Genomic DNA, 887,385 nt, shown 5'->3' with positions numbered 1-887,385 from the left:
TCCCGTTACGGCATTTGTGCCGGCCGACTGGATCACGGATCCCGATGAAAAAATTGCTGCTTATCGCGCTGCGGCTGACTGTCGCTGCGGCGAGGCACTGGTGGAGTTAGCCGCGAGTTGGGCGGACCGTTATGGAGCGCTGCCGGCGGCGGTGCAATCCCTGCTGCAGTTGATGGAGTTGAAACTGCTGGCCAGACGTTGCGGTGTCGCCCGCATCAAACCAGAGAAACCCAACATCGTGCTGGAAACACCGATGGAGGAACCAGCGTTCCGGCTGCTTCGGCAGGGGTTACCTCAACACCTGCATGGTCGGTTGGTGTACCAGAGCGGTAAGGGCCTTCAACACAAGGTGCTGGCTCGAGGGCTTGGGGTGCTGCCGATGGACAAGCAACTCGAGCAGTTGATGGAATGGCTGCGATTGATGGCGGCGCAGATTCCCGATGCCGACGGAACCACCGCAGCGCAGCGGCTGGAGGCGGAAGGGCAACGGAACGAGGCAGTGCTGCGGGTGTGAGGGCGTAGTCGCATTTCTGAGAAAACTTCCACAGCTGCGCAATTCTTCGTTACATTGGTCAAAATGAACTAAAGCAGCATGGGAGAAATCACTGACTTCACTGCAGGTGGCTTCCCGCTGCAACTAATTAGTGGTGTGGTTTGCACAGCAGCTCTTGGCCTCTATGCCTTACTTCAGCCGACCTCTGACGACGACGACTCAAATGGTGGTGGCGGCGGCGGCCTGATGCAACCGGTTGCTTAACCCAGTACCTTCAGCTCCAGGACCGCTGTTCAAAGAGTCGATTGGTCGTTTTGATTTTCGAAGTCTGCTTCCAGAATTTGAACATTATTATCAACCTTTGATTCACTCAAATTAAGTGATTTGAGCAAGGTCTCTTCTGCAATTTTATATTGACTATCTTGACCGGTCCCCAAGTACTCAACCTTAAAATCTTCTAGTTCTTTGTCTGGTATTACTGCTTCAATATCCGGTTTTATACCATTATTATGAATATCTGTACCATTCGGAGTCAGATATTTTGCGATTGTCACTGTCATCCCTGAACCATCAGACAGTCCCCGTACGGCTTGAACAAGCCCCTTACCAAATGTTGTCTTTCCGATCAGCTGGGCACGGTCATTTTCCTGCAGGGCACCCGAAACAATTTCACTGGCGCTAGCTGAGCCCTCATCGATCAACACCACCATCGGTTTGTCCGTGATGGCGCTTCCCGTGGCTCGGCGCACATCCCGAATGCCCTCCCGGGTGCGCGTGCTGACAATGATTCCCTCGTTCAACCACTGCCGTGCAATATCGACACTGGCCTCGAGCAAACCGCCTGGATTGCTGCGCAAATCAAGGACATAGCCATCAGCGCCCTGATCCTCCAGCTCCTGAATAGCGTCGCGCATCTCACGGGACGCGTTGGCATTGAATTGTTTCAGCCGGATGTAGCCGATCTTGCGGCCATCAGGTGAAGTATTCAGCGCCTTTTTCACCGCATTGATCTCGATGCGAGTACGGGTCAACGGAACATTGATCACATCACCCTTGCGCCGAAGTCCGAGAATGACCTCGGTTCCTTCCGGTCCGCGGATCAACTTGACCGCATCCTCCGTGGTCATGCCCTTGGTGGAGGTGCCATCGATGCTGACGATCACATCCTTCGACTGCACACCTGCTCTCGAAGCCGGCGTTCCCTCGATCGGGGCCACCACGATCAACTCCTTGGTGTCTTTATCGAGACTGATCTGTATGCCAACCCCCATCAATTCACCGGAGGTGTCGATCCGCATTTCCTTGAATTCCTTGGGATCAAGAAAACGGGTGTAGGGGTCATCCAGGCTGTCCAGCATCCCTCGGATCGCCTCGTAGGACTCCTCCTCTCCGCCGTAGGACTTCTTCAAGAGATCCTTTCGAAGCTGCCGCCACCTGTCATCGGTGTACGTGCCTGAAGAGTCGAGGTAGTCGCGATAGACGATCTGCCAGACCTGATCGATCACCTCCTTGGGGCTGTCGGTAATTGCACCGCCGCTCGCCCCCGTCAGACCAAGGCTCGGACCCGCCATCGAAACGGCCATGCCCCCCAGTCCCAGCATCAGCAGAATCGGACCTGAACGCAGAACGCCGCGCAAACCTTTGGCGCTTGGCATGGCCTTACAGAGCTGATTCTTCACACTAACCAGATCAGGCCGGCTCCACCCAGCGCCCGTCCTCTTTGATCAACTGGATCAAAGCATTGACGCCCTCCTCTTCGGGCACCTTGCGAATCTCGTCCCGTCCCCGGTACAGCGAAATGACGCCAGGTGTCTTTCCGACATAGCCATAGTCCGCGTCCGCCATCTCGCCCGGGCCGTTGACGATGCACCCCATCACGGCAATGTCGAGCCCTGTGAGATGGGACGTCGCATCCCGCACCTTGTGCAGCACCTCCTCGAGATTGAACAGGGTGCGGCCGCAGCTGGGGCAGGCCACGTACTCAACCATGGTCTTGCGCAGACCGAGGGATTGCAGGATCGAATAGCAAACGGGGATTTCCCGTTCCGGAGCCTCGGTTAACGACACCCGAATGGTGTCGCCAAGGCCATCGGCAAGCAGGGTCGCGATCCCGGCCGTGCTCTTGACGCGGCCGTAATCACCATCACCGGCTTCGGTGACACCGAGGTGAAGGGGGTAGTTGAACCCCTCCTTGTCCATCGTGTCTGCCATCAAGCGATAAGCCGCCAACATCACCGGCGCCCGCGACGCCTTCATCGAAATCACGATGTTGTGGAAGTCGAGTTCATCACAGATGCGCACGAATTCCATCGCCGACTCAACCATCCCCTTGGGGGTATCGCCGTAGGTGAACAGCATCCGCTCCGCCAAGGAACCGTGGTTCACACCGATGCGCAGGGCCTTGTTTTGATCCCTCAGCAGGGTCACCAAGGGCTCGAAGGTCTCGCGGATCCGCGCACCAATGGCCGCGAATTCCTCATCGCTGAATTCCTGACGGTTGGGATCCGGCTTGTCAAAGACGAACAACCCGGGGTTGATGCGCACCTTGTCGACGTGCTGTGCCACTTCCATTGCGATCTTGACGCCGTTGTGGTGAACATCAGCCACCAACGGCACCGTGCATCCAAGGGCGCGAACGGCGGCACGAATCTCCCCCATCGCCCGGGCATGGGCCATCGATGGCGTCGTGACACGTACGATTTCACTGCCGGCTTCCGCCAGTCGGACGATGCCAGCGACGGCCGCATCGATGTCCAGGGTGTCCTCATTGATCATCGACTGCACCACCACGGGGTGGTCACTGCCGATCGCGACATCACCCACCATCACGGTGCGTGTGATGCGGCGATGGATCTGGGTGTCGTAACGCCGATCCAGGGCGGTCATGGCGGGCCAGGCCGAGAGCGCGTCAACGTTCGCACAGTCGCTGCTGGACTGCGCTGAGATCACTCCGGGTCAACGCCGTGGGTGCATCGGAGGCGTTGGAGGGATTGCGCAACAAATACGAGGGATGAAAGATCGGCATCACATCCCGGCCATCCCAGCTGAGCCATTGCCCCCTGAGCTGGGTCATGCCGCCTTTGATGCCCAGCAGGCTCTCCACGGCAGTGGCACCCAGCAGGACGATCACCCTGGGATTCACCTGATCGATCTGACAATCCAGCCAGGGTCTGCAAGCGGTTAATTCCGCCCGTTTCGGCCGACGGTTCTGTGGAGGACGGCACTTCACTGCATTGCAGATATAGAGGTCGCTCTCGGGATTCAGACCGACCTCCAGCAGCAGGCGATCCAGCAGCTGTCCGGATCGTCCGACGAAGGGCTGGCCCAGAGCATCTTCGCGGGCACCCGGTGCCTCACCGATCAACATCAATGGTGCTGTCGCTGCACCGCGGCTGATCACCACCCGTTCACGCGTCAGGGCCAGATCACAGGCGGTGCACTGCTCACAGTCGCGCAGCTCCAACATCGACATCAGGAGATTGCACGGGGAAAGGGTTGCACCACGAGCACGGGATTGCCCTCGGGATCAGCCAGCCAGACTTCGGCACCGAATGCCTCCAGCCGAGCCGGCTCGATCAGTGAGGCTCCCAGGGCAATCCAGGCGGGCAACTGCTGCTGCAGATGCTCCAGGGGGACTTTGCTGGGCGCTAGGCGTAGGCAGGGGGCCAGGACCCGACCCCGCAACGGGAACGGCCGCTGACGGGAGGGCCTGTAGATCTCCAGACGACAACCTCCAGCCAGGTCGATAATCCAGTGGGAGCCAGAGAAGCCTTGTTCTTGTGGGCACGCCAACAAAGCGGCGTAAAAACCGGCTAGTCCTTCCGGATCCTCTGCAGCCAACACCCAGCTCAGGTTGGAGGAACTCATGACAGGAAAACAAACAAGGTTGTCTGGGACACCACGTGAGGCAGGATGTGATCTTTACGCGTGCCGCGGGGAGGTGCGTTGCCGATGCCACGCCCTCCAGAACTCTCCGCACGGGCCGTGGCCCTAAAGCCGTCACTGACGCTAGCCATCGGAGCCCAGGCCAAGGCGTTGCAGCGAGCCGGGCGAGACATCTGCAGTCTCAGTGCCGGTGAGCCGGATTTCGACACGCCTGACTTCATTGTTGAGGCCACACGGCAAGCCCTGCGTGATGGCATCACCCGCTACGGGCCAGCGGCTGGTGACCCCGAGCTCCGGGCAGCCGTTGCGGAGAAGTTGTCGAGCGGCAATGGAATCGCAACCAGCCCCGAACAGGTCCTGATCACCAACGGCGGCAAGCAGGCGATCTACAACCTGTTTCAGGTGCTGCTGAATCCTGGCGATGAGGTGTTGCTACCCGCTCCTTACTGGCTGAGCTACCCGGAGATGGCGGCACTGGCCGGTGCCAAGGTCAAGCTCATTCCCACCCAGGCCGAGGAGGGATTCCGTCTCGATCTCACAGCTGTGGAGGCAGCGATCACCCCTTGCAGTCGCCTTCTGGTGCTGAACTCCCCCGGCAACCCCACAGGGCGGGTGATGAAGCGCCAGGAGCTGGAGGACGTGGCGGAGCTGGTGCGCCGTCATCCCCAGTTGCTGGTGATGAGTGATGAGATCTACGAGTTCCTGCTGGCGGAGGGGGAGCAGCACCACAGCTTCGCGGCGATCGCGCCGGATCTCGCCCATCGCTGTTTCACCGTCAATGGCTTCGCCAAAGGCTGGGCCATGACGGGCTGGCGCCTGGGCTACCTCGCCGGACACCAGGACGTGATCAAGGCTGCCGCTGCGCTGCAGAGCCAGAGCACCAGCAATGTCTGCAGCTTTGCCCAACGAGGGGCCCTTGCGGCCATTCAGGGCCCGCGTGATTGCGTTTCAGCGATGGCGGAGAGCTACAACAGCCGCCGGCAGCTGCTCACGGAGGGGTTGCAGGCGATTGAAGGGATCACCCTCGTTGAACCAAGGGGTGCTTTCTATGCCTTCCCGCAGTTGCCGGAATCGGCTGGTGGTTCGATGGACTTCTGCAGTCGCGCCCTTGAGCAGGCTGGCCTCGCCGTCGTCCCCGGTCTGGCCTTCGGAAACGACCGCTGCATTCGTCTGTCCTGCGCTGTGTCCCGTGAGACGATCAGGGATGGTCTGTCACGGCTGACGCAACTGCTGGACGAGACCTGAGCTGTTCCGATTAAACGTTTGACTTGATGCCAGGACGAGAACAACTGGCCGTGAAGGTCGCCGGTCTCATCACCGGTGTTGCCCTCGCGGCCACCATTGGTAGCTGTAGCAGTGCACCACCCTCCGCAGAACAGGTTCTCAGGATCGGTGCCATCCCGGATCAGAACCCCGAGAAGTTGAACCGTCTCTACGGCTCCCTCTCCGACGAACTGAGTGATTCCCTCAATGTGGCGGTGCGTTATGTACCCGTCAGCAACTACGCGGCCGCCGTCAGCGCGTTCCGCAGCGGGAGTCTTGATCTGGTCTGGTTTGGTGGGCTCACCGGTGTGCAAGCCCGTCTGCAGACCCCAGGGGCCATGGTGCTGGCCCAGCGAGACATCGATGCCGAGTTCACCAGTGTGTTCATCGCCAACGGAGCCAGCGGACTCCGGCCCATCACCAGTGCCGATCAACTGGTGCAACTGAAGGGCCGCCGTCTGGCCTTCGGTTCCGAAAGCTCCACCTCCGGTCGGCTGATGCCCCAGTACTTCCTCGGGGAGAACGGCGTCACCATGGCCGATCTGGCGGGAGGTGGCCCCGGCTTCAGCGGCAGCCACGACGCCACGATTGCTTTGGTCGAAAGCGGCGCCTATGAGGTGGGTGCCCTGAACGAACAGGTGTGGCGCAGCAACGTGGATGAAGGCCGCATGGATCCCGACAAGGTGGCCGTGATCTGGAGGACTCCGCCCTACGTGGATTACCACTGGGTGGCCCGGCCCGATCTGGATGCGCGCTTCGGTGAAGGATTCACCGATCGTGTGCAGCGTTCCCTGCTGTCGCTGACACCCGCCACGGAACGAGGGGCCTTGGTTCTTGAGTTGTTCGGTGCCAAGAGGTTCATCCCGGCTCAAGACGAGGCTTACGCCAAGATCGAAGCGGTGGGCCGTCAGCTGGGCAAAATCCGCTGATGGCTGTGCTGGAGCTGCGCCGGGCTGGACTGACCGGTCGGCTCCAACCCCTTGACCTCACCATTGATCACGGGGAAAAAACTGTCCTGCTGGGGCGGAGCGGGGCCGGCAAGTCGAGCCTGATCGGACTCTGCAACGGCAGCTTGTCTCCTGATAAGGGCCGTGTGCTCTGGCGAGGACACGACCTGCAACGCTGCCGCCCAACTCAGCGCCGGCAGATCGGAACGCTCTGGCAGGACCTCAGGCTCGTGGAGGAACTGACCGTTCTCCAGAACATCAATACCGGTGCCCTCGGTCGCCATTCACTGCTCTGGGGCTTGCGAAACCTGTTGCAGCCACTGGAAACCGAGCTTGGAGACGCCATCCTGCGCCAGGTCGGACTCAGCAACGCGCTTCGCGATCAACGGGTGGCAGGGCTCTCAGGCGGTGAGCGCCAACGGGTGGCCCTGGCACGACTGTTGCGGCAGCAACCGACGCTGGTGCTGGCGGATGAACCGTTGTCCGCCCTCGACCCGCGCCTGGCGAATGATGTGCTCAACCTGCTGCTGAAGCAGTCGTCCTGCATGGTCAGCCTGCACCGGCCCGACCTGATGCAGCGTTTCCAACGGGTGCTGGGACTGCGGCAGGGTGAACTGGTGCTGGACGCCCCCCCCTCAGCCATCACCGAAGCAACCCTGGCATGGCTTTACAGCGAGGACTGACGCCAGCTCCCGCACTGATGGCTCTGGCTCCAGCACTGGTTTTGCTGCCTCTTGGAATGGTGCTGTTGCGCGATCTCCATGGCGGTGGAGCCGAACAGATCGGTCGCTTCTGGCTGGCGGCCCTGCAACCCTCACTGGAACCGTCGCTGCTGAAGCATCAGCTCACGGGGCTGCAGATCACGGCTCTGACGGCTCTCCTGGCCTGGAGCTTGAGCAGTCTTGTGGGACTGGTACTTGGGCTGATCTGTTCCACCACGATCTGGTCCACGCTGATGGGGCGGCGCTGGCCGGCCCTGGTGGTGCGGCGTGGCCTGGCGCCATTGCGATCAATCCATGAACTGATCTGGGGGTTGTTGTTGCTTCAACTGTTCGGCCTGAACGGCTGGGTGGCCGTGCTGGCCATTGTTCTTCCCTATTCAGCACTGCTGGCCAGGGTTCTGGCAGACCAGCTGGATCGCCAAGAACCACCGGCTCTTGTTGCCCTGCAATGCGCCGGTGTGCCTGCCGTGATCAACTTGTGCACCAGCCTGCTGCCTCCCCTGGCCACAGCGTTGCGCGACCACATCGGCCATCGCCTGGATTGTGCCCTGCGATCCGCCCTGCTGCTGGGCATCTTCGGCCTTGGGGGATTGGGAACCGAGCTGATGCTCAGCCTGCAATCCCTACGCTTTCGTGAACTCTGGAGCGGCTTGTGGCTGATGGCGCTGCTGCTGGCGGCGGTGAATCTGATGATCCTCCGCCTGTCCGCCCGCCATGGCCTGGTGCTGCTGGCACTAATGCTGCCGCTGGTCACGCCGTTGTGGAGCAGCGGGTTGAACCACGATCTCTCAGCACCCAGCTGGGTTGAGGGGGCTCCGTGGCCTTCACCCGCACTGTGGAGTGAAGGCCTGAGCCAGGCCTGGATGGAGACGCCATGGCTGGAGCTGATTGGTGGAACCCTCCTGATCACCCTGCTGGCCTCCGGAGTTGCCATCGGCCTGCCACCGTTGCTGCGGTTGATCGCTCCAGGGCCTGTTGCGGGCTGGGTCCTGAAAGCTGGCTGGACGCTGATGCGATTGTTGCCGCCACCCCTGACGGCGTTGTTGCTCATTCTGGCCAGCAAACCGACCCTGGCCGTGGCGGCGTTGGCCTTGGGTCTGCACCACAGTGGTGTGATGGGGCTGGTGCTGGAGGACGGGCTCGAGCGCGTGGATGTCCGCGACCAACAAGCCATGGTTGCCCTGGGCGCTCCGCCCCGCTCCGCCTGGTTGTTCGGTGTGTTGTCGCCAGCGAGTCAGCGCTATCTCGCCTATGCCGCTTACCGCAGTGATGTGATCCTCAGGGATACGGCCGTCGTCGGTCTGGTGGGGGGGGGCGGCCTGGGTTGGCAGCTGATGGAGGCACTGTCCTCCTTTTACTGGCCGCTGGTGGCCTGGTTGGTCATGGTTTATGCCGCGTTGACATTGCTCGGCGAGCTGGTCTGTGAACGGCTCCAGGAGGCGACATGAAACCGAAGCAGCTGCTGGTGGTCGGGGATAGCGGGGTGTACGGCTGGGGAGATCGAGAGGCCGGGGGATGGTGCGAGCGTCTGCGCAGGGACTGGATGCAACTGCCGGCGGCTCCGGTGATTTATCCCCTAGGCATCCGTGGCGATGGATTGGAACGGGTAGCCGCTCGCTGGCTGAGCGAGTGGCAGTGTCGCGGCGAGCTGCGGCGTCAGACTCCGGAGGGGGTACTGCTGGCCGTCGGAATCAACGACACCGCACGGGTGGGCCGGCCGGATGGTCGCCAGCAACTGAACCTTGAGGCCTATGGCTTCGGCATGGGGCAGCTGCTCAACGACATGAAGGCGGAGACGCAGGTGTTGGTGATCGGTCTGACGCCAGTGGATGAGCACGTCATGCCCTTTGCGGACTGTCTCTGGTACAGCAATGAGGATGTGGCGGCCCACGAAGCCGTGTTGGCCGAAACCTGTCGCGACGCCGACATCCCCTTCCTGCCACTGCACCGATCCATGCTGGAGGAGCCGGACTGGCTGACCTGGATGGAACCCGATGGCCTTCATCTAAATGGCGAGGGGCACCACTTCATCCACGGGCGAATCCGCAGCTGGACAGCCCTGCAGACCTGGGCGGAATTGTTGCCGCACACCACAACAACGCCTGTACTCGGGTGACTGACGCCACACGAATCCCTAATATCTCCGAACCCTGACATTCGGATGTGGTGGCCGATCGTTCCTTCGAGCAAACAACAGGACAGCCCTTTGCTCAGCAGCCTCCTGCTCAGCGGAAGACCACCCTCAAGTGGGACGACAACGGCGAACTCACCTCGATCGACATGGCCCGCATCATTGATCGCCTGACCCAGCCGGAGCTGAATCGCTGCGACCTGGACACCCCCTGAGCCTCAGCTGGGCGCCATGCTCGCCTTCGCCTCGGCGTAGAAGCTGAGGTCGATGCTGCTGCGTCCCGCTTCGCTGGCCATCGACTCAACCCGCCGGCGAACGGCAGGTCGAACGAAGAACGGCACTTCCTTCTTCAAGGCTGCCAAGGCCTCCGGTTGCCAATCCATGGGTCAGAGCTGATCAACACCGCGACCATATCCGGCACCTTCGTGCCGGAATCAGGCACCCAGGTGGGCGGTCGCAGAACCCGAAACAACAAACGCTGAAGACAGTTGCTTCAGCACCATGACCACATCCGGATGGCAGCGACGTGAGCTGCGGCGGGCTCTTCCCCTTGCAGTTCGCCAACGCAACACCAAGGTTCTCAATCACCTCGGCATCGCCGGGATGATTGCCTCGCGCCAGACCCGACGGGGACCAGAGGAGCGGGACGATCTCGAGCAAGAGGCCCGTGTTGGGTTGATTCGTGGCTGGGAGCGGTTTGATCCACGGCGCGGTTTCAAACCCTCAACATTTCTGAGCACGGCCGCCAACGGACAGGTGCTTCACTTCCGGCGCGATAGGGCCGGCACGATTCGGGTGCCCTGGCGGCTGCGGGACACCTATGTGAAAGGCCAGGCGATGCAGCAGGAGCAAATGCAACGTGGTGGGCCGGCCCTGTCGGACGCTCAGCTGGCGGACGCTCTGAACATCACGGTTCAGCGCTGGCAGGAAGCCTGCAGCAGTCAGCAAGCGCAACACATGGTGCCCATCAGCGCCATCCACGAGCAGGCCACCAACCCGGGGAACGACGATCTGGAGGACCGCTGGCTGGACCGTGCCCTGGCGTTGCTGAAGCCACAGGAACGCCAGCTGCTGCAGCGGCACTTCATCGAAGGGGACAGTGTGCGACGAATCTCGTCAGCCACCGGCGTGCCGCAACACCAGCTGCGCAAGTCCATCCGTAACGCAATCGAGCTGCTGCAGCACTGGGCGGAGCAGGACGGTCTGCTGCCGTTCAGATCCTGCCGGCCAGCCACAGCATCGCCATAACGGCGGCCAGCAAGGTCTGCAGAGCATTCACCAGTTCATTGCTCAGCCAACGGAACCGATCCTGTGCGAGAGCTCCAATCAGACTCTCCGCCAGGGTGGCCAGGAGACCGATCAACATCACCACCAGGCTGACGCTGATCGATGGCAGCAGTTGCAGCTGCCACATCGCCAGGGTCATCAGCACGCTGCCGGCGGCACTGGCCATGGTTCCCGCCAGGCTGATGGCCCCTTCCGTGCCAGGCGGCACGGAACGCAGGGTTGTGATCAGCACCGGCCGGCGGCCCCAGCGCTTGCCGATTTCGCTGCCGAATGTGTCGGCCAGCTTGGCGGCAAAACTTGCCGAGAATCCAATCAACAGCAGTGACCTCGGTTCAACACCCGCGCCGATCAGCAGCGCCAGACTTGCACCGGTGACTGCCGATCCCCAGACATTTTCCGGTCCACGGCGGCCGCCTCGGGCCTCCGCCAGACCACGCTCCTGCTTCTCGCGCAGCCCGACCCGGGTCACCAGGCTGCCCAGCACCAGATAGGCCACCACAGCAACCCATCCACGCCAGCCGAGACAACCCCAGAGAATCGTGCCCAGAGCACCCGCATGAACCCAGCCGGCAGGGGTGAGCAGAGGGGCGCGTTGGGCCACAGCAATCAGGACGGCGTTGAGCAGCAGGGCTTGAATCCAGATCATTGATGCCGTGTTGCAGTGCCGTAAGCAAAGGCCCTGAACAGGTCCTTGCATCGCAGAATCATCGCTGTTGTGAGTGGAACTCTCGGCATGCTGTTTAACCAGAACAAGGGCTTCTTCCTGACGCTCGACGAAACCGCCGAGCCGGTCAGCCTGGACCTGCCCGAAGCAGCCGCAGTTGAAGAGCCCGCTGCTGACGCGTCAGTGACTGCGCAGCCATCTCTTGTCGTGGCAGCCGTGGAAGCCCCCGCCGCCAGCGAGGCCAAGACCAGCGAGGCCAAGGCTTTTGATGAAGTGGCTGCTGCAGTAGCTGCGGTGCAGACCACCGCTGAGGCCATCTCTGCAGAACTCGCTGCAACCCAGGCCGCCCGTCCGGTCGTCACGATGAGTACCTATGCCCCGGCCAATCTGGTGGCCGGTACCGGGCTTCGGGCTCGCAAGCGTCGCCCGGGTGCCGGCATGAAGGGGTTCATAAACATCGCGGGCGATCTGTTCAAAAGCTGATTGGCGTCAGGTTCATCCATCTCGCCACTGGACCAGTTCAACGCTGCCGCGCACGGCAGCCGTTGAACTGCACAGGATTGAGCTGCCCAGATGCACGGGTTGCCACTCCCTGGTGATGGACAACTGTTCCTCCGCGTCGCTCCACCCCCCCTCAGGACCCACCAGCAACCAGACCATGCTGTTGCAGTTTGTGGTCTGATTGAGCCAATCATGTAGTGCAGGCGTATCAGCCCGGCGGGTGACACCCACAGCCACGGGGTCGCTGCTGTTGGGCCATTGAGCAAGCTTGCAGGATGGTCTCAAGGTGGGCAACCACAGCCTTTCGCACTGCTCCACCGCCTCCTGCAGGATCGTGGCCCACCGCTCGGGGCGATGCTCGGCCTGGGGCGTAGAGCGGTCGGCGCGAAGCGGCTGAATCTCATCCACGCCGAGTTCACAGGCCATGCGCAGCGCGTCTTCAAAGCCGCGACGGATCAAGGACAGGCCAAGACCCAGTCGCGGGACGGGTGCAGATTCAATCTGCTCGGCTGGACGCGCGAGCTGGAGAGAATCAGCGCTGATCAACTGCGCCTGCCAGAGCGATCCGCAGCCATCGACCACGTCAATGGTGTCCCCAACGCGGCAACGCAGCACCCGTCGCAGGTAGTGCTGTTCGGAACGTTCCAACGCGACGCTTGGATCGCCGGTCACAACAGCTGCCAGACGCTGAGGTGCAATCAGCAGCCGTCGCCGCTCAGCCACCTGACGGGAAAAGACTGTCGGGGTGATCCTCCACAGGCCAATCCTCGTTGACACCGCCGATCACCAGCTCTTCGATCTGCACCACATCAGTGTCGAGCTGACGCAGGGCATTGATCAGCACATCGATCCCGACGCCATCGCAGGTGCCCAAATCGACCCAGCAACGGCCCCATTCGGCCTGATATTCCAGCTGGCCCATGTTGTGCATCAACGCCGGCATCACCGAATCGGCTTCGTCGTTGTCGTAGGTCATCCAGCTGAGATCGGCGCCCTCCTCATGCACCTGAAGGTTTTCAGCGTTGAAGCCGCCGAGACGACCGATCACATACCAGCTGTCGAAGATGCCATCGACGTAATTGCGCTCCCCCTGACTCGGCGGTGAAGCGAAACGAAGCCAGATCCAGCAGTTGAACGGATCCACCTCGCGGAAACGAACGTCCATGGAGGGACCAGTGATGTGGATTCATCATCGGTCAAGCTGAGATCCATGCTGGAACTACAGGCCCTCAACTACGCACCGGCCATCGCTTCAGGGCCGTTGCTGCAAGATGTCGGCCTCAAAGCCGACATCGGCCGGCCGGTGCTGGTGGCCGGAGCGAGCGGCAGCGGCAAGACCAGCCTGCTGGAGGTGATCGCCGGCCTCAGTGGCCAGCAACGGGGCAGCATTCGCTGGAATGGGCAGGAACTGAGCCAACGGCAGCGCCGCTGGCTCAGTGGCATGGTTTTCCAGTTCCCGGAACGCCACTTCCTCGGGTTGACCATCGCCCAGGAGCTGCGTCTTGGCCACAGGCGACTCAGCGGAGATCAACAGCAAGCTGCGCTGAACACAGTCGGATTGGCAAACATTCGACTGAGTGACGCACCGGAACGTCTCAGTGGCGGCCAGCAACGTCGCTTGGCCCTGGCGGTTCAACTGCTGCGGGGCGCAGAACTGCTGCTGCTGGACGAACCAACGGCTGGGTTGGACTGGTCCGTGCGCGCTGACGTGCTGAACCTCCTGAGCCAGCTCTCCAAGCAGCGGGTGCTGATCGTGGTGACCCATGAGCCGCAGCTGTTCCACGACTGGAGCTGCGAGCGCTATCAACTGCGGAACGGCCGATTAGAACCGGTGACTACATTGCCCGCAGCTTGAAGAACAACCATGGCCGACCGCCTGGTGAGAGCGACGGCCGCTGGCGGTGGCATCCGACTGGTGGCGGTGTCCACCACCGAAACCGTGCGGGAGGCAAGACGACGCCACAACCTCTCCTTCCTGTCCACGGTGATGCTGGGTCGGGCCATTGCAGCTGGCCTGATGCTGGCCAGCTCGATGAAAGTGCGGCATGGACGCGTGAATCTCCGACTCGGTTCGGATGGCCCACTGCGGGGGCTGATGGTGGATGCCGGCAGGGACGGGACGGTGCGGGGATACGTGGGTGACAACACCCTTGAGCTGGATCCGGTGATCGACGCCGATGGCAACTACAGCTTCGACTTCAAGGCCGCTGCTGGCACCGGGTATCTGCATGTCATGCGGGATGACGGCAAGGGGGAGCCGTTCAACAGCACGGTGGAACTGGTCAGCGGTGGCATCGGCGATGACGTCGCCTCCTACCTGCTGCACTCGGAGCAGACACCATCAGCGGTGTTTGTGGGTGAACGGATCAGCAGCCAGCAATTGCACAGCAGTGGAGGTTTGCTGGTGCAGATTCTGCCCAAGGCGGCGGAAGAGCCCGCTCTGGTGGAACTACTCGATCAGCGCTGCCGCGAGATTGAAGACTTCAGCGGACGAATGGATCGTTGCGGCGACCAGCTGGAGGACCTGCTCGTTGATGTCTTCCCCGATCTGGATCCACGCCCCCTCGAAGACGCGGACGCCAGTCAACCTGTGAATTTTCACTGCCGCTGCACCCGAGAGCGCAGCGTTGCGGCACTGCTGCTCATGGGTCGCACCGAACTGGCCGACATGCTGGAGAAAGACGGGGGAGCAGAACTCAACTGCCACTTCTGCAGCAACCGCTACGAGGTGAGCGGGCCGGAATTGGAGGGGCTCATCGCAGAGCTGGCTGCAGCGAGCTAAGCCAGCAGCAGCGCAGCGAGCCAGAGCAGCAGCGCTGCAGGAACAGCCTGAACCTGTTCAAGACTCAGATTCAATTGACTGAAGGCGGTGGGAGACAACGACGCCGTCAGGACGCTGCCCACCACCAATCCAAGGCCAAGCACCAGCAAGCACCATCCAAGGGAGGGCAGCGGCCGACGGCCCCGTCGGATCTGACTGAGGAAACAGCCGATCAAACTCAGGGCCAGAACCAATTGACCGGCACCGGGAGAGAACAGCAACAACAGCAGCGCTGCTGCACCGGCCACGAGGCGCACCACAAGACCCTGACCTTCGACGAGAGACCAGGAGGGAGACATCCCGGACAACGACTGCGGCGACTGGGGTAGGAGGGGCCGCAGCCGTTGCAGAACACTGACGCCAGGCAGTGATGGATTCCCCGATGCTGCCGATTCCTCCTTCTGGGATGCCGAGGCAGCTGCAGCACTGACCTGTCCCTGCTGACGGTCCCTCAGGCGGGCCATCAAGACAGCGTCATAGGCCGCCTCAACCCGCGCCTTGGCCTGGGGATCATCCTCAGTCTGCGCCAGGCAACGGCTGCGGGCCGCCTGAACCTCGTCAAAGCTGGCCCCGGGGCTCAGGCCAAGACGGACATAGGGATCGTCTGAATCGGACGAAGGACCGGATTCACCGACGGCAGCCATGCCCTTTCAGCAACAACATGACAAGAGCGTATCGAGACCGGCTCAGAACAGAGCGCTGCCGTGACGGAAACCCTCAGAACGCTCGAGGTTCTGGCGGCAACTCAAGGCTTCGGAACGATTCAACCAACGCCGTTTTTTGATCAGGGGCATCTGCGGTGGAAGGTGAAAGCCTTCCAGCATTTCGACAGATTCGCGGGTGGGACGAAAGCAGACGTACTCGGTGCCGCCGTCCGCCGTGCCTCGCACAAGCCAGAGACTCTCCAAGTGATCGTCACGATTCAGTTGGTGCAGTCTGGCGATCAGACGCGACCCCCGCGAGCAGGTGAGGGCTTGCGCACCAGCTGTCAACCAGAAAAGACTTGCATCTAGTTAAGGGATGGTTAATGATAGATCACTTGGCTTGTTGCTTTGAACACCCTGCATGAACTGCTGGCCCTGATGGCCGTGGAGGAAAAGGCCAGAACCTGCCATTCCCGCGCCGAAGCGCAGCGCTGCATCCAAGAAGCCGAACAGCGGCGACGCAATCTTTGGGGCACGAAGCAGGCGGTGCGATTCAGCTCAAGCTGAACGGGTCCTCAGAGACTGATCGGCTCCACACCACTCACCACTGGAGCCACATTGCTCAGCTCAAAATCGGGATGGTCCTCTTTCAGTTGATTGAGGTTCCACTCGTTCTTGAACAACAGCACAGGCCTGTTCCATGCATCGCGCACGGTTTTGCAGTTGAAAATCCTGCCCACCTTCTCCAGTTCCGACCAACCGCCGGCAACCCAGCGCGCCACCTGAAAACCCAAGTGCTCCAGCCGCGTTTCAACGCCGTATTCATTTTCAAGACGGTGCTGAACCACTTCCAGCTGCAGCTGACCGACTGCCGCGAGGATCGGATCGCGTTTGCTCTCATCGGTGTCGTAAAGGATCTGAACCGCCCCCTCTTCCCGTAATTCATTCACCCCCTTGCGGAAGTTCTTGAAGGCGGACGGGTTTGGATTGCGCAACCAACTGAAGATCTCCGGGCTGAAACAGGGAATCCCATCGAATTCCACTTTCGGCCCCACATACAGGGTGTCGCCGATCGAGAACATGCCCGGGTTGTTCAGGCCGATCACGTCGCCGGGGTAGGCGTCCTCGACCACCGCTCGGTCCTGTCCGAACAGCTTTTGCGGTCTGGACAAACGGATCGTCTTGCCGGTGCGCGCGTGCTTCACCGTCATGTCTTTCTCAAAGCGACCGCTGCAGACGCGCACAAACGCGACCCGGTCCCGGTGACGGGGATCCATGTTGGCCTGGAGCTTGAAAACGAAGCCGCTGAACCCTTCCCGCAGCGGATCGATCAATCCCTCGCTGCTGGAACGGGCGATCGGACGCTGGGCCATTTCCAGAAAGGCATCCAGAAACGGCCTCACCCCGAAGTTCGTCATCGCTGAGCCGAAGAACACCGGTGTGAGCTCACCGGCATGCACCATTTCGATGTCCAGCTCAGCTCCGGCGGCATCGAGCAACTCCATCTCCTCGATCGCCAGATCCAGCAACTCCTCCTCCACCAGCTCCCGCAGGGCCGGATCATCCAGGGACAACTTCTGTTCCGCGGCCTGTTTGCCCCGTTCAGCCCGACTGAACAGAACCACCTCACGGCTGCGGCGATCGATCACCCCGCGGAACTGCTCACCGCTGCCGATCGGCCAGTTGACAGCCCAGGGGGTCAGCTCGAGTTCCGATTCAATCTCGTCCAGAAGCGTCAAGGGCTCCCGGCCGGGACGATCCATCTTGTTGATGAAGGTGAAGATCGGGATCTTGCGCATCCGACACACCTCAAACAACTTCCGCGTTTGAGGCTCCAGGCCCTTGGCGGCGTCCTCGAGCATCACGGCGTTATCGGCCGCCGCCAGGGTGCGGTAGGTGTCCTCGGAAAAGTCCTGGTGACCAGGCGTATCGAGCAGGTTGATCGTGGTGGTGTCGTAGTCGAACTGCAGAACCGTCGAGGTGATCGAGATGCCCCGCTGTTTCTCCAGCTCCATCCAGTCGGAGGTCACCTTGCGTTGCTCGCCCCGGGCCTTCACCGCACCGGCCTGCTGAATCGCACCGCCGTACAGCAGCAGCTTCTCCGTCAGGGTTGTCTTGCCAGCATCCGGGTGGGAAATGATCGCGAAATTGCGGCGACGATCTACCGCCTCCGCCATCAATCCGGCCAGGTCCGTTTCAGTCGCCGTCGTGCCGCTCATCGCTCGCTGTCAATCCACCAAGCCTGACACCACCAGATAACGGTCGTCCTCCGTCTCCACGGTGAGTCCGTCCAATCCCGCCAGCGCCAACTGCTGTTGCACCTCCTCAGGAGTGAAGGCAGCCACCAAGGAGGCACAGAAATCCTGAATCAACACCGCCGGGGCATCAAAGCAATGGAGCTGCTGCAGACGGTGCACCTCCGCCAACGCGGCCGGACGGCGCAGGTCACGGTGCAGCACCCGGCAACCCGGAGCCGCCAGCTCTCGGGTAAGTCCCCAGAGCAGCCCTGGCTCATTCAGGTGATGGAGAAGGCTGTTGCTGACGATCAGATCGACGGGCTCCAGAGCCAAATCCTTAAGGGTGCAGCAGCGCAGATCGATCAAAAGACCTTGCTGATCCGCCCGGTCCCTGGCCACCTGAAGCATCGCTGGGGAACCATCCACGCCGATCACCTGCGATTCAGGAAACCGTTTGGCAAGCGGCAGGCTGATGTTCCCCGGCCCGCAGCCCAAATCGAGGATCACGGCAGGATCAGAAGCAGCGCGACCTGAAGCGGAACTCAGCAGAGCTTCGATCCGATCGAGAGTGCGTTGATCACCGCCGCTGAAATCGGCTGCGGCGTAGGCCAACACCTGTGCCGGGTCGACCATCAGCTCGGGTTCCGGCAATCGCTGCATCCAAGGCTTGGCATCGAGCAACAGTTTGCTCAGGACACTGCCAATGGTGGCGAGAACCCCTTGCTGCCCCCATCTGTGGCGTTAGGGTTTCGACAACATCTGTGCTTTACCGCACGTGACCCTGACTCCGAATCGCGTGGAGGTCGCTGCGAGCGACAGCGCCCGTTTCAGCGACTTTCCCGCCACCGCTCCAGCCGCTAATCCTGTCTTCTACCGGACCTACAGCCGCAAAACCGCTGATGGCCGTGAAAGCTGGAGCCAGGTTGGCGAGCGCAATCTCGGAGGCCTGCGGCAGCTGGGTGGACTGAACGATGAGGAAGTTGCGTTGCTGGCGCGGATGCAGAGCGAGAAAAAAGCCCTGCCATCCGGCCGGTGGCTCTGGATCGGCGGCACCGGTTGGATTGAGCAATCGGTCAACTTCTCAGGTGCGTACAACTGCACCTCCACCAACCTGGTGGACTGGCAGGCCTTTGGTCTGATGATGGACCTGGCGATGATGGGCTGCGGCACCGGCGCCATCATCGAGCCGCACCTGATCGAACGGCTGCCGGTGGTGCGCAACACCCTCAAGGTGTTGTCGGTTTCCGACATCGGCATCACGGCAGCTGGACAGCGGCAGGACGACTGCACTCACACCATCGAGGGCAACCGCGTTCAGATCAAGGTGGGCGACACCCGCCGGGGATGGGTGGACAGCTACCAACTGATGCTGGAGCTGAGCAGTGATCCCCGCTTCAACGGCGGAACCGTTGAGATCGACGTCGACCTCAACGACGTTCGTCCCGTCGGCGAGACCTTGAAAGGCTTCGGCGGCATGGCCAACCCCGTGAAGCTGAAGGACCTCTACGCCCGCGTGGCCCGACTGCTGAACAAGGCCATCGGACGTCGTCTGACGTCGGTGGAGTGCTGCCTGCTGATCGATGAAGCCGCCGTTACGATCGTGGCCGGCAACATCCGCCGGAGTGCTGGCATGCGTCAGTTCGCTGCTGATGACAGCGCGGCGTCGTCCGCCAAGGACAACCTCTGGCAACAGGATGAGGATGGCAACTGGCGCATCGACCCGGAACGGGATGCCCTGCGCATGGCAAACCACACCCGCGTCTATCACTCACGTCCGAGTAAGGAGGTGGTGCTGGCCGCGGTGACCAAGCAGTTCCACTCCGGCGAAGGAGCCATCCAGTTCGCCCCGGAAGCGATCGCTCGCTCCAACGCCGATCTGCTCAGCACCCCCGAACTGCGCAGCGAGTTCATCGAGATCTACTGCGATCAAGGGAAGGAGGAAGCCGGTCGCTGGCTCAGCACCAACCACGGACCAATCGTCCCAGCGGAGCTGGAGCACCGCCTCAGCCGCTATGGCCTCAACCCCTGCGGTGAAATTCTGGGGGCTGATTTCCACTGCAACCTGGCGGAAATCCATCTCAACCAGATCGATCCCAGCGACGAGGAGGGACAGGCCGATGCCTTCCGGGCAGCAGCCCTGTCGGTGGCATGTCTGCTCAACCACCGCTTCGAGGTGGAGCGCTACCGCCAGAGCCGCGAATGGGATCCGATCGTGGGCGTCAGCTTCACCGGTCTGTTCGATTTCTTCGTGCATGCCTTCGGCAGCGACTGGCTGCGTTGGTGGGAAGCCGGCCGACCCGACACCAACGAAGGCCGTGCCTTCAAGGCCAAGGAAGCCGACTACCTGAGCCGCTGGAAGCAAGTGGTGAATGAAACGGTTTGGGATTACTGCGACCGCCATGGCCTGCGCCGCCCCAACCGCTGCACCACAGTGCAGCCGGCTGGCACCAAAAGCCTGCTGACCGGAGCAGCCCCCGGCTGGCACCCTCCCAAGGCGCAACGGTTCATCCGCCGCATCACCTTCCGCAAGAACGATCCCGTGGCCATGGCCTGCATGGACTACGGCTACACCGTGGTGCCCTCCCAGTCCGACAAGGACGAGCAGGGGCGTCTGCTCGATGATCCATTCGATCCCCGCTGCACCGAATGGTTGGTGGAGATCCCCACGGAAGTGAGCTGGGCCAATCTGCCTGGCGCCGATGCGGTGGACATCAACGGCTTCTCAGCCATGGCCCAGTTCGATTTCTACATGCAGGTGCAGACGCACTACACCGCCCACAACACCTCCGCCACGATCGAATTCCGCGATCACGAAATCGAGCCCCTGGCGGATGCGCTGCACAAGGCAATGGACAACGGCGAGGGCTACATCTCCGCAGCACTGCTGGCCCGGTTTGACGCCAATGCCACCTTCCCGCGCCTGCCGTTTGAGCCCATCAATGCGGCCACCTACGAACGGCTGCAATCCGAGGTGATCCAACGCCGCATCAGCAGCGATTTCTTCGAGGCACTGCAGCGTTACGACAGCGGAGAACTGAAGGAAGCCGGACCGGCCGGCTGTGATTCCGACAAATGTCTGCTGCCCCTGGCTAAGCCGGAAAGCTGATCGTCGCATCCGGCTGACTTAAAGTTGAGCAGCGTCTGATCGGTCAGGCGCTGACCCCCTGGAGAGGTGGTCGAGTGGTTTATGGCTCTGGTCTTGAAAACCAGCGTGTCTTCACGGGCACCGTGGGTTCGAATCCCACCCTCTCCGTTCCGTAAGTCCAGGACTAAATCAATGCTCTGTCGTTGGTAGGTTTTTACCTTGAAGTGGTGGCTGCTATGCGTCTGGTTCCTTGCGGAATTCTGGCCAACCGCGAATTTTCCATCAAGCATTCGACAACGATCGGGCAACTGGTTGAGGCGCTCCATCAAAATGACGCCTGCAATTAACAAAGTGTTGGCAAGTACTTCATTACTGTAAGGGTGGGCTGTTACTCAGCAGCAAATTCGCCAACGACGATGTTGGTTGAAAGACCGGTGCATCACTCGAAGTTACCTGAGCAGATGGGCTAACAGATAGAAGCGGAAACATCAGTGTCAACAGTGGCCGCGATCGGAGCCTCCGAAGGAATCGATCTAGCGGTAATGAGCCGTGTTGCGCTTGTGGGAAATTTCGATATAAAAGCAATAGACAAGTATTCACGATGCAAGAGCTCTTCCTCACCGCCAATCCTGTTCTCTTGGGCATGGCTGGACTAAACATGTTGACACTTGTATCGTTGCTTGGTACGACAATCTCCCAACGGAGCGCTCTTAACAGACTAGAGAGAACACTTAGGGATTCCAATACGACACTTGCTCAAGAAACTATTATTGGGATTTTAAATCCATCGATTGCTGGTGAAATCACTGAAAGTTCTTCCGATACCAACGCTGTTTTTGAAACAGCTTCAGACCGCGACACGACTGGAGTTGTCGTATTTCGTTAAAAAATATCTAATTATCAATGCATTTACTGTCCAGGATGACCTATCCCTCTCTATCGTCTTCAAAATAGCAATTCAAAGCCCATAAAGGCACCTTAATATATAGGCAGCATTTTTGCTAGATTCCACCCCATAGATAAATCCACATTCACCCAGCATGCAAGTCACGCGATGAACACGCAAAAGCTCTTCCCCATAACCAAAAAATAAATCTGCACAAGGCTTCAATCCTATTGACTTCTAGTATCAATATCAATCAAAAAAGTGTTGAGGCTTCATGAATTCAAGGCTCGAGACCTAATTAGAGCCATGAATATACATTTTGCATTGCTAAAAAGATTTTGCCAACAACTTAGTCTGACAGAACAAACGCTATCTATTCGAAGAGTGCAACGTTAGAGCCACATATAATTGATTCTGCGTGTAAAGCTAACGGTTCATCAAGCAGACATGGGATGTTTTGAGTTGACCAGAAAAAATAGCGATCATAGCCAGGGTCTGCACATGGATTACTAAAATCTAAATTAAATCATGCGACATCAACTCGAAAACAATCAGCCCAGAAAAGTAAAGTTTTACTCTAAAAACAACTTTCCCGGGCGACCTATCTTAAAACTTCATGAATGACAATAAACCATGTCCTTTAGAGCAAGAAAAGAAGCAATACAATCCAGGTGGTACCTATGAAGAATATTTTGTCGGCACCCTTGTCAATATCGAAAAGCTCGTGTGGATCTGGAATCATTGCTCACCAACAATGGTGCAATCCTAGTTGTTCAAACGATTCAGTGCTGGCTCGTGCCAAACCTGCTCCTCACATTGCCTTGAGCTGGCTCAAGACTCCGGATCAAACAGGGCACTGGAAAATACTAAGCAACCTGCCGTCGTCAGAGCTGAGCTCGCCTGTCTTGACGCAGCGCTTCTGAAGGTGGCACCCGCTGTCCAATATGCGTTGTGTAATCCTGGGAGCCAATGGCCCCAGCAATCAGCACAACAGTAAGGGCTGTTATGGACATCACCGCGACTAGCAGAAACCGCATGCGAGTAGAAGATTGTTGCATCAATTCTGGCTGGAAATTCGTCCGACTGAGGGTGCACTGCTGGCAACGCACCCGATCAATATTTTTTTTATCAGGAGCATCAATAGAGGCGTGGAGCCGTCAAATCCAAGTCCAATCGATCTTTCAGAAAACAACTCACAATGATTCCCACAACAGCTCAGTCACTCTGTCATTCATCAGACAGAGAGATCCACAGAGCTCGGGCATGACTCTGATCGGAGGGTCGTCGAGAAAGACTCGCACAACACCCTAAAGGATGCAGACGAGGACAAGAAACACAAGCGTTGCTAGCACTTGATTGCCCCTCGCTCATCTCGACCATGCAAATGTACCTAGCAGACTGCATCTTTCCTGACATTGAAAGCCAATTGGCTGCCTACAAAAGTTTCTGTGAGCTCTGGGATTCAGGCGAAATGGCTCAGGCCGATCACGCTGACGGCTTTGAAATGCTCTTTCGCGTTCACGCTCCCGGTGCAGGTCGTGTGACCCTACTGTTTAAAGCTGAGAGCGACGCGCAGATCTTTGAGCACTTTGCTCCCTGGCGTGCTCAGTTTGGAATTGAGATGGACTTCACGCCGGTGATCGGCTGCCAAGACGTCGTTGATTATCACAAAAAGTTGTTTGCGAAAATGTCCTGATCGCAACGGATGAGCTCAAGTGATCACAGGTGATCCTGTGCTGGGAACACCTGTGATCGTCACACTTAAATTAAATTTTGCTTAATTACAGGCCTAAAAACTTGGCGGGGATGCCATCTAGGCTGTGGTTTCCAAGCATCTGAAACACAACATTGACAAGCATGCCGCCGAGGTGAATCGCGCCAACAAGAATTAGTCCACGCCAAAGCTTTTCGAACGCGGCTGGAGGTTGGTTGTTACTCCACGTTCCGTTCGGTGTGTTCATAGGACCCATGAAATCCTGATCACGATGTCCGAGCAAAAGGGGCCGATCAACGATCTGTAATGCGTCTTCACAGCGAAAAGTATGGGGATCAATCGATCAGAGCATTCGGGGAGACGCCCGCAGCAACCGTGTAGACACCCAGAATGCACTCCAAAGTAACCAGTGAGTTGCCGCTAAGTGCCTTCAGGGCTACTCTTGAGGTGCTCGACAGGCCCTGGACATGATCAAAGCGGCAACGCGGGAAAACCAGGTAAAGCTCACGGTCTCCGTGCCGCCAAGCCTGCACGTGTTGCTGCGCAGTTGGGCACTGTGCGAAGGCCGGGAACTCACCAGCGTCGTGTTGCAGTGCGTGGAGCTCTCGATCCGGCAGCTGAAGAGCAACGGCTCCATCCCTTCGGCAGCGATTCGTGCTTACGAGGGAGCCTGCGACGAACGACTTGCCATTGGAGGTCTTTGACCATGACAAGCTCCATCGACCTGTTTGAAAAGGCCCTGCAGGCCCCGACCATGGAAGCCGTGATCGCTCTGAGCGAGAGGGTTCAGACCCTGGAAGCCAACCCGGAAGGCGTCGTTTACACCGCTTATCGAGCCATCGATCAGACCCTTCTGATTGGCTACACCGAAACCCTCTCAGCCTCCACAACCGAGCATCAGCAACGGGGCTTTGAGCTGATGGACGCCCGGCGCGGCACCCGCCGGGAGGAGCGCCTGCTGCTGCTCACCCTCAAGGAAATCGGCATTCACAGCACTTACTGCGAGGGCTGCTTCGATGCCGAAACCTCCACGCTGGCCCATCTCCACCAGTTGGGTTGGCCGTTAGGACGGCTGCGCAGCCTTCGTGTTTCCAAAAACACCCGCAAACGCTTTCAGCGTGGTTAGCCGCCAATTCAAATCAGCAGATGGATCGTGATCCGCTGATGCGACGAGCCAGTTCCACCAGCTCCTGCACCTGAGCTGCAGGAGCTGCCTCTCGCTGGCCGGCCTGCACCGCCCGGTAATGATCTGCCACCAACCAGGCGCTGGTTGCTGGATCATCGGCAAATCGGGGAATCAGGTGGAGGTGCAGATGGGGAGCACCCTCACCAAAGGCGATGGCATAAACGCGATCACAGCCGGTGATCTGCTGCACCAGCTGACTGGCATCGCGCACGGCCAGCCCCCAGGATTCAGCCTCTTGGGGTTCGAAGGCCAGCGGCCCACCGCAATGGCGGCGACTGTCCAACAACAACCAGCCCGGCAGAGGAGCTGGGACCGGATGGTGGCGGAGCACCCACAGCTCAGTGCGACTGATCTCATACCGCTCGCGACTCGGCGGATCCTGGTGCAAGAGGCAGATGCCGCAGGGTTCCGTCATCAAGGGCAGATCAGGATCAGCGCTTGGCCACACCGCGGCCATTGCCGATCAGACCGAGATCAATGATCACGCCGATGGCCACCACCAGCATTCCGCTGAAAGACGACACGCCACCGAAGGAGGACGTGGCCCAGCAGAAGCCCAGGGTGGTGGTGGGCAGCAACAGCAGACCAGCGATGGGCAGTACGGGATTGGGAACGGCCATGCCCGCGAAGGGTTGCAGCACAAAGCTGCTGTTGAACAGCCACATCAACACCAGGATCAACCGTGGCGCCAGCAATCCGAGTGCAGCGAACAGGCACATGGCCGAAGAATCTTCTGCTCGAGTGGTAGCGCCGGTGACCGTTGCGGTCAGCCATCCAAAGCCCGCGATCAAGTCTCCAGCGCACAGTTCACCGCGATTTCAAAGGGCACGGCCGCATCAGGGAGCTCCAGAAGACGTCCCATCAGACGGGCAAGATCCCTTGGCTGCGTCATGGATTCCGCAGGCACGGAGCTCACCGACAGGGCCATGGCGGTGTTCACCCAGCTGGGACAAATCGCCGTCACCCGGATGCCGTGATCAAAGCCTTCATTCCGCATGGACTGACACAACGCCATCAGGCCGAATTTGCTCACCGGGTAGCCCGCCATCCGACCTTTCACCCGTTTACCGCTCATTGAAACCAGCACCTGGATCCGCCCATGGCCGCAGGAGCGGAGATGCGGCCAGGCCGCTCGGGTCAACCACCAGGGCCCCATCACGTTGACCTGCCACAGCTCCTCCAACTCCGCCTCCTGCCCGTCCTCAAACAGCAGCGGCGTGCGATGCAAAATTCCCGCGCAATGGATCAGCGCGTCCACACCCCCTGCCCAGGAGGTTGCAGCATCCACCAGAGACATGGCCTGCTCAGGTTGGCCGGCGTCATAGGCGACCGGCAGCACATGGGCGCTGTCCAGCAGGGTTCCCTTCACGGCTGCCGGATCCCGCAGACCCAGGCAGAGACGATGCCCCTCAGCCAGACAATTCTCGGCCACCGCCCGGCCGATCCCGCGGCTGGCACCGGTGATCAGAACCGTCCGTGACATCAGGCGGGTTGAAACAGCACATCCAAAAGCCGCTCCGGGTCCTGATCCACCTTCAACAGCCCGCGATGCTCTGCCGCCACAAAGCCATTGGCCACCGCTCCATCCAGGAACTGGAGGAGATGGTCGTAATAGCCGGCCACATTGAGCAAGGCACAGGGTTTGCTGTGAAAGCGCAGCTGCAACCAGGTGAGTGCTTCGAACAACTCCTCCAGGGTTCCAAGGCCCCCTGGCAACGCGACCATGGCATCTGCCAATTCGATCATGCGCGCCTTGCGGACATGCATGTCGGCAACGACCTCTAGGCGTGTGAGCTGATGGTGAGCAACCTCGGCATCCATCAACGCTTCAGGGATCACGCCGATCACCTCCCCCTCAGCGGCCAGCACCGCATCGGCGATCGTGCCCATCAGACCAATCTGGGCGGCGCCGTACACCAACCCCACACCCCGGCGGGCCATGGCGCGGCCCAATGCCGTGGCGGTCTGACCATGCTCCGGCGCGTGGCCAGATCTGGATCCGCAGTAGACCGCGAGGCGTTGCATCGCTTGCCAGTGCCAGAAGCCTTTCATTCTCGGCCCTGGTGCTCCAGCAGACCCCACCAGAGCCCACGGACTGAAATCCTTGGACCAGCGAGGGCACTGCCATGACCGACGCCACACTCAGCCTCAGCCTGATCAGCGAACACCGAATTCTCGACAAGGCGGCTGGACTGAACGAACCCTCCGGCCTGACCCTGAACCACGACGGCAGCGCCATCTACACCGTCAGTGATGACACCAAGGCGGTGTTCCGTCTGGATCTGAAGGGTCGCCTGTCCATCACCGAGTCTTTTTTCATCGGCGTCGACGATCTGGAAGGGATTGCCATCAATGGCGATGGCAGCCGACTCCATGCCGTTCAGGAAGAGACCAACGCGCTGATCACCATCGACATCGCAACGCGGCGCGAACTCAGCCGTCGTCCCTTGGCGGCCATGACCAACTACGAGAGCATTCAGCGCTTCTTCCCCGATCCGCCAGACAACAAAGGGCTGGAAGGGATCACCGTGAACACCCGCACGGGGCATCTGTTTGTGGTGAAGGAAGGGCGCCCAGGGCTGCTGATCGAGCTTGATGCGGAAGGCAACAGCATCCTCCAGGCCCGACCTCTCAACGACACCAATGGCTTTGTGCACCCAACCGTGGGTCCGGACAAACTCGACTTCTCAGGCCTCAGCTACGACGCCGAACGCAACACGATCTGGATCACCAGTGACAAAGGACAGTGCCTGTACCACTACAACTGGGAACATGATCAGGTGCTGCAGCGCCTCGATCTGGTGATCGAAGACGACAACAAGCCCAAACGGATCCGCAAGTCGGAAGGTGTGGCGATCGACCCTGCCCGCAGTCGCTTGTACGTGGTGAGCGAGAGGGACGGGAGGCTGTACGTCTTCAAGATCCACACCAATGGCTGATCCACAGCACTGGCTGATCACCGGAGCCAGCAGTGGTATTGGCCGTCTCGCCGCCGAACGGCTGCAACAGCAGGGGCACCGGCTCACCGTGATCTGCCGCAGTCAGCAGCGGGCTGATCAGACCCTCGGCTGGCTGACGGGAGAAAGCCGCCTGCTGCTGGCGGATCTGGCCGACCTTGATCAGGTTCAAGCCATCGGACAAGCGCTTCGTCAACGGGATGACGACCTGGATGGCCTGCTGCTCAACGCCGGTTTGCAATACGCTGGCTATCGGCAGGTGCGCTGGAGTGCCCAGGGCCTGGAACTCACCATCGCCGTCAACCATCTGGCGCATCAGCGGCTGGTGATGGATCTGCTGCCACTGCTGTTGCGATCCGCTGCGCCAAGGCTGGTCATCACAGCGTCGGAGGTGCACAACCCGGCCAGTGGCGGCGGACGGGTGGGACGCCCCGCCGGCCTCGGCGATCTTTCCGGACTAAAGAAGCATTCAGAGATGGTGAACGGTGAACGGCCCTTTGATGCGGACAAGGCCTACAAGGACAGCAAGCTCTGCAACCTGTTGATGGGCAGGCATCTGGCACTGCTGCATCCGCAGTTGCCCGTGATCTGCTGGAGTCCCGGCCTGGTGATTCCGCGGGGACGGGACGGTTTCTTCCGCAACAGCCGCCAGGCCAACCCCATCGGGCAGGCCTTGTTCGAAGTCGTGGCACGCGATCTGTTGCGACTCACCGAACATCCCCAGCGGGCCGCTGAACTGTTGGAGCGGTTGGTGCTGGATCCCGCCATGCCATTGGGATTCAGCTACTGGAGCAACACGCTTCTCGGTCCAGGGCGTCATCGGTTCCAGCGCGCCGAAACCTCGGCGGAAGCCGCCGATGAGGGCAAGGCAGGGCAGCTCTGGCAGGTGAGTGACCAGATTTTGACTGAATGCCAATGATCGGCGTGATGGCTGCACTCGCTGCAGCCCTGGCCTGGACAACCGCCAGCGGCCTGTGGCGGTCCTTGTCGGATCAGGGCTCCGCCCTGCAGCTCAATGCCCTGAAGAACGGACTGGCGACCCTGTTGTTTCTGCCTGTGCTGGCGCTGCTGCCATGGCAGGACAACGCTGCAGCCATCGCAATGTTGTTACTCAGCGGCGGCGTGGGCATCGCCGCCGGTGACAGCTTCTATCTCGCCGCCCTGCGACGCCTGGGCACCCGCCGAACTCTCACGCTGGAAGCGGTGGGTCCAGTGTTGGCCAGCCTCGGCAGCGTCATGCTGATGGGGGAGCGACTCGGCGCAGGGGCCTGGGTGGGTGCTCTGTTGGTAGCGGGAGCCGTGGTCCTTGTGGCGGACAGCGACGGGCCGCTTCACAGGGACCGTCAGGGACTGGCCATGGGTCTGATGGCGGTGCTCTGCGGCCTGAGTGGCGCCTTTCTGGCGCGACATGTGCTGATCAGCAGCGACCTGACGCCCCTCCAGACCGCTGCGGTCAGGCTGCTGGGGGGCTGGCTGGCTTTGTTGCCACTCGTTCGTTCCAGAGGGTCGCGCCTCAGCGTTCGATCCGGTCCAACGCTGCGGATTGTGCTGGCCACCGCCCTGGGCACCAATCTGGGCATCGCCATGCAGCAACTGGTGTTTCAGGCCATGCCCGTCGGCCCTGGCGTCACGCTGATGAGCACGGCGCCGGTGATGGCACTGGTTGCAGGCCGGTTCGAAGGAGATCCGATTCAGCCCCGTGGGGTCCTGGCTGCGGTGCTGGCGGTGGCCGGGGTGGCCTGCAGCGTCTGAAGCGCCTGCTCGAACGATGCGGTAGCTGACTCCTGCAGAGACAGCACCACCAGATCCACTCCCGCCCCACTGCCGGGTCGCCAAGCTGCCGTCGGTGCAGCCTCGAACCAGCTGTTGAGCCGTGGGCCCACCATCTGCAGCTGCAAAGGCAAGGTTTTGCCCGGCAGCCAGACGCGTCCTTTCAGCCGCAGCACCTGATGCTCACTCACCAATCTGAGCAGCAGTTGTTCGAGAGTCGCCCGATCAAATTCTCCCTCCAGACGAAGACCGCCACTCACCATCGCGACATGGCTGTGATCGTGATGATCGTGGTCATGCTCGTGGTCGTGGTTGTGATGGTGAGTTACATCTTCGGCGTGATGCTCCAGACCGAGCACCACCGTGGTGTCCACGGCGCCATGGGCCACCGGGAGCAGTGCCGTCCCGGGCCTGGTCTGCGCGTTCAGGTCGCTCTGCAGTACATCCAGCTGCGATGGCGACAGCCGATCGGCACGGCTGAGCAGAACGAGATCTGCGGCCTGAAGCTGATCGCGGAACAACTCATCGATCGCAGTGATGTGATCAAGGCTGGGATCATCCCGACGCTGCTGCTCCAGAGCCTCCCGATCCGCGACGGGGCTGCCAGCGGCAAGAGCTTCACCGTCAACGAGCGTCACCACACCGTTCACGTGCACACGGCTGCGGATGGCCGGCCAGTCCAGGGCCTGCAGCAACGGACGCGGCAACGCCAGACCACTTGTTTCCACAACGATTCCATCCAATTGATCCGCCCGCTCAAGCAGCTGTTCCATCGTCGGCAGGAAGTCGTCCTGCACCGTGCAACACAAGCAGCCGTTGTTGAGCTCCACAAGGCGGCCTTCCACCTCATCGTCGGGGCAGAAACCGCAACTGCGAATCAGATCCCCATCCAGTCCGACACTGCCGAATTCATTGACCATCACGGCCAGACGCTGACCACTGCGGGTGAGCAGATGGCGCAGAACAGTGGTTTTACCGGCACCAAGGAAACCGGTTATCACGGTGACCGGCAGACGTCTGCTAATGGAACTCAGGGGCGACAACCCAGGCTCTCACGAGTCGACACACCACTCACGGGGTGCTCACCGGCGGCTGTTGCACAGAGCAGTTTCTGCTGGGGAAGATCGAGGACCGCATCGGTGAAATCAGCACCCTCAATGCGGGCGTCGGCGAAGCGGCTCTGCATCAGCATCGCGTTGGTGAACGTCGCACCTCTCAGGTCAGCACCGTCGAATCGACTGGCAAACCCCACCACGTTGGACAGGTCGGCACCACGCAGATCCGCACCCTGAAGCTGAGAGGTGTTGATCACGGCCCCACGCAGATCGGTATCGCTGAGGTTGACCTCACGTAAATCAGCCTTGAGGAACTCTTTCTCCTTGAGATCAAGGCCGTGCATATCAGCCGTGATCTCCTGAACCGCACGCTGTCCCCGCAGTTCAGGGGCCGTGATCGCCTGGGCAGAGTTGGTCCACAGCAAGGTGCTGACCACCACCAGGATCGCCGCCACCAGGGAGGCAGGACGGAGAAGGGCGCGCATGGGACCGGTAATTTGAGCGCTCACGTTATGGCAACTGCCGGCGGAGCGACGCGAGATGGCCATGAGTCTGCGGGTGGTGGTGCCACCTCATCCCTTGATCGGCCACTGGCTGGCGATGCTCCGCCATCGGGAGACACCATCAGCCCTCTACGCCACAGCGATGCAGGAACTGGGCCGCTGGCTCACCTACGAAGCCCTGAGGGACTGGTTGCCGCATCGCCAGGAAAGCATCCCAACCGAGCATGGTGAGGCTGAGTCCACGGTGGTGGAAGCGGGCATCCCTCTGCTGGCCCTGCCGATCCTGCCCGCAGGCCTGGAACTCTGGCAGGGAGGTCGCCATGTGCTTCCTGATGCCGCTCTCTGTCTTGATGGCGTCCCGAACGACATCGCGGCCAACACCGGCGTGATCCTGTTCGTCGACCAAATCAGTGATGGAGAGGGCGTGCTGAAGGCCATGCAACTGCTGCAGAAGCAGGGGGTGGACGGGCGGCGGATCCGGTTGATCACGGCGCTTTGCGCCAGCCCTGGTCTGAAGCTGCTGGGGGAGACCGTCCCGGATCTGACGCTGCACACCGCCTGCATCGATGAAAGCCTGAACGCCGACGGAGCCATCGTTCCCGGCATCGGTGATCCAGTGCAACGGCTGCGGTTCAGGTCCGCAGGCCGCGACTAGATTTCAACGCAGGAGGTTGAGTGAATGGGACATCAGCACGAGACCGGCTCAGGCACCCTGACCACCTTGGTGGCAGGCGCCGTAATCGGAGCCGCCGGACTGGCTTGGTGGTTATTGAATGAGGCGGACCGCCGCAGCCGGATCACTCGGCAGCGGTCAATGCTGCATGCCCCGCGCATGCAGGACGGCTCCGAGGTGCTCGAGCCTGGTGAAAACGGACTGCTGGAACAGCGAGTAGAGAAGCTCAACGCAGAGATCGCCCGGGTGCGTGCCCAGCTGGAACGCCTGGGATCGGAGGACTGAGCGCTCGGTAGGTTGGCCGGATCGTCCCAGGTCCAGAGCTCCGGCCCATGCTTCGTTCCGACGCCGTCACCAAGGGGATCCAGCGTTCCCCCAATCGCGCCATGCTCCGTGCGGTGGGATTCGGAGATGAGGACTTCGGCAAGCCGATTCTCGGGATCGCCAACGGCTACAGCACGATCACACCCTGCAACGTCGGGTTGAACGACCTGTCCCTGCGCGCTGAAGAAGCTGCCCGTCAGGCCGGCGGCATGCCACAGATGTTCGGAACCATCACGGTGAGTGATGGCATCTCCATGGGCACCGAAGGGATGAAGTACTCCCTAGTAAGCCGTGAGGTGATCGCCGATGCGATTGAAACCGCCTGCAATGGCCAGAGCATGGATGGCGTGCTGGCGGTGGGCGGCTGCGACAAGAACATGCCCGGCGCCATACTGGCCATGGCGCGGATGAACATTCCGGCTGTGTTCGTTTACGGCGGCACGATCAAGCCAGGGAAACTCGGCGGCTGTGATCTCACCGTGGTCAGCGCCTTTGAGGCAGTTGGCCAGCTCACCAGCGGCAACATCGACGAAGACCAGCTCACCGCTGTCGAAAAGAACGCTTGCCCAGGAGCCGGCAGCTGCGGCGGCATGTTCACCGCCAACACCATGAGTGCAGCCATCGAAACGATGGGGTTGAGCCTGCCCTACAGCTCAACGATGGCGGCGGAAGACGAAGAGAAGGCCGACAGTGCCGCCCGTTCGGCAGAGGTGTTGTTGGACGCGGTGAAGGCCAACATCCGACCCTTGGATCTGCTCACCAAGGATGCATTCGAGAACGCCATCAGCGTGATCATGGCGGTGGGTGGATCCACGAACGCCGTGCTGCACCTGCTGGCGATCGCCCGTACGGCAGGGGTCGCTCTCAGCATCGACGACTTCGAGCGGATCCGTCAGCGCGTGCCGGTGATCTGCGACCTCAAGCCGAGCGGCCGCTACGTGACGGTGGATCTCCACAACGCTGGCGGTATCCCCCAGGTGATGAAACTGCTGCTCGACGCGGGGCTGCTGCATGGCGATTGCTGCACCGTTGAGGGCAAAAGCCTGCGTGAGGTGCTGGCGGATGTGCCCTCCGTGCCACTGGCGGATCAAGACGTGATCCGTCCACTGAGCAATCCCCTTTACGTCAAAGGCCACCTGGCGATCCTCAAGGGCAACCTGGCCAGTGAGGGCAGTGTCGCCAAGATCAGCGGCGTCAAGACGCCGGTGCTCACTGGCCCCGCCCGGGTATTTGAGAGCGAGGAAGACTGCCTTGCCGCCATTCTTGATCAACGGATCAAGGCCGGCGATGTGGTGGTGGTGCGCAACGAGGGGCCCGTGGGCGGTCCGGGCATGCGCGAAATGCTGGCCCCCACCTCCGCCATCGTCGGGCAAGGCCTGGGAGACAAGGTGGCTTTGATCACCGACGGCCGCTTCAGCGGCGGCACCTATGGCTTGGTGGTCGGTCACGTTGCCCCCGAAGCCGCTGTCGGCGGAACCATCGGCCTGGTGCAGGAAGGCGACAGCATTACCGTAGATGCTGACCAGTTGCTGCTGCATCTGAATGTGGATGAGGCAGAACTCGCTCGACGCCGGGAAGTCTGGAGCAAGCCTGAACCCCGCTACCGCACTGGGATTCTGGGCAAGTACGCCCGTCTGGTCTCCAGCTCAAGCCGTGGAGCGGTCACCGACCAACCCGACTGAGTTAGTCGTGATGCAAGACGGACCGCAGCCGTCGTCCCAGTGCCTCCAGCGGTGCAGCATCCTCTGGCGCTGCAGTGCGTTGGCCTGAGGTCCCATCCATCCATACAGGATGACGACCATGCCAGAGCATCGGCCGTTCAGGCTGATCTGACCAGCTGAGCATCAGGTTGATCTCCCGCCCGCTGCGATAGATCTCCAGATCCAGGTCGTGCTGAGGGTGACGGATGCCGTCGGCGTCGCGGCACTCGATTCGCACATTGAGATCATCCAGCTGCGCCGGCGCTAAGGGATCGATCGGCACCACAGCATGACTCCAGGGTTTGCGGCAGACATCCGCCGCCTTGGCAATCAGCACCAACAGATCCATGGACTCAAGGCAGGGCTCGGATCGAGCGGATCAGCAGGCGGATCGTGCCAGCTCGAAATCCCGGATTGAGTTCGCCGCCATCACTAAATTTGGAGTGCAGCACCTGAATCCGGGTGACCCCTGCCGAATCAAACCGCAGCGGTAATCCGACGGGCTTGGCGCGGACAGTGGGGCGCAGATCCACAAAGGGAATGCGCACACGGGTGACTCCCTCAGCCTGGGTGGGCACATCGATCACCCAGCGCAGACCTCCGGGAATCAATTCGGTGAGCCCAAGGGCACCATCACGGCAGCCCAGAGCGATCTTGAGCGTTCGACCCTCCCCCTCCACCTCCAGCTGCAGAGCAGAAAACGGCGAGAGATCCAGAGGGGGCTGCAGACGCGGCGATCGGCAGCTGACGAAGCCACCACCGGCCTCGATCAACTCACCTTCCAACAGAAGACCTTCTGGAGTGACCCGGCAGCCGGCACGGCTGCGTCCTCCCATGATCGTGTCGTTGAGACTGCTCCAGTCTGAAAAGTCCGTTGCCTGGAGAAGAATGACAACTTCAGCAGAGTCCAAAAGGAGAAAAACTGGAGTCAATCCACACTCTCACAGGGACAATCCATCCGTCAGCGGATTAGCCAAGTCGTACCAATCATGAAGGGCATAAACCACAGTTGCAATTCAAACTGAAGCTGGCTATAAAAAAAATGTTTGCCTGAAAAACCAATGCAACGTCTATTCCGACTTGTAACGGGAATCTTTCTTTCGCTGACGATACTGCTGATGCCAGCATCCCAGGCAAATGCGGCGTCACGAGAAACAAAATACATCAAAGGTGAAAGCCGCCAGGTGGGCAAAGGAGAAGTGTTCACCTGGATCAGAGTTGACAAGAAAACAGGGATCCCGACGCAACTCGGCATTTCTGTCACACCCAAGGCCATGCAGGGACTTCCTGAAGACGATGGACAGGCCCAAGCGGGTTCGCTGAAACTGAAGCTCATCGACGGCAGCCCATTTCACAACTTTGAATATGAGCTGATGTTCCCCGAAGAAGCAGACAGAACGGCTTTCAGTCATATGGGGTTCAACTGGAATCCTGAAGGCCATGGTCCGCTGCCAGGGGTCTTTTATGAGCCGCATTTTGATGTTCACTTTTACATGGCGACTCCTGAATATCGCCATAGCATCACGAATGACAGCCTCGTCGATGATCTGCATGTGCAGAACATCGAGCCGCCTCGTCCGTTTCTCCCTGAAGCCTACAAGCGCGCTCCCAACACGTCGGAACCAAGGATGGGAACGCATTACGCAGACATGACCTCCGAACAGCTCAAACCTGGAAAGTTTGACAATATCTTCCTATTCGGTGGACATGACGGCAATGTGCTGTTCTGGGAGCCGATGCTCACACGCGATTATCTGCTCAGCAAACCGAATTTCCATGAGAAGATTCAGCAGCCACAGGCATTCCCCGTCAGCGGCTACTATCCGCTTTCTTACAGCGTAAAGCACAACAAGAAGACCGGAAACATTGATATTTCCCTGGACGAGTTGACACTGAGGGCGTCTTCTTATCCGAATAATGTCTATGGCGTTGATCCCTGCATAGACTCTCGGATGGCTGACATCATTTTCAAATACAGAGACGCAAAACCAGAAGGTCTACTCATTCCGGACAAGTGCAAGTCGCTTCTTCCAGTAATCGAAAAGGGTCTGAGCTGAGCATCTCACACTCCAGATGTGAAAAAGCCGGAGACGTTCCTCGAACATCTCCGGCTTTTTTTATGTCGACTTGATTCGTCTCAGGAATCAAGAAGCATTCAGTGCAGGATCATCAGCAAAAACAACAACTGTGCTGGCTGGCTGAACCAGCTTCGCTGGAGTCAAGTCAACTGAACCGGCTGGATCCAGGAGCTGTTCGAGCGCTTGGCGCTTCCCGGCACCACTGACCAGAAACATCACTTGATAAGCGGCACTGAGCACCGGAGCAGTCAGAGTGATTCGATCCAGACCCTTACCACGTCCGACCGTCGCCCATCGATCAACAATGGTGGGTGCCTCGGTCCCAGGAAACAGCGAAGCGGTGTGTCCGTCGTCGCCAAGTCCCAGCAGTATGAGGTCGAAAACAGGAGGGGTCCCGGGACAGATCGTCGTCAGCAACTGAGCGAATGCGTCAGCGCTGGCATCAGCATCCGGCAGTTCCACCGTGGGAACCGCATGGAACATGGCCGATGCGCCAGGTCCTTCAGCAAAAAGAGTGTTGCGCAGCATCCTGGCGTTGCTGGAAGGATCATCAGCAGCAACCCAGCGTTCATCACCGAGGAACACATCGACACGGTCCCAGGGAAGATGTTCCTGTCCAAGGAGGGAATAGGCCTTGGCCGGGGTACTCCCCCCAGAAAGAGCAATCCTGCAGCGATCCCGCTGATCCAGCACAAGGCTGATCTGAGCCGCAATGGTTTCGGACGCCTTGCGGGCAAGCGAATCAGCATCACTTGCCCGCTCGATGCGGTAGTTGGTCATCAGCGTTGCGCTCAGCCGAGCCACTCGGTGTGGAACGTGCCCTCTTTGTCCACCCGCTGATAGGTGTGGGACCCGAAGCAGTCGCGCATGGCCTGCACCAGGTTCTGAGGCAGGCGACCGGTGCGGTAGCTGTTGATGTAATCCAAGGTGCTGCTGAAGCAGGGCACAGGAATGCCGGATTCTGCGGCGCCGGCCACCACCTTGGCCAGGCCGGGCAGACGCCGATTGATCTGATCGGCGAACCAGGGATCCAACATCAGGTTGGTCAGATCAGGATTGGCGCCAAAGGCATCCTGAATCCGCTTCAGCAGGCGGGCACGGATGATGCAGCCGCCTTTCCAGATCTGGGCGATGGAGGGCATGTGGAGGCTGTAGTCCAGATCCCTGGAGGCGATGCGCAGCAGCTCCATGCCCTGGGCATAACTGGCGATGCAGCTGAGAACCGTGGCATCCATCAGGGGAGCCATGGCGTCATCGGGGGTGCCGAGGTCGAAATCCTTAGTGGCTGGACCTTTGAGGATGGATTCGGCTGCCACCCGCTCAGGCTTGAGGGAACTCATCACCCGGCCATTGAGTGATGCGTAGATGGTGGGAACGGAAGCACCCATCTGCAGGGCGGTGACCACGGTCCACAGACCGGTGCCCTTCTGGCCGGCCTGATCCATAATCTTCTCGACGAGATCTGCGCCGTCTTCAGGATCCTTCGTGCGCAGGCAAACCTCCGTGATCTCCACCAGATAGGAGGAGAGCTCCTCAGTGGCATTCCACTGGGCAAGGACATCGGCCATCTGCTCGCCGTTCATACCCTTGACCCGCTTCATCAGGTCGTAGCCCTCGGCCAGGATCTGCTCAATGCCGTACTCAATGCCGTTATGGACGGTCTTGACGAGGTGACCGGAGCCTCCGGGCCCGATGTATGTGACGCAGGGGCCGTCCTCCACCTGAGCCGCCATCTTGTTCACCAGGCTCTCGATGGCGTCGTAAGAGGCTTTGGTGCCGCCAGGCATCATGCTGGGGCCTTCGAGAGCACCCTTGGCACCGCCGGACACACCCATGCCGATGAAGCCGAAGCTCTTGCTCTCGAGCTGCTTCACCCGGCGCTCGGTGTCGTGGTAATCCGAGTTGCCACCATCGATGAGCAGATCACCTTCCTCGAGGTATGGGGAGATCTGATCAACAACAGCATCAACAGCAGGTCCTGCCTTGACCATCATCAAGATCCGGCGAGGGCGTTCCAGCTTGCCGACGAAGTCCTGAAGATCCGTCGCACCTTGGATATTCCGACCCTGTCCGCGGCCGTTGAGGAACTCTTCCGTCTTGGCGTAAGTGCGGTTGTAAACAACGCTCGAGAAACCGTTGCGCTCGGCATTGAGGACGAGGTTCTCGCCCATCACGCCGAGACCGATCAGACCGAAGTGAGACTGGGACATGGCCTTGGGGACCACTGACGACTGCCGTCAGTGTGAGCACCAAAACCAGATCTGGCTGTAAGTCCGACAGCTCTGTCAGGAATGAGGGATGGAATCGTTCGCTGTCGCTATAGCGACAGAAAACGCAATCCGTCAGATCACAGTTCCGTCCTGGATGGTGGCGTTTTTAACAACAACAACAATGCCGTTGCGGATGTAGAAGCCCTGATCGGAACGATCAGCTTCCTCGACGTGATCCTTGTTGACGATGGTGACGTTGGATCCGATGCGAGCATTTTTATCGAGAATGGCACGCTTCACCGTCGTGCCTTGACCCACCCCGACCGGAATTCCACCACGCTCGCGAAGCACGGCACGCTCATCACTGGATTCAAAAAAGTCAGCACCCATCACCAACGTGTCTTGCAGCACCACATCGGTTTCGATGCGACTGCGCACACCAAGGACGCAGTGATGAATGCTGCAGGACTTCAGGATGGAGCCTTCACCAACGATCGAGTTGGTGATCTGAGCATCAACGAGCTTGCTCGGGGGTAGGTAGCGGGGACGGGTGTAGATCGGGAACTTCTCGTCGTAGAAACTAAAGGGGGGTGATGGTTGTTGGGTGAGCGCCAGATTAGCCTCGTAGAACGCACCAATCGTTCCGATATCTTCCCAGTAATCATCAAAGACGTAGCTCTTCAGTTTGTCACCACGCTTGAGGGCCTCAGGAATGACTTCCTTGCCGAAGTCCTTGTAGCCAGGGTTGGAATCAAGCAGGTCAAACAGGGTGTCTCTGCTGAAGACATAAATCCCCATCGACGCCAGGTAGGGACGCTCCTTGGCCGAATCCGCACTGAGCCCAAATCGGCTGGTGTCGACCGCCATCTCAAGCAGAGAATCACCCTTGGGCTTTTCGCGGAACTCCTTGATGTTTCCGTCATCATCCGTGCGCATCAAGCCGAACGCCTCGGCCTGGTTGGGATCCACTGGAAGGGCTGCAACAGTGAGGTCAGCACCAGTGCTGCGGTGATGTTCAACAAACAGGCTGTAATCCATCCGGTACAGCTGGTCACCGGACAAGATCAGGTATTCATCTACGTCCCATTCCTGGAACAGCCACTGGTACTTCCGTACTGCATCGGCAGTGCCTTCAAACCAGGATGGACTGTCAGGCGTCTGCTGGGCAGCCAGCACCTCAACGAATCCCTGACCGAACGATGCGCTCAGGTTGAACGTCTGGCTGAGGTGACGATTGAGAGACGCACTGTTGAACTGCGTCATCACGTACATCTTGTTGATGTTCGAATTGATGCAGTTGCTGATGGGGATATCAATCAGTCGATATTTACCGGCCAAGGGGACAGCCGGCTTGGCGCGCATCTTGGTCAACGGGTAAAGACGAGTCCCGGCACCGCCGCCGAGAATGATGGCCAGAACCCGCTTCATGCCGTAACCCCAGATCGGCGTTGCCGCAAGAACTTACCGGAGTTTCACCTGGTTCGAACGTCCCCCCCTGCAGATCCGACGAGATTGGTGCGAATCAAGACGGGACTGGGGGCTGAAACTCAGTCATCCCCCAGTGAAAACAGGCGCTCAACCGTGCGCAGGGCCTGCTGACGCTCCTGTCTGGCTTGAGGTGTCCGCAGCGAGGTGACCGGTGTATGCAGGATCTTGTTGATGATGCCCTTGCTGAGGGCTTCGACCACCTTGCGCTCGCGCGCTGAGAAGTCTGGTCCCATCCTGCTGAGAGCCTTCTGCAGTTCCTCAACGCGGATGGTCTCCATCGACGAGCGCAGGCGGTTGATGGTGGGAACGGCTTCGAGACTGTCCCACCATTCCAGAAACTGCTGAGCCTCCTGCTGCAGGAGCTGCTCGGCTTCGCGGGCCATGGCCTGACGAGCCTCCTGGTTGCGGACCACGACCTCCTGAAGGTCATCCACATCGTGGGATTCCACGCCGTCCACAGCGGCAGCATCGGCAGCAATGTTGCGGGGCACACCGATGTCGATCAGCCGCAGTTTGCTGCGTCGGTTGAGGGGTTCAAGCCTCGCTGCATCGATGATTGGATCGTCTGCAGCCGTGCTGGTGAACACCAGAGAACAGGTGCTCAGACACTGGTCGAGGTCTGAGAGGGGGCGACACTGCACAGGTAGGTCGGGGAAGTCTGCCGCCAGCAGCTCAGCCCGTTGAACAGTGCGGTTGAGCAACACCACCCCGGAGGCTCCTTTCGCTTGCAGATGCTGCAGCAGCAGGCGACTCATGCGCCCGGCTCCAACGACGGCGATCTGCTCACTCTCCAGCGTGACAAGCTGATCCAGGCCACGGGACTGGCCAAGTTTCAGCTGCGCCAACTCCACAGCAGCCGAACTGATCGAGACCGCACCGGTGCCGAGGTTGGTTTCGCTTCGGACCTTTTTACCGGTGCTGACGGCCTGAGTCAGCAGGCGATTGAGGATCGGACCCAGGGACTTGTGTTCCTGCCCCAAGCGCATCATCTTCTTCACTTGGGAGAGGATCTGGCCTTCGCCCAGGACAAGGCTGTCGAGACCAGCGGCCACCCGCATCAGGTGATCGACCGCGTCCTCGTGGTGATAGTTGAACAGATGCGGAGTCAGTTCCCCGGTGGCAAGCCCAGAATGATCGCTTAAAAATTCGCTGACGGCCGAAACACCCAGATCGGGATGACGAACAAGCGTATAAATCTCAAGGCGATTGCAGGTGCTGAGGATGGAAGCCTCCAGCACCTGCTCATGACCGCGAAGCGATTGAAGAGAGGTCTCCATGGTCTGCTCAGGAATGCTGAGCCGTTCACGGATCTCCACCGGTGCCGTGCGATGACTGAGGCCGACGACGGCAATGTGCATGGAGACTCTCCTTTCAACCGAAACGTGACGATCAGCTCAGAGCGATGCTCTGGGCGCCGTCCTTGATGTGCACGGTGTTGGTGAAGCGGCAGGTGTTGTCCAGGTTGCTGATCACCAGGCTGCTGGTTCGTGTGCAATCGCGTTCGAACTTAACCCCGTGGAACAGCAGGCCATCGGTAATACCGCTGCCAGCGAAACAAACGTGCTCACCACAGGCCAGCTCCTCGGCCTCATAAACCTTATCGGGGTCGGTGATGCCCATTTCTGCGAGGCGGGCCAGGTTGCCCTCCTTGGTCATGTCAGCCCACTCGGAGGTCTGTGCAACGGCAGGGTCGTACACCAGCTGGCCCTGGAAGTGGCCGCCGAGAGCGCGCATGGCAGCAGCGGAGATCACACCTTCGGGAGCAGCGCCGATGCCCATCAGGCAGTGGGTGCCGGTGCCGGCGAAGCCGCAGGCGATCGCAGCCTGAACGTCACCGTCGGAAATCGGCTGGATGCGGGCGCCGGTGGCGCGGATCTCAGCGATCAGGTCCTTGTGACGGGCACGATCCATCACAACGATGGTCAGTTCATCAACAGCAAGGCCGAGGCATTCGCTGAGGATCTTGATGTTCTCGGTGGCGGACTTGCGGATGTCCACCTTGCCCTTGGCGGCCGGGGGTGCGGCCAGCTTCTTCATGTAGAAGTCGGGGGCGTTGAACAGGCCACCGCGGTCGGATGCGGCCAGAACAGCCATGGAGCCGCGCTGATTGAAGGCGCAGAGGTTGGTGCCTTCGCAAGGGTCGACGGCGAAGTCAACGCCCGGTCCGCTGCCACTGCCCACTTCCTCACCGATGTAGAGCATCGGGGCTTCGTCACGCTCGCCTTCACCGATCACGATGCGGCCCTGCATCTGGATCTGACCCATGCGCTTGCGCATGGCTTCCACAGCAGCGGCGTCGGCTTCGTTCTTGAGGCCTTTGCCGGAGAGCTTGGCGGAGGCGATGGCGGCTTGCTCAACGACCTCGAGAATTTCCTGAATCAGGGTCTGGTCCACGGGACTCCGGATGGTGGGGTGAAGGGGCTGGCGACTCCATCAGGGTGAGCAATCTGCCCTTGCCGCAATGGATCTCGACGCCTGAGCGCGGCTAACTGTATCAGTGGTTGCCGAGGTCCCTAAAATCACCGCGCATTCCGCGCTCCTTCTCCATGAGCACCAAGCCCCTGGTGATCTCTCCGTCGATCCTGTCGGCTGATTTCTCCCGTCTCGGCGATGAAGTGAAGGCTGTGGATGAAGCCGGCGCGGACTGGATCCATGTGGACGTCATGGATGGACGCTTTGTCCCCAACATCACGATCGGACCCCTGATCGTTGAAGCCCTGCGTCCCGTGACTCAGAAGCCCCTCGACGTTCACCTGATGATCGTTGAGCCGGAAAAATACGTTCCCGATTTCGCCAAGGCCGGCGCCGACATCATCTCGGTTCAGGTGGAAGCTTGCCCTCATCTGCATCGCAACCTTGCCCAGATCAAAGATCTCGGCAAGATGGCTGGTGCTGTGCTGAACCCCAGCACCCCCCTGGACACGCTGGAGTACTGCCTCGAGCTCTGTGATCTGGTGCTGATCATGAGCGTGAACCCCGGCTTCGGTGGTCAGAGCTTCATCGAGAACCAGGTTCAGAAGATCCGCGACCTGCGCCGCATGTGCGACGAGCGGGGCCTGGATCCCTGGATCGAAGTAGATGGTGGCGTCAAAGCAGGCAATGCCTGGAAGGTGATCGAAGCCGGCGCCAACGCCATCGTGTCCGGTTCCGGTGTGTTCAACCAGCCGGACTACGCCGAAGCCATCAAGGGCATTCGCAACAGCAGCAGCAAGGAAGCTGTTCTGGTCTGAGTCGAACCCAGCACAGATGTTCTCGCAGCCCCGGCCTCAGCCGGGGCTTTTTTGATGCAGACCTCAGAGCAGAGCTAACAGAGCCACCAGCATCACCATCGCCAGGCCGATCAGCACAGCCGTCACCGACAGGCGCACATCCACCGGGCGATAGGCCGGACCGCATCTCCGGCAGCCACGGCGCTTGGCAAAAACCACAGCGCTGCAGCGCAGTGCGACGTCACCCTAAAAACCAGCCGTAGCTGTGCAGCCCGATGCCGAGAAGGTTCACACCGATGTAGCAAACTGCTATCACCACAAGGCCGGCCACAGCCACCAGGGCCGGACGACGCCCTTGCCAGCCGCGGCTGAGACGGGTGTGTAAATAGGACGCGTAGACCAACCAGCAGATCAGAGCCCAGGTCTCCTTTGGGTCCCAGCTCCAGTAGCTCCCCCACGCTTCATTGGCCCAAACCGCGCCACTGACGATGCCAACGGTGAGCATCAGAAAACCAACTGTGATCGTGCGGTAGCTGAGGCTGTCGAGCTGCTCCCCTGTGCTCAGGCGAATCGATTGCAACTGCAGCACGCCATCACTGCCGACGCGCATCGATTGCCGGAACCCACCACTGCCGATCGAGCTGCTGCGCAGCTCGAGGGCCTCACCCCTGTCGGTGAGCAGCACCGCTAACGACAGCAACGAGCCCACCAGCAAGGCTGCGTAGCTCACCATTATCACGCTCACATGCATCACAAGCCAGCTGGAGCGAAGGGCTGGCACCAAGGGTGCGGCGCTTTGCAGCTGATCCGGCAAAGCAAAACTGGCGAAGGCGATGCAGCCCAACCCCATCGGCGTGGCGGCTGCTGCCACGATCGGAGAAGGCCAGGAGCGCTCCACCAACAATTGGGTGAGGGTGCAGGCCCAGGCCAGAAAACAGAGGGATTCGTAGAGGTTGCTGATCGGGAAATGACCGGATTCCCACCAGCGCAGCACCAGCTGGGCTGTCAGCAACAGGTTGGCCAGCGCCACCAGCAGCTGAACGATGCCCGTTCGTGCCTGGGAGGAAACGGCCCAGAACGCCAGCGGCAGGGCCAGCAACAACAGCAGAAAAGCCCCGAACCCGAGGCCGGTCACAAGATCAAACGGAAGGGACTGCACCGAAAAGTGTCCTGATGGGATCAATTCTGCCGGGGGAGCTCAGCGACTGGCCTGACGCAGCAACAACGTGCCTGCCCCAAGGGAAATCAACACCGGCAGCCAGGCCGCCAAAAACGCCGGCAGAACGCCCTTCACCCCGAGGGAACTGAAGCTGAAGCTGAGGGCGTAGTAACCCAGGATCAGCAGGATGCTGATGCCGAACCCCTGGCTGCGACTCGTTCTCGAACCTGGCCGAGAGCCGAGACTGCTTCCGATCAAACCGAACACCACGCAGGCCATCGGGAAGGTGAACTTCTCCTGGATGCGCACCTGCAGCTTGCGGGCCGCCTTGAGATTGCCGGCTTCCGCTTCGATGCGTTCCGCCTCGATCGCCTCGGTGATGGTCATGTTGTTGGCATCGTCGGGTAAGCGAGCCACCTTGAGCGGCCCGGAACTCAAGGGGTAGAGGTACCGATCGAAATCGACGCGAGTGGTGCTGCCGTTGAGGTTGAGCGTGAGGATCTGACCGTCTCGAAATTCCCACTTCGCCTCGCCCTCATTCCAGAGAGCCCGCTCTGCCACCAGCATCTGGCGGAATCCTGCCCTTGAAAAATCCAGCACCGTCACATCCACCATCTCCCCCTTGTCGAAACGTCGGGAATAAAACAACTGCTTCAGCCCCCGGCCGCTGCGCTCGGAACCCGGTTCCGTCACCCGGCCGAAGCGCGAATAAATGATGTCCTTGCCCTTCTCCGTGGCCAGGGCTCGGCCCAGGGCCTTCTGGAGGGTCACCTCGGCCTGGGTGTTGGCTTGGGGAACGATCACATCGTTGAACAGCAACGTCATGCCCGTCAGCAGAGCTGACAACACAAGAGCAGGCACCACCAGACGCACGGTGCTGACCCCGACGCTGCGCAACGCCGTGAGTTCACTGTTTGCCGTCAGCTTGCTGTACGCCAGCAAGGTGGCAAACAAGGTGGCCATCGGAAAGGACAGCACCAGGAACCGCGGCAGGCTCAGAAGCATCACCTGTAATGCGGTCCAGGCCGGTAGACCGTCCTCCACCAGCCGGCGCACCAGCTCAAACATCACACCGATGGAGAGCCCCACCACCGTGAAAGCCGCCACTGCAAACAGCAGCGGCGCCAGGATTTCACCAACCAGCCAACGATCCAACAGAGGAATCCGGCGGCACCAGCGATTCAGAGCGGAGATCACAGCTGGAAGGCCTCCCCGAGGTAGTAGCGGCGCACCAGAGGGTCATCGGCCACGGTCTGGGATTGACCGCTGGCCAGAATCGCGCCGTCGTTGAGGATGTACGCGCGATCCGTGATCGCCAGGGTTTCCCGGACGTTGTGATCGGTGACCAGGATTCCCATTCCCCGAGAGCGCAGCCCCTGGATCAGATCCTGCAGATCAGCCACCGCAAGGGGGTCCACCCCTGCGAAGGGTTCATCCAGGAGCAGGTAGCAGGGGCCTTCGGCTCCCACGGCCAGGGCCCGGGCCACTTCACAGCGGCGTCGCTCGCCACCCGAAAGCTGGTATCCGCAGCGGTCAACAAACGCCACGAGATGAAAGTCCTCGATCAACTGGTCGCGGCGATCACGACGGTGTTGGGGACTGAGATCCGTCTGGTCAAGAGCGATCTCGAGATTCTGGCGAACCGTCAACTGACGGAAGACACTGGGCTCCTGCGGCAGATAACCAAGTCCAAGCCGAGCCCGTTTCGGCATCGACAGGGTCGACACCACCTGACCATCCAGGCTGATCACTCCGGCATCAGGGCGCAGCAACCCGATCACCAGATTGAACGTAGTGGTCTTACCAGCACCGTTGGGCCCCAGCAGACCGACCACCTCACCGGCCGACAGATCGAGGCTCACCTGGTTGACCAACTGCCGGCCACCGAGGCTGATGGACACCGTGTCCAGCGAGAGGCTCATGGTTCGGTGCCAGGCGACGGATCCTTCAAGGTCCACTGGCTGTACACCTGCTCCCCTTCCACGGGGATGGCCACAGCTCGATCCTCCTGCAGCAGGTAAACCACCTGATCCGCCCGCAGGGCATGACCGTCGTTCTGGACCACATCAACATCGCCACGGAGCACGATTCGCTCCTCTTTGGTGAAGTACTGCGCCTGACGGCTTGTGGCCACCACGCCACGGTTGGCATGCACAATACGAACGTTGCCGCTCGCGGTCACGACACCGGTGCTGTTGTCGGCGGACTGTTGGTCTGACTCGATGGTGATCAGACCATCACCACGGCTGTCCTCTGCAGCAATCGGCTCAACAGCAGCTGTGGCCAGCAGGAGTGGAAGCACCAGCAGAGCTGATCGGAGTCGACGCATCGCGGTGTAGACCTCGCGTTGAGACCAGGAATTGATGGACACTACCGGGGCTTCAGGGACTGGGATTCAGCACAGGGACAGTGCAGGACTCGGGATCTCCGTCTTGCTGCAGCTGCACCAGCCGCCTATGAACGCAGTGGCACAAGGCCAGAAGATCAAGGCCCAGATCTGGAGTGCCAGGTCGTTGCAAGCGGCCGAGAGCTTCGCCGAAGAGGATCGTTGCCCCGCGCTGGTTATCCCGCTGCAAGTGGAGCTGAGCGACGGCCACCTGCAGAAGTCCCTGCAGACAGCGTCGTTCCGGATCGGCGGTTTCGTGCCAGATCTCCTCCAACACGTCATGGGCGGCGTACCACTCCTGCGCATTGAACAAGCGGATGGCCTCCTGGAAGCGGGGATCCGCTTCAACCATCAGCGCTTGGCCATCTTCTTGGCCGGCAGCTTGCGCAGTCGAATGGATTCGGGTGTCACCTCGAGCATCTCATCGGGACCGATGTACTCCAGAGCCCGCTCAAGCGTCATCTGCACTGGTGCTTGAAGGGTATCGAGTTCCTCTGCACCGGCGGAACGCATGTTGGTGAGCTGCTTGGCCTTGCAGACGTTGATCTCCAGGTCCTGCGGGCGGTTGTTCTCACCGATGATCATGCCCTTGTACACCTTGGTGCCTGGCGAGATGAAGAACTGACCCCGGTCCTCGGCGTTCTTAAGGGCGTAGAAGGTGGCGGTGCCTTCCTCGAAGGCAATCAAGACTCCGTTCCGACGCGTGTCGAACTCGCCCAGCATCGGGCGGTATTCGAAGAAGGAATGGCTCATGATCCCTTCGCCGCGGGTGGTGCGGATGAACTCACCTCGGAAGCCGATCAGACCACGGGACGGAACGATGAATTCCAGCTGGGTCCGACCGTCCTGGCCGGTCTCCATGTTCTGCATTTCGCCCTTGCGGGTGCCCAGTTTTTCGATGCAGCCACCCACGGCCTCCTCAGGCACGTCCATCACCAGCGTCTCCACCGGTTCGCAGGGAGTGCCATCGATGGTGCGGAAGATCACCTGTGGCTGCGACACCTGGAACTCGTAGCCCTCGCGGCGCATGGTCTCGATCAGGATCCCCAGGTGCAGCTCGCCACGGCCACTGACGGCGAAGCGATCTGGTGAGTCGGTGTCTTCGACACGCAGGGCCACGTTAGTGAGCAGCTCCCGCTGGAGACGATCGCGCACCTGGCGACTGGTCACGAACTTGCCCTCCTTTCCGGCGAAGGGTGAGTCGTTGACCACAAAGGTCATCTGCAGGGTTGGCTCATCCACCTTGATCAACGGCAGAGCGGTGGGCTCATCCGGGCAGGCGATGGTCTCACCGATGTTGACGTCGTCAAAACCAGCCACGGCCACCAGATCACCGGCACTGGCCTCCTCGATCTCAACCCGCTGCAGGCCTTGGAATCCCAGCAGTTTGCTGATGCGGCCACGCTTGATGCTGCCGTCGTCCTTGATCAACGAAGCACTCTGGCCCTGCTTGATCACACCGTTATGAACACGGCCGATGATGATGCGTCCAAGGAAGTCGGAGTAATCAAGGGTGGTGATCTGAAGCTGCAGCGGCTTCTCCACATCACCGACCGGGGGCGGAACGTGACGCAGGATCGCGTCAAACAGCGGCTGCATGTTGTCGCTGTCCGTCTTCATGTCCGGCTTGGCGAATCCGCCGAGACCGCTTCCGAACAGGTAAGGGAAATCGCACTGGTCGTCATCGGCGCCGAGCTCGATGAACAGATCAAGCACCTTGTCCACAGCCGTCTCGGGATCCACCCGAGCACGGTCGATTTTGTTGACGAACACGATCGGGCGCAGACCCTGCTCCAGTGCCTTCTTCAGCACGAATCGCGTCTGGGGCATCGGCCCCTCGTTGGCGTCGACAATCAGCAGACAGCCATCCACCATTCCGAGCACCCGCTCCACTTCCCCGCCGAAGTCAGCGTGTCCTGGGGTGTCAACAATGTTGATGCGGGTGTCGTTGTAATCGACAGCCGTGTTTTTCGACAAAATGGTGATGCCGCGCTCACGCTCCAGATCGTTGGAGTCCATGACGCAAGTGGGCACCGCTTCGTTGTCGCGGAAAATGCCTGATTGCGCCAGCAGGGAATCAACCAGGGTCGTTTTGCCATGGTCAACGTGAGCGATGATCGCGATGTTGCGAATCGCCTTGTGCTGGGCGCTCATGCGGGTTGACCGTTTGAATTTGTGAAGAACGCCCAAAGGCGCAGGGCGAAAGGTTATCTCAACGTGAGATTTGACTGGTGCGTTCAGGACCCTTGACACGCAGGCTCCCCCGGGTCACGCCGAGTTGGTGATGGATCTGTTCCTGACTCCACACGTCCCGTGAGGCACGATGGCCCAGAAGCGCATCGGCGTAAAGCCTGACCCGATGCTGCGTCGACGCAGCATCCTCATCCAACAGCTCGAGGCGGACCTGACGGATGCCGATCTCAAGAAGTGCCGGCAGACCCTCCACACCGGTTTGTGCCGTGCCGTTGAACAGGGTGTTGCGACAGCCGAGATCAGCCCGCAATGGATGCTCAACGCCGCTGCGATCCCTGAGCTTGACGGTGTGCTGCTCACAAGGGCGACCGCAATCGGTGTGGTCATGCCCATCGGAAAGGAAGGCGCAGAACACGCAGTGGTCCATGTGAAACAGGGGCATGTGTTGATGGAGGGTCACCTCGATGCGTGAGGGGTCCACGCCAGCGGCCAGATCCAGCAACTGCTGCAGGTTGAGGTCGTAGCTCGCCGTTACCCGCTCCAGGCCCCAGTGCTCCAGATACCAGCTAGCGCTGAGGGGGTTGGCCGTGTTCAGAGAAAAGTCACCGACGCAGGGAGCCAAGGGGGTGAGGCGTTCCAATTGATCGGCATTACGCACCATGTAGCCGTCCGGACGGGCTCGAATCAACGGTTCCAGGCTCCAGGACTCATTGGGTCGGGTGATGCGGGCACCCGCCAGCCAGATCCCATCGGGCCAATGACCACGACCGATGGCAACCGCTTCCCGCAGATCGCGGGGCTGCTCCAGATCGGCCACCACGGACGCAATCGGCAGGTTGGTGAGTGGAATCAGCGCCTCCAGCTGCGCCAGGCTCCGCACCAGCACGACGAGTCCGGTTTGATCCGTTGAGGACTGGGGCGAGGGCTCTGGCAACAGCTGCCTCAAGACGGAGGGCACATCCACCGCGGAGCTCTGCAGGGGCCCTTGGGATGGCGTGAGGGCTGGTGGCTGCTGAAGCTGCTCCAGCAGCTCCCGGCGCATCCGATTCAGCTCCGCCACTGGCAGAAACAGATCTCCTTCCAAGTCCAGCTCCAGGCGTTCAAGAACCCGGCCGCTGCCACCGAGCCGTCCCAGCTGCTCCTCCAGACGATGGCGATCAAGAGAGCGTTGCTGAGCCGCCTGCAAGGGCATGCGGCTGGAGATTCGCGTTCCTCCCTCAATTGTTTCCAGCACCAGTGGCTGCTCCAGACGGCCCCGCACCCGAAGCTGCAGCCCGATGGATTGGCTGGCAGTCGGACGCTGGGCAGCCCGCTGCCAGTGGCTGTCCCAGGAGGGATCACTGGTGAGCCAGACCGACGCACCGGCCGTGAGATCGCGGAGGTTGAGACGACCCGGGCCAAGTTTCAGGCGAAGGCGCTCGCGGCCGAGCCGTTCCACCACCATCACCCGTCCCCCGACCTCCTCCGGAGGCTGAAGAGGCGATGTGGACCGTCGTTCCAACACCAAGCCCTGACCAGGTCGCAAGGACTCCCTGCTGCGGATCTGCAGCCAGCCACTGCGATCCACCTGCAAGAGCTGCCCCACCAATGGACCGCGCTTCTTGCTCCAACGGCCGTGGACCAGGCGGCGGTGGTTCATCCCTTGCAACCATCCGGTGGATAACCCCCGTGAAAAAGCAAGCTCCAACTGGCGCTGGGGGTCGTCCTGTTCAGCGGGGTTGAGGCTCCGATCGAGGCCACGGCGGTAGGCATCCGTGACGGCCGCCACGTAGGACGGGTCCTTCAGACGCCCTTCGATCTTGAGGCTGGCGATGCCGATCCGCTGCAGCTCGGGCAGCACAGGCCAGGCCGAAAGGTCCTGAGGCGACAGCAGGTAGCGCTGATCACCTAGGGGTCGGGGAACGCCATCGACGATCAATTCATAGGGGAGCCGGCAGGCCTGGGCACATTCACCGCGGTTGGCACTGCGCTGCCCCAGGGACTCACTGGTCAGGCACTGACCGGAATAAGCCACACACAAAGCACCGTGAACGAAGACTTCAAGGGGCATGGCCAGATGCCTGGCCTGCAACTGCCCCTGCAAGCGCTCAAGATCCGTCAGCGCGAGTTCCCGGGCCAAAACGACCCGTTCACAGCCCAATGCGGCCGCCTGCGCCACTCCAGCGGCACTGGTGATCGACATCTGCGTGGAGCCATGCAGCGCAAGATCCGGCACCAGGGTTCGAGCCAGACAACAAAGACCCACGTCCTGAACGATCAGCGCATCCACCCCGGCGGCCTGCGCCGCAAGCAGCAACGCAGCAGCGCGTTCCAGCTCATCGCTGAACACGAGCACGTTGAAGGTGAGGAACCCCCGCACCTGGCGCTCATGCAGCCAGGTCATCACCTCCACCAGTTCTTCGATGCGGAAGTTCTCAGCCCGCTGGCGGGCATTGAAGGCATCGACACCGAAATAAACAGCATCGGCACCGTTGGCGACGGCGGCCTTGAGGCAGTCCCAGTCACCGGCTGGGGAGAGCAGCTCAGGAATGGTCAAAGGCGTCGAGAGGTGAAGCGTCGGGCTGCCTCAAACTGACGCAATGCCGCGGCCGTGCCTTGAAAGCGCCAATGCCAGGGCTCATACATCACCCCCTGTTGATTCCCCCTGGGAAAGGAAAGAATGAAGTGGTAGCGTGCAGCGTTGTCCTGAAGCCAGCGAAAAGCTCTGGTCTGCTCAAAGCTCTGGGAAAGGTTGGTCTCGGGTGCCTCTCCATCACCAAGATCGACCGCATAGCCCGTGCTGTGCTCGGAGTACCCCGGTGGTGCCGACACCTGCGCCCGTTCCTCCGCCGACTGGTTCCGTTCCGACGCGATGTCGAAAAAGATCGACTCCTGCAATGACAGGGAGCGATAACCGCTTAAGAGACGGAGATCGACACCATCAGTCAGGCCGGCCTGCATCATCGCGTCCAGAGCATTCGCTGCATCCACGTGAAGCTCAATGCCGGGCTCGAAGCTGACGCGCTGATCAGGGGGAACTTCTTCGTAGGGGAAATGCCCCAGCAATCGCCCGTCCTCGTCTGGACGCTGCCGGAACCCCTCAATTTCCAACGACTGCGCCGGTTGCACCGGTGCTGTGCGGTTGGTCCCCAACAGCACCGTTGCACCGCCGGCAACCACCGCCACAACAGCGGCCAGACCGACAACGGGACCCGATCCACGACGGCGCTGCCGGGCTGCTCCGGCCCGACGGGCAACGGGAATGTCTCCGCTTGGATGGCGTCGCGCGGAGGAGGCCCGGGCCACTGGGCTGATGCGTGTTGTTTCGATCGTAAGGGCGGGTGCCAAGGGGGCCCACGTTGGCTATCAACTGAGTGGTAGCTTCAAAAAACAATCCAGCGGAGTTGGGCTGAGATGTTGCGTGTTGCGGTTATCGGCGGCGGTCCTAGCGGATCCTGCGCTGCCGAAATTCTTGCCAAAGCTGGAATCAAAACCTGGCTGTTTGAACGCAAGCTGGACAACGCCAAGCCATGTGGTGGTGCGATTCCTCTTTGCATGGTCGAGGAATTCGACCTGCCGGACGACATCATCGACCGCAAGGTCCGCAACATGAAAATGATTTCCCCTTCCAATCGGGAAGTGGATATCAAACTCGATCCCCTTGGTTACGACGACAACGCTTACATCGGCATGTGCCGCCGTGAGGTGTTTGACGCCTACCTGCGCAACCGTGCAGCTGACCTGGGCACCACGCTGGTGAATGGACTGGTGCAGAAAATCGACACCGGCAGCAACCGCCAGGGTCCGTACACGCTTCATTACGCCGATTACAGCGGCGGTGGGCCGACCGGTGACCAGAAAACCCTCGACGTGGATCTGATCATCGGCGCCGATGGGGCCAACTCCCGGGTCGCCAAGGCCATGGATGCCGGTGATTACAACGTGGCTATCGCCTTCCAGGAGCGGATCAAGCTGCCGGCTGAGGAGATGACGTACTACGAAGATCTGGCCGAGATGTATGTCGGCACCGACGTTTCACCTGACTTCTACGCCTGGGTCTTCCCCAAATACGACCACGTGGCCGTGGGCACCGGCACCATGCAGCAGAATCAGAGCCTAATCAAAGGTCTGCAGAAAGGCATCCGGGAGCGGGCCAACAAGCGCCTGTTCAAAGGCGAAGTGATCAAGGTCGAAGCCCATCCGATCCCCGAGCACCCCCGTCCTCGCCGTGTGGTCGGCCGCATGGCTCTTGTGGGTGACGCCGCCGGCTACGTCACCAAGAGTTCTGGTGAGGGCATCTACTTCGCCGCCAAGAGCGGGCGGATGTGCGCGGAGGCCATTGTTGAGATCTCCAAGAACGGCACGGTGATTCCCACCGAGAAGCAGATCAAGTCCACCTATCTCAAGCGGTGGGATCGCAAGTACGGGGCCACGTACGCCGTCCTCGATATCCTTCAGCGCATCTTCTACCGCAACGACGCAGCTCGGGAGGCTTTCGTCGAGATGTGCGATGACAAGGATGTTCAGAAGCTCACCTTCGACAGCTACCTCTACAAACGCGTGGTGCTGATGAATCCCTGGCAGCAGGTGAAGCTGACGCTCCGCACCCTCGGCAGCCTGCTGCGCGGTGAGGCACTGGCACCGTCGAACTACACCCCAGTGCCATCAGCAGTGGGTCGCTCCGATGGAGACTTCCTGGCGGAAGAAGCCGTTCAGGCCGTCAAGGCCCAGGCCAAACGCGAAGACAAAAAAGCCACCGTCAGCTGACGGTGGCCCTCCACGGCTGGATCACTGACGCTCGGCGGCCGCCTTGCTGGCGGCATCCTTGATCCGCTCGATACCTTTTTCCAGATTGCGACCGGGAGCCGTTTCCTTGCGGGTTGTTGACCAGACATTGATCGCGTAGATCGCTGCAGCCGCAATGATCAGAGCTGCGAAGATGGTGCCGATACCATTGCCGCCCTGCTTAATCACCACAGGGGTTTGAGGTGTCTGCTGTTGTTGAGGTGTGTTGATCTCTTCAGGTATGGGGATTGTGCATACCCGCACTGAATAGCTCGACACATTCAGGCTGACTGAAACAATGTCAGATCTGGATCAGATCGAACCGTGCAAGCACGCCAGCTTGATTGTGCAGCACCCCAAGAAGATTGAGCCTGTTTCGGCGTAGTTCGGGCTCATCCGCCATCACCATCACGCTGTCATCCCCATCAAAGAAGGCTTCCAGCACTGGGGTGGCCTGCACCAATGCCTCAGCCAGATCGCGATAGCGGCGTCCTGAGGCCAGAGGCTCGAGCTGCACGAGCACCTCGTACATTGCCGTTTCACTGGGAGACTCAAACCGCTCGGGTGACACCACCGCCGACACGTTGAGATCGGTCTCAACCAGATCACCCTTCTCCGCCAGCCGCGCAGCCCTCTGAACCACGGCTATCAATGCCGGCAACGCCTTCGATTGACGCAGGACATTCAGCAGGTCGAGCCGCTCGCGCACATCCATCGGGTCAGCCAGCAACCGCTCCGTCGTCACCGACTCTGCGGAGACCGCCTGGACAAGATCCGGCGCAAAGCCCTCGTCTTCCAGCTGGGAAACGATCCGCTGCCGCAGCAGCTGGCAAAGGTCCTGTTGGAGTGCTGAGCTGTCGATGGCGAACTCCGGGAACAGAGCAGTCCAGTCGTCCACCGCCGAGCCCAGGAAGCGGCTCAGATCGAGCCTCCAGCCACGGTCCCAGACGATCTGCAACAGGCCGTTGCCAGCGCGCCGCAGGGCATAGGGATCCGATGAACCACTGGGACGTTCACCCTTGGCAAAGATGCTCAACAGCAATTCCAGGCGTTCCGCCAGCGCCACCACGGCACCCGCATCACTGCTGGGAAGCTGATCACCTGCGCCGCGGGGCAGATAGTGCTCCACCACCGCCAGGGCGACCTCCTTGGGCTCCCCCTCCTCAAGCAGGTATTTGCCACCCATGAGTCCCTGGAGCTCAGGAAACTCACCGACCATCTGACTCACGAGATCGTGCTTGCAGAGATGGGCAGCTCGGATGGCCGCCTCGCCTTGACGCGCATCCAGGTTGAGCTGGTCCACCAACTGACGGGCAGTGCGCTCGATCCGCTGGCAGCGATCCAGCAGGCTGCCCAGCCCCTCGGCGAAGGTGACCCGATCCAGAGCCTCTCGACGCACACTGCTGGGCTGACGTCGGTCCACCGAGAGGAAGAACTCCGCATCCTCCAACCGAGCAGCAAGAACCCGTTCATTGCCTCGGGTGATCAGTGCATCCGCGGCCTCAAGACCATTGCCCACAAGCAGAAAGTCCCGTTGGAGAACCCCCGTGGCCTCCAATTGCAGCGGATCCGGTGTGACCTCGGGAACCTTCAGCGGCACATAGCGCTGATGGGCCTGCATCACGGTGATGATCACTTCCGGCGGCAGTGACAGAAACCGCTCAGCGATGGATCCCTGCAGCAGCCGCGGTGATTCAACGAGATCCACAAGCTCTTCAAACAGAGACTCTGGGCAATCCGGGAGACCGTTCAGCTGATTGGCTGAAGCATCGAGCAGAGATCGGATCAGGGCAGCCCGTTGCTGCCGATCAACGATCACGCCAGCCGCTGCGAGGGTGACGTCGTAAGCCTCTGCGGTGTCGATCGGCAGAGGTTGTTCACCATGCAGGCGATGGCCGCGACTGAAGCGATCACTGCGCACCGGCGGATCCGCACCGGGGATCTCCACCGGGATCAGATCGATACCCTTCAGGGCCAGCAGCCAGCGAATCGGTCGGCTGAAGCGTTGGCTTCCCGTTCCCCAGCGCATGAAGCGTCTGCCCTGAAGACCATTGATCCAGGCTGGGATATGTTCCTGCAGCAGATCAACGCTGTTCTGCCCCTCGGTCCGCACGCTTGCGAACACGCATTCGCCCTTGGGGGTATCGCGCACCTCGAGCTGCGACGGTTCCACACCGCAGCGTTTGGCGAAGCCGATCGCAGCCGGCCCCGGAACTCCATCCTTGAAGGCCTGGGCGACCGGAGGCCCTTTACGGTCTTCTTCGAGGTCCGGTTGGCGATCCGCCAAACCATGCACCCGAACCACCAAGCGTCGGGGAGTGCCCAACACCTGAACCGACTCGTGATCGAGACGGCTGTCCCGCAGATCACGACCCACACGCTCCTGCAGTTGATCAAGGGCCTGACGGGCGAAATCGGCCGGTAATTCCTCCGTGCCGATCTCCAGAAGAAAGGTTGAAGTCACGCCGCCAACACTGCCGATGGCGACTGTATTGGAACCCGTTTCGCTACGTTCAATTCATCAACACCGGAAGCGCGTGAGCGACGGGGCTGCAGCTGCACAACAGGAGACCGCAACCAGTCTTCCGAAAGCGGAACAACGCAAGCTGGACAGCGACTACCTGCGGGAGCCGCTGCTGAGCGAACTGGTGAATGATCTGCCCAATTTCAGCGAAGACGCTCTGCAGATCCTCAAGTTCCACGGCAGCTATCAGCAGGACGACCGCGATAAACGCGAGAAGGGGAAAGACAAGACCTGGCAGATGATGCTGCGGCTGCGCAGCCCCGGTGGCCGCATTCCGGCCCAGCTGTTTCTCGCCCTCGACGAGCTCTCCGACCGGCTGGGGGACGGCACCCTGCGGGCGACCACCCGGCAGGCCTTCCAGATGCACGGCATTCCCAAGGCCGACCTGAAAGAGGTGATCGGCACCATTGTTCGCAACCTGGGTTCCACCTTGGCGGCCTGTGGTGACATCAACCGCAACGTGATGGCCCCTGCGGCCCCGTTTGAAAAAGGTGGCTACCCCGCTGCACGGCGATTGGCCGACGAGATTGCCGATCTGCTGAGTCCGGAAGCGGCTGAAGGTTCTTATCTCGACCTCTGGGTGGACGGCGACCTCAGCTATCGCTTCAGCCCACCAGCCGCGGTTCGCCGGGCCCGCAAGCGCCAACTGGAGCCAGGCGTGTTCTCCGGCAGTGAGGCGGAACCGCTCTATGGCGACACCTATCTGCCCCGAAAATTCAAGGTGGCCGTCACCGTCCCCGGTGACAACTCGGTGGATCTGCTGACCCAGGACATCGGTCTGGTGGCCTTCACCGACCCCTCCGGCAATCTGCGGGGCTGCAACGTCTACGTGGGGGGCGGCATGGGCCGCACCCACAACAAAGAGGAAACGTTCGCGCGCATCGCCGATCCCCTCGGTTACGTGGACGCCGCTGACGTCTTTGATCTTCTCCAAGCAATCGTGGCGCTGCAGCGGGATCACGGCGATCGCCGGATCCGTCGTCATGCCCGCATGAAATATCTGCTGGAGGATCGCGGCATCGCCTGGTTCCGCAACGAACTCAAGGCGAACTACTTCTCCAGGCCGCTGAAGGGTCTCCGCAACGAAGCTAAACCCAAGTTGCTCGACTATCTGGGCTGGCACCGACAGAAGGCAGGCCTGTGGTTCGTCGGTCTGCCGCTTCTCTGTGGTCGGCTGAAGGGCACGATGAAGCAGGGCCTGCGCGCCATCGTCGACACCTACCAACTGGAGATCCGCCTCACGGCGAATCAGGACCTGCTGCTCTGCAACATCGGCACGGCCCAGCGGGCCACGATCAAGGCTGAGCTGGCGGCTCTCGGGTTCGATCTACCCGATGCTCCCCCGCCTCTTGCCCGCCATGCCATTGCCTGCCCGGCTCTGCCCACCTGCGGGCTGGCGATCACGGAATCGGAGCGCATCCTGCCCAGCGTTCTGGAGCGCCTCGATGCCCAGCTGCGTCGCCTCGAGATCGACAAATCGGTGTTGATCCGGATGACCGGATGTCCCAACGGCTGTGCACGCCCTTACATGGCGGAATTGGCCCTGGTGGGCAGCGGTGTGAATCAGTACCAGCTGTGGCTCGGCGGCAGTGCCAATTTGCAGCGGCTGGCCCAGCCCTTCCTGCAACGCATGCCTCTGGAGGAGCTCGAGCAGACCATCGAGCCTCTGCTGATCAGCTGGAAGCAAGCCGGCGGTCGCCGCAGCCTCGGCGATCACGTTGAAAAACTTGGCGATCAGGCGGTGAGTGAGCTGCTGGGTGCTACGGCATAGATCGCACAACCGGCAGCACTGCGCCAGGCCCAGAGCTGATCTCCGTGGCTGAAGTGCCACCACTCATTGGGGTGCTGAGCAAAACCTGCTGACTGCATCACAGACGCGAGAAGCTGCCGCCTCTGATGCCAGAGCGCCCCTTCCGAACCTGGCGCTGCAGCGGCGTAATGGTCAGGCTCTGAGATCACATCAACGGCGTCGATCTCGCCCCCCATGGCCAGTGGGGCTCCATCGCTTTGGCTGGCGAGAGTCAGATCCACGGCAGCACCGGTGCTGTGGGGAGGCGGTGTGGCAGGGTCGGGGCTCGGTGGCGCCCAGAAGCGACCGACCGCTTGACGCACAGCAGCGACTTGTTCGCGGTCAGCCAGATCGATGCCGCGTCGATTGATTTCAGCCGTCACCGCCTGCTCCACCATGTAGGCCTGAACGGCAAGCGGCCGCCAGGCATCAAAAATGGCCAGCCTTAGATCGGATTGCCTTGCCTGAAGGTCCCCTTGCGCTGCCAGGAGGCGATCCACCACACCGGAGCGCAACTGAAAGGGATCTGCGCCAGGGCCATAGGGAGCACCAGCCGCGACGTACGGGTGTGGTTCGAGTCGCAACAGGGTTGGCGGCAGCGCCACAAGGGGCTCCCCGTTGTCGTGAATCGGACGATCACTCCAGGGACGCATGGGCTTGCTGAAACCAACCAAGGTTGAACGGGTCAATTCAGAGGTGTTGCTCCGCTGAGCCGACGTTGCTGCTCCTGCAACATGGCCAGGAGAGCTTCATGCGCAGACAGATCCGGGTCCTGCTCCATCAGCTGTTGTGCCGCTGCCCGGGCATCCTCAAGCACCGCCCCATCATCAGCAAGGCTGGCCAATGCCAGATCGGGAAGGCCGGATTGTCGGGTTCCCAGCACCTGACCTGGCCCCCGCAGGCGCAGGTCCATCTCGGCGATCTCGAAGCCATCGTTGGAGCGCACCAGCACATCCAGGCGCTGACGGGCCAGGGGATTGGAACTGCCATTGATCAACAGGCAGTGGGAGGCGGCCGCCCCACGGCCGACCCTGCCGCGCAGCTGATGCAGCTGGGCCAATCCGAAACGTTCGGCGTGGTCGATCACCATCACGCTGGCCTCGGGCACATCCACGCCCACTTCCACCACCGTGGTGGACACGAGCACCTGGCTGCGGCCATCGGCAAAGTCCCGCAGCACCGACTGCTTATCCGCACTGTTCAGGCGGCCGTGCAACAAACCGACCGTCAGCTCCGGGAACACCTCCGAAGCCAGTTCAGCGTGAACCTCAACAGCTGATCGCAGTTCGAGTTTCTCGGATTCGTCCACCAGAGGCAAAACCACATAGGCCCTTTGGCCACGGGCCACCTCCTCACGGATCAGCTCGTAGGCCTGGGACCGCTGCGCTGCCGTGAGCATGGCGGTGCGGATGGGTGTCCGTCCTGGCGGGAGTTCGTCGATCTGACTCACGTCCAGGTCGCCATGGAGGGACAGGGCCAGGGTGCGGGGGATCGGGGTGGCGGTCATGGTGAGCAGGTGGGGTTGCAGACCCTTGTTGAGCAGTCGGTCCCGCTGGTGGACGCCGAAGCGGTGCTGCTCATCCACCACCACCAGTCCCAGGCGGGAAAACACCACCGGATCCTCCAGTAGGGCATGGGTCCCCACCAGAACCTTGAGGGAGCCGTTGGCCAGGTCATCGAGCAGCTGGCGCCGTTTGGTTTTTGGCGTCGCGCCGGTGAGCAACTCAACCGTCACGTGCAATGGAGGAAGCCAGCGGCAGAGGTTGCGGTGGTGTTGTTCGGCCAGAACCTCCGTCGGGGCCATCAAGGCGCCCTGCCAGCCGGAACTGATGGTGCTCAGCAGCGCCGCAATGGCCACGACGGTTTTACCGGAACCGACATCCCCCTGCACCAGCCGGGCCATCGGCTGGGAACGCTGCAGATCGGCCTCGATTTCGCCGAAGACCCGCTCCTGTGCCGCGGTGAAGGCAAAGGGCAGGGCAGCCAGAAAATGCCCCACAAGCCCATCACCGCGACGGATCAACTCGAGATGGGGACAAGGACGCTGGCTCAGGGTGCGTCGACGCCGCAGCAGACCGAGCTGCAACAGAAGGAATTCATCAAAGACCAGCCGCCGCCTGGCCTGATCCAACTGACTGGAATCATCCGGTGCATGAAGTCCTTGAAACGCGTCCGGCAGGCTGACCAACGACCAATGCCGGCGCTCGGTCTGGTTGAGGGGGTCAGGCCAGGCCCGTGCCAGGGGCAACACCTGGTCGATCAGTTGACGGAAGCGGTCTGCCGCAACCCCTTCCGTCAGGCCATAGACCGGCATCAGACGACCGATGTTGCGGGATCGCACCTCGGCGTTGCTGCTTTCCAGCACCTCAATCAACGGCTCCTGGAAGGTCACCCCATAGGGCCCCTCTTTGATCAGACCACTGACGGCCACCGTCGCCCCCTGGGGATACAGCCGCTGTTGCCCCTTGAGATAAGCCGGTGAGCTGAACCGTTTCCCGGCCAGAAACCGCGTCACCTTGATCCGACCGGTGGGGTCCTGGAGCTGCAGTTCCAGGATCGCCAGATTCGGATTGCGCGGACTGACGAAGCCGTTGCAGCGGCGAATGGTGGCCACGATCGTGGCCGTCTCTCCGACCACCAGGGCCTCGATGCGGCGGCGGGTGGCGTAGTCGACGTGGTCTCGCGGATAATGCTTCAGCAGGTCTCGCACCAGCAGCAGACCAATCGCCGCCAGACGCCCCGCCAACTTCGGTCCAACCCCTTGGAGCTGGGTCAACGGACTGTCAAGACCTAGCTCCCGACGAGGTGCTGATGCGGATGCCATCGCCAATCGCAACCGTGGCGGTGCCATGGGCGCTGATGGTTCGAGGCGGAGCCGCAGCTCATGCAGCCACTGAAGGGTATCGGTGACAAGCCTTCGGCGATCGCTTTCAGGTAACTCCCCGTAACCGACAAACCCCTGGTGCAAGCGCTGCAGGCGCGCCTCGACACCAGGGGGGTAGGGAAGTGGCGGGGGAGCTGCAAGCTGATGAACCAGAAAGCCGTCAAACCGTTGCTGACGGCCCTGCAGATTGTTGAACCCCGTCTCCCCCTCAAGCGAGAGAGCCTGCTGTAAAGGCTTCAGCCAACCCAGCAACTCACTGAGCTGCTCGCGGTTTAGTCCGCGGGGGTCTTGGGATCGGGAGGAGTCTGCCAAGGCGTCCGAGCTTTACGATCCAGGCAGCGACGCTCCCAATGGCGTTGCTGCCGAACCATTTTGAGCAGTTCCTGGTGCTGGTCGCGCAAGCGACGTCGACAACGTCGCAGGCGATAGCTGTCGAATTCCAGCTCACTGCTGCGCACAAGCACACAGAGAACATCCATTCCCGGACCGAGATCGCCCATGGTGAGGGGCAGCTGAAGTCTCAACAGATTGGAGGGGGAAGCCTGTGTTTCCGTCTGGCCGTTCAGCACAGCCTCCAGCAGATTCACCGGCAACAGAGCCTGGGCCAGACCGGAACGCAGAAGTTGAACATTCACCGCATGGGAGAGATTCCGAAGCCGACGCGACAAGGCCAGATCCATCGCATCCATCCACTGCAGCAACGCGACCGGCATGGTCGGCAGCAGGTTGTCCTGACCATCGTCTGCATTTGCTGCACTGGACCGTCCGACCAAGGAACCAGCACCGGCGGACTGCTCAAGAGCTTCGCCTGCCAGCTCAAACAATGACCGGAGCACGTCAAGGTCTCCATGAATGGCCCCATCACCGGAATCGCTTGAGGGCTGCGGCTCAGGCTGTGGAGTCGGCTCAGGAGGCGATTGACGCCGAGAGGGAGATTCAGTCGGAACCTTGATTCCAAAGCGCTGGGGTTGATCGAGGGGCGGCGCCATGCTCAGCTCCACTGAGCCTCCGGATGCCCCAGGCGGACGGTCACTTAATTGAGAGCTGGGCTCACTCTGCTGTTGCTGAGCGGCCTGTTGCAGCCCCTGAAGCATCTGACGGCTGGCCCTGGCTTGATGCCGCAGCTGCTCTTGCTGGATCTGATCAGCCAGATGCATCTGCTGTTCGACCGTCAGCAGCACCGAGCAGCGGTTGATCAGATTGTCGATCGCGGCGTGAAAGCGGGTTCTCTGCCCCTCCGATAGTCGATTGAAACGGAGTGGATCCGTCTCCGACATCAAAGAGAACAAGGCCTGACGCACCGCAGGCCCGAGCTCATACCGCAGAACCTGGAGGTAGAGCGCCTGTTCGCGATAGACAGCAATGGACCGAAGCCGGCACAACCGTCCCAGGCGTGCCAGCTGTTCATCGGGGTTGTAGGCGGACGACGGGTCCGAAATGGGCACCTGGATCAGCCAGCAGCCTTCATGGAGGCGACTTCTGCAGCGAAATCGGACTCCTCCACCTCGATGCCCTCGCCAAGGGTGTAGCGGGTGAAGCGACGCACCTGCACGTTTTCACCGATTTTGCCGGCGGTCTGCTTGACCAGCTCAGCCACCGTGATCGAGCTGTCCTTGATGAAGGGTTGCTCCATCAGAGCGAGCTCCTTCAGGCGCTTTCCGATCCGACCTTCAACGATCTTCACCTTCATCTGCTCCGGCTTGCCATCCAGGTCATCGCGACCCATCTCAATGGCCTTCTCCCGCTCCCGAATTTCATCAGGGATGTCATCGGTGGTGACGTATTCCACGTTGGGGCAAGCCGCCACCTGCATCGAGACATCCCGCAGCAGCTCCTGGAACATGTCGCCACGGGCAACAAAGTCGGTCTCGCAGTTGATTTCGATCAGCACACCAACCCGGGAACCGGTGTGGATGTAGCTGCTGATGGCGCCTTCGGCGGCCGTGCGGCCAGACTTCTTCTCGGCGCTGGCGATGCCTTTCTGTCGCAGCCACTCGACCGCCTTGTTGGCGTCACCGTCAGTAGCCGCAAGGGCCTTCTTGCAATCCATCATTCCCGCGCCGGTCTTGTCGCGCAGGTCTTTGACAAGCTTGGCGGATACGGCTGCCATCGGTCGTAGGAGTCGGGGAAGGGAACATGTCACCGCCGGCCCACAAGCGCAGGTCGGCGGCGTGAACTTAGCGTTTCGAAGAGCCTCAGCCTTCGGCGTCGTCGCCGCCGCGCTGCTCATTGTTGCCGTGTCGGCCCTCGTTGATGGCATCGGCGAGACGCCCCAACACCAGTTGCACCGAACGCACAGCGTCGTCGTTGCAGGGGATGGGCACCTCACAGAGGTCCGGATCGCAGTTGGTGTCGAGCATGGACACCAGAGGAATGTCCAGTTTGCGCGCTTCCAGGACGGCGTTGGACTCGCGGCGCTGGTCCACCAGCACCACCACATCGGGGAGACGACGCATCGTCTTCAGACCCCCCAGATATTTCTGAAGCCGTTCCAGTTCCCGGCGCAGCACAGCACCCTCCTTCTTGGGGCGCATCGCGATGGCACCGCTGGACTCCATCCGCTCCAGATCCTTGAGGCGGTCGATCCGGGCCTTCATGGTGGTCCAGTTGGTGAGCATGCCGCCCAGCCAGCGCTGGTTCACGTAGGCGGCTCCGCAGCGAGCTGCCTCGAGAGCAACCACTTCAGAGGCCTGCTTCTTGGTGCCGACAAACAGAAAACGTTTGCCGCTGCGGGCAGCGGAACGGGTCCACTTGTAGGCGTTGTTCATGCAGACGGCGGTCTGCACGAGATCGATGATGTGAACACCATTGCGCGCGCAGTAGATGTAGCGCGACATTTTGGGGTTCCAACGACGGGTTTGGTGCCCGAAGTGGGCACCCGCCTCCATCATTTCGGCGAGGGTGACAACAGCCATGGTTTGAGGGTTTCGGGTTCGCCTCCACCTGCCAGGGATGGACACATCTCAGCCCGAGGGCATTGATCGGTGTCGCATGCACCCGAAACGGGCAAGTGTGCGGTGTGAAAGAGCCTATTGACGGTATCAAAAGGCCGATCAGCGCAAGCCAGCCAGACGAGCCTCTTGAAACAGAGCACGCACCCCGATCCGGTTGAGGGGAAGCCGCAGCAATTCCATGGCCGTGCCGGAGTAGCCATGACGAATCAACCAACGCAGCAGGGGCCGCAGGCTGTGCTCATTGATCAGCCCCCCGAGGGTGAGCAGCTCCCACAGCAGGCGATGCAGCCAAGTGAATTGGATGATGAACCGCACGCGGCGCGTCGGATGTTTGCGGAAGAACACCAGACCCATCCGTGCTCGTTCCCCTTCCACCTCAATCAGTCGCGGGATTTGATCGAGGGTCAGGGCTGGATGCCAGTGGTACCCCACGGCAGCAGGGCACTTGATCAGCTGCACCCCCATGCGGCGCAACCGCTCGCCCAGTTCAAGGTCTTCCCAGCCGTAGAGGCGGAATCCGGTATCGAACAATCCGGCACGCTGCAGCACCTCCTTGGCGATGGCGACATTTCCGGTCGCGAAATAAGCCCATGAGAGATCCCGCAGCTTGTGGCGTTCAGCCGTGGGCTGTTCGAAATTGGCTGTGTTGACAACGGCGCCATAGGTAAAGCAAAGGCGATCACCACGCGCTTCCCAGCTGCGAACAAGGCTGCTGGCATGACAGGACAGAAAGCTGTCCGTGACCACCAGGTCACTGTCGATGAAGACGATGACATCGCCATGTGCGTGATCGACGCCGCGATTCCGCCCCTCAGCAGGGCCGCCATGGGACTGCTCAATCAACCGCACATGAGGGAAACGCTCCGCCGCCCCACGCAACCAATCCGGGGTTCCATCGGTGGATCCGTCATCCACCAACACCACCTCATAACGATCAATCTCTCGACACGCCTGCTGACGCTCAAGTGCCAGCAGACACTTCTCAAGGATCGGCCGGCGGTTGTAGGTCGGGATGACGACGCTGACGAACATCGCGGCAACCGGAAGGGTGGAATGGCTCAGCCTAAAAGCAACAAAAAGGGGGACCTTGAGGTCCCCCGCTGAACGTCAGAACTGCCCAACGATCAATCAGCCGCACCGCCGTTGTTAGCGGTACCCGTGACACCGTTACCGGCACCCTCACCACGGCCATCAGTACGCAGCTTACGCTTCTTGAATTTGCGCGCGTATGCGCGGTTGCGTTCCTGCTTTTCCTTCTTCAGATTTCTGCGCTTAGCCATCCAGCAACAATAAAAGTGCAATCTTCGTCACCTTACTGCGCAGCCGGCAGCAGGCAGCCATCCTCCATCTTCAGCAACCGGTCCGCCACGTCAAGGATGCGTGGATCGTGGGTCACCATCAACACCGCACAGGACTGATCCCGCGCCAGTCGCCGCAATAGTTCCACCACCTCCCGACCCGTGGCTCCATCCAGGGCAGCCGTCGGTTCATCGGCCAGCAGCAGCAGTGGGTGGGCCGCTAGCGCACGGGCGATCGCCACCCGCTGCTTCTGTCCACCGGACAAGTCGTGGGGCAATTTCCCCATCTGATCCTCAAGGCCGACGGAGCGCAGCCACTGCCGGGCCTCATCCCGTCGGGCGCGGTAGCCGAGTCCTGGCAGGAGATCTGCCCCCATCTGAACGTTCTGTTCCGCTGTGAGGCAACGCAACAGGTTGTGGCCCTGAAAAATCATGCCGATGCCGCGGCGCACCTGTTGCCGCTGGCGGCGACCGGCACCGTCAAGACGATGCCCAAGCACAGTGACCTGACCGGATTGCACCGTGCGCAGGGCACCGATCAGGGTCAACAGCGTGGTCTTGCCGCAACCGGATGGCCCGGTCAGCAGCACCACCTCACCGGGATCGATCCTGAGGCTGATGCCCTGCAGCACCTGCCGCCGCATCTCACCGCGACCGAAGGAGTGGCTGAGGTTCTGGAGCTCGACGGAGGCCATCAGAAGATCTCCGCAGGGTCCGCATCGACCAGTCGACGCATCGCCAGCAGCGAGGACAGCATGCACATCACCAGGATCATGCCGCCGACGGTGAGGGCCCTTGATGCGTCCATGCCCACCGGAAGACGCGTTGCATCACGCACAAACCAGTACAGACCCTCACCAGCGAGGTAGGCCGGGATATAGCCCATGACAGCCAGATAAAACCCCTCGCGAACCACAACGCCAAGCAGGTGGCTGAGGCGGTAGCCCATGGCCATCAAGGTGGCGTATTCCGGGAGATGGTCACTGACATCGGTGTAGAGAACCTGGTAAACGATCACGCAGCCCACCACAAAGCCCATAGCGGCTCCGAGGGTGAAAATGAATCCGATGGATGTGCCGCTCTTCCAGTAGTTCTTCTCGAAGTCAATGAATCCCTGTTTGGTGAGGACTTTGACGTCGTCGGGAAGCCTTGACTCCAGCCTTTGCACAACATCCTGTGGATCCGCCCCCGGACGCAGACGGATCAGACCGACTTCAATGGCCCCGCGCGATTTCTGTGGGGAGAGATCCAGAAAAGTCTCTGTACTGGTGAGCAGGTTGCCGTCGGCCCCGAAACTGGTACCGAGACTCACCAGACCTTCGACGCGGATGCGATTGCCGGCGATTTCCGTTTCAACGGTGCGACCGTCCTGATACCACTCAGCGATGGGACCGAATTCCGGCCGTGACAGCTGATCAAACAGGATCCTGCCTTTCTGTTTGAGGACTTCGGTTTTTTCAGACAGGCTGGGATCGACAAAAAAGGAATCATCCGGATTGAACCCCAGCGCCAGAATCGCTCGGTTGAGACGGGTTTCCGGATTACGCCACAGCATCAGGCCCCAGTGGACAGGGCTGACCCCTTCAACGGCGGGATCGGCCAGGGTCTGGACCAATCGGCGCCTGGGGAAGCCCGCCATCCGCACGGAACTGGCGGAGCGGGGACTGATCAGCACCAGATCGGCATCGAACAGACGGTGCACCGTGACGCTGGCGTCAAACAGTCCATCGCGAAACCCCAGCTGCATGAACATCAGGATCCCGGCAAAGCTGATCCCAGCCAGAGCCACCAGAAGGCGAACGGGCTGACGGGACAGCAACAGCCAGGACAGGGGAATTCGACGTCCCTGCCAGAGGGTCTTCATGGCTCGAACCGGGCGATGACCTTCAAACCAGCCAAAAGGATCACTCGGCGGACATCGGCGTCGTCGAGAGCCACCAGCACTTCCACCACCCGGGCATCGGCATCACCGGTGGGATCGGTGGACAGCACATCGCGCTGTTGCACCCGTGGACTGATCTGGATGACACGACCGCTGAGCTGACCACTGAAGCCACCGTTCTCGCTGGTCAACTGCACCTGCTGATCCAGGTTGATCTGCGCGATATCAGATTCGTAAACCTCGATCCGAGCCTGCATCCTCTGGCTGGCGCCGATATCCATCACCCCATCACTGCCCGGCCGTTCGCCCTCTCGCGCATGGATCTCCAGGACAAGGCCGTCCAGGGGAGAGACCAGCTCACTCTCCTCTAAATCCACCAGCAAGCCCTGACGCCGGGCCAGGGCCTGTGCCTGTTCACCCTCGAGACGAACCAGATCTTCCCGGCTGGATTCGCGTTGAACCAGCGAAACAGCACCCCAATTGGCCCCGCGCGCATACCGCGACACCTCAACCTTTTGAAGGGCAATCTCGTCTTCGAGACTCGCCAGGTCGGCCTCAACAGCGGCCAGGTCTGCCTCCAGACCGGCTTTGGTGTCGAAGCGGGCAAGCACCTGTCCCCGGCGAATCACAGCCCCTTCATCAACCAGCAGCTGTTCGATCCTTGGTGTTCCGGCAACGCCGGCGGTTGGAGCGGCCAGGCTACGCACATTTCCAGCGGGCTCAAGCTGCCCCAGGGCCGCGACCGCTTCAGGACGGGCAACGGCTTCGCTTGCAACAGAAGCTAAATTCTCCGATGGGGCCTTCGTCGTCTGATTGCCACCACAGCCGATCAGCACGAACACCAAACAGACCAGCCCGACCGAACCGGAATGACTCCAGAGTCGGGTCAACTTGGAGGCAAGGGATCGTCGAACAGCAGTTCTTCGATGTAGCGATCGGCCCAGGAGGCGTCGAAGGCTTTCTCCAGCACCCTGCGGGTCTTGTCGTTGCGCTTCTGCTGGAGGCAATAGCTCAGTTGTCCCTCATACCGGCGGATCGTAGAAGCCGCTGTCGCTGGTTCGCAGGCTGTCTGGAGCACAGCCGTTCGCAGGATGGTCAGCACCTCCTTCACCCGTGAGCGGAACAGCACCTCCTCCTCAGCAGCATCCGGACGGATGAAACAGACATGGGGGGAAAAAATCGTGCCCCACCCCGGCAGATCGCGCACCTGGCGAAAATTCGGCCTGGGAGTGCCCGCCAGGGCCGTTTCAATGCCCGACGGCAAGGCTCCGGACACCGGAGACAGATCAACAATTGCAGCGGATACCCCTGCGGGACCGGCCACGATGTCGGCACCGAAGATCGGCAGATCGAAGCGGGGGTCCGGGAACCAGACGCAGTGGAGAATCTGCAGACCCCGACCAAGCCGCGCCAGTTCCAGGTGGATCTTGCGCATACCGCGGCAGCACAGCAGCTCGTTGCGAATGAGCAGGTCATCCCCCTCCAGTTGCCCCTCAATACTTGAGAAATCGGAGTCGGCGTCGAGCGGTTTCAGCTCTGGTAAGCCGATCCAGGCACCCCGGATCGTCTCGGCAAGGGAGGGAATCAGGGGAGCAACCGTCGATGAAGACTCAGACGGCGGGGACTGCATCAAGCCGGGGGGAACAGAATGGAACTTTGCCACGCAGTTCTGACCAGCCTGTTGCACGGTCCTGCACTGGACCATTGGACCCTCCCTAACGGTGTGCGCTGCGTGGCAGCCGAGATGCCCGAAGCTCCGCTCACCTGCCTTGACCTCTGGTGTCGAGCCGGAAGCTTCACGGAGGCTGCTGGAGAGGAAGGGATGGCGCACTTCCTGGAACACATGGTGTTCAAGGGCAGTGAGCGGCTTGAGGCTGGTGCCTTTGATCTGGCCATCGAGGCCCTTGGCGGCAGCAGCAATGCCGCCACCGGCTTTGATGACGTGCATTTCCACGTTCTGATCCCGCCCGAGACGAGCCAGCAGGCCCTTGATCTGTTGCTGGATCTGGTTTTGCACCCTGCCCTGGAGCAGGAGTCATTCCGCCTGGAGCGGGAGGTGGTGCTGGAGGAGATGGCCCAGTACGCCGATCAACCGGATGAGCTGGTCCTGCAGCAACTGCTGAAGCAGGGTTGCCTGGACCACCCCTATGGACGCCCCATCCTCGGGGAACGTTCCAGCCTATTGGCCATGGACCCTGAAGCCATGCGCACGTTCCATCAGCGCCGCTACCGAGGCCACCATTGCTGTCTGGCCATCAGTGGACCGAGAGCGAGGGAGCTGAGGGCGACGGTCGAGAGCTCGGCCCTAGCGCAACTGCCGCCGGACCCACAACCGTCAGCCGACGCCATCAATCAAGTGGAGCCCAGGGGGCTGAGGCTGCAGCCAGGACGTCACACCATGGAGCTGGCACGCCTGGAATCAGCGCGCCTGCTGATGCTCTGGAGCGGATCCACCGCCCACGATCAGGCCTGGGTGATGGGTGCCGATCTCGCCACGACACTGCTGGGGGAAGGGCGACGCAGCCGCCTCGTCGCCCAGCTGCGCGAGGAGCTTCGCATTGCGGAAAGCGTGGACATGGATCTCAGTGTTCTGGAACAGGGATGCCTGATGACCCTTGAGATCAGCTGTGAGCCCGAGGATCTGGAGCAGGTGGAAGCAACGGTGCACGAGCAGCTGAACCAGGCGGCACCGTTTACAGCTGAAGAGCTGGCTCGAGGACGCCAACTCGTAGGCAATGGGCTGCGCTATAGCCTGGAATCGGTCGGTCAGGTGGCAGCCCAGGCCGCCAGCCAGATGCTGTGGAACCGTCCGCAGGAGCTGCTGCAACCGCTGCAGCATCTGCAGGCCTGGACTGAAGAGCGGTTGTCTGAGGACCTGATGCCATTGCTGCAGCCCAGTCAGGCCTGCAGCCTGATCGCTACTCCGGCGGGGCAACGCTGATGGCCATCCCGGACCTGATCGTTGATCGGATCGCCACCCCCGGCGTGATGGCGGCGAAATTGCTTCTGCCCTGGGGCAGTGCCACGGACGGCGTCTGCCAGCGTGGTGCCCATCAGCTGCTAGCGGCAACCCTCAGCCGTGGCTGCGGACCATTCGACCATCGTCAGCTAGCTGATTTGGTGGAGGGGCGAGGCGCCGGCTTGCGCAGTGACGCCCATGAAGACGGGTTGCTGATCAGTCTGCGCTGCACCACCGAAGACGCCCAGGAGCTGATGCCCTTGCTCGACTGGATGGTGACAGAACCCCATCTGGCGACGGAACAGCTGGAACTGGAGCGGTCCTTGAGCCTGCAGGCGCTGCAGCGACAGCGGGAGGACCCCTTCCACCTGGCGATCGATCAATGGCGGCAGCTGATTTACGGCAGCACGGGTTACGGCCATGACCCGCTCGGAGTGAGCGACGACCTGCAACGAATGGATGAGACCGCTCTGCAGACCCTGGCCAGACAGCTGACGACGGGACGCTCCGTGCTGGCCATCAGCGGAACCTGGCCGTCATCCCTGGACGACACGCTGCTGAAGCGGACGGGCGAGGGGTGGCAGGACACGACAGATGCACCACCCCCTCCACCGATGCACTGGACGCCCAATGGCGACGGCGACCTGGTGATGCAGTCCATCGACACCGAGCAGGTGGTGCTGATGCTGGGGCAACCCTGCTGTGCGTATGGGCATCCGGATGACCTGGCTCTGCGGCTGCTGCAGTGCCATCTGGGCTCAGGCATGTCGAGCCTGCTGTTCCGTCGTCTGCGGGAAGACCATGGTGTGGCCTACGACGTGGGAGCGCATCACCCAGCGCGGGCAGGAGCTGCACCGTTCGTACTGCACGCCTCCAGCAGCGCCGAACGGGCTGAACTGACCTTGTCGCTGTTGCACCAAAGCTGGCAGGAGTTGAGCAGCCAACTCCTCAGCGAGGCGGACCTCACCCTGGCCCGAGCCAAATTCCGAGGACAGGTGGCCCATGGCCGCCAGACCTGTTCCCAGCGGGCGGAACGGGCGGCACATCGACGTGGCCTCGGCCTGAGCGATGACCATGACCACCGTTCTCTTGAACGCATGGAGTCACTGCAGCCTCAGGAGCTGATGGAAGCAGCCCAGCGCTGGCTTCAGACTCCCCACCTCAGCCTTTGCGGTCCAGCGGACGCCCTCAAGAGGCTGGAAGACCACTGGAGCCAGCTTCAATCCTCAGCAGCGACTGGTTCCAGTTGACTGAGGGGAATCAGAAACGCCCCCCGCCGGAAGCGCACAGCGACGGTCTCAAGGGGATGAAGTGCCACAACTTCCCCGATTTCTCCCACCGACACCAGGTCCGGCGGGCGCAGCATCGGCATCGGGTCAGCGGTTTTGAGATAGGTCTGAGAAGCGGTCAGACGCAGACGATCGCCGATGGAGACGGTCATGGGATCTGGGCAGGACCTGCATTCTCAAGCAGGATGCGCTCAGTTGATCGACCGGCGTGAAAGCTCTCGCCACGTGGAGTGGAGCCCTGGCCGGTGTGCTGATGATCTTGATCGGCGGCCTGCTGCCCTCAGCACTGTTAATTCCATCAGCCCCGTTGGGACTGATGGATTTGCCGGCGACCTGGCAGGTGCCGGCGCTCCTGCTCTGCGCGCTCGTCAGTGGCCCCCGTGCCGGGATGATTGCCGCTGTGGCCTACCTCAGCCTTGGGCTGCTGGACCTTCCGGTGTTCCACAGCGGCGGTGGGCTCACCTACGTTCTGGAGCCTGGCTTCGGGTACCTCGCCGGTTTCATCCCCGCCGCCTGGTTGACGGGTCGGCTGTCCCAGCAGCAGGGCATGGGGGATCTCACAGCCCAGGCCGCGGCTGCCGTGGCGGGGTTGGTGACACTGCAGTTCTGTGGTCTGGTCAATCTGTGCCTTGGTGCACTTCTGGGACGCTGGGAGCGAGCGTTGCCTGATCTGGTGATGGGCTACGGAATTGGGCCCTTGCCCGCACAACTTGCTCTCTGCGCTGCGACGGCCGTGGTGGCCGTCATCGTGCGCTGGTGTCTGGTGATCAGGGAATGACGGGCTCAATCCTGCGACGAGCCCCTCTGTTGGGGGTCAGTGGCCTGGTGGTCCTGGTTGATCAGGCAACGAAACTGCTGGCCGCATCCCAGCTGGCAGATGGACGCATCGTTCCACTGCTGCCCGGATTGATCAATGGCCAGCTGGTGCTTAACACCGGAGCAGCCTTCAGTCTGTTCCGAGGGTCGGTCCAATGGCTGGGATTTCTGAGTCTGGCGGTGACGACGGGTCTGTTGATTTGGGTGGTGAGGCATCGCACGCCTCCGTTCTGGCAGGGGATGGCGGTGGCGTTCCTGCTTGGGGGCACCCTGGGAAACGGCATTGATCGCTGGCGTCTCGGGCATGTGATCGACTTTCTCGCCCTTGTGCCGATCAACTTCCCGATCTTCAATCCAGCTGATATCGCCATCAACCTGGCGGTCCTCTGTTTTCTTGTTGATCTCTGGAGCAGCAGGACGTCATCACGCCATGGCTGATCCGCTTCACCCCATCCCGGCCAGCAGCCGGGGCAGCGATGCAACGTTGTGATCCCAAAACGCCACCGACTGCTGCTGGGATTGGCCGCTGCTCTGGCCGCGCTGATCGTGTTGGGTGGCCTGCTGCAGGCCATCCGAACCCTTCTCTGGGACCTCAGTTATTTTTTGCCCGCCTGGCTGATCACACCGCTGCTGCTGTTGGGATTGGCGCTGATTGCAGCCTTGGTGGTGCAGGTGGGACTGCCGTGGTGGCGTCAGATTCGACACCGATCCACCACGAAAGGCGCTGACGCCCCTGAGGAGCCACCCGCAACCCGACGTGATGCCGCCGGCCGGAGCCTGATCAGCATTGACCGTCTACTCGAGCGGCTGGAGGACAGTGTGGTGCGGGAAAGCCTGCGCCAGGAACGAGAACGGGTGGAGCAGGACCTTGCCCGCGGCGATCTTGTGGTGGTGGTGTTCGGCACCGGATCGAGCGGCAAAACCTCGCTGATCCGCGCACTGCTGCAGGACATGGTGGGCGATGTGGCCGCCGCGATGGGCTCCACCCGCAGCACGCCCAGTTATCGACTGCGACTCAAAGGACTGGAACGGGGTCTGCGCCTGGTGGACACACCGGGGATTCTTGAGGCGGGGGACGGTGGACTGAATCGTGAAGAACGCGCACGCCAGCAGGCGGTTCGAGCCGACCTGCTGCTGGTGGTTGTCGATGGTGACCTGCGCAGCTCGGAGATGACGGTGCTGCGGTCCTTAGCAGGGCTGGGCAAACGTTTGCTGCTGGTGTTGAACAAACGGGATCTGCGGGGTGCCGAGGAGGAGCGGCGTTTATTGCAGTTGCTGCGCAGCCGATGCGAAGGGCTCTTGCCCGCCGCAGACGTGGTGGCCTGCAGCGCTGCACCGCAAACGATTCCGCGACCGGGTGGACGTCCGTTGCAACCGGCTCCAGACGTCAATGAACTGCTGCAGCGGCTTGCGACCGTTCTGCATGCGGACGGGGAGGAACTGATTGCCGACAACATTCTTCTGCAGTGCCGACAGCTGGACCAACGGGGACGGGACCTGCTCAACAGCCAGCGGCGACGGGAAGCGAAGCGCTGCGTTGATCGCTACAGCTGGATCGGTGCCGGCATCGTGGCCGCCACGCCCCTGCCTGGGGTCGATCTGCTGAGCACAGCCGCCGTGAACGGCCAGATGGTGCTGGAGATCGCCGCTGTCTATGGCATCGACATGACCAAGGAGCGCGCCAGAGAGCTGGCGGTGTCCGTGGGACGCACCCTGGCGGGGCTCGGCATCGTCAAAGGTGCCCTGAGCCTGATCAGCCCAGCACTGAGCGTGTCACTCCCAACGCTGGTGATCGGCCGTGGCGTCCAGGGGGTGGTCACGGCCTGGCTTACCCGCATCGCCGGATCCAGTTTCATCCGATTCTTCGAACAGGACCAGGACTGGGGCGATGAGGGCCTTCAGGCGGTGGTGCAGGAAGCCTTCGAGCTGAACAAACGGGAGGCCTCGCTCAAGCGATTTCTCGCAACAGCGATGCGCCAGGTAGTGGAACCATTGCAGCGGAGGGCGGCAGCGAGCCTTCCACCACACCCAGGGCCTCGGGAGGGGGGGGAAGCATTGGACCACGAGCGTCCAGCACGGTGATCAGCAGGAGATACACCACGGCGATGGCGATGGAGATCGCCCCGGTGACAATGGCCACCCAGCGAGGACGCTGCTCACTTCCACCCATGGGCAACACCCACAAAGTAACTGGATTCTGTGGGATCAATGGGTCAGCTGCTGGCTGATCAGCCCAGCCAATTGCTGCAGGTGAGAAAGGGTGGTGTGGGGATTACCCAGAACCACCTTCAGCCAGTGATGGCCGTCGTAGCTGGGGCGGGACAGGAGAAATCCTTCGCGCATCAGAAGCTGGCGGGTCTGCTCGGTCCAACTAGCGGACCCAGAGGGATCCTCTTGCCGGGGGCGCAGGGCCAACAGATGAAGGCCGCCATCCAGCACCAGCAGGCGATCATCGGCCAATAGCCGTTTCAACATTGCTTTTCGCTCGAGGGCGGACTCGAGGACAGCACCAATGCCCTCGATGCCGAGCTGGCGCAGACCCAGCCAGAGCTTGAGCACCTCTGCCGGCCGGGTCCCTTGCAGGCCCACTTCGCCACCATGATCATTACTGCAGGGCGACTCCATGTACGGCAGCCCGGTGGAAAAGGCATCCCGCAGCTTGGAGCGGTCCCGTAACAGGAGCATGGACGAGGTTTTGGTGATCCCCAGCAGCTTCTGCGGATTGAGCGTGATCGAGTCCGCCTGATGCAGCCCCTGCATCAAGGGCGCCAAGGGCTCCCAGAGGGCAAAAACGCCACCTATTGCGGCGTCCACATGCAGCCAGACCCCCTCACGGCGGCAAAGGCGGGCAATCGCATCCAGCGGATCCACCGCACCTCGCACAGTGGTGCCTGCCGTCGCCACAACCGCCAGGCAGCATCGGCCATCGCGCCGCAGTGCTGAAAGGGCTGCATCCAAAGCCGCCAGGTCCAGGCCGCCATTGCTGTCCACCGGAAGTTGCTGGAGAGCCTCATCCGGCAACCCCATCACAGTGGCTGCCTTCTGAAGCGAAACGTGGGCGTCACGGCTGCAGAGCACGACGCCATCACGAACTCCCGCATGGGTACGGGCCACCACCAACCCCATCAGGTTGCTGAGGGTGCCGCCGCTGGCGAGAACACCGCCGCTTTGCTCCGGCAGTCCCAGTTGCTGACAGAACCAACTGCAGAGCTGCTGTTCGAGGTCGGTGAGCCCTGGGGACAGTTCCTCCGCCAGCAGGTTGTTGTTCAGCCCGGCACAGATCAGGTCGGCGGCGATCGATGCCGTGAGCGGCGGTGGATCGAGATGGGCCAGAGCTCCGGGATGGGACGGCTGATAGGCACCTTCCATCACCAGCTGTAGATCCTTGAGCAACCGGTCCATGCCGAGGCCTGCCGCGGTGGGGGCGACGGCCGGCTGCGGGCGCACGGTCGGCAAGGGCACCCCTTTGGACGCCGTACCGATCCAGTCACAGAGCAGATCACTGGCCCGATGAAGGAAGTCCCGCAGCACCGGATCCGCTTGATCAGGGGAAGCGAAGGGGTCCAAGCGGTGCAGGTGGGGCCGGAGATCGGTGGAGGCGTGCACCGGCTGCGGTGGAACTGCGTTGATCCTCGCGTCTCGTGGGAAGGTGCTCAAAGTGAGGGGCAACGGAGGGGGTGGAGGAACAACAGCTCTGGAAAGAGTGGATGGAGGTGCTGCTGGCGCGAGCCTCCGTCAATGGAGACAGAGGCGAAGTGCCAGTTGCGGCCGTCATCCTTGACGAGCAAGGGCGGTGCATCGGCCATGGACGCAACCGACGTGAGCGCTGCCAGGACCCCCTCGGCCATGCGGAATTGGTGGCCCTGAGTCAGGCCGCCACCATCCGTGGTGACTGGCGCTTCAATCCCTGCACCCTTCTGGTCACCCTCGAGCCGTGTCCGATGTGCGCTGGGGCTCTGGTGCAGGCACGGATGGGAACCGTGGTCTTTGGAGCTACCGACAGGAAACGCGGCGGGTTTGGGGGCTGCATCAACCTGGCGGACGACTCCAGTGCTCACCACCACATGCGTGTGGTGGGACCACTGATGCAGGAAAGAGCGGCTGAACAGCTGGAGATCTGGTTCAGGCAGCGGCGGCGACGGAACCGCTGAAACGGGGAAGCTCGGTCTCAAACAGGTTGAGCAGCCGGTCCACGTTCTCAGGGGTGGAGTTGTATCCCATCAGACCAATGCGCCAGATCTTGCCCGCCAGGGAGCCGAGTCCACCACCGACTTCAATGCCATGGGTGTTGAGCAGGTGCTGACTGAAAGCTTTGCCATCAACACCATCTGGAATCCGAACAGTGGTGAGGGTGGGGAGTCGACGTTCCTCAGGAACATGCATGGAAAGCCCCTGACGCTCAAGACCACTCCAGAGACGCTCAGCATTGCGACGGTGGCGCGCCCAGGCCTGGTCCAAACCTTCCTCTGCCAACAGACGCAGGGCCTCACGCATGCCGAAATTCATGTTCACAGGCGCCGTGTGGTGGTAAACACGATCACTGCCCCAGTACTGATTCAGTAGGGATACATCGAGATACCAGTTCGGCACTTTGCCGCTGCGAGAGGCCATTTTTTCCTCGGCCCTTGGGCCCATCGTGAAGGGTCCAAGTCCGGGGGGGCAACTGAGACCTTTCTGACTGCAGCTGTAGGCCAGATCAACCTTCCACTCATCGATATAGAGAGGAACGCCTCCAAGGGAAGTCACCGTATCCAGCAGAAGCAAGCAATCGTGCTTGCGGCAAAGATCACCAACACCGTCCATGGGCTGGCAAACGCCGGTTGACGTTTCGGCGTGCACAAGGGCAAGGATCGCCGGTTTGTGATCAATCAGCGCTGCTTCCAGCTCATCGAGGGAGAACCACTCGCCCCAAGGCTTCTCAATGGTTTTCACCGTGGCTCGATAGCGACCCGCCATATCGGCGAGCCTCAAACCGAAATATCCCTTGACAGCCACCAGCACGGTGTCACCGGGTTCAACGGTGTTAGCCAGGGTGGCTTCCATGGCAGCACTACCGGTGCCACTCATCGGAAGGGTCAGTCGGTTGTCGGTCTGCCAGGCGTAACGCAACAACTCCTGAACTTCACCCATCAAATCCACGTAAAGCGGATCAAGGTGTCCGATCGGTGTTCGGGAGAGGGCCTCAAGAACCGTCGGATGGGCATTGGAGGGACCGGGCCCCAGCAACAGGCGATCGGGCGTGTTAATGGCGTTGAAGGCTTGGCGGTGCGCGTCTTTGACTGGGAGCAAGGAATTCGTCACCGCCAAGGCCTGGATGGTCAATCAATGGTGGGAGCCTACGCAGTCGAGTCTCCGCTATGGAGCCTTTTCAGGCCGATTGCAACGGATAAAGCACGCCGTGCTCAGCGCTGCCGAACATTCGTTTCAGCAAGACCACGGGCCATGTGATCAAACGGTGCAGCAACAACCGCCAGACGAGCTGACTCAACCCCTGCGGCCTGAAGGCGCTCAACGATCACCTCACCCAAAAGGACGATGCTGCGAACCGTTGGCCCTGTGGGCACGCCCAAACTTTTGTAAGTGTCGTCCAGACCGTTGAGCACCCTTTCGTTCAAAATTGTGCTGTCTGCCGCAACCAGTGCGTAACTGGCATAACGAAGGAAATAGTCCATATCCCGCAGGCAGGCCGCAAGGCGTCGGGTGGTGTAAGCATTCCCACCCGGGAGGAGGAGTTCCGGCTCATCACGGAACAACCGCTGACTCGCCTCGCGCACGATTTCAGCCGCTTCCCGGTTGATCAGCTCCACGGCCTGAATCCGCAGGGACGATTCATCGAGGTACGTTTCGATGCTGTCGATCGCCGAGCGGTCCAGATACCGTCCCAGTTGGTCGTAACGGCCGATCAGTCCACCGATGGCGTCGCGCATGCTCTGGAGTCTCCAGACAATCCTGGCTGAAGGTAACACTGCTTCAAGGCTGAGAACCCGCTTCAGGCCTGTGATTCAGGGAAGTTGACAGAAACGGTTACGAGAGTGACAACACGTGCCTGAACGAACGAAAGCACATTAAAAAATGTGCGCATTGATACAAAACAGGGCATAACGGCTCCTTACGGTCGTCTTTATCACTCCTTTTCGGTTCAAGCTCCATGGCCAAAACCCCTCAGGACGTCCTTCGACAGATCAAGGACGAAGGCATTGAGCTGATCGACCTGAAGTTCACCGATCTCCATGGCAAGTGGCAACACCTGACGGTGTGCACCGATCTGCTGGAGGAGGACTCCTTTACCGAAGGACTGGCTTTTGACGGTTCCTCCATCCGCGGCTGGAAATCGATCAACGCCTCCGACATGGCAATGGTTCCCGATGCCAGCACCGCCTGGATCGATCCGTTCTACCGCCACAAAACCCTGAGCATGATCTGCTCCATTAAGGAGCCGCGCAGTGGTGAGGCCTACGACCGCTGTCCCCGTGCCCTGGCCCAACGAGCTCTGAACCACCTGAGCTCCACCGGCCTGGCCGACACGGCCTTCTTCGGGCCAGAGCCCGAGTTCTTTCTCTTCGACGACGTTCGCTACAACTCCAGCGAAGGCGGGGCGTTCTACAGCGTTGACACCATCGAAGCTCCCTGGAACACCGGGCGCCTGGAAGAGGGTGGAAACCTGGCCTACAAAATTCAGCTGAAAGAGGGGTATTTCCCCGTCGCCCCCAACGACACCGCTCAGGACATCCGCTCAGAGATGCTCCTGTTGATGGGCCAGCTGGGGATCCCCACCGAAAAACACCACCACGAGGTGGCCGGTGCCGGACAGCACGAGCTCGGCATGAAATTCGCCGAACTGATCCAGGCCGCGGACAACGTCATGACGTACAAGTACGTCGTGCGCAACGTGGCGAAGAAGTACGGCAAGACAGCCACCTTCATGCCCAAGCCGGTCTTCAACGACAACGGCTCCGGCATGCACGTACACCAGAGCCTGTGGAAGGGTGGCCAGCCGCTGTTCTTCGGTGAAGGCACTTACGCCAATCTGTCGCAGACCGCGCGTTGGTACATCGGTGGAATCCTGAAGCATGCTCCGGCATTCCTGGCCTTCACCAACCCCACCACCAACAGCTACAAGCGCCTGGTGCCTGGTTTTGAAGCACCGGTGAACCTCGTGTACTCCGAAGGCAACCGCTCAGCTGCGGTTCGTATCCCTCTCACCGGCCCCAGCCCCAAGGCCAAGCGCCTCGAATTCCGTTCCGGTGATGCCCTGGCCAATCCTTATCTGGCCTTCAGCGCCATGGTGATGGCGGGCCTAGATGGCATCAAAAACCAGATCGATCCCGGCGATGGTGAAGACCGTGATCTGTTTGAACTGCCTGCTGAAGAGCTGGCCAAGATCGCCACGGTGCCCCCATCCCTGAATGGTGCCCTGGAAGCTCTCAATGCCGATCGTGGCTTCCTCACTGCTGGCGGCGTCTTCAGCGACGATTTCATCGACAACTGGATCGATCTCAAATACGAAGAAGTCCAGCAACTGCGTCAGCGCCCTCATCCCCACGAGTTCGCGATGTACTACGACGCCTGATCCAAAAATTGGGTGTTGATCGGCCCGCCTCCACGGAGGCGGGTTTTTTTGTGGATCAAGGGTGACGCGGTTTCGCGACACATTCGCTGGAATAACTGCTTAGTGCATCGATGGAATGGCGACCACGCCCTTCAGCAAGCTGGCCTACAAGACCCTGCAACAGGGCAAGGGAATCGCAGGTCTGGCCCACAAGGAGCTGAGCACCAAGCTGATGGAGCTGCTGGCCCCCGACGCCGTTCCCAGCACCGAGAGCGTTCCCCCTGATCTGCTGAAGGACCTGCGCAGCTCCATGGCTCAGCTGGAGGATCGCGACTGGGATGAAGCGCAGCAGGGCACCTATCCAGAATCCCAGTTGTTTGATGCTCCCTGGCTGGACTGGGCCAGCCGCTATCCCCTTGTCTGGCTTGACCTGCCGTCCACCTGGAATCGCCGTAAGGAACGCAACATTTGCGATCTCCCCAAGAACACCGATCGCAGCCTGTTTCCCGACTACTACCTGCAGAATTTCCATCATCAAACAGATGGATATCTCAGCGACCACTCCGCAGGTCTTTACGACCTCCAGGTCGAAATTCTGTTCAATGGAACCGCTGATGCGATGCGGCGCCGGGTGCTGGCACCGTTGAAAAGGGGCCTCAAGCATTTTTCCGATCGCAGTCCGTCGTCTCTGCGGGTGCTCGACATAGCCACCGGAACGGGTCGAACCCTCCACCAGATCCGTGGTGCCCTTCCCCATGCCGAACTCATCGGGGCCGACCTTTCTGAGGCCTACCTTCGCCAGGCGAACCGCTGGCTCAACAATGGGCAATCTCCCTTGGTGCAGCTGATTCGTGCCAATGGGGAAACACTTCCCTTCGCTGATGAAGGGCTGCAGGGAGCCACCTGTGTCTACCTCCTGCACGAGCTGCCTGCTGAGGCCCGCCAGAACGTGATCAACGAAGCCTGGCGGGTGCTCGAACCCGGTGGTGTTTTCGTTCTTGCTGATTCCGTTCAGCTGGCTGATTCACCGCAATTCCACGTGGCGATGGACAATTTCCGCCGCGTTTTCCATGAGCCGTACTACCGCGACTACATCGCGGACGACATTGATGCTCGTCTGACCAAGGCCGGTTTCGAGGCCGTGACCGCTGAAACCCACTTCATGACACGGGTCTGGAGTTCCAGAAAACCCGCTCAGCCATCCACCTGAATGCATTCGCTGACACCCTCCCTTGCATGACGGCGCCAGGGCCATAGGGTGTACTAGTTGCCGAAGGGGACACCCATGACCAATCCCTTCCGACTCCGCTGGCTCCAGGGCTGGACCTTCCAAGTTGTTCTGATGGAAGGTCATGTTCAAGTCGAAGCCAATGGTTTTGGGATTCGGCTGCGCACAGCCGTGCTTCCTGGGGAAAGTCCCCAAAGCGCTGCCGATCGCTTGGTTCTCTCCGAAGATCGTCGTCGTCGGGCTCTCCATCACGCTTGGCTGCGTGGTCAGGAACTCCAGCAACCCACGGATCGATCGACGTCCTCACCTCAAACCAGCTCCAGCGAGACCTTGGTTTCTCTCGTGGTCGTTGGCCAGGATTCTTCTAAGGTTGCGGCCTGAATATTCAGCAGCATCACGGCAATCAGCGGTTCAGTAGCCAGGCAAGACCGAACCCTGTTCCTCCCCAGCGCAGTCCCCGCCAGAACCTCAGACCAGATTCAGGGGTCATCGTCCATCCGTCGATCTTCAACGCGAGCAATCGGTGTCCCATCTCCAGACGCTGTTGACCGCGCCTTGCGGCAACACCTCCGGCACTTTTCACCGCCAGAGACTGCACACGTCCCACTTGCAACAACTGGCTGCTGGCATGGAGCCAGCCCAGGGGTCGTGGTTGCTGTGCCATCCAAGGGATGTCGGCTTCCACGAAACTAGACAGACAATGCGGTAGTCCCATGGACCGACACCAATCGGATTGGCCCGATCAGGCCCTGACCAGTAGCCGCAACCTGCACGCCATGCTCAGCATTGACGATCGCAGCTGGCATCGCCTGAAGAGCCGCTGGGATCGACGGGGCGCTGAACTGCTCAGCGCTGCATTGGTGAAACTGCTCAGTGAAGGTGAGCGAGACGACGTCAAGGCACTGACGGAGCAAGCCCTGGGCTGGATCAGTGGAGAGCTGAAAGATCCGGGCTGTCCGCATCATTGAGCGGCCGCCGACAGGCAAGTTGCAGACGATTGCCCCGACGGCTCCAGCGCACGTCATCGAAACACTGGTGGATCAGGAAGAGGCCCCGTCCACTGAGGGCTTCAGGTTGCTCAGGCAGCGTGGCAGCACGGGCATTCGGCGGTAAGCCGCTGCCCTCATCCTGCACTTGCCACACCAACCAGTTCGGCGTTGTGATGCGCCGCACCCGCAGCCGTTTGCCTGGATCCTCCTCATTGCCGTGGCGCACAGCATTCACCAGCGCCTCATGCAGCCCCAGTTCGACCCGCTGGCAGGTCATCAAACAACCCACGGGCTCGATCAGCAGCTCCAACAATGGAGACAACTGCAAGGTAGAAGGCAAAACAAAATCAGCCCAGCGAAACTGTCGCTGGGACTTTGCCGCAGAACCCATGGATGCACTGGAGGAAGCCTGCTGCAGGATCAAGACCAGGCGGCTTCAGCTCTGTTCTGAACTTACCGGTTCTCAGCGATCAGGACAGGCCCGTTGAGCCTCGATGCGTCACGAGATCGGGATGATTGAGCAACGCATCCATGAGGCGAACCCCCCGCAGTTGGTTGATCAGGGGCATGTGCCCTTCAGGTGCCTCAATCGTCCAGGTGAAGGACCCTGGATAGCGGGTCCAGGTACCGTCCAGTTTCCAACCGATCCGAGGCCAGAGCCGGTCATAACGCCCGTCCAATCCCGCCAACAATCTGGCCTGCATGGAAAAACCGAAGCGCCCCTGTGAATACACCGTCCACAACCGATCCAGGCTCACCAGATCGAGCCCGGCCATGGCTGGAACCTCACTGAAATAGACATAACCTCTCGCTTCCGCCGCAGGACCAGCCAGCTGACGCAAGACGGAACTGGTGGTCCGATCGGCTGTTTCGAAGTCCTCACCAAGCAGGGCTTGCTGCAACGGGCTGTAGTCGAAACCAAACGCAGATGCCACGCTCAGCCATCCTTCAGGCGTGGACGACAACAGTTCAGCAAGGTGGTCAGGCTGATGCCGCCTGATCACTTGAAGGATCCAGCCCGGAGCCCAGTCGGCACCCTTCCGATCAAACGGGGCAAGGACATCTGAGCCAAGGCTGACCAGGTCGGCCGACCTTGATTCCAGGGACTTGATCAGGGAACGACGCTGGCGGGGACTCCCATTCGCCAGCCGGTCGATCAGCTGTTCAGGCGTTGACGTCGTGGTGGGTGTTGAACCGGAGAGCATGAGTAGCAACCGGCCCTGACTGGCGCGGCGTTGGCCCACTATGTCAGGCATGAGAGACGCCCGGCACCTCACGATCGATCAGCTGCGGCAACAGCGCGGTCCGCTGGTGGATGTGCGCAGCCCATCGGAGTTCGACAAGGGGCACTGGCCTGGAGCCATCAATCTTCCGCTGTTCAGCGATGCAGAACGGGCCGAGGTCGGCACCAGTTACAAGCAGCAGGGACGGTTGCCTGCCATCCATCTCGGACTATCGATCACAGGTCCAAAACTTTCGGCGCTGGCTGGAGAGCTGGAACGTCTGAGGGACCTTGGGACTCCGAGGCTTTACTGCTGGAGAGGTGGCATGCGCTCCGCCAGCATGGCTTGGTTGGCTAGTCAGATTGATCTGACGCCAACGCTTCTGATCGGCGGTTACAAGGCCTATCGCCGCTGGGCTCAGGTGCAATTCGAGCGGCCATGGCCGCTGCGGTTGATGGGAGGCCGCACCGGAACCGGCAAAACGGATCTCCTCTTGGCCCTGCAGCAACGCGGAATCGCGATCGTGGATCTTGAGGGGCTGGCCCATCACAGAGGTAGCAGTTTCGGAGGACTGGGTCTGCCGCCACAACCCTCCACAGAGCACTACGAGAACCACCTGGCGGAATGCCTTGATCAGCATCGACTGGCCAGGGCTGAAGCCATCTGGCTGGAAGCCGAGAGCATTCAGGTGGGACGCTGCCGAATCCCAAAGGCCCTGTTCGATCAGATGCAGAAAGCTCCTGTTCTCGAGATTCAACGCAGCCTGAGCGAACGGGTGAACCAATTGGTGGGGGTGTACGGCCACCAGGGCATGGATGTACTGGCCGAGGCAACCCAGCGCATCAGCCGGCGTCTGGGTCCTCAGCGGACGACCCAGGCCCTGAAGGCCATCGCTGAAGGGGATTGGGCCACGGCCTGCAGAGCCACCCTGGCCTACTACGACCGGTGCTACGACCACGAACTCGAACGGTCACCACAGCGCCGAAGCGTGGACATCAGTGGACTCAGCATTGAGCAGGCATCAGATCATCTGCTGGCAACTGGAGCACTGACTGAAACCGTTTAGGATCCCGCTTCCCGAAAGGACGGCCATGGCTAAGGCGTCGATTCAGTTTTTCCGCGGCATCGACGAGCCCGTCGTCCCCGATATCCGTCTGACCCGCAGCCGTGATGGGGTCACCGGTCAAGCAACCTTTCGCTTCGAACAGCCCGCGGCGATTGCTCCTGAAACGATGGGCGACATCACCGGAATGTGGATGGTGGATGAAGAAGGGGAGATGGTCACCAGAGAAATCAACGGCAAATTCGTAAACGGCACAGCAAGTGCCCTTGAAGCCGTTTACTCATGGAAATCCGTACAGGACTTCGAGCGGTTTATGCGCTTCGCCCAGCGCTACGCCGAAGCCAACGGTCTGGGCTATTCCCAAAATCAGAATTCCGATCAAACTGACGGAGACGCAAACGCTGAGGCTTGAGCTTTCCCCAGGCACTGTCCCTTGCAGCACTGATTGCTGCAAGTCTCATCCTGTGGAACCTGCGTCAATGGTTGCTGCTGTTGTTTGCCGCCATCGTGCTGGCGCTTGCCCTTTGCAGCCTGGTGGATGCACTGCAACGGCGCTTCCCCATACGTCGGCCCGTGGCGCTGCTGGCCAGCCTGAGCGGACTTGGACTCCTTTTCACTGTGCTGATGGCGGTGTTGGTGCCACCGTTCATTGATGAGTTCGCCCTGCTGCTTCAAAAGCTCCCCCAAGCGGCCCGAGCACTGCTGCAGCTCGGTCTGAGTGGTCTTGATCAAGTCAGCGATGCGCTGTACGGCGTCGATGCCATGCCAGACCTCGAACAGCTGGGGCTGCAGAACCAACCGATCCTGCCCGACACTTCAACGCTGGCCTCGGGGGTGGGCAGCGGCCTGATCGGACTGCTCGGACTGGCCGGAAATTTGGGAAGCGCGGGCTTGAGTCTTCTGTTCGTGGTTGCAGCCGCACTGATGGTGGCCGTTCAACCGCAGCCCTATCGGCAGGTGGGAATTTTGCTCGTGCCCTCGTTCTATCGCCGCCGGGCCAACCAGATCCTCACGCTCTGCGGAGAAGCGCTCAACAGCTGGATGGTGGGTGTGGGCATCAGCTCCCTTGCTGTGTTTTTGCTCTGCGGGATCGCACTCTGGCTTCTCGGGGTCAAGCTTGTCCTGGCCAATGCCTTGCTGGCCGGTGTGCTGAACGTGATTCCCAATGTCGGCCCCACCATGAGCACAGTGTTTCCCATGGCGGTGGCTCTGCTGGACGCCCCCTGGAAAGCGGCCGCGGTCCTTGGGGCTTATGTGGTGATCCAGAACCTGGAGAGCTATGTGATCACCCCGTCGGTGATGCACCATCAGGTGAAGCTTTTGCCGGGCCTCACCCTGGCTGCCCAAGTGTTGTTCACGGTGGTATTTGGCCCCCTCGGCTTGTTGATGGCCCTGCCCCTTGCCGTGGTGCTGCAGGTGTTGATTGGAGAGGTGTTAATCAACGATGTCCTCAACCGCTGGACAACCGTGAGGATGCGCCCATGACCGCGCAATCAGCTCTGCTGAGCCTGACCTTTGTTGTTCTGGCCCTGCTGATCTGGCAGCTGCGCTGGGTGTTGCTGGTGCTGTTCGGAGCCGTGGTTGTGGCCGTTGCCCTGGATGTGCTGATCCATCAGCTCCAGGACCGCAGCCGTCTGGCCCGGCCCCAGGCCTTGCTCGTCGTACTGGCGGGTCTGCTGCTGGCAGGTCTGATCATTGGCCAGCTGCTGCTGCCGGAACTGATCACCCAGACCCAACAACTGGGGAAGGATCTGCCGGAGCTGGTCAACAAGCTGTCTGGATGGCTGGGGGACGATCCCCGATTCGCCGCGCTGAATCAGGCCTTCGGTCCTGGTGTGAGTCCTGAAAATCTGCAATCGGTGGGGCGTCAGTTGCTGGGAGTGGCGGGAGGAGCAGCGAACTCGCTGATCCAGGTGCTGTTGATGGTCCTGCTGGCCATCCTGCTGGCCCTGGATCCCTCCTCCCATCGCGGCATGGTGGTGGCCATCACCCCACGTCCGGCACGGGAGCAGATGGCACTGCTTCTGAATGAAAGCCGCCAGGCACTTGGCGGTTGGCTCACCGGAATGACCCTGTCCGCCACAACGGTGTTTCTGCTCACCTGGGGAGGGTTGCTTTTGCTCAAGGCGCCCTTGGCGCTTCTCAGCGCTCTGGTGTGCGGACTTCTGACCTTTGTTCCCACGATCGGACCGACGGCAGCGACCTTGCTGCCCACGGGCCTGGCCCTTCTGCAATCACCACAGCTTGTGGTGTCTGTGCTGGTGTATCGGTTGATCTTGCAGAACCTTGAGGCCTTTCTGCTCACGCCACTGCTGCTGCGGAAAACGATGAATCTTCTGCCGACGGTGGCCCTGATGGCGCAGCTGAGCCTCGGTGCCCTGCTGGGACTGCCAGGAGTCCTGCTGGCTCTTCCTCTCGTTGTCGTGCTGCAGGTCTTGATGCAGCGGGTGGTGGTGCAGCAGGTGATGGATCGTTGGTCATCCCGCGCCTGACTGCAATGAAGAAAGGCTTTCTGCTGCTCCTTCAACGACTCTTCGGGAAGACGCGAAAGATGCCACTGCATACGCCAGAAGAGTTGGAGTGCTTCAAGCGCGACGCCATCGAGAATCGTCGGAAGCACTACTAATGCAAGGAGCGTTGGAGTTGGGTCTCGTTGCCCTGCTGTTTCTCGGTCTGCAGGTTTGGTGGCTCAGCAAGGTTTTCCTCAACCGCCCTAGACAGCCCAAGCCGATTGGCAAACCGATGCGAGCCAACACGCTTCAAGGCAAGCGGAACGCTCTTCAACGGTTGTTCGATCAATCCTGATCAGCAGCAAGCACCAGCTGCTTCGGAATGCGCGACAGACCTGGGAGCACTCCTAGGCATCAACACTGATTGACGTCTCTGGATGATGAACACATCCGACTCATTGATCAGGTCAATGACCACGCTTCTGGAAAAGCTCGCAGCCCAACTCAACAGCGTTCGAGCCAAGGCTGTGATCTGCCCACAGGAGATCGAAGCTGCGAGAATCAAGAAACCCATCCATCTCCCTAGAAATACTGGAGTGGATAACTCCATTCACATTGGTCCCAAAGGCGGTCGTTACCGCATCAACGGCAGCGGACGAAAGGTTTACATCTGAGGTGGATCAACAAGCGCATGCTTCTTTGGGATGCGCCTCAGAACAGCAGCAACGTATTTCTGCCAGCAATCGCCCACGCCGTCGACGATCAGGATTGAAATGGTTTTTCCAATGGGTTAGTAGCGGGCATGGATCGGATCTGTCACGTCTGCGTCACAAATATGGGTCCTTTCTCTGCAGTGCTGTGTGGGTGATGTCGTATCGCCTTCACGATTCAGCGTCAGACCAGTTTTGACTGAGTAGCTCCTTCAGCCCCTGCAAGATCGACTGATAGCACTGCGAGGAGATGCAGCAGTGATGGGTCGTGCGGCACTGCCCCGTCAGCAATGGAGGGGGCTAGTGGCTTCCTGCGCTAAGCCGTCCCTATAAGGCGCAGCCCAAAAGCCTTAATAGGTAAAAAGACAGCACAAATTTTCTGAGTCTGACTGCTACGCGATGCCAGACGATGGACCGCTGGTCGTGGTCACGGCCGACGACGACGTTGGCTTTGGGATGTCACTCGCCAAGACGTCTGTTGTCCTGAACACAGGTTTAGGAGACGTTATGGAAGAAATCCTTGATCCCAAAAAACCCTGGAATATCGCGTACGCGGCCTGGGGCATCAACCTAAAAAGAGGGCCTGCAACGCACCGTCCTGCAACCGGGTGGTCGTCGCAGCAGCACCGAGAGAGCGACTCGGGAGCTGGCAGAAACCAGTCTTTACTGCTTTTAAAGACTCCGTAGGGACTGTTTTTGCGCCTTCATGTCGTCTTCCACTAACAAGAAAGAATCCGTAGTTTGCAGCTTGCGCCAGAATCGTCCGTCAGGCTTGAGATGCGGAGTCGAATCGCTCGGGAAGCGTCGGCGCGACCGATGTCTCCCTCGGCTCCGCGGTCAGCGGCAGAAGCCTCAACGACATTGAAGCATTTTCCCTGTCTCAGCCTGCATCAGGAGCCCAGTCTTCCTGCTTCACGTCCTGAAAGCGAACCGACCAAAGCTCCTCATCGGTGACATTGCCGTTGTCATCCAACAATTCAGGATGCACCGTGCGTAGGCCTGTTCGGTCTGATTTGAACGACTTCGAAACGTTAGACGACACTCTCATAATGCGAAAAGCCTGGAGCAACAATCCGATGAACAGTGCCGCGTAAATCAACGGGAAAAGGACTCCAAGCACAAACATTAATTAGGTAGTTACAAAACTTTAACGACCTGATGTGCTTGCCGTGATTCCTATGGCCATCCAAGCGGCCCACAACGATCTGCTGCTGACCTTACCTGCGAGTCGCCGATCGAACACTTCGGCCACGAACATGCCGACAATCGACCAAATTATTGCCATGAAAGACGACATCAAGCTGGTCACAGCCTTCCTGGTACTGAATTTTTCGGTCGTGGCACTTGCCATCGCCGGTTACCAGAAGTCGGGGATGCGGCTCGGCGCAGTGCTCAGCCATCTCACGAGTTGAGTTCGGAGAACCGTCCCACAGGTCTGGTTGGGGCTTGCGTAGACCATCAGCAATGACTGATTCATCCATGACTGTTCATCTCTCGAATGGCTGTTCGATTGGCACCATGATTGACGATGGTGTTCATCGGCCGTTTCGTGCGCTGGCTTGTTCCTTGACGGTCACCAAAAAGGATGAATCCCCATTGGATTCAGAACAATGCCGTCGTGCACGTCGATATGAGCTACAGGACTTATTTGCTTGATTGATTGCTTGTACCAAAACCCAACATCATCAAAGCTGTGGAGATCAAACGTGCGCCGCAGCCTCTTCGTGAATGTTGCCCATGGTGTTTTTAAGGTTGCCGATATCCAACAGCCCCTCAGCACTGAACCAAGGTGCATTTGACCAACTGAAACCCTCACCAAAGGTGTTGTCGGGCGCAACAACGTACCAATGACAATCAACGTCGGGCACATCGACGGAACATTGCGACCAATCGCTCTCCCACTGAGGGACCTGAACCCACATGACGGCTGCAAGAACCAGCGACATCAGAGCTTGCAGCATGAGCCAGATAAGACAGTACTGAGACGCTAACCGAATTGGTCGGGATCTGTTGCCGAGTTCTGCCGAGCCGCGGTCCCATACGGTGGAGCTTGTCTGCCTGGACAGCCTGCCTTGGATGTGATCTTCAACTTCAGCCGCTACGAGGAGCTGAGACAGGCTGTGCTGCAACTTGTTCGCGAAAACCTTGACCCAGACCTTCTCTACGAGGAAGCGGAAGAGCTGTTCGAATCCTGGTGGGCATCCAATGCGTCCGACGGCCATTGGAATGATGACGTCAAACGACGCATCTGGTCGTCAATCTGGAGTGAATTCGGCGTGAGGACCGCTCAGGCATAACGACGCCAGAGCGACGGTGATCCCATCAGCACAGCGACTGCCAGGACGTGATGACGAACGGCAAACAGCAGACTGGTGAGGGTGAAGTGGTCCAGCAGCAGCAGGATATCGGTTTTTAGATCTGCCAACGCCAGCAACACAAGCAACAAAGGCCACCAACGCGCTGATCGCCGAACGACCTGCGGTAGGTGACGTTCAGACTTCGGCACGGGGCTCCCACAGCGTGAGCAACGAAGGAGCCAGCGCAATGCTGGACCAGCTGCCCACCACCACCCCCAAGGCCAGAGCGATGGCAAACCAGTACAAAGTGGCGCCACCGAAGAAGATCAGCGCGAGAAGTGGCAGCAATGTTGTCCCGCTGGTGTACAGGGTGCGGGTGAGGGTTGCCGACACCGCCTGATCCACCTGCTCGGACAGCCCAAGGCCTGCACCATCACGGGCCCGCTCCCGAATCCGATCAAACACGACCACCGTGTCGTTCACGGAATAACCGGCAATGGTGAGGAGAGCCACTGCAAAAAGGCTGTCGACCTCCAGCTGCATCAACAGCCCCAGCCAGGCGAAGACGCCAGAAACAATGAGGACATCGTGGGCAAGAGCCACCAGCGCCAGGAAGGCATAGCGGCCGTCGTAGCGGAAAGAGATGTAGAGGGCGATTCCGCTGAACGCCACCACAAGGGAGATCAGCGTGCTGCGCAGCAATTGACGCCCCAAACTCGGACCGATTGTGTCGACGGACTGTCCACCGGCCACGAAGGGGCCGGCAATCGGTTCAACAGCAGCAATCAGGGCCTGACCCTGAGCAGCCGTCAGCGTGGGCACACGCTGCACTAGCGACTGGCCTCCGTCGAGCAATTGCACCCGTGCCGAACGGAGATTGGGGACGGGGTCGTCCTCCTCGACCGGCAGCGACAACGACTGAACGATGCTGGAGACTGCAATGGACTTCAGATCCCTGCAGCTCTCGCCGCAGTCGCGCTCCAACTGGATCTGCGTTCCCCCGGTGAAATCAAGCCCCGGACGCAGCGGTGCAGCAATGTCTGGATTCAGCCAGCAGCTGATCAGCCCGCCCAAGGCCACCAGCATCGTCAGCCCCGAGACCAACCAGACCCGACCTCGGGAGGCGCTCAACGGCAGGCGCAGAACCACAGTGGTGTTAGGCGTGGACATGGCCATCGATCAAGGGATCGTGGAGGGACGTTGGCCCTGGGCAATGAAATACGTGGGTCGACGCAGGCCGGCGTAGCCCATCAGGAAGCGCAGCAGCGTGCGTGTGCAGGTGAGCGCGGTGAACAGACTCAGCAAGACACCGATGCCAAGGGTTGCCGCAAATCCCTTCACCAGGCCGGTGCCGAGAAAGAAGAGTGCCGCGCAGCTGATCAACGTGGTGAGGTGACCATCAAGGATCGAACTGAAGGCTTCGGAGAAACCAGTGTCGATCGAGCGGATCAGGGTGTTGCCGCGACGCAACTCGTCCTTAATTCGCTCAAAGATCAGCACGTTGGCATCTACCGCCATGCCGATGGACAGGATGAATCCAGCAATCCCAGGCAAGGTGAGCGTTACGGGGATCAGGGCGTACACCGACAGGTTGAACAGGGCGTACAGGCTCAAAGCCGCCACGGCCACAGCCCCCGGCAACCGGTAAGCCACCACCATGAACACCGCCACCAGGGCGAGACCGGACAAAGCAGCCATCAAGCTGCGCCGAATGTTTTCAGCACCGAGTGTCGGTCCGATAGTGCGCACTTCCACCACCTCCACGGGAAGGGGAAGGGAGCCTCCACGGAGTTTCACCTCCAGCTCACGGGCCGTCTCAGCGTCGAAATTTCCACTGATGGTTGCAGCGCCGCCGGAGATACCAGCGCTCTTGAACTGGGGCCCCACACTGGCCGCACTGATCAGTTTGTTGTCCAGCGTGATGGCCAGCAGTCGATCGGAACCCGCGATCGATTGGGTCAGGTCGGCGAACGCTTCCGCTCCCTCGGCATCGAAATTCAGCGTCACTTCCCAGCTGTTGGGGTTGTTCTGCAGTGGCTGACGACCGGCGGTCACCAATTGCTTGCCCGTCAGTTGTGCAGGGTTCAACAGCGTCAGCAGTTCGTCGTCCGCTTGATCCAGGAGGGCCTGAAGCAACTCGTCGTCACTGGCACCATCAGCGTTCAACCCCAGCGACTCCTGCACATCCTTGAGATCTTCCAGGTTGAGTTCATCCGGTGTCTCCCCGCGACGGCGTTGGTCCTTTCGCAGCTGGAGGATGGCCCGGGCCTGGGATTGAAGCTGTCGCAAGCTTCGAAACTCAGCTTCTGTTCCCTCGCGCTGGGCACGGAACTCCAGCAGAGCCGTGTCGCCAAGGACGCGTGCTGCCGCTGTGGGGTCCTGTTCACCGGGAAGCTGCAACACCAGCTGGTCGGTGCCGACGGTCTGAAGGGTGGATTCCGCTACCCCCAAACCATTCACGCGCCGATCCAGCACCGCCTTGACGGCCTCCATTTCGCGATCGCCAACAACCTTCACGTCCCCTGCCGGTTGCACCTGCACCGTGAGTTGACTACCCCCGCGCAGATCAAGCCCAAGCTGCAGCGGAGTCCGAATCAGAAACATCCCCGCCGCAATGGCCAGGGCAAGAACAAAGGCGAACCAGCCCTGATAGCGCGCCATCAAATCAAACCCCTTGATGGACCATCTGTTGGGCAGCTTCGACGATCTGATGGGGCTGAATGATGGTCAGATTCTCAAGGGAGCCGTTGTAGGGCGTGGGGATGTCCTGACTGGAGAGCCGCACAGGGCGGGCATCGAGTTCATCGAAGCACTGCTCGGTGATCAGGGCGATCAACTCGGCACCGATGCCACCGGTCTTCATGCACTCCTCCACAACGATCACCCGATGGGTCTTGCGGATGGACCGACCGATGGTCTCCATGTCGAAGGGTTTGAGACTGATCAGATCAATCAGCTCCACGCTGATGCCATCGGCCTCCAGTTGTTCCACCGCCTTTAGGCAGTGGTGACGCATGCGGGAGTACGTGAGGATCGTCACGTCGCTGCCTTCCTGCACGAGATCCGCCTGATCGAGGACACAGGTGAACTCACCCTCAGGGAGTTCCTCGCTGAGGTTGTAGAGCAGCACATGCTCGAAGAACAGAACCGGGTTGTTGTCCCGGATAGCTGCCTTCATCAAACCCTTGGCGTTGGTCGGCGTGCTGCAAGCCACGATCTTGATGCCAGGAACCGCGTGGAAATAGGCCTCCAGGCGCTGGCTGTGCTCTGCTCCAAGCTGACGGCCCACACCACCGGGGCCGCGCACCACCGTGGGGATCGTGAAATTGCCTCCGCTGGTGTACCTCAACATCCCCATGTTGTTGGAGATCTGGTTGAAGGCGAGCAGCAAAAAGCCCATGTTCATGCCTTCCACGATCGGCCGCAGGCCGGTCATGGCCGCACCGACCGCCATACCGGTGAAGCCGTTCTCCGCAATCGGGGTATCCAGCACCCGCAGATCGCCGTACTTCTCGCAGAGATCCTTGGTGACCTTGTAGCTGCCGCCGTAGTGACCGACGTCCTCACCCATCACGCAGACGTAAGGGTCGCGGGCCATCTCCTCGTCGATGGCTTCCCGCAGGGCGTTGAAGAGAAGGGTTCCTGCCACGGCGTCGCTGCGATCCCGGCCATTCCGGGGTGAGCGGCCAAGCTATCTCAGCCTGGGTGGCCTCAACCGCCGGCGGCGAAGGTGAATAGCAGCAACACGGACAGAAGCATCGCTGGAGACAGCAGCAGCGCCAGTTGCCCGAGGTCGTGGGGAGTCATCAACAGAGGTCTGTCGATTCGACGCTAGGCAGGGTCGTTCGAAGGACCTGTGAAGACACTGCGAAGAAACACCAGCGTGAGCCCCAGCGCCACAAACGCCGTGCTGAAGGTGGCCAGAAAGGACAGCCCCACCAGCAGCGTCTTGAGCGACACCGCAATGTTCTGGGCGATCGGTGAGCTGTAGTGGGGCGGATGAACGGCGAAGTACACCACCATCCTTCGGCTGAGCCCCAATGCCAGCCAGGCAAGCAGACCTGCGGTGACGGCACCGGACAAAAAACTCAGGGGTCCCTTACGGGGTTGCTCCGCTGGAGAAGTTGTCTTGGGGTCGGAGGAGCTCATGCGTCGATCCTCACGCCGTCCGGTCGCAAATTGCAGCACCAGCTTTGCAATCCCTCCGCAGCAAGTTGCTGTTCAAGCGTGGCCTGGGCCGCCGCACAGCTGGTTGGATCTGCAAACAGTGCAAAACAACTGGGGCCCGATCCGCTCATGGCGACGGCAAGTGTGCCTTCAAGGGTGGACAGCAAGCGAAGCGCCGCCTGAACCGCTGGGGTCTCAGGCTCCACAACCGCCTGCAGATCGTTTCGCAATGGTGGCGGCTCCGCCGCACGGATCGGTTGGGTCCAGGCCATGTCTCGCAAGACCTGTCGGCGTTGCTCGAAGGCGTCCTCTCCCTGCAGGTAGCGATCACCCTGCAACTCCCGGCAGAGGCGATAGGCCCACGGAGTCGACACACTCACGCGTGGATCCTTCACCAGCAGCACCGCCAGGAACTCCTGCACAGCCGGCAACGGCTCCAGCAGCTCGCCGCGACCGAAACAGAGCTGACTGCCCCCCGCCACGCAGAAGGGCATGTCGGAACCGAGTTCAGCTGCAAACCGCTCCAGGTCTGAACGGCTGTGGCCCAGACCCCAGAGCGTATTCAGTCCCACCAGAGCGGCGGCACCATCACTGGACCCTCCGGCGAGGCCGGCACCGATGGGAATGCGTTTCTCCAGGTGGATGGCAGCACCCAATTCACTGAAACCGGAGCGGCTACGCAGCAACTGAGCGGCCCTGATCACCAGGTTGTCCTCACCAAGGCTGAGGGACGGATCGTCACAGCTGAGCGTCAGTGCGGCATCGGCCGTGGTTTGAAAGCTGAGGCGATCGGCGAGATCGATGCTCTGCATCACCATCGCCAGCTCATGAAAACCGTCAGGTCTGATCCCGAGCACCTCCAGGTGAAGGTTCACCTTGGCCGGAGCCGTCACCGTGATCGTGCCCATCAGCGGAGGCCGCATCAATGCCCTGATTCAAGCCCCTGGCCAGGGCAACCCAGACCTGCGGAGCCAACTCCTGGGGCCGTTGTAGCAGCTGAAACCCTGCAGCGGCGGCCAGCGCCTGCAGCTGTGGCTCCGGAGCAAGTGATGCCAGGGTGTTGCGCAACATCTTGCGACGGGCCAGGAAGGCTTGCCTGAGCAACGATTCCACCTGACGGGCGATGTCAGAAGGCAACCGCTGATCAGCCGGCAGAGGATCGATCTGAATCACCTCCGACTGCACCTTCGGCGGTGGCTGAAAGCAGCGTGGGGGTACAGGGCAGACCGTCGTACAACGGGCCAGCAACTGCATCCGAACACTCAAGGCACTGAAGCTGCTATCGCCCGGGCGAGCCCGGATGCGCTCAGCCACCTCCTTCTGCACCAACAGCACTAGACGCTGATAAGGGGGCTCGACAGGGCGATCGAGTCGACCCACCAGTCGATCCAACAGCGGGCCTGTGATGTTGTACGGAATATTGGCCACCACTTTGCTGGCTGCAACGCCGCCCTCCAGTTGCAGCGGCAGCTCCAGCACATCCCCCTGACGCAGGCTGAACCGCGGATCTGCGGCAAAGCGTTCCCGCAGGCCATCCACCAGATCGCGATCCAATTCCACGGCCTGAACTGCCGCTGCCGGGGAGGACAGCAACCGTTCCGTGAGAGCACCACGCCCCGGTCCCACCTCCAACACGCGATCCGATTGCTGCAGGTCAGCGGCTGCCACGATGCGATCCAGCACCGTCTGATCCTTTAACCAATGCTGGCCAAAGCGCTTGCGGGCCTGGTGACCTTGAAAACCCATGGTTGAACTGTCGAAGTTGCGCCAGCGGACGGTCGATCTCCTACCAGCGTGTCGCAATGCAGACCAGCTCCCTCAATTGAGGGATCGAACAGGGCAACGCTCTCCCCTAACTGGGTGAGTCTTTTGACGGATGGGCTGTCTTGCCGCATCTCCTTATCAAGGGACGAGCTGCTTCTTTGTCATGGACACCATGTTCTTCATCGGCATCAACGCTGGACTTCTGGTGTTGCTTGCCGTTGGACTTCTTTCAGCCAGAGAGCAGATCAAAGCTGGCCGCGAGGAAACCATCTGATCAGAGGTCAACGTCCTCAGCGACCTGTGCGACGAAACACATCACGTGCGGAAGACCTCTGATGAAATGAATCTTCTTTTGTTAGAGCGATGATCGAAACAACAGTTCTGGATTTCAAGCTCAGCAACACGTTTGATGAATACCGCGCATGGATGAATGCTCCTGAGCAGCAAGCAATGTTTGCAGAAATGGGCGTCAAAACCTTCTATATCGGAGTCTGCAAAGACGATCCCGGACGTGCGACCGTCATGTTTCAAGGCCCTGAAAATGTCCTCTACGACATCTTCAGCAATCCAGAAACCAAGCCAACTGTTGAAGCCTCAGGGCACATTTATGACGGCACAGTGGTCACCCGATGGCTCGCTTGAGCCAATCCACGGATCAGCGCTGGATCAGCACAACCGATCCAGCCTGTACCAACGTGGGGCTCCCTGGGCCGGTGGCAACGGCACCACGGCGACGGCCACCTGAAGCAACCAGTCCGCCTGCATCGGATGCTCAGCACGCCAGCAACGGATCGCCCGCCCCAGCCGGCGCCGCTTTGTTGGATCCACAGACCGTGGCCCCCAGGCCAATGAACGGCGCCCCTTGACTTCCACCACAAGCAGTTGCTCGTTCTTGTGCAGGACAAGATCAAGTTCGCCCCAGCGACAGCTCCAGTTGCGATCCAGCAGCTGCCAACCCTGCCGTTGCAGAAGCGAGGACACCAGGGTTTCCGCCTGGGCGCCGGGGGGCTGCATTTTCATCGGAATGCGATTCACACAGTTTCGAAGGATTCCCCTCTGCTCGAGCCCATTAAGGTTTCGGAGTCAGTGGTTTATCGGATGGGTTCCCGCCTGTTGTCCCTGGTTGCGGCAGCTGCTCTTGGTCTGCTGCTCGTCCTGGCTGGTCCGGCACAGGTCAGTGCTGCCATGGACGTGGCCAAACAAGTACTGATCGGCTCGGACTACTCCGGGAAGGATCTCCGCGGCGCCACGTTCAACCTCAGCAACCTGCGGGAAGCCAACCTGTCCGGATCAGACCTGAGGGGCGCATCGCTCTATGGCGCCAAGCTTCAGGACGCAGATCTGAGTGGAACGGACCTGCGGGAAGCCACCCTGGATGCAGCGGTGATGACGGGCACCAATCTCTCCAACGCCGTTCTGGAAGGAGCCTTCGCCTTCAACACCCGCTTCGTGGATGTGACCATCAGCGGCGCCGATTTCACCGACGTCCCGATGCGGGGCGATCAACTCAAGAGCCTGTGTGCCGTTGCGAACGGCACAAATCCGGTCACGGGCCGGTCCACCCGGGACAGCCTCGGCTGCGGTTGATCCGATGAGTTTCGACCCCCGCAGCCTGGACCGCCTGCGCGAGCTCGGCCGGACGCTTCCCCAAGCGTTGCCGGAACCGAAACCGCCCGTGAGCCCGAAGGCACAGCAGGTGCGCCACAAGGTTGAAACCGAGGACAACCCCGAGGAACTGTTCCGCGAACTGATGAAGGTCAGTGAGGACGGGACGGTTCCGGAACACCTCATGGCGCGGCTGAAACAACTGGAGGCCAAGCGCACCCCCCGGCCATCAACCGAAAGCCCCCCGCCAAGCTCGGCCCAGGAGCTTCCGCCACTGCCGAAGACAAACTCCGGCAAAGGAAAGAACACACGCCCCAAACCCTCCAAGGTCACACCCGGGAGTGAAGAGGAAAGTCTCTACGTGGCCTTTGGCCAGTTGCTGCTGGAGGACGACGAAGACACCCCTTGAATCCCTCCCGCTGCCGCATCCTTGCCGTGGGCAAAGTCCGCCGCAGTTGGATCAAGGACGGCATCGAGCTCTACCGCAAACGGCTTCCCGGGCTGGAGATCATCGAGATTCGAGACAGCACACCGGACAAGGAAGCGGAGTCCATCCGCTCATCGCTACGACCGAATGAGCACCTGATCGCACTGATGGAAGAGGGCGATGCTGTTGGGTCCATCCCCTTCGCCCGGCGCCTTGACCAGCTCGGCAACCAACGGCTCGCCTTCGTGATCGGTGGTGCTGACGGATTGACCAACGAACTCAAGGGCCGTGCCCACTGGCAATTGAGCCTGTCGCCGATGACCTTCCCCCATGAGCTGGCTCGTTTGATGCTGATCGAGCAGTTGTTCCGCGCCCAGGCGATCCTGCAAGGGAGCCCTTACCACCGCGCCTGAGACTGATGTTGCACGTGGTCGACAACCTGCTGCCGGCGGATCTGCTGGAGGCGCTGCGCCAGCTCTGCGTGGTTCATGGCGAGCTCAAGCAGACCCATCCCGGTGACGCCCTGTTCAGCTGGCGTGCTGACGACGACAGTTCGCGCTCGATCCATGCCCTCGAGCAGCGACAGCTGATGGAGCGTTACCTCGACGAGCATCTGCTGCCTGTCTCCAGCCCGTTCTGTGGCAAGGGTGCTGGCGTGGAGTAGTGGTGCAACGTCAACAACGATCTCGACTGGCACATCGACAAGGATGAAGTTGAAGGGCGCCGCAGCGGGGCTTATCTGCTGCCGCTGTTGTCGACGGTCTTCTATCCCCACGTCAGCTGCGCCGGTGGCGAGCTGCTGTTGGCCGACAACACCCCCATCACCTCAGGGCACAGCGGTCCGTTGCCTCAGTTCCGCTCGGTGATCTCGATCCCCCCGGTGCGCAACCGCCTGGTGCTGTTCTCCCCTGGACTGCTGCACCGGATCAATCCTCTGGAAGGAGAGCGTTACTCCGTGGCCGTGAACATCTGGGCTCAGGAACCCCTCACCACACCGGCGTCAGCGCCACCGGCTTGAACTTCTCGCTGGACAGTCGCCAGGCCCTCGAGCAGATCCGCTGCAGAGCCTCCAGGCAGGCAGTTGTGTCGCCGCTGCTGAGCCAGTCGGCCTTGATCTGCGGCAAGTCCTCCGGCAGTCGTTCCATCGGCAACTCCACCAGCAGCAGGCTGTCTGCAGCCGCTGCCCTCTGCAGAGGGCCGTCATCACTGCGCTGCCACACCCGCAGCAGCAGATCCAGGGCCAGCTCCTTGCCGAGCTGATCCGGGGCATCGCCCTCGGCCGCCACCAGAGCCTGGGACTTCCCCGCCAGCGGCAATGCCCGACGCCCCCCTTGATCGATCAACGCCAGCGCGACCAGATACGGCGAGTCAGCCATCCAATCCCAATCCAGAGACACCATCCTCACCGGAGCGAGCACACTGCGACCAATACATCAGTACTATTCAAGCAGGCTTGCTTGCCCGTGATGGACGTCCGCCACCAGCCACTTCCGCTGCAGCCCCGGCGAACCCGCCTGAGTCTTCCCCTGGCCGGCGAACGGGTGGCCGCCGGCTTCCCCTCGCCGGCCGATGACTACGTGGAGGTGGGGATCGACCTCAACGACCAGCTGATCCGCCATCCCACCAGCACATTCTTTCTGCGCGTCAGCGGCGAATCCATGCTCGGAGCCGGCATCCACGACGGTGATCTGCTGGTGGTGGATCGCAGCCTGGATCCACGGCCGGGTCGGGTGGTGGTGGCGGTACTGGACGGGGAATTCACCCTCAAACGCCTGGTCCAGCACCATGGCCGCCTGCGCTTGGAGGCCGCCAATCCCGCTTACCCACCCCTGGAGCTGCATCGATGCGGTGACGTGCAGATCTGGGGGGTGGCCATCCACGTGATCCATCCGCTCTGACATGGGCCTTGCCACCGCCCTGATCGACGGCAACAACTTCTACGCCTCCTGCGAACAGAGCCTTGACCCCAGCCTGATCGGCAAACCCGTCGTCGTGCTCTCCAACAACGACGGCTGCATCGTGGCCCGCAGTGCAGAAGCCAGGGCCCTCGGCATTGCAATGGGGACCCCCTATTTCAAGGCGCGTCAGGAGCTGGAACGCCAGAACGTGGTGGTGCGCAGTTCGAACTACGCCCTGTACGCCGACATGAGCCAGCGGATGATGAGCCTGCTGGAGATTCACTGCGAAGAGCTCGAGGTCTATTCCATCGACGAAGCCTTCGGGCGCGTCCGTCGTCCGAAGGATGGTGACCTGCAGACCTGGGGCCGATCCCTGCGAGCCCGGGTCCGCCAGGACCTGGGGCTGCCGATCGCCATCGGCCTGGGGGCCAGCAAAAGCCAGGCGAAACTGGCCAATCGCCTGGCCAAGCAAGTCCCCGCCCATGCCGGCATCTTCGATCTGGGCCACTGCGCGGATCCCGACGCCTGGCTCGAGACCATCGCAATCGAGGACGTCTGGGGCATCGGCCGCAAACTGGCGCGCTGGTGCCGGCTGCGGGGGGTGAACAACGCCCGCCTGCTGCGGGACATGCCCAGCGGTGAACTGCGGGCGAAGTGCGGTGTGGTGGGGTTGCGGCTGCAGCGGGAACTGCGCGGCCATGCCTGCCTGCCGCTGGCGCTGGCACCGTCCCCCAAACAGGAAACCTGCGTGAGCCGCAGCTTCAGCCGGCCGATCACGACCCTGGAGGAACTGCGGCAGGCCGTCGCCACCTATGTGGTGCGCGCCGCGGAAAAACTGCGCAAGCAGCACCAACGGGCTGCCGCCCTCACGGTGTACACCCGCACCAGCCCCTTCATCCCCGCGTTTTACAGCCAGGCCGCCAGCATCCGACTGGATCTGCCCAGCAACGACACCACCGTTCTGCTGGAAGCAGCGCTCCCCCTGGTGGACCGCATCTTCCGACCACACCGACAGCTGGCGAAAGCGGGGGTGCTGATGCAGCACCTGCAGGGAACCGAGCTGCTCCAGTCCCATCTTCTGGTGCCGCTGAGTGAGGCACAGCAACAACGACGGGAAGGGCTGATGCGCACCATTGATCAGCTCAATCGCCGCTATGGCCGAGGCACGGTGCAGTGGGCAGCCTGCGGGTTGCATCCGAGCTGGATGATGCGACGGGAGCGGCTGGGACGGACTGCCACCACCCGACTGAGTGATGTACCGGTGGTGCACGCCGATCGCTGAGATGCGCTCTCAGACAGCGTTCAGCCGATTCAGGGGAATGCCAAGGATGGGACAACGACGCGGACGACAACCTTGATCAAGAGCCAAACCAAGGCATGGGGAAAGAGAAAGCGATCACCTTGATCATCAGTGCACTGGCGGTGCTGGTGGGCCAACAGATCAGCGCAGGAACCATGGAAACGCCGACGGAACAACCGCAGGCCAAGGCGCGATTCCCGCAGACCGCTCTGCAGGCTGAACGGCATCGACTGACCGATGCCCCGGCCGCCGTCCTCTAAGCCTGCTGCAACAACTGGATCACCTGGTCGAGGGTGCTAAGCAGCAGCACCATCCGATCACCATGGGCATTGAGTCCCGTCTGTTCCCGCACCAGATCGGTGCTGGCCAGTGCCAGGCCGCCGGTCTCAACGAACAGCACCGGCAAGGTGCCGTCATGGCCACGCATGCCCTGAAGATCAAGGGCTTGCCGCACGGCCCGCTGGGCCTTGTCGGTGCCAAGACGCTCAACGAAGGCCGGCCAGAGATGGTTGACGGGCGTCAAGGCCGCAAAATCAAGCTGAGCGTCGGACATCAAACCGGCAACAGCGCAATCGCCTCGGCAATCATCTGCGGCGACACAGCGATGGTCTCGAGCGGATCGGCGTTATCCAGATAGGCGTCGAAGGAGGGGAAGCGCTCGACCACCGGATCAGCCCCGTCAGCAGCACAAGCCTCCACCCAGTCGCCGTCCTCCGGTTTCACCACGGCATAGGCCTGGAGAGCTTCCTCCAGATCAGCACCGTCGCCGATGCCCTCACCGTGCCAGATCGCTTCGAAGAATTCAGACATCTCAAGCGGGGAACAGACGTTGGTTGCGGTTGGCGATCGCCACCAGCGACAGCATCACCGGCACTTCCACCAGCACTCCCACCACAGTGGCGAGGGCAGCGCCGGAATTCAAGCCGAACAGGCTGATGGCCACAGCCACCGCTAGCTCAAAGAAATTGGAGGCGCCGATCATCGCGCCAGGGGCCGCGACCGTGCGTGGTTGCCCCCAGAGGCGCATCCACTGCGCCGTGAGCCAGAAAATCAGATAGGTCTGCAGGATGAGCGGGATCGCGATCAGCACGATTGCCAGGGGATTGGACAGGATCGCCTGGGCCTGCACCATGAACAGCAGCAGCACCGTGGCGATCAGAGCCGTGATCGCTAGGGGCTTGAGCTGGGCCTCCAACCGCGCAATCCGACCAGGGGACTTCAAAAACACCTGCATCAACCATCCCGTCGCCAACGGCACCACCACGAACAGCCCCACCGCCGTGATCATCGTGTCCCACGGCACCAGCACGTCACTCACCCCAAGCAATAACGCTGCAATCGGGGCAAAGGCAAACACCATGATCAGGTCGTTCACCGCCACCTGCACCAGGGTGTAGTTGGGATCCCCATCACTGAGGCGACTCCACACGAACACCATCGCGGTGCAAGGGGCCACCCCCAGCAGAATCATCCCGGCCACATACTCCTGACCCATCGCTTCCGGGATCCAGGCCGCGAACACCCCACGGATGAACAACAAGGCCAGGGCCGTCATCGTGAGGGGCTTGATCAACCAGTTCACGGCCACAGTGACCAGCAGACCCCGCGGTTGCTGGCGGATGCCACCGATGGCGGAGAAATCCACGGCCAGCATCATCGGAACGATCATTCCCCAGATCAGAACGGCGATCGGAACGTTGATGCGGGCCACCTCCAATGAGGCGATCCAGCTCGCCAGATCAGGAAAAACGCCCCCCAGAAGCACACCCACCGCAATCGCCAGAGCGATCCACAGGGAGAGATAGCGCTCGAACAGGCCCATCACCAAGACAGCACGGGAATCCATCATCCGCCCGCGGGGTTCAGGCGGACAGGACATCAACGGTCTGGAAGCCGCCGCGGCGTTGCTGATCGAGATGCTGAATGTGCTTCCTCTCGCTGTAATACAGCTCCTGGTAGTGCAACGCATCGCGGTTGAGCTCCTCGAACAGTTGCTCGATGCGGCCTTCCATGTCCACACCCTGCTGATCCGCCTGGTTGTCTTGCACCAACACGGAAATGCAGGCTTCCAAGGTCTGCAGACGCTGCCCACCCCAGGCTTCCAGCAGGTGGCGGCAGCGCTTGAAGCTCTTCTGACGCTCCAGCAATGCCGCGAGCCCACGCAACTGCTCGAGCGGTTCGGCCAGGGCGACACGCTCCAGTTCACCCGGTTCGAGCAATGGCGTCAGCCGTGACAACAGAGGGCTGTTCTCCAGCAGCAGCTGGTCCGTCAGCAGACGGGGCAGGTCCAGCCCATCTAGGCCGTCACCATCATCTTCACCACGGCTGATCGATTCCAGGCGGCCCACGCCGAGGTTGGTCTCCTCAAGTTCCGTCAGAGAGGCCCAGAGCAGACGGTGATGGGGGATCGCAAAGTCCTCCAGTTCCCGCTGGCGCAACTCCTGGCGGATCGTGCCCCTGTGGCGGGGGGCATGCAGATAAAGGCGCAGCAGATCAGCCTCACAGCGCTCCCGCTGACTGGTGTCGCCCGGCTGGTCATGCCGGCTGGATCGACCATGCCAACGCTGGCCCTTCACCTGCTGGCGCAGGTCGTCCTCCAGCTGCAGTGCCAATCGACCTTGACCGCCGCTGAGCCGTTCAGCGACCCGTTGCAGGTAATGGGTGCGCACCGCCGACTGAGGCAACTTTCCGAGCAGAGCCACCAAGGCCGAGACCGCCTGCTGGAACTGATCCGCCTTGGCAAGGTCTCGATCAGCGAGGGCCTGTTCGATCTGCCAGTCCAGCCAGAGGGGCGCCTGATCGAGCAGAGCCCGGTAATCCCCGGCGCCATGGTCCTTGAGGAACTCATCTGGATCTTTGCCGGAAGGCAGATGCAGCACCCGCAGCTCCAGTTGCCCCTGCAAGGCGAGCTGCTCCACTTCACCGATGGCGCGGTTAGCCGCACGAACCCCAGCGCCGTCCGCGTCAAAGTTGAGAACGATCCGCTTGCCGTCGGTGACGCGACAGAGCTGGGTGATCTGCTGGCTGCTGAGGGCGGTGCCCAGGGACGCCACCGCATTGGTGATCCCTGCCGCGTGCAGGGCGATGACATCGAAGTAACCCTCCACCACCACGGCACGGTCCTGCTTGCGGATGGTGTTGGTGGCCTTGTCGAGGCCGAACAGATGCTTGCCTTTCTCGAACACCTCCGTCTCTGGAGAGTTCAGGTATTTGGGCTCGCTGCCATCCAAGCTCCGGCCACCGAAGCCAATCACCCGTCCCTGACGGTCGTGAATCGGAACCATCACCCGACGGCGAAAACGGTCGTAGAAGCCATGGCCACCCTTGCGGGGGACCACCAGTCCAGCTGCCTCCAACAGCTCAGCCGAAAGGCCTTCCACCTGCTGCAGATGCTTTAAAAGGCCGTCCCATTGGTCCGGGGCGTAACCGAGACCGAATGTCTCCTGGGTGGCGAGTGTCAGGCCACGAACTTCCGTGAGGTACGCCAGGGCCTGCTCACCCGTCGGGCTGCGCAACTGGCTGCGAAACCAACCGGCAGCCAAGGCCAGGGCCCGCTGAAGCTTCTCCCGCCGGGAGAGTTGCTGCTTCAACCGCTCCTGCTGAGGACCATCAACGGTCTCGACCGGCACCTGATAACGGCGGGCCAGATCCAGCACTACATCGCTGAAACTCTGCCGCTGAAACTCCATCAGGAACTTGATGGAGTTTCCGCCCGCACCACAGGAGAAGCAGTAGTAGAACTGCTTGGCGGGAGACACCGTCATCGACGGCTTGCTGTCGTCGTGAAACGGACAGATGCCGACAAACTCCCGTCCTTTCTTTTTCAGAACGACGTGGTCGCCCACCACATCGACGATGTCCGCCCGCTCCTTGACGGCGTCGATGGTGCGGGGATGAAGGCGGGCATTGACCATGGACCCATTCTGCGAAGTCGCAGGTCGGCGTCCACCCATCAGGAGCACCAGCGCAACCATGGATGAACAGACGTCGACCTGGTGGCAGCGCCAGGAGATGCAGGGAGCGAGGGCCCTGGTTCTGAGCTCTCTTGCCTTCAGCCTGATGACGGTGTGCGTCAAACAACTGGGAGGACGAATTCCCGTCAGCGAGATCGTGCTGGTTCGATCCGTTGTGAGCATTGCCCTGACGGGAACAGCCATGGCGGTTGGAGGGATCAAACCCCTGGGGAACAACCGACGCCTGCTGCTGCTACGCGGCATCTGTGGAAGCGTTGCCCTGCTGTGCTTCTTCGAGGCGATCACTGCATTACCGCTGGCATCAGCCACGGTCCTGCAGTACACCTACCCAACATTCACTGCAGCGGCGGCCTGGCTATTGCTGGGGGAACGGCTGCGCCGTCGCATTGGCTTGGCCGTGCTGCTGGGCTTGCTCGGGGTGGTGTTTGTGATCCAACCGGAATGGCTGGGCGCAGGCCAGAACGGGCTGGCGTTACGCCCAGGGCTGACAGCCCTGGGCGGAGCTTTATTTACAGCTCTGGCATATGTATGCGTCCGACGCTTATCGGCCAAGGAACACCCCTTGGTGATCATTCTCTATTTCCCTGTGGTCTCGATTCCCCTCACGCTGCCGATGGTTCTGCACATCGGGGTCTGGCCTTCAGCGGTGGATTGGATCTGGTTGCTCGGAGTCGGTGTGCTGACTCAACTCGGCCAGATCTGGGTGACCAAGGGGCTGAGCTGTCTGCCAGCGGCGAGGGCGACGTCGCTGAATTACGTCCAGGTGTTGTTCGCTGCTAGCTGGGGGTGGATCTGGTTCAACGAATCAATTACGGCATTCACATGTGGTGGTGCAGCGCTTGTGCTGGGTGCATCCTTTATCAGCCTCTCCAGCCGTCAGGCCTGATCAGATCAGCTCGTGGGCAAGCCGAGGGGGTAGAGCAGCCAACGCTGGGCTTCGCCACCATTGCTTACTGCAGGCCTGGCAAGACTCCACCCTTCTCCGTGCGACCCGCGCTGGAGGTAGAGATCAAAGGCACTGTCCACACGGACGCTGTCCCGAGGTAACTGCCAGTCAAAACTGCCTTCTAAATGCACGAAACGCTCGCCCTCCACCTTGAGGACCTCTTGATGGTCGACGCGAACCCGGCTGACGGCAGGAGCAGAGGCCACAGGTTGCAAGTCAAGACTTTGTGCAATGGAGACCTGGGTCGTCTGGATCTGTGACTGCAAGGCCTCAATGACAATGGCGCGGGGCGGCTCATTGCGAAGGGTGCAGGACGACAGGGTTACGACGATCAAGAGCCCTGACACAACAGTCAAGAGCTGGCGTATCATCCGAGATAGGGACTGAATCGGTTGCATCAACCACCTTCTAGTGAGGCAACATCACCCTGCTGGCTGAGCAGACCAAGGGAGGAACTGGATGAGACATCAGACAGCTCTGAGTTGCTGGACTTGGCTGAGGAAATCACTGAAATCGCGATCGCCAAAACACCGGTTGTAGCAGCACGCGGCAACGTAAGAATCGGATCAATCGCTAAGAGAAGAACTAAAACAGGCGGGATCGGTACTTGGAAATAAGAGAGCGCGACAGCAATCGTCGGAACAGTGGCAACACCAGTCAACCCAGCAGCCGAAATCCCTGTAAAAGCGCCAAGGAAAATGACCTCCAAAAAACGCACAGGTGTAAGACCCACATCGTAAAGATTGAGAGCAAAGACAATCGCGATGACGTTGTAAGTAACATTACCCAAACGAGCGATTAACAGGCTGAGAGAAGCTGATGCTTCAACTTCGGATTCATCACGCCCCATCCCCTTGAGGGTCTCAAACATCAGTGGATATGCCGTCATACTGCTGCCAGTGGAAAGACTGAGAAGAAAGACAGAGTCCACAGGATTTGCATCAGTCGTCGCTCGCTCACGCGTAGATGTGAAACGACGAAAAACAAGCCTTGAGATACCAAGAGAGGCAATTGCCGTCAGGAAAACACAGATTGTAAAGTTTAAAAGCGCAACAACAATCTCAGCGTTGATAGTAGAAACAGCGCCAGAGATCAGACAGATAAGAACAAGAGGAGCAAGATTTAGCACAATGCTTAAAACCTGCACTGACGTAGTGTTAACACTGCGAAGAAGCGAAAGCAGTGGTTGGGTTAGACCAGGATTCAACCTGGACATAGCCAAACCAGCCAAAACCGATCCACTTATTACTCTCAGTGTCTGACCAGCAGATGCATCAGCCAGAATATTGCTGGGAACAATTTTTGCGATCCAGAAGTCGCTAGAGATTGATGAAGCTGCGACATCTCCCCCTACGCGAATATCAGTCGTATCAAGCATGAAACGACCAATTGATAGTTTTCCATCCGGTGACAAAACTCCAGGCGCCTGATAGATAGAAAGAAGAAGTGCCAGCAAAGATGCGAGGAGAATCGTCAGCGTCAAGGAAATCACAAAACGACTGGAGAAGCGCAACCGGCGCTGAGCCGACCGATTGTCTTCATTAAAAATATTAGCAATTGAAATCATGACGGCAGACAACACAAGCGGAATCGCCGGGAAAGCAATGAGTTGAACCATTGCCAATCCAACGTCATTTAAACCAGAAGCAAGCTGTGTTGGTATAACTCTTCCGAAAACAATTGAAAACGGAAGTATATAAAGGAAGAAATTGCGAGGTTTTCGAAGTGCCGGGAGAATCGAGAACACCCGATCAAGAAATGACATGGAATCCTGAGATGTCTGCATAATGATCAAGATACTGGCTGGTAATAAGCTTGATATTCATTGAGGATGCGTTCGTCAGACTTGACCTCACCCCACTCTCGACGAATAAAGACATCAAGAAAGTCCGAAAATCCTATGTAGCCCTTCTCGGAAAGATAAATAGATTTTCGATCAATAATATCGTCAAAAAGAACAGGGACGTATTTAAGCGATAAATCAGGATCTTTATAAACAATTGGCTTGATCTCAGTGGCATCACGATAAATTGCATCGATAGCTGATTTTTTGGTTTTGGGGTCAACAGCCAACAAAGCCTTCTGAGCATCCTCCCAGTTTTTGTAGCCAACAAATTTACAGTTTGGGAAGTTAACTTTCGCCTCAGTTTCCCAAGTTGAGTTTTCAATAGAACCAATGCGGATATTTGAAGTTTTCAACGCATCGCCAAAACCATCATCTTCCGGATCGACTCCTAGACTAGAAATAAACTTTCGATCTGCGAGGAGAGCATGACGGAAGCTCAAATACTGGACAGGAAATGCGTCAAATAATCGATTATAAGTGAGACCCAGCTTGCCGATCGCTAGATCAAAATCGTCAGCACCAACACGCTCTACAAGTGAATTAAAGCTTTTTGATTCTCTATCAAATTGAAGATCAACGCCAAGCTTGTCAGCAAGTTCGCGGGCCAGCTCTACATCATATCCTTGCAGTTTTTCTGTTTTTTTATCGATATAGTATGCGGGAGGCGTATTGTATGGTGGCAATCCGACTTTTAAATATCCACGTTGTTGAATCGAATTTATGAAACTATTTTCAGCAGCCAAAGCCGGCAATGCCTGCAATAATGCTACGGTCAAGGTGAAAGCAATTAGATGCCTTACGAATGCTTTTGGCCATTTAGGCGACATCAATAGAGCTAGGAAATGGTCATTATAATGATAGGCGAGAATAAGCCTATTGACAATCTGCTAGCTGACGTCAAAAAGAAAAATATTAAAATATTGCTTTGGATTCAAGCAGCGTGTCTGAACGCAACCCAAGACGTAGTGACTGAACTGCTAAGAGATCAACCAGTGAAAGATTACCCAGGTTGACCGATGCACCATAACGTTTAATCAAAAAGGTCTGAACAGACTTGATTGGTGCCTCAAACAGTAGAGAGTTGATGGGAAGTGAATTGCTTATGGAATCAAGCATGACCGCGTTGACATCGCCACCAGTAGAAACATATCCCGAGCGACCCGACTCACGTGATTCAAGTACCACTAAGGAAGCCCCTGCATCTGATGAGAGCTCACAATGGGCAAGCCATTGTGATGGAGCAAGGGCCTGGGAGGGGTCTGAGGATTTCCTCCCCACTTCACTCATAACGTAATAGTCTGAAGAAAGTTGCTTAATATAGGACGCATACAACGAGTCATCAATATCAATTGTGCCTCGACTAAGTTCAACATATTGCAGTCCATATTGTTCAATTTTTTTCACAAAGCCCGCAAAGCCATGATGATGAATCATATACTCAAAAAAAGTGCCACCAAGTAGAGGCTTAATCCCAAATCGTTCACAGATTTCCTTCTTCGACTCAAACTCAGGATCTATCAAAGCACTTCCCCAACCAAATTTTATAAAGTCGATAAATTTATGATAGGAAGACACATAGGCCTCAAAAATTACAAACGGAGTTCCAACATCTAATATATGATTGAGTGAATGCATAGAAACACCATATTGATTATTAAGCGCAATGGAAGGACTAGATTTTTCCACTTGACTCAATCTCGTTAAACTTAGCATTAGCCTCAAGAATGTTAGCTGTTAACAACGCGACGCAAACAATGCCAACAATACCAAACATGATCGCAAGGACTTTCCCAAGAGATGTTGTAGGTGTAACATCACCATACCCAATCGTGGTCATCGTGACAATAGAAAACCAAAAAGCTCGTACAATGGATCCAAAATGCGCAGAGTCATTAGATCTTTCAAGAAGATAAATGCAAAATGCCATCACATATGTCACAATCGACAATAAAACAAGCGGGAAGAAGGTGTATGCAGGGGAATCAAAAATAATGAACCTAACTCTCATCAAAACCAGCCTAAAACTTGAAAAATAAATAGATATTAGCGCTTTGAAGACATAAACACCAATGACAACAAAAGAGTCATTAGAAAACAGATCGGTAAGCAGAATCAAGACTACGCATAAATCGACCAAGGCATATCTCGAAAGTGCGCTATAAACAAGGCCCTTTAGAGAGTAATCCATTTGAGCCCATGAGTTGGCAAGTTTGCCGATATAGTCACTAATGAAGAAAAGTTCAATAATATTGAGAGTAAAGCGTAAAAATATTTGACCTGATGGAGTGTCAAATGTTGGCTCAGTCGTCAATGCAATTTGAGCAAAGAGGGTAATAATGACGCTATTCAAAAGCAGTGAATAAGATCGGCCTGGAAGACGACCGCTATAGTCACCGAAGTACCAATCATCAGTCTCTCGATATGACATCGTTAAAGGACACCTCTCTTCACAATAAATAGGCGAAGAATAGACCATGAGCCGATAGTAACTTTGAGGGCTGCAACGATATTCAATAGTGGAATATAAATTGTAGGTGGAACTGTGGCGAAGACAGACTGTGGAAGTAAGAAAGAGCTAAAAGTTGCGAGTGCAACCAGCATAAAAACAATAACGGCTACTTTTTCAAGAGCAGGAGAATTACTACCAAAGTAAAACGCCTCAACCTTTTGAATTCGTCCAGTAATCATCAAAATAGTAATCGATGTTGCACCAGCAACTCCTGAGGCAAAGCCACCTCCAGGAGTTAAATGACCTTTGACTGCAAGATCAATCGCTAGAAAGCAGCTTAGTAATGCAGCGAAATCGAGCAGTACTCGGATAACTTGATCATTAATACCAACAAATTTTTCCTCTGAATCTTCTGCATGAAGTAGGATTTTTACTCCAAGACCTGCAATTGTAAATACGGTCACTTCTCCAATCGTATCAAAAAGTCTTGTACCCAAAATGACAGAAGTCACTGCGTTTGGAATCTGCGTATATTGTGAAAGATATTCAACAATCTGCTCTGTGTCTCGCGCAACTGAATCGTCTCGCGTGAATAAGATCATCAGCATCACGGCTGTGATTGCTACGAGATAGACAGTTGACTTTGCTACTTCTGAAGAAAGCGTAAATTGTCTTGGTGTTTTGCTCGAAGTCATGGTCGAGAAGGTAATAAACAAAGAGTAATTTTATCTTCCAGAAATTTACTAGAGTCTGTCAGAGTGACATCATCGAGTAAAGATTGGACTTCAAAGAAACAGGTGGAATTGTGAATCAATGCATGAGGTGAACCTGATGACTTGGCTGAAGAAAGAAAAACCAAATTATCTGCGCAAGAATCTGTGAAGACCTCTGACTGGTATTCAATTTTTAAATGCAGTTCGTCAAAAATTAACTTCAAGCAATCTTTTATATTTTTGTGCGGAGGATTATTTGTATCGACGATAATTACAATTGTATAGCAAGAGCGTATTGTAACAATATAAATCAGCGAGGACAGTAGAGTCCCTACCATAACTTCGGTGAGTGCAACGTCAGGTGCACCAATTAATGCATAAATCAAAGCAGCAATGCTACCCAAAAATGATCTATAAATTAAACTGTTTATTGGAGATTGTGATTGAATTAGAAGGATGCCAAGTATGGGAAGTAGAAGCTCGAACGGAAGGAGCAGAGCTGTACTTAGAAAATCAATCATCATTAACGATTAGAGATGTTACCAATAATGTAACTAAAAACAGTATTCCAAAGTGATAAAGAGATTGCCGTTACTAAAAAAATAGGCCAATATTGCGGAGCACGAATCAACAAGGCCAGAAGAATTAGGAGTGAACCAACACTATCTGAAACTGTAAGAGTATGTAGCTTATAAAATATTGAATGTTCTCGATTAACAATAGGCAATGTGCCCCATAGCCAAAAAATTAAGCCGATAAAAAGAATTGCGAATGAAAGTAGATTTAACATTTAGATTTTCAACTCCAAAAGAGAAAGAATCAACATGCCAGCATCACCAACAATAAGAATGAAGGCACCAATACAACCAATCATCCAATCACCTCTGAAGATACCTGCTGCAATAACAATAAAAGCAAGTTTACTGCCAAAACTTGAAGCATAAGCTATTCTTTCAGGAGTATTAGTCGTCCTTGAAATAGCAACAACTGGAATCATACTGATCAACAGCATCATATAAATGATGCTGTATTCAATAATCTCGAGGGGTACGAGATCAATATTTTTCATAACGTATCCCTCACATTCTGATCATAATCCGATTGTGACGAACCAACTAGATGGACTCTCCACTGATCAATGTCAATCCTGCGTAAAACAAGAGACATTGGGGTAAAAGTGATTCGAAATAAATCCAAGAACTCGGCAAATCTAGAACCATTTCGTGTTCTAGAACTAACCTTCTCATGAACAAATAGATCAATGGGATGTTGAATCAGAATCAATTGAATACTTTCTTTCAGCATATCAAATGGAAGACGCAATGTCAGCAAGAGCTCAGGAATTAAAGCCTTGAGTTGAAGTTTACGAAAATCACCAAATGGGATCAATACGCAAACAACGAGGCCAAAAATGATATTACTTGATTCAAAGCTTGAGGTCACTAGACACCAACATAAAAGTCGGAAAAGCAACAGAATAGAAAGTCGAATAAAATTGGTCATCAGATTTTTAGGTATAGAAGGTTGGCAAGTAGCAAGGCTGCAACAAGGAACGGTGCACCAACGAGATCAAGTGTGCGAGTGATAGGCTTTACAAATTCGTCGGCTTGAATTCCGACCACTGATATAAACAGAATCCCACCAAGAATGGCTGAAACAATTGCTGAGCGAATTGATGGGGTTGAATATAAAGTAGTATCAACAAAAGAAAAGTATATAAGAGAAATTATTGATACCAACAAGATCCATAGCCTGGGAGTCGACAGCACATCAATTATGTTAAGGCTAATTCGTCTAAGTGCCAAAACAGTCTGAGGCTGTTGATGGTCAATAAAATTAGAAACTCTATCAAAAATCAAGCGAGCATAAACGGTTGATGTTAATAAAGCAGCCGTTGTGTAAATGATCTTAGCTTCATAGGGTAAATCTGTTTTAACCCAATTCTTGGTAATGAAACCGCTTAAATATGGAAAGCCCATGATCGAAAGACTTGCGACAACAAACACAATCACACGGATGAACTCCTCCACTGGAAGAGATGGGACATTCTCCAATTGATTGTGTAAGTGGCTGACGCTGTCGTCACTCAGTTTAGAGCGATCTTTGGTGTGAAGAGTTGAGAAGAGAAGTGCTTTGCAAATTCCATGTTGCATGGCATATGCACAAGCATATGTGGGTGAAAGTATTGCAATTCCAAGTTGTGAAACAGAGCTCCACCCCAAAGCACGACCACTCTCTCGTTCAAAAACCGCATAAATTGCCGCCACAACAGCACTGACGACACCGATAACAACCATTGAGTCACCGATCGGAATCAGAATCTGACTCATGCGTGCAATCGGAGCAATGCCGGCACAGGTCACACAACCCGACAGAACAGCAGAGGATTGACAGTTAGCGTGTGAATAGATGTTTGGGACCCACAAACCACACAAAAAGACTCCTGATTTTGTGAGAAGCCCCGCAACGATCAAACACAAAGCCGTTTCAGGGGCTCGAACAAGATCAGTCAACAAAAAAGACCCTGTGTATGTAAAAGCCTGCACAACACCAATGAGGTAGATCAGCATTGCAAGGCCTCCGCCTATCAAGTACTGAAAAGCATGGAAAAGTGATTTTTTATCACTACGATCGGCAATCAATAAAAATGCAGCGAACCCAACCAATTCGAGAGCAATAAACATGCTAACGAGATCAACTGTGCTGAAGGCAATCAACAATGCAGTGAAAAGAACCAAGCAGACTTGATAAAAGTAGTGAGAGAATCGCCGATAAAAAAGACCAAAGCAGATTAATAGTGTGATCGAGCTTCCGAAGACGAGCGGAAACGTATACAAATCAATAGAGAATTGAATACCTCCTTCACCAACCAAAGTGAAGACGTAAGAGACTCCGGAACCGATCAGGTTTTGAGACAGGAAGGCATACGCAAGAAGCATCGCCACACTTACTGGGAAAACAATTCTGGGAAGAACACATCCCAAAAAACCCAGCGCTGCAGGCAAAAAAATCAAAGCCGGCAAAAGAATTTGAGAATCCATCACTTCTCTAGGTTCCTATAGCGAAGCATTGGGGATTGACGCCCCAAACGCAAAGCAATCGCACAGAGCAAAGCCTGCGTTGCAAAACCAATCACAATGGCAGTCAGAATAATTGCTTGTGGGTAAGGATCCGAATACTGGCTGTAGCGACTCTCTGCAACAATCGGAGTTTGCGCTCCGCCAGAGGCGGCGATCAAAACAAAAATGCTGATTGTCGCAGTGTCAATGACGTCGAGGGAAAAAAGTGAGCGCAGAATCGATTTTGAATTCAACAATCCGAAACAGCCAATGATGATCAAGGCGACCATCGGAATAAGTCTTATTTTTTCAGGAGTTAATTCCATCATGGTGGAGCCGTTCTCCCATTTTAGGTCTTGGCCTTCAAGCGTCAAGCTTCAGCAAGCACTTGTTAACCTGAAGCTCAATTAAAACCCGATTCGACACGTTTACGATCCATTGATTGAGTTCAAGCAATGATTGGCTGGCTGAAGGGTGAGATCCAGCATCGGGACCAACGCAGGTCACGCAACCTTGTTCTGATTGGTTGTGGCGGCATCGGCTACGAGGTTTATCTCGTTCAACGGGACTGGCAAACTCTGTCAACTGGAAAAGTCCATGAATTCTGGATTCATCAAGTGGTCAGTGCTGACAGCCTTCAACTGTTCGGATTTCTGCAAGTGGCTGAACGGGACCTGTTCAGGGAGCTGATCCAAGTGAGCGGTGTGGGGCCTCAGGCCGGATTGTCCTTACTCGATGCCTGTAAGCCAAACGAACTTGTAAGGGCTCTGGTCCACTCCGACATCAACACCCTCTGCAGAGCAAAAGGAGTGGGCAAACGAACCGCTGAACGTCTTGCTCTGGAGCTACGCACTCGGCTGGTGGACAGCGATGGTTCCATCGATCCAGATCTCAATCAGGTGGATTCTGTTCCTCCTGACCTCATCGCAACACTGGAGACCCTCGGCTACGAAACCCATGAGATCCAAAGCGCGCTGCAACGACTGAGCAGCATCGGAGGTCCCCAGGACGGTGATGACGATGACGCCTGGCTGAGGGCTTGCATCAAGCTTATGTCTTTTTTGGGACCATGACCGGGTAAGGTGGTTGTTTGCACTGACAGGGCTGCACCCCGCGCATGTCGCTTGATACCACCGAGAAGCAACAGCTGATCAACACTCACCAAACCCACGGCACCGACACCGGTTCCGCGGAGGTCCAGGTCGCCATGCTGAGCGAGCGGATCAACCGTCTCAGCAGCCACCTCCAGAACAACATCCACGACTTCTCCTCGCGCCAGGGGTTGCTGAAGATGATTGGTCGGCGTAAGCGCCTGCTGAGCTACATGCGTAACAAGAGCGAGCAGCGGTACACCGAGATCATCGCCAAACTGGGCATCCGCGGCTGATCGAGCGCACCATGCCTGAGGACCGTCAGTCACTGCCCTTTGAGCCCAAGGGTTCCAAAAAGGGTGGTTCCAAAGGCGACGGAAACGACCCAGCCATCCGCCAGGAGGCCATTCCCCGTTATGTCGCTGACAGGATGGCTCGTCGTGTGGCGGTGTTCACAGGTTTGCCGACTGTTGCCGGCATGGGCGTTTTTGTTGGCAGCTATCTGCTCATCACCAAGGGTATCGCTGACATCGCGCCCGGGCTGACTTTGGCGGGTTCCGGCTTCTTTTTTCTACTCGGGCTGGTGGGGCTGAGTTTTGGGGTGCTGAGCTCCAGCTGGGATCAACAGCCCGGTTCGCTGCTTGGTATGGAGAATCTCAAACCCAACGTTCAACGGATGCGCCAGTCGATCAAAGCTCAGAAACAACAGAACAAGTCCGACTGATCAACCCAGCACCATGGGCTCTGAATGACGGGCCGTGAAGGCCTGCGTCTTCAGGGCTTGCAGCGCAGCTTCCGCGTCCTTGACGCAGAACTGAGAACCCAGCCGGACATAGCGAACTGATTGACCCTCGCGAACCGCTGCAATAACGGGCACCTTGACGCCAAGTTCCTCACGCTCAGGTCGATATTGCGTCAAGCACTCCCTCAACTTGTGTTGGATGGCGATGTCGCTGGCCTGCTGAGAGGAGAGTTCGACGAGAAGAACAGCGAGGTCGTCAATGACCCGGCAGTCATCAATGATCAACTGCACGCGATCATCCCGGCGATCGACGCCTGCCCAGACGAGAAGACGCGCCTCTGTCATCAGATGGTCCGCCAGTCGGGCATAACTCTTGGGAAACACCACGGCTTCGCAACTGCCCGAGAGATCCTCCAGCTGAAGGATCGCCATTCGGTCCCCCTTGCGGGTGGTGACCTGACGCAACTCAGTGATCATCGTGACGGCACTGACCTTGGCTTTGTCCGGTTGCTCCTCAAGCGCCCCCAGGCCGATGGGTGCGAGGAGTCGAGCACTGGGAGTGAGTTGCTTGAGCGGATGGTCAGACAGATAAAATCCAAATAACTCTTTTTCCAACTTGAGCTTCTCGGCTGGGCCGTAATCCGCCACCGGAGCGGCCTTGGGAGCGAGGCTGAGATCAGAGGCGCCGTCCTCATCGTTCGGAGCTGCCATCAGGTCAAACAGGTTGCCCTGGCCACTGTCACGGTCCTTGGCCCTCGACGAAGCCCAGTCGAGGAGAAGATCGAGATCAGCCATCAACTGGGCTCGGTTGGCGGCTGGATCCATGGAATCCAAGGCACCGCAGTGAATCAGAGATTCCAGTCCGCGGCGGTTGAGCACCGAGGAAGGGATCCGATCACAAAGATCCGGGAGAGAACGGAACGGGCCATCGATATCCCGTGAACGAATCAACTGACGGATGGCCCCATCACCAAGGTTTCGAACAGCGGACAAACCGAAGAGGATGCGATCGCCGTTCGGAGTGAAATCTGTGCGGGAGGCATTGACGTCCGGTGGCATCACCTCGATGCCCATGGCATTGCAATTGGCGATGTAACGCTGCACCTTGTCGGCTGCGCCGGCATTCACCGTGAGCAGGGCGGCCATGTAAGCGACGGGGTAATGCGCTTTCAGATAGGCCGTTTGATAGGTGACGGCGCCATAGGCCGTGGAATGGCTCTTGTTGAAACAGTATTCAGCGAACAACACCATCTGATCAAACAGTTCATCCGAGACCGCCTCGTCCACACCCCGCTCGGCAGCACCCTTCACGAAGATGCCGCGATGTTTCTGCATCTCCGCCACTTTTTTCTTGCCCATCGCCCGCCGGAGCAGATCTGCCTGGCCGAGGGAATAACCGGCGAGGTCCTGGGCAATGCGCATGATCTGCTCCTGGTAGACCATGATTCCGTAGGTTTCACTCAGAATTGGTTCCAGAATCGTGTGGGCGAAGTCAATGGCTTCGCGGCCATGTTTGCGGTTGATGAATTTGGGAATCAGGCCGGCATCCAAAGGACCAGGTCGATACAGCGCCAGGATTGATGAAATGTCCTCCAGGGAAGACGGCTTCAGATCACGGACGATCTGTCGCATGCCACTGGACTCCAGCTGGAAGATGCCTTCCAGATCCCCACGGGCCAACAATGCGAAGGTGTCGGCATCCTCAGCCGGGAGCTTGTCGGGATCCAGCCGCGTTCCGCTGCTGACTTCCACCAATTCCAGGGTTTTATCAATCATCGTGAGATTCTTGAGGCCCAGAAAGTCCATCTTCAACAGACCCATGGATTCCACGTCTTCCATGAAGTACTGCGTGATCACCTGACCATCGTTGTTGCGCTGCAATGGCACCAATTCATCCAATGGATCAGCAGCAATCACCACACCCGCTGCATGCACACCAAAGGTTTTATTGGTTCCCTCGATGCGCATGGCCATATCCACCCAGCGCTTAACAACAGGGTCGGATTCGTATTTCTCACGAAATTCCGGCGTTGGTGACTCCTCACCAATCATGGCCTTCAATTTGGCGGGCTTTCCACGGACAACAGGAATCAATTTCGCCAGCCGGTCGGCATCGCCGTAGGGAATGTCCAACACCCTGGCCACATCCTTCAGCACCGCCTTGGACGTCATCCTGTTGAAGGTGATGATCTGGGCCACTTTGTCGTCGCCATAGCGTTCCGTGACGTAATCAATCACTTCACCACGGCGTTCAATGCAGAAGTCGGTATCAATATCCGGCATGGATTTGCGTTCCGGATTGAGGAAACGTTCAAACAACAATCCGTTGGTCACCGGATCAATGTTGGTAATGCCAAGGGCATAAGCCACAAGGGATCCCGCCGCCGAACCTCGGCCGGGCCCCACTGGAATCTTTTGTTCACGCGCGAAACGGATGTAATCCCACACCACAAGGAAGTAGGTGGGGAAACCCATCTGTTCCATGATTTTGAGCTCATGGGCCATCCGCTCGGCGTAGTTCTCCGGAATGGATGCATCGGAGGACAGCTCGAGTCTCTCCCGCAAACCTCGCTCTGTGACCTCTCGCAGGTAGGTCACCGCAGTATGTCCCTCAGGAATGGGAAAGCGAGGCATCTGGTAGTGGCCGAGGATGTCGTAGTCCTCAACTTTCTCGGCAACAGCCACGGTGTTGGCGATGGCTTGACGCACAACATCAGGCTCAAGATGATCCACGAAGAGTCGGTTCATCTCCTCTTCGGTCTTGATGTATTCCGTGCCGGTGTAACGAAGTCGTTTCTCGTCGCTGATGAGTTTGCCCGTGAGCACGCAAAGCAAGGCATCGTGCGCCTCCACATCCTGCTTGCTCAGGTAATGAGCATCGTTGGTGGCCACCAATTGGATGCCGAGTTCCTGGGCAATGCGCACCAGTTCAACGTTGACAATCCTGTCTTCAGGAGAGCCATGATCCTGAATTTCGAGATAGAAATCTTCCCCGAAAACCTCCTGATACCAACGGGCCACATTGCGGGCAACATCCGGCCGGCCCCGCAGGATCGCCTGCGGCAATTCTCCACCGAGACAGGCGGTGGAGATGATCAATCCTTCCCTGTACCTCTTGAGAAGATGCTTATCAATGCAGGCGCGCGAGAAAATTCCCCGCCCCCGCATTCCCCGCAGATGGCTGATGCTCGTCAGCTTCACCAGGTTGCGGTAGCCGACTGCATTCTTGGCAAGAACAACCAGGTGGTAGCGCTTCTCTTTCTTCGGCTGAGGATCATCGATGGATCCATTGATCACATACATCTCATTGCCGATGATCGGCTTGAGATCGGAGCCCTTGCATAGTTTCAGCAGCTCGATGGCGCCATACATCACCCCGTGATCCGTCAGGGCAATGGCAGGCATGCCCAGTTCCTTGGCGCGCTCCACCATGGCCGGAAGCTGCGATGCGCCATCCAGCAGGCTGTAATCGCTGTGGTTGTGGAGCGGAACGAATGCCATAGTCCCAGCCTAGGACCTAACGCAAGATCAAGCGTGCGACCAATGACTGGGGCACCAGATGTGGTGGGTCAGGGGACCAAAGAGGCCTCAGGGCGTTGCGCGAACACATCAGCAGCCTGTTCGTACTGGTGAGCCACCTGCAGCAGACGCGCCTCGTCGAGCACATTGCCGATCAGCTGCATCCCGATCGGCAAGCCAGCAGTACTGAATCCACAGGGAACACTGATCGCCGGGAGACCTGCCAGGTTCACCGGAATCGTGAGCAGGTCTGCCAGATACATCGCCAGCGGGTCATCGGCATGGGCACCCGCCTTGAACGCCGGCGACGGCGCCGTAGGGGTCAGGAGAACATCCACCTTCTGGAACGCAGCATCGAAATCGCGTCGAATCAGCGTGCGAACCTGCTGGGCCTTGCGGTAGTAGGCGTCCACATAACCGGCCGAAAGGGCATAAGTCCCGATCAGGATCCGCCGCTGCACTTCCGCGCCAAAACCTTCTGCACGGCTTCGGGCCGTCATTGACGCCAGGCTCTCGGCGTCCTCAGCACGGAAGCCGTACTTCACACCGTCGTAACGCGCCAGGTTGGCCGAGGCCTCCGACGGAGCGATGACGTAGTAAGTGGCGATGCCGTCGTTGAAGCGTGGACAGCTCACATCCACCAGTTCGGCACCGAGGGCCTCCAGTTGGGCTGCAGATGCCTGCACCGAAGCCTTGACCTCAGCGTCCAGTCCTTCCGCTTTAAAGCATTCCCGGATCACACCGACCCTCAGCCCCTTGATCGATGCAGCCAGACCAGCGCTGTAATCGGGAACATCCGCTGTCAAACAGGTGGAATCACGTTGGTCGTGACCGGCAATCACCTGAAGCAGCTCAGCCGCATCCGCCACACAGCCGGCAAAGGGACCGACCTGATCCAGGGAACTGGCAAAAGCGACCAGTCCCCAGCGACTGACCCTGCCGTAGGTGGGTTTCAAGCCCACAACACCACAGAACGATGCCGGCTGGCGGATCGAACCACCGGTGTCTGAGCCCAGGGAGGCAAGACAACTGCCCGATGCCACGGCCGCAGCACTACCACCGGAGCTGCCACCGGGAACGTGCTCGATGTTCCATGGGTTTTTGGTGGCACCAAAGGCCGATGTCTCGGTGGAACCGCCCATGGCAAATTCATCGAGATTGGTTTTGCCCACCAACACCGCTCCAGCGCCCCAGAGCCGATCCGTCACTGTGGACTCGTAAGGTGGCACGAACTGTTCAAGCATGCGGCTCGAGCAGGTGGTGCGGACACCGCGGGTGCAGAGGTTGTCCTTGATCGCCAGCGGCAGACCCGCCAGCGGACCGAGGTCCTCACCGGCAGCACGGGCCTGATCAACACGATCGGCGTCAGCGCGGGCCCGTTCAGCTGTGACCTCCACAAAGGCGTTGAGCGACGGCTCTGACCGCTCCAAACGCTGCAGATGCTCATCCACCAGCTCTCTGGATGAGACTTCACCAGCCTGCAGTCGCTGACGCCACGCGCTGATCGTCATGAAACTGCGATCTGTTGCAGGAGCGACGCTATCAGCCGCGGGATCACCCCTCGGCAGCGATGGTCAATGGTTCGCTGCGACGGGTGCGCAGCAGGGTGTGACGAATGGACTGGGGCTGCTCTGAACCCACATCCTCAAGAAAGGTGGCGAGCTCAGCTTCCAGTCCCTTACGGGTCAGGAAAGGACCGAACCAGTACGTCACATCGGGCCCGGTGGTCTCAACACGGGCCCACCAAGCAATTCCGACACCATTGGCGAGGCTGCGCAGCGGCCGGATCAAAGGGCTCATGGAGCTCATGTGTTGTAGGGGCATTTTGCACCGACCAGGCCAAATAACACGGTCAACTCAGGGAGAAAGCTGGATGCTCTGATCAAACTCGCGTCCTGCATCGAGATCTCGTCGTTCAAGGTCCAGTTCGATGCGCTCCTCAGGCTGCGTCGTTTCAACCTGTGGTGCTGGCGTGCCGTCCTCGCGCTGACCGGCCATCCGCGCCCGCTGAATCGGCGGCGACGGAGCCTGACCATGAATGTCCTTCATCCAGTTGCGACGGGCCACCTCGTACACGCACAGCGCCGTTGCCACAGATGCATTCAGGCTTGGCGTGACGCCCCGCAGCGGAATCCGTACCAACTGGTCGCAGTGGCGGCGTGTCAGCAGGGATAACCCCTGATCCTCCGAACCGGTCACCAGCACCAGCGGCCCACTCAGATCCACATCAGGCAGGGTCACATCGCCCTCACCTGCCAGGCCAATCACCCGATAGCCGGCATCCTTGAGCTTCTCGAGAGAGCGGTTGAGGTTGACCACCCGCGCCACCGGGAGGTGTTCAAGGGCGCCAGCAGCCACCTTCGCCGCCGACCCCGTCAGACCGGCACTGCGTCGTTGGGGCAACACCACGCCATGGGCTCCCATGGCCTCAGCCGAACGGACCACAGCACCGAGGTTGTGGGGATCCGTGACGCCATCGAGGGCCAGCAGCAACGGCGGTTCCCCCAGATCGGAGCAGCCTTCAATCAGGCTCTCCAGATCGATTGTTTCAGCTGCCGCTGTCTGCAGGGCAATGCCCTGGTGCACTGAGCCTCCGGCGATCTGGCCCAGACGGGCCCAGGTGACCTCCTCCACCAGCACACCGGAAGCCTTGGCATCGCGAAGCAGTTGCAGAAACTTGGCGGCACTGCGCATCTCCGGGGTGCACCAGATGCGATGGATCGGTCGACCGGCTTCCAGGGCCGCGAGTGCTGAATGACGACCCCAGACCAGATCATCAGCTGGCGGCGTGGCAGCAGCCGCCTCCCCCTCAGGCTTGCGCGGAGCACGATCCCTGAATGGAAGCCGCGAGCGCTCCCGTTGAAAGGACGGACGCCGGTCACCCCGCCGGTCCCCCTGTGCTTCATCCCGACGATCAAAACGACGATCCATGCGACGCCCATCGGAACGTCCATCGGAACGGTCGTCACGGGGGGGATCACGACGATCGCTGTAAGGGCGTTGATCGTCCCGACGCCCCTCCCGACGCGCGGGGCGCTCAGGACGCCGGTCTGCCATGAAACGTCCACGGCCTCCACGGTCGCCCCGATCAGGACGGGCGCGCTGCTCTTCATCGGAGCGACCCCGGCGACGGTCGTCCATGCGCCCCTGGCGGACCGGCGCCTCTCGGTTCCACTCGCGGCGGCCGGCATCAGCCTCAGCGTCGGTATCAGGACGAAGTCGGTCGCTGCGCCCCGGTCGTCCAGTCCTGGACGAACCGCCGGGACGGCGTTCAAAGCGAGGGCTCATGGGCGAGGTGTTGAGGATGTTGAGAGGGTGCCGGCCTGATCCAGGTGATCGAGAAGCTCCGCCAGGCGCGCTGGGTCGTTCAAATACAGCCAGCCCACCATTGTCTCAAACCCTGTGGCGAGTCCATACAAAGCCGCATCGGAGCGCTTGGGTCCGCGACCGGCCCGATTGCGGCCACGACGCACCAAATCGCGCTCCTGCTCGTTCAAGAAAGGATCAAGCTGGCCAAGGGCCTCGGCCTGTGCCTCGGCACAGACCTTGGCAACAACGGCGCGGTGCAGCACATCGGCACGACCTGGTGAGCGGCAGAAGCGCAAACGTTGGTGCAATTCCCAGACCGCATCACCCAACCACGCCAACTGAAGCGGACCGAGGTCACCAGCACTACCGCCGGCGGTCTGCCCCCGGATCCACTCGCTCAAGCCGCCAGGTTGCAGAGGGCCGAAGGCAAATCCTGGGCCAGATGCAGAAACTCTTCCAGACGCACAAGTTTCACCGTCTGCATCACACGGGAGTTCCCCACAAGGGAAAACGCGCGCTTGGCATCCGTGCACTGCTTGGCGAGCTGAACAAGGGCACCCAATCCGGATGAGTCCAGAAAATCGATCTTGCTGAGGTCAATCACAGCAGGGAGTTTGCTGGCCTTCAGCACGTCGACGACGTACTCCATGAACTGCTTCTCGGAGTAGGCGTCCAACTGACCGGTGAAATGAAACACCAGACAGCCGTTCTGTTGTTCGAAGCCTCCACGCAGAGAGACCGTCAGTCGCTGCAGTTCACTGATGGGTCCAGTCTCCCCACGCAATCACGCCACGAAGTGTAGTGATGCTGACGGTTGTCAACCACCGACGTTCCGACGATCCGCCATCAACGCAACGAAGCGACCGAAATGGTGATCGGCGTCGTGGGGTCCAGGGCTGGCCTCCGGGTGGTACTGGATGCCAAACACCGGTTGATGGCGATGCTGAAACGCTGCAACGGTGCGGTCGTTGAGATTGAGATGGGTGACCTCAACCATCGGCTCTGGCAGTGAGTCAGCGGACAGGGCAAAGCCGTGGTTCTGGCTGGTGATCTCCACCTGACCGCTCGTGCCGCAGGGATGGTTCAGACCACGGTGGCCGTAGCCGAGCTTGAAGGTCTTCCCTCCCAAGGCAAGGCCAAGAATCTGATGGCCGAGGCAGATCCCGAACAACGGCAGATTGGCCCGCTCCAGCAGGGATCGGGCCAGGTCGATGCCGCTGTCCACCGCAGCTGGATCGCCAGGGCCATTGGAGAGGAAGACCCCCTCCGGCTGATGGGACAGCACAGTGTCCAGATCGGCATCCGAGGGCAGAACGGTGACCGCACAGCCATGGGCGACCAGACGGTCGAGGATCGCCCGCTTGATGCCGAAGTCAATGGCAACCACGCGGTAAGGGAGGTCGGGATTCTGTTTCAGCCGCTGATCGAAACCGACACGGCATGGCGACGACCATTCGTAGGGCTCGGTAGTGCTGACCTCGCTGGCCAAATTGAGACCCTCCATGCTCGGGGCTCGACGGACCTCGGCCAGCAGATCAGCGGGCGAACGTCCATCGCTGCTGATAACACCATTGATGGCTCCGCCTTCTCGAAGTCGACGCACCAAGGCACGGGTGTCGACACCGCAGATGCCCACCAGGCCATGGCGTTCCATCCAGTCGTTCAGGGATTCCGAACAGCGCCAGTTGCTGGCACATGGGGCGAGCTGGCGAGCGATCACTCCCCTGGCATGGGGATGGTCGGCCTCCTGATCATCCCCATTCACGCCGGTGTTGCCCAGTTCGGGGTAGGTGAAGGTGACCAGCTGCCCGGCATAGGACGGGTCGGTCAGGACCTCCTGGTATCCGGTCATTCCGGTGTTGAACACGACCTCACCCACCACGGAGCCGCAGTGCCCGAACGCGTCACCCGTGAGAACCGTGCCATCGGCCAGCACGAGAAGAGCCTGACGTGACGAAGGGTGGGGCATCAGGCCGAAAAGCTCACGGTCATCACCCTTCATTGTCCATTTCAGGTGGCCAGGTGCTGGCGCAGGGTCTCCAGACGGGTCCAGGGAAGGCCTTGATCCAGGGCTTCGGCGGCGCGGGCCGCGGCAGAGGACAGATTTGTGTCGATCCCAGCGGCCCACAGCACCAGGGCTGTATTCAGCGCAACCACATCCCGCTGGGCTGGTTCCCCACGGCCCTGGAGCACCTGCTGAAGGATTGTCTGGTTGCAATCCAGGTCACCGCCTTTCAACGCCTCGAGATCCGCCGTTGCCAATCCGAGTTCGTCAGGAGAGAGCTGAAGCGTGCGGATGGCGCCAGCTTCGATGAAGCGCAGCTCATTGGGACCTGCCAGCGACGCCTCATCCAGCCCTCCGGCGCCGTGGACGACCACGGCTCGCTCCAATCCAAGACGTTGCAGGGCTCCAGCCATGGGATCCAGAAGATCCTTATGCGCGACCCCCAGCACCTGTGCCTGTGGTTTCAACGGATTGACCAGCGGGCCAAGCAGATTGAACACCGTGCGCACACCGAGGCTGCGTCGCAAGGGCGCCAGGTTCACCAGAGCGTGATGCCAGGCCGGAGCGTATAAAAATGTGACGCCGGCGGCAGGAATCGCGTCGACGACCGATTGCAACGGTGCTTTGAGGTTCAGGCCCAGCCCCTCCAGCACATCGGCGGAACCGACCTTGCCACTGGCACTGCGGTTGCCGTGTTTCGCCACCTCCACGCCGCAAGCCGCAGCGGTGAAGGCAACGGCGGTGGAGATATTGAAGGTGTCGGCACCATCGCCGCCCGTGCCGCAGGTGTCCACTAAAAACCGATCGGGGCGGGCACAGGGCAATGGACAAGCCTCACGCAGCACCGTCGCCATCGCCGCCAGCTCCTCGGCCTCCATCCCCTTGGCCCGGAGACCGGCCAGAAAGGCACCGGTCTGAACAGGGGTCAGGGACTCGGACAGCCAGGCCTGCATCAGGTCCGTCGCCTGTGCAGCGGACAGGCTTTCACCGCACAACAGCAGCTCCAGCAGACCGGACCATGAGGGAGAGGCAGGTGACATGCAGCGGAATGGGCCCATGGGCACCCACTATCCCCACGAAGTGCTGAGCTGACCAGATTCAGCCGTCGCTGGTCTCACTGGTGTCGAAGCCTGAGCCCACAGCGTCAGTGGCTGCGGCACCGGGGCGGTAGCCCTTGGCCCACAGCGCACGCACCTGATGGTTGAGCTCGTCCCGGCTGAGTGACCACAGGGTCAGCAACCGCTGCAAGTCCTGCTGCAGATCCTCAGCACCGGGGAAGCCGTCGTAGCGAATCAGCAGACGCGCCAGTTCCGTCAGTTCACCGTCACCCGGCGCTTCACAGGCCAGCAGACGATCGATCAAATCGCGGTCGGTCCCATGGAGGGGATGACTCTGGGTTGACTCGGACGGGGAATCAGACATCCGTGGAGAACCACACCCACCTAGGTTGACGTGCCCTGATCGGAAACCGCATGGCGGCCATGCGCCTGGACCTGATCGGCCGTTACCTCCGCCCCCATCGCAAAACCGTCATCTTCGGCGCGATCGCCCTGGTGGTGGTCAACGTCCTCAGCGTCACGATCCCGATGGAGGTGCGCCGGGTCATCGATGAGTTGCAGGTCGGCTTCGCCTATGACCGCGTCCTGAGCCAGGCCGCCTTGATCGTGCTGCTGGCCACCACCATGGGTGCCGTGCGGTTGCTGTCACGGCAGCTTGTGTTCGGTGTCGGCCGCCAGGTGGAGGTCGAACTCCGCCAGAGCCTGTTTGACCACATGCTCCGGCAGGAACCGGCCTGGGTGCAGACCACGGGCAGTGGTGATGTGATCAACAGGGCCACCAGCGATGTGGAGAACATCCGCCGCCTGCTGGGCTTCGCCATTCTCAGCCTGACCAACACCCTGCTGGCCTACAGCCTGACGCTGCCGGCAATGTTGACGATTGATCCATGGCTGACCCTGGCTGCTATTGGTCCCTATCCGGTGATGCTGACGGTGGTGCGCCTGTTCGGCGGCCGGATGATGAAGCAGCAACGCCGTCAACAGGAGGACCTGTCCGGGTTGAGCGATCTAATCCAGGAGGACCTCTCCGGTATCGGAGCGATCAAGATCTACGGCCAGGAAGCATCGGAGCAGCAGGCGTTTTCCCAGCGCAACCGCAGTTACCGAAACAGTGCCATCCGTCTGGCACGGACTCGAAGCACCCTCTTCCCCCTTTTGGAGGGTCTTTCCTCCATCTCCCTGTTGTTGCTGCTGGCCCTGGGCAGCGGCAAGCTCAGTGACGGCAGCCTCACGACCGGAGGGCTTGTCGCCCTGGTCTTCTATGTGCAGCAGCTGGTTTTTCCCACTGCATTGTTGGGCTTCACGCTCAACACGTTCCAGACCGGTCAGGTGAGTCTGGAACGGGTGGAGGAGCTGCTCCAGCGGCAACCTGCCATTCGTGATGGCAACGATCCGATCACGGCAGATCAACCTAGGAGCGGACGACTCGAAGCTCGCGGCTTGCACATCCGTTACGACGGAGCCGAGCGCGAGACCCTGAATGGTCTTGATTTCTGCATTGAACCTGGCGAACTGGTGGCCGTGGTCGGTGCTGTGGGCTGCGGCAAAACAACCCTGGCCCGTGCCTTCGGTCGGATGGTGCCCGTTCCGGACGGCCAATTGTTCCTGGATGGCGTGGACATCAACCGCCTGCCCCTGAAGGATTTGCGAGGCGAGGTGGCCATGGTTCCCCAGGAGGGATTTCTGTTCACCAGCACCCTCGCCGACAACCTTCGTTACGGCGAACCCAGGGCAGGAGATGACCTGGTCAAGCAAGCGGCCGAACGCGCCCGACTGTCGGATGACGTCAAAGGGTTCCCGAATGGATTCAGCACCATCGTCGGCGAACGGGGCATCACGCTCAGCGGCGGGCAACGTCAACGCACTGCCCTGGGGCGCGCCCTGCTGGTCTCCGCTCCGGTGCTGGTTCTGGACGATGCCTTGGCCAGCGTGGACAACAACACCGCCGCCGCCATCCTGAACTCGATTCGATCCCAGGAGGGACGCACCATTGTGATGATCAGCCACCAACTCTCGGCCGCTGCAGCCTGCGACCGGGTCTTGGTGATGGAAAACGGGCGGATCGTGCAACAGGGCCACCACAACGCCTTGATCGCCACGGCCGGGGTTTATCGAAGACTGTGGGAACGCCAACAGGCTGCCGAACAACTCGAGGGAATGGCTTCCTGAAGAAGTTGGAAGCAGAGACGGACAACACCGCTTTGAGCGGCTTAGCTGGTTGAACGCAGGAGCTTTCCATGACCAGCAGCTCACCTCTGGCGATGCGCTGCACGCTCACCTTCGGCGACATCTACGGCCAGGTGCTGGCCTGGATGGCCGTGATCTTCGTGAGCCTTGCGGCAGGACTGGCCCTGATGGGCTCATCACGGCCGATTTTCGCGCTCGTGGGCGTCGGTCTGATTCTGGTGCTGAGCCTTCCCTTTCTTCTGTTCGCATTCGTCACCACCCTGCTGAACCACATTCAGCTGGAACCCGTTCAGAGCACCGATCAGCCTGCCTAGGGTTACATGGACTCTCTGATCATTCATGCTCCCCTCCTGGCTGACCCAACGCGGTGGTGAGTCCTCGACAGAGGAGATGCATGCCGTGCTTGGCACCCCGCTGCGGGCACCATTGATGAGTGATCAGGAGGAAGCACTTTTTGCCTGCGGATGTTTCTGGGGCGCTGAGAAGGGGTTCTGGCGTCTTCCGGGTGTGGTGACCACGGCCGTGGGTTACGCCGGTGGTCAGCGATCCAACCCGACGTATCAAGAGGTCTGCACAGGGACAACCGGCCACACCGAAGTGGTGCGGGTGGTCTGGAGCACCCCAGCCGTGGATTTCAGTGATCTGCTGAAACTGTTCTGGGAATGCCATGACTCCACCCAGGGGAACCGCCAGGGCAACGACACAGGAACCCAGTACCGCTCAGCGATCTACACCACGACAGATCAGCAGATGAGCCTGGCCCAGGCCAGCAGAACCGCGTATCAGGACGCCCTGAATGAACGGGGGTATGGACCGATCACCACGGAGATCCTGGCGGATCAGGCGTTTACCTTCGCTGAGCCTTATCACCAGCAATACCTCGCCAAACCCGGCAGTCGTCCCTACTGCTCCGCCATGCCAACTCAGACCGTTCTGGGTGACTTCGACGGGAACAATTACCGCCTTCCATCAACGGTCTGGGCGGCCTACGACTGGAGCATCAACCACTGTGTGCTGCGCAGCGACAATGCCCCGATCCGCCTCGATTGAGATGACAGAACGGCAGGTTCTGATCGCGATCGGTTTGACGGTGCTGCTGGTGATCGGTTTGGTCTTTTCAACCCGCACCCCAGAGGCCAGCCGCGGTCCTGAACTGATCTGGCGCGAGACTCCACCATCACCAGCATCGAGGTCATTGCAAATCTGACCACCGCGCTTTGGATGCGCCAATGGTCAGTGGCAAGGTGTGGGCATTACCTCCACCGAGGATCGCTGTGAGCGCTCCGCCGGACCCGACGGATCGACGCCGGCTTCATCCACTCCCACGGGGGCTGGTGGAGCTTTACGGACTCATCGCCGTCTTGATGGTGCTGATCCCTGAGTGGCTGGCCGATGGCACGATCAACATCGGCCAGGCCGGTGGACCGAACACCCTGCCGATGCGAGCACGGGCCTGGAGGACGCTTCCAGAGCTGAGGCTCGCGGCCATGAACCTCAAGGAGATGCGTCAGATGGCCTCTGAGATGCGCCTTCTGCAGTACGGGAACCAGTCAAGAGATCAGCTGACCACTCGCATGCTGAAACGACTCAGGCGGCGGAATGCCCTGTGATAATTTGCATCTGACGGGGCGTAGCGCAGCTTGGTAGCGCACCACTTTGGGGTAGTGGGGGTCGTGGGTTCAAATCCCGCCGCTCCGATCCAACCGTCCAAACCCCGACCGCGTCGCACTGCGATAGGTCACAAGCCGGCACTTCTGTGCCGGCTTTTTAATGCCCTGAATCCTCAGGAATCAGCGACGTGGCAGGTGGGCGATCACCAGGTGCCGCTGGGCATCGATCTTCAACCAGCCCTCATCACGCAGCAGACCGATCACCCGGGTCACCGTGACGCGGGTGGTGCTCAGAGCACTGGCCATCTCCTGATGGGTCAGCCGCAGATTGAGTCGCAAGCCGTCGTCACAGGGTTGGCCATAGTCCTGGGCCAACATTTCCAGAAAACCGCGCACCCGCTCCTCCACGCGGCGCAGACCGAGCAGAGCCAACATGTACTCGGCCTGCCGGTAACGAGCACCAATGGCATCCATCATCGCCAGAGCGAGTTGGGGTGCCTGCTCCACCTCACTGGTGCTCAAGCAGAGAAGGTCACAGTCACTCAGTGCCACCGCTTCATAGGCCTCCACCGTGCTCAGTGGTTCACCAAAAGGCTCGTTCGGTCCGGCAAGCCCAAGCAGCAACTCATCGCCATGCACAGATACGGCACCAAGCTTGACCATGCCGCGCATAACAAGCCAGATGCTGTTCTTCAGCAACGGGACAACACTGCCCGCCGTCAGATGAACAAGGTTGCGTTTCTGGTAGTTGGTTTCCAGCAATTCCCTGAAACCGTCACGTCTTGGGGAGAGTTCACGGGAGGGAATCGCAACCATTGAGATGTTCCGCGGATACATCCGAACTGTATGGAGCGCAACATGCGTCCCAGGCAAAGGGCGGGATGTGATTCGGTTAAGACCCGCCTAACTTTTGTCCAAGAGTGAGAAAAGAATAAAAAAAGGGGGCCCTTGGGCCCCCTCGAAACTGTTCAAAACCGTCGGATCAACCGACGGCTCAGCCAGTCATCACTCGCCGATCTTGTTCACAGCAGCCTTGGCCTTGGCCAGGATGTCGCCCTTCAGGGGCACGAAGCCCAGGGAAGGAGCCTTGTCCTGAGCAGCATCGCCCAGCATGTAATTGAAGGCTTCCTGAACAACCTTGGCGTCCTTGCCGTTGCCGGTCTTGTACGCCAGAACCCAGGTCAGGGTTGCGATGGGATAAGCACCCTTGGCGGTGGGGTTGGGGTTCTTGCCAGCCAGGTCCTTGTCCAGCTGAATGCCGTTCAGGGCGCGGGCACCAGCAGTCACGGAGGGCTTCAGGTACTCACCGGACTTGTTCTGCAGAGAAGCAGCAACGACCTTGCCCTTGATGTAGGACTGGTTGACGTAACCGATGGCACCCATACGGTTCTGGATAACACCGGCAACACCGGAGTTGCCCTTGGCGCCAACGCCTGCAGGCCACTTGACGGACTTACCGGTGCCCAGGGTCCACTTGGAGGAGAAGGCCTGCATGGAGTTAGTGAAGGCCTTGGTGGTGCCGGAGCCATCGGAACGGTGCACCCAGGTGATGGTGCCAGGCTGGCAGCCGAGGTCTTGCCAGTTACGGATCTGACCCATGGCGACCATGACGGCCTGCTCCTGGGTGAGCTTCAGATCACAACCGGGCTTGTTGTAGCCGAAGGCGATGGTGCCGCCAACCATGGGGATCTGGACCACGCCGCGCTTGACCTTGGCCATGTCCTTCTTCTTCATCGGATCATCCGATGCACCGAAGTTCACGGTCTGGTCTATGAAAGCCTTACGGCCGGAGCCGGAACCGACAGCCTGGTAGTTGACCTGAGGGCCACCGGACTTGGCCAGATCAGCGAACCAACGCTGGTAGATCTTGGCGGGGAAAGAAGCGCCAGCACCGTTCAGTTTTTCTGCGGCGGAGGCGGACATGCCAGCCCCAAGGGCAAGCACGGAAGAGACGAGAAGAGCCTTCTTAGCGAAGCTCATGGGAGGCCTAATGGGGAAGTTGGCGTCCTAGGAGTAGCCAACTTAAAACGAATCCGTCGTTAGGACCAGGTTAAGGAAAGTTCAATCTCCAAGCCTCGTGCTGGTTCTCGTTCATGTCATTGACGAATCAAGGCGCTTGATTCGGGTCAAGTCGGTTTACTCCCGTCGCAATCGTGTGGACACGCAATAACCATCCAACCAACGATTGATGCGGCGACGTTGAGCCGGAGGCACTTCTTCCAGCAACTGCGAGAGTTCCTCAGCACCCATGCGCCGCAACGCACGAACGTTCACATGCCAGAGCGCTTCGGCCTCCCGGATCAGCCGAGCCCAGGTGCGCACCTGCTGCCACTGCCGCAAGCGGTTCTGGATGGGATGACGACGACGGTGGATGAAAATGGCCATGGCTTCACCCTGCTGTGGAGACAGCCAAACAAACCAAACCACCCCAGTCGCTTCGGAGTGCTGAAGCAAAAGAGCATCTGTACCAGACGTCCCGGCTCAGGCAGCGCGGCGTTCCGGACCAGGTTCAACGACCTCAACAGGAAAATCGAGGCTCTTGACCTCCCGTTGGCTCAGGCGGCGAGTCCAGGCCCCTTTCACAGGATCGTTCCAGCGGAATCCAGCATCCCGTGCGAGATGGCGGTCGTCGTAGGACACCCTGGCCCGCATTAACTGGCGGGGCTCAAGGCCGTGCAGCAGCATCGTCTCCAGATCGTCGCAACGGGCGAACACCTCCGCCAGATAGATGCAATCGGTCAATGCCCGATGGGCTGACCAGACCGGAACGCCATAAGCCAGAGCGAGATCCCGCACGGAAGGCCGTGAACGCAGCTGGCGATCGGCAGGCCAGCGCAAGTCCTCCATCGAACAAAGCCATGGATGGCTGACGGCAGGCAAGGGATCCCGACCAAACCACTGACGATCGAAGGCAGCGTTGTGGGCCACCAGCACGTCCGAGGCGGAGAGGAGTTCATCCAACCAGCGCAGTGCACCAGTCCAGGGCTGAGGCAACCGTGTGACCGACGCGGGGATCCGGTTGATCGGTTCCGCCGCATTGGATTCCACCGGCAACAGAAAGGACTGCTGCGCCAGAACGGATCGTGCCGACACATCAAACAAAATCGCCCCGACTTCGAGGCAACGATCCTTCTCCGGATCCAGCCCTGTGGTCTCGGTGTCAATGATCAGAAGCGTGGCAGGACCTGCCGGAGCCTCCGGCTCAGGACACTGCTCCGGCACCGCCTCCAACAAGGTCAACTGATCAGCCATTTGCACGCTCCCAATCCCCAAGTCGATTGTCTCGCTCGGTGCAAGTGGTTCTCTGCTTAGGGTCTTTGCTGATAAATCAAGCCAATGGCCCTTGGCGTCGGCGACTCCCTGCCCGGCTTCTGTCTGGATGATCAGGATGGCGAGCAGCGGACTCCCGAGATGGTGCGTGGCCGCTGGCTGGTGCTGTTCTTCTACCCCAAGGACGACACGCCAGGGTGCACAATTCAGGCCTGCAGCTTTCGCGACAGCAGTGCCGCCTTTCAGGAACTCGGAGCCGAGGTCTGGGGCATCAGTGGTGATGACGCCATCAGCCACCGCCGCTTCGCGACACGCCATGGACTGAACTTCCCCCTGCTGGTCGATCGGAACAACAGTCTTCGCCGCAGCCTTGGGGTTCCCAAGGCCCTCGGGCTGATGCCCGGTCGGGTGACCTATGTGGTGGATGGTGGAGGGGTCATCCGGCACATCTTCAGCAACCTTCTGGATGGTCCTGCCCACGTGCGAGAAGCGGAACGGGTGATCGCCTCCCTCCAGGGCTGATCACAGATGGATTGGCGTCAACAAGGAAAGATCTGGCAACTGAGACCATCACGGCCCGTCGGCCAGGTGGATTTCATCGGTGGGAGCTACCTGGCTGCCACGCCCCAGGTGAGTTACCGTCGAATGCTCGAAGATCTCAGCAACAACGGCCTGGTGGTCAACGCCTGGGCCTATGTGCCGGGGTTTGATCATCAAAGCCAGGCCCGGGAGGCCTGGTCCGAGTTTCGGACCGCACGCAAACAGCTCGAGGAGCGTTACGGCCCGTTGCCGATGCCGCTGCGGCTCGGTCACAGCCTCGGTTGCAAATTGCAGCTGCTGGCTCCGGACGGGGGGAGGAACAGCCGAGGTTTGGTGGCTCTCAGTTTCAACAATTTTCAGGCGGATCGATCGATCCCCCTGCTCGGGGAGATCGCCCCACGGCTGGGGGTTGAAACAGAGTTCAGTCCGTCACCTGGGGAGACCCTTCGGCTGATCAGCCGGCACTACCAGCAGGAACGCAACTTGCTGGTGCGGTTCGGCCGCGATCAACTGGATCAGAGCGATGCCTTGCTGCAGGCCCTTGAGCAACGACCGCAGAACCGCACCGAGGTGTTGCAGCTACCAGGCGACCACCTCACCCCAGCCAGTGCGGGGTTGAGGCGCAGCATCCTTGGCGACTGGGCGGATGACCCGAAACGAGTCGGTGTCATCCGTCAGTTGACCGAGGTGATTAGCAGCTGGTCCAGCTGACTCATGCCCGCAGCCGATCGAGGACCGAACGATCCTCCAGGGTGCTGGTGTCGCCGCTGACCTCCTGACCGGCAGCCAACGCCCGCAGGATCCGGCGCATGATCTTGCCACTGCGGGTCTTGGGCAGTGCATCACTACAACGAATCTCATCAGGCCGGGCGATCGGTCCGATCTCCGTGCCCACATGGGCCCTGAGCTGCTTGATCAGATCATCCGACGACGCACGCCCCGACTCAAGAGTGACGAACGCCACGATGCCCTCGCCTTTGAGGTCATCGGGACGCCCTACCACGGCAGCTTCCGCCACCGCGGGATGGCTCACCAGAGCGGACTCAATTTCCATCGTGCCGAGGCGGTGACCGGAGACGTTGATCACGTCATCCACCCGGCCCATCACCCAGAAATATCCATCGGCATCACGTCGGGCGCCATCCCCAGCGAAATAGAGGTACGAACCGTCGGCAGGACGGATGTGCTCCCAGTAGCTCTCACGAAAGCGCTGAGGGTTGCCATGCACCGTCCGCATCATCCCGGGCCAGGGGGCCCGCACGGCAAGATACCCACCTTCATCGGGCCCGCAGCTGTTGCCTTCCGCATCAACGATGTCGGCCTGAATGCCCGGCAGCGGCAGCGTGGCGGATCCCGGTTTCGTGGGAGTAGCTCCAGGCAGCGGACTGATCATCACGCCACCGGTTTCGGTCTGCCACCAGGTATCGACAATCGGACAGCGGTTGCCGCCAATCACGTCGCGATACCACATCCAAGCCTCCGGATTGATCGGTTCACCAACGGTGCCAAGCAGACGGAGGCTGCTCATGTCGAATTGATCCGGCACCTGGCGGCCACTCTTCATGAAGGCTCGAATCGCCGTCGGCGCGGTGTAGAAGATCGTGATGCCGTGCTTCTGGATCAACTCCCAGAACGCACCGGGTTTGGAGGGGCGCGGCGCGCCCTCGTACATCACTGTGGTAGCAGCGTTGGACAGCGGGCCGTACACGATGTAGCTGTGGCCGGTGATCCAACCAACATCCGCTGTGCACCAGTAGATGTCGTTATCGCGGATGTCGAAAATCCACTGGAAGGTGAGATGGGCCCAGAGGTTGTAACCGGCAGTGGTGTGCACCACACCCTTGGGTTTGCCGGTTGAGCCTGAGGTGTAGAGCACGAACAGTCGATCTTCACTGGCCATAGGCTCCGCAGGGCAATCGCTGCCCTGGGTATCCACGAGGTCGTGCCACCACTGATCACGGCCGGCAACCATCTCCACGGGCTGCTTGGTGCGCTGCACCACGAGCACGCCAGTCACCGAAGGACAGGCGCCCTCCGCTAGAGCGGCATCAACGGCAGGTTTGAGGGAAACAGGCTTGTCCTTTCTGAATCCCCCATCCGCCGTGATCACGGCCTTCGCCTCACCGTCCTTGAGGCGGTCGCGCAAGGCCTCGGCAGAGAAACCACCAAACACAACGGAATGGGGGGCACCGACGCGAGCGCAGGCGAGCATCGCAATGGCGGCCTCTGGAATCATCGGCATGTACAGGGCGACCAGATCGCCTTTGCCGATGCCCATGGCCTTCAGGGCGTTGGCGGCTTTGCACACCTCGGCATGGAGCTCGCGATAGGTGAAACGGCGCACGTCTCCGGGCTCCCCTTCCCAGATCAGCGCGGTCTTCTCAGCCTTGGCCCCCTCGAGATGTCGGTCGAGGCAGTTGTACGAAAGGTTGGTGGTGCCCCCTTCAAACCAGCGGGCGAAGGGAGGTTGCGACCAATCGAGAACCGTGTGGAACGGCTCGAACCAATGCAGCTCACGACGGGCTGCCTCCCCCCAGAACCCATCGGGATCCGTGGTCGCCGCCTCCGCCATGGCGCGGTAAGTCTCCAGACTGCCGATGCGTGCTGCACCCTCCATCTCCGCCGGCGGCTGAAACACCCGCTGCTCCTGCAGGACACTTTCGATCGACGTATTGGACTCGGTCACAGCAGACGGGCTAAAGACTGTTGTTGCAAGGGTAAGGAGGAGTTGATCGAGCATTCCATGACCCGTATCAATCCGTCGGACAGAGGGTGAAACCACGGCGCGTTTGACTGGAACCTGCCGAGCTCCCGGATGGCGTGCCAGCTCTTCCCGCAGCCTGCCTGTTCGATCTGGATGGATTGCTGCTCGACACGGAGCCCTTGCACAGCCGAGGCTGGTCCGAAGCCGCCAGACACTTCGGAGCGCAGCTCAGCAACGACCAGTTGCTGCAACTCAAGGGGCGTCGTCGTCTCGACTGCGCCGCCCTGGTGAGCAGCTGGCTGCCGCGTCCTGTGGAATCAGACGACTTGCTGGCAGTTCAGCAGCCGATCGTGAGGGCGCTGCTTCCCAACGCCAAGGCCATGCCCTTCGCTCAAGAGCTGGTGGAGCACTGCGATCACCGAGGAATTCAGATGGCCTTGGTCACCAGCAGCAGCCTTGAAGCCGTGAGCTTTAAAGCCGCACCCCATCCCTGGCTGAAGCGGATCCAACTCAGGGTCCACGGAGACGATCCAGAGCTCGAAGCCGGCAAGCCGGACCCTGCACCATTCCTTCTGGCCGCGTCACGGCTTGGCTTTGATCCCAAGACCTGTTGGGCCCTGGAGGATTCTCAGGCAGGCACAGCGGCTGCGCTGTCAGCCGGGTGCCACGTCTGGGTGCTGAATGAACATGGACTAACCCAAGCAATGGATGTGAATCCAAGGCACATCAACAGTCTTGGTGTCGTTCTGGACATGTTGGTCAGTACAGACGGCTGAGCACAAAGTCAGGAAGCTCCAGCAGGGCCCGCTTGCAGGGGGAGTCGGTCATCCAGGCAATGGCGTCACGGGATTCCCGAGCGAAGGTTTCCGCCAATTCCCTGGTACGAGGAATGGCGCGGGAGGAGCGCACCATCTCCAGGGCCTGGTCAAGGTCCCCTGGCTCTGCAAACTCACGGGCAATCAAGGCCTGCAGGCCTGGGTGCTCCTCCATGGCGTAAAAGGTGGGGGCCGTCAGATAGCCGCTGGCCAGGTCGCTGGCAGCGGGCTTGCCGAGCTGCTGATCACTGCCGGTGAAATCGAGGATGTCGTCCACCACTTGGAACGCCAGCCCCAGCTGACGGCCGAAGCAGTACAGCCCATCCAGCTCAGATGCGGAACAACCACTGAGAACCCCTGCGGCCCGTGCACTGTTGGCGATCAACGAGGCGGTTTTGCAATAGCTCTTTTCGAGGTAAGTCTCGAAGCTCTGCGCGGTGTCGAAACGGAAGAGACCCTGCTTCACCTCACCATCCGCCAGATCCATGATCACGCGGCTGAGCAGCTTCACCACCTCAAGGTCATCGAGGTTGGCGAGATGCCAGCTGGCCTGCGCAAAGAGAAAATCACCGGCCAGAACGGCAACACGCGCATCAAAGCGGCTATGGACGGTGTCCACACCACGACGGGTGGACGCCTCATCGACCACATCATCGTGAACGAGCGAGGCCGTATGGATCATCTCGGTGATCTCGGCCAAGCGTCGATGCCTTGGTGTTAGCTGGCCGTCAGCGGAAAGTGCGCGGGACAGCAAAAGAACAATGCCGGGGCGAAGCCTTTTGCCACCGGCGCTGAAGAGATGCTCGGCAGCGGCCTGAAGAATTGGATGTCCGGCGCCAATCAGGCTGCGCAGATCTCCGAGCAGAGTTTCGAGATCGGTTTCGACCGGTTGCAGCAGCTCGGTGACGGTGATCATGAAACCTCTCGGCGCCGCGATCCTAGTGGTGATGGCCTCAGCTCTGCAGCCGTTGCAAATGAACCTCAGGGCGGGCCCCAAGCCAGGGAGTGGCGCGGTTGGCAAAACCGTCAGGATCCGCAGTGACGCAAAAGCGGCATTGCCCAAGCTCAAGGGTGTCGCCGGGTGTTGACCGGGGAACACCGAGAACGGCATCCAACTGACGGGCCACTCCGAGAGCAGGGTCAATCAACTGAATGGCATCCGGCAGCAACTGCTTCAACAAAGGAATCAGCAATGGGTAGTGGGTGCAGCCGAGCACAATCGTTTCCACGGAGGCCGCCAACAGGGGATCGAGATAAGCCTTGGCCACCTGTCTCAGTTCGTCACTGCTGCAGTCACCGGCCTCAATCAAGGGAACGAAAGCCGGACAAGCCTGCTCCACGACAAGAGCTCCGGGATGGAGGGCTTCGATGCTGGCGCTGTAGGCCGCCGAGGCCACCGTGGCTGGTGTCGCCAGCACTCCCACCCGCCGGGTTTCCACCATGGCCGCCGCGGCACCGATTAGCCCGATCACCGGGCCACCCGCCTGCCCCTCAGCCACGTCCCGCGCCAGGGCATTGGTGGTGTTGCAGGCCATCACCACCGTCGACACCTGCTGATCCCGCAACCAGCCGACCACTTCAGCGGCAATGCGACGAATCTCCGCCGGAGGTCGGTTGCCGTAGGGGACCCTTTCTGTATCGCCGAGATACACACACGACACCGAACCATGGCGTTCCAGCACCCGCCGAAGCACGGTCAATCCCCCGACACCGCTGTCGAAAAAGCCAAGCCGCGGACTCATCGCACCTCCTGGCGGAGGTAATTAAGAATCCCCGTGGCCAGGGCCAGGGCCAAGCGACGCCGGTGATCGGCCCTGGCGAGTCGGGGGGCATCGATGGCTCCGGTAACAAAACCCATCTCCACCAATGCGGCCGGCATCACCGTCCGCCGGATCACAAAGAAGCGGCCGCGGCGCACACCGCGGTTGGGCGTTCCAGGCGACACATCCATAATCTGCTGCTGCAAATAGCCGGCTAACCGGCCGGATCGAGGGTCCGAGTAGAAAAAGGTTTCAATCCCATTGACGTCCTGGCGCCGCATGCTGAGGGCGTTGGCATGGATGCTGATGAAGGCGGTGGCGGAGGAGCGATTCGCCAGGGAAACCCGCGGCGGCAGATCAACATCCACATCTCCGGTGCGCGTCAGCAACACGTCGACGCCGCGGGCTCGCAACAGAGCGGCCACCTGCAGAGACACATCCAGCACCACATCGGTCTCCCGCAGTCCGCCGATGCCGACTGCGCCTGGATCCGGTCCGCCGTGGCCAGGGTCGATGACGATTGTGTAGCGGCCGCGGGTCACGGTGGGGAGTCCTGAGGGATCCACCGGCGTACGGCTTGGGGCGAAGCGGCCAGGAGGTCGCCAGGCCGTGGCGCGGCCCGAGAGATCCCCTTCGCCCAAATCATCGAGCCCACGGGTGGGCAGACCGGTGAAGTTCAGCTCCCAGCGATCGGGGGCCGTCCCCCTCAGTTTCAACTGACTGGGATCCAGTTTCACACCGGGACGGAACTCCACCACCAAACGCGTGGCCCCAGGCCGTGGCTTGCCCAGTCGGATCTCCTTGACCGCGCCGCGGCCCGTCAGCCGACGGGGAAAGCGAAGTTCACCGGGAAAATCGACCCAGACGCGGGTGCCGCGGCCGTCGCTGGCGTCCTGAAAAAAGGCCTGAAGCCTTGCATTGCGGCTGGTGCGCAACTGCAGCGTGCCGTTCTCAGTGAGCGCCCAGGCCGCCAGAGCACTGGCCGCCTGAGCCGGCAGCGAGGGCAGCATCAAACAGAGCTGCAATGCCACTGCCGCAAAGCAGCGCCATCGGCGGGGCGTCGCCCTCAACATCGACGTCAGAACAATGCCGGCCGGCGGTGGCGCAGGCTCGGCATCTGATCCCGAACATGTCCCTGATGGGCCGTGTTGACGGGTGCAATCGCAGCCCCAGGCAACACACCCGCATCGGCCAACACCGTGCCCCAAGGATCAATCACCATGGCGTGACCATGGCTGTGGCGACGCCCGTAGTGCAGGCCGGTCTGCGCCGGAGCCAGCACGTAGGCGGTGTTTTCGATGGCTCGGGCCTGAAGCAGCACTTGCCAGTGGTCCTTGCCGGTAAAGGCGGTGAAAGCGGCTGGAATCATCAGCAGATCGGCTCCAGCCCCCACGAGGTGTCGATACAGCTCAGGGAAGCGAACGTCGTAACAGATGGACAGACCCACCTTGCACAGACCCGGAACATCCACCACAGGCGGCAGCTCCTGGCCGGCATTCACGGTTGCCGACTCGCGATAGGTGTTGCCGTCGGGAAGGTCAACGTCGAAGAGGTGGATCTTGTCGTAGCGGGCCAACAGCTGGCCATCCCGGTCCACCAGTTCTGCCCGGTTCAACGTCCTCGAGCCATCACCCACCGGCGCAGGGAATCCTCCGCCCAGCAGCACCACCTGGTAGCGCCGCGCCATCGTCACCAGAAAGCGGCTGCAGCGTTCGGCCAGGTCAGACGCCAGCTCCAGGCGGCGACTGTCCTCGCCCATGAAGGCGAAGTTCTCAGGCAAACCCACCAGATCCGCACCACGTCGAGCCGCCAGATCGATCTGCTCCTCGGCGGCATTGAAATTGATTTCCGGGTCCTGGCTGCTCGTGAGCTGCACGGCAGCCGCCAGGAAGTCGTTCACGGGATCTGGAGAATGAGTCGGACTTTAGAGGCGTTCAGATCGCTCGTAGCACTCCCGGCGACTGTTGCGTTGGAACGACACTCAACTGGTCCAGGCCGGCACAGCAGCGGAAGTCGTCGTCATGGTCACCGAGCCGGATCAGCCGTTGCCCGTGGCTGGCCGTACGCAGACAGGCTTCGGGATCATGACGCCACTGCTGCCACAGGGCCGTAGCTGCTGTGGCTTCATCGTTGGCGAGCGTCACCGCTTGACTCAGCTCCTGCAGGCGCGCCGCCAGAGCACCCGCAGCAAGGGAATCCTCGAGGGAGTACGTCCCTTCCCAACCGCTGCCCAAAATGGCCACGGTTTCAGGTGATTCCTTCAACAGACGCTGGGCCACCGCTTCACGGTTCGGCAGAGCAGCTGTCACCAACAAAGGCACCTGACGCACCCGATCCAGGGCACGGGTGCCGTTGGTGGTGCTCATGAACAGGCGTTTGCCGGACACGGTTGCGGGTACAACAGCCACGGGGGAATTTCCCAGGTCAAAGCCCGCCAGGGTCTGCCCCCCGCGCTCGCCCAGCAGCAGTCGCTGGTCGGCAGGCCAGGCCTCGGCCGCCGCCCGCAGATCCTCCAGATCAGCGAAGGCCTGCACCGCTTCCGCTCCGTGGTGCAGAGCCCAGGCGATGGTGGTGGTGGCGCGCAGCACATCGATCACCACCGCTGCATCAGGGCTGGCATCCGCCGGCATCTCCGCCGGAACGTGGAAATAGAAGATCTGCATGGCCACGCTCATCATCGGCGTGCGACACAGTACCGAGATCGACCGTGATCTCCTCGTCGCCTCCATGGCCCTGTTCCGATCTGGCCCGGCCACCCGCGACCTGCGCGGTTTTCTGCAAGTGCTGGATCAGCGCGGACAACTCAAACGGATCACAGCACCGGTGGACCCCGATCTTGAACTGGCGGCCATTGCAGACCGCGTGCTCTCCCAGGGGGGACCCGCCCTGCTGTTCGAGAAAGTGATCGGGTCGTCGATGCCGGTGGCGGTGAACACCCTCGGCACCGTGGAACGGGTGGTCTGGAGCATGGGTCTCGAACGAGTCGAGCAGCTGGAGGACCTTGGCTCGAGGCTGGCCCTCCTGCAGCAACCACGCCCCCCGAAGGGACTCAGCGAAACCAAGCAGTTCGCCCGAGTGTTCTGGGATCTGGTGAAGGCCAAACCCGACCGTGATCTGACACCCCCCTGCCGGCAGCAGATCTTCAAAGGTGACGCGGTCAACCTCGACAACATCCCCTTGATCCGCCCCTGGCCAGGGGACGCGGGTGGGGTGATCACCCTGGGGCTTGTGATCACCAAAGACCCGGAAACCGGCGTGCCGAATGTGGGGGTCTACCGGCTGCAGAGGCAGTCGGTGAAAACCATGACCGTGCATTGGCTCAGCGTGCGGGGCGGTGCCCGCCATCTGCGCAAGGCTGCAGCGATTGGCAAGAAGCTTGAGGTGGCTGTTGCCATCGGCGTGCACCCGCTGCTGGTGATGGCCGCCGCCACCCCGATTCCCGTGCAGCTGAGTGAATGGTTGTTTGCAGGGATCTACGCCGGAGAAGGGGTGCGTCTCAGCCCCTGCAAGACCCTGGATCTGCAAGTGCCCAGCCACAGTGAAGTGGTCCTGGAGGGAACCATCACCCCAGGCGAGGTGCTGCCCGACGGCCCCTTCGGCGACCACATGGGCTTCTACGGCGGAGTGGAGGACTCACCACTGGTGCGCTTCCACTGCATGACGCAGCGACGGGATCCGGTGTTCCTCACCACCTTCAGTGGGCGTCCACCCAAGGAAGAGGCGATGTTGGCCATCGCCCTGAACCGCATCTACACCCCGATCCTGCGTCAGCAGATTCCGGAAATCACGGACTTCTTCCTGCCGATGGAAGCCCTCAGCTACAAGCTGGCGGTGATCTCGATCGACAAGGCGTATCCGGGCCAGGCCAAACGCGCAGCGATGGCTTTCTGGAGTGCCCTGCCCCAGTTCACGTACACCAAGTTCGTGGTGGTGGTGGACAAGCACATCAATGTGCGGGACCCGCGCCAGGTGGTGTGGGCAATCGCAGCACAGGTTGATCCTCAGCGGGATTTGTTCACCTTGGCGGACACCCCCTTCGACAGCCTCGATTTCGCCAGCGAGCAACTTGGACTGGGCGGCCGTCTGGCCATCGACGCCACCACGAAGGTGGGTCCGGAGAAAAACCATGACTGGGGGGAACCGCTCAGCCGTCCGGCCGACCTGGAGGAACGGGTGTCCGCGCGCTGGTCCGAACTCGGACTGGATGGACTGGGCCAGGACGAACCGGATCCGAGCCTGTTCGGCTATGCCCTCGATCGCTTGATCCAGGGCCTGAAGACCAGCCCATAGGATCGGGCCCAACGACGGATCAGTCTTGAGCGCCAACGGCCCTTATCACCCTGCCCGTGAACTCAAGGCCGGCGGGTCGCTGTCGGGTCATATGAAGGTGCCGGGGGACAAGTCGATCTCCCACCGCTCCCTGCTGTTCGGTGCCATCGCGGAGGGCACCACCACCATCGACGGTCTGCTGCCGGCGGAAGACCCCATCAGCACCGCCGCTTGCCTGCGGGCAATGGGTGTGCGGATCAGCCCGATCGAGGCCGGCGGCCTCGTCACCGTTGAGGGGGTGGGCCTGGACGGGCTTCAGGAACCCGCTGAAATTCTCGATTGCGGCAACTCCGGCACCACCATGCGCCTGATGCTGGGGTTGCTGGCTGGACGGGCCGGCCGTCACTTCGTGCTGGATGGTGATGCCTCCCTGCGTCGCCGGCCGATGCGACGGGTGGGTCAGCCACTGGCCTCGATGGGGGCAGTTGTTCGGGGCCGTGAGAGCGGCAACCTCGCTCCGTTGGCGGTGCAGGGCCAAAGCCTGCGTGGCACGGTGATCGGAACGCCTGTGGCCAGTGCTCAGGTGAAGTCAGCCCTGCTGCTGGCGGCCATTACGGCCGACGGAACCACCACCGTGATCGAACCGGCCCAGTCCCGTGACCACAGCGAGCGGATGCTGCGGGCCTTTGGTGCTGATCTGGAGGTGGGGGGCGAGATGGGGCGTCACATCACCGTTCGCCCCGGCAACACCCTGAAGGGCCAACAGGTGGTCGTCCCGGGAGACATCAGCTCAGCAGCCTTCTGGCTGGTGGCCGGTGCCCTGGTGCCTGGCGCGGACCTCACCATTGAGAACGTCGGCCTCAATCCCACCCGAACAGGCATTCTCGAGGTGCTCGAGCAGATGAATGCTCAGATTGAGGTGCTGAACCGTCGCGATGTGGCCGGTGAACCGGTGGGCGACCTGAAGATCACCCATGGACCGTTAAAACCGTTTTCTATCGGCGAAGAAATCATGCCCCGCCTCGTGGATGAGGTTCCGATCCTCAGCGTCGCCGCTTGCTTCTGCGATGGCGAAAGCAGGATCAGCGGCGCCTCGGAGCTGCGGGTGAAGGAAACCGATCGCCTTGCGGTGATGGCACGCCAGCTCAAGGCCATGGGTGCTGAGATCGAGGAGCACGAGGACGGCATGACCATCCGCGGCGGACGCCCGTTGACGGGCGCTGCTCTGGACAGCGAAACCGACCACCGGGTGGCGATGAGCCTGGCGGTGGCCTCATTGCTGGCGTCTGGCGATTCGACCCTGCAGCGCAGCGATGCTGCAGCCGTGAGTTACCCCAGCTTCTGGGACGACCTTGACCGGCTCCGCTGCTGATGCCGATGGCCTGCGGATATACCCCACGGCCGATGGCAGTTTCAGCCTGAAAAGCGAGCGGTTCGCAGAGGCGTTCCACAATTCAGCTGGCGCGCTGAACGAAGCACGGGCGAAGTTCTCGAGACCGGCTGAGCTGAACCGCTTCTGTGCTGCCGATCGTCTCAGGATCCTCGATGTTTGCGTTGGCCTTGGCTACAACACAGCGGTGATTCTGGAAGACCTGCCCGAGCCAGCCCCTGCCGTGCAGTGGTGGGGCCTGGAATTGGACCGGCGACCGCTGGATCTGGCCCTCGAGCAACCGACATTCCGGGACCTGTGGAGAGCAGATGTTCTGGAGCGACTGGAGGGGATCCAGGCCAATGATGGCTGGAGCGATCCTCCGCATGTCGGATATCAGCTCTGGGGAGATGCAAGAACCGCGCTCGCGCGGATTCCGGACCAGCAGAGGTTCGACCTGATCCTGCAGGACGCGTTTTCACCCCAACGCTGCCCCGAGCTATGGACCGAGGAATTCCTCGCTGGACTCTCCGCACGCTTGGTGCCGGGGGGACGGCTGCTCACCTACTGCCGGTCGGCGGCGGTGCGGGCCAGTCTTCAACGGGCCGGGTTGCAGCTGTACTCACTGCTGCCGGCCCCGGGGGAACGGGTCGGCTGGAGCAGCGGAACGATGGCGGTGCAACCGGGCGGCTCATGCACAGCGGAAGGTCCTGGCTGGCGTCCCCTCAGCCCGATGGAGATGGAGCATCTGTTCACCCGCGCCGCCGTTCCCTTCCGCGATCCCGATGGTGAGGCCAGCTCCAGCGAGATCCTCGAGAAACGGGTTCTTGAACAACAGGCTTGCGACCTAGAACCCACCAATGCCTGGCAGCGACGCTGGCGAGGGGACGCTGCCCTCCAATCCCAGTAGATTCCGGCCGGTTTGTTCATGGCCGAGATGCTTGCCGTCGCCGTTCTGGCCGCTGGAAAAGGCACCCGGATGAAAAGCGCGCTGCCCAAGGTGCTGCAGCCCCTGGCCGGTGCCACCCTCGTGGAACGGGTGCTCGCCAGTGCCGCCAACCTTCAGCCGGAACGTCGCCTGCTGATCGTGGGGCATCAGGCCGAACGGGTAGAGGAGCAGCTAGCAGCCATCGGCGGACTCGAATTCGTGCTGCAGCAACCCCAGAACGGCACCGGCCATGCCGTGCAACAGCTGCTGCCGGTGCTGCAGAGATTTGAGGGTGAATTGCTGGTGCTCAATGGCGACGTGCCCCTGCTCCGGGCGGAAACGATTGAATCCCTTGCGAATGGCCACCGACAGAGCGGAGCCGATGTCACGCTGCTGACGGCACGCCTGGAGGACCCGACGGGCTATGGCCGGGTGTTTGTCGATGCCGATGGGAAGGTGAGCGCCATCGTTGAGCATCGCGACTGCTCCGAGGAGCAGCGCAGCAACAACCTCACCAACGCCGGCATCTATTGCTTCAACTGGCAGGCGCTGGCGGAGGTCCTGCCCAAGCTGAGCACCGACAACGACCAGGGGGAGCTCTACCTGACGGACACCGTGGCGATGCTGCCGCTGGCCATGCACGTGGAAGTCGCCGATCCCGATGAGGTGAACGGCATCAACAACCGCAAGCAACTCGCCCAATGTGAAGCCGTCCTGCAGCAGCGCCTGCGCGACCACTGGATGGCGGAGGGCGTCACCTTCGTCGACCCCGGCAGCTGCACCCTCAGTGAAGACTGCCGCTTCGGTCGCGATGTGGTGATCGAACCGCAAACCCATCTGCGCGGTAGCTGCCGCATCGGCGACAACTGCCGCCTGGGACCCGGCAGCCTGCTGGACAATGCCGAGCTCGGCAACGACGTTTCCGTGCTGCATTCCATTGTCCGGGAGGCCACGGTGGGCAATGGCGTTGCTATCGGACCTTTTGCTCATCTGCGTCCGGCGGCCGACATCGCCGATGGTTGCCGCATCGGCAACTTTGTGGAGGTGAAGAAAAGCCAGGTGGGTGCCGGCAGCAAGATCAACCACCTCAGCTACATCGGCGACGCCAGCCTCGGTGAGAACGTCAACGTGGGAGCCGGCACGATCACCGCCAATTACGACGGTGTGCGTAAGCACCGCACGGTGATCGGCGATGGGAGCAAGACCGGCGCCAATTCGGTGCTGGTGGCCCCTGTGACCCTGGGATCCAAGGTGACGGTTGGTGCAGGATCGACAATCACCAAGGATGTGCCTGATGGCGCCCTGGCCATCGGCCGCGCGAAGCAGTTGAGCAAGGAGGGCTGGGCAGACCGTCCGGCCTAAACCGACGGCAGCAAGGGGATCAACCGTTCCAGGGCGACACCGCGGCTGGCCTTGAGCAGCACCACATCACCGGCCTGTAGCCACTGGCCCAGGGGGGCAGCTGCTGCCTCAGGCATTGCGACCAGAGCCAGACGATCCAGGCCGGAAGCAACGTTGGCCATGGCCTGGCCTTCGTCTCCGCCATCCACCAGCACCACCCCATCCAGCTTCAGTGCAGCGGCCCTTGCGGCCACCTGCTGATGGAGCTCAATGCTGCGATCTCCCAGCTCCAACATGGTGCCCAGCACCGCGAAACGCCGGCCCGGCTGATCAGCGAGAAGGTCGAGAGCCGCCAGCACCGCCTCGGGCGAGGCGTTGTAGGTCTCATCCAGCAGCGTGAGTCCCCCCTGCTGCAAACGTCGATTGCGGCCGCCGGGGATGTTGACCTGCAACTGCGCAGCGCTGGCTGGATCAACCCCCAGATGGGAGCCCACCGCCAGAGCCAGCAGCAGATTGCGGGCGTTGTGACGACCATCCAGCGGCAGAGGGACAGAAGCCTCATCCAGTAGGAGACGATCGTTCCGAACGGCGCCGATCAGGTCAGCAGTGATGTCCGGGTCATCCTCCAATCGCACCCGCAGCACCCGCCCCTGCCAGACAGCAGCGAGAGCCTGCTCCAGCAATGGGTCGCCGGCGGGGATGACCACCACCCCCTGCGGATGAAGGGCAGCCGTGATCTCGCACTTGGCGGTGGCGATGGCCTCGCGACTGCCCAGCCGCCCGATGTGGGCGGTGCCGATGTTGGTGATCACAGCCACATCCGGTTCAGTGCAGCGGGACAAGCGGGCGATCTCTCCCGGTCCGCGCATGCCCATCTCAATCACCAGAGCGGCATGGTCCGAACCCGCTCCCAACACGGTGAGGGGCACGCCGATGTCGTTGTTGTTGTTGCCGTCACTGGCTTGAATCGCCCCCAGCGGCGCCAGCACAGCCCGAATCAACTCCCGTGTTGTGGTCTTGCCGGCGGAACCGGTCACGGCCACCAGGGGCAGGCCGAGCTGACGGCGGTGCAACAACGCCATCTGTTGGTAGGCCGCCAGGGTGTCATCCACTCGCCAGTGCAGCAATCCGAAAGGAAGCGGCGCTGTCCAGTCCAGCGACACCACAGCCCCCTGCCCCCCCAACGCCGGCAACTGCTCGAGAAAGCGATGACCATCGAAGCGTTCCCCCACCAGGGGAACAAAGAAATCGCCGGCCTTCAGATGGCGGCTGTCGGTGCAGACCGTCCCAACGGGTTGATCCGGGTTCACCACAGCCCCCTCCGGTTCCCCCCAGAGATCAATGAGCTGCTGGATCCGCAGGGTCATGCCGGCGCCACATTGTTGAACAGGATCATGCCGCTGCCGACCCGGGCTGACCGCCCGATCAACTGATCGTCGCGCGCCAGCAGCCGCAGCTCGCCGTAGCCCAGATCGGCGCAACGGGCCTGCCACTCCATCGCCAGTTCCTGGCGGCGGGCTTCCGGCAGATCCCACCAGCTCTCGGCAAGGCGCAGCTCAAGGCGGTTGTTCACGCCATCGGGCTGGGCCGCCAGCAGCAGATCTTCGGGCGCTGAACCATCCAGAAACAGCTCCAGCAGCGGATCGATGCGCAGCGGTGGTGGCGGCTCTGGCTCAGGGATGATCACCACCGGCTCCTCTTCCGGGATTGGATCGGGGGCCGGAAGTTCGCGGATGGCAACCGGGGGCGGTGGCGAGGGATTGACCGCTTCCGGCGGCGGCGGCATCAGCAGAACCCCAGCTGACACAAGTGCGGCCAGCACCAGGGCCAGAACCGCAGGCCAGAACCAGGGCAGCAGGTTGTTGGGCCAGAACCCCGGTACCGAAAGATCCCCCTCCCGGTTGCGTCGCCAGAGCTCCTGGCCTCGCAGGCCCAGATCAGCCCAGAGAGCCCGCAGGTTGCGGGCGAGCTCTTTCCAGGGGCTGACGTAGGGCGCCGGGAGATTGGGCAAGATCAGCCGGCCCTGCGGCCGAAGAGACGATTGAGGGGGTTGCGGCTGGGGCCGGACGGCGCGGTGACCGCCTCGGGAGCTGCAGTGATCGCATCATCCTCTGGGCGAGAGGGATCCGCAGCCTGTCCCTGGGAGAACTGTTCCACCATTGCGGCGTCAGGGGTGGGTTCCTTCAGACCGCAGACATCGCGGTACATGACGTCGTAATCGATGGCCGAACGGTCCCAGCTGTAATCCTGCTGCATGCCGCGCTTCTGCAACTCCTGCCAGCTGCCGCGATGGCGGTAGGCCTCCCAGGCACGCACCAATGCGGTGTAGAAGTCGACAGGTTCGAAGCGATCGAAGCAGAAGCCAGTCCCGCTGGCATCGGCTGGACTATGGGGAGGAACGGTGTCCACCAGTCCGCCCACCTTGCGCACCACAGGAACGGAGCCATAACGCATGGCGTACAGCTGGCTGATGCCGCAAGGCTCGAAGCGACTGGGCATCAGGAAGGCGTCACTGCCGGCATAGATCAGTCGGGAGAGGTCGTCGTCGTAGGTGAGGAAGACGGCGCAACGGCCGGCATGGCGGGAGGCCAGCTGCCACAGGCCAGATTCCAGGCCACGGTCACCGGTGCCGAGCACCACGATCTGCGTGTCGGTGTAGGCGAGCAAACGGTCCGCCACCTGCAGAAGCAGGTCAACGCCCTTCTGATCGACGAGTCGGCTGACCATGCCGAGGACAAAGGCGTCGTCACGCACCTCAAGACCCATGCGCTCCTGCAACACCCGCTTGCAGACCGCTTTACCGGAGAGGTCGTCGGCGCTGAAGGTGGCCGGCAGAGCCCGATCGGTCTGGGGGTTCCAGGCCTCGAGGTCAATGCCATTGAGGATGCCGCGCAGCTTGCCGGAGACGAAATTGAGCAAACCATCCAGCTTTTCGCCGTACTCCGCCGTACGGATTTCTTCGGCGTAGGTGGGGGAGACGGCGTTGACCCGGTCGGCGTACAGCAGTGCCGCCGCCATGGTGTGATCTCCCTGCATGTACCAGGGGCACCAGGTGATGCGATCCAGCTTCCAACGCCAGGGGCCCTGGTACTTGAGGTTGTGGATGGTGAAGACCGTGCTGATCTCCGGGTCTTGGTGCATCCAGACCGGAATCATGCCGGTGTGCCAGTCGTGGCAGTGAAGAACATTCGGCTTCCAGACATTCCAGGCGAATTCAGCGGCGGCACTGGCAAAGAAGGTGAAGCGCCAGTCCTCATCTTCACCGCCATAGATCCGCTCGGGATCGAACACCGGATGTCCCACCAGATAAATCGTCATCCCATTGCCGGGATGCTTCGTCTCGTAAACCGCGAATTCCGTACCCATCGTCTGGGCGCGCCAGATGGGTTCGCCCGAGATCGTCAGCTTGGTCCAGAGCTTGGAGTAGCCGGGCATGATCAGCCGCACGTCGTGGCCAAGCTTGGCCAGAGCCGGGGGCAGCGATCCCACCACATCCCCCATGCCACCGACCTTGATCATCGGGGCGCATTCCGCGGCAGCGAAGAGGATGCGCATGGATGAAATCGGCGTTGGCGCGGCGACTTTAAGGGGAATTCGTCGATCTGCCGGCTCAGGGCAGCACGGTCACCTGGGTACCGAGCTTCACCTGCCCATAAAGCCTGCGCACATCCTCGTCGTAGAGGCGCACACAGCCATGGGAGATGGCCCGGCCCACGGTCCAGCGGTGGGGGGTGCCGTGAAAGCCGGTCGTGGTGCAGCCCTTGATCTTGATCCAGCGATCGCCGTCATGGGCATCGCGGCCGAGGCAATCGCGTTGAAAGGCGATCCAATGGCTGCCCAGGGGGTTGTCTGGTCCCTGCTCCTCCAGCCGCTCACCGGTGACGGGGTGCACCCAGACGGGTTGATCGATCTTCTGAAACACCGCGAAGTTGCCGGTGGGGGTCTCCCAACCAGGCATGCCAGTGGCTACGGGGAAGGCGAGGCTCAGGTTGCCGTTCTCGAGCAGCAGCAGACGACGCCGCCCCCGCAAGAGAACGATGTGCCGATCCTTCTGCTCACGCAGTTCTTCCGGCAGCGACGCCAGGGCTTCCATCAGCGAATCCATCGAGGCCGCCTGCAGCAGGGGCAGTGGTTCTGGGAGGGTGACCGGAAGCATGCGCTCAAGGTAACCAGCCGGTTTCAGAGAAGTCAGGGGGCCGTTTCTCCAGGAAGGCATTGCGGCCCTCGAGCGCTTCGTCGGTTCGGTAAAAGAGATGCGTGGCATTGCCGGCCAGCTCCTGGATGCCGGCCAAGCCATCGGTTTCCGCATTGAACGCTGCCTTCAGGCAACGGATCGCGGTCGGGCTGTGCTGCAACACCTCCCGGGCCCAGCGCACCCCTTCCGCCTCCAGTTGATCGAGGGGAACCACAGCATTGACCAACCCCATCCGCAGGGCCTCGTCGGCGCCGTATCGGCGACAGAGGAACCAGATCTCGCGCGCCTTGCGCTGTCCCACCACCCGGGCCAGGTAGCCGGCTCCGAAACCACCATCGAAGCTGCCCACCTTCGGGCCGGTCTGCCCGAAGACAGCGTTGTCCGCGGCCAGGCTGAGGTCGCAGAGCAGGTGCAACACCTGACCGCCCCCCATGGCGTAGCCCGCCACCAGGGCGATCACCACCTTGGGCAGGCTGCGGATGATCCGTTGCAGATCGAGCACATTGAGCCGCGGCAGGCCGTCATCGCCCGCGTATCCGCCGTCAACGCGCACGCTCTGATCACCGCCTGAACAGAAGGCGAAGCCACCATCGGCGGCGGGGCCCACCCCGGTGAACAGCACTACACCGATCGAGCGGTCGTCTCGGATGCGGCTGAAGGCATCGCAGAGCTCCACCACGGTCTGAGGCCGAAAGGCATTGCGCTTGGCGGGGCGGTTGATCGCCACCCGGGCGATGCCCTCGCTGCAGCGGTCCACGAAGATGTCGGTGTAAGTCCCCCAGGCTGTCCACGCCGCTGCGGGGTCACCGGGGAGCACCTGCCGCAACTCGGCCATCAGCTTCAGAGCAGAGGTTCTGCATTCTGCGCAGCGGAGCGCAGCTGGGTTCGCAAGCGGGCATCCGCCTCACGGTCCGTCGCCAGCCGCAACAGAGCAGGCCGTCCCTGAGCCAGCCCCCACTCGAGGGCCTTAGGCAGATCCTCCAGGCAGGCCACCTGTCGCCCGTCGATGCCGTGGGCAGCCGCCAGGGCCAGTGGGTTGACCCGCTGGGGCATGGCGAAGAGGCGATCGAACTGCTTCGACTCAACCGGCAGCTGCTGGAAGATGCCGCCGCCCTGGTTGTCGATCAGCAGCACCAGGAGCGGCGGGCTGCCTTGGGCGCCATGCAACCAGCCATTGCTGTCGTGCAGCAGGGCCAGATCGCCTGTCACCAGCACCAGGGGGCCCTGCTCCATGGCCAGTCCCATGGCCAACGAGAGCGTTCCATCGATGCCGGATGCTCCGCGGAAGCTGAAGCAGCGGCGGTTTTGAGCCTTGATTCCGCCCCAGATCAGCCAATCCCGGACGGGGGAACTGGCCGCCAGCATCACCGGCAACTGCGGCGGCAGCAACAGCGACAACCAATGGGCCAGGGCCGGTTCGTTCACGGCTCCCTGCAGTGGCAACCGCTGCCGCAGCAAAGCCGCCATCCCGGACTGAGGCATCACTGGCTCCGGTGTCGATGCGACTGTGGAGTCCTGGTTCTGCTCCGCCCACCAGGCCGCCAGCCCGCCACTCCATTGATCTGCAAGCCCCAGCGGGTCGAGACCACGGGGTTCCCCCTCACTGATCAGCAGTTGCGGCCCCGTCTGCCGCTGCAGCCATGCCTCCAGCCGCCGACTGGCGGGCAGTGGCCCCAGACGCAGCACGGGGCTGCCTGGCGCCAGCTGCAGGCGATCAAGCTGAAGCTCCCAGCCATCCAGCTGCCCAGGACACTCGGCGGGGATGGCGGCCAGTGGATCCGCTAACAAAGGCCAACCGCTACGGGCCAACCACTGCCGCAGAGCCTGCTGATACGCCGGCAAGGCTGGAGCCAATCCACGCCAGGGGCCGGCCACCACGACGCCCGCTTGGTTGGGATTGAGCTGAGGGGCTGCCCCCAGCGTTGAATCACTTGATGGTGCTGGCGCCGAGCGCTGCAGGCCGGACACCTGCACCGACTGCTGATCCTCCGGGGACCCATGCAACGGTTCCTCAAACGGAAGGTTGAGCTGCACCGGTCCAGGGGGGCGGCCGTGGCAGTGCCGCCAAGCCTCATGGGCAAGATCGAAAAGCGCTTGAGGCGGCTGGCTGGCCAGTCCCTCCGGGGCTCCATGGCCCAGCCAACGGCAGACCGACTGCAGAAACTGCTCCTGATTCACGGTCTGATTGGCACCGCAATTTTTCAACCGGGCGGGGCGATCAGCGGTGAGCAGCAGCAGCGGCTGGGTGGAACGGTCGGCTTCAACGGCTGCCGGCAGCAGGTTGGCGACGGCTGTGCCGGAGGTGGTGACCACCGCCACAGCACGACCACGGGAGGTGGCCATGCCCAGGGCGAGGAAGGCCGCCGACCGTTCATCGATGGCCGTGGTCAACGCCAGATCACCTCGGGCTGCCAACAGCCCGGCAGCAGCCGCCAATGGACCGGAGCGGCTGCCCGGACACAGCACCAGCCGCGTCATGCCCTGCTGACGCAGACCGTCCAGCAGCGTCAGGGCCGCCTGCAGATTGGCGCGGGCAGTGGTCAGTGCAGTGGTTCTGGCTGGTGCGATCTTGGGTCAATGACGCCCCCATCCACCACACCCCCCGCCCAGGAGAGCTCCAAAGGGTTCTGGCGGAACCTGATCGTCTGGGCACTGCTGGCGCTGTTACTGCGCTGGGTGGTGGTGGAACCGCGCTGGATTCCATCGGGGTCGATGCTGCCCACCCTGCAGCTGCAGGACCGGATCCTGGTGGAGAAGATCCGACCTCGGCTGACCCGACGCCTGCACCGGCACCTGCAGCGCGGGGATGTGGTGGTGTTTGCACCGCCGCAGCAGCTGGTGGCTGCTGGATACGACCCCAACGCGGCCTTGATCAAACGGGTGGTGGGCTTGCCCGGTGATCAGTTGATGGTGGAGAACGGCGTTCTGCGCCGCAATGGTGAGGAGATCAAAGAGCCCTGGATCAGCGAATCCATGGACTACGTCATGGCACCAATTCAGGTGCCCGAAGATCAGCTGTGGGTGATGGGTGACAACCGCAACGCCAGCCTGGATTCCCATCTGTGGGGACCGTTGCCGGAGCGCAACGTGATCGGAACAGCGATCTGGCGCTACTGGCCGTTGCAGCAGTTCGGTCCCTTACGGATCCCCGCCCCTGCTGATGGCAGTTGATCACGGGTGCTTGCGTTATGTTCAGGTCCGTGATGTAGATCACAACGGATGTTCAACCCCGAGTTCCTGACCACTGACAGCAACGACGGTCAAGCGGGGAACAGCCTGATCCAGTACCTGCAGGAGCAAACACCGGACACCTTGCAGCGTGTCGCGAAGTCCGCCAGCAACGACATCCAGGACATCATTCGCCACAACGTCCAAGGGTTGCTGGGAATGCTCCCCGGTGAACACTTCGAAGTGAAGGTCACAGCCAACCGCGACAACCTGGCAAACATGCTTGCTTCAGCAATGATGACGGGCTACTTCCTGCGTCAGATGGAGCAGCGCAAGGAGCTGGAAGAGACCTTGTTCGCTGATGAGCAGATGGCCATCGAGCCGGACGACGAACTCAACCTCTGAGACGAGGTTGCTCAGGCACTACGCCGAGATCCAGCAAGCGTTGATCAATCGATCCAAGAAACTCCCAGTTGCTGGTGCTGGGTGCCCAGGGGCGTTCGGTCAGATCCCGAACAAGTGAATCCAACGTTCCTGTCGTGAAACCGATGGGAGCGCTGTAGTGGGCTGACACCAGCCAGCGCAGATCGCTCCATTGACCCAGCTGCTCCAACCAATCGAGCAGAGATTTCTTGGCACGGGGTAACACCAACCGCTCCAACACCGGCGCCACCTGAATTTTGGGCTCCGCTTCCCCCATCAACTCAGCAGCGGCGGCCTCCCAACCCGGCTTCCACCGAAAGGGATAGAGCCCGAAGTGGGCTTTGGCCGATCGCAGACCGGGGCGAAAGGCATGGCGAAACACCTCCTTGAGGGTTGGCACCTCCAACGGTTCCGGCCGCAGGTAGGAGGCAAACAGCACCAGCCGCGCCCAACCACGTCGACGCGCCTCGGGCGTGTCGTGCAAAAGCTGATCACCCCGCTCGCGGGCGTGGAACAACAGCGCCGTGGGGTCGAGATCAAACAGCGAAGGCGGCTCAACACTGATGCCCACCAGGGCATCGGTGACCAGCAGAGCGCCTGACGGACTATGAAAACAGGAGATCTCCTGGAAGCGACCGACGCCAAGGTCGAGGGGTCCCAACGACAACCACTCACAAACATCGCCATGGGGGACGCCATCGTCTAACAACACATGCGTGCGGCGTGCCGGAACGCCCAACCAGGCCAGAGGCAACTGAACCGGGAAGCTCCACTGCCCGGGGCAGACCCAGACATCAGCCTTGGGGAACGCCCGAGCCAGGGGTCCCAGGGGAAGCTTGTGCTCCAGACCAGAGGCGGTGGGCAGCACGATCGTGCGCACGGGCCCATGCTGCTGTTCCAGCCTGGCAATGGCTTGGCGAACCTCACCGGTCGGCGGCAATGGGTTCACCAACATCAAGCCACCGGGCACCTTGGCAACGGTGAGCCGCACCGGAACAGCCACGTAATACACCCCCTGCAGCTGCTCCAGACTCCAGAGCTGGCCAGGGATCAACTCACTGAACAGCGTGTGGCGGCGGCCATAGGGATAGAGCGGCAGCAGCGGCCACCACGGCCAGCCCTGATCATCTCGCGAGATGCCCTCAGTTGCACTCAGATCTCCTGCCATGACTGGATTCAACTCTCTCGTGGTCTCAAGCTGTGCAACTGGGCACAACCTTGTGCGAGTGGCTTTAGGGACAAATCAGGGATAGGTTAGGCGTGCAAGCCACTCTGTCCCTGAATGACAGCAGCCACTGGGCTTCGCCGCAACAGCGCAAGGCTGAAGGGCCTAGCCAAGTATCTCCGCACCAAGCACTCTGATCGCTTCGGGCTGTCACTGCGGCGCAAGACAAGGCCCAGTGGAGAGGAGTTGATCTACCTGACCTTCAACACCAGGCCTGAAGGAAGCGGTGACCAGAAGTGGCTGAAGTTAAACGCGTCATACCAAGACGGTGACGTCGTGATCTCAACGGCTGTTGATACGGCACTCGCCGAATTCGACAACAACCTCCAAAGGAATGCGGGCGGACCCGTTGGCAGCTCGCTGGGGGTTTACCAACGACAAGCCTTAGGACGAATCGAACACTCAGGGAACTCTGAGAAGCACGCTGCGCGACGGGTGAAATGGCTGAAGTCCTGTGTTCAGTGGCTTTCAGAGAACAACTGCAGGGCCACCAGCAGAGATGACCTTCTGCGTTGGATCCAAAGCTGGCCAGCCGAAGCGCGGAGCCGCAGAGACGCGATCTCGTCCGCATGCTTGCTGTATGGGATTGCCACTGACGGGAAGCAACTCAATCCTGGCCTGGACTACGGCTACCAAGCTCCACAGGCTGGACAGGGAAAACCCGTAGACCCGGCAGAGATCCAGCGAGTGATCCTGAACCTCTGGGATAGAGCTCCGGAATCCGACTTAGCTCACGCTGCTGCCTGGCTGACATCTTGGGTCGCTATCACAGGTGCGCGTGGAGCCATGGTGATGGCCTCCAGGCTGTTATGGACGTCTCCAGGAAGTCTGGAAGTAGGCGTTGGGGTCTATGTGGATTGTCGAGACAGCAAACGCGGCAGGAATCGACAATCCAAACTATCCCCGTCATGGAAGCAACTTTTGGAGGCCATCGGCGTCAAGCGACTCAACACACCTCCACAACGCCTAAGAGACGCGGCAAGCCCATGGGATGAAAAACCCAGTCAAGATCAACAGAGAAAAACCGAACAAGAGCTTGCGTCAATCCACGGTTGGATCTGGCGAGAACTATCAGAAGAACGTGGCTTGAAGAAAGATCGAGAGCTGATCGGACTTAGAACTCTTCGGCATAACGCAGCGAGACGGCTTTTAGAAGTGAAACAACTAGACGTTCTCCAGATCGCTAGCCTTCTCTCAACCTCTGAAGACATGCTCCGCAAGACATATTCCGACCATCACCGTTTTCGCTCTAACGAAATCATCCGAGAAGTCTTCGGATAGGAAAAAACAGAAGCAAGCGACTAATTCAGCAAGGGTCCTTCAGGAAACTACCAAGCAGAATTTCTCAAAAGAAATTGACGCACGTGTCAGAGATATTCAAAAAAAGCTTGAACACTTGCTTGCTCAAGCTAAGATAAGCCAATACCATTAATTCCTACAAGACCAATTCAAAAGCAAAAAGATATCAATTGATCGACAGAAGGAAAACGCAAACCTAAAGTAAATAGAAGAAATTCAACAGAAGGAAAACGCAAACCTAAAGTAAATAGAAGAAATTCGGCAGAGGCATGAACGCGATCTCTCCTGCATCTGACAGCTTTGCCTTCGATCAATCAGAAGTTCGGCTCCTGGCATCCGTCAAGTACTGGGCTCTAAAGGCATCATCAAAGGAAAGCATCCTTCCGAACCGCCAATCTCTAAAAAATATTTTCAGAGATTCATCAGACATAGTAGACCAAGATCGCTACAGGAAACTCAAGGCAGATTGGTGCGAACAATGGAAAAGAACCACCTGCGATCTTCTCGAACTAGGCGAACTGATTAATGAGGATAAACTTCACGAAGCTCTAAACGAGGCAAACTTACATAACACCAAAACAGCAGCTTTTTGCGTTGAGGCAGCTACATGGGCACCTTTCCATGAATTCACAGAGGGAGACACCCGATACCAAAAACTAAGAACGGACGATATTGACTTCAATAATTACTGTAAATACATATGCAACCTTCCAGTTTTGCGTACATTTTCGGCAGTCACGCTTAAAAGCATGCGGGATGACTATGAAGCATGCACAAAGAAGATCGTAAAGACAGTCAACGGAGAAAATTACACGTGGATCTGGGTTGGGGCTGGTGCTCTTGCACTTCTTCTGGTAGCTCCTTATGCCGCTGGGATGATCGGCGGAATGATGGGACTTACAGGAGCCGCAGCAACATCAGCAGGACTCGCGTTCCTGGGAGGAGGCTCACTTGCCGCAGGCGGAATGGGAATGACAGGTGGATACGTTGTACTTATGGCCGGAGGAGCATTAATGGGCTATGGAGGGGGATCAAAGCAATATCGTGAAAGATTTACAGAAACAAGTAAAGAAGAAATTTTAGTCAACTGCTCGAAGCTCCACGCCATGCGAGATCATCTAGGCATAACGCCTGAGGAGGTTTGCAAAAACTTACATGCTATGCAGATAGACTTTGACACATTGGCCGACAATTCATATTGCCAAGGCAAGACAAGTGATGGCAAAGATCAATCATCCAAAGCCATTGTTCTTGCAACTTACAGAAGAATTGCTCGGGGAGAACTAAACACCTGAAACAAACAACAGTGAGCATCAACCCCACAAGTGGCTGTGTAAGCCACTTTGGGACCACTGCAGCAACGACTCCCCAAAGAGACCATCCCTAAAACGTACCTACGGAACGAATATTGCTTACTAGAGCCTTTTCAAGGCAATCAAAACAGCATCTCTATCCCAAATATGTTCTCCTCGAGGAGACAAGGGATTAATTTTGCAACGATGGCATCCGTCCCTCAAGACACCATCTCGTATCATCCGACCCAACGTATTCCTATGGATACCGAGATATTCAGCAAGTTCACGGGTACGCATCCATGATTTAGACGTCGATGCCATTGAATTGCTAGAGCTGAATATTATTAGCAACTACTGAAAGCGCAAAGAGGCAAAAAACGAAACCCCACGCAAAGAAATTCTTAAGCCTGTGCCACTCCGTACCGGGAGAAACAGACCAGCGTTGCTGCTGATCATGTCATAACAAAAGCGGTCATCGAGTAATTCCAACATTTATACATACATACTAAACAATGTAGGCTCAACCATCACCCAACCTGGAATTCTGAACATTTGCAATTACGTTAAATGCTATACCTAGACGAGACCAATCAGCATACAAATGCTTTGCCATCTCGTGATCATAAGACTTGTATAAATATTTTTGGTAATTATGAAAAAAAGCTCCAAGCAATTGAACATGCGCTAAGCATTTAGCTTTCAGCAAGAGTCGATCGCCATCGTCATCTAAACACAATGTAGAACAAATATTCTTATACTCTCGACTCACCAGTTCCTCGAGCTCAGACACATTATCAACTGAGCAAGCAGAAGACATTTCGGTAGTCTTAAGTGAATAGATCCCATCATTTAGATCTTCCACACAAAAATCGTCAATCACAGGTGAGGTCATTTGCTTTCTACAGTTAAGGCCGTATCAAATAAGCTTCAAGGGAAGAGGTAATCAACATTAGTTAAACATCAACCTCAACTCGAAGCACAAGCAATGCAAAAAATCGATGCAATCATCATAACAAGATCAATTATTAAACAAACAGAAAGCCACCTGCAGGGATCCAAAGATGTTGAACAGCGCTAAACCCTCGGGTCAACATCTGCAAAACATCGAAGCGCACAAGAGGAGCGGGCTCTATTGCGTGCAGAAGGGCCTCTGAGGCGCGAGGAGGTGGAGTCACTAACCGTAGGCCGAAAGTGGACGCGGCGGTCAGGAAATCGCTCCAGCGGCTTAAGGCGAAGGGTTTGATCGATTCCGAACCGACCGGGACAAGGCTCGGAAATTTGGTTTATTGGGCCGTGACTGCCTCGCGGGGAGACAGAGAATTATTTTTGTCCCAGGTAGGGTTAAATCCAGTCGTTGCAAGGGAAGTAGGCCTGGGACAACCCTGGGACAACCCTGGGACAATCGGCTGAATTGACGGAAAATGTCCCAGGCGCTTCTGAGACAGATAGGTGTACCCATCTACCCTGGGACAACTCCTCTGAAAAAAATGGGTTGTCCCAGGGTAAATCCCAGTCAGGCACTCAAAAACCCCACCCTGGGACAACTGGCGGGGGGTATAGGGAAACTGACCAGGAAGACCCTCGCTTAGGTGCACCTAGATGCCTGGCGAGCCTCAACTGGGCTAAAGGGCTTCAAGACTGCTCAAACTGCGGCGTCACAACATTGAACTTGTTAAGGGGCTTGTCCTCAAAAGGCAGTAGGCAACGGCCCTACGAACCAACAAAATCTGAACAGTGATTGATCGCCGCATGAAGGTGCTGCACCAACTCCAGAACCTTCTGATCACGGCGTAAGTAGGGCTGCTTTTGTTCTGCAGCGCTGGCAGGGTGGACGCCTGCGTCGAAGGGCTGGCATGGGGCATGCCGTTCGAGCAAGTGGCGATCCATCTGGGTCAAGGCCAAGCCCTGAACGAAGAGCAGGACGGTTGCTACATCAAGAGAGATGTGTTTCTGGATCGACTCCCCGTTTCACAGGCCACGTTTGAAGTCGACCCAGAACAAGGGCTGACGAAGCTGGCTTACGAGTTCGCCATTGATGACATGACAGAGGTGCTTGCAGGCCTGCGCGCTCAACATGGGCCACCGCTAAGCACCAGCCTCGACCACGACAGCCATAACGACCAGGTCTGGGTCTGGAACACCGGTGAAGACCTGATCACTGCCGTGAAATCAGAGGCTGCCGGCCAACAGGCCTTCCTGATCTCTTATCGGCCCAGCAGATTGCGTCCTGAAATGCTTTAACGCGGCTTCCTTCTCAGTCCATGCAAGAAACTCTGCTGCTTCCCGAGATTCACGTTTTCAATCCGGAGGAATTTTTCAGGTAAGGAGATGGTTGTCGTTGCACCCCATCCTGCCCAGTTGCACAAAATTCCAGAGACGACTCAAGGACAAGCAGCTTCGACCTATTCTTGCAACATGAAACCGAGTGGCAGCAGCGGCCAGAAACCCCAGCGCTGATGAGCAGGATTCACACCAGCTCCAGCCACCACACTCCCCATCGATGCAGTGATTCTGTCGAAGGAAAGGGGCAAGGCAGAGCAAAATCACTGAAAAGATTCACGCCACTGACGCCTCTGGGGACACCCAAGTGTGACATCGCCGAGCAACATCATCCGATCAGAGATATGTACAGATGCGATGATAATTCCCCAGGCAGTGAAACAGGCAAAACGAATATTGACTGTTATTCAAAATCAAAAAGTGCAACCTCAGCACTCAGCCCAGGGCCAAAGGCCAGTGCAAGACAAGGACCAGTAGTTGACCGCCGACGCAATCGATCAAGAATGAACAGGATCGTTGCGGATGACATGTTGCCGTGATCCTGAAGTATGCCTCTGGATTCGTGCAGTAGGCCTGGGTCCAACGACAAAACCTCTGCACAGGTGGAGAGAATTCTGGGTCCGCCAGGATGCACAGCCCAGCTCGTCACCGCCTCAAGATCAATCGACTGATCCTTGAGCCAATCTCGCAACCAAGGCAACAAGGCAGCACCAACCGTTTCCGGAACAAGGGGAGACAACCCCATCGCAAAACCATGGTCGCCAATCTCCCATTGCATCAGATCTGCACTATCAGGAATCACTGTTGAGCCACTGCGGCGCAAGACCAAGGATTGATCAGAAAGGGAAGGATCCGAGGAGGCGACAACAGCAGCCGCCCCATCAGCAAACAAAGCATTGGCAACGACCTTCTCTGGGTGCCAGCCATAAGCCATATGGAGGCTACAAAGCTCAACAGCACAAACCAAAACAACCGCCTTTGGATCCATTTCCGCGAAGGCATGGGCAACACGCAAGCCATTCAGCGCAGCGTGGCATCCCATGAATCCGATGTGTGTCCTCTGAACACTCGGCGATAGATCAAGCTTTTCAATCAAGAAAAGGTCAATACCAGGTGAATGAAACCCAGTACAACTGACCGTGATGAGGTGGGTGATCGCCCCTGATGAGATATCACCATCAGATAGCGCCTTCGTAGCAGCCTCAAGAGACAACCCACCGGCGTGAGTGTTATAAGCATGCATCCGTCGTGCCGTCCCAGGGCTTTCTGAGCCGTAGAAACTGAGACGATCCTTGGTCGTGCTCGTGCCATTGAGACCATCATTCTCGAGGAGCACACTTCCACGGGTGAGAACCTTGGTTTTCTGATAGATGCGCGACATCAGCCTTGAATGCTCAGGACTTTCTGCATTGATGCGATGCGCCACTTGCACCGCTTCTGCCTGGCTCAATCGCTGAGTTGGTACTGCCGTACCCATTCCGTGAAGGATGAGAGGCATGGATTAAGACCTCGCCATTAGGGGATGCACGCGATTGAGGCTGCTGATAATGCGTTGCGGTACAGCAGGCCATTGAGACCCGAGGCTGAACAATGCGGTTGTGGTGAGCGGTTGTCTCAACACAGTCGACAACACACTGCACACGCGCTGACGACTGATCGTCAGATCCACCAGCCTTCTTCGCCAACGCCGCTCCAGATCCACTGTCCATTCCCCCTGAGCTTCCTCAACAAAGGGAGCAACCGACGCACCCGCAGCAAGAGCCCAGGCCATTCCCTCACCGGTAAAAGGCTCCACGTAACCTGTCGCATCGCCGAGCAACAAAAAGCGATGCCCTGCAAACGCACCGGCACGACGGGTCAGTGCGGGGGTTAATTGCCAGCGAGACGACTCCAAAGATCGAGGCAAGGCGAAGCCGGCTTGAGTCAGAACAAGTTGTGCCGCACGCGCCACACCGCCGGAAGACTTGACCACAGCGCGGTCGAAAGCAGCAGCCAAGTTCAGAGCACCATCTTCACGGCGAACCAAGCCGACGTAGCCATGCTGGCCAATGGCCATATGAATGGTCCCAGACTCGTAAGTTCCGTCGTCATCGGCGATGAGGCAACCCGCACCAAGCCTCGATTCCGGGGTGCTTTTGGAACTGGCCGCATGAGATGGAGAAATCACCTGGTGCTCTAAGCCGGCTGCGACCAGTACGACACGGCCACTGATACGTTCCACTGGAGCACCACTGGGAGGACGTAACCGCACCATTCGACCTTCAGGAGTCATCTCCTCAAGCACGGCACTGGTTCGAAAGCGCAATGTTGCGCCAGCACCCTCAGCGGCGTTGACCAAAGCCTGATCAAAGCGCTCCCTTGACAAAGCCAAACCGCCTGGCAAACCAAGCTTGAGCGACTTACCACCCCAACCAAGACGAAGTTGATCGAGAGGCACAGCACCTTGATCGTGCATGAGGTTCGGGAGGCCTGTGGCACTCAGTGATGCCAGAGAATTGGCGTTAAAGCAGCAACCACACACCTTCCAGCGGGGGAAGGACCGTTTCTCAACCACCAGAACTCGCAGGCCGCGATTTGCACAATCGAAGGCTGCCAAGCCTCCGGCAACTCCTGCCCCAATCACGATGACATCCCAATTGCTTCGCATGTCAGTGGGGTGTCCAGCAGAGCCGGTAGCGCTCTGGCCAGCTCCGTTCCAGAACACAGTCACGCAAACCGGCTCGAGAGGCGAGATCCAAAATCTCCGTGGGGGTGTAAGCCCCCTTGACTGACACAGGTCCATCGTGATGAACCACCCAAGATCGGCTCAGCAGTCGCGTACCCATCCAAGCCAAGGAATACCCAAGACGGCTCCTAATCAGATCGTCAACAATCACAAGTCGACGAGCCCTAGCTGCCATCCCTTTGAGTAGTCGCACCACATCGGGTGGATCGAGATGGTGAACAAAAAGTGTGCAATACACCACATCAAATTGCTTGGATCCAGACGGTTCAAGAGCATCCTCAACAAACACACCAACACCACTTTCTGATCTGGCAACATTGCGGCGCGCGATCCGCACAGCTTCAGGGTTCAGGTCACAAGCTTGAAACGAGATGTTGAGGTGACGTCTTCGAGCGAGCGCATCAAGCTCAATTGCCGTATCACCACCTCCGCAAGCCAGCTCCAACACGCTCAACTGAGTCGTGGGACTTTCGCTAGCGAGCTTCTCTAAATAACGCAAAAGGCCTGGTACACAACGACTGATGGCATTAATCCGTCGAAGACCTTGAAGGGCTCGGACATGCTCAGCAGGATCGAGACCAGGTTGGTCCATGACCTCAGGCTGCCGATCACGTGGCATCGATATCCAGCCTGAAGACATGTGTTGGCCATTTCTCCTTACAAAGCTAGAAGAAACGGTATTGGTAATGCTTGTTTTTGCCGAAGCCACTGGCTGCCCGCAAAGCCGTGCTTGGCATTTGTTATAAGATTCACAGAGAGTGGAAAAGCTGAAAGGCATTATTTGTTTGAATCCAAAATATCAACTTGCGCCCAAGAAAAGCATACTTTGCTGTACAACCCTTAGTTTCCTTTTCAGCTCAAGAGAGTCGCAAACTCATAGAAGGCCATCCTGTCGAGCTTTATCATGATTTGAACAGACACACAGAACAACAGAAACACATCAGGCACAAGAATCTCAAGCTATCTATTAGCGAACACTATTAATCAGAAGCAACGCCGAGAATCATTAGCGTTGATCGGCAGGATTCAAACCTGCTCCAGCTACAACGCTCACTGTCGATGCAGTGATTCTGATGAGGAATGGATCGCGGGCAGGCGCTTCTGCTGATTGGCATCAGAGTGTCTTTGAGCCGCGAGAAGTGCCTTCACGCACTGCCCCCCCCTTGAGCGCATCCCGACTCAAGCCAGCACCATCCTTGCGCTGGGTTGCGACATCGAGGCTGTTGACGCCGTCATTAGACACGCCCAACGAGAGGTCCAACGGCTCAAGCCCAATCGAAACCGGCTGGCCTGCACCACTGCAAACAGTGATCAACGCCACCCGTAGCTGAGCACCATGCGCATTGTTTTGATCGGCAGCTTCGGTAGCAGCAGTGATCAGCATTACCGGGTGCATCAGCCCGCTGCCGCCCTGGCCGCCGACCTGCTCGTGCTCAAAGACTCAGACCAAAACATCAAAACCACGCTCCTCAACATCAATCGCGACGATCTCATCAACTATCAGCCCGATCTCATCTGATCTGACAACACAAAACACAAACCTGCTTCAGCAACCAACCCTCAAACCAATAAACACACCCCTCACTTGCCCACAATCCAGCCCAGTTGCACAAAAAATGAGGGACAACTCAGGGACAAGCACCTCAGACTGGTTCCTACAACTAAAAAGTGAGCGGCAGCAGCGGCCAGAAACCCCAGCGCTGGTCAGCTGGATTCGCAGAACGGGATTGGCTCACCAAGTGGCGTGTGGCCCTGGGCTCGGATCGGCTCCACAAGCTACCGGCCACGCAAGGCTCCATCGACATCACTCCAGAATGACCAAGCAAGGTGCCAGGTCATGACCGACCACAACGACAAGACCCTCTCCGCCCGGGAGATGGTGCGAGCCCACGCCTACCCCGTGCTGGCTGCCGTCAGCAGCTTGAGCCTGTTCACCATGGCCATGCTGCTCATTCCTCAGGCGGTCAGACATCAGCGCTTCAACCGTTGCGTCGATGCGCAGATCCAGATGCGTGATGCCATCAATCCCGGCAGCCAGCAGGGGCCCGGCAGAATGAACGAGCTCAAGGCCTTTCAACATTGCGAAGGCCGTTGATCCAGGGTCCGGTTCGATGCATCGTTTCGCTCTCTTCGCACTCCTTGGCACATCCCTTCTCCACAGCGGTTGGGCTCAGGCCCATCGCAAGGGGATGTACGACAGCCAAGCCGAGGCCATGAGCCGCGCGGTGGAGATCGGTTGCTCCACGGTTCACCAGAACAACGGTCGTTGGATGCCCTGCTCCGATGAAAGGGAATTGCATCAGCAGATGCGCAAGCAATGACGAGGCAGCCCAACCGCAATCAACAGCGCCAGGCTCGACGCCTGCACCGCAGGCTGGTGCCGATCGCTGCAGCACCGCTGCTGCTGACGGCTGGAACCGGTTCCCTTTACAGCCTGCTGCTGGAGCAGGACATCGATGCCTTTTGGCTGCTGAAGATCCACACCGGAGACTTCGGGCCGATCAACCTGCAGCCGATCTATTCGGTGATCCTCGGGGGGCTCACCGTCGTGGTGACCATCTCCGGACTCTTGCTGCTGATCAGGACGCCGGCCCGCTGAAGTCCAACACCAAATCCCCCAGGTCATCCCGGCGGATCACAAACCCAAAGCCGTCCAGCGTTCCGGCCCAGCGGCCTGCATCCGCATCGGCCTCGCTGCCTTGTGCGGACTCCACGGTGTGGCCAAACAAGGTGGCAAAACAGTGGGCAGCGACCTGGGCCGCCTCCTCAGGTCCCATCTCATCCAGCTCATGGGCCTCCACCGAACAACCCTCCAGCAGCTCGGCATCGATCACATTGCCGCTGCCCAGATCTGCCACCAATGCCTCCAGTCCGGCCTGGTCGTTCATCTCACCCATCGATGCAGTGTTGACGTTGCCATCCATCATCCCCAACCCAGCGCCAATGCGGCCGTCAATGCCGTATCCACGCTGAGCACCCGAGTGCCCAGATGCACCGGCTGCGCGATCACCACCTTGGCCAACTCCAATTCGAAGGGAACAAAGCCCCCCTCCGGACCGATCATCACCACCGCCGGTACGGCGGGGGTCGCTGAAAGGGCCAGGGCTGATCCCATCTCCGCCAGCCAGCAGGGGCGACCGGCGCAGATCGTCGACAGTTGATCCTCCACAAACGGGCGAAACAACCGGTGCTGATGGACCACCGGCGCTACGGTGTCTTGGGCTCGTTCCATCCCTGCCATCAGGGCCTCCTCCACCTTGTCAGTCGACAGAAGCGGGGTTTGCCAGAAGCTCTTCTCCACCCGGGCAGTGTTGATCAGGTGGAGGTTGCAGACCCCGTATTCCGCCACGGTGCGCAGGATCCGGCGCAGCATCTTCGGGCGCGGCAGAGCCAGCACGATGTCAAATCGGTGCCGTGGCGGGGGCGGTTCGCCGAGGGCCACCCTCAGGGTCACGCCGGTGGCATCGATCGCTTCGATCCGTGCATCACCCCGCTGACCCCCCACAACGCCGACCCGGATCGACTCCCCCACGGCTGATCGCAACACTTGACGGAGGTGATCAGCCCTGTGATCAGTGATCTGCACCGTGCTCGCATCAAGCCAGTTGTCCCCTGGACGCAGCAGCAGGATGTTCACCGCAGCTCAAAACCCACCGGCAAAGCCATTAACAGTGCTCGAAGATGCCGGGGGATTCGGGCGGTGCAGTCCGGCTCAGATACGCCGCATCGGCCTCAGCCATGGCGTCTGGATCGTCCTGAAACCAGCAGCCGTACATCAGCTATTCGATCCGCTCGACATCCAGCCCCCGATCGGCGACGTCCTGCCACAACCGCTGACTGAGTTCAGCCTCCCCCAGAAGAAACTGGGCCCGCGCCAGATTGCGTGCAGCGCTGAAATGGGCCTGTCGATCCCGTAGCGCAGTGGATTCATAGCGCAGCAGACGGCTCTGAAGGGTCTGGATCAATCCCATCGCTGTGCATTCACTGACAACAACCTGGATCGCGGATCAACGCTCAGCAATGAGTGGACCTACCGATCACAGCGGCTGAACCCCAGAAGAATCCGGTCCTGGAGAGCCGCGTGATCAAGCCCAGGGCGCTGCCGCTGCAGCGCCGGAAGAATGTCGAGCAAGCGGTCGTTGGCGCGGCGGGACAATGCGCACACCCCAGCGGCGTCTCCTGTCGATGCCGCCAGCTGGATCTGATCCAGCAGCAGCTGCACCTGGAAAAAGCGTTGGTCGAGGGTCTGGGCATGAGCAGCCGCCCCAAGGGTCGAGAGCAACACCAGCCCTGACAACACCCTCCCTAACGCCACCGCGTGCTCCCGCACCAGCCTTCAACGTCGCACACTCCGCTATCGCCATGGCTGGTAAAACTGTGAGAATCCCTTTTGGTGCAACTGCCAGAACGTGGAACGAGTGGCCACCGCCTGGGCGATCTTTCAAGGATTGCTCCTGGAGGCGATTCCGTTTCTGCTGCTGGGGGTGGTGATCGCAGGCCTGGCCCGTTGGCTGGTGCCCCAGGGGGCCTGGATCAGCCGCTTGCCCCGTCACCCAGTGCTTGCCCCGATCACCGGCGCACTGATGGGGTTCGCCCTGCCGGCCTGTGAATGCGGCAATGTGCCGGTCGCCCGCCGCCTGCTCGCCAGTGGCGCACCCTTAGGCACCGGCTTTGGATTCCTGTTTGCAGCACCGGTGCTGAATCCAATCGTGCTGGCGAGCACCTGGGCGGCCTTTCCCGATCAACCCTGGCTGCTGATCGCCAGACCCCTGGGGGCTTTCCTTCTGGCCATCCTGCTGAGCTTGCTCCTGGCACAACTGCCTGAAGCACAGCTGCTGGAAACGGCGTTGTTGAGCGAACGGCGCCTCAGTCAACCGCTGCGCAAACTCGACCTGCTGCAACGGGGCAGCGGGTTGATCGGCGCACCGCTGCCAGCCAGCACGGGCCAACGGCCGCAGCGCCCATTACTGCGGGATGTGCTGGATCAAAGCAGTCGCGAATTCCTGGATCTGCTGGCTCTGTTGGTGCTCGGCTGCGTCATCGCCGCCACCGTGCAGACCTGGTTGCCGCGCAGCTGGCTGCTGGCGATCGGCGGGGCACCGACAGGATCAATCCTGGCGTTGATGCTGCTGGCGGTGGTGGTGTCGGTGTGCTCGAGCGTGGATGCCTTCCTTGCCCTCGGTTTCGCGGCGCAGGTAACGCCGGGGGCACTACTGGCCTTCCTGTTGCTTGGACCAGTTGTTGACCTCAAATTGGCGGGATTGTTCACCGTGCTGATGCGGCCCCGCGCCATCGCGATCACCGCCGCCGCAGCCAGCCTGGGGGTGCTGTTGATCGGCCAATGGGTCAACCTGTGGCAGCTGTGATCCGGGGGATGGCATGAGTCGCGGATTGCTGCTGATCCTGTGGGGATGGATGGTGATCTGGAGCGTGCTGAGCGGCCACCTGGATCTGTTGCTGCGTGGGGTGTTTCACAGCCTGGTCGGTGCCTCTGGAGCCGTTTTGCTCGCAGCAGGACTCCTGCTGGTGATCCGACATCGCCGCCGCCGCGAGGCCACGCGCTGGCCATGGCTGATCAGCGCAGTACTCGGTTGTCTGGTGTTGCTGATCCCCCCGAACCCCTCCTTCAGTGATCTGGCGAGCAACCGCCCCCAGGGTCTGCCGGAGCCAGCAGAGCTCGCCTTCGTGTTGCCGCCGGAGCAGCGCAGCCTCACGGAATGGGTGCGACTGCTGCGCAGCCAGCCCGACCCGCAGCTGGTGGACGGAAATCCCGTCAACATCAGCGGCTTCGTGTGGCGGCAACCCGAGGGGCCGCCGTTGATCGCCAGGCTCACCGTGCGCTGTTGCCTGGCCGATGCCACCCCAGCTGGACTGGCGGTGGCCTGGCCAGCAGATGCCGAACCAAAAGCCAACCAGTGGTTGGCGATTCAGGGCCGGATGACGGTCGCCCCGCGCAATGGTGAACCCACCGCTGTGGTGGTGCCGACTGTGATCAAGCCCATCCCCCGCCCCGAGCGACCGCTGGAGCCATGACGCGCAGGCTGACGCTGCTGCTGCTGTTGGCTGCTGCGACCGTGGTCCTCCAGCAACAGCTGCTGCTGCGACGGGCCCCGCGGCTGCTTGGCGTCGAACCACAGCCGCTGCAGTCTGGCCGAGCGGCGGTGGACCTGAGCTTCAGCCGCGCGATGCACCGCAACAACCTGGCGGCGGAAAGCAGCCTTGACCCTGCACTACCCCATCGCTGGCTAGGCCAAGGCAACCGACTGCGGTTGATCCTCGGAGGGATAACGCCCATCGATGCCCCCATCGCACTGACGATGGCGGGCCGTGACCAGCGCATGCAACCGATGACGCCTCAGACGCGATGGTGGGATCCACGCCCGTGGTTGCTGGTGACGCGGCATGTGGAGGGCGGTGAGCAGCTGCAGCTGCAGGACCGGCAAGGCCAGTGGCATCCCCTCAGCCCTGTCTGGGCCTCACTGCAGAGCCTGGTTCCCCTCGGCAACGGCAGCGGTGTCGCCATGGTGAGCAGTAACGGCAATGGAAAGGAGACGATCTGGCGCAAACGGCTCACCCCTCGCAACATTGCCCTATCGAAACAGCAGCTGGGAGTACCCGCCCAAGGCGTTCTGGAACCACTGAGTGAGGGCGATCTGCTGTTTGGACACATCAGCAGCAACCTCAATGGCGATCTGCTGGTGCAGACCGGCGGATTGAAACCGGGCAGTGAAACCCTTGAGCTGCTGCTGGCCAATGGCGAGCGACAGATGCTGGAGCTGCCCTCCTCCGGACCGGTGCAGTTGCTGCCAGCCGGCGGCGGCCTGGTGGTGCCGGGCTACGACGGCATCAGCATCCAGCCGCTCAAGGACAACGGCAAGGCTCCCCAAGTGCTGCCGGGCAGCCGTGAGCTTGGGGCCTTCTGCGCCACGTCAGGCCGAGCGGTGCTGATCCGCCATTGGCCGGACTACCGCCGCTCCATCGAACTGGTGATCCCTGGCCTGGCCCCGCGACAACTCCACCTCGGAGACCAGGCCGTGCTGGCGGTGAGCTGCAATGGCTCCGGCGATCGGATCTGGGCGGTGTTGGGGATCTGGCAGGGCCAACGCAGCCAGCATGAAATGGTGCAGTTCAACAGCGAAGGCACAGTCCTTCAACGGCGAAATCTGGCCCCCTGGACCCTGAGGCCAGGAACAGGGGTGGAGCACAACTCCGTTGGCAACGATCTGTTGATGACGTTGACCCAACCCGATCTGAAGGGCGGGCGAGCCGCCCTGATTGAGGCCGACACTCTCCGATTGAGGGAAGTGATGGACGAACCGATCAAGGAGGCCCGCTGGCTGCCGGCGGGCTGATCAGAAGCTGAAGGTCACCCCCGTGCCGAGGTGGTGCTGCCATCCCTCACCCCAGCCAGGAGCATCATCCGGGCTGTAGGTCGGCTTCCAATGGGCGAACAGAACGGCATCGCCAACGGGGATAGAGACTTCCACTTCACCGGCAAAGTCAGTCCGCTGACTCAAACCTGAATAGCTGCCAGGTGTGTAGAAACGAGGCCCGGCATCGATGATGACATTGATCTGGTCAATGTTGAAGCCAACGCCCAGGCGGGGATCGGTGTAGTTGCCCATCCAGGTGCCATCGGATTCCCAACCCTGACGGTGCATCACGGAGAGGAAAATGCCCTCGAGAATGCTCTCAAGACCATCACCCAAAGCGAAGTCAACGTCACCATCACCAAGCGCCCAAACCACTTTAGCACCTAACTCATTCTTTAAACCCTGGATATCGTCACCTTGATCCTCGGTGACGTAATAGGGCATCCAATCCACCGTGAGGCTGAGGCGATCATTGGGTGCATAGCGCACACTAAGGAAACCACGAACGTCCGTTCGTTTCAGCTCAGGATCACCATGCCCGTGTTCATCGTGGGCATGCTCTGCGTGCTCATGATGATCATCCTCAGCATGCTCGTCGTGGTCATTATCAGCATGCTCGTCGTGGTCGTGATGATCATCCTCAGCATGCTCGTCGTGGTCATTATCAGCATGCTCGTCGTGGTCGTGATGGTCCTCATCCCTATGGCCATGATCATCATCAACATGCACCTTCCCGTAAAAATGTTCAGCCTCACCCCACACCACTGAAGGTCCCACAGCGGCTTCAATCGTGAGACTTCCGCCGTTGCCCAAGCCCCACTGGAACACGCCACCAAACAATCCATCAATGGCGTAATGCTTGGGGTTATCATCCAAGTTGGTTTCAAACCCACCATGCCCTTCGATGGTAATCAGAGGAGTGAAATCAAACTCACCAGCCTCAAGTTCCTCATCTCCTCCCCCATGGGATCCATGGGCCATGACAGGCCGGGCTGCAGTGCAAGGGAGCAGAAGCAGGGCTAAAAGCAGGAATCTGAGACGTGGCTTGGTTGAGAAGACGAACACGGGAGAGAAAATGTTGAGGGAGAGGAGAAAAGATTGAGGATGCTTGGACGTCTGCACGTCAAGCAGGCATTAACGAATGGCCTGCCAACGATCATTCAGGGCCTCAGCAGAGGCCTTATCACAGGTCCCGCCCTGCCCTTGCACCATCGTGCAGATGTTGATCGTCGCCGTGGAGATCGCTGTTTCTCCGGCAGCTGTTCCCTCACCAACTAGTGGTGTGGGCGCAATTGGCAATCCGGTTGATCTGCTGATCCTGCGCAGCGTTTTGCTCGGAGGAATCGACGGCGTGAAAATCACCTTTGCGCCTGAAGCTTTGATCTCCTTGCTGATCCTGCGCAGGCTGGAGGGACGCAGCACACCCCCAGTGGTGTAGCTATCAAGCATGGCAATTTCATCCACCCCGTAGCGATCGGCCAAGTGGCTGTAGGTCTTGTGATCGGTGACGATCACCCGCTGCGGTTGAGGCAGCTTTTCAAACTGAATGGCTCCCCAACGGCTGAGGTCGTTAAACACAGCAATGGCTACCGTCGCGCGTTCTTTAAAACCTTCTGTTTCCGATGCGGGCAGGACAGGAATCAGAGCAGAGCTCAGTGCCGACACCATGGCGGCCGAGTTGGCCGGGTCATGCCAGACATGGGGGTCGCTTCCCGTGTAATTCGGCAATGCCTGTTCGCCAACGGCCACGACAGACCCAGGACTGGTGATCTCATCGGCTGCAGGGGTGAGACCAAAGCCGATGTGAACCACTGCTGCCGACGTTGCGATGGCCTTCCGGTCGCTGGGCTTGAGGCGATAGCCGTGGGGATCACCACCCGGCGGGATCAGGCAGGTGACCTTCGCCGCCGCTCCCACCACCGTTCGGGTGATGTCACACAGGGTTCCATCCACAGCCACAACGCTTGGCTGGGCCGCCTGCGCCGAGACTGAACAACCCGAGACAATGCCCAGGGCGACCGCCAGACCCTTGACCGAAAGCGCAGGACGCGCCATGACACTCGAATGAGAATGATTATCATTTTTACAGTTCAACGGGTTGGCGCAACCCAATCGCGACCGCATGATGAAGTGAACCCACCGCAGCTGTGACAGAACCTCATTCGTCCATCAAGGGGCATCTCGCAGCCAGGGATCTCAGCTATAGCCACGGCCCAAAATCAACACTGGAGCGTGTCGACCTGGAGCTCCAGCCCGGCACGCTGACGGCACTGGTGGGCCCCAATGGCGCTGGCAAATCAACGCTTCTGCATCTGTTGCATGGCCGCCTCCAACCTTCGGGAGGAACCTTTGAATGCGGCGGCAGCATTGGCCTGATGCCCCAGAGGGCAGCCATCGACTGGACCTTTCCCATCACCGTGAAGGATATGGTCAGGCTTGGACAACCCAACAGCCAGGGACGAAACAACAGCCAGGGCACAACAACGGCCGAGACCCTGCTGGAGCGGGTTGGAATGGGGGAGATGCGGGGGCGGCGTCTCAATCAGCTCTCCGGCGGCCAACAGCAACGGGTGCTGCTGGCCAGAGCCTTGATGCAGCAGAGCGACGTCCTGTTGCTTGATGAACCCTGCAGTGCCATCGATCCCCCCAGCCGTGAGCACCTTCTCGGGGTGTTGCGCCAACAGGCCAACTCCGGTCAGACCCTTCTGGTGAGCAGCCACGACTGGGGCAGCGCCCTCGACAGCTACGACCGTGTCGTCGTTCTTGATCGCAAGGTGCTTGCTGCGGGATCCCCCGCTGAGGTGCGCGACCAGCTCAACGACATGGCCTGCCTGATGGGGAGCCATTGCTGTGGCTGAGCTCGACCTCTGGTGGCTGACGCCGCTGATCCTGGCCCTGCTGATCGGGCTGATTTGCCCAGCGACCGGCTCACTGCTGATCACCCAGCGGCGCATCCTGCTGGCCAATCTGATGGCCCATTCGGTCTTGCCCGGCCTGATCCTCGCGCTGGCCTTCGAACTCGATCCAACCATCGGCGGCCTGATCAGCGGACTGCTCGGGGCGCTGTTGGCGGAACAACTCAACCAACGCTTCAAAGGCCGGGAAGAAGGTGCCATGAACACTGTTCTGGCCGGATTCACCGCCCTTGGCGTGCTGATGGTGCCCTTGCTGCAGGCGCGGGTTGATCTGGAAACACTGCTGTTCGGCGACCTTCTGGCCGCCAACGAAGCAGACCTGATTCGCACCGCCGTGGCAACCGTCGCGCTGCTGGTGCTTCTGAGCCTGTCTTACAGAGATCTGGTGTTCCTCGGCGTCGATCCCGATGGAGCCGTCGCGGCCAAAAGGCCGGTGTCCAGAATTCGTTTTACTGCCATCGTGATCACTGCCCTCGTGGTGATCAGCGCCATCACAGCTGTGGGCATCGTGCTGGTGATCGCCCTGCTCTGTGCTCCGGTGCTGGTGCACGTGGATCGCTGCCTGAGCTTGCGGGGGCTGATGTTGCGCTCTGCAGGAACAGGCCTGCTGCTCTGTGGCGGCGGCATGATGCTCGCGGTTGCTGCGGATCTCCCCCCTGGCCCTTTGATTGGCGTGCTCTGTGTGGGGTTGCTGCTGTTCAAACGCCCCTGATCGCCATCAGCACCAACGCATCAGCTAGCTAACAGTGGCGAACCACCCCCCCAACACAGCCGCGATCAGGCCACAGGCCAGGGCTTGCAGCACCTGCTGTTCCGGTTTCTCACGCTCAAGGCCCTCGATGATCCGGCTGGCGGACGCAAAGGTCTCCAGATCCCTCTGAAATCGGCGCAAAGTGCGATCAATCGCCTCCTCGGTGAAAACCAGGCGCCGCAACTTGGCGCGCAGTCGGTTGAGCTCGATCTCCGTCAAGGCTCAGTCCTCACACCCCAGCAGCCGGAAGGAATCGAAGCGTTGCTGGCGGTTGGTCTCCGGCACATGCCGACCCCAGAGGCCCTCCCAGTAAAAGAAGATCACGCCGTAACCGCGTTCACGGGCCAGGCGAACCTTCTGCTCCAGATCGCCCATGGACGTGGTGCGTCGTCCGAACCCCGCCAGGATTCCGATCTGGGTTGGGATCCGCCAGTCGCGGGCCTTGCGCAACGCCGGTTGGTCGAGATCGCGGGCAAACCCGTTCACGGAATAGGCGTAGTTCTGCACAACCAACTCGTCGATCAACTCCCCCAGCGCCCACAGTTCCCAGTCCTGAAGCCAAAGGTTGTAGGCCTGCCGAAACGGTCCCGGCGACAGGCTGATCGTTGTGGAAAGATCCTCCTGCTTCAATCGCTCCCGCAAGTCCCGCAGCAACGCCATGAGCTGACGGCGACGCCAGCTCATCCACATCCGGTTGGAGTGGTCACGCGGGGGTGCTGATCCGGTCTGCTGCCGGTAGAGCTCAACGGTGTAACGGTCGTAGCCGAACTGCACCGGCCAGGCGAAGTGGTCATCCAGCTGCAGACCATCCATCGGACAGCGCTTCAACGTCTCCACGACCAGGCCAATGAACCGTTCTCGCACCTCCGGATGCGCCGGGTTGAGCCAGGCCATGCGGTGGTCCCCATGCATCGCCATCCAGCGCTGACCATCGGCTTTGGCCAACACCCACTCGGGATGCTCTTGGACAACGGCGGCGTCGGCCGGTTCCATCAGGCCGTACTCAAACCAGGGCATCACCTTGATGCCTCGCTTGCGGCCCTCCTCCGCCAACGTGCAGATCGGATCCACCTCCACACCTGCCTTCTCGAGCGATGGCTCAACCGGTGCGAAGCGGCTTTGGTGAAACGTAGTGCCGCGGCTCCATACATTGGGCACCACGCGATTGAACCCGGCCTGCTGCAGTTGATCCAATGCAGCCCTGATCCGCTCACGGCTGTAGTAAAGCTTGCTGGGGCTGTTGGTCAGCCACACCCCCATGGTTGTGCGTCGCGGCAGCAGCCGCTCAAGCCGCGACTCCGCCAGAGCCGGCGACGCCAGCAGCAGCCCCAGAACCAGGCCGGATGCTCTAACGGAACATCGAACTGACGGAACTCTCCTCGTGTATGCGCCAGATGGCCTCGCCCAGCATGTTGGCAACGGAGAGCACTTGAAGCTGAGGGAAGGTTCGCTCCTGCTGGATCGGAATGCTGTTGGTCACGACCACCTGCTCGAACAGTCCATCGGCCGAGAGGCGTTCACTGGCCGGGGGTGAAAAAACCGCATGGGTGGCAGAGGCGATCACCCGTTTTGCCCCCTGCTGCCGCAGCAGCCTGGCCCCGGCGCAGATGGTGCCACCGGTGTCGATCATGTCGTCGATCAGGATCGCCGTACGGCCGGAGACGTCGCCGATCACCGTGAGGCTTTCGGCCAGATTGTGGCCCGTGCGGCGCTTGTCGATGATCGCCAACGGCGCATCGTTCATCTGTTTGGCAAAGGCCCTGGCCCGGGCCACACCGCCCACATCCGGTGACACCACCACAATGTCGCCGAGGTTCTGCGTGGAGAGGTAATCCACCAGCACCGGTGAGCCATAGATGTGATCACAGGGGATGTCGAAGTAACCCTGAATCTGAGCTGAGTGCAGATCCATCGCCAGGACCCGATCCACACCGGATTTCACCAACAGGTTGGCGGTGAGCTTGGCGGTGATTGATTCACGCCCCGCCGTCTTGCGGTCGGCGCGGGCATAGCCGTAATACGGCACCACTGCCGTGATCTGGCGTGCTGATGCCCGACGGCAGGCATCCACCATGATCAGCAGCTCCATCAGGTGATCGTTCACCGGAGCGCAGGTGGGCTGGATCAAAAACACATCGCAGCCCCGGATGGACTCCTGGATCTGCACATAGAGCTCGCCATCGGCGAAGCGTTTGCACACCCGCGGGCCATCGGGAACTCCGAGGTACGCGGCGATCTCCCTGGCCAGCCCAGGATTGGAGGTGCCGCTGAACAAGCGCAACCGGCGTGTGTCCGGTGTGAGCTTTTCCTGTTCAGCGCGGGCTGCGGTCAGAAAACTGGTCACGGCGCCCGCGGGACGAAGTTTGCTGTAATCCGATGGTAGTGGTGAGCAGGACCCCCATGTCCACAGGTGTTCCGCTGTTGGTGGGTGCAGGCCCCCTGCCGGAGCTGTTGATGCGCGAGGCCTGCACAGCCCTGGCAGAACGCTGGGGACTGGAGCTGAGCCACATCAGCGAAGGCGAATCGCCGCAGCAAACGCTGTCGAGACCATCGGCTCAGCAAGGCTTAATCCGTTTCTGCGGAGATGCGGCGCGACAACGACCGGAGGGGGGCTGCTGGCTTGACGCCCTGGCCGACTGGCGCCAACCGATTCTGCTGATGGTGGCGGGCGAGGCCGGAGGTGGCGTTGCTGGCGCAGCCGCGGCCTATGCCGCTCTCTGCCATCAACTCGGTGCGCCTCTCATCGGACTGGTCCAGATCGGATCACAGTGGAACCGACTGCAACGCCGACGGGATGGTCTGCCCTGGATGGGCTGGATTCCTGCAGCCGGCGTTCCTGAACGGGAACTTGCCCTCGATCATCTGGTGCAGGAGCTGAGCCGACGCAGCATCACAGCCGCGGCCACAGGGGCTGGGGCTCACCGGCCTTGATCTGACGCAGCACCTGCTTCCCGGCCCGCTTGGCCAACGGCAGCTGTTGAACTTTCACCGACAACGGACTGGACAGAACAGCCGCCGCAAGGCTGAGCATCTCTGGTTTGGAGAGGTTGGTCTCCACAGCACTGGCGGCTGCATCCACCAACCCAGGGATTTTGCCCATCACCCCTGGTCCTTTGAACTGCTCCACCACGGCTCGGATCAGCGACTGCTGCCGCAGGCGACGGTTGGGATCATCAAGAGGGTCCTTGAGGTAGCGCGCCAGCTGCTCAGCCTGAGCACCGTTGAGGCTCTGGCGGCCGGCCTGAAGATTGACGGTGTAGTTCTGTGCCTTGTCCGTCCGTTGGAACGAGGCATTCAGGATCACATCGAGATCCCCGAGGCCGTCCACGAGGGAGCGCAGCACCCGCCGAGGAACCACCACGTAGCGGTCCGGTTGATCAGCCGGCAGACCGACCAGTTCCCGGATCGCATCGCTCAGCAGGGCAACACCACCTGTTTGCCAGAGGCTACCGAGCCTGATGGGCGTCGTCTGGCCGGGGAGCTGGAGGGCCAGTTCGATCGGAACCTGCAGCACCCGCAGCGGCTGTTGGGCGTCGACCTGCACCACCATCACGGCATCGGCGTTGGCCCGTCCCCGCGGCGCCGCATTGTTCACGGGATCGTTGGTCTGATCCGCGTCTATACCCACCACCAACAGCGTCACTGGTCCCAGAGGCAAGGGCGCCAGATTGGTGGGGTTGTCGGCGGGGAGAGACTCCGTTCGGGCCACCTGGTCTGGCTCTGGCCAAACCGTGCTGAGCAGCCAACCGGTGGCACCAAGGCCCACCACAGCAGCGGCGAGTCGCAGAACGGTCCGCAGTGGATGACGACCCAACCAGGGCATCAACCGCTTCGGTTGGGTGGGCGTCATCGTCCCCAGGCGGGCTACGGCGCCTAGTTTCGCCCAGTTGTCCAGTCCCGAGCACCATGGCTCTGCGTCATGACTTCCGCAGCCGACCGCCTGAACAGGTGCGGGTGGTGGTGTTCGGAGCCACCGGCTACATCGGTCGCTTTGTGGTGCGCGAGCTGGTGGAGCGGGGCTATCAGGTGGTCGCCTTTGCCCGCGAACGCAGTGGCATCGGGGGGCGCCAGAGCCAGGAGCAGGTGATCAACGACCTCAAGGGCGCTGAGGTCCGCTTTGGCGACGTCACCGACCCCGCCTCCCTTGCTGCCGAGGCCTTCAACCAACCCACGGATGTGGTGGTCTCCTGTCTGGCGTCCCGCACCGGAGGCCGAAAAGACTCCTGGGCGATTGACCACCAGGCCACCCTCAACACCTACCGGGAGGGACGACGGGCTGGTGTGGCCCACTACGTGCTGCTCTCGGCGATCTGCGTGCAGAAACCGCTGCTGGAATTCCAGAAGGCGAAACTGGCCTTTGAAGCGGAACTGCAGGCCGATGGGGAGATGACCCATTCGATTGTTCGGCCCACCGCCTTCTTCAAAAGTCTGGGTGGGCAGGTGGAAAGCTGTCGCAAAGGGGGGCCCTATGTGATGTTCGGAGGCGGCGAACTGGCCAGCTGCAAACCGATCAGCGAAGCCGACCTGGCCCGCTTCATGGCCGATTGCCTGCGGGATGAGGACAAACGCAATCAGGTGCTGCCCATCGGCGGGCCAGGGCCAGCCCTCAGCGCCAAACAACAGGGAGAAATGCTGTTCCGCGCCTTGGGGCGCCCTCCGCGCATGCTCTCGGTCCCCATTGCCCTGATGGACGGTCCAATCGCTCTGCTGGAGGGACTGTCCCGACTGTTCCCCGGACTTCAGGACACCGCCGAATTCGGACGCATCGGGCGGTACTACGCCGCTGAGTCCATGTTGGTGTGGGATCCCGAGCATCAGTGCTATGACGCCGATGCCACCCCCTCCTATGGAAACGACACCCTCGAACAGTTCTTTGAACGGGTGGTGCGCGATGGCATGGCGTGTCAGGACCTGGGGGATGCCGCCTTGTTCTGAAGCGGCCATCCTTTTGGTGAGATCGGAGATCCGATGGATCAGCCCACAGCACCGCGTCCTCGCAGCACAGGGGTTCTGCTCCATCCCACCGCGCTCCCCGGCAGCCCGGTCTGCGGCAGCTTCGGCGAACCCTGCCGCCGCTGGGTTCATCAACTGGCGGACAACAACATCGGGGTCTGGCAGATCCTGCCGCTGGCACCTCCGGATCCCACCGGCTCCCCGTACAGCTCACCTTCCTGTTTTGCGCTGAACCCCTGGCTGCTGGATGCAGCGGATCTGACGGCGGAAGGGTTCATCAGCGGCGAGGACCAGGAAACGCTCCCCGGCGCCGACGCCGCCTCTGAAGGCGTTGACAGGGTGGATTTTGCGCTGGCCAACCAACGCAGTCAGGCGCTGGCCACGGCCCTGTTGAGCCGCTGGCCCAGTCAGAACCAGGAGCGCCAGGAAGCCTTCCGCTCCTGGTGCGAAGTACAGGCCTGGCTGGAGGACCACGCCCGTTACAGCGTTCTGCATGATCAACACCAGGACGCCTGGTGGAGCTGGCCCGCACCCCTGGCGACGCATCGGGAGAGAGCGCTTCAACGCTGGTGCGACGGCCACGGCGAGGCGTTGCTGCAGGTGAAGTTGGTCCAGTGGCACCTGGACCGCCAATGGCAGGCCATCCGAACGCTGGCAAAGGAGCGCGGGGTGCTGGTCTTCGGCGATCTGCCCTTTTATGTGAGCGCCGACAGTGCCGATGTCTGGAGCCACCGCGCCCTGTTCACCATCAAGGAGAACGGCGAACTCACCACCCAAAGCGGTGTTCCCCCCGATTACTTTTCCGAGACGGGACAGCTGTGGGGATCCCCGGTGTACCGCTGGGGCCGTCACCGACTCACCCGCTTCGGTTGGTGGAGGCATCGCATCGCCCGGCAGCGGCAATTGGCGGATCTGCTTCGGCTCGACCACTTCCGCGCCCTTGCCGGCTACTGGGCCGTGCCAGGCGGCGACACCACAGCGCAGAACGGCAGCTGGCAGCCTTCTCCCGGTCGGTCCCTGCTGAGCAAGCTGCAGCGGGATGGTGGCGGTGCCCTGCCCTTGATCGCTGAAGACCTTGGGGTGATCACTCCCGATGTGGAAGCCCTCAGGGATGGCTTCCGGCTGCCGGGGATGAAGGTGCTGCAGTTCGCCTTCGATGGCATGCAGGACAACCCCTATCTGCCCGAAAACATCCAAGGCAGCAGCTGGGTGGTTTACACTGGTACCCATGATAACCCCACCACTCTGGGCTGGTGGAACAAACTCGATGATGCGAGTAAGCAGCGCATCGCCAGTCGGGTCAACGGGCCTGTTGAGGCTCCGGCCTGGCATCTGTTCGATATGGCCTTTGCCACCCCAGCGGAACTGGTGATGGCTCCGCTGCAGGATCTGCTGCATCTGGACGACAGCGCCCGCTTCAACACTCCAGGGACCAGCGAAGGCAACTGGAGCTGGCGGTTGCCGCGGTTCGACGAGGATCTGAATGGAGCCCTGAAGGGTTACGGAGAACGGGGAGCTGTCTGGGGCCGCAGTGGAGCGGGAGCTGCCGCCCTGGTGGCTTCGACCCGGTAGGTGCCAGGTCGGCTCTTGTCGCCTGTGAGAACCTGACCATTCCATAGCAACTGATCAGCCTTCTCCGGCGGCGGTTTGATCACCACCTGCACTGGTGCCAGCAACTGCAGGGTTGCCGTGCCGGCCTCGAGTTGCAGCTGCAGTCGGTCACCGCCGCCGCTGGCCAATTGAAGCTGACGCGGCTGCGTCAACTTGAGGCTGAGCACGCCTGGGCGGGGCAGTGGCGGTCCACCGGCAGCGTTCAACCAGTCCAGTGGCTGCCGTTGGCGGGCCAGATCCAGCGGCCGCAGGGCTTTGAGATCAGGGTCGTTGGAGGGCAGAGATGTGGCCTGATCCAGGCCGCTCAGGTCAGCGCGCACCGGCTCAAGACTCTGGCTGTTGCGCAGGGCGAGGTTCTGCTGCTGCCGGTTGATCATCAGCAGGCTGATGCCGATCAACACCGCATAAACAACACCTCCCTGCCAGGTGGTGAATACATCAATGCTGCCCAGCGTGAAGCGGCGCTGCGTCAGATTCACCTGACGCTGGCGGATCACAGCAGGCGGTAGAACCGGCTGCAGCACCCCCGGCGTCAACGCCAGCCGACGCTCCAGCTGCGGCAGCATCGACGCCAGGTATGCACGCTCCGGCAGGCGATCGGACCAGCCGCGCTCGAGAGCCTCAATCACCGGAGTGGTGATCCGGGTCTCCTGGGCCAGCCCCCGCAAAGTCAACCCTTCAGCCTCACGACGTTGCGTCAGCAGCTGACCCAGCTCACGCAGCTGTTCCTCGCGCGTGAGCCCATCAGGAGCCACCTCCTGGGAGGAACGGGAGCGACGCCGCCAGGGGCGTTGGAACGTCAGGCGCATGGTCCGTTGGGCTCGCCCTGGTCAAGCAATTGCTGCCATTCTCCCCTGCTCAGATGGCGCCAGCGACCTTCCGGCAGCGGCCCCAGGCGCAGACCGGCGATGGCCACCCGCTGCAAATCGAGAACCGGATGGCCCAGCAGGTCCGCAACCCGGCGAATCTGACGGTTGCGGCCCTCCAGCAGAACAACCTCGAGCAGTGTGCGTTCGGAGCGACGCTGCAGCACGCGAACCTCGGCCGATCTTGTGCGTGTGCCGTCCAGCGAGACCCCTTGCCGCCAGCGCTGCAGGCTGGTGTTCAGCGGCGTCCCGTCCACCCAGACCCGATAGGTCTTGGCATGGTCAAAGCGGGGATGGGTCAACCGCAACGTCAGCTCACCCTGGTCCGTCAACAGGAGAGCGCCTCGGCTATCGGCATCCAGACGCCCAACCGGGTGGAGTCCCTGGCGCAGCTGCCGCGGCAGCAGATCCAGAACCGTGGACCGCCCGCGGGGGTCGCGGCAGGTGCTGATCACACCAGGTGGCTTGTTGATCAGCAGCACAGTGGGCTCCCGACGGGGACACAACGGCCTGCCATCAACCTGGATGACCTGGCTGTCAGGGTCCGCCTGATCGCCAAGGCTTGCGACCTGGCCGTCCACATTTACCCGGCCTGCCTCGATCCAGGCTTCAGCGGTCCGCCGCGAGCACAGTCCAGCTGCGGCGATCAGTTTCTGCAGCCGCTGCCGGGTCACGCGCTCAGACTCTTGGGCAGCACCAATTCCATGCAGGTTCCGCCATTCGGATGGTTGCGCGCTTCAACGCGGCCTCCGTGATTCACGGCAATCTGTTGCACGATCGCGAGGCCCAGGCCGCTGCCGCTGCGGGCGGATCGGGCCCGAGATGGATCACCGCGGTAGAAACGCTGAAACATGCCGCCAAGGTCGGAGTCGCTCAGTCCGGGGCCGTGATCGCGGATGCTGAGCAACCACCAGCCACCACTGGGAACAATGGAGACATCGACGCTGGAACCTTTAGGGGAATACCGCAGGGCGTTGTCCAGCAGATTGAGCACCGCCCGGTGCAGGCGCCGCTGATCACCCATCATCGGCCCTGTTTCGGTTCGATCCAGATCCAGCGTCACCTCGCGTTCCTCCGCCAAAGGGCGAATGCTGGTCCAGGCACTGTCCACCAGATCTTCCAGGGTGATGGCGGTGTAGCTGCTGCTCTCCTGGGGCAGGCTGTTTTCAAGGCGAGACAGCTCGAGCAGGTCCTCCACCATCAGCTGCAGCCGACGCAGCTCGCGCTGCAGGCGCTGCACCAGCACGGTGTCAGCGCCGTCCACGGCCATCTCAAGCCGATCGCTGACCAACATCAGGGCCGTCAGCGGTGTCTTGAGCTCGTGGGCCACATCGCTGACCCAGCGCTCCTGCTGCTGTTGCTGTGCCTCCAGTGATTGACGGCTCTGAATCAGCACCAGAAGCCATTCATCGGATCCCGGCAGCACGAAGCCTTCCAGGGGCTCCCCCAACTGCTCCCACTCGCTGCGTTGAGGCCGTTGCTGATAGCGGGTGCTGATGATCGCCTCTTCGAGCTGAGGAATCGACAGCACATGATCCATCGGCATGCCACGCACCAGGAGATTCCTGGATATGTGCAGCAACCGCTCGGCCCGGGCGTTGATGTAGGCGATGGACAGATCCGGCGACAGGATCAACCAGCCCTGGGTCGCGGCATCAATCCAGGCCAACAGTTGAGGGGCGTTGAGCACCCCTGGGGGAAAACCGGGACAGTCCTCGTCTTCAGCAATCCGCGCCCGCCGCAGCCGTCGACGCTGGATGACCGACATTGTCGCGGCGCCGACGCCGAACCCGATCAGAAGGGAAACAAGCACCAGCTGCTCAGCCGAAGCGATAGCCGAAGCCGCGCACCGTGCGGATCAATTCAGGTGAGGAGGGTTGCTCCTCGATCTTCTCCCGCAACCAGCGGATATGAACGTCCACGGTTTTGGTGTCACCGACAAAATCCAATCCCCAGATTTTTTCGAGCAGCTGATCGCGACTCCAGACCCGCTTCGGGTGCTGAAGGAACAGCTCCAGGATCTTGTACTCCTTGGGGGAGAGATTGAGGTCGTTTCCATCACGGGTGACCCGGCACTCATTGATGTAAAGGCAGAGATTGGCGTGGCTGTAAACCTCGGGAAGCACCGAGGGGGCATGCTGAGCGCGCCGCAGCAGGGCCCGGCAGCGGGCCACCAACTCTCTGAGGCCGAACGGCTTCACCAGATAGTCATCAGCCCCCACCTCAAGACCGAGCACCCGATCCGTTTCACTGTCCCGCGCACTGATCACCAGGATCGGGGTGTTGTTGTTGAAGCGCCGCAATTCACGGCAGAGATCCAACCCCCCCAGGCCGGGCAGCATCAGGTCGAGAACCAGCAGATCCACCTGCTGCGCAGGTTCATTGGTGAGCAAGCTGAGGGCTTCGGCCCCGTCGCCACAGGTGAGAACGTCGTAACCCTCGGCGCGGAGGGCTTCACCAACGGTTTCACGGATGCTGTCGTCATCCTCAACTACAAGCAATCTGCTGGTGGCCACGGCAGCGGGCATTGTGGTCACGCCGGAAGGTGTCGAGACTCCTGCAGTCTGGCCCTCAGGACGGCCTTGGTCGAGTCATTCACCCAGAACGTCCGGTCAGAAGAACTCGTCGAAGTTGTCGAAATCAACGGCCTTGAAGTTGCCGCTTTCCACCTGCAGCATCAATCGCTCCAGCTGAGCGAAGAGAGCACCACCCGTCAGCAGCGACAGCAACAACGCCACCAGGAGCGCCGCACCGGCGGCGAAGCCGAAGATCTGCAGGCAGCAGCCGATGAACAGGGTGATCCCTATCAGGATGCCGGTGAAGCTGAGGCTGATCTCCGCTGTGGCCAGAGGCAGAAGCGGAAGACGATCCTGCTTCCAGCCATCGAGCTTGTCCTGCACCTGACGGCCAAAGGTCAACCCGCACAACACACCCATCAACAGCCCCACACCAGCCATCAGGTAAGGAGGCTGGGGCAGCACGGCCATCTGCAACAGCATCTCTAGCTGTTCAGCGGTGATTTCCTCGGGCATCGACGCCTCAGATGGCTTGAAAGTCGCGACCCTAGCGGCAACTGATCAGGCAGCCGCCAGAGGATTGAGGCGTTGCAACAGGCCACCGGCAATCCGGGCTGGACCGAAGGTGCGGGCCATCAGTCCCATCAGCGCCTGCACGTCATCGGTGTGCAACCGGTTATCGCGGATCAGGGTGAGCAGCAGTCGTTTGCGTAGATCGGCACCATCGCGACTGAGCAACAAGCGCAGGCCTGCACCAGCAACGGGCAGCAGTTCTTTTCCAGGTGCTGGTGCATCCTGACCGACCACAGCAAGAAGGTTTTCCAGCCGATCAAGGGACAGACGCCCGTCCGCATCGAAGATCACCTCCAGCAGTTTGTCGCGCATCTCACGGGTGTCCCCCGCCAGCAGCCGTCGTGCCACGTAGGGATAGGCGACAGCAATGATGCGGAAGTTCGGATCCAAACGCAGCGCCAGCCCCTCCTGACTGACCACCGCCCGGATGATCAGAGCGAAGCGTGCCGGGACCCGGAAGGGATAGTCGAACATCAGCTCTGAAAAGCGATCGGTGATCGCCTTGAAGTTGAACGAGCCGACGGAGTCCCCAAGGCTGCCGCCGAGCACCTCCTCCAGGGCCGGCACGATCGGGGTGAGATCCGCGCTGGGGCTGAGGAAGCCGAGCGACTGAAAATCCTCAGCCAACCCGGCAAAGTCGCGGTTGATCAGATGCACCACGGCTCCGGTGAGGGTGAGCCGGTCGCTGTCGCTGATCGAATCCATCATTCCAAAGTCGACATAGCCGACATGGCCCAGGTCGCCGCTGCGGCCCTGCAGTGCGAAGAGGTTGCCGGGATGCGGGTCGGCATGGAAGTACCCGAATTCCAGCAGTTGTTGCAGGCCGCAAATCACCCCGGTGCGAATCAGTGCGGCAGGGTCGAGTTGCAGCGCCTGCAGCTCGTCGCTGTCGCGCATCTTGACGCCATCGATCCAGGTGGTGGTGAGCACCCGGGTGGAGCTGAGCATCCGCTCCACCCGCGGAACGTAAACCGCGTCGTTGTCGGCGAAGAGGCTGGCGAAGCGTTCGGCGTTGTCGGCTTCCTGGACGTAGTCAATCTCTTCAAACAGGCTGCGACCGAACTCATCGATGATGTCGCCGAGACCGAAACCGAGATTGAGCGGCAGCAGCGGAGCTGTGATGACACCCAGCAGACGGATCAGCACCAGATCGCGGCGTAGGATGAAGGTGAGGTTGGGGCGCTGTACCTTCACGGCAACCCAGGCATTCCCTTCCAGACGGGCTTTGTAGACCTGTCCAAGGCTGGCGGCCGCGATCGGAGCATCCGGGAACGCGTCGAACAGCTCATGGGCCGATGCACCGAGCTCCTGTTCAATGCGCTCCAGTGCCAGGGCATGGGGGAAGGCGGGAAGGTCGTCCTGAAGTCGTGTCAGCTCTTCAAGCCAGTCCCGGCGGACGAGGTCAGGACGAGTGGACAGGGCCTGCCCCACCTTGATGAAACAGGGCCCCAATCCGGTGAGGGTGTTGAGGATGCGGCGGGCCAGCCGTTGCTGCACAGCTGAGTCCGAGCTGCCCCCCTGCAGCAGCAGCACCAGCACGAGACCCCCCAGGGACCACAACACCTGGATCAGGCGGGGAATGGCGATCCATGGTCGCAGCAGCAGCCAGCGTAGATCGCGGCCGGGGTCGTATCGCATCGCCAGCGCCCAGAACAGCACCAGACTCTAAGGAGATCCCACTGGATCCCATGGCCCTGCTGCCGCTGTTGCATCGAGACGTCGGTCGCCCGCTGTTTCTGCCGGCCCATGGACGGGGCTCAGCCCTCCCTCCGGCGATGCGGCGGTTGCTGCAACGACCCGCCGGCCTCTGGGACCTGCCGGAACTACCGGCGCTGGGGGGGCCACTGGAGAACGACGGAGCCGTGGCCGACAGCCAACGTGCTGCAGCGGATGCGATGGGGGTCAACCGCTGCTGGTACGGCGTCAACGGAGCCACAGGATTGCTGCAGGCGGCCCTGCTGGGCATCAGCCGCCCCGGGGAGGCGGTGTTGATGCCTCGCAATGCGCACCGCTGTCTGATTCAGGCCTGCCTGCTTGGCCAGCTCACGCCACTGCTGTTCGATCTGCCCTACCAGCCAGACCGCGGCCACCCTGCTCCCGCAGATGCACCGTGGCTCGAGAGCGTTCTTGCGGCCCTTCCTGCGGAGCATCCACCGATCAGCGCGGCAGTGCTGGTGCATCCCACTTATCAGGGCTATGGGCTGGACCCTGCACCGTTGATCCGAAGCCTGCAGCAGCGGGGCTGGCCCGTGCTGGTGGATGAGGCCCATGGCAGTCATTTCGCTGCAGACGTGGATCCAGAGCTGCCCCCAAGTGCGCTGCAGGGGGGGGCTGATCTGGTGGTGCATTCCCTGCAGAAGTCAGCGACGGGACTGGCTCAGACCGCCGTGCTCTGGCAGCAGGGGGAGCGCGTGGACATCGCTGCGCTGCAGCGCAGCCTGGGCTGGCTGCAGACCACCAGCCCCAGTGCACTACTTCTGGCCTCCTGTGAAGCCGCGCTGCACCACTGGCGCAGCAGCGCTGGTCGCCGGCAACTGCGCCAACGACTGGTACAGGCCCGAACACTGCGGGACCAGCTGCGCCGCGATGGCCTGCCGCTGCTGACCACCGACGACCCGCTGCGGCTGGTGCTGCACTCGGGCCGTGCCGGCATCAGCGGCCTGGACGCCGACGACTGGCTTCTGCCACGGGGGTTGGTGGCGGAGCTGCCGGAGCCGGCAACACTCACCTTCTGCCTGGGACTTGCCTACCAGCGAGGCCTACGCCGGACCTTGCGCCGTGCCTGGAAGCAACTGCTGAACGCCCATCCCGGCCGCGCTCCTCAGCCGCCCCTGCTTCCACCCCCACTACCGCTGGTGGCGCAACCGGAGGTCCCCCTCGCTGAAGCCTGGCGGGCACCCCGCCGCCTCTGCGCCCTGGAACAGGCGGAGGGAACGATTGCTGCCGATCTGCTCTGTCCTTACCCCCCCGGCATTCCCTTGTTAGTGCCAGGGGAACGGCTGGATGGAGCACGGCTGCAATGGCTGCTGGAGCAACGGCAGCTCTGGGGTGATCAGATCCCATCACGCCTTGCCGTGCTGACCGAGATCGCTTGAATCGGTCCAGCCACGGACTTGGCATGCTTCCCCTGGCTCTGATCCTGTTGCTGACGCCTGCTCAGGCCTGGGGCAGCCCCAGCGCAGAGGAGTTCGCTGTTGAGGACGTTCACGACGAGGAGTGGGCCCCATCCCCCCAACAACCAAGGGCGACGCCTCGGCTGCTGCGGGTGGTGAACGGTGCTGCCAGTTGGTACGGCCCCGGCTTCTATGGCCGCCAGACAGCCAGTGGTGAACGACTGCGCAAAGGCACCTTCACCGCAGCGCACCGGACCCTGCCCTTCGGCACCCGGGTGCGCGTCACCAACCTCGACAACAACCGCAGCGTGGTGGTGCGGATCAATGACCGAGGACCGTTCCGGGATCACCGGGTGATCGACCTGGCCCATGGCGCGGCGAGTGAGCTGCGGATGATGCGGGCCGGCGAAGTCCCCGTGCGCCTCGAGATCCTCCCCTGAGGCCATTGTCTAGCCTGAGCCTGCAGGTCCTCCAGCCAGTGTGATTAGCGAGGTCTTGTCTTCCTCCAACCCGTCATTGCGAGCCGCCAACAGCCTGCGCAAACGATTGCGCAGTGGCATCGCCATCGGCGGCTTCGGCGCAGTGGTGGTTCTGCTGGGGGGCTGGTGGCTCACCCTCGGCGTCGGCGTGATCGTGCATCTGGGTCTGCTGGAGTTCTTCCGCATGGCTCAGTTCAAAGGAATCCGCCCGGCCACCAAAACAACGCTGGTGGCCTGTCAGCTACTGCTGCTCACCACCCAGTGGGCAGCGGTTCAAAGCGGATGGCCCGAGGCGCTGTCGGGGGCGGTGCTGCCCCTGGCCGGTGCCGCCATCTGTGCCTGGTTGCTGCTGCAGCCGGTTACCGGATCGATTGCCGACATCGCCGCATCGATTTTCGGGCTGTTTTATCTGGGGTTTCTGCCCAGCCACTGGCTGGCCCTGCGCAACCTCTCCGATCCGGCCCTGGCTCCAGGAACAGCCTGGCTTTGCAGCAGCGGTCTGGCCATCACCCTCTCGGCCTGCCTTATGATCGTGGCGAGCGATATCGGTTCATGGGCATTCGGCAAGCGCTACGGCAGGACGCCCTTGTCCCCGATCTCGCCGTCCAAAACAGTGGAAGGTGCCCTCGGGGGATTCGGATGCGCCATGGCCGTCGGCCTGCTCTGCGCGCGAGTGATGGGATGGCCGCTTGGGGGATTGCCAGGGGTGGCCGTCGGCGCACTGGTGGCCCTGATTGCCCTGGTGGGAGATCTGACTGAATCGATGATGAAACGCGATGCCGGACTGAAAGACTCCGGTGACGTGCTGCCAGGCCATGGAGGAATCCTTGATCGCATTGATAGCTACCTGTTCACCCCGGCCGTGCTGTACGCGCTGCTGACCCTGGCGAAGCCACTGATCAATGTCAGCTAGCACGATTTAGCTAAGACATTGTCACTCAGGCGTTACGATTGCGTTCCCCTCGAAAGTCAGCAATCCAGCCCCCAGCGTCGCATCGGTGACGGTGATCGCCGGATCCATGGGCAACACGGCTCGGGTCTCCGGGGAATCTGAGGCCGACAGAACAACCGTGCCCGCCTCGGCTCGCAGGCGGAAGCGCTTCCGGATCGGATCCCGTTGTGCGGCGACTGATGCCACCAACTCCAGTTCGTCGTTCTCGATCCGCAGCTGACCCAGGGGCTTCAGGCCCATCAGTTGCTCAGCAATCCAATCGCCGAGTTCACGCCAACGCTCAGACAACAACGCATCGCCAAGCGGCTGACCTGGCATCGACACCGTGCCGCTCACCTGGAAAGGCTCCTTCAGAGCCAACATCCGGCCTGGACGCAACCAGGTGAGATCCAGCTGAATCGGTCCGCTGCTGATCTCGGCATGGTGCAGTGGCAACCCCTCAAAGCACACATCCCGTGCCGACAGAACCGCACCCTGCAGCTGACCGCGCATCAGCCCCAGAGATGACCCCTGCAAGGTGAGGTCAAGATCCCCCACCTGATCACAGCGGCTGCGGATCCAGAGCCCCAGACCGGTGGAGATCAGCTGCAGCAGTGGATCGCTCATCAACCCAGCAGCTCCAGGCAGCGGTCAGCAACCTGTTGCGGCTGATCGATGTGGGGGAGATGACCGCAGGCCTCAAAGGTTTCGGCTGGGTGCTGCAGCAAGCTTTCGGCCGCCAGCTTGAGCGGTGCACGCAGGATCCGATCATCAGCTCCCCAGATCACGTACAGGGGCTGCGGTGGCAACGGCTCGCCACAACCGGCGAAGCCACCGCTGCGGGCAAACGCTGCCAGGGCCTCAGCCCACCCCGGACATTGCAGATGCAGCGATGCGATCTGTTCCTCCGGCGGGCCCACCTGCCCATCCGGATCAGCAAAGGCCTGGCGGCAAAGCCCGCGACGCACCCCAGGGCGACCAAGAAACCAGGCACCAAGCCGATCAAGCAGGGGTGGGACCGGCATGGGCCGGCCCGTCAGTCCAGCAGGCGCCAACAACAGCAACTGATGAATTCTCTCCGGCTGACGTCGGGCCAGCTCCACCGCCACCGCACCACCCATCGAGGCTCCGATCACACCGATGGCCCCATCGGCATCGAGATGCGCAACCAGTGCATCGAGGTGCCGAAGGACAGCATCAGGGCCGTAGGCCGCCTGCGGCGGACGCGGTGAAAAGCCAAAGCCGAACAGATCCGGGATGAACAGCTGAAAGCGATCGGTCAACAGCGGCGCAAGACGACGAAATTCCAGAAAGCTGCTGTCAAAACCATGCAGCATCAGCAGCGGAGGCCCCTGACCAACTACAGCCACCGGGAAGGGAGTCTCAAGGCCCAGACCCTGCAAAGGCCACCACTGCACATGCATCGCCAGGTCCCTGGCCTGCGGGTCCAACAGCCCGGGGATCAAACCATCAAGAAGGGATTTCAAGGCGCGACGGGACTGGGTTCGGCGGCTCCAACCAATGCCTCAAGCAACGCCCCCGGTGTCACCGCAAATGGAAGGTGGTGCAGGTCTGATCCTTCACGGCAGGCAAAGGCACACACTTGTTGCAGATCAGTGAGACTGGCGTTTGACAAGCCAAGATCCTGCAGGCTCACCGGAAGCTGCAACTGCCGCAGCAGGTGAAGCAGCTGGCGATGGGCCTGGCCGGCCAGGCGGTTGCCTCCCAGGCGTTCTTCCAGGCGGAGCTGCACCAGGATTCCGAAGCCCACCTTTTCGCCATGCAACACGGCGTGACAGGCCTGCAGTTGGGTGAGAGCGTTGTGCACGGCGTGTGCTGCAACGGTTCTGCAGCGGGCACCCCCCAAGCCGCCCATCACACCGGCGGTGAGTGCACAGGCCTCGGCCGTGCGGGCCCAGGCCGCACTGTGGGGATCCTGCAGGGCCAGGGGACCATCAATCATCAACTGATCCCGCAGGACACGGGCCATCTGAACGGCCTGCTGCACCAGCCCATCGCTGCTGTTGCCACTGCTGACCGATGCTTCGTACCACTTCGCCAGGGCATCGGCGATGCCGCTGGCCAGGGTGCGCGCAGGAGCCTGGCGAACCAGGCCATGGTCAAACACCAGCAGCTCAGGGCAGCGCGTCAGGGCCACATCACCCTGAAAGGCTCCGTGCATTGAATAAAGATTGGAGAGAGCTGTCCAACCCGCGCAGGTGGCAGCACTTAACGGCACCGTGATGCAGGGCAGCTGAAGGCGATGGGCGAGCAACTTGCCGGCATCAAGAACCTTTCCACCACCGGCGGCAAGAACGGCATCACATTCGGCTGCCTCACAGGCCAGACGCTGTAGATCCTCCTCGCAACAGTCGTGGCTGAGCTCAGCTGGTTGCGGCGCAAGACCGCTCTGAAGGAGATCCGTAGCAAGGGCTGACCGCAGGCTTGACGTGGCCTGACTGCGACCCAACAGGAGAGGGCGGGCACAAAGGGCACTGATCTTGGACAGCGCCTCTGCCCAGGCACCCTCCCCCCGCAGCACCACCGCCGGGGCGATGGCGTGGGAGGAGATGGACACAACCATCAGACAGCTGCACCTGCCAGTTGGGGAGAGCTCTTAGCCAGACCTTTGTGGCGGACGACAACTTTCTTGTCGTCGTCGACATCCACCTCGGCATGGTCACCATCCTTGATCCGGCCGGAGAGCACTTCCTCAGCCAGGGAATCCTCCAGCAACCGCATCACAGCGCGACGCAGGGGGCGGGCTCCATAGGCCGGGTTGTATCCCTCTTCGACCAACCGCTCCTTGAACGCATCGGACACGGTGAGGGTGATGCCTTTCTCGCCCATCCGGCCGAAGACTTCCTTCAGCATGATTTCGGCGATCTCCTTCACCTCGTCGCGACTGAGCTGACGGAACACGATGATCTCGTCGAGTCGGTTGAGGAATTCAGGGCGGAAGTACTGCTTCAGCTCCTCATTCACGAGGGAGCGGATGCGGGTGTATTGAGACTCCTCGGCACTCTCACCGGAGAACTCGAAACCGAGGCCACCGCCACCCTTCTCGATCACCTTCGAACCGATGTTCGAGGTCATGATCACCAGGGTATTTTTGAAGTCGACCGTGCGGCCCTTGGAATCGGTCAGACGGCCATCTTCAAGGAGCTGCAGCAGCAGGTTGAACACATCTGGGTGGGCTTTTTCGATTTCATCGAACAGAACCACGGTGTAAGGACGGCGTCGCACAGCTTCCGTGAGCTGACCACCTTCGTTGAAGCCGACATAGCCCGGAGGCGAACCGATCAGCTTGCTGACAGTGTGGCGCTCCATGAACTCCGACATGTCGAGGCGGATCATCGCCTCCTCACTGCCGAAGAAATAGGTGGCCAGAGCCTTGGTGAGCTCGGTCTTACCGACACCGGTTGGGCCGGAGAAGATGAAGCTGGCGATGGGACGGTTCGGGTTCTTTAGACCGACACGGGCCCGACGGATGGCTTTGGACACCGCCTTGACCGCTTCGTCCTGACCGATCAGACGCTGATGCAGCGTCTCCTCCATGTTCAGCAGCTTCACCGATTCGCTCTCCGTGAGCTTCTGCACCGGCACGCCGGTCCAGGAGGCAACGATCTGGGCAATGTCCTCCTCATTCACCATGGGCGAGGACTCAGCGGACTCTGCCGCAGGCGCATCGTTCGTCTCAGCGGACGCTTCGGTATCGGTAGTGGCATCGGTGCGGTTGGCTTGCAACAGAGAGCGGATCTGATCGCGTAGCTCAACTTCCTTTTCACGCAGTTCACCGGCCTTGGTGAAGTCCTGATCGCGTACGGCGTCTTCTTTCTGTTTCTGGACGCCGCGCAACTCCTTGTCAACTTCCTTGGCCTCGGGTGGAAGCTTGGAATTGAGCAGCCGAACCCGTGAACCGGCCTCATCGATCAGGTCGATCGCCTTATCGGGGAGGAAGCGGTCTGAGATATAGCGATCACCGAGGGTTGCCGCAGCAACCAAAGCATCGTCGGTGATCTTGAGGCGGTGGTGCTGCTCGTAGCGCTCGCGCAGGCCCCGCAGGATTTCGATGGTGTCATCGATGGAGGGCTCACCGACGTTGACGGGCTGGAAGCGCCGTTCCAGCGCAGCATCCCGCTCGATGTGCTTGCGGTACTCATCCAGGGTTGTGGCACCGATGCACTGCAGCTCACCCCTGGCAAGAGCCGGCTTGAGAATGTTGGCCGCATCGATGGCGCCTTCAGCGGCACCGGCACCAATCAAGGTGTGGACCTCGTCGATCACCAGGATCACGTTCCCGGCCGACTTGATCTCTTCCATGATTTTCTTGAGGCGCTCCTCAAACTCACCGCGGTATTTGGTCCCCGCGACGAGCAGACCAATGTCAAGGGTGAGGACGCGCTTGTCTTCCAGGATGTCCGGAATTTCACCCTGCTGGATGCGCTGAGCAAGACCTTCGGCGATGGCCGTCTTGCCCACACCCGGCTCGCCGATCAACACCGGATTGTTCTTGGTGCGGCGACCCAGGATCTGAATGACCCGTTCAATTTCATTGTGGCGACCCACCACGGGGTCGAGCTTGGCCTCGTTGGCCATCTGGGTGAGGTTGCTGCCGAATTCATCCAGGGTTGGCGTTTTGGTGGAACCTTTTGCTCCACCACCACCGCCACCGCCGGACACTTCGGCGGTTTCACCCAACATGCGAATGACCTGGGTTCTGACCTTGGCCAGATCAACACCCAGATTCTCGAGCACACGGGCCGCAACGCCTTCACCTTCCCGGATCAAGCCGAGCAGCAGATGCTCGGTACCGATGTAGTTGTGCCCCAACTGTCTGGCTTCTTCCAGGGAGAGCTCGAGCACCCGCTTCGCCCTTGGCGTGAAGGGGATCTCAACGGCCACAAAGCCAGACCCCCGGCCGATGATCTTCTCCACTTCAACCCGGGCATCCTTGAGGTTGACACCCATTGATTTCAGAACCTTGGCGGCAACACCCGTGCCCTCTCCGATCAGACCCAGAAGGATCTGCTCGGTGCCCACAAAGTTGTGACCAAGTCGCCGAGCCTCTTCCTGGGCCAGCATGATCACCTTGATGGCCTTCTCGGTAAAGCGTTCGAACATCGCGAGGCCGATGCATAAGTGTGTCCAAGCTATCAGGACTCTGAGGCCGATGCGAGTGTTCGGTTGGTTCGGTCACTTTCCAGTCGTCAACTGGCCTGTCGCGCCCACAAATTAACAACAAGATCAAAAAGATTTCGATCTTTTTTGTCTCTCAGGGACGGGAAACCGAACAACACCGAAGGCCGACCGGAGCTACTCCTCGGTGGACAACCGGCGCCACTGGATCAGGGCATCGGAACCGTCTCGGTAGTACCTCTCCCGACGACCGGCGGTTTTGAAACCAACGCGGTGATACAGAGAGAGTGCGGCGATGTTGTCGCTGCGAACCTCGAGGGTGGCGTGAGCGGCACCGTCCTGGCGTGCCCGTTGCAACAGCGCCGTGAGAAGACGACGGCCATGGCCCCGTTGGCGCTCGTCGGGATCCACCGCCAACACCGTGATGTGCAGCTCATCCACGACCAACCAGCCGCAGGCCACTCCGGACAAGCCTTCCTCGTCCCGCGCCAACCCAAGGCAGAGGCGAAGGGGATCCTCCAGTTCGGAACGCCACTGCTGAGCACTCCAGAACCCCTTCAACGCCCGTTCGTCCAGAACGAGACACGCCGCCAACCAGCGGGGATCGAGATCGATCACAGTCACCCTGAACCTGCCGGGGGCACTCCGATTCCTACATTGCCCCTCTTCGCCGGCCCGTCGTGACCCAAGCCATCGCCAGCCAGAAGCCCTACGAAGCAGAGCGGGACACGACCAGTCCCAACCGCAACCTGGCGCCAGTCACCACCTGTCTGGACGAGCGTGATCGGCTGATGGTGGGGGGTTGCCTGCTCAGCGACCTTGCCCAGCGCTACGGCACACCTCTTTACGTGCTGGATGAGGACACGGTGCGCGGCACCTGTCGTGCCTACAGGGACGCTCTGAAACAGCATTACCCCGGGCCCTCCCTGCCCATCTACGCCTCCAAAGCCAACAGCTCACTGCTGATGAGCAGCATCGCCGCCTCCGAAGGTCTCGGCCTCGATGCGGTCTCCGCCGGTGAATTGCTGACGGCTTTCCAGGGGGGGATGCCCGGCGAGCGGATGGTGCTGCACGGCAACAACAAGAACGACGAGGAGCTCCTGCTCGCCTACAACAACAACGTCACGATCGTCGTTGACAATCAGCACGATCTGGAACGCCTGGCGGAACTGGTGCCTGCCGGCGGTGCACCGGCCCGGCTGATGCTGCGCTTCACCCCCGGCATCGAGTGCCACACCCACGAGTACATCCAAACCGGCCACCTGGACAGCAAGTTCGGCTTCGACCCCGACCTGCTGGAGTCGGTGCTGCGGCAGCTGGTGGGCAAGCCCTGGGCGAAGCTCACCGGACTTCATGCCCACATCGGCTCCCAGATCTTTGAACTGGAGCCGCATCGGGACCTGGCAGCGGTGATGGCCGATGCCCTCAAGCTGGCCCGCAGCCTGGGGCATCCCGTGAAGGACCTCAATGTTGGAGGCGGCCTCGGGATCCGTTACGTGGCCTCGGATGATCCGCCAACCATCGAGCAATGGGTGAAGGTGGTGGCCGATGCCGTCACGGCCGCCTGCCGGGATCGTCAACTGGAGTTACCACGGTTGCTATGCGAGCCGGGCCGTTCCCTGGTGGCCACCGCCGGAGTGACGCTGTATGCCGTGGGTTCCCGCAAGACCATTCCTGGTGTGCGCACCTACGTCGCCATCGACGGCGGCATGAGCGACAACCCCAGACCGATCACCTATCAGTCGCTTTACACCTGCTGCCTGGCCGACCGACCGCTGGCCCCTGCGGAAGAGACCGTGAACCTGGTGGGCAAACACTGCGAATCCGGTGATGTTCTGCTGAAGGATTTACCGCTCCCCACCACCCGCAGCGGAGACATCGTCGCCGTGTTCGCAACCGGTGCCTACAACTCATCGATGAGCTCCAACTACAACCGAATTCCACGGCCCGCTGCCGTGGTGGTGCAGAGCGGCTCTTCGGAGCTTGTTCAGAAGCGCGAGCAGCCGGATGATTTGCTGCGCTACGACGTGCTGCCAGAGCGGTTCCGGGCGTTACCTTGAGATCAGTAAGACTTTGGCTGGGTGAACGTGCTGGCGGTGGTGGATCCGCGCCTGGTTCTTGACGTTCTGTTCGCCTCAGCCATTGGGTTTCTGCTGTTTTCCAGGGTCAATGAGGCACGAACCCTTTGGCTCCTGAGGGGATACCTTTTTCTGGTTGCTCTGGCCTGGTTCGTTCAGCGCTACGCCAATCTGCCGCTGACCTCGAAACTGGTCGATGCTTTGGTGCTGGCCTGCTCTCTGTCATTGGCCATTCTCTGGCAGGGGGAGTTACGGCGTCTGATGGAACTGCTCGGCACCGGCAGGCTGGCGGTGTTGCTCGGCAATCCCCAGAAGGAGTTCCGGGGCAGTGCCGGCACCGTGACGCAGATCACCGAGGCAGCCGGCCGCCTCTCACAGCAGCGTCGGGGAGCCCTGATCGTGGTAGATATGGGCAGTGATCTTCGGCCGGAGGACTTCCTCAACCCCGGCGTCGCCATCGGTGCGCAACTCAGTCGTGAACTGTTGTTGAATCTCTTCGCCGCCGACACACCGCTCCACGACGGAGCAGTTCTTGTGCGTGGCAATCGCATCGAAGCAGCCGGCGTGATCCTGCCGCTGTCCCGCCACAGCGTCAGCCGCTACGGAACCCGTCACCTGGCGGCTCTCGGCATCACCGAACGGTTTGACCGCTGTATCTGCATTGTTGTCTCTGAGGAAACCGGCACCTTGTCGCTCTCCAATCAAGGCAAGCTCGAGCGACCGATCACCAGTTCCAGGCTGGAGGAGCTCTTGCTGGAACTGCTCAGCAGCGCCGAATCCAGGCCACCAGCACGACGTACGGTGGTGAACTCATCGGCTGAATCGCTGTCTTGAGCCGACCTCCGGCCACCAGCCACGACACCACTCCATCCAGGCTCTGCCCTGCCGAGCTGGATAGCCAGCAGCTGCCCTCCCACGTGGCCGTGATCATGGATGGCAACGGTCGCTGGGCTGAATCCAGGGGACTACCCCGGGTAATGGGGCATCGCGCTGGGGTGGAAGCGCTCAAGTCAACCCTTCGTCTTTGCAGCGACTGGGGCATCGCTGCCCTCACCGCTTACGCCTTCTCAACCGAGAACTGGTCTCGGCCAGGTGATGAGGTGAATTTCCTCATGACCCTGTTCGAACGGGTGCTGCAGAAGGAGCTGCGCACCCTTGAAGACGAACAGGTCCGCATCCGTTTTCTCGGTGACCTGGACGCCCTACCGCTGAAACTGCAGGAGCTGATTGGTGATGCCACGGAGCGGACCGCTGCCAACGGCGGCATTCATTTCAACGTCTGCACCAATTACGGCGGTCGGCGGGAGCTGGTGCGAGCGGCGCAGCGTCTGGCGCGTCAAGCCGCCAACGGCGATCTTGTGCCCGAAGACATTGATGAGAACAGCCTGGCGGCGGAATTGTTCACCGCCGGAGAGCAGGATCCTGATCTGTTGATTCGCACCAGCGGCGAACACCGCATCAGCAACTTTCTGCTCTGGCAACTGGCCTATGCCGAGATCCACGTCACCGATGTGTTCTGGCCTGACTTCAATGCCGAGGCCCTGAAGCGGGCGTTGCTGGATTTCCAAAGCCGCTCCCGCCGCTTCGGAGGCCTTGATCCACTCACACCATGACGCTCACGATCCGCCACGACTGGACCATCGCCGAAATCCAGGCGCTGCTGGAGCTTCCGCTGATGGAATTGCTCTGGCAAGCGCAAACCGTGCACCGCACCGCCAACCCCGGCTACCGGGTGCAACTGGCCTCCCTGCTCAGCGTGAAGACCGGCGGCTGCGAAGAGGACTGTGCCTACTGCTCCCAATCGATCCACAACAGCAGTGATGTGACGGCCTTCGAGGCCCAGATGCAGGTGGAGCCGGTGCTGCAACGGGCCCGGGCGGCGAAAAAGGCTGGCGCCGATCGCTTCTGCATGGGCTGGGCCTGGCGAGAGATCCGCGATGGCGCTCCCTTCGAAGCGATGTTGTCGATGGTGCGCGGCGTGCGGGACCTGGGCATGGAGGCCTGCGTGACCGCCGGAATGCTCAGCGATCAGCAGGCGGAACGGCTGGCGGAAGCGGGCCTCACCGCCTACAACCACAACCTCGACACCAGCCCCGAGCACTACGACCGGATCATTTCCACCCGAACGTATCAGGAGCGACTCGAGACCCTGCAACGGGTGCGCAAGGCGGGTGTCACCCTCTGCTGCGGCGGCATCATCGGTATGGGGGAGACGTTGCGGGATCGCGCCTCGATGCTGCAGGTGCTGGCCTCGATGGACCCGCACCCGGAGAGTGTTCCTGTGAACGGTCTGGTGGCTGTGGAGGGCACCCCCCTCGAAGATCAGGCTCCGTTTGAGCCGCTAGACCTGGTGCGGATGGTGGCCACCGCAAGAATCCTGATGCCACGGGCCCGGGTGCGACTCAGCGCTGGCCGTGAATCGATGAGCCGGGAAGCGCAGATCCTCTGCCTGCAGGCCGGCGCTGATTCGATCTTTTACGGCGACACCCTGCTGACCACTGGCAATCCAGACGTTGAAGCCGACCGTCAGTTGCTTGCTGATGCCGGTGTGCAGGCCAACTGGCAGGAGTGCTAGACCACGGCATGAGTCGCTTGCTGGTGGCGGCGTTCTACGCCTTCACACCCCTCGATGACGACCAGCGCGAGGCTTTGCTGAGCGCCTTACCGCCCCAGGCCCATCAAGGGGCTGTGCTCGGCTCGGTACTGGTTGCCATGGAGGGCGTCAATGGCACGATCAGTGGTCCGGAGCAGGGGGTCGAGGGCCTGCTTGAGCACCTGCAGCAGCAGCTGAAGCTGGGCGAGCATTACTTTGAACGGTTGGAGGTGAAACGCAGCTGGGCGGAGCGATCGGTATTCCGCCGTTTCAAGGCTCGGCGCAAGAAGGAAATCGTGACCATGGGGGTGACTGGCGTGGATCCCCGAGCCAACGTCGGCACCTATGTGGATCCCGAGCACTGGAACGCCCTGGTCGATGACCCCGACACCCTGGTGATCGACACCCGGAACCACTACGAGACCGCCATCGGCAGCTTTGACGGTGCCATCGATCCAGGTACCGAAAGTTTCCGCGACTTTCCTCACTGGGCCGAAACCAAGCTCCGCCCCCTCATTGACGAGACCGCACCAAAGCGCATCGCCATATTCTGCACCGGCGGCATCCGCTGCGAGAAAGCCAGCAGTTACCTGCAACACCAGGGGTTCGGGGAGGTGCATCACCTGCGGGGCGGCATCCTCAAGTACCTCGAGCAGGTCCCCGAGGAGGAGAGCCGTTGGCGAGGGGAATGCTTCGTGTTCGATCAGCGGGTGGCCCTCAACCACCAACTGGAACCCGGAGAGCACAGCCTCTGCCATGCCTGCGGACTGCCCCTTTCACCCGAGCAGCGGTCTTTGCCGAGTTACATCAAAGGGGTGCAGTGCCTGCATTGCATCGACCGTTTTTCGGAGAGCGACCGCCAACGCTTCGCCATGCGCCAACGGCAGATGGACAACAAACAAAGCGCCAATTCAAGGAATCAGACCTAATGAAACTGAAAACAAGATTAGGGTTAGAAGCTCTTTTTAGCGGAATCGCTAAAAAGAGCGCATCTTATACTGATAATCATGTTCTCAGAAGATCTGTGTCAAGCGCTCATTGTCGAATGTATTGAACCACTCGGCACTGCACAACCGAGATCAAACGACTACGCAACTCTAGACACTGAGTTGGTCGTGAACGACCCTGTGATCACCAAAAAAGATGTCAAGCGGGCACACAAGGCCTGGACTAGAGCCTTGGTTGACATCAGCCAGACCTACAAAACCGAAGGCTTTGAAGCTGCTGAGTCCTTAGCTAGTGATGTAATCGACGGTGCCTATGGCTATCAACTCGGTGCCGTGGCTTTCAAGCCCACCTGGGCTAGCGGAGACACCACTTTTCGCACCAACCGTGACGGTGCCATCTCCTATTTCGTGGGCGGCAATGATGACTACGACGACCTTGGTTTCGCCATCGGCAACAAACCTGATGCCATCACAGGCGAGCGAAGCCCTTGGGCCAATGCACGTTTCGATCGCTCTGTCATGCGACTGGATGGCAACACCGCCACCGTGCAGGGCTTCCTCTACACAGAAGATGAATCCGGCAATGTGAGCTATGTGGATAAAACTTGGGGCTATCAAAAAGACAGCTCAGGAATTGTGCGTATTGTGATGCACCACTCCTCGTCCCCCTACGAGAGCATTGATGCACCTGAAAAGATTAAAAACGAGATTGTGAAGGCCCAGGGCTTTGACCCCGCCAACCAAATCACAAGAGATGAAGTGATTGATGCTCAAGCTACCTGGAGCCAAGCCCTAGTCGATATCAGCCAAACCTACAAAAACGATGGTTTTGATGCCGCCGAAACCCTGGCTGGAGATGTGATTGACGGCGCTTACGACTACCAGGATGGACCCGTCGCTTTCAAGCCTACCTGGGCCTATGGGGACACCACCTTCCGCACAGATCGTGCAGGAGCCATTTCATATTTCGTTGGCGGCAATGATGACTACGACGACCTTGGCTTTGCCATTGGCAACAAGCCCGACTCCACCACAGGAGAGAGACAACCTTGGGCTGACGCCTGGACTGAAAATGCAGTTATTCGCCTAGACGGTGATACAGCGACCTCAATGGGGTGGCTTTACACCGAAGATGAAGCTGGCAACGTCGGTTATGTCGACAAAACCTGGACGTACCAGAAGGGAGAAGACGGGGCAGTTCGGATTGTGGTGCACCACTCCTCCACTCCCTACGCCTGATCAGAAGTCGTCGGACTCTCCTAGGGAGTCCGACGACTTCTCGTTGTAGAGAGACTTCCACTCAGCATCCGTTTTGCAATAACGGGTGTGCTCCAGCATGTGAAGCGTTTGAACGGAACAGCCCAGGCCAACGATCACCATGGGGATCAACCAGACGGGATCGCGAAAGGAGATGCGCTTACGAGCCATCAGTTCACCTCCAGTTCACGGTCGTACACCTCATCGTTCTGAGAGGCCCAGCGCGCTTCGGTGACGCAGCCTCCGGCGTGAATTTGGTAATGGGCGACAAACAGACCCACCATCCAGGCGAGCATTCCAATGGGAACCAGAGCTCGCATCCACGATTCAGGCCGTTCACACCCATCCCTAACGCATCAACACTCCGACGCCAAGCTCATGCTGCCGATCCTCTACAGCTTCCGGCGATGCCCTTACGCCATGCGGGCACGTTGGGCCCTGTTGGAGGCGGGGTTACTGGTGCAGTGGCGCGAGATCGAATTGCGTGCCAAACCCGCCGCCATGCTGGAAGCCTCAGCCAAGGGCACGGTGCCGGTGCTGGTGCTGGCCGACGGCACCGTGATCGAGGAAAGCCTCGAGCTGATGCATTGGGCCCTGGCCCAGGCGGACCCCAGGGACTGTCTCGGTGCAGGTGATCTGGATCCGTGGGTGCAGCAGAACGACGGTGCGTTCAAACACCACCTCGACCGTTTCAAGTACAGCGACCGTTATCCAGAGGCGGATCGATCAACCCATCAACAGGAGGGACGGGCGATCCTCAAGGGATGGAATGACCGCATCCGAGCAGCAGGCTGGCTGGCCGGTGAACGGATGGGCCTGGCCGATGCAGCCCTGTGGCCGTTCGTGCGCCAGTGGTGGATCGCTGATCCTCAGGGATTCGATGCCGACCCTGAGCTGGAGCCATTGCGCGGTTGGCTGAACCGCTTCCTGCAGGCGCCTGCTTTTGAGCGATTGATGCAGCGCGCCGATCCCTGGGATCCAGGCGGTCAACAGCACCTTTTCCCGGCCGACGCCATCGCTGTTCCAACGGATCAATCCTTATTTCATCTGGCCCTCGCCTCGGATTGGCGTCAGGCCCAGAACGATGGGGAGTACCGCGTCTCCACCCGCGGACTGATGCTCGAGCAGGTGGGCTTCATCCACTGCTCCTGGCGCGAACAGCTCGATGCAACCTATGACCGCTTCTATGCCGATGCCGGTGAAGTGCTGTTGCTGGAGATCGACCCGGCTCTGATGTCTGCCCCCCTACGGGCCGACGCGATTCCCACCGGTGAACTCTTCCCCCATCTCTACGGTCCCTTGCCTTTCCATGCCGTGCGCCGCGTGAGCCATCGATGAACACCGAACCATCACCGTCCATCCTTGAGCGGCTCGAGTTGCAAGCCCGCGAGCGGGGCCTGCTGCTGCGGCTGCAGGTAGGCCGTCCGCTGGGGCTCTGGAGCCTGAGGTTGGTGGTGGCCTGCCCAGGGGCGAATGGCACAGCGCATCTGCTGGGGGAGATGAAAGGCTGGGGCTACGGAACGAGCAACGGCCTGCAGCTGGACACGATGCAGGTGGTTCCCCAAAGCCCTGCAGGGGTGGGCGATCTGGTCTGGGCCGCCACCATGGCCTGGGCCCTGGAGGCAACCCCCTGCCGCAGAGCCCGGCTGCTGGCGATCCGCGATGACGAACGCCAGCACCGCAGGCTGGTGCGTTATTTCCGCCAACGGGGCTTTCAGCTGGAGCGGGATGTGGCAGCAGCCCTGTGGGATCTGCCGTTGCGACTGGTGTGGGGTGGCGCCGGTGCGCTGATGAGTGGTTCGGTGGAGCAGGTGCTGGAGCGGAGCCTGCGGAGCTGGCGTCAGTCGGCAGCGTGATAGCTGCTGCGCACCAGCGGACCACTGCGCACCTGGGCAAACCCGAGATCGCGGGCCACGGCACCGAGCTCATCAAACTCCTCCGGCGTCCAGTAGCGATCCACTGGAAGGTGAGCCAAGGACGGACGCAGGTACTGGCCGAGGGTGAGGCGCTGACAATCCACGTCCCGCAGATCCCGCATCGCAGCAATCACCTCTTCACGGCTTTCCCCAAGGCCCAGCATCAACCCTGATTTGGTGGGAATCGCTGGAGCCAGCCCCCGGCACGCCGCCAGCAGCCCGAGGGATCGTTTGTAGGTGGCACCGCGCCGCACCTCACCTTGCAGGCGTTGGACGGTTTCCAGGTTGTGGTTGAAGCACACGGGTTCAGCCGCGAGCACGGTGGCCAACCGCTCACGCTGCGCGGCAACAGCCTGTTGTGGGTCGGGATGGCCGCCCCAGAAATCCGGCGTCAGCACCTCGATGGCAATCAGCGGATTGCGGGCGCGGATCGCCTCCATCGTTGTGGTGAACAGGGCTGCACCGTGATCAGCCAGGTCATCACGGGCGACGGCCGTCAGCACCACATAACGCAGCTGCATCGCCTCCACCGCATCAGCCACCCGTTGCGCTTCAGCAGGATCCACCGCCATGGGTGCCTGGCCCTTCTCCACTTGGCAGAAGGCACAGCTGCGGGTGCAGATGGAACCACCCAGCAAAAACGTGGCAGTACCAGCTGCGTAACACTCACCACGGTTGGGGCAGCGCCCCTCTTCGCAGATGGTGTGTAAGCGGTTCTGCTTGACCACTCCCTGCACCCGCTCGAGAGCTGATGCATCGCCGATCGGTCGCCGCAGCCATTCAGGCAGTCGTTCCGTCGGGGCAATGGTGCTGTATTTGCTCATGCCACACCTCCTTCACATAATTCTGGCGGGACGGACGTCAGCTGGGGGTGGTGGTGCCGGCAACCTGGGAGGGTGCACCCGCCCGGAGCGATGTCGCCGGCGATTCAAACATCACGGAATCCTGACGATGTTGCCTGCAACGCCGCACTTTCTACAGAAAGTGACGGGTGATACAGCTTAAAAGGTCATTCCACCGGGCGCCGGCCTTCCAGTGCCCTGCTCAGGGTGACCTCGTCGGCATACTCCAGCTCACTGCCCATCGGCAGGCCGTAGGCGATACGGCTCACGGAACAAAACGGCTTGAGCAAGCGAGCCAGGTAAAGACTGGTGGTGTCCCCCTCCACGCTGGGGGTCAGCGCCAAGATCACCTCCGTGATGTCTTCCTGGTTAATCCTTGCCACCAGCGGGGTCACATTGAGCAGCTCCGGGCCGATGCCATCCATCGGCGAGATCAAGCCACCAAGAACGTGATATCTGCCTTGGAATTCACGGGTGCGCTCTAGGGCCAGCAGGTCTCGGGAATCGGCCACCACACAGATCAAACCGTTGCGGCGCTCCAGGTTGCGGCAGATCTCGCATTCCGGATCGGCCGACAGATGAAAGCAGGTCTTGCATTGCCCCACCTGGGTGCGGGCCTCCAGCAGGGAATCAGCAAACTGGCGGATCTGCTCCTCAGGCTGGTTCAGCAAATGCAAGGCAAGCCGTTGCGCCGTGCGCGGGCCAATCCCTGGCAACCGCTCGAACTGATCGATCAGCCGGGCCAACGGTCTTGTGAAGCCGCTCAGGGGTCTGCCGCCTATGGCCCGGACTCTAGGCAGAATGCATCGATCTGCTCCGGTTTTGATGCAGCTGCTCCGCTCCCTCTCCCGCCTGCTCGTCTGCGGGGTCCTGGCGATGGCCCTGGGAGCCTGTGCGGCTGGACCAACCGCAGGGCTGCAGTCGTATCAGAGCCCCGATGGCCGCTTCGCCTTCCTCTATCCCACCGGTTGGACCCAGGTGCAGGTGAGCAATGGGCCGCGGGTGGTGTTTCACGACCTGATCCACAGCGATGAGACCGTGAGTCTGATGGTGAACAAGGTGGATGAGAACAACGACCTCAGCGAACTTGGCAGCGCTGTTGCGGTGGGAGAGCGGCTACGTCGTGAGGTGATCGCCACCGCCGGCAGCGGACGCACCGCCGAGCTGGTGGAAGCCCAGGAGCGTGAGGTGAATGGTCACACCTTCTACGACCTTGAATATGCAGTGCACCTGGAAGACCGCGACCGCCACGAACTGGCGACGGTGGTGGTTGACCGGGGGCGCCTCTACACCCTAGCCACCAGCGTCAACGAAGACCGCTGGGAGAAGGTGAATGACCTCTGCGGCCGGGTGGTGCGCTCGCTCAACCTGTTGGTTTGATCAATTCGGCCAGGTGGTTTCAAGGTAACTGATGCCACCGCGGCTGAAGGGTCGCGCTTCCAACCGATGCGCATCGAGATCAGTGCTGATTAATCCCGCGGCAAGACCAGCCATCTGAACCGGGTTGAGATCGGTTTGCACCTGCGTGCGCACGACGCCCAGCAACAGCGGCAGCTTCAAAAGATTCTGCGGCTGCCGCAAACGATTTGCCAAACCCTTCAACCCCAGTTGCTGTCGTTCCAGACGTCCGAAATCGCCATATCCGTCGTTACGCCAACGTAGAAATCCCTCCAACGCCTTGCTGCTCAACACCTGACGCCCAGGCTGCAGGTCAATCACCAGATCCTGGCTGCGATCCACGTAGTACAGCCGTTTGGGCACGTCGACTTCAATGCCGCCCACCAGATTGGCCAGCAACGGCAACGTCTGAAGCGACACCACCACGTGATGACGCACCGGCCGGTTCATCAGCCGCGTCAGCTCCCGCTCCACCGCCTCTGGTCCACCGCGCCTCAGCAATCCATTGATCTTCATCGCCCCGAATCCATCAGGGTTGATGTAGCTATCGCGGGGAATCTGTGTGATGCGCGTGCTGCCGGGCTTCACCTTCAACGTGAAGATCGTGTCGGTGTTGCTGCCACCAGCGTCCTGCCCCAGCACCACCACGTCGCCGATGCCAAGGCCCCACCAACCGGCCAGGGGATGACGCCGAGCCAACGGAACCGACACCAGCAATCCAACGGCCAGGCCCAAGCCGCACACCTGCCAAAGCGGGCGATGGCGCAAATTGGAGAACAGCGCGGCCATACCGTCACGCTAATCCCGTCTTGATGCGTTCTTAACCGCACTACCGTTGGGGGGTTCCCCTCCAACGCGACAGATCAGACCAGCGGATCGCTGATCACCATCGACGCGCAGGGCAACTGACTGATCAACTTGCTGGTGCGATCGCTGCCGGGAATCGGCAGTCCGGCGACACGCCGGCGTTGGGTGCGAAGGATCACCAGATCGTGGTCGCGGCTGAGGCGATGAATGGACCCATCGATACCCGGCCCCCGCACAATCACGATATGGAAGCGATCAGCAGGGATCCCGGCCGGCCGCCAACGAATCAACTGTTCCTCCATCCACAACCGATCCGATCCGCTGAAGCGGGGATCATGCACGTGCAGCAGCGTGATCCGGGTGCGTTGGTTCTCCGGCGCACTGTTGATCACCCGCAAGGCCAATTCCACCTGTTCACGGGCACTGGCGGAGAGATCCTTGATCGGCACCAGGATGCGATGCATCGCCGCATCGGCTTGACGGCCAAGGTTCACCACCACCACAGGGCAGTGGGCCGTTCTACACACGCCATCAACAATGTCGCCCATCAACCAGGCCCGCAGCTGGTCCTGGCGGCCGGCACCGATCAGCAGCAGATCCGCTGCCTGTTCCAGCGCCGTGCGGCTCATGCCACCGGCCACGTCCTCATCCAGCCGCAACAGCGTGCGGGTGGGCACCTGCAGGTCGGCTCCGATCGACTCCGCCACCCTCAACCGTGAGCGGGCCGCCGCCACCGCACGGTTAAGACCGCCGCGCACCTCCTCCAAACTTGGGTTCACCATCGCCAGGGGCAGCAACAGACCGTCGCCACCGGCCGAGCCCCGCAGCAATCTTGAGGCCATGGTGATCAGCCCCTGCTCATTGCTGGGATTCGCCACGGGCACCACGATCCTTAGTGGCCGTTGCACCACTTCGCTGACCCCCTCCAACGCGGAAACCTCCTCCCCGAAGCTGGCGGGAAGCGTGCCCTGACGCGCCTCGTTCAGACGGGTGACCGAACGCTCCGTCAGGATCGGCCCGAGGGTGGCCGTCACCACCATCACCGCCAGCACAGCGTTGAGCACCGTCTGATTGAGCAGCCCCGCCTGGAAGCCGATGAAGGCTGTGGCCAGGGTCGCTGCCACCTTGGGCATGGTCAGTGACCACATCATCAGGATCTGCGGGCGGCGGTAGCCGAACAGTGCGCCGCTGATCCAGGAGGCCAGACCCTTGCCGCCGATGGCCCCCACCAGCATCAGGCCGGTGAACTGGTAATTGCTGAGGCTGGCCCCGAGGCTGCCCACATCAAGCAGCAGACCCAGATCGATGAAGAAGATCGGGATGAACAGCACACCACCCACAAAGATCACCTGCTCCTTCACCCGCCCCTCCGGCAGGACCGAATTCACGGCCAGGCCGGCCAGGAAGGCACCGACAATTTTTTCCACCCCCGCCAACTCGGCCCCGAGGGACGCCAGAAACAGCGCCACCAGCACCGCCAGCACCATGCGGTTCTCGTCATTGATGCCCCGCAGCACCAGCCGTCGCCCCAGCCAGCGGATACCCACCACCACCAGCACAGCGAACAGGCCGATCCTCAGCAGCAGCAGGCCCAGGCCCATACCGCTGAGATCCCCTTGGCCGAGGCCCAGGCCCACCGCCAGCAGCAGCAGCGCCACGATGTCGGTGAAGATCGTGCTGCCGACACTCACCACCACCGATTCATCCTTCTGAGCGCCATAACTGCGCACGATCGGATAGCCCAGCGGCGTGTGGGTGGCCATCAAGGCCCCCAGCAACAGGCAGGAGACGGAGGCGAACCCAGCCAACAGGCCGATGCTGACGCCGGTGCCGACACCGATCAGAAGAATCAGCAGGCCATAGATGAAGGAGCGGCGTTTGACCCGGTTGAACTCCTCCAGATCAATTTCCAGCCCCATGGTGAACAGCAGGTACACCGCCCCCAGATCGGAGAGCAACCGCACCGTTTCACTGCCGCTGTCCACCCAGTTGAGGGCGTGCGGTCCCACCACAACGCCGGCAACCAGCAGCCCCACCAGGTCGGGCAAACCGATCCGGCGGATGAGGGGCGGCACCGCCGCACTGATCGCCACCAGCAGCGAAAACACGCCGAGGGGGTGATGCATCACCTGGCCGATGGAGGCCTGCATGGCCATGACAGTCGGGCCGATTGGCGACCCCAGCATGGTCAGCCGATGCGCCTCCTACAACACCTGCTTCAGGAAGCGATAAGCCGTTCGCCGGCTTGCACCTGCCAGAGATTGGCGTAAACACCCCCGTGGGCCAGCAGCTCGTCATGGCGACCCTGTTCCACAATCCGTCCCTGCTCCATCACCACAATCCGATCGGCGTGGCGCACCGTGCTCAGCCGATGGGCGATCACCACGGTGGTGCGGTTTCGGGTGATCTGGTCCAGTGAGCGTTGAATCGCCGCTTCGGTGTCGTTGTCGACGGCGGCCGTGGCCTCATCCAGCACCAGCACCGGGGCGTCCTTGAGGATCGCCCGGGCCAGAGCGATGCGCTGACGCTGGCCACCGGAGAGGCGTTGGCCACGCTCGCCAACAAGGGTGTCGTAGCGATCCGGCAGCGCTTCGATGAAACCAGCGGCCTCCGCCAGACGGGCAGCCTGCTCGATGGCCAAAGGATCAGGGTTGGCAACGCCATAGGCGATGTTCTCAGCCACCTTGCCGTGAAAGAGGTAGACGTCCTGACTCACCAGCGCGATCGCACCCCGCAGATCCCGAAGCTGCAGCTGTTCGATCGGACGACCGTCCAGAAGGATTCGCCCCCCCTGACGCTCATAGAGGCGCAGCAGGAGTTTCACCACCGTGCTCTTGCCGGAGCCAGTGGACCCAACGATGCCAACCGTTGCCCCGGACGGCACCATCAGATCGAAGCCCTGCAACAGAGAAGCCCGCCCCGGGTAGGCGAAATCCACCTGCTCAAAGCGAATCTCCCCACGCACCAGCCGTCGGTCCAGCGGGGTTTGGCCGCTGCGGATCGTGACCGGGGTGTCGATCAGATCCAACACCCGCTGGGTGGAGGCCATGGACCGCTGGTACTCATCAAGCGTGCGGCCGAGGGCCGTGAGCGGCCAGAGCAGCCGCTGGGTGATGAACACCAGAACGCTGTAGGTGCCCACAGCCAACTGACCATTTAGAGCCTGGAAACCACCCACCAGCAGGATGGCCACGAAGGCGAAGAGGATGGCAAAACGGATCAGTGGGATGAAGGCCGCCGACAGGCGGATCGCCCGACCGTTGCTCTCCAGGTAGGCAAGGCTTTCCGCTTCAAGCCGTTGCAATTCCAGCGGCTCGGCGGTGAAGCTCTTGATCGTGAGCATGCCGCCGAGGTTGTTGGCCAGGCGTGAGGCGAGATCACCGGCGCGGGCTCGCACCTCGCGATAACGGGGGGCCAGTTGCCGTTGAAACCGCAGCGACCCCAGCAGGATGACGGGGATCGGCAGATAGGCGAACAGGGCCACCTCAGGAGCCACCACGGCCATGCCGATGCCCACGACCAGCACCGTGGTGATCAGTTGCAGGATCTGGTTGGCACCGCGATCGAGAAAGCGTTCCATCTGATTGATGTCATCGTTCAGCACCGCCATCAGACGGCCGCTGCTGTCCTGCTCGAAAAAAGCCAACTCCAGCTGTTGGAGGTGGTCGTAGGCCTCCAGCCGCAGGCGATGTTGCGTCGTCTGGGCCAGGTTGCGCCAGAGAACGTCGTACAAGTACTCGAACAGGGACTCCGCCGCCCAGATCACAAAGGTGAGCAGCGCCAGCACCCACAGCTGTTGGGAGACGCTCTGGATACCGAATCTCGCCAGCAGGGACTGCTGACCACGCACCACCACATCCACAGCCAAGCCGATCAAGGCCGGAGGAGCGAGGTCAAAGAGCTTGTTGAGCAGCGAACAGATCACCGCCGTGATCACAAGACGGCGCTGGGGCGCCAGATGACGCAGCAACCGAACCAGGGGGAAAGACCTTGTGAAGATGGTTCGATCCGTCATGGTTCTGAAGCTCCTGAAGGCCTGACAACGGGACCACAACAAACAAAACAACAGGGATCAGCACACATCGCTGACCCCTGCCGGAGATCGATCTTGAGCGTGTCGGAACGCTGCTCTGAAGTTCGCTCAGCCGCGATAACCGCCGCCACCACCACCGCGCGGTCCGCCTGAACGCTCACGAGGCGTGGCCTTGCTGACGCGGATCATGCGGCCCATCCACTCAACCTCCTGAAGGTCGTCGATGGCTTTCTGTTCGTCTTCGTCGTTGACCATCTCGACAAACGCGAAGCCGCGCTTGCGTCCGGTCTCTCGATCCAGGGGCAGGCTGCAGTTCTTGACTTCGCCGTATTCACTGAAGAGATCGAACAGATGCTCCTGCTCCGCCTGGAACGAGAGATTGCCGATGTAGATGGTCATGGAGCGTGGAACCGTTGGATGTGCTCGGGTGCATGAACCGGTTCCGAAGCTCGGAGAAAGCCGGGGGTCAAGCCTGAACGTGATGACGTTACAGGGGAGTCGCACGAAACAACACAGGAAGCGGAAGGAAATCGAAAGAGTTCACGACGGACAGCCGGGGCAGCCCATTGTCATGAGATCACAACAAAAGGAGGGGTATGGATGGACTGCATCTGCAAGCACTGCACTGGACGGACGACGGTGAGCTCTGTTCAACCGATCGCTGCGCTCTGCTCACAACGCTTATGACCAGTAGCCTCCCTGAGGTTCAAATGGAGCTCATTGCCCTGATGGAGCGAACACCAATGGATCTGGAGATGCTGATGCCCGATGTGAGCGTCTGCTGATCAGGAGTCGAGCGGGAACCGCCGGGCTGCCTCTGTTTTACAGGTCTCACGGGCCTCGTTCAGATCCGCACCTTGGGACACCTGTTCGAGAAAACAATCGCAGGTGAACGTGCCCATCCCCTCAGGAGGGGTCAACCCAGCGTTGGCCATGGCTGCTTCAAAGGCAGCCATGCAAAAGCGGCGGATGGTGTTCTCTTCAGCCGCGGCCGGGGCAGTTGCCACCTTGACGATCACGGCAAGGACAACGGCGGCGATCACAACGCCTGAGTGATCTGCAGCTCCCGGTTCATCACCCGAAGCCGCCGCAAGCTGTTAAAGACATCCTCCGGCATGCCTTTAGGCAAATCCACAAAGCTGTGGTTGTCGAAAATCTGAATCCGGCCGATCGCACGGCCCTGCAGACCGGTTTCTCCGGCGATGGCCCCGACGAGGTTGCCGGGCTTGACGCGATCACGGTGCCCAACCTCGACTCGATAGCGCTGCATGTTCTCCTCCGGGGCACGGGCCGGACGATCGGAGCGGCGCTCTCTCCGTTCGCCGCCTCGATCACGATCGCGGCGCTGGTTGTTGTGAATCCACTCGTCGTCGCCCTTCTGGCGCAGCAAAGGGTCTGGGCCGATGGCCATGCTGAGGGCGGCGTAGGCCAGTTGCTCAGGGCTGAGCTCCAGTTCCGTGCCGATGCGTTGCAACAGCTCTTTCAGCAGCGCCGCTTCTTCCTCATAGGGCCGCTCGTTGTGGGCTGCTTCGCTGAGGCGTTTGTGCAAACGATCGAGTCGACCCTGGTTAATCGCGGAGTTGCCTGGGACCTCCATCGCCTCGATCGGCTGGCCGGTTGCCCGCTCAAGGTTGTTGATGAAGCGTCGCTCGCGCGGGGTGACAAACAGCACAGCCTCCCCCGTGCGACCGGCCCGGCCGGTGCGGCCGATGCGATGGACGTAGGCCTCGCTATCGAACGGCATGTCGTAGTTGATCACCAACCCGATGCGATCCACATCCAGGCCTCGAGCGGCCACATCGGTGGCCACAAGGATGTCAACGGAGCCACTGCGCAGCCGTTCCACCGTCCGCTCACGCTGGTTCTGCGGCACATCACCGTTGAGCACGGCCACCTGATGCCCGCCCGCCTCAAGCGTCTCCGCCACGGTGAGGGTGATGGCCTTGGTGCGGGCGAAAATGATCACCCCTTCACCACCGCAGGCATCGAGCACCCGCTGCAGAGCCTCCAGCTTGTGGGGCATCGGCACGGTGATCGAACGCTGGCGAATCCGTTTGCCTTCCTGATCCTTGGTGCGGATCGTGACCTCGGCTGGATCCTTTAAATAGCGCTTCGACAGCCGACGGATCTCCGGTGGCATGGTCGCGGAGAACAGCACCACCTGCCGTTCCTGCGGCAGTTGCTCCAGGATCCATTCGACATCGTCGATGAAGCCCATCCGCAGCATTTCATCGGCTTCATCCAGCACCAGGCTGCGTAGGCCGGAGGTGTCCAAGGTGCCCTGCCGCATGTGATCCATCACCCGGCCCGGTGTTCCCACCACAACATCCACGCCTCGGCGCAGGGTGTTGATCTGAGAACGGAAGTCGGTGCCCCCGTAAATCGCCAGCACCTTCAGGTGCGGATGCCCAGCGGAATAGGCCTTGAACGAATCAGCCACCTGCATGGCCAGTTCGCGGGTGGGTGCCAGCACGAGGGCCTGCGGGGTTTTCTGGCCACTGGCGAGCCGTTCGAGCAACGGCAACGCGAAGGCCGCCGTTTTTCCGGTGCCGGTCTGGGCCTGGCCCACCAGGTCACGCCCCAGCATCAATTCTGGGAAGGCCGCCTTCTGAATCGGTGAAGGCTCGCTGTAGCCCTTATCAGCCAGAGTCTTCAGCAATGCCTCACTGAATCCGAACCCATCGAATCCCGATTCCGGTTGCTGGGCGTCGATCGTTGTGGTGAAGACTTCAGGAGACGCCTGCTCTGCAGTGGCCTGCTCAGTCAGGGCAGATGCGGACAGATCGACGGTGCACGGGGTCTCCCCGAGCTGTTGGTCATTCATGGTTGTAGGCCCTGGCCTGATTGATCTCTGAAATCAGGCTCACAACCTCCCGGCGACTGAAAATCGCTCTCTGGTTGTGTTGCCTACGCTTCAAAGGTTGGTCTTCAACTTATCACCCGTCCGTAATCATCCTGCAGGCGTTCGATGTCGTCTTCCCGCAAATCGTTGCCGTGTTGGACCTCGAGCATGACCAGGTCAGATTGGTCACTGCGGGCGCGATGCAATGCACCACAGGGAATGGTGAGCATCACGCCGGCCTCGGCCTCCAGCCAGCGTTCACCACACAGCAGGGCACCATCTCCGGCGACCACCGTCCAGCTCTCACTGCGGTGGCGGTGACGCTGGAGTGACAATTGCCGACCACGGTGAATCAGCAGTCGCTTCACCTTGTAACCGGGAGCGGCCAGCAGGTCTTCGTACCAGCCCCAGGGCCGTTCAACCCGCATCAGCGATCGACAGCAGTGATCAAATCCAGGCTGCCATGGGCCCTCGTGATGGCTGTGTAGAGAAGACAGCTGTCGTAGGCGATGTTGTCCTCCTGCAGCGGTGGCCACAGCACGGTGACCCGGTCAGCCTCGCTGCCCTGGGCCCGATGAATCGTGAGCGCCAGAGCCGGCTCCAGGGACGTCAACCGAGCTGGATGCAGCCGACGGATCTGCGCCTGCCCATCCGCTGCCATCACGCGGAACAGCACCCGACTCTGCTCGCCGGTTCCCAGCTTGACGCCGAGATCGCCATTGGCGAGCCCCAGCTCCGGCTGATTGCCGCCACAGATCACCGGTACCCCCTCCGGCCAATGCAACGGGGCCATCCAGCCCCCTCCACCCAAGAGCGATCGGTGCACGTCCTCAAGGCTCCAGGGTCCACGCCGGCGAGGGCAGAGCAGCAAATCCTTCTCCAGTTCCAGCAGCAACTGATCCGCGGCGTCGTTCAGCTCAGACTCCGGCATCTCAACCAACCCCGTCGCCAGGGCTGAGAGGCGCTGATGGCGGTCCCGCCAGCCATCCCGCACCGATGGCGGCAGCCGCCGCAGACTGGCCCGCTGGTGCTGAACGTTGGCCGTTGCAGGCAGCTGCTCCAGATTCCGCCTGAACGCCTCGATCCCCTGCTGACGCAGGGTCGTGGCCAACGCCGCCAAGGCACCGCGGTTGCGGTAAGTGTGCACCAGATGAACTGCTGCAGAACCAAAGCGCTCACGCACGGCGGGATCCTGCAACCGTTGCCAGACCGCACCACTCCCCACCGGAGGCAACTGCGCCGGGTCACCGACCAACAACAACCGGCACGCATCCGGCAACGCCTCCAGCAGGGCGCTCATCAACTCCAGATCCACCATCGACATCTCATCAACCACCAGCAGATCAAGCTCCAGCGGTCGCTGACGATGGCGACGGAACCCATCCCCGGCGGCCTCCAGCCAGCGATGCAGCGTGAAACAGGGCAGCTCGTTCAACCCAGGCCGAACGGCATCCCCCAACCGACGCGCTGCTTTACCGGTGGGTGCCGCCAACCCGATGCGCACTGTGGGATGGCGCTGGCTCGCCCGCCGCAGCAGCTCCACCACCGTGCTGGTCTTGCCCGTGCCCGGGCCACCGCTGAGCAGCACCACGGCGGCACCATCCATGGCCAACACCGCAGCCTGTTGCTCGGGATTGAGCGTGCTCGGGGGCTCTGGGGCCTCCTGAGGGGTAGGCAGGGATGGCGGCTGTCGCTCTAGCAGCTGCTCCACCACCCCATACATGGCTTCCAGCCAGCGCCGCCAGCCGATCCGCTCGCCCCGTTGCAGCAGCGGCGAGTCGTCACCCTCCAACCAGCCACTGGCTTGAACCACCGCAACCCGGTCCGGCGTGAGCGGCAGATCCAGCTCACCCCGCTCCAGCGCATCCACTAGGGCCTGGCTGAGCTCAGCCAGAGCAGCTCCCCCTTCAGCCGGCGGACAACGGCGCACCAGGGCAGCGTGGACCGCTGTGGCAAAGGCCGGAGACCAGCTGCTGCTCATACCGCCACCTGCCGCAGCATCCGATCGAGGGCCAGGACCCGTCGCAATGGTGCCGGCTCCACGATGCGTCCTGGCCCTGTTTCTCCGGAGCTGCCAATGCTCAGACCGGGCATTCCCCGCAGAAAGACATAGACATAACCGCCGAGATGACGCTCCGGCACATAGCCGGGCAGTCGCCACTGCAGGTGCCGGTGCAGAGCCACCAGATACAGATGGGCCTGCAGGGGGTAGTGGTGATGCCGCATCTGCTCCTCCATCGCCACCTGGTCGTAGTGGCGTGGGCCGCAGCAGCTGGGGGAGCCGGGCTCGCCGCGTTCACCGATCCAGTTGCTTTTCCAGTCCGCCACCCACCAGCGAGCCTGCAGGGGATCGGCAGCATCGCTGAACACCAGGTCAATCGATCCGGTCAGAAAACCGCGGCTGTTCACCTGCAGGCTGCTGAGCTGATCGATGTAATCGCGGCCAAAGCGAGCCTCTGGATCCAGTCGAAACGCCTCGACGAGGTCATCCGTGCGGGCGTGACGCACCGGCAAATCAAAGCTGAGCTCATGCAAGCGGCGATCCGGCGTTAAGGCGCTGAGTGGCAGGGCCGCCAGTGGTCCCCCCAACGGGGTGTCCAGCACCTGCTGCAGCCCCTGTTCCACCGCCTCGCGCCAGTCCAGGGACAGCCCTGATCGATGCAGTTCCTGCTCGATCACAGGGCCCCAATCACCGGAGCACTGGAAGGGCAGTTGCTCGAGCATGCGGTGCAAGCAATCCCCGGCCGCAGCACCCCGGGGGAAGTCCGCCAAAGGCCCCCGATCCGGCCACTCCTCAAGACCTGCTGCTGTGACCTCCTCGGCCTCTGGATCCTGGTCACGACCCTGCTCCAACACCGCTTCCGCCGCCGGCGCGGCGATCCAGGCGGAGTAGCTGGAACGTCCCCAGCTGCGATCGATCCTCTGTGGCGTGGCTCCGATCGCCAACGCCTCCTGGCGATGGGGCGCTCGCCAGCGTTGCTGACCAACCACCTCTTTCAGCGGCCGATGGCTGAGGGGCAGATCCCGCAGCGTTTCCGCGTCGCCTTCGAACAGCCAGTGCTGCAGCACCGACTGCTGCGGCGCGCAGCGGGCCCAGAGCAGCAGCAGCTGCGAGCGAGCGCGGGTGACGGCGACATAAGCCAACCGCTCGGCTTCCGCCACCTGTTCGGCATGGCTGCGCTGCCAGGCCGTCCAGCCAAGGCCCCAATCGCGGTTCAAGGCGATCCGCCAACCCCCTGCCGCGCCATCGCGCCACAGGGGGCCGGTGACGTAACGCGCCTCCTTGGCACCAGCCCAGAGGTAGGGGCAGATCACCAGAGGAAATTCCAGCCCCTTGCTGCGGTGAACCGTCACCACCGCCACAGCGCTCTCCGCCAAGTCGCTGTGGGGTTCGCGGGCCGGTGGCAGTGGACTGGGGGGATGCAGCCGTTGCCGCCGCAACCAAAGGGCAGCAGCAGCCAGATCCAAGCCCTGACGGTGCATTTCCTCCTGCACCAACCGGGCTGCCTGCTGCAGATCCCCCAGCATCCGCCCCTCGTCGGACAGACCAGCCGTGCGTTCAGCGTCCAGCAGCCCCGACAGGCAACCCAGCAGTCCCAGCCGCGGCAACTGATCCGCCGCCTGGCGTAAACGCTGAGCCAGCGCATCGAGCTGCGGATCCTGGGCCTCACAACGCAGTTGGTCGGCACTCCACCCCACCAAGGGAGAGGCGGCAAGCAGCCGCAGGCGACGGTCATCCGCCGGCGCCGCCAGGGCATCCAGCAAGCGCTGCAGCACCAGGGCAGCGTCGCTGTCCAGCACGTCTCCCTGGGCCACCAGTCGTGTGGGCACACCTCGCTCCGCCAGGGCCCGCCGCAGATCAGCCGCCTGGTCGTGCCGGCTCACGAGGATGCAGAGCTGATCGGGGCTCAGTGCCGGTTGTTCGATCAGCAGTTGCATCACCACCTCAGCAACAGCTGGCGGTATCGCCGCTTCAATGGCGGTCTTCCCCGCCGGAAGGTCCTGCTCGAACTGCAGCAGCTGCAGGGGCTGCTGTCCCTTGGGAAGAACCGCCGCTGACCGTGCAGTGCGGGCGTGAACCGCCGGAACCTCCAGCCTTGACTCCGGCAATCCCGGCGTCATCAAGGCATTCAGCCCCGCCATCAACGGTGGTGTGGTGCGGTAGTTGTCCTCCAGCGTGTCGATCCGGCTCACCAGTCCACGCGCCCGCCGGTAGGTGTCCAGATCACCACCGCGGAAGCGATAGATCGCTTGCTTGGGATCCCCCACCAGCAACAGCAGGTGCGAGCCACCTCCGAAACTTCGTTGCAGCAGCCGCCACTGCACCGGATCGGTGTCCTGAAATTCATCCACCATCACGGCGCGATATCGCTGCTGCAACGGCTCCAACCAGGAGGCTTCAGCATCACCTGGGTCCATAGCCGTCAGCAGGCCAGCAAAGCTGACCGTGCCGCTCCGCTGCCGTCGTCGCTGAAGCTGCTGCCATCCCCGTTGCAGGGCATAGCGCCACACCCGTTCGATCGGACCATCCCAGAGATCGGCGATGGCCTGTTGCAATTCAGGAGCGGCCAGGGATGGCTCCTGCTCGCCGCACTTGCGCGCCGTTCGGCACCAGACGCCTGGGTGGAAGTAGTCGTGCAGCAGTTTCTGTTGCGCACGGATCGTGCTGAGATCTGGGGTGTCGTGTTGGGCCGCGACCCAGCGATCCATCTGACAGCAACGATCACTGGTTGGTTTGGGGCTGTAGGGCGATGGTTTGCACCCCATCGCCTTCCACTGCGTCGCCGTTGTCCGGAAGCACTGCTCCAGATCCTCGCCATCACGCGTCCAAAACTGCACAAAACGCTCCCAGCTCAGCTGAAGCGAAACCTCCAGCTGCGCCCCCAGAGGCTGGTTGGGATCGAAGTCATCCCCATCCGTCTGCAGCCGAGCCTGGGGATCACCATCGAGACGCAGCAGCGCAGCCGCCAGCCCATCGGCGGTCAGGCCGGCCCGAACCAATCCCTGCAACTGCGGCAGGGGGAGGGTAAACAGTTGCTGTTGCCAGAGCTCTTGCACCACTTCCTGCACGAGTGCCGTGGCATCGGTCTCCAGCTGCTGCTGCATCGCCGCACCACTGTTGATCGCCTGACGTCGCAGGCTGCGGCTGCAGAAGCCATGGATGGTGGTGATGTCGGCGGCATCGAGTTGTTCGAGGGCCATCAGCACACGGCTGATCCAGTCACGCCGGGACTGACCTTGCGGGGCCTGCTGCCACCACTGCTGCAGCACCGGATCCGCCTCCGGCAGGGCGTCACCGCGTGCAACGGCCTCAAGCCCTGCCAGCGCATCCTGCAGACGCTGACCGATGCGGGAGCGCAATTCCGCTGCCGCCGCATCCGTGAAGGTCACCACCAGGAGACTGGGCAAGGGCATGGCGGCCTCGCTGATCAGTCGCAAGGTCAGATGCGCCAGGGAAAAGGTCTTGCCGGTGCCGGCGCTCGCCTCCAACAGCCGCAGACCGGGGTCGAGGGGGTAGCGATTGGGGTCAAAGCGCATGGCGCTGCCCTCCGGCCATGGTCATCGACGAGCGATCCAACATCGATCCGGCAACGCAATTGACACTGTTTTTGAGCTGGGTCACAACAAGGGTGCCGAACCACATCGTCATGGCACGCCAGCTCACGTCCATCGGATTGTTGGGAGCCGCAATCGTTGCGTTGTACGGCTTTGCCCTGATCAACAGTTTCAGGGGCTGACCCCCGGTGCGCGTCCTGTTTCTCTGCACCGGCAACTACTTCCGTAGTCGTTTCTCGCAAGCGCTGTTCCAGCAGCTGATCGAGATCAACCAGGCAACGGGACGCCTGCAGGTTGATTCTGCTGGGCTGAAGGTGGATCCCAGCAGTGGCAACGTCGGTCCAATGGCGCCTGAGGCGATCAGTGCCCTGCAGGACCGTGGTGCGACCGTCGATCCAGCCAGCCTCGCCGCACCAAAACAGGTCACGGAAGCTGACCTGGATGCTGCGGATGTGGTGGTGGCTGTTGATGAGGCGGCCCATCGCCCGATGGTTCAGCAGCAGTTCCCCGCCTGGGAGAAAAGAATCCGCTTCTGGATAGTCAAAGACCTCGGTGAGGAGGACGGCGTCGATCCGATCGCTCAGCTTGAGCACCGGGTGCAGCAGCTGTTCGATGAACTGAAACCCGAATGAACAAGTCTGTGCAGAATTCCTGACAGGGTCAGTGAACGCGGTCGCCACCACGGCGCGGTTGAAACCATCTCCATACGGTGGATGCGAAAGGCAGGTCGTTGGCCCGTTTCGGCAGCGAACCTGCCTTGTCTTCAGTGCACCAAGGCCTTCAGAATCGGTTCGTAGAGCAACGCACACGCCTGCTCGAAGCCCTGGCTCTGCAACAGCTGGTCCGCCTCAGCTTCAGCGCCGAAGCACAGCCGCTGCTGGGGGTCCTGCCGCTCCAGGATCCAGCTGTCTTGAAAGACGGCGACGCCGCTGCCGGCCTTGTTGTGCTCCCTGCTCATCAACAGCCAGCCGCTTCTGGGGGGAACCGGCCAGCACTGATGCTGCCCCTGCTGAGCCAACCGCTGCAGCGTCAGCAGCTGTGCCTGGGCCTCTGCAGGTTCGAGACGTCCCCAACGCACATGGGTCTTGGCGTCATCGCCTTTGTCTGCCCGAGCGATGACGGCGCTCCCGCCGAAGACAGCATCGTCTGCGCAGAGCCTTAGGTGCTGCAGCCAGCTCCGCATCAGACCACGGGGGGTGAAGCGACCGGGCTGAACCACCACCTGAATGTCGCCGGCCATCAGCAGCGTTCCCTGGTGGCTGCAACGTCCGAGCCGATCCAGCTGCAGCTGCAACGCCTGGAGTCGATGGCTGAGGATTCCCTCCTCCAGCTCAGCCCCTGCTGCGGGGGGAAACACCCCCTGGCCCGCCAACGTCACGCACCATGCCGGCGTCTCGGCCGCCAGCAGGTGATCCTCCAGATCCTGATTCAACACCTGGGCCTGCAGCAGGCTGCTGAGCGTCAAGGCCTCGAGATCCTCCACGGGATCCACCCGCTCTGCTGGATGGAGGCCCAGCTGGCGCAGCCAGGCTGACTGCGGGTCCACCAGCCACTGCAACAGCTCCTCATCGCTGCGTGGGTCGATCGTGACCTCAGGGTCCGGCGCACTCCACTGCAGCGGCCAAGCCAGGCCGGCCCTCGCAGCATGGCTCTGATGCTGGTCCAGCCAGCGTCGCGCCGCCAGTTGGCGGCGATCACAGCTGAGGGGCTGGCCATGGCCGGCAACCTGAAAGTTGCTGCGATCCAGTGGGTTGGGATCCGGCTCGATGCACAGCCCCGCGCTGGCCTCTTCCCCCAGCTGCCGGGTCAGGTCCTGCAACCACTGTTCCACCGGAGCAGCAGCCGGCCGCGGCTCACCAGTGTGTTCATTGCGGCCGCACCAACTGATCAGCAGATGACGCCGCGCGGACATCAGCGCTTCCAGCAGCACATACCGGTCCTGATCACCCCCGCGCGGGTCGCCCAGCCAGCGGCGCTGCTCCAACAGATGGAACCCAGGCCGTTGGTCCACACGGGGGAACACCCCGTCGTCGAGGCCCATCAACACGATCACCTTGTGAGGAATCGCCCGCATCGGCTCCAGCGCACTCACCGTGAGCGCACCACTGCGATGCCCGAAGCGGCCACTGTCCACCGACAGGGCCTCCGCCAGCACCTCAGCCGCCACCGCCACCTCGAGCTCAAGCGGGCAGGCGGCTGCCCGCTGCTGCCATTCCGCCAGGGCAGCAGACCAACCCTGACGCTCCCAGCTCCAGGCGCCGCCGTCAGCGAAGAGATCCTCCAGCACGGCCTGCAGCAACTCCACCCAGGCCGTCGAGGTCCGTGGTCGTCGCAGCTGCTGCAACCAGCGCACCAGCCGATCCAGAACGCTCCACCAGCGCACCAGCCGCTGCGGATCGAGATCCTGATGAAACGGGGCCGCCCCGCCGGGTGCAAGGCCATCCCGTTGCGGCAGCGCCAGACCCAGCAACCAACGATCCAGACACCAACTGAGACTGTGGGTCTCATCACCGCCCCGCTCACGGGCATCGAGCCCCCAGCGGAAGCCCGTGCGCTGCAGGCAGCGGGTCAAGGCAGACGCCTCAGTGCCACTGAGACCCTGTTGCGTCTGCAGGGCGGGATTGGCCAACAACCGTTCCAGCCCAGTGGCGGTCAGGCGACCTGACGCCAGGTCCAGCAACTCCAGCATCACCATCGTCAGGCCAGGGGTGCTCTGCTGGCTGCGATCGGTGAGACGCCAGGGCAGATCCACTCCAATCGCATCACGGTCGTTGAACACGGAGCTCAGGAGTGGGGCATAGCGGTCGATCTGCGGGGTCATCACCAACACATCCCGAGGCTCAAGCTCTGGATCGGCCGCCAACCACTGCAACACCTGATCGCGCACCAGTTGCACCTCTCGCCATGGCCCTGGTGCGGCCTGGAACAACAACGAGCGGTCGTCAAGATCTCGTTCCAGGGATTCACGGCAGCCCGGTTCCACCAGCTGCTGCTGCAACTGCTCCAGCAACGTGGCGGAGCGACCGTCCCCCTCAGCAATGCGGACGGGATCGGCAAACAGATCCCCCTCGCGCACCTCCCCCAGCTGACTGTCGCCACTGCCCTCCAGCAGCTGCTGGAATTCAGCCCCCATCCGTCCGAGCGTGGCTTCCAATCGCGGTGCCTGCTGGAACCAGCCCCCATCGGGAGGCTCTGTCCAGGTTGCCCCCAGCTGCTCACGGCGGCTACCGCAGCGCTGCCAGAGATCGCGGCAGGGGGTGAGCAGATACACCTGAACGTCGGTGCTGCCGGAGAGGGCCTGGATCAGTTCCACCTGCACCGGCGCCAGGGCACTGATGCCGAACAGACGGATCACCTTTGGCAGCACCTGGGGGTCCACGGCGCCGGACCGCAGCCGCTCCACAGCGGACTGCACCTGCAAGCCGAACGGTTGGCGATGCAGAGACGCCGCTAACTGGCGGGCCAGCCACGGTTGCCAGTCCGTTTCTGCGGATGCAGCACGGCTGCCCTGGCCCTGGATCCAGCTGTACAAGGTTTCGGGCCGGTATAGCGCGTAGTCGTCAAAGGCATCGGCGATGGCGCGAGCCAGCTGCCAACGATCCCGGCTCAGCCCCGAAGCGTCTGCACCATCACGTTGCTGCAACCAGACCCGCAGCGGTCGGGCAACGGGCTGCTCCAACAGGGCCGGCATCTGCTCCAGCACAGCCCACACCAGGGAGGTGGCCCGCCAGGGGTCCTGCTCCTGATCGGGAAGGTCGAGCACCCGTCGCACCAGCTGCCGCAAGCGACTGCCCGGAAAGGGAAAGCGCACCAACGAACTGATGCCATTGGCCGTGGCGAGCTGCTCGCCAAGCCAGCGACTGGTGGGCCAGGTGTTCACCAACACCTCCACCGTCTCGAAGGGGTCCGGTCGCTCCTCCAGCAACTGACGGGCCAGCAAGGTGGCCAGGAATTCAGCCCGATTGCTGCGGTAAAGCGTCAGCAACGGGTCTGGTCTCCACTCATCACGGCGGGGACCCGTTGCAGATCGACGGGTCGTGGGAACGGCTCCTGGCTGCGCGGGCCCTGCACCTGCACCACCGCATCAGTTTCCGGGCAGTAGGCCGAGAGCAGGCCGCCGTACACCGCTCCGGTATCGATCAAAACAATGCGCTGGTGGCGTTCCACCGCAGGGCGCGGCGTGTGGCCAATCACAACGCGGCCATGGCGACCGTCATAGGTATCCCAGAACGGCTCGCGGATGGACAGATCCGGTTCACCAGCACTGTTGAAGCCGGCATGGGTCGCGCACCAACCGTCAGCGCGATACAGCAGCGGCAGTTGGTTAAGTCGATGCCACCACTGTCGGGTCAGGGCTGGTTGTGAACCCTCGCCATCCTTCGAAAGAGCATCGATCAGAGCCTGTTCGTGATTGCCCCGTAACCAGGTCGCCCGTCCACAACAGACCAGATCCCAGACCAGATGCATGCTGGCCTCGATACGACCACAACGGCTGACCACATCTCCACAGAACACCAGATTGTCCTGGCAAGGCAGCACCGCCAACAGTGCAAGCAGGGAGGCATGGCATCCGTGCACGTCTCCAATCACCCAGTGGCGCAGAGGCGGGGCTTGCACGAGATCAGCGTGAGTCGTTGGAAGTCTGATCAACAGTTCTAGAGCTGTCAGAACAGACCGAGGAATTTGCGACGGGGTTTGTCGTCGACGGATTCCTGGCGGTAACGGGGCTTGGCATCCCCCACCGTCACAAGGGGATCGTTGCTCTTGAACCAGATCCAGTCCCGGATCGGCGGAGTTTCCATCAGATCGCGCCGGGTCAGACCAAGGCCGAGCTTGGCGGAGGCACCCAGCAGAATTTGAACCATCGCCTCCCCATCAGCACAGGTGGCAAGGGCTTTGTTGGTTTTTTCAGCACCGTCGAGGGCCTGCACCAGCAGGGCAATCCTCTGACTCACCGGAAGTGATTGCCGATTCATGCGGCGGTGCTGGCCAGGGCATCGGGAATCGCTGCGGAGGGAGCCTCGAAGCTTCCCTCGAGGACGTACTCCAATCGCAACTTCAGGAAGGTGATGAAGGTGGGATCGGTTGACACTACGGCCGCCGCCGGTTTGGGCAGCTGGGTGTTGATGGCGCTCAGCTCGTTGGTTTCCAGAAAGGCGGGCTGACGCACCAACCAGAAATCAATGGCTTTGCTGTTCTCCTCGTAGTTGCGCCGACGTTCCCGCAGGACTTCTTCCAACGGTTCTTCAACGGTCAGAAACCGCTCGCTGGCAGCAGCGAAGTGATAAGCAGTCATCCGAGCGCGTGTCCGAACAGGGGATCCAGGCGGGGATTCTGGATCAAGGCCTTCATCTCGCGCACCGCTTGTTGCAGACCGACGGCAACCGCACGGGCCACGATCGTGTGACCGATGTTCAATTCCTCCATCCCAGGAATCGCAGCAATCGGTTCCACGTTCTGATAAGTGAGTCCATGGCCTGCGTTGACGCGAAGGCCCAGATGGCGTGCTGTGGCAGCCCCCTCCGTGATGCGTGCCAGCTCACCGTGCTGGTCCGCCCAGGACGCATCGGCGTAGGTCCCGGTGTGCAGTTCCACCCAGCGGGCCCCGCTGTTGCGGCAGGCCTCCAGTTGGCTGGTTTCAGCATCAACGAACAGGCTCACGGGGATGCCTTGCTGCTGCAGCCGCTCCACCATTGGTGCCAGCACGCTTAATTGCGCGGCCACATCCAGCCCTCCCTCGGTGGTGACCTCTTCACGCTTTTCCGGCACAAGGGTGACCATGTCCGGTCCAACGGCCAGGGCGATCTCCACCATCTCCTGCGTCGCTGCCATCTCCAGATTCAGACGGGAGCGCACCGTCTGACGCAGCAGCTGCACATCACGGTCCTGGATGTGGCGTCGATCCTCCCGCAGATGAACCGTGATGCCATCGGCACCGCCGAGTTCGGCGAGCATGGCGAAGGGCACAGGATCCGGTTCCACCGTCCGGCGTGCCTGGCGGATGTTGGCGATGTGGTCGATGTTGACCCCGAGGCTGGCCATACCAACGTCTGTCTAAGCCGATCCTATGCAGGGCGGACTTGGCTTTAGGTTCGCTCCGCTCAAATGCGCTTTCAGCCTGTTGTCAGCGGCCCTGGCGAACCGTGAATCCACACTGCAGGTGGGCATCGACCCTCGCTGGGCCCCTCTGGCGATGCTGGTCACTCAGGACATCGCACTGAAGCTGCAATTCCGCGAGCGATTGGTTCTGAATCCGCAACATCTGCCCCACAGCGGCCCTGTGGTGCTGGCCCCCACCCACCGGGCCCGCTGGGATGCCCTGATGCTGCCAATGGCAGCGGGACGACGGGTCACCGGTCGGGATTGCCGCTTCATGGTGACGACCACTGAGATGCGTGGCCTTCAGGGTTGGTTCCTGCAGCGACTCGGATGTTTTCCGGTGAATCAGCGGCGCCCATCGATGACCACCCTGCGGCTGGCCATTGATCTGCTGACGGCTGGCCAGCAGCTGGTGGTCTTCCCTGAGGGGCAGATCCAACGCACGGATCGACCGATCCGGCTGCATCAGGGGCTCGTTCGTCTGGTGCAGCTGGCCGAGCGGCAGGGGCTGAGCGTTCCCGTGGTCCCCGTTGGCATCGGCTACGGCCAGAGACCACCTCGGCCATTCAGCAGGGCAGCGCTTTGCTTCGGAGAGCCGATGAATGTTCCAACAACGGGTGGACGGGAGTCCGGTTTGCGGTTCAATCAGGACCTCGCCCGCGCGATGCATACGGCTGAACAAGCGGCCCGTGCAGCAGTGGGCAGACCTTTGTACTTCTTATAAAGTCCGCATCTTCAAACTTCTTTGCCCCATGGGTTGTCGTTCCTTGCTCTCCGCCATGGCCCTGGTGGCGAGCCTGGGCCTGGCTGGCCTGCCGGTGGTGGCTCAAGAGACAGCATCCAGCGATCGCGTTCTGGCCCAGAAGTCGGATGGATTCAATCCAGCGGCTGTGCAGGCGATGATCAACCGGGGCGATGCCGCCGCTGCAGCCGAAGATCTCACCAAGGCGCGCCAGCAATACGACAATGCCCGCAAGGCGTCCAAGCAGCTGCTGGCCTTCTACCGCGACCTGAGCGGTGCCTTCCGCGGTCTCGATGCCCGCATCCCCCGCGAAATGGACACCAAGGGCCGTGAAGCCCTAAGACTCCTGGCGGAAGCGGATCTGCGCCTTGCCGCGCTGTTCCGTCGTCAGAATCAGCCGGAAATTGCCGTTCCTGTGCTGGTGGAGGTCGTCAAGCTAATGACTCCAGCACAGCCCCAGGGCCGCAAGGCATACCAGAGCCTGCTGGAACTCGGCTTCGTCGACACCGAATTCAAAGGGGCTGCTCCAGCCGGCAGCTGACACCCGCGAACACCTTCTGTCAGCATCGCTTAGTTCAGGTCTTCAATTCCCATGGTTCAGCCGGACGCCGTTGAAGCCGCCATTCAGCGCTCCATCCCCGATGCCAAGGTGACCGTTGAGGACCTCACCGGTAGTGGTGACCATCTTCAGGTGAGTGTGGTGTCTGTGGCCTTCCAGGGTCTGTCCAGGATCCGCCAGCATCAACTGGTCTACGGAGCACTGCAACAGGAACTGGCCAGCGAAGCTATCCATGCCCTGGCCCTGTCCACCGCCACCCCAGCAGATTCCCCCAGCCCCTGACATTCCCATGGACGACTCCACACGCTCCCGCATTGAGGCCCTGATCGGCTCAAGCCCGATCTTTGTGTTCATGAAGGGCAGCAAGTTGATGCCCCAGTGCGGCTTCTCGAACAACGTGGTTCAGATTCTCCACTCCCTGGGCGTCAGCTTCGAAACCTTTGATGTGCTCTCCGATATGGAGATCCGTCAGGGCATCAAAGACTTCTCCAGCTGGCCGACGATTCCTCAGGTTTACGTCAACGGAGAATTCATCGGAGGTTCCGACATCCTGATCGAGATGTACAACGCCGGTGAACTGAAGGAAAAGCTCGAGATTGCCCTCGCCAGCTGATCAGTGCCCCTGGGGCCGTCGCAGATACAAGGTGCTGACGTCCCCATCCGGTCCAATGAAGCTGGAAGGATCCATGATCCAGCGGTCGATCAATTGCTCCAACCGGTGCTGCTGGCGGGAATCCAGGCTGCCGCAGCGACGCAGGGCATGAAGATAACCGTCTGCGTACAACCGCAGCTCAGATGGTGAGTGATAGCGGGTCGTCAGCTCCTGGCAGGCATCACACAGGGACTGGAAGTGGCGGATGGATTCCGGATCGTCGAGAGACGTCATCGGTTGAGAAGACAGCTGCCTCTGCTACCAGCGGTACAGAATTTTCCGCTTAGCGTAGTGGCGCGTTGATCAAATCAGTGACCTCCACACCACGCGATCTTACAGCTGAACCTAGCGCCCCCAGCGCTGATCCGCTGATCCTGCCCCAGTCCGGAACCGGACAGGAGCCATCACGAGTTCTCGTCGTGGAGCCGCACCCCACCCTGCGCACTGTTCTGGTGCAGCGACTCCGTCAGGACGGCCACCTCACCGCAGCGGTCGGCAGAGCATCGGAAGCCCAGGAACTCTGCCAGGAGCAATCCCCTGATCTGTTGGTCAGCGCCGAAATTCTTGAACAGGGTTCTGCCCTGCGCCTGGCCGATCAACTGCGCTGCCCCGTGATTGTGCTGACGGCCCGCAGCGGAGCTGACCCGGTGGTGGGACTGCTAGATGACGGCGCCGATGACGTGCTGCGCAAACCCTTCGGACTGGAGGAGCTAGCGGCCCGCTGCCGCACCCTGCTCAAGCGGGGTCATAACGGCCTGCAGGAGCGTGTCACGGTGGGACCACTGGAGGTTCACCTGCTGCTGCGACAAGTCACCTTACGAGACCAGCCGGTGGAACTAAGCCCCCGGGAATTCGCCCTGCTCTGCGCCCTGCTGATGCCGCCCGGCCTAGTGCGCAGCCGTCAGGAGCTGCTGCGCATGGCCTGGCCTCCCTTCAGCGGAGGACCTCGCTCGGTTGACACCCAGGTGCTGACCCTGCGTCGCAAACTGGAGCAGGCAGGGCTTGGTGAAGGCGGCGGCATCACCACCGTGCGACAGCGGGGCTATCGCTTCAGCCTGGATAACCTTCCGGCAAATTGATCCAGTGCTGACTGACAGCAAACGCGCCTGCCAGTTCAGCCAGCACCATCAACAGCGCCAGTCCAAGCAGGACTTGATAGGTCCAGGGGGGAGTCAACCGGCCGATGCCGGCTGTTGACACAGATGAGCGCTCGCTGAGCACCGCCAGGAAATGATCGAAGCGCTCGATCCGCTGGGGGAGAAGCTGGTGGCGGAGATCCGTTGCCTTGAGGTAATAGACCGTGCCACCTTGACTGGTGCCAACGGGCACCAGTGCGCGGATGTCCTGCCATGGCATGAACCAACCGCGGCGCAACAGCCAGCGGATCCAGGTCGGATAGCCCACCTGAATACCGGCGGCGTCGGTTTCCACCTGCTCACTGAGCAGACCCAGCACCAGGATCAGGCCAAACAACAGTCCGCTTGCCATCCACCACCGCAACTCCTGTGGAGCCAACAGCGGCAGAGGTAGAACCAGCGCCACATACAAACTGAGCAACGTGGTGCGGATCAGCGGCGACAGGCCGAAGCGTTCAACACAGGAACTGGAAACCATCAGCGATCCTCCGCTGAACCAGGATGGGGCTCAAGCTGTTCAGACGGGACATAGGCGCCACCGAACACCTCGGCTTCCCGACCCTTACAAAACGCGCCAAGACGCATCAAATCGGCATGGGCCTCTTGAATGGTGGCGATATATTCCTCATGATCCATCGAGTCCTTGGCCTCCTTCAGCTTTTGCAGACGCAGCATCTGCAGGTTCCAGGGCTTGGTGAGCTCACCACGTTGTTCCAGATAACGGGCGAGCTGCTCAGAGCTGGGTTGGGGATCGGAGGCCATGGATCCTCAGCAGTTGAGCAACCTTAGAAACGGAATCAGGCCGGCAGCGCCCAGGGGTTGAGGCCCAGATCAGCACCCACCCGATGGGCACAGGCAAAGCCACTGAAGGCCACGGCGTTCAGGCCCTGGCCGGGGAAACAGGAATCCCCGACGCAATAGAGATTGCGCACACCGGTGCGGTTGAACGGCATCGGCAATAGTCCAGGCAGTTGCATCGCCGGAATCGGGCCATAGCTGCCCTGAAAGCGACCAAGGAACCGTCGGTGGCTGCGAGGCGTGCCGATCTCCTTGTGGGTTATGGCACCACTGAGGCCGGGAAGGATCCCCTCAAGCCGCTGAATCAAGCGAGCCGCATCGGCCTCCTTCTTGGCGCGGTAATTAGTGGGGGAGAGCCCCTGCCATGCTTCCATCGACGACGGCGTAAAGGTGTGAACGATGTGATGCCCGGCCGGTGCCAGATCCGGATCCAGCAACGACGGCATCGACACAAAGATCACCCCCTGCTCGTCCTCCATCCGCTGCCAATCTTCAAGCAGGAGGTGGTGGCAGTGGGTACCGGCTGGAATCAAATCGGCCCGTACCCCCAGATGCAGGGAAAGAAACGAGGGCGACGGCACATAGCGGCGACGCCAGAAGGCCTCCTTCTTCGGGGTGTTGGCTTCATCCACCAGCGCCTGCCCGGCCCGCCTGGAGCCATCGTCCTGCCCCGAAAAGGTGTCCCAGCGGGTGGCATTGGAGATCACCCGCTTGGCCCGGATGGTCTCGCCATCGGCCAGCTTCACACCAACCGCCTCACCGTTCTCGAGCAGCACCTCGGTGACCCGCGCCTTGTAGCGAATGGCGCCGCCATTGCGCACAAGACCTTGAACCAACTTTTCAGCGATCACCCCAACCCCACCACGGGGGTAATTGATGCCGCCGGCATGGCGATCGGAAAACACCATGCCGGCATTGATCATCGGGGTGCGATCGGCTGGCATCACCGACCAGCAGAAGCATTCGATGTCGATGAACTTCAGCAGCTGCTCATCCTTGATGTGCTGGCGGGCTACCGCACCGACATTGAAGGGCAGCCAACGGGCCAACCCCAGACAGGCCAGTGGTGCCTTGAAGAACACCTTGGTGAGGTACGCCGGATCCTCCAGCGACAGCAACGGCATCGCATCCAGACAGTTGAACACCTGCCAACAGGTGTCGTAGAAGCGTCGGATGCCGTTGGCCTCGTGGGGGAAACGGGCGGACAGATCGGCGATGAACGTCTTGTAATCGCGGTCAACGGCGATGTTGAGCCCCCCCGGCATGTGGTATTCGAGTTGGGCCTGATCCGGAATGGTCTCGCAGTGCTCGCCCACATCAGCGAGAGCCCTGGTGAGCAGGTTGGTGTATCCCTTCTCACCGAAGCCGAAGATCATCGAGGCGCCCACATCGAAGGTGTAGCCCTCGCGCTTGAAGGCACCGCCACTGCCGCCTGGGATCAGATAGCGCTCCAGCACCAAGGTGCGAGCTCCCTTGGCCGCCAGCTGGCTGGCGGTAACCAACCCGCCGATACCGGAGCCGATCACCACGGCATCCCAGTGCTGCTGTTCGCTCATGGTGTCGGATCCATAGGCGGTGACGCTAAGGGGCCGCCTGCTGCTGCGGATCAACCTGATGAATTGGTGGTTTCGCGGTGAGAATCACCTCCGAGCGCACCGGTCGGCCGAGGTCAGCGGAGCAACGGGCATCGATGTGGTGGCGCAGGCCGTCAATCACCGCGCTGTCCTGGGCTTGCAGAGGATTGATGTAGACCACCACAAACGCAGTTCGTCCCAGCTGCTGCACCGTGAAATCCATCATCTGCAGCTGCAGGCCCACCAACTCCTGCATCAGAACCTGTCGGGTGTGCTGAAGAATCTCCGGGTCGGCTGCGCAGCCAGCGGCTTGAGCCATGGCGTTCCGCAACGCCATCAACGGTTAGCGCAACAGGGCAAGGCTGACCAGCAGCACCAACAGGGCATCAGTGATCGGCGCCAGCGCAGCGAACGGTGTCAACAGCAGCCACGGCGAAGCCAGCAGGGCCAGTCCGGTGGCCATCGTGATCAGGGCATCGATGCGGGCATTCCGGGCCTCCGTCAGCAGCAGCAGCGAGATGCGCTGCGTGCGAATCCAGTCCCAGTGATGACGCCAGGCCAGCAGAGCGCAGAGCGCTGTGATGGTTGTGGTGTAAGCCGCCACCGGCTCAAGATGCAGCGGAGGGGGCGGCGTCCCGTTCCACCAGTCGATCAGGGACGACGCCGCACTGCCGACCCCAAAGCCGATCACCCCAAGCAGCACCAGTGATCGGAACAGCACATACAGAGCCTCCTGCCCTTCGTATCCATAGGGCCAGGCCCGGTCCGGAGGTCGCACCACATTGCGACTGATCCGACTGGCGATCAACGAGGAGCCAACCAGCACCGCTGAGTAGAGGCCGTCCAAAAGCAGAGCTGAGGAGCCGGTGGCCACGTGGGCGGCAAAACCCGCCAGGGTCATCACCGCATTGGCCCCGATCCCGAAGCGCAACGAACGCTGTTCGATCCGGCGAAACGCTGCGGTGTCGGCGGTCATGCCACCAGGGCGTTCGGCGTCAGGGCCTCGATCCGTTCAAGATCCCGCAGGGCACGGTCGCGGTAGGCGCCATAGCGGGCGCGCTTGTCGCGAATCCGCTCCGGCAGCTCCGGCAGCAGGCCGAAGTTGGGGGGCATCGGCTGGAATTTGGCCGTGGGAGCTTCACTGATGAAGTGGGTCAGGGCGCCGCTCATGCAGGTGGCGGGCAGATCAATCGGCGCCAATCCTCTGGCGAGGCGGGCGGCATTGGTGCCCGCCAGCCAGCCACCGGCCACAGCGGCGGCATAGCCCTCGGTACCGGTGATCTGGCCTGCCGCCAGCAGTGAGGAACGACTGCGGAATTGCAGGGTGGGCTCGAGCAATTGCGGCGACTCCAGAAAGGTGTTGCGGTGCATCACCCCAAAACGCACGAATTCGGCTTCGGCCAGACCGGGAATCATCTGCAGCACCCGTTTCTGCTCACCCCATTTCAAGTTGGTCTGAAAGCCCACGAGATTCCAGAGCCGACCGTCCTTGTCTTCCTGGCGCAACTGCACCACGGCATAAGCCCGCTTGGCACGACGCACATCCCGGTCGTTCACATCACCCCAGCGGGGGTCCCACAGGCCAATGGGTTTGAGCGGGCCGTAGCGCATGGTGTCCTCGCCCCGACGAGCCAGCTCTTCGATCGGCAGACATCCCTCGAAAAAGGTGGCGTCGTTTTTGTCGAAATCCTTGAGCTCAGCCTGTTCAGCCGTCAGCAGGGCCTCACGGAAGGCGAGGTACTGCACCTTGTCCATCGGGCAGTTGATGTAATCCGCATCGCCCTTGTCGTAACGGCTGGCGCGGAAGGCAACGTTGAGATCAATGCTGTCGCCATGGACGATCGGACTGGCGGCATCAAAGAAGTGACAATCCGACCGTCCGGTGAAGGCTCGGAGGTCTTCGGCCAGCGGTTCACTGGTCAGCGGCCCCGTTGCCAGCACGGTGATCTGTTCTTTTCCCGGCAGAGCCTGCTGTTCACGCCGCTCGATGGTCACCAGAGGATGCTGATCCAGCGCTTCAGTGAGCGCGGCGCTGTATCGGCCGCGGTCCACGGCCAGAGCTCCTCCTGCGGGCACGGCATGGGCGTCCGCTGTTTCAATCACCAGGGAGCCCAGGCGCCGCATTTCTTCCTGCAGCAACCCTGCAGCCCGATCGCTGCTCAGGGCACCAAAACTGTTGCTGCAGACCAACTCAGCGAAATCACTGCTGTGATGTGCAGGAGAACGTCGCACCGGACGCATCTCAACGATGGTTACCGGTATGCCGGCACGGGCCACTTGCCAGGCCGCTTCAGTGCCGGCAAGGCCTGCCCCCAGCACAGTGACGGATCGTTCAACAGACACCAAGGGCTGAAGCCAGCAGCATTCAGCCTACGGATGCTTGCTGTGTTGGCCGTGCGTTGAAATCAGGCGCGGCTGCGCTTGATCAGCAGCTGCAGCTGGCCCACGGCGGCACGGCCGATGTTGAAGGCGGCCCAGCTCACAGCAGCCAGGATTGGGGCCACGACAAGGAAGAGGCGAGCATCAATGCCCAGCACCTGGCCCGTGGTGATCACGCTGTATGCGGAGTAGGCGACGATCGCGAGGATGACGACGAGGCCGATGGCAACGCGGGCGACGCTCATGGGGGTTGGAAGACTTCCGGGCGATCTTACGGACTTCCGCGAGAAACCCACGACCAAGACCTCAAGCTGATCAAAAATGCAGCAATCAGCCGCCTGCTTTGGCGTGCTGCCTGGCCAGTTCGGCGTAGCTGTGGGCATGGCTGCGTTGGTCCTCCACCGCTTCAGCACTGAGCTCCCGCTTCAGCTGCGCGGGTGCGCCCATCACCAGGCTGCGGGCTGGAACGTCTTTGGTTACGACAGCACCGGCGGCCACCAACGCCCCCTCTCCCACGGTGACGCCACTGAGAACGATGGCGCCGATTCCGACGAGACAGCCGTCCGACAGGGTCGCACCGTGAATCACGGCTCGATGGCCGACCGTGACATCAACCCCGATCAGCACCGGCTGACCGGGATCGCCATGCAGCACGGCACCATCCTGAACATTGCTGCGGGCTCCGATGCGGATCTCAGCGCAATCCCCCCGGGCCACGGCTGTGGGCCAGAGGCTGCTCCCCTGCTCCATGGTCACGTCTCCGATCACCACCGCCGACGCAGACACCCAAGCCCCGGGGTGGATCTGAGCCGCCGGCCATGGCGCTGAGGCCGAGATCAACGGAGCCATCACAGGTTCACAACACCCTCTAATCCTCTGCCGGACCGAGTGATAATGTCCATTGGTGCCTGAAATGGCATGCCCAAGCGGGCGGGTCGCTAGCTCAGCGGTAGAGCATCCGGCTTTTAACCGGCTGGTCCTGAGTTCGAATCTCAGGCGACCCATTCCAATGGTTGACATCAATTAATGTCGTCCCGTGACTGGGGAGGCTGTTGAGATCCCTTGCTGTTAGAAACGGCGCAATCGATCGGACGACAGGCGACGGATGGCTTACTTCGTGTTCTTCGGCCTGACATTGCTGTTGGCGCTGCTGGGTGGGCTGTTCTCCCGCGTTGCCGCCGAAAAATATTGGATGTGAACTTGGCTGATGGTTGATGCCGATCTGGTGGTCATCGGCGCTGGGCTGGCTGGATGCAGCCTGATTGCGAGGCTCCGACAGCTCAACTGGAGCGGAACAATCGCCCTTGTTGAAGCCGGCCGGGGTCCAGGTGGTCGGACGGCCTCACGCCGGCGTCGGGATCGTCCCCAATGGCGACTCGATCACGGAGCGCCAGGCTTTCATCTGGATGATCCCTTACCGGAAGGGCTCAAGGCCCTGCTGGCCCCGTTGCGTGAGAACGGCTGCCTGCGTCCAGCCGAAGGAACCGTCGTCACATTGGCGATGGATGGGTCGGCCAGCCGTGCTGAAGGAGCTGCTGATGTGGAGTGGCTGGAGGGTCAGCCGTTCATGGCCAGCATCTGCGAAGCCTTACTGGCTATGGGTGAGGGCGCGTCGACGCAACATTTCGGACGGCGGATCCGCACGTTGCAACAGGATGGCAACCATTGGTGCCTTTCCGAGGACGGCAGCGACTGGCAGCTGCGGGCGAGTCGCCTGGTGCTCAGCGGCAGCCTGCTGGCCCATCCACGTTCTCTGGCCATGCTCGATTGGCGGCAGGTGCCGTTGCGGGAGGCGGTTCCTTCGGGCCAGGACCCGGACCTGGACCAGGCCCTGGACGCTCTGGCGCAGAGCCGCGCGGACGTGCGCTGGAACCTGATGCTGGATCTGCCCCTGAACGGCGACCAACTGCCGCGTCAGATCTGGCTCACCCCTGAAGCCCAGGCGCATTGGCGGGTGGAGCGCCTTGTGCTGCACCCGCAAGCCGACAACCGCACCGGATTGGCGATGCACGGCCTGGATTCCGGCGAACCCATCACACCCCAAACGCAGCCGGTTCTGCTGAAACAGGAGGAGGCGCGGCTGCGGCAGTTGCTGCCGCAGCTGCTGCAACCATGGCCGGAGCTGCAAGGCGCCTGCGAGGCGGCTGAGTCTTTGGGGGTCATGCGCTGGGGAGCCTCCAGCCCCCTCGATCACCCCTTGCCGCAATCGCTGCAGTGGTGTGATGCCAGTGCGCTGGGCTTCTGCGGAGACTATGTGGAGGGTCCTGGGTTCGGCCGTGCTGAGGGTGCGCTCCGCAGCGCGGTGAACCTGGCCCAGATCCTCGTCACCCAGGCCGCATGACCCTCATCGGAATCACCGTTCGCAGCTGGCTCTACGAGGGCAGTTGTGCCCTCGAGAAAATGGTTCTGGGAATGGAGGAGCGGGCCGTGCGGGACGGCGGCAACCATCTCTCCACCGATGAGTTCGATGCCTGCCTGGCCATCGTGGTCTGCCGCACCGGATCCAACACCTTTGCCCACCTTGGACAGATCGTTGGCCTCTACCGCGGCGACGCCCGGCAGATCTGGGACCGCAGCAAGGATTGCGGACAACCTGAGGGTGAGACTTATGAAATGAAGCCGCTCACCCGCATCCACCGCGTGCCCGATGAGGTGTGCGGACCGATCGAAGACGAGGGGGTTGATGAGGACTACCGGGCTGCCGTGGTCCACTACCTGCTGGATATGGGCTAAACGCTAATCTTGAGAAGCGTCCGGGGAGTGGCGCAGTTTGGTAGCGCGCTTGCTTTGGGAGCAAGATGCCGCAGGTTCGAATCCTGTCTCCCCGACTTCGCAAGAAGCCTGTTACCGAAGGCACATTCAGCCGCCTCCCCAGGGCGGTTTTTTTTAATTGCGCAACCAGCGAACACGGCGCAACTACGGACCACCTGTGGTCTGGGATGTCAGGCGTCAATCGCTGTAGGTGACTATGCAGCTATAGCGGGTCGAATCTGCAACGTCTTGACTCCGGCAAGAGGTATCTGTCACCGACGCACCTTTGGGAACAAGCCGCATCGCCTCGGCAGTCGCAAATTCTTCTGTCATCCCCTCAGCGGTTGACTTGGATTCATGGGCGAAAACAGCTGCAGGGGTTAACGACACCAGCAGAAGGAGTAAGGCAAGTCGCATCGAAATCTCCACCAGTCTTTTGATACCTAACGCAACTCTCGGACGATGACTGGCCGCAGCCAACATCTCCTTATTCTCTGCCAAACCAAGCAGCATGGAACTCTTGCACCGCCTGGTGCATTCATCCGAAACGGGCGGTTTTAGACCAACTGCTCCTGGAGCACCTGCTGGAAGACAGCAACCTCTTCACCGGCTGGAGACCGGAAGGGAAACCCCACCATCGTTGGAAGGTCGCCATGGAAACCTTCAATGCTGGGTTCGAGTGCATAAACGTCAGGATTGTGCCGAAACTGCCTCCCTCCAGCAGCTGGCCACGGCCCTGGCCCCGGAAAATTCGTGCACGACCAACCAGAGCATCAGCCTTAGTGAACAGGCCATCACCGTCGGAATCAACAAAAAGTTTGAGACGGTCCCGCTTGGTGTGACTAGCGAGGCGTGGGACGCCATAATCGAGGTCCCAAACGTAGTGATACTTCTTTTGCTTTCTCAAGTTGGACCTGGATTGAGCTGGGTTCCTAGGGCTCCAGGCGCACATTGCAGCTTCTTTCGCTGAGCGGAGGATATCGCCGACAAACCTGGTGCCCACTGGCGAACAACCACCACATCTGGTGTTGACGAGAGCATGCACAATGGAATTATCCCCATCACCCGGCCCAGTACATCGCATAGGGCTTTTTTGTGCCCCAGATCTGGGGTGGACGCCTGGGCGATCGCACCAGGAATCGGCCCAGTCACACCGAGACACATCTGCTGGCGCCCTTGGTCACCCATCGACTGGCCAAAGGCGGGAAGCTGCTGCTGGGGCTTGAGACACCCCTCACACACGGAGGCCTGGCCCGACAACACGTCGGGCCGTTCCCTCAGGCTCAAGACGCCCGAGTCCCGCGAGACGCAGCATGCAAGAGTTAAAAGATCCTTAAGAGGATGCGATGCGTCGGTTCGTCAGTGAGCTCAGCCAGCAGCAGATCAAGCAGGGATATTCGTTGCTGAGACTGATGGACCATCTCGACCATGAGCTGGACCTGCTTCACCAGCAGCGGCTGGCCGCCGGCCTGTCCAGCCAGGAGGGACAGCGGCTGACGCGTGTCCGCCAGAGCCATCTCCGCAAACAACAGGACTGCATCGCGGAAATGGAACGCAGTGGCTTCAATTCCTGGCTGATGGAACGTCAGCTGGCCTGACCTTTGAATAGGGCCATTCATTCAGGCCCGTGCGTTCGCTCGTCACCCTCGCGTTTGCGCTGATCACAGCGTCCCCGCCTCAGGCTCAATCCCTGAACCTCGATTTCGAATCGTTTTTTTACGGGCTCGGATCCGGAGGAGGAGCCGTGCTCTGTCGCTTGCTGCGCGATGGGGACATCTCCAGACCCCGAGTCCAAGACCTGATCAAGCAGGTTCTTCAGCGGATGGCGGCCGATCAGGAGACTCCGCATGACGGCAAAGCCAACATCGCCAGAGGATTCAATGACGTGAACGCGCAGTTTGCGGCCTGCCAACTGCGGCTGGACCCTTGACACTCCACGCTGTTTATCACGAGCTCTACTCGGCGCCGCTGCCATCGACCCATCGCTTTCCGATGGCCAAATTCAGGCTGCTGCGTCATTTGCTGCTTGACGAGCAGGTGTTGCAGGCCAACCAGATCCGCCGCCCCCTCAGCATCCCCCGACGGGATCTGGAGCGCATCCACCGTCGCAGCTACCACCAGGCCTTCAGCCGTGATCAACTCAGCCGCTCGGAGCAGCGCCGCATTGGGCTTCCTGCCACCCGCCCCCTGGTGCAGCGCACCTGGCTATCTGTCGGGGGAACCTTGCTGACGGCTCGCCTGGCACTTCAGCATGGAATCGCCTGTCACCTGGCAGGGGGAACCCATCACGCCCATCCCGGCTTTGGGAGCGGATTCTGCATCTTTAATGACGTGGCCATAACAGCGCGGGTGCTGCTGGACAACGGCGAGGTGCAACGCTTGCTGGTGGTGGACCTGGATGTGCATCAGGGCGATGGCACCGCGGCCTGCTTTGCCCATGAGCCGCGCATCACCACCTTGTCCGTCCACGCCGCCAGCAATTTTCCGCTGCGCAAAGTGGCCAGCGACATCGACATTCCCCTCGGGGATGCAACCGGAGATGACGACTACCTGGCCGCCATCGGGGACCGACTCCCGCAGGTGCTGGATGACCAACAACCGGATCTGGTGCTGTTCAACGCCGGTGTGGACCCCCACCGGGATGACCGGCTTGGACGACTGGAGCTGAGCGACGAGGGACTGTTACGACGCGATCGACTCGTCCTGGATGCGGCCCTGCGCCGGAGCATCCCCATCGCCACAGTGATCGGAGGGGGGTACGACGAACTGATGCCCCTGGTGAGGAGGCACGCCATCGTGATCCGAGCCGCCGTTGAGCAGGCCAGGCTATTTGGACTCTCCTGACCTCAGACCTGGCAGGACAGGTTCAAACAAGCCGTGAGCTGCTGGTTGCGGTGCTCCATCAGGGTCGTCAGCCAATTAGCGGCTTCCACCGGGGCCACACTGCGATCGCGAAGGGCATCGCAGATCACGCGGTGCAAGGGAGCGTCGCGACAATCAATGGCCAATTGTTCATCCAAGGCCACCAAGTCGTCCAAGCTTCGGCAAGCGCGCAGGGCACTGAGCACACGCTCTTTCAGGTCACTCGCCACGGTGATGATCAACTCTTTGATCAACCCTGCCAGCCCATGTTTTCCGTTCTGAGGAGCTATTTCAGTCGATGACAGCAGCGACGGATGGAGACCTGCCCTCCTGGCGCCAACGACTTCGCGGTGCCCTCAAGCGCGAAGGCCGCCAGGTGAGTGCCCGCTGGCTGCAACTCGCCACCGTGGCCTCTGATGGCACCCCCAGGGTGAGAACGCTGGTGTTCCGCGGCTGGAACGGAACGGATCAACTGGAGCTGTACACGGATGGCCGCAGCAGCAAAATCACCGAGCTGAACCATCAACCCCAGGTGGAACTCTGCTGGCTGCTGACGAAAGCCAAGCAGCAGTACCGGCTTCGGGGAACAGCTGCACCGGTGGCGGCCTCCCCAGACCAGGCCCAGTGGCGATCCCTGTCTCCCAGTGGACGAGCCCTGTGGGGATGGCCGCATCCAGGTCAACCCTTTGAACCCGCAGCGCCCTTCCCCCAGGAACTCCCGGAGGGTGTTCCCGTGCCGGACCACTTCGTGGTGGTGCCGATCAGCATCCAGCAGGTGGAACTGCTCGACCTGAGCCACCACCCTCACCAGCGCCTGCTCTGGCGCCGGGAGGACGGCTGGCTGGAACAGCGGCTCAACCCCTGATCACCACCACTGGGTCACCCGACCAACGGAGGCTTCACCTGGCCTCGAGGGGACAGTCACCACCGACAGCGTCTCACCTTCACGGCGGTAATCGAACCGACAGAACCCCTCCCCAGTGCCGGAACAGGAGGACAAGCTGTCCAGCGTCACTGCGGACCAGCGACGTTCATTAGGAGATGGCTGCTGATCCGGCTCGATGCCATCCAGCTGCCAGCAGTGAGCGGTGTGCTTCCACGATCGACTGCTGCGGACTCAGGGGAAGTTGCGGTGCTGCGGCGGCCGTCATGGGGATCAACAGCAGCAGCAGCCAGGTCATTGAGTGCTCCAAGGTCCCGCCTTCTCATCCCACAGCCAGAACCAGGGCCAGTGACCACAGCCCCTCAGCCGACCTGTCGGTCTTGCTCCTGCGGACGCAGCAGATCCTCGGCGTAGCGGATGGTCAGCCCCATCTGACCATCCCAGGCCACGGCGTAGGTCCAGTGGCCAGGGCGCTGGCCACAGTTGGGCAGTGGCACCGGCTCGGCCCACAGACAGGGCTCCTCAGCGATGACCCCATGGCGTCGTCCGCTGTTGTTGCTGATGCGATCTCCGGCCTGGAACAACGGCATCGGCCGCTCAGCAGCAGACGGGAGGGATGGATCAGCTTCAGGCGTGGTTTCTGCCGGCGTTCCGGTGCAAGCTTCTGCGCCGTCAGATGACTCCTCGAGAAAGACCGGTCGCTGCGGAAGCCAGCTGGGATCAGGGAGGGCCCCCTGCAGCAGATGGCCAATGGCACGTCCGCGTCCGACGCCATAAAACAAGCAGTAGGAATCCAGCCGTTCGAGCACATCAGGCTTCAGCCACACCTGAACAGGGCGTGCCTTGGCATCTCCGCTGGACTGAAAACGGCCGGTGGCATCGCGGCGCTGGGATCGTGGGCTGGTCAGGGTATTCGCGAGGTGTTGACGCCATTGGGCCGGACGAAACCGAGCCGGTCAAGACGTCCGTCTTAATCGATCCTTAAGGACATTGAATGATCGGAGTGGCAAACCAAATGAAAAAGCGGCCCCGAAGGACCGCTCACATGACCCGTGAATCGGACGGGTTCAACCGCCGGTGAGTTGCACCAAAGGTTGGATGCTCAGCGCGATCACGAGACTCACCACCACACCGACGAAGGCCTTCCAGAGATCACTACCGATGATCTTCCCCAGATTGCCGCTCTCGCGGTTGGTGAAGACGTACTCAAATTCCTGCTCCTTGATCCGCAGGGCGATTTCCCGACCCCCGATCAGACCCAGGAACACCCAGGTGGTGCTCAGCGGGAAGGTGGAGAGGAACGCCTTGTAGAGCAGACAAAGGCCAAAGAAGAAGTCGATCACCGTGGCCGAGCGCAGGTCGGACGTGTTCGTCTTGGACCGCAGCACCCCCTGAATCGGTCCACCGCCGGTGGCCACCAGCACACAGAGACCCACGCACAGCACCGCCGTGCAGATCGCCATCGGGAAGAAATCCAGCTTGCGGGGGAGGAACACGAAAATGTTCGCCAGGTCCTGCACCAGCCACATGCTCCAGAGGAAGCCGGTGGAGAACCACTGCAGGCCATACCAGACCTTGTTGAAGTCCTTGCCCTCCTGCGTGCGGCGGAACACCCAACGTTCCAGCAGCCACATGCCCAGGCCATAGGCCGCCAGGCCCACGCAGAAAGCCAGGACATAACCCGTCAGCGAGCTGTTGAGCAGCTTGCCGATATTGGCCGGCTTGAACGACGACAGCACCAGAAACGAGGTACTGACAGGAGCGCCCCACTGGGTGAGAGCCAACACCGCAATGGGCGGAAGGATGTAGATCCAGTTGAATGGCTCGGGCAGAGGAAACTCCTTGCCAGGAACACTCAGGCGGCCCCAGGCCGGGTCACCGTCCTTGAGGAACCAACCCACCATCAGAACGACAATGGTGACGGTGCAAATGAACAGCATCTGCACCACTTTCGGGGTGCGCTTCTTATGAGATGAGATGTAGGTGCCCAACGTCTGCAGTGAGTCGTTGGCCACAACGGAATAGGCCGCCAGCAGGAAGCCGACGATCATCCAGATGTTCACATCCATGAAGGCGGTCATGGGGAGGACGACACGTCTCTAAAGATCCCAACGGCTTTGGTCGGTGCTGCAGACGACTTGTCTTTGATAGCGATTGGGTTCAGTTGATCACACGCAGCCTGCTTAGTCGTCCCCGTTTCACCCAAGCTGCCAATGCACCAATCTCCGCGCGGCTCGGCATGCAGATGCAACCCGTCCCTGGATAGCAACGGTGAATGCCCAGGGCGCTGCGGGTGGTATCAAAGCGCGGCTGCAGATCGAACCAGAGATCATCTCCCCAGGGTTCCGGCTGTCCCAGGCTGTAATCACCAGCAGGGAGAGGGGCTGCATTGCCCGGACTCCAGCGTCGGTCTGCGGTCTGCCGTTCGGCAATGCCGCTAGCAGCATCCCAGCTGGCCAACAATTGCTCGCCGCGGTGCAGCTCCACCTTCCAGAGCCCGTTGCCATCGGGGAAGCGGTCGCTGGTGCGACGCGTGCTCAGCCGCAGGCCGCCGCCCTCGAGCAGTTCTGCCGTCGGCCCCTGCTGGCCTGGCAACGGCTGCGCCACGACCGCCGCACTGCAGCCCAGGAGCAACAAACCCGTGAGCAGTACCTTGCGCAGCATCACCACCCCATGAACATCGCCTCCACTCTGGCGCTGGCACGATGACCTGCAGCGTTGCAGTAAGCCGGTGGACGTTCTTGACCTCTTTCCACGCTCCATTCTGCGAGGCACACTTCCAGCTCCCCTGCTGAATCAGCTGATCGATCTGGGTGAATCGGTTCTGGCCAATCCTTCAGCCAGTCCCGACGCCTCCGCCAAGCTGGCTGGACAGCTGCGTCAGCAACGGGAGTTACGGCCTGACCAACCGGCGGTGCAACAACTCAGTGCGGAGGTTCTGCTTCCTGCCTGTGATCGCTGGATCCGCCACGTGATGGAGCGGCAGCCACCCCAGGGGCGTGGTCCCTGGGTGCCAGGTCGCTACCGGCTGCAGATGATCGATCTATGGATCAACTGCCAAACCGCCGGCGACTACAACCCAACCCATACCCACGGCGGCAGCTTCTCTGGGGTGATCTTCCTCAAGGTGCCCCCCCAGATCAACGGCAACAGCTTTGACGGCCAGCTCTGCTTTCACGGTCCAGAGGACTGGCATCTGCAGTCCTTCCGCACCGGGATGGCCCATTACGTCCTGCCGGTGCCTGGTGAGTACTACGTGTTCCCGGCCTGGCAGCCCCATTCGGTGATGCCCTTCCGTGGCGATGGTGAACGCTGGTCGCTCGCCTTCAATGCCGTGGCGGCCCCCGCTGCAGCACTGCAGCCCTCCTCCCCCCCCGGCAACGTGTCTCTCTCGAGTCAACGGCCGGTAGCCCGGGGGTTCTGAGCCCAGCTGGCAGAGTTTCCCTGTTGCCCACGCCGCAGGCCTCCATGGATCACACCGACCCGCTGGATCAGGCCGGCGCCATCGCAACCGCCATCGAGCAACTGGCCGATCAGCTTCGTCCCGAGGTGATCCGAGCAGCCCGGAAGGACAAGAGTGGGCGGCGGGATCTCGATCGGATCGAATACGCCCTCGGCACCATCGGCAAGGCGCTGATCCTGACCGACTACAGCATTGATGAGGAGAAGGACATCGACAAATTGAAGGCCTTCCGTGAATCCCAGAGGGGAATGGGCTGAGCTCAACAGGGGGACCAGCGCAGCACACGCTGGCTGAGGCTGCCGTCGGTGTGAATCTCCAGAAGACGCCCCCCCGGGTCCTCCGCCCGGCCCAACGGGCAGGGCTGCACGCACTGAAAACTGCGCAGAGTGGACGGACAGCCAAGCAGGGGGACATCCGGACGCTGGGGCCAGGTTCCGTGCCAGTGCTGATGGATATGACCGAAAACCACAGCTCGCAGCGCAGCGTGGGGCTGAATAATGGCTGCCAGCTGGTGGTGATCGCTGAGATTCATCGTGTCCATCACGGGATGACCGATGGCCACCGGCGGGTGATGCAGGGCCACCACCAGAGGAAGATCCCGGCGCATTGGATCAGCGAGTCGCTGCTGCAACCACTGCAGCTGGTGTGGCCCGAGCCAACCGGCGGAACAACCGCTGCGGTGGCTGTTGAGCAGAACCAGCCGCGTGCCTTGAACAATCAACTCGGCGGGAGCCGTGCAGAAACGACGACCCAGCACGGCCTTCAGCAGCAGCGGGTGATCGTGGTTGCCGGGCAACAGCCCCACCGGACCATGGACATGGGCCTCCAGCAGTCGTCGCAGGCGGACATAGCCTCCCCAGCTCTCGTCCTGGCAGAGATCACCGCTGATCAGCACAAGATCGGGATTCTCGCGCTGCCCTTCCAGCAAGGCCCGTTCCAGAAGGGCCATGGCCGGGCGTTCACGCACCAGGGGCGCATCGGCTGCCACCAGATGGGGGTCACTCAGCTGCAGGATCCGCATGGCTCTCGGGGATGGACTGCCAACCACTGATCCAGCGGGAGCGGTCCTTCAGATCTCGCCAGAGCACCCGCTCGCGGTACCCCGGAGCCAGCACCGCCGCCAGCTCAACCCAACGCTGATCGCCACGACCACCCTGCAGAACCAGCTGAAAGTGGCGATACCCCCCCACAGGGTCCTGACTGGTCCAGGCCCGGGCGGGATTCCAGCCCATCAGCCGGCGAGGAACACCTGGCTAACGGTGCTCTCCAGAACGTGACCGGAAGAGACGATCAACTCGGTGTTGTCTTCAATGAACTGCTCCATCACACCGGGTTGGGCTTGCATCACCGCGCACACCTTGCTGGGGTCGTCTTTGCTGACGCCGCGATAGAGCGAGGTGATGCCGGCTGCTTTTTGGAAGGGCGCAGATTGGTCATAAATCTTGGCCCATTCGCTGAAGGGCTTGGTGATGCTGAAGGTGAGGACGTGGGTTTCCATCGTTCCGCAGAGATCCGTGTGCGGAACGTATCACCGTTATCGGCACTGCAGCATCACTTCGCAGACGGGATCAGATCTCTTCCATTCCGAATGGCAAAGATGGCCGCCTGGGTGCGGTCACGCACACCAAGCTTTCCGATCACGGCGCTGACATGACTTTTGACCGTCTCCGCAGAGACAAACAGTTCGTCTGAAATCTCGCGATTGGTCTGACCTGCAGTCAGCAATCGCAGCACCTCCAGTTCCAGCTCGGACAGATCCTCGAGCAACAGCTGAGCATCTCGGTCCTGGGGCGACGTTTCGCGGACCATCGCACGGATGGCATCGGGGTAATAGACACCTCCGTCACGGGTGCGTTGCAGCGCCTTGAAGAAGTCACCGCGATGGCTCCCGATCGAAGAGATGAACATCACACCATCGGCGCCAGCCTCAAGCGCTTCGTTCACGACCAACGGATTTTCACGTCGCAGAAAAATCAGTGTGCGAGTGGGGGCGTGGATCTCTTCCACCTCACGCATCAGGCTGATGCCGTAACCCTGTTCAAGATCTTCGGTCACGAACAACAGATCGGGCTTGTGCTGCCGCACGCAGAGCAATGCCTCATCAGCGGTGGTGACGGCTGCCAGAAGCCGCGGCCAGATCGTCATCGCCATGCCAAAGCTGGCCAAGGTCAGCCGATCCCCCATGCAGGCGACGATCGTGGAGCCCTCCAGAAGAGCGTCCACATCCTTGAGCCGTGGGTTGTCCTGGCGAGGATGCAGGTTGAGATCCACGCAGCGCTGCAAGCCGATGCCCCGGAGCGTATCCGCGGAATCGCGATCGCACCGCAGCCGTGCTGAAGCCTCTCATTAGTGATTACTGTTGAGAACAACTGGTCCTGGTCGGTGTCGCTGTCCTCCCCGTCTGCTCCCACCGATGGGTCCCTTCAGCAGGGCCTCCACCAGGACGGTCGTCGTCTGACACCCCAGCGGAAACGGGTTCTCGAGTTGTTCGTACACCGCGGCTCCGGCTGTCACTTAAGTGCAGAGGAGGTGCATCAACAACTGGCATCCCTGCAGCTGAAGGTCTCGCTGGCGACCGTGTACCGAACCCTCCGCCTGCTGGCGGACATGGGGTTTCTGCAGGAGTTGGAGCTCAGTGAAGGGGGCCGTCGCTTTGAGCTTGCCCAGGGTGATCACCGCGATCACCACCATGTGGTGTGCATCCGCTGCGGACGCACCGAAGAATTCGAAAGTGAGCCGGTGCTAATGGCCGGCGCCGATGCCGCTCAGCAGTTCGGCTTCAAATTGATCGAGTCCAGTCTGAATGTGCGGGCCCTTTGCCCAAATTGTCAGGACTGACGCTTTCCCCTACTTGGGATGTTCATTGCAGGGCATCCAGTAGCGATCACCCATGCGATGCACCCCCTCACAACCCAGAACCTTCGCCTGGGCTTCGGCCTCCTCCCGGCTTGGGTAGGCCAGGTAGCGGGGGTTGGTGGTGGAACGGATCTGAATCAACCCCATGCTCATCGGCCCGGCGGTGATCACGCCCATCGTGTTGACCCCCACAGCCACCAGCCCCATCCCAACGATGGCGGCATTGAACACTCCCATGGCCACCACGCCAATGGAAACAACTCCCATCGGCACCACACCGATGCAGATCACCCCCATCGGAACGATGCCGATCGAAATGGTGCCCAGCGGGGCGATCCCGATGGCAATCCGCTTCGGTTTGCTGCCGCAATGTCCCCCTCCCGTTGCCATGGCTCAGTGTCCGTGCTGCTCGGACTGACCATGCTTCTCACAGACCATCCACATCTCACCCATGGGATGGGCCCCTTGGCAGCCAAAGCCAGGAGCAGCTGCCTCCGCTCCAGCGCGCGTCTTGAACATCGCCTGCTTCGGTTGCCCGCCGTGCTCATGAGCTGACACAACCCCTCCCCAGAGCCCCAGGCCCAGCAAAGCGAGCAACATTCCTGCAAGCGACACCACGCGTTCAGCAACAGCCCCACATCATGAACCCATGGTGAACAGTCGCTCCGATGGATGGCACGACGTGGTTGTGCTGATGCCCGAGCAGTTCAATGACGCCCTGGAAGCCGTGCTGGCTGTGCGGGAACAACGCACTGTGGTGCTCAATTTGAGTCGTCTCACTCCAGAGCTGGCCCAGCGCGCCGCTGATCTGGTCTCCGGAGGGGTCCATGCCCTGGATGGCCAGCAGCAACGCATCAGTGAAACGGTGCTGCTGCTGGCCCCTGCCGGTGTCGCCATCAACCGCATCACTGGCACGGACCAGGCTCAACCCTGAAGTGCCCCACCGCAGCTGGATCCCGCCCCGGCCGTGCAGCCGAAGCAATGCTGCGCCGTTCGAATCGGATCACCCTCAATCACCGTCGAGTCATCCAGCAGATCGCGCAGATGACGAACGCCGCCCTGGACTGACAGGGCCAGTTGCTGGTTGAAATCGCAGTCATAAAGATGACCTTGCCAGTCGACACTGAGCAGTTGGCGACACATGACGGCAGCGAGATTGGCGGGGTTGTGGGCCTCCTCCAGCAGGCGCTGATAGGCCGTCAGCCGACCTTGCAGCTCCAACTGGCGGGAAAAGCGCTGAATCGGCATGTTGGCCAGGGTCAGCAGCCGGTCGAAGCGGATGCCCATGGATCCAAGCTCACGCTTGTAATCCGCCTCAAGCAGCTCCTGCGCTGGGGGAAGAGACGGCCCCTGCGGATTGAACACCAGATCGAGGGATCGTTCCGGGTCCCCACTGCCGTACCCGAGGGCATTCAGCATCCGCAGACCCTCAAGGCTGCGTTCAAACACCCCATCACCCCGTTGTTGGTCGACATTGGCGGCGCTGTAACAGGGCAGGGAGGCAATCACACCGACCCGCTGGTCCGCCAGAAACTGGGCCAAGGCGTCCTGTCCAGGCTCCGAAAGAATCGTGAGATTGCAGCGATCGATCACCGCAACTCCCTGATCCCGGGCACGGCGCACCAAGGAACGGAAATCAGGATGAAGTTCCGGAGCCCCGCCGGTGAGGTCCAGACAACGGATCGCTCGACGCTCAAGCAGAGAAGGAATCAGCGCCACCAGCTCCGTGCTCATCATTTCGGTCCTGGTGGGACCGGCATTGACGTGGCAGTGGCTGCAGCTCTGATTACAGCGGTAGCCGAGGTTCACCTGGAGGGTGGTGAGAGCCCCGCGCTGCAGCGGGGGAAAGGGGAGTGAAGGGGTGATCAGCAGCAACGCCTCTGGGAGTTTGATCTTTTCAGACCCAACGACCAAACCGTGGATCTGACAGGTGGATTTGACGACTTGAGCTCAAGCCATCCGTATCAATCACAACAAAAGTCTGATCGATTTCAACGTGAATTGACCGATTGAGACAAACGACGTGCTGATCACAATCAATGTCGCAAGACCTCATTGAAACTGAATGGTTGGCACCAAGACGATGTTGCTCAGGCCCCTCAACCGGTTCACACTGAAGCGATGCAATCCTGTCCTGTGCGTCCCCTGCCGCTGCTGGCCCTCTGCCTGGCCTCAGGCTTGCTCGGCATGGGCATTGCATGGTGGATGCATCCTGAACATCAGGCAAAGCATTCAGCGCTGAAGTCGAACAGCAAGCTGGTTCCTTCCATCGAACCGCCACCACTACCGCCGTCCAGGGATCGCCTGATGCGATTTCTGCCTGATCAGACCCTGGATGTGCTCCGATCCAATGGCACGAGCATCAGCATCGGCTACACCAGCGTTGTTGTGGAGCCCCGCTGGACCACGGTCGAGTTTTTCGGTGGCTGGAACCGGGAATTGGACGCCAATGCCGATGAGCAAGCTCTGCTGTTCACCTCAGGCCCCACCTTTGCCCGGGGAAGCGGCAACGGTGACTTGGCCATGCGCCTCCATGGTGATCTGATGCTGGCCAACGGTCTCTGGCCGTCGGACAATCGTGCCGCTGCAGCCGAACGGGCCTGGGTAGGCATCAGCCGTGCTGGCGAGCTGGAGTACGGCTACGGCTCGCTCACAGCTGAGCTTGCGCAGCGCTTGCGGGTGTTCATCGGCGGCCTGCACGCCTTCACCAACACCACCCAGGAAGCGCCACCGTCCTACGCAGGTGTTTATGGGGAGATGCGACTCGCCGACGTGCGCATCGTCTACGGCATCCGGCCGGATGGACAGCTTGAACTGGTGGAAACCGCCGATGGGGTGCTGTTCAGCGATCTCAAAAACTTCGTCGGCGACAAGGGTTTCCTGGCCTCCTTTCTGCCGGATCATGCCTCCAAGTCGCGTCTGATCGTTCCCGGCAAACGGCCCTGGAGCCATGAGCACGCGGTCTGGGTGAGCGGTGGCAAACCCTCGATCACCCAGATGCCGTTTCTGCTGAAGATCACGCCGTCTCGGGAATGGCATGACCGCAAGCCCGTCGACGCTGCGCCAGGGTCTGAAACCAGCTGATGTAGTCCGCCGGGCCCCCGGGCATCAGCACATCCAACTCCAGCGGATCCTCCGGATCACTGATGCCCAGCAAACGACCATCGGCAAGGCTCGGACGATCCACCTCGCCATGGCTGCTGTCCACCAGGATCACGCGATTGGGTTGATGGCTGCAGGCCCCCAGATCCTTCAGCAGGGTGAGAAAGCCGCGATCGCTTCCGCCACGGAGCCAGCGTTGCCCGTCTGCGGCCTGCGTGGACGTCACCGTGTCGCCCACCCCCACAAGACGCGGCATCCGCTCCATCGGCAACCGTTCCTCGGCCAACTGCAACAGGGCTTGATGGTCTCGAGGAGCTGTGCGCACGTTGAAATCTTCCCCCAGGGGGAAGATCCCATGGCGGCGGGCAATGTGTTGATTGATCAGCACCAGCAGGCCTGCCTCCTTGAGCGACCCCGTCAACATGAACTGGATGTCGGTTGTTCCGACGTCTCCAGCGGCAGCGGGCTTAGCCCGTTCGCGGCCATCGGCATCGCGTCCCAGGTTGGGGGCGACATGCAGAAAGAATGATCCCTCCAGTCCTGCAGCACTGGCCTCCTGCAGCAACTGGTCCATCAGCTCGGCCAGCATCTGCTGAAGACGCCTCTGACGGGACACATCCCCTGGCACCAGAGCGAATACACCGTTGAGGTTGATGGTGGGGGACACCTGGGTATCGAGCACGGCCTGCTGCGCCAGCACCTTCAACTGCTCCGAAGACACCTCCGGCAGTTCCTCCGGCATCCGCTCCAGCAGAAGCTGATCCATCCGCAGGGGCGCCGCGGCCAGAAACGACATTTCCGCATCACTCACCCCTGGGTGACTGAGATGACCGAAACGATCCTGAAGCTGAACGCCACCAGCGGCCAGACCTGGCAAGTATAGACCCGACTGTTCCGGCTTGACCTGATTCCCCAACGCGGCTTCCACCAGCCGGTTCACCCCGCGCCGTCCCTCGTGCTCGCCGTTGGTGAGCACCACAAAGCTCCCCCGCAGGTCCGCCGCGGCATTCACGTAGCCAGGATCCATGCGGCGGGTGAGGGAATCCTTCACCAGCTGCATGCAGACACCGTCGAGGTCCTGGACGATCAACAGGTCATCGACCGGCGTGAGTTCCTCAAGAAGCTGATCCGGTGCAAGGCGCGGCATGACGGACGCGGCGACGAACAAACCTGGCGATCATGACCCCATTGTTCGGCCAGCCGATGCATCCCACCTGGACAGAACAGTGGTGGCCGATCAGCTACCTGCAGGATCTCGATCACCAGCGCCCCAATCGCTTCACGCTGCTGGAGCGCGATCTGGTCATCTGGTGGGACCAGTCAGGTGAATCCTGGCGCGTTTTCCCAGACGTTTGCCCCCATCGGCTCGTCCCCCTGAGTGAGGGGCGCATCAACGACGCAGGCCAGCTCGAATGCCCTTATCACGGCTGGAGTTTCGACGGTGATGGCCAGTGCCGGCAGATCCCCCAGGCCCTGGAGAACACCCAACCGGACAGCCGACGATCCCGTTGCGCCAGCCTGCCGACCGCCAGCGCTCAGGGGCTGCTGTTTGTGTGGATGGGCTCCCCGGACAGCGCAGATTCCCAGCAGCTGCCGCTGGTGCCGGCATTGGAGGAGAACCCCGACAGCTGGACGATTCAGGACACGTTTCGCGACCTGCCCATGGACGCCGTCACCCTCCTGGAGAACGTGCTGGATGTGAGCCACGTGCCGTTCACACACCACAAAACCGTGGGCAAGCGGGAGAACGCAGCCCCGGTGGAAGCCACGATCACTGCAGAAAACGCAAGCGGCTTCAAGGCCTATTGGGAGGAGGGACCACGGCGGGGCAAGCTCGGCGCCCAGTCCACCACTTTCCTGGCACCACAGCTGATGTGGCACGACCTCACCGCCAAGGGTTTCGGTCGCATTCTCACCGTGGTTTATGCGGTGCCGATCCGTCGCGGCGAATGCCGCCTGTTTGCACGCTTCCCGTTCCAGTTCCAGTCAGCCCTGCCGCGGCTACTGATCGGCCTGCGACCACGCTGGCTGCAGCACATCGGCAACCACAAGGTGCTGGAAGACGATCAGGTCTTCCTTCACTGGCAGGAACGCACCCTGGAAGCCGCCGGTGGCAGTGCAGCGGCTGAGCGGGCCTTTTTTCTGCCAACGGCGGCAGACGTCTACGTGGCAGCGTTGCATCGCTGGCTTAACCACAACGGAGGCGAGCCGTTTGCAGGCCAGCCTCTACCGGACCGTCAGCCGACAACGGCGTTGATGGATCGCTACGTCTCCCACACCATCCATTGCCGCAGCTGCTCAACCGCACTGATCTGGATCCGTCGGGCTCAACCGGTCTGCTGGGGTTTGTTGTGGGCTGGAGCCATCCTCATCGGCATCAATGGGGGCTGGGGGCTCATCAGCATCGGTCTGATAGTCAGTGCTGCCGGAGCCCTGGGGTTGAGGCAGACCAAGCGCTGGGAACGTGGCCTGTTCGCCGGTGATGGCCAGGCCCCGCGCAATCAACCGAAGTCATTGAGAAGGATGCCTCTGCCTGACGGTCGGTGAGGTCCTCACTTGAGGGGCCGAATCGCTCGCTTCACTTTGGCGCCCACATTTCCATCCACATGCACCTTGCCATCGATGGTGACCTTGTCCTGAACAGACACCTCGCCCTGAACGGTCACTGGCGTATCGATCGAGGACACCTGAGCTTTTGCCTGCACATCCCCCTTCACGAGCACCGTTCCCTGAAGCGCCTTGACTGTCAGCGGACCTCTGATTGTCAGAGGGTGCTTGTTGGCGACGGACACCGAGTCATTCACCACAACCGGTAGCGGAGTTGAGCTGCTGATGTTCACCGTCGGCGGCAGCACCAGCTTGTCCACCTGCAGACCGCCTTCGATCGCAAGCGGAATCGGTCGGCTCAACAGTCGCACTGCCGTTTGCGCCAGAACGAGAACAGCCCCGCCAAGGATCGGGCTGGACCCCACCAGGGCGATCGGCCAGCGATAAGCGAGCAGCAACTCCTGACGGGACGACGGCATCACAACGGAACCTTTTCCGCATTACACCGCGTTTGCTCAAGCCATGCCCATCACCTTTCGGTAGGCCGGTCGCTGCTGCGTGCTGGTGATCAGGCTTTGAATGGCCGGATAGGGGGAAAGATCCTCCTGGGGGAAGAAGATCGGTAGGTAGGCGAGATACGCCGTGATGGCACAGTCAGCTGCCCCCCACTGATCCCCCACCAGGGGCCGACCAGGCGCGAGCTGGCGGTTCAATTCCTCCATCAACCTCGGGAACTCCCGCTCACGGTTGCTGGGAACAAACAGAGCGATGGCCAGAGTCGCGTTGGCAAACAACAGCCACTGCGCGATCAGCGAGCGTTGCGAGGCTGATGTGATCTCGCCGGCATGGTGCTCCGCCAGATGCAGCAAGATGGCCCCGGACTCAAACAATTTCAGCGGTTGACCGTCCATTCCCTGCTGGGACGTGTCCACCAGAGCCGGCAACTTTCCGAACGGATTGATCGCCAGGTAGTCGGGCTGTCGGTGCTGGTTTCCCCGCAGATCCAGCTCCTTGAGCTCATAGGCAATCCCCTTTTCCTCGAGGTACCAACGCGGCATCGAGGCTCGCGTTTTTGGACCGCCATACAAAGTGAGGCTCATGGCCCAGCAGCTGCTTGGACTCAGTCTCCTCAACAGCGGGTTCATAGGCTGAACCCATGCGCAACTCCTTTTTCGATCACAGCCTGGATGCGGCCTCGATTCGCTTGAGAGTTCGTGAGGTCATGGCCGGCAAGGTGGGCTTCTACAGCGTTGGGCTCTATCCCGCGTCGTTGGCCTACAACTGCGCCATGCAGAACGAGGCCGGGCGGCTGCTGCTGGCCGCGCGTCCGGGACGGGACCTGCTGGGGGCCTTCTCCCCGGAGGTCGTTGACAGCATGGACAGCGACCATGTCGAGCGAGTGCTCGACATGGGCACCCACCGCGTCTCCGGTGAGCGGATCCCCAACACGCTGCAGGACCTGATCATGCGCTGTGAGGTGGTCGTGCTGAGCGCGAACAGCAACCACGTTGAAGAAGATCTGCTGGAGGCCTGTCGCCTTCGGGAGGAACTGGGGCGCGAACAGGTGGTTCTGGCGTGCCTGGCCGGGTCCTTCAACCATGACCCGATCAGCAACACCGCTTACGTGCTCTGCGAGAAGCAGCCGAACCTGGCGTTCTTTTCTGGATTCCACCGCCACGGAGCCCTGCGCAATCCCTTCGACAGCTTCACGGCCAACTTCTGTCACCCCAATGCCCTCATCGCGATGCTGGGGGCTCAGCTGCTGGACCATCTCTCACCCAACATCCAGGTAGCGGCTGGAGTCCACAACGTGGAAGGTCAATACATCAAGGCCGCCAAGAACATGTCATCGGTGTTCGCCGGCTTCGGCTACGCCTATCACCAGGAGAACCCAGGTGTGCTGCCGACACTGCTGACGCTGCTGCTGGATCAATGCCTTGATCAGGCCGCCACCGTGTCGATGGCTCGCTCTGACCGGCAGAAGCTTTATCACCGCCAACCCATCCCTCTCACCGAACTCGGCTACGCGGTGCCACGGATCGAGGCCACGTTGGTGCGGGATGGCGACTTTGAAAAGGTGAGGGATCACACCTTCACCCAGCTCACAGCAATGGTGGCGGATGTAAGAGGCAGCATGATGCAGCCCAGTTCCGGCAAGCCCACCCGCAACTTCCAAGCAGGCCAGGTGATGGCATCCCTGATGCGGCGGGAAGAGCGCTGTCCCCTGTCCATGGAGGAGCTGGAGCAGAGCTGTGCGGACGCCGGTCTGCCCAAAGGCGGACTGGAGGGATTGAAGGCTCTGCGCTACTGGCCTCAGATCGCACGCAAGTACGCCATTCCCCTCCACGACGCCTCGATGGTGAACCTGTTGTACATGGCCCTGTACGGGCGGCCTTCGGTGAAGGAAACGGCCTATCGGGTGATGACTGACAGCCGTGAGCTGTCCAGTTACTGCCAGGAATCAGTGCGTCCGAGTCACAGCCGGCGCTACGCCGATGCCCTGCAGAACCTCGACGTACCCGAGGCTCTGGATCTGGTGGTGAACGCGGTAATTGCCGACAACGCCCGGCGGGCCATGCGAGGCGAGATGAGCCTCGACGACAGCGCGAGCAGTTCAGGGCCCGCCTATCTGCAGTTGATGGAAGCCATCGAGAGCCAACTGGACGGTTAGTCGCCTGGTTTTCTGCACACCGGAGCCTGGCGCCATCGGGGATTAGCGCGACATTTGCAGGCTGAGACCATTGAGATCACCTTGAGCAAGGCCGTTGAAGCCATTGCGGGTCGCTTCCATCCCCGCGAACGGATCACGGCCATTAGCTCCCTTGGCTCCGGCAACGTCAACGACACCTTTCTGGTGACCCACCAGGGCCATCGCCCCAGTAGCCCTGCCGGCTCCTTCGTGCTTCAGAGACTGAACACCCGGGTGTTTGAACGCCCCGAACTGGTGATGCGCAACCTGGTGGCCCTGGGGGACCACGTTCAGCGTCGACTGGCCTCCCCGCCAGAGGAACTCCGCGGCCGCCGCTGGGAAGTGCCCCAGGTGGTGCGCTGCCGCCAAGACGGCCACTGGGTGGAGCAGGACGGAGAGTTCTGGCGCTCGATCACTTACATCAGTGCCGCCACCACCACGGATGTGATTCTCAACCGCGACCATGCCCGTGAAGTGGGCTACGGGCTGGGCATGTTCCACAGCCTGATCAGCGACCTGCCCACGGAAGATCTAGCCGACACACTTGAGAACTTTCACGTCACCCCGGCGTATCTAAAGCGTTACGACAGCGTCAGCAAATCGTGCCCCATGCGGGACGATGCGGTCCATTCCGCATGTGCCTTCATCGAGGCACGACGCCAGGGCATTGACGTTCTGGAAGCCGCCCTGCAGCGCGGTGAACTGAAACAGCGCCCGATCCACGGCGACCCCAAGATCAACAACGTGATGATCGATGACGCCAGCGGCCACGCCGTTGGACTGATCGATCTCGACACCGTGAAGCCTGGATTGGTCCATTACGACATCGGCGATTGCCTGCGCTCCTGCTGCAATAAGGCTGGTGAAGAAACCGACGATCTCAACACGGTGGTCTTCGACCTTGAACTGTGTGAAGCAATCCTCGATGGCTACCTCTCTGTGGCTCGCCAGTTCCTCAGTGACTGGGATCTGCACTACCTTCCGGACTGCATTCGCCTGATCCCCTTGGAACTCGGCCTGCGCTTCCTGACGGATCATCTGGAAGGGGACCTCTACTTCCGCACAGACCATCGCGGCCACAATCTGCAGCGGGCTGGCGTGCAGTTCCGCCTCACCGAATCGGTGGAACAGCAGTTGCCCCAGATCAAGACCATGGTGCGTCGCCTGGCGAGTCGCTGAGATGGCACGCCCCGCCGTGATGCTGCTTCAGGCTTCCCGTCTGGTGCCTTTTGAGCGTTCTGTCCCCCAGGGACTTCAGGTGAGTGGCGAACTGATCTGGAACCGAGACGGTCAGCTGGAGCTCAGCTTCGGAGTGCTGGCTGCCGCGGCCTCCGGCCTCAATGAGCTTGTGGTGCCGAGCGGTCTCATCGATGGTCCTCAGGTGGCTGGGCAGCGCCGAGATGAGCTCTGGACCACCACCTGCTTCGAAGCATTTCTCGCCATTCCGGATCAACCGGGCTACTGGGAGATCAACCTGGCCCCCAACGGGGACTGGGCGCTGTACCGGTTCGAGGGCTACCGCTCGGGTCAGTCTCAACAGCGCCTCAACAGCGCACCCGAGATCACCCTGCGCCGCTGGCACCATCAGCTTCGTCTTGATGCCCGACTGGATCTGTCCAGCTGGTGGCCGGATGAACGCTGCCCGGATCTGGCCCTCACCACCGTGCTGGATCGAGGGGCCAACGGCATCAGTCACTGGGCCCTGCGCCACGGCGACAGCCGGGCAGACTTCCACGACCGCAGCACCTTTCTGCAGGCCTGAACAGAACCGGTAGCTTCGGCCAAGAGGCACAGCTCCGCCATGGGACGTCGTTCCGTCCTGATCACCGCTGCACTGGTCGCTGTGGCATCGCCCATCACCCTCCCCCTGGTCCATCAGGGCAGCGGCACAAGCGACAACCGATCGGGGCTGTCCGCCGTTGCGGCCGTTCAACGGCGCTATCCAAGCGTTCCCGCCGAGCCCAAGGCAGCCGCCGAACTCCTGGCATCAGTGGAAGCAGCTTTGAGGGACCCTTCCACGGCCAAGGCTGATCTGCCGGATCTGGGGCATCAGCAACAGGTGATCTACCGGGTGCTCTCCAAGGACGCCGTTCGCTCGGCGGCGGTGGTGGCCGCACTGCCATTGCGATGGCGGAGCGTGGCCGAACGGCACCTGGCGGCACGCCGGGAATTCCTGCGCATGAGCCGCGGTCGGGGCCCCTCCACCCTGCCGGCCTGGCGCATCATTCCACCGGAGCCTGCCGAGCAGCTGATCAGCTATTACAGGAAAGCCGAGGCCGCAACCGGCATCGAATGGGAAGTGCTGGCGGCGGTGAACCTGGTGGAAACCGGCATGGGGCGCATCGATGGAGTGTCCGTCGCCAATGCCCAGGGCCCGATGCAGTTCCTGCCCACCACCTGGACGGAGCCCGGCATCGGCGCCGGCGACATCCGTAATCCCCACGACGCCATTCAGGCTGCCGCGCGTTATCTGGTTCGCCGAGGAGGTCTTAAAGACATCCGACGTGGTCTCTGGGGGTACAACAACAGTGATTACTACGGACGCGCCGTTCTTCTGTATGCCTCGCTGATGGAGGACGACCCCCGTGCCTACACCGGTCTGTATCACTGGGAAATTCATTTCAATGCCGATGCGGGCGACCTCTGGTTGCCCGTCGGCTACGACCAGCCACGCCCGATCGCGGTGAAGGACTACCTGCGCAGGCACCCTGAAAGTCGCCCACCGGCATCCTGAAGCCTGCCCACTACGCTGCAGGAATCCGTCAAACGAAGCAGGGCGTGGCGCAGGAACTCTCCCACCGCGGTGATGAGCTGAAAGGTCTTGGTTGGAACGGGCCAGATGTGGCCCGGTATGTCGAACTCTGGGAGTACCGCCAGCGCTGGGGGGCGATGAACCTTGAGCGGGAGGATCGGCTGTTTCTGCGCAAGGCGGAAAACGCCTTACCGGCGATCCTGTCTGGACGGGCAGCAGCCAAGAAACCGATCAAGGACAAGACCTATTACCGCTGGCTGCGCTTCCACTTGGATGCCATGCAGCAGGCGGAAGCCGAGATGGGGCTGGCCGAAGGAGAAACCGGTGCCTGGCCGGTGATGCTGGAGGCTGAACTCAGGATCCTGGATCACTACCAACCGGTCCTGGGGTTACCCGACACGCTGAAAGCCAAAGCTCTGGCTCCGATTCGCGAAACCCTGGCCAGCCAGGTGGCGGCATTGGGCAACGTTCAAGCCTTTCATTTCGAGGCACCTCTGAATGCCCTTAAGGAGAAGGAGAACAACCGCTGGAAACACCTGCGCGATGGGGATGGCAGCGACCGCACCTATCCCATCCTCAGCGCCGAGGCCCGAGAAGGATTCCGGGGCGAAGCCCACAACGCGATTCACACCCTGATCCGCAGCACCTTCCCCTCACTGGCGGAAACCGACAAGCCTGAGCTGTCCCACGACGAACAGCACGACTAGAACAGAAGTTCAGCCGCTCACTTCCGGCCCGATGTCTCAGCGTTTCGAAACCCTCCAGCTGCATGCCGGCCAGTCTCCGGACTCGGCCACCAATGCCAGAGCGGTGCCGATCTATCAGACCAGCTCCTACGTCTTCAACGATGCCGAGCACGGCGCCAATCTGTTTGGGCTGAAGGAATTCGGCAACATCTACACCCGTCTGATGAACCCGACGACGGATGTGTTCGAGAAGCGGGTGGCGGCCCTGGAAGGGGGTATGGCGGCGCTGGCCACAGCCTCCGGTCAGTCGGCTCAGTTCCTGGCGATCACGAACTGCATGCAGGCGGGGGATAACTTTGTGTCCACGTCGTTCCTATACGGCGGCACCTACAACCAGTTCAAGGTGCAGTTTCCCCGGCTGGGCATCGACGTGCGCTTCGCCGATGGCGACGACGTGGATAGCTTTGCTGCGCAGATCGACGACAAAACCAAAGGCCTCTACGTCGAAGCGATGGGCAATCCCCGCTTCAACATCCCCGATTTCGAGGGCCTCTCAGCCCTGGCCAAAGAGCGCGGCATTCCATTGATCGTGGACAACACCCTGGGCGCTTGCGGTGCCCTGATGCGTCCGATCGATCACGGCGCGGATGTGGTGGTGGAAAGCGCCACCAAGTGGATCGGTGGCCACGGCACCAGCCTCGGAGGCGTAATTGTTGATGCCGGCACCTTCGACTGGGGCAATGGCAAATTCCCGCTGATGAGCCAACCCAGTGCGGCCTATCACGGCCTCGTGCACTGGGATGCCTTCGGCTTCGGCAGCGACATCTGCAAGATGCTCGGCGTGCCGGACAACCGCAACGTCGCCTTTGCCCTGCGAGCCCGGGTCGAGGGTCTGCGGGACTGGGGGCCAGCGGTCAGCCCCTTCAACAGCTTCCTGCTGCTGCAAGGTCTGGAAACCCTCAGCCTGCGGGTGGAGCGCCACACGGAGAACGCCATGGCGCTGGCCACGTGGCTGGCAGCACACCCCAAGGTGCAGCATGTGAGCTACCCAGGCCTGAGCAGCGATCCTTATCACGCTGCTGCCAAGAAATACCTGACGGGCCGGGGCATGGGATGCATGCTGATGTTCTCGCTCAAGGGTGGTTACGACGATGCAGTCCGTTTCATCAACAGCCTTCAACTGGCCAGTCACCTCGCCAATGTGGGGGACGCCAAGACCCTGGTGATCCATCCGGCATCAACAACCCACCAGCAGCTCAGTGACGAGGAACAGGCATCGGCAGGCGTGACCCCCACAATGGTCCGCGTCTCCGTGGGACTGGAGCACATCGACGACATCAAAGCCGACTTTGAACAGGCCCTCGCCTGAATGACGACGCCGACCAGCCCATGGCACTGATCCTCCCCCGTAACTACCACAAGATCGGTGCCGTTGAGCGCAACCGGATCTCCTGGATCGAACCCGCTCAGGCGGAACTCCAGGACATCCGGCCCCTGCGGATCGGCATTCTCAACATCATGCCCCTGGGCAAGCAGTACGAATTCAACCTGCTGCACCCCCTGGGTCTGTCCGTCCTCCAGATCGAACCGGTGTGGATCCGGCTCGCCTCCCATGCCTACAAAAGCTGGGACCAGGAGCACCTAAAGGATCTGTATGTCAGTTGGGATGAAGCCCTTGACCAGGGACCACTGGACGGATTGATCATCACTGGCGCACCGGTGGAACACCTGCCCTTCGAGCAGGTCAACTACTGGAAGGAACTGGTTGACCTCATAGAGGAGGCCCGCCACAACTGCGCCAGCACCCTGGGGCTGTGCTGGGCTGGCTTTGCACTCGCTTATCTCGCTGGTGTGGACAAGATTCCGTTCGAACGGAAGTTGTTCGGCATCTACCCGTTGCGCAGCCTGATTCCAGGACATCCCCTGATGGGAACCCAGGACGACCGATTTCTCTGTCCGCAGAGCCGCCATGCCGGGTTGCCCGACAGCGCCATGGAGTCAGCCCAGCGCCAGGGCCGACTGAGGCTGCTGGCTTATGGAGAAGACGTCGGCTACACGATCTTCGAAACACCGGATCAGCGGCAGCTAATGCACCTCGGCCATCCGGAATACAACGTGGGACGGATCCTCGGTGAAATGGAACGGGACCGGGCCCGCGGCGATGTGCCGCCGCCGGAGAACTTCGATGCTGACCAACCCCAGACCTCCTGGCGGTCCCATCGCAACCTGCTGTTCCAGCAGTGGCTGTGGTTCTGCTATCAGCGGGTGAGCTTGACCGCTTGAGCTTCAGATTCCAGCGCAAGGGTCCGCTCGGGTGCTGACCGGCGATTGAGCTCTCGTTCCAAGGCGGCAATACGCCGCTCCCGCAAACAGTGCCTGCAGCCTCCCAGGGTCTGCAGATGTTTTTCAGGGGTGATCGTGATCTCCTGAACCGGATGGTGAGTACAGCGGATCTTCACTGGGCTCTTGAAGCTTCTCCAGCGGATCTGGCTGTAATCGAACTGATCCCCGAAGCGCTGCCGAGCACGCTTGAGAAATTCGTCCTGAGTAATGCGGGCTCCCATAACGAGGAATGTATGGGAAGGATCCCGATCATCTGCGGTCCCTTCATGGGACGTCACCATCCATCAAGCTTGCGCCAAGGATCAACACGTTGATGTCATGGGAGCCGACGTCATTCAGATCCAGTCTGAATCGACAACATTGCCTTGGACCCTCCATCGCGGCTGGCTGCCACCGCTTATCGCCAGCGATTGGTCCTCCACTTTGATGGGGAGGGTTGAGTGGCAGCAACCGATCGTTCAGGTCTATGGCCGCCACCATCCGGTGCCGCGGCTGACGATGTTTCTGGCAGAACAGGACGTGTCCTATCGGTACAGCGGGACCCGACACTGCGGAGAAGGCTGGCCCACCTGGTTCATGCCGCTGCTGGAACAGGTCAACACAGCCTGCGGTTGTCGATTCAATGGCTGTCTGCTCAATCTCTACCGCCATGGGGAAGACCGGATGGGGTGGCATGCCGATGACGAAGCGGAGATCGACCAGAGACAACCAATCGCCTCTTTGTCTCTGGGATCGAGCCGGGATTTCCAGTTGCGCCATCGCCATCAACGGCAGCACCGTCACACCCTTGAGCTGACAAACGGTGATCTGCTGATGATGCATCCCGGATGTCAAAGGGATTGGCTGCATGCTGTGCCCCAGCGCAAGCGCATCAAGACACCGAGAATCAACCTCACCTTTCGCTGTTTTCAACCACGCTGAACATCAGCCAAATCCAAGAACGATCCACCAACAAGGATCAGTCAGGCCGCTTCAACCTCAAGAATTTCTCACCAATGAATCAATAAGAATTCCATATTATTTCACCAATTCCAGTCGACCTGACACTTGGCGCAAACTCACAATCAAACAACGTGGTTGATGCGATATCCCAGAACTCTCAAGGCTGTAATCAACAACACAAGTCCCAATGAACCGACAAGATCCACCTGCTGCATCTCAATCCCCCGATCGCTACCTCGTCAATGTAACGACGGTTGCCAGACCGTCACAAGGCCCAAACACGGACGGTTCACTGCAACTTTATAAAACGTATTACCACCAGGACGCGTGTTTCTGAGGAACCCTCTGAATGAACATGAAGCTGTCCATTCAGCCGCCACTTGGCATCAGCAACGACAGTGCCGTCCCCCAAAGCGAAGCCGTGATCAACGACAGAACAGTGCTCCAGAACACAAGTCCAGCTGCGCGCTCCTGATCAACACCAACAGACTCAGCAATTAATAACAGTGAGATTGCCGTTGGGGCAGCACCCTGCAGGGTGATGGCTTGAATCATCAAAGGATTAAGTCGCAACACAAATCCCAACAGGAGCAGCAGTCCTGGATACAAGCAAAGCTTGACCACCATCGCCGGCACCAATCCCAGGCGCATCGGCGACAACGACACGGCATCGCGGGAAAGGCTCCCCAGCCGCATGCCCACCACTACCAGGGCGAGAACGATCACCGTCCGTGAGGGCCACCACAGCGCCTCGGCGACGACGGAGCGCCAAGGGGTCCATTGCACCAGTAACGCTCCCAACAAGCCACGGGTTGCGGGACTGCTGCTGAGATTGAGCAACCAATGACTCCAAAGGGGCGACCGGCCCATGGGCGCCGCACCAAGGAACATCGGACCAAGGCTCCAGGTGAGCAACGTTGCGCCGAGGTCGTAGCCGATGCTGATCGGCAGAGCCTCACTTGGCAAAAACGCCAAGGCCAGTGGAATCCCCACATAGGCGGTGTTGCCGATGCAACTGCCCAGCCGCAATGAGGGTCGACCCAATCCGGTGGAGGCCGCCAGTCGTTGGGTGAGCAGCAGCATAACCGTGATGGCGAGCACGGCCAGGAGGGCGGCCACGACCATCTCGCCGCCCAGCCCACCTCTCAACAGCAGACCCATCACGCTGATGGGTACGCCGAACCGCACCAGCGGCATCGCGAGACGCCCGGACAGGGTTGGATAACGACGTCCGCCCCAGAAACCGAGCAGGAGTGCGGGGAGCAACTCCAGCAGAAAACGCAGCACGGGCTTCAATGGCCAGTCCCGAAGCTAGACAGCGACCACCCATGTGCCAGGCTTGCATCTGTCTACCGGTTGTGCCGTGCTGCGTCAGGAGCTTCGCGAACGCTGTGAGCAGCTGATGCTGCTGCTTGCCGACCAGGTCCAGAACCTCCCCCTCGGCAATGAGAGTTGGATGAAAACCGAACGGGAACTGGTGGCAGCCGAGCGTGCCCTGGCGCGACTTCCCCTTGTGGATGGTTGAGGCTTACCAGAAACGCGAGCGCCCCCCAGTCCATCGCATCATTCGCAGCGACGGGCAACAGGACGGCCTGACCCGGCAGTCCTTCAGCAGTTACGACATGGCCTACGAGCAGTTGGAGCGCTACTACGGCGACCTCTGCTGCTCCGATGACGATCGAATCGAGTACGTCATCGTTGAACCGGATTCAGTTCCTGGCCCTGGACAGGGAGCCTGAAGCAGTACGTCACACCATCTGACTGAGAAAGCGGCGGCTGCGTTCCTCCCGAGCCCCCGAGAAAAACGTCACTGGATCGGACGTCTCCACCACTTGGCCCTGATCCATGAACATCACACGATCGGCCACATCGCGCGCGAAGCCGATCTCATGGGTCACCACCACCATGGTCATCCCACCGCTGGCCAGCTGACGCATGGCATCCAGCACCTCCTTGACCCGTTCCGGATCCAGTGCACTGGTGGGTTCATCAAAGAGCATCACCTCTGGGTCCAGGGCGAGGGCCCGGGCGATCGCCACCCGTTGCTGCTGGCCGCCACTGAGCTGTGCCGGGTACTTCTCTGCCTGCTCCTGAATCCCCATTTGCTCCAGCAACTCCAGCGCCCGCTGCTCCACCTCCGCCTTCGGACGCTTCTGCACCTTGACCGGCGCGAGGGAGATGTTCTCGAGGATCGAGAGATGAGGGAACAGGTTGAACTGCTGAAACACCATTCCCACCCGACGGCGGATCGCCCGCACCTGAGGCTCAGCATTGGTGGAATCCAGACGCACCCCCAGCACATCCAGGGCTCCACCGTCCAGCGTCTCGAGTCCATTGAAGGTGCGGATCAGGGTGCTCTTGCCCGATCCGGAGGGGCCCATCACCACGAGCACCTCACCGCTGCTCACCTCCAGGCTCACCCCATCCAGAGCCCTCACCCCAGGGGTGTAGCTCTTCACCAGGTCGGTGGCGCGGATGGCAACAGTCATCGGTGGGAGCGAACGGGGTCGAGCTGGACTTCCAGGTGGCGGGCCAGCAGAGCCATCGCCGTACACGCAAGCCAGTAAACAGCAGCCAACCAGAGATACACCTCCAGATAGCGGCCGATGAAGGCCGGGTTGGCCAGCAGACTGCGGCTGATTCCCAGCAACTCCACCAGCCCGAGGATCGCCATCAAGCTGGTGTTCTGCAGCAGCCCCACCGCCTGATTGGTGAGCGATGGCAGGGCAACGCGCAGTGCCTGGGGCAGCACCACCAACTGCAGCGTCTGCAACGGAGACAGACCGAGCACCGAAGCAGCCTCCCGCTGGGTGGGAGGAATCGCCTGCAACCCGCCCCTCACGTCCTCGGCGATGTAAGCCGCTGCGAACAGGGCAAAGGCCAGCAAGGCCCTGAGGACACGGTTGATCTCCAACCCTGGCGGCAGAAACAACGGAATCAGCAGTTGCCCGAAAAACAGCACCGCGATCAGCGGAACAGCCCGCATCAGCTCGATGTAGGCCGTGCTGCTCCAGCGCAACACCGGCAGATCACTGCGGCGGCCGAGGGCCAGCAACACCCCCAATGGCAGCGCCAGCAAGCCGCTCCCCGCTGTCAGCAACAGGGTGAGGGTCAGTCCACCCCAGTGGCGTGTTCCAACGGGCAGAAGACCCAGCCCCCCCGCCAGTATCCACAATCCCAGCGGCGCCATGGCAATCCAGAGCGGGGGCAACGCACGGCGCCAGCCCGCCCCCCTTGGGACCGTCAGCGTCAACACCACCAGCACCACGCAGGTCGAGATCCAGAGCAGGGGCCGCCAACGCTGATCCGAGGGGTAACTGCCGACGGCAAAGAGCGGCAGGTTGGCGCTCACCACGGACCAGTCGGCCCCATACAGGAGCCAATGCACCACAACCCATCCGCCCCAGCTGAGCAGCGCCAACAGCAGCAACGTGATCAGACGATCCGGCCAGCGCGTCATCAGCGACTCCTCCGAACACGACTCAGCACCGCACCGTTGAGGGCCGCCATACCGCTGCTGATCAGCAGATTCAGCAGCAGGAAGCTGAACAACAGCAACAGGAATCCTTCGATGGCTCGTCCCGTCTGGGTGATCGTGGTGTCGCTGACGGCGTAAAGATCCGCGTAGCCAACGGCGATGGCAAGGGTGCTGTTCTTGGCCAGGTTGAGGTACTGACTGGTAAGTGCCGGCAGGATGGCTGGCAAGGCCTGGGGCAGCACGATCCGCCGCAGACCAAGGCCCTCATTCAGCCCGAGGCTGCGGAAAGCCTCCCATTGCCCCCGGGGCACGGCGTTGATGCCGCCGCGGACGATTTCAGCAATGGACGCCCCGGTGAACACCGTCAGTCCAGTAAGAACAGCGCAGAACTCCACACTCAGATTCAGCCCCAACAGTTGGATGCCCTGATTGGACAGCTGGATCAAGCCGCCCACAGGCATCGACGGCAGGCCGAGGAAGGCTACGAAATACCAGAACAATAGCTGCAGCAGAAGCGGGACCTGGCGGATCAGAGCGACATAGGTGCCCGCAAGACTGCGCAGCAGGCGGTTTCCGCTGTTGCGGGCCGCACCGGCCGCGACACCGAGCAGCGTGGCCAGCACCAGACCCGCGAGGATCACCTTGAGGCTGTTGAGCCAACCGATGGTTAACGCCCAGAGATACGAGTCGGAGGGTGCGTAGCGGAGCGATGTTTCCGCCAGGGCGAACCCTGCCGGACGACCGAGCCAACCGAAACCAAGGCCCAGTCCCGTGCGGATCAGGTTGACGGTGAGGTTGTTGATCAGCAGAGCGATCAGGGCCAGCAACAGCAGGGCTAGGCCCAGCTGCAGCAGCAGACGATGTCGGCGCATCAGGTGAATGGGGGCGCGATCATCAAACCGCCATCCTCGGCAAGGCGGTTGGCGCCACGGGGTATCGCGACAGGGCTCTGCGGCCCGAGGTGGCGGTCGTAGATCTCGCCGTAGTTGCCGGTGGCCCGAATGGCCTGGACGACGAAATCATCAGGCAGTCCGAGCTTGCGGCCCAGACCGGCATCAACCCCCAGGAATCGCCGCAGGGGCGCCTGGGATGGATCCGCCTCAGCGGCACGCAGCTGACGATCGAGATTGGCTTGGGTGATACCACGCTCCTCCGCCTCGATCAAGGCATACACAACCCAGGTCATGGCATCAACCATGCGCTGATCACCGCCGACCACCGCCGGAGCCAGAGGCTCTTTGCTGAGACGATCTTCAAGGATCACGTGGCCTTCCGGATCATTGAACCCGGAGCGGGCTGCGGCCAATTGCGATCGGTCTGATGTCATGGCCTGACAGCGTCCCTGCAGGTAGCCGCCCACCACCTGATTGAGATCCTGGTACTTGATCGGGGTGTACGGGATCCCCTTGGAGGCAAAGGCGTCGTTGAGGTTCTGCTCGGTTGTGGTGCCCGACCCCACGCAAATGGCTTGACCGCTCAGATCAGCAAGGCTCGTCACACCACTATTGGCGGGCACGATCAAGCCCTGGCCGTCATGGAACACCACAGGAGCGAAACCAAGGCCATTGCCACCCTCCGCATCACGGCTGAGGGTGTGGGTGGTGTTGCGTGAGAGCAAGTCAATCTCGCCAGAGCGCAGCGCAGTGAATCGCTCCGGGGCCGTCAGCGGTCGGTATTGAACCTTGTCGGCATCGCCGAGGAAGGCGGCGGCCATGGCTCGACAGATGTCGACATCAAGCCCGGTGTAGGTGCCCTCCTGTGTAAGGAAACTGAAGCCGGGAATCTTCCCGCTCACACCACAGAGAAGCTCGTTCCTCTGTTTCACCAGATCCAACCGGGAACGACCGGCCTCATCCAGGGAGGCACACCCGCCCAGCAGCCCAGCCACAACAGTGATGGCTCCGATCAGAAGACGACGACTGGATCGGATCATCAGCATTGGTACGGATCGGGTGGGATTGTCCCAGATTCATGGCCCCAGCACGGCAACGCATCTAGCGTCCTGGGACGCTTAGGCCAGGTGATGCGAGCGTTGCCTGGCCTGATGCTGATGCTCTTGGGTTTCGTGCTGAATACCCCAGTGCTGGCCTGGGATGAAAGTAATCGAGCCGCTTACAACAACAAAATGGCGCTGCTGAGGGTCCTGCTGGATGGAGCCCAGCATCGCGCAAGCGAATCAGGTGATGTGCAGACGCTCTGCATGTTGATGAGCATCGGCAATGACGTCACCCTGCGTTATGCCCAGCTGAATCCTCAAGACGTTGAGATCGAAGATCGTTTGGGTGCCATGCAGGACGACCTGTCGATGTGCCTGACCGTTATGCACGACGCTCAGGCGCGGAACTGAGCGTCACCCATGTCTCAGGCATGGGCGGACTCCTGACCTCCGATCCGCTTAAACAGATCCAGGCTTTCGTCATTCAGGCCTTCCACGGAGACCTCGGATCCCCCCAGGCGGAATTTACGGATCACCTGATCGAGCGCCGCCACGCCGCTCTGATCCCAGATATGGGCTGAGGAGAGATCGATCACAATTCTCTCGGGATGATCGTGCAGATCAAATCCCTGCAGGAAGTAAACCTTGCTGACGAAGAACAACTGACCGACAACCCGGTAACGGCGCTCCTGATCGCTCACATCGATCGCTTCCACCTGGATCACCTTGGCCACCTTGCGGCTGAACAGAATTCCCGCGAGGGCCACACCGGCCAACACCCCCAACGCCAGGTTGTGCGGCGTGGTGAGCATGGTGACAGCGAAGGTCATCAGCATCACCGAGGTGTCGCTCTTGGGGATGCGGCGCAGGTTGCGCAGGCCGTTGATGTCTGCCGTGCTCACGGCGATGCTGATCATCACCGCCACCAGGGCTGCCATCGGGATCTGCTTCAGCCAGGGGCCGGCAAGCAGGATCATCGCCAGAAGGCTGACGCCGGAGAACAGGGTTGAGAGACGCGTACGGCCGCCGTTGTCCACGTTCATCACCGATTGACCCACCAGGGCACAGCCCGCCATGCCTCCGAACAACGACGCCACGATGTTGGCGATGCCCTGTCCACGGGCCTCCACGTTTTTGTTGGTGGTGGTGTCGGTCTTGTCGTCAAGGATGTCCTGAGTCAGGAAGGTCTCCATCAGACCCACCAGGGAAATGGCCAAGGCTGTGGGGAGCACCAGGCCCAGGGTGTCGAGGTTGAAGGGAACACCACCCGCGCCGATGGGAACCGCGAAGGTGGGCAATCCATCCGGCAGCGTTCCAAGACTGCTGACGCTGGGAATGTTCAGGTTGAAGCCGATGCTGATGACCGTGAGCACAACAATGGCCACCAGCTGGGACGGCACCAGCCGGGTAAGTCTCGGCAGGCCATAGATGATCACCAGACCCAGCAGCACCAGACCCCAGACGATTGGAATCTGACCACCGTGGGGCAACAGACCACCAGCGTGGCCATCACCGCCGGCATGCAGATCCAGGCCCAGCTGAGGCAATTGCGCCTGGAAGATCAGCAGCGCCAAGGCATTGACGAAGCCGCTGAGCACGCCCTGGGGCACGAACCTCATCTGATACGCCAGCCGGAGGTAGCCCCAGAGGATCTGCAGCAGGCCGGTGACCAGACCCGCCACCATCAGATACTGCACCCCGAGCCCTGCACCCCGGGCTTCACCGGTAGCGACCAGTCCCGTCATCAGCAGGGCCGTTGAACCGGTGGCGGAGGTGATCATCGCCATGCGACCACCCACCACGGCGATGGTGAGTGACAGACAGAAGGCTCCGAACAGGCCGACCTTCGGATCCACCCCGGCGATGCCGGAGAAGGCGATCGCCTCCGGGATCATCGCGAAGGCCACCACCAGGCCTGAAAGCAAATCCTTGCTGGGGTTGGCGAACCATTGATTCACCAGAGCTGGACTGGAACGCTGGGCCATCACCGGACGCCAAAGCCAGAAGGGACCGTAAATCAGAGCTCTGGCATGGTGCCGGCTGGATCCCGACGTGCCTTGAGTTGACGCAGTCCAGGCAACCAGGGCCCGAAAGCCAATTCCAACTCCCGCTGATGAAATGGCAAATGGTCATGCAACTGCGCCAGATGCACACCAGGGCAGAGCGGCTCCAGCACGGCCCACAGCTCGCTTAACCACCGAAGGCTGCGCTGGCGCGCCTCCGCATCTCCGGCAGGCCAGACCGCTGTGATCCATGGCTTCCAGACCGCATCACGATGCACAAATGACGTGGCCTCAGCAGGCACTGCAGTTGTGGCATCCCCAAGCTGCTGGCTGGACAGGCTGCAGCCGCCATGGGGGCAGCGACGCATCAGCGCCCGCAGCTCCGGCAGCAAACGGCGCCACCCCTCGCCATGGGCCGGTCCGAGCAGACCCACCACCTCGCCATGCAGGCGGGATTCACCTGAGGGCGCGGGCGTCAGGGGCGGCAGTTGGTGCAGTCCATCAATCCGCTGCCAACCGGCCTGTTCATGGCCAGACACCTGCAGCCGCCTGATGCTGCCGTCAGCACTCCAGCTCCATTGCAGGGTGGTGCTGGGGTCGGAGCACTCCGCAGCGACAAGCCAATCCGGCAACTGATCGGGCGATCCCGTCGAGGCCTTGATCCAGAGGGGGCGAAGGGGCTGGGTGGCGAGCACCACCTCACGCACCACCGCCAGAAACGGTGCCGCTCCACAGAGGCCACGCCACTCCGCCGAGGCCTGATCGTGATCACGGCGCAGCAGGAAGGGTTCACCACTGCCCCAGACCCCTGCGACCGCCTGCAGCTGGTCCACTGCCAGGCCATGCTCACGACTCAACGGCCCCATCCCCCCCGTCAGCACATAGCCGACACCCGGCCAGCCGGACAGCCCTGCGCTCACGGTGCGCCCAAGGGGATGCAGCTGCTCCAGCACCTGCCCCATCCGACATCCACCCCCGATGCGCACCGTCTGATCTGCAGCATTCCAGGTGATCCCCTTCATGGTGCGACGCAGATCCAACGTCCACTGGCCGGCCGCAGCAGCCCTGGAGCTGGTGCCCCCACTGCAGACCCGCAACGGACGAGGACCACACCAACCGGCAATCAAGCTCGGCAGATCCTCCGGAGTGGGCTGCAGCAAGCCCCGTGCCTCGGCATCCGCTGCCTGGGGGTTGAACAGGGGAGGTGGGAGCTGATCCATTCCGCTGCAACCGATAGGGTCAGTTCACACCGAACAGTGGCACGCCCCCTTGGCCGAATCCTCGAACGACCAACTCGGCGTCCTGATCTGCGGCCATGGCAGTCGCAACCGTCTGGCCGTCGAGGAATTCGCCCAGATGGTGGAAGCCCTGCGGCCAAAGCTGGCGCCGATGCCGGTGGAGCATGGCTATCTGGAATTCGCCCGCCCAATCCTGCGGGATGGCCTGGAGTCTCTGCGTCAGCAGGGGATGACCCGGGTGCTTGCCATCCCTGCGATGTTGTTTGCGGCTGGGCACGCCAAGAACGACATCCCCTCTGTGCTCAACACGTTCACCGCAGAAACGGGCCTGCCGATTGATTACGGCCGCGAACTGGGGGTGGACCGTCTGATGGTTGCAGCGGCAGGAGCGCGGGTTCGCGAATGCCTGGAAAGCAACCCTTCTCCGGCGCCGCTGGCGGAGACGCTGCTGGTGGTGGTGGGACGCGGCTCGTCGGATCCCGATGCCAATTCAAATGTGGCCAAGGTCACCCGGATGCTGGTGGAGGGCTTTGGCTTCGGCTGGGGAGAGACGGTCTACTCAGGCGTGACCTTCCCGCTGGTCGAACCGGGCCTTCGGCAACTGGTGAAGCTGGGATTCCGCCGCATCGTGGTGGTTCCTTACTTCCTGTTCTCAGGTGTTCTGGTGAGCCGCATCCGTCAGCACACCGAGCGGGTGGCGGCGGATCATCCCGAGGTTGACTTCCTCTCCGCCGGCTATCTCGGGCAACACCCGCTGGTGGTGGACACCTTCAAGGAACGGGTGAAGGAGGTGCTGCGCGGCGACACCGCCATGAATTGCTCCCTCTGCAAATACCGGGCCCAGGTGTTGGGCTTCGAGCAGGACGTTGGCCGAGCTCAGGAAAGCCACCATCACCATGTGGAGGGGCTGGCGGAGAGCTGCACGCTCTGCGAGCGGGAATGCACGGGGGCCTGCCAACCGGATGGTGTTCCCATCCCCCATCAGCACCATCACGATCACGCTGGTGAGCATCACCATCACCCCCCCTACCCCCATGCCGACCACCCCATGGGTCCCAGAACCCTCGGATCAAAAGATTTCCCACCGAAGCCTTAAGAGATCTGCGGCGTTTTCCGTGACACCGGCAACCGGTCTCGTCAGCGACATCCTGGACATCGCCGAGATCAGTTTTTCTGATCAGTGAGAATCGAAATCTGGCTTCACCAATTTCTCCACAGCATCAGCACCTTTTTCCACAGCCCCCATCCGCGGAGGGCCGAGCCGTCTGAGGGCTGTGGACTTCGCAGCATCTCCAGGAACCTGTTGACAGAGCGGATACCGCCGGTAAGCGGGCTGATCCCACGACGGAGACGTCCTGCTAAACCCTGATCAGAACAGCTGTCTCATGCCGTCTCAGAGGTTTTTGCAAGATTGTCAAAGGCTTTGACGCAACCCGGTCCGATGTGGCTTTCTTGGAGATGTCAAAGAGCGATTGACAGGCTGAATGGATCGGAATTATTTGGAGCGATGCCACGAAATGGGCGTTGCAGAGAAATCTGCTGAGGCTGCAGCGTCCTACGTGAGTATGGAGGCGGAGATCCCAGAAGTGCTGTACCGCGGCATGAAGGACTTCATCGGGGAACACCCCCATTGGGATCAATATCGGGTGATGAGTTCAGCGCTGGCCCACTTTCTGTTTCAGAACGGCTGTGAAGATCGTGCGGTCACCGAGCGCTACCTCAACGATCTGTTCAGCCGCCGCGACCCCTAAGTGCCTGCAGGCAGGCGCGTCGCGTGATCGCCATCATCGTGAGGGTCGGGCTCTGCCAGGCAGACGTCGGCCAGCAAGCTCCATCCACCACAAGCACGTTTGGTGCTGCCCAGAGCCGGTTGAACGAATCGGCCACGCCCTGAGAGGGATCTGCGCTCATCGCAGCACCACCCACTTCATGGATGTAGTACCCCGGCGGAGAGGCGCCATCGGATAAGGCAACAGCCCCCTGCAACAGCGGTTCGATCAAGGGCAATCGGAACAGGTCTTTCAGGGGGAGAGCCTCACCACCAGCCGCTTTGATGCAGACCCCCATCTGACGTCGCATGTGCGCCACCATCGCGGTTTCGTTGGCGCTCCACTGGCAGTCGATGTGGGGCACGGCCACACCCCAGCGATCCACCGCACCGCTGAGGCTGACCCGATTGCTGGCCTGCGGGATCACCTCCCCGTGACCGATCAAAAAGCCCGTGACGGTGCTGGAGCGGCGCCGCAGCACCGCCGGTGGATCAAAGCGACCGATCCCTCCCCACAAGCCATAACCGCCACGAAACTTGGCTCCCTCAAGCCGGCGACCGAACGGAAGAAAGAAGCTGCCGGCGCCGGTGAGGGGGGGCTGAGGCGAGTCCGACGGCTCTGGCATGCAGAAGAACTGGCTTGTGGAGACGTGATCCATCAGCCGCGTGCCAAGTCGTTCGGAAGGGTCCTTCAGGCCCTGCTCCTGAGAGCGCAGCAGGATGGCCAGGGTCTGGATGGTGGAGGCGCATAGCACCACCAGATCGGCAACGACACGTCGACGGTTGCCGTTGGCCTGATCAACGACAACCGCACCCGTCGCCCGGTCGCTGCCCTTGTCAAGCAATAGATGCTCCAGCAGATGCCCGGAGAGCAGCTGCACACGTCCTGTCGCCATCGCCTTAGGCAGCGTGCTGCCGCGACTGCTGGAGCGCGGCCAGGGGCCATGTTGTTCCGGTTGATGCGGGCCAAAGCCGCGTGAGTGAATCACCGGCAGCGCCAGTTGATCGCGCATCGCGTCAGCGAAACGCTGTTCAGCTGCCGTGAACGGCAACGGCTCCTGGGTCTCCCCATCGGGTAATTGCGGCAGACCGTCACGTCCGCCATGGACCCCCAGCATCCTCTCCAGCGCGGCGTAGTCCCCCTCAAGATCGGCGGCACGAATCGGCCACGTGGTCACCCCATCCGGAGCCTCGACACCAATGAAATCCTCATCCGAGAGTCGCAGGGTGATGCCACCCCAAGTGAGGCTGCGCCCGCCCACCTGAAGGCCTCGGGTCCAGAGGAACGGCCGGTCAGGCGGATGGCTGTAGGGGTGCAGCCGTTCATCGGCATAAAGCCTGGGATTGGCTTTCCAATAGCCGGGATGCTGGGCCTGGAGTCGATGGCTGCCGCTGCTGAGCCCCGCCAGCCGTCGCATCGCATTGGCGGGTTCCGACCCCAGTGCTGCCTTCGGCGTCAGATCCGGCCCCGCATCGATCAACAGGACCCGAGCACCACCGTCAGCCAAGGTCAGGGCTGCCACGCCACCGCAGGCCCCAGAGCCAACGACGATGGCATCCCAGGATTCATTGATTGGCACGTTCTGGCTTGCTGTAGACACGCGCAAGGACAAAAAAAAGATCCCCAATGGGGGGATCTCAAATTCAATCAGAATTGGTGGCGGGGGGGAGATTTGAACTCCCGACCTTCGGGTTATGAGCCCGACGAGCTACCAGACTGCTCTACCCCGCGGAGCACTAGAAAATCATACAGGTCGGTGTCGCCCGACACAGAAAGACTTCAGCTTTGCTGAAACTTCAAGGCCCCCTGCACCTCCAGGCTGACGCCTGGGTTGACGATCAGGACCTGATCCTCGAGCTCTTCGAGCCCAAGCGGTGTCAACCACTCCAGCTGCCGTAGAAGATGAAGGGCGACGGCCTGTTTGGCACGACGGGAGCCGTCTTCCACCTTGATGGCAACCCCAAGCCCCTCCCCGACGCGGCTCAGACACTGGACCCCCTCAGCTCCACCTTTGGACAGCACCTGGCCGTGGCTACGGCGCATCAGCTCCGTATCGAATCGACCGTCCCCTGCAATCAGATCCGGATGGGCCAGCATTGCCCGGCTGATCTGCTCCAGTTCCGCATGGCGTGACGCACCCAGATGGGCATAGAGCAAGGCCATCTGGGCCAACTGCAGCCGCAGCGTTGGGGCGCCACAGTCATCCCTCGCTGCCACCAGCTCCTCGGCAGGCAAACCCAGCAGCTCGGCCACACGTCTGTTGATCTCCACCTGAAGGGGGTGATCGCTCTGCAGATAGCTGTCCAAGGGCCAGGCCATCTTCCGACTGGTGGCCAGAAACGCCGCATGCTTTCCAGAGCAGTTGTGCTGAAGCGGACTCTCCGCCCCCGAGGGCACGGGGCACTGCAGATGGCTCGCCTCCAATTCGGCCTTCCAGAGCAACTTGAAGGCTTCCCGGGCATGGCCGTGACTCCCCGAATGGGACGCACAGCTGATGGCCAGACCACGTTCACCCGCATCCATCGCTGCCGCAGCACCACTGCTGAGGAATGGCAGCGCCTGAAAGGGTTTCAGAGCCGATCGAATGAAGGTCTGCAAGCCGGCCTCGCCGGCCGACATCAGCACACGGCCACGGCCATCACAAACCACCGCATGCACCCGATGAACGGATTCGGCGATGCAGCCTCGCTTCAAGGTGACCTCCAATGGCGCCGTACCGGAGCGGGAGGTGCCGCTGAATCCCGAGGAAAGGGTCATTCCCGTGGCAGGGGGTAATTCAGAGAGCCTGACAGAGGCTCGCGCCACCCAGCATCAGTCCAGCAGCCATGGCCAAGGCCCGACCCAGCCGGCTCAGAATTGGACGGACCTCGTGACGCGCCACCAGAAGATCACGCGTCCGCCACGACAGGGGCTTTTCCCAGGTCTGGCCGTCGTACCAACCGGATTCCTCGTAATCAACGCTTTCAGACAGGAGCCTCTTCATCACGTAGGTCCAGCCCAACCACTGGCGAACCAGCAGCAGCAAGGGGAGGACCAAAGCGGCGACGGCTCCTGCCACGACGAGTCGGGGAGGGTCCGCTTTCAGGGTCAAACTGCCACTGGCCACGAGGGTGCAGAGCGGCAACATCAACATCCAGCTGATCAGCAGACTGCGCTTCAAAGACGACACCTCTCCCGTTGGCCAGGAGAAAAACCAGGATTTGGAGAGCTGCTGAAATTCCTCCAGCGGTCTCTGCTCCGGAGGTACGGGGCAGGAGACGAGCTCGTCCATGCCTATTAGCTCACTTTTGGTGACGGTAGGAAGGCGCGGGTCTCCCCGTGGCTCCAGAAGGCTTCAAGGTCGTAGTAGCCCCGCTCATCGGGCATCAGCACATGGACGATCAGCTCGCCGTAATCCAGCAACGCCCAGCGGCCTTCCTGCACACCTTCCTTGCGCAAAGGCAGGCGCTCCGCCTCGGTTTCCAATCGATCCTCGACGGATCGTGCAATGGCTCGCACCTGCACGTCCGATTGGCCGCCGGCGATCACCATCCAATCCGCCAGGCTCGACACCTCGTCCACCCGAATCAAACGGATATCAGATGCCTTGCGGTCATCACAAGCCTCGGCAGCCAGATCCGCCAGCTGTTGACTATCCATAAACGTTCTCACTGGTGACGGAACTACGGGAGCCTTCCTGCTGGGCCATCTCTGCCCGGGCTTTGCTGGCGCTCTTGCGCAGCGCCTCAAGACGATCTTCGTAGTAGCTCCTCCGCTTCTTCTTGCGGGTCTGCTCCACCAGCTCCTTCAGAGCTCCACCGAGACTTCGGTAAGCATTGGGCACGCTGTAGCCAAAACGGCAGGCCAGATCAATGGCGCGTTCATCCGCGCTGATGGCGTCCTGCAGGCGTTTTTCGGAATTGTTCTTCAGGTAGAGCCGATAACCGGCAAAACCAGACAACCCAAGGGCCATCATCAGTAGCAGTCCATCCTGAACCCAGAGTTCACCGATGGCACCGCCCAGACCGATCGCCAAGGCTGCCATTTCCCAACCATCGCGCGGAATCGTGTCGTTCTGAATGCGACCGACTTCATGCCAGAACAGCAGGTTGCGGTGGTCCAGCGCCATGGAATCCCAGGCATCAAGGTCAACCTGGATTTCGACCTCATCACGGCCGATCTCCTCGAGCGTGATCAGAGGTGGATCGACTGCTGCAGCAGTCTCCACAAACACCCAGCTCTGCATTTCCGGTGGCAGCAACCCCTTCAGGCGCTGGAGCTCACTCATTGCAACCGAACTTCCTAATAGAGCAACCGTAGCGAGGCCAGGGCCCACATCACCCGCGTGAGAGGCTGTCAAGGTTTGGCCTGAAGCGACTGCCCATGCCTCGGAGGACCGATCTGCGGCGCATCCTTCTGCTGGGCTCCGGTCCGATAGTGATCGGACAAGCCTGTGAATTCGACTATTCCGGAACCCAGGCCTGCAAAGCATTGCGCTCTGAGGGGTACGAGGTGATCCTCGTTAACTCCAACCCGGCTTCGATCATGACCGATCCGGAGATGGCGGATCGGACCTACATCGAACCTCTGACGCCTGATGTCGTCACCCTGGTGATCGAACAGGAACGTCCGGATGCACTGCTACCCACCATGGGCGGGCAGACCGCCTTGAACCTAGCCGTCACTCTGGCGGAAAACGGCACCCTGGAGCGTTACGGGGTTGAGCTGATCGGTGCCGATCTCCAGGCCATCCAGAAAGCGGAGGACCGTCTGCTGTTCAAGCAGGCGATGGAACGTATCGGGGTGCAGGTCTGCCCATCCGGCATCGCCTCCACCCTGGAAGAAGCTGAAGCAGTGGGAGCCGCCATCGGCAGCTTCCCGAGAATCATCCGACCAGCCTTCACCTTGGGGGGAAGTGGAGGAGGGATCGCATACAACCCTGAGGAGTACGCCGCCATCTGCAAAAGCGGTCTGGAAGCCAGTCCTGTCTCCCAGATCCTGATCGAACAGTCCTTGCTGGGTTGGAAGGAATTTGAACTCGAGGTGATGCGCGATCAGGCGGACAACGTCGTGATCGTCTGCAGCATCGAAAACTTAGATCCGATGGGCGTTCATACGGGCGACTCCATCACGGTGGCTCCGGCACAGACGCTGACGGATCGGGAGTATCAGCGACTGCGGGACCAATCGATCGCGATCATCCGCGAAATCGGCGTTGCCACCGGAGGCAGCAACATCCAGTTCGCCATCAACCCCGACAACGGCGATGTGGTGGTGATCGAAATGAATCCAAGGGTGAGCCGGTCCTCGGCCTTAGCCAGCAAAGCCACCGGATTCCCGATCGCCAAAATCGCCGCTCGGTTGGCCATCGGCTACACGCTCGACGAGATCCTCAACGACATCACCGGTAAGACACCGGCCTGTTTTGAGCCCACCATTGATTACGTGGTCACCAAGATTCCACGGTTCGCCTTTGAAAAATTCAGGGGCAGCCCGGCGGTGCTCACCACATCGATGAAATCGGTGGGAGAAGCGATGGCCATCGGCCGCAGCTTCGAGGAATCCTTTCAGAAAGCGATGCGTTCCCTGGAAACCGGTTATGCCGGATGGGGTGGGGACAGACCGGAACCGGAGCTAAGTGAAGCCGATATCGATCGCCTTCTGCGCACCCCATCACCGGAGCGGATTCTCTGCGTCCGCAGCGCCATGCTGCGTGGTCGGTCCGATGCTGAGATTCACCGGATTAGTAGCATTGATTCCTGGTTCCTGGCCAAGCTGCGACGCATCCTCGACGCTGAGCAACAGCTGCTGCGCGGTCGGCAGCTGGGCGACCTGTACGCTCCGGAGTTGCTTGAACTCAAGCAACTCGGCTTTTCGGATCGCCAGATCGCCTGGCAAACCGATAACGATGAATTGAGTGTTCGGCGTCATCGCCATGGCCACGGGATCCGAGCCGTGTTCAAAACCGTTGACACCTGTGCGGCTGAATTCGCATCCACCACGCCGTATCACTACTCGACCTACGAGCGCTCGATCCAACAGCTGAACAGCGATGGAAGCCTCACAACGCTCCCCCCCGCCAGCGAAGTGAGCAATAACAGCAGCGGGCGCAAGGTGATGATTCTTGGGGGCGGGCCCAATCGGATTGGCCAGGGGATCGAATTCGACTACTGCTGCTGCCATGCTTCCTTCGCCGCTCAAGACGCCGGCATCACATCGGTGATGGTGAACAGCAACCCGGAGACCGTCTCGACGGACTACGACACCAGCGACAGCCTCTATTTCGAGCCCCTCACCCTCGAGGATGTCCTCAATGTGATAGAGGTCGAGCAACCGGACGGCGTGGTGGTCCAGTTCGGGGGGCAGACCCCGTTGAAACTGGCGATCCCCCTGCTGAACTGGCTCAACTCCGAGGAAGGTCGTACCACGGGGTCCCAGATCTGGGGCACGTCACCGGAGTCGATCGACCGTGCTGAAGATCGCGAGCAGTTCGAAGCGATCCTGAGCCAACTGGAGATTCGCCAACCTCGGCATGGCCTGGCCCGCAGTGAGGCGGAAGCCCGAGATGTGGCGACCCGCGTGGGCTATCCGGTGGTGGTCCGCCCGTCCTATGTGCTGGGTGGTCGCGCCATGGAGGTGGTCTTCGACGAACAGGAGCTCAATCGCTACATGTTGGAGGCGGTTCAGGTGGAACCCGACCATCCGGTGCTGATCGACCAGTACCTGGAAAATGCGGTTGAGGTGGACGTCGATGCGCTCTGCGACCACGAGGGCAACGTGGTCATCGGCGGCCTGATGGAACACATCGAGCCGGCGGGCATCCATTCCGGTGATTCCGCCTGCTGCCTTCCCGCCGTTTCTCTTGGAGAGGGAGCCCTCGGCACGATCCGTGAGTGGAGCCGGGACCTGGCCCTCGCGTTGAAGGTGCAGGGGCTGATCAACCTCCAGTTCGCCGTTCAACGGAACGCCGAGGGTGAGGAAGTCGTTTACATCATCGAAGCCAATCCGCGGGCGTCCCGCACGGTGCCGTTCGTGGCCAAGGCCACCGGTCAGCCCCTGGCTCGCATCGCGACCCGTCTGATGGCTGGCGAAACGCTGCAACAGGTTGGGTTGACGACAGAACCCCAACCACCCCTGCAAACGATCAAGGAAGCCGTGCTGCCGTTCAGACGCTTCCCTGGTACAGACACAGTGCTGGGCCCGGAAATGCGCTCCACCGGTGAGGTGATGGGGTCAGCCGACAGTTTCGGGATGGCCTACGCCAAGGCTGAACTGGGCGCCGGCGAAGCACTCCCCACCACCGGCACGGTGTTTCTGTCGACCCATAACCGTGACAAGCCAGCTCTGGTTCCTGTGGCTGAACGACTTGCCGAATTGGGCTTCGCTCTGATCGCCACCTCAGGCACCGCTGATGTTCTGACCAAGGAGGGGCTGACGGTGAACGCTGTGCTGAAGGTGCATGAGGGTCGCCCCAACATCGAGGACATGATCCGGTCCAATCAGGTGCAGCTGGTGATCAACACCCCCATCGGCCGCCAGGCCGCCCATGACGACAAATACTTGCGCCGGGCAGCCCTGGATTATGCCGTTCCCACGGTCACAACCCTGGCTGGTGCCCGCGCTGCGGTGGAGGCCATCGCCACACTTCAGAGTCAGCCCACCCTCAGCATCAATGCTCTGCAGGACGTCCATGGCACCCGGCGGTGATCGGTAGGGTTGCAGCAGCAGAACCACCGCCGTGACAGCCTCCGCCCCCGTCAAACCCGGCAGCGATCTTCGCGATCAGTTCCGGCGTGCCTACGAAAACCGTTACACCTGGGATCCTGGCTTTTCCGGCTACCGCGGCCGCTGTATCTGGCAGCAAGGGGAACAGCAGGTTGAAGGCCGCTTTGAAGTAGGCGCAGACCTCAAAGCCAAGGTGGAGGGCATCGACGATGCAGATGTTCTGAAAGCGGTTCAGTCCCAACTCTGGGAAGTGGCCATCCACCGCGTCCGCCGCAGCTTCGAGCAGACCCATGGCGAAAACCAGTTCACCGCTGGTGAGACCGATGCCGTTGGAACCGAGGTGCTGGTCAGTGGCAAAGGCGAAGGAGACCGCTACCGCATCAAGGGTGACGTCGTGACGATGGTGCATCGTCATATTCACGGAACGGTCGTGACGATCTTCACGACCGAGGTCACCAACACCGGTGCCGGCTATCTCAGCCACACGTACACCAGCCAATACGCCGACCCGGCCACGGGTGAGGCGAAGGGTGGACGCAGCAGCTTCAAAGACACGTTCGTGGCCCTACCCGGGGATGGGCCATGGGTGCTCCAAGAACGGGTCATCGACTCTGAGGCTCACGGTGACACCCCGGCTGGTTCGCAAACCTTCCGCTTCGACGATCTGGAAGCCCTTTGATTGGATTGTCACAGCTGATCAGCTGTGACACCATCTCGACAACCGAGGGTTAAGGGATGGGTGGTCTCGAAACAGCGATCCGGGCCATCAATGATCCGATCAACGGTCTGGTGTGGGGTTGGCCCACCGTCAGTCTGATCGCCCTGACTGGCATGGTTCTGATGTTCGGCCTGCGGCTGATGCCGTTGCGACGACTGGGCTACGGCATCGCGATGATGCTGCGCCCTGCCGATCAGGAAACGGTTGGGGAGATCACACCGTTTCAGGCGCTGATGACTTCCCTTTCGGCAACGATTGGCACGGGCAACATCGCCGGTGTGGCGGGTGCCATCGCCGTTGGTGGACCCGGTGCGGTGTTCTGGATGTGGGTGATCGCCCTGTTCGGTATCGCCACCAAATACGCCGAAGCGGTGCTGGCGGTTCGCTTCCGCACAACTGATGCCAACGGACACCATGTCGGTGGCCCGATGTACTACATCCTCAACGGCCTTGGCAGCCGCTGGGCCTGGATGGCTGTGCTGTTTGCCCTATTCGGCATGTTTGCTGGCTTCGGCATCGGCAATGGTGTCCAGGCCTTTGAAGTGTCTTCAGCGCTGAGCCTGATCGGCGTGCCCAAGCTGGTGACCGGCATTGCGCTGGGGGCCATGGTGTTTGCCGTGGTCATCGGGGGGATCAAGCGCATCGCTCAGGCCGCTTCCGCCATCGTTCCCTTGATGTCCGTTCTGTATGTAGGTGCCTGTCTGCTCGTACTGCTGCTGAATGCTGGCGCCGTGCCTGAAGCCTTCTCCACGATCTTCGGCAATGCATTCATCGGAGAGGCTGCCATCGGAGGAGCCCTCGGTCAGGTGATCCTGATGGGTTTCAAGCGCGGAATCTTCTCCAATGAAGCCGGCCTGGGAAGCGCACCGATGGCTCACGCCGCCGCAAAAACCACCGATCCGGTACGGCAGGGAACCGTGGCCATGCTCGGCACCTTCATTGACACCCTGATCATCTGCACGATGACCGCCCTGGTGATCATCACCACCAAGGCCCATGAATTACTGGATGGCGCGGGTGAGCGACTCAGCGGCGCTGATCTCTCCATCGCTGCCTTCAACACGGGGCTCCCTGGCAGCGGAACTGTCGTGACGGTGGGCCTGGTGGTGTTTGCCTTCACCACCATCCTGGGTTGGAGTTTCTACGGCGAACGTTGCACCACGTTCCTGTTCGGCGAACAAGCCGTGTTGCCCTTTCGTCTCGTCTGGGTTGCCGTCGTGGTGATCGGAGCCGTTGCGGGTGACCGTGGCGTGGTGTGGTCCATCGCCGACACCCTTAATGGCCTGATGGCCCTGCCCAATCTTGTCGCGCTTCTCCTGCTTTCCGGAACGGTGATCAAACTCACCAGTGACTACCGCTTCGAGCGTTGAAGCGGCAGTCATCGGCTTTGTAGGGATCCCAGGCCTCAGCCCTGACCTTCGGGGAGAGGGGTCACAGTTTTGAGCTTTTCATTCAGCTGCATGGCCAGACTCTGACGGCCAACTGCGAGCACCTTCAGGGTGTCCTCATGCATGCGCAACTGGGCATCGGCAACCTGCATGCCACGCACCAGCTCTTTCAGCTCATCAGGAAGGGTGTTGAGGTCGTAGCGATTTCCCTCAAAGGTCAGGACGGGATTGGGGTTGTTGGCTGAAGAATCGGTCATCGTTCAAAGCCGGGATGGTTGGAACCGGCGGGCCGATCGTAGGGGGATTCAACCGTTCTGCAGATCACGGATGAACTGGCGCTCGCACAAATCGCGGTAGCGACCGCCGCGCTGCATCAGGCTGTCGTGGGTGCCGCGATCAACGATGCGACCACGCTCAAGCACCACGATCTGATCGGCTTCCTGCACCGTGGCCAGACGGTGGGCAATCACCAGAACCGTCCGTCCACGCATGGCCCGTCGCAACCCAAGCTGGACAGCCGCTTCGGCTTCGGCATCCAGAGCACTGGTGGCTTCATCCAGCAGGAGCACAGCTGGATTGCCCAGCACCGCTCGAGCGATCGCGATGCGTTGGAGCTGACCGCCTGAGAGGTTCGTGCCCCGTTCTTCCAGCTGGGTGTTGTAACCATCGGGCAAATCACGGATAAACCCATCCGCGTTAGCCAGAACAGCCGCCTCAATCACCTGGGCATCGGTGGCATGGCGTCCGAAGCGGATCGCCTCAGCAATGGAACCGGAAAAGACCGTGGTTCGCTGAGGAACCAGGGCCAGCTGGCAGCGCAGGTCCCGAGCCCGAAGCGTGCTGAGATCGTGACCATCGAGGACAATTCGGCCCTGTTGGGCGACGTTGAAACGCAACAGCAGGGAGAACAGTGTGCTTTTGCCGGCTCCGGACGGTCCCACAAGAGCCATCACCGTCCCCGCCGGAACATCAAGGTCCAGCTGCTGCAGCACCAGATCGCCGACGGCGTAGCCAAAACTCACCCCCTCCAGCCTGAGGTCACCCCGCAGCTGACCAAGATTCACCGCATCGGGGGGATCCACCGGCTCGCGTGGCTCGCGTTCGATCTCCCGCAGACGCCTCAGCGACGCCTGGCCCTGTTGGAACTCGTTGAAGTTGTTTGTGACGTGGGCAATTGGATCGATCAGAACGATGAGGCCCGTCAAGTAACTGCTGAGCCCAGAGATGTCGAGGTCACCGCTCTGAATCCTCCAGGCCGCCAGGCCCAGCACCGAGAACAGGCCAATCACCTCGATGATCCCCACAACGGGGTGTTGCAGAGCCACAAGGCTGTAAGTGCGCTGCCTGGCCTGTCGGTGCTGGTCAATTTCCTGCTCAAACCGCTCTTGGAGCCATGGTTCAGCCGCAAATGCCCGCACCAGCGGAAGCCCCTCAATCGCCTCACCGAGAAGACCGGCGAGTTCACTGACCTTTTTCTGACTGCGTTCGGTGGCCACCATCACCTTCGCCCCGAACAGGCTGATCAACCAAATGATCAACGGCGCCAGCAGCAGGATCGCCAAGGTCAGCTTCCAGTCCAGCCAGACCATGGTTCCCAGGACCACAAGAAGCTGCAGGACGCTGGGGACTGTGTCGTGGATGCTCTTGTACAGAACTTCGCTGACGCGGTCCGCATCCTCTGTGAGGCGATAGGTGAGATCCCCGGCGGACAGCTTTTCGAGAGCACCCAGCTCAACGGTCTGCAGCGTGCTGAACAACTCCCGCCGCAACCGCTGGCTGACCCGAAGGGCAGGATCGGCCAAAAGAGAGTCCTGGCCGAATTGGGCCAGTTTCTGAACCGCGAAGATCAGCACCCCCTGGCCGATCAGCTGCAGGACACGGCTGAGATTCTGAGAGCCCAGCGCCGGAAACAATTCACCGGCAAGGCGCACCAGCAGCGGGAAGCTGCCCACGTAAATCACCATGCACAGCCCCCCCATCAGCAGCTGACGCAGATGCGGTCGCAGCAGTGGAAGCAGACGCCGGAAGCCGGCCTGAGAGGGGGTGAGCATGGCGGCACAGTATCAATACCGTGTCGTTCATCTGCCGCCGATGAAGCTGGATCAGTACCTCAAGTGGAAGGGCTGGGTGTTCACCGGCGGAGAGGCCAAACAACGAATCCAGATGGGAGACGTTCGCGTCAATGGCACGGTGGAAACCCGTCGTGGCCGGCAACTGATCGCGGGAGATCGTGTTGTTCTTGACGGCGAGGAGTCCGTGGTTGAAGGGGAATCCACGACCACGCCGTAAGTTGGCCCGCAGATCAGTCAAGGATTGAAGGCGTGCGCAGACCGGTGATCGCTGGCAACTGGAAGATGCACATGACCTGTGCCCAGGCCAGGGATTACATGGCGGCCTTCCTGCCGCAACTCGCGGAGACCCCCCAGGACCGGGAGATCGTTCTGGCACCGCCTTTCACTGCCCTGTCCACCATGGCGGCAGCCTCTGAAAATTCAGTGGTGGAACTCGCGAGTCAGAATGTGCACTGGCAGGACCACGGTGCCTTCACGGCTGAGATCTCGGCCGAAATGCTGCTCGAGCATGGCGTCGCATACACAATCGTGGGGCACAGCGAGCCCCGTAAATATTTCAGCGAAAGTGATGAGCAGATCAACCACAGGGCCCGCTGCTCCCAGGCCAAGGGGTTGATCCCCATCGTCTGTGTTGGGGAAAGTGATGAGCAGCGCGAACGGGGTGAAGCGGAGCGGGTGATCCGCCGACAGATCGAGCAGGGACTTGAGGGGTTGGACGCCAACAAACTGGTGGTGGCCTATGAACCGATCTGGGCCATCGGCACGGGTAAGACCTGCGAGTCAGCCGAAGCCAACAGGATCTGTGGACTGATCCGAAGCTGGGTGGGAGCCACCGATCTGATCATTCAGTACGGCGGATCCGTGAAGCCCACCAACATCGATGAACTCATGGCCATGAGTGATATCGACGGTGTCTTGGTCGGTGGTGCTTCGCTCAAGCCCGATAGTTTCGCCCGCATTGCCAACTACCAGGCCAGTTGATGTGAGTCACCACTGGCCTGAAGGCTGGCGGCAACGCACCGCCGTGATGGGGGTGATCAACATCACACCGGACTCCTTTAGTGATGGCGGTCGTTTCACCAAGGTTGAGGCGGCAGTCCAGGAAGCGAAGCGGCAATTGCAACAAGGGGCTGATGTACTGGATCTCGGGGCCCAGAGCACGCGTCCCGGTGCCACAGAGGTGGGTGCTGAGGAGGAATGCCGACGCTTGCTGCCGGTGCTTGCCGCCGTGCGCAAGCAATGGCCTGAGGTGTTGATCTCGGTGGACACCTTCCTGGCACCCGTGGCGACGGCAGCGCTGGAAGCCGGCGCCAGCTGGATCAACGATGTGAGCGGAGGACGGAGGGATCCAGAGCTGCTGCGGGTGGTGGCCGATGCCGGCTGCCCGGTGGTGCTGATGCACAGCCGCGGCAACAGTCAAACGATGGACGACCTCACCAACTACAGCGATCTGATTCAGGAGGTGAAGATTGGACTCCTGGAACGGACGGATTCGGCGGTCACCGCTGGGGTCAGGGAGGATCAGATCATCTGGGATCCTGGCCTCGGCTTCGCCAAAACCCACGAGCAGAATCTGAGATTGCTGAAGGATCTTGAGCAGCTCACCTTTGAACCCAGACCACTTCTCGTTGGACCGTCACGCAAAAGATTCATCGGAGCGGTACTGGATGAACCCAGACCTAAGGCGCGCCTGTGGGGAACAGCGGCAGTGGCCTGTCGTTGTGCCCAGGCCGGTGTTGCACTAGTGAGGGTTCACGACGTGGGTCCGATCGCGCAGACGTTGCGCATGGCGTCAGCCCTCTGGTGACCAGCACAATATTCGTTCAGATCGCTGCTTATCGAGACCCGGATCTCGCCGCATCGCTCAACAATCTGCTTGAGCAGGCCGCTCATCCCGAGCGGCTGAAATTCGGTATTTGCCTGCAATTGGATGCGTCGGATCCCCTGAGCTGGGGCGAGCAATCCTTCCCTGATCACGCCCATCTGCAGGTCAAGGATGTAGACGCAGCAGACAGTCGTGGTGCTTGCTGGGCACGCAGCCAGGCTCAAGTGTTCTACAGCGGTGAGGACTTTCTGCTGCAGATCGACAGCCACATGCGTGCTGTCCGGAACTGGGACGATTTCTTGTTGCAAACGTGGAGGGATTGCAACGACAGAGAAGCGGTCTTGAGCGTGTATCCCAATGGCTTCCAACAACCGTGCCAACTGCAGACCAGCACATTGCCGGTGATGGCGGCCAAGGCCTTTGACGACTACGGCATCCTCAAATTTCAAGGCATCAGCCGATATCGAATGCCGGAGCAACAACCAGAGAAACCACTGCCGAATGCGTTTGTGGCCGGTGGGTTTCTGTTCGGCCCCGGAAAAATCGTTGAAAATGTTCCCTACGATCCAGAGCTCTATTTTTACGGAGAAGAAATCTCCATGTCGGCACGACTATGGACCCACGGATACAATATTTACTGCCCAAATCGATTATTACTGTTTCACTTATACAAAAGCTCTAGTGGAGATGGCGATACATCTGCCACTCACTGGAGCGATCACCAAGACTGGTTTCAACTGAACCGACGATCACTCGTTCGGGTTCATAAGCTGTTAGGTAGCCTGTTGATTGCTCCAGCCAATCTGGCCCCAACCCTGAAGGACTTCGAAGGTTTGGAACAATACGGACTTGGAACAAGACGAGATCTCAGCGACTACGAACGAATGGCAGGAATTGCATTTCGAGACCAAACCATCAATCAAAATGCTTCAGCTGGCCAATTTCCAGCCAGCTGAAGCAGAAGGGTCAGTCAGTCACGACGCCTTCAATGCGATCCTCAACCTCCTGGTAGAGCTCCTGGAGTTGTTCGATGTTCTCATCGGACGTCTCCCAATAGCCACGACCATGAACCTCCAGCAGAGTTCCAACGATCTGACGGAAGCTGTTGGGGTTCAGTTCCAGGAGGCGTTTGCGCATCTCCGGATCATTGATGAAGGTGTCATTGGCTTCCTCGTATACGAAGTTGTCCACGGCACCACTGGTGGCACTCCAGCCAAGGGTGAAGTTGAGGCGCTTGGCCACTTCACGCACACCTTCATAACCAGAGTCGAGCATGCCCTCGTACCACTTGGGATTCAGCAACTTGGTGCGTGAATCCAGGCGAATCGTTTCACTCAGCGAACGAACCTGCGCGTTGGCCGTCGTGGTGTCAGCGATGTAGCTGGTGGGAGCTTTGCCGTCATCCCGCAGGCCAGCGATCATTTTGGTGGGGTCGGAGTCGAAGTAGTGACTGACATCCGTGAGGGAGATCTCCGCGGAGTCGAGGTTCTGGAAGGTGACATCCGCCGTCTTCATCACGTTCTCGAACACCTCACGCTTCTGGTTCATCTCACCAGGGTTATCAGCATTGAAGGCAAAGGTCTTGCGGGAGAGATACATCTCCTGAAGCTCGCCCTCTTCCTCCCAGGTGCTGTTCTCCACCGCCAGGTTCACGTTGGAGCTGTAGCTGCCGCTGGCATTGGAGAACACGCGGCAGGCGGCATCCCTAAGGGAGGTGCCCTCTTTCTCTGCCTGCTCCAGAGCGTGCTTGCGCACGAAGTTCTGCTCGAGGGGCTCATCCGCCTCGGCCGCCATCTTCACGGCCTGATCAATCAGAGCCATTTGGTTGATGAACAGGTCACGGAATACACCGGAGCAATTCACCACCACATCCACCCGGGGGCGACCCAGCTCTTCGAGGGGAATCAGCTCAAGCTTGTTAACCCGACCCACGGAATCAGGCATCGGCTTGACACCGACGAACCAAAGAATCTGAGCCAGGGATTCGCCGTAGGTCTTGATGTTGTCCGTGCCCCAGAGCACGCAGGCAATCGTTTCGGGCCAGGTGCCCTGCTCCTCTCGCTGACGCTCAATGAGCTTGTCGACAACACTCTTCGCTGCGGCGACAGCAGCCCTGGTCGGAATGGCCTGGGGGTCGAGGGCGTGGATGTTCTTGCCGCTGGGCAGCACACCAGGATTCCGGATCGGATCACCACCGGGGCCCGGGAGAATGTATTCACCATCGAGAGCCTTGAGCAGACTCTCCATTTCCATATCGGCGCAAATCTGCTCCAAACAGAAGCGCAGATAGGCAAACAACTTGTCGAGTTCAGTGGCATCAATCTGGACAAATCCAGCACCGCAGCAGGCCCGTAGCCATGGAGAAGGGAGCTTGAGTCCGAACTTCGCCAGCAGGTCGTAGAACCAACCGAAGCTGTTCCGCATGCTGACGCGACCATCGAGGCCGGTCAGGGAGCGAACCATGGCGCCGATAGCGGCCCTGGATGTCTCCGTGATCGTGCGGTTCAGCTCCACATCGGCGAGCACACCGTCGTCATTGCCTTTGTAGATGTCGTCAATGGAACGGCCCATGGCCTCAGCCAACAGGCCGGGAAGTGAGCGCAGGCCATCTTCTTCGCGCTCAAGAGCAGCGATGTTCACAAGGGTGGCAACAGCTTCCTCAGCGGTGGGAGGCTTGCCGATGGTGTGAAGACCGCAAGGAAGCAAACGACTCTCGATCTCCATCAACTGGCGGTAAACAGCACCCACCAGGGCATCCCGTCCGTCCAGTTCAAGGGTCGACGAATCCTCCTCAGGAAGATCGACGTCCTTATCGAGGTTGCACTGACGTGCTGTCTCGATGATCGTGTTGACGATCTGAATGCCGCGGCCCCCTTCGCGCAGCTGCTGGTAGGAGCCCACCAGCTCGCCCAGTTCCTTCAGCCCCTTGTAGAGGCCAGCATTTTCGGCCGGAGGGGTGAGGTAGCTGATGGTGGAGGCATAACCCCGCCGCTTGGCGATGGTGGCCTCTGAGGGGTTATTTGCGGCGTAGTAGTAGAGATTGGGCAGTGCACCGATCAGTGAATCGGGGTAGCAGGTTTCGCTCATGCCCATCTGCTTCCCGGGCATGAACTCGAGGGAACCGTGGGTGCCGAAGTGCAGCACCGCGTCCGCCTTCCAGATCTTCTGCAGATAGGTGTAGTACGCGGCGAAACCGTGGTGGGGGCTTGCACTACGGGAATAGAGCAGGCGCATCGGGTCGCCTTCGTAGCCGAAAGTGGGTTGAACGCCGACGAAAACATTGCCGAAGTGGCGACCAAACACCAAAAGGTTTTGGCCATCGCTGTTGAGGTTGCCGGGGGGCTTGCCCCAGTTCTCTTCCAGTCGTTCGGAGTAAGGCGTCAGGCGCTCGTACTCCTCCACGCTCATGCGGTGTGCGATTGAGAGCTCGGGGGCTCCCTGCATGGCATCGGCGTCGTTGATGACAGCATCGAGCAAAGCTCTTGGTGTGGAGGGCAGACCTTGAACGTCGTAGCCCTTGACCTTCATCTCCTCCATCACCCGATGGATGGAGCCAAAAACATCGAGGTAAGCCGCTGTGCCGACATTGCCTTTGTCAGGCGGAAAGCTGAACACGGTGATCGCCAGCTTCTTGTCGATGCGGGGCTTGATCCGCAGGGACGACCAACGGATGGCCCGCTCTGCGATGGCATCCACCCGGTCCTGCAGGGTGTGTGCTTTACCTGTGGCGTCATCACGGCCTGAGAGCACGATGGGTTCGATCGCACCATCGAGCTCAGGGATGGCGATCTGCAGTGCCACCTGAACCGGGTGCAGGCCTAGGTCGCTGTCTTCCCATTCCTGGGTGGTCTGGAAGACAAGAGGCAAAGCCACCATGTAAGGGCGGTTGAGCTTCTTCAGCGACTCGATCGCCTTGGGGTGGTCCTGTCGGGCCGGGCCACCCACCAGTGCAAAGCCCGTCAGGGAAACGATGCCATCCACCAGAGGCTGCTCAGGATTGAGCGGGTCGTAGAAGAAGGCGTTGACAGGTTTGGAGAAGTCCAGGCCGCCGCAGAAAATCGGAATCACGCGGGCACCGCGGAATTCCAGCTCCTGAACTGTGGCTACGTAATGGGCGTCGTCACCGGTAACGATGTGGCTGCGCTGCAGCACCAAACCGATCACCGGGCCTTTGCGGGCTTCCTCGGAGAGATCGGTGCGGCTGGCGGTCCAGTTGAGGTACTCCTTGAGGTCCTCAAACATCGTCGGAGCCAAGGGGTGCCAGATCCCCAGATCCGGGAACACTTCAGGCTCGGCAACCTCCATCGCTGGACGCTCCTCGCCTTCTGCAGGAGGGAAGACGTACTTATCCGCCAGCATCAACAGGAAGTTCTTCAGGTTGTCTGGCGTTCCCCCGAGCCAGTACTGGAAGCTGAGCATGAAGCTGCGGGCATCCTGCGCTTTCTCAACCGGCAGGTACTTGAGAACAGTCGGAAGCGTGTTCAGAAGCTTGAGCATGGCGTCCTGGAAACCGGCGCCGCCGGCGTCCTTCCTCTTTTTCATGAAGCCGGCAATCGCACTCTTGCTCTGGCCCAACTGAGCCATGGAAAAGCTGCCGAGCTTGTTCAGACGCATCACCTCCGGCATGGAGGGGAACACAACTGCCGCTTTGAGCCGGTCGCGATGGGGTGCAACGGCATCCACCACCTTCTGTGCCAGATCTTCGATGAAGATCAACGAGGCGACGAACACATCCGCCTTAGCCACGTCCGCACAGAAACCGGCGTAGTTCTCCTCGTCACGGAGCTCTTCGATTAGATAGCCGCTCAGCTCGATTCCAAGCTCACTGCCAGACGCATTGAGAGCAGTTGCCGCCTGAGTCAGCGCGTTCTGGTACTGGGGCTCAAGCACCACATAAACCGCCTTCATTACGGACTTGTGGTTCTGTCCCTCTACAGGAGCAACGCGGCGATCGGCGGAGCGGACCTGTGTGAACATCTGCGCGTCTTGAGCAATGTGAAGAACCTTACGGCGAGTCGCCGCTTGGACGCGAGGATTCGGGATCGGGAGTTACACGAGTCGCCCCATAGGCTTTAGGGACACGCAGCACGTCGATGCCCCCATCCATACCCGTCGTGGTGGCCGGTGCCCTTGGTCGCATGGGTGCCGAAGTGATCAAGGCAGTGGTGGGATCTGCGGATTGCACGCTGGTGGGGGCCATCGACAACACCGCCGGCAAAGAAGGGAGTGACATCGGCCTTGAACTGGGACTGGGCGAGCTGGAGGTTGCGGTGACAGCCGATTTCGAAGGCTGCCTCTGCGCCGTGAGCCAGTCGGTGCGGGATGAGGAAGCCGGGGCCGTGCTGGTGGATTTCACCCATCCGTCGGTCGTCTACGAGCACACCCGGGCAGCTTTTGCCTACGGCGTGCACCCAGTGATTGGCACCACAGGCCTCTCCCCGGAACAATTGAGTGATCTTTGTAAGTTCGCTGCCAAGGCCTCCATCGGAGGAGCCGTGATTCCAAATTTCTCCGTCGGCATGGTCCTGTTGCAGCAGGCCGCAGCAGCAGCAGCACGCTTTTACGACCACGCTGAGCTCACCGAACTGCATCACAACCGCAAGGCGGATGCTCCCAGTGGCACCTGCATCAAAACCGCCGAACTGATGGAGGAGCTCGGCAAGAGCTTCAACCCTGCCGAAGTGGATGAGCATGAATCGCTGGCAGGCTCCCGAGGTGGTCGTCGTGAGAGCGGGCTTCGGCTCCATTCCCTGCGCTTACCGGGCCTGGTGGCCCATCAGGAAGTGATGTTCGGTGCACCGGGCGAGACCTACACGCTGCGCCACGACACCATTGATCGTTCCGCCTACATGCCGGGTGTCCTTCTCACCGTGCGCAAGGTGCGTTCACTGCAGACGCTGGTTTACGGCCTTGAACGGCTGATCTGAACGCTGCGATCCATGCTCATCCCCCTCAAACCCGGAGAGCTGCAGCGACTGATTCCGGCAGTGGCCACCGGCAATCAGTTCCGCGCCTCCCTTGGAACACCACAACAGGTGCTGCAGCGATTGATGATCGCCGCCATCGGCGGTGTGATCACATTTCTGATTTACAACCAGGCTCAGCTAGGCAGCCGCTGGGGACCTGTCTGGCTGGTGATCAGCGTGGTGTTCTTCCTTTACATGCTGTGGGGCCCCATCGTTGAGGCTGGCCAGCGCAACGCCACCCTGCGCCGCTATCCAGCGGCAGCGCTATTCGAAGGTGAAGTGGCAGACGTCACCACCCGAGAACGTGTTGAAGGTCGCCACGAACAGGCGGACAGTCGCGGGCAACTGGAGCTGGTGGAGAACAGGCGGACCTGGGTGCTGCTGGAGCTTGAGGATGAGGATGGCTACCTGGGTCGCCTGGCGTTTCCCATGGAGAAACGGCATCAGTCGATTCGACGGGGAATGGTGATTCGCTGTCTGGTACTTAGTGACCGCAAGGACTTTTCCCGCATTGGCAGCTTCAGCGATGCCTGGATGCCCGGCTTGCGGATGTGGGCCGGTGAATACCCCTTCTTGCTGCGACCCGCATTTGAGGAGCTATGCCAGCGACGGTTGAGCAGTAAGAGCTGAATCAGAGCAACCAGGGAACATTTCTTAAAACTGGTTTACACTCTGTAGCAATTCACTTGATGTCGCCATGGCTCAGACCCCTTCCACCGATGCTCCTGTGATCCGCGGCGCCACAGTGACCACCGAAGACGGCGGTCGTTTGAACGCATTCGCTTCCGAGCCCCGCATGCAGGTGGTGGAAGCTGAGCAGGGTTGGGGCTTCCACGAACGGGCTGAAAAACTGAACGGCCGCATGGCCATGCTCGGCTTTATCGCCCTGCTCGCCACGGAAATCGCCCTCGGTGGTGAAGCCTTCACCCACGGGTTGCTGGGTCTGGGCTGAAGCTCACAGCGCACCGGCTGAGTTGGCCACACTCATTGGATGGCCAAGTCCTTGACAACCGTTCACATCCTGGGAGCCGGACCGACTGGCTCCCTGGCAGCAATTGCCCTGGCGTCGACGGGTTGCAGCGTTGTTCTGACTGATCCGCTGACACGCGAGGAGCTGCTGTCTAGGAGCCGCGCCTACGCCATCACCCATTCCAGCCGCCGTCTGTTGACGGATCTGAAGCTCTGGACTGCTCTTCAGGGCAGCCTGACGGCATTCAGCTCCCTCGATCTCAGAGACTCGGCGTGCGGCGGCCGCGTGATCTTCGGCTTTGACGACCTTCCGGATTCGAACGCTCGCCATCAAGCGATCGGGTGGATCCTCGACCATCAGCCCTTGATGAAACTTCTGATGGATCGTCTCCATCAGCACCATCGCGTTGAGCTCTCGCTGGGCTGTGCAGCGCCAGCCCCTGGCATTGATGATCTGATCGTCGCTGCGGATGGGCCCCGATCGACGACTCGATCGAAATGGGGTATCGGATGCTGGCAATTCCGCTATTGCCAGGGATGTCTCACCTCGAAGCTTGTCCTCAGAGGTGTGAAACCTGGAATGGCCTATGAGCTGTTCCGACCAGAGGGCCCTTTCGCCATTTTACCTCTTGGGGACGGCATCTTTCAGGTGGTGTGGAGCGCACCCTGGACGCAATGCCAGCGCCGAGCTGATTTATCGACCCCGGAATTCCTTGACGAACTTGCAGCCGTGCTTCCTGCCGGAATTGAGCCTGATCTGCTGCTTGACACGCCACAAGCCTTTCCCCAGCAATGGTCGCTGGCAAGGCGTCTGAGCCGCGGCCGCGGTGTTCTGCTCGGCGAAGCCGGCCATCGCTGCCATCCGGTCGGCGGGCAGGGGCTGAACCTCTGCTGGCGCGATGTCGCCAGCCTCACAAACCTTGCTGAGCATGGCGGAACCAGTCAGCGGCTGGCGCGTCGCTACGGGCGGTCACGCTGGGCGGATCTGTTGATGGTGGGGCTCGCCACCGATCTCCTGGTGAGGCTGTTTTCCAATCAGCAACGCTGGCTGCTCCCCTTCCGACGCATCGGCCTCGAGGCCATGGCCCGGTTCAGTTGGTTGCGCCGCATCAGCCTGCGTGCCATGACCGATGGGCCAACCCAACTGCTCAAACCCTTGCCAGACTGAAACCACAGGGATTTCAGCCATGGTGGTGTGCAGCCATCCACAACCGGCAGCGTCGAGGGAGCTTCAGGACTTTCTGCTCGCTCGGCTTGGGCTGAGCAGCAACGCCCTCAACCTTGGGCTGCGCCAGGCTGAACTGGAACAAGCACCGCTACCCATCGTGCTCTGGAGCTTCGGTCTGCTCAGCCTTGAGCAGCTTCAACAGGTCCTCGACTGGGAAAACAATCAGGGGTAACGGATTAACGACTCCGCAGAAACCTCATCAGGCAGGGCGGAACGTCCTCCAAGCGGCTCCAGTTCAATCACAAAGGCAAATCCCACCAGCTCACCGCCTGCAGCACGCACCAACGATCCCGTGGCCGCGGCAGTTCCACCCGTGGCGAGCAGGTCATCCACCACCAGCACCCGGGGATTGCCGGTCAGGGCATCGCTCTGGATTTCGAGTCGATCAGTGCCGTACTCCAAGGCGTAATCCACCCCGATCACTGCTCCGGGCAGTTTTCCCGGTTTACGAACGGGGACAAATCCAAGGGAGCGCTGCAGGGCCAGCGGCGTGCCGACGATGAAGCCTCTGGATTCAATGCCAACAATGAGATCCGGCTGCACCGCATCGCAAATCGCGCCAAGACGCCGCATCACTTCCACCATCGCAGCGGGATTTCGCAGCAATGGATTGATGTCCCGAAACAGGATGCCCGGCTTGGGAAAGTCCGGAATTGAGCGTATATAAGTCTGTAAATCCAATGACTGCTGACGCGAGGGTCCAACCCCTGGCATCATCGCAGCCATGACCAAAGCTCCAACCCAGAGTGGCGTGCGCCTCAGCCGACGGGGTGTTGAACGGCTCGATCTTCTGCTCCTCACGGCCGAGGCCCTCGATCTCAACGGAGGCGAGGCCATGCTGTGGACAAGTCATCAACTGGGGCTTCAGGCCCAGTTCCCCAATCGCGTTGTGCTGTGGAAGCGTCGTTGCCACAGTCCCTTGCGGCGCATCACTCGACGGGACCAGCTGGACTCCACGGATGCGGAATCGTTGATTGCCCTGGTCTGTGCCATGGCGGACAGGCTGTATCCGATGCTTCACCAGCTGCTGTCCTCCCGGGAACCTGAGCAGCTGACTCAGCAGCGATGGGAGCTCCTGCGTGAGCGACTGGGGGATCTGATCGAGGAGCGGATGAATCTCCGGCGCGGTGCTGTGCTGCGTCTGCTGGATCCGACCAGCAATGCGCCGACCCACCACCGACTGGTGAGCACCCTGGCCCTGGTGGCCGGACCTGGTGGCATCGACCGGCTGCGGGCTTTTCTGCTGGACCCAACACCCTGAACAGCCATGCTGAAAACAGTTCACTGCTACGAACAAACGGCCGCTCGCCTGGTGGTGGAGGGGTATCCAGATCTGTCGGATGGACAGGAGGGTGACACCATCGGCATCCTTTCTGGCTGGAGGCTTCAACTGGTGGGTGCCCCCGAACTCGAGGGCACCCGCGACCACCTCGAAGCGATGATGGCCGCGGTCATGCCCTATGCCCGTCACCAGCTCTCCGGCATCGGCGGGCGTTTCGGGGGGGATCAGGGCTTCGTCGGCATCGAAGCGGTGGACGGCAAACACCAGCTGCAGCTGCGGAGCAGTCGCGAGGGCGTCAAGCCGTTGCAGCTCCTGCTCGATGATGCGGATCTGGCTGATCTGGTGCGCTGTCTCGATCGCCTCCGCCTTGATGACAAGGTCAAGCTGCAATGGACCTATCCCGAGGATCGTCCCTTAGCTCGCAGGGACCTTTTGGAGCGGATCCCGCTGCAACGTCGACTGGGGCCAGCGGCACTCGGTGGCCTGGTGATCAGCCTGTCCACCGCCCTGGCTCTGCTGTTGCCTCTGCCTCAACGGCCAAGGACCACCACCAGCGTTGACGTGGCCGAACCAGGGTCCAGAATCGTCAACGAGACGAAGTGATCAGAAACGGGATATGGCCGCCAGCTGGTCCGACCTGAGGCGACGCGTCGCCCGCATCGGAGCGTCGCTTGACGTGGTTGTTCGAAGTGATCCTGAGGTCTGTGGGCTCAGCGGATCGGGCTATCACCTCACGCTTCACCACAGTGGCTACGGGGACTGCACCGTCGGCAATCTCACCTTGATTGACTGTCCGAACGAGTTGGTCCTGATCGAGTTCGAGCGTTGGATGCGTGGGTCTGGGTACAGCCTTGTGCCATGAGCAAACTCGCTCGTCCCTCCCAACGCAGTCAGCGTCGCGTCTTCCGGCGGAGACGTCGGCTCCCCGTCGGGATGGTGATTAGACATCTGCTCGTGATCCTGCTGCTGCTGTCGAGCGGCATCGGCATTGTTGTGCTGCTGCAGCGACTTCCCGAACAAGTGGATCTGATGGTGCTGGTCAGCCAGGCCATCTCCGATCTGATCAGCGGCATCCAACAGCTGCTCAGCGCCATGCTCGGCCTGGGAGGCGTCGTTCTGATCGCCGCATTGGTCATTCTTGCCGCGGTGCTGATGCTCGCAGGGCTTTGGCGGTTGCTCAGATTGCTGAGGATGCTCTTCTTTCCACCCAAACATCAAGGGCGCCGTTGACGCGGAGCCAAGGAGCGCTGCAAATCCCAAAGTTCCTCCAGCGTCACATGACCATCCCTGTTCCGGTCAAGACCATCGAAATGTCGTTCAATCCAGGGAAGACGGGCGGCCTCCCTGCGGTTAAGCCGGCGATCTGAATTGCGATCAGCCCCTCGAAACCGGCGTGTCAGCCGTTGACCCCGCACTGTTCCCTTCTGGGTCCGTATGTCCTCCAGCAGCAGGAAATCCCTCCCCGTCTTCCGTTTCAACTGGCGCTGAAAGGCAGGACGGCCATTTAATTCCTGATGCTCGAGTCGGCCGTTGCCATCCGAGTCGAGCCGCAGAAACAACGATTCCATCCGCTGGTTGTACACCCGCATTGAGCCTTGATCCGGCATGGACCAGGCCAGCCCATTGACCAGCATCAGATTCGCCGATGCAGCCGCGATCATGACGGGGACCTTCATGAGCCACAGCCTATGGAGCGTCAAGGGCATTGCCGATGACTCAGGCATGACCGCCAGCCTCAAAGCTGTGACTGGATGCGCCTGCAAAGAGACGTCATGCCTGGAGCTACATACCATCCAAAGAGACGATGACTGTAATGTCGAAGACGTCGATGGTCTGGGTGGTGGATGACGACCCGGAGCTGCGCAAAATGGTGGGGACTTACCTGATCGATCAGGGCTATGACGTGCGCTGCCTCTGCGACGTCAAGCAGTTGGAGGCGCGGCTGGAATGTCAGCGCCCCGACTTGTTGGTCCTCGATGTGATGCTGCCCGGCGACGACGGTTTGACAGCCCTGAGACGACTCCGGGATGCTGGCGATGATCTGCCCGTCGTGATGTTGACGGCGCGGGGGGAGGCGGTGGATCGAATCATCGGGCTGGAGCAGGGCGCCGATGACTACCTGGGCAAGCCCTTCCTCCCACGTGAACTGACCGCTCGAATCGATGCGGTGCTACGCCGTCGCATGGCGATACCAGCAGGGACGCCGCTGGTGGATGGAGAGCAGGTGCATTTTGGAGAAAACGTGCTGGACCTCTCCGCCCGTACCTTGATGAAGGGCAGCACGGCGGAAATCATCACCAGCGGTGAATTCAGCCTGCTGTCGGCCTTTGTTCAGCACCCCCACCGTCCTTTGTCCAGAGAACGATTGATCGAACTGGCCCGGGGCCCCGGCAGTGAAACCGACAGTCGCAGCATGGATGTGCAGGTGTCCAGAGTTCGCAAACTGGTGGAGCCCGATCCAACCCGGCCTCGCTACATCCAGACCGTGTGGGGATACGGCTACGTCTTTGTCCCGGACGGCACGCCGCGCTCGCGCTGAGATGACCCGTGCCCTCGTTCTGAGGTCGCTGATGCTTCAGATCAGTGGCTGGAGTTCCTTGCTGCTGGGCAGCTGGTTGTTGTGTCTGATGTTGATGCAGCTCCTCTTCGGCCGGGAACTGAACCGGCTTCAGACCCTTCAGCTGGGACGGGATCTGGCCCTGAATATCCGCCTTACAGAACTCACCCTGGAGCGCTATCCACCAGCGCTGATCAAGGAGCTCACGGGGTTGGATCTGGTGATTGCGGTCCAGCCCCCAGGACCGGAGAGGGACGACCGCTCCAATGACGATCGGCGGCGTGAATTACAACAGGAGCTCTGCTCACGTCTGTCCCATTGCCCGATGCTGCTGCCGGCAACCTCCGGCGAGACGACAGCAGTTCAAGGGGGGGGCCAGCAGATCTGGATCGAATTGATCTCACCCCTCGAGCCGGTCTGGCTGCGTAGCGCGATTCCAGCCACCCGCCGCTGGCCACCTGATCCGATGCTGATGCTGATCGCCTTGGTGGGGGCTGTGATCATCACCGGTGTGGTGTATCTGCTCAAGGAAGTTGAACAGCCACTGCGTGGTCTGGAGCGGGGCCTGGCTCGCGTTGGTGAGGGCAACGACCCTCCTGCCCTCCAGGCACAAGGTGCCCCTGAGGTGCAACGCATCACCCGACGGTTCAATGCAATGGTGCAGCGCCTGGCTGCCAACCGTCAGGAACGAGCAACGATGCTGGCCTGCATTGCCCACGACCTGAGGGCTCCGATCACCCGCCTGCAGTTTCGTCTGGCGCTGCCAAGCCTGGATGCCACCGAACGCCAGCGCTGTCGCCATGACCTTGAGTCACTCGAGCGCATCACCAGTCAGTTCCTCATGTATGCCGGAGGCGGAGAGCGTGAGGCGCCGGTGGTCTGTCCCTTGGAGCTGTGGCTGGCAGAAGTGGTGGCCAGCTACCCGAGCGAGCAACTGCATCTCGAACCAACACCTGTTCAGGCCCGCATCCGCCCGATTGCACTGGGCAGAGCCGTCAGCAACCTGATCGACAATGCCTTCACCTATGGCAAACCACCGATTGTGATCCGCCTCCTGACGACCAAGGACGGCACCAGCCTTGAGGTTTGGGATCAGGGATCAGGCGTTCCGACCGCGCAGTGGAGCCGTGCCCTGCAACCTTTTCAGAGGCTCGATGAGGCCCGCGGACAGCAGGGCCATTGCGGACTCGGTCTAGCCATTGTGAACCATGTGATGCAGCACCACGACGGGACAGTGACCGTCCGCAGGGGACCCGGCAACCCCGGCCGATTCGCCGTGGTGTTGACCCTTCCTTCAGAGGGGCAGGCCAAGGGATGAATATTCAAAAATCATGATCGGCACACGACGGTTTAACCCGCCACTGCCAAAAAGGGCTTGAAAATTCACAAGCCTGATGAGCAAGAACCACAAGCACGACATGGCTGCGGTGCTCGATGCTCTGGACCACAGCGATGGTGACGTCGATCACCCGCAGGAGATCCTGGTGGAGCTGCAGGAGGGGTTTTCCAGCGACCACAAACGCCTGGAAAAAAAGACCTACGAGAAGGAACTGGCGAAGCTGCAATCTGAGCTCGTCAAGATGCAGTACTGGGTCAAGGCCACCGGATTCCGCATGATCGTCCTGTTTGAAGGACGGGATGCCGCAGGCAAAGGCGGTTCGATAAAGCGTTTAACAGAGCCGATGAATCCACGGGGCTGCCGCGTGGTCGCCTTGGGGACGCCGTCTGATCAACAGAAGACCCAGTGGTATTTCCAGCGCTACGTGGAGCACTTCCCCAGTGCCGGTGAGATCGTGGTCTTTGACCGCAGCTGGTACAACCGGGCAGGTGTTGAGCGGGTGATGGGATTTGCCACCGAGGAACAGGTGGAGCAGTTCTACGTGGCATGCCCTCAGTTCGAACGGATGCTGGTGCAGGACGGAATCCTGCTGCTCAAATACTGGTTCTCCATCAATGACGAAGAGCAGGAGAAACGTTTCCAGTCAAGGATTGACTGTGAGGAACGTCGCTGGAAACTCAGCCCGATGGACATCGAGTCCCGAATTCGCTGGGTGGAATATTCCAAAGCGAAGGACATCATGTTCTCCAAAACGCATATCCCTGAGGCTCCCTGGTTTACCGTTGAAGCCAACGACAAGCGTCGGGCACGCCTCAACTGCCTGCGCCATGTGCTGAGCAAAGTCCCCTATGAAGACATGTCACCTCCTCCAATCGAGATGCCTGCGCGTCCCGAGCAAGGTGACTACAAACGGCCGCCCTTAAACGAGCAGTTCTTTGTGCCCAACAATTACCCCTACAAAGACTGATCCAAAAAATTTGGGTTTCTAAAATCAGAATCTACTTGAAGAATGATTCGAATACAAATCACAGATTGGTATGTATTCGGATTCTTCGACGACGACTTAGCTCAAGCGTCGTCCCACTTGGCCTTGCCATCCAGAAGATCCATCAGCTCCTGCAATTTGGCATTCGTGGCCCTAACGTCAGCCGGGTCGGGCATCGTGCTTTCTTCAGCCACAACGGCGTAGTGATCCCTGCACATGTTGCGGAGCTCCTGCAGGCGTTTCTTGACGATGACCTTTTTCTCAGCAGCGGTTGCCACAGGGCTCAGCAATGAACTGAATCCATTTTGCTGCATGGGGTGCGTCAGAAGAACTGCCACGGACCGGATTCATCCAGCCCTTCTGGCGGAGCTTCCAGATCGTCAGGTTCAACGGTGGTGACACGCCAGGTGGGCACACGGGCATCCCTGTAGCCGGGATGCTGAATCAAAACACCCCGCTCCGCATCGATGGTGGCCTGAAAACCACCCACCCAGCGGCTGGACTCATTCAGACCGCCACGGAACCAAACCCAGCAACGTTCTCTCCGCATACCACCAGTCTGACCTCAGCGAACAAACAAGGGCAGGCGGCAACCCAAATTGACGTCGCCAGTGTCGATGAGCCTTCCGAGGCGAAGGGCCGAGGCCACCTCCTCGCGACTGAAGCAATGCTGGTGACAGGTGACCCAATCCACCTCGTCCTGGGTGATCACGCCACTGCTGAGGGACGAGAGGAGAACTTCGCCGAGAGTCATGAGAAGGATGTAACAAGGTTGTTACATTGTGGCCAGTCAAGCCCTTGAGCCGTGAGCGCAACCCACGTAACCTTCTGATCTTCCATGCCAGGAATCAAGACATTGCTTGGAAACTGGCAGGTTGTGATGCGGTGCGTGGCCAGTGGACTTTTCCTCCTGGCCCATGGGTTGCTGGTGCTCGAACACATTGCCCTCGGTACAGCACTCCACGGCATTGCCGAATTGTTCCTGGCCCCATGGGCCATCCGTCATCGAGCCTGGGACATCATCGTGATCGGACTGATCTTCTGCGTGTTCGACCTCTGGGGAACAGTCAGGCTAGTGAGCTTCGCCTGATCCAGCTCGGATCAACGTTGAAGCTGCTGCACCCAGAAGCCCACCAGTTGCCAGGACGACCAGAGAAATATTGCCAGAAAAACCCAATTCAACCAGCCAGGACGTCGGTCGTTTTCGAACACCAAGACGAGGATCGGAAGGACACACCGGCACCGCCGGCTCTCTTCAAATCATGCATCCCCTCCAACTGGTTGTGAACTGCCAGCAACTGCTGGCGGATGTGATCGGTGTGGGGAAGATCCGCCAACGTCTTCAGAACATCCTCCAGGGATCGCTTGGCATCAATCAACAAACGGCAATCGGTGCTGCCTGGCTCAACAGTCATGGGCACAACTTCATCTCCATCCCATTCAGTGACATGCCCCTCAGAACTGGTGTGTGCACGGCGACCGATTTGAAATCCCTCAGCCGGCACTCAGGGTTCGCCGTCGTTGAAGGCTTCCATCACATCCCAAGGCCGCTTCACTCCAGCTGACGCAGACCAGATGCGGCGTCGAGCCGCTTGAGCCTTGGCCTCAATGCCGTCGTAGTCGAGGTCATCACAGCGGCCCAGGAATCCATCCCAGGAGAACACCGCACCGCGACGGACCAGTTCGGCACCCAGGTCCTGCCCGTTGATCAAGAACCGGCCCACAAGACGGCCGTAAACATCCCTCGCTCTGAGCTCGAAGTCGCCCACATCCCCAGGACGAACCAGTTCCTGAATGACAGCCAATGCGCGGGTTGACCAGGGGCGCTGTTGGCTGCGGGGAGCCTGCAGACAAGCCAGGCGCTGTTGGCTGCGGGGAGCCTGCAGACAAGCCAGGCGCAGGGTTCTGCCTTGACCGTTCACGTCAATCAACAGTTGCTGCCCGTTGTGAATGCTCAGCACCTTCGCGCTCTCATGGGCCAGGGCAGGACTGTGCATCAACAGAGTGCTGATGCCGGCAGCCACCATCAACGTCTTCAAGAGGCTGTCCTCAGCGGAGCAGGCAGTCTGAGGCTGCTGAGCCAGGCCAACAACACCAGCAGCGAAGAACACCACAGGCAGGCCTGCATGCCACCGGATGCTGTACGACCCAGCATGAACACAGCACCGGAGAGCAGGGTTCCGACCAATCGTCCTGCGGCGTTGGCCATGTAATAGAAGCCCACGTTGAGGCTGACACTCTCCGCATCGGTGTATGCCAGCACCATGTAAGAGTGGATGGAGGAGTTCATCGCAAACACCACCCCGAAAGCCGCAAGTCCGGCGGTGATGGAAACCGCCACGTTGGCGTCGCGCCACAGAGCAACGCCGATCAAAGCAGGGATGGCGGTAAGCAGAGCACTCCAGAACTGCACAGCCGACACTCCAGGGGAAGTCGTCTGTCCCCAAAGCCGTCGCAAGCCCGGTGCTGAACCCTGGACAATGCCGTAACCGATCACCCAGGTGCCCATGAAGGCACCCACCTGCTCAAAGTTCCAGCCGAGTGAAGCCTCCAGAAACACCGGCAAGGCGACCACGAACCAGACGTCGCGCGCTCCGAACAGAAAGAAACGCGCCAACGACAGCCCATTGATGCCCTGGGATTTGGAGAACAGGGAGGAAAAGGCCGGCTTCGACTTCATCTTTCCGATCTCACCTGGCAGCACCAAGGTCAACAGGAAGGCCAGGGCCAGGCCAGCTGCCATCCAACCCACAGCAGCGTTGAAACCAAAGGCGGTGAGCAACACGCCGCCCAGAAAGAAGCCGACTCCCTTCAGCGCGTTCTTGGATCCCGTGAGGATGGCGACCCATTTGAACAGTTGCTTTTCGCCCCGCTGAGCATCATCCGGGGTCTCAGGAACCACGGTTTTGATGGCGCTCTTGGCGCTCATCTTGTTGAGGTCCTTGGCAATCCCACTGATCGCCTGAGCAGCCATCACGTAAATCACGCTCAGCAGCTTCGGCCAGCTGGCTGCCACCGGAATCAGCATCACCAGCGAGAGGATCTGCAGCAGCGTTCCAACCCAGAGGGTGAGCCGCAGGCCGTAGCGCGCACCGATCCAACCGCCATACAGGTTCGTGACCACCCCGAAGAACTCGTAAAAGAGAAACAGGAAGGCGATCTCGAGGGTGGTGTAGCCGAGTTGGTGGAAATGGAAAACCACCAGCATCCTCAACGCACCATCGGTGAGCGTGAACGCCCAGTAGTTGGCGGTCACGATTCCGTACTGCTGCAGAGCGGAGAGCTTCACGCGTCCATCCCCACCACGTGACAGGTGAGGTCTGCCATCCGGCAGCTGTAGCCCCATTCGTTGTCGTACCAGGCGAACACCTTCAACTGGTTGTCGTCGACCACCATCGTCGAGAGGGCATCGATGATCGAACTGCGGTTGTCGTTGGTGTAATCGCACGACACCAAGGGGCGCTCCTCGTAACCCAGGATTCCCTTCAAGGCGCCCTCTGAGGCGGCCTTGAACGCAGTATTCACCTGATCAACCGAAACGTTCTGCTTGAGCTCGAACACCGCATCGGTGAGCGATCCATTCAGCAATGGCACCCGCACGGCATGGCCATTGAGTTTGCCCTTGAGCTCAGGGAAGATTATGGCGATCGCCTTGGCTGAGCCCGTGGTGGTGGGGATCAGGGATGTGAGGCCGGAGCGGGCCCGGCGCAGATCGCTCTTGAAGGCATCGATCGGCACCTGGGTGTTGGTGATGTCGTGAATGGTGGTGATCATTCCGTGCTCGATGCCGAAGCTCTCGTGCACCACCTTCACCACGGGAGCGAGGCAGTTGGTGGTGCACGAGGCAGCCGTCACCAACCTGTGCCGCTCTGGCTCATAAAGATCGTGATTGATGCCGTACACGATGTTGAGTGCCTCCTCGCCGGCCACTTCACCCTTCACCGGACAGGCCACCACCACCCGTTTCAGCCCCACCTGATCGAAGTAGGGGTTCAGGGTCTCCGGGGTCTTGATCTTGCCGCTGGCCTCGAGCACCATCTCCACCCCGCGCGCTGTCCAGGGCACTGCTGTGGGGTTTTTCTCGCTCGACCAGGTCAGTGGTGATCCCTCCACGGAGAAACCGTCCGCATCGCTGGTGATGCCGCGATCCCAGCGTCCATGCACTGAGTCGAACTCCAGGAGGTGAGCGGCGGTCGCAGCGTCGCCCGCGGGGTCATTCACATGCACCAGCTCGATGCCGGGCCGACCCCAGAGCGCCCTGAACACGAGGCGACCGATTCGCCCGAAGCCGTTGATACCAATGCGCATGCTGCGACCCACGACTAATCAAATTATGTTGATCCAAACAGGTCATGGAAAGCCGCTCAGGTGATGCAGAACACCCTCACCACAGAGCAATCCCGGCAAACCCTGAAGGCTCTTTCAGACCCCACCCGTCTTGACGTGATCCACGCCCTGGCCGAGGGCGAGCGCTGCGTCTGTGATCTCACCGCGGATCTGGGAATCACCCAATCGCGCTTGTCGTTTCACCTGCGCGTGTTGCGGGATTGCGGACTGCTGGCTGACCGACACAGCGGCCGCTGGACCTATTACCGATTGCAGCCTGATGCCCTCTCCGCGTTGGAGGACTGGTTGGCCGCCCTGCGGCAGCACTGCTCCAGAAGCGCCCCTCTCTGTTCCGAGTGATCCGCATCCATGGACCAACGCCTGTTCTTCCCCGCCACAGAACGCAACCGAGAGCCGATCGGTGATCTGCTCGAAACGCTGCTGCCCGCGGATGGTTCAGTGCTCGAGATCGCGAGCGGCAGTGGTGAACATGCCATCACCTTTCAACGACGCTTCCCTCAACTGCTGTGGCAAGCCAGTGATCCGGATCCCGACCACCGGGCCAGCATCAACGCCTGGATCCGTCACGCCGAACTGGCTGGCGTGATGCCTGATGCCCTGGATCTGGATGTCGAGCAGCGCCCTTGGCCCCTCCCAACCGCTGTCGTGGAGGATCTGAAGGCCATGGTGTGCATCAACCTGCTGCACATCAGCCCAGCCACCTGCACGGAAGCGCTGTTGCAGGAAGCCTGCGACCGCCTTCCAACGAATGGCCTTCTGATTATCTATGGACCCTTCTGCCACAACGGTTGTCACACCAGTGCCAGCAATGCGGCCTTTGACGCCTCCTTACGGCAACGCGACCCGCGCTGGGGATTAAGGGATCTGGACTGGATCGATGCCCTGCTCACCCATCACCCGATGAATCTCGATGGTCGTCACGCCATGCCGGCAAACAACACCACGCTGGTTCTCAGGCGACGCTGAACGCATTGCCAACCATGGGCAACCCTTCAGAATCACTGGACCACTAACGATCAGCTTGAACCTGACTCAACTTCTGACCCATATCGCTGTGGGAACGACCATCACGCTGCTGGTGTCATTCCTGCTTCGCAATGTTTTTCCGAAGCTCACGCGAAAAACACCTGGCGACTTTGACGACTTTGTTCTCCGCACGTTGTCAGAGTCGATTCTCCCATTTGGAATCGTCGTTGTCCTGTTGTTGATTCAGAGCGACCTCGGTCTCAGCAACGACGTCCAACGGGCTTACGACGTCGTGCTGCGGATCTTCGGCACCGTTGTCATCGTCCGATTCGCCAATCGCCTTGGGATTCGCTTTCTGCAGGGTGTTGCTCAACGCAGCGGAGATGACCTTCAACAGCTGTTCATCAGCCTGCAACCCCTCATCAAGGCATTGATCTGGATGATCGGTGCGCTCGTGCTGTTTCAGAGCCTGGGGGTGAAACTTGCTGCCATCTGGGCGCTGCTCAGCGCTGGTGGCATCGGGATTGGCTTGGCCCTGAAAGATCCTGCCCAGGAATTGTTCGCATACCTGATGATCCTGCTGGACAAACCGTTCATGGTGGGGCAGTTCATCAACGTCGGCTCAACCTGGGCCACGGTAGAACGAATTGGCGTTCGCTCCACCCACCTGCGCAGCCTGAGAGGGGAAATCGTAGTGATGAACAATTCCGCTCTCACCAACAGCACGATCCTGAATTTTGCCGACATGAACACGCGGCGAATGATCTATTCACTCGGTGTCACCTACAGCACCACAGTGGATCAGATGAAAGCCATTCCAATCATGGTGGAAAAGGTGATAAATGCGGTCGACAACACCAACTTCAGTCGCTGCCACTTCACCGAGTTCGGTGACTCCAGCCTGAATTTTGAGCTGGTTTATTACATCGACAACAGGGATTTCACCACGGCGCTGAATGCTCAGCAGGCCATCAATCTGGGGATCATGGAAGCCTTTGCCCAGCAAGGGATCGAGTTCGCCTTCCCAAGCCAGACCCTCTACCTCGAAGACGAGACCCGTTCCGGCAAAGAGTCCTGAGGACGGTTCTGTTGCGCCTGGTGCCACCACACGAGGCTGATGGCCAGGGTCAATGCCAGCACCACTGCCGCGGCAGGAACCCAGCGCATCCGCTGGATCTCAGCCTCAATCGCCTGATCAAGTTGTTCCCGCCTCGCCTTCAGAAAGCTGCTTTGCCGGCATCGTTGGCAGAGCAGCCTGCCGGCACCGGAACTTTTCAATTTGAAGCCGAAGCGTCCGGGAATCTCCACAGCCGCGCCGCAGCTGGAGCATCGAAGGGTGAACACCGACATCGTCAACAACTCGCGCCGATTCACCAATTCTGGACTGCCTTCAAACGGTCGTCCTGATCACTGATCAGAACCGGTCTGGCAGGATTTGAGCAGCCCTGCTGGTGACCGTGCCGCGTTATCAAGCCCGCGTCCTTGTGCGCCTGCGCCCCTCCGTGCTCGATCCTGCCGGTGAAGCCACCCGTGGCGCTGCTGAACGCCTTGGAGTGGAGGGCATCAGCAAGCTGCGGATCGGCAAGGCCGTCGAGCTGGAAGTGGACGCCCCTGATGCCGAGGAGGCTCGTCGCCGGCTGGAAGTGCTGAGCGATCGCCTGCTGGCCAATCCAGTGATCGAAGACTGGTCCCTGGAGCTGCAGGACTCATGAGCATCGGCGTCCTTGTCTTTCCCGGCTCCAACTGCGATCGCGATGTGCAGTGGGCGACCGAAGGATGCCTCGGCATGCCCACCCGGCGGATCTGGCATGAGGAAACGGATCTGAGCGGCCTTGATGCCGTTGTGCTGCCAGGGGGCTTCAGCTACGGCGATTACCTCCGCTGTGGTGCGATTGCCCGCTTCGCCCCAGCACTCCAGGCGCTGCTCGACTTCGCGGCTCAAGGGGGGCGCGTGCTGGGGATCTGCAACGGATTTCAGGTGCTGACCGAACTGGGACTCCTGCCCGGAGCCCTGACCCGCAACCGAGACCTTCACTTCATCTGTGAGGACGCACCGCTACAGGTGGCCAGCTCCCGCACACCATGGCTAGAGCACTACGGAACAGACAGGACGCTCACCCTGCCCATCGCCCATGGGGAAGGCCGCTATCAATGCTCCGACGACACCCTGAAGCAACTGCAGGATGCCGATGCCATTGCCCTGCGCTACCAAGCCAATCCAAATGGCTCGGTGGGGGACATTGCTGGCATCACCAACGACTCCGGAAACTTGCTGGGACTGATGCCCCATCCGGAGCGGGCCTGCGACCCTGCCACCGGTGGGACCGACGGTCGCGTCCTGCTGCAGGGCCTACTGAGCTGAGATGCCGAACCGCCGCTCGCTGCTGATCTCAGGAGCGACGGCGGCCGTTGCAGCGCTGGTGTCCAACCGCGCCATGGCATCAGGCCCGGGCCGAGCTGCCTGGCCCAGACCTCTGAGGCCAGGATCCCGTCTGAAGGCCGTGAACCCTGGCACCTGGATGGATCCAGACAGGGATCTCACCCCCCTGCGCGAGCGCTGCAGCGCCGAGGGTTGGCTGCTGGAAATCCCGACAGAGGTCAAAGGTCAGTGGCGTTATTTCTCCGGCACGGATCGCGATCGCCGTGCCGCACTTCTGGAGGCCTGGTATGACCCTGGGGTGGAGGCCGTGATCAGCCTCGGGGGAGGCTGGGGCGGGTCCAGGGTGCTGGAGGCCGGCTTCCGTTTTCCACGCCGCCCGAAGTGGAGCCTTGGCTTTTCCGATTCCTGCTCTCTGCTTCTTGCCCAGTGGGCGGCCGGCCTGCCGGGAGCGATCCATGGATCCAACGGCGGCCCCGAGAAGCAGTGGCAGCGGACGGTTGATCTGTTGTGTGGGCGCCCCGTGAAATCTCTGGAGGGGATCGGCGTCCGCACGGGTGTGGCCGAAGGACCTCTGGTGGTGTCCAACCTCACCGTGGCAACGCACCTGATCGGTACCCCCTGGATGCCTTCACTGAAGGGAGCCATCCTTGTGCTGGAGGACGTGGGAGAGGCTCCCTACCGCATTGATCGGATGCTGACGCAATGGCGCAGCGCCGGACTGCTCGACAGCGTTGCTGGCATCGCGTGCGGTCGCTTCAGCTGGGACGAGGACGACGTTCTTCCGGGGGATTTCACGATGGAGGAGATCCTTGAGGAACGGTTGGGAGATCTTGGCGTCCCCCTCGTGCTCAATCTTCCTGTGGGCCATGGCCTGCCCAACCAGGCACTCCCCCTCGGCGCACTGGGACGACTCGATGGCCGGCGGGGCTCGTTGGAGCTGTTGACTTGACACAAAAAAAGGGGGCCGAAGCCCCCTTTGATCACTGGATCGTATGGATCAGGCGGCCACGGCAGCCTTGGGGTCAAGGGCACCCTTGGCGTACAGACCGGCGTAGTAGTTGATGGTCTGCTGCTGGATCTTGCTGGCGTTGCCGGCGGCCCAGAACTGCTGATAGCGGTCGAGGCAGACCTGCTTCATGTATTTACGAGCAGGCTTGTTGAAGTGGCGTGGGTCGAAGTTGGCCGGATCGGCCATGGCCGCTTCACGCACAGCAGCGGTGAAGGCGAGGCGGTTGTCGGTGTCGATGTTCACCTTGCGCACACCATTGCGGATGCCTTCCTGGATCTCCTCGACGGGAACGCCGTAGGTCTCGGGGATGGCACCACCGTGCTTGTTGATCATCTCCAGCCATTCCTGGGGAACGGAGGAGGAGCCGTGCATCACCAGGTGGGTGTTGGGGATGGCCTTGTGGATCTCGGCGATGCGGCTGATTGCCAGCACTTCACCGGTGGGCTTGCGGGTGAACTTGTAAGCGCCGTGACTGGTGCCGATGGCGATGGCCAGGGCGTCGCACTTGGTCTTGGCAACGAAGTCAGCTGCTTCAGCAGGATCGGTGAGGAGCATGTCCTTGGACAGCTCACCCTCGAAACCGTGGCCGTCTTCGGCTTCACCCTTGCCGGTTTCCAGGGAGCCCAGGCAGCCCAGCTCACCCTCAACGCTCACACCCACGGAGTGGGCGAAATCCACCACCTGCTTTGTGACAGCCACGTTGTACTCGTAGCTGGCAGGAGTTTTGGCGTCGGCTTCCAGGGAGCCGTCCATCATCACGGAGGTGAAGCCGTTGATGGCAGCGGAATAGCAGGTGTCAGGGGCGTTGCCGTGGTCCTGGTGCATCACCACGGGGATGTGGGGATAGGTCTCGGTGGCGGCCAGGATCAGGTGACGCAGGAAGATCTCACCGGCGTAGTTACGGGCGCCGCGGGAGGCCTGCAGGATCACGGGGCTGTCGGTCTCATCAGCCGCTTCCATGATCGCCTGCACCTGCTCCAGGTTGTTCACGTTGAACGCAGGGATGCCGTAGCGGTTCTCGGCGGCGTGGTCGAGCAGAAGCCGAAGCGGAACGAGCGCCATGGTGAAATCCTCGAGGGGGTAGGTCGTCAGGGACGAGTCGCGGCGATATTACCCCGCGTTACGCGAGACCAGCTGCCGTCTGGGCTGCTTGATCGCAGGCCAAACGACTGGCCACTCCCTCCGTCAGGCCTGGAATCATCGGCGTGCCAGAACGAATGCTCTCGGCCCACAAGCTCTGAATCCTCGCCACCGGAGCGATACGGCCATCGCTCCAGGAGGTTGCAAATGCGAGATCGGGATCCGGCTCGATCAGCTGTGGTTGCTCACCAGCCCGTGAACAACACAGTTCAAATCCATGCACGTAGTCCTTCTGATTCGCACTGCCGAGCACAAGACTTCCTTCCGAGCCATAGATCTCCAACCAGCAGCCGCGTCCGTTCCGGGCCACCGACGCAAGGTTGATCTGCGCTGGCACCAATGTCTCCGCGCTCCCCTGCCACTGCAATCGGGTTTGGATCAACGCAACGTCCTCAGCATCCACGGGTGCCATTCCTCCCTGGGGGTCGGGACGCTCGCGGATGGAGACGCCATTGAGGGCCGTCACCGAAGCCACCGGACCCACCAGCCAGGCCAACATGTCGAAGGCATGGGTCCCCAGGGCACCGATCACTCCGCCCCCCTTGGACGCCTGGGAATACCAGTTCCAGCCGCGACTGGGGTCAGCTCGGCTGCTCATCAGCCAGTCCAGCTTCACCAGCCAGGGAGTCCCGATCAGCCCAGCCCGAAGCAGGCGTTCGGCCTGCATGAACAGCGGCACCGCCCGATATTCGTAATCGACTGCGACCGACACCCCCCTAGCGGTCGCCAGTCGCTGCAACTCCCTGGCCTGATCGGCGTGCAGGGCAATCGGCTTCTCCAGCAATAGATGCTTGCCGGCCTTCAGTGCTTGGTGGGCCAGCGCAAAACGCGGTTCCGGCGGGGTGGCAATGATCACGGCCTCGACCGCTGGATCGGCCAGCAGAGCGTCCCAGTCGCTGAATCCCTTCAAGCCATGGGCAGCCGTGGCGGCATCCAGGCGCTCCTGGCGCGGGTGCCACAACGCCACTGGGCACAGATCGGCGTTGGCCTGAAGAGCCGGCAGGTGCACTTTCTCGCCAAAACCCAGGCCTGCTAAAGCAACGCCGATCGGTTGAAGGCTCATATCAGCTGTTGAGAGGTTCGCGGCAGACAGCATCAATGACAGATGCAATCAAGCCATCACCGCCAGCAGCCTGCCAATCCGCCTTGAAGCGTGGAATGCCGTTCACCTGCTTGTCGCGATAGAGCTTCTGAGCGCAGTCCAACTGCATGACGTAGAGCTCGCCATTAGGCTGCTGAACATCTTCCGTTGCTGCCGGGGTGAACCGGCTGAGCACCGTGCGGAGGCCGTAGCGATCCACGCGGATGCTGCCGCGATCCCACCACTGCTGACCAGCCTCGCTTGATGGCACTTCAACCCAGTCCACGGGGCCAGCCCAGGCTGGAGAAGTCCAGAGAAGCAAGCTCAGCAAGACGGCCGTGAGAAACCCTGTCATGCGCTGGTGATCTCCATGGGTCTGCAGCCATGCAACCGCAGCAGGCTGGCAAGGCTGCTGCGCAACTGGGTCCGCGGAACGATCGTGTCCACGAAGCCGTGGTCCTGCAAATACTCCGCGGTCTGGAAATTGTCCGGCAGCTTTTCGCGCAGCGTCTGCTCGATCACCCGCCGTCCAGCGAAGCCGATCAGAGCCTTGGGTTCCGCCAGGATCAGATCCCCGAGCATGGCAAAGCTGGCTGTGACGCCACCTGTGGTGGGGTGCGTGAGCAGCGGCATGTAGAGCAGCTCCGCTTCGCGGTGGCGCTCCAGAGCGCCGGAAATCTTGGCCATCTGCATGAGGCTGAGCATTCCCTCCTGCATGCGGGCACCGCCTGATGCACACACGATCAACAGCGGCAGCCGACGGGCGGTTGCTTCCTCCACCAGACGGGTGATCTTCTCCCCCACAACGGATCCCATTGATCCGCCCATGAAGCGGAAGTCCATCACGGCCAGGGCCAGGGCCAGACCATCCACACGACAGAGGCCTGTCACGACACCATCCCGAAGACCGGTGGCCGCCTGACTCTCCCGCAGTCGATCGGCGTAGGCCCGCCGATCCTTGAAGGTCAAGGGATCGGTTGGTTCCAGTGCCTCGTTCAGAGCTTCAAAGCTGCCCGGATCCGCAATCAACGCGATGCGTTCGTGGCTGTCGATGCGGTGGTGATGTCCACAGCCTGCGCAGACACTGGCATTGGCCTTCAGATCCTTGACGTAAACCACCAGGCCGCACTCCGGGCATTTGCTCCAGAGCCCATCCCCCTCCTCGGGTTCCTGGGTGATCTTTCCGGTGGACTGACCCTTGCGGCGATCAGCGAACCAGTCGAACAGAGACACACGAGCCGCCCGTTTCCACCATTAAAAACCCAGCAGCTGCTGCCATTGCTCCCACCACCAATCAGCACCCCTGAGCCAGACCAGCCAGATCCCCAAGGCGATGAACGGACCAAAGGCAAAGGCCTGACGAGGCTGCAACCGCCCAGAGACCCTACCCACGCTGCCGACGACGGCTCCCGCCAAGGTGGCCAGAGCCAAAGCGAACGCGACGGCGATTCCTGCAGCTCCCAGCCAGGCACCACCCAGGGCCGCCAGCTTGGCGTCTCCCAAACCGAGAGCCGGCTGCCCAAGAATCCGCTCGGCCATCCCGCTCAGCCCCTCGAGCAGCACCAACGCCAGCGCTGCCGCAACAAGGTGATTACCCAGAACAATCCATCCAGCGCCTGCACTGAACAGAAGGCCCAGCACCACCCCCCATCGGCACAGCGGTTCCGGCAGCCAGAGGTGATCGATGTCGATCAAAACCAGAGGCAGCAACAGAGCCACCAGTACCAGGCCGGCCCAAGGGCGCCAGAGTTCCAGCAAACCACCACCGGCTTGAACCGAGAGAGCGCTGAGCCAGAGCAGGGCACTTGCCAACTCGACTGCTGGGTAGCGCCAGCTGATGCCGGCGCCGCAATCACGGCACCGCCCCCCCAGGAGCAACCAGCCGATCACTGGCAGATTGTCGTGCCAGCGGATGGCATGACCGCAGTGAGGGCAATGGCTGCCGGGAACCACCACCGATTCCTGCCGGGGCAGGCGCCACACCACCACGTTGGTGAAGCTGCCAACGCAGGCCCCGAACAGGGCAACTATGAGCAGGATCATCACTTCCACCGTCGTCTCCCCCGGGCGCTGCGGCCCCGGATCAGCTCCAGCTCGATGAATTCCTCCTCGGGAAGCAGTACAGGCAATTCAAAGACAACCCTGCCTCCTGGTTGACCGGGCGCCAGAACCACCCCGAGAGGATCCCTGATGCCGCTCCAATCAGACAGATGAGAGAAGTACACCCCTCGCGCCGCATGAATCAAGGCACGGCTATCAACCCGATCCCAACGGGGAGACGCAGGAACTCCCGCGGCACCGCGAATCTCGAAGGAGGGCATTGAAGAGGAAATGGGCCCACCTGATCGCTCAGATGTACCCACTTTAGGGATCTGATTGTCAACTGATCAAAATCAGCCCAGGTTCTTCTTTTCTTCGATCATGCGGTGAATGATCGGGGTGAGGATCAATTCCATCGCAAAGCCCATCTTGCCGCCGTTCACCACAATGCTGGTGGGGCTAGACATGAAGGAGTCGTGGATCATGTTCAACAGATAGTTGAAGTCGATTCCCCACTTCTCACGGGCTCCCTTACGGAAGTGGATGATCACGAAGCTTTCATCCGGCGTGGGGATGTTGCGGCAGATGAACGGGTTGGAGGTGTCCACCGTGGGAACCCGCTGGAAGTTGATGTCGGTTTCGCCGAACTGCGGGCAAATGTGATTGATGTAATCCGGCATGCGGCGCAGGATCGTGTCCACGATCGCCTCAGCTGAGTAGCCGCGTTCAGCGTTGTCGCGGTGGATCTTCTGGATCCACTCGAGGTTGGTGATGGGCACGACACCAACGAGGAGATCGGCAAGGGAAGCCACGTCGTAGCCGTCACCCTTCACACCACCGTGCAGGCCTTCATAGAAGAGCAGGTCTGTTCCCGCTGGAATGTCCTCCCAGGGCGTGAACTGGCCGGGGCCGAGGTCAACGCCGAGACGAGCATTATGCTCAGCGGCCTCTTCGGCGCTGTGGAGGTAGTAACGCTTCTGCCCAGCACCGGTCTCGCCGTAGCTACGGAACAGATCCTCGAGCTTGTCGAACAGGTTGGCTTCGGGACCGAAGTGGGAGAAGTTCTCGCCACGGGCCAAGGCGTCCGCCATGGCCTGTTTCATCGGCATCCGCTCGTAGCGGTGGTAGCTATCGCCCTCCACCACAGCAGGTGTGATGCCTTCACGCGCAAAGATGTGCTCGAAGGCGCGCTTGACGGTGCTGGTTCCAGCTCCGGAGGAACCGGTGACAGCGACGACCGGGTGACGCTTCGACATCAGCGCAGGGACAACAGGCCCGGCGAGTTTGCCAGATCAAGGCCCCATTTCACCAATACAGCCTCAGAGAGCCTTCAACAGGGCGTCGCCCATGGCGCGGCATCCCAGCGCGGTGCAGCCCTCTGCCATCAGATCTCCGGTGCGGAAGCCAGCCGCCAGCACCTTGTCCACAGCCGCCTCGAGATCAGCGGCAGCTTCGGTCTGCTTGAGACCGGTCCGCAGCACCATCGCGGCCGAGAGCACCATCGCCATTGGATTGGCCTTGTCCTGGCCGGCGATGTCCGGCGCAGAGCCATGCACCGGCTCGAATAGGCCAGGACCGTCGCTGCCAAGGGAGGCCGATGGAAGCATGCCGATCGAGCCGGTGAGCATGGCGGCCTCATCGCTGAGGATGTCTCCGAACAGGTTCCCCGTGAGCAGCACGTCGAATTGGCGCGGACTGCGCACCAGCTGCATCGCGGCGTTATCCACATACATGTGGCTGACCTCCACATCGCTGTAGGCGGGAGCCATCGCATCCACCCTGTCCCGCCACAGCTGGCTCACATCCAGCACGTTGGCCTTGTCCACGGAGCAGAGGTTGCAGCGACGTTCCCGGGCCAGGTCGAAGGCCACCTTGGCAATGCGATCCACCTCGCTGGAGGAGTAGGTCATCGTGTTGAAGCCACGCTCCTCTCCGTCGGCCTGAATCCGTCCCTTGGGCTGCCCGAAGTAGATCCCGCCGGTGAGTTCTCGCACCACCATCAGGTCCACACCCTCGATTACCTCCGGACGCAGGCTGCTGGCACCGATGAGCGCCGGAACGATCTTCACAGGGCGCAGGTTGGCGAACAGGGCCATGCCTGACCTCAGCCCAAGCAAACCGGTTTCCGGTCGTTTGTCGCGGGGAAGGTTGTCGAAGCGGGGGCTGCCGATGGCGGCCAGCAGAACCGCATCTGCAGCCTTGCAGGCTTCCAGTGTGCTGGCGGGCAGGGGCTCACCGCAGGCATCAATGGCACTGCCACCGATCAATTGTTCGTCAAAACACAGTTCAAAACCATGCCGCTGGCTCACCGCCTCGAGCAACTGACGCGCCACGGCCGTGATCTCCGGGCCAATGCCATCTCCAGGAAGCAGGACGACGCGGTGCTGGGCCATGTCGATGCGGGTCGGCAGATCGACCGCTGAGGTTACTGAGGGGTGTTGCGTTTGAGCTCCCGCACCGTCCGGGCCAGCTCGGGAAGCTTGCTGAAGGCGGCGGAACATCGCAGCCAGAGGCGGTTGGGAATGGCTGGGTAGCCACTCACCACCTCACCGGCCGCCACCTCGCCATGGATCCCGGACTTGGAACTGGCAATGGCCCGGTCCCCGACAACGGCACGGTTCGCGACACCCACCTGGCCAGCCAGGATCACGCCGTGACCGATGCGGGCACCGCCGGCGATGCCCACCTGAGCGGCGAAGGCACAGCCACGGCCTGTGATCACTCCATGCCCGATCTGCACCAGGTTGTCGATCTTGGTTCCAGCCCCGATCCGGGTCTCCCCCACGGATGGGCGGTCAATGGTGCTGCCGCAGCCGACCTCCACCCCGTCCTCCAGCACCACCTGCCCCGTCTGAGGCATCTTGCGCCACCCCTTGGCGGTGGGAACAAAGCCGAATCCCTCGGAGCCCACCACGGCGTTGGAATTCACCACGCAACGTCTCCCCAGCCGACTGCCGGGGTGCAGTACGGCGTTGGCATGCAGTTCACAGCCGTCAGCGATCACCACGTCGTCGTAAATCACAACACCGGGATGAACGATGCAGTCGGCACCGACGCGGCTGCCGGCACCGATGCACACACGAGCGGCAACGGCGGTGCCGGGGCCCACCACGGCCCGCTCGTCGATCACGGCCGTGGGATGAATGTCAGCCTGCGGGCGCTGCCGCGGATGCAGGCAGTCGAGCGCTTCAGCGAAGGCCAGGCGTGGATCCGACACCACCGCGAAAGCGATGCCCCGCTGGCTGGCGAGGTCGATCAGATCCTGCTGGTCGGGCAGCAGCAACGCCCCGACAGCACTGTCACTGAGGGCTGCCGACAGCACATTGCCCGCCTCCAGAAAACTCAGCTGATCCCCCACCGCCTGATCCAGAGCGGCGGCACCGGACAGGTCTGGGTCCTGGCCGGGCTGACTCCAGCGCAATCCCGACTCACCCGCTTGTAGGGCCTTGATCAAGCTGCTGAATCGCATGGCGTCGCGGTGCGGCGGCCGGATCGTAGGCGCGCTCAGCGGCTGTGAAGCACCAGGGCGTCCCGATGCACCACCACAGGCGATGGACCGACGGCAGGCGCAGCCTCAAGAGCGCGCTGAACAGCTGCGCTGGACAGCTGGCAAAGGCCGCGCCCCAGGTCGCGACCATCCGGACCTTGCAACCGGACCGGTTGATTGGCGGCGAAGGCTCCCTGCACCGCAGTAATCCCAACCATCAACAGGGAGGCCCCCCGCTGATGCAAGGCATCGCAGGCACCGGCATCCAGCGTCAGCGAGCCCTGGGGTTGCAAGGCATGAGCCAGCCAGCTACGACGGTTGCCCAGCGGTTCCGGGTGGGGATGAAACACCGTGCCACCGCGTTCCCCCTGAAGCAAGGCATCAAGGCGCGTGGGATCCCGACCATCCGCCAGGTGCACGGTGATTCCGCTGGCGGTGGCAATCCTGGCCGCCGCCAGCTTGGTGGTCATGCCGCCGCGGCCCCAACGGCCGCCATCACCGGCGACGGCTTCAAGGGCGTCCAGCTCCCGTGGGTGATGCACATCGGAAATCGGGCGAGCATCGGCGACAAGCCGCGGATCCGCTGAGTAGAGACGGTCCACGTCGGTGAGCAGGATCAGCTGGTCGGCACCAACGGCCGCCGCCACGAGGGCGGACAAGGTGTCGTTGTCTCCGAAGCGGAGCTCCGCCGGGGAGATGGCGTCGTTTTCATTGACCACCGGCAACACCCCCCACTGCAACAGCTGCTGCAGGGTTCCAGAGGCGTTCTGATAGCGGCGACGATCAGCCAGATCCGAGCGGGTGACGAGGATCTGGGCCACAGCGATGCCGTGGTTTGCCAAGGCCCGTTCGTACAAAGCCATCAGCTGACCCTGACCAGTGGCAGCCGCCGCCTGCAGGGCGACCACGGTCTCGGGCCTCTGGGGAAGCTGAAGCCGCTGGCAACCGAGACCGACAGCACCACTGGAAACCAGCACAACGCGATCGCCCCGTGCAAAGGCAGCAGCGATACCTGCGGCGAAACCATCGATCGTTGCGGCGGTATCCCCCCGCAACAGACTCGTGCCCAGCTTCACCACCCACAGCGTCATGCCGTGGGGGCCCCCATCCAAGCGGCGAGACGACGCTCCAACTGTTGGACCCGGTCATGGCGACAGGGCTGCCCGGTCTGAGAGATGGGTCGCACCAGCACCGTGTAGAGACCGAGGCGATTGCCGCACCACACGTCGGTGAACAAGCGATCACCGATCATGGCGATGCGTTCGGGGGGCAGATCAAGCTCATCGATGACGCGACGCAGAGCACCCCGCCTGGGTTTGCGGGCACCGCAGGTGAAGCTCACACCGAGTTGATCAGCGACGGCAGCAATCCGCGCGTGGGACGGGTTGTTGCTGAACAGGTGCAATTTCAGGCGACGTTTGGCATCCGTCAGCCAGACCAGAACCGGATCAGGCAGGGTCACATCGCGACCGGGCAACAGGGTCCGATCCACGTCCAGCACAGCGGCGGACAGCCCTCGAGACAGCAGATGGGGGAGGGAGAGATGGGCAATGGTCAATCCCGGATCCCAGCTGGGCTGCAGTCGATGTTGAGCGCTCACTCCGGCCATTCCCTCTCCTCAAGCTCCGCTTCAAGGCGCGGCTGAATCCGATCGAAATCCTCACCCTCCACCAATTCCGCCTGGCCATCAACCATGCGGGCCACCACGAAGAACGGGTCGAGCGGAATGTAGAGGCCGTACTCCTGCTCCTCGACCATGAAGCTCACCAACAATTCAAACGTCTCGGAATCCTCGTCACCGTCATCGTCGTCCTCGTCCTCCAGCTCATCCGGATCGGGTTCATCCAGTTCACCGCTCACCGTGAGCGTGACTGCAGACCGCACGAGGGTGAGGTCATGCTCCTGCAACACCACATCAGCAACCGAAAGAATCGATTCACTGCTGTTGAGGGTGATGATCGGCTCAGGGTCAGCATCGTCCTGGAGTCGAAACAGAGACACCGGCGTGTCGACCGGCGTCAGCAGGACGTAATCAGTGCCGTCGAGGGGAATCAACTGCTCCAGGAAGCAGAGCAGATCACGACCATCACCGTCACGCACCAGAACGGTGGGAACGTCACCGCTGCCAGAGGCCGAGTCACGCATGGACGCTGAATTCACTGCGCTCAGGATCCATCATCGATCCCCTCTGCGCCCGCGGCGTGCTGGAGGCCCTGGACCGGTTTGAGATCCGGCCCCTCTCGGAGCCATTGGTCCAGCAGCAGCGCCGCAGCCGCACTGTCAAGCCGACCAGAGCGATCTCCCGTCAGCCCATGGCGCTCTCCTGCTGCCCAGGTGCTGCTGTGCTCGTTCACCCAAGCCAGGGGCAACTGCAGGGCCTGGGCGAGACGCCTGCCGTAGCGCCGGCAATGGTCCGCCTGGGCTGTGGGCTGACCGGCGGCATCCAGCGGCAGCCCCACCACCAGCCCCTGCACCCGGCGGTCCTGGCAGAGCTGTTGCAGCACGGGGAGATCTGCATCAAAGCGCCCTCGATGCAGCGCCTTCAGCGGCGTCACAGTGATGCCGAGGGGATCGCAGCCGGCCAGGCCAATCCGCTTGCGACCCACATCCAAGCTCAGCACCGAGCAGGGTCGGGTCACCTCAGCGGCGACCCAGACTCGGGGATGGCATGGGTTGCCCCTGGGGACGCAGGCGACCCAGGACCTGATCGAAGGAACGGCTGAGCTGCAGGTTGCGGGGGGCTGTCTGACGTCGCCACATGCTGCGACCCATCAACAACTGCTCTTCACCACGACGCCAGCCTTCACGGTTGAGCAATTCGGCCATCGGCGCATCATCCAGAGCCGTGCTCAGCCCGGCGACGCAGCCCTGCCGTTGAAGCCGACGCAACAGCTGCGGAAGGGCCTGATCGAGACGGGGATCCCAGGCCACATCGCGGATCAGTTCCAACGTGTGCTGATCCTCGCCTTCCCCCAGGCGCAAACATCCCGCCAGCACGGCATCACCAGCCATCAAGACACCACAGCCCGGACCGCGACGATCGAGCAGATCCAACCAATGGCGATCGGTTATCTGGCGCAGATGGCTGAAACAGCCTCCCTGTTCAATCGGCCAGAGGCGCTGGGCATTGCGGCGGTTGATCGGCTGCCAGGTCAGCCCCTGGGGCAGCGGCTGCAGCGGCGCTGATGAGTTGGCTGGGGGATGCCACACCTGAAACGGTCGAAGCGGTTGGAAACCGAGTTCTCGCAACAGGGCAATGGCATCGGCATCGCCGGCAGGGCAGCGGATCACCCAGCTGCCGACCTGACGATCACCCTGCTGAAGCACGGTCTGCAGAAGGGTGCGCTGCACTGTTCTGAACCCATGGCCGCTCTCGCGCACCAACTGCTGGGGCCGCTGCAAGGTCCAGCAGCTACCGCGGCGGTTGATCGGTTGCACCACAACAGCGGCCAGAGGGCCGTCCGCATCCAGCGCGATGAAGCAGCGGGGTGAGCGACACGGCAGCAGATCCGGAAAGCGTTGCTCAACCCGAGCCAGCCAGTCGCCCAGCAGCACGGTCTGAAGCTGCGGAAACCAGGCTAGATGTATTGGGTTGAGGGGTTCAACCCTCAGGGGCTGCGGGGGTTGTGCTGTCATTTCTCCCCCCCGGACGCAACCACGCTCAATGTAGTGCTCAACCGCGACCTGGACGCACCAAAACCAGTGGTGTGCGCTGGTTGGCATTGCCAGCCGGGTTCGGCTTCAAGGCGCGCTGCAGCAGTGGTTCATCGCAGCCGGAACTGGAGGCCAGCACCTTGACCCGACCGAGATCGTTGACGTCGACGATGGCGACATCAACGCCAAGAGCCGCCGAGGCCTCGGCACAGAACGACGCTGACCGTTCTGGTCCCAGAACGATGGTCTGGTCGTACGGCGGAGTGGTTCCTGTGATGTCATCAATTAGGCGGGCCTGATCCCCCGCCAGGCGATAGAAGCCACCCGGAATCGACACCAGTTTCATCAGCAGACCGCCGATCCAGGCCGCGATCACCCGGGTGGGGCCCACCACATCGATCAGGGTCTGCATTCCGCACGCTGTCGCCAGGCTGCTGGTGGGGTGAAACACCCGGCAGGCCAACCTGGCCACCATGCCTGGTTCCACCTCGCTTGGGTGCTGGTAGCGGCCTTGAATCACGGCCAGCGGTGTCTCGCCGATCGTGAGCACATCGCCGGGTTGAAGGAGAGGGGCTGCATACCGCCGCAACACCTCGATCGGATCATCGAGTGGGCCCAGCAGGTGGGTTTTCAAGGGCAGAACGCTGCAGCCCTCTCCCGACTGCCAGGGAGCCTGATCAGCAGGCAGCGGGTCTGGACAGCGCAGCGGCACAGGAACCCCCTGACGGCGGGAGAGACGTCCGAAGGGGCCGTAATTGATCCATTGCACATCGACCCAGAGCGTGTCGACCAGCTCCAACGCCGCGCCACCACGGATCTCAATCGTCACCCGGGCTCGGGTGGTCTTCCGGCCCTTGACGATATATGCGGCCCAGTAGCCATCAGCACGGGTCTCCTCATCGGGATGATCGGCCTGGATTCTTGTGGTGACGGTGAGACCGGAGAGATCAGCCTTGCCCAGCAGGGTGGGGTCCACCCGCAGCTCCGGCACGAACACCTCCATGCGTGAATGGGGGTTGCTGATCTCCAGCACACCGTCGACACGCAACACACCCGCAAGGGAGGTGATCGTCCAGTCCCTGGCCATCAGCCGCAGGGGAGAAGCAGGCCTCAACCGGTGGCGGGCTTCCAACCAGGCCACCCCCGCTCCGAGGGCCAGGGGGGCGATCAGCAGCGACACAACGGTGAACCAGCTGCGCGGCAGCGTAAGCCGATCAGCGGGTGGTGACCTCGATGTTCACCTCGTTGAAGCTGCCTTCCTGGTTGATCGCCGGCAACTCAGGGGCCGGCAGACCGGTGGCACGGCTGATGGCGTCATTGATCGAACCGAGGGAGACCTGTCCCTCCTGATCAAACACCACCTCGCCTTTGGGATCGATCACAACCACTTGCGGAATCTGCCCCCGCCAGTAACTGGCGGGATCAGCAGCACCGGTCGGCTGACGACCCTGCAGCGGGTCAATGGTGAGGGGCAACAGATCGATGCTCCGACCCCAGAGACGCTGCAGTTCAGAAACCACAGGCGCAAAGCGTTTGCTGACGGCACTGTCATCGAGGTAATAGACGATCACGGCCGTGCGCTGGTCAGCCAGGGTGTCTTCCAGGGTGTTGGCCGGGGGCACTAGGGAGCCGTTACCGGCGTAGAGGGCGTAGATATTGCCGTCGTAGTTGTCGTCGTTGAGAACGGCCTGAGCCGGAGACACCAGCAGCAACAGCGCCACAACACAACAGAGAACGCGAGGCAGCAGACGTCCCATCAGGCCGGTGCAGGGAGGCCCATTGTGGACTCAGCCGCGCCCCAGACTGCGACCCATCCCCTGGGCGATCCCTCGACCGACCAGACCGATCGCTCTCCCCAGTACCTGGGTGAGCAGCACCACGGCCAGATCGCCAAGACGGCGCACCAAGGCCTGCAGCTGAGGCGCCAGAGCATCTCGGGTCTCCAGCAGCAACGCCACCTGACGCTGCCACCACCCCAGGCTGTTGAGCTCCTGATCGCGGGGCTCCGTCAGCTGCAGCGGTTCAATCCGTCCACCGCGGAGTTGAAACAACGTGCGGTGGCTTTCGTACAACTGAATTGGTCGCTCAATCCATTCGGACCAGCGCAGCTGGTTGTTTAGCTGATTGCGCAGTCGATCCAGTTCCCGGGTCGCCAGCAGGCGATCCCCCAACAGATAGCGGCGCAGTTCCGGCCACTCGCCGCAGGCCTCCAGCAGCTCAGCTCCAATCAACTCAGCGGTGCGCACCAGCCAGTTGCTCACCAGTGTTTCCAGTTGCAGCAGTGCCCTTGGATCATCAGCCGGCAGCAGCTGTCCGTTCACCAGCACCGGCTGATCCGCCAGCAGCGGCAGCAGCATCGAGGCAGGATCCGGCATCTCGTCATCGACTCCCTCAAGGTCGGCGGAGGCCAGCAGCGTGGAGGCCACCGGTTGCAGAGCACCGTCCCTCGGAATCTGCACGTAGCTACCGGCCATCGCGGTAAGGGCCTGTCGGCGTAATTCGGGCTGAAGCGACGACCAGCGCGCCGGCGCTGGATCCTCCTGGCGCATCCGTGCCAGCACGCGATCCAGCTGCTGCAGCAGAGCCAGCAGCAGCTCGCGACGACGATCGGGGTGCAGCCCCTCAATCGCCAGGAGGCGACCGGTGGCATTGCTGAGACCGGTCTGAACAGAACCGTCCAACCGCTCACGGATGGAGTTCCACACCGCCAGCGCATTGCGTTGACGCAGGGTGATCGCCGTCGACTCCCCCGCTGAAGGGGAAGGCTGCATCGGCACCCGCAGGGAAACGGCATCCTCCAGACCCACCTGCAGAGGGCCCCACAGCCACAGCAGCAGCGCGCGAGCACTGCGCAGCTCACGGCAGCGGCCTTCCAGCAGCATGCACAACAACCAAGACTGCGGAGGTGGATTGAGCAGGGCTTCGATCACCTGCAGGTCATTGCTGATCTGCTGCAGTCCACTGAGCAGCAGCGACTGAGCCAGCCCTAGGGAAGGCGGCTCGGACGGAGGCGCAACGGTTTGAAGCCGAACGGTCCGACCACCCTGCAGCAGGGTATCGATGGCCTCCTGCAACTGGGCGCAGTCGCCGTTCTGCAGCAGCCCTTCTGCGCTGAGGATAAGCAGCTGATCACGGCTGGCCTCAACATTCACCGGCAACAGCAGAAGCAATGGGGCCGGATGCCAGCGCTCCTGAAGCAGCAGCACCTCCCGTTGCAATGCGCTCAGGGATGGAAGTTTGTCGATGGACCAGATCACGATCTGGGGATGACCGTTCAACGCATCCGGGCGCAGCGACACCTCCCAGTCGGACTGTTGACGGGTGAGCTGCAGGGCCAGCGATTCCCCAAGCAGGTCCTGTGCCAACAACAGAATCCGTACCGGAGCTGAGGGAGCCAAGCGGTTCAGTACGAGTTGTCGTCAAGGTAACGAGCCTGGCCGTATCGCTCCAGTGGGCGTCGCCCGTTCAGCTGCAGGGTGTAGGACTCGATCCGAAAGCCTGTGCGCCGTTGAATCTGGTCGAGCAGATCATCCGGCAATTCCACATCGATGTCCTCGATCACACCGGTATCGAGGCAGGTGAGATGGCTGTGGGGATCACTGCGGTAGCCGTAGAGCCGACCATTGGCACGATCCAGACACTCGATCACCCCAGCGGACTGCAGGGCCTCCAGGTTCTGATAGACGGATGTATGGCCAATGCTCCGCCCTCGGGCATTGAGCTTTTCGAAGATGTCTCTGGCACTGAGGTGACTTTGTTCGCTCCAGAGCAAATCAAGCACCATCCGGCGCTGACGGCTTAACCGCATACCCAGCTCTCGGCAGCGCTCGAACACCCCCTGCAGCCCCTCACCGGGCAGGCCTGCAGCTGATCCAGGAGTCGAGAGCCTGATCACTCAATGGCAATTGATAACACCAGCTTAAGACGACCGATCAAGCCAGGTCCGCTGCAACCGCTGTGATGTCCTGCAGCCTCGGCTCCGCCAGCGCCCGCACCGCTTCCGCCAGATCGACACGACCGTCGTACAGGGCACGACCGACGATCACACCACTCACACCGAGTGGTTCCAGGGGCAGGAGAGACAGCAGATCCGCCATGCAGCCAATGCCACCGGAGGCGATCACCGGAACGCTGCTGCTTGCCGCCATGGCCCTGAGAGCCTCGAGGTTCGGCCCGGCCAGGGTGCCATCGGTGGCGATATCGGTGGTGATGATCGCGGCAATCCCGGCGCTGCTGAAGGTTCTGGCCAGGTCCGTCGCCAGGACATCGCTCTGCTCAATCCAGCCGCGGGTGGCCACCCGCCCGTCCTTGGCATCGATTCCCACCACGATCCGACCGGGATACAGCTCGGCGAGGGATCGAACCAGGTCGGGCTGCTCGATCGCCACGGTGCCGAGGATCACGCGATCAAGACCGCAGGCGAGCAACTGCTCGGCCCGTTCCAGGGAGCGGACGCCGCCACCGAGCTGCACCGGGATGTCCAGGGCTGATGTGATCGCCTGGACGGCGGCATCATTCACCGGTTCTCCCCGCTTGGCACCATCGAGATCCACCAGGTGCAGCTGGGTTGCGCCCTGCTGCTGCCAACTGAGGGCCTGAGCGACCGGGTCATCGCTGAAACGGGTGACCTGCTCGTAATCCCCCTGGTGCAGGCGCACGCAGGCTCCGTCCAGCAGATCAATAGCGGGAAGGATCTCCATGCCGGTGAGACGTCTGGGCCCATCCTGCAGCTCCGCGCTTCAATAGCTGCGCTTTTGCAGTGTGGCCGTGAAGATCCTGGTGATGGGGGGGACCCGTTTCGTCGGCAAGCCCTTGGTGGCCAGGCTTCAAGCCCAGGGGCATGCCCTCACCCTGTTCACACGGGGCCGCAACGCCGTGCCTGAAGGCGTTGAGCACCTCAGCGGCGACCGCAGCAGCAGCGAAGGACTGAGCCCGCTGGAAGGACGACAGTTCGATGTGATCGTCGATAGCTCCGGCCGCAAGCTGGAGGACAGCCGGCGGGTGGTGGAGATCACAGGAGCCCCACGCCATCGGTTCGTTTACGTGAGTTCCGCCGGGGTCTACGCCGGGTCTGAGCTGTGGCCCCTGGACGAAACCGCCGCCACCGACCCGAACAGCCGCCACGCCGGCAAGGCTGACACCGAGACCTGGTTGCGCTCCGAAGGCATTCCCTTCACCAGCTTCCGCCCCACTTACATCTACGGACCCGGCAACTACAACCCCGTTGAACGCTGGTTCTTTGATCGGATCACCCACGACCGTCCGGTGCCACTGCCTGGCGACGGCAGCACGATCACCCAGCTCGGCCACGTGAATGATCTGGCCGAAGCGATGGCGCGCTGCATCGATGTTGAGGCTGCCGCAAACCGCATCTACAACTGCTCCGGCAAACAGGGCATCACCTTCCGCGGCTTGATCCGGGCAGCGGCGGTTGCCTGCAGCAAAGATCCGGATGCGGTGGAGCTGCGCCCCTTCGATCCATCCGGCCTGGACCCCAAAGCCCGCCAGGCCTTCCCCCTGCGGCTCAACCATTTCCTAACCGACATCACGCGGGTTGAGCGGGAACTGGCCTGGCAACCCCGGTTTGATCTGGCCAAGGGTCTGGCGGACAGCTTCCAGAACGACTACGCCAAAACTCCGACAACGGAGCCCGATTTCAGCGCTGATGCGGCCCTGATAGGGGCCTGATGTAAGCGACGGCTGAACTGACCGCCAGCAGCAGCGACGGCCAGAACAACCACCAACCGGCAACCACCAGCTGCTGATGCCCGCTCCAGGAAGGGGGCCAGAGCATCAGCAGCAGCGCCAGGAACTGCAGCACGGTCTTGGCTTTCCCCGCCAGCGATGCCGGCCCCCCATCTCCCGCCTGGGAGCGCCAGCCGGAAATCAGCAGTTCCCGGGCCAGCAACAGCCAGACAGCCCAGAGCGGCAGGGTTCCGGCGGCGGCTAGCCAGAGAAGAGGGGCTGCAATCAGCACTTTGTCCGTGAGTGGATCCAGCCGTGCCCCCCAGCTGCTGCCGCCGCCGGCTCGACGGGCCAGCCAGCCATCGGCGGCATCGCTGAGGCCTGCCATCAGCAGCAACCACCAGGCCAGGGCAGCCGCGTCTGCCTGCAGCGCCATGATTAACGGTAAACCGGCGACCGCGCGGGCGATGGTGAGGCCATTGGCCAGGGAGCGCAGGGGCAACGACAACGCGCAGAATGCAATCAGCTGACTTCAAATCATGGTCCTGCAGCTGACGGTGGCTGATGTGATGACCCAGCCCGTGTTGAGCGTCACCCCCGACACCCCTCTGCAGCAGGCCGTACAACTGATCAGTGATCACCACATCAGCGGACTGCCGGTCGTGGATGACACCGGTGTCCTGATAGGAGAGCTGAGTGAGCAGGATCTGATGGTGCGCGAGAGCGGGGTGGATGCCGGCCCTTACGTGATGCTGCTGGACAGCGTGATCTACCTGCGCAATCCGCTCAACTGGGACAAGCAGGTGCACCAGGTGCTCGGCACCACGGTGAAGGACCTGATGCGGAAGGACACCCACACCTGCAGCATGGAGCTTGGCTTGCCCAAGGCAGCCTCACAGCTGCATGAACGGGGCACACAACGGTTGTTTGTGCTCGATGGTGAGGGGAAGCCGGCAGGTGTGATCACCAGGGGAGACGTGGTGCGGGCCCTCGCCTCCCACCAGGAGAGCTGATCAGTTGGCCTTGCGGATGGCGATGGCGACTGGCTTGATCATCAGGAACTCCACGAAATCGCCAACGCTGAGCTGTTCCACCGGGTCACCGTCGATGCTGTGACGCACATCGAGGTTGTGAACACCGCCGAAGGGACCCCGGAGGCTGATCTCATGGTCTTGTTCGGAGACCTTCACTACTTCTGCGGTACCGGTGGCCATCGGAGCACCGGAATCTCTCACGCCTGCGGGCACCTATGCGGTGACCAAAATGGACCCTCAGCCGGTGTATCACAAGAAGGGGAAAGTTATTGCCCCTGGCCCCAACAACCCCGTTGGCGTGCGCTATGTGGCTTATGTGCAGATTGGAACCGGTGAATACGCCATCCACGGCACGGCATGGCCCAACTGGGTGAAACTGCGTGCTGCCGTCAGGCTCGGCTGCATCCGGATGCTCAACAACGATGTGATCCAGGTGTACAACCGCATCAAGGTGGGTACCCCGGTCGTCGTCACCAAAAACTGATTCCTCCATCACCACACCCGTGTTTCGCTCCCTCCTGATCGCCACCGTGGCGGCCCTGCTGCCTGCTCAAGCCATGGCCAACCCAGGCCAGGAAACCAAAGTGAACGATTTCCTCGACCTGGTGGATGGCAAAAACAACGTCCTGGTGCAAGGGCGCGGTGTTGACGACGTGAATGCCAAAGCCCGGGCACAGGGCCTGGCGTTGCCTGCTCTGGGCTACTGGTCTCCAGAGGGTCACTGCTTTGTAAAACCGGCCCCGGCAACTGCAACGGCGTGTTCCGGCGCTGACACCCTGTCCGCAGAACTGCCCTGTTAATTGAAACTGTCGACCGGCAACGCTGGTGGATCGAGGGGGGGGAGTTCAGGTGGAGGCGGCGCTCCTTCAACACCGTCGCGCTGATCCAGCACCATCTCCTTATCCAGCACGTCATCTCTTCCGATATCTGACTCCAGCTCCGGCAGCAGTGGTGCATCCAGGCTGGGAATGTCCAACAGAACCGGAGGAGGCAGATCCGGCGGCAGCGGCACCTGCGGTGCGAAGGCCTCAACCTCGTCTTCATCAAGATCCTGGCTCGGTGGTTCACGCTCCAACTCCACACGCGAAGGGGGTTCCAACAGCACGAGGGGGTCAGCGGTGATCGGGGGTTCACGCAAGGGGGAGCGATCCAAATCCGATGCCGGATCAGGCACCTGTTCGACATCCGGCTTTATCGGATTGCTGGGTGCCCAGATCATTCGTGCAATGGGTTCCACCCCCTGCTCTATCACGCGATTCAGTCCTGCCAGGGCTCGATCGGCCATGTGGTTACCGAAGGCCTGCAGGCAATCCATCCCTCCAGCACAGGACTCATCCCCGGTCAGCCTTGGGCTGAAGTCCGCGATCAGATCACCCCGCAGCGGAGTCTGACGGTTACTGAGCCGCAGCATGTAAGGGACATGAACAAAACTCGTCGCACCACCGCTGATCCAGTTGGCATCTTCTTCTGTGAACCCCTTGACGCCGGGAATGATGAAGCGGCTCTTGGAGGCATGGTCCGGCATGTAGGCCGCCAGGTAGCCGCGACGTCTGGCCAGGTCCTTGCTCTGCTCGAGGGTGAGGCCATCACGGCTCATCAGCACCTCCAGATGACCGTCCTCGCGCAGACCCATCACCATGCGAATCCGAGGCAGGTAGTAGCGGATCCGCTGCCCCATGCTGATGCTGTAAGCCCCCTTGTAGCTCTCCGGGGGGTCCTCGAGGTCGTTGTAGAGGCTGTGCAAGCCACCGATAAAGGTGTCGTAGGTGCGGATGTGGGCGTCGGTCAGCTCGCCGTAACTGAAATCAACGCCGCCGTTGTGACGGATGCCGATGAAAGCCCGTTGGCGTGAGGCCGTGCGGTTGCGCGCTTTCCAAACGCGGGAACCGAACTTCAGGTCCCCCAGCGGGACAGTGATCTCGCGTCCACCGTTGTCGACATGGCGCTCGTACATCGGCCCGGACACGTAAGCCAGAGCTGCGATGTCCTCAAAAGCATCCTGCTCCCGGTCCCACCCCTCCAACAGTCCGAAGCGAACACGCCTTGGATCGAGATCCAGGGCATACACCTCATCGTCGGGAATGTAATGAAACGGTTCACCATCCCTGCGGGACTCCTGCTCGATCAGCGATGTCTCAGCAACCTGCTCCTGCTGCGGCGCATCGGGGGCCAAGGCAATCAATCCACCCAACACAACGAAAGGAGAGGCCAGAACCAACCAGCGTTTGCGCAGACGAATGCGTTTCCGTTCCTGGCCGGCCTTGGTCTGGTCCTTCATGCGGACCGTCGCCCCTGGTTGTTGCGGAGTGGTTCGAACCAAGGAAGGATGGCTCCGTCGGCCACTAGCCATTGCTGGTAACGCTCGCCGCAGTCATGGCCTCCCGTCAACTGCCCGAAGGCTGGAATCACCAGGCGGGGTCCTTCGGGATCAAAGGCAAAGCAGGGGAGACGCAGGCGATCGGCCCGGCTGCGCAGGCGGGTCATGGGATGCAAATGCCCGCACACGTTGAGCTGATCCGCAGCGGGGGGAGTTTCTGGAGCATGGCTTAACCAAAGTTGGCCGACGCACTGGGAGGGGAGCTGCGGCAAGCCTTCGATCCAGCAGTGGCGGTCGTGGTTGCCGCCGATCAGCAGCACCTCACAACCGCAGAGATCCGGCAGCGAACGCAGGGTCTCTCGGAGCTCGGGCGTCAGCCCCTCACGGGCATGAATCAGATCACCGAGAACGATGAGCTGTTCAGGAGCCCAGGCATGACAGAGCTGAAGCAACGGATTCAACGTTCCGCGGTCGCCGTCCGTCGGCAAGGGGATGCCATGGGCCTGGAACACCTCGGCCTTGCCCAGGTGCAGATCCGCCACCATCAACTGGCGACCGTGCTCCCGCCAGAGAGCACGCTCCTCCAGAAACCGCAGGGACTCACATCTCCAAACCCACTCCTGCCCCTTCATCGGCAGGACACACTGAGGTTTTGTAGCCCTGACTGCATCGCAGGTGCCTGTCCGTGCATCACTGTGATGATCCTTAGACACAGCATTGTGGCGCGCTCGATGCGTCCAAACCAGCTTCCGGTCGAGACCCTGCGCTGGCTTGAGCGCAGGCTTGCGTCACTCGAACAGCAAGGGCGTTACGAGTGCGCCTACGCCTTGAGAATGGAAGTCGCTGAGTGGTTGTTAGGGGCCATCGATGCCAATCTGGCGGTCCCTGCTGCGACCTGAGCCACCAATGACCATTGCCCTCCTGATTGCTCTGGCTGGTTCCCTGGTCGCGATGTCCGTCATCGTGAAGCAACTGGAACAGCGGTGAAGCGGTCTGCCGTTGCAGTCGGCCTGCTGCTGGGCCTGCAGTTTCTGCTTCCACCGCTGATGGCACGGACGCTCAAGGTGGGCGTCAGCGGTAGCGCCCCTTTTGTGATCCAGGAGGAGGGAGGCAGCAGCGGAATCAGCCTCCAGGTGTGGAGAAGGATTGCTGAAGACAACAACCTCTCCTATCGGCTGATTCAACAAGCAACACCTCAAAAGGGGATTCTTGCCTTGAACGACGGAGAGATTGATCTGCTGGTGGGGCCGATCAGCGTCACACCCGATCGTCTCAACCTTCCAGGGGTCGATTTCACCCAGCCCTATTTCATCGGCAAAGAAGGCATTCTTTTGCCCCTGAAGCCCAAGACCCTGCTGAATCGATTGCAGGTGTTTCTGGGATGGGCCGTGCTGTCGTCGGTGCTCGTGCTGATCACTGTGCTGCTTGTAGTAGGCAGCCTGATCTGGTTGGCGGAGCGGCGTGGCAACAGCGAACAGTTTCCTGCGCAGCCTCTACCCGGCATCGCAAGCGGGATGTGGTTCGCCCTCGTGACGCTGACCCTGTGGGCTATGGCGACAAGGCCCCCATCACCCGGATTGGGCGAGGCCTCACTGCTTTCTGGATGGTCACCTCGTTGATCGCGATGTCCTCCTTAACGGCCAGCCTGGCGTCCGCCTTCACCCTGTTTCTTTCAGGCGACACGAACAACAGCATCACGGATCCAGCCCAGCTCCTTGGCCAGCGAGCTGCAGTGCTGGAGGGCACGAGCGGAGCGGAACTGGCGAAGCAGCGGAACATGCGGATCGTGCCAGCGCAGACCCTCGCAGCAGCGATTGACCATGTATTGATGAACAGAGCGGAAGCGGTGATCTTCGATCGACCGGCAATCCGTTTTCACCTCAAGAACAACCCGGAACTGGCGGTGCTACTGGCTCCATTCACCCTGGCGGAACAGACCTACGGCTTTGCCTTCAGAACTGGCGATCCATTGAGGACACCGTTGAACATCTCTATCCTCAGGCTGCAAAGCAGTGGAGAGGTAAAAACCATCTCGAAACGACTGCTTGATTAATGCAGCGGGCGATGGCGGCGCAAAGCATCCTCCACCAAGTAGGCCGCCAGATTGCCGCAACTACGGCCTTCCTCCAGGGCATGGCGTTTGAGTTCATCCATGACACCGCGAGGCAGAGTGACGTTGATGCGCTCGGAGCTGGACGCATCAGCCACGGCAGCACTGCTGGGCGCCGGAGCCTGCCCTTCAAGCCGTTGTTGCAGCTCCTGAACCAGATCCTGAAGAAGTGGCACGATAAATTCACCAAATAGTGAACATATTAAAACTATATTCCACCAAGCATGATCTTTGTGATGTCCGAGCCATCCCACGTAAGGTGACCCCACGTTTCACCGAAACCATGCGCCCTCTGCCGCTGAAGCTTGCTCCAGGCAGCGATCTGCGCAATAGCCTTGAGGAGCTCGGCCGGACGCAGGGCATTCACGGTTTTGTGCTCGGTGTGGTCGGCAATCTCAGCCGTGCTGCTTTCCAGTGCCCCGGGCAGCCAGAGCCCACCGTCCTGGAGGGCGACCTCGAGGTGATCACCCTGAATGGCACGATCGGGCCGGAGGGAGTGCACCTCCATCTGAGCCTCTCCGATGGAGCTTGCCAGGTGTGGGGGGGCCACCTCGAGCCCGGAACGCTGGTGCAGAAAGGCGTTCACCTGTTGGTGGGCGTGCTGGATCAGACCCCTGCCCCAGCCGAATCCAACGCGAACGCGCCTGCCCCACGGCTTGAAATCGCAGTGCTCCCGGGATGCCCCTGGTGCGCCCGCGCACTCCGACTACTGCGCGGCATGGCATTGCCCCACACCGTGATCACCGTCAACAACGACGCCGACTTCGAGGCCTGCCAGACCCGCAGCGGCATGCGCACCTTCCCTCAAGTGTTCATCGACGGAACGGCGATCGGCGGCTACGACGACCTCACAGCCCTGCATGCCTCCGGTGAGCTCGAAACCCTCCGCTGACCAGCCGCCGTTCTGGTCGCTCAAGCCCTGGTGGTGCCAGCCCTGGTCGATCATCAGCACCGGCTGTGCGGTGATCGGCTTGTCCTTTTGGTGGCCAGGACGTCTGTGGATCTGCATCCCCATCGGCGTGGCCGTTTCAGCCTGGTGGCTGCTGTTTCTGGTGATCGTGCCAGCGGCCTACCGCTCCGGAGACCTCCAACCGTGACCAACAACGCTCACACCCACGTGCAGCTGAAGCGGGTGGATCAAGCCCTGTTCGATCAGGTGGCAGGGGTGGCTCGGCAGCACCCACGACTGCGCAAGAACCACAACCTTCACCAAGAAAGCGATCTGGTGCAGCGGTTTCTGAACGTGCTCCAACCGGGCACCTACGTGCGACCCCACCGGCACGTCCGCGATCAACCCGGAACTGGATTCGAATGCTTCCTGTTGCTGCAGGGGGCGATCGGCCTGCTGGTGATGGACCATGACGGAACAATCCTCCAGCAGGAACGGCTGGAGGCCACAGGGACTCTGCGGGGCATCGAATTAGCGGACAACCAGTTCCACACCCTGGTGGCCCTAGAACCCGACACGGTGATGTTCGAGCTCAAGCAAGGGCCCTATCAACCCACGGACGACAAGGATTTCCTCAAGGGCTTTCCCTCGGAAGGGTGTGCGGAGGCCAGCGCCCAGGAACAGCTCTGGCGAGATCTCTTCGGTTAGACCGCCGCGGACCGGGATTCTTCGCGGGAGCGCTGCTTCTCCTCCAGCAGCTCCCGTTCCAGCTGATCGATCAGACGACTCACCAGGGCCTGGAATTCGGGTTGACAGCCACGGAAAGCAGCCTTGTGGCGGATCGGCTCATTGCGCATGCGCAGATCCGTGAGCATCAGTTGCAGGGAGTCGATACGGGCGCTGCTGTTCATGGCCATCCGTGCCTTTGAACGAAGACTATGACGCGAGGGCTCACGAGCAGCTGAACACCAATCATGTCTTCGTTGATACTTCCAGAAGTGTTCCGCGCGACGTCTCTGATGCGATTTCTTTTGCAATTTGAGTTGGTTTTCAACAGCTCTGACGATGTCGTTCAGTCCGGTCCCTGGTAGCCGTAAAGCGGAATCCAACTACCTCGACATCAGCACCGAGAGTTTTCCGTTCAAGCTCAGCTACCCCGGCACCAGCAAGAGCAAGGTTCCCAATCGCTTCAGCGATCCGAACTACCCCGACGATCAGCTGATCGCAGGCGGCCTGTCTGGCCTCTGGTACCAGGCTGATCTGAATCGTTATTTCACCGTTTCGGATGTGGGGCCTCAGGCTCAGGACATCCCTGAAGAGCAGGGCTTCGCCTTTGAAGGCGAAAAGGTGTTCAACGATCCTGATTTCAAGCTTCAGGTCTACGAACTTCAGCAAGGGAAAAAGGGCAAGGTCAAGGTCAGCGGTGAAGTAACCCTCAACGTCCCCGATGAGCAGGGTGGCTTCCGTCCCGCCACCGGCATCGGTCAGATGTACCGGATTGATGAAGCCACCGGTGAGGTCTCAGGCCTGGATTCAGCCGCGTTCACCCCAGACGGCAAGGGTGGTTATGCCCCCGTACCCGCCGACGCTTTCGGCATGGATCCAGAGGCGGTGCTTCGCCTGAGCATCGATGGACTCAACAACGGCAACGCCGTGTTCGCCATCTCTGACGAATACCGCCCCCAGATGTCCATCCATGACGCCAAAACGGGCAACCTGATCCATCGCATCGTGCCCAAGGGCAGTAGCTACAAGGGCTACGGCTACGAGGAAGGGCGTGGCGATGTGAAGGAATTCACCAAAAAGACTCTTCCCAAGGTTTACCTGGAACGCCGCGGCAGCCGCGGCTTCGAAGCCCTGGCTTACAACAGCAACAACGGCCTGCTCTATGCCTTCATCCAGACGCCGATGGATGTGAATGGCGAGCGCAAGGCTTCCACTGTGCGACGCATCATCGCCATGGACCCGATTACCGGTGAGGCCAAGCACGAATACATCTATCGCCAATCCGGCCCCACAAATCAGGACAAGATCGGCGATGCGGTCTACGACGCCGACCGTAACGTCTTCTATGTGATCGATCGCGACAATGTGGCGGATGAAACCGCCAACAAGGCGGTGATCGAGATGGACCTGACCCGGGCCAGCGACGTGCTCGGCTTCAACTGGGAATCGATCCTCGGAGAGGGTGTCTATGCCCCCGAGATGCTTGATACCCCGGAAGAGGTGGGTGAAGCCCTGCGCTCACCACTGATGAACGGCATCATTTCCGAGGTGCACCAGACCACCCTGTTCAACCTGGCGGAGCAGGGCATCAACACCCTGTTTGACAAGCCCGAAGGATTGGCTCTCAAGCAAGACGGCAGCTTGGTGTTCGGCTTCGACAACGACTTCCAACGGGTCGATGGCCGCCCCGACAACATGCTGTCTGTGGTTACCGACCGCTTCGGCGACCTGAAAGCAAGCTCCGCCGAATTTGTCCTCAACTATCCCGGCACCAGCAGGCCGGAACTGCCCACTGCATTGGAAGATCCCAATCAGTCGGATGTTCAGATCATCGCTGGCGGCCTCTCCGGCCTCACCTACGACGCTGGTCTGAAGCGTTACTTCACCATCTCCGATGTGGGCCCCCAGGTCATTGATATTCCAGAGGGCCAGGGCTTCGCTTTCGAGGGAGAGAAGATCTTCAGCGACCCTGATTTCAAGCTTCAGGTCACTGAGCTGTCGTACAAGATCAAGCCCGGCAAGGCGAAAGTCAAAGACACCACCACCTTGCGGGTTCCCGACGGCGACGGCGGCTTCCGTGATGCCACCGGCATCGCTCAGATGTACACCATCAACGAAGAGACCGGTGAGATCAGCGGCCTCGATTCCAGCAACGCCGCCTTCACCACCGATGGCAACGGCGGATACGTCCCCGTGGCACCGGATGCGTTCGGTCTGGATCCCGAATCCATCCAGCGCATCAGCATTGATGGGCTGAACGATGGCAACCCGATCTTCGCCGTCTCCGATGAGTACCGTCCCCAGGTCGCTCTGTTCGACGCCGAGAGTGGTGAACTGATCCATCGAATCGTGCCGGAAGGCAGCGACTACAGCGCAATCAGCTACGAGCCCGGCCGGGGCGATGTAGCCGAGTTCACCAAAGCCACCCTGCCAGAGGTGTACCTGGAGCGTCGCGGCAGCCGCGGCTTTGAAGCCCTGGCCTACAACAGCGACGACGGCTTGCTCTATGCCTTCATCCAGACCCCGATGAGCGTCGGCGGTGATCGCAGCAGCTCCACAGTGCGGAGGATCCTGGCCATGGATCCGGTCACCGGAGAGCCCCAGCACGAATACATGTTCAGCCAGATCGGCCCCAGCAACCAGGACAAGATCGGCGATGCCGTCTACGACCCGGAGCGCGACGCCTTCCTGGTGATCGATCGCGACAACGGCGACACTGTGGCGGCCAACAAGTCGATTCTGCGCATGGATCTGAGCGAGGCGACGGACACCCTGGACTACGACTGGGAATCCCTTCTTGGGGATGGGGTCTACGCCCCTGAACTGCTGGAGAGCCCTGCTGCCGTGGCTGAGGCCTTTGCCGAAGGCGAGGTTGTGGAGGTGGATCAGGTGGAACTGCTCAACCTGCCTTCCCTGCCCGGTGTTGACCCCCGCTTCGACAAGCCCGAAGGTCTGGCCCTCAAGCCCGACGGCACCCTGGTGATCGGTTTCGACAACGACTTCGCAAGGGTGGACGGCCGCCCCGACAACCTGCTGACGGCGATCAGCCTCTGATTGAGATCACAGGCCCAGCTCCTGCAGCAGCTGGCGCTGGGCCTGACGACCGACAATCCCATGGGCCGCCAGGGCACCACTGGCGGCCACCGGCGGAATACCAATCCCCGGGAAGGTGCTGGCACCACAAAGCCAGAGCCCATCAAGCGGTGTGGTCACGCCAGGGAAGAGCCCCTCAGCAGCAGAGAGGGCAGGTCCATAGCTGCCGCGATGCACATTGAGGTAATGACCATGGGTCCGCGGCGTCCCCTCCATCACCACGTGGCAGCGCTCACGAATGTCCGGGATGCGTCGTTCCAGAACACGCCAAAACACAGAGCAGCGCTCCGTTTTCAACGCCTTGTAGGCCTCGCTTCCCCGCGGTAGGTCCGCCCACAGCGACCAGGGTTCACTGGCTGGCGTGTAGCCATGCAGAACATGCTGACCCGTCGGAGCCATCGCGGGGTCCAACACCGATGGAACCGACAACACCACGGCATTGCGTTCCGCTGCAATCCCCCGCTGCCAGTCATCCACCCAGACGGTGTGGATCGGCAGGTCGTCCAAACCACTAGCGTTAAAGCCGAGATGTAGATGCAGGAAGCCATTGCAGGCTGGCGTCTCAGCACGATCCCGTTGCCAACCGACAGCGACGTCCTCAGGCATCAGATTTAGGGTGCTCCAGATGTCAGCGTTGCTGACGACCTGATCGGCGTGGATCAACTCGCCATTGCTGAGCTGAACGCCAACTGCTCTGGAGCCATCCATCAGGATTCGCTCGACCCTGGCTGCCGTTCGCAGCTCGCCGCCGTGGCGCTGCAGTCCCTGCACCAGAGCATCGACCACCGCGATACTGCCACCCACCGGGTAGTCCAGGCAGACCTCCGGTTCGAACCACTCCCCAAACAGCGTCGCCATAGCCGCTGCATTGGTATCCCCCATCGGCATGCCGCTGATCAGGAAACAGAGCAGATCCACCCAGTGCCGCAGAAAATCATCATTCAGATGACGATCCACCAAGGGACCAAAGGCACCGGAAAGATGCCGCATCGACGGTAGATGTTTCAGCAAGCGGGGGCCGCGTTCAAGCAGCTGCGCCATGGCATCAATTCCGGGGCGAAGCGCCAGCAACGGCAACGCGTTGGCGGCAGCAGCGATCGGACGTAACACCTCACCGAAGCGTCGCCATTCCTCAACAGCATCGGTCCCGCGCAGATCCCGAACAACCTCTTCAAAGCCAGCAGCTCCAACGGGAATCCTTAAATCACCCTCTGGCAGCAACACATCCCAGCTGCTGTAAGGGATCACCTCGAGAGGCTGATCCAGGGCCCGCAGGATCTGAGCCAAAGGATTGCCGCTCGGCCAACGGGCCAAGCCACTCCAAAGCGATGGTCCCGATTCGAAGTGATAGCCCTGACGCTGAAAACCATGGGCTGCACCACCAGGCTGGGTATGGGCTTCGAGCACCAGCACTTCTCGTCCGGCTCGCGCACAAAGGGACGCACAGCAGAGACCACCGATACCACTGCCGATCACCACCACATCGACCCTGTCCTTCACCCAACCCAGCCCATGGGAGCCATCATTGTGATCCCTGCTTGCTGGAGATGGGCGGCCGCTGGCTGATTCCGTTGCTGTTGCTCGGCCTGGCCTGGGGTCAGGAACTCATCGATCAACTGCTTTTTGGTGGCCAGTGGAATCTGCCGATGGGACCTGGCCTGCCGTTGTGGAGAGTGTTGAGCGCACCGTTCAGCCACTCGGGCTTCGGTCATCTCATGTCCAACTCTCTGGTGTTTCTGCCCCTGAGCTGGCTGGTGCTCACACGGAGCAACCGCGACTACATCGCCGTATGGATCGGAGTGGTGCTGGTTGAACTCCCCATCGCCCTGTTCTGGCCAGCTGCGGGCCATGGGCTCTCCGGAGTGGTGTATGGATTGCTCGGCTATCTCCTGTTGATCGGTCTACTGGAACGCAGAATCGTGCCGATTCTTCTGGGAGGAATCACGTTCTGGTTGTACGGCTCAGCCTTGTTGGCCTTGATCCCCGGAGTCTCACCCGCCGGGGTGAGCTGGGTTGGTCACGCCGGCGGATTTCTGGGGGGCGTTCTGGCAGCATTCGCCATACGCAGAGATTCCGATGAATTGGATCAGATCAAGGGAAGCTGATCCAGTGAATCCGTGGAGATCCTGTAATACCCACCTGCATAAACCGCAGTTGGATCGTTATTCACCAATTCGCTGGAGATTAGCTCATTAATGACAGGTTCTGCGACCATCTCTTGAACTGGTTCAAGGGCTGGAACAACCTTTTGCCCATTAATCAAGAAGGTCCCGATCATCGAATCATGTGATGTGCAGAAAAAGGACAACTCTCCTTCTTTTTTGAACATTTTTCGATCCGATTTCCGCACCTGAAATTTCAGCACGTCGGATCCAGTAATGTCATCCGAGAACTCACCATCACCCTTGATTTTCACAGCACTGGTTGAAGCCCTGTTGTAGCCCGAATCACCGATATAAAAGGGGTGACTCTCAGCCTGATCAAGACGGTGGAAGCGATACTTCTTTTTAACATTGATTTTGAAGTCTTCAAATTCATCACCACCCTAATCAAAAAAGCGATAAAAGGGATCATCCAGTGACCCAGCATCAACGAACACGTCAATGCTCTTCCGACGTTTTTGCAATGAACGCTCTGTTGCGCGAGCTTTTAGCGAACCACCGATCACAACATCAAAACTGTCAACATCGATGCTGCCATCCACCGTCGAGATTGCCTCATCGGAACGACTCAGGGAAAGATCGTTGAAACCGGAAGCCTTTCATCACAAGCTAGGGATGTGATTTTAGCTGGGATCACCATTGAGATACGGCTCAAGGAAGGCCAGCGGAGCTGCCATGTCATCAGCGAAACCCAGCAGATGTGTCTCCCATCGCTCATACAGCAGAGCACCCTCCTCATCCAGCAGAAAGGTGCCGCCCCGCTGGGCGATGTGGTCGTCGCAGGGCACATAGGTGCGCCAGTTGCTGAGCACCTCGCCCATGTTGCGAAGTCGCTTTGTGGCTAGTTCGAACGGGCGCTGAAATCCACGTCCCCCGGCGCGAGCAAACATGGCTGCAGGAAAATCCGGCAGGGGCCAGGCCTTCACCACCTCCTCATCCGCAAAAATTTGCGGGGCGGAACGATCTCCGGTGTAACCGCGCAGCACCTCCTGCAGCGTTCCAGGCGAGCCAACACCAGCACACATCAGCAAAAATCCGGGCCAAGGTCCTCCGGGAACCTGTAAGCCGGCGTAGAGGCCGAGGGCTTCATGGAGCTCTGAGCTGCTGTCCACCTCAAGGCATTGCCGCGGAAATCCGGTGAAGGCACAGAAGCGCTCAGCACTTCCTTCATCCCCGATCGCAAAAGCCTGCAGATCAATCCGCGCGACCTCAAGGTCAGCCAGGCGGGGGACCAAGGCTTGGGCGTACTCCATCGAATCGAAATCGCCCAGCTGTCCCATCACGACGACGAGACGTCTCCAGGCTGAAGCTGCCGGCGTGAGGCGCTCCAACAAGGGTTGCAACGTTTGTTGCTGGCTCTCAGTGCTTTGCCGCGTCATGCTGAAGACCTGTGCCGTTGGTTGCGTGGTGACCAGTGTCTGTCAGAACTGCGGCAGCCGCCGCTTCAGGGCTGACCGAGCTCTGGCCGGTCGGCTGATCTGTCAATCCTGCGGACTGGCTGCCGGGAGCCGCCCAAGCCGGAATCGCTCCAACCAACGACAACGACGACGCAGTGCACCACCACTCAGCCGCCAGAGATTGCTCTGGTTGACGCTGCTGATCGGCGTTGCCATCGCCGTGGTGGTGCTTACGTCCTGAGCATCGCCACCACCTCAGCCGTGTTGGAGGACAAGCCACCGGCTGCCAGCTGCTCGATGGCCTCTCGCATGGCTGACTGGCGCTCCGGCCCGTAGCTCCTCCAGCGGCTAAACACCTTGGCCAGCCGGGACGCTGTGATGGGGTTGCGGGCATCCACAGCCGCGATCTGCTCGGCCATGAAGCGATAGCCGGAGCCATCGAGAGCATGGAATACCGGCACATTGGCGGTGAGTCCTCCCAGCACCGCCCTCAGCGAGTTGGGCGCCAGGGGATCGAAGCGGGGATGCTGCAGCAATGCATTGACCCGCTGCAGGCCGTCCGCCCGAGGCGTCGAGGCCTCCAGCGCAAACCAGGCATCGAGGATGACCGGTTTCTCTTGCCAGCGCTCATAAAACGCAGCAAGGGCCTGGTCCCGTTCGGGCACGGCCACCGGCTGCAGAGCCCTCAGAGCCGATCGGGCCAAGGTCATCGATGGACTCGACACGGCGGCAAGCGCATCAGCGCACGCCTGAGCATCCTTGGATGCCACGAGCCAACGCCAGGCCACAGCCGTGAGCTGACGTCCACCCTGACCAGCCGGCCAGGTCAACGCCCAGTCCTGGCGGGTCTGCTCCAGCAACCCGATCAACTCAGATCGCAGCCGCAGACCGAGATCACGGCACCAGCCTGAAGCAGCCTCAAACAGAGCTGGAGGATCCACTGGTGTCTGCAACGCCTCCAGTTCCAGCAGCCCCGGCAAGGCCAGCAGTGCTGCCAACTCGGACGCCGCAGCCGAATCAGGGTTACCTCCATAGGCCGCCAGGCGTTGGGACAACGCTTCCACCACCGCCGTTTCCACCTGCTCATCGACACGCCCCTCGGCGCGGGCGATCAGCACCTGGCGGAACAGGCCCTGGGCGGAATCCCAGCGGATGAATGGATCGTCATCATTGGCGAGCAGTTGCAAGCGCTCCTCCAGGGAGGCCTCCATCCGCACGATCAACGGCGCTGAAAAGCGGCGCAGCAGTGACAGGGCTGGAACAACCGGGCCAGGGTCGCCCTGAAGGATCACGGTTTTGGTCTCGTTCTCCATCACCACGAGTTGCTCATCTCCCAGACGCCCCTCTGGACCGATTAGGGCCATCGCCAACGGGAGCACCAGCGGCTGCTTGTCCACCTGTCCGGGGGTTGGTGCCGTGGCCTGCCGAAGCTGCAGGGTCATGCGTCCGGTGTTGGAGTCCCACTGGCGCTCAACCGTCAGCTCCGGTGTCCCGGCCTGGTGATACCAACGACGGAAACGCTCTGGATCAAATCCCAGCGGCTCTCCCCCCTCCGTCGCTCCATCGACGATGGATTGAATGAAGTCTTCCGTCGTGGCCGCCGTGCCATCGAAACGGCTTACATAGAGCGCCATCCCGCGCATGAACCGCTCCGCTCCCAGCAGGGTGTGGAGCATCCGGATCAGTTCCGACCCTTTCTCATAAATCGTTGTTGTATAGAAATTATCAATCGCCTGGTATTCCGCAGGCTTCACAGGGTGAGCAGTCGGTCCAGCATCCTCTCGAAACTGGGTGTTGCGCAGCATCGCCACATCCTCGATCCGTTTCACCGCCGCTGAATGAAGATCGGCGGTGAAGGACTGATCACGGAACACCGTCAGGCCTTCTTTCAATGAGAGCTGAAACCAGTCGCGACAGGTGATCCGATTGCCACTCCAGTTATGAAAATATTCGTGGGCAATGACACTCTCGATGCGCTCTAGCTCAGCATCTGTGGCAGTTTCAGCATCTGCCAGAACAAGCTTTGAATTGAAGATGTTCAGACTCTTGTTCTCCATCGCGCCCATGTTGAAGTGGCGCACCGCGACGATGTTGTATTCATCTAGGTCATATTGAAGGTTGTACACCTGTTCATCCCATTGCATGGATCGCTTCAGCGACTTCATGGCATGGGCGGTGTAGGGCTCATCACCCTCCTCCACGTGCAAGCGCAGCGTCACTGTGCGACCGGATGCCGTGGTGAAGCTGTCGCGAATTTCGCGCAGATCACCTGCCACCAAGGCGAACAGATAGGACGGCTTGGGGAAGGGATCGACCCAGGTCACCGCATGGCGGTTTGAGCCAACAGCTTCTGTTCCAGCGGCATTGCCATTGCTCAAGAGCACAGGACAACTGCTTTTGTCCGCTTCGATTCGCACCGTCCACCGACTCAGCACATCGGGGCGATCCGGGTGAAAGCTGATTCGCCGGAATCCCTCGGCCTCGCACTGTGTGCTCAGCAGGCCACCACTGGCATAAAGACCCTCAAGAGAGCTGTTGCTGTAGGGGTCGATGCGGCAACAGGTCTCCAGAACAAACGGCGTGCTCGGCGGAGAGTGGATCGTCAGCAGCTGATCCGTATAGCTGTAGGCATCACCCGCAAGATCGTCACCATTCAGCCTGATGCTGCAGATCTCTAGGTCCACACCCTGCAGCTGCAGGACGTCAGCCTCCTCCTGGGGCTCTAGCTCCAGTCGGCTGATCACCAGCACTTCGCTGGTTCTGATGTCGACGTTCAAGCGAATCGCTGGCAGAGCAAAAGGCCATGGGCTGTAGTCCGCAAGGCGGACGGGAGACGCAGAGACCATGACACTTCGTACCAACTGACGACAAATTTTGGCTCAAAGAAAGTAAGAATGACACAGGATTAAGAGAGGACATAACATTCGCAGCAAAAATATGGTTACGTGAAATCAGTAAAAAGTTATTCTAAAGTTAATTAACCAATCTGAATGCCTTGCAATTACAAGTTTAAATTATTATTTTTTCGAACGAGACTTTAATTCTGCAGCGGCTTTTTCAAACTTCTTCTGCTGGTCATCAGGAACTTGGTCTTTGCAAACCTTCATGGCTCCACCGATGAGCATAAAGGGAGACGTCTTGAAAAATTGCTCCTCGGAGAGGGGCTCGCTGGAGCCGGGAACAACCCCGCCATGTTTTTGAAACACAGCAGAGGCTTGCCCAGCGAGTGCGACAGGAATTGACTTGTCGAAACTGACTCCCTGACCTCTTGCCTCGCAAAACGTGACAACAGAAATTGTCATGTAGGTATTGATGTCATTTGGAGTCGCGGGTTTTGTACTGCCGCCAGCTGCCTGAGCCATCACAGACGGTGAACCACAGGCCAAAGAAATTGCGAATGTCATTGCCGAAAAGAAATTATTCTTTTTCATGACTTAAAAAAATTTTAGATATTTTATAGGAGCTTTTGCGAAAACACCCGTTCAGTGATCGCTTTTTGAACTGGGACATACTTCCCCAATTCTTTTCCAGAGTCCAATTCTCAATGGCAACCAGGATTGAGCTGAGGCCCGTCGCCTGGTTCAGTCTTCCTGGATCAGGGGCAGAGGGTCAGACATCCTGATTTCGTGGTGATGTTCAACGATCGCCAGCTCCCCGTTCTCCCAGCTGTAGATGGCGCGGTAGCGGTAGCGGTCCTGGTCCACCAGTCGGATGTGCTCAAGGATGTCCCATTGCTGGTAGTGAGACTCCAGGATCGTTTCGTGCTCATCCACCTGACGCAGGCGCGTGCGAACGGGATCGGTGTTGAGGTAGCCGCGACTGCGCTGCAGCTGATGCCCCCAGAGCGTGGCTTCCATCACACCAGTGCGCTCATACCAGGGTTTGCGCGCAAAGAATTCGTCGGAATGCTGGTTGCTTTCATCGGACCACCAGCTGAAGCGATACCGGCTTTCGCCGGCTGCCGGTTCCGCAAAGGCCTCCATTTTCAAATGCATATCCACATGCAGCACTTGCTCATCGCTGAAGGTGTACTGCCGGCGGGAGCGCCAAATTCCGAGATTCCGGCCAAACCAACGACGCAGGTTGCTGTCCACCTGGATGGACGGTGATGCGGAGGTTGAACCAGGAACCGTGAGTGGAACACGGTTTTGCGCGGAAAAGAGCGACATAAACCGTGTCGGCCAGGCGTCGGAGTGCTTCCAGTTGTCTTAGCCCGGATGGCGGACCAGTCAAAAACCCATAAGGTAAGCCTCAGTTTTACGTCATCACTGAGCCGTGGGGGAGGACGATCCCAAGGGTCGCCAGCGGCTGAAACTCCTGCTGGTGGCAGCACGCCATCACCTCTCCGGCCCTGACCTGAGATCCGTCGTTCATTACCTGGAACGAGATGACGTTGGCTTCCAGGTGACGCTGCAGGTGGCGGATCCATCGCAGCAGCCCGAATTGCTGGAACTTCACAGGCTGGTGATCACGCCGGCACTGATCAAGCTATCCCCGGCACCGAAGCAGGTCTTCGCCGGCAGCAACATCCTCCAGCAGCTGAAGGGATGGGTGCCCCGCTGGCAGCAGGACGGCGTGGTGAGCGGCTTAGGTCTCAGCCTGAGGCCGACAGAACTGGACGGGAGCAGAACGCAAAAAGAGCTTCAACTTGAAGACCAACTGCTGGTGCTGCGCCAGGAAAACGAGACCCTGATCGACAGGATTCACGCCCAGGAGCGACTGCTGCGGATGGTGGCCCACGAGCTGAGGACTCCACTGACCGCTGCTGCCTTGGCACTCCAGAGCCAGCGGTTGGGACAGATCGATATGTCCCGCTTCCAGGACGTGATCACGCGGAGATTGGAGGAGATGGAGGCCCTGTCGAAGGATCTGCTGGAAGTGGGAACCACCCGCTGGGAAACACTGTTTAATCCGCAGCGGCTTGACCTGGCCAGCGTTTCAGCGGAAGTGATTCTCGAACTCGAAAAACTCTGGCTGGGCCGAAACGTCGAGATCCGTACCGACATCCCGAGCGACCTGCCCAAGGTCTTTGCCGATCAGCGCCGCATGCGTCAGGTGTTGCTGAATCTCCTGGAGAACGCTTTGAAATACACCGGCAACGGCGGACACATAACCCTCACCATGCTCCACCGCACCAGCCAGAGGGTTGAAGTCAGTGTCTGCGACAGCGGGCCTGGCATCCCGACGGAAGAACAGCAGCGCATCTTTCTCGATCGGGTTCGTCTTCCCCAGACCTCCGATCGCACAACGGGGTTCGGCGTGGGCTTATCGGTGTGCCGCCGCATCGTGGAAGTGCATGGTGGACGGATCTGGGTCGTCTCTGAACCAGGGGAGGGAGCGTGTTTCACCTTCACCGTCCCGATCTGGCAGGGACAGGGCCAGGAATGGGGGCAGGCCGTCTTGACGGAGGGAGAGCTCGAGCCGTAGTTTGTTCTGGTGATGAGGAGCACAGACGGCTCCTTGATCACGGCCTCGCCCCCATCGTCTAGAGGCCTAGGACACCTCCCTTTCACGGAGGCGACAGGGGTTCGAATCCCCTTGGGGGTACTTAATATTTTTCGATCTCCGGTGATCAAATCGCAGTGAACTGAACTTTCACTTTTGTTCTCTCGTGATTAGTTGTTGCAGCGACGTAGTGCTTCCCTCTCCACCGCGACGAGATTGCTGCTGAGGTCGTCGCGAAGGCGCTCTTCGATCAAGCCGATCGGCATTCCCAGGCACCCCTGCACCGTCAGCTCGTAAAGGAGGTACGACCCTTCCGGCAGGGTTCTGACCTGCCAGGATCCTTCAAATCGTCGAAAGTCACCCTTCAGCATTTGAAAACGAAGGACGCCATCGGGCTTGAATTCCCGAAGTTCAAGCAGCACCTGCGCTGAAAAACGCATCCCCAGCAACTGTTGGCTGCCAACCTGCTGAAGGCGAACCGTCTCTCCATCCCGCATCACCAGCTCACTGGAGCTCAGGTTGGGAATGAAATCAGCCAGATGGGCGTAATCCGTTAAGACGTCCCAAAACAGCTCAGCAGGGATCGAACTTTTCAGCTGAACGGCAAGACGCCGTGTTCCTCCAGGCAGACGCTCCATCGTCTGCTCGATGGTTTCGCTCTGGTGACTGGAGGAGCGAAGTCCACCTGGAAACAGCGCCTGAAGTGGAGTCAACGGGTCTGGTGCACAGAGCTGGTCCGAGCAGATCTTACGGAAGTCGTCCAGACGACATCGCCAGTTGTGGCAAACGGCAACTGAATCGAACCTGTTTTTAAAGCACCCCTATAGTCTCGCCACCAAAAACGTCGTCAAATGCGGGTGTCCGTTGCCACAGCGGGTGGAACTTCCTCATCACTGTTCACGGTTGTCGCCAGTGGCATTCAGGCCGGTTCAGGGCCTTCGGTGATTCGGACCTACCGAGTGGCCATGAGTGGACTTAATGACCTGTACAAGCGCCTTTCAGCCTCTGGCGCCAGAATCAGGAGTGTGTCACCAGCCGGCGAGGAATCTCCCGCGGCTCCGGTGGCCGCGTCCAGCGCCCCCGCTCCGCAAGCCGTGACCTCTGCCCCCGCTCCCAAGAAGAAGCCCCACTCCAACGTTCCGGTCAACACCTACAAGCCCAAGACGCCCTTCCTTGGCACGGTGACTGAGAACTATTCCCTGGTTGTTGAGGGTGGCATTGGTCGGGTGCAACACATCACCTTCGATCTCTCCGGCGGTGATCCCCAGCTCGAATACATCGAAGGTCAGAGCATCGGCATCATTCCGGAGGGCGAAGATGCCAACGGCAAACCGCACAAACTTCGCTTGTACTCCATCGCCAGCACGCGCCACGGCGATAACTACAAAGACAACACAGTGTCCCTTTGTGTGCGTCAGCTGGAGTACAAGAACGAGGCTGGCGAGCAGATCTATGGCGTCTGCTCCACTTACCTCTGCGACATCGAGCCCGGTTCGAAAGTGAAGATCACCGGTCCGGTGGGCAAGGAGATGCTCCTGCCCGACGACGAGGACGCCAACATCATCATGCTGGCGACAGGCACCGGTATCGCTCCGATGCGCACCTATATCCGCCGCATGTTCGAACCTCGGGAACGGGAAGCCAATGGTTGGACGTTCCGCGGTAAGGCCTGGTTATTCATGGGTGCACCCAAGACCGGGAACCTCCTGTATGACGAAGATTTTCTCCACTACGAGAAGGAATTCTCGGACAACTTCCGCTACACCAAGGCCATCAGCCGCGAGCAACAGAACGCCAAGGGTGGTCGGATGTACATCCAGGACCGTGTGCTTGAGCACGCCGAGGAGATCTTCGAAATGATTGAAAATCCCAAGACTCACGTCTACATGTGTGGCCTTAGGGGCATGGAACCCGGCATCGACGAAGCCATGACCGCTGCTGCGGCTGCCAAGGGTCTGGACTGGTCTGAACTGCGCCCTCAACTCAAGAAGGCTGATCGTTGGCACGTGGAAACCTACTGATTAGCCGCAGCTCAGCTGATCAAGCTCCGCAAGGACTGCCCTCGGGTGGTCCTTTTTTTTCGCTTGGCAACAAAACGGGCCAAAAACAGGCTCGGTTGATCTGGGGCACTGTTGATTTCCCATTCCGTGCCTAAACCTTCGTCAGATGCCAAGGCCCGATGGTCGCCACCGCCACCAATCCCCTGCGGGTCGGACTCCGACAGGAACGGGTTATCGCACCGCAATGTCTGGTGATTTTCGGCGCCAGTGGTGACCTGACCCACCGCAAACTCGTCCCCGCGCTGTTCGAACTGTTCAAGCAGCGGCGACTTCCCAGTGAATTCGCCCTTCTCGGCTGCGCGCGCCGGCCCTGGAGCGACGACGAGTTTCGCGGAAAAATGGCCGAGGCCCTGGCCAGCAAGATCGTCGAGAACCAGGAAGCCTGGGATCAGTTCGCCACGAAGTTGTTCTACGAACCCGTCGATCTACAGCAACTGGAGGACGTGGTTCGCCTGGGAGGACGGCTGGAGACCATTGATCAACAGTGCGCCACCCGCGGCAACCGAACCTTCTATCTCTCGGTGTCACCGAAGTTCTACGGCAGTGGCTGTCGCGCGCTTGCGGATGCCGGTCTGCTGAAGGACCCCCAACGCAGCCGCTTGGTGATCGAGAAGCCTTTCGGTCGTGACTACGGCAGTGCACAAGCCCTGAACCGTGTTGTGAAGAGCTGCGGGCAAGAGAATCAGATCTTCAGGATCGACCATTACCTGGGCAAGGAAACGGTCCAGAACATCATGGTGCTGCGCTTTGCCAACACCATTTTCGAACCGATCTGGAACCGGAACTACATCTCCAGTGTTCAGATCACCGCCGCCGAGACCGTTGGAGTCGAGGAGCGAGCCGGGTATTACGAGACCTCCGGTGCCCTGCGGGACATGGTGCAGAACCACCTGACCCAGATGCTGGCCATCACGGCCATGGAACCGCCTGGTCGCTTTGACCCGGAGGCGATTCGCAACGAAAAGGCCAAGGTGTTGCAGGCGGCACGACTAGCCGACGAGCAGGAGCCATGGAACTGCTGCATCCGTGGTCAGTACGGCCCCGGCGGCAGCCATGACGCCCCCCTGGCCGGATACCGCCAGGAACCCGGCGTCGATCCCAACAGCACCACGGAGACCTACGTCGCCATGAAGCTGTTCATCGACAACTGGCGCTGGCAGGGGGTCCCCTTCTACGTCCGCACAGGCAAGCGGCTGGCCAAACGCCTCAGCGAGGTGGTGCTGACCTTCCGCGAAGCACCGGTGCATCTCTTCGATGCTGCCACCGGCGGCCCCACGGCCAACCAGTTGATTCTGCGCATCCAGCCCGACGAAGGGGCGGAATTCCGCTTCGAAGTGAAATCCCCCGGTTCCGGCATGCGCAGCCGTCCGATCGACATGGAGTTCTCCTACGACGAGTCCTTTGGGGAGCCCTCCGATGAGGGCTATGTCCGCCTGCTGGCGGACGCCATGCTCAGCGATCCGACCCTGTTCACCCGCAGTGACGAAGTGGAAGCGGCCTGGCGTCTTTACACCCCGCTGCTGGAACTGATCGAAGACAGCCCATGGCAGCTGCCGATCCACCCCTACGAATCCCGCACCTGGGGACCTGCCGCCGCTGATGCCCTGCTGGCCCGTGACGGACTGCTCTGGCGTCGTCCCTGACACCACCTGAATTCGCCGCACTCCATCTCCCGTCCTCCCATGTCCCCCCAGCTCACACTTCAGACCCCGCTCGAACTCGCCCCCTCAGAGGTGCCCACCTACCTGGAGCAACTCTGGTCGACGGAGCAGCAAGGCAACACCGGCTCCGGCGCGAACACCTTCTGTCTACTGATCTGGCAACCCGCCTGGGCAGAACAACAACTGGTGCGTTCCGGCCGCCTCAACGGTCCGATCACCGGCCAGCAATCCGATGAACTGCTGGACGCCGGTCGCCAGGCCGTGATCGACACCGATCTGCCCCTGAGCACCCCACCAACTGCTGGTGAGCTGATCGCCGCTGTCGCCCAGCTCGACGGTGACCACCAGGCCGACGATCTGCGGGGGCAATACATCGACCCGGCCCTGAGTGAACTCCAGCCCCGACGCTTGATCACCCTGGCCCCGACCATTAACGCCAACCAGGGACTGGAGACGCTTGTGGCGGCTTACTGCCCCTTGCCTGAGGAGGGTGGGGGAACCGCCGCCTGTGGTGATGTGGTGGTGTTGCGAGGTGGCCACGACGCCCTGCGCGATGGCATGTCGATCCTTCAGCCACTCCTGCCACCGTCAATGCCGTCCTGGGTCTGGTGGAACGGATTCCTCGATGAAGCACCCGACCTGATGGAACAGCTGGCCTGTTCTCCCAGGCGCCTGATCCTTGACACCGCCGTCGGTAATCCAAGCCACTGCCTCAACCTGCTGCGCTCACGCGTGGAGTCCGGTCAGGCGGTGAATGACCTCAACTGGCTGCGTCTGCGCAGCTGGCGCGAAACCCTGGCGATGGTGTTTGACCCGCCGAACCGTCGCGATGCTCTCTGCCACATCACGCAATTGGACATCGATGTGGAAGGTCACCACCCCGCCCAGGGCCTGCTGATGGCGGCCTGGATCGCAGACCGTCTCGGCTGGCAGTTGCTGGGGAGCAAGGTCTCCGAAGAAGGAGTCACAGCGCAGTTCAGCCGTCATGACGGCGCTGACATCCGCTTTCAGTTGATGACCGTTCCCACCGGCCAGCCCAGTGTCCATGCGGGGCAGATGGTCGGTCTGCGGCTGATCTGCCAACCGGAGCAGGGCCAGGGTGTCTGTGTGATCCTCTGTGCGGAATCCGGTGGCTGCATTCGTCTTGAGGGGGGTGGCATGGCCAGCCTTGAGCTGCATGAGGAGATCGTGTCGGTTCAACACGCCTCACCGGAAATGGATGTGGCAAGGCTGCTCAGCGGCGGACACGACTCCACCAACCCCCTGTTGGCCGACGCGGCTCCGCTGGCTGCCAGGCTGCTGAACTGAAGCAGCACCATCTGCCATGGCCGTTGTCATCGCCGCACCGGCCAGCGGCAGCGGCAAGACGCTGCTCACTCTGTCCCTGTTGGCCTGGGCGCGCTCTCAGGGCCACAGCGTCCAGCCGTTCAAGGTTGGACCGGACTACCTCGATCCGCAGCTGCTGAGTGCGGTAGCAGGGCATCCCTGCCGCAATCTCGACATCAACCTCTGCGGCAAGGCCTGGGTTGAACGGGCTTTTCACGGTTACGGAAGCCAGCAGGATCTGGCCCTTGTTGAGGGGGTCATGGGACTTTTCGACGGCATCGGCTGCAGTGAAGCCGGCAGCACGGCAGCTGTCGCCAAACAACTGCAGTTGCCGGTGGTGCTGGTGATCGATGCCGGTGGTCAGGCCGCATCGCTGGGGGCTCTCGTCCAGGGTTTCCGTGATCACGACCCAGACCTGACCCTGGCCGGTGTCGTACTGAACAGAGTGAGCAGCCAACGACATCGGGATCTGCTACATGAGGTTCTCGCCGCGGTTGGCATGCCCCTGCTGGGCTGCCTGCCCAGGAGTGATGACCTGGCCTTACCCAGTCGACATCTGGGCTTGGCCCCGGCCCACGAGCTGCAAAATCCTTCCCAGCGACTGGAACGCTGGGCGCGTCTCGCGGAGGAGCATCTCGACCTTTCGCGCTGGCTCCCTTTGATGGAGGCTCCACGGTCAGGGACGCCACCGCTGGATGAGATCGCTCCGATCACCGGGCCGGAGTTGCCGGTGGCCGTGGCGGTCGATGAGGCTTTTCACTTTCGCTACGCCGAGACAGGCGAGCTGCTGGAGCGCATGGCCATGCCCCTGCTGCCCTGGAGCCCCCTCGCCGATGCACCTCTTCCCGCCGAGGCTCGCGGGCTGATCCTGCCGGGAGGCTTTCCGGAACAGCACGCTGAGCGGCTGGGGCAGTGCCGCACCAGCCAGTCTGCCCTCAGGGGGTTTGCGCAACGACACCCGATTTATGCCGAATGCGGCGGGATGTTGTTGCTGGGCCAGCAGCTGAACGATCTCAACGGCACCTCGCATCCAATGGCTGGCGTGCTGCCCTTCAGCGCGCGCCGTGGTGCGCTCCAGGTGGGCTACCGCCAGATGACACCACGCCAGGACGGCCTGCTGCTACGGCATGAAGAAACCCTGCAGGGCCACGAGTTTCACCGCTGGACCTTGGAGCACGACCGACCGCCATCGGCCGGGTCCGTGCTGTGGGACATTGAGGGCTGGAAGACCGGACGGACACCGGAGGGATGGGGTACTCAGAGGATTCACGCCAGCTGGATTCACCTGCACTGGGCCAGCTCTTCGATGATCTGCTCCCGATGGCGCGACGCACTCGCAGCAGATCCGATGCCATAGCCAGGCGGTTCGTCAACAGAACGCAGCCCGGACGGCTGCAACCCTTCCTCGAACGCTGGCGGCTGCTGATCCAGGGGCGGGTCCAGGGGGTCGGCTTTCGAGCCAGCTGCAATCGGCGCGCACTAGACCTCGGCCTGCGGGGCTGGGTCCGCAACCTGCGAGACGGCTGTGTTGAAGTGCAGGCCGAAGGGCCTCCCCTGGCGATTTCAGAGCTGCGTGCCTGGTGCGAGCAGGGCCCCCCTGGAGCACAGGTGCTGAGAGTTCAGCTGAGCCAGTTGCCGGTGACCGGAGATGATTGGTTTGAGGTGCGCCACTGAACAAACACCAGAGATGGGCAAGAACTTCCTCGACCCACAGGACAAAGCGTTCTGGCGAGCTCTTCTCGGTGTGATCAGCCTCGGTGTTTGCATCGGTCTCGCAGCTCTGATCCTGAAGCTGTGATCCAGGCTGCTGTCCCTTAAAGCATCACTGCCCATCCTGAGTTGGTCACTCCGCTGATCAGCTGATGTCACGCCAGCTCTGGCTTCTGCGCCATGGGGCAACGGAATGGGCTCTCAAGGGGCGGCACACCGGCAGCACAGACCTGCCGCTGCTGCCAGAGGGTGAAGCGGAAGCCCACGCCCTCGGCCCGGTCCTCAGCCAGCAGGCATTTGCAGCGGTGTTCAGCTCTCCCCTCCAACGGGCACAACGCACCTGCGAGCTGGCCGGGCTCGGCGATCAGATGCAGATCTGCGACGACATCATCGAGTGGAACTACGGCGACTACGAAGGGATCACAACTGCCACGATCCGTGAAACCGTCCCGGACTGGACGGCCTGGAGCCATGGTTGGCCGAATGGAGAGGATGCTCCACAGGTTGAGGCCCGCTGCACAACAGCGATCAGCAGAGCGCTGGCCGTCCCAGGGGACGGGGATGTTGCCCTGTTTGCCCATGGCCACATCCTCCGGGCGCTGGCTGGAACATGGCTGGGACTGGGTGCCGCTGGCGGACAACTGCTATTGCTGGGCACAGCCTCCGTCAGCATCCTGGGCTGGGAACGGGACACCCGGGCTATCCAGCGATGGAATGCTCCATCCACGGGGAACTGTTAATCCATGCCTGGATTAGCAGGAGTTGATCGGCAGGGATCCGCTGAACTGACAAAGCAAAATCCTTACTTCAAACCAGAATCATTTCTCCTGATTCTTTTAACCTGATAACAGCATTTACACCATAGAGTAATGGCCCTTAAGATAAGTTGTACCAATTGAATTTCGTTCCTAGCAAGGATCAGAAAAAGAAGGAAATACCTGAAGCGATGAGAAATATTGCCGAAGTCATCAGGCAATTCAAGAGAGCGACCGGAGCAGACGACAGGTACGTTGTATTGATTCTGGCAGCCATGATGGCCGACTACCAGGAGAAGACGTCACCTTGGAAATAACGTAGAAATAGATGTCTTATTGATTGTTTCGTCAGTTCTACCGACGAAACAATCCCACCATTCAATTGAAAAGATCTTGGGCGCCAACCTCAGCGCAAGACCACGCAAAAGTATTCACGGAACCCCTTACGGAAGCGCGACGGGCGCCGCAGCCAACGCTCACCTTCAGCCTTGCATCCGTCTTCACTGAACATCGGGGTGGTCACCATCGATGTGGAGTCACTGTTGGCGGCATTGCTGCCTGAAAACTTGGACCCAAAGACGCCCGTGGTCAGCACGAGGTGGGCCTTGATTGTTTGCTGAGCCCAAGCTGCAGAACTGGGCCAGACAAGGCAGAACAAGCTGAGAGCGATCAGACAACGGCGCATCCCCATGAAACCTCAACAAACGATCAGACCAGCTCAGTCAAACGAGGCAGGGGTGAAACCTCAAGGGCCCGACAGGGATGATGCGAATTCATGGCGCCAGGCACGCTCGATGGCAGAGCTGGCCGTTCCTCCGATCAGCCACACGCCGGTTCGAGCTCGCGAGACCGCGACGTAACAGAGTTGCTGACGGATGGATGGATCGGCACGGAACACATCCGGGGCCACAAAGACCTCTCCGAAACTGCTGCCCTGACTGCGATGTACCGTCAGCACCGCCGCCGGTCCTAGGGAGGCGAAGGCATCACGCAGAAGGAAATAACGCCGCCAGATAGCCCGACCGTTTTGTTTGCCCGCGTCCCGTGCCTGCTGACGCAGCCGCTGCATCACGCCATCCAGCTCGCGCCGGGCCTCACTACCAACGGGCGGTTGGAGTCTCAAACAGAGCTCCAATTCCCCCGCTGAAACCTGAGCCGAAAGGGTTTCAATCACCGGGACTGCTCCATCGGCCGGGGAGAGACCGAAATCCATCAGGTCACAGGACTCAGGCGTCACATCCCTGACAGTCACCTCACGATTGGAACCCAGCACCATGTCTGGCTCTTCGCCGGTCTCTTCGCCATCCCTTGAGGCTGGCGCCATCACCGCCGCCCGGCTGATCAACACTTCCCCAGGCAGCACCGCCATCTGATCAGCCATATCCCCATGTATGGCCCGCCGTGCCAGGGGAACCAAACGCTCAAGGGTGCGATTGGTGTAGCAGAGGATCCTGGCGGCATCCGGGTTGTCCTGAAGAGAGGCCTGCCGAAGTGCTTGGCGGGCTTGATCCAGCCAGTCTTTCTGGGGCAGACAGCGCACTTGACCACTGTTGTTGCAGATCGGAGGCAACGCGGGCGGGTTCTGACAGGGAAGTCCTCCATCCCGCAGACGGCTGGCGAGCTGCAGCACCGGCCCCTGGTGGCGCACCACCTCCTCCAGAGTTGCAGCACAGGCCCGTTGCATCGAAAAAACAGGACTGGAGTCCTCACCGACCGGAGGCAGCTGAGCTGGATCACCGACAAAAACCAACCGCGTTTTGAACGGATGGGCGCACTGCAGAGCGATGCCCAGCAACGTACTGTCCACCATGGAGGCCTCATCGATCAGCACCAGGCCAAGGTTCTCCAGGGCCATCGCCGTCTGCTCCGTTGGTTCGCAGACCTCAGCATCAGCGGAGCGTTTCAGCTTTAGCCTCAGCAACCGGTGAATGGTGGAGGGGTACCAGGTGGGCTGAAGACCCTCCAGATCCAGGGCCTGGCGCAAAACGCCCACCGCTTTATGCGTCGGCGCCACCACGGTCCAGCACAGCCCCTGCACCTCCACCATCCGCAACAGGCGCATCGACAGAAACGTCTTGCCGCTGCCAGCAAAACCGCTCAGCACGAAGGGTGTTCCATCGGCTGGTGAGGTGAGCCAGTCAGCGAAAGCCTCGGCAGCCTTGCGCTGATCGTCCGTGAGATCTTCTGTGAGCTGGGCCTCGCCGCTCACCCCAGTGCTGCCCGCAGGCTGGCGGCCAAATACCAGGGCGAGCCCAGCAGCACCAGCCCCGGCAAGGCCACCGCAGGACCGATCAAGCTGCCGACCAGTACCTGGAGGCGACTGTGGCCGAGGCTTTCCTTCAGCGGTTTGTCATGGGCTGTCGGCCAGAGTTCCACCGGCAGGGCATTGACCCGTGCGGCGGTGTAGCCCGCCGCACGCCGGATGCCGCTGGCGTCGTACATCACCACGAAGCTGACCATCGCGGCCAGGGCAAACAGCGGGTGGTCAAATCCCAGGGTCCATCCAATGCAAGCAGCTGTACCGGTCACCAGCGATGAGTGGCTGGAGGGCATGCCACCGGTTTCGATCAACACCGCCGGACGCCAGCGGCGATGAAAAATCAATTCGATCACCAACTTGGACAACTGAGCAGTGCCACAGGCCACCAACCCCCAGGCCAGAGAACTGTTGTCCAGGAACTCCTGCAGGACGGCGTGGGATGAAGCGGACTCAATCATCGATCACGGCTGGTGATGTAATCCGCCAGGGCTAGCAGCGGTTGGGCTTTATCTGCCCATGGCTTGAGCACCCCTTTGGCCTCCTGCACCAGATCAGCGGCCCGTTTGCGGGATTCCTCGAGCCCGAGAAGTTTGGGATACGTCGTTTTGTCAGCGATCAGGTCCTTGCCGGCTGTTTTACCAAGCACCTCGCTGCTGGCCGTGATGTCCAGGATGTCGTCAATGATCTGGAACGCCAGGCCGATCCCCCGGGCGTAGACCCGTAACGCAGCAATCAGCTCATCATCAGCGCCACCGATCATCGCGCCGGTGATCACACAGGCGCTCAACAACGCGCCGGTTTTGTGGAGGTGGATGTACTCGAGGGTTTCAAGATCAACCTCCTTGCCCTCGCTTTCCAGATCAACCACCTGACCGCCCACCAGGCCAGGGGCCCCCGCCACCAACGACAGCTCTCCCACCACCTTGAGCAGCCGTTCGGGCGGAACCCCAGGACTACGCAGCGCCACCATCTCAAAGGCACGGGTCAGCAATGCGTCACCGGCAAGGATCGCAACAGCCTCGCCGTAGACCTTGTGGTTTGTGGGGCGTCCACGCCGCAGGTCGTCGTCATCCATAGCCGGAAGGTCGTCATGGATCAACGACATGGTGTGAATCATCTCCAGCGCCACTGCCGTTGGCATGGCCTGGGCAGCATCCCCACCCGCCAGCTCGCAGGCGGCCAGGCAGAGGATCGGCCGTAGACGCTTTCCTCCTGCCAGCAGCGAGTAGCGCATGGCTTCACGGAGCGACTCCGGCCGCTCCGGCACCAATGACTGATCCAGGGCATGCTCCACCGTCGCCTTGGCTTTGGCGAGATAGGCCTTGAAATCAAAGATGTCGGCCAGGCCAGAAGTGTTGTCGGGAGAAGTCGCCGCGACGGTCATGGAGAGCCCGATACTGGCGGGATTCTCTCAGGCCGGCCCTGGCTTGCAGAGGGGGACCCAGTCCATCGGATGGGGCATGCGCATTTCCCGTCCCTGACCAGGGGCTGTTGTGATCGCCAGGTCGTAGGAGACGGAGTAACGCGGTGACGCCCTTCATAGGGTGTGACCTGATAGCGAAGGTCAGAGGGAAACAGCAGCAGCCGGTGCTGTTGTGGCGCAAACACACCCCCTGAAACAGCTGCATCCCGATAGGGAATGGCCATCACGTGGCTGAAGTAATCGTCCGCCGCCTGAAACTCCAACTCACCACTGGGGTTGTCGGGCTCCGTTCGCACGTAGAACACAGCACTGAGCTGCGCATTGCGATGGGTGTGGGGCTCAATCGTCCCGCCCTGCCGGGCGCAGACCACTGGCCATGCTTTCTGGATATGAACCTCCAGGGCGTGATTGGGCCCCAGAAGTTCCCTCAGGAATGCATCCACGTGGACTGCCAGCTGCTGATTCAGCCACTGGAATGCTTCCAAGCGATGCAATTGATCCAGTCCTGCTTTGCCCAGCAGATCGCCGGTGAGGTTGTTGCGATCGCTGAACTCAGGATGAGAAAAGACCTCGCGATCGAATAAAGCCAGCTGCTGGTCCATGGCCAGAGCGACATCGGCCGTGGGGGTGAGATCTGCCTGCAGCACCGGTGTGGGAAACAACCAGTGGATCGCCTGGTCTGCCATCAGCCGATCAGGTCATCCAGTTCGTGGTCGATGCCATCACGTCGGCACCAGGCCACCACGGTGTTCACCAGGAGCATGGTCACCGTCATCGGTCCAACTCCCCCGGGCACAGGGGACAGGGCTGCAGCGATCGGTTCCACCTCCTCCGCCACAACATCGCCGCACAGTCCACCCTCGGGCTTGCGATGAATGCCGACATCCACCACCGCAGCACCTGGCCGCACGTGCTCTGCCCCAACCATTCCTGGACGTCCAGCAGCGACCACCACGATCTCGGCCTCAAGGGTGTGGGCGGCAAGATCAGCGGTTCGGGAATGCGCGACGGTGACGGTGGCGTTGGCAGCCTGCAACATCAGCGCCATCGGCTTCCCGACGAGAATGCTGCGCCCGATGACCACGGCCCGTTTGCCGGCAGGGTCGATGCCATTGCTTCGCAGGAGAGCCATCACCCCAGCCGGTGTGCAGCTGCGCGGACCGGGTTCGCCCTTCAACAAACGACCCAGATTCAAGGTGTGAAGACCATCGGCATCCTTTTCAGGATCAATGGCCTCCAATAGGGGACGTTCATCCAGCCCCTTCGGTAACGGCAGCTGAAGCAGGATGCCGTCGACGCGAGGATCCGCATTGAGCGACTGGATCGTGCTGAGCACCTGATCAGCGGGTGTGTCAGCCGCCAGGTGCGCTCCATAGCTGGCGATACCCACACGGGCGCAGGCTTTTTCTTTGTTGGCGACATACACAGCACTGGCGGGGTCATCACCAACCCGTAGGACGGCCAGTCCAGGTGGTCGACCAACTGTTTTCGAGTGTGCACCAACGACACTGGTCAGACGACGCTCCACCGTTGCTGCCAGCGCTTTGCCATCCAGCCGCAGGGCCATGCCAGGAACCCATCAGTCCCTCCAGCATGCCCTGCAGACACAGCTAGCGTTACTCCGTCAGGTCCCTTGATTTGGTTCGCTTCAACGGCGTGAGCAAGTTGTGGAGACGCTGGCTGCGTCATCAACGTCCAGCTGGGCGACTGCTGCGCTGGTCTGCCCTTCAATCCAGCCTGGTACTGCTGCTCTGCCTGGTTGTTGCGGGCGCGTCAAGCCTTCCCTGGCTGCTGAAACCCGATCTTCAACCGGGTGTGCTGGCTCCCTTCAACGCCATTGCACCAAAGGATGCCCTGGTGCAGGACAGTACAGCCCTTGAGCAACGCCGCTCCACCCTCGTGGCCCGCTCCGTGGTTCAGGTGCTTGATGCAGAGCAGACGCAAGCCCTGAAGCTCAGGCTGGAACGTCAGCTCAGTGAGCTGCAACAGGTGAGCGAAAGCGGCTCGGCCGCCAGGGTCGGTCCCGTCAATCTCAGCACAGACGAACAGATCTGGCTGGAGCAACGCAGCGATCAAGACCGTCTCGCCTGGGACAACGGTGTCCGGCAGGCCGCACAACGCATGCTCAGTCAGGGACTGGTGAGCACCCTTGCGGTGGATCAGCTTCGTGAGGCTGCCGATCTTCAGCTGCAGGGTGATGCCATCGACAACCCTGCCGCCCGCTCCGTAGCCGGAAAGCTGCTTGTGAGCAGCCTTCAGGGCAGCAGCAACCTTCGAACCGATCCCAACCTCAGCAAACAGCTGATCGAAGAGCAGCTGACCAAACAGGGGATCCCCACCATCGACGTACGCAAAGGAGATCTCATCACACGAAAGGGCGAACCGATCAGCCCTCAGGCCTACGACGTTCTTGACTTTTTCGGAAAAGTGAAGCGAGAACCCCAGCCCCTGATCTGGCTGGGTCGTTTTCTGGAAGCCCTCTTTGCCTGCGGCGTGATGCTGTTGGTGATGCGACGGGAACGACCGGGACTTGAAGTTCGCCATGCATTGCTGGCTCTGGGACTGCTGCTGCTGGCTCAGTTGGCCAAGCTTTGGTTCCAATCCACGGTCAGTCCCCTAGCGGTGTTGGTCCCGCCCACCCTGATCCTGACCGAAGGACTGGGAACGGGCTGTGGCTTGGCTTGGATGGCCATCGCAGCTCTGATCTGGCCACTGCCGGTGAATGGATTGGGCCATGGCCGACTGTTGATCGCTGTCGCTGTGTCCACTACGGGGGGTGTCATTGCGGGGCGTCAGCGCAGCCGGGGGCAGTTGCTTCAGCTCGCTGTTCTGTTGCCACTCGGCGCCCTGGTGTCGCAGTGGGTGCTGCTCCAGCTGCAACCCTTCACGGGTTGGCGGCTATGGGGATCACTTAATCCTGGACTGGATGAACTGAGCACGGATGCCTTGCTGCTGGGTCTCCTGCTGATGCTGTCTCTTTTGATGATTCCGATGTTGGAGGGATCCTTCGGCTTGTTGACCCGTGCTCGTTTATTGGAATTGGCGGATCAGGAGCGTCCTCTGCTGCGGCGCTTGTCCAGTGAAGCTCCTGGCACCTTCGAGCACACCTTGATGATCTGCGGCCTCGCAGAAGAAGGGGCTCGTGCCATCAATGCCGATGTCAATCTGATTCGAACGGGCTCCTTATATCACGATGTCGGCAAGCTCCACGCTCCCGATTGGTTCATCGAAAACCAGAAAGATGGTCCCAATCCCCATGACGCCCTCAACGATCCGGAGCAGAGCGCGGCGATTCTCCAAGCCCACGTGGATGAAGGTTTGAAGCTAGCCAAACGCCATCGACTTCCTCGGCCGATTACAGATTTCATTCCGGAGCATCAAGGGACCTTGAAGATGGGCTTTTTTCTGCACAAAGCGCGTCAAATCAATCCAAACATTGAAGAGAAACGCTTCCGCTATCACGGCCCATCGCCACGCTCCAAGGAAACAGGAATCCTGATGCTGGCCGATGGTTGCGAAGCGGCTTTGCGTTCACTACCGCCCGACACATCAGAAGCTGAAGCCAAAGACACGGTGCGCCGCATCGTGGAATCGCGGCAGCAGGATGGACAACTTCGCAAAAGCGGATTGTCTCGCTCTGAAGTTGAGCTCGTGGTCCAGGCATTCGTGAAGGTCTGGCGGCGGATGAGACACCGCCGCATTCCCTATCCCATTCCCGCGAGACCCAGGCATTCAGCCTGATGAACGGGTCAATCGCATTGGGACAAAAACCTCAATGTGATCAGCTTTAGCGAAGTCGAGATTCGCAACATTGTCAGGTTGAAAGATCTCTTATCGTCAAGATGAAGGATGTTTGGCAGCGATCTTGCGCTGAAGAACAACAGCCGCTGGGATCAACGTGATCAGGTTGGCGATCAGCACGGGACCATCCGCGACCATCAGCCCATAGAGGGACCACAACAGCACCCCAGACGTGAACAAGGCGTACATGCCGAGAGAAATCGAGCGTGTATCACCACTGCGAAGGGTCTTCACCGCCTGAGGGAAAAAACTAAGGGTGGTGAGGGACGCTGCTGCGTAACCGATGAATTCAGCTGGCATGGGGAACATCCTCCTGTCGCGTGGACACCCGCAGTCGGCGACCAGTGAATGGGTGTTCAAACGCCAGGGCCCGGGCGTGCAATCGCATCGGAGTCGTCATAGCTTCACCGTAAATCGGGTCTCCCACGATTGGATGGCCAATACCGGCCAAGTGGGCCCTCAGCTGATGCGATCGGCCTGTCAATGGACGCAGCCAGAGTTGCGTTGAGTTCGGTTGCCTTGCACGGACTCTCCACAGTGTGGTCGAGGGTCGCCCCCTGGGATGATCGCCATAGCGAGGTGGATCCCGATCCAGGCGAGCCAAACGCGAATCAATCCGACCTCGACCTTGGAGCTGCCCAACCACCTCGGCTTCGTAGAGCTTGTTGACTCTCCGGGCGGCAAAAAGAGCACTGCAGCGACGCAAACTGTCCAGACCGCGGGCGACCAGCACCAAACCCGACGTGTCTCGATCAAGCCGATGCACCAGATGGTGATCTTCACTCCAACGCTGCAATCTGGTGATCAAAGAATCCTGCAGATGAGAGCCGCGGCCAGGTTGCGACAACAACCCCGACGGTTTCAGCACCACCACAAACCAGGGATCCCAATGCACGATCGTCAGATCGTCAGGGCTTGAGCCGCTCCGCACAATGTTTTTTGAACAGGTGTCGCACTTGATCCGGCGGGAGAGCCTGCACAAGCCGCGCTTCCGCCTCCACATGATGCTGACTGCTGTGGTACTGCTTCAACTCATGAAAAGCTTGCGGATCAGTACGGCGGGTCTGATCCATCCCAGCGCCCAAAACAGCTGAAGGCATCAACGGGCCTCCCTTGCAGAACTGCATCACATGAGCGGATTCATGGGCAAGAACCACCCAGATGTAAGCGGGATCATCCGGCAAGTTGTTGCCGCACATCAACAGTGCCTGCCGCCCCTCATGAAAAGCTCCGAGCAGGCCTTCAGGGCAATCGTTAGCGACCAGCGCTTCGACACCGGTCTTCTGAATCAACCGCAAGTAGGAGCCAATCTCATCCCAACTTGATGCCCGAAGCGGTTGGCCCCAGCTCATCGCCCAAAGCAAGGGAGCCATCACCCACCAGGCAGAGCGACCGACCGTCTGGAGCACCAAATCCCCTCACCCTTGTCTCATTGGTCTCACCAGATCATCGCCAGCGGCTGCAATGCCCCGAAGTTCTAAAGAATTCAGGCGTCGAGTTCTCGACGCACCGTCTCAACCTTCTCATGGAACACCTGATGCCGATCGATGCGGGTGTTCAGCTTCAGCGTGGTGTAGATCCGCGGCACACCCATGCCATGCAAGGCATCGTGACAAGCCCGAACGCACTCCATGACGTCATCCCAGGGACCTTCGATTGCCGTGCCGTTGGGACCCAGCTCATGGACGAGCCCGGTCGACTGGATCACCCGCTGACAAGTGGCGATGTAAGGGGACAAGCTCACCCCAACGCCGAGAGGAACCACGCAAAGGTCGACGCTGAGCCAGGAATCCACAGCCTTCAGTCCTGCGGATCTCATCCTGTCACGCACTGATTTTGGCCTTCAATCAAACTGATGAACTCCAGACGATCCATCGATGATTGAGCGACTGCTGGAGGCTTACGCAACGCTGATGAGCAGGGCCCCAGGGGCCGCCTTTCGAAAGGCCCGTGCCCTGTATCTGAACAAATATCCTCTGCCTCAGGCCGATGAGCAGACCCCTCTCAAGCTGTTCGTCTGCGACGAACAGCTCACGGAAACCGTGGAACCGGAGGAAGGCGGTGACCCTCAGCAGCGGCTGGTGACGCTTCGGTCCACCCCTGGCGCGCTTGCGCTCGTGCACTGGCAGCAGACCGACCCATCTCCTGACGATCTTGTCCGTCACTACCTCCGCCAGTCGTGGGGGCTGGATCCTGGAGCCTTGATCCTCAACGCATGCTCAGAGCCGTGGTTTCGCAACGGAGGCCACCAGATCCGAATCACGCCCCCCACTGGTCTGTTTGTACAACAACGAAGTTTATTAAGCCTCAGCGAGTAAAAACAAAAAAATTTCTAAAACCGGTCTCAAGCCGAACTGTCTCATCGCTATGCCGTGATCAGACACCTCTCAGGACATGCTCACTCAATACGCCGAGCGGTACGTGCTGCGCACGGAGTCTGATGGTTGTTATCTCTGCGTGAATGATGCGAATCAATCGATTAAATCGATCGATTCGCCCGACAACGCCTGGACCTTTCACACCCACGATGGGGCCGTGACCCACGCCTTGTGGATCGGCGAAGTTCACGGGGAAACCCCCGATGTAGTGAAGATCTGAGCCTGAATGGGCTCAAGTCAGCCTCAGCGCTGGCCGATCAGGTCGTCCCAGCTGAGAAAGGATTCTTTAGAGACGTTGATCTGGGCCTCCGCCAGGATCAACAACTGGGGCTCAATGAACAGAGGTTCTTGATCAACAAATTGCTGAACGTTGTTCTCCACGTCCTGCCAGAACGACATTCTTGATGGCTCACTTCCCAAATCCTCATGGAGAGCACGTCAACATTCTGTGAGCATTGACACATCTGCTGGTGACAAAGGATACGCCATGGAAGGCTCATCCATGAATGAAGTTGCGCAACCGTCTGGATTCTTCCGCTTGCGCCCGTTGCAGCGACGATGCACTGCCCTGATCCATCGCCCGTTTCTGGGCATCCAGCACGTCGGATTCCGTCAGCTGAAACCCCCACTCTTGGGCGAGTTGCAAAAAGTCCTCAAGCTCAAGCGGTGAGGCCAGCCGCTGCGCCAGCAGAGGGTTCGACTCACGAAGCGACAGGAACTGGTCGAGCTGCGACAGGGACATCCAGGATTTCAGTGGAGTTGATGTTCTAGATCAGCCCTTCACGGCATCGCCGCTTGCATTCGGCAGGATGAACTGCTGCAACAGGATGAACAGCACGAGAACAGGAAGGATCGAGACCACGGAGCCAGCCGCCACAATCCGCCAGTCCAGGGAGAAGCTGCTGGACAGTTGCTGCAACCCCAGGGGAAGTGTGTAGAGCGTTGGATCGTCGAGAATCACCAACGGCCAGAGGAAATCACTCCAGGTGCCGATGAACACAAACATGGCCAGGGTGATCAGATCAGCACGGGCCGCTGGGATCATCACGTTCCACCATTCCCCTAACCGGCTGCAACCATCGATGCGGGCCGCCTCCTCCAGCTCCTTGGGAACCCCCAGAAAGCTCTGACGAAGAAGGTAAAGACCAAAGGCCGTGGCGGCCTGAGGGATGATCAGCGCCAACAGCGTGTTGCGCAGACCCAGCTGAACCATCAGCAGATACAGCGGGATCATCACCACCTGGAAGGGAATCAGGATGGTGGCCACCACCAGACCCAACACCAGGCCACGGCCTGCGAAACGCATCCTGGCCAGGGGATAAGCCGCCAAGGAACAGAACAGCAGATTGGCCCCGACCGCCAGGACACTCACCACCGTGCTGTTGATCAGATATGTGCTGAGAGGATTGTCCTGAAACAGCCTGCGGTAAGCCTCAAGGCTGGGTTGGGCGGGCAGAAGGGCTGGCGGACTGCTGAAAATATCTTCGGTGGGCCCCTTCAACGACGTGCTCACCAGCCAGAGCAACGGCACCAGCACCAGGAGTGCCAGCGCGATCAACAACATCAGCTGGACAGCGCTCCGTACCGCGTGACGCATAAGCTTCAGAGGGTCGGCCGAGCGTCGAGAACAACAGCATCCCGCTGAGGATGCAAAGGCTGGTGCTCCTGGGCTGCCACAAGACGATTCAAGGCATTGATAAAGGCCATGGCGGCAGCAACCACCACGTCGGTATCAGCCGCATGGCCTGAATAAAGCGATCCGTCACGACGCAAGCGAATCGTCACTTCACCCATGGCATCAATGCCCTCGGTGACTGACTTCACCGAGAACTCGATGAGCTCATTGGGCACTCCCGCCAGTTGATTCAACGCCCGGCACACCGCATCCACCGGTCCTGTGCCAACGGCCGAGACGGTTTGTTCCGGACCGTTCTCCTCCGAAAGGGTGACGGTGGCGGTCGGCTTCAAACGCGTTCCGCAACTCACCTGCACCAGCTGGAGCTGATAGCGAGCCTCGGGCTGTTGCACCTGTTCGCTGACAATCGCCTCAAGATCGCGATCGGTGATCTCCCGTTTGCGATCGGCCAGGTCTTTGAAGCGGGCGAACGCCTCATCCAGATCCTCTCGGGTCAGGTCGTACCCGAGTTCTTCCAGCCTTGCTCTCACTGCACTACGGCCGCTGAGCTTGCCCAGTGAAATTCTGTTGTCGCTCAGACCAACGGTCTTGGCATCAATGATTTCGTAGGTGAGGCGGTTTTTCAGCACGCCGTCCTGGTGAATGCCCGATTCATGGGCAAAGGCATTGGCACCAACGATGGCCTTGTTGGGCTGAACCACCATGCCCGTGAGGTTGGACACCAATCGCGAGGTCTTGGTGAGTTCCTCGGTGCGAACCGCCGTGAGGGGAGTGGGACTGTCCTGATCGCGGTCGAAAAACGGATTGAAGTAACGACGGCGCACGTGCAAAGCCATCACCAATTCCTCAAGAGAGGCATTGCCCGCTCGCTCGCCGATGCCATTAATGGTGCATTCCAGCTGACGGGCGCCGTTCTTGACCGCCTCCAGGAAGTTCGCCACAGCCAGGCCCAGATCGTTGTGGCCATGAACGGAGAGAACCGCTTCTCCAATGTTGGGGACATGGCGATTGATGCCAGCAATCAGATCGCCAAATTCGCTTGGGGTGGTGTAGCCGACGGTGTCTGGAATGTTGATCGTGGTGGCGCCAGCGGCAATCGCCGCCTCGATCACCTCGTAGAGGAACTCCGGGTCGCTGCGGCCGGCGTCTTCACAGGAAAATTCAATGTCGTCCACCAAGGAGCGGGCATAGCTGACCATCTCGGGAACGATCTCAAGAACCTCACTGCGGCTCTTACGCAATTTGTGCTCGAGATGGATATCGCTGGTGGCGATGAAGGTGTGGATCCGGCGACGCGGTGCCGGTGCGACGGCCTCGGCGCAAGCCTTGATGTCCTTCTGCGATGCACGGGCCAGCCCGCAGATGATGGGACCGTTCTCGCCCCCAACCTGCTGGGCAATGCGCTGCACAGCAGCGAAGTCCCCTGCACTGGCAAAGGGAAATCCGGCCTCAATGACATCCACGCCAAGACGGGCCAGCTGCTGAGCGATTGCCAGCTTTTCCTCCAGGTTGAGGCTGGCCCCGGGAGACTGCTCACCATCCCGCAGGGTGGTGTCGAAAATCAAGACACGACCTGGGTCCTTGGCCATGAACAACGCCCTCGTGACGGCTTAGTCGGATTGACTATGAGTTATTGCATCTTAGTTCAGGCATCTCGGCCAAAACCGGATAAATTCGCAGCCACTCTTGGGCGTTTGGTCACTTGAGCAACGGCGCTCTCGCCCTTGTCCTTCACGCCCACCTGCCGTATGTGCGCTCGGTGGTGCCGGGTTCGCTGGAGGAAGACTGGTTTTTCCAGGCCTTGATGGAGTGCTACCTGCCGCTGCTGGAGGTCCTTGAACAGGCGGCAGCGGATACGGCCAGCACTCCGAAGCTCACCGTTGGTCTGTCTCCAACGCTGCTGTCATTGCTCAGTGACCCGGACCTGCAACAGCGGTTCCCCGGCTGGCTGGATCAGCGCCTCGACCTTCTCCCCTTCGCCGATGCAGAGCTTGCCGAGGCGAAGGAGCATCTCAACGCCTCCATCCAGCGCCACAAGTCCGCCTGGATGGCCTGCGATGGAGACCTGATCAGCCGATTCGCTGCGCTGCAACGGGCTGAGGTGGTGGATCTGCTCACCTGTGGGGCCACCCATGGCTATCTGCCGCTGCTACGCCAGCACCCTGAGGCGGTCCGCGGCCAGCTGCGCACCGCCGTGCGCGAACACCACCGCCTGATCGGGGAAAGTCCGCTGGGGATCTGGTTACCGGAATGCGCCTACTACGAAGGGCTGGACCAGTGGATGCGCGATGCGGGACTCCGCTACGCCGTCCTTGATGGCCATGGGCTTTTGCACGGTCGACCGCGTCCCCGCTACGGGGTGTACGCACCGATCTGCAGCCGCAACGGGGTGGCGTTCTTCGGCCGAGACAGTGAAGCGACCCTGCCGGTCTGGTCCGCCAAAGATGGCTATCCCGGCGATCCGAATTACCGCGAATTTCATCGCGACCTGGGATGGGATTTACCCCTTGAACAATTAGCGCCGCTTGGCTTATCGGAGCCCCGACCTCTTGGTCTCAAGCTGCATCGCGTCACCGACCACAGCGCGCCGCTCGATCAGAAACAGCCGTATCACCCCTCCATTGCAGCGGAGAGAATTCGGCACCACGCCAGCCATTACCTCAAAGGACGCCGACGCCAACTGGATCAACTCAGCAGCGGCATGACGATCAGTCCATTGCTCGTCGCCCCCTTTGATGCGGAACTGTTTGGGCATTGGTGGTTTGAAGGCCCATCATTTCTGGCCGAACTGTTTCGCCAGGGGCCAAGCAACGGCGTTCCCTTCACAAGGCTGCGGGATGTCTTGGATGGTTCACAACAACTGCAGCTCTGCGACCCCTGCCCCTCGAGCTGGGGCCAGGGTGGGTACCACAATTACTGGCTTAACGACAGCAACGCCTGGGTCGTCCCGGAATGGGAGCGCGCCGGAGAAGCCATGGTGCAGCGCTGCAGCCGCGGTGTGGCCCGCGAAGCGGATCTCAAACTGCTCAGCCAAGCGGCGCGGGAGCTCCTGCTGGCGCAGTCGTCGGATTGGAGCTTCATTCTGAGGGCTGGCACAACAACCGGACTGGCGCGGGAACGGATTGAACGTCACCTGGAGCGGTTCTGGATGCTGATGGCGGCGATTGATGGCAGCGGCGACCTACCCGAAGGGTGGCTCGAGGAGGTGCAGGCCGACGACCGCCTGTTCCCGTTGATTCAGCCGCTGGATTGGTCAAAGGTCGGCAGCTGATCCGCACCTGCCCCCAGCACCAAACCCCGCCGCAAATCCCAGGGGGATAGAGCAAACAAGCGCAGCATCACCCCCATCAACCTGGGCAGCGGCAGGGTGTTGGTGAGAAAACCAAACCATTCCTCCCGCGGCAATGAGAAGAAGGTGGAGAAGTGGGTGCGCAACAAAGCTTCGTTGAACCCCATCAAACGGCCCAGGCCGAACTGATAGAGCTGATGGCGCAGCACCAGCTCGATCGGCCAGAGCACCTGCCAGCCCCGTTGCGCCAAGGCGGCTGAACCAAGGCTTGGGTTGGCCATGGCTTCCGCCAAGGCCTGGGCCAGATCAGGCCCACGCCGCAGCAGCGCTCCCACCATGTAGCCCGAGGCTGGATGCACCATGCTCGCCGCACCCCCAAAAGCCAGCACCGGCTGGCTGCGATCCGGCAGCGGCAGGTTCATTGGGAAGAGGCAGAACTCCTCATGGATCACCTCGGTGATCTCCACACTGCGCCGATCCAAGCGCTGCTGGAGCCGTTGCTTGAGCACGTCGTAGGGAACACCCGGTGCCAAAGCGAGGGATGTTTCTTCCACGAAGAACACCCCTTCACCCAGATCCATCGCATATAAAAACGTGGGTGGTTCGCTGCGCTGCGCTTCGCTGAGGTGATCGCAGCGGTAGTCCATCAACACAAACCGGCCGGCCTCAATTGGCGGCTTGGAGAAACGCGCCACCACGCCGTAGGCCGCCTGGCCCGCCACTGGCCCCTGATCCGGCCGACGAATATGCGGCGTGCAAGAACCGGAGGCATCAATCACCAGGCGCGCTTGCAACGTCGTTCCCGACGCACAGCTGACGCTCGTGGTGGCACCGGTTGCGTCCACCCGTTCGGCCGTGTCTTGATGCCAGACCACGCCCTCAGCCCGCTCCAGCCAATAGCGCTGCAACGCAGCCCGATCAAACAAGCCGTAGTCGATCCCGTGGGCATGGCTCTGATCCTGAGCCGTTGAGCCGCCATCGCCGAAATAACTGACGGTGTCGCTCCAGCGGTGCTCCAGCAAGTGCTCGAGCCGCACCATCTTCAGTTCATCGGCCCAGATGCCGTAGGTGTTCGGCCAGGGCGCATCGACCGGATCGGGGGCAATGCATCCAACAGCAACGCCCCGTTGGTTCAGTTCCGAGGCGATGCAGAGGGCAGCAGGACCGCCCCCCAGCACCAGCACATCCACCGGCTCGGCCAAGGTCAGCTGTCCTGCGCGTTGCTTTCAGTGTCACTGGCTTCGGTGTCGTTCGACGTGTCGTCGTCAGCCGCGTCGTCCTCGGCTTCGGGCGGCACCAGCACCACTTCCGACAAACGGTCACCTTTGTCGAGACGCTGCAGACGCACACCCGTGGCGGCCCGTGACTGCTGCGGAATCGCATCGGCGCCGGTGCGCACGATGACCCCTTTCTCGCTTACCAGCAGCACCTCCTCACCAGCACCGAGGACCCGTAGACCCACCAGAGCATCGTCCGCCGTGCGGAACTTCATCGCCCGCAGGCCCATGCCCGCCCGCTTCTGCAGTCGGAACTGGGTCACCGGCACGCGCTTGCCCAATCCAGACGCCGAAGCCACCAGCACCCAGGGACCATCACCAGAGGATGCATCCTCCTCATCTTCTTCCGCGCTCTGGGCGATCCGATCCGCCAGCTCAACCGGCAGCACGTCCATGCTCACCAGCCCATCACCGTTGCGCAGATTCATCGAACGCACACCACGGGCCGTGCGGCCTAAGGGGCGCAGCTCCTCATCGCTGAGGCGGAAGTGAATCGTCATCCCCGCATTGGAGCCGATCAGCACGCTGTCGCCGGGCACCGCCAGGCGCACCCAGGTCAACGCATCGCCCTCTTCCAGGTTGATGGCGATCAGACCATTGGAGCGGATGTTGCTGAAGGCTGAAAGACGGGTGCGCTTGATGAATCCGCCTCGGGTCAGCATCAACAGGTCCATGTCGTCGTTGAACTCCGAGACCGCCAGCAACGATGTGATTGCTTCCTCCCGCGGGATCGGTAACAACTGCACCACCGGTGTGCCTTTTGCGGTGCGGCTGCATTGCGGCACCCGGTAAGCCGGCAGGGCATAGGACACACCACGGTCACTGAACAGCAGCAGGGTGTCGTGGTCGTTGCAGCTGATGAACAGCTTCACGGCCTCCTCCCCCTGGCTGCGGGTGCCGGCCTTGCCGCGGGTGCCTCGGCTGGTGGCTTCGAACTCACTCACCGGCATCCGTTTCAGGTAGCCGGTTTCGGTAACGAGCACGACGGAACGCTCGTTGGCGATCAGATCGATGTCCTCAAGACCACCACCCAGATCGAGAATCTCGGTGCGGCGCGGTGTCGTGTAGCGCTCGCTGAGTTGGTTGAGTTCGTCCTGAATGATTCCGAACACCCGCTCACGCCGGCCGAGGATGTCTTTGTAATCCGCGATTTTGGTGACCAGATCCTCGTGCTCAAGCCGGATCTTGTCGGCCTCCAACGCCGTGAGACGCCGCAGCTGCATCTGCAGGATGGCGTCGGCCTGAATGTCGCTGAGGCCATGCCGGTCCTGCAGCTGCTGACGGGCCGTCGCCGTATCGGGGGCAGCCCGGATCAGGGCAATGATCGGATCCAACTGATCCAGTGCCAGCAGCAGGCCAAGCAGGATGTGATCGCGTTCCTCGGCCTTGCGCAGCAGGTAACGGGTGCGGCGCTCGATGGTCTCGACGCGGAAGTCGAGAAACACCTCGAGCATCTTGCGCAGGGTGAGCAAGGTCGGCTCACCGTTCACCAGCGCCAACATGTAGGCACTGAAATTGCTCTGCAATGCAGTGAGTTTGAACAGATTGTTTAGCACCACTTGCGGATAGGCATCACGGCGCAGCTCCACCACGATGCGCATGCCATCGCGATCACTCTCATCGCGAATATCGGAGATGCCCTCAAGCTTCTTGTCGTTGACCAGCTCAGCGGTGCGCTCGATTAGCGCTGCCTTGTTGGTCTGATACGGCAACTCCGTGATGATCACGGCATCACGATCAGGACGGCCGGGGGCTTCGATCGTTTCAATCGCCGCCACACCGCGCATGGTGATCGAGCCACGACCGCCCAGATAGGTCTCACGGATGCCCTCGCGACCAAGGATCTGACCACCTGTAGGAAAGTCGGGTCCAGGGATCAGCCGGATCAACTCCTGTTCAGATATCTCGGGGTTCTCAATCAGCGCCAGCAGGCCGTTGATCAGCTCATTGAGGTTGTGGGGGGGGATGTTGGTCGCCATCCCCACGGCAATGCCCGCTGAACCATTCAGCAACAGCTGGGGAATTCGAGCCGGAAGCACCGTCGGCTCCTGCTGCGAACCATCGAAGTTGTCGGCGAAGTCAACGGTCTCGGCCTCGATGTCCTCCAGCAGGCTGTCGGTGGTCAGCGCCTGCAACCTGGACTCGGTGTACCGCATGGCCGCCGGCGGATCGTTGTCCACCGATCCGAAATTGCCGTGCCCGTCAATCAAGGGCATAGACATCGAGAAGTCCTGAGCCATCCGCACCAGGGCGTCGTACACAGCCGTATCGCCATGGGGGTGATACTTACCCAGCACCTCGCCCACCACACGAGCGCATTTCCTGTAAGGGCGATCGCTGGTCAGCCCCAATTCGTACATTGCGTACAAAATGCGGCGATGCACGGGCTTGAGGCCATCGCGGGCATCGGGCAACGCCCGGCCCACGATCACGCTCATCGCGTACTCCAGATAGGAGCGCGACATCTCGTTGCGAAGATCCGCCTGAATGATTCGATCGTCGGAATCGCCGGGGCCGCCGCCTCCTGGCCCCACAGAATCCGCCATACAAACGATGTACCACCGCCCTTCACTTTATCTCCGAGGAGGAATCCAGACCGAAAACCTCCGATAAGCTCCAGGTCAAATTTTTGGATCTGATGGGACCCATCGACGAACCACAACCCAACGTCGACAGCGTCAGCCCGGTCTCCTCTCCATCACCAGTAGAGCCGCCTGCCTTCACGGAGAGTCCCGCACAAACATCGGCAGCCTCAGAGCCCACACCAACCCCCACCGTCACGCCAGAGCGCACCGCTGATCCAGCCATTGCTGCAACGGTGACGATCCCGGCTGACGCTGACGCCTCAGGGGGGGAGTGGGATCTGTTGAAGGTCAAGCTCCAAGGGTTGGTCAACACCGATCAGCTGCAGAGCCAGTGGAGCCAGTTGAAAGGCCTGCTTCGACTGCTCGCAGGCTTGATCGTTCTGGTGATCGTTCTGCAGATCTATGGCGGCATTCTTCGCGCCATCGATGCTGTTCCCCTGGCCTCGGGCTTGTTTGAGCTGGCCGGTGTGATCTGGCTTGCCAATTTTTCAGTGCGCAACCTGGTGCGCAGTGGCGACCGCCGCAAAGTTGTGGAAGACCTGGCGCGCAGCTGGCAACGGGTTGTCGGTGGCTGAGTACAGCTCGCCGCAACCCGATTGGTAGCTTGATGAGACTTCATCAAGACGTGCGGTGGACATTCAGCTCGGACGCTCCAAGACCGTTCGCCGGGCCTATGGAATTGATGAAATTGCCCTCGTGCCCGGTGGTCGAACCGTTGACCCAGAGGTAACCGATACGCGCTGGACTCTCGGTGGCATCGAACGGGACATCCCGATCATTGCCAGCGCCATGGACGGCGTGGTCGACGTGGACATGGCTGTGCGGCTCTCCAATCTCGGTGCCCTCGGCGTGCTTAACCTTGAGGGAGTCCAGACCCGCTACAACGATCCATACGAGGTTCTGGATCGTATTGCAGCCGTTGGCAAGGACGAGTTCGTCCCCTTGATGCAGGAGATCTACAGCCAGCCGGTTCAGGAAAGCCTGATCCGCAAACGCATCGCCGACATCAAGGCCAAGGGAGGAATCGCTGCGGTCAGTGGAACCCCTGTCGCTGCATTGCGCTTCGGCAAAGCCATCGCTGAGGCAGGCGCCGATCTCTTCTTCGTGCAGGCCACGGTTGTGTCCACCAACCACATCGGTCCCGAGGGCCAGGACACGCTCGATCTGGAGGCGCTGTGCAGGGACATGGGTGTCCCCGTAGTTATCGGCAACTGCGTGACCTACGACGTAGCCCTGCAATTGATGCGCGCTGGAGCAGCCGGTGTGATGGTTGGAATCGGCCCTGGAGCCGCTTGCACCTCTCGCGGTGTGCTTGGCGTTGGCATTCCACAGGCCACTGCAGTTGCCGACTGTGCCGCTGCCCGTGCCGATTACGAAAAAGAAACAGGTCGCTACGTCCCGATCGTGGCCGATGGTGGGATCGTGACCGGTGGCGACATCTGCAAGTGCATCGCCTGCGGCGCTGACGCCGTGATGATCGGCTCACCGATCGCCCGCGCCGAGGAAGCGCCAGGGCGCGGATTCCATTGGGGCATGGCCACTCCAAGCCCTGTCCTCCCACGCGGAACACGCATCAACGTGGGAAGAACGGGAAGCATTGAGCGGATCCTGCGGGGCCCGGCAAAGCTCGACGACGGCACCCACAACCTGCTGGGCTGCCTCAAGACGTCCATGGGCACCCTTGGAGCCCGCACTATCCAAGACATGCAGAACGTGGAAGTCGTCGTGGCTCCTTCGTTGTTGACGGAGGGCAAGGTGTACCAAAAAGCGCAGCACCTTGGGATGGGCAAATAAGTGAGGGCTAGTGTGAGGAGTGTGCGGGCCATGCCCACACACTCCTCACACCCCCCGGCCCGACGCGCTCGGGCTTTCACTCTTCCTGCGAGAACCATCACAGATCCCATCGCTGCAGCGATCTGGACTGTTGAGTTGGTTCAACGTTGCTAAATTTCAATCACATCATTTCGACCATATGTCCAGCGCCGCTGCGGTTACTGACGCCTCTTTCGAGCAGGACGTCCTGCAGAGCGACGTCCCGGTTCTGGTCGACTTCTGGGCTCCTTGGTGTGGCCCCTGCCGCATGGTTGCTCCCATCGTCGAAGAAATCGCCAAGGAATTCGATGGTCAGATCAAGGTCTTCAAGCTGAATACCGACGAAAACCCCAACGTTGCTAGTCAGTACGGCATCCGCAGCATCCCAACGTTGATGGTGTTCAAGGGCGGCCAGAAGGTCGACACCGTTGTGGGTGCTGTTCCCAAGGCAACCCTGTCCGGCACGATCTCGAAGTATCTCTGATCCCCGCATCAGCAGAGGGAGGACAGTGGATTGGGGCTTCATCTCGGTCTGATTGATTACGGCATGGGCAATCTCCACTCGGTGGAGAAGGCCTTCAACCGCCTTGGTCATCAACCCAGTCGCGTCGTCAGCCCCAGCGACCTTGATGGTTGCGATGCCCTGGTTCTGCCTGGCGTCGGATCCTTCGACCCAGCCATCGAAAATCTTCAGTCCACGGGTCTAATTCCCGATCTGAAACGCTGGAATGAGGCCGACCGCCCCCTGCTCGGCATTTGTCTTGGACTCCAGTTGCTGTTCGAGTCCAGTGCCGAGGGCCGTCTTGAGGGTCTCGGACTGATCAAAGGCCACGTGGAACGTTTGCCCATCGAGGCTGGAGCCCGGATTCCGCACATGGGATGGGCACCTCTAGACCTGAGGCGGGCCAACCCAATGCTCGGAGCTGCGGACCCCTTGGCTTGGGTTTACTTCGTTCACAGTTATGCCGCTGTGCCGGAGCGGCCCGAAACACAGGCTGCAGCTGCTTCCTTCGGGAGTTCCTCCGTCACCGCAATGGTGTGGAAGCGCCGATTGGGCGCTTGCCAATTCCACCCGGAAAAATCATCCGACAGCGGTAAAGCGATGCTGAAGCGCTGGCTGGGTTGGCTCCAACGCGGAGCCCCGATCGGTTGATGCACGGAGCAGGGCAATTGCGCCTGATCAGTGGCCGACGACTGCTCAGCCCCCGGGGAAGCGGAACGCGACCGACAACGGCCCGCGTACGGGAAGCAGTGATGAACATTGTTCGTCCACGGTTGATGGACTGCTGCTGGCTGGATCTCTGTAGTGGCAGTGGCGTCATGGCCTGCGAGGCGATCGAACGCGGCGCTCGTTCGGTGACCGCCGTGGAAAAAGACCCGCGCTGCGCCAGCATCTGCGAACGCAATCTGAAGGATGTCGCCCAGTCAGGCTCACGGCGTGCGGAGGTGACCGTCGTGAAACGGGACCTGATGATCTGGCTTCAACAGGATTGGAGACAGGACGGTTTTGATTTGATCTATTTCGATCCTCCCTATGACGCAGGTCTGTACTCAAAAGCACTCACACTGCTATCAAACCAGGAATGGCTCCAACCCGATGGTTTATTGATCTGTGAACTTCGCTCTGATCAACCACTTGATCCGGGGGATGACTGGACCGTGGTGGATCGTCGTTGCTACGGCAGCAGTTCGCTGGTGATGATCAGCCGTCCAGAGCGCTGCCGCCGCGACGGTACTGGTTCCAGGCAGCCACGAACAGACCCAGAAGCGTGACGGGGATCAGACCCAGAACAATGCCGCACAGCAGGGGTTCGATCATGGAGGTCGCACCAGGAAGCAGGATTAAGCACAATTCTTTCATGAGCAACCCACTGTTGTGATCGAGCCGACATCAACTGCAGCGGAACAGCAGGAGTCCGGCAGGGGATTGATCACTGCCCTAGTGGTGCTGGCGGCGTCAGCCTGCGCAGTCCTCTTGATCTGGGTGATCAACGGAGCGCAACAGGATCCCTACGTCCGGGCAAGCCTTGATCTTCAAGGAGATCCCGACCATGGCGGCCAACTGTTCCGCATCAACTGTGCGGGCTGCCATGGTCTGGCAGGGCAGGGACTGCTGGCACCCAAACTTGCCGGCATTAGCGAGCGGATGCGTGATCCAGCCCTGATTCATCAAATCGTGAGCGGTGAAACGCCGCCGATGCCGAGTTTCCAAATGGAGCCGGCTTCGATGGCTGATCTGCTCAGTCACCTGCACAAGCTGAGTTGACCGTCGTCGTTGTCCTCGTCGAGCCTGCCGGGCCTCTGAACATCGGCAGTGTGGCCAGGCTCTGCGCCAATTTCGGCGTTGACGCTCTGCGCATAGTGAATCCCCGTTGTGAGGTCCTCTGTGACGATTCACTCCGGATGGCCATCCATGCCGCCCCCCTGCTGCGGCAGGCCACCATCCACCCTGATCTGGAAACTGCCATCGGCGACTGCAGTCGGGTGATTGCGACCTGTGGCCGACTGGATCACGGGGGCATACCGCTGCAAACCCCAGACACAGCGATCAACTGGCTCTTGGCCGGAAATCCCCCTTATGCCCTGGTGTTTGGCCGAGAAGACCGCGGCCTCACCAACGATGAACTCCGACTGTGCCAGCGGGTTCTGACGCTGCACAGCCAGGCGGCTTACCCCTCGCTGAATCTGTCTCACGCGGTCGCCGTAGTACTGCACGACCTGGCTCGACATCAGCTGCAGGTCCGTGCTCCCCAGACCAAAGATCCGTCACCAGCCCCTGCCGCGCATTTGACAGGGTTGCTGGACGATGCCGCCGAGCTGCTTCTGGAGGCCGGATTTCTCCTGCCCCACACCCGGACAGCGCGCATGGGCAAGGTTCGGGATCTCTTGCAGCGCGCGACCTGCAGAGCGGAGGAGGTCGCGTTGTTCCGAGGCATGGTGCGACAACTGCGCTGGGCCATCCGAGCCGACCGCCCCTAACCTCACCAGATATCCCGACCACGACGCGCTTGAGCAACAGCCGTCCACCTCGTCGTTCTCCGGGATGGGGAACTCCGCTGCGCCTTCTCCTGCGGCTGATGGTGCTGGGGATTGGGTTGGGAGTGCTGACGGGGTCAGCGCTGCGCTGGTTCGCCCCGCAGGTGCAACGTCAGACCCTCAACCTCCCGAGCTGGCTCCAGCTGCCCGAGACCGTTGAAGCGGAGACGCCTGCCCAGAACAACAACAAATCTGAGACGAACCCAAAGCCGGTGGTGGGTCGTTTCCAGCCGACCCGAGAAATCCCTGAACTCTCCGCCCGCTGGCGCTCCATCGCGGCCACGCAGATGGATCTTCAGGCCAGCGCCTACATGCTGATCCTCGACGACGGCCGCTTCGCCCAGATGCATGCCGATCGCCCCATGCCGGCGGCCAGCTCCATCAAAACGCCGGTCCTGCTTGCGGCGCTGCAACAGGTCGACGCCGGTGATCTGCATTGGAACGAGCCGCTTGTGCTGACCAAGGACCTGGTGGGGGGCGGCGCCGGTTGGATGGCATCCCGACCGCTCGGAAGCCGTTTCCCCACGCGCGTCGCAGCGACCGAAATGATTCGCGTCAGCGACAATTCCGCCACCAACCTCCTGATCGAGCGGGTGGGAGGTCAGCAGACCATCAACCGGCGATTCCAGGACCTCGGCCTGACCGCCACCGCCGTCAACAACTGGCTGCCCGATCTGGACGGCACCAACACGACAAGCGCTCATGACCTCAGCCGCAGCATTGCGCTGGTTGACACCGGTGAAGCCCTGAGCCTGCGCAGCCGGGATTTGTTCCGAGAGGTCATGGGCAGCTCCGTGACCAACACGCTCCTGCCCAGTGGATTGATGAAAGGGCTCGGCGGTGCCCAGGGCGCACCCGATTCCACCCTGGCCAGCAAGGGGTACCGGGTTTACAACAAGACCGGCGACATCGGCATCGCTTACGCCGATGCCGGCTTGATCGAACTGCCCGATGGCCGGCGCGCTGTTGCAGGTTTTCTGGTGAAGGGTCCGTTCAACGACCCAAGGTCCACCAATCTGATCCGTGCCATGGCAGCAGCCATGGCCCCACACCTCAAGCCGGAACCGGCTCCACCGCGCCGGACCGCCTCCCCATCGCAGGAGTCCACACCATGAGATCGCTCTTTCTTGTTGGTGCCTTGATCGCCAGCCTTTCAGCGGGCGTGGCTCCTTGTGCCGCCGACGACGTCATCCGCCGGCAACAGAGCATCCGGGCGCTGCCGGGGCAACTGGATGCCGTGCTGATGGTGAACGACAACAACCCGGAACTGATCAAAGAAGACGGCATCCTTCTTTCCACCTTTGGCAACGGTGGGGATGCGTCAATCTCCGTGGACCTGAACGGCCGCTTCGATCTGTTCAGCCATCACGTCTATGCAGGTACGGATGACACACTCGACTCCACCCTGTGGCTGGCCTTGTTGATGGCGCCCATCGGCGATGAAGACGTCACGCTCACAGTGATTGAAGGAAGCACCTCTCTCTCCCAGGCCACCCAGCCTGGGCAGACTGCAGCCCCGTTTCTGCCGCTGCCACCGCTGATGCGGGAAACCAGCGATGTGCTCGCCGCTGGTCCTGGCAGCCGGGTTGCTGGAGACTTGCTGAAGGGCCGACAAGCCCCTGAACTGTCGCAACGACGCTGGACCCTCAAGCCCGGCACCCCAACGGTTGTGCTGAAGCTGCCCATTCCAGTGCAGGGGCTCGACCCCCTGCTCAATGGCCGCAACCTTCAACTGCGTCTGCACAGCTCGGCGCCGGTGGCCCTAGCCACCCTGGCGGCCCACGGTGATGGCCATAAAGCCCCGGACGACCAGGACTGGATCGACCTGCTCAACAGCGGTGAGCTCAGCGGCAAGGAACACAGCCCCACCCCTCGCGGCAGCAAGGGAAAGATCATTTATTCCCGCGTCAGCGGTGTGCAAAGCGGCAGTCGTTGGCAGGCCCGCATCACGGACCCCGGCAGCGAGACCCTCTCGATTCAGAACGCGCCTGTGTCCTGGCCGATCAGCAGCCTTGAGCGCGGCAGTTTGGGCACAGGTCAGGTGCAAACGGCAGAGCTGCAAGCGCTTTATCCCCAAACAGCCTGGGCCGCCCACGGGAACTACGGGGTCGAATACGACCTGACCCTGCCACTCCAAAACAGGGGATCGGCAGCGCAGACCCTGAGCCTTGCCCTCGAATCCCCCTTGAAAACCGATCAGGCCTCCGATGCCCTGCAGTTCCGCAGCAGCCTTTCGGGTCCCGTGATGTTCCGTGGGCCGGTTGAAGTGGCTGGCCTTGACGACACCGATGGCAGCCCCTACGGACGGCAGACCGTGCATCTGGTGCTCCGCCAGGGACAGGAGGGACCATCCTTCGGTCAGGTGACGCTCAAGCCTGGCGAAGCTCGGGAGGTGCAGATCCGACTGATCTACCCGGCCGATGCCACGCCGCCTCAGGTGCTGACCGTTCGGCCTGTGAAACAATCCTGATCACAACAGTGATTCGGCCGTGACAGCACCCCGGAAGCGCAGGGTTTTTCCGTTTACCGCTGTGATCGGTCAGGAGGAGATGAAGCTTGCGCTTCTGCTCAATGTGATCGATCCCCGCATCGGCGGCGTGATGATCATGGGCGACAGGGGCACAGGCAAATCCACCACGATCCGAGCGCTGGCGGACCTCCTGCCCGACATCGAGGTGGTGGCTGGTGACCCCTACAACAGTTCATCCACAGATCCCGATCTGCAGAGCAACGAGGTACGGGAACGGATGGAACGGGGCGACTCCATTTCAACAGAACCACGCCAGGTGCCCATGGTGGATCTGCCGCTGGGAGCCACCGAGGACCGTCTCTGCGGAACGATTGACATCGAGAAGGCCCTGAGCGAGGGCGTGCGTGCCTTTGAACCCGGCCTGCTGGCCAAGGCCAACCGCGGCCTGCTTTATGTGGACGAGGTGAACCTGCTGGATGACCATCTGGTAGATGTTCTGCTCGATTCCGCTGCTTCGGGTTGGAACACAGTGGAACGTGAGGGCGTGTCCGTACGCCACCCAGCCCGCTTCGTGCTGATCGGCTCCGGCAACCCTGAGGAGGGCGAACTGCGGCCGCAGCTGCTCGATCGTTTCGGCATGAGTGTGGAGGTGCGCACGGTGCGTGATCCCGAACTGCGGGTTCAGGTGGTGGATCAACGCACAGCCTTCGACACCGACCCCGATGGGTTCAGCACGGCGGTGGAAGCCAACCAGGACGCCCTGCAGCAGCGGGTCGTGGAGGCCCAGCAACGGTTGAGTGCCGTGACCATCGACGACGACCTCCGGCTGCGGATCTCCGCCGTCTGCGGCGAGCTGGATGTGGATGGACTGCGGGGTGACATCGTCACCAACCGTGCCGCCCGAGCCTTGGCCGCTTTTGAGGGCCGCACGGAGGTCAGCGAAGAGGATGTCGCCCGGGTGGCCTCCTGCTGCCTGCGCCACCGCCTGCGCAAGGATCCTTTGGAGCAAGTGGATTCCGGCGATCGGGTGGTGAAGGTGTTCTGCAAGGTGTTCGAGCGCAGCGAAAGCAGCGATCGCGCCGACTTTGAACTGGCCCTGGCGGCCTGATCAGAGCCGAATCGATGCGGATCCTCGGGATCGATCCGGGCCTGGCTCGGGTGGGCTACGGGGTGATTGACACCAGCGGCGGCCATCAACGCATGCTGGATTGCGGGATCATCCGCACCGACCCCGGCCGCAGCGACGGTGAACGCATGGTGGAGATTGCCGGTGACCTGCGGCAACTGATCCGTGCCTGGCGACCGGAGCTCGCGGCCGTGGAGAAATTTTTCTTCTACCGGTCCAGTAACACCATCAACGTGGTGCAGGCCAGGGGGGTGGTGATGATGACCCTGGCCCGATTCAAGGTGCCGGTGGTGGAGTTCCCACCGATGCAGATCAAGCTGGCGCTGGCCGGTTTCGGCCATGCCGAGAAAGACGAGGTGCTCGAAGCCGTGATGCGCGAACTGAACCTCAGCGATCCACCCCGGCCCGATGACGCCGCTGACGCCCTGGCGGTGGCGCTCACCGGTTGGTTTCAGCGATGACCACCAAAAAGGATTGTCGTCGTCACTTTCGACAACGACGCCAGCAGCAGATCTCACTCGGGTCAGCGATCTACCGGCAGGTGTTGACGCTGGTCGAGTCGCCGCCAATGCGGCCGGGCCTTCTAGGCATTTATTGGCCGCTGAGCAGTGAGGTGGATCTACGGCCCATCCGCGCCATCACCCCAAACCCTGTTGCTCTGCCCGTCGCGGACGGCTCCGGTGGACTCCAGTACCGACGATGGGGAGACACGCCCCTGCAAGCCGACGGCTGCGGCATCCCCGCTCCAACGGACGCACCGGCCCTGAGCCCGGACCAGCTCAGCCTTTTGCTCGTCCCTGCGCTGGCCATCGACCACAACGGCATCCGGCTTGGGTATGGCGGCGGTTACTACGACCGCTTGCGGGCCGATCCGCTCTGGGCAGCCGTGCCGGCCTGGGTGGTGCTTCCCTCCGCCTGCATCAGTTCCGAACTCTTGCCCCGCAACGCCTGGGATGTGCCCTTCACTGGCTGGATCACAGAACACGGACCTGGCCAGCCCAGTTGATGCAGCGCACCATGGGCCCACCCATCGACACCATCCATGCTGCGTCTGCTGGCTTCCGTACTGCTGCTGGGCACCACGTCGGCACTGCCGGCTGGCGCCCATCAGATCGAGAGCGCTCTGACCTACCTCGAAGGCAACCTTGAACTGAGCAGCAGCTTTTCCAACGGTGAGCCCACCCAAGGTGCCGTCGTTCGACTGCTGAATCCTGATGGAACGCCACAGCGGGAACTGGGAAGCACCGATGCCAGTGGCCGCTTGCTGATTGACCTCAGCGATGTGGCTGATGGGGTGTTGGACCTGCAGGTGGATGGAGGTCCTGGCCACAGGGATTACCTGGAGCTGCCGGTGAACAGCGGTCAGGTGGATCTCGATCAAATGGTGTCACTCCCGCTCTCGCTGATGTTGGTGGGCCTGCTCGTTAACGTGCGACGTCGATCCGACTGAACACCTCAATGGCCCCCAGCAGTGGCAGTGACGCCCTCGACCGGATGGTGGACAAGCTGGCTGGCACGCCGGATCCCAAGCGACGGTATGAATACGTCCTCTGGTTGGCCAAGAAGCTGAAACCTCTTCCCATTGAGCAGCAGACCGAGGCGATCAAGGTGAAGGGTTGTGTGTCCCAGGTGTTTGTTCAGGGGGTTCTCGATCAGGGGGTGATGCATTGGCAGGGGGATTCCGATGCCCTCATCACCAAGGGGCTGTTGGCGTTGTTGATCCAAGGCCTGGATGGCCTCACCCCTGAGCAGGTGCAGGCTGTGGATCCGGCGTTCATCTCTGCCACCGGCCTTCAGGCCAGCCTCACCCCCTCCAGGGCCAACGGATTTCTCAACATCCTGCGCACCATGCAGTCCCAGGCACAGCACCTGGCGAACGAATAAGACGCACGCCAATTCATAGAGTCGATGCAGTCTTCCAACACGGTTCACGGGGAATGGGCGCACGGATCGGCGTAGGTCTTTTGGGGCTGGGCACCGTTGGCGGTGGGGTGGCTGAGATTCTGTCGAATCCAAAGGAGCGTCACCCGTTGGTTGCCGATCTGGACCTGATTCGGGTGGCCGTCCGGGACGTCAACCGCCCTCGCACGGTTGAGTTGACCGATGCCGTGCTGACTACCGATCCCAGCGAGGTGGTCAATGACCCGAATGTGGATGTGGTGGTGGAGGTGATCGGTGGCATTGAACCGGCCCGGAGCTTGATCCTTCAGGCCATCGCCAATGGCAAATCAGTAGTGACCGCCAACAAAGCGGTGATCGCGCGCCATGGCCCCGAAATTGCCAGTGCTGCCAGAGCAGCAGGGGTCTACGTCCTGATTGAAGCGGCAGTCGGCGGTGGCATCCCGATCATCGAGCCGCTGAAGCAATCCCTCGGCGGCAACAGGATCAATCGAGTGAGCGGCATCATCAACGGCACCACCAACTACATCCTCACGCGGATGGCGAATGAGGGGGCTGCCTACGCTGATGTGCTGGCTGAAGCCCAGCGACTCGGCTACGCGGAAGCCGACCCTGCCGCTGATGTGGATGGTCTCGATGCCGCAGACAAGATCGCCATCTTGTCTGCCCTCGCCTTTGGAGGAACTGTGGACCGCGATGCTCTCCCCACGACTGGCATCAGTGCACTGCAGGGCCGTGATGTGGAGTACGCGCGACAACTGGGCTACGGCGTGAAATTGCTGGCCGTTGCTGAACGCCTTGCAGGCCAGGGGGATCCCTTACCTTTGTCCATGCGGGTGCAACCGACCCTGGTGCCCAGCGATCACCCACTGGCTGGCGTCAATGGCGTCAACAACGCCATCCTTGTGGAAGGGGAACCCATTGGGCGGGTGATGTTCTACGGCCCCGGAGCAGGGGCCGGACCGACGGCATCGGCTGTTGTGGCTGACATCCTCAACATCGCCGGCATCCGCCAGGCCAGTGGCGATCAGGGGCCAGTGGACCCGCTGTTGGCCGCAGGCAGCTGGCGACCGTGCGTTTTGGCGGACAGCGGAGACATCCGGCAGCGCCACTATGTGCGGTTGAACACAGAAGATGCTCCCGGCGTGATCGGCAAGGTGGGTAGCCGTTTCGGCGACGCAGGCGTTTCCATCCAGTCGATTGTTCAATTCAATGCCAGTGAGGCCGGCGCAGAAATCGTTGTGATCACCCATGAAGTCAGTCAACGGCAGGTGATCGCAGCCCTTGATGCCATCACTGCTCTGGATGAAGTCTCGGGACTGGCGGCTCACCTGGGCTGTCTCTGACACCTAATCCACGCCATCGCGGCCCATTCAGTGTCAAGATCTCCAACAGAAGGAGTCAGCTTCCGCTGATTCATGCATGAACTGTTCATGTCAAACGTCGCCGCTGCCGCTGTTGTTCAAGGCTGCAGGCTCCTCGAGCCTTCAGACGTCATGGAGATTCAGCAGGGAGATCAGGTCAACCTGACCAGCGATGTAGGGACATTCCAGGTGATTGGTGTCGACGGTGAGCATGACCGCTGCTGGATCCGTCGTTGGCCGATGGAACCCAAATTGGGTTCTCCGGTCTTTGAGGTGTCATTGCAGCAGATCTCAGCGGTTGGCCTTTAAATACCCAAGGTCGGCCTCCGGATGTCTTGAAGCTTGCAGACCGACAGCTGACCAGAACCTGGTTGGTCGCATTCGGCGCCGCGCTTCTCAGCCTTGCTCAACTTGGTTGTCAACCCATTGCAACGGGGAACCGTCTGACCGTTGCGTCCGCGGGAAAGATCAGTTCCCTCGATCCAGCCCAGGCCAGCACCGTCAACACCATCCAGCTGCTCAGTGCCCTGGGGGATCCGCTTTACAGCCTTGATGGCAATAAAGAGCTGATCCCACGGCTGGCGGAGGCGTCACCAATCGTCAGCCCCGATGGCCTGACGGTGACCATCCCCCTACGCAGGGATGTGCTGTTCCACGACGGAACCCGGTTTGATGCTGAGGCCATGGCCTTCAGCCTGCGACGGTTTCTGGAGATCGGCACCCTCAGCTATGTGGTGGGTGGACGGATCAGGTCCGTCGAGGTCGCCGCAGACCATCAACTTGTGCTCAGGCTGAGCCGCCCCTCCACCTCTCTGGAGGGTCTGCTGACCTCAGTGAACCTCACACCTGTGTCTCCCACGGCCTACGCCCAGTATCGCGATGGCTTTCTCCACGACCGCTTTGTTGGCACGGGTCCTTACAGACTGACCGACTTCAGTGAGCACCAGCAGCGGCTCGAGCCCTTCGAGCAGTACTGGGGCGAACCTCCCGCCAACCCAGGGCTCGATCTGATCACGCTGAGCAACTCCACAGCGCTCTATGGCGCCTTACGCAGCGGAGAGGTGGACGTGCTCCTCTCACCCTCCATCGATGAAGACCAGCGCCATGCCCTGCATGAGACAGCACAGGAGGGGCAGCTACTGGAAGCCATTGGCCCAGCCACGGAGATCGGCTACATAACGTTGCTGAGCAACGTGGCTCCGCTCAAGGACCCTCGCCTGAGGCAGGCGCTGGCCCTGAGCATCAACCGCCAGGAGATCAGCGAGCGGGTGAGCTATGGATTGCGTCGACCGCTGAGATCGCTTGTGCCCCCCAGCATCTCTGGTGCTCGCAGCAGCAGCTGGCCTGCGCACGACCCGACAGCGGCCCGGGCGTTGTTGAACGACGCCGGATTCTGTGCCGGCCAACCCCTGCGGATTCCGCTCACCTTCCGCTCCAACGTCCCCGCCGACAAATTGCTGGCCCTCACCTGGCAGGCACAGGTGAAGCGGGATCTGTCGGACTGCCTTGTCCTGGAGCTCGACGGCGTGGAGTCGACCACGATTTATCGCCAGCTGGGCGAGGGAGCCTTCAAAGCGGTGATGCTCGACTGGAGGGGCAGTTACCCCGATCCTGAGGCCTACCTCACGCCCCTACTGAGCTGCTCATCCCCCCAGGGCGACGTCTGCCTGGAAGGGGAAGCCAGCATCAGTGGCAGTTTCTGGAGCACCAAGGGGTTGCAGGAGACGCTGACCCGCAGTGATCGCCTGCGAGGGGCCGAACGCAACCAGGAGTTGCAGCGCATCGAGACAATCACCGCCAAAGGAGCGGCCTACATTCCGGTGTGGCTGGAAGCACCACGGGCCTGGAGCCAAACCAACCTTGAGCAGCCACGTTTCGATGGCAGCGGCCAATTGTTGTTGGCACAGTTGAGGGAGTTGCCCTGATGGCACGCGCTCGCGCATTGTTGCGGTACAGCGCCACCCGGCTGGGGCTGGCACCGGTGATGCTCTGGTTGATCGCGACGCTGGTGTTCCTGCTACTGCGAGTCGCCCCCGGAGATCCGGTGGATGCGGTGCTGGGGAGCCGTGCTCCTGCGGCCGCTAAGGCAGCGATGCGTGCTCGCCTCGGCCTCGATCAATCACTGCTGGATCAATACCTCGACTACCTGCATGGCCTGATCCAAGGCGACCTCGGTCAGGGGTTGATCAACCAGGAACCGGTAAGCAGCATCATCGGCCGAACCCTCCCGGCCAGCCTTGAGTTGAGTGTGGTGGCCTTGGTTGTTGCAGCCATCGTTGGCCTGAGCATTGGCTTCAGCGGTATCGCACGCCCGGAAGGCAAGCTCGATCTGGCTGGACGTCTCTACGGTCTCGGCACCTACGCACTCCCCCCATTCTGGGTGGCGATGCTGGTGCAACTGCTGTTCGCCGTCAGTCTGGGTTGGCTTCCTGTAGGTGGCCGCTTTCCCCCCAGCCTGATGCCACCGCAGGGCAGCGGTTTTTATCTGATCGACAGCGTTTTGGACCTGGACTGGACTGCTCTGAGGGGCACCATTCGTCACCTTATGCTCCCCGCTGGGACCCTGGCCCTGCTGCTGAGCGGCACCTTCACAACGGCGCTGCGCCTCAACCTCAGGCGCACCCTCCGGGGTGACTATGTCGAGGCGGCCCGCAGCCGAGGACTGAGTGAAACGCAGGTGGTGCTGCGCCATGGGCTTCCTAATTCCCTGCTGCCTGTGCTCACGATTGCCGGTATCACCGTGGCCTCCCTGATCGGCGGAGCCCTGCTGATCGAGGTGACCTTTTCCTGGCCTGGCATCGCCCTCCGCCTGCAGGAGGCCATCAACCAGCGCGACTATCCCGTCGTTCAAGGCATCGTGGTGGTGATTGCGGCCCTGGTGGTACTGGTGAGTGTGGCCGTGGATCTGCTGGTGGCGGCTCTGGATCCCAGGATCCGCTACTGATGCCGAGCGGATAGATCTGCGGCTATCTCAGGGTTGAGCCGATGCCATCGCACCTCACCGCGACTGAAGTGTTGCGACTCCTTCCCTGACGCACCCGCGGCAACCGCCTCGAGAAAATCAATGATCTCGACACCGATCACAGCCTGAACGCTGATCGGATCCATGCCCACGAGCTCCTCGCCCAGCTGGAACAGATCATCGTTCTGCCGTACGGCCATCGGTTCACCGACGCGAATTGGTGAAAAGTGGCTGGCACCTTCCACGACGACAACACGGCTGGTGGGGTGGTTGGCCAGAGCCGAGAACACCCCCAGCTGCTCATCCAGCGGAGGTGTGATCAGATCTAACGTTCCCCCCAGCAGGAGCAAAGGGACAGGCCACCGGCTGGGTTGACCCGGTGCCCAGACAAGGCTCCCAAGGCTGTTAAGTCCCACCACTGCAGCTGGTTCGGGACTGTCCGCCACCCAACGCAGTGCCTTGCCCTCCGCCAACTCACATTGGAGCAGTCGAGAGAGATTGGTCAGGGGGAGGTCTTTCAGCGCCCGACCGCAACGGGCGCCGATGCCCCCTTGGGGCTCCGCCCCAGCAGCAAGCAGCGCGGTGAGCGCACCGAGGGAATGGCCTGCAATCACCACCCGGTCACCCGTCAACGGAAGACGCTGGTCGTTCTGAGCCCGCAGCACTCCGGCAAGGTCTTGCAATCGCTGCTCGAGAGCCTTTGTTCCATCGAAGGGCTGTCGCCCCTGAAGCAGGGCCTGCACAGCAGCGGCATCACTGCCTGGATGCTCCAGCAGCGCAACAGGCCAACCGGCCCCGGCCACGCGACGAGCTAACCAGTAGAAGTGCTCCGGATTTCCCCCCAGTCCCGGCATGAACAGCAGCCACAGTCCGTCCCGGCGCTGATCAACCGGAACCCAGGTCTCCACTTGAAGAGGCTTGCTTCGATGGGGTAGGCGGATCTGATGCAGGCTCTGCTGAAAGGCCAGGGAGGAGCTGGAGAACCGCGTCTCAGGTGCTGGCGACATGGAGAGCAACGCCTCTCGCCCGAGGTCCTGCAGCAACCCCTGGTGACGCTTCAACTGATGCCGCCAACGCGAAGACGCCAGAACCAAAGCATCGAGATCAAGCCGCAACTGCTCTCCGGGCAAAGCCTGCAGCAGGTCGAGGGTGGTCACCTCAGCACGGTTGACCAACAACTGCTCCAGGGTTTCCAGCACCTGCTGACTGTCCACTGGTTCACCTCCCTCGAGCCGGATCAGCTCTCCGAGGGCCTCCAAAAGGGGACGTGCTGCCCAGCTGCGCAGCAATTGCTGCCCGAAACTGCGCCTGGTCAACACCGGTGCCATCAGCAGACGACTCAGCCCCTCACGGCTTTCGCTGTCCAGCAGCTGCATCCAGGTCGCAAGTTCCGAACGGGAGTCGTCTGACGAACTCACCCAGGCAACAAGGTCGTCGACATCGAGGGGAAGAACGATGCCATCGATGCTGACTTCCAGACGTTCAGCTGATCGTGCAGGCCACGGTGTGAGCTGCAGGGCCAGCAGACTGCTCAACAAGCCCACCACGAGGCATCGTCCTGAGAAGCGTCCGCGCAGCAACTCCTGATCCTCTGCGGTGGTGGAACCAGTTTCCTCCAGGCCTGCGAAATGTCACCCGTCTCCGGCTGCTGGCCTCGATTGGCGCCGGCGGCGTCATCTTCATGACACCGCTGGTCTTCCATGCCATCGCTTTCTCCGCCAGTCAGGTCGGTCGTGGTCTCGCCGTCTCTGCGTTGGTGGGAACGGTGGTTCGATTGCTCAGTGGCGCCTTGCTTGATCGCGGGTTGCGCTGCTCCTGGCCGATCCGCGCCACAACACTGCTTGCCATCAGTGCAGACCTGATGCTGTTTCAGGCCGACACCTTCAGCGCTTACGTGCTGGGTCAGCTCCTGCTGGGGATCGCAGCAGGTCTGTACTGGCCGGCTATTGAGCTGGCTGTTCCCCTCAACTGCGGCGACCTTCCATCTGGACGTGGCTATGCATTGGTCCGCAGCGCAGATGCCCTCGGAATCGGCCTGGGAGCTTTGCTGGGAACGATGGCCGCCAGCATTGGCCAGTTGCGGCTCGTGTATGGCGTGGAAGCCATCTGCATGGCCAGTGTCCTGATCCTGATCAGCGTTCAACCACTGCTGGATGAACGGCCGATGCCGCAGGGGACGCATTCGGAGTCGTCAACAAGGACGCTGGACTTGACCTGGCTACCCCCCCTGCTGCCGGTTCTGGTGGTGAGTGTTGTGGCGACCGGCATCCTGTCGCTCCAGCAAAGCGCCCTGCCCTTGGACCTCGTCAAAGGAGGCCTTGAACGTCCGGGTCTCAGCGAAAGTCACAGCAGTGCTCTGATCGCTTTCCAGCTGACACTTCTGGTGTTGCTGCAGTGGCCGGTGGGGCGCTGGCTGTCGGAACGCAGTGTGGGCTTCGGCCTCAGCCTCAGCCTCGTGTCGTTCGCGACCGGTTGCACCCTGATTGGATTGTCAGCCTTGAGCGCCTCGGGGACTGGACTGGTCATGGTGGCCCTGCTGCCGATGGCCTTTGCCCAGGCGGCGTTCCTTCCAACGGCAACGGAAGCCGTTGTGGAGGAAACCCCGCCAGAGCATCGCGGTTTAGCGATGGCGATGTTCTCGCAATGCTTCGCCCTCAGCTCCATTGCAGCACCAGTTGTGGGAGGCAACCTTCTTGACCAACAGGGCCATGGACTGACGCTCTGGATTGGCGTCGCCGCGATCAGCCTGGCCGTTCTTCCATTGGTGAAGGGTTTAAGACCCCGTTTCCAAGGGGGCGTTCAGGGCCGGACGAACAACCTGTCGATGCTGAAACAGGGAGTCCAGGCTGCATCTGGATCCAAGGAACGCCCTGTCTCATCCAACAACTGGTAGCGACAGAACTCGCCCTTTTCTTGAAGGGGTGGGCTCTCAACCAGAACATTGCCAGCTGGAAGGTCTAAGCGGGTCTTGATGTCGTAACTGGGCTCCGTTGAGAGAAAGGATCCTGAGCGAAGCGTGAACAACAATCCCTGCGCTCGCAAGGGCTGGAACAAGCTGCCTAACGCCAGCAATCGCAACAATCTGAACATGGTGATGCGACGCGACATCAGATCTAAAGAAGCGACTTAAGTTAGGAGTACATAAGCCAAACCATTGCTTCGCGACGAGCGATTGATGCTGTATTGACACTCCCAGCTTGCTCAGTCGCCATCAATGGATGCATCGGTTGAAACGTTCTCAATCAAATCGTGAAGTAATCGACACTCAAGAACAATTCAGTTCAACGACTGAGCTTGACTAACTTAAACATTGAACAGAAACTCCATTACATCACCTTCATCCACCACATACTCCTTTCCTTCACTACGAAGCCAACCCTTATTGCGAGCCTCAGCAAGGGATCCAGCTTCAATTAACTTCTCCCATCCAATCGTCTGAGCTCGGATGAAGCCCCGTTCAAAATCGGTGTGAATCACACCAGCAGCCTGCGGTGCCGTCATGCCGGCCTTGAACGTCCAGGCCCGGGTTTCCTTCTCACCGGTGGTGAAGTATGTGCGCAGCCCCAGCAATCTGTACGTCGCCTGGATCAGGCTCTGCAAACCACCTTCACTGACCCCCAGTCCTTCAAGGTAATCAGTTCGCTCGTCGTCCCCCAACTCAATCAGCTCTGCTTCCACCTGAGCTGAAATCCGAACGGTTTCCGCACCCTCGTTGGCCGCCAGGTTGATCACTTCGGTGCAGTAAGCATTTCCCTCTGCCAGATCTTCTTCGCTCACGTTGGTGGCATAGATGATCGGCTTGGCGGTCAACAATCCGAGGGGCTTGATCATCAGTGCCTCCTCCTCGCTCAATTCAATAGAACGGGCCGCACCACCGTCCTCCAGCACAGCCTGAATCCGCTCCAACGCAGCATCTTCCTGTTGCGCTTCCTTGCTGGTGCGCATTTGCTTTTTCAGTCGCTCTCTTCGCTTCTCGATCTGCGCCAGATCCGCCAGACCGAGCTCCAGATTGATCACCTCTGCATCACGGGCCGGTCCAACGGAACCAGACACATGGATGACGTCGTCATCCTCAAAGCAGCGGATCACATGAACAATCGCATCCACCTCGCGGATGTTGGCCAGGAACTTGTTTCCGAGACCTTCTCCCTGGCTTGCCCCCTTCACCAGTCCGGCGATATCGACGAATTCCATCCGTGTGGGAATGGTGTCGAGGCTGCTGCTGAGCTTGGTGAGCTGATCAAGGCGCTCATCCGGCACCGCCACCGTGCCGACATTCGGCTCGATGGTGCAGAACGGAAAGTTGGCGGCCTGCGCCTTAGCGTTGGCCACCAGAGCGTTGAACAGGGTTGACTTGCCCACGTTGGGCAAGCCGACAATTCCGGCTTTGAGCATGGGGCGGAATCTACCGGCCAGCGGCGAGACTGTTGTGAAGTTTTGTGGGCCCATGCTGCAGACCCTGCGACACCCTGAGTCCACGACGGAGACCAACCGTCTCACCGTCCCATCCCCAATGAAAGGCTCCCGACCCAAGTGGCTGACTGCAGCACTAGTGCTGGCGGTTGCTGGCAGTGGTTTCGTCCTGCTGCGTTTCGGGCCCTGGAGCAGCCGTCAACGGGATCTGACTCCCTACGTGGCCAGTGCTGAACGGGGTGCCTTGTCCGGCGTGATCACCGCCAGCGGAGAGCTGTTGGCCATGCAGAAGGTCAACGTCAGTCCTCGCCAGCAGGGACTACTGGAACAACTGCTGGTGGATGAAGGGGATGAAGTCATCAAGGGGCAGCTTCTGGCGGTGATGGACCCGGGCGACATTGAAGAACGCGTGCAGGAACGTCAGGCCCTGCTGCGCCAGACCGAAGCGAACTACCAGAGCCGCAAGGACGACTTCGACCGCCGTCAACAGCTCTTCCGCATGGGCGTGATCAGCGCTGATGACTTCAGCAAGGTGCAAAACCAGATGCTGGCCAGCCAGGCCGCTGTGGTGGCCTCCCGCGAACGTCTCAACCAACTGAAGGAAGAACAGAACGAGCAGGAGATTCGTGCCCCCTTCGATGGCACCATCACAGCTCGCTACGCAGAACCTGGGGCTTTCGTGACTCCCACCACGGCCGCCTCCGCCACGGCTGGTGCCACCAGTTCCTCAATCGTTGAGTTATCCAAAGGCCTTGAGGTGGCGGCACGCGTGCCGGAAAGTGAAATCGGACGGATTGCCACCGGCCAATCTGCTGAGATCCGTGTGGACGCCTTCCCAGATGAACGCTTCAAGGCCCAGGTGAGTGAGGTAGCGCCTCGAGCAGAAAAACAAGACAACGTCACCTCCTTCGAGGTGAAACTTGCACTGGTAAATCCACCTGAGAAACTGCTGATTGGCATGACCGCCGACATCAACTTTCAGACCGGTCAAAGCACTCCGAAGACGTTGGTGCCCACCGTTGCGATCGTCACCGAAGATGGAAAACCCGGCGTTTTGCTGGTGGACGAACAACAGAAACCACAGTTTCAGGAGGTGGAGCTCGGCAGCAGCAGCGGTGATCAGACTGCGATCCTGAAGGGCCTGGAAGCGGGAACAAACGTGTTCATCGATCTGCCCCCCTGGGCCGATCGCCGCGACTGATCTCCGTCCACTCTGATTTCCGCCATGCCTGAGGCCTCCACGAAGCCCCTTCTTTTGCTTGTGGACGGTCATTCCCTGGCTTTCCGCAGCTTCTATGCCTTCAGCAAAGGCGGCGAAGGGGGCCTGGCCACCAAGGACGGCCGCCCCACCAGCGTTACCTACGGCTTCCTCAAATCCCTTCTGGACACGGGAAAATCATTGAAACCAGAGGGTGTGGCCATCGCCTTCGACACGGCGGAACCGACCTTTCGCCACAAGGCGGATGCCAACTACAAGGCACACCGCGACGTGGCGCCGGAGGTGTTCTTTCAGGATCTGGATCAACTTCAGGAGATCCTGCGGCAACAGTTGGACCTACCGCTGTGCATGGCGCCGGGCTACGAAGCCGATGACGTTCTGGGGACTCTTGCCAACCGTGCAGCCGATGACGGTTGGGGAGTCCGAATCCTGTCTGGTGACCGCGACCTGTTTCAGCTCGTGGACGACAACCGCGACATCGCAGTGCTCTACATGGGGGGTGGTCCCTATGCAAAAAACAGTGGCCCAACCCTGATTCGCGAAGAGGGCGTGCTGGGCAAGCTCGGCGTGATGCCCAACAAGGTGGTGGACCTCAAGGCCCTCACTGGTGACAGCTCCGACAACATCCCAGGCGTTCGCGGCGTTGGGCCCAAAACAGCGATCAACCTGCTGAAGGAGAACAACGACCTCGATGCGGTCTACGCCACCCTCGAAGCGGTGGAGGCAGAAGGGCCGAAGGCCAGCCGCGGCGCCATCAAAGGTGCCCTGAAGGGAAAACTCCGCAACGACAAGGACAACGCTTACCTCTCCCGAAAACTGGCGGAGATCTTGGTGGACATTCCCCTGCCGCAGGAGCCAAGTCTGCCCTTGTCAACGGTGAATGCCGAAGGACTGAGTTCCTGCCTCGAGGACCTGGAGCTCAACAGCTTGCTGCGCCAGGTGGGTGGATTCGTCGCAGCCTTCTCGGCAGGGGGCTACGGCGCCAACGCAGAAGCTGCTGCGCCGGCACAGCCGTCGTCGAGGCCGAAAGCCACCAAGAACGATCAGGGATTAGAGGAGACGGTTGGGAGCGTTCCAGCCCTGCATCCCCAGCGGATCCAGGACACCGCCGCCCTGCAGGGGCTGGTGCAGCGCCTAATGACCTGCACCGATCCCGGATCTCCGGTGGCTCTGGACACGGAGACCACAGACCTAAACCCGTTCAAAGCTGAACTGGTGGGCATCGGCGTCTGCTGGGGTGAGGAGCTCGACGCACTGGCTTACATCCCACTCGGCCACAACGGAAGCGCGGACAGCCAACCGGTTCAGCTGCCCTTAGAGACGGTGATCACCGCTCTGGCCCCTTGGCTTGGCAGCGAAGACCACCCCAAAACGTTGCAGAACGCCAAGTTCGATCGCTTGATCCTGATGCGCCATGGGCTGGCCCTCAGTGGTGTGGTGATCGACACGCTGCTGGCGGATTACCTGCGCGATGCCGCCGCCAAACACGGCCTCGAATTGATGGCGGAACGGGAATTCGGCTTCCAACCAACCGCCTACAGCGACCTGGTGGGCAAAAAACAGACCTTCGCTGATGTGCCTCTGGAGGCAGCCAGCCAGTACTGCGCCATGGACGTGCACGTAACCCGACGCCTGGCGCTGCTGCTGCGCAACCAGTTGGAGGCCATGGGGCCTGCGTTGCTGAAGCTGCTCGAGCAGGTGGAGCAGCCTCTGGAATCAGTCCTGGCGGAGATGGAAGCCACGGGCATCCGGATTGACGTTCCCTATCTCCAGGAACTCTCAACGGAGATGGGAACCACGCTGGAGCGCTTGGAGACCGAAGCCAAGGAAGCCGCCGGAGTGGACTTCAACCTGGCCTCCCCCAAACAGCTGGGGGAATTGCTGTTCGACACCTTGGGACTGGATCGCAAGAAATCCCGCCGCACCAAGACCGGTTACAGCACTGATGCCACGGTGCTGGAAAAGCTGGGGGACGATCACCCTGTGGTGCCCCTGGTGCTGGAGCACCGCGTGCTGAGCAAGCTCAAGAGCACTTATATCGATGCCTTACCGCAATTGGTGGAAGCGGAAACAGGGCGTGTGCACACCGACTTCAACCAGGCCGTCACCGCCACAGGGCGATTGAGCAGCAGCAACCCGAACCTGCAGAACATCCCGGTTCGCACCGAATACAGCCGCCGCATCCGCAAGGCCTTTCTGCCCCAGGACGGCTGGACGCTGCTCAGTGCTGACTACTCCCAGATCGAACTGCGCATCCTCACGCACCTCTCTGGCGAAGAGGTGCTGCAGGAGGCTTACCGCAGCGGTAATGACGTGCACGCACTGACAGCTCGACTGCTGTTGGACAAAGACGAGGTGAGCGCCGATGAACGTCGGCTGGGCAAAACGATCAACTTCGGCGTGATCTATGGCATGGGCGCTCAACGATTTGCAAGGGAAACCGGCGTGAGCCAAGCCGAAGCCAAGGACTTCCTGGCCAAATACAAGCAGCGCTACCCGAAAGTGTTTGCGTTCCTGGAGCTGCAGGAACGCCTCGCCTTGAGCCGCGGTTACGTGGAAACCATCCTCGGCCGGCGGCGTCCGTTCCATTTCGACCGCAACGGTCTTGGGCGACTGCTCGGCAAAGACCCACTAGAGATCGATCTGGATGTGGCCCGCCGCGGCGGTATGGAGGCACAGCAACTGCGAGCTGCTGCCAATGCTCCGATTCAGGGCTCCAGTGCTGACATCATCAAGGTGGCCATGGTGCAGTTACAGGCGGCTCTCACAAGTCAGGGGCTCCCAGCTCGACTGCTGCTGCAGGTCCACGATGAACTGGTGCTGGAAGTGAAGCCCGAAGCTCTTGAGACAACCCGAGACACGGTGGTGCGCACCATGGAGAACGCCGTGAAGCTGACGGTGCCTTTGGTGGCAGAGACCGGTGTCGGTGCCAGCTGGATGGAGGCCAAATAGTCCCAGCAAAGGACGCCGTAGCCTCGCCGCAGCTTCTGTTCAGCAGTGTCTCTGCGGCTTACCAACACCCTCACCCGCCGCATTGAACCGTTCACCCCTCTGACGCCTGGCAAGGTCAGCATTTACTGCTGCGGGGTGACGGTCTACGACCTCTGCCACCTGGGCCATGCCCGCAGCTACATCAACTGGGATGTGCTGCGGCGCTTCCTGATCTGGCGGGGCCTCGAGGTGACCTTCGTTCAGAATTTCACAGACATCGACGACAAGATCCTCAAACGGGCTGCTGAACAAAACAGCTCGATGACCGAGGTGAGCGAACTCAACATCGACGCCTTCCACCAGGACATGGATGCACTGGGGATTCTCAGGCCGGATCGCATGCCGCGCGCCACCCAGTGTCTGGATGGCATCCGCTCACTCATCGGCGAACTGGAAGCGAAGGGTGCGGCCTACAGCGCTGATGGCGATGTGTACTTCGCGGTGATGAAGCATGCCGGCTACGGCAAGCTCAGCGGCCGCGATCTGAGCGAACAGCAGGACAACGCCGCTGGTCGCGTGGCTTATGCTGAGGAGGCCCGCAAGCAGCACCCCTTCGACTTCGCTGTTTGGAAAGGGGCGAAGCCTGGTGAACCGAGCTTCCCCTCCCCCTGGGGTGACGGGCGGCCCGGCTGGCACATCGAATGCTCCGCCATGGTGCGGGCGGAACTGGGGGACACGATCGACATCCATCTCGGTGGCGCCGATCTGGTGTTCCCTCACCACGAAAATGAAATCGCCCAGTCCGAGGCGGCGACGGGCCAAGAGCTCGCCCGCGTGTGGATGCACAACGGCATGGTGAACGTGGGCGGCCAGAAGATGAGTAAATCGCTAGGCAACTTCACCACCATCCGCGCCCTGCTGGAGAGCGGTGTCTCCCCCATGACCCTGCGCCTGTTTGTGCTGCAGGCCCATTACCGCAAACCTCTCGACTTCACGGCGGAGGCCCTTGACGCCGCGGCCACGGGATGGAAAGGGCTGAATGCCGCTTTAGGCCTGGGTGAACGCTACAGCGACCAGCTTGGCTGGCCCAGTCCTGCGGCCCTTGCAGAGGATGCCATCGGTCCTCAGACCAGTCCCGACGACGAGGTGCTTCAGGCCCTCGAGCAACAATTCATCGGTTCCATGGAGGACGACCTCAACAGTTCAGGCGCACTGGCGGTGTTGTTTGACCTGGCCAAACCCCTGCGAGCACTGGCCAATCGACTCGAGCGTGGGGATGAGGCAGGCCTACCCGAAGCCGACATCCAAAACCTTGCCCCCCGTTGGCAACTGCTGCGGGAAGTTGCCGTTGTTCTGGGTTTGCGCGGAGAAGCTGCAGGGCAATCCAAGCTGGACGACGCGTCCATCGATGCGGCTATCGCAGCTCGCAAGGCCGCCAAAGCCGCGAAGAATTACGCAGAGGCCGATCGGATCCGTAACGAGCTGACGGCCCAGGGCATTGAGCTGATCGACAAACCCGGTGGGATCACCGAATGGATCCGCAGCTGAGCCGGGCAGACTGTCGGTTCCATCAACACTCCCCATGCTCTGGCTGAAGCGCCTCAATTTCATGGAGACCGCCAAGTTGGAAATGGAGCTGATGAAGGCGTTCGAAGCCAGCGAGGATCTCGATGCCAAGCTGTCGGCCCAGGCCCAGATTGCCGGGGGTGGCGACGCTGAAGAGGTCTGGAGACTTGAGGTCTGGACCAAGATGCTGACGCGGATCCGCAAGATGCAGGAGCTGATGAAAGACAAGCCCGACCCCAACGCCTGAAACGATCAGCCTTTCAGCAGATCCACCACACTGATCACCAGTCCAGTCGCGACCACGGGGGGGGACACCCAGCGCAGCATTAGCAGCAGCAATCGTTGTTGCAGCTGTGGTGTTGAAGAGTCGCTCAGGTCCTTCTGAAACCGGCCGGGGACAACCCAGCCCAGCAGCAGCGCCAGCAGAAGTCCTCCCAGGATCAGCAACAAGCCGCCGAAGACGGAGTCCATCCAGCCGAGCACAGCCATCGATGTAGCGGCAGGCAACCCGGCCACGAAGATCAGTGCTGTGGACACCCAGACCGCCCGTGATCGGCTCCAAGAGTGCTGCTCCATCAAGCACGCCACAGGCACCTCCAGCAGCGACACCGCCGAAGTAAGCGCAGCAATCAATGCCAAGGAAAAGAACAACACGGCCACCAGCTGACCGGCAGCGCCGAGGGAGGCCAATCCTGTGGGCAGGGCAATGAAGATGGTGCCCAGGGTGGATCCACTGATCACCTCCTGCAGCCCGAAGCTCATCACCACCGGGAAGGTGACCATGCCAGCCACGATGCCCACAGCGGTGTCCATGCCCACCACGGCCACGGCCTCCCGAGGCAAGCGGGCCTCTCGATCGAGATAGGCGGAATAAGCCAGGATGCAGCCGATGCCCGTGCCGATGGAGAAGAAGGCCTGGGTGAAGGCGTTGCGGATGGTTGTGAGATTGGTCAATTCGGCACTGTCCCAGCGCAACAGGAAGGTGCGATAACCCTCCGCAGCACCGTCGAGGCCAGCGGCCCAGATCGCAAGGCCGATCAGCAGCACAAACAACATTGGCAAGCCCCAGCGGGACAACCGCTCAATCCCTCCCCGCACACCGGCAGCGACAACAGCGCCGGTGACCGCCAGGCTGAGCAACTGCCCGATCAGTGCAGACCGGCCACCGCTGAGACCTGCAAAAAAGGCTTTCGCGGCATCGATGTCAAGGGGAAGGCCCTGACTGAGCGTCTGCACAAGGGTGGCGCCAGTCCAACCCATCAGCACGGCATAGAAGGCCAGGATCCCGCTGGCTGCCAGGACGAACAACCAACCCATCGGTTTCCACAGACGACCGCCGGCTTTCACGGGGGCCAGCAAAGGACTGCTTCCAGTACTGCGACCCAGCACCATTTCCGCCACCAGCACCGGCAGACAAACCACCAGCACAATCAACAGATAAAGCAGGAGAAAAGCGCCACCACCGCCCTGGGAGGCGCGATACGCAAATCCCCAGAGGTTGCCGAGCCCGACGGCGCTGCCGGCTGCAGCCAAGACAAATCCAAGCCCAGACCGCCACTGCTCCTTCGCCACAGGCTTTCGTCGTGCTGTCGACCAGCTTGCCAGCGTTCGCCGCCCTTGGTGGGAGACTTGGGCCAACTGCCGCATCAGCGTGAAAGCCATCAGCGTGCTGGGCTCCACGGGCTCGATCGGTACCCAGACCCTTCAGATCGCCGAGGAATTCCCCGAGCAATTCCGCGTTGTGGCCCTGACGGCAGGGCGCAACCTTGACTTACTGGTGCAGCAAATCCAACGTCACCAGCCCGAGCTAGTGGCCCTGGCCAATGCTGATCTTCTGCCGGAGCTGCAGCAGCGGCTCGACGCCCTCGGCACAGATCGAAAGCGTCCGCAACTTGTGGGCGGTCCCGATGGCCTGAACATTGCAGCCTCGTGGGAGAGCGCGGATCTGGTCGTCACAGGGATTGTGGGATGTGCAGGCCTGCTGCCGACCCTCGCCGCTGTTCGCGCTGGCAAAGACCTGGCCTTGGCCAACAAAGAAACGCTGATTGCGGCCGGCCCCGTGGTGCTGCCGGAGCTGAAGAAGAGTGGCAGCCGGCTGCTGCCAGCGGACTCGGAGCACTCCGCCATTTTTCAGTGCCTGCAAGGCACTCCCTGGGCCGAGAACGCCCGACTCTCCACAGGAGTCCCCACCCCTGGTCTGCGTCGCATTCAGCTCACCGCCTCGGGTGGAGCATTTCGGGATTGGAAAGCCGAAGACCTTGAAAATGCCACCGTGGCCGATGCCACCAGTCACCCCAACTGGAGCATGGGACGCAAGATCACGGTGGATTCAGCCTCGCTGATGAACAAGGGGCTGGAAGTGATCGAAGCCCACTATCTGTTCGGCCTGGATTACGACCACATCGAGATCGTGATTCACCCTCAGAGCATCATCCACTCGATGATCGAACTGGCTGATTCCTCCGTTCTGGCCCAACTGGGATGGCCAGACATGAAATTACCAATCCTTTATTGCCTGAGCTGGCCCTCCAGGCTGGAAACACCATGGCGCCGGTTGGATCTCACGGAGGTGGGACAACTGACCTTCCGTGCGCCCGATCCCGCCAAGTACCCCTGCATGCAACTGGCCTACGCGGCAGGGAGGGCCGGCGGCACGATGCCGGCCGTCATGAATGCCGCCAATGAGGAAGCAGTCGCTCAATTCCTCGAGGAAAAAATCCACTTCCTCGACATCCCTGTGGTGATCGAGGCGGCATGCGAGCGCCACAAGGCTGATCTGATTGCCCACCCCCAGCTCGAGGATGTGCTGGCTGCGGATCAATGGGCCCGCATGGCCGTGCGAGAACAGGTAAAGCGTGGCACCACACGGGTCCCGTTGGCAGCGCTGGCGGCATGAGCGTTCAGCGGGTCAGCCACCATCTGCTGCTTTGCGCCACGCCCACGAAAGCCAAGTGCTGCGATCCGAATACGGGCTTGGCGACGTGGAATGAACTCAAACGACTCATCAAGGAACTAGGGCTTGAGAACAGCGACCGTCCTGAAGGCGTTGTTCTCAGAAGCAAGGTTGACTGCTTAAGGATCTGCGAAAAGGGACCGATCCTCGTGGTCTGGCCGGATGGAATCTGGTACACCGATGTCACCACCGACAAGATCGAAGCAATCATTCATCAACACATTATTCACCACAAACCCGTTCATGATTGGATTCACAAAACAGCGCCTTTCCAATTGAATTGAGCTCTTGTCCAATGACAAAGTTCGTCAATTCTTACCAAAAATCTGAACTGACGAAGACGACGGCGGCACCGACATCAGCTTGATCAACATTCCAAAAATCCACAGAGGCAAAAGCCATCGCCTAGAGTCTTAAGGAATTCTAAAAACAGCGTTCGTCGTCCTGCCGCTACCTCTCATTTGACACTTACAACCTCATCACGAACGCGACAACTAACCCCCGTTACAGAAGGTGGTCATTCAACGATTTATCCAAGCAAAGGTGAGCTGCTGAATGCGCTACCGGCCGAGCTAATCAAGTTCAACCCCTATAAAGCCTGGGGAAGTCTGGTTATGTCCGCCAGCCTCTCCATCGCAGCCGTTTGCATCGGCACAACCATTCCGCTCACGCTTGCAGCTCTTCCGCTCTGGATTCTCTACGGAGCCGTCACAGGAACCATCGCCATGGGCTGCTGGGTGCTGGCCCACGAATGTGGCCACAACGCCTTTCATCCCAACAGGCGTGTCGAAGGGGTGGTGGGATTTGTTCTGCACAGCGCACTGCTGGTTCCCTATTACAGCTGGGCTCGAAGCCATGCCGTTCACCACGCCCATTGCAACCATCTCGAAGGGGGGGAAACCCATGTTCCACCTCGTGAGAGCTCTCCCCAAGGGCAAGCAACAGAAAAACTGAAACGAAAGCTCAACACAAAACTGTTTGGTCTGATTTCCCTGTTCAACCATCTGATCATTGGCTGGCAGCTGTACCTGTTCCTTGGTGCCACGGGTGGTGAAGATTATGGCTTCCCCACTTCACACTTCTGGAATGATGCAGCGTTTAGGAATGGCAAACGTGCCCTATTCCCAAGTTCGTTCCGTAAATACATGGTGCGCTCGAACCTCGGTTTGATCGCAATGATTACACTTTTAATTGGGGCATCAATACACTTTTCATTTGCTCGTATTGCCTGCCTGTATGGGTTGCCCTATATGGTGATCAATATCTGGCTCACCACTTACACCTGGCTGCAACATACAGACCGCAATATCCCTCATTTCTCGAATGAAACATGGGATTGGGCCAAAGGTGCACTTCAAACCGTTGATCGCCCCTACGGTCCTGTACTGAACTTTTTACACCATGGCATCGGTTCAACCCACGTCTGCCATCACGTCAATTCTGCTATTCCGCACTACAATGCCTGGCGGGGAACAGCCCTTTTGAGGCAGCGCTTCCCAGATCTTGTGCGCTACGACTCAACACCAATTCACCGTGCCCTTTGGCGTGTCGCTACAGCCTGTGGCGGTGCTGTGTATCAAAACCCCTCGGATCGAGCCTTCTATTACTAAACAACTTCACTGAACATTCGTTTTCAAGAGTGCCTGGTTCTGACATTGTTGAACCAGGCACACGCCAATCGATCAGACCAGCAACCGTTGCGGAGCGTGTCACCCGGGCCATGAAAACCGTTGTGACCGCCACGGGCTGTCAGCACAATCTTCAGATGTTGATCTGAATCAGAGGAATGATGTTCAGCCAACGACGATTGCAGCTGTATAGCTGACGTCGCTTCGACCCAGGGATCATCAAGGGCTTGCAGCAACAACGTCGGCGGTAAGACCTGCCAGGACGACAACAAGCGCGGCAAAGGTGACGCACCCTCGTAGTAATCCTCCACCGATGCGAAGCCCCAGCGTGGTGCTGTGACCGCTGCATCAAAGGCACGAATCGACTCGGGTGGATGGTCCTGAAGCTGTTGTTCCTCAGCCGGGGTCACGCCGAAGGGATCAGCAAGGGTCTGACGCACCAGTCGCTGCAGGAGCCAGCGTTGGTAGATGCGATTGCGCGGCCGTTCGATCGATGCACTGCAGGCGGCCAGGTCCAGGGGACTGCTGGCACAAAACAGCGCATCCAGGGCCCCGCTTTGATCCAGACAGGCATTCAGCAACATCGTTCCCCCCAGCGAGATCCCGGCACCCAGGAGAGGTAACGGCTGAGGCAGACCACCCTCCAGCGCCAACGACGCGGCAATTTGGCGAGCCCGCTTGAGGACGGGCAACAGATCGCTGTTGCAGGCAGCGGCGTAGGTGCCACCGGCCAAGTGCCGGCCCGGGTCAGCGCCGCGCAAGTTCAACCGCAACACAGCAAATCCGGCCCCTTGCAGGCTGAGGGTCAACCGGCGCAGACCCTGACGGCGACTGGAGCCCCCCAGACCGTGCAACACCACCACCAACGCTTTCGGCGCTTGTGCTGCGGCGGCATCAACGCTCCAACGAGGACGATCCAGATAGGCCAGCAGCTCACCCGCTTTGGCGGCACCACTCGCCAGGGCCGGAACTGGAATGCGAACGGGCTCCCCCTGATCAACCGGCAAGTCCACCGGCCTGAGCGTGTCCCGCAAGGTCTGCAGGTCGCCACCGAACCAGGGAAGGCGCTGCTGAAACAACTCAATCCCCAGCTGCTTCAGCAGCTGGGGATCGTCAGCGCCCAGTGGCATCACTTCTTGCCCAGTCCGAGATCCTTGAGTTCCGTCAGCAGATCGCCAAGCACCTTCTTGGCATCACCAAACACCATCGACGTGTTCGCCAGTTCAAACAGGTCGTTCTTGATGCCGGAGTAGCCAGCACTCATACCGCGCTTCACCACAAACACGGTGCGGGCCTCCTGAACGTCGAGCACAGGCATGCCGTAGAGCGGGGAACTGGAATCGTTCTTGGCCTGGGGGTTGACCACATCGTTGGCTCCCAGCACCAGCACCACATCGGTGGCGGGGAACTCAGGATTGATCTGATCCATTTCCTTGAGCTGCTCATAGGGCACATCGGCCTCTGCCAGCAGCACGTTCATGTGTCCAGGCATCCGGCCAGCCACAGGATGAATGGCATAGGCCACATCGATCCCGGCGCTTTCCAACACCCGGGTCACCTCCCGCAGGGTGTGCTGGGCCTGGGCGACTGCCAGGCCATAGCCCGGAACAATGATCACCCGCTCTGCCGCCTCGAGGGTGAGAGCACATTCCTCAGCACTGCAGCTAGTGATGTTGGTGTACTCACCACCGCCACCTCCGCCTCCGGATGTTGCTCCAAGGGCACCGCCGAACAGAACGGACACCAGGGAACGGTTCATGCCGTCACACATCACCTGGGTGAGGATCAGGCCGGCTGCTCCAACCATGGCTCCCGCCACGATCAGCAGTTGGCTGCCCACCACAAAGCCCGCCGCCGCCGCTGCGACCCCGGAATAACTGTTCAGCAGTGAAATCACCACCGGCATGTCGGCCCCACCGATCGGCAGCGTGACGCCGATGCCGAGCAGACCGGAGCCGATCACCAGCAACCACAGACCCTGGGCACCCTCACCGGATGCAATCAACTTGACTGCGGCCACGAGAGACAGCACCGCCAGGGCGATGTTCACGGCATGGCGCAGCCGGCTCTGCATCCAGGCGGGTGTGGACAACCAGCCTTGGAGCTTGGCCATGGCCACGATCGAGCCGGTGAAGGTGATCGCACCGACAAACACCGACACGACAATCGACACCACCGCCACCAGATCTGAACCACCGGCCTCGGGGAACAGCGCCACGCCGAGGGCCACCAGCAGCGAGGACATGCCGCCGCAGCCATTGAACAGAGCGACGGTCTCCGGCATGGAGGTCATCGGGACCCGTTGAGCCGTTATGGCACCCAGGATTCCGCCCACCAGAGTGCCGGCGATGATCCAGATCCAGGCGGTCGCAGCGATGCCACCATCGCCGGCGTAATTGACCAGCAAACCGGTAACTGCCAGGGCCATCGCCACAGCAGCCAGCTGATTGGCACCACGAGCCGAGCGCACCTTGGAGAGGCCCTTGATACCCAGAGCCAGCAGGAGGACAGCGACCAGTTCGATCGCGTATTTGAGGATCAGAGAAGCGGACATCAGCGGTTCTCCTTGCGGGCGGGCTTACGGCTAAACATGGCCAGCATTCGGTCAGTGACCAGGAAGCCACCGATCACATTGAAAAGCGCGAACCCCAGCGAGACGGCACCAAGCGAGAGCAGCACTGGGTTATCCCCCGCTTTGATGATCAGGGTGAGGGCCGCCAGAACTGTGATGCCAGAGATGGCATTGGCCCCGCTCATCAGCGGGGTGTGGAGGGTGGGAGGCACTTTGCCGATGAGTTCAAGGCCTAGAAGGCTGCCCAGCAGCAACACCCAGAGGAATTCAACGAACATCAGCTGGCACCAGGGGTAAGAACGTCGCCGCGACGAATGATGCCGTCCTGGGCAACCAAGCAGCCGGCAATCAACTCATCCTCGAGGTCGAGTTTGAGTTCACCATCTTTGAGAGTGGGCTCCAGCAGTGCCACCAGATTTCGCGCGTAAAGGGCGCTGGCGTGGTTAGGCACAGTGCAGGGGAGGTCGTTGCCACCGATCAGCTTCACACCCTTGCGATCCACGGTTTGCCCAGAAACAGTGTCAGCGCAATTCCCCCCCTGAGCCACCGCTAGATCCACCACCACCGCACCGGGGCGCATGCGGTCGAGCATGTCCTCACTGATCAGACGTGGGGCACGACGACCAGGCACCTGAGCCGTGCAGATCGCCACATCCGCTTCGGCGAGCTGATCGGAGAGCTGCTGTCGCTGTGCCGCCAGGAAGGCATCGGAGGCCTGCTTGGCATAACCACCTGATTCGGCTGGTTTGTCCTCGAGCTCCGGCGGATCGATAAAACGTGCACCAAGGGATTCCACCTGCTCCTTCACGGCTGGGCGGATATCGCTGACGTAAACAACTGCTCCAAGCCGCCGTGCTGTTGCGACGGCCTGTAGGCCAGCAACACCGGCTCCCAAGATCACCACCTTGGCAGGCTGAACAGTGCCAGCCGCCGTCATCAGCATCGGAAAATAACGGTCGAGGGCGGCTGAGGCCAACAGCACCGACTTGTAACCGGCGATATTGGCCTGAGACGACAGAGCATCCGCTGACTGAGCACGGCTGATGCGAGGCAGCAGCTCAAGAGCCATGGCCGAGAGTGCATTGCGCTTAAGGCTCGCGGTCAACTCCTGATTGGCATAGGGAGAGAGCAAGCCCACCACCAGGGCACTCTGCCGAAGGAGAGCCAAGCTGGCCGCAGACGGTGGTTGGACACATAGGACAACGTCGGCCTGAGACCAGCCCGATGCATGACCGGGCTCTATCAACTGAGCACCCTGATTGGCGTAGGCCTGATCGAGGTATCCCGACGTTATTCCGGCCCCGCGCTCTACGGAAACATCACAGCCGAAAGACAGGAATTTTTTCACCGTGTCGGGCGTCGCCGCGACCCGGGTTTCCCCCGGTGTCGACTCCACCGGAATTAAAAGTCTGGGCAAGACGAGGACAACCACCGGCCGGCCTGAGGTTAGAAGGTCGCCTCCTGGTGACCCGGAACTTTTCTGAAGAATGCAGAGGTCGCTGCACAACCCTGGCTATTGGACAATTGAATCTTGTGTTCCCCATGGGTCTCAGCGCAATCGAGTGTCCCGACGGCGTCTGCCACAGCCACCACGGAGGTCATTCCGTTGAACGTCGGGCCATGCAATCCACCCTTGAGGAGCACGGACGCGACTGGTGCGAGCGGCTGGCGGAGCGGATCTATGAAATATCGGTGGACAGCTTCTCCCAAAGCGTGATGCCGAGCCTGCATGCCGCGGGTTGGCAGCGCCGTCATCTCGACTGGGAGTTCAAGCTCAACGAACGCGAGTCAGAACCGGATCGCACCTTGGTGGACGGCATCATCAATGCGACCGAGAGCTTCCTGCGCAGCAGTGAAGTGCACCGCCTTTTCATCCAGGAACTGGTGCAGGGAACTTTTGCCGAAGCCACCGAAGATGATCTGCGCATTCAGGCGGTGCGCACCCTGGTGGAGACGGAGATTGTGGCGATGTTGGCGGAAAAGCGGCAGGAGCTGCTGGATCGTTTGGCCCATCAACTGCTCGAGGCCGCCAAAGGGAACTTCGATGCGGCTCACACTGCAGCGGAGGATGCCTTACTGGAAGTTGAACGTCTGGTGGTCAATCACGCTGAAGCGCTCTGAATTTAAACGAGCGGTAACACTTCCTGTTCTAGAGATCGGGCCTGACGCCAGCGTCCCCAACGACGCAGCTGACGGGCCCGCAGGATTAGGTGGTCGATATCACAATCGTCCTGCCAACACCGATCGAGTTGGCGCCGAAGCTGCTCGAGGGACTCAGGTGATGGGCGGCCTTTGGCCATGGCAGGAGTCGGCTGGTGATCCGGAACAAACGCTGATGGCCGGAACCTAGAGATGCCGAAGTGGTTCGAAATGGTTAAAAAGACTCATCTTTGCCCAGGCACACCATCTCTCCTTACAGCTTTGACGTAGGGCCTTCAGGATCCGGGTCCGCGATCCAACCCAGACAGTGGCAAACCCATCTGATTCAGCTTCTACGTCGTCGCCTGGATGGTGAAGCGATTGAAGAACAAGATGTCCTCGTTTTTGCAGGGCCAGGTGCAGGAAAGACCCTTGGCGCGCTGCTGGCCTTCCGCAGCATGCGTCAGGAACAACGGCTTCAACATTTCCTGGTGTTCTGTCACCGCAACTCGATCCTGGAGCAATGGCAACGAGCCGCAGCGCGGTTGGGGCTCGACCTGGTCAGCTGGCCCTGCGAGCCAGAAAAGCTGAAACAAGCGGATGGTCTGCTGTTGACCTATCAATCCTCCGGTCGACAGCCCCAGCAGCTTGCGACAGCGCTCGGCTCCTGGCCTGGCTCGAGCATGCTCGCCATCGCAGACGAAGCCCACCACCTCGGGCTGGATCCCGAGGACCCTGGGGCTGCGACCTGGAGCCAGACCTTTACAGAGCAGACCTCAAGGTGTCGACTGCGCCTGGGATTGACGGGGACGCCCTTCCGCGCCGACAACCTTGGCTTTTGCGCAGCGCGCCGCATCCGCACCGTCCAGAACGGAGAGCTGGTGGAGCAGATTCAGCCCGATCTCTGCGTGGAACCGAGGGACCTGATCGCCGCGGGAGACGTGCGCCCACTGGAATTTCACTTTCAAGATGGCTGGGTGGAGCACAGCCAGGAGGGCCGACCCGATCGTGATGTCTCGCCTCTCTCTCAGGAGCATCGCGAGAGCTGGCGTGCCCGCAATCTGCGTCGAGCTATCCGGCTGGCCGACAGCAGCTGCATCGGTCAACAGGTGATCCTCCAAGCCCAGCGAAGACTCTCGAGGGTTCGACAGCAGCAGCCCAATGCCGCAGGACTGGTCATCGCCCGCGACATCGACCATGCCTCAGCCATCGCCACCCTTTTGGAGGACGACGGCCACAAGGTGGATCTGGTCCACTCCCAGGACCCGGAGGCGTCGGCTCGGCTCAATGGATTTCAGGCCGGTGGAGCGGACTGGTTGGTGAGCATCGACATGTGTGCCGAAGGATTTGATGCCCCCCGCCTCAGGGTGGTGGCGTATCTGACGACGGTGGTCACCCGCAGCCGTTTCCTGCAAGGCATTACTCGAGCCGTGCGCATGACCCTGTGCTAGCGGAACAGGAGCAAGTTCCCCGCAACCCCTCGTACGTGGTGGCCCCTGCGGACCCTTTGCTGATGAGCTACGCCCGCTCCTGGTCCGTGGCTGAGCCTTACGTGCTGTCCTCGCAGGACAGCGGCCAGGCCCCTATCGGCGATTCCCCTGTTCGTGGAAGAGGTCCCAGCTTGCCGCTGGAGGCGGTGAACGACGGAGCAGGGGCCATGATCCGCCTGAAAACGCCGCAACTGCCCTCTTTTTTGCAGCGTTGACGACATCTTTCTGCAGAGAAAAATGCGAATTTCTGCAAAATCAAGCCCTGACCGGGGACCTTGATCCTTCATTCTGTTCTTCCGTTAGGGGTAACCATGGACGCTGCAATGGAACGTCGAGTCAGCGTTGCCACATGCTGGGCCTCAACCCGGATCGCTGTCCTTGACAAGGATGAGCGTTATGAAGACAGTTATGCGGTAACGGAAGAATTCCGTGAATGGATCACCTGCATGGGCGAAGACGAAGCCATGCTTAAAGCCAATGTTCTGGCCGTCCCCCGCAATCCAAGCAAACGCGGAATGATGCGCGACGAATCGTCAAGCGATTATCAACTTGAAATCTGAAGAATTTATTAAATTGCCTTCATCAATGTTCCAATAGAACATTTTTGAAGTTGCTGTCTAGGTCAGCTCTCGAGCCGCACGCCGTCTTCCGTAGACTCAACTCATAGTCATTCCGCATTAGTGAATGTCCGTTGAAGCTTCCGGGCACGTTGAAAACCTTGTCATTGTTGGGTCTGGACCTGCTGGCTACACAGCCGCCATCTACGCAGCACGGGCGAACCTGCAGCCGCTGCTGATCACGGGGTTCCAGCGGGGAGGCATCCCTGGCGGCCAATTGATGACCACGACCCACGTGGAGAATTTCCCGGGTTTCCCCGATGGGATTCTGGGGCCAGACTTGATGGATCTGATGAAGGCCCAGGCTGTGCGCTGGGGCACACACCTCATCGAGGCCGATGCAGACCGGATTGACCTGAGCCAGAGACCCTTCCGCATCGAAGCGGAAGGACAAACAATCCAGGCCCATGCCGTCGTCATTGCCACCGGAGCCAGCGCTAACCGGCTTGGTTTACCCACAGAGGATCGCTTCTGGAGCAGTGGCATCAGTGCCTGCGCGATCTGCGATGGGGCCACTCCCCAGTTCCGCAATGAGGAACTGGCCGTAGTGGGTGGAGGTGACTCCGCTTGCGAAGAAGCGGTTTATCTCACCAAGTACGGCAGTCATGTTCATCTGATCGTGCGCTCCGACCAATTCCGAGCCAGCGCTGCCATGGCCGATCGCGTGATGGCCAATCCAGCCATCACCGTGCACTGGAACAGTGAAATCGAGGACGTGGCAGGGGGGGCGTGGATGGAGTCCCTCATCCTTCGGGACCGACAGACCAGCGAGACCCGAACCCTCGCGGTGCGAGGGCTTTTCTATGCCATCGGACATACCCCCAACACCGATCTGCTCAAAGGCCAGATCGAACTGGACGGGAAGGGGTATTTGGTTACAGCATCAGGACGCCCAGAAACCTCCGTGGACGGCGTCTTTTCAGCAGGTGACGTCGCCGACGCCGAATGGAGACAAGGCATCACCGCCGCAGGCAGTGGCTGCAAGGCGGCTCTGGTGGCGGAGCGCTGGCTCACCCACCACAACCTGGCAACACGCGTTCCCAGGGCATCCGTGGAGCCAGCCAAAGCGGAACAACCGGTGAATGTGGCCGTGACCACCGAGGAGAGCTACGACCCGAAGGGGCTGTGGCAGAAAGGCAGCTTCGCCCTCCGCAAGCTTTATCACGACAGTGACAAGCCACTGCTCGTGATTTACACCTCACCAACCTGTGGACCGTGCCATGTGCTCAAGCCACAGCTTCAGCGTGTAATCAATGAGCTCGATGGCCATGCCCAGGCTGTCGTGATTGATATCGAAGCGGATCAGGCCATCGCCGAACAGGCCGGTGTGAGTGGGACACCGACTGTGCAGCTGTTCCACAACAAAGCAATGGTGAGGCAATGGCGTGGCGTCAAGCCACGCAGCGAGTTCAAGGCCGCGATTGAATCGCTGACGGCCTAACGGCGACGCGGTCCCCCTGGACGGTTGCCACCTGGCCGTCCACCAGGGGCACCAGCATTCCGCTCCCGATAGGTGATTCGGCCACGGGTCAGGTCGTAGGGACTGATCTCCACCAACACCTTGTCTCCGGCGAGCAACTTGATGCGGAACTTGGTGAGTTTGCCTGCGGCCCGACACAAACATTGGTGACCGGCAGGCTGCTCAAGGGTGACCAGATAGAACCCATTTCCCTGTTCCTTCTCGATCACGCCCGAGGTTTCGATCATGCGCCGGTGTCTTTCCAGTAGTCCAATCACTCTAAAAGGGCGCCTCCAGGCCCGCTTCTGCCGCCAGTGCCTTTAGGCTCCGCGGCTCCCGCTTGTCCTGCCGTGCTGCTGCCTCCGATCACCATGGACCTGGGACTTCTGCTGATCTCCATTGGCGTTGTCAACCTGTGGAGGGCTCGCGAAAACGCCGGTTGACCACCCTGCTGTTCAACAAGCCCTACGGCGTCCTCAGTCAGTTCACCCCTGAGGTGGCAAGCCGCTGGCGATGTCTGGCTGAATTCATCAATGTTCCTGGCGTCTACGCCGCAGGTCGGCTGGATGCCGACAGCGAGGGGTTGCTGCTTCTGACCGATCAAGGTCGTCTGCAGCAACGGCTGACCGATCCCCGTTTCGGGCACTGGCGCAGCTACTGGGTTCAGGTGGAAGGTCACCCGGACGACGATCAACTGCAGCGACTGAGGGAGGGAGTTGAGATCCAACGCCAGCGGACCCTGCCGGCACGGGCGCACTGTCTGCAGGGCAAGGAGATTCCGCTACTCCCAGAACGCGATCCCCCGATCCGAGTTCGCGCCACGATTCCCACCAGTTGGCTTGAGCTGTCCCTGCGGGAGGGGCGCAACCGCCAGGTGCGCCGGATGACCGCCGCGGTGGGGCTTCCAACCCTGAGGCTGATCCGTTGCCGAATCGACCTGATGGACGGCGGGGATGCATTTGATCTGAACGATCTACCGGCAGGCCGTTGGCGGTCCGTGACCAGCGCTGAGCAGGAGCGCCTGAACCGTCTGCTCAGCAGCAGGGCGCCCCGACCACATAGGACTAGCCGGGAAGCTGACCGACGAGGGTGACCGCGCGGAATTCAATGCCCTCCAGCGTTCGCCAGGGCTGCTCACTGCGATCGGCGAACGTCACCTGCTCCAGACCGAGCGCACGGAAATCCTTCAGAAAGTCGTCTTCCTGCCAGGCGCCGCTGATGCAGCCGCTCCACAACTCTGGGTCTTGCTGGAGATGCATCGGCACCGGTTGATCGCAGACGATGTCGCTGATCGCCACACGACCGCCCGGGGCCAGCACACGCCGGATGTTGGCCAGGAGCCGCTGACGGGACGAGGGATTCACCAGATTGAGGACGCAGTTGCTGAGAACCACGTCGATGCTGGCGTCCGGCACCAGCGGTTCAGCAGCGTCGCCCTGCTCGTCCAGCGCCTCAATAGCGCCTTCGACGAAACGGACATTGCCGTAACCAATGGCCTCGGCAACCACCGGTGCCGCCTGACGGGAGAGGGTCAACATGTCGGGATTGCGGTCCACCCCCAGCACAGCCCCATCAGCTCCGACGACCTGGGAGCAGATGAAGGCATTTTTGCCGCTGCCACTACCAAGATCCAGCACCCGATCACCCGGACGGACCCAGCGGGTGGGATCGCCGCAGCCGTAGTCACGCTCCACCACCGCATCCGGAATCACCTGAAGCAGTGCCGGGTCAAAACCCACAGGCGTGCACAGGCAGGCCTCACGCTCTAGGGCAGCGGCGCCGTACCGGGCATCCACGGCGTCGGACTGATCCAGTGGTTCTGGAGATGGGCAGCAGGACTCCGCCATCAGCCGAAGGCCTCCTGAAGCTCCCGCACAACGTTCCACTGGCCATACCAGTAGTTGGCCTCCGCGCGGCGGGCAGGGTCCTCCAGCCCATCGATCGCATCGGGACCAACGCTCTTCCATAACTCATGACCACAGGAGCGAGTTAAGCCTTGCTCTGCTTCATCGGAAAGCAACTGCAGCCGGCGCTGCAAATTCTTCAACTGAGCAACTGCCATCGAACCAGCCCGGACCCCTTAACAGTACAAAAGAACTAGCAGAGAGCAAGGCTCCTCAGAACGGCAGCTTTTTCTTGGCATCTTTGTCCAGATCGGCCTCCATCTCCCGAAGCCGCTTGAGGATCGTGTCGTAGTACTCGCTGATGTAGCTCTCCATCTCGGTGGTCTCCGAGGGTTCCAGACCGAAAGCGGCGTAGCTGTTCTCCATCGGTGCATCCAACGCCTGGCCGCCGCCCGTCACCTCCGCGAAGGCAAGACGCTCGGCCACGTTCACGGCCGGTTCAAAGAACGATGCAAGGCCCTGCATCAGCTTGATCAACACAGGCTGAACCCGGAACACGCGGGCCGTCTTGCCGCTGCAGCGCTCACAAAGCTGGACCAACTCGCCGGTGTTCCATGCTTTCAAACCCACAACCGGATAGGTGCCGCGAATGGTCTCCTGGCGCTCGAGGGCCGCAATGGCGAACCGGGCCATGTCCTGGGAGTTCATATAGGCAATAGCCGTCGGGCTGCCGCTCACCCACACCGTCTGACTCTCCAGCACTGGGATCGCGAACTGACTGATCACCCCCTGCATAAAGGCAGCACCCTGGAGGATCGTGTACTCGAAATCAGACGACTCCAACAGGTTCTCGGTACAAGCCTTGATGTCCATCAACGGCACCGAGCGGTGTCTGTGAGCTCCGAGCAGCGAAACAAAGACAAACCGTTTGACGTCAGCGCGCTCGCAGGCCCGCAGCAGATTGAGCTTTCCGTCCCAGTCCGTCTCGTAAACGCTGTGGGGATCGGTGGGACGACTGGTGGCGGCATCAATCACCGAATCCACGCCATCTAGGGCGTAATCGAGGCTGTCTGGCTCAAGCAGGTCACCTCGGGTAAGTTCACAACCCCATTCCTGCAGAAACGACGCCTTTCTTGGGGTGCGGACCATGCAGCGGACATCGTGTCCGGCATCAAAGGCACGGCGGGCAATCTGTCGTCCAAGGGTGCCCGTGCCACCCAACACCAGAACCTGCATGGGGCCCTCGCTTAGAAGTCGTGGAGCCTAGGTGGCTCGGGTGACAAAGGGGGATTCAGTCACCCTGCAGCTTCAACAACAGTGCGCCACCCGCCAGACCCACGGGGATCAGCACCCAGAAAATGGCGGCCGTGCCGAAAATCTCCGAAGCCATGCTGTTGTGTGGATGTTCAAGAGCCTATTAAAGGCCCTTCCCCACAAAGGTTGGAGCAGATCTGTAACAGCTCGGGAAGATCGGCATCCGTGCGCACCTGACCAGCCATCACCCCACTGGGCCAGGCCTGGTGTCCCTGGGTGCGGAGGGCTTCCACCAGGCGCTGCAGTGGTGGCGGGCCGGATCCACAGCGCTGCGCCAACTCGGCGGTCGACCAAACATGGCCCAACCCCCCTGGGTCGGCCTGGAGCCGCTGCAACAACCGCCGCGTGGCTGAGGCCACCGGCACGGGACTGGCCATCAGCTCCTCGAGCAAGTCGACCTGCTGCAACGGACCCAGCCAGAGCGGTCCGCTGATGGCCCAGCGCCCCTGCTCGGGTGGGCAGTGACAGGCCGACCAATTGCGCAGACGCAACAGCGGCTGGCTTTGCTGGGCACCACAGGTCCCACAGCGGGCCAGCAATCCCAGCGTCGCTTCCTCATCTGGATGGAGAAGGCGTTTCAGACGAACCGCGAGACGGAAGGTGCGGCCATCGCTGAAGCTCATCAACGGCTGGAGTCCGCGGCCGAGCAACCAGGCCTGTCGTGCCAGCAACCCCAGGTGTTGACGCAAGGCCAGCTCCCAGCTGGCGGGATGGGCGCGAGCCGCTGCTCCGAAGCTGCGGATCGCGCCGGGGCGGTCATGGCCGGTGGGAGAACGACCATCGGTGCTGGCCAGCACAAGAATTCCGTCCGGGGCGAGGAGCTGCAGGACTGGCTGGATCAGAGCACCGGGATGGCCGAAGGCGTCCAGATCAATCAGGTCAAACCGTCGCCCCTCGAGCTGGGCCTGGCACAGCAACGTCTCGGCAGGAACACTGCTGCAGGTGGCCCCTGCCAATGGCTTGAGGTTGTGCTCCAGCAGGGGCCGTCGATCGCCATCGGCATCGTTCACAACGATCTCCGGTGGCATCGAATGAGCCCCAGCTGCCTCCAGCCCCCAACGCAGCCCCCGTATGCCGCATCCCGCCATCAGATCCAGCCACTGGAGGGGGTGTTCACAGGTTTTTGTGCTGGCCTGATGCCAGGCCAGCAGCACCGAGCCATCCCTGGCCGGCCGTGAGTCGCGGCGGAAGAAGCCACCCCCCAGCAGCAGCTCAGCCGCCCCCTCGCGATAGTGAGGACCAGGATCTACCAGAGCTTTGACCGCCGCTGCTCACCAGACTGCCGACTGGGGTGACCAGGCCATCTGGCGATGGCGGGGCTGGTCCTGCCACTGGAGAGTCTTGGGCCAAGACGACGATCCGGCCATCGTCCTGCTTCATGGTTTCGGAGCTGCCAGCGGCCATTGGCGCCATACCGCTCCGCGCCTGGCCAGCCAGGGCTGGCGGGTCTTCAGCCTCGACCTGCTGGGGTTCGGGGCCTCGGACCAGCCAGCGATTCCCCTGGACAATCGCGTCTGGGGACAACAGGTGAACGCCTTTGTTGAGCAGGTGGTGCAGCGGCCCGCCGTCCTGATCGGCAATTCCCTGGGGGCCCTCACGGCCCTGACGGCCGCTGTGCTGAAGCCGGAGCAGATCCGCGCAGTGGTTGCCGCACCGCTGCCGGACCCGGCTCTGATCCAACCAATCCCGCCACGTCGACCACCCTGGCAACGCCGGTGGCGGCGGCGTCTGTTGAGCGTGGTTCTGAGGCTCCTGCCCCTGGAGCTGCTGGTGCCCCTAATCGCCCGCACAGGCCTGATCAAATCAGGACTCCAGGGTGCCTATCACCAATCGATCTCTTCAGACCAGCAGCTGCTGCAGCTGATTGCCCGACCGGCGCGACGTCCCACAGCTGCCCGAGCCCTGCGGGCGATGAGCCTGGGAATGGCGCTGCGACCGCGAGGGGCAACCGCCCCCGCTCTTCTGAAACAGCTGCACTGTCCGCTGCTGTTGATCTGGGGACAGCAGGATCGGTTTGTGCCCCTGAGCGTGACCCGACAGATCCACGCCTGCCGCCCTGATACCGAGCTGCAGGTGATCGATGCCTGCGGCCACTGTCCCCATGACGAACGGCCGGATCAGTTCGTTGCCTTGGTGCTGCCCTGGCTGGATCGTAACTTGGGTGTGTGAGACCGGACGGGAACGACCAGCAGCGATGAAACACACCCTTTCGGTGCTGGTGGAGGACGAATCCGGCGCACTCAGTCGGATCGCCGGACTGTTCGCGCGCCGCGGCTTCAACATCGACAGCCTGGCTGTGGGGCCTGCAGAGGCCGACCGCCAGTCGCGTTTAACGATGGTGGTGGAGGGGGATGACCAGACCCTTCAGCAGATGACCAAACAGCTGGACAAGCTGGTGAACGTGCTTCAAGTGCTCGACCTGACCCAGCGACCTGCCGTGGAGCGGGAACTGATGCTATTGAAGGTCTCAGCGCCCGCCGAAACCCGCAGCGCGGTGTTTGACCTGGTGCAGGTGTTCCGAGCCAAGGTGGTGGATGTGGCCGATGAAGCCCTCACCCTGGAAGTGGTGGGGGACCCAGGAAAGCTGGTGGCCCTGGAACGGCTGATGGCGCCCTTCGGCATTCTTGAAATCGCCCGCACCGGCAAGGTGGCGCTGGAACGGGCGTCCGGCGTGAACACCGAACTGCTCAAGGTGTCACCGAGCGAAAACAGAGTTCCGGCCTGAGCTCAGTCGCTCAGTCGGGCGGTTTTGATGCGATCCCCTTGTTCGATCGTGTCCACCATGTCCAGCCCTTTCACCACCCGACCGAAGACAGCATAACGACCATCCAGCTCAGGCAATGGACGCAGGGCGATGTAGAACTGCGCACTAGCGGAATCCGGCGCCTGGGAGCGGGCCATGGCCACGGATCCACGCTCGTGGGATAACACCAGATCCTGGAGTTCGCTGGGGTTGCTGCTGATGCGGCTGTAGCGCGGGGAATCCTCACCCTGGAAGCTCAGCTCCAGCGGAATCATCCGAGCCACGCCGTTGGTGGGATCCACAAAGCTGCCAGTTCCCAGCTGGCTGAGGGGAACGGAACGATCGCTCGACTGCGGGTCACCGCCCTGAACCACGAAGGGAACGGGCTCGCGGACAACACGGTGGAACATGGTGCCGTCGTAGGTACCGCGACGCACCAGATCAACGAAGTTGCCGGCCGTGAGAGGTGCGGCATCACCATCCACTTCGATGGTGATGTCACCACGACTGGTGCTCATCAACACGGTGGCCTTCCCCTGCAGACAAGCGGCTTCCGCATCAGCGCAACCACGAGCTACCGCAGCGCGAGGGGAGGGGCTGCAGCTCACCATCAGGGGAAGGAGCAGCAATAAAGACCAGAGAACGAAGCGACGCATTGGTTCAAAGACCTTCGAGGTTGACGCCGAGGAAGCGCGCCAGTTCAGCACCGTCCTGCTCCAGCTGAGCCAGGGGCAGCGGCTCACCCACACGTGTGAGGGGCATGTCTCGGCGGCCCTGGATGCGTAAGGCCACCCGTCGCCGCGCATTGAAGCCATCGCGCACCTCCACCTTCACGGCCTTCACATCCTTAAGGGGAATCTCCACCAGAACCGGCTTGCGAAAGCCGCGACGGCTGACGGTGACGACCCCAGCGGCCTTGTCGAAGCGGTTGCTGCCGCCGCCGACGTCCACAACGATCACGTACCAGAGGTAGGTGGCAAGCACCGCGGCAGCAATGCTGTAGAGCCCCATCACCAGACCCTGGGGGACAAAGATCAGCGCCGCGGGATGACCGAGGGGCAGCAGGTCTCGCCCGAGGTAGCTGGAGAGGGAAGCCAGGAGAAAACCGAGTCCGCCAATGCTGACGGCAGCGGCAACGAGGTAATTCGACAAACGCCTGGAGCCGAGCACCGGCTGCTCGAGCACTTCTGCGGACATGGGAGACCCGAATGAGGTGCTCATTGTGAATGCAGATGACGCCTCTCCGGGCAACCCGAAGAAATCCCAAAGAAACAATGCGATACAGGGGATTTCAGCTGATGCAAACACCTCCCGCGACACCGGCTGAGATTGTTAAGGTCGCTGGCGTATCCCACAGCGTGCGGTCTTCCGCACCGTTCACCACTCATGACGATCGCTGTAGGACGCGCGCCTCAGCGGGGATGGTTCGACATCCTCGATGACTGGCTCAAGCGCGACCGCTTCGTTTTTGTCGGCTGGTCCGGCATCCTCCTTTTCCCCACGGCCTACTTGGCCATCGGTGGCTGGCTCACAGGCACCACCTTCGTCACCTCCTGGTACACCCACGGCATTGCCTCCTCGTACCTGGAAGGTTGCAACTTCCTCACTGCTGCTGTCTCCACCCCCGCTGATGCGATGGGTCACAGCCTGCTGCTGCTCTGGGGCCCTGAAGCCCAAGGCGACTTCGTTCGCTGGTGTCAGCTCGGCGGCCTATGGGCCTTCGTGGCCCTGCACGGCGCCTTCGCGCTGATCGGCTTCATGCTGCGTCAGTTCGAGATCGCTCGTCTGGTGGGCATCCGCCCGTACAACGCCATCGCCTTCTCCGGCCCGATCGCGGTGTTCGTCAGCGTCTTCCTGATGTACCCCCTCGGTCAGAGCAGCTGGTTCTTCGCGCCATCCTTCGGTGTGGCTGCGATCTTCCGCTTCCTCCTCTTCCTCCAGGGCTTCCACAACTGGACCCTGAATCCCTTTCACATGATGGGCGTCGCCGGCATCCTCGGCGGTGCACTGCTTTGCGCCATTCACGGCGCAACCGTGGAAAACACCCTGTTTGAGGACGGCGAGCAGGCCAACACCTTCAAGGCGTTCGAGCCCACTCAGGAAGAAGAGACCTATTCCATGGTCACCGCCAACCGCTTCTGGAGTCAGATCTTCGGTATCGCCTTCTCCAACAAGCGCTGGCTGCACTTCTTCATGCTGTTCGTGCCTGTGATGGGCCTGTGGACCAGCTCCATCGGCATCATCGGCCTCGCCCTCAACCTGCGTGCCTACGACTTCGTGTCGCAGGAAATTCGCGCTGCAGAAGATCCCGAATTCGAGACCTTCTACACCAAGAACATCCTTCTGAATGAAGGTCTGCGTGCCTGGATGGCACCGGCTGACCAGCCGCACGAAAACTTCGTCTTCCCTGAAGAGGTTCTGCCCCGTGGTAACGCTCTCTAATCCCGGTCTTGGCGCCACTGGCGGCAAAGACCTCGACTCCACCGGCTACGCCTGGTGGTCCGGCAACGCTCGTCTGATCAACCTGTCCGGCCGTCTGCTCGGCGCTCACGTGGCGCACGCTGGCCTGATGGTGTTCTGGGCCGGCGCCATGATGCTGTTCGAAGTGAGTCACTTCACTTTCGACAAGCCCATGTATGAGCAGGGCTTCATCTGCATGCCCCACGTCGCCACCCTTGGCTACGGCGTGGGCCCCGGCGGTGAGGTCACTGATCTATTCCCATTCTTCGTGGTCGGTGTTCTGCACCTGATCAGCTCTGCCGTTCTCGGCCTGGGCGGTCTGTATCACGCTCTGCGCGGTCCGGAGATCCTGGAGAACTACTCCTCCTTCTTCTCCCAGGACTGGCGCGATAAAAACCAGATGACCAACATCATTGGTTATCACCTGATCCTTCTGGGCGTCGGCTGCCTGCTGCTGGTCTTCAAGGCCATGTTCTTCGGTGGCGTCTACGACACTTGGGCTCCCGGCGGCGGTGACGTCCGCATGATCACCAACCCGACTCTCGATCCGGGCGTGATCTTCGGTTATCTAACTCGCGCCCCCTTCGGCGGCGAAGGCTGGATCATCGGTGTGAACTCAATGGAGGACATCATCGGTGGCCACATCTGGCTGGGTCTGACCCTGATCTTCGGAGGCATCTGGCACGCCATCACCAAGCCCTTCGGCTGGGTGCGTCGCGCCTTCATCTGGAATGGTGAGGCCTACCTGAGCTACAGCCTTGGCGCCCTGAGCTTTATGAGCTTCATCGCCTCGGCCTACATCTGGTTCAACAACACCGCCTATCCCTCCGAGTTCTGGGGCCCCACCAACGCTGAGGCATCCCAGGCTCAGAGCTTCACCTTCCTGGTGCGTGACCAGCGTCTCGGCGCCAACATCGGTTCCGCCATGGGCCCCACCGGCCTTGGTAAGTACTTGATGCGCTCACCCACCGGTGAAATCATCTTCGGTGGTGAAACCATGCGTTTCTGGGACTTCCGTGGTCCCTGGCTGGAGCCCCTGCGTGGCCCCAACGGTCTCAGCCTCGACAAGCTGCAGAACGACATTCAGCCCTGGCAAGTGCGCCGTGCGGCTGAGTACATGACCCACGCTCCCAACGCCTCGATCAACTCCGTGGGCGGCATCATCACCGAGCCCAACTCGGTGAACTACGTGAACCTCCGCCAGTGGTTGGGTGCAACGCAGTTCGTGCTCGCCTTCTTCTTCCTGGTTGGTCACCTCTGGCACGCCGGCCGCGCCCGCGCTGCTGCTGCTGGCTTTGAGAAAGGCATCGACCGCAAGGCTGAGCCTGTGCTCGGCATGCCCGACCTCGACTGATCAACTGGTTCAATCCAACGATCGTCATTCACCCTCGCCTACGGGCGGGGGTTTTTATTTGGCACGAAATATTCACGAAATCAATGCGAAATGTCTGCGATATCGTGCCAATAGCGATTTCTTAGTCTGTTCCCATCGATGACGCGGCAGTGAGCGAAGGCCTGAACACCCGGGTGATCCACCACGGCGAGAGCTTTGCCGGGGACACCGGCACCGTGATGCCGCCGATCTTCCCCACCAGCACCTTTGCCCATGGCAATGCGGGCGGATTTGATTACACCCGCTCGGGCAACCCCAACTTCCGCATCCTCGACAGCGTTCTTGCTTCGGTGGAAGGCTGCGCCCACGCCACCGTCTTCGCCTCCGGCGTCAGCGCCATCACCGCCGTGGTGTCGCAGTTGAAGCAGGGCGATCTGGTGCTGTGCGAGGAGAACCTCTACGGCTGCACCGTGCGGCTGTTCGAGCAGGTGTTCGCCAAGTTCGGGTTGAAAACCGCCTTGGCGGACTTCACCCAGCCGGCAGCACTGGAGCAGATCCAAGCTCAGACGCCGGCGATGGTGTGGCTGGAGAGCCCCACCAACCCCCTGCTCAAGGTGATCGACCTGGAGGCGGTCTGTAGCGTCACTCAACCCCTGGGAATCCCCGTGGTGGTCGACAACACCTTCGCCACCGCCCTGGTGCAGCGTCCCCTGGATCTTGGCGCCACCCTCTCGCTCACCAGCACCACCAAATACATCAACGGCCACTCCGATGCCCTCGGTGGAGCGGTCTGCACCAACGATCCCGAGTGGCACCAGAAGATGATGTTCTCCCAAAAGGCCCTGGGCCTGCAGCCCTCCCCTTTTGATTGCTGGTTGATCACGCGGGGCATCAAGACGCTGCCACTTCGGCTGAAGCAGCAGATGGCCAATGCCGCGGCCCTGGCCGATCAACTGGCGGGGCACGCCAAAGTGAATTGGGTGCGTTATCCCCACCGCAGAGATCACCCTCAACATCAGGTGGCAAGCCGTCAGATGAGTGCCGGCGGCGCCATCGTGACGGTGAGCTTCAACGCCAGCCAGGAGCAGACCTATGCCCTCTGCAAACAACTGCGCTGGTTCACCATGGCCGAAAGTCTCGGCGGCATCGAAAGCCTGATCTGCCACCCGGCCACCATGACCCACGCCGCTGTCTCTGCCGAGGTGAAGGCCAAGCTGGGCATTGACGATGGCCTGGTGCGCTTCTCAGTGGGCTGTGAAGACCTCGCCGATCTGCAGGCCGATCTGGAGCAGGCCCTGGAGTTGCTGGCGTGAGTCCCCGCGACCTCTTGAGCGAACCCTGCTGGCAGGGAGCGGATCTGGGCCATCCCCTGCCGGACGCCACCCACGCCGTGTCGATGGCCCTGCCCCGCTGGCAGGACGTGATTGCCTACGAGGAACAAGACCCCAGCTGTCGTCAGGCGCTGCAGACCATTTACCCGCGCTTCGGGTTGCACCCTCTGCTGCAGACGCTGTCGGGCCAGTTGGCCCTCGATGGACTGACGGCCTGGCCTTATGCCACCGAAGCCGCGGCCCGCGCCGCCGAGGCCCACTGCCGCCGCAAGGCGCCGCAGGCCCACACCCAACTGACCAGCTCCGGCCCCTTGGTGGCGTTGCACACCGATGCCAGCGCCAGTCCCCATGCCAAAGCCTTCTGGCAGCACACCGGCCTCGGCGCCTCCTCCCGGCAGGCGGCCGTTGCACTGGGGCTGGAACAGTCGCCATCAGCAGAGGACGCTGAAGCGGCCAGAACCAGCATTCGCCAGCGCCTGGCTGCCATCCATGGCGTCGAAGCCGAACGGATCAGCCTTCATCCGGCGGGCATGGCCGGCCTTCATGCCGCGTTAAACGCCATTCAGCAGCTGCGACCGCAGCGCCCCACCCTGCAGCTCGGCTTTCCCTATGTGGATGTGCTGAAGCAACCGCAGGTGGTGTTCCACGGCGGCGAGCTGCTGCAACCACAGACCCTTACCGAGGTGGAAGCGGCGCTGGATCAGCACCAGCCGGCAGCCGTGATCGTGGAACTGCCGAGCAATCCGCTGCTGCGCTGTGTGGATCTGCCGGCGGTGAGCGAAATGGCTCACTCCCGTGGGATTCCTGTGATCGCCGACGACACCATCGGCACTGGCATCAACCTCAATGCCCTGCCCTATGCCGACCTGATCTTCACCTCCCTGACCAAGAGCTTCGCCGGACGAGGCGATGTGATGGCCGGAAGCCTGCTGGTGAGCCCCCACTCCCGCTGGAGCACCCAACTGCTGCAGGCCATCACGACTCCAGCACCCCTGGGGGATGGTGATGCCATTGCCCTGGAGCAGGCCAGTCGCGACGTGAACGACCGGGTCCCACAACTCGATCGTCACTGCCTTCAGCTGGCGCAACACCTGGAACACCACCCTGCGGTGCGGCAGGTGCTCCATCCCAAGGACTGCGTCAACTTCAGGGGCCTGATGCGCCCCAATGCCTGCCACGGCTGCCTGCTCTCCTTTGTGCTGAACGACGCCACCAGGACGCAACAGGTGTTCGATGCCCTGCAGGTAAGCAAGGGTCCCAGCCTGGGGACCCACTTCACCCTGGCCTGCCCTTACACCCAGCTGGCCCATTACGACGAGCTGGACTGGGCAGCCGATTGCGGTGTACCTGCCTATCTGCTGCGGGTCTCCGTCGGTCTGGAAGATCCGAACGAGCTCTGGCAACGCTTCGCCAGAGCGCTGGAATCCTGAGGAACCAACGGAGACTCTGAAAAAGCCCTTAACAACAGCGCTGGTAAGGGATTCGGATGTCTATTTTGTTTTCTTCGGGCCCCATTACCTGCCAGCAGCCTCATGTCCCGCATTTACGACGACAACAGCCTCGCCATCGGCAACACCCCGCTGGTGAAGCTGAACAGCGTCACCAAGAACTGCAAAGCCACCGTGCTGGCAAAGGTCGAAGGTCGCAATCCCGCTTACAGCGTGAAGTGCCGGATCGGCGCCAACATGATTTGGGATGCCGAGAAGAGCGGCAAGCTCACCAAAGACAAGGTGATTGTCGAGCCCACCTCCGGCAATACCGGAATCGCCCTCGCCTTTACAGCGGCGGCCCGCGGCTACAAACTGATTCTGACGATGCCCGAGTCGATGTCGATCGAGCGTCGCCGGATGATGGCCGTTCTTGGCGCCGAGCTGATCCTCACCGAGGCCGCCAAGGGCATGCCCGGTGCCATCGCCAAGGCCAAGGAGATTGCCGACAGCGATCCCGGCAAGTACTTCATGCCAGGGCAGTTCGACAATCCCGCCAACCCCGATATCCACTTCAAGACCACTGGTCCGGAGATCTGGAACGACTGTGACGGTGCCATCGATGTGCTGGTGGCTGGCGTCGGCACCGGCGGCACCATCACCGGTGTGTCCCGCTACATCAAGAACGAAGCCGGCAAAGCGATCGAATCCGTCGCCGTGGAACCCAGCCATAGCCCGGTGATCACCCAGACAATCAACGGAGAAACGGTCAAGCCCGGTCCCCACAAGATCCAGGGCATCGGCGCCGGCTTCATCCCTAAGAACCTGGACATGTCCATGGTCGACAAGGTGGAGCAGGTGACCAATGACGAATCGATCGCCATGGCCCTGCGCCTGGCCCAGGAAGAGGGTCTGTTGGTAGGCATCTCCTGTGGAGCCGCCGCCGCAGCTGCCATCCGCCTGGCGGAACAGGACGCCTACGCCGGCAAAACCATCGTGGTAGTGCTGCCCGACCTGGCCGAGCGCTATCTCTCGTCGGTCATGTTCGCCGATGTGCCCACCGGCATCATCGAGCAGCCTGTCGCAGTCTGACTCAGGATCACTGGAGCCTCAAATCGACTAGAGCGATCAACGCGTGTGTGGAGTGAAATGGCTTCACGCACGTTTTTTTGAGCCGAAGACAATTGACAACTGGACGTGAACAACGAGTAAAAAGGTCTTGTAGAAGTTCCCAGCATGAGCTCACAACAAGCGGTCAGTCTTGGCAGTCTGGAGTCTGACCTCGGTCTGTCGCGGGTTGACCTACTGCTGGTGATGCGTGAACTCGGTATTGAGCCGATCCGACGAGGCATGCGCACCTGGATTCGACAAGAAGAAACGGGACGCATCTATGACCACCTGGGACGGGCCAATCCGAAAGAGCCCCTGGTCGCGGAAGTGGTCACAGTGGAAACCAACTTCACACACCACGAACTGGCAACAACCGAAACCAGCTCAGAGCCGCCAATCGAAGACGATGTCAGAAAGTATTCCAAGCTACGTTTATTACGAGAAAGGATTGAAGTTCTAGATCTGCTCAAAACCACGCAAATCGAACTCACAGGTCACGAAATCTGCTCACTTCTCGAGATCAAGCGCTTGCCGCAGACGGAGCAATTATCCAGTGGGCAACGGGGTTTTCACAGAATGGGATTAGAGTTTGAACGAATCAGTCGAGCCGGACAGCGCACAGCCTGGCTTGTCAAGGAACCCACGGATCGCTGAAGCCATATCCACATGCACTGACGCGAGCAACAGGGAAAAGACATCTCCGATAGCTTGTCAGAAATTTCCCTAGGTATGTGGCTGGCTTTACTACAGCATTCGCCACGGTCGCCATCGCGGGCGTAGGAGATAAATCATTCTTAACCACTCTTGTTCTCGCGGCAAGGCATAAAGCTCGTTGGGTTTTCACTGGAAGCGTTTCGGCCCTAACAATCGGCGCAGGACTTTGGATTACAGCCGGGGTATGGATGAAATCGGTCATATCCATCGATACCATTCAAATCTTCTCAGGAGTGGCATTTCTCCTATTCGGAGCCAACGCATTTCTCGAAGCAAGAAAAATGAAATCAAGCCTTCATGTTGCCACCAACGAAGAAGGAACCAAAAAAACATTTGAATCAGTAGAACTAGCAATGCCCGCAAACGAGGTGATTCGCAACTCGTTTGCGACAACATTTTTAGCTGAGTTCGGTGACCGCACGCAACTTGCGCTTCTTGCATTAGCCGCTGGGCCAAACATATCTGCAGAAAGCATTTTTTCTGGAGCAGTAGCGGCTAACTTTCTTCTTGCGATTATGGCGGTATCGTCAGGGAAATGCTTAAAAAAACGCCTATGCCAAAAACGACTCTTGTACATAAGTGGTGCTTTGTTTATAGCTCTCGGAATAAATATATTGGCGCATTAGCGTCATTCAGCAAAAATCTATAACCTAAATAAAGCTAATGAGTTAACTTCTTGTCCTAGAAAAATTTAGAGATCGCAATGTATTGATTTCGGCAATAACAGGGGCTGCATTAAACAGGACAATTGTTTGGAGGGGAGAGAAGGTAGCCGCAAAAGAAGCCGCAGCAAGCAGAATTGATGAAACAACAATCAAATTCGTGTTAAAATGATTAGATTGCACATAATTACGGCTAAGAACAAAAAGACGAGAAAGCCAATGAATGTCTCCGCCTAGAATAACGTCGCAGACGGTTTTAGAGATAAAGCCCTTTTCATCCTCTGAAAAACCAATCGCTACATCAGCTGCCGCCATAGCAGCGATATCATTAACAACATCACCTAAGTAAGCAACTTTAGATCCATTTTTTTGAAGTTCATGCAACTTAGATTTGCGATCTTGTGGTTCCCTAGTTCTCCCAGAATGAGAACCAACCGTACTAACTGCAATGCCAAGTTCACAAAGCTGGGACATCACCGATTCAAACTCTGGGGATGGCCGCCAGACAATAGTGAGTCCACCGAGAGAAGCATCTGACGTAGAAAAGAGAGCATGAATGGATTCACCCTTTTCCTCAAAACGGATCAAAACCTTGGGCTGGCCTTCAAGAACAACGTGGTAAAGGCCTTGATCTGATTCACCAAGGTTTACCTCAAGAGATTGAAGTGTCGGGTGTTTCTCTAGGACATCACTCAAAATACCCCAAAAGACAGAGCTTGGGTCTGCACCAAGATGTGAGACAATAGCCCATAGAATTTGAAGCAAGTCACAACCAAAACCAGATGCATCCTTTGACAAATTCTGTTCATATGAATAAGAGCCAAGATGTCGCATAGCATCAACACTGACTAAAACATGACTCACATCGCTCAGTGTGTCCAAAACGCGAGAATCAGAAATGTGCACATTATTGAGTGCCATGTCAACCAAAGCTGACTCAGCAGAAGACAAAGAGGCATGCTCAGAATCTTCAGCCGGATTGAAAGCCAGCAAACCAATAGCACGTTCTGTGAGGCCATTAAGTAATGACCAAACTCCAAATCCAAGCTGCACAGGCGGCAAAAGAATGTCGTACAAGGAGGACAAACGCTGCTGGAAAACACTTAATGGCTCCTCTTCCAGAAGAGTGTCCTCAATCTGAAAAGCAGCAATCTCAGAAAAAGGCTGAACGACTTCACAAATACCGTCGCCAGACAGCACAAATGCGCCAAAGGCAAGAAAATCACCCGGAATTACATGGAACGGGAGGGGAGAGCCATCGCTGAGGCTATTAATTACAACCAACTCTCCTTGGACCACCCTGGAGGGTAAATAAACGTGATACTCATCAATCAATCGATAGCGCTGACCAACTTGAACATCCCCGATTGGACATAAGCTACTACCCTCTGATTTAGTACCTACACATCTCAGCATCACTGAAGTCTTAATACGCTCCAAAAACACAAAAAACTCCGAACTGGAGCCATCAGTATTTTCACTTATCGACTGGAGCGCTGACGTAGAGCTTCCTAATAGTCCTTCAACAAGAGATTCGCGCGCCAAACCTGAACCAATCAACATCGCTGAAAGGGCAACTTCAACCGAAGCTGGAGGTAGCAATTGTCTGGAATCAACCTCGCCTTTAAGACGCTCTTTCACTTGTTCAATAAATTCACGCAACAGCGGCAAGCTCAGCATGGTGGCCACCAAGCCAAGACCCAACGGGGGAATGGCCAGAATGGAATCAATGAGAAGAACAGAACCGCAAATCACTCCACTGCGCAGAGCCTGTTGAAAAGAAGAACTATGGGTGATGTCTGTAATACGTGTTTCTGCAGCCAATGCCTGTTCAAGGCCTGAATCAGCAACGGGTTCAATGAAGCAACGCTCGAGAAGAAGCGTGATTTCATCTCGCTGGCGAGGGTGAAATCGAATCACCACTGTGGAGGACACCGCATTGATACGGTGACTGAGAAGCCAATGGGTACGATGCAACAATGACCCACAATGTTGGCGTAATCCAGGCGAGGAGGATAAACCTGGATGGAATACACGAACCCGATCAACCAGCTCACTGCGGATAATCCATTGGGATGGGCAAACCGCTGTAAGCATGATCAGAAGGGATTAAACGACGAAGGGGCGACGAAAAGTAAGTGCGAGGTCAAAGAGAGCTGTTGCGGCAATCAACAACCAGATCCCGGGTGAAAAGGGTATGAATAGACCTAAAAACCCGATTATAAAAATGGCGAAAGAGAACAGCAACGTGGATATGGATAAGGACACAGAAGCAGCATTAGCAATGAAACGAAACGCTGACTGAATAGTGTTTCTCCAGTTCTGTGAGGTCTGGTCCATGATTTCAGTTGGTATCAAAGGAGTTTCAGAAATGGAAAATCCTTGAAGGTTCAATTGCTGAGCAATACGACCAAACACCAGCGTCAGCGGATCTTGGCGAAGGCGTGGTGCTGAGGCCAATCGGCAAATAACAATCGAACCAACCCTCTGGTTGATGCGAACAAACCAGCTGCTCTGGGGGAAAACATTGAGGAGGTCACTTTGCAAGCGGACCCAATCAAGAGCAGATGATTGGGACACAACGAATCGCCAACGATGATCTGTACGGTGGCGCAAATGAAGCGTCGGAGTCATGAATTCGCAGCAACCATGGAAAAGGTGTTGCGATCCTTGCTGTACTCCCAACCATAACCCTCAGGATCATGGGCCGATATCCAGTCAATGAAATCACTCCGACGACGACGAGCAGAGATCTTCTGGTAACTCAGGCCAACCCGACTGGAGAGGGCAGACAGATCAAGTTGGATGGAAGGAGAGGTAGTTTTAGCGTCCATAGAATCTTTGGTTATCGGTCTGACTTCTGAGGCTTCAGACAAAATCGGCTCAACTAGAACTTCATCAGATGAAGCATCAACCTCTGGAAGTGATTTAGCCTTGAAGCCAAGAGCGCGGATCGCATTACCCGCTGCCACGAGACAAGAACCGTTGTTGAGGAAAACAGCAGCAATTGGATTAACAGGAAGAAACGTACCGATCAAAAGTGCGGATAAATTCGGGACTCCAACAATTCCAATGTTCTGCTTCACCAAAGCAAAGGTGTGTCTCGCTAAGTCTTGAGCAACAATCAAATCCGATACCTGGTCATTGGTGAGAACAATGTCAGCAGTTTCTCGAGCAAGGTCGCTACCTGAGGCAAACGATACAGAGACATCTGCATAAGCAAGAGCTGCGGAATCGTTGATACCATCACCCACAAAGACAACTTTTTTGCCTTCAGCCGTAAACTTTTGAACTAATTCAGCTTTCTGATCAGGTAAGGCATCTGAATGAACTTCGTGCCGCTGCAGTCCAATGTCAGCAGCAACTGCATGGGCAACAGAGGAAATATCACCCGTAAGCATGTGAGCTTCGATACCACGGCGATGCAACTCAGCGATCATGGCTGGAGTATCAGGTCGCACACGATCAAGTGCGTAGTGAATACCAACTAGTAGGCCGTCAACAGCGAGATAAATTGGGGTTGCCACGTCGAGTTCCGGCTTGGAATCGACTGACCAGATCTCAACCCCTTCTTCGTGAAGTAGTTTTGAATTGCCTAGAAGAATGGTCTGATCGTTCACAGTGGCGACGACACCACGACCAACTCTGTAATCCCAGCTTTCACAGTCAATAACCTCGACATCCTGCTCTGCAGCAAAATCACGAATCGCCTTGGCGATTGGATGATTCAGGCCTTGTTCCAGGGAGGTGGAAAGTTGCAAAAGATGCCTGAGGCGATCAGAAGCAACAACTTCGATGGGGGACCCTGTTTGATCAAATATCGTAAATTCGACAACGGATGGATGACCTTCTGTCAAAGTGCCGGTTTTGTCAAACACAACAACATCCACATCAACCAACTGTTCAAGAGCTCGTCCACTGCGAATCAGCAGACCCTGGCTTCCAGCTCTGGTGAGAGCCGCCATAATGGCCGTGGGAACGGATACACGTAAACCAGTTCCAAGATCGAACATCAACAGCGACGCTGCCTGGGCAATGTTGCCGGCACTCAGCAACAAGGAAACACCCGCAAGAACCAATGTTGGGATAACAAAGTGATTGGCAATATTTGCGGCAAAATTACCAACACGTGTATCAAATACAGGTGCGGACTCAATCATTTTGGTGATCTGCCCCACACGTGTATCATCACCGACCGCTGAAGTTGTCACAATAATGTGACCCTCGAGGACGATAAAACCTGCTAAGATTTCCTCTCCAGGGCCAGACATTCTGGGAACTGATTCACCTGTAAGCTTGACAACGTCCAGGGAAGCTTCTCCAGATTCAATGACGCCATCGATTGGTATCTTGTCACCTGGCAAAAAGGAAACCCGATCACCCGGATTAAGATCAAAACTTGAAACAATCTTCTCGCCATCTTCCGTGAGAAGACGAACATCAGATTGAAGACTTGAAACCAGATCAGTATTTGATGAATTGGCAATTCGCTGGGTGGCGTCCCGTACAGCCTCACCACCCTCAATCATGGTGATCATCATGGCCGGACCCAGAAGAAATCCTTCCAAACTGTGAAGCAATACAGCTAAAGCATCAAGGAAATCAACATTAATCTTGCGTTCTTTCTTTAAACCCTCCCAAGCCCGTTTAAAACTCAGATGTGCTGCACCAATAATAAAAACACCAACGGCAAGGGGAGGAAGGGACAGAGGACCAGCTGCTATCGCCAGGCCAAGAGAGCAGACGGGGAGTATAATGCGCGTTGGGACAAATTTTTCATCTTCTTCCTCAGCTAACTGCACATTTGAAGAATCTACAGCATTAATTAGCGCAACTTCTGGCACAAAAGGTATCTCACGCGCTCGTCGCGGCAAAGCACTGAGCCATTGAAGTGCGTCAACTGATTGACCTGTCTTAAAAACGACGACATAGCACGAAGCCAAATTGTTAAAACGAACCTGTCCAACTGATGCAAGAGATTTAATATGACGTGTAAAGTTATCTGGATCTTGAAAACCAGACTCCACACTGAATCGAAGTCTTCTGGGCGAAGCGTGGAGAATGCGATCAATAAATCTTGGTAGAACGTACTCTCGGGAGGCTCGAGTAGAAGCGCCTCCGTCAACGATCCCAAGACCTGAATCAATCTGAAATGATGTGGCCATGGTGTTTTCGAGAGAAGTTTTGGATGGGTGCTGGAGTCGTACTTACTCGACAGTCACATTGGTGACTCTCTGAGATTGAGGGGCCTCGGCAGATGGCTGAGCATCATCAATGTTCGTTGGCTCAACCCGTTCGGATTTAGCCTCTTCAACCAGGTCTACAAATGATTCAGCGACTTCAGCGGCATTCTTAGCGACACCCTTGGCAACTTTCCCTGCAACGCCTGCTGCAACAAGACCAACCTTGACACCACCTTTGGCCATTGTGCGACCAGCCTGCCCCATTGAATCGCCAAGTTCTTGATTACCCATCTTGCGAACTACCGGAGCTAATGCCATCAAGGCAGCACCCGCGCCAAAAGCCGCAAGGGTTTCTAGCTCGAACATAGTGTCATGGAAGTTCAAGAAATAATAACTCAAAATTCTTGAAACCTCCGACGACATCCCCGATACAATGGCGTTCTAAGACGAAGACAATGCCTTGATCCTCTTGGTCAGCGCAGATAGGTATACGGCGATACATCAATGGTTGCAAGATTTTTTCTTGAACCAGACAAGAGATTGTCAAATCAAGCTGTATGACCTTTCAGGTGAGTTCAATTTAGATCACGCGCAGCTCACGGCGAGCAACAATTGTATTATTCAATACTTCGACCATATCAGTGTTCTCAAGCAGCTTTGGAAGCAGCTCAATCCTCACGCTAGTGAGTGGTGGCAACTGCTCGACATTGCCTCTAAACAATCAACCGAGCTCCCTCCAATACCTGGAATCGAAGATTTAACCAAATTAATCTTCTTCTCAGAAGCACTGGAGAGTGCTCAAATGGGGACAATTTTGATCGCAATCCTGCCAACGCCATTGCATGCACTGAAAATCCTGGGCATGGCGCAAAAGGGTCCAGCCTTGATCGACCAATTGCTTGAGCCGTTGCTCAACTGGTGGGACAAAACGCGCCAAACACTCTCGACAGTCGAAAAAATACTACGCCTACGCTTGCCCTCGTCACAACAGTTGCGTCTTAACGACGCCTGGAAAAGCCGCTTACATCTCCTACAAAAAACGATCTCTGATCGTAGCAATCATCATTTCACATTAATTCTTGACGGCAAGAACTACAAGCCTGCGCAGCTAAGGAATCGGCTTAGCATTGCTGGAATGCACCGTGCAATACCTCATATTCTAATAGTCGAGGAGGCAAGTACTGAAGCCAATGTTGAACTCGAGAATGAATGCCGACAGGGACCAATAATGATCAACAAATCAATCGCAGTTCCCGCTTTAGTTGAAGAAGCCAAAACAAATGATGAGAAGAGAGCAAGCAATCGCATCGAGGAGTGGGATACAGAGAAACTTTGCGCAAAAATATTCTTGCCGGGTGTGACAAAGGCTAATTTAAAAATCGAACAAGTCGACGCAAGCATACATTTGATATTCAATGGGTATTGCCGAAGTATTGCATTGCCAACAGAGTTCGTTTCCAAGCAATGTGAGCGTGCTCAAATCGCTCTAGGATGGCTTACTCTATGGTTCAGTCACAACTGACAGCTCAGTTGACGATACTGGTCTCCAACCAAGCCACCAAGCTAGTAAGAAAAAAGGTGTTCCTGGAAGAATTGGAAGAATCCAGCCAAGTATTGCTATTACGATCATGGACTGAGCTGTCCAACCTTTAGCCTTATCGATCAATAAATCCGTCTTGGACGGTGGAAGCAAGGGTCCCTGACAATTGCCAATTGCTAAGAAATCACCTATCCACGTAGTGATCTGAGAAAAGAGTGAATGATCAGCAGCTTCATCAAAATGGATCACACAACCAGAATTGCCCGAAACCGGTCGAAAACGACATGTGGGAAACACAAAAAAAAATGAACATTCCATGAAATGCATGTCATAGAATGTTAATTTTTTTTGCCAACAAAATCTTACGCGCCCAAAAATACGGTGTTTAACTGTAACTCGCAAGCCTTAAGCCTTTGGTGATGCGGTTTTGGTTTTCGGTGCCGCCATGTCGGCTTTGGCTTCAGCAAGGATGTCGCCGAAGCTTTCACCAACTTCATTAATGCCAGACTTTACGCCAGAAAAGAGTCCAGACACCTTGCCACCCACGAAGAGGCCGACCTTAAGGCCTTGTTTTGTAAGGCCGCGGCCAGCACCTGCAACAGATTTCGTGATGGAACTTTCTTTCCCGGCAGCAGCTGCTACAACAGGAGTAAGTGCGACGAGCCCAGCGCCCAAGCCAAAGGCAACGAGATACTCGAGTTCAAACATGACAAAATTTGGTTCATCAGCAGAATTTTAAAGATGATCTGGTTTTTGGGAAGTGCTCATTACAGCAACCCTCCGAAATGATTGCAAATGCACACAAATTGACGTGCGCCGGGCTGGTCCCTCACACGTCAACTCACTTTAGTTGCCAATGAAAATATGATAGAGAGGACTGTTGAGGCAAACAGAAATGATGAAAGACAGTGAATAATGACAACACGCCTGACGGAAGAATCCTTAATACCACAATCAGTCATTGAATAGGTAAGGCCTATTGAATAAGATATGTACAAAAAATCGCTAAATGTAGGCTCTGCCCCTTCAAATACAAATCCTTTTTGATCCTCGGATTCAACAAGAACATCCGGGTTCATGTCAAAGTACTTCTTCGCGTAGTAGAGTGCAAACCCATTGTGCAGCTGAAACCAGGTTAAAAAAAGAGCAATGAAACTTATAAAGATGTGAAGGCTATTTGGCAAAACATCATTCTTGGAATGCAGTTCGGCAATACAAAAACTCAAGATACCTACACTTAGGAAGACAAGGGCTATAGTCCTCACAGCAACAGAGGACTCTTTGGCATTGAATTGCTGAAAGATTTCCCTCGTTTCATTGATTCCAATTAGCCATGACTGCTTGATCAAGATCAAAAAGTCAAGTAAAAGCGAAAATGTGATCGCAACAGTAATCACTTCCTTAGTTGCCAAGACTGGCGAAAAGAGGACACTCACCACGGCTCCAACCAAAAGAGCCCGTAAGAGTCGGTATCGGTCAGTCAACTTTCTTTTCAACATAATTCAGACCTCTTGGTTTATTGAGACAATTTTTTGATTTCCAATAAGTTGGGAATGCATTTTTGGAATCGCCAAGGATTTAATGATCATCGAAAGTAATACGGCGCCGCAAACAATATCCGCTGAGAAGTTAAAAGCATTTTCTGGAAAAATTTCAGCAATCTCGAGACCGAAAGTTCCCTCCAGCAGTTCTGGTGCTGTAACAGCTAAAGCCATTGAAATAGCACCCTTCGGACTCCACAGCGACAACAGCTGACGTTCTTCCGGCTTTGCGGCAGAGCCTTTGAAAAAGAGGTTGACTGTAATTGGCCTGATAATGATGATTCCAAGCCAGACGTAGATCGCCACTGGCAGATGAGCAATAAAGGAAGTGGCCTCAAGTCCAAGACCAATCGCAAAGAAGAGGATCGCTTCAGAAGCGATATTGAGAGTTTCCAATTCTTCTGCGAGAAATTCTATTTCTTCATCGGTTGAGCTTTTTCGGTAAGCCAGAGAAGTAACAATACCCATCACTAGCGCACAAAGATATCCGCCCTGGTGCGTGATTGAAAAAGATACCACGTAACCAATTAGAGTGAACGCAACAGCAACTAAAACAAGCTGAGGTTTGGAAGTAATTACATGACGAATCGTTAGCATCAAAAGGTAACCGAGGACTATTCCTGCAACTGATCCAACCAATATTCCCTGGAAAATCGATATAAACATCTGCGAACTACCCATAAACTGATATTCAGGATGAATAGCGAGCCAAATAAGGACAAGAATTTCAGCAATTGCCACTGAAATTGAGGCTGATATGGCAGTTTCTATTTTAAATATGTTAGACAAAGTTGATCGGAAATCTTTTATTCTTTTGGAAACAAACATAAAAGAATTCCAATCTTGTACCGCAATGCAAAAAATTACAGAAACTACTACCAGACTGATCAATTCTTGATTTACTCCCTCTAAATAGCCAAAAGCACTCTGAAAAAAACCAAATCCTATCAACAAATAAAAAAGCCAAAACAACATGCTCAGCAATGTTCCGAATAAAGCCAAATTTATAGAGCTAGCTAGAACTTTACTTTCCCTCAAAAGCGAACGATCAAAAGAAAGCCCGCTGAAGAACAATAAAATGCATAAAGCTACAACATGAAGTTCTTCTATCGGAAAAGATTCAAAACTAAACCCCGAAACATGGGAAAAAAGACCGGCAAAAAATAAGAAAATGGATCCCGGGATGCCAAGCTTGACGCCAAGTTTTTCAAACAAGATGCTGACCAGTATCAGCAAAGAGAGCGATAGGAGTGCCGCAGGAAAGGAAAAGTGGAGAGCAGGTAAGCTTTGAAGAATTTCACCAGCAGTCTCAACTTCCGCAGCTGGCTTTGTAAAAGCTAAAATCAACAGATTTGCAAGACTGGAGATCATCGATCTTTCATATGTAATTTTATTATGACGAAAAGTTTGGGAATGTCCCGCAAAAATGTCAGGGTTCGCTGACCAAAACCTTCCCTTTTATCGATTTTGGCGATGATGAAATAGATAGCGAAGTTAACCTAATGACCAAATCAGATTACGTAGATTCTAATTCAGATCAAAAATTAAGTGATCCGACTGAGATCATTGAAGAATTAAAACGCGGTTTTGGTCGCTTCTTGAACAATAGTTCTCACCACCCCCATGCAACTCAAGCACGTCGTCACGAACTTGCGGGGGGGCAGCACCCACAAGTCGCTTTACTGGCATGTTCTGATTCAAGAGTTCCGGTTGAAGTGATCTTCGATGCAGGTTTCGGAGATCTCTTTGTGATCCGCAATGCAGGAAATACAAACACTTTTGGAGCGGCTGGATCGATAGAGTACGCCGTTCTTGATCTCAATGTTCGTGTCCTCCTTGTGATGAGTCATCAAGGTTGCGGTGCAGTAAAAGCAGCATTTCTCAAAGAACAGATGTTCTCAGCTTCATTAACAGAGCTCGTTAGCGACATAAAGCTTGGACTAACCAACCACGGCATCGACATCGATAACGACGACTCCTACGCCGATGCCTGTCTCCAACATGCCGTTATCACATCCAAATCTTTGATGGAATCAAGCGAATCGATTCACACTGCAGTTAAAGAAAAAAAATTGATGATTCAGCCGGCCTTCCTCCATATTGACCCTCTTGATATTTCTTGGTTGGACCCGATCTACGGCGACAACTGAGCCGACAGCAGCACTGCTTCTGGCGCAATCCACATCGCATCTCCGTAAGAAAAAAATCGATACTGCTCTCGAACCGCCTCGGCATACAACCGCAACAATTTTTCTCGTCCGATAAGCGCACTGACCAACAACAACAGCGAGCTTTTCGGGAGGTGGAAGTTGGTGATCAGGCCTTGTACCACCGTAAAGCGATAGCCCGGTTGAATCACAAGGTTGACGGGCCCGGTGAAGGGTTGGAGCACTCCACCGTTGTGTTGAGCCGCACCCTCCAGGGCCCTCACACTGGTGGTACCCACGGCAATCACACGGCCGCGACATCGCTGAATGGCCTCCACCACCGCCGCACTCACCTCGATCCACTCACTGTGAAGCTCCAGTTTGGTCAGATCATCCGTCTCCAAAGGACGGAAGGTGCCCAGTCCCACATGCAGGGTGATCCTGGCCAGCTCGACTCCTTTGCGCTGGAGGCCTGCTAGCAGTTCATCGCTGAAATGCAGGCCCGCCGTCGGAGCCGCAACGGCTCCCGGTCGATCGGCGTAGCGAGTCTGATAGCGCTCGACATCGTCGGGTTCATGCCGGTCGATGTAAGGGGGGAGCGGAACCTCGCCCCACTGATTCAGCAGCGTTTCGATCGTCTCCGCATCACGGCAGTCCGTCGGGAACTGAACCAAACGCCCGCCACTGGCTGCGTCGTCCGCCAACACCGTCAGGCCGATGGACGTGCCATCAATCGTCAGCACGTCGCCGGGCCGCATGCGTTTCGCCGGCCGCGCCAGGCAGAGCCAACGCCCCTCACCGCGGGGCTCGAGCACCAACAGCTCCGACAACCCACCACCGGAGCGACGCACCTTCAACCGTGCCTTGAGCACACGGGTGTCGTTCACCACCAGAAGGTCGCCGGGTTGCAACTCCTCCAGCAGATCCCAGACCACCCCATGCCGGGCAGCCTCGAGGGCTTGCGTCGCCGGGGGCACCATCAACAAACGGGCACTGTGGCGTGGCTCGGCTGGTACCTGGGCGATGCGCTCGTGCGGAAGCCGAAAGTCGTAGCTGCTCAGCTGAAGGTCCCTGGGATCGGACACCCCGATCAGAGCGCCAGGCTCTCGGGGCGATGTTCGATCAACTCCGCCAGATCCTTCAAGAAGGCGGCACCATCAGCGCCGTAAATCACCCGATGATCAGCGGTGAGGTTCACCTGCATCTGCCGTTTCACGGCGATGGAACCATCCTTGCCCGCTACCACGGTGGGGCGGGAGGCTGCCACCGCCAGGATCGCTCCGGTACCGGGGGGAAGAATCGCATCGAAGCGGTCCACACCGAACATGCCCAGGTTCGAGAGGGTGAAGGTTCCGGTGCTGTATTCCTCAGGCTGCAGCTGCTTGCTGCGGGACCGCTTCACCAGATCCTTCCACTGGCGCGACATCTCGTAGAGATCCGTGCGGTCGGCGTTGCGCAGCACCGGAGTGATCAAGCCGCCGTCTTCCATGGCCACAGCAATGGCCACGTTCACTTCAGAGGGGTAGGTCATGCCTGCCGCAGTAGTGGCAGCATTCACTTGGGGATGGCGAGCCAGGGTGACGGCGACGGCCTTGGCCAGCAGCGCCGTCATCGTGACGCCTTTGGGTTTCACCAGCTTAGAGAACGCATCCAGCTTGTCGGTGGTGATGGTGTACCCGACACGGAAACACGGCACAGCAAGGCTGGCCTCCATGTTCCGGTTCACTGCACCCTGAAGGGTGTTGAAGGCCACGGTGTCTCCAGGACGCCCGAAGCTGTTGCCCGCCGGAGCACTGGAGGCTGCCGCCGCCGGGGCTGCGCTGGCGGCAACAGCAGCTGCGGTGCCCTCGGCAACCCGGGGCACAGAGATGGGCTGACCGCCGGCTTGTTCCACGTCCTCAGCCTGAATGCGGCCGTGGGGGCCGCTGCCGCGCACGGTGCTGAGGTCCACGCCCATCTGGGAGGCCAACTTCTTGGCGCGAGGGCTGGCCACCACCCGTCCGTTCGCCACTGGCGCTGCAGCGGCAGCCACCGGTGCCGGAGCCGCTGGGGCCGAAGTGGGAGCTGGTGTCGGAGCCGGAGCCTGCACAGCTGCGGGTGCCGGTGTGGAGGCAGGGGCTGAGGCGGCGGGCGCAGCACTGGGGGCCTTGGCCTTGGCATCAGCGATCTCTGCCTCGGTCTCCACGATCAAGCCGATCGTTTCACCCACGGGCGCTGTGCTGCCTGCCGGCATCAGCACTGCAGCGAGATAGCCGTCCTGGAAGGACTCAACGTCCATGTCGGCCTTGTCGGACTCGACGACAAGCACCGACTCGCCCCGACCGACCTTGTCGCCCGGTTGCTTAAGCCATTCCACGATCTTGCCCTCAGTCATGGTGGAGCTGAGGGCAGGCATGAAGATGTCGTGGGTCGCCAAAACCGTCTCCGAGAGGGCAGATCAGGGGAGTTTACGAGTCAGCTGACACGCGAGTTCAGGCCTCTTCGATCGACTGGATCACGCCGTCCTTGACGACGATGGCAACCTGCATTTTCTGGACCAGGTTGTCGCCAACCTTGATCTCGCAGCTGCTCTCCAGCTGTCCCTGCTCCACAATCTGATCCATCTCCAGTTCACGCACCTGGGCCTGCTGCTGCAGCAGGTTGCGCTTCTGCTCCTCCAGCTCCGAACGCTTACCTGCCACCTGCTGCTGGATGTTGGCCACCTGCTCCTGCACGCGAGGATCGAGGGGATTGGCGCTCTGACGACGCACCTGGTCCACCACGGTCTGCCCTTCCTGCTCCAGCTGTGCCAACTGCTGATCAGCGTTGGCAATGCCGTTACTGATCTCACGTTCAGCCTCTTCCTTCCAGGTGGGCGTCACCACAGCACGCACCGTGATCGGACGCTTGATCGTGAGGATGGTGCCGTCAGACATGGGGCTGAAGAAGATGCCGACAGCGTCTCAGTGCTCTGCTCCTGGGTCAATCACCGGGGAACCGAACGTGGTTCAACGGCCATAGATCCGCTCGATCACAGCAGCATCACGCCGGCTGATGCGATCGCGCCGTTGTTTCAGGGTCTGGGTCAGGAGACCGTTCTCGATGCTGAACGGCTCCACCAGACCAACACCGCACAGGCGCTCATCACCGCGGGATCCAGGCCGCAACCCCAGCACACGGTTGCACTCCCGCATCAGCAGGTTCAGCAGTGCTGAATCACCAGGTCGCCCGCCGAGGTCCTCCGCCACGGACAGGCCCTGCTCTCTGGCCCAGGCCCGGATCGGTTCCACCCGAGGAACGAGCAGCGCCCCGAGCTGACGTTCGTCCTGACCCACCAGCATTACCTGCTCGATCAGCGGACTGGCCACCAGGGCTTCCTCCAAGGGACCCGGTTCGATGTTCTCGCCACTGCTCAACACAATGGTGTCCTTGGCCCGACCGGTGAGCGCCACCGAACCATCGGGCAGCAGCATGCCCAAATCACCGGTGTCGAACCAGCCGTCGGCGCTGAGCACCTTGGCACTCGCCTCCGGTTTGCCCAGATAGCCCCCCATCACCTGAGGGCCGCGCACCAGAACCCTGCCCCGTTCCCGGAAACCAAGTGCTGCACCGGATTCTTGATCAACGATGCGAAACTCCGTGTCCGGCATCGGTAGGCCGGAACTGCCGCGGATGTTGCGCCAGGGCCTGCGGCAGCTCACCACCGGACTGGTCTCCGTGAGGCCATACCCCACCAGCAGCTCGATGCCCACCGCCTCGAAGAACGCATCGATGTGGGGTGCAATGGCACCACCACCGCTGATCGGATAAGCCAGCTGGCCACCACTGAGCTGCAGCCGCAGTTTCGGCCAGATCAAGGCTGACGCCAGGGCATGCAGGGGCCAGCGCAGAGCGGCAACAGCTGCAGCTGCCATGCGGCCGCTTATGCTCAACGGTTGGAGCAGCAGATTTCGAGTCGTTCGCACAGCCTTGCGCTGAGCCGCGCTGTTGGCCAGGGCAGCCCGCAGCAGCCGCTGACGGGACGGCGGGAAGGTTTTCAGCACATCCTCGAAACCCGCCTGCACCGACTCCCACAACCGCGGCACGGTGGCCATGGCAATCGGTCGCACCCGTGGCAGGTCCTTCTTCAGCTGTTTGATCGTGGTGTAGGTCTGCGTGCAGGCGCAGGAGAAGAAGTAGTAGCTGGCGCTGCGTTCGTAGGCATGCCAGATCGGCAGCACGCTCAACACCGGTGCACCCGGCTGGGGATGAGCCACACAGGCCAGGGACTGCATCTGATGCAGCAGGTTGGCGTGCGTAAGGGGGACGCCCTTGGGCTGACCGGTGGTGCCGGAGGTGTACAGAACGGTGGCGATGGCCGTGCGACCGCTCGTCGGTGTCACGGTCTGCTGCCCGGCCCCGGAGGCGAGGAATGCCTCCCAACCGAACACTCCATGCTCCGGTTCCCCCTCCAGCTGCAGCACCAATCGAAGACCTTGGCGCTGGGACGCCGTCAGGTCCAGGCGACGCCAGAGATCGGCGTTCTGCACCACCAGGGCCGTCGCATTGCAGTCGTCAAGGATGTAGCGAAGTTCCTCAACCGGGGCCGAGGCGCCGCGCACCGCATCGGCGGCCCCGCAACGCATCAGGCCCTGATCCGCCACCAGCCAGCGGGGGCTGTTTTCCGCAAACAGGGCCACCAAATCTCCCTCCTGCACCCCCTGGCGCTGAAAGGCAGCAGCCGCGGTGTCAATCCGCTGGGCCAGTTCGGCGAAGCTGAAACGCTCCGCATGGGCCGCATGGGGGGCATCAACGGCGGTGATGGTGCCGTGTCGTTCCGCCAGCCAAGGCCAGACCGCATCAACCCGCTCGAGCCCTTGAATGTGGCCATGGCGCTGCAGGGCCACCTGTTCACGGGCCGTGGGCATCCAGCTGGCGGTCATCCAACACCTGCAGTCGATGGCACAGGCCTATCACGCTTCATCGCACCAGGCCAGGTGGAAGCGGGCAGCCAAGGCATCCCGCAGCAGAGGCTGCACCTCCGCGAGGCGCAATCCAGGAATCCAATCCACCAGGCGCCCCACCGCTCGACCGCTGAGGCCACAGGGTGTGACCTGATCAAATCCAGCCAGATCGCAGTCGATATTCAGAGCCAGACCGTGCTGGGTGATCCAGCGGCGACAGCCCACACCAATGGCCGCCACCTTGCGGTTGTTCAGCCAGAGACCCGTCAGCCCCGGCAGGCGCTCTCCCCGCAGGTCGAGCTGCGCCAGGACATCGATCAGCACCTGCTCCAACTCGCGCAGATACCAGTGCAGATCAGGCTGACGCCGCCGCAGATCCAAGACGGGGTAGGCCACCAGCTGACCGGGCAGGTGGTGGGTCACCTCACCACCGCGATCGATCCGATGCAGCGGCGCCGGTGGTTGGTCCAGCGGGAAATGCAGATGCTCGCTGCTGGCCCCGCGGCCAAAGGTGTAACAGGCCTCGTGTTGCAGCAACCAGACCGCCTCCGGCAGGTGCGGCTGCTCCAGCAGACGCTGCTGCCAGTGGCGTTGATCGGCCCAGGCCTGCTCAAACGGCACGGCAGCGGTGGGCTCAACAAGAATTGCGGAGCCGGGGTGTGCCGAATCGACAGGCGTAACTAGTTTGCCGATATCAACCGGCACAGGAGCGAGGCATGAAGTTGCTGATCCATGGTCGCAACCTTGAGATCACGCCGGCCCTGAGGGACTACACCAAGACCAAACTCGAACGGGCCACCCACCATTTCGGCGATGCCGTCCGCGAGGCGGACGTGCACCTCTCCGTCGCCCGCAACCCCAGGGTTCCGCAACAGACCGCTGAAGTCACGGTGTTCGCCAATGGCACTGTGATTCGGGCCCAGGAACGCAGCGAAAACCTCTACGCCAGCATCGACCTGGCGGCCGGCAAGCTGGCGCGTCAGCTGCGGCGCTGGAAGGAGCGTCACAGCGATCACCACCACAGTCACGGCCATAGTGCAAGCAACACCCCCACCACCGATGCGGTCACCGATGACAGCCAGGTGGAAGGCTCGCTGCTGCAAGGCCGTGAACCCGAGCTTCCCGACCCCGGTGTTCGCCGTAAGTATTTCGCCATGCCGCCGATGAGCCTCGAGGAGGCCCGGCGACAACTGGATCTAATCGACCACGACTTCTATCTATTTCGCGACAAGGAGAGCGATCAACTGCAGGTGATTTACCGCCGGAACCATGGTGGTTATGGCGTGATCCAGGCTCGAGGCTGAGGTCGAAGACATCCATGGCTGACCCACGGCAGGATCAATCCGACCTGCCTTCCTGTCTGGACCAGGCGGTGCTGGACCCCCTGCTCACCGTGGAGCAGCTGCACGAACGCTGCGACGCCGGTCGTCAGGAGAGGGTGCGGGCGATCTGCACCAGCCTGCGTCAGTTGCCCTTGCTGCGGGAACGGCTGGGGGGCCAGGGAGGGCCGAAGCTGATCGCCGCCATCGGCTTTCCCTTTGGAGCCCTCCCCGCTGAACTGCGGCTGGCTGAGGCGACATGGGCGGCAGCCCATGGCGCTGACGAACTGGACGTAGTGCCGGATTTCAGTGCCTTGGTGGAGGGAGACAGCAGCGGCTTTGCCGAGGATCTAGCCGCCATAACCGGTTTGGGGCTGCCTGTGCGGGTGGTGCTGGACATGGCTCGGTTGCCGGAGGATCTCCTGGCGATCGCTGTGGAAGCCTCCATCGATGCCGACGCCGCAGGGCTACAGAGCGGCAATGGCTTTGGACCTCCCTGCCAGGCCGAGCAGGTGGCCGCCCTGTCAGGGTTGTGCCGCGGACGCTGCGCCATCAAGGCCGCCGGCGGGATCCACCACCCCGAGCTGGCCATGGATCTGCTTGAGGCCGGGGCAGCCCTGCTCGGCACCAGCAGCGCCCCCGAATTGCTGCAGGCACTCCGGCGACCGATCGCCTGAATGGCCGAACGCACCCTGGTGGGCTTAGCCCTGAAGGTGGGGCCACTCGGCGAGCACGATCGGCTGCTCAGCCTGCTCAGCGATGCGGAGGGGGTGACCCGCCTAGCAGTCCCGGGTGCCCGTCGGCCGGAGAGCAGCCTGGCCGCGGCGGCACCCCTGACCCTGCTGGAACTGCAGGTCGGCGGCCGCAGTGGTCTGGCCCGCGTTCGCCAGCTGCGGGTGCTCCACAGCCATGCCGGACTGGGCCGCCAGCTGGAGACCTTGTCCGCCGCTCAGGCCTTCTGTGATCTCTGTCTGCAGATGGGACGGGAGGATCCGGTGGAGGGATTGCTGGCCACACTCCAACTGCATCTGGAACGGCTGGACCAGCGCAGCGACTGCCTGGATGAGCTGCTGGCCAGCAGCGTGCAGGGGGCCATCCATCTGTTGACCCTGGGGGGATACAGCCTGCCGCTGCAGAGTTGTTGTCTCAGCGGCGCTCCACTGGAGCCTCCGATTGGGACGTGGGAGTGGCGCTGCAGCCTCCTGCCGATGGACGGCTTCGCCATTGATCGACAGCCTGGAGCGGCGATGACCCTCAATCCCTCGGAGCTGGCCTTGCTGCAACGGCTGACCCGTGCAGATCTACCGCGCCGCCGCGACGGGGAGCTGATGGGGCCACGCCCGGTTTGGTTGCGGTTGCTGGCCGTGGTCGAAATCTGGATCCGAACCCATCTGCAGCGGGGGAACCCTGCCCTGGCGATGCTGCGGGAATGCGTCACTGCGACGCAGGTAAGCCAACATGGCGCCGACGCAGGGAACAGTTGAGCGGATCTGCAACTAGCGCTCCAGACACCAGCCGGCGAGGTCTGCAGGCGGTGATCCGTCTGGATGGGTTCCGGCGGCTGTGGCTGGGGCAGATCTTCTCCCAGCTGGCGGACAAGTTCTACATCGTGTTGATGGTGTTCCTGATCGCCCAGTACTGGGTGAGCAGCGACCCCGCCAGCAGCGGTCCGCTGGCGGACGTGGCGTCAGCCATCCGCATGGACATCGAGACGCGGGCGGAACGCATCACGCTTCTGGCCACAGGCATCTACGTGGCCAACACGGTCCCCGCCATCCTGCTGGGGATGCTGGCCGGCGTCTGGGCGGATCGATGGCCGAAGCGCCGGGTGATGGTGGCCTCCAATGCCATGCGCGCCCTGCTGGTGCTGTTGGCACCGTTCTGCCTGGTGCCGGGCCCGTTGTTTCTCGGTTTGAGCTGGGGGTACTGGGCTCTGCTGGTGATGACCTTTTTCGAATCGGTGCTGACCCAGTTCTTCGCGCCGGCTGAGCAGGCTGCGATTCCACTCCTGGTGCCACGGGAGCTGCTGCTCGCGGCCAATTCCCTGTATCAAGCCACCAGCATGGCCGCCACGATCGTGGGGTTCGCCCTGGGGGAGCCGATTCTGCGGTTGCTCAACGGCGCCTTCCTCCAACTCGGTCTCGCCGGCGGTGAGTTCCTGCTGCTGCCATTCTGCTATGGCATGGCCGCGGTGAGTCTGAGCACGATCCAGATGCGGGAAGCCCCAAGGGAAACGGGGGATGTCAGCATCCTTGAAGAAGTCCGCGAGGGCCTGCAGGTGTTGGTGAAGCGACCCACGGTGCGCCGGGCGATGCGCAATCTGGTGTTGCTCTATAGCCTGCTGGCGGCCATGTACGTGCTGGCCATCAGCCTGGCAGGCTCGATCAACAGTCTTGGCCCCACCGGATTCGGCAGCCTGCTGGCCATGAGCGGCCTCGGCATGGCCATCGGAGCCGTGGTCACCGCCCAGGTCGGTCACCGGATCAGCCGTCATCACCTCGGTGCCACCGGTCTGGCCACCATCACCTTTGCCCTGGTGATGCTGGGGCAGTTGCAGGGTCGACTGCTGATCACCCTGTTGCTCTGCACCATCCTTGGCATCGGGGCGGCACTGGTGGCAATCCCAGCCCAGACCACCCTGCAGGAGGACACACCGGAGCGGGAGCGCGGCAGGGTGTTCGGACTGCAAAACAACCTGATCAACATCGCCCTGAGCCTGCCGCTCGTGCTGGCAGGCACCCTGGTGAGCAGCGTCGGGCTGGAACCGGTCCTGCTGCTATTGGCGGCGATGGCCCTGCTGGCAGCGGTGCTCGAACGCCCCTGGAAGCGCTGCTAACTTGCCAGTCCGCCTGAGGAGGGCAGTCGCGCTTGGTGCAGATCGCCTGGCTGGGGAAGAAGTCACCGTTCTGCGGGAACGTCTCCTACGGCCTCAGCACCACCGAGGCGCTGCGTCAGCGGGGGCATCAGACCCACTTCATTCATTTCGACAATCCCCGCAATCCCGAGAGCCGCGGAACGTCGTTGCTGGCCAATGATCCGGACGTCAGCCTGCCGTATCTGGTCAAATCGCAGGTGTACACGATCCCCTCGCCAGGGGCACAGCGGGAGCTGCGGGACTCCCTGGAGCGGCTGAAGCCGGACATCGTTCACGCCAGCCTCACCCTCTCCCCCCTCGATTTCCGCCTGCCGGACCTTTGTCAACAACTTGGGGTGCCCCTGGTGGCCACCTTTCATCCCCCTTTTGATGCGGGACTGCGCAACATCACCGCCGGCACCCAGCAGCTCACCTATCAGCTCTATGCCCCGGCCCTGGCCCGCTACGACCGGGTAATCGTGTTCTCCCAGCTCCAGGCCGACGTGCTGGTCCGCCTTGGTGTGCCGGAGCAGCGCCTGGTGGTGATCCCCAATGGAGTAGACACGGAATGCTGGGCCCCTGCCACCCCAGGCACCAGCAATCTAACCCTCAAACGGGTGAGGGAGCGGCTGGGTTCGCAGAGGATCTTCCTCTACATGGGACGGCTGGCCACCGAGAAAAATGTCGAAGCGCTGTTGCGGGCCTGGCGGCTCACCTCACCAATCGGTTGCCGACTGGTGATCGTCGGCGATGGCCCCCTCTGCAGCGGACTGATGAACCAGTTCGGCAATGGAGAGGTGCTGTGGTGGGGCTATGAGCCCGATCTGGAAACCCGTGTGGCGCTGCTGCAGTGCGCCGAAGTCTTTGTGCTGCCCAGCCTCGTTGAGGGATTGTCCCTGGCATTGCTGGAGGCGATGGCCAGCGGCACCGCCTGCGTGGCCACTGATGCCGGCGCCGACGGCGAAGCACTGGAAGGGGGCGCGGGCATCGTTCTGAGCACCCAGGGGGTCACCACCCAACTACGCACCCTGTTGCCGGTGCTGCGGGATCAGCCGGTGCTCACCGCGGAGCTGGGGAGACGTGCCCGCCAGCGTGCCCTTGAGCGCTACACGATCAGCCGCAACATCGATGCGATCGAAGCGCTCTATGGATCCCTGGTCCGCCCCGACCAGAGGGCGGCCTGACTCAGGCGAGCTCGCGGCTGCGCTCGGCGGCAGCGATGACGGCCTCCATCAAGGCGGAACGGGCTCCCGCCCGTTCCAGGGCGCGCACCCCAGCGATGGTGGTGCCACCGGGGGACGTCACCATGTCTTTCAGCGTGGCGGGGTGCAACTGACGCTGATTAAGCAACGCAGCGGTTCCAGCCAGGGTGCGATGGGCCAGACGATGGGCCAGATCCCGCGGCAGGCCAGCCGCAACCGCACCATCCGCCATCGCTTCAGCCATCAGCGCCACAAACGCCGGGCCGGAAGAGGTGAGAGCAAGAAAGGCATCGAGCTTGTCTTCAGGCAACTCCAGCACCTCACTGACGCCGGCAAACAACTCACGAACCTGCAGGCGCTGCTCAGAGCTGATCGCCTCCCCCCAGGCCAGGGCCGTGAGCCCTTCCCCCACCAGCGCAGGGGTGTTCGGGACCGCGCGCACTACACGATGCCCGGGGAACAGGCGCTGCAAGCGGTCCAGGCTGACGCCGGCCAAAACGGACACCAACAGAGGCTTGTTTTCGGTGACAGGGGCCGCCGCGGCGATCCCATCGATCTGCTGGGGCTTGACGGCCAGCAACTGGATGGGCGCCATCCAGACCCGAGCTGCTTCAGCGCTGCCGGAGGACTGGATCGGGACCCCTGCAAAGGTCCCTTGTCGCAGACGCTCTGCAGTAGCGGCAGTGCCGACAACCGCCAACACCTGATCAGCCGGAAACGCCTTGCTACTCAACAGTGGTTCCACCAACGCCTGGGCCATGCGGCCCAGGCCGATCACACCGAGGGAAGGAACCACAAGACTCGAACTCAAAGAGCGGCGGCGCCCCAAGCTGGGGAAGGAGCAGCCGACGCTTCCTGCTGTTGCTCGGCTTCCGCATCACGGCTCACCACCGTGGGGGTGGTGGCTTCGTCGTGACTGGTGTTGGTCACGGTGACGCAGCTGGGGGCGAACAGGAAGATGCTTTCACCCACCCGCTCCTGGTGTCCGTCGATGGCGAAGGTGCCACCGGCCACGAAATCCACCGCGCGCTGGGCCTGATCCGGTTCCATCATCGTCAGGTTGAGGATGACGGTCTTGCGCTCACGCAGGGCCTGAATCGCCCGGGGCATTTCATCGAAGCTGCGGGGCTCCATCAGATTCACTTCAGCGGCGGCAGTGCTGATGCCAGGCATGCCGATCACATTGGACCCTGAAAAGTTGTCCCCCATGTCGAAAGGATTGCTGTCGCCGATGGTGGCCAAAGCCCCACCATCGGCCTGGCTGGCCCGCTGATCCGTTTCGGGTTGATCGTCCTCGTAGACCAGATCATCAAGATCGCCATCGAGATAGTCGTCACCAGCGACGACGGCACGCAGGCGGGAAATCAGCGACACCTTGAAACTCCTCTCGGGCTGAGACGTAAGGGGTAGTCCGCGCGTCGGGACAACCTTGTCCTTGAATAACGTTTCAGAGAGCTCTCAGCAAGTCATCCAGCCTGAGGTGGTGCTGACGGCCGGGGGCCAAAGAGCACGGACCCCAGACGCAGCCAGGTGCTGCCCGCCTCAGCCGCCTCTTGCCAATCGCCGCTCATGCCCATCGAGCACTCGCTCAGCTCCAACTGATCGGCCAGTTCCCGGCACTCCTGAAACAAGGCCCGACGATCATCTGCGTCGCAGCCCATCGGCGCCATGGTCATCAGTCCGACGACCGTCATCGATGGCAACGCAGCAAGTTCTGTCCAAGCAGACAGCAGCTCATGGCGCAGGAAGCCGCCCTTGTTGGCATCAGGCCGTAGCTTTACCTGCAGCAGCACCTCCGGTCGCTGCTCTTCCTCGCCGGCAATCCGGGATACCCGCTGCGCCAGAGGCAAGGAATCGACGGAATGAATCACCGGAAAGGCACGCACCACCGATCGCACCTTGTTGCTCTGCAGCCGCCCGATGAAATGCCATTGCAGGGCCAGGTCCGCCAACTGCTCTTGCTTGGGCAGCGCCTCTTGCAGCCGGCTCTCGCCAAAGGCTCGCTGACCGCTGGCCGCCAGCTCACGAATCGCCTCGGCGGGGTGCCCCTTGCTGACGGCCAGCAGCTGTGCCGTGGCCGGCAGCGCCGCCTGCAGAGCGGTCCAGCGATCAGAGAGGAGGCCTGGCAAGGCTCAGCCGTCAGATGAAGGTTTGATCAAACAGCTGCCGCCAATTCTCCAGTTCCTCGGAGCCGGCGCGCTGGCAGCGCTGCAGATTGACATCGGCATGATGACGGGCATCGCCGTAGGGAATCACCTCGAACTGGGCTCCACGGGGCTGCAAGGTCACTAGGAAGAACATGCGCTGGGCATACAACGTGGCGTAGATGTCCCGACCCTCACCGGCCGGTGCCACCCGATACAACATTCCGAATGTGGGGTGGTTGAGATAGCGCTCGGCAGCCATGGATGCAGCCTCGATCACAAATCACCGTACCGAGTCCTCAGACCCAGCACGGCCAATAGGCTCAACAGTGCCAGTCCATTGACCAGGGGTGCCGGCCGCTCATCCGGTATCCGGAAGCCTGCTGGCCCCGAGACCGAGCCGCCGCGAGCCACAAGGGCATCGGCCCCTTGTTCCGCCCGCAGAAGGATGTTGGCCAGCAGCCGTTCTCCCACCGCCAGCACTAGTCCGAAGGATGCCTTGAACCCCAGTCGGCGCAGGTTGACGGCACGACTGGCCAGGGATCGCAACAGGTTCTGCAGTTCCTCCTGCACCAGGGGAAGAAAGCGCAGGGCCAACAACAACTGAAACCCCAGCCGTTCCATCGGCAGCCCGAGACGGTTGAGCGGTGCCAGCCACCAGCTCAGGGCCCACACCAGGTCTTCAGGTGGGGTGCTGATCAGTACCAGATTGATGCTGTGAATCACCGTGAAGATCAGCGTGGAGGTGCGCAATCCCAACAGCAGCGAGGCCCGGTCCACCGAGAGCGGTCCCAGCTCAAACACCACCCAGGACGGTCCCTGGGGCAGGGCATCCGGCAGCTCCTGGGGGGAACGCAAGGCCAGCGTTGCGGCCGGATCAGCGGCCGGCAACAGCATCGACAAAGTGCCAACCGTCAGCGCCAAAAGCGTCAGCACCAGCAGGGACCGCCACCAGATCCTGCGGGGAAGGCCACTGATCAACGTGAGAAGCAGCAGGCCAAGCACCAGCGCCACACGCCACAGCGGCCCCGCCAGCACAGGGGTGAGCAGAAACACCAGAGACCAGGCCAACTTCAAGCGGGCATCGAGTCGACGCAACCAGCCCTCACGGCCGTCGACGAACTGCCCCATCGGGATCTGCCGCAGCCAGTCCATCGATCAGCTCTGGCGGTTCTGCTGACGCACCATGTCCCGTTCGGCATCGCGTTGCTGCTTGCCACGCCAGTAGAGCTTCACCGGGGTGCCGTCGAATCCCAGCCCCTCGCGGATCTGGCGTTCGACATAGCGGCGGTAGGTATCACCGAAGAGCTTTGGGTCGTTGACGAACAGGGTGAAACTTGGGGGGCGGCTGGCCACCTGGGTGCCGTAGTACAGACGCCCCTGACGGCCGCCGCGAGTGGTGGGGGGACTGCGCCAACTAAGGGCCTCCTTGAGCACTTCATTCACCACGGAGGTGCTGACGCGCCGGCGGTGCTGCTCCACCGCCAGGGCGGCCAGAGCAAAAATGCTGTCCACCCGCTGACCGGTGAGGGCCGAGGTAAACAGCATCGGCGCCCAGTCGAGGAAATACAGCTTGGCCCGGAGCTCCTTTTCCATGGCCGTCATGGTGTGGCTGTCCTTCTCCACCGCATCCCATTTATTCACCACCACCACACAGGCGCGACCGTCCTCCTCGATCCGCCCCGCCAGCCGCTGATCCTGTTCGGTGACGCCATCGAGGGCATCGATCACCAGCACGCAGACGTCACTGCGATCAATCGCTTTGAAACTGCGGTTGATGCCGAAGTATTCAGGGCCGTAATTGACACTCCGACGGCGGCGGATCCCTGCGGTGTCCACCAGCCGCCAGGGGCGGTTCTCACTAACAATGTTGGTGTCGATGGTGTCCCGTGTGGTGCCGCGGATGGGGCTCACAATTGCCCGCTGCTCGCCACAGATTGCATTGAGCAGACTGGATTTACCCACATTCGGCCGTCCGATGATCGCCATCTGGATCGGCTCCTCCTCATCCCCCTCCTGATCCTTAAGGGGCAGGAAGGTGAGCACCTGATCCAGCAGATCTCCGGTGCCCACTCCATGGATGGCTGAAATCGGATGGGGTTCTCCCAGTCCAAAGCTCCAGAATTCAGCTGCCATCGCCAGACCCTGCTCCGGCGACTCGCACTTGTTGACGGCCAGCAGCGTTGGACAGGGTCGACTGCGCAGAAATTCCGCGATGGATTCATCCGCAGCCGTGATGCCCTGCTGGCCATCCACGATCACCACAGCAACGCTGGCTTCCTCCATGGCCAGAGCCGCCTGTTCACGGATCTCCGGCAGAAATTCACTGTCGTCGTCGAACACCAGGCCACCGGTGTCGACCACCTTGAACTCACGATCGCCCCAGTAACCGTCTTGGTAGGTGCGGTCGCGGGTGACGCCAGGCTCGTCATGCACAATAGCTTCGCGACTGCGGCAGAGACGATTCACCAGAGTCGACTTGCCGACGTTGGGGCGTCCGATGATCGCGACGACGGGACGCGCCAAAGGGCGGAACTCCGATCAATCCTTAACCCTACAGACCCGATGACACCGGCTGGTTCAAGCCACCGGCAAGTCGCCTGGGTGGCCGGCGACCGGATCCATGGGCACCGGAAGCTCGGGAGCCATCGGCCCCTGTTCCGCAAGGGGCATCTCCTGCTGGGCCAGCCAGGCCAGGAGCCAGCTCACGGCGGTGGCGCGGCGGGTCCGTCGCGGGTAGAGCTCACCGATGCGGTAGCCCTGAAACTGCAGTTGCTGCTTCAGCAATTGCTTGTGCTGCTTCGGGATCGAGCGGGTCAGGCGAACCGAAGCCGGCCGTTGCGCAATCAGCTGTGGGCCCTTCGGACAAGCCTCCCTCCAATCGAGAGGTGTCTCGGGACCTGCACTCCAAGTGCCATCCGCCTCGACATAACCCAGGCGCTCCCAGATCCGCTCACAGACGAAACGGTCGCTGCAACGGTCCTCCAGGATCTGCATCAGCAATGCCCGGCTAAGGGGCCAGAGGTCGGTCACGTGAGTCGGCAGCATGGTGACCATGCTCGCCTCCGTTCCGCTACAGCTTTCCGGGTCCGGCACGGCGCGGCGGCTGGAGTGCCGCGTGCTGCAGTCCCCCCTGGCCGGCGTCAGCGACCGTGTATTCCGGCATCTAGTGCGCGGCTGGGCGCCTGATGCGCTGCTGTTCACGGAGATGGTAAATGCCACCAGCCTTGAGCTGGGCTTCGGGCGCGGCAAGGTGGAGGAACTCGGCGACGAGCAAGGCCCGATCGGCGTGCAGCTGTTCGATCACCGCCCGGAGGCCATGGCCGATGCAGCCCGCCGAGCCGAAGACGTAGGGGCATTCCTGATCGACATCAACATGGGTTGCCCGGTGCGCAAGATCGCCCGTAAGGGCGGCGGATCAGGGCTGATCCGCGACCCCGACCTCGCCAGCAGGATTATCGAAGCCGTGGCAAACGCCGTGCGGTTGCCCGTCACGGTGAAAACACGACTCGGTTGGTGCGGCAGCGACGCCGACCCTCAGACCTGGTGCCGGCAGTTGCAGGACGCCGGTGCGCAATTACTCACCCTGCACGGCCGGACTCGCGAGCAGGGGTTCAAAGGCAAGGCGGATTGGGCTGCCATCGCCGCCGTCAAGCAGGCCCTCACCATCCCGGTGATCGCAAACGGAGACATCAACACTCCCGGGGATGCCCAGCGCTGCCTGTCCCAGACCGGCGCCGACGGCGTCATGGTGGGCCGGGGAACCATGGGGGCCCCCTGGCTGGTGGGGCAGATAGATGCGGCACTCAAGGGCCTGCCGATCCCAGCCACCCCTGGCCCCGCAGCCCGCCTGACCCTGGCCCGGGAGCAGCTGCTGGCGCTGGTGGAATCCCGCGGTGAACACGGGCTGTTGATCGCCCGAAAGCACATGGGCTGGACCTGCACCGGCTTTCCCGGAGCTCCGCAGCTGCGTCATGCCTTGATGCGCGCTCCCACCCCAGAGGACGCCCTAGCGTTGCTGGAGATTCAACGTCTGGCCCTGGAGTGAGCCTGCTGCTGCTGCTCTGGCCGTTGGCGCTGATCCAGCGACCGGAATCGGAATCTCCTCTATGGGCCCGCCGCAGCCTGATCCTGCTGATCAGCGGCCTGACCTTTCGTTATCTGCAGTGGCGCTGCACCGCCAGCCTCAACCTCGACAGCAAGGTGTCCACCAGCCTCAGCGGTCTGTTGCTGCTGGCGGAGAGCTGGCTGCTGATCACCGGTCTGCTGCCGCTATGGCTGGCCTGGCGCCGCTTCCCCGACCGTCGCCAGGAAGCCGACAGTCGCCATCAGGCGTGGCAGGCCTCGGACTGGAGACCCCATGTGGACATCCTGGTGCCCACCTACGGCGAACCCCTGGCGGTGCTGCAACGCTCGCTCCTGGGCTGCACGCAGCAGAGCTATCCCCACACCACGGTTTGGGTGCTGGATGACGGCGGTCGTGAGGAGGTGAGACAGCTGGCCAGGAGCCTGGGCTGTCGCTATCAGCGTCGTACCGAACAGCGGCATGCCAAGGCGGGCAATCTCAATGCAGGCCTTCGCCGTTGCCATGGCGAGCTCGTGGCGGTTTTCGATGCGGACTTCATCCCCCAGCACCGCTTCCTGGAGCGCAGCATCGGCTTTCTGCTGGAGCCCGACGTGGCTCTGCTGCAGACCCCGCAGTCGTTCATCAATGCCGATCCGGTGATGCGCAACCTGCGGCTGGAATCCTGGCTGCTGCCGGATGAAGAAAGCTTTTACCGCTGGATCGAGCCAGTGCGGGACGGCTGGGGGGCCGTGGTCTGCGCCGGCACTGCGTTTGTGGTGCGCCGGCATGCCCTGGATCAGGTGGGCGGCTTTGTCGAAGCGGCCTTGTCGGAGGACTACGTCACCGGCATCGCCCTGCGCGAGCAGGGTTGGAAGTTGCTGTATCTGCAGCAGAAGCTCAGCGCAGGACTTGCCGCGGAATCCATGGCCGACTTCGTGCGGCAGCGGCAACGCTGGGCCAACGGCACCCTGCAGAGTCTGCGGTTACCCCAGGGGCCGCTGCAGGCCCGTGGCCTCAGCCTGGGCCAACGGCTGGCCTACCTGGAGGGTGTGGTCCATTGGCTGAACAACCTGCCGAGGTTGGTGCTGATGCTGATGCCGCTGAGCTACGGCCTACTTGGCATCACTCCGATCCTTCTGGACCAGCAGTCGATCATCAAATTAATGCTGCCGCTGTGGGGCACGGTGCTGCTCAGCATCGGCTGGCTGAATCGCCACAGCCGCTCAGCCCTGTTGACCGAACTGACCAGTTGGGTGCTCACCGTTCCGCTGGTGGTGACCCTGATCAGCCACGTGCTCGGATCCTCCATGGGCTTTCGGGTCACCCCCAAGCATCGCCACCGTTCCCAGGGCGGCTGGGCCTGGTTTCTGGCTCTGCCCCTGATTCTTCTAAGCCTCTTCAACCTGGCGAACCTCCTCGGGCTGATCCAACAGCTGATGCGCCAGGGCTGGGGCGAACTCGGGCCGCTTCAGCTGGGGCTGGTGTGGGCGGTGCTGAACCTGCTGGGGACCCTGGTAGCCCTGCGCGCCTGCTGGGATCCTCCCCAGAGCGATCCCTCCCCCTGGCTCAGCCTGGATCACCCCGCCGAGCTGACCGATGCCGGGGGGCATCGCCATCCCTGCCGGATCACTGCCATCAGTGAGAGCGGTGTGGAGCTGGCTTTTGCCTCAGCCCTGCCCCCCCTCGTTGACAGCAGTCAATTGCAATGGACGTCTGACGTGCCGCCTCTACCGGTCGTGTTGCTGAAGGCCCAACCGCATCGGGTTGCCCTGCACTGGGGGGACCTCAACCAGCGAGAGCAGCACTGCCTCATCCGCTGGTTGTTCTGCAGTGATGGGATCTGGCCGGAACGGCGGCCACGGCGGGAAGTGCTGGGGCTTCTGATGCTGCTGAAACGGCTGCTCCTGGGCGGATCGACTCCCGGCGCACTCAACCGCTCGCTTGTGCCACGACGGCCTTGAAACTCAGGGCAGCACGTCGGGCCAATCCTGACGCACCAGCAGCAGGGAGAAGTAGGGGCGTTCACTCGCCTCCATGTCACCAGCTGAGCGAACGATCTGATCTGGCCAACCCACCCGTTCAGCGAACAGCGCTCCACTGAGCAGATTCTGGAGCTCCAGCAGAGGACGAACCCAGGCCCAGCGATGGCCCAGTTTCATCAAGGCCAGCACCCTGGAATGCTGCGCTGCCGTCTCGAGCAGACCGGTCAGAGCATCAGGTGTCTCAGGACAGGGCATCACCAGCAACTGGTCCTGTTGCAGGGCGAGGGGCCAGGCAGCTGCTGCTGCTGCTGCGGAGATCGCCGTGATGCCTGGAATCACCTGCGTGGGGCAATCAGGATGGCGCTGTTGAAGCGCCAGCAGGACGTAGCTGCCGGTGGCAAACAGGGAGGCATCCCCCTCACAGAGCAGCACAACCGCCTGTCCTGCCTGTACTTCCGCGGCGAGGGCATCGGCCGCCTGATGCCAGGCCTCACGCCGGGGCCCAGCTGCCGACACCATTGGAAACATCAGCGGCAGCAGGCGCTGCTTGGGACTGATGCAGTGGGAGGCAATGGCGGCAGCCATGCTGACGCTCCCCTCACGGGCCACAGGTGTGGCCACCACATCGGCCTGTTCGATCGCCCGCACCGCCGCCAGCGTCAACAGCTCAGGATCGCCGGGGCCAACCCCCACCAGCGTGAGGCCGGCGGGCACGGTCGGGTTGATGATGGACAGCGGAACGGTCCTCCGGGAGCCCGGCGATGAGTCGTCTCAGCATCTTTCCAGACCACGGGGATGGCCGTGGTGACGCCCTCCCACTGCCGAAGCTGGTCTGCAACGACCCGGCCTCGATCCAGGCTGAACTGGCCGACCGGGGCATCGGCTTTGAGCAGTGGCCTGCCGCCCATGACCTACCCCCAGACGCCGACCAGAGCACGATCCTGGCGACCTATTCCACCGAGGTGGCCAGGGTCCAAAGGGATAGTGGTTATCAAACTGTGGATGCCATCCGCATGACGCCGGATCACCCGGAGCGGGAGGTTCTGCGCAACAAATTCCTGTCGGAACACACCCACGCCGAAGACGAGGTGCGCTTTTTCGTGGAAGGCCAGGGGCTGTTCTTCTTGCACATCAACCAGGAGGTGCTGGTGACGCTGTGTGAACGCGGCGACCTGATCAGCGTCCCGGCCGGCACCCGCCACTGGTTCGACATGGGACCAACCCCATCATTCTGCGCCCTGCGCTTTTTCAACAACAGCGCAGGCTGGGTGGCGACCTTTACGGGCGACTCCATCGCTGAGCGTTTTCCACGGCTCGACTGAACCATGGCTGGCATCACTTCAATCGGACTGCTGATCGGTGGGCTGGCCCTTTGGGCACCGATGGTGCGAGCGGACACCATGTCACCGGGAACCATGTCACCGGAGACCATCCGCAAGGTGGCGCGGCTGGAACTGGCCCGCAGCATCCGCGCCTTTGCCACGGGGTCGTTGGCCAATGGTGAGTGTCTGGTGCGCAGTGGGCAGCTATCCCAACAGCAGGCCGATCAAGCCACCACCATTGCCCTGCAAGAGATGGGCATCAGCGCTGCTGTGCTGGAGAACCCCCAGGTCCGCAAGGCGGCTGATCTGTTGGCTCAGGAGCTGACGGACAGCTGCGACCTGAGCTCACTGGATGGCGAAACCGCTCAACAACTGGTGCAAGACGAGCTTTAACAACGCCGTAGCGTCAGGGCATCTATCAGGGGCGATGGGATGTTCTCTGGCTGGGGACTGAGCTGGGGAGGCTGGCTCGACAACCGCCGCGGCGAATGGTGGCTGCTCGCCCAGCTGCTGCTGATCACGGCACACCTGCTGCCGCCGTGGCCTGCCCCCGCCGACTGGGGGTTGAACATCTGGCCCCGGCCCGTCTTCGTCGTCGGCGTGGTGCTGCTGTTGAGCGGCTTTATTGTTGCGGCGCAGGCCTTTGCAGCCCTCGGCAGCAGCCTGTCTCCATTGCCTGAAGCCAAGCAGGGAAACCGGCTGATCAGCCAGGGGCCCTACCAACGCTGCCGGCACCCGATGTACGAGGCCGTGCTGCTGTGCTCGCTGGGAGTGGCGCTGGCCATCGGCAGCCTGCTGCATCTACTACTGCTACTTGGGCTGGTGGCTGTGCTGGGGGGCAAAGCCCGCCGGGAGGAACGCTCCTTGCTCCTGCTGCATCCGGACTATGCGGTGTACCGGTCAAGTACCCCGGCCATTGCCGCCGGGCTCCCCTGGCTCGACTGGCGCAATTGAGCCAGGTCTTCTTCAACGCCAGTCCCGTGCTGAAATATCGCCAACTTTTGAGCATCCGTGTCTGAACCTTCGCGCCGCAAGGGAATCATCCTGGCCGGGGGGAGTGGCACGCGGCTGCATCCGATCACCCAGGCGGTAAGCAAGCAATTGCTGCCGGTGTACGACAAGCCGATGATCTATTACCCGCTCAGCACCCTGATGCTGGCGGGGATCCGTGAGGTGTTGATCATCACCACACCCCATGATCAGGAGGCCTTTCAGCGGTTGCTCGGCGATGGCAGTCTCTGGGGCATGACCATCCAATACGCCGTGCAGCCCAGCCCCGATGGGTTGGCGCAGGCTTTCCTGATCGGCGCTGATTTTCTCGATGGTGCACCTGCAGCGCTGGTGTTGGGAGACAACCTGTTCCACGGTCACGACCTGGTGCCGCAGCTGGTGAGCAGCGACGGGCGAGCGGACGGTGCAACGGTGTTTGCTTATCCAGTCAGCGACCCGGAGCGTTACGGCGTCGCGGAATTTGACGCAGATGGACGTGTGCTGAGCATCGAAGAAAAGCCCAAACAGCCCAAGAGTCGCTACGCCGTGACCGGCCTTTACTTCTATGACGCAACGGTGGTGGAACGGGCCCGGCAGGTGAAGCCCTCAGCCCGCGGTGAGCTGGAGATCACCGATCTCAACCAGATGTATCTGGATGACGGCCAGCTCAAGGTGGAATTGATGGGTCGGGGCATGGCCTGGCTGGATACCGGCACCTGCGACTCCCTCAACGATGCCGGCGGCTACATCCGCACGCTGGAGCACCGCCAGGGCCTGAAGGTGGGCTGCCCGGAAGAGGTGGCTTGGCGTCAGGGCTGGATCAGCGGGGAGCAACTTGAGTCCCTGGCGCAGCCACTCAAGAAAAGCGGCTACGGCACTTACTTATTGCAGCTGCTGGAAGAAACCATCAGCGACCACGCGGCGTTGCAGTGCAGCCTGGAGGTGCCGGCCCATGCAGGTTGAGCAACTGAAGAGCCCTCAGGGGGCAACGATCGAAGGACCATTGCTGATCAGCCCCCAGGCTTTCGGAGATGAACGGGGCTGGTTTTTTGAAAGCTGGAATCAGCGCAGATTCAATGAGGCCGTTGGAGAAGCAGTGGTGTTTTCGCAGGACAACCACTCCCGCTCTGTGCAGGGGGTGCTGCGGGGGTTGCACTACCAACTCGCGCCGGAGCCGCAGGCCAAACTGGTGCGCGCCAGCGTCGGTGAGATCTTTGATGTGGCGGTGGACATCCGCCAGGGTTCAACCACCTTTGGGCAGTGGGTGGGTGCCCAGTTGAGTGCAGAGAATAAGCAGCAGCTCTGGGTCCCTGAGGGCTTTGCCCATGGATTTCTGACCCTGAGCGCTGTGGCTGAAGTGCAGTACAAGGCCCGGGGGTTCTGGAACAAGGCCTGTGAACGCGCCATTCGCTGGGCCGACACCACAATCAGCATTCAGTGGCCCTTGGATCAGCTTGGAGGGACTGAGGTGAGCCTGTCGGGCAAAGATGCAGAAGCTCCAACGCTGGATCAGGCCAAGTCAGCTGGAGACGTCTTCTGATGAGAGTGTTGGTCACCGGTGCCGCGGGACAGCTTGGGCAGGCCCTGGTTGGAAGGTTGCCTGAAGGCATTGAACTGGTGGCGAGCAGCCGCAATGGCGGCAATGGCTTGGTGGCACTCGATCTGGCTGATGCAGCGGCATGCCGACAGTTGGTGGAGGAACAGCGCCCCGATTGGGTGCTGAATGCCGGGGCCTACACCGCAGTGGACAAGGCAGAAGCGGAACCGGAGCTGGCCCATGCCGTGAATGGAGGAGCACCACGGGCTTTTGCAGAAGCGATCCAGGCACACGGCGGCCGCATGCTGCAGCTAAGCACCGACTTTGTATTCAACGGTCAGCAGGGCTCCCCTTACCGGGTGGATCAAAGCCGCGATCCCCTGGGGGTCTACGGCGCCAGCAAGGCCAGCGGAGAGGAGGCGGTGGAAGAGCTTTTTGGGGCCAGTGGCCAAGGTGTGGTGCTGCGCACCAGCTGGGTGATGGGTCCGATGGGCAAAAACTTTGCGCTCACGATGCTGCGACTGCATCGAGAGAGAGAGCAATTGGGGGTGGTGGTCGATCAGGTGGGCTGCCCGAGCAGCACGTTGAATTTGGCGACGGCTTGTTGGACGGTGATCACCAGCAGCCGCGACGAGGTGGAACTCCCCCCTGTGCTGCACTGGTGTGATGGCGGTGCCGCCAGCTGGTACGACGTATCCGTCGCGGTGGGTGAGCTGGCGATGGACCTTGGCCTGCTAGAGCGCGCCGCCACGGTGAATCCGATCAGCACCTCCGACTATCCAACCCCAGCCACCCGTCCCGGCTATTCGTTATTGGATTGCCAGGCCAGCCGTCAAGTGCTGCAACTGAAGGCCCAGCCCTGGCGGGCAGCCCTTAAGGATGTGCTGCAGGCCATCCCCACGAACCCTTGATCCCGATGACCGATTCAATGCCGACTGCTGCAGAGCTGCTGGGATCCCGGCGGCGGGTACTGGTGACAGGAGGGGCTGGATTTATCGGTGGGGCCGTGGTGCGGCGACTGCTCAAGGAGAGCGAGGCGATCGTGTTCAACCTCGACAAGATGGGCTACGCCAGCGATCTGACGTCGATTGAGGCGGTGCTGAGCGAGCTCGGGGAACGAGCCGAGCAAAGACATGTGCTGCAACGGGTGGACCTCGCGGATGCAAAGGCCGTTCGTGAGGCGGTGAAGGCGGCGGATCCCGACCTGGTGATGCACCTGGCGGCCGAGAGTCATGTGGACCGCTCAATTGCAGGCCCTGGTGTGTTCATCGAGAGCAACGTGACTGGGACCTACAACCTGCTGCAGGCGGTACGGGAGCATGTCGAGGGCTTGAGCGGAGACCGCCAAGAAAACTTCCGCTTGCATCACATCAGCACCGATGAAGTCTTCGGCTCCCTGGGCGCAGAGGGGCGTTTTTCAGAAACGACGCCGTATGACCCGCGCAGTCCATACTCAAGCAGCAAGGCGGCCAGTGACCATCTCGTCAGCGCGTGGCACCACACCTATGCATTGCCAGTGGTGTTGACGAATTGCTCCAACAATTACGGACCTTGGCAATTTCCCGAAAAGTTGATTCCTGTCGTGACATTGAAAGCTGCTGCCGGAAAGCCCATTCCCTTGTATGGCGATGGATTGAACGTCAGAGACTGGTTGTATGTGGAAGACCACGTCGATGCCCTGCTGCTGGCCGCTTGCAAAGGAGCATCTGGCCGCAGTTACTGCGTCGGCGGCTATGGAGAACGAACCAATCGCGAGGTCGTGGAATGCATCTGCAACCACTTGGATCAGCTAAAACCGGACGGGGCACCCCATGCGAGGTTGATCACACGAGTGACGGATCGTCCCGGCCACGACCGTCGGTATGCCATTGATCCGACTCGTATTGAGACCGAGCTGGGGTGGAAAGCAAGGCATGATTTCGATGTAGCCATCGCAAAGACCGTGCAGTGGTACATCGCACACTACGGTCACAAAAAATACTAGTGGAACAAATACCAGAAAGCCGAGGAAACATGTCCCTTCGTCAGGATTGGGTTAGAAGAAATATACAACCAATTGGCAACGGGGAATACCACGTCGAACATGCAGACTGTTACTTCGAAACACGCAAAGGCATAAGCAAAGGATATTACCTACTTCGATTATCAATTAATGCAGAAGAGAGCCCATTACTTTGCTCCGTTTGCATAGAGCCTGTTGGGCCCAACAAATCGTTGGCAAGAACTTTCACCGTGCCCACCCAAAGCACAAGGTCAGAACCGTGCCTCGTACTTCCAATCGTCGTTCTGCAAAGGAGCAGAGTCAAGATCAGACCAATCAGCGGGCAAGGACCAATCAATGCGACCTTTTCAATATTACCTACAACCATAGATACGTTTGTAGATGTTTTAAGACAATGGACAACAAGAAAACCCAAGGAAAACGACAACGCAGTTGCGCAAGAGACGTACTCCATAACGCAAGAAATTTCTTGGCGAACGGAACAGATCTATCGATTGGCTCAGATCAGGCATCAAACCTGGCCAAAAGCACCTTTCGACACACCAACCAAAAAAGAAACAGACGAAAGGTATGAGAACTATCTAAAAGAGATTGAGCCAGAAATCGACCACAATGAAGAGCAAATCAGGGAATGGCTTGAGCTAAACCAAGACGCCCCGCTTATCAGCATTGTTATTCCTACCTACAATACCAACAGCATTCACCTTCGCGAATGCATTGAAAGTGTCTGCCGTCAAAGCTATCCCAACTGGGAACTCTGCATCTGCGATGACAGCTCCAGTGCGGCGAGCGTCCAGACAATCCTCAAGAGCTATCAATCGTTAGACCCTAGAATAAAACTTATCTTTCGCGAAAAGAATGGCCACATATGTGAAGCCAGCAATGACGCACTTAGTCTGGCGACAGGAGAATACGTAGCATTACTAGATCACGACGACATCCTTGCAGACAATGCTCTTTACTGGGTTGCACGTGAGTTGCAGCAAAAACCGCAAGCAAATTTAGTTTATAGCGACGAAGACAAGATCAGCGACGATGGAATGCGTTCATGCCCACACTTCAAGCCAGCTTTTAACATTGATCTTTTATTGTCATACAATTTTATCTCACACTTGGGTGTTTACAGAAGGGAGATCCTCAAACAAATTGGTGGCTTCCGAGTTGGCTTCGAGGGAAGCCAAGATCACGATCTTGCACTCAGAACTGTCCTGGAATCTTCCCCGGACCAAATTATTCACATCCCTAGAGTCTTGTACCACTGGCGAGCACATTCCGAATCAACCGCCAGCAACCCAGACAGCAAGGATTACACAACTGAAAGCGGTCACAAGGCAGTCCAGAATTTCCTAGACGAGCAGCATCGACGTGGAGGCGTAAGGGCGACAGCCCGAATCAAGGCCAGGAACCGATTCACCTGCCAGTGGCATACATCAGAGAAGCCACCATCTGTTGAGCTCATCATCCCCACTAGAGATCAAGCAGAGGTATTGAATCTCGCAGTGGATTCAATCATTGCCAAGACGACATACACGAACTACACAATCACAATTGTTGACAACCAGAGCCAAGAAGTCGCCACGAAGAATCTATTCAAAAAACTGAAGAGGGCGCATGGCGAAAAAATAAATATAATAAAATACAACAAGAAGTTCAACTACTCGGCCATCAATAATTATGCAGTCCGACAATCAAAAGCAGATGTTGTTACTTTGATCAATAATGATGTCGAGGTCATATCTGGCGAATGGCTCCAAGAAATTGTTTCCCACACTTCAAGGCCAGACGTTGGATGTGTCGGTGCAAAGTTATACTATTCAAATGGGACTATTCAGCATGGAGGCGTAGTTATTGGAATTGGCCAAGTCGCCGGTCATGCCCATAAATACTTTCCGGGAGATAGTCCTGGTTATGTCGACAGGCTTCAATATGTACAACAGATGACAGCAGTAACTGCAGCATGTCTCGCAATTCGCAGAGAAATTTTCAACGAAGTCGGCGGCCTCAATGAACAAGACCTCACAATCGCATTTAACGATGTCGACTTTTGCATAAGGGTTCACGGAAGAGGATATCGAAATATTTTCACCCCGTATGCTGAGCTGTTTCACCACGAATCAATATCCCGCGGAGCTGAGGACTCTCCCGAGAAGAAAGAACGGTTCAAGAGAGAGATAAACTTCATGCTAAATCAATACGACATTCAAAGTAATGGGGAACTACCAAGTGATTTATTTTACAATCCAAATCTAACAAAGATTCATGAAAATTTTAGTTTCAACACTTCACCAGAAAGCGTTATGCAAGGAATTGAACTGAGGTCCAATTTCAGGAGGATGAAAGATTACTATCAGCGACAGTAAGCTGCAAAGTTATTTACAGAAGAGTTTGCTAACGATCTGCCAAGATTTCGACCCACTGGTACCTTAATTTCTCTGATGTACGAGCAATGTCTGGGGTTGGATGTTGAAAACAATCAAAAATCTGTTCAGCCAAAACAAGAAGACTAGTCAACTCAGGATTTGTTGCCACGAACGATTCCCTTACGTTATCAACCTTGGTTCGATACAATGAAGTCTTTAAAAAGGATGTTGCTTGATCAAGCCTGGATTCCATAAAGCTTTGATTCCAGTTCAAGCCGAATGAATCCAAAATAGTTTGTGGCCTACTAAGGAGCTGGTAGTACGTGAGAATATTGCGAGAATACGGACGTGAACTACATTCTGCGCGAAATACTGATCCGATCCACAAATTAAGAGCATCGTATGGAGAAATTTCCTCTGCCTTACACAAGGACATAACAACCTCAACAGGAGAGCGCAATATCAACAAAAAATCTAACTGCAGTAGCGAATCAACTAGGCATGGAATTATGCCCTCGAGCAGAATACAAAGGCGAGGATCTTTCAAGACGAAGTGTTCATTCGTATTGTAAGCATTTTGCAAATCGTGCCAATAAGAATCAATCCAGTCTAGAGCCGCCGCTGATTTCCACCAACCAAAAGACCAGTGGTAAAGTTGGGACCAATGGCTATTTTGAGATAACAAAAATCGATCAGAAGAAGTAACTAAAGAAGTTGATTCCCAGTATCCCAACAGATTATTTTCCGTGGCACCTAATGGATCCTTAGGTCCTGAAATGCCTAAATTACCAAGCAGTCCAGTTAACGCTGATGTTCCACTACGGTGCATCCCTAAAACAACCGTCATCTGTTGAGGAAATGACTCATGCAAACGACGCCTATAAGCCAAATAGAATATACGAATACTTTGACTGAGGGATATGAAAGAGTCGGAAAATGAAAATATATCAGAAACAAGTATAAAATCAGCATCAGACTTGAGCAAGTCGCTTAAGCTAATGCAAAATAATTGAAGCTTGTAGCTATATTGTTGATCATTTCTGCACGCAAGATTATTGCAAGCACCAAGTAAATGAGTTGCGCAGTACCGAAGACGTGCTTCAGTAAAAGAGGCGCGCTGCGACACTAAAGCAGGCTTCCAATCCTCCTTCAAAATTTCTGAAGGAGATAAACTTAAAAGAAGTCGCGCGAGGTCACGAAGAGTGGAACAGTTATCAAATTCCGCTGAATCGTTCAGCGAACAGACTGTATTGATAACATTCTGCCATCTTCCTGATAAATAATCATTCACCAAGACACGACAGGCAAGTATCTGATCAGTCTTGTTCATTGGCAGCTCCCGAATCTCGTGAACTAACAATCAACTTCTGCATTGCACTAATCTGTGCGTTGGCGCACGATAAAAGATGCTCTAGTTCATGGATACGAGTCGTGAGACGGTTGACCTGCAAAGATTGATCTTTATCGAGTACATTTTTGACATTTGATTCCGAGAGATCAATTCCCTCATATTGCCCATTTGTCCAATAGTGATGGATCAACTCTCTGTTGGAGATCTGTGAGAGATCTGATCTTTGAGAGCGATAAAAATCAAAAGGGAAAATATTATGCAACAACTGAAGTACGGGATCTTGGTCCGTCAATTCAGCAAGAGGAGTTGGGTTACGCTGAATAGCATCATTCATTAATTTAGATACATCTCGAAAATCAGGCTGCGATAACCAGTGGTCAATCAGCTCAACATCCGTCATTTCCTTCGTCTGAGGATATAATTTTCGATAGACATCAGCATTAAATAAGGCCAATATTCCATCTCTATCTAATGAATTGTGGGTATTCTTGTCGATCTCCTTGGCGATCTCTCGAAAATCAGGCTGTGATAACCAGTGGTCAATCAGCTCAACATCCGTCATTTCCTTCGTCTGAGGATATAATTTTCGATAGACATCAGCATTAAATAAGGCCAATATTCCATCTCTATCTAATGAATTGTGGGTATTCTTGTCGATCTCCTTGGCGATCTCTCGAAAATCAGGCTGTGATAACCAGTGGTCAATCAGCTCAACATCCGTCATTTCCTTCGTCTGAGGATATAATTTTCGATAGACATCAGCATTAAATAAGGCCAATATTCCATCTCTATCTAATGAATTGTGGGTATTCTTGTCGATCTCCTTGGCGATCTCTCGAAAATCAGGCTGTGATAACCAGTGGTTAATCAGCTCAACATCTGTCATTTCCTTCGTCTGAGGATATAATTTTCGATAGACATCAGCATTAAATAAGGCCAACAAACCACATCTGATTAAGGATAGATGCAGTGACGACACCTCAAGCTCAGGAGTCCATACACATGAATCAACCGATGATTTGCAAAAGCCCGATGCCCCCAAAAATGCCTCAGCAGCCTCACGAGATTTAGAGCTAGTGACTAAACCACGCAAAGAGATACGAGTACATCGGGCCAACCACTCCTTCGCACTTTGAAGAGCAACTAACGGATCACCCTCACGTAAAATGAGCTGAAAGGTTGAAAGTGAATCGGATAGAATTTTTTGATCTACCAATACAGTAGAAAGAGTGATACCTTCAATCTTCCTGCTTTCAATTAATCTTAGATTTGGATATTGTTCGGAAAACTCTGATAATTGAGAAGGTCCATTGAATCGCCTGTCTGAGAAGTTATGCCATTCAACAATCTGATGATCAAATTCTGATATCACCGTCTGATTGAGAAGTACTACATCGTCGGCCGACAATTCACGATAATGTGCATAAAAGGATTCCTGAGCAATCAATTCCTTCTTATCGATTGACTCAGCATCAATGATCAAACAAGGGCCTTCCGGGAGCTGCGTTGGTGAAACTGGACAGCCTACTAAAACACTCAGGCATAGACTGGACGTCATGTGAGCTTCAGGAGCGTTCTGCATTATAGACTGCGTGTAAGGATCAGGAATCAAATGCAGTACTGGTATTCGACAACAAATATTCTTTCATCTCTAAAAGACAAACTAGCCAAAGCAGGACTCAAGCCACTTACATCAGTCAATTCTGACAATGAACCTCAAAATGTGCTATTAATTTATTCGGCGCCCAATCAAGTGCTTGAACAAAAACGACTTGAAGAAAGCACCGCAACAACATGCAATGAAATTCGCGCATATTACGAAGAGTTATCCTTGTTATCTGCAAAATACAAACATATTTCGTCAAGCTGGCGCCTGAATTCGCTTGACAGTACATCGATCATAAGACTTTGTAATGGTGAGAATCCACAGCTAGACAAAAGTATTAACTTCCCTAGCCCAAAGCCCCTTTCCAGCTTACTAAGCCTAGAGATTGCGAGAAAAGAACCAAGAATTATCGATATTTACCTTGATCTAGAACTGAAATCATGCTTGTTTGGTCTGGAAGCTGACAGCAACTATCTACAAAGGTTAAGCCAAGGCTCATTGATTGATCTCGCACTCATGGACTGGTGGGAGGTCAACCTAGACCGCGAAGCAAGTTTTGAAGAATTGAAAAATAATTTAAATCAATTAGCACAGATCCAAAATAACTATGAGTACCTTGCGCGGGAAAACGAACGACTACAAAAGTCTCTAAGAAAACAAAGAGCTAAATATGCGCTGCTTGTAGAAGAGAATAAGGAGTTAAAAGAATCCTTATCGGTTCAACCGATATCTAATAAGCCAGAGATAGAAGATCATAATGTAAGAGGTGATCATGATGAGGTTGTAACTGAAGATTCCGGAACGAACATGAGCGAAGAAAAAAGACAATTAGAAGTCATAACTTCTGACAAAGAGGGGCTATTCCCTGCAGTAGTACGACGACTTCTCAAACTGGCAAGCAAGAAAAAACAATGAATCCCAACGATCACTGGTCAAAATCTTTTCAAGATTGGAGAAAGGGAAGAATCTCTGTTGGCTCTATACAAAAACAACTCAGACTATTCAAACGTATCGGCATAGATCTTAATTTAATCAAATCAGATCTTGCAAGCTTGCACGATTATTTAGACTCTCATCTACTTAACCCAAGATATTTACCCATCTCCCTACTGTTGGAGCCAACAACATGGAACCCACTGGAAGATGGAATTCAAAAAATCCCCTTACTACTTCAACATCGGCACCTCTCATCAATCAATGAGTTACTAGTGAGTGGGACGCTGAATCAGATTTTAAATGGTCATCTGTCTCTTTACGGAGATCTACCGCCAATACCCATTGGAGCCTACGACGCAGGCCTGAACAAAACACAGAGACAAATCAGACGCACTAATAAAATCTCTTTGCTCGAACATCTCGCGACGGAGGGGTGGGATCATTTCCGTCGGCAAGAATCTGTTGCGACAGGCCTTGATCGATATCATCCAACAAAGTTACCCACAATAAAATCCTTGATTTTAACAACAAAGCATCTACTTTTAGTGATTGATGGAACAACACAGCAAGCACAATCTCTAGCTGTTGTAGGTGGTTGGAACGATGTGGTTTCTTGCTCTTTGACAAATATGAATTCTTTATCAAATCTGCTAAGAGAAAACTCTGCAGAGTGGATCACTATTTGTCATGCCAGCGATATCTTGGCCAATGGAGCCCTACATGCTTTAGCGGGACAACTCCAACAAACAAAAGCGGACACTGTGTTGACCTGCGATGACATTATTGTTTACCAACTTTGGAATGATGGGCTCGGATATGAACATCGGCAATACCGAAGCCCAGTGTCAGCCATTCGTCTGTGTACCCGCGGAGGCATTGGAGGACTTCTAACGCTACCTTATTCTCAATTAAGGCGGTGTAAATTTGCTCCAAGTTATACCTGCCTAGAAGCATTACGTCTGGACATACTTCTACAGACAACTCGCGATCCGATCAAGACGACCCACTGTCATATAGCACTCGTCAAGCATCAAAGCTCTCAGAATCCTTCAATACCTGAACAAGGCTGGCCCAGGGAAAGATGTCCATTGAGTGATCAGCAATTAGATGAGATCGGTCGTATCAGAAGTCAGCATGCCAAACAATATTTTGGAATAGAGAGGGGAATCAAGCCCAACCCGTTACAGGTAGGATGCCATGACTTGTCTCGTCCTACAGATAAATCATCCTTGATTTCCATATTGATTCCATTTAGAGATCAAGTAGAATTAACTAGGGCATGTGTTAATTCGATCAAGCTTAATGCCGGTAAAAATCGTAATTATGAAATCGTTCTAATTGACAACGGAAGCGCAAAAAATTCAACAAAAGAATGGATAAGAGATGTTATCGAGGAAGACAATATTCAATGCATTCGTCTCGACGAAGAATTTAATTACTCACGACTAAACAACAAAGCCCGCCAATTATGTAGAGGAGATTTTCTGCTATTCCTCAACAATGATATCGAATTTATCTCCGGAAGTGTCCTTAATGCACTTCTAGATCCCTTTGCACACCCTAAAACTGTTGCCGTCGGCTCAAGGCTTAATTATCCCGATGGAAGCATTCAACATCAAGGAGTTGTCATTATTCCAGGAGAGCGTCGTTGCGTTCTTGAACCAGGTAAGCACCTTAACGAGCAAGAGGTCATAGCCAGCCTTCTACCTCTCAGAACACAAGAAGAGTTCTCCGCAGCCTCTGCAGCCTGTTTGATGGTGAAAGCCGAGTGTTTTGACCTCGTTGGTGGATTTGATGAAAAACTCGCCGTTGTCTTTAATGATGTCGACCTTTGCCTCAGACTCAGGGATGCAGGGGGTGCCATTGTTGTGACGCCACATGCATCAATCACTCACTATGAGTCACTCAGTCGTGGGAAGGATCAAGTTGGATATGCTTGGGCACGGCATCAACGCGAATCAGGACGCCTTCGCCAAAAGCACAAAACAATTTATGCGAAAGGTGATCCATTAATCAGCCCCCTCCTTCATCATCATTCAACGAGATACGAACCACTCCTGAAACAAGTGGTGCCTCTCAGGCCAGCACGAGAAGCAGTGTTATTCACCTGGAGGCGTTCATTAAGAACAAATGACCAACGCATACCACTGATATTTGCGCAATATGACTCCAATCCTGACAAACCAATACGCTCTGACATTCTTGATCTGTTAAGGAAGTACAGACGCCATTTTTATATTCAAGTCGTTGCTGCGACACCATCGTTGTTGCAACACCACCATGATTTGGCAGCTCTTAAGAATGTTAGCGATGCTCTAATCATTCGAGGTAATGAAGGATATGACTTTGGCAGCTGGATGACTGGTCTAAGGTTTTGTCGCGATCTAATCGATCAAAGAAAGTCTGTATTGCTCTGTAACGATAGTTTTTGGGGTCCGATTCGTCCCCTCACCGGCCTGATCAATCGCCTTGCCAATAGCCAAGCGGATGTGATTGGTTTAACGGACAATCTCATGTACGAACCCCATCTACAATCTGCATTTCTAATGTTTAAACGTCGCGCTGTTTCTTGTCCGTCATTCTGGCAATTCTGGGACAACATAATGTGTTGGGATGAAAAACGCAGCATTGTCAAAAACTATGAGGTCGGACTCTCTGTCCTTCTCAAAGAGAATGGGATGAATCTTGAAAGCCTTTATTCAAAAAATGCCAATGGCAATATTCTTCATGCTGAGTGGAAATCACTCATTGAGGATCATGAGTTCCCCTTCATCAAGGTTAGCTTGCTTCGAGACAACCCTCATGAGGTAGACATTAAAGACTGGAAGGAAACCATTCGTCGCGGCAATCGTCGATTAGCGCGACAAATCGAAAATTATCTTGAAGGGCTAACACGAGTACAGCAAGATAATTGAATAATAAACGCTCAACTTACCAAACGAGACAAAAACGTTCCGCAAGAAACTTTAATCTATAAGCTCGTATGGGAATCATTCTTATCCTTAAACCCAATATGGCTATCCATTGAACTCAAAAACAAAATACAACCGATCTGTATAAAGAGTATTGAATACTCTAAAACTTTAATAACGCCGTAATGCCGTCAACATGAATCCTCCAACGCCCCAGACCACAATCAAAACACCCAGGCATGACAGAAAGGCCTTCCAACGCCATGACGTTTCAGGGCCGGTGGGCATCTGCGGCTTGCTCAGCATCACGATGAATTTCAGCTGACGCTGGCTTTCCATCCTGCTGTTGTCAGCCGCACGCATGGCTGAACTCAAGGATTCCCGTGCAAAATCCACATCTCCTTGGAGGCGACTGGCTTGCGTAGCAAGTTTGTTCAGATCACGTCCCCCGGCTCCAACGGCCTTTTGGCGCTCTTCCTGAATCTGTCGCTCGAGCTCACGTACTTGGTCTGCGACAAAAGCAACCTCTGGAGCATTGGGATCACGGAACTGGCGTCGAAGACTGGCTTCCTCAACCTTCAGATCAACCAGCCGAGATTCCAAGCCAGTAATGAAGCCAGTGGTAGCCGTCTGTTCTCCCAAAGGATCCAGTTGTCCGTAAAGATCCTGAAAAGCTTCAAGCGCATTGGTGGCCGTGGTGAGACGGGTCTTCGCGAAGGCCACCTGCTCCTCAGCAAACTTCTGTTGATCCGCACTGATCGACTGATTCACCTCATTAACGAAGCGCTGCGACTGTTTCAGAAGATCGGAATTGAGGCGATAGGCATCGTCTGCGGTGAACGCACTTGTGGATAGAACGATGGTCCCTGAGAGTTCCTGGGGAATCACATCGAGCTGCTGGCGGAAGAAAGCAAGCTGCTCCTGGTCATTGGCATCACGACGTAAGCCACTCCATTGATCTGGAGCCTGAGGTGCATAGGTCCTCTTAAACGCAGATGGATCAGGGAAAACCGCCTGCTTCACAGCATTGGATTTCAGGTAAACCTGCAAATAACGACCGTCCTCCAGAGACGAGAGCACGCTGGAGCTCTGCATCGAGCCAAGAACCATGGTGGAGGCTGAAGCCGGGGGCAGCGGCTGCTTGATGACAAATTCGGACGTCGCTTGATAGCGATCACGGCCCACACCAAAGCAATACATCGCCGAGAGGACGACAAAAGCAGCAGCCAAGGTTCCCGAATTCATCAGACCTTTCAACGATCCCTGTAGCCCAGAGCGGAGCTGTGACGTGTCTGAACTGGAGGGATCATCTGAGGAGTTACCGAACCAGGAAGCTCCTTCTCCGAGTTTCGGAAAAATTCCGGCCGTCCGTTTGACACGCGGCTGTTCAGTCATCGGCGAGCAGGAGAGCCTCGTTGAGGAAATAGAACAGTAGTCCAAACCCGCAGCTCAGTGAACTACACGCAAACAGATACTGCAGACTGATTCCAGGTATTGGATAGGCCACATTAATTCCATGTCGCAGCAACTCAACCGAATGAAGCAGTGGGTTCCACGTCACTAGTGGACGTATCGGCCCAGGAAGTGTGTAGGTAGCATAAAAAATTCCAGAGGTCCAAAGCAACAATCGATTAATCCCGAATTTCGTCAATGTTTTAACAATCGGGATGCGGTGACCGATCACCAAAGCACTGATGCCAACCCCCAAGCCAAGAGCAATCGTGAGAATGAAATCAATAAGAACAAGTGCTGGATCATCCAGCTTGAACTGCCAACTCCAAAACGAAACACTAATGAAGACCAAAACCAGAATAGAACCATGAATTCTGGCTTCAATCAAGGCCGACGCTAACAACGTGTCCAGGGGACGAATTCGACGGTAAAAAAAGAATTTCTGACGCTTCGAAACACCTGTTAATGCCTTGATTCCTATTTTTCTGAACATATATAGAAGTGCGATCCCGCAAGCAAGCCAGATCACTGGACTCAGCAAATCAGTGGACTTCAACCGAATCAAAATCCTGAGTGCTAACAAGGTCATCATCAACGCCAAGGGTTCAAACAAGACACCCCAAACACCGAAGGATCCCTTTTCAGCCCTAAGGACGAACTCCGTCTCAGAAAGCGCGAGAACGATTCTGATTTGCAACCAAAGGCGATCAAGTCTTGACTTGATCTGATCGACAAATCCGGCTCGCATTTTGCTCATGTCACCGGATTGGTCGCAAGACTTTAACTCTCACGCTTGAGATCAGCACGCCCCATTGCATCCTCCGCAATCCAATCCAGCAAGGCCCGTTTCAGCCCGCCCTGGCAGCGTCGCTCCAGCCGCGCAAACACCAGCTGCAACGCCTGCGTAGCCAAACGTTGGCGCAGGCCAGTCGGCAGCGCAGTCAACGGACTGTCCGACGACAAAAGAACCACCGCTCGAGCCTGAGCCTCCACACCCTCCTGCTTGGGGACAAGCAACGCCGTGCACTCGAAGCGGATGGCGTTCTGCATGGCGCCAAGGCCATGAATCCGGCAGTCCTCAAAGGCAATCTCCAGCCCCTTGGCTTGATCCGACCACTGCGCGGCAAACAGCACCTCTGGCCTGATTTCAAATCGCAGGAGCTGAAACGGCCGCGATGCGTAGAGGAAGCGACCATCGCCCTTGCAGTCCATCCGCTGTCGGGTGAGCAGGGCGGCCATTGATCGCTTCGGGCGCCGGAAAAACCTCCGCAGCACAGCCTTCTCGCCACCGGGCAGCACAACCGTGCAGCAATGACTGGCCTCAGCGAGGCAGGTGAAGGGCATGCATACGATTGTCGATTGGGATCGGCATTCTCAAATGGGCCAACCGATGAGGCAGGAGCACGACAGCATGGGAGCTGTCGACGTCCCCGCTGCAGCGCTCTGGGGAGCCCAGACCCAGCGATCCCTCAACAACTTCGCCATCGGTCATCAAAAGATTCCAGCGGAGCTGATTCATGCCCTGGCACGGATCAAACAGTGCTGCGCGGCTGTGAACGGTCGCCATGGTCTGTTGAACGACCAACAGGTGGCCTTGATCGAACGGGCGGGCCAGGCGATCCACACAGGCCAGCACGATGACCACTTTCCTCTGAGTGTCTGGCAGACCGGCAGCGGCACGCAGACGAACATGAACGTGAATGAGGTGATCAGCAACCTCGCTGCTCTGCACTCCGGAGAGAGCCTCGGCTCGCACCGTCCCCTCCATCCCAATGACCACATCAACCGGTCCCAGTCCACAAATGACGTTTTCCCGGCAGCGATCCATGTGGCTGCGGCTCTACAGCTGCAGCAGGATCTGCTGCCAGAGCTGAAGCGGCTGATCGCGAGTCTCGATGCCAAGGCCGATGCCTGGCAGGACATAATCAAGATCGGGCGGACCCATCTGCAGGACGCAGTACCGCTGCGACTTAGCGATGAAGTCAGCGCCTGGCGCGACCGACTCAGCGACGGCGTCCATTGGCTGACCACAGCCCATCAAGACCTTCTGGCTCTGCCACTCGGAGGCACAGCCGTCGGCAGTGGTTTAAACACGCCGGACCGATTTGCCGACGAGGTTTGTGCTGAACTCGCCAGCCGAACGGGATCAGACTTTCAGCCGGCGAACAACCTGTTTGCCGTGATGGCGGGCCATGACGCCCTGTTGCAGACCATGGCTCAGCTGCGGCGTCTGGCCGTGACGCTGCTCACCATCGCCAATGACATCCGCCTGCTGGCCTGCGGACCCAGGGCTGGGCTAGGGGAACTGCTGTTGCCCGCCAATGAACCGGGCAGCTCAATCATGCCGGGCAAGGTGAATCCAACCCAGTGCGAGGCCATGGCCATGGTCTGCACCCAGGTGATCGGCATGGATGCAGCCGTGGCGGCGGCTGGTGCTGGGGGGCATCTGCAGATGAACGTCTACAAGCCCCTGATCGGCTTCAACCTGATCGAGGGGATCCGTCTGCTGCAGGACGCCTGCCGGTGTTTCCGGCTGAATCTGGTGAGCGGGATGGAACCAGACCGTGACCGGATCGCGTTCTACGTGGAGCGATCCCTGATGCTGGTGACGGCTTTGACGCCGGAGATCGGCTACGAAAAAGCCTGTGCGATCGCCCAGCACGCCCACCGAGACGGACTGACGCTTCGGGAGGCCGCGATGCAATCCGGAGCGATCACAGGCGAACGGTTTGACCAGTTGATCGATCCAGCCACGATGGCCTCACCCCACCGCTGACCTCAGGCCGCCCGTTCGGTGGCAGGGTTCTGATCGCCAGCCTGCTTGAGCAGGTCCTCGGCCTCCGCCACCGGGAAGCGGTTAATTGCTCGCAGGGCCTGACGAGCATGGCTGCGCAACTGCTCACTGATCGCTTCGCAATAAGGCACCTGGGCCAGCAGATCCACGGTGCGGCGCATGATCCGCACCACATCCCCTTCATCCAGCGAGGTGTTGGCGATCAGATCGGACCAGTCCGTCCCTTTCGCCCATGCCTCCACCAGCCCCATCAGCTCAGGCTCCCACCAAGCCGGCACCACCACACCGAGACGCTCCTGGGCCCGCAACAACTCCCGGCGCAATCCTGAGAGATCGTGCAGTGCCTCCTCCGCTGCGGGAGGGGGAGGGAAGCCACTCCAGAGATCAGGCCGGTTGACCTCGGTACTGATCGCTTCAAACACCGCCGCCAGATCCGGCGCTGAGAGGTCATCGAGATGTCCACTCATCAAGGCCAGTCCAAGCCAAAGCTCGTTGTCACCACGCAAGGCCGCCACGGTCCGCCCGATCTCCGTGGGCGTCAGCTCATCAAGGCAGCCGAACTGCTGAAGAACCTCGAGCAGAGCCAGGAAGGTTTCCCAGTGGCGGTTGGAGCGATGGTGCAGCAACCGCTGCCGCTCCTCAATCTCCTGCTCCAACTCCTCCATCCGGCGCCGATGCTTCTTCAGCTGCTTGCGATCACCCCAGCAATGGGCGGGATGGGCTTCCTGCTCCTGTTCCAGGGCCTGCACCGTCCTGGCCTGAGTCAGCACTTCCCCCGCCAGGTCGTATTGAGGCGTCGTCATGTCATGGCGCCGGGCCACGTGCGCCACCGCCAGGGCCAGTCCACCACTGGCCTGATCGCCATGGCGCAGTTCGCCAGCCTTGTGCAAATCAGGGGCCGTGACCCCATCCACCTGCAAACAGCTCAATTCGGCATGGATGCTGACGACGGACTGGCATGGCACCAGCAGCCAGAGGTTCTCATCACTCAGACAGAGCAGCAGCGGGAACTGGCCCGGGCCCTCAATCTTGTCGACGATCACAGCAGGAGTCACCCGTCCGCGCAGCTGCGGTGACTTGAGGCTCACCAGCGTTCCGGTGCTGGCGAACTGCAGCGCCAGGGTGAGTTCGTTGGCCAGGGTCTCTTCAGCCTGCTGTTGAAGAATCCGCAGCAGGCGCCGCTCCTCCCGCAGGCGTCCTCTGAGCTTTTCGTACTCCTCGAAGTCTTCCCAAGGGATGTCCCCGGCCACCCCCTCAAGCTGTCCGAGCTGCAGCCTCAGCTGGGACAGCACGTCCTCCTCCTCCACTAGATCGAGGCTGGCGAGATAGCGCCCGAAGCTGCGCTCCACCAACTCCCGTGCCTTGTTGAGGTCATGGCGTTGCAGCAGGTTGAGCACCATGCCGTAACTGGGCGTGAACTGGCTGACCAACGGATCAGCCGGGCTGGTGGCCAGCTGACCGGCTTCCCGAACGCCCTCAAACCGGCTCTGAACGGTGACGACATAGCCCCTGGAATCAAGGCCGCGACGCCCAGCGCGACCGGCCATCTGCAGGAACTCACTGCCCATCAGCGGACGATGTCCCCGTTCCGTGCGCTTCGACAGGGCCGCGATCACGGTGGTGCGAGCCGGCATGTTGATCCCGGCGGCAAGGGTCTCCGTGGCGAAGACCACCTTGACCAGGCCCTGCTGGAACAGCTCTTCGATCAACTCCTTCCAAGCCGGAAGCACACCGGCATGGTGCGCCGCGATGCCCCGGAGCAGAGCATCGGCATGGATGCCATCCCGCACCGCCTCAGGGTTGTCGCTGCTGTAGGCCTTAAGCCGCGCCCGGATCCGGGCCTGTTCCTCCTTGTTGACCAGGCACTGGATGCCGAGATCGCGAACAGCCTTGTCGCAACCGCGGCGACTGAAGATGAAATAGATGGCGGGGAGCATGTCCCGTTCCGCCATCTGCGCCACCACAAAACTGATCGGCGGCGGCTCCGGCTGAGGAGGTTTGGCGGAGCGTCCCTTGCGTTTGTGCCCCTTCGGCGCACGCCAGACCTTGCAGTTGGGATGCAGTCCGGTTCCAGCATCATTCAGCAGCGGATGCAATCCCTTGGCACTGCAGAAGCTGAACTGCAGCGGCACAGGCCGATAGTCACTGAGCACCAGGGTGGTTGGACCATGCACCTTCTCGATCCAATCGGTGAGCTGCCCGGCATTGGCGACCGTGGCCGACAGAGCCACCAGCTGCACCGAGGGCGGGCAGTGAATGATCGACTCCTCCCAAACCGTGCCGCGCTGGGAGTCATTCATATAGTGGCACTCATCCAGCACCACGGCTTCCACATCCGCCAGCGGGTCGTCGTGTTCGCTGGCTTCCGCATAGAGCATGTTGCGGAAGATCTCCGTGGTCATCACCACGATTGATGCCTCACGGTTGACGCTGAGGTCACCGGTCATCAGACCGACGTTGTCGTCGCCGTAGGCCTCCCGGAAATCCCGCAGCTTCTGGTTGGACAGCGCCTTGAGTGGAGTTGTGTAAAACACCTTCTGGCCATGGGCGAGGGCCCGATGGATGGCGTACTCCCCCACCAGGGTCTTGCCGGATCCCGTCGGAGCACTGACCACTACCGAGTGGCCCTGGTTCAACGCATCAATCGCCTCTAGCTGGAAGTCATCCAGTGGGAACGGAAAGATCGTCGATGGGTCGAGGCCGGACGCAGCCATCACGGGCCCTGAACACCTAAACGAATCCTAGGGATGTGAGCTGTTGGGGACCTCTGCATGGTCGGATCGACGCCAAACGGCGGCCAGGGCGCTGCCCAGGAGGCAATGGACTACAGCTGAGATTGCTCCAGGCAGAGCCGTCAGCGGAGTGGAGAAGCCGCCCGTACGAGCCAGAACAACCGCCAGACCAGAGTTTTGCATGCCCACCTCAATGCTGATGGTGCGCTGGGCCTGGCTGGAGGCACCGACCAAACGAGCCATCAGAAAGCCCAGCAGGAAGCCTCCGCCATGGAGCAGCAGACAGGCCAGCAGCAACAGCGCCCCCTGCTCCAGCAGCAGCTGGCGCTGACTTCCCACCACGCTGGCCACGATCATCACGATGGCCACCACAGCAATCGGAGGCATGACCGGCTCAACGCGATTGGCCAGCCTGGGCATCCCCTGTTTCAGCAGCACCCCGCAGGCCACGGGTACCGACACCACCTGCAGCACCCTCAGCAGCAGCAACCAACCATCCACCGGCACGTATTGGCTGGCCAGAAGTTCTGTGAGCCGTGGTGTCAGCACCACAGCTGCCACGGTGCTGATGCTGGTCATCACCACCGACAAGGCCACATCGCCCTTGGCGATCAGCGTCACCACATTGCTGGCGGTCCCCCCCGGACAGCAGCCCACAAGAATCAAACCGACAGCCAAGGGTGCCGGCAGCTGCAACAAAACTGCGATAGCAGCAGCCAAGCTGGGCATGACCAGAAACTGGGCCGTCACCCCCAGGATCACAGCTCGGGGCTGTCGACTGACCCCCAGAAAGTCTCGCGGTGTCAGGCCCAGGCCCATCCCCAACATGATCACCCCCAAGCCGATGGTGATCAGTGGTCCACCAAACCAGACGAACAAGGGAGGGTGCAGCAACGCCAGCAGTGATCCCAGCAGCGTCGAGAGGGGAAACAGCGTGGTGAATCGCTCGAGGGACATCACCGGCCAGCGAAACACCCATCCTTATCGCCGGTGACCGCCCAGACTGGAGCCATGGCATCCCAGGATCCAGCACGGCGCCGCACGCTGCACACGTGGAGCAGCGCTGCTCTCCCCTGGACCCTGCAGCGGGCCGAGACCGAGCAACACCCCCTGCTGGATCTGGCCAGCAATGATTATCTCGGTCTCAGCCGTCATCCGGCGGTGATCGACGCCGCCACCGAAGCCCTCCATCGCGACGGCGTTGGGGCTGGTGCGTCACGGCTGGTCACCGGCAGCCGGCCGTGTCACGCGCGTTTCGAGGCAGACCTGGCCGACTGGCTTGGACGGAGCTGCGTCTTGCTGTTTCCCAGTGGCTTCCAGGCGAACCTCGCTGCCGTCTGCGTCCTGGCTGACCGGCACACCACAGTTCTGGCCGATCGATTGATTCACCACTCGCTGCTGGTGGGCGTGCGGGCCAGCGGTGCCCGTCTGCAGCGCTTCCAGCACAATGATTTGACGGATCTCGAGCGGCGGTTGCAGGCCATGGCAGGGCAGCCGGGATCCGTGGTGGTGCTCAGCGAAAGCCTGTTCAGCATGGAGGGCACCAGCCCGGATGTGGCAGCTCTGGCTGCACTGTGCCAACGCTTTGGGGCCGATCTGCTGATGGATGAGGCCCATGCCCTCGGGGTGCTGGGACCGGAGGGTCGCGGCCTCTGCTTTGGCATCGAACCAGTGCGACTGATCAGTGGCACCTTCGGCAAGGCCTTCGGCAGCGGCGGCGCCTTCCTGGCCAGTGATGCCGATCTCGGTGACGCCTTGCTGCAGACCAGTGGCGCCTTTCGTTACACCACTGCCTTGGCCCCACCCCTGGTGGCCGGTGCACAGACGGCACTGGACCTGATCCGATCCTATCCGCACTGGAGCCAACAGCTGCAGCAGCGGGCGAGCCACTGGCGGGATGCCCTGGAGGGCCAAGGCTGGATACGACCTGCGGGGGTGGGGCCCGTGCTGCCCTTACTGCTGGGCAGCGATGCCGCGGCCCTCGCCGCTCAGGCGGTTCTGGAAGAACACGGATTGCTGAGTGTGGCGATCCGGCCGCCCACCGTTCCGGAGGGGACCGCTCGGCTGCGGCTGGTGCTGCGCCGGGACCTGCCGGATGAGACGGTGGGACAGCTGCTCAAGGCCCTCCCCTGCCCATGAATCAGGTGATCGCCGCCCATGGTTGGGCTGGGGATGCAACGGTCTGGCGGGCCTGGCAGCAGCGGTTTGAGGCCCTGGGCTGGCACTGGGATGCCGTTGAACGGGGCTATGGACAGCGTGAGCCCCACCAGCCCAGCTGGGCAGAGCTGCCGGGACAGCGCCTCGTGATCGCCCACTCCCTGGGACTCCATCTGCTGCCGGAGCCGGTGCTTCAACAAGCAGATGCCGTGGTGAGCCTGGCGGGCTTTGCAGCCTTTGTTCCAGCAGGAGCGGCCGGCCGGGCGCTTGCAGTGGCCCTCAAAGGCATGGCCTCCTGCCTGGGGACGTCGAACGAACTAGGGATGCTGCGGAAATTCCTGAGCCGCTGCGCCTCGCCTCTGCCGCTCTCGGCCCTGCCGAACAATCCGCTGCTACGCGGCATGCATCCTTCTGGCCGCCAGCGGCTGCAGGATGATTTGGTCCTGCTTCAGCAGTGCCAGAGCCTTCCGGAGAGCTGGCCTGAGGGAGCATCGGTGCTGGTGGTGCAGGGGGAGCAGGACGCGATTGTCTGCCCGGACAGCCGCGCGCAACTGCTGCAGGCCCTGCCCCCGTCGCGCACAGACCACCTGCTCCGCCCTGATGAGGGTCATGCCGTGGTGACACCGGCGGTGCTGGATCAAGTGGTGCGCTGGGCAGGCAATCCATGACGAACACTTGGAGCCAACGGGTTGTGGAGCGCTTCGGTCGATCCGCTGATCGTTACGACGGTGCCGCCAACCTCCAACGCGCCATGGCCAGACAACTGGCTGAACGGTGCCGCCGTCAGAGCATTCCCCGGGGGCTCTGGGTGGATCTGGGCAGTGGAACGGGTCTGCTGGCTGATGATCTGGAACATCTGCATCCGGGTCAGACGGTGCTGCGAGTCGACGGCAGCGACGCCATGCTGCGCCGTCATCACCCAACCACCAGAACCTGCTGCCTGGATCTGAATCAGCCGCTGCCCAACTGGAGCTCAGCGCCTGTGCTGCTGAGTTCCAGCTTCGTTCTGCACTGGCTGACCGGCCCAGCAACCTGGCTGCAGCACTGGTATGACCGTCTGGCCGAAGGGGGCTGGCTGGTTGTTGCCGTTCCCGTTGCCGGCAGTTTTCAGCAATGGCATCAGGCCGCCGAACGGGCCCAACTGCCCTGCACAGCCCTGCGCTTCCCTGAAGTCGATGATCTCCTGAACGTTGTTCCTCGCTCTGCCGTGCGACATCAACGACTGCATTGCTTCAGCCGCCGAGCGCAACGGCCTCTTGAGCTGCTGCGTCCGATGCGCACGATCGGGGCCAGCACCAGCGCCCATGCTGGCTTGGGGCCCAGTCAGTGGCGCCGTCTCGCGCGAGCCTGGCCGGATTCGGAGACCCCGACCCTCACCTGGCACGTACTGAGCCTGATGCTGCAGCGATGAATCATCCATCTCCCCAGATCGTGGTCTGCGGCACCGACACCGATGTCGGCAAAACCGTCGTCAGTGCCTGGCTGGTGCAGGGGCTGAATGCTCACTACTGGAAGCCGGTTCAAAGCGGCCTAGAGGACGGCGGCGATCGTGGACGGGTGCAGTCCCTGCTCAACCTTCCCCCCCGTCGCATGCTGCCCGAGGCCTATGCCTTTCAACAACCGGTGTCACCCCATTGGGCCGCTGAGCTGGACGGCATCCCCCTCAACCCGGATGACCTGGTCGTTCCCCATTGCACGGGGCCCCTGGTGGTGGAAACCGCAGGCGGACTGATGGTGCCGTTAACGCGGCGATGGCTGCAGATCGATCAGCTGCAGCGCTGGAATCGACCGATCGTCCTGGTGGCCCGCAGCGGACTCGGCACCCTGAACCACACACTGCTGAGCCTGGAGGCTCTCAACCGTCGTCAGCTGACGGTGCTGGGGTTGATCCTCAATGGCCCGGCCCATGCCGACAACCCCGGCACCCTTGAACAGTTCGGTGGTGTGCCAGTTCTGGCCCATCTGCCGACACTGTCTCCCCTGACGGCTGAGTCCCTCGCCAGGGAATGGAAACGGCAGGGATTGAGTTCTAAGTTCCAGGATCTGCTCGGCATCCAGCAGCCATGAAGCCACCACAGTCCCTGATCAGCTTGGTGCTGGTGATCCTCTGCGGAGGGATTCTGGTGTTGTTCACCGATGTTGAACAACTGCTGGTGCGTTGGGTCAACTGCGGTTCGATCGCCACAGAGGCCCAGAAAAGCAGCCAGATCTGCCGCTGATCAGCCGAGGGATTTCGAACGCAGCGGGCACACTCCCATCCGGATGGACACCTGACGAACGGCCTGGGACAACGGCCAGCCTTGCCGCAACTGCTCGTGTATCTGATCGATCTGCAGGGGAGACCACCCGCGCATCTCCAGAAACACGCGAATGGAGGGCCAGCCCCCCTCTGCAAACACCTCACTCCGTTGGCCATCGAGGCCGACTGCCGCCGGTCCTGCCCCAGCAGCAGGAACAAACCGCTTGGACAGCCGTCGCGTTCGCGTCATGGCCATGGAGTGGCGCTGCGGCTCTGAGATTCAATATGACAAAGACGCCCAGGCCGCCATGAGAACAACGGCTGATCAGTCACGACATCCCAACCTCTGGCCGCCTTTCACTCAGATCGAATCGGCACCGCTGCCGCAACGGGTGATTGCCGGGGATGGAGCCCTGTTGCTGCGGGAGCAGGGCATTCCCCTGATCGATGCCATCAGCAGCTGGTGGGTGACGCTGCATGGCCATGGTCACCCGGTGATGGCCAAGGCCATTGCCGATCAGGCCGCCCGCCTCGAACAGGTGATTTTTGCTGACTTCACCCATGAGCCGGCGGAACGTCTTGGGGAGCGGCTCAGCAAGCTCACGGGACTTGATCGGCTGTTTTTCTCCGACAACGGTTCCACTGCTGTGGAGGTGGCGCTGAAGATCGCCTGTCAATGGTGGGTGAACCGTGGCGAACCGCGGCACCAGATCGTGGCCTTCGACGGCGCTTATCACGGCGACACCTTCGGTGCCATGGCCGTGGGCGAACGCAACCTGTTCAGCGAACCCTTCGACGACAAGCTGTTCCCCGTTGCCCGTTGTCCATGGCCCGCCACATGGTGGGATGACCCTGATGTGGACACCAGGGAACAGGCGGCCCTGGCCGTGCTGGAGACCACGCTGCAGCAACCGACCGCAGCGGTGATCCTGGAGCCGTTGCTCCAGGGTGCCGGCGGGATGGCGATGGTGCGTTGCACCTTCCTCAAGCAGGTGGAGACGTTGGTGCGGCAGGCGGGCGCCCTGCTGATCGCCGATGAGGTGTTGACCGGATTCGGCCGTTGCGGCGACTGGTTTGCCTGTCACCGAGCCGGGATTCAGCCGGATCTGATGGCCCTCTCAAAAGGCCTGACCGGCGGTTGTCTGCCCATGGGAGTGACCATGGCCAGTGAACGGGTCTTCTCAGCCTTTGTTGGGGCGGACCCCAGCCTGACCCTCTGGCACGGCCACAGTTTCACCGCCAATCCGCTGGGATGCGCAGCGGCCAACGCCAGCCTTGATCTGCTGCAGCAGGACCCCGAGCAGTTCCGAGGGTTCGAAGCACGGCATCGCCCCCATCTGGAACAACTGCAGGCCCATCCGAAGGTGACGCGCTGCCGGCTGACCGGCACGGTGGCGGCCTTCGACCTGAATGTCAGCGGCGATGCCGGCTATCTCAATCCAGCCGGGCCAACCATCAAACGGATCACCCTGGAGCATGGGGTGTTCCTGCGCCCCCTGGGACAGGTGGTGTACCTGCTGCCACCGCTGTGCATCAGCGACGATCAGCTGGGACAGTGCTACAAGGCCATCGCCACGGCTCTGAACCAGATCTGACGACCATCGGCCTGCCGGTTGAAGCTGCTTACGGGCCGGCCTGAATGGCCGCCGTCACATCGGCGCGGGAGAGGCCGTAGGGCAACGAGCAGCGACGCTCCTCAGCACCTGGCTGCTGCCAGATCACCACCACATCCTCACGCGCGAGCAGGATCTCGGCGGACCAGTCGGGCCTGGTGAGGGCCCAACGGCAGGGATCCCCATCGATCCGCTCAGCGTTGAGGCTGATGAGCCAGTCCTCCAGCGCCCTGATGGAATGCTGGTTCAGCGGGGTGTTCGATGAGGGCTGAAGAAACATCGTTCATCCAATCGGGAGACACCTGCCAGGCTCGCCCCTGAACCCCTGCAACACAAAGCCCCACAACGAGGCTGAGCAGCAGCGCCAGGCCCAGCAACAACAACGCTGTCCACTCTCCACCAGACAGGGGCCGGCGTTCTCCGATGCCATCCCACTGGTCAACGGTGTCGGTGGGCTGCGGGGCAGGGGGTCGTTGCGGTTGCAAGCGTTGCCGCAATTGCTCGTCGTAATGACGACGACGCTCGGGATCCGCCAGGAACTCGTAGGACTCCTTGAGCTGCTGGAAGTTCTTGGCCGCTTCAGCCACCGGGAGTGTGGTGGTATCCGGATGCAACGCCTTACTACGACGGCGAAAAGCCTGCCGGAGGCTGGCCTGGGACGCCTGAGCAGACACCCCCAACCTCTCGTAGTGACTGAGGTCGCGCTCGGACACAGGGGTCAGCTGGTCATTCATCCTAGGAAGAGTTGCCGCAGCCCCCATGCCCGACTCCTTGCCGGGAGCCGCGTTCTGGGAGGCGCTCGGCTGGACTCCAGAGCCGGCACAGCTCGATCAGCTGAAAGCCCTTCAGGATCTGCTGCGCAGCTGGAACAGCCGGGTCAACCTGACGCGTCTGGTAGAGGGGGACGACTACTGGATCAACCAGGTGTTCGACAGCCTCTGGCCGCTGCAAACCGAACTGCGCAGCCCTCATCAGAGCCGGCTTGCAATTGATGTGGGCACCGGGGGCGGCTTTCCAGGCCTGGCCGTGGCCATCGCCATGCCCGGCGCCCGGATGACGTTGCTGGATTCCGTCGGCCGCAAGACCGCTGCAGTCCAGGCCATGGTCAACGACCTGGGGCTGAGTGACCGGGTCAGCGTGCAAACCGATCGCATCGAAAGCGCAGGCCACGACAGGACCCTGCGAGGAGGCTTCGATCTGGCGATGGCGCGAGCGGTAGCGGCTGCACCGGTGGTGGCGGAATACCTCGTACCGCTACTGAAACCCGATGGGAAGGCCCTGCTGTACCGAGGCCAGTGGGGGGACACGGATCAACGTCAGCTAAAACGGGCCCTGGTACCTCTGAACGCTCAACTGAGCTCCAACCAGAACTGCCAGCTGCCTGCTGAGCGCGGTGTGCGGCACCTGATCAGACTCCAGCCGGTCAGCCCCTGTCCCAGACAGTTTCCGCGCGCTATCGGTGTTCCCAGCCGGCAACCGCTGGGGGAGTAATCAAACGCTGCTGAGACGCATCTGCGCCTCCCCTGCCAGCCTGGCCTTGAGCAAGCGCAGGATGTCGGGAATCTGCTGACGCCATGGACTGGCATGCAGGACCGCATCCAGCTCGGCGATCGAGACCCCCGCATCGAAGGCATCGGCATTGGAGCCCGCGAACCAATGGCCACCACTGCCCAGCAACCGGTAACGGGCCCGGGCATAACTCTCAAGATCCCAGGCTTCGAGCAGGTTGTGCAGCCAGAGCAACACCGGAAGATTGATGTCTCCCGGCGTGTCCTGCCAAGTGGGAAGCCCTGTCCGCCAGCTGTTCAGCCAGGCCTCTCCCAGGGTTTCCCTTGCCGCCTGCTGCAGCCGCGCATGCACCGGCGCAATCAGCGCATCGGCGTGATCGAGGAGACCAACGGCTTCAAGGTGCAGATCGAGATCCGACGGTCGGGCCGCCCCAACACTGATGGTGTGCACGCGGGGGTCACGCAGACAGAAGAGATCGTTGAAGACGATGGGATGCAAAGGGTCACACAACTCGAGCAGACGTTGTGATGGTGTGTGCAGGTGACCGCCTTTGTCGGTGGGGCTGATGATGAACACCCCCATGTCCTGCCGCTGCGCTGCATCCAGGGCAGGCGAGTTGTCCTGGCGGATGTAATACCAGTGGACGTTCACGTAGTCGAAGGCACCACTGCTGCAGCTGGCGACGATCACATCTGTCGGACCGTGGGTGGAGAAGCCCACATGGCCGATGCGTCCATCGGCTTGCCAGCGACGCACCACCTCCATGCATCCGCCGGGACGAAGGGTCTGCTCCAGATGCTCCGGCAGGTTGATGCCGTGAATGGCCAGCAGGTCCAGACGCTGACAGCCAAGCCGCTCAAAGCTGAGGGCCAGCTCGGCCTCGAAGGCATCAGGATCCTCCCGAGGCGGCACCTTGCTTTGCAGGATCCGTGTCGGGTCTGGCGTTGTGGGAAAAGCCCAGCCCAACTGGAGTTCGGAGCTGCCGTAGTGACGAGCGGTCTCAACGTGATGCAGGCCTAACTGCGTGGCGCGCTGAAGCGTGGCCTGCAGGTTGGATTGAGAGTCGGACGTGATCTCCGATGCCGGCAGATCGGTCCAGCTCTGCTGAAAGCGCATTCCGCCCAGGGAGAGCAACGGAATGGGCAACTCCGTGCGGCCAAAACGACGAGTAGGCAGGTCAGGCATCAACCCCGTGGGCGTTGATGCAGATCCTGGCGAATCAGATCGGCATGCAGCGTATCGAGATCCTCAAACGGAACCCAATGGATGCAATCGACAGGACAGGTGTCGATGGCTTCCTGAATGCACTCTGTGCTGTCGCCGTCCTGACGAATGGCCCTGGAACGTCCTAGGTGCGGCTCCACAACGAAGGTATTGCCGGCCACATGAGCGCAGTAACGACAGCCGATGCAGACGGACTCATCGACCCATACCGCCCTTTCGCAAAGAGCGCCCCCGAGTTGGGGCTCACACCCGGATAGTTCAATCGGCTGGTCAACCGAAGCCGAGAACGCCAGGGACGGATCAATCGGATCGGACTGGCTCAGGCGTCCCAGCGGGTCACAACCAGTTCGATCGAACCATCCTGTTTGACCTGCTGTTCAGCAACCTGAAACCCCTCTGTCACGCTGGCTTTGAGGACAGTATTCAGGGCATAGCGCTGGGTCAGCTTCGAGAGGAAGCGCTCAATGGGAATGGTTTGCTTCCACAAGTCGAGGTCGGTGACCAGCTCATAGGCACCTGTCTGATCATTCCAACGGAATCCGAAATCACCCCCGTTGTCCATAGATACAGCGAGATCAGCAGTCACGGTTTGGCCGCGATAGCCACGAATAGGGCGTTCACCCTGATCCGGTGAGTAACCAAGATCGTTGAGCGCCTGTACGAGAGGATCGATTTGACGCAATTCGGTTTTGACAGTGCTGAAGTGCGACATCAGTGCAGGTGATTCGGAAGGGACTGGGACTGAACCTCGGGTTGATGGAAGGCTTCGGCGGTGGATTCCCGACGTTCAACCGTTCCAAGGGCAGCTTCCAGACGCTCGGTGAGCTGCTGACACGCTTCGCCAGACACCCCCTCGACCAGTTCCTCCACGCGACCATCGGGCCGAATTGTGAAACGAACGGTGCGTTGAGGCATCCAACAAGTGTGTTGAAGGGCGAATGCTAATCGGGGTCCGTTGAGACCGTCGCCACCTCCGTTACAGGTTGTCGGGAAGCCTGGCGGCGGATCAGCTCAGGAAGCCTTCATCGATCAAGGTCTGCAATCGTTCAAGAACACTCGGATCTTCCAGTTGTTCAAGGGCTGTGCGGGCCTCATCGCGGACAGATACCTCACCGTCGTGGAGCAGAGCAGACACCAGTGCCTCCACCAGCTCCAGTTGCCTGGGAGCCACCAGTTGCTCGTAAAGACGACCAAGCGCCCAGATGCTGTTGCTACGCACCACGGGCTCGCTATCGATGGAGAGACTGACCAAGAGTTGACCGGCTGCGGGATCGGCCTTGGCCGGTGATCGGCTCCCGGCTTCAGCCAGAGACCCAGGGCACCAGATCCGCACCGCCGCCACATCGGCCTGCAGCGCTCGTATCAACGGATTGAGGATCGGAGCATCCGGATAATTTCCCAGGCTCCAGGCCGAGGCCTTGCGAACGTATGCATTGCCATCGGATTGGAGCAGGCTCAGCAACGGCTCGACAGCAGGAGGAGACGGATTACGACCCAGGGCATAAACGGCACTCATCCGTTCTACCGGGCAAGGCCGCTTCAACAAATCGAGCAGGAGAGGAACAGCACGGGGATCCCGGTGCTCGCAGAAAATCCTCAACCCTTGAAGTCGCTGGTCATGCCCCTGCTGAAGCCAAACCAGCCCTTGATCACATGCCCTGGCCACACCCTGGGAGTCGATCTGTGACTCCTCGGGCTCGATCGCATCAAGGGGGTCGATGTCCTGTTCAGCGGCCAGCTCTTCCGCCAGCAAATCTGGATCCAGTGAAAGGCTGGACAACCCCTGATCGCGTTTCGTGGAGTCGCTTTCGCTCATACTCGGATCGTAAAGCGACAAACCACCGCACGAACAAGTCGATCGGGGAGAATTCAACCACCGTTGAGTCGCTCATGTCCGCGCAGCCAACCGTCGAGCGAACTGTGGTGCTGCATGTGGGCATGCACAAGACCGCCTCGACCTACATCCAGAAGCGCCTGCGCAAAAACCGTGGACTGCTGCGACGCCATGGTTTACTGATGCCTGCTCGAAGACGCCAGGACAAGATCCTGCTCCAAGCGACCAAGAAAGGATCGTGGAAACAATGGCGTCGTTGGCTGGATCGGGCAGACGCCATGGAGTGTCAACTGCTTGTCTCCCATGAAGCTTTGTCCTGGGTCCTTACAAAACCAGGGAAAGACAACCTCCACCCCAGAGGGCTTTGGTTAGCCAAAAAATTGCAGTCTCAGGGATGGCGCTTAAAGATCGTTGGCTTTATCCGTGACCAGGAGAGCTACCTCAACTCCCGTTACACCCAACTGGTCAAACGTTTGAAAGTTTATGTCGACTTCAAGTCGTATGTGACGAAAGTGATGAACGAGAACACCATCAGTGAGTGTGACTTGATGACGTTGTTCAGCTGGCTCAAGGACGAACCCTCAATCGAGACTGTAATGATCCCTTTTGGTTCCGCACAAAACCTCAATGGTCGATCGATCCACGAACGGCCTGACCCCTATGAACAACTGCTTGCGGAGCTTCCACTGCCGGCGAAACTCGCCGAACAATCTCTACCGGCTCGCTCAAAGAACCAGCAACCAGGGCGCCTTGGCGTGGCCTTGGCTCAAGCAATCAATAACTATTGTGCTGAACAGAACCCACTATGTCTTCGACAACACAAGAAAGCATTGAGAAACGCGATCGAGGTCCTCGCTAAAGAGCGACGTTGGCCCGAAGAGCCCTTTAACGGCCTTGACGCTGAGCTTAGAGCGACTATTCGGCATCGCTACGGGCAGACGAATAGGGACTTCTGCCAATGCTTCTGGCCAACGATGCAGTGGGATGACTTCTTCCCTCCACAACCCGAAAACCTGCCACCCGACATCTCATCGGATCAGCAGTCTTGGGAGAGCAGTCAACTCAAAGCTTTACGTGACCAGTTGATCGCCGATACCGTCAAGACCGGCCAGAAGGGTTTCTCCCAAGGATGATGCTCGCTTCTCCAACCCGACCACTCCTCAGCCTGGAGAGCGTGGTGCGAGACGTCAGCGGCAGCAAAGAAACAACCAAACGTTTGCTCAATGACGTCACTTGGCAATTACTGGAAGGTCAGCGGGTGGGGGTGATCTCCTCATCCATGCGAGAAGCCCATGCCTTTCTGGAGTGCGCAGCCGGCGTTGCATCTGTACAGAAAGGCCAGGTAACGATCAACACCAACGTCAGCTGGCCTCTCGGTGTTCGAGGCGGGTTGCTGAGTTCGTTGACGGGCCGACAGAATGCCGCCTTCCTCCAAGGTGTCTATGGCCATGGCGGCCAGCGGAGCAAAGATCTCGAGATCATTCAAACCTTGGCTGATCTTGAGGAAGGTTTTTTTGATAAACCTCTGCATGTTTACAACAAGTTCATGCGGGCAAGGTTTTATCTCGCTGTTGCCCTGGCTTTCGATTTTGATGTTTATATCATTCCCAAGATTTTTGCCTGGAAAGCAGATGCCACATCAGAGCGTTTGCTGAAGCTTCAACAGGCACTGCGAGAGCGTCTTACGGGAAAGTCATTGATCATGGCGCACACTGATTCCAACATTTTGCAGCAGCACTGCCAAGATGGTGTTGTTCTTCACAAGGGCAAGATCGCTCACACCGGAAGCCTTGAGGCGTGTCAAAGCTGGTACATTGCCAACATCAAGGACATCCCAGAAGATGATGCCCTTGACAACGAAGTTGAGGAAGAAAGTATTTCATCATCCGATAACAATGATGAAAACGAGGGGTTGAATGCAGATCTTTGGTGATTGTTGAATCCAGAACAGACGACCCAAAAGACCGTGTCATCCCACAGGAGCTGGAGCCAGCATGTCTCCCGGGAGCCAGATTCTGGCGCTGACGGCGACCAGCGCCAGTGCGAACAGAACGACGATCAGAGCCGGCAAAAGCGTTGTTCGAAAAAAGGACAAGGGCGTCAGACCATTCGAGCGCCATTCTGCTGTGGAAGACGACGCATAAGCAGCCATGAGCCCACCAGCACCACAAGACCGCCCCAACCACTGAACTGCTGATGCAGCAGGAACCCGCCGATGCCGATCAACCCGCCGAACAACACCCCACAGGAGCTAACAAACCGGGCCAGCAGCGTCGATAGGCGCTCCTGAGGCTCCACCTGGAAGCGTTGCCGCAGTCGCGCCCAACCGGGGCCGGGAGGCTGCACCTGCCGGATGAAGGTTTCCAGAACCGCCTCTGATTCCGGTGGACTCAACAACATGGCACTCAGCCACACCACGGCTGAAACACCGGTGATCACCGCCAGCCGCAGGCCGTAATCCTCAATTCTCACGAGGGGCAGCACCGAAGTGAGCAAACCGACGATGAAACCGCAGATCATCGCCGCCAGCTCGGCCGCTGCATTCACCCGCCACCAGAACCAACGCAGAACCAGAACGACGCCAGGCCCAGAGCCGATGGCGATCACAAGACGGAACACAGTGCCAATGCTGTCGCTGATCAATGCCGTAACCACTCCAAGCCCAAGCAGCAACACCGTGGTGAGCTGCCCCACCAGCAGCAGTTCCCGAGATCCTGCATTGGGACGGATGAAGCGTTGGTAGAGGTCGTGGGTGAGGTAACTGGCGCCCCAGTTCACCGATGTGCTCACCGTGCTCATGAAGGCCGCCACCAGCGACACCACCACCAACCCCAATGCCACCGGAGGCAGCAGTTGCACCGCCAGGGCGGGGTAGCTCAGCTCCCAGTCCCCCTGATCGGGAAGCAGCACCAGAGCCGCCAGGGCGACCACCACCCAAAGCCAACTGCGCACCAGATAGTTCACCACCAAGAACACCCAGCCCGCCAACCGCGCCTGCTGCTCATCTCGGGTGGCCAGCATGCGTTGAATGAATTCACCACCGCCGTCGCTGCGGCGGAAACTCCACCATTGAACGGCGATGTAGGCCAGGAACATCGGCACCGAAATGCCGGCCCCCTCCAACCAATGCACGCCCCCGTCCTCGATGGTCCAGGGGACCAGAGACAACAACTCCGGGCGATTCATGCCTCCGAGCTGCCCGAGGAGTCCCCCCATGCCGCCGGCAGCATGCAGCGCCGCGACAGCGACAGCGAGAGCTCCGAGCAAAGCCAGCACCAACTGAACCAGGTCGGTCACCACCACAGCCCACAGCCCCCCGGCCACGGTGTAAGCCAGCACCATCAGAGCCACCACCGCCAGCAGCCACAGCGTGTCGGGCACACCGAAGGCCGACGGGCTTCCGGAGACGATGCCCAGCGCTTCCACAACCTTGCGCAAGGCCAGAAAGGCGTAACCGATGCCGATGCAGTTCACGGGCAGGGCCAGCAGGAATGCCTTGATCCCCCGCAACCAGGCCGCAGCCGGACCGCCGTAACGAAGTTCGGTGAACGCCGCATCAGTGAGCACGCCACTGCGGCGCCACAACGGCGCAAACACCACGGCCATGGCCACGTGAGCCAGGCCAAAGCTCCACCACTCCCAGTTCCCCGCCAATCCGCGGCTGCCGATCAGGCCAGCGACGTAGAGGGGGGTGTCGATGGAAAACGTCGTCGCAGCCATGGACGCACCAGCCAGCCAGCCGCTGAGACGACGGCCCGCGACGAAATAGTCCTCCTCACCACTGTTGCGACGGGCCAGCCACAGCCCCAGCACAAGGGTCAGGACCAGGTAGCCCCCGAGCAGAGCCCAGTCGATCGGCGCCATAGCCAAGAGCAGATGGCCGCAGTGTCCCTCAGGTAGCTCCGCTCAGCTGCCCTGACGTTGACGTCGTAACTGACCGCAGGCAGCGTTCTGATCCAGGCCGCGACTTGCGCGGAGACTGACGGCCACACCACGACGCTCGAGCACACGCTGGAAGCCCTCAATCCGGGCGCGGGTGGGACGTTGAAACTCCTCCTCTTCAATCGGGTTGTAGGCAATCAGATTCACGTGGCTCTGGAACCCTCCCACCCGATCGGCCAGTTCTGCGGCGTGCTCGGGGGCATCGTTCAAACCACCCAGAAGGATGTATTCGAAGCTGACGCGACGGCCGGTCACGGCCAGATAGTGACGACAGTCCTCCAGTAAGGCCCCGTAGGGATAGGCATGAGCCGTTGGGATGAGCTCTTCCCGCAGCGCTTGGTTGGGGGCATGGAGGCTCACCGCAAGGGTGAACTGGGCCCGACCGAGGGTCGCCAGAGCCAGCTCGGCCAGCTGCGGAAGGGTTTTCGGCACGCCAACGGTGCTCACCGTGATCCGACGTTGACCAATCCCGAGGTCGTCATTCAGGCAGCGAATGGCATCGAGAACTGCCCGGCTGTTGAGGAGAGGTTCCCCCATGCCCATGAACACAATGTGGGAGGGCCGGCGATCCATCACCTCTCGCACGCTGAGCACCTGATCAACGATCTCGTGGGTGCGCAGCGAGCGCTGCAGGCCGCCTTTACCGGTGGCGCAGAAACGGCAGGCCATCGGACAGCCCACCTGGCTGGACACACAGACCGTCAGCCGCTGATCAGTGGGGATGCCAACGGTCTCGATCGTCTCGCCGTCATCGGTGGACAACAGCAATTTGGTCGTCGCGTCTGCGGCAACCGAGCGATGCACCTCATTCAGGCGACCGACCTCAACACCGTCTTCCTTGAGAGACTCCCGCCAAGCCTTCGGCAGGACGGTGATCTCCGACAGGGATCGGGCTCCCTTGGCGTAGAGCCAGTCGTGCAGCTGCCGCCCACGAAAGGGCTTCTGCCCCTGAGCAACCGCCCAGCTCTCCAGCTCGGCCGCGCTGCGACCGAGCAACATCTGGCTCACCAGATCAAAAGACCGTGGCCAAGCTTGATCTCCACCGCGAGCAGGGTGATGAAACCAAGCATGGCGGCACGTCCATTGAGCTTCTCGGTGTGACCGTGGAAGCCAAACCGTGGCAAACGACGCTGGGGAATGTCATTGGGCTCAAGCATCGATGGTTCAGCGATGGGATGGCAGGAGGCGGTGATCAGTCGTCTGAAAGCAGGCCCTCTTCCTGAAGACCTTCGACGGCTTCAGCATCAACGACTTGCTCCTCCTTCAGCTCATTGTCGGCATCCGGGCGGGCAAACGCGGCGAAGTTGCTGGTGGAGGGGTCGATGTTGTGGCGGGTGCGGGTCGCCTCAAGATCGGCATCGCTGGGGTCATCCAACACAGCCGTGGAGCTGGCGGCCGGAGGCATCTCTACGGTGTAATCCGGACGAAGGTTCTGCATGCGGCGGTAGCCGGCGGGATCCTCCGACAGGATGTCTGGGTGAGGGCCAGCCTCCTTCTGCAGCTCCTCTTCGAAACCGCTGAAGCCGGTGCCTGCAGGGATCAAGCGACCGATGATCACGTTCTCTTTGAGGCCCCGCAGCCAATCGCTCTTGCCCTCGATGGCAGCTTCCGTGAGCACGCGCGTGGTCTCCTGGAAGGAGGCGGCGGAGATGAAGCTGTCGGTGTTGAGCGAAGCCTTGGTGATCCCCAACAGCACCGGCGTGAATTCCGCGGGGGCACCACCGGTGATCGCCATGGCCTGGTTGGTGTCTTCCACCTGACGCAGTTCGATCAGCTCACCGGGCAGCAGGGTGGTGTCACCGGCATCTTCGACCCGCACCTTGCTGGTCATCTGACGCACGATGACCTCGATGTGCTTGTCGTCAATCGACACGCCCTGGGATTTGTAGACGTTCTGCACCTCGGTCACCAGACGGTGCTGCAGGTTGGCAATCGCTTCCTGCGCCGCATCCATCAACGGCTTACGGCTGCGAAGGTCTTCGAAGAAACACTCCAGCAGCTCATGGGGGTTGATCGGACCATCGGTGAGCAGCTCACCGGCGGTCACCTGCTGGCCATCGCTGACCATCACGTTGCGACCCAGCAGGATCGGGTATTCGCCGATGGCGTCATCGGCTTCGATCACCGTCACCGTGAGTGACTCGTCGTCGTCACCTTGCTTGATCTCTACCGTGCCGGGCTTTTTGCACAGCACTGCAGACTCACGCGGACGACGGGCCTCCAGCAATTCCTCGATTCGGGGCAGACCCTGAACGATGTCACCAGTCTTCTGACGTTCAAACACCAGCAGGGCCAAACCGTCACCGCGCTGAACCAGATCACCGTCACGGACGTGCAGGACGGAGTCAGGAGACACCATGTAAGGACGGCCAAGGCGCAGGGTCACGCTGTTGCTGTCGACAGCTTCCACCTCACCGCAGCAGCTTGAGGGCTCTCCCTCAGCCAGCAGTTCGCCATCGACGATGCGTTGACCAACAGCGACCACCGGTTTGCCGGAGGTGCTGAGGGTGGTGGTGTCTTCCGGACGCTCAACAAGCAAACGGCGGACGGGATCTGCCTCAGAGGCTTCTGGCAGCTGCGCAACACCGGCCTGCTTGCAGAGGATCTGGGTCGTGGCGATCACATCGCCAGCTTTGACGGAGATGCCGTCTTCCACCTGCAGCTCGGTGTGGGTGGAGCCGTGACTGGAGTCGGACATGGTGTCGCGACGCACCAGGATCGATTCGAGGATCACCAGCCTCAGACGGGAGATTGTCTTGGCCCGTTTGTCAGGAGCCTTCTCCACATCCACGGTCATCTGCGGCGTGGTGTCGAAGGTCTCGAGGATCAGCTGGGTCTTGAGCAGTTCAACGCCCTCCACTGATTTGATCAGCTCGTTGTCCTTGAACGCCAGTCGCTGGGTGGCCTTGATGCCCAGGTGGGGGCCATTGGCCTGTTTGACGTGCGACAACTCAGGCAGTTGCGCTTCGTTGGGGATGGTGTATTCCTCCACGGGACGGAGCAGCAGACCTTTGCCCTCAGGGGTCTCCAAGGTCTGGACGTACTTCATCTCCTCGATGCTCAGACCCTTAACGATTTCCTCACCGGGGTTGACCATCTGGCCATCACCCTCAAATCGCTCCAGGGCTTTGCTGTCGGAACTGAGGTGGAAATCACCGCTGCGAACAATGATCTCGCGCAGAATGTCGTTTTTCTGGGTGACCGTGACGATGCCGGCGGTCTGGCTGAAGATGTCCTTCACCACTTCGGTGCCGGCTTCGATCCACTGACCATCGGTGATCATCAATAGGGAGATGTCCTTGTTGATCTCGTGGGTCTCCTGGGGGATCCAGAGCAAGGTGCCGCCCTTGTTGACCTCGTAGCCGTTCTTGGCGGAACGAGCCTTCTTGATCGCCAGACCGGGGGCGAACTTGACAAGGCCACCGGTGCCGGTGCGGAAGCGGTCGTCGGCCAGTTCGGCGATCACTTCACCAGAGCCGATCTTGCTGCCTGGAATGGTGTTCAACCGGTAGCGGGTGCCGTCCTTGGCCTCCAGATTCCAGATCTCTCCGGAGTGGGTGGACTCCTCCAGCAGCTTGAAGTCCTTCAGCGTCATCGCTGTGGTGACGATCTGAACTTCGCGGGAATCGCCGATGGAGTCGCGCAGGCGCACATCACCGCCGTACTCACTGCGCTGACTGGCTTCCGCCAGCACCTGACCTTCGGTGACCTCGGTATCTCCTTGAACCACCGGTTGGGCATTGGGAGGCAGGTTGTACACATCACCCGCCAGCACCCACATCCGGCCCAGACGCTGGGCCTTGAGGGTGATGTTGCCCTGACGGTCTGTCACTTCCCGGGGCTGGATCGCTTCCTCGTAGCGCACCTGACCGGCCAAGTCGCAAATCACGTCCTTGGTGGCTTTCTCCACGCTCTTCTTCACCGCACCAGCGGCGATCTGAGCAACGGTCACATCAGCATCGATGGTCTGACCGTTCTCAACAAACAGCAGCGAACCATTGGTGATCTCAATTTTCTGGGTTTTGCCCTTTCCTGACGGTTTGATGGAGAGGTTGAAGTCAACCTCGGCCTGTTGGGCATTCACGCCGTGGGGCGTGCGGTAAGGGCGAACCCTGGCCTTGGCAGAGAACTCGATGGTGCCCGATACAGCGGAACGCACCACACCGGTTTCGGCCGTGGACACACCACCGGTGTGGAAGGTGCGCATCGTGAGCTGGGTTCCGGGCTCACCGATCGACTGGGCCGCAATGATGCCAACGGCTTCACCGAGGTCCACCAGTTCGTTGTGGGCCAGGGCCCAGCCGTAGCACTTGCGGCAGACGGAGCGGTTGGCCTCGCAGGTGAGGGGAGAGCGCACGCTCACCGCGGTGACCCCTGCCTTTTCGATGCGTTTTGACAGGGGTGGGTCGATTTCGGTGTCCCGCTCTGCCAGCACCTCTCCATCGGCGCTCACCACCTGGGATGCCGTGAGGCGGCCGACCAAACGGTTGCCGAAACGTCCATCTTCAGCCTCCACCATGATGTGGCGGGTGGTGCCGCAATCGTCTTCGCGAACGATGACGTCCTGCGCCACGTCCACCAGGCGACGGGTCAGATAACCGGAGTCGGCTGTTCGCAGGGCGGTGTCCACCAGACCCTTACGGGCGCCGTAGGAGGAGATGACGTATTCGGTGACCGTGAGACCTTCGCGGAAGTTGGTGCGGATTGGCAGGTCGATGATCTCGCCCTGGGGGTTGGCCATCAGGCCCCGCATGCCCACCAGCTGTCGCACCTGGGACATGTTTCCCCGGGCGCCTGAGTTGGCCATCATCCAGACCGAATTCAGCGGTGCGCTCTGGTTGAAGTTCTTCTTGACCGCATCCACCAGGCGCTCATTGGTCTCAGTCCAGGTGTCGATGACCTTGGTGTGACGCTCCACCTCCGTGATCTCACCCAACCGGTAACGCTCCTCCGTGGCTGTGATCTGCTCCTCGGCTTCTCCCAGCAGAGCTTTTTTTGCCTCAGGAACACGCAGATCGTTCACGGAAATCGAAACCGCCGCCTGAGTGGCGTAGCGGAAGCCGAGATCCTTGAGCTTGTCGGCCATTGATGAGGTGACCGCCGTGCCGTGGTTTTTGTAGGCCCAGGCCACCAGCTGCTTGAGGCCCCGTTTGTCGACGATGTGGTTTCGGAACGGTGGGGGCGTCTTGCTGAGGGGACGGGACGCGCTCTCAAGAACAGGGGCGGTGTCCTTGGCGGCCTTGCTGGACTTACGTGACTTGCTGGATTTAGAGGAGGAGGAGGTCATGGCTGCGCGCGGGTGAGAAGAGGAGATCGTGCGGAAGGAGGAAAAACTCAGGCGTCGGCCACCGCGCCGATGATCGTGTGATTCATCACCACCCGGCCGGTCGTGGTGAGGATGTAACGGCTGATCAGGGCACCGTCTTCGTCAAAACGATCGCGGCGGTAGGTCCACTGCTCAATGCGGGTGCCATCGCTGAGGGTTTCGCTCTTAATGGGCTCGTCCAGCTCATCGTTGTCTTCGACTTCGCCGTTGAAACGCACCCAGATCCAGTCATGCAGGCCGATGCGGGTGTCTTCGAAGGCATGGATCACATCCTCGAGGCTTGAGTAGGTGCGGCTGCGATCACCGAATTCAGGCTGTTCAGCCCCTGGCTGCAGAGCCGTGAGGTAGTAGGAACCGAGCACCATGTCCTGGGACGGGGTCACGATCGGCTCACCGGTGGCCGGCGACAGGATGTTGTTGCTGGCCAGCATCAACATGCGGGCCTCGGTCTGGGCTTCGATCGCCAGGGGCACGTGTACAGCCATCTGGTCACCGTCGAAGTCGGCGTTGAAGGCGGGGCAGACCAGCGGGTGGAGCTGAATGGCGCGACCATCAACGAGCTTCGGTTCGAAGGCCTGGATGCCGAGACGGTGCAGCGTCGGGGCTCGGTTCAACATGATCGGGTGACCGTCGATCACCTCCTGCAGCACCTGCATCACCTCGTCGTCGGCCCGCTGAATGAGCTTCTTGGCCGCCTTGATGTTGTTGACGATGTTCTGGCGGATCAGGCGATGAATCACGAAGGGCTGAAACAGCTCGATCGCCATCTCCTTCGGCAGGCCGCACTGATGCATCTTCAGCTTCGGACCCACCACGATCACGGAACGACCGGAGTAGTCGACCCGTTTGCCCAGCAGGTTCTGACGGAAGCGACCCTGTTTGCCCTCAATGATGTCGCTGAGTGATTTCAGCGGACGGTTATTGGCGCCGACGACGGTGCGACCGCGTCGACCGTTGTCGATCAAGGCGTCGACGGCCTCCTGCAGCATCCGCTTCTCGTTGCGGACGATGATTTCGGGAGCCAGGATTTCCTGAAGCCTGGCCAGACGGTTGTTGCGGTTGATAACCCGCCGGTAGAGATCGTTGAGATCACTGGTGGCGAAACGACCACCATCCAGCTGCACCATCGGGCGGAGATCCGGCGGGATCACCGGAATCACATCCAGCACCATCCACTCAGGACGGGCACTGGTGGCCAGGAAGTTATCGATGACCCGCAGACGCTTGATCAGCTTGGCCCGCTTCTGGCCCTTGCTGCCGTTGATCTCCTCACGCAGCTGCTCAGCCACTTCCTCCAGATTGAGATCTTCGAGCAGTTGCTTGAGCGCCTCAGCACCGATGCCCACCACAGGCTCGTTCTCGATCTCCGATTCCTCGGCATAGATCTCGTCTTCGATCTCCAGCCACTCGTCCTCGGTGAGCAGCTGTTTGTACTTCAGCTCTTTGTGGTCGCCGGGATCCAGCACCACGTAGCAGTTGAAGTAAACGATTTGCTCCACATCCCGCAGGGGCATGTCCAGAAGGATCGCCACATAGCTGGGGATGCCCTTCAGGTACCAGACGTGGGAGACCGGTGCTGCCAGCTTGATGAAACCCATCCGGTGACGACGCACCCGGCTTTCGGTGACCTCCACACCACAGCGCTCACAGACGATGCCGCGGTGACGCACCCGCTTGTACTTACCGCAATGGCATTCCCAGTCCTTGGAGGGACCAAAAATCTTTTCGCAGAACAGCCCGTCCATCTCGGGCTTCAGGGTCCGGTAGTTGATGGTCTCCGGTTTGGTGACCTCACCAACCACCTGACCATTGGGCAGGGTGCGTTGGCCCCACTCCATCACCCGTTCGGGTGAGGCGAGGGTGATCTTGACGTAATCGAAGTGGTTCTCGGTGCGGAGGTTGCTGTTGGTCATGGACGGCGGTTGGAGGAAGGGGTGTCAGTCGTTGTGATCCGTTCGGTCCGTCAGTCCTCGTCGTAATCCGCGACGCCGAGGGATTCGTAGGTGGGACGGCTTGGAGTGCTGCGGCGGGGGTTCACGTCCTGCATCAGATCCACCTCCTTGCCTTCATCGGTGTACACAGCGATGTCGAGACCCAGGGACTGGAGTTCGCGCATCAGCACCTTGAAGGATTCCGGCGTGCCGGGGCGGGGGATCGGCTTGCCCTTGACGATGGCGTTGAGCGCCTCGTTGCGTCCCTGCATGTCGTCGGACTTGACTGTGAGCAGTTCCTGAAGGGTGTAGGCAGCGCCATAAGCCTCGAGAGCCCACACTTCCATCTCACCCAGACGCTGACCGCCCTGCTGAGCCTTACCGCCCAGGGGCTGCTGGGTAACCAGGGAGTAGGGACCGGTTGAGCGGGCGTGGATCTTGTCATCCACCAGGTGCACCAGCTTGAGGAAGTGGGAATAGCCCACGGCCACAGGCTGGTCAAAGGGCTGCCCGGTCCGGCCGTCACGCAGCACCAACTTGCCGGGATCGTCGGGGTTGTACACCCAGGCCTTACCGGGTTGCTTGGCCGCTTCTTTGAGGAAGGCTTCGCAGGTTTCCTGCGACATCTCGGCACCGTGCATTTCGTCAAACGGCACGATCCGAACCCGGGAATCCAGGTTGGATGCAGCCCAGCCCATCAGCAGCTCGAACACCTGACCGACATTCATCCGGCTCGGCACACCCAGAGGGTTGAGGCAGATGTCAACGGGGGTGCCGTCCGGCAGGTAGGGCATGTCCTCCCGGGGAAGGATGCGGCTGATAATGCCCTTGTTGCCGTGGCGACCGGCCATCTTGTCGCCCACCTGAATCTTGCGGCGCTGTGCCACGTAGACCCGCACCACCATGTTGGCGCCGGGCGGCAGTTCATCCCCCTGCTCACGGGTGTAGATCCGTACGTCCACCACACGTCCACGCTCGGTGCCCGGCACCCGCAGGGAGTTGTCGCGAACGTCGCGTGCCTTCTCACCGAAGATCGCCCGCAGCAGCTTCTCTTCCGGCGGCTGGTCCGACTCACCTTTCGGCGTGACCTTGCCCACCAGGATGTCGCCGCTCTCAACGAAGGCACCGACGCGGATGATGCCCATCTCGTCAAGGTTGCCGAGACTCTCCTCAGCGACGTTGGGGATCTCGCGGGTGATCTCCTCAGGTCCGAGCTTGGTCTGACGGGCTTCGATCTCGTACTTCTCGATGTGCACCGAGGTGTAGAGGTCGTCCGTTACAAGACGCTCGCTCACCAGCAAGGCGTCCTCGAAGTTGTAACCCTCCCAGGGCATATAGGCGATCAGCACGTTCTGACCCAGGGCAATTTCACCGCCCTCGCAGGCGGAGCCATCCGCCATCACCTGACCAACGATCACCTGATCGCCGCAACGGACGATCGGTCGGTGGTTGAGGCAGGTGTCCTGGTTGGAGCGCTGATATTTCTGCAGGTAGTGGGTGTGTTCCTGGCCCTCTTCGTCCTGGACGACGATGGCGGTGGCATCCACGAAGATCACGGTGCCGTTGACCCGTGAGATCGGCACCATGCCGGAGTCACGGGCCACCTGGGTCTCAAGACCGGTCCCCACCAGGGCACGCTCAGGACGCAGCAGAGGCACAGCCTGGCGCTGCATGTTGGACCCCATCAGGGCGCGGTTGGCGTCGTCGTGCTCCAGGAAGGGAATCAGGGAAGCAGCGACCGAAATCACCTGAACCGGAGACAAGGCGACGTAATCCACCTGCTCGGGCGGCACCTTCTCGAAGTCCTGGCGGTAGCGAACAGGAATCAGATCAGCCTTGATGCGTCCATCGGATTCGGTGGCGACGTCACCAGGGGCCACCCGCACTTCGTCCTCTCGGTCAGCCGACAGGTAGATGGGATCACCGTCTTTGATGACCACTCCGTTCTCTACTTTCCAGAACGGGGTCTCGATGAAGCCGTACTCATTCACCCGTGCGTGGGTGGCCAGGGAGTTGATCAGACCGGCGTTAGGGCCTTCCGGTGTCTCGATCGGGCAGAGACGGCCGTAATGGGAGGGATGGATATCACGGACAGCAAAGCCGGCGCGCTCCCGGGTGAGACCACCAGGTCCAAGGGCAGAAATGCGGCGCTTGTGGGTCAGCTCAGCCAGAGGGTTCGTCTGATCCATGAACTGGCTCAGCTGGCTGGAGCCGAAGAACTCCTTGATCGCCGCCACCAGTGGCTTGGGGTTCACCAGCTGGGCCGGGGTGAGCGAATCGGTCTCGCCGACTGTCATCCGCTCCTTGATGATTCGCTCGAGGCGGTTGAGGCCCACCCGCACCTGGTTCTGCAGCAGCTCGCCCACGGAACGAACGCGGCGGTTGCCCAGGTGATCGATGTCGTCGAGGCTGGCGCCACCGACATCCAGCTCGAGGTTGATCAGATAGTCGAGGGTGGAGAGCACGTCCTCATGGGTGAGGGTGCGCACCGTGTCGGGGATGGTGAGGCGGAGCTTTTTGTTGATCTTGTAGCGACCAACCCGACCGAGGTCGTAGCGCTTGGGGTCGAAGAAGCGGGTCTGCAAGAGCTGCTGACCACCACTCACCGAGGGTGGTTCACCTGGACGCAGTTTCTTGTAAAGTTCCAGCAGGGCCTGGTCTTCCGAGCTGATGCCCTCATCATTTGCGGCATCAATCGACTTTTTGTAGAACTCCGGGTGCCGCAATTTATCGAGCACGTCGTTATCCGACAGCCCCATCGCGCGCATCAGCACGTGTGCGTTGATCTTGCGGGTCTTGTCGACGCGAACGTGGAGAAGGCTGTTCTTGTCGGTTTCGAACTTCAGCCAGGCGCCACGGTTGGGGATGACGCTGGCGTTGTACGTGCGTCGTCCGTTCTTGTCCATTTCATCCTTGAAATAGACCCCGGGGCTGCGCACGATCTGATTCACGATCACGCGTTCAGCACCGTTGATGATGAAGGTGCCTCGCTCGGTCATCAGCGGCAGTTCACCGATGAAGACCTCCTGCTCCTTGATTTCACCGGTCTCTTTGTTGACCAGGCGGCAGGTCACGTACATCTGCGACGCAAAGGTTGCGTCACGGCGTTTTGCCTCTTCCACATCGTGGCGAGGGCGCTTCAGTCGGTACTCGCTACCGATGAAATGCAGCTCCAGCTTGCCGGTGTAGTCGGTAATGGGGGAGAAGCTCTCCAGCTCCTCGATCAGGCCCAGATCCAGAAACCACTTGAAGCTGGCCCGCTGCACCTCCACCAGATCGGGGAGATAGGTGGCGGTCTTGGCGACCTGAATCGCGCTGCTGCTCATGCGGGGACCGGCAGAGAGGACGAAAGGGACACGACCTGGACGAACACCATCAGCACAACCACATCGCTCCGAGACAGCAAAAGCGGCGGCTGCCCGTCCCGATTAAGGGACCGGCAGCGCCGCAATTGAGCTCAGAGATCGAGGGTCAGATCAGCTGACGACGACAAGTGCACCGGAAGGGAATGGACGCTTCGGGCTCCACGGATTCGGCGAACCGGATCCATGGCCAGGCCAATACATCATCTTACACATCAGACTTGAATGCTTTCCACTCAGTTTATGGAAGACCGAACAAACGACGGGCGTTGGCGGTGCTGCTGGCCGCAACCGTGTCGAGGTCGACACCGCGGAGTTCAGCCACCCGGTTGGCCACCGACGCCACAAAAGCAGGTTCGTTGCGTTTGCCCCGCCGGGGCACCGGCGCCAGGAAGGGGCAATCCGTTTCCACCAGAAAGCGATCCTCCGGCACCTGACGCGCACAGTCATGGGTGGGGACAGCCTTCGGGAAGGTGACCGTGCCACTGAAGCTGATGTAGAAACCGAGCTCCAGGAAGCCGTCCATCTCATCGGGGGTCCCGCCCCAGCAGTGCATCACCCCACGGGGACAGCGACCGTCAGGAACGCGTGCACGAAGCTCGTTGAGCATCGGCTCAGCGGCATCACGGCAATGGATGATCACCGGCAGATCCAACTCCACCGCCAGATCCAGCTGCGGACGGAGCACCTGCAGCTGTTCCTCGAGGTTCTTGTCACGGAATAAATCAAGCCCCAGTTCGCCAATGGCAACGACCCGCTCGTCCTCCAGCGATGCACGTCTCAGCACCGCAATGGTGTCGTCACGCCAGTGCTCCGTATCCAGGGGATGAACCCCCACGGAGTAACGCATCTCAGGGAAGCGATCAGCCAGTGCCCGAATCGCAGGAATTTCGGACGGCTCCACGCAGGCATGCAACAGGGCCTTGACCCCTGCTTCGCGCCAGCGGGAGGCCACCTCATCGAGGTCGTCGTCGAAGTTTCTGAAAACGATGTGACAGTGACTGTCAATCAACGTTGGTGTGGACGACACAGAGGCTGAAACGCGCTTTCAGCCCCATTCTGCCGGCTTCGGTCGATCAGCTGGAGGGCTCGAGCACCTTGCGAACCGTAGCGCTGAGACGAGACTTTTGATGGGCGCCGTTGTTGCGATGCAGCACACCCACCTTCACGGCCTTGTCGATCTTGCTGAATGCAGCATTCATCGAGGCTGAGACGGTTGCCTTGGCTGCATCTCCGGGTTCTTTGCTGTACGCCTCGCAGGCGACGAAGCAACGCCTCATCAGGGTGCGCAGGGCGGACTTGTAAGTGCGGTTGCGAAGGCGGTTGCGTTCAGCGATCTCAATCCGCTTCTTCGCTGCTTGGTTATTGGCCACTGAGGCTGAAACGTTGCGAACAATCCAAAACCATACTCCTCAGCTGGTGACTGGTTCGGGCTCTAGCTTGATTGAACCGAATCTCCATCTGTCTTGTCCGAGAGCCGATCTCTGGCCTTCCCTCTGCGCTGCGTCCGGGATCCACAGCAGGCTGAGGCTGAGTTGCAACGGTTGACGCGCCGGACCCAGACCAGCCAGCAAAGGGATGTTCAGGACCGGGTCGACGCCATTCTCAAGGCGGTTCATGAACGGGGCGATGCTGCCGTGTGCGACTTCACGGAGCGCTTCGACGGATTCCGGCCCGATCCAGTTTCAGTCCCCAAACACCAGCTGGAAAAAGCCTGGAAGGCCCTGCCGGAGAACCTGCGCGATGCGCTGGAACTGGCCCATCGCCGCATCAACGAGTTTCACCAGCGGCAGCGTCCGGAGGACATCCGGATGGAAGGGGCCCACGGCGAGCAGTTGGGACGGCGCTGGCGACCGGTGCAGCGGGCAGGTCTCTACGTGCCCGGTGGACGGGCTGCTTACCCCAGCACCGTTCTGATGAATGCGGTCCCGGCACGGGTGGCCGGCGTTGAACAGGTTGTGATCTGCTCCCCCGCCGGGTCCGATGGTCAGGTGAGTCCCGTCGTGCTGGCGGCCGCGCATCTGGCCAGCGTTCACACGGTGATGCGCATCGGTGGCGCTCAGGCCATTGCTGCGATGGCTTTCGGCACCGAAAGCGTTCCCAAGGTGGATGTGATCAGCGGCCCGGGCAACATATATGTAACCCTGGCCAAGCAGGCGGTCTACGGCCAGGTGGGCATCGATTCGCTGGCTGGTCCCAGCGAAGTTCTCGTGATCGCTGACCAGAGCGCCCAACCGGAGCAGGTGGCGGCCGACCTGCTGGCTCAGGCGGAGCATGATCCCCTCGCCTCCTCCGTGCTGATCACCACCTCACACCAGCTTGCCGATGGAATAGGCAGCGCCATCGCACAACAGCTGGAGGATCATCCCCGCCGCGAGATCTGCGAAGCCTCACTTCGAGACTGGGGGTTGGTGGTGGTCTGTGACGACCTCGAGACCTGCGCCCAGCTCAGTGACAGCTTTGCTCCAGAGCACCTGGAGCTGCTGGTGGAGCGTCCCGAGGCCGTGGCCGATCGGATCCAACACGCCGGAGCCATCTTTCTGGGTCCCTGGTCACCGGAGGCCGTTGGCGATTACCTGGCTGGCCCAAACCACACGTTGCCCACATGCGCCGCGGCCCGGTTCAGCGGTGCCCTCAGCGTGGAGACGTTCATGCGCCACACCTCGATGATCCAGTTCAACCGTGCAGCTCTGGATGCCACCGCCTCAGCGGTGTGTGAACTGGCGGAAAGCGAAGGACTGCACAGCCATGCGGAGTCCGTCCGCAAGCGGCTCAGCTGAGCCGCTTCTCCAGGCTGCGAACCCCCGCAGACCCATCGGTGATCTCTCCAACCAGCACCTCATCAACGAGATCAACGAACAACCCGTTCTCCAGAACACCGGGAATGTTGTTCACCGTTGATTCCAGTGCCGCCGGATCGGAAATCCCACCGTTCATTGTCACATCGAGAACGAGATTGCCCTGATCGGTCACCACCGGGCCAGCTTTGCGCTGGGCCATGCGCAGTTCGGCTTTGCCGCCGAGAGCTGCCAGCTGGTGCTGAACCTGACGCCAGGCACCGGGTAAGACTTCCACCGGCAACAGAAATCCCAGGTTCAATCGCTCCACGAGCTTGGTGGAATCCACGACCACAACGAACCGATCGGCGCGAGCTGCCACCAGCTTCTCCTGAACGTGACAGGCACCGCCGCCTTTGATCAGTTGAAAGCCTGGATCCACTTCATCGGCGCCATCGATGGCCAGATCGATGCGATCAACCGCATTGAGGCTGAGCAGAGGGATGTTGAGCTCCGCGGCAAGAACCTCACCTTGGAAGGAGGTGGTGACACCAACAATGTCCTTCAGCTCACCACAGGCCAGCTTCGCCCCGAGGGCTTTGATCATCAGGGCAGCCGTGGAACCAGACCCGAGACCCAGAACCATGCCGTCCTTGATCTGCTCAACGGCGGCATCGGCCACCGCTTGCTTCATCTGGGTCTGGAGATCGGCCATCGAACCGGATTGGTTGGGCGCGACCGTAGCAAGGGTTTCAGGCCAGACCCGGTAAGGGGGCCGGCTTCACCGACAGGTTGATCTCGCGACCATTGCGCAGCAGTTTCAAGGGGAGGGGGGTGCCAACCCGGGCCGCATCAACCACCTCCAGCAAGGCCTGGGGATCCTCGACGGGACTTTCATCAACAGCAATCACCAGATCACCGCGACGCAGGCCTGCCTTGTCGGAGGGGCCATCCGGCAGCACGCTCTGAACCAGGGCGCCGTTGCGTTCGGGCAGTTGCACCAGGGCGTTGGGATCGCGGTTGTGCTCACGGGCGATGCGAGCGGTCAGTCCCACCAGCTGCAGTCCGATGTAGGGATGCACCACCTCACCGTCCTGAAGCAGCTGATCAGCGACCCGACGCGCCAGGTTGATCGGAATCGCAAAGCCAAGACCAGCTCCGGGGCCTGACCGCACCAGAGTGTTGATCCCGATTACCTCGCCGTCACCATTCACCAACGGTCCGCCGGAATTGCCTGGGTTGATGGCGGCATCGGTCTGGATCAGATCAAGCCGTTTGTCGGAGAAGCCGAGACTGTTGATATTGCGGTGCAGGCTGCTGACGATGCCCAAGGTCACCGTGCGTTCCAGGCCGTAGGGAGTGCCGAGGGCAATGGCCCAGTCGCCCACTTGCATCGCTTCGGAGTCTCCGAGGGGCGCCTGCGGTGGCAGAGCGCTTGTGTCCAGGCGAACCAGGGCGAGGTCGGTCACAGGATCCGTGCCCACCACACGCCCATCCAGCTGGTCACCATCCGCCAGCGTGACGCTCACGGTTTCCACCCGATCCACCACGTGGGCATTGGTCAGCACCAGGCCATCGGGATCGATCACCACGCCGGAACCCTGCCCTCGCTCGCGCTCCTGACCAACCGGCGGATCGCCGAGCAGATCGCGCAGCAACGGGTCGATCAGGGTCGGATCAAAAGGTTGCCGCTCCACTGTGCGTTCGGTGTCGATCCGCACGACAGCTGGGGCAACCTTTTCAACGGCATCGGCCACAAAGCTGTGCTCCAGTGCCACAGCCGGTTGAACGCCGATCAACAGCATCAACCCGATGCACAGCACTCGGCACCATCGTTTCAACATCAGCGGCACGTCGTTCGTTATCCCGTTGTAAAGGATTCGAGCGATGGTCCGGATCGGAGCCAACAATGACCCGAAAGCCACTGGTTTTAGTTACCGCATTTCCGTTCAAGGTTGCAACTGATCAACCAGCGCAACAGACGGGGCACTGATTAGTGTCCCGTCGTGCTTTGCCATTGAACCGTGACCGCCACACCGGAGATTCTTTGCTGCCCTCTCTGCCAGGTGTCTATTGAATCCAATGGTGGAACGCTAGATGCCGTGCAGTTCAGCAATGGTCCGAAAGGGACCCGCAGCAAGCTTTGGAGCCGGGTATGCCAATACCTCAAAACGCCTGATCAACAGCGCCAGTGCATCAATCAGGATCCCGACCTCAGGGGTGTTGAGCAGAAGGGCGATGCCTTCCCCGATGCACCATCCATTGATCTGCCGAAGAGCTGACATTCGTCAGGCCGTCGGATACATTGAATTTGTGTCCGACGCGCAGCTCCCGAGGGAGATCGGCCACAACTGAATGCACGTCGGGCTTGCCCGACCTCAGTTTCCATTGCCGCATCCCCTGCTTCCTGAACTCGAGTCCCTGGCCACATCCGTGGCCGCAGATCAGGGCTTTGAACTGTGCGGTATCCAGCTGCTTACGCATCTGGCTCCGATGACGCTGGAGGTCCACATCCGCCGCAGCAACGATGTTGACGTCAACCTGGATGATTGCGCCGGTTTCAGTGGAACCCTTGGAGAGGCTCTGGAGAGCGCTCAGCTGCTGAGCGAGGCCTATGTTCTGGAGATCAGCAGTCCTGGGATCGGGGAGACCCTGTCCAGCGATCGCGACTTTCAGACCTTCCGGGGTTTTCCTGTGGAAGTCGTGCATCGCGACAGAAATGACACGGAACAGCGGCTGGAAGGGCTGCTGCTGGAGCGAGACGAGGACACGCTGCAGATCAACATCCGCGGCCGGATCAAACGCCTGCCCCGCGATCACGTGCTCAGTGTCCGCCTCACAAGTCCCGGCTCGTAACCAGTCGAACCGAACAGCTTTCTCATCACCTCTGACACCTCGACCCAATGGCTCTCGTTCTGCTTCCAGGCCTCAGCAACCTGATCGACGACATCAGCGAAGAGAAGAAGTTGCCGCCTCAGGTGGTGGAAGCGGCCCTGCGCGAAGCCCTGCTGAAGGGCTACGAGCGTTATCGGCGCACCATGTATCTAGGCATCAGCGAAGACCCCTTTGACGAGGAGTACTTCAGCAATTTCGATGTCGGACTCGACCTGGAGGAAGAGGGCTACCGGGTTCTGGCGAGCAAAATCATCGTGGAGGAGGTGGAAAGTGAAGACCACCAGATCGCCCTGGAGGAGGTGATGCAGGTGGCGGACGACGCTCAGGCGGGCGACACCGTGGTGCTTGACGTCACTCCGGAGAAGGATGATTTCGGCCGCATGGCGGCTGCCACCACAAAGCAGGTGCTGGCCCAGAAGCTGCGGGATCAACAGCGCCGCATGATCCAGGAGGAGTTCGCCGATCTGGAAGACCCTGTGCTGACCGCACGGGTGATCCGGTTTGAGCGTCAATCCGTGATCATGGCCGTGAGCTCAGGGTTGGGCAGGCCTGAAGTGGAAGCCGAACTGCCTCGCCGCGATCAGCTCCCCAACGACAACTACCGCGCCAATGCCACCTTCAAGGTGTTCCTCAAAGAGGTGAGCGAGGTGCCGCGGCGCGGCCCGCAGCTGTTTGTCAGCCGCTCCAATGCGGGCTTGGTGGTTTACCTCTTTGAAAACGAGGTGCCCGAAATCCAGGAGGGATCGGTCCGCATCGTGGCGGTGGCACGGGAAGCCAACCCACCATCACGGTCCGTCGGCCCCCGTACCAAGGTGGCAGTGGACAGCATCGAACGGGAAGTGGATCCGGTGGGTGCCTGCATCGGTGCCCGCGGTTCACGCATCCAGCAGGTGGTGAACGAACTGCGCGGCGAGAAGATCGATGTGATCCGCTGGTCCCAGGACCCCGGCCAGTACATCGCCAACTCCCTCAGTCCGGCGCGGGTTGAAATGGTTCGCCTGGTGGATCCACTCGGTCAGCACGCCCATGTGCTGGTTCCCCCCGACCAACTCAGCCTGGCCATCGGTCGCGAGGGGCAGAACGTGCGGCTGGCGGCACGCCTCACGGGCTGGAAGATCGACATCAAGAACTCCACGGAGTACGACCAGGCCGCAGAAGACGCCGTGGTCGCCGAGCTGATCTCTCAACGAGAACAGGAAGAGGCGCTGCAGATGGAGGCGGAGGAACGGCTGGCCGCGGAGCAGGCCGCACGTGCCGAAGAAGATGCCCGCCTGCGGGAGCTCTATCCGCTGCCTGAAGACGATGAGGATTACGTGGAGGGAGACGAGTTGGGCGAAAGCGAGCAGATCGAGGCCACCGCTTCTGAAGAGCTGCCCGGAGAGGAGCCGACCAGCGAGGAACCTGCCCCTGAGGACGACGGCGAGGTTGCCCGGTGAATCAACGCCCCATCCTGCGTCGCTGTGTGGCCTGCCGCCAGCTTCTGGATCGCCGCTCCCTCTGGAGGGTGATCCGAGACCATCAGGATGGGGTCCGTGTTGACAGAGGGATGGGTCGATCGGCCTACCTCTGTCAACGCGAGGCATGCCTCGAGGAGGCCAGGCGCCGCAAACGACTTCAGAAAGCCCTGCGTTGTCAGGTGCCCGATGACGTCCTCGCAGCGTTGGGACAGCGGCTCCGTGATGCCACGGACGTGACCGCTGAGGCAAACTGAACATTGGCCCCACATTGCGTGTGGCCACCGCGGCACACCGTGCCCGGCCCGACCGGAGATCCGACCTGAATGACCAGCAGCGGCAAAGTCAGAATTTACGAGCTGTCCAAGGACCTGGGCCTTGAGAACAAGGACGTGCTGGATGCGGCCGAGAAGCTGTCGATCGCAGCCAAGAGCCACAGCAGCTCCATCAGTGACGCCGAAGCCGGACAGATCCGCAGCCTGCTGAAGTCGAAAGGCAACGCCAGCAAAGCGTCTGCACCTGCACCGGCCAAACCAGCTCCTGGCAAGGCGATCCTGTCAGTCAAGAAAGCGGCTCCCGCCAAACCAGCACCGGCTCAGGCGAAACCCGCAGCACCAGCCAAGCCTGCAGCATCAGCGTCTAAGCCTGCAGCCCCAGCGAAGCCTGCAGCATCAGCGTCTAAGCCTGCAGCCCCAGCGAAGCCTGCAGCATCAGCGTCTAAGCCTGCAGCCCCAGCGAAGCCTGCAGCTCCAGCGGCGCCGGCCCGTCCAGCACCAGCGAAGGCAGCGGCCCCAGCAGTACCGGCCAAACCAGTGCCGAGACCTGCCGCTGCTCCGCCACCGCGTCCTCAGCCGGCCAAGCCTGAGGTCGTCAGCAAGCCGAAGCCGGCCACGCCCGCCGCGGCTTCTGCGCCGTCGAAACCAACGACTCCACCGGCTCGCCCCTCAGTCGTCAAGCCAACGGTTGCTAAGCCAACGGTTGCAAAACCCGCGCCAGCCAAACCAGCTGCCGCTAAGCCCGCACCAGCCAAACCCGCTGCCGCCAAACCAGCCCCGGCACGACCGGCCCCGGCCCGTCCGGCACCCGCGCGTCCCGCGGCCGATCAACCCAAACCACGGCCTGCAGCTGTCCCCAGCCGCCCAACGCCAGGCGCAGGACAGAAGCCACAGATCGTTTCCCGCCCTGGATCAGAACCTCGCCCCGGTGCTCCAACCCGTCCAGGGGCTCCAGCACCAGCGCGTCCAGGTGCACCTGTCAAAGCGGGGCCACCCACGCGCCCCACACCTCGTCCTGAGCTGGTGGGCAAGCCTGTTCCGCGGCGTCCCGGCACCGGAGCACCCACCCGCAGCGGAGCTGGTGCACCGCAACGCCCTGGAACCGGTGTCCCGCAGCGTCCCGGAAGTCCTGGGCGTCCAACACGACCTGGCGCGCCGACCCGCAGCGGCGGCAACACCCTGGAGCTGGTGGGCAAGCCGATCCGCCGGGACGGCAGTTCCACCGGAATCGGCGGTCGTCCGGCCCCACCGACACGCCCCGGTGCCGGCAGCCCGCAACGCCCTGGCATGCCAAGCGGCATGCGCAAACCCGTGGCACCGGGCGAGCTCATGCAACTGCAGAAGCCCGTTGGACGCCCCACGGCGCCGGCCCCCCGCCGGCCCGATGCCCCCACCAAAACTGGCGACGGTGCCGGAACGGCCACGCCACCGGTGGCACGCCCTACAGCCCCAACCGCACCGCGTCGCCCCGGTGGTTTCCGTCCCGGTGCACCCGGCGGCCAACGCCGCCCTGGACGTCCGGACTGGGATGACAGCGCCAAGCTGGAAGCCCTGCGCAGCCGTTCGCCACAGAAGCAGCGCCAGAAGGTCCACATCATCGGCGAGAACGACGATGCTCTGACCGCTGAAACCGGAGGATTCGCCGGCGAACAGCAAGCCATTGTGCTGTCCGCCAGCCTGGCTCGCCCCGCCAAGCCGAAGTCGCAGAAAAAGGCCGCTCCCAAGCCGATGGCGGCGATGCGGAAGCGGAAGAAGGAAACCACGCGTCAACGCCAGCGGCGTCGGGCGATGGAACTGCGCGCTGCCCGCGAGGCCAAGCAGGTGCGGCCGGAGATGCTGATCGTTCCGGAGGACAACCTCACGGTGCAGGAGCTGGCCGACATGCTCAGCGTCGAGAGCTCCGAGATCATCAAATCCTTGTTCTTCAAAGGAATCATTGCCACGGTCACCCAGACCCTGGACATGAACACCATCGAGACGGTGGCCGATGAATTCGGCGTTCCGGTGCTCCAGGACGACGTGGAGGAGGCGGCCAAGAAGACCGTCGAGATGATCGAAGAAGCCGACAAGGAACACCTCATCCGTCGTCCACCCGTGGTCACGGTCATGGGTCACGTCGACCACGGCAAAACGAGCCTTCTCGATGCGATCCGCAAGGCGCGGGTCGCTGCCGGCGAGGCCGGCGGCATCACCCAGCACATCGGTGCTTATCAGGTCGAGATCGACCACAACGACGAAGCCCGCAAGCTCACCTTCCTCGACACCCCGGGCCACGAAGCCTTCACGGCCATGCGGGCCCGCGGCACCAAGGTGACGGACGTGGCCGTTCTGGTGGTTGCCGCTGACGACGGCGTTCGCCCCCAGACGCTGGAAGCCATCAGCCACGCCCGGGCTGCAGAGGTGCCGATTGTGGTGGCAATTAACAAGATTGATAAGGAAGGGGCCTCCCCCGACCGGGTGAAGCAGGAGCTGTCCGAGCAGAACCTGCTGGCGGAAGACTGGGGCGGCGATGTGGTGATGGTGCCAGTGAGTGCCATCAAGGGCGAGAACATCGACAAGTTGCTGGAGATGCTGCTGCTGGTCACCGAAGTGGAAGACCTTCAGGCCAATCCGGATCGCCTGGCCCGCGGCACTGTGATCGAGGCTCACCTCGACAAGGCCAAGGGTCCTGTGGCCACCCTGCTGGTGCAGAACGGCACCCTCAAGACCGGCGATGTCGTGGCGGCCGGGCCGGTGCTCGGCAAGGTTCGGGCCATGGTCGACGACAACCGCCAACGTCTTAAAGAGGCTGGTCCTTCGTTTGCCGTTGAGGCCCTCGGTTTCAGCGAGGTTCCGACCGCTGGCGACGAATTCGAGGTGTATCCCGACGAGAAATCAGCACGGGCTGTTGTGGGAGATCGTGCGTCGGATGCTCGCGCCACACGCTTAGCGCAGCAGATGGCCTCGCGCCGGGTGTCGCTCACAGCGATGTCAGGTCAGGCCAATGAAGGCGAGCTGAAGGAGCTGAACTTGATCCTCAAGGCTGATGTCCAGGGCTCTGTGGAAGCAATCCTTGGCTCCCTTGAGCAATTGCCCAAGGACGAGGTCCAGGTTCGTGTGCTGCTATCGGCACCGGGAGAGGTCACCGAAACAGACGTCGACCTGGCGGCCGCCTCCGGCGCCGTGATCGTGGGCTTCAACACCTCAATGGCCTCTGGTGCCAAGAAGGCAGCAGATGCCACCGGCGTGGATGTGCGCGATTACGACGTGATCTACAAGCTGCTGGAGGACATCCAGTTAGCGATGGAGGGCTTGTTGGAGCCCGAACTGGTGGAGGAAGCCCTCGGCGAAGCCGAAGTGCGGGCGGTGTTCACCATTGGCAAGAGCGCCGTCGCGGGCTGCTACGTCACCACCGGCAAGTTGCAACGCAACTGCAAGGTGCGTGTCCATCGCGGCTCCCAGGTGGTGTACGACGGCGACCTCGACTCGTTGCGCCGCAACAAGGACGACGTCAAGGAGGTGGCCACCGGCTTCGAGTGTGGTGTCGGCACCGATCGCTTTGCCAACTGGGAAGACGGCGACCGGATTGAGGCCTTCAAGATGGTCACCCAGCGCCGCAAACTCACCACCTGAGGCTCCGTTCCGCCGTGCAATCCCGCCGCGAACCCCTGCTTTGGCTTCAGTGCCTAGCCATCGGCGTGATCCCCCTGGAACTGCTGCTGATCCGCCTCCTTTTGGCAGGAGCGGATCCAGGCCCTGTGCCGATCGTGGAGCGTCTGTTGATCTGGGGAGTCGGCGTTGTGGCGCCTGCCATCGCGCTGTGGCAACGTCCTGCGGACTGGGGATCCCTGCTGCTGCTGCGCCTTCCCGTGGCGTCCCGCAGCAGCGATCAGTTGAGGCTCAGCGCCTCCGAGAGCCAATGGGGAAGCCGCTCAGCGCTGGTGGGTTGCACTGTTCTGCTGCTACCGCTGCTGTGGTGGCTGGATGAATCTGCAGGGCTGATCCACGAATTCTCGCCTTTGCAGGGCAGCTCACGACTGGTGAGCTTGCTGCTGACGGCGCCACTGTTGGCCTTACTGATCTGGCAGATCCAGCAACTGGTGCAGGCGGTGCTCCTGTTGGTCCAAGCACCACAGAACGACTCCGCCGCTGAACCGTGGAGCCTTGATCAGCTGCGGCAGGAACGCACGAGCTTTGGCCTACAGCTCCTGCAATTCGCCCCCTTGACCTGGCCGGAGCCAGTGGAACCGACCCCCTCGCCCACTCCGGAACCACCCCCCGTCTCTACTCCGGAGCCTTCAAACGAACCGGAACCCACTCCGGAACCAACCAACGGGCCGGATCAGGAGCCAACCTCCGATGTCCCGGAAGACACAGCGTCCATCGACGCAGCAACCAGCGAGGACGACTCAGCCGTCGCCACCGCCCTGATCGACATCGACATCACGGCTGCGATCGAACCAGAGCAGGCTGCTGAAGAGGAGGAGAGCACCCCCCTGGATCCCGAAGTCGGAGATCTCGACGCTGTCGCCAGCGGAAGCACGGAAGAGCATGGTGAACAGTCCCAGGCCGGCGGAGGCGAACAACGCGAACCAGACCAAACGCCGGAGCCCACGCCAGGGGGTGCGTGATTCACGGATCAAACGGTCCCGCAACGCCGGGGCCAATTCTTTCCGTGATGTTGGGTTCTCGTCCAAAACGGCGGCCAGGCACAGTCTCAAATGTTAAATTGCTATTGTTGCCGATGTAGCTCAGCCGGTAGAGCAACGCTTTCGTAAAGCGTGGGTCGCCTGTTCAAGTCAGGTCATCGGCTTTTAACAATCAAGGGCAACAATCTGCCCTTGCTTCAAATAAACATAGAAAATATTTGCCAGTGAATCCCACCTGCTTTGACGCCTAAAGGCCCGACGATTTGCAGGACCAGAAAAGCAAAAGAGCCTGATCCCCAAATTCAAAAATTTTGAAATAAAATCAATCATGGGAATCAGATTCACATCCATCTCAAGAGCAAAGAGCCTTCAACTTTTGCGCAGCGCACAACTGCTCTCCTGTCTCGATCTCCTCGTTCAACAGCTCAGGCCAGGGCACGATCCAATGGCGACTCTCTACAGCGGGAAGAACATCAGCCGCCACCGGATTGGCCAGAACGATCACTCGGCGATTCTTGAGCACGAGCGTGCGGCGCAACCAGGGGGTGAAAATCAGCTCCTCCACCAATCGCTGATAGGAGCCATCAGCGATCGCCCGTTCAAATCCCGTTCTGATCGCATCCGCCAGCGGTTGATTGTCAGGGCTGACGTAAAAGAAGCCGGCGAAGGGATAGGCAAGCAGCAGATGTGGATCCAAAGCGGTGTCCGATGTGGATGACGCCATCAGCTGCGCCTCCCGCTCCAACTCCGCAATACCCCTGGGGAACAACTGCACCCGTTGGTGATCCACCAGACGAAACAGATCTTCTGAGCGTGCGGTGAAGGTGCGTAGGCCAGCCGCATCAAAAATGTCTACATCACTCCAGCCCAGTCCCTGGAGCAGAACGATGTCGCCGAGATCCTGCCTGGTCCGGATCGTGGCCAGTCGCGCCATCTGACTCTGATGCGTCCAACCGCTGCGCAGTCCGAGGATGCCTCCGGTCACGGGGATGGGTACTGGCAGCAGACGTCGGTTCACATCCACGCCAGCGCCATAGACCCCAATGCTCAAGGCAAAGGGATTGCGGCTGAAGCTGGCGACGCCTTGTTCCAACGCCGCAACGGCTTCATCCTGCGCGACCACCACTTCACTGAGCCCAAGGGCGAAGGGGCGACCACTGCGCTTGAGCACGAGCTCCAGCAGTCGATATTTGAAATCGTTATGGTCCTCGCCGGGCGAACGATCCAACACCACGGAGAGGGTTCCCGCTGGCAGAGACCGCACTTCGGTTGCTGTCAGAATGTATTGATCGTCGATCTTGAGCCGACGTTCACTCAGACGCGGCTGAATCAACAATACGCCCACCAAAGCAATCACAACGGTGAGCCCGGAGGTCAACAACGTCCAGTAGCCGGATGGGTGGGGCGCTGTTGGTTGTGTCATGGAATGATCCACCAGATGCCCAGCAAGGTCATCGCCACATAACTGGGCAGCAACAGCACCCGCAGCCCCTCGGCAACCCTTGTACTGATCAGACTGAGCTGATTGTCGATCAATTCATCAGCACCGACGACGTAAAGAATCCCCAGGAAAATGATCAATTGCAGATTTCCGATGAAGCCCGTCATCGCCGTCACCGGAAGATTGCCGGCAATGAACACGTAGTTACCGCCGGCGGACACCACCGCCGCGAGGATCAGATCATCCCGGCTGCGGGTGATCAGCAGACTCATGCAGCAAAGGCCGACAGCCAACAAATAGCCGAGGAAATCGGGCGCGACGAACAGCAGGCTGCGCCGCTGGATCGGCAGGTCAAACGACACGGTGGGTTGCCGGCGCACGGCGACGCCGGCGGCGGGAGGACGGCCCAGATCATTCATCAGGCTGATGCTGGAGGCGTAACCCGTCGGATCTTTCAGGGTCCAACCCGGCAGCAGCAGGCTGGGGGTCACGCTGCAGGGCTGCGTGGGCACCACGTCCAGGTTCACCGGCTGCAGAGGATCATCCAGACCGATCTGAACGTGCAGCAGCTGATCGTCGAAGGGATAACGCTGCAGGCGCCAGCGCTTTACCACCGGTGAACGCACCTTGTAAAGGCTCCAACTATGACCATCAGTCTGATCCCGGCGGATCCGCTCAAAGCGCTGAATATCTCCGTTGTAGATGCCGTTGAGGACGCGCAATTGATCACTGGGGTTCTGATCCGTTTCTCCATGCCAAATGGTCCAAAGCAGCAGTTCAATGGAGAACTGGTCATCCATCAGGTCGATGTCGCTGATGTTGGTGATGTAGGCACCCATCTGCAGCAGCGGCTCAGCTGGAGCAGTCGGCGCAGCCTTCACCGTGCCCCAGTCAATCGCCGCATGAGCATCCGAACGTTCTGCTAGTGGGGGCGGCGCCTGCGACGGCCGCCCCAACCCCAAGGCCAGCGTGAGGGCAAATGCAGCGGCAACCAGGGCAATCCACCAGCGATGGCGATGTGGCACAACGGGCACGAGCTGCGGCGACTCTGCTCTCAACCCACCATGACAACGCCGTTGAGGAATCACAACGGTTGCCGTGATCAGGGAGCATGGACCCAATCACGGACGTGCCGAGCCTGCTTTGGTCACCATCCCTATAGCCAAGGTCCCTGCATCCCTTGTCCGCACGGGTGCCGCCTTCAGCGGATTGCTGCTGGTGCTATTTGTGCTGGTGCATCTGATTGGCCTGCTTCCAGCGGTGCTGGCCCCTGAGCAGTTCGAGGCCTACGCCACTGCCCTGCACAGCAGCACATGGCTGCCTGTGGTTGAGAGCGGCCTGCTGCTGCTGGCCATCGTTCACATCAGCCTCACCCTGGCCAAGGCCATGGCCAACCGCAGAGCCGGCAACACCGCGACCCTCAGAAGTCGTCGCCAATCCCCTCTGGCAGCCCTGGCCAGCCGCAGCACGGTGGTGGCCGGAATGGTGACCCTGGGATTTCTTGTGATGCACCTGCGCCAGCTGCGCTGGCCCCGCCCCGCAGCTGGCGAGGAAGCCGCCACGTTGATCCAGGTGCTGCAGCAGCCGTGGAACGCTTTCCTCTATGTCGCTGCGGCAGTGGCCCTGGCCCTGCATCTGCTGCACGGAGCCGAAGCTGCCCACCGCAGCCTGGGCTGGCTGACACCTGCCAACAGCAGCGCCCTGCGCGCAGTAGCAGGCGTTCTCGCCGCCCTGGTCGGCGGCGGTTTCCTGACGATCAGTGTGCTGCTGGCCCTGGGAGGTGTCGCATGAGCGGCCTGCCCGACCCGCGCATTCCTGCCGGACCGATCGCCGATGCCTGGCAGCGCACCAAGGAGGGACTGCCCCTGATCAGCCCCCTGCGCAAAGGCCAGATCGATGTGCTGGTGGTGGGCACCGGCCTGGCGGGTGCCTCTGCCGCCGCCACCCTGGCCCAGCAGGGCTACCGGGTGACGGTGCTGAGCTTCCACGACAGCCCGCGGCGGGCCCATTCGGTGGCGGCCCAGGGCGGCATCAATGCGGCGCGATCGGTCGCCGTGGACGGCGACAGCGTCAGCCGCCTGTTCACCGACACGCTCAAGGGAGGTGATTTCCGCGCCCGTGAAAGCGGCTGCCAGCGGCTGGCGGAAATCAGCAGCGGCATCATTGATCAATGCGTGGCCCAGGGCGTGCCCTTCGCCCGAGAATACGGCGGCAGCCTGGCCACCCGTAGTTTCGGCGGCGCCCTGGTGAGCCGTACCTTCTACGCCCGCGGTCAGACCGGTCAGCAGTTGCTCTATGGCGCCTACCAGGCATTGATGCGTCAGGTGGAGCTTGGCCGGGTCCGACTGCTCACCCGCCGTGATGTGCTCGAGCTAATCACCGTTGATGGTGTTGCGCGGGGCGTGGTAGCCCGCCATCTGCTCAGCGGTGCGTTGGAAATTCACACCGCCCGCACGGTGCTGCTCTGCACCGGGGGCTACAGCAACGTCTACTTCCTCTCAACAAATGCGCTGAAATCCAACGCCAGCGCCATCTGGCGGGCCCACCGCAAGGGCGCCCTGTTCGCCAACCCCTGCTTCACCCAGATCCACCCCACCTGCATTCCCAGCGGTGATGCCTTCCAGAGCAAGCTCACGCTGATGAGCGAAAGCCTGCGCAACGACGGCCGCATTTGGCTGCCGCTCGAAACGGGCGACCAGCGATCCGCCGAGGACATCCCGGAACAGGAGCGCGACTATTTCCTGGAGCGGCTGTATCCCAGCTACGGCAACATGGCGCCACGGGATGTGGCCTCCCGCCGGGCGCGGGAGCTGTGCAATGCAGGGCGGGGCGTCGGGCCCGGTGGCCTCTCGGTGTTTCTGGATCTCACCGATGCGATCAAGACGGAAGGCCGCGAGGCTATCGCCGCCCGCTACGGCAACTTGATGAAGATGTACGAGCGGATCAGCGGCGACGATCCCTACCGCAAACCGATGCGGATTTACCCCGCCCCCCACTACACGATGGGCGGCCTGTGGGTGGACTATCAGTTGATGAGCTCGATCCCGGGGTTGTTCGTGCTCGGGGAGGCGAACTACTCCGAACACGGCGCCAACCGCCTGGGGGCTAGTGCGTTGATGCAGGGATTGGCCGACGGGTATTTCATTGCCCCGTCCACGGTGACAGCCTGGCTGGCGGGCAACGCAGCCCCGGACGTCACGCCTGATCATTCGGCCTGCCGAGAAGCCCTGGAGAGCACCCTCCGTCGGATCGAGACGATGCTGGGCAGTGGAGGCACAACTCCTGTGGACAGCTTCCACCGGGAACTCGGGGCCGTGATGATCGATAGCTGCGGCATCAGCCGCGATGCCGAAGGTCTCCGGGACGGACTCAGCCAGGTGGAGGCTTTGGAGAAGCGCTTCCACGGTGAAGTGCGGGTGCCGGGAGAAGCGGCAGGGCCCAACGCGGAACTGGAGAAAGCGCTGCGGGTGAGTGATTTCTTCGGGTTGGCACAGCTGATGCTGCGCGATGCCCTGGCGCGGGAGGAGTCCTGCGGTGCCCACTTCCGTGAGGAGCACCAGAGCCCGGAGGGTGAAGCACGGCGCGATGACGTCAACTTCGCCCACATCGCTGCCTGGGAACACCAGGATGGTGCGGAGCCGATCCGCCACAGCGAAACGTTGCAGTTCACCGCCCTGCAACCGAGCACCCGCAGCTACCGATGAAGATCACCCTGCGCATCTGGCGCCAGCCCGCCGCAGACCAACCCGGCCGGTACGAGCGTCATGGACTTGCCGATGTTTCGCCGGATGTGTCGCTGCTGGAGGCCCTCGATCAACTGAACGAGCAGCTGATCAGCGCCGGGGAACGACCGGTGAGCTTTGAGCACGATTGCCGGGAGGGCATCTGCGGCAGTTGCGGCTTCCTCGTGAACGGCCAGGCCCACGGCCCCCGTATTGCCACGTCGGTGTGTCAGCTCTATCTCCGGGAATTCGAGGACGGCGCGGAACTCACGCTTGAGCCATGGCGGGCCAAGGCCTTCCCTGCGATTCAGGATCTAATGGTGGACCGCTCTGCCTTGGACCGACTGATCGCGGCCGGTGGCTACTGCTCCACCGGCACCGGCCAGGCGCCGGATGGCAATGCCCTGCCGGTGGGACGCGACCAGGCCACCAGCGCCTTCAGCACAGCCACCTGCATCGGCTGCGGAGCCTGTGTGGCCAGCTGCAGGAATGCGTCCGCCAGCCTGTTCGTGGCCGCCAAATTGGCGCACCTGGGGCAACTCCCCCAGGGCCAACCGGAACGGGCATCCAGGGCAAAAGCCATGCAAGACCAAATGGTGACGGAAGGATTCGGAAGCTGCAGCAGCCACCTCGAATGTGAAGCCGCATGCCCTCAGGAGATCTCAGCGGACTGGATCAGCTGGATGCACCGGGAGAGGCGGGGCTAACGCGCGTCATTGCCTTTAACCTCCGGCCAGATCCTTTGACGTGACCCTCATGACGTTCAAGGGTTTGAGACGCCAGTTCAAGGCTGGCTTGCTGGCAGCTCTTGTGCTGCTGAGCGCTTGGATCGGCGTCGGGCTGACGCCCTCCGTTGGGTACACAGCAGTCGACGCTGTTGCAGCGCCAATCAACACGGCTGTCGACAGCCAAGCCGCACCAATCCGGCTCGAAGATCAACCTTTCTATGCCGACCTGGAGACCTGGCGAAGCCGCTGGGACAGCGGCTTTCTGGGTCAGGTCGTTGACACCAATCCCCGACTCAGCCTGATCAAGTTCTATTCGGCCATGGCCCGAGCAGGGCAACTGGTTCGCAGTGTTGCGGATGAAGCCCGAACCGACCCAGGCTTGAGGTGGAGCGCGAAGTCACGTCAAAAAATTGAAGAGGCCGAGCGCCTGTTCCGATCAGCTGTACAGACGATCGATGCCTCGGAGTTACCCGAAAGCATCCGCGAGAACACACAGGAAGAAGCTGCTCTAAAACTGAAGGAGATTCTCGACTATGTCCTCAGTAACTCCGAGACACCGATTGAACTTCCAAGCCGCACCGAAAAGGGTTTCTGGCGCCTAGCTGGGTCGATGATTGCCCTGGCTTCGAAACTTCAAGAAGGAGCTGATATTCCCTATTACCAGTTCACGAAACGAACCCTCGACAATGTCGACAAGGGCTACCAATACGTCGCCAGTATCCGCGAAACGGGAACTGCCAGTGAGAGCAACTCCTACGCCACGCCATGGGTATTCCACCTACACCTACACCCCTGGATACCTGGTTCCACCCAAGGCCTATCTCCTGCTGCCCAAGGACATTCGCTCATTTCTAGAATTACCGATAGGTGAACAGAGCCTCCTCCAAATCACACTAACACTGATTTTTATTGGAATTTACCTGCCCATTGTGGGGCTTCTGATTTACACATTCCTGAACACATTCCGCTACGTCAAAGACTTCACCTCCGATCGGAAAGTTCGGTTCTGGAAAGTCGAAAATACTGCCTGGAGACGCTTTTTTCTGATTGCGCCCATCGCACCTCTCTCGGTTTTCACACTTCGGTTGATCGATAACAAAATCAACATCACCGGATGGTGGCTTCGCAATATCGACTTCTGTTTCGACATGCTGGCCTATGTCGCGTTCGGCGGATCCATCATCCTGCTGTTCGAGGCCCTGGGCCGCACCAGTTCTCACTGGATCCTGAGTTTCAAACGCAGCAAATCAGACCTGGAGCGCAAACGCATCCAAAACGTTCTTCTACCGATATGTCGCTTCCTCGGCGCGCTGACAGCAGTCCTGATCATCTACCAACTTTTGCTGCGACTTGGAATGCCAAGCAATACCGTTCTGGCCTTTTCAGCCGTACCAGGCTTGGCGATTGGCTTGGGAGCATCCAAGTTGCTTGGCAACATCTTTGCCGGCATCTCCATCCAGTCCGATCGCCCCATTCGTGTTGGAGAGTTCTGCCAGGTTGGCGACAAGCTTGGCTTCGTCAAACGGATCGGGCTGCGCTCAATCGAGCTCTCCACCCTTTCAGCAAATGTCACCATTCCCAATAACAAGGTGGATGACACGACGATCGTTAATTTCACACGCCAGACCTTGCAGAAGAGGGGCGGGCTGCAGCATCCTCTCCAAACCATCGAATTTGTTCTATCACTTCCCTTAGGCCTTGGCATTGGCCAGCTGAATGCCATCACCCAACGTAGCTGCGATTACCTGGCGGGGATTCAATCGCTCACAAGTCATTGCGCCCACTACGACGAAAGCCCGAGTGGCGCGCTCAGCCTGACAGTGCTGGCCGAAGTGCGCATTTCCAGTTGGGAGGACTACTTAAGCGTCCGACAATCCATTCTTGGAGATATCAAGCTAATCATTGCCGTTGTGAAAAACCTCAAGCAATCGATCAGAGTTGCTCGAGACACACCTCTGGAGATGGTGGATCGCATCCCCGATCTTCTGGCCGACATCATCAACAACGATCCCAACCTGACCCTGAGTGTTTGCCGCCTTTCCGCCATCTCGGATTACAGCCTGGATTTCATGGTCTTGATGGAGTCGACCTACACCGATGTCGGTGGATTCTTCAGTGCTCTTGCACGCGTGAACAAGGGGATCCTTGATTGCTTCGCCGCCAATGGCATCGAAATCCCCCTACCCACCAGTGTGGAGATTCAAAAAACGCTCCCCTAACCCTCACAACCCGGCACATCCGCGGCCGGCAGCACTGAGATCGGCCAGGGCTCGCTCGCCGCGGCCCTGGCCGAGCTGCTGGAGGATCACATCGGCCTGCAGAGCCAGCAGCAGGGTCTGACAGGGATAGGCCTCGAGGTCCGCCGCTCGGCGCTGAAGCTGCTCAGTGTGATCCAGCGCCCGTTCGCAGGCGGCTGGCTGCCTGCCTTGCAGGCAGAGGCGGGCGTCAGCCTGCACAGCGGCCAGACCGGCAGCCTTAACTTCGCCTGCGCAGCTGAGAACCAGCAGAGATGCAACGACTGTGACGGGTCGTGCCATCACGAAACCAGGAGGCGGTTTGCTGTGATGATGACTCAACTTTGCCCCCGAGCTCAGCCGTGTACACCGACTGGACCGCGATCGCTCTGCTGCTGTTCACCGCCGTGCCGCTGGTCGTTGTTGTCGGCACGGCCACCTTCTTCGTGGTGCGCAACAAACAGAAGGCCCCGCTGGGCTGAACACGGCTCTGATCAGGACCGCTGAGGAACCAGACCACTCAGCGGCGTGACGGTCATATCCGAAGTGGACAGCTGATTCAAAGGAACCGCCTGAATGGCGGCACTGATCTGACCCTGGCCGAGGCAGGCCAGACACGTTTGGAAACGCTGGCCGGACACGCGTTGAATCCCGCTGCCTCCGCAGATGGTGCAGGTGCTCATAACCGGTGCGCTGGATCGTTGAAATCAGTGTGAGGCCAATTGAGCCGCACGATCCCGAAGCCTTCCTTAAGAATGGCCAGCACGGATCCCTTTCTGAGTCAAGTCATCCAGCAATTCGATCGCCGAGAGCTGGGCTCCAGGCCCCACACAACCAAGGCCAGAGGCCAGAAGACCGACCACTGCAGGGGCATCCAGACCCAGCTCACGCAAGGGCATCAGCCCGCTGCTGGCCTCACGTTTCGACAGCTTCCTCCCCTCGGCGTCACAACGCAACGGACCGTGGTGAAAGCGGGGGGGCTGCTGCTGCAGAGCCCGATACACACTCCGCTGGGCGGGCAATGCCTCGCGCAGGTCCTCACCGCGCACCACATCAGTTATGCCCAGGGCCAGTTCGTCGATCACGGTGGCCAACTGGTAGGCGATGAACCCGTCGGCACGGCGCACCACCACGTCACCGCTGCCATCTGGATCACGGCCGGGAACCCGCAACCGCCAGCTGGGCAAACGGCGATCACGCCACCCCCAGCCAGCACCGCCATCACGGCAGGTGCCGGGGTAGCGCGCCAGACCTGCCAGCTCCCGTCGTGAGCAACGGCAGGGGAACAGGGCGCCGCTGCGGCGCAACCAGGAGAGCCAGGAGGCGTACAGCCCACGGCGGCGGCTCTGCAGAATCGGCTCTCCGTCCCAGTCGAGCCCGAGCCAGTGCAGATCGTCCTGGATCGCCTCAACAGCACCGGGCCGGTTGCGGGGGGTGTCGAGATCATCGATGCGCAACAGCCAGACACCACCGGCCTGGCGCGCCTGCAACCAGGACAACAGAGCGGTCTGGAGATTGCCGAGATGCAAGGCGCCCGTGGGCGAGGGGGCGTAGCGACCGCGGTACATGCCTTCAGCACGCCAGCGCAGGCCACGCTCCAGCTCCAGCAGCAGATGATCCGGAACGGGCATGAAAAAGGCGGCCCCCTGGACCGCCCATTCGATCAGAGAATCGTTGTTGGATCAGCCCTGCACGCGGTCCTTGAACATCTTGCCGGCGGTGAAGGCAGGCACGCGCTTGGCGGGGATGGCGATCTTTTCGCCGGTCTTGGGGTTCAGACCCTGACGGGCGGAACGCTCGCGGGGTTCGAAGGAGCCGAAACCAAGGATCGATACCTTTTTGCCTTCAACAACGGAATCGATGATGGTTTCGATTGCGGCGTCGACAACCATGGAGACGTCGGTCTTGGTGAGCTCGGTGCGAGCAGCCACCAGATTCACCAGGTCAGCTTTGTTCATTGGAGAGGAAGAGTCGGGAGGCGGAGACGGCGCTGAAACGGCGTTCGGTCCCGCCGCTGCCTTCCCCAAGCGGCCCAATCGTATGGAGGCTGACGGGGTGCTGCAAGCGACAAGTCCTGTGCCGCAATGCTTTAGCTGGATTACACCGCTTCCGACCAGCCACTGAAGGGCACCAGACGCTCCCCCCGCAGCGCCCCAAGACCCGCGCCAGATGCCAGTTGGGGGCTGGCATCTGAAGGAATCCAACCGCGCAGCTGCCGCAGACTTTCGAGTTGGCGTGGCCAGTGAAATGTGCGGCCATGGCGCAGGGGCCCGAGCCGTCCAGGACCCAGCGGCGTCAGCAAACGCCCGCAGAACAACAGATCCGCATGGGGTGCATGCACCACGCAGCTGCCGGGAGTGGGGCCCGCTGTCCAGAGCAAGCGCAGGCCACTGCTGGTGATGTACTCGTCAGCAAAGGTGTGCAGCGGCGTGACGTTGGGCAGCAGATAGGCCTCCTGCTCCTGCACCAGCACCGGCCAGCCGAAACGCTCCTGGAGCCGCCGCAGACGACCGTGGCCCTCCCGGCTGGTGAGCAGGATGCGCGGTGTGCGCGACCCCGCCAGGTCGCGCAGAGCGGTCAGCGTTGCCTCGGTGAGTGGCGGGCAATCGATCAGCACCGGCTCCGGCATTGCCTCCAGCCACCAGGCGCTGCCGCCCTGGCAGTCGCGGTTGGGGGGGAACAGCCAGAGATCGTGCCGCAGCTGCTGGGGAGGCCGACCGGGCTCCAAAGCCGTGGTCATCGTCATGACGTTCAGCGCCGGACCAAAGCACTAGTTTGAAGGCGCCATGCCCGTTGGCCTTGAGCGGCATCCACCCCGGCACGCCCTGGCCCCTGGGCAGCAGCCTCACACCCCGGGGGGTGAACTTCTCGGTGGCGGCACCGGCAGCGGACCGGATCGAGCTGCTGATCTTCGAACGGGCATCAACGCCGACACCCGAGCGGGTGATCGAACTGGATACCCGCCGCCACCGCTCCGGCGATTACTGGCATGTGGAGCTGGAAGGCGTTGGCGAGGGCTGCTGCTACGCCTACCGGGTGTTCGGACCTCTGGCACCGGGGGGCCACGGCTTTCAACCAGCGAAGGTGCTGGTCGACCCCGCCGCCCGCGCCATCAGCGGCTGGGACGTCTACGACCGGGTGCTGGCCACCGGGCCAACCCCGAACGCTCATGCCTGCCTCAAAGCAGTGGTGACAGAGCGGGAGCCCTTTGATTTTCAGCGCCATCCACGGCCCCGCCACAGCTGGCAGCGCTCGGTGATTTATGAGCTGCATGTGGGCGGCTTCACCGGCCGAGACGATTCCGGCGTCGCCCCGGAGCAGCGGGGCACCTACCTGGGGCTGATCGACAAGCTGCCCTATCTCAAAGAGCTCGGCATCACGGCGATCGAACTGCTGCCGGTGTTCTGCTTCGACCCCGCCGATGCACCGCTAGGTCGCGACAACGTGTGGGGCTACAGCCCACTGAGCTGGTTCACCCCCCACCACGGCTACGGCTGTGGCGATGATCCGCTGCAACTTCGCCATCAGGTGCGTCAGCTGGTGGCCGCCTGCCATGACGCCAACATCGAAGTGTTGCTGGATGTGGTCTACAACCACACCACGGAGGGCACCCGGCTGGGGCCAACCCTGAGCTGGCGCGGTTTTGCCGATCGCACCTACTACCACCAAACCAGCAGTGGCGAATACCTGGATGTGAGCGGCTGCGGCAACTCCATCGCCGCCAACCAACCGATCAGCACGCAATTGATCCTGGAGTCGATGCGCTGCTGGGCGCTGGAACTCGGGGTGGATGGCTTCCGCTTCGATCTGGGCATCGCCCTCAGCCGCGGCAACCAGCTCAAACCGCTGGATCAGCCACCACTGTTTCGGGCGATCGAAGCCGATCCGCAACTCAGCGATCTCAAGCTGGTGAGCGAGCCCTGGGATTGCGGCGGCCTGTACCGACTGGAGGATTTTCCGGCCCAGCGGATCGGCACCTGGAATGGTCACTTCCGCGATGGCTTGCGCCGCTTCTGGAAGGGCGATGAGCACAGCACCTGGACGCTGGCCCAACGGTTCAAGGGCAGTCCGGATCTGTACAACTACAAACCGGTAGCCCTGGGACGCTCGGTGAACCTAATCACCGCCCATGACGGCTTCACCCTGGCGGATCTGGTGGCCTACAACCGCAAACACAACTTGGCCAACGGCGAGGACAACCGCGACGGCGAAAACCACAACAACAGCTGGAACCACGGCGTGGAAGGTCCAACGACCGACCCGCAGGTGCTGGCGCTGCGGCGCCGCCAGCAACGCAACCTGCTGAGCAGCCTGCTGCTGGCCCGCGGCGTGCCGATGCTTCTGATGGGCGATGAGGTGGGCCGCAGCCAGGGGGGCAACAACAACAGCTGGTGCCAGGACAGCCCCCTCAGCTGGATGGTCTGGAACGACGACCACTGCGATTTGGAGCTGAAATTGTTTCTGCAGCGGCTGCTGAAACTGCGGCAGGCCCTGCCGCAACTGTTCAATCCGCTGGTGCCACCACCGGAAACCAGCCGCAAGCAACCCCAGACCCCCACTGACCTGTGGCGGCAATGGCACGGCGTGGAGCTGAGCAAGCCGGACTGGGCAGCCTGGAGCCGCACCACCGCCACCAGCATGCACATGGGCAGCCGCGGAGCCCTGTTGTGGATGGGCTTCAACGCCTACAACGAACCGCTCAACTTCGAGCTGCCGGTGCCGGCATCCCCCTGGATGCAGGTGATCGATACCTCCCTGCCCGCCGGGGAGGACCTGCCGGCGCAAGCGGTGCCGTACGACGGCGTGGATATTCCCCTGGCGAGCCGCAGCCTGGTGCTGCTGCTGGCCCGAGAAGTGGCGTCAGGCCTGGCGCTCTGAGGAAGCGGGTGACGGGAATCGAACCCGTGTCATCAGCTTGGAAGGCTGAGGTCTTACCATTACACAACACCCGCACTGGTACGCCTGAACTACAACCCTTGATGGGGTGGTCAGTGCTTCAGCACACCTGCATTATGGCGGTCCGCCTGCCCCCTGCACTCGCGTGACATCGTCCGACGCAATCAGCGGGGGATCCCGACGCAGGTTGATGCTGGCCTACGGGCTTGGTGACGCCGGCACAGGCCTAGCTGCCACGCAGCTGGGCTTTTATCTCTTCCCCTTCTTCACCTGTGCTGCGGGGTTGCCCGCCTTCATCGCCGGGGCGCTGCTCACGGTGATCAAGGTGTGGGATGCCGTCAACGACCCCTTGATCGGCTGGCTCAGCGATCACACCACCAGCCGCTGGGGACCCAGGCTGCCCTGGATGCTGACGGCGGCCCTGCCCCTGGGCATCAGCCTGGCGGCGATGTGGTGGGTTCCCCCCGGCGGGGTCGGCCAACGCACCTTTTATTACGTGGTGATGGCGGTGCTGTTGATGACCGCTTACACCAGCGTCAACCTTCCCTATGCCGCCCTATCCACGGAGCTAACGCCGGATACGGCGATGCGCACCCGCCTGAATGCGGCGCGATTCACCGGCTCGATCCTCGCGGGTCTCAGCGGACTGATTGTGGCGTCGGTGGTGCTCACCGACGGCGGTGGCGGCTATCTGGCCATGGGCCGGATCACCGGAACAATAGCGGCGGTGGCCACCCTGGCCTGCTGCTGGGGGCTGGCCCCCTTTGCCAAGCGGGCCCAGCGGCCGACGACCAACAGCGAACCGGCCATGCAGCAGCTCAAACGGGTGCTGAGCAACCCGCGCTTCCGTCAGGTGCTGGGGCTGTACCTGCTGCTCTGGTTTGGCCTGCAACTGATGCAGGTGGTGGCGCTGATCTGGCTCGTGCAGGTGGTGCATGTGCCGGCCCAGCTGTCCACCTGGATCCTGCTGCCGTTTCAGATCGCGGCGCTTGGAGGGTTGCAGCTGTGGAGCGTGCTGAGCAACCGCAACGGCCGGGTGGCCACCCTGCGCTGGGGGGCGGGCCTGTGGATCCTGGCCTGCCTGCTCTCGATGCTGTTTCCCGCCCTGCCAGAGGGAGCCGGTGTGCTGCAGCTGTTACCACTGGCGGGGCTGATCGCCGTGGTGGGCATCGGTGCCGCCACGGCCTACTTGATTCCCTGGTCGCTTCTGCCGGATGCGATTGATGCCGATCCGAGCAAACCGGCTGGGCTCTACACCGCCTGGATGGTGTTCGGCCAGAAGCTGATCATCGGCCTGACGATGTCGGTGTTCGGCAGCCTGCTCTCGCTCACGGGCTACATCTCCAGCCAGGGGGCTTGCAACGGTGCCCTGAGCTTTGTGGAGCAACCAGCCACCGCTTTGCTGGCGATCCGGATCTGCATGGGTCTGCTGCCAGCGGTACTGGTGATGCTGGGGCTTGTGGTGATGCGAGGCTGGCCGGACCGTGGCGCCCACCTGCAGGCTTCCGCCGGATGACTTCACCCCGCTGGCTGAAACGACTGGGCGCCAGCCTGTTGATCGGTGGTCAGGCCGTGACGGCCACCCTGCGGGGGCGGATCAACACCGTGGATCTGCAGGATCAGATGATGGAGGCGGGTCCCGGCAGCCTGCTGATCGTGCTGATCATCTCAATCGCCGCCGGTTCGGTGTTCAACATCCAGGTGGCCGCCGAACTCACCCGCCAGGGGGCCGGATCAACGGTGGGCGGCATCCTGGCCATTGGCCTGGCCCGGGAGATTGCACCACTGCTCACCTCCTGCCTGCTGGCGGGAAAGGTGGCCACCGCATACGCAGCGCAGCTGGGCACCATGAAGGTGACCGAGCAAATCGATGCGATCACGATGCTGCGCACCGACCCGGTGGAGTACCTGGTGGTGCCGCGGATGATCGCCATGGTGGTGATGGCACCGGTGCAGTGCTTCTTCTTCTTCCTGATGGCGGTGTGGAGCGGCCAGATCACCAGCACAGCGCTTTACAACATCCCACCGGCGGTGTTCTGGACCTCCGTGCGCACCTGGATGAATCCAACGGACCTGCCCTTCATGCTGGTGAAGGCGCTGGTATTTGGGCTGATCATCGCGGTGATCGCCTGCGGCTGGGGACTGACGACCAAAGGCGGCCCGAAGGAGGTGGGCACCAGCACCACCGGTGCGGTCGTCATGATCCTGATCCTGGTGGCGATCATGGATGTCGTTCTGACCCAGGTGCTGTTCGGCGCATGAGCTCAACCCCCACAAGCGTCACCCTGAAACCGGATGCACGGCTGCCGCTGCTGGTGGTGGTCTTCGGTGCTGCGCTGCTGCCACTGCCGCTGCATCCCTGGCCCACGCTGGTGGTGGTGCTGTTCGGGGTGTTTCTGCTGATTCAAACTGCAAGCCTGAGGCTGGAGTTTGAGGAGCGGGCCCTGATCGTGTGGCAGAACAGCCGGGAGCTGCGCCGCTTCCCCTACGACCAATGGCTCACCTGGCGGCTGTTTGCCCCCTGGCTGCCCGGGCTGCTGTATTTCCGCGAAACCCAGAGCATCCATTTCCTGCCGATCCTGTTCAGCCCAAAGCAGCTGCGGGACCAACTGGAGCTGCGGGTGGGTGCGCTGGAAGTGCCGGCCAGCAACGCTGACTGAGCGCTTGCTGTGCCGTCGATCTGCCCATAGCGTCGAATCATGGGCATGGCGGTTGCTGACATTCGCCGCCGCAAGCAGGCAGAGCGGCTCAATGGGCTGCATCAGCAGGCAAGCCTCGTGCTAGCTGAACATCCCGGCGGGAGCCTCTGACTGTTCGGATCCTGGGCCCGGGGCGACTGGGATGGCTTTTCGGATGTGGACGTGCTGGCCGTTGCCCCGAATCGCAGCCAAGCCAGCAAGCTGGCGGATGCGGTGCTGGATCTGGGAATGGCCGACGACGTGCTGGCGTTAACCGAGCTGGAATGGCAAGAGCGCCGCAACGGCTACGACCCCTACTGGAGTGCCATCGGCCGCGATGCCCTGCGCCTGAACCAGCCATGACCCCTCGCGTTAATGCCTGGATGCGCCAGGCCAACAGCGATTGGGCCGTGGCCGAACTCACCGCCCAACAAGGCTTTCACAGCCAGGCCTGTTTCCACTACTGCCAGGCCGCTGAAAAAGCGCTGAAGGCCCTGTTGATTTTGCTTGGCTCCCTGCCGTCTTACAGCCATGCGCTGGATCGCCAGGTCGGCAGTGTGGAAGCAGGAGGGGTCGACGTGTCGCCCATCCGGACTGTGCGGCTCAAGGCGTTGAGCCGTATGAGTACTGAAACGCGCTATCCAAGCGATAGCGAGGCACCCGCCGATCGCTTCGACGCCGAGGACAGCGCGCAGGCACGGAATGCCGCCTCGCAGGTGATGGCATTCGCCCAGGCAACCATTACGCCTTAGGCACGATATTTAGCAGATATAAATCACATTTTTACACGAAATCGTGAGTCTTAAGCAAGCAGCTGGCCCCCATGTTGCGGCGGTTGCTCCGTCCGCTGGAATGGAGGGATGGAGCGCATGGCCGCTGACGCAATGTCTGACGACAACGACCTGACCCCGCAAGAGCCCGAGGCCCAGCCTTTACCGACAGAAGCCCCAGCAGAGGCCAACCCGGTGATGGAGCTGGCGCTGAAGGACCTGCAGCAACGCCGTGACGCCCTGGAGGCAGAGATCAGCAAACTCTCCAAGCGCAAGCAACAGCTGGAGAGCGAACTGACAACCAGCTTCGCTGGCCAGTCCGATGCGATCGCCAGGCGCGTGAAGGGTTTCCAGGAGTACCTAGGCGGCGCCCTGCAGGACCTGGTGCAGAGCGTGGAAAACCTGGAGCTGGTGGTGCAGCCAATGGTGGTGAAGCCCTCGCCATTGGACCAGCAGGCCGACAACGACAGGGCTTCAGCGGGCCCGGAAGCCGCACCAGCAGCGGCAGCGGCGGTGGCCGACACGTTCCGCCCCGATGAAGATCTGATCCGTGCCGCCCTGGAGCGTTTCCTCAAGCAGCCGGATGTCTATGCCGATCCCTGGAATCTGCGCCGCAGCGTCGATGCCAAAGACATCGCCCTGCTGGAGGACTGGTTCTTCAATCAAGGCGGACGCGGCGCGCAGCCGAGCCGCGGCACCCGCCCCCGTAACATCCTGGCCAGCGCGGCGTTGATCGCCATCATCGGCGAGCTCTACGGCGACCAGTTCCAGTGCCTTGTGCTGGCCGGCGGCCCCGAACGGCTGGGGGAATGGCGGCGTGGCCTGCAGGATGCCCTCGGCCTGGGCCGGGAAGACTTCGGGCCCAGCAGCGGCATCGTGCTGTTCGAACGCCCCGAAGCCCTCGTGGAGCGGGCCGATCGGCTGGAGGAGCGAGGCGAAGTGCCACTGATCCTGATCGATGCGGCCGAACGCAGTGTCGACATCCCTGTGCTTCAGTTCCCCCTATGGCTGGCCTTCGCGGCCGGACCGGGTGAACGCCTCGACGACGACGACCTGCTGTGATCCTCACCGCCCTGCTGCTCCTGGCCATCGGCTACCTGCTGGGGTCCACCCCCAGTGGCTATTTGGCGGGCCGCTGGCTGAAGGGCATCGATCTGCGCACCTGCGGCTCCCGCAGCACCGGCGCCACCAACGTGCTGCGCAATGTGGGCAAGGGCCCAGCGTTGGTGGTGTTTCTGATCGATCTGGGCAAAGGAGCCCTGGCGGTGCTGTTGGCCAAAACCTTCGGGCTCAGTGACTGGCTGCAGGTGCTGGCGGGGCTGGCGGCCCTGGCCGGTCACATCTGGCCGGTGTGGCTGGGCTGGAAGGGCGGCAAGGCGGTGGCCACAGGCTTCGGGATGTTCCTGGGGCTGGCCTGGCCGGTGGGGCTGGCCTGCTTCGGGTTGTTCATGGCGGTGATCTCGGTGTTCCGGATCGTGTCGCTCTCCAGCGTGGTGGCCGCCATCGGCCTGCCGCTGCTGATGCTGCTCTCCGGCGGCAGCAGCGCCTACGTGTTCGTGTCGTTGGTGGCCAGCCTGATGGTGTTGTGGCGCCATCGCAGCAACATCGAACGGCTTATCGCCGGTACGGAACCCAAGATCGGGCAAAAGGCCTGATCACGTGCCGTTTCCTGTACGTCGACGGCTACCCATGGCGTCAATTTCCGTAACCGAGGCGCGCTAACGCTTGTTTGCCTTGGTGGATGATGTGGGTGAATCGCATACACCAATCGAAATCCACGGCAAACGCAGCAATGCCGTGCTGGTGTCGGAAGACGATTGGCGCGCGATTCAAGAAACGCTGTATCTCACGGCGATACCAGGAATGCGGGAGTCGATTGTCGACGGAATGGCAACTCCAACAAGCGACCTGAGCGAGGAACCCGGCTGGTGAGCTGGCGGGATGCTGTTCACCTGCCAAGCCCAGAACGATGCCCGCAAGCTGGCGAGTGCTTCGCCGGCCCTAACAACGAAAACTGAGCGCTTAATCGCATTACTCAAGGCGGATCCTTATCAACAACCTCCCCCCTATGAAGCATTGGTGGGAGATCTGAAAGGCGCTTGTTCGCGCCGGCTCAACATCCAGAACCGTCTCGTGGTCGAGGGGCCAACTGAAGAGCATGTTGCGAAAGTGCTGCGACCCTCGAGTCATTACGACGAATGAATGAGCAGAAAAAAGGTTTGAAGCCTCCTGGAGCGATGCGTGATCAGATCAGCCTCGCGTTGGGAGATGGCAATCAAGGTGAATCTTGGGCAACTCGAACCAACTGAGCTGGAGCAGGGTCAGACCAGAAAACAGTTGAAAGTCTCGATCGAAACTGACCAATCTTCATTGGTTCGTGATCGCGAGTGCCGCCAAGTGGGCATCCGTGCACAACCTTGGGGTCAGGTCCTCTTGGCGCATCAACAGATGAAAAACATCCCAGCCATCACTGGTGGGTTGTGCATGACTGACCCCAGGTTGCTGCAGAAATGTCTTAAGCAGGGCTGAGGCATCTGCTGCCATCAAAGCAGCGCCACCCATCACCTTGGGCTGCATCACCAACCGAACCAGACCCAGAGCAGTTGTCGTGCAGAACAACACCTTTTGAGACGACTACTTCTCCCGGTACTGCACGGCACTGGAGTGATGCTTGTGATTCGGCGATGCCAACGCCAACCACACATTGAGATCCGGCAGATCAGCGGTGGGGCTCAAGGTTCAAGCAGCTCAAATAAACCTGCATTACTGAAGGTGATGCCCTGCTGTTGTAAAGGCGCTTGAAGTTTCGGCAAATCATGCACAAAACGACGGACCGATGAGGCTGCAGCACCGCTGGCATCAAGCCCCTGCTCCACAAAGTCTTGAAGCAATTGCTTCAGGCTCACCTGCTTCAACGCAGCTCTGGCTTTCAAGCGTGCAAGCAGCGGATCAGGCAACTCCAGCGTTGTGCGCACCACAGAACTCATGTCTATGCGCAAATTAATGCGCATCAATCAATCCCTGTAACTGGGCGCAACAGCCCGCAAACGCAGCGCAGGGATCTTCCGCGTTGGTGATTGGACGGCCTATCACTAGCTGGCTCGCGCCGGCCGCGATCGCTTCAGCAGGTCCCATCACCCGGGCCTGATCGCCCACCGCAACACCTTTGGGGCGAATCCCCGGCGTGACCAGAGCAAACGGCACAGGGTGCTGGGCCCGCAACGCTGCGGCCTCCAGCGGCGAACAGACGCAACCGCCGATGCCCGCTGTTGCAGACAGCTGCGCCAACGCCGCCACCCGCTCGCCAATGGATTGCTGAATGGCGAGTTCCCGTTGCAGTCGCTGCTCCTCCCAACTGGTGAGCACCGTCACCGCCAGCAGAGTTGGTGTGGGCACCCCTGCACTCTGGGCCCCCTCCACCGCCGCGGCCTGGGCTGTCTTGAGCGCTTCACTGCCGGCGCAGGCATGCACCGTGATCAGCTCCGCCCCCAACGCCGCCGCCCGCCGGCAGGCCCCCGCCTTCGTCGCGGGGATGTCGTGAAATTTGAGATCCAGGAACACCCGCAACCCCTGCTCCCGCAGCCGGGCCACCACCTCTGGGCCGGCCTGCACAAACAGCTCCAGGCCCACCTTCACCCAGCGCAGTCCGTCCACCTGAGCCGCAAACCTCAGCGCCTGCTCTGGATCCATGCCATCAAGGGCCACGATGATCCGATCGGCGGGGCCAGAAGCGAGCGACGGAGCCAAAGCAAGCGGTTGATCCGGAGTCCATCCTGTCCCGCCGGCATCTGGAGGACTTAGCTAATTGGCCGGCTAAGTTGCCTGCATGCAGGTGAATCTCCACGACGCCAAGACCAACCTCTCCCGTTACGTCGAGCAGGCCCTCGATGGCGATGAGGTCGTGATTGCTCGTGCCGGCAAACCTCTTGTGAAACTGGTGCCTGTGGACACCACACCGCGTCGACGTCAGCTGGGGTTCATGCGCAACCAGGGCATCGCCACCGCTGATGTGAAAGGCGACTTCAGCGACGACATCAACGCCATGTTCAGCTGATGGTCAGCCGCTCAGCAGCGCCACGTCTGCTCGACACGCAGCTGCTGATCTGGATGGCCTTTGCGCCGGAACATCTGCCACCGGCGCTGATTCCTGACCTGGAAGACAGGCAACAACGCTTTGTCGTGAGTGTTGTCAGCCTCTGGGAGGTGGCGATCAAACGCTCGCTCAACCGGCCCGACTTTCGCTTCGATGCTGCTGAATTACGCCATCAGCTCCAACGGCAAGGATTCGATGAATTGCCCATCCAAACGGATCACTGCCTGGCGGTTCAGAACCTGCCCTGGCACCACAAAGATCCCTTTGATCGGTTGCTGATCGCTCAGGCTCAGCACGAGCAGATCGAGCTGCTGAGTTGTGATCAGACCCTGAGCCGCTATGGAGCGATGGTGCAGGTGATCAAGCGATGAGCCGCCGGAAGGTTTTCTTGCCCAGCTGCAGCACCTTGCCCTCCAGCTCCGCCGCCGAGGCGAACTCCTGGTTGGGATCGCCGATCTTCTCCCCCTCCAGCCGTACCGCACCGCCCTTGATCTGACGCCGTGCCTCGCTGCTGCTGGCGCAGATCCCCACAGCACTCAACAGATAAAAGGCCTTGGCCGGGAAGTTCACCTCCGCCAGCGAGGCCTCCGGCACTTCCGTCGCCGCATCTCCGGCACCGCCGACCAACGAAGCCGCATCCAGCTGCGCCTTCTGCGCTGCCTCCATCCCATGGCGGCTGGCGGTCACCGCCAGGGCCATCGCCTTCTGCTTCTCGCGCGGATTCTCCGGCAACGTCGCCAGATCCAGGTCGGTCAGCAACGTCACGTAGTCGTTGATCGCCCCATCGCCGACCTTCTCCAGCTTGGAGTACATCGACAGCGGATCCTCCTCCAGCCCCACCACATTGCCGAGGCTCTTGCTCATCTTCTGCACCCCATCCAGACCCACCAGGATCGGCAGCAGCAGACCGAACTGGGTGCCCTTGTTGAAGTGGCGCTGCAGATCGCGCCCCATCGCCACGTTGAACTTCTGATCGGTGCCGCCCAGCTCCACATCAGCGTTCACCGCCACCGAGTCGTACCCCTGCAGCAAGGGATAAAGAAACTCATGCAGGGCAATCGGCGTGCCGCTGCCATAGCGCTTGGAGAAGTCGTCCTTGGCCAGCATCTGCCCCACCGTGCCGGTGCCGAGCAGCCCGATCACCGCGGGCAGGTCCATCCCCTCCAGCCATTCGGAGTTGTATCGCACCTCCAGCCGGCCGGGGGTTTCGAAATCCAGCAGCGCCGTCTCCTTGGGCTGGTCCTGCCCCAGCTGGCGCAGGTAGGTGGAGGCATTGGCGGCCACATCTTCCTTGCTCAACTGCACCCGCGTGGCGCTTTTACCGGTGGGATCACCGATCCGCGCGGTGAAATCGCCAATGATCAGCACCGCTGTGTGGCCCGCATCCTGAAAGGCCCGCAGCTTGCGGAACAGGATGCTGTGGCCCAGATGAATGTTGCTGCCGGTGGGGTCGATGCCCAATTTCACCCGCAGCGGCCGGCCCTCGTTCTCAGCCTGCTCCAGCCGGGCCGCCAGGGCCTGATCAGCATCAGTTGGATCACCGGCCGGGAACAGATCGGCCATGCCGCGTGCCAGCCAGTTCGGCAGCAACGGTGTGGTCTCCGGCATGGGGCGCTGAGAGCGTGCGCTGGCGATCGTACGGGTGACTCAGGAGCTGGGTTGTTTCAGCTGGAGGGTGGCAGCTCGATCTGGGCCTTCATCCGTTCCAGGGTGGCATTCATCTGCTCGAACATCTGCTCGGGGGTGATGCCGAACTGGCTGAGCTGGGTGCGCAGCTGCTCCACCGTGAGCTTGGCCTGGAAGTCTTCCGAGAGCTCAAAACGCTTCATGAACACCCGGTAGCGGCCCATCAACTCCTCCATCGTTTCGATGAACTTCTTCTTGCCCTCCCGGTCGAACTTGCCGTACTCACTGCCCAGCTGCATCAGTTGCTGGTAATCACCGAACAGACGTTTGGCTTCGTCCTGAACGATGTCGGATTCGAAAAATGCCATCCGCTCGAATTTCGTTCTGTTGCCGAGAATTCTGCAGAATTCCCGTGGTCGATGGCAGTGCGGTTTTACCCCATGGGCACCATGCCGGTAACGCCCTCCAGCGCCTGCGTTGAATCTCACCTCCCAGCTGCCGGCCATGCGTGAGACGCTTCAGCGCAGCCGTTCCGAGTTGAAGCGCCGCCGCATCGTGATCGCCAGCGCTGACCGGGTGCTGATCACCAGCCTGGTGGGCCTGCTCGACGGCATCGGGCCATTGCTGGGCGCCTGCACCAGCGAAGCCGACACCCTCACCTGCCTGGAGCGCAGCGCGGCGGATCTGTTGATCTGCACCGATCTGCTGGAGAGCGGCGATGGTCCCTCCCTTGTGCATCACGCCCGCGCTCTCCGGCCGGAGCTGATCTGCCTGATGCTGATCCAACGGCCGCTGCGCAGCACGATCGAGGCCGCCACCGCCGCCGGCTGCCAGGGGCTTTGCAGCCGTGAACTGGTGGGCAACGGCCATCTGCTGAAGGCCATCCAGGCCATCGACAGCGACGCTATTTACATCGACCCGGTGGTCGCCGGCGTGCTGCGCCACAGCCGTCTCAGCCGCGGCCACACCAGCACATCCCTCAACCCTGGCCTGACCGTGCGGGAGGAAGACGTGCTGCGCGGCATCTGCCGCGGCCTCAGCAACCAGGAGATCGCCGACCAGCTCAACCTGTCGATTGAAACGGTGAAGCACAGCGTCTCCGCCGTGCTCAGCAAGCTCGACGCCCGCGACCGCAGCCAGGCGATGCTGATCGCCTTTCGCAATGATCTGGTGGACCTGCCGGCCCATTTGCCCCGCTGGACCCCATGACCCCCTCTCATCTTCGACAGGGTTTCAAGCGCCTCCTGATCAGCGCCTTGGCCCTGAATGGCCTGCTAGTCAGCCCGGCCAACGCCGAACTCGATGACACCACCATCAGCGTCGCCGTGGCCCAGGGCAATGCCCATTGCCTGATCGAGACAAAAACCATGTCGGTGGATGAGGCCCTCTCCATGGCCAAGGCGTTCATCGCCAGCGACGGCATCAGCGACAGCGCCCGCGACGCAGTGACCTCCAAGCCCGAGTTCAGCGATCTGATGAGCGCCTACATCGCCGATCAGGGCGGCTGTGCCGCATTGGTGAAGCAACTGCAGCAGTGACGCACCCCGCTGTGCTGGGTAGGGTCAGCCCACGCTTTGCGACCTGCCCTGCCTGATGCCGCGCCGTCACTGGTTGGACCCCCTGGCCCGACGGGTGTTGCAGGCCGCAGGTCAGTTGCCGACATCCCCAGCAGCGACGCCTCCCCCACCAGCCCCACCGGCCTGGACGATGGAAGTGAACCGCGCCAGCCGTGAGCAGTGGTTGCAATTGCCGGGCTGCAGCGACGACACCGCAGATCTGCTGCTGCGCCTCCAGCAAGGTGGTGTGCAGTTCAGTTCGGTGGATGAGCTGTTCCGGCTGCTGGAGCTCCCCGAGCAGCAGCGCCGCAGCTGGGAACCCCACCTGATCGTGCACTGGCATGGTGATGCCCCGCCGCAACCGGCGGCAGCTCCATTGGATCTCAACAACGCCAGCGCCGATGAGCTGGAGCAGCTGCGTTGGCCTGAACAACGCCTGCAGGGCCTGCTGCGGGAGCGACGCCGCGGCGGCTTCCGCGATCTCGCCGATCTGCAGGAACGGCTCTGCCTGCCCGCCAGTGCCATCGAAGCCCTGATCGGTCGGGTCTGCTTCGAAGCCAAGCGGGCCGGTCCGTCCCTGCCCCTGAACTGATGCAGGGGGATCTGTTCGCCACCGCCGGACTGGCCGCATCACCGCCAGAGGAGCTGACGCTGGATGACGATCAGCTGCGGGCCTGGCAGCAGCGGTTACATCACCATCAGGCCCCGCTGTTTCGCGGCGCCCCGCAGAGCACAAATCAGACCAACCTGTTCGGGGCCAGCAGCAGCGATGCGGTGTCCGCCATCAACCCCCTGGCCCTCACGCCACTGCCGCTCAGCTTCTGGCGCTGGCCCGACAGTCCCCATGCCGGAGCTGCCATCTATCTGGTGCTGGATCGACCAGCGGATCTCGAGCAGCCGCTGCTGCTGTACGTGGGCGAAACCATGGCAGCCGATCGCCGCTGGAAAGGCGAACACGACTGCAAGGCCTACCTGGCGGCCTACGGCGAAGCCCTGCAGCGCTGCGGTATGGCCCACCAACTCAGCATCCGCTTCTGCAGCGATGTGCCCCGAACCACCAAGGCCCGGCGCGGCCTGGAGCAGGCCCTGATCCACCTCTGGCTGCCGCCGTTCAACAAAGAAACCCGCCAACGCTGGGCCACCCCCTTCACCACCGACCTGTGAGGTATTCCGCCGGCCTGCTTTTGCTTGCGGCCCTGTTGCTAAGACCTCTCAGCGCCGCAGCGTTTGATCTCAGTCCCCTGCAGCACGCCCTGCTGCGTTACGGCTTCAAAATTTAAATGCGTCAGCTTCCTGGCAGAGCTTACGGACGCTTTATCCCAGCCCAGAAGCTCATTCAGATCTCTCCCATCGTCAATGAACTGGGCATCACCTGGCAGGTGCTGCTGCATGAAGCCGTTCATGCCGCCCAGAGTTGTCCGAAGGGCAAGCTCACACTGCTCGGGATTAAAAGGAAAGCGGATCCTGCTGTGGAGAGCCGCATTCGATACCTACTGAGCCATCACTACCTCCAGGAGCACATGGCGCTTGAAAAGGAGGCCTTTCTGATTCAGGGGCAAGATGATGCCTAAGCCCTGGTCATCAAGGCACTGAAAGAGCGATGTCAGCGGCCGTTGAAGTGAAGAATCACCCACACCAGCGGGCTGACGCCGATCAGCGCCGCCACGGCCAGCAGGGCCACGTTGGAGAACATCGCGAGGTCGCCAATAGCCCCCCCTCCTAGCAGCATCGCTACGCTCGGCTTTTGCGACGCGCCGGGTCATGCGCTTCTCTCTCTCCACCACCGGTCTTCAAGACTGGAACGGTGATGTGCTGGTGGTGGGACTGCTGCAGGATCAGCCCGCCACCGATCTCGAAGCGCGCTTCCCCGGCCTGGGGGCCGCCCTCTCGCAGCAGCAGTTCAAGGGCAAGCCATCGGAGCAGCTGCTGATCAACCGTCTCGGCAAAGACGGCCCTCAACGGCTGGTGGTGCTGGGTCTGGGGCTTGCCAATGCCTTCAACCTCGATGGGGTGCGCAGCGCCGCCGCCAGGGCCGCCAAGGCCGCCAGCGGTCACACCGGCAGCCTGGGGCTGCAGCTCAGCTGGGATGGACTGGAACCCGCCGCCGCCGCGGCGGCGGCGGCTGAAGCTGCGCGCCTGGCTCTCTACGCCGACCAGCGCTTCCGCACGGCACCGGAACCACGGCGTCACCCGGAGGCCCTGGAGTTGATCGGGCTGCCCGCCACGGCCGCCGCCGGCCTCGAGGCCGTGGGTGCCACCTGCGCCGGTGTGGAGCTGGCCCGTGAGCTGGTGGCCGCTCCTCCCAATGTGGTGACACCCGCTGCCCTGGCGGAGACCGCCGCCGAGCTCTCCCGCAACCACGGCCTGGAGCTCACCGTTCTGGAACGGGCCGAGTGTGAAGCCCGCGGAATGGGAGCGTTTCTCTGCGTCAGCCAGGGCTCCGATCTAGACCCCAAACTGATTCACCTGATTTACCGCCCCGACGGCGAAGTGAAGCGTCGGGTGGCACTGGTGGGCAAAGGCCTCACCTTCGATTCCGGCGGCTACAACCTCAAGGTGGGGGCCGCCCAGATCGACATGATGAAGTTCGACATGGGCGGCAGCGCAGCGGTGCTAGGGGCCATGCGCTCCATCGCCGAACGCAAGCCGGCAGGGGTGGAGGTGCACATGATCGTGGCCTCCTGCGAAAACATGATCAACGGCTCCGCCGTGCATCCCGGTGACATCGTCACCGCCGCCGACGGCACCACGATTGAAATCAACAACACCGATGCCGAAGGCCGGCTGACCCTGGCGGATGCCCTGCTCTACGCCTGTGAGCAGAAGCCCGACGCCGTCGTTGACCTGGCCACCCTCACCGGCGCCTGCGTCATCGCCCTCGGCGATGAGATGGCAGGCCTGTGGAGCAACAACGATGGCCTGGCCACCGCCCTTCAGCAGGCGGCGGATGCCGGTGGTGAAGGGCTCTGGCGGATGCCATTGCGCGCCTCCTACAAGGAGGGCCTGAAATCCAAGCTGGCCGATTTCAAGAACACCGGCCCCAGGCCGGGTGGCTCGATCACAGCAGCACTGTTCCTCGAGCACTTCGTTGGCGACGGCATCGCCTGGGCCCACATCGACATCGCCGGCACCGTCTGGAGTGACAAGGGCCGTGGTCTGGACCCCGCCGGTGCCACCGGTTACGGCGTTCGCACCCTGGCTAATTGGGTGTGCAACCCGGCATGAGACCCACATCACCCTGGCGCTGGTACCTGAAGGCCCAGGCCGGGGTCCTGCTGCTGCCGGTGGGTCTTTGCCTGTTCGGCGAAGCGGTGAGCCGCCGGGTGGTTCAGCTGATGGGCGGCCAGGCCGGCGAGTGGTTCTGGACCGGCACCTTCAGTCTGATCTGCATCAATGCCGGCATCGGACTCATGATTGACAGCGGTCTGACCAAAGGTTTTCCCGGTCGCGGCCCCCGGGCCTGATCAGGACGCTGCGACGGCGTGGAATCGGGTGGAGCCATGCCGCTCCGGTGTTTCCAGGGCGTGGATCTGCCAGCGGGCCCGCTCAGAGCACGTCTCCAGCACCCGATCAAGATCATCCGAAGCATGCTTCGGGGATGGATAAGGTCCGATATGACGGGTTCCAAGACCATCCCTAATGGTCAGCAAATACATACATCTCCCTCCATCAGCACCATGATCGTAAGCATGTCCTCAATGGTGGTCGATGGGCGGGAAGCCGTCTGTTCACTGAGAACTGGGTGAATTAAGCCATCTTCGCCGCTTAATCTTTTCCATAGGTTGACTATTGATTTCTTAAGGGTTTTGACTGGTTTCTGATGCGTCTGACCATTCATCACCTCTGCGCGCTGATGCACCCCACACCGCATCCAGGCGACGGTCACGGCCACAACTGAAGCGGTAGAAGTTGTATTTGAGCTCATTCAGCTCGGCGTAGTTCTGGTGGTAGTCCTCCGCCCGCCAGAAGCGCGCTGCATCCCGCAGCTCCACCTTCAGTGACGAGCGGGGCAGACCCAGCTCACGGGCAGCGGCCTGGGCACTCGCTTCCACTTCACGGGCCTGGGCCGCATCGGCTGTGAAAATCACCGGCCGGTAGGAGTCACCGCGGTCGCAGAACTGGCCGTCCCCATCGAGGGGGTCCACATTGCGCCAGTAGCTGCGCAGCAACGTGCCGTAGCTGATTTCGGCCGGATCGAACCGCACCTCAACCACCTCCTGATGGCCAGTGGTTTCAGCGCTCACCTGACGGTAGGTGGGGCTGTCCACATGGCCGCCGCTGTAACCGCTGGTGGCCTCCACCACCCCTGGAAGATCCTCGAGATCGTGCTCAAGACACCAGAAGCAACCACCGGCGAACACCGCCGTCTCTGTGTCGGCCATCACGGCTGACGGGAATCCCAGCAACCCTATCAGCAAGGCCAGCAGCAGTCGTCTCATCGCTGCACCTCATCGAGAATGGACTTGGCTGCTCGCTCCGTCACACCCGGCTCCCCCAGCGTTGATCGGAGTTGACCGTAGCCATCCAGCATCCGCTGCCGTTCCAGTTTCGGCTCCAGCAACGGCAGGGCCAGCTCCACCAGAGCCTCGGCGGTCAGTTCGTCCTGCAGCAACTCCGGCACCAGGCGCTGCTTCAGCAGCAGATTCACCGGTGAGATGTGGTCCACCTGAAAACGCAGCAGGTGCTTGGCCACAAACGCTGTTAAACCACTGACGCGATACCCCACCACTTGGGGCACCCCCTGCAGGGCCAGCTCAAGATTCACCGTGCCCGACTTGCCCAGGGCCAGATCCGCCGCGGCACACAGGGATTTCTTCATGCCATCCGCCTCTGCCGCCGGAATCACCCGCGCGTTCACCACACCTGCTGAGGCCAGAGCCTCGGTGAGGGGCTGTTCAAACCGCTCCAGACCAGCTGGCACCAGCACCTGCAGCCCCGGCTTACGACGCTGCAGGATCGCCGCCGCTGCCGCCAATGGAGGCATCAGGTACCGCAGCTCCTGGGGGCGAGAAGCCGGCAGCAGCAAAAGCACCGGAGCAGTTGGGTCCAACCCCAACTGCTGGCGTGATTCCTCGCGGCCGGGAAGGTCCTGAAAGCTGTCCAGCAAGGGATGGCCCACCAAGGTGACGGTGGCTCCGCGTTGGGCATAGAACTCGGCCTCCGCCGGAAAAATGGCCAGGATGCGGTCGGTGAAATCCAGCAGCCGCGTGGTGCTGCCATCACCGAATCGCCAGGCCCATTCCTGGGGCGCGATGTAGTACGTGATCGGCAGGGTTGGATGCTTGCGGCGCAGCTTGCCGCCCAGCCGCACATTGGCGCCGACGTAATCGATCAGCACCACGCCATCGAGCGGCCGCTGCTCCAGCAGCCGGTCCACCTGGACCTGCAGCCGCAACGTCGGCAGGATCAGCGGCACGGCCTCCCACAGTCCGATCGCCCCCATCGGGGCGGTATCCGCCAGGAGCTCAGCGCCAGCTGCCTCCATCCGGTTCCCCCCCAGGGCCAGGAGTTCCAACGGCAACTGGCGACGCTCGGCTTCCGCACGCAGCGCACGAATCAACAGGCTGCCCTGCAGATCGCCGGACACCTCACCGGTGCTGATCAGCAGCCGCACCATTAGCGACTGCTCAACGCCGGCATCGGTCCACGACGCCCATCAGCGATCGAGTCCGCCAGGAAACGGCAAAGGTGAGCTGCCGCCGGCAGAAGCTCCTGCTGCTGGGCCTGTTTGACCCCCTCAGCGATCACCAGATCGGAGCGATACAACAGGGTCCAGATTTCCTGCAGCTGCTTGAGTTCACGGCCCTCATGCCGACTGCCAAGACCACTGCGCCGCAAGCCAACCCGGTTCAGTCCCCGCACCCGTCCCGGATGACCTTCCACCAGGCAGTAAGGGGGCACATCACGATCCACCCGGGTCATCCCACCCACCATGGCCATGCCACCGACGTGAACGAACTGATGGATGCCGAGGCAGCCGCCGATCACTGCCCGGTCTTCGATGATCACGTGGCCGGCCACCTGGATGGCATTGGACATCACGATCCCGCTCCCCAGCTCGCAGTTGTGACCGAGGTGGCAGTACGCCATCAGCAGGTTGCCGTTGCCGATCCGCGTCACCTCCCCTTCATCGGTGGCGCGGTTGATCGTCACGCACTCTCTGATGGTGTTGCCATCGCCTATCACCACCTCCGTCGGCGCACCCCGGTACTTGAGGTCCTGGGGTTCCTGACCCAGGCATGCACCAGCAAACACCTTGTTGTCGCGACCAAGGGTGAGTCGCCCCTCCAGCACCGCATGGGGGCCGATCCAGCTGTTCTCGCCAATCAACACCTCAGGCCCCACAACGGCGCCTGGACCGATCACCACCCCCGCAGCCAGCTGCGCCTTGGGGTCCACCACCGCCTGGGGATGGATCTGAACGGGCGACTGCTCCACCGTCATGGTTCTCAGTCCACCAGGGAGAACATCAGCTCGCCGGAACAGACCAGCTCGCCCTCCACTTTGGCTTCCGCCTTCACCTTGCCGAAGCGTTTGCGCTTGAGGCTGAGCAGTTCGCAGTGGATCACCAGCTGATCTCCAGGAACCACGGGGCGGCGGAAGCGTACCCCGTCAATCCCGGCAAAGACGAACAGACCCTTCGGCAGATCGGGCATCTGGGTCACGATCAACCCACCGACCTGAGCCATCGCCTCAACAATCAGCACCCCCGGCATCAACGGGCGTCCAGGGAAGTGGCCTTGAAACTGCGGCTCATTCACGGTCACGTTCTTGATCGCGGTCGCCGACACCCCAGGCTCATGAGCGATCACCCGGTCCACCAGAGCAAACGGATAGCGGTGGGGCAGCAGTCCAGCGATCTGTTCACTGTTCAGCACCACGGAGGACTGAACGGCGTCCGAGGCGGGGGAATCAGTCACAGGGCAGCGGCGAGATCGGTGTGGAGCCCATGGGAGCCCCGGTACACAAGGACCTGGGCCTGGGGGAAGCCCACAAGCGCCAGATCACCGATGAGGTCCAGCAGCTTATGGCGCACCGGTTCGTCGGCAAAGCGCAGCGGCGGGTTCAGCCAGTGATCACCGTCGCAGACCAGGGCATTGTCCAGGGCTCCCCCCTGGATCAGGCCGGCGGCCCGCAGCTGCTCCACCTGGTCACGGAAACCAAAGGTGCGGGCCGGTGCAATCTCGTCAATGAAGCGTTGGGGGGTCAGTTCCAGCGCCAACTGTTGACGGCCGATGGCCGCCTGGGGGAAATCGATGATGCCCACCAGGCTGAACCGATCCGAGGGTGTGGCGGTGATCACGCTGCTGCCGCGGTGCCGCACCAGGGGCTGCTCCAACTGCGGGGCCGGCGGCCGCTCACTGGCGGCGGGCTTCAGACCGACCTCCGCAATGGCCTCCACCCAGCCGAGAGCAGAACCATCCAGCAGCGGAATTTCACCGCCCTGAACAGCGATCTCGCAATGGGACAAACCACAGCCTGCCAGGGCCGCCAGCAGATGCTCCACGGTGGCCACGCGGTGAGCCCCCAGGTCCAGCGTTGTGCAGAGCTGACTGTCCCGCACCTGATTGGGGCCGAGACGAACGGCTTCAGCTTCAGCGCCGACGCGCAGATGAAACCCCGGCTTGTCGCAGGGACGCAAGCACACGGTCGACTCACCGCCGCTGTGCAGCCCAACGCCACGCCGCTCCACCTTTGCGGCGAGGGTCCAGGCGCCTGAATAGTCCTGCGGCCAGTTGGTCACTAGAACTTCCAGCCCACTCCCAGGTTGAAGCGCCAGTCAGAGGTGAAGTCCTTGCTCGCCACCTCCAGGCGCAGGGGTCCAACGGGGGTACCAACGATCACACCCGTTCCCACAGACACACCGGAACCATCCTTGTCGAGCAAAAGACCCGGCTTGCCAGGCACATTTTTCTGGGTATTGAAATCGGTGCCGGCGTCGACGAACAGCTCACCGGAGAACACGCTGATGATCGGGAAGCGGTACTCAAGAGTGACTTCACCGAAGGTGCGCGCAACGGCCAGATCGCAGTCGTACCAACCGCGGATCGAGTTGGAGCCACCTATGCAGAAGGCTTCGTAGGGGGGCAGATCACCGATGATCGTGCCGGCCTTCACTTGGAGACCGATGGCCTGCGGGCAATCTGCGACCTCTCCTGCATCAGGCCGGCAACCCTTGTGCAGTTTCAGCCAGTTCACGGGGAAGAACTGGGTGTAGCTGCCCCGAAGACGATTGAAGGTGGGGGAATCCTCGTTCACACCGATGAACTGCTCGGTGCTGGCGGTAAAGAAGTTGCCGCTGGTGGGATTACGGGGGTTGTTGAAATTGTTGTAGGTCGTGGCGAAGCGCAGGCCAGTCAGCATGTTGCTGTCAGCGCAGTTGTAGGACACGCAGATGATGTCCTTGTTCTTCACTCGACCGTCCTTGAAGTTGTTGGTGGACACGCCGTAAACACGGCTGTCAGCCGCGAAGTTGATCGGCCTCACTTCGCTGATTGAAAGACCAGCCAGCACCCGCCAGGGGGTGTCCTTGAACGGATCACCACCATTGAGGGGCCGCGTGAACGCAATGCTGCTCCCGGTCTTGCGCAGGGCAAAGGAATCACCCTCGTAATCAAACCAGCTGCGGTTGGGGTACTCCTTTTCAGCTTTGTTGACGGAACCGGGCACCTTCTCGTAATCCGAGAATTTGTACTTGCGGCCCACGTCGTAGGCGTACTTGTTGCCGTTGTCTTCGTAGCCGTCAATGGTGCGGATGTTGCCGCTGTCTTCGCTCTGGAACACCTGCGGCACCTGCTGACTGAGGAACAGGGAGCCGCGGAACGAGGTGCGATGTTTGTCGCCCTTTATCCAGGGATCGGTGAAGTTCAGGTTGGCCAGGCCGCCGTATTGGCCATAGGTAACGTTGACACCGATGTTCCAGGCGCGACCGAAGAAATTGCTGTCCTGCAGCTGCACCTGACCGAACACACCCTGGCTTTGGCTGTAGCCGAGACCGCCGGACAGCTGGCCCGTGGACTGCTCCACAATCCCCAGCACGATCACCACATCACCGGGCTGCTCAGGCACAGGCTTGAGGGTCACCTTCACATCACTGAACAACTGAGTGCCATAGAGGCGCTTGATGTCCTTTTCGAGCTTGTTGCGGTTGAACGTGTCACCGGGCTGAACGGAGATTTCACGGGTGACCACCCATTCCTTGGTTTTGCCGCGAATCGGATCACCGTTCTCGTCAGTTGAGGTTCCCTCGCTATTGAGGAACTCCACTTCAACTCTGGCGACGCTCCCCTGGATCAGCTTCAGGGTCAAAACCCCTTCAGGACTGACCCGCTCGGGACCTGAGATACGTGCAAGCGAGTAACCCTGCCCGGCGTACCAGGCCTGCAGATCCTTCATCCGCTTCTGCAGATCGTTGAGGTTCAGCGTGCGGCCGTAATCGGGGCTGAAGATCTCATCAACCACTGCCTCAGGCAGCTCTTCTGAAACGGGGTCAAGCTCGACCCTGGACAGGGTGGGGAAGGTCTCAACCTGCACAACCACCTGCACCCCGAGAGGACCGTTGACCGGGTTGATCCGGACGTCGGAAAACCAGCCGGTGGCCTGGATGGCATTGAGGTCCCGCTGCAGCTCCTCACGGGTGACTCGACTGCCAGGCCGCACCTGCATCGCCCCGTAGGCCGCCACCTGCAGCCGTCCCTCCTCTGGGTGTCCGCCGATCCCTTCGATCAACACTTCCGAAATCAGCACCCGCGGGACCTCGGCCTCCAGGGAATCAAGCTGTGCGACCTCGACCTGCTCCACCTCAGCGACTGGCGTGTCCTGCGCCAGCACCGATGCTGCAGTGAGTGGCAAGCCCAAGGCCAGACCCAGGAGCCCCTGACCAACGGCAACCGAGGAACGGCGAGTGCTGCGTCGGGTCATCGAGGCGGTTTCAGGGCCGAAGCCACAAAATGTCCGCTGACCTTACAGGCAGTTGCGGGGGTTCGGGCAGGCGGTGTGGACCCGTTTGAGGACCTCCCCGTAGGCCTCCATAACACCACCGAGATCTTTGCGGAAGCGGTCCTTGTCCAGAATCCGATCATTGGCATCACTGCTGCGCTGATCCCAGAAGCGGCAGGTGTCAGGGCTGATCTCATCAGCCAGCAGCAACTCGCCCGCCCTGTTGAGCCCGAGTTCAAGCTTGAAATCCACCAACTGCAGCTCAAGGCCGTCGAAAAATGGCTCCAGCACGCCGTTGATTCGCCGCGCCAGTTGTTCAATCGCTGACAGTTGGGCGTCATCCACCAGCCCCAGCAACCGCACCCGGGCTTCCGTCAACAACGGATCACCGAGGTCATCATCCTTGTAAAAGAGATCAAGCAGGGCTGGATTGATAGGAGTTCCTTCCGCAATCGGCGTCTGACGGCACAGCGATCCGGTCGCGATGTTGCGCAGCACCACCTCCAGCGGAATCACCTCCACCCGCTGCACCAGCATCCAGGTGTCGCCCGCCAACCCCAGGTAGTGGCTTTGAACACCCTGCCCCTCCAGCAGCTCAAACAACCGAGCCGAGATCTGGCAGTTCAACCGTCCTTTATCCGCCAGCTGGGCCTTCTTCTGGGCATTGAACGCCGTCGCGTCGTTTTTGTACTCCACCAGCACCTGATCCGGGTGGTCTGTGGCGTAGATGCGCTTCGCCTTGCCCTCGTACAGCAGCTCGCCGTGGTCGGGACTCATGGGGACGGTGCGTCAGGGGAATCTCCTACCGCAGCATGGCCGCCGGGCTGCCGCGGCGATCGCAGCCCCAGATCCAGCTCATCACCCCCCTCCAGCCGCCAGAGGCTGTAACGGTCATCGAGCTGGGCAGCCAGCCGTTGCAACCGTTGCCTTGGCCGAGCGCCATCACCACCGGCCGCCATCTGCAGGCGCAACTGCAGCTCCAGCAGCTCCACGGCCAGCCCCCAGGCCTGATCCGCCGCCGCCTGATCCAGCGTCTGTTCCAGCAACTGATCAGCCGCTGCAGCATCAGCACTCGCCAGCCAATCAGCAGCCTGGGCGAGCCGCTGGGTATTCAGGGCCAGCAGCAGCACCGCAGCGGCCTCCTGCTGTCGACCCAGGGCCGCCTCATGCTCAGCCAGTTGATCCAACCCCAGTCGACCATCCCCAAGCTCCAGGCTCGCCAGGGCGATCAGATCACCGTTCACCAGCCGCCGCAACGCCAAAGCCGCTTCGCGGTGATCCAGCCCCGCCGCTGCGGCCTGCCAGCGCAGGCGAAGCCAGCGACGGCGCTCCTCGCCCACAGCTGGACTGATCCGATTGAGCACCCGCGCCGCACTGTCCGGTGAACCGCAGGTGAGCAACGCGGTGGCATTCGCCATCACCAGCTCAAATGAGTCAGGAGCGGGATGCAGCACCAACAAGCGATCCCGGATTTGCTGCTGACGCCCGCCGGTGGCGCCGATCAGCGGGTCGGTGCAACCCAGCTCCAGCTGCTGCAGATCCGACTCCAGCAACCATTGTTGAAACCGCTCCTCCGCCATGGGCTGAGGCTCGCTGAGCGGTATCGCCGCCGCCAGCAGCGACAGCAGCATGGGCAGGGGCTGAATCCCCATGGCGAGCTGCGTTTTACAACGGAGAATCTACGAGGCCCCTCCGCTCCGGTTTGCCCCCATGGCCATCTCGTCCACCCGTCCCCACGCCCTGCCCGACCTGCAGCGGGTGCTCGTCGTTGGTGGTGGCGGCCGCGAACACGCCCTGAGCTGGGCCCTGCAGCGCCATGACGCCATTGAGACGGTCTGGATCACCCCGGGCAATGCCGGCAGTAACCAGCAGGCCCTCTCCATCGCGGAGACCGACAGTGCCGCCCTGATCGCCCACTGCCAAACGCATTCTGTTGATTTGGTCGTGGTGGGTCCGGAAGCCCCTCTGGCTGCTGGGGTGGCCGATGCCCTGCGGCAGGCCGGCATCGCCGTGTTCGGTCCAGGGGCCGAGGGGGCGCAACTGGAGGCCAGCAAGGCCTGGGCCAAGCAGCTGATGCAGGAGGCCGGGGTGCCCACCGCCGGCCATTGGGCGGTGACCAGCGAAGCCGATGCCCTGGCGGTGCTGGCCGAGGTGGGCCGGCCGCTGGTGGTGAAGGCCGATGGCCTGGCGGCGGGCAAGGGGGTCACCGTCGCCGACACGATCGAGCAGGCGGAGGCGGCGATCCGGGACGCCTTCGCCGGCCGCTTCGGCAGCGCCGGCTCCCATCTGGTGCTGGAGGAGCGGCTGCAGGGCCCGGAGGTGTCGGTGTTCGCTCTCTGCGATGGGGAGCGGATGGTGCTGTTGCCACCGGCCCAGGACCACAAGCGATTGCTGGAGGGAGACCAGGGCCCTAACACCGGCGGCATGGGGGCCTACGCCCCCGCACCACTGCTGGATGGCGAAGGCCTTGAGCAGGTTCGCCGTCTGGTGCTGGAGCCAACGCTGCAGGCGCTCAAGGCCCGCGGCATTGATTACCGCGGCGTCATCTACGCCGGCCTGATGCTCACCGACGCCGGACCCCAGGTGATCGAATTCAATTGCCGCTTCGGGGATCCGGAATGCCAGACCCTGATGCCCCTGCTGGGACCGGAGCTGGCGCAGGTGCTGCAGGCCTGTGCCTTGGGACGGCTCGACCTGGCCCCAGCGCTCTCGATCGATGCACTCTGCAGCGCCTGTGTGGTGGCGGCAGCCTCCGGCTACCCCGACTCCCCCCGCAAGGGCGATGCCATCCAGCTGGGCTTCAGCAGCGAGACCAACCGCCAGCTGTTCCACGCCGGCACCCGGCGCAGTGCCGACGGTGAGCTGATCACCTCCGGGGGGCGTGTGCTGGCGGTTGTCGCCCAGGGAGACAACTTTGACCAGGCCTTCGCTGGTGCCTACAACGGGCTCCAGCAGGTGCAATTCGATGGAATCACGTACCGTCGCGATATCGGCCATCAGGTGCGCTCCAGCGGATGACAACCCCCGCGACCGCTGACTGGGCCCTACCGCAACCCGGTGGGCCAGAGCCTGGATCCGACGGGATCTGGCGTCGCATCGTCGCGTGGTGGGCTGAATTCAGCCTGCAGACCAAACTGCTGGCCGTCGCCACCCTCGTGGTGAGCCTGGTGATGACCGGCATCACCTTCCTGGCCCTGAACGGCATCCAGCGCGATGCCGTGATGAACGACACCCGCTATGCCCGCGACCTGGGCCTGTTGCTGGCCGGCAACGTCACCGAACTGGTGGCCCAGGAACAGGACCGCGAACTGGCCAACGTGGCCGAAAAGTTCTGGCGGTCCAGCCGCAGTGTTCGCTACATCTTCTTCGCCGATCCCGATGGCGTTGTCTACCTCGGCATCCCGATCAGCGGGGCCTCCGCCGGTGGTGACGGTGATCTACGCCTGAATCGGCGACTGGAGCTGCCGGACGAACTGCGCCGCCGCCCGCAGAATCCCCTGGTGCGGCAGCACCTCACCCCCCAGGGCCGGGTAACCGACGTTTTCGTCCCCCTGATTCGCAACGGGCGTTACTACGGCGTGCTCGGTCTGGGGGTGAACCCCAACGAAACCGCTCTCGCCAGTGCCGCTCTCACCCGGGAGGTGACCGTGGCAGTGTTCATCTCGATCTGGGTGCTGGTGATCCTGGGGGCTGTGTTCAACGCTCTCACCATCACCCGTCCGGTGAAGGAACTGCTGCGAGGCGTTCGTTCGATTTCCCTCGGCAACTTCCAGGCCCGCATCGACCTGCCCGTTGGCGGTGAGCTGGGGGAATTGCTGACCGGCTTCAACGCCATGGCCTCCCAGCTCGAGGCCTACGACGAAGCCAACATTGAGGAGTTGACCGCAGCCCAGGTGAAGCAGCAGTCGCTGATCGCCACCATGGCCGACGGCGCCATTCTTCTCGATGAACAGGGCCGGATCGTGCTGGTCAACCCCACCGCTCGGCGTCTGTTTCGCTGGGAAGGGCGCAAGCTTGAAGGGCAGGAGCTGGTGGCTGAATTGCCGGACCTGCTGGCGATCGAACTCCAGGCCCCACTCGATCTTCTGCTGATCAGCGGCGCTGACAGTGAGGACCTGCGCTGCAGCGTCGGTGAACCGAGCCGAACCCTGCGCATCGTGATGCAGGCCGTGCGCGATGCCAGCGGCGAATCGCTCAAGGGCATAGCCGTCACCGTGCAGGATCTCACCAGGGAAGTGGAACTGAATGCAGCTCAGAGTCGTTTCATCAGCAACGTCTCCCATGAACTGCGCACACCGCTGTTCAACATCAAGAGCTACGTCGAAACGCTGCATGATCTCGGTGATCAGCTCAGCCCCGAAGAGCATAAGGAATTTCTCGGCGTCGCCAACGACGAAACCGATCGCCTTACCCGTCTTGTCAACGACGTGCTCGACCTCTCACGCCTGGAGTCCGGTCGCGCCGTTCAGTTCGAAGCAATGAATCTTCTCCCCGCCATGGAGCAGACCCTGCGCACCTACCGCCTCAACGCCGACGACAAGCAGGTGAAGCTGGAGCTGGATGCACCGGAGGATCTGCCGGAAGTGCTGGGCAACTGGGATCTACTGCTGCAGGTGCTCGACAACCTCGTGGGCAATGCCCTGAAGTTCAGCCGTTCCGGCGGAACCCTTGCTCTGCGGGCTTATCCCTGGCCCGACACCTGCCCAATGGGATCTCCCAAAGATGAGCAGGCGGGGCCCAGCTGTGCGCTCAGTTCACCGCTGCCGCGGCTGCGGGTGGAAGTCGCGGATACCGGATGCGGCATCAGCGCCGCTGACCAGGAGCGGATCTTCGACCGCTTTTTCCGTGTGGAGAATGCCGTCCATACGGAAGTGGGAACCGGCCTGGGCCTGTCAATTGTGCGTGGAATTCTCGAGAAACATGGCACCAGGGTGTCGATGGCCAGTGAACCGGAGGTGGGAACAACCTTCTGGTTTGATCTGCCCTTGGGTCAGGCGGATGTGGATGAACTGAAGCTGCAGGCCGAACGTCGCTCCACCGCTGAACAGTTGGCTTAGTCCTCGCTGGAGACGCCGCGGGCGATACGGGACAACTCGCTGCGTTCGTCGGTGGAAACCCGATGGGGAACGCCGGAGATGATCCGCTCGAAGTTGGAGAAGGAATCCTTGATCTGCGGGCCGTTGCTGGTGATCACAAATTCGCGGATGCCCTTGTCGTGCCAGGAGCCGCGCATCTTGAACACATTCAGCGCCCGGGCCATCTCACCGCGAATCTCCACGTACTGCAGCATCAGGATCGTGTCGGTGATGGTGGAGATGTGGGAGTCCGTGATCGAGTGGCTACCCATGAACTCCTCAGAGGTGTTCGTGAAGAAGCCGGCGATCTCCTCCTGTTTGGCGTAACCGGTCACGCCGATCACGAACTGCCGGAAGGCGTTGTGACTGACACCCCGAGCCAAGGCCGAGAGGGAGTCGATGGCCATCCGGGATGGCTTGAACTGACCGATCTCCGTTTTGATGATCTGCAGATGATCCTCCAGCCCGGTCGATTCGGGGTAAGCGCAGATGATCTTGAGCAAACCGTCCTGCTCCATCTGCTCGAAGTCGATGCCCCAGCTGGTGCCGTTGCGCAGCAGCTGAGCGCGGGACTCTTCGTAGGCAAACAGAATTGCCCGCTCCTTGTTGCGGCAGGCGTCTTCGATGAACTTCGAAACCAGCAGGGTCTTGCCGGTACCGGTGGCACCGGTGGCCAGGATGATCGAATCCTTGAAGAACCCACCACCGCACATCCCGTCCAGCCGCGGCACACCGGAACTGACCCGCACGTTCGAAGAGCGCTGGGTCAAACGCATTGCACCCAGAGGGAAGATGCTGATGCCATGGGTGCCCATGGTGAAGGGGAATTCCCCCTTCATGTGGGTGGTGCCCCGCAATTTAAGGATCTCCACCGTGCGGCGACGGCGCTCACCCTCCAACACGTTGCGCAGGATCACCACGTTGTCGGAAACGAACTCCTCAACGCCGTAGCGGGCAATCGGTCCGTACTCGTCGATGCGTTCCGTCGTCATCACCGTGGTGACGCCGATCTCCTTCAGCCGAGCGATGAGGCGGAAGATCTCCCGGCGCACCACGAACACCGCGTCGTACTGCTGGAACACCGCCGTGATCGAGTCGATCGCAACCCGCTTGGCCTTGTACTTGCGGATTGCGTAGTTGATCCGCTCGATCAGACCGGAAAGATCAAAACTACCGGCCACATCCTGACCATCGGGATCAGGGGACGCATCGAGGATGAACAGCTTGTCCTGCTCCACCATCTCCTGCAGGTTCCAACCGAAGCTGGCGGCATTGCGCAGGATGTCGAGCGGTGATTCCTCAAAGGTGACGAAGATCCCCGGCTCATCGAAATGCTTGATGCCGTTATGGAGGAAATGCAAGGAGAACACAGTCTTACCGGTGCCGGAGGTTCCGCTGATCAGGGTGCTGCGACCGATCGGCAAGCCGCCCTGACAGACATCATCAAAGCCCTCGATGCCGGTGGGGAGCTTCTGCACCTGCATCTGAGTCGAGCCGCTGGCTGGGGGAAACTGCATGGCGCTACACCTATGAATGGACCGTAGGAAGGTCTGTCTGGGAGAGGAGAGTGATCACCATCTGGCTTAAGAATCCGTTGGCGAATCCGGCGTCGACGTGTCGTTCTGCTCATCGACAGCATCCAGGTAGCCGGAACTGAAGGCGTTGTCGGCCAATTCGTCGTACAGCAGATCGAGGCCGATCAGCACCCGCTCACGATCCGACAGATCACCGATGATGCGGCGCACCGGCGGCGGAAGGATCTTGGAAAGGGTGGGAGTAGCAAGGATCTTGTCTTCCTCAGCAAGCTGGGGATTTTTGAGAACGTCAATCACCTTCAGGGCGTAAACGCCGCGGAACTCGGTTTCAAGGATGTTGCGCAGCGTTTTGAGGGCACGCATCGAATTCGGCGTGTTTCCGGCGACGTAGAGCTTGAGGATGTAGGTCTTGCGTGGGCTCATGACGACACCTCTGGGGCATCCGGCAGATCAGCCTCCCGTCGGTGTCGACCAGAGGCCAAACCGGAAAGCGGAATGTCCGGCGGGATGGAGCGCCGGTACATCTCACACAAATGGGCCATCACATCGAGAAGCGCAAGGCGGTAATCCTGAAGAAATTCGCTCTTGTGCCCTTCAAGCCGCAGCTGCTTCCAGAACTCATCGATCTGATCGACGTGGATGTCGACGGTTCTGGTGATCGGCAGATCACTGAAAAAGGCGGTGTTGACAAAACTCTCCAGCGCCTGGTTAGACGCGGCAGGGTCGCTGAAATAACTGATCAGCAGATCGCGGTAGGTGCGCTGCAGCGACTCCAGCAACTCGCGCCGTTCCTCGGTGGGAAGGCTGCCGAGAAAGCGAGATGGATCCCGCTTGTAGAAGACCCCGAGGTACCCGAGCCGTTCCTGCAAACGGCGGGACAACTTGTCGACAGACGCCAATCCATCGTCGTCCGATCGACCATCGGCACGTCCCTGGCGCAGAAAGCGTGAGATGGAGGCATCAACTGTGTAGCCCAGCTGCGCCAGCTGATCGTCGGCGAGATGCAGCTCCTCGGCGTGGTAGTCCACATGGCCCTTCATCTCACCCACCACAACGGCGGGGAACAACAGCCCTCGGCTGAGCAGCTGCTCGCGACTGCTGGCATCCAGCAGATGCTGCTCCACCACCACCGCGTCGATCTCCTCCTGCTGAGCCTCGAGGGTGCTGACCAGATCCAGCTGCTCCTGCCCCTGATGAGGTCCGCTTAGGACGATGGAGTGGTAACGCGTGTCCGGCAACCACTGCTGACAGGCATCCACCAGATTCGGTGTGGTGAGCAGCAAGGCAATCGTGAGGCCCGGCCTGGCCATCCGGCGGTCAGCAATTCAATGTTCCTGAATGTTGACGACAGGGCCCTCGATGATTGAGGATCTTTGTTTGTCTTTCGATTGCGGTTCAGGCTGAATCGGTTTCGACCGAGCCTGACCGTGTCTCTTTTCCATGGCTGACACCAAAACCGCCACTCCCGCCACCGACGCGGAAGAAGCGACCGCCAAAACGCCTGCTGCAGCGCCTTCTTCTGAGGCATACGCCATCGTCGAAGCCTCCGGCACACAGATGTGGGTCCAGGCCAACCGTTATTACGACGTTGATCGGCTTCACGCTGAAGTCGACGAGACCATCAAGCTCGAAAACGTTCTGCTGGTGAAGGATTCCAAGGGAACTACCCTTGGACAGCCCTTTGTCAAAGACGCCACGGTGGCCCTCAAGGTGATGGCCCATCGCCGGGGTACCAAGGTGATCGTGTACAAAATGCGCCCGAAAAAGAAGACGCGGCGCAAGAATGGCCACAGACAGGAACTCACCCGAGTGATGGTTGAATCCATCACCGTGGGCGGCAAGGCCATCAGCTGACCCTCCCGGTTCTCCCGCACCGCCCTCCATCCCTTTTCCACCCCATGGCACATAAGAAAGGCACAGGCTCCACGCGTAACGGTCGCGATTCCAACGCCAAGCGCCTCGGCGTTAAGGCCTATGGCGGCGAAACCGTCACCGCCGGCTCAATTCTGATCCGTCAGCGCGGCACCTCGGTTCTGCCCGGTATCAATGTGGGCATCGGCAAGGACGACACCCTGTTTGCCCTCACCGCTGGCGTGGTGAAGTTCGAAACAATCCGCCGCGGTCTGCGCAACCGCAAACGGATCAACATCACCGCCTGAGCGCCCGCCGCGTCACCAACGTCAATCCGAGCAACGTGAGCCCCAGCACCACCAGGTCGCTGGTGCTTTTGCTGTGAATCAGCTCGATCACCTCCAGCGGCAGAGGCACCACCAACAAAGCCACCAGCAACCAATCCCCCCAGCGCCGATCCGTCCACGCGGCCCAAGCCGCCAGGTAAATCAACACTGAATAAACCGCTGCGACGCCGGCCAACCCCTCAGGGCATCGGGCCCCATCGCCAGCGCCCTACGGGCCAGGCCTTCAAGCAACCGACGATCCGAGTCAGCCCACACATCCGCCAACACCTCCAGGCCGGCCATGTCCTGACTGCCCACAGCCGCCGCCACGCTCAGCACCAACAGCAGCGAGGCGACCACTACTTTCTTGATCACGATCAGGCGGATCAGCAGACCTTGCATCGTCAGATCGGCCGATACAGGCGTGCTGTGATCAACAACGGGTGAAACACCTCAAGGAAGCGTCCCTGGAGGGTGTTGAAGAACTGATCCACAAGCTGCGGATCATCGAAATGGAAGGGATATTCGCCGTCGTGGCCCTTGAAGAAATACCAATTCAGCAACGCCGTGGCATCGGACGCCATGCGCTGATGAAACGCCAGCAGCTGTGCGGAAGGGTCGGGCAGATGTTCCAGCACATCAAGGCAAACCACCGTGTCGAAACGCACCGCACCAGTGGACTCCAGATCCCGATGCACCGAGAGCTTGTCGGACAAGCCCAGAGCGGTCGCCCGTTGCTCGACAAAAGTCTGGTTGTGAGGGTTCAGATCGACGAACCAGACGTGATCCACCTGGGGTAGTGCCGCCGCCGAGAGGGCGTGGGTGCCGATGCCGCCACCAAAGTCCAGCACCTGGCCCCGGGCGGTCATCCCCTGCAGCCGCAGGGTGTCGGCAATGTAATCAGCACTGCTGAGATGCCAGGCCGCCAGCTCCAGCAGATGGCCCGTGCCCACCGTGTCCTCGTAGAAGGTCGTGGCGTCCTCCGGTCGGAAGGCACCCGGGTGCAGATCCGCCAGATCGTCCGTGCTGCTGGGCAAACGCTGCTCCACCTGCTCGAGCGACAGCTCCAGATATCGGCTGAGGTGCTGCTTCACAGCCAGGCCGTCCTCCATGAACGAGGACACATCCACCTCACGGCTGCTGCGGAGCTGGGGCATGGAGTCAATGGACCGTTGGGATGCAACAGTCTGGGGTCACGACGACCACCCTCCCTTGGACGGTCCCTTCGGCTTCGTGGTGATCGACAAACCCGCCGGCCTCACCTCCCACAACTGCGTCAGCCGTCTGCGGCGCTGCTACGGCCTCAAACGGGTGGGCCATGGCGGCACCCTGGACCCTGCGGTGACGGGGGTTCTGCCGATCGCCCTCGGCCCCGCCACGAGGTTGCTGCCATACCTCCCCGGGGACAAGACCTACCGGGGGGTGATCCAGCTCGGCAGCGTCACCAGCAGCGACGACCTGGAGGGGGAGCTGCTGCGCCAGGCCCCCTGGCCCGATCTCCAGCCCGAGGAGCTGGAGGTCGCCCTTGCCCCGTTCCGTGGCCCGATCCAGCAACGCCCTCCCCAGGTATCGGCCGTTCATGTGGACGGCGAACGGGCCCACGCCCGCGCCCGGAGAGGGGAGCAGATGGACCTGCCGCCGCGGCCGGTGACCATCCATCGCCTGCAGTTGTTGCACTGGGACCCCAACCAGGGACAGCTGACCCTGGAAGTGCACTGCTCTGCCGGTACCTACATCCGCTCCCTCGCACGGGATCTCGGCGAGCAACTGGGCTGCGGAGGCTGCCTGGCTCAGCTGCGCCGCACCCAGGCCCTCGGCTTCCTGGAATCCCAGGCCCAGGCCCTGCCGGAGGCGGACGTCACACCACCGCCCCCCCTGTCACCGCTGCTGGCCCTGGAGCACCTGCCCCGCCGGCAGCTCACCGACAGCGAGGAGGCCGACTGGCGCTGCGGGCGGCGACTGAGCCTGGAGCCAGGCCCCGGCGGCGCTGTGGTGGTCTGCAACGCCGACGGCAGCATGGCGGGCATCGGCCTGCGCCAGGAGGACGATCAACTGCAACCCAAGGTGGTGTTTGATGCCAGCGGCTAGGTCCGTACGTCACCATCGGTGCAGGGTGCGCAGGAGCGATGGCCGGCCACAGCAAATGGTCACAGATCAAACGCACCAAGGCCGTCGTTGACGCCAAACGGGGTGCAGTTTTCACCCGCCTCGGCCGCGAGATCATGGTGGCGGCACGGGATGGGGCGGACCCATCTGGAAACTTTCAGCTGCGCACAGCGATCAGCAAGGCCAAAGCCGCCGGGGTTCCTGCGGGCAACATCGAGCGTGCCATCGCCAAAGGCTCCGGCCAGGGGGGCGACGGCAGCCAGCTGGAGGAGGTGCGTTACGAGGGCTATGGCCCTGCCGGCATGGCCGTGCTAGTGGAAGCCCTCACGGACAACCGCAATCGCACAGCGGCCGATCTGCGACTGGCCTTCAGCAAGAACGGCGGCAACCTCGGTGAAAGTGGCTGCGTCGCTTACCTGTTCACGCACCGCAGCGAGGTGAGCATCCAGGCCACGGCTGCCGATGAGGATCGGTTGCTGGAAAGCCTGCTGGGCCTCGACGCCGACGGCTACGAGCTGCTCGAGGACGGCACCGCAACGGTGCATGGACCCTTCACCACCCTGGAGGCCCTGCAGGACGGTCTGCGTCAGCAGGGCTGGACCGTGCGGGAGTGGGGTCACAGCTGGTCAGCCCTGACCAGCGTTGAGATCAGCGAGATCGACACCGCCCGTCAGTGCCTCAAGTTGCTGGATGCCCTCGATGGACTGGACGACGTGCGCAGCGTCAACGCCAACCTGAACTTTGATCAAGATCTGGACTTGCAAGCTTCATAGAGCGCAAGCAACCGCAACACGCTGTGTGGAAATCCGGATCAAATCTGTTGTGTTCGGGAGCACACAACACCAGCAGCTAGGCCGGAAACATCCCTTCCGGAGACTCGATCCATGTCGATGAAGCAGCTGGAAACGTTCATGTCCCGTGTGCAGAGCAACGACAACATCCGTGATGAGGTGCAACGCTGCGGCAAGGACAACTCCTGTGTGGTGAAAGTGGCTGCCCGCCACGGCCATAAGTTCTCCCCCGCCAGCCTCAGCCGCTGGCAGAAGGACAACGGCTGACCGCTTCAGCGGAATTCCTGCCATACAGCCCGCAGGTCCTCCGGCTCCAGGGACAGCAGTTGCAGTTTCATCCGCTTGAGCTCAGCCTTCAGGCGTTGCTCATTGCGGCAGGGCAGCAGCGTTTCGATCCGGTCGAGAACGTCGAGGTACTGGGCGAAGGTGGACAGGTGCATCAGGCGCGTCAGCGGTTGTCTGCACTGTCCGGTTTTCGCCGCAAGATCACATCCCCCGATCGGGGGATGTCGTGTTGTCGTCGTCCTTCTGGCGGATCATCCGGGCCAGCATCTGCAGCTTGGCGTTTTCGGATTCGGAGGCACGGCTGGCCATCCAGGCACTGGCGGCCTTCTGCTGCGCGAGTTGCTGCACCAACCCCAGCGCCGCCTCCCGCAGCTGCTCAATGTCTTGGCAGTCCTGAATGAAGCGCGTCCAGCGCTCCGCTTCAAAGCTCTGCTCGAAGCGGCGTTCCACGGGATCGATGCTCATCGAAGCGACGCTTTCAGGTGTTCAAACTAGGGAGAGGGACAGGGCGTCCGCATCGGCCCAGAGGTTCACCCGGGGGTGCTCCAGCAACCAGCTGGCCGGCAATGCCGGATCGGGCTGATCCATGGCCAGCAGTCGGCCAAGGATCGGCGCTTTTTCACGCCCGGTGACCACCAGGTGGATCTGCTCAGCCGCCAGGATCTCCTTGAGCCCCAGGGTGATGGCCCGGACGGGCACCGCCTCGGGATCACCACCGAACAGGCCAGCGTTCTGGCGTCGCGTCGCATCCGAGAGCTCCACCACCCGGCAGGCCTGCTCCCGACCGCAGGGGGGTTCGTTGAAACCCACATGGCCATTGCTGCCCAGCCCCAGCAGCTGAACCCCGATGCCGCCCAAGTCGTTCAGCGCGGCTTGAAACGCCAGGGCAGCAGCATCGGCATCTGCGGCTTGTCCATCGGGTAGCTCCAGGGCCCCCTCCGGAAGAGACAGGGGGCGTCCGAGCTGGGCGTTCATGAAGCTCCGGTAACTGCGCGGATCACCGGCTGGCAGCCCCAGGTATTCATCCAGATTGAAGCTGCACCAGCTCCGCCGCAGGGCTGTGAGATCGCCTGGGGGCCAGCCCAGCAGGCGCTCCACCAACGCGGCATACAGCGGCTCCATCGTGCGTCCGGTGGCCAACCCCAGAGGCCGACGGGCCGCCGCACCCTCCAGGTTCAGGCGCAGAGCCTGCTCCAGCTGGTCCACCAGCCTTGAGCACAGTTCCACAGCCGAGCGCGGCAGATCCGGATTGATGAAGAAGGAGGGCAACAGCGGCGCTGAATCAACTCCTCCAAGCTGGCGCCGATGGCCAGGCCTGCGCCACCGCTGGATCGTGATGGGGTTGATACGGCATCACATCAGCCCCCCGGTAGTAATGGCCCAGGATCGTGCGGAAATCAGCGCCCTGGCGGGCCAGGCCGTTGGCCCCCCACTGACTCATCCCCACGCCGTGGCCATGGCCCTGGCCCGTCACCAGCAGTTGCATCCCTGGCACCACTGTCCGGCGCTGCCGGCCATGCCCCCCCAGCAGCGATGGGCGAGGACTCGCCACCGCTGCCGTGAGCTGGGCCAGGCGGGAGCGACCGCGGACCGGCGTCGCCTGGAGGGGCGCAGCCGGTTCCGGGGGTGCCGTGGCCTGAACCATCGCAAAGCTCACCAAGGTGCTCTTGAGACCCAGACGGCGCCGGAGATCCGCGCCGCTGAGCAGCAACGAACCCCGCGGCCCCTTCAGCCGCGCCTGCCGCACCCGTCCACTGGCACTGCGGCTCAGCACATCGACCGCATCCACACCACCGGTTTCCGGCAACCGTTGGCGGAGACCCTCCAGATCGAACCGCTCCTGCCAGCGATGCATCGGACTGTGCTGGTCGTGGTCTGGCACACTTACTAGGTAAGGGAGCTGGTTGCGCCAGACCATGCCGCTGGCCTCCGTGACGCCACCGGAACTGCTGTGAAACACAGCATTGATCAACTTGCCCCCATGCACCAGCACCAGGGAGCGGGTGCTGCCGACCGCCTTGCGTGTGCTCGGGGTTTCGGACTCAACCCCGAGGTACACCTGGCTGGCAACAGTGGCTTTTAAATCCCAGCCCCCCCCGCGGCTGCGTTGCTGCAGGGCATAGGTGCGCGCGGCTACAGCCTGGGCCTGGAGGGCAGCCAGCGGCCATTGATGGGGCATCTCACTGCCCACCACACTCATCAGGTACGTCTCGATGCCGAGGGCGTTGACGGCCCTGAGCTGACCGCCGCGGCCGCTGAGGCGCAACTCGCCCCGGTAACGGCGCTGCCCCAGCCAGATGCCCCGGGGATCGTTGGAACTCACCCGAAGCAGGCTGCTGGCCGGGAGTCGTTGCTGCTCGCCATCCAGCTCCGCCACCAGCGCCCCGCCGCGCAAACGCAGCACCAGCCGCCGCAACGATCGGCTCCCCCCCGGCAGACCACGCACCTGAAACAACTGCTCGCCATCAGCTCGCAGGGCCAGGCGCGAACCTTCCTGCACCAGCACGCGCATCTGCGGCTCTCGCCCGAGGGGAACAGCAGCTGGCGGAGCGACAGCGCTGACGACGGCACAGCCCATCAGGGCGACGATCGGAGCGAAACGCACACAACACCAGAACCCGACCCAGTGTGACCTGCCTGTCCAGGGCCAGCCAGATGGCAGCATGGCGCTTGAGGATCAGCGGCCGTGCAGGTCACCTTTCTCGGTACCAGTTCCGGAGTGCCCACGCGAGCGCGCAACGTCTCAGCGGTGGCGCTGCGTCTGCCCCAGCGCTCGGAGATGTGGCTGTTCGACTGTGGCGAGGGCACCCAGCATCAATTTCTGCGCAGCGAGCTGCGCCTGTCGCAGCTGCGGCGGATCTTTGTCACCCACATGCATGGTGATCACGTCTTCGGGCTGCCGGGATTGCTGGCCAGCCTGGGATTATCGGGCTCCTGCCAGGACGGTGTGGATCTCTACGGTCCTGACCCGCTCGAGTCGTTTCTGAAGGGTGCGCTGAACACCAGCTCCACCCGCATCGGCTATCCACTTCAGGTGCACCGCTCACGGCCGGCGGCTGAGCAGGGAACGCTGCTGTTCGAAGACGACGAGCTCACCGTGCGCTGCACCCCCCTGACCCACCGGGTGCCCGCTTATGCCTACCGGGTGGACCAGAAGCCCCTGGCGGGTCGGTTCGACATCGACAAAGCCCGCTCCCTCGGCATTCCGCCAGGGCCGGTGTATGCCCAACTGAAGCGGGGGGAGAGCGTCACGCTGGAGGACGGCCGCGTGATCGACGGCACCACGCTCTGCGGGCCCGAGCGACCGGGGGTGAGCGTGATGATCTGCACGGATACGGTCTTCTGCGATGCCGCCGTTGAGCTGGCCCGAGGCGTGGATCTGCTCATCCATGAATCGACCTTTGCCCACGCTGAAGCGGAGATGGCCTTCCAGAAACAGCACTCCACCAGCACCATGGCAGCCCAGACCGCGGCTGAAGCCGGGGTGGGACAGCTGGCGATCACCCATCTCAGTCCCCGTTATGTGCCGGGCAACCCGGTCAGCCCCGACGACCTGTTGAAGGAAGCGCAGGCGATCTTCCCCAACACGGTCCTGGCCAAGGACTTCCTCAGCCTGGATGTGAAACCCTGCTGCAACAGTTCGTGATTCCGCCACAGACGGCCAACTTGCCGTGATACAAGAGCTGGGTGCGGTTTGTCCGTCAATCCCCGGCGTCCTTCATGGCCTCTCTTTTCTCCACATTGCAGCGATCCCTGAAGGGACTTCTCATCCTGGTTCCCGTGCTGATCGGACTGGTGATGGCGTCCCCTGCAGAGGCGGCCCGCTGGGATGCCGAGACCCTCACCGTTCCAAGCAACCCTGAGGGCACTGAGGTGACCTTCAGCGAGCAGGAGATCAACACCGGCCGCAAGGTGTTCAACACCAGCTGCGGTACCTGCCACGCCGGTGGCATCACCAAGACCAACCACAACGTGGGCCTCGATCCCGAGACCCTGGCCCTGGCCACGCCAGCCCGCGACAACGTCGACGCCCTGGTGGACTACATGAAGGACCCCACCTCCTACGACGGGGAATACAGCATTGCCGACCTGCACCCGAGCATGCGCGATGCCGAGCTCTATCCCGCCATGCGCGATCTCACCGATGAGGAACTGCGCCTGATGGCCGGCTACATCCTGGTGGCGCCCAAGGTTCAGGGCACCGCCTGGGGCGGCGGCAAGATCTACTTCTGATTGCGACCATCAATCGGATTCACTTACCCCAGCGGCCCTGAAGCCACTGGGGTTTTCTGTTGGCTCTGCAGGGGATGGGGGAAGGAGATTGAGCGGCTCCATCGAACGGGGATGGCGGCTGTACCACCACTCCTGCAGCTCACGGCTGAACCGCACCGAAAACAGCGTCAGCACCGTGGCGGTGGGCCGGGAGCCCGGCTGAAGCAATTCAACGGCATAGGAGGGGCAACGCCGCGCCGCCAGGTCCGGAACAAAGCGACGCCCCACTCGACGCCAGCTGGGCTCCTTGCTGCGCCAGGCCAACCGACAACAGGGCCAGGGCAACTCCTCACGATCGAACAGGCGGCAGCAGGGGCCGATCACGCGGAAGCTGTACTGCCCCCCGGGGCTGGTGTGAATGCTGCCGGCCTCCAGCAGTTCCTCGACATCGGGACGGCTCACGGCGACAGCGGGAAGGTCAGGGTCATGCAAGGGTGCTGAGCAACAAAAAACCACCCCCGCAGGGGTGGTTGAAGTGAAAACCCGAGATTGGGTGAAGGGCTCAATAAAGCTCTTCCTCGGCGTGGGTCTTGATGGTGCAGTCGGAGGTGGGGTAAGCCACGCAGGTGAGCACGAAACCGGCTTCGATCTGGTCGTCGTCCAGGAAGCTCTGGTCGGACTGATCGACGGTGCCAGCGGTGATCTTGCCGGCGCAGGTGGAGCAAGCGCCAGCGCGGCAGGAGTAGGGCAGGTCGATGCCCTGCTCTTCAGCAGCGTCGAGGATGTACTGGTCGTCGGGCACTTCGATGGTCTTGTTGAGACCTTCGCTCTCGCTGACCAGGGTGACCTTGTAGGAAGCCATGACTTGGTGAATGCGTACAGGGTCCCGGTTGGCCGGTCCTGCAGGACCGCACTTATCTACTGCAGACAGGGGTGATCCCGCGGGTTCTGGGCCTGCGACCGATCAGGTCCAATCGGAGACCATCCACTGATAAGCCTGGCTTATTACTTTTCCGGTCTCAGCGGCGCTGAATCTCGAGCAGGCCCCAACGCCCCTGGGAGCCCCGTGCCGACACTCGCCAGCCCAGGTCCCCCAGCACCTGCTCCAGCCTGGGGGCCTGGTCCACCAGCAGGCCACTCAGCAGCGCACGACCCTCAGGGGCCACCAGAGCCTCGAACCCTGGAGCCAGCGCCTCGATCACCGGCGCCAGGATGTTGCACAGCAAGAGATCGGCCCGACGTCCCTCCAGCAGGTGCTGCAGGGCCTCCACCGATCCCAGGCTTACCTTCAGCTGATCGGCGGGGCGTCCGTTGAGCTCGCGGTTGTCGCCTGTGGCCCGCACCGCCAGGGAATCGGTGTCAGCCGCCACCACGGAAGTGGCTCCCAATCCCAGGGCCGCCAACCCCAGCACCCCGCTACCGCAACCCAGATCCGCCACCAGGGCGCCGACGGGTGGAGCCTGCTCCAGCGCCTCGAGGCAAAGGCGCGTTGTGGGGTGGCTGCCGGTGCCGAAGGCGCTGCCTGGATCCATGCGGATCACCAGCCGTTCGCCGTGCTCGGGTGGCACCTCCAGCCAGGCCGGCAGGATCAGCAGCCCCTCCCCCACCGGATCCGGCTGCCAGTGCTGCTTCCAGCTCAGGCTCCAGTCCTCATCCGCCACGTCATCCCAGTGGCCCTGCGGCTGCGGCAACCCGAAGGGTTCCGCCAGGGGCTCCAGACTGGCCAGGAGCTGCTGACGTTCCGCTTCAGGCCATTCCGGCTGCGGCAACCACAGCAACAGCTGCTTCTGATCCGGCGTCTCCGGCGCGTGCTGCACCGCATGGCGGTGCAGGCCCAGGTCAGTCAGTTTCCAAACGAGCGACTCCTCCAGCTGAGGAGGACAGGCCATCGTCAGACGCCACCACATCAGAGGCTGACCGGATGGGCTTCCTGGATGCCGTCAATCGCGGTGATCGTCTGCAACAACGCTGCCGGGATCGGGTCATCGATGCTGAGCACCATCACCGCATCACCACGGATGATCTTGCGTCCCACCTGCATCGCCGCGATGTTCACGTTGTGCTCGCCGAGCATCGATCCCAGCTGACCGATGATGCCGGGCATGTCCCGGTGGCGGGTGAACAGCATGTGACTGCTGGGGGTCACGTTCACCGGGAATTCATCAATGCTGGTGATCCGCAGCTCCCCATCAGCGAACACAGCCCCGGTGACGCTGCGGCTGCCCTGATCACCGCGACTGATCAGCTGCAGCGAGCCGCCGGCGTAATCACGGCTGGCCTCATCCTTCACCTCCAGCACGCGGATGCCTCGGGCCTTGGCCTCCAACGAGGCATTCACGAAATTGATGCTGTCCCCCAGCACCGCCCCCAGCAGACCCTTTAAGGAGGCGATCACCAGCGGCTGGGAGGGATGGCTGGCGAAATCCCCCTGCAACCGAAGTTCCAACTCCTGAACCTGACCACCGGACAGCTGACTCACCAGTCCGCCGACGGTCTCCGCCAGTTGCAGGTGCGGCTTCAGCCGCTCCATGATCTCGGCGCTCAGGCCGGGGATGTTGACGGCACTGCGTGCCGGCAGGCCCAGCAACACATCGCGGATCTGTTCCGCCACATCGATCGCCACATTCTCCTGAGCCTCCTCCGTCGAAGCGCCGAGGTGAGGGGTCAGCACCAACCCGCGCTCCACCGCCCGCAGGGGTGAGTCCTCCGCCAGTGGCTCGCTGGCATACACATCCAAACCGGCACCGGCGATAACGCCGTTGTTGATGGCCTCAGTGATGGCCGCTTCATCCACCACGCCACCCCGGGCGCAGTTCACGATCCGCGCCGTGGGTTTCATCGTGCGCAGCAGTTCCGCATTCACCAGGTTCTCGGTGTCCTTGGTGCGGGGGATGTGCAAGGTCACGTAATCCGCAGTGCGGAACAACTCATCCAGCTCGGTGAGCCGCACCTGCATCTGCTGGGCGCGATCAGCAGCAATGAAGGGGTCATAGGCGATCACCTCCATGCCCATAGCCCGGGCGACGCGGGCGACATGGGAGCCGATCTTGCCCAGACCCACCACGCCAAGCGTCTTCTTGTAGAGCTCGTTGCCGACGTATTTCTTTCGATCCCACTTGCCGGCCCGCATACCCGCATGGGCCTGGGGCACGTGCCGCGACAGTGACAGCATCATCGCCAGGGCATGCTCCGCCGCCGCAATGGTGTTGCCCTCAGGGGAATTCACCACCAGCACCCCGCGCTGGGTGGCCGCCGGCACATCGACGTTGTCCACACCGACCCCGGCGCGACCGATGATCTTGAGCTTGGATGCAGCCGCGATCACCTCGGCGGTCACCTGGGTGCCGGAACGGATCATCAATCCGTCGTAATCACCGATCACGCTGACCAGTTCCTCGGGGGAGAGACCAGGACGCTGGTCCACCTGAGCCACTTGGCTGAGAATGTCGACCCCGGCCTGATCAATCGGGTCGGAAACCAGAACTTTGGACATCGCTGGGCGCGGTACTGCCGCGCCGAACTGTAGTGATCGGCATTCACTGCCCCGGAACTTCGAAGGACAGGGTTCAGAATTCAAGCCACAAGCTGTGTGCGAATGCCCGTCTGCGTCGTGGTTCTGTCCGATCAAGCGGCAGCCGAAGGACTGACCCAGCAGCTGCGGGACACAGACGTTCCCCTGCTGATGTGCCAGGCGATTCCGCCGGAGGGGGACGTCATCGACAGCGTGGCCCTGCTCAGTCCCAACCTCACCCGCCAACGGCGCCAGAAGGCCATGGCCCGCTGGCTGATGCCCTTCGGGTTTCTGGCCGGCGTGACCTTCACCAAGATCACCAACCTCACCACTTTTGCCGCCTTCGGGCCGTGGGGGGAAACACTGATCGGTGGATTGATGGGAATGGGTTCCGGCCTGATGGGCAGTTACGCCGCGGCGGCCAGCGTGGATTCCGACAACGAAGCCGGCGTGCGCATCCTGCGCAACCGACGCGATGAAGGCTCCTGGCTGGTGCTGGTGGAGACCCCCAACGGCATCGAAGCGCCCTGGCAGGTGGTGCAACGCAGCCGCCCGCAGCAGGTGGTGCGCCTGAACGATCTGTGAGGCTGCCGCGGGAAGACCTGTTGACCAAGGCCCGTCATCCCGAGGGCCTGGCCGTGTTGTTGGATCTGGCCGAGCAGGTGCTTCGCACTTGGCAACCGAGCTGGAGCCCCTTTCTTGACGCCCCCCTCCAGGAGGAAGCGCTGGAGCGGTTGAGTGACCTCAGCGAACTGGCCTGGCACCGCGACGGTGGTCACCCAGGCGCCGAACGTTGCCGCTTGCTCTGTCATCGCCGCGATCAGCCTGTGGAGAGCACCCCCCCGATCCAGGGACTTCTGATCGAAGGCAACTTTCTGTTTGACCCCCTAACGCCTGAGGATCTGCGATCGGCCCTGCACAACATGGGAGCCCAGCCGGAGGATCTCGGCGACCTCTGGGTGCGCGGCGATCGCGGTGGTCAGGGACTGATCAGCCCGGATGCGGCCGAGCTGCTGCAGGGGCGCCGCGGCCGGCTGCGGGATGTGGAGATTCACTGCGACGTGGTCGAGATCACGCAGCTGCAGTTGCCGGCCCAACGCAATCCCAAACAGCTCACCACCGTGGAGGCCTCCTGCCGAATCGATGCCATTGCCTCAGCCGGATTCGGGCTGTCTCGATCCAAGGTGGTCAGTCAGATCAAGGCCGGACGCCTGCGGTTGAACTGGGAACCGGTCCGCCAGGGGAGTCGCGAACTGAAGGTGGGTGATCGCCTGCAGCTGCAGGATCGCGGCTGTCTGGAGCTGTTGTCCTGCACTCTGACCAAGCGGGAGCGCTGGCGAATTGAACTGATGCGCCGCTGAGGTGCAGGCAGGCCTGCTGCTAATCTCAAATCCCGAAATCAACCGACAGTGCACGTTGGTTGTCTTCGTTTCGGGCGATTAGCTCAGGGGTAGAGCACTACATTGACATTGTAGGAGTCACTGGTTCAAATCCAGTATCGCCCATTTCATATCAGAGCAGCAATTAATTTCTGCTGGAAAGTGTCACTCAGCAGAATTTTTTCAAAACAACTATTAGTATTTCTACTTATCCCCGTAGGCTTCTGCGCATCTGGCTCGCTTGTAATCGATGGTCCAAACCGTCGTCGTAGGACTTGGGCGCTCGGGTGAAGGTGCGGCCCGCCTCCTGCAAGCAACGGGCCATCCCGTTGCCGTGATCGACTCGGGCCAGAGCGAGCAACTCGAGAAGAAAGCAGAGGGGCTGCGCCAACAGGGTGTCGAGGTTCAACTTCAGGCACCGCTTGCGATCGACAGCTTCCGTCCCTGGCTGGACCAACTGCAGCGGGTAGTGATCAGCCCGGGCATTCCCTGGGATCACCCCACACTCGAAGACTTACGCCAACGCGATGTTGCCGTGGATGGAGAGATGGCGGTGGCCTGGGACGCCTTGAAGCACATCCCCTGGGTGGGCATCACCGGCACCAACGGCAAAACCACCGTCACCCACCTGCTCAGCCACGTGCTCTCCCAAGCCGGACTGGCAGCTCCCATGGGCGGAAACATGGGAGTGTCCGCCGCCGAAATGGCCCTGACCCTGCAGCAGGAGCAAACCTGCGCCCCCGACTGGCTGGTGATGGAACTCAGCAGCTATCAGATTGAAGCCGCCGACCGCATCCGCCCCCGAATCGGCATCTGGACCACCCTCACCCCGGACCACCTGGAACGGCACGGCACGGTGGAGGCCTATCGAGCAATCAAGCGCGGCCTGCTCGAACGCTCGGACCACGCCATCTTCAACGCCGACGATCCAGACCTGCGACAGCAGCGCCAAAGCTGGACTGGTGGCACCTGGGTCAGCGCCGAGTCGGCGCGACCCGATGGTCAACCCGCCGACCTGTGGATCAACGGCGAGGGTTGGGTCTGTGATCAATCACAGCCGTTGTTCCCCGCTGAAGCACTGGCCATGCCGGGGTCCCACAACCGCCAGAACCTGCTGCTGGTAACCGCCGCGGCGCTGCAGATTGGCCTCAGCCCTGCCTCAATCGAAGCGGGGCTGCGTTTCTTCCCGGGAGTCCCTCATCGCCTCGAACCGCTCGGGCGCATCAGAAACGCGCAGGTGTTCAACGACAGCAAGGCCACCAATTACGACGCTGCTGCGGTGGGATTGAAGGCGATGCAGGGGCCGGTGGTGGTGCTGGCGGGAGGATCCACCAAACAGGGTGATGCCAGCGGTTGGCTGGAGGAACTGAACCGCAAAGCATGCGCCGTGGTGCTGTTCGGCGCCGGCGCCGAGGAGCTGCATGGGCTCATCACAGGGGCAAACTTCACGGGAGAGCTGACCCGCCGCACAGACCTAACCTCTGCCGTTAAGGAAGCGGTGCGGTCTGCTGAGGCGCTGGGGGCATCCAGCCTGCTGCTCTCACCAGCGTGCGCCAGCTTTGATCAATACCGCGACTTCGAAGCCCGCGGCGATCACTTCAAACAGCTGATTCATCAGGTTCAGAGCGGGTTGAGCTGAGACAAATCGACTCCATTGATCCCCCGATTCCGGCTGAAACGCGGATGATGTCTTTAATCGTGAGGGGAGTGCACGTGGCCTTCTGGCTGATGAAAAGCGAGCCCGAGGCCTATGGAATCGACGACCTCCGTCGTGAAGGCAGCACGCTCTGGGATGGCATCCGCAACTACCAGGCCCGCAACTTCATGCGTTCGATGGCCATCGGCGACCAGGCTTTCTTTTATCACTCGAACTGCAAGCCCCCCGGGATCATCGGTCTGATGGAGGTGGAGGAGATCGGCCTGGTGGATCCCACCCAGTTCGTTCCTGATGCCAAGTACTACGACCCGAAATCCAACCGCGACAAGCCCCGCTGGGACTGCGCCAGGCTGCGGTTTCTGGGGGAATTCCAGCAGCTGCTGAGCCTTGATCAACTTCGGGAGCAGTACAGCGAGGAGCAACTGCCGGTGATCAAACGTGGCAACCGTCTCTCGATCCTGCCGGTACCGGATGCCACGGCCGCCGACCTGCTGGAACGCCTTGGCCCCCTCCACTGAGCTGCCTCTGGTCACCCTGCTGCCCCGGGCCTGGATCGGCTTTGGAAAAGCGCCCTGGCGCTGTGTGGGCCTGGCCAGCGCGCTACTGCTGAGCGCCATCGGTCCGGCGTTACTTGGGGAGGATCTCCGCCAGCTCGGCTTTGGCTGGCTCGGGGATCTGATGGTGGCAGCGAGCCTGGTGCTACCCCTACTGCCCCTGCTTGCTCTGTTGTGCCTGGCGGACCAGCTTTTGCCGGCGGAGTCGACATCCAAGCCTCCACTCCGCTGGGGTTGGATGCTGCGGCAGGCCACAGGATTGGTGCTGCTCGAGCTGCTGCTGCTTCTGGGGGGTCTGGCCCTGATCAAGACCCTGAGCTGGGCGGCAGGCCGGATGAGCACCACCCTCGCTGGACTGGTGGTGGTGAGCGGCGGGCTGCTGATGCTGGCCTGGCTGTTCAGCCAGGTCCTGGCCCTACCGCTGCTGGTGCATCACCGCCACAGAGCACTTCAGGCGATGGATCACAGCCGGCAACTGGTGCGCCCGAAGGCTTGAAGGTGCTGGCGTTGCTGGGATTGCTCATCGGCATCAATCTGCTTGGTCTGATCGGTGCCTCCCTGGGCCTGCTGTTGAGCCTTCCGTTCAGCGCCCTGATCCTGATGGCCTGCTGCCGCACTCAAACGCCGTGCAGCAGCGTTTCCCGCCGAAACATGTTGCCCACGTAGACGCGCGTGATTTCCCGGGACTCGACCCCGTTCTGCACCAGGAAGCCCGCTAGCGCTGCCTGCACCAGCCGGTATTGATCCCAGTTGGGATGTCCCTCGATGAAGCGGGTCATGGCCTGCTGCAGCGGCAGAGGCATCTCTGTTTGAAAACTGACGACGCTGTCATCACCGACGGCCATGGACTCCGGCTGTTGAGACATCTCACCGCTCTCGATTGCTCACCAGTTCTCCACACGGCAAGGGCCGCGTCAAGGGCGGAGCGGATCCTGTTGTTCGCATCGATCTCCGATTGAGATCAAGGCTCTGACTGCAGTCCTGGCCACGGCTGGACCCAGCCAGAGGCCAGTGCGACCTGCAGGCCCACTCGTCAACCAGTGCGACCAACAAAACGACCTTTTCCACAGCCCCACTCCCTCAGACGCATCAGCAACAACCCCCTGTGGAAAAGCTGTGCACAAGCCGGGGGTGCCTGGTGGAAGGGATCAATCAGCGCCCATTGATCAGTCACGCTGATCAATTGTGGTGTCCCACAGCGTTCTCATCGCCGCGACCATCGCCGCACTTGCCGGAGCGGGCCAGTGGCCCTCAACACCCCGTCCCGAGTCCGGCGTCAACACAACGGACAGGCTCCAGCTGCCGCGGTCGCCCTGCAGACACCCCCACCAGAGCCCGCGATCCAGCTCCAGCTCAATCGCCTCCTCGGCCATTAGTTGATCCACCAGCGCGCGATGCTGGCGTTCCAGGGTCAGCACAAGATCGGACAGTGCCTCCCATTCGGGCTGGGTCAGCTCAAACGCCCAACCCTCTCCTCCGATCAGGACGGGATGAACGCCGCGGGATGGATCCCGGGCCAAACGCCAACCGGGACCCTCCTGTTGAATCACGTCCTCGCCGCAATCAGCCGGGCAGCAGGTCGGGCTGATCCTGCTCGTCGCTCAGCTCGACGATGGCGCGCTGCACGGGCTTCACGCTGGATTCCTCCAGCAGCCCATCGAAGTCATCAAAGCGGCGTTGCTTGGCCCGAAAGGCAATGCGCACTGTGGTGAGGTAACGGTTGCTGGATTGCCGAATCAGGCTTTCACCGCGCTTGGCGAGGTCACTGGAATCCACACCTGCAGAAATCACGAGCTGTTCTCGCAGAATACTTCACCTTAGTTGGCCACCTCAAGCCAGCTGATCGCTGTGAAACGGCACATGCATCGGATAGCTGCGCTGCAACGATCCGGGCACCCGCAGCACGATCTGGCGTCCCAGCCCCAGGGCCGCCAGGGGAAGTCTCAGGTGCACCAGCAGGCCACTCATCTGCTCGAAATGGGCTGCATCGACGCATTCGATCCGAATGCTGCCCCAGCTGCGACGCATGCGGCAATCCCGCAGGGGTTCCAGCAGCTCCTCCATCAGGGGATCCTCCCGATAGAAGGAAAAAATCAGCTGCTGCAGGCGATCCATCCAGGCGGGTCCCACTAATCTCAATCTTCATTCACCGTGCCCTCATCACGGTCCGGACCGGCGTGGGAGAAGAAAAGCTTCAGAATTCAGCCATCGCAGGCACCCTGGCCATCGACCTGGGCAGCACCACCACCGTGGTGGCCTTCGCGGCAGCCGGTGAACGCAACCCCCGCCTGCTGGATCTGCCCCCGATCAGCCAGCGCGTCGGGGAAGTGCCCAGCCTGCTCTGGCTCAGCGACGAATCTCCTCTGCTTGGGCAACAGGTGCTTGAAGCGGGGCTTGCCGACCAGGACGACCCCCGCCTGGCCAGGGACTTCAAGCGCCACATCGGCAGCCAAGAGATTGACAGTCAAGACAAAGGCAGCCAGGTCAAGGGCGATCAGGCCGCCAGGGCCGGCGCCCTGCTGCTCACAGGAATCTGGAGTCTCCTGCCCCAGCAGCTACAGGTGGAACGGCTGGTGCTGACGGCGCCGGTGGAGACCTACCGCAGCTACCGCAGCTGGCTGTTGGAGGCCTGTGCTGCGCTGCCGGTGGAGGAGATCGCCCTGGTGGACGAACCCACCGCAGCGGCGATCGGAGCCGGCCTCCCCCCTGGCGCGCGACTGCTCGTGGTGGATCTCGGCGGCAGCACCCTCGACCTGGCGCTGGTGGCGCTGCAGGGGGGTGAAGGCAAAGCGGCTCCGATCGCCCAGCTGCTGCGGCTGGGGGGCCGTCAACTGGGGGAAAGCAGCCGCCAACGCTTGCGCAATGCCGACGTGCTGGGCAAGGCGGGCCTGCGGCTGGGGGGGCGCGACGTAGATCTCTGGATCGCGGCCGAATGCTGCCCGGAGGCGCCGCTAACCCCAGCGTTGCTGAACGCAGCGGAACGGCTCAAATGCCGACTCAGTGATCCGGAGCTGGCGGAGCAGAGCGTTCTCGAGGAGACACCGACAGGCGGGGGCAACCAACCGTTGCGGATGTCGCGTCGTCAGCTGGAGGGCCTGCTGGAAGAACGGGGGCTAGCAGACGCCCTGCGGCAGCTGCTGGAGGCCACCCTCGCGGGGGGGCGACGGCACGGCTGCGACCTCAGCGAACTGGATGCCGTAGTGGCGGTGGGCGGCGGCGCGCAGCTGCCTTGGCTGCGCCGCTGGTTGGAGGAGCACACGGCCCCGGCGCCGCTGTTGACCCCACCCCCGGTGGAGGCGGTGGCACTTGGAGCCCTCAGCCTCACGCCGGGCGTGGCGATCCGGGATGTGCTGCAACACGGCGTGTCGCTGCGCATCTGGGACCAGCGCAGTCAGCAGCATCGCTGGCATCCCCTGTTCGTGGCCGGACAGCCATGGCCAAGTCCGCAACCATTTGAGCTGGTGCTGGCCGCCAGCTGCGATGGCCAGACCGAGCTGGAGCTGCTGTTGGGAGAACCAGCAGCAGAGCGTCGCTTCAGCGTGATTGAGATGAATGGTGTGCCCACCCTTCAACGGGAAGAGGAGGGTGACCTCCGCCATCAACCCTGGCCCGATCCCGCCGCGCCCCTGCCCTTGAATCCACCGGGCCGAGCGGGTGAGGACTGCCTGCGCCTGAGCCTGCGGGTGGACGCTGACGCCAGGCTCCAGGCCGAAGTCGCCGACTGTCGCACCGGTCGCCGCTTGCCGGATCGACAACTTGGCCAAGTCCGCTGACCAGGCCGTCCACCAAAGCCTTCCCCCCGCCAACGAACTCCATACAACGACATCAGCAACAGGTTTGTTCAGTGGCGCCAGGCCGCCCGATGCTGCTGCAGCTGTGGGTCGTGGGGACCCTCACGCTGGTGCTGGGGCTCACTGCCGGTGCTCTCTGGTGGGAACGGCAGCTGCCGCGCCAATTGCGGCAGGCGATCACCAGCGAGGACTGGAGCCTTTGCCTCGAGGTCACCGAGCAACTGGCCGCCCTGCGCTGGCTGGGGGAGGGCGCACCGCAGGAGCAGGCCCACTGCCGGCGGCAGCGGGCTGTACAGCATTGGAACAACGGTGATCAGGCTTCTGCGCTGGTTCTGCAGCGACAGCTGGTGCAATCCCGCCAGGCTGACGCCAAGGATCTGGAGCAGCTGCAGGCTTGGCGACGGGAGCTGCGGAAGCTGGCGATGCAGCACTTTCGAGCCGGCGCACTGGAGGCAGCCATCACGCTGCTGGAACCGCTGGACCGCAAACCCAGCTCCAGCAGCAACCGCTTCAGTGACAGCCTCCGGGAAACCTGGAACCGCAACCGTCTCGAGGCCGAGCGGCTGCACCAACTCGTCCAGCAGGAACGCTGGTGGGAAGCCCTCGACAGCCACAACCGCCTCGACCACCCCTGGTGGCAGACCCAGACGCAGCCCCAGCGCCGCACGGTTGAACAGGCGATCGCCCGGATCGGGGACAGCCAGGAACACCACCAGCACGGGGACGCCCGCTCGGATGTGATCAGCGGCGCGGAACTGGACCGGGCCGTTCAACAGCAGCTCGACCTGGGGCTGGAGCCATGGCAGGCCTTTGAAGCGGGCTGCCGCGCCTTGGGTGGGCAGGTGGAAGAAGACGGCCCGGAGAGTTTCTGCCGCCGGCGGGACCCGACAGGGGCGTGACAAAATGCCTTCACGACGGAGTCAGGGTTCATGCAGGCGGGAGACAAAGTGACGGTGGAGGCCTCCGTTGTGGTCTTCAACCATCCTCAGCATCGGGGCGAAGCCTTCGACATGAAGGGCCAGAGCGGAGAGGTGGTGTCCGTTCTCAACGACTGGAAGGGTCGTGTGATCAGTCCCACCCTGCCGGTGATCGTGGCCTTCGGTCGCTACAAGGCACATTTCCGCGCCGACGAACTCACGACGGCCGGTTGATCCGCCTCAGGAAGACCCCTTCCTCCCCATCGACATCCCGCAAGCGCAGTTCGATCGTTTCGCTGCGGCGGGTTGGCACCACACGGCCACAGAAATCCGGCTGAATCGGCAGCTCCCTATGGCCGCGATCCACCATGGCCAGCAGCATCACCCGCTGGGCGCGTCCCCAGCTCTGCAGCGCTTCAAGGGCGGCCCGCACCGTTCGTCCGGTGAAGATCACATCGTCCACCAGCACCACCTGGCGGCCCTCAACGCTGTTGGGCAGGGTGGTGACCTGGGGTAAACGTGTGCCGATCCGCTCCAGATCATCCCGGTGAAAGGTGGGATCGATGGCGCCCTGGGCTATGGCATGACCGCTGAGCCGCTCCAGCTCTCGGGCCAACACCTTGGACAACTGAACCCCGCGGGTGGGGATGCCCAGAAGCATCAGAGTGCGGCTGTCATCCACGGTTTCCAACACCTGGGTGGCCAGGCGCGCCAGGGTCCGGCCCAGCTCCCGTTCCGAGAGAATCTCAACCCGATCGGTGTCCGGCGGTTCTGTCATGAAGCGGTGACGGTGTGGTGATCTCTGGAAAGACGAGCCTGGCGCCCTATAGAGCGTTAGGTTGAATCTGCAAAAGTCCTTAAGAACCGACGAGCGCGGGGGGTACGTGGACCAGAGCAGTGCCAAGGGTTCAGGACGTGAGGCGGGTGTAGCCCCAGTCGTTCTCACCATTCTGGATGGCTGGGGACACCGCAACGACAGCGAACACAACGCCATCCGCCAGGGCGACACGCCGGTAATGGAAGCGTTGTGGCATGCCTATCCCCGTACCCTGATTCAGGCCAGTGGTTCCCATGTGGGGCTGCCGGATCAGCAGATGGGCAACTCCGAGGTGGGCCACCTCACCATCGGTGCCGGTCGGATCATCCGCCAGGAATTGGTGCGGATCAGCGACACGGTGCGTGACGACCAGTTGAAGAACACCCCCGCGCTGGTGGAACTTGCGGAGCGTTTACGGAACGGCACTGGCACCCTCCACCTTCTGGGACTCTGCTCCGATGGCGGTGTCCACAGCCACGTCAACCACCTCTGCGGACTGATCCACTGGGCAGCGGTGGCCGGCATCAAAAAAGTGGCTGTTCATGCCATCACCGATGGCCGGGACACCCCCACCCAGAGCGCGATGGGTTCCATCGCGCTGGTGCTAAGGGCGATTGAGGAGGCTGGCGTCGGTCATCTTGCCAGCCTCTGCGGCCGTTACTGGGCGATGGATCGCGACAAACGCTGGGATCGCACGGGAAAGGCCTACGACCTCTACACCGACCCCACACGTCCCGTCAGTGACCAGAGCCCGCAGCAACTGTTGGCCGAGAGCTACGCCGCTGGCATCACCGATGAATTCCTGGAGCCCGTGCGCCTCAGCAACGACGTGATGCAGGACGGCGACAGCGTGCTGGTCTTCAACTTCCGTCCGGATCGGGCTCGCCAGATCGTGCAGACCCTCTGCCTGGACGATTTCGACGGCTTTGAGCGCCGCCACACGCCCAAGTTGGATGTGGTCACCTTCACCCAGGTCGAACAGGACCTGCCGGTGTCGGTGGCGTTCCCCCCGGAACCGCTGGATGACCTGCTGGGTCAGGTGGTGGCCGAAGCCGGATTGCGACAGTACCGCACGGCGGAAACCGAGAAGTACCCCCACGTCACCTACTTCATGAACGGTGGTATCGAGCAACCGTTGCCTGGGGAGGAGCGGCACCTGGTGCCCTCACCGCGGGTGGCCACCTACGACCTCTCACCGGCCATGTCGGCGGACCAGCTCACGGACAGCTGCATCGCTGCGATTGACCAGGGCAGGTACAGCCTGATCGTGATCAACTACGCCAACCCCGACATGGTGGGGCACACCGGCGTGATGGACGCGGCCACCGAAGCCATTGCCACCGTCGATCGCTGCATCGGACGGTTGCTGGATGCCGTCGGTCGCCGAGGCGGCACCATGCTGATCACCGCGGACCACGGCAACGCCGAACTGATGCAAGGCCCCGATGGTCAGGCCTGGACGGCCCACACCACCAACCCTGTGCCCTGCATCCTCGTGGAGGGTGAACAACGCAAGCTGCCGGGTCATGGCAACGACATCAGCCTGCGTGAGGACGGTGGTTTGGCCGACATTGCACCGACCCTGCTGCAGATCCTCAACCTGGAGCAACCGGCGGCGATGACGGGTCGTAGCCTGATCGAGCCGGTATCGAATGTCGATCCGTCGCCTTTGTCCGCCCGTTTACCTCTTCCCGTCTGATGCTCACGTCCATCCTGTCCTGGACCTGGATCGGCAGCGGTCTACTACTGATCGTTCTGGTGCTGCTTCATAGCCCCAAGGGGGATGGCATGGGTGGCCTGGCTGCCAGTGGCAGCTCAATGTTCAGCAGTGCCAGCAGCGCCGAAGCGACCCTGAACCGGGTCACCTGGACCTGCCTGGCCATCTTTCTCAGCTTGGCGGTGATACTCAGCGCGGGATGGCTGGGCTGACAATTAAGCCTTCCCAATTAAACATATTCTCACTTCAAGTGATCCGCCCTAATCGAACTGCAGCGCACAAGCTCACAGCAAATTAACATAAAATTGAAACGAAAACTTCACCCAAAAAACCTGTCGAATAAATTAGCAAAGCAATTTAAAGTCTCTAAACGGGTAAAGTTTTCAATCTACAGCATGATACACAATGGCTTCTGTTCTACTGCAAATCTTTTTAACTTGCTGTTTCAAAAATATACGCCACTTGATCGAGTTCGCAAATTAATTTATTTTCGTATTTACGAACATCATCTAAATTTCTACAATTATGAATCTTCCTGGCAAAATCAAATAACTTTTTTCTGGACCCAATGGAGCTTAAATCACATTGGCCCTGTTCTTGCAAGAAATAAAGAGAATTTGCACCATACTTACGGCAATACTTTTCATTAGATTCCGCAAAATTCTGAGCAATAGTAGCTTTGGCGACCTCTAAAAGATCTGCAGACCCAGGAAGCTTGCCTAATAATTTCTGTTCAAGCCGAAATAAATCAGAAGCCTTCTGAATGAGATCATTGCTTTCATGCGGGCCTGGCAAAAAAGAAGAATCAAGGGAGTCATTACATATGTGAAGAGCGACAGACTCACACAACAAAGGATTGAACGATGGATTCGAACGAGAGGGCAATCCCGATAAGCTCACCTCTTCTATATCGCCAACGCCAACTTTTCTAATGAAATCGCTAATCAAGGAATAATTGAAATCTACCGTAGGAATATGAGAGCTTTTAATGATTACGTTACCACTAAATGCCAAAATTGCCTTCTCTAGGGATTGATAATATTCATACCAATCGCCTTGCCGTTGCTCCTCAAAGCTCATGACAGAATTAACAAACATTCTCCTCTCGTGAGGCAGGAATATCTCGTACGAGAGATCATTCTTCTGAAAAAAATTAATATCCGCTCTGAGCCTGCCCTTGGCGCGAAAATACCATTGCTTGTACTCAGACAGATAGTAAGAATATTGAGATCTTGTATACCCAATAATAACAACTGTCAGCTCAGGTATTAGCTTTGAGGCTCGCTCAACCAGTTTTGCCACTACATCAGGATAATTTCCAAGTATTTCATTGCTAAGCACTAAACAAACATCATCTTTGCAAATCTCAGCGAACTGAATATCAAGCTCATGGTCAGGGATTGCTTTAAATTGCTGATGCATCCGAACAGCGAGGCCAGGAGGGAAGATCCTGAATTTTAATTTTTGAGAAGAATCAGTCCGCATTAAATTATCAATAGCATTTTGTATTGTTGTGGAGCCACACTTTTGAGCTCCAACGTGAATAACAAGTATTGACATTCAATTACACTAAATTCAGTATTATAGATGATCCTCCCCTCCCTAGGCACATCTTCTTAGGAATTAGACATCTTGACATATGTACTCCAGAAGGCAAGGCCGCTCAATATTCTTATCTTAGATAGTCTACAATAACCTTAAACTGATACCTCCTTAGAAACCAAGGGCTTCATATATGAAAAACTTACTTACACTTGTCGCAGTTTTTAAAAATGAGGCTCGCGCACTTCCTGAATGGATTGAACATTATTTAACTCAAGGGTGCGACAAGCTAATTCTTGTTGACAATAATAGTGATGATAACTGGAGAAGTGAATGTACTAGATATTTCTCGGAGTCTCGGGTTGACTTTCTGGAAGACCACAGAAAGTGGGCACAAGTGTCAATCTACAATAAAATATTTGAATCTTACAGAAATAGTAGCGAATGTTTTATGATTTGCGATTTAGATGAATTCATTTATCCGCGGAATGATTTTAGAAGCATCCGTGAATTTATTTTAACACTTGACGATCACCCGGAATGGGGCTGTATTAAAATTCCCTGGAAATTATTTGGCTCTTCAAACCATGTAAAGCACCCAAAAGGTGGCATTATTCAAAATTTTACATGGAGAAAGCTATACAATAATAATTCCCGCGTAAATGTTAAATACATTTGTCGGACAGTCGGAACGGAATCACTAGGTTGCCATGTTCCAAAACTAAAAACAGGGTACAAATATTTAGACTCAAAGAAAGCAATCAGTGATGAATCGCCCTTTCTAACAATCAATGAAGCAACACTTCAGACCGAAAATTTACATATTAATCATTACGCAATTCAATCAGAGGAGTTTTTTCGAGAGGTGAAAATGACAAGAGGATGTGCCTTAAATAAGAATGCCGAGAATGTAAGAACGATGAATTATTTTAAAGCTTATGATAAAAATGACATAGAAGACAAAGAACTTGCCTTATTGGTAAAACCATAATACGACGTAAATCAAAGATAAAGCAAATTAAGTCAATTGTAGTAACGGGTCTCAAAGTCATTCATACAATTTAATTTTTTTCATCAATTAGCACCGGAAAATTAGCCCTTTTTTATCAGGCACTTTCCGCCTTTGTGAGTGAAATCTACAACATCATTTGAATTATCAATGTGTTGATGCACAGCCCTATGAACATCCGGCCAACCACTCACATTACCGTTGCTTTCCACACAATAATCATCGCAAATCATTATCCCTTTGGAGGGTAACAATCTCCACCACAAGGAAATATCCGAAAACACTGACTCATAGCGATGGCCTGCATCAATATGGACGATGTCTGGTTTTAGTGAAAAATGCTTAAGCACGTAAAAGGCATTAATACTATCAAGCGGCAATGGAATAATGTAATCAGTAAGAGATTTGGCCTGAACATTCGTCATGAAGGTTTTTTGCAAGTTAGGCAGACCTTCTCGAATTTTTAAAGAATCAAACCATTTGTCACTAGTCCAATGATCCTCAGCACCAAGCCAAGTATCAATAGCAATAATTGCGGAGGAAAGGTTTAAGTTTTTGAGATTCTCTGCCATATATGTTGAGGATCCACCTTTCCAAACACCAATTTCAACAATTAATTCAGGCTTAACCGATTGGATTACCTCTCGAAGATAGGGATGATTACTGCCCCATCCTTGAAAATCGATATCAGACTCATTCCCTGAAAAAAATGAAAAAGGGTCAATGCCTCGGTAGAGCTTCTTAACGATATCTTGCTTCACTCGAGTTGACATTTTGCTTTGAATTGATAATTCATCGAAACCATACCACAAAACAGCTTTGAAAATTGAAACTTATTTTCGAACTTGGTCCATTATCTATTCCCTAGATTCATTTGAATGCTTACTGAAAAACCCCCGCCGAAGCGGGGGTCGATGCTCTCCAGGTTGATCAACCAGGATCAGTAGTCGAAGTCGCCACCGCCCATGCCGCCTCCGGCAGGAGCTGCGTCCTTCTTCTCGGGCAGATCAGCCACGATGCACTCGGTGGTCAGCACCATGCCAGCGATCGAGGCGGCATTCTGCAGACCGGAGCGGGTGACCTTGGCGGGATCGACGATGCCGGCAGCCAGCATGTCGACGTACTCCCCGGTGGCAGCGTTGTAGCCCTCGCTGATGGCGCGGGACTTGACGTTCTCAGCCACAACAGCGCCGTTGGCACCTGCGTTTTCAGCGATGCGCATCAGCGGTGCTGTCAGGGCAGCAGCCACGATGTTGGCGCCGATCAGCTCTTCACCGGAAAGGTTGCCGTTGGCCCACTCCTCAAGGGAAGGAGCCATGTGGGCCAGGGTGGTGCCGCCGCCAGGGACGATGCCCTCTTCCACCGCAGCCTTGGTGGCGTTGATGGCGTCCTCGAGACGAAGCTTCTTGTCCTTCATCTCGGTTTCGGTGGCTGCACCCACCTTCACCACAGCAACGCCACCGGCCAGCTTGGCCAGACGTTCCTGCAGCTTCTCCTTGTCATAGGTGGAGTCGGTCTCGTCCATCTGCTTCTTGATCTGCTCACAGCGGGCGCCGACAGCCGCCTCATTGCCTTCGGCAACGATGGTGGTGGTGTCCTTGTTGATGGTGACGCGACGGGCGGTGCCCAGCATCTCCAGCTTGGCGTTCTCCAGCTTGAGGCCAGCGTCCTCGGTGATCAGCTGACCGTTGGTCAGCACAGCCATGTCTTCGAGCATGGCCTTGCGGCGGTCACCAAAGCCAGGAGCCTTGACGGCGGCCACGTTCAGCACACCGCGCAGGCGGTTCACCACCAGGGTGGCGAGGGCTTCCTTCTCGATGTCCTCAGCGATGATCATCAGAGGCTTGCCGGTGCGGGCGATCTGCTCGAGCACGGGCACCAGGTCCTGCACCAGACCGATCTTCTTGTCGGTCAGCAGGATGTAGGGCTCGTCGAGCACCGCTTCCATCCGCTCGGTGTCGGTAGCGAAGTAGGGGGAGATGTAGCCCTTGTCGAAGCGCATGCCCTCGGTGACCTCCAGTTCGGTCTCCATGGACTTGCCCTCTTCCAGGGAAATCACGCCTTCCTTGCCAACTTTGTCCATGGCATCGGCGATCATCTTGCCGACTTCTTCGTCATTGCCGGCGGAGATAGTGCCCACCTGGGCGATGGCGTTGCTGTCAGCGATGGGCTTGGCCTGCTCCTTGATCTTGCTGACCAGGAAGTCGGAGGCCTTGTCGATGCCTTTCTTCAGGGTGATGGCATTGGCACCGGCGGCCACGTTGCGCAGACCGGCCTTCACCATGGCGTGGGCCAGGACGGTGGCGGTGGTGGTGCCGTCACCAGCGGCGTCGTTGGTCTTGGAGGCGGCCTGACGGATCAGAGCAACGCCGGTGTTCTCGATGTGATCCTCGAGCTCAATCTCCTTGGCGATGGTGACACCGTCATTGATGATCTGAGGAGCACCGAACTTTTTCTCGAGCACCACGTTGCGGCCCTTGGGTCCCAGGGTCACAGCCACGGACTCGGCCAGGATGTCGATGCCTTTTTCGAGAGCGCGGCGGGCGTTCTCGTTGTAAATGATGCGCTTAGCCATGGAAGGCGTGTCCTAAGTAAAAGTGGTGTTTAAAACGCTGAGGTCTGGGTCCCGTCTCAGTTGACGATGGCCAGGATGTCCTTTTCGGTGAGCAGGACGAACTCGTCACCGCCCAGCTTGATGTCGGTGCCGGCGTACTTGCTGTACAGAACCTTGTCGCCAACGCCGACTTCAGGAGCCTGACGGCTGCCGTCGTCATTGCGCTTACCGGGGCCCACCTGGACCACTTCACCCACTTGGGGCTTTTCCTTGGCGGTGTCGGGCAGAAGGATGCCACCGGCGGTTTTCTCCTCGGATTCGGAGACCTTGATGAACACGCGGTCGCCCAGGGGCTTGACGGTGGAGACGCTGAGAGAAACAGCTGCCATGAGAAATGCAGGAGCAGGGACAGGGCGCCGAAGCGCCGGTTCGACTCGAGCTGGCACTCGGGGCCGACGAGTGCCAACATATGCAGGCGACCACCCCTCTCACCAGCTACTGGCTGTGCGGTTGACCGAACCGGGGGAGTGCAGGCTCAGCAGTGGTAAGGTTGCGCCGCTCTGAATGGGCCCGAGCGCGCTGCGCCTGTTCCCGCATCCCTCCTTCTTATGGTCGCTTCTGCTCCTGCATCCGCTGGCACCAAGGGCGTGATCCGCCAGGTGATCGGCCCGGTTCTGGACGTGGAATTTCCCGCCGGGAAACTGCCCAAGATCTACAACGCCCTCCGCGTCGAGACGAAGAACACCGCTGGCCAGGACGTCGCTCTGACGGCCGAGGTGCAGCAGCTGCTGGGCGACCACCGCGTCCGCGCTGTCGCCATGAGCGGCACCGATGGCCTGGTGCGCGGCATGGAAATCGCTGACACCGGTGCTCCGATCTCCGTCCCCGTTGGTGAAGCCACTCTCGGCCGCATCTTCAACGTGCTCGGAGAGCCCGTTGACGAGCAAGGTCCCGTCGATGCGTCCGCCACGGCACCCATCCACCGCGACGCTCCCAACCTCACCGAACTCGAGACCAAACCCAAGGTGTTCGAGACCGGCATCAAGGTGATCGACCTCCTCGCTCCCTACCGTCAGGGCGGCAAAGTCGGCCTGTTCGGCGGCGCCGGCGTCGGCAAGACCGTTCTGATCCAGGAGCTGATCAACAACATCGCTAAGGAGCACGGCGGCGTCTCCGTGTTCGGTGGTGTTGGTGAGCGCACCCGCGAAGGCAACGATCTCTACGAGGAATTCAAGGAGTCCGGCGTGATCAACGCCGACGATCTGTCCAAGTCGAAGGTGGCCCTTTGCTACGGCCAGATGAACGAGCCCCCCGGCGCCCGCATGCGCGTGGGTCTCTCCGCTCTGACCATGGCTGAGCACTTCCGTGATGTGAATAAGCAGGACGTTTTGCTGTTCGTCGACAACATCTTCCGCTTCGTTCAGGCCGGTTCTGAGGTGTCTGCTCTGCTGGGCCGTATGCCTTCGGCTGTGGGCTATCAGCCCACCCTCGGCACCGACGTGGGTGCTCTGCAGGAGCGTGTTGCTTCCACCGTGGAAGGTTCGATCACCTCGATCCAGGCCGTCTACGTGCCTGCGGACGACCTGACCGACCCCGCACCCGCCACCACCTTTGCTCACCTGGACGCCACCACGGTGCTGAACCGTGCCCTGGCCTCCAAGGGCATTTACCCGGCTGTGGATCCCCTGGACTCCACCAGCACCATGTTGCAGCCAGCCGTTGTGGGGGATGAGCACTACCGCACCGCTCGCGCTGTGCAGTCCACCCTGCAGCGCTACAAGGAACTGCAGGACATCATCGCGATTCTGGGTCTAGACGAACTGTCCGAGGACGACCGTCAGACCGTGGACCGTGCCCGCAAGGTGGAGAAGTTCCTCTCCCAACCGTTCTTCGTGGCTGAGATCTTCACCGGCATGCCTGGTAAGTACGTGAAGCTGGAAGAAACCATCGCTGGTTTCAACCAGATCCTCGCCGGTGAGCTGGACCACCTGCCCGAGGCTGCCTTCTATCTGGTGGGCAGCATCGAGGAAGCCAAGGCCAAGGCCGAGAAGATCGCTGCTGAAACCAAGTGATCCTGATGGGGGTGTGAGTTACATCCCCAGTCACTTGTTGTCTGTCGTCCCTTTCTCCCTCCGAACCAAGGTTCATGTCCCTCACCCTCCGCGTGCTGGCACCTGACCAGAACGTCTTTGATGGCAGCGCCGATGAGGTGATCCTGCCCAGCACCACCGGTCAGCTCGGCATCCTGCCTGGCCACATCTCTTTGCTCACCGCCATCGATGTCGGTGTGCTTCGCGTTCGCGCCAATGGCGGTTGGAACTCCATCGCCTTGATGGGCGGATTTGCTGAAGTGGATGCCGATGAAGTCACCGTCCTGGTGAATCAGGCTGAACTGGGCAGCACCATCGACGGCAACTCCGCCGAGGCCGACTTCCAGAAAGCCACCACCGTGGTGGATGGCATGGAAGGCCAGCCCGCTTCCCCTGAAAAGGTCAAAGCTCAGCAACAGCTGAATATGGCCCGTGCACGCATGCAGGCCAGCAAGTCTGCAGATTGAGCGCACCCGCTCAACAACGTTGATCCATCAGCCGGGAACATTCCCGGCTTTTTAATGGCATAAAAAAAGCCCCGCCTTGCGGCGGGGGATCATCGAAAAATAAAAACGTTGGAATCAGGCGGTACCGCAGAAGGTGACATCGGGGAATTTGGCCTTGGCTTCATCGAGACTCTTGCCTTTGCCCTCTTCCTGCCAGTAGTTAATCACCTCAGTGGCCTGGTTGAGCACGTCAACCCGCTCATTATCGGTGATCCAGCTCTTGCCCTCCAGTTCAGTCTTGAGGGTTTCCCAGGCATCTTCCCTGGGCCAGAAGAAGTAGGAGGTGAGCGGACTGGGGCCGCCACCCACGATCTGATCCACCGCCAACGCGACGTTGTCGGGTAGCCAGAGAATCTTCAGCAGGAAGCGACCCTCATCGGCCTTGGGGGTGTAACAGGAGGGAACACCATCTGCGTCGATGGTGGCGGAAGCCAGAGCAGCTGCAGCACCGCGCAACACAGGACGGCCTTCGCTCTCGCCTGCTGGTTTCTCGGTGGATTCAGTGGATTCGGCGGGTTCAGCTGCCGCTGCCTGGGTGGCGCCTTCAACCGCGTCGGCGGCCGGAGTCGCGACCTCCTGGTCGGTGGTGGCAGCGCCTTCGGTGACCGTCATGGTGTCAGCGCTCAAGACAGAATTTCAAACGACTAACCTACCAGCCGCTCTAAAACAATCTTCTGAGCTCACCAGCGATTCTGCTGTTCGACATCGACGGTGTGATCCGTGATGTTGCCGGAAGCTACCGACGCGCCCTCCAGCTCACGGTGGAGCACTACAGCGGCTGGCAGCCGACGGCGGCGGACATTGATGCCCTCAAAGCAGAGGGCTGCTGGAACAACGACTGGGACGCCAGCCTCGAACTGCTGAGTCGCCATGGGACCGACATTCTGAGCAAAAGCGAGCTGATCGAGGTGTTCAGCGGCTTCTATTTCGGCGGTGATCCCGAGGGCGATCCCGCTGAATGGAAGGGCTTCATCGGCGACGAACCGCTGCTGGTGACTCGAGCCTTTTTCGACGATCTCAACCGGCACCAGATCCGCTGGGGCTTCGTGAGCGGGGCCGAACCCCCCTCCGCCCGCTATGTGCTGCAGCAGCGGCTTGGACTGAAGGATCCCCCCCTGATCGCCATGGGAGATGCACCTGATAAACCAGATCCCACCGGCTTGATTCGCCTGGCCGAGGAGCTGGCCGCCGGCGAGGTTCCCCGCTGGATCGCTTACATCGGCGACACGGTGGCTGACGTGCACACGGTGCTCAATGCCCGCAAGCGGCGACCCGAGCTTCCCTGGCGCAGCCTTGCTGTGGCACCTCCACACGTTACCGACGTTGCGACGTATCACCGGCAGCTGCAGGACGCCGGCGCCGACCGCATCGTGGGCACAACCCGGGAGCTGCTCCCCATGCTTCTGGACGAACAGACCCCATGACCGACTCGGCCGCTCAACGCAACGGGGGATGGATTCCACTCCTGTTTCCGATCCTGGTGGGCCTGGCGGCCCTGGCCTCAATTGAATTCAGCGGCGTTATGGGTTGGCTGCTGGTGCAACCCACCGCGATCGTGCTAAGCGGCCTGATTCTGCTCAGCGGCGTGGTGCTGTTGCTCTCTCGCAGCGTGGCCGATCAGGCAGACCGGGTGGCCGAGCTGATCGGACAGCCCTACGGGACCCTGGTGCTGACGGCGGCGGTGATGACAATCGAACTGGCGCTGATCGCCAGCACGATGCTGACCGGCGAGCGCAACCCGACCCTCGCTCGGGATTCAATGTTCTCGGTGGTGATGATCGCCCTTACTGGGGTGACCGGTCTCTGCAATCTGCTGGCCGCCGTGCGCCGCGGGGCCCTCTGCGATGACGGCAAGGTGGATACCAGCCAGATGGTGGGGCCCAACTTGCTGGGTGCCCTCACCTACTTCGATCTGATCAGCACCATGTGCGTGCTGGCCCTGGTGATTCCCAACTTCAGCCGCAGCACCACGGAGGCGAACTTCAGCACCCCGGTGAATGTGGTGTTGTCGGTGGTGGCCCTTGGGGTCTACGCCGTCTTCATCAGCGCCCAAATGGGCCGTTACAGCAACCTTTACACCGAACGGAAGAGCCTGATCATCCGAGACGAAGTCGCCCTCGAGGCCGAGGCTCAAGCTCTGCCGTTGTGGAAGGCCGCAACGCTGTTGGTGGCTGGTCTGTTGGTGGTGTGCCTGATCGCCGAGTCGATGGGGCAGCTCATTGAAACCGGTATCACCGACCTGGGGTTGCCCAGCTCCCTGGCCGGCGTGCTGGTGGCGATGTTGATCCTGGCGCCGGAAGCACTCAACGCCGTGCAGGCCGCCTCACAGGGGGAGGTGCAACGCTCGATCAACACCCTGTATGGCTCGGTGGTGGCCACCGTGAGCCTCACCGTGCCGGCGGTACTGGTGCTTGGGGTGATCACCAACACCGATGTGATCCTGGGGCTGGAGCCCTTCGAGATGGTTTTGCTGGCGCTCACCTTGATCCTCAGCTATCCCCACCCCCGCCTCACCGGCATCGAAGGCCTGATGAAACTGGTGATCTTTCTGTTCTGGATCCTGCTGCAGGTGGCTTAGGAGCGTTCCATCGCCGCCAAGCTTTTCTGCGCCGCAGCAGTGAGCACCTCATGGCCGCTGTCACTCACCGCCACGTCATCCTCGATGCGAATGCCGATCCCCTTCCAGCGGTCATCGATCTGCGGCTGGCCCTCAGGAACGGCCAGGCGGTCACTGATGTAAAGCCCAGGTTCTACGGTGAGAACCATGCCTGGCTCCAGGCTGGCGGGCTGCTCACCCAGGCGATAGGCCCCTACATCGTGCACATCGAGCCCTAACCAATGGCCGGTGCGATGCATGTACAGGTGGCGGTAATCACCCCGTTCGATGATGCCGTCGGGTTCGCCGACCAAGAGACCGAGATCCACAAGGCCCTCCACCAGCACCCGCAGCGCGGTGGCATGAACCGCTTCCGCCGTTCCGCCCGGCGCCACGACCGCAATAGCCGCCTCCTGCGCCGCCAGCACCAGGCTGTAGAGATCGCGTTGCTCGGCGCTGAAGCGACCGTTGATGGGGAAGGTGCGGGTGATGTCGCCGTTGTAGTAATCGGCGATCGAGCAGCCGGCATCAATCAGCAGCAAGTCACCATCCTGCAGCTCAGCGGTGTTGGCGGTGTAGTGCAGCACGCAGGCGTTGTCGCCACCGGCCACGATCGAGCCATAGGCCGGTCCGCGGGCTCCGGCGGCCCGGAAATGGGCCTCGATCGCTGCCTGCACTTCCGATTCATTAATGCCCGGGCGGGTCATGCCCCGCGCCAGCTCATGGGCCTCCGCAGAAATCCGGCAGGCCTCCCGCATCCGCTCCAGTTCATGGGGCTCCTTGCGCAAACGCAGCCGGTGCAGGATCGGCGTCGGCGCCACCAGGCCCAGGGCCGCTGCACCGGAGCGGGCATAAGTGTCAAGCTGCCGCCCCCAGGCCGACAGCACCAGCGGTTCCACCGCAGGATGACGGCCGATGCGGAAGGCGATCGCCTCGGCCCCATCGAGGAACTCCGGCAAGCGGGCATTGAGCTGATCAAGGGGAAGGGCGATGTCTGCGCCGTAGCGCTCCACGGCCCCTTCGGTGCCCCAGCGGAAGCCGGTCCACACCTCCGCCGCCGGGTCCTTGGGCTGCACAAACAATACAAACCGTTCCCCCTCGGGCCGATGGGGCAGCAACAGGGCCACCGCATCCGGTTCATCGAAACCGGTGAGATAAAAGAAGTCGCTGTCCTGGCGAAAGGGCCACTCGCAATCGGCGTGATGGGTTGCCAGCGGAGCTGCAGGGATCACCGCAGCAGCCGCGCCGAGCTGATCGAGGAAACGCTGCCGCCGGCTGGTGTGGATGCTGGAGTCGAAGTCGTGCACGCCAGGGTTGGCCTCAGTTGATCAGGATGGCAGCTCAACCGCGCAGGCTGTTTGTAGACAACGCTTGTTTGAAGTCGGCGTATGCCTGTGCCAGACCCTCTGAGAGGGAGATGGCGGCGGTCCAGCCCATTGAACGCAAACGACTGACGTCGAGTTGCTTCTTCGGGGTTCCATCCGGCTTGCTTGTATCCCACTCCACGGTCCCGTTAAATCCAACGGTCGCTGCAATTCTGTTTGCTAGCTGATGGATGCTGAGATCAACGCCTGTTCCGACATTCAGGAACGCCAATGGCTGTCCTGCATCATCGCAAGGTGCGTTCTCAGCGAGGGCACTCCAGTTCTCCAGGGAGAACACACATGCCTCACCCAGATCATCAGCATGGAGAAATTCCCGCAAGGGTGAGCCGGTACCCCAACAAGTCACCGTCTGATCTCCCCGTTGCTTCGCCTCGTGAAAGCGGCGCAACAATGCCGGCAACACATGACTGGCGCTGGGGTTGTAATTATCCCCAGTTCCATAAAGATTGGTCGGCATCAGACTAATGGCATCAAATCCGTATTGACGACGCAGGGATTCGCACAACTTGATACCACTGATTTTGGCGATGGCATACCACTCATTGGTCGGCTCCAAGGGACCAGTCAGCAAAGCTTCCTCTCGAATTGGCTGTTCCGCGAATTTGGGATAGATGCAGCTACTACCCAGAAAAAGCAACCTGCGGACACCAACGCTCCAAGCTGATTCAATCACATGAGTCTGGATCTTGATGTTATCCAGAAGAAAATCAGCAGGCTGCTGATTATTAGCCAGAATTCCTCCAACTTTAGCAGCAGCCAATATCACCACATTGGGCTTGTAAAGATCAATCCAATGCGCGACTTTATTGTGATCGAGGCAATCGAGTTCAACTCTTGAAGGCATTAACAACTTTTCATAGCCATGATTTTGCAGAGCACGGCAAATCGCACTCCCCGCCATGCCTCCACTGCCGAACACCGCGATACGGTCATCAATAGAAATCAAGGTCATTCGTATGCCCCTACCACATCAAATCCTTTGCGTCTCAGATAAGCTTCTTTTCTGGCTTCATCATAGTCATTGAGAACCATCTCAGCCACCAATTGCTCCAGAGAAGTTGTAGGAATCCAGCCTAGTTTATCTTTGGCTCTCGTAGGATCACCCAAGAGAGTCTCTACTTCTGCGGGACGAAAATAACGCGGATCAATACGCACAACAATTTCGTTGTTATCAGGACGACGTCCGACCTCCTGCAGACCATTCCCTTCCCATTGGATACCACCCCAACCAATTTGATTCGCAGCAAGCTCGATAAAACGACGGACAGTTTCCTGACGCCCTGTGGCGATCACAAAGTCTTCTGGAGCATCCTGCTGAAGCATTCTCCATTGCATCTCGACATAGTCACGGGCATGCCCCCAGTCACGCTTGGAGTCAAGGTTGCCCATGTAGATGCATTGCTCGAGACCTGCATTAATACGACTGAGTCCGCGGGTAATCTTGCGGGTAACAAATGTTTCACCACGGCGCGGGCTTTCGTGGTTAAACAAGATACCGTTACAGGCATACATTCCGTAAGACTCGCGATAATTAATAGTAATCCAGTAGGCATACATCTTTGCAACTCCATATGGACTACGAGGGTAAAAAGGGGTCGATTCCTTCTGCGGAGTCTCCTGAACCAATCCGTAGAGCTCACTGGTGCTTGCCTGATAAATCTTAGTCTTATCAATTAAGCCAAGCATCCTGACAGCTTCCAGAATTCTCAGCGTGCCTAGTGCATCACAATTGGCAGTGTATTCAGGCGATTCAAAACTGACAGCCACATGGCTTTGGGCGCCCAGATTATAGATCTCATCAGGCTGAACCTGCTCAATTATACGAATCAAATTAGTGCTATCTGTAAGATCACCGTAATGAAGAACCAGCCGTGGAGATAATTCATGAGGATCTTGATAAAGATGGTCAATTCTCGTAGTATTAAAACTACTTGCGCGACGCTTTATTCCGTGCACCTCATATCCCTTATCCAGGAGCAGCTCTGCCAAATAACTACCATCTTGTCCGGTCACGCCTGTGATTAAAGCCTTTTTCAAAGTTGACTCGCTCAAAGCCTCGATAAGATAATCGGACCACAGCATGCTCATGTCGACAGAAACAGACTTGTTGCTTCTGTTGCTACTCGTGCTGATGGTGTTGCTGGGGTCGGCCCTGTGCTCCGGAGTGGAAGCAGCCCTACTCACGGTGAACCCGATCCGGGTGCATGAACTAGCGGCCCGCAGCCGCCCGGTCGCCGGCTCCCGCCGGCTGGCGAAGCTGCGCCAGCGGCTGGGCCGCACCCTGTCGGTGCTGGTGATCGCCAACAACGGTTTCAACATCTTCGGCAGCCTGATGTTGGGGGGATACGCCGCCTGGGTGTTCGAGCAGCGGGGCATCGGTGGCGCTGCCCTGCCGCTGTTTTCCATCGGGCTAACCGTGCTAGTGATGCTGCTGGGGGAAATCCTGCCCAAGGCCCTCGGCAGCCGCCTGGCTCTGCCCGTCTCCCTGGCCGCCGCACCGCTGCTGCACTGGCTCGGCCTGCTGCTGAGTCCGCTGGTGCTGCTGCTGGAACGGCTGCTGCCGGCGATCACCGCTGAATCCGAAATCACCACCAACGAAGAGGAGATCCGCCTGCTGGCACGGCTGGGGTCCCAGAAAGGAGAAATCGAAGCCGACGAGGCCGCGATGATCGGCAAGGTGTTCCAACTGAACGACCTCACCGCCCGGGACCTGATGACACCGCGGGTGTCGGCCCCAACCCTGGATGGCAGCCTCAGCCTCGAGGCCCAGCGAGCTCTGCTGCTTGGCAACAACGCTCCCTGGTGGGTGGTCTTGGGAGACCAGGTGGACAAGGTGCTGGGGGTGGCCAACCGCGAACGGTTGCTGACGGCATTGCTGGAAAACCGCGGCCTGCTCACCCCAGTAGATCTCTGTGAGGCAGTGGACTACGTGCCGGAAATGATCCGTGCCGATCGCCTGCTCACGGGCTTCCGGCGCGACAGCAGCGGTGTGCGGGTGGTCGTGGACGAATTCGGCGGCTTCGTGGGGGTGATCGGAGCGGAAGCCGTGCTGGCCGTGCTGGCGGGCTGGTGGCGCAAGCCGGCAGCATGACAGCCATGGTGTCCATGCCTCCTGCCACCACCGAACGCTGCAGGCAGCTGCTGCAGCGCTGGCGGCAAGACCTGCAGCTGACCCGGCGCGAACAGGGCTTGCTGCGGGGGGAGTTAACCCTGCTGGACCGTCAGCTGCAGCGGCTGGAGCACAAGGTGCTGCGCCTGGCCGTTTTCGGCCGGGTGGGGGTTGGCAAGTCGAGCCTGATCAATGCATTGGTGGGTCAGCGGCTGCTGGAGACCGATGTGGCCCACGGCAGCACCCGCCGCCAGCAGGCCGTGACCTGGCCATTAAAGCTGGATGGACTCCAAAGGGTGGAGTTGATCGACACCCCCGGCATCGATGAAATTGACGCCGCCGGTCGCACCCGCCTGGCAACCCGGGTGGCCATGGGGGTTGATCTGGTGCTGCTGGTGATCGACAGCGACCTGACCCGCTGCGACCGCGATGCCCTGGAGACCTTGCAGGCCAGCGGCAAGCCCGTACGGCTGGTGCTCAACCGCAGCGATCGCTGGCCTGAAGAACAGCTGCCGGAGCTGCTCGCCAGCATCCGCTCTCGCCTGCCCAGTGATCTCCCCCTCACCGCCGTGGCGGCCGCCCCCCGTCAGCCGATGCTCGATGCCGATGGTCGGGTGCGCAGCAGCGCTGCCCCCGCCCGGGTCAGCCCCCTCAAAGACCAACTGGTCGACCAGCTTCAGCGGGAAGGGGAGCTGCTGCTGGCGTTGCAGAGCCTGCGTCAGGCCGATCGCTTCCAGCAGCAACGCCAGCACTTGCGGTTGCGGCAACACCGCCGCAGCGCCCAGGGTCTGATCGGGCGCTATGCCGCCACCAAGGCCACCGCGGTGGCGGTGAACCCCCTGATGGCCCTCGATCTGGCCGGAGGTCTGGCCTGCGACACCGGCCTCGTGCTGCAGCTCTGTCAGCTCTATGGCCTGCCGCTCACACCGTCGGCGACACGGCAGTTGCTCCAACAACTCTCTGGCCAGAACGCCCTGCTCGGAGGTGTGCAGCTGGGGTTGGGGCTGCTGAAGCAACTGTTGCTGCTGCTGGTGCCGGTGAGTGGCGGCGCCAGCCTGGCGCCGGCTGCTCCGGTGGCCCTGGCCCAGGCTGCCCTGGCTGTCCACGCCAGCCGCCGCACCGGTGCGCTGGTGGCCCGTCAGCTGCTGCAGGTGCGGGGGGGCCAACCCGGCGCCCTGCTGCAGCGGCTGGAACAGCGGGATCCGGTGGTGCGCCATTGGATGCAGCGCTGTCAGCGGCGTCCTCAAGCCGACTGGCAACCGCTGCTGCCCTGAGCGAGATGCAGCAAATCGCCTTGCTGGGCACCAGTGCCGACCCCCCCACCTGCGGCCATCAGGCCCTGCTGAAAGGCCTGCTCAGCCTCTACCCCCAGGTGGCCACATGGGCCAGCGACAACCCCCAGAAACGGCACGGTGCCCCCCTGGCCCTGCGCGCCCAACTGCTGCAGGCCCTGGTGGAGGAGATCAACGATCCGCGGCTGCAGCAGGACCAGACCCTCAGCCATCCCTTCACGATCCGCACGATCGAGCAGGCAACGACCCGCTGGCCCGAGGAGGAACTGGTGTTTGTGGTGGGCAGTGACCTGGCGGCGTTGATCCCGGGCTGGAAGTCCTCGGCTCACTGGTTGAACCGCTGCCGGCTGGCGATCGCCCCGCGCCAGGGCTGGCCCCTGCGTGACCAGGCCCTGGAAGATCTGAAACGACTAGGAGCCCGCATTGACCTGCTCGAGCTACAGGTCCCCGCCAGCGCCAGCTCGGCACTGCGTCAGTCTCCCGAGCAACGCCAGATCCCCGCAGCGGTGTGGACCCTGTTGTTGGAGCACAATCTGTACGGACTCTCCCCCAGCCTTCGCTGATGCGCCTGGCCCTGGCCCAGCTGAATCCTGTGGTGGGCGACCTGCGGGGCAACGCCAAACGAATCCTGGCGGCCGCCCGGTCCGCCAGCGCAGAAGGGGCAACGCTGCTGCTGACGCCGGAGCTCTCCCTATGGGGCTATCCCCCCCGGGACCTGCTGCTGCAACCGGCGCGGCTGGCCCTGCAGAGCGCGGTGCTCGATGGGTTGGTCAAGCAGCTCGATGGACTGTGCTCCCTGCTAGTGGGGGTGGCCCTCCCCTGCGACGACAATCGCGCCCCGGGCCTATACAACGGCATCGCCCTAGTGGACCAGGGGGGTTGGCGGGGGGTTGCCTGCAAACAGCTGCTGCCCAGTTACGACGTCTTTGATGAGCGGCGCTATTTCCGCCCCGGCGACGGTCCCTGCCTGCTGACCATGGCGGGAGGTGAGCGGCTGGGGCTCACCATCTGCGAAGACCTCTGGGTAGAGGATGCGCTGCAACGTGAGCGGCTGGCGGGACCGGACCCGATCGCCGCCCTGGTGGAGGCAAAACCCGATCTGCTGATCAACCTGGCGGCGTCCCCCTTTGACCCCAGCAAACCGGCCCTGCGGCGCCAACTGACCGGCCAGGCGGCCCGACGTCTGAACTGCCCGGTTGTGTACCTCAACCAGGTGGGTGGCAACGACGAACTGGTGTTCGACGGCAGCAGCCTGGTGGTCGCCCCGGATGGCAGCACGCTGCTGGAGCTGCCGGCCTGCCGGGAGGCCGTTCAGGTGTGGGACAGCGGCTGTCCGCAACAAGCGATGGCTCCTCCATCGCAAACGCCCAGCCGCGAGGAGCTGTTGCTGCGGGCGCTGGTGCTGGGAGTACGCGACTACGCCGGCAAATGCGGCTTTCAGCGGGCACTCCTGGGGCTCAGCGGCGGCATCGACTCGGCGCTGGTGGCGGTGATCGCCGCGGCCGCCCTAGGCCCCGAGAACGTCTCCACCATGCTGATGCCCTCCCCTTGGAGCTCATCAGGATCGATCGACGATGCCACCGCCCTGGCGACTCGCCTGAACCTCCAGACCCACACGGTGCCGATTCAGGAGCTGATGCAGGGGTTCGATGCCTCGCTCACGCCGGCCCTGGGCCAGCCGCCGCAGGGGGTCACCGCTGAGAACCTGCAGTCGCGCATCCGCGGCACGTTGCTGATGGCCGTGGCCAATCAGCAGGGCCAGCTGTTGCTGACCACCGGCAACAAATCCGAGCTGGCGGTGGGTTATTGCACCCTCTACGGCGACATGAACGGCGGTCTGGCGGTGATCGGCGACCTCTACAAAACCAGCGTCTTCGCCCTCTGCAACTGGATCGACAGCCCAGAAGCCAGGGACTGCCGGGAGGATCTGGGGCTGCCGCAGCAGGGGGACTTGGTGGGGGAAGCGATCCGCTGCAAACCCCCCAGCGCTGAACTGCGGCCAGACCAGAAGGACAGTGACTCCCTGCCGGACTACAGCGAGCTGGATCCCCTGCTGAAAGGATTGATCCAGGAGCGGACCACGCCACAGGCGCTGGTGGCCGCCGGCCATGACATCGCCCTGGTGGAGCGGGTGCAGCGGCTGCTGCAGCGGGCGGAATTCAAACGGCGACAGGCCGCACCCCTGCTGAAGGTGAGCCCACAGGCCTTCGGCAGCGGCTGGCGTTTGCCGATCGCCGCTGGCGGACTCTGTTCTGCCGGGCCAGATTGAAGGGACCTCCTTCAGCCCCCATGGCAGCCTCCGTCCTGACGGCCCCGATGGCCAGCATCGGCGTGCCCAGGGAAATCAAGGCCGATGAGCAACGGGTGGCCCTCACCCCCGATGCAGTACGGGAACTGATCAGCCAGGGGCTGGAGGTACGGATCGAGGCCGGTGCCGGATCAGGAGCGGGCATTGGCGATGAGGCCTTCGCTGCAGCCGGAGCTCAGCTGGTGAGCCGTGAGGATGCCTGGGGCGCCCATCTGGTGGTGAAGGTGAAGGAGCCGCAAAGCGAGGAGTTCGGCTTCCTGCGGGACGACATGGTGCTGTTCACCTACCTGCACCTGGCCGCTTATCCCCAGGTGGGAGAGGCCTTGCTGGAGGCCGGCACCGCTGCCATCGCCTACGAAACCGTGCAGCTGGAGAACGGCAGCCTGCCGCTGCTGGCACCGATGAGCGAAATCGCCGGGCGGCTGGCGGCCCAGGTGGGGGCCCATTTGCTGGAGAAACCCCACGGTGGTCGCGGGGTGCTGATGGGGGGCTGCACCGGCGTGCAGCCGGCCCGGGTGGTGGTGCTGGGGGCCGGCACGGTGGGCTGGAACGCCGCTAGAACCGCGGCGGCCATGGATGCGGAAGTGCTGCTGCTGGACCGTTCACCCCAGCGGCTGCGCAGCCTGGAGGCGGATCGTCGCGGTCGGCTGATGAGCGTGGTGAGCAGCCGTGGTCTGCTTGAACGCCTGGTGCCCACGGCGGATCTGGTGATCGGCGCCGTGCTGACCCCGGGCGGCCGAGCCCCGACCCTGGTGGATGAGGCGATGGTGCAGCAGATGCGTCCGGGCTCGGTGATCGTCGATGTGGCGATCGACCAGGGGGGCTGCATCGCCACTAGCCGCGAAACCACCCACACCGACCCCACGGTGACCATCCACGGGGTGCAGCACTACGCCGTGGGCAACATGCCCGGGGCGGTGCCGTTCACCTCCACGGAAGCGCTGGTCAGCGTCACCTTGCCTTACATCCTTGGCATCGCTGGCCGAGGTCTGGAGGAAGCTGTCACCGAACGGCCGGAACTGCTCTCCGGTCTCAACACAGTGCAGGGATCGGTGTGTCACCCGGGGGTTGCCAAGGCCCTTGGGGTGCCGCCTCGGCACCCAATGGCCTGCCTACGCTGAAACGGCACGATATCGATAATAAATTGAGACGATTAATAGACGATTTCGTGCCTACTAGGAATCCAGTTCGAAAGCCCGGACGTAGAACCACTCTCCGGCGAGCGTGCCATTACGGCGCTGGAACAGCGACGTCTCCACCAGCACCCCCTCGCGGTGACGGGCCTCAAAGCGAACGGTTCCCTCAAGATCAGCCGCGCCACCACCATCAACCGCCAAGATCGACAGCCCCAGCCAGCGGGTCTGACGGCAAGCTTGACGCAGGGCCCAGCGCGATTCCGTCGGCTCATGTGTGTGCAACAGGTAGTCCACCTCGCCTTTCGCGAAGGCCGAATAGCGGGAGCGCATCAACTGTTCGGCGGTTTCCGCCCGCCGCTCCCGCCGGTGCAACGGTCCGCAACAACAGCTGTACTCACCGCCGCCACAGGGGCAGGGCCCTGAATCCTGAGCAAAGCCACCGGGCATCAGCTCAACCGCTCCAGGGCAGGCAGAGGCCGCTGCAAGGAGCTGGCTGATAGTCCCTCCCGCAGCGCCAGCAGCAAACCGGCGGCTTCCGCGTAACTACGCGCTCGCTGCACGCCATGGTCAAGCCTGAGGGCCTCGGCCGACACCGCCAGAACGGAGGGGTTGGCCACCGTGATCAACGGCACTCCGCGCTCGAGGCAGGCCAGCACCGCTTCGCCGCCAAGGGCCCCCTCCGGCGCCACCACCGCCCCCAGCTGAGCGGCCTGCAACTCCCCTTCACCCGCCGCCACCAGATCCGGAGCCCGGCTGAGGCCCACCAGCACGCAGGCCAGAAATGTGTAGCCCAACTCCTCGCCGGCCGCCCGCGGATCCAACTGCGGATCCAAGGGAAGCGGGGCTAAGGCCGGGGCATGGGCACAGGGGATCTGAAGGTGCCGCACCAGCAGATGGCTGATCACCGCTTCAGCGCCCGCCAGGGCATCAACGCCGCTGCCGGCGCGGTACGCCGCCAGCTCCTCACTGGCTGGATCCTCCGGGAAACGGGCCACCACGGCAATGGCCGTAGCACCGGCCTGCTTGAGCCGCTCACCAGCCCTGAGCAAGGCATCGGGGCGACCCAGCCGTCCCCAGCTGGAGCCGCTGCTGCCCTGTTCGAGCTGAACCTCCAGGGGCTGGTCCGTGGTCACAACAGGTCCGATCTCCAGGCCGAGGGTGGCGCGACAGCCATCCGCCACCTGCAGGTGCCGCTGGGCCAACTCCGCCTCAATGCCGGCATCCAGCAGCAGCCCGATCCGCTGGCGGCGCACCGGTTGCAGATCCCAGTCACCAACGGCGAAGCGATCGAGGCCGTAGCCCTCCACGTAATGGATGCGCGGGTCACGCCAGTACAACGCCGCACCGTTCATCACATTGGGATGGGTGATCAGGCATCCACTGGCGGCGGCCAACAGGCGAGCACTGGGCAGTGCATCACCGGCAAAGCCCCCGATCTGGCAACCGATTCCAGTCGGCACCAGCATCAGCACAGGCAGCGGGGCGGCATTCATCCTTCAACGACCGCTTCCACCTGCAAGCGCCGGTCACCGCTCGGATCCACAGAGACGGCCGTGATCGCCCAGCGCAACAGGGGCGCCTCCTGGTCCAGCTGCTGGACCAGCCACCGGCGCAACTGCTGGGGGGGAACGGTCTGCGGCCAGGGCAACTGCCGTTCCAGGCGCCGCAGCTTCACTTCTGATATTGGCCGAACTGGGCTTCGTAGAGGGCATCCTCCTGGCCGGCCTTCAGGGTGAGATCAGCCCGGGGGAAGGCCACACACAACAAGGCGTAACCCTGTTGCTGCAATTCTCCCTTCACGCCCATGGCATCGGGTTGCTCCACCTGTCCGTCACTGATCACCGCAGCGCAGGTGGTGCAGACGCCGGAACAACAGGAGCTGGGCAGGGTGACGCCGGCAGCCTCAGCAGCGTTAAGCACCGTCTGATCGGCACGGCAGCTGAAGCTACGGGTGGTGCCCTCGAACTCGGCGCGGACGGTGTATGAAGCCACGTCGGACATTCCGGGACTCAGCTCGGTTGGGCTGGCATTCTCTCAGTTGACCTCCAACGGTTGAGGGGTCCAGAGCGAGGGGTGAGGCGCCAGGTATTCCGGCGGATCGCCATCAACCGGAGCGGTCAGGACAAAGTCAAAGCTGATGGAGCAGCGCAGCAACTCCGGATCTCCATTGGCCAGCACACTGTGGTCGAGGCGGGAGGGGAACAGCACCAGCAGTCCTGGCTGCGGCGCCAGATCCCAATGGGGCTGATTGAGGGGATGGCCAGCCGCGATCGGACCGCCGTGGCCGGCCGCCGATCCAGGCACCAGCTCATTCGGTTGGGATGGGGCATGGATGCGCAGCACCCCGTCCTCTCCGCTGCCGGAGCCACTCAGGTAAAGCACCGCACTGAGATGGGCATTGGGGTGGTGGTGACGGCCCACCACCTGATCCCAGTCGCTGAGCACCGGCCAGCAGCGCTGCACGTGCAAAGCCAGCTTGGCCTGATCGAAGCCAACGGCCGACAAGTAGGCCCAGGCCTGCTCCACCACCCGATCGGTTAGGCCGCTGAAGTCGGGATGCCGATGCAACTGCCAGACACCATTGAGGTCGCCGGTCCAGGCGCAGCCAGGACTGGGGTTTCCCTCATCAGCCCCCCTCAGCATCAACAGGGTCTGCAGTTGCGCCGCCAGTTCCAGCGGATCCAGCATCAGCTGAGCCGTGGCCACGGCGGTGGGGAACAGCGCATGAATCTGGAGAGCCATCACTCCATTAAAAAAGCCGGCCCCTGGGGACCGGCTCGATCAGGTTTGACCTGACGATCAACCCACAGCAGCAGCGCCACCGGCCACTTCCAGGATTTCCTGGGTAATGGCGGCCTGGCGGGCCTTGTTGTAGTCAAGGGTCAAAGTCTTGGCCAGCTCCTTGGCGTTGTCGCTGGCGTTGTTCATGGCGGTCATCCGGCTGGCCAGTTCAGAGGCCGCGGATTCCTGCAACGAACGCAGCATCTGGTTCTGCAGATAGAGGGGCAGGAGGGCGTTGAGCAGCTGCTCAGGGGTTTGCTCGAACACAATGTCCGAAGGAATTTTCGGTTCGGTGTTGGCAGGGCCAGCACCGGGTTCCACCGTCAGACGGCCGTCCTTGGTGGTGAGACGGAAGATCTCATCCTCTGGATCAGCAATGTCCTGGGGATCCAGGGGCAGCAGGGTCTGCACCACCGGCTTGCAGCTCACCAGGTTGATGAACTTGGTGAAGATCAGCTCAACGCGGTCGGTACCCGCACCGATGAATTCAGACAGCACATCGGTGGAGATGGTGTTGGCCTCATCCGCCGTGGGCACCTGCTCCAAACCGGAGAAGGTGGCCTGCACCGGGTAATCACGCTTGGTGAAATAACCGATGGCCTTGTTCCCGATCAGCACCAGCTTCACCTTGAAGCCACTGCCTTTCAGCTCAGCGAAGCGCTGTTCGGTGCGCTTGATGATGTTGGCATTGTAGCCGCCGCAAAGACCACGGTCACCGGTGACGGACACCAGGGTGATGGTCTCCACGTCGCGTAGCTCCATCAGAGGAGACGACGCATCCTCGAAGCGCATGCGGGACTGGAGGTTTTCCAGGATCCGCGCCAGCCGGTCCGCGAAAGGACGGCTGCGGAGCACCTGCTCCTGAGCGCGACGCACCTTGGCCGCAGCCACGAGGCGCATGGCCTCGGTGATCTTGCGGGTGTTTTTGACCGATTTAATCCGGTCGCGGATTTCCTTGAGATTCGCCATGTCGGCTCCTCCCTCAGGCCGCCGAAGCGACGAGGGTGGACACGACTTCGCTGATGGCGTCCTTGAGGATCGCCTCAGCTTCAGGGCTCATCACCTTCTTCTCCTGGATTTCGGTGATGAACTCAGGCTTGTTGGACTTGAGGTACTCACGCAGTTCGCGGGAGAAGTCGACCACCTTGTCAACGGGGACTGCATCGATGAGGCCCTTCACGCCGGCATAAACGATGGCGACCTGCTCAGCCAGGATCAGCGGGCTGAACTGAGGCTGCTTCAGCAGTTCCCGCAAGCGCTTGCCGCGCTCCAGCTGCTGCTGGGTGGAAGCGTCGAGGTCAGAGGCGAACTGGGAGAAGGCGGCCAGCTCAGCGAACTGAGCAAGTTCCAGCTTCAGGGTGCCGGCAATCTTCTTGATCGCCTTGGTCTGGGCGGCACCACCCACCCGGCTCACGGAGATACCCACGTTGATGGCGGGACGCAGGCCGGAGTTGAACAGGTCGGAGCTGAGGAAGATCTGACCGTCCGTGATCGAGATCACGTTGGTGGGGATGTAGGCCGACACGTCACCGGCCTGGGTTTCGATGATCGGCAGGGCCGTCATGGAACCTTTGCCCATGGCATCGGACAGCTTGGCGGCACGCTCCAGCAGACGGCTGTGGCAGTAGAAGACGTCGCCGGGGTAGGCCTCACGACCGGGCGGACGACGGAGCAGCAGCGACATCTGGCGGTAAGCGGCGGCCTGCTTGGACAGGTCGTCGTAGATCACCAGGGTGGCCTTGCCCTTGTACATGAAGTACTCGGCGATGGAGGCGCCGGTGTAAGGAGCCAGATACTGCAGAGCTGCGGGCTCAGAAGCGTTGGCGGCCACGATCACGGAGTAATCGAGGGCACCGCGCTCACGCAGCACCTCCACAACGTTCGCCACAGAAGCAGCCTTCTGACCGACGGCCACGTAGACGCAGATCATGTCCTGATCCTTCTGGTTCAGGATCGTGTCGATCGCGATGGCGGTCTTACCGGTCTGGCGGTCACCGATGATCAGCTCGCGCTGGCCACGGCCGACGGGGATCATCGCGTCGATGGCGGTGATGCCGGTCTGCATCGGCTCGTGCACCGACTTGCGCTGGATGATGCCAGGCGCCATGGATTCGATCAGGCGCGTCTCGCTGGTGGCGATTTCACCCTTGCCGTCGATGGCGCGGCCCAGGGAGTTGACGACGCGACCGAGCATGGCCTCGCCAACGGGCACGGAGGCGATCTTGCCGGTGGCCTTCACCGTGCTGCCTTCCTGAATGCCCAGGCCCTCGCCCATCAGCACCGCACCGACGTTGTCGTCTTCCAGGTTCAAAGCGATGCCTTCGGTGCCGTCCTCGAACTCGAGGAGCTCACCGGCCATGGCCTGCTGCAGGCCGTAGACGCGGGCGATGCCGTCGCCCACTGTCAGGACGGAGCCGACGTTGCTGACGGAAACCGACTTGTCGTAGTCCTCAATCTGTTGTTTGAGGATGGCGCTGATCTCGTCGGGACGGATGGAAACCATGGCGTGTGATCCCAGCGGGGAGTTGGGGAGGAAGGGGCGGTGAAGGAAGGAGTGGGGTCAGCTCGCTTTGGCGAGCGCCAGACCGAGGCGACGAACTTGGCCAGCCAGGCTGGCGTCGATCACCTGGGATCCGAGACTCACGACGAAGCCGCCGATGAGTGAGGGATCAACTCTGAGGTCGATGTCGACCTTGTTGGTGCCGGCCATCGCCTGCACCTTTTTGGAGAGGGCCGCCTGCTGATCCTCGGTGAGGGTCTGCGCTGAGCGGACTTCAGCCAGGGTGATGCCCTGCTGATCGCGGTAGAGCTCGAGATAGCGCAGCATCACGGCGTCGAAGGCCAGCAGCCGCTGGCGATCAGCAAGAACCTTGAGCAGGTTCAGCATGGACGGCGTGACCTGCTCGCCGACGAGCGCCTGCAGTGCCTTTTTCTTGGCATCAGGCTCAAGCACCGGCGACACCATGGTGTCGCGAAAATCAGCGGAGCTGTCCCAGATTTCAAGTAGTTGCTTGCACTGGTCAGCCACCGTCTGCGATTCGCCGCGGGCCTCGGTGACCTGAAGCAGAGCTTCGGCGTAAGGAGTGGCGAGGGAATTCAGGAGAGGCATCAGGCGTTCTCCAAATTGGTGATGGTGGAGTCGATCAACCGGGCCTGGGCCTGATCGTCGAGTCGGGATGGCAGGTCGCTCAGCACCTTGTCGATGGCCGCCAGAGCAGCCTCACGACGCAAGGTGTCCTTAATGCGGGCTGCCTCAGCGTCAGCATCAGCATCAGCGCCGGCCTTGATGGCGGCCATCACAGAGATGGTGCGCTGTTCGCCCTCTGCACGGATGCTCGCAGCGCGAGATTGGCCATCAAGACGAATCTTGTCGGCCTTCTGTTCAGCAGCTGCCAACTCAGCCTGAGCTTTAGTGAGTTCTTCGGTCGCCGTCTTCAACCGAGATTCAGCATCCTTCAGGTCTTGAAGGATGGCTGCACGACGGCGCTCAAGGATTCCTCCAAGAAACCCACGCAGAAACCAAATCAAAACGCCAATGACAATGGCCAGGTTGACCAGGTTGGTCTCAAGAGGATTGAAATTCAGTGTCATCAGGCTGCCAGCAGACGGTCGATGATGGTGTTGCTGAGTTGATCCACCTGGCCTTGAAGCTGAGAGCGGGCCGAGTCCCGTTCCGTTTCAATGGCGCGACGGCTTGCCTCTTTCGTTCGGTTGGCTTCGGCTTCCGCCTGGGCCAAAGCCTCGCGATAAAGACGATCAACTTCTTGTTCGGCCTCGACAATCACGGACTGAGCCGCCTGTCGTGCCCCTTTCAGCTGTTCAGCCAGATCGGCCTCAAGCTGCTCCACCTGGGCAAGCTTCTGCTTGGCATCGGCGCGGCTGGTGGAGATGTAGCCCTCACGGTCTTCCACGACCTTGCCGACCGGACGGAAGAAGAGGACATTGAGCAGGAAGGTGAGGAGAACCACCTGAACCGCCATCAGCGGAAGGGTGGCATCGAGGTCGAAGAGACCTCCCTCCGGAACACCTGCTTCAGCGAGCAGAAGCCAGGTCATGGAAGGGTGCGCTGGAAAGGGATCGAGACAAGGGGTTCAGAGGGGGAGCCAAAGCTCCCCCGCGCTGATCAGCCGGCGAAGGGGTTGGCGAACAGAAGCACCAGAGCCACCACCAGGCCGTAGATGGTCAGCGATTCCATGAACGCCAGGGACAGCAGCAGGGTGCCGCGGATCTTGCCTTCGGCTTCGGGCTGACGGGCGATGCCCTCAACAGCGCCGCCGGACGCGGTGCCCTGACCGATACCAGGACCGATGGCGGCCAGACCGACTGCCAGGCCAGCAGCCACAACGGAAGCGGCGGAGGTGATGGAATCCATGTTGGGTGGGGTAAGGGGAAGCGCGGGGATGCGCTGAACAGAATGGACTTGGGGATCGGTTCCCCCCGCGCAGGGACACTCCTGAAAGGAGCGGGCCCGGGTGCTATCCGGACCTGCGCGGACGTGTTTAGCAGATCGACCTCAAAAGGCGAAAGCCAATGAAGGCACTTAGTGGGCCTCGTGCAGACCTTCACCGATGTAGAAGGCGGTGAGGGTCGCGAAGATCAAGGCCTGAATGGCACTTGTGAACAAGCCAAGCAACATCACCGGCAGAGGCACGAGCAGGGGCACGAGATACACCAGAACGCCCACAGCCAGCTCATCCGCAAGGATGTTTCCGAACAGACGGAAGGAGAGCGACAGGGGCTTGGTGAATTCCTCGATGATCTTGAACGGGAGCATGATCGGGGTCGGCTCCACGTACAGCTCGAAGAAGCGCAGACCCTTGCGGCTAAGACCGGCATAGAAATACGCCAGGGACACCAGCAAGGCCATGGCCACCGTGGTGTTGATGTCTGCGGTGGGAGCGCCCAGCTCACCCTCGGGAAGTTCGACGATCTTCCAGGGGATCAGCGCGCCACCCCAGTTGCTCACGAAGATAAACAGGAACAGGGTGCCGATGAACGGCAACCAGTCGCGGTAATACTTCTCGCCGATGTTGTCGCGGGCGATGTCGCGAATGAAGTTCCAGAGGAACTCCAGCAGGTTCTGCAGACCCAGGGGGTCGCGCTGCATGTTGCGGGTGCCAGCCAGAACAAGAACCAGCAGGATGCCGATCAGGATCCAGGAGCTCAGGAACACCTGGCCATGCAGGTACAGATCGCCGATCTGCCAGTACAGGTGGTGGCCCACTTCCAGTTCAGCGAACGGGAGTGGAAAGGGCAGCAAAGCCATGGGTGCAGAGAGGAGTGCTCAGCTTCAGCGGTCGTCGAAAACGTGCTGAAGAATCAGGGCGGGCTTGTAAAGAAGGAATCCCAGGAAGGCCGGCAGCAGATCGAGCTGGGGCAGCTTGGCCGAACTAACCACAAGCAAGGTCGGAACGATGAGCTGAAAACGCCCCAGTCCACGGGACTGGTCACTGAGCCGGGCCACGCTGCGGGCAAGCAGACGCACGTACAGAAGTCCGGCGCAAGAACCCACGAGCACACTGCCGGCCACCGAAAGGTTCATGGTGAGGGCCACGATCGGAACCGTGACCAAAGACACCAGAACGGTGGCCAGCAGCAGACGACGCTGAAGACGGTAGAAATCCTCCAAGCGCTGCCTGAAATGGCGCGCGGAATCTATCACGCGTCCTCGTGGCTTAAGCCTTCAGCAGCAACAGCTGGCGAGCCGCGAGATCACGGATCACAGCTGGCTCAGCCAGGGCACCCAGCGGTGTGTCCGGCTGCTCGTAGACGCGTCGCAGCAGCTGGCGCTCCGTATCGCTGAGCTGCAGCGGTTGCATGTTGCGGTCCAGGATTGGATCCGGTTCCCCCCAGAGGCAGGGCTGTCGCACTCCTTTGGCAGCCTGCAGAGCAGCGTCACTCCAGCTCGCTGGCTGGACCGGTTGTGCCGACAGGAAGAACTCAAAGTGGCTGATGTCTGGATCCAGCTGTTCCACCAGCAGCCATTGCTGACGCTGCGGCAGCACCTGGGCACGCTCCAGCAGTTCTCCGTTCAGGAGCCGGACTGGATCCCAGACCTCCGGATTGGAGAAGCCAGCAAAATGGAGATCGGCCGCTTCGATGAAGGCAAAAAGGCGCTGCAGGTTGTAGCTGGTCTCCTGCGGATGCAGGTACATGTCAGCGAAGTTGGCATCGGCGGCGCAGTCCACGGCCCAGCGCTCGCGATGGTGTCGCGCCAGTCGGTTGCTCTCCGGAAGCGACGCCAGCAGCTCCCGGCCGAGGCGCAGGCCCTCGCGTCCCGTGCCGACATCAAGCAGGGTCAGGGCCTGCTGGGTGCGGTGGATCTCCCAGCGGCCGGCATCCGCATATAAGAAGAGATGGAGCACACCATCGGGGGCCAGGCGCCCAGCCAACGAGCGCAGACCCGACTCCGGTTGATCCAGATGGTGCAGCACCCCGACGGAGTTGATGTAGTCGAACGGTCCTTCGCTCTCCAGGTCCATCAGGCTGCGCTGCTCCTGGCGCAGCTGACTCACCTGGGCCGCTGCACCGGAACGCTGCAATCGCTCCCGGGCCACCGCCAGTGCCCCCTCGCTAATGTCGATCCCCAGAACCTCGGCACCTGGGTTGAGATGGCAGAGGTAGTCGGTGCTCACACCGGTGCCGCAGCCGGCATCCAGGATCCGTGGCCGCTCCGACCCTGCTGGCAAGGACCCATTCACGGCAGCCAGGACGCTCTGATGGCACCAGCGCCAGTTGTATCCGGGTGGTGGGCCGTCCTGCAGCGGATCACCGGGAAACGGGAAACGGTCGTAGAAGGCGCTGACAACCGGAGTGGCGGCGTCCCTGTTCCCTGGCTCAGCCATGGAGGAGAAATCGGGTGATCCCGAGCTTTTCACAACTTTTGTTCATAGGTCGGCTGGGCTTCATCCCGACAGCCGTAACGTGGCGCGATCCGGCTTGCATCCGTCGATGACAGTGACCGCCAGCAGCGGCAGCCCGCGTGTCTCTCCTCAGCTATTCGACACCCTGCCGCTCTCCAGCGTTCGCCAGGCGGAGCAGCAAGACCGCTTCCCCGAGAGGGTTGAGCTCGAGAACCTGGTCAACTTCTTCCGCAGCGGTCAGGACCGCATCGAGGCCTCGCGGATCATCGCGGCCAATGCCGAATCCATCGTGGCTCGCGCTGCCAACCGCATCTTTGTGGGCGGTACGCCGCTGTCGTTCCTTGAAGCACCACTGACCACTGGCGAGACCGGCCGCCCCAGCGGTCAGGACGGCACCCCCCTGGCGGCGGACCAGGTGGCCTTCGAGCAATCGGTGCGCACCTTCACCGGCAGCAGTGGTGACACCAAACGCGGCAATTTCTTCACCCGGCTGCTGGAGGGCGCCGGCGGTGATGCCGATGTTCGGGTTGTGCTGCCCACTGGCTTCAACGCCATCAGTGTGGCCAAGTACGGCCCCGCCTTCATGCGCAAGTCCGTGCGGGACATGGGCTGGTTCCTTCGCTATGTGGGCTATGCCCTGGTGGCAGGTGACCCCAGCATCCTCGCGGTGAACACCCGAGGCCTGCGCGACATTCTTCTGGAGAACTGCTCCCTTACCGCCACCAACGTGGCGCTGCAGGAGATGCGCGCCGCATCAGCCCAGCTGCTTCGAGATCGGCCGGAAGCCCGCCAGCTGACGATCGATTGCTTCAACGTACTGTTGCAGGAGCTGGCCATTCCCACCCCCAGCACCAAGCAGCGCCAGGGCAGCAGCGTGCAGCAGGGCCTGCAGCTGCCGGCGATCTATGCCCTGGCAGCCGAAGGGCGCCAATTGCTCGAGATGCGCCCTGGCCTCTCCGGAACTGAAAAGGCGGAAATCATCCGCGGCGCCTACCGCCAGGTGTTTGAACGCGACATCGCTAAGGGCTACTCCCAGACCCCTTGCCGCGTGGAAGCCAGCCAGGTGGTGCAGGGCCAGATCTCGATGCGCGAATTCATCCGCGCCCTTGGCCGCAGCAAGGAATACCGCCAGCAGTTCCACGACGGTTACGTCAACAGCCGGGTGGTGGAGCTGGCTTACCGCCATTTCCTCGGCCGCGGAATCAGCTCCCTGGAGGAGTTCCGCAAGTCCTTCGCCATCCTCAGCGACCAGGGTCTGAACGGCCTGGTGGATGTGTTGGTGAACTCTGCCGAATACGCCCAGACCTTCGGGGAAGAAACTGTTCCATTCCTGCGAGACCTGGGCACCGAAGCCCAGGAGAGCGCCGGCTGGGGATCCAACCGCAAGCTGTTCAACTTCAGCGCCCCCTTTGATGGGGCCCCTCAGTACGTCACCCTTTACGCCTCCTACCGCCAGCCCTTCGCTGATCAACATGTCTACGGCGGTGGCAACGACCCAGTCGCCAACCAGTACGGCGCCATCTTCCCCAGTGGCACGGCCTCGGTGGCAACCCGCCCAGCTCCGTATGGCTACGACAGCCGTCGACTGCTGGTGAGTAATGGGCTCAACAGCCCCGGACAGCTGGACAGCGCCAGCTTCCGCAGCAGCCGCCCCCGCAAGGTGGGACCCAGGGTGATGCGTCTGCAGCAGATAGCCACCGGCGGCAACGTCAACCCCCGGCGTGGCGGTCAGCCCAGCGTGCGCAACACCGAATCCAGCACCCAGGCGGTGATCAACGCCGTGTATGTGCAGGTGCTGGGCAATGCCGGCTATGCCGGTGAACGCCGCGGCTCTGACGAGGCCCGGCTGGAAAACGGTGACATCTCTCTGCGGGAGTTTGTGCGCTGTGTGGCCCGTTCCGATGCTTTCCGCCGCCGCTATTGGAGCGGCCTTTACATCACCAAAGCGATCGAGGTAATCCATCGCCGCTTGCTCGGCCGCCCCACCTTTGGACGCTGGGAGATCGATGCCCTGTTCGACACGGCAGCCCGCAAAGGTTTCTACGGCGTGGTGGATGCCCTGATCAACAGCCGCGAATACAACGAAAGCTTCGGCGAGGACACCGTTCCCTTCGAGCGGTTTATCACCCCTGGCGATCTTTCTGTGCGTCGAACGCCCACGTTCAAGCGTGAGGTCACCAGCTTTGGTTACGCCGAATCGAGTTTTGTTCTCAACAACCGACCTGAAGCTGCTGCAACCAAAGGATTCCGCGGCAGTGGTGAGCTGACGCAGCGCAATCTGCTCGGCAATTCCAAGTCAACCTCAGAGGGCTGGAGCGGAATGGCCAGAGGGTTTGCTCAGGGAACAGACCTGAACCCCAGCTTGATACAGATCCGACTTGGGGAATCCCTCCAATCCAAATCGGAACGCCGCAAGGCGCTTCCCCCGCTCAATCCAATGACCGGCGCGCTGGCAAGTGGTGGGGCTAATGGTTACAAGCTCCGTTCCAGTCTTCCTGCGCCTCTCTCGCTGAAGCGACCCTGCAGTGAAACAGAACTGTTGAACGTCATCAACGCGACCTACAGACAGCTGCTCAACCGCGTGCCGCTTGACAGTGAACGACTGCAGTCAGCCGAATCGAAACTGCGCAATGAGGACATCAGCCTGAAGGGTTTCATCGAAGCCGTTGCCTTCAGCGAGGCATTCCAAACACGACTGTTCAACCTGGCGCCATTGCGGGCGGCGACCGCCGCCACGATGGCCTTACTGGGACGCGCTGCGACCCCGGCTGAAGTCAGTCGCTTCCTGATTGTCCGAGCGGAATCCGGCCAACCCAAAGCCGTTCAAGAGCTTGTTGAGCAACTGCCCTCGAGCGACAGCGTCCCTCGCACGGATGGTATGAACACCCGTTCAGGCGTCAGTCAGGCCACGCTTCAACGCACGGCAGGCCTTTACCGCGGCAATGCCGGCATGACACCACCCACCGACGCGGCGATCTGAGGACGCTGAGGCTGTCGTCCTGACATTTAAAACGTCAATTCCTGGCGTTTTCGATCAATTTGCCTGTGTGAAGTGCTGCTTCATCCGGGCTCTTTTGCTGTGTTCAAACCGCGGGGGGACAGTCCCGCAAACCACAGCTGCAGCAACGGGTCTGCCCACGGCATCAGTGCCGTGAAGAACTGTTACCCAGCTAAAAACCACAGGGCAATGCCGGTGCAAGATGCCTCAGCCGAACGCGACAGAACGACGCCACTCCGATCACGTGTTGATCGTTGTGAACAAGCATCGCTTCTGACGCCTCGACCCCCTGTCTCAGCCTTTATTCTGAGATGCGATCCTTCGGGATCACCCTTTATTCACCGGATACCGGTCTCCTACGGGCGGCCGCTTGTTTCGAGGCAGAACTGCATGAGCATCGTCTCCAACTCGATCATCAACGCGGACGCCGAAGCCCGCTATCTCAGCCCTGGCGAACTCGACCAGATCAAAGCCTTCGTGACCGGCGGACAACGCCGTCTTCGCGTGGCTCAGGTTCTGTGTGAGAGCCGCGAGCGGATTGTGAAGCAGGCCGGCGGCCAGCTGTTCCAGAAGCGCCCTGATGTCATCTCCCCAGGCGGCAACGCATACGGCGAAGAGATGACTGCCACCTGCCTGCGCGACATGGATTACTACCTGCGCCTGGTGACCTACGGCATCGTCGCGGGTGACGTGACCCCGATCGAAGAAATCGGTGTGATCGGCGCCAAGGAGCTCTATCGCTCCCTGGGCACTCCCCTCGAGGCCATGGCGGAAGCCGTGCGTGAGATGAAGACCGTCGCCATGGGTCTGCTAACCGGCGATGACGCCGCTGAAGCCGGCACCTACTTCGACTACGTGGTGGGCGCACTCGCCTGAACCCCCCGCTGACCTCCCCTCACGCCTCCTCTCGGATCCATGCAAGACGCCATTACCAACGTCATCAATAAGTCCGACGTTCAGGGTCTCTACCTGGACACGGCCTCGATGACCAACCTCGAGTCCTACTTCGCCAGCGGTGAGCTGCGTGTGCGCGCTGCAGCCACCATCAGCGCCAATGCGTCCGCCATCATTCGCGATGCCGTGGCCAAGGCTCTGCTGTACTCGGACATCACCCGTCCCGGCGGCAACATGTACACCACCCGCCGCTACGCCGCCTGCATCCGCGACCTGGATTACTACCTGCGGTATTCCACCTACGCCATGCTCGCCGGCGACACCTCCATCCTCGATGAGCGTGTTCTGAACGGCCTCAAGGAGACCTACAACTCCCTAGGTGTGCCCATCGGTGCCACCGTTCAGGCCATCCAAGCCATGAAGGAAGTCACCGCCGGTCTGGTCGGCCCTGACGCCGGCAAGGAAATGGGTGTGTACTTCGACTACATCTGCTCCGGTCTGGGCAACTGAGGCCCATGCGGTTGTTCAAAGTCACCGCCTGCATCCCCAGCCCTGAAAAGGTGCGGACGCAGCGCGAATTGCAGAACACCTTCTTCACCAAGTGGGTCCCCTACGACAGCTGGTTCGCTGAGCAACAGCGGATTCAGAAGCAAGGGGGCCGCATCATCAAGGTGGAGCTCTGCACCGGCGACCGTCAGGTCAACGTCGGTAACTGATCTCAAAAACGATCAATTGAAAAGCCCGGCCCCTGCAGTCGGGCTTTTTGTTGTCCATCAGCTGGCCAGAGTGGTCGCGACCAATGATTCGAGATCCGGCAGCAAGGCGCCCTCTGCTTCCGCCAGCCAGAGCACGTACTCGTGGTTGCCAGCCGGGCCGGTGATCGGCGAGGCCACGATGCCTTGCGGATGCCAACCCAATTCAGCGGCCGACGCCATCACCAGCTCAATCGCATCGCGGTGGGCCGCCGGATTGCGCACCACGCCGCCCTTGCCCACCCGATCCTTACCCACTTCAAACTGAGGTTTCACCAACACCAGAGCCTCAGGGCAGGCCCCATCCGCTGGCTTCAGCAGGCGTCGCAAGGCCGGCAGAACCAGGCGCAGGGAAATGAACGACACATCGGTCACCGCCAGACTGGGCCAGGGATCCTCCGCCCCGTACAGCTGCTCGGGCTGCAGGTGGCGCAGATTGGTGCGTTCCCGCAAGACCACCCGTTCATCGGTGCGCAGGCTCCAGGAGGTCTGGCCGTAGCCCACATCCACGCCGTACACCCGGGAGGCGCCGTGCTGAAGCAGGCAATCGGTGAAGCCACCGGTGGAGATGCCGCCATCCAGACAGACGCGGCCTTCAGTGGCGATCGGAAAGGCCTGCAGGCCGGCCAGCAATTTCTCGCCGCCGCGCGAGACGAAGCGGGGGGGCTGCTCCACCCGCAGCTCCAGCGCTGCAGCAACCTCAGTGCCGGGCTTGTCCAGCAAGGTGCCGGCGCCATCGCGCACCTTGCCGGCCCGGATCAGTTGCTGCGCCTGTTGCCGCGAGGCAACCAGCCCACGGCTCAGCAGCTCCAGATCCAGACGCTGTTTCGCGGCCATCGCTTAGAGAACAACGACCAGATTCTTCACCCTACGGGGCATTGAGGGACTTAGCCCCCACGCCGTTCCCCGAGCAGCAACGGCTCAAAGCTGACACTGATACCGAACTCCTCAGCGAACTCCAGCACGCGGCACCAGGCCCGATCCCCGTCGGGCGAAGGACGAAGAATGCCCGTAAGGATCACTGGGGTCTGGCCGCTCTGCAGGGCCATCTCCACCAGCGGCCAACCCACGGTCGCCTGCACGGCATCGTCCCGGTAGGTGGGGGCCACATCGTTTGCCGCAATCAAAACCCGGCGTTGATTGGCATCCCACTGGGGAGAGAGGTCGTAGCGCTGCAACAGGTCCACCATCAACGCCCAGGAGCGGCCATCGGCATCGATAGCTTCTTACCGCGGGCTTCGATGCTGGTGAAGCCGCGGAACGCCAGCCGATCGCTCGCCGGCAGCGCCAGCTCATCTCCGCTCAGCAAGGCCGCAATCCGCTGCCGCAGCTGTTCACCGCCATCACTGGGCCCGTGCTGCTCCAACTGCAGCAGATCCCAGCGCTCCCCGGTGCCGCCCCAGATCACAGGTCCGTAGTTGTCATGCATCCAGCGGCCGTCGCGGTTGGAGGCGGCTTCCGCGCGGGTCATCACCGACTGGATCGTGATGTCGGCGGCCGTCCAGCCCCAGCTACGGGCGATGGCCGCCACCTCCTGGCACAGGCTGTGCAGCTGAGCCGCCGTGGGCGACAGCGTCCAGGGATCGGGTTGACCGCCCATGCAGTCACAGGCCAGGGCGATGCTGTTGCTGTTGCGCCGCCAGGTGTGGGCCGGCAGATCTGCCGTTAGGGCATGCAGGCGATGGACGCGGCCATCACCGCCAATGATCCGGTGGTAATGACCGGGGCGGATCCAGTCATAACCGGTGGCGGTCCAGTGCAGATAGATCGTGGCCGCCATTACTGAGGCTCTGGCTTGAAGCCAAGTGTGCAAACAAGGGGAAAAGACGTCAGCAGCTCCGCACCGGAACCCTGCATTTGTGCCATTCCGTCATAAAAACCGCACCGATCCCGAAGAAAACCGGCGATCCATCCGGCGGCTAGCGATCCGCCGGGAGGATCGCTGCAAGCCACCCTTTGGACGTGTCTGATCACCGCCCCAAACCCGCCAAGGTGGTGCCGCTTCTGCGGCCGGGAACCTTTGTGACGCTCGACAACCAACCCGCCGACCTGCCGCCGTTTCAATTAATTCAATGCCGAGGCGGTCGCTGCTGGGTGCGTCAGCAGGCTTGGGGTCAATTTGTGCAATGGGAAGTGGAGCACGAACGGCTGCGGGCCGCCTGATGCCAAGGCCTCAAGGCCATGATTTGTTGATAACCAATGGCTTGGCAAAGCGTCAATGACGCGGCTCAATGGGGCATCGAATGTTGCAATAGCTCCCGTTGGTCACCGCCACAGCCCCTCGCCGCCGCACTGCCCCTGAACGGGTTCAGCAGCGCCCTGGGTTGATCCAGCGGCTGATGCCCCTGCCCTGGGCCCTCTGGCCAGCGGAAGCACGGCTACTGGTGGGCCTGGCCGCCTTCTGGAGCCTGGCGGGATTGCTGGTGCTGGGCTCCGCCAGTTGGTGGGTGGCCGCCCGGGAGATCGGCGATGGTGCCTTCTACGTGAAGCGCCAGGCGATCTGGCTGATCGCCAGCTGGAGTCTGTTCAGCCTGGCGGTAACCGCCAACCTGAGGCGCTGCCTGCGCTGGGCCGGCCCAGCCTTGTGGATGGGCTGCCTGCTGATCGCCGCCACCCTGGTGATGGGCACCACGGTGAACGGCGCCAGCCGCTGGCTGGTGCTGGGGCCGCTGCAGATCCAGCCATCGGAGCTGGTGAAGCCGTTTGTGGTGCTGCAGGCGGCCAACCTGTTTGCCCCCTGGTGCCGGATGCGTCTGGATCAAAAGCTGCTGTGGCTTGGCAGCTTCGGGGGGTTGCTGCTGTTGATCCTCAAGCAACCCAACCTTTCAACCGCCGCATTGATCGGCCTGACCCTTTGGATGGTGGCGTTGGCCTCTGGCATCCGCTGGTGCAGCCTGTTGGGCACCGCCATTGCTGGTGGCGCCTTGGGCGCCACCAGCATCCTGATCAATGAATACCAACGGCTGCGGGTGGTGTCGTTCCTCGACCCCTGGGCTGATCCGATGGGGGACGGCTATCAGCTGGTGCAAAGCCTGCTGGCCATCGGCTCCGGCGGGCTCACAGGCCAGGGCTATGGCCTCTCCACCCAAAAGCTGCAATATCTGCCGATCCAGAGCACCGATTTCATCTATGCGGTGTTCGCTGAGGAATTCGGCTTTGTGGGCTCAGTAGTGCTGCTGCTGTTTCTGATGCTGGTGGCCTGGGTGGGGCTGCGGGTGGCCCTGCGCTGCCGTTGCAACCAGACCCGGCTGGTGGCGATCGGCTGCTGCACGATCCTGGTGGGCCAGTCGATCCTCAACATCGCCGTCGCCTCCGGGGCCATGCCCACCACCGGACTGCCACTGCCATTAGTGAGTTACGGAGGCAATTCACTGATGTCCAGCCTGGTGATCCTGGGGCTGCTGGTGCGTTGCTCCCTGGAATCCACCGGATTGATCGGCGGGCGGGCGCGGAAGTCTCGATAGGCTGATCTTCCTGACGTAAGGCCACCACTGGACGCCCTGCTGCTGCTCTCGGACCTGGCCCAGACCAGCGAAGCGCTACTGGATCAGGCGTTGGCGCAACCAGGGCCGCTGACGCTGGGTCTGGTGTTTGCCGGCGGAGCCCTCACCAGCCTTGGGCCCTGTTCCCTGTCGCTGCTGCCGGTGACCCTGGCCTATTTGGCGGGTTTTGAGGATGGCCAAACCCCTTGGCAGCGGAGCCTGGCCTTCTGCGGCGGCATCGTTAGCGCCCTGGTGCTGCTCGGCAGCCTCAGTGGTCTGTTGGGACGCATCTACGGCCAGGTGCCGGCCCTGGTGCCAACGCTGGTGGCGGTGCTGGCGGTGTTGATGGGACTCAATCTGCTGGGGCTACTGCGCATCCCCCTCCCCAGCGGACCGGACCCCGAACGTTGGCGGAATAAGGTCCCCGCTCCCCTGGCGCCGGTGGCTGCCGGCCTGGCCTTTGGTCTGGCGGCGTCCCCCTGCACCACGCCGGTGCTGGCGGTGCTGCTGGGCTGGATCGCCCAGAGCGGACGCCCCCTGGTGGGCATGGTGCTGCTGAGCTGCTTCGGGGTTGGCCAGGTGCTGCCGCTGCTGCTGGCGGGCACCTTTGCCGCGAGCGTCCCCAAGCTCCTCGCTCTGCGCTCGGTTGGCCGTTGGGTGCCGCCAATCAGTGGCATGGTGCTGCTCACCAGTGGTGTGCTGACGCTGCTGGCGCGTTGGGCCTGAACCCATGAAGCGCCTGCTGGTGTGGCTGTCTGACCTGCGGGTCGCGATCGTGCTGTTGCTGCTGATTGCCCTGGCCAGTGCCGTGGGCACGGCCATTCCCCAGGGCGACCCCCCTGCCAGCTACGTGGAGGCCTATGCGGACACGCCCTGGCTTGGGCTGCTCCATGGCGAGCAGGTGCTGCAGCTGCAGCTGGACCACGTGTATTCCAGCGGCTGGTTTCTGGGCCTCCTGGCCTGGCTGGGGCTGGCGCTGATCCTTTGCAGCTGGCGGCGGCAATGGCCTGCGCTGCAGGCGGCACGGCGCTGGATCGACTACCAGACCCCTAGGCAGCTGAGCAAATTGGCGATCGCCGAAACCATCGCCTGCACCGATGCGGACGCCGGTCTCACTCAACTCTCGGCGGTACTACAGCGTCAGGGTTGGGAACTGAAACCAGGCCCTAACCGCCTGGCGGCCCGCAAGGGAGTGATGGGCCGGGTCGGCCCGCTGCTGGTGCACACAGGGATGGTGCTGTTGATGCTGGGGGCGGTCTGGGGCGCCCTGGCGGGAAACCGGCTGGAGCGGTTTCTGGCGCCTGATCGCACCCTGGATCTGCTGAGCCCAAGCGGCGACAGCCAGCTCTCGATCACCCTGCAGGACTTCCAGATCGAGCGCGACCCCGCCGGCAGGCCTGAGCAGTTCCGCTCACTGCTGGCCCTCAGCGACAGCGAGACCCCCGAAGAGATCAGCGTCAACCATCCGCTGCGGCACCGCGGCATCACGATCTACCAGGCGGACTGGGCCCTGGCGGCGATTGGCGTGCAGATCGGGCGCAGCCCGGAATTGCAATTGCCGCTGCAGACCTACCCGGAGCTGGGGGATCAGGTCTGGGGGTTGGTGCTGCCCACCCGGCCCGACGGCAGCGAGCCGGTTTTCCTCAGCCTGGAGAGTGAGCAAGGGCCGGTGTCGGTGTACGACAGCGACGGCTCAGCACTCACGCAGCTGCGGCCCGGTGGCCCGGCCGAAGAGATAAAGGGGCTACCCCTGCGGGTGGCATCGGTGCTGCCGGCCAGCGGACTGCTGCTCAAGCGGGACCCTGGCGTGCCGCTGGTGTATCTAGGTTTTGCGGTGCTTCTGCTGGGGGGCGGCCTCAGCCTGGTCGCCACCCGTCAGCTGTGGGCGGTGGCCAGTGATGGCCAGCTGCATGTGGGTGGCCTGTGCAACCGCAACCTGGCGGCTTTTGCGAACGAGCTGCCACTCCTGATAGCTGGTGTTCAGGCCTTAGATCAGCAAGGCTGACGGGAACCATGACTCACCCGCACCACGGTGTGGACATTGCCGCGCGGGTTGAAATCGGCCTCCAGCTGCATCCAGAGCGGATCAGTCGCCGCCACAAGGTCATCCAAAATGCGGTTGGTCACCTCCTCATGGGAGATGGAGCGGTCGCGGTAGCTATTGACGTAGAGCTTGATCGCCTTGAGCTCCACTACGCGTGGCCCGGGCTGGTAGATCAGACGCAGCATGGCGAAATCTGGATAGCCCGAGAACGGGCACTTGCAGGTGAACTCCGGCAACTCAATCGACACCTCATAGGGCCGGCCTGGCCGGGGGTTGTCGAAACAGATCAGCTCAGCGTCGGCAATCGCACGCTCGCCGTAGAGGGGTGTTTGGGTCAACTGATCTGTCATAGAGCCGAGAGAAGGAAGGCGTCAGGCCAGGAGTTGCCAGAACGCTAGAAGGCGAAGGCGCTCATTCGGTTACAGGGGCTACCCACACCGCCACCATTCACGGCATGCTGGATCTCAGGCCGGGTTCTTCACCCATGAAAAAAGTCGAAGCCATCATCCGCCCGTTCAAGCTGGAAGACGTCAAGGTCGCCCTCGTTGAAGCCGGCATCATTGGTATGACCGTCAGCGAAGTGCGGGGCTTTGGACGCCAGAAAGGACAAGTGGAGCGCTACCGCGGCTCAGAATTCACCGTTGAGTTCCTGCAAAAACTTAAAATTGAAGTTGTCGTTGAAGACAGCCGAGTCGATGACGTGGTCACAGCGATTGCCGACTCTGCACGCACTGGCGAAATTGGTGACGGCAAGATCTTTATCAGCCCTGTTGAATCTGTGGTTCGAATCCGAACTGGTGATCGCGACAGCACAGCACTTTGAGTCGAAACGACTCACCTCCAAATAAATCGCGGATCCTGATCTTAGATACATTTATATTTTCGACCAGAGATATGTATAGCGCACTGCAAAACCAATTGTCTCCAGGCCTCAAGTCTAGGCCCTTTATACCCAAAGAAATGGCACCCTGGGTAACATAAATTCTTCGACTTCTTGATATTCGTGCAATACCCATAGCCTCGCAATCCTCTACTTGACAAACAGCTGCGACTTTGCTGTCCGACTTTCATTCCCTAACGAAATAACTTCTGACTTCATTTTAATTCCCCCTAATAACAGCCAGAGTGAAAGTGAAGCCGGTCCAGGCCCTTAATCTCACTAAATATTAATTTACATCTAATTCGGTGCTCACTTTCAATTCTGCTTTCACCCTCCTCTCCTCGATTCAGCTTTGCAGTGTCCGGCAACTTCATAGAGTTGTCAGGTTGTGCGAGCGCGCAAGCAGTTGATCGAGCGTTACACCCTTCCCGAGATGGGGTCCGTCTGGAGTGAGCAGGCGAAGTTCCAGAGCTGGCTGGATGTGGAGATCGCCGCCACAGAAGCCAACTGCCGCCTCGGATGTGTCCCCCAGGATGCGCTGGACACGATCAAGGCCAAGGCTGACTTCTCCGTGGAGCGGATCCTCGAAATCGAAGCGGAAGTTCGCCATGACGTGATCGCCTTCCTCACCAACGTGAACGAACACGTCGGTGATGCCGGCCGTCACATTCACGTGGGCATGACCAGCAGCGATGTACTGGACACCGGCCTGGCACTGCAGCTGAAGCGGTCCGTTGCCCTGCTCCGACAGGAGCTGGATGCCTTGGCCGACGCCCTACGGGCGTTGGCCCGTGAGCACAAAGCCACCGAAATGATTGGCCGTTCCCATGCCATTCATGGGGAGCCGATCACCTTTGGCTTCAAGCTCGCCGGCTGGCTGGCGGAAACCGAACGCAACCGCAGCCGCCTGGCGCGGCTGGAAGAAGAGGTGGCCGTCGGGCAGATCAGTGGGGCCATGGGCACATACGCCAACACCAACCCCCAGGTGGAAGCCATCACCTGTGAAATCCTTGGCCTGACGCCGGATACCGCCAGCACCCAGGTGATTTCCCGCGATCGCCACGCCGACTACGTTCAGACCCTGGCCCTTGTGGGCGCCTCCCTCGATCGCTTCGCGACGGAGATCCGCAACCTGCAGCGCACCGATGTGCTCGAGGTGGAGGAGAACTTCGCTAAGGGCCAGAAGGGCAGTTCCGCCATGCCCCACAAGCGCAACCCGATCCGCAGCGAACGCATCAGCGGCCTGGCCCGCGTGCTGCGCAGCTACGTGGTGGCGGCACTGGAGAACGTTGCTCTTTGGCACGAGCGCGACATCAGTCACAGCTCCACCGAACGAATGATGCTGCCGGACTGTTCCGTCACCCTCCATTTCATGCTGCATGAGATGACCAGCGTGGTGAAGGGTCTCGGCGTGTATCCCGACAACATGCGCCGCAACATGAACGTCTACGGCGGTGTGGTGTTCAGCCAGCGGGTGCTGCTGGCCCTGGTGGGCACCGGCATGAGCCGCGAAGAGGCTTACCGGATCGTGCAGCGCAACGCCCACACCGCCTGGAACCATGAAGGTGGAGACTTCCGCGCCAACCTGGAAGCCGACGCGGATGTCTGCAGTCGCCTGTCAGCCGACCAATTAGCGGAATGCTTCAGCACCGAACTGCATCAGGCCAACCTTGGGGTGATCTGGGAGCGACTGGGAATCTGAATCCACGGTTGATTGAACACGTTCCTCAGTTGCCAATCACTGAGGGCAAGCCAAGGATCCGGAAAATCGAGGCGGCATTGACGATCGGCGTGAGCGGTGAAAAAGCATCGGTCAGGCCATCGGTCACCCTCGCGAGAGCTGAGCGGTTCACCACAATCACATCTCCTTGACGGAGCGGTGGGTTAGTCGGGCTGCTCAGCACGGCGCTGGGGGCAAAGCTCATCACTTTGACCGTCGGCTCACCCTCGCCATCCATACGCACCAATTCCACTGTGCTGATGCTGCCGCGACGGGTGATGCCGCCCGACGCAAAGATCGCCTGGGACAACGGCGCATTGGATGGCACCTGCTGGATGCCTGGCTTAGCCACTTCCCCGATCACGTTCACGCGGATCGTGTCGGGAGCGAAGTTGGAGGCCGCCGTCGTGATCAGGTCAGCGTTATCGACTTCTTCGTTTTTGTACAAGCGAATGCTGTCGCCGTCGTAAATCAGGGGGTTCGGGGCATGCCCACCCTCGCGAAGCACCGTGAGGTAATCGAATTGATAACGACGCATCGAGCCACCGCGGCGCACGGCAGGACGCAGCACTTCAATACGGGACAGATCACCACTGGCGGACACACCACCAGCTTTCTGCACCACATCCACCAGCGTCGGCCAGCCCCCCTCCGCTTGGGTCGGCAGGCTGAACACCCCTGGACGTTCCACTTCACCGGTCACTGTGACCTTCACCGGACGGGCGGTCACCAGATCGAGGTAGACGATCGGCCGACGCAGAAAGACCTCATAGGCCGCGCTGATGCGCTGACGCGCTTCTTCTAAAGTCAGTCCCCAGACCTCAATGGTGCCGATGCGCGGAAGGTTGATGGTGCCATCGCTCAGCACCTTCACATTTGCCTGGTAACCGCTCATCTTGAATACCGACATAGCCAGACTGTCGCCAGGTCCCAGTCGGTAGCGAAACACCTCTTGGCCGCTGCTCGGTGAGCTTCTGGCAGAGGTCACTGGATCTGCAACAGCTGCAAGCGGGCCGACCACCAAGCACGTCGCAGTGGCCGCCAGACCGGCGATCAGCCGGGTGCAGACCACAGCAGCAGAGCGCGAAGAGAAAGGGATCAAGGCAGTGGGAAACGACAAAAGCTCGAACCAGCGGGTCTAATCTGCCCCCAGACTGAGACAGTTAGGTACAACGATGACGCTGTCTGGTCCGTCCATCCCTTCCGACGTGGCCTCGGCGACGGAAACACGCTTACTCACGATTGACGACCTCGATCTGCACCTGATCGCAGGCAGCGCCTTCTACGCTGTGGCCGATGCCGTTGGACAGCTTCGCGAATCAACGTACCGCAAGCAGTTGTCCGGGTCGGGAGACGAGCGGGACCTGGATGGTCGCGATCCCGATTACGACCATCTGCTGCTGGTGGAACGCAGCAGCGGCGATCTCGCCGGCTCCGCCCGCCTGCAGTTCATCCCCGTCGGCGCCACCCCCTTACCCGGCAGCAGCGGCTCTTATCTCGAACACGTCTATCCCGGCATCAAGGCGGACCTGGCCAGCCGCACCAACCACCTCGAAATCGGCAGGGTCGCCCTGGCGGAACGCTTCCAACGCCAGCCCCACTCGCTGATGGCCCTGTTCCGCGGCGGTCTGCTGATCGCTGCCCGCAGCGGTTACGAGTTGCTGCACGGGTTGGTCTCCTACAACCACTTCGCCCACAGCGACGCCGTGAACAGCGCTTTCCTCAGCGCCCTGCTGCGTCCCCCCTATCGGCGCCTTGACACCCCCTTACCGGCCCCACGCCATCCCGTCCCAGGCATTCGCGCTGATGACACCCCCCATCCCAGCGGCCACATCCAGGCCCTGGAACAGGAGATCCGCCAGACCCTCTCCGACAATTTCCGATTACCGGTGCTGCTGCGTCAGTACGTCAACTTGATGCAGGCGGAAGTCTGTGATCTGTCCCTGGCCCTGGACTTCAACCAGATCACTGAAATCCTGATGGCTGCAGATCTGAGGAAACTCCCTCAAGAACGACTGGCACTCTTCATCGACCTCCCCCATCAGCCCGTCTACCAACGCTTCAGCTGGTACCGAGGCGACGTGTAATCCCACCATCACTGGTACTTTGGCTACTCAATAAGAGGTTGTGCGTTGGGAGAGAGCTGCCCTGACAAGCAAGAGCTGCAGGGACGGCTGATCGAGATCCTGCATCGCATCTCCGGCGCCGACCCAGCCGTGATCACCCCTAACGCCCGGCTGATGGAGGACGTGGGAATTGATTCCCTTGGGTTCTACGAAATCCTGATCGAGGCGGACACCAACTTCGGAATCCGGATTAAAGAGGAGGAACTACTCCGGTTCCGCACCGTTGCGGACATTCAGCAGCACCTGGAGTCCTTGAGCCCCAGCCCGGCCGATGGCTTCCCGAGCTGAGCCCACCGCAGTGGTGGGTTGGGGTTCCCTCAACCCCCTTGGTGCCGATGCCGACAGCACCTGGACGTCGGTGATCGCTGGTCACAGCGGCATCCAGACCCTCCAGGCTGCCTGGACCGAGGATCTGCCCGTGCGCCTGGCCGGTTGCGTCCCAACGAGGGCCCTCGACAGCCTGCCGCCCCTGCTCCGCCGCCGCTCCGATCGCTGTGCCCAGCTTGCCCTGGTGGCCGCGCGGCAGGCCTGGGCCATGGCCGGGTCCATCACACAAGGGCTCGATCCAAGTCGGATCGCTGTGGTGATCGGCACCGGCATCGGCGGCCTCGCCACGATGCACGAGCAGCACACGCAACTCAGCGCAGGGGGACCGAGCCGGGTCAACCCCCTCACCGTGCCGATGCTGATCCCCGATGCTGCCGCTGGTCAGGTCGCCATCGAGTTCGGTCTGCTCGGCGGTGCCCACACCCCGGTGTCCGCCTGCGCCTCGGGCGCCGAAGCGTTGATGCTGGGCCAGATGCTGCTCAACGACGACCGCGCCGATCTGGTGCTGGCCGGAGGCAGCGAAGCACCAGTGAACCGACTGGGGCTTGTGGGCTTTGCTGCCATGCGCGCCCTCTCCGGCCGCAACGACGCCCCCGATCAGGCCTCCCGTCCCTATGGGCTCAATAGAGATGGCTTTGTGCTCTCCGAAGGCGCCGGCGTCCTGGCCCTGATGCGGCAGCGGGACACGCCAGCAGGAGCGGATCTGGGTTGGTTGCTGGCCAGCGGCAGCAGCAGCGATGCTCATCACATCGTCTCCCCCGAACCCCAGGGGCTACAGGCCAGCCGTGCCATTGATGATGCCCTGCGCCGGGCGGATGTGAGCGCCTCGGACCTCTGCGGCGTTCAGGCCCATGCCACCGGCACCAGCCTCGGCGACCTGGCGGAGGCCAGAGCATTGCGGCGCAGCCTCGGCAGTGCCGCCGATCATCTGCCGGTCTGCGCCCCCAAAGGCCAACTCGGCCATCTGCTGGGGGGCGCCGGAGCGGTAGAAACCATCCTGGCCCTGCAGGCCCTGCGTCACGGAGTGTTACCCGGCAGCCTAAATGCCGATCCCCTGGATCCTGAGGTGGAGCTGGCGGTGGCCAACCAGGGTCCTGTTGAGCTGTCTTCTGATCAAGGCCAACGCCTGCTGCTCAAAAACGCCTTCGGCTTCGGCGGTCACAACATCAGTCTTGTACTTGCTGGTAGTACGCCTGCACAGCCCGGCTAAACCCCTCCCGGTCCCGAGGATCCTTAGGCAGAACCAGATCCTGGGAGCGCCCGCGGCGACAGTGAATCGTTCCAAGTGGAGCCGTCAACCGGCTGAGCAGCAGCGCCCAAGGCCTGTACCGGGCTCCCACGGCCCCCTCCAGCCCGTCGTAGCGGAACAGCCAGGGCACAACCGAACCGTTGTAATGCTGAGCCAGCATCCAGGCGCTGGGGGAGACCCGCTGTTCGATCGGCGTCACCAGGGAGCCGTTGGGGGCCAGCATGATCTGGCCGTGATCGCGCAACAACGCTGAGGCCCGCATCATTCCCTCCAGCCGCGAACTGGGCTGGCGATGATCGAGAACGGCCGAGCCGGCATTGCGGGCCGCAGCCGCATAGCCAGGCAGCACCCACTTCAGATGCAGCTGCGCCGTGGTCATGCCCGGCAGGCGCAACACCCCCTGAATCACCAGGCCATCACAGGGGCTGCGGTGGTTGAAGATATGCACCAGGGGCACCACAGCTGGCTCACTGGGCTGGCTGTCATCAACCACCACCTGCACCCCAAGCGCCCGCAACGCCACAGCAGACGCCCAGGTCATCAGCTGAGCCGCCCAGTCCGATCGGCGGAGCAGCACCGCTGGCAGCTGCAGGCCGTACAAGACAAACCCCAGGGCTGCCCAACCCAGGCGAGCCAGCACCCGCACCGGCAGCAGCAGGGGGTTTATCCGTGGCCGTGGACGCAGCGGCGGCAACTGCGGCTGCGGTTCGAGCTGGCGAGCCTCAAGGCCGATCGGGAAGGTGATCCGGAAGGGGAAGTCCCCGTCGAAATTGCCGTTCACTTGGGTGGTCATCACCAGGTGGTGGTAAAACCGCCAGAACAGCGCTCGGTCACTGGGCTGGGGGTCCCGCCAAAACCCATCCAGGGGCTTCTGATCCGTCAGCCCCTCCAGGTTGTAAAAGGTATTGCCCATGGTTTTGGTGGGCACCGCATGGAACAGGGCCTGGAGGCCCACCGTGCTGTTCACCGTGATCACACCGCGGCAGGTGCGCAGGTAGCGGCTGAGGGCACCGTCGTGGAAGTAGTGAACCCGCCCGCAGACGCCGTAGCGGCGCGCCAGCACACCAATCAGGCTGCCGTAATGGTTGTAGCCCCGGTCCCGCGGGTGGTGCTTGAAAGCCAAATGGTCGGAGCTGTGGGCATGGTCCGCAAAGGAGCGGATCACGTCTTCGATGAAGTCGTGCATGCCGCGGTAGGGCGACCCCAGCTGGATCTGGGAATCACTGGACACCTGCAGCACCGCCAGGAAGAAGGACAGGTGCTCCAGCAGCCGGCGCTTCAGGTTGCGCTCCTGCCAGCGGTACAGCCAGTAACGCCAGCTGCCGCGCAGCTGGCACCAGAGGAAGCCCGGATTGGGCTGCAGTTTGTGCTCCCCCTCAATGATCGGGTAGCGGGTGAAGGCGTGTTGAATGAACGTGGGAGCCTTCCAGGCCTTGCGCCAGCGCCAGCCCGGATCCAGCACAATCTCCGGCGGCAGCTGATCCACCGGTGGCAGGTTGCGGTAGAAGGCCGCGGGTTGGTTGAGGTTGGAGCGGGCGTTGACCCGATCCCGCTCCAGGGTCACGTAGTTGGGGCGCAGGTATCCGAGTTCGAACACCCAGGCTTCCACCCCCAGGTCGCGAGCCTCCTCGATGGCAATCCGGTGGGGAATGATGAAGTCCCCATACATGAAGATGTGTCGGATGCCGCGCTCCTGCAGCAGCTGACGCAGGAAGGGCCGCCAGGCCTCCATCGGCTTTTGAAACGGCACACACACGTCCGAAGGGAAGCCGAATTCCCGCAAAGGAAAACGCACCTTGGTGACCGGGATGCCACATCCCTGCAGGTATCGGCTGAAGCGGGCAAAGAACAGCCCGATCGGGCCCATCAGCAGCAGAACCGGTCCTTCGATGCGCACCTGCACCAGCGCCGGCGCCCGTCCCCTGCCCAAATCGCCGTCCAGCACTGAGAAGATCCTGGCACGCCTCAGCGGCGGCGCAGTCGCCCCCAGTGGCGGAACAGGGCCTGCACCAGGGTGCGTGGAGCTGCAGGTGCATCCCGCCAGGCCACCAGCTCCTCAATGGCTTGCTCTGGAGTGATGAACCAACCGCTGTGACGGCTGACGTAGCGGGGGTAATCAATCAAGGCGGCATGCACCAAAGCCGCCAATGGCAGCGGCCGCCCCCGCCGGGGAGACGACAACCGGTCATGCGTCAGATCCCAACCCGAATAAAAGGGCAGTCCCCAGCAGTGCACCTCCACCCCCCGCAGCAGCGCCTCAAATCCCGCCAGTGAGGTGAGCACATGCAGGGCATCCACCTGCTCAAACAGGGCATGGATCGAACCATCAACCAACAGGTAATCGCAGACCTGCCCAGCCCGCTCTTCCCCTTCCCCAGAGCGGCAGAGGCCCGCCACCACATCCGGATGGGGCTTGTAAACCACAAAAGCATCCGGTTCAGCGGCCCGAACAGCCTCCAGCAGAGCCAGGTTGGTGGTGATCCCGGGAGCGCCGTAGCGGATTGAAGCGTCGCTTTCCACCTGGCCCACCACCAACACCACCCGCCGGACCCCCTTGGGGCGCTGCCACCCATCTCCCGACAGGTTGTACTTGGTGATCGCCTGCTCCACCAGCTGTTGGCGCAGGGCCTCAGCCCGCTGCAACTGCGGCTTACTCCAGTCAGCGGTGGCCAGAAGATGCTCCAGATCGCTGCTCTCCGTGGCGTCGTAATACATCCCCCGGAGGTCCACCACCCAGGAGATCGGATCGATCAGATCCGCCCCCAGCCCCACCGAACGCAGGAAGCCGTCCTCCACCTGCAGCAGCGGCAGCGACCGTTGGCGCGCCGTGGCCAGCAGGCGTGGTCGCGCCCGCCGCCCCCACACCGCCACGGCCTCCGCCCGCCGCCCCGGCCACGCCCGCGGCAGGCGGAAGCGCAGCTCACTGCCGGCCAGAAAGCGCTTGAGGCTGCGTTGCTTCCAGGGCGTAAACCCGAAGGCTTCCACCCGCTGAGGATCCGCCACCTGCAGGCGGCGTTGCAGCCCGATGGCATCCATCAACGTTTCGATCGGGCAGGGCTGATGGTGATGGGGATCCACGCAACGGGTGCCCGCCACCAGCACTGCATGCACCAGCGCTTCCAAAGGCACCATCTGCCCCCGACGGACCGGAGCCGGCAGACGATCATGGGTCAGCCCCCAACCGGCATAGAAGGGCATGCCAAAGCAGTGGACCGTTCGCCCCCACAGCAGTGCTTCGAAGCCCATCTGGGAGGTCACCACATACACCGCCTGGGCCTGCTCCAACAGGGCGGCAGGGTGCAATCCGTCAGCGCAAACGCGGATGCGCGGGTGCTGCAGATCCTGCCGGCGGAAATGGCCCCGGGCGCGGCCCCGGATCACATCCGGATGCACCTTCACCACCGCCAGACAGTCCGGCTGATCCCGCAGCGCCTCCTGCAACATGCGCCGGAAGCTCTCCGGCCCGGCTTGCCCGAGGCCGATGGAGCAGTCGCCGGCGGACTGGTCCACAACCAGCACAAAAGGCTCGGCTGGAGCCGGTGATTCCCGGGCGGGGTTGAGCTTGCTCAGCCGCTGTGCACACCACCGCTGCTGAAGTTCACGGGCCCGGTTGTGTTGTGCAGGGGTCAGCGGTTGCTGAATCCGCTGCTCCATCCGGCTGGGCTGAGTGGCATCGAAATGAACCCCCAGGTCATCAACCAACAGCGCCAGCGGCGGATGCTGGCGGCCCTTGGCCAAGGAGCGCAGCAGACCATCCTCCAAATGCCACACCGGTAGCTGCCAGCGCCGCCCCAAGCGCTCGACCCGCCGGGCACTGGGGCGTCGCCCCCAGGCCAGCAACACCTCCACATCCCGCCGCCGGCCCGGCAGCAACTGCGCCGGAGCCAGCAGCGCCGGCACCGTGCGATGGGCCAGTAGACCGGTCTCCGGCACCCCGAAGCGCTGAATCATCGGGTAGGAGGGGGAGCGACCTGAATCCTCTCTGATGAGCGCGACCGCTGGAGCCCTGGCTGTGATTCCAGCGCGGGGCGGCTCCAAAGGGATTCCCGGCAAGAATCTGCAGAAGGTGGGCGGGCTCTCCCTGGTGGCTCGCAGTGTGCAGGCTGCATTCGCTAGCCGCGGGGTGGATCGGGTGGTGGTCAGCACCGACGATGACGCCATCGCCATGGAAGCCCAGGTCCATGGTGCTGAGGTGGTGTGTCGTCCGGTCGCCATCGCCGGTGACACGGCCAGCTCCGAGTCAGCCCTGCTGCATGCCCTGGACACCTTGGAACAGCAAGGGCCACTGCCTCCCCTGCTGGTCTTCCTGCAGTGCACGTCTCCTTTCACCAGCGGTGCGCAGATCGACCAGGTGCTGACAGCACTTGAGAACCCAGAGATCAACAGTGCCTTCGCCGTCGCGCCATGGCATGGCTTTCTCTGGCGCAGTGACGGCCGCGGGATCAACCACGACCCCCAACAACCCCGTCAACGGCGGCAGGACCTGGAGCCAGCCTTTCTGGAAACCGGTGCGATTTACGCCATGAGCACCGCCTGTTTCCGCGCCGAAGGCAGCCGCTTCTGTGCCCCCTGGCAACCGGTGGTGATCGAGGACTCGGGGCCGGAGATCGATACACCGGCCGATCTGGCCCTCTGCCGCAGCCTTGCGGCTCTCACTGCCAGTTAGTTTTGCCAGATTCCCGGAGCCCGACGATGGCGCCCGCTGCCGATAAGCGCCTCTCCGGCAGAAAGGTGGCCGCCGTCGCCTGCTTCGACTCCTTCGGCAAGGTGGCCATGACCTTGCTCGCCGCCTGCCGGAGTGAGGGAGCTGAGACAACCTTGCATCTGCTGCAGGTGTCCAACCGGGCCCTCTCTCGCCGCCAACGCCTGGAGATCAGCCGCACGGACCGCCGCACCACAATTAAAAAAGGAGCATGGGGTGACTTCCGCAGCCTCACCGCCGCCATGGCCGGTGATACCGATGTGCTGATTCTGGGCTTGGACGGTCTCCGCGGCCGTGATGCGCTACTGATGCTGTCGAAAGAGTGGCATCGCCGCACGGACCGCCCGGTTCTTGTCAGCGCCTATCCGGGCATTCTCTTCCGTTTTGCCCTGGAGGGCATGCTGGATCGCTCCGGGGCTGATCTGCTCTGCCTCAACAGTGATCAGGATTTCGCCCAGTACCGGCGCGGCCGTGAGGCCCTGGGGCTAACCAGCGATAACGCCGTAGTAACGGGCTTGCCGTTGCTCTGGAACGCCAGATCCGAGCAACCCTTGCCCGACAACCCATCGATTGTGTTCTTCGAGCAGCCCTCGATACCGGTCCATCCGCTGCAACGGCGCTACATCTGCAAGCAACTCAAGGAGCTGGCGGAAGCCTGGCCCAATCATCCGGTGATCTTCAAACCGCGAACCTCCAGCATCGAGAGCACCCTGCACCGTCGCCACGGCGAAATGGCTGGTGTGATCGAGCGAATGAGTGACACGGTCCCCAATTTGCAACTCAGTTTCAAGCCAGCCACGCGGCTGCTGCGGCAATGCGGCTGCGCCATCACCGTCTCGTCAACGGCAGCCCTTGAGGCCATGGCCATGGGCGTGAGCACTCGAATTGTGGGCGATCTCGGTGTCACCGAGACCCTGGGCAATCACTTTTTTGCGGAATCAGGGGCCGTTGCGGACTTCGCGGCAATCTGTCGTGACCCGTTCACACCCGTTCACAAGGTCGACTGGTTGCAACGCCACGGCCACCAACCCCAAGGGCAGGAGATCTTTCTGACAGCCCTGTTGAAACAACTGCATGGCGAGCGGCCCCCGTTGCAAAGCGATGGTCTTGGACCGGCCAGCTGGGGCAGCCGCAGCTGGCAGACCTACGCCATCCGTCACGGCGGCCGCCGCATGCTCAGCAGCGGTGGTGCGCGCTCCAGCCAGCAAAAACGGCACAAAACCCGCACCCTTCTGCGCCGACTCCGCGATGGGCTGGTGGGCTTTGGCTGGTTGTCTCGGTGGCTAAGGGAGCGATGACAATCCTTCTGGTCAGTGATGACGACCGCAGCGCTATGGCCTGCCAGCTGCTGCAACAGCAGCTTGAGCAGCGCGGTCAGTCCTGCCTGACCATTGGACCGGCGCTGTCCACAAGCCGAGACAGCCCTCTGCCTTCCGTCACCCCGCAAATCCCACTGACCCTGATGGATCTGCTGGGCCATGAGCTGTTGGAGTCCGCCAGCGCCGTTGGGTTGTTCATCCGTCGCAGCGACCACCTTGAGCTCTTTACCCATGCTCACCGACACCTCGCCCGGCAGCGTGGTGTGCAGCCAGCTGTGGTGTTCAGCGGTCCTCTCCAGGCCTCCCTTGGTGACAGCCTGGTTCATCAGCTGAGCGACCGCCAATGCTGTGATCTCTTGGTGGTGCCAGGGGATCGTCAGCGACGGGAGCTTGAGGCGATCACACAGTTCTGGCCCGAGAGCGTGGCCAGTCCATCAATCGTGGCGATCGGGCATTGGTTCTCTCCGGAACGTCCTCCCCTCGGAGCTCTCAAAGGCGGAACCGCAAAACCGCCCCATACCCTGCTCGCTCTGGTTCAGGAGGGCATCCCCACCCAGATCGGTGCCAAGGCACAGTTGCTGCAGCAATTGATCCGCTGGGCTGAAACGTCCCCGGAGTGGTCGATTGTGATCCAACGCGACCACGCCTGGGAGAAAGGTCAGCCCTGGATCTCCAAGTTCAAATCCAGCGACTGGACCTTCCCCGACAACCTGGTGTTTGGTGCACCTGGTCAGCTCCTGAGCCAGCTGGCCAGCTGCAGCGCCTGTCTCAGCGTCAGCTCCCCCTGGAGCCTGACTGCTATGGCCTGGGGCCGACCAACCCTGCTCATCGGCGATTACGGCATCCACTCCGATCAAGACACAACGACGTTCTTCGGCAGCGGACTGATGCATCGCCTGCAGTCGATCGACCACATGGATCAACTGCTGGGTTTGCCACCCGTCAATACGTCCTGGCTGCAGTCCATGGGCTGGGGGGTGCATGACGGCGCCGCGCGCCTGATCCGCCGCCTGGTGGAGTTGCTGCCATGAATGGTCCGTTCAAACTGTTGCTGATCGGCGACAGCGACAGCCAATTGTTGGCCTGTGAAGCGCTATGTCGCTTCCCGTCGGACCTCAACATTCAGGTCACCATCAACGCCATTCCGCGTGAGGGAACACCCGATTCGATTCTGCAGCGGGCTGCTGCCCTTGGTGACCTTTGGCGGCTGGACATGGGGCAATTGCTGACTCACCCCGAGCTGCGCCAGTTCAATGCCATTGGTGTGTACCTCACCGGCAGCAAGGTCAGTGATTTTCGACTGGCGTTGGGATTGCTGCCCAGTCGTGAGCGACCGCTGTTGTTCTGCGGCTTCAACGGCGTAGTGCTGGAGAAGTTCATGGAAGGCATGAGCTGGCGGCTGGGTTACGACCTCGTCTGCCTCAGTGGCCCACGGGATCGTGAGGCGCTGGACCGAATGCTGGAGGGAAGTCCGTTTGCCGGTCAGCGCACGGTTCTCACCGGATTGCACCGCCAGGAGATCTCAGATGATCAGCTCCTCGACCAACAACAGAGGCGCAAGCAACTGGTGTTCGCGGAACAGGTGGTGATGCCTTCAAACCCCATTGACCGCGCTGAGATGGTGCGGATTTTGGCGGACCTTGCCCGGCGTTCCCCGGACTGGGAGGTGTTGATCAAACCGCGTATTGCCCCTGGAGAGACAACCTTCCACAGCATCAAAGACCACATCAGCACAACATTGCTGCAGACCCTTGGCCACCCCCCCGACAACCTGAAATTCGACTACCGGGCTTTGCCCGACCTGCTGCGTCAGGCCAGGCTGATGGCCACCATTTCATCCACCGCCTTTTTCGACGCATTGGATATGGGCTGCAGGCCCCTGGTGATAGCCGACTTCGGCATCAATCCTGCCAACGGCAGCCATGTCTTCGCGGGATCGGGCGTTTGGCGCTGCCTTGATGAGGTCGAGGACCTTGATGCTCTTGATCATTCACTGCCCTCGCCAGACGCCGACTGGCTGGCTTGGATGGGCTACGGCACAAATCTCGACCCTGTGGAGCTGATCGAGGCCCTACGCCAGCTGCGTGCCGATCCACCTGAACGCCTCAGCACAACATCGGGATATCTTTCCAACGCCAATCTCAGCTTCACGCAGCTGCGACGCGACGCTGAGCGAGCCATCCGTCAAAAGAATTGGCAGGAAGCACAGAGCCTGTTGCAACTCGGGAGCCTGATGCGACCGACCCATCGCAATGTGGCTCGCCGCTCACGGGCTGTGCAGCAACGGAACCGGATCATCAGGCGCCTGCTGCTGAGCCTGACTTACAGGGACGTGGGGTAGTGTCCACTGGTTCTGCTTAGGCACCTGCGGGGCGAACTGTGAAGGGGATCCAGATCGAGAGGAACTTCACGCAGTTCGTCGTATTCGCTGAAGACACGATCCTCTCCGCCCTCAGCAAAATCACCGCCAATCAGTCGCGGCTGATTTTTGTGGTGTCGGAGTCCGGCATCTTGCAGGGTGTTCTCACCGATGGCGATTTCCGTCGCTGGATTGCAAGTTGCGGTGACATCGATTTGAACCGTCCGGTAACGGCGGCGATGAACCCCGACTGCCGCAACGCTGCTGAGGGCACGCCTCCTGCAGAACTTGCAGGTCTGCTGACGTCGCGGATCATTGCCCTGCCATTGCTGGACAGCCACGGCCGGATCGTGGCGGTCGCGTTACCAGCCACAGACGGTTTGCAGCTTGGCTCCCGCCGAATCGGTGATGGAGAGCCCAGTTTCGTGATTGCCGAAATCGGCAACAATCACAACGGTGATGTTGCAATAGCGCTTCAGCTGATTGATGCCGTCCATGCGGCTGGTGCGGACTGCGCCAAGTTCCAGATGCGGGACATGTCGAAGCTGTACAGCAACGCCGGCAACAGCAATGACATGGCCTCGGATCTGGGGACCCAGTACACCCTGGATCTGCTGGAACGGTTCCAGCTGAGCGACGATGAGTTGTTCCGCTGTTTCGACTACGCCGCCTCAAAAGGGCTCGTGCCGCTGTGCACCCCCTGGGATGAGACCAGCCTGGAGAAGCTGAATGGCTGGGGCATGGAGGGGTTCAAGGTGGCCTCCGCCGATTTCACCAACCACGCGTTGATCAGCCAGTTGGCCGCCACCGGCAAACCGCTGATCTGTTCCACCGGTATGGCCAGCGAACTGGAGATCCGCTCCGGCATCCGTCATCTGCAGCAGGAAGGGGCGAATTACGTGCTGTTGCACTGCAATTCCACCTATCCCACGCCGTTCAAGGACGTGAACCTGCGCTACCTGGAACGTCTGCGGGAACTGGCGGATGCACCAGTGGGCTATTCGGGCCACGAGCGGGGGATTGAGGTGCCGATCGCGGCGGTGGCGATGGGGGCCTCGGTGATCGAAAAACACATCACCATCGATCGGGGCATGGAGGGCAACGACCACAAAGTGAGCCTGTTGCCTGATGAATTCGCACAGATGATGCAAGGCATCCGGCGGGTGGAGGAATCCATGGGCCAGGGCGGCGAACGCAGCATCAGCCAGGGCGAGATGATGAACCGTGAGGTGCTGGCCAAAAGCCTCGTGGCTGCATGTGATGTGCCGGCCGGGACGGAGATCACCGAAGCGATGGTGCGCATCCAGAGCCCGGGCCAGGGTCTGCAACCCAACCGGCTGAAAGATCTGATCGGTCGGCGCTTACCCGTGGCCAAGGCTCAGGGAGAGGTGTTCTTCCCATCCGATCTGGAAACGCCGGCGGCGACTCCACGCCACTACCGCTTCAAACAACCGTTTGGTCTGCCCGTTCGATATCACGACATCAAGGTCTTTTCTGATGTAAGCAACCTCGATCTGGTGGAGATCCACCTCAGCTACAAAGATCTGGAAGTTGACCTCAATCAGGTCCTTCCGGATCGGCAAGGCATCGGCCTGGTGGTTCACGCACCGGAGCTATTCGCCGGCGACCACACCTTGGACCTCTGCACGGAGGACTCGATCTATCGGGACCACTCGATCGCCGAACTGCAGCGTGTAATCGACATCTCCAGGGATCTGAGGACTCGCTTCCAATGCCCAGATCCGGTGTTGCTGGTGACCAATGTGGGCGGCTTCTCTGAACACCATCACCTCAACCGCAACGAGCGTGAGCCCCTGCGCGAGCGATTGATTGCGAGCTTGCAGCAACTCAACACCGCTGGCGAAGTAGAGATCATTCCCCAGACGATGCCCCCCTTTCCCTGGCACTTCGGTGGGCAACGCTTTCACAACCTGTTCGTGGACCAGGATTTCATCCGCCAGTTCTGTGAAGAGCAGGGCATGCGGGTCTGCCTAGACGTCTCCCACTCAAAACTCGCCTGCAATCATCAACACATTCCATTTCGTCAGTTCCTCGATCAGATCCTGCCGTTCACAGCCCACCTGCATCTGGCGGATGCCAAGGATGTGGACGGTGAAGGGTTACAAATTCACGATGGTGACATCGACTGGGTGCAGCTGTTCGAGCAGATTCATCACCATTGCCCCAAGGCCTCGTTTATCCCCGAGATCTGGCAGGGTCATAAAAACGGGGGTGAGGCTGCCTGGCTGGCCCTCGAACTACTCGAAGCAGCTGCGACGGCATGAGCAAGTCGCCTCGGCACTTCATCCTGTTTCGGGACATTCCGCTGTTGTACGGGCGCGTCCCGAAAGTGGCCAACTCCTCGATCAAAACCACGCTGTGCAAACTGTTGTCCAATCGTCCCGATGGAGGGATCAAAACGACTGCTGATCGATTCTGGCGTGAAAACACCCATGGTGAGACCCAGTTGGTCACTCCTCAGCAGGCCAGACGACTGCGTTCTAGCCACTTCAGTTTCAGCTTTGTTCGTAATCCGTTCGACCGGCTAGTAGCCGCCTACAACAACAAGATTCTGGAAATTGAGGATGTGCCGATGCCCATGAAAACAATGGGCCTCCACCACGGCATGGCCTTTGATCATTTCATCGAAATTGTCTGCAAGTCCGATCCTGAGCTGATGGACAACCATGTTCGTCCGCAGGCCGAGATGTTGCTTTGTGCGAACAAACTCGTCCCCAAATTTGTCGGGCGCATGGAACATATGAATGATCATTGGAGACGCTTACGTCGCCGGATGAAATTGGAGGGTCTCCCCACGCTTGGGGCCATCCCACAGAAAAATGTCCGTCGCGAAGGGCGTAGTGATATTCGCGTGCTGTTCCATTCCGCAGCGCTGATTGACAGAGTCATCGAACGCTATGAAGAGGATTTCAAGCACTTCTATGGTGACTACAGCGTCGACGCCCTGCTCGACGGCCATCAACTTAACAAGCTACCCCCTCTCCAACGAGGCGTGGTCAAGGCCAAGAAGCGTCAACGCACAAAACAAAATGCTTGATCAACACATTTGATATGACATCCAACTCGAGTTCCATAAAATTGATCCGCATTGGACTTCGCGGCAAGCATGCCGAAATCGTAGCTCAGCATCATGATTCTCTCCCCAATTTCATCGTTATTGGCGCCGCCAAATCTGCCACAACAACCCTCACAACAATCCTGCCGCAACATCCAGACGTCTTCATCAGCAAACCCAAGGAGCCCAAATTCTTCGGTCGTTATTACAAAAAGGGCTGGGACTGGTATGCCTCGAGATTCAGAAAGGGCAAAGATTTTCCGTTGAGGGGAGAAGGCAGCACGATGTACGCCAGTGGCCTGCACTCCTTTAGTCGAACACCAGAGTTAATGCATCGATACCTGCCAGATCTCAAATTGATTTATATCGTTCGTCACCCGCTAGACCGAATTGTGTCCCAATGGCGTCACTACCGAGGTCGCAATCCAGACTGCGCTGACTTCAGCGAACTGATGCGTGACCGCCACCTGCGCAAGCTGATTGTTGGCTGCTCGATGTACTACCAGCGCCTATCTGCCTTCCGTCGTTTTTACCCAGATGACCAGATTTATTGCATGACCTTCGAAGATCTCCTCAGCTCACCCCGGCGTTCACTACGCAGCATGATGCACTTTCTTGGCGTCAAACCAAGGGTTAAGAGACTTTTAGACGCCAATGGTCAACTGCCCAAAGAAAATCAGGCCGGAGACAAAGGGCGAGGTCACGTTGAGAAACCACAGTGGAACGACGGATTGAAACGCCGAGTTCTGCGACGTATCCGCCCTGACAGCCTACAAATGCTGGCATATATGGGAAAACCCAGCGATTACTGGGACCTGTGAGCGAGCGTCATTTCATTCAGTTTCGCGACCTGCCTCTGCTTTATGGCCGAGTCCCAAAAGTTGCGAACAGCTCGATCAAAGCTTGTCTCTACCGGTTACTGACGACTTCACCCGAGAAGGGATTACGCACCACCTCGGACGCGTTCTGGAGCAAAGGCACCCATGGAGAGACCTCCATGGTGGACAATCACTCCGCACGCATGTGCCGTGGCACGCACTTCAGCTTCAGCTTCGTGCGCAATCCATTTGATCGACTGGTATCCGCCTACAACAACAAGATTTTGGAATTGGATGACGTCCCTGGGCCAATGCAAGCCATGGGACTGAAGCACGGCATGGCTTTTTCAGCTTTTCTGGAATGCATTGCGACGACGAGCGATGCTGACCTTGATGTGCATCTGCTACCTCAAAGCAACATCCTTTGCCTCGATGGTCAACTCATCCCCAGTTTCATTGGACGCCTGGAAACCATGGAGAGCGATTGGCAACAGTTGCAACGACGCTTGAGACAAGAACGATTGCCAACTCTCGGCAATCTTCCCGAAAAGAATCGTCGTCGAGGTGACGATCACAACGACGTCGTTCGGTACTTCGAAGACTCAGGACTCGTCCATCTCGTCGCTGATCGCTATGACAACGATCTGAAGCTGTTTTACAGCGATATCGACCTAGACCATCTCAGTCGCGGTCAGCTCAACTGATCAATCTCCCTCACCCTGATCAAGTGGGGAGAGATGAATCACTTCAGCGAGAACCAGAGCGCTTGCGCACAACCCGCGGCGTCGACCGGCTGTTGTCGCTCTCGTCTTGCTCGACAGTTTTGTCTTCCCCATCCTCCAGCTGCTCGGTCTCATCATCCGGCTCCTGGTCGGCGATCAGCCCAAGGACCATGGCAGCTTCCAGTTGATCACTGACATCACCAATGATCATCAGGGCTTTGAGAACAAGCTGAGCGCGAGGCGCCTTCGGCAGCCCAGGCCGCAGTTTCTTGGTCGTGTTCCACAGCTCCAATGCGACTTCTTTGAGAAGCGCGTGATCAGCGGCCATTCCTTCGCCCTTTCAGTTCGCCAACGATCAGCCTACTGAGCAGTGCGGCCTTATCCCTTAAAGATTGAAAAGGGCCCTTCCAGGCCCCATGAGTCATTTGGGTGATAGCACTGAAATTAGCTCAGTCAGCGCAACGCGTTTCAGGACAAAGCCTTTCCAGCACTGTAGTTCTAGATAGCTGTCAGTTGCGCTGGAGAGTCGCGGAGAGTAGTTTTATCCCGAGTTTTATCCCGAAACGTGCCTCGGCAGTCCAAGAAGCAGCCTTGGGAGAGAGCGCTGCAAGCCACGGCGCATTGGCGTGGTTGGGGCCTGTCTGAGCACTACGGGAGGTCCGCCTCAAGCTTCAATTCCCACCAGGCGCTTGTGTCGCAAACGCTTCAGCAACGCTTCCCTATCCCTGGGACGAAACATCCATTGGGCCGGTTCAAGGGCTTCTGAACCGCATCTATGGGCCAGTCATGGAAGGTGGCGTGACTCTCATGGCAGCCATCGCCGACGTGCTCGCGATCAGCGATCACAAAGCAGAGGAGGTCATGACCCCTTGGCCTGGCATCTTCAACGCCTTTCGCCACCACAAGATCAACCTCGGAAACCGCATCGCACCGAAGACCTTTGAGGCCAGCTATGGGCGCTATCTGAGTGTGGCCCTGGTGCATCTACAAGGCCGGAAAGCTGCCCAGACGGGCAAGGAGCTGATGGAGAAGGTGCTGACCCATCCGAGGTTCAATCAGAAGCCAGGCAAGAAACACGGCGAGGAACTCAAACCTTGGATCGAAATGCCAAAGTCCCGGCTGGAGTGCTGCCTGGCGCTGAAAAAGTACCTGGAATATGCGGTCGCTGAGCACCGGCAACCTCAGGCGTTCATTGTTCCCGAGAAGGACTATTTGAGGATCCGTGGCGCTGATGGCAAGAGCAGGAAAAAGGCCGTCCTCACCGATGCCGAGGTGCTGGAGCTGATCCGAGTGCTCCCGGAGACCTGGGGCAACATCATCAAGATCTGCCGGGTTTTCGGTGTCCGCTCATGGGAGGTGGCGTTCATCACAAGAGCCACCAACGACGACGACGAACCCCAGCTCCGTGTCACAAAGGGCAAGACCTACAACACCCGCGGTGGAGTGAAAGAGGAGACAGACCCACGATGGCTGGAGGCCGTGGCCGTCGATGGCAGCACCTTCAACCTGGTGGAAAGTTGGGATCAGCTCAAGCTGCCGCCCACTGTCAGCGGCAAAACCCTGGGTAATGTCCTACGACGCCTGCCCTACTGGCAAAAGCTGATGGGCGAGTACAAAGCAAGAGGCGAGTGGCTCCGGCCCTACTCATTCAGGGACACCTTCAGCGTCCGAGCGCACGGGATCGTGAAGGACGACACCCTGATCGCTGCAGCCATGGGCCACACCGTTGAAGTGCATCACCGCAGCTACCGAACCTCAGAGTGGCGAAGTGTTCGGAAAGCATTCGCGAAGGCAAGTTAGTCAAGATGCGATGAGTCACCAGAAGCAACCGGCTAAGCGCAAGAGGTAATAAAAAACCCGCCATTGCTGACGGGGCTATGGGTTTGCAGTTGAAGCTTTATCAAGCAAGCAGTGTGATGTCTTCAACAGTTAGCTCAGGCTTTCCCTTCAGGATTGCCACAAGACCGCCTTCATCACTGTTTCCCCAGTTCTTCTCTGCGCCATTTCCATCGAAGTAGAGGCGACCTTTCTTCGCAAAATATACAAAGTCGTAATCCTCCTTGGACATTTGTTTGAATTCCTTCTTACTCCTAGTCGATGCAAAGCTGATATCGGAGACACCTTTCAAGCCAGGGAAAGCAATGTAACTGACGGCAATTGTGTCGCCTTGCGACGCATTAAATCCAATGATATTGTCAGCAGATTGCTTTGTGAATGCTTCAAATGAATCGAAAGTGAAGGCATCTGCAACCTTCGTTCCTTTTAATTTACCTTTGCCACTAACCGATTCAATGATGCCGTCATAAGGTTCCGGCTTAGCTTCTGGGTTGGGCTCAGGTTCAGGTTCTGGAGTAGGTGTTGGAACCGGAGCAGGAGTTGGTTCTGGAGTAACTGTTGATGCATCCCATATTTGTCTCAAAGCGCGCTGATCTACATCCTGGAACCAATCCATCGTTTTACCGCTGGCATCTAAACTTTCATATCCCATTAATGTGTATTCAGTCATATCGTCTGGTCCATCAACTGCCCAGTCTCCATCATCTTTGTCCCAAGGATGTTCGAGGCCAAGCAAATGGCCAAGTTCATGAATAAAAATCTTTTTCCACTCGGATTTTTCCCATTCGTCATGCGTGTAATTATCGGGATTGTCATGGGCATCTGGATATTTACTACCGTCCAGGCCGGATTGATATGTCATTGATAAATAAATATCAGTAATGCCGTCCCAGGGACGAATCCACCAGCCATTAACGGCATCCGCATTAGGAACGGTCGTTAGCTTTATTTGTGTGTCTGAAAGCTGTTCATATTCCACCTCGTTAAGGGTAATATCAAATTCCGTGTTGACTATCTCCATGGCTTCACGCATTACTTTATATTGCCATTCAGCCGGCTTTTTAGTTATAGTTTTCACGTCCTCTTGCGCTCTATCATCCCATGCTGTGTGAGGCTCTCCTCCTGGTGATATATATATGTTCAGGATTAAGTCGCTGCCGACAACAGACTTCATATCGTCAATTTCGCCTTGAGACATAATTAGCTCAATTGGCTCAATCTGTTTCATTGTTAATTTGCAACATACAAAATATTAGAATTGACTTACGCTGAGTCAATCAATGTGACTATTTCTTGACATCACCCCTCCTAAAGGAACAGGGCGATGCGGGTGTCTTGAAGCATTGGTCAGACGTGACTGCCTGAAGTGTTCCCCGCTGCAGACCTAACGACTAACCCACCGCCATAACATTCCCAGCACGCCTTCAGGGCAGTCCCGCACCACACACCGCTGCTGCATTTCCTTGCAGTGCTGTGAGTCGATCTCATCAGGCAGCGTCTCCAGCCCCCCTAAACCCTGCTGTAACCAAGCTTGGTTTGAAAGAACTTGAGCGGAAGGCCGAACGACTCCATCAGTTGCCGACACTCATCACCAACAGTGCCGTAGACCTCAACGCTGAAGCCATCTCCAAGCTCAGCATGTTTCTGCATGTACTCCTGAACAGGTGGGTTAGAGACGTGGGCGCTAAACGCCTCATCGTTGGCGTAAACCTCGGACCACACAAAAGCCAAGGGATCGTCTGGGTCCTGATCAAAGGTGTGGTGAATCATGCCCGGCTCAGTCGCCTGAACAGCTGCGTCGGTGATGCGGGCAAGCTCCAGATATTGGTCAACACAATCTGGCTTGACGTGCATTCGCGCCAGCAACATGAAGGGTGTGGACTTGTCGAAACGGGCCATTGGCTCTCAGGCGGTGCCTGAGTCTTCCATGGATTTAGGCAGGTGTCTGCTTATCTGACAGGCGGTGAACATCGCCGCCATCCGGTTTTGACCATTATCTCCCAAGCCTCAATGGCCTTGTGTCTAGCCATCCGTCGACACGTCTCAGGAATCGGGGAATCAGGCGGGCGCCAGTAATATGTTATGTCAAGAATCTTAATTACTCCTGCCATGAGAATTTTTACTTTAGTTGACAATTGACAAGCAACAAGAGCTAAAAGTCATCCCAACCCTGATCGTCGGCGCTTTCGCTACCTCTGCGCTACTGGAGGTGGCAAATTTAGTGTCTATTGATACGCCTGAACAGATATCTGGATCGACGTCTAAGTACCTGACGGTTGTTGCTCCTAATGGTCGCTACAGCAACTCCAAAGCCAAAACCGATCATCAACGTCAGGAAGTGAGTCACGACCTATACGACACTGAATCTGCGGTTGACTTTCTACACCTTCTGGGCTGTGGATTCTGTGATCCAGTTATCCTTTTTTCAACGTGCGGTCCGCACCTTGATCCTGCTGGGCTTTAGCGCATCCTGAAGGAGATTGTGCATGCTGCTGATCAGATGACAGCAGAAGTGATCAAAGCCTTCACAGGTGCAGGGCTGCTGTGAAAGATCAGGAGCTGACTAACTAACGGGCGTGTTTCAGCAGCAGAAGCTCTCCATAGAAGAGAGCCATGGCGCCAACGATGGCCAAGCACAGTGTTGTGGTGAGAAAAACTTCGTGGAACATCTGTTCCTCTTTGTATATGACCTTGGTCTAGGACAAATGGTCAGTGTCTGTAGCTCTCGTTACAAGTCTGAATGGAGTAAAAACCGGCCACCATGTCCGTTCAACACAAAGGGACAGTCATCCCAATCCTGATCGTTGGCGACGTGGGCGATTGCTGGGAGGCATACGTTGCCGGTGGGCTGAAGCGCATCCCGAAGGAGCTGTTTCATGAATCCAGTCTGGCGCAGCATGACCACAGAACAACAAACAACAAGGGGTGTCTCCCCAAGTAGGAAAAGTCCTACGGGCGGTAGTAGTGGTGCTGTGGTCGCCCCTTGCTGCTGGCCGTGACACGCTGGATCTGCTCTTCTCCAAACATTTCAGCGCGGTAACGGCGAACCACTTCAGGCGAGGAGTAGCCAATAGCGCATGCAGCAGGGGTCGTTTCATTTCGTCATTGTGACGTGTGCTGACGGAGTAGTGGCTGCGGAGTCAAACAGTCGCAAGCGAAATTGCGGCAACTTGCAGTTCACGCCTAATCGTCCAACAGACCGCCAAGCTTTTCCTCTTCAATCGTGAGGAAATTTGATTCAGCGACAATAGTATTATGCCGCGTTGCGTTTTTCTATGGGAGTGAAGTCCCACCCGATTGGCGACTGTCTTTGATCCTGTTTACGGAGCCCCTCAAATATACCTTCAATTTCTTTGCAGGCATTACTATATGCAGTCCAACCCATCATTCTACGCGGATTCGCACGTCCACGCTTATCAATTGCCTGATCAACCGTTACCCCTTCTGTTTCTGCTTGTTCAAAGGCGCTAAGCAGTGGAATTTGTGCAATTAAAACTTTGATATCAAATCCCTGGAGTAAATCTTTCGCTTGCATCGCTGCAGCTTCTTTGCGTGCATCCACTTTGACAAGTAGTGCAGCATAGGGGACTTTGTATTGCCTCAGCATTTGTGACATCTCGACTGTCAATTCGACTGATCTGCTCTGGGTGGTCGTTGGTAGCACAATGCAATCAGCCCCCTCCACTAAGTTTTTCATCTCTTCTTCGTTACTGCTTGCTTGTCCATCTGTAATAACAATCTCTGCCGATCGAGTGGCTTTGGCTGCAGCTTCAATTGGCACTGTTGGAAAAGGTAAGAGACCTCTGGCTCCATAAGCAGTTGCTGAGCGGTTGCGGTCAGCATCAACCAGGATCACTCGTTTTTGCTGATGGCTCCAGCATGCTGCTAGATGCACACTGGTACATGTTTTGGCAACACCACCCTTCTGACCAAAGACAGTGATGAACATGAAGCAGCGGCTAGAGGCATTTTTATAAGGATCGCATTGATTCCCGGCAAGGCAATACGTGTTTATGCCCTTTTTTAACGATGAAAGTGTTGGTTGGTCGCGCTTGCCTCCACTCCTTTCCTGACAGGGCAATCCGCCGCATTCTCATGGCGTATCGCCTGAGCCAAGTCCGCAACACCACTTGCGGACGAGTCTCAGTTCCATTACTAGCCACAGAAGATGAATCGCGACTACGTCCAATGGCTTGAAAGCTTGCCTCGCAACCGTGGCGTCAAGGATCGGCAAATCCAAAGGACAGGAGATCGTGCCTGCTGTAGGGGGGCAAAAGTTTTTACCGCCCCTCCCCCCTTGTAAAAGGGGGGAGGCCCATAAATTCTGGACGTAGGCCATTCGGGTCATGAGATATGGGCCGCACATAATTGCAGTCACTGACGGGTGTTTCTCTTGATATGGGCTGTGTGTAGTGGTGTGTGTGTTGGGAGGAAAGAGAGTGATGCCACTTCTGCTGTCACCTGAACAGCAGCAAGCACCAGCCCCTTCGGGATGCGCTTCAGGCCACCGGTATCGCACGCCTCACATCAAGTGGCCGTGGCAGATCCTGTACGCTGAAAGTTTTCTCAGCGAAAACTTCCACAAAATCAACTTCACGAGAGATACTTACTAGTGGGCAGGCCAAAGCATGAAACGGGCTGTGTTTACCCTCAACGATGAGACTTCCAATCGATTGGGCGTTGGTGATGTGGATCGTCATGGGTAAAACCTTATTTACTTTGGTCTAGGCCTGCTCTTTCGGAGGAAGTCGTATCACATCTCACCAAACAAAAGCTTTAAGCCGCATCAACGCAACGTGTGATTTTCCTCTAACCGCTTAGGTGATTTAAAAAAGCCGTCACGCCAAGCAGCGATGGCCCGCAGAGGCTTGAGGAGCACTGTCAGCGCGACAGCAGATACAGGAATCATTGATCATCGCTCCAGATTCTGGACGCGGCAAACCGCCAAGCGACGATTGAACTAGCAGAGGCACCGAACGCAAGGAATGCGATCAGCATCTGGGAAGTGTTCATGGGTAACTGCCAAGAGAAGTTTTTATAGCTACTCACTTACGACTGGCGCTGTTGTTACAAACTAGGAGCAGCAACCACTGGTTACGAAACTCCCGTGTCATCACCACTAAGTAGCTGACCCAATAAATCTCTCTTAACACCATGACAATCACTACACGCCAACAACGCAAGCAACGTCGTAACGAGGCTCTACAGCTGATCAGCAGTGGTGTTCCACCAACTGATGCTGCGTCTCAGCTGACTATGAAGTGGGGGTGCAGCAGGCGAACGTGTCTGCGTGACATAGAAATGGCGACATACCCATGCAACTCACAGCATCAGGCGCGGGTGCGACGTATTCACCCTTCAAAACACCTTGGGCCACAGTTCTTCAGGTACTACAAGCGGTTATGTCGCAGCTAACCCTTCAGACTCATCGTCACTACGTCTGGGGTGACTTGTAGAAGAAGAATTACGTCAAGTAGAAAGAAAAGAGCTAAGCACCCGAAGCGGGTCAAAGCCAAACTGTAATTAAAGACTCCGATTTCTATGGTAAGGACTTGGCTTTTACTGGCGCTAATAGGTCCACCAGCAATGGCACAAGGCTTTCAAAAGCTTGATAGCACGCATGGCTGGTTGATCGAGAGAAAGCTCTCGGAACAGCAAGAGCCCATTTGCCGCGCATCGGTTACTGGCGGCGGGACCTGGTTCTCAGCAAGGGTGCACTTGAATCCCAATAATGAGCTAGTGATTCCTGAAGGCCTAACTGTTCCAACAAAGACATCAGTTAATGCAGCAATAGAGGCACTCCGCTTATGTCGCTCAAGCCTTCTCTACTTCTAGGAATTAATCGCAATCGCTATTATGTAAATGCAGTTCCGGAAAGAATTTAAAGCCAGTCAGAAATTCACTGATTTTTTCATGAAGTAATCGATTGCAAAGTCAGGCAATACTCTCGACATGATATATCCAGCATGCGCCAGGTATGTTACGAGATATCTTCTTTTTGGGCGATCACTTGTTAACGCATGAACTACCTTTTCTGCTACGTGCTCAGGCCTCAGCGTAAATAATTTATTTTTCTGAGATTTTCCCAATTTGCGTTTGAGGGTCTTTTTGTATTCACTATAAAAATAATCTTCTTTGGAGATTTTTTTGCGCAAGCTTTCATATGCATTCCCCCGAAAGCGGGAGAGAATGGGGCCAGGCTCTACAAGACTCAACGCAATGCCACTGTTGCGAAGCTCCATTCTCTGGGCGTTAGAGAGAGCTTCAAGTGCATGCTTTGAGGCACAATAGCCACCCACCATTGGTGCTGAGAGAATACCATAAATTGAACTAATATTAACTATTCTCCCCCACCCCTGGTTGCGAAATATGGGCACAAATTTATTTGTCAACTCCTGCAATCCAAAAACATTTACCTCAAATTGGGCTCTCAAGTTATCGCGGGTCAAGTCTTCAACAGCGCCAGGTATCGCAATGCCTGCATTGTTAACTATTGCGCCAATTCCCAGCGGAGTTTTTCGCATTAAACCCGACACGCAATTATCAATAGATATCGAGTCGCTTAGATCCAGCCGCAGGGCATCAAAGCCCCTGGAATGTAGCTTTTGGAGATCAGACTCTGATCTAGCAGTTGGAAAAACATCCCAACCGACTTCACGCAGGCAATTGGCTATACCTTCACCAATGCCTGAGGAGCATCCTGTGACTAAAGCAGTTTTAGAATGTATTTTTGATGCTTTCATTCAATGAACTCCGTAGTGGGAAATAGTGCCGAATGCAAGAAGGCGCTTCATCCTAGTAGAGATGCTGGATTGATTCTGACCTAAACAGTCGCAAGCTGTGTTGCGTCTAATACTGATGGGAATCTTGCGAATCTTTCCCAACTCCGATTTGGCCTTGATAGCTGTCAAATACAAAGGCTTTCCCATCAAAGTCTATTGCTAACACGTCATATTCTTCTATAGCCGAAGGCGTGGGTTTCATTCCCGGAGAGCCAAGTGGCATTCCTGGCACAACAAGACCAATGATATCTGGACTATCTTTTAGAAGTTTGTCAATCGACTCAGCGGGAACATGCCCTTCTATTAAATAGCCATCCACAAACGCCGTGTGACAAGAAGCCAGGTCAGGTGTAATTCCCTCGGTTGTCTTAAGTGAATTTATATCTTCAGATATATGGTCTATAACTTGATAGCCGGATTCGACCATTCTGGCTCCCCACTTTTTGCAGCAGCTACAGGACTTATCTCTATAAAGATTGATTTCTACACCATTCTTATTTTCACCTGGAACCATCATTTCTTCGGAAGATCCATGATTATGACCTCCGTGACTAAGTGCAGCAGGGGTGACAAGGATGCATCCAAGCATTAAGTATAGAAAGAATCTCATTGATTTTGTGAGAGGGTGATGGTGGTCCTTGGATATGGCCACGTGGAGTTTTCTAATATCTATTCTAAATGCAACGGTCGCAACGTGCATTGCGGAAAGTCAGCACCGTTAGGTACGGCTCGGGTGATGAGCCCGAAGACAGAGCCAGGACCTTCCCAGGACGCCATCAGGGCAGTCAAGCAGAGGCAGGCCTGCTAAGCGCAGTAAGCAATAAAAAACCCGCCATTATTGACGGGGCGACGGTTCAATTAAAACCTCAGCACCTTTGTCGATGACACGCACAACCAGCAATAGCCGCTATCGATTGTTTCATGGGCCATCGATTATTTATACTTACAATTTGCGGTCGTCAACTTTAGTTTGCCCTTTCTGGTTAGTCGTACAAAATCGACCTTGCACGTGCTCTTTTCTCCTTTAGGTGAGATTCTGTCCACTTCGCCGTTCTTGCAGACATAAGCCTTGACTTTCCCGTTATTCTTATATGTTCGGTAGCATTCGCTGACCGATTCAATGGTTATTCCATATCCATCATTCCAATTTATTTGGCTATTTAAGTAATTCTTAAATGATTGCGGGCTATCCACTGGGAATGCCTGTGCTGTCCCTCCGAAAGAACCAGTAGCAACGCCCATGATCAAGATCATTGCTGTTTTGATTAAATCTGCTTTGGTTCGCAAGGACATGGGTTTGATCATCGCAGACTCGGATTTAGCAACTGTAGGTTCTTTTGTCAGCTAGTTCTAGGCTGCCATATGTTGCGTGATTCGTTCGATCCGACCTTAGAACGATCAGAATGCCTGGAGTGGGTGATTGCCTGGCTGCTCCACCAAAAATAATTGAGGCTCACTCCTAGGTGCTACGCCACCATCCTGTCCCTCTCGACTCGTGTGATGAACAGGTAAATCCAATCCAGCAGCAACTCAGTCACGGCAGCTTCTCCTGGGTTTGAATGCCGCCATACAGCCACCGCTTGAACTTGTCAGGGTCATTGGCTTGCAGTGCTGCCACCAGTTCAGCCAGTAAGAACAGGGCGATGCGGGTGTCTTGAGGCATTGGTCAGACGTGACTGCCTGAAGTGTTCCCCGCTGTTGCGCTGGTGATGCAGTGGCAACGCAAAACAGGCGTTTTGGCCTGTTATGTGCCACGTCTCGTTACCGCCCAAAGCCAGACGAACACTCGGAGAAACCAGGTACATAGCAGCGAACTTCTCGTTTCGCGTGTTCGGTCCCTTGGCGGTTTTCACCGTCACGGCTAGGTCTGTTGGCTGGCGATGGTTGTTTCGTCTTCAATTCAGCCTCAAATGTCTACCGAAGTTCGTAACTGGGCCATCGTCGCCAAGGCAATGGAAGCAGCTGGTGCCACATCAAGTCAGATGTATGTCCGCGCCAAAGCATTGGCACAAGGCAAGCTCGACCCCATGCCCACCAGCGCCCCTGAAGCTCCATACAGCATTTCTGCAGCCTGAGTCATCACCGATTGATTAGCAGCCTTGCCATATCAGCAGGGCTGTACTCCTTTACGTATCTCTAATGACCAATCATGTCTTGTCAGTTGAGCAAAGGTTTCATTTGGAAGCAGCCTTCAAAGAGATCGATGGCTGCGAGGACATTGAAAAGCTCCGTGCTCTTACGAAGCAGATCATTACTGCACAGGAGAATGAAAAGGCATTTGCTCGCGAAGCGATGCAGCAGATCCGCAGGGAGATGGAAGCTTCTGCTCAGCAGCGGTTCGGATTCAACTGGGGCCAGAAGTAAAAGCTTGGATTCGCTTGATCAAGTCAGTGACTTTCGCCAGCTTCCTTGGTGGTCCATGTGAAAACCCCCGCCATTGCAAACAGGGTTGCATATATACGTGAGAGGTTTTGTCGTAAAATTTCGGCAGGTTAATCAATCAGGCATTCAAAAATAAGCAAACATCTCATCCTGTCAATTCTGTAGAAAAAATTTTTGCGAGCCAACAATTACAAAGCCGTCTATCAAGATGCCAGATCAAGATTGGGCAGGTCTTTGGTAGCCGCGAAAGTCACCCACATCACTGCAGTGCCTTTGCCAGTGTTTCCCATTGTGTGAGGAGGAGTTTTGGGGCCAAGAACAAAGGACTCATCCGTTCCCCACGATTGACTCGTTCCATCCTCCTTAGTTAAGGTCAATTCCCCCTGTTCGATGTAGCCAAGCAATGGCGTTGCATGAGTGTGAAGGGGAAAAGTTGCACCTTCCTCAAATTCAGCGCGCACTAGACGCATTTCAGCTTGACCGGAGGGATAGTTAAACGTATCTCCCTCAATAGTTGTGGATGAACTGAACATATCAGTAACTGTAATAGGTTCAGCGCTGGCAACAGCTGGAAGCATAAAAACAATTAGGGAAAAGAGCGTTGTGACAATGAAGATTAGCATTTTAAATAAATTTTTCTCACATTAACCTGATGGACGTCCACTCGTTTGTTGCCATCGATACGATGTAAAAATATTAGGATTTATGTAAATGGCTTGCCATGCGTAAGCCCGAAGACGGTTGGCTATCCGCACAACTTTCTAAAACCAATAGTTCAGAGGTCGCAACAGGTGAAGAAGAGACCATCATTAGGCAGCAGGGGGCGCTTGCCGCTGCCTGTGCAGGTTCATGACGCATGAGGAAGCCGACCATCGACTAGCCGCTGGCTGGCACGTCGACCTGGAGGAGGCCGATGCGCTCTGCTCAGCTCAACGCAAGCGCTACCTGCGGTTGGAACGGGAGCGGTTGCATACATTGGATGGACGAGGTCCAGACCCATGAGCCTTGGTTGGTCCGCCCGACGTGATCGCTGTGTGACAAAGCACACAGTTTGAATTGTTGAATTCAGGACATTGTCTGACTGGTACAGAAAAATTTGCAGCTTTTGTGCATTATTCGTTTGTTCTCCGCCTTACTTGCGGTGGCTGAATATTCGCTTAAAGAGCATAAGCAAGCAATGATTGCCTTTCGTCAGCTTGAAGAATGTGGCATTCCTTGTGAATGCCCACGTTGTAAGTCGGCTTATCACCGTCTGATGAGTATTCAGCGTCAGATGGAGGAACGTGAACTGCGTTTTGCCAGACCTTCTCGGCATTACGTGCAGTACGATTAGGAGTGTGATGTGAGTTCCTATCGCAATTTCCTAATTGAGCAGATCGAGATCTATCGATCGATGCTCTATCGAGAGGTATTTCTACCTCCAGATCCTCACGCCTGCGAGCATTGTGGACCTATTTTGCGAAAAATAGAGATATTGCAGATGGAATTTGCAAGTTCCGAAAATCAAACCGCTGCCTAATTTTTCGTCTCAAGCCAGGGCGTGATCGACAAGAAACACCAGGATCAGATCCGTGCCAACAGTTCAGTCATGGAACAAATCGAGGGTGGAACGCCCATGGTGATTTAGGCTTGTCGGTTGGGCACAGCTGATAACCCAAATCATCAGACCTTATGAGAAGTAAGTCGTGAAGGGTGACTTGCAGGATGAGCGTCCTGTTGTCTGTGTCCTCCCATACCAAATTCATAGGGCTTCATGGGAGATTTTCTGGAATCAAAAAATGACCAAAAGACTGTTGCCGAACACGCGGCTCGGCTCCATATTTGCTTTGCGCGGACATGGGGAGTTCATCCACACGCGACGGCCTCGGAAGAGCGATCCGAGAGCTGACAGAACACGTCTCCTGCGTGAGCGATCGTGGGAGACACCGTTCTGTGCAATGGAATCCTGAAAAGACCTGGTGCGTTCGCTGAGAAGTTCAATAGCGCGGCGAACTTGGTTGTACCGATGGTCGCATCGATCGGGGAGAACAGCGTTCTTCTCGCGGGGCCTCAGTAGCCCCCCTCCCTTATGAGCCGTAAGGCCCTGGAGGGTGCTGCCTGGATCGACATCGGCGACTGAGGCGGCCAAAAAGAAACCCCGGAGAGATCTCCGAGGTCATCAATCCTTTCGGCTGATCCCCATCACCCGGCCGGACTCGACAAAACTAACCGCGTTGGACTCATTTGTGCCACCTGGAACTGATTTCCTCAATTGTGTAGTGAAGTTCTGTACCGACTTTGACGACACCACATGTGGGGCTAGCCATCATGAAGTGACTGAGCCATATTTAGGTTTCCCCCATCACCCAGCCCGTTGTGCGAGTCACACCGGGTTTTTTTGTGCCCTAAAGCACTAGGGATGGTGCCATGAGCGGCTTTTGCGAGCCCCAGGCAAGATTTGGATCCACTGACCTTGTGGATAACTGAGTTCAAAAAGAAACCCCCGCCAAAGGCAGGGGTTCCGAAACGGCACGGGGTTGTGTCCTTGTTTCCAACCCGTGAGATTTTTCCTCACTAACGAACCATAGGCGTTCCAACAGTCACTGTGCCAGTTAGGCGGGGACAGCTTGTGGCTTGTCCGAAGCGATCAAGCCTCTACCCCAGGCTCCTCGCTCTTCTTCTGCTCAACCTGCTCGGGGGTTGCTTCGGCTGACTTGCTGTAAGAGCAACCGCCAGCGTTTGCCAAATTGGCGAAGGCAGTCATAACCATGATCGCGATGATCACGGAGCCGCCAATGAAGGCGAAGTTTGGGGACCGGTTCATGAGAAGTGGATCTAAGAGTCCGGTGACCCTACCCACTCAAATCAGACTCTTGGGACGATGTGAGTCACTAAGTCAGCTTTGACCCAGTTTATGACGACTGTATCGACGTCAGCCACCTGAAACAACGTTGGAACCTTTGGGTTCTTGGCACTGCCATCGACCCAAATCACATCAGCCATCCGCCAGGCCCCATCCGTGTCAGTGACGATCACGGTCATGCCTGCTTTGACATGCAGGGAAACGGGATCCGACTTTGGCGCTGCAACGGCGCTCGCAAGATCAACCGACACATTACTCTTGCCAATACACCAGTACTAGTACGACTGGCGGCCTTTTGCAACTACCGATAACTACGGGCAGGGTTGAGATCAATCTTCCGTGCAAGCACGAAAAATTGCCTCAAAAGCACGGGCATCCCTGACAGAGCGTCTGCCCTCTAAGCAGTCGGTCGATGGTTCGAATCCATCAGGGGCGTTTACGAAAACAACTCCTAGCAAAGGGGAAGGGCTGGCAGCTGCTGATCCCCACTCAAACCACTTAACAGGTGATCAGTGTTAGGCCCGACGTGCTTTAGTTCCTCAGCCGTCCAGCCTGGCCTGTCTCATTAGCTCATAGTCGAATCCCATTACCTTGGTCAAATAGAAGTAGCCGCCCCAAGCGACGACATTGATGCTGATGGCCCAGATGAAAAGTCTTCGTCTGGCCTTATTGGTGCTGTCTTCCATGCCCCCTACTTCTTGTTGAGGGCACGCCAGGCGACGTAGCTACCTCCGCCGAGCAGGGCCAGAGGTATAAGCATCTTGCTGAAGGCAAGCAGGAGGAGGCCTCCACCACCGATGAGGCCGACCTTCTTGACCATTGCCTGACTCTCGTCAGTCATGGTGTCCCACTTGGGAAGAGCCATTGCTACACCGAACCTGTATTGGGTTTTTAGAGGGTTTTGACTTAGGTCGCCACCAGGTCGATCAAGACAGTAGTGGCTACGGCTAGCGGAGAGTCTTATCCCACTCGACCTAGATGACCGCGGGAAGGTTCAGACGCCTCTCGGATACATCCGAAGCGTTCAAGATCCTCCAAAAACAGTGGTGGACCAGCACCAGAGAGAGCAGAGCCAAGCCATCAACCGAGCCCCAAACGCAAAGCAGTCGCCAGTTGTCTTCAAATGTCTTCATCAATACCACGATTCAAATATGCATTCAACATGATCTACTGGTCCGATTGGGTCAGGAAGATCACGTCGCGACAACCACGTAGCAAATCAAACAAATGAGTCGCAGAGGAATCCACCCACTTTTGATGGGTTTGGATAAGACCAAGCCAGTTCTCAAGCCAAAGCCCAAACCAGCCGAGGAAAAGCAGCCAGACCTAAGTGGCTATGAGTCCGCTCAAAGAAAGCGTTTTCTACGCGCTGAGGCAGAAGAGGCAAAGCAAGAGGACGCTCAAGCCAGGCGCAGTCTGCTGAATCTGGAACGTCAATCATGATCGATGTTTAAGACCACAGACATGTCGATAGAAGTTTTGTTCTCGATAACGTCAGATCAGTACTACTAAGGTAGACCGAGGCCTCGAAACGATGACTACCACCATTACCTCTATGCGTCGTCTTCTAGTAATTGTAGGAACTGCACCGGGCTTTTTTCTGAGCAATGGAAGGGTTATGGGCAGTGCATGAGTGATACGAGCGACAACGTCGAATGCGCTCGCGAACACGGTATCGATGAAAAGCTGGTCAATTAGGCCACCCCCAAGACCAGATCGAGGTGGGGCGGCGCCCAACGTGATCAATGTGTGACAAAGAACACAGTTTATGTTGTTGAGTTCCGCACATTGCTCAGGCCTGATACACTAAATGCCGGAGAATTCGACACAGTTGCTATACCTGCTCTAATGTATTTTGAATTGGCATCTACAAGAACAGATCGAGATCTATCGCTCAATGCTTTATCGAGAGGGATTTCTACCTCCAGATCCTCATGCCTGTGAGCATTGTGGACCTATTTTACGCAAAATAAAGATATTGCAGGAGGAACTTGCAAATTCCGAAAACCAAGCCGCTGCCTAATTTTTCGTCTCAAGGCAGGGTGTGATCGACAAAGAAAATCAGGATCAAATTCATACCATCAAAGAAACGCTCGAGCAGTTTGTGTGTGTGCTGTGGTGGTGGGAGGCAATATTTGTTGACTGTGCGGTCCGTCGGTAGTCTGAGATACAAGAAAATAAAAGTTCACGGAAGATTTTGTTGATCCCAAAAAACCTCGGGAGAAGTGTTGCCAGCTGATCCGCTCGACCCCATATTTGTGCAACGCGGTGATGGGGTCCTTCTTCCACTCGCGGCAGCCTCGGTAGAGCGATCCGAGAGCTGACAGAACACGTCTCCTGCGTGAGCGATCGCGGGAGACACCGTTCTGTGCCATAAACCTGAAAAGAGTTAGTGCATTTGATGCACAGCTATATATCAGTACGAGCTTGTGAATGCAGACACCGCATCGCTCGGGGAGAACAGCGTTCTCCTCGCGGTTCCGCCGCCCCACATCATTGCTTCGGTAAGGCTGCAGAGAGTCAGCCCAGCCGATAGAAGGGGCTGTCAGACCCTCGGACAAATGTGAGTCACGAGGTCAGCTGCTCATGCTCTCTTCAAGCTCGACATACTCCTCATCGCTGAGACCAGGAGTAATCGTCGCGGTAACGCCGAGACCCTTGGTCCAGGGGTAAGTGTGTTTCTGGACTGTTACGAGGTTGTCGGCCTCTACCAAAAGACAGCCACCACCGAGGTGAGGGTGGATCTGACGTGCCAACACCTTGAAGCCCGCGTACTCATCCATAGGCTTTCCGCCTTTGATGTAGTCAACGATCGCCTGCGTGTACTTCTCGTTGGTGGGATCTGGGGCGCACCAATTGATCAAGAAGCGGGCCATAAGAGGGCACTTAAATTCCCCGCGACCATGGCCTGACAAGCGCAAAAGCGATGTCGTGCTGGTTACACCAATAGCGGTGTCGATCAGACCCTTGGACAGATGTGGGTCACCAGGTCAGCGTTGATCCAGTTGATGGTGCCGATATCGACGTCAGCCACCTGAAACAACGTTGGAACCTTTGGGTTCCTGGCACCGCCATAACATTCCCAGCACGCCGTCAGGGCAGTCCCGCACCACACACCGCTGCTGCATCTCCTCGCAGTGCTGTAAGTCGATCTCTTCGGGTAGCGGCGCATAGCCCGACATCCAGACGTTGATCTGCCGATTCCTGACACCACGGTTATTTGGCAGTGAAGTAAGCCAGTCGATGTAGTCGCGGTTCATCTGTCGCCTATTTGTGATTAAGGCGGGACCGGCTCCTCAACAACCGGCCAATGTTGGAAGCGCAAACTCCAGAGTGCTCCGCTTCTTGCGGTGCTCCCCATGAGAGTGCTTAGAGGAGAGGTGCAGCAGGTTTGATGCCTTGGTCTCATCCTCCACCTTGGTCAGTAGGTTGACCAGGTTCCAGGTGTCTTGAGAAGACAGTTCGCCGTCGTCGCCCCACTTGAGCGATGAGAGGTCAGTGGGGGACATGGACGTAGGTTCGGGGGCGTTGAACCTAAGTGGTTAAAAACCATAAAAGTCCCCACTACGAAAGGACTTTTACTGAAGAAATAATGAAAATGGTTCCAAGTGATACCTATTGGGAGGGATTGATATTCACAGCGGCATGATCTGCTTGCCGTGCTTGAAAAAGATCGTCATCTATTTTCATTGAAAACTATTGATCTGAGTATCTGTCATGCCTTTAACCTGTTGGTAATATTCCAAAATCTCGCTTTCGTGATTTTCTAGACAAGATATTAAGGGTGCTAATTTCTTATTCATCTGGTTATAAAACCTTAATCGATTGCGCACTGCCTCGACTCCTGGGTAAGTCAATGCCATGCCATTAAATCTTTTGATCTGATCCACAACGCTGTGAAATGATTGTGCGTAAGGAGCACACGGATCGGGGGCTAGAGGTCTCGTCATCGAAGGACTAGCAATCAAGAGTAAGGGAATGGCGACCAAGAGGTTTTTCATTCTTGCTCTTGATCGGGAACTCGACTCACTAGGGCGGCGAGAGATATTAATCCTCCGGTTATCACTATCAGGGCACTTGCCTGGTCTCCCGTTTTGGTGATGCCAATCGCAAGCATCAGACCTGATGATGCGAATAGAGCAGACCTAATCCACTTGTTTTTAATATGCACTGACAAGTAATTAAAGGGTGAAGGTCTAATCAGTGAGGAAGACCTCGCATCATCCAAGACTCATACATAAAGATGAGAAGGAAGAAGAAGACAATTCCGATGACCAGTAGTTTTCCGTTCATTCCCAATCTTCTCTTTCCCAAGGCATAACGACGTTGCACTGATTCAGGTGCACCAGTTGAGTTTTTCGACAAGTACTGGACCGGAAACAGGATCCGTAACACCAAGATCAGCAGAGATCTCTTCAAGAAGGTCTCTTACAGAATCCAGATGAGCAATCATCTGAGGTCTTGCCGCCACAAGAGACTCCTTTTCCTTGAAGACCCCCGTGAAGACAAAGGATCGTTCACCTGTTTGGGCAAAATACCCATTCATATCTGTAGGTGCTTCCCACGCGCGAACTGCCTCGACATACTTTTCGACCTCGCCCTCCTTCACTATTGTCCGAACAGAAGTCAGAAACGACATAATCGATTAAATGATAACGATCATATCATCCATAGCAAAAAGAAAATGTTTCATAGATCACTCTTCCTCCCAGTCCTCCCCAACAGAGGCACATTTATAGAAGAGGATGTCTGACTGGTATTCAAGTTTGATTTTCTCTTACATATGACTTTGCCTCGTGGATGCAGGGGATGGTGTTTTCAGGACCATAACCACGTTGTTCTGGATTGTCTGTATCTCTAAACTCCAGTCATACGCTCCGTTTTGTGGATCTGGTTAGAAGTAGCGAGGTCCAGGTAACGGATTAACAGACCCAAATCGGAATTCAGGGGTGTTTCGGTGCCCCTTTTTTGGTGCTTGATCGCTCTTTGGGCGTCCAATCAGGTCAGCAGACGTTGGATTGCTTCTGGTTATCCACCAAACCCTGCTGATGATGCCCTGAGCAGTGCACAGGCGAGCCAGTCGACGAAAACCTTTGGATTACTGACCCAAGCAGATTCATCCCTTTAGAACCGCCACACCTAATGGTCGTTGGCGTCGATCAACCATCCTTCTCACATCAAGCCACCTCCGGGCACCAGCCATTCTCGCGCTCACGCCTTACAATCCACTAATAAATCGACGACAGCCTTCTGAGCGATAGCTGCAGACGCTCAAAAGTTGAGTTGACCTGACAGCCACAGCTCGTGCCACATTGCAGGAGGAGATGAGCTCAATGCCAAGAAGCAAGTCGTAAAGATGGCTCCGACCGTCAATCCAACGCCCATCACGATCAGTGCAGTAAGTCCTTGCTCGTCAGTCAGCGGACTGTTGTCTAAGAAACGGCGCTTCGCCATTGGCTGAATATTGCTCCCTACGTTCTGCCCCTTAAAATAGCTGATTAGCAACAGGTATCTATACTCATCAAACTACTACACGTATGGGCATTGGAAACTAATTGGAATAATCGTGGCTAGCTTCAGACAGTGCAGTCTTTTTGCGTAGTATCGTTTGCGACAGGAGTGCTCTGTTTAATCTCAGTACGGATAGTACGAAAATGTTTTGTGACAAAAAGCATTTTGCAGCGGTTCTCCGATAGCTAGAGTTAAAAAACCTTAATTTATCTCAATGGGCTCTCGAGTACGGCTCAGAAGCATGTCCGACTATGGGTATGCAGTTCTGTGGGAGAAAGTTCGAATTGAATATTTCACCAGTGTTGGTAATCAACAGCGCGCTGACCAATGCAAAAAATACCTGCAGGAGCTGGAGTGGCGCTTGGCCATGTTGCCTTCGACTGATCATCTTGAGCAGCTAGAGCAAAGCTCAGGTGATCCATTGGCAGATGCCGGCTGGATCCCCTCTGAGGAAAAACGTCAATTCCATGCAAAAAATAGTTAGCGTCATATTTTTCGTGGCAACTCACCGAATGAAACCAGTACATTAGTACTCACCTGGTATACCGAATTCAGCTCTGCAGTGATTGACATCGACTCTGTACTGAGTCCACTTTGTATTCTTTTGAGAAGCGGCCAGCACACATCCTTCATATGTTTTTGGTTCTTGCTTTTGTTGGTCATCTTCTTCAGCAGCTTTAGCTACTGGACATGCAACAGTGATTATCGCGCCAACAATAATCAGAAAGGATTTAATCTTCACTCCCTCATCCCATTGACTTATTATTTTAAACCGATGGTTACCTGCAGTGCGTTTGGTGCGTGAAGCGTCCACGGAAGTGAGCAGCAAACTGCGCATCCAGTTGTGGCTGCACAACCATTGCTCGCAATGCGTTCAACGCACCAACAGCTGAGGCGTACTGACCATCGCGTTCAGCCTTGGCCGCCAGGCGTTGATACTGCGTTGCCAACCAACCCACCATCTGCTGAAGATCAACCGAGTTCAAGGCGTTCGCTAGTTCACTCTGAGCGATTTCTAGGTCACGCAGACTCGTTCGCCTGCTGCACCCCCACTTCACAGTCAGCAGAGACGCAGCATCAGTTGGTGGAACACAACTGCTGATCAGCTGTAGAGCCTCGTTACGACGCTGCTGGCGTTGTTGTCCAGTAGTTATTGCCATGTTAGGGAGCGGCAAATTTTTGAGTTGGGGCACTGACAATAATAATCATTCTTTGTTCCAATAATGATTCTCTTTCTTATGCTTAGGTCACATTACTGGTCTAGTATTGGAATGAAATTACGAGGTCAACTCAAATGTCAACAGCCGTCAACTGTGCATGTCCTAAATGTACCTGCGAAGTCAGCGAGGAGAGCGCAATTGTTCTTCAGGGTAAGTTCTTCTGTTCGACAGCCTGTTCAACAGGGCATCCCAACAATGAGCCCTGTCATGGTGAAGGTTCTTGTGGGTGTAAATGCGGTGAGTGATCAGGGTCACTGATGACGTTGGTGTGGATTGAGGCGTTCATTTGGTGAAGGCCATGTCAATCAGATCAGCTTCGGGGGGGACGGATTTGGCGGTTTTTAGCTGAGAAGCATTGGTGTTACTGGTTTTTTTGGGGGTGCCGTGTAGAGGTTGTGTCCGCGGCCCTTGCCCGGAGATTTATTGGGCCAGCTGCATTGTCGTTACCTAGCTTCATGATCATGTGTACGTAAATGACGCTTCTGAAAGATCCGCAGGCATTGTATTTAGCTTTTCAGCAATTAATTTTCTCTCATGTTTCATGGCCCATTTAAATGCTGGCGAACAAGCGATGTGTAAAGCGCAACTACTCCAATTGGCGCGTGAAATTGAAATAGAAACAAACATACGACGAATGGAAATTGCTAGAGAGCGTTTCTCTTCAAAGACTGATTCAGTTGTCGTAGTGGCAGGTAATGGCGGGGGCTTTAAGGGCATAAATCGCTGAGATTAACTGCGCTGCAATGGATTTACCCCCGCGGCCCTTGCCCGGCGCTTTTGGGGGTGTGAATCGCTGAGATGCACTGCGCTGCAATGAATCTACCCCTGCCGGTCTTGCTGGCCGGTTTTCACTCCATTCAGGCTTGTAACAAGAGCAACAAGTGCTGACTATTTGTCTTAGACCAATGGGAGAGACAATGAGGCAAAGATGCTCAACGAAATGCTTCTCACCACCAACCTGTGCGTTGCTATTGTTGGCGCTATGGCTCTCTTCTATAGAGAGCTTCAGCTGCTGCAACAAGATCACTAGTTAGTCAGCTCCCAATCATTCACAACAGCCCTGCACCTTTAAAAGCTTCGATAACTTCTGCTTCCGCAGCGGGATCGAGGTTCATATCAGCGATGGTGTCCTGAATGATGCGCCTGGTGATGGCGAACCATTCCTTGCGCGTTGCTGAGCGTGGCCAGACGTCTATTTCAAGTACTGGTGTTGGAGAGACGTGATCAAGGATGATCGGCATCGTTATCGGGCGCGTCTCTGAACGACTTGCGGTCTAGGTCCACATTTTTGACGGTACTTAGCCATTATAGTGTTAGTCATTTCATTCTCATGAAACAACCTTCACTCAACAATGACGACAATTTCCAGATCTTTCTTCAAGGTCGCAACAAAAAAGCTAAATATTTAAAATATAATCTGTCACTCTTTTCGAAGGGTACGAATAAAATTGAATTAATCAGTGATAGCTTTGATGGTGATACAACAATTCACTTTGCTAAAAACAGAAAAGATGCAAGAAAGGTTCATTCAACACATGATGTTGATTTAATTTTTGATCAAAAGAAAGGTTTTCTCTATAGGAATCGCAATGGAGCTGGCAAAGGGTTTGGAAAGAAAGGTGGCGTAATTGCTCGTCTTAGCAATTTGTCAAATATTGATTCGAGCGACTTCCTATTTTCTAATTCCAGTAATAGAGATTTAGGAGAATCGTATCAAGGTTCAGATGAATCTATGTCATCTGATTCTTCTAGTACCAGCCATGGCGATTATAACTATGGATATCGCGGGCAAAGTTATTCTAGATTGTCTAATCCCGAGAATAACCTTGATTGCGGGCTTGATGCATTGTTGGATATGCAGACTAGTCCTTTCTGCACATTCTAAATAATAAGATCTTGTGGAAGGCGATTCACGATCAGGTCAGCCTGAATAGGAAGCTGACGTTTGGTCACTAAAACGCGTATTTGGGATACATACAGCTTGGCTTTTAGGAGTATTAATAAATAGTCAGTTTTACAGAAGACTGTCGTCACCGTAGCGATTGTCCTGGCTTTCGTTCAGACCCTTAGGTGAGCCTCGATCAGCTTGTCATTCAAAGTGCTGGATAAGCATTCGCAAAACCCCATAGGGCGAGAGCTGTGATGCAAGCAAAGACGACAGCAGTTGAAGCTGCCAAATCAGCTTTCTTCGACTTCTGGACAAATTGAAGTAAGCGAGCCATGGGTTTAATGCTTAACCCCCCTGTCATGGCTCAGCAGGTCTGTTTGTTCCATCAATGTGAGTGAGCCCGCATCAATAGTCGGCACATGATGTCGGTGAAGCCGCAGCTGCACAGGCAATTTGAAGCTCACTTCCGTGGGAGCCACTCGCATAAGCCGTTCCGGCGCTGACATTCCATTGTCACGCTCTAATCACCTGAACAGTGGCAAAACCTTGGGATGCCTATCAAATGGCTGACTCCTTCTTCGTGCTTCCCATGCAGATGTATCTCGCGGATTGCGTTTTTCCTGAGAATGAAGGTCAACTGGCTGCTTACAAAAGCTTCTGTGAGCTGTGGGATTCAGGAGATATGGCGAAGCTAGACAACTTTGATGGCTTTGAAATGTTGTTCCGCGTCCACGCACCTGGCGCAGGCAGAGTAACAATTTTGTTTAAGGCAGAGAGTGATGCTCAGATCTTTGAGGCCTTCGCGCCATGGCGTGCTCAATTCGGCATTGAGATGGACTTCACTCCTGTAATCGGGTGTCAGGATGTGGTCGATTACCACAAAAAGCTTTTCGCGAAGATGTCCTGAGCAGTGCGTAGGTAAGGCAGTACTGGCAGGCCTCACGGGAGAAGAAATAAGCAGAACATTCCACCGTGCTGTCGTTATCTGTTGACCACAAATTTGATTAGTTTCGCTAATAGATAATTCTAGGCAGTTTAGCCCAACTTATCTGACGCTAAATAATGAGGGCGATCTGAAGAAACCTACGCTGTACTACACAAGAAGGACCCGTATTCGTATTAGTTACGTGATCTGACCGTGCTGCTGTCGATATAAGTTCCATGCATCTTCTTGTCCATGCAGTCATAGAACTTTTGAGAGAACTCAAGGTCAACGCTCGCGCAGAAGCCATGTGCCCTGTCAGCCACCTGCTCAAACTTCTGCATTGACAGGAAGACTTGCTTGTCGCTGGTAGAGTGCGCAGGTGCTGCTGCTATCAAAAGAACCGAGATGGAATATGCAAACAATTTCATGGGGCATTCCTCCCTTTTCTGGTAGCTTGCGCAAAAAAGCGTCATTCAACAGATATCTTCACAGAACTTCTTGAGTCAAATATGAATAGAAAATAAATACTTATTTGCGAAATAATAATCTTTAGCGAGTCTCTTGTTTCCTGCGGCTTATGTTCTTCGTCCAATCAGGAGAGAAGAATGAATGCTTCAAGGAAATCTCCGGCCTGCGTTCTGCGCTGGAGCGTCCAAAAGGTGAATCAGAATCTATACGCCGTTTCTGCCACGATTGATGGGCGTGAATATGACTTTGTAGGAAACTTTAAGTCAATCACCGATGCGAACAAAGCTGGACGCAGGTACGCATCCGACCTTTTGCACAATTCAATTTCTGGAGGACGTCTATCGCTCCGATCCTGATCGTCGGCGACGTGGGCGATTGCTGGGAGGCATACGTTGCTGGTGGGCTGAAGCGCATCCCGAAGGAGCACGTCCTGGACAATCTTCCAACACGTGGTGGGCGGCCGCCGGCAGACATACATCCACGACACGCCTAAGCGAATCACAATCGAGAACTAAATGCCAATAGCAGTGCTTGTAACTACTACAAATACCTTGAAGATTGCGGCGAGAGCAGGAGCAATAAATAAACAAATACCTACAACACAGGTTGTAAATGCTGTTTTGAGCTTTTTAAGGAAATGCCTCATTAGACAAAGACAGCACCGATGAGGATGGATGCGCCAATTACAGCACAGACATTCCAAGCGACATTCACGGCAAAGGTAAAAAGTGCCGTGCCTGCTGAAATACCAGATGAAAGAGACCGTCTTAGCCAATTCGGCATCTCAAGAAACCTGAATCACACGTATTCATTCTGCGGCCTCTATGTTGAGCTGCTCGAGCAGGTCTGCAAAAGATGACAGATCGCTTAACGGTCTCCCGAAGGAGCTGGCTTTCCTTATGACACCAGCCTCATCTCACTGGTGGTGAACATCGCCTCCATCCGTTTTTGACCATTATCTCCCACGCCTCAATGGCCTTGTGTCTAGCCATCCGTCGACGCGTCGCAGGAATCGGGGAATCAGGCGGGCGCCAGTAAAAGGTGCGCAGTGTCACCCACTGACCATCTGCTGTTGGCTCTTCAGGCTTGAACTCAACGACTTTGTGCTGGTCAACATTCACCAGCCATCTGTGGCCACGTGGTCTGTAGGTTTGGCGATTCTTGTTTTTCACACCATTAATCCTGACTTCGAAGAGATAGGAGCCATGGCTGCAAGCACTGCGGAAAACCACACCTGGGTCAGAGAGCCCCGCAAGAGCTGACATTCCATTGTCACGAACTGATCACCTGAACAGCGGCAAAACGTCAGGATGGCTACCACGCAGGTGTCTCTTCTTTTGTAACTCCCATGCAGATGTATCTCGCGGATTGCGTTTTTCCTGAGATTGAAGGTCAACTGGCTGCTTACAAAAGCTTCTATGAGCTGTGGGATTCAGGAGATATGGCGAAGCTAGACAACTTTGATGGCTTTGAAATGTTGTTCCGCGTGCACGCACCTGGCGCAGGCAGAGTAACAATTTTGTTTAAGGCAGAGAGTGATGCTCAGATCTTTGAAGCTTTCGCGCCATGGCGTGCTCAATTCGGCATTGAGATGGACTTCACTCCTGTAATCGGGTGTCAGGATGTTGTCGATTACCACAAAAAGCTTTTCGCGAAGATGTCATGAGCAGTACGTAGGCAAGGCGGTACTTGCAGGCTCTACGGGAGAAACAATTTGCGGATCATCCACCGTGCTATCGTCTGCCACTAACCACTAATTTAATTAGTTTGGCTAATAGATTGTGCTAGGCAATTTAGGCCCAATTTGTCTGGCGCTAAATGATGAAGGTGGTCCGCAATAACCCACAAGCCGACAGGCAGGAAGGACCCAAGAAGTTACTAAGTGGTGCACCTATGCATCTTATGGGTGTGTGGGGGAAGTACAAAAAGTCCTCTCTGCATATACATATTTTGGGCGACCACCAGTGGAAGCAAGGGTCTGTCTGGTGATCTTGTCCTCCACGTACAAGCCCTTCAGAACCCGATACGCATATCTTTCAGCGCAGCGCAGCTCCTGCGTGATGTCCTCAACCGTCCAGTAGCGGTCGCTCCCTGCAATCAATTCCAGAGCCTTTTCCGCGAAATGGCTTCGTTGCTTTGGAGTCATGTCCTCTTCATTCGTGACCCCCTTCAGAAGAAACGAGTAGTCCTCATCGCTTCCCTCCAGATCCAACGCTGTGCCGTCTTTGCAGGTGCGCCCTTTGAAGCACTTCAACCGCATCTGAATTCCCTGGCCTGACTGCTGCTTATCCAACCTCCAGATCCCCCAAACATCGCTGGAAGCCCAGACCTGACTGCCGGCGCCATAAATAGAGTCAATGGTGATGGCGTTGGTTGTTGACTCTTTGCTCTGCTTCCTGAGGTGGGCACTCATCACCACGGCAACGCGATTTTTAGAAGCCCATGTGTTCAGTGGATAGAGTTCGAATCCAAACTCCGCGTCATTCATGCTCGGGCCATCTGGCCTGCCAGCACCCAGTAGCGTCGTCAGGCTGTCCAAGACGATCAGGTCGTAGCCCTGTTGCCTCTGGAGAGCCTTGAGGTTGTCCTCGTTGAAAGAACTCCAGTCAGTGAGTAGATGAAACTCTCCACGGGCCCGCATGACCTTGAGCTTGTCGGCTGCGTTCTCAGGGCTTTCATCGGATTGGATGAAACAGACCTTGCCTCTCTTGGCCGTGAGTTGACCTATGAAGACCGAGCCGTTAGAGACGGCTTCCGCCAACCCATAGAGAAGCGAGCTTTTGCCTGACCCAGAGGCGCCAGCAAGCAAAGTCAGCCGACCACGGGGGATGAACTCATCAACGATCCAATCCGTGGCCTCGCGCGTCTTCAGAACCTGCTTGGCGGACTGAATGGGGACTTTTTGAACATCCCCCTGACACCCCTCACCCAAAGAATCGCCAGACGGAAATTGGAGATCGTGTTGAAGAGTCTTGGAATAGAAGCCATCCTTCATTTTTGAAGGCGAGAGGAACGCATCAGCAGGCAAATTCCCCATATCAATCAACGTTTGGAAAGACGTTCTTTCGTCTGCCTGACCTTTCATGACCCTGCCCTCGCACCGGGGGCACGGCCGTAGGTCTCAACCGCCTCAGCAGGCATCCGACGGAAATCGGTGAACGCCTGGATCGCACTGTGGACATGCCACTGAAGAGTGCTGCTGGTGCTGAGGCCAACCCATCGGTAGTCCCGGCCTTCCTTAAAAGCGGGATCCGATGACGCCGGAGCTTTCGCAGCGTTTGCGGATGAATGCCAAGAGCGTCAGCGCACTCCTGGGTGGAGACCCATTGGGTCCCGGAAGCGTTGGTTACGGACACAGCATCTCTGTTCTGAGCGAGCTTCAGGTAAGGCCGTCCGCTAAGCCATCCCCTCGTCTTTGCCGTCCTGTAGCTGTCTCCGCTTGCGGCTTGCTGCCCTGCACCACCTGTTGCGACCTGTCAGAAACACTTGCCCAACCAAGCCGAGAGAACCGCCGACAGGACTACCTCTCATTTGACTAACACAGGAGTCGTTGGGACCTGGTCTGCGCTGCTTTCAAGATCGGACGGCTCCGACCTAGTACTAAGAATTTGGGACTCTCATCAGCGCCTGTCGACTGCACAGAGCTGCTCCGAGCGGTTTATCCCGAGATTTATCCCGAAGCTGATTTATCCCTAAAACCAGTTTCGCCGAGATCGCTTGCGGTGGACAGGTTGAAGGCCCCTTCCAGGGCCAATGAGTCATTTTGGTGATAAGGCTGACTTCACCCCATCTCCCCTAAGGGTCAGGCAGCAACAGGGGCTGCTTGACGGGAGAAACGAACGATGTTGTTCGCAGTTACGGGTTTGCTCTCACCGAGCAGGCTTCAGTCACCCTCCTCATGCCCCGTCGAAACCATTGCAGCCCCTCGAATAAGGGTGAAATGGAGCTGAGCGGAATCGAACCGCTGTCCGAAACACTGGTGTGGATCACCTAGTCCGGAAACCGGACCCTGTCATTCTGACAGCAGTGGTGACCTGGAGCACAACGGTCTTGGGTCGAGGGAACCGTCTCAATGGCGTTGCGGTGCTGCCCCAAGGGTTGGAAACGCTGGGCTGCGACGAACTGGTTGCGTTGGGTGCCCATGGAGTCCAGCCCCTGCGCCGAGCAGCCGCGTTTCAGGCTGATATACCCTGCCTCTACCGGCTGCATCTGCAAGCTCGACTGCCCTTCCGTCTGCTGCGGGAGATGGCAGACTTTCCCTGTCAGGGCCGGAATGATCTCTACGACGGCATCCGCAACGCCCTGAATTGGGAGCGGTGGCTGCATCCCTCAATGAGCTTCCGTGTTGACGTGACGGGTACAGCTCCAGGGCTCAACCACAGCCACTACTCCGCGCTGCAGGTGAAGAACGCTCTGGTGGATCTGCAACGGGAGATCTGGGGAGAACGCTCGTCGGTCGACCTGGACCATCCAGACCTGGCTCTGCATCTCCACCTGAACCGCGGTGGTGCGGTCCTGAGCCTCGATGGCAGTGGCGGCAGCCTGCACCGGCGGGGCTACCGCTCTGCCATGGGAGCCGCACCGTTGAAGGAGAACCTGGCTGCTGGGCTGATTCAACTCACGGGCTGGGATGGCCGGATGCCGCTGGTGGACCCCTTTTGTGGCAGCGGCGTTCTGTTGATCGAAGCCGTCACGATGGCCCTGCAACAGGCTCCAGGTCTCGGTCGACAGTTCGGATTGGAAGGCTGGGCCGACTTTGATCGTGAGCTCTGGGAGCGCGAACACGCCCGGGCTCGGCAACGCCGTCGCTCCGACCTTGATCTGGCTCCCGTCGTGGGATACGAGCAGGATCCATTGATCGCTGATCATGCCCGCGACAACATCCAAGCCGCCGGGCTTGAAGGACTGATCTCCATTCGTTGCGGCAGCTTTGAGCAGCAGACACTCCCTCCAGGACCAGGGCTGCTGGTGTGCAACCCGCCTTACGGCCACCGCGTCGGTGCCGACGACGATCTCGAACAGCTCTACCGATCGCTTGGATCCTTCGTGCGGGACCAGGCATCAGGCTGGCAGCTGTGGTTGCTCAGCGGCAACGCTTCCTTCACCGGCGCTTTACGGCTCAAGGCCAGCCGGAGGATCCCCGTCAGCAATGGCGGTATCGATTGCCGCTGGCTGAACTACGGGATCCGTTGAGTTAATCGCGACCCAGTAGGGCTCGTATCGTTCGGCTCAGACCTTCAAGAGTCTGTGGCAGGAACGGAGCTTTGAGCACCTGACCGCCGATGCGCAGGCTGATTCCCGCAAGCACCAGATTGGCGCTGGCCAAAGCCAGCAAGGCCTGACTCAGGCTCAGGCTCCAGGTCTGTTGAATCCACAGCACCAAAGCCACCTCGCCGGCCAGCAGCGCCAACAGCATCGAGGTGCCACCGATGGCCATGAACAGACCACCACTGATCAACCGGCGCTTCTCCCGATCCACCTCCTGCAGCGCCATCCGCACGTGCAGATCCATCACAGAGGCCGCTAAGGCCGTCACCCGTGCAGCGGCTCCGAATCCTCGCGATCGTTGTTGAGAATCAGTCATCAGGAACGCCGTCCACCACTGAGCAGCGAGCCGATCAACACACCCACCCCAAGGGCTACGCCCACAGCCAGCAGTGGCCGCTGCCGCACAGGCTGTTCAATCCGAGGCCGCAGAGTTGTGTTCAGCTCATCCAGCAACTGCTCCAACTGCTGTTCCAGCGGATCAAGACTGTCGGCCAGATGACGTCCGCCTTCTCCCGCTGAGTGCATCAGCTCCTCCAGCTGCTCCCGCACCCCCTGGGGGGTCAGTCCAGTGTTCTGCTCGATCAATCGCACCACCTCATCCATGCTTCCTCGAGTTGCTTCGAGGGTATGTTCAGCAAGGTCAGGCCAGCGCTCACGAATCGTTGGAAGCAGGCTCTCAAAGCGCTCTCGAAAGTGGAGCTCAAATCGACCATTGGATTGTGGCGATTCACCGATCATGCGACGATTAATGGAGATGATCTGATAGTAATCACTTTATTTTGATTTTGCTTATAATTATTCAGCGAACGTTTCTCAAAACACCATGAGAATCAAAGCTACTATCAAAGGCTTCAGAAGGTGTCAAGGCTTAACAATAGAATTACAAGATAGCAATGGAACAATCATCGCAAAGGCAGACAACATCATAAAAAATCGCTTCAACCTGAAACTCAATCAATCGCCATTTTAATCAAGGGGAAAGACATCCATCCAGACCAACCTGATTGACAGCAATGGCGAAGAAGCCAACTTCACACGCAGGGGAATTCGGCATGACCTCGCACCAGACAGTCAGGCCTTCAACTTCAAACTCAACAGCCAGAAAAAATCGCAGCATCTGAAACTCAAGCCCAAGACACAAAAGCTGGAGGTTGATGAACTATCCGAGCCCAGTTGGAGCCTCGGACGTCTCCAGTCCCTCGGGGCAGCAGGTGTGAGCCCCCACCTGGAACAAACCTCCACTGGGTATCGCCTGTCCTATGCCGCCGATGGCAGTCTCACCGTTGCCGATCTCAGCGACAATTTCACCCTCATCCCCGGGGAAGCATGGACCGCGCTGCTGACTTCACAGTAATCACCAACGCTGCCGGAGAACGCCGGGCCTTCTACGTAGAACTCAATCCCCAGACGAATTTTAAGGAAATTTTCAGTGCTGACATCAGTGACGATGGCCTCAGTCTGAGCAATCGCGTCGCAACCGGGTTTTCTGATCAAGGCGCCTTGGCCTGGGGAGTGCCGGACGCCGTCCGTCTTCCGGATGGACGCGTCCGTCTTTACTGGGTGGAAGACCCCAACCAGGCTGTGCAGGCCGATGAAATCATCGTCAGCGCCACGTCCACGGACGCCTCTGGAACATCGTTCCTGCGTGATAGCGGCAGCAGAACAACCGGCGGCTACGTGGATTTCGAAGTGCTCAAGGCCGAAGCCGGTGACTGGTTGGCTGTCATGTCATCCTCACCTGAAACGATCCCCAGTCGATCCCAGGGCATATGTCGGCACCTCGAGCGATGGACTTTCCTGGAACGTGCAAACCAATAACCTTGCTCCCGCGGGAAAGAGCTACCTCGACCCCACCGGAGTGGCGATAGGCCCCAACCAGTGGCAACTTGTTCTTTCGGAGAGTGAATCCGTCTTGGGTGATCGGTACTACACCTTGGTGCACACAACCTTGGCCCTGGCCTGACTATGCCGCGCTACTCCCTGTTGCTTCATACAGACGCACCGAATGATCCTCTAGGGACCCACATCGATCTTCTTCTGGAAGATGCTGAGAATTGCCGAACTTGGCGAATACCACAACTGCCCCATGCAGGTGGCGCATCTCAGGAGGCTGTCCCTCTGCCACCCCATCGATTGCTCTGGCTGGAGCCCCGCAGTGCCGCGGTCTCGGGAAACCGCGGATGGGCTGAGCGAATCTGTTCAGGCCAGTACAGCGGAGTTCTCCCAGACGACGTGACCGCAGCCGTGAACGTGATTTTGAGCGGAGATCTTGAAGGACGCCTGCAAATCAACAAAGGCCGCTGCCGTTTGTCAAACCCTTGAGCTTTTCGTCAGCTCCGCTACTTTCAGCTCGCTGACAGCCCCCGTTCCTGTTGGTTCACATCAATCAGGTCGGGCTGACGCAGTTCAAGTCGTTCGGTGGGGCGATGACGATCCCCCTCGAGCAGGGGTTCACCGTGGTGACGGGACCGAATGGCTCGGGCAAGAGCAACATTCTTGATGGCGTCCTGTTCTGCCTCGGCCTGGCCACCAGCCGGGGGATGCGCGCAGATCGTCTGCCGGATCTGATCAACAGCGCCGTGCTCAAGGCGGGCAAGGCCGCCGAGACGACGGTGAGCGTCCGCTTCGACCTCAGCGACTGGCAGCCGGATGCCGCTGAAGACGGTCTCGAGGCGCCGGAGGAGGGTCCCTGGATCAAACAGGGGCAAACCGAATGGACAGTCAGCCGCAAGCTGCGGGTGATGCCTGGGGGCTCGTACAGCTCCAGCTACAGCGCCGATGGGGTGGCCTGCAACTTGCAGCAGCTGCAGACCCAGTTGAGGCGGCTACGCATCGACCCCGAAGGCAGCAATGTGGTGATGCAGGGCGATGTGACCCGCATCGTCTCGATGAGCAACCGCGACCGCCGCGGCCTCATCGACGAACTGGCCGGTGTTGCCCTGTTCGACAGCCGCATCGAGCAGACCCGCCGCAAGCTCGACGACGTGCAGGAGCGGCAGGACCGCTGCCGGATCATCGAACAGGAACTGCTGGCCAGTCGCCAGCGCCTGGAAAAAGACTGCGCCAAGGCCAGGCAGTACCAGCAACTGCGGGAACGGCTTCAGTTGGGCCGCCGTCAGGAGATGGTGCTGGCCTTCGAAGCGGCAGGCCAAGCGCTCAAGGATCTGGCCAGCCGTCAGCAGGCCCTCGAAGAACAGGAGCAACGGGATGCTGCGGCAATCGCCAGCGGCAAGGAAAGTCTCAGCAAGGCCAGCGCCGAACTGCAAACCCTGCAGGAGCAGGTGAAAGCCCTGGGGGAAGATCAGCTGTTGGCTGTTCAGGCCGAGCTGAAAGGTCTGGAGACCAGCGCCCGGGAACTGGAACGGCAGGCTGGCCGCCATCAGGAGGAAGGACAGCGGCTGCAAGGGTTGCGCCATGACCTGGCCAACCGCCGCCAGGACTGGCTGCACCAGTCACGCGAGCTTGAGCAAGATCCCGATCAGGACGCTCTGGCTGCTGCCGAGGCCACCTGTCGGGGGGCGGAAGCAGCGGTGGAGGTGTCCAGGCGGCGCCTCGGTGATGTAGCCGGCCGCTCCGGTGCCTGGCTTGAGGAGCAGAAACGACGAAGCGGCCGTCGCCAGGAGCTGCAGGTCGCCCTGGCACCGCTGCTGGAGGAACAGCAGCAACTGCAGGAGCGGCTGCGGCAGGACGCGGAACGGCTGACGGAACTGCAGCAGGAGCAACAGCTGGACGGCAACGACGAGCAGGCGGTGCAGCAGCGACTGGAGCAGCTGGAGCAGGACTGGCAGACCCTGCTGCAGAGTCTCTCGTCCGGGAAACAGGCGCTGCAGCAGACCGCAGACTCCCTGGCGATCCAACAGCGCACCCGATCGCGACTGGAGCAGGAGCAGACCCGGCTGGAACGGGAGATCGCTCGGTTGGAGAGCCGCCGCGACGCACTTCAAGAGAGCCGCGGCACTGGCGCCCTGCGCCTGCTGCTGGAGGCCGGTCTTGACGGCATTCATGGCCCGGTGGCGCAATTGGGGGAAGTCGATGACCGTCACCGACTCGCCCTGGAAGTGGCCGCCGGTGCTCGTCTCGGCCAGGTGGTGGTCGATGACGACCGCATCGCCGCCCAGGCCATCGCGTTACTCAAAAGCAGCCGTGCCGGCCGGCTCACCTTCCTGCCCCTTAACAAAATCCGCGCCCCAGGCGGTGGCAACAGCGGTGCCGCCTTCGCCCGGGGGCCCCGCGCCGGCGAAGGCGACAACAGCAATGGCCTGGTGGGCCGCGCCGTGGACCTGGTGCGGTTTGAACCCGTCTACGACCAGGTGTTTGCCTACGTCTTCGGCGACACGGTGGTGTTCAGCGATCTCAGCAGTGCCCGTCAGCAACTCGGCCGCAGCCGCGCCGTCACCATCGATGGTGAGCTGCTGGAGAAAAGCGGCGCCATGACCGGCGGCAGCCTGTCCACACGCAGCGGTGGACTGAGTTTTGGCCGCAGCAGCGATCAAGACGAAGCAGAACCGCTGCGGAGGCGCCTGCTGGAACTGGGGGAAACCCTGGCCGCCTGCCGCCGTGAGGAATCAAAGCTGGCCCAGACCCTGGAGCAGCATAAACCGCAACTGCGGGAGCTGGAACAACGCCAGGCCGCCCTGGTGGCCGAACGCAATGCCGCCCGCCGCAACCATGGCCCCCTGCTGGAACGCAGCCGGCAGCGGGCTGAACGCCTGAGCCGGCTGTCGCAGGAGCAGAGCGGTCAGCAGCAACGGCTGGCGGTGATCGGACGGCAGCTGTCGCCACTGCAGGAGGAACTGCACCAGCTGGAAGCCGCAGAACGCAACAGCGACGGCCATGACGATGCCGGCGCCTGGCAGCAACTGCAGCAGGATCTGGAGGCGGCTGATGGCCGCCTGGACAGCGCCCGCAAGGAACGGGACGCGCTGCTGCAATCCCAACGCGAACGGCAGCTGGCGATCGAACGTCTGGGGGATCAGCGCCAGACCCTTGAGGAGGAGGAGCGCCGGCTGCAAGAGGCTGTTCAGGCCCTGGCCGCAACCCACACCAGTTGGCGCGAGCAACAGCAACAGCTGCAACAACAGCGCAGTTCCCTGCAGCAACAACAGTCCGATCTGCAAGAACGGTTCGGCGAGCAGCGCCGTGCCAGGGATGCCGCTGAGGCGGAGGTGGGCAGCCAACGGCAGGCGTTGCAGCAGGCCGAATGGAACCTGGAGCGGCTGCGGGAGGAACTCGAGGGACTGATCGAAGAGCAGCGCAGTGGCGCCGTAAGGCTGCAGGAGATGGAGCAGGCCCTGCCGGATCCCCGCCCTGAAATTCCCGAGGAGCTACGACTTGCAGGGCTGGAAGCCCTGCAGGCCGACCTGCAGGCGATTCAGCAACGCATGGAAGCGCTGGAGCCGGTGAACATGCTGGCGCTGGAGGAACTGGAGGCCCTCGAGCAACGGCTGGCCGAACTCAACGAACGGCTGGAGGTGCTCAACAGCGAACGGGAAGAGCTGCTGCTGCGGATCGAAACCGTCGCCACCCTGCGCCAGGAGGCCTTCATGGAGGCCTTCACCGCCGTGGACGGCCATTTCAGGGAGATTTTTGCCTCCCTTTCCGATGGCGACGGCCACCTGCAACTGGAGAATCCCGACGACCCCCTCGAGGGAGGCCTGACCCTGGTGGCCCATCCCAAGGGGAAAGCGGTGCGTCGGCTGGCGGCGATGTCTGGAGGAGAGAAATCTCTCACCGCCCTCAGCTTTCTATTTGCGCTGCAGCGTTTCCGCCCCTCCCCCTTCTATGCCCTAGATGAGGTGGACAGCTTTCTTGATGGCGTGAATGTGGAGCGCCTGGCCGCTCTGATCGCCACCCAGGCCGAACAGGCCCAGTTCATGGTGGTGAGCCACCGTCGACCGATGATTGCGGCGGCGGAACGGACCATCGGAGTGACCCAGGCCCGCGGCGCACACACCCAGGTGGTCGGACTTCCCGATGCCGCCTGAACTGGCAGAGCAGAAGCCCTACGTCACAATGACGCGATGAGTCTGACCCCTCCCGCGAACGACGCCCAGACCGGGGTGCCCAGCGACCGCCTGTGGTTGCGCTCGGAGCTGATGGGAACGCAGGTGATCACCCGCGACACAGGCCGGCGACTGGGGGTCGTCGGCGAGGTAATCGTCGACATCGACCGCCGCGAAGTAGTGGCCGTCGGACTGCGTGACAACCGCTTGACCCGCTTTCTTCCGGGTCTACCCCGCTGGATGCCGCTGGACCGCATCCGTCAGGTGGGGGATGTGATCCTGGTGGATTCGGCCGATTCCCTGAGCGACGGCTTCAATCCTGAGCGCTACAGCCGAGTGATCAATTGCCAGGTAATCACCGAATCCGGCCGGCAGCTCGGCCGGGTGCTCGGTTTCGCCTTCGATATTGAAACCGGTGAACTCACCACCCTGGTGATGGGTGCCCTGGGGGTGCCCCTGCTGGGGGAAGGCGTTCTCAGCACCTGGGAAATGCCGGTGGAGGAGATCGTCAGCAGCGGCCCGGATCGGATCATTGTTTACGAGGGCGCCGAAGACAAACTCAAGCAGCTCAACAGCGGCGTTCTGGAGAAGCTTGGGGTCGGTGGACCGAGCTGGGAGGAGCAGGAGCGGGAGCGCTATCGCGTCAATTTGGTGCCGGTGGAGAACCAGTTGAGCTCCGGCCAGCCGGTGGAGGAGGAACAACGGCGGCTGACCGCTGCCGAGACCGCCCGCTTCGAGCCGGAGGAGGACATGGAATACGTGGAGCTGGAGGAGCGGCGCCGCGACGAGATGCCTCAGCGCCTTTATCTCGATCAGGAGCCTGAGGATCCGTATCCGCTGCCGCGCCGCTCGATGCCGGTGTCGCGCCGCGTCATGCCACCCGAGCGTGAACCCATGGATGTTGAACCCATGGATGTTGAACCCATGGATGGTGAACCCATGGCAAGGGAACAGATGGATCGCGAACAACCGCAGCGCCGCAGCCGGCCGACAGCTGCTGACGACGACCTCGACGACCCCTGGTGAGGACGGTGTAATTCGCGGGTGATCACCCAACACCTGCGTGACGTCTCCGCCAGTCCGACGACCTGAGCGGCGTCTGCGTGCGGTCCCTGCCCCCACGCCAACAGGGCACAAGCCCTGGACCTGGCTGTACCGCGGCGGAGTTTTGATTCTGCTCAGCCTGATTGCTTACAGCTTTGCCAAGCCCGATGGGTTGGAACGCTGCGTGGAACAGCGCTACCGCCAGGTCCTCAGTGGCCATCGTCTCAGCGATGGCCAGATCCGTCAGGACGTGCGCGTCAGTGAACGCAACAAGGCCACCAACTACTGCAACGGCGGCACCGGGCAGCTGCACTGGCAGCCCTGAGGTTCAACTGGCCTTGAAATCCAGCGAGGCACTGTTGACGCAGTAACGCTGACCGGTGGGAGCGGGCCCATCGGGAAAGACATGCCCGAGGTGGGCATCGCAGCGGGCGCAGTTGATCTCCACGCGCACCATGCCGTGGCTCAGGTCCTGCTTGGTGGTGATGGCCTCCGAGGAAACCCCATCCCAGAAGCTGGGCCAGCCGGTGCCCGACTCAAACTTGGTCTGCGAGCTGAACAGCGGTGCGTCGCAGCAGACGCAGTGGTACGTGCCGCTGTCTTTCTTGTTCCAGTAAGCCCCTGTAAAGGCCCGTTCGGTGCCACCGCAGCGGGCCACCTGAAACTGCTCCGGAGAAAGCGTCTGCTTCCACTCCTCAGGGGAGCGTTCGATCCGCTCGGACATCGGACACCTCAGGCAAAAAGCTGTCAAACCCTAGGCAGAGTCCAACTGGCGAGGCAGCAACTGGCGCACCTCCTCCGCCAGAGCCGAAACAGCACCGGGTCGGCCTCGCAAAGCCTGAAGGTCAGCGCGCTGGCCTTGCAATCGCTCCGGTGCTGCCAGCCATTCCGCTGCTTCCGCTGCGATCTGCTGGGGTGTGATGGCCCCGACCCGTTCGGGCACCACCGCCCGACCGGCACTGATGTTGGGCCAGGCCATCCATCCGTTGTTGCGCAGCCGCCAGAGGGAGAGCAACACACCGATGATCCGCCGCAGACCGGGCAGACGGGCCAGCAGACCCAGGCCTCCATCCCAGGCCTGCATCACCTCCAGGTGTTGGGTCGGCACGATCACGATCATCGGCACCCCCAGTGCTCCCAGTTCCGCCGTGTTGGCGCCAACGGTGGTCAGGGCCAATTGACACTGGCTGAGGGGACCGTGGGCAGGGTGCTGCTCAATGAGGTGGATGCAAGTGCCGGCCTGGGTCCGCAGCACCCCATCGCTGACATCCACCACGGCACCGCTGTAAGCGCGGGCAATGGGATTGGCCTCTCCGGCAAAACGCAGTAACTCCCCCAGGTTGGTGGTCGGCGCCACCGGCAACAGGAAGCGGCAACCGGGACGCCGCTGCGCCAGGCGATCCGCCGTCTCCAGCAGAAACGGCATGCCGATGCTCAACTTCGCCGGCTTGGAGCCCGGCAGCAAACCGATCCATTGCCCCTCCGGCAACGGGGTGGCCTGCCGAGCAAACGTGGATAGATCCGCCATCAGATCACCCACCACCCGGCAGCGGGGCTGGAAGCGGCGGGGCAGCTGCTGCAGCACCGCCTCCGACATCGCGGCCACCCGATCGTTCCAACCGGGCCAGCGCGCCACCCACTCCGCATAGGTGATGTGTTGATACCCCAGACGTGCCGACAGCAGCACCGTCCAGAACTGATCGCCTCCCAGGAACACCACAACCCCTCGCTGAGGCCAGGGGCCGTAGCGCCCAGGTCGCAGCAGCAGGTCCCAGAACCGCGCCGCCGGGGTGATGCGTTCAAACAGGTTCCAGGGCTCGGCCGCCGCCCGTTCCTGACCGGTGGCATTGGGACAGGGCACCAGTACCAACTGCAGGCTCGCGGCAGTTCCCGACGTTCTCGGCCTCAGGGGGAGGGTGGCGTGAAGGCGTTCTGCCAACGGACGCACCCAGGTCGTCAGTTCTCCTGGTCCGTTGGTGACAATGACAACGGCAGGCCCGGGATCGTCGGTCGCAGGTCTGGCCAAGGGAATGGAGTGCGGATGGCGAGACTTGAACTCGCAAGGCCGAAGCCACACGCCCCTCAAACGTGCGTGTCTACCAATTCCACCACATCCGCGTGGTCGACTCAGCCGCTCGGGCTTTGTCGAGGAGTGATCATACCGACCGGGGGTCAGGGCCCAGACCATCCCGGTCGTCGCTGATACGATCCGCCATCAGGCCTGAACTGCTGCGGGATGCCCATCGGCAAAGTGCTGATCGCCAACCGCGGCGAAATCGCCCTCCGGATCCTGCGCAGTTGCCGCGAACTCGGCATCGCCACCGTGACCGTGTACAGCACGGTCGATAAGGACGCGCTTCATGTTCAGCTGGCCGATGAAGCGGTCTGCGTCGGCGACGCCCTGAGCAGCAAGAGCTATCTCAACGTTCCCAACATCCTGGCCGCCGCCACCTCCCGCGGGGTTGACGCGATCCATCCCGGTTACGGCTTCCTGGCTGAAAACGACAAATTCGCCGAGATGTGCGGCGACCACGGCCTGACCTTCATCGGTCCTTCCCCCCACGCGATCCGCTCCATGGGGGACAAATCCACCGCCAAGGCCACCATGCAGGCGGTGGGCGTTCCAACCGTTCCCGGCAGCGAGGGATTGCTGGCAGGACCACAGGATGCCGCCGTGCTGGCGGAGCAGATGGGGTATCCCGTGATGATCAAAGCCACCGCCGGCGGCGGAGGTCGTGGCATGCGTCTGGTGCAGAGCCCGGACCAGCTGAACAATCTGTTCAAGGCCGCCCAGGGCGAGGCGGAAGCCGCCTTCGGCAATCCCGGGCTGTACATGGAGAAATTCATTGATCGCCCCCGGCACGTGGAAGTGCAGGTGCTTGCGGATCGCCACGGCAATGTCGTTCACCTCGGCGAACGGGACTGCTCGATTCAGCGACGCCACCAGAAACTGCTGGAGGAAGCCCCCAGCCCGGCCCTGGATCCTGATCTACGCCGTCGCATGGGCGAAGCGGCCGTGGCCGCAGCCCGAAGCATCAACTACGAAGGCGCTGGCACTGTCGAGTTCCTGCTCGACCGCAGCGGTGGGTTCTATTTCATGGAGATGAACACCCGCATCCAGGTGGAGCATCCGGTCACGGAGATGGTGACAGGGATCGACCTGATCGCCGAGCAACTGCGCATTGCCGGTGGCGAGCCCATCAGCGTTCAGCAGGAAGAGATCAACCTCTCCGGCCATGCGATCGAATGCCGGATCAATGCCGAAGACGCCACCCACAATTTCCGACCGGCACCTGGGCGCATCACCGGCTGGTTGCCTCCGGGTGGTCCGGGTGTCCGTGTCGACAGCCACGTGTACACCGGCTACGACATCCCGCCCTTCTACGACTCGCTGATCGGCAAGGTGATCGTCTGGGGTCGCAACCGCGAGATGGCGTTGTCGCGGATGAAACGTGCCCTTAATGAATGCGCCGTCACCGGGATTCCCACCACGGTGGAATTCCACTTGGCCCTGCTGGATCGCCCGGAGTTCATTAACGGCGACGTCCACACCAAGTTCGTCGAGCAGGACATGCTCAACTGATCGCCTGAGAGCGCATCAGTGCCTGGGAGAGCAGTCCCTGCTGCCCCACGAGCAGCTCCCTCAGCAGGCTCAAAAATCCAACCCAGATCACCGGGGTGACATCAACTCCGCCGATCGGGGCCACAACCCGACGGGTGAGTGACAGCACCGGCTCGGTGGGCCAGGCAATCAAGGGCCAGGCACCTTGCTTCAGGTCCACCTGGGGATACCAGGTGAGCACGATCCGCAGCAGGAACGCCAGGGTCAGCGCCGCCAGCAGCAACCCCAGGACCAGATGAACGACGGGAAGCACCTGAAGCAGCGAGGGCGTCACAAAGCTCAAAGCATTGGGACCGGCATCGTAGAAAGCGGGTCTTGATCCCTAGGATCTTTGTGGCATAGAACTCGACGGCTCCGACGCCATGACCCCCTCCCTCTCCAACTTCCTGAGCAGCCTCGTGTGGGGAGGTTTGATCGTTGTGGTCCCCGCCACCATCGGCCTGATCCTGATCAGCCAGACCGACCGCCTCGATCGCAAGCTCTGACCCAACCCTGGCGCCCCTCGTAAACTGAAAGTCTTGAGGAGGCGCTTCATTGGTTAACGCCAGTCTGAATTGGGCCAGCATCGTCGGCATCGTGCTGGCCGTTGGTGGGGCGATGCTGTACTTCATGCGCTCGTTCAAGCCTGCCTTGGCGCGGGATTACGACGTTTTCTTTGCAGCCATCGGTCTGCTGTGCGGAGGCATCCTGTTCTTCCAGGGTTGGCGCCTTGATCCAATTCTTCAGTTTGGCCAGTTCCTACTCGCGGGAACCACCGTGTTTTTCGCGTACGAAAGCGTTCGCCTGCGCGGTGTGGCAACGGAACAAGCCCGACGGTCCGCCTATTTCGATGACGAACCAGCACCACCACGGGAGGCACCGGGGGGCTTAAGAGGTGGCTGGGACGATGGATACGACCGCTTTGACGAACCCCAACCGCTGCGCAGGCGTTTCAGCGGACGTGAGGAGCGCTTCGAGGAGGAGCCGGTGGACGAGAGCTACCGACCGCGTCGTACCTCCACCTCCCGCGCTGCCATTCCGGAACAGGCTGAAAGCCGCCGTGGTCGTGATGACGAACGCCCCGAAGAACGCTGGGCCCGTCAAGACGATGAACGGTCTCGCCGCATGGCCCGTTTCCGGGCTGGTGATGAGCCACAGGAGAAACCTTCCGACTTTGGTGACCGTCGTACCCAGCGACAGGACCAGCGCCGCGGCAGCAGACCCGCGGGACGTAGTGCCGTCGAGTCAGCACCCGAGACCGAGACCCGAATCAGCACTGCGGCTCAACCCAACCGTCCCGCTGCTGAAGATGCTGCCTTCAGTGCCAAAAGAACAGCAACGTCCGAAAGACCTTCAGGGCGTCCAGAGAGTGCCAGCAATCGCCCGGCCCCCCGAAGTTCCCGCAGCAGCGGATCAACATCTCGCCCCCGGGACAACAGTTCCCGCTTCGACGACTGACATCAGTCCGATCGCCGCTGCTGCTGCTCCTGCTGGCCACGAGCCTGCTGGGTTGCAGCGGCCGGGTTGAGCGAGCGGCAACCGGTTGGATCGACCGCAGCCAGGAGGATCCCGCCCTCAGTGGCGACGGGCGCCTGCTGGCGGTGATCAGCCATATCCAGGGTCGCCCCACGGTGCAACTGCGCGGAGAGGACGGCAGCATCCGGCCGGTGCCGCAATTGCGGCGCCATCAGCCCCATAGCTCACCTTCCCTGAGCTGGAACGGCCGCTACCTGGCCTTGATCACCCAACGCGGCAAACGTCGGCTGGCGGTGGTGCTGGACCGCCTCAATGGCCGGCTGCATCCCTTGCCACTGCCCGGTGGACGGGATCCAGTGCGCCTGAGCCTGGCGCCGGATGCCCGCCGCCTGGCCCTGCAGGTGGCCGATCAGGGCCAGTGGCGGGTGGAACTGCTCGATCTCAGCGAAGTGCTTGAGCCGGATCGTGCGGCCGGCCAGGCCCTCAACACGCCGCCATTGGAGAGCTCCCGATGACGCCGACCGCCTCGCTGCTGCTGCTCTCCCTCCTGTTGCTGGGCTGCAGTGGACCGCGGCCGACACCACTGCCCGATTTCAACGGTCTGCTGCGTCAGAACGCCAGCAGCCGACGCGACCCCGCCCTGGCGCAACGCTGGCTGGCCAGCCTGACCCTGCGGGGTGGACGGGAACGGGTGGACCTAGTGAATCTGGGGTCACGGCAACCGGTGCCCTTGCCGGGGCTCAACCGCGCTGATGCCCAGCCGATCAGCGTCAGCGTCAGCGCTGATGGCATGCGCCTGGCGGTGGTGCAGCAGCGGAATGAACGCACCGAACTGGTGCTGTATCGCCGCAATGTGGGCACGGTGCAACGGCTGCCGCTGGAGCCACCAGGGGTGCCGCGTTCCGTGAGCCTCAATGCTGATGGGCGTCGGCTGGCGGTGCAGGTGAGCCGCGGCGGACGCTGGGAGGTGGATTTGATTCGCCTGCCCTGATCAGGGCAGCAGACCGGCCCAATGCAAAAAAGTGTCTCCGCTGATCGCCTCGATCACAAGAATTGCCGTGAAGCCGACCATGGCAAACCGACCGTTCACCCGCTCGGCATAAACACTCCAGCCAAAGGCGGGGACATCGCTGGTTGTGGCGGACGTCTCCGGAACCGATGCGGTTGCAGGGGTCTCGCTGGGGGAGGTCATCCGGCCGGATCAGGAACGCCCGAAGTCATAGCTGGTCGCCGACATCAGCCGCCAGTCACCGTTGCCGCTGAGCTCGAGCACTGAATCGTGGAACTGCTTGAGGGTGGGACGGTGGCCAATGCTGATCACCGCCAGTTCCCGCTGACGCAGCAAGGCGTAGAGATGATCCTCAGTGGCCACATCCAGGGCGCTGGTGGCTTCATCCAGCACCACGAACCGGGGGGCATTCAGCAGCAATCGGCCAAAGGCCAGGCGTTGCTGCTCACCAAGAGAAAGGATGCGAGGCCAGTCCTGCTTGACGTCCAGGTCGGGGTAGCGGGTCGAGAGCGTGCTGAGATTCACCTCATCCAGCACATGGCGAAGTTGGTCGTCACTGAACCGGCCTTCATCGGTGGGGTAACAGAGCTGTTCCCGCAACGACCCCAACAGCATGTAGGGCTTCTGGGGGATGAACAGGAGCTCGCCTGTGGGTGGACGTTCAACGTCCCCCTTACTGGGGGACCAAAGACCACTGATCATCCGCAGCAATGAGGTCTTGCCGCAGCCGGAGGGACCCACCACCAGCAACTTGTCGGTTTCGCCGACGCTGAGACTGAGATCCCGCACGATTGGCTGATCAGCACCGGGTGGCGTTAGATCGGCATGGCGCACCACGATCGACTCAGCTCCCTGCTGCACAGGGTCAGCACCCCTGGCTTCACGGCTCACCTGCTCCACCTCACTCTGGAATCCCTCAAGGCGAGAAATTCCAGCCGTGAATTGCGCCAATTCCTCGATCTGATTCACTACGTAGAACAGCGATCCCTCCACCATTCCGAAGGCGAAGTTGGCTTGAATGAAGCCCCCGTAATCAATCTCCCCTGCAAAGTAGGGAACAGCCATGACCAGATAAGGAAAGAAGTTTCCGGCATATCCGATCGAGCGACGCATCACATCGATGATGACGCGCCAGATAATCAGAAGGTTGAAATTACGAACAACAGAGCCGAGACGCCGCTCAGTTTCAGCAGCCTCAGGCTCTTCACCGGAATAAAAGGCAATGGACTCGGCGTTGTTGCGGATATGAACCAATCCGTAGCGAAAATCAGCCTCGTAGCGCAGCTGATCAAAGTTGATTTTCACCAGCTTGCGCCCAGAGATCACCAGCACTGCGGTCGCAAAACTTGCGTAGCCGAAGAGTGACAGCGTCAATGTTGTACTGATGCTCCAGAGAATAAGAATGTTGAGGGAAAAGGTTAGCAGAGCATCGAACACTCCAAGGGTGAATTGGAGACTCTGAGACGTGAAAGAGCGGGTGTCATCGGTGATGCGCTGGTCTGGATTATCAACATCCGTCGCCTGTTCATCGTTGGGATTGAGGACGTAATAGGCGCGGTTGCGCATGTAGTCCCCGATCAGGCTGCGGGACAACCAATCGCGCCAGATAATCCCCAGCTTCAATGTGAAAAAGATCTGAGATACACGGATCGGCAACGCCACCACAAAGCAGCAGGCGTAAATGATCAGGATCCGGTAGAAGCCATCTGCCTGTTTGGCGACCAGGGCATTGGTGAGGTCTCGCGCGATGAAGCCGATGCCGGCATTGATGCCATTGACCGTCAGCAACATCAGCACAATCACGCCGAGCATCAGCCAGTGCAGCCAGCGGCGGTTGCGAAGCTGTTGGCGCATCGCCAGGAACGCCGCTCCTCCCATCAGGAACAAACCGCTGAAGACCACCCCCCAGGCGCTGCTCCAGATGCCGGCGATCGTGCTGGACACCCCGCCGAAATACTTCTCGGTGACCTCCGGCAAGAGCTGTTCAAACAGACCAATCAGGCCGGTGAGAGCCACCAGCACTAACCCGCCGACGCAGAACAACAGCGCCACCAGCAACCCAACGAATTGCCAGCCGCTGGCCTGATCGAGGGGCAGGAAGAAAGGCTGGGCCAGGTTGCGCAGCTTGTTGAGCTGGCCGCGCAAACCCTGGCGCGACTCCATGGAAGAAACCGTCATGGGTTCATTGTGGCGAGGCTGACCTCAACCGGGCGGCCAATCCAGAGATCGGCCACCGATCACGTGCACATGCAGGTGGAACACGGTCTGCCCCGCGGCGGCGCCACTGTTGATCACAGTGCGGAAATCCTCCAGACCCTCCTGCCGCGCAACCCGGGCCGCCACCAGCAGCAGGTGCCCCAACAGCGCTTCATCGCCGCTACTAGCGCTGCGCAGGCTTTCAATCGGCTGCCTGGGTATCACCAGCACATGCACGGGGGCCTGGGGGGCGATGTCGCGAAAGGCCAGGCAGCGATCGTCGCTGTAAACCTCATCGCAGGGGATGTCCCCCCTGAGGATCTTTCCAAAGATGGTGTCGTCCGCCATGTCGAAAAGATCAGGAGGGGGCTGCTGATGTGACAGGCGGGGCATCAACCCCATGCATCACACCACTTCCTGAATGCTGGCACGTTGTCTCAGTGCATCGCTGCAGGGCCTGCAGGCCCATCCCGTCACCGTTGAAGTCGACCTGGCGCCCGGACTGCCGGGGATTCAGCTGGTGGTGAGGCCACACCTATTAGCCTGAGAGCAATTCAGTAGCGCTCAAGAGTTGCGGGTCGCGATCTACGCCAGGGTCAGCACCGGCTCCGATGAGCAGGAGAACGCTCTCGAGCAGCAGATCGCCCGTCTAGAAGCCGCCGCAACCGCCCACGGGGGCAACGAACCACTGCGTTACATCGATATCGATAGCGGATCCAAGGACGACAGACCCGAGCTGTCACGCCTGATCCGTGACTGTGGTGCAGGTTTGATGAACACGGTCGTCGTGACTCGCCTCGACCGCTTGAGCCGCAGCAGCAGCCATGGCGCTGAGCTGCTCCGGTATTTCAGCCAGGACAACAGCCCCAGCCTGGTGGCCCTGGACGACAGCCTCGACCTCAGCACCTCAGGTGGGAGGTTCATGGCCCGCATGCTGATCAGCTGGGCAGAGGCTGAGACCGATCGACTGGCTGAACGACTGAAAGCTGGCTTCAAACACCGGCGCGACCAGCGCAAACCGTTCGGTTCAAAACCGCTGTTTTCCTACGTCTTCAGTGAGGACGGCAGCAGGTATGAACCCGACCCCACCAGCTGGCACATCGCAGAGGAGGCAATCCAGCGGTTCCTCAAGGACCCCAACACCGGCGCCCTGGTGGATTGGTTTCATCGTGAGCATGGGATCAGGTGGGGGTCCAACTATTCACTACAGCGTTGGATCCGAAACCCGACGCTCGCAGGTGCTCGGGTCTACGGGCAGCAGAGGAAGGAGGTCGATCTAAAGACCGGCAAGAAGCTCAGGGTGTCACGGCCGCCAGGTGATTTTGAGGAGATCATCTGGACCGACGACGACGGCAAACCGTTTCAACCTGCACTGCTGAAGCGAGAGCAGCTGGCCTTCATCCACTCCGTCTATGAGGCACGGAAGCAGCCAGACCGCCGGGGGTTGGGCCATGACACCAAGATCCTGACTGGATTGGTGCAATGCGGCGACTGCGGCCGGAACCTCCACCACCACCAACCAGGCAAAGGTGCTGATTACTGGTGCCTCAGGTGCATCGCCGTGGGTTGCCCTTCCCGGTACAAAACGATGCGGGCCAGGGAGACGGCAATTGCCATGTTCACCATGCTTCAGGTGCATGCCGCTGAACTGGTGTGCCGCATGCAGGAAGTTCTGGCAGCCCAGCAAAACGAGCTGAGCGCTGGAGAAATCGCCTTGAAGGACAGGATTCAGCAACTCGAGGCGATGGATGACCCCGACCTGCGGCAAGTGTTGGACAAGAAGCGGGATGAGCTGGCCCGCACGATCCAGGCCAAGAGCTCCACCGCTGTCGAGACATTCATCCAACAGGTGCAGAGCTTCAAACAGGAATCGGCAGCCGACCTGATCGATAAGGAACCGGCCCTGCTCCGTAATCTGCTCAAGCAGTTCTGTCGAGCGGAGGCTGCAGGTGGCGAGCTCAAGCTCCTCTACGTGAGCGAAGCCATCCGTCGACCCGGCAAGAGCAGGGCCATCTCAGTGGAGGGCTGGGGCTTCGGCAAAGCGAAGGATCAGACGTTTAAGCAGCTTTTAACGGTTCCACCCTTGCCCAAGACGTCCACACACTGCTAGTACATGCGTACTAGTTTAAGAAAGGTATGTCGGTTGATCATGCGAGCGCCGTTGCAGCGCCCAAGTCAGATCCCCTCTTTCTGCGCGTCAAAGCAGGCATGACCGTGATCGTCACTGACACGGATGGGGCCTGGCGGATGGCTGATGTGATCTATCTGGGTCGATGGCGGTGCCAGAAACCCAAGGGTTCCAACGTTGTTACAAGGGGCTGATGTCGATACAGGCGTCATCAACTGGGTCAACGCTGACTAAGTGACTCACATCGTCCCCAGGGTCTGATTTGAGTGGATAGGGGCACCAGACTCTTAGGTCTACTTCTCATGAACCGGTCCCCAAATTTCGCCTTCATTGGCGGCACCGTGATCATCGCGACATGGTTTTGGCCGCCTTCGCCAACGTGGCTAACGCTGGCGGATGCTCCTCCAGTAAGTCAGCCGAAGCAACCCCCGAGCAGATGATGGAAAAGCAGGGCGACAAGAAAGAAGTCGATGCTTGATCGCTTAGGACAAGCCAAAAGGCGTCACCCAAAACTGGCACAGTGACAGTTGGCATGGCCATTCATCTGGCTAGGTTTTGGACGTGAGGAAAAACCTCACGGGTTGGAAACAAGGACACAACCCCGTGAGTTTTCGGAGCCCCTGCCTTTGGCGGGGGTTTCTTTTTGCCCTCAGTTATCCACAAGGTCAGTGGATCCAAACTGTGTCTTCGGGTCGCAACAGCCGCCCAGAGCACCATCCCTAGCGCTTCAGGGCACAAAAAAACCCGGTGTGACTCGCACAACGGGCTGGGTGATGGGGGAAACCTAAATATGACTCAGCTGCTTCGTGCTGACTAGCCCCACATATGGTGTCAAGAGGCGCGGGTCGGATTTTCACCACACAATTGTGGAACCGTCCAGTTGTGGCACAAATGAGTCCAACGAGGTTAGTTTTGTCGAGACCGGCCGGGTGATGGGGATCAGCCGAATGGATTAAAGACCTCGGAGATCTCTCCGGGGTTTCTTTTTGGCCGCTTTCCACATTTTGCTCCGGAAATCCGGAGCAACCGGAGCGCTTTTTTCAGCCCTTTGCAGGCTGAGACAGCTTGTAGAGGTTCAGGGCGACGAGAGCCACGCCGAAGCTGGCGAAGAAGACGATCAGGTCTTGACTGGAGATGGACATAAAGACCCGAAAGCAAGTTCATTACGGAATGTAACGAAATATGGCTACCGTGGCGCAACTCGAGGCCTGACAATGTCTATTGATGCCCGATGCCAAGAACAGCGATCAGCCGCTGACCGCATGTTCAAGGACTTCAAATACACCCGTCCTGGCTCGAACGAGCAGGTTCGGGCATTAGCGACTCTGAGCTTCCTAATAGGCATGTGGGCCGATTTCCTCACTGCCGAGGAAAAGAGAATGGATCAAGTGATGGCCCTAGAGGCAGGTAACTCGTAGGGGCTAGACGTCGATACCGGCGTCATCAACTGGGTCAACGCTGACCTCGTGACTCACATCGCTCCAAGAGTGTGAACCTGCACTAGCAAGCCAAACAGCCGGCAAAGCGTCCACTCCCAACTGTCACTGTGCCAGTCAATTGACATCGTGATTGAGTGAGGAAAAACGCCTCACGAGGTGGAAACAAGGTCACACTCTCGAGAGACGTTTTGGAACCCCTGCCTTTGGCGGGGGTTTATTTTTGCCCGGATGGACCAGAAGTTCGATCCAGATTCGACAAATCCCCCAAACGAGGGATGACTTCCTGACAGGACTGGCTGAAAATCCTGTTGAGGACGTTCTGACGTGTGGCCGACAGCAATCTCTCAGCCTTCATCTGGTCCGTTGCTGACCTACTACGCGGCGACTACAAGCAGAGCGACTACGGCAAGGTCATCCTCCCGTTCACCGTCCTGAGAAGGCTCGACTGCGTCCTGGAGCCCACCAAGGCAGACGTCTTAGAAGAGAAGGCCCTCAGAGAGGGACAGGGGCTCGACCCAGAGCCGTTCATGCTGCGCAAGGCAGGCCATCTCTTCTGCAACAGCTCAGCGCTGGACATGCAGCGGCTGATGGGTGACGCGGACAACATCGGCGAGAACCTGCGCTCCTACGTCCAAGCCTTCAGCCCTGCGGTACGGGACATCTTTGAGAGCTTCGAGTTCCACCTCCAGGTGGACCGGCTCGAGAAAGCCAACCTGCTGTATCTAATAACCGAGAAGTTTTCTCAGATCGACCTGCACCCAGAAACGGTGAGCAACGCCGAAATGGGTCTGGTCTTTGAGGAGCTGATCCGCAAGTTCGCAGAACTCTCCAACGAGACCGCTGGAGAGCACTTCACCCCGCGTGAGGTGATCCGCCTGATGGTGAACCTGATCTTCATCGAAGACGACGAGGCACTCACCCAGCCCGGCATCGTCCGCAGCCTCTACGACCCAGCCTCTGGAACCGGCGGAATGCTGAGCGTGGCTGAGGAGCACTTGGTGAGCCACAACAGCTCAGCTCGCCTGGTGCTGTCTGGCCAGGAACTCAACCCCGAGTCCTACGCCATCTGCAAGGCAGACATGCTGATCAAGGGGCAGGACATCAACAGCATTTGCTTCGGCAACACCCTCTCGGACGACCAGCTCTCAGAGGAGAAGTACGACTACATGCTCTCCAACCCACCGTTTGGCGTGGAGTGGAAAAAGATCAAAAAGGAAATCGAAGCCGAACACAAGGCCATGGGTTTCGCAGGACGATTTGGTCCAGGGCTGCCAAGGGTCAGTGATGGCTCACTGCTTTTCCTGATGCACCTGATCAGCAAAATGCGCCCGGCTCAAGACGGTGGCTGCAGGTGACGATCCTTCTCTGAACCGAGGGCATGGACCATCGCTTGACCCAGCCAGTGGAACCAATGGAGAACCTTCGCTTTCATCGCATCCTCATGATCACTGGCTTCAGTGTGGAAACGCTGACGCGATGCGGCAACGGGTGAAAACACCTGATGCCGCCAACCATCACTGGGCTGGAGCGCTGTCTCGGAACACGTAGATGTGGCCAAGGGTCTTCTTGCCGTAGGCACGACGCATCAGGGTCCAGCCGGGCTCCAGGTTAAATTTGAGGAAGTCACTGCCGGCACCACCGGTGCTGGCAATAAGGAAGGTGGGTTGGCTGCGATCCCTTGTCGGTGCTGCCAGCAGCTCCATGTCGCTGCCGGTGTTCACCACCATGAGGCGGTAACGGGTGCCGAGGTCATCGCCACCGATGCGCAGGGAATAGCCGTTGCCGTCGATGTAGCGGTTACAGATCCCGGTGAAATCAAAGGTCGACAACAAGGGATCGACGATGGCGGGTGAGCTGCCGCTGACGGCGAAGCAGGGGCGCTTCTCAGACCGCTGCTCGTAGATATTGAGCTGTGAGCGCTCGCCGTTGCCTATCGGGGCCGACACCAGGATGAACTTGCTGGTGTCCACAGGCACAGCCGTGAACAGCGATCCCTGGGCCTGGGCTGCTGATACGGCAGCCATGCCGAAGGCAAGACCGGCGGCAGCGGACAGAAGGCGAGAGATCACGGCCGGAAGCGGAGCTGGGCGGATCGTAAAAGTGCCGAGCCGGTCAGTCGCCCCCGATCAGGCCGGTTTGTTGAGGCGAATCGCAACAATCAGGGTTGCCACGGTGGCGGGAGCCGCCACCGCCAGGATCCAGCTGGTGGTGCTGACCCCAAGATCGGGATCGCCGTAGGCCAGCTCGAACACGCAACCGGTGCTGGCGATGCCGAAAACACAGGCGAGGGCCAGGAACAGTCCGGCCAGGGGCTTCATCGGCATGGATCAGGAAACGCTCTTAACGTGCTGGCTCTGGAAACCATGATCCTTCAATTCCTTCTCAAGACCGGCTTCATCGGTGACGCGATCCACAAACAACACACCCTTGAGATGATCCATCTCGTGCTGGATGCAGCGGGCCATCAGGCCATTGGCCTTCATCTTTCTCGGCCGTCCCATCTCATCACGGAAGCTGAGCTCAATGGCGGTCGGCCTGACCACATCGAGGTAAACACCGGGAATGCTGAGACAACCCTCCTCATAGGTGTCGATGCTTGCGCTGGCGGCACTGATCTCAGGGTTGATCAACACCAGCGGAGGTGTCGCGGCGTTCTCCAGGTCGAGGTCGATCACCAGCAGCTGCTGATGAATCCCCACCTGCGGAGCCGCCAGTCCAATGCCCTTGGCTGTGTACATGCTTCTGAGCATGTCCCGAGCTAGCTCGCGGGTCTGCTCGGTCACCTTGCCTATGCGCCGGGCCGACTGACGCAACACTTCAGCTCCGAGGGTGTGAATCTCCAGCGGAGGGGTGTCGAGCGCCGTCTTCGGAACCAACATCGTGTCCCGCGACTGTTCAGCCGCTCGGGCCAGCTGCGCAAAACTCCCGGCCAAGACCACCCCAGCGTTAATACAGCATGGTAATTGGCTCGATCCAGCAGGTATGGCTCCGACCCCCCTTCCGGCATCGATCGCCGTCGGCAAGCTTCCTGGCCTTAAGGAGCCACAACTGCTGGAGGGGCCGGATCAGCGAATCTGGCTGATCTGGCTGGAACAGCGACCTCAGGAAAAAGGGCGCACCACGGCCCTGATCCGCCCCTTCGGCGCTGCGGAGCTGAGTCCGACGGAACTCACTCCTTCACCGATCAGCCTGCGCAGCCGGGTGCATGACTACGGCGGCGGCGTGTTGTGCAGCGGCATGGATGGCGAAACGTTGCTGCTGGTGTGGATCGCCGACGGAGCACTGTGGCGCCAGGACTGGCGGCTCCCGCTGCTGGGGGACAACAGGCCTGAGCCACTGATGGATCCTTTGAAGCTGACGCGCGATGGCGACTGGCAGCTGGCGGATGGCCTGCTGGATCTGAAGCGCCGCCGCTGGCTTGGTATCCGCGAGATCAATGGCGTGGATCAACTGGTGAGCGCCGACATGGATGCAACGGAACAAGAGCCGGAGCTGCGGCATCAGCCGGCGGACTTCGCCGGCTATGGCTGTCTCAGTGCGGATGGCACGCAACTGGCCTGGGTGGAATGGCAGCAACCGGCCATGCCCTGGCAGAGCAGTGAACTGTGGTGCGCCGATCTCAGCCCATCCGGCGAACTGAGTGAAGCGCGGCCGATTGCTGGCGGTGAAGGGGTGTCAGTGTTCCAGCCCCAATGGCTGCAGGACGGATCGCTGCTGGTGGCGGAAGACAGCGAGGGTTGGTGGAACCTGAAGCGACGGCGACCAGGGAGCACCACCTGGGAGACCCCCTGGCCGATGACGGCAGAAACCGCGATGCCGCAGTGGATCTACGGCATGAGCACCACGGCCTGGGATGGGGAACAACTTCTCGCTGCAACCTGCGCTGATGGCTGCTGGTCGCTCCAACGCCTGAGCCTGGACGGCACGGTTACTTACATCGATCAACCCTTCGACGACCTGGCCGGGCTGCGGGCCCTCAACGGTCGCGCCGTGGCCGTGGCCAGCAACAGCAGCTCCATGGCCGGGCTGCTGGAACTGACCCTGTCTCCAACAGCCCCATGCTCCTGGGTCCACACCCCTGCGATGGAGAGGCCGATCGCCCAGGCCGACATCAGCGTGGCGGAACCGATCTGGTTCGCCGGTCATGCCGGCCAACGCACCCACGCCTGGTACTACCCGCCCCAGGGACAACCACCCACACCAGCGCCGCTGTTGGTGAAAAGCCACAGCGGCCCGACAGCGATGGCCCGCCGCGGCCTCAGCTTGGCGATTCAGTACTGGACCAGCCACGGTTGGGGCGTGGTGGACGTGAACTACGGCGGATCCACCGGTTTTGGCCGGGCCTACCGGGAACGGCTGAACGGCGGCTGGGGGGTGGTGGATGTGGCGGACTGCGCCGCCGCAGCCCAAGCCCTCATCAGCTCCGGTCGCGCCCATCCCGACCAGATCGCCATCGAAGGGGGCAGCGCCGGTGGCTTCACCACCTTGGCGGGCCTCTGCTTCAGCGATGTGTTCCGCGCCGGCGCCTGCCGCTATGCCGTCTGTGATCTCACAGCCATGGCCCAGGACACCCACCGCTTTGAGGCTTGTTACCTGGACAGCCTGGTCGGCGATTGGCCCGCCGAGCGAGAACGCTATGAGCAACGCTCACCCCTGCTTCACGCCGAGCAGATCACCTGCCCTGTGCTGTTCTTCCAGGGCCTGCAGGACAAGGTGGTGCCACCGGAACAAACCCAACGCATGGCCGATGCCCTGCGTAGCAGTGGGATCCCGGCGGAGGTGCGGCTGTTCGACGACGAAGGGCACGGATTCCGAAACCAGGAAACCCAGATCCAGGTTCTGGAACAGACGGAATCCTTTTTTCGGCGCCACCTCGACCTCAAGCCATGAAAGGCGGCCGGCAGGGCTACCACTCATATTCGCTAACGCGAGACTTAAAAAAGCAAGGCCCTTCAGCAGAACTCATGGTTGCCTCGTTCACTCAGTAGCAACGATGACCATGTACTCACCTGAACTCCCGACCTGAGACATGCCTGGGATGCTTTCACTCAAACCAAGAGCTCGATGCGCATTCTTCGCTACCGCGGCAACACCTACAACAGCCCTGAGCCTGTCGCCGAAGCACCCCGTCCAGGCGAGCGCTCCTATCGCTGGGTTCAATACGCCATCCCAAGCAACAACGTCGTGCCCCTCAAACAAAACGAAGACTCGTCGTTCAACAATCAGCTGTCTGCCTGAACGCCTCAGCTGAGATTGCGCAAAATATTGATAGTGGATTCCTAAAAGCAACTTAGATGAAGTTGTTCTGGTGGACACAATCGAACCCATACCCGAATATCAGGAACGCATGATCCTCTCGGCAAATGGCAGTTTTTAGACTAAAAGAGCACTTATTTCGCAACCAAGTCTCACAAGTTGACGTGATTAAAGATACGGAGCATTTTTTCAGCGCTTATCTCGATCTCACCAACGAGCGAAGTCAGGCAAAGATGTCGTAGCCAGACACATCACTGGAAGTCAGACCTTGCAGCACTAAGGAATGCCCCTCACCATCGCGTGTCAACATCAAACCGCCAGCAGTTGGAGTCATTGAAATCAAATCTTCATTTTCAACGATGATTTGGTCACCTTCAGATGGTTCAAAGTCTTCAATCAGATCTTGACCCTTCGACATCTCGAATTGGTCGGCACCTCGTCCACCATTCATCAGATCATCACCAGCACCCCCGCGGAGGACATCGTCGCCTTCACCACCGATCAAAGAATCAGCACCACTGCGCCCAAACAATTCATTTCCAGAATTGTTAGCCACAATCCTGTTAGCGCGATCATTCCCTTTTCCGGACAGCCGCGCAAGTCCTCCAAGCATCAGATGATTAGCGGCATCTACATCAGATGAAAGATCAAAATCAATAATGCAAGTAACTTCATTACCGATCAACTTGAACGTTGAAACGTCCGTGAATGGGCTTGCAATCGTGACGACATCAGAGGCAAGCTGTCTTCGCACTGAAGAGGTGTCACCACCTTTGGCAGCATCACCCCAAGCCACAACAGATCCATCATCCTTGAGCGCAGCGAAGGAATAACCCGTCGAAAAGACTTCAACAACACCACCAGACAGCTCTTCTTCCACGGAAGATGTATCAATGGGGTATTTGCTATTGGCCGCAGATCCCGTCGAACCCCAGCTGACGACAGATCCATCATCAGCCAAAGCTGCAAAGCCGTAGCGGCTCGAGGCAATGGAGACAAACTCACCATTGGCAAGAGCTTTTCTAGTCTTCTTGTCCATCACACGAGCATCCTTATCACCCCAAGAAACAATCGAACCGTCCTTCAACAAAGCCGCAAAGGCATAGCGCGTTGACGCCACTGACTTCACACCAACTTGAAGGAGATCAAGGACACCCGATGAATCACCACCAGCCTTTTGCAGACCCCAGGTCACGAGTGAGCCATCGCCCTTGAGAGCCGCATAGGCATAACGAGTTGAGAAGATTTCAGTGACCCCTGAACGCAGTTCTTTCTTGACACGACCAATGATGAAAGGCTCACTTTCATCTTCCATCAGAGTCCAATGATAGGTATGAAAATCAACAACATCCTTACTCCCACCCCGCCAGGGATCGCCCCAAGTCACCACACGACCATTCTTCTTCAGTGCCGCGAAGGATGTCCCAGTTGAAGCAACGGATTGAACCCCTTTTTTTAAAAGTCTTTGAGCATCTCCAGTATCACCTCCTCTCAGGGGATCCCCCCATGCCACAACACTCCCATCATTTTTCAGTGCTGCAAAGGCATAACGGCTCGAAAAAACATCAACAACATCGGAATCAATCAGGTCCGCCACCTCAGAGCTGTCGCCGCCACGGGGCGAACCAGTATCAATATCACCACCAAGAGATTCAGACCTGGGATCTTCTGTTGAGAGCCCCCAAGTCACCACAGAACCATCCGACTTCAAGGCCGCCATCGACGTTCCAGTGGAGAACAGGTTCACAACATCGGAGGTCAATTGTTCGGCCACAAGGCTGTTATCCCCTCCTTCCAGATCTTGCCCCCAACTCACGACTGATCCATCCGACTTGAGTGCGGAGAATGACCGCCTTGTTGAGAAAACTGTGACGACTCCATCCTGAAGGTCATCTTTTGCGTCGCGCTTCTCGCCACCACGACCGCCATTCCCCCAGGTGATCAGCTTCCCGTCGGAGCGGATGGCTGCCCACGCATGCCTGTTGCTGAACACCTGCTGGAAGGGGCCTTCTTTCGTATAGCGAATAACGTCCTCATTCCCATCGGTTGAAACACTGCCCCAACTCACGACTGATCCATCGGATTTAATCGCCGTAAAAGAGCGTTGATTACGCCACTCATACCGGGAGCGACCAGGCTCAGAGGTCACCGCCTGACCAAGCAAAACTGATGGAATGTAATCAGCGCTGGCCATGCTGCGATCAACCCAAAAACAGAGTGGCTCACGATAACACTGAAAGATATATGTATTAAGAGAACCAGAAAATCAAAATTTAGAGAGAGATTGACACCCCTCATTTATTCGATATTCAACCTTCAAAGGCTGGACTTTCAGCTATCAGAATAAAATTTCAGCAAAGCCTCAATTCAAGGCACGACTGGAGACTGAACACCTTTCAACCGTGCTCTCTCAGAAAGCCGATGGTGGACGTCAACTCCTCGCTGAACCGATCAATTTCTTCAAAGGTGCTGATGAAACTGAGGCTGGCCCGGGCCGACGCCGTCACGCCGTAATGGCGGTGAAGGGGCTGACAGCAGTGGTGGCCACTGCGGATGCAGATCCCTGAGGCATCCATCAAGGCAGCGATGTCGTTGGCATGGACGCCGTCAACCAGGAAGGTGGCAAGCGCACCGCGATCCGGCTGCTGTTCCGGCGTGGGCCCCAGAACCCGTACACCCTCGATGGCCTGGAGCCGTTCGAACAGGTGGCGGGTGAGCTGCGCTTCCCAGACCTGAATCGCCTCCAGCCCGATGGCTTGCAGATAGCGAATCGCGGCCCCCATGCCCACCGCTTCACCGATGGCTGGAGTGCCGGCCTCGAATTTGTGGGGCAGCACCGCCCAGGTGCTGTGATCGAGAAACACGTCCTGAATCATCTCGCCGCCACCCAGGAACGGCGGCATCGCCTCCAGCAACGCTTCCCGCGCCCAGAGGAAGCCCATTCCCGTTGGGCCGCAGAGCTTGTGGGAGGAGCCCACCAGAAAATCAACATCGAGCCCAGCCACATCAATTGGCTTGTGGGCCAGGCTCTGGCAGGCATCCACCAGCACCAGGGCTCCAGCGGCGTGGGCCGCGGGGATCACCTGGTCCAGGGGATTGCAGCAACCCAGGGCATTGCTGATGTGCACCAGGCTCACCAGGCGGGTGCGGTCGCTGAGCTTGCTGCGGAAGTCTTCGAGATCCAGCTCACCGGTCTCCGTGATTCCCACATGGCGCAGAACACAGCCGGTGCGCTGGGCCAGCAACTGCCAGGGCACCAGATTGCTGTGGTGCTCCATCAGCGTGAGCAACACCTCATCCCCCTCACGCAGATTGGCGTCACCCCAGCTGCGGGCCACGAGATTGATCGCCTCGCTGGCGTTACGGGTGAACACGATTTCGCGCGGGCTGGCGGCGCGCACGAACTCCGCCGTCACCGTGCGGGCTGCTTCAAAGGATTCGGTGGCCCGGGCACTGAGCTGATGAGCACCGCGATGAACGTTGGCGTTGTCTGCGGCGTAGTAATGCTCCAGGGCCTGCAACACCTGGCGCGGCTTCTGACTGGTGGCGGCGTGATCGAGGTAAATCAGCGGGCGGCCATCCGGCGCACGCTGGCCAAAGATCGGGAAATCGGCACGATATCGATCAGATAGCACACCCATATCATCGCGATATTTCACAGCAGAACTTGTTGTCATCGGCTCAACCCCGCCATCACCCGCTCCAGGGGGCCCCAGGCCTCCGCCGAGGCCGGCAGGTGCTCGATCACCTCCTGGCAGGCCCCCCGCAGCAACAGAGCGGCAGCATCAGCGGCGGCGATCCCGCGACTCTGCAGATAGAACAACTCGTCTTCCTGCAACTGACTCACCGTGGCGCCATGGGCGCAACGGACATCGTCGGCCACGATCTCCAACTCGGGCTTGGTGTCCACCCGCGCCCGCTCGGACAGCAGCAGATTGCGGCTGAGCTGTGCCGCATTGGTGCGCTGCGCGTCCCGGGGCACCTGAATGGCACCGTTGAAGATGGCATGGGAGCGACCGCCGGCCAGGCATTTCTGCAGCTGATCCAGCTCCCCCTCCGGTCCGTCGAAACGCACAGCCGTGTGGGTGGCCAACTGCTGCTCCGCCTGACTGACCGCCAGACCCTTGAGCTCTGTGGTCGCCTGTCCATCCACCTGCACTACCCGTGGCTCAACCCGCGCCAGATCCCATCCCTGCACCACAGAGGTGAAGACATAACGGCTGCGGGGCTCCTGCTCCACCGCCAAATGGGCGAGCAACGACGCCTGACCGTCAGCCGTGGCCAGCAGTCCGTGGCGCAGCTGGGCTTCCTGGCCCAGGTGCACCTCCAGCACATGGCTATGGGCCGAGGCCCCATCGGAATGCAGCACCTGCAGCAGATCCAGGCTCGCCTTCTCCTCCACCAACAGCACAACCCGGGTGGCCGTCAGACCAGCAGCACCGGTCAGCACCAGCTCCAAGGGAGCTACCGCACCACGCACCCGTAGGGCCAACACCTGCCGCGCCGAGGCATGGTTGAGTTCCACGGGCCAGCTACCGGCACAGCCGCAGCGATCCAGGGTGTGACCCAACGCCTGCTCCAGTTCCACCGCGGAGAGGACACTCAATCCCTCCGGCATAACAACACCGTCGAGGGGGTCACCCTGACCATCGAGCACCAACCGGTGCACACCTGCTGCGACTGGAGGGATTGCTGGGGGCGCCACAACTGCACTCAGGGGGAGCCGCGCCAACGCCTCCAGGCGTTTGAGATCCGTGAGCCGCCACGACTCCTGGCGGCGGGTCGGCAAACCGAGCCTCTCCAATGCGGCCCGTCCGCGCTCCTGAACCGGTGCCAACACCGCGCTTGCCATGGTCAAGCGACTCCCTGGGCTGCCAGTTCCTTGTCCACCCAGTCGTAACCGGTCTTTTCCAGCTCCAGGGCCAGGTCACGACCACCGGTACGCAGGATGCGACCGGCCGCCATCACATGGACGTAATCGGGCGTGATCTCATTGAGCAGACGCTGATAGTGGGTGATCAGCAGCGTGGCGTTGTCCGGTGTGGCCAACTGGTTCACACCCCCAGCCACGATGCGCAGGGCATCGATGTCCAGGCCGGAATCCGTTTCATCGAGGATGGCCACCACGGTGTCCAACAGGGCCATCTGGAGAATCTCATTGCGCTTCTTCTCTCCACCGGAGAACCCTTCATTGACGCTGCGTTCCAGGAAGGCGGGGTCCATCTGGACCACCTGGAGCTTCTGCTGAACATGGTCTTCAAAGTCGAAGGTGTCGAGTTCCTCCAACCCCTGCTTGCTGCGGCGGGCGTTGGCGGCCACGCGCAGGAACTCAAGGTTGCTCACCCCGGGAATCTCCACCGGGTACTGAAAACCGAGGAACACCCCGAGGCGAGCCCTCTCCTCCGGCTCAAGCTCAAACAGATCGGAGCCGCGGTACCGCACGGTGCCAGCTGTAACGCGATAAGAGGGATGACCAGCCAACACCTTGGACAGGGTGCTTTTGCCGCTGCCGTTGCGGCCCATCACCGCATGGATCTCACCGGCCCTCACCTGCAGGTTCACCCCTTTGAGGATGGGCTGATCCTCAACAGAGGCATGCAGGTTGGTGATGTCGAGAAGCAGCTCGGCGTCGGGGCGGATCACTGGAGATGAAGAGAGAAAGAAGAGAACATGGAGCCAGAGGTCAGCCCACGGATCCCTCGAGCTTGAGGGCCAGCAGCTTGTCCGCCTCGGCGGCGAACTCCATCGGCAGCTGGTTGAACACATCGCGGCAGAAGCCGCTGACCATCATCGACACCGCCTCTTCGAAGCCGATGCCGCGGCTCTGCAGATAAAAGAGCTGATCTTCGGAGATGCGGCAGGTGCTGGCCTCGTGTTCGATGGCCGCCTGAGGCTGCTGGGAGCGGATGTAGGGGTAGGTGTTGGCGGCCGCCTGGTCGCCGATCAACATCGAGTCGCACTGGCTGTAGTTGCGGGCCCCTTTCGCTGCAGGTCCCATCTGGACCAAACCGCGGTAGCTGTTGCTGGAATGACCGGCGCTGATTCCCTTGCTCACGATCGTGGAGCGGGTGCGGGGCCCCACATGAACCATCTTTGTTCCGGTATCGGCCTGCTGCCGATTGTTGGTGAGTGCCACGGAATAGAACTCACCAACCGAATCAGCTCCCTGCAGCACACAACTGGGGTATTTCCAGGTGATGGCGGAGCCAGTTTCCACCTGCGTCCAGCTGATGCGGCTGCGGGCACCCCGGCACTGCCCCCGCTTGGTGACGAAGTTGTAGATGCCGCCGACGCCATGTTCATCACCCGCGTACCAGTTCTGAACGGTGGAGTACTTGATCGAGGCGTCATCCAGGGCCACCAGCTCCACCACAGCAGCGTGCAACTGATTGGTGTCGAACATCGGAGCCGTGCAGCCCTCGAGATAGCTCACAGAAGCCCCTTCTTCGGCGACGATCAGCGTGCGCTCGAACTGACCCGTGTCGCCGGAATTGATCCGAAAATAGGTGGAGAGCTCCATCGGGCACTCGACACCCTTCGGGATGAAGACAAAGGAGCCATCACTGAACACTGCTGAGTTCAGTGCCGCGAAATAGTTGTCGTTGCTTGCCACCACGGAACCCAGGTAGCGCTCGATCAACTCGGGATGCTCCTTGACCGCTTCGCTGAAGGAGCAGAACACCACACCGTGCTCCGCCAACTTCTCCTTGTACGTGGTGGCGATCGAAACGCTGTCAAACACAGCGTCCACAGCCACGTTGCTCAATCGCTTCTGCTCGCTCAGAGGGATCCCAAGCTTGTCGAAGGTCTCCAGCAGCTTGGGGTCCACCTCATCAAGGCTGGCCTTTTTGTCCTGCTGCTTCGGAGCTGCGTAGTAAACGATGTCCTGATAATCGATCAGCGGATACCCCAAAGCCGCCCAGTCGGGCTCCTCAAGGGTGAGCCAATGGCGGAACGCCTTGAGCCGGAACTCCAGCAGAAACGCAGGCTCCTCTTTTTTGGCCGAGATCAGACGAACAACGTCTTCACTGAGACCTTTGGCGATCTTGTCGGTCTCAATCTCGGTGACGAAGCCGTACTTGTACGGCTGGCTGACGAGGTCCCGTGTGGAGGTGCTGGTCATTCAGGTCAGCCGGCAGTGGCGTGAATCGTCTCGGTAGAGATCGTCTGGGTTTTGTTCGGGCAGGCGAAGGGGTTGTCTTCGGTGAGGAAGAGCATGCAGTGGCACTCCTTGCGCTCACGCATCGGCACACAGGGGCAGTTCCAGAAGGCCTGGGACACCTCAGCTTCCTTGTCTTCGTAATGACGACAGGGACACAGCGCACCGCCGAGCTCGTCCTTGTGGCGTGCCAGCCCCTTCAGCACCACGGAAGTCACGCTGGCCTCAGCACAGAAGTACGTGCCTGTGCGCTGGGCGTAGGTCTCAGCGAACTTGCGAATGACCTCCAGGCTTTCGGCGGTGGGCTCGGGAGCGGCGTCAGACATAGAGGAACAATGAAGTTACGAAACGACCTGGTTTCCTTATTCGAAGCCTAAGGCAACAGGTCGGCCTATGGAGAAACACCATTGTGAACGCCGGGGCGGCCATTCCGGTGGCATCGTGGAAACAGGTTCTGCGCACCATGAGTTCCCAAGTTCAGGCCAGCACTCGCGACGCTTTGCTGTCCCTGCTGCTGGAGCGCGGGGATGCCGACGCCGCTGACCTGGCCGGAACCTTGAACCTGTCGGTCCAGGCGGTTCGACGACAGTTGAAAACCCTGGCCGAGGCTGGCCTGGCCGAAGCGAGCCCCAGCGTCTCCGGTCCTGGCCGGCCAAGCAACCGCTGGCGCCTGACCGACCTAGGGCGGGATCAGTTCCCCGATGGCAGCCAACGCTTCGCCCTGGGACTTCTGAACTCCATGCGGGCCAGCCTGCCGGAAGAGACCGTGCGAACCCTGCTGAACCAGCAGGCGGAAGACAAGGCCAGCCGCTACCGGGATCGGATCGGCAACGGTCCGCTGCAACAGCGCCTTGAGCAGCTGGCCAGCCTGCGGCGGGACGAGGGCTACGTCACCCTCTGCAGCCCGGAGGACGACGGGGTGAGCTGGCGCCTGCAGGAAGTCCACTGCTCCGTGCAGCGGATTGCCGAGGAATTTCCAGCCGTCTGTGACCAGGAATTGGTGCTGATCCGCAGGACGGTTCCCGACTGTCAGGTGGAGAGGGTGCACTGGCGCCTCGAGGGAGGGCATGCCTGCGGCTTCCGCATCACACCACTGCAGAACTGAAGGCAGTGGATGCCGCCGTGATCGCCAGGATTGATGCCACGCTGCTGCCGCAGATGGATCGCCACCATTTGCGTCTGCTGGCCCACTGCCTTGACAGCTTCCAGGCCATGGGACGGGGCAACGAAGGCCTGCTTCCCGATGCCGCCAGCCGTCGCCGTTGGTGCGAACAGCAGCCTGTCGTCGCAGAAGATCCAGCCTTTCTACGATCATTAATGCACCAACTCAATGGAGCCGCCGAGCAACTTCAGGTCCTTGCCGACAGCCTCGGCAAACCCCCGCTTGAACTCCAGCTCGACGACCTGATCACTGCCGCGGAAGCCCGCTGCCATCATCAACTTCAGAACAGAAGCGCCGATGCCCCTTGAGATCGCTGATTCCCTCAGCTTCTTTCGCTTGAGCTGCGGTCGCTGGACCTCACAGCGCAGCCAGCACCACCTGTTGCACCGTCGGGCCGAAGCCGGTGCGTCATTCATCGTGGTGGAAGAGCTGCACAAAGGGGACGCGCGACTGGCCGAGATCGCCCAGCGCAACAACGAGAGCGTTGAGCGGATCGTCGGAGGCTGCAGGGTGCGCTGGAGCGGCTCCATGGCCTGGGATCGCGCCGGCGAATCCCACGAAGACCAGACCATGTTCGGCCTCATCCCCAGCGACGACTCCGGACGAAGCGGGTTGTTGCTGCGGGATCGCGGCTATGCCGAGAAGGCACCGGTGGCTGGGCAGTTCCACATGGATGCGGAGAACGGCCTGATCCTCACCACCGACTACGAAATGATGAGTTCCCTAGAGCGCTTCTGGTTCGCCGGTCCCAACCTGCGGCTACGCACCAGCACGGTTCAGGGGTTGTCCAACAACGCATCGTTCTGCATGGAGACACGGATGCTGGACACCGCGCCCCCAGCCGTATCCGCCAACAACGAGCCCGCCAAAACCCTCGCCCCCTTCGGCTGGTAAGCAGAAGTACCCAGGGCGACTATTACGGGATGTAATCGCTGCTCAAGCCCACGGAGTGGGGGCTTGCGGGCACTTCTACGATCGCCGGCAGTGGATGCTGAAGCTCGCGTGGCCATTCCCCTTCTGGAGTACGCACCAATCACCCAGAACTCTCGGGTGGCAGCCCTGCGTGTTCAATCCGATGAAACGGCCCGCGCCAATTCCATGGATATCGCCATGGACCGGGACAACCTCGTCACGGTGATCGAAAGCGCCTACCGCCAGATCTACTTCCACGCCTTCAAGTCCGATCGGGACGTGAATCTCGAGTCCCAGCTGAAGGACGGTCAGATCACGGTTCGGGACTTCATCCGCGGACTGGTTCTCTCGGACACCTTCAAGCGCAGCTTCTACGGCATGAACAGCAACTACAAGGTGGTGCGCCACCTTGTGGAGAAGCTGCTGGGACGCAAAACCAACAAGTCTGAAGAGATCGCCTGGTCGATCGTGATCGCCACCAAGGGCGTCGAGGGACTGGTGGACGTCCTGCTCGACAGTCAGGAATACCTGGACGCTTTTGGGTACGACACCGTTCCGTCGCAACGCAATCGCGTGCTCCCCGGCCGTGAGCTCGGTGATACTCCGTTCAACATCACCAGCCCTCGCTACGACGAGTACTACCGGGGGATCCTGGGCTTCCCCCAGATCGTCTTCATGGGCGGTCCGGCAAAACAGATTCCCGCACGAGGCAAGATCAAGCGTGGTGGATCTCCCAGCGACTACATGGCCTGGCTCAAGGATCTCCCAATGCCCAACCCAGGTGGGGGCTCATCCAGCACCGATATCGACTACATGTCTCGCGTTCCTTATCGCAGCATCGGTCGCTGAATCCAGTCCTCAAGCCATCAAAAAAGCGGGGCCTGAGTCCCGCTTTTTTGTGTGAGTGACAGTGATCCCCGCTTTCATCCAAGCCTTTAGGGTCAGGATCCACTGACCCTGGGTTCGTTAACGGTTCGGAAAGGATTTTTTCATCGCAAAATGATCCCAAACGAATCCTGGAGTTTTGGACGTGTCTCAGACCCTGACCTCATTGGCACGTCTGACCCTGCGTCAATTACGCCAGATCGCCAGCGATCTCGGTGTACCTCTTTACAGCCGTAAGAGCAAGGAAGCTCTGGTTGGTGAGGTGGCGCAACGTCAGGAGAAGCGGGGTGGCGACCTCAAGGCCATCGAAGCCGAGTTGACCCCTCAGGCACTCCCCACAACCGAGACCCGCGTGGTCTTTCTCCCCCGTGATCCCCAGTGGGCCTACGTGTTCTGGGAGATCTCCGACAACGATCGCAAGCGCGCTCAGAAAGAGGGAGCCAGCCGCCTCTGCCTTCGCCTTGCTGATGTGACCGGCATGCAGGACGGCAGCGCCCATCCCCACACCCTCCAGGAAGTCCCCGTCGATAGCCACAGCACCGAGTGGTATCTGCCTGTTCCTCTCTGCGATCGCGATTACCGCGTTGAGCTCGGCTATCGCATCGGCACCACCTGGATGTCCCTGGCTTTCTCGTCCGTGGCCCGCGTTCCTGCCCTGCACCCCAGTGAGCAGATTCTCGACCAGTTCGTCCCCTTCAGTCTGGACAACGCTTCCCCTGCTGTTGCTGAACCGGCTCCGGTGGCTCCTCCCGCTGAACCCAGTGACAGTGGCTTGCATGAGCGTCTTTACCAAAGTGCCACGGTTCACTTCCGTCGTCGTCGCGTCGGCTCCGAGGAATTCCAGGAAGCTCTTGATTCCTCCGCCGATTCCGATCGTTACTGCCTGAGCGACTCCGGCATCGGCCTCTGGGCCAGCGGTCGCAATGAGTCCGGCATTGGTGGCGTCGCTCCCCGTCAGCGCTCTTTCTGGCTGGTCGCCGATGCTGAATTGATCGTCTACGGCGCCACCGACCCCTCGGCCCGTCTCACAATCGGCGGTGAAGAGGTGCCTCTGTCCACCGATGGAACCTTTCGCATCCAGGTTCCATTCCGTGATGGAGAGCAGGTCTACGCCATCGAAGCCACAGCTGCAGACGGTGAACAGAAGCGCAACATCACCCTCAACTTCGAGCGTCAGACCCCCGAAGACAACAGCAACCCCGCCAGCGAAGCTCGCGCCGAGTGGTTCTGAACTCCTCCGAATCCGAGTCGCCAACCGCCCTGCGTTGGTTTGTTGCCATCACCCCTCTCGCAGGGGCGATGGCTTTTCCTTTGATCGTTCCGCTGGTGATGGCCCGAGTGGGCATCGGCGCTGGGGTCGCAGCGGCTCTTGTGCTGAGTGGCCTCTGGTTCGTCGCCATGCTCAAAACCTCAGAGATGCCCCACTGACAGGCTGCCGCCGACCAGGGGAACACTGAGAGAGAGCTGCTTCGACACTGATGCGTTCCCCCACTGCGCTCCTGCTGTTGCAGCTGCTTCTGTGCTGTAGCTGCAGCAGACCTGAGGAGATTGTTGGTGCTGTTGAAGCTGATCTCCCCCTGCCGCCCGGATTTGCTCTGGCCTTCAACCACCGCGTCGGGAGCCATTACCAGTCACCCCTGACAGGCCAATGGCGCAACGGTGATGACCTGGAGCAATTGATCGTCGATTCGATTGAGGGTGCTGACACCAGCCTGCTGGTGGCCGTTCAAGAGCTGTCGTTACCAAGCCTGGCCAGGCATCTGATCGCCGCCCACAGGCGGGGGGTGCATGTGAAGCTCGTGCTGGAGAAAAGCTACAGCACCCCCTGGAGTGACCAGCAACCCAGCCATCTCCCCAAGCACCAGCGGCATCGCTGGCACCAACTCCAGGACCTGGCCGATGCCGATGGAGATGGCATCACGACTGCGGAGGAAGCCCGACAGGATGATGTCGTGAGGTTACTGCTCCAGGCCGGGGTGCCGTTGCTGGATGACACCGAGGACGGCAGCAGTGGCAATGGATTGATGCACCACAAATTCGTGGTGGTCGACGACCGCAGCGTGATCACGGCAGCGCCAATTTCACCAGTTCCGGCCTCCATGGTGATGCCGGAAAACCCAGAACACGAGGCAACGTCAACCATCTGCTGCGCATCGACAGCCCTGCACTGGCTGCTGTCTTCCGACGCGAGTTCGAGCGGATGTGGGGCGATGGCCCTGGTGGCGCCAAGGACAGCCGCTTCGGGCTGGGCAAAGGTGGCCGAACGGACGCCGAGCGCGTGCAGGTGGGCAATGTGGAGGTAGAGGTGCTGTTCGCACCCCACCCCAAACGCAATGCCGACCACGGGTTGAACTGGCTGGCAGCACTACTGGCCTCCGCCAAGAACCAGATCGACATGGCCCTGTTCGTGTTCTCGGCTCAGCAGCTGGCGGATGTGCTGGAGGAGCGCGCCAACGACGGTGTGAAAATTCGGCTGGTGGCTGACCCTGGGTTCGCCAGCCGATCGTTCTCAGAGGTGCTGGATCTGCTGGGGGTGGCCCTGCCCGATCGCGATTGCAAACTCGAGGCCCACAACAAACCATTCGCAAAACCCATTCGCGGTGTCGGCACCCCTCGCCTCGCCAGAAGCGACACGCTGCACCACAAGTTCGCCGTGATCGATAACAAAACCGTGGTCACAGGATCCTTCAATTGGTCGCCCTCGGCTGCTCACACCAACGACGAAACCCTGCTGGTCATTCATTCACCTCAGCTCTCTAAACACTTCACCCGAGAAATGGATCGCCTCTGGGACGGAGCAGAACTTGGGATCACACCACACCTCCAACGCAAATTCGACCGTCAGCGGATCCGTTGCGGGGATGGGGTGGAGAGGGCCTGAGAGCTGAAATGGCCATCCCTCCTTCTATGCCAAGGTTGATAGTTGTGCAGCGACTCATAAGCCGCTGAGCAACTACCACGGTTCCTTAAAGCGACCACCTCCACACAATGATGCGCTTCTCCAACTTGTCCTGGCATGTGGAAAAGGCTCTTCAAGCAGAAGCTGAAAGCGATTTAATCAGCATGACTGAAGCCGCCAACAAAATGGAGCGTTGCTGCTACTACAAACAGGCCTGGAAAACCTTTCAAGCAATAGCCATGCTGGAAAGGCCTTCGCCTGGCCGACCATGGCGAGGACCCTGCGATCGCGTTAGGACCCTCGTCGTGGAGGGAAGGAAGAGGGATCTTGGTGATGAGCTACGACTGGTTCACCTTGTAGCCAAGGCAGCTGCAGATGTCAGCGAGCTCATTGTTCAAACCGAAGAGCGCCTAATTCCTCTCTTCCAGCGAAGTTTTCCTTATGTACGTTTCATCAGCACCAATGACGCTCTACCACAGGATACCAATACGGCTTGGACTACCTATGAACAACTTGCATTGTTCTATGCCCATAACGAGGAGCTCATTCTCAACAGCTTTCTGCCGCTGATTCCTCCACCTGCATCTGCGATAAACCCTCGAGGGCTTGGCATCTCTTGGTACTCAAAAGCGATCTATAAATGCCTACCTTCTTTAGAAGACTGGGCAGAGCTCATTCGTGATGTGCGAGGTCGCGTGCAATCTTTGCAGTATCAGGAAGGGCGGGCTGGTCTTAAAGAACTTGTTCAAAAGAGTGGCCGACCCGTTAAAGCAGCTCGTCGGATAGATCAGTTCGAAGACCTCGATGGATATGCCCTTCAGATCGCATCCGTCCAACGCGTCTTAACGATCAGCAACACGACAGCCCACATGGCGGGTGCCCTTGGTACTCCTTGTGTGGTGGTATTGGACAGTGAAAGTGTCACGACTTGGCCTGACCATGTCGACCGATCCCCTTTTTACCCCAACACTTTGCTGGTAAGACGTAGAAACATGGATTGGGCGTCAACCTTGCGGAGAGCACTTGAACTACTGTTGCAGATTGAGCCTTCGAGACGCTTATCAATGACACCATCCTCAGAACAATAAAGCGAATGAACCATATTCTGTCCAGATTTCAGGAACAGCGCGCAAACAGTGCGGACACCGCTGCATTTCTTCGAAAATCCCTAAAACTTCTTCATTTTAACCGAATTAATGGTGACTATGTCGAGTTTGGATGCCGGAGATTCATTACATTTCAGATGGCTTGGAAGGCAGTACGAAGCCAGCCAATCGATAGGAAACTCTGGGCTTACAGCTCTTTTGACCGCATCCCTGAACCTCAAACAGAACGAGATCTGCATCCGCGTTGGCTCCCCAATACTCCTCTAATGTCTGAAGCGACATTCAAGAATCGGTGCTGGCGGTCTGGCATTGGTGCCCAGCAGATGGAAGTAGTCAAGTTCATTCCAACTTCTTCAACGAATCCGCCTCCACTTCCACATCAGTTGGCATGCTTATTTATCACTTTACACTCCTTCACCGAAGTCAGAGCAGTACTGCGCTGCGTTTCAACTCACCTCACCAACGGAGTAGTTCTCGCTTTCGAACATTACCATTGTGGCACACGTTTCGATAATTCAGGAGCTCGTAATGCTTTCTTGGAGTTCAAGACATTACGTTGTGATCTTGCATTTGAGCCCTATCGCTCCTTTGGCCTGGCAGGACTGTCCTTCATAGTCGGAGACGCTTAACAGCTCACGCACATGCGATGCTTTCGCCCGAGTGGGCTAGAGCTGTGCGGAACAAGCTGCTGCGCTGGGCCCCCTGGAACTACCGCTTCTGGCGTGAGGTCGCCCGCTGGTGCTACGAACGCTCGTTACACAATCCGGCCGTGGTGCCGGTCCTCGAACACTTTCCCGCCAGCGCTGAACTGCAAAGCAATTTCGACGCCATTCGCCGGGAAACCCTGGAGGTCGCGCTCTCAGGGCGCCTGCCGGCCAACCACGAGATCATGGAGCAGCAGCGCACGCTCTACGAATTCGACCGCAAGGTGTGGGGAATGCTGCCTCTGCGGGGCTACGGCTACGACTACCCCGCCAATCAGGCCTTGATCCCAAGCCTGAGGAGCTTTCTCAGCCGCTATAGCGATGTGGTGTCCGCCGCGGTGAGCCTGTTCCCACAGGGAAAAGTGCTGCGGCCCCACAAAGGTCCGTTCAAAGGCGTCTGGCGGTTCCACCTGCCCTTGTATGTGGCCGATCTGGGGGATGGACGCAGCTCCTGTGAACTAATGATCGATGGCAAGACGTATCACCTGCAGGAAGGGGAAGGCTTTCTCTGGGACGACACCTTCCTGCATTCCGCCGTGAACCGGTCGGACCAGCCACGGGTTGTGCTGCTGTTCGATGTGTTCCGCCGTGACCAGCCCTTCTGGTTGGTGGCCATGAGCTGGCTGTTTCTTGCCATCGCCCAGCTGTGGCAACGCCTGCAGAACATGCGGGAACGGGCCCTGCTGCGCGCGGCGGCTTCGTAGCCTCCTGGCAGAGCGGAGACTCCATGGGCAGCAGCTTCGGCGATCTGTTTCGGATCAGCACCTTCGGTGAGTCCCACGGCGGTGGCGTGGGCGTGATCGTGGAGGGTTGCCCTCCACGCCTGGACCTTGATGTTGAAGCAATCCAGGCGGAGTTAGATCGGCGACGGCCGGGCCAGAGCCACATCACCACCCCACGCAAGGAAGCCGATCAGGTGGAGGTGCTCAGCGGCCTTCTCGATGGGCAGACCACCATGGGAACACCGATCGCCATGTTGGTACGCAACAAGGACCAGCGCCCCGGCGACTACAAGGACATGGCCGTGGCGTTCCGGCCTTCCCATGCCGATGCCACCTACCAGGTGAAATACGGCGTGCAAGCCCGCAGTGGGGGCGGGCGGGCCTCAGCCCGCGAAACAATCGGGCGCGTGGCCGCCGGTGCGATCGCCAAGCAGCTGCTAGCCAAGGCCGCAGGGACGGAGGTGCTCGCCTGGGTCAAACGCATCCACACCATCGAGGCGAATGTGGATCCCCAGGCTGTGACGCTGGACGCCATCGAGAGCAACATCGTTCGCTGCCCGGACGCCCCCACAGCCGCTCAGATGGTGGAACGGATCGAGGCGATCGGGCGCGACGGCGACTCCTGTGGCGGCGTGATCGAATGCGTGGTGCGCAACCCAGCACCGGGGCTGGGAATGCCCGTGTTCGACAAGCTGGAGGCCGATCTGGCCAAGGCGGTGATGTCCCTCCCCGCCACCAAGGGCTTTGAGATCGGTTCTGGCTTCAGCGGAACCCTGCTCAAGGGCAGCGAGCACAACGATGCCTTTGTGCCCACCGATGACGGAAGACTGCAGACGGCTACCAACAACTCAGGTGGCATCCAGGGCGGCATCAGCAACGGCGAGCCGATTGTGATCCGGGTGGCGTTCAAGCCCACAGCCACTATCCGCAAGGAACAGCAGACCATTGATTCCGACGGCAAGGCCACCACCCTGGCCGGCAAGGGTCGACACGACCCCTGTGTGCTGCCGAGGGCCGTGCCGATGGTGGAGGCGATGGTGGCGCTGGTGCTGGTGGATCACCTGCTGCGGCAGCAGGGTCAGTGCAGCCTCTGGTGAGCGTCAGCCGGCGGTCACCGGCGCTTTGCCATTGCTGCTGACGGGGGTCGACGCCACCGCAGCAGCAGCGGAACTGCGGGTGCGGGTGCGACGGGACGCCGGCTTCTTGGTCGCCACCACTCTTTTCTTCACCATGCGCCGGGGACGGGCCGTGGTGGAGCGACTGCGATGGCTGAGAACAAGGGCCCACTCCTCATCGGTGAGGGTGGAGGGCTTGCTGCCATGGGCATAGGCCAGCTTGGCCGCCTTCTCGATGTCCTTGATCAGATTGGTCCAGGAGGTGGCGAAGCGTTTGTCCGACTGGGACTTGGCACCGCTTTCCACCAGGGTCTCCACCACGCCGGCGGCAGAGACCTTCTTGCGCCGACGGTTGAAGATCTCTTTCTGGAGCTGGGCGATCAGGGCATCCGCCTTGTCGCTGAGCTTGATCGTGAGCTGCGACATCACGCAGAGGAATGACTATCTCATCTGTAGCATCCTGGACGCATGTCAACCAGAAGTGGTCTGCAGCCACCGCAACAAGGCGGGATCAGGACCCTGAATGTCGATGACCTGTCGTCCCAGGGCTACGGCGGCGTGACCTGCCGTTAGCCAGGCATCTACATCACCCACCCCCAGGCCTCCGGCGGCAATCACCTGCGGCAACGGCCCGAGGGGTGCGCGTAGACGCTGGATGTAGTCGACTCCGACGCTGACGGCGGGAAACAGCTTGACCAGTCCGCAACCCATGGCCGCCGCCTGCTGAAGCTCTGTGGGACTGAACACCCCTGGCACCAGCAGAATCCCGCGTTGGCGAGCCCGCTCCAGCAGAGCCGGATCGAAGCAGGGCGACATGGCGAAGGGCAGTCCGCAGGTCTTCAGATCCGCCAGGGCATCGGTCGTGAGCAGCGAGGCAGCTCCCAACTGCAGCGATGGACAACGCTGACGGACCCGAGCAACGAAGGAGCACCATCTGCTGTCGAGCTGCCAGCCGATCTCCACATGACGCAGACCGACGCTGGCCAGACATGACAAATGGTCCAGGAGTGATCCCGGACCATCATCACCATCCAGATCAGTCGGATTGGGGCGGACCACAACCAGGATCGGTTGGGCAGCCAGGGAGGCGATCAACGCCTCCTGACACTGCAACCAGACCGGTCGATCAGATGTATTCGGCAACGCGAACGTCGCGGGTAATCAGGAGTTCTTGCAACTCCTCGGCATCAACAGTCTCCTGTTCTACCAGCATGTCGGCCAGTTCATCCAGCACAGCACGGTTGTCCACCAACACCTTGGTGGCCCGCTTGTAAGCCACATCTACCAGCTCAGACACTTCCTGGTCGATGGTGGCGGCAGTGTCTTCAGAGAAATCGCGCTCTGCTGCGATATCGCGGCCGAGGAACATGCCACCCTGAGCGCGACCAAGGGCTACAGGGCCGAGGGTGTCGCTCATGCCGAAGCGGGTGATCATCTGACGGGCCGTTGAGGCCACCTGCTGCAGGTCGTTGGAGGCACCTGTGGTGACTTCGTCCTCGCCGTAGACAATCTCCTCAGCGACACGGCCACCGAGAGCGACCGCCATCTGGTTCTGCAGATAAGCCCTGGAGTACAAACCGGACTCCATCCGTTCTTCACTGGGCGTGAAGAAGGTGAGACCACCGGCATTGCCGCGGGGAATGATCGAAATCTTCTGGACGGGGTCGTAGTCGGGCATCAGAGCACCGACCAGAGCGTGACCAGCCTCGTGATAAGCCACCAAACGCTTGCGGCGCTCGCTCATGACGCGATCCTTTTTCTCAGGACCGGCCATGACGCGCTCGATTGCATCACTGATCTCGTCGTTGCTGACCTCGGTGAGTTCGCGACGGGCAGCCAGGATGGCAGCCTCATTAAGCAGGTTGGCCAGATCAGCACCGGTGTAGCCGGGGGTGCGACGGGCCACCTTGTCAAGGTCGACGTCCTTGGACAACGTCTTGCCGCGGGCGTGAACATTGAGGATCTGGAGACGACCGGCGTAATCGGGCCGGTCCACGGTGACCTGTCGATCGAAACGACCGGGGCGCATCAACGCAGCATCCAAGACGTCCGGACGGTTGGTCGCCGCGACGATGATGATGCCGGTGTTGCCTTCGAAACCATCCATCTCCGTCAGGAGCTGGTTGAGAGTCTGTTCGCGTTCATCGTTACCGCCACCTAAGCCAGCGCCACGCTGACGGCCGACAGCATCTATCTCGTCAATGAAGACGATGCAGGGAGCGTTTTTCTTGGCCTGTTCGAACAGGTCGCGAACACGACTGGCACCGACGCCCACGAACATCTCGACAAATTCAGAGCCGGAGATCGAGAAGAAGGGGACACCCGCCTCACCTGCAACGGCCTTGGCGAGCAGGGTCTTACCGGTGCCTGGAGGGCCCACCAGCAACACACCCTTGGGGATCTTGGCTCCAACGGCCGTGAAGCGATCCGGATTCTTGAGGAAGTCGACGACTTCGGTGAGTTCGAGCTTGGCGCCTTCAATGCCGGCGACATCGCTGAAGGTGACCTGGGTGGAAGGCTCCATCTGCACCCTGGCCTTGCTCTTGCCGAACTGCATGGCGGGGTTACCACCGCCGCCGCCCTGGGCACGGCGGAAGAGGAAGAACAACCCACCCAGCAACAGCAGCGGGAAGATCAGGCTTCCAGCGGCCTGCTGCCAGGCCGGAGCCTGACGGGTGGGCTGCACAGCGATATCCACATCGTGCTGGGTCAGCAGACCGAGCAGCTCCTTGTCGGGAGCCAGGTTCACCTGGGCGCGGCGGCCGTCGTTTTCCACCACCTGAGCGGTGCCCCGATCCGGGGAGATCAGCACGCGACTGATCTGATTGTCCTCAACCGCTTCAACGAAATCGCTGTAGCGCATGGTCCGAGCTTCCTGCTGGGTGTTGCCACCGCCCAGGAAGGCCGGGGCTATCACCACGATCGCCAGGACTAGCAGGGCCGTCAGGCCGATGTTGCGCCAACGCTTGTTCAAGGCTCTCGTCGCTCAGATAAAGGAATGTTAAACGGGTCCTCAGGGTTCAGGCGGCGCGCAGCACCTCGACCACGCTCTTGAAGGCGAACCACTCGGGGATTTCCTCGCCGCCGCGCAGCATCTTGCGGAATTGCGTGCCGCTGAGCTTCTTCACATGCAGGCCACGGGCCTCGGCATGCTCAGCGGTGACGTATCCCTCTTCCTCGGTGTAGACGAGGTTCAGGGAGGGCACCGTTTCCATGGTCAGCTCAGGAGCGCATTCCTTAGCGAAGTTCTGGGCGTCATAGGGGCCGTAGAAGTCGTCACCACTCAGGGACGACTTACATCCCGCCATGTCGCGGCCGATGATGAAGTGGGTGCAGCCGTAATTGCGGCGGATGATCATGTGCTGCAGGGCCTCGCGGGGACCCGCCATGTGCATGGCATAGGGCAGGTAAGCCCAGCGGATCCGGTCGTTGTTCACTTCAGCCGCCAGACGCTCATAGGTCTGGAAGCGCACAGCGCCGGGAATGTCGTCCTGCTGGGTGGGGCCGCAGGTGGGGTGCACCAGCACCGCGGCGTTCTCGCTCACGTTCTGGGCGTGCAGGGCACGGGTGAACAGCTCGTAGTGGGCGCGGTGGATCGGGTTGCGGCACTGGAAGGCCACCACGTCTTCACCGTCGGGCAGGCCAGCGCGTACCTCTGCCGGTGTCTTGCAGGGGAAGACACGCTGGGGCAGTTCAAGACCCTTGAGGCTGCCACCCAGGTAGAAGCGCTTGCGCTCCATGGTGATCATCCGCACCGCAGGGTGTTCGATCGACGTGGTGCCGTAACAACCCTTGGCCTCGACCACCTTGTTGGGTTCCCATTTGGCTTCCACCTGCAGGACAGCCAGGTTCTGGCCTTTGTAGGTCAACAGAACTGTGTCGCCGACCACCACGTCCTCACGGTCGGTGTCCATCACGATCGGCAGCCCGAACAGCTGACCGGCCGCCAGACGATGGCCGCTCACCACAGCGTCGTAGTCCTCCTGATGCATGAAGCCGCGGAGGGGGGAGAAGCCACCCACCACCAGCAGTTCCACATCGCAGGCATTGCGATCAGAGCATTCCAGCGACTTGGTGGCCGTGGCCTTGACCGACTCCCGCTGGTCCTGGGGCACCATCAGATCCACCAGGGAGCCGCCGTAGGGGGCAATCACACCGGATCGCTGGGCAGAAGCAGGTGCGCTGGCGGTCATGGCAAGGCCTGAAGTCCGGGCGATTCTCCCAGATCATCGCGATTTATCACCAGGCATCAAAAAAGGGGGCCGTAGCCCCCTAGATGACGTTGGAACGACTGATCGCTGGGATCAAGCCTCTTCAAGCCGGCCGTAGAGCTCACCGGTGATCTTGATGTCCACCACTTCACGGCCGCCCATGTCGGAGTCGGAGGGCTGAATGGCACTGAACACACCGGCAAATTCACCGGTTTCAGGATCAACCTTGGTGATGGACAGGCTCATCGTGCCGACGCCATCGATGTAGCGCTTGTTGTTGTCTTTCTCGAGCTGTTCGTCGTCACCACCGAGAGCCACCAGACCCTGGGCGTACTGCACACCAGTGGTCAGAGCCCGTCCCTTGGGATCGATGAAGTTGCTGGTGCGATAGCTGGGGGTGCGATAGGTGCCTTCGAAATCTGTGCTGGTGGTCAGAGCGTCACCATCGGCCGTGGCCTTGAGCGACTTGCTGGAGAAGGTGAAGGGGAACTCCTCACCGCCGGGCACCAGAACGGTGATGGGCTGGAAGTCGATGCCGCCTTTCTCTTGGAATTCGAGTCCGACCTCGGTCACCTTCAGATCGCCGTAGACCTCGTCAAGGCTGGAGGTGTAACGGGTCAGAATCTTGCCCTCAACGAACTCGGCCTGCTGGCGCACGTTCTTGGGCTCCTCCTTGGCGTACACCTGAACGGGATGCATGCAGACATCGCGCAGTTCGTAGCTGCCACCCACGCTCAGAGCGATCGAACCACGGGCGGAATCGCCAATCGTGGGGCAATCGTTGGCTTTACCGGTGTTGTGGATGTCGTCGTAGGTGACGTTGGACGCGCCACGCTGAACAGCTTCACTGTCGCCACTGCAGGCCGTGGTGAAGAAAGCGAGACAGAGCGCCAGCACGACGGCCAGCAGAGGACGGATGCGCATGGGAGAAGCCGGAGGGCTGAACGCTGTACAGACGGAGATCACCGTCAATCGCGGATCCTACAGGGGTCAAACTGGCATCACGGCTAGCCTTTCGCAGCTCTCAACATCTTTCAGGAGTCGTTTGGACAGCCAAGAGCACCACCCACTGCACGAGCGGCTGGCACCACTGCTTCAGGAACTGCGTGCGCTGGCGGATCAGGAACAGAACAATCCCGACAGCCTGCTGCTGTTGCTGCGGGAACTGGAGGCTGTCCATCGCGATGTGCAGGAGGGTCCGTTCCGCCAGAGCCTTCCGGAAAATCGCCAGAAACTGTTTTCTCTGCTGCAAACCATGGAAAAAAGCGGCGGTTGGCCTTACATCCCACGGCTTCAGCTGCGCACCTTCATCGACCTGCTGGGGCAGGACTCGACGGGACTTGCTGCCTGACGGCAAGCAGAGCATCCAGCAGCTGATGGGCCAGCTGCAACTTTCCGGTTACCGGAAGCTCCTTGGACCATCCGTCACCTAACAGCCAGCCGCCGTTGCGGGCTTGGCCAAACCCCTGCCCTGGCCGGTCAATGGGATTGACCAGCAACAGATCACATCCCTTACGAAGGCGCTTCTCCTCACCGAGACGGCGCAGGGCTTTGTGATCACCGGTCAAGGCAGCAAAGCCAAGGATCAACTGCCCGGCTGGACGCTGCTCAGCCAAACCCTGCAACAGATCGGGCACCAACTCCCAACCATCGGTGAGCTGAACCGCCAGGTTTGCTTTGGATACTTTTCCGCCTGCAGAGCCGTTGGCGGTTGCATCGCGGCGGAGATCAGCGACCGCTGCAACCATGGCGATCGCATCCATCCCAGCCTGCTGTTGCTCCAGCACCGCCTGCATCTCTGCAGCGCTGCTGACCGAATGGCAGTGAAGGGATTCCAACCAAGGCTCGGGAACTTGCAGAGGACCGTGGACCAACACCACCTCTGCACCCCGCAAACGCGCAGCTTGGGCCAGCAACACGCCCATCGCCCCACTGCTGCGGTTGGTGATCAAGCGAGCCTGATCAATGGGCTCAACGGTCGGCCCAGCCGACACCAGGAGTCGGAGTCCGCTCCAGTCCCTGTTTGCAACGGGGCCGGTATCGCCGCGGCTGAACAGGCTGCTGGCCGCCAGCTCGATCAGCATCGGATCCGCCATACGCCCGTCACCAAGGCGATCGCAGGCCAGCAGGCCCGGCTGAGGCATAAAGGGAACCACACCTGGGAAGGTCTGCACGACCTGCCAGTTGCGCTGGACAGCGGGGTGACTCCACATCGCCGTATTCATGGCGATGGCTGCCAGCACAGGACACTCGCAAGCAAGTAAGACGCTGGCGAGTAGACCATCGGCAGATCCCTGGCTCCAGCGACTGAGGCTCGTGGCACTCAAGGGAGCCAGCAGCACGAGTTCTGCCCACTCCGCCAACTCGATGTGCAGCGGTCGACTGCAGGACGAGTCCCATCCGTCGTCTTCCGTGTAGCAGCGGTGGCGACTCAGGCTCGCCAGAGCAAGCGGACTCACCAGCTTGGCGGCACTGGGCGTGACGAGACAGCGCACCTCAGCTCCTGCCTTCACCAGGGCACTGACTAATAGCGGCGTCTTCACAGCAGCAATGCTGCCGCTGACGGCAACCAGAAGACGGCGCCCCTTAAGAGGTATGGAGACCTCAGTCCTCATCAAAGGGTTCCTGATCGACCAAATGCACGTAGGGGGCCGTGAGTTCGGGGCGATGAATGGCCAGGGCCCGGAGCAGATGCCAGTCCGACAACCCCGCAAACGGCGTCGGGTAGTCGTCATCGTCCAATCGTCTCGCCAATACGGCGATCGACTCTTCATCGAACTGCGCCAGGCGTTCGGGGGTGATCGGGGTGGCTGATCCTGGAGCGGTGGTCATCACTGCATCGGGCCTGACTGTTCAAGTGTGGCTCAGCGCTAGCGTGGTTTTGCGGGGAATTAGCTCAGTTGGTAGAGCGCTGTGATCGCACCGCAGAGGTCAGGGGTTCGAATCCCCTATTCTCCATTTCATTGCCACGGTTCTGATGGGTCGGTACTGGATCCTCGGAGCTGTCGTGATGCTGGCGGTGCTGGCGCGACCTGACGCGTTGCTCACCTTCACCGTGCTCAGCCTGGCGGCAGGGTTAAGTGCCGGCAATCGCCCGCTTCGTCCCCGGCATGACACACCATGGGGTAAAAGGGAAGAGTGAAATTTCCTGTTGTCGATGTCGCAGTCGAAACGTGAGCAGGTCGTCAGTCACCTGCGCTACATCCGCCAGGAGCTGAGAGAGATGCATCAGGGCGTCATGGAAGATGGTTTGTTGCCGGAATCCGGAGAGGTGCGCGGTGTGATGGCACAAATGGAAGCCCTGCTGGAACTGCTTGAGGGCAAGTCGTCCAGAAAGGCGAAAGCTGAGTCCAGCTGACCCTCTGGCAAGCGGGTTGCCAAAAGTGCATCGACAGGTTTTGCTGCGTCAGTCCCCATCTCCCGGCCCGGGCAACTCCCGGGTTTTTTCTTGAGTTCCGCTATCTGTAGGTCTCGATACATGCCTAACCACTAAATGTGGTGTAGACCATGGTTGGCAGGGTTAGGGTCGGGTGATGGGGATCACCGAACGTTCTTCCCTGCCCCTTTTCCCACCTCAACCGATCGTGCAGCCCCAGTCGACCCGTCTGCAACGAAGCTTCGGGGGCCTCGTTCAGCGGCTGGAAACGTGGGCTGGTAATCCTTGGCGACGGCTTTCGCTGCTCTCCATCGCCGCACTTTTCGGCTTTTTAGTCGGCAGTGCCATCACCTCCGTTGCCGGGGTTTTGGGTCAGATGGATCCCGTCGGGGCCTTGATCGTTGTTCTTGGCACGGAAGTCACCGTGCGGCTCCGCAGCACAGGTTCGGCAAGACTTGTCGAACAGGTGCTGAACGTGAGCCGAATCGGACTCCTTTACGGGCTGTTTCTTGAAGCGTTCAAGTTGCTGTGATCTCTTGCCGTACAGAGCACGGACAAACCGGAATCCTCTCCATAGCCTTCGGACAGGTCCTTCCCCAATGCCATGGCTGGCGGCCATTTTTTTCTTGAACTCGAACCTCCCGAGGAACGTCTCCGCCATGCCCCCCATGTCGTGATTGTCGGCGGGGGATTTGCCGGCGTGCATGCCTGCAAGGCTGTGGCCAAGGCTGATGTGCGCATCACGCTGATTGATAAGCGCAACTTCAACCTGTTCCAGCCCTTGCTGTATCAGGTTTCCACGGGTCTGGTGTCCCGTGGCGACATCGCCACACCCCTGCGCGAGCTGGTTGGCAAGCAACACAACGTTCAGGTGCTGCTGGGGGAAGTCACCAACGTTTACCCCGAAGGTAAGCAGATCGTCTTCAACGGAAAGGTCTACAGCTACGACCACCTGGTGCTGGCCACAGGATCCGGCAGCACCTTCTTCGGCCACGACGAATGGCGCACCTTTGCGCCTCCGATGAAAATCCTCGAGCACGCGGAAGAGATCCGCCGGCGCCTGTTGATGGCGATGGAACAGGCGGAGCAGACCCCGGATCCCGACGCACGCCAGTTCCTCCAGACCGTGGTGATCGTGGGGGCTGGCCCCAGCGGCTGCGAAATGGCCGGTGCCGTCTCCGAGCTGATGCGCTGGGCCCTCAACAACGCCTTCAAACAGCTCGATCCCAACAAGACTCGGATCGTGCTGGTCGATCCAGGTGATCGCGTGCTTCGGGCCATGCCGGGGATGTTGTCGTCAGCAGCTCTGAAGTCGTTGGAAGCTGACGGCATCGAGTTTCTGCCCAAGGGTCGTGTCCAGACCATGCGGCCGGGTGAAGTCATCGTCGGGACACCCGATGGCGACGTCCGCCTTCAGGCAGCCACCGTCATCTGGACCGCCGGCGTGCGTGCGTCGAGCCTCGGCAAGAAGCTGGCTGAAGCCACAGGGTGCGAGGTCGACCGCGGCGGTCGCGTCATCGTTGAGCACGACTTCTCCATCGCTGATCATCCGGAGATCCGAGTTGCCGGTGATCTCAGCAGCTACAGCCACACGTCCAACGGCAAACCCCTCCCCGGAATGGCTGCCCCTGCCAAACAGGCCGGGGCCTTCATCGGCAAAGACATCGCCGCCATCGTTGCTGACAGGCCAAGGCCGACCTTCAGTTACTTCGATTTCGGCAGCATGGCCGTGCTTGATCGCGCCAGCGCTGTCGCCGACCTGCGCGGACTGCGCTTCGCCGATGGCATTGGCTGGATTCTCTGGGCCTTTGTGCACCTGGTATTGATCCCTGACTGGGAGAACCGCATCTCGCTGTCGATTAAGTGGATCTTCGCCTTACTGACCCAGCAACGGGCAGCCATCCTGCTGACCGGAATGCCCAGCCAACACATGGCCCTCGATGCCGTGGACGCGCACTTCCCGATGAAAGCCGGCGAAGGCGTCTCAATCGCCGAGCCTGATGCCGCCCTCAGGGCAGCCATGGATTACTACTCCCACCAGATGACGGGACATCCCCAGCCTCAGGAGCTGATGGACACCAGTTTCGATTCCGCAGCCGATTCAGCGGCAGCCATCAAATAAAGCAAAGCCATGCGGATCGGGACTCCGTTCCGCACCTGCTCCTCCACCAGACAGATCGACGGATCATCCAGCAGCGCTCCGGTCATCTCGACGCCACGGTTGACCGGACCGGGGTGAAGCACCGGCACAGGCTGCCCGCACAGGCTGAGCCGCTCATGGCTCAGCCCGAAATCGCGGTGGTATCGCTCCAACCCCGTCAGCAGCTGCTGCGTCATCCGTTCCTTCTGCAGACGCAGCGTCATCACCGCATCCGCGCCGGGCAAGGCACGCTCCAGACGTCGCTCCACCCGCACCGATCCCCGCTGTGGAACCGGATCCGCAGACTGGCCCGGCGGCGGAGCCTCCACGAACTCACGGAAAGCATCAGGCACCAAACTCGGCGGGCCGCAGAGCACAACATCAGCGCCGCAGGCGGTGAGAGCCCAGAGATTGGAGCGGGCCACCCGGGAGTGCAGGATGTCGCCGACAATCACGATCCGTCGCCCCTGCAACGCTTCCGGCATTGGGTGCTGCGGTGCAAAGTGACGGGCCAGGGTGTGCAGATCCAGCAATCCCTGGCTGGGATGGCTGTGCAATCCATCACCGCCGTTGAGCACCACCGTGCGCTCCCCAGCCGACTCCAGATCCTCGGCCAATTGCTGGGGCACCCCGGTGGACCGATGGCGGACCACCAACACATCCGCGCCCATGGCCACATAGGTGCGGGCGGTATCCAGCACGCTTTCCCCCTTGCTCAGAGAGCTACTGGAGGGCGAAAAGCTCTGCACATCCGCTGAGAGGCGCTTGGCGGCCAGCTCAAAACTGCTGCGGGTGCGGGTGCTGGGCTCAAAGAACAGGGTCGCCACCAAACGGCCCTGCAAGGCAGGAAGTTTGCGGGCACCGGTGACGGGCAGGGATCGAAACCGCTCCGCCAGCTCCAGCACGGCGGCGTAATCCTCCCTGGAGAAAGCCGCCAGATCGAGAATGTGGCGATGGTGCCAACCGCTCATCAGCCCATCACCTTCGATGGGAACCAGGCCTGCGACTGGCTCGGAGTGCGATCACCCTTGGCTCGGCGACTCACGCTGCGGCTCAGACGGAGATACCAGCGCAGTGGGAGATCCTGCCCCTGAGAGATACCGATGCGCGTGGTCGTCACAAGCTCCGGGCTGTCGAATGAGGCCGGGCGTGGCACCAGCCACACGTCATGTTCGCCCGTCACCGGCCGACTGTCATCGCTGCGGGTGAGCCCAATGCGCCGAGCCAGCAAGCCAGGGCCTGCCGCAACCCGCTCCGGCTCACCCGGAAGTGCTGCAGCCCTTAACAGCACCCCATTCGCCCAGTTGGAGCGATCGGTGACCACATTCACGCAGTGGTGGATGCCATAGCTGACGTACACATAAAAGCGACCTGGCGTACCAAACAGGGTTTCGTTCTGGGGCGTCCTGCGCCGGTAGCCGTGGCAGGCGGGTTCGTCCTGGGAATACGCCTCCGTCTCCACGATCACGCCCCAGAGCAGGCTGCCATCGTCTTGGCGTTTCACCAACCGGCAACCAATCAGTTCAGGACCCACGACCTCCGCTGGTCGAGCAAAAAAAGTTGCCGGTATTGGTTCCATCCTGATGACAGGCTGACACGACTCGATCAGCCTTGAGACATCCAGAGCACTCAGGCTGTGACAAGCCCAGTCCAAGCCCGGCGAGATGGCGTGTTCCTCGTTCTGGCCGGCCTGTTCTTGGGAACGCTGGGGATGCTCAACATCCTTGGGCTCACGCGCTTTCTGGAGCTGGGCAGCATCGGTAGTTGGCCGATTGTCGTGGCCGTTGGTGCTCTTCCTTATCCGATCACGTTTCTGTGCACCGATCTGATCAGCGAACTCTGGGGGGAACAAAAAGCCAACCAAGTGGTGTGGGTAGGGCTTCTACTCAACGGCTGGGTGTTGCTGATCCTCTGGCTGGGGGGGCTCTTCCCGGCCCTGGCTGGCAGCGACGAGAGCACCTTCCGCACCATCCAACAGCTCAGTTTTGGGTCAGTGGGGGCCTCGATGGTGGCTTATCTGACGGCGCAGTTTGTGGATGTGCGGCTGTTCCATTTCTGGAAACGCCTCACCAACGGCAATGCCCTGTGGCTGCGCAACAACGGCTCCACCCTGATCAGCCAGTTGGTGGACACCACCGCTGTGGTGCTGATCAGTCACTACGGCGCCCACGTGCTGCCAATCCAGGCGGACAAGGCTGTGATGCCACAACTGGTCGCCTTCATCGGCAGCGGTTATCTGTTCAAGGTGCTGGCGGCCCTTACCGACACCTTGCCGTTCATCTGGCTTACAGGCTGGCTGCGTCGCTGGCTTGACCTGCCGTTGCAAGACAGCGAGGACGCGACAGATCAAGGCTGAACGCTGCAACAGCAAAGAGGTCTCGCCAAGCTGGACGCATTCGTGGATGAGTCATGAACGCCGCCCTCTCAGGTTTCAATCTCGGCACGGTGCTGCTAGGCAGCATCGTTTTGTTCCCTCTGGCCTGCCTGTTCTTCGGGACCCGCGGCGGGTACTACAACACCGACAAGTACGACGGCAACGGCACCGCCCACTGAGCATGACTGCAAGCCTCCCTGGTCCTGTTGACAGCACCGAAGCGATCCGTCTGTCCCTGCGCAGCTGGCCCGAGGTCGACGATTACCTCAAGACCTGCAAGGGGGTGATCGTTCCCCTGGGATCCACGGAACAGCACGGCCCCACCGGTGCCATAGGGACTGATGCTCTCACCGCAGAAGCCGTGGCGCTCGAGGTGGGTCGTCGCACTGGGGTGCTGGTGACTCCAGCTCAGGCCTTCGGCATGGCTGAACACCATCTCGGCTTTGCTGGCACCATGAGCCTGCAACCGGCCACCCTGCTGGCGGTTATGCACGACCTGGTGCTGTCGTTGGCGCGCCACGGCTTTGAACGGGTGTTTGTGATCAATGGCCATGGCGGCAACATCGCCACCACCAAGGCCGCCTTCGCTCAGGCCCATGGCACGGCTGCGAGCCGGGACCTGCCCGCGGCACCGCAGCTCCGTTGCCGACTTGCCAACTGGTTCATGGCCGGGCCGGTGATGCGGCAGGCTCGCGACCTTTACGGCAACAAGGAAGGCCACCACGCCACCCCGAGTGAGATTGCTGTGACCCTGCAGGTGGAGCCGAGTCTTCAAACCAAGCAGCGCCCCCTGCCGGATCCGGCGCCAGCTGGACCGATTCACAGCCCCGAGGACTTCAGACGGCGGCACCCGGACGGTCGGATGGGATCACATCCATCGTTGGCCACCGCTGAGCATGGTGCCGCTCTGCTCGAGACAGCAGCGACCGCGCTGAGCGAAGATCTCCGCAGTTTCCTGAGCGAGACATGAGCCGGATCTCCGCTGACGACGTGCGCAAGGTGGCCCAGCTGGCCCGCCTTGATCTGCCTGAGGAGAAGATCGCCACCTACACCGGTCAGCTGGAGTCGATCCTTGAGTACGTCGGTCAGCTGGAAGGCATCGATACCGAAGGCGTCCCTGAAACCACCCGCGCCGTTGAGGTCACCAACGTGACACGTGAAGATGGCGTTACCCCAACTCCTGTCCGCGATGAAATCCTGAATCAAGCTCCCCAGCGGGAGGGAGATTTCTTCCGAGTCCCGAAAATCCTGGCGGATTGATTAGCGCTTGAGGGGGCGCCGGGGTTCGGTTTTGATCGCAATGCGATCGACAAATACCAACCAGTGACGTTGGAGAGATCGAATCGGCATCAAACGTGCTGCACCCCGCATTTTTCCGCGACGGCGCTTGTGACTGCGCACGCCGACAAGAATGTCGTAAAGGAAGTTGTACCCGTCGCGGCGGGTCTCAAAAATCCCCAATCGCTGCGGAGAACCCTTGGAATCGAGCAGGGGCTTGGTTGCTTCGTAAGCGGGCTTGTATTCGAACCAGGGAATCGATGGCCAGAGGTGATGAACCAAGTGGTAGTTCTGCCCCATGATCAGCCAATTCATCAGACGTCCCGGGTAGATCCGGGCATTGGTCCAGCGATTTCGCGATGTGAAGGGCCGGTGGGGCAAATAATCGAAGAAGAGCCCCAGAGTGACACCCACCATCAGGGCTGGAGCGAACCAGCAATTGAAAATGAACGGCAGAAATTCAAATCGCGCTGCCGCCAACACAATCACAACAAAAACACTGCGTTCCAATCCCCACTGCATCAGTTCCCAGCGCCTCCATAGCCGCCGCTGGAAGAAAAACCACTCGTGATAAAAAAAACGCGGTGCGATCAACCACAGCGGGCCAAAGGTGCTGACGATGTGATCAGGATCGTTCTTGGGATCATTCACATGAGCGTGATGTTCCAAGTGCACACGGGTGAACACTGGAAAGCTGAAGCCCAGCAACAGAGCCGAGCCGTGCCCCATGGCCTGATTCAGCCAACGGTTGGGGTGCGCTGCGTTGTGGCAGGCGTCGTGAATCACGGTTCCTTCCAGGTGCAGGGCCAGGAAGCCTGTGCACAACAGAACCTGCAGCGGCAAACCGCCTAGAAACCAACCCCAGATCGTGAAGGCAGCCAGCCCATAACCACCAAGGAACAGGGCCACGGTCGGGTTCCACGCCGCTGGCGGATCCACGAACTCGCGTGGAACCGATCGATACCCCGTGCTGACCGGACGAGGCTGCTGGTGGAGAGCAGAGCTCTGCGTCATCCGGAGATCAGGGCGAAGCTGAAAAAGTCCGCAACCAAGGTAGAGAAAGGAATGCCCACCGGGGGACTTGAACCCCCACGACCAAGGCCACTGGTACCTAAAACCAGCGCGTCTACCAATTCCGCCAGGTGGGCTGAACCCCGAGCTTACGGAGCGATCCACAATGAAGCAGATGATTCAGCACTACCGATGCTTGCGACCCTGAGCGGCGACGTCTGCCTGCTGTTCGGTCTCGCTCTGCTGTTGCTGCCGCTGCTGGCGGTGGAACTGAGCCGACCGCGAGACGGCGTGTTGGGGGCCATTGTTCTGCTGCTGGGCCTGGTGCTGGTGACCAGCAGCGACCGATTGCGAGGAGCGCCGATGTTGGCGGTGCTCTGTGGCGGCCTTCTGGTCAGTCGACTCAGTGCGGAAGTGGGGCAGGCGCGCTGGCGGGCTCTCGGGGAAGACGAACAGGCCCGGTTGCGTTCCGTCGATCACTGGCTGACTGGTCTACGCCAGCTCGGCACGGCCGCCGGAGGTTTGTCGGAAGGCCTCGGCGGGATCGCCAAACAACTGAAGCCAGCAGGGAAATCAGGCGTGTCCGGCAAGAAGTGGGTGCGCCCTGAATCAGTGGACACAACGCAGGCGGAACCGTCTCCCACACCCGAGCCCAGCCCTGAACCCACCATCAGCGAGGGTGAAGACTGATAATCCCCAGGCCAGAGCAGGGACCCAGTGACCAAGGAGACGCGCGACGCCGCCGCTGAGGGACGTCCCTCCTACAAGGACACGCTCAACCTGCTGCAGACCGGTTTCGGCATGCGCGCCAATGCGGTGAAGCGCGAGCCGGAGCTGCAGGCCTTCTGGAGCGACAACGGCATCGACGGACAGCTGGGGCTCCAGAACGACGGGCCCACGTTCACCCTTCACGACGGGCCGCCTTATGCCAACGGGGCCCTGCACATGGGGCATGCCCTCAACAAGGTGCTCAAGGATGTGATCAATAAGTATCAGGTGCTCAAGGGCCGCAGGGTGCGCTACGTGCCCGGCTGGGACTGCCACGGCCTGCCGATCGAACTCAAGGTGCTGCAGTCGATAGACCCGGAGCAGCGCCAGGCGCTGACACCGATCAAGCTGCGCAAGAAAGCCGCCGCCTACGCCCGCAAGCAGGTGGACGGCCAGATGAAGGGCTTCCAGCGCTGGGGCATCTGGGCGGACTGGGAACAGCCCTATCTCACTCTCCAGAGGGAGTACGAAGCCGCCCAGATCAAGGTGTTCGGCGAGATGGTGCTCAAGGGCCACATTTACAGGGGACTGAAACCCGTGCACTGGAGCCCCAGCTCCCGCACCGCCCTGGCCGAAGCGGAGCTGGAATACCCCGACGGCCACACCAGCCCCAGCGTTTATGTGGCGTTTCCGGCGGTTGAAGTCCCAACCCCCTTGCGGGATGCACTCAAGGCGGAGGGACTGGAACTGCCCACCGAGACGGACGCCCTTGGGCAGGCCCTTCAGGTGGCGATCTGGACCACCACCCCCTGGACCTTGCCGGCCAACCTGGCGGTCTCCGTCCACGAACGGCTCGACTACGCCCTGGTCGACGATGGCAACGGCCGGATGCTGGTGGTGGCTGCCGATCTGATCGAGTCGCTTTCCACGACCCTGGAGCGTCCCCTCAAGCACCGCGCCACGGTGAAAGGTGCCCTGCTTGCTGGACTCGTTTATCAGCACCCTCTGCTGGATCGCACCAGCCCCGTGGTGATCGGCGGCGAGTACATCACCACCGAATCCGGCACGGGCCTTGTGCACACCGCCCCGGGGCACGGCGTCGACGACTTTCATACAGGCCAGAAGCACGGCCTGCCCGTGCTGTGCCCCGTGGATGAAGCCGGCACCCTCACAGCAGAGGCAGGTCCTTTCGCAGGCCTGAACGTGCTCAAAGACGCCAATCCAGGGATCATCGAGGCCCTCGAGCAAGCCGGAGCACTGCTCAAGCAGGAGGCCTACAGCCACCGCTACCCCTACGACTGGCGCACCAAGAAGCCCACGATCTTCCGCGCCACTGAGCAGTGGTTCGCGTCGGTGGAGGGCTTCCGCCAGGACGCCCTCGACGCCATCGACCAGGTGCAGTGGACCCCTGCATCAGGCCGCAACCGGATCGAAGCAATGGTGAAGGAGCGGGGGGACTGGTGCATCTCCCGCCAACGCACCTGGGGAGTGCCGATCCCGGTTTTTTATCACCGCAGCAACGGCGAGGTGCTGCTCAATGCCGACACCCTGAGCCATATCGAAACGCTGATCGCTGCTCACGGCGGCGACGTGTGGTGGGAGAAAGACGAAACCGATCTGCTGCCACCCGCCTACGCCGACCAGGCCGATCAATGGCGCAAAGGCACCGACACCATGGACGTGTGGTTCGACTCCGGATCCAGCTGGGCTGCCGTATCAAGCCAGCGAGAGTCGCTCAGCTACCCCGCTGACCTCTATCTCGAAGGATCCGATCAACACCGCGGCTGGTTCCAGAGTTCCCTGCTCACCTCCGTGGCCGTCAACGGCCATGCCCCCTACAAACGCGTGCTCACCCATGGCTTCGCCCTCGACGAGAAAGGGCGAAAGATGAGCAAATCCCTCGGCAATGTCGTTGATCCGATGGTGATCATCGAGGGGGGCAAGAACCAGAAGCTGGAGCCTCCCTATGGCGCTGATGTGCTAAGGCTCTGGGTGAGCTCGGTGGACTACTCCGCCGATGTGCCCATCGGCGCTGGAATCCTTCGTCAGCTCGCGGACGTTTACCGGAAAGTGCGCAACACCAGCCGATACCTCCTCGGCAATCTGCACGACTTCAACCCCACATCCGATGCCATTGCGGTGGCGGACCTGCCGCTGCTGGACCGCTGGATGCTGCAGCGCACCGCCGAGGTGATGGATGAGATCACAGAAGCCTTCGAGAGCTTCGAGTTTTTCCGTTTCTTCCAGCTGCTGCAGAACTTCTGCGTCACTGACCTCTCCAACTTCTACCTCGACATCGCCAAAGACCGCTTGTATGTGAGTGCCCCATCTGACCAGCGCCGACGCAGCTGCCAGACCGTGATGGCTTTGATCATCGAGCGGCTGGCGGGTTTCATTGCTCCGGTGCTGTGCCACATGGCCGAGGACATCTGGCAGAACCTCCCCTACCCGGTCCAGGAAACCTCCGTGTTTCAGCGCGGTTGGCCCACCATTCCGAGCGACTGGCGGAACGACACGCTCTCTGCACCCGTGCAGCAACTCCGCGATCTACGGGCCGCAGTCAACAAAGTGCTCGAGGACTGCCGCGGTCGGCAGGAGCTTGGTGCCTCCCTGGAGGCAGCTGTACGCATCGACGCTCGCAGTCCCGAGCTGCAATCGGCCCTGTCCTGGCTCAACGACAACGGTGATCCTGACGTGGATGGTCTGCGGGATTGGCTGCTGGTGTCCCAGTTACAGCTGGGTGGAGAGCCCTGGGCTGAAGTGCTCGCCAGCAACGAGGACGACCTCGCGTTGATCGAAGTGAGCCGAGCGCGGGGAACCAAATGCGAGCGCTGCTGGCACTACGAGGGAGACGTGGGCCAGCATCCAGACCATCCCCACATCTGCGGTCGCTGCGTCGGCGTTCTGGAGCGCCGGACTCACCAGTTGGCCTGAACCAGCAGATCAGCCGGGGCCATTGGCCCTGCCAACAAAACTGCGTCGCTTGGATTCAGCGGTCCTTGGAGCAGTTCCGCCTGCTCCAGCCGAGTTTCAGGAGGCAACACTGAGGCATCGGGATCAAAGGCGGTGGGATGGGTCGTGCTGCTGCTGAAGCCTCGAAAAATCAACAGTTCGAACGGCTCTCCATCCACGTTCCCCGTCAATCGAACAACTCGTTCTGCATGCAGTCGGCTGCGCTCCTCCAGCTGCTGAACAAGCTCGATAGCGGTCATCAGAACTCACCGGCGACTCGGCCGTAGCGGGGCAAACGCACCAGCAGCCACTGGAGCAGTCCAGCGAGATAAGCCACCAGCGCTGCATAACCAACGAACGCCGCGACGGCCTCAGTCCACTGACCTCCAAAAACGAAATCAAACAGTGTTTCGACCCCACGATGAATGCCCTGCGGTGCTTCTAGCCAGGCGGAGCAGTCAGGGCTGGATTGGGACTCCATGCATCGCAGCCCCGTGGCAGTCATCACCAGGCTGATCACACCGAAGCCGCTGAGTGCCCACCGCCAGAGACGCACCGTCAGCGGCAAGGGGCGCCAGGGGGGCTGGTCCGCCAGTTCCTCGTTGAGGTCCACCCAGAACCAGACACTCACCACCATCAGCACGGGGGCGACCACAGCGGTCACGTAACCCAACGGGCGCTCATCGGTGAGCAACAGCAGGCTAATCCCCATCAAGCTGGCCACTTTCCAATACAAACCCAGCAGTCGCTGCACCACAGGTTCACGCCGCCAGGCTGACCAGATCAGCAGCACCAGAGGTAATCCCAGGGCTACCGTCGCCGCAAGCCTGTAGGTGAGCCACACCAGGGCCCTGTAGGAAAGCTCGTTCAAAACGGCATCGATGAGTCGATCCATTATCGATCTCCCGCACCGTGCTGCCGGGGATTGATAGGGTCCATTTCATGGGTACGTTCTCTCTTCTCGACTGGATCCGAGCAGCAACCTCAACACCCAGTTGTCGGTCGGCCCTCTCCACTCGCCCTTCCATGGAGGAAGCCGTTCGCGAGGTGGTCAGCCAGTTGGGACGGCGCGGGGAAGCCGATCTTGCTCTGGTATTCGCGTCGACCGCTTACGCCAGCGATCTGCCACGGTTATTACCCCTCTTACGACGGGAGTTGAGCTCCCGACACTGGCTCGGAGCAGCTGGCGGGGGGGTTGTTGGTACCCGCGCTGACGGCACTGCCGCCGAAATCGAGCAGGCACCATCCCTCAGCGTGACTCTGCTGAATCTTCCTGGGGCCGCGATCGACAGCGTGGCTCTTTCCACGACCTCACTGCCGGATCTCGACGGTTCAGCACAGACATGGCAGGAGTGGAGTGGCCTCAACCCCCAGCACTGCCGCAGCCAGATCCTGCTGATCGATCCCACCAGCAGCAACATCAACGATCTGATCAGCGGCATGGACTATGCCTTTCCAGGCGCCGAGAAAATTGGCGGGATCGCCTGCCCGCAGAACGCGCCCCACGGCTCATTGCTGTTCGATGACCGGGTGGTGACCGGTGCGGTGATCTGCTCCATCGGCGGCGATTGGCGACTGGACAGCGTGGTGGCTCAGGGATGCAGACCGATCGGTCCGGTTTTTGCGATCGAGCAGGTTCAACGCAACGTGGTGTTGGAACTCAGTGATGGGGAGCGTCGTGACACTCCGGTGGCCTGCCTGCAGCGAATCCTTGCGGACCTGAGCGAGGAGGAACGGGATCAGGTGCGTCACTCCCTCTTCCTCGGGATCGAACGCCGCAACCTGCAGCTCACGCCCAACCGTCTGGATGCTTCCGGTGGAGCCTTTCTGGTCCGCAATCTGATCGGGGTGGACCCCAACAACGGCGCCGTTGCCGTCGCTGATCGAGTCCGTCCCGGCATGAATGTGCAGTTCCAGCTACGGGAAGCCGATGCCTCCCGCAACGAAGCGCTCAACCTGCTGCGCGCCTCCACCGAAAACGCTGGCTCAGCGCCGGTGTTCGGCCTGCTGATGGCCTGCCTGGGGCGTGGCCAGGGATTGTTCGGTCAACCGGATGGGGATGTGAACCTGGGCCGAACGGTGATGCCGGACCTGCCGATGGCCGGTGCCTTCTGCAACGGGGAAATCGGTCCAGTGGCGGGATCGACGCATCTTCATGGCTACACCGCCTGTTGGGGGTTGCTGAGGCAGGATCCACCCTCCAATGCTGATTGAGCGTTGCGCCAGCACGTCAATCCCCTCAGCCGCTTCTTCCAGCTGCCGCTGCAGCTGCCATCTCCTGGTGAGCTATTCGACCATCCCGAGCAACCGATTCACCTCGACATCGGCTGTGCCCGTGGACGCTGCATTCTGGGGCTGGCTGAACTGAACCCGGGCTGGAACCACCTCGGCGTGGAAATCAGACGCCCCCTGGTGACCGCCGCCGACCGTGATGCCTTAAACACCGCCAGCGGCAATGTGCGGGTGCTGTTCTGCAACGCCAACATCAGCTTGGAAACCTGGCTTGCAGCGCTGCCGGACGACCGATTGCAGCGGGTCTCAGTGCAATTTCCGGACCCGTGGTTCAAGCGGAGGCATCGCAAGCGGCGGGTGCTGCAGCCGGCCCTGCTGCTGGCCATCGCAGCCGCCCTTCAGCCCGGGCGGGAGCTGTTTCTGCAGAGCGACGTGCTGGCAGTCATCGAACCGATGGTCGCCCTCACCGAACTGAGCGGTTGTTTCACTCGGCCGGAATCGGATGCCAGACCCTGGCGAGCAGACAACCCACTCGCCGTTCCCACGGAACGGGAGCAATACGTTCTCGAGAAGAGCCTCCCGGTGTACCGCGTGCTGTACCGACGCAACGCATCTCCACTCCCTGATCCAGAGGCACTGGAAAGCCGTTGGCAGGAGCTCGATAATCCCGCTGAAACGGTCTTTACCGACGTCTGAGCGATGGCCGATGCTACAGATCAGGGATCCATCCCTTTGCTGCTGCGTTGGCGGGGATGCCTGACACCAGCAGCGTCAGTGCAACAACGGCTGGAGCTGCTGTCGGGCGTGGTGCTGATGCTGCTGATGAGCAGCCTGCCGTTCGTCAGCCGCAGTGGCCTGGGGCTGGAACTTGCAGCGGCTGGCGTGCTTTGGCTGTTGTGGTCATTGATCACCCCCACCGAACGCCTCAGTGCCATCAGCCGCTGGGTGCTGCTGTACCTCGCCATCGCCGTGGTCTGCACAGGCTTCTCCCCCGTTCCGATCGCTGCCGCCAAAGGCCTGCTGAAGCTGACCAGCTACCTGGGCGTGTACGCCCTGATGCGCACCCTGCTGGAACGGCAGATCGTCTGGTGGGACCGACTGTTGGCAGCGCTGCTGGGGGGAGGGCTGTTCAGCAGTGTTCTGGCACTGCGGCAGTTGTATGCCTCCATCGACGAACTCGCCGGCTGGGCCGATCCCAACTCCGTCAGTGCCGGCACCATTCGCATCTATGGGCCCCTGGGTAACCCCAACCTTCTGGCGGGCTATCTCCTGCCGCTGGTGCCCCTGGCGTGCATTGCAGTACTGCGCTGGAAGCGGCTGAGTTATCGCCTCCTCGCTGCGGTGACAGCACTGCTGGCGGGCAGCGCCACCGTTTTCACCTACAGCCGTGGTGGCTGGCTGGGCCTGCTGGCGGCCCTGGCCCTGGCGGGCATGCTGATCCTGCTCAGAAGCACAGCCCACTTGCCGCCCCTGTGGCGACGTCTGCTGCCACTGGCCACCCTGCTGATCGCCGGCATCACGCTGGCCCTTGTGGTTACCCAACTGGAACCGATCCGCACCCGGGTGCTCAGCCTGGTGGCTGGTCGCGGTGACAGCTCCAACAACTTCCGCATCAACGTGTGGCTGGCGGCCATCGAGATGGTTCAGGACCGCCCCTGGCTCGGCATCGGACCCGGCAATGCCGCCTTCAACAGCATCTATCCGCTGTATCAGCAGCCGAAGTTCGATGCCCTCAGCGCATACTCCGTGCCGTTGGAGATCCTGGTGGAGACCGGTATCCCTGGCCTGCTGGCCTGCCTGGGACTGCTGTTGAGCAGCATCCAGCGTGGCCTCCGCATTCATGGGCAGCAGGGGTTGATCGCCATCGGCAGCCTCGCCGCCGTTGCCGGGCTGCTTACCCAGGGCATCACAGACACGATCTTTTTCCGGCCGGAGGTGCAACTGATCGGCTGGTTCGCTCTCGCCAGCCTCGGCGCCAGCTGGCTGCGGGATTGATGCTTCTCGCAGGATTCGATGCCGGCCAGACCAGCACCCGCTGCCGGGTCTGCCGCTGGCAAGATGACGGCTGGCAGATCATCGGTGAGGGTTCAGGTCCTGGGGTATCCCACCTCGAGGCCGCGGGAGGAGCCGAGCGGTTCCGTCAGGCTGTGCTCACCAGCCTGAAATCCGCCTCTGAGGGTGAAGGAGAACGCAAGCTGGATGCCGCCGTGATCGGTGCCAGCGGAATCGAGCAGGGCTCAGCCCTGCAACCGAAAGCCACTGCCCTGCTGGCAGATGCCTTGTCTCTCCCCGAGGAAAAAGTCCTGGCCACGGGCGACGAGCGCACCGCGCTGCGGGGAGCCTTCCCTGAAGGGGGTGGGATCATCCTGATCAGCGGCACTGGCATGATCTGCCTCGGCAGAGACCACCAGGGGAAAGAACACCGCTGCGGGGGTTGGGGCTGGATGCTCGATGGCGCCGGTTCCGCCTTTGATTTGGGCCATCAGGGGTTGCAACTCACCCTGCAGATGGCCGATGGGCGACGGCCGGACCACCCCCTGCGCCAGCGGATGTGGGAGCAGCTGGGCTGCCGCGGACATGCCGATGTCAAAGCCTGGGTGGTTCAACCGTCACGAACTGCCGCGGACCTGGCCGCCCTGGCACCACTGCTGGTCGCAGCGGCTGATGCAGGCCTTCCGGCCGCTCAGGACATCCTTCAACGATCAGCTGCGGCTCTGGTGAGCTGTGCCGCCACCGTGGCCCGGGAACTCGCGCTACCGCAGCCAGCGGTGGCGGGGCTCGGCGGCGTACTGCAACACCCCGGCAGCGTCCAACGGGCGGTTGAGGTGGGGATTATCGCTGAGATCCCCGGTGCACGCTGGGCCCCAGCTGCCTCCGATGCCTGCTGGGGCGCACTCACCATGGCCCGCGAGCTGGTGCTCAGGCCGCGTTGAGGTGCTCGTCGGCCATGGCAGCCAGATGCTGGGTCCAGCGGTCCACCAGCGACTGGTCTTCCGCTTCCACCATCACCCGCAGCACCGGTTCGGTGCCGCTAGCCCGCACCAGCACCCGCCCAGCTGCACCCATGCTCGCCTCCGCCTGAAGCACCGCCTCCTGAAGCGGCATGCAACTGGACCATCCCTTGCGGCGGGCTCGGTCCGGAACCGTCACATTCACCAGCGTCTGGGGATAAGCCTTGAAACTGCGATCCAACCATTCGCTCAAGGCGATGTCCTGGGCATGGCACAGCGTCGCCAGCTGCAGCGCCGTCAGCACCCCATCACCGCAGAGCCCATGGGATGCCGCCAGGATGTGGCCCGACTGCTCACCCCCAAGGGCTGCACCGTTGGCCACCATCGCGGCATGAACATGCTGGTCGCCGACGGGCGTGCGCTTAAGCACACCGCCGCGACGCTCCCAGGCCCGCTCAAATCCCAGGTTGGACATCACCGTGGCAACCAGTCGATCGCCGGGAAGCGCCTTCTGGTCCTGGAGCACCGATCCCCAGAGGTACAACACATGATCTCCATCAACCACCCGACCGCGGGCATCGACCGCCAGCATCCGATCGGCGTCACCATCAAAGGCGAAGCCCATCACCGCCCCTTGGGCCACCACGGCCTGGCGCAGGGGATCCAGCTGGGTTGAACCACAAGCCACATTGATCCGTTCCCCATCCGGCTGGCCATGCAGCACCGTCAGGTCTGCGCCGAGGGTTTGAAACACCTCAGCGGCACAGGCCGTCGCTGAACCCCAGCAGAGATCAAGAACGATCGGGACACCATTGAGCCGCCGATCCCCCACCGAACTCAGTAACTTGTCCTGATACGACCTGAGCAGGTCCTGCCGCTGAACCGAGCGACCACAGCGTCTGTGGCCATCGTCCTCGACCTCACCCCGCAGGCCGTCCTCCACCCGGGCCTGACGCTCGGCGCTCAGCTTTGTGCCATCGGCACCAAACACCTTGATGCCGTTGTCGGCGGGGGGGTTGTGACTGGCCGAGACCATCAGTCCACCGGCGGCACCCACTTCACGGATCAGCAGGGGAACCGCCGGCGTGGCACAGAGACCAAGCTCCCAGACATCTCGACCCGCCGCCGTCAGTCCTGCGGTCAAAGCCGCCACCAGCATGCTGCCGCTGCTGCGGGAATCCATCCCGATCAACACCGGACCATCGGCCTTGAGCACGCGACCGATCCAGTAACCCACCTGCAGACAGAGGGCCGGTGAGAGCTCGGTGCCGGCACGTCCCCGGATGCCGTCCGTGCCGAAACCTGGCGCTGAAGACCCGAGCGAGGGCCCGATCGACGGGACGGCGCTTTGAACCATGGGTCTCAATCGTGGATCGAAGACTACAAACCATGGGCCGAGCGCTCCGCATCCCAGGTGACAGGTGACCTGCCGCCCTTGGGGGGACGCAGAATGTGGTGAGTTCCGGCGACAGCGTGCCCGCAGGACCCCGGAACTTCTTCGCACTTCTGCTCACAACGGCCGGACTGAGCCTGACGATCACCGTCATGGGCCAGCGCCTGTTGCGGGAACGACAGCCAGCGCTGACCCCCAAGACGACACCGATCCAGTTGTGGCAGACCTATCGATGGTCGGTGGATCCTCTGCGCCGGCGTGAAGCGGCCTTGTTGATGGCCAAAAGCGGTCCGACCCTGGCTGGGCAAGGTTGGGGAGACGATCCCCTGGCCGCCGTTGCTCTGGCCCTTGCCGCCGAGAGAGAGAAGCGCCGGGGGAATCACACAGCGGCAGACGTCCTCTGGCAACAACTGCTGATCCGCTTTCCGGAGACAACCGTGAGCGCGAGAGCCCGGCAGCACGTCCCTGGCCTGCGTCAGGAGCTGCTAAAGCTGCATCCGTCTCACCCCGCAGCCCTGGCCACCGCCGTGGCCCTGGAGCCAACCCCGGAACGGGGGCATCAGGGAGCACACCATCTGGCGCGTTGGGGTTGGCGCTGGCCGGGCGCGATGGACCGACTGAAAGCAGCCTGCAGCGCCAGGGAGCCGACCCAGGCACAGCGCCAGAGCCTTGCCTGGGCCCTGGCCATGCTCGGAGCCGGATCCCCCGCCTTGGACTGTCTGCAAGGGAAAGCAGCTGGAGCGGAGACAGCGCTCGCCGTGGGGCGTGCCCTGTTGCGGGGTGGTGAGGAGCAGCGCATCCAAGGGAAACTAATGCTGTTGGAGCTCACCCAGCGGCAGCCGAAATCATTGGCCAGTGATGAAGCTGTTCGTCTGCTGATGGAGCCTCTGCTGCCGGACCCGGCACTCGTAGAAGCCATTCCGCCAGCCCTGGCGGAGCGCTCCGCTGCTATGGCCGCGGCACAGGTTCGGCTCAATGCTGGCAATGGCGCCATCAACGTGCTCAAACGGTGGCCTGACGACCGCGATAGCTGGCAGCTGCAGTGGGATGAAGCTCGGTTTGCCCTGCTCGATGAGCAGTGGGAACGGGCCCGGGACCTGTTGATGGCCCTGCCTGCAGGCACCTTGCCGCCCCCTCTGGAAGCACGGCAACTGTTCTGGCTGGGGCTCACTGAAGAACGGACAGGCAACAGCACCGCCGCCAAACGCCATTGGCGGCGATTGATCGGCACCCACCGCCCAGGGTATTACCGCTGGCGGGCAGAAGTGCGTCTGGGTGAAGCCAAGACCCTGCATCTGAATAAACCATCAACAACCCTGCCCGTCCCGGTGTGGGCTCCTCTCAACAGTCGCTATCCAGAGGTGGACACCCTCTGGAGGCTGGGGCTCACCGAACAGGCATGGGACGCCTGGCTATCGCTGCGTGATCCCCGAGACCCCCTGGCAGCAGAGGAACAGTTGGTGGAGGGACGACTGCGGCTCAGCGTGAATGACCCCTGGCGCGGCCTCGATCAGCTCTGGCGACTGAGTGTGCGATGGGTGCCCACGAGCTGTCGGCAGCGACTGCTGCTGCAACGGAGCCAGAACCCTGTCGTCTTCCAACAAGCCATCCAGTCCGCATCGACGCAGCACGGGGTGGATCCAACGTTGTTGTTGGCCATCGCAAAACAGGAGTCGCGCTTTTCTCCAGGCGTGCGTTCAATTGCTGGAGCCGTTGGTGTGATGCAACTCATGCCCGAAACGGCCGCCTCCGTCGCCGGGAAACCGCTTTCGGAGCATGAGCTGATGGAGCCTTCGACAAACATCTCCCTCGGGGCTGCGTACCTGAGATCACTGCTGCAGCTCTGGGAAGAGGATGCTTTCCTCAGCATTGCCAGCTACAACGCCGGCCCTGGCACGGTGCGTTCCTGGCCTCAGCCCCGCAACGACGAGGACATCGAACTCTGGGTGGAGCGGATTCCTTACGCCGAAACCCGCTACTACACCAAAAAAGTTCTCGACAATCTTTTGGGTTACTCAGACCACGCGTGGCCCGGGTGCGACGACCGCGCCGAGGGGATGGGGTAAACAGTGGCCAAGTCCAATTCCGGCAACGAGAACGATTCCCAACAGCAACAGCGAGCGCCGGGGGGCAGTCATCACCCCAAGACGGACTAGATCAAGCCGCGCCAACAACAGCGCTGAAGCCAGGATCAGCAGATCAGACAGCAAGTTCAGCCTCAGCAGGTAAATCCCAAGGACGATCACCATCAAAAGCGTGACGAGCAGGGTCATGACCCGACTGGACGCCATCACCAACGAGAGTCTCCGCATCAGCAAGTCCGGCATGGTGCAGATCACCAACACCGCCAGCAGCTGTACCCCTTCAACAACGAACAGCAGTTCCAGAGAGATGCTGCGGGAGTGCATGAACTGGATCTGGGCCATTGACCACTGGTGGCCCATCACCACAGCGACTACGAAGAGCACGTTGAGCATCGGCGCCCGCAGCGGCAGGTTCAGGAGACCAAAACAACCCATGGCCTCACGCTAATCACGGGGATCAGAGGTGACTGCCAAAGTGGATTCACCCCCAGACAAGGCCATGACAGGCAGTTCTCCACAACCACTGCTGGGTCCTGTTCAACGGATCGTGCTTGTGGTGGCCGCCATCGTCCTGGCTGTTGGTCTCACCATGATGCGGGGTGGATTGCAGAGCGGATCCCCTCTGGAACAGCTGGCCCGGCGTTCCCTAACTCCTGACGTCGCCCTCAGCAACGGGCGTCCGACGATGATTGAGTTCTATGCCGACTGGTGCCAGGTCTGCCGCGAGATGGCTCCGGCGATGCTGAAGCTTGAGCAGAGCACGCAACAACAGCTGGACGTGGTGATGGTGAACGTTGACAACCCGCGCTGGCAGGACCTGGTTGATCGCTACGACGTCAACGGAATCCCCCAGCTCAATCTGTTCAATGCCGAGGGTGATGCCGTCGGCCGCTCCATTGGCCTGCGACGGGGCGAGGAACTCTCCCTTCTCGCCGATGCGTTGATTCAGGACTCCCCACTGCCGTCCTTGCAGGGGCTGGGTCGTGTCAGTGAACGCACGGACGACGCACCACAACAGGCATCCTCAACGTCTGGTCCCCGCAGCCACGGTTGATCACCGTGCAGTGGATTCATGCGGGCAGCTTGCCGTCATCAGCGGCATGATCACCACACTGACCCGTCGTCATCACCATGGATCGCTTCCGGGTTGATCTGATCGCTGCCACACCCAACCCTCAGCTCTGTGTGTATGCGGCCATGCATCAGGACTACAGCGAGGGCTTCGTCGCGGCTGATCGTGAGAACTGGCCCGATGAACAACGGGCGGGGGAGATCTGCGTCAAACGCCTGCTGGCTGGGGAACGCGGTCATTACGGCCCGATGGAGCACGCCCAGATCGTGCTGAATGTGGGTTGGTTCCCCCATTCTGTCATGCAGCAGGCACGCACCCACCGGGTGGGCGTCAGCTTTGATGTGCAGTCGATGCGATACACCGGTGAGCGCATCTGCCGCGCTGCCAACGGCGATCTGGATCTTGAGGAGGTGTTCTACCTGCGACCGGTCGGTGACTACAGCGATCGCCAGGGCAAGAAATACGCCTATACCGAAAGCCAGCGGGCCCTGGACCTCGACCATTGCCGAGCCTCAGCTGAGCGTTATCGCGACCTGCTAACAGCAGGCTTCGCTGAAGAGCATGCCCGGGGCATCCTTCCCTTCGACTATCGCCAGCACTTCGTGGTGAGCTTCAGTCTGCGGGCCTTTCTGCACTTCATGGATCTACGGGCCAAGCTCGACGCGCAGCTGGAAATCCGCCAGCTCTGCGATCTGATGTGGCCGCACATGGTGGCCTGGGCCCCTGAATTTGCGGGCTGGTATAAGAAAAGCAGGCTTCACCGCGCCAGGCTGGCCCCTTAGATCCGAGCCAGGGTGACCCGCTCCGGTTGATGTTGATATTTGCCCTGGCGATCGCTGTAGGTGGTGTCGCAGGGATCTCCCTCGAAGAACAACAGCTGACAGATCCCTTCTTCGGCGTAAATGCGGCAGTCGGCACCGGAGCTGTTGCTGAACTCAAGGGTGAGGTGTCCTTCCCAGCTCGCTTCTGCAGGCGTGGTGTTCACGATGATGCCCAGACGGGCATAGGTGCTCTTGCCAAGGCAGATCACCGTGATGTTGGGCGGGACGCGCATCTTCTCCAGCGCAACGCCAAGGCCATAGGAATGGGCCGGCAGGATGAAATAACGACCGTCCTCGTCCTCATGCAACGGCGTCGGCTCGAGGTTGGCGGGGTTGAAGCGCTTGGGATTCATCACCGTGCCCGGCACATGGCGAAAAATCATGAATTCCTGCGCTGAAAGGCGCAGGTCATAGCCATAGGAGGAACAACCGAAACTCAGCACAGGCCTGGCCTGCTGCTCGGGATCCAGATGGCGGACCAAGCCCTTCTGGAAGGGTTCGAGCATGCCCTGCGCGGCCTGTTCGGCGATCCAGCGATCGTTCTTGAGCATCAGAAACCTCGACGCAATTGGGTGACCTGATCAGCCATGGCCACGATGCTGGGGGGAATGGCGGGCCCTGTGATCACCACATCCATGGCGGGCGGCCGCTGGTCGAGGGCATCCAGCAGCGCGCCCTCCTCGACGTAGCCCAACCCAACGGCGAGGCCGACTTCATCCAGAACCAGCTGATCGATGTCGCCATCACGCAGATGGCGACGGCAGGACTGCCAAACCGCATCAACAGCCGCCGCACCACCAGGGTGATCAGCTTGAGAAAGACAAGCCGGTACATCGGGGCGGAGCCAGGTGAGTCCGCCGCAAAGACGTACGCAACCTTGCGGTCCCTGATGCACCCCACCTTTGAGGAATTGAGCAATCAGCACTCGACTGCCCAGCCCAGCGGTGCGCATCGCCTGGCTGAGAACACTGGAGAAGCTGCCGCGATAGGTCGCGGTGTGAACCTGAAGCTGCCCCTCCGGCTCCACCAGCTGCAGGGGTGGGCGAACCGGCACCAACGGAAGGAGACCAGCCTGCTCCAGAGACCTGTGGTCCTGAGCCACGGAGTCCGAGGAACGATGGCTTGAGGTGAGGCTGGCGGTCATCTCGGCTGCAGGCATCCGGGAGATCCCGGCAGACCTTGAATGTAGCGGTGCAAAGCCACCCCACAAGGGTCAAGACACCATCCATGGTGTGACGTTCCATCAAGCCGGGGCATCGCCTGTCAGGCTTGATGACAGCTGTGATGCGCCGATGCCTGCACCCACGCCCCCGCGGGCCGATGGCCGGGGAGCTAGTGAGTTGCGCCCCTTCTCCGTGGACTGGGATCCGATGTCCTTCGCCCTCAGCTCCCTCATCGTGCGTACGGGCCGTACCGCAGTGCTCTGCAGCGTTTCCTTGGAGGAGGACGTCCCCCGCTGGCGCCGGGGGAACGGTTGCGGCTGGCTCAGCGCTGAATATCGACTGCTTCCCGGTTCGACACCGCAACGGCAGTCGCGAGAGTTGATGAAACTCTCGGGCAGAACGCAGGAGATCCAACGCCTGATCGGTCGCAGTCTCCGGGCTGTTCTCAACATGGACGCCCTCGGCGAGCGCACGCTGCTGATCGACTGCGATGTGATCCAGGCCGACGCCGGCACCCGCACCGCCTCGATCACCGGGGCCTGGATCGCCTTGCGCCGAGCCTGTGATCAACTCCGCTCCCAGGGTGTGTTGACGCAGGATCCGATTCGCCAGCAGCTGGCGGCGGTTTCGGTAGGGTTGATCGACGGGATCCCGCTGCTGGATCTCGACTACAGCGAAGACAGCCGTGCCGACGTGGATCTCAATGTGGTCACCGCCGGTGATGGCCGCCTGCTGGAACTGCAAGGGACGGCAGAGCAGGCACCCTTCAGCCGCTCCGAACTCGATGCCATGCTCAACCTGGCTGAATCAGGACTTCAGGAGCTGATGCAAGGTCAGCGTTTCGCCCTGGCCACAGCCGCCGGTTCAGCGATTTCGTAATAACGACTACATGGCTCGTCAGGGCACATTCGTAACTTCCCAGCAGTTGCGAGGAAACCATGGTGGCTAACAGTGGTTTCAGTCGCTATTCCCCCCAGCAACCGCAGGTTGCGGGTGCAGCCGAACGAAACCGCACCCTTCTGGATGTCATCCGTGATCTGGATGGAGCCAGCACCGAGTTGGTGGAACGCAACAAGACGATTTTCTTCCCGGGGGATCCGGCCGAAAGGGTGTACCTGATCCGTCGCGGAGCCGTGCGCCTGTCCAGGGTGTACGAATCAGGCGAAGAGATCACCGTGGCGCTTCTGCGGGAAAACAGCCTGTTCGGAGTGCTGTCACTGCTCACCGGACACCGATCCGACCGCTTTTATCACGCTGTTGCCTTCACGCGGGTGGAAATGGTGACCGCACCGGCCGCCTCTGTGCGTGCTGCCATCGAGGCGGACACCGGTGTCGGCCTGCGTCTTCTGCAGGGTCTCTCCAGTCGGATCCTGCAGACGGAAACGATGATCGAAACCCTCACCCATCGCGATATGTCATCCCGATTGGTGAGTTTTCTGCTCGTGCTGTGCAGGGATTTCGGCGTGCCCGATGAACTTGGCATCACGATTGATCTGCGCCTGTCTCATCAAGCCATTGCCGAAGCGATCGGCTCCACACGCGTCACCATCACCCGTCTGCTGGGAGACTTGCGCCAATCCGGACTCGTGCAGATTGACCGCAAGAAGATCACGGTGTTGGATCCCATCGCCCTGGCCAAGCGGTTCAGCTGAGTCCACCCCCCGTGCGATGGGGGTCTGATGAGCGGCTGGCTGCTGATCCTGGCTTTGCTGATCCTCGGAGGCGTGCTGTCGACCCTGGGGGATCGGCTGGGCAGTCGCGTGGGAAAGGCTCGGCTCAGCCTGTTCAATCTGAGGCCGCGTCGCACAGCTGTCTTGATCACAGTGCTCACCGGCAGCCTGATCAGTGCTCTGTCCCTGGGTCTTCTGCTCCTGGTGAGCCGCCAGCTTCGGGTTGGACTGTTCGAGCTCGATGCCCTCCAGGCCAGACTCAGGGACAGCCGTGCGGCCCTTGATGCGGCCGAAACGGAGCGGCGCGAGGCTCGGTCAGCGACGGAGCGGATCGAGGCGGAATTAATTTCCACCCGGCAACGGTCCGCAACCCTTCGCCGAGAGCTGGAACCACTGCAACAGCAAAAGCGTCAACTGGAGCAGGAACGGAACCGACTGAACGCCGACATCCAGGCCAGGGACGTCGATATTCAGCGGACGGAAGCCGAATTGCGCGGTGTGCGCGATCGGATCAAGGCTGGGGAAAAGGAGCTCAAGTCTTTAGAGCAGGACCTGCTGGCCTTGCGCCGTGGATCCGTTGTACTGCGCAGTGGCCAGGCCCTGGCGACTGCCACGGTGAGGCTGGAGAAACCAGGTCAGGCCAAGCAGGTGGTGGATCGGTTGCTGCAGGAAGCCAACCAAACCGCCTACGTAAGGGTCAGACCAGGGGAAACCCCGGATCGTCAGATCCTGCTGGTTCCCCGAGGAGATGTGGAACGGCTGCAACAAACCCTGCGTCAATCCGGCACCTGGGTCGTGTCGATGCGTTCGGCTGGCAATGTGCTGCGGGGTGAGTCCGTGGTGTATGCCTACCCGGATGTGAAGCCGAACAGAACCATCACCCGCGTCGACGAGGTGCTGGCCACCACCACCCTCGAGCAGGACGAACGCGGATCAGAGGCGGTCAGAACACGGCTCAACCTGCTGCTGGCTTCAGCCTTTGCAGAAGTTCAACGCCGTGGTTCGCTCAGTGAAGGACTGCAGTTCGATGGCAGCGCACTGAACGAGCTGGGTCTCGCGCTGGTGGATCGAACCGACAACGAACCGCTCGAGCTGCAGGTGATCGCTGTCCGCAGCAGCGACACGGCGGATCCTGTCGCCGTCAGGGTGATCATGGAGCCATGAGCCATCTGGTGGGACTTGACCCCGGTCGTGCCAAGTGCGGCCTGGTGTTGGTGGATCCTGATCAGCGCCTGGTCATCGATGGTGTCGTGCTGCCCCCATCGCGCGTCATCAGTCAGCTGAAGACCTGGTCCAACCAGGGGGAGCTGCGGTTGATCCTGTTGGGGAACGGCACCAGCTCAGATCAATGGAATTCAGCGTTGCAACGACTGGCCTCCATTGAAATCGTTGATGAAAGGGGAACAACCCTGCGCGCCCGGGAGCGCTACTGGCAGCTCTGGCCCGCCTGGGGATGGAGGCAACTGCTGCCGCGGGGCCTGCGGCTTCCCCCTGGTGAGTTGGATGCGGTGGCAGCTCTGGTGATGGTCGAAGATCACCTCGGCTATCGGTGCCAGTGGCCTCAGCCGCGACCGGCCTTCAAAAGCGTGCCCGTACCGTGAAGGTGTAATCCCCGCCGGGCTCCAATCGATAGTCGGCGCGCACCAGAAAGCGCAGCAACGCGTCCTGAATAAGGGCTCGCCCCAGGGACGGCTCAACAGTGAGCTCACCGCGATCGAAGGCCCATTGAAAGGTCCACTCGAAACCGCCTGCCGAGACTTCACCCTCAACACATTGATCACTGAAGCACTGCCGCAAAACCCTGAGGTGGGCTGTCGTGGCGGGAAGCGCTGTCATTCCACTAAGGCCGGACGGAAGCCGTTGATCCAATTGCCGGCGCGGTCCAGACCCTGGCGCTGAATGCGCTGGATGGCCTTTAACACACCGTCCAGCACGGCATCCACCTCAGGCTGCTCAGCACGACTGAAGGGACCGAGCACGTGGGACACGGTGCGCGCCCGCCGTTCCGCGGGATTGTCAGCAGGAGCACCAATGCCGATGCGCAGGCGCGGAAAGGCCTGAGTACCCAGGTGCTGGATTGTGCTCCGCAAACCGTTGTGACCTCCAGCACTGCCCTGGGCCCGCAACCGCAGACGTCCCAGGGGGATGTCCATGTCATCCACCAGAACCAGCAGTTGTTCCGGCGTGAAGCCAAACCAGTCGAGCGCTGCGCGGATGGACCGACCGCTGTCGTTCATGTAGGTCTGAGGCATGAGCAGCCTCAGTCGGCTTTCACCGATGCCGCACTCCGAAGCCAGGCCATGCAACTTGCTCTGCTGACGAAAACTGAAGCCCTCGCGTGATGCCATCCGCTCCAATGCCATGAAGCCGATGTTGTGACGGGTTCCCTCGTACTTCGTGCCTGGATTGCCCAGGCCGACCACCAGCCGGAGCACATCGGCCATCAGGAGTCAGTCGTTGGAGGGTTTCGCGGTGGGTTCTTCAATGTCGGAAGAGGGCTGCTGTTCCGGATCTGCCATGGCTTTGTTGATTTCCCGCTCGAATTCCTTCGAGGCCGATTGAAAGCCCTTCAATGTTTTTCCAAGTGTTCGGCCAAGCTCAGGCAAACGCTTGGGGCCGAAAACAAGCAATGCAACGGCGCCGATCACCGCCATTTCGGGTAGGCCGACTCCGAAAACATTCATCGATCGATCAACCCAGACCGTTCCAGTTGACGTTGATACCTTCCAGGATCAGCGACTTGTTGTACAGCTGAAGAATCACCAACAGGAACACCAGGAACAAGACCATGAAGATGCCCATCACGGGCGTTGTTCCCCAGCCGGGGACGACCTTGCCGTACTCGGAGTTCAGAGGGCGGAGAAGGTCTCCCAGACGGGTGCGTTGAGCCATGGCGACGCTTTGGGTCTCGGGTGAATTGAAGTCTGGATACTGTAGGGGCCGATTCCGTTTCGGGGTCGGTCCTGTCGAGAGATGTGATGGAAACGTCGTCCCCTGCCCTCTCCGTTGCTATCGGAGTGCTCGCCGTTCTGCTCGGCATGACCGGTTTCGGTGTGTACCAGGCCTTCGGTCCGCCGTCCAAGGCGCTGGATGATCCCTTCGACGATCACGAGGACTGAGCCAACCGCAGCTCAACCAGTTCCCCTGGTGCCAGTTCGATCCAGTCGTCAGCGGCGACCGCTCGACCCACCTTCCAGCCTTCTCCAGGCTGCCAGCGGCACCGTGAAGCTCCTGGATTGAGCAGTTGCAGCACCACGCCGTTGGCGTCTGGGCGCAGAGCGATCGGACATAGCCGGCGTGGAATCGCTGGCAACCAGCGGTGTGTCCCCATCGATGCCTGGTGCTGTCTTGCCGCGATCGGTCCGTGCCAGCCAGGTTCGCGAAAGCCGATGGCTGCCTGCGGTACCGCTGCGTGGGCCCAGCTGCCTTGAAACGGCATCAGCGCCAATCGCATCCGCTGCTGGCCCTGATCCGCCGATGGATCCGGCCAGGTGGCACCACGCAGCAGCGAAACACCCAATCGATCCGTGGCCCCATCCACCCCCTGCGGACCATCCAAGAGAACAGCGATGCCGCCGCCGGGAGCCTTGGCCTGACAGGCCAGCCAGGAGATCGCCGGCACTTCCCATCGCTCTTGTTCACGGGGGGTCTGGGGATGCGCTGGACGTTCGATCACCCCGCCACTGGTATCTGCCGCAAGACGCACCGCCGTTGATGCGAGGGGGATGTCCAACCGCAGCAGCTCATGGCGCTGACACCAGTCCACAGACACGATCAGCTCCAACCAGGGGCAATCCGCTTTGAGGCGCAGATCCAGGCGCATCCGGCTGGCACCCACCCGATAGGTCACTACGAGCTGGGCCACCAGTGGACCGGACTCGCGCAGCTGAACCGACCCGACGGGCACCAGCTCCAGCGGATGCCTCCGGTATTCCGCAGTGATGTCCCAGGCATCCCAGAACTCACCCCTGTCCCGGTAACGGCAGGGGCGCAAAGGTGCCGAAAGCTGATCAACCCCCTGAGCATCCCGAAGCTGCAACAGCCCTACAGGGGAGCACTCAAACTCCACTAAGCCATTGCTGACACGCCAGATCTCTGGCGACACCCGCACCACGCTGACCGGATGCCTGGGCGCGATCTCCCCGCTGCCCGCAGGACCATCGCTCAGCGCCACAGAACAGATCCCGCGCTGCTCGGGCAGCTGCACCCACGTGCCGCCCTGCACGCTGGGCTGCTGTGGCAGCGCCGCACCATCGGCATGCCAGGCCCCATGCGGCAATTTCAGAAGTGGAGACCAGCGGGCCAGTGGCTGCCAGCCCATCCACAGCCAAGTGGTGCTGGCACCAGATCCAGAGCCAACATCCAGCAACTGACGCAGGCCCTGATCACGCTCATTTCGGGCCTGACGGCGGGCCCGGCGCCAGATCGGCTCCGCCTGGTCAAACACCTCTGGGATGGAGGTACCGGGAAGGATGTCGTGGAATTGCTGAAACAGCAGGGGACGCCAATCGCGACCAACGGACGGGCGGCCTGCGAAAGCAAGAAGCGCTGCCACAGTGTCGCTCTCCCGCAGCAGGCGCTCCAGGCTGCGGTTGTGACGTTTCTGATCCGGACGGCTGGTGGCACAGCCGCGATGCAGCTCGAGGTACAGCTCATCCCGCCAGACCGGCAACTGCCCTGCCATGGGCTCAAGCCTGTCGAGGTACTGACGCAGTGACCCCGCCTGCCTGGGCAGCGCCAAGGGTTCCGGATCCCAGAGCTGCATCTGCTCCAGCATCTCCTCGGTGGGTCCGCCACCGTGGTCGCCGACCCCAGGGATCCACAACAACTCCGAAACACCGCTGCATTGCTGCCATTGGCGCTGCTCCTTGAGGATGTCCAGTGGATCCCCACGCCGTCCGATCGGGGGGAGCATCAGGCTCATCACATCCCCCCCACCGCGGCTGCGCCACCGGAACAAACGATGGGGGAATGGATTACTGGCATTCCAAGCCAACTTGTGGGTGCAGAACCAGCGAACACCTGTGGCATGCGCGACGGCAGGGAGACCAGCTGCAAACCCGAAGCTGTCCGGCAGCCAGGCCAGGTGATGACGCCATTCTGGAAATGTTTCGCGGCTGTATGCCTGACCGATGGCGAACTGCTGCCAAAGCGACGCTGTGCTCACCAGCACACAATCCGTCTCCACCCAGGGGCCGTTGATGGGTTCCCAGCGGCCGGCCCGACTGGCCTTGCGGATCGCTGAAAACAGCTCGGGTCTGTGGTGCTCCATCCAGGCATAAAGCGCTGGCGTGGAGTGGGCGAAGCGAAGATCAGGCCAGCGTTTCATCAGCGCGAGGGCGGAGCGAAAGGTCCGCTCCGCCGCCTGCCAGGTGTCCGCCACCGGCCAGAGCCAGGCCAGATCCAGATGGGCATGGCCGAACCAATGCACAGCGCCGTGAGGTGTGGGCTGCGCTTTCAGCTGCTGCGCAACCGCCTTGAGCGCCGCCTCACAGTTGGGATCCATCTGCTCCCAACCGAACGGCAAGTCACCTCCTGCCTCGAGGTGCAATTGCAAAGCTTCTGGCAACAACGCCCCAGCTGGGTCCTCGCCGGGACGGTTGGGTTCGAGATCCAGCCAACTGCTGATCAACGCTCCGTCGTCATGGAGGGGACTGCAGAGCTCCAGCTGGATCCTGTGCACCTGTCCGGCAAGAAAAGCCTCCGGCAGCGTCCAGCGACAGGCGGTGTCGAACAGATCGCCTTGATGCACCAGCACCCCATCAACCCAGAGGCGTGCCGATTCCGCCCACCAGCTCAGACACAACCGAGCCCGGTGATGGCTTGCATCTGGCCAGGCCTCCGGCCGAACCACGGTCTGCTCCAGCCGCAACCAGGCACGCCCCCTCGGCCAGATCAGCAATCCACGGGCAGCCCAGTCAGGGCGGTTGTTCTTCCCCCAGGACTCAAAGATGAACGGCTCGCGCTCCAGCGCGTCGGAACGCCTCCAACCAGAGCGCAGATCACGGCGGGAGCGGCTGCGAAACGTTTCAATCCACTCCGTTCGTGTTGCCTTGAGGGGGGTGTCACCCCGGGTACCGCTGACATGCCCCATAGGATGCTGACGCAAACACAGACGACGGTCGGTCTCCATGCTCGCCCTCAAGATCTCCGTTTACTCGGTCGTCTTCTTCTTCATCGGTATTTTCGTGTTCGGCTTCCTGGCGAGCGATCCAAGCCGAACCCCCAGCCGAAAGGACCTCGAAGACTGAATTAACGGACGGATTTCGGTCCGCGCTGCTCACTGGACCGCTGCGCGCGCGTGGAGGCTCTCGAGCTGTCAAGATCGCAGCCCTCTGTTGAAAGTCTTTGGCGGCATTACGCCTGACATTGGTGATCTGCGGAATCCTTTTGATGGGATCCGAGTCGTTGGTCTCGATCAGGGCCGTCGCCGCCGAGGATGCGCTAGACGACCCAACGGCTGAAGCTGTTGTCCCGCAGATTAGTCAACGCCTGCAACTCACGGCAGACCGTCAGCGTTTCGACGTTCGTCGAAACGTCATGATCGCAGAGGGCAATGTGCGGCTGCAGCTCGGCACAGGCCAGCTCATCGCCGATCGGGTTGAGTTTGATGCCAACTTTCAGACGATGTTCGCCCGCGGAGCCGTTCGTCTCTCCCGCAACAACCAGGTTTTTCAGGCCTCTGCTCTTCGCTACAACCTGAGCCAGAACGAAGGGGAACTGGATGACGTCTACGGCGTCATCGACCTGGACGCGATGAAGGGCGTCTTCAACGTTGCAGATCCAACCCCAACACCTACCGAACAGCAGGCCCGTCCAGAACCCGCGCCGATGGCCTGTCCGCCACTGCTCGCTCCGGTTCCGGACTGGCATCCGCGACCATGGGCAGTTACAGCCTGGGGCGGTCAGATGATCGATGCCGCCTTCGGTGACACGTTCCTCTTCAACGGGACCATGCGTCCGGGAGCAGTCTTGGGCATCGGCCTGCAGAAGCGGATTCTCCGCGCTGGTCCTCTGGCCCTGGAGCTCGAGGCTGATCTGTTCAGCCATCTCGCCAAACAACAGCCTGGCGGCGAGTTCAATCAGGACAAGCCCTATGCCGACCTGCCAGCCCAGAGTTTCGGCGAGGGGATCCTGGGGATCGGTGCCCGGCTGTGGGTGCAGCCCTGGCTGAGCTTCAGCGTCGTCGAAGGCATCAGCTACAACACGGATTACAGCCTGTATGAGAAGACCTTCCGCGAGAACTACACCAAGTTGCTGAACTACCTCGGCTTCGAGGTGGAAGCAGCGGTTTCATCCGATGTGTCGCTCGTGGGACGCATCCACCACCGATCCGGAGCCTTTGGCACCTACAACGGCGTGACGGAAGGCAGCAATGCCTACCTGCTCGGCCTGCGCTACCGCTGGGGCCGCGATCTGCCGGAACCGGTTGGCACATCAATGGCGCCCCCCCTGGGCTGCCCGGATCCAGAACGGCATCAACGGGTTCGCCCCACCTCCCTGAGTCAGCGGCTCGAATCGACAGCGCTTGGAGATGGGGGCGAAGCCACTGAATACATCCCGCCAACACAAACACCAACGCCATCGCCACTGTCTCCAGCTGAACAACAGAGGCGACGCAGCCAGGCCATCGCCGGCATCGATCAACGCATTGATGACGTCGAATTCCAAGGCACCCTGTCCATCGAACGGCGCAGTGGCGTGCCTGTGCGGCGCCTCAATTCCAGTGTCCGCGATGAAAACCGTTTCGGCGTGGTGAAAGTGCCCCAGCTCAAGCGACTGGGCAGGACGCAGTTGATCAATGGCACGATCAGCCGTTGGCGCGTTCAGGCTGCGCGAATTCAGATCACGTCCAACGGGTGGCGTGCTGACCGGATGGGTTTCAGCAATGACCCGTTCACCCCGGCACAGACCCGTATCGATGCTGAGGATGTAGTGGCTCGGGAACAGCCAAATGGCGATCTGCTGATTTCAGCGCGGCGCAACCGGCTGATCGTTGAGGAGCGTCTGCCCGTGCCCGTCAGCCGCCGGCAGCTGATTCAGAAGGAAGAGGAAGTTGAAAATCGCTGGGTGTTCGGTGTTGACAACGACGACCGCGATGGCCTGTTCGTCGGTCGCAACCTCAAACCGATCACATTCGGCACGGACACAGAGCTCAGCCTTCAACCGCAGGTGATGGTGCAGCGCGCCGTCGATGGCGGCAGCGACATCGATCCAGGGGACCTGTTTGGTCTTGAGGCGAAGCTGATCGGTCGGTACGACGGCACCAACGTCAGAGCAGACGCCGACATCAGCAGTTTCAGCGGTGACGACTTCCTCGACAACAGCCGCTACTGGGGAAGCATCGAGCGCAGTTTCGATCTCGGAGCTCTGGGAGAGGTGACCGCCAACCTCTTTGGCACCTATCGCTACCGCACCTGGAATGGATCCCTCGGTGAAACCGATATCCAGGCGGCCTATGGCGTCTACGGCGAGAAGAAAGGGGAATTCGAGCTGGGCAACTCGCGGCATCGCTACCTCGTGCGTGGGGCCATGGGCGATTACTACGCCGAACGTTTCGACAGCAACCGCATGCTGCGTTCCGGTCGCGGCAGCCTGTTTGCCTCTGTTACAAGCACGATCCCGATCTGGCGCGGATCCACCGCAGAGCTGACCCCATTGGCCGCTTATCGCTACTCCCCGGTCGCTGTGGTGCCCGGCGTCAGCCTCACCACCAACCTGAACAGCACCGTGGCGCTCTACGGCGCCGGCGACCATCAGGAGAGCATCAGCTTCAGTGGAGGGCCAACGCTGACCCTCGGCACCTTCAGCAAACCATTCCTGGATTTCACCCAGATTTCCGTCATCGGTGGCGGCACCCTTCGCAATGGCGCCAGTCCGTTTGAGTTCGACCGAATTGTCGACTTCGGCACGCTGGGCGTCGGTCTCACCCAACAGATCGTCGGCCCTCTGCTGCTCAGCACCGGCGTCAATGTCAACGTCGATTCAGCGTCGGAGTACTACGGCGATGTGATCAATTCGAGCATCGAATTGCGTTGGCAACGCCGCAGTTATGACGTGGGGGTTTACTTCAATCCCTATGAAGGCATTGGCGGAGTCCGTTTCCGGCTGAATGACTTCAACTTTGATGGCAGCGGAGTGCCCTTCGTTCCGTACACCCCAGCGGACTGGTTCCTCGAGGACGACAGCGAACTGCCGCTCTGAATCAGTCCCCACCGCCGATGATCAGATCGCTGCCGGTGAGCTTGGCGCCAGCAAAACGGATGCCCTCCGTTCGCACGTCCGGCGCGAAGGCATTGATCACAACAGCAGAGCGGAGATCAGCACCACGCAGATCCGAGCCCGTTAAATCGGCATTGGTGAGCGTGGCCCCGCGAAGATCAGCCATCACCAGCCGGGCCCCACTGAGATCGGCACCCTCGAGGTTGGCGCCACGCAAATCCGCCCCCTCAAGATCAGCATCCCGAAGATCCGCGCCGATCAGGTGGGCCTCCTGCAGCTCAACGCGGCGCAGATCACAGCCCCTGCATGATCTTTGATCCAGCAACCGCTCCCGTGGATTCGGCCGATGCTCCACCGCCTGAAGCGGCAGAACGAGCAACAGCGCAAGCCAGCCAAGTTGAATCACGGACTTCTCTCACTAACCCTGTCTCTTTCATAGACACAAGAGTCTGATAATGCCGTCAGACTTTGCTGAAGCCGTTGATGTACGGCAATGCCACCATCAACTGTTGAACCTCTGGGCCATGGGCCAGCAACTGCGACGTGGCATCCCAGCGGCCACTCAGCAACATCTGCCGCGGCCCCTCATCCACAGCAACACCCCATTGTTGATCCGCGGATGACAGCTGTTCAGCTTCCAGATCCAGAGACCAGTTCTGATCCGGACGATCATTTACTTGTCGCTGAATCGCCTCCACCTCCGCTGCCGACGCCGTGGCACAGGGGATGCCGAGGGCGAGACAGTTGCCATAGAAAATCTCGGCGAAGCTGACGCCCACCACCGCGCGGATGCCCCAGCGCATCAGTGCCTGAGGTGCATGTTCGCGACTGGATCCGCAACCGAAGTTGCCATTCACCACAAGAATCGACGCCCCCTGAAATCGCGCCTGGTCGAAGGGGTGCTCACCCTTGCGTTCACGACGGTCATCCGCGAACACCTGGTCCCCCAGGGCCTCGAAACTCACGCACTTGAGGAAGCGGGCAGGAATGATCCGATCGGTGTCAATGTCCTCGCCGCTGACGACAAGGGCGCGACCCACCACCTGGCTCACCGGACCGGAAGGAAAGCTGCTCATCAGACCGCGGATTGAAGGGACAGGGTGCGGACATCGGTCACCTGGCCGTGGACGGCGGCAGCTGCCACCATCGCCGGACTCATCAACAGGGTGCGTCCGCTAGCAGACCCCTGCCGTCCCTTGAAGTTGCGATTGCTGGAACTGGCACTGATCTGCCGGCCTTCGAGGCGATCGGGATTCATCGCCAGACACATCGAACAACCCGGTTCACGCCACTCGAAGCCAGCGTCTTGGAACACACGATCGAGTCCTTCCGCTTCCGCTGCCTTCGCCACCTGTTCAGAACCCGGCACCACGAAGGCCTTGATGCCATCAGCGACATAGCGACCACGGGCCACAGCCGCCGCCGCCCGCAGATCGCTGAGTCGACCGTTGGTGCAACTGCCAATGAAGCAGACATCCACAGGCACCCCCGCAATGGCGGTACCGGGCTGCAGATCCATATAGCGATAGGCCTCCTCGGCGATGGGTCGCTCACCTGGCTCCAGCTGCTCAAGCTGCGGAATGCACTCATCGATGCCCAGCCCCTGACCCGGTGTGATTCCCCAGGTCACGGTGGGAGCGATGCTGGCCGCATCAAACACCACCTCGTCATCCACCACAGCGTCCGGATCGCTGGCCAAGCCGCGCCACCAGCTCACGGCCCGATCCCAGGCAGCGCCCGTAGGGGCTCCTGCTCGACCGCTGAGGTAATCAAAGGTGACTTGATCTGGATTGACATAACCGCAACGGGCACCACCCTCGATCGCCATATTGCAGAGGGTCATCCGCTCTTCCATCGACAGCGCCTCCACCGCTGGGCCCGCGAACTCATAGGCAAATCCGACGCCCCCCTTCACACCGAGCGTCCGGATCACGTGAAGGATCAGGTCCTTGGCCGAGACCCCATCAGACAGCCGACCGTTCATCTGGATGCGCCGGACCTTGAGCTTGGACATGGCCAGGCTCTGACTGGCCAGCACATCGCGCACCTGACTGGTGCCGATGCCGAATGCGATGGCGCCAAAGGCCCCATGGGTCGACGTATGGGAGTCGCCACAGGCCACAGTCATCCCGGGCTGGGTCAGCCCCAGCTCCGGAGCGATCACATGCACGATGCCCTGTCGGCCGCTGCCGATGCCGTTGAGGGTGATCCCATGGTCGGCACAGTTGCGCTCCAAGGTGCTGAGCATCTCCTCAGCCACGGGATCCGCAAACGGACGGCTCTGGGAGGTGGTGGGCACGATGTGATCGACCGTGGCCACAGTCCGCTCGGGGTAGCGCACGCTCAGACCCTTGTCGCGCAGCGCCGCAAACGCCTGAGGACTGGTGACCTCATGGATCAGATGAAGACCCACGAACAGTTGGGTGGATCCGCCGGGAAGCTCTGCCACCCGATGCAGGTCCCACACCTTGTCGTAGAGGGTGCCGGAACTCAAGCCGCTCTGCTGCAGGGACCGTTGACCCTACGACTAGGCCAGCAGTCGTCGACGCAGGCGATCCAAGGCACGGATCACCGTGAGCTGCTGAACGGCACCCCGCCCGCGTCGGTCACCGAACCGTTCCGCAGTCGCCTCACAACCATCGGGACCGCTGACTGCCAGATGCACCAGCCCGACAGGCTTCTCGTCAGTTCCGCCACCGGGCCCGGCGATGCCGCTCACCGCGATCGACCAATCCGTCCCCAGACGCTGCCGCGCCCCCTCGGCCATGGCCGTCACCACTGGATCCGAGACAGCTCCATGGCGCTCAAGCAGCTCGGCAGGGACATCGAGCAGCTGCTGCTTCACCTCATTGCTGTATGCAATCACCCCACCGGCAAACACAGCAGATGAACCTGGAACAGCCGTCAACGCGGCGCCAAGACCACCACCGGTGCAGGACTCCGCCACCGAGAGGGTTTGCCCCGACCGTTGGAGCAACGCCAACACCACCGACGCCAGGCTGTCGTCGTTGGTGCCGTAGCAATGCTGAGCGGTACGGCGGCGCAGCTCAGCTTCCACCGGATCCAACAGAGCCGCTGCAGATTCTGCGGAGCTGCTACGAGCCGTGAGTCTGAGCTTCACGTCTCCAAGGGAGGCGTACGGCGCCACCGTGGGATTCACCCCCTCAAGCAGATCAGCCACCTGCTCAGCCAAGTTGGATTCACCGATGCCGCTGAAGCGCAACAGGCGACTCACGAACACCCCTGTTGCCCCCCCGTGACGCCGCAGCCAGGGTTCCGCCGTGGCCTCAAACATCGCCCGCATCTCCGAGGGCACACCAGGGAAGGTGAGGATCGTGAAATCCGGCAGGGGGGACCAGATGATGCCGGGGGCCGAGCCCAGGGGATTGGGCAGCACAGCCGCACCCCTGGGAAGAAAGGCCTGGCGACGATTACTCTGCGCCACCGCCCGACCACCGGCCGAGAGCTTGGCTTGAATCTCGTCCCAAAGCTCCGGACGTTCCTCAAGAGGAGTCTCAAATGCCGCAGCCAGGGATTCTGTAGTGAGGTCATCCGGTGTGGGACCAAGACCACCGGTGGTGATCAGAACCCGACAGCGCCCACTGGCCTCGCGGGCGGCGGCGGCCAACCGTTGGTGGTTATCGCCAACGACGGTCTGGCGGTAGTGGGGAAGTCCAAGGCCCGCCAGCCGTTCGGCAATCCAACGGGCATTGCCATTGAGGATGTCTCCCAGAAGAAGCTCCGTGCCAACGCAGAGAATTTCGACACCGGCTTCAGCCATGGCGATCGCGGCAGGAGGTGAGGCTGGCTTCTGGGGATGGTGATGTCTGGGTGAGGGCCCGCTCTGTTTGAAGCTGACGCCGGCTGATCACCACGGTGGCCACCAGGATCGCTGTGGCCAGTGCCAACCAGAGAAAGCGCATTTCGGCATTGGCCACCACCAGGGCCAGGGACGCCAGCCACTGGGTGAAGACATAAATCAGCAACACCGTGCGGCGATGGCTGAAACCGGCCCGCAGCAGCCTGTGATGCAGATGTCGACGATCGGGATGGAAGGGGGAACGGCCCTCCCGCAGGCGCCCCATGATCACCGCCGACATGTCGGCCAGCGGCAGGGAAAGGATCAGCAGCGGCAACAGCAGGCTGACGGTGGTCAGCCCCTTCGCCGGGCCGACGATGCTGACCGCGGCAAGGGTGAAACCAAGGAAATAGGAACCGCCATCGCCCATGAAGATGCGGGCTGGATTGAAGTTGTGACGGAGAAAGCCAAGACAGCACCCGGCGAGGGCCGCCGCCAGGAAACCGGCCGCCACCTGATGCAGGGAAAAACTCACCGAGATCAGCCCAACGGCGGCGATGCCGGCGACACCGGCGGCTAGGCCATCCAGCCCATCCAGCCAGTTGATCGCGTTGGTGATGCCGACCAACCAGATCACAGTGGCCAGGAGGCTCAGGCTGTCACTGAGCACGATCGCTGAGCCGGACCCGTTCACCCAGGGAAGATCAATGGCTCCGATGCGGACGCCCTGGCTCCAGATCACGCAGGCAACAGCGAACTGACCCGCCAGCCGGGGCCAGGGTGAAAGGTCGAACAGGTCGTCGGCAAGACCAATCAGAAAAAAGCACAACGAACCCGCCAGCGTGCTCCAGATCAGCTGATCCCGGGCCGGAGCGAGCAGGCCAAATCCACCGAGCAGCCAGATCACGGTGAGCGACAGTCCAAAGCCAGCCACCATCGCGATGCCCCCCAACCGGACCATGGGGGCGGTGTGCTGCTTGCGGGGATCAGGCTGATCTGTGAGCTGGAGCCGAAGTCCCAGGCCACGGACAACAGGGACCAGAACCATCGTGACCCCAGCTGCCAGAAGGAAACTCAGCGTGGCAACCACTAAGGGGCTGGCAGCGAGGGACACGCAGGCTCCTGAATCAGAACAACCCTTTGCAGGGAAGATGTTCTCCGGATCCTAGGGAGAGTGAACCTTTGGATCCACAGGGACTTGGTCCAGTCAGGCAAGCGCCGGCTGACGCGCAGCGGCATAGAGCGGGAAGCGTTGGCAGAGCGCTTCAACCCGCCGCAGGCACTGCTGCTGAACAGCGTCATCCTCAGGGTTCAGCAGGCGGTCGGCGATGACATCCGCCACCTCGCGGAACGCATCGGCATCAAAGCCCCGGGTGGTGAGTGCTGCGGTACCAAGGCGCAGGCCGCTGGTGACGAAGGGGGATTCGGGATCAAACGGCACCGTGTTCTTGTTGGCCGTGATGTGGACATCACTGACGAGAAGATCAGCCACCTTGCCGGTCATGCCGACAGAGCGAAGGTCAAGCAACACCACGTGGTTGTCGGTGCCTCCACTGACGACGTCGATGCCGCGGGCGATCAACCGCTCTGCCAGAGCGGCTGCATTTGCTACCACCTGCTGGCTGTAGGTCTTAAACGCTGGTTGCAGCGCCTCGCCAAAGGCCACCGCCTTGGCCGCGATGACGTGTTCCAGAGGTCCGCCCTGACTGCCAGGGAACACAGCCTTATCGAATTTCTTGGCGAAGTCGGCATCCCGGCAGAGGATCAGACCACCGCGGGGACCGCGCAGGGTCTTGTGGGTGGTGGTGGTGACCACATCGCAGTGGGGAACGGGGCTGGGATGCACGCCTGCCGCCACCAGACCAGCGATATGAGCCATATCGGCGAGCAGGAACGCACCCACCTCATCGGCAATAGCGCGGAAGGCGCCGAAATCAATGGTGCGGGGGTAAGCCGAATAGCCACAGACGATCAGCTTCGGCTTGTGCTCGAGAGCCAGCTGCCGGATGGCCTCCATGTCGAGCCGCTGGGACTCCCGATCGACGCCGTACTGGACCACGTTGAACCACTTGCCGCTCACATTCACAGGCGAGCCATGGGTCAGGTGACCGCCATGGGAGAGGTCTAGCCCCATGATCGTGTCTCCGGGCTGAAGCAGCGCTAGGAAGACAGCGAAATTGGCCTGGGCACCACTGTGGGGCTGCACATTCGCCCAGGCCGCACCGAAGAGTTCCTTGGCCCGTTCGATCGCCAGCTCTTCGATGGCATCAACGTGCTCACAACCGCCGTAGTACCGCTTGCTGGGGAGCCCCTCGGCGTACTTGTTCGTCAGCACCGAACCCTGAGCGTCCATCACGGCCAGGGAGGCGAAATTTTCGCTGGCGATCAGTTCCAGGTGGGTTTCCTGACGCTGCTGCTCCTTCTCAATTAGGGCTGCAATGGCGGGATCGGCGGCCACAAGACCTGTGTTGATCGAAGAAGCAGTGCTGTCGCTCATGACGCCCGGGCGTTGTCCTGCCTTGATCGTAAGAAACCGTTTCGAAAGGAAACTGGAACAACAGCTGCTCAAAAAAAAACTGCCCAATTGGGCAGTTTTCAAGCGCGCCTGGAGAGATTCGAACTCCCGACCCTCTGATCCGTAGTCAGATGCTCTAATCCGCTGAGCTACAAGCGCTGGCGTGAAACCATGAGACCCCATCGAGGGGCCCGTCGTCAACTGGAGCACACGCGCGGCAGGATCGGGGGAGAACTGCGTTCATCGTCGAGATGCCGATCCGCTGGTACGGCCCTGCTGACCCAACCGATCCGACGTACCGCCATTTCGAGCGGATCGTGAATCTCTGTTTGCACGCAGGTGTCTTTGCGGCCGTGAACAGCGGTGCCTGGTTCGTGCAGGAGATGCGTCAGCCGTTTCCCGCCGATCGGCTGCCCTGGATCACCGGGATCTGGTTCGGTGTGCTGCTCGTTCAGTTTATCGCTGTGCTGGTCCAGCGCCCAGGACCTATTGAACCAGCGGAATAACGGCAGCATGGGCGGAGATGCCATCACCGCAGATGTCTCTCCCCGCTGCCGACCTGCAGGAGCTGCAATCCACCCTGGCTGATCGCCTCTACATCCAGGTTTCCGGCTGGCATCTGTATCTCGGTGATGCAGATCTGGCCCAGCCTCTCGCCATTGAGTGCAGTGCCCTGATTGACCAGGGGGCCTCGGTGGCCGCGAGAAAGTCTCTGGAGGCAGTGACAGTTCCCGTGGCTGGTGGAGCCAGCAAGCTGCCGCTCTCGCGCCTGATGCCTCCGGCACAGCTTCGTGAACTCGAGGAGATCCTGGAGCCCTACTGCCGATAAGGTTGCGGCCATCCGAGGGCGATGGTGTGCTGATCATCGAAGTCACCAACGCACGCGAGGTGGTGCGTCAGCGCATCGGCCGGCTGGGGGAACGTTTGATCGGTCGGGTGGTGGACCCGGAAGCACAGGTGGAGAAGGCGCTGATTCAGGAGTTGGATACGGCCTTCAAGGAGTTCGGCATCGAAGCGCGAATTGTGTCGGTGCAGGGCCCTCAGCTGGTGGGACGCCAACAGCTCGAACTGCCGATTCAGGTGCGCGAAGAGCGGGACGTACGACTCATCGACGCCTGAGCCTGCGCCCAACCACCGCTGCGATGTCCTGAACCTCGGCGATGCCGAAGGCTATTGCCACCAGGCCGTACACAAGCAGTCCAAGCAAGCCTGGCAAAGCGATCTGCAGCCCAAGACCGACCGGTCCCTGCGGCCAGCTGAACCAACTCTGCAGGGCCCAGGCCACAGCCGCCGCCATCCAACCCGCAAGGTTCAGACATGACGCATCACGTCCCCACCGGCGCAGCGGCAGTCCCTGGAGGCGTTGGCGCAGGGCCAGGAGCAGACCCAGGCATGTGAGTGCATTGATCGCCACGGTGGCCAGAACCAGTCCAGGCGCCCCGAAATTGATGGGCGACTGATTGCCCCACGGCGTTGGTCCACCCACCAGCAACCAGTCCAAGATCACGTTGAGGCCGATCCCCGCCAACGAAAACCGAAACGGTGTGGTGCCATCACCAAGGGCATAGAACACCCGCACCAGCACGTCCCGGCCGAGATAAACCGGCATCCCGAGGCCGTAGGCCATCAACAGCCCGGTGACCAGCTGCGCCGCGGCAGCATCGAACGCGCCGCGTTCGTACACGAGCGCCACGATCGGCGCCCCCAGGGCGATGAACAGCCCACCCAGAGGAATCATTGACGCCGTTGACAGCATCAGTCCCTGGCGAATGCGCTCTACCAGCTCGGGGCGATCCTCACGGGCCGTGAGACGGGCAAAGGTCGGCAGCAGGGGCACCAGCAGGGCATTGGAAATCAGCCCCAGCGGCGTCTGCACCAGCAGATTGGCGTAACCCAGACCCGCTGCAGCACCTGCGATCCCAGAGGCGAAGAACAGATCCGTGAACACATTGATCTGCAGCATCCCGGAGGACAACGTTGCTGGCCCCATCACCTGCCACACCTCCCGCACGCCGGGATGGCGCCAATCCCACACCAGTTGAAACCGCGCCAGACCCTGACGGATCAAGGCCGGCAGCTGAATCAGCCACTGCAGCAAGGCCCCCACAAGCGTGGCCAGCGCCAGCACCACGCCACCGCTCATGGCAGCAAACGGCAAGGTGATCCCGCTGCCCAACTGCCACCAGAGCAGCCCAACCCCAACCACCAGCGCAGCACTGGACATCAACGGTGAAATCGCCGGGATCCAGAACTCATCGGCGGCATTGAGTGAGCCGAAGCCGAGGCCGATCAGACCGGCCAACAGGGCCATCGGCGCCATCACCTGCAACTGCACAGTGGCGATGGCATGCAGCTCCGGGCTCAACCCTGGACCCACCAGCGTGATCAAGGGATCAGCCGCCAGCACCAGGAGCAGCGTGACAAGCAGGAGCAAGGCACTCACGCTGGTGTTCAAGGCCGCCAGGATGTGAGCTCCTTCAGCTCGCGGACGACGGCTCAGCACGCTGACCATGGCGCTGTGAAAGGGGCCGTTGATTCCCCCCAGCAGGATCAACAGAAATCCAGGCAGCACATAGGCATAGTTGTACGCGTCATAGGCAGCGCCCACGCCGAAGGCTGCAGCAATGACCAGCTGCCGCACTAGGCCTCCCACCTTGCTGAGCAGCGTGCCAAGGGTCACCACCAGGGCGATGCCCTTGAGTGAACGCACCATTCGATCCCCAGATGATGGCCGCATTGTGGTGGGAGCACAGGAGACCATGGGCACACCCTGGCTAGAGCCATGACCGGCTGCACGACCCCCGGCGATGCCCTGCTCAGCTTTGAAGCGCTTGAAGAAGGCGTTCTGATCAAGCGTTACAAGCGTTTTCTGGCGGATGTGGAACTCAGCAGCGGAGAGGTGATCACCGCCCACTGCGCCAACACGGGCCCGATGACTGGGGTGTTGATCCCAGGCCAGCGGGTGCGACTGCGCCATGCCCCCTCACCCAAGCGCAAGCTGGCTTGGACCTGGGAGCAAGCCGAGGTGCCAGGAGCGGACGGTGCCCCCTGCTGGGTGGGCATCAACACGGCGCTGCCCAACCGTTTGATCCGGGCCACTATCGAAGCCGGCTGCCTGGCCGCTCAGCTGGGAGCCATCGCCAGTATCCGCGCCGAAGTGGCCTACGGAGCCAACAAACGCAGCCGGATTGATCTGCTGCTCACACCGGCCGACTCCAATCCGGATCAGCGGCCGATTTATCTCGAGGTGAAAAACACCACCTGGACCGATGGTCCCACAGCATTATTTCCTGACACGGTGACTGAACGTGGCCAGAAGCACCTAGTGGAGCTGATGGGTGTTCTTCCGGATGCCAGAGCGGTGTTGGTTCCCTGTCTGAGTCGTCCGGATGTGACGGAGTTCGCGCCAGGGGACAGCGCGGATCCGCGCTATGGAGAGCTGTTCCGCCAGGCAATCAAAGCCAGCGTGGAGGTGCTGCCCTGCTGCTTCCGCTTCCAGGCGGATGGAATTCGCTGGGAAGGGGTCAGACCCTTGAGACCAGTTTGAGATTTTGTATCAAGAAGAACACTTGAGGTGCAGCCTGCAATGCAACTTGGGTGCGTTCAGCCGGATACGCCCTCCGGCGAGACCAGCAGCTCTGCTCTCTCATTTATGACAACTGCGTTCCAAGCGCCGCCCCAAAGGCGTCGCAAAACACTTCAGGAGGCCAGCCTCCTGGAAGGCCCTTTGATGCTGCTTAAGAGCATCCGTGGCTTCAGCTCCAACCGCGCCATGACCTGGCTCGCCTGCGCCCCTCTGGCGCTGATGGGCTTGGGCATTTTCACTCTTTCAGCCAAAGCCGAAGAGCTGCCGGATCTCAACGCAGCCTTCCTCGCCAACAACCTCTGGCTGCTGGTAGCAACCATCCTGGTGATCTTCATGAACGCCGGCTTCGCCATGGTGGAAGCCGGCATGTGCCGTCAGAAAAACGCTGTCAACATCCTGGCCAAGAACCTATTTGTGTTCGCCCTGGCGGTGACGGCCTACTGGTTCGTGGGCTACTCCTTTATGTACGGCGACGCCGCCATTGAGGGCTGGCTGTACTTCGCCGGATTCTTCTTTGACCCCACCGTCACGGCTGAAACCATCAGCGATGCCGGCCTGGTCCCCACCGTTGATTTCCTGTTCCAGGCCGCCTTCGCCGGAACCGCAGCCACGATCGTTTCCGGTCTTGTGGCTGAGCGGATCAAGTTCGGTGAATTCGTGATCTTCGCCCTGGTGCTGACAGCTGTGATCTACCCGATCGCCGGTGCCTGGGAATGGAACGGAGGCTGGCTCAACAGCGTCGGCAACAAGGAATTCATCGACTTCGCCGGTTCTTCAATCGTGCACTCCGTCGGTGCCTGGGCTGGCCTTGTCGGTGCTGCACTGCTTGGACCCCGCATCGGTAAATACGTCGGCGGAAAAGTGCAGGCCATCCCTGGCCACAACATGTCCATCGCCACGCTCGGCGCGCTGATCCTCTGGATCGGTTGGTACGGCTTCAACCCCGGCTCCCAACTGGCCATGGACCAGTGGGTCCCCTACGTGGCTGTGACCACCACCCTCGGCGCTGCCGGCGGTGCCATCGGCGCCACGGTGATCTCCACGATCTCCTCCAAGAAGCCTGACCTCACCATGATCATCAACGGCATCCTGGCCGGTCTGGTGAGCGTGACCGCCGGCTGCGGCAACCTCACTCTTGCCGGGTCCTGGTTCGCCGGCTTGGTGGGCGGCATCATCGTGGTCTTCTCGGTGGCGGCTTTGGACGCTGCGGGCATTGACGATCCCGTCGGCGCCTTCTCCGTCCATGGCGTCTGCGGCGTGTGGGGCACCCTGGTGATAGGCCTTTGGGGTTTCGACGTTCAGGGTGATGGTTCCCCCCTCGGCCTTCTGGTCGGCGGTGGTGTTGAACAGCTCGGCATCCAAGCTTTGGGTACCGCTGCTTATGCCATCTGGACCGTTGTGACCTGCTTCATCGCATGGCAGATCATCGGTGCTCTCTTCGGTGGCATCCGCGTCTCCGAGCAGGAGGAGACCGAAGGTCTGGACATCGGCGAGCACGGCATGGAGGCCTACGCCGGCTTCTCCACCACCAACAACTGATCCCTTTCAGGGTTCAGTTCACTGCCCGGCCCTCAGGGCCGGGCTTTTTGATGGCCTGCTGATCGCAGCACGCCCCATAGAGTCATCACACTGCAGCGCCCGTTATGGACACCCACGCCTTCAAGCGCTCCCTCCACCATTCAGAGCGCTACAACCGGCGGGGCTTCGGACGGGCCGAGGAAGTGGCCGAGAGCCTGGAACAGGCCTACCAGAGCGGCCTGATCGGCACGATCCGGGATAACGGCTACAAACTCAGCCATGGCCGGCTCACGGTTCGCCTGGCCGAGGCCTTCGGGTTCTGCTGGGGGGTGGAGCGGGCCGTGGCCATGGCCTACGAGACCCGCAAGCACTACCCCGCCGAGCGCCTGTGGATCACCAATGAGATCATCCACAACCCTTCGGTGAACGACCATCTGCGCGAGATGGATGTTCAGTTCATCCCTGTTGAACAAGGCGTCAAGGATTTTTCCGGCGTCACCTCCGGTGATGTGGTGATCCTTCCCGCCTTCGGCGCCACCGTTCAGGAGATGCAGCTGCTCAACGAACGGGGCTGCCACATCGTGGACACCACATGCCCCTGGGTTTCCAAGGTGTGGACCACGGTGGAGAAGCACAAGAAGCACACGATCACCTCGATCATCCACGGCAAGGTGAAGCACGAGGAGACCCTCGCCACCAGCTCCTTTGCTGGGACTTACCTGGTGGTTCTGGACATGGAGGAAGCCCAGATCGTGGCGGATTACATCCTGGGCAAGGGCGACCGTGACGCCTTCATGCAGCGCTTCTCCGCCGCCTGCTCCCCTGGCTTTGACCCGGACCGTGATCTCTCACGCCTGGGCGTGGCCAACCAGACCACGATGCTCAAAAGCGAAACCGAAGAGATCGGACGCCTGTTCGAACGCACGATGCTGAGCAAGTACGGCCCAGCTGAGCTCAACGATCACTTCGTGGCTTTCAACACCATCTGCGATGCCACCCAGGAGCGTCAGGACGCCATGTTCTCCCTCGTGGACGAACCGCTTGATCTGATGGTAGTGATCGGCGGCTTCAACTCCTCCAACACCACGCACCTGCAGGAGATCGCGGTGAGCCGCGGCATCCGCTCCTTTCACATCGACACGCCGGATCGTCTCGATGCCCAGGCCAATGCCATTGAACACAACCCACTCAACGAAAACCTGCGACGCGAAAGCAACTTTCTGCCGGCTGGACCAGTCACCGTTGGCATCACCTCCGGCGCCTCGACACCGGATCGGGCCGTGGAAGAAGTGATCGAGAAACTGATGCTGCTCAGCGAGAGCTGATTGCCCTCAGCTTTACATTGGTTCACAACTCCTGAACCGTCTCAGTCCCGCTCTGTGCTGCTCTTGTCGCGCTCTGATCCCGACAACCTGCTCCATGGTTCGGACCCGCAGGTGCGTTGCTACCGCAGCGGCTTCTCCGATCAGATGGAGATGCTGGCGCCCACCAGGCAGGTCGTGTCTTATCTGAATGGTCACCAGAGTTGGTTCGAGCGCTGTGCCAAACCGATGCAGGTTTCGGCGCTTGACCACCAGTCCTATGCGCTGACGCTCGGACGCTTCGGCAACTTCGGTTTTGAGGTGGAGCCGACCATCGCGCTGCGTCTGCTGCCAGAGGATGAACAGCTGTATCGCATCGAAACCGTTCGGACCGTTCCGCAGTCGCTCGACTTACGCGACCACTACGACGTGGACTTTCAAGCGTCCATGCAGTTGATCGACCAGGAATCGACGACATCCGTGAACTGGGATCTCGATCTCAGCGTCTGGATACGACTCCCGAAGGTGATCACCATGCTTCCGGAACAACTGGTGCAATCCAGTGGCGATCACCTGCTGCGCCAGATCGTCCGTCAGATTTCAAGACGGCTGACCTGGAAGGTTCAGGAGGACTTTCACGCCAGCTATGGGCTCAACTGCCCGCCTCGTCGACGGGCAGCGTTCTGACGCCAAGATCAGCGGTTAGCCCAGATCTTGTTGACGATCTCCATGCCGCTGACCGCCTGCCAGAGAAACAGGGTGAGCGTGCCCATGTTCAAGCCGACATGGGCCTTGCGCGCGATCATGTTGCCCCGTTGCATCAGCGGGGACAGAGAAGCCGCTACGGCGATCATCCCCGTCATGGCCAGACCCACCAGCAGGTGAGGTCCGACGAACAACTTGCCGTTGTTCAGATAGGTCACGGCCATGCCGCCAAGGGTGCCAACGGTCATCACCGCCAGCAGGATGCTTCCCCAGAGGTAGTGGCGCAGAGCGAATTTCCCCTTGACCAGTTCTTTGCGCTGCTCTGGCGTCCCGGTGCGGGTTTTCTTCGCCTTGATTCCCAGGTAAAGCGCCCAGCCACCCATGGCCAACAGGCCCCATTCGGTGAGGGGGTGCACGAAATTCAGGCTGAAAGGCAGGGTGGCCAGCATCGGACGTGACTCGTTGTGGAAACGAGGCTAGGGGTCGACGGGCCCAGTCCGCCTCAGTGCAGAAAATGGCGGCGGCCGGTGAGCAGCATGGCCAGACCCAGTTCATCGCAGGCCTTGACCGACTCCCCGTCCCGAAGGCTGCCTCCGGGATGAATCACGGCTGTGATGCCATGGCTAGCCGCCAGGCGAACGGTGTCATCGAAGGGAAAGAATCCGTCACTGGCCAGCACTGCTCCCTGGGCTTTCTCAGCTGCCGCCTCCAGGGCAATCCGCGCTGAGCCCACGCGATTCATCTGACCGGCGCCGACCCCGAGGCTCTGACCATCTCTTGCCACAACAATGGCGTTGGAGCGCACATGCCGCACAAGGCGCCAGGCGAACTCAAGATCCTGCTTCTCCTGAGCGGTGGGAGGCCTCTTGGTTGCCACCGTCCACTGATCAGGGGTCATCGCTTGATCATCGAGGTCCTGCACCAGCAGTCCCCCGAGGATGCTGCGGACGTGATCTGGACCAGCAGCAGCGATCGCATCCGGCGACAGCTCCAGCAGCCGGAGATTGGCCTTGGCGGCCAGGATTTCCCTGGCTTCCGGGGAGAAGGATGGGGCCACGACGCATTCCAGGAACAACCCGGTGAGCTCACGGGCTGCGGCGGCCTCCACGGTTCCGTTGATCGCCACGATGCCGCCGAACGCACTGACGCGATCCGCATCCAGCGCGCTCGTCAGCGCGGAAGCCACCACCGGTCCCACGGCCACACCACAGGGGTTGGTGTGCTTCACCACCACAGCGGCGGGGCCGACGGCGTTTGGGCCGTAACCAAACTCACGAACCGTCGCCAGAGCTGCCTCCAGATCCAACAGGTTGTTGGTGCTGAGCTCCTTGCCCTGCAGCTGAATCGCTCCTCCCCATCCCTGACGGGGATGGCTGAACCAGCGTGCCTTCTGGTGTGGGTTCTCCCCATAACGCAAGGTCTGGCGAAGCGGTACTGCCTCCAGCCAGGGGCTGCTCTCAAGCTCAACCTCGCCAGCCATCCAACGGCTGATGGCGGTGTCGTAGGCCGCGGTGTGCTGAAACGCTTCGAGGGCCAGCCGGCGGCGTAGGTCCGCAGGCACACGACCGGCCGATTCCGCCATGGCCGCCAGCACAGATGTGTACTGATCCGGGCTGGTGAGCACCGCCACATCAGCATGATTTTTGGCAGCGGCCCGGACCATCGCCGGACCTCCGATATCGATGTTTTCGATCGCCTGATCCCAGGTGAATTCCGCTCGGGCCACCGTTTCCCGGAACGGGTACAGGTTCACCACCACGAGATCAATGGCGGGGATGCCCTGCTGCTCCAGATCAGCCTGATGGGAGTCATCACCGCGTTTGGCGAGGATGCCGCCGTGCACCCTCGGATGCAGGGTCTTCACCCGTCCGCCGAGAATCTCCGGTGCGCCGGTGTGCTCGGACACACGGGTCACCGGAAGTCCGGCATCTTCCAGAACCTTGGCGGTCCCACCACTGGACAGAAGCGCATAACCATGGGTGCGATGCAACGCCTCCGCCAGCGCCGCAACGCCGTTTTTATCGGACACGCTCAGCAGCGCAAAAGGAGCCATGGATTCGTGACGACTGGGTCCTGAGCCAAACTACGCAGCAGGGTTACGGGGGATCGAATGAACAGCCGCCTGGTGTTGCTTCACGGCTGGGGGGCCACGTCGGATGATCTGGAACCCCTTGGACGATCACTCGCGGCCGCCATCAATCTTCCTCTGGAGGTGGTGGCGCTGGCGGCTCCCTACCTCCACCCCCAGCCCCCTGGCCGCCAGTGGTATGGCCTTTTCCCCGCCGACTGGGATGCCGTCCCAGCAGCCGTCGAGGCGCTTCAGGAGCGCCTGAAGGCAATCACCCGTCATGGGCCGTCGATGGAACTCACGGTGCTGCTCGGATTTTCCCAGGGGGGCGCCATGGCGCTTAGCAGCGGTTGCAGCCTGCCCCTGGCGGGTGTGATCTCCTGCAGTGGCTATCCCCACCCAAACTGGCAGCCAGCGGATGAACACCCGCCAGTTCTGGTGATGCACGGCCGGCAGGACACGATCGTCCCTGCAACAGCCATGGACGGCATCACTGAACGGCTCCGATCCGACCGCTGTGAAACCATCTCATTCGACAACGGTCACACCATCCCTGAAGAGATGGTGCAACCGATGCTGACGTTTCTAAAGAGGGTCTTGAAAGGATCCTGATTCAAACGAACGCGTATTCGTACTCTTCCATCTCCTCCCAATCGTCGGCAGCGAGATCGAGACCCTCAAACAAGGTGTCTTCACCGATCGAATCGACGATGGTGCGCAAGGACGGGAAGAGGAAGTGATTCTCTTCGGCGTACTGGGCGCTGAACAGTCCCTTTTCGCCCCAGAAGAAGCGATCGGTGGTGTGCTCATTGCGTCGCACGTTGAGCAACGCAGGAGGCACCAAACCGGCCTCAGCGATGTACCGACGTGCAGCCGTCACAGGCTTGTACTCACCGGTTTCCAGATGATGGGTGGACACATGGGCAAGGACCCGTTGGCCAGCCAGACGACGGCGGCTGATGCGCTTGCGCTTCTTGGACATGGTCGAGCTCCGGTGAACGTGAATAAAGGAAGAGAGAAGGGGACCGGAGAGGCCGAAACCCTCCGTCATTACCTGGGGCTGGTCGACGCAGGGGCGTCTGCAGACCGCGTCATGCAACGGCTGCGGACGACCCACAACCATCAAAAGAACACCAACACCAAAGCAATGCCGGATTCGGCACCCAGCAGAGAACGCTTCAGCCTCTGCTGTAACTTTGGTCGCATCAGAAATGCAACCGATACAAGGGTTGGCGGGCGTCTGCTCTTGACGAACATCGCCTCGGTCAATAAATGGATCTTAAGACTTTTCCCAGAATTTTCAAGTCCCCTTAATCATTGCTCCTTGGTTCTGTGTCCATCCGCCCACCAGGCCCATTGCAGCTGACGGAACCGTTCCTGACTTTTGCGGATCAACAGCTGGAGCAACTGAACCGCAACCGCTGCTTCCAGCATCTCGCCCTTTATTTCAGCCAGGCAGGAGACAAGGACCAACCACCCCTTGTTCTGATTCGACAGCTCTCGGCTGCTGAACGAACACTCCCCCCCGCCGATGCCGATCCCGAGCTGAGGCGTCCAGCTCAGGAACGCCGCTGGTACCCCCTACGCGATGGGGAACTGATCCTTGGGGCCCTGCGCGCCGATCTTGTCCCCGCCGAAGCGTGGGACCCGCAACGGGACCAGCAACTGCGCGATACCGCCGCTGCCCTCAGTCATGGGTTGGCGCGAGATATCGAATGCCTTCAGCTGCGCAACGCCCTGGAACAAAAGCAGTCCCAGCTGCGCACCATGGTTCATCAGCTGCGGAATCCCCTGTCAGCGCTGCGGACCTACGCCCAGTTGCTGCTGCGGCGTCTGGAGAGCAGCAGCGAACATCGACCACTTGTTGAGGGAATGCTGGCGGAGCAGAACCAGCTCAATCGCTACGTCAATGCCCTCGACAGCATCGGCCAACCGGCCCTGAGTGGACGTCAGCCGGAGCCTGCCCCCTTGATGCTTCCCCCGGACAGCAGTGCTGTGGGCACCAGCCTTCAACAGCAGTTGATGCCCTTGATCGAGCGGGCCAAGGCCATGGCCACGCTGCAAGGGCGGCCTTGGCATGGGCCTGACAACTGGCCCGCCTGGGCCACTGAATCGGCACGGGTCGCAGCCACAGCGGAGATCGTGGCCAACCTTCTTGAAAATGCTTTCCGCTACAGCCCCTCGGGGTCGGCCATTGGTCTGATGGCTCTGCCCGATGGTCTGTGCATCTGGGATGAAGGCCCGCCGATCGACGCCGATGAACGAGACGCGATTTTCCAGGAAGGGGTGCGGGGCCAGCGGGGTCGTGACCGTCCGGGCACCGGACTCGGGCTCGCCCTGGCCCGTCAGCTGGCAGAAAACGATGGCGGGACTCTTGAGCTCTGCGTTGAGCCGTCTTGCTTAGCGGCAGAGCTTCCCCAGCAAGGGAATGCCTTCCATCTCACCTGGTCAGAGCCAGAAGCACCAACGTGAACGTTTCCGTCAGCACCAGGACGGCGCCATAACTATCGCCGGTGTGCCCCCCCAGGCGCCGACCGAGGCCCTCTGCGACCACCAGCGCAACGGGAGCCCCGGCTAACAGCATCACCGGATTCAGCACCAGGCAGAGAATCAGCAGCACAACTCCGCTGGGGAGGGCATCCCAGCGGGGGCGTCCATGGCGGCGATGAAAGCCGGCCGTACCGTCGCGGCGTAAATAAGGAAATCGGGCCATCGCCCAGAGCGGTGCCACACGGCTCCAGACACCGACCGTCACCAGGGCCGCTGGCGCGGCCGAACCGAGCTGGACCAAAGCGCCCAGCTGCAGCATCAGCACTATGACCAGGGCCAGCACACCGCTGGCCCCCACACGGCTGTCCTCCATCGCCTCAAGACAACGCTCCGGGCCAGCGGCCAGACCATCTGCCGTGTCCATCACTCCGTCGTGATGCAGCCCGCCGCTGAGCCAGATGCCGAGGGCGATCACCATGGGCGCCGCAGCGCTCATGGTCCAGCCGAGCTGAAGCAGTCCCCAGCAGAGCAGCGCCTGTATCGCACCGATCACCAAACCGATCCAGGAGGCGAATCGGGCAATGCGTTGAAACCGGGGTGACGGCCAAGGCCAGGCAGGCAGGACGCTGTAGAAGATCCAGGCCCCCGCCAGATCGGACAACCAGGGGGAAACGCTCCGGGCGATGGCTCTGTTGCACGGTCCTGGTCTCACCGTAGGGTCGAGACAGGGGGGTCCTTGCCTTGTTCGGCTTCGAGATCAGCGCCCATTGCGCCAACACCGCTGCCCGCTGCGGCTGTTTTCACACACCCCATGGACCGGTGCACACGCCCCGCTTCATGCCCGTTGGCACCCTGGCCACTGTCAAAGGGATCAGCACGGACCAGCTCGCCCGCACCGGGGCACAGATGGTTCTGTCCAACACTTATCACCTGCACCTTCAGCCCGGCGAGGAGATCGTTGCGGCCGCCGGGGGGTTGCACCGTTTTATGGGGTGGGACGGTCCGATGCTCACCGACTCCGGCGGCTTTCAGGTGTTCAGCCTTGGAGACCTGAACAAAATCGATGACCGCGGCGTTGTCTTCCGCAACCCCCGGGACGGCCGGATCATCGACATGACCCCGGAGCACGCCACGCAGATTCAGATGGCCCTCGGGGCTGACGTAGCGATGGCCTTTGATCAGTGCCCTCCTTATACGGCCACCGAAAACGATGTAATCGATGCCTGCCGGCGCACCCATGCCTGGCTGGCCCGCTGCGTCGAAGCCCACAGCCGCGACAACCAGGCCCTTTTCGGCATCGTGCAGGGCGGATGTTTTCCCCATTTGCGCCGGGAGAGTGCGCGGGCCGTCGCCGATTTCGACCTGCCGGGAATTGCTGTTGGTGGGGTCAGCGTGGGCGAACCGGTGGAGGAGATGCACCGGATCGTGCGAGACGTCACACCGCTGCTCCCGACACACAAACCGCGCTACTTGATGGGCATCGGCACATTGCGGGAGATGGCCGTGGCCGTGGCCAGCGGCATCGACCTCTTCGATTGCGTTCTCCCCACCCGGCTCGGCCGTCATGGCACAGCCCTCGTAGGTGGTGAACGCTGGAACCTGCGCAATGCGCGTTTCCGCCATGACCACACACCCCTGGACCCGTCCTGCCCCTGTCCCACATGCAGCGGAGGGCATACCAGGGCATACCTGAACCATCTGATCCGCAGTGAGGAATTGCTCGGACTCACCCTGCTGAGCCTCCACAACATCACCCATCTCCTGCGCTTCACCACTGCGATATCCAAGGCAATCCGGGATGGCTGCTTTTCAGAGGATTTCGCTCCCTGGGAGCCGGACTCACCAGCCCATCACACGTGGTAGCGTCCAGCCCAACGCCTTTTGAATACTAGGGATGGCCGCCTTCACCCACGACCTGCTGGCACAGCTGCCCGAGGCCTATCAGGCCTTCTCACCGTTGATCGACATCCTTCCGCTGATCCCGGTCTTCTTCCTGCTTCTGGCCTTTGTCTGGCAGGCCTCCGTTGGTTTCCGCTGATCAGCCACCCCGCAAGACAGCCCAGGCGAAGGCAGGCAGAGACAGCATTCGCCTCCAGCGACTGGGCTCCTGAATCAGGCGATACAGCCACTCAATGCGATAGCGGCACATCCATGCCGGAGCTCGCCTCTTGACGCCAGCCCAGACATCGAAGCTGCCGCCGACCCCCATCCAGAGTCCTGCTCGGCTTTCACTCAACCGTTCCGACCAGGTTTCCTGACGAGGAACACCCAGGGCAACCAAGACCAGATCGGGATTGAGCTGATGGAGTTCGGCTTCGACGCCATCCCAGGCATCTGCAGCCTGGTAGCCATCCACTGCCATGACTAGGTTCAGGCCTGGAATGCGTTGGGGCAGCGATTTACGAAGGCTGTCCATCACAGCAGGCGCTGCGCCCACGAGAGCCACTCTCCAGCTGTGCGCTGCGGCGTATTCGAGGAGCGTCCAGGCCAGTTCGATGCCGGCGGTCTTCACCACGCTGACCCGTTGCCGGGCCAGCGCCCAAACCACTCCAGCACCATCAGGGATCACCAGGTCTGCCCCCTCGATGGCGTGGCCAAGCTCCGGCAAGCTGCGAGCCGTCATCGTCATCTCAGCGTTGAGGGTGACGATGCGACCACCACCACGGGCGTGCAGCCCGATGGCAGCTGCCTGAACATCACGGCAGGCATCCACGGGGATTCCGAGAACCCGGCACCGGCGGCGATCGTCTGGAGTGGTTGTAACTGAGTCCATCGCCGAAGGGCTGCATTGGAGAATTTAAAAGCGGCGACAAGACGGGTCATGGTGGTGACGGCAACACAGACCCAACAGGATCAAGATCATCGCGATTCAGTCCTGGCTCGGCTCGATCATTCGATTGAGCAGGTGGTGCTGCAACGCCAGGACCCAATTAGTGGTTTGCTGCCCGCCAGCACCGCCCACACGGTTCACGGCAACTACGGCGATGCCTGGGTGCGGGACTGTGTCTACTCCGTGCAGTGCGTCTGGGCTCTGGCCATGGCCCACCGTCGCCGCCATGGAGCCCACGACCGGCGGGCCTGGGAGCTCGAGCAACGGGTGATCGCGCTGATGCGGGGGTTGCTGCGAGCCATGCTCCGCCAGGCCGGGAAGGTGGAGCGCTTCAAAGTGAGCCTCGATCCTCTCGACGCTCTGCACGCGAAGTACGACAGCAGCAGCGGTGATCCGGTGGTGGCGGATGACGCCTGGGGACATCTGCAACTCGATGCCACCTCCCTGTTTCTGCTCCAGCTGGCTCAACTCACCCGCGGTGGCTGCACCGTGATCCAGAGCCGGGATGAGGTGGATTTCATTCAGAACCTCGTGTATTACGTCGCCCGGGCGTATCGAACCCCTGATTACGGCATCTGGGAACGGGGCGACAAAGGCAACAACGGCTTGCCCGAACGCAATTCCAGCTCCATCGGCATGGCGAAAGCCGCTCTGGAGGCCCTGGAAGGCCTCGACCTCTTCGAAGTCCACGGCGATGGGACGTGCCAACTGCTCATCCCCCAGGGAGCTGTGGTTCGTCTGCGGCGGGCGCTCGAAAGCCTGCTGCCGCGGGAATCCGCCAGCAAGGAAGCCGACAGCGCTTGCCTGTCGGTGGTGGGCTTCCCGGCCTGGGCCATCGAAAACCAGGACCTGTTGCAGCGGACCCTGCGCCGGGTGCGACGGGAACTGGGAGGCACCTATGGCTACAAACGCTTTCTCCGGGATGGCCATCAAACCGCCGTGGAAGACATCAATCGTCTTCACTACGAACCGGAGGAGCTCGCCCAGTTCGAAGGGATCGAATCGGAATGGCCGCTGTTTCTGGCCTTTGAACTGGTCACCGCCTGCTGCGAGGAACGCTGGCAGGATGCCCGCTCCTGGCAGGACAAGCTGACAACCCTGGCCGTGCATCGGGATGGGGAAGCGCTTTACCCCGAGCTGTATCAGGTGGCCGCTGATCGGGTCGAAGCGGAACGGAGACAGCCCGGCAGCCAACCTCGCCAGGCCAACAGCAATCTCCCCCTGATCTGGACGCAAAGCCTGGCCTGGCTGGGCGAAATGCTGCTGGAGGGGTTGATCACCCCAGAGGATCTTGATCCGTGCGAGCGGCGACAGGCCATGGCGCTCGGAGCTGATGCCGTGCTGGTGGCCTTCGCTGCAGAGACAACCTTCGTCAGGCAGGCCCTGATCGATGCCGGCCTACCGCTGGACAGTGGTGATGGGATCACAATCCAGCCCTCGGATGCCCTGGCAACCCGGTGGAGCTCTATCGGGGCCAATCCGAGGCTCGGCCTGAGTGGCAAACCGGTGCAGCGCACCGAAACCGAAGACACCGCACGGCTGTACCGCCTGGGGGAACAGACCCTGGCCTTCACGACGGCGGTGCTGGAGGACGGCATCAGCTACCTGGCCGATGACCCGCTTCAGTTGGAGGACAGCGTGGTGGATGAACTCCATCTGTTGAAGCGTCACTGGCGTGGTCCCGGGCTGCCGCTGCTGTTGATCCCCGTCAGCGATGAATCCTTCCAGCATCATCCCGAGGTGTTCCTGCAGCTGGGACAAACGCTGCTCAGCGGCCGCATCGGGGACATCCCTGTGCAGTTCGACCAACTGAAACAGCTGGCCATTCAGGCCAGTTGGGTGACCCTGCGAGAGGGGGGGGCCGACACTGAGCCGACGGCCCTGGAGCCGAGCCGATCCTCTCTGCTACAGGACGCCACCGACCTCCGCGATCTCACGGCCGCTGAAGAACAGGAGCTCGACGAAACCGACGCGGACGTCCTGCGGAGGAGGTTGTGGAACACCCAGTCGCTGCATGAACAGGCCGACGTTCTGGACCTGCTGCAACGCCGCTTCGGAGCCAAGGCCCTTGAAACCAGTCCGCACGGCCGCAGCGTGACGATTCAGCAGTTGCTGGAGGAGGTGTACCACCGCGGACTGCGCTGCCAGGACTGGAGTGTGGTGCGGCGCTGCGCCGGTGCGATGGGCATGGTCCATCCCCAACTGGAGGATGCCCTGACCGATCTGCTGGTGCGTCAGAAACAGGTGGTCGTGGGCCGCAACTACACCGCTGATGCACGGCTCAGCCACCCCCTAGACAGCAGCGCCATCGCCGAACGGATCGCACGCACCAGCGGGGTGGACGGACGCGAGCGGATGCTTGAGCAGGAGCTGCTGCTGGCCCTGGACGGCGTGGCCCGGCGCGATCCCGGGCTGCTGAAAGGGATCCTCACCCTGCAGCTCAGTCAACTGCTGCTGCTGCTCACCTCTGAACTGGCGGCAGAGGATCAGCTCAGCCAGGACGAGGCCTTTGAAGCGTTGTGCAGCAGCTCACCGCATCGGATCCGGGATCGGCTGCGACAACTCCTCAGCGATGTTGAACATGCCAGGGCTGCCCTGCAGCGCGGTGAGCAGCTGCATGTCACCGGCCGGGTGCAGTGGAAGGTGCCGGATCCCATTGACCAGCCCCCCAGCGGCGGCGACTGGCTGCAGCACCGCATCCGTCTTGGTTCACTGCAGAAGGTGCCCAGGGATTTTTATGCCGGCATCTGGTCGTTGTTGCACCACTGCCGCGGCCTGGTGGTCGGCGACAAGCTGGAACGCCGCAATCGACTGAACAGCCGCCTGATCCTCGAGAAAACTGCGGGGGAAAAGAACTTCGCCACGTTGGTGGAGCATCTGCTCAGCCGAATCCAGGCGCCGGAATATCGACAGCTCTGTACGGAGTGCCTCTTGTCTCTGATGGCCTTCGTGGAAGCCAACCCGGAGGTGCACTTCGATGACGACCTGGCGTTGGATGTGGTGATTGGCCACTCCGTGCGTGTGGGCTGGCAACAGACGCATCCCTCGCTGAGCGCCGCCAGCTATAGCCAGCACAAAGCCCGAGCCTGGGGGCAGTTCTATGCCGCATCTCCTGGTGACTGCCGCCGCTGGCAGGTGGCGGCTCTGCGGGAACTGGCTGAACAGGAAGGGCTGGTCTGACGGGCGCCGTCCGCGTCGCTAGATCGGATCGGTGAGGGGGACACCCATGTCGGGATGTTCCACCGCCTGCTCGATCAGATCGGCCAAACGCAGTGCTCTGGAGGCCTGCAGGCCGTCAACAGCGGGCGTTTCACGGCCACGGACACACTGCAGAAAATGCTCGAGCTCGGCGTAGAGAGGTTCGATCGACGTGGTGCTGACCTCCTCGATAAAGCCATCGTTTCTGTAAAGCAACTCACCGTGATCGGCGGAATACCACTCGTGGGCGCGGCGGTGGATATGCAGGGTGTGATTCAGGAAATCGGTCTCGACCAAGCTGGAACGGCAGTGCGCACTGAGGCTGCGGATCTTGCGGTGGCTCATCTTGCTGGCCGTGAGACTGGCCACCACACCGTTCGCAAACCCGAGGGTCGCGTTGACGTAATCGATCGGTCCATCGGCACTGCGACCTCCGGCGGCGGCGAGCCGCACCACCGGCGCCTGAGCCAGTTCCAGCACCAAGTCGATGTCGTGAATCATCAGATCCAGCACCACTGACACATCGTTGGCTCGGTCCGCATGGGGGCTGTGGCGCCGCCCCTCCAGGACCACCACCTCCTCATTGGCCACCACTTTCGTGAGCTCACGGAAGGCGGGGTTGAAGCGCTCGATGTGACCCACCTGCAGCAGACGGCCGGCGTCGTTTGCAGCACTGATCAGTGCCGTTGCTTCGTCCTGACTGGCAGCGATCGGCTTCTCGATCAACACATGCAGACCGGCTTCCAGGCAGGCCAGGCCGACTGGATGGTGCAGCAGGGTCGGCACGGCAATGCAAACGGCCTCCACCTCGCTGAGCATCGTGCGGTAGTCAGCGAACCAACGGCAGCCGAATTGCTCCACCGCCAGGGCACCGCGATCGCCATCGGGATCAGCCACACCCACAAGATCAGCATCTTTCAGGAGGCTCAGCACCCTGGCGTGATGCCAGCCCATGTTTCCAATGCCGATGACCCCGACCTTGACCGGACGCATGGGGTCGGGAGACATCGACAAGCCGGGGTGATTGCGGGCAGGTTATCCGGCTTCAGTCCACTGCTTCGGACGCATCCGGGAGCACCAGTCGCACCCGTTCAATCCGGGGTCCGGCCATGGCGGTGATCTCAAACTGCACGCCGTTGAAACGCAGGGCCTCTCCAGGGGCGGGAATGTGCTGCAAGCGTTCCAGCAGGAACCCAGCCAGGGTGTGGTGATCATCGGCTTCCGGCAGGTCAAGCTCTAGCTGCCGGTTCAGTTCAAAGATTTCAAGATCGCCAGCCGCCAACCAAGCCCCCGGTTGGTCGTCGTCCTGCAGGAGCTCAGGCTCCTTGGGGTCTTCCTGCAGCTCATCTCCCACAATTTCCCCGGTGAGATCCGCCGCCGTCACCAAGCCCTCCGTGCCGCCGTGTTCGTCGACCACCAGCAGCAGTGGCTGGCCGCTGCGGATCATCGGCAGCAGCTCCGCCAGGGTGCTTGTCTCCAGAACGCGCACTGCTGGCTGAAGGTAGGGCTCCAGTGGAGAGTCCGCCTGCAGCTCGCCTCGGGCGATCGGTTCGGCCATCCTCCGCAGATCCAGGACGCCGCGCACGTCATCGAGAGACTGCCCGATCACTGGGAATCGGGCGTGACGTGTGTGATGCACGGCCTCCATCATCTCGGCAAAGCGGACATCCACCGACAACGTCACCATCCCGGACCTGGGCACCATCACTTCGCGGACCTGGGTGTCGCGCAAGGCAAACACCCCCTCGAGGATGTTGCGCTCATCTGGGAACAAGCCGGTGACGCGCCCAGATTCCACCAGGGTTTCCAGCTCGCCGGCGGAGAGGGCCGGCACCAGTTCATCCCACTTCGGCGCCAGGCCCACAAGCCGCAGCAAGACGGCAGCCAGGCCCTCAAGCAGGTTTAGCAGCGGCGACAGGCAGCGCATCGCCATCTCCAGCAGAGGTGCCAGGCGCAGAGCGGCGGGTTCCGGACGACTGAGCACCCAGGCCTTGGGCAGCAATCCAGCCAGCAGGGTCGCCAGCAGCACAAGCCCCAGAAACAGAGCGACATCCCACCAAACCACCCCTGCGGTGCCATCGGGCCAGAGACGCTGGCCAAGACCGCGACCAGCCCACCCCAGGGCCACTAGGGCCAATGTCGCTCCGAACTGAGACAGCATCAGGGCTCGGCGCAACCGCCGCTGCAGCCGATGAATCGAGGCTGCACCAGCCTTGCCCTCCTCCACGAGGACATCAACGCGGCTGGGGCGCAGTCGCAGAAGAGCGACTTCAGCGGCAGCGAAGAAAGCCGGCAGCAGCAGAAGCAGGGCCAGCAGTGGCAACCGCATCAGTCGAAAGAAATGGGGGTCGCGAGGATCGAACTCGCCTTAGGCGAATTATGAGTTCGCTGCATTCACCAGATTGCTAGACCCCCAGGTCAACACGATTGTTACCACAGGGGTTGAAGGGCTGCGTTGTCGATCTCCAAAAATTCCGGTTTGGACTGCAGGGTCTGCTCCGAACCGATGCTCTCCAACGCAAGGCTGCTGTCGAAACCGTTGGCCAGATCCTGAGTTCTCAATGGCAGTGCTGAGCTCTGCTCCTCCAGCAGCGCCCGGGTGGTGGAGCTGGTCGCCACGGCATCCCAGATGATGGTCTGATCCGGGAGCCCCAGGCCCATCAGCTGGGTACCCCCCTCACCTGCGACGGCGATCCCGAACAGATCGGTGTCTGATGCACCAGATCAACACCCCGTTCGTAAGAAGCGGTCCAGGTGTAGAGGCGACGCTCCACCAGCTCACTGGTGGTCTCCACCGGAGCGCAGGTGGTGACCTCCACGGGCTCGGTGGCTGCAGACGACAGCTCAGGAGCCTCCAGCGTTGTTGTTCACATCACAGGGCCTGCCGCAACAACGGGCCCTAAGCCTGTGGCAACGCCGACCACAAGCAGGCCGAGCCGCCAAGGCGCAGACAACTGTGTTGTGGATCCCAAGAGCTCAACACGGCTAAGCGCAAACTAAGAACTGTTCGTGTGCGCGGCCAGTCCATGACCTCAGCGTTCCGCTACGACCACGACGCCAGACGCATCCTGTTGAAGCGTCTGGCGCGGGAGGCCTACCGCCGTGGTCAGTTCACGCTGGCCTCCGGACGGGAGAGCGAGCACTACGTGAATTGCAAACCGGTCAGCTTGAGCGGATCCGGTCTGGCTCTGATCAGCAGCGCCATGCTCGATCATCTCGACGCTCAGGCCGTTGCCGTCGCAGGACTGACCCTGGGCGCTGATCCGCTGGTCAGTGGAGTCGCGATGGCGGCGGCGCTGGTCGAGCGCCCCCTGAACGCCTTGATCGTTCGGAAACAAGCCAAGGGGCATGGCACCGGCGCTTGGCTGGAAGGGCCATTGCCACTGAAGGGCGCATTGATCACCGTTCTGGAGGACGTGGTCACCACCGGTGGCTCATCGTTGAAAGCAGTTCATCAACTGCGAAAGGCCGGCTACGTGGTCAAACGGGTCATCACGATCGTGGACCGTGAGGAGGGAGGAGCCACAGCCGTGGCTGCTGCGAACCTGGAATTGGTGAGCCTGTTCCGCCTGTCGGAGGTGTCCAGCGCCGCCGAGGAGCTCAACCGATGACGACCACCATCCACTGGGATGACGCCTTTCCCCTGCTGCGACTGGAGGGCAAGGGTGCCAGGGATTTTCTGCAAGGGCAGACAACAGCTGATCTCTCCGGCCTCGTTGACGGAGAACTTCAGCAAAGTTGCTGGCTCACGGCCACGGGCCGGCTTCGCGCTCTGCTGGAACTAAGACTTGATGCCACCGGTGCTGATGTTCTCGTGCTGGCTGGCGATGTGGAATCCGTCAGAGGCGGCTTCGATCAGGTGATTTTTCCCGCCGATCGGGTCCGGCTGAATGCATCGCGTCGTCAGCGGCGTGTGCAAGGACTTGACCCTGTGGGTCCGGCGTTGTGGCTCGACAAGGACCAGCCGTTGCCCGCGGAGCTCAACGCGTCCACCCAACTGGAGAGCGATGCGCTGGAACGCCATCGCCTGCAACAGGGATTCCCGCCTGGCCCAGCAGAGATGAACGGTGAAACCAACCCCCTTGAATTGGGCTTATCAGGGCGGATCAGCCTCGACAAAGGTTGTTATCTGGGTCAGGAAACGATGGCGAAACTCACTGGCAAGGGAGGGGTGAAGCAGCAACTGCGTTGCTGGCGCAGCGACCAGCCCCTGCAACCCGGTGATCAGCTCAACGTCGGGTCCGACCGGGCCGGCACCATCACCAGTGCCCTTTCACACCCGGGAGCCGCGCTGGGGCTGGCTCTGGTGCGTCGCCAGTTTCTTGATCACTCCTCCGTGGAGGGGCCGACCGGCCAGACCGTACAGCTCGCAGAGCCGGCAGCCTTTCAGGAGCCGCCAGCCTGATCCTGATGGCGAAGCCAATCGGCGACGGCCCAGGTGGCACGGCAATCATCCCGGTTGTACTGAAAGATCCAAAGCAGGGCATGGGAACTGCCGCGTCGCTCCGGTCCCTCCCCCTGCCAATGGCGCCACCACAGCAGGGCATGGGCCCCATCCACACCGCTCTGGCCCCACTGAAAACCACGCCAGGAGGCCACAGACTTCAGGCCATAGCTATTGAGAGGAAGGCGCCAGTTCTGGCGAATTCGGGCATGAACATCGACCAATCGCCGCCGCAACCGAGCCTGCTCCTGCTCTGATACGCCTTGCCGTTGCGCCATGCGCAGCAGTGCCAGAGATTCGGTTTCGCCGTAGTGGAGCACCGGCCAGTCGTCGTATCGACTGATGTAACGCGCGATGCGCTGCCAGCAGCGGGGCTCACCGTGTTCCTCCAACACCATCAGCGGCTGATAACGCGCAGCAGCCAGATCCCAACGTCCATCACTGCCGCGGGGCAGACTCCAGAACCCATGCAGGAAGTCATGGCGAGCGTCCGGATCTGACTCGATGTCGTACAGCAGCACCCCCGGGGCAGGAATCAGTTCCGGCAGAGCCGGCGTGCTGCTGAGCCGTTCCGGCTTGCCGCTGCGCTGGCATCGGGCCTGGGCCACCAGGGTGCGGGCGACGTCACCGTGCTGTTCCCCGAAGCGTTCCATGGCCGTGGCCAACTGCTCCCGATCGGCAGCAGCCAGATCAGCCAGACCGCGGATGTTGAGCTCCTGGAGCATCTCCCGACGCTTGGCCCCGATACCGCTCACTTCGCTGAGGTGACCCTCGCTAGCTGCGACGCCATTGCAGACCTGGCGCCAACTGCAAAGGGTGCACTTACGGCGATCCGCTGCCAGATCAGGCGGCTCCTCCCGCTGCAGATCCAGCCTCAGCTTGCGCAACGCATCCGCCAGTTGCTTGCGGAGTCCGGCGGACAAACCAACCCGATCCCGCTCAAGTCGGCGGCCACCCCCACCGACCACGAGCATCTCCGTCACCGGCGCCTGCTGCTCCTGCTCCAGCAGCAGCGCCATCAGCGCCAGAGGAAGCTGATGTTCCCGCGTCATGCGTCGACCCTGGCGAGCCAGCACCGGCTGGTAGGCGAAATCTCCCCAGCGGCTGCGACCGCTCACCCGCATCAGCAGCGGGGGATGGGCCTCCAGGGCTTCCCCTCCAGGGCCCTTCCCTTTGAACCGCAGTCCAACAACGCCATCCGCGCCCTCGGCACAGGCCGCCTCACCGCGGCCGGGCTTCTGGGGCAGCAACGCCACAAAACAACGTTGCTGATCGTCCAGCATCAGATTGCGGTGCGCCGTCCACTGCCGTAAGGCTGGATCACCATGACGATCCAGCCAGGCCCTGCGGCGACAACGCAGCCAGCTCCGCAGCAACCGGTCGGTGAGAACGTTGTCGGCAGGCGGGGTGGCACCCATGGGCCGACCTTACGGCTGCCAACTGCTAAATCCTGATCATTGCCCTTTCGGCCATGGCGTCAGCACCTCTCCGCCTCATACCCGCGCCGATCAAGTTCGGCACCGACGGCTGGCGCGGCGTCCTGGGGGTGGACATCACCGTTGAGCGGTTGCTGCCAGTCGCAGCTGCAGCGGCCCAGGAGCTGGCCCATCGCGCACCAGACGGTCTGAACAGCCGCACGGTGATCATCGGCTTCGATCGCCGCTTCCTGGCACCGGAACTGGCGGAAGCCATCGCCAATGCCGTGCGTGGCTGCGAGCTTGAGCCACTCCTCACCGAGACGCCCGTGCCGACACCTGCCTGCAGCTGGGCGGTGGTGGAACGCAAAGCGCTGGGAGCCCTGGTGATCACTGCCAGCCATAACCCCCCTGAATGGCTGGGTCTGAAAATCAAAGGTCCCTTCGGAGGCTCGGTGGAGGGGGACTTCACCGCATCGGTGGAGCGACGCCTGGCGGCTGGCGGCATCACACCACCCATTGCAGCGACCACCAGCCGTTTCGACGGGCGGGGTGAGCACCTTGAGGGATTGCGTCGCAAATTGGACCTCACCGCTTTGGTGACGGGCCTGAAGGCGATGAACCTGAAGGTGTTCGTCGACCCGATGCATGGATCTGCAGCCGGCTGTGTCAGCGATCTGCTCGGCCCTGAAGCCTCTGAGTTGGTGGACGAGATCCGCAGCACGCGTGATCCCCTGTTCGGCGGCCATCCACCGGAACCCCTGGCCCCATACCTCAGCGACCTGATCACAGCGGTTCAGCACTCCACGGCAGCGGGCACACCAGCGGTGGGTCTGGTCTTCGATGGGGATGGTGATCGCATCGCCGCCGTGGATGAGAACGGTCGGTTCTGCAGTACTCAGCTGCTGATGCCCCTGCTGATCGACCATCTCGCCCGGGCCCGCCAGCTGCCTGGAACGGTGGTGAAGACTGTGAGCGGTTCCGATCTGATGCGCCTGGTGGCAGAAGCTCAGGACCGTGAAGTCCTGGAACTAGCCGTCGGGTTCAAGTACATCGCCAGCGAGATGCTGACGGGTGAGGTGCTGATCGGTGGGGAGGAGTCCGGGGGGGTGGGCTTCGGCATGCATCTGCCGGAACGGGATGCCCTGTTCGCCGCGATGCTCGTGCTGGAAGCGCTGGTGGAAGGCGGCCAACCCCTCGGCCGCCGACTTGACGCTCTGCAGCGACGCCATAGTGGTGCCAGCCATTACGACCGGCTGGACCTGCGGCTGCCGGACATGGAGGCGCGACGACGTCTGGAGACCCTGCTGGCGAGCTCCACACCCCAGGAGGTGGCCGGTGCCGCGGTGGTTGAAGTGAACACCACAGACGGCATCAAGCTGCGCATGGGCGCCAGCCATTGGCTGATGCTGCGCTTCTCCGGCACGGAGCCCCTGCTGCGCCTGTACTGCGAAGCCCCGGATCGCGATCGGGTCCGTGCTGTGCTGGCCTGGGCAAAGCGTTACGCCGAAGCCGCATGAGAACCCTGGTGATCGCCAGCGGGAACGCCGGCAAGATCCGTGAATTTCAGGGCCTGCTGCAGCACCTACCTCTCAACGTTCAGGCGCAGCCGCAGGGGTTTGATGTGGAGGAGACCGGCAGCACATTCGCAGCCAATGCCCGGATCAAGGCCACGGCTGTGGCCGCCATGACAGGCAGCTGGGCCCTTGCTGATGATTCCGGGTTGAGCGTGAACGCTCTGGGGGGAGCCCCAGGCGTTCATTCGGCGCGTTACGCCCCCACAGACCCGGAACGGATCGAAAAACTGCTCGGGGCGCTGAGCAACGCCAGCGAACGTGACGCTCAGTTCTGTGCCGCACTTTGTGTTGTCTCCCCTGATGGCAGCGTGTTGATCGAAGTGGAAGGGCATTGTGATGGCTGGATCACCACAACCCCCCGCGGCGACTGCGGCTTTGGCTACGACCCGATTTTTGAAGTGAGCGGCACCGGGCTCACCTTCGCTCAGATGCCGCTGACGGAGAAAAAATCCCATGGCCACCGCGGCAAGGCCTTTGCCCTGCTGGAACCGCAGTTGCGGGACTTGCTCTCCGCCTAGCCTTGATAGGCAGGTGCTCTCTGTCACGAAGCTCTGACAAATGCGTCCTGTACGGTGACGGCTGCCGCTGACGAGGTCGATGGCCATCGCCATGACCACGGGTTACAGCGCGCAGACCGAAGGCGCTCTCCTCTGCATCGAAGCCGCCTCGGACTGGGCCTTGACTTGTGTTGACCAACTGACTGCTCAAACCAGTCATGTGCTGATCGATTACGGAGCTGCCGATGGTGGCACCGCAGTCGGTCTCTGGCATCAGGTGCTGGACCGCCTGCACGCCAACCAGCCCGATGCTCACCTGACGCTGATCGGCAATGACCTGCCGAGCAACGACAACGTGGCCCTGGCCGAGAACCTGGCTCTGCAAATCCCCAGGGGACCCAAACCGACGGTGCTGGTGAGCGCCCGCAGCTTCTACGAGCCAGCTGTGGCTCCGAACACGGTGAGTTTCGGCTTCTCCGCCACGGCCATGCACTGGCTCAGTGCGTCGCCGGGTCCTCTGGACACCCACACCCACGTGCTGGCTTCCGGCGATGCTGAGGCCCTGCAGCGTTTCACCGCTCAGGCCCTCAAGGACTGGACCTACATCCTGGAATTGCGCAGCAAGGAGCTGCAGGTGGGTGGACGACTGCTGACGGTGAACCTGTCCCGGGATGGTGAAGGTCGCTACCTCGGTCATAACGGTGGTGAGACCCGCAATGTCCACGACCAGTTGCACCAGATCTGGCGCGGCATGGCCGATGAAGGTCTGATCAGCGAGGAGCAGTACCGCAAAGGGACCGTACTGAACTTCTACAAGTCGCCAGAGGAATTCATGGCGCCGTTGAAGGACACGGCCTCAGCCCCCTACCGCAATGGCCTGCGACTGGTCGACGAGCGCACGGTGTACGTGAAATGTCCATACCGCCGTCGCTGGAACGAGGACGGTGACACCGCCAGCTTTGCCGCTGGGTTGATGGCCACCATTCGCAGCTGGAGCCGCCACAGCTTTGCCAGTGTTGCTGGTGATGCGTTGGCCGATCAGGTTTACGCACGTCTGGAGCAGCGCATCGCGGATGCTCCGAGTGAGTGGAGTCTCGATTACGTCGAGCACCACCAGATGATGGAGAAGGTGGCCTGATGACCACCACAACCAGACCCACACCGACTGTTTCGGTGCTGGCGGAACACGTCTCCGACCATCTCTCGGTGTTTGTGGTGGCCGAGGACACCGATGCCAAGCGACCCGCCAACGGTGGATTGCGCCTGCTGAACTACCCCAGCGATGAAGCCTGTATCGCCGACGGCGAGCGGCTGGCCGGCCTGATGACCCACAAGCACGATCTTTACGGCACCGGTTTTGCCGGCGGCAAGATCGTGGCGCGGGCCAAGGAACCCGCCGCCGTCAAGGATGAGCTGATCAACGTGACAGCAGAACTGCTAAAGTCCCTTGACGGGGTCATGATCACCGGCTGTGACCTCAACACCAGCCTCGAGGACATGGAGAGGCTCACAGAGCTGACACCACATGTGCTCGCTGCCGTCGGCAGTCCTGTTGATGCCAGCGCCGCCACGGCCCACGGCACCCTGGGCGCCGTGGAAGCGGTACTCGAATCAGAACTCAAGGATGCAAAACCTGGCCGTGCCCTGGTGCACGGCTGCGGCGCGGTGGGGGGAACTGTGGCCCAAACCTTGGTGGAGCATGGCTGGACCGTGTTCACCGTGGATCTCAGCCGTGAGCGGGCTGGATTCCCCGGTGCTACGCCCCTTCCCCAGGGATGCCCTTGGTGGGAACTGAAGCTCGACCTGCTGCTGCCCTGTTCCATCTCCGGTCTGATCAATGCGGAGATGGCCTCCGCCTTGCGTGTCACCTCCGTGGTGCCGGCAGCCAATGCTCCGTTCCAGAGTCCTCAACTAGCCGATGCATTGCGTCAACGGGGCATTCGCGTCCTGCCGGACCCCCTGGTGAACGCCGGTGCTGTGATCGCCGATTCGATCGAGCGCTTCTCGCCGGATGCCTGGAAGGATGCCGGCGCCAAGGACGTTTACGCCTTCGTGCGGGAGGAAGTGCGCCGCAGGGCCACGGATTACCTCAACCAGCGCGATCAGGGCCTGTCGGTTGGAGCCGCTTTGAACGAAGTGGCAGCCGCCCCAGCCACCGATCCCATCGGCCTCAGCTTCGGAGACGCCGCATGAATCAAGCCTCCTCTCTGCCGAACCAAGCGGCCGTCGTCATCGTCGGTGGTGGCATGGCTGGCCTCAGCTGCGCCGCTTCCCTGGCGCGCCGCGGCATCCGTGATGTGGTGCTGTTGGAAGCCAAGACCCTGGCCCACGCCAAAGCCAGCAGCTTTGGCGTGGGCCAGGATGTTCCGGGAGATGTATTCCGACCCGGTGCTCTGTCGCCTGGCCCAGGAGGCCAACCGTCTGTGGCGGGAGGAGGAAACCCACGCCGGAGAGCAGCTCAGGGAAACCCATGGCCTGCTGTTTTACGGCGAGAGCTGGGACGAGGAGACCATCGAAGGCTCAATCCCCGGCGCCCGCCGGGTGATGGACGATCAGGGCATTCCCTACGAAGCCCTTGATGCCGATGCCATCAGAGCGCGTTTCCCGCTGAAGCCCAAGCCGGAGTTCACGGGATTGTTCGAACCGACCGCCGGTGCCGTGCGCAGCGACAAGGTGATCGCCCACTGGACCCGCACAGCCCGGCAAGCTGGTCAGGAGTTGATCGAGCACTGCCCAGTTGCAGGCATCGATGCCGACGGAACCGGCGTGACCCTGGACAACGGCCATCACATCGGTGCTGGCCAGGTGGTGGTGACCAGCGGCATCTGGACTCAGCTGCTGCTGGCGCCCCTTGGCCTTGCGCCGAAACTGGAGGTCTGGCCGATGCTCTGGGCCCACTACACCGTCGACCCGGCCCTCGCCGATCGTTATCCCCAGTGGTTCTGCTTCCAGCGCGAACGGGGTGACGACGGTGGCCTGTACTACGCCTTCCCGGTGCTGAGCCACACCGCCGATGGACGGCCACGGATCAAAGCCGGCATCGACTGGGCACCAAAAGAGCTCAGAGTCGCTGAGCCCAATGCCATGGCCACTGAGCCGCCGGAAAGGCTCGTGGAACTGCTGGACACCTTCCTGTTCAACGAGGTGGCCGGTGTGCAAGAGCGGGTGGAGACGGTTATGAGCCCCTACTCCATGGCCAGCGATGTGAACTTCGTGCTGGATCGCCTCAGCCCCACCCTCAGCCTTTTCGCCGGTGGCTCCGGTCAGGCCTTCAAGTTCGCGCCACTGATCGGAGATTCCTTGGCACGGCTGGCCTGCGGCGAGCAGCCCGCCGTTGACCTCACCTGCTGGAGCCACCAGCGCGATGCCGTCCGAGCCTGAAGCATGACCATCCAATCCTCCAGCCAACGGTCCTGGTGGCGACAGCCACCCCTGTGGGTCGGCGCCACACCGCTGCTGATCTTTTTGGTGGTGTCAGCCATCGATCTCGCCCTGGCCAAGCAGTTCACCGACAACGGCAAAGCCGTGGTGAGCACGGCCCTCGGCGGGCTGTGGCAATGGATGGTGTTGCTGGTGTTTCTGATTGCCGTGGTCATTGCCATCAGTCCCGTCGGCAAACTCCGGCTGGGTGGAGCTGAGGCCAAACCGAGCCTGAAACTGTTCGATTGGTGCGCGGTGCTGATCTGCACCCTGCTGGCCGGTGGGGGCGTGTTCTGGTCTGCCGCTGAACCGCTGTATCACTTCCAGACCCCATCACCCGTTTTTGAAGGCATCCAGGGCGGCACCGCAGAAGCGGTGGATCCGGCCTTGGCGGTGAGCTTTCTGCACTGGGGCTTTCTCGCCTGGGCCCTGGTGGCCACCACCACCACCATCACCTTTTCGATCCTGGAACGGCGGGGCGAGCCTCTCAGGCCACGCACCCTGCTGGTGAATGTCGTGCCACGGGGCTGGGTGGATGGACCGATCGGTCACCTGGCCGATGGGCTGTCGGTGGTCGCCGCGATTGCCGGCACGGTTGGCCCCCTGGGATTTCTCTCGCTGCAACTCAGCAACGCCGCCGGCCAACTGCCCTGGCTCAGCGACAGCGCCGGGCTGCAATCGCTGGTGGTGGTGCTGCTCACCGCTGTCTTCGCCAGCTCCACCGTCAGCGGCATTCAGAAGGGGATCAAGTGGCTGTCTGAACTCAACGTCTGGCTGACGCTCACCATGGCGGCCGGGCTGCTGCTACTCGGGCCTGGCCTGTGGCTGATTCAGCACTTTTTCAGCGGCTTTCTCACATATCTGATCCACCTGCCTCGGATGGCCCTGACGCCCAACGTGGCGCCGGGCAACTGGATCAACGGATGGACGGTCTTCTACTGGGGCTGGTTCCTTGGGTATGCACCACTGATGGGACTTTTCACCGCTGGCGTCAGCCGCGGCCGCAGCATCCGCGAGCTGGTGCTTGCCGTTGCGATTCTCTGCCCGATCGTGACCAACATCTGGTTCACCCTGCTCGGGGGCACCGGCTTGCAACTGGAACTGGCGGGTGCGGGAATCAGTGAGGCCCTGGCCCAGAACGGTGCAGCGGCTGCCCTATTCGCGATCCTCAGCCAACTCCCCCTGGCCGGTTTGCTGATCCCGATCGGACTGGTGTTGGTGGTGCTGTTCATGTGCACCAGTGCCGACTCGATGAGCTACGCGGCCGCCATGGTGATGAGTGGCCGCAACGAACCGCCTGCCCCGCTGCGCTTGTTCTGGGCGCTGATGATCGGCAGCCTCACCCTTGTGCTGCTCCGCATCGGCAGTGGTCTGGGGGACAGCACCTCCATCGATGCGCTGCAGGCCTTCATCGTGATCACCGCCGTACCGGTCACCCCTCTGGTGCTGGCCACCCTTTGGAGTGCTCCTCGGCTGGCCTGGAAGGAGGCGCAGCGAGAAGGACTCAGCTGAGGCAGTATTCCAGTTGCAGGCGGAGGGTGATCGTTGGTTCGGGAGCTTCCTCCGGATCAAACCCCTGGGAGACTGCCTCCATCCGCAACGGTCTTGGCCTGCCCATAGCCCCCGCACGATCGATGCTTAGCAATCTGACTTCCGAAGCACCGATGGCCCGGGCCGTCGTTTCAGCATCAGCCTGACCCTGATTCAACGCGTCCGTCATCAAGCGCTGCCGCAGGGCAGCTTCCTTCTCTGGCGCCGCCACAGATTCCATGCCCTGCAGTCGCACCCCTGGCATACCACCCACCGCTTGAATCAAACGGTTGTACGTGCCCAGCCCGACGTGCCCGGACACGCCTGTGTTGGCCATGTAGCGCTGTTCTGACGCTCGTCCCCGTTTGTGGGTGTGGGGCGCTGGCACAACCAGCTGACCCTGCACCAGCGGCTTCAACTCCCGGCGCACGCTGTCCAGACGACGGTTGAGCTGCTGCAGTGCTTTTGCCTCATCAGCTCCCTCACCCGAAACGGCCAGGGAAAAGCGAAAACGCTCCACTGCACTGCGGCCCCGCTCCTGCACCGAAAGTTTCAGCCTGGTTCCGGAACAGGACCAGGTTTCCGCCCGCAGGGGGCGAGGCGAAGGAATAAGGATGCAGGCTGACAAGACAGGCAATGTCCACGCAGCAATCCTTTCGCCCTTCACAAACATTCCTGTCGCCGCGGTCTCTTCAACTGCTGTAGCGCCGCAGCCGCCGCTGAAGGCAACCAGGCAATGTCAAAGAACGGAGAAGATGTGACCAGATTTGACGGAAAGCTCAGGACTCTGCAGCCCAACTGCCATGGAGCCCATGGGGCACCGCCAACGGCAGCTCCAGCACCGCCACTTCAGACAGATCACGGGCGTTGAGGATCACCAGATCGGAGGCCCGTCGTGCACCGTTCCAGACGAGATCGAGCACCCAGCCGTCGTCTTCGGCTTCAGCACCGGGACGACGCACCATCAATGGTTCACTCACGAATCCGCGGGGTGCAGCACTCCAGGTGTGGGTGGCACCGCTGCTGAGATCCAACTTCTGAATCGCCTGCAGCGGATCGTTGCCAGTCTCCCGCTCGGCCACCGCCATCCAGGCGAACTGGGCACTCAGCCCCTGCCGCTCCGGGTTCACCATGGCGAACTCGCAGGTGCGCTCTGAAATCCGCTCGGTCTTCACTATCTCGCGGCTCAGATCAAGGCGGCAGCGATGCAGGATTCCGTTCGGCACCGTGTCGAAATCCACCTCGGCGAAGTCATCGTCAGGGCCGATGGAGGGGAAGTCGTCGTAGACGATGCTCTCCACCACCACGTGATCGCCGTCCTCAAAAGCGTTGAGGTGATGGAAAACAAAGCCCTCAGGGGCTTCCAGGATGCGGGGCTTCTGCCCCGCGAACTCGCCGGAATCCCGCGGAATCAGCCAGAAGCGCCCCTTGCCGCCCGGTTTGGACTGCAAGCACTGGGCTGCCCCTTTTTCACCGGTGACGAAAGGCAGGGGGTTGAAGGCGATGGCGTTCTGCAGGAACACCGCCCAATTGGGGGTGATGGCGAAGTCGTGCAGGAAGGCGAAACCAGGGAAGTTGTCGGAACGATCGTGCAGCAGGGTTCCAGCGTCAGGGCCCTCCGTGGCGAATTCCATCAGGCGGATGGTGCTGCGGGGACCGGTCTTGACCCCAAAGGTGACCATGCTGGGTCGGCCGTTATGGCCGGGGTCGAAGCGGGGGTGGGCACTGAAGGCCTCACCCTTTTTCAGCACGCCGTCCAGCCGTGACAGCCCACGCGTTTCCAGGCTTTGAGGATCAAGGGCGTGGGGCTCGGCCGCTTCCCAGAGAGCCAGGAGCTGGTCCCCCAGTCGAACCACATTGGTGTTGGCAATGTTCTTCAACCGCAGGTCGAAGGCATTGGCCAAACGTCCGCCGGGCTTCTGACTCCCAAAAACACCGCGGTACAACACCTTGTCGGCCTTCTCCTCCGCCAGCAAGCCCTCGGTGCGAACGAAGCGATTGGTCAGCTGGACGCGTCCGTTGTCAAACCGCATGGCGGCGATCATGCCGTCGCCATCAAAGGGGTGATGGACCCGCTGGCCATCCCGCTCCAAGCGGCCAGGACCGTTGCGGTAAAAGGTGCCTTGGAGCTCCGCCGGCACGACCCCTCGTACAGGGGTGAGAGCTACATCGGTGAGTTCCTCGTCGACGTTGACGAAGGAGCTGGCCCAGTCGCTGCGGTTGTAGGGACGGGCGGGGGCGACGGTCACAGGCCAACGAACGACTTTGGCCCATCCTCTCGCAACGGACTGTGAAGCGCGGGGATGGCGTCAGTTGGCGCCAGCTTGCTCAAGCACCCCTTTGCTGCTTGGAATGGCACCCGCACGACGGGGATCGATTTCCGTGGCCATGCGCAACGCCCTGGAAAAGGCCTTGAAACAGGCCTCCACGATGTGGTGAGAGTTCACGCCATCGAGCTGGCGGATGTGCAACGTGAGGCCGCTGTTGTTGACCACCGCCACGAAGAACTCCTTCACCAGCTCGGTGTCGTAGCTGCCGATCTTCTGACTGGGAATGCTGAGGCTGTAGCTCAGATGGGGGCGTCCGGAACAATCCAGGGCGACCTGCACCAAGGCCTCATCCAGCGGTGCCACAAAGTGACCGAAGCGGTGGATGCCCCGGCGGTCCCCCAGGGCCTGGGCCAGGGCCTGACCCACAGCGATGCCCACATCTTCATTGGTGTGGTGATCGTCAATGTGGGTGTCTCCCACCGCATTGATCTCCAGGTCGATCAGGCCGTGGCTGCTGATCTGATGAAGCATGTGGTCAAGGAACGGCACCCCGGTGCTGGCCTGGCACTGGCCAGAGCCGTCCAGGTCCAGCCGCACCTTCACGTCGGTTTCACCGGTAACCCGATGGATCGTTCCCTGACGTGCCATCACCGTTGCTCCACTGCCCTCATGCTGCCTCACATGCCGGTGACGCAGTAGCCCGCATCGACGTAGATGGTCTGACCGGAGATGCCGCTGGCCAGATCACTGAGCAGGAAGGCAGCGGTGCCACCCACCTCCATCTGAGTCACGGTGCGGCGCAGGGGAGCCTTTTCCTCCACGTTGTGGATCATGTCGAGAATGCCGCCGATGGCAGAGCTGGCCAGGGTGCGGATCGGGCCGGCGCTGATGGCGTTGACGCGTACCTGCTTCTCGGGACCCAGCTCAGCGGCCAGATAGCGAACGGAAGCCTCAAGAGCCGCCTTGGCGACGCCCATCACGTTGTAGTTGGGAATCGCCCGCTCAGCGCCGAGATAGGACAGCGTGATCACGCCGGCCTTCTCGCTGAACAGCGGCTTGGCATGGGCACAGAGGGGCGCCAGGGAATAGGCGCTGATGTCGAGGGAGCGGGCAAAGCCTTCCGCCGTGGTGGCGCTGTAATCGCCGATCAACTCCTCCTTGCCGGCAAAGGCCAGGCAATGCACCAGACCATCAAGAACTCCCCACTTCGCCTTGATCTCGCCGAAAACCTCAGCCATCTGGTCGGCGTCCTGAACATTCAGAGGCAAGAAGAGGCTGGGCTCCAGGGGAGCAGTGAGTTCGCGCACCTTGGCCTCGAAGCGGCCTTTTTCATCAGGCAGATAGGTGATGCCGAGCTCAGCACCGGCCGCCTTGAGCTGCTGAGCAATCCCCCAGGCGATCGAACGGTTGTTAGCGATGCCGGTGACGAGGATCTTCTTGCCGGTGAGATCAAGCAGCATCGGAACGGACCGGAACGGGTTGAGATCGCGCGATTCTCCCCCATCCCCCGCCAGGATCTCGGCTTGCTTGCTTCAAAAGGCCGGTGCCCAGCACCCCGTCACCCCACAACCCTGGCGATCTGCCCCGTCAGTTCGCCTCACGAGACGCCCTCGAGGCGCTGCTGGTTGAGGAATTTCCCAGCGCAGAGGGTCCGCTCAGTCCGATCCCCGGTGGCCGCCAGGCCGCGGAAGCCAAGTTGGCGCGGGTGCAACCGGCTCGCTACGCCAAAAGTCGCAACCATCTGAACGGTGCCGTCACTGGCCTCTCTCCGTACATCCGCCATGGCGTGCTGACGCTGGCGGAGGTGAAGCAGGCGGTGTTTGAGCGGATCCGCAAGCGGGACGATGGCGGGAAATTGATCAACGAATTGGGCTGGCGCGACTTCTGGCAGCGGATGTGGCTCGATCTGGGCGACGGCATCCACGACGACCAGGAGGCATTCAAGACCGGTCACGACGCCAGCTCCTATGCCAGAGAGCTACCTCAGGACGTGCGCGACGGCCGCACCGGACTGGCCTGCATGGATGGCTTCCGCGACGAGCTGGTGACCACGGGATGGCTGCACAACCACGCCCGGATGTGGATGGCCGCCTGGCTGGTGCACTGGCGGCGGGTGCATTGGACAGCCGGGGCCAACTGGTTCCTCGAGCATCTGCTGGATGGCGATCCCGCCAGTAATCACCTGAGTTGGCAGTGGGTGGCCAGCAGCTTCAGCCAAAAGCCCTACTTCTTCAACCGCGGCAACCTGGAGCGCTACAGCGATGGCCGGTATTGCGAGGGATGCCCCAGCGCCGATGCCTGTCCGTTCGAGGGCAGTTACGACCAGCTGGAAAGCCAGCTGTTTACCCCGATGCCGGCCATTCGGGACACCGGAACGGGACGCAACCGCCAGCGCAGGAACGGCGGAGGCGCCAGTGCCGCGCTGGCCCGACCCAAGCGATAGATCTGGACAGACACCATGGCAATGCAACGACCGATCCTCTGGATTCACGACGAGGCCCTTGGCCCCGCCAATCCCGCCCTGCGGACCTGGCCGGATGCCCTCGCTCTGTTCGTCTTTGACACCCAGTGGATCCAGGCCAGCCGAATCAGCCGCAAACGGCTGGGCTTTCTCTACGAGGCGGCCCTGGAGCTACCGGTCACCCTGCGCAAGGGCGATGTGGCCGCTGAAGTGCTGGCCTTCGCGCAGCGCCACGACGCTGACGGCGTGGTGACCAGCTCCGCCGTGGATCCGCGCCTGCAGCAGATCGCCGATGCGATTGGAGCGAAGCTTCCTCTCGACGAACTGGATCCGGATCCCTTTGTGGAGCTTCCCCGGCCGCCACGGCTCGGACGCTTCAGCCGTTATTGGCGGGAGGCGGAACCGGTGGTGTGGGAGGGCTACAGCCCCGGCTGATTGCGCAGCAAGGCTTCGACCCGCTCCAACTCATCGACGGGGTTGGTGAGCAGCTCTCCCTGCTCCAGGGCCGGCAGTTGCACAGGCACCACCTCCGCCTCGGACCGCGGCGGTTCAGTCCAGAGCCAACGGGCATCAGGGGCGCGCTGCTTGCAAAGTGCTTCCAGCTCACGCTGCAGGGCTTTCGTCACGTCCTTGCGTGCCACCGCCGCAAAGAACTCGCCGCGGGTCGCCAGTCCGGAGCTGAACGGTGTCGTGCCGTTGCCGTTGAACAAACGGGCTGGGTCCGGTAGCCAGCGCGGTCGACAAATCGCTGGATCACTGGTGTCGGTCTCCAGAAAGATATGCAGTCCGTAGCCATCCGGCTGGTTCACCACCGCCAAGCCGTCATGGGGGGCATAGCGCTGCAGGGGCATGACCCGCCAGCTGGGGGGTTCCGCCGGCGCCGTACAACCCAGCAACACCATCACCCCTGCCATGGCCAGCCTGCGCTGCATCGCTTTTCACAAGCAGCGGCCATCCTGATGGCAACCCGACGGACCTGCAGGAATCGCCATGGCCCTCAAAACTTCAACGATGTTAGAGCTGGGAACTTCATTGCCGGCGTTCTCCCTGCCGGCAGTTGCTGGCGGCAGCATCAGCTCTGCCGACCTGCATGGGCGGCCACTGCTGCTGATGGTGATCTGTGCCCACTGCCCGTTTGTGAAGCACGTGGAACCGGAACTGAGCCGGCTGGAGTATGAATACGGCACAGCGGTTCAATTGCTGGCGGTCAGCAGTAACAGCCTGATCACCCATCCCCAGGACGGACCAGAGCAGTTGGCCGATCAGGCCAAACGTTGGGGCTGGAGCTTTCCATATCTGCTTGATGAGGAACAGAGCCTGGCCAAGGCCCTGCGGGCCGCCTGCACCCCAGAGTTTTATCTGTTCGACGCTGATGCGAATAGCCTGCAGACCCTGCGGTATCGCGGTCAGCTCGATGGCAGCCGCCCCGGCAACGACGTGCCGCTCAACGGCGTTGATCTGCGCGCAGCCCTGGATGCAGTGCTCGCTGGCCAGACCGTCCATCCAGAGCAACGTCCTTCGGTGGGCTGCAACGTGAAATGGAACCCCGGACAGGAACCGGACTGGTTCGGCTGATCCGCTTAAGCTTTTGTATATGCAGGTGCCCCCCTTCAGCCTCAGCCAACAGATCAGCGATCTGGGCCAGGACCTCGAGGAGGCGGTGCTGAACGTGTTGCGCAGCGGTCAATACATCGGCGGACCGCAGATCAAGGCGTTTGAAGACTCCTTTGCCGCCAGCGTCGGCTGCCGCCATGCCGTGGGATGCAACAGCGGCACCGATGCTCTGATCCTTGCTCTGAGAGCCCTGGGCATTGGTGCTGGGGATGAAGTGATCACCTGCTCCTTCAGTTTTTTTGCCACGGCTGAAGCCATCAGCGCCGTTGGTGCCACGCCGGTTTTCGTGGATGTAGACCCGGCCACGTACCTCATCGATCTCGATCAGATCGAATCGGCGATCACCACAGCGACGAAAGCCTTGATGCCGGTGCATCTGTTCGGCCGGCCGGTGGACATGAGCCGACTGATGGCCATCGCCGAAACCCACAACCTCAAGGTGGTTGAGGACTGTGCCCAGGCCACCGGAGCCCAGTGGAACGGCCAGCCCGTGGGAAGTTTTGGTGATGTGGGCTGCTTCAGCTTTTTCCCCACTAAGAATCTTGGTGCGGCTGGGGACGGCGGTGCAGCAACCAGCAACGACGATTCCCTGACACAAACCATGCGGGAGCTGGCGGTGCACGGTATGCCGAAGCGCTACCTGCACACGGCTCTGGGATACAACAGCCGCCTCGATGCAATCCAGGCAGCTGTACTGAACGTGAAGCTGCCCAAGCTGAAGGGCTGGATTGAGCGCCGCACAGCAATCGCAGAGCGTTACCGCACGCACCTGACCGACTTGCCTGGACTCACCCTGCCCAACCCGCAGGAGGGTCACAGCTGGAATCAGTTTGTGGTGCGCATCGGCAGCTGCCCTACGGGTCAGCCCCTCTGCAACGCCCGCTGCTCACCCTCGGCGACCAGTGCGAGCCATGGACTGCCGGAAAGCTGCTGCCGCGACTGGCTGAAGCAGACCCTGATGGAGCGTGGCGTGAACACGATCATTTATTACCCCATCCCGATCCACCGTCAGCCGGCCTACGCCGACCTGGGGCTCGAACAGGGCTCCCTTCCCGTGACAGAGCAGCTCTGCAGCCAGGTTCTGAGCCTGCCGATCTTCCCGGAATTGGAACAGGAGCAGCAGCAAACCGTGATCGACACCGTGACGCAATTACTGGAGCGATCCAGACCCACACCGTTGCCGGTAGCGGGCGGTCAGGAGCGGATGGTTGCGTAGAGCGCCTTGAATTTGGCCTGCTGAGTCTTGTGATTCACCAGTGGTTCGGGATAGTCGCGCCGTTCAAGAGCACCGATGTCACCACCGAGCAGATCCTTGGTGTTCACATGGCGCAGTTCCGGTACCCACTGGCGGATGTAATCGCCGGTTGCATCGAACTTTGAGGCCTGGGTGGCGGGGTTGAAGATCCGCAGGGGCTTGGGGTCCATGCCACTGCTGGCACTCCACTGCCAGCCGCCGTTGTTGGCGGCCAGATCGCCATCCACCTCCAGTTCCATGAAGGAGCGCTCCCCCCAGCGCCAGTCGCAGATCAGATCCTTCACCAGATAAGAGGCCACGATCATGCGGCAGCGGTTGTGCATCCAACCGGTCTGGTTCAGCTGGCGCATGGCAGCGTCAATGATCGGCATGCCGGTCTGACCCTCCCTCCAGAAATCGAACCAGTCTTCGTTGTTCTCCCAGGGGAAGCGGCGCCACTGCTCGCGGTAGGGACCATCCGCCAATTCGGGGAAATGAAACAGAGCCTGTTGGTAGAACTCGCGCCAGCACAACTCCTGCTCCCAAACGGCAATGGCATGAAGCTGCTCTTCGCTGCGGGCCTGCCCACGGGCCTCCTGGGCCGCAGACCAGGCCTGGCGGGGGCTGAGGGTGCCAACGCTCAGCGCGGCACTGAGGTACGAGGTACCGACGACGCCAGGGAAGTTGCGGTCCGGCTCGTAACCGAACAAGGCGCCATCACAGAAGCTGGTGAGCTGCTGCATGGCCGCTGCCTCGCCGGGACGGCAGGGGCAGAGCTCGGTCCCCTTGAAACCATGGCTGTCCCGCCGTGCCATGAGGGGGTCGCTCGATGGGACGGATGCCGGATCGAGATCAACGAGGCCCGCCGGTGCTGGAACAGTGACGGGCTGTTTGGCCTGCACCTGGCCGCGCCAGTTGCGCAGGAATGGGCCATAAACGCGATAGGGGTCTCCACCGCCGGTCTTGAGCAGCTCCGGGGCAATCAGCAGCTGGTCCCAATCCACCACCACCTTGCGGCCATCGGACTGCAGCCGCTGGGCCACCTGACGATCCCGTTCACGGGAATAGGGCTCCACGTCTCGGTTCCACACCACCGCCTCGGCAGCAATCTGCTCCGCCAACTGCGGCAGTAGCTGCACAGGATCGCCCTCCACAACCAGCAGTCGACTGCCGGCATCCCGCCAGCGCTGTTGCAGCTCAATCAGGCTCTCGATCAGAAACCACAATCGAGCCGGAGCCATCGGCGGCAGATGCTCCGGTGGGGAGATCACCTGCGGATCCAGCACATAGACACCAGTGATGGCGGGGCTGATCGCTGCAGCAGCAGCCAAACCGAGGTTGTCCGTCAGGCGGAGATCACGCCGGTGCCAGAAGAGAACGCGTGGCGTAGTCATCCCAGTCCTAACAATTGTTTGGCGCGATACCAGGCGGTGACGCTTTTGCCATCGAGCCATTCATCGCCGGATCCCAGCCGCGCATCGAGATCCATAGGAGTCATTAACACCACCTCCAGGTCCTCGTCTTCATCGCCAGCCGGCGGGTTCTCCAGGGGCGTCAGCTCCCGGGCCAGGAAGCAATGGATCACCTCATCTGAATAGCCGGGGCAAGGCAGCATCGGGCCCAAGGCATCCCAGCGGGCCGCGCTGTAGCCGGCCTCTTCCCCCAGTTCCCGCTGCATCGATTCCAGCGGGTCCTCCCCCTCCTCCAGGGTGCCGGCCGGAAATTCCAACAAGCGCGCCTGCACGGCGAAGCGGTACTGGCGCAGCAACACCACATGGCCATCCGCTGTGATCGGCACCGCCAGGGACGCCCCAGGGTGGCGAATCATCCCGAACGTGGCCTCCACGCCCATCGGCAATTTGATCCGGTTGCGCTCGAAGCGGATCTTGCGCGCATCCACCGCTTCAACGGTGTCCAGCAGCTCAAAAGGCTCCGGTGCCGGCAGCGGCGCCATGGGGATCAGAGGAACAGGATCACCAGCATGGCGGGTGAGGGCTCTGCATCGCCTGCAACAGCGGCTCCAGCACGAAGGGCCGCAAATGCAGACGCGGATGGGGCAGCACCAGCCGAGGATGCTCCATCCGCAGCTCTCCCCAGAACAACAGATCCAGATCGAGGCTGCGGGGTCCCCAGCGCTGCTCCCGGCTGCGATCCCGGCCGAACTGCCTCTCCAGCTGATGCAGGCGGTCGAGCAGCTGCAAGGCCAACGGTTCGATCGGCTTTGCCGTGATGCCCTCCACGAGCAGCACCGCATTCAGGTAGCGCGGCTGCTCCACCGGGCCCACCGGGGCGGTGTCGAGCAAGGACGACCAACGGCAGCGCAGGGGCTGATCGGCCCAGGCGGCCAGGTTTGCCTCCAACACAGGCCGCACGGCCAGGAAGGTGTCGCGGGGATCTCCGAACGCACTGGGTCGGTTGCTCCCCAGGGCCACCGCCAGCAGGGCTTCATCCGTTGAGGGCATCAGCGAGACTGGCGCGCACATGCGGGCTGAACGCGTCCATGGTGGCAAGCGGTGTTGCGGTGACCGACGACCGGGCGACCCGAGCCTTTCCCCTGGCCGCCATCACCGGCCACGGCACGCTCAAGGTGGCGCTGTTGCTGGCGGCGGTGGATCCAGGCCTCGGCGGCGTGGTGATCGCCGGCGGGCGCGGCACCGGTAAATCCGTTCTGGCCCGCGGCCTCCACGCGCTGTTGCCGCCCATCGACATCCTCGATGTCGACAACGGCGTCGGTCGCAACCTCGATCCGCAGAACCCTGAGGAGTGGGATGCCACCACCCTTGAGCGCATCAGCGGTGACCCCCCCTCCAGGGTGATCCCGGCACCCTTCGTGCAGATCCCCCTGGGGATCACCGAAGACAGGTTGGTGGGCGCAGTGGATGTGGCCGCGTCCCTGGCTAGCGGCAGCGCGATGTTCCAGCCGGGTTTGCTGGCAGATGCCCACCGCGGCGTGCTCTATGTCGATGAACTGAACCTGCTGGACGACGGCATCGTCAATTTGATGCTGGCGGCCGTGGGCAGCGGCGAAAACCGGGTGGAACGGGAGGGCCTCAGCCTCAGCCACCCCTGCAGGCCTCTTCTGATCGCCACGTACAACCCGGAGGAAGGCAACGTTCGCGATCACCTGCTCGATCGCTTCGCCATTGCGCTGTCGGCCAACCAGCTGGTGAGCACCGAGCAGCGGGTGGAGATCACCGGCGCCGTGCTGAGCCACGGCCAATGCAGCCGCAGCTTTGCTCAGAAGTGGGGCGAGGAGACCGATGCTTTGGCCACCCAGCTGCTGCTGGCTCGCCAGTGGCTGCCGGATGTGCAGATCAGTCGCGAGCAGATCGAATACCTCGTCACCGAGGCGATCCGTGGCGGTGTGGAAGGGCATCGTTCCGAGCTCTACGCGGTTCGGGTGGCCCGGGCCCATGCCGCCCTCTCCGGCCGCGACACCGTGGAGGCCGACGATCTGCAGGTGGCCGTGGCGCTGGTGATCGCACCGCGGGCCTCCCAGATGCCGCCACCGGACCAGCAAATGGAACCGCCGCCGCCGCAGGACCAGGAGCCGCCACCACCGCCCCAGGACCAGGGCGATCAACAGCAGGACAATCCGCCCCCACCACCGGAAGGCTCCGATGCGGAGGACAACGATCCTCCTGAGGACAGCAACGACGACAACGACACGGAAGACGACGATGGTGACGGCGAAGAGGATCAGGCCCCTCCAGCCGTTCCTGAAGAGTTCATGCTCGACCCGGAGGCGATCGAGGTGGATCCGGATCTGCTGCTCTTTAATGCCGCCAAGGCCAAGAGCGGCAACAGCGGCAGCCGATCGGTGGTGCTCAGCGACAGCCGCGGCCGCTACGTGAAACCGATGCTGCCGCGCGGTCCGGTGCGCCGCATCGCCGTGGACGCCACCCTGCGGGCGGCTGCGCCCTACCAGAAGATTCGGCGAGAGCGGGAACCAGGCCGTTCAGTGATCGTGGAAGAAGGCGACCTCCGCGCCAAGTTGCTGCAGCGCAAGGCCGGTGCCCTGGTGGTGTTCCTGGTGGATGCCAGCGGCTCGATGGCCCTGAACCGGATGCAGAGCGCCAAGGGTGCCGTGATTCGCCTGCTCACCGAGGCTTACGAAAATCGCGACGAGGTGGCCCTGATCCCCTTCCGCGGCGATCAGGCCGAGGTGTTGCTGCCCCCCACCCGCTCGATCACAGCCGCCCGCCGCCGGCTGGAATCGATGCCCTGCGGCGGTGGTTCACCCCTGGCCCATGGCCTCACCCAGGCGGCCCGCGTCGGCGCCAATGCGCTAGCCACGGGGGATCTCGGCCAGGTGGTGGTGGTGGCCATCACAGACGGTCGCGGCAACGTGCCCCTGAGCACCTCCCTGGGCCAACCCGAGCTGGAGGGTGAGGAGAAACCCGACCTGAAGCAGGAGGTGCTGGACGTGGCCGGCCGCTACCGGATGCTGGGCATCAAGCTGCTGGTGATCGACACCGAGCGCAAGTTCATCGGCAGCGGCATGGGCAAGGACCTCGCCGAAGCGGCTGGAGGCAAATACGTGCAACTGCCCAAGGCCAGCGATCAGGCGATTGCGGCGGTGGCGATGAATGCCATCAACGACATCTGACGCTTCAACTGGCACGATATTGACTCAATAATGTATTGAAATAGGTGCAATATCGTGCCTATTTTCTGGTTTTGGCGGGATACACCTCCGCAAACAATTCACCTAGACCGATGGTCACGTTGCGCAAGCCGGCCATGAACGCCGGATCAGCGGTGAGTTTGGCCACATCCCCTCCCACTGCATCGATTTTGGCCGTGAGCTCAGCAGCGTTGGCTGCGGTCTGACGCAGCTCATTGAGGGCCTTGGGGTTGTCCAGAGCAGCCACGATGTTGTTCACATGGGCTGACGCCTGCACCGCATTGGCGGTCGCGGCATTGAGGTTCTCGATCATGGGTTGTGCCCTGGCGATCTCCACCCGCAGCTGCTTCACCAGTGCGTCGATCTCCTGCGAGGTTGCATCCGCATTGGTGAGAAACGTCGATGCATCGATCGCGGTCTGCTCGAACTGCTTGGTGGATTTGGCCAGGTTGGGTACCAACTGAGCCTCCTTGGCCTGGGACAGCAGCAACTGCAGGCTTTCGGTCACCGTGGTGAGGCTTGGGGCTTCCTGGCCCTGAATCGTGGCGCCATCACAGAGCTGACGGCTGGCTTCGCAGCTGACTGCCTTCGGCAGCGGTGCGTTCTCAGGAAGCGGGGTACCGCGACTCACCAGAGCCACCTGGGCATCACCCCCGAGCAGGGAACCGGAGGCCACCGTGGCCGTCACCGGCAGGGCCAGTAGCAGATCTCCCTTGTCGATCTCCAGTTCCGCCACCACCGCCTCAGGGGTGACCTGCACAGATCGCACCGACCCCACAAGGATGCCGCGATAAGTGACAGGCGAGCGTTCCGCCAGACCACCGGCATCACTGAACGATGCCGTCACCGTCCAATGGCCGGACCCCAGCCGTATGCCCCGCATCCACATCGCCGTGGCGGCAAAGCCAACAATGCCCCCGATCACGGTGAAACCAACAAGCGCGTCTCGAACACTGCGTCGCATGGCAATCAGTGCGAGGGCTGCATCGGTCCGCGCAGGCTACCCGTCCTGAACTGCTCGACATAGGGGTTGTCGGTCGTGCGGAACTCCTCCACCGATCCCGACCACTGGAACTGCCCCCCGTAGACCATCACCACCCGCTCTGCTGAGCGCTCGATTGTGCTGCGCACGTGACTGACCACCACGGAGCAACCCTTCGCCACGGTGGTGGTCTTGACAATCAGATCCTCAATCCGGGTGCAGGCCACAGGATCCAACCCCGCCGTGGGCTCGTCATAGAGCAACAGAGGCATCGCCTCATCTCCCCGCTGCGGGTTGTCAATCAGCGCCCGGGCAAAGCTGACCCGTTTCTGCATGCCACCGCTCAATTCCCCGGGGTACTGTTGGGCGACATCAAACAACCCCACCGCCTCGAGGCAGGCCTCCACCCGCTCACGGATCTCCTCCCGCGTCAGCTGCCCCTGTTCCCGCAGCAGGAAACCGACGTTCTGCTCCACCGTCAACGACGCCAGCAGAGCCGGGTTCTGGAACACCAGGCGCACATCGGGAGGGTCGGTCTGGTCCAACCGCAGGTAGGTCTGCGGTCGGTCAAACAGCCGCAATTCACCGCTCGTGGGCAGCTGCAGCCCCGCCAACAGGCGCAAAACCGTGGATTTGCCTGCACCAGAGGGCCCCACCACCGCCAGGCGCTCGCCTGGCTGCATCACCAAACTGACGCGATCCAGCACCGGCCGCGCGCCCCACTGCATCGTGAGATCCCGCATCTCCACCACCGGCTGCTGGGACTGGCTCACGCGCTGGGACGAAAATCACGTCCATCCTGGCGTGCCCCATAGGGCTCCGTACAGTTCAGAGAACGACCGGACTCTCCGGCCCTTGCCGCCCGTCACACCGCACAGCAAACGTCGTCAAGCCAGGGTGCTGCGGGCCTATCGCCGGCGGGACCTGATGACGCGCTCCCAGCGGGCTGTCCGCTGGCTGCAACCGGGTCTGGTGGTCAAACGCTGGGTGCTGACCTCGGGGCTCGGCCTGATGATGGCCCTGCTGGGGGCCGCGGTCTGGGCGGACCTCAAACCGATCTACTGGATTCTCGAAACCCTCAGCTGGTTTCTCAGCACGATCACCACCGTGCTGCCGCGCGAAATCACCGGCCCATTGGTGTTGATCATCGGCACTGGCCTGGTGCTCTGGGGGCAGAGCCGCAGTTTCGGGGCGATCCAGCAGGCCCTTGCGCCGGACAAGGACACGGTGCTGGTGGATGCTCTCCGCACCCAGAGCCGCCTCAACCGCGGCCCCAACATCGTGGCCATCGGCGGCGGCACCGGTCTCTCGACCCTCTTGAGTGGCCTGAAGCGCTATAGCAGCCACATCACCGCCATCGTCACCGTGGCCGATGACGGCGGCAGCAGCGGCCGACTGCGGCGGGAGCTGGGGGTGCTTCCCCCAGGGGACATCCGCAACTGCCTTGCAGCTCTCTCCACCGAGGAACCCCTGCTCACCCGCCTCTTCCAGTACCGCTTCACCGCCGGCAGCGGGCTGGAAGGCCATAGCTTCGGCAACCTGTTTCTTTCGGCCCTGACGGCGATCACAGGCAATCTGGAAACCGCCATCACGGCCTCCAGTCGCGTCTTGGCAGTGCAGGGGCAAGTGGTGCCCGCCACCAATGTGGATGTGCGGCTCTGGGCGGAGCTCGAGAATGGTGATCGGATTGAGGGGGAAAGCAACATCGGCCATGCCCCCAGCCCGATCGTGCGGCTGGGCTGTCTGCCGGAACGCCCCCCGGCATTGCCCCGAGCCCTGGAGGCGATCGCCAGTGCTGATCTGATCCTGCTAGGTCCCGGCAGTCTCTACACCTCGTTGCTTCCCAACCTGCTGGTGCCGGAACTGGTCAGCGCCATCCGTCGAAGCCGAGCGCCTCGGCTGTACATCTGCAACCTGATGACCCAACCGGGGGAAACGGATGGCCTGGATGTGCGTGGACATCTGCGGGCGATCGAAGCACAGCTGGCCAGCATCGGCATCGACCAACGGCTGTTCACAGCTGTCCTGGCCCAGGATGATCTGGAGGATTCGCCCCTGGTGGAACATTACCGGTCCCGCGGTGCTCAGCCCGTAGTCTGTGATGCGGACGATCTACGCAGTGACGGATACGACGTCACCCAAGCTCCCCTTCAAGGAGCAAGACCGACGGCCACACTTCGGCATGACTCACGAAGTCTCGCCCTGGCGGTGATGCGCTTCTACAGAAACCACCGCCGTGAACGGGATCAATAGGCGTCCTGCATTTCGTAGAAATCCGGCTGCACATAGTCCTTGCGCAGCGGCCAACCCTTCCAGTCTTCCGGCATCAGCAGGCGTTTGGGGTGGGGATGGCCGTCGAATTGAATGCCGTACATGTCGAATGTTTCACGCTCCTGCCAGTCGGCACCGCGGAACAGTCCGTAAATCGAAGGAAGAACGGGTGTTCCTTCACGGCTGAGGAAGACCTTCAACCGCACTTCCCGCAATTGGGCTGAGGGGTCAGACGCCATGGCCTCAAGCTGCTCGGCCATGGCCAGAAGGTGATAGAAGCAGACCAGGTGTTCGCCGGGGCCTTCGTCGTAACCGCCGTGGCACTGGAGGTAATCGAAACCGTTGCTTTTCAACGCTGCAGCGATGATTGGAAGCACCTCAGCGTCCACACCGATCTGCTCGATGCCAACGTGATCGGGTTCGAGCACCTGATGCTCAAAGCCCTGCTGCTGCAGCCAATGGCTCACAGGCCCCGCTGTTGGGGCGACAACCGCAGAGGTGTCCTCGGTGGAGGCAGGAGGATTCTTCGGGGTTTCGCTCATGACTCGATAGCTTCAGGTGCGGGGGTGAGAACGGCCGCATCGGTAGCCAGGGTCTGACCCGCAGGTGCAGCGGCAAGGGCCGTTTTCTGGGTTTCAGCCCGGAGATAGGAGCCCGTCACCTGTGCTTCCACGCGTTTCATCTGATGGGACACGGTGAAATAACGGTGGGTCTGAACGTGTTTGCGCCGCTCGGCGAGGGATTCATCGCCAACTTTCTTACGCAGTTTGATCACCGCATCAAAAATCGCTTCCGGCCGCGGTGGGCAACCGGGCATGTAGAGATCAACGGGAATCAGCTTGTCCACGCCACGCACGGCAGTGGTGGAGTCGGCACTGAACATGCCTCCGGTGATCGTGCAGGCGCCCATGGCAATCACATATTTCGGCTCGGGCATCTGCTCGTACAACCGAACCAGAGCTGGAGCCATTTTCATCGTCACCGTGCCTGCAACGATCAGGAGATCTGCCTGACGTGGCGAACTGCGGGGCACCAGTCCGAAGCTGTCGAAATCAAAGCGCGATCCCAGCAGCGCTGCGAATTCAATGAAGCAGCAAGCCGTGCCGTAAAGCAGAGGCCAGAGGCTGCTGAGACGGGCCCAGTTGTGAAGGTCATCCAGGCTGGTGAGGATGACGTTTTCGCTCAAGTCACTGGTGACCTTAGGGGCACCGATCGGACCGCAGCTGGCTTCCCGCAGGTCGCGCACTGCGGTGATGGAAGGAGAGGTGAGATCTGACATAGCTAGCTCCACTCGAGGGCGCCCTTGCGCCAGGCGTAGGCCAAGGCGACCAGCAGGATTGTGATGAAGATGAGCGCTTCGATGAACGCCAGAACCCCCAAGCGGTGAAAGGCCACAGCCCAGGGGTAGAGAAAGACGGTCTCGACGTCAAAAATGACGAAGACCAGGGCGAACATGTAATAGCGAATGTTGAACTGAATCCAGGCGCCACCGATGGGCTCCATACCGGATTCGTACGTGAGCTGGCGCTCACCGGCGCGGCTCTTGGGCGCCAGGAGTTTGTTGGTGATCAATGCGAGGGCTGGAACAGCCGCAGCGATCATCAAAAACCCGAGGAAGGCGTCGTAGCCGGGCAGGGCAAACATGAACGTCCCCGTATACAGGGTCATTCTGGCATTCACTGCCAAGAGTTGACGCGGATAGAGTCGGCGCGCACAGCAACAGAGCGGTGAGCGACGAGCTTCAGCCGGCCGAACAGCCGCCGACAACGGACCAGCCGCCGGTTGCCGATGAGGCAAAGACCGCTGTTGAGGCTGCCCCAGAAAGCGATCCACGCACCCACCGCTTCGAGTGCCGCAGCTGTGGATATGTCTACGACCCTGAAGAAGGGGTCAAGAAGGTGGGGATTGAGGCCGGTACAGCCTTTGACGATCTCGACCCAGCCGGCTTCCGCTGTCCGGTCTGCCGCAGTCGTAAACCGGCCTTCCGAGACATCGGCCCCCGCACAAAAGCCAGTGGTTTTGAGGAGAACCTCAATTTCGGCATCGGAGTCAATCGCATGACCCCTGGTCAGAAAAACGTTCTGATCTTCGGTGGTCTCGCCCTGGCCTTCGCCTTCTTCCTCTCCCTCTATTCGCTCCGCTGAACGCCATGACGCGCTTCGTCTCTTCTGCGATCAATCTGCTGCTTGTGCTGGTGCTGGGGGTGAGCCTCAGTGGCTGCGTCACGACGCACCTGCCTGTCGCTTCAACCAGCCCTTGGCAGGCCCTCAACCTCGACACCGAAGCCAATCCCCTGGATGTGGCCTTCACGGATTCACTCCACGGCTACATCGTGGGCAGCAACCGAATGATCCGTGAAACCAACGATGGAGGGGCCACCTGGAACGATCGCAGCCTTGATCTGCCCGAGGAAGAAAACTTCCGTTTGATCAGCATCGACTTCAACGGCGATGAAGGCTGGATTGCCGGTCAACCTGGACTGCTAATGCACACCAGCGATGGCGGTCAGAACTGGACGCGTCTGTTCCTCGACACGAAGCTGCCTGGTGAGCCGTACCTGATCACGGCACTGAGAAGCCACTCCGCCGAAATGGCCACCAACGTGGGGGCTGTGTACGAGACCCATGACGACGGAGGCAGCTGGGAGGCTCTGGTCACCGATGCCGCTGGTGCTGTGCGTGATCTGCGTCGCGGTGATGACGGCAGCTACGTGAGCGTGAGCAGCCTGGGTAATTTCTACGCCACCTGGCAGCCTGGGGATGCCGTCTGGCAGGTGCACCAGCGGGTGAGCAGCCAGCGACTGCAGAGCATTGGCTACCAACCCGACGGCAACCTCTGGATGGTGGCCCGTGGGGCTCAGATCCGCCTGAACGACGAACCGGGGAACCTCGAAAGCTGGACCAAGGCGATCATCCCGATCACCAACGGTTACGGCTACATGGATATGGCCTGGGATGACGATGGCACGATCTGGGCCGGCGGCGGCAACGGCACCCTGCTGGTGAGTCGCGACGGTGCTGACAGCTGGGAGATCGATCCCGTGGGCGATCGCCAGCCCAGCAATTTCACCCGCATGGTGTTCGATGGGGATCACGCCTTTGTGCTGGGTGAGCGCGGCAACCTGTTGCGTTGGGTGGGCAACGCTGTGTAACCAAGGGCTCAGGCCTCACTCGGCGACCCGTCATCACCCCCTAGGATCGCCGAGCTGATATGCATGAGCTATGGCTGCAGGCTCTACAGGGGAACGCCCGTTCTTCGAAATCATCACGAGCATCCGCTACTGGGTGATTCACTTCGTGACTCTTCCATCGATCTTCCTTGCCGGGTTCCTGTTCGTGTCCACCGGCCTGGCCTACGACGCTTTCGGCACGCCTCGTCCGGATGCTTACTTCCAGGCCTCCGAGAGCAAGGCTCCTGTGGTGAGCCAGCGCTACGAGGGCAAATCCGAACTCGACGTCCGCCTGAAATAACCCATGTCACAAACCCCCGTCGCCACCACCCCACGCAACTATCCGATCTTCACGGTGCGTTGGCTGGCCCTTCACACACTCGGTGTTCCGACTGTGTTTTTCCTCGGCGCCCTCGCCGCGATGCAATTCATCCGTCGCTGATCAGCACCATGCAACGCAACCCCAATCCGAACAATCTTCCGGTTGAACTCAACCGCACCAGCCTTTACCTGGGCCTGCTGTTTGTGTTTGTCACCGGCGTGTTGATGTCCAGCTACTTCTTCAACTGAGGTTCGACCCATGAGCGGCAAGAAGTCTCCCTTCCCCGATGGTCGAATTCCCGACCGTCTTCCTGATGGTCGTCCTGCAGTGCCCTGGCGCTCCCGCTGGACTGAAGGCGTTCTGCCCCTGTGGCTTGTGGCCACAGCAGGTGGTATGGCTGTTCTGTTCGTGGTCGGCCTGTTTTTCTACGGCTCATACACCGGCGTCGGTTCCGCCTGATTTTCAGGTTGCGTTTGATTGTTCAACCGGCCCTGTGCCGGTTTTTTTTGGCCTCCTCTTCTCCTGTGGCCACGCTTCAGAGTCAGACCCCGTAGAAGTCCCGATACCACTCTGCGAACTTCGCCATACCAACTTCAATCGCTGTTGAGGGCCTGAATCCCACCCAATCCTCCAATGCCTTGGTATCAGCAGCCGTGGCCACGACATCACCGGGCTGCATCAGCTGGAAATCCTTGATCGCATCACAGCCAAGGGCCTGCTCCATCACCTCGATGAAACGCAACAGCTCCGTGGGCTGGCTGTTGCCAATGTTGAACACCCGGTGCGGCGCCGCCGCCGTTGCAGGGTCCGGCTGCTGGGGATCGAAATCGGGGTTTGCTGTAGCTGGTTGATCGCAGCAGCGCAGCACTCCTTCCACGATGTCGTCGATATACGTGAAATCCCGCTGCATCCGGCCATGGTTGAACACCTTGATCGGTTCACCCGCCAGGATCGCCCGGGCGAACAGCATCGGGGCCATGTCCGGCCGTCCCCAAGGCCCATACACCGTGAAGAAGCGCAGACCGGTAGCCGGCAGCCCGTACAGGTGGCTGTAAGTGTGGGCCATCAGCTCATTGGCTTTCTTGCTCGCGGCATACAGGCTCACCGGGTGGTTGACCGGTTGGCGCTCGTGAAAGGGCAGGTTGCTGTTGCCGCCATACACGGAACTGCTGGAGGCATACACCAGGTGACCAACGTCGTGGTGACGACAGCCTTCCAGGATGTGGCCAAACCCCACCAGATTGCTCTGGATGTAGGCCGCAGGGTTCTCCAGCGAGTAACGCACCCCTGCCTGGGCAGCCAGATTCACCACCACATCCGGACGCTCCTCGGCAAACAGAGCTGTCAACGCATCGCCGTCCTCAAGTGAGATCAGCTCAAACCGCCAGGCTCCTTTCAAGGCCATGGCCTCGACCTGGCGCAGACGCGCCTGTTTGAGGGCCGGGTCGTAGTAGTTGTTGAGGTTGTCGAGACCGACCACGCGCTCGCCGCGGGCCAGCAGTCGCTGAGAGAGCGCTGCACCGATGAAGCCCGCGGCACCGGTGACCAGAACCGTGCGTGTCATCAGCCTTCGCCGTCCCCGACCCGCCACAGGGTCAAGCCTGCCGCCCGCACCGCCTCCGGATCCGCCACCGCCCGGGCATCAAACAGCCAGGCCGGTTTGCGCATCCGTCCCGCCAATTCAGACCAGTTCAACTGCCTGTAGTCGTTCCATTCCGTCAGGATCAGCACCGCATCCGCACCACTGACGGCCTCCTCAACGGACTCAGCCAGGGCCCAGCTGCCGGTTCCGCTAAGGGCATCCGCCGCCGCTGCCGCCTCCTGCTTCAGGTCACGGGCCATCTGGGCTGGCTCCACCTTGGGATCGTGGATGGCCAGCTGTGCCCCCTCCTCCAGCAGATCGCCGCAGATGCGAATCGCCGGCGCCTCGCGGGTGTCATTGGTGTCGGCCTTGAAGGCAAACCCAAGAATGGCCAAGCGCTTGCCGGTCACCGTGCCGAACAGCTTCTGCACTACCAGCTGTGCGATCCGGTGCTGCTGCCAGGTGTTCAACGCCACCACCGATTCCCAGTAGTCGGCCACCTCCGGCAAGCCGAAATGACGGCAGAGATAGACGAGGTTGAGGATGTCCTTCTGGAAGCAGCTGCCGCCGAAGCCGGGTCCTGCATTGAGAAACTTCGGGCCGATGCGGCTGTCGGTGCCGATCGCCCGGGCCACCTCCCGCACATCGGCGCCGGTGGCCTCGCAGAGTGCCGCCACGGAGTTGATCGAACTGATCCGCTGCGCCAGAAACGCATTGGCCGTGAGCTTGGAGAGCTCACTGCTCCAGAGGTTGGTGCGCAGGATCTGCTGCTCCGGCACCCAATGGCTGTAGACCGCCGCCAGCGCCTCGATCGATGCCGTGTCGTCGCCTCCGATCAGCACCCGGTCGGGTGCCTCAAGATCCCGGATCGCTGTGCCCTCCGCCAGGAATTCAGGGTTGGAGAGCACCGTGAAGCTGCGCTGCTGATCATCCGCCTGGGCGGCCTCGAGGATCGTCTTGATCGCTGCGGCGGTGCGCACCGGCAGAGTGCTTTTCTCCACCACGATCGTGTGGCCGGTGGCTGCCTGGGCCACCGTGCGAGCACAGGCCTCCACCCAGCGCAGGTCACTGGCCTGTCCCGCCCCCAGTCCCTTCGTTTTCGTCGGCGTGTTCACAGAGATGAACACCAAGTCCGCCGCCGCGACGGTCGCTTCCACCGCTGTTGAAAAGCTGAGGTTTCGGCCCCGGGCACGGGCCACCACAGCATCCAACCCTGGCTCATAAACGGGCAAGCGACTCAGGTCCGCATCGTTCCAGGCAGCAATGCGTTGTTCATTCAGATCAACAACCGTGACCTGCACCTCAGGGCAGCGATCAGCAATCACCGCCATGGTTGGCCCGCCGACATAGCCGGCACCCATGCAACAGATGCGTTGAACGGTCATGCCCGGACACTCTCGGTTTGTGTGGCCTGTAGGTCGAGGACCTTACGGAACCATTCGATCGTTGGGATCAGACCGTTTTCCAATGAAACGGTCGGGCTCCAACCGAGTTCCCGCTGCGCCAGATCAATCACGGGCTGTCGCTGCAGTGGATCATCAGCGGGCAGAGGTTTCTCGATCAGTGGAAGGTCTGGATGGATGCGAGCTCGTACAAGCTCGGCCAGTTGCCGAATGGTGAATTCACCGGGGTTGCCGATGTTCATCGGGCCGGTGTGAGACCCATTCATCAAGCGAATCATTCCCTCCACAAGGTCATCGACGAAGCAGAAGGAGCGGGTCTGCGAACCATCGCCATACAAGGTCAGTGGCTCACCCTTGAGCGCCTGAACAATGAAGTTGCTCACGACACGACCATCATCGGGAAGCATCCGTGGGCCATAGGTGTTGAAAATCCGCATGACACGGATTTCCACATCGTGCATCCTCTGGTAGTCAAAACAGAGGGTTTCAGCGATGCGCTTGCCCTCGTCGTAGCAACTGCGAATTCCAATGGTGTTGACACAACCGCGGTAACTCTCCGGTTGTGGATGCACCTCCGGGTCGCCATACACCTCACTCGTGCTAGCAAGGAGAAGCCGAGCACCCACACGGCGAGCCAAACCCAGCATGTTGTAAGTGCCTAGAAAGCTTGTCTTGGCGGTCTTGATCGGATTGAACTGATAGTGAATCGGTGATGCCGGGCAGGCCAAATGCCAGATGCGATCACATTCGAGCCGAATCGGATCGGTAACGTCATGCCGGATCAGCTCAAACCTGGGATGACCGATCCACTGGGTGATATTGCCTTTGCGTCCCGTGAAGTAGTTATCAAGACAGATCACCTCCTGCCCGGCATGCATCAGGCGATCAACCAGATGGGAGCCGACAAAACCAGCCCCTCCAGTCACCAGATTGATCAACGCTCAATGTCCGTATATGAGTGAAAATTACCACGCACGTGTGGGATCAGTTCCCTTGGAGGGACTTGAGAATCGCCACAATGGTCTCCCGGTCATCGAGCCGGACACAACCCTCTTCCCCCGACTGCTGAAGCGGCTTTAAACGCAGCTCACCACGCTCCACCTCGTCATCGCCAATCACCAAGGCCCAGCGTGCTCCACGGCGATCGGCGCGTTTGAACTGCTTCCCGAAGGCTGAGCCCGAGTCATCGAGGTCAACCGACAAGCCATGGCCTCGCAGATCACGGGCCAGAGCCAAAGCGGCGACAGAGGCCTGCACACCACGGTTGACGATGAAGGCATCCGGTGCAGAGCCGGCCACCAAGCGGGCCGCGGTGCCTTCGGGATCAACCTGAGCCGAAGCTTCCAGCACCAGAAGCAGGCGTTCCATGCCAAGGGCCCAGCCGATTGCCGGTGTCGAGGCTCCACCGAGTTCGGCAATCAAACCGTCGTACCGGCCGCCACCACAGACCGTGGCCTGCGCCCCCAACTGATCACTGGTTATCTCGAAGGTGGTGTGGCCGTAGTAATCCAGACCCCGCACCAGCCTCGGATTGAGCCGGAAGGGAATGCCCAGGGCGGTCAACCCACGCTGAACCGCATCAAAGCGCTGCCTGCTCTCCGGGCTGAGGGCATTGGCCAGGGTTGGTGCATGCTCGAGTAATGCCTGGGTGTCCTTGTTCTTCGAATCAAGAATCCTCAGGGGATTGGTGCTGAGACGGGCCTGGGAATCGGAATCCAGAGCCTCAGACCGCTGCTCCAGCCAATTCACCAGTGCTGCTCGATAAACCTGGCGATCCTCGGGAGAACCGAGGCTGTTGATTTCCAGCTCAAGGCCCCCCACTCCGAGACGGGCAAGCAGATCCCAGGCGAGAGCAATCACCTCAACGTCACAGCGGGCACTTTCCGCGCCAAGCCACTCCACCCCAATCTGGTGGAACTGACGCTGTCGACCGGCCTGGGGCCGCTCGTATCGGAACATCGGGCCGGCATACCAAAGCTTCTGCGCACCTTGGCTCAACAGGCCGTGTTGCAGCGCCGCCCGCACCACCGACGCGGTGCCCTCCGGCCGCAGTGTGCAGGCGCGCTCACCGCGATCTGTGAAGCTGTACATTTCTTTGCCGACAACATCGGTGGCCTCACCGATTCCGCGACAGAACAGGTCGGTTGTTTCCAGGAGAGGCGTGCGGATCTCGCCGAAACCAGAGCGGCGAAAATGCTCCCGTGCAACAGCTTCAACGGCCTGCCAGCGCTGCACAGCCTCCGGGAGGAGATCGACCATGCCCCTAAGACTTTGGAGCTGAGTCACGTGCCGGATGCGAAAACAACGAAACAGTCTGCCCGGTGAACTCAGTCGCTAATGCTGCCGCTGGCCACCAGATCCATTAATGCCAGTTGTCGGGTCACACAAGAGTCCAGCTCATAGGTGGCCTCGACCGTGCGTCGTGCAGCCTGACCGAAAGCCACTGCCAGCTCTCGGTCCTGCAGCAACTCGGTAACAGCAGCAGCAAGATCCGCAGGAGCAAAAAAATCCACCAAGAGGCCGTTCTGGCCATGGCGAATAGCTTCACGCACCGGTGCGGTGTTGGACCCTACGACAGCACAACCACAGGCCATAGCCTCCAGCAGGCTCCAGCTCATCACAAATGGATAGGTGAGATAGACGTGGCAAGCACTGAGCTGCAGGAGTGGCACAAATTGGCCATAAGGCAGCGTGCCCGTGAAGTGCACACGGCTTGGGTCGTACTGACCCTCGATCTCTGCCAGAAACCGATCCTTCCATTCACCGTCGGAACACGCAGCTCCGTAACTCACCCCCTTGGTTTGTCCCACGATCACCAAACGGGCCTCAGGGTTGCTCTGTTGCAGCTCAGGAATAGCTCGAATGAACGTATGACAGCCCCGATAGGGCTCCAGACAGCGATTCACAAAGGTGACGATCAGTTGTCCCTTTTCAAGAAGAGTGCCATCGGGAAGCTTGAGCGGCCCCGGGGCTGAATTAGGAACGGCCTTACTTGTGTCCACACCGTCATGGATCACGCTTATCCGACGCCGCCAGTGCTCGGGAAAGCTGCTGGCCTGAAAGTGCGTGGGAGAGATGTTCCAATCCGCCTGCTCGAGGGTGAGATGCAGATAGGCGTTTTTCATCGTGAGCTTCGCCTGCTCTTGCCAACCGCGGTTGTCCTGGAATTCCGGATCGAAGTTGGAGTCGAAGCCGAACTCGTTGTAGAAAAATTCTTGGTAGCAAAGCAGGGGCGTATCAGGCCAGATCGCCTTCAGAAACAGTGGTTCACCCCACCCGGGATGGGCACAGATCAAATCTGGCGTGAAGCCCTTTGCCTTGAGCTGCTCAGCTGCTCGGGCACAGCCCTCCGCTCGAATGACCTTGGTTTCCGTCTCCATCACAAGGGGATGAACTCCCTCGGTGTTGCCTCGATCGAGGCGGTAACGGAAATGGTTGAGGCTCTCGGGCATGCCACGCCCTCGATCCAGAGGATTGATGCCCAAGGCCACGAGCTGGTGCTGCCCCTGTTGGGCCAGACGCTGCACGATGTGCACGTACTGACCGGGAAAGTTCTGGTGAACGAAAAGGATCCGCATCCGGCTCAGAGGCGCTGCAGCGATTCAGCCTTGTCTTGGAATTCACCCAACAACAGTTGCAGGTAGGACACCTTGCGCAGCTTGATGTTGGCCGTCAGGCTCATGCCCACCTGCAACGGCAGTGAGGTACCGCTTTTCAGCGCCAACGTCTGCTGATCAAGCTTGACCGTGACGGGAAAGCTCAGTTCTTGACGTTGCTCCTGGGGATCCGGCGGCAGAGCATCGGAACCGATGCGGGTCACCTTCCCTTCCAATACCCCGAAATCTGTGGATGGGTAGGAATCAATGCTGATGTCAGCTTTCATGCAGCTCTCAAGATCCTTGGGGCATCCAGGTGGAATCGTGACGAAACCGATCTTGTTACTCGGCACCTCCACCTTCGCTTCCAAAGATCCGTAAGGGACAACCTTCATCACCGTCTGGGTGGACTGTGCAGTGAAGCCCGTGGCCGTTGGCTTCAGATCAAACACCACGCCATCCACCGGAGACTTCAGCTGCTGATAGCGGAGGGTGACCCGTGCTTCGGCCAAACGGCCCGTCAGGTCGGCCAGTTCCGAATTGAGCTGCGCCACCTGTTGCTCAAGCAGCGCCACCTGCCGCAGACGGTCCGCCTTGGTCTGCAGCAGACGACCGCGGGTCTCCTCGACAGCGTTCTGTTGGCTGAGATATTGGAGCTCAGAGGTCGCTCCAGCTTCCTCTAACTCTTCGAATCGCTCAAGGATCTCGGACTGAAGCTCGAGGTTGTTCTCCAGCATCTGCACCTCCTCGTTGTTCACCTGGAGATAGCGCTGCTTCTCCTGGTCCTTCAGACGGAGCTGCTCATGCTTGAGCTTGATGGTTGTTTCAAGACTGAGACGCTGTTCTTCCGTGGCTTCGGTGTCCAACTTCATCAGCACCTGACCAACCTTCACGGAGTCCCCTTCCTGCACCAGGATCTGATCCGCCACACCACCCACGGGCATCTGAATGTCCTGCACGGACCCCACCGGCTCCAGCTGGCCGGGGGCCACAACGATCTCTTCTGTTCGGGCCAGGGCCAGCCAGGCCACACCGAACACCGTGGTGCCGATCAAGGTCCAGGTGACCGTCTTCATCCAGAAACGTCCCTGCTGCAGCACCGATTCGTCGTAGGTGACGAGGGCTGTGGACTCCTGGTTGGGCGCTGGGGTATCGCGCTTGAACGGATTGAGCTTCATGGTCAGGTGCTCTCCTGCTGGCGGTAAAGGGCGTAGTAGCGACCCCGATGCTTCATCAGCTCCTCATGGGTGCCGACCTCGACCACGGCCCCCTGGTGCAGCATCACAATCACGTCGGCCTGACGGATGGTGGACAGGCGGTGGGTAATGAAAAACACCGTCTGGTCATCCAGGTTCTCGAGCAGGTTGTCGCAGACCTTGCGCTCGGTTTCATAGTCAAGGGCGCTGGTGGCTTCGTCCATCACCAGCAACTTGGGATTGCTCAGCAGGGTCCGAGCAATTGCCACCCGCTGCCGTTGGCCACCACTGAGGGACGCCCCCCGTTCACCCACCGGTGTGCTGTAACCACTGGGCAGCTCCATGATGAAGTCGTGGGCATTGGCCAGGCGGGCCGCACGCACGATCTCCTCACTGGACGCTTCCGGATTCGTCAACGCGATGTTCTCGCTGACGGTGCCGCTGAACAACAACGGATCCTGAGGAACAATGCCGATCTGTCGGCGCAGTGAATAGAGCTCCACCTTGGCGATGTCGTAACCGTCGATCAGGATCCGCCCGTCACCCGGCTCATAGAGCCGAGGCAGCAGCTTCATCAGGGTGCTCTTGCCGCTGCCGCTCTGGCCAACGATGCCAACGAAGGTGCCAGCCTTGATCTCCAGATTGATGTCCTTCAACACCTCCGGTTGTCCGGGGCGGAAACGGAAGGAGAGATCCTCGAACCGCACCTCCCCCATTAACGGCGGCAGCATCACCTTGGATTTATCCACCTCATCGGATTCCTCGGGGGTGTCAATCACGTCGGCAAGACGCTCGAAGCTGACCCGCAGTTCCTGGATGCTCTGCCAGATCGTCGACAACCGCAGCAGTGGCTGGGTCACATAGCCGGAGATGATCCGGAAAGCGATCAACTGGCCAAGGGTCAGGTCACCGCTTAACACCATTGAGGCGCCGATCCAGAGCACCATGAGCTGCGAAATCTTCTGCAGCACCTGGCTGGTCTGATTCAGAGCGGTGCCGGTGATCGTCTTCTCAAACGTGCGAGCGATGTACTGGGAATAAAACTCCTGCCAACGCCAACGGCTGACCATCTCCACGTTCTGAGCCTTGACCGTCTGGATCCCGGTGAGCACTTCCACCAGATGGCTCTGGGTCTTGGCGTTTTCTTCCGCAGCAGCACGGAACTGGCGGCGGAACAGCGGAGCCCCCAGCACCGTGAGGCCGATCTGAATCGGCAACACAGACAGGGCGATCAATGTAAGCAACCAGCTGTAGATCACCATCACCAGGATGTAAATCACCGAGAAGGCGGCATCCAGAATCGTGGTGAGAGCCTGACCCGTGAGGAAGTTGCGGATCTTCTCGAGCTCAGCCACCCGGGTGCCGAGTTCACCCACCGGGCGGCGGTCGAAGTAGCCCAGGGGAAGCCGCAGCAGGTGGTCGATCACCTCGGCGCCGAGGCGCTGATCGATCCGGTTGGTGGTTTCGGCAAAGAGGAATGTCTTGAGGCTGCCCAGCACCCCTTCCAAAATGGTCACCACCACCAGGGCAATGCCCAGCACCTGCAAGGTGTCCAGGCTGCGTTGGCTGATCACCTTGTCGATGATCACCTGGATCAGCAGGGGATTGGCCAGGGTGAACAGCTGCACCACAAAACTGGCCGCCAGCACCTGGATCAGCACGCCCCGATAGCGCTTCAGCGCCGGCCAGAACCAGCCCGGACCGAACTTCTGATCCGGTGTGGCATTAGAGCGCTCCATCAGAAGCAGCTCGATGCCCTCAGGGAAACAGTCCGCCAGGTCAGCGGGACCCAGCGTGACCATGCCTTGTTTCGGCGAGGCAAGCTTCAGACCCTGCTCATTGCTGGCCACCACCAGGGCGAACCCGCCCTGCCAGGGAATCATCGATGGCACCTGCAGACGCGTGCCCGTCACAGCCGGCACCTTGGCCGCCATCACGTGCAGTCCGAGACTTGCCGCCAACTGGCCGCACAACTGAAGATTGGGAGTGAGACCACGGCGCAGGTTGTCCTGCAGGACCTTCTCGATCGAGTCGCGCCGGAACGGCAGCTTCATCAACTGGGCCAGCATCTGGAAGCAGGCCAGCGTTTCCTGTATCGGGCCTTCAGCGCGAATCAGCCTCAGGCTGTCCACCACATTGCGCTCAGGGCTGTAGCGACTGACCGGAGGCAGCAGTTCCGCATCCTCCACAGCATTCACGGGCACCAGATCACCGCCGGGCTCCGGCCCATCGCTGACGTCCGATGCGTTGGGGAACAGCACCAGGCGTTGAGAGAACCGATCCGCCACGGGCAACGCTGATGCCGCCTGGAGGGGCTGGCCCACCGTGGCGTTTCCCCAGCAACTGGTGAGGTACAGACGGCCGCCCGTCGCCAATGCTGCATCAATCGCCTCGGGTTCAGGGCGGCAGCGCTTGGCCGTCTTCAACGCTTGCTCCAGCTGTTCAAGGGCGGAACTGTCGGTCTCCGCCGTTCCCTCCTCAAGAACCTCCAGCAATGCGAGCAGTTCCTGAGGCCAGAGCTGCTGATCACACCAGAGGCGGAACGCTTCCTCCTGGCCGTACAGCTGGGTCAACTGCTCATCGGAGATCGCGCAGGCGATCACCTCATCCGAGGTGATCACGTTCTCGCAGGGATTGCCACAGAGCAGGCTGGCGGCACCGATCACGCTGCCTGGGCCGAACTTGCCAACGGTGGTGAGACGACCGTTGTGACGACCCACCAGACGGGCCTGACCCTTCAGCAACACGAGAATCCTGGCCGGGATGTCATCCGGCTCGCACAGCTGCTGACCCAGCTCGAAGCGCAGCAGCTTGGTGGAGTCCTGCAACTGCGTCAGAGCGGCATCGGACACGCCCTTGAAGGCGGGATGGTTGAGAAGAGGAAAGGGAGGGGACTGGGTCATCAGGAGATGCTGAAGTCGCTGAACTCGCCTTCAAGCCGGCTCAAGGTAGTGGCGGTTTCCTCCGCAATCCAGGCATCGAACATTTCCCGGCACATTCGATCCGAGACCTCTGGCGTGAACGTGGCCGGGGAGTAGCGCTCCAGCCGAACCACCAGCCACCAATCGGCGATGCGGAATGGCTCCAGCAGGACACCGGGTTGGGCCACCCGCAGCTTTTCGACGAGCGCTGGATGGGCCTGCGTCAGAGAGACCGGCCCGACGATGCCGTTGGTGTTGCGCTCAGGCCCCTCGGCATAGCGCTTGGCCAGATCAGCGAAGTTGGATTCCCCAGACTCGATCTGTAGGTACAACTCTCGGGCCAGAAAATTGTTGGCCAGCCGCAGCAGGCTGTAGACCACTTGATCCAGCTCGTTCTTGCGCTCCAGAAACCGAGCTTCCGCTTTGGGTGCAAAACGCTCCCTGATGTACTCCTGGCGACGGATCACCCGTTCGAGCCGATCAATCACCTCGTCATCGGATCGATCCAGATCAGCGAGCATCTCTGACCACTGCTCCATGGTCTCGAAGCCCCGTTGATCGAGAAGCTCAAGCTTCGCTTTTTTCAGAGCATCAGCTGGAACAGGCACACCAGCGATGGCTTCGCTGGTGATCATTTGTTCCACAAGAGGCTTCAGCAGGTTGTATTTCCTTAAAAGAGAACGGCCGTCAGGACTTATAGCCCGCCTCAGCTCAGGAAGCGTCGTTCCGCCGTCCACACGTTGATCACTAGTTGTCGAACCCTAGGTGCAAACACCTGGTCTGGCTCTGACCTGATCCACAATCGAGTCACGCGCTGCCCACGCCCATGACGTGCAGAATCCTGATCACCGGAGGGGCTGGATTCATCGGCAGCCACACCTGCCTGGTGCTGCTGGAGCAGGGCCACTCCCTGGTGGTGTTGGACAACTTCGACAACAGCAGTCCGGAAGCCCTGCGCCGGGTCCAGGAGCTGGCGGCGTCCGATGCCCTACAGCTGGTGGAAGGGGATCTGCGCAACCCTGAGGTGCTGGATCGAGCCTTCCGCTCGGGCGGCCCAGTGGATGGCGTGATCCACTTCGCCGGGCTCAAAGCCGTGGGTGAATCGGTGGCCGACCCGCTGCGCTACTGGGATGTGAACCTCAACGGCAGTCGGGTCCTGGCGGCAGCCATGGAACGGAATGGCTGCCGAACCCTTGTGTTCAGCAGCACCTCCACCGTGTACGGCGAACCGGAGCAATTCCCCTTGCATGAGGGCATGGCCACCGCGCCGGTGCATCCCTATGCCCAGACCAAACTCGCCGTGGAGCAGATGCTGGGAGCACTTTGCCGCTCCAGCAGCTGGCGGGTGGCCTGCCTGCGCTACTTCAACCCGGTAGGCGCCCACCCCAGCGGCTGCATCGGGGAGGACCCCCTCGGCATTCCCAACAACCTTTTTCCCTTCATCACCCAGGTGGCTGCAGGACGCAGGGACAAGCTGCGGGTCTTCGGGCAGGACTACCCAACACCCGACGGCACCGGCATCCGCGACTACCTGCACGTGATGGATCTAGCCGAAGCCCACGGCGTCACGCTCACCCACCTGCTCAACCAGGAGTTACCCACCCAGTTGACCGTGAACATCGGCACGGGCACAGGACTCAGTGTGCTCGATGTGATCAAGGGGTTCGAGCAAGCCACCGGCATCACCATTCCCTACGAGGTGGTCGCCCGCCGTCCCGGTGATGTGCCAAGGCTGCAGGCCTGTCCCCGCCAGGCGGAAGCCGTCTTGGGCTGGACCGCCCGCCGCGGCCTGGTGGACATGTGCCGCGATGGCTGGGCCTGGCAGCAGGCCAATCCAATGGGCTATCGGTCAGCACCATGAGTCCTGCCGGGCCACTGCTGCTGGCCGGCGGAGGCCACAGCCACGCGCTGATCCTCAAACGCTGGGCCATGGATCCAACCCGACGGCCGGCCCGTTCTGTGCTGCTGATCAACCGCTGCAGTACAGCGCTGTATTCGGGCATGGTTCCCGCCCTGATCGCCGGGATCGACCCACCGGAGGAAGCCGCCATCGATCTGCGCTCCCTCTGCGATCGCGCCGGTGTGGCCTTCGTGCAGGCGGAGATCACCGGCCTGGACCCCGCCCAGCGCTGTCTGTTGCTCGCAGAACGCCCGCCCCTCCACTTCGGTCTGCTCAGCCTCGATGTCGGTGCCATCAGCAGGCCAAGCGCTGAAGGCATCGCGATCAAGCCACTGGAGCCGGCCCTGGCCTTCATCGCCTCCGAGGATCCCAACAGCACAACCCCCTTCACGGTGGTCGGGGCTGGCGCCGCTGCCATGGAGGTGGTGCTGGCGCTGCGGCGCCGCTGGCCTCACCGCCCGTTGCAGCTTCAAACCCGTTCAAACGGTCCAGGTCCCCTGGAGCGGCGGATCCTTTCGGCGGCATCGATCGACCTGGTCACGACCCCCGAGGCCTTGGCTGGCCCCCGGCTGCTTTGCACCGGCAGTCGCGCCCCCCACTGGCTGGCAGCCAGCGATCTGCCGGTGGATGGCGATGGCCGCCTGCGCACCAATGCCCAGATGCAAGTGGAAGGCAGCGAGCATGTCTTCGCCAGCGGTGACTGCGCCGTTATGGCTGCAGCTCCCAGGCCGGCCTCCGGCGTCTGGGCCGTGAGAGCCGCCATCCCCCTGGCACGGAACCTGGAAGCCAGTTGCCTGGATCGCCCGCTGCGCCCCTGGCGGCCGCAGCGCGAAGCACTGCAGCTGATCGGCGATCAGCAGGGCCGGGCCTGGGCACGCCGGGGACGTTGGCAGCTGGGGCCCTCCAGATGGCTCTGGCAGTGGAAGCGACGGATCGACCGACGCTTCATGGCGGGGTTCCGCAGCAGCGAACCAATGACGTCATCAGCACCGATGGCGTGTCGGGGGTGCGCGGCCAAGCTGCCGGCCCAGCCCCTCGAAGCCGCCCTGGACCAGGCCGGGCTCAGCGGGCCGCCGGAGGATGCGGCACGCATCGAGGGCGATCCGCCGCTGCTGCAGAGCGTGGATGGGTTCCCAGCACTGGTCAGCGACCCCTGGCTGAACGCTCGACTCACCACCCTCCATGCCTGCTCCGATCTCTGGGCCAGCGGTGCAAGGGTCGACAGCGCGCAAGCGATCGTGACCCTGCCCGTGCTGGAGGCGGCGGAGCAGCAGGAACTGCTGGTGCAGACGCTGTGCGGTGTGCGATCGGTGCTGCAGGAACAGCAGGCGCAGCTGATCGGAGGTCACACTCTGGAATCCCGCAGTGAACCCCCGCACAGCCCCAGCCTTGGGGTGCAGCTGAGCCTCTGCGTCAACGGTCGCAGCGCTTCCCCCTGGAACAAGGGGGGAATCGCCCACGGTGATGTGCTGCTGTTGAGTCGCCCCCTGGGCACCGGCGTGTTGTTCGCTGCTGCGATGGCGGGTGCCTGCCAACCCGAAGCTTTGGACACCGTGCTCCAGCACATGTGCCGCAGTCAGCACCGATTGCTGGATCAACTGGAGCCCCATCGCCAGGCGATTCACGCCTGCACCGATGTCACCGGCTTCGGTCTGCTCGGGCATCTGGGGGAAATGCTGGCGAGCAGCTCCCCCCTGCGAGTCACCCTTTGGGCCAAATGCATTCCGGCATACCCCGAGGCCATGGATCGATTGGCTCAGGGCTACGCCAGCAGCCTGGCGCCGGCCAACCGCCGCAGCTGGCAGTGGCTGGATGGGCCCATCCAACTGGATGAGGAACCCTCACAGGCACTGCTTGAGCTGCTGGTTGATCCCCAGACCTGCGGTCCCTTGCTGCTGGCCTGTCCAGAAACCACAGCGCAGACCCTCACAGCCGAGGGCCCCTGGATCCCGATCGGCAACGCAACAGCCGACCATGGCTGAGGCCTTCAGAACGGTCGGCACAGGCATATCCAGCGGCTTCGGCCTGCTGCTGCAGCGGCTTGAGTTTGCGATTCAGCTTCTGCGGAGGCCCGCTGCTGGCCAGCCAAAGCTCATCCGGCAGCGGTGAACGCAACAGCCGTTCCCGCAGTTCATCGCGATCGCCCCAGGGCAGCTGTGGAGCAGTGATGCGTCCCATGGAGAACTCCATCTGATCACTGAGGTTGAACAGGCGGGCCCGGGGGCTGTAGCGCTCCCTCTGTCCGCTGGTGCGCTGGCTGATCGCACGGAACTGGTCCTGTTCACGCACCCCGCCGGCTGCGGGATCCAGCTCCGAAAAACCTAGCCCCCACCAACTGATCAGCAGCAGCACCAACACCCCCAGCACCACACGTTGCCCCCAGCGATGGAGTGGTGAGGCGGTCAGCAGCACACACAGCAGCGGCAGCACCGACGGCAACAGCACCACGAAATAGCGACTGAAGGCCAGCGGCTTAACAAAGGAGACCAACACCACAGCCAGCACCATCACAGCAGAGGGCAACAGCGCACTGCGATCCAGCAAACGGTTCCGTCGCCATGGCAGCGGTTGCATCCCGCCCCAACGCTGCAGCCCCCCGAAGAGCACCAACAGCAACAGCAGCTTGGGAAGGGGCCAGAGCCCCAGAGCCCGAGCCAGGGACTCCTCCAGCAGGGCGAAGTCCGGTGGGCCGATCCAGCTGCCGGAGCGGGAACTGAACAGATAATCCGCGGAATAAATGATCCATCCCAAAGCTGGGATGGCCCCCAGCACGGCAGCTCCCGCCAGACGCCAGCGCCGCCTTGCCCCATCCCAGGCGGCTGCCGAAAGCACCAGAAACAGACCGTAGAAGTGAGTGAGGCCCGCCAGCGCCGCCACCACTCCATAGGCCACAGATCGTTCGGCACGACGCCACCACCAGGCCAGCGCCACCAGCAGCACCAGCAGCGCATAGCTTTTCCCCTCGATGGCGAAGCGCACGGGGTAGGGACTGCAGAACGCCAGCAGAAGCGCCAGGGGCAGCACCCGCTGCCGACCATCACTGAGGGCCAGCGCCTGGGCCACCATCACGGCACCCCCTGCCAGATAGGCCAACCAGGAGAGCAACCGCAGACTGACGGGGCTTTGCCCCACCAGTTGCCCCCAGACCCAGAGCAGGCCGTAATAAAAGGGTGGATGGGTGTCCTGCCGCAGCATTCCCAACAGCTCCAGCGGGCTTGGCTGGAAGCTTTTACCCACGCTGTAGAGCTCATCGCTCCACAGGGCGGTGGCATCGATCAACACCAGGGTCCGCAGAGCGAAGGCCGCCGCCACCAGCGCAGCCATAAGGGTCCAGAGCTGAGCCGTTCGTCTCATCGCCCCTGATCCAGCAGCACGCCGCGACGGCGGCGCAATTCCTCACCCAGACCTGGGCCCGGTTGCCATCCCTCGGCGATCAACTGGCGCGCATTCTGGGGCGACTGAATATGCCGCCAGCGGCCCCACCAACGCAGCAGTGGCCTCCACGCCGCAGGCCGCAGCGTCACCATCAGCGCCACCGTCTGCGGCGGCCAACCACCGCGCTCCAGCGCTGTCGTCCAGGCATCTGGGGATGCCTGGACGGGCAGTGGATGCGACGCCAACCAGCCCTGCAGCGATGGCAGCCGTTCCAACCACTGCTGCTGCTGGCCGGGAATCTGCAGGCGGCGCGCCACAGCCCAAGGATCAGCCGCAGCCGCCAACAGCGCCGTCATCAGTGGCAGCCCGAGGCGTTGCCCCCAACGCAGACGTCGGGTTCGTTCGGGATCACGCTGCAAGCAGGGATCCACCAGAGCCATTGCATGCCAGGACTCCAGCAGGTCCAAAGCGATGGGCCACGGTTCATGGTCCAGCAGCCGCTCCAGCTCCATCCGCAACCTGGTGGCCAGGGCCGGCGGTGCCGTCTCCGGCGCATCCCCCACTTGCCAGCTCCAGGGCCACGCCGCGACGGTCGCACCCACCTGTTCAAGCCCCTCGGCACCCAGGGCCATCCCCAGCCGGGCGCCGTAGCGCGCAGCCCGGATCACCCGGGTGGGGTCATCGCTGATGCTGCCGGGATGCAGAAACTGCAGGCGGCCTGCGGCCAGATCGCTCTGGCCGCCGTGGGGATCGATCAACTCCCCGGAAATCAGGTCCAGAGCCATGGCATTGATCGTCAGATCACGCCGCACCAGATCCGCCGCCAACGACCCCGGCTGCACCACGGGGTTCTGTGCTGGCCCCGGATAGTGCTCATGTCGCGCCGTGGCCAGATCGAGGGGCACACCATCGAGGTTCAGGGCCACCGTGCCGAACTGACCGTGATGCTGAACACCGCTCAACCGTTCAGTCCCGCAACGCTCTTGCAGGACGTCCGCCAGATGGGCGGCGCTGCCCTCCACCACCCAATCCAGATCGGGAACGCCAGTCCAGGGACGGCCATGGCGTTGATGCAGCAACAGATCCCTCACCACACCCCCCACCAGCGCCAGTCGCGGCACACCGGCTTCAGTGGCTGCCGCCTTAAGGGCATCCAGCAGGGCTGACGGCACAGCCGGCAGATCCATTGCGGGGCGTGCATGACAATGGTCAGATCATCACGGATCTCGGCGTTGTCCGCTCTCACTCGCTGTTTGCAGGAGGAAGCCTCCGCCATCGCTGCAGCGGCGGAACGGCTCAGCAGTGATCAAGTGGAAGCAGCCCTAGGGCTGCTGGAGCGCTGTGCCGACCGCAAGGCCAAGCTGGTGATCACCGGTGTTGGCAAAAGCGGCATCGTGGCTCGCAAGATCGCCGCCACGTTTTCCTCCATCGGCCTGATGGCCCTGTTCCTCAACCCCTTGGACGCCCTGCACGGGGATCTGGGGGTGGTGGCCCCAGAAGACGTCTGTCTGCTGCTCTCCAACAGCGGCGAAACCGCAGAACTGCTGGAGGTGCTGCCCCACCTCAAACGGCGCGGCACGGGCCGGATCGCCATCGTCGGCCGGGCCGAGTCCTCCCTTGCCCGCGGCAGCGATGTGGTGCTGGAAGCCGGGGTGGACCGGGAGGTTTGCCCTCTCAATCTCGCTCCCACCGCCAGCACTGCGGTGGCGATGGCCATCGGCGATGCCCTGGCAGCCGTGTGGATGGAACGGCGCGGCATCTCGCCCGCTGATTTCGCCCTCAATCATCCGGCGGGATCATTGGGCAAACAACTCACGCTGACGGCAGCCGACCTGATGGTGCCGGTGAGCAAGCTGCATCCCATGCACCCTCAGACCCCCCTGCCTGAAGTAATCGGCGGTCTGACCCGCGACGGCATCGGCAGTGGCTGGGTGGAGCACCCGGAGCAGCCAGGCTCCCTGGTGGGACTGCTCACCGACGGCGATCTGCGCCGAGCACTGCAGGACCACAGTGCCGACAGCTGGAGCAGCCTGACGGCAGCCGATCTGATGACCAGGGACCCGATCACCGTGAACGGTGATGTGCTGGTGGTGAAGGCCTTGGAACGGATGGAACACAACCGCCGCAAACCGATCTCGGTGCTGCCTGTGGTGGGGGAGCAGAAACGGTTGCTGGGGCTGCTGCGGCTCCACGATCTGGTGCAGGCAGGGCTGGCATGAGGCTGCCGGGCTGGAACCAGCTGGGCTGGTGGAGACTGCGCCGCCAGCTGAACCAGCTGCAGCTGCTGGTGCTGGATGTGGATGGTGTGCTCACCGATGGTGGGCTCTGGTTCGATGCCGACGGGCAACTGATCAAACGCTTCGACGTGCGGGACGGTCTGGGCATCCGTCTGCTGCAGCAGGCAGGGGTGCAGATTGCCTTTCTCAGCGGTGGCCGTGGGGGCGCGACCGAAGTACGGGCCCGCCAACTGGGCATCCAACACTGCCTGGTGGGCATCAAGGACAAACCCGCTGCCCTGCAGACCCTGCAGCAGCAGGTGGGGGTGACCGTTTCGCAGACCGTTTTTGTCGGCGACGATCTCAATGATCTGGCCGTGCGACCAGTGGTGGGTCTGCTTCTGGCGCCCGCCGATGCCTGCGCTCCCGTGCGCCGGGGCGCCGACCTGGTGCTCGCGCGCCGCGGCGGTCATGGGGCCGTACGGGAGCTAGCGGAACGGATCCTTCAAGCTCGCGATGGCTGGCGCAGCTTGAGCCGGAGGGGTTGGCGTGACCGCAACGACTGACGCCCCTGGCGTGTTCCTGCTGGGGCTCGGGGCCCAGAAGGCTGGCACGTCCTGGCTGCACGCTCAGCTGAACCAACGCCGGGACGCTGATTTCGGCTTCTTGAAGGAGTACCACATCCATGACGCGCTCACCCTGCCGGCCGCAGGCTTCAGCGGCCGCAGCCGACGGTCTTTGTTGAAACCCCGTACATGGCGTCGCCAGCGTTTCCTAGAACGCCCCGAGCGGTATTACGCCTACTTCGCCAGGCTGCTGCGGCGTCCGGGAATCCAACTCACCGGGGACATCACACCCTCCTACTGCGGGCTCAGCGCCGCCACCCTGCTCACCATTCGCACTGGCTTCGAAGACCAGGGGGTTCCACTGCGACCGGTGTTCCTGATGCGGGACCCGATCGAGCGCATCGTCTCCAGCCTGCGCATGCAACGGCGCAAGCAGGGGCTGCAGGACAGCGCCGGCGAAATCCAGGCCCTGCGCGATCTCTGCCGCGAGCGCCCCGAACGGATCAATCTGCGCAGTGACTACGGCCACACCCTCACGGTCCTTCAGGACAGCTTCGGCCTGAAGCAGTGCTTCATCGGCACTTACGAGCAGCTGTTCCATCGGGACTGCTGGGCTGAGCTCTGCCGGTTCCTCGGGGTGCGGTACCAGGAACCGCAGTGGGAACAACGGGTGAATGTGAGCCGCACCGACACGGACCTGCCAGAGGAGCTGCTGAAGCAGCTGGGGCAATGGCAAGAGGCGACCCTGGCGGCCGTGCAGCTCCATTGCCCGGAACTTGACCTCAACCAGCTCTGGCCGACCGCTAGTCGATGGTGTTCGGTGCACTGAGTGATCGGGAGGGAGACGAAGGTGTGCCCCTCCTCAATCGAACCCAAGTGCTGGGGCGAACTCAGCTCAGATCAAAGCGGTCGAGGTTCATCACCTTCACCCAGGCCTGAACAAAATCGGCCACAAAACGACTGCCACCATCGTCCTGGGCATACACCTCAACGATGGCTCGCAGCTGGCTATTGGAGCCGAACACGAGATCAGCACGGCTCGCGGTCCATCGTTCAGCGCCTCCGGCATCCCGGCCTGAATAACCCTCCATGGCCTCACTGGTCGGCGACCAGACAGTAGTCATATCGAGCAAATTCACGCAGAAATCGTTGCTCAACACGCCGATACGATCGGTCAATACGCCCTGGCGGTTGCCGCCTGTGTTGGCGCCCAGTACCCGCAGGCCGGCAATCAGCACCGTCATCTCCGGTGTACTCAAACCGAGCTGTTGAGCACGGTCCACGAGGCACTCCTCCGCGCGAAGCGGCAGACCGATGCGCTGCCAATTGCGAAAGCCATCGGCAATCGGCTTGAGCAAATTGAATGAGGCGGTGTCGGTCTGATCTGCGGATGCATCCATACGTCCGGGCATGAACGGAACCGTCACGGTGTGACTACCAGAAGTGGCCGCTTGCTCAACGGCAGCGGATCCAGCCAACACGATCAGATCCGCCATCGACACTTGTTGACCACCGATGGCTTTCGCGTTGAACTCGCGCTGCACCGTCTCCAGCGCTGTCAACACGGTGCGCAGCTGCTCGGGATCATTCACCTCCCAGTTGTTCTGGGGTTGCAGACGGATCCGGCCACCATTGGCACCACCGCGTCGATCGGATCCACGGAACGTTGATGCCGAACCCCAGGCTGTAGCTACAAGGGCACCGACACTGCAGCCGCTCTCCAGGATGCGTTGCTTAAGAACGCTGATCTCGGCCGTTCCAATCAACGGATGATCGAGCGATGGCACCGGGTCTTGCCAAATCTGCACCTCCTCCGGCACATCTGCACCCAAATAGAGACTGCGCGGTCCAAGATCCCGATGGGTGAGCTTGAACCAGGCTCGGGCAAATGCAGCAGCGAAAGCGTCTTGATCCTTATGGAAGCGACGGGCCACTGGCTCCATCACCGGGTCATGACGCAGCGACAGATCCGCTGTGGTCATGATCGGTGCCGACGAGCGACCGGGAACATGGGCATCCGGAACCATGTGTTCCGGTTTCACATTTTTGGCGACCCACTGCCAAGCACCTGCAGGACTTTTGGTCAGTTCCCACTCGTAGCTAAACATCATTTCGAAATAGCCCTGGTCCCAACGGGTTGGGTTGGGTTTCCAGGCCCCTTCAATGCCACTGGTGATGGTGTGTTCCCCCTTGCCGCTCTCAAAACGGTTCTGCCAGCCCAGGCCCTGCTGATGCAGTTCAGCCCCCTCCGGTTCCGCGTCCAAATGTGAAGCAGGAGCCGCACCGTGACACTTTCCAAAGGTATGGCCACCCGCCACGAGAGCGACGGTCTCCTCCACCGTCATCCCCATTCGAGCAAACGTGTCACGCACTTGCGGCCCAGAGGCCACCGGATCGGGATTGCCGTGCGGCCCCTCTGGATTGACGTAAATCAGTCCCATCTCGACAGCCGCCAGCGGCTGGTCCAGTTTTCCCTGGTTGTTGTGGCGTTCATCCCCTAACCACTCGGTTTCCTTGCCCCAGAACACGTCTTCTTCGGGTTGCCAAATATCTGTACGACCGCCGGCAAAGCCAAAGGTGCGGAATCCCATGGATTCCAGTGCCACATTGCCGCTGAGAATGATTAAGTCAGCCCAGGAAATCGCATTGCCGTATTTGCGTTTCAGTGGCCAGAGCAACCTTCGGGCCTTGTCGAGATTGGTGTTGTCAGGCCAACTATTGAGAGGGGCAAAACGCTGGTTGCCGTGACCGGCGCCACCGCGCCCGTCGGCGCTGCGATAAGTGCCAGCGCTGTGCCATGCCAAACGAATGAACAGGCCGCCGTAATGCCCCCAGTCCGCAGGCCACCAGTCCTGGGAGTCAGTCATCAACGTCTTTAGATCCGCCTTCAGCGCCTCAAGATCCAAACCTGCAAAGGCTGCGGGGTAATCAAAGTCCTCTCCCAGAGGATTGGAGGATGGATGGTACTGATGCAGCAGGCCGAGGTTGATCTGATTCGGCCACCACTCCCTGTTGCCCGTATTGGCGGCTGGGGTGACGGCTCCCGTGTGGCCACTGAAGGGGCATATCAGCTCAGACACAAGAGATTCCGTGGGATGGTGCGAAGACTGATCTCAACCTATGAAAAGTTTGAGATTCCGACCGCCACTCACACCAACTCGCGGGCCTCCTCCAGTTGTTCCGCCGTGTCCACCGATAGAGATGTTCCGGCTACAGGGAAGGTGGCGATGGTGTGCCCCGCCTCGATCAGGCGCAACTGCTCCAGCCGTTCCAGATCCTCCAGCGGTGACGCCGGCAGCTGATCCCAGCCCGCCAGCACATCCCCCCGGAAGCCATACATGCCCACATGGCCCCAGTAAGTGGTGTGGCGGTGCCAGTCCACAGGATCAACGTCCCGCACGTGCGGGATAGCGGAGCGGGAGAAGTACAGCGCCCGCCCGTCATGGGCCAGCAGGGTTTTCACCACGTTGGGGTTGTGGATGGTTTCCGGGGTGAGGCCATACACCGGGGTGACAACGGCCGGGACGGGATCCAGGCGCTGAAACTCCGCCACCATCGCGTCAATCACCGCCGGATCGATGAACGGCTGATCCCCCTGCACGTTGATCACGGCGGTCTGCTCCGCCACTGCAGGGCCCTCCCCCCAGGCCAGCGCCATCAGCTGATCGGCCACCGATGCGATCCGCTCACTGCCGGAGCTGCAATCGGGAGAGGTCATCAGCACCGGAAAGCCCCAGCCTTCCGCCAGCTGCTGCAATTGAGAACTGTCAGTGCACAGCACCACCGCCTGCACGGTGGACGCCTCACGGCACCGTTCCAGCACCCGCTGGATCATCGGTTTTTCCCCGATCTCCGCCAGCACCTTGTTCGGCAGCCGGGAGGACTGCAGACGGGCCGGAACCGCCACCACCGCCTGTTGAATCGCCATCAGTTCCAGAGCTTCATCGCATCATCCCGGGCGCCGAACCATTCCGCCGCCAACGGCCCGCCCATGGTCCGCTGCTCGCGGAACCAGGGACCGCCGAGGGTCCAGTGCAACATCGGCGAGGCGTCCAGGGGCTCCGGTGGGGCCTGCACGTCCACCAGGTGATTCCAACCGCCCTGGATGGCGCCGATCTCATGATCCCCCTCGAGCCAATGGAAGCGGTGCAGCTCCAGTCCACTGGCGGAGTTGACGTAATCAACAGTGAGCGTTGAGCAGCGGCTGCAATTGAGCAGCATCAGCGAACTCCAGTTCTTCTTGGGGTAAGCGCTCTGCACCTCACCAAGGAATTTCACCGTCTCACCTGGCACATGTTCGTGCTGTACACACATCGCGCCGTAGCGGTCATCGCGCTGGTCCCACAACTGCTTGATGTCTCCCCGGCAGAGCATGTCGCAATCCATGAACAGGGCCCAGCCCTGGTATCCCATCAAATGCGGTACGAGGAAGCGGGTGAAGGAGAAGGCGGTGCTCTGTTTGGGATCACGTTCGCGCCAGTACAAGCCCTGAGCTTCCAACTGGTGCGCCACCAACGGCGTGATAGCCAGCGGCACACTGCTGTGCTGATACAAGCTGTCGATCAGCACATTGGTGGCGGCCCGTTCCCGAGGGTCGTAGCCGATGAAAATCGGGATCGGCGAGGGAACGGTGGACACGGCCCGGTAGTGGCTGGCAGGGAGGTTAGGCCGAGGGCCAGACACTTCCGAGCAAACCATTGCTGTAAACGAGCCGGCGGTTGAGGCGAGCCACGGCTGGCAGCAACGGCGCGACCCGAAGAGATAGGGCCGCAGAAGAGAGCCAGGCCGCGTCGTAACGAATCGCCTGGCTCTGAGCGGGGTCGAACCGCATGCGGTTGCCACTGACGATGTGACTGCTGGAGTTCAGCCCCGGCTGCAGCATCGCCGGATCGAAGCCAACCTCAAGCCAAGCGCAGAGCTGCTGAAGGGCCTGCTCCGGAGCCAGGGCCAACTCCTCGTAACCGAGCCGAAACACTGCACAACCGGAGCGGTTCAAGCGTTGCTCCCAACAGCGATTGATGCGCCACCAGCGCAGCATTGAGCGCCAACCCACAGTTCCGCCGCGGCCATGGCGTTCCACACCTCGCCGCGATTCTGAATGCACCCAGGAGCGCACATCACGGGTGAGCTGAATCACCCGCACCGGACGACCCAGTGCTTGAGCCTCCAGCAGCTGCTCATCCGCCTGAAACGACTCCACCAACCAGCGGGGCGACGAAGCGGTCAACGGCTCAATCAAGCGGTTGAACTTCTCCGGCAGGGGGCGATCGTCGTGAGCTGGCAACCACGCCAGCAGCGGTCCCCATACCGGACAGTCGCCGGCCAGCTCACCACAGGTGCAGCGACGTTCAAAGCGGAGATCGCCCCGCAGTTGCTGCGGCCCCTTGTGCTCTTCGCCGAGATGGGGTCGCTCCAGCACCCGCACCGCCTCCCCCAGGCCAATCAGCTGCGGATGGGCTCCGAGGGCCAGATCAAGGATGGTGCTGCCGCTGTGGCCCAGACCACGGATAAGCAGCAATCCGGGCTCAGTCATCGGCGGCAATCGGCTCGATCGGCGCCAACCGCGGATCAAGGATCTTCGGCCCCATCCCAGCGAACTTCACCGCGATCGACACCTTCTCGCCACTACCGAAGGTGTGGGTGATCTCCCCAACCCCGAAGCTGGCATGGGTGACGCGATCCCCAACGTTCCAGCTGCGCCCGGGGGCCGGACCCGCCTGGCGGCGGCGCACCGCATTGGCCGGAGCGGTCGTCGGCTTGTCGCGATCCACACGGGTGAGCCGCTCCAGGCGTCTTTCCCGGCGCAGGGCCGCCCCACCGCTCTGGGGGAGATCCCCCTGCACCAGGGCCTCCGGCAGCTCTGAAAGAAACACCGACGGCACGGCGGCCTCGCGCATGCCACCCCAGAGCCGACGCTCACTGGCATGGGAGAGAAACAGGCGCTCCTTGGCGCGGGTGATGCCGACGTAGCAGAGGCGGCGCTCCTCCTCCAGGGAGGCCGGATCATCGAGGGAGCGGTAGCTGGGAAACAGGCCCTGCTCCAGCCCCACCAGGCAGACCACAGGAAATTCGAGGCCCTTGCTGCTGTGCAAGGTCATCAGGGTGACCCGATCCGCTGCGGTGTCCTTGCTGTCGGCATCGCTCGACAACGCCGCCGTGGCCAGGAAGCCTTCGAGATCCCCCTCCTCGTTCTCCTCCTGGTACTGAAGAGCCGCGTTGACCAATTCCTGCAGGTTGCGGCGACGTTCCTCCGCTTCATCGGTGCCTTCCGCGATCAGTTCGCTGACGTAGCCGCTCTTTTCCATCACCTGCTGGATCAGCTCGGACGGAGCCACGACCTGCACCTGACGGCGCAGGTCGTGGAGCAACTCACAGAACTGCAGCAGACCACGGGCTGACCGTCCCCCAAGGGATCGCACGGCTTCGGCATCACTCACCACATCCCAAAGCGGAATTCCCAATTGATTGGCGGCATCAGTGAGCCGCTGAATCGTGGTCTTGCCGATGCCCCGTTTGGGCACATTGATCACCCGCAGCAGGCTGACGGTGTCCGCCGGATTCACCAACAGCCGCAGATAGGCCAGCAGATCCTTGATCTCCCGCCGGTCATAAAAACGAAGTCCCCCAACAACGATGTAAGGGATGCCCCAGCGCACCAGCGATTCCTCGATCGAGCGGGACTGAGCATTGGTGCGATACAGCACGGCCATATCGCCCCAGCTCAATTCGGGGTTGGCCGCCTCCATCGTCCGCAGCCGATGCACCACCGCCTCGGCCTCGGCGATTTCGTCATCGCATCGGGTGAGGCTGATCAACTCCCCTTCGCCGCGGGTGGGTCGCAGCACCTTGTCGATCCGCTCGCTGTTTTTGGCGATCAGGGCATTGGCCGCCGCCAGGATCGTGGCGGTGGAGCGGTAGTTCTCCTCCAGCTTCACCATCGTGCGGGTGGCGTCGTCCGGCGCCTGATCACCGAAGTCCTCCTGGAAACCCATCAGGATCGTGAAGTCGGCGGCGCGGAAGCTGTAGATGCTCTGGTCGGCATCTCCCACCACGAACACCGAGCGTCCGCTCCAGTCGTTGTAGGTCTGCGGGTCCTTGCCATCGGTGACCAACAGCTTGATTAGGTCGTACTGGGTGCGGTTGGTGTCTTGATATTCATCCACCAACACATGGGCGAAGCGGCGGTGCCAGTAGCTACGCACCTGCTCGTTCTGCTGCAGCAGCTGCACAGGCAGCAACAGCAGATCATCGAAATCCAGCGCATTGTTCGCCGCCAGCGCCCTGCGGTAGCGGCGGTACACATCGGCGGTGAGCTTGCCCCGCTGACCTTCAGCATTGGCCTCAAGCTGATCCGGCAACCAGCCCTGGTTCTTGGCGTTGCTGATGGCCCAGCGGGTCTTCTTTGGCTCAAATCGCTTTGGATCGAGCTGCAGTTCCTGGGTCACGATCTCCTTCACCAGGCTCTGGGCATCGGCCTCGTCGTAGATCGAGAACTGCTTGGTCCAGCTCAGCCCCTCGGCGTCCTTGAACTTGTCGATGTCGTAGCGGAGCATCCGCGCGAACAGGGCGTGGAAGGTGCCGATCCACAACTCCTTGCTGACCTCGCGGTAGATGCGTGAGCGCAACTGCCGTTGATCCACCGGCGGCAGGGTGCTCCAGGGCTGGCCGTACTGGCTCTGGGCCAGCTTCTGAGCCAGCAGCACCTCCAGCCGTTCCTTCATCTCACGGGCGGCCTTGTTGGTGAAGGTCACCGCCAGGATCTGAGCCGGATCAGCGCCGTGCTCGCCGATCAGATGGGCAATCCGGTGGGTGAGGGCACGGGTCTTGCCGCTGCCGGCACCGGCCACCACCAGCAGGGGCCCTTCGTGGTGGTCCACCGCCCTGCGCTGGGCGTCGTTGAGGCCGGCCAGAAAGCTCATGGCTGGAGGCTATCGCTCATAACCCCGCAAAACAGAGCCGGTAAGCTCCGAGTTGGCAGCAGTGGTCGGTGATGGCAGCACGTCAGATTCAGCTCGGCAACATCACCTTCGCCAACGACCGCCCCTTCGCCTTGCTCGGCGGTGTGAACGTCCTGGAGGATCTGGACTTCGCGCTGCGCTGCGCTGGCCATTACAAGCAGGTGTGCGAACGCCTGGGAATCCCCCTGGTGTTCAAGGCCTCTTACGACAAGGCCAATCGTTCCTCAATCCATTCCTTCCGTGGGCCAGGACTAGAGGCTGGTCTGCAAATTCTGCAAGCCGTCAAAGACACCCTCGGCATCCCTGTGATCACAGACGTCCACAGTCCGGAGGAGGCCACGGCAGCCGCCAAGGTGGCTGACATCATTCAGCTGCCGGCTTTCCTGGCCAGGCAGACCGATCTGGTGCGGGCGATGGCTGAAACAGGAGCGGTGATCAACATCAAGAAGCCGCAGTTCCTCAGCCCGGAACAGATGCGCAACATCGTTGACAAATTCCGCGAATGCGGCAATGAGCAACTGCTTCTCTGTGAGCGCGGCACCAACTTCGGCTACGACAACCTCGTGGTGGACATGCTCGGCTTTGGGGTGATGAAACGCACCTGCGACGACCTGCCTCTGATCTTCGATGTCACCCATGCCCTCCAGTGCCGCGACCCCGGCGGTGCCGCCTCCGGTGGCCGTCGCTCCCAGGTGGTGGATCTGGCCAAAGCGGGGATGGCTGTGGGCCTGGCGGGTCTGTTCCTCGAAGCCCACCCCGATCCCAACCAGGCCCGCTGCGACGGGCCAAGTGCTCTGCCCCTGGATCAGCTGGAGCCATTTCTCGGCCAGGTGAAAGCGATCGACGATCTGGTGAAGTCCCAGCCAGCCCTGGAGATCCGTTGAGCATCCGCTGGTCGCTGCGCAGCCTGCTGCGGAGCAGCCGGCCCCACTGGCCTGATGCCAACGAGTGGTTAGCCCTGGAGGGCTACCGCGGCCTGGTATCCCAGGCGTTCGTTGCCCGGCCATTTAATCCCGCTGTAGCCACATCGCTCTGGATCCAAGGGCAGTGGCAGGCTCCGGATCAAAGCCTGCGCTCTCCTTCACGGCGGGAACGGGATAACGCCTCCCATCACTACGGGCACGACATCCAGCTCAAGCGCCATGCCGGTCTACCGCTGGTGGGTCGGCCATTGCCGTGGTTGCTGGAGCATGGACTGAAAGTGAGCCGCGAGGCCGAATTCGAACCGCCGACACCCTGGAGCCAGGGATATCTGTGCATGGGTCCCAGGCGAGCAGCCTGGATCGCAGAACGGCATCAACGCCCGGCCATCCCGATCGGCCCTTGGATCGCCTACGCACGCCCGGTGATGGCAGCCGAAACAATCCGCGAACTGCGGCATGAGCTGGGCAGCACGCTGCTGGTGGTGCTGGCCCACAGCTGGGGATCTGTTCAACGGCATAACGACTGCTCTGGCGCGATCACCGCCCTGCAGCGTCTCTGCCAAGAACAGGGATACCAACGGGTGATTTGGCTGCGGCACTGGCAAGACCCTCAATCGCTGCCCCTGCCGCCGGACTGGATTCAGGCCTGCAATGGTCATCGCTCCAATCCCTGGTTCCTGGACAGCATGCGGACCCTGCTGGAGCTCTGCGACGGCCTGGCCAGCAACAGTTTCGGCACCCACCTGGGTTACGCCGTTGCATGTAACCGGCGTCTGCATTGGCTGGAAGTCAACAGCCACCAGGACCTCTCCTCCCTCTCCACGGAACAACAGGAACGGGAACAGATCGAATGGAGCTGCCGTCAGGAACTGGGGGAGACGCTGAAGGCCTGCGGTGACGATCAACAGGCCATTCGGTCACTGCTGGAGCCCTTCTGGGGGTTCTCCCAGGTGCGAACACCCGAGACCATGGCTCGGGTGTTGCGTGGAGCGTTGCCATGACCCTGCTGCTGAGCTTCCCCAGCGAGGCGCCTTACCGGATTGATCAGGTCACCACAAATCCCGAAGCAATGCTGGCCCTGGCCATCGGGCAACTGCTGCTGGCGACCTGCATGGGGTGGTTGGGTCGCCGCTGGTGGTGTCTCGCCGCTGGTGGTGTCTCGCCGCTGGTCTGGTGGCACTCAGCACGCTGTTCTTCACCCTGGCCAACTGGGGCACCAGTGACATCACCCGCTTCAGCCGTTACCTGGCGATTGACCCCCGTGATGTGTTGGATGAACCGCTCTGGATTGCGGCAGCCCCGTTGATCAGTGCTCTGCCCTACCGGTTGGCGAGCCTGCATGGACTCGTGGCGGTTGGGTATGCCGTGGTGCCACTCATGCTTTCGAGGGCAACACAGCGACCGCAGTGGGGTGGCCTCTGGGCCCTGCTGGTGCTGTGGTCCCCCTTGCTCCGCAACTTCCTGCAGAACGGTGTCACCCGCCAGGCCCTGGCCACGGTGCTGATCACTCCCCTGCTGCTGCGCGTCGCCGGCTGGTGCCAGATCGGTTGGGGCTGGGTTGCCGCCGCCGTCGCTGGCTCTGCCCTGGCTCATAACAGTCTTCCGATCACAACGACCCTGGCCCTGGTCCCCGTTCTGACCCGTCCAGGGCTGCTACAGAACACAGGCCGGCGAACCATCACTCTGGCCAGCCTGCTAGTGATGGTGAGCATCGGCATCGCCCTCAGTCAGCCCGCACTGATTGAGAAGCTGAGCAGCTAACTGTTTGAGGCCAGATACTTCAACACCTACGGACTGCGCAAAGCGGTGTTCGGACTTGAGCTGTCCGCTCTGGTGGCTGTGGCGTTGACCATCTGGCGAGCCCGGCTGAGGCCCGCCGCCATGGCCGCCGATCACGATGCGCGGACGCTGTTTGCCTACAGCCTGCTGCTGGGTCTGATCCAGCTATCCATGGCTACAGGAGTCCTGGCACCCATCCTCAGTCGCTGCCTGGACCCGATCGGTTTGTTCTGGATGCTGTCCCTGATGGTCTGGACTGCCCGTCAGGGCTGCGCCTGGGCCCTGCTCCCCGCGCTGGCGGTCGTTGGGGAATCCTTCATCGACGACCGCATCCTGCGACTTGAGGACTGCATCGGCGGGGATCAGTTCATGTGCCTACCGGATCGCTGGCCCTGGCAGGTGAAATGGTGAGCGTCCACCCCTGGACAGCGCCGGCGGTTCTAATCCCGGCACCTCCCAAAACCGCTAGCCAGACCCTGACGGCCCTGGTGGAAGCCCTAATGCCTCCCGGTTTAGACAGGCCTGCCATGGACGGTGATGTTCATCAGAGCCTGAAGATCGATGCTGTGCGTCGTTTGGAGCGGTGGCGGTTTCACAGCGGCCTAAAGCGACCTCCTAAGGCGGCACTGGTCTACGGCCATTACCTGCCCACGCGCCTGAACCTCAAACGGATCGCCCGCCGCTACCAACCAGCGGTTTGCTGCATCCCCATCCGTCCGCTGGGACAGTTGGTCTGCTCCCTGATCGCCCATTGCGACAGGGGTAGCGGTCCGATTGACCCCAAGCTGATCAACCGCATCGAGGGCTTATCCCACTTTCAGGATCTCAATCCTTCCGAGCGGTTTGAGCTGTTGGCTGTGCGCTACTTGCCATTGATTCAGAACCTGATCGATGGCTGGATCGACCGCTGCGCTGCTCTCAACATTCCCTGTCTGGTGATTCCATTCACCAGCATCACCACCCGGCAGACAGAGCTTCAAAACGCCCTGATCTCAGAGCTACCGGACGGTCAAAAGCAACAACCCAAAGCGACAACAGCACCCATCCAACGCAACCCAACCACGACGACCCGCACCAACCTGAACAGCATCGATCCAGCGGTCCGCCAACGCAAGCGACGTCTTGCCGAACTGTTGTTTCAGGACGACAGACCCAGCATCCAGTGCTGCACAACTACCTCAAGCAGGACCTTTCTGATGAAGTCACGCCCATAGACATTCCGCTGTTGTGGACCCCCCATCAAGGGCGTGTCGGATCGTCCTGACGCCAGTACTGCTCAGCAGCAGCGATCAGATCCAACGTGGAAACGGTTAAGGCTGAAGACAACTCCTCGCGAGACAACACCCGCTTGGACGGGTCTGCCATCCACGTGGACATCCGACGCAACCAGTTGCGCACAAACCCCCGGTGATCCTCCTCAGGCCGGGATGCTGCACAGCGATCGGACTCAATGATCGCCAGCAGCCGCTGAAGATCATCAACCAACATTTGGGGTTGTTGCGGCCCTTGCCACAGCAGCGTTCGTGCCCAGTTGCTGCTCACCCGGAGCAACACATCGCCAGGGAGCTGATCGGGGTCGAGTCGATGCAGAAGATCGCTGGAGGAGCCACTCAGCTCCAGCAGAGCGGACCAGTTCTCATCTTGTAGATGCAGGTGTCCCAGCAGGTTCCAGCAGGAGATCAGCCGCTTCAGCCGGTTCTCCCGGTTACGGCGTCCACACTGAAGCGTCTCCGGATCTGCCAGCAGCCGTTGGATATCGTCATCCAGGGGACGAACGCAGCGTTTCGCCTGATCGGGAGAGCGCTCACGCAGGTGGGTCCAACCCAGAGCAATCAGGGCATAGGCCCGCTGATGCTCCGGTAATAACGTCATCTGCTGCAATCCCTCCAGCAGAGCGATCTGGATGCCGACATCCTCCGGACGATGGGCCCGCTGGAACAACAGTCGATCCACCAACTGCTGCCGCTGACGCGGCTGCATTCCCGCCAGCAGGGACAGCATCTCCTGCACATCACCGCTGCGATAGGCCGTGCGGAAGCGCTCCTTGCTGCCGTCGCCTCCTGGTCTTCTGCCCCGCAGCAGCTGGATCTGCTCCAACAACCAGCTGGGCCACGCCCAAAACGGTCGGATGACGTACCAGAGCCACCAATGCAGGGCACCGACGGGCAGCCGTCCCCGTTGATCCGCCGGCAGCAAGCGCTCCGGCAGCTGACGCACCACCGCAGCCGGCAAGGTCATCAACTCACCCCAGAACAGCGTGCGCCGCAGCCGCCGCACCTCGTCATCCACCTCGATCGGAGCCCTCAGCACCGACTCCACATCCACCAGCCAAGAGGCACTGGAGGCATTCCAGCGATACCGACTTCCCCTGCGCTGAGCCGTCCAGGGACAACTCGCCGCCAAAACACGGTTGGCCATGGCACTGGCTCGTTTCTGGGCCTGGGCGGTGGCTTCGCGGAAGGGAAGCCGGCGACTCTCCGGGCCTGCACCGATCCGTTCGAGGGCGGAATGAACAATCACCCCAAGCTGTCGGGCTTGCAACGGAGGCCCCTCTCCCCCACAGCGGGCCATCACACGGGCCCTCAGGTCCTTGTCGTCAAAGCCGTAACCGACCAGAAATTCGTTGAAGCCGCCGACCGCCTCCAGCAAAGACCTGTCCAGAATCCACTGCCCCAGACGACCATCCGGACCGCTGCCGAAGCTGCAGAGGGATCCATCCCGCCTTAACGCAGCTGGATCCAATTGCGGTTGGGGCCAGCAATCGGCATCAAGCTTGAACAGCACATCACCGCAGGCAAGCTGCAGCGCCAGGTTGTAGGACCGGCAGAGGTGCCAGTCGCGCTCACCATCCACCCGCACCAGGCGCAGACGGTCATCGTCCGGCAACTCTTCCCGCCGAAGGGGTACAGCGCTGCTCCAATCAAGAATCAGATGTTCGCTGTGATGGGGCCAGGCCGCCACACGTGCAGCGGTCTCGATCAGATGCTGCCGTCTGTTCATGCAGACGGTGACGATGCTCAGGGACATTGATGTCATCGCGTCCAGGGGGATCGGGCCGCAGCGCTCCGCTCCAACACACCGCTCACCGCGGACCAATGGTGCTGAACGGTGAAGCCATTGGCCACCCGTCGCCGTCCTGCTGCACCAAGGCGCGCTGCGAGATCTGGTTCCAGCAGAAGCCGGCCCATGGCCTGAGCCATGGCCTCCACATCCTTTTCCTCCACCAGCAAACCGGTGTCGCCGTCGAGCACCACTTCAGGGATCCCGGCATGGCGTGTGGCGACCACAGGAAGACCAGAGAGTTGCGCTTCCATCACCGCAACAGGGTTGCCCTCACTGTCGCCATCGGGCGCCACCACGGAATGCTGCACAAAACCACGGGCTGATCGCATCAGATCAGCGATCTGCTGAGGCGAGCGAAGTCCGCGCAGCTGCACCTGTCCAGACAGCTGTTGGTCATCCACGAACTCCTGCAGCTGATCCTGCAGGGGGCCCTCGCCCACGATCAGCAGCTCAGCTCGACTGCGCAACGGCTCGTCGAGTCTGGCCACCAGGCGCGCGAAGGCCTGGAGGGTCTGCAGCGGTCCCTTCTTGGCCACAAGACGGCCCACCGCCAACAGGCGAGGGGGTGCCGCGGCCGGATCCGCTCCATGGAACAAGGCTGGATCCGCCCCCGAGGGACTGATCACCATCGACTTCGACTCAGCGCCTAGGGATTGCAGTGCTTGCTGCATCGGCCGACTCTTCACGATCACGCCATCGGTGAGTTGAAACAGCCGCCGGTACCGATCGCGAAGCCGCTGAAACTTCGATTCAGATGAGGCATCCGAGCCGCGGAAGTGAACCACAAGCGGCACCCCACTCCAGGCAGCGGCCTCCATCACCCGCACGGCGTGGAAACCGAAATCCACCAACATCACATCCGGGCGTTGCCGCTGCAGCAGAAGCCAGGTGGTGCAGGCTGCCGGCAGAGAGGCCAGACGCAGCAGACCCAGCACCGTGAGTGCCTTGCTGAGGAGCACCGCCAGACCATGGGCAAAAGCCAGAGGACGGCCGATTGGTCGTTCATCCCCGAAAACAGCGGTTTTGCGGAAGGGCAACCCGCGGAGATTGGCCCGGATGAAGGTCTCCGATGCAGCCCGCCGACTAGGCGCCATCAGCAGAACATGCAAAGGCATCAGTCGAGCTGCCCCAGCGCCTGCATCAACTGAGCTTCCAGGGCACGGTCGGAAAAGCGCTCACGCACCGTCGCCGCTTCCCCCTCGAGCCGTTGACGCTGACTGGGATCCAGCAACAGCCGATCGATGGCTTCAGACCAGCGTGTCGCCGTGGCCTGCCGCGGCAGCAGCAATCCATCAGTGTTGTGGCGCAGCAGATCAGCAGGACCATGGGGGCAGTCGGCCGCCAGACAACAGCAGCCCTCTGCCATCGCCTCCAGCAGCACATTGGGGAACCCTTCGTACCGTGAGGGCAGCACAAACAACGTGCAGCGTCGGTACCAATCCGCCATGTTCCCCACCCGACCAGGGAAATGCAGTTGTGCCTGTGCCTCGGGATCACGCCTGAGCAGTCGCCGCAGGGCCTTTTGCTGATCTGAGTCGTGATAAGTCTCCTGGGTCAGCCCAAGGATGACGAGCTGAAGATTGGGATGACGGGGAATCAGATCTGCAAACGCCTGCACCAGCAGATCGAAGCCCTTCTGGTGGGCTTTGGTGCCGGCTGCCAGCAACACCGGCGCGTCCGAGGCGACGCAAACCTCAGTCAGCCACTGGTCTGGATCAAGCTCGGGTTCAAACCGGGGCAGCGGCCACTGCACTGGGTTGGGCAACAGCAATTGCGGCTCTGCCGACAACTGTTGCTTAAGCCACTCTCCGGTCGCCCGGGTCTGCACGATATGCAACGAGGCCCAGCGGTAACTGAACCGCCGCAGCACCCCCCAGGGGAGTGCCATCGGTTTCAACGGCGGGAAATTCCGCTCGGACACTGCACATGGAATCCTCAGGGGATGGGCTGCCAACAGCAACTTCACAGCCGGCTTGGTGGTCATGCCGATGGCCAGGCTCACCTGCTGCTGGCGCAGCCAATGACGCAAGCGACGCACCCGCCAGGGCAATCCCCAGCGGCCAAGCAGACGCAGCCACCGGGGATCGGGAGGCTCCACCGCCCGCTCCACCCCGGCGGGAATCGGATAGAAATCGAAGGTGCATGACTGGCGTGTCAAGACGATTGGCGTCCAGCCGTTCTGCCGCAGCCAGCGGGCAAAGGTCAGGGTGGCCCGCTCCGCTCCGCCGATCTTGAGGGAATCGACGTAGAGAACGACACGGCGCATCAACGGTTCAGGCGGTACGGCCATCGTCCCGCAGCAGCGTCAGCAGATCAGCAGCCGTGACACCAAGATCCCGTGGCTCATCACTGATCAGGGCACAGAGACGATCGCAGCCAGCGGCCGATGCCTCCTCAAGATCGGCCAGGGAAGCGCTCGCGATGCCCCGGTGATCCTCCTGCGCCGGATGACCCACAAAGCGTTCCTGCCCGGTGAAGTCAATAAGACGCTGCAGTCGCAGCCGCGCCTGCTGGGTTGGCTGCGCCACCGCCTCCACCAGCAGGCAGCGGCAGAGATTGCGGGTCATCCGGAAGGCAGCATCCGCCTGAATCGCTGCGAGGTTGAGACGATCCAACCAAATGCCGATCCGTTGGCTGAGCTGCAGCAGGGCACTCCGATCTGCCTGCATGGCCAGAACCAGCATGAGAGCCGTCGAAGCAGAGATCAGCAACTTGGCGCGGTTACGTCGATTGGGGCGCTGACACACCAACGTGCCAGGGTCCTGCTCCAGCTGGGCGATCAACGGCTCAAGCTCGAGCCGACAGCACTGCAACAGGTGGACCCGACGATCCTTGAGGACGCGATACGTCAGAGCGATCTGGCTGTAGGAACGCTCCGGCATCGGCAGGGACGCGTCCTTCGCCAGCGCCTCAAACAACGCGACCTGCAGCGAAGCAGAGGGCGGCCGGGCACCACGACGAAACAGCAACTGATGCAAGGCGGACACGTCGGCGTTCTGTTGCCACTGGAGGCGGATCAGTCCGATGGCGGCATCCACATCACCGCGCTGCAGCATCTTTTGAACGCTCCTCGACGCAGATCCGCCAGACCAGGGCTGATCGATCAACCCCAGCTGCTCCAGCACGGCAACCATCCCGCGCGATCGGGACACATAGGTGTGACGCTGCGCCAGGGAAAGGCGTGTTTCAAGGGAAGGACCATGGTCCTCCAGGCACTGGCTGATGGCGGTTTCAAACGCTCCCTCGGAGGGTTCCACCAGCTGGGCAGCTTCCCCGAAGGACTGCAATGAAGGAATCGCTGTGGCCACCACGGGCCGCCCCGCCCCCAAGTACTCGAAAAATTTCATCGGGAACATGTTGCGGGTGTAGCTATTGAGGCGTAGTGGCAGCAGCGCCACGTCGCTGTGGGCCAACCAATCCGGCAGCTCGTCGTAGGGGCGGGGGCCCGGCAGATGAATGTTGGAGCAGGCCTGCAGGGCCCTCACATCGGTACTGGGATCCGCCTCACCCACCGGCCCTACGAGCACAAACGTCCAGTCGGGCCGTCGCTGGGCCAGTCGGGTCAGCGACGGCAGATCGAGCTTGTAGGCATCGATGGCGCCGGTGAACAACAGCCTGGGTGACGGCAATTTCTTCAGCGGGTCAGGGCAAGGACCCGGGTCCCGCCATGCACGGGCGAAGTGGTCGAAATCCGCCACATTGCCAAAAAAATGGGTGTGGGGATTGAGCGGTGCCAAAGACGCCTGCAATTCCGGCGCCGTCGTGAACACGACATTGACGGCCTGACAGAGCTGCTGTTCCGCCCGTTCGATGCGGTCCGCCGGCATTTCAGGCTGAGCCTGGATGCGATCGACGCAGTGATAAATCGAACCCGCAAAGGACGAGAGCGACAGGACCTCAAGGGTCAGCGGGTTGTAGGTCCACAGCATTGGTGAACGGAACCTCAGCCAGCGCCGAGCGAGATCAAGCCCTCTGCGCACCAGCAATCGGTTGAGCCGCTGCGCCAGGGGATGAGAGGCTCCAGGCAGCACCAGAGGAGACCAGACCCAGACACCGTTTTGCACGCGCCGCGGCCAGCGCAACACCCGACGCAGGCGCTTGAGCATCCGCGGCAGATCCGCGGCCCCCTTGCGCGGTGGACGCAGCCCCAGGGATTCCACGTAGAGAACCCGGTGGCCAAGGGCAGCAAGGCTGACGGCGGTGTGCTGCTTGTTGGTCCAGAGGGGATGGTCCCAGTCGGCGGTGGCCAGGACGATGACATCGGCCATAACCGGCTCAGGCGGTTTCGAACCGGGTCATCTCACGGAAGCTGTCCGACAGGCCGCAGAGGGTGTCGAAATCACCAGACGCTTTGATCCGCCCGTCTTCGATCTCATAGATGCGATCGCACTTGCGCACGGTGGACAGGCGATGGGCGATCACAATCGTGGTGCAGCGACGTCCCACCAGATCCAGGGCCTGCATTACGTCGTGCTCGGTCTTGTTATCGAGAGCACTGGTGGCTTCATCCAGCACCAGCACCTTGGCATCGCGGTAGAAGGCACGGGCTAGAGACAACCGCTGACGCTGTCCGCCAGACAGCTTGATCCCGTTTTCACCGATCATGGTGAAAAGCCCATACGGCATAGCGCTGACGACATCTTCGAATTGAGCTGCTTCCAGTGCTGCCCAGACCTGATCGTCCTCAATCTCCTCCGGATCACAGCCGAAGGCGACGTTGTCGCGGATGCTGGCATCCAGCAGTCGGATGTCCTGGGGCACCAGGGCGCAGTTGCCCTGCCAGGCCGGCAACTCTTCCTCATTCAGGGGAAGACCGTCCAGGGTGAGATCACCACTGCTGGGGCGGAACAGACCAAGCAGCAGATGGGCCAGGGTGGTTTTGCCGCTGCCCGTGCGACCGACCAGGGCGATGCGTGATCCAACGGGAATGGTGAGATCAACGTTCGACAGCACAGATTCCTCGCTGCCGGAGTAGCTGAAGCTCACATCACGCAGCTGAATGAACTGCCGTGGCATCACACCACTGGGCGTGGGGACCCCCGGTGCGCTGGTGTTCAGGCGCTTGGGGCGAAGGTCCAGCAACTCCAGTGCATCCTGAATTTCAGGCAAACCGCCGCGAAGTTTGTTGATATTGCGGAAGGTGTTCTGCAGGGGTCCGGAGATGCGCAGCAAGGTACCGAGCACCGCTGCCAGGGTGGGAATGGCCTCCCGCACGCTGACGGCATCCCCACTGAGAACGGAGGGTCCGAGGCCCACGAGAAACAGAATCGTGATTCCAGCTGGCTCGATCACATAGCGAGGCACATCCGGCAGCAATTTGGTCAACCGGTCGTAGCGCTTGGCCACAACGCCATCGCTGGCGAAGCGATTGATGAAGAATCGCTCGGCGGAATAGAGCTGCACATCTCGCATCGATCGCAGTGATTCCATCAGCAGCAAATGGATCCGTCTGGAGTAGCGCACCCGCTGCTTGGTGGCGAAGCGCAGATAGGGAATGATCAGCTTCGATGCCAAGGCATAGGAACCAAGCATCAAACCGAACATCAGCAGAGCCGGGGTGCCCAGAACCAGCACCACACCGCTCAGCAGCACCAGCACCGAAAGGGCATTGCCCGCAATCGTGATCATTGGACTGACCACGGTCGTGGAAACCTTGTTCAGGATCCGGTTGAAGCTCTCGGAAAGATTGGCGGTGCGGTGATGCGTGAAGAACTCATAGTCCTGCAGCATCAGATTCCGGTAGACCTTATTGACCAGGTCATTCCAGATCTCGGCGCTGAGCATGCTCTGCAGAAATGCCACACCAAAGCGCAGGCCGGAGGTGAGCCAGAACGCCACGACCAACAACCCCAGCAACCAGCCGGCCTGATCGAGCATGCCCCCACCAAAGACGTGGATGCCGGGGATCTGATCCGCCAGTTTCACGCCGGCCATCAAGCCCACCAGCCGCGCCAACAGACCCACAAGCAGGATGTCCATCAGGCCCTGCAGGAAAGAGGCCACCAGCACCACCACAAGAAAACGAAGCCGGCTGGGTGGCAACTCCTTCAGCAGGCGCCGCAGATCTCTCCAGGTCTGGCTTCGCAAGGGCATGGCAGCGATCGGGCAGACGCAACGCCAGCCTGCATTTGAGGACGTTAAGGCGTGCGAACCACTGCCCTCAGCGGGTGGAAGGCCAGCCGGGCAACCGATCGACCACTCGCTGCAGCCGTTGGCAGAGCTGCTGCAGCCTCAGTTGCCAGGTGGGTGGGCTGCTGAGCAGCGGACCTTCAGCCAGGTCCAGGGCATCCAGCTGATCCAGCGCCACCGTCCAACGCTGCAGCAGGGACGCCTCTGAGCTCCCCTCCAGCACAGCATTCAGAGCTGCTGCCGGTGGTCTCCACCCAGCTGGATCGCGGACGGCGTGCTGGATCCGGCGCACATCAAAGAGCAAGCGCCCGCAGCCGATCTGATGGACCATCCGACCAGGATCACCGTGGTCGGCCAGAGCGTGATTCAGGCTGCCGAAGACCACACAACCGCAGGCCATGGCCTCCAGCGGTGGTAAGCCAAAGCCCTCCGTAACGCCGCGTCCACGCCAGTACTCGGCTGAGTCGTAGAGATAAACGCAGGAGCGGTTGAACAGATCAACGAGGTCATCGACCCAGCCGCTTTGAACCTCCACCCTGAGCCCTTGCTGCCGCAAGGCAGGGACCAGCTGATCCAACACGTACCGACTGCTCTTGCGGGCCTGCACCAACACATCGATTGGACGGCGCTCCGCACTACCCCGGGCGCCTCGTTCCAGCCAACCGGGCTCGATGGCATTGGGCACCAGCAACAAAGGGTTGCGGGGGCAACGATCACCCCAGTAGCCCAGGGTGTTCCGACTCACCGCCAGCACCGGCACCCCAGGGGGAAGCGTGAAGCCATACCCACTGCTGTGGGCGTGATAAGCCACGCGATGGCTCCGTAACCGACGGACCAATGCCGGAACATCAAATCCCCAGCTGACGATCCAGAGCACCTCCGGCCGAGAAGGCTCAACGGTGAGTAGATCATCCAGACATGGATGATCCTGATGCCGCTCCCGGTAGGTCACCAGCTCCGTTGCACAGAGGCTCGACAACAGTCGAGCCGTCTGCAGCTCCACACTCAGACCACCGCAACGGAACCGTTTGCTGGTGCCGGGGACGAGGATGCGAATGAGCGTGGTGGGCACGGAATCAGGCTGCCGCAGCCTCCGTGCTGCCGGCGCGCTGGCGACGGGTCAGGAAGCCGAACAGCACCTTGCCGATGGCAGCCACCAGGTTGCCCTCCAGTTCCTTGAACATGTTCATGTTCAGGTGGAAGGCGTGATTGGCTTCTTCCACGATCCGATCGGCCATCGCCTGATCGATGGGCAGCTCATCCATCGTGGAGCGATAGGTGGTCTTGAAAGCCTTCTCGTCGGAGATGTCGTTGAAGACATAGAAGTGGAGGCCATCATCTCCATCCATGTTCATCGCCTTCTGGGCAATGTTCTTGAGGATCTGGCCACCGGAGAGGTCGCCGAGGTAGCGGGTGTAGTGGTGACCCACCAGCAACTCCGGTGACTCCTGAGCCACGGCATGGATCCGCTCCACATAAGCCGCTGCTGAGGGAGACGGTTGAATCTGATCCTTCCAGCCAGCACCGAAGTAATAGACGAGATCCTGCTCCAGGGCCTCACGTCGGTTGAGCTCCTGCATGCCCACCGGACCGACCACGGGGTGATCGCCCAGCTTTGAGATCTCCTCTTCCATTGCGGTGTACACGAAGTAGAGATCAGCCACCAGCTTGCGGTAGCTGGCCTTGTCCACCACTCCCTTTAGGAAGCAACTAACGAAGCCGGTGTTTTCGGCCATCGTGTGGGATTTCTTGGTGCCTTCCCGGAGCTGGGCAGCCAGAGCGACAGACATGCTGAGAGATCAGTCAACCAATGAAAAAACCTTATAAGGAGAACTTGAAGAACGGCCTTAACCCGTTGCGAAGGGTTACGCCGCCTCGTCCGCGGCCGTCGAACCGCTGAACAGCTCAAACAGGTCCCTGCAGATCATCTGCAGCTGGATCACCTGATCCGGTTGGGGCAGGTGAGGGCCCTCTGGCAGCCACTCCCCAACGGTGGCAAGCCGCCAGCGTTCACCGTCGTAGGTCATGCCCCGCATCAACACTCCCAACAGTGAAGGCTGAACCTCGGCCGATTCGCCGCAGAACCGCAGCTGAATCAAGAGGCTGCGGCATTGAAGTCGTGGACTCCAACCAGGGAAATGAAAGGAGAGGTCGAGACTGTCCTGTTCTGACCACTGCCGGGTCTGCGGGTCATCCCGCCAGGGCGTGAGGTTGGCCTTGGCCGCTGGAAACCGCTGCCGCACCAGTGTGATCACCGAGGCCAGGGCTTGGGCCTGATCGACACTGCGCACGGATTCGCCTGCGTTCAAAGCACTGCCAGTCCCTCAAGGCATGTTGAAGAGAAACAGTCGATGTCGCCGTTACGGTTGCGCCAGGTTCACAAAGCCATGACACCCCCGCTGCACATCGGCCTGCTTAGCGCCATGCCAGAGGAGATCGGCTCGGATCTGAGTCATCTCAGGCAGCTCAGCAGCACTGACCATGGCGACCTAACGCTGCACCAGGGCGTCTGGGGCGATGGGGTCCGACTCACCCTGGCCTGGAGTGGGTGGGGGAAGGTGTGCGCAGCCAGGGCTGCAACCCGTCTGATGGCGGCGGCTCCAGACCTGGATCTGCTGCTCTTCACCGGGGTGGCCGGTGCAGCCGAAACCGCACTGCAGCAATGGGACGTGGTGCTGGCGGATGCCGTGATTCAGCACGACATGAATGCCAGCCCCCTGTTTCCCCGCTTCACCCTGCCGCCGCTGAACCGCGATCGTCTGCAGCCCGATCCGGACTGGCTGGCCTGGGCCAGCCGCTCCCTGAACGCTGCCCAGGAAACCGGCGAGCTAAAGGGCTTTGGAGCCATACGCCCGGGACTGATTGCCACTGGTGATCAGTTCATTGGTGATGCCGCAGTACTGCAGGAGCTCAAAGCGGCCTTGCCGGATCTGCAGGCGGTGGAAATGGAAGGGGGTGCCGTGGCTCAGGTGGCGGAGCAGGAAGGGGTGCCCTGGCTGGTGCTGCGGGTGATCTCCGACGGTGCCGATGAGGCAGCCGCTCAGAGCTTCAGCGACTTCGTGCAGGTCTATGACCAACGGGCCTGGAGCCTGATCGAAGCGCTGCTCAAGCGGTTGTCGACGCGATGAACCTGCCGGCGGCCTTGAACCGACTGGTGCGCTACGGCGCCATCGGCCTCATCGCCGCCGTCATTCATGCAGCCGTGCTGCTGAGCCTCGGGTCTTGGCTCCCCCTCAGCCTGGCCAACCCGATCGGCTTTCTCACCGCCTCCATTGCGGGATATCTGGGTCATGCCCTGGTGACCTTCCGGGAGGAGACCGGAGGGCGACGCTTCGCTCGGCGTTGGTTGTTGCTGCAGTACGCCGTGAACATCAGCGTCTGCTCGCTGCTCCCACTGCTGAATGCTCCAACCGTGGTGCTGGTGTTCACGCCCACTGCGCTCAACGCGCTGATCTGGAATCGCGCAGCCCGCGGGGCTCTGCATCAACGTCAACGCCTTGGACGCCCTGCCATCCACGCCGATGATCTTGGCCTCGCACCTGGGGTCAACACCGCCATCCTTGATCTGGCGACAGCAGGGCGTCTCACCAGCGCCAGCCTGCTGGTGGATGGAGCAACGGCTGAATCAGCCGCCGAGGCCTGGCGATGCTTACCCAAGGCCCATCCACTTGTTCTGCATCTCTGCCTGACGGAAGGGCCCCAACCACAGCACTGTCCTGATCTACCGGCAGGTTTTGGCGCGCTGCTGCTGAGTTCTCTGCTGCCGCCGAAACGTCGTGCGTTGCGGACTCAGGTCGTCCAATCGATCCAGGCGCAGATCCATCGTTTTCAGCAGCTCACGGGTCAGCACCAGATCCAGCTCGACGGACATCAGCACATTCATCTCGTGCCACTGGTGCTGGATGTTGTGCTGGGACAACCGGAGATCGTCTGGGTGCGCACTACTGCAGAGCCGCTGCCGCAGGGCCTTCCCCTCGAGCTGTGGATCAAAGCGCTCAGGGATGGCGGATTGCTCAAGTGGCTGGTGCTGCAACCGCTCACGTGGCTGGCGCGGAGAAAACTCAAGGCAGCTGGCATCCGCACCAATCAGCGCTTTGCCGGTGTGCTGTTCACCGGAAAGATGGCGGGTGCCGCCCTTGATGCTGCTGAACGTTCCTTGGGTGATGGCGACCTACTGCTGGCCCATCCTGCGGCCGCTGTAAACCCAGATCAGCTTGAGCAACATCAGTTTCATCGCTCAGCCGCATTTTTCAGTTCACCTTGGCGGCAACACGAATGGAAGGCCCTCAGGACTCGTGCACCGCGCGGATGAAGTAGTGGGGCCGGCGCTTGACATCGATATAAATCCGGCCGATGTACTCGCCAAGAACACCGATGCCAATCAGCTGGATTCCACCGAGAAAGAGGATCGCCACGATCAACGAGGCATAGCCCGGCAGATCCACACCGAAGACCACGGTTCGCAGCACAATCAGTGCTGCGTAGAGAAAGCTGAGCAGGGATATCAGCAGGCCGATCCCCCCCCACACCTTGAGGGGCTTCACTGAGAACGAAAAGATTCCGTCAAGGGCGTAACGCCACAGTTTGAGAGAGCTCCAGGAGGTTGCACCTCCAGCCCGCGCGACGCGGCTGTAAGGAATTTCGACACTGCGGTAGCCCGTCCATGGCATCAGCCCTTTGGAGAAACGCGTGGCCTCGCGCATCTGAATGACTGCCTCAATCACCGGAGCACTGAGCAACCGAAAATCGCCGGCTCCTTCCTGCAACTGGATCGAATCCACCAGGCGATTGAACACCCGGTAGAACCAAGAGGCGGTGGCCACTTTCATCAGGCCTTCAGCGTCGCGGTCATCGCGGACAGCCGTGACCACCTCAGCACCGTCTTGCCAGGCCTTCACCATCGCCGGGATGCGTTCGGGCGGATGCTGCAGATCCGAGTCGATCAACACGGCTGCGCTGCATCGGCCATCGGCAAAATCCAGGCCCGCGAGCATGGCGGCCTCCTTGCCGAAGTTGCGGGTGAGTTCCAACAGCGTCAGCCCCTGATCAGGATGGGACTGCTGCCAAGCGCGAGTCACCGCAACCGTTGCGTCGGAGGAGCCGTCGTCGATTAACAACAACCGGCTCACCTGAGGCAAGGCCAGGACGCGTTCGATGAACCGGATGATCACCACCTCCTCGTTGAAACAAGCCGCTACCACCCAGAGCTGCTCGCTGCCCATGCCAACCCGGCTGTGATGGGTGAACCGTAGGGCTCCCGGCTCAGTCATAGGCTCGCCCTGCTGACGCCCAACCGACCGCCATGGCCCAGTTCGAGAAGCTCACCGCCCCATCCCAGGGCACACCAATTCGCTTCGAGAACGGCCAACCCATGGTGGCCGACAACCCGATCATTCCCTTCATCCGCGGTGATGGCACCGGTGTGGACATCTGGCCTGCCACCCAAAAGGTGCTGGATGCCGCCGTGGCCAAGGCCTATGGCGGAGCCAAAACCATCGAGTGGTTCAAGGTGTACGCCGGGGATGAGGCCTGCGACCTCTACGGCACGTATCAGTACCTGCCCGAAGACACCCTCGAAGCGATCCGCACCTACGGCGTGGCCATCAAGGGCCCCCTCACCACCCCCGTGGGCGGCGGCATCCGTTCGCTGAACGTGGCCCTGCGCCAGATCTTTGATCTCTACTCCTGCGTACGTCCTTGCCGGTACTACGAAGGAACCCCCAGCCCCCACAAGCGTCCCCAGGATCTGGACGTGATCGTCTACCGGGAGAACACCGAAGACATTTATATGGGTGTGGAATGGGAGGCCGATGACGAGGTTGGTCAGGAGCTGCGCAAGCACCTCAACGAGGTGGTGATCCCCGCCAACGGCAAGCTGGGCAAACGCCAGATCCCCGAAGGCTCCGGCATCGGCATCAAGCCCGTGAGCAAACACGGCAGCCAACGCCATATCCGCAAAGCGATCCAGCACGCCCTGCGCCTGGAGGGCGATAAGCGCCACGTGACCCTGGTGCACAAGGGCAACATCATGAAATTCACCGAGGGCGCCTTCCGCGACTGGGGCTACGAGCTGGCCACCACTGATTTCCGCGACGTGTGCATCACCGAGCGTGAATGCTGGATCCTAGGCAACCTCGAGAAGGATTCAGGCCTGAGTGTGCAGGCCAACGCCCGCATGATTGAACCGGGCTACGACAGCCTCACTCCCGAGAAAAAGGCCGACATCGATGCCGAGGTGCAGGCCGTGATCGACGCCATCGGCAGCAGCCATGGAGGCGGCAAGTGGAGGTCGATGGTGCTGGTGGATGACCGCATCGCCGACAGCATCTTCCAGCAGATCCAGACCAGGCCCCAGGAGTATTCGATCCTGGCCACCCTCAACCTCAATGGCGACTATATCTCGGATGCCGCTGCGGCGATGGTGGGCGGTCTTGGCATGGCGCCCGGCGCAAACATCGGCGAAACCGCCGCCATCTTTGAAGCCACCCACGGCACCGCCCCGAAACATGCCGGCCTGGATCGCATCAACCCGGGCTCGGTCATCCTCAGCGGCGTGATGATGCTGGAATTCCTGGGTTGGCAGGAGGCCGCTGATCTGGTGACCAAGGGCCTCAGTGCCGCCATCGCAGATCAGCAGGTCACCTACGACCTGGCCCGGCTGATGGAACCGCAGGTGGATCCGGTGAGCTGCAGTGGCTTCGCTGAAGCGATCATCCAACGCTTCTGAGAAAGACGACAAAAAAGCCCCCTCAAATGAGGGGGCTGAGACTTGATTGGACAGAGCCAATCAGTAGAAGTTGCTCATTTCGAACATGAACACCTGGCCACCGGCATCGCCGCCGATCTCCTCAACCTGACCGCCGGACTCAGGACGGGCCTGAACAACACCGATGTAGGTGTGATCCTCGATGTGGACCATATCGGCCACATCCTGCATGCCACTGCCAGACAGCTCTTCCTTGGAATAGAAGCTGCCGTCATCTTTGCGGGTCACCATGCCCGTGACATCCCAGCTGCCGGAGAACTCATTAGTCCCTGCAGCAGAGAACGCTCCAGCCAGAGCAGCAGCGCCAGCTTCATAACGTGGGCTGAGAGTACCACCAGCAGCACCCAGGAAGTAACCGGTGGCTTCATCACGCAATTCCATTCCTTTGAGAGGAAGTGCAATCTTGCGCTCGCCGTAATCGTTGCCGGAATCCTCATCCAGGATCAGAACATTGCCGTCCTTACCCTTGGCCCAGTACAGACCGTCGTTGGAAACGATCTTCTCAACACCCTTTTCAACGTGCGTGGCATGAGTGAGGCTGCCGTCAGGGTTGGCTTCACCTTTGTGGGCTAGACCTTCATCACCCACATCAACACGCAGTGATCCATCCGTGGCGGGGATGGTCACAACAGATTTGTAGTTGATGTAGTCAGGCAGCGAGTTACCATCAGCATCAGGGTTGCTCTTGAGCTGCTTGGCCAGATTCTTCAAGTTGAAGCCAAGCAGAGCACCCTCATCGGTCATGTTCTGGAACCAGCGAGCCTTTCCAGAAGGATCTATGGCCTGGTGCTCGGTCTTTTTGTCGCCCTGGAAGAACGTGTAGTTCTTGGGCTGCTCTTCGGGACGCTCCCAGAGGAACATCTCGGTGTTGCCAACAGCGGTGGGCTCATCCCAGCCGCCCCACTGGAAGCTGGTGGGATAGAAACGACCCTTGTAGGAATCACCAGCCTTCGCCTGGGAAGTCAGGTAGGTGTTCATCACCTGGTCGTCGAAACGGCCGTTGCCATCTTCGTCGGCGACGATACCCAGCTTGTCGAAGTGCTTGTTCTTCAGGGTTTGGCCATAGAGCTGACCCCAGAGCATGCCGTTGCGGCCCAGAAACTGATCGCGCTCGCTGTGATCCTCAGTGATCACGTTGCCTTCTGCGTCGTAGCCCTTGCGGCCGACGTAGATCTTCAGAGGAGCAGGATCTTGGCCGTGATTGTAACCGGCAGTCACCATCACCACGTAATCGCTCTCACCGGTGTTCAGAGGTGCGATCTTCTCGTAACCGGTCTGGCCCAGGGCCGGTACGGAGTAGGCGACTTCATTGGCAACATCGACGGCCATAGCAGCAAGACCCATGGTCTCGTTACCCACGGCCGATCCTGCGGGACCGAAAGCGTCTTCACCGATGTCCCACTCTTCGGCCATCAGCCAGATGTCATCGCTGAAGCCCTGTCCTTCGCCATAACGATTGGCAGGCTCATACCAAGCGCCACAAAAGGAGTGGAAGAAAAAGTCAGCGTCGGCGAGAGGGGCACTGAACTCAATGATGTCACCGGAAGGCAGGGTCTGGTTGCCCCACTTGGCTGCCAGATCCGTGGGATCAGTGTTCTTAGGAGTGACCTCTTCACCAAAGAGGTTGAACACACGATTAAACAGGAAACCGCTGCCTTTAACCATGTCGCTGGCGGCAGAATCATTGTTCATGAAATCCGCGAATGCATCGCGGGCGTAGTCAATGGTGTGGATCCTGGATCCAGTGAAGGTCACACCGGTCTTCATTGCCCGTGCATAGGTCTCACCTTCGGCTACGCCAGTGCGGTAGCCAGTGACGTTGGCATAAGACTCAGACTGATAGGCAACACGAACGGTGTCATCATCCACAAGCCAGGCAGCCTGACCATCGGGATAACCGGTGAGACCTAGCTTAGTCTTGGCATCCACCTCGCCGACGGTGGCGAGAGCCTTGTAGCTGGAGTACGGGAAGTTGGTGTTGCCACTTTCCCCGTCGAGCAGCCACTCAGGTTGAATCGCGGAACCGGCTTCTGGGATCAGAGCAGTTGTTTGCCCGATGGTGACCTTCTTAGCCATGGAATAAGAGACTTAAAGAATCGCGCTGCACGTTGACATCAGTAACGCGCAACATCACTGCCTTGATAACGAGGGTTCTTTCAGAGAGATGTTTGCCGCACTACATCAGATCAATTCATGCTCCAAGTCCAAGAAAACAGACAATCGCTTGTGTGTTCGGGACAAATACACGGGACAAGTGAAAGAACTAGGACAAACCCACGGGACATATTCAAGGCAAACGGGACGCATGAAAAATAAAATGCGTCCCGAATCAAAAGTCAATTCGTCCCAAATCAAACAATCCAGATAAATACCAAAGAAGAAAGCGTCACACAGAGAGGTCGCCAACAAATTTGTCTCCGAAATCACACAAAAAGTCGCCGTAACGCAGGATTTAACCTCATGCTAAAAATTTGATTACTAATTTATAACCCAGCATGCTTTGCTCGCGCCACACCTTCGATGAAATTTTTGTCGCGATTGAGCATTTGAAGGCTTCTGCTCTTAAGTCATATGCCATTCCAAAAGAACTATCCAGCGCTTGGAACAACCACGCGACTTCGAATACCCGAAAAGATCGCTCCTCACTTTGAATCAGTTCTCGAACATTTGAATCGCCAGGTTCAGCTATTAGGGCAGGATTACGTTGAAACATTCTTTTCTCAATGCTCACAAGTAATGAAGGAGCTAGAATTTGCATCGATGTCATTATCAAACACTTCCCTGGAAAAGTTATACCATCAAGAATTGAAGCATTTTATTGGACAATTCATTTTACAATCGAATTCTCATAGCAGCAACGATCGCACGAATCAAGGTAAATCATTTTCTGCGGAACATATAAAGGAATATGGTAGTGCAATTCGCGAATCATTCGAAGAACTGAAAAATCAATCTCAGTCCTCGTCACTCGCTACCTGGAAATTAATTGAGAAGGGATTAATCAAACGACAGGTTAACTTAGATCATATAGATATCTTTCTTGATATCTGTTATGGCTTCCTTGAGCCAAGCCAAGCAGAGTTCGAAAGCACCGCCACCAGATATCGAAATCAATGCCCACTTGTTGAATCATTTTGGGAAGTCAAAGACATGAGAGCTTTTAAGCCCCTCTTAAAAACACGCGAATTGATTGCGCAGGCTTAGCGGGCAATTTGCGAATTTTTTATAGACATCAACAATAAAACGATTTCTAAAGGGTTTAAACCTCACAAATAAACCAACGGAGCCTCTGTTCTTGGTTCACAATTACTGGATGGAACCAAAGTCTCAGCTCCCCGGCCTGCCAGCAGGCGCTGCAGATCCCTGTGTGCACTGCGGCTTCTGCTTACCCACCTGTGCCAGTTACCGCGTGCTGGCCAGCGAAATGGATTCCCCTCGCGGCCGTATCCACGCTCTGCGGGCCATCGAAGCCGGTGAACTGGAACTGGACGCCACCGTCGCCAGCCATTTCGACACCTGCCTGGGCTGCTACGCCTGCGTCTCCGCCTGCCCATCCGGCGTGCGCTACGACCAACTGATTGAGGCGACACGACCCAAGCTGAATCAGCTGCAGCACCGCAGCAGCTGGCAGATCAGCTTCCGTCAATTGTTGCTGCAGGTGCTGCCCTACCCCAGGCGGCTGAGATCTCTGCTGCAACCCCTGCGGGCCTATGTCGGCACATCGCTGCAGGCCTTTGCCCGCCGCTCCGGCCTGACCCGGCTTTTTGGTCCGGAGATTGAAGCGATGGAGCAACTGCTGCCAGCGCTGGCTCCCGAAAGCTTCGACGACTTCCTGCCAACGATCAATCCAGCGACCGGTGACCGCCGCGGCCGCGTTGCATTACTGCTGGGCTGCGTGCAGCGCTGCTTCGATCCGGCCGTCAGCATCGCCACGGTGAAGGTGCTGCAGGCCAATGGGTTCGAGGTGGTGATCCCGCCGGATCAAGGTTGTTGCGGTGCCGTAAGTCATCACCAGGGGGAACTGGAGTTGACCCGCCAGTTGGCCTCTGATCTTGTGAGCAGCATGAACGGCGTGGACGGGGATCTCGATGCCGTGCTGGTGGCAGCGTCCGGTTGCGGCCACACGATGAAGGCTTACGACGAACTGCTGAAAGGGGACCTCCAGTTCCGTGCGCCAGTCCTGGACGTGCAGGAGTTTCTCGCCGATCGCGGCCTCTCCGAGACATTCACATCGCAGCTGCAACCCCTGCCTGAGGCCGTGGCCATGCACGACGCCTGCCACATGATTCATGGCCAGAACATTCAGACCCAACCCCGGGCTCTGCTGCGGGCCATTCCCGGCATCCGACTCAGGGAGGCCATCGAAGCCGGCGTCTGCTGCGGCAGTGCGGGCATCTACAACCTGGTTCAACCCGATGAAGCCGCTGAGCTCGGCCGCATCAAAGCCGCTGACCTCAGCAGCACCGGCGCCGGAATCGTCGCCAGCGCCAACATCGGCTGCACCCTTCAGTTGCGACGTCACCTGGGCGATCGCGCTGAGGTGTTGCACCCGATGCAACTGCTAGCCGCCTCAGCCGGCCTCCATGCGCTGCCAGGCGTCGCGCAGGGTGTCGGCACTGCCGAGGTTTCCCGGAAAGGTGATGATCGGCAGGCCAGAGTGGCGCCCCTCTGACGAACGCACCAAGGACAGCCCCGGCAGCAACTGCCCCTCCAGCTGCACGGCCGTCAGCCCCAGCCCTTTGGAAAGCAGGGTCTGCGTGGTGGTTCCTCCTTTGCTGATCAGATAACCAAGATCCGGCGCCAAAGCAGCCGCCAGTCGCGCCATCAACTCAGCTAGGGCACAGGACAAACGCCGGCCCTCCTGCTCGGAAGCGCAGCGCAACTCACCGCGGCTGGTGAACAACACCGGAGTTAGGCCTGCTCCAAGCAGCTCTTGCAGCTGCTGCAACCAGACCCGCTCCAGATCCGCCAGCAGCAGATCGGGTGTCGGCCCCTCCAGCACGCGGGCGATGCGAGGTACCGGCAGCTCAACCCCTCGGCAGCCCGGTTCCACCAGCAGCCGCTCCAGCTGCTGATCCGCGAGTGCCACATAGGATCCCACCATCACCAGCCCGGGCAGAGCACGATCGTCCGAGGCACGTCGCCGCAGTCCCGCCAACCCTGCGGCATCCAGTGGTTGCGGCCCTGGATCCGCCAGAGCCTTCACCATGCTGGCGGCGGAGCGGAACAGAAAGCGTTTCTCGCTGCGCAACGCCCGTACGGCAGCAGCCAGAGCATTCAGCTGGTCCTGCCGTTCGGCATCGACTACCACCGGCGCATTGCCTTTGAGGGATCGGAGTCGATCGATCAACCCCGGCAGACCAGCCCCTCCAGCCGCATCAAGCTTGCGAACGTCGATCCGCTGCACCTCGGCAGAACGGATCAAACCACCACTTTTCTCATCCAGCCAGTTCGCTAGATCGCTGGTGCTGAATCCAAAGATCCGATCTTTGGCAAAAGCGGTGGTGTGCACCGGTTCACCGTTCAACAGATGAACGCCGTTCCGCGTGGTGCGGCCACCCTCAAGAAATGCAGGGATGTGGAATGTGGCGTCAAAGGGTCCAAAGGCTTCCTGCAAGGTGACTGGCTCCAGCACGCCATGGCCGCGCAAGGTGGAATCACCGCGGCTAACCAGCAGCACATCGCCACGACCCAACCCTTCTGCAGCCAGCGCTTCATCCAGATGGCGGACAATCTCTCGATTGCGCGCTGCGGCATCCTCGGGGGTCAGCGCCCGGGTGTCCGCCAGCAGAAACAGCAGCGGCGAGGGGTGCCTCAGGCCCCGCCTCAGGATTTCCTCATCCCACTCCAGCAGCAGCGGGCAGCTGTGCACCGTCTGCGAGCCGGTGGGGTCGTCGTCGATCACCACAACCTTCATGGCACCATCGTGCCGTGAGCCATTCCCCCGCCGACCGAAGCGCCTTGATCGAGCTGGTGCGCCTGTGGCATCAAGACGCCACCCCGTGGATCCCTAGCGGCCTGGGTCAGCACCTGGGCTGGGGGCCTCGTCTGGATCCCGGCCATGACGTACTGAGCTGCCGCCATCTGGATCGTGTCATCGACCATGCCGTCGACGACCTGACCCTGTCTGTGGAAGCGGGTATGCCCCTCGACAGCCTTCAGGCTCTGCTGGCCAAACAGGGCCAGTGGCTGCCGGTTGATCTGCCCCGTGATGGCAACGCCGGCAGCATTGGCGGCCTGGTGGCGCGGGGCCTGGCCGGTGGATTGCGTCAACGTCACCTCGGGGTGCGCGACCAGATCATCGGCATCGGCCTGCTGCGGGCCGATGGCGTGGAAGCCCGTGCCGGCGGACGGGTGGTCAAAAATGTGGCGGGCTATGACCTGATGCGGCTGCTCTGCGGCAGCTGGGGCAGCTTGGCTCTGATCACAGACGTCACCCTGCGGGTTCAGCCCGTCCGGCCCCATCAAGCGGCGCTTGTGCTCGATGGCGCCTTGTCGGACCTGGAGAGCTACAGAGCCGAGCTAGTGCGCTCCACGCTCACGCCCGAACGCTGCGACTGGCAGGGCTCCGTTGAGCAGGGTTTGCAGCTGAGAATCGTGGTGAGCAGCGTTTCGGACGAAGCGGTTGAGGAGCAGCTGCAACGGCTGGACAACATCGGCCGCAGCCATGGCCTGACATCAGACCATCAACCGTGCTCAGACCCAAGGGACAACGGACTGACCTGTTCTGCACCGACCTGGCTGGTGCGCGTCGTGCTCCCCCCCGCCAAGGTGTCTGAACTGCTGCAAAGCCCAGCTGCGTGGGCACTGACCGGTTGGAGCTGGGACGTTGCCGCCGGTGCCGGTTGCGGTGATGGCTGGTCGAGCGGAGCCAGCCAACCGTTCCAGGTGGAAGCCCTACGCCGCAGCGTGATTGAGCTCGGCGGGGCACTGACCGTGCTCGTGCAACCAGAAACAGCTGCCATCCCCGCCTGGTTGGATACGCCAGCCCGTCCGGTGATCGAAGCTGTGAAGCGACAGTTCGATCCGCGGCAGCAACTCTGCCGCCGACGACTGCCGGGGGTCAATCAGGACACGGCGTAGCGGCAGGCCACGGTCTGCTGGGTGCCGGGCTCCAGCACCAGCTTGCGGTCACCACTCACCAAGGATTGGCGGGGTCCGGTCCAAGGCTCCAGGCACACCATCTTGCGGGGGGGTTCGGTCCAGACCACGGTGAGATCCATTGGCTCCTGATGCTGAAGCTGAAGCTGGGCACCGGTGACGTCATCGATCAAGGTGACATCACCAGCTGGCCGACAGAGGAAATCGATGCCCTCCGGCAGGCAAGACAGCTGCTCATCGGTGGCAGCATCCGCCATCTCCAGATGATTCAGACAACGCTCCGCCAGACCGGTGAGTCGGGTCTTGGCCAGATCGCTCACGTTGAAATAAGGGTGCAGCCCGAAGCTGAAGGGCATCGGCTGATCGCTGCGGTTGTGAATCGTGGTGCTGATCTCTAGGGCCATGGCAACAGAACGCACCTCCATCTCCACCACAAAGGCAAAGGGATAGGCCGTAAGAGTGTCGTCGGTGCTACTAAGGCTGAGACGCACGCCTCTCTGGTCATCCAGCAATTGCAGCTGCCAGGAAAGATTGCGGGCAAAACCATGCTGTTTGAGGGTGTGATCAACACCATTCACCTGCAGCAGATCACCGGGAAGATTGCCGCAGATGGGGAACAGGACGGGGATGCCCCCGCGAATGCTTTTGGCAGGGTCGGCGTAACGCTCCTGGTCGAAATAGAGCACCTCACGCTCACCACAGCGCCATTCGCTGACGATGCCGCCCCGTTCGGGAATGATCCGCAGACGATCACCGGTCTCGGGATGGAGATACTCCCAATGGGCATAGGGAGCGGTCTGCTGGGTGAGGGTCATGGGCATCCGCTGAGGCGCGCCGAGTCTGGCCTACCCAGCTAGCTGGCCAATCCTCATCTGTCGGTGCTGTGGCTCACGTCAGATCAGCCAGCCAATCCAACAACGAGGCATTCACCTGTTCAGGCACCTCGTCATGGGGGCAGTGGCCCGCATCCAGCACCACCTCCGTGGTGGCCGCCGGCGCATGCCGCTGGAACGTGGAGCGCCGTCCGGGGGCGTTGATCCAAGGATCACGGATCCCCCAGAGCAGCAGGAGAGGTGCGGTCAGCTCCGCGAAGAGCTCATCGAGGGGCTGCCCCCTGGGGATGTCGAACACCGTGCGGAACACACCAAAGGCGCCGGGATCGAGCGATGGGCGACGGATCGACTCCACCAACCAGTCGTCCACATTGGTTTTGTCGACATACACCTGATTGAGGGTGCGACGAATCGTTGCCGGACGGCGCAGATTTTCAAACAGCAACCTCTGCAGCACCGGGCTTTTCAGCAGAGCACTGCCGATGCTTTGCCGTGCAATGGCGCCCCACCCCTTGGGAAGCTGCTGTTCATCACTGAAGGGACCGGCCGCATTGAGCAACACCACACCAGCGCAGTCCTGGTGGAGCGCTGCACCAGCCGCCAGGGCAGCAAAGCCTCCGAGGGAATTTCCAGCAATCACCGTGGGACGTCCGATGCGCTCCCTCACATAGGCCACCAGCTGGTCGCGCCAGAGGGGGCCGCCATAGGCCAGCTCGGCTGGCTTGGCACTGCGGCCAAAACCCAGTAGGTCGACCGCGTGCACGGCATGGGTTTTGGCCAGCACGGGAATGTTGTGTCGCCAGTGGTCGGTGGACGCCCCAAAACCATGAACCAGCAACAGCGCAGGACGATCACTGCAGTCCTGCTCGGGCTGTTGATGGACCGTGTGGACAGCATGTCCGAGGTGGCTCCAGCGGTAGGTGTCCACAACGAAAGGCGGGAGGCGCGATGCTAGGCAGCCCGTCCGAAGCCTGAATGCAGAGCTACGAGGTGATCAGCGGACCCCTTGCCGATGCTGCTGTCTGGAGGGGAGCCCTGATCTGGGCCCTGGCGTTGTACGTGCCCCTGAGTGCACCGCTCAGTCGGTTGGAAGCCAGCCTGGAGACCAGCACCATTCCAGAAGATTGGAGACAGGGGGTCCTGATCCTGAGCAGCCTGCTGCTGGCCATGGCCGTTGGGCTAGCAACACAGCTGGGATGCAGTTGGGCTTTGGGTCCCGGCTGGGCCTCCAGCCTGGGCGTGGTGGTCTTGGGCTGGAGCCTTTTGCTGACCTTGACCAATCGCGACAGGACCTAATCAGGAGGCTCCAGCCAGCGGATCAGCAGCGAACTCCTCAGGGACCTCATTCCCATCTTCAGGGGGCTTGTCCTTCAGGACGAGACGCAACAACACTGGAGCCAAGAACGTGGTGCCGATCACCATCAGCAGGATTGCTGCCTCAAGACCAGCACTGAGCAAACCCGAGGCGGTGCCCAGCCCCAGGAAAATCAAGCCGACTTCGCCACGAGGCATCATCCCAAGACCCACCACCAGTTTGTTGGTCTTCTCCTGACTGAAGATGGCCCAGCCGGCCGCCACTTTGCCGATGATCGCCACTGCGAACAGGAAGGCTGCCACTACAAGGGCGGAACGGGCTCCAGGATCGGATGGATTGATAACTGACAGATCCATGCCGGCACCAACCAGCACAAAGAAAATTGTGGCGAACAGGCCAACGATGGGGGTGACCGCCGCCTGAATATCGTGGCGGTGCTTCGAAGTACTTGCGATCAAGCCAGCAGCAAAGGCCCCAAGAGCAGCCTCCAAACCAATCGCCGAGGCCACTAAGCAGCTCACGGCGAGAAGCAAATAGGACCCTATTAGCTTGGCGCCTGGAGCCTTGAGCTGATCAATCAGCCAGTCGAAGGCAGGGGCAGCCTTTTGGCTCAACAACAGGGCTACCACAACAAACATCACCGCAGCCACCACCAGCTGAACTATGGGACCGATCTGCAGGCTTCCGCCTGCTCCCAAGGACACCACGATGGCCAAGATCACGATTCCGAGGATGTCGTCGAGCACAGCGGCACCGATCACGATCTGGCCCTCACGGGTGCGCAGATACCCCAATTCACCAAAAACGCTCGCGGTGATGCCGATGCTGGTTGCCGTCATCGATGCACCCGCAAAGATCGCTGGAATCGCACCTATGTGGAAGATCGCCATCAGGCCGAAGGTGCCTAGAGCGAAGGGCAGCACTACACCCACCACGGCAACACTGAACGCCTGAGCACCTACCGCCATCAGCTCCTCCAGCTCACTCTCCAGCCCAGTCAGGAAAAGCAGGGAGTAAAGCCCCAAGGTGGCCACTGATTGCAGGGCCCCAAAGCTCTCGTCATAAAGCTCTGGAATGTTCTCCACCGGCACATGAGACAGACCGGACACGACCGCAGAGAAAGTTCCGGAAAGCTGAACTTGGGTCTCCGGCGGCACAAGAAGATGCAGACCCGACGCACCGATCAGCACCCCAGCCAATAGCTCACCGAGAATCGTGGGCAGCTCGAACCGCACCAATACCTCCGCGAGGGTTCGGGCTGCCACGAAAATCAGCACGAAGCGAAGGACGCTGATCATCGTTTCCGCCAATTCAAGGTCGTGACTGCTGATTTCGATCAGCAGAGTTGGCAACAGCATCAAGCCGAGCAAGTCTTTTGACGAACATTAATGGTGATTCCGCCGCTGAACTGTTCTCTGGATGATCCCAATTAACCGGGAATGCTGTAGAAGGACCCCTTTTTTCAGGCAGCCCTAGTTGTGATAGCTACGTTCCGATCAATTCATTGAGTTGGGCTGCGAGCACCCCTGGCCTGACGGTGATTCCACACTCCATGGCTCACTGAAACCCCATGACAACGTCCCAACCCCTCGACCTGCGCCTGCCGACCCCCGGCTGTTACAACGATCCCGAACGGGCTGGCCTAGACGCCAAGAGCGTCTTCGACGGCATGACCGAGCACCTGTTCTTCACCCTCGGCAAGCTCGCTCCTACCGCCAGCCGCCATGACCTCTACATGGCGCTGAGCTATGCGGTGCGCGACCGCCTGATGATGCGCTATCTCGCCACCACTGAGGCGATGCGAGCCCATCCCCAGAAGTCTGTCGCTTACCTCTCGGCAGAGTTCCTGATCGGGCCCCAGCTGAACAACAATCTGCTGAACCTCGGGATTCAACAGGAAGCCGAGGCAGCGCTTCGGAACTTCGGGATCGAATCCCTCCAGCAGATCCTGGATGTGGAGGAAGAACCTGGACTTGGCAACGGTGGTTTGGGACGCCTGGCGGCCTGCTATTTGGAGTCCCTCGCCAGCTTGAAGATCCCCGCCACGGGCTATGGCATCCGCTACGAATTCGGCATCTTCGACCAGCTGATCCGCGATGGCTGGCAGGTGGAGATCACCGACAAGTGGCTGAAGGGCGGCTGGCCCTGGGAACTGCCCCAGCCTGATGAAGCCTGCTTCGTTGGCTTCGGTGGCCGTACCGAGAGCTACATCGACGACAAGGGCAGCTACCGCTCCCGCTGGATTCCCGCCGAGCACGCCATCGGAATCCCCCACGATGTCCCCGTGCTGGGTTATCGCGTCAACATCTGCGATCGACTGCGGCTCTGGCGCGCCGATGCCACCGAGAGCTTCGACTTTTATGCCTTCAACATCGGCGATTACTACGGCGCCGTTGAGGAAAAGGTGGGCAGCGAAACCCTCTCCAAGGTGCTGTATCCCAACGATGGCACCGATGAAGGTCGCCGTCTGCGACTGAAGCAGCAGCACTTCTTCGTGAGCTGCTCCCTGCAGGACATGCTGCGCAGTCTCGACAACCGCGGGCTACCCGTTGAGGACTTCCCCAAGTACTGGACCGTTCAGCTCAACGACACCCACCCCGCCATCGCTGTTGCGGAGCTGATGCGTCTGCTGATCGACGACCGCCACATGGATTGGGACAAAGCTTGGGACATCACCTCCCGTTCCGTCGCTTACACCAACCACACCCTGCTTCCGGAGGCACTGGAGAAGTGGGACCTGAACCTGTTCGGCAACCTGCTGCCCCGCCATCTGGAACTGATCTACGAGATCAACCGTCGCTTCCTCCAGCAGCTGCGTCTGCGTTACCCCGGCAACGACGCTATCCAGCGCAAGTTGTCGATCATCGATGAAGACGGCAGCAAGGCTGTGCGCATGGCCCACCTGGCCACCATCGGTGCCCACCATGTGAATGGCGTGGCGGCACTGCACTCCGATTTGGTCAAGACCGATCTGCTGCCGGAATTCGCTGAGCTCTGGCCCGAGAAGTTCACCAACGTGACCAATGGCGTCACCCCACGCCGTTGGGTGGCCCTGGCCAACCCCGAGCTGTCCACCCTGCTCAACGAGCACATCGGCGAGGACTGGATCTCCAACATGGAGAACCTGCGCAAGCTGGAGGAGCGCCAGAACGACCAGGGCTTCCTTGAGCACTGGGGCAACACCAAGCTGTCGGTGAAGCGCAAGCTGGCCAGCTACATCCATCGCAACACCGGTGTGCTGGTGGATCCCTCCACGTTGTTCGACGTGCAGGTGAAGCGCATCCACGAGTACAAGCGCCAGCACCTCAATGCGCTGCAGGTGATCACCCAGTACCTGCGTATCAAGAACGGTCGAGCCGACGGCATGGCCCCCCGCACCGTGATCTTCGGTGGCAAGGCCGCTCCCGGCTACTACATGGCCAAGCTGATCATCCGCTTCATCAACGGCATCGCCGAGACCGTCAACGCCGATCCCGACATGGACGGCCGCCTGCGGGTGGTGTTCCTGCCGGATTACAACGTGAAGCTCGGCGAGCAGGTCTACCCCGCCTCCGACCTCTCCGAGCAGATCTCCACCGCCGGCAAGGAAGCCTCCGGCACCGGCAACATGAAGTTCGCCATGAACGGTGCCCTCACCATCGGCACCCTAGATGGCGCCAATGTGGAGATCCGCGAGCTGGTGGGCGCTGAGAACTTCTTCCTGTTCGGCAAGACCGTGGAGGAGATCAACGAACTCAAGCAGAGCGGTTACAACCCCGGCGCATTCATCAACGCCATGCCTGAGCTGCAGGAAGCACTGCGCTTGATCGAGATGGGCCACTTCAGCAATGGCGACAGCGAGCTGTTCCGTCCGCTGCTGGACAACCTCACCGGCAACGATCCGTTCTTCGTGATGGCGGACTTCGCCGACTACCTGCGGGCCCAGGAGGCCGTCAGCCTCGCCTGGACTGATCGCATGCACTGGAACCGCATGTCGCTGCTGAACACCGCCCGAACCGGGTTCTTCTCCTCTGACCGATCCATCGGCGAGTACTGCAAGAACATCTGGAACGTCGATCCCCTCAACGTCGAAATCACCTGCGACGTGCGCTGATGGGCGACCTTGCCCTGGTTATCAATCTCGGCAGTTCCAGCCTCAAGCCGGCCCTTGTGGATTCCACCGGGGCCTGCCCCTGGCACGGCGGCCGCAGTGTGGCTGCGGATGAATCGCTTTAAGAGGTGCTGGACAGCTGGCTCGCGCTAGCCCTGGGACCCCATCGTCATCAGGTGTCTCTGATTGGTCACCGCGTGGTCCATGGCGGTGAAGGCTTCACGGCCCCAACCCTGATTACGCAAGAAGTGGAAGCCACCCTGACGGAGCTGATCCCCCTGGCGCCGCTGCAGAATCCGCCTGCGTTGAAAGGATTCGCCTGGGCCCGTCACTGGGCCCCAGAGCTGCCGCAAAGGGCCTGTTTCGACACCGCCTTCCACAGCAGCCTTCCCGCTGCGGCTTAAACCTATGCCATCCCAAGCGAGTTCAGGAACAAGGGCTTCCGTCGCTTCGGTTTCCACGGGATCAACCATCAGCACGTCTCCGAAACGGTGGCCGCTCAATGGCGTGGGCAGGGCAAAGATCCATCACAGCTGCGGCTGATCAGCGCTCACCTCGGAGCAGGGGCCTCGCTGGCAGCGGTAAGAGGCGGGCGTTGCATCGATACCACCATGGGATTTACCCCCTTGGGAGGGCTGGTGATGGCCACCCGTTCCGGCAACGTCGACCCCGGGCTTTTGCTGGAACTGATGCGAGAGGGCTACAGCGAAGACCAAATGGCCACGATCCTGCAGAAGGAATCAGGCCTCAAGGGACTGTCCGGCCTCAGCGGTGACATGCGAACCATTCGCGAAGCGGCTGCAACCGGCCACAACGGGGCCATTCGAGCCTTGGATGTGTTCCGCCATAGGCTGCTGCAGCTGCTGGGGTCGATGGCCGCCAGCCTCGGCGGTGTGGATGTGCAGGCGCTGACCGGTGGAATCGGCGAGCACGACGAGCAACTCAAGCAGGAGTTGGCGACAGCCTTGTCCTGGTGGGGAGACTTTTCGACCGTTGTGATCCCAGCGGATGAGGAGGGCATGATTGCCCGCCTTTGTCAGCGACACAGCGAGACGCCTGCTTCAGCTGCGGTCGGGTAGATCCGGCGTCTGGTGCAGAAGGCGGTTCAACCGCAGACGATCAACGTTGAGGGGATCGGGAGCAAGCTCACCGGCAAGTTCACGGAACTTCTGTTCGATCTCTTCAGGAACGCGCACATCAAAAACGCGCTCCATAAGTGCTTCGATTGAAAACAGATGAGCGTTGATGTTCTCAAGGTCCGCCATGGCCTGTTGAAGGCCATCACTGGACTCGTCCGCTGAAGCTGCCGGTCCACGGGCGTTGGCCGCAGCCTGATCCTGCTGCTGACGTGCACCCTGCTGTTTCTGCAGATCTTCCAGAACACGTCCAGACAGGGTCCTGAAAGACTGGAGAGCAGCCCAGTTCAACTCCTGCTGCTGACGCAGGGTGGGGAACTCGCGGATCAGCCGGTCATGCTCCCGGTAAAACCGTTGACAGTCCGGGCATTGACAGGGCTCTTCCGGCACCGCAGTCCCTCGATCTCATCTCACACTATGCCACCCATCAGGCAGCAAGAGGTCCGCGGTCGTCCTCTGAACTTTTGTCATCGTCCTCGATGGTTCCAGGCAGAGGAATCTCAATCGACGACACCACACCAATCACATCCCGGAGTCGCATCGAATCGGCAAACCAGCCCATGGCCTGTTCTGTATCTCCACGACGCTCGGCATCGCTCGCCTGATCCTCATGGGCCTCCGCCAGCAGTGCCAGCCAGCACAGGCATCTGGCCTGCACCACAGAGAGGTCGAGATCCGTGGGTTGGGTGTCAGCAATGCGCTCGCTTTCCTGCTGTACGAGAAGGCGCAGTCGGAGGTCGTGTAGCTGGGTCATGGCACCCACCCGGTTACTCCAACCCTAGCGGTGGAGGACGGTCTGCCCACCCCACTAGATGTAGCGTCCACTACCGATGTTGGCGCTCCTGACGGGGCTGGCGGGACTCGAACCCACGACCTACGGTTTAGGAAACCGTTGCTCTATCCGGCTGAGCTACAGCCCCCGATCTGCCTCGATTATGCCCGCGAGGCATGATGTGGGCTGAAAGCAGGCGAGGTGGTTGCGGCCGATCTCTTTGAGTGTCGGCTGAGGAAAGTCCGGGCTCCCTGATGGCCAGGCTTGCTGGGTAACGCCCAGTGCGGGTGACCGTGAGGAGAGTGCCACAGAAACACACCGCCGATGGCCCCGTGGGGATTCCCCCAGGCACAGGCAAGGGTGCAAAGGTGCGGTAAGAGCGCACCAGCAGCATCGAGAGGTGCTGGCTCGGTAAACCCCGGCTGGGAGCAAGGCCAAGGAACGACGGCTGGCCATTGGCCCCGTTCCGTTTGAACGCGCCGCTCGAGGCCGTCGGTAACGGCGGTCCTAGATAGATAGCCACCCACCCTCTTCGGAGGCGTGAACAGAACCCGGCTTATGTCCTGCTTTCACCCCCATTTCCGTGGACCAAGCGCGTCGTGACTCTCTGCAGAGCCTGATCAGGCGGCTAAGCCTGGAGGACCTGGACAGCCCGACCCTCCTTCTGGAGGTGGAACGCGCCATGACCCATACCTCGAGCGGACGAACCGACCACAACGAGCGGCTTGAGTTCCTCGGCGATGCGGTGCTGCGTCTTGCGGCAACGCTCTATCTCGACCGCCACCATCCTGATTTGACCGTGGGCGACAGCTCAAGCCTTCGCGCCCAGCTCGTGAGTGATCGCTGGCTGGCGGAGCTGGGGGAAAGGATCGACATCGAAACCTGCTTGCTCCTCGGGGCCAAAGCGCTGGGTGATGCAGCTGCTCGAGCGACGATTCGCGCTGATGCCACCGAAGCACTGATCGGAGCCCTCTACAGAGCAAGCGGCAGCCTTGAGCCGATCCTGGGTTGGCTCACCCCCCACTGGCATCGCACCAGTGTTGACGTGCTGGCGGCACCCCATCGTTTCAACGGCAAGACCACGCTGCAGGAGTGGAGCCAGGGTCAGGGATTGGGCCTCCCGGAGTACAGCACTGAAGAACGGAGCCAAAGCCATGGCGATCCACAGCGATTCCGCAGCACGGTGCGTGTGGCCAGCCAAGTGTTGGCCGAAGGCCACGGACGCTCGCGCAAGGAGGCCGAACAAAACGCTGCGATCGCAGCCGCTCAGACCCTTGTCGGCAACGACGTTCCGCACTGATCACAGTGGCGGGCATCATCACTGTGTCCTTGCCGGCCGCAGGCGGAGCAGGTGATTCCCCGCTGTTTTTGCTGGTGCCGAACCCCTGAAACCGTGAGCAACCCGGTGGGGATCGCAATGATGCCGAAGCCCAGCATCATCACCACGGAGGCCAGTAAACGTCCAAGAGCCGTCTGAGGAACAAGATCCCCATAGCCCACGGTGGTCATCGTGACGATGGCCCAGTACACCCCGTTCGACACCGTCTGAAATTGGGAGTCTGGGCTGGCACTTTCAATCACGAAGATGAAGTACCCCAGCACCACCTGCAACAGGAAGACAAAAAACAGGTAAACGCAGATGGTGCGGGCACTGCCTCGCAACGCCTGCCCGAGCACGCGGGCTTCATCAATGAACTTGAGCAGCTTGAACACCCGCAGGATGCGCCCGAACTTGAACACCCACAGCAGCAGTTCACTGCGAATCTGCGGCACGAAGAAAAACAGCACCGCTGAGGCGTCAATCAACCCGTAGAAGCTGAACAGATATCGCCGCGGTTGCTCCACCAAGAGCAGGTGCAGAACGAAGTCGGCCGCAAACACAGCCAGACAGATGTTCTGGGCCACATCGATCCAGACCACATTGGTCTGACGCAGGGCCGAATTTCCCAGAGGGTCCGGCTCCAGCAGCAAGGCCAGAACGCTGAGCAGGATCGCCCCGAAAATCAAGACGTTGTATAGCTTGCCTGCGGGAGTGGTTGCCTCCAGCACCGTGGAGCGCAGGCGTTGTCGCAGGCTGCGATCCGACGCCATCGATTAGGCGGGCTGCAGGTCCTTCAACCGCATCGTCACCAGCTTGTCCCAGTTGCCACCTTCGAACAGCACAGCAGCACGATCACCGCTGATGCGCTGCACGAAACCGGTGTAACCGTTGTAAATCGAGGTCACGTCTTGGACCGTGACCGTAGCGCCCGGAAGAATCGGTGCAGCAGCAGACGCCATGGCTCGGGCGAGGTCAGTTCTGGCGTCATTATCGATGGAGCACCCCCCGAACGCATGGCCGAGAGCGAAGACTGGCTGATCGTAGGCAAGCTGGTGGGCGCTCAGGGACTGCAGGGTGAACTTCGGGTGAACCCCGCCAGCGATTTCCCGGAACGCTTCACCACCCCTGGCAGCCGTTGGCTGCAGGGACGCAAGGGCGGAGAACCCAAGGAAGTTCAACTCAAGAAAGGACGCCAGCTTCCGGGCAAGTCGTTGTTCATCGTGCGCCTGGAGGGCATCGACAGCCGCGATGCAGCAGAGGCGCTGGTGGGTCAGGAGCTGCTGGTGCCCGCCAGTGACCGCCCCGAGCTTGAGGAGGGCGAATTCCATCTGTTGGATCTTGTTGGTCTGGAGGGCCGCTTGCACCCCGACGAGCCCGCCATCGGAGTCGTGACCGACCTGATCAGTGGTGGCAACGATCTGCTGGAGCTGAAGACATCCGCAGGTCGCACGATGCTGATTCCCTTTGTGGAATCGATCGTGCCTGAGGTACACCTCGAGGCGGGCTGGTTGCTGCTCACCCCGCCGCCTGGACTGCTGGATCTCTGAGCCCATCGACAGAAGGTCCCAGCCCAGGCGATTCTTAGGATCAATCAACGATTCACAGCGTGGCCAGCACCCCTCTGATCCCTGTGATCCTCTGCGGTGGCACAGGCACACGGCTCTGGCCCCTGTCCCGCGCCAGTTACCCGAAGCAGTACTGGCCCCTCAGCGGGCATGGCGACACCACCTTGATGCAGCAGACCCAGCAGCGGCTGGAGGGTCTCGATGGCCTCGAGGCACCGTTGCTGATCTGCAATGAAGACCATCGCTTCATTGTGGCCGAGCAGATGCGGCAGATCGGCGTTGAACCCAACGCCATCCTGCTGGAACCAATGGGACGGAACACCGCTCCAGCCGTCACGGTGGCGGCGCTGCAGGCCACGGCTGAAGGGAAGGACCCATTGCTGCTGGTGCTGGCTGCCGACCACTTGATCCGCGATGCGAAGCAATTCCGCCAGGCGGTGGATGCCGGTAGATCCGCTGCAGAGGCCGGTCGCTTGGTGACCTTCGGGATCGTTCCCACCGCTCCGGAAACCGGCTACGGCTACATCGAGGCAGCCGAACCCTTCAGCGGCGAATCCATGGGTGAGGTGCCGATCGCCCGCTTCGTGGAAAAACCGGACCGGGCCACCGCAGAGCAATTCTTGGCCACCGGCCGCTTCACCTGGAACAGCGGCATGTTCCTGTTCAGGGCCAGCGCCATGCTGGGGGAGCTTGAGCGCCTGGCACCGGAGGTGGTGAGCTGTTGCCGTGCCGCCCTTGAACAGGACGTCGCCGATCTGGACTTTCTGCGACTGGAGCGGGAAGCCTTCGCCAAGTGCCCCAACGTGGCCATTGATGTGGCGGTGATGGAGAAGACGGAGCTGGGTTCAGTGCTGCCGTTGGATGCCGGCTGGAGTGACGTGGGCAGCTGGAGTGCGCTCTGGGAAACCGCGGACCGTGACGGTGACGGCAACGTGCTGCAGGGGCGGGTGATCAACAAGGGCAGTCGCAACTGCTATTTGCGCAGCGAACACCGCCTGGTGGTGGGTCTTGGCGTAGAGAACCTGGTGGTGGTGGAAACGGACGATGCCGTGCTGATCGCCGATCGCTCCAAGGCCCAGGAGATCAAATCGGTGGTCAAGCAACTGGAGGCGGATGGCAGCCCGGAAGGCAAGGCCCACCGCAAGATTTACCGCCCCTGGGGTGCCTACACCGGCGTCACCGAGGGCAACCGCTGGCAGGTAAAACGTATTTCGGTGAACCCCGGCGCCAGCCTGTCATTGCAGATGCACCATCACCGGGCTGAGCACTGGGTGGTGGTGAAAGGCACGGCCCTGGTGGAGCGGGATGGTGAACAGCAACTGGTGGGTGAAAACCAGAGCACCTACATCCCGCTGGGCTGCAAACACCGCCTGTCCAACCCCGGTCGCATCCCAGTGGAGCTGATCGAAGTGCAGAGCGGTGAATATCTCGGCGAAGACGACATCGTGCGCTTCGAGGACCGCTACGGCCGCAGCGATCAGCGCATGCCCGTCCAGTCCTGAAACCAGCCCTGACGGCGAAACCAAATCACCTGGGTCAGAGAGATCAGACCCATAACCACCATGCAAAGGACATAGCCATAGGGCCACTCCAGCTCCGGCATGTTCCAGGGGGACACCTCCGGATCGAAATTCATGCCGTACACACCAGCGATGAACGTCAACGGCACAAAAATGCTTGAGATCACCGTGAGCACCTTCATCACCTGATTCATACGGTTGCTGATGCTGGCCATGTAGCTGGCGGTCACGCCATCGCACTGGTGCCGCAGCACTTCAGCGGTTTCGAACACCCCATCCACGTGGGTGCTCACCTCCCGGAAACCGCGAACGGCTTCTCGATCCAGCAGTCGTTTGCCCTGCCGGACCAACACAATCAGCTGGCTGCGCAGGGGCCACACCACGGTTCGAACCCGGCGCAGGTCGGAGCGGATGTCGTAGGCCTGTCGCAGCAGCCGCGGCGTGGGGCGTCGCAGCGATGCCTCTTCGAGCTGATCCAGTTCCTCGGCGAGATCCTCCAACAGCGGCAGCACCTCATCCAGCACCTCATCCAGGAGGAAGAAAAAAATGTCGTCCAGCAGGGAACGATCCGGCGAATCCGGCAGCTTCACCAACCACTCGGTGAATTCAGGAAAGGCCATCCGGCGCGGCACTTCCTCAACGGTGAGCACCAGATTCGGCATCAGAACCACACCCACCTGCTCGCTGATCACCCGACCGCTGGCCCCCATGCTGAGGCGATGGATCACCACCTGAAGCACGTCTCCAACGGCATCCACCAGCGTGCGCTGAGGCGTTTCCACCAACACCGGCTGGAGAGCATCAGGGACCCGCAGCATTGAGATCACATCGGCCAGCAGATCAGGGCTTCCCAGTCCCTTGATCCGGACCCAGAGCGGCTCACCCCGCTGGAGCAGATCCTGCAATTGCTCGAGGGTCAACGCCAAGTGGGTGCTCACACCCTCTGCCTCTAAACACAGCGCAGAAAGGCCCGTCGGTGCGAGGCCGCCATGAACGAACAACGGCCCAGGCAGATCGCCCGGTCGTTCACTCAACCGGCGCGTCTTGACCGCATTGCTGCTGCGACGGACCTGTCGGGCCATGGGATCCGCCGATTTAAATCACTCCACAGTCACACTCTTAGCCAGATTGCGGGGTTGGTCCACATCCAGGCCCCGATGGGCTGCGATGTGGTAACTCAACAGCTGCATGGGCACCACCGTCAGCAACGGGCTGATCCACTCGCTCACCTCCGGCACCGGCAGCAAGTCATCAAACAGCGCCGTGTCAGGTCCCTCTGGGGCCACACCAATCAAGCGAGCATCGCGGGCCTTGGCCTCCTGGGCGTTGCTGAGCACTTTCTCGAACACTGTTCCCGGCACCGCGATGGACACGACCGGAACATGGGCATCCAACAGGGCAATAGGACCGTGCTTCATCTCACCAGCCGGATAGCCCTCGGCATGGATGTAGCTGATCTCTTTGAGCTTGAGAGCACCCTCCAGCGCGATGGGGTAGTTGATGCCCCGACCCAGGAAGATCACGTCCTGGGTTTCGGCAAAGCGATGGGCCAAGGCTTCTGAGCGCTGATCATGGAGCGACACCAACTCCTGTAGCTGCTGGGGAAGCATGCGCAATTCATCCACCAGCGTCTGGATTTCAGCGGCTGAACGACTGCCGCGGCGTGCTGCGAAGGCCATCGCCAGGCCATAGAAGGCCAACAGCTGTCCTATGAACGTTTTGGTGGCCGCCACGCCCACTTCAATGCCGGCACCGATGTCCAAGACATGGGGAACCTGACGGGAGAGCGAACTCTCTGGACGGTTGGTCACCCCCAGCTGGCGCGGTGCATAGGCCGGGTCAGGGTGGGTGGTGCGGCGCTGGGCCTCCATCGCCAAGGCCGCAAGGGTGTCGGCTGTTTCGCCAGATTGGGTGACACCAATCGTGAGGGTATTAGGGGCCAGCGGCGGCGGGGCGTATCGAAATTCACTGGCGTAGTGAACGGCCGTGGGCAATCCTGCGAATTGCTCCAGCAAATGGGCACCCACCAGAGCCGCATGGCGACTGGTGCCGCAGGCCAGGATCTCGATTCGTTCGATGCCGGCATAAAAGGCCTCATCAAACGGCAAGGCCACGGGCATCGATGCCGGCAGCCCCGCTGGCAGATGGCGAGACACCCACAGTGCCGCCGTCTCTGGCTGCTCATGGATTTCCTTGAGCATGAAATGGCGGAACTCCCGCTTGTCCGCCATGTGGTTCATTCCTGTCAGCAGGGTCGGCATCCGCTGCTGACGCACGCCGTCGCCGTCGTAGAGCTCCACCCCCAGCGGCGACAACAGGGCCACTTCGTCGTCCTCCATCGGCAGGATCGTGCGGGTGAATCCGGCCAGAGCCGGGGTGTCGCTGGCACAGAGGAACTCGCCCTCACCCAGGCCGATTAACAAGGGGGCAGCCCGGCGGGCCACCACCAGAGCGCCAGGAGTCTGCTCCCAGATCACCGCCAGGGCGTAGGCCCCCTGCAGTTGGGGCAGCACGGCCTGCACCGCCTGAAGCAAGGTGGAACCGCTGGGCTGTTCGCCGTTCTGGAGGCTTCGGTGAAGTTCAGCGGACACCAGATGAGGGATGACCTCGGTGTCCGTTTCCGACTGGAACACCACGCCGCCAGCTTCAAGGCCATCCCGGAGCTGCCGGTGGTTTTCGATGATGCCGTTCTGCACCACAGCGACCCCTCCATCGGCACTGCAGTGGGGGTGAGCGTTGTGCTCCTCCGGTTTGCCGTGAGTGGCCCAACGGGTGTGGCCGATGCCGCACTGCCCGGGGGCCCCGATGGCCTCCACACGCTGACTGAGGTTGACGAGCTTGCCTTTGGCCCGCAGACAGGTGAGTCGTCCCTCACGGTTGACCGTCGCCACGCCAGAAGAGTCGTATCCGCGGTACTCCAGTTGCCGCAGACCCTCAAGCAACTGTGGCGCTGCAGGCTGGGACCCCACCAGGGCAACGATTCCGCACATAAAAAAAGCCCGGCACAAGCCGGGCCGAGCTTATGGCGTGATCACGCTGACGTCAGTAAGCCAAGCCCATGGAACGGGTGGTTTCATCACCCAGGTAGACCCGGATGCTGAGGAAGTCGGTGGGGCAGGCGGTTTCGCAACGCTTACAGCCGACGCAGTCTTCGGTACGGGGAGAGGAAGCAATCTGTCCGGCCTTACAGCCATCCCAGGGCACCATCTCGAGCACATCGAGGGGGCAGGCGCGCACACACTGGGTGCAGCCGATGCAGGTGTCGTAGATCTTGACGGCGTGGGACATGTACCCGGTGCGAACGAGGTCGTGAAGCAAACGTACCCGTGCCACCGCTGAGCCACGCAGCAGCCGTCACCGTTGTTAATGAGCTGCCCAAGTCCGAGAAGTTAGAAGAGGGCCTCCCCGTAAGATGCAGCGTCCCGTTGCCACGGCCATGTCACAGGAAGCGATCCTCGAGAAAGTCCGTTCCATCGTCGCGGAGCAACTCAGCGTCGATGCCGGTGAGGTGAAACCCGAATCCAACTTCCAGAACGACCTGGGCGCTGATTCCCTAGACACGGTGGAACTGGTGATGGCCCTTGAAGAGGCCTTCGACATCGAAATCCCTGACGAAGCCGCCGAGGGCATCACCACCGTGGGAGACGCCGTCAAATACATCGAAGACAAGCAGGCCTGAGCAACGACATGGTGGACGGTCTCCATCGCGTCGTCGTCACGGGCCTCGGCGCGGTCACACCGATCGGCAACACGGTTCAGGGCTACTGGAACGGCCTGATTTCCGGACGGAACGGGGTCGGTGCAATCACTCTGTTTGATGCGTCTGACCACGCTTGTCGCTTCGCTGCGGAAGTGAAGGACTTCGATCCCGCTGGGTTGATCGAACCGAAGGAAGCCAAGCGCTGGGATCGCTTCTGCAAGTTCGGTGTCGTGGCCGCCAAACAGGCCATCGCTGATGCCGGCCTCACGATTTCCGATGCCAATGCCAATCGCATCGGCACGATCATCGGTTCCGGCGTGGGCGGTCTGCTCACCATGGAGACCCAGGCCCACGTGCTGGAAGGCAAAGGTCCGGGACGGGTGAGCCCCTTCACCGTGCCGATGATGATTCCCAACATGGCGACCGGTCTGGCCGCCATTGCCCTTGGCACCAGGGGGCCGAGTTCCGCTGTGGCCACCGCCTGTGCGGCTGGCTCCAACGCCATCGGTGATGCCTTCCGGCTGCTGCAGCTGGGCAAAGCTGACGCGATGGTGTGTGGTGGTGCTGAATCGGCGATCACCCCTCTGGGTGTTGCCGGGTTCGCCAGCGCCAAGGCCCTGTCCTTCCGCAACGACGAACCCGCCACCGCCAGTCGCCCGTTCGACAAGGAACGCGACGGGTTCGTGATCGGCGAAGGGGCCGGCGTGCTCGTGCTCGAAACGCTGGAGCACGCGCAAGCGCGTGGCGCCACGATCCTCGGAGAAGTGGTGGGCTACGGCATGACCTGCGATGCCCACCACATCACTTCACCCACACCGGGCGGTGTCGGCGGCGCTGAAGCAATGCGACTGGCCCTGGCTGATGGCGGCATCGATCCATCTGAGATCGATTATGTGAACGCCCACGGCACCAGCACCCCTGCCAACGACAAGAACGAGACCTCGGCCATCAAGAGTGCTTTGGGGGATCGTGCGCTGCAGATTCCAGTGAGCTCCACCAAATCGATGACCGGCCACCTGCTGGGTGGATCCGGCGGCATCGAAGCGGTGGCCTGCGTGCTGGCCCTCCAGCATGGGGTCGTTCCCCCGACCATTAACCACACCAACCCGGATCCTGACTGTGATCTGGATGTCGTGCCCAATCAGGCGCGGGATCAGACACTGGGAGCGGTGTTGTCCAACTCCTTCGGCTTCGGCGGCCACAACGTCTGCCTGGCTTTCAAACGCGCCAGTTGAGCCTCAGGCTCTCATCGTGCGTCACAATCGCCCCAACTTTTCTCCTTAACACCATGGTCGCTGCGCCCGCGTCTCTCGACACGCTCTGCATCAACAGCATCCGGATGCTGGCCGTCGATGCCATCAACAAGTCCAAGAGCGGCCACCCCGGCCTGCCGATGGGCTGCGCACCCATGGGTTACGCGCTTTGGGACAAATTCCTCAAGCACAACCCCAAGAACCCCAAGTGGTTCAACCGCGACCGCTTTGTGCTGTCGGCTGGTCACGGCTGCATGCTGCAGTACGCGCTGCTGCACCTCACCGGCTACGACTCGGTGTCGATCGACGACATCAAGCAGTTCCGCCAGTGGGGCTCCAAGACGCCCGGCCACCCCGAAACCTTTGAAACCCCCGGTGTTGAAGTGACCACCGGCCCCCTGGGCGCCGGCATCTCCAACGCCGTCGGCCTGGCGATCGCTGAATCCCACCTGGCCGCCAAGTTCAACAAGCCCGGCGCCACCCTCGTGGATCACTACACCTACGTGGTGATGGGTGATGGCTGCAACCAGGAGGGCATTGCTTCGGAAGCCTGCTCCCTGGCCGGCCACCTGAAGCTGGGCAAGCTGATCGCCCTCTACGACGACAACCACATCACCATCGACGGCCGCACGGACGTGTCCTTCACCGAGGACGTGCTCAAGCGCTACGAGGCCTACGGCTGGCATGTGCAGCACGTGGCTGATGGCAACACCGACGTGGACGCCATCGCCAAGGCGATCGAAGCCGCCAAGGCCGTCACCGACAAGCCGTCGATCATCAAGGTGACCACCACCATCGGCTACGGCTCCCCCAACAAGGGCGACACCGCCGGTGTCCACGGTGCACCCCTGGGTGAAGACGAGACCGTTCTGACCCGTCAGCAGCTGGGATGGGAGTATGGCCCCTTCGAAGTGCCCCAGGAGGCCTATGACCAGTTCCGCCAGGCCATCGATCGCGGCGCCAGCCTCGAAGCCGAGTGGAACCAGACTCTGGCCACGTACCGCACCCAATTCCCTGCTGAAGCCGCTGAGTTCGAACGGATGCTCCGCGGTGAACTGCCCGAGGGATGGGACAAGGATCTGCCCACCGCTGGCCCTGACGAGAAGGGTCTGGCCACCCGCAAGCACTCCCAGATCTGCCTGGGTGCCCTCGGCCCCAACCTGCCCGAACTGATCGGCGGCTCGGCTGACCTCACCCACTCCAATTACACCGACATCAAGGGTGAGACCGGCTCTTACCAGCCTGAAACCCCTGAGAAGCGCTACCTGCACTTCGGTGTGCGTGAACACGCCATGGCGGCCATCCTCAACGGCATCGCGTATCACGACAGCGGCCTGATCCCTTACGGCGGCACCTTCTTGGTGTTCGCCGATTACATGCGCGGCTCCATGCGCCTATCGGCCCTGAGTGAGCTGGGTGTGATCTACGTGCTCACCCACGACTCCATCGGCGTCGGAGAAGACGGCCCCACCCACCAGCCGATCGAGACCATCCCCTCCCTGCGCGCCATGCCCGGGATGCTGGTGTTCCGCCCCGGTGATGCCAACGAAACCAGCGGTGCCTACAAGCTGGCGATTCAAAACCGCAAGCGCCCCAGCGCTCTCTGCCTCAGCCGCCAGGGCATGGCCAACCAGGCCAACTCCTCCATCGACAAGGTCGCCAAAGGTGGTTACGTGCTGGACGATTGCGACGGCACCCCGGAGCTGATCCTGATCGGCACCGGCACTGAGCTCGACCTCTGCGTCCAGGCTGCCAAGCAACTGACGGAAGCCGGCAAGAAGGTGCGCGTGGTCTCCATGCCTTGCGTCGAGCTGTTCGATGAGCAGAGCGATGCCTACAAGGAAGAGGTTCTCCCCAACGCCGTGCGCAAGCGCATGGTGGTGGAAGCCGCTGAATCCTTCGGCTGGCACCGCTTCATCGGCCTAGACGGTGACAGCGTGACCATGAACCGCTTTGGTGCTTCTGCGCCTGGTGGCACCTGCCTGAAGGAGTTCGGTTTCACCGTTGAGAACGTGGTGGCCAAGGCCAGCGCCCTGTTGGCCTGATCAACGACGGCCCAATCGAAAATTCAGACCCCTTGCCGCGGCAGGGGGTCTTTTTTTGTTCAACAAAAAATCGGCTCCTGAATCAGAAGCCGGGCATGCGAGCCAATTTGGAGTGGCCGCGTCAGTCAGCCTTATCGAGCTTCACAGGGGTGAGCTCTGCTACTCCACGAGCTTCCAGCACCTTCTCCAAACCTTCGATGTCCTCTTCGGTGATCTTGGTCTGCATCGGGCAGTGCTTGGGTCCGCACATCGAGCAGAACTCAGCCTGCTTATAAATATCGGCCGGCAGGGTTTCGTCGTGATACTCCTTGGCCCGCTCGGGATCCAAAGACAATTCGAACTGTTTGTTCCAATCGAAGTTGTAACGGGCGCGGCTGAGCTCGTCGTCGCGATCACGGGCACCGGGGCGATGGCGGGCGATATCAGCCGCATGGGCAGCGATCTTGTAAGCGATCAGGCCTTCACGCACGTCTTCGGCGTTGGGCAGACCAAGGTGCTCCTTAGGAGTCACGTAGCAGAGCATCGCTGTGCCATGCCAACCCGCCATGGCCGCACCGATGGCTGAGGTGATGTGGTCGTAGCCAGGAGCGATGTCGGTGACCAAGGGGCCGAGCACGTAGAAGGGCGCTTCGCTGCACTCCTCCATCTGCTTCTTCACGTTGAACTCGATCTGGTCCAGGGGCACATGACCAGGGCCTTCCACCATCACCTGCACGTCGTGCTTCCAGGCACGCCGGGTGAGTTCTCCGAGGGTCTTCAGTTCCGCCAGCTGAGCAGCATCGGACGCATCGTACTGACAGCCAGGACGCAGGGAATCTCCCAAGGAGAAGGTGCAGTCGTAACGCTTGAAGATCTCGCAGATGTCATCAAAACGTGTGTACAGAGGGTTCTGGCGGTGGTGGTAGAGCATCCACTGGGCCAGGATTCCTCCGCCGCGGCTGACGATGCCGGTAAGACGCCCCTTCACCTTGGGCAGGTGCTCGATCAGCAAACCCGCGTGGATGGTCTGGTAGTCCACACCCTGCTGGCAATGCTTCTCGATGATCTGAAGGAAGTCGTCTTCACCTAGCTTCTCGATCGAGCCGTGCACACTCTCCAGGGCCTGATACACCGGCACCGTGCCGATCGGCACAGGTGATGCATCGATGATCGCTGTGCGCACCTCATCAAGGTTCACTCCACCGGTGGAGAGGTCCATCACCGTGTCGGCGCCGTACTTCACCGCCAGCTTCAGCTTGTTCACCTCCTCGGCAGCATCGGAGGCATTGGGAGAGGCGCCGATGTTGGCATTCACCTTGCACTTGCTGGCGATGCCGATCGCCATGGGCTCCAGCCCGGTGTGATTGATGTTGGCGGGAATGATCATGCGGCCCCGGGCCACCTCCTCCATCACCAACGATTCGGGCAGGTTTTCCCGCTTCGCCACGTAAGCCATTTCCTCAGTCACCAACCCCTGACGGGCGTAGTGCATCTGAGACACGTTGGCCTGGCCCTTGCGGGGAGACACCCAGGAAGCGCGCATGATCGGAACTGCGATGGGAAGCCAGAGGTCGGCGACGGCCGGTTCGATCACGCTGGTCACTTCCCTGCGCCGGCATGACCCGGTTCAGGTTCAGAGGGTGTGATCTCAGCCCCGTCGGTTAAAAACCGTTCGAGGCACCCCTAGTGGTCTTTGAAAGCTAGCAAGCATCCCTGGCTTTCCAGGTCAGCTCGATTGCAGACCATTTAGAGCAGCTGCCACCACACGGTGATCACTGTCCTGCTGAAGAGGCTGCAACAGCGCTCTGGCCTGATCACCAATGGCCTGACCTGCTCCATCCCGCACCAGACGCCCAAGAATTTCGGCCCCGCTCACCCGCACCGTCCCGTCGGCATCGGTGATCGCCATCGTGGCCAGTTCCATCAACCAGGAGAGATTGATCTCCGGCTGCTCGGCCAGAGCCGAAAGAATGCTGCAACGCACCAGCCAGGCGTCATCGGCGGCAAAAGCGTGTTGCAGTAGCGGCCAGGCCTGTTCCACACCATAGCTCGCTAGGGCATTGGCCGCTTCCGCCCGCACATTCGGGTCCTCATCGTTCACCAACAAGCGACTCAACACCTCCCAGCCCTGCTCGGTGCGCTTGTAGCCCAGTCCACTGCAGCTCAACGACCGCACCAAGAACGGCTTTTGCTCGGTGCCCAACACCAGCAGCGGCACCGCATCAGCGTCGGAGACAAACCGGAGCTGGGTCAGAGCCGGCATGGCGCGCACCGGATCGCCGCTGGCAATGGCCTCCTGCAACAAGGCGAGATCTGGAACGGGGGTGTCGGAAGACTCGGTCATGCCATCAGTCTCACGGAGAAGAGTGCCGACTGCTGCGCAACGCACTCAGGATCCGGGCGCGGTGTCGGCGACGGCCCACTGCGCTGCCGATTATCAGGCCGGTTCCCACCAGCGCCGCCGGCAAAGCCTGAATCCGATCCCTGCCCTGGCGTTGATGCACAGCGACTAAAGCCAGCATCAGCAGCAACGGCGCACCGAGAGACACAAAGCTGAACGACAAGCGAGTCATAAGGGCGACTGCACCTCCATCCATTCCAAAAGGGTGGCAGTGAGCACCTGAATGCCGACCCCCAAGGCCCGCTCATCCAGCTGAAACCGGCCGTGATGCAGCGGCGCACAGCCATCCGGCCCAGCCACCCCAAGCCGGAGCATGGTGCCGGGCACATCCCGCAACAGCTCGGCGAAGTCTTCTGCTCCCAGCGACGGCAGATCAACCGGCAAAACCTGATCACGCCCCAGCAGCTGCACAGCACGACGTTCCATCAGATCAGTCAGGCCAGGGTCGTTGTGCACCGGCGGAGCAATGCAGCGGTAGCTCACCTCCGCCTCGCCACCACCACTGCGGCAGATCGCCTGCACGGTGTCGTCGATCCAGGCCGGCAGGCGCCCATGCAGCTCCAGATCGAGGCATCGCACTGTGCCCAGCAGTCGCACACGATCGGCGATCACATTGAAAGCACGGCCACCTTCCACCCGTCCGAAGCTGATCACCACAGGCTGCAGGGCATCAAGACGGCGACTGATGGCTTGCTGCAGTTCGGTCACCACCCGAGCGGCGAGCCAGATGGCATCCACCGCCTGATGAGGACGGGCACCATGCCCGCCTTCCCCTTGGATCTGGATCTCCAGTTCTCCCGCTGCTGCGGTGAGGCACCCGCGGCGGATACCCACGCTGCCCCCCGGCAGATTCGGCACCACATGCACGCCAAAAAGGGCGTTCAGCCCGTCGGTGGCGCCGGCATCCCGCATCCACACCGCCCCCTGCGCCAGCTCCTCCGCAGGTTGAAACAACAAACGAACGCGAAAGGGCAACTCCTCCCTGGCCCCCAGCAACCGGGCCACACCGAGTCCGATACAGGTGTGCAGGTCATGGCCGCAGGCGTGCATCACCCCCTGACGCGTGGAGGCAAAGGAGAGCCCGGTGCGCTCCTCCACAGGCAGGGCATCCATATCAACCCGCAGGCCAACCGTGGGTCCATCCAGCGGCCCCGTTTCTGCCACAACCCCCGTACGTCCGACGCCCTCCTGAACGCGCCAGCCGCAGGCCCGCAATTCTCCAGCCACCAGTGCTGCCGTCTGATGCTCCTCGCCGCTGAGCTCAGGGTGGGCATGCAGATGTCTCCGCAGCTCGATCAGCTCGGGCAGGGCCTGATCCAGGCCGTTCAACAGCTCCTGATCCAGCACCGTCATCGCTCCTCCAAAGCCAGAAAGGCCATCAGCTGCTTGGCGGGTTGCGGCGGCCAACGCCGCACATCAAGCAGCCACTCCTTCTGGCGATAACGGGTGTCGAGGCCAGCCGCCGCGGCCCAATGGCTTTCGGCTTCACCGGAAGACCCCCCTTGCCAGAGCAGGCCACTGAGGGCGGCCCGAGCATCAGCAAAGAGGGGATAACGGCGGATCAGCTTGCGCAGTTCAGCCTCGGCCCAAACCAGATCCTGCTGCTGCCATGCCGCCAGGGCGGCACTGGAGCGGGCCATGGCGAAACCGGGCCGGGCATCAGCTGCCTGCTGGTAGAGGCGTCTGGCGCTGTCCCAATCCCCGGTGGAACCCCGCACATTGCCAAGGTTGTAAAGCGCTGAGGCATCTGTGGCGTCCCGCTTCAGGATCCAGAGGTAATCCGCTTCAGCGGCAGCCCAGTCCTGAAGGGCCTCCTCAGCCGTACCCCGATTTAAGTGCGGATCCAGTTCCTCTGGAGCCAGCTCGATCGAACGGGTCTGATCGACGATCGCCCCATCAGGATCTCCAAGGGCCAAACGGACATTGCCACGGTTGCTCAGGGCAGCGGCATCGTTTGGGGATAGCTCTAGCACCTGATCCCAGAGCGGCAAAGCCCCCACAAAGTCTCCGCTCTGACTGGCCTGGAGAGCCCGGCCGTAGAGCGTTTCCAAATCCTCAGCTACAACGCTCTGAGGCAGGAGCCACAGCAGAACAGCCAACAGCGCAGCACACCAGCGCGTCATGCCGCCTCCTGCTCGCGGAGATGCGCGCGGGCGGCTTCGGTGAGCATCCGGCCTCGCGGTGTGCGTACCAGTAGCCCTTGCTGGAGCAGAAAGGGTTCCACCACCGATTCCAGCGTGGTGGGATCTTCCCCGAGGGCCGCAGCGAGGGTTTCAAGGCCTACAGGTCCACCGTCATGGTGCTGATCTAGTTGCGCCAGTAGACGTCGATCACCTGCATCCAGGCCACGATGGTCGACCCGATGCAGGCTCAGGGCCTGGCTCACCAGACCTTCATCAATCTGGTTCTGCCGCCCCTGAACGCAGGCCACATCACGGACCCGGCGCAACAGACGGTTGGCGATCCGCGGCGTGCCGCGGCAACAGCCCGCAATACGACGGCAGGCCCCAGCGGAGAGGGACACTCCGAGCAGATCAGCGGTTCGAGACACGATCGCCTCCAGATCCTCCAGGCCGTAAAACTCAAGCCGCTGGATCAGCCCGAAACGGTCGCGCAGCGGTGAACTGAGCGATCCAGCCTTGGTGGTGGCCCCTACCAGGGTGAAGGGTGGCAAATCCAGAGAGCGGGTTCGCGCTGTGCTGCCCTTGCCAACGGTGAGGTCCAGCCGTCGATCCTCCATCGCGGGGTACAGCAGCTCCTCCGCCACCCTGTTGAGGCGATGGATCTCATCGATGAACAGCAGATCCCGTGGCTGCACGTTGACCAGCAAACCCACGATGTCCCGGGGACGCTCCAGGGCCGGGGCACTGGTGATGCGGCAGGTCACCCCAAGTTCCTCGGCCAGCACCAGGGCCATGGTGGTCTTTCCGAGACCCGGAGGGCCGTAAAGCAACACATGGTCCAGGGCCTCACCACGACCGATGGCCGCCTGGACGGCGATGCCCAACACCTGCTTCAGTTCGTCCTGGCCGATGTAGTCGTCCAGGCGCTTGGGCCGTAATCCATCGTCGGGACGCCCGGTCGCTTCTTCCGGCGACGGCTGCGCATCGAGCACCGGCTCACGACGAGGAGCAGAGGAGCCGGCGTTGGAGGAGACGATCGCCATTTCTGCAGGGTACCCAGCCCTGGATAGGGTCGGGAGACGCAGCCGCAGCCATGGCCAAGGGGGGAGCAAAAAAAGCAGCCGCAGCCGCGGCCCGTGCCGCCGCCAATCGGATGCTGGCGGACAACCGTCAGGCCAGACATCAATACGAAATCCTGGAAACCCTCGAAACCGGCATCGAACTGGTGGGAACCGAGGTGAAGTCGATCCGCAACGGCAAAGCCAACCTGCGGGACGGCTTCTGCCTCATCCGCAACGGTGAACTGCAGCTGCACAACGTGCACATCTCACCCCACAGCCATGCAGGTGCCTACTTCAACCACGACCCCCTGCGCACCCGCAAGCTGTTGGCCCACCGCCGCGAAATCGACAAGCTGCGCGGTCAACTCGATCAGAAAGGCCTCGCCCTGATCCCCCTGAACATCCACCTCAAGGGCTCCTGGATCAAGCTCACCATCGGCCTTGGAAAAGGCCGCAAACTGCATGACAAACGTGCGGCTGAAAAAGAAAAGCAATCCAAGAAAGAGGTGAAGGCAGCGATGGCACGCTTCTGAATCACTCCATCGGGTCAAAGTCCAACGGCTCCGGCTCGATTGGAGCAAGCTCCCCAGCGGCCGGCTGCTGAACCTTTTTGGGCTGCGGCGGTGCATCGGCGCGGCAGGACAGGGTCAGGACTCCGGAAGCAACGCCGTCATTAACCACCAACACCTGCACCGGTGATCCCGCCTCGGCGGGGAGGCTGACCACCCGCAGCGGGCCCCTCGCCGCCAGCACCTGGCCTTGCGAACCAAACACTGTCATCTCCATCAACGGCGTGCCGTTGATCCCCAGCACCAGCGATGATCCTGCTGGAACCGTCACCGCGATCAAACGGGCTCCGCCCGACGACACCCTGAGCGAGCGGGTGGTGGCTTCCCCAGATCGCGCGGCGATCGTATCGATCCGAATGCCCTGCAGCGTCTCCATTGCTGCGGCGATCCACAGCTGCCGGTAAGGCTCTACAGCGGGGCTTCCGCTGACATCGCCAGGGAGAACGTTGCGCGCGGCGGCAGTCACCAGCTCCTGAATCACCCGAGGGTGAACGTCCTGCTGGATCAGGATCTGCTTCTGCTGGTCCCAGTCCTGGGTGTCGAGCTGTCCCAGCCGGGCGCGGATCGATGGCGGCAGTTGCTCAACCCGCGCCAACCACTCCTCAGACAGATCCTCCCAGACCTGCCTCAACGGAGCATCCTCCACCGAAGCGGAAGGCAACCGCCCTCCCCGCTCGGGGAAACGGCTGAGCCAGCTGCTGTCCACCAAACTGAGGAACCAGGTGCGGTTGATCTGCAGCGCCCGCAGGCGGTTGAGCAACTGCTGTCGCGACTCTGAATCTTGAGGTTGAGATGGTGGCTGCGGACTAACCACACGCTCCCGTTCCGCGCGCTTGGAGTCGGCCGCAGGGGAATCCTCCGAACTTGATCCACGGGAGAGGACCAACCAACCAATCAGCGTTCCCAGCAAAGCTGAGATCACTAGAGCGGCGACTACGGGCCACACACGCCCCTCTGCGGCTCGCTCGCGTTGGCTGGCGATAACACGGGCCATCTCCGACCTCCGGACCGGACGAGCTTCAGAGCCCGCAAATTTCCTCACTCAATCGTAAGGACGCTGCGGCGATGGGCAGCTCGCTTTAGGGTCCGCGGCGAACGTTGAACCTGGTCTTGCAGCTGAACACCCTGCTGGAGGTGCGTCATCGCAGTGAGGCGTTGATCGATCCCCTGGAACCGGAGGATCTGGGCCTGCAGGGAATGGCGGATGCCAGTCCACCGAAGTGGCATCTGGCTCACACCAACTGGTTTTTTGAGACCTTCCTGCTGCAACCACATCTCAAGGGGCACGTGCCCTGTGATCCCCGCTGGGCCTATCAATTCAATTCCTATTACGACAGCGTTGGTGATCGACACCCCAGACCCCAGCGGGGACTGCTGAGTCGGCCAACCATCACGGACATCCTGCGCTGGCGCTCCCGGGTGAATGAAGGACTCGAGCAGTTGCTCAAAGCACCCGATGAAACCTGTCTTCAGCTCATGGAGTTGGGTCTTCAGCACGAACAGCAGCATCAGGAGCTGCTGTTAATGGACCTGTTGGATGGCTTCAGCCGTCAACCGCTAGAGCCTTGCTATCAGCGTGAGGCAGACCTGAGCAGCCAGACCACATCCGATGGATGGCTGCGCTGCGACGAAGGTTTGGTAACGATCGGCCATGGGGGAGCGGGCTTCCACTTCGACAACGAAGGGCCTCGTCATCGTGTGTGGCTGGATGGGTTCCAGATCCGCAATGACCTGGTGAGCAATCGCGCCTTCCAGGCCTTCATCGCGGACGGTGGCTACGCACGCCCGGATTTATGGATGAGTGAAGGCTGGAGCCTCTGTCAGCAGAACGGCTGGACCGGCCCGTGCTACTGGCGTGGCGTTCAGGAGGAATTCACCCTGGCCGGCCGCCAGCCGCTGGATCCGGATGCTCCTGTGCGGCACTTGAGCTGGTTTGAAGCGGATGCCTTCGCCCGCTGGAGTGATGCCCGGCTGCCAACAGAAGCGGAATGGGAGCACGCCGCTGCAGTCCACGGCGAAGCCCTGCTGCACAGCCATGGGGTGTTGTGGCAGTGGACAGCAAGCCCTTATCGCCCCTACCCCGGGTTTGTGACACCGCCCGGCGCCATCGGCGAATACAACGGCAAGTTCATGAGTTCTCAGTTTGTGCTGCGGGGCAGTTGCTGGCTGACGCCCCCCGGCCACAGCCGGAATACCTACAGAAATTTCTTCCCACCCGCCAGCCGTTGGATGGCTGCAGGCCTGCGGCTGGCGCGATGACCATCGAGCTGCTGGATCTCCACCCTGCGCCCGCCGATCTGCGTCGGCTGGTGGAAGACGGCCTGCGTAGCCGCCCTCGGCAGCTCCCAGCCTGGCTGCTGTATGACGACGAAGGCTCACGGTTGTTCGCTGCGATCTGCGAACAACCCGAATACAGCCTGACGCGCACGGAACTGGCCATGCTGGATCAGCATGCGAAGGCCTTGGCCGCTGCGGTTGGCCAGGGGGTGATGGTGGAATTCGGCATCGGCCATGCCCCCAAGGTGTCCCCCCTGTTGAACGCCATGCATGCCAGCACCTTTGTGGCATTGGACATCAGCTCTTCGGCGCTGCAGGAGGCGCTGGAGGCGCTGAGGGCGGATCATCCGACGGTTTCAATGCTGGGGATCTGCTGCGACCACAGCCAACTAGAGGCCCTGCCGGCCCATCCACTGCTGGATGGACAACCTCTTGTGGGGTTCTTTCCGGGAAGTTCCCTGGGCAACTTCAGTCCTGATCAGGCCATAGAACTATTGAGACGGTTTCGCCACCTGCTCCGCGGTGGGCCGCTACTGCTGGGGCTGGACCAACCCCGCGATCCAACGCTGCTGGAGGCCGCCTACGACGATGCAGCAGGGGTCTCTGCAGCCTTCGCCCGCAACCTGCTGACACGGCTGAATCGCGATCTGCAAGGAAACATCGACCCAACATCCTTTGCCTATCGAGCCCGTTGGCAACCTCAGGCGAGTCGCATCGAGATGGCACTGGTGAGCCGTTGCGATCAGACCGTCCAGTTGGCAGGGCGACCCTGGTCCTTCACTACCGGTGACCTCTGGATCACGGAGCACAGCGTGAAATACAGCCCCGCCGCCGCTGCCGAGCTGGCCCTGCGAGCCGGCTGGACGATCCAGGAACGCTGGCATGACGCTGAGGATCACCTATCGATGCATCTGCTGCAGCCGGCAGACTGAACCAGAATTCCAGGTGAGTGCGATGAAAACCGAGGAACGGCGTCAGGCGATTAAGCAGCAGCGCGAGCAGCTGATCCAGGAGCTTGAAGCTGTATACCTGGCAGCGTTTGATCGTCTTGGTGGACTGGAGGGAGAGGTCGGCGAAGTGAAAGCGGCGCAGTTGACCCAGATAATCCTCAACTCGAAGACAGCCGCGATCGAACCCCTGCAAGCCGAGATCGAGAAACCGGTGATCACCACACCGGGGAGCAACCCATGAGCAACTGGCTGGAGCAACTGGAACGGGAGCTGGACCAACGGCTGGCTGCGTTTCTGAGCCAGAACCCCGTACAGGAGGAGTTGTTCAGGCAGCAACACCAGCTGGACCGAGCTCAGTCCCTGCAGCGCCAACGGCAGCAATTGCAACAGGATGCCGAGGAACAGCGAAAACAGCTCCTCGCCCTCGCCGCAGACGTCCGCGCCTGGACGGAGCGTACGGAGCGAGCCAAACGTGCCGGTGAGAAGGAGCTCAGCCAACGGGCTGAACAGCATCTCAACGGCCTGATGAATCAGGGACGAACGCTATGGATGGACCTGGCTGACCTGGGCCGGCGGTTCCAGGAAGTGGATCAGCAACTGCACGAACTGAGCCAGCAACAGCGCAGTGGTGTGACTTCCCTTGATCGGGACTGGGCCCTGTTCGAAGCGGAACAGGAACTGGAGCAGTTACGCCGTGACGCCGGCCTGAACTGACTCAGGCCTTGGGGGCGGGGGGATCAAGGCTGACACCCTCGGGCGGAGGCGTGGGATCCGGGTCCGCAATCAGCATGTGCTGCAGCACGATTTCAGGGCGCTCGCTATCGCGCCAGCGAATCCGATAAGCGGGCATCTTGGTGCCACGGCTGGTGGTCTGCTCCACCGGTTCCATCACCCAACCCCGGCGGGAACGGCCCTGGGGGTTGCGCTTGACCACAGCATCAGCGTGCTTGAAGCGGAACCCTACGCGCTCTCCACTCATGGGATTCGGACCATGCCACTGGGTGAATTATCCCATTGCGGGGGCATCCTCCGCCCTGGGCTCCGGCCGCAGGAGTGGGAAGGCGATCACATCGCGGATCGACGGGCTGTCCGTGAGCAGCATCACCAAACGATCGATGCCAATGCCTAACCCACCGGTGGGAGGCATGCCCACCTCGAGGGCCGTGACGAAGTCTTCATCTAACCCCTGCGCTTCGAGATCCCCGGCGGCCTTACGGGCCTGCTGGGCCTCCAGACGCTGCCGCTGATCCACCGGATCGGTGAGCTCACTGAATGCATTGGCATGCTCGCGGCCAACGATGAACAGCTCAAACCGTTCCACCAGGCCGGGTTTGCTGCGGTGAGGTCGGGCCAGCGGTGAAATCTCCACCGGGTAATCGGTCACAAAGGTGGGTTGGATCAGCGTTGTCTCCACCGCCTGCTCGAAGGCTTCATTCAGCAGACGCCCCACGGAGTCCGCCAGTTCAGGCGCATGCAGGCCCTTGGAAGTCATCGCCGCCGCGGCCTCCTCACGGCTCTGGAAACTCTGGAAATCAAGACCGGTGGCTTCCGCAACCAGCTCATGCATGGTGGCCCGGCGCCAGGGAGGGCTGAGATCAATCTCGGTGTCCTGATAGGTGATCTGACAACTGCCACACACCTCCTGACAAACAGCGCTCACCATCTGCTCGGTGAGCTCCATCATTCCGATGTAATCGGAATAGGCCTGATAGATCTCCACCGAGGTGAATTCAGGGTTGTGGCGGGTGCTGACCCCTTCGTTGCGAAAGATCCGGCCCAGCTCATACACCCGCTCGAAGCCACCCACCACCAGGCGTTTGAGATGTAGTTCGGTGGCGATGCGCAGGGTGAGGGGAAGATCCAGGGCGTTGTGGTGGGTCTCGAAGGGTCGAGCATCGGCACCGCCCGGTTCGCTCTGCAGCACCGGCGTCTCAATTTCGAGAAAATCCCGCTGATCCAGCCAGCGGCGGATGCCGCTCACCAGCCGTGCCCGGCGGCGGAAGGTCTCCCGGCTGTCTGGCGACACGATGAGGTCGAGATAGCGCTGGCGATAGCGCTTCTCCACATCGGCCAGGCCATGCCACTTATCCGGCAGCGGTTGCAGCGCCTTGGTGAGCATGCGCCAATCGCTCACCTTCACCGACAACTCACCGCGATCGGTGCGGCGCAGCGTGCCGCTCACCCCAAGCCAGTCGCCACCATCCACCAGCCCGGTGATCTGCTTGAACCAGCCCTCCTGCTGGGCCTCCAGGCTCGCTTTCTCGAGAAACAGCTGAATGGTTCCGGTCTCATCCGCCAGGGTGAAGAAAGCGAGCTTGCCCATCACCCGCCGGGTCATCACCCGTCCGGCGACGGACACCGTCACCGCACGTTCCTCGCCATTGGGGAGGTCGGCATGGGCCTCCTGCAGGGCCGCCATGCGATGGGTTGGCTCAAAGTTGAGGGCGTAGGGACCCTGGCCCAGATCAGCCAGCGCCTGGGATTTCTCCAAACGGGTGTCGCGCAGCTCAGACACAGCAGACGGGTCAATCGGGCGCCATCCTGCCCGCTCGCGGGGGGATCAGGCCGTCGCCGCGGTCTCTCCCAGACGCTGAGAGCAGTAGCCGATGCCACGAACAGTCAGAATCAGCTCGGGATTGCGGGGATCTGGCTCCAACTTGCCCCGCAGTCGCGCCACGTAAACGTCTACCACACGCAGGTCCGCAGCACGGCGCGGCGGATACCCCCAGAGCTGCTCCAGAATTTCTGCCCGCGGCACCACCTCGCCGGGTTCACGGAACAACAATTCCAGCAGGCTGAATTCGGTGTAGGTGAGGTTGATCCGTTCAGCACCGCGGGTGACCTGACGGCGGTTGGTGTCCACCACCAGCTCACCGAGACGCATCACGCCTTGCCCTGTGGGCAGCTCACGGCTCTCAATTTCGGCAGCACCTCGACCGACTCTGCGCAGGATGGTGGAGATGCGTGCCTCAAGTTCCTTAGGGCTGAACGGTTTTGGCAGGTAATCGTCAGCTCCCAGATCCAAGCCAGCAACTTTCTCGGAAATGGCGTCGACGGCGGAAAGAAAGATGATCGGGACGCAGGATTCGGCCCGAAGCCGCCGACAGACAGCGAAGCCATCCAGCTTCGGCAGCATCACATCAAGAACTACCAGGTCGGGCGACTCGCTGTGAAACAGCTCAAGGGCCTGCTCACCGTCTTCAGCGCAAACAACGCGATACCCCGACAGCTGCAGGCGCATCACGAGCACGCGCCTGACAGCTGCCTCGTCATCAACAACGAGAACAGTGGCTTTTGTTTGGCTCAGGGCGTCACCAGACATCAACCTGGCTTAACAGGTTGAAACCATACCGTTCAACCCGAACGGATCGGGACGAAAGCGCTTCTGCCGCATTCCCTTTACCGATTCTCTTAAGGATGTTCGGCCTCGGTTAGGGCCATCGGGCCTGGGAATACAGGTTCCATTCACGGGCCGCCTCTCCGAGCGCTGCGTCGCTGCTCAACTGCCCCAGCATTGCGCGCTGCAGCTGGGTGTACACGATGCTCTGCAGACGCTTGATGCCCGGCAATGCAGGCACCAGAACCCTGGCCTGCGTGAGGGTCTGGGCGGAGAGCAAACGGGCCCTGCGGATCTGCCGCTCCGGCTCGGTGCTGGGTTGTTCCTGCTCCAGAGACGAGCGCACCGCCGCCAGAGCGTCAACGGACGAGGGCAGCACCCGGGCCTGTTCAGCAAAACGGGTTTGGTTGGCGGCATTGGTGAGGAACAAGGCCAGATCCACGGCCTCCTGGGCGCGCGCACTTTGCTGCGGAACAGCCAGGGTCATCACGGCCACATTGGCCGTGCCATCAGGTCCGGTGAGGGGCGGATGCGGTTCCGTTGCGGCGGCGATGCCCGGGGCATTCACCTGAATGCTGCGCAAAAACTCCGCGCCGGTGGCTGCCATGGCGAGATCACCGCTCTGGAACAGTTCGATCGCTCGGCGCTGCCCCTGGCTGACCACCTCCCGGGGAAGCAGTCCCTGCCGGTACAGATCCGTCCAGAAGCGGAAGGCCTGGCGACCGGCTGGACTGTCGAAGGCAGCCCGGCGCTGGCCATCCAGCAGGGTGACCCCCATCTGCACAAAGGACTCCAGCAACTCCGCCGAGTCATCCGGCACGGTCGTGATAAACAGTCCGTAACGACCGGTTCGCTCGCGGATCCTGCGCGCAAAGTCGGGAATCTGCTCCCAACATCTGGGGGGCTGATCAATGCCAGCGCGCTCAATCAACCTTCGGTTGACCAGGCTGAGGCGAACCGTGAGGTACCAGGGAATCGCGATCTGCCCGGCATCGGCATCGCGACAGGCATCCCAGACGGACGGAAGATAAAGATCAGCGGCATGCGGAGGCAGCAGCGTAGTCAGATCCGTCAGTCCCCCCTTGCTGGCGAGATTGGCGGCAAACGGCGGGTTGAGATTCACCACATCGGGCGCCGTACGGGCGTAAACGGCCGCCAGCAGCTTGCGCTCCACTGAACCCCAAGGGAGGTCCGTCCAGCGGACGGCCGCAGCCGGGTGGCGTTGCTGCCAAACCCCGAGCACATCAGCGAAGTAGTCATTGAATTTGGGAGCCAGTTGCAGGGTCCAGAGCTCCAAGGACCGCTGCTGCGACGGAGATCGACTGCAGGCCGCCAGCCCTGCCGCGACGGATCCCATCAGCAGCTCCCGGCGGCTGAGTCTCATGACGGCACCCTCCGTCGCCAGATCAGCAGTTGAACAGACGCGAGCATCGGTGCCAGCAGCCCGGTGATCAGAGCCTGACACCAGAGGGTGTGCCACCCCCAGCCCTGCAGCTGGGGCTCCAGCGGCCAGCCGGAACGAATCACTAGTTGAACCAACACCGTGGTACCCAGGAGCATGGACCCCAGCCAAGCCAGCAAACCGAGATTGAGGCTGCGTTGAATTGGCTGGGCGCGACGCCCGAGCCGCCCCCACCACCAACCCAGCAGCACCAACGCCGGAATCTGACTCCAACCCGACAGATGCAGACCATCCATCACCAATCCCACCGCCAAGCCGGACAACGCTCCGGAAAGCGGACCCTCCACCAACGCCCAGGGCAACAGCCAGATCACAGCCCAAGACGGTGGGACGCCATCGAGACCCAGCCAGGGAGGTGTGGCGAGGGTGGCCAATGGCACGAGCAGGCTTGAGGCCACACAGATCGGCTGTTGATGCAGGCGGGCCATGGTCAGCGCGTCTTCACCTGCACCCAGTCGATGGCCTCCGGCGCAGCGATCAGCTGCACCACAGCGGTGGTGGCCGGCGCCGCCTGCTCGTCCACGGCCTGAACCACCCCCACAGGAATGTTGGGCGGCAGCAACGTGCTGGCTGGCGACGTGCTCACCAGATCACCCGGCCGCACATCAGGATCGCGATCGATAAAGCGCAGCTGAGGTCGACTGGAGCCCAGACCCACCAGCAGGCCATGGCGGCGGGAGCGGGGCAACCAAACGCCGATCTCGTGGCCTGGAGAGGTGAGCAATTTCACCCGTGCCGTAGCGGGTGTCGTGCTCGAGACCCGGCCCAGCAGTCCCCCAGGCCCCAGGACGGCGTCGTTCACGGCGATGCCCTGGAGAGCACCCTTGCCGAGCTCCAGTTGCTGCCACCAGCCACGGGGGCGGCGGGCAATCACCGCCGCAGACACCACACCTTCAGCAGCGCCAGCCTCCTGAAGAGCCAGAAGACCGCGCAGGCGCTGGTTGTCTTGCTCCAGGAGCGACAACCTGGATTTCTGTTCCAGATCGCTGGCGGCCACAATCCATTCCCGCTGGGCTGAACCGGGCCAGAACGGGCGGCTGAGCAAGGCATAGGCGTCAGCGAATCCGGCACCTTTGCTGAAACGCACCAACACCAGGCCTGCCAACAGCAGAAGCCAAGGGGTGAACTGACCCAGTCCGCGCCAGCGACTGTTCCCAGGCCGCAGCGTTGGGGCCATGGGCTCAGGCGCCGGCGGGGGAGCGGATGAATTCCGGCGTGTCCACAACACGCTGCAGGCGCTTCCAGTCCTCCAGCACCTGGCCGCAGCCATTGACCACGCAGAGGAGAGGGTCTTCTGCGATGTGCACAAAGATGCCGGTCTCGTGGCTGATCAGATCACTGATACCGCGCACCAACGCTCCACCTCCGGCCAGCATGATGCCGCGATCGACGATGTCGGCAGCCAGTTCGGGGGGGGTGCGCTCGAGGGTGCGCTTCACAGCTTCAACGATCACGTTGAGGGGCTCGGCGATCGCTTCCCTCAGGTCTCCGGCTTTGAGGTTGATGGTGCGGGGCAGTCCAGAGAGGAGGTGCAGCCCTCGCACGTCCATCGACTCCTGATCGAAGGCATCATCGGGGAACGCAGAGCCAATGCGGATCTTGATGTCTTCCGCAGTGCGCTCGCCCACCACCATGTTGTGGACCTTCTTGAGATAAACGCCGATTGCATCACTGATCTCATCACCGGCGACGCGCACGGATTCACTGAGCACCGTGCCACCGAGGCTCAATACCGCCACCTCCGTGGTGCCACCGCCGATGTCGACGATCATCGTGCCGACGGGTTCGGTGACCGGCAGGCCGGCACCGATGGCAGCGGCCACCGGCTCATCGATCAGATGCACCTCGCGAGCGCCGGCCATGCCGGCCTCACGCACGGCGCGACGCTCAACGCCGGTGACGCCACTGGGGATACCCACCACCAAACGGGGCGCCATGATCCCTCTGCCTTCATTGCCCTTGGTGATGAAGGTCTTAAGCATCTGCTCTGCTGCATCGAAATCAGCGATCACACCGTCGCGCAGCGGCCGCACGGCGCGGATGTTCCCCGGGGTCCGGCCCAGCATCAATTTGGCTTCGTCACCCACCGCGAGGGTGGCGCCACGCTCAAGATCCAGTGCCACCACAGAGGGCTCCTGTAGCACGATGCCTTTACCTGAGACGTAAATCAGCGTGTTGGCAGTGCCCAGGTCGATGCCGATGTCGCGAGACAGCTGGAAACGACGAAACAGCACGGCCACAGGACCTCAGGCCGGCGAATCATAGG

Annotated in this window: 982 protein-coding genes, 15 tRNA genes, 1 other RNA gene, 10 pseudogenes and 1 riboswitch (1 of these 1009 only partly in view); of the genes and pseudogenes, 470 read left to right on the top strand and 538 right to left on the bottom strand. The window is 60.8% G+C overall.

The window, feature by feature from the left end; translation table 11 throughout:
* Positions 1-514: the end of a transcription-repair coupling factor gene (gene mfd, locus SynA1524_RS05790; RefSeq protein WP_186499337.1), read on the top strand. It extends 3,065 nt beyond the left edge of the window; only the last 514 of its 3,579 coding nucleotides appear in the window; the start codon falls outside the window, past its left edge; the stop codon is at positions 512-514.
* Between the two features lie 78 nt (positions 515-592).
* On the top strand, positions 593-757 hold the full coding sequence (locus SynA1524_RS05785) for a hypothetical protein (protein WP_186499336.1): 165 nt from the start codon (positions 593-595) through the stop codon (positions 755-757).
* 29 nt (positions 758-786) lie between these two features.
* Here SynA1524_RS05785 and SynA1524_RS05780 read toward each other — a convergent pair whose 3' ends face one another.
* The 4 genes from SynA1524_RS05780 to SynA1524_RS05765 are packed head-to-tail and all read right to left on the bottom strand — an operon-like array spanning position 787 to position 4,360.
* Positions 787-2,148 carry a S41 family peptidase gene (locus SynA1524_RS05780; protein ID WP_186499335.1) on the bottom strand — a complete coding sequence of 454 codons (1,362 nt, stop codon included), beginning with the start codon at positions 2,146-2,148 and terminating at the stop codon, positions 787-789.
* 34 nt (positions 2,149-2,182) lie between these two features.
* A complete protein-coding gene (gene ispG, locus SynA1524_RS05775; protein WP_186499334.1) occupies positions 2,183-3,379 on the bottom strand; it encodes a (E)-4-hydroxy-3-methylbut-2-enyl-diphosphate synthase in 1,197 nt (398 codons plus the stop codon).
* A 22-nt stretch (positions 3,380-3,401) separates the two neighbouring features.
* Positions 3,402-3,965 carry a uracil-DNA glycosylase gene (locus tag SynA1524_RS05770; protein ID WP_186499333.1) on the bottom strand — a complete coding sequence of 188 codons (564 nt, stop codon included), beginning with the start codon at positions 3,963-3,965 and terminating at the stop codon, positions 3,402-3,404.
* Positions 3,965-4,360: a VOC family protein gene (locus SynA1524_RS05765; RefSeq protein ID WP_186499332.1), complete on the bottom strand. Its 396-nt coding sequence runs from the start codon at positions 4,358-4,360 to the stop codon at positions 3,965-3,967. Before SynA1524_RS05765 ends, SynA1524_RS05770 begins: the two co-directional genes overlap by 1 nt.
* An 84-nt stretch (positions 4,361-4,444) precedes the next feature.
* Here SynA1524_RS05765 and SynA1524_RS05760 point away from each other — a divergent pair, with 84 nt between their 5' ends.
* The 6 genes from SynA1524_RS05760 to SynA1524_RS05735 are packed head-to-tail and all read left to right on the top strand — an operon-like array spanning position 4,445 to position 9,656.
* Positions 4,445-5,623: a pyridoxal phosphate-dependent aminotransferase gene (locus SynA1524_RS05760; RefSeq protein ID WP_186499536.1), complete on the top strand. Its 1,179-nt coding sequence runs from the start codon at positions 4,445-4,447 to the stop codon at positions 5,621-5,623.
* A 26-nt stretch (positions 5,624-5,649) separates the two neighbouring features.
* Complete coding sequence (locus SynA1524_RS05755) at positions 5,650-6,570, top strand: putative selenate ABC transporter substrate-binding protein (RefSeq protein ID WP_186499331.1); 921 nt, start codon at positions 5,650-5,652, stop codon at positions 6,568-6,570.
* A complete protein-coding gene (locus SynA1524_RS05750; RefSeq protein ID WP_186499330.1) occupies positions 6,570-7,271 on the top strand; it encodes a phosphonate ABC transporter ATP-binding protein in 702 nt (233 codons plus the stop codon). The genes SynA1524_RS05755 and SynA1524_RS05750 overlap by 1 nt, the downstream gene beginning before the upstream one ends.
* On the top strand, positions 7,250-8,758 hold the full coding sequence (locus SynA1524_RS05745) for an ABC transporter permease family protein (protein ID WP_186499329.1): 1,509 nt from the start codon (positions 7,250-7,252) through the stop codon (positions 8,756-8,758). Before SynA1524_RS05750 ends, SynA1524_RS05745 begins: the two co-directional genes overlap by 22 nt.
* Positions 8,755-9,426 (top strand): GDSL-type esterase/lipase family protein, encoded by a 672-nt coding sequence (locus tag SynA1524_RS05740; RefSeq protein WP_186499328.1) that lies wholly within the window; start codon positions 8,755-8,757, stop codon positions 9,424-9,426. The genes SynA1524_RS05745 and SynA1524_RS05740 overlap by 4 nt, the downstream gene beginning before the upstream one ends.
* Before the next feature lie 47 nt (positions 9,427-9,473).
* Complete coding sequence (locus SynA1524_RS05735) at positions 9,474-9,656, top strand: DUF8633 family putative protein (protein WP_011128030.1); 183 nt, start codon at positions 9,474-9,476, stop codon at positions 9,654-9,656.
* A 3-nt stretch (positions 9,657-9,659) separates the two neighbouring features.
* Here the strand turns inward: SynA1524_RS05735 and SynA1524_RS05730 are convergent, their stop codons facing one another.
* Positions 9,660-9,824, bottom strand: coding sequence for a PCP reductase family protein (locus SynA1524_RS05730; protein ID WP_186499327.1), 165 nt, complete (start codon positions 9,822-9,824; stop codon positions 9,660-9,662).
* A gap of 118 nt (positions 9,825-9,942) precedes the next feature.
* Between SynA1524_RS05730 and SynA1524_RS05725 the strand changes: the two genes are divergently transcribed.
* On the top strand, positions 9,943-10,689 hold the full coding sequence (locus SynA1524_RS05725) for a sigma-70 family RNA polymerase sigma factor (protein WP_186499326.1): 747 nt from the start codon (positions 9,943-9,945) through the stop codon (positions 10,687-10,689).
* On the opposite strand, the gene SynA1524_RS05720 is transcribed toward SynA1524_RS05725, so the two are convergent.
* Positions 10,655-11,425, bottom strand: a complete 771-nt coding sequence (locus tag SynA1524_RS05720) for a TIGR00297 family protein (RefSeq protein ID WP_286188706.1) — start codon at positions 11,423-11,425, stop codon at positions 10,655-10,657. The two genes, SynA1524_RS05725 and SynA1524_RS05720, sit on opposite strands and share 35 nt — an antisense overlap.
* Before the next feature lie 36 nt (positions 11,426-11,461).
* Here SynA1524_RS05720 and SynA1524_RS05715 point away from each other — a divergent pair, with 36 nt between their 5' ends.
* Entirely contained in the window at positions 11,462-11,875 is a 414-nt protein-coding gene (locus SynA1524_RS05715; RefSeq protein ID WP_186499325.1) for a hypothetical protein, read from the top strand.
* Between the two features lie 12 nt (positions 11,876-11,887).
* On the opposite strand, the gene SynA1524_RS05710 is transcribed toward SynA1524_RS05715, so the two are convergent.
* Both SynA1524_RS05710 and SynA1524_RS05705 read right to left on the bottom strand, forming a co-directional pair.
* Positions 11,888-12,616, bottom strand: a complete 729-nt coding sequence (locus tag SynA1524_RS05710) for a 16S rRNA (uracil(1498)-N(3))-methyltransferase (RefSeq protein WP_186499324.1) — start codon at positions 12,614-12,616, stop codon at positions 11,888-11,890.
* A complete protein-coding gene (locus SynA1524_RS05705) occupies positions 12,609-13,058 on the bottom strand; it encodes a DUF3531 family protein (RefSeq protein ID WP_186499323.1) in 450 nt (149 codons plus the stop codon). Before SynA1524_RS05705 ends, SynA1524_RS05710 begins: the two co-directional genes overlap by 8 nt.
* A 45-nt stretch (positions 13,059-13,103) precedes the next feature.
* On the opposite strand from SynA1524_RS05705, the gene SynA1524_RS05700 reads away from it, so the two are divergent.
* A complete protein-coding gene (locus SynA1524_RS05700) occupies positions 13,104-13,748 on the top strand; it encodes an ABC transporter ATP-binding protein (RefSeq protein WP_186499322.1) in 645 nt (214 codons plus the stop codon).
* Positions 13,749-13,757: 9 nt separating this feature from the next.
* Complete coding sequence (gene hslO / locus SynA1524_RS05695) at positions 13,758-14,675, top strand: Hsp33 family molecular chaperone HslO (protein ID WP_186499321.1); 918 nt, start codon at positions 13,758-13,760, stop codon at positions 14,673-14,675.
* Here the strand turns inward: hslO and SynA1524_RS05690 are convergent.
* Positions 14,672-15,358: a CPP1-like family protein gene (locus SynA1524_RS05690; RefSeq protein WP_186499320.1), complete on the bottom strand. Its 687-nt coding sequence runs from the start codon at positions 15,356-15,358 to the stop codon at positions 14,672-14,674. The two genes, hslO and SynA1524_RS05690, sit on opposite strands and share 4 nt — an antisense overlap.
* Before the next feature lie 42 nt (positions 15,359-15,400).
* The gene (locus tag SynA1524_RS05685; protein ID WP_186499319.1) at positions 15,401-15,622 is read right to left on the bottom strand and encodes a hypothetical protein; all 222 of its coding nucleotides are present in this window, start codon (positions 15,620-15,622) and stop codon (positions 15,401-15,403) included.
* Positions 15,623-15,766: 144 nt separating this feature from the next.
* On the opposite strand from SynA1524_RS05685, the gene SynA1524_RS05680 reads away from it, so the two are divergent.
* Positions 15,767-15,925, top strand: coding sequence for a hypothetical protein (locus SynA1524_RS05680; protein WP_186499677.1), 159 nt, complete (start codon positions 15,767-15,769; stop codon positions 15,923-15,925).
* A gap of 8 nt (positions 15,926-15,933) precedes the next feature.
* Here SynA1524_RS05680 and SynA1524_RS05675 read toward each other — a convergent pair whose 3' ends face one another.
* Both SynA1524_RS05675 and SynA1524_RS05670 read right to left on the bottom strand, forming a co-directional pair.
* Complete coding sequence (locus tag SynA1524_RS05675; RefSeq protein WP_186499318.1) at positions 15,934-17,577, bottom strand: peptide chain release factor 3; 1,644 nt, start codon at positions 17,575-17,577, stop codon at positions 15,934-15,936.
* A gap of 9 nt (positions 17,578-17,586) precedes the next feature.
* Complete coding sequence (locus tag SynA1524_RS05670; protein WP_186499534.1) at positions 17,587-18,255, bottom strand: class I SAM-dependent methyltransferase; 669 nt, start codon at positions 18,253-18,255, stop codon at positions 17,587-17,589.
* Positions 18,256-18,370: 115 nt separating this feature from the next.
* Here SynA1524_RS05670 and nrdJ point away from each other — a divergent pair, with 115 nt between their 5' ends.
* From nrdJ to SynA1524_RS05640, 5 genes are all read left to right on the top strand, one after another.
* The gene (gene nrdJ, locus SynA1524_RS05665; protein WP_186499317.1) at positions 18,371-20,701 is read left to right on the top strand and encodes a ribonucleoside-triphosphate reductase, adenosylcobalamin-dependent; all 2,331 of its coding nucleotides are present in this window, start codon (positions 18,371-18,373) and stop codon (positions 20,699-20,701) included.
* A gap of 60 nt (positions 20,702-20,761) precedes the next feature.
* Positions 20,762-20,848, top strand: a tRNA-Ser gene (locus SynA1524_RS05660).
* A gap of 2,096 nt (positions 20,849-22,944) precedes the next feature.
* Positions 22,945-23,262, top strand: coding sequence for a DUF3303 domain-containing protein (locus SynA1524_RS05650; RefSeq protein WP_186499533.1), 318 nt, complete (start codon positions 22,945-22,947; stop codon positions 23,260-23,262).
* A gap of 485 nt (positions 23,263-23,747) precedes the next feature.
* On the top strand, positions 23,748-23,984 hold the full coding sequence (locus SynA1524_RS05645) for a hypothetical protein (protein WP_011128001.1): 237 nt from the start codon (positions 23,748-23,750) through the stop codon (positions 23,982-23,984).
* 2 nt (positions 23,985-23,986) lie between these two features.
* On the top strand, positions 23,987-24,406 hold the full coding sequence (locus SynA1524_RS05640) for a hypothetical protein (protein ID WP_186499315.1): 420 nt from the start codon (positions 23,987-23,989) through the stop codon (positions 24,404-24,406).
* A 13-nt stretch (positions 24,407-24,419) separates the two neighbouring features.
* Here the strand turns inward: SynA1524_RS05640 and SynA1524_RS05635 are convergent, their stop codons facing one another.
* The 4 genes from SynA1524_RS05635 to SynA1524_RS05620 form a co-directional block, all read right to left on the bottom strand.
* Positions 24,420-24,923, bottom strand: coding sequence for an HIT family protein (locus SynA1524_RS05635; protein WP_186499314.1), 504 nt, complete (start codon positions 24,921-24,923; stop codon positions 24,420-24,422).
* Positions 24,898-25,185 (bottom strand): hypothetical protein, encoded by a 288-nt coding sequence (locus SynA1524_RS05630; RefSeq protein ID WP_186499532.1) that lies wholly within the window; start codon positions 25,183-25,185, stop codon positions 24,898-24,900. The genes SynA1524_RS05635 and SynA1524_RS05630 overlap by 26 nt, the downstream gene beginning before the upstream one ends.
* A 68-nt stretch (positions 25,186-25,253) precedes the next feature.
* A complete protein-coding gene (locus SynA1524_RS05625; protein WP_186499313.1) occupies positions 25,254-25,949 on the bottom strand; it encodes an SDR family NAD(P)-dependent oxidoreductase in 696 nt (231 codons plus the stop codon).
* The gene (locus SynA1524_RS05620; RefSeq protein WP_286188705.1) at positions 25,949-26,548 is read right to left on the bottom strand and encodes an LOG family protein; all 600 of its coding nucleotides are present in this window, start codon (positions 26,546-26,548) and stop codon (positions 25,949-25,951) included. Before SynA1524_RS05620 ends, SynA1524_RS05625 begins: the two co-directional genes overlap by 1 nt.
* Positions 26,549-26,592: 44 nt before the next feature.
* Between SynA1524_RS05620 and SynA1524_RS05615 the strand changes: the two genes are divergently transcribed.
* The 3 genes from SynA1524_RS05615 to SynA1524_RS05605 are packed head-to-tail and all read left to right on the top strand — an operon-like array spanning position 26,593 to position 29,175.
* On the top strand, positions 26,593-27,405 hold the full coding sequence (locus SynA1524_RS05615; protein ID WP_186499311.1) for an SdiA-regulated domain-containing protein: 813 nt from the start codon (positions 26,593-26,595) through the stop codon (positions 27,403-27,405).
* A complete protein-coding gene (locus SynA1524_RS05610) occupies positions 27,398-28,342 on the top strand; it encodes an SDR family NAD(P)-dependent oxidoreductase (protein WP_186499310.1) in 945 nt (314 codons plus the stop codon). The genes SynA1524_RS05615 and SynA1524_RS05610 overlap by 8 nt, the downstream gene beginning before the upstream one ends.
* A gap of 8 nt (positions 28,343-28,350) precedes the next feature.
* Positions 28,351-29,175 carry an EamA family transporter gene (locus SynA1524_RS05605; protein WP_286188704.1) on the top strand — a complete coding sequence of 275 codons (825 nt, stop codon included), beginning with the start codon at positions 28,351-28,353 and terminating at the stop codon, positions 29,173-29,175.
* Here SynA1524_RS05605 and cobW read toward each other — a convergent pair.
* Entirely contained in the window at positions 29,115-30,218 is a 1,104-nt protein-coding gene (cobW, locus tag SynA1524_RS05600; RefSeq protein ID WP_186499531.1) for a cobalamin biosynthesis protein CobW, read from the bottom strand. The two genes, SynA1524_RS05605 and cobW, sit on opposite strands and share 61 nt — an antisense overlap.
* Before the next feature lie 5 nt (positions 30,219-30,223).
* Complete coding sequence (locus SynA1524_RS05595; protein WP_186499308.1) at positions 30,224-30,733, bottom strand: pentapeptide repeat-containing protein; 510 nt, start codon at positions 30,731-30,733, stop codon at positions 30,224-30,226.
* A gap of 55 nt (positions 30,734-30,788) precedes the next feature.
* Between SynA1524_RS05595 and SynA1524_RS05590 the strand changes: the two genes are divergently transcribed.
* From SynA1524_RS05590 to ilvD, 3 genes are read left to right on the top strand one after another with little or no spacing between them, the layout of a single operon-like run.
* Positions 30,789-31,406, top strand: a complete 618-nt coding sequence (locus tag SynA1524_RS05590; RefSeq protein WP_186499307.1) for a uracil phosphoribosyltransferase — start codon at positions 30,789-30,791, stop codon at positions 31,404-31,406.
* Between the two features lie 24 nt (positions 31,407-31,430).
* On the top strand, positions 31,431-31,709 hold the full coding sequence (locus SynA1524_RS05585; protein WP_186499306.1) for a hypothetical protein: 279 nt from the start codon (positions 31,431-31,433) through the stop codon (positions 31,707-31,709).
* A 47-nt stretch (positions 31,710-31,756) separates the two neighbouring features.
* On the top strand, positions 31,757-33,430 hold the full coding sequence (gene ilvD, locus SynA1524_RS05580; protein WP_186499305.1) for a dihydroxy-acid dehydratase: 1,674 nt from the start codon (positions 31,757-31,759) through the stop codon (positions 33,428-33,430).
* Between the two features lies 1 nt (position 33,431).
* On the opposite strand, the gene SynA1524_RS05575 is transcribed toward ilvD, so the two are convergent.
* Positions 33,432-33,797 (bottom strand): DUF8659 family protein, encoded by a 366-nt coding sequence (locus SynA1524_RS05575; protein WP_186499304.1) that lies wholly within the window; start codon positions 33,795-33,797, stop codon positions 33,432-33,434.
* A gap of 4 nt (positions 33,798-33,801) precedes the next feature.
* Positions 33,802-34,359, bottom strand: coding sequence for a CIA30 family protein (locus tag SynA1524_RS05570; protein WP_286188703.1), 558 nt, complete (start codon positions 34,357-34,359; stop codon positions 33,802-33,804).
* Positions 34,360-34,566: 207 nt separating this feature from the next.
* Here SynA1524_RS05570 and SynA1524_RS05565 point away from each other — a divergent pair, with 207 nt between their 5' ends.
* Positions 34,567-35,505, top strand: a complete 939-nt coding sequence (locus SynA1524_RS05565; RefSeq protein WP_186499302.1) for a DUF5602 domain-containing protein — start codon at positions 34,567-34,569, stop codon at positions 35,503-35,505.
* An 87-nt stretch (positions 35,506-35,592) separates the two neighbouring features.
* Here SynA1524_RS05565 and pgl read toward each other — a convergent pair whose 3' ends face one another.
* From pgl to glpX, 5 genes are all read right to left on the bottom strand, one after another.
* Positions 35,593-36,306 carry a 6-phosphogluconolactonase gene (gene pgl, locus SynA1524_RS05560; RefSeq protein ID WP_186499301.1) on the bottom strand — a complete coding sequence of 238 codons (714 nt, stop codon included), beginning with the start codon at positions 36,304-36,306 and terminating at the stop codon, positions 35,593-35,595.
* An 11-nt stretch (positions 36,307-36,317) separates the two neighbouring features.
* A complete protein-coding gene (gene gnd, locus SynA1524_RS05555) occupies positions 36,318-37,736 on the bottom strand; it encodes an NADP-dependent phosphogluconate dehydrogenase (RefSeq protein ID WP_186499300.1) in 1,419 nt (472 codons plus the stop codon).
* Positions 37,737-37,868: 132 nt separating this feature from the next.
* Positions 37,869-39,164: a glucose-1-phosphate adenylyltransferase gene (locus SynA1524_RS05550; protein WP_186499299.1), complete on the bottom strand. Its 1,296-nt coding sequence runs from the start codon at positions 39,162-39,164 to the stop codon at positions 37,869-37,871.
* A 119-nt stretch (positions 39,165-39,283) separates the two neighbouring features.
* A complete protein-coding gene (locus SynA1524_RS05545; protein ID WP_186499298.1) occupies positions 39,284-40,582 on the bottom strand; it encodes a glutamyl-tRNA reductase in 1,299 nt (432 codons plus the stop codon).
* Between the two features lie 31 nt (positions 40,583-40,613).
* Complete coding sequence (gene glpX / locus SynA1524_RS05540) at positions 40,614-41,618, bottom strand: class II fructose-bisphosphatase (protein ID WP_186499297.1); 1,005 nt, start codon at positions 41,616-41,618, stop codon at positions 40,614-40,616.
* 152 nt (positions 41,619-41,770) lie between these two features.
* Here glpX and rpe point away from each other — a divergent pair, with 152 nt between their 5' ends.
* The gene (rpe, locus tag SynA1524_RS05535) at positions 41,771-42,454 is read left to right on the top strand and encodes a ribulose-phosphate 3-epimerase (RefSeq protein ID WP_186499296.1); all 684 of its coding nucleotides are present in this window, start codon (positions 41,771-41,773) and stop codon (positions 42,452-42,454) included.
* Positions 42,455-42,517: 63 nt separating this feature from the next.
* Here the strand turns inward: rpe and SynA1524_RS12995 are convergent, their stop codons facing one another.
* The 9 genes from SynA1524_RS12995 to SynA1524_RS05495 are packed head-to-tail and all read right to left on the bottom strand — an operon-like array spanning position 42,518 to position 51,498.
* Positions 42,518-42,652, bottom strand: a complete 135-nt coding sequence (locus tag SynA1524_RS12995; protein WP_286188702.1) for a hypothetical protein — start codon at positions 42,650-42,652, stop codon at positions 42,518-42,520.
* Between the two features lie 22 nt (positions 42,653-42,674).
* The gene (ccsB, locus tag SynA1524_RS05530) at positions 42,675-43,592 is read right to left on the bottom strand and encodes a c-type cytochrome biogenesis protein CcsB (protein ID WP_186499295.1); all 918 of its coding nucleotides are present in this window, start codon (positions 43,590-43,592) and stop codon (positions 42,675-42,677) included.
* A 39-nt stretch (positions 43,593-43,631) separates the two neighbouring features.
* The gene (locus SynA1524_RS05525; RefSeq protein WP_186499294.1) at positions 43,632-44,789 is read right to left on the bottom strand and encodes an LptF/LptG family permease; all 1,158 of its coding nucleotides are present in this window, start codon (positions 44,787-44,789) and stop codon (positions 43,632-43,634) included.
* Entirely contained in the window at positions 44,786-45,514 is a 729-nt protein-coding gene (gene lptB / locus SynA1524_RS05520) for an LPS export ABC transporter ATP-binding protein (protein ID WP_186499293.1), read from the bottom strand. The genes SynA1524_RS05525 and lptB overlap by 4 nt, the downstream gene beginning before the upstream one ends.
* A complete protein-coding gene (locus SynA1524_RS05515; RefSeq protein WP_186499292.1) occupies positions 45,511-45,963 on the bottom strand; it encodes an LptA/OstA family protein in 453 nt (150 codons plus the stop codon). Before SynA1524_RS05515 ends, lptB begins: the two co-directional genes overlap by 4 nt.
* 10 nt (positions 45,964-45,973) lie before the next feature.
* Entirely contained in the window at positions 45,974-46,330 is a 357-nt protein-coding gene (locus tag SynA1524_RS05510; protein ID WP_186499291.1) for a DUF309 domain-containing protein, read from the bottom strand.
* Complete coding sequence (gene typA / locus SynA1524_RS05505) at positions 46,330-48,132, bottom strand: translational GTPase TypA (RefSeq protein ID WP_186499290.1); 1,803 nt, start codon at positions 48,130-48,132, stop codon at positions 46,330-46,332. The genes SynA1524_RS05510 and typA overlap by 1 nt, the downstream gene beginning before the upstream one ends.
* Positions 48,133-48,190: 58 nt before the next feature.
* On the bottom strand, positions 48,191-50,707 hold the full coding sequence (locus SynA1524_RS05500; RefSeq protein WP_186499289.1) for a peptidase U32 family protein: 2,517 nt from the start codon (positions 50,705-50,707) through the stop codon (positions 48,191-48,193).
* On the bottom strand, positions 50,704-51,498 hold the full coding sequence (locus tag SynA1524_RS05495) for a M15 family metallopeptidase (RefSeq protein ID WP_502707911.1): 795 nt from the start codon (positions 51,496-51,498) through the stop codon (positions 50,704-50,706). Before SynA1524_RS05495 ends, SynA1524_RS05500 begins: the two co-directional genes overlap by 4 nt.
* Positions 51,499-51,564: 66 nt before the next feature.
* Between SynA1524_RS05495 and chlP the strand changes: the two genes are divergently transcribed.
* Positions 51,565-52,917: a geranylgeranyl reductase gene (gene chlP / locus SynA1524_RS05490; protein ID WP_186499288.1), complete on the top strand. Its 1,353-nt coding sequence runs from the start codon at positions 51,565-51,567 to the stop codon at positions 52,915-52,917.
* A 21-nt stretch (positions 52,918-52,938) separates the two neighbouring features.
* Here the strand turns inward: chlP and SynA1524_RS05485 are convergent, their stop codons facing one another.
* Together SynA1524_RS05485 and glyS are read right to left on the bottom strand one after the other, a co-directional pair.
* Positions 52,939-53,214, bottom strand: a complete 276-nt coding sequence (locus SynA1524_RS05485) for a hypothetical protein (RefSeq protein ID WP_286188701.1) — start codon at positions 53,212-53,214, stop codon at positions 52,939-52,941.
* Between the two features lie 22 nt (positions 53,215-53,236).
* On the bottom strand, positions 53,237-55,399 hold the full coding sequence (gene glyS / locus SynA1524_RS05480; RefSeq protein ID WP_186499287.1) for a glycine--tRNA ligase subunit beta: 2,163 nt from the start codon (positions 55,397-55,399) through the stop codon (positions 53,237-53,239).
* A gap of 73 nt (positions 55,400-55,472) precedes the next feature.
* Between glyS and SynA1524_RS05475 the strand changes: the two genes are divergently transcribed.
* Entirely contained in the window at positions 55,473-57,230 is a 1,758-nt protein-coding gene (locus tag SynA1524_RS05475; RefSeq protein ID WP_186499286.1) for an NADPH-dependent assimilatory sulfite reductase hemoprotein subunit, read from the top strand.
* On the opposite strand, the gene SynA1524_RS05470 is transcribed toward SynA1524_RS05475, so the two are convergent.
* The 11 genes from SynA1524_RS05470 to SynA1524_RS05420 form a co-directional block, all read right to left on the bottom strand.
* Positions 57,194-57,901, bottom strand: coding sequence for a M15 family metallopeptidase (locus SynA1524_RS05470; RefSeq protein WP_186499528.1), 708 nt, complete (start codon positions 57,899-57,901; stop codon positions 57,194-57,196). The genes SynA1524_RS05475 and SynA1524_RS05470 overlap by 37 nt on opposite strands.
* A gap of 32 nt (positions 57,902-57,933) precedes the next feature.
* On the bottom strand, positions 57,934-60,444 hold the full coding sequence (gene recG, locus SynA1524_RS05465; RefSeq protein ID WP_186499285.1) for an ATP-dependent DNA helicase RecG: 2,511 nt from the start codon (positions 60,442-60,444) through the stop codon (positions 57,934-57,936).
* Positions 60,405-61,577, bottom strand: coding sequence for a hypothetical protein (locus SynA1524_RS05460; RefSeq protein ID WP_186499284.1), 1,173 nt, complete (start codon positions 61,575-61,577; stop codon positions 60,405-60,407). The genes recG and SynA1524_RS05460 overlap by 40 nt, the downstream gene beginning before the upstream one ends.
* A gap of 5 nt (positions 61,578-61,582) precedes the next feature.
* Positions 61,583-62,242 carry a translation elongation factor Ts gene (tsf, locus tag SynA1524_RS05455; protein WP_186499283.1) on the bottom strand — a complete coding sequence of 220 codons (660 nt, stop codon included), beginning with the start codon at positions 62,240-62,242 and terminating at the stop codon, positions 61,583-61,585.
* A gap of 85 nt (positions 62,243-62,327) precedes the next feature.
* Positions 62,328-63,047: a 30S ribosomal protein S2 gene (gene rpsB, locus SynA1524_RS05450; RefSeq protein ID WP_186499282.1), complete on the bottom strand. Its 720-nt coding sequence runs from the start codon at positions 63,045-63,047 to the stop codon at positions 62,328-62,330.
* A gap of 138 nt (positions 63,048-63,185) precedes the next feature.
* Complete coding sequence (locus SynA1524_RS05445; protein WP_186499281.1) at positions 63,186-64,118, bottom strand: glycosyltransferase family 2 protein; 933 nt, start codon at positions 64,116-64,118, stop codon at positions 63,186-63,188.
* A gap of 92 nt (positions 64,119-64,210) precedes the next feature.
* The gene (locus tag SynA1524_RS05440) at positions 64,211-64,366 is read right to left on the bottom strand and encodes an Asl3888 family RNA-binding protein (protein WP_011127953.1); all 156 of its coding nucleotides are present in this window, start codon (positions 64,364-64,366) and stop codon (positions 64,211-64,213) included.
* Positions 64,367-64,398: 32 nt separating this feature from the next.
* Positions 64,399-65,079 carry an ATP-binding cassette domain-containing protein gene (locus SynA1524_RS05435; RefSeq protein ID WP_186499280.1) on the bottom strand — a complete coding sequence of 227 codons (681 nt, stop codon included), beginning with the start codon at positions 65,077-65,079 and terminating at the stop codon, positions 64,399-64,401.
* Positions 65,079-66,248, bottom strand: coding sequence for an ABC transporter permease DevC (gene devC / locus SynA1524_RS05430; RefSeq protein ID WP_186499279.1), 1,170 nt, complete (start codon positions 66,246-66,248; stop codon positions 65,079-65,081). Before devC ends, SynA1524_RS05435 begins: the two co-directional genes overlap by 1 nt.
* On the bottom strand, positions 66,245-67,156 hold the full coding sequence (locus SynA1524_RS05425) for an HlyD family efflux transporter periplasmic adaptor subunit (RefSeq protein ID WP_186499278.1): 912 nt from the start codon (positions 67,154-67,156) through the stop codon (positions 66,245-66,247). The genes devC and SynA1524_RS05425 overlap by 4 nt, the downstream gene beginning before the upstream one ends.
* Positions 67,153-67,896 (bottom strand): phycocyanobilin:ferredoxin oxidoreductase, encoded by a 744-nt coding sequence (locus SynA1524_RS05420; protein ID WP_186499277.1) that lies wholly within the window; start codon positions 67,894-67,896, stop codon positions 67,153-67,155. Before SynA1524_RS05420 ends, SynA1524_RS05425 begins: the two co-directional genes overlap by 4 nt.
* An 18-nt stretch (positions 67,897-67,914) precedes the next feature.
* Between SynA1524_RS05420 and SynA1524_RS05415 the strand changes: the two genes are divergently transcribed.
* On the top strand, positions 67,915-69,207 hold the full coding sequence (locus SynA1524_RS05415) for a M16 family metallopeptidase (protein ID WP_186499276.1): 1,293 nt from the start codon (positions 67,915-67,917) through the stop codon (positions 69,205-69,207).
* A complete protein-coding gene (locus tag SynA1524_RS05410; protein WP_186499275.1) occupies positions 69,207-70,475 on the top strand; it encodes a M16 family metallopeptidase in 1,269 nt (422 codons plus the stop codon). Before SynA1524_RS05415 ends, SynA1524_RS05410 begins: the two co-directional genes overlap by 1 nt.
* Here the strand turns inward: SynA1524_RS05410 and SynA1524_RS05405 are convergent.
* Complete coding sequence (locus SynA1524_RS05405; protein ID WP_186499274.1) at positions 70,445-70,666, bottom strand: DUF3148 domain-containing protein; 222 nt, start codon at positions 70,664-70,666, stop codon at positions 70,445-70,447. The genes SynA1524_RS05410 and SynA1524_RS05405 overlap by 31 nt on opposite strands.
* A gap of 56 nt (positions 70,667-70,722) precedes the next feature.
* Between SynA1524_RS05405 and SynA1524_RS05400 the strand changes: the two genes are divergently transcribed.
* From SynA1524_RS05400 to SynA1524_RS05390, 3 genes are read left to right on the top strand one after another with little or no spacing between them, the layout of a single operon-like run.
* Positions 70,723-71,292: a biotin transporter BioY gene (locus SynA1524_RS05400; protein ID WP_186499273.1), complete on the top strand. Its 570-nt coding sequence runs from the start codon at positions 70,723-70,725 to the stop codon at positions 71,290-71,292.
* Positions 71,289-71,768 carry a signal peptidase II gene (lspA, locus tag SynA1524_RS05395; RefSeq protein WP_186499272.1) on the top strand — a complete coding sequence of 160 codons (480 nt, stop codon included), beginning with the start codon at positions 71,289-71,291 and terminating at the stop codon, positions 71,766-71,768. The genes SynA1524_RS05400 and lspA overlap by 4 nt, the downstream gene beginning before the upstream one ends.
* A 48-nt stretch (positions 71,769-71,816) precedes the next feature.
* The gene (locus SynA1524_RS05390; RefSeq protein ID WP_502707910.1) at positions 71,817-73,412 is read left to right on the top strand and encodes a YcjF family protein; all 1,596 of its coding nucleotides are present in this window, start codon (positions 71,817-71,819) and stop codon (positions 73,410-73,412) included.
* Positions 73,413-73,535: 123 nt separating this feature from the next.
* Here SynA1524_RS05390 and SynA1524_RS05385 read toward each other — a convergent pair whose 3' ends face one another.
* Positions 73,536-74,936 (bottom strand): pyridoxal phosphate-dependent decarboxylase family protein, encoded by a 1,401-nt coding sequence (locus SynA1524_RS05385; RefSeq protein ID WP_186499271.1) that lies wholly within the window; start codon positions 74,934-74,936, stop codon positions 73,536-73,538.
* A 101-nt stretch (positions 74,937-75,037) separates the two neighbouring features.
* Here SynA1524_RS05385 and SynA1524_RS05380 point away from each other — a divergent pair, with 101 nt between their 5' ends.
* The gene (locus tag SynA1524_RS05380; protein WP_186499525.1) at positions 75,038-75,481 is read left to right on the top strand and encodes a nucleoside deaminase; all 444 of its coding nucleotides are present in this window, start codon (positions 75,038-75,040) and stop codon (positions 75,479-75,481) included.
* On the opposite strand, the gene SynA1524_RS05375 is transcribed toward SynA1524_RS05380, so the two are convergent.
* Together SynA1524_RS05375 and SynA1524_RS05370 are read right to left on the bottom strand one after the other, a co-directional pair.
* Complete coding sequence (locus SynA1524_RS05375) at positions 75,453-76,637, bottom strand: pyridoxal-phosphate-dependent aminotransferase family protein (protein WP_186499526.1); 1,185 nt, start codon at positions 76,635-76,637, stop codon at positions 75,453-75,455. The genes SynA1524_RS05380 and SynA1524_RS05375 overlap by 29 nt on opposite strands.
* 95 nt (positions 76,638-76,732) lie before the next feature.
* Positions 76,733-77,257, bottom strand: a complete 525-nt coding sequence (locus SynA1524_RS05370) for an allophycocyanin subunit beta (protein ID WP_186499270.1) — start codon at positions 77,255-77,257, stop codon at positions 76,733-76,735.
* Between the two features lie 221 nt (positions 77,258-77,478).
* Between SynA1524_RS05370 and glnA the strand changes: the two genes are divergently transcribed.
* From glnA to SynA1524_RS05355, 3 genes are all read left to right on the top strand, one after another.
* Positions 77,479-78,900, top strand: coding sequence for a type I glutamate--ammonia ligase (gene glnA, locus SynA1524_RS05365; protein ID WP_186499269.1), 1,422 nt, complete (start codon positions 77,479-77,481; stop codon positions 78,898-78,900).
* A 115-nt stretch (positions 78,901-79,015) separates the two neighbouring features.
* Positions 79,016-80,089, top strand: coding sequence for a class I SAM-dependent methyltransferase (locus tag SynA1524_RS05360; protein WP_186499268.1), 1,074 nt, complete (start codon positions 79,016-79,018; stop codon positions 80,087-80,089).
* Between the two features lie 75 nt (positions 80,090-80,164).
* Positions 80,165-80,488, top strand: coding sequence for a copper-binding protein (locus SynA1524_RS05355; RefSeq protein WP_186499267.1), 324 nt, complete (start codon positions 80,165-80,167; stop codon positions 80,486-80,488).
* Between the two features lie 22 nt (positions 80,489-80,510).
* On the opposite strand, the gene SynA1524_RS05350 is transcribed toward SynA1524_RS05355, so the two are convergent.
* Complete coding sequence (locus tag SynA1524_RS05350; protein ID WP_186499266.1) at positions 80,511-80,822, bottom strand: hypothetical protein; 312 nt, start codon at positions 80,820-80,822, stop codon at positions 80,511-80,513.
* On the opposite strand from SynA1524_RS05350, the gene SynA1524_RS05345 reads away from it, so the two are divergent.
* On the top strand, positions 80,821-81,075 hold the full coding sequence (locus SynA1524_RS05345; RefSeq protein WP_186499265.1) for a DUF6439 family protein: 255 nt from the start codon (positions 80,821-80,823) through the stop codon (positions 81,073-81,075). The genes SynA1524_RS05350 and SynA1524_RS05345 overlap by 2 nt on opposite strands.
* On the opposite strand, the gene SynA1524_RS05340 is transcribed toward SynA1524_RS05345, so the two are convergent.
* The gene (locus SynA1524_RS05340) at positions 81,035-81,487 is read right to left on the bottom strand and encodes an ATP-binding protein (RefSeq protein ID WP_186499524.1); all 453 of its coding nucleotides are present in this window, start codon (positions 81,485-81,487) and stop codon (positions 81,035-81,037) included. The genes SynA1524_RS05345 and SynA1524_RS05340 overlap by 41 nt on opposite strands.
* 79 nt (positions 81,488-81,566) lie before the next feature.
* Complete coding sequence (locus tag SynA1524_RS05335; protein ID WP_186499523.1) at positions 81,567-82,301, bottom strand: GUN4 domain-containing protein; 735 nt, start codon at positions 82,299-82,301, stop codon at positions 81,567-81,569.
* 40 nt (positions 82,302-82,341) lie between these two features.
* Here SynA1524_RS05335 and mnmH point away from each other — a divergent pair, with 40 nt between their 5' ends.
* From mnmH to SynA1524_RS05305, 6 genes are all read left to right on the top strand, one after another.
* Entirely contained in the window at positions 82,342-83,385 is a 1,044-nt protein-coding gene (gene mnmH, locus SynA1524_RS05330; protein WP_186499264.1) for a tRNA 2-selenouridine(34) synthase MnmH, read from the top strand.
* Between the two features lie 25 nt (positions 83,386-83,410).
* A complete protein-coding gene (gene psb28 / locus SynA1524_RS05325; RefSeq protein ID WP_186499263.1) occupies positions 83,411-83,794 on the top strand; it encodes a photosystem II reaction center protein Psb28 in 384 nt (127 codons plus the stop codon).
* Positions 83,791-84,867 carry an AI-2E family transporter gene (locus SynA1524_RS05320; RefSeq protein WP_186499262.1) on the top strand — a complete coding sequence of 359 codons (1,077 nt, stop codon included), beginning with the start codon at positions 83,791-83,793 and terminating at the stop codon, positions 84,865-84,867. The genes psb28 and SynA1524_RS05320 overlap by 4 nt, the downstream gene beginning before the upstream one ends.
* Positions 84,864-85,874 (top strand): AI-2E family transporter, encoded by a 1,011-nt coding sequence (locus tag SynA1524_RS05315; protein WP_186499261.1) that lies wholly within the window; start codon positions 84,864-84,866, stop codon positions 85,872-85,874. The genes SynA1524_RS05320 and SynA1524_RS05315 overlap by 4 nt, the downstream gene beginning before the upstream one ends.
* Positions 85,875-86,007: 133 nt before the next feature.
* Complete coding sequence (locus SynA1524_RS05310) at positions 86,008-86,187, top strand: DUF8681 family protein (protein ID WP_186499260.1); 180 nt, start codon at positions 86,008-86,010, stop codon at positions 86,185-86,187.
* Positions 86,188-86,302: 115 nt separating this feature from the next.
* Positions 86,303-86,506 carry a hypothetical protein gene (locus SynA1524_RS05305; protein WP_186499259.1) on the top strand — a complete coding sequence of 68 codons (204 nt, stop codon included), beginning with the start codon at positions 86,303-86,305 and terminating at the stop codon, positions 86,504-86,506.
* A gap of 916 nt (positions 86,507-87,422) precedes the next feature.
* Here the strand turns inward: SynA1524_RS05305 and SynA1524_RS05300 are convergent.
* Positions 87,423-87,668, bottom strand: a complete 246-nt coding sequence (locus SynA1524_RS05300) for a DUF2973 domain-containing protein (RefSeq protein ID WP_353616578.1) — start codon at positions 87,666-87,668, stop codon at positions 87,423-87,425.
* Between the two features lie 34 nt (positions 87,669-87,702).
* Between SynA1524_RS05300 and SynA1524_RS05295 the strand changes: the two genes are divergently transcribed.
* Positions 87,703-87,954 carry a hypothetical protein gene (locus SynA1524_RS05295; RefSeq protein ID WP_222930514.1) on the top strand — a complete coding sequence of 84 codons (252 nt, stop codon included), beginning with the start codon at positions 87,703-87,705 and terminating at the stop codon, positions 87,952-87,954.
* Positions 87,955-88,242: 288 nt separating this feature from the next.
* Here SynA1524_RS05295 and SynA1524_RS05290 read toward each other — a convergent pair whose 3' ends face one another.
* Positions 88,243-88,503, bottom strand: a complete 261-nt coding sequence (locus SynA1524_RS05290) for a DUF8643 family protein (protein ID WP_186499258.1) — start codon at positions 88,501-88,503, stop codon at positions 88,243-88,245.
* 117 nt (positions 88,504-88,620) lie between these two features.
* Between SynA1524_RS05290 and SynA1524_RS05285 the strand changes: the two genes are divergently transcribed.
* Entirely contained in the window at positions 88,621-88,839 is a 219-nt protein-coding gene (locus tag SynA1524_RS05285; RefSeq protein ID WP_286188737.1) for a hypothetical protein, read from the top strand.
* Here the strand turns inward: SynA1524_RS05285 and SynA1524_RS05280 are convergent.
* From SynA1524_RS05280 to rsmA, 7 genes are all read right to left on the bottom strand, one after another.
* A complete protein-coding gene (locus tag SynA1524_RS05280; RefSeq protein ID WP_186499256.1) occupies positions 88,830-89,048 on the bottom strand; it encodes a hypothetical protein in 219 nt (72 codons plus the stop codon). The two genes, SynA1524_RS05285 and SynA1524_RS05280, sit on opposite strands and share 10 nt — an antisense overlap.
* Positions 89,035-90,015 (bottom strand): protein translocase subunit SecF, encoded by a 981-nt coding sequence (secF, locus tag SynA1524_RS05275; RefSeq protein WP_186499255.1) that lies wholly within the window; start codon positions 90,013-90,015, stop codon positions 89,035-89,037. Before secF ends, SynA1524_RS05280 begins: the two co-directional genes overlap by 14 nt.
* 3 nt (positions 90,016-90,018) lie before the next feature.
* Positions 90,019-91,500, bottom strand: a complete 1,482-nt coding sequence (gene secD / locus SynA1524_RS05270; RefSeq protein ID WP_186499254.1) for a protein translocase subunit SecD — start codon at positions 91,498-91,500, stop codon at positions 90,019-90,021.
* Positions 91,501-91,504: 4 nt separating this feature from the next.
* The gene (locus SynA1524_RS05265; protein ID WP_186499253.1) at positions 91,505-92,488 is read right to left on the bottom strand and encodes a pyruvate dehydrogenase complex E1 component subunit beta; all 984 of its coding nucleotides are present in this window, start codon (positions 92,486-92,488) and stop codon (positions 91,505-91,507) included.
* A gap of 182 nt (positions 92,489-92,670) precedes the next feature.
* On the bottom strand, positions 92,671-92,988 hold the full coding sequence (locus SynA1524_RS05260; RefSeq protein WP_186499252.1) for a DUF3082 domain-containing protein: 318 nt from the start codon (positions 92,986-92,988) through the stop codon (positions 92,671-92,673).
* Positions 92,985-93,929, bottom strand: a complete 945-nt coding sequence (gene ispE / locus SynA1524_RS05255; RefSeq protein ID WP_186499251.1) for a 4-(cytidine 5'-diphospho)-2-C-methyl-D-erythritol kinase — start codon at positions 93,927-93,929, stop codon at positions 92,985-92,987. Before ispE ends, SynA1524_RS05260 begins: the two co-directional genes overlap by 4 nt.
* On the bottom strand, positions 93,844-94,752 hold the full coding sequence (gene rsmA / locus SynA1524_RS05250; RefSeq protein WP_186499250.1) for a 16S rRNA (adenine(1518)-N(6)/adenine(1519)-N(6))-dimethyltransferase RsmA: 909 nt from the start codon (positions 94,750-94,752) through the stop codon (positions 93,844-93,846). Before rsmA ends, ispE begins: the two co-directional genes overlap by 86 nt.
* A gap of 381 nt (positions 94,753-95,133) precedes the next feature.
* Between rsmA and SynA1524_RS05245 the strand changes: the two genes are divergently transcribed.
* On the top strand, positions 95,134-95,412 hold the full coding sequence (locus SynA1524_RS05245) for a DUF3764 family protein (RefSeq protein WP_186499249.1): 279 nt from the start codon (positions 95,134-95,136) through the stop codon (positions 95,410-95,412).
* Between the two features lie 24 nt (positions 95,413-95,436).
* Here the strand turns inward: SynA1524_RS05245 and SynA1524_RS05240 are convergent, their stop codons facing one another.
* Positions 95,437-95,790 carry a YraN family protein gene (locus SynA1524_RS05240; RefSeq protein WP_186499248.1) on the bottom strand — a complete coding sequence of 118 codons (354 nt, stop codon included), beginning with the start codon at positions 95,788-95,790 and terminating at the stop codon, positions 95,437-95,439.
* Positions 95,791-95,868: 78 nt separating this feature from the next.
* Between SynA1524_RS05240 and SynA1524_RS05235 the strand changes: the two genes are divergently transcribed.
* The 5 genes and pseudogenes from SynA1524_RS05235 to SynA1524_RS05215 form a co-directional block, all read left to right on the top strand.
* A complete protein-coding gene (locus SynA1524_RS05235; RefSeq protein ID WP_186499247.1) occupies positions 95,869-96,357 on the top strand; it encodes a pentapeptide repeat-containing protein in 489 nt (162 codons plus the stop codon).
* A 4-nt stretch (positions 96,358-96,361) separates the two neighbouring features.
* Entirely contained in the window at positions 96,362-96,784 is a 423-nt protein-coding gene (locus tag SynA1524_RS05230) for a hypothetical protein (RefSeq protein ID WP_186499246.1), read from the top strand.
* Positions 96,781-97,215, top strand: coding sequence for a 23S rRNA (pseudouridine(1915)-N(3))-methyltransferase RlmH (locus SynA1524_RS05225; protein WP_186499245.1), 435 nt, complete (start codon positions 96,781-96,783; stop codon positions 97,213-97,215). The genes SynA1524_RS05230 and SynA1524_RS05225 overlap by 4 nt, the downstream gene beginning before the upstream one ends.
* A gap of 5 nt (positions 97,216-97,220) precedes the next feature.
* The gene (locus SynA1524_RS05220) at positions 97,221-97,466 is read left to right on the top strand and encodes a hypothetical protein (RefSeq protein WP_186499244.1); all 246 of its coding nucleotides are present in this window, start codon (positions 97,221-97,223) and stop codon (positions 97,464-97,466) included.
* 27 nt (positions 97,467-97,493) lie between these two features.
* Positions 97,494-97,820, top strand: a pseudogene (locus SynA1524_RS05215) (2OG-Fe(II) oxygenase); the annotation flags it as partial.
* Here SynA1524_RS05215 and SynA1524_RS05210 read toward each other — a convergent pair.
* Positions 97,789-98,178 (bottom strand): DUF8680 family protein, encoded by a 390-nt coding sequence (locus SynA1524_RS05210; RefSeq protein WP_186499243.1) that lies wholly within the window; start codon positions 98,176-98,178, stop codon positions 97,789-97,791. The pseudogene SynA1524_RS05215 and the gene SynA1524_RS05210 overlap by 32 nt on opposite strands.
* A gap of 90 nt (positions 98,179-98,268) precedes the next feature.
* Here SynA1524_RS05210 and SynA1524_RS05205 point away from each other — a divergent pair, with 90 nt between their 5' ends.
* From SynA1524_RS05205 to SynA1524_RS05195, 3 genes are all read left to right on the top strand, one after another.
* Entirely contained in the window at positions 98,269-98,700 is a 432-nt protein-coding gene (locus SynA1524_RS05205) for a LexA family protein (RefSeq protein ID WP_011127909.1), read from the top strand.
* A 1-nt stretch (position 98,701) separates the two neighbouring features.
* The gene (locus tag SynA1524_RS05200; RefSeq protein WP_186499242.1) at positions 98,702-99,982 is read left to right on the top strand and encodes a Y-family DNA polymerase; all 1,281 of its coding nucleotides are present in this window, start codon (positions 98,702-98,704) and stop codon (positions 99,980-99,982) included.
* A gap of 95 nt (positions 99,983-100,077) precedes the next feature.
* Positions 100,078-100,260 (top strand): hypothetical protein, encoded by a 183-nt coding sequence (locus SynA1524_RS05195; RefSeq protein WP_186499241.1) that lies wholly within the window; start codon positions 100,078-100,080, stop codon positions 100,258-100,260.
* Here SynA1524_RS05195 and SynA1524_RS05190 read toward each other — a convergent pair.
* The 4 genes from SynA1524_RS05190 to dnaG are packed head-to-tail and all read right to left on the bottom strand — an operon-like array spanning position 100,257 to position 103,914.
* Positions 100,257-100,553, bottom strand: a complete 297-nt coding sequence (locus tag SynA1524_RS05190) for a hypothetical protein (RefSeq protein ID WP_186499240.1) — start codon at positions 100,551-100,553, stop codon at positions 100,257-100,259. The two genes, SynA1524_RS05195 and SynA1524_RS05190, sit on opposite strands and share 4 nt — an antisense overlap.
* Complete coding sequence (locus SynA1524_RS05185; protein WP_186499239.1) at positions 100,553-100,810, bottom strand: hypothetical protein; 258 nt, start codon at positions 100,808-100,810, stop codon at positions 100,553-100,555. The genes SynA1524_RS05190 and SynA1524_RS05185 overlap by 1 nt, the downstream gene beginning before the upstream one ends.
* Position 100,811: 1 nt before the next feature.
* Positions 100,812-101,822, bottom strand: a complete 1,011-nt coding sequence (arsB, locus tag SynA1524_RS05180) for an ACR3 family arsenite efflux transporter (RefSeq protein ID WP_186499520.1) — start codon at positions 101,820-101,822, stop codon at positions 100,812-100,814.
* A 40-nt stretch (positions 101,823-101,862) separates the two neighbouring features.
* Positions 101,863-103,914 (bottom strand): DNA primase, encoded by a 2,052-nt coding sequence (gene dnaG / locus SynA1524_RS05175; RefSeq protein WP_186499238.1) that lies wholly within the window; start codon positions 103,912-103,914, stop codon positions 101,863-101,865.
* 58 nt (positions 103,915-103,972) lie between these two features.
* On the opposite strand from dnaG, the gene SynA1524_RS05170 reads away from it, so the two are divergent.
* Positions 103,973-104,860, top strand: coding sequence for a DMT family transporter (locus SynA1524_RS05170; RefSeq protein WP_286188698.1), 888 nt, complete (start codon positions 103,973-103,975; stop codon positions 104,858-104,860).
* Between the two features lie 5 nt (positions 104,861-104,865).
* Here the strand turns inward: SynA1524_RS05170 and SynA1524_RS05165 are convergent, their stop codons facing one another.
* The 12 genes from SynA1524_RS05165 to SynA1524_RS05115 all read right to left on the bottom strand — a co-directional run bounded on the left by SynA1524_RS05165 (position 104,866) and on the right by SynA1524_RS05115 (position 113,361).
* Positions 104,866-105,267, bottom strand: coding sequence for a hypothetical protein (locus tag SynA1524_RS05165; RefSeq protein ID WP_286188697.1), 402 nt, complete (start codon positions 105,265-105,267; stop codon positions 104,866-104,868).
* A 50-nt stretch (positions 105,268-105,317) separates the two neighbouring features.
* A complete protein-coding gene (locus tag SynA1524_RS05160; RefSeq protein WP_186499236.1) occupies positions 105,318-106,685 on the bottom strand; it encodes a dicarboxylate/amino acid:cation symporter in 1,368 nt (455 codons plus the stop codon).
* Positions 106,686-106,711: 26 nt separating this feature from the next.
* Complete coding sequence (locus SynA1524_RS05155; protein WP_186499235.1) at positions 106,712-107,593, bottom strand: substrate-binding periplasmic protein; 882 nt, start codon at positions 107,591-107,593, stop codon at positions 106,712-106,714.
* Between the two features lie 85 nt (positions 107,594-107,678).
* Positions 107,679-108,452, bottom strand: coding sequence for a phosphosulfolactate synthase (locus SynA1524_RS05150; RefSeq protein WP_186499234.1), 774 nt, complete (start codon positions 108,450-108,452; stop codon positions 107,679-107,681).
* A complete protein-coding gene (locus tag SynA1524_RS05145; protein ID WP_186499233.1) occupies positions 108,439-109,194 on the bottom strand; it encodes a potassium channel family protein in 756 nt (251 codons plus the stop codon). The genes SynA1524_RS05150 and SynA1524_RS05145 overlap by 14 nt, the downstream gene beginning before the upstream one ends.
* 2 nt (positions 109,195-109,196) lie before the next feature.
* On the bottom strand, positions 109,197-109,910 hold the full coding sequence (locus SynA1524_RS05140) for a Na(+)/H(+) antiporter subunit B (protein ID WP_186499232.1): 714 nt from the start codon (positions 109,908-109,910) through the stop codon (positions 109,197-109,199).
* Positions 109,907-110,449, bottom strand: a complete 543-nt coding sequence (locus tag SynA1524_RS05135) for a hydrogenase subunit MbhD domain-containing protein (protein WP_186499231.1) — start codon at positions 110,447-110,449, stop codon at positions 109,907-109,909. The genes SynA1524_RS05140 and SynA1524_RS05135 overlap by 4 nt, the downstream gene beginning before the upstream one ends.
* A 2-nt stretch (positions 110,450-110,451) precedes the next feature.
* Positions 110,452-110,718: a monovalent cation/H(+) antiporter subunit G gene (locus SynA1524_RS05130; protein WP_186499230.1), complete on the bottom strand. Its 267-nt coding sequence runs from the start codon at positions 110,716-110,718 to the stop codon at positions 110,452-110,454.
* The gene (locus tag SynA1524_RS05125) at positions 110,719-110,940 is read right to left on the bottom strand and encodes a hypothetical protein (protein ID WP_186499229.1); all 222 of its coding nucleotides are present in this window, start codon (positions 110,938-110,940) and stop codon (positions 110,719-110,721) included. It lies immediately after the preceding gene.
* Between the two features lie 53 nt (positions 110,941-110,993).
* Positions 110,994-111,431 carry a hypothetical protein gene (locus tag SynA1524_RS12880; RefSeq protein WP_222930512.1) on the bottom strand — a complete coding sequence of 146 codons (438 nt, stop codon included), beginning with the start codon at positions 111,429-111,431 and terminating at the stop codon, positions 110,994-110,996.
* Positions 111,431-112,969, bottom strand: coding sequence for a proton-conducting transporter transmembrane domain-containing protein (locus SynA1524_RS05120; protein ID WP_186499228.1), 1,539 nt, complete (start codon positions 112,967-112,969; stop codon positions 111,431-111,433). The genes SynA1524_RS12880 and SynA1524_RS05120 overlap by 1 nt, the downstream gene beginning before the upstream one ends.
* Positions 112,969-113,361, bottom strand: coding sequence for a cation:proton antiporter subunit C (locus SynA1524_RS05115; protein WP_186499227.1), 393 nt, complete (start codon positions 113,359-113,361; stop codon positions 112,969-112,971). The genes SynA1524_RS05120 and SynA1524_RS05115 overlap by 1 nt, the downstream gene beginning before the upstream one ends.
* An 81-nt stretch (positions 113,362-113,442) precedes the next feature.
* On the opposite strand from SynA1524_RS05115, the gene ruvA reads away from it, so the two are divergent.
* Genes ruvA through SynA1524_RS05100 form a run of 3 tightly spaced genes read left to right on the top strand, consistent with a single transcriptional unit; the run spans position 113,443 to position 114,802 of the window.
* Positions 113,443-114,060, top strand: a complete 618-nt coding sequence (gene ruvA, locus SynA1524_RS05110; RefSeq protein ID WP_186499226.1) for a Holliday junction branch migration protein RuvA — start codon at positions 113,443-113,445, stop codon at positions 114,058-114,060.
* Positions 114,061-114,104: 44 nt separating this feature from the next.
* Positions 114,105-114,374: a 30S ribosomal protein S15 gene (gene rpsO / locus SynA1524_RS05105; protein WP_186499225.1), complete on the top strand. Its 270-nt coding sequence runs from the start codon at positions 114,105-114,107 to the stop codon at positions 114,372-114,374.
* Between the two features lie 11 nt (positions 114,375-114,385).
* On the top strand, positions 114,386-114,802 hold the full coding sequence (locus SynA1524_RS05100) for a PAM68 family protein (RefSeq protein WP_186499224.1): 417 nt from the start codon (positions 114,386-114,388) through the stop codon (positions 114,800-114,802).
* Here SynA1524_RS05100 and SynA1524_RS05095 read toward each other — a convergent pair whose 3' ends face one another.
* The 9 genes from SynA1524_RS05095 to SynA1524_RS05055 form a co-directional block, all read right to left on the bottom strand.
* Positions 114,803-118,321: a DNA polymerase III subunit alpha gene (locus SynA1524_RS05095; RefSeq protein WP_186499223.1), complete on the bottom strand. Its 3,519-nt coding sequence runs from the start codon at positions 118,319-118,321 to the stop codon at positions 114,803-114,805.
* Between the two features lie 68 nt (positions 118,322-118,389).
* Positions 118,390-119,850, bottom strand: coding sequence for an Asp-tRNA(Asn)/Glu-tRNA(Gln) amidotransferase subunit GatA (gene gatA / locus SynA1524_RS05090; protein ID WP_186499222.1), 1,461 nt, complete (start codon positions 119,848-119,850; stop codon positions 118,390-118,392).
* A 43-nt stretch (positions 119,851-119,893) separates the two neighbouring features.
* Positions 119,894-120,139, bottom strand: coding sequence for a DUF1816 domain-containing protein (locus SynA1524_RS05085; RefSeq protein WP_186499221.1), 246 nt, complete (start codon positions 120,137-120,139; stop codon positions 119,894-119,896).
* 57 nt (positions 120,140-120,196) lie between these two features.
* The gene (gene rlmB, locus SynA1524_RS05080) at positions 120,197-121,627 is read right to left on the bottom strand and encodes a 23S rRNA (guanosine(2251)-2'-O)-methyltransferase RlmB (RefSeq protein WP_186499220.1); all 1,431 of its coding nucleotides are present in this window, start codon (positions 121,625-121,627) and stop codon (positions 120,197-120,199) included.
* Entirely contained in the window at positions 121,624-122,049 is a 426-nt protein-coding gene (locus SynA1524_RS05075) for a ribonuclease III domain-containing protein (RefSeq protein ID WP_186499219.1), read from the bottom strand. The genes rlmB and SynA1524_RS05075 overlap by 4 nt, the downstream gene beginning before the upstream one ends.
* The gene (locus SynA1524_RS05070) at positions 122,046-122,432 is read right to left on the bottom strand and encodes an STAS domain-containing protein (RefSeq protein WP_286188696.1); all 387 of its coding nucleotides are present in this window, start codon (positions 122,430-122,432) and stop codon (positions 122,046-122,048) included. Before SynA1524_RS05070 ends, SynA1524_RS05075 begins: the two co-directional genes overlap by 4 nt.
* Positions 122,433-122,465: 33 nt before the next feature.
* Positions 122,466-123,617 carry a glutamine-hydrolyzing carbamoyl-phosphate synthase small subunit gene (gene carA / locus SynA1524_RS05065; protein ID WP_186499218.1) on the bottom strand — a complete coding sequence of 384 codons (1,152 nt, stop codon included), beginning with the start codon at positions 123,615-123,617 and terminating at the stop codon, positions 122,466-122,468.
* A 41-nt stretch (positions 123,618-123,658) separates the two neighbouring features.
* On the bottom strand, positions 123,659-124,693 hold the full coding sequence (trpD, locus tag SynA1524_RS05060; protein WP_186499217.1) for an anthranilate phosphoribosyltransferase: 1,035 nt from the start codon (positions 124,691-124,693) through the stop codon (positions 123,659-123,661).
* A 58-nt stretch (positions 124,694-124,751) separates the two neighbouring features.
* Entirely contained in the window at positions 124,752-125,075 is a 324-nt protein-coding gene (locus tag SynA1524_RS05055) for a DUF3288 family protein (RefSeq protein ID WP_186499216.1), read from the bottom strand.
* Positions 125,076-125,125: 50 nt separating this feature from the next.
* On the opposite strand from SynA1524_RS05055, the gene SynA1524_RS05050 reads away from it, so the two are divergent.
* The 6 genes from SynA1524_RS05050 to SynA1524_RS05025 all read left to right on the top strand — a co-directional run bounded on the left by SynA1524_RS05050 (position 125,126) and on the right by SynA1524_RS05025 (position 128,596).
* A complete protein-coding gene (locus SynA1524_RS05050; protein WP_186499215.1) occupies positions 125,126-126,880 on the top strand; it encodes an ABC transporter ATP-binding protein in 1,755 nt (584 codons plus the stop codon).
* Between the two features lie 68 nt (positions 126,881-126,948).
* On the top strand, positions 126,949-127,212 hold the full coding sequence (locus SynA1524_RS05045; protein WP_186499214.1) for a hypothetical protein: 264 nt from the start codon (positions 126,949-126,951) through the stop codon (positions 127,210-127,212).
* A gap of 25 nt (positions 127,213-127,237) precedes the next feature.
* Positions 127,238-127,948 (top strand): peptide-methionine (S)-S-oxide reductase MsrA, encoded by a 711-nt coding sequence (gene msrA, locus SynA1524_RS05040; RefSeq protein WP_186499213.1) that lies wholly within the window; start codon positions 127,238-127,240, stop codon positions 127,946-127,948.
* A 1-nt stretch (position 127,949) separates the two neighbouring features.
* A complete protein-coding gene (locus SynA1524_RS05035; RefSeq protein ID WP_186499212.1) occupies positions 127,950-128,105 on the top strand; it encodes a hypothetical protein in 156 nt (51 codons plus the stop codon).
* A 67-nt stretch (positions 128,106-128,172) separates the two neighbouring features.
* Positions 128,173-128,508, top strand: a complete 336-nt coding sequence (locus SynA1524_RS05030) for a hypothetical protein (RefSeq protein WP_186499211.1) — start codon at positions 128,173-128,175, stop codon at positions 128,506-128,508.
* Positions 128,509-128,522: 14 nt separating this feature from the next.
* Positions 128,523-128,596: transfer RNA gene (locus SynA1524_RS05025), tRNA-Pro, on the top strand.
* A 92-nt stretch (positions 128,597-128,688) separates the two neighbouring features.
* Here the strand turns inward: SynA1524_RS05025 and ptrA are convergent.
* The 4 genes from ptrA to SynA1524_RS05005 all read right to left on the bottom strand — a co-directional run bounded on the left by ptrA (position 128,689) and on the right by SynA1524_RS05005 (position 131,760).
* On the bottom strand, positions 128,689-129,324 hold the full coding sequence (ptrA, locus tag SynA1524_RS05020) for a Crp/Fnr family transcriptional regulator PtrA (protein WP_186499210.1): 636 nt from the start codon (positions 129,322-129,324) through the stop codon (positions 128,689-128,691).
* A gap of 189 nt (positions 129,325-129,513) precedes the next feature.
* Entirely contained in the window at positions 129,514-130,488 is a 975-nt protein-coding gene (gene pstS, locus SynA1524_RS05015) for a phosphate ABC transporter substrate-binding protein PstS (protein WP_186499209.1), read from the bottom strand.
* Positions 130,489-130,644: 156 nt separating this feature from the next.
* Positions 130,645-130,893, bottom strand: a complete 249-nt coding sequence (locus tag SynA1524_RS05010; protein WP_186499208.1) for a hypothetical protein — start codon at positions 130,891-130,893, stop codon at positions 130,645-130,647.
* A 96-nt stretch (positions 130,894-130,989) separates the two neighbouring features.
* A complete protein-coding gene (locus tag SynA1524_RS05005; RefSeq protein ID WP_186499207.1) occupies positions 130,990-131,760 on the bottom strand; it encodes a 3'-5' exonuclease in 771 nt (256 codons plus the stop codon).
* A gap of 84 nt (positions 131,761-131,844) precedes the next feature.
* Between SynA1524_RS05005 and SynA1524_RS05000 the strand changes: the two genes are divergently transcribed.
* Positions 131,845-132,300: a peroxiredoxin gene (locus tag SynA1524_RS05000; RefSeq protein ID WP_186499206.1), complete on the top strand. Its 456-nt coding sequence runs from the start codon at positions 131,845-131,847 to the stop codon at positions 132,298-132,300.
* A 6-nt stretch (positions 132,301-132,306) separates the two neighbouring features.
* Positions 132,307-133,029: a DUF1350 family protein gene (locus SynA1524_RS04995; RefSeq protein ID WP_186499205.1), complete on the top strand. Its 723-nt coding sequence runs from the start codon at positions 132,307-132,309 to the stop codon at positions 133,027-133,029.
* 1 nt (position 133,030) lies between these two features.
* On the opposite strand, the gene acs is transcribed toward SynA1524_RS04995, so the two are convergent.
* The gene (gene acs / locus SynA1524_RS04990; protein ID WP_502707909.1) at positions 133,031-135,058 is read right to left on the bottom strand and encodes an acetate--CoA ligase; all 2,028 of its coding nucleotides are present in this window, start codon (positions 135,056-135,058) and stop codon (positions 133,031-133,033) included.
* Between the two features lie 80 nt (positions 135,059-135,138).
* Between acs and SynA1524_RS04985 the strand changes: the two genes are divergently transcribed.
* Positions 135,139-135,798, top strand: coding sequence for an HAD family hydrolase (locus SynA1524_RS04985; protein WP_186499203.1), 660 nt, complete (start codon positions 135,139-135,141; stop codon positions 135,796-135,798).
* Here the strand turns inward: SynA1524_RS04985 and sds are convergent.
* The 5 genes from sds to SynA1524_RS04960 are packed head-to-tail and all read right to left on the bottom strand — an operon-like array spanning position 135,782 to position 140,260.
* Positions 135,782-136,753: a solanesyl diphosphate synthase gene (gene sds, locus SynA1524_RS04980; protein ID WP_186499202.1), complete on the bottom strand. Its 972-nt coding sequence runs from the start codon at positions 136,751-136,753 to the stop codon at positions 135,782-135,784. The two genes, SynA1524_RS04985 and sds, sit on opposite strands and share 17 nt — an antisense overlap.
* A 37-nt stretch (positions 136,754-136,790) precedes the next feature.
* Positions 136,791-137,579 carry a glutamate racemase gene (gene murI / locus SynA1524_RS04975; protein WP_186499201.1) on the bottom strand — a complete coding sequence of 263 codons (789 nt, stop codon included), beginning with the start codon at positions 137,577-137,579 and terminating at the stop codon, positions 136,791-136,793.
* Positions 137,576-138,670: an N-acetylmuramoyl-L-alanine amidase gene (locus SynA1524_RS04970; protein WP_186499200.1), complete on the bottom strand. Its 1,095-nt coding sequence runs from the start codon at positions 138,668-138,670 to the stop codon at positions 137,576-137,578. The genes murI and SynA1524_RS04970 overlap by 4 nt, the downstream gene beginning before the upstream one ends.
* A gap of 5 nt (positions 138,671-138,675) precedes the next feature.
* Positions 138,676-139,497, bottom strand: a complete 822-nt coding sequence (locus tag SynA1524_RS04965; protein WP_186499199.1) for a carbon-nitrogen hydrolase family protein — start codon at positions 139,495-139,497, stop codon at positions 138,676-138,678.
* A 34-nt stretch (positions 139,498-139,531) separates the two neighbouring features.
* Positions 139,532-140,260, bottom strand: a complete 729-nt coding sequence (locus tag SynA1524_RS04960) for a 2-phosphosulfolactate phosphatase family protein (protein ID WP_186499517.1) — start codon at positions 140,258-140,260, stop codon at positions 139,532-139,534.
* A gap of 64 nt (positions 140,261-140,324) precedes the next feature.
* Between SynA1524_RS04960 and SynA1524_RS04955 the strand changes: the two genes are divergently transcribed.
* The 4 genes from SynA1524_RS04955 (at position 140,325) to glmU (ending at position 145,525) form a co-directional block, all read left to right on the top strand.
* Positions 140,325-141,887 carry a UbiD family decarboxylase gene (locus SynA1524_RS04955; protein ID WP_186499516.1) on the top strand — a complete coding sequence of 521 codons (1,563 nt, stop codon included), beginning with the start codon at positions 140,325-140,327 and terminating at the stop codon, positions 141,885-141,887.
* A gap of 91 nt (positions 141,888-141,978) precedes the next feature.
* Positions 141,979-143,238, top strand: coding sequence for a 3-phosphoshikimate 1-carboxyvinyltransferase (gene aroA / locus SynA1524_RS04950; RefSeq protein ID WP_286188736.1), 1,260 nt, complete (start codon positions 141,979-141,981; stop codon positions 143,236-143,238).
* Positions 143,219-144,145 carry an MnmC family methyltransferase gene (locus SynA1524_RS04945; RefSeq protein ID WP_186499197.1) on the top strand — a complete coding sequence of 309 codons (927 nt, stop codon included), beginning with the start codon at positions 143,219-143,221 and terminating at the stop codon, positions 144,143-144,145. The genes aroA and SynA1524_RS04945 overlap by 20 nt, the downstream gene beginning before the upstream one ends.
* Positions 144,146-144,172: 27 nt before the next feature.
* On the top strand, positions 144,173-145,525 hold the full coding sequence (gene glmU, locus SynA1524_RS04940; RefSeq protein ID WP_186499515.1) for a bifunctional UDP-N-acetylglucosamine diphosphorylase/glucosamine-1-phosphate N-acetyltransferase GlmU: 1,353 nt from the start codon (positions 144,173-144,175) through the stop codon (positions 145,523-145,525).
* Here the strand turns inward: glmU and SynA1524_RS04935 are convergent.
* From SynA1524_RS04935 to menD, 6 genes are read right to left on the bottom strand one after another with little or no spacing between them, the layout of a single operon-like run.
* A complete protein-coding gene (locus SynA1524_RS04935; protein ID WP_186499196.1) occupies positions 145,522-146,871 on the bottom strand; it encodes a UDP-N-acetylmuramoyl-tripeptide--D-alanyl-D-alanine ligase in 1,350 nt (449 codons plus the stop codon). The two genes, glmU and SynA1524_RS04935, sit on opposite strands and share 4 nt — an antisense overlap.
* Positions 146,868-147,515 carry a hypothetical protein gene (locus SynA1524_RS04930; RefSeq protein WP_286188694.1) on the bottom strand — a complete coding sequence of 216 codons (648 nt, stop codon included), beginning with the start codon at positions 147,513-147,515 and terminating at the stop codon, positions 146,868-146,870. The genes SynA1524_RS04935 and SynA1524_RS04930 overlap by 4 nt, the downstream gene beginning before the upstream one ends.
* Before the next feature lie 2 nt (positions 147,516-147,517).
* A complete protein-coding gene (gene glgA, locus SynA1524_RS04925; RefSeq protein ID WP_186499195.1) occupies positions 147,518-149,059 on the bottom strand; it encodes a glycogen synthase GlgA in 1,542 nt (513 codons plus the stop codon).
* A gap of 55 nt (positions 149,060-149,114) precedes the next feature.
* Positions 149,115-149,660: a L,D-transpeptidase gene (locus tag SynA1524_RS04920; RefSeq protein WP_186499194.1), complete on the bottom strand. Its 546-nt coding sequence runs from the start codon at positions 149,658-149,660 to the stop codon at positions 149,115-149,117.
* A gap of 4 nt (positions 149,661-149,664) precedes the next feature.
* Positions 149,665-150,534, bottom strand: a complete 870-nt coding sequence (gene menB, locus SynA1524_RS04915) for a 1,4-dihydroxy-2-naphthoyl-CoA synthase (protein ID WP_186499193.1) — start codon at positions 150,532-150,534, stop codon at positions 149,665-149,667.
* Positions 150,535-150,539: 5 nt separating this feature from the next.
* On the bottom strand, positions 150,540-152,222 hold the full coding sequence (gene menD, locus SynA1524_RS04910; RefSeq protein ID WP_186499513.1) for a 2-succinyl-5-enolpyruvyl-6-hydroxy-3-cyclohexene-1-carboxylic-acid synthase: 1,683 nt from the start codon (positions 152,220-152,222) through the stop codon (positions 150,540-150,542).
* Positions 152,223-152,276: 54 nt separating this feature from the next.
* On the opposite strand from menD, the gene lepB reads away from it, so the two are divergent.
* Both lepB and SynA1524_RS04900 read left to right on the top strand, forming a co-directional pair.
* On the top strand, positions 152,277-152,870 hold the full coding sequence (lepB, locus tag SynA1524_RS04905) for a signal peptidase I (RefSeq protein ID WP_186499192.1): 594 nt from the start codon (positions 152,277-152,279) through the stop codon (positions 152,868-152,870).
* A 48-nt stretch (positions 152,871-152,918) separates the two neighbouring features.
* Positions 152,919-153,272: a DUF760 domain-containing protein gene (locus SynA1524_RS04900; protein WP_011127860.1), complete on the top strand. Its 354-nt coding sequence runs from the start codon at positions 152,919-152,921 to the stop codon at positions 153,270-153,272.
* On the opposite strand, the gene SynA1524_RS04895 is transcribed toward SynA1524_RS04900, so the two are convergent.
* Positions 153,262-154,458: a DUF4336 domain-containing protein gene (locus tag SynA1524_RS04895; protein ID WP_186499191.1), complete on the bottom strand. Its 1,197-nt coding sequence runs from the start codon at positions 154,456-154,458 to the stop codon at positions 153,262-153,264. The two genes, SynA1524_RS04900 and SynA1524_RS04895, sit on opposite strands and share 11 nt — an antisense overlap.
* A 114-nt stretch (positions 154,459-154,572) precedes the next feature.
* Between SynA1524_RS04895 and SynA1524_RS04890 the strand changes: the two genes are divergently transcribed.
* Positions 154,573-155,796 carry a site-specific integrase gene (locus tag SynA1524_RS04890; protein WP_186499190.1) on the top strand — a complete coding sequence of 408 codons (1,224 nt, stop codon included), beginning with the start codon at positions 154,573-154,575 and terminating at the stop codon, positions 155,794-155,796.
* A gap of 287 nt (positions 155,797-156,083) precedes the next feature.
* Complete coding sequence (locus SynA1524_RS04885; protein ID WP_186499189.1) at positions 156,084-157,109, top strand: hypothetical protein; 1,026 nt, start codon at positions 156,084-156,086, stop codon at positions 157,107-157,109.
* Between the two features lie 120 nt (positions 157,110-157,229).
* Here the strand turns inward: SynA1524_RS04885 and SynA1524_RS04880 are convergent, their stop codons facing one another.
* Together SynA1524_RS04880 and SynA1524_RS04875 are read right to left on the bottom strand one after the other, a co-directional pair.
* The gene (locus SynA1524_RS04880) at positions 157,230-157,406 is read right to left on the bottom strand and encodes an excisionase family DNA-binding protein (protein ID WP_286188693.1); all 177 of its coding nucleotides are present in this window, start codon (positions 157,404-157,406) and stop codon (positions 157,230-157,232) included.
* Positions 157,407-157,629: 223 nt separating this feature from the next.
* Positions 157,630-158,001: a hypothetical protein gene (locus SynA1524_RS04875; protein WP_186499187.1), complete on the bottom strand. Its 372-nt coding sequence runs from the start codon at positions 157,999-158,001 to the stop codon at positions 157,630-157,632.
* 935 nt (positions 158,002-158,936) lie between these two features.
* Between SynA1524_RS04875 and SynA1524_RS04870 the strand changes: the two genes are divergently transcribed.
* A complete protein-coding gene (locus tag SynA1524_RS04870) occupies positions 158,937-159,350 on the top strand; it encodes a hypothetical protein (protein ID WP_286188692.1) in 414 nt (137 codons plus the stop codon).
* Between the two features lie 442 nt (positions 159,351-159,792).
* On the opposite strand, the gene SynA1524_RS04865 is transcribed toward SynA1524_RS04870, so the two are convergent.
* From SynA1524_RS04865 to SynA1524_RS04850, 4 genes are all read right to left on the bottom strand, one after another.
* On the bottom strand, positions 159,793-160,887 hold the full coding sequence (locus tag SynA1524_RS04865; protein ID WP_186499186.1) for a type III polyketide synthase: 1,095 nt from the start codon (positions 160,885-160,887) through the stop codon (positions 159,793-159,795).
* 3 nt (positions 160,888-160,890) lie between these two features.
* Positions 160,891-162,036 carry an NAD(P)/FAD-dependent oxidoreductase gene (locus SynA1524_RS04860; protein ID WP_186499185.1) on the bottom strand — a complete coding sequence of 382 codons (1,146 nt, stop codon included), beginning with the start codon at positions 162,034-162,036 and terminating at the stop codon, positions 160,891-160,893.
* A 1-nt stretch (position 162,037) separates the two neighbouring features.
* Positions 162,038-162,754 (bottom strand): class I SAM-dependent methyltransferase, encoded by a 717-nt coding sequence (locus tag SynA1524_RS04855; protein WP_186499512.1) that lies wholly within the window; start codon positions 162,752-162,754, stop codon positions 162,038-162,040.
* Positions 162,755-163,228: 474 nt separating this feature from the next.
* Positions 163,229-163,435 carry a hypothetical protein gene (locus SynA1524_RS04850; protein WP_186499184.1) on the bottom strand — a complete coding sequence of 69 codons (207 nt, stop codon included), beginning with the start codon at positions 163,433-163,435 and terminating at the stop codon, positions 163,229-163,231.
* Between the two features lie 27 nt (positions 163,436-163,462).
* Here SynA1524_RS04850 and SynA1524_RS04845 point away from each other — a divergent pair, with 27 nt between their 5' ends.
* The 5 genes from SynA1524_RS04845 (at position 163,463) to SynA1524_RS04825 (ending at position 164,713) form a co-directional block, all read left to right on the top strand.
* Positions 163,463-163,633, top strand: coding sequence for a hypothetical protein (locus SynA1524_RS04845; protein WP_222930511.1), 171 nt, complete (start codon positions 163,463-163,465; stop codon positions 163,631-163,633).
* 149 nt (positions 163,634-163,782) lie between these two features.
* Complete coding sequence (locus tag SynA1524_RS04840; protein WP_186499182.1) at positions 163,783-163,932, top strand: hypothetical protein; 150 nt, start codon at positions 163,783-163,785, stop codon at positions 163,930-163,932.
* Between the two features lie 19 nt (positions 163,933-163,951).
* Positions 163,952-164,209, top strand: coding sequence for a hypothetical protein (locus SynA1524_RS04835; RefSeq protein ID WP_186499181.1), 258 nt, complete (start codon positions 163,952-163,954; stop codon positions 164,207-164,209).
* 16 nt (positions 164,210-164,225) lie between these two features.
* Positions 164,226-164,435, top strand: coding sequence for a DUF3721 domain-containing protein (locus SynA1524_RS04830; RefSeq protein WP_186499180.1), 210 nt, complete (start codon positions 164,226-164,228; stop codon positions 164,433-164,435).
* On the top strand, positions 164,432-164,713 hold the full coding sequence (locus SynA1524_RS04825) for a hypothetical protein (protein WP_186499179.1): 282 nt from the start codon (positions 164,432-164,434) through the stop codon (positions 164,711-164,713). Before SynA1524_RS04830 ends, SynA1524_RS04825 begins: the two co-directional genes overlap by 4 nt.
* On the opposite strand, the gene SynA1524_RS04820 is transcribed toward SynA1524_RS04825, so the two are convergent.
* From SynA1524_RS04820 to SynA1524_RS04805, 4 genes are all read right to left on the bottom strand, one after another.
* Positions 164,694-165,041 carry a hypothetical protein gene (locus tag SynA1524_RS04820; protein ID WP_286188735.1) on the bottom strand — a complete coding sequence of 116 codons (348 nt, stop codon included), beginning with the start codon at positions 165,039-165,041 and terminating at the stop codon, positions 164,694-164,696. The genes SynA1524_RS04825 and SynA1524_RS04820 overlap by 20 nt on opposite strands.
* A complete protein-coding gene (locus SynA1524_RS04815; protein WP_186499178.1) occupies positions 165,038-165,751 on the bottom strand; it encodes a 16S rRNA (uracil(1498)-N(3))-methyltransferase in 714 nt (237 codons plus the stop codon). The genes SynA1524_RS04820 and SynA1524_RS04815 overlap by 4 nt, the downstream gene beginning before the upstream one ends.
* A 142-nt stretch (positions 165,752-165,893) precedes the next feature.
* The gene (locus SynA1524_RS13185) at positions 165,894-166,085 is read right to left on the bottom strand and encodes a hypothetical protein (protein ID WP_353616577.1); all 192 of its coding nucleotides are present in this window, start codon (positions 166,083-166,085) and stop codon (positions 165,894-165,896) included.
* A gap of 59 nt (positions 166,086-166,144) precedes the next feature.
* A complete protein-coding gene (locus tag SynA1524_RS04805) occupies positions 166,145-166,444 on the bottom strand; it encodes a hypothetical protein (protein ID WP_186499177.1) in 300 nt (99 codons plus the stop codon).
* 79 nt (positions 166,445-166,523) lie between these two features.
* On the opposite strand from SynA1524_RS04805, the gene SynA1524_RS04800 reads away from it, so the two are divergent.
* The 3 genes from SynA1524_RS04800 to SynA1524_RS04790 are packed head-to-tail and all read left to right on the top strand — an operon-like array spanning position 166,524 to position 169,466.
* Complete coding sequence (locus tag SynA1524_RS04800) at positions 166,524-167,480, top strand: permease (protein WP_186499176.1); 957 nt, start codon at positions 166,524-166,526, stop codon at positions 167,478-167,480.
* 13 nt (positions 167,481-167,493) lie between these two features.
* Positions 167,494-168,147, top strand: a complete 654-nt coding sequence (locus SynA1524_RS04795; protein ID WP_186499175.1) for a TIGR03943 family putative permease subunit — start codon at positions 167,494-167,496, stop codon at positions 168,145-168,147.
* On the top strand, positions 168,144-169,466 hold the full coding sequence (locus tag SynA1524_RS04790) for a hypothetical protein (protein WP_186499174.1): 1,323 nt from the start codon (positions 168,144-168,146) through the stop codon (positions 169,464-169,466). Before SynA1524_RS04795 ends, SynA1524_RS04790 begins: the two co-directional genes overlap by 4 nt.
* On the opposite strand, the gene SynA1524_RS04785 is transcribed toward SynA1524_RS04790, so the two are convergent.
* Together SynA1524_RS04785 and SynA1524_RS04780 are read right to left on the bottom strand one after the other, a co-directional pair.
* Positions 169,467-170,468 (bottom strand): hypothetical protein, encoded by a 1,002-nt coding sequence (locus SynA1524_RS04785; RefSeq protein ID WP_286188691.1) that lies wholly within the window; start codon positions 170,466-170,468, stop codon positions 169,467-169,469.
* Positions 170,469-170,621: 153 nt separating this feature from the next.
* Entirely contained in the window at positions 170,622-171,542 is a 921-nt protein-coding gene (locus tag SynA1524_RS04780; protein ID WP_286188690.1) for a metal ABC transporter solute-binding protein, Zn/Mn family, read from the bottom strand.
* Positions 171,543-171,634: 92 nt separating this feature from the next.
* Between SynA1524_RS04780 and SynA1524_RS04775 the strand changes: the two genes are divergently transcribed.
* The gene (locus SynA1524_RS04775; protein ID WP_186499172.1) at positions 171,635-172,345 is read left to right on the top strand and encodes a metal ABC transporter ATP-binding protein; all 711 of its coding nucleotides are present in this window, start codon (positions 171,635-171,637) and stop codon (positions 172,343-172,345) included.
* Entirely contained in the window at positions 172,338-173,114 is a 777-nt protein-coding gene (locus tag SynA1524_RS04770) for a metal ABC transporter permease (protein ID WP_186499171.1), read from the top strand. The genes SynA1524_RS04775 and SynA1524_RS04770 overlap by 8 nt, the downstream gene beginning before the upstream one ends.
* Positions 173,115-173,138: 24 nt before the next feature.
* Here SynA1524_RS04770 and SynA1524_RS04765 read toward each other — a convergent pair whose 3' ends face one another.
* From SynA1524_RS04765 to SynA1524_RS04755, 3 genes are all read right to left on the bottom strand, one after another.
* On the bottom strand, positions 173,139-173,372 hold the full coding sequence (locus SynA1524_RS04765) for a hypothetical protein (protein ID WP_186499170.1): 234 nt from the start codon (positions 173,370-173,372) through the stop codon (positions 173,139-173,141).
* Positions 173,373-173,375: 3 nt separating this feature from the next.
* Positions 173,376-174,413 (bottom strand): glycoside hydrolase family 10-like protein, encoded by a 1,038-nt coding sequence (locus tag SynA1524_RS04760; protein ID WP_502707908.1) that lies wholly within the window; start codon positions 174,411-174,413, stop codon positions 173,376-173,378.
* An 88-nt stretch (positions 174,414-174,501) separates the two neighbouring features.
* Positions 174,502-175,497, bottom strand: coding sequence for a ribose-phosphate pyrophosphokinase (locus SynA1524_RS04755; RefSeq protein ID WP_186499169.1), 996 nt, complete (start codon positions 175,495-175,497; stop codon positions 174,502-174,504).
* Between the two features lie 32 nt (positions 175,498-175,529).
* Between SynA1524_RS04755 and SynA1524_RS04750 the strand changes: the two genes are divergently transcribed.
* On the top strand, positions 175,530-176,084 hold the full coding sequence (locus SynA1524_RS04750) for a hypothetical protein (protein ID WP_502707907.1): 555 nt from the start codon (positions 175,530-175,532) through the stop codon (positions 176,082-176,084).
* Here SynA1524_RS04750 and SynA1524_RS04745 read toward each other — a convergent pair.
* Positions 176,044-177,003, bottom strand: a complete 960-nt coding sequence (locus tag SynA1524_RS04745; protein ID WP_186499167.1) for an LCP family protein — start codon at positions 177,001-177,003, stop codon at positions 176,044-176,046. The genes SynA1524_RS04750 and SynA1524_RS04745 overlap by 41 nt on opposite strands.
* Positions 177,004-177,059: 56 nt before the next feature.
* On the opposite strand from SynA1524_RS04745, the gene SynA1524_RS04740 reads away from it, so the two are divergent.
* Both SynA1524_RS04740 and malQ read left to right on the top strand, forming a co-directional pair.
* On the top strand, positions 177,060-178,088 hold the full coding sequence (locus tag SynA1524_RS04740; RefSeq protein ID WP_186499166.1) for an NAD(P)-dependent oxidoreductase: 1,029 nt from the start codon (positions 177,060-177,062) through the stop codon (positions 178,086-178,088).
* Between the two features lie 33 nt (positions 178,089-178,121).
* Entirely contained in the window at positions 178,122-179,678 is a 1,557-nt protein-coding gene (gene malQ, locus SynA1524_RS04735) for a 4-alpha-glucanotransferase (protein WP_186499165.1), read from the top strand.
* On the opposite strand, the gene SynA1524_RS04730 is transcribed toward malQ, so the two are convergent.
* From SynA1524_RS04730 to SynA1524_RS04705, 6 genes are all read right to left on the bottom strand, one after another.
* Positions 179,606-180,526 (bottom strand): helix-turn-helix domain-containing protein, encoded by a 921-nt coding sequence (locus SynA1524_RS04730; RefSeq protein WP_186499164.1) that lies wholly within the window; start codon positions 180,524-180,526, stop codon positions 179,606-179,608. The two genes, malQ and SynA1524_RS04730, sit on opposite strands and share 73 nt — an antisense overlap.
* Positions 180,517-181,257 carry a pseudouridine synthase gene (locus tag SynA1524_RS04725; RefSeq protein WP_186499163.1) on the bottom strand — a complete coding sequence of 247 codons (741 nt, stop codon included), beginning with the start codon at positions 181,255-181,257 and terminating at the stop codon, positions 180,517-180,519. The genes SynA1524_RS04730 and SynA1524_RS04725 overlap by 10 nt, the downstream gene beginning before the upstream one ends.
* Positions 181,254-182,351 carry a sensor histidine kinase gene (locus SynA1524_RS04720; protein WP_186499508.1) on the bottom strand — a complete coding sequence of 366 codons (1,098 nt, stop codon included), beginning with the start codon at positions 182,349-182,351 and terminating at the stop codon, positions 181,254-181,256. Before SynA1524_RS04720 ends, SynA1524_RS04725 begins: the two co-directional genes overlap by 4 nt.
* A 52-nt stretch (positions 182,352-182,403) precedes the next feature.
* Positions 182,404-183,111 carry a response regulator transcription factor gene (locus tag SynA1524_RS04715; protein WP_186499507.1) on the bottom strand — a complete coding sequence of 236 codons (708 nt, stop codon included), beginning with the start codon at positions 183,109-183,111 and terminating at the stop codon, positions 182,404-182,406.
* Between the two features lie 84 nt (positions 183,112-183,195).
* On the bottom strand, positions 183,196-183,615 hold the full coding sequence (locus SynA1524_RS04710) for a hypothetical protein (protein ID WP_186482967.1): 420 nt from the start codon (positions 183,613-183,615) through the stop codon (positions 183,196-183,198).
* A 45-nt stretch (positions 183,616-183,660) separates the two neighbouring features.
* A complete protein-coding gene (locus SynA1524_RS04705; protein WP_186499506.1) occupies positions 183,661-185,310 on the bottom strand; it encodes an ABC1 kinase family protein in 1,650 nt (549 codons plus the stop codon).
* 50 nt (positions 185,311-185,360) lie between these two features.
* On the opposite strand from SynA1524_RS04705, the gene SynA1524_RS04700 reads away from it, so the two are divergent.
* Genes SynA1524_RS04700 through SynA1524_RS04690 form a run of 3 tightly spaced genes read left to right on the top strand, consistent with a single transcriptional unit; the run spans position 185,361 to position 188,177 of the window.
* On the top strand, positions 185,361-186,767 hold the full coding sequence (locus tag SynA1524_RS04700) for an Orn/Lys/Arg family decarboxylase (RefSeq protein ID WP_186499162.1): 1,407 nt from the start codon (positions 185,361-185,363) through the stop codon (positions 186,765-186,767).
* The gene (locus SynA1524_RS04695) at positions 186,764-187,225 is read left to right on the top strand and encodes a septal ring lytic transglycosylase RlpA family protein (protein WP_186499161.1); all 462 of its coding nucleotides are present in this window, start codon (positions 186,764-186,766) and stop codon (positions 187,223-187,225) included. The genes SynA1524_RS04700 and SynA1524_RS04695 overlap by 4 nt, the downstream gene beginning before the upstream one ends.
* A 40-nt stretch (positions 187,226-187,265) precedes the next feature.
* A complete protein-coding gene (locus tag SynA1524_RS04690) occupies positions 187,266-188,177 on the top strand; it encodes a phosphatidate cytidylyltransferase (RefSeq protein ID WP_186499160.1) in 912 nt (303 codons plus the stop codon).
* A 21-nt stretch (positions 188,178-188,198) separates the two neighbouring features.
* Here the strand turns inward: SynA1524_RS04690 and SynA1524_RS04685 are convergent, their stop codons facing one another.
* The 5 genes from SynA1524_RS04685 to rimI all read right to left on the bottom strand — a co-directional run bounded on the left by SynA1524_RS04685 (position 188,199) and on the right by rimI (position 193,958).
* Entirely contained in the window at positions 188,199-188,822 is a 624-nt protein-coding gene (locus SynA1524_RS04685; protein ID WP_186499159.1) for an LmeA family phospholipid-binding protein, read from the bottom strand.
* A complete protein-coding gene (locus SynA1524_RS04680) occupies positions 188,822-189,682 on the bottom strand; it encodes an alpha/beta fold hydrolase (protein ID WP_186499158.1) in 861 nt (286 codons plus the stop codon). The genes SynA1524_RS04685 and SynA1524_RS04680 overlap by 1 nt, the downstream gene beginning before the upstream one ends.
* On the bottom strand, positions 189,679-190,779 hold the full coding sequence (locus tag SynA1524_RS04675; RefSeq protein WP_186499157.1) for an iron-containing alcohol dehydrogenase family protein: 1,101 nt from the start codon (positions 190,777-190,779) through the stop codon (positions 189,679-189,681). The genes SynA1524_RS04680 and SynA1524_RS04675 overlap by 4 nt, the downstream gene beginning before the upstream one ends.
* The gene (locus tag SynA1524_RS04670; RefSeq protein ID WP_186499156.1) at positions 190,779-193,319 is read right to left on the bottom strand and encodes an ATP-dependent Clp protease ATP-binding subunit; all 2,541 of its coding nucleotides are present in this window, start codon (positions 193,317-193,319) and stop codon (positions 190,779-190,781) included. Before SynA1524_RS04670 ends, SynA1524_RS04675 begins: the two co-directional genes overlap by 1 nt.
* Positions 193,320-193,511: 192 nt before the next feature.
* Positions 193,512-193,958: a ribosomal protein S18-alanine N-acetyltransferase gene (gene rimI / locus SynA1524_RS04665; RefSeq protein WP_186499155.1), complete on the bottom strand. Its 447-nt coding sequence runs from the start codon at positions 193,956-193,958 to the stop codon at positions 193,512-193,514.
* A 56-nt stretch (positions 193,959-194,014) separates the two neighbouring features.
* Here rimI and lysA point away from each other — a divergent pair, with 56 nt between their 5' ends.
* The 6 genes from lysA to SynA1524_RS12875 all read left to right on the top strand — a co-directional run bounded on the left by lysA (position 194,015) and on the right by SynA1524_RS12875 (position 200,191).
* Entirely contained in the window at positions 194,015-195,394 is a 1,380-nt protein-coding gene (gene lysA / locus SynA1524_RS04660) for a diaminopimelate decarboxylase (protein WP_186499154.1), read from the top strand.
* A gap of 21 nt (positions 195,395-195,415) precedes the next feature.
* Complete coding sequence (cdaA, locus tag SynA1524_RS04655; protein ID WP_186499153.1) at positions 195,416-196,246, top strand: diadenylate cyclase CdaA; 831 nt, start codon at positions 195,416-195,418, stop codon at positions 196,244-196,246.
* A complete protein-coding gene (gene uppS / locus SynA1524_RS04650; protein ID WP_186499152.1) occupies positions 196,243-197,025 on the top strand; it encodes an undecaprenyl pyrophosphate synthase in 783 nt (260 codons plus the stop codon). The genes cdaA and uppS overlap by 4 nt, the downstream gene beginning before the upstream one ends.
* Positions 197,022-197,987, top strand: a complete 966-nt coding sequence (gene bioB / locus SynA1524_RS04645; protein ID WP_186499151.1) for a biotin synthase BioB — start codon at positions 197,022-197,024, stop codon at positions 197,985-197,987. Before uppS ends, bioB begins: the two co-directional genes overlap by 4 nt.
* Before the next feature lie 8 nt (positions 197,988-197,995).
* Positions 197,996-198,934, top strand: a complete 939-nt coding sequence (gene trhO, locus SynA1524_RS04640; protein WP_186499150.1) for an oxygen-dependent tRNA uridine(34) hydroxylase TrhO — start codon at positions 197,996-197,998, stop codon at positions 198,932-198,934.
* A gap of 186 nt (positions 198,935-199,120) precedes the next feature.
* Positions 199,121-200,191 (top strand): metal-independent carbonic anhydrase family protein, encoded by a 1,071-nt coding sequence (locus SynA1524_RS12875; protein ID WP_502707917.1) that lies wholly within the window; start codon positions 199,121-199,123, stop codon positions 200,189-200,191.
* Here the strand turns inward: SynA1524_RS12875 and SynA1524_RS04630 are convergent, their stop codons facing one another.
* Both SynA1524_RS04630 and SynA1524_RS04625 read right to left on the bottom strand, forming a co-directional pair.
* Positions 200,192-200,380, bottom strand: a complete 189-nt coding sequence (locus tag SynA1524_RS04630) for a hypothetical protein (protein ID WP_186499149.1) — start codon at positions 200,378-200,380, stop codon at positions 200,192-200,194.
* Positions 200,380-200,529 (bottom strand): hypothetical protein, encoded by a 150-nt coding sequence (locus SynA1524_RS04625; protein ID WP_186499148.1) that lies wholly within the window; start codon positions 200,527-200,529, stop codon positions 200,380-200,382. Before SynA1524_RS04625 ends, SynA1524_RS04630 begins: the two co-directional genes overlap by 1 nt.
* 58 nt (positions 200,530-200,587) lie before the next feature.
* Here SynA1524_RS04625 and SynA1524_RS04620 point away from each other — a divergent pair, with 58 nt between their 5' ends.
* On the top strand, positions 200,588-201,547 hold the full coding sequence (locus SynA1524_RS04620) for a DUF952 domain-containing protein (RefSeq protein WP_186499147.1): 960 nt from the start codon (positions 200,588-200,590) through the stop codon (positions 201,545-201,547).
* Positions 201,544-202,065 (top strand): hypothetical protein, encoded by a 522-nt coding sequence (locus SynA1524_RS04615; RefSeq protein WP_186499146.1) that lies wholly within the window; start codon positions 201,544-201,546, stop codon positions 202,063-202,065. The genes SynA1524_RS04620 and SynA1524_RS04615 overlap by 4 nt, the downstream gene beginning before the upstream one ends.
* Here the strand turns inward: SynA1524_RS04615 and lipA are convergent.
* Positions 202,050-202,949: a lipoyl synthase gene (gene lipA / locus SynA1524_RS04610; protein ID WP_186499145.1), complete on the bottom strand. Its 900-nt coding sequence runs from the start codon at positions 202,947-202,949 to the stop codon at positions 202,050-202,052. The genes SynA1524_RS04615 and lipA overlap by 16 nt on opposite strands.
* Before the next feature lie 185 nt (positions 202,950-203,134).
* Complete coding sequence (gene recR, locus SynA1524_RS04605; RefSeq protein ID WP_186499144.1) at positions 203,135-203,713, bottom strand: recombination mediator RecR; 579 nt, start codon at positions 203,711-203,713, stop codon at positions 203,135-203,137.
* A 79-nt stretch (positions 203,714-203,792) separates the two neighbouring features.
* On the opposite strand from recR, the gene psbP reads away from it, so the two are divergent.
* Positions 203,793-204,347 carry a photosystem II reaction center PsbP gene (psbP, locus tag SynA1524_RS04600; protein WP_186499143.1) on the top strand — a complete coding sequence of 185 codons (555 nt, stop codon included), beginning with the start codon at positions 203,793-203,795 and terminating at the stop codon, positions 204,345-204,347.
* On the opposite strand, the gene SynA1524_RS04595 is transcribed toward psbP, so the two are convergent.
* The 4 genes from SynA1524_RS04595 to rbp form a co-directional block, all read right to left on the bottom strand.
* Positions 204,348-205,154 (bottom strand): LCP family protein, encoded by an 807-nt coding sequence (locus SynA1524_RS04595; protein WP_186499142.1) that lies wholly within the window; start codon positions 205,152-205,154, stop codon positions 204,348-204,350.
* Positions 205,155-205,228: 74 nt separating this feature from the next.
* A complete protein-coding gene (locus tag SynA1524_RS04590; protein ID WP_186499504.1) occupies positions 205,229-207,328 on the bottom strand; it encodes a cation:proton antiporter domain-containing protein in 2,100 nt (699 codons plus the stop codon).
* A gap of 62 nt (positions 207,329-207,390) precedes the next feature.
* Complete coding sequence (locus SynA1524_RS04585; protein ID WP_186499141.1) at positions 207,391-209,187, bottom strand: ABC transporter ATP-binding protein; 1,797 nt, start codon at positions 209,185-209,187, stop codon at positions 207,391-207,393.
* A 126-nt stretch (positions 209,188-209,313) separates the two neighbouring features.
* Positions 209,314-209,604: an RNA-binding regulator gene (rbp, locus tag SynA1524_RS04580; RefSeq protein WP_011127788.1), complete on the bottom strand. Its 291-nt coding sequence runs from the start codon at positions 209,602-209,604 to the stop codon at positions 209,314-209,316.
* Between the two features lie 197 nt (positions 209,605-209,801).
* On the opposite strand from rbp, the gene SynA1524_RS04575 reads away from it, so the two are divergent.
* Complete coding sequence (locus SynA1524_RS04575; RefSeq protein ID WP_186499140.1) at positions 209,802-209,990, top strand: DUF8633 family putative protein; 189 nt, start codon at positions 209,802-209,804, stop codon at positions 209,988-209,990.
* On the opposite strand, the gene SynA1524_RS04570 is transcribed toward SynA1524_RS04575, so the two are convergent.
* The 5 genes from SynA1524_RS04570 to SynA1524_RS04550 form a co-directional block, all read right to left on the bottom strand.
* Complete coding sequence (locus tag SynA1524_RS04570; protein WP_186499139.1) at positions 209,991-210,248, bottom strand: hypothetical protein; 258 nt, start codon at positions 210,246-210,248, stop codon at positions 209,991-209,993. It abuts the gene before it with no gap.
* A complete protein-coding gene (locus SynA1524_RS04565; RefSeq protein ID WP_186499138.1) occupies positions 210,245-212,029 on the bottom strand; it encodes a DEAD/DEAH box helicase in 1,785 nt (594 codons plus the stop codon). Before SynA1524_RS04565 ends, SynA1524_RS04570 begins: the two co-directional genes overlap by 4 nt.
* Before the next feature lie 104 nt (positions 212,030-212,133).
* A complete protein-coding gene (locus SynA1524_RS04560) occupies positions 212,134-212,475 on the bottom strand; it encodes a phosphomannose isomerase type II C-terminal cupin domain (protein WP_186499137.1) in 342 nt (113 codons plus the stop codon).
* On the bottom strand, positions 212,475-214,028 hold the full coding sequence (locus SynA1524_RS04555; protein WP_186499136.1) for an ATP-dependent DNA helicase: 1,554 nt from the start codon (positions 214,026-214,028) through the stop codon (positions 212,475-212,477). Before SynA1524_RS04555 ends, SynA1524_RS04560 begins: the two co-directional genes overlap by 1 nt.
* Positions 214,025-217,585: a UvrD-helicase domain-containing protein gene (locus SynA1524_RS04550; protein ID WP_186499135.1), complete on the bottom strand. Its 3,561-nt coding sequence runs from the start codon at positions 217,583-217,585 to the stop codon at positions 214,025-214,027. Before SynA1524_RS04550 ends, SynA1524_RS04555 begins: the two co-directional genes overlap by 4 nt.
* Positions 217,586-217,602: 17 nt before the next feature.
* Between SynA1524_RS04550 and SynA1524_RS04545 the strand changes: the two genes are divergently transcribed.
* Positions 217,603-217,785 carry a hypothetical protein gene (locus tag SynA1524_RS04545; RefSeq protein ID WP_186499134.1) on the top strand — a complete coding sequence of 61 codons (183 nt, stop codon included), beginning with the start codon at positions 217,603-217,605 and terminating at the stop codon, positions 217,783-217,785.
* 6 nt (positions 217,786-217,791) lie between these two features.
* Positions 217,792-218,235 carry an arsenate-mycothiol transferase ArsC gene (locus SynA1524_RS04540; protein WP_186499133.1) on the top strand — a complete coding sequence of 148 codons (444 nt, stop codon included), beginning with the start codon at positions 217,792-217,794 and terminating at the stop codon, positions 218,233-218,235.
* Between the two features lie 131 nt (positions 218,236-218,366).
* Here SynA1524_RS04540 and SynA1524_RS04535 read toward each other — a convergent pair whose 3' ends face one another.
* From SynA1524_RS04535 to SynA1524_RS04515, 5 genes are read right to left on the bottom strand one after another with little or no spacing between them, the layout of a single operon-like run.
* On the bottom strand, positions 218,367-221,588 hold the full coding sequence (locus SynA1524_RS04535; protein WP_186499132.1) for an exodeoxyribonuclease V subunit gamma: 3,222 nt from the start codon (positions 221,586-221,588) through the stop codon (positions 218,367-218,369).
* Positions 221,582-222,220, bottom strand: a complete 639-nt coding sequence (locus SynA1524_RS04530; RefSeq protein ID WP_186499131.1) for a metallophosphoesterase — start codon at positions 222,218-222,220, stop codon at positions 221,582-221,584. Before SynA1524_RS04530 ends, SynA1524_RS04535 begins: the two co-directional genes overlap by 7 nt.
* A gap of 47 nt (positions 222,221-222,267) precedes the next feature.
* The gene (locus SynA1524_RS04525; protein ID WP_186499130.1) at positions 222,268-222,579 is read right to left on the bottom strand and encodes a hypothetical protein; all 312 of its coding nucleotides are present in this window, start codon (positions 222,577-222,579) and stop codon (positions 222,268-222,270) included.
* Positions 222,576-222,899, bottom strand: coding sequence for an MgPME-cyclase complex family protein (locus SynA1524_RS04520; protein ID WP_186499129.1), 324 nt, complete (start codon positions 222,897-222,899; stop codon positions 222,576-222,578). Before SynA1524_RS04520 ends, SynA1524_RS04525 begins: the two co-directional genes overlap by 4 nt.
* Positions 222,896-223,645, bottom strand: coding sequence for a pyridoxine 5'-phosphate synthase (locus SynA1524_RS04515; RefSeq protein ID WP_186499128.1), 750 nt, complete (start codon positions 223,643-223,645; stop codon positions 222,896-222,898). The genes SynA1524_RS04520 and SynA1524_RS04515 overlap by 4 nt, the downstream gene beginning before the upstream one ends.
* Before the next feature lie 79 nt (positions 223,646-223,724).
* On the opposite strand from SynA1524_RS04515, the gene SynA1524_RS04510 reads away from it, so the two are divergent.
* Genes SynA1524_RS04510 through grxD form a run of 4 tightly spaced genes read left to right on the top strand, consistent with a single transcriptional unit; the run spans position 223,725 to position 225,616 of the window.
* On the top strand, positions 223,725-224,426 hold the full coding sequence (locus SynA1524_RS04510; protein WP_286188687.1) for a lysophospholipid acyltransferase family protein: 702 nt from the start codon (positions 223,725-223,727) through the stop codon (positions 224,424-224,426).
* A gap of 28 nt (positions 224,427-224,454) precedes the next feature.
* Positions 224,455-224,985, top strand: a complete 531-nt coding sequence (locus tag SynA1524_RS04505; RefSeq protein WP_186499126.1) for a hypothetical protein — start codon at positions 224,455-224,457, stop codon at positions 224,983-224,985.
* Between the two features lie 51 nt (positions 224,986-225,036).
* The gene (locus SynA1524_RS04500; RefSeq protein WP_186499125.1) at positions 225,037-225,285 is read left to right on the top strand and encodes a BolA family protein; all 249 of its coding nucleotides are present in this window, start codon (positions 225,037-225,039) and stop codon (positions 225,283-225,285) included.
* Between the two features lie 7 nt (positions 225,286-225,292).
* Positions 225,293-225,616 (top strand): Grx4 family monothiol glutaredoxin, encoded by a 324-nt coding sequence (gene grxD, locus SynA1524_RS04495; RefSeq protein WP_186499124.1) that lies wholly within the window; start codon positions 225,293-225,295, stop codon positions 225,614-225,616.
* Here the strand turns inward: grxD and SynA1524_RS04490 are convergent, their stop codons facing one another.
* Positions 225,617-225,889, bottom strand: coding sequence for a DUF6761 family protein (locus SynA1524_RS04490; RefSeq protein ID WP_186499123.1), 273 nt, complete (start codon positions 225,887-225,889; stop codon positions 225,617-225,619).
* A 77-nt stretch (positions 225,890-225,966) separates the two neighbouring features.
* Between SynA1524_RS04490 and SynA1524_RS04485 the strand changes: the two genes are divergently transcribed.
* A complete protein-coding gene (locus SynA1524_RS04485) occupies positions 225,967-226,734 on the top strand; it encodes a response regulator transcription factor (protein WP_186499122.1) in 768 nt (255 codons plus the stop codon).
* Here the strand turns inward: SynA1524_RS04485 and SynA1524_RS04480 are convergent.
* The 8 genes from SynA1524_RS04480 to SynA1524_RS04450 form a co-directional block, all read right to left on the bottom strand.
* On the bottom strand, positions 226,706-227,269 hold the full coding sequence (locus tag SynA1524_RS04480) for a hypothetical protein (RefSeq protein ID WP_186499121.1): 564 nt from the start codon (positions 227,267-227,269) through the stop codon (positions 226,706-226,708). The two genes, SynA1524_RS04485 and SynA1524_RS04480, sit on opposite strands and share 29 nt — an antisense overlap.
* Positions 227,269-227,553 carry a hypothetical protein gene (locus tag SynA1524_RS04475; protein WP_186499120.1) on the bottom strand — a complete coding sequence of 95 codons (285 nt, stop codon included), beginning with the start codon at positions 227,551-227,553 and terminating at the stop codon, positions 227,269-227,271. Before SynA1524_RS04475 ends, SynA1524_RS04480 begins: the two co-directional genes overlap by 1 nt.
* 35 nt (positions 227,554-227,588) lie before the next feature.
* Positions 227,589-229,145, bottom strand: coding sequence for a carotenoid isomerase (crtH, locus tag SynA1524_RS04470; RefSeq protein ID WP_186499119.1), 1,557 nt, complete (start codon positions 229,143-229,145; stop codon positions 227,589-227,591).
* A gap of 25 nt (positions 229,146-229,170) precedes the next feature.
* Positions 229,171-229,500 (bottom strand): hypothetical protein, encoded by a 330-nt coding sequence (locus SynA1524_RS13180; protein WP_353616576.1) that lies wholly within the window; start codon positions 229,498-229,500, stop codon positions 229,171-229,173.
* A 6-nt stretch (positions 229,501-229,506) separates the two neighbouring features.
* Complete coding sequence (locus SynA1524_RS04465) at positions 229,507-230,139, bottom strand: cation transporter (RefSeq protein ID WP_353616575.1); 633 nt, start codon at positions 230,137-230,139, stop codon at positions 229,507-229,509.
* On the bottom strand, positions 230,136-231,506 hold the full coding sequence (trmFO, locus tag SynA1524_RS04460) for an FADH(2)-oxidizing methylenetetrahydrofolate--tRNA-(uracil(54)-C(5))-methyltransferase TrmFO (RefSeq protein ID WP_186499118.1): 1,371 nt from the start codon (positions 231,504-231,506) through the stop codon (positions 230,136-230,138). The genes SynA1524_RS04465 and trmFO overlap by 4 nt, the downstream gene beginning before the upstream one ends.
* A gap of 62 nt (positions 231,507-231,568) precedes the next feature.
* Complete coding sequence (locus tag SynA1524_RS04455; protein WP_042504240.1) at positions 231,569-231,691, bottom strand: photosystem II protein Y; 123 nt, start codon at positions 231,689-231,691, stop codon at positions 231,569-231,571.
* A 181-nt stretch (positions 231,692-231,872) separates the two neighbouring features.
* Entirely contained in the window at positions 231,873-232,391 is a 519-nt protein-coding gene (locus tag SynA1524_RS04450) for a gamma carbonic anhydrase family protein (protein ID WP_186499117.1), read from the bottom strand.
* Positions 232,392-232,474: 83 nt separating this feature from the next.
* On the opposite strand from SynA1524_RS04450, the gene SynA1524_RS04445 reads away from it, so the two are divergent.
* The 4 genes from SynA1524_RS04445 (at position 232,475) to SynA1524_RS04430 (ending at position 234,370) form a co-directional block, all read left to right on the top strand.
* A tRNA-Lys gene (locus tag SynA1524_RS04445) sits at positions 232,475-232,546 on the top strand.
* A gap of 203 nt (positions 232,547-232,749) precedes the next feature.
* On the top strand, positions 232,750-233,883 hold the full coding sequence (locus SynA1524_RS04440) for an NAD(P)-binding protein (RefSeq protein ID WP_186499116.1): 1,134 nt from the start codon (positions 232,750-232,752) through the stop codon (positions 233,881-233,883).
* Complete coding sequence (locus SynA1524_RS04435) at positions 233,880-234,275, top strand: hypothetical protein (RefSeq protein ID WP_186499115.1); 396 nt, start codon at positions 233,880-233,882, stop codon at positions 234,273-234,275. Before SynA1524_RS04440 ends, SynA1524_RS04435 begins: the two co-directional genes overlap by 4 nt.
* Before the next feature lie 21 nt (positions 234,276-234,296).
* A tRNA-Pro gene (locus tag SynA1524_RS04430) sits at positions 234,297-234,370 on the top strand.
* A gap of 121 nt (positions 234,371-234,491) precedes the next feature.
* Here SynA1524_RS04430 and SynA1524_RS04425 read toward each other — a convergent pair.
* Positions 234,492-234,806 (bottom strand): hypothetical protein, encoded by a 315-nt coding sequence (locus SynA1524_RS04425; RefSeq protein ID WP_186499114.1) that lies wholly within the window; start codon positions 234,804-234,806, stop codon positions 234,492-234,494.
* An 833-nt stretch (positions 234,807-235,639) separates the two neighbouring features.
* Here SynA1524_RS04425 and SynA1524_RS04420 point away from each other — a divergent pair.
* From SynA1524_RS04420 to SynA1524_RS04410, 3 genes are read left to right on the top strand one after another with little or no spacing between them, the layout of a single operon-like run.
* Positions 235,640-235,891, top strand: a complete 252-nt coding sequence (locus tag SynA1524_RS04420; RefSeq protein WP_186499113.1) for a hypothetical protein — start codon at positions 235,640-235,642, stop codon at positions 235,889-235,891.
* 29 nt (positions 235,892-235,920) lie between these two features.
* Complete coding sequence (locus tag SynA1524_RS04415) at positions 235,921-236,223, top strand: hypothetical protein (RefSeq protein WP_186499112.1); 303 nt, start codon at positions 235,921-235,923, stop codon at positions 236,221-236,223.
* Positions 236,220-237,137 (top strand): histone deacetylase family protein, encoded by a 918-nt coding sequence (locus SynA1524_RS04410; RefSeq protein WP_186499111.1) that lies wholly within the window; start codon positions 236,220-236,222, stop codon positions 237,135-237,137. Before SynA1524_RS04415 ends, SynA1524_RS04410 begins: the two co-directional genes overlap by 4 nt.
* A gap of 2 nt (positions 237,138-237,139) precedes the next feature.
* On the opposite strand, the gene SynA1524_RS04405 is transcribed toward SynA1524_RS04410, so the two are convergent.
* Complete coding sequence (locus tag SynA1524_RS04405; RefSeq protein WP_286188686.1) at positions 237,140-237,409, bottom strand: hypothetical protein; 270 nt, start codon at positions 237,407-237,409, stop codon at positions 237,140-237,142.
* 44 nt (positions 237,410-237,453) lie between these two features.
* On the opposite strand from SynA1524_RS04405, the gene SynA1524_RS04400 reads away from it, so the two are divergent.
* A complete protein-coding gene (locus SynA1524_RS04400) occupies positions 237,454-238,020 on the top strand; it encodes a pyridoxamine 5'-phosphate oxidase family protein (RefSeq protein WP_186499110.1) in 567 nt (188 codons plus the stop codon).
* Here the strand turns inward: SynA1524_RS04400 and SynA1524_RS12990 are convergent, their stop codons facing one another.
* The 5 genes from SynA1524_RS12990 to SynA1524_RS04380 all read right to left on the bottom strand — a co-directional run bounded on the left by SynA1524_RS12990 (position 238,021) and on the right by SynA1524_RS04380 (position 240,702).
* Positions 238,021-238,155: a hypothetical protein gene (locus SynA1524_RS12990; RefSeq protein WP_286188685.1), complete on the bottom strand. Its 135-nt coding sequence runs from the start codon at positions 238,153-238,155 to the stop codon at positions 238,021-238,023.
* Positions 238,156-238,189: 34 nt separating this feature from the next.
* Positions 238,190-238,336, bottom strand: a complete 147-nt coding sequence (locus tag SynA1524_RS12985; RefSeq protein ID WP_286188683.1) for a hypothetical protein — start codon at positions 238,334-238,336, stop codon at positions 238,190-238,192.
* A 64-nt stretch (positions 238,337-238,400) separates the two neighbouring features.
* Positions 238,401-238,865 (bottom strand): hypothetical protein, encoded by a 465-nt coding sequence (locus SynA1524_RS04390; RefSeq protein ID WP_186499109.1) that lies wholly within the window; start codon positions 238,863-238,865, stop codon positions 238,401-238,403.
* A 240-nt stretch (positions 238,866-239,105) separates the two neighbouring features.
* The gene (locus tag SynA1524_RS04385; RefSeq protein WP_186499108.1) at positions 239,106-240,119 is read right to left on the bottom strand and encodes a hypothetical protein; all 1,014 of its coding nucleotides are present in this window, start codon (positions 240,117-240,119) and stop codon (positions 239,106-239,108) included.
* Positions 240,120-240,198: 79 nt separating this feature from the next.
* A complete protein-coding gene (locus SynA1524_RS04380; protein WP_186499107.1) occupies positions 240,199-240,702 on the bottom strand; it encodes a L,D-transpeptidase in 504 nt (167 codons plus the stop codon).
* Between the two features lie 67 nt (positions 240,703-240,769).
* Between SynA1524_RS04380 and SynA1524_RS04375 the strand changes: the two genes are divergently transcribed.
* A complete protein-coding gene (locus SynA1524_RS04375; RefSeq protein WP_186499106.1) occupies positions 240,770-241,462 on the top strand; it encodes a putative 2OG-Fe(II) oxygenase in 693 nt (230 codons plus the stop codon).
* 44 nt (positions 241,463-241,506) lie between these two features.
* Positions 241,507-241,758, top strand: a complete 252-nt coding sequence (locus tag SynA1524_RS04370; protein ID WP_186499502.1) for a hypothetical protein — start codon at positions 241,507-241,509, stop codon at positions 241,756-241,758.
* Between the two features lie 2 nt (positions 241,759-241,760).
* Here the strand turns inward: SynA1524_RS04370 and SynA1524_RS04365 are convergent, their stop codons facing one another.
* The 4 genes from SynA1524_RS04365 to SynA1524_RS04350 are packed head-to-tail and all read right to left on the bottom strand — an operon-like array spanning position 241,761 to position 243,784.
* On the bottom strand, positions 241,761-242,522 hold the full coding sequence (locus SynA1524_RS04365; protein WP_186499105.1) for a metallophosphoesterase: 762 nt from the start codon (positions 242,520-242,522) through the stop codon (positions 241,761-241,763).
* A complete protein-coding gene (locus SynA1524_RS04360) occupies positions 242,500-242,733 on the bottom strand; it encodes a TIGR02450 family Trp-rich protein (protein ID WP_186499104.1) in 234 nt (77 codons plus the stop codon). Before SynA1524_RS04360 ends, SynA1524_RS04365 begins: the two co-directional genes overlap by 23 nt.
* Complete coding sequence (locus SynA1524_RS04355; RefSeq protein ID WP_186499103.1) at positions 242,733-242,999, bottom strand: DUF3764 family protein; 267 nt, start codon at positions 242,997-242,999, stop codon at positions 242,733-242,735. The genes SynA1524_RS04360 and SynA1524_RS04355 overlap by 1 nt, the downstream gene beginning before the upstream one ends.
* A gap of 53 nt (positions 243,000-243,052) precedes the next feature.
* Positions 243,053-243,784: a response regulator transcription factor gene (locus tag SynA1524_RS04350; protein WP_286188681.1), complete on the bottom strand. Its 732-nt coding sequence runs from the start codon at positions 243,782-243,784 to the stop codon at positions 243,053-243,055.
* Between the two features lie 99 nt (positions 243,785-243,883).
* Here SynA1524_RS04350 and SynA1524_RS04345 point away from each other — a divergent pair, with 99 nt between their 5' ends.
* The gene (locus SynA1524_RS04345) at positions 243,884-244,339 is read left to right on the top strand and encodes a Fur family transcriptional regulator (protein ID WP_186499102.1); all 456 of its coding nucleotides are present in this window, start codon (positions 243,884-243,886) and stop codon (positions 244,337-244,339) included.
* Positions 244,340-244,348: 9 nt separating this feature from the next.
* On the opposite strand, the gene SynA1524_RS04340 is transcribed toward SynA1524_RS04345, so the two are convergent.
* Positions 244,349-244,747 carry a DUF3721 domain-containing protein gene (locus SynA1524_RS04340; protein WP_186499101.1) on the bottom strand — a complete coding sequence of 133 codons (399 nt, stop codon included), beginning with the start codon at positions 244,745-244,747 and terminating at the stop codon, positions 244,349-244,351.
* Positions 244,748-244,750: 3 nt separating this feature from the next.
* Positions 244,751-244,972: a DUF3721 domain-containing protein gene (locus SynA1524_RS04335; RefSeq protein WP_286188680.1), complete on the bottom strand. Its 222-nt coding sequence runs from the start codon at positions 244,970-244,972 to the stop codon at positions 244,751-244,753.
* 34 nt (positions 244,973-245,006) lie between these two features.
* On the opposite strand from SynA1524_RS04335, the gene SynA1524_RS04330 reads away from it, so the two are divergent.
* The gene (locus SynA1524_RS04330) at positions 245,007-245,291 is read left to right on the top strand and encodes a cell division protein SepF (RefSeq protein ID WP_186499100.1); all 285 of its coding nucleotides are present in this window, start codon (positions 245,007-245,009) and stop codon (positions 245,289-245,291) included.
* Here SynA1524_RS04330 and arsS read toward each other — a convergent pair.
* Positions 245,282-246,229, bottom strand: coding sequence for an arsenosugar biosynthesis radical SAM (seleno)protein ArsS (gene arsS / locus SynA1524_RS04325; RefSeq protein WP_186499499.1), 948 nt, complete (start codon positions 246,227-246,229; stop codon positions 245,282-245,284). The genes SynA1524_RS04330 and arsS overlap by 10 nt on opposite strands.
* Positions 246,230-246,478: 249 nt before the next feature.
* Between arsS and SynA1524_RS04320 the strand changes: the two genes are divergently transcribed.
* The gene (locus SynA1524_RS04320; RefSeq protein ID WP_186499099.1) at positions 246,479-247,441 is read left to right on the top strand and encodes a hypothetical protein; all 963 of its coding nucleotides are present in this window, start codon (positions 246,479-246,481) and stop codon (positions 247,439-247,441) included.
* On the opposite strand, the gene stpA is transcribed toward SynA1524_RS04320, so the two are convergent.
* Positions 247,374-248,606: a glucosylglycerol 3-phosphatase gene (stpA, locus tag SynA1524_RS04315; RefSeq protein ID WP_186499098.1), complete on the bottom strand. Its 1,233-nt coding sequence runs from the start codon at positions 248,604-248,606 to the stop codon at positions 247,374-247,376. The two genes, SynA1524_RS04320 and stpA, sit on opposite strands and share 68 nt — an antisense overlap.
* 56 nt (positions 248,607-248,662) lie before the next feature.
* Between stpA and SynA1524_RS04310 the strand changes: the two genes are divergently transcribed.
* Entirely contained in the window at positions 248,663-250,006 is a 1,344-nt protein-coding gene (locus SynA1524_RS04310) for an aromatic ring-hydroxylating dioxygenase subunit alpha (RefSeq protein ID WP_186499498.1), read from the top strand.
* 5 nt (positions 250,007-250,011) lie between these two features.
* Here the strand turns inward: SynA1524_RS04310 and SynA1524_RS04305 are convergent, their stop codons facing one another.
* Complete coding sequence (locus tag SynA1524_RS04305; protein ID WP_186499097.1) at positions 250,012-250,485, bottom strand: hypothetical protein; 474 nt, start codon at positions 250,483-250,485, stop codon at positions 250,012-250,014.
* Between the two features lie 36 nt (positions 250,486-250,521).
* Positions 250,522-251,106 carry a glutathione S-transferase family protein gene (locus SynA1524_RS04300; RefSeq protein WP_186499096.1) on the bottom strand — a complete coding sequence of 195 codons (585 nt, stop codon included), beginning with the start codon at positions 251,104-251,106 and terminating at the stop codon, positions 250,522-250,524.
* A 56-nt stretch (positions 251,107-251,162) separates the two neighbouring features.
* Here SynA1524_RS04300 and SynA1524_RS04295 point away from each other — a divergent pair, with 56 nt between their 5' ends.
* Genes SynA1524_RS04295 through SynA1524_RS04265 form a run of 7 tightly spaced genes read left to right on the top strand, consistent with a single transcriptional unit; the run spans position 251,163 to position 258,416 of the window.
* Positions 251,163-252,677: a DUF8648 domain-containing protein gene (locus SynA1524_RS04295; protein WP_186499095.1), complete on the top strand. Its 1,515-nt coding sequence runs from the start codon at positions 251,163-251,165 to the stop codon at positions 252,675-252,677.
* A 54-nt stretch (positions 252,678-252,731) separates the two neighbouring features.
* On the top strand, positions 252,732-253,874 hold the full coding sequence (locus tag SynA1524_RS04290) for a phosphotransferase enzyme family protein (RefSeq protein WP_286188679.1): 1,143 nt from the start codon (positions 252,732-252,734) through the stop codon (positions 253,872-253,874).
* Position 253,875: 1 nt separating this feature from the next.
* Positions 253,876-254,457 carry a DOMON-like domain-containing protein gene (locus SynA1524_RS04285; protein WP_186499094.1) on the top strand — a complete coding sequence of 194 codons (582 nt, stop codon included), beginning with the start codon at positions 253,876-253,878 and terminating at the stop codon, positions 254,455-254,457.
* Positions 254,458-254,496: 39 nt separating this feature from the next.
* The gene (locus SynA1524_RS04280) at positions 254,497-255,429 is read left to right on the top strand and encodes a lytic transglycosylase domain-containing protein (RefSeq protein ID WP_186499093.1); all 933 of its coding nucleotides are present in this window, start codon (positions 254,497-254,499) and stop codon (positions 255,427-255,429) included.
* A gap of 44 nt (positions 255,430-255,473) precedes the next feature.
* A complete protein-coding gene (locus SynA1524_RS04275) occupies positions 255,474-256,154 on the top strand; it encodes a hypothetical protein (RefSeq protein WP_186499092.1) in 681 nt (226 codons plus the stop codon).
* 31 nt (positions 256,155-256,185) lie between these two features.
* Positions 256,186-257,502, top strand: a complete 1,317-nt coding sequence (locus SynA1524_RS04270) for an O-acetylhomoserine aminocarboxypropyltransferase/cysteine synthase family protein (protein ID WP_186499091.1) — start codon at positions 256,186-256,188, stop codon at positions 257,500-257,502.
* A 20-nt stretch (positions 257,503-257,522) separates the two neighbouring features.
* The gene (locus tag SynA1524_RS04265) at positions 257,523-258,416 is read left to right on the top strand and encodes a homoserine O-succinyltransferase (protein ID WP_186499090.1); all 894 of its coding nucleotides are present in this window, start codon (positions 257,523-257,525) and stop codon (positions 258,414-258,416) included.
* Here SynA1524_RS04265 and SynA1524_RS04260 read toward each other — a convergent pair.
* Positions 258,392-258,697: a DUF723 domain-containing protein gene (locus tag SynA1524_RS04260; protein ID WP_186499089.1), complete on the bottom strand. Its 306-nt coding sequence runs from the start codon at positions 258,695-258,697 to the stop codon at positions 258,392-258,394. The genes SynA1524_RS04265 and SynA1524_RS04260 overlap by 25 nt on opposite strands.
* A 97-nt stretch (positions 258,698-258,794) precedes the next feature.
* Between SynA1524_RS04260 and SynA1524_RS04255 the strand changes: the two genes are divergently transcribed.
* Positions 258,795-259,397: an alpha-ketoglutarate-dependent dioxygenase AlkB family protein gene (locus SynA1524_RS04255; RefSeq protein ID WP_186499088.1), complete on the top strand. Its 603-nt coding sequence runs from the start codon at positions 258,795-258,797 to the stop codon at positions 259,395-259,397.
* Positions 259,398-259,787: 390 nt separating this feature from the next.
* Here the strand turns inward: SynA1524_RS04255 and SynA1524_RS04250 are convergent, their stop codons facing one another.
* Complete coding sequence (locus SynA1524_RS04250; protein ID WP_186499087.1) at positions 259,788-260,705, bottom strand: AEC family transporter; 918 nt, start codon at positions 260,703-260,705, stop codon at positions 259,788-259,790.
* Between the two features lie 52 nt (positions 260,706-260,757).
* Between SynA1524_RS04250 and SynA1524_RS04245 the strand changes: the two genes are divergently transcribed.
* On the top strand, positions 260,758-260,943 hold the full coding sequence (locus SynA1524_RS04245) for a hypothetical protein (protein WP_186499675.1): 186 nt from the start codon (positions 260,758-260,760) through the stop codon (positions 260,941-260,943).
* Positions 260,936-261,157, top strand: coding sequence for a hypothetical protein (locus SynA1524_RS04240; protein WP_186499086.1), 222 nt, complete (start codon positions 260,936-260,938; stop codon positions 261,155-261,157). The genes SynA1524_RS04245 and SynA1524_RS04240 overlap by 8 nt, the downstream gene beginning before the upstream one ends.
* 9 nt (positions 261,158-261,166) lie before the next feature.
* On the opposite strand, the gene SynA1524_RS04235 is transcribed toward SynA1524_RS04240, so the two are convergent.
* Genes SynA1524_RS04235 through SynA1524_RS04220 form a run of 4 tightly spaced genes read right to left on the bottom strand, consistent with a single transcriptional unit; the run spans position 261,167 to position 264,829 of the window.
* Positions 261,167-261,907 carry an amino acid ABC transporter ATP-binding protein gene (locus SynA1524_RS04235; RefSeq protein ID WP_286188678.1) on the bottom strand — a complete coding sequence of 247 codons (741 nt, stop codon included), beginning with the start codon at positions 261,905-261,907 and terminating at the stop codon, positions 261,167-261,169.
* Positions 261,904-262,878, bottom strand: coding sequence for an amino acid ABC transporter permease (locus SynA1524_RS04230; protein WP_186499085.1), 975 nt, complete (start codon positions 262,876-262,878; stop codon positions 261,904-261,906). The genes SynA1524_RS04235 and SynA1524_RS04230 overlap by 4 nt, the downstream gene beginning before the upstream one ends.
* Positions 262,878-263,768 carry an ABC transporter permease subunit gene (locus SynA1524_RS04225; protein ID WP_186499084.1) on the bottom strand — a complete coding sequence of 297 codons (891 nt, stop codon included), beginning with the start codon at positions 263,766-263,768 and terminating at the stop codon, positions 262,878-262,880. Before SynA1524_RS04225 ends, SynA1524_RS04230 begins: the two co-directional genes overlap by 1 nt.
* On the bottom strand, positions 263,768-264,829 hold the full coding sequence (locus tag SynA1524_RS04220) for an amino acid ABC transporter substrate-binding protein (protein WP_186499083.1): 1,062 nt from the start codon (positions 264,827-264,829) through the stop codon (positions 263,768-263,770). The genes SynA1524_RS04225 and SynA1524_RS04220 overlap by 1 nt, the downstream gene beginning before the upstream one ends.
* 111 nt (positions 264,830-264,940) lie before the next feature.
* Between SynA1524_RS04220 and SynA1524_RS04215 the strand changes: the two genes are divergently transcribed.
* Entirely contained in the window at positions 264,941-265,243 is a 303-nt protein-coding gene (locus SynA1524_RS04215) for a hypothetical protein (protein WP_286188677.1), read from the top strand.
* Positions 265,244-265,257: 14 nt separating this feature from the next.
* Here the strand turns inward: SynA1524_RS04215 and SynA1524_RS04210 are convergent, their stop codons facing one another.
* Together SynA1524_RS04210 and SynA1524_RS04205 are read right to left on the bottom strand one after the other, a co-directional pair.
* Complete coding sequence (locus tag SynA1524_RS04210; protein WP_186499081.1) at positions 265,258-266,817, bottom strand: SulP family inorganic anion transporter; 1,560 nt, start codon at positions 266,815-266,817, stop codon at positions 265,258-265,260.
* 32 nt (positions 266,818-266,849) lie between these two features.
* Entirely contained in the window at positions 266,850-268,055 is a 1,206-nt protein-coding gene (locus SynA1524_RS04205) for an FAD-binding oxidoreductase (protein ID WP_186499080.1), read from the bottom strand.
* Between the two features lie 49 nt (positions 268,056-268,104).
* Between SynA1524_RS04205 and SynA1524_RS04200 the strand changes: the two genes are divergently transcribed.
* Together SynA1524_RS04200 and SynA1524_RS04195 are read left to right on the top strand one after the other, a co-directional pair.
* Complete coding sequence (locus tag SynA1524_RS04200) at positions 268,105-269,169, top strand: sirohydrochlorin chelatase (RefSeq protein ID WP_186499079.1); 1,065 nt, start codon at positions 268,105-268,107, stop codon at positions 269,167-269,169.
* A 388-nt stretch (positions 269,170-269,557) separates the two neighbouring features.
* Positions 269,558-269,824 carry a DUF2811 domain-containing protein gene (locus SynA1524_RS04195; RefSeq protein ID WP_011127701.1) on the top strand — a complete coding sequence of 89 codons (267 nt, stop codon included), beginning with the start codon at positions 269,558-269,560 and terminating at the stop codon, positions 269,822-269,824.
* On the opposite strand, the gene SynA1524_RS04190 is transcribed toward SynA1524_RS04195, so the two are convergent.
* From SynA1524_RS04190 to SynA1524_RS04165, 6 genes are all read right to left on the bottom strand, one after another.
* Positions 269,805-271,448 carry a GMC family oxidoreductase gene (locus SynA1524_RS04190; protein WP_186499078.1) on the bottom strand — a complete coding sequence of 548 codons (1,644 nt, stop codon included), beginning with the start codon at positions 271,446-271,448 and terminating at the stop codon, positions 269,805-269,807. The genes SynA1524_RS04195 and SynA1524_RS04190 overlap by 20 nt on opposite strands.
* Positions 271,449-271,496: 48 nt before the next feature.
* Positions 271,497-271,573: transfer RNA gene (locus tag SynA1524_RS04185), tRNA-Met, on the bottom strand.
* Positions 271,574-271,621: 48 nt separating this feature from the next.
* On the bottom strand, positions 271,622-272,599 hold the full coding sequence (locus SynA1524_RS04180; RefSeq protein WP_186499077.1) for an asparaginase: 978 nt from the start codon (positions 272,597-272,599) through the stop codon (positions 271,622-271,624).
* 19 nt (positions 272,600-272,618) lie between these two features.
* Positions 272,619-273,113, bottom strand: coding sequence for a CGLD27 family protein (locus tag SynA1524_RS04175; RefSeq protein WP_186499076.1), 495 nt, complete (start codon positions 273,111-273,113; stop codon positions 272,619-272,621).
* Between the two features lie 5 nt (positions 273,114-273,118).
* Positions 273,119-273,481, bottom strand: coding sequence for a ribosome silencing factor (gene rsfS, locus SynA1524_RS04170; protein WP_186499075.1), 363 nt, complete (start codon positions 273,479-273,481; stop codon positions 273,119-273,121).
* The gene (locus tag SynA1524_RS04165) at positions 273,474-274,109 is read right to left on the bottom strand and encodes a DUF3318 domain-containing protein (RefSeq protein ID WP_011127696.1); all 636 of its coding nucleotides are present in this window, start codon (positions 274,107-274,109) and stop codon (positions 273,474-273,476) included. Before SynA1524_RS04165 ends, rsfS begins: the two co-directional genes overlap by 8 nt.
* 95 nt (positions 274,110-274,204) lie before the next feature.
* On the opposite strand from SynA1524_RS04165, the gene carB reads away from it, so the two are divergent.
* Genes carB through SynA1524_RS04150 form a run of 3 tightly spaced genes read left to right on the top strand, consistent with a single transcriptional unit; the run spans position 274,205 to position 279,634 of the window.
* Positions 274,205-277,528: a carbamoyl-phosphate synthase large subunit gene (gene carB / locus SynA1524_RS04160; RefSeq protein WP_186499074.1), complete on the top strand. Its 3,324-nt coding sequence runs from the start codon at positions 274,205-274,207 to the stop codon at positions 277,526-277,528.
* A 31-nt stretch (positions 277,529-277,559) separates the two neighbouring features.
* Positions 277,560-278,225: a DUF3386 domain-containing protein gene (locus tag SynA1524_RS04155; protein ID WP_186499073.1), complete on the top strand. Its 666-nt coding sequence runs from the start codon at positions 277,560-277,562 to the stop codon at positions 278,223-278,225.
* Between the two features lie 56 nt (positions 278,226-278,281).
* Positions 278,282-279,634: an alanine/glycine:cation symporter family protein gene (locus SynA1524_RS04150; RefSeq protein ID WP_186499072.1), complete on the top strand. Its 1,353-nt coding sequence runs from the start codon at positions 278,282-278,284 to the stop codon at positions 279,632-279,634.
* Positions 279,635-279,669: 35 nt separating this feature from the next.
* On the opposite strand, the gene SynA1524_RS04145 is transcribed toward SynA1524_RS04150, so the two are convergent.
* Positions 279,670-279,909 carry a DUF6447 family protein gene (locus SynA1524_RS04145; protein ID WP_186499071.1) on the bottom strand — a complete coding sequence of 80 codons (240 nt, stop codon included), beginning with the start codon at positions 279,907-279,909 and terminating at the stop codon, positions 279,670-279,672.
* A 48-nt stretch (positions 279,910-279,957) separates the two neighbouring features.
* A complete protein-coding gene (locus SynA1524_RS04140; RefSeq protein WP_186499070.1) occupies positions 279,958-281,703 on the bottom strand; it encodes an ABC transporter ATP-binding protein in 1,746 nt (581 codons plus the stop codon).
* Between SynA1524_RS04140 and SynA1524_RS04135 the strand changes: the two genes are divergently transcribed.
* The 4 genes from SynA1524_RS04135 to SynA1524_RS04120 are packed head-to-tail and all read left to right on the top strand — an operon-like array spanning position 281,702 to position 284,505.
* On the top strand, positions 281,702-281,941 hold the full coding sequence (locus SynA1524_RS04135) for an RNA-binding S4 domain-containing protein (protein WP_286188674.1): 240 nt from the start codon (positions 281,702-281,704) through the stop codon (positions 281,939-281,941). The two genes, SynA1524_RS04140 and SynA1524_RS04135, sit on opposite strands and share 2 nt — an antisense overlap.
* Positions 281,942-281,973: 32 nt before the next feature.
* Complete coding sequence (tpiA, locus tag SynA1524_RS04130) at positions 281,974-282,705, top strand: triose-phosphate isomerase (RefSeq protein WP_186499069.1); 732 nt, start codon at positions 281,974-281,976, stop codon at positions 282,703-282,705.
* Positions 282,623-283,531 carry a dihydropteroate synthase gene (folP, locus tag SynA1524_RS04125; RefSeq protein WP_502707906.1) on the top strand — a complete coding sequence of 303 codons (909 nt, stop codon included), beginning with the start codon at positions 282,623-282,625 and terminating at the stop codon, positions 283,529-283,531. The genes tpiA and folP overlap by 83 nt, the downstream gene beginning before the upstream one ends.
* A complete protein-coding gene (locus tag SynA1524_RS04120; protein ID WP_186499067.1) occupies positions 283,528-284,505 on the top strand; it encodes a GlcNAc-transferase family protein in 978 nt (325 codons plus the stop codon). The genes folP and SynA1524_RS04120 overlap by 4 nt, the downstream gene beginning before the upstream one ends.
* A 10-nt stretch (positions 284,506-284,515) precedes the next feature.
* On the opposite strand, the gene SynA1524_RS04115 is transcribed toward SynA1524_RS04120, so the two are convergent.
* Entirely contained in the window at positions 284,516-288,526 is a 4,011-nt protein-coding gene (locus SynA1524_RS04115; protein WP_186499066.1) for a magnesium chelatase subunit H, read from the bottom strand.
* A gap of 116 nt (positions 288,527-288,642) precedes the next feature.
* Here SynA1524_RS04115 and dapB point away from each other — a divergent pair, with 116 nt between their 5' ends.
* From dapB to SynA1524_RS04090, 5 genes are all read left to right on the top strand, one after another.
* Complete coding sequence (gene dapB, locus SynA1524_RS04110) at positions 288,643-289,476, top strand: 4-hydroxy-tetrahydrodipicolinate reductase (RefSeq protein ID WP_186499065.1); 834 nt, start codon at positions 288,643-288,645, stop codon at positions 289,474-289,476.
* A gap of 12 nt (positions 289,477-289,488) precedes the next feature.
* Positions 289,489-290,145, top strand: a complete 657-nt coding sequence (locus SynA1524_RS04105; RefSeq protein WP_186499064.1) for a DUF8619 family protein — start codon at positions 289,489-289,491, stop codon at positions 290,143-290,145.
* Between the two features lie 67 nt (positions 290,146-290,212).
* Entirely contained in the window at positions 290,213-290,467 is a 255-nt protein-coding gene (locus SynA1524_RS04100; RefSeq protein WP_011127682.1) for a CAB/ELIP/HLIP family chlorophyll-binding protein, read from the top strand.
* Between the two features lie 39 nt (positions 290,468-290,506).
* Positions 290,507-291,652 (top strand): FAD-dependent monooxygenase, encoded by a 1,146-nt coding sequence (locus SynA1524_RS04095; protein WP_186499063.1) that lies wholly within the window; start codon positions 290,507-290,509, stop codon positions 291,650-291,652.
* Between the two features lie 19 nt (positions 291,653-291,671).
* Positions 291,672-291,884: a DUF2949 domain-containing protein gene (locus tag SynA1524_RS04090; protein WP_186499062.1), complete on the top strand. Its 213-nt coding sequence runs from the start codon at positions 291,672-291,674 to the stop codon at positions 291,882-291,884.
* On the opposite strand, the gene SynA1524_RS04085 is transcribed toward SynA1524_RS04090, so the two are convergent.
* Positions 291,875-292,393: an adenine phosphoribosyltransferase gene (locus SynA1524_RS04085; protein WP_502707916.1), complete on the bottom strand. Its 519-nt coding sequence runs from the start codon at positions 292,391-292,393 to the stop codon at positions 291,875-291,877. The two genes, SynA1524_RS04090 and SynA1524_RS04085, sit on opposite strands and share 10 nt — an antisense overlap.
* A 43-nt stretch (positions 292,394-292,436) precedes the next feature.
* Here SynA1524_RS04085 and SynA1524_RS04080 point away from each other — a divergent pair, with 43 nt between their 5' ends.
* Genes SynA1524_RS04080 through SynA1524_RS04065 form a run of 4 tightly spaced genes read left to right on the top strand, consistent with a single transcriptional unit; the run spans position 292,437 to position 294,224 of the window.
* Entirely contained in the window at positions 292,437-292,973 is a 537-nt protein-coding gene (locus SynA1524_RS04080) for a DUF3038 domain-containing protein (protein WP_186499060.1), read from the top strand.
* A gap of 6 nt (positions 292,974-292,979) precedes the next feature.
* Positions 292,980-293,597 (top strand): DUF4335 domain-containing protein, encoded by a 618-nt coding sequence (locus SynA1524_RS04075; RefSeq protein ID WP_186499059.1) that lies wholly within the window; start codon positions 292,980-292,982, stop codon positions 293,595-293,597.
* Between the two features lie 13 nt (positions 293,598-293,610).
* Entirely contained in the window at positions 293,611-293,856 is a 246-nt protein-coding gene (locus SynA1524_RS04070) for a hypothetical protein (RefSeq protein ID WP_186499058.1), read from the top strand.
* Positions 293,853-294,224, top strand: a complete 372-nt coding sequence (locus SynA1524_RS04065; protein WP_186499057.1) for a hypothetical protein — start codon at positions 293,853-293,855, stop codon at positions 294,222-294,224. The genes SynA1524_RS04070 and SynA1524_RS04065 overlap by 4 nt, the downstream gene beginning before the upstream one ends.
* Here the strand turns inward: SynA1524_RS04065 and SynA1524_RS04060 are convergent.
* Positions 294,209-294,670: an EF-hand domain-containing protein gene (locus SynA1524_RS04060; RefSeq protein WP_186499056.1), complete on the bottom strand. Its 462-nt coding sequence runs from the start codon at positions 294,668-294,670 to the stop codon at positions 294,209-294,211. The genes SynA1524_RS04065 and SynA1524_RS04060 overlap by 16 nt on opposite strands.
* 137 nt (positions 294,671-294,807) lie before the next feature.
* Between SynA1524_RS04060 and SynA1524_RS04055 the strand changes: the two genes are divergently transcribed.
* From SynA1524_RS04055 to ppk2, 3 genes are all read left to right on the top strand, one after another.
* Positions 294,808-295,533, top strand: coding sequence for a response regulator (locus tag SynA1524_RS04055; RefSeq protein ID WP_186499055.1), 726 nt, complete (start codon positions 294,808-294,810; stop codon positions 295,531-295,533).
* A 1-nt stretch (position 295,534) separates the two neighbouring features.
* A complete protein-coding gene (locus tag SynA1524_RS04050) occupies positions 295,535-296,869 on the top strand; it encodes an ATP-binding protein (RefSeq protein ID WP_186499054.1) in 1,335 nt (444 codons plus the stop codon).
* A gap of 76 nt (positions 296,870-296,945) precedes the next feature.
* Positions 296,946-297,857, top strand: a complete 912-nt coding sequence (ppk2, locus tag SynA1524_RS04045; RefSeq protein ID WP_186499053.1) for a polyphosphate kinase 2 — start codon at positions 296,946-296,948, stop codon at positions 297,855-297,857.
* A gap of 101 nt (positions 297,858-297,958) precedes the next feature.
* Here ppk2 and SynA1524_RS04040 read toward each other — a convergent pair whose 3' ends face one another.
* From SynA1524_RS04040 to SynA1524_RS04030, 3 genes are read right to left on the bottom strand one after another with little or no spacing between them, the layout of a single operon-like run.
* On the bottom strand, positions 297,959-298,153 hold the full coding sequence (locus tag SynA1524_RS04040) for a DUF8635 family protein (protein WP_186499052.1): 195 nt from the start codon (positions 298,151-298,153) through the stop codon (positions 297,959-297,961).
* Positions 298,154-298,197: 44 nt separating this feature from the next.
* Positions 298,198-298,425 carry a hypothetical protein gene (locus SynA1524_RS04035; protein ID WP_186499051.1) on the bottom strand — a complete coding sequence of 76 codons (228 nt, stop codon included), beginning with the start codon at positions 298,423-298,425 and terminating at the stop codon, positions 298,198-298,200.
* 15 nt (positions 298,426-298,440) lie between these two features.
* The gene (locus tag SynA1524_RS04030; protein WP_186499050.1) at positions 298,441-298,629 is read right to left on the bottom strand and encodes a PM-15 family protein; all 189 of its coding nucleotides are present in this window, start codon (positions 298,627-298,629) and stop codon (positions 298,441-298,443) included.
* A 126-nt stretch (positions 298,630-298,755) separates the two neighbouring features.
* Here SynA1524_RS04030 and SynA1524_RS04025 point away from each other — a divergent pair, with 126 nt between their 5' ends.
* Positions 298,756-298,965, top strand: a complete 210-nt coding sequence (locus SynA1524_RS04025; RefSeq protein ID WP_186499494.1) for a DUF8641 family protein — start codon at positions 298,756-298,758, stop codon at positions 298,963-298,965.
* A gap of 88 nt (positions 298,966-299,053) precedes the next feature.
* On the opposite strand, the gene SynA1524_RS04020 is transcribed toward SynA1524_RS04025, so the two are convergent.
* The 4 genes from SynA1524_RS04020 to SynA1524_RS04005 all read right to left on the bottom strand — a co-directional run bounded on the left by SynA1524_RS04020 (position 299,054) and on the right by SynA1524_RS04005 (position 302,183).
* Complete coding sequence (locus SynA1524_RS04020; RefSeq protein WP_186499049.1) at positions 299,054-299,290, bottom strand: hypothetical protein; 237 nt, start codon at positions 299,288-299,290, stop codon at positions 299,054-299,056.
* Between the two features lie 90 nt (positions 299,291-299,380).
* Positions 299,381-299,914 (bottom strand): thermonuclease family protein, encoded by a 534-nt coding sequence (locus tag SynA1524_RS04015; RefSeq protein ID WP_286188672.1) that lies wholly within the window; start codon positions 299,912-299,914, stop codon positions 299,381-299,383.
* Positions 299,911-301,164: an organoarsenical effux MFS transporter ArsJ gene (gene arsJ / locus SynA1524_RS04010; RefSeq protein WP_186499048.1), complete on the bottom strand. Its 1,254-nt coding sequence runs from the start codon at positions 301,162-301,164 to the stop codon at positions 299,911-299,913. The genes SynA1524_RS04015 and arsJ overlap by 4 nt, the downstream gene beginning before the upstream one ends.
* Entirely contained in the window at positions 301,161-302,183 is a 1,023-nt protein-coding gene (locus SynA1524_RS04005) for an ArsJ-associated glyceraldehyde-3-phosphate dehydrogenase (RefSeq protein ID WP_186499492.1), read from the bottom strand. The genes arsJ and SynA1524_RS04005 overlap by 4 nt, the downstream gene beginning before the upstream one ends.
* A gap of 63 nt (positions 302,184-302,246) precedes the next feature.
* Between SynA1524_RS04005 and SynA1524_RS04000 the strand changes: the two genes are divergently transcribed.
* The 3 genes from SynA1524_RS04000 to SynA1524_RS03990 all read left to right on the top strand — a co-directional run bounded on the left by SynA1524_RS04000 (position 302,247) and on the right by SynA1524_RS03990 (position 304,266).
* Positions 302,247-302,561 (top strand): ArsR/SmtB family transcription factor, encoded by a 315-nt coding sequence (locus SynA1524_RS04000; RefSeq protein ID WP_186499047.1) that lies wholly within the window; start codon positions 302,247-302,249, stop codon positions 302,559-302,561.
* Between the two features lie 9 nt (positions 302,562-302,570).
* Positions 302,571-303,188 carry a DUF938 domain-containing protein gene (locus tag SynA1524_RS03995; protein ID WP_186499046.1) on the top strand — a complete coding sequence of 206 codons (618 nt, stop codon included), beginning with the start codon at positions 302,571-302,573 and terminating at the stop codon, positions 303,186-303,188.
* A 112-nt stretch (positions 303,189-303,300) separates the two neighbouring features.
* On the top strand, positions 303,301-304,266 hold the full coding sequence (locus tag SynA1524_RS03990) for a mechanosensitive ion channel family protein (RefSeq protein ID WP_286188671.1): 966 nt from the start codon (positions 303,301-303,303) through the stop codon (positions 304,264-304,266).
* Here SynA1524_RS03990 and SynA1524_RS03985 read toward each other — a convergent pair.
* Positions 304,227-304,562, bottom strand: coding sequence for a Tat pathway signal protein (locus SynA1524_RS03985; RefSeq protein ID WP_286188670.1), 336 nt, complete (start codon positions 304,560-304,562; stop codon positions 304,227-304,229). The genes SynA1524_RS03990 and SynA1524_RS03985 overlap by 40 nt on opposite strands.
* A gap of 83 nt (positions 304,563-304,645) precedes the next feature.
* On the opposite strand from SynA1524_RS03985, the gene purS reads away from it, so the two are divergent.
* The 3 genes from purS to SynA1524_RS03970 are packed head-to-tail and all read left to right on the top strand — an operon-like array spanning position 304,646 to position 306,517.
* Entirely contained in the window at positions 304,646-304,900 is a 255-nt protein-coding gene (gene purS, locus SynA1524_RS03980) for a phosphoribosylformylglycinamidine synthase subunit PurS (RefSeq protein ID WP_186499490.1), read from the top strand.
* Positions 304,897-305,550, top strand: a complete 654-nt coding sequence (gene purQ / locus SynA1524_RS03975) for a phosphoribosylformylglycinamidine synthase subunit PurQ (protein ID WP_186499044.1) — start codon at positions 304,897-304,899, stop codon at positions 305,548-305,550. Before purS ends, purQ begins: the two co-directional genes overlap by 4 nt.
* 1 nt (position 305,551) lies before the next feature.
* A complete protein-coding gene (locus tag SynA1524_RS03970) occupies positions 305,552-306,517 on the top strand; it encodes a S66 peptidase family protein (protein ID WP_186499043.1) in 966 nt (321 codons plus the stop codon).
* A 48-nt stretch (positions 306,518-306,565) separates the two neighbouring features.
* On the opposite strand, the gene fba is transcribed toward SynA1524_RS03970, so the two are convergent.
* From fba to hisA, 19 genes are all read right to left on the bottom strand, one after another.
* Positions 306,566-307,639: a class II fructose-bisphosphate aldolase gene (gene fba, locus SynA1524_RS03965; RefSeq protein ID WP_186499042.1), complete on the bottom strand. Its 1,074-nt coding sequence runs from the start codon at positions 307,637-307,639 to the stop codon at positions 306,566-306,568.
* A 58-nt stretch (positions 307,640-307,697) separates the two neighbouring features.
* The gene (locus tag SynA1524_RS03960) at positions 307,698-308,780 is read right to left on the bottom strand and encodes a Gfo/Idh/MocA family protein (protein WP_186499041.1); all 1,083 of its coding nucleotides are present in this window, start codon (positions 308,778-308,780) and stop codon (positions 307,698-307,700) included.
* Position 308,781: 1 nt separating this feature from the next.
* Positions 308,782-309,153, bottom strand: a complete 372-nt coding sequence (locus SynA1524_RS03955; protein WP_186499040.1) for a hypothetical protein — start codon at positions 309,151-309,153, stop codon at positions 308,782-308,784.
* Positions 309,150-310,031: an acetyl-CoA carboxylase, carboxyltransferase subunit beta gene (gene accD, locus SynA1524_RS03950; RefSeq protein WP_186499039.1), complete on the bottom strand. Its 882-nt coding sequence runs from the start codon at positions 310,029-310,031 to the stop codon at positions 309,150-309,152. Before accD ends, SynA1524_RS03955 begins: the two co-directional genes overlap by 4 nt.
* A gap of 21 nt (positions 310,032-310,052) precedes the next feature.
* Positions 310,053-310,841 carry a prepilin peptidase gene (locus tag SynA1524_RS03945; RefSeq protein ID WP_186499038.1) on the bottom strand — a complete coding sequence of 263 codons (789 nt, stop codon included), beginning with the start codon at positions 310,839-310,841 and terminating at the stop codon, positions 310,053-310,055.
* Complete coding sequence (locus tag SynA1524_RS03940) at positions 310,841-311,119, bottom strand: hypothetical protein (RefSeq protein ID WP_186499037.1); 279 nt, start codon at positions 311,117-311,119, stop codon at positions 310,841-310,843. Before SynA1524_RS03940 ends, SynA1524_RS03945 begins: the two co-directional genes overlap by 1 nt.
* A gap of 72 nt (positions 311,120-311,191) precedes the next feature.
* A complete protein-coding gene (locus SynA1524_RS03935) occupies positions 311,192-312,094 on the bottom strand; it encodes a phosphoribulokinase (protein WP_186499036.1) in 903 nt (300 codons plus the stop codon).
* Positions 312,095-312,157: 63 nt separating this feature from the next.
* Positions 312,158-313,231, bottom strand: coding sequence for a 3-isopropylmalate dehydrogenase (gene leuB / locus SynA1524_RS03930; RefSeq protein WP_186499035.1), 1,074 nt, complete (start codon positions 313,229-313,231; stop codon positions 312,158-312,160).
* A gap of 32 nt (positions 313,232-313,263) precedes the next feature.
* Positions 313,264-314,307: a UDP-3-O-(3-hydroxymyristoyl)glucosamine N-acyltransferase gene (gene lpxD, locus SynA1524_RS03925; RefSeq protein ID WP_186499034.1), complete on the bottom strand. Its 1,044-nt coding sequence runs from the start codon at positions 314,305-314,307 to the stop codon at positions 313,264-313,266.
* A gap of 35 nt (positions 314,308-314,342) precedes the next feature.
* A complete protein-coding gene (gene proB / locus SynA1524_RS03920; RefSeq protein WP_186499033.1) occupies positions 314,343-315,416 on the bottom strand; it encodes a glutamate 5-kinase in 1,074 nt (357 codons plus the stop codon).
* Positions 315,413-315,934: a YqeG family HAD IIIA-type phosphatase gene (locus tag SynA1524_RS03915; protein ID WP_186499032.1), complete on the bottom strand. Its 522-nt coding sequence runs from the start codon at positions 315,932-315,934 to the stop codon at positions 315,413-315,415. The genes proB and SynA1524_RS03915 overlap by 4 nt, the downstream gene beginning before the upstream one ends.
* Positions 315,922-316,470 carry a DUF3727 domain-containing protein gene (locus SynA1524_RS03910; protein WP_186499031.1) on the bottom strand — a complete coding sequence of 183 codons (549 nt, stop codon included), beginning with the start codon at positions 316,468-316,470 and terminating at the stop codon, positions 315,922-315,924. Before SynA1524_RS03910 ends, SynA1524_RS03915 begins: the two co-directional genes overlap by 13 nt.
* A 20-nt stretch (positions 316,471-316,490) precedes the next feature.
* Positions 316,491-316,964 (bottom strand): Holliday junction resolvase RuvX, encoded by a 474-nt coding sequence (ruvX, locus tag SynA1524_RS03905; protein WP_186499030.1) that lies wholly within the window; start codon positions 316,962-316,964, stop codon positions 316,491-316,493.
* Between the two features lies 1 nt (position 316,965).
* Positions 316,966-317,961 carry a hypothetical protein gene (locus SynA1524_RS03900; protein ID WP_186499029.1) on the bottom strand — a complete coding sequence of 332 codons (996 nt, stop codon included), beginning with the start codon at positions 317,959-317,961 and terminating at the stop codon, positions 316,966-316,968.
* Between the two features lie 37 nt (positions 317,962-317,998).
* Positions 317,999-319,159: a F420-0:Gamma-glutamyl ligase gene (locus SynA1524_RS03895; RefSeq protein ID WP_186499028.1), complete on the bottom strand. Its 1,161-nt coding sequence runs from the start codon at positions 319,157-319,159 to the stop codon at positions 317,999-318,001.
* 34 nt (positions 319,160-319,193) lie between these two features.
* Positions 319,194-319,736, bottom strand: a complete 543-nt coding sequence (locus SynA1524_RS03890) for a thylakoid membrane photosystem I accumulation factor (protein ID WP_186499027.1) — start codon at positions 319,734-319,736, stop codon at positions 319,194-319,196.
* A 30-nt stretch (positions 319,737-319,766) separates the two neighbouring features.
* Positions 319,767-321,377 carry a DUF3685 domain-containing protein gene (locus SynA1524_RS03885; RefSeq protein ID WP_186499026.1) on the bottom strand — a complete coding sequence of 537 codons (1,611 nt, stop codon included), beginning with the start codon at positions 321,375-321,377 and terminating at the stop codon, positions 319,767-319,769.
* A gap of 5 nt (positions 321,378-321,382) precedes the next feature.
* Entirely contained in the window at positions 321,383-321,787 is a 405-nt protein-coding gene (locus SynA1524_RS03880; RefSeq protein ID WP_286188731.1) for a Fur family transcriptional regulator, read from the bottom strand.
* A gap of 124 nt (positions 321,788-321,911) precedes the next feature.
* On the bottom strand, positions 321,912-322,679 hold the full coding sequence (gene hisA, locus SynA1524_RS03875; protein WP_186499025.1) for a 1-(5-phosphoribosyl)-5-[(5-phosphoribosylamino)methylideneamino]imidazole-4-carboxamide isomerase: 768 nt from the start codon (positions 322,677-322,679) through the stop codon (positions 321,912-321,914).
* 67 nt (positions 322,680-322,746) lie between these two features.
* Between hisA and SynA1524_RS03870 the strand changes: the two genes are divergently transcribed.
* The gene (locus tag SynA1524_RS03870) at positions 322,747-323,667 is read left to right on the top strand and encodes an NAD-dependent epimerase/dehydratase family protein (RefSeq protein WP_286188730.1); all 921 of its coding nucleotides are present in this window, start codon (positions 322,747-322,749) and stop codon (positions 323,665-323,667) included.
* Here SynA1524_RS03870 and SynA1524_RS03865 read toward each other — a convergent pair.
* Positions 323,636-324,172, bottom strand: coding sequence for a CDP-alcohol phosphatidyltransferase family protein (locus SynA1524_RS03865; protein WP_186499024.1), 537 nt, complete (start codon positions 324,170-324,172; stop codon positions 323,636-323,638). The genes SynA1524_RS03870 and SynA1524_RS03865 overlap by 32 nt on opposite strands.
* Positions 324,173-324,203: 31 nt before the next feature.
* Between SynA1524_RS03865 and SynA1524_RS03860 the strand changes: the two genes are divergently transcribed.
* Positions 324,204-324,677 (top strand): CBS domain-containing protein, encoded by a 474-nt coding sequence (locus tag SynA1524_RS03860; RefSeq protein WP_186499023.1) that lies wholly within the window; start codon positions 324,204-324,206, stop codon positions 324,675-324,677.
* Here the strand turns inward: SynA1524_RS03860 and SynA1524_RS03855 are convergent, their stop codons facing one another.
* A complete protein-coding gene (locus SynA1524_RS03855) occupies positions 324,678-324,899 on the bottom strand; it encodes a hypothetical protein (RefSeq protein WP_186499022.1) in 222 nt (73 codons plus the stop codon).
* 19 nt (positions 324,900-324,918) lie between these two features.
* Between SynA1524_RS03855 and SynA1524_RS03850 the strand changes: the two genes are divergently transcribed.
* Entirely contained in the window at positions 324,919-325,182 is a 264-nt protein-coding gene (locus SynA1524_RS03850; RefSeq protein ID WP_286188668.1) for a L,D-transpeptidase, read from the top strand.
* Between the two features lie 19 nt (positions 325,183-325,201).
* On the top strand, positions 325,202-325,498 hold the full coding sequence (locus tag SynA1524_RS03845; RefSeq protein ID WP_286188667.1) for a hypothetical protein: 297 nt from the start codon (positions 325,202-325,204) through the stop codon (positions 325,496-325,498).
* On the opposite strand, the gene SynA1524_RS03840 is transcribed toward SynA1524_RS03845, so the two are convergent.
* Together SynA1524_RS03840 and pdeM are read right to left on the bottom strand one after the other, a co-directional pair.
* Positions 325,495-326,976: a hypothetical protein gene (locus SynA1524_RS03840; RefSeq protein WP_186499486.1), complete on the bottom strand. Its 1,482-nt coding sequence runs from the start codon at positions 326,974-326,976 to the stop codon at positions 325,495-325,497. The genes SynA1524_RS03845 and SynA1524_RS03840 overlap by 4 nt on opposite strands.
* Entirely contained in the window at positions 326,973-327,647 is a 675-nt protein-coding gene (gene pdeM, locus SynA1524_RS03835; protein WP_186499021.1) for a ligase-associated DNA damage response endonuclease PdeM, read from the bottom strand. Before pdeM ends, SynA1524_RS03840 begins: the two co-directional genes overlap by 4 nt.
* 99 nt (positions 327,648-327,746) lie before the next feature.
* Here pdeM and SynA1524_RS03830 point away from each other — a divergent pair, with 99 nt between their 5' ends.
* The 3 genes from SynA1524_RS03830 (at position 327,747) to SynA1524_RS12975 (ending at position 329,068) form a co-directional block, all read left to right on the top strand.
* Entirely contained in the window at positions 327,747-327,914 is a 168-nt protein-coding gene (locus SynA1524_RS03830; protein WP_286188666.1) for a hypothetical protein, read from the top strand.
* Between the two features lie 84 nt (positions 327,915-327,998).
* Positions 327,999-328,634 (top strand): transporter substrate-binding domain-containing protein, encoded by a 636-nt coding sequence (locus SynA1524_RS12980; protein WP_286188665.1) that lies wholly within the window; start codon positions 327,999-328,001, stop codon positions 328,632-328,634.
* Positions 328,532-329,068 carry an ion channel gene (locus SynA1524_RS12975; RefSeq protein ID WP_353616574.1) on the top strand — a complete coding sequence of 179 codons (537 nt, stop codon included), beginning with the start codon at positions 328,532-328,534 and terminating at the stop codon, positions 329,066-329,068. Before SynA1524_RS12980 ends, SynA1524_RS12975 begins: the two co-directional genes overlap by 103 nt.
* Here SynA1524_RS12975 and SynA1524_RS03820 read toward each other — a convergent pair.
* Positions 329,065-329,301, bottom strand: coding sequence for a ribbon-helix-helix domain-containing protein (locus tag SynA1524_RS03820; protein WP_186499019.1), 237 nt, complete (start codon positions 329,299-329,301; stop codon positions 329,065-329,067). The genes SynA1524_RS12975 and SynA1524_RS03820 overlap by 4 nt on opposite strands.
* A 107-nt stretch (positions 329,302-329,408) precedes the next feature.
* Here SynA1524_RS03820 and SynA1524_RS03815 point away from each other — a divergent pair, with 107 nt between their 5' ends.
* The 3 genes from SynA1524_RS03815 to SynA1524_RS03805 are packed head-to-tail and all read left to right on the top strand — an operon-like array spanning position 329,409 to position 330,722.
* Positions 329,409-330,017 (top strand): PCC domain-containing protein, encoded by a 609-nt coding sequence (locus SynA1524_RS03815; protein ID WP_186499018.1) that lies wholly within the window; start codon positions 329,409-329,411, stop codon positions 330,015-330,017.
* Positions 329,986-330,222, top strand: coding sequence for a DUF6737 family protein (locus tag SynA1524_RS03810; RefSeq protein ID WP_502707905.1), 237 nt, complete (start codon positions 329,986-329,988; stop codon positions 330,220-330,222). The genes SynA1524_RS03815 and SynA1524_RS03810 overlap by 32 nt, the downstream gene beginning before the upstream one ends.
* Positions 330,219-330,722, top strand: a complete 504-nt coding sequence (locus SynA1524_RS03805) for a WbuC family cupin fold metalloprotein (protein ID WP_186499674.1) — start codon at positions 330,219-330,221, stop codon at positions 330,720-330,722. The genes SynA1524_RS03810 and SynA1524_RS03805 overlap by 4 nt, the downstream gene beginning before the upstream one ends.
* Here SynA1524_RS03805 and SynA1524_RS03800 read toward each other — a convergent pair.
* Positions 330,719-330,925 (bottom strand): hypothetical protein, encoded by a 207-nt coding sequence (locus SynA1524_RS03800; protein WP_186499485.1) that lies wholly within the window; start codon positions 330,923-330,925, stop codon positions 330,719-330,721. The genes SynA1524_RS03805 and SynA1524_RS03800 overlap by 4 nt on opposite strands.
* A 154-nt stretch (positions 330,926-331,079) precedes the next feature.
* On the opposite strand from SynA1524_RS03800, the gene SynA1524_RS03795 reads away from it, so the two are divergent.
* Positions 331,080-333,794 carry an esterase-like activity of phytase family protein gene (locus tag SynA1524_RS03795; RefSeq protein WP_186499016.1) on the top strand — a complete coding sequence of 905 codons (2,715 nt, stop codon included), beginning with the start codon at positions 331,080-331,082 and terminating at the stop codon, positions 333,792-333,794.
* Positions 333,795-333,800: 6 nt separating this feature from the next.
* Here SynA1524_RS03795 and SynA1524_RS03790 read toward each other — a convergent pair whose 3' ends face one another.
* Positions 333,801-335,333 (bottom strand): phytoene desaturase family protein, encoded by a 1,533-nt coding sequence (locus tag SynA1524_RS03790; RefSeq protein WP_186499015.1) that lies wholly within the window; start codon positions 335,331-335,333, stop codon positions 333,801-333,803.
* Positions 335,334-335,380: 47 nt separating this feature from the next.
* Here SynA1524_RS03790 and SynA1524_RS03785 point away from each other — a divergent pair, with 47 nt between their 5' ends.
* The gene (locus SynA1524_RS03785; protein WP_186499014.1) at positions 335,381-335,938 is read left to right on the top strand and encodes a rhomboid family intramembrane serine protease; all 558 of its coding nucleotides are present in this window, start codon (positions 335,381-335,383) and stop codon (positions 335,936-335,938) included.
* Here SynA1524_RS03785 and SynA1524_RS03780 read toward each other — a convergent pair.
* From SynA1524_RS03780 to SynA1524_RS03770, 3 genes are all read right to left on the bottom strand, one after another.
* Entirely contained in the window at positions 335,920-336,249 is a 330-nt protein-coding gene (locus SynA1524_RS03780) for a hypothetical protein (RefSeq protein ID WP_186499013.1), read from the bottom strand. The two genes, SynA1524_RS03785 and SynA1524_RS03780, sit on opposite strands and share 19 nt — an antisense overlap.
* 129 nt (positions 336,250-336,378) lie before the next feature.
* A complete protein-coding gene (locus tag SynA1524_RS03775) occupies positions 336,379-336,537 on the bottom strand; it encodes a hypothetical protein (protein ID WP_186499012.1) in 159 nt (52 codons plus the stop codon).
* An 81-nt stretch (positions 336,538-336,618) separates the two neighbouring features.
* A complete protein-coding gene (locus tag SynA1524_RS03770) occupies positions 336,619-337,374 on the bottom strand; it encodes an AhpC/TSA family protein (protein ID WP_186499011.1) in 756 nt (251 codons plus the stop codon).
* Between SynA1524_RS03770 and SynA1524_RS03765 the strand changes: the two genes are divergently transcribed.
* A complete protein-coding gene (locus tag SynA1524_RS03765; RefSeq protein WP_186499010.1) occupies positions 337,373-337,633 on the top strand; it encodes a TFIIB-type zinc finger domain-containing protein in 261 nt (86 codons plus the stop codon). The two genes, SynA1524_RS03770 and SynA1524_RS03765, sit on opposite strands and share 2 nt — an antisense overlap.
* On the opposite strand, the gene pepN is transcribed toward SynA1524_RS03765, so the two are convergent.
* The 3 genes from pepN to SynA1524_RS03750 all read right to left on the bottom strand — a co-directional run bounded on the left by pepN (position 337,623) and on the right by SynA1524_RS03750 (position 341,561).
* Positions 337,623-340,238, bottom strand: a complete 2,616-nt coding sequence (pepN, locus tag SynA1524_RS03760) for an aminopeptidase N (protein WP_186499009.1) — start codon at positions 340,236-340,238, stop codon at positions 337,623-337,625. The two genes, SynA1524_RS03765 and pepN, sit on opposite strands and share 11 nt — an antisense overlap.
* A 171-nt stretch (positions 340,239-340,409) precedes the next feature.
* Positions 340,410-340,754: a DUF8650 domain-containing protein gene (locus SynA1524_RS03755; protein WP_222930508.1), complete on the bottom strand. Its 345-nt coding sequence runs from the start codon at positions 340,752-340,754 to the stop codon at positions 340,410-340,412.
* Positions 340,755-340,973: 219 nt separating this feature from the next.
* Positions 340,974-341,561, bottom strand: a complete 588-nt coding sequence (locus tag SynA1524_RS03750) for a hypothetical protein (protein WP_186499007.1) — start codon at positions 341,559-341,561, stop codon at positions 340,974-340,976.
* Between the two features lie 106 nt (positions 341,562-341,667).
* On the opposite strand from SynA1524_RS03750, the gene SynA1524_RS03745 reads away from it, so the two are divergent.
* Together SynA1524_RS03745 and SynA1524_RS03740 are read left to right on the top strand one after the other, a co-directional pair.
* Positions 341,668-342,819, top strand: a complete 1,152-nt coding sequence (locus tag SynA1524_RS03745) for a histidine kinase (protein ID WP_186499006.1) — start codon at positions 341,668-341,670, stop codon at positions 342,817-342,819.
* A 47-nt stretch (positions 342,820-342,866) separates the two neighbouring features.
* A tRNA-Glu gene (locus SynA1524_RS03740) sits at positions 342,867-342,939 on the top strand.
* Between the two features lie 68 nt (positions 342,940-343,007).
* Here the strand turns inward: SynA1524_RS03740 and SynA1524_RS03735 are convergent.
* The gene (locus SynA1524_RS03735; protein WP_186499005.1) at positions 343,008-343,550 is read right to left on the bottom strand and encodes an SRPBCC family protein; all 543 of its coding nucleotides are present in this window, start codon (positions 343,548-343,550) and stop codon (positions 343,008-343,010) included.
* Between the two features lie 138 nt (positions 343,551-343,688).
* Between SynA1524_RS03735 and SynA1524_RS03730 the strand changes: the two genes are divergently transcribed.
* From SynA1524_RS03730 to SynA1524_RS03705, 6 genes are all read left to right on the top strand, one after another.
* Positions 343,689-344,858: an FAD-binding oxidoreductase gene (locus SynA1524_RS03730; RefSeq protein ID WP_186499004.1), complete on the top strand. Its 1,170-nt coding sequence runs from the start codon at positions 343,689-343,691 to the stop codon at positions 344,856-344,858.
* 158 nt (positions 344,859-345,016) lie between these two features.
* Complete coding sequence (gene zwf / locus SynA1524_RS03725) at positions 345,017-346,540, top strand: glucose-6-phosphate dehydrogenase (protein WP_186499003.1); 1,524 nt, start codon at positions 345,017-345,019, stop codon at positions 346,538-346,540.
* 39 nt (positions 346,541-346,579) lie between these two features.
* Positions 346,580-347,866 (top strand): glucose-6-phosphate dehydrogenase assembly protein OpcA, encoded by a 1,287-nt coding sequence (locus SynA1524_RS03720; protein WP_186499002.1) that lies wholly within the window; start codon positions 346,580-346,582, stop codon positions 347,864-347,866.
* Positions 347,867-347,882: 16 nt separating this feature from the next.
* Positions 347,883-349,241: a cobyrinic acid a,c-diamide synthase CobB gene (locus tag SynA1524_RS03715; RefSeq protein WP_186499001.1), complete on the top strand. Its 1,359-nt coding sequence runs from the start codon at positions 347,883-347,885 to the stop codon at positions 349,239-349,241.
* Positions 349,205-349,558, top strand: coding sequence for an acylphosphatase (locus tag SynA1524_RS03710; RefSeq protein ID WP_186499000.1), 354 nt, complete (start codon positions 349,205-349,207; stop codon positions 349,556-349,558). The genes SynA1524_RS03715 and SynA1524_RS03710 overlap by 37 nt, the downstream gene beginning before the upstream one ends.
* Positions 349,559-349,746: 188 nt before the next feature.
* Positions 349,747-350,334, top strand: coding sequence for a histidine phosphatase family protein (locus SynA1524_RS03705; protein ID WP_186498999.1), 588 nt, complete (start codon positions 349,747-349,749; stop codon positions 350,332-350,334).
* A gap of 421 nt (positions 350,335-350,755) precedes the next feature.
* Here SynA1524_RS03705 and SynA1524_RS03700 read toward each other — a convergent pair whose 3' ends face one another.
* Genes SynA1524_RS03700 through folD form a run of 6 tightly spaced genes read right to left on the bottom strand, consistent with a single transcriptional unit; the run spans position 350,756 to position 355,599 of the window.
* Positions 350,756-351,040: a hypothetical protein gene (locus SynA1524_RS03700; RefSeq protein ID WP_222930507.1), complete on the bottom strand. Its 285-nt coding sequence runs from the start codon at positions 351,038-351,040 to the stop codon at positions 350,756-350,758.
* A 54-nt stretch (positions 351,041-351,094) separates the two neighbouring features.
* On the bottom strand, positions 351,095-352,558 hold the full coding sequence (locus SynA1524_RS03695; protein ID WP_186498997.1) for an ATP-dependent DNA helicase: 1,464 nt from the start codon (positions 352,556-352,558) through the stop codon (positions 351,095-351,097).
* The gene (locus SynA1524_RS03690) at positions 352,555-353,067 is read right to left on the bottom strand and encodes a divergent PAP2 family protein (protein ID WP_186498996.1); all 513 of its coding nucleotides are present in this window, start codon (positions 353,065-353,067) and stop codon (positions 352,555-352,557) included. The genes SynA1524_RS03695 and SynA1524_RS03690 overlap by 4 nt, the downstream gene beginning before the upstream one ends.
* A complete protein-coding gene (gene crtE, locus SynA1524_RS03685; RefSeq protein WP_186498995.1) occupies positions 353,064-353,993 on the bottom strand; it encodes a geranylgeranyl diphosphate synthase CrtE in 930 nt (309 codons plus the stop codon). Before crtE ends, SynA1524_RS03690 begins: the two co-directional genes overlap by 4 nt.
* The gene (locus tag SynA1524_RS03680) at positions 353,990-354,718 is read right to left on the bottom strand and encodes a TIGR02466 family protein (RefSeq protein WP_286188662.1); all 729 of its coding nucleotides are present in this window, start codon (positions 354,716-354,718) and stop codon (positions 353,990-353,992) included. Before SynA1524_RS03680 ends, crtE begins: the two co-directional genes overlap by 4 nt.
* Positions 354,718-355,599, bottom strand: coding sequence for a bifunctional methylenetetrahydrofolate dehydrogenase/methenyltetrahydrofolate cyclohydrolase FolD (gene folD / locus SynA1524_RS03675; protein ID WP_186498994.1), 882 nt, complete (start codon positions 355,597-355,599; stop codon positions 354,718-354,720). Before folD ends, SynA1524_RS03680 begins: the two co-directional genes overlap by 1 nt.
* Positions 355,600-355,670: 71 nt before the next feature.
* On the opposite strand from folD, the gene SynA1524_RS03670 reads away from it, so the two are divergent.
* Positions 355,671-357,773, top strand: coding sequence for an HDIG domain-containing metalloprotein (locus SynA1524_RS03670; RefSeq protein WP_186498993.1), 2,103 nt, complete (start codon positions 355,671-355,673; stop codon positions 357,771-357,773).
* Between the two features lie 96 nt (positions 357,774-357,869).
* Here the strand turns inward: SynA1524_RS03670 and SynA1524_RS03665 are convergent, their stop codons facing one another.
* From SynA1524_RS03665 to SynA1524_RS03650, 4 genes are all read right to left on the bottom strand, one after another.
* Positions 357,870-358,142: a SemiSWEET family sugar transporter gene (locus SynA1524_RS03665; protein ID WP_186498992.1), complete on the bottom strand. Its 273-nt coding sequence runs from the start codon at positions 358,140-358,142 to the stop codon at positions 357,870-357,872.
* Entirely contained in the window at positions 358,123-358,737 is a 615-nt protein-coding gene (locus SynA1524_RS03660; protein ID WP_286188729.1) for an RluA family pseudouridine synthase, read from the bottom strand. Before SynA1524_RS03660 ends, SynA1524_RS03665 begins: the two co-directional genes overlap by 20 nt.
* Positions 358,738-358,741: 4 nt before the next feature.
* Positions 358,742-359,206 (bottom strand): hypothetical protein, encoded by a 465-nt coding sequence (locus tag SynA1524_RS03655; RefSeq protein WP_502707915.1) that lies wholly within the window; start codon positions 359,204-359,206, stop codon positions 358,742-358,744.
* A gap of 113 nt (positions 359,207-359,319) precedes the next feature.
* Positions 359,320-359,652 carry an MTH1187 family thiamine-binding protein gene (locus SynA1524_RS03650; RefSeq protein WP_186498989.1) on the bottom strand — a complete coding sequence of 111 codons (333 nt, stop codon included), beginning with the start codon at positions 359,650-359,652 and terminating at the stop codon, positions 359,320-359,322.
* Between the two features lie 58 nt (positions 359,653-359,710).
* Between SynA1524_RS03650 and SynA1524_RS03645 the strand changes: the two genes are divergently transcribed.
* Both SynA1524_RS03645 and SynA1524_RS03640 read left to right on the top strand, forming a co-directional pair.
* Positions 359,711-360,151, top strand: a complete 441-nt coding sequence (locus tag SynA1524_RS03645; protein ID WP_186498988.1) for a hypothetical protein — start codon at positions 359,711-359,713, stop codon at positions 360,149-360,151.
* 76 nt (positions 360,152-360,227) lie between these two features.
* The gene (locus SynA1524_RS03640; RefSeq protein WP_186498987.1) at positions 360,228-360,431 is read left to right on the top strand and encodes a hypothetical protein; all 204 of its coding nucleotides are present in this window, start codon (positions 360,228-360,230) and stop codon (positions 360,429-360,431) included.
* Between the two features lie 23 nt (positions 360,432-360,454).
* Here the strand turns inward: SynA1524_RS03640 and SynA1524_RS03635 are convergent, their stop codons facing one another.
* The 4 genes from SynA1524_RS03635 to SynA1524_RS03620 form a co-directional block, all read right to left on the bottom strand.
* Positions 360,455-360,610 (bottom strand): hypothetical protein, encoded by a 156-nt coding sequence (locus SynA1524_RS03635; protein WP_186498986.1) that lies wholly within the window; start codon positions 360,608-360,610, stop codon positions 360,455-360,457.
* A 97-nt stretch (positions 360,611-360,707) separates the two neighbouring features.
* Positions 360,708-360,953 (bottom strand): Nif11-like leader peptide family natural product precursor, encoded by a 246-nt coding sequence (locus SynA1524_RS03630; RefSeq protein ID WP_186498985.1) that lies wholly within the window; start codon positions 360,951-360,953, stop codon positions 360,708-360,710.
* Positions 360,954-360,983: 30 nt separating this feature from the next.
* Positions 360,984-361,808 carry a carbohydrate ABC transporter permease gene (locus SynA1524_RS03625; protein ID WP_186498984.1) on the bottom strand — a complete coding sequence of 275 codons (825 nt, stop codon included), beginning with the start codon at positions 361,806-361,808 and terminating at the stop codon, positions 360,984-360,986.
* A 5-nt stretch (positions 361,809-361,813) separates the two neighbouring features.
* Positions 361,814-363,436, bottom strand: coding sequence for a 2-isopropylmalate synthase (locus SynA1524_RS03620; protein WP_186498983.1), 1,623 nt, complete (start codon positions 363,434-363,436; stop codon positions 361,814-361,816).
* 113 nt (positions 363,437-363,549) lie between these two features.
* Here SynA1524_RS03620 and SynA1524_RS03615 point away from each other — a divergent pair, with 113 nt between their 5' ends.
* Positions 363,550-365,118, top strand: a complete 1,569-nt coding sequence (locus SynA1524_RS03615) for a glycoside hydrolase family 57 protein (RefSeq protein ID WP_186498982.1) — start codon at positions 363,550-363,552, stop codon at positions 365,116-365,118.
* On the opposite strand, the gene crtL is transcribed toward SynA1524_RS03615, so the two are convergent.
* Positions 365,085-366,338 (bottom strand): lycopene beta cyclase, encoded by a 1,254-nt coding sequence (crtL, locus tag SynA1524_RS03610; RefSeq protein ID WP_186498981.1) that lies wholly within the window; start codon positions 366,336-366,338, stop codon positions 365,085-365,087. The two genes, SynA1524_RS03615 and crtL, sit on opposite strands and share 34 nt — an antisense overlap.
* Before the next feature lie 2 nt (positions 366,339-366,340).
* Positions 366,341-368,959 carry a DNA gyrase subunit A gene (gene gyrA / locus SynA1524_RS03605; protein WP_186498980.1) on the bottom strand — a complete coding sequence of 873 codons (2,619 nt, stop codon included), beginning with the start codon at positions 368,957-368,959 and terminating at the stop codon, positions 366,341-366,343.
* Between the two features lie 92 nt (positions 368,960-369,051).
* Between gyrA and SynA1524_RS03600 the strand changes: the two genes are divergently transcribed.
* The 5 genes and pseudogenes from SynA1524_RS03600 to rsmD form a co-directional block, all read left to right on the top strand.
* Positions 369,052-369,573, top strand: coding sequence for a CAAD domain-containing protein (locus SynA1524_RS03600; RefSeq protein ID WP_186498979.1), 522 nt, complete (start codon positions 369,052-369,054; stop codon positions 369,571-369,573).
* Positions 369,574-369,628: 55 nt separating this feature from the next.
* Positions 369,629-370,792 (top strand): GuaB3 family IMP dehydrogenase-related protein, encoded by a 1,164-nt coding sequence (locus SynA1524_RS03595; RefSeq protein ID WP_186498978.1) that lies wholly within the window; start codon positions 369,629-369,631, stop codon positions 370,790-370,792.
* Positions 370,793-370,970: 178 nt separating this feature from the next.
* Positions 370,971-371,294, top strand: a complete 324-nt coding sequence (trxA, locus tag SynA1524_RS03590) for a thioredoxin (RefSeq protein ID WP_006851354.1) — start codon at positions 370,971-370,973, stop codon at positions 371,292-371,294.
* Positions 371,295-371,324: 30 nt separating this feature from the next.
* Positions 371,325-371,963, top strand: a complete 639-nt coding sequence (gene hisH / locus SynA1524_RS03585) for an imidazole glycerol phosphate synthase subunit HisH (RefSeq protein ID WP_186498977.1) — start codon at positions 371,325-371,327, stop codon at positions 371,961-371,963.
* Positions 371,963-372,499, top strand: a pseudogene (gene rsmD / locus SynA1524_RS03580) (16S rRNA (guanine(966)-N(2))-methyltransferase RsmD); the annotation flags it as partial. The gene hisH and the pseudogene rsmD, both read left to right, overlap by 1 nt.
* 13 nt (positions 372,500-372,512) lie before the next feature.
* Here rsmD and petG read toward each other — a convergent pair.
* Positions 372,513-372,629 (bottom strand): cytochrome b6-f complex subunit V, encoded by a 117-nt coding sequence (petG, locus tag SynA1524_RS12970; RefSeq protein WP_286188661.1) that lies wholly within the window; start codon positions 372,627-372,629, stop codon positions 372,513-372,515.
* Between the two features lie 57 nt (positions 372,630-372,686).
* Here petG and SynA1524_RS03575 point away from each other — a divergent pair, with 57 nt between their 5' ends.
* The 13 genes from SynA1524_RS03575 to SynA1524_RS03515 all read left to right on the top strand — a co-directional run bounded on the left by SynA1524_RS03575 (position 372,687) and on the right by SynA1524_RS03515 (position 383,649).
* Positions 372,687-373,076: a c-type cytochrome gene (locus SynA1524_RS03575; RefSeq protein WP_186498976.1), complete on the top strand. Its 390-nt coding sequence runs from the start codon at positions 372,687-372,689 to the stop codon at positions 373,074-373,076.
* A complete protein-coding gene (locus SynA1524_RS03570; RefSeq protein WP_186498975.1) occupies positions 373,073-373,789 on the top strand; it encodes an RNA methyltransferase in 717 nt (238 codons plus the stop codon). Before SynA1524_RS03575 ends, SynA1524_RS03570 begins: the two co-directional genes overlap by 4 nt.
* A gap of 29 nt (positions 373,790-373,818) precedes the next feature.
* Entirely contained in the window at positions 373,819-374,961 is a 1,143-nt protein-coding gene (locus SynA1524_RS03565) for a serine hydrolase (RefSeq protein WP_186498974.1), read from the top strand.
* A complete protein-coding gene (locus SynA1524_RS03560) occupies positions 374,958-376,316 on the top strand; it encodes a DUF3370 domain-containing protein (RefSeq protein WP_186498973.1) in 1,359 nt (452 codons plus the stop codon). The genes SynA1524_RS03565 and SynA1524_RS03560 overlap by 4 nt, the downstream gene beginning before the upstream one ends.
* Before the next feature lie 19 nt (positions 376,317-376,335).
* Positions 376,336-377,424, top strand: coding sequence for a magnesium chelatase ATPase subunit I (gene bchI / locus SynA1524_RS03555; protein ID WP_186498972.1), 1,089 nt, complete (start codon positions 376,336-376,338; stop codon positions 377,422-377,424).
* 14 nt (positions 377,425-377,438) lie between these two features.
* Entirely contained in the window at positions 377,439-377,903 is a 465-nt protein-coding gene (ruvC, locus tag SynA1524_RS03550) for a crossover junction endodeoxyribonuclease RuvC (RefSeq protein ID WP_186498971.1), read from the top strand.
* On the top strand, positions 377,900-378,448 hold the full coding sequence (locus SynA1524_RS03545; RefSeq protein ID WP_186498970.1) for a 5-formyltetrahydrofolate cyclo-ligase: 549 nt from the start codon (positions 377,900-377,902) through the stop codon (positions 378,446-378,448). The genes ruvC and SynA1524_RS03545 overlap by 4 nt, the downstream gene beginning before the upstream one ends.
* 36 nt (positions 378,449-378,484) lie before the next feature.
* Positions 378,485-378,892, top strand: a complete 408-nt coding sequence (locus SynA1524_RS03540; protein ID WP_186498969.1) for a hypothetical protein — start codon at positions 378,485-378,487, stop codon at positions 378,890-378,892.
* 8 nt (positions 378,893-378,900) lie between these two features.
* A complete protein-coding gene (locus SynA1524_RS03535) occupies positions 378,901-379,326 on the top strand; it encodes a SufE family protein (protein ID WP_186498968.1) in 426 nt (141 codons plus the stop codon).
* A 53-nt stretch (positions 379,327-379,379) separates the two neighbouring features.
* Positions 379,380-380,687, top strand: a complete 1,308-nt coding sequence (locus tag SynA1524_RS03530; protein ID WP_186498967.1) for a homoserine dehydrogenase — start codon at positions 379,380-379,382, stop codon at positions 380,685-380,687.
* Positions 380,688-380,774: 87 nt separating this feature from the next.
* Positions 380,775-381,014: a DUF8657 domain-containing function gene (locus tag SynA1524_RS03525; RefSeq protein ID WP_186499483.1), complete on the top strand. Its 240-nt coding sequence runs from the start codon at positions 380,775-380,777 to the stop codon at positions 381,012-381,014.
* A gap of 26 nt (positions 381,015-381,040) precedes the next feature.
* The gene (locus tag SynA1524_RS03520; protein WP_186498966.1) at positions 381,041-382,630 is read left to right on the top strand and encodes an ABC transporter substrate-binding protein; all 1,590 of its coding nucleotides are present in this window, start codon (positions 381,041-381,043) and stop codon (positions 382,628-382,630) included.
* Entirely contained in the window at positions 382,630-383,649 is a 1,020-nt protein-coding gene (locus SynA1524_RS03515) for an ABC transporter permease (RefSeq protein ID WP_186498965.1), read from the top strand. Before SynA1524_RS03520 ends, SynA1524_RS03515 begins: the two co-directional genes overlap by 1 nt.
* Here SynA1524_RS03515 and SynA1524_RS03510 read toward each other — a convergent pair.
* Complete coding sequence (locus tag SynA1524_RS03510) at positions 383,643-385,211, bottom strand: alpha/beta hydrolase (protein ID WP_286188728.1); 1,569 nt, start codon at positions 385,209-385,211, stop codon at positions 383,643-383,645. The genes SynA1524_RS03515 and SynA1524_RS03510 overlap by 7 nt on opposite strands.
* 47 nt (positions 385,212-385,258) lie before the next feature.
* On the opposite strand from SynA1524_RS03510, the gene SynA1524_RS03505 reads away from it, so the two are divergent.
* The gene (locus SynA1524_RS03505; protein ID WP_186499481.1) at positions 385,259-386,560 is read left to right on the top strand and encodes an MFS transporter; all 1,302 of its coding nucleotides are present in this window, start codon (positions 385,259-385,261) and stop codon (positions 386,558-386,560) included.
* 410 nt (positions 386,561-386,970) lie between these two features.
* Here the strand turns inward: SynA1524_RS03505 and ychF are convergent, their stop codons facing one another.
* Positions 386,971-388,062 (bottom strand): redox-regulated ATPase YchF, encoded by a 1,092-nt coding sequence (ychF, locus tag SynA1524_RS03500; protein ID WP_186498964.1) that lies wholly within the window; start codon positions 388,060-388,062, stop codon positions 386,971-386,973.
* 118 nt (positions 388,063-388,180) lie between these two features.
* On the opposite strand from ychF, the gene SynA1524_RS03495 reads away from it, so the two are divergent.
* The 4 genes from SynA1524_RS03495 to SynA1524_RS03480 are packed head-to-tail and all read left to right on the top strand — an operon-like array spanning position 388,181 to position 394,043.
* Positions 388,181-389,281 (top strand): efflux RND transporter periplasmic adaptor subunit, encoded by a 1,101-nt coding sequence (locus tag SynA1524_RS03495; protein ID WP_186499480.1) that lies wholly within the window; start codon positions 388,181-388,183, stop codon positions 389,279-389,281.
* Positions 389,282-389,305: 24 nt separating this feature from the next.
* Positions 389,306-392,251 (top strand): DNA polymerase I, encoded by a 2,946-nt coding sequence (gene polA / locus SynA1524_RS03490; RefSeq protein WP_186498963.1) that lies wholly within the window; start codon positions 389,306-389,308, stop codon positions 392,249-392,251.
* Positions 392,252-392,296: 45 nt separating this feature from the next.
* A complete protein-coding gene (gene cysS, locus SynA1524_RS03485) occupies positions 392,297-393,778 on the top strand; it encodes a cysteine--tRNA ligase (RefSeq protein WP_186498962.1) in 1,482 nt (493 codons plus the stop codon).
* 34 nt (positions 393,779-393,812) lie between these two features.
* On the top strand, positions 393,813-394,043 hold the full coding sequence (locus tag SynA1524_RS03480) for a hypothetical protein (protein WP_186498961.1): 231 nt from the start codon (positions 393,813-393,815) through the stop codon (positions 394,041-394,043).
* Between the two features lie 5 nt (positions 394,044-394,048).
* Here SynA1524_RS03480 and SynA1524_RS03475 read toward each other — a convergent pair whose 3' ends face one another.
* Positions 394,049-395,368, bottom strand: coding sequence for a sodium-dependent transporter (locus SynA1524_RS03475; protein WP_186499479.1), 1,320 nt, complete (start codon positions 395,366-395,368; stop codon positions 394,049-394,051).
* A gap of 79 nt (positions 395,369-395,447) precedes the next feature.
* On the opposite strand from SynA1524_RS03475, the gene SynA1524_RS03470 reads away from it, so the two are divergent.
* The 3 genes from SynA1524_RS03470 (at position 395,448) to SynA1524_RS03460 (ending at position 398,359) form a co-directional block, all read left to right on the top strand.
* Positions 395,448-396,692 (top strand): 1-deoxy-D-xylulose-5-phosphate reductoisomerase, encoded by a 1,245-nt coding sequence (locus SynA1524_RS03470; protein ID WP_186498960.1) that lies wholly within the window; start codon positions 395,448-395,450, stop codon positions 396,690-396,692.
* On the top strand, positions 396,689-397,033 hold the full coding sequence (locus tag SynA1524_RS03465) for a (2Fe-2S) ferredoxin domain-containing protein (protein ID WP_186498959.1): 345 nt from the start codon (positions 396,689-396,691) through the stop codon (positions 397,031-397,033). Before SynA1524_RS03470 ends, SynA1524_RS03465 begins: the two co-directional genes overlap by 4 nt.
* 177 nt (positions 397,034-397,210) lie before the next feature.
* Positions 397,211-398,359: a fatty acid desaturase gene (locus tag SynA1524_RS03460; RefSeq protein WP_186498958.1), complete on the top strand. Its 1,149-nt coding sequence runs from the start codon at positions 397,211-397,213 to the stop codon at positions 398,357-398,359.
* Between the two features lie 23 nt (positions 398,360-398,382).
* Here the strand turns inward: SynA1524_RS03460 and SynA1524_RS03455 are convergent, their stop codons facing one another.
* The 4 genes from SynA1524_RS03455 to SynA1524_RS03440 are packed head-to-tail and all read right to left on the bottom strand — an operon-like array spanning position 398,383 to position 402,366.
* Complete coding sequence (locus SynA1524_RS03455) at positions 398,383-399,507, bottom strand: YheT family hydrolase (RefSeq protein WP_186498957.1); 1,125 nt, start codon at positions 399,505-399,507, stop codon at positions 398,383-398,385.
* The gene (locus SynA1524_RS03450; RefSeq protein ID WP_186498956.1) at positions 399,507-400,931 is read right to left on the bottom strand and encodes an NAD(P)(+) transhydrogenase (Re/Si-specific) subunit beta; all 1,425 of its coding nucleotides are present in this window, start codon (positions 400,929-400,931) and stop codon (positions 399,507-399,509) included. Before SynA1524_RS03450 ends, SynA1524_RS03455 begins: the two co-directional genes overlap by 1 nt.
* Positions 400,931-401,227, bottom strand: coding sequence for an NAD(P) transhydrogenase subunit alpha part 2 (locus tag SynA1524_RS03445; protein ID WP_186498955.1), 297 nt, complete (start codon positions 401,225-401,227; stop codon positions 400,931-400,933). The genes SynA1524_RS03450 and SynA1524_RS03445 overlap by 1 nt, the downstream gene beginning before the upstream one ends.
* A complete protein-coding gene (locus SynA1524_RS03440; RefSeq protein ID WP_186498954.1) occupies positions 401,227-402,366 on the bottom strand; it encodes a Re/Si-specific NAD(P)(+) transhydrogenase subunit alpha in 1,140 nt (379 codons plus the stop codon). Before SynA1524_RS03440 ends, SynA1524_RS03445 begins: the two co-directional genes overlap by 1 nt.
* 125 nt (positions 402,367-402,491) lie before the next feature.
* Here SynA1524_RS03440 and SynA1524_RS03435 point away from each other — a divergent pair, with 125 nt between their 5' ends.
* Positions 402,492-403,070: an EF-1 guanine nucleotide exchange domain-containing protein gene (locus SynA1524_RS03435; protein WP_186498953.1), complete on the top strand. Its 579-nt coding sequence runs from the start codon at positions 402,492-402,494 to the stop codon at positions 403,068-403,070.
* A gap of 2 nt (positions 403,071-403,072) precedes the next feature.
* On the opposite strand, the gene SynA1524_RS03430 is transcribed toward SynA1524_RS03435, so the two are convergent.
* Positions 403,073-403,249, bottom strand: coding sequence for a hypothetical protein (locus tag SynA1524_RS03430; protein ID WP_186498952.1), 177 nt, complete (start codon positions 403,247-403,249; stop codon positions 403,073-403,075).
* 90 nt (positions 403,250-403,339) lie between these two features.
* On the opposite strand from SynA1524_RS03430, the gene SynA1524_RS03425 reads away from it, so the two are divergent.
* The 4 genes from SynA1524_RS03425 (at position 403,340) to trxB (ending at position 406,636) form a co-directional block, all read left to right on the top strand.
* Positions 403,340-404,539, top strand: coding sequence for a DEAD/DEAH box helicase (locus tag SynA1524_RS03425; protein ID WP_502707904.1), 1,200 nt, complete (start codon positions 403,340-403,342; stop codon positions 404,537-404,539).
* A gap of 38 nt (positions 404,540-404,577) precedes the next feature.
* A complete protein-coding gene (locus SynA1524_RS13245) occupies positions 404,578-404,793 on the top strand; it encodes a hypothetical protein (RefSeq protein WP_502707903.1) in 216 nt (71 codons plus the stop codon).
* Between the two features lie 96 nt (positions 404,794-404,889).
* Entirely contained in the window at positions 404,890-405,138 is a 249-nt protein-coding gene (locus SynA1524_RS03420) for a DUF8673 family protein (protein ID WP_186498951.1), read from the top strand.
* A gap of 124 nt (positions 405,139-405,262) precedes the next feature.
* Positions 405,263-406,636: a thioredoxin-disulfide reductase gene (trxB, locus tag SynA1524_RS03415; RefSeq protein ID WP_186498950.1), complete on the top strand. Its 1,374-nt coding sequence runs from the start codon at positions 405,263-405,265 to the stop codon at positions 406,634-406,636.
* Here trxB and infA read toward each other — a convergent pair.
* Positions 406,633-406,902, bottom strand: coding sequence for a translation initiation factor IF-1 (infA, locus tag SynA1524_RS03410; protein WP_006041809.1), 270 nt, complete (start codon positions 406,900-406,902; stop codon positions 406,633-406,635). The two genes, trxB and infA, sit on opposite strands and share 4 nt — an antisense overlap.
* A 191-nt stretch (positions 406,903-407,093) precedes the next feature.
* Here infA and SynA1524_RS03405 point away from each other — a divergent pair, with 191 nt between their 5' ends.
* The gene (locus tag SynA1524_RS03405; protein ID WP_286188657.1) at positions 407,094-407,747 is read left to right on the top strand and encodes a pseudouridine synthase; all 654 of its coding nucleotides are present in this window, start codon (positions 407,094-407,096) and stop codon (positions 407,745-407,747) included.
* Here the strand turns inward: SynA1524_RS03405 and SynA1524_RS03400 are convergent.
* Genes SynA1524_RS03400 through SynA1524_RS03380 form a run of 5 tightly spaced genes read right to left on the bottom strand, consistent with a single transcriptional unit; the run spans position 407,719 to position 410,966 of the window.
* A complete protein-coding gene (locus SynA1524_RS03400; protein WP_186498948.1) occupies positions 407,719-408,501 on the bottom strand; it encodes a methyltransferase domain-containing protein in 783 nt (260 codons plus the stop codon). The genes SynA1524_RS03405 and SynA1524_RS03400 overlap by 29 nt on opposite strands.
* On the bottom strand, positions 408,501-408,716 hold the full coding sequence (locus tag SynA1524_RS03395; RefSeq protein WP_186482823.1) for a DUF8669 family protein: 216 nt from the start codon (positions 408,714-408,716) through the stop codon (positions 408,501-408,503). Before SynA1524_RS03395 ends, SynA1524_RS03400 begins: the two co-directional genes overlap by 1 nt.
* A 55-nt stretch (positions 408,717-408,771) precedes the next feature.
* Positions 408,772-409,734, bottom strand: coding sequence for an NmrA family NAD(P)-binding protein (locus tag SynA1524_RS03390; RefSeq protein ID WP_186498947.1), 963 nt, complete (start codon positions 409,732-409,734; stop codon positions 408,772-408,774).
* Between the two features lie 55 nt (positions 409,735-409,789).
* Positions 409,790-409,888, bottom strand: coding sequence for a cytochrome b6-f complex subunit PetM (gene petM / locus SynA1524_RS03385; RefSeq protein WP_011127550.1), 99 nt, complete (start codon positions 409,886-409,888; stop codon positions 409,790-409,792).
* A gap of 16 nt (positions 409,889-409,904) precedes the next feature.
* Positions 409,905-410,966 (bottom strand): N2,N2-dimethylguanosine tRNA methyltransferase, encoded by a 1,062-nt coding sequence (locus SynA1524_RS03380; protein WP_286188656.1) that lies wholly within the window; start codon positions 410,964-410,966, stop codon positions 409,905-409,907.
* Positions 410,967-411,069: 103 nt separating this feature from the next.
* Between SynA1524_RS03380 and SynA1524_RS03375 the strand changes: the two genes are divergently transcribed.
* The gene (locus SynA1524_RS03375; RefSeq protein WP_186498946.1) at positions 411,070-411,981 is read left to right on the top strand and encodes an alpha/beta fold hydrolase; all 912 of its coding nucleotides are present in this window, start codon (positions 411,070-411,072) and stop codon (positions 411,979-411,981) included.
* 25 nt (positions 411,982-412,006) lie between these two features.
* A complete protein-coding gene (gene ilvN / locus SynA1524_RS03370; protein ID WP_011127547.1) occupies positions 412,007-412,537 on the top strand; it encodes an acetolactate synthase small subunit in 531 nt (176 codons plus the stop codon).
* 2 nt (positions 412,538-412,539) lie between these two features.
* Here the strand turns inward: ilvN and SynA1524_RS03365 are convergent, their stop codons facing one another.
* A complete protein-coding gene (locus SynA1524_RS03365) occupies positions 412,540-413,211 on the bottom strand; it encodes a peptidylprolyl isomerase (protein ID WP_186498945.1) in 672 nt (223 codons plus the stop codon).
* A 4-nt stretch (positions 413,212-413,215) separates the two neighbouring features.
* Positions 413,216-413,752 carry a photosystem I assembly protein Ycf4 gene (locus SynA1524_RS03360; RefSeq protein WP_186498944.1) on the bottom strand — a complete coding sequence of 179 codons (537 nt, stop codon included), beginning with the start codon at positions 413,750-413,752 and terminating at the stop codon, positions 413,216-413,218.
* Between SynA1524_RS03360 and SynA1524_RS12965 the strand changes: the two genes are divergently transcribed.
* The 8 genes from SynA1524_RS12965 to SynA1524_RS03325 all read left to right on the top strand — a co-directional run bounded on the left by SynA1524_RS12965 (position 413,751) and on the right by SynA1524_RS03325 (position 421,556).
* A complete protein-coding gene (locus tag SynA1524_RS12965; RefSeq protein ID WP_286188655.1) occupies positions 413,751-413,882 on the top strand; it encodes a hypothetical protein in 132 nt (43 codons plus the stop codon). The two genes, SynA1524_RS03360 and SynA1524_RS12965, sit on opposite strands and share 2 nt — an antisense overlap.
* 59 nt (positions 413,883-413,941) lie before the next feature.
* Positions 413,942-414,997 (top strand): photosystem II D2 protein (photosystem q(a) protein), encoded by a 1,056-nt coding sequence (psbD, locus tag SynA1524_RS03355; RefSeq protein WP_011127544.1) that lies wholly within the window; start codon positions 413,942-413,944, stop codon positions 414,995-414,997.
* Positions 414,981-416,369, top strand: coding sequence for a photosystem II reaction center protein CP43 (psbC, locus tag SynA1524_RS03350; RefSeq protein WP_011127543.1), 1,389 nt, complete (start codon positions 414,981-414,983; stop codon positions 416,367-416,369). The genes psbD and psbC overlap by 17 nt, the downstream gene beginning before the upstream one ends.
* Positions 416,370-416,518: 149 nt before the next feature.
* Entirely contained in the window at positions 416,519-417,661 is a 1,143-nt protein-coding gene (locus tag SynA1524_RS03345) for a trans-sulfuration enzyme family protein (RefSeq protein WP_186498943.1), read from the top strand.
* Positions 417,658-419,109, top strand: coding sequence for a PLP-dependent transferase (locus SynA1524_RS03340; protein ID WP_186498942.1), 1,452 nt, complete (start codon positions 417,658-417,660; stop codon positions 419,107-419,109). The genes SynA1524_RS03345 and SynA1524_RS03340 overlap by 4 nt, the downstream gene beginning before the upstream one ends.
* Positions 419,110-419,211: 102 nt before the next feature.
* A complete protein-coding gene (gene cysK, locus SynA1524_RS03335) occupies positions 419,212-420,198 on the top strand; it encodes a cysteine synthase A (protein WP_186498941.1) in 987 nt (328 codons plus the stop codon).
* A gap of 144 nt (positions 420,199-420,342) precedes the next feature.
* Positions 420,343-420,870, top strand: a complete 528-nt coding sequence (locus tag SynA1524_RS03330; protein WP_186498940.1) for a hypothetical protein — start codon at positions 420,343-420,345, stop codon at positions 420,868-420,870.
* Between the two features lie 77 nt (positions 420,871-420,947).
* The gene (locus tag SynA1524_RS03325; RefSeq protein WP_186498939.1) at positions 420,948-421,556 is read left to right on the top strand and encodes a TMEM165/GDT1 family protein; all 609 of its coding nucleotides are present in this window, start codon (positions 420,948-420,950) and stop codon (positions 421,554-421,556) included.
* A 42-nt stretch (positions 421,557-421,598) separates the two neighbouring features.
* Here SynA1524_RS03325 and SynA1524_RS03320 read toward each other — a convergent pair whose 3' ends face one another.
* The 4 genes from SynA1524_RS03320 to SynA1524_RS03305 form a co-directional block, all read right to left on the bottom strand.
* Positions 421,599-423,569: a hypothetical protein gene (locus tag SynA1524_RS03320; RefSeq protein WP_186498938.1), complete on the bottom strand. Its 1,971-nt coding sequence runs from the start codon at positions 423,567-423,569 to the stop codon at positions 421,599-421,601.
* A 132-nt stretch (positions 423,570-423,701) separates the two neighbouring features.
* Entirely contained in the window at positions 423,702-424,226 is a 525-nt protein-coding gene (locus SynA1524_RS03315; RefSeq protein ID WP_186498937.1) for a hypothetical protein, read from the bottom strand.
* The gene (locus SynA1524_RS03310; RefSeq protein ID WP_286188654.1) at positions 424,223-426,619 is read right to left on the bottom strand and encodes a heavy metal translocating P-type ATPase; all 2,397 of its coding nucleotides are present in this window, start codon (positions 426,617-426,619) and stop codon (positions 424,223-424,225) included. Before SynA1524_RS03310 ends, SynA1524_RS03315 begins: the two co-directional genes overlap by 4 nt.
* A 180-nt stretch (positions 426,620-426,799) precedes the next feature.
* Positions 426,800-427,198, bottom strand: coding sequence for a hypothetical protein (locus tag SynA1524_RS03305; protein WP_286188653.1), 399 nt, complete (start codon positions 427,196-427,198; stop codon positions 426,800-426,802).
* Between the two features lie 37 nt (positions 427,199-427,235).
* Between SynA1524_RS03305 and SynA1524_RS03300 the strand changes: the two genes are divergently transcribed.
* Positions 427,236-428,297: a hypothetical protein gene (locus tag SynA1524_RS03300; protein WP_186498935.1), complete on the top strand. Its 1,062-nt coding sequence runs from the start codon at positions 427,236-427,238 to the stop codon at positions 428,295-428,297.
* A gap of 423 nt (positions 428,298-428,720) precedes the next feature.
* Here SynA1524_RS03300 and SynA1524_RS03295 read toward each other — a convergent pair whose 3' ends face one another.
* The 3 genes from SynA1524_RS03295 to SynA1524_RS03285 form a co-directional block, all read right to left on the bottom strand.
* Positions 428,721-429,023 (bottom strand): DUF5132 domain-containing protein, encoded by a 303-nt coding sequence (locus tag SynA1524_RS03295; protein ID WP_186498934.1) that lies wholly within the window; start codon positions 429,021-429,023, stop codon positions 428,721-428,723.
* A gap of 128 nt (positions 429,024-429,151) precedes the next feature.
* Entirely contained in the window at positions 429,152-429,727 is a 576-nt protein-coding gene (locus SynA1524_RS03290) for a DUF1345 domain-containing protein (protein ID WP_222930506.1), read from the bottom strand.
* 90 nt (positions 429,728-429,817) lie between these two features.
* Positions 429,818-431,227 (bottom strand): cation:proton antiporter domain-containing protein, encoded by a 1,410-nt coding sequence (locus SynA1524_RS03285; protein ID WP_186498932.1) that lies wholly within the window; start codon positions 431,225-431,227, stop codon positions 429,818-429,820.
* A gap of 131 nt (positions 431,228-431,358) precedes the next feature.
* Here SynA1524_RS03285 and SynA1524_RS03280 point away from each other — a divergent pair, with 131 nt between their 5' ends.
* Complete coding sequence (locus SynA1524_RS03280) at positions 431,359-432,006, top strand: carbonic anhydrase (RefSeq protein WP_186498931.1); 648 nt, start codon at positions 431,359-431,361, stop codon at positions 432,004-432,006.
* Here the strand turns inward: SynA1524_RS03280 and queA are convergent.
* From queA to lipB, 5 genes are all read right to left on the bottom strand, one after another.
* Positions 431,991-433,088, bottom strand: coding sequence for a tRNA preQ1(34) S-adenosylmethionine ribosyltransferase-isomerase QueA (gene queA / locus SynA1524_RS03275; RefSeq protein ID WP_186498930.1), 1,098 nt, complete (start codon positions 433,086-433,088; stop codon positions 431,991-431,993). The two genes, SynA1524_RS03280 and queA, sit on opposite strands and share 16 nt — an antisense overlap.
* 5 nt (positions 433,089-433,093) lie before the next feature.
* A complete protein-coding gene (locus SynA1524_RS03270) occupies positions 433,094-434,419 on the bottom strand; it encodes a dihydrolipoamide acetyltransferase family protein (RefSeq protein ID WP_186498929.1) in 1,326 nt (441 codons plus the stop codon).
* Positions 434,420-434,474: 55 nt separating this feature from the next.
* The gene (locus SynA1524_RS03265) at positions 434,475-434,918 is read right to left on the bottom strand and encodes a YlqD family protein (protein WP_186498928.1); all 444 of its coding nucleotides are present in this window, start codon (positions 434,916-434,918) and stop codon (positions 434,475-434,477) included.
* 72 nt (positions 434,919-434,990) lie between these two features.
* Positions 434,991-436,904 (bottom strand): AMP-binding protein, encoded by a 1,914-nt coding sequence (locus SynA1524_RS03260; RefSeq protein WP_186498927.1) that lies wholly within the window; start codon positions 436,902-436,904, stop codon positions 434,991-434,993.
* Between the two features lie 30 nt (positions 436,905-436,934).
* Complete coding sequence (gene lipB, locus SynA1524_RS03255) at positions 436,935-437,630, bottom strand: lipoyl(octanoyl) transferase LipB (protein ID WP_186498926.1); 696 nt, start codon at positions 437,628-437,630, stop codon at positions 436,935-436,937.
* 11 nt (positions 437,631-437,641) lie between these two features.
* Between lipB and hpf the strand changes: the two genes are divergently transcribed.
* The 5 genes from hpf to SynA1524_RS03230 are packed head-to-tail and all read left to right on the top strand — an operon-like array spanning position 437,642 to position 442,282.
* Complete coding sequence (gene hpf / locus SynA1524_RS03250; protein ID WP_186498925.1) at positions 437,642-438,229, top strand: ribosome hibernation-promoting factor, HPF/YfiA family; 588 nt, start codon at positions 437,642-437,644, stop codon at positions 438,227-438,229.
* A gap of 14 nt (positions 438,230-438,243) precedes the next feature.
* Positions 438,244-438,921, top strand: a complete 678-nt coding sequence (locus SynA1524_RS03245) for a deoxyribose-phosphate aldolase (RefSeq protein ID WP_186498924.1) — start codon at positions 438,244-438,246, stop codon at positions 438,919-438,921.
* Complete coding sequence (gene recO, locus SynA1524_RS03240) at positions 438,922-439,728, top strand: DNA repair protein RecO (RefSeq protein WP_186498923.1); 807 nt, start codon at positions 438,922-438,924, stop codon at positions 439,726-439,728.
* Positions 439,725-441,080, top strand: a complete 1,356-nt coding sequence (locus tag SynA1524_RS03235; RefSeq protein ID WP_502707902.1) for an MFS transporter — start codon at positions 439,725-439,727, stop codon at positions 441,078-441,080. The genes recO and SynA1524_RS03235 overlap by 4 nt, the downstream gene beginning before the upstream one ends.
* 32 nt (positions 441,081-441,112) lie before the next feature.
* Positions 441,113-442,282 carry a glycosyltransferase family 4 protein gene (locus SynA1524_RS03230; RefSeq protein WP_186498921.1) on the top strand — a complete coding sequence of 390 codons (1,170 nt, stop codon included), beginning with the start codon at positions 441,113-441,115 and terminating at the stop codon, positions 442,280-442,282.
* A gap of 1 nt (position 442,283) precedes the next feature.
* Here the strand turns inward: SynA1524_RS03230 and proC are convergent, their stop codons facing one another.
* From proC to SynA1524_RS03195, 7 genes are all read right to left on the bottom strand, one after another.
* Positions 442,284-443,111 carry a pyrroline-5-carboxylate reductase gene (gene proC, locus SynA1524_RS03225; protein WP_186499476.1) on the bottom strand — a complete coding sequence of 276 codons (828 nt, stop codon included), beginning with the start codon at positions 443,109-443,111 and terminating at the stop codon, positions 442,284-442,286.
* Positions 443,108-443,674 carry a cell division protein SepF gene (locus tag SynA1524_RS03220; protein ID WP_186498920.1) on the bottom strand — a complete coding sequence of 189 codons (567 nt, stop codon included), beginning with the start codon at positions 443,672-443,674 and terminating at the stop codon, positions 443,108-443,110. The genes proC and SynA1524_RS03220 overlap by 4 nt, the downstream gene beginning before the upstream one ends.
* 92 nt (positions 443,675-443,766) lie before the next feature.
* Positions 443,767-444,429, bottom strand: a complete 663-nt coding sequence (locus SynA1524_RS03215) for a YggS family pyridoxal phosphate-dependent enzyme (RefSeq protein ID WP_186498919.1) — start codon at positions 444,427-444,429, stop codon at positions 443,767-443,769.
* A gap of 10 nt (positions 444,430-444,439) precedes the next feature.
* Positions 444,440-444,706, bottom strand: a complete 267-nt coding sequence (locus tag SynA1524_RS03210) for a PipX family protein (RefSeq protein WP_186483207.1) — start codon at positions 444,704-444,706, stop codon at positions 444,440-444,442.
* 14 nt (positions 444,707-444,720) lie between these two features.
* Positions 444,721-445,599 (bottom strand): CbiQ family ECF transporter T component, encoded by an 879-nt coding sequence (locus tag SynA1524_RS03205; RefSeq protein ID WP_186498918.1) that lies wholly within the window; start codon positions 445,597-445,599, stop codon positions 444,721-444,723.
* A 3-nt stretch (positions 445,600-445,602) separates the two neighbouring features.
* Complete coding sequence (der, locus tag SynA1524_RS03200; protein WP_186498917.1) at positions 445,603-446,970, bottom strand: ribosome biogenesis GTPase Der; 1,368 nt, start codon at positions 446,968-446,970, stop codon at positions 445,603-445,605.
* 54 nt (positions 446,971-447,024) lie between these two features.
* Positions 447,025-447,501 carry a DUF1823 family protein gene (locus tag SynA1524_RS03195; protein WP_186498916.1) on the bottom strand — a complete coding sequence of 159 codons (477 nt, stop codon included), beginning with the start codon at positions 447,499-447,501 and terminating at the stop codon, positions 447,025-447,027.
* On the opposite strand from SynA1524_RS03195, the gene dusB reads away from it, so the two are divergent.
* Positions 447,500-448,492 (top strand): tRNA dihydrouridine synthase DusB, encoded by a 993-nt coding sequence (dusB, locus tag SynA1524_RS03190; protein ID WP_186498915.1) that lies wholly within the window; start codon positions 447,500-447,502, stop codon positions 448,490-448,492. The two genes, SynA1524_RS03195 and dusB, sit on opposite strands and share 2 nt — an antisense overlap.
* Complete coding sequence (locus SynA1524_RS03185; protein ID WP_186498914.1) at positions 448,489-450,471, top strand: glycosyltransferase family 2 protein; 1,983 nt, start codon at positions 448,489-448,491, stop codon at positions 450,469-450,471. The genes dusB and SynA1524_RS03185 overlap by 4 nt, the downstream gene beginning before the upstream one ends.
* Positions 450,472-450,474: 3 nt before the next feature.
* Here SynA1524_RS03185 and cobI read toward each other — a convergent pair whose 3' ends face one another.
* The gene (gene cobI, locus SynA1524_RS03180) at positions 450,475-451,206 is read right to left on the bottom strand and encodes a precorrin-2 C(20)-methyltransferase (RefSeq protein ID WP_186498913.1); all 732 of its coding nucleotides are present in this window, start codon (positions 451,204-451,206) and stop codon (positions 450,475-450,477) included.
* 47 nt (positions 451,207-451,253) lie between these two features.
* Here cobI and SynA1524_RS03175 point away from each other — a divergent pair, with 47 nt between their 5' ends.
* Genes SynA1524_RS03175 through SynA1524_RS03140 form a run of 8 tightly spaced genes read left to right on the top strand, consistent with a single transcriptional unit; the run spans position 451,254 to position 458,703 of the window.
* Positions 451,254-451,814, top strand: coding sequence for a 1,2-dihydroxy-3-keto-5-methylthiopentene dioxygenase (locus tag SynA1524_RS03175; protein ID WP_186498912.1), 561 nt, complete (start codon positions 451,254-451,256; stop codon positions 451,812-451,814).
* Positions 451,815-451,817: 3 nt separating this feature from the next.
* Positions 451,818-452,207, top strand: a complete 390-nt coding sequence (locus SynA1524_RS03170; RefSeq protein ID WP_186498911.1) for a glutamyl-tRNA amidotransferase — start codon at positions 451,818-451,820, stop codon at positions 452,205-452,207.
* 39 nt (positions 452,208-452,246) lie between these two features.
* Positions 452,247-452,768: a methyltransferase family protein gene (locus SynA1524_RS03165; RefSeq protein WP_186498910.1), complete on the top strand. Its 522-nt coding sequence runs from the start codon at positions 452,247-452,249 to the stop codon at positions 452,766-452,768.
* A gap of 57 nt (positions 452,769-452,825) precedes the next feature.
* Positions 452,826-453,767, top strand: coding sequence for a glucose-1-phosphate thymidylyltransferase RfbA (gene rfbA, locus SynA1524_RS03160; RefSeq protein WP_186498909.1), 942 nt, complete (start codon positions 452,826-452,828; stop codon positions 453,765-453,767).
* Entirely contained in the window at positions 453,757-454,344 is a 588-nt protein-coding gene (gene rfbC, locus SynA1524_RS03155) for a dTDP-4-dehydrorhamnose 3,5-epimerase (protein WP_186498908.1), read from the top strand. Before rfbA ends, rfbC begins: the two co-directional genes overlap by 11 nt.
* A complete protein-coding gene (gene rfbD / locus SynA1524_RS03150; RefSeq protein WP_186498907.1) occupies positions 454,344-455,252 on the top strand; it encodes a dTDP-4-dehydrorhamnose reductase in 909 nt (302 codons plus the stop codon). The genes rfbC and rfbD overlap by 1 nt, the downstream gene beginning before the upstream one ends.
* Positions 455,253-455,257: 5 nt before the next feature.
* Positions 455,258-456,325 (top strand): dTDP-glucose 4,6-dehydratase, encoded by a 1,068-nt coding sequence (gene rfbB, locus SynA1524_RS03145; protein WP_186498906.1) that lies wholly within the window; start codon positions 455,258-455,260, stop codon positions 456,323-456,325.
* Positions 456,326-456,354: 29 nt separating this feature from the next.
* Entirely contained in the window at positions 456,355-458,703 is a 2,349-nt protein-coding gene (locus SynA1524_RS03140) for a glycosyltransferase family 2 protein (RefSeq protein WP_186498905.1), read from the top strand.
* A 28-nt stretch (positions 458,704-458,731) separates the two neighbouring features.
* On the opposite strand, the gene SynA1524_RS03135 is transcribed toward SynA1524_RS03140, so the two are convergent.
* Together SynA1524_RS03135 and SynA1524_RS03130 are read right to left on the bottom strand one after the other, a co-directional pair.
* Positions 458,732-460,033 carry a sulfotransferase family protein gene (locus SynA1524_RS03135; protein WP_186498904.1) on the bottom strand — a complete coding sequence of 434 codons (1,302 nt, stop codon included), beginning with the start codon at positions 460,031-460,033 and terminating at the stop codon, positions 458,732-458,734.
* Positions 460,020-461,612 (bottom strand): hypothetical protein, encoded by a 1,593-nt coding sequence (locus SynA1524_RS03130; protein WP_186498903.1) that lies wholly within the window; start codon positions 461,610-461,612, stop codon positions 460,020-460,022. Before SynA1524_RS03130 ends, SynA1524_RS03135 begins: the two co-directional genes overlap by 14 nt.
* Before the next feature lie 54 nt (positions 461,613-461,666).
* Between SynA1524_RS03130 and SynA1524_RS03125 the strand changes: the two genes are divergently transcribed.
* Both SynA1524_RS03125 and SynA1524_RS03120 read left to right on the top strand, forming a co-directional pair.
* Positions 461,667-462,575 carry a hypothetical protein gene (locus tag SynA1524_RS03125; RefSeq protein ID WP_186498902.1) on the top strand — a complete coding sequence of 303 codons (909 nt, stop codon included), beginning with the start codon at positions 461,667-461,669 and terminating at the stop codon, positions 462,573-462,575.
* A 197-nt stretch (positions 462,576-462,772) separates the two neighbouring features.
* Positions 462,773-465,511 (top strand): rhamnan synthesis F family protein, encoded by a 2,739-nt coding sequence (locus SynA1524_RS03120; protein ID WP_222930505.1) that lies wholly within the window; start codon positions 462,773-462,775, stop codon positions 465,509-465,511.
* Positions 465,512-465,679: 168 nt separating this feature from the next.
* Here SynA1524_RS03120 and SynA1524_RS03115 read toward each other — a convergent pair whose 3' ends face one another.
* The 3 genes from SynA1524_RS03115 to SynA1524_RS03105 all read right to left on the bottom strand — a co-directional run bounded on the left by SynA1524_RS03115 (position 465,680) and on the right by SynA1524_RS03105 (position 468,304).
* Positions 465,680-466,753 (bottom strand): KpsE/RkpR family capsule polysaccharide export protein, encoded by a 1,074-nt coding sequence (locus tag SynA1524_RS03115; protein WP_286188652.1) that lies wholly within the window; start codon positions 466,751-466,753, stop codon positions 465,680-465,682.
* A gap of 142 nt (positions 466,754-466,895) precedes the next feature.
* A complete protein-coding gene (locus SynA1524_RS03110) occupies positions 466,896-467,717 on the bottom strand; it encodes an ABC transporter permease (RefSeq protein ID WP_186498899.1) in 822 nt (273 codons plus the stop codon).
* A 23-nt stretch (positions 467,718-467,740) separates the two neighbouring features.
* Positions 467,741-468,304, bottom strand: a complete 564-nt coding sequence (locus SynA1524_RS03105) for a DUF1997 domain-containing protein (protein WP_186498898.1) — start codon at positions 468,302-468,304, stop codon at positions 467,741-467,743.
* A 34-nt stretch (positions 468,305-468,338) separates the two neighbouring features.
* On the opposite strand from SynA1524_RS03105, the gene SynA1524_RS03100 reads away from it, so the two are divergent.
* A complete protein-coding gene (locus SynA1524_RS03100; protein WP_186498897.1) occupies positions 468,339-469,736 on the top strand; it encodes a class II fumarate hydratase in 1,398 nt (465 codons plus the stop codon).
* Positions 469,737-469,738: 2 nt separating this feature from the next.
* On the opposite strand, the gene SynA1524_RS03095 is transcribed toward SynA1524_RS03100, so the two are convergent.
* Positions 469,739-472,468, bottom strand: coding sequence for a DEAD/DEAH box helicase (locus SynA1524_RS03095; RefSeq protein ID WP_186498896.1), 2,730 nt, complete (start codon positions 472,466-472,468; stop codon positions 469,739-469,741).
* Positions 472,469-472,495: 27 nt separating this feature from the next.
* Entirely contained in the window at positions 472,496-473,443 is a 948-nt protein-coding gene (locus SynA1524_RS03090) for a bile acid:sodium symporter family protein (RefSeq protein ID WP_186498895.1), read from the bottom strand.
* Positions 473,444-473,497: 54 nt separating this feature from the next.
* On the opposite strand from SynA1524_RS03090, the gene SynA1524_RS03085 reads away from it, so the two are divergent.
* Genes SynA1524_RS03085 through SynA1524_RS03065 form a run of 5 tightly spaced genes read left to right on the top strand, consistent with a single transcriptional unit; the run spans position 473,498 to position 476,862 of the window.
* Complete coding sequence (locus SynA1524_RS03085; protein ID WP_186498894.1) at positions 473,498-474,625, top strand: aminotransferase class I/II-fold pyridoxal phosphate-dependent enzyme; 1,128 nt, start codon at positions 473,498-473,500, stop codon at positions 474,623-474,625.
* Positions 474,622-475,311 (top strand): alpha/beta fold hydrolase, encoded by a 690-nt coding sequence (locus tag SynA1524_RS03080; RefSeq protein WP_186498893.1) that lies wholly within the window; start codon positions 474,622-474,624, stop codon positions 475,309-475,311. Before SynA1524_RS03085 ends, SynA1524_RS03080 begins: the two co-directional genes overlap by 4 nt.
* Positions 475,308-476,054, top strand: coding sequence for a methyltransferase (locus tag SynA1524_RS03075; RefSeq protein WP_186498892.1), 747 nt, complete (start codon positions 475,308-475,310; stop codon positions 476,052-476,054). Before SynA1524_RS03080 ends, SynA1524_RS03075 begins: the two co-directional genes overlap by 4 nt.
* The gene (gene bioD / locus SynA1524_RS03070; protein ID WP_186498891.1) at positions 476,051-476,710 is read left to right on the top strand and encodes a dethiobiotin synthase; all 660 of its coding nucleotides are present in this window, start codon (positions 476,051-476,053) and stop codon (positions 476,708-476,710) included. Before SynA1524_RS03075 ends, bioD begins: the two co-directional genes overlap by 4 nt.
* A complete protein-coding gene (locus tag SynA1524_RS03065; protein ID WP_186498890.1) occupies positions 476,707-476,862 on the top strand; it encodes a hypothetical protein in 156 nt (51 codons plus the stop codon). The genes bioD and SynA1524_RS03065 overlap by 4 nt, the downstream gene beginning before the upstream one ends.
* Here the strand turns inward: SynA1524_RS03065 and SynA1524_RS03060 are convergent, their stop codons facing one another.
* On the bottom strand, positions 476,863-477,138 hold the full coding sequence (locus tag SynA1524_RS03060; protein ID WP_186498889.1) for a hypothetical protein: 276 nt from the start codon (positions 477,136-477,138) through the stop codon (positions 476,863-476,865).
* Between the two features lie 52 nt (positions 477,139-477,190).
* Between SynA1524_RS03060 and bioA the strand changes: the two genes are divergently transcribed.
* Positions 477,191-478,477 (top strand): adenosylmethionine--8-amino-7-oxononanoate transaminase, encoded by a 1,287-nt coding sequence (gene bioA, locus SynA1524_RS03055; RefSeq protein ID WP_186499475.1) that lies wholly within the window; start codon positions 477,191-477,193, stop codon positions 478,475-478,477.
* A gap of 28 nt (positions 478,478-478,505) precedes the next feature.
* On the opposite strand, the gene SynA1524_RS03050 is transcribed toward bioA, so the two are convergent.
* A complete protein-coding gene (locus SynA1524_RS03050; RefSeq protein ID WP_186498888.1) occupies positions 478,506-478,775 on the bottom strand; it encodes a DUF3143 domain-containing protein in 270 nt (89 codons plus the stop codon).
* A complete protein-coding gene (locus SynA1524_RS03045; RefSeq protein ID WP_186498887.1) occupies positions 478,690-479,229 on the bottom strand; it encodes a J domain-containing protein in 540 nt (179 codons plus the stop codon). Before SynA1524_RS03045 ends, SynA1524_RS03050 begins: the two co-directional genes overlap by 86 nt.
* A 25-nt stretch (positions 479,230-479,254) precedes the next feature.
* On the opposite strand from SynA1524_RS03045, the gene rsmG reads away from it, so the two are divergent.
* A complete protein-coding gene (gene rsmG, locus SynA1524_RS03040) occupies positions 479,255-479,986 on the top strand; it encodes a 16S rRNA (guanine(527)-N(7))-methyltransferase RsmG (RefSeq protein ID WP_186498886.1) in 732 nt (243 codons plus the stop codon).
* On the opposite strand, the gene SynA1524_RS03035 is transcribed toward rsmG, so the two are convergent.
* The 5 genes from SynA1524_RS03035 to SynA1524_RS03015 form a co-directional block, all read right to left on the bottom strand.
* Positions 479,987-481,189 (bottom strand): aldo/keto reductase, encoded by a 1,203-nt coding sequence (locus SynA1524_RS03035; protein WP_186498885.1) that lies wholly within the window; start codon positions 481,187-481,189, stop codon positions 479,987-479,989. It abuts the gene before it with no gap.
* Entirely contained in the window at positions 481,189-481,560 is a 372-nt protein-coding gene (locus tag SynA1524_RS03030; protein WP_502707914.1) for a ferredoxin, read from the bottom strand. Before SynA1524_RS03030 ends, SynA1524_RS03035 begins: the two co-directional genes overlap by 1 nt.
* Positions 481,548-481,940 (bottom strand): DUF1257 domain-containing protein, encoded by a 393-nt coding sequence (locus tag SynA1524_RS03025; protein ID WP_186498884.1) that lies wholly within the window; start codon positions 481,938-481,940, stop codon positions 481,548-481,550. The genes SynA1524_RS03030 and SynA1524_RS03025 overlap by 13 nt, the downstream gene beginning before the upstream one ends.
* Positions 481,940-482,143 carry a DUF2997 domain-containing protein gene (locus tag SynA1524_RS03020; protein WP_186498883.1) on the bottom strand — a complete coding sequence of 68 codons (204 nt, stop codon included), beginning with the start codon at positions 482,141-482,143 and terminating at the stop codon, positions 481,940-481,942. Before SynA1524_RS03020 ends, SynA1524_RS03025 begins: the two co-directional genes overlap by 1 nt.
* Positions 482,144-482,234: 91 nt before the next feature.
* Complete coding sequence (locus tag SynA1524_RS03015; protein WP_186498882.1) at positions 482,235-483,044, bottom strand: HEAT repeat domain-containing protein; 810 nt, start codon at positions 483,042-483,044, stop codon at positions 482,235-482,237.
* Between the two features lie 74 nt (positions 483,045-483,118).
* On the opposite strand from SynA1524_RS03015, the gene SynA1524_RS03010 reads away from it, so the two are divergent.
* Positions 483,119-484,195, top strand: coding sequence for a hypothetical protein (locus SynA1524_RS03010; RefSeq protein ID WP_186498881.1), 1,077 nt, complete (start codon positions 483,119-483,121; stop codon positions 484,193-484,195).
* A 41-nt stretch (positions 484,196-484,236) separates the two neighbouring features.
* Complete coding sequence (locus tag SynA1524_RS03005; protein WP_186498880.1) at positions 484,237-484,995, top strand: P-loop NTPase family protein; 759 nt, start codon at positions 484,237-484,239, stop codon at positions 484,993-484,995.
* 36 nt (positions 484,996-485,031) lie between these two features.
* Here the strand turns inward: SynA1524_RS03005 and SynA1524_RS13240 are convergent, their stop codons facing one another.
* The 9 genes from SynA1524_RS13240 to rpsT form a co-directional block, all read right to left on the bottom strand.
* The gene (locus SynA1524_RS13240; protein WP_502707901.1) at positions 485,032-485,157 is read right to left on the bottom strand and encodes a DUF8624 family small hydrophobic protein; all 126 of its coding nucleotides are present in this window, start codon (positions 485,155-485,157) and stop codon (positions 485,032-485,034) included.
* Positions 485,158-485,162: 5 nt separating this feature from the next.
* Positions 485,163-486,926 (bottom strand): sodium:solute symporter family protein, encoded by a 1,764-nt coding sequence (locus SynA1524_RS03000; RefSeq protein WP_186498879.1) that lies wholly within the window; start codon positions 486,924-486,926, stop codon positions 485,163-485,165.
* Positions 486,927-486,968: 42 nt separating this feature from the next.
* Positions 486,969-488,012 (bottom strand): dual-specificity RNA methyltransferase RlmN, encoded by a 1,044-nt coding sequence (gene rlmN / locus SynA1524_RS02995; protein WP_186498878.1) that lies wholly within the window; start codon positions 488,010-488,012, stop codon positions 486,969-486,971.
* The gene (locus SynA1524_RS02990; RefSeq protein ID WP_186498877.1) at positions 488,009-488,161 is read right to left on the bottom strand and encodes a CAB/ELIP/HLIP family chlorophyll-binding protein; all 153 of its coding nucleotides are present in this window, start codon (positions 488,159-488,161) and stop codon (positions 488,009-488,011) included. Before SynA1524_RS02990 ends, rlmN begins: the two co-directional genes overlap by 4 nt.
* A 35-nt stretch (positions 488,162-488,196) precedes the next feature.
* Positions 488,197-492,291: a DNA-directed RNA polymerase subunit beta' gene (locus SynA1524_RS02985; RefSeq protein ID WP_186498876.1), complete on the bottom strand. Its 4,095-nt coding sequence runs from the start codon at positions 492,289-492,291 to the stop codon at positions 488,197-488,199.
* Between the two features lie 47 nt (positions 492,292-492,338).
* Positions 492,339-494,243 carry a DNA-directed RNA polymerase subunit gamma gene (gene rpoC1, locus SynA1524_RS02980; RefSeq protein WP_186498875.1) on the bottom strand — a complete coding sequence of 635 codons (1,905 nt, stop codon included), beginning with the start codon at positions 494,241-494,243 and terminating at the stop codon, positions 492,339-492,341.
* Between the two features lie 50 nt (positions 494,244-494,293).
* A complete protein-coding gene (rpoB, locus tag SynA1524_RS02975; RefSeq protein WP_186498874.1) occupies positions 494,294-497,587 on the bottom strand; it encodes a DNA-directed RNA polymerase subunit beta in 3,294 nt (1,097 codons plus the stop codon).
* A 277-nt stretch (positions 497,588-497,864) separates the two neighbouring features.
* Positions 497,865-498,653 carry a TatD family hydrolase gene (locus SynA1524_RS02970; RefSeq protein ID WP_186498873.1) on the bottom strand — a complete coding sequence of 263 codons (789 nt, stop codon included), beginning with the start codon at positions 498,651-498,653 and terminating at the stop codon, positions 497,865-497,867.
* Positions 498,654-498,699: 46 nt separating this feature from the next.
* Positions 498,700-498,996 carry a 30S ribosomal protein S20 gene (gene rpsT, locus SynA1524_RS02965; protein WP_186498872.1) on the bottom strand — a complete coding sequence of 99 codons (297 nt, stop codon included), beginning with the start codon at positions 498,994-498,996 and terminating at the stop codon, positions 498,700-498,702.
* Between the two features lie 93 nt (positions 498,997-499,089).
* Here rpsT and hisD point away from each other — a divergent pair, with 93 nt between their 5' ends.
* Positions 499,090-500,403: a histidinol dehydrogenase gene (hisD, locus tag SynA1524_RS02960; protein WP_186498871.1), complete on the top strand. Its 1,314-nt coding sequence runs from the start codon at positions 499,090-499,092 to the stop codon at positions 500,401-500,403.
* Here the strand turns inward: hisD and rpiA are convergent.
* Positions 500,396-501,115 carry a ribose-5-phosphate isomerase RpiA gene (gene rpiA / locus SynA1524_RS02955; protein ID WP_186498870.1) on the bottom strand — a complete coding sequence of 240 codons (720 nt, stop codon included), beginning with the start codon at positions 501,113-501,115 and terminating at the stop codon, positions 500,396-500,398. The two genes, hisD and rpiA, sit on opposite strands and share 8 nt — an antisense overlap.
* Positions 501,116-501,152: 37 nt before the next feature.
* On the bottom strand, positions 501,153-502,205 hold the full coding sequence (locus SynA1524_RS02950; RefSeq protein ID WP_186499473.1) for a trypsin-like peptidase domain-containing protein: 1,053 nt from the start codon (positions 502,203-502,205) through the stop codon (positions 501,153-501,155).
* A gap of 219 nt (positions 502,206-502,424) precedes the next feature.
* On the opposite strand from SynA1524_RS02950, the gene nblD reads away from it, so the two are divergent.
* The 6 genes and pseudogenes from nblD to SynA1524_RS12960 all read left to right on the top strand — a co-directional run.
* Positions 502,425-502,682 (top strand): NblD family protein, encoded by a 258-nt coding sequence (gene nblD, locus SynA1524_RS02945; protein ID WP_286188651.1) that lies wholly within the window; start codon positions 502,425-502,427, stop codon positions 502,680-502,682.
* Positions 502,683-502,755: 73 nt separating this feature from the next.
* Complete coding sequence (gene rimP / locus SynA1524_RS02940; RefSeq protein ID WP_186498869.1) at positions 502,756-503,256, top strand: ribosome maturation factor RimP; 501 nt, start codon at positions 502,756-502,758, stop codon at positions 503,254-503,256.
* 47 nt (positions 503,257-503,303) lie between these two features.
* On the top strand, positions 503,304-504,731 hold the full coding sequence (gene nusA, locus SynA1524_RS02935) for a transcription termination factor NusA (protein ID WP_186498868.1): 1,428 nt from the start codon (positions 503,304-503,306) through the stop codon (positions 504,729-504,731).
* Positions 504,728-505,006: a YlxR family protein gene (locus tag SynA1524_RS02930; protein ID WP_186498867.1), complete on the top strand. Its 279-nt coding sequence runs from the start codon at positions 504,728-504,730 to the stop codon at positions 505,004-505,006. Before nusA ends, SynA1524_RS02930 begins: the two co-directional genes overlap by 4 nt.
* A gap of 69 nt (positions 505,007-505,075) precedes the next feature.
* Positions 505,076-508,636 (top strand): translation initiation factor IF-2, encoded by a 3,561-nt coding sequence (infB, locus tag SynA1524_RS02925; RefSeq protein ID WP_186498866.1) that lies wholly within the window; start codon positions 505,076-505,078, stop codon positions 508,634-508,636.
* A gap of 14 nt (positions 508,637-508,650) precedes the next feature.
* A pseudogene (locus tag SynA1524_RS12960) lies at positions 508,651-509,214 on the top strand (low-complexity tail membrane protein); the annotation flags it as partial.
* Positions 509,215-509,412: 198 nt separating this feature from the next.
* Here SynA1524_RS12960 and SynA1524_RS02920 read toward each other — a convergent pair.
* On the bottom strand, positions 509,413-509,604 hold the full coding sequence (locus SynA1524_RS02920; protein ID WP_353616583.1) for a photosystem II assembly family protein: 192 nt from the start codon (positions 509,602-509,604) through the stop codon (positions 509,413-509,415).
* A 139-nt stretch (positions 509,605-509,743) separates the two neighbouring features.
* Between SynA1524_RS02920 and SynA1524_RS02915 the strand changes: the two genes are divergently transcribed.
* A tRNA-Thr gene (locus SynA1524_RS02915) sits at positions 509,744-509,816 on the top strand.
* 188 nt (positions 509,817-510,004) lie between these two features.
* Here SynA1524_RS02915 and SynA1524_RS02910 read toward each other — a convergent pair.
* Positions 510,005-511,075 (bottom strand): hypothetical protein, encoded by a 1,071-nt coding sequence (locus SynA1524_RS02910; RefSeq protein WP_286188650.1) that lies wholly within the window; start codon positions 511,073-511,075, stop codon positions 510,005-510,007.
* Positions 511,072-512,127, bottom strand: coding sequence for a hypothetical protein (locus SynA1524_RS02905; protein ID WP_286188649.1), 1,056 nt, complete (start codon positions 512,125-512,127; stop codon positions 511,072-511,074). Before SynA1524_RS02905 ends, SynA1524_RS02910 begins: the two co-directional genes overlap by 4 nt.
* A 109-nt stretch (positions 512,128-512,236) precedes the next feature.
* Here SynA1524_RS02905 and SynA1524_RS02900 point away from each other — a divergent pair, with 109 nt between their 5' ends.
* The 5 genes from SynA1524_RS02900 (at position 512,237) to SynA1524_RS02885 (ending at position 517,762) form a co-directional block, all read left to right on the top strand.
* The gene (locus SynA1524_RS02900; RefSeq protein ID WP_286188648.1) at positions 512,237-512,884 is read left to right on the top strand and encodes a succinate dehydrogenase cytochrome b subunit; all 648 of its coding nucleotides are present in this window, start codon (positions 512,237-512,239) and stop codon (positions 512,882-512,884) included.
* A complete protein-coding gene (locus SynA1524_RS02895; RefSeq protein ID WP_186498865.1) occupies positions 512,881-514,797 on the top strand; it encodes a fumarate reductase/succinate dehydrogenase flavoprotein subunit in 1,917 nt (638 codons plus the stop codon). Before SynA1524_RS02900 ends, SynA1524_RS02895 begins: the two co-directional genes overlap by 4 nt.
* Entirely contained in the window at positions 514,794-515,522 is a 729-nt protein-coding gene (locus tag SynA1524_RS02890; protein WP_186498864.1) for a succinate dehydrogenase/fumarate reductase iron-sulfur subunit, read from the top strand. The genes SynA1524_RS02895 and SynA1524_RS02890 overlap by 4 nt, the downstream gene beginning before the upstream one ends.
* A gap of 88 nt (positions 515,523-515,610) precedes the next feature.
* Complete coding sequence (locus tag SynA1524_RS12955; protein WP_286188647.1) at positions 515,611-516,414, top strand: hypothetical protein; 804 nt, start codon at positions 515,611-515,613, stop codon at positions 516,412-516,414.
* 277 nt (positions 516,415-516,691) lie between these two features.
* Positions 516,692-517,762, top strand: a complete 1,071-nt coding sequence (locus SynA1524_RS02885) for a mechanosensitive ion channel family protein (RefSeq protein WP_286188725.1) — start codon at positions 516,692-516,694, stop codon at positions 517,760-517,762.
* Positions 517,763-517,765: 3 nt separating this feature from the next.
* On the opposite strand, the gene SynA1524_RS02880 is transcribed toward SynA1524_RS02885, so the two are convergent.
* The 5 genes from SynA1524_RS02880 to SynA1524_RS02855 form a co-directional block, all read right to left on the bottom strand.
* Complete coding sequence (locus SynA1524_RS02880; protein ID WP_286188646.1) at positions 517,766-518,080, bottom strand: hypothetical protein; 315 nt, start codon at positions 518,078-518,080, stop codon at positions 517,766-517,768.
* A gap of 191 nt (positions 518,081-518,271) precedes the next feature.
* Positions 518,272-518,460: a hypothetical protein gene (locus tag SynA1524_RS02870; protein ID WP_186498861.1), complete on the bottom strand. Its 189-nt coding sequence runs from the start codon at positions 518,458-518,460 to the stop codon at positions 518,272-518,274.
* Positions 518,461-518,526: 66 nt separating this feature from the next.
* Complete coding sequence (gene gluQRS, locus SynA1524_RS02865; protein WP_186498860.1) at positions 518,527-519,408, bottom strand: tRNA glutamyl-Q(34) synthetase GluQRS; 882 nt, start codon at positions 519,406-519,408, stop codon at positions 518,527-518,529.
* 51 nt (positions 519,409-519,459) lie between these two features.
* The gene (locus tag SynA1524_RS02860) at positions 519,460-519,735 is read right to left on the bottom strand and encodes an HU family DNA-binding protein (protein WP_011127454.1); all 276 of its coding nucleotides are present in this window, start codon (positions 519,733-519,735) and stop codon (positions 519,460-519,462) included.
* A 140-nt stretch (positions 519,736-519,875) separates the two neighbouring features.
* Entirely contained in the window at positions 519,876-520,523 is a 648-nt protein-coding gene (locus tag SynA1524_RS02855; RefSeq protein WP_186498859.1) for an MBL fold metallo-hydrolase, read from the bottom strand.
* A 53-nt stretch (positions 520,524-520,576) separates the two neighbouring features.
* Between SynA1524_RS02855 and SynA1524_RS02850 the strand changes: the two genes are divergently transcribed.
* The gene (locus tag SynA1524_RS02850; RefSeq protein ID WP_186499467.1) at positions 520,577-522,655 is read left to right on the top strand and encodes a glycogen debranching protein; all 2,079 of its coding nucleotides are present in this window, start codon (positions 520,577-520,579) and stop codon (positions 522,653-522,655) included.
* Positions 522,656-522,658: 3 nt separating this feature from the next.
* On the opposite strand, the gene SynA1524_RS02845 is transcribed toward SynA1524_RS02850, so the two are convergent.
* Positions 522,659-522,729: transfer RNA gene (locus SynA1524_RS02845), tRNA-Gly, on the bottom strand.
* Between the two features lie 134 nt (positions 522,730-522,863).
* Between SynA1524_RS02845 and SynA1524_RS02840 the strand changes: the two genes are divergently transcribed.
* The 9 genes from SynA1524_RS02840 (at position 522,864) to SynA1524_RS02800 (ending at position 528,323) form a co-directional block, all read left to right on the top strand.
* Complete coding sequence (locus SynA1524_RS02840; RefSeq protein WP_186499466.1) at positions 522,864-524,189, top strand: MFS transporter; 1,326 nt, start codon at positions 522,864-522,866, stop codon at positions 524,187-524,189.
* Positions 524,186-524,935 carry an MlaE family ABC transporter permease gene (locus SynA1524_RS02835; RefSeq protein WP_186498858.1) on the top strand — a complete coding sequence of 250 codons (750 nt, stop codon included), beginning with the start codon at positions 524,186-524,188 and terminating at the stop codon, positions 524,933-524,935. Before SynA1524_RS02840 ends, SynA1524_RS02835 begins: the two co-directional genes overlap by 4 nt.
* Entirely contained in the window at positions 524,932-525,333 is a 402-nt protein-coding gene (locus SynA1524_RS02830; RefSeq protein WP_186498857.1) for a DUF3119 family protein, read from the top strand. Before SynA1524_RS02835 ends, SynA1524_RS02830 begins: the two co-directional genes overlap by 4 nt.
* A 150-nt stretch (positions 525,334-525,483) precedes the next feature.
* Positions 525,484-525,714 (top strand): nucleotidyltransferase domain-containing protein, encoded by a 231-nt coding sequence (locus SynA1524_RS02825; protein ID WP_286188724.1) that lies wholly within the window; start codon positions 525,484-525,486, stop codon positions 525,712-525,714.
* Positions 525,711-526,103, top strand: a complete 393-nt coding sequence (locus SynA1524_RS02820; RefSeq protein ID WP_186498856.1) for a HEPN domain-containing protein — start codon at positions 525,711-525,713, stop codon at positions 526,101-526,103. The genes SynA1524_RS02825 and SynA1524_RS02820 overlap by 4 nt, the downstream gene beginning before the upstream one ends.
* 108 nt (positions 526,104-526,211) lie before the next feature.
* Positions 526,212-527,183 (top strand): DUF3086 domain-containing protein, encoded by a 972-nt coding sequence (locus tag SynA1524_RS02815; protein WP_186498855.1) that lies wholly within the window; start codon positions 526,212-526,214, stop codon positions 527,181-527,183.
* Positions 527,180-527,776, top strand: coding sequence for a glycerol-3-phosphate 1-O-acyltransferase PlsY (plsY, locus tag SynA1524_RS02810; RefSeq protein ID WP_186498854.1), 597 nt, complete (start codon positions 527,180-527,182; stop codon positions 527,774-527,776). The genes SynA1524_RS02815 and plsY overlap by 4 nt, the downstream gene beginning before the upstream one ends.
* An 82-nt stretch (positions 527,777-527,858) precedes the next feature.
* Positions 527,859-528,053, top strand: a complete 195-nt coding sequence (locus tag SynA1524_RS02805) for a type II toxin-antitoxin system Phd/YefM family antitoxin (RefSeq protein WP_502707900.1) — start codon at positions 527,859-527,861, stop codon at positions 528,051-528,053.
* A 9-nt stretch (positions 528,054-528,062) separates the two neighbouring features.
* On the top strand, positions 528,063-528,323 hold the full coding sequence (locus SynA1524_RS02800; RefSeq protein ID WP_186498853.1) for a Txe/YoeB family addiction module toxin: 261 nt from the start codon (positions 528,063-528,065) through the stop codon (positions 528,321-528,323).
* A gap of 165 nt (positions 528,324-528,488) precedes the next feature.
* Here SynA1524_RS02800 and SynA1524_RS13175 read toward each other — a convergent pair whose 3' ends face one another.
* From SynA1524_RS13175 to pyrF, 3 genes are all read right to left on the bottom strand, one after another.
* Complete coding sequence (locus SynA1524_RS13175; RefSeq protein ID WP_353616573.1) at positions 528,489-528,704, bottom strand: PIN domain-containing protein; 216 nt, start codon at positions 528,702-528,704, stop codon at positions 528,489-528,491.
* A 149-nt stretch (positions 528,705-528,853) separates the two neighbouring features.
* On the bottom strand, positions 528,854-529,132 hold the full coding sequence (locus SynA1524_RS02790; RefSeq protein WP_186498852.1) for a hypothetical protein: 279 nt from the start codon (positions 529,130-529,132) through the stop codon (positions 528,854-528,856).
* Complete coding sequence (pyrF, locus tag SynA1524_RS02785) at positions 529,122-529,868, bottom strand: orotidine-5'-phosphate decarboxylase (protein WP_186498851.1); 747 nt, start codon at positions 529,866-529,868, stop codon at positions 529,122-529,124. Before pyrF ends, SynA1524_RS02790 begins: the two co-directional genes overlap by 11 nt.
* A 79-nt stretch (positions 529,869-529,947) precedes the next feature.
* Here pyrF and SynA1524_RS02780 point away from each other — a divergent pair, with 79 nt between their 5' ends.
* Both SynA1524_RS02780 and SynA1524_RS02775 read left to right on the top strand, forming a co-directional pair.
* Positions 529,948-530,175 (top strand): type II toxin-antitoxin system Phd/YefM family antitoxin, encoded by a 228-nt coding sequence (locus SynA1524_RS02780; protein WP_186498850.1) that lies wholly within the window; start codon positions 529,948-529,950, stop codon positions 530,173-530,175.
* Positions 530,175-530,585, top strand: a complete 411-nt coding sequence (locus SynA1524_RS02775) for a type II toxin-antitoxin system VapC family toxin (RefSeq protein ID WP_186498849.1) — start codon at positions 530,175-530,177, stop codon at positions 530,583-530,585. Before SynA1524_RS02780 ends, SynA1524_RS02775 begins: the two co-directional genes overlap by 1 nt.
* Here SynA1524_RS02775 and tyrS read toward each other — a convergent pair.
* Together tyrS and SynA1524_RS02765 are read right to left on the bottom strand one after the other, a co-directional pair.
* Positions 530,575-531,822, bottom strand: a complete 1,248-nt coding sequence (gene tyrS, locus SynA1524_RS02770; protein WP_186498848.1) for a tyrosine--tRNA ligase — start codon at positions 531,820-531,822, stop codon at positions 530,575-530,577. The genes SynA1524_RS02775 and tyrS overlap by 11 nt on opposite strands.
* Positions 531,823-531,878: 56 nt before the next feature.
* Positions 531,879-532,208 carry a DUF1825 family protein gene (locus SynA1524_RS02765; RefSeq protein ID WP_011127436.1) on the bottom strand — a complete coding sequence of 110 codons (330 nt, stop codon included), beginning with the start codon at positions 532,206-532,208 and terminating at the stop codon, positions 531,879-531,881.
* A gap of 136 nt (positions 532,209-532,344) precedes the next feature.
* Here SynA1524_RS02765 and SynA1524_RS02760 point away from each other — a divergent pair, with 136 nt between their 5' ends.
* From SynA1524_RS02760 to SynA1524_RS02740, 5 genes are all read left to right on the top strand, one after another.
* The gene (locus tag SynA1524_RS02760; protein WP_186499465.1) at positions 532,345-533,049 is read left to right on the top strand and encodes a response regulator transcription factor; all 705 of its coding nucleotides are present in this window, start codon (positions 532,345-532,347) and stop codon (positions 533,047-533,049) included.
* A complete protein-coding gene (locus SynA1524_RS02755; RefSeq protein WP_186498847.1) occupies positions 533,046-533,378 on the top strand; it encodes a hypothetical protein in 333 nt (110 codons plus the stop codon). Before SynA1524_RS02760 ends, SynA1524_RS02755 begins: the two co-directional genes overlap by 4 nt.
* 55 nt (positions 533,379-533,433) lie before the next feature.
* Complete coding sequence (locus SynA1524_RS02750) at positions 533,434-533,988, top strand: ComEA family DNA-binding protein (protein WP_186498846.1); 555 nt, start codon at positions 533,434-533,436, stop codon at positions 533,986-533,988.
* A complete protein-coding gene (locus SynA1524_RS02745) occupies positions 533,988-534,560 on the top strand; it encodes a GIY-YIG nuclease family protein (protein ID WP_186498845.1) in 573 nt (190 codons plus the stop codon). Before SynA1524_RS02750 ends, SynA1524_RS02745 begins: the two co-directional genes overlap by 1 nt.
* 116 nt (positions 534,561-534,676) lie before the next feature.
* Positions 534,677-534,967 carry a hypothetical protein gene (locus tag SynA1524_RS02740; RefSeq protein ID WP_186498844.1) on the top strand — a complete coding sequence of 97 codons (291 nt, stop codon included), beginning with the start codon at positions 534,677-534,679 and terminating at the stop codon, positions 534,965-534,967.
* A gap of 32 nt (positions 534,968-534,999) precedes the next feature.
* On the opposite strand, the gene SynA1524_RS12950 is transcribed toward SynA1524_RS02740, so the two are convergent.
* Entirely contained in the window at positions 535,000-535,125 is a 126-nt protein-coding gene (locus tag SynA1524_RS12950) for a hypothetical protein (protein WP_286188644.1), read from the bottom strand.
* Between the two features lie 32 nt (positions 535,126-535,157).
* Between SynA1524_RS12950 and SynA1524_RS02735 the strand changes: the two genes are divergently transcribed.
* Both SynA1524_RS02735 and SynA1524_RS02730 read left to right on the top strand, forming a co-directional pair.
* Positions 535,158-536,621 carry a leucyl aminopeptidase gene (locus SynA1524_RS02735; RefSeq protein ID WP_186498843.1) on the top strand — a complete coding sequence of 488 codons (1,464 nt, stop codon included), beginning with the start codon at positions 535,158-535,160 and terminating at the stop codon, positions 536,619-536,621.
* Positions 536,618-536,860 (top strand): hypothetical protein, encoded by a 243-nt coding sequence (locus SynA1524_RS02730; protein ID WP_186498842.1) that lies wholly within the window; start codon positions 536,618-536,620, stop codon positions 536,858-536,860. The genes SynA1524_RS02735 and SynA1524_RS02730 overlap by 4 nt, the downstream gene beginning before the upstream one ends.
* On the opposite strand, the gene SynA1524_RS02725 is transcribed toward SynA1524_RS02730, so the two are convergent.
* The 9 genes from SynA1524_RS02725 to SynA1524_RS02685 all read right to left on the bottom strand — a co-directional run bounded on the left by SynA1524_RS02725 (position 536,861) and on the right by SynA1524_RS02685 (position 544,987).
* Positions 536,861-537,052 (bottom strand): hypothetical protein, encoded by a 192-nt coding sequence (locus SynA1524_RS02725; RefSeq protein WP_186498841.1) that lies wholly within the window; start codon positions 537,050-537,052, stop codon positions 536,861-536,863. It abuts the gene before it with no gap.
* Between the two features lie 141 nt (positions 537,053-537,193).
* Complete coding sequence (gene msrA, locus SynA1524_RS02720) at positions 537,194-537,835, bottom strand: peptide-methionine (S)-S-oxide reductase MsrA (RefSeq protein ID WP_186498840.1); 642 nt, start codon at positions 537,833-537,835, stop codon at positions 537,194-537,196.
* Entirely contained in the window at positions 537,832-539,013 is a 1,182-nt protein-coding gene (gene lpxB / locus SynA1524_RS02715) for a lipid-A-disaccharide synthase (protein ID WP_186498839.1), read from the bottom strand. The genes msrA (SynA1524_RS02720) and lpxB overlap by 4 nt, the downstream gene beginning before the upstream one ends.
* Positions 539,013-539,840 carry an acyl-ACP--UDP-N-acetylglucosamine O-acyltransferase gene (gene lpxA, locus SynA1524_RS02710; protein ID WP_186498838.1) on the bottom strand — a complete coding sequence of 276 codons (828 nt, stop codon included), beginning with the start codon at positions 539,838-539,840 and terminating at the stop codon, positions 539,013-539,015. Before lpxA ends, lpxB begins: the two co-directional genes overlap by 1 nt.
* 5 nt (positions 539,841-539,845) lie before the next feature.
* Positions 539,846-540,316: a 3-hydroxyacyl-ACP dehydratase FabZ gene (gene fabZ / locus SynA1524_RS02705; protein ID WP_286188643.1), complete on the bottom strand. Its 471-nt coding sequence runs from the start codon at positions 540,314-540,316 to the stop codon at positions 539,846-539,848.
* Positions 540,313-541,140, bottom strand: a complete 828-nt coding sequence (lpxC, locus tag SynA1524_RS02700; RefSeq protein WP_186498837.1) for a UDP-3-O-acyl-N-acetylglucosamine deacetylase — start codon at positions 541,138-541,140, stop codon at positions 540,313-540,315. The genes fabZ and lpxC overlap by 4 nt, the downstream gene beginning before the upstream one ends.
* Entirely contained in the window at positions 541,140-543,317 is a 2,178-nt protein-coding gene (locus SynA1524_RS02695; protein ID WP_186498836.1) for a BamA/TamA family outer membrane protein, read from the bottom strand. The genes lpxC and SynA1524_RS02695 overlap by 1 nt, the downstream gene beginning before the upstream one ends.
* A 42-nt stretch (positions 543,318-543,359) precedes the next feature.
* On the bottom strand, positions 543,360-544,112 hold the full coding sequence (gene purC / locus SynA1524_RS02690; protein WP_186498835.1) for a phosphoribosylaminoimidazolesuccinocarboxamide synthase: 753 nt from the start codon (positions 544,110-544,112) through the stop codon (positions 543,360-543,362).
* Positions 544,109-544,987: a hypothetical protein gene (locus SynA1524_RS02685; RefSeq protein WP_186498834.1), complete on the bottom strand. Its 879-nt coding sequence runs from the start codon at positions 544,985-544,987 to the stop codon at positions 544,109-544,111. The genes purC and SynA1524_RS02685 overlap by 4 nt, the downstream gene beginning before the upstream one ends.
* A 58-nt stretch (positions 544,988-545,045) precedes the next feature.
* On the opposite strand from SynA1524_RS02685, the gene purD reads away from it, so the two are divergent.
* A complete protein-coding gene (purD, locus tag SynA1524_RS02680) occupies positions 545,046-546,353 on the top strand; it encodes a phosphoribosylamine--glycine ligase (RefSeq protein ID WP_186498833.1) in 1,308 nt (435 codons plus the stop codon).
* Positions 546,350-548,392, top strand: coding sequence for an ATP-binding protein (locus SynA1524_RS02675; protein ID WP_186498832.1), 2,043 nt, complete (start codon positions 546,350-546,352; stop codon positions 548,390-548,392). Before purD ends, SynA1524_RS02675 begins: the two co-directional genes overlap by 4 nt.
* Here SynA1524_RS02675 and kaiC read toward each other — a convergent pair.
* The 3 genes from kaiC to SynA1524_RS02660 all read right to left on the bottom strand — a co-directional run bounded on the left by kaiC (position 548,389) and on the right by SynA1524_RS02660 (position 551,255).
* A complete protein-coding gene (gene kaiC, locus SynA1524_RS02670) occupies positions 548,389-549,927 on the bottom strand; it encodes a circadian clock protein KaiC (RefSeq protein ID WP_186498831.1) in 1,539 nt (512 codons plus the stop codon). The two genes, SynA1524_RS02675 and kaiC, sit on opposite strands and share 4 nt — an antisense overlap.
* A 66-nt stretch (positions 549,928-549,993) precedes the next feature.
* Positions 549,994-550,368, bottom strand: a complete 375-nt coding sequence (kaiB, locus tag SynA1524_RS02665) for a circadian clock protein KaiB (protein WP_186498830.1) — start codon at positions 550,366-550,368, stop codon at positions 549,994-549,996.
* Positions 550,365-551,255, bottom strand: coding sequence for a circadian clock protein KaiA (locus tag SynA1524_RS02660; RefSeq protein ID WP_186498829.1), 891 nt, complete (start codon positions 551,253-551,255; stop codon positions 550,365-550,367). Before SynA1524_RS02660 ends, kaiB begins: the two co-directional genes overlap by 4 nt.
* Before the next feature lie 130 nt (positions 551,256-551,385).
* Here SynA1524_RS02660 and rplU point away from each other — a divergent pair, with 130 nt between their 5' ends.
* Both rplU and rpmA read left to right on the top strand, forming a co-directional pair.
* Positions 551,386-551,799 (top strand): 50S ribosomal protein L21, encoded by a 414-nt coding sequence (gene rplU / locus SynA1524_RS02655; protein WP_186498828.1) that lies wholly within the window; start codon positions 551,386-551,388, stop codon positions 551,797-551,799.
* A gap of 44 nt (positions 551,800-551,843) precedes the next feature.
* Positions 551,844-552,104 carry a 50S ribosomal protein L27 gene (gene rpmA, locus SynA1524_RS02650; RefSeq protein WP_186498827.1) on the top strand — a complete coding sequence of 87 codons (261 nt, stop codon included), beginning with the start codon at positions 551,844-551,846 and terminating at the stop codon, positions 552,102-552,104.
* Here rpmA and SynA1524_RS12945 read toward each other — a convergent pair.
* The 3 genes from SynA1524_RS12945 to SynA1524_RS02640 are packed head-to-tail and all read right to left on the bottom strand — an operon-like array spanning position 552,094 to position 553,279.
* A complete protein-coding gene (locus tag SynA1524_RS12945; RefSeq protein WP_286188642.1) occupies positions 552,094-552,318 on the bottom strand; it encodes a DUF2127 domain-containing protein in 225 nt (74 codons plus the stop codon). The genes rpmA and SynA1524_RS12945 overlap by 11 nt on opposite strands.
* On the bottom strand, positions 552,285-552,524 hold the full coding sequence (locus SynA1524_RS12940; RefSeq protein ID WP_286188641.1) for a hypothetical protein: 240 nt from the start codon (positions 552,522-552,524) through the stop codon (positions 552,285-552,287). The genes SynA1524_RS12945 and SynA1524_RS12940 overlap by 34 nt, the downstream gene beginning before the upstream one ends.
* A gap of 2 nt (positions 552,525-552,526) precedes the next feature.
* Positions 552,527-553,279: a class I SAM-dependent methyltransferase gene (locus SynA1524_RS02640; protein WP_186498826.1), complete on the bottom strand. Its 753-nt coding sequence runs from the start codon at positions 553,277-553,279 to the stop codon at positions 552,527-552,529.
* A gap of 55 nt (positions 553,280-553,334) precedes the next feature.
* Here SynA1524_RS02640 and truB point away from each other — a divergent pair, with 55 nt between their 5' ends.
* The 3 genes from truB to SynA1524_RS02625 all read left to right on the top strand — a co-directional run bounded on the left by truB (position 553,335) and on the right by SynA1524_RS02625 (position 555,286).
* On the top strand, positions 553,335-554,210 hold the full coding sequence (gene truB / locus SynA1524_RS02635; protein ID WP_186499463.1) for a tRNA pseudouridine(55) synthase TruB: 876 nt from the start codon (positions 553,335-553,337) through the stop codon (positions 554,208-554,210).
* 38 nt (positions 554,211-554,248) lie between these two features.
* The gene (locus SynA1524_RS02630; RefSeq protein WP_186498825.1) at positions 554,249-555,001 is read left to right on the top strand and encodes a YebC/PmpR family DNA-binding transcriptional regulator; all 753 of its coding nucleotides are present in this window, start codon (positions 554,249-554,251) and stop codon (positions 554,999-555,001) included.
* A 111-nt stretch (positions 555,002-555,112) separates the two neighbouring features.
* Complete coding sequence (locus SynA1524_RS02625) at positions 555,113-555,286, top strand: Nif11 family protein (protein ID WP_186498824.1); 174 nt, start codon at positions 555,113-555,115, stop codon at positions 555,284-555,286.
* Between the two features lie 5 nt (positions 555,287-555,291).
* Here the strand turns inward: SynA1524_RS02625 and SynA1524_RS02620 are convergent, their stop codons facing one another.
* Genes SynA1524_RS02620 through SynA1524_RS02605 form a run of 4 tightly spaced genes read right to left on the bottom strand, consistent with a single transcriptional unit; the run spans position 555,292 to position 557,909 of the window.
* Positions 555,292-555,459 (bottom strand): hypothetical protein, encoded by a 168-nt coding sequence (locus SynA1524_RS02620; protein ID WP_186498823.1) that lies wholly within the window; start codon positions 555,457-555,459, stop codon positions 555,292-555,294.
* A gap of 46 nt (positions 555,460-555,505) precedes the next feature.
* Positions 555,506-555,769 carry a hypothetical protein gene (locus SynA1524_RS02615; RefSeq protein ID WP_186498822.1) on the bottom strand — a complete coding sequence of 88 codons (264 nt, stop codon included), beginning with the start codon at positions 555,767-555,769 and terminating at the stop codon, positions 555,506-555,508.
* 21 nt (positions 555,770-555,790) lie between these two features.
* Entirely contained in the window at positions 555,791-556,573 is a 783-nt protein-coding gene (locus tag SynA1524_RS02610) for a glucosamine-6-phosphate deaminase (protein ID WP_286188640.1), read from the bottom strand.
* Positions 556,574-556,586: 13 nt separating this feature from the next.
* Positions 556,587-557,909: a SpoIID/LytB domain-containing protein gene (locus SynA1524_RS02605; RefSeq protein WP_186498821.1), complete on the bottom strand. Its 1,323-nt coding sequence runs from the start codon at positions 557,907-557,909 to the stop codon at positions 556,587-556,589.
* An 81-nt stretch (positions 557,910-557,990) separates the two neighbouring features.
* Here SynA1524_RS02605 and rnz point away from each other — a divergent pair, with 81 nt between their 5' ends.
* Positions 557,991-558,950, top strand: a complete 960-nt coding sequence (gene rnz, locus SynA1524_RS02600; RefSeq protein ID WP_186498820.1) for a ribonuclease Z — start codon at positions 557,991-557,993, stop codon at positions 558,948-558,950.
* Positions 558,951-559,024: 74 nt separating this feature from the next.
* A complete protein-coding gene (gene psbV / locus SynA1524_RS02595) occupies positions 559,025-559,537 on the top strand; it encodes a photosystem II cytochrome c-550 (protein WP_222930504.1) in 513 nt (170 codons plus the stop codon).
* 9 nt (positions 559,538-559,546) lie between these two features.
* On the opposite strand, the gene SynA1524_RS02590 is transcribed toward psbV, so the two are convergent.
* From SynA1524_RS02590 to serA, 4 genes are all read right to left on the bottom strand, one after another.
* A complete protein-coding gene (locus SynA1524_RS02590; protein WP_286188639.1) occupies positions 559,547-559,978 on the bottom strand; it encodes a DUF8632 family protein in 432 nt (143 codons plus the stop codon).
* A gap of 100 nt (positions 559,979-560,078) precedes the next feature.
* The gene (locus SynA1524_RS02585; RefSeq protein ID WP_006043345.1) at positions 560,079-560,378 is read right to left on the bottom strand and encodes a ferredoxin; all 300 of its coding nucleotides are present in this window, start codon (positions 560,376-560,378) and stop codon (positions 560,079-560,081) included.
* Between the two features lie 157 nt (positions 560,379-560,535).
* The gene (gene prmA, locus SynA1524_RS02580) at positions 560,536-561,423 is read right to left on the bottom strand and encodes a 50S ribosomal protein L11 methyltransferase (RefSeq protein WP_186498817.1); all 888 of its coding nucleotides are present in this window, start codon (positions 561,421-561,423) and stop codon (positions 560,536-560,538) included.
* A complete protein-coding gene (serA, locus tag SynA1524_RS02575) occupies positions 561,423-563,009 on the bottom strand; it encodes a phosphoglycerate dehydrogenase (RefSeq protein ID WP_186498816.1) in 1,587 nt (528 codons plus the stop codon). The genes prmA and serA overlap by 1 nt, the downstream gene beginning before the upstream one ends.
* 102 nt (positions 563,010-563,111) lie before the next feature.
* On the opposite strand from serA, the gene SynA1524_RS02570 reads away from it, so the two are divergent.
* The 6 genes from SynA1524_RS02570 to SynA1524_RS02545 all read left to right on the top strand — a co-directional run bounded on the left by SynA1524_RS02570 (position 563,112) and on the right by SynA1524_RS02545 (position 567,113).
* Positions 563,112-563,612, top strand: coding sequence for a hypothetical protein (locus SynA1524_RS02570; RefSeq protein WP_186498815.1), 501 nt, complete (start codon positions 563,112-563,114; stop codon positions 563,610-563,612).
* On the top strand, positions 563,609-564,388 hold the full coding sequence (locus SynA1524_RS02565; RefSeq protein WP_186498814.1) for a photosystem II electron transport protein, Sll1252 family: 780 nt from the start codon (positions 563,609-563,611) through the stop codon (positions 564,386-564,388). The genes SynA1524_RS02570 and SynA1524_RS02565 overlap by 4 nt, the downstream gene beginning before the upstream one ends.
* A gap of 72 nt (positions 564,389-564,460) precedes the next feature.
* Positions 564,461-564,532, top strand: a tRNA-Val gene (locus SynA1524_RS02560).
* Positions 564,533-564,656: 124 nt separating this feature from the next.
* A complete protein-coding gene (gene murD / locus SynA1524_RS02555) occupies positions 564,657-566,045 on the top strand; it encodes a UDP-N-acetylmuramoyl-L-alanine--D-glutamate ligase (protein WP_186498813.1) in 1,389 nt (462 codons plus the stop codon).
* An 89-nt stretch (positions 566,046-566,134) separates the two neighbouring features.
* The gene (locus SynA1524_RS02550) at positions 566,135-566,581 is read left to right on the top strand and encodes an EVE domain-containing protein (protein ID WP_186499461.1); all 447 of its coding nucleotides are present in this window, start codon (positions 566,135-566,137) and stop codon (positions 566,579-566,581) included.
* Complete coding sequence (locus SynA1524_RS02545) at positions 566,565-567,113, top strand: hypothetical protein (protein WP_353616572.1); 549 nt, start codon at positions 566,565-566,567, stop codon at positions 567,111-567,113. Before SynA1524_RS02550 ends, SynA1524_RS02545 begins: the two co-directional genes overlap by 17 nt.
* Here the strand turns inward: SynA1524_RS02545 and SynA1524_RS13170 are convergent.
* From SynA1524_RS13170 to SynA1524_RS02525, 5 genes are all read right to left on the bottom strand, one after another.
* On the bottom strand, positions 567,080-567,238 hold the full coding sequence (locus tag SynA1524_RS13170) for a hypothetical protein (protein ID WP_353616571.1): 159 nt from the start codon (positions 567,236-567,238) through the stop codon (positions 567,080-567,082). The genes SynA1524_RS02545 and SynA1524_RS13170 overlap by 34 nt on opposite strands.
* Positions 567,235-567,483, bottom strand: coding sequence for a DUF2811 domain-containing protein (locus SynA1524_RS02540; protein WP_186498812.1), 249 nt, complete (start codon positions 567,481-567,483; stop codon positions 567,235-567,237). Before SynA1524_RS02540 ends, SynA1524_RS13170 begins: the two co-directional genes overlap by 4 nt.
* Positions 567,484-567,783: 300 nt before the next feature.
* Positions 567,784-568,167, bottom strand: a complete 384-nt coding sequence (locus SynA1524_RS02535) for a DUF1818 family protein (protein ID WP_186498811.1) — start codon at positions 568,165-568,167, stop codon at positions 567,784-567,786.
* Positions 568,168-568,180: 13 nt separating this feature from the next.
* Complete coding sequence (locus SynA1524_RS02530; RefSeq protein WP_009790464.1) at positions 568,181-568,408, bottom strand: DNA-directed RNA polymerase subunit omega; 228 nt, start codon at positions 568,406-568,408, stop codon at positions 568,181-568,183.
* A gap of 39 nt (positions 568,409-568,447) precedes the next feature.
* Positions 568,448-568,732 carry a hypothetical protein gene (locus tag SynA1524_RS02525; RefSeq protein ID WP_186498810.1) on the bottom strand — a complete coding sequence of 95 codons (285 nt, stop codon included), beginning with the start codon at positions 568,730-568,732 and terminating at the stop codon, positions 568,448-568,450.
* A 62-nt stretch (positions 568,733-568,794) separates the two neighbouring features.
* On the opposite strand from SynA1524_RS02525, the gene SynA1524_RS02520 reads away from it, so the two are divergent.
* The 3 genes from SynA1524_RS02520 (at position 568,795) to SynA1524_RS02510 (ending at position 571,559) form a co-directional block, all read left to right on the top strand.
* Positions 568,795-570,390: an Hsp70 family protein gene (locus SynA1524_RS02520; protein ID WP_186498809.1), complete on the top strand. Its 1,596-nt coding sequence runs from the start codon at positions 568,795-568,797 to the stop codon at positions 570,388-570,390.
* 89 nt (positions 570,391-570,479) lie between these two features.
* Complete coding sequence (locus SynA1524_RS02515) at positions 570,480-571,307, top strand: hypothetical protein (RefSeq protein ID WP_286188638.1); 828 nt, start codon at positions 570,480-570,482, stop codon at positions 571,305-571,307.
* Positions 571,308-571,337: 30 nt separating this feature from the next.
* A complete protein-coding gene (locus SynA1524_RS02510; protein ID WP_011127392.1) occupies positions 571,338-571,559 on the top strand; it encodes a ferredoxin-thioredoxin reductase variable chain in 222 nt (73 codons plus the stop codon).
* Here SynA1524_RS02510 and pyrR read toward each other — a convergent pair.
* Complete coding sequence (pyrR, locus tag SynA1524_RS02505) at positions 571,543-572,103, bottom strand: bifunctional pyr operon transcriptional regulator/uracil phosphoribosyltransferase PyrR (RefSeq protein ID WP_186498807.1); 561 nt, start codon at positions 572,101-572,103, stop codon at positions 571,543-571,545. The two genes, SynA1524_RS02510 and pyrR, sit on opposite strands and share 17 nt — an antisense overlap.
* A gap of 106 nt (positions 572,104-572,209) precedes the next feature.
* On the opposite strand from pyrR, the gene gpmI reads away from it, so the two are divergent.
* Both gpmI and secG read left to right on the top strand, forming a co-directional pair.
* Positions 572,210-573,841: a 2,3-bisphosphoglycerate-independent phosphoglycerate mutase gene (gene gpmI, locus SynA1524_RS02500; RefSeq protein ID WP_186499460.1), complete on the top strand. Its 1,632-nt coding sequence runs from the start codon at positions 572,210-572,212 to the stop codon at positions 573,839-573,841.
* Positions 573,841-574,071 (top strand): preprotein translocase subunit SecG, encoded by a 231-nt coding sequence (gene secG, locus SynA1524_RS02495; protein WP_011127389.1) that lies wholly within the window; start codon positions 573,841-573,843, stop codon positions 574,069-574,071. Before gpmI ends, secG begins: the two co-directional genes overlap by 1 nt.
* Before the next feature lie 220 nt (positions 574,072-574,291).
* On the opposite strand, the gene SynA1524_RS02490 is transcribed toward secG, so the two are convergent.
* Positions 574,292-575,281 (bottom strand): hypothetical protein, encoded by a 990-nt coding sequence (locus SynA1524_RS02490; protein ID WP_222930503.1) that lies wholly within the window; start codon positions 575,279-575,281, stop codon positions 574,292-574,294.
* A gap of 313 nt (positions 575,282-575,594) precedes the next feature.
* Between SynA1524_RS02490 and SynA1524_RS02485 the strand changes: the two genes are divergently transcribed.
* Entirely contained in the window at positions 575,595-576,392 is a 798-nt protein-coding gene (locus SynA1524_RS02485; RefSeq protein WP_186498805.1) for a glycosyltransferase family 2 protein, read from the top strand.
* Positions 576,393-576,493: 101 nt separating this feature from the next.
* On the opposite strand, the gene SynA1524_RS02480 is transcribed toward SynA1524_RS02485, so the two are convergent.
* The 3 genes from SynA1524_RS02480 to groES form a co-directional block, all read right to left on the bottom strand.
* A complete protein-coding gene (locus tag SynA1524_RS02480; RefSeq protein WP_222930502.1) occupies positions 576,494-577,222 on the bottom strand; it encodes a class I SAM-dependent methyltransferase in 729 nt (242 codons plus the stop codon).
* Positions 577,223-577,350: 128 nt separating this feature from the next.
* Positions 577,351-578,985, bottom strand: coding sequence for a chaperonin GroEL (groL, locus tag SynA1524_RS02475; protein ID WP_186498803.1), 1,635 nt, complete (start codon positions 578,983-578,985; stop codon positions 577,351-577,353).
* A gap of 56 nt (positions 578,986-579,041) precedes the next feature.
* Complete coding sequence (gene groES, locus SynA1524_RS02470) at positions 579,042-579,353, bottom strand: co-chaperone GroES (protein ID WP_011127384.1); 312 nt, start codon at positions 579,351-579,353, stop codon at positions 579,042-579,044.
* Between the two features lie 219 nt (positions 579,354-579,572).
* On the opposite strand from groES, the gene atpD reads away from it, so the two are divergent.
* Both atpD and atpC read left to right on the top strand, forming a co-directional pair.
* A complete protein-coding gene (gene atpD, locus SynA1524_RS02465; RefSeq protein WP_186498802.1) occupies positions 579,573-581,036 on the top strand; it encodes a F0F1 ATP synthase subunit beta in 1,464 nt (487 codons plus the stop codon).
* A gap of 74 nt (positions 581,037-581,110) precedes the next feature.
* Positions 581,111-581,521: an ATP synthase F1 subunit epsilon gene (gene atpC, locus SynA1524_RS02460; protein ID WP_186498801.1), complete on the top strand. Its 411-nt coding sequence runs from the start codon at positions 581,111-581,113 to the stop codon at positions 581,519-581,521.
* 114 nt (positions 581,522-581,635) lie between these two features.
* Here atpC and SynA1524_RS02455 read toward each other — a convergent pair whose 3' ends face one another.
* Positions 581,636-582,172 carry a 30S ribosomal protein PSRP-3 gene (locus SynA1524_RS02455; RefSeq protein WP_186498800.1) on the bottom strand — a complete coding sequence of 179 codons (537 nt, stop codon included), beginning with the start codon at positions 582,170-582,172 and terminating at the stop codon, positions 581,636-581,638.
* 101 nt (positions 582,173-582,273) lie between these two features.
* Here SynA1524_RS02455 and SynA1524_RS02450 point away from each other — a divergent pair, with 101 nt between their 5' ends.
* Positions 582,274-582,984, top strand: a complete 711-nt coding sequence (locus SynA1524_RS02450) for a TIGR01548 family HAD-type hydrolase (RefSeq protein ID WP_286188637.1) — start codon at positions 582,274-582,276, stop codon at positions 582,982-582,984.
* Positions 582,981-584,138, top strand: a complete 1,158-nt coding sequence (locus SynA1524_RS02445; protein ID WP_186498799.1) for a calcium:cation antiporter — start codon at positions 582,981-582,983, stop codon at positions 584,136-584,138. Before SynA1524_RS02450 ends, SynA1524_RS02445 begins: the two co-directional genes overlap by 4 nt.
* Here SynA1524_RS02445 and SynA1524_RS02440 read toward each other — a convergent pair.
* From SynA1524_RS02440 to gmd, 3 genes are read right to left on the bottom strand one after another with little or no spacing between them, the layout of a single operon-like run.
* On the bottom strand, positions 584,135-585,463 hold the full coding sequence (locus tag SynA1524_RS02440; RefSeq protein WP_186498798.1) for an aminopeptidase P N-terminal domain-containing protein: 1,329 nt from the start codon (positions 585,461-585,463) through the stop codon (positions 584,135-584,137). The two genes, SynA1524_RS02445 and SynA1524_RS02440, sit on opposite strands and share 4 nt — an antisense overlap.
* A gap of 34 nt (positions 585,464-585,497) precedes the next feature.
* A complete protein-coding gene (locus tag SynA1524_RS02435; RefSeq protein ID WP_186498797.1) occupies positions 585,498-586,493 on the bottom strand; it encodes a GDP-L-fucose synthase family protein in 996 nt (331 codons plus the stop codon).
* Positions 586,490-587,629 (bottom strand): GDP-mannose 4,6-dehydratase, encoded by a 1,140-nt coding sequence (gene gmd / locus SynA1524_RS02430; protein ID WP_286188636.1) that lies wholly within the window; start codon positions 587,627-587,629, stop codon positions 586,490-586,492. The genes SynA1524_RS02435 and gmd overlap by 4 nt, the downstream gene beginning before the upstream one ends.
* Here gmd and SynA1524_RS02425 point away from each other — a divergent pair.
* From SynA1524_RS02425 to ald, 5 genes are read left to right on the top strand one after another with little or no spacing between them, the layout of a single operon-like run.
* Entirely contained in the window at positions 587,628-588,632 is a 1,005-nt protein-coding gene (locus tag SynA1524_RS02425) for a CNNM domain-containing protein (RefSeq protein WP_186498796.1), read from the top strand. The two genes, gmd and SynA1524_RS02425, sit on opposite strands and share 2 nt — an antisense overlap.
* Positions 588,629-589,924, top strand: coding sequence for a GTP-binding protein (locus SynA1524_RS02420; protein ID WP_186499457.1), 1,296 nt, complete (start codon positions 588,629-588,631; stop codon positions 589,922-589,924). Before SynA1524_RS02425 ends, SynA1524_RS02420 begins: the two co-directional genes overlap by 4 nt.
* Positions 589,925-589,929: 5 nt before the next feature.
* Entirely contained in the window at positions 589,930-590,505 is a 576-nt protein-coding gene (locus SynA1524_RS02415; RefSeq protein WP_186498795.1) for a nicotinate-nucleotide adenylyltransferase, read from the top strand.
* Positions 590,505-592,211, top strand: coding sequence for an NAD+ synthase (locus SynA1524_RS02410; RefSeq protein WP_186498794.1), 1,707 nt, complete (start codon positions 590,505-590,507; stop codon positions 592,209-592,211). The genes SynA1524_RS02415 and SynA1524_RS02410 overlap by 1 nt, the downstream gene beginning before the upstream one ends.
* Before the next feature lie 20 nt (positions 592,212-592,231).
* Complete coding sequence (gene ald, locus SynA1524_RS02405) at positions 592,232-593,371, top strand: alanine dehydrogenase (protein WP_186498793.1); 1,140 nt, start codon at positions 592,232-592,234, stop codon at positions 593,369-593,371.
* 54 nt (positions 593,372-593,425) lie between these two features.
* Here ald and SynA1524_RS02400 read toward each other — a convergent pair whose 3' ends face one another.
* The 14 genes from SynA1524_RS02400 to SynA1524_RS02335 form a co-directional block, all read right to left on the bottom strand.
* Positions 593,426-593,833, bottom strand: coding sequence for a YchJ family protein (locus SynA1524_RS02400; protein ID WP_186498792.1), 408 nt, complete (start codon positions 593,831-593,833; stop codon positions 593,426-593,428).
* Positions 593,833-594,879, bottom strand: a complete 1,047-nt coding sequence (locus SynA1524_RS02395) for a DUF3326 domain-containing protein (RefSeq protein ID WP_186498791.1) — start codon at positions 594,877-594,879, stop codon at positions 593,833-593,835. The genes SynA1524_RS02400 and SynA1524_RS02395 overlap by 1 nt, the downstream gene beginning before the upstream one ends.
* Positions 594,876-595,061 carry a DUF8621 family protein gene (locus tag SynA1524_RS02390; protein ID WP_186498790.1) on the bottom strand — a complete coding sequence of 62 codons (186 nt, stop codon included), beginning with the start codon at positions 595,059-595,061 and terminating at the stop codon, positions 594,876-594,878. The genes SynA1524_RS02395 and SynA1524_RS02390 overlap by 4 nt, the downstream gene beginning before the upstream one ends.
* A complete protein-coding gene (locus SynA1524_RS02385; RefSeq protein ID WP_286188635.1) occupies positions 595,058-595,387 on the bottom strand; it encodes a 2Fe-2S iron-sulfur cluster-binding protein in 330 nt (109 codons plus the stop codon). The genes SynA1524_RS02390 and SynA1524_RS02385 overlap by 4 nt, the downstream gene beginning before the upstream one ends.
* Before the next feature lie 33 nt (positions 595,388-595,420).
* Complete coding sequence (locus SynA1524_RS02380) at positions 595,421-596,128, bottom strand: putative 2OG-Fe(II) oxygenase (protein WP_186498789.1); 708 nt, start codon at positions 596,126-596,128, stop codon at positions 595,421-595,423.
* Positions 596,129-596,185: 57 nt separating this feature from the next.
* A complete protein-coding gene (locus SynA1524_RS02375) occupies positions 596,186-597,136 on the bottom strand; it encodes a F0F1 ATP synthase subunit gamma (protein WP_186498788.1) in 951 nt (316 codons plus the stop codon).
* Between the two features lie 13 nt (positions 597,137-597,149).
* A complete protein-coding gene (gene atpA / locus SynA1524_RS02370; protein WP_186482725.1) occupies positions 597,150-598,670 on the bottom strand; it encodes a F0F1 ATP synthase subunit alpha in 1,521 nt (506 codons plus the stop codon).
* A 57-nt stretch (positions 598,671-598,727) separates the two neighbouring features.
* Positions 598,728-599,276, bottom strand: a complete 549-nt coding sequence (atpH, locus tag SynA1524_RS02365) for an ATP synthase F1 subunit delta (RefSeq protein WP_186498787.1) — start codon at positions 599,274-599,276, stop codon at positions 598,728-598,730.
* Positions 599,276-599,758 carry a F0F1 ATP synthase subunit B gene (locus SynA1524_RS02360; protein WP_186498786.1) on the bottom strand — a complete coding sequence of 161 codons (483 nt, stop codon included), beginning with the start codon at positions 599,756-599,758 and terminating at the stop codon, positions 599,276-599,278. Before SynA1524_RS02360 ends, atpH begins: the two co-directional genes overlap by 1 nt.
* Positions 599,758-600,222: a F0F1 ATP synthase subunit B' gene (locus tag SynA1524_RS02355; RefSeq protein ID WP_186498785.1), complete on the bottom strand. Its 465-nt coding sequence runs from the start codon at positions 600,220-600,222 to the stop codon at positions 599,758-599,760. Before SynA1524_RS02355 ends, SynA1524_RS02360 begins: the two co-directional genes overlap by 1 nt.
* 68 nt (positions 600,223-600,290) lie before the next feature.
* Positions 600,291-600,539 carry an ATP synthase F0 subunit C gene (gene atpE, locus SynA1524_RS02350; protein WP_006851467.1) on the bottom strand — a complete coding sequence of 83 codons (249 nt, stop codon included), beginning with the start codon at positions 600,537-600,539 and terminating at the stop codon, positions 600,291-600,293.
* A gap of 168 nt (positions 600,540-600,707) precedes the next feature.
* Positions 600,708-601,433 carry a F0F1 ATP synthase subunit A gene (gene atpB / locus SynA1524_RS02345; RefSeq protein ID WP_186498784.1) on the bottom strand — a complete coding sequence of 242 codons (726 nt, stop codon included), beginning with the start codon at positions 601,431-601,433 and terminating at the stop codon, positions 600,708-600,710.
* A gap of 24 nt (positions 601,434-601,457) precedes the next feature.
* Positions 601,458-601,796: a hypothetical protein gene (locus tag SynA1524_RS02340; RefSeq protein WP_186498783.1), complete on the bottom strand. Its 339-nt coding sequence runs from the start codon at positions 601,794-601,796 to the stop codon at positions 601,458-601,460.
* 46 nt (positions 601,797-601,842) lie between these two features.
* Positions 601,843-603,012 carry a class I SAM-dependent methyltransferase gene (locus tag SynA1524_RS02335; RefSeq protein ID WP_186498782.1) on the bottom strand — a complete coding sequence of 390 codons (1,170 nt, stop codon included), beginning with the start codon at positions 603,010-603,012 and terminating at the stop codon, positions 601,843-601,845.
* A gap of 106 nt (positions 603,013-603,118) precedes the next feature.
* On the opposite strand from SynA1524_RS02335, the gene SynA1524_RS02330 reads away from it, so the two are divergent.
* From SynA1524_RS02330 to SynA1524_RS02315, 4 genes are all read left to right on the top strand, one after another.
* Positions 603,119-606,010 (top strand): phycobilisome rod-core linker polypeptide, encoded by a 2,892-nt coding sequence (locus SynA1524_RS02330; RefSeq protein WP_186498781.1) that lies wholly within the window; start codon positions 603,119-603,121, stop codon positions 606,008-606,010.
* A gap of 408 nt (positions 606,011-606,418) precedes the next feature.
* Complete coding sequence (gene apcA, locus SynA1524_RS02325; RefSeq protein ID WP_011127357.1) at positions 606,419-606,904, top strand: allophycocyanin subunit alpha; 486 nt, start codon at positions 606,419-606,421, stop codon at positions 606,902-606,904.
* A 39-nt stretch (positions 606,905-606,943) separates the two neighbouring features.
* Positions 606,944-607,432: an allophycocyanin subunit beta gene (gene apcB / locus SynA1524_RS02320; protein ID WP_009790505.1), complete on the top strand. Its 489-nt coding sequence runs from the start codon at positions 606,944-606,946 to the stop codon at positions 607,430-607,432.
* Positions 607,433-607,437: 5 nt separating this feature from the next.
* Complete coding sequence (locus SynA1524_RS02315; protein ID WP_186498780.1) at positions 607,438-607,638, top strand: phycobilisome linker polypeptide; 201 nt, start codon at positions 607,438-607,440, stop codon at positions 607,636-607,638.
* A 57-nt stretch (positions 607,639-607,695) separates the two neighbouring features.
* On the opposite strand, the gene SynA1524_RS02310 is transcribed toward SynA1524_RS02315, so the two are convergent.
* Both SynA1524_RS02310 and SynA1524_RS02305 read right to left on the bottom strand, forming a co-directional pair.
* Positions 607,696-608,511, bottom strand: coding sequence for a TlyA family RNA methyltransferase (locus SynA1524_RS02310; RefSeq protein ID WP_186498779.1), 816 nt, complete (start codon positions 608,509-608,511; stop codon positions 607,696-607,698).
* 50 nt (positions 608,512-608,561) lie between these two features.
* Positions 608,562-609,454, bottom strand: a pseudogene (locus SynA1524_RS02305) (N-acetylmuramoyl-L-alanine amidase).
* Between the two features lie 182 nt (positions 609,455-609,636).
* On the opposite strand from SynA1524_RS02305, the gene SynA1524_RS02300 reads away from it, so the two are divergent.
* The 4 genes from SynA1524_RS02300 (at position 609,637) to SynA1524_RS02285 (ending at position 613,161) form a co-directional block, all read left to right on the top strand.
* Positions 609,637-609,837: a hypothetical protein gene (locus SynA1524_RS02300; protein ID WP_011127350.1), complete on the top strand. Its 201-nt coding sequence runs from the start codon at positions 609,637-609,639 to the stop codon at positions 609,835-609,837.
* Between the two features lie 98 nt (positions 609,838-609,935).
* Positions 609,936-611,138, top strand: a complete 1,203-nt coding sequence (locus tag SynA1524_RS02295) for an FtsW/RodA/SpoVE family cell cycle protein (protein ID WP_286188634.1) — start codon at positions 609,936-609,938, stop codon at positions 611,136-611,138.
* Positions 611,139-611,228: 90 nt separating this feature from the next.
* On the top strand, positions 611,229-611,882 hold the full coding sequence (locus SynA1524_RS02290; protein ID WP_502707899.1) for a cytochrome c biogenesis CcdA family protein: 654 nt from the start codon (positions 611,229-611,231) through the stop codon (positions 611,880-611,882).
* Positions 611,883-611,886: 4 nt separating this feature from the next.
* On the top strand, positions 611,887-613,161 hold the full coding sequence (locus tag SynA1524_RS02285) for a cytochrome c biogenesis ResB family protein (protein ID WP_186498778.1): 1,275 nt from the start codon (positions 611,887-611,889) through the stop codon (positions 613,159-613,161).
* Here SynA1524_RS02285 and queF read toward each other — a convergent pair.
* Complete coding sequence (gene queF / locus SynA1524_RS02280; protein WP_186498777.1) at positions 613,149-613,538, bottom strand: preQ(1) synthase; 390 nt, start codon at positions 613,536-613,538, stop codon at positions 613,149-613,151. The genes SynA1524_RS02285 and queF overlap by 13 nt on opposite strands.
* 146 nt (positions 613,539-613,684) lie before the next feature.
* Between queF and SynA1524_RS02275 the strand changes: the two genes are divergently transcribed.
* A complete protein-coding gene (locus tag SynA1524_RS02275; RefSeq protein ID WP_186499453.1) occupies positions 613,685-614,023 on the top strand; it encodes a P-II family nitrogen regulator in 339 nt (112 codons plus the stop codon).
* A gap of 463 nt (positions 614,024-614,486) precedes the next feature.
* The gene (gene purB, locus SynA1524_RS02270) at positions 614,487-615,782 is read left to right on the top strand and encodes an adenylosuccinate lyase (RefSeq protein WP_186499452.1); all 1,296 of its coding nucleotides are present in this window, start codon (positions 614,487-614,489) and stop codon (positions 615,780-615,782) included.
* Between the two features lie 25 nt (positions 615,783-615,807).
* Here the strand turns inward: purB and SynA1524_RS02265 are convergent, their stop codons facing one another.
* Positions 615,808-616,749 (bottom strand): SLBB domain-containing protein, encoded by a 942-nt coding sequence (locus SynA1524_RS02265; protein ID WP_286188722.1) that lies wholly within the window; start codon positions 616,747-616,749, stop codon positions 615,808-615,810.
* Between the two features lie 226 nt (positions 616,750-616,975).
* Between SynA1524_RS02265 and SynA1524_RS02260 the strand changes: the two genes are divergently transcribed.
* From SynA1524_RS02260 to SynA1524_RS02250, 3 genes are read left to right on the top strand one after another with little or no spacing between them, the layout of a single operon-like run.
* Positions 616,976-617,887 carry a GNAT family N-acetyltransferase gene (locus SynA1524_RS02260; protein WP_186498776.1) on the top strand — a complete coding sequence of 304 codons (912 nt, stop codon included), beginning with the start codon at positions 616,976-616,978 and terminating at the stop codon, positions 617,885-617,887.
* Between the two features lie 45 nt (positions 617,888-617,932).
* Positions 617,933-618,214, top strand: a complete 282-nt coding sequence (locus SynA1524_RS02255) for an acyl carrier protein (RefSeq protein WP_186498775.1) — start codon at positions 617,933-617,935, stop codon at positions 618,212-618,214.
* Positions 618,198-619,463 (top strand): beta-ketoacyl-[acyl-carrier-protein] synthase family protein, encoded by a 1,266-nt coding sequence (locus SynA1524_RS02250; RefSeq protein WP_186498774.1) that lies wholly within the window; start codon positions 618,198-618,200, stop codon positions 619,461-619,463. Before SynA1524_RS02255 ends, SynA1524_RS02250 begins: the two co-directional genes overlap by 17 nt.
* Here the strand turns inward: SynA1524_RS02250 and SynA1524_RS02245 are convergent.
* Positions 619,420-621,447: a capsular biosynthesis protein gene (locus SynA1524_RS02245; RefSeq protein WP_286188633.1), complete on the bottom strand. Its 2,028-nt coding sequence runs from the start codon at positions 621,445-621,447 to the stop codon at positions 619,420-619,422. The two genes, SynA1524_RS02250 and SynA1524_RS02245, sit on opposite strands and share 44 nt — an antisense overlap.
* A gap of 20 nt (positions 621,448-621,467) precedes the next feature.
* The gene (locus SynA1524_RS02240) at positions 621,468-623,453 is read right to left on the bottom strand and encodes a capsule polysaccharide biogenesis protein (RefSeq protein ID WP_186498773.1); all 1,986 of its coding nucleotides are present in this window, start codon (positions 623,451-623,453) and stop codon (positions 621,468-621,470) included.
* 34 nt (positions 623,454-623,487) lie between these two features.
* On the opposite strand from SynA1524_RS02240, the gene SynA1524_RS02235 reads away from it, so the two are divergent.
* Genes SynA1524_RS02235 through SynA1524_RS02200 form a run of 8 tightly spaced genes read left to right on the top strand, consistent with a single transcriptional unit; the run spans position 623,488 to position 632,480 of the window.
* On the top strand, positions 623,488-624,168 hold the full coding sequence (locus SynA1524_RS02235) for an acylneuraminate cytidylyltransferase family protein (protein WP_186498772.1): 681 nt from the start codon (positions 623,488-623,490) through the stop codon (positions 624,166-624,168).
* A 26-nt stretch (positions 624,169-624,194) separates the two neighbouring features.
* Entirely contained in the window at positions 624,195-625,502 is a 1,308-nt protein-coding gene (locus SynA1524_RS02230; protein ID WP_186499449.1) for a DUF6716 putative glycosyltransferase, read from the top strand.
* The gene (locus SynA1524_RS02225) at positions 625,499-626,554 is read left to right on the top strand and encodes a DUF6716 putative glycosyltransferase (protein WP_186498771.1); all 1,056 of its coding nucleotides are present in this window, start codon (positions 625,499-625,501) and stop codon (positions 626,552-626,554) included. Before SynA1524_RS02230 ends, SynA1524_RS02225 begins: the two co-directional genes overlap by 4 nt.
* Complete coding sequence (locus SynA1524_RS02220) at positions 626,551-627,864, top strand: DUF6716 putative glycosyltransferase (RefSeq protein ID WP_186498770.1); 1,314 nt, start codon at positions 626,551-626,553, stop codon at positions 627,862-627,864. The genes SynA1524_RS02225 and SynA1524_RS02220 overlap by 4 nt, the downstream gene beginning before the upstream one ends.
* A gap of 38 nt (positions 627,865-627,902) precedes the next feature.
* Positions 627,903-630,167, top strand: coding sequence for an N-acetylneuraminate synthase family protein (locus SynA1524_RS02215; RefSeq protein ID WP_186498769.1), 2,265 nt, complete (start codon positions 627,903-627,905; stop codon positions 630,165-630,167).
* Entirely contained in the window at positions 630,164-630,940 is a 777-nt protein-coding gene (locus SynA1524_RS02210; RefSeq protein WP_186498768.1) for a sulfotransferase family protein, read from the top strand. Before SynA1524_RS02215 ends, SynA1524_RS02210 begins: the two co-directional genes overlap by 4 nt.
* Positions 630,937-631,779 carry a sulfotransferase gene (locus SynA1524_RS02205; RefSeq protein WP_186498767.1) on the top strand — a complete coding sequence of 281 codons (843 nt, stop codon included), beginning with the start codon at positions 630,937-630,939 and terminating at the stop codon, positions 631,777-631,779. The genes SynA1524_RS02210 and SynA1524_RS02205 overlap by 4 nt, the downstream gene beginning before the upstream one ends.
* Entirely contained in the window at positions 631,776-632,480 is a 705-nt protein-coding gene (locus tag SynA1524_RS02200) for a sulfotransferase family protein (RefSeq protein WP_186498766.1), read from the top strand. The genes SynA1524_RS02205 and SynA1524_RS02200 overlap by 4 nt, the downstream gene beginning before the upstream one ends.
* A gap of 43 nt (positions 632,481-632,523) precedes the next feature.
* Here SynA1524_RS02200 and SynA1524_RS02195 read toward each other — a convergent pair whose 3' ends face one another.
* A complete protein-coding gene (locus SynA1524_RS02195) occupies positions 632,524-632,826 on the bottom strand; it encodes a TIGR03894 family protein (RefSeq protein WP_186498765.1) in 303 nt (100 codons plus the stop codon).
* Positions 632,827-633,296: 470 nt separating this feature from the next.
* Between SynA1524_RS02195 and SynA1524_RS02190 the strand changes: the two genes are divergently transcribed.
* Complete coding sequence (locus SynA1524_RS02190; protein ID WP_222930501.1) at positions 633,297-634,298, top strand: site-specific integrase; 1,002 nt, start codon at positions 633,297-633,299, stop codon at positions 634,296-634,298.
* A 100-nt stretch (positions 634,299-634,398) separates the two neighbouring features.
* Here the strand turns inward: SynA1524_RS02190 and SynA1524_RS02185 are convergent, their stop codons facing one another.
* The 4 genes from SynA1524_RS02185 to SynA1524_RS02170 form a co-directional block, all read right to left on the bottom strand.
* Entirely contained in the window at positions 634,399-635,532 is a 1,134-nt protein-coding gene (locus tag SynA1524_RS02185; protein WP_222930500.1) for a zinc metalloprotease, read from the bottom strand.
* Positions 635,533-635,843: 311 nt separating this feature from the next.
* Positions 635,844-636,233, bottom strand: a complete 390-nt coding sequence (locus SynA1524_RS02180; protein WP_186498762.1) for a putative quinol monooxygenase — start codon at positions 636,231-636,233, stop codon at positions 635,844-635,846.
* Positions 636,234-636,283: 50 nt separating this feature from the next.
* Complete coding sequence (locus SynA1524_RS02175; RefSeq protein ID WP_186498761.1) at positions 636,284-636,445, bottom strand: DUF1651 domain-containing protein; 162 nt, start codon at positions 636,443-636,445, stop codon at positions 636,284-636,286.
* A 1,142-nt stretch (positions 636,446-637,587) separates the two neighbouring features.
* On the bottom strand, positions 637,588-638,283 hold the full coding sequence (locus tag SynA1524_RS02170; RefSeq protein ID WP_186498760.1) for a nucleotide-binding protein: 696 nt from the start codon (positions 638,281-638,283) through the stop codon (positions 637,588-637,590).
* 1,380 nt (positions 638,284-639,663) lie between these two features.
* On the opposite strand from SynA1524_RS02170, the gene SynA1524_RS02160 reads away from it, so the two are divergent.
* The gene (locus SynA1524_RS02160; protein ID WP_286188721.1) at positions 639,664-639,783 is read left to right on the top strand and encodes a hypothetical protein; all 120 of its coding nucleotides are present in this window, start codon (positions 639,664-639,666) and stop codon (positions 639,781-639,783) included.
* 442 nt (positions 639,784-640,225) lie between these two features.
* On the opposite strand, the gene SynA1524_RS02155 is transcribed toward SynA1524_RS02160, so the two are convergent.
* The 3 genes from SynA1524_RS02155 to SynA1524_RS12935 form a co-directional block, all read right to left on the bottom strand.
* Positions 640,226-641,077: an SDR family NAD(P)-dependent oxidoreductase gene (locus SynA1524_RS02155; RefSeq protein ID WP_186498759.1), complete on the bottom strand. Its 852-nt coding sequence runs from the start codon at positions 641,075-641,077 to the stop codon at positions 640,226-640,228.
* Positions 641,078-641,183: 106 nt separating this feature from the next.
* On the bottom strand, positions 641,184-641,816 hold the full coding sequence (locus SynA1524_RS02150) for a DUF411 domain-containing protein (protein ID WP_286188632.1): 633 nt from the start codon (positions 641,814-641,816) through the stop codon (positions 641,184-641,186).
* Between the two features lie 834 nt (positions 641,817-642,650).
* A complete protein-coding gene (locus SynA1524_RS12935) occupies positions 642,651-642,779 on the bottom strand; it encodes a hypothetical protein (RefSeq protein ID WP_286188631.1) in 129 nt (42 codons plus the stop codon).
* Between the two features lie 217 nt (positions 642,780-642,996).
* Here SynA1524_RS12935 and SynA1524_RS02145 point away from each other — a divergent pair, with 217 nt between their 5' ends.
* Together SynA1524_RS02145 and SynA1524_RS02140 are read left to right on the top strand one after the other, a co-directional pair.
* Positions 642,997-643,191, top strand: a complete 195-nt coding sequence (locus tag SynA1524_RS02145) for a hypothetical protein (protein WP_186499671.1) — start codon at positions 642,997-642,999, stop codon at positions 643,189-643,191.
* A 64-nt stretch (positions 643,192-643,255) separates the two neighbouring features.
* Positions 643,256-643,480 (top strand): hypothetical protein, encoded by a 225-nt coding sequence (locus SynA1524_RS02140; protein WP_186498758.1) that lies wholly within the window; start codon positions 643,256-643,258, stop codon positions 643,478-643,480.
* A gap of 221 nt (positions 643,481-643,701) precedes the next feature.
* Here SynA1524_RS02140 and SynA1524_RS02135 read toward each other — a convergent pair whose 3' ends face one another.
* A complete protein-coding gene (locus tag SynA1524_RS02135) occupies positions 643,702-644,121 on the bottom strand; it encodes a cupin domain-containing protein (protein ID WP_186498757.1) in 420 nt (139 codons plus the stop codon).
* Between the two features lie 226 nt (positions 644,122-644,347).
* Here SynA1524_RS02135 and SynA1524_RS02130 point away from each other — a divergent pair, with 226 nt between their 5' ends.
* The gene (locus tag SynA1524_RS02130) at positions 644,348-644,500 is read left to right on the top strand and encodes a hypothetical protein (RefSeq protein WP_186498756.1); all 153 of its coding nucleotides are present in this window, start codon (positions 644,348-644,350) and stop codon (positions 644,498-644,500) included.
* Between the two features lie 1,624 nt (positions 644,501-646,124).
* Here the strand turns inward: SynA1524_RS02130 and SynA1524_RS02125 are convergent.
* From SynA1524_RS02125 to SynA1524_RS12870, 10 genes and pseudogenes are all read right to left on the bottom strand, one after another.
* Entirely contained in the window at positions 646,125-646,301 is a 177-nt protein-coding gene (locus SynA1524_RS02125) for a hypothetical protein (protein ID WP_186498755.1), read from the bottom strand.
* Positions 646,302-646,342: 41 nt separating this feature from the next.
* The gene (locus SynA1524_RS02120) at positions 646,343-646,591 is read right to left on the bottom strand and encodes a DUF3104 domain-containing protein (protein ID WP_186498754.1); all 249 of its coding nucleotides are present in this window, start codon (positions 646,589-646,591) and stop codon (positions 646,343-646,345) included.
* Positions 646,592-646,879: 288 nt separating this feature from the next.
* Positions 646,880-647,026, bottom strand: a complete 147-nt coding sequence (locus tag SynA1524_RS02115) for a hypothetical protein (protein ID WP_186498753.1) — start codon at positions 647,024-647,026, stop codon at positions 646,880-646,882.
* 5 nt (positions 647,027-647,031) lie between these two features.
* Positions 647,032-647,181, bottom strand: a complete 150-nt coding sequence (locus SynA1524_RS02110) for a hypothetical protein (protein ID WP_186499670.1) — start codon at positions 647,179-647,181, stop codon at positions 647,032-647,034.
* Positions 647,182-648,916: 1,735 nt separating this feature from the next.
* Positions 648,917-649,216 (bottom strand): DUF3303 domain-containing protein, encoded by a 300-nt coding sequence (locus SynA1524_RS02105; protein WP_186498752.1) that lies wholly within the window; start codon positions 649,214-649,216, stop codon positions 648,917-648,919.
* An 83-nt stretch (positions 649,217-649,299) separates the two neighbouring features.
* Positions 649,300-649,413, bottom strand: a pseudogene (locus SynA1524_RS02100) (DUF3104 domain-containing protein); the annotation flags it as partial.
* Entirely contained in the window at positions 649,367-649,600 is a 234-nt protein-coding gene (locus tag SynA1524_RS12930; RefSeq protein ID WP_286188755.1) for a hypothetical protein, read from the bottom strand. The gene SynA1524_RS12930 and the pseudogene SynA1524_RS02100, both read right to left, overlap by 47 nt.
* A gap of 36 nt (positions 649,601-649,636) precedes the next feature.
* On the bottom strand, positions 649,637-649,849 hold the full coding sequence (locus tag SynA1524_RS02095) for a DUF8633 family putative protein (protein ID WP_186498751.1): 213 nt from the start codon (positions 649,847-649,849) through the stop codon (positions 649,637-649,639).
* Between the two features lie 827 nt (positions 649,850-650,676).
* The gene (locus SynA1524_RS02090) at positions 650,677-650,949 is read right to left on the bottom strand and encodes a hypothetical protein (protein WP_286187779.1); all 273 of its coding nucleotides are present in this window, start codon (positions 650,947-650,949) and stop codon (positions 650,677-650,679) included.
* Between the two features lie 662 nt (positions 650,950-651,611).
* The gene (locus SynA1524_RS12870) at positions 651,612-651,845 is read right to left on the bottom strand and encodes a hypothetical protein (protein ID WP_286188630.1); all 234 of its coding nucleotides are present in this window, start codon (positions 651,843-651,845) and stop codon (positions 651,612-651,614) included.
* 247 nt (positions 651,846-652,092) lie between these two features.
* Between SynA1524_RS12870 and SynA1524_RS02085 the strand changes: the two genes are divergently transcribed.
* Entirely contained in the window at positions 652,093-652,335 is a 243-nt protein-coding gene (locus SynA1524_RS02085) for a hypothetical protein (RefSeq protein WP_186498749.1), read from the top strand.
* A 42-nt stretch (positions 652,336-652,377) separates the two neighbouring features.
* On the opposite strand, the gene SynA1524_RS02080 is transcribed toward SynA1524_RS02085, so the two are convergent.
* Positions 652,378-652,665, bottom strand: a complete 288-nt coding sequence (locus SynA1524_RS02080) for a hypothetical protein (RefSeq protein ID WP_186498748.1) — start codon at positions 652,663-652,665, stop codon at positions 652,378-652,380.
* Positions 652,666-653,145: 480 nt separating this feature from the next.
* On the opposite strand from SynA1524_RS02080, the gene SynA1524_RS02075 reads away from it, so the two are divergent.
* A complete protein-coding gene (locus SynA1524_RS02075) occupies positions 653,146-653,316 on the top strand; it encodes a metallothionein (protein WP_186498747.1) in 171 nt (56 codons plus the stop codon).
* Positions 653,317-653,744: 428 nt separating this feature from the next.
* On the opposite strand, the gene SynA1524_RS02070 is transcribed toward SynA1524_RS02075, so the two are convergent.
* Together SynA1524_RS02070 and SynA1524_RS02065 are read right to left on the bottom strand one after the other, a co-directional pair.
* Positions 653,745-654,092 (bottom strand): hypothetical protein, encoded by a 348-nt coding sequence (locus SynA1524_RS02070; RefSeq protein ID WP_186498746.1) that lies wholly within the window; start codon positions 654,090-654,092, stop codon positions 653,745-653,747.
* Positions 654,093-654,120: 28 nt separating this feature from the next.
* Positions 654,121-654,312, bottom strand: a complete 192-nt coding sequence (locus SynA1524_RS02065) for a hypothetical protein (RefSeq protein ID WP_186498745.1) — start codon at positions 654,310-654,312, stop codon at positions 654,121-654,123.
* Between the two features lie 89 nt (positions 654,313-654,401).
* Here SynA1524_RS02065 and SynA1524_RS02060 point away from each other — a divergent pair, with 89 nt between their 5' ends.
* Both SynA1524_RS02060 and SynA1524_RS02055 read left to right on the top strand, forming a co-directional pair.
* A complete protein-coding gene (locus SynA1524_RS02060) occupies positions 654,402-654,956 on the top strand; it encodes a hypothetical protein (RefSeq protein WP_186498744.1) in 555 nt (184 codons plus the stop codon).
* Between the two features lie 592 nt (positions 654,957-655,548).
* Positions 655,549-655,866 carry a DUF3303 domain-containing protein gene (locus SynA1524_RS02055; protein ID WP_186499446.1) on the top strand — a complete coding sequence of 106 codons (318 nt, stop codon included), beginning with the start codon at positions 655,549-655,551 and terminating at the stop codon, positions 655,864-655,866.
* A gap of 345 nt (positions 655,867-656,211) precedes the next feature.
* Here SynA1524_RS02055 and SynA1524_RS12865 read toward each other — a convergent pair whose 3' ends face one another.
* Both SynA1524_RS12865 and SynA1524_RS02050 read right to left on the bottom strand, forming a co-directional pair.
* A complete protein-coding gene (locus SynA1524_RS12865) occupies positions 656,212-656,361 on the bottom strand; it encodes a hypothetical protein (protein ID WP_222930499.1) in 150 nt (49 codons plus the stop codon).
* A gap of 902 nt (positions 656,362-657,263) precedes the next feature.
* Positions 657,264-657,617 (bottom strand): DUF1651 domain-containing protein, encoded by a 354-nt coding sequence (locus tag SynA1524_RS02050; protein WP_186498743.1) that lies wholly within the window; start codon positions 657,615-657,617, stop codon positions 657,264-657,266.
* Between the two features lie 83 nt (positions 657,618-657,700).
* Here SynA1524_RS02050 and SynA1524_RS02045 point away from each other — a divergent pair, with 83 nt between their 5' ends.
* Complete coding sequence (locus tag SynA1524_RS02045; protein ID WP_186498742.1) at positions 657,701-658,018, top strand: DUF3303 domain-containing protein; 318 nt, start codon at positions 657,701-657,703, stop codon at positions 658,016-658,018.
* A gap of 234 nt (positions 658,019-658,252) precedes the next feature.
* Here SynA1524_RS02045 and SynA1524_RS02040 read toward each other — a convergent pair whose 3' ends face one another.
* Positions 658,253-659,437: an AAA family ATPase gene (locus SynA1524_RS02040; RefSeq protein ID WP_186498741.1), complete on the bottom strand. Its 1,185-nt coding sequence runs from the start codon at positions 659,435-659,437 to the stop codon at positions 658,253-658,255.
* Between the two features lie 941 nt (positions 659,438-660,378).
* Here SynA1524_RS02040 and SynA1524_RS02030 point away from each other — a divergent pair.
* Complete coding sequence (locus SynA1524_RS02030; RefSeq protein WP_286188629.1) at positions 660,379-661,545, top strand: THUMP domain-containing class I SAM-dependent RNA methyltransferase; 1,167 nt, start codon at positions 660,379-660,381, stop codon at positions 661,543-661,545.
* A 1-nt stretch (position 661,546) separates the two neighbouring features.
* Here SynA1524_RS02030 and SynA1524_RS02025 read toward each other — a convergent pair whose 3' ends face one another.
* Together SynA1524_RS02025 and SynA1524_RS02020 are read right to left on the bottom strand one after the other, a co-directional pair.
* A complete protein-coding gene (locus SynA1524_RS02025; protein WP_186498740.1) occupies positions 661,547-661,936 on the bottom strand; it encodes a phage holin family protein in 390 nt (129 codons plus the stop codon).
* Positions 661,936-662,358, bottom strand: a complete 423-nt coding sequence (locus SynA1524_RS02020; protein ID WP_186498739.1) for an ElaB/YgaM/YqjD family protein — start codon at positions 662,356-662,358, stop codon at positions 661,936-661,938. The genes SynA1524_RS02025 and SynA1524_RS02020 overlap by 1 nt, the downstream gene beginning before the upstream one ends.
* Positions 662,359-662,833: 475 nt before the next feature.
* Between SynA1524_RS02020 and SynA1524_RS02015 the strand changes: the two genes are divergently transcribed.
* From SynA1524_RS02015 to SynA1524_RS01990, 6 genes are all read left to right on the top strand, one after another.
* Positions 662,834-662,974: a hypothetical protein gene (locus tag SynA1524_RS02015; protein WP_186498738.1), complete on the top strand. Its 141-nt coding sequence runs from the start codon at positions 662,834-662,836 to the stop codon at positions 662,972-662,974.
* Complete coding sequence (locus SynA1524_RS02010) at positions 662,947-663,438, top strand: hypothetical protein (protein WP_186498737.1); 492 nt, start codon at positions 662,947-662,949, stop codon at positions 663,436-663,438. Before SynA1524_RS02015 ends, SynA1524_RS02010 begins: the two co-directional genes overlap by 28 nt.
* On the top strand, positions 663,425-663,583 hold the full coding sequence (locus SynA1524_RS02005) for a hypothetical protein (protein ID WP_186498736.1): 159 nt from the start codon (positions 663,425-663,427) through the stop codon (positions 663,581-663,583). The genes SynA1524_RS02010 and SynA1524_RS02005 overlap by 14 nt, the downstream gene beginning before the upstream one ends.
* A 409-nt stretch (positions 663,584-663,992) precedes the next feature.
* Positions 663,993-667,604 (top strand): chromosome segregation protein SMC, encoded by a 3,612-nt coding sequence (smc, locus tag SynA1524_RS02000; protein WP_186498735.1) that lies wholly within the window; start codon positions 663,993-663,995, stop codon positions 667,602-667,604.
* 36 nt (positions 667,605-667,640) lie between these two features.
* Positions 667,641-668,648 (top strand): PRC-barrel domain-containing protein, encoded by a 1,008-nt coding sequence (locus tag SynA1524_RS01995; RefSeq protein WP_186498734.1) that lies wholly within the window; start codon positions 667,641-667,643, stop codon positions 668,646-668,648.
* Positions 668,649-668,685: 37 nt separating this feature from the next.
* The gene (locus tag SynA1524_RS01990; protein WP_186498733.1) at positions 668,686-668,991 is read left to right on the top strand and encodes a hypothetical protein; all 306 of its coding nucleotides are present in this window, start codon (positions 668,686-668,688) and stop codon (positions 668,989-668,991) included.
* Positions 668,992-668,994: 3 nt separating this feature from the next.
* On the opposite strand, the gene msrB is transcribed toward SynA1524_RS01990, so the two are convergent.
* From msrB to SynA1524_RS01975, 3 genes are all read right to left on the bottom strand, one after another.
* Entirely contained in the window at positions 668,995-669,390 is a 396-nt protein-coding gene (msrB, locus tag SynA1524_RS01985) for a peptide-methionine (R)-S-oxide reductase MsrB (protein WP_186498732.1), read from the bottom strand.
* Between the two features lie 30 nt (positions 669,391-669,420).
* Positions 669,421-670,692 carry a glycosyltransferase family protein gene (locus SynA1524_RS01980; RefSeq protein WP_186498731.1) on the bottom strand — a complete coding sequence of 424 codons (1,272 nt, stop codon included), beginning with the start codon at positions 670,690-670,692 and terminating at the stop codon, positions 669,421-669,423.
* Positions 670,693-670,702: 10 nt separating this feature from the next.
* Positions 670,703-670,784: transfer RNA gene (locus SynA1524_RS01975), tRNA-Leu, on the bottom strand.
* Positions 670,785-670,902: 118 nt separating this feature from the next.
* On the opposite strand from SynA1524_RS01975, the gene accC reads away from it, so the two are divergent.
* Entirely contained in the window at positions 670,903-672,249 is a 1,347-nt protein-coding gene (accC, locus tag SynA1524_RS01970; RefSeq protein WP_186498730.1) for an acetyl-CoA carboxylase biotin carboxylase subunit, read from the top strand.
* Here the strand turns inward: accC and SynA1524_RS01965 are convergent.
* Positions 672,242-672,562, bottom strand: a complete 321-nt coding sequence (locus SynA1524_RS01965; protein WP_186498729.1) for a YggT family protein — start codon at positions 672,560-672,562, stop codon at positions 672,242-672,244. The two genes, accC and SynA1524_RS01965, sit on opposite strands and share 8 nt — an antisense overlap.
* Before the next feature lie 88 nt (positions 672,563-672,650).
* Between SynA1524_RS01965 and psbX the strand changes: the two genes are divergently transcribed.
* Both psbX and SynA1524_RS01955 read left to right on the top strand, forming a co-directional pair.
* Complete coding sequence (gene psbX / locus SynA1524_RS01960) at positions 672,651-672,773, top strand: photosystem II reaction center X protein (protein WP_011127208.1); 123 nt, start codon at positions 672,651-672,653, stop codon at positions 672,771-672,773.
* Between the two features lie 49 nt (positions 672,774-672,822).
* The gene (locus SynA1524_RS01955) at positions 672,823-673,725 is read left to right on the top strand and encodes a Ycf66 family protein (RefSeq protein ID WP_186498728.1); all 903 of its coding nucleotides are present in this window, start codon (positions 672,823-672,825) and stop codon (positions 673,723-673,725) included.
* 2 nt (positions 673,726-673,727) lie between these two features.
* On the opposite strand, the gene SynA1524_RS12925 is transcribed toward SynA1524_RS01955, so the two are convergent.
* On the bottom strand, positions 673,728-673,880 hold the full coding sequence (locus tag SynA1524_RS12925) for a hypothetical protein (RefSeq protein WP_286188628.1): 153 nt from the start codon (positions 673,878-673,880) through the stop codon (positions 673,728-673,730).
* On the opposite strand from SynA1524_RS12925, the gene SynA1524_RS01950 reads away from it, so the two are divergent.
* Positions 673,815-674,258: a TolB-like translocation protein gene (locus SynA1524_RS01950; RefSeq protein WP_286188719.1), complete on the top strand. Its 444-nt coding sequence runs from the start codon at positions 673,815-673,817 to the stop codon at positions 674,256-674,258. The two genes, SynA1524_RS12925 and SynA1524_RS01950, sit on opposite strands and share 66 nt — an antisense overlap.
* On the top strand, positions 674,255-674,734 hold the full coding sequence (locus SynA1524_RS01945; protein WP_186498727.1) for a TolB family protein: 480 nt from the start codon (positions 674,255-674,257) through the stop codon (positions 674,732-674,734). The genes SynA1524_RS01950 and SynA1524_RS01945 overlap by 4 nt, the downstream gene beginning before the upstream one ends.
* On the opposite strand, the gene SynA1524_RS01940 is transcribed toward SynA1524_RS01945, so the two are convergent.
* Genes SynA1524_RS01940 through SynA1524_RS01930 form a run of 3 tightly spaced genes read right to left on the bottom strand, consistent with a single transcriptional unit; the run spans position 674,735 to position 677,296 of the window.
* On the bottom strand, positions 674,735-674,935 hold the full coding sequence (locus SynA1524_RS01940) for a CAB/ELIP/HLIP family chlorophyll-binding protein (protein WP_186498726.1): 201 nt from the start codon (positions 674,933-674,935) through the stop codon (positions 674,735-674,737).
* Between the two features lie 9 nt (positions 674,936-674,944).
* Positions 674,945-676,930 (bottom strand): ABC transporter ATP-binding protein/permease, encoded by a 1,986-nt coding sequence (locus tag SynA1524_RS01935; RefSeq protein ID WP_186498725.1) that lies wholly within the window; start codon positions 676,928-676,930, stop codon positions 674,945-674,947.
* A 24-nt stretch (positions 676,931-676,954) separates the two neighbouring features.
* A complete protein-coding gene (locus SynA1524_RS01930; protein ID WP_186498724.1) occupies positions 676,955-677,296 on the bottom strand; it encodes a histidine triad nucleotide-binding protein in 342 nt (113 codons plus the stop codon).
* A gap of 73 nt (positions 677,297-677,369) precedes the next feature.
* On the opposite strand from SynA1524_RS01930, the gene SynA1524_RS12920 reads away from it, so the two are divergent.
* The 5 genes and pseudogenes from SynA1524_RS12920 to SynA1524_RS01910 all read left to right on the top strand — a co-directional run bounded on the left by SynA1524_RS12920 (position 677,370) and on the right by SynA1524_RS01910 (position 681,870).
* On the top strand, positions 677,370-677,495 hold the full coding sequence (locus SynA1524_RS12920) for a hypothetical protein (RefSeq protein WP_286188754.1): 126 nt from the start codon (positions 677,370-677,372) through the stop codon (positions 677,493-677,495).
* A 24-nt stretch (positions 677,496-677,519) separates the two neighbouring features.
* A complete protein-coding gene (locus SynA1524_RS01925) occupies positions 677,520-679,058 on the top strand; it encodes a recombinase family protein (protein ID WP_186498723.1) in 1,539 nt (512 codons plus the stop codon).
* Positions 679,059-679,084: 26 nt separating this feature from the next.
* Positions 679,085-679,310 (top strand): annotated as a pseudogene (locus SynA1524_RS01920) (DUF3104 domain-containing protein).
* A gap of 1,193 nt (positions 679,311-680,503) precedes the next feature.
* A pseudogene (locus SynA1524_RS01915) lies at positions 680,504-680,569 on the top strand (DUF3104 domain-containing protein); the annotation flags it as partial.
* A 272-nt stretch (positions 680,570-680,841) separates the two neighbouring features.
* Positions 680,842-681,870, top strand: a complete 1,029-nt coding sequence (locus tag SynA1524_RS01910; protein WP_286188627.1) for a type I restriction-modification system subunit M — start codon at positions 680,842-680,844, stop codon at positions 681,868-681,870.
* A 159-nt stretch (positions 681,871-682,029) separates the two neighbouring features.
* On the opposite strand, the gene SynA1524_RS01905 is transcribed toward SynA1524_RS01910, so the two are convergent.
* The 3 genes from SynA1524_RS01905 to def all read right to left on the bottom strand — a co-directional run bounded on the left by SynA1524_RS01905 (position 682,030) and on the right by def (position 683,448).
* Positions 682,030-682,539, bottom strand: a complete 510-nt coding sequence (locus SynA1524_RS01905) for a DUF3747 domain-containing protein (protein WP_186499443.1) — start codon at positions 682,537-682,539, stop codon at positions 682,030-682,032.
* Between the two features lie 102 nt (positions 682,540-682,641).
* Positions 682,642-682,839: a hypothetical protein gene (locus SynA1524_RS01900; protein ID WP_186498722.1), complete on the bottom strand. Its 198-nt coding sequence runs from the start codon at positions 682,837-682,839 to the stop codon at positions 682,642-682,644.
* Between the two features lie 3 nt (positions 682,840-682,842).
* Entirely contained in the window at positions 682,843-683,448 is a 606-nt protein-coding gene (gene def, locus SynA1524_RS01895; RefSeq protein ID WP_186498721.1) for a peptide deformylase, read from the bottom strand.
* Between the two features lie 49 nt (positions 683,449-683,497).
* Between def and SynA1524_RS01890 the strand changes: the two genes are divergently transcribed.
* Positions 683,498-685,405, top strand: coding sequence for a S9 family peptidase (locus SynA1524_RS01890; RefSeq protein ID WP_186498720.1), 1,908 nt, complete (start codon positions 683,498-683,500; stop codon positions 685,403-685,405).
* A gap of 174 nt (positions 685,406-685,579) precedes the next feature.
* A complete protein-coding gene (locus SynA1524_RS01885) occupies positions 685,580-685,753 on the top strand; it encodes a hypothetical protein (protein ID WP_186498719.1) in 174 nt (57 codons plus the stop codon).
* A 241-nt stretch (positions 685,754-685,994) separates the two neighbouring features.
* Here SynA1524_RS01885 and SynA1524_RS01880 read toward each other — a convergent pair whose 3' ends face one another.
* The 6 genes from SynA1524_RS01880 to SynA1524_RS01855 all read right to left on the bottom strand — a co-directional run bounded on the left by SynA1524_RS01880 (position 685,995) and on the right by SynA1524_RS01855 (position 693,256).
* Positions 685,995-687,965 (bottom strand): hypothetical protein, encoded by a 1,971-nt coding sequence (locus tag SynA1524_RS01880; RefSeq protein WP_186498718.1) that lies wholly within the window; start codon positions 687,963-687,965, stop codon positions 685,995-685,997.
* A gap of 202 nt (positions 687,966-688,167) precedes the next feature.
* A complete protein-coding gene (locus SynA1524_RS01875; protein ID WP_186498717.1) occupies positions 688,168-689,448 on the bottom strand; it encodes a SufS family cysteine desulfurase in 1,281 nt (426 codons plus the stop codon).
* Entirely contained in the window at positions 689,445-690,623 is a 1,179-nt protein-coding gene (sufD, locus tag SynA1524_RS01870; RefSeq protein WP_186498716.1) for a Fe-S cluster assembly protein SufD, read from the bottom strand. Before sufD ends, SynA1524_RS01875 begins: the two co-directional genes overlap by 4 nt.
* Positions 690,624-690,625: 2 nt before the next feature.
* The gene (gene sufC / locus SynA1524_RS01865; RefSeq protein WP_186498715.1) at positions 690,626-691,414 is read right to left on the bottom strand and encodes a Fe-S cluster assembly ATPase SufC; all 789 of its coding nucleotides are present in this window, start codon (positions 691,412-691,414) and stop codon (positions 690,626-690,628) included.
* A 40-nt stretch (positions 691,415-691,454) separates the two neighbouring features.
* A complete protein-coding gene (gene sufB, locus SynA1524_RS01860) occupies positions 691,455-692,894 on the bottom strand; it encodes a Fe-S cluster assembly protein SufB (RefSeq protein WP_049691623.1) in 1,440 nt (479 codons plus the stop codon).
* Positions 692,895-692,899: 5 nt separating this feature from the next.
* Positions 692,900-693,256, bottom strand: a complete 357-nt coding sequence (locus SynA1524_RS01855; RefSeq protein WP_186498714.1) for a ferredoxin-thioredoxin reductase catalytic domain-containing protein — start codon at positions 693,254-693,256, stop codon at positions 692,900-692,902.
* Between the two features lie 137 nt (positions 693,257-693,393).
* Here SynA1524_RS01855 and sufR point away from each other — a divergent pair, with 137 nt between their 5' ends.
* From sufR to aroC, 10 genes and pseudogenes are all read left to right on the top strand, one after another.
* Positions 693,394-694,035 carry an iron-sulfur cluster biosynthesis transcriptional regulator SufR gene (gene sufR, locus SynA1524_RS01850; RefSeq protein WP_186498713.1) on the top strand — a complete coding sequence of 214 codons (642 nt, stop codon included), beginning with the start codon at positions 693,394-693,396 and terminating at the stop codon, positions 694,033-694,035.
* Between the two features lie 5 nt (positions 694,036-694,040).
* A complete protein-coding gene (locus SynA1524_RS01845; protein WP_286188626.1) occupies positions 694,041-694,400 on the top strand; it encodes an NDH complex assembly factor CRR9 in 360 nt (119 codons plus the stop codon).
* A complete protein-coding gene (locus tag SynA1524_RS01840) occupies positions 694,390-694,986 on the top strand; it encodes a phycobiliprotein lyase (protein ID WP_186498712.1) in 597 nt (198 codons plus the stop codon). Before SynA1524_RS01845 ends, SynA1524_RS01840 begins: the two co-directional genes overlap by 11 nt.
* 108 nt (positions 694,987-695,094) lie before the next feature.
* The gene (locus tag SynA1524_RS01835) at positions 695,095-695,853 is read left to right on the top strand and encodes a phycobilisome rod-core linker polypeptide (protein WP_286188625.1); all 759 of its coding nucleotides are present in this window, start codon (positions 695,095-695,097) and stop codon (positions 695,851-695,853) included.
* A gap of 181 nt (positions 695,854-696,034) precedes the next feature.
* Positions 696,035-697,120: a DUF4912 domain-containing protein gene (locus SynA1524_RS01830; RefSeq protein ID WP_186498711.1), complete on the top strand. Its 1,086-nt coding sequence runs from the start codon at positions 696,035-696,037 to the stop codon at positions 697,118-697,120.
* On the top strand, positions 697,111-697,317 hold the full coding sequence (locus SynA1524_RS01825; RefSeq protein ID WP_186498710.1) for a DUF8677 family protein: 207 nt from the start codon (positions 697,111-697,113) through the stop codon (positions 697,315-697,317). The genes SynA1524_RS01830 and SynA1524_RS01825 overlap by 10 nt, the downstream gene beginning before the upstream one ends.
* A gap of 50 nt (positions 697,318-697,367) precedes the next feature.
* Positions 697,368-698,770 (top strand): annotated as a pseudogene (locus tag SynA1524_RS13235) (phospholipase D-like domain-containing protein).
* A 110-nt stretch (positions 698,771-698,880) separates the two neighbouring features.
* A complete protein-coding gene (locus tag SynA1524_RS01815; protein ID WP_186498709.1) occupies positions 698,881-699,876 on the top strand; it encodes a hypothetical protein in 996 nt (331 codons plus the stop codon).
* 691 nt (positions 699,877-700,567) lie between these two features.
* Positions 700,568-701,302, top strand: coding sequence for an aspartyl/asparaginyl beta-hydroxylase domain-containing protein (locus tag SynA1524_RS01810; RefSeq protein WP_286188624.1), 735 nt, complete (start codon positions 700,568-700,570; stop codon positions 701,300-701,302).
* Between the two features lie 23 nt (positions 701,303-701,325).
* The gene (aroC, locus tag SynA1524_RS01805) at positions 701,326-702,417 is read left to right on the top strand and encodes a chorismate synthase (RefSeq protein ID WP_186498707.1); all 1,092 of its coding nucleotides are present in this window, start codon (positions 701,326-701,328) and stop codon (positions 702,415-702,417) included.
* A 3-nt stretch (positions 702,418-702,420) separates the two neighbouring features.
* Here aroC and SynA1524_RS01800 read toward each other — a convergent pair whose 3' ends face one another.
* From SynA1524_RS01800 to SynA1524_RS01780, 5 genes are all read right to left on the bottom strand, one after another.
* Entirely contained in the window at positions 702,421-702,861 is a 441-nt protein-coding gene (locus SynA1524_RS01800) for a hypothetical protein (protein ID WP_186498706.1), read from the bottom strand.
* 45 nt (positions 702,862-702,906) lie between these two features.
* Positions 702,907-703,548 (bottom strand): bifunctional 4-hydroxy-2-oxoglutarate aldolase/2-dehydro-3-deoxy-phosphogluconate aldolase, encoded by a 642-nt coding sequence (locus SynA1524_RS01795; protein ID WP_286188623.1) that lies wholly within the window; start codon positions 703,546-703,548, stop codon positions 702,907-702,909.
* Positions 703,549-703,561: 13 nt separating this feature from the next.
* The gene (ftsH3, locus tag SynA1524_RS01790) at positions 703,562-705,409 is read right to left on the bottom strand and encodes an ATP-dependent zinc metalloprotease FtsH3 (RefSeq protein ID WP_186498705.1); all 1,848 of its coding nucleotides are present in this window, start codon (positions 705,407-705,409) and stop codon (positions 703,562-703,564) included.
* A 46-nt stretch (positions 705,410-705,455) separates the two neighbouring features.
* Positions 705,456-706,628, bottom strand: a complete 1,173-nt coding sequence (sat, locus tag SynA1524_RS01785; protein ID WP_186498704.1) for a sulfate adenylyltransferase — start codon at positions 706,626-706,628, stop codon at positions 705,456-705,458.
* Between the two features lie 111 nt (positions 706,629-706,739).
* Positions 706,740-707,570 carry a photosystem II manganese-stabilizing polypeptide gene (locus SynA1524_RS01780; protein ID WP_186498703.1) on the bottom strand — a complete coding sequence of 277 codons (831 nt, stop codon included), beginning with the start codon at positions 707,568-707,570 and terminating at the stop codon, positions 706,740-706,742.
* A gap of 121 nt (positions 707,571-707,691) precedes the next feature.
* Between SynA1524_RS01780 and SynA1524_RS01775 the strand changes: the two genes are divergently transcribed.
* On the top strand, positions 707,692-707,997 hold the full coding sequence (locus SynA1524_RS01775) for a hypothetical protein (RefSeq protein ID WP_186498702.1): 306 nt from the start codon (positions 707,692-707,694) through the stop codon (positions 707,995-707,997).
* Here the strand turns inward: SynA1524_RS01775 and coaBC are convergent.
* Together coaBC and isiD are read right to left on the bottom strand one after the other, a co-directional pair.
* Positions 707,954-709,261 carry a bifunctional phosphopantothenoylcysteine decarboxylase/phosphopantothenate--cysteine ligase CoaBC gene (gene coaBC / locus SynA1524_RS01770; protein WP_186498701.1) on the bottom strand — a complete coding sequence of 436 codons (1,308 nt, stop codon included), beginning with the start codon at positions 709,259-709,261 and terminating at the stop codon, positions 707,954-707,956. The genes SynA1524_RS01775 and coaBC overlap by 44 nt on opposite strands.
* Complete coding sequence (gene isiD, locus SynA1524_RS01765) at positions 709,251-709,478, bottom strand: protein IsiD (protein WP_144416550.1); 228 nt, start codon at positions 709,476-709,478, stop codon at positions 709,251-709,253. Before isiD ends, coaBC begins: the two co-directional genes overlap by 11 nt.
* Positions 709,479-709,531: 53 nt before the next feature.
* Here isiD and SynA1524_RS01760 point away from each other — a divergent pair.
* The 5 genes from SynA1524_RS01760 (at position 709,532) to SynA1524_RS01740 (ending at position 712,144) form a co-directional block, all read left to right on the top strand.
* Positions 709,532-709,604, top strand: a tRNA-Ala gene (locus SynA1524_RS01760).
* Positions 709,605-709,623: 19 nt separating this feature from the next.
* Positions 709,624-709,788, top strand: coding sequence for a hypothetical protein (locus SynA1524_RS01755; RefSeq protein ID WP_186498700.1), 165 nt, complete (start codon positions 709,624-709,626; stop codon positions 709,786-709,788).
* A 15-nt stretch (positions 709,789-709,803) separates the two neighbouring features.
* A complete protein-coding gene (locus SynA1524_RS01750; protein WP_011127173.1) occupies positions 709,804-710,004 on the top strand; it encodes a DUF8635 family protein in 201 nt (66 codons plus the stop codon).
* A 175-nt stretch (positions 710,005-710,179) separates the two neighbouring features.
* Positions 710,180-710,554 (top strand): DUF565 domain-containing protein, encoded by a 375-nt coding sequence (locus SynA1524_RS01745; protein ID WP_186498699.1) that lies wholly within the window; start codon positions 710,180-710,182, stop codon positions 710,552-710,554.
* A 72-nt stretch (positions 710,555-710,626) separates the two neighbouring features.
* A complete protein-coding gene (locus tag SynA1524_RS01740) occupies positions 710,627-712,144 on the top strand; it encodes an NAD(P)/FAD-dependent oxidoreductase (protein WP_186498698.1) in 1,518 nt (505 codons plus the stop codon).
* On the opposite strand, the gene SynA1524_RS01735 is transcribed toward SynA1524_RS01740, so the two are convergent.
* Both SynA1524_RS01735 and SynA1524_RS01730 read right to left on the bottom strand, forming a co-directional pair.
* A complete protein-coding gene (locus SynA1524_RS01735; protein ID WP_186498697.1) occupies positions 712,084-713,133 on the bottom strand; it encodes an aspartate carbamoyltransferase catalytic subunit in 1,050 nt (349 codons plus the stop codon). The two genes, SynA1524_RS01740 and SynA1524_RS01735, sit on opposite strands and share 61 nt — an antisense overlap.
* Entirely contained in the window at positions 713,133-713,741 is a 609-nt protein-coding gene (locus tag SynA1524_RS01730) for a DNA-3-methyladenine glycosylase (protein WP_186498696.1), read from the bottom strand. The genes SynA1524_RS01735 and SynA1524_RS01730 overlap by 1 nt, the downstream gene beginning before the upstream one ends.
* A gap of 57 nt (positions 713,742-713,798) precedes the next feature.
* Here SynA1524_RS01730 and SynA1524_RS01725 point away from each other — a divergent pair, with 57 nt between their 5' ends.
* Genes SynA1524_RS01725 through gatC form a run of 4 tightly spaced genes read left to right on the top strand, consistent with a single transcriptional unit; the run spans position 713,799 to position 715,796 of the window.
* Positions 713,799-714,518 carry a queuosine precursor transporter gene (locus SynA1524_RS01725; RefSeq protein WP_186498695.1) on the top strand — a complete coding sequence of 240 codons (720 nt, stop codon included), beginning with the start codon at positions 713,799-713,801 and terminating at the stop codon, positions 714,516-714,518.
* 53 nt (positions 714,519-714,571) lie between these two features.
* Entirely contained in the window at positions 714,572-714,715 is a 144-nt protein-coding gene (locus SynA1524_RS01720) for a DUF8629 family protein (protein WP_173358481.1), read from the top strand.
* Between the two features lie 2 nt (positions 714,716-714,717).
* Positions 714,718-715,506, top strand: a complete 789-nt coding sequence (locus SynA1524_RS01715; RefSeq protein ID WP_186498694.1) for a creatininase family protein — start codon at positions 714,718-714,720, stop codon at positions 715,504-715,506.
* Positions 715,503-715,796: an Asp-tRNA(Asn)/Glu-tRNA(Gln) amidotransferase subunit GatC gene (gatC, locus tag SynA1524_RS01710; protein ID WP_186498693.1), complete on the top strand. Its 294-nt coding sequence runs from the start codon at positions 715,503-715,505 to the stop codon at positions 715,794-715,796. The genes SynA1524_RS01715 and gatC overlap by 4 nt, the downstream gene beginning before the upstream one ends.
* Here the strand turns inward: gatC and crtR are convergent, their stop codons facing one another.
* Positions 715,797-716,828 carry a beta-carotene hydroxylase gene (gene crtR, locus SynA1524_RS01705; RefSeq protein WP_186498692.1) on the bottom strand — a complete coding sequence of 344 codons (1,032 nt, stop codon included), beginning with the start codon at positions 716,826-716,828 and terminating at the stop codon, positions 715,797-715,799.
* A 52-nt stretch (positions 716,829-716,880) separates the two neighbouring features.
* Positions 716,881-716,962, bottom strand: a tRNA-Leu gene (locus SynA1524_RS01700).
* A gap of 55 nt (positions 716,963-717,017) precedes the next feature.
* Here SynA1524_RS01700 and SynA1524_RS01695 point away from each other — a divergent pair.
* On the top strand, positions 717,018-717,515 hold the full coding sequence (locus tag SynA1524_RS01695; RefSeq protein ID WP_186498691.1) for a hypothetical protein: 498 nt from the start codon (positions 717,018-717,020) through the stop codon (positions 717,513-717,515).
* A 27-nt stretch (positions 717,516-717,542) separates the two neighbouring features.
* Positions 717,543-720,467: an isoleucine--tRNA ligase gene (ileS, locus tag SynA1524_RS01690; protein WP_186498690.1), complete on the top strand. Its 2,925-nt coding sequence runs from the start codon at positions 717,543-717,545 to the stop codon at positions 720,465-720,467.
* On the opposite strand, the gene SynA1524_RS01685 is transcribed toward ileS, so the two are convergent.
* The gene (locus tag SynA1524_RS01685; protein ID WP_186498689.1) at positions 720,452-720,745 is read right to left on the bottom strand and encodes a DUF7734 family protein; all 294 of its coding nucleotides are present in this window, start codon (positions 720,743-720,745) and stop codon (positions 720,452-720,454) included. The genes ileS and SynA1524_RS01685 overlap by 16 nt on opposite strands.
* Entirely contained in the window at positions 720,745-721,356 is a 612-nt protein-coding gene (locus SynA1524_RS01680) for a DUF3177 family protein (RefSeq protein WP_186498688.1), read from the bottom strand. Before SynA1524_RS01680 ends, SynA1524_RS01685 begins: the two co-directional genes overlap by 1 nt.
* Positions 721,357-721,427: 71 nt before the next feature.
* Between SynA1524_RS01680 and SynA1524_RS01675 the strand changes: the two genes are divergently transcribed.
* From SynA1524_RS01675 to SynA1524_RS01660, 4 genes are read left to right on the top strand one after another with little or no spacing between them, the layout of a single operon-like run.
* On the top strand, positions 721,428-722,699 hold the full coding sequence (locus tag SynA1524_RS01675; RefSeq protein ID WP_186498687.1) for an FIST signal transduction protein: 1,272 nt from the start codon (positions 721,428-721,430) through the stop codon (positions 722,697-722,699).
* A 3-nt stretch (positions 722,700-722,702) separates the two neighbouring features.
* Positions 722,703-723,413 (top strand): tRNA (guanosine(46)-N7)-methyltransferase TrmB, encoded by a 711-nt coding sequence (gene trmB / locus SynA1524_RS01670; protein ID WP_186498686.1) that lies wholly within the window; start codon positions 722,703-722,705, stop codon positions 723,411-723,413.
* Positions 723,414-723,416: 3 nt separating this feature from the next.
* Positions 723,417-724,712 carry an IctB family putative bicarbonate transporter gene (locus SynA1524_RS01665; protein ID WP_186498685.1) on the top strand — a complete coding sequence of 432 codons (1,296 nt, stop codon included), beginning with the start codon at positions 723,417-723,419 and terminating at the stop codon, positions 724,710-724,712.
* A complete protein-coding gene (locus SynA1524_RS01660; RefSeq protein WP_186498684.1) occupies positions 724,712-725,650 on the top strand; it encodes a BadF/BadG/BcrA/BcrD ATPase family protein in 939 nt (312 codons plus the stop codon). Before SynA1524_RS01665 ends, SynA1524_RS01660 begins: the two co-directional genes overlap by 1 nt.
* Here SynA1524_RS01660 and glmM read toward each other — a convergent pair.
* Positions 725,637-727,025 (bottom strand): phosphoglucosamine mutase, encoded by a 1,389-nt coding sequence (gene glmM, locus SynA1524_RS01655; protein WP_186498683.1) that lies wholly within the window; start codon positions 727,023-727,025, stop codon positions 725,637-725,639. The genes SynA1524_RS01660 and glmM overlap by 14 nt on opposite strands.
* Positions 727,026-727,141: 116 nt before the next feature.
* On the opposite strand from glmM, the gene SynA1524_RS01650 reads away from it, so the two are divergent.
* Positions 727,142-729,127 (top strand): lytic transglycosylase domain-containing protein, encoded by a 1,986-nt coding sequence (locus SynA1524_RS01650; RefSeq protein ID WP_286188622.1) that lies wholly within the window; start codon positions 727,142-727,144, stop codon positions 729,125-729,127.
* Here SynA1524_RS01650 and SynA1524_RS01645 read toward each other — a convergent pair.
* Positions 729,077-729,580, bottom strand: a complete 504-nt coding sequence (locus SynA1524_RS01645; protein ID WP_186498682.1) for a hypothetical protein — start codon at positions 729,578-729,580, stop codon at positions 729,077-729,079. The two genes, SynA1524_RS01650 and SynA1524_RS01645, sit on opposite strands and share 51 nt — an antisense overlap.
* Before the next feature lie 64 nt (positions 729,581-729,644).
* Between SynA1524_RS01645 and SynA1524_RS01640 the strand changes: the two genes are divergently transcribed.
* Positions 729,645-730,199: a thioredoxin family protein gene (locus SynA1524_RS01640; protein ID WP_186498681.1), complete on the top strand. Its 555-nt coding sequence runs from the start codon at positions 729,645-729,647 to the stop codon at positions 730,197-730,199.
* Positions 730,200-730,276: 77 nt separating this feature from the next.
* On the top strand, positions 730,277-730,999 hold the full coding sequence (gene thyX / locus SynA1524_RS01635) for an FAD-dependent thymidylate synthase (RefSeq protein WP_186498680.1): 723 nt from the start codon (positions 730,277-730,279) through the stop codon (positions 730,997-730,999).
* Here thyX and dcd read toward each other — a convergent pair.
* Together dcd and SynA1524_RS01625 are read right to left on the bottom strand one after the other, a co-directional pair.
* Positions 730,996-731,589 carry a dCTP deaminase gene (dcd, locus tag SynA1524_RS01630; protein WP_049691601.1) on the bottom strand — a complete coding sequence of 198 codons (594 nt, stop codon included), beginning with the start codon at positions 731,587-731,589 and terminating at the stop codon, positions 730,996-730,998. The genes thyX and dcd overlap by 4 nt on opposite strands.
* Positions 731,589-732,182 (bottom strand): cob(I)yrinic acid a,c-diamide adenosyltransferase, encoded by a 594-nt coding sequence (locus tag SynA1524_RS01625; RefSeq protein ID WP_186499438.1) that lies wholly within the window; start codon positions 732,180-732,182, stop codon positions 731,589-731,591. Before SynA1524_RS01625 ends, dcd begins: the two co-directional genes overlap by 1 nt.
* Before the next feature lie 148 nt (positions 732,183-732,330).
* On the opposite strand from SynA1524_RS01625, the gene rph reads away from it, so the two are divergent.
* From rph to SynA1524_RS01605, 4 genes are read left to right on the top strand one after another with little or no spacing between them, the layout of a single operon-like run.
* Positions 732,331-733,080 (top strand): ribonuclease PH, encoded by a 750-nt coding sequence (gene rph / locus SynA1524_RS01620; RefSeq protein ID WP_186498679.1) that lies wholly within the window; start codon positions 732,331-732,333, stop codon positions 733,078-733,080.
* 59 nt (positions 733,081-733,139) lie between these two features.
* The gene (gene ntcA / locus SynA1524_RS01615) at positions 733,140-733,853 is read left to right on the top strand and encodes a global nitrogen regulator NtcA (protein ID WP_186498678.1); all 714 of its coding nucleotides are present in this window, start codon (positions 733,140-733,142) and stop codon (positions 733,851-733,853) included.
* Positions 733,854-733,880: 27 nt separating this feature from the next.
* Positions 733,881-735,035: a DUF3084 family protein gene (locus SynA1524_RS01610; protein WP_186498677.1), complete on the top strand. Its 1,155-nt coding sequence runs from the start codon at positions 733,881-733,883 to the stop codon at positions 735,033-735,035.
* Positions 735,032-735,472, top strand: a complete 441-nt coding sequence (locus SynA1524_RS01605; RefSeq protein WP_186498676.1) for a RuvC family protein — start codon at positions 735,032-735,034, stop codon at positions 735,470-735,472. The genes SynA1524_RS01610 and SynA1524_RS01605 overlap by 4 nt, the downstream gene beginning before the upstream one ends.
* Here SynA1524_RS01605 and SynA1524_RS01600 read toward each other — a convergent pair.
* From SynA1524_RS01600 to psbH, 4 genes are read right to left on the bottom strand one after another with little or no spacing between them, the layout of a single operon-like run.
* Entirely contained in the window at positions 735,450-735,707 is a 258-nt protein-coding gene (locus SynA1524_RS01600; protein ID WP_186498675.1) for a DUF3146 family protein, read from the bottom strand. The two genes, SynA1524_RS01605 and SynA1524_RS01600, sit on opposite strands and share 23 nt — an antisense overlap.
* Positions 735,704-736,315: an aminoacyl-tRNA hydrolase gene (gene pth, locus SynA1524_RS01595; protein WP_186498674.1), complete on the bottom strand. Its 612-nt coding sequence runs from the start codon at positions 736,313-736,315 to the stop codon at positions 735,704-735,706. Before pth ends, SynA1524_RS01600 begins: the two co-directional genes overlap by 4 nt.
* 6 nt (positions 736,316-736,321) lie before the next feature.
* Positions 736,322-736,555: a TatA/E family twin arginine-targeting protein translocase gene (locus tag SynA1524_RS01590; protein ID WP_186498673.1), complete on the bottom strand. Its 234-nt coding sequence runs from the start codon at positions 736,553-736,555 to the stop codon at positions 736,322-736,324.
* Positions 736,556-736,562: 7 nt separating this feature from the next.
* Positions 736,563-736,763, bottom strand: a complete 201-nt coding sequence (psbH, locus tag SynA1524_RS01585; RefSeq protein WP_006849996.1) for a photosystem II reaction center phosphoprotein PsbH — start codon at positions 736,761-736,763, stop codon at positions 736,563-736,565.
* 86 nt (positions 736,764-736,849) lie between these two features.
* Between psbH and psbN the strand changes: the two genes are divergently transcribed.
* The gene (psbN, locus tag SynA1524_RS01580; RefSeq protein WP_011127143.1) at positions 736,850-736,990 is read left to right on the top strand and encodes a photosystem II reaction center protein PsbN; all 141 of its coding nucleotides are present in this window, start codon (positions 736,850-736,852) and stop codon (positions 736,988-736,990) included.
* Here the strand turns inward: psbN and SynA1524_RS01575 are convergent.
* Positions 736,978-739,965: an alpha-mannosidase gene (locus SynA1524_RS01575; RefSeq protein WP_186499437.1), complete on the bottom strand. Its 2,988-nt coding sequence runs from the start codon at positions 739,963-739,965 to the stop codon at positions 736,978-736,980. The genes psbN and SynA1524_RS01575 overlap by 13 nt on opposite strands.
* Before the next feature lie 37 nt (positions 739,966-740,002).
* Here SynA1524_RS01575 and SynA1524_RS01570 point away from each other — a divergent pair, with 37 nt between their 5' ends.
* Together SynA1524_RS01570 and SynA1524_RS01565 are read left to right on the top strand one after the other, a co-directional pair.
* A complete protein-coding gene (locus tag SynA1524_RS01570; RefSeq protein ID WP_006172424.1) occupies positions 740,003-740,122 on the top strand; it encodes a photosystem II reaction center protein I in 120 nt (39 codons plus the stop codon).
* Positions 740,123-740,264: 142 nt separating this feature from the next.
* A complete protein-coding gene (locus SynA1524_RS01565) occupies positions 740,265-743,075 on the top strand; it encodes a DUF3769 domain-containing protein (protein ID WP_286188621.1) in 2,811 nt (936 codons plus the stop codon).
* Position 743,076: 1 nt separating this feature from the next.
* On the opposite strand, the gene SynA1524_RS01560 is transcribed toward SynA1524_RS01565, so the two are convergent.
* From SynA1524_RS01560 to SynA1524_RS01530, 7 genes are all read right to left on the bottom strand, one after another.
* A complete protein-coding gene (locus tag SynA1524_RS01560) occupies positions 743,077-743,463 on the bottom strand; it encodes a pentapeptide repeat-containing protein (RefSeq protein ID WP_286188718.1) in 387 nt (128 codons plus the stop codon).
* A gap of 91 nt (positions 743,464-743,554) precedes the next feature.
* On the bottom strand, positions 743,555-744,169 hold the full coding sequence (locus tag SynA1524_RS01555) for a 3-isopropylmalate dehydratase small subunit (RefSeq protein ID WP_186498671.1): 615 nt from the start codon (positions 744,167-744,169) through the stop codon (positions 743,555-743,557).
* The gene (gene leuC, locus SynA1524_RS01550) at positions 744,169-745,587 is read right to left on the bottom strand and encodes a 3-isopropylmalate dehydratase large subunit (protein ID WP_186498670.1); all 1,419 of its coding nucleotides are present in this window, start codon (positions 745,585-745,587) and stop codon (positions 744,169-744,171) included. Before leuC ends, SynA1524_RS01555 begins: the two co-directional genes overlap by 1 nt.
* A 33-nt stretch (positions 745,588-745,620) precedes the next feature.
* Positions 745,621-746,874: a competence/damage-inducible protein A gene (locus SynA1524_RS01545; RefSeq protein ID WP_186498669.1), complete on the bottom strand. Its 1,254-nt coding sequence runs from the start codon at positions 746,872-746,874 to the stop codon at positions 745,621-745,623.
* On the bottom strand, positions 746,867-748,006 hold the full coding sequence (locus SynA1524_RS01540) for a glycosyltransferase family 4 protein (RefSeq protein ID WP_186498668.1): 1,140 nt from the start codon (positions 748,004-748,006) through the stop codon (positions 746,867-746,869). The genes SynA1524_RS01545 and SynA1524_RS01540 overlap by 8 nt, the downstream gene beginning before the upstream one ends.
* A gap of 93 nt (positions 748,007-748,099) precedes the next feature.
* On the bottom strand, positions 748,100-749,389 hold the full coding sequence (glyA, locus tag SynA1524_RS01535) for a serine hydroxymethyltransferase (RefSeq protein ID WP_186498667.1): 1,290 nt from the start codon (positions 749,387-749,389) through the stop codon (positions 748,100-748,102).
* A gap of 103 nt (positions 749,390-749,492) precedes the next feature.
* Positions 749,493-749,566: transfer RNA gene (locus SynA1524_RS01530), tRNA-Arg, on the bottom strand.
* A gap of 92 nt (positions 749,567-749,658) precedes the next feature.
* Here SynA1524_RS01530 and SynA1524_RS01525 point away from each other — a divergent pair.
* From SynA1524_RS01525 to SynA1524_RS01515, 3 genes are read left to right on the top strand one after another with little or no spacing between them, the layout of a single operon-like run.
* A complete protein-coding gene (locus SynA1524_RS01525) occupies positions 749,659-749,913 on the top strand; it encodes a hypothetical protein (protein ID WP_042504096.1) in 255 nt (84 codons plus the stop codon).
* A 32-nt stretch (positions 749,914-749,945) separates the two neighbouring features.
* Complete coding sequence (locus SynA1524_RS01520; RefSeq protein ID WP_186498666.1) at positions 749,946-750,236, top strand: DUF3181 family protein; 291 nt, start codon at positions 749,946-749,948, stop codon at positions 750,234-750,236.
* Between the two features lie 26 nt (positions 750,237-750,262).
* A complete protein-coding gene (locus SynA1524_RS01515; RefSeq protein ID WP_186499435.1) occupies positions 750,263-750,526 on the top strand; it encodes a cytochrome-c oxidase in 264 nt (87 codons plus the stop codon).
* Here SynA1524_RS01515 and murJ read toward each other — a convergent pair.
* A complete protein-coding gene (gene murJ / locus SynA1524_RS01510) occupies positions 750,513-752,120 on the bottom strand; it encodes a murein biosynthesis integral membrane protein MurJ (protein WP_186498665.1) in 1,608 nt (535 codons plus the stop codon). The genes SynA1524_RS01515 and murJ overlap by 14 nt on opposite strands.
* A gap of 69 nt (positions 752,121-752,189) precedes the next feature.
* On the opposite strand from murJ, the gene sfsA reads away from it, so the two are divergent.
* From sfsA to SynA1524_RS01490, 4 genes are all read left to right on the top strand, one after another.
* On the top strand, positions 752,190-752,954 hold the full coding sequence (sfsA, locus tag SynA1524_RS01505) for a DNA/RNA nuclease SfsA (protein ID WP_186498664.1): 765 nt from the start codon (positions 752,190-752,192) through the stop codon (positions 752,952-752,954).
* A gap of 105 nt (positions 752,955-753,059) precedes the next feature.
* A complete protein-coding gene (locus SynA1524_RS01500; RefSeq protein WP_186498663.1) occupies positions 753,060-754,532 on the top strand; it encodes an ammonium transporter in 1,473 nt (490 codons plus the stop codon).
* 104 nt (positions 754,533-754,636) lie between these two features.
* The gene (locus SynA1524_RS01495; RefSeq protein WP_186498662.1) at positions 754,637-755,836 is read left to right on the top strand and encodes a 4-hydroxy-3-methylbut-2-enyl diphosphate reductase; all 1,200 of its coding nucleotides are present in this window, start codon (positions 754,637-754,639) and stop codon (positions 755,834-755,836) included.
* 54 nt (positions 755,837-755,890) lie between these two features.
* Complete coding sequence (locus tag SynA1524_RS01490; protein WP_186498661.1) at positions 755,891-756,499, top strand: DUF1997 domain-containing protein; 609 nt, start codon at positions 755,891-755,893, stop codon at positions 756,497-756,499.
* 8 nt (positions 756,500-756,507) lie between these two features.
* Here the strand turns inward: SynA1524_RS01490 and SynA1524_RS01485 are convergent, their stop codons facing one another.
* Together SynA1524_RS01485 and purH are read right to left on the bottom strand one after the other, a co-directional pair.
* The gene (locus SynA1524_RS01485; RefSeq protein WP_186498660.1) at positions 756,508-756,966 is read right to left on the bottom strand and encodes a DUF4079 domain-containing protein; all 459 of its coding nucleotides are present in this window, start codon (positions 756,964-756,966) and stop codon (positions 756,508-756,510) included.
* A 53-nt stretch (positions 756,967-757,019) separates the two neighbouring features.
* On the bottom strand, positions 757,020-758,570 hold the full coding sequence (gene purH / locus SynA1524_RS01480; RefSeq protein ID WP_186498659.1) for a bifunctional phosphoribosylaminoimidazolecarboxamide formyltransferase/IMP cyclohydrolase: 1,551 nt from the start codon (positions 758,568-758,570) through the stop codon (positions 757,020-757,022).
* 57 nt (positions 758,571-758,627) lie between these two features.
* Between purH and SynA1524_RS01475 the strand changes: the two genes are divergently transcribed.
* A complete protein-coding gene (locus tag SynA1524_RS01475) occupies positions 758,628-759,197 on the top strand; it encodes an alpha/beta hydrolase (protein WP_186498658.1) in 570 nt (189 codons plus the stop codon).
* Position 759,198: 1 nt separating this feature from the next.
* Here the strand turns inward: SynA1524_RS01475 and SynA1524_RS01470 are convergent, their stop codons facing one another.
* Positions 759,199-759,567, bottom strand: a complete 369-nt coding sequence (locus SynA1524_RS01470; RefSeq protein WP_186482571.1) for a DUF3155 domain-containing protein — start codon at positions 759,565-759,567, stop codon at positions 759,199-759,201.
* Positions 759,568-759,917: 350 nt separating this feature from the next.
* Between SynA1524_RS01470 and SynA1524_RS01465 the strand changes: the two genes are divergently transcribed.
* Positions 759,918-761,057: a sensor histidine kinase gene (locus tag SynA1524_RS01465; RefSeq protein WP_286188620.1), complete on the top strand. Its 1,140-nt coding sequence runs from the start codon at positions 759,918-759,920 to the stop codon at positions 761,055-761,057.
* Here the strand turns inward: SynA1524_RS01465 and SynA1524_RS01460 are convergent.
* Entirely contained in the window at positions 761,026-761,787 is a 762-nt protein-coding gene (locus tag SynA1524_RS01460; RefSeq protein ID WP_186498657.1) for an adenosylcobinamide-GDP ribazoletransferase, read from the bottom strand. The genes SynA1524_RS01465 and SynA1524_RS01460 overlap by 32 nt on opposite strands.
* A gap of 29 nt (positions 761,788-761,816) precedes the next feature.
* Between SynA1524_RS01460 and tgt the strand changes: the two genes are divergently transcribed.
* Complete coding sequence (tgt, locus tag SynA1524_RS01455; protein ID WP_186498656.1) at positions 761,817-762,938, top strand: tRNA guanosine(34) transglycosylase Tgt; 1,122 nt, start codon at positions 761,817-761,819, stop codon at positions 762,936-762,938.
* A gap of 31 nt (positions 762,939-762,969) precedes the next feature.
* The gene (locus tag SynA1524_RS01450) at positions 762,970-763,113 is read left to right on the top strand and encodes a photosystem II reaction center protein K (protein ID WP_186498655.1); all 144 of its coding nucleotides are present in this window, start codon (positions 762,970-762,972) and stop codon (positions 763,111-763,113) included.
* Here SynA1524_RS01450 and SynA1524_RS01445 read toward each other — a convergent pair whose 3' ends face one another.
* Positions 763,114-763,848 (bottom strand): WecB/TagA/CpsF family glycosyltransferase, encoded by a 735-nt coding sequence (locus SynA1524_RS01445; protein ID WP_186498654.1) that lies wholly within the window; start codon positions 763,846-763,848, stop codon positions 763,114-763,116.
* Positions 763,849-763,896: 48 nt separating this feature from the next.
* Here SynA1524_RS01445 and SynA1524_RS01440 point away from each other — a divergent pair, with 48 nt between their 5' ends.
* Positions 763,897-767,085: a glycoside hydrolase family 15 protein gene (locus SynA1524_RS01440; protein WP_186498653.1), complete on the top strand. Its 3,189-nt coding sequence runs from the start codon at positions 763,897-763,899 to the stop codon at positions 767,083-767,085.
* 18 nt (positions 767,086-767,103) lie between these two features.
* Here the strand turns inward: SynA1524_RS01440 and SynA1524_RS01435 are convergent, their stop codons facing one another.
* From SynA1524_RS01435 to SynA1524_RS13145, 5 genes are all read right to left on the bottom strand, one after another.
* Positions 767,104-768,111, bottom strand: a complete 1,008-nt coding sequence (locus SynA1524_RS01435) for a Gfo/Idh/MocA family protein (protein WP_186498652.1) — start codon at positions 768,109-768,111, stop codon at positions 767,104-767,106.
* Positions 768,112-768,148: 37 nt separating this feature from the next.
* On the bottom strand, positions 768,149-769,432 hold the full coding sequence (locus SynA1524_RS01430; RefSeq protein ID WP_186498651.1) for a hemolysin family protein: 1,284 nt from the start codon (positions 769,430-769,432) through the stop codon (positions 768,149-768,151).
* Between the two features lie 13 nt (positions 769,433-769,445).
* Positions 769,446-769,518, bottom strand: a tRNA-Ile gene (locus SynA1524_RS01425).
* A gap of 15 nt (positions 769,519-769,533) precedes the next feature.
* Positions 769,534-769,764 (bottom strand): hypothetical protein, encoded by a 231-nt coding sequence (locus SynA1524_RS13150; protein WP_353616565.1) that lies wholly within the window; start codon positions 769,762-769,764, stop codon positions 769,534-769,536.
* The gene (locus SynA1524_RS13145) at positions 769,764-769,922 is read right to left on the bottom strand and encodes a hypothetical protein (RefSeq protein ID WP_353616564.1); all 159 of its coding nucleotides are present in this window, start codon (positions 769,920-769,922) and stop codon (positions 769,764-769,766) included. Before SynA1524_RS13145 ends, SynA1524_RS13150 begins: the two co-directional genes overlap by 1 nt.
* 207 nt (positions 769,923-770,129) lie before the next feature.
* On the opposite strand from SynA1524_RS13145, the gene pyrE reads away from it, so the two are divergent.
* Both pyrE and ygfZ read left to right on the top strand, forming a co-directional pair.
* Positions 770,130-770,714, top strand: coding sequence for an orotate phosphoribosyltransferase (pyrE, locus tag SynA1524_RS01415; protein ID WP_186498650.1), 585 nt, complete (start codon positions 770,130-770,132; stop codon positions 770,712-770,714).
* Complete coding sequence (ygfZ, locus tag SynA1524_RS01410) at positions 770,711-771,508, top strand: CAF17-like 4Fe-4S cluster assembly/insertion protein YgfZ (RefSeq protein WP_186498649.1); 798 nt, start codon at positions 770,711-770,713, stop codon at positions 771,506-771,508. Before pyrE ends, ygfZ begins: the two co-directional genes overlap by 4 nt.
* Here the strand turns inward: ygfZ and SynA1524_RS01405 are convergent.
* On the bottom strand, positions 771,490-772,965 hold the full coding sequence (locus SynA1524_RS01405; RefSeq protein ID WP_186498648.1) for a TM0106 family RecB-like putative nuclease: 1,476 nt from the start codon (positions 772,963-772,965) through the stop codon (positions 771,490-771,492). The two genes, ygfZ and SynA1524_RS01405, sit on opposite strands and share 19 nt — an antisense overlap.
* A gap of 53 nt (positions 772,966-773,018) precedes the next feature.
* On the opposite strand from SynA1524_RS01405, the gene SynA1524_RS01400 reads away from it, so the two are divergent.
* The 6 genes and pseudogenes from SynA1524_RS01400 to SynA1524_RS01375 all read left to right on the top strand — a co-directional run bounded on the left by SynA1524_RS01400 (position 773,019) and on the right by SynA1524_RS01375 (position 779,968).
* Positions 773,019-774,482 (top strand): phosphoglucomutase/phosphomannomutase family protein, encoded by a 1,464-nt coding sequence (locus tag SynA1524_RS01400; RefSeq protein WP_186498647.1) that lies wholly within the window; start codon positions 773,019-773,021, stop codon positions 774,480-774,482.
* Positions 774,479-775,057 carry an RdgB/HAM1 family non-canonical purine NTP pyrophosphatase gene (rdgB, locus tag SynA1524_RS01395; protein WP_186498646.1) on the top strand — a complete coding sequence of 193 codons (579 nt, stop codon included), beginning with the start codon at positions 774,479-774,481 and terminating at the stop codon, positions 775,055-775,057. Before SynA1524_RS01400 ends, rdgB begins: the two co-directional genes overlap by 4 nt.
* 79 nt (positions 775,058-775,136) lie before the next feature.
* A complete protein-coding gene (locus tag SynA1524_RS01390) occupies positions 775,137-776,174 on the top strand; it encodes a class I SAM-dependent methyltransferase (RefSeq protein WP_186498645.1) in 1,038 nt (345 codons plus the stop codon).
* Positions 776,174-777,229 (top strand): Glu/Leu/Phe/Val dehydrogenase dimerization domain-containing protein, encoded by a 1,056-nt coding sequence (locus SynA1524_RS01385; protein ID WP_186498644.1) that lies wholly within the window; start codon positions 776,174-776,176, stop codon positions 777,227-777,229. The genes SynA1524_RS01390 and SynA1524_RS01385 overlap by 1 nt, the downstream gene beginning before the upstream one ends.
* Positions 777,226-778,417: pseudogene (locus tag SynA1524_RS01380) on the top strand (FAD-dependent oxidoreductase). The gene SynA1524_RS01385 and the pseudogene SynA1524_RS01380 overlap by 4 nt, the downstream one beginning before the upstream one ends.
* Before the next feature lie 3 nt (positions 778,418-778,420).
* Positions 778,421-779,968, top strand: a complete 1,548-nt coding sequence (locus tag SynA1524_RS01375) for a BCCT family transporter (protein WP_186498643.1) — start codon at positions 778,421-778,423, stop codon at positions 779,966-779,968.
* Here SynA1524_RS01375 and SynA1524_RS01370 read toward each other — a convergent pair.
* The 4 genes from SynA1524_RS01370 to fabI form a co-directional block, all read right to left on the bottom strand.
* Positions 779,961-780,614, bottom strand: a complete 654-nt coding sequence (locus SynA1524_RS01370; RefSeq protein ID WP_186498642.1) for an SIMPL domain-containing protein — start codon at positions 780,612-780,614, stop codon at positions 779,961-779,963. The genes SynA1524_RS01375 and SynA1524_RS01370 overlap by 8 nt on opposite strands.
* Before the next feature lie 151 nt (positions 780,615-780,765).
* Positions 780,766-782,235, bottom strand: coding sequence for a carotenoid oxygenase family protein (locus tag SynA1524_RS01365; protein WP_186498641.1), 1,470 nt, complete (start codon positions 782,233-782,235; stop codon positions 780,766-780,768).
* Between the two features lie 60 nt (positions 782,236-782,295).
* Entirely contained in the window at positions 782,296-782,904 is a 609-nt protein-coding gene (hisB, locus tag SynA1524_RS01360; protein WP_186498640.1) for an imidazoleglycerol-phosphate dehydratase HisB, read from the bottom strand.
* 29 nt (positions 782,905-782,933) lie between these two features.
* Positions 782,934-783,716 (bottom strand): enoyl-ACP reductase FabI, encoded by a 783-nt coding sequence (gene fabI / locus SynA1524_RS01355; RefSeq protein WP_186498639.1) that lies wholly within the window; start codon positions 783,714-783,716, stop codon positions 782,934-782,936.
* A gap of 83 nt (positions 783,717-783,799) precedes the next feature.
* Between fabI and SynA1524_RS01350 the strand changes: the two genes are divergently transcribed.
* Both SynA1524_RS01350 and SynA1524_RS01345 read left to right on the top strand, forming a co-directional pair.
* The gene (locus tag SynA1524_RS01350; RefSeq protein ID WP_186498638.1) at positions 783,800-784,699 is read left to right on the top strand and encodes an FAD-binding domain-containing protein; all 900 of its coding nucleotides are present in this window, start codon (positions 783,800-783,802) and stop codon (positions 784,697-784,699) included.
* A 15-nt stretch (positions 784,700-784,714) separates the two neighbouring features.
* The gene (locus SynA1524_RS01345; protein WP_186498637.1) at positions 784,715-785,152 is read left to right on the top strand and encodes a hypothetical protein; all 438 of its coding nucleotides are present in this window, start codon (positions 784,715-784,717) and stop codon (positions 785,150-785,152) included.
* Here SynA1524_RS01345 and SynA1524_RS01340 read toward each other — a convergent pair.
* The gene (locus SynA1524_RS01340; RefSeq protein ID WP_186498636.1) at positions 785,137-785,649 is read right to left on the bottom strand and encodes a hypothetical protein; all 513 of its coding nucleotides are present in this window, start codon (positions 785,647-785,649) and stop codon (positions 785,137-785,139) included. The genes SynA1524_RS01345 and SynA1524_RS01340 overlap by 16 nt on opposite strands.
* Before the next feature lie 58 nt (positions 785,650-785,707).
* On the opposite strand from SynA1524_RS01340, the gene SynA1524_RS01335 reads away from it, so the two are divergent.
* Together SynA1524_RS01335 and SynA1524_RS01330 are read left to right on the top strand one after the other, a co-directional pair.
* Positions 785,708-786,292 (top strand): thioredoxin family protein, encoded by a 585-nt coding sequence (locus SynA1524_RS01335; RefSeq protein WP_186498635.1) that lies wholly within the window; start codon positions 785,708-785,710, stop codon positions 786,290-786,292.
* A gap of 19 nt (positions 786,293-786,311) precedes the next feature.
* On the top strand, positions 786,312-787,547 hold the full coding sequence (locus SynA1524_RS01330; protein ID WP_186498634.1) for a DegT/DnrJ/EryC1/StrS family aminotransferase: 1,236 nt from the start codon (positions 786,312-786,314) through the stop codon (positions 787,545-787,547).
* Here SynA1524_RS01330 and SynA1524_RS01325 read toward each other — a convergent pair.
* The 3 genes from SynA1524_RS01325 to folK are packed head-to-tail and all read right to left on the bottom strand — an operon-like array spanning position 787,526 to position 790,027.
* The gene (locus SynA1524_RS01325) at positions 787,526-788,959 is read right to left on the bottom strand and encodes an FAD-binding domain-containing protein (RefSeq protein ID WP_186498633.1); all 1,434 of its coding nucleotides are present in this window, start codon (positions 788,957-788,959) and stop codon (positions 787,526-787,528) included. The genes SynA1524_RS01330 and SynA1524_RS01325 overlap by 22 nt on opposite strands.
* Positions 788,956-789,519 (bottom strand): NUDIX hydrolase, encoded by a 564-nt coding sequence (locus SynA1524_RS01320; protein WP_186498632.1) that lies wholly within the window; start codon positions 789,517-789,519, stop codon positions 788,956-788,958. The genes SynA1524_RS01325 and SynA1524_RS01320 overlap by 4 nt, the downstream gene beginning before the upstream one ends.
* 19 nt (positions 789,520-789,538) lie before the next feature.
* Positions 789,539-790,027, bottom strand: coding sequence for a 2-amino-4-hydroxy-6-hydroxymethyldihydropteridine diphosphokinase (gene folK, locus SynA1524_RS01315; RefSeq protein WP_186498631.1), 489 nt, complete (start codon positions 790,025-790,027; stop codon positions 789,539-789,541).
* A 38-nt stretch (positions 790,028-790,065) separates the two neighbouring features.
* On the opposite strand from folK, the gene bchD reads away from it, so the two are divergent.
* Entirely contained in the window at positions 790,066-792,174 is a 2,109-nt protein-coding gene (bchD, locus tag SynA1524_RS01310; protein ID WP_186498630.1) for a magnesium chelatase ATPase subunit D, read from the top strand.
* Between the two features lie 58 nt (positions 792,175-792,232).
* Here the strand turns inward: bchD and SynA1524_RS01305 are convergent, their stop codons facing one another.
* Both SynA1524_RS01305 and SynA1524_RS01300 read right to left on the bottom strand, forming a co-directional pair.
* Positions 792,233-793,156, bottom strand: a complete 924-nt coding sequence (locus SynA1524_RS01305; protein ID WP_186498629.1) for an MlaD family protein — start codon at positions 793,154-793,156, stop codon at positions 792,233-792,235.
* A gap of 5 nt (positions 793,157-793,161) precedes the next feature.
* Positions 793,162-793,902, bottom strand: a complete 741-nt coding sequence (locus tag SynA1524_RS01300) for an ABC transporter ATP-binding protein (RefSeq protein ID WP_186499433.1) — start codon at positions 793,900-793,902, stop codon at positions 793,162-793,164.
* Between the two features lie 199 nt (positions 793,903-794,101).
* Between SynA1524_RS01300 and SynA1524_RS01295 the strand changes: the two genes are divergently transcribed.
* On the top strand, positions 794,102-795,427 hold the full coding sequence (locus tag SynA1524_RS01295) for a gluconeogenesis factor YvcK family protein (RefSeq protein ID WP_186498628.1): 1,326 nt from the start codon (positions 794,102-794,104) through the stop codon (positions 795,425-795,427).
* Here SynA1524_RS01295 and SynA1524_RS01290 read toward each other — a convergent pair.
* From SynA1524_RS01290 to SynA1524_RS01280, 3 genes are read right to left on the bottom strand one after another with little or no spacing between them, the layout of a single operon-like run.
* The gene (locus SynA1524_RS01290) at positions 795,421-795,987 is read right to left on the bottom strand and encodes an NAD(P)H-quinone oxidoreductase subunit J (protein ID WP_186498627.1); all 567 of its coding nucleotides are present in this window, start codon (positions 795,985-795,987) and stop codon (positions 795,421-795,423) included. The genes SynA1524_RS01295 and SynA1524_RS01290 overlap by 7 nt on opposite strands.
* Positions 795,984-796,724 carry an NADH-quinone oxidoreductase subunit NuoB gene (nuoB, locus tag SynA1524_RS01285; protein ID WP_186498626.1) on the bottom strand — a complete coding sequence of 247 codons (741 nt, stop codon included), beginning with the start codon at positions 796,722-796,724 and terminating at the stop codon, positions 795,984-795,986. Before nuoB ends, SynA1524_RS01290 begins: the two co-directional genes overlap by 4 nt.
* 2 nt (positions 796,725-796,726) lie before the next feature.
* Positions 796,727-797,089, bottom strand: coding sequence for an NAD(P)H-quinone oxidoreductase subunit 3 (locus SynA1524_RS01280; RefSeq protein ID WP_186498625.1), 363 nt, complete (start codon positions 797,087-797,089; stop codon positions 796,727-796,729).
* 83 nt (positions 797,090-797,172) lie between these two features.
* On the opposite strand from SynA1524_RS01280, the gene SynA1524_RS01275 reads away from it, so the two are divergent.
* From SynA1524_RS01275 to SynA1524_RS01250, 6 genes are all read left to right on the top strand, one after another.
* Positions 797,173-797,589 (top strand): rubredoxin, encoded by a 417-nt coding sequence (locus SynA1524_RS01275; RefSeq protein WP_186498624.1) that lies wholly within the window; start codon positions 797,173-797,175, stop codon positions 797,587-797,589.
* A gap of 5 nt (positions 797,590-797,594) precedes the next feature.
* Complete coding sequence (locus SynA1524_RS01270) at positions 797,595-798,596, top strand: photosynthesis system II assembly factor Ycf48 (protein ID WP_186498623.1); 1,002 nt, start codon at positions 797,595-797,597, stop codon at positions 798,594-798,596.
* A 70-nt stretch (positions 798,597-798,666) separates the two neighbouring features.
* Entirely contained in the window at positions 798,667-798,915 is a 249-nt protein-coding gene (psbE, locus tag SynA1524_RS01265; RefSeq protein ID WP_011127080.1) for a cytochrome b559 subunit alpha, read from the top strand.
* Positions 798,916-798,918: 3 nt separating this feature from the next.
* Positions 798,919-799,056 (top strand): cytochrome b559 subunit beta, encoded by a 138-nt coding sequence (gene psbF / locus SynA1524_RS01260; protein ID WP_011127079.1) that lies wholly within the window; start codon positions 798,919-798,921, stop codon positions 799,054-799,056.
* Positions 799,057-799,064: 8 nt separating this feature from the next.
* Positions 799,065-799,184 (top strand): photosystem II reaction center protein PsbL, encoded by a 120-nt coding sequence (gene psbL / locus SynA1524_RS01255; protein ID WP_011127078.1) that lies wholly within the window; start codon positions 799,065-799,067, stop codon positions 799,182-799,184.
* Between the two features lie 10 nt (positions 799,185-799,194).
* Positions 799,195-799,395: a photosystem II reaction center protein J gene (locus SynA1524_RS01250; RefSeq protein ID WP_028953441.1), complete on the top strand. Its 201-nt coding sequence runs from the start codon at positions 799,195-799,197 to the stop codon at positions 799,393-799,395.
* Positions 799,396-799,477: 82 nt separating this feature from the next.
* On the opposite strand, the gene SynA1524_RS01245 is transcribed toward SynA1524_RS01250, so the two are convergent.
* The 8 genes from SynA1524_RS01245 to SynA1524_RS01210 are packed head-to-tail and all read right to left on the bottom strand — an operon-like array spanning position 799,478 to position 810,371.
* A complete protein-coding gene (locus SynA1524_RS01245) occupies positions 799,478-800,500 on the bottom strand; it encodes an NAD-dependent epimerase (RefSeq protein WP_186498622.1) in 1,023 nt (340 codons plus the stop codon).
* Complete coding sequence (locus SynA1524_RS01240; RefSeq protein WP_186498621.1) at positions 800,500-801,903, bottom strand: nucleotide sugar dehydrogenase; 1,404 nt, start codon at positions 801,901-801,903, stop codon at positions 800,500-800,502. The genes SynA1524_RS01245 and SynA1524_RS01240 overlap by 1 nt, the downstream gene beginning before the upstream one ends.
* Complete coding sequence (locus tag SynA1524_RS01235) at positions 801,900-802,856, bottom strand: UDP-glucuronic acid decarboxylase family protein (protein WP_286188717.1); 957 nt, start codon at positions 802,854-802,856, stop codon at positions 801,900-801,902. Before SynA1524_RS01235 ends, SynA1524_RS01240 begins: the two co-directional genes overlap by 4 nt.
* Before the next feature lie 49 nt (positions 802,857-802,905).
* Positions 802,906-804,207, bottom strand: a complete 1,302-nt coding sequence (hisS, locus tag SynA1524_RS01230; protein WP_186498619.1) for a histidine--tRNA ligase — start codon at positions 804,205-804,207, stop codon at positions 802,906-802,908.
* A gap of 41 nt (positions 804,208-804,248) precedes the next feature.
* Entirely contained in the window at positions 804,249-805,499 is a 1,251-nt protein-coding gene (locus tag SynA1524_RS01225; protein ID WP_186498618.1) for a glycosyltransferase family 4 protein, read from the bottom strand.
* Positions 805,500-805,504: 5 nt separating this feature from the next.
* Positions 805,505-806,695: an HlyD family secretion protein gene (locus SynA1524_RS01220; protein WP_186498617.1), complete on the bottom strand. Its 1,191-nt coding sequence runs from the start codon at positions 806,693-806,695 to the stop codon at positions 805,505-805,507.
* 2 nt (positions 806,696-806,697) lie between these two features.
* Positions 806,698-809,616, bottom strand: coding sequence for a peptidase domain-containing ABC transporter (locus SynA1524_RS01215; RefSeq protein ID WP_186498616.1), 2,919 nt, complete (start codon positions 809,614-809,616; stop codon positions 806,698-806,700).
* A complete protein-coding gene (locus SynA1524_RS01210; RefSeq protein ID WP_186498615.1) occupies positions 809,616-810,371 on the bottom strand; it encodes a peptidylprolyl isomerase in 756 nt (251 codons plus the stop codon). The genes SynA1524_RS01215 and SynA1524_RS01210 overlap by 1 nt, the downstream gene beginning before the upstream one ends.
* 89 nt (positions 810,372-810,460) lie before the next feature.
* Between SynA1524_RS01210 and galE the strand changes: the two genes are divergently transcribed.
* Positions 810,461-811,495, top strand: coding sequence for a UDP-glucose 4-epimerase GalE (gene galE / locus SynA1524_RS01205; protein WP_186498614.1), 1,035 nt, complete (start codon positions 810,461-810,463; stop codon positions 811,493-811,495).
* Positions 811,492-813,516, top strand: a complete 2,025-nt coding sequence (gene selD, locus SynA1524_RS01200; protein ID WP_186498613.1) for a selenide, water dikinase SelD — start codon at positions 811,492-811,494, stop codon at positions 813,514-813,516. Before galE ends, selD begins: the two co-directional genes overlap by 4 nt.
* Here selD and SynA1524_RS01195 read toward each other — a convergent pair.
* Together SynA1524_RS01195 and SynA1524_RS01190 are read right to left on the bottom strand one after the other, a co-directional pair.
* Positions 813,461-814,888 carry a glycosyltransferase family protein gene (locus SynA1524_RS01195; protein ID WP_186498612.1) on the bottom strand — a complete coding sequence of 476 codons (1,428 nt, stop codon included), beginning with the start codon at positions 814,886-814,888 and terminating at the stop codon, positions 813,461-813,463. The two genes, selD and SynA1524_RS01195, sit on opposite strands and share 56 nt — an antisense overlap.
* The gene (locus SynA1524_RS01190) at positions 814,885-816,096 is read right to left on the bottom strand and encodes a tRNA nucleotidyltransferase/poly(A) polymerase family protein (RefSeq protein WP_186498611.1); all 1,212 of its coding nucleotides are present in this window, start codon (positions 816,094-816,096) and stop codon (positions 814,885-814,887) included. The genes SynA1524_RS01195 and SynA1524_RS01190 overlap by 4 nt, the downstream gene beginning before the upstream one ends.
* Before the next feature lie 12 nt (positions 816,097-816,108).
* On the opposite strand from SynA1524_RS01190, the gene SynA1524_RS01185 reads away from it, so the two are divergent.
* From SynA1524_RS01185 to SynA1524_RS01175, 3 genes are read left to right on the top strand one after another with little or no spacing between them, the layout of a single operon-like run.
* On the top strand, positions 816,109-817,128 hold the full coding sequence (locus tag SynA1524_RS01185) for a KpsF/GutQ family sugar-phosphate isomerase (protein WP_186498610.1): 1,020 nt from the start codon (positions 816,109-816,111) through the stop codon (positions 817,126-817,128).
* Positions 817,125-817,691 carry a KdsC family phosphatase gene (locus SynA1524_RS01180; RefSeq protein ID WP_186498609.1) on the top strand — a complete coding sequence of 189 codons (567 nt, stop codon included), beginning with the start codon at positions 817,125-817,127 and terminating at the stop codon, positions 817,689-817,691. Before SynA1524_RS01185 ends, SynA1524_RS01180 begins: the two co-directional genes overlap by 4 nt.
* Positions 817,675-818,520 carry a sulfotransferase family protein gene (locus tag SynA1524_RS01175; RefSeq protein WP_186498608.1) on the top strand — a complete coding sequence of 282 codons (846 nt, stop codon included), beginning with the start codon at positions 817,675-817,677 and terminating at the stop codon, positions 818,518-818,520. The genes SynA1524_RS01180 and SynA1524_RS01175 overlap by 17 nt, the downstream gene beginning before the upstream one ends.
* A gap of 61 nt (positions 818,521-818,581) precedes the next feature.
* Here SynA1524_RS01175 and katG read toward each other — a convergent pair whose 3' ends face one another.
* The 5 genes from katG to SynA1524_RS01150 form a co-directional block, all read right to left on the bottom strand.
* On the bottom strand, positions 818,582-820,771 hold the full coding sequence (katG, locus tag SynA1524_RS01170; RefSeq protein WP_186498607.1) for a catalase/peroxidase HPI: 2,190 nt from the start codon (positions 820,769-820,771) through the stop codon (positions 818,582-818,584).
* Positions 820,772-820,839: 68 nt separating this feature from the next.
* Complete coding sequence (gene kdsB / locus SynA1524_RS01165; RefSeq protein ID WP_186498606.1) at positions 820,840-821,619, bottom strand: 3-deoxy-manno-octulosonate cytidylyltransferase; 780 nt, start codon at positions 821,617-821,619, stop codon at positions 820,840-820,842.
* Positions 821,619-822,329, bottom strand: a complete 711-nt coding sequence (locus tag SynA1524_RS01160) for a glycosyltransferase family protein (RefSeq protein ID WP_186498605.1) — start codon at positions 822,327-822,329, stop codon at positions 821,619-821,621. Before SynA1524_RS01160 ends, kdsB begins: the two co-directional genes overlap by 1 nt.
* A gap of 25 nt (positions 822,330-822,354) precedes the next feature.
* The gene (locus SynA1524_RS01155; RefSeq protein ID WP_186498604.1) at positions 822,355-823,224 is read right to left on the bottom strand and encodes a sulfotransferase; all 870 of its coding nucleotides are present in this window, start codon (positions 823,222-823,224) and stop codon (positions 822,355-822,357) included.
* Positions 823,217-825,610, bottom strand: a complete 2,394-nt coding sequence (locus SynA1524_RS01150; protein WP_186498603.1) for a UvrD-helicase domain-containing protein — start codon at positions 825,608-825,610, stop codon at positions 823,217-823,219. Before SynA1524_RS01150 ends, SynA1524_RS01155 begins: the two co-directional genes overlap by 8 nt.
* 71 nt (positions 825,611-825,681) lie before the next feature.
* Here SynA1524_RS01150 and kdsA point away from each other — a divergent pair, with 71 nt between their 5' ends.
* The 5 genes from kdsA (at position 825,682) to SynA1524_RS01125 (ending at position 829,565) form a co-directional block, all read left to right on the top strand.
* Positions 825,682-826,533, top strand: coding sequence for a 3-deoxy-8-phosphooctulonate synthase (gene kdsA, locus SynA1524_RS01145; protein WP_186498602.1), 852 nt, complete (start codon positions 825,682-825,684; stop codon positions 826,531-826,533).
* On the top strand, positions 826,530-827,573 hold the full coding sequence (locus tag SynA1524_RS01140) for a hypothetical protein (protein WP_186498601.1): 1,044 nt from the start codon (positions 826,530-826,532) through the stop codon (positions 827,571-827,573). The genes kdsA and SynA1524_RS01140 overlap by 4 nt, the downstream gene beginning before the upstream one ends.
* A 115-nt stretch (positions 827,574-827,688) precedes the next feature.
* Positions 827,689-828,333, top strand: a complete 645-nt coding sequence (locus SynA1524_RS01135) for a hypothetical protein (protein ID WP_186498600.1) — start codon at positions 827,689-827,691, stop codon at positions 828,331-828,333.
* Between the two features lie 45 nt (positions 828,334-828,378).
* Positions 828,379-828,762, top strand: coding sequence for a hypothetical protein (locus SynA1524_RS01130; RefSeq protein WP_186498599.1), 384 nt, complete (start codon positions 828,379-828,381; stop codon positions 828,760-828,762).
* Positions 828,723-829,565, top strand: a complete 843-nt coding sequence (locus tag SynA1524_RS01125) for a hypothetical protein (RefSeq protein WP_186498598.1) — start codon at positions 828,723-828,725, stop codon at positions 829,563-829,565. The genes SynA1524_RS01130 and SynA1524_RS01125 overlap by 40 nt, the downstream gene beginning before the upstream one ends.
* A gap of 25 nt (positions 829,566-829,590) precedes the next feature.
* Here SynA1524_RS01125 and SynA1524_RS01120 read toward each other — a convergent pair whose 3' ends face one another.
* From SynA1524_RS01120 to SynA1524_RS01085, 8 genes are all read right to left on the bottom strand, one after another.
* Positions 829,591-831,387, bottom strand: coding sequence for a glycosyltransferase family 2 protein (locus SynA1524_RS01120; protein ID WP_186498597.1), 1,797 nt, complete (start codon positions 831,385-831,387; stop codon positions 829,591-829,593).
* Positions 831,384-832,508, bottom strand: a complete 1,125-nt coding sequence (locus tag SynA1524_RS01115; protein ID WP_286188619.1) for a glycosyltransferase — start codon at positions 832,506-832,508, stop codon at positions 831,384-831,386. The genes SynA1524_RS01120 and SynA1524_RS01115 overlap by 4 nt, the downstream gene beginning before the upstream one ends.
* A 20-nt stretch (positions 832,509-832,528) precedes the next feature.
* On the bottom strand, positions 832,529-833,704 hold the full coding sequence (locus SynA1524_RS01110) for a glycosyltransferase (protein ID WP_186498595.1): 1,176 nt from the start codon (positions 833,702-833,704) through the stop codon (positions 832,529-832,531).
* Positions 833,688-835,682, bottom strand: coding sequence for a glycosyltransferase (locus tag SynA1524_RS01105; protein ID WP_186498594.1), 1,995 nt, complete (start codon positions 835,680-835,682; stop codon positions 833,688-833,690). Before SynA1524_RS01105 ends, SynA1524_RS01110 begins: the two co-directional genes overlap by 17 nt.
* A 7-nt stretch (positions 835,683-835,689) precedes the next feature.
* Positions 835,690-837,507, bottom strand: coding sequence for an ABC transporter ATP-binding protein (locus SynA1524_RS01100; RefSeq protein WP_186498593.1), 1,818 nt, complete (start codon positions 837,505-837,507; stop codon positions 835,690-835,692).
* A 67-nt stretch (positions 837,508-837,574) separates the two neighbouring features.
* Positions 837,575-838,615, bottom strand: a complete 1,041-nt coding sequence (locus SynA1524_RS01095) for a glycosyltransferase family 4 protein (protein ID WP_186498592.1) — start codon at positions 838,613-838,615, stop codon at positions 837,575-837,577.
* A 4-nt stretch (positions 838,616-838,619) separates the two neighbouring features.
* Positions 838,620-839,333, bottom strand: a complete 714-nt coding sequence (locus SynA1524_RS01090; protein WP_186498591.1) for a biliverdin-producing heme oxygenase — start codon at positions 839,331-839,333, stop codon at positions 838,620-838,622.
* 75 nt (positions 839,334-839,408) lie between these two features.
* Positions 839,409-839,852, bottom strand: a complete 444-nt coding sequence (locus SynA1524_RS01085) for a Tery_1686 family protein (protein ID WP_186498590.1) — start codon at positions 839,850-839,852, stop codon at positions 839,409-839,411.
* A gap of 78 nt (positions 839,853-839,930) precedes the next feature.
* Here SynA1524_RS01085 and SynA1524_RS01080 point away from each other — a divergent pair, with 78 nt between their 5' ends.
* Both SynA1524_RS01080 and SynA1524_RS01075 read left to right on the top strand, forming a co-directional pair.
* Positions 839,931-840,671 (top strand): 5'-methylthioadenosine/adenosylhomocysteine nucleosidase, encoded by a 741-nt coding sequence (locus SynA1524_RS01080; protein ID WP_186498589.1) that lies wholly within the window; start codon positions 839,931-839,933, stop codon positions 840,669-840,671.
* Entirely contained in the window at positions 840,668-841,855 is a 1,188-nt protein-coding gene (locus SynA1524_RS01075; RefSeq protein WP_186498588.1) for a ChbG/HpnK family deacetylase, read from the top strand. The genes SynA1524_RS01080 and SynA1524_RS01075 overlap by 4 nt, the downstream gene beginning before the upstream one ends.
* On the opposite strand, the gene SynA1524_RS01070 is transcribed toward SynA1524_RS01075, so the two are convergent.
* The gene (locus tag SynA1524_RS01070; RefSeq protein ID WP_186499432.1) at positions 841,830-842,765 is read right to left on the bottom strand and encodes a glycosyltransferase family 2 protein; all 936 of its coding nucleotides are present in this window, start codon (positions 842,763-842,765) and stop codon (positions 841,830-841,832) included. The two genes, SynA1524_RS01075 and SynA1524_RS01070, sit on opposite strands and share 26 nt — an antisense overlap.
* Positions 842,766-842,845: 80 nt before the next feature.
* On the opposite strand from SynA1524_RS01070, the gene SynA1524_RS01065 reads away from it, so the two are divergent.
* Positions 842,846-844,270, top strand: coding sequence for an NADP-dependent isocitrate dehydrogenase (locus tag SynA1524_RS01065; protein ID WP_186498587.1), 1,425 nt, complete (start codon positions 842,846-842,848; stop codon positions 844,268-844,270).
* A 60-nt stretch (positions 844,271-844,330) separates the two neighbouring features.
* Here the strand turns inward: SynA1524_RS01065 and SynA1524_RS01060 are convergent, their stop codons facing one another.
* Complete coding sequence (locus SynA1524_RS01060; protein WP_186498586.1) at positions 844,331-846,385, bottom strand: calcium-binding protein; 2,055 nt, start codon at positions 846,383-846,385, stop codon at positions 844,331-844,333.
* Positions 846,386-846,880: 495 nt separating this feature from the next.
* On the opposite strand from SynA1524_RS01060, the gene SynA1524_RS01055 reads away from it, so the two are divergent.
* Entirely contained in the window at positions 846,881-847,513 is a 633-nt protein-coding gene (locus SynA1524_RS01055; RefSeq protein ID WP_186498585.1) for a hypothetical protein, read from the top strand.
* 109 nt (positions 847,514-847,622) lie between these two features.
* Positions 847,623-848,981 (top strand): (Fe-S)-binding protein, encoded by a 1,359-nt coding sequence (locus tag SynA1524_RS01050; RefSeq protein WP_186498584.1) that lies wholly within the window; start codon positions 847,623-847,625, stop codon positions 848,979-848,981.
* On the opposite strand, the gene SynA1524_RS01045 is transcribed toward SynA1524_RS01050, so the two are convergent.
* Positions 848,880-850,226, bottom strand: coding sequence for a four-carbon acid sugar kinase family protein (locus tag SynA1524_RS01045; RefSeq protein ID WP_186498583.1), 1,347 nt, complete (start codon positions 850,224-850,226; stop codon positions 848,880-848,882). The genes SynA1524_RS01050 and SynA1524_RS01045 overlap by 102 nt on opposite strands.
* Before the next feature lie 14 nt (positions 850,227-850,240).
* Here SynA1524_RS01045 and SynA1524_RS01040 point away from each other — a divergent pair, with 14 nt between their 5' ends.
* Entirely contained in the window at positions 850,241-851,392 is a 1,152-nt protein-coding gene (locus SynA1524_RS01040; protein ID WP_186498582.1) for an FAD-binding oxidoreductase, read from the top strand.
* On the opposite strand, the gene SynA1524_RS01035 is transcribed toward SynA1524_RS01040, so the two are convergent.
* Both SynA1524_RS01035 and SynA1524_RS01030 read right to left on the bottom strand, forming a co-directional pair.
* The gene (locus SynA1524_RS01035; protein ID WP_186498581.1) at positions 851,377-852,231 is read right to left on the bottom strand and encodes an aldose epimerase family protein; all 855 of its coding nucleotides are present in this window, start codon (positions 852,229-852,231) and stop codon (positions 851,377-851,379) included. The genes SynA1524_RS01040 and SynA1524_RS01035 overlap by 16 nt on opposite strands.
* Positions 852,232-852,298: 67 nt before the next feature.
* Positions 852,299-853,171: an alpha/beta fold hydrolase gene (locus SynA1524_RS01030; protein ID WP_186498580.1), complete on the bottom strand. Its 873-nt coding sequence runs from the start codon at positions 853,169-853,171 to the stop codon at positions 852,299-852,301.
* Positions 853,172-853,218: 47 nt separating this feature from the next.
* On the opposite strand from SynA1524_RS01030, the gene SynA1524_RS01025 reads away from it, so the two are divergent.
* Positions 853,219-853,539: a hypothetical protein gene (locus SynA1524_RS01025; RefSeq protein ID WP_186498579.1), complete on the top strand. Its 321-nt coding sequence runs from the start codon at positions 853,219-853,221 to the stop codon at positions 853,537-853,539.
* On the opposite strand, the gene SynA1524_RS01020 is transcribed toward SynA1524_RS01025, so the two are convergent.
* Positions 853,540-854,916, bottom strand: a complete 1,377-nt coding sequence (locus SynA1524_RS01020; RefSeq protein ID WP_186498578.1) for a cation:proton antiporter — start codon at positions 854,914-854,916, stop codon at positions 853,540-853,542.
* 212 nt (positions 854,917-855,128) lie between these two features.
* Here SynA1524_RS01020 and SynA1524_RS01015 point away from each other — a divergent pair, with 212 nt between their 5' ends.
* Together SynA1524_RS01015 and SynA1524_RS01010 are read left to right on the top strand one after the other, a co-directional pair.
* Entirely contained in the window at positions 855,129-857,651 is a 2,523-nt protein-coding gene (locus SynA1524_RS01015; protein ID WP_186498577.1) for a glycogen/starch/alpha-glucan phosphorylase, read from the top strand.
* Positions 857,651-858,727 (top strand): annotated as a pseudogene (locus SynA1524_RS01010) (acetate/propionate family kinase). Before SynA1524_RS01015 ends, SynA1524_RS01010 begins: the two are co-directional and overlap by 1 nt.
* Here SynA1524_RS01010 and SynA1524_RS01005 read toward each other — a convergent pair.
* The 3 genes from SynA1524_RS01005 to SynA1524_RS00995 form a co-directional block, all read right to left on the bottom strand.
* Positions 858,710-859,174 (bottom strand): DUF8661 family protein, encoded by a 465-nt coding sequence (locus SynA1524_RS01005; RefSeq protein WP_186498576.1) that lies wholly within the window; start codon positions 859,172-859,174, stop codon positions 858,710-858,712. The pseudogene SynA1524_RS01010 and the gene SynA1524_RS01005 sit on opposite strands and share 18 nt — an antisense overlap.
* 37 nt (positions 859,175-859,211) lie before the next feature.
* Complete coding sequence (locus SynA1524_RS01000; RefSeq protein ID WP_186498575.1) at positions 859,212-859,538, bottom strand: DUF8670 family protein; 327 nt, start codon at positions 859,536-859,538, stop codon at positions 859,212-859,214.
* Between the two features lie 92 nt (positions 859,539-859,630).
* A tRNA-Arg gene (locus SynA1524_RS00995) sits at positions 859,631-859,704 on the bottom strand.
* 40 nt (positions 859,705-859,744) lie between these two features.
* Between SynA1524_RS00995 and rnpB the strand changes: the two genes are divergently transcribed.
* Both rnpB and rnc read left to right on the top strand, forming a co-directional pair.
* Positions 859,745-860,131, top strand: an RNA gene (gene rnpB, locus SynA1524_RS00990) — RNase P RNA component class A.
* Positions 860,132-860,139: 8 nt separating this feature from the next.
* Positions 860,140-860,856 (top strand): ribonuclease III, encoded by a 717-nt coding sequence (rnc, locus tag SynA1524_RS00985; protein WP_186498574.1) that lies wholly within the window; start codon positions 860,140-860,142, stop codon positions 860,854-860,856.
* Here rnc and SynA1524_RS00980 read toward each other — a convergent pair.
* Entirely contained in the window at positions 860,823-861,647 is an 825-nt protein-coding gene (locus tag SynA1524_RS00980; RefSeq protein WP_186498573.1) for an ion transporter, read from the bottom strand. The genes rnc and SynA1524_RS00980 overlap by 34 nt on opposite strands.
* 3 nt (positions 861,648-861,650) lie before the next feature.
* Positions 861,651-861,836 (bottom strand): NAD(P)H dehydrogenase subunit NdhS, encoded by a 186-nt coding sequence (locus SynA1524_RS00975; protein ID WP_011127026.1) that lies wholly within the window; start codon positions 861,834-861,836, stop codon positions 861,651-861,653.
* A gap of 54 nt (positions 861,837-861,890) precedes the next feature.
* On the opposite strand from SynA1524_RS00975, the gene rimM reads away from it, so the two are divergent.
* The gene (gene rimM / locus SynA1524_RS00970; RefSeq protein WP_186498572.1) at positions 861,891-862,424 is read left to right on the top strand and encodes a ribosome maturation factor RimM; all 534 of its coding nucleotides are present in this window, start codon (positions 861,891-861,893) and stop codon (positions 862,422-862,424) included.
* A 59-nt stretch (positions 862,425-862,483) separates the two neighbouring features.
* Positions 862,484-863,944 (top strand): mannose-1-phosphate guanylyltransferase/mannose-6-phosphate isomerase, encoded by a 1,461-nt coding sequence (locus SynA1524_RS00965; protein WP_186498571.1) that lies wholly within the window; start codon positions 862,484-862,486, stop codon positions 863,942-863,944.
* On the opposite strand, the gene corA is transcribed toward SynA1524_RS00965, so the two are convergent.
* Genes corA through psaC form a run of 3 tightly spaced genes read right to left on the bottom strand, consistent with a single transcriptional unit; the run spans position 863,920 to position 867,250 of the window.
* Entirely contained in the window at positions 863,920-865,044 is a 1,125-nt protein-coding gene (gene corA / locus SynA1524_RS00960; RefSeq protein ID WP_186498570.1) for a magnesium/cobalt transporter CorA, read from the bottom strand. The genes SynA1524_RS00965 and corA overlap by 25 nt on opposite strands.
* Positions 865,045-865,062: 18 nt before the next feature.
* Positions 865,063-866,952 carry a glutamine--fructose-6-phosphate transaminase (isomerizing) gene (gene glmS, locus SynA1524_RS00955; RefSeq protein ID WP_186498569.1) on the bottom strand — a complete coding sequence of 630 codons (1,890 nt, stop codon included), beginning with the start codon at positions 866,950-866,952 and terminating at the stop codon, positions 865,063-865,065.
* A 52-nt stretch (positions 866,953-867,004) separates the two neighbouring features.
* Positions 867,005-867,250 (bottom strand): photosystem I iron-sulfur center protein PsaC, encoded by a 246-nt coding sequence (gene psaC / locus SynA1524_RS00950; RefSeq protein ID WP_006850103.1) that lies wholly within the window; start codon positions 867,248-867,250, stop codon positions 867,005-867,007.
* 148 nt (positions 867,251-867,398) lie between these two features.
* Here psaC and acpP point away from each other — a divergent pair, with 148 nt between their 5' ends.
* Genes acpP through tkt form a run of 3 tightly spaced genes read left to right on the top strand, consistent with a single transcriptional unit; the run spans position 867,399 to position 870,960 of the window.
* Positions 867,399-867,641 (top strand): acyl carrier protein, encoded by a 243-nt coding sequence (acpP, locus tag SynA1524_RS00945; RefSeq protein ID WP_007099572.1) that lies wholly within the window; start codon positions 867,399-867,401, stop codon positions 867,639-867,641.
* Positions 867,642-867,649: 8 nt separating this feature from the next.
* On the top strand, positions 867,650-868,897 hold the full coding sequence (gene fabF / locus SynA1524_RS00940) for a beta-ketoacyl-ACP synthase II (RefSeq protein WP_186498568.1): 1,248 nt from the start codon (positions 867,650-867,652) through the stop codon (positions 868,895-868,897).
* Positions 868,898-868,950: 53 nt separating this feature from the next.
* Positions 868,951-870,960 carry a transketolase gene (gene tkt, locus SynA1524_RS00935; protein WP_186498567.1) on the top strand — a complete coding sequence of 670 codons (2,010 nt, stop codon included), beginning with the start codon at positions 868,951-868,953 and terminating at the stop codon, positions 870,958-870,960.
* 121 nt (positions 870,961-871,081) lie between these two features.
* On the opposite strand, the gene thiC is transcribed toward tkt, so the two are convergent.
* From thiC to ruvB, 6 genes are all read right to left on the bottom strand, one after another.
* Complete coding sequence (gene thiC / locus SynA1524_RS00930; RefSeq protein ID WP_186499431.1) at positions 871,082-872,482, bottom strand: phosphomethylpyrimidine synthase ThiC; 1,401 nt, start codon at positions 872,480-872,482, stop codon at positions 871,082-871,084.
* 44 nt (positions 872,483-872,526) lie between these two features.
* Positions 872,527-872,634: riboswitch (TPP riboswitch) on the bottom strand.
* 31 nt (positions 872,635-872,665) lie between these two features.
* Complete coding sequence (locus SynA1524_RS00925; protein ID WP_186498566.1) at positions 872,666-873,283, bottom strand: HEAT repeat domain-containing protein; 618 nt, start codon at positions 873,281-873,283, stop codon at positions 872,666-872,668.
* A gap of 10 nt (positions 873,284-873,293) precedes the next feature.
* The gene (locus SynA1524_RS00920; RefSeq protein ID WP_186498565.1) at positions 873,294-873,512 is read right to left on the bottom strand and encodes a DUF3188 domain-containing protein; all 219 of its coding nucleotides are present in this window, start codon (positions 873,510-873,512) and stop codon (positions 873,294-873,296) included.
* The gene (locus tag SynA1524_RS00915; RefSeq protein ID WP_186499430.1) at positions 873,509-874,693 is read right to left on the bottom strand and encodes a M20 family metallopeptidase; all 1,185 of its coding nucleotides are present in this window, start codon (positions 874,691-874,693) and stop codon (positions 873,509-873,511) included. Before SynA1524_RS00915 ends, SynA1524_RS00920 begins: the two co-directional genes overlap by 4 nt.
* Positions 874,690-875,463 (bottom strand): tetratricopeptide repeat protein, encoded by a 774-nt coding sequence (locus SynA1524_RS00910; protein ID WP_186498564.1) that lies wholly within the window; start codon positions 875,461-875,463, stop codon positions 874,690-874,692. Before SynA1524_RS00910 ends, SynA1524_RS00915 begins: the two co-directional genes overlap by 4 nt.
* Positions 875,460-876,506: a Holliday junction branch migration DNA helicase RuvB gene (gene ruvB / locus SynA1524_RS00905; RefSeq protein ID WP_186498563.1), complete on the bottom strand. Its 1,047-nt coding sequence runs from the start codon at positions 876,504-876,506 to the stop codon at positions 875,460-875,462. Before ruvB ends, SynA1524_RS00910 begins: the two co-directional genes overlap by 4 nt.
* Before the next feature lie 50 nt (positions 876,507-876,556).
* Here ruvB and smpB point away from each other — a divergent pair, with 50 nt between their 5' ends.
* Complete coding sequence (gene smpB, locus SynA1524_RS00900) at positions 876,557-877,057, top strand: SsrA-binding protein SmpB (RefSeq protein ID WP_186498562.1); 501 nt, start codon at positions 876,557-876,559, stop codon at positions 877,055-877,057.
* A 1-nt stretch (position 877,058) separates the two neighbouring features.
* Here the strand turns inward: smpB and SynA1524_RS00895 are convergent, their stop codons facing one another.
* Positions 877,059-878,087, bottom strand: coding sequence for a hypothetical protein (locus tag SynA1524_RS00895; protein WP_186498561.1), 1,029 nt, complete (start codon positions 878,085-878,087; stop codon positions 877,059-877,061).
* Between the two features lie 116 nt (positions 878,088-878,203).
* Between SynA1524_RS00895 and egtB the strand changes: the two genes are divergently transcribed.
* From egtB to SynA1524_RS00875, 4 genes are read left to right on the top strand one after another with little or no spacing between them, the layout of a single operon-like run.
* Positions 878,204-879,352, top strand: coding sequence for an ergothioneine biosynthesis protein EgtB (gene egtB, locus SynA1524_RS00890; protein WP_186498560.1), 1,149 nt, complete (start codon positions 878,204-878,206; stop codon positions 879,350-879,352).
* Positions 879,349-880,302, top strand: coding sequence for an L-histidine N(alpha)-methyltransferase (gene egtD, locus SynA1524_RS00885; RefSeq protein ID WP_186498559.1), 954 nt, complete (start codon positions 879,349-879,351; stop codon positions 880,300-880,302). The genes egtB and egtD overlap by 4 nt, the downstream gene beginning before the upstream one ends.
* 22 nt (positions 880,303-880,324) lie before the next feature.
* Positions 880,325-880,561: a hercynine metabolism small protein gene (locus SynA1524_RS00880; RefSeq protein ID WP_186498558.1), complete on the top strand. Its 237-nt coding sequence runs from the start codon at positions 880,325-880,327 to the stop codon at positions 880,559-880,561.
* The gene (locus tag SynA1524_RS00875; RefSeq protein WP_186498557.1) at positions 880,558-881,034 is read left to right on the top strand and encodes a hercynine metabolism protein; all 477 of its coding nucleotides are present in this window, start codon (positions 880,558-880,560) and stop codon (positions 881,032-881,034) included. Before SynA1524_RS00880 ends, SynA1524_RS00875 begins: the two co-directional genes overlap by 4 nt.
* A 1-nt stretch (position 881,035) precedes the next feature.
* Here the strand turns inward: SynA1524_RS00875 and SynA1524_RS00870 are convergent, their stop codons facing one another.
* The 7 genes from SynA1524_RS00870 to SynA1524_RS00840 all read right to left on the bottom strand — a co-directional run bounded on the left by SynA1524_RS00870 (position 881,036) and on the right by SynA1524_RS00840 (position 887,353).
* Positions 881,036-881,299, bottom strand: a complete 264-nt coding sequence (locus SynA1524_RS00870) for a DUF8660 family protein (protein ID WP_186498556.1) — start codon at positions 881,297-881,299, stop codon at positions 881,036-881,038.
* Positions 881,300-881,326: 27 nt separating this feature from the next.
* Positions 881,327-882,835: a lysine--tRNA ligase gene (gene lysS / locus SynA1524_RS00865; protein ID WP_186498555.1), complete on the bottom strand. Its 1,509-nt coding sequence runs from the start codon at positions 882,833-882,835 to the stop codon at positions 881,327-881,329.
* Between the two features lie 45 nt (positions 882,836-882,880).
* Positions 882,881-883,642 carry a response regulator transcription factor RpaB gene (gene rpaB / locus SynA1524_RS00860; protein ID WP_186498554.1) on the bottom strand — a complete coding sequence of 254 codons (762 nt, stop codon included), beginning with the start codon at positions 883,640-883,642 and terminating at the stop codon, positions 882,881-882,883.
* A gap of 109 nt (positions 883,643-883,751) precedes the next feature.
* Positions 883,752-885,041: an ABC transporter substrate-binding protein gene (locus SynA1524_RS00855; RefSeq protein WP_186498553.1), complete on the bottom strand. Its 1,290-nt coding sequence runs from the start codon at positions 885,039-885,041 to the stop codon at positions 883,752-883,754.
* Entirely contained in the window at positions 885,038-885,547 is a 510-nt protein-coding gene (locus SynA1524_RS00850; protein WP_186498552.1) for a rod shape-determining protein MreD, read from the bottom strand. The genes SynA1524_RS00855 and SynA1524_RS00850 overlap by 4 nt, the downstream gene beginning before the upstream one ends.
* 2 nt (positions 885,548-885,549) lie before the next feature.
* On the bottom strand, positions 885,550-886,296 hold the full coding sequence (gene mreC / locus SynA1524_RS00845; RefSeq protein ID WP_186498551.1) for a rod shape-determining protein MreC: 747 nt from the start codon (positions 886,294-886,296) through the stop codon (positions 885,550-885,552).
* Between the two features lie 4 nt (positions 886,297-886,300).
* Positions 886,301-887,353 (bottom strand): rod shape-determining protein, encoded by a 1,053-nt coding sequence (locus SynA1524_RS00840; RefSeq protein ID WP_286188753.1) that lies wholly within the window; start codon positions 887,351-887,353, stop codon positions 886,301-886,303.
* Positions 887,354-887,385 lie beyond the last annotated feature (32 nt).

The organism is Synechococcus sp. A15-24, assembly GCF_014280195.1.
Lineage (GTDB): Bacteria > Cyanobacteriota > Cyanobacteriia > PCC-6307 > Cyanobiaceae > Parasynechococcus.
The sequence above is the reverse complement of the archived record's forward strand: the minus strand, read 5'-3'. Positions and strand labels throughout refer to the sequence as shown.

Bases quoted from the DNA above. Each gene is read 5' to 3' on its own strand.
- SynA1524_RS01555 (WP_186498671.1), bottom strand. From the start codon at position 744,169: ATGAGCAGCTTTCCTTCCGGTCCGGTGAGCCAGGTGGTGGGTCGCGCC.
- ruvB (WP_186498563.1), bottom strand. From the start codon at position 876,506: ATGGCGATCGTCTCCTCCAACGCCGGCTCCTCTGCTCCTCGTCGTGAG.
- SynA1524_RS03430 (WP_186498952.1), bottom strand. From the start codon at position 403,249: ATGGCCAAAGGCCGCCCATCACCTGAGTCCCTCGAGCAGCTTCGGCGC.
- rfbD (WP_186498907.1), top strand. From the start codon at position 454,344: ATGAGAGTGTTGGTCACCGGTGCCGCGGGACAGCTTGGGCAGGCCCTG.
- SynA1524_RS01345 (WP_186498637.1), top strand. From the start codon at position 784,715: ATGGCAATGCAACGACCGATCCTCTGGATTCACGACGAGGCCCTTGGC.
- ntcA (WP_186498678.1), top strand. From the start codon at position 733,140: ATGGTGGCTAACAGTGGTTTCAGTCGCTATTCCCCCCAGCAACCGCAG.
- SynA1524_RS02885 (WP_286188725.1), top strand. From the start codon at position 516,692: ATGCTGGCCTATGTCGCGTTCGGCGGATCCATCATCCTGCTGTTCGAG.
- rimM (WP_186498572.1), top strand. From the start codon at position 861,891: ATGGCCGAGAGCGAAGACTGGCTGATCGTAGGCAAGCTGGTGGGCGCT.
- SynA1524_RS05380 (WP_186499525.1), top strand. From the start codon at position 75,038: ATGGAGGTGCTGCTGGCGCGAGCCTCCGTCAATGGAGACAGAGGCGAA.
- SynA1524_RS05690 (WP_186499320.1), bottom strand. From the start codon at position 15,358: ATGGCTGCCGTCGGTGAATCCGGTCCTTCGTCCGATTCAGACGATCCC.
- SynA1524_RS03770 (WP_186499011.1), bottom strand. From the start codon at position 337,374: ATGACGCGGCAAAGCACTGAGAGCCAGCAACAAACGTTGCAACCCTTG.
- mnmH (WP_186499264.1), top strand. From the start codon at position 82,342: ATGTCAGGCATGAGAGACGCCCGGCACCTCACGATCGATCAGCTGCGG.
- SynA1524_RS01340 (WP_186498636.1), bottom strand. From the start codon at position 785,649: ATGCAGCGCAGGCTGGCCATGGCAGGGGTGATGGTGTTGCTGGGTTGT.
- SynA1524_RS04575 (WP_186499140.1), top strand. From the start codon at position 209,802: ATGGATGGACTGCATCTGCAAGCACTGCACTGGACGGACGACGGTGAG.
- rsmA (WP_186499250.1), bottom strand. From the start codon at position 94,752: ATGGGTTTTCAAGGTCACCAGGCCCGCAAGCGCTTTGGCCAGCATTGG.
- SynA1524_RS02765 (WP_011127436.1), bottom strand. From the start codon at position 532,208: ATGGCATTTTTCGAATCCGACATCGTTCAGGACGAAGCCAAACGTCTG.
- bioB (WP_186499151.1), top strand. From the start codon at position 197,022: ATGACGCTCACGATCCGCCACGACTGGACCATCGCCGAAATCCAGGCG.
- SynA1524_RS02420 (WP_186499457.1), top strand. From the start codon at position 588,629: ATGACAGCCATGGTGTCCATGCCTCCTGCCACCACCGAACGCTGCAGG.
- rfbB (WP_186498906.1), top strand. From the start codon at position 455,258: ATGACCGATTCAATGCCGACTGCTGCAGAGCTGCTGGGATCCCGGCGG.
- SynA1524_RS05730 (WP_186499327.1), bottom strand. From the start codon at position 9,824: ATGGATTGGCAACCGGAGGCCTTGGCAGCCTTGAAGAAGGAAGTGCCG.
- pgl (WP_186499301.1), bottom strand. From the start codon at position 36,306: ATGACCAACTACCGCATCGAGCGGGCAAGTGATGCTGATTCGCTTGCC.
- SynA1524_RS00920 (WP_186498565.1), bottom strand. From the start codon at position 873,512: ATGACTCGCTTGTCGTTCAGCTTTGTGTCTCTCGGTGCGCCGTTGCTG.
- SynA1524_RS05195 (WP_186499241.1), top strand. From the start codon at position 100,078: ATGGGGAAAGAGAAAGCGATCACCTTGATCATCAGTGCACTGGCGGTG.
- SynA1524_RS04080 (WP_186499060.1), top strand. From the start codon at position 292,437: ATGACCAAAGCTCCAACCCAGAGTGGCGTGCGCCTCAGCCGACGGGGT.
- SynA1524_RS01090 (WP_186498591.1), bottom strand. From the start codon at position 839,333: ATGTCTGTCGCTCTGGCTGCCCAGCTCCGGGAAGGCACCAAGAAATCC.
- SynA1524_RS01945 (WP_186498727.1), top strand. From the start codon at position 674,255: ATGACGCCGACCGCCTCGCTGCTGCTGCTCTCCCTCCTGTTGCTGGGC.
- SynA1524_RS01065 (WP_186498587.1), top strand. From the start codon at position 842,846: ATGGCCCAGTTCGAGAAGCTCACCGCCCCATCCCAGGGCACACCAATT.
- rpe (WP_186499296.1), top strand. From the start codon at position 41,771: ATGAGCACCAAGCCCCTGGTGATCTCTCCGTCGATCCTGTCGGCTGAT.
- SynA1524_RS01520 (WP_186498666.1), top strand. From the start codon at position 749,946: ATGTCTCTCCCCGCTGCCGACCTGCAGGAGCTGCAATCCACCCTGGCT.
- SynA1524_RS05035 (WP_186499212.1), top strand. From the start codon at position 127,950: ATGACAGAACGGCAGGTTCTGATCGCGATCGGTTTGACGGTGCTGCTG.
- SynA1524_RS05210 (WP_186499243.1), bottom strand. From the start codon at position 98,178: ATGGCTGACTCGCCGTATCTGGTCGCGCTGGCGTTGATCGATCAAGGG.
- msrB (WP_186498732.1), bottom strand. From the start codon at position 669,390: ATGTCCGAGCGGATCGAACGCTCCCCTGAGGAGTGGAAGCAGACGCTT.
- SynA1524_RS04365 (WP_186499105.1), bottom strand. From the start codon at position 242,522: ATGCGGATCCTGCAGCTGAGTGACCCCCATCTGGTGGCAGCCGATGCG.
- SynA1524_RS02060 (WP_186498744.1), top strand. From the start codon at position 654,402: ATGAAACAACCTTCACTCAACAATGACGACAATTTCCAGATCTTTCTT.
- SynA1524_RS13150 (WP_353616565.1), bottom strand. From the start codon at position 769,764: ATGGGCCTGGGGCTCCCGGATCAGACCATCATCTGGGATGCCGTGGCG.
- SynA1524_RS03635 (WP_186498986.1), bottom strand. From the start codon at position 360,610: ATGTCGTTCTGGCAGGACGTGGAGAACAACGTTCAGCAATTTGTTGAT.
- SynA1524_RS04545 (WP_186499134.1), top strand. From the start codon at position 217,603: ATGGTCATCGACGAGCGATCCAACATCGATCCGGCAACGCAATTGACA.
- rsfS (WP_186499075.1), bottom strand. From the start codon at position 273,481: ATGGATAGTCAACAGCTGGCGGATCTGGCTGCCGAGGCTTGTGATGAC.
- SynA1524_RS03690 (WP_186498996.1), bottom strand. From the start codon at position 353,067: ATGATTGAGTCCGCTTCATCCCACGCCGTCCTGCAGGAGTTCCTGGAC.
- SynA1524_RS01625 (WP_186499438.1), bottom strand. From the start codon at position 732,182: ATGACCGCCAGCCTCACCTCAAGCCATCGTTCCTCGGACTCCGTGGCT.
- SynA1524_RS03455 (WP_186498957.1), bottom strand. From the start codon at position 399,507: ATGCCACTGGGCGCTGACGATCCCCAGCTGCTGAAGCAGCTGGGGATT.
- SynA1524_RS04220 (WP_186499083.1), bottom strand. From the start codon at position 264,829: ATGATCCGATCCAGTCGTCGTCTTCTGATCGGAGCCATCACTGTTGTG.
- SynA1524_RS01755 (WP_186498700.1), top strand. From the start codon at position 709,624: ATGGGTCGGTACTGGATCCTCGGAGCTGTCGTGATGCTGGCGGTGCTG.
- SynA1524_RS04400 (WP_186499110.1), top strand. From the start codon at position 237,454: ATGACAGCAGCGACGGATGGAGACCTGCCCTCCTGGCGCCAACGACTT.
- rpmA (WP_186498827.1), top strand. From the start codon at position 551,844: ATGGCACATAAGAAAGGCACAGGCTCCACGCGTAACGGTCGCGATTCC.
- SynA1524_RS02210 (WP_186498768.1), top strand. From the start codon at position 630,164: ATGAGCAAGTCGCCTCGGCACTTCATCCTGTTTCGGGACATTCCGCTG.
- SynA1524_RS02485 (WP_186498805.1), top strand. From the start codon at position 575,595: ATGAAAAACTTACTTACACTTGTCGCAGTTTTTAAAAATGAGGCTCGC.
- trhO (WP_186499150.1), top strand. From the start codon at position 197,996: ATGAGTCGCTTGCTGGTGGCGGCGTTCTACGCCTTCACACCCCTCGAT.
- kdsB (WP_186498606.1), bottom strand. From the start codon at position 821,619: ATGGCGATTCAACAGGCGGTGGTGGCGGTTCCGGCCCGTCTGCAGTCC.
- SynA1524_RS05590 (WP_186499307.1), top strand. From the start codon at position 30,789: ATGGCCATGAGTCTGCGGGTGGTGGTGCCACCTCATCCCTTGATCGGC.
- SynA1524_RS05645 (WP_011128001.1), top strand. From the start codon at position 23,748: ATGATCAAAGCGGCAACGCGGGAAAACCAGGTAAAGCTCACGGTCTCC.
- SynA1524_RS02040 (WP_186498741.1), bottom strand. From the start codon at position 659,437: ATGAAAGGTCAGGCAGACGAAAGAACGTCTTTCCAAACGTTGATTGAT.
- tkt (WP_186498567.1), top strand. From the start codon at position 868,951: ATGGTCGCTGCGCCCGCGTCTCTCGACACGCTCTGCATCAACAGCATC.
- SynA1524_RS04105 (WP_186499064.1), top strand. From the start codon at position 289,489: ATGCTCATCCCCCTCAAACCCGGAGAGCTGCAGCGACTGATTCCGGCA.
- SynA1524_RS03525 (WP_186499483.1), top strand. From the start codon at position 380,775: ATGTCAAACGTCGCCGCTGCCGCTGTTGTTCAAGGCTGCAGGCTCCTC.
- recO (WP_186498923.1), top strand. From the start codon at position 438,922: ATGGCCGAACGCACCCTGGTGGGCTTAGCCCTGAAGGTGGGGCCACTC.
- SynA1524_RS05720 (WP_286188706.1), bottom strand. From the start codon at position 11,425: ATGCAAGGACCTGTTCAGGGCCTTTGCTTACGGCACTGCAACACGGCA.
- SynA1524_RS03560 (WP_186498973.1), top strand. From the start codon at position 374,958: ATGAGATCGCTCTTTCTTGTTGGTGCCTTGATCGCCAGCCTTTCAGCG.
- SynA1524_RS03010 (WP_186498881.1), top strand. From the start codon at position 483,119: ATGTCCGCGCAGCCAACCGTCGAGCGAACTGTGGTGCTGCATGTGGGC.
- SynA1524_RS04830 (WP_186499180.1), top strand. From the start codon at position 164,226: ATGCATCGTTTCGCTCTCTTCGCACTCCTTGGCACATCCCTTCTCCAC.
- aroA (WP_286188736.1), top strand. From the start codon at position 141,979: ATGAAGGTGCCGGGGGACAAGTCGATCTCCCACCGCTCCCTGCTGTTC.
- SynA1524_RS01450 (WP_186498655.1), top strand. From the start codon at position 762,970: ATGGCCGCCTTCACCCACGACCTGCTGGCACAGCTGCCCGAGGCCTAT.
- SynA1524_RS02570 (WP_186498815.1), top strand. From the start codon at position 563,112: ATGCCCGTCTGCGTCGTGGTTCTGTCCGATCAAGCGGCAGCCGAAGGA.
- SynA1524_RS03650 (WP_186498989.1), bottom strand. From the start codon at position 359,652: ATGAGATCCGCAGGACTGAAGGCTGTGGATTCCTGGCTCAGCGTCGAC.
- SynA1524_RS03110 (WP_186498899.1), bottom strand. From the start codon at position 467,717: ATGAGCAAAATGCGAGCCGGATTTGTCGATCAGATCAAGTCAAGACTT.
- SynA1524_RS03955 (WP_186499040.1), bottom strand. From the start codon at position 309,153: ATGACAGGGTTTCTCACGGCCGTCTTGCTGAGCTTGCTTCTCTGGACT.
- SynA1524_RS01880 (WP_186498718.1), bottom strand. From the start codon at position 687,965: ATGGCCAGCGCTGATTACATTCCATCAGTTTTGCTTGGTCAGGCGGTG.
- SynA1524_RS04305 (WP_186499097.1), bottom strand. From the start codon at position 250,485: ATGCCGTCGTCCCGTCAGGAGTTGCTGCTCGCTTATCGCTGGCCGATC.
- infB (WP_186498866.1), top strand. From the start codon at position 505,076: ATGACCAGCAGCGGCAAAGTCAGAATTTACGAGCTGTCCAAGGACCTG.
- SynA1524_RS03295 (WP_186498934.1), bottom strand. From the start codon at position 429,023: ATGTTTGAACTCGAGTATCTCGTTGCCTTTGGCTTGGGCGCTGGGCTC.
- SynA1524_RS03710 (WP_186499000.1), top strand. From the start codon at position 349,205: ATGGCGCGACGCACTCGCAGCAGATCCGATGCCATAGCCAGGCGGTTC.
- SynA1524_RS04215 (WP_286188677.1), top strand. From the start codon at position 264,941: ATGCTGATGCTCTTGGGTTTCGTGCTGAATACCCCAGTGCTGGCCTGG.
- SynA1524_RS12920 (WP_286188754.1), top strand. From the start codon at position 677,370: ATGCTGGCACGTTGTCTCAGTGCATCGCTGCAGGGCCTGCAGGCCCAT.
- SynA1524_RS02135 (WP_186498757.1), bottom strand. From the start codon at position 644,121: ATGCTAATCTTCATTGTCACAACGCTCTTTTCCCTAATTGTTTTTATG.
- purD (WP_186498833.1), top strand. From the start codon at position 545,046: ATGGCCATCTCGTCCACCCGTCCCCACGCCCTGCCCGACCTGCAGCGG.
- SynA1524_RS01025 (WP_186498579.1), top strand. From the start codon at position 853,219: ATGCAGAGCTACGAGGTGATCAGCGGACCCCTTGCCGATGCTGCTGTC.
- SynA1524_RS04000 (WP_186499047.1), top strand. From the start codon at position 302,247: ATGCAGAACACCCTCACCACAGAGCAATCCCGGCAAACCCTGAAGGCT.
- lpxD (WP_186499034.1), bottom strand. From the start codon at position 314,307: ATGCGATTCAGCAGCTTGATCAAGGCCCTACAAGCGGGTGAGTCGGGA.
- SynA1524_RS02240 (WP_186498773.1), bottom strand. From the start codon at position 623,453: ATGATTCAGCGCTTCGGGGTGCCGGAGACCGGTCTACTGGCCCATCGC.
- SynA1524_RS01335 (WP_186498635.1), top strand. From the start codon at position 785,708: ATGGCCCTCAAAACTTCAACGATGTTAGAGCTGGGAACTTCATTGCCG.
- rpsO (WP_186499225.1), top strand. From the start codon at position 114,105: ATGTCGCTTGATACCACCGAGAAGCAACAGCTGATCAACACTCACCAA.
- SynA1524_RS02025 (WP_186498740.1), bottom strand. From the start codon at position 661,936: ATGACTGATTCTCAACAACGATCGCGAGGATTCGGAGCCGCTGCACGG.
- SynA1524_RS03830 (WP_286188666.1), top strand. From the start codon at position 327,747: ATGCGTCCAAACCAGCTTCCGGTCGAGACCCTGCGCTGGCTTGAGCGC.
- arsB (WP_186499520.1), bottom strand. From the start codon at position 101,822: ATGGGCCTGTTCGAGCGCTATCTCTCCCTGTGGATCGCTCTGGCGATT.
- SynA1524_RS03445 (WP_186498955.1), bottom strand. From the start codon at position 401,227: ATGTTCGTTGAATTCCTCTGGGTGTTGCTGCTGGGCAGCCTTCTAGGC.
- SynA1524_RS03785 (WP_186499014.1), top strand. From the start codon at position 335,381: ATGGGCGGCCGCTGGCTGATTCCGTTGCTGTTGCTCGGCCTGGCCTGG.
- SynA1524_RS04065 (WP_186499057.1), top strand. From the start codon at position 293,853: ATGAGCAAACTCGCTCGTCCCTCCCAACGCAGTCAGCGTCGCGTCTTC.
- SynA1524_RS04075 (WP_186499059.1), top strand. From the start codon at position 292,980: ATGCTGAAAACAGTTCACTGCTACGAACAAACGGCCGCTCGCCTGGTG.
- SynA1524_RS02490 (WP_222930503.1), bottom strand. From the start codon at position 575,281: ATGCATCAGCAATTTAAAGCAATCCCTGACCATGAGCTTGATATTCAG.
- SynA1524_RS03020 (WP_186498883.1), bottom strand. From the start codon at position 482,143: ATGCCTCAACGCACCGTTCGTTTCACAATTCGGCCCGATGGTCGCGTG.
- SynA1524_RS05650 (WP_186499533.1), top strand. From the start codon at position 22,945: ATGCAAATGTACCTAGCAGACTGCATCTTTCCTGACATTGAAAGCCAA.
- SynA1524_RS02685 (WP_186498834.1), bottom strand. From the start codon at position 544,987: ATGGGGATTCAGCCCCTGCCCATGCTGCTGTCGCTGCTGGCGGCGGCG.
- SynA1524_RS02360 (WP_186498786.1), bottom strand. From the start codon at position 599,758: ATGACACTGAATTTCAATCCTCTTGAGACCAACCTGGTCAACCTGGCC.
- ppk2 (WP_186499053.1), top strand. From the start codon at position 296,946: ATGAGCAAGAACCACAAGCACGACATGGCTGCGGTGCTCGATGCTCTG.
- SynA1524_RS04955 (WP_186499516.1), top strand. From the start codon at position 140,325: ATGGCCCTGTTCCGATCTGGCCCGGCCACCCGCGACCTGCGCGGTTTT.
- SynA1524_RS01290 (WP_186498627.1), bottom strand. From the start codon at position 795,987: ATGAGCGAAACCCCGAAGAATCCTCCTGCCTCCACCGAGGACACCTCT.
- SynA1524_RS04675 (WP_186499157.1), bottom strand. From the start codon at position 190,779: ATGGTTGTGTCCATCTCCTCCCACGCCATCGCCCCGGCGGTGGTGCTG.
- SynA1524_RS05120 (WP_186499228.1), bottom strand. From the start codon at position 112,969: ATGGATTCTCAAATTCTTTTGCCGGCTTTGATTTTTTTGCCTGCAGCG.
- SynA1524_RS02625 (WP_186498824.1), top strand. From the start codon at position 555,113: ATGTCGATGAAGCAGCTGGAAACGTTCATGTCCCGTGTGCAGAGCAAC.
- SynA1524_RS01270 (WP_186498623.1), top strand. From the start codon at position 797,595: ATGACGCGCTTCGTCTCTTCTGCGATCAATCTGCTGCTTGTGCTGGTG.
- SynA1524_RS01440 (WP_186498653.1), top strand. From the start codon at position 763,897: ATGGTGGTGACGGCAACACAGACCCAACAGGATCAAGATCATCGCGAT.
- SynA1524_RS03205 (WP_186498918.1), bottom strand. From the start codon at position 445,599: ATGGACTGGCTGCGGCAGATCCCGATGGGGCAGTTCGTCGACGGCCGT.
- SynA1524_RS05190 (WP_186499240.1), bottom strand. From the start codon at position 100,553: ATGTCCGACGCTCAGCTTGATTTTGCGGCCTTGACGCCCGTCAACCAT.
- SynA1524_RS04475 (WP_186499120.1), bottom strand. From the start codon at position 227,553: ATGGCCTCCGATCCCCAACCCAGCTCTGAGCAGCTCGCCCGTTATCTG.
- SynA1524_RS04995 (WP_186499205.1), top strand. From the start codon at position 132,307: ATGGATTGGCGTCAACAAGGAAAGATCTGGCAACTGAGACCATCACGG.
- acs (WP_502707909.1), bottom strand. From the start codon at position 135,058: ATGCTCGATCAACTCCTCCTTACCCTTGCAACAACAGTCTTTAGCCCG.
- SynA1524_RS04745 (WP_186499167.1), bottom strand. From the start codon at position 177,003: ATGACGCCCACCCAACCGAAGCGGTTGATGCCCTGGTTGGGTCGTCAT.
- SynA1524_RS03680 (WP_286188662.1), bottom strand. From the start codon at position 354,718: ATGGCAGACCAGGCGATCCACTGGTTGTTTCCCACACCGGTGCTGCAG.
- SynA1524_RS05785 (WP_186499336.1), top strand. From the start codon at position 593: ATGGGAGAAATCACTGACTTCACTGCAGGTGGCTTCCCGCTGCAACTA.
- SynA1524_RS04005 (WP_186499492.1), bottom strand. From the start codon at position 302,183: ATGCGCATTGGTATCAACGGCTTCGGGCGAATCGGTCGCCTCGTGTTC.
- murD (WP_186498813.1), top strand. From the start codon at position 564,657: ATGGTCCAAACCGTCGTCGTAGGACTTGGGCGCTCGGGTGAAGGTGCG.
- SynA1524_RS05140 (WP_186499232.1), bottom strand. From the start codon at position 109,910: ATGACTTCGAGCAAAACACCAAGACAATTTACGCTTTCTTCAGAAGTA.
- SynA1524_RS02540 (WP_186498812.1), bottom strand. From the start codon at position 567,483: ATGTCTCAACAGCCGGAGTCCATGGCCGTCGGTGATGACAGCGTCGTC.
- SynA1524_RS04750 (WP_502707907.1), top strand. From the start codon at position 175,530: ATGGTAGTGGTGAGCAGGACCCCCATGTCCACAGGTGTTCCGCTGTTG.
- SynA1524_RS01325 (WP_186498633.1), bottom strand. From the start codon at position 788,959: ATGACTACGCCACGCGTTCTCTTCTGGCACCGGCGTGATCTCCGCCTG.
- trxB (WP_186498950.1), top strand. From the start codon at position 405,263: ATGTCCGTTGAAGCTTCCGGGCACGTTGAAAACCTTGTCATTGTTGGG.
- SynA1524_RS00980 (WP_186498573.1), bottom strand. From the start codon at position 861,647: ATGGCGTCGGATCGCAGCCTGCGACAACGCCTGCGCTCCACGGTGCTG.
- SynA1524_RS03765 (WP_186499010.1), top strand. From the start codon at position 337,373: ATGCTGAAGACCTGTGCCGTTGGTTGCGTGGTGACCAGTGTCTGTCAG.
- SynA1524_RS01495 (WP_186498662.1), top strand. From the start codon at position 754,637: ATGGACACCCACGCCTTCAAGCGCTCCCTCCACCATTCAGAGCGCTAC.
- SynA1524_RS04880 (WP_286188693.1), bottom strand. From the start codon at position 157,406: ATGCGTACCCGTGAACTTGCTGAATATCTCGGTATCCATAGGAATACG.
- SynA1524_RS03900 (WP_186499029.1), bottom strand. From the start codon at position 317,961: ATGACAGCACAACCCCCGCAGCCCCTGAGGGTTGAACCCCTCAACCCA.
- SynA1524_RS02640 (WP_186498826.1), bottom strand. From the start codon at position 553,279: ATGCCCCAGCTCCGCAGCAGCCGTGAGGTGGATGTGTCCTCGTTCATG.
- SynA1524_RS03025 (WP_186498884.1), bottom strand. From the start codon at position 481,940: ATGTCGCACTTCAGCACTGTCAAAACCGAATTGCGTCAAATCGATCCT.
- carB (WP_186499074.1), top strand. From the start codon at position 274,205: ATGCCTCGGAGGACCGATCTGCGGCGCATCCTTCTGCTGGGCTCCGGT.
- SynA1524_RS03960 (WP_186499041.1), bottom strand. From the start codon at position 308,780: ATGAGCCTTCAACCGATCGGCGTTGCTTTAGCAGGCCTGGGTTTTGGC.
- SynA1524_RS05145 (WP_186499233.1), bottom strand. From the start codon at position 109,194: ATGTCATATCGAGAGACTGATGATTGGTACTTCGGTGACTATAGCGGT.
- atpB (WP_186498784.1), bottom strand. From the start codon at position 601,433: ATGGCTTTGCTGCCCTTTCCACTCCCGTTCGCTGAACTGGAAGTGGGC.
- SynA1524_RS05410 (WP_186499275.1), top strand. From the start codon at position 69,207: ATGGCCATCCCGGACCTGATCGTTGATCGGATCGCCACCCCCGGCGTG.
- SynA1524_RS04150 (WP_186499072.1), top strand. From the start codon at position 278,282: ATGGGTGGTCTCGAAACAGCGATCCGGGCCATCAATGATCCGATCAAC.
- SynA1524_RS01375 (WP_186498643.1), top strand. From the start codon at position 778,421: ATGACCATCCAATCCTCCAGCCAACGGTCCTGGTGGCGACAGCCACCC.
- SynA1524_RS04280 (WP_186499093.1), top strand. From the start codon at position 254,497: ATGGGACGTCGTTCCGTCCTGATCACCGCTGCACTGGTCGCTGTGGCA.
- SynA1524_RS02155 (WP_186498759.1), bottom strand. From the start codon at position 641,077: ATGAAAGCATCAAAAATACATTCTAAAACTGCTTTAGTCACAGGATGC.
- SynA1524_RS02830 (WP_186498857.1), top strand. From the start codon at position 524,932: ATGAGCTCAACCCCCACAAGCGTCACCCTGAAACCGGATGCACGGCTG.
- SynA1524_RS03945 (WP_186499038.1), bottom strand. From the start codon at position 310,841: ATGATCCTGCTCATAGTTGCCCTGTTCGGGGCCTGCGTTGGCAGCTTC.
- SynA1524_RS04500 (WP_186499125.1), top strand. From the start codon at position 225,037: ATGGTTCAGCCGGACGCCGTTGAAGCCGCCATTCAGCGCTCCATCCCC.
- SynA1524_RS03750 (WP_186499007.1), bottom strand. From the start codon at position 341,561: ATGTCGCTCTTTTCCGCGCAAAACCGTGTTCCACTCACGGTTCCTGGT.
- SynA1524_RS01300 (WP_186499433.1), bottom strand. From the start codon at position 793,902: ATGCAGTGGGGCGCGCGGCCGGTGCTGGATCGCGTCAGTTTGGTGATG.
- SynA1524_RS05595 (WP_186499308.1), bottom strand. From the start codon at position 30,733: ATGCGCGCCCTTCTCCGTCCTGCCTCCCTGGTGGCGGCGATCCTGGTG.
- SynA1524_RS03075 (WP_186498892.1), top strand. From the start codon at position 475,308: ATGACGAACACTTGGAGCCAACGGGTTGTGGAGCGCTTCGGTCGATCC.
- SynA1524_RS04285 (WP_186499094.1), top strand. From the start codon at position 253,876: ATGGCACGCCCCGCCGTGATGCTGCTTCAGGCTTCCCGTCTGGTGCCT.
- sufR (WP_186498713.1), top strand. From the start codon at position 693,394: ATGAGTTCCCAAGTTCAGGCCAGCACTCGCGACGCTTTGCTGTCCCTG.
- tsf (WP_186499283.1), bottom strand. From the start codon at position 62,242: ATGGCAGCCGTATCCGCCAAGCTTGTCAAAGACCTGCGCGACAAGACC.
- SynA1524_RS12965 (WP_286188655.1), top strand. From the start codon at position 413,751: ATGGGAGACCCGAATGAGGTGCTCATTGTGAATGCAGATGACGCCTCT.
- SynA1524_RS04860 (WP_186499185.1), bottom strand. From the start codon at position 162,036: ATGCGAAGCAATTGGGATGTCATCGTGATTGGGGCAGGAGTTGCCGGA.
- SynA1524_RS00910 (WP_186498564.1), bottom strand. From the start codon at position 875,463: ATGACGCGCTGGTGTGCTGCGCTGTTGGCTGTTCTGCTGTGGCTCCTG.
- SynA1524_RS04935 (WP_186499196.1), bottom strand. From the start codon at position 146,871: ATGACCCTGCGGATCCAGCAGCTCATTGATCTCTGGGGGGAACCGGAG.
- nuoB (WP_186498626.1), bottom strand. From the start codon at position 796,724: ATGTCAGATCTCACCTCTCCTTCCATCACCGCAGTGCGCGACCTGCGG.
- SynA1524_RS02115 (WP_186498753.1), bottom strand. From the start codon at position 647,026: ATGGAAGACAGCACCAATAAGGCCAGACGAAGACTTTTCATCTGGGCC.
- SynA1524_RS03915 (WP_186499032.1), bottom strand. From the start codon at position 315,934: ATGGCCGGAGTGAGCGCTCAACATCGACTGCAGCCCAGCTGGGATCCG.
- SynA1524_RS01995 (WP_186498734.1), top strand. From the start codon at position 667,641: ATGAGTCTGACCCCTCCCGCGAACGACGCCCAGACCGGGGTGCCCAGC.
- SynA1524_RS01885 (WP_186498719.1), top strand. From the start codon at position 685,580: ATGCGCATTCTTCGCTACCGCGGCAACACCTACAACAGCCCTGAGCCT.
- SynA1524_RS02820 (WP_186498856.1), top strand. From the start codon at position 525,711: ATGACCCCTCGCGTTAATGCCTGGATGCGCCAGGCCAACAGCGATTGG.
- SynA1524_RS04550 (WP_186499135.1), bottom strand. From the start codon at position 217,585: ATGCGCTTTGACCCCAATCGCTACCCCCTCGACCCCGGTCTGCGGCTG.
- SynA1524_RS04165 (WP_011127696.1), bottom strand. From the start codon at position 274,109: ATGAGTGAGCTCCAGCGCCTGAAGGGGTTGCTGCCACCGGAAATGCAG.
- SynA1524_RS04730 (WP_186499164.1), bottom strand. From the start codon at position 180,526: ATGCGCCTGACGTTCCAACGCCCCTGGCGGCGTCGCTCCCGTTCCTCC.
- SynA1524_RS05635 (WP_186499314.1), bottom strand. From the start codon at position 24,923: ATGGCCGCGGTGTGGCCAAGCGCTGATCCTGATCTGCCCTTGATGACG.
- SynA1524_RS04820 (WP_286188735.1), bottom strand. From the start codon at position 165,041: ATGATGGATGGCAACGTCAACACTGCATCGATGGGTGAGATGAACGAC.
- SynA1524_RS04465 (WP_353616575.1), bottom strand. From the start codon at position 230,139: ATGACCGCCGACACCGCAGCGTTTCGCCGGATCGAACAGCGTTCGTTG.
- SynA1524_RS04140 (WP_186499070.1), bottom strand. From the start codon at position 281,703: ATGCTCACCCCCTCTCAGGCCGGCTTCCGGCGTCTGCTTCCACTGCTG.
- psbF (WP_011127079.1), top strand. From the start codon at position 798,919: ATGTCACAAACCCCCGTCGCCACCACCCCACGCAACTATCCGATCTTC.
- SynA1524_RS01280 (WP_186498625.1), bottom strand. From the start codon at position 797,089: ATGTTTGCCCTGCCCGGCTACGACGCCTTCCTCGGGTTTTTGATGATC.
- SynA1524_RS01750 (WP_011127173.1), top strand. From the start codon at position 709,804: ATGTCGCAGTCGAAACGTGAGCAGGTCGTCAGTCACCTGCGCTACATC.
- SynA1524_RS04520 (WP_186499129.1), bottom strand. From the start codon at position 222,899: ATGACTGCTTATCACTTCGCTGCTGCCAGCGAGCGGTTTCTGACCGTT.
- bioD (WP_186498891.1), top strand. From the start codon at position 476,051: ATGAATCATCCATCTCCCCAGATCGTGGTCTGCGGCACCGACACCGAT.
- SynA1524_RS05160 (WP_186499236.1), bottom strand. From the start codon at position 106,685: ATGTCATTTCTTGATCGGGTGTTCTCGATTCTCCCGGCACTTCGAAAA.
- hpf (WP_186498925.1), top strand. From the start codon at position 437,642: ATGAAGTTGCTGATCCATGGTCGCAACCTTGAGATCACGCCGGCCCTG.
- lepB (WP_186499192.1), top strand. From the start codon at position 152,277: ATGACGCCCCCATCCACCACACCCCCCGCCCAGGAGAGCTCCAAAGGG.
- SynA1524_RS02735 (WP_186498843.1), top strand. From the start codon at position 535,158: ATGCGCTTCTCTCTCTCCACCACCGGTCTTCAAGACTGGAACGGTGAT.
- rfbC (WP_186498908.1), top strand. From the start codon at position 453,757: ATGCAGGTTGAGCAACTGAAGAGCCCTCAGGGGGCAACGATCGAAGGA.
- rph (WP_186498679.1), top strand. From the start codon at position 732,331: ATGCCTGCACCCACGCCCCCGCGGGCCGATGGCCGGGGAGCTAGTGAG.
- pyrR (WP_186498807.1), bottom strand. From the start codon at position 572,103: ATGACAGAACCGCCGGACACCGATCGGGTTGAGATTCTCTCGGAACGG.
- SynA1524_RS04425 (WP_186499114.1), bottom strand. From the start codon at position 234,806: ATGCTGCTTGGTTTGGCAGAGAATAAGGAGATGTTGGCTGCGGCCAGT.
- SynA1524_RS03890 (WP_186499027.1), bottom strand. From the start codon at position 319,736: ATGGGACGTCTGCTGCCTCGCGTTCTCTGTTGTGTTGTGGCGCTGTTG.
- SynA1524_RS05565 (WP_186499302.1), top strand. From the start codon at position 34,567: ATGCCAGCATCCCAGGCAAATGCGGCGTCACGAGAAACAAAATACATC.
- SynA1524_RS01190 (WP_186498611.1), bottom strand. From the start codon at position 816,096: ATGGATCTGCCGGCTGTGCCGTCAGCCCTGCTGGATGCCCTTAAGGCG.
- SynA1524_RS02660 (WP_186498829.1), bottom strand. From the start codon at position 551,255: ATGGCCAGGCCGGGCCTCACGATTGCCTTGCTGCTCACCACACCGAAT.
- SynA1524_RS02800 (WP_186498853.1), top strand. From the start codon at position 528,063: ATGCTGTTCACCTGCCAAGCCCAGAACGATGCCCGCAAGCTGGCGAGT.
- SynA1524_RS04700 (WP_186499162.1), top strand. From the start codon at position 185,361: ATGGCCCTGCTGCCGCTGTTGCATCGAGACGTCGGTCGCCCGCTGTTT.
- SynA1524_RS04240 (WP_186499086.1), top strand. From the start codon at position 260,936: ATGGTTGAGGCTTACCAGAAACGCGAGCGCCCCCCAGTCCATCGCATC.
- SynA1524_RS05005 (WP_186499207.1), bottom strand. From the start codon at position 131,760: ATGGCTGATCAGTTGACCTTGTTGGAGGCGGTGCCGGAGCAGTGTCCT.
- SynA1524_RS05170 (WP_286188698.1), top strand. From the start codon at position 103,973: ATGGATGAACAGACGTCGACCTGGTGGCAGCGCCAGGAGATGCAGGGA.
- SynA1524_RS12935 (WP_286188631.1), bottom strand. From the start codon at position 642,779: ATGCCTCAAGACACCCGCATCGCCCTGTTCTTACTGGCTGAACTGGTG.
- SynA1524_RS03395 (WP_186482823.1), bottom strand. From the start codon at position 408,716: ATGGCAGTTGCTCAGTTGAAGAATTTGCAGCGCCGGCTGCAGTTGCTT.
- lpxA (WP_186498838.1), bottom strand. From the start codon at position 539,840: ATGACGGTGGAGCAGTCGCCCGTTCAGATCCATCCCCAGGCGGTGGTG.
- petM (WP_011127550.1), bottom strand. From the start codon at position 409,888: ATGGCTTCGGAGATTTTCGGCACGGCCGCCATTTTCTGGGTGCTGATC.
- SynA1524_RS05290 (WP_186499258.1), bottom strand. From the start codon at position 88,503: ATGCTGCAAGCTCTGATGTCGCTGGTTCTTGCAGCCGTCATGTGGGTT.
- SynA1524_RS03360 (WP_186498944.1), bottom strand. From the start codon at position 413,752: ATGTCCGCAGAAGTGCTCGAGCAGCCGGTGCTCGGCTCCAGGCGTTTG.
- SynA1524_RS04035 (WP_186499051.1), bottom strand. From the start codon at position 298,425: ATGCGGAGAGAACGTTGCTGGGTTTGGTTCCGTGGCGGTCTGAATGAG.
- SynA1524_RS02095 (WP_186498751.1), bottom strand. From the start codon at position 649,849: ATGTCCCCCACTGACCTCTCATCGCTCAAGTGGGGCGACGACGGCGAA.
- SynA1524_RS03535 (WP_186498968.1), top strand. From the start codon at position 378,901: ATGGCCCCCAGCAGTGGCAGTGACGCCCTCGACCGGATGGTGGACAAG.
- SynA1524_RS05625 (WP_186499313.1), bottom strand. From the start codon at position 25,949: ATGTCACGGACGGTTCTGATCACCGGTGCCAGCCGCGGGATCGGCCGG.
- SynA1524_RS12950 (WP_286188644.1), bottom strand. From the start codon at position 535,125: ATGCTGCTAGGAGGGGGGGCTATTGGCGACCTCGCGATGTTCTCCAAC.
- SynA1524_RS01605 (WP_186498676.1), top strand. From the start codon at position 735,032: ATGAGCCATCTGGTGGGACTTGACCCCGGTCGTGCCAAGTGCGGCCTG.
- SynA1524_RS05725 (WP_186499326.1), top strand. From the start codon at position 9,943: ATGACCACATCCGGATGGCAGCGACGTGAGCTGCGGCGGGCTCTTCCC.
- SynA1524_RS01155 (WP_186498604.1), bottom strand. From the start codon at position 823,224: ATGACTGAGCCCGGATTGCTGCTTATCCGTGGTCTGGGCCACAGCGGC.
- SynA1524_RS01565 (WP_286188621.1), top strand. From the start codon at position 740,265: ATGGGATCCGAGTCGTTGGTCTCGATCAGGGCCGTCGCCGCCGAGGAT.
- SynA1524_RS02380 (WP_186498789.1), bottom strand. From the start codon at position 596,128: ATGGCTCTCCAGATTCATGCGCTGTTCCCCACCGCCGTGGCCACGGCT.
- SynA1524_RS03080 (WP_186498893.1), top strand. From the start codon at position 474,622: ATGAATCAGGTGATCGCCGCCCATGGTTGGGCTGGGGATGCAACGGTC.
- SynA1524_RS04360 (WP_186499104.1), bottom strand. From the start codon at position 242,733: ATGGGCTGGAATCCCGCCCGGGCCTGGACCAGTCAGGACCCTGTGGGG.
- groL (WP_186498803.1), bottom strand. From the start codon at position 578,985: ATGGCTAAGCGCATCATTTACAACGAGAACGCCCGCCGCGCTCTCGAA.
- SynA1524_RS01665 (WP_186498685.1), top strand. From the start codon at position 723,417: ATGGCCGATGCTACAGATCAGGGATCCATCCCTTTGCTGCTGCGTTGG.
- SynA1524_RS01225 (WP_186498618.1), bottom strand. From the start codon at position 805,499: ATGCGGATCCTTTTCGTTCACCAGAACTTTCCCGGTCAGTACGTGCAC.
- SynA1524_RS03035 (WP_186498885.1), bottom strand. From the start codon at position 481,189: ATGCCTGACCTGCCTACTCGTCGTTTTGGCCGCACGGAGTTGCCCATT.
- SynA1524_RS03065 (WP_186498890.1), top strand. From the start codon at position 476,707: ATGAAGCCACCACAGTCCCTGATCAGCTTGGTGCTGGTGATCCTCTGC.
- SynA1524_RS01500 (WP_186498663.1), top strand. From the start codon at position 753,060: ATGACAACTGCGTTCCAAGCGCCGCCCCAAAGGCGTCGCAAAACACTT.
- rplU (WP_186498828.1), top strand. From the start codon at position 551,386: ATGGCTGACACCAAAACCGCCACTCCCGCCACCGACGCGGAAGAAGCG.
- SynA1524_RS04795 (WP_186499175.1), top strand. From the start codon at position 167,494: ATGAGTCGCGGATTGCTGCTGATCCTGTGGGGATGGATGGTGATCTGG.
- SynA1524_RS05200 (WP_186499242.1), top strand. From the start codon at position 98,702: ATGGGCCTTGCCACCGCCCTGATCGACGGCAACAACTTCTACGCCTCC.
- rpoC1 (WP_186498875.1), bottom strand. From the start codon at position 494,243: ATGACCAACAGCAACCTCCGCACCGAGAACCACTTCGATTACGTCAAG.
- psbP (WP_186499143.1), top strand. From the start codon at position 203,793: ATGCAGCTGCTCCGCTCCCTCTCCCGCCTGCTCGTCTGCGGGGTCCTG.
- petG (WP_286188661.1), bottom strand. From the start codon at position 372,629: ATGATCGAACCCCTGCTGTGCGGCATTGTTCTGGGTCTGATCCCCGTC.
- SynA1524_RS01115 (WP_286188619.1), bottom strand. From the start codon at position 832,508: ATGGCGCCTAGTCGGCGGGCTGCATCGGAGACCTTCATCCGGGCCAAT.
- SynA1524_RS03720 (WP_186499002.1), top strand. From the start codon at position 346,580: ATGTCCCCCCAGCTCACACTTCAGACCCCGCTCGAACTCGCCCCCTCA.
- accC (WP_186498730.1), top strand. From the start codon at position 670,903: ATGCCCATCGGCAAAGTGCTGATCGCCAACCGCGGCGAAATCGCCCTC.
- SynA1524_RS04355 (WP_186499103.1), bottom strand. From the start codon at position 242,999: ATGGAAACCCACGTCCTCACCTTCAGCATCACCAAGCCCTTCAGCGAA.
- SynA1524_RS03365 (WP_186498945.1), bottom strand. From the start codon at position 413,211: ATGCGTCGCTTCGTTCTCTGGTCTTTATTGCTGCTCCTTCCCCTGATG.
- SynA1524_RS04555 (WP_186499136.1), bottom strand. From the start codon at position 214,028: ATGAGCAGCAGCTGGTCTCCGGCCTTTGCCACAGCGGTCCACGCTGCC.
- SynA1524_RS02125 (WP_186498755.1), bottom strand. From the start codon at position 646,301: ATGAACCGGTCCCCAAACTTCGCCTTCATTGGCGGCTCCGTGATCATC.
- SynA1524_RS01215 (WP_186498616.1), bottom strand. From the start codon at position 809,616: ATGACCCAGTCCCCTCCCTTTCCTCTTCTCAACCATCCCGCCTTCAAG.
- SynA1524_RS04615 (WP_186499146.1), top strand. From the start codon at position 201,544: ATGAACACCGAACCATCACCGTCCATCCTTGAGCGGCTCGAGTTGCAA.
- SynA1524_RS01545 (WP_186498669.1), bottom strand. From the start codon at position 746,874: ATGGCTGAAGCCGGTGTCGAAATTCTCTGCGTTGGCACGGAGCTTCTT.
- SynA1524_RS04205 (WP_186499080.1), bottom strand. From the start codon at position 268,055: ATGGATCAGCTCCCACCTCCCCTGTTCAACCCCCAGGCAGCGGATGCC.
- ygfZ (WP_186498649.1), top strand. From the start codon at position 770,711: ATGACGACCACCATCCACTGGGATGACGCCTTTCCCCTGCTGCGACTG.
- SynA1524_RS04525 (WP_186499130.1), bottom strand. From the start codon at position 222,579: ATGAATCGGCAATCACTTCCGGTGAGTCAGAGGATTGCCCTGCTGGTG.
- SynA1524_RS04070 (WP_186499058.1), top strand. From the start codon at position 293,611: ATGGCCGCCAGCTGGTCCGACCTGAGGCGACGCGTCGCCCGCATCGGA.
- SynA1524_RS03880 (WP_286188731.1), bottom strand. From the start codon at position 321,787: ATGCGGTTAAGCCGTCAGCGCCGGATGGTGCTTGATTTGCTCTGGAGC.
- dapB (WP_186499065.1), top strand. From the start codon at position 288,643: ATGCCCCCATCCATACCCGTCGTGGTGGCCGGTGCCCTTGGTCGCATG.
- SynA1524_RS02760 (WP_186499465.1), top strand. From the start codon at position 532,345: ATGCGTGAGACGCTTCAGCGCAGCCGTTCCGAGTTGAAGCGCCGCCGC.
- SynA1524_RS01070 (WP_186499432.1), bottom strand. From the start codon at position 842,765: ATGGGCAGCGAGCAGCTCTGGGTGGTAGCGGCTTGTTTCAACGAGGAG.
- SynA1524_RS04435 (WP_186499115.1), top strand. From the start codon at position 233,880: ATGACCCTCATCGGAATCACCGTTCGCAGCTGGCTCTACGAGGGCAGT.
- groES (WP_011127384.1), bottom strand. From the start codon at position 579,353: ATGGCAGCTGTTTCTCTCAGCGTCTCCACCGTCAAGCCCCTGGGCGAC.
- proB (WP_186499033.1), bottom strand. From the start codon at position 315,416: ATGACGCTGTGGGTGGTGAAGCTGGGCACGAGTCTGTTGCGGGGGGAT.
- SynA1524_RS04255 (WP_186499088.1), top strand. From the start codon at position 258,795: ATGGGAGCCGACGTCATTCAGATCCAGTCTGAATCGACAACATTGCCT.
- SynA1524_RS03015 (WP_186498882.1), bottom strand. From the start codon at position 483,044: ATGAGCGAAAGCGACTCCACGAAACGCGATCAGGGGTTGTCCAGCCTT.
- SynA1524_RS05315 (WP_186499261.1), top strand. From the start codon at position 84,864: ATGACCGCGCAATCAGCTCTGCTGAGCCTGACCTTTGTTGTTCTGGCC.
- SynA1524_RS01105 (WP_186498594.1), bottom strand. From the start codon at position 835,682: ATGGCCGATGTCATCGTCCTGGCCACCGCCGACTGGGACCATCCCCTC.
- SynA1524_RS03755 (WP_222930508.1), bottom strand. From the start codon at position 340,754: ATGGCTCAGGCAGCTGGCGGCAGTACAAAACCCGCGACTCCAAATGAC.
- SynA1524_RS02225 (WP_186498771.1), top strand. From the start codon at position 625,499: ATGACAATCCTTCTGGTCAGTGATGACGACCGCAGCGCTATGGCCTGC.
- crtR (WP_186498692.1), bottom strand. From the start codon at position 716,828: ATGACGCAGAGCTCTGCTCTCCACCAGCAGCCTCGTCCGGTCAGCACG.
- SynA1524_RS01875 (WP_186498717.1), bottom strand. From the start codon at position 689,448: ATGACAACAAGTTCTGCTGTGAAATATCGCGATGATATGGGTGTGCTA.
- SynA1524_RS05360 (WP_186499268.1), top strand. From the start codon at position 79,016: ATGGCGACCACGCCCTTCAGCAAGCTGGCCTACAAGACCCTGCAACAG.
- dnaG (WP_186499238.1), bottom strand. From the start codon at position 103,914: ATGGTCAATGCCCGCCTTCATCCCCGCACCATCGACGCCGTCAAGGAG.
- SynA1524_RS03435 (WP_186498953.1), top strand. From the start codon at position 402,492: ATGGGTCTCAGCGCAATCGAGTGTCCCGACGGCGTCTGCCACAGCCAC.
- SynA1524_RS01035 (WP_186498581.1), bottom strand. From the start codon at position 852,231: ATGCCCATGACCCTCACCCAGCAGACCGCTCCCTATGCCCATTGGGAG.
- SynA1524_RS02400 (WP_186498792.1), bottom strand. From the start codon at position 593,833: ATGCCCGGTGGCTTTGCTCAGGATTCAGGGCCCTGCCCCTGTGGCGGC.
- murJ (WP_186498665.1), bottom strand. From the start codon at position 752,120: ATGGTGCGTTCACTCAAGGGCATCGCCCTGGTGGTGACCCTTGGCACG.
- SynA1524_RS03640 (WP_186498987.1), top strand. From the start codon at position 360,228: ATGCTCACTCAATACGCCGAGCGGTACGTGCTGCGCACGGAGTCTGAT.
- murI (WP_186499201.1), bottom strand. From the start codon at position 137,579: ATGAGTCCGCGGCTTGGCTTTTTCGACAGCGGTGTCGGGGGATTGACC.
- selD (WP_186498613.1), top strand. From the start codon at position 811,492: ATGAGTCCTGCCGGGCCACTGCTGCTGGCCGGCGGAGGCCACAGCCAC.
- fabI (WP_186498639.1), bottom strand. From the start codon at position 783,716: ATGCTGCTTGATCTCACCGGCAAGAAGATCCTCGTCACCGGCATCGCT.
- SynA1524_RS02615 (WP_186498822.1), bottom strand. From the start codon at position 555,769: ATGAGCATCGATCCCGTGGAACGCCGCTTCGAGCAGAGCTTTGAAGCG.
- SynA1524_RS01675 (WP_186498687.1), top strand. From the start codon at position 721,428: ATGGGTACGTTCTCTCTTCTCGACTGGATCCGAGCAGCAACCTCAACA.
- SynA1524_RS00975 (WP_011127026.1), bottom strand. From the start codon at position 861,836: ATGGCGTCTGCTGCTGCACCGATTCTTCCGGGCGCTACGGTCACGGTC.
- secD (WP_186499254.1), bottom strand. From the start codon at position 91,500: ATGGCGCGCTATCAGGGCTGGTTCGCCTTTGTTCTTGCCCTGGCCATT.
- SynA1524_RS02050 (WP_186498743.1), bottom strand. From the start codon at position 657,617: ATGTCAGCTCTTGCGGGGCTCTCTGACCCAGGTGTGGTTTTCCGCAGT.
- psb28 (WP_186499263.1), top strand. From the start codon at position 83,411: ATGGCTAAGGCGTCGATTCAGTTTTTCCGCGGCATCGACGAGCCCGTC.
- kaiB (WP_186498830.1), bottom strand. From the start codon at position 550,368: ATGAGCCCACGCAAGACCTACATCCTCAAGCTCTACGTCGCCGGAAAC.
- SynA1524_RS02185 (WP_222930500.1), bottom strand. From the start codon at position 635,532: ATGTCTCAAGGCGAAATTGACGATATGAAGTCTGTTGTCGGCAGCGAC.
- SynA1524_RS01720 (WP_173358481.1), top strand. From the start codon at position 714,572: ATGAACGCCGCCCTCTCAGGTTTCAATCTCGGCACGGTGCTGCTAGGC.
- SynA1524_RS04960 (WP_186499517.1), bottom strand. From the start codon at position 140,260: ATGCAGATCTTCTATTTCCACGTTCCGGCGGAGATGCCGGCGGATGCC.
- purQ (WP_186499044.1), top strand. From the start codon at position 304,897: ATGAGCATCGGCGTCCTTGTCTTTCCCGGCTCCAACTGCGATCGCGAT.
- lspA (WP_186499272.1), top strand. From the start codon at position 71,289: ATGACGGGCTCAATCCTGCGACGAGCCCCTCTGTTGGGGGTCAGTGGC.
- psbX (WP_011127208.1), top strand. From the start codon at position 672,651: ATGACCCCCTCCCTCTCCAACTTCCTGAGCAGCCTCGTGTGGGGAGGT.
- SynA1524_RS03050 (WP_186498888.1), bottom strand. From the start codon at position 478,775: ATGTTTCTTCAGCCCTCATCGAACACCCCGCTGAACCAGCATTCCATC.
- typA (WP_186499290.1), bottom strand. From the start codon at position 48,132: ATGAGCGCCCAGCACAAGGCGATTCGCAACATCGCGATCATCGCTCAC.
- SynA1524_RS01320 (WP_186498632.1), bottom strand. From the start codon at position 789,519: ATGGCGCCGCTGCCGGCACCGGAGCCTTTTGAGCTGCTGGACACCGTT.
- SynA1524_RS02950 (WP_186499473.1), bottom strand. From the start codon at position 502,205: ATGCTGTTGATCGGCGTTCAACCGGCTGTGGCACTGGAGCACAGCTTT.
- leuB (WP_186499035.1), bottom strand. From the start codon at position 313,231: ATGGCCCAGCACCGCGTCGTCCTGCTTCCTGGAGATGGCATTGGCCCG.
- msrA (WP_186499213.1), top strand. From the start codon at position 127,238: ATGCTCCCCTCCTGGCTGACCCAACGCGGTGGTGAGTCCTCGACAGAG.
- SynA1524_RS02355 (WP_186498785.1), bottom strand. From the start codon at position 600,222: ATGACCTGGCTTCTGCTCGCTGAAGCAGGTGTTCCGGAGGGAGGTCTC.
- glgA (WP_186499195.1), bottom strand. From the start codon at position 149,059: ATGCGCATCCTCTTCGCTGCCGCGGAATGCGCCCCGATGATCAAGGTC.
- SynA1524_RS03265 (WP_186498928.1), bottom strand. From the start codon at position 434,918: ATGTCTGACGGCACCATCCTCACGATCAAGCGTCCGATCACGGTGCGT.
- SynA1524_RS01195 (WP_186498612.1), bottom strand. From the start codon at position 814,888: ATGAGACGAACGGCTCAGCTCTGGACCCTTATGGCTGCGCTGGTGGCG.
- SynA1524_RS04295 (WP_186499095.1), top strand. From the start codon at position 251,163: ATGCGCAACTCCTTTTTCGATCACAGCCTGGATGCGGCCTCGATTCGC.
- SynA1524_RS03400 (WP_186498948.1), bottom strand. From the start codon at position 408,501: ATGGCGGAGTCCTGCTGCCCATCTCCAGAACCACTGGATCAGTCCGAC.
- SynA1524_RS03390 (WP_186498947.1), bottom strand. From the start codon at position 409,734: ATGCAGGTTCTGGTGTTGGGTGGCACGGGCACCCTTGGACGACAGATT.
- SynA1524_RS03705 (WP_186498999.1), top strand. From the start codon at position 349,747: ATGTCACGCCAGCTCTGGCTTCTGCGCCATGGGGCAACGGAATGGGCT.
- thiC (WP_186499431.1), bottom strand. From the start codon at position 872,482: ATGCGCGCTTCCTGGGTGTCTCCCCGCAAGGGCCAGGCCAACGTGTCT.
- SynA1524_RS01400 (WP_186498647.1), top strand. From the start codon at position 773,019: ATGGCGTCAGCACCTCTCCGCCTCATACCCGCGCCGATCAAGTTCGGC.
- SynA1524_RS05740 (WP_186499328.1), top strand. From the start codon at position 8,755: ATGAAACCGAAGCAGCTGCTGGTGGTCGGGGATAGCGGGGTGTACGGC.
- nusA (WP_186498868.1), top strand. From the start codon at position 503,304: ATGGCTCTCGTTCTGCTTCCAGGCCTCAGCAACCTGATCGACGACATC.
- gyrA (WP_186498980.1), bottom strand. From the start codon at position 368,959: ATGGCGGATTCTGTGGGGCCAGGAGGCGGCGGCCCCGGCGATTCCGAC.
- SynA1524_RS01855 (WP_186498714.1), bottom strand. From the start codon at position 693,256: ATGTCTGACGCCGCTCCCGAGCCCACCGCCGAAAGCCTGGAGGTCATT.
- SynA1524_RS05235 (WP_186499247.1), top strand. From the start codon at position 95,869: ATGGGTTCCCGCCTGTTGTCCCTGGTTGCGGCAGCTGCTCTTGGTCTG.
- SynA1524_RS05545 (WP_186499298.1), bottom strand. From the start codon at position 40,582: ATGCACATTGCCGTCGTCGGCCTCAGTCATCGCACGGCACCGGTGGAG.
- SynA1524_RS04225 (WP_186499084.1), bottom strand. From the start codon at position 263,768: ATGCGCCGACATCGTCTGCTGCTGCAGCTGGGCCTAGCCCTGCTGTTG.
- SynA1524_RS04560 (WP_186499137.1), bottom strand. From the start codon at position 212,475: ATGCGGGTTGAACGGCCCTGGGGCTGGTACGAAGACCTGCTGGCCGCT.
- rlmB (WP_186499220.1), bottom strand. From the start codon at position 121,627: ATGAGCCCTCGCTTTGAACGCCGTCCCGGCGGTTCGTCCAGGACTGGA.
- SynA1524_RS02410 (WP_186498794.1), top strand. From the start codon at position 590,505: ATGCGCCTGGCCCTGGCCCAGCTGAATCCTGTGGTGGGCGACCTGCGG.
- egtD (WP_186498559.1), top strand. From the start codon at position 879,349: ATGACCATCGAGCTGCTGGATCTCCACCCTGCGCCCGCCGATCTGCGT.
- SynA1524_RS05615 (WP_186499311.1), top strand. From the start codon at position 26,593: ATGACCGACGCCACACTCAGCCTCAGCCTGATCAGCGAACACCGAATT.
- SynA1524_RS03195 (WP_186498916.1), bottom strand. From the start codon at position 447,501: ATGGTCACCATGCTGCCGACTCACGTGACCGACCTCTGGCCCCTTAGC.
- SynA1524_RS02835 (WP_186498858.1), top strand. From the start codon at position 524,186: ATGACTTCACCCCGCTGGCTGAAACGACTGGGCGCCAGCCTGTTGATC.
- SynA1524_RS01800 (WP_186498706.1), bottom strand. From the start codon at position 702,861: ATGTCGCAGCTCACGATCAAGCTCAGCGACAAGGCGGATGCCCTGATC.
- SynA1524_RS01390 (WP_186498645.1), top strand. From the start codon at position 775,137: ATGGCCATCGCCATGACCACGGGTTACAGCGCGCAGACCGAAGGCGCT.
- SynA1524_RS04210 (WP_186499081.1), bottom strand. From the start codon at position 266,817: ATGGCCCAGCGTTCCAGTCCAGCTCTGGTGAATCAATGGTTCGCCAAC.
- SynA1524_RS05705 (WP_186499323.1), bottom strand. From the start codon at position 13,058: ATGGACGTTCGTTTCCGCGAGGTGGATCCGTTCAACTGCTGGATCTGG.
- fabF (WP_186498568.1), top strand. From the start codon at position 867,650: ATGGTGGACGGTCTCCATCGCGTCGTCGTCACGGGCCTCGGCGCGGTC.
- SynA1524_RS00855 (WP_186498553.1), bottom strand. From the start codon at position 885,041: ATGAGACTCAGCCGCCGGGAGCTGCTGATGGGATCCGTCGCGGCAGGG.
- SynA1524_RS03105 (WP_186498898.1), bottom strand. From the start codon at position 468,304: ATGCCCTTCACCTGCCTCGCTGAGGCCAGTCATTGCTGCACGGTTGTG.
- SynA1524_RS02675 (WP_186498832.1), top strand. From the start codon at position 546,350: ATGACAACCCCCGCGACCGCTGACTGGGCCCTACCGCAACCCGGTGGG.
- SynA1524_RS01815 (WP_186498709.1), top strand. From the start codon at position 698,881: ATGCGCTTCTCCAACTTGTCCTGGCATGTGGAAAAGGCTCTTCAAGCA.
- SynA1524_RS02890 (WP_186498864.1), top strand. From the start codon at position 514,794: ATGAAGATCACCCTGCGCATCTGGCGCCAGCCCGCCGCAGACCAACCC.
- SynA1524_RS03730 (WP_186499004.1), top strand. From the start codon at position 343,689: ATGCGGGTGTCCGTTGCCACAGCGGGTGGAACTTCCTCATCACTGTTC.
- SynA1524_RS05370 (WP_186499270.1), bottom strand. From the start codon at position 77,257: ATGCGCGACGCCATCGGTGGACTGATCGGCCGTTACGACCAACTGGGA.
- glmM (WP_186498683.1), bottom strand. From the start codon at position 727,025: ATGGTTCAAAGCGCCGTCCCGTCGATCGGGCCCTCGCTCGGGTCTTCA.
- SynA1524_RS00880 (WP_186498558.1), top strand. From the start codon at position 880,325: ATGAAAACCGAGGAACGGCGTCAGGCGATTAAGCAGCAGCGCGAGCAG.
- SynA1524_RS01045 (WP_186498583.1), bottom strand. From the start codon at position 850,226: ATGAAGGTTGTGGTGATCGACGACGACCCCACCGGCTCGCAGACGGTG.
- hisA (WP_186499025.1), bottom strand. From the start codon at position 322,679: ATGGAGATCCTTCCCGCTATTGATCTGCTGGACGGAGCCTGCGTGCGC.
- SynA1524_RS03515 (WP_186498965.1), top strand. From the start codon at position 382,630: ATGGCACGCGCTCGCGCATTGTTGCGGTACAGCGCCACCCGGCTGGGG.
- SynA1524_RS02435 (WP_186498797.1), bottom strand. From the start codon at position 586,493: ATGACCTTGATTTCTATTGATGACCGTATCGCGGTGTTCGGCAGTGGA.
- SynA1524_RS01640 (WP_186498681.1), top strand. From the start codon at position 729,645: ATGACAGGCAGTTCTCCACAACCACTGCTGGGTCCTGTTCAACGGATC.
- SynA1524_RS04300 (WP_186499096.1), bottom strand. From the start codon at position 251,106: ATGAGCCTCACTTTGTATGGCGGTCCAAAAACGCGAGCCTCGATGCCG.
- SynA1524_RS02895 (WP_186498865.1), top strand. From the start codon at position 512,881: ATGAGCGGCCTGCCCGACCCGCGCATTCCTGCCGGACCGATCGCCGAT.
- psbN (WP_011127143.1), top strand. From the start codon at position 736,850: ATGGAAACGTCGTCCCCTGCCCTCTCCGTTGCTATCGGAGTGCTCGCC.
- SynA1524_RS05045 (WP_186499214.1), top strand. From the start codon at position 126,949: ATGACCAGCAGCTCACCTCTGGCGATGCGCTGCACGCTCACCTTCGGC.
- SynA1524_RS05245 (WP_186499249.1), top strand. From the start codon at position 95,134: ATGATCGAAACAACAGTTCTGGATTTCAAGCTCAGCAACACGTTTGAT.
- SynA1524_RS03600 (WP_186498979.1), top strand. From the start codon at position 369,052: ATGGGACCCATCGACGAACCACAACCCAACGTCGACAGCGTCAGCCCG.
- polA (WP_186498963.1), top strand. From the start codon at position 389,306: ATGCCTGAGGCCTCCACGAAGCCCCTTCTTTTGCTTGTGGACGGTCAT.
- SynA1524_RS04785 (WP_286188691.1), bottom strand. From the start codon at position 170,468: ATGGCCCATGGATCCCATGGGGGAGGAGATGAGGAACTTGAGGCTGGT.
- SynA1524_RS02235 (WP_186498772.1), top strand. From the start codon at position 623,488: ATGAGCGCGACCGCTGGAGCCCTGGCTGTGATTCCAGCGCGGGGCGGC.
- atpD (WP_186498802.1), top strand. From the start codon at position 579,573: ATGGTCGCTTCTGCTCCTGCATCCGCTGGCACCAAGGGCGTGATCCGC.
- rpsB (WP_186499282.1), bottom strand. From the start codon at position 63,047: ATGGCTGTTGTCACCCTCGCCGAAATGATGGAGGCGGGTGCCCACTTC.
- SynA1524_RS01330 (WP_186498634.1), top strand. From the start codon at position 786,312: ATGCAGGTGCCCCCCTTCAGCCTCAGCCAACAGATCAGCGATCTGGGC.
- folK (WP_186498631.1), bottom strand. From the start codon at position 790,027: ATGCCCTCAACGGATGAAGCCCTGCTGGCGGTGGCCCTGGGGAGCAAC.
- glyA (WP_186498667.1), bottom strand. From the start codon at position 749,389: ATGAGCGACAGCACTGCTTCTTCGATCAACACAGGTCTTGTGGCCGCC.
- SynA1524_RS02335 (WP_186498782.1), bottom strand. From the start codon at position 603,012: ATGGCTGAGCCAGGGAACAGGGACGCCGCCACTCCGGTTGTCAGCGCC.
- SynA1524_RS04195 (WP_011127701.1), top strand. From the start codon at position 269,558: ATGGATCGGAATTATTTGGAGCGATGCCACGAAATGGGCGTTGCAGAG.
- SynA1524_RS01015 (WP_186498577.1), top strand. From the start codon at position 855,129: ATGACAACGTCCCAACCCCTCGACCTGCGCCTGCCGACCCCCGGCTGT.
- SynA1524_RS03210 (WP_186483207.1), bottom strand. From the start codon at position 444,706: ATGGCTGCCGAGCGCTATCTCAACCACCCCACATTCGGAATGTTGTAT.
- SynA1524_RS05760 (WP_186499536.1), top strand. From the start codon at position 4,445: ATGCCACGCCCTCCAGAACTCTCCGCACGGGCCGTGGCCCTAAAGCCG.
- SynA1524_RS03645 (WP_186498988.1), top strand. From the start codon at position 359,711: ATGATTGAGCGACTGCTGGAGGCTTACGCAACGCTGATGAGCAGGGCC.
- SynA1524_RS03970 (WP_186499043.1), top strand. From the start codon at position 305,552: ATGCCGAACCGCCGCTCGCTGCTGATCTCAGGAGCGACGGCGGCCGTT.
- SynA1524_RS01840 (WP_186498712.1), top strand. From the start codon at position 694,390: ATGCCCCTTGAGATCGCTGATTCCCTCAGCTTCTTTCGCTTGAGCTGC.
- SynA1524_RS02910 (WP_286188650.1), bottom strand. From the start codon at position 511,075: ATGACACAACCAACAGCGCCCCACCCATCCGGCTACTGGACGTTGTTG.
- SynA1524_RS02385 (WP_286188635.1), bottom strand. From the start codon at position 595,387: ATGTCCGACGTGGCTTCATACACCGTCCGCGCCGAGTTCGAGGGCACC.
- SynA1524_RS05610 (WP_186499310.1), top strand. From the start codon at position 27,398: ATGGCTGATCCACAGCACTGGCTGATCACCGGAGCCAGCAGTGGTATT.
- SynA1524_RS03700 (WP_222930507.1), bottom strand. From the start codon at position 351,040: ATGGGGATGCGCCGTTGTCTGATCGCTCTCAGCTTGTTCTGCCTTGTC.
- SynA1524_RS03545 (WP_186498970.1), top strand. From the start codon at position 377,900: ATGACCACCAAAAAGGATTGTCGTCGTCACTTTCGACAACGACGCCAG.
- SynA1524_RS01110 (WP_186498595.1), bottom strand. From the start codon at position 833,704: ATGGCCGTACCGCCTGAACCGTTGATGCGCCGTGTCGTTCTCTACGTC.
- crtE (WP_186498995.1), bottom strand. From the start codon at position 353,993: ATGACCGTCGCGGCGACTTCTCCCGACAACACTTCTGGCCTGGCCGAC.
- SynA1524_RS02145 (WP_186499671.1), top strand. From the start codon at position 642,997: ATGGTTGTTTCGTCTTCAATTCAGCCTCAAATGTCTACCGAAGTTCGT.
- SynA1524_RS04060 (WP_186499056.1), bottom strand. From the start codon at position 294,670: ATGAAGGTCCCCGTCATGATCGCGGCTGCATCGGCGAATCTGATGCTG.
- SynA1524_RS05750 (WP_186499330.1), top strand. From the start codon at position 6,570: ATGGCTGTGCTGGAGCTGCGCCGGGCTGGACTGACCGGTCGGCTCCAA.
- apcB (WP_009790505.1), top strand. From the start codon at position 606,944: ATGCAAGACGCCATTACCAACGTCATCAATAAGTCCGACGTTCAGGGT.
- SynA1524_RS05300 (WP_353616578.1), bottom strand. From the start codon at position 87,668: ATGTTTGTGCTTGGAGTCCTTTTCCCGTTGATTTACGCGGCACTGTTC.
- SynA1524_RS04515 (WP_186499128.1), bottom strand. From the start codon at position 223,645: ATGGCCAGCCTCGGGGTCAACATCGACCACATCGCCAACATCCGCCAG.
- bchD (WP_186498630.1), top strand. From the start codon at position 790,066: ATGGTGGCAAGCGGTGTTGCGGTGACCGACGACCGGGCGACCCGAGCC.
- SynA1524_RS03165 (WP_186498910.1), top strand. From the start codon at position 452,247: ATGTTCTCTGGCTGGGGACTGAGCTGGGGAGGCTGGCTCGACAACCGC.
- SynA1524_RS02285 (WP_186498778.1), top strand. From the start codon at position 611,887: ATGAAGCGCCTGCTGGTGTGGCTGTCTGACCTGCGGGTCGCGATCGTG.
- SynA1524_RS03140 (WP_186498905.1), top strand. From the start codon at position 456,355: ATGTCCCTTCGTCAGGATTGGGTTAGAAGAAATATACAACCAATTGGC.
- gluQRS (WP_186498860.1), bottom strand. From the start codon at position 519,408: ATGCCCGTTCCGGATCATCTGCTGCTGGAGCTGGAGCGTGGCCTGCGC.
- prmA (WP_186498817.1), bottom strand. From the start codon at position 561,423: ATGTGGTGGCGTCTGACGATGGCCTGTCCTCCTCAGCTGGAGGAGTCG.
- isiD (WP_144416550.1), bottom strand. From the start codon at position 709,478: ATGACCACCGCTCCAGGATCAGCCACCCCGATCACCCCCGAACGCCTG.
- SynA1524_RS04740 (WP_186499166.1), top strand. From the start codon at position 177,060: ATGGCTCTGCGTCATGACTTCCGCAGCCGACCGCCTGAACAGGTGCGG.
- SynA1524_RS05765 (WP_186499332.1), bottom strand. From the start codon at position 4,360: ATGAGTTCCTCCAACCTGAGCTGGGTGTTGGCTGCAGAGGATCCGGAA.
- fba (WP_186499042.1), bottom strand. From the start codon at position 307,639: ATGGCGCTCGTTCCGCTTCGGCTTCTGCTCGACCACGCCGCCGAGAAC.
- pyrE (WP_186498650.1), top strand. From the start codon at position 770,130: ATGACCTCAGCGTTCCGCTACGACCACGACGCCAGACGCATCCTGTTG.
- SynA1524_RS04020 (WP_186499049.1), bottom strand. From the start codon at position 299,290: ATGACTGTTGAGCCAGGCAGCACCGATTGCCGTTTGTTGATTGATGCC.
- SynA1524_RS01900 (WP_186498722.1), bottom strand. From the start codon at position 682,839: ATGCCGATGAAGCCCCTGGCCGGACTGTTCCTGGCCCTCGCCTGTGTT.
- SynA1524_RS02985 (WP_186498876.1), bottom strand. From the start codon at position 492,291: ATGACCTCCTCCTCCTCTAAATCCAGCAAGTCACGTAAGTCCAGCAAG.
- SynA1524_RS02415 (WP_186498795.1), top strand. From the start codon at position 589,930: ATGCAGCAAATCGCCTTGCTGGGCACCAGTGCCGACCCCCCCACCTGC.
- lipA (WP_186499145.1), bottom strand. From the start codon at position 202,949: ATGAGCAAATACAGCACCATTGCCCCGACGGAACGACTGCCTGAATGG.
- ilvD (WP_186499305.1), top strand. From the start codon at position 31,757: ATGCTTCGTTCCGACGCCGTCACCAAGGGGATCCAGCGTTCCCCCAAT.
- SynA1524_RS03620 (WP_186498983.1), bottom strand. From the start codon at position 363,436: ATGGCCAAGGACCCAGGTCGTGTCTTGATTTTCGACACCACCCTGCGG.
- SynA1524_RS02110 (WP_186499670.1), bottom strand. From the start codon at position 647,181: ATGACTGACGAGAGTCAGGCAATGGTCAAGAAGGTCGGCCTCATCGGT.
- SynA1524_RS02260 (WP_186498776.1), top strand. From the start codon at position 616,976: ATGACGCTGTCTGGTCCGTCCATCCCTTCCGACGTGGCCTCGGCGACG.
- SynA1524_RS04050 (WP_186499054.1), top strand. From the start codon at position 295,535: ATGACCCGTGCCCTCGTTCTGAGGTCGCTGATGCTTCAGATCAGTGGC.
- trxA (WP_006851354.1), top strand. From the start codon at position 370,971: ATGTCCAGCGCCGCTGCGGTTACTGACGCCTCTTTCGAGCAGGACGTC.
- SynA1524_RS05155 (WP_186499235.1), bottom strand. From the start codon at position 107,593: ATGTCGCCTAAATGGCCAAAAGCATTCGTAAGGCATCTAATTGCTTTC.
- SynA1524_RS02375 (WP_186498788.1), bottom strand. From the start codon at position 597,136: ATGGCGAATCTCAAGGAAATCCGCGACCGGATTAAATCGGTCAAAAAC.
- SynA1524_RS03630 (WP_186498985.1), bottom strand. From the start codon at position 360,953: ATGTCCCTGTCGCAGCTCGACCAGTTCCTGTCGCTTCGTGAGTCGAAC.
- chlP (WP_186499288.1), top strand. From the start codon at position 51,565: ATGTTGCGTGTTGCGGTTATCGGCGGCGGTCCTAGCGGATCCTGCGCT.
- ispG (WP_186499334.1), bottom strand. From the start codon at position 3,379: ATGACCGCCCTGGATCGGCGTTACGACACCCAGATCCATCGCCGCATC.
- SynA1524_RS03130 (WP_186498903.1), bottom strand. From the start codon at position 461,612: ATGACGTCCAGTCTATGCCTGAGTGTTTTAGTAGGCTGTCCAGTTTCA.
- SynA1524_RS01120 (WP_186498597.1), bottom strand. From the start codon at position 831,387: ATGACATCAATGTCCCTGAGCATCGTCACCGTCTGCATGAACAGACGG.
- SynA1524_RS04920 (WP_186499194.1), bottom strand. From the start codon at position 149,660: ATGCTTCCGGTCACCCTCCCAGAACCACTGCCCCTGCTGCAGGCGGCC.
- SynA1524_RS02250 (WP_186498774.1), top strand. From the start codon at position 618,198: ATGGCTTCCCGAGCTGAGCCCACCGCAGTGGTGGGTTGGGGTTCCCTC.
- SynA1524_RS04440 (WP_186499116.1), top strand. From the start codon at position 232,750: ATGGTTGATGCCGATCTGGTGGTCATCGGCGCTGGGCTGGCTGGATGC.
- SynA1524_RS02840 (WP_186499466.1), top strand. From the start codon at position 522,864: ATGCTGGCCTACGGGCTTGGTGACGCCGGCACAGGCCTAGCTGCCACG.
- SynA1524_RS04895 (WP_186499191.1), bottom strand. From the start codon at position 154,458: ATGGCAGGAGATCTGAGTGCAACTGAGGGCATCTCGCGAGATGATCAG.
- SynA1524_RS01060 (WP_186498586.1), bottom strand. From the start codon at position 846,385: ATGGCTAAGAAGGTCACCATCGGGCAAACAACTGCTCTGATCCCAGAA.
- SynA1524_RS01000 (WP_186498575.1), bottom strand. From the start codon at position 859,538: ATGACCCAGCTACACGACCTCCGACTGCGCCTTCTCGTACAGCAGGAA.
- SynA1524_RS01250 (WP_028953441.1), top strand. From the start codon at position 799,195: ATGAGCGGCAAGAAGTCTCCCTTCCCCGATGGTCGAATTCCCGACCGT.
- SynA1524_RS02815 (WP_186498855.1), top strand. From the start codon at position 526,212: ATGGAGCGCATGGCCGCTGACGCAATGTCTGACGACAACGACCTGACC.
- SynA1524_RS02150 (WP_286188632.1), bottom strand. From the start codon at position 641,816: ATGCACGTTGCGACCGTTGCATTTAGAATAGATATTAGAAAACTCCAC.
- secG (WP_011127389.1), top strand. From the start codon at position 573,841: ATGCTCACGTCCATCCTGTCCTGGACCTGGATCGGCAGCGGTCTACTA.
- glmS (WP_186498569.1), bottom strand. From the start codon at position 866,952: ATGTGCGGAATCGTTGCCCTGGTGGGGTCCCAGCCTGCAGCGCCACAG.
- SynA1524_RS03625 (WP_186498984.1), bottom strand. From the start codon at position 361,808: ATGCGTCACGCGGTACGGAGCGCTGTCCAGCTGATGTTGTTGATCGCG.
- SynA1524_RS01905 (WP_186499443.1), bottom strand. From the start codon at position 682,539: ATGGCTGCCGTATCAGCAGCCCAGGCCCAGGGATCGCTGTTCACGGCT.
- SynA1524_RS01470 (WP_186482571.1), bottom strand. From the start codon at position 759,567: ATGTCCAAGAAGCGCAAGCGCATCAGCCGCCGTCGTCTGGCTGGCCAA.
- hisB (WP_186498640.1), bottom strand. From the start codon at position 782,904: ATGGCACGTCAGGGAACGATCCATCGGGTTACCGGTGAAACCGACGTG.
- apcA (WP_011127357.1), top strand. From the start codon at position 606,419: ATGAGCATCGTCTCCAACTCGATCATCAACGCGGACGCCGAAGCCCGC.
- SynA1524_RS01685 (WP_186498689.1), bottom strand. From the start codon at position 720,745: ATGACCGCTATCGAGCTTGTTCAGCAGCTGGAGGAGCGCAGCCGACTG.
- dusB (WP_186498915.1), top strand. From the start codon at position 447,500: ATGCTCGCCTCCGTTCCGCTACAGCTTTCCGGGTCCGGCACGGCGCGG.
- pdeM (WP_186499021.1), bottom strand. From the start codon at position 327,647: ATGAAGGGGCAGGAGTGGGTTTGGAGATGTGAGTCCCTGCGGTTTCTG.
- SynA1524_RS05420 (WP_186499277.1), bottom strand. From the start codon at position 67,896: ATGCAGTCCCCGCCGTCTGAGTCTTCATCGACGGTTGCTCCCCTGATT.
- SynA1524_RS05780 (WP_186499335.1), bottom strand. From the start codon at position 2,148: ATGCCAAGCGCCAAAGGTTTGCGCGGCGTTCTGCGTTCAGGTCCGATT.
- SynA1524_RS01600 (WP_186498675.1), bottom strand. From the start codon at position 735,707: ATGACAGCGCTTCCCGCCACGACAGCCCACCTCAGGGTTTTGCGGCAG.
- coaBC (WP_186498701.1), bottom strand. From the start codon at position 709,261: ATGAGGACTGAGGTCTCCATACCTCTTAAGGGGCGCCGTCTTCTGGTT.
- SynA1524_RS01430 (WP_186498651.1), bottom strand. From the start codon at position 769,432: ATGCGGTTGCCACTGCTGGCCCTGCTTCTGCTGCTGCCGGCTTTCTTC.
- SynA1524_RS04100 (WP_011127682.1), top strand. From the start codon at position 290,213: ATGGCTCAGACCCCTTCCACCGATGCTCCTGTGATCCGCGGCGCCACA.
- SynA1524_RS04175 (WP_186499076.1), bottom strand. From the start codon at position 273,113: ATGGACGAGCTCGTCTCCTGCCCCGTACCTCCGGAGCAGAGACCGCTG.
- SynA1524_RS05130 (WP_186499230.1), bottom strand. From the start codon at position 110,718: ATGTTAAATCTACTTTCATTCGCAATTCTTTTTATCGGCTTAATTTTT.
- SynA1524_RS02990 (WP_186498877.1), bottom strand. From the start codon at position 488,161: ATGCTTGAGCCCAATGACATTCCCCAGCGTCGTTTGCCACGGTTTGGC.
- SynA1524_RS05605 (WP_286188704.1), top strand. From the start codon at position 28,351: ATGGCTGCACTCGCTGCAGCCCTGGCCTGGACAACCGCCAGCGGCCTG.
- SynA1524_RS04620 (WP_186499147.1), top strand. From the start codon at position 200,588: ATGCTGCCGATCCTCTACAGCTTCCGGCGATGCCCTTACGCCATGCGG.
- ychF (WP_186498964.1), bottom strand. From the start codon at position 388,062: ATGCTCAAAGCCGGAATTGTCGGCTTGCCCAACGTGGGCAAGTCAACC.
- SynA1524_RS04480 (WP_186499121.1), bottom strand. From the start codon at position 227,269: ATGGTTTCCAGTTCCTGTGTTGAACGCTTCGGCCTGTCGCCGCTGATC.
- SynA1524_RS13180 (WP_353616576.1), bottom strand. From the start codon at position 229,500: ATGGCGTTGCGGAACGCCATGGCTCAAGCCGCTGGCTGCGCAGCCGAC.
- SynA1524_RS04710 (WP_186482967.1), bottom strand. From the start codon at position 183,615: ATGCCCGAGGAAATCACCGCTGAACAGCTAGAGATGCTGTTGCAGATG.
- SynA1524_RS01180 (WP_186498609.1), top strand. From the start codon at position 817,125: ATGAGGCTGCCGGGCTGGAACCAGCTGGGCTGGTGGAGACTGCGCCGC.
- SynA1524_RS01240 (WP_186498621.1), bottom strand. From the start codon at position 801,903: ATGACCGTTCAACGCATCTGTTGCATGGGTGCCGGCTATGTCGGCGGG.
- SynA1524_RS03810 (WP_502707905.1), top strand. From the start codon at position 329,986: ATGCCTCCGGTGAGCTCGAAACCCTCCGCTGACCAGCCGCCGTTCTGG.
- SynA1524_RS02330 (WP_186498781.1), top strand. From the start codon at position 603,119: ATGACAGTGACCGCCAGCAGCGGCAGCCCGCGTGTCTCTCCTCAGCTA.
- smpB (WP_186498562.1), top strand. From the start codon at position 876,557: ATGGCCAAGGGGGGAGCAAAAAAAGCAGCCGCAGCCGCGGCCCGTGCC.
- SynA1524_RS03315 (WP_186498937.1), bottom strand. From the start codon at position 424,226: ATGACTCCGACGCTTCATTTGCGCCACCGTACAGATCATCGTTGGCGA.
- psbH (WP_006849996.1), bottom strand. From the start codon at position 736,763: ATGGCTCAACGCACCCGTCTGGGAGACCTTCTCCGCCCTCTGAACTCC.
- SynA1524_RS00895 (WP_186498561.1), bottom strand. From the start codon at position 878,087: ATGGCCCGTGTTATCGCCAGCCAACGCGAGCGAGCCGCAGAGGGGCGT.
- SynA1524_RS03090 (WP_186498895.1), bottom strand. From the start codon at position 473,443: ATGTCCCTCGAGCGATTCACCACGCTGTTTCCCCTCTCGACGCTGCTG.
- SynA1524_RS03330 (WP_186498940.1), top strand. From the start codon at position 420,343: ATGAGCTCACAACAAGCGGTCAGTCTTGGCAGTCTGGAGTCTGACCTC.
- SynA1524_RS03135 (WP_186498904.1), bottom strand. From the start codon at position 460,033: ATGAACAAGACTGATCAGATACTTGCCTGTCGTGTCTTGGTGAATGAT.
- SynA1524_RS04270 (WP_186499091.1), top strand. From the start codon at position 256,186: ATGTCTCAGCGTTTCGAAACCCTCCAGCTGCATGCCGGCCAGTCTCCG.
- SynA1524_RS01075 (WP_186498588.1), top strand. From the start codon at position 840,668: ATGAACCTGCCGGCGGCCTTGAACCGACTGGTGCGCTACGGCGCCATC.
- SynA1524_RS12925 (WP_286188628.1), bottom strand. From the start codon at position 673,880: ATGGCTGATCACCGCCAGCAGGCGCCCGTCGCCACTGAGGGCGGGATC.
- SynA1524_RS02870 (WP_186498861.1), bottom strand. From the start codon at position 518,460: ATGAGCACCTGCACCATCTGCGGAGGCAGCGGGATTCAACGCGTGTCC.
- SynA1524_RS04890 (WP_186499190.1), top strand. From the start codon at position 154,573: ATGACAGCAGCCACTGGGCTTCGCCGCAACAGCGCAAGGCTGAAGGGC.
- SynA1524_RS02140 (WP_186498758.1), top strand. From the start codon at position 643,256: ATGACCAATCATGTCTTGTCAGTTGAGCAAAGGTTTCATTTGGAAGCA.
- SynA1524_RS03285 (WP_186498932.1), bottom strand. From the start codon at position 431,227: ATGATCTCCAGTCTTGCAAATCTGTTGATTTTAGCTTTTACAAAGCCA.
- psbD (WP_011127544.1), top strand. From the start codon at position 413,942: ATGACGATCGCTGTAGGACGCGCGCCTCAGCGGGGATGGTTCGACATC.
- SynA1524_RS05240 (WP_186499248.1), bottom strand. From the start codon at position 95,790: ATGAAAATGCAGCCCCCCGGCGCCCAGGCGGAAACCCTGGTGTCCTCG.
- SynA1524_RS12985 (WP_286188683.1), bottom strand. From the start codon at position 238,336: ATGACCTGGCTGCTGCTGCTGTTGATCCCCATGACGGCCGCCGCAGCA.
- SynA1524_RS04835 (WP_186499181.1), top strand. From the start codon at position 163,952: ATGACCGACCACAACGACAAGACCCTCTCCGCCCGGGAGATGGTGCGA.
- SynA1524_RS03000 (WP_186498879.1), bottom strand. From the start codon at position 486,926: ATGGCGCCGATCGACTGGGCTCTGCTCGGGGGCTACCTGGTCCTGACC.
- SynA1524_RS02020 (WP_186498739.1), bottom strand. From the start codon at position 662,358: ATGATCGGTGAATCGCCACAATCCAATGGTCGATTTGAGCTCCACTTT.
- SynA1524_RS00875 (WP_186498557.1), top strand. From the start codon at position 880,558: ATGAGCAACTGGCTGGAGCAACTGGAACGGGAGCTGGACCAACGGCTG.
- SynA1524_RS02725 (WP_186498841.1), bottom strand. From the start codon at position 537,052: ATGTATTTGCTGACCATTAGGGATGGTCTTGGAACCCGTCATATCGGA.
- SynA1524_RS04095 (WP_186499063.1), top strand. From the start codon at position 290,507: ATGGCCAAGTCCTTGACAACCGTTCACATCCTGGGAGCCGGACCGACT.
- SynA1524_RS05100 (WP_186499224.1), top strand. From the start codon at position 114,386: ATGCCTGAGGACCGTCAGTCACTGCCCTTTGAGCCCAAGGGTTCCAAA.
- SynA1524_RS04630 (WP_186499149.1), bottom strand. From the start codon at position 200,380: ATGGCTCGTAAGCGCATCTCCTTTCGCGATCCCGTCTGGTTGATCCCC.
- SynA1524_RS12940 (WP_286188641.1), bottom strand. From the start codon at position 552,524: ATGCAAGGTCTGCTGATCCGCCTGATCGTGATCAAGAAAGTAGTGGTC.
- SynA1524_RS03095 (WP_186498896.1), bottom strand. From the start codon at position 472,468: ATGGCTGCGTCCGGCCTCGACCCATCGACGATCTTTCCGTTCCCACTG.
- kdsA (WP_186498602.1), top strand. From the start codon at position 825,682: ATGGCAGCACGTCAGATTCAGCTCGGCAACATCACCTTCGCCAACGAC.
- corA (WP_186498570.1), bottom strand. From the start codon at position 865,044: ATGGCCCGACAGGTCCGTCGCAGCAGCAATGCGGTCAAGACGCGCCGG.
- SynA1524_RS01645 (WP_186498682.1), bottom strand. From the start codon at position 729,580: ATGGGTTGTTTTGGTCTCCTGAACCTGCCGCTGCGGGCGCCGATGCTC.
- SynA1524_RS03115 (WP_286188652.1), bottom strand. From the start codon at position 466,753: ATGAATTCGGGAACCTTGGCTGCTGCTTTTGTCGTCCTCTCGGCGATG.
- mreC (WP_186498551.1), bottom strand. From the start codon at position 886,296: ATGGCCCCAACGCTGCGGCCTGGGAACAGTCGCTGGCGCGGACTGGGT.
- SynA1524_RS05700 (WP_186499322.1), top strand. From the start codon at position 13,104: ATGCTGGAACTACAGGCCCTCAACTACGCACCGGCCATCGCTTCAGGG.
- SynA1524_RS05135 (WP_186499231.1), bottom strand. From the start codon at position 110,449: ATGATTGATTTTCTAAGTACAGCTCTGCTCCTTCCGTTCGAGCTTCTA.
- SynA1524_RS03665 (WP_186498992.1), bottom strand. From the start codon at position 358,142: ATGTTCCCCATGCCAGCTGAATTCATCGGTTACGCAGCAGCGTCCCTC.
- dcd (WP_049691601.1), bottom strand. From the start codon at position 731,589: ATGCTCAAGAACGATCGCTGGATCGCCGAACAGGCCGCGCAGGGCATG.
- ispE (WP_186499251.1), bottom strand. From the start codon at position 93,929: ATGCGGCCTCCGCTGATGGGCACGATCACGGTGACGGCTCCGGCCAAG.
- cysK (WP_186498941.1), top strand. From the start codon at position 419,212: ATGTCCCGCATTTACGACGACAACAGCCTCGCCATCGGCAACACCCCG.
- SynA1524_RS02085 (WP_186498749.1), top strand. From the start codon at position 652,093: ATGTCCGACTATGGGTATGCAGTTCTGTGGGAGAAAGTTCGAATTGAA.
- SynA1524_RS04340 (WP_186499101.1), bottom strand. From the start codon at position 244,747: ATGGCAACGGGAGGGGGACATTGCGGCAGCAAACCGAAGCGGATTGCC.
- rsmG (WP_186498886.1), top strand. From the start codon at position 479,255: ATGCCCGACTCCTTGCCGGGAGCCGCGTTCTGGGAGGCGCTCGGCTGG.
- sat (WP_186498704.1), bottom strand. From the start codon at position 706,628: ATGACCGCCAGCGCACCTGCTTCTGCCCAGCGATCCGGTGTGATTGCC.
- carA (WP_186499218.1), bottom strand. From the start codon at position 123,617: ATGCCCCACCCTTCGTCACGTCAGGCTCTTCTCGTGCTGGCCGATGGC.
- ptrA (WP_186499210.1), bottom strand. From the start codon at position 129,324: ATGGTTGCGATTCCCTCCCGTGAACTCTCCCCAAGACGTGACGGTTTC.
- atpC (WP_186498801.1), top strand. From the start codon at position 581,111: ATGTCCCTCACCCTCCGCGTGCTGGCACCTGACCAGAACGTCTTTGAT.
- SynA1524_RS02315 (WP_186498780.1), top strand. From the start codon at position 607,438: ATGCGGTTGTTCAAAGTCACCGCCTGCATCCCCAGCCCTGAAAAGGTG.
- SynA1524_RS02395 (WP_186498791.1), bottom strand. From the start codon at position 594,879: ATGAATGCCGCCCCGCTGCCTGTGCTGATGCTGGTGCCGACTGGAATC.
- SynA1524_RS03260 (WP_186498927.1), bottom strand. From the start codon at position 436,904: ATGACCGCCAGCTGGATGCCCACGGCCCGTGAACAGGTGGCCCTGCAG.
- SynA1524_RS04855 (WP_186499512.1), bottom strand. From the start codon at position 162,754: ATGTCTTCAGGCTGGATATCGATGCCACGTGATCGGCAGCCTGAGGTC.
- glnA (WP_186499269.1), top strand. From the start codon at position 77,479: ATGGCCAAAACCCCTCAGGACGTCCTTCGACAGATCAAGGACGAAGGC.
- psbV (WP_222930504.1), top strand. From the start codon at position 559,025: ATGGCCTCTCTTTTCTCCACATTGCAGCGATCCCTGAAGGGACTTCTC.
- SynA1524_RS02130 (WP_186498756.1), top strand. From the start codon at position 644,348: ATGACGCATGAGGAAGCCGACCATCGACTAGCCGCTGGCTGGCACGTC.
- SynA1524_RS01385 (WP_186498644.1), top strand. From the start codon at position 776,174: ATGACCACCACAACCAGACCCACACCGACTGTTTCGGTGCTGGCGGAA.
- SynA1524_RS04885 (WP_186499189.1), top strand. From the start codon at position 156,084: ATGAACGCGATCTCTCCTGCATCTGACAGCTTTGCCTTCGATCAATCA.
- SynA1524_RS04030 (WP_186499050.1), bottom strand. From the start codon at position 298,629: ATGACTCTCGGCGAAGTTCTCCTCTCGTCCCTCAGCAGTGGCGTGATC.
- SynA1524_RS02010 (WP_186498737.1), top strand. From the start codon at position 662,947: ATGGACCGCGCTGCTGACTTCACAGTAATCACCAACGCTGCCGGAGAA.
- SynA1524_RS04115 (WP_186499066.1), bottom strand. From the start codon at position 288,526: ATGTTCACACAGGTCCGCTCCGCCGATCGCCGCGTTGCTCCTGTAGAG.
- SynA1524_RS02065 (WP_186498745.1), bottom strand. From the start codon at position 654,312: ATGCCGATCATCCTTGATCACGTCTCTCCAACACCAGTACTTGAAATA.
- SynA1524_RS04685 (WP_186499159.1), bottom strand. From the start codon at position 188,822: ATGAGCGATCCACTGCTGCAGCTGATCTCCACCGGTCTGGGGCTCTGG.
- rimP (WP_186498869.1), top strand. From the start codon at position 502,756: ATGCACGTCGGGCTTGCCCGACCTCAGTTTCCATTGCCGCATCCCCTG.
- stpA (WP_186499098.1), bottom strand. From the start codon at position 248,606: ATGCCGCGCCTTGCACCGGATCAGCTTCTTGAGGAACTCACGCCGGTC.
- SynA1524_RS05095 (WP_186499223.1), bottom strand. From the start codon at position 118,321: ATGGCATTCGTTCCGCTCCACAACCACAGCGATTACAGCCTGCTGGAT.
- SynA1524_RS04320 (WP_186499099.1), top strand. From the start codon at position 246,479: ATGCAATCCTGTCCTGTGCGTCCCCTGCCGCTGCTGGCCCTCTGCCTG.
- SynA1524_RS03815 (WP_186499018.1), top strand. From the start codon at position 329,409: ATGCGCCCTCTGCCGCTGAAGCTTGCTCCAGGCAGCGATCTGCGCAAT.
- ruvC (WP_186498971.1), top strand. From the start codon at position 377,439: ATGCGGATCCTCGGGATCGATCCGGGCCTGGCTCGGGTGGGCTACGGG.
- SynA1524_RS03280 (WP_186498931.1), top strand. From the start codon at position 431,359: ATGACCAAATCAGATTACGTAGATTCTAATTCAGATCAAAAATTAAGT.
- SynA1524_RS02525 (WP_186498810.1), bottom strand. From the start codon at position 568,732: ATGGATCGCCTGCAGCAGCTGATTTTTTCCTTCTATCGGGAGGATCCC.
- SynA1524_RS04865 (WP_186499186.1), bottom strand. From the start codon at position 160,887: ATGCCTCTCATCCTTCACGGAATGGGTACGGCAGTACCAACTCAGCGA.
- SynA1524_RS05350 (WP_186499266.1), bottom strand. From the start codon at position 80,822: ATGGGACTACCGCATTGTCTGTCTAGTTTCGTGGAAGCCGACATCCCT.
- SynA1524_RS03795 (WP_186499016.1), top strand. From the start codon at position 331,080: ATGTCGTTCAGTCCGGTCCCTGGTAGCCGTAAAGCGGAATCCAACTAC.
- SynA1524_RS04505 (WP_186499126.1), top strand. From the start codon at position 224,455: ATGGGTTGTCGTTCCTTGCTCTCCGCCATGGCCCTGGTGGCGAGCCTG.
- SynA1524_RS01745 (WP_186498699.1), top strand. From the start codon at position 710,180: ATGGGGATCACCGAACGTTCTTCCCTGCCCCTTTTCCCACCTCAACCG.
- thyX (WP_186498680.1), top strand. From the start codon at position 730,277: ATGGATCGCTTCCGGGTTGATCTGATCGCTGCCACACCCAACCCTCAG.
- glmU (WP_186499515.1), top strand. From the start codon at position 144,173: ATGCTTGCCGTCGCCGTTCTGGCCGCTGGAAAAGGCACCCGGATGAAA.
- SynA1524_RS01055 (WP_186498585.1), top strand. From the start codon at position 846,881: ATGCCATTCCAAAAGAACTATCCAGCGCTTGGAACAACCACGCGACTT.
- SynA1524_RS05445 (WP_186499281.1), bottom strand. From the start codon at position 64,118: ATGTTCGTCAGCGTCGTCATCCCGACCTACAACCGCCGGCCGATCCTT.
- SynA1524_RS01715 (WP_186498694.1), top strand. From the start codon at position 714,718: ATGACTGCAAGCCTCCCTGGTCCTGTTGACAGCACCGAAGCGATCCGT.
- SynA1524_RS04420 (WP_186499113.1), top strand. From the start codon at position 235,640: ATGCGTCGGTTCGTCAGTGAGCTCAGCCAGCAGCAGATCAAGCAGGGA.
- SynA1524_RS05510 (WP_186499291.1), bottom strand. From the start codon at position 46,330: ATGGTTGAAGCGGATCCCCGCTTCCAGGAGGCCATCCGCTTGTTCAAT.
- SynA1524_RS04450 (WP_186499117.1), bottom strand. From the start codon at position 232,391: ATGGCTCCGTTGATCTCGGCCTCAGCGCCATGGCCGGCGGCTCAGATC.
- atpH (WP_186498787.1), bottom strand. From the start codon at position 599,276: ATGCCTCTCCTGAATTCCCTCGCCACTCCTTACGCCGAAGCTCTGCTT.
- SynA1524_RS03170 (WP_186498911.1), top strand. From the start codon at position 451,818: ATGGCTGGCATCACTTCAATCGGACTGCTGATCGGTGGGCTGGCCCTT.
- sufB (WP_049691623.1), bottom strand. From the start codon at position 692,894: ATGACCAGCACCTCCACACGGGACCTCGTCAGCCAGCCGTACAAGTAC.
- SynA1524_RS04380 (WP_186499107.1), bottom strand. From the start codon at position 240,702: ATGCTGCGCAAGGTACTGCTCACGGGTTTGTTGCTCCTGGGCTGCAGT.
- SynA1524_RS01445 (WP_186498654.1), bottom strand. From the start codon at position 763,848: ATGGACTCAGTTACAACCACTCCAGACGATCGCCGCCGGTGCCGGGTT.
- SynA1524_RS01405 (WP_186498648.1), bottom strand. From the start codon at position 772,965: ATGGGTGCCACCCCGCCTGCCGACAACGTTCTCACCGACCGGTTGCTG.
- SynA1524_RS02695 (WP_186498836.1), bottom strand. From the start codon at position 543,317: ATGACCCGACGCAGCACTCGCCGTTCCTCGGTTGCCGTTGGTCAGGGG.
- SynA1524_RS01100 (WP_186498593.1), bottom strand. From the start codon at position 837,507: ATGCCCTTGCGAAGCCAGACCTGGAGAGATCTGCGGCGCCTGCTGAAG.
- SynA1524_RS02745 (WP_186498845.1), top strand. From the start codon at position 533,988: ATGCAGGGGGATCTGTTCGCCACCGCCGGACTGGCCGCATCACCGCCA.
- SynA1524_RS03715 (WP_186499001.1), top strand. From the start codon at position 347,883: ATGGCCGTTGTCATCGCCGCACCGGCCAGCGGCAGCGGCAAGACGCTG.
- msrA (WP_186498840.1), bottom strand. From the start codon at position 537,835: ATGAGACGACTGCTGCTGGCCTTGCTGATAGGGTTGCTGGGATTCCCG.
- SynA1524_RS01050 (WP_186498584.1), top strand. From the start codon at position 847,623: ATGGAACCAAAGTCTCAGCTCCCCGGCCTGCCAGCAGGCGCTGCAGAT.
- SynA1524_RS04230 (WP_186499085.1), bottom strand. From the start codon at position 262,878: ATGACGCGCTGGCCGGATCGTCTGATCACGTTGCTGCTGTTGGCGCTG.
- SynA1524_RS03655 (WP_502707915.1), bottom strand. From the start codon at position 359,206: ATGGCTCCCTTGCTTTGGGCGATGAGCTGGGGCCAACCGCTTCGGGCA.
- SynA1524_RS03245 (WP_186498924.1), top strand. From the start codon at position 438,244: ATGGCTGACCCACGGCAGGATCAATCCGACCTGCCTTCCTGTCTGGAC.
- SynA1524_RS04760 (WP_502707908.1), bottom strand. From the start codon at position 174,413: ATGGGGGTGTGGCTGACCAACAGCCCCAGCAAGCTTTACTACAGCCGT.
- SynA1524_RS02310 (WP_186498779.1), bottom strand. From the start codon at position 608,511: ATGGCCGCGAAACAGCGTCTGGATCTGGAGCTGCTGAGCCGTGGGCTG.
- psbL (WP_011127078.1), top strand. From the start codon at position 799,065: ATGCAACGCAACCCCAATCCGAACAATCTTCCGGTTGAACTCAACCGC.
- SynA1524_RS01575 (WP_186499437.1), bottom strand. From the start codon at position 739,965: ATGGGGCATGTCAGCGGTACCCGGGGTGACACCCCCCTCAAGGCAACA.
- SynA1524_RS05000 (WP_186499206.1), top strand. From the start codon at position 131,845: ATGGCCCTTGGCGTCGGCGACTCCCTGCCCGGCTTCTGTCTGGATGAT.
- SynA1524_RS03495 (WP_186499480.1), top strand. From the start codon at position 388,181: ATGAAAGGCTCCCGACCCAAGTGGCTGACTGCAGCACTAGTGCTGGCG.
- grxD (WP_186499124.1), top strand. From the start codon at position 225,293: ATGGACGACTCCACACGCTCCCGCATTGAGGCCCTGATCGGCTCAAGC.
- SynA1524_RS02170 (WP_186498760.1), bottom strand. From the start codon at position 638,283: ATGTTCATCACTGTCTTTGGTCAGAAGGGTGGTGTTGCCAAAACATGT.
- SynA1524_RS05230 (WP_186499246.1), top strand. From the start codon at position 96,362: ATGAGTTTCGACCCCCGCAGCCTGGACCGCCTGCGCGAGCTCGGCCGG.
- SynA1524_RS00925 (WP_186498566.1), bottom strand. From the start codon at position 873,283: ATGACCGAGTCTTCCGACACCCCCGTTCCAGATCTCGCCTTGTTGCAG.
- crtH (WP_186499119.1), bottom strand. From the start codon at position 229,145: ATGAGCGAACAGCAGCACTGGGATGCCGTGGTGATCGGCTCCGGTATC.
- SynA1524_RS04385 (WP_186499108.1), bottom strand. From the start codon at position 240,119: ATGACCGCCTTCATGGATGTGAACATCTGGATGATCGTCGGCTTCCTG.
- hslO (WP_186499321.1), top strand. From the start codon at position 13,758: ATGGCCGACCGCCTGGTGAGAGCGACGGCCGCTGGCGGTGGCATCCGA.
- SynA1524_RS01660 (WP_186498684.1), top strand. From the start codon at position 724,712: ATGCTTCTCGCAGGATTCGATGCCGGCCAGACCAGCACCCGCTGCCGG.
- folD (WP_186498994.1), bottom strand. From the start codon at position 355,599: ATGGCCCTGCGGCTGGATGGCAAAGCGCTGGCAGCAACGGTGGAGCGT.
- SynA1524_RS03175 (WP_186498912.1), top strand. From the start codon at position 451,254: ATGAGTCGTCTCAGCATCTTTCCAGACCACGGGGATGGCCGTGGTGAC.
- trpD (WP_186499217.1), bottom strand. From the start codon at position 124,693: ATGTCACCTGCCTCTCCCTCATGGTCCGGTCTGCTGGAGCTGCTGTTG.
- SynA1524_RS03540 (WP_186498969.1), top strand. From the start codon at position 378,485: ATGCTGCGTCTGCTGGCTTCCGTACTGCTGCTGGGCACCACGTCGGCA.
- SynA1524_RS02750 (WP_186498846.1), top strand. From the start codon at position 533,434: ATGCCGCGCCGTCACTGGTTGGACCCCCTGGCCCGACGGGTGTTGCAG.
- SynA1524_RS02105 (WP_186498752.1), bottom strand. From the start codon at position 649,216: ATGGCCCGCTTCTTGATCAATTGGTGCGCCCCAGATCCCACCAACGAG.
- SynA1524_RS03045 (WP_186498887.1), bottom strand. From the start codon at position 479,229: ATGAATGACCAGCTGACCCCTGTGTCCGAGCGCGACCTCAGTCACTAC.
- SynA1524_RS05205 (WP_011127909.1), top strand. From the start codon at position 98,269: ATGGACGTCCGCCACCAGCCACTTCCGCTGCAGCCCCGGCGAACCCGC.
- SynA1524_RS05715 (WP_186499325.1), top strand. From the start codon at position 11,462: ATGCTGTTTAACCAGAACAAGGGCTTCTTCCTGACGCTCGACGAAACC.
- SynA1524_RS05335 (WP_186499523.1), bottom strand. From the start codon at position 82,301: ATGCTCTCCGGTTCAACACCCACCACGACGTCAACGCCTGAACAGCTG.
- purH (WP_186498659.1), bottom strand. From the start codon at position 758,570: ATGGCTCCTTTTGCGCTGCTGAGCGTGTCCGATAAAAACGGCGTTGCG.
- SynA1524_RS02230 (WP_186499449.1), top strand. From the start codon at position 624,195: ATGGCGCCCGCTGCCGATAAGCGCCTCTCCGGCAGAAAGGTGGCCGCC.
- SynA1524_RS02585 (WP_006043345.1), bottom strand. From the start codon at position 560,378: ATGGCTTCCTACAAGGTCACCCTGGTCAGCGAGAGCGAAGGTCTCAAC.
- SynA1524_RS04900 (WP_011127860.1), top strand. From the start codon at position 152,919: ATGTTCAACCCCGAGTTCCTGACCACTGACAGCAACGACGGTCAAGCG.
- lpxB (WP_186498839.1), bottom strand. From the start codon at position 539,013: ATGGTGCGGCTGCTGATCAGCACCGGTGAGGTGTCCGGCGATCTGCAG.
- SynA1524_RS05770 (WP_186499333.1), bottom strand. From the start codon at position 3,965: ATGTCGATGTTGGAGCTGCGCGACTGTGAGCAGTGCACCGCCTGTGAT.
- SynA1524_RS05550 (WP_186499299.1), bottom strand. From the start codon at position 39,164: ATGAAGCGGGTTCTGGCCATCATTCTCGGCGGCGGTGCCGGGACTCGT.
- SynA1524_RS02075 (WP_186498747.1), top strand. From the start codon at position 653,146: ATGTCAACAGCCGTCAACTGTGCATGTCCTAAATGTACCTGCGAAGTC.
- SynA1524_RS05220 (WP_186499244.1), top strand. From the start codon at position 97,221: ATGTTGCACGTGGTCGACAACCTGCTGCCGGCGGATCTGCTGGAGGCG.
- SynA1524_RS03100 (WP_186498897.1), top strand. From the start codon at position 468,339: ATGGGCCAACCGATGAGGCAGGAGCACGACAGCATGGGAGCTGTCGAC.
- SynA1524_RS01080 (WP_186498589.1), top strand. From the start codon at position 839,931: ATGACACCCCCGCTGCACATCGGCCTGCTTAGCGCCATGCCAGAGGAG.
- SynA1524_RS05640 (WP_186499315.1), top strand. From the start codon at position 23,987: ATGACAAGCTCCATCGACCTGTTTGAAAAGGCCCTGCAGGCCCCGACC.
- atpA (WP_186482725.1), bottom strand. From the start codon at position 598,670: ATGGTTTCCATCCGTCCCGACGAGATCAGCGCCATCCTCAAACAACAG.
- SynA1524_RS01940 (WP_186498726.1), bottom strand. From the start codon at position 674,935: ATGACCTCCCCCAGCGAGACCCCTGCAACCGCATCGGTTCCGGAGACG.
- SynA1524_RS02455 (WP_186498800.1), bottom strand. From the start codon at position 582,172: ATGACGGTCACCGAAGGCGCTGCCACCACCGACCAGGAGGTCGCGACT.
- sds (WP_186499202.1), bottom strand. From the start codon at position 136,753: ATGATCACCGTCACCGAGCTGCTGCAACCGGTCGAAACCGATCTCGAA.
- pth (WP_186498674.1), bottom strand. From the start codon at position 736,315: ATGGCCGATGTGCTCCGGCTGGTGGTCGGCCTGGGCAATCCAGGCACG.
- rpaB (WP_186498554.1), bottom strand. From the start codon at position 883,642: ATGTCTGGTGACGCCCTGAGCCAAACAAAAGCCACTGTTCTCGTTGTT.
- SynA1524_RS03935 (WP_186499036.1), bottom strand. From the start codon at position 312,094: ATGTCGAAGCGTCACCCGGTCGTCGCTGTCACCGGTTCCTCCGGAGCT.
- secF (WP_186499255.1), bottom strand. From the start codon at position 90,015: ATGGCCATGTCCACGCCTAACACCACTGTGGTTCTGCGCCTGCCGTTG.
- SynA1524_RS01890 (WP_186498720.1), top strand. From the start codon at position 683,498: ATGGCTCCGACCCCCCTTCCGGCATCGATCGCCGTCGGCAAGCTTCCT.
- infA (WP_006041809.1), bottom strand. From the start codon at position 406,902: ATGATCGAAACCTCGGGCGTGATCGAGAAGGAACAGGGAAATGGGTTC.
- SynA1524_RS01295 (WP_186498628.1), top strand. From the start codon at position 794,102: ATGACGCGCTCCCAGCGGGCTGTCCGCTGGCTGCAACCGGGTCTGGTG.
- SynA1524_RS02275 (WP_186499453.1), top strand. From the start codon at position 613,685: ATGAAAAAAGTCGAAGCCATCATCCGCCCGTTCAAGCTGGAAGACGTC.
- SynA1524_RS04670 (WP_186499156.1), bottom strand. From the start codon at position 193,319: ATGTTCGAACGCTTTACCGAGAAGGCCATCAAGGTGATCATGCTGGCC.
- SynA1524_RS04260 (WP_186499089.1), bottom strand. From the start codon at position 258,697: ATGGGAGCCCGCATTACTCAGGACGAATTTCTCAAGCGTGCTCGGCAG.
- malQ (WP_186499165.1), top strand. From the start codon at position 178,122: ATGGATCAGCCCACAGCACCGCGTCCTCGCAGCACAGGGGTTCTGCTC.
- SynA1524_RS05670 (WP_186499534.1), bottom strand. From the start codon at position 18,255: ATGCAGCGATTGCCGGAACCCGAGCTGATGGTCGACCCGGCACAGGTG.
- SynA1524_RS04310 (WP_186499498.1), top strand. From the start codon at position 248,663: ATGCATCCCACCTGGACAGAACAGTGGTGGCCGATCAGCTACCTGCAG.
- SynA1524_RS04055 (WP_186499055.1), top strand. From the start codon at position 294,808: ATGTCGAAGACGTCGATGGTCTGGGTGGTGGATGACGACCCGGAGCTG.
- SynA1524_RS02055 (WP_186499446.1), top strand. From the start codon at position 655,549: ATGCAGATGTATCTCGCGGATTGCGTTTTTCCTGAGAATGAAGGTCAA.
- SynA1524_RS04565 (WP_186499138.1), bottom strand. From the start codon at position 212,029: ATGAATGACCAACAGCTCGGGGAGACCCCGTGCACCGTCGATCTGTCC.
- SynA1524_RS04625 (WP_186499148.1), bottom strand. From the start codon at position 200,529: ATGCGAGCTCTGGTTCCCATTGGAATGCTCGCCTGGATGGTGGGTCTG.
- SynA1524_RS01475 (WP_186498658.1), top strand. From the start codon at position 758,628: ATGAACAGCCGCCTGGTGTTGCTTCACGGCTGGGGGGCCACGTCGGAT.
- sfsA (WP_186498664.1), top strand. From the start codon at position 752,190: ATGACCGGCTGCACGACCCCCGGCGATGCCCTGCTCAGCTTTGAAGCG.
- acpP (WP_007099572.1), top strand. From the start codon at position 867,399: ATGTCACAGGAAGCGATCCTCGAGAAAGTCCGTTCCATCGTCGCGGAG.
- pstS (WP_186499209.1), bottom strand. From the start codon at position 130,488: ATGAGCTTCGCTAAGAAGGCTCTTCTCGTCTCTTCCGTGCTTGCCCTT.
- gatA (WP_186499222.1), bottom strand. From the start codon at position 119,850: ATGACGATCAGCGCGTGGCGTCAGCGACTGCAGGCTGGTGAAGTCTCA.
- SynA1524_RS03910 (WP_186499031.1), bottom strand. From the start codon at position 316,470: ATGCGTGACTCGGCCTCTGGCAGCGGTGACGTTCCCACCGTTCTGGTG.
- menB (WP_186499193.1), bottom strand. From the start codon at position 150,534: ATGGCCGAGTTGCGGCAGGTGCTCCCCGGTGACCCCGCAGCGGCGTGG.
- devC (WP_186499279.1), bottom strand. From the start codon at position 66,248: ATGAAGACCCTCTGGCAGGGACGTCGAATTCCCCTGTCCTGGCTGTTG.
- SynA1524_RS03060 (WP_186498889.1), bottom strand. From the start codon at position 477,138: ATGGCCATGACGCGAACGCGACGGCTGTCCAAGCGGTTTGTTCCTGCT.
- SynA1524_RS02730 (WP_186498842.1), top strand. From the start codon at position 536,618: ATGAGACCCACATCACCCTGGCGCTGGTACCTGAAGGCCCAGGCCGGG.
- SynA1524_RS01245 (WP_186498622.1), bottom strand. From the start codon at position 800,500: ATGACACGCACGGTTCTGGTCACCGGTGCCGCGGGCTTCATCGGTGCA.
- SynA1524_RS02740 (WP_186498844.1), top strand. From the start codon at position 534,677: ATGCGTCAGCTTCCTGGCAGAGCTTACGGACGCTTTATCCCAGCCCAG.
- SynA1524_RS05345 (WP_186499265.1), top strand. From the start codon at position 80,821: ATGGACCGACACCAATCGGATTGGCCCGATCAGGCCCTGACCAGTAGC.
- SynA1524_RS02175 (WP_186498761.1), bottom strand. From the start codon at position 636,445: ATGGCAGGAGTAATTAAGATTCTTGACATAACATATTACTGGCGCCCG.
- SynA1524_RS05585 (WP_186499306.1), top strand. From the start codon at position 31,431: ATGGGACATCAGCACGAGACCGGCTCAGGCACCCTGACCACCTTGGTG.
- SynA1524_RS05675 (WP_186499318.1), bottom strand. From the start codon at position 17,577: ATGAGCGGCACGACGGCGACTGAAACGGACCTGGCCGGATTGATGGCG.
- SynA1524_RS01305 (WP_186498629.1), bottom strand. From the start codon at position 793,156: ATGCGACGCAGTGTTCGAGACGCGCTTGTTGGTTTCACCGTGATCGGG.
- SynA1524_RS05340 (WP_186499524.1), bottom strand. From the start codon at position 81,487: ATGGGTTCTGCGGCAAAGTCCCAGCGACAGTTTCGCTGGGCTGATTTT.
- SynA1524_RS05405 (WP_186499274.1), bottom strand. From the start codon at position 70,666: ATGACCGTCTCCATCGGCGATCGTCTGCGTCTGACCGCTTCTCAGACC.
- SynA1524_RS03465 (WP_186498959.1), top strand. From the start codon at position 396,689: ATGAGCGTTCAGCGGGTCAGCCACCATCTGCTGCTTTGCGCCACGCCC.
- SynA1524_RS02855 (WP_186498859.1), bottom strand. From the start codon at position 520,523: ATGACGATGACCACGGCTTTGGAGCCCGGTCGGCCTCCCCAGCAGCTG.
- SynA1524_RS04490 (WP_186499123.1), bottom strand. From the start codon at position 225,889: ATGACGTCTCTCGACGATCCGGAATCCATCCGCCACTTCCAGTCCCTG.
- zwf (WP_186499003.1), top strand. From the start codon at position 345,017: ATGGTCGCCACCGCCACCAATCCCCTGCGGGTCGGACTCCGACAGGAA.
- SynA1524_RS04025 (WP_186499494.1), top strand. From the start codon at position 298,756: ATGCGGTGCGTGGCCAGTGGACTTTTCCTCCTGGCCCATGGGTTGCTG.
- psaC (WP_006850103.1), bottom strand. From the start codon at position 867,250: ATGTCCCACGCCGTCAAGATCTACGACACCTGCATCGGCTGCACCCAG.
- ilvN (WP_011127547.1), top strand. From the start codon at position 412,007: ATGAAACACACCCTTTCGGTGCTGGTGGAGGACGAATCCGGCGCACTC.
- SynA1524_RS02195 (WP_186498765.1), bottom strand. From the start codon at position 632,826: ATGGCCGCTGATCACGCGCTTCTCAAAGAAGTCGCATTGGAGCTGTGG.
- SynA1524_RS04595 (WP_186499142.1), bottom strand. From the start codon at position 205,154: ATGGCCGCGCTGTTCTCCAATTTGCGCCATCGCCCGCTTTGGCAGGTG.
- SynA1524_RS05305 (WP_186499259.1), top strand. From the start codon at position 86,303: ATGACCACGCTTCTGGAAAAGCTCGCAGCCCAACTCAACAGCGTTCGA.
- SynA1524_RS04135 (WP_286188674.1), top strand. From the start codon at position 281,702: ATGGCGGCACAGTATCAATACCGTGTCGTTCATCTGCCGCCGATGAAG.
- SynA1524_RS05125 (WP_186499229.1), bottom strand. From the start codon at position 110,940: ATGCTGTTGATCAGTATGATTCCAGTTGTTGCTATTTCAAGGACGACT.
- SynA1524_RS05010 (WP_186499208.1), bottom strand. From the start codon at position 130,893: ATGGCCATTTTCATCCACCGTCGTCGTCATCCCATCCAGAACCGCTTG.
- SynA1524_RS01735 (WP_186498697.1), bottom strand. From the start codon at position 713,133: ATGAGCGGTTGGCACCATCGCCACATTCTCGATCTGGCGGCTTTCTCC.
- SynA1524_RS04715 (WP_186499507.1), bottom strand. From the start codon at position 183,111: ATGCCCGCTGCCGTGGCCACCAGCAGATTGCTTGTAGTTGAGGATGAC.
- SynA1524_RS02630 (WP_186498825.1), top strand. From the start codon at position 554,249: ATGGCCGGCCACAGCAAATGGTCACAGATCAAACGCACCAAGGCCGTC.
- SynA1524_RS00870 (WP_186498556.1), bottom strand. From the start codon at position 881,299: ATGAGTGGAGAGCGCGTAGGGTTCCGCTTCAAGCACGCTGATGCTGTG.
- SynA1524_RS01780 (WP_186498703.1), bottom strand. From the start codon at position 707,570: ATGCGCATCCGTCCTCTGCTGGCCGTCGTGCTGGCGCTCTGTCTCGCT.
- tyrS (WP_186498848.1), bottom strand. From the start codon at position 531,822: ATGCCGGAGACCACACCGTTGCTGCCGAACTGGCTGGCACGCGGCATG.
- SynA1524_RS03125 (WP_186498902.1), top strand. From the start codon at position 461,667: ATGCAGTACTGGTATTCGACAACAAATATTCTTTCATCTCTAAAAGAC.
- SynA1524_RS02445 (WP_186498799.1), top strand. From the start codon at position 582,981: ATGACCGACTCGGCCGCTCAACGCAACGGGGGATGGATTCCACTCCTG.
- SynA1524_RS04145 (WP_186499071.1), bottom strand. From the start codon at position 279,909: ATGACCGATTCTTCAGCCAACAACCCCAATCCCGTCCTGACCTTTGAG.
- SynA1524_RS02515 (WP_286188638.1), top strand. From the start codon at position 570,480: ATGCTGCTGCAGCTGTGGGTCGTGGGGACCCTCACGCTGGTGCTGGGG.
- purC (WP_186498835.1), bottom strand. From the start codon at position 544,112: ATGAGTCCCGACCACGGCGAGCTGCTGTACGAGGGCAAGGCGAAGCGC.
- SynA1524_RS01435 (WP_186498652.1), bottom strand. From the start codon at position 768,111: ATGTCTCCCGACCCCATGCGTCCGGTCAAGGTCGGGGTCATCGGCATT.
- SynA1524_RS03940 (WP_186499037.1), bottom strand. From the start codon at position 311,119: ATGCCCTCCTTCGAGATTCGCGGTGCCGCGGGAGTTCCTGCGTCTCCC.
- SynA1524_RS01930 (WP_186498724.1), bottom strand. From the start codon at position 677,296: ATGGCGGACGACACCATCTTTGGAAAGATCCTCAGGGGGGACATCCCC.
- SynA1524_RS04235 (WP_286188678.1), bottom strand. From the start codon at position 261,907: ATGACTGTTGCCATCCGCGCCACCGACCTGGTGAAGAGCTACACCCCT.
- SynA1524_RS04330 (WP_186499100.1), top strand. From the start codon at position 245,007: ATGGTGAACAGTCGCTCCGATGGATGGCACGACGTGGTTGTGCTGATG.
- SynA1524_RS05440 (WP_011127953.1), bottom strand. From the start codon at position 64,366: ATGGCTAAGCGCAGAAATCTGAAGAAGGAAAAGCAGGAACGCAACCGC.
- SynA1524_RS03800 (WP_186499485.1), bottom strand. From the start codon at position 330,925: ATGAACAGCAGCGCCCGTATCGACTCCCTGCAACTGATGCTCACGGAT.
- SynA1524_RS05575 (WP_186499304.1), bottom strand. From the start codon at position 33,797: ATGGATCTGTTGGTGCTGATTGCCAAGGCGGCGGATGTCTGCCGCAAA.
- SynA1524_RS02780 (WP_186498850.1), top strand. From the start codon at position 529,948: ATGCAGGTGAATCTCCACGACGCCAAGACCAACCTCTCCCGTTACGTC.
- SynA1524_RS12930 (WP_286188755.1), bottom strand. From the start codon at position 649,600: ATGAACCGCGACTACATCGACTGGCTTACTTCACTGCCAAATAACCGT.
- gmd (WP_286188636.1), bottom strand. From the start codon at position 587,629: ATGAGCATGCTGTGGTCCGATTATCTTATCGAGGCTTTGAGCGAGTCA.
- lptB (WP_186499293.1), bottom strand. From the start codon at position 45,514: ATGAGCCTCTCGCTGGACACGGTGTCCATCAGCCTCGGTGGCCGGCAG.
- SynA1524_RS04585 (WP_186499141.1), bottom strand. From the start codon at position 209,187: ATGACGGATCGAACCATCTTCACAAGGTCTTTCCCCCTGGTTCGGTTG.
- SynA1524_RS01740 (WP_186498698.1), top strand. From the start codon at position 710,627: ATGGCTGGCGGCCATTTTTTTCTTGAACTCGAACCTCCCGAGGAACGT.
- SynA1524_RS01935 (WP_186498725.1), bottom strand. From the start codon at position 676,930: ATGACGGTTTCTTCCATGGAGTCGCGCCAGGGTTTGCGCGGCCAGCTC.
- SynA1524_RS05355 (WP_186499267.1), top strand. From the start codon at position 80,165: ATGACCAATCCCTTCCGACTCCGCTGGCTCCAGGGCTGGACCTTCCAA.
- SynA1524_RS01590 (WP_186498673.1), bottom strand. From the start codon at position 736,555: ATGAATGTTTTCGGAGTCGGCCTACCCGAAATGGCGGTGATCGGCGCC.
- kaiC (WP_186498831.1), bottom strand. From the start codon at position 549,927: ATGCAGTTTCCCCCAGCCAGCGGCTCGACTCAGATGCAGGTGCAGAAG.
- SynA1524_RS05415 (WP_186499276.1), top strand. From the start codon at position 67,915: ATGGAACTTTGCCACGCAGTTCTGACCAGCCTGTTGCACGGTCCTGCA.
- SynA1524_RS05755 (WP_186499331.1), top strand. From the start codon at position 5,650: ATGCCAGGACGAGAACAACTGGCCGTGAAGGTCGCCGGTCTCATCACC.
- SynA1524_RS04720 (WP_186499508.1), bottom strand. From the start codon at position 182,351: ATGTCGGTCATCCAGCGTCGACGGCTGCGGCGGGCGCGGATTGCTGAA.
- SynA1524_RS03305 (WP_286188653.1), bottom strand. From the start codon at position 427,198: ATGTCGTCGGAGGTTTCAAGAATTTTGAGTTATTATTTCTTGAACTTC.
- SynA1524_RS03085 (WP_186498894.1), top strand. From the start codon at position 473,498: ATGGCATCCCAGGATCCAGCACGGCGCCGCACGCTGCACACGTGGAGC.
- SynA1524_RS05055 (WP_186499216.1), bottom strand. From the start codon at position 125,075: ATGTCTGATTCCCCGTCCGAGTCAACCCAGAGTCATCCCCTCCATGGG.
- SynA1524_RS04825 (WP_186499179.1), top strand. From the start codon at position 164,432: ATGACGAGGCAGCCCAACCGCAATCAACAGCGCCAGGCTCGACGCCTG.
- SynA1524_RS02775 (WP_186498849.1), top strand. From the start codon at position 530,175: ATGGTCAGCCGCTCAGCAGCGCCACGTCTGCTCGACACGCAGCTGCTG.
- SynA1524_RS05435 (WP_186499280.1), bottom strand. From the start codon at position 65,079: ATGGCCTCCGTCGAGCTCCAGAACCTCAGCCACTCCTTCGGTCGCGGT.
- SynA1524_RS02755 (WP_186498847.1), top strand. From the start codon at position 533,046: ATGACCCCCTCTCATCTTCGACAGGGTTTCAAGCGCCTCCTGATCAGC.
- SynA1524_RS03450 (WP_186498956.1), bottom strand. From the start codon at position 400,931: ATGTCCGCTTCTCTGATCCTCAAATACGCGATCGAACTGGTCGCTGTC.
- SynA1524_RS04370 (WP_186499502.1), top strand. From the start codon at position 241,507: ATGGATCACACCGACCCGCTGGATCAGGCCGGCGCCATCGCAACCGCC.
- SynA1524_RS01185 (WP_186498610.1), top strand. From the start codon at position 816,109: ATGACAATGGTCAGATCATCACGGATCTCGGCGTTGTCCGCTCTCACT.
- SynA1524_RS03860 (WP_186499023.1), top strand. From the start codon at position 324,204: ATGGTCCTGCAGCTGACGGTGGCTGATGTGATGACCCAGCCCGTGTTG.
- rbp (WP_011127788.1), bottom strand. From the start codon at position 209,604: ATGACCATCTACATCGGCAATCTCTCGTTCCAGGCGGAGCAGGAGCAT.
- SynA1524_RS03995 (WP_186499046.1), top strand. From the start codon at position 302,571: ATGGACCAACGCCTGTTCTTCCCCGCCACAGAACGCAACCGAGAGCCG.
- SynA1524_RS00850 (WP_186498552.1), bottom strand. From the start codon at position 885,547: ATGGCCCGCCTGCATCAACAGCCGATCTGTGTGGCCTCAAGCCTGCTC.
- SynA1524_RS05050 (WP_186499215.1), top strand. From the start codon at position 125,126: ATGGCGGCCATGCGCCTGGACCTGATCGGCCGTTACCTCCGCCCCCAT.
- SynA1524_RS04090 (WP_186499062.1), top strand. From the start codon at position 291,672: ATGGTGGTGTGCAGCCATCCACAACCGGCAGCGTCGAGGGAGCTTCAG.
- SynA1524_RS02550 (WP_186499461.1), top strand. From the start codon at position 566,135: ATGAAAAGCGAGCCCGAGGCCTATGGAATCGACGACCTCCGTCGTGAA.
- psbE (WP_011127080.1), top strand. From the start codon at position 798,667: ATGGCTGCAGGCTCTACAGGGGAACGCCCGTTCTTCGAAATCATCACG.
- SynA1524_RS04180 (WP_186499077.1), bottom strand. From the start codon at position 272,599: ATGACCCTTTCCTCGGGATTCAGCGGCACCTCCCGCTCCGGTACGGCG.
- galE (WP_186498614.1), top strand. From the start codon at position 810,461: ATGACGTGCAGAATCCTGATCACCGGAGGGGCTGGATTCATCGGCAGC.
- rdgB (WP_186498646.1), top strand. From the start codon at position 774,479: ATGAGAACCCTGGTGATCGCCAGCGGGAACGCCGGCAAGATCCGTGAA.
- bioA (WP_186499475.1), top strand. From the start codon at position 477,191: ATGAGAACAACGGCTGATCAGTCACGACATCCCAACCTCTGGCCGCCT.
- SynA1524_RS02220 (WP_186498770.1), top strand. From the start codon at position 626,551: ATGAATGGTCCGTTCAAACTGTTGCTGATCGGCGACAGCGACAGCCAA.
- SynA1524_RS05630 (WP_186499532.1), bottom strand. From the start codon at position 25,185: ATGTGCCTGTTCGCTGCACTCGGATTGCTGGCGCCACGGTTGATCCTG.
- SynA1524_RS02880 (WP_286188646.1), bottom strand. From the start codon at position 518,080: ATGGCACGACCCGTCACAGTCGTTGCATCTCTGCTGGTTCTCAGCTGC.
- SynA1524_RS05260 (WP_186499252.1), bottom strand. From the start codon at position 92,988: ATGAGCTCCTCCGACCCCAAGACAACTTCTCCAGCGGAGCAACCCCGT.
- SynA1524_RS05310 (WP_186499260.1), top strand. From the start codon at position 86,008: ATGCAAGGAGCGTTGGAGTTGGGTCTCGTTGCCCTGCTGTTTCTCGGT.
- SynA1524_RS01220 (WP_186498617.1), bottom strand. From the start codon at position 806,695: ATGAAGCTCAATCCGTTCAAGCGCGATACCCCAGCGCCCAACCAGGAG.
- sufD (WP_186498716.1), bottom strand. From the start codon at position 690,623: ATGGCAAGCGCGGTGTTGGCACCGGTTCAGGAGCGCGGACGGGCCGCA.
- SynA1524_RS01610 (WP_186498677.1), top strand. From the start codon at position 733,881: ATGAGCGGCTGGCTGCTGATCCTGGCTTTGCTGATCCTCGGAGGCGTG.
- SynA1524_RS02180 (WP_186498762.1), bottom strand. From the start codon at position 636,233: ATGGCCCGTTTCGACAAGTCCACACCCTTCATGTTGCTGGCGCGAATG.
- SynA1524_RS03840 (WP_186499486.1), bottom strand. From the start codon at position 326,976: ATGAAGGACCAGACCAAGGCCGGCCAGGAACGGAAACGCATTCGTCTG.
- SynA1524_RS04780 (WP_286188690.1), bottom strand. From the start codon at position 171,542: ATGGCGCGTCCTGCGCTTTCGGTCAAGGGTCTGGCGGTCGCCCTGGGC.
- rpiA (WP_186498870.1), bottom strand. From the start codon at position 501,115: ATGGCCGATCTCCAGACCCAGATGAAGCAAGCGGTGGCCGATGCCGCC.
- gatC (WP_186498693.1), top strand. From the start codon at position 715,503: ATGAGCCGGATCTCCGCTGACGACGTGCGCAAGGTGGCCCAGCTGGCC.
- pepN (WP_186499009.1), bottom strand. From the start codon at position 340,238: ATGGTCTCTGCGTCTCCCGTCCGCCTTGCGGACTACAGCCCATGGCCT.
- SynA1524_RS04875 (WP_186499187.1), bottom strand. From the start codon at position 158,001: ATGACCTCACCTGTGATTGACGATTTTTGTGTGGAAGATCTAAATGAT.
- SynA1524_RS00915 (WP_186499430.1), bottom strand. From the start codon at position 874,693: ATGACGGTGCTGGATCAGGAGCTGTTGAACGGCCTGGATCAGGCCCTG.
- SynA1524_RS03530 (WP_186498967.1), top strand. From the start codon at position 379,380: ATGGGCGCACGGATCGGCGTAGGTCTTTTGGGGCTGGGCACCGTTGGC.
- ald (WP_186498793.1), top strand. From the start codon at position 592,232: ATGGCAGCCTCCGTCCTGACGGCCCCGATGGCCAGCATCGGCGTGCCC.
- SynA1524_RS01570 (WP_006172424.1), top strand. From the start codon at position 740,003: ATGCTCGCCCTCAAGATCTCCGTTTACTCGGTCGTCTTCTTCTTCATC.
- SynA1524_RS12880 (WP_222930512.1), bottom strand. From the start codon at position 111,431: ATGACCAATTTTATTCGACTTTCTATTCTGTTGCTTTTCCGACTTTTA.
- SynA1524_RS01695 (WP_186498691.1), top strand. From the start codon at position 717,018: ATGCTTGCGACCCTGAGCGGCGACGTCTGCCTGCTGTTCGGTCTCGCT.
- SynA1524_RS04790 (WP_186499174.1), top strand. From the start codon at position 168,144: ATGACGCGCAGGCTGACGCTGCTGCTGCTGTTGGCTGCTGCGACCGTG.
- SynA1524_RS02860 (WP_011127454.1), bottom strand. From the start codon at position 519,735: ATGAACAAAGCTGACCTGGTGAATCTGGTGGCTGCTCGCACCGAGCTC.
- ruvA (WP_186499226.1), top strand. From the start codon at position 113,443: ATGATTGGCTGGCTGAAGGGTGAGATCCAGCATCGGGACCAACGCAGG.
- SynA1524_RS05470 (WP_186499528.1), bottom strand. From the start codon at position 57,901: ATGCGTCCCTGGAGTGATCGTCCGATTCACGACAACGGGGAGCCCCTT.
- gnd (WP_186499300.1), bottom strand. From the start codon at position 37,736: ATGTCCCAGTCTCACTTCGGTCTGATCGGTCTCGGCGTGATGGGCGAG.
- SynA1524_RS04590 (WP_186499504.1), bottom strand. From the start codon at position 207,328: ATGGCCATGCAGGCCTCCATCGGCCAGGTGATGCATCACCCCCTCGGC.
- SynA1524_RS02425 (WP_186498796.1), top strand. From the start codon at position 587,628: ATGTCGACAGAAACAGACTTGTTGCTTCTGTTGCTACTCGTGCTGATG.
- SynA1524_RS01150 (WP_186498603.1), bottom strand. From the start codon at position 825,610: ATGAGCTTTCTGGCCGGCCTCAACGACGCCCAGCGCAGGGCGGTGGAC.
- SynA1524_RS03480 (WP_186498961.1), top strand. From the start codon at position 393,813: ATGCTCTGGCTGAAGCGCCTCAATTTCATGGAGACCGCCAAGTTGGAA.
- SynA1524_RS02510 (WP_011127392.1), top strand. From the start codon at position 571,338: ATGCAGGCGGGAGACAAAGTGACGGTGGAGGCCTCCGTTGTGGTCTTC.
- atpE (WP_006851467.1), bottom strand. From the start codon at position 600,539: ATGGATTCCATCACCTCCGCCGCTTCCGTTGTGGCTGCTGGCCTGGCA.
- SynA1524_RS05085 (WP_186499221.1), bottom strand. From the start codon at position 120,139: ATGAGCCCTTTGATCCGGCCGCTGCGCAGCCTCGCCAATGGTGTCGGA.
- SynA1524_RS02790 (WP_186498852.1), bottom strand. From the start codon at position 529,132: ATGCGCATTAATTTGCGCATAGACATGAGTTCTGTGGTGCGCACAACG.
- rpoB (WP_186498874.1), bottom strand. From the start codon at position 497,587: ATGAGCAGCAGCGCGATTCAGGTCGCCAAGACCGCCACCTATCTCCCC.
- SynA1524_RS01485 (WP_186498660.1), bottom strand. From the start codon at position 756,966: ATGCTGGCCACCCTGCCTTTCAGCCTGAATTTCGTGCACCCCCTCACC.
- SynA1524_RS04705 (WP_186499506.1), bottom strand. From the start codon at position 185,310: ATGCGATACGACCCCGGCCGCGATCTACGCTGGCTGCTGCTGCGACCA.
- SynA1524_RS04265 (WP_186499090.1), top strand. From the start codon at position 257,523: ATGGCACTGATCCTCCCCCGTAACTACCACAAGATCGGTGCCGTTGAG.
- aroC (WP_186498707.1), top strand. From the start codon at position 701,326: ATGGGCAGCAGCTTCGGCGATCTGTTTCGGATCAGCACCTTCGGTGAG.
- SynA1524_RS03420 (WP_186498951.1), top strand. From the start codon at position 404,890: ATGGACGCTGCAATGGAACGTCGAGTCAGCGTTGCCACATGCTGGGCC.
- SynA1524_RS05745 (WP_186499329.1), top strand. From the start codon at position 7,250: ATGGCTTTACAGCGAGGACTGACGCCAGCTCCCGCACTGATGGCTCTG.
- SynA1524_RS02045 (WP_186498742.1), top strand. From the start codon at position 657,701: ATGCAGATGTATCTCGCGGATTGCGTTTTTCCTGAGATTGAAGGTCAA.
- SynA1524_RS02620 (WP_186498823.1), bottom strand. From the start codon at position 555,459: ATGCACCTGTCCACCTTCGCCCAGTACCTCGACGTTCTCGACCGGATC.
- SynA1524_RS01020 (WP_186498578.1), bottom strand. From the start codon at position 854,916: ATGCTGTTGCCAACTCTGCTGATCGAAATCAGCAGTCACGACCTTGAA.
- SynA1524_RS04970 (WP_186499200.1), bottom strand. From the start codon at position 138,670: ATGTTGAGGGCGACGCCCCGCCGATGGCGCTGCTTTGCGGCAGTGGCA.
- SynA1524_RS01525 (WP_042504096.1), top strand. From the start codon at position 749,659: ATGCCGATCCGCTGGTACGGCCCTGCTGACCCAACCGATCCGACGTAC.
- SynA1524_RS05185 (WP_186499239.1), bottom strand. From the start codon at position 100,810: ATGTCTGAATTCTTCGAAGCGATCTGGCACGGTGAGGGCATCGGCGAC.
- SynA1524_RS13185 (WP_353616577.1), bottom strand. From the start codon at position 166,085: ATGGGATTGATCCAGACCCTTCAGAGCCGTCTGCTGCGCTATGAATCC.
- serA (WP_186498816.1), bottom strand. From the start codon at position 563,009: ATGTCCAAAGTTCTGGTTTCCGACCCGATTGATCAGGCCGGGGTCGAC.
- SynA1524_RS01730 (WP_186498696.1), bottom strand. From the start codon at position 713,741: ATGGAACCAATACCGGCAACTTTTTTTGCTCGACCAGCGGAGGTCGTG.